869 protein-coding genes, 6 tRNA genes, 2 other RNA genes, 4 pseudogenes and 1 riboswitch (2 of these 882 only partly in view) are annotated in these 912,704 nt (G+C 61.1%); of the genes and pseudogenes, 365 read left to right on the top strand and 516 right to left on the bottom strand.

Annotated features, from left to right (window positions below):
- A protein-coding gene (locus tag RS694_RS13485) for a sodium-dependent bicarbonate transport family permease (protein ID WP_029708654.1) crosses the window boundary here: on the top strand, positions 1-681 show its 3' portion. It extends 336 nt beyond the left edge of the window; only the last 681 of its 1,017 coding nucleotides appear in the window; its start codon lies off the left edge, out of view; its stop codon occupies positions 679-681.
- 42 nt (positions 682-723) lie between these two features.
- On the opposite strand, the gene RS694_RS13490 is transcribed toward RS694_RS13485, so the two are convergent.
- The 4 genes from RS694_RS13490 to RS694_RS13505 all read right to left on the bottom strand — a co-directional run bounded on the left by RS694_RS13490 (position 724) and on the right by RS694_RS13505 (position 6,863).
- Entirely contained in the window at positions 724-1,380 is a 657-nt protein-coding gene (locus RS694_RS13490) for a hypothetical protein (RefSeq protein ID WP_152528857.1), read from the bottom strand.
- A 199-nt stretch (positions 1,381-1,579) separates the two neighbouring features.
- Positions 1,580-3,964: a DNA topoisomerase IV subunit A gene (gene parC / locus RS694_RS13495; protein ID WP_029708652.1), complete on the bottom strand. Its 2,385-nt coding sequence runs from the start codon at positions 3,962-3,964 to the stop codon at positions 1,580-1,582.
- A gap of 41 nt (positions 3,965-4,005) precedes the next feature.
- Entirely contained in the window at positions 4,006-4,809 is an 804-nt protein-coding gene (locus RS694_RS13500; RefSeq protein WP_051391988.1) for a lytic transglycosylase domain-containing protein, read from the bottom strand.
- A gap of 71 nt (positions 4,810-4,880) precedes the next feature.
- Positions 4,881-6,863: a DNA topoisomerase IV subunit B gene (locus RS694_RS13505; protein WP_029708650.1), complete on the bottom strand. Its 1,983-nt coding sequence runs from the start codon at positions 6,861-6,863 to the stop codon at positions 4,881-4,883.
- Between the two features lie 129 nt (positions 6,864-6,992).
- On the opposite strand from RS694_RS13505, the gene RS694_RS13510 reads away from it, so the two are divergent.
- Genes RS694_RS13510 through bamC form a run of 5 tightly spaced genes read left to right on the top strand, consistent with a single transcriptional unit; the run spans position 6,993 to position 10,983 of the window.
- Positions 6,993-8,219, top strand: coding sequence for an MFS transporter (locus RS694_RS13510; protein ID WP_029708649.1), 1,227 nt, complete (start codon positions 6,993-6,995; stop codon positions 8,217-8,219).
- 4 nt (positions 8,220-8,223) lie between these two features.
- The gene (locus RS694_RS20610; RefSeq protein ID WP_169731129.1) at positions 8,224-8,361 is read left to right on the top strand and encodes a hypothetical protein; all 138 of its coding nucleotides are present in this window, start codon (positions 8,224-8,226) and stop codon (positions 8,359-8,361) included.
- On the top strand, positions 8,361-8,930 hold the full coding sequence (locus RS694_RS13515) for a class I SAM-dependent methyltransferase (protein WP_029708648.1): 570 nt from the start codon (positions 8,361-8,363) through the stop codon (positions 8,928-8,930). Before RS694_RS20610 ends, RS694_RS13515 begins: the two co-directional genes overlap by 1 nt.
- Positions 8,931-8,962: 32 nt before the next feature.
- Positions 8,963-9,859 (top strand): 4-hydroxy-tetrahydrodipicolinate synthase, encoded by an 897-nt coding sequence (dapA, locus tag RS694_RS13520; RefSeq protein ID WP_029708647.1) that lies wholly within the window; start codon positions 8,963-8,965, stop codon positions 9,857-9,859.
- 26 nt (positions 9,860-9,885) lie between these two features.
- Positions 9,886-10,983 carry an outer membrane protein assembly factor BamC gene (gene bamC / locus RS694_RS13525; protein WP_029708646.1) on the top strand — a complete coding sequence of 366 codons (1,098 nt, stop codon included), beginning with the start codon at positions 9,886-9,888 and terminating at the stop codon, positions 10,981-10,983.
- Between the two features lie 211 nt (positions 10,984-11,194).
- Here the strand turns inward: bamC and RS694_RS13530 are convergent, their stop codons facing one another.
- The 3 genes from RS694_RS13530 to RS694_RS13540 all read right to left on the bottom strand — a co-directional run bounded on the left by RS694_RS13530 (position 11,195) and on the right by RS694_RS13540 (position 13,180).
- A complete protein-coding gene (locus tag RS694_RS13530; RefSeq protein ID WP_037247758.1) occupies positions 11,195-11,398 on the bottom strand; it encodes a hypothetical protein in 204 nt (67 codons plus the stop codon).
- Positions 11,399-11,556: 158 nt separating this feature from the next.
- A complete protein-coding gene (locus RS694_RS13535) occupies positions 11,557-12,060 on the bottom strand; it encodes a hypothetical protein (protein ID WP_029708645.1) in 504 nt (167 codons plus the stop codon).
- Positions 12,047-13,180 carry a cupin domain-containing protein gene (locus RS694_RS13540; RefSeq protein ID WP_029708644.1) on the bottom strand — a complete coding sequence of 378 codons (1,134 nt, stop codon included), beginning with the start codon at positions 13,178-13,180 and terminating at the stop codon, positions 12,047-12,049. The genes RS694_RS13535 and RS694_RS13540 overlap by 14 nt, the downstream gene beginning before the upstream one ends.
- Before the next feature lie 56 nt (positions 13,181-13,236).
- Here RS694_RS13540 and RS694_RS13545 point away from each other — a divergent pair, with 56 nt between their 5' ends.
- Entirely contained in the window at positions 13,237-13,770 is a 534-nt protein-coding gene (locus tag RS694_RS13545) for an FKBP-type peptidyl-prolyl cis-trans isomerase (RefSeq protein WP_029708643.1), read from the top strand.
- A 73-nt stretch (positions 13,771-13,843) separates the two neighbouring features.
- Here RS694_RS13545 and dut read toward each other — a convergent pair whose 3' ends face one another.
- Both dut and coaBC read right to left on the bottom strand, forming a co-directional pair.
- The gene (dut, locus tag RS694_RS13550; RefSeq protein ID WP_029708642.1) at positions 13,844-14,290 is read right to left on the bottom strand and encodes a dUTP diphosphatase; all 447 of its coding nucleotides are present in this window, start codon (positions 14,288-14,290) and stop codon (positions 13,844-13,846) included.
- A 77-nt stretch (positions 14,291-14,367) separates the two neighbouring features.
- Complete coding sequence (gene coaBC / locus RS694_RS13555; RefSeq protein ID WP_029708641.1) at positions 14,368-15,579, bottom strand: bifunctional phosphopantothenoylcysteine decarboxylase/phosphopantothenate--cysteine ligase CoaBC; 1,212 nt, start codon at positions 15,577-15,579, stop codon at positions 14,368-14,370.
- A gap of 118 nt (positions 15,580-15,697) precedes the next feature.
- Between coaBC and RS694_RS13560 the strand changes: the two genes are divergently transcribed.
- From RS694_RS13560 to RS694_RS13580, 5 genes are all read left to right on the top strand, one after another.
- Entirely contained in the window at positions 15,698-17,365 is a 1,668-nt protein-coding gene (locus RS694_RS13560; RefSeq protein WP_029708640.1) for a CTP synthase, read from the top strand.
- An 85-nt stretch (positions 17,366-17,450) separates the two neighbouring features.
- On the top strand, positions 17,451-18,305 hold the full coding sequence (gene kdsA / locus RS694_RS13565) for a 3-deoxy-8-phosphooctulonate synthase (protein WP_029708638.1): 855 nt from the start codon (positions 17,451-17,453) through the stop codon (positions 18,303-18,305).
- Between the two features lie 52 nt (positions 18,306-18,357).
- Positions 18,358-19,641, top strand: a complete 1,284-nt coding sequence (gene eno / locus RS694_RS13570; RefSeq protein ID WP_029708637.1) for a phosphopyruvate hydratase — start codon at positions 18,358-18,360, stop codon at positions 19,639-19,641.
- 14 nt (positions 19,642-19,655) lie between these two features.
- Positions 19,656-19,931 carry a septum formation initiator family protein gene (locus tag RS694_RS13575; RefSeq protein ID WP_029708636.1) on the top strand — a complete coding sequence of 92 codons (276 nt, stop codon included), beginning with the start codon at positions 19,656-19,658 and terminating at the stop codon, positions 19,929-19,931.
- Positions 19,928-20,590, top strand: coding sequence for an AAA family ATPase (locus RS694_RS13580; RefSeq protein ID WP_241464102.1), 663 nt, complete (start codon positions 19,928-19,930; stop codon positions 20,588-20,590). Before RS694_RS13575 ends, RS694_RS13580 begins: the two co-directional genes overlap by 4 nt.
- Here RS694_RS13580 and hslO read toward each other — a convergent pair.
- The gene (gene hslO, locus RS694_RS13585) at positions 20,576-21,565 is read right to left on the bottom strand and encodes an Hsp33 family molecular chaperone HslO (protein WP_029708634.1); all 990 of its coding nucleotides are present in this window, start codon (positions 21,563-21,565) and stop codon (positions 20,576-20,578) included. The two genes, RS694_RS13580 and hslO, sit on opposite strands and share 15 nt — an antisense overlap.
- A gap of 7 nt (positions 21,566-21,572) precedes the next feature.
- Positions 21,573-22,097, bottom strand: a complete 525-nt coding sequence (locus RS694_RS13590) for a gamma carbonic anhydrase family protein (RefSeq protein WP_029708633.1) — start codon at positions 22,095-22,097, stop codon at positions 21,573-21,575.
- A gap of 38 nt (positions 22,098-22,135) precedes the next feature.
- Between RS694_RS13590 and RS694_RS13595 the strand changes: the two genes are divergently transcribed.
- Positions 22,136-22,930 carry a ferritin-like domain-containing protein gene (locus RS694_RS13595; RefSeq protein ID WP_029708632.1) on the top strand — a complete coding sequence of 265 codons (795 nt, stop codon included), beginning with the start codon at positions 22,136-22,138 and terminating at the stop codon, positions 22,928-22,930.
- A gap of 26 nt (positions 22,931-22,956) precedes the next feature.
- Positions 22,957-24,198, top strand: a complete 1,242-nt coding sequence (locus tag RS694_RS13600; RefSeq protein ID WP_029708631.1) for an EAL and HDOD domain-containing protein — start codon at positions 22,957-22,959, stop codon at positions 24,196-24,198.
- Between the two features lie 89 nt (positions 24,199-24,287).
- Here the strand turns inward: RS694_RS13600 and xerD are convergent, their stop codons facing one another.
- Complete coding sequence (gene xerD / locus RS694_RS13605; RefSeq protein WP_029708630.1) at positions 24,288-25,190, bottom strand: site-specific tyrosine recombinase XerD; 903 nt, start codon at positions 25,188-25,190, stop codon at positions 24,288-24,290.
- Positions 25,187-26,149: a tripartite tricarboxylate transporter substrate binding protein BugE gene (locus tag RS694_RS13610; protein ID WP_029708629.1), complete on the bottom strand. Its 963-nt coding sequence runs from the start codon at positions 26,147-26,149 to the stop codon at positions 25,187-25,189. Before RS694_RS13610 ends, xerD begins: the two co-directional genes overlap by 4 nt.
- Before the next feature lie 112 nt (positions 26,150-26,261).
- Between RS694_RS13610 and RS694_RS13615 the strand changes: the two genes are divergently transcribed.
- Positions 26,262-27,173: an AEC family transporter gene (locus tag RS694_RS13615; RefSeq protein ID WP_029708628.1), complete on the top strand. Its 912-nt coding sequence runs from the start codon at positions 26,262-26,264 to the stop codon at positions 27,171-27,173.
- Here the strand turns inward: RS694_RS13615 and RS694_RS13620 are convergent.
- Together RS694_RS13620 and queG are read right to left on the bottom strand one after the other, a co-directional pair.
- On the bottom strand, positions 27,170-27,976 hold the full coding sequence (locus RS694_RS13620) for a cysteine hydrolase family protein (protein ID WP_051391987.1): 807 nt from the start codon (positions 27,974-27,976) through the stop codon (positions 27,170-27,172). The two genes, RS694_RS13615 and RS694_RS13620, sit on opposite strands and share 4 nt — an antisense overlap.
- Positions 27,977-27,986: 10 nt before the next feature.
- Positions 27,987-29,099, bottom strand: a complete 1,113-nt coding sequence (gene queG, locus RS694_RS13625) for a tRNA epoxyqueuosine(34) reductase QueG (RefSeq protein WP_051391997.1) — start codon at positions 29,097-29,099, stop codon at positions 27,987-27,989.
- A 33-nt stretch (positions 29,100-29,132) separates the two neighbouring features.
- On the opposite strand from queG, the gene tsaE reads away from it, so the two are divergent.
- Entirely contained in the window at positions 29,133-29,621 is a 489-nt protein-coding gene (gene tsaE / locus RS694_RS13630; RefSeq protein ID WP_051391986.1) for a tRNA (adenosine(37)-N6)-threonylcarbamoyltransferase complex ATPase subunit type 1 TsaE, read from the top strand.
- Positions 29,618-30,994: an N-acetylmuramoyl-L-alanine amidase gene (locus RS694_RS13635; RefSeq protein ID WP_029708625.1), complete on the top strand. Its 1,377-nt coding sequence runs from the start codon at positions 29,618-29,620 to the stop codon at positions 30,992-30,994. The genes tsaE and RS694_RS13635 overlap by 4 nt, the downstream gene beginning before the upstream one ends.
- Before the next feature lie 25 nt (positions 30,995-31,019).
- Here the strand turns inward: RS694_RS13635 and RS694_RS13640 are convergent.
- Positions 31,020-32,178, bottom strand: a pseudogene (locus RS694_RS13640) (IS30 family transposase).
- A gap of 201 nt (positions 32,179-32,379) precedes the next feature.
- Between RS694_RS13640 and RS694_RS21095 the strand changes: the two are divergent.
- Both RS694_RS21095 and RS694_RS13650 read left to right on the top strand, forming a co-directional pair.
- Positions 32,380-32,802 (top strand): putative signal transducing protein, encoded by a 423-nt coding sequence (locus RS694_RS21095; RefSeq protein WP_076069703.1) that lies wholly within the window; start codon positions 32,380-32,382, stop codon positions 32,800-32,802.
- A gap of 198 nt (positions 32,803-33,000) precedes the next feature.
- A complete protein-coding gene (locus RS694_RS13650; RefSeq protein ID WP_420805948.1) occupies positions 33,001-33,531 on the top strand; it encodes a GNAT family N-acetyltransferase in 531 nt (176 codons plus the stop codon).
- A gap of 8 nt (positions 33,532-33,539) precedes the next feature.
- Here the strand turns inward: RS694_RS13650 and RS694_RS13655 are convergent, their stop codons facing one another.
- Positions 33,540-34,184 (bottom strand): VTT domain-containing protein, encoded by a 645-nt coding sequence (locus RS694_RS13655; protein ID WP_029708622.1) that lies wholly within the window; start codon positions 34,182-34,184, stop codon positions 33,540-33,542.
- A gap of 57 nt (positions 34,185-34,241) precedes the next feature.
- Complete coding sequence (locus tag RS694_RS13660; RefSeq protein ID WP_029708621.1) at positions 34,242-34,694, bottom strand: hypothetical protein; 453 nt, start codon at positions 34,692-34,694, stop codon at positions 34,242-34,244.
- A gap of 220 nt (positions 34,695-34,914) precedes the next feature.
- Between RS694_RS13660 and RS694_RS13665 the strand changes: the two genes are divergently transcribed.
- From RS694_RS13665 to arcC, 12 genes are all read left to right on the top strand, one after another.
- Positions 34,915-35,382: a TrmO family methyltransferase domain-containing protein gene (locus tag RS694_RS13665; protein WP_029708620.1), complete on the top strand. Its 468-nt coding sequence runs from the start codon at positions 34,915-34,917 to the stop codon at positions 35,380-35,382.
- Positions 35,383-35,426: 44 nt separating this feature from the next.
- Positions 35,427-37,406 (top strand): DNA mismatch repair endonuclease MutL, encoded by a 1,980-nt coding sequence (mutL, locus tag RS694_RS13670; RefSeq protein WP_029708619.1) that lies wholly within the window; start codon positions 35,427-35,429, stop codon positions 37,404-37,406.
- A 141-nt stretch (positions 37,407-37,547) separates the two neighbouring features.
- On the top strand, positions 37,548-38,741 hold the full coding sequence (locus RS694_RS13675; protein WP_029708618.1) for a multidrug effflux MFS transporter: 1,194 nt from the start codon (positions 37,548-37,550) through the stop codon (positions 38,739-38,741).
- Between the two features lie 5 nt (positions 38,742-38,746).
- The gene (locus RS694_RS13680) at positions 38,747-38,971 is read left to right on the top strand and encodes an HNH endonuclease (protein WP_051391985.1); all 225 of its coding nucleotides are present in this window, start codon (positions 38,747-38,749) and stop codon (positions 38,969-38,971) included.
- 693 nt (positions 38,972-39,664) lie between these two features.
- The gene (locus RS694_RS13685; protein WP_029708616.1) at positions 39,665-41,080 is read left to right on the top strand and encodes an MATE family efflux transporter; all 1,416 of its coding nucleotides are present in this window, start codon (positions 39,665-39,667) and stop codon (positions 41,078-41,080) included.
- Between the two features lie 9 nt (positions 41,081-41,089).
- Positions 41,090-42,298: a multidrug effflux MFS transporter gene (locus tag RS694_RS13690; protein WP_029708615.1), complete on the top strand. Its 1,209-nt coding sequence runs from the start codon at positions 41,090-41,092 to the stop codon at positions 42,296-42,298.
- Complete coding sequence (gene miaA / locus RS694_RS13695) at positions 42,285-43,253, top strand: tRNA (adenosine(37)-N6)-dimethylallyltransferase MiaA (RefSeq protein WP_029708614.1); 969 nt, start codon at positions 42,285-42,287, stop codon at positions 43,251-43,253. The genes RS694_RS13690 and miaA overlap by 14 nt, the downstream gene beginning before the upstream one ends.
- Entirely contained in the window at positions 43,250-43,900 is a 651-nt protein-coding gene (locus RS694_RS13700; RefSeq protein ID WP_029708613.1) for an ABC transporter ATP-binding protein, read from the top strand. Before miaA ends, RS694_RS13700 begins: the two co-directional genes overlap by 4 nt.
- Positions 43,901-44,066: 166 nt before the next feature.
- Positions 44,067-45,536, top strand: a complete 1,470-nt coding sequence (arcD, locus tag RS694_RS13705; protein WP_029708612.1) for an arginine-ornithine antiporter — start codon at positions 44,067-44,069, stop codon at positions 45,534-45,536.
- A gap of 20 nt (positions 45,537-45,556) precedes the next feature.
- On the top strand, positions 45,557-46,774 hold the full coding sequence (locus tag RS694_RS13710) for an arginine deiminase (protein ID WP_029708611.1): 1,218 nt from the start codon (positions 45,557-45,559) through the stop codon (positions 46,772-46,774).
- Positions 46,775-46,791: 17 nt separating this feature from the next.
- Positions 46,792-47,790 carry an ornithine carbamoyltransferase gene (argF, locus tag RS694_RS13715; protein ID WP_029708610.1) on the top strand — a complete coding sequence of 333 codons (999 nt, stop codon included), beginning with the start codon at positions 46,792-46,794 and terminating at the stop codon, positions 47,788-47,790.
- Positions 47,787-48,698, top strand: a complete 912-nt coding sequence (gene arcC, locus RS694_RS13720; protein WP_029708609.1) for a carbamate kinase — start codon at positions 47,787-47,789, stop codon at positions 48,696-48,698. The genes argF and arcC overlap by 4 nt, the downstream gene beginning before the upstream one ends.
- 24 nt (positions 48,699-48,722) lie before the next feature.
- Here the strand turns inward: arcC and RS694_RS13725 are convergent, their stop codons facing one another.
- On the bottom strand, positions 48,723-50,102 hold the full coding sequence (locus RS694_RS13725; RefSeq protein WP_037247752.1) for an esterase-like activity of phytase family protein: 1,380 nt from the start codon (positions 50,100-50,102) through the stop codon (positions 48,723-48,725).
- Positions 50,103-50,222: 120 nt separating this feature from the next.
- On the opposite strand from RS694_RS13725, the gene RS694_RS13730 reads away from it, so the two are divergent.
- From RS694_RS13730 to RS694_RS13740, 3 genes are all read left to right on the top strand, one after another.
- Positions 50,223-50,990 (top strand): substrate-binding periplasmic protein, encoded by a 768-nt coding sequence (locus RS694_RS13730; protein ID WP_029708607.1) that lies wholly within the window; start codon positions 50,223-50,225, stop codon positions 50,988-50,990.
- A 109-nt stretch (positions 50,991-51,099) separates the two neighbouring features.
- Positions 51,100-51,990 (top strand): DMT family transporter, encoded by an 891-nt coding sequence (locus tag RS694_RS13735; protein WP_029708606.1) that lies wholly within the window; start codon positions 51,100-51,102, stop codon positions 51,988-51,990.
- A 119-nt stretch (positions 51,991-52,109) separates the two neighbouring features.
- The gene (locus RS694_RS13740; RefSeq protein ID WP_029708605.1) at positions 52,110-52,814 is read left to right on the top strand and encodes a P-loop NTPase family protein; all 705 of its coding nucleotides are present in this window, start codon (positions 52,110-52,112) and stop codon (positions 52,812-52,814) included.
- Between the two features lie 4 nt (positions 52,815-52,818).
- Here RS694_RS13740 and RS694_RS13745 read toward each other — a convergent pair whose 3' ends face one another.
- The 9 genes from RS694_RS13745 to RS694_RS13785 form a co-directional block, all read right to left on the bottom strand.
- A complete protein-coding gene (locus RS694_RS13745; RefSeq protein ID WP_037247750.1) occupies positions 52,819-53,478 on the bottom strand; it encodes an ABC transporter ATP-binding protein in 660 nt (219 codons plus the stop codon).
- On the bottom strand, positions 53,471-55,066 hold the full coding sequence (locus RS694_RS13750) for an ABC transporter permease (protein WP_029708603.1): 1,596 nt from the start codon (positions 55,064-55,066) through the stop codon (positions 53,471-53,473). Before RS694_RS13750 ends, RS694_RS13745 begins: the two co-directional genes overlap by 8 nt.
- Before the next feature lie 158 nt (positions 55,067-55,224).
- Positions 55,225-56,259 (bottom strand): thiamine ABC transporter substrate-binding protein, encoded by a 1,035-nt coding sequence (locus tag RS694_RS13755; RefSeq protein WP_051391983.1) that lies wholly within the window; start codon positions 56,257-56,259, stop codon positions 55,225-55,227.
- Positions 56,260-56,324: 65 nt separating this feature from the next.
- Positions 56,325-56,425: riboswitch (TPP riboswitch) on the bottom strand.
- A 26-nt stretch (positions 56,426-56,451) separates the two neighbouring features.
- Complete coding sequence (locus RS694_RS13760; protein WP_029708601.1) at positions 56,452-56,922, bottom strand: DUF2269 family protein; 471 nt, start codon at positions 56,920-56,922, stop codon at positions 56,452-56,454.
- Complete coding sequence (locus RS694_RS13765; protein ID WP_029708599.1) at positions 56,919-57,284, bottom strand: DoxX-like family protein; 366 nt, start codon at positions 57,282-57,284, stop codon at positions 56,919-56,921. Before RS694_RS13765 ends, RS694_RS13760 begins: the two co-directional genes overlap by 4 nt.
- A complete protein-coding gene (locus tag RS694_RS13770; protein WP_241464098.1) occupies positions 57,271-57,762 on the bottom strand; it encodes an SRPBCC family protein in 492 nt (163 codons plus the stop codon). The genes RS694_RS13765 and RS694_RS13770 overlap by 14 nt, the downstream gene beginning before the upstream one ends.
- 19 nt (positions 57,763-57,781) lie before the next feature.
- On the bottom strand, positions 57,782-58,900 hold the full coding sequence (locus tag RS694_RS13775) for a saccharopine dehydrogenase family protein (protein WP_029708597.1): 1,119 nt from the start codon (positions 58,898-58,900) through the stop codon (positions 57,782-57,784).
- Positions 58,897-60,381, bottom strand: a complete 1,485-nt coding sequence (locus RS694_RS13780; RefSeq protein WP_029708596.1) for a DUF1501 domain-containing protein — start codon at positions 60,379-60,381, stop codon at positions 58,897-58,899. Before RS694_RS13780 ends, RS694_RS13775 begins: the two co-directional genes overlap by 4 nt.
- A 9-nt stretch (positions 60,382-60,390) precedes the next feature.
- Complete coding sequence (locus tag RS694_RS13785; RefSeq protein ID WP_051391982.1) at positions 60,391-62,199, bottom strand: DUF1800 domain-containing protein; 1,809 nt, start codon at positions 62,197-62,199, stop codon at positions 60,391-60,393.
- 120 nt (positions 62,200-62,319) lie between these two features.
- Between RS694_RS13785 and RS694_RS13790 the strand changes: the two genes are divergently transcribed.
- Entirely contained in the window at positions 62,320-64,905 is a 2,586-nt protein-coding gene (locus RS694_RS13790; protein WP_029708594.1) for an FtsX-like permease family protein, read from the top strand.
- Between the two features lie 289 nt (positions 64,906-65,194).
- On the opposite strand, the gene RS694_RS13795 is transcribed toward RS694_RS13790, so the two are convergent.
- The 4 genes from RS694_RS13795 to RS694_RS13810 all read right to left on the bottom strand — a co-directional run bounded on the left by RS694_RS13795 (position 65,195) and on the right by RS694_RS13810 (position 68,618).
- Positions 65,195-66,226, bottom strand: a complete 1,032-nt coding sequence (locus RS694_RS13795) for a TRAP transporter substrate-binding protein (RefSeq protein WP_029708593.1) — start codon at positions 66,224-66,226, stop codon at positions 65,195-65,197.
- Between the two features lie 79 nt (positions 66,227-66,305).
- Positions 66,306-67,598, bottom strand: a complete 1,293-nt coding sequence (locus RS694_RS13800; protein ID WP_029708592.1) for a TRAP transporter large permease — start codon at positions 67,596-67,598, stop codon at positions 66,306-66,308.
- A 4-nt stretch (positions 67,599-67,602) separates the two neighbouring features.
- Positions 67,603-68,118: a TRAP transporter small permease subunit gene (locus tag RS694_RS13805; protein ID WP_029708591.1), complete on the bottom strand. Its 516-nt coding sequence runs from the start codon at positions 68,116-68,118 to the stop codon at positions 67,603-67,605.
- Positions 68,115-68,618, bottom strand: coding sequence for a gluconokinase (locus RS694_RS13810; protein ID WP_029708590.1), 504 nt, complete (start codon positions 68,616-68,618; stop codon positions 68,115-68,117). The genes RS694_RS13805 and RS694_RS13810 overlap by 4 nt, the downstream gene beginning before the upstream one ends.
- A 177-nt stretch (positions 68,619-68,795) precedes the next feature.
- Between RS694_RS13810 and gntR the strand changes: the two genes are divergently transcribed.
- Positions 68,796-69,818, top strand: coding sequence for an HTH-type transcriptional regulator GntR (gene gntR / locus RS694_RS13815; RefSeq protein ID WP_029708589.1), 1,023 nt, complete (start codon positions 68,796-68,798; stop codon positions 69,816-69,818).
- A gap of 122 nt (positions 69,819-69,940) precedes the next feature.
- Here gntR and RS694_RS13820 read toward each other — a convergent pair whose 3' ends face one another.
- Complete coding sequence (locus tag RS694_RS13820) at positions 69,941-70,423, bottom strand: DUF2917 domain-containing protein (RefSeq protein ID WP_051391981.1); 483 nt, start codon at positions 70,421-70,423, stop codon at positions 69,941-69,943.
- A gap of 110 nt (positions 70,424-70,533) precedes the next feature.
- Between RS694_RS13820 and RS694_RS13825 the strand changes: the two genes are divergently transcribed.
- The 4 genes from RS694_RS13825 (at position 70,534) to RS694_RS13840 (ending at position 74,260) form a co-directional block, all read left to right on the top strand.
- Positions 70,534-71,505, top strand: a complete 972-nt coding sequence (locus RS694_RS13825) for a LysR substrate-binding domain-containing protein (RefSeq protein WP_029708587.1) — start codon at positions 70,534-70,536, stop codon at positions 71,503-71,505.
- A gap of 76 nt (positions 71,506-71,581) precedes the next feature.
- A complete protein-coding gene (locus RS694_RS13830; RefSeq protein ID WP_029708586.1) occupies positions 71,582-72,178 on the top strand; it encodes an SH3 domain-containing protein in 597 nt (198 codons plus the stop codon).
- Positions 72,175-73,158, top strand: coding sequence for a M48 family metalloprotease (locus RS694_RS13835; protein ID WP_029708584.1), 984 nt, complete (start codon positions 72,175-72,177; stop codon positions 73,156-73,158). The genes RS694_RS13830 and RS694_RS13835 overlap by 4 nt, the downstream gene beginning before the upstream one ends.
- Before the next feature lie 13 nt (positions 73,159-73,171).
- Complete coding sequence (locus RS694_RS13840; RefSeq protein WP_029708583.1) at positions 73,172-74,260, top strand: lipocalin-like domain-containing protein; 1,089 nt, start codon at positions 73,172-73,174, stop codon at positions 74,258-74,260.
- A gap of 91 nt (positions 74,261-74,351) precedes the next feature.
- Here RS694_RS13840 and RS694_RS13845 read toward each other — a convergent pair whose 3' ends face one another.
- Positions 74,352-74,756 carry a VOC family protein gene (locus RS694_RS13845; protein WP_029708582.1) on the bottom strand — a complete coding sequence of 135 codons (405 nt, stop codon included), beginning with the start codon at positions 74,754-74,756 and terminating at the stop codon, positions 74,352-74,354.
- Between the two features lie 241 nt (positions 74,757-74,997).
- On the opposite strand from RS694_RS13845, the gene RS694_RS13850 reads away from it, so the two are divergent.
- From RS694_RS13850 to RS694_RS13865, 4 genes are all read left to right on the top strand, one after another.
- Entirely contained in the window at positions 74,998-76,776 is a 1,779-nt protein-coding gene (locus RS694_RS13850) for an ABC transporter transmembrane domain-containing protein (RefSeq protein WP_029708581.1), read from the top strand.
- Positions 76,777-76,863: 87 nt separating this feature from the next.
- Complete coding sequence (locus RS694_RS13855) at positions 76,864-77,082, top strand: hypothetical protein (RefSeq protein WP_076069711.1); 219 nt, start codon at positions 76,864-76,866, stop codon at positions 77,080-77,082.
- A gap of 24 nt (positions 77,083-77,106) precedes the next feature.
- On the top strand, positions 77,107-77,532 hold the full coding sequence (locus RS694_RS13860) for a hypothetical protein (protein WP_029708579.1): 426 nt from the start codon (positions 77,107-77,109) through the stop codon (positions 77,530-77,532).
- Positions 77,533-77,677: 145 nt separating this feature from the next.
- Entirely contained in the window at positions 77,678-78,994 is a 1,317-nt protein-coding gene (locus RS694_RS13865; RefSeq protein WP_029708578.1) for a Glu/Leu/Phe/Val family dehydrogenase, read from the top strand.
- A gap of 931 nt (positions 78,995-79,925) precedes the next feature.
- On the opposite strand, the gene RS694_RS13870 is transcribed toward RS694_RS13865, so the two are convergent.
- The 26 genes from RS694_RS13870 to RS694_RS13995 all read right to left on the bottom strand — a co-directional run bounded on the left by RS694_RS13870 (position 79,926) and on the right by RS694_RS13995 (position 104,986).
- Entirely contained in the window at positions 79,926-80,375 is a 450-nt protein-coding gene (locus RS694_RS13870) for a DUF1178 family protein (protein ID WP_029708577.1), read from the bottom strand.
- A 10-nt stretch (positions 80,376-80,385) separates the two neighbouring features.
- A complete protein-coding gene (locus tag RS694_RS13875; RefSeq protein WP_029708576.1) occupies positions 80,386-80,988 on the bottom strand; it encodes an NUDIX domain-containing protein in 603 nt (200 codons plus the stop codon).
- Between the two features lie 15 nt (positions 80,989-81,003).
- On the bottom strand, positions 81,004-81,306 hold the full coding sequence (locus tag RS694_RS13880; protein WP_029708575.1) for a DUF2818 family protein: 303 nt from the start codon (positions 81,304-81,306) through the stop codon (positions 81,004-81,006).
- A gap of 45 nt (positions 81,307-81,351) precedes the next feature.
- Positions 81,352-82,842 (bottom strand): NADH-quinone oxidoreductase subunit NuoN, encoded by a 1,491-nt coding sequence (gene nuoN / locus RS694_RS13885; RefSeq protein WP_029708574.1) that lies wholly within the window; start codon positions 82,840-82,842, stop codon positions 81,352-81,354.
- A gap of 24 nt (positions 82,843-82,866) precedes the next feature.
- A complete protein-coding gene (locus tag RS694_RS13890; RefSeq protein WP_029708573.1) occupies positions 82,867-84,342 on the bottom strand; it encodes an NADH-quinone oxidoreductase subunit M in 1,476 nt (491 codons plus the stop codon).
- Positions 84,343-84,354: 12 nt separating this feature from the next.
- Complete coding sequence (nuoL, locus tag RS694_RS13895) at positions 84,355-86,397, bottom strand: NADH-quinone oxidoreductase subunit L (protein WP_029708572.1); 2,043 nt, start codon at positions 86,395-86,397, stop codon at positions 84,355-84,357.
- Between the two features lie 89 nt (positions 86,398-86,486).
- Positions 86,487-86,795, bottom strand: a complete 309-nt coding sequence (gene nuoK / locus RS694_RS13900; RefSeq protein ID WP_029708571.1) for an NADH-quinone oxidoreductase subunit NuoK — start codon at positions 86,793-86,795, stop codon at positions 86,487-86,489.
- Positions 86,792-87,433: an NADH-quinone oxidoreductase subunit J gene (locus RS694_RS13905; RefSeq protein WP_029708570.1), complete on the bottom strand. Its 642-nt coding sequence runs from the start codon at positions 87,431-87,433 to the stop codon at positions 86,792-86,794. The genes nuoK and RS694_RS13905 overlap by 4 nt, the downstream gene beginning before the upstream one ends.
- Positions 87,434-87,459: 26 nt before the next feature.
- The gene (gene nuoI, locus RS694_RS13910) at positions 87,460-87,984 is read right to left on the bottom strand and encodes an NADH-quinone oxidoreductase subunit NuoI (RefSeq protein ID WP_029708569.1); all 525 of its coding nucleotides are present in this window, start codon (positions 87,982-87,984) and stop codon (positions 87,460-87,462) included.
- An 11-nt stretch (positions 87,985-87,995) separates the two neighbouring features.
- A complete protein-coding gene (nuoH, locus tag RS694_RS13915; RefSeq protein ID WP_029708568.1) occupies positions 87,996-89,072 on the bottom strand; it encodes an NADH-quinone oxidoreductase subunit NuoH in 1,077 nt (358 codons plus the stop codon).
- On the bottom strand, positions 89,069-91,207 hold the full coding sequence (nuoG, locus tag RS694_RS13920) for an NADH-quinone oxidoreductase subunit NuoG (RefSeq protein WP_029708567.1): 2,139 nt from the start codon (positions 91,205-91,207) through the stop codon (positions 89,069-89,071). The genes nuoH and nuoG overlap by 4 nt, the downstream gene beginning before the upstream one ends.
- 2 nt (positions 91,208-91,209) lie before the next feature.
- On the bottom strand, positions 91,210-92,589 hold the full coding sequence (gene nuoF / locus RS694_RS13925) for an NADH-quinone oxidoreductase subunit NuoF (RefSeq protein WP_029708566.1): 1,380 nt from the start codon (positions 92,587-92,589) through the stop codon (positions 91,210-91,212).
- Positions 92,586-93,095 (bottom strand): NADH-quinone oxidoreductase subunit NuoE family protein, encoded by a 510-nt coding sequence (locus RS694_RS13930; RefSeq protein ID WP_029708565.1) that lies wholly within the window; start codon positions 93,093-93,095, stop codon positions 92,586-92,588. Before RS694_RS13930 ends, nuoF begins: the two co-directional genes overlap by 4 nt.
- Positions 93,092-94,345: an NADH-quinone oxidoreductase subunit D gene (locus RS694_RS13935; RefSeq protein WP_029708564.1), complete on the bottom strand. Its 1,254-nt coding sequence runs from the start codon at positions 94,343-94,345 to the stop codon at positions 93,092-93,094. Before RS694_RS13935 ends, RS694_RS13930 begins: the two co-directional genes overlap by 4 nt.
- A 2-nt stretch (positions 94,346-94,347) precedes the next feature.
- Complete coding sequence (locus tag RS694_RS13940; RefSeq protein WP_029708563.1) at positions 94,348-94,956, bottom strand: NADH-quinone oxidoreductase subunit C; 609 nt, start codon at positions 94,954-94,956, stop codon at positions 94,348-94,350.
- Between the two features lie 9 nt (positions 94,957-94,965).
- Entirely contained in the window at positions 94,966-95,445 is a 480-nt protein-coding gene (locus tag RS694_RS13945) for a NuoB/complex I 20 kDa subunit family protein (protein ID WP_029708562.1), read from the bottom strand.
- Between the two features lie 4 nt (positions 95,446-95,449).
- Positions 95,450-95,809, bottom strand: a complete 360-nt coding sequence (locus RS694_RS13950; RefSeq protein ID WP_029708561.1) for an NADH-quinone oxidoreductase subunit A — start codon at positions 95,807-95,809, stop codon at positions 95,450-95,452.
- Positions 95,810-95,870: 61 nt separating this feature from the next.
- Positions 95,871-95,955, bottom strand: a tRNA-Leu gene (locus RS694_RS13955).
- A 118-nt stretch (positions 95,956-96,073) separates the two neighbouring features.
- A complete protein-coding gene (gene secG / locus RS694_RS13960) occupies positions 96,074-96,430 on the bottom strand; it encodes a preprotein translocase subunit SecG (RefSeq protein WP_029708560.1) in 357 nt (118 codons plus the stop codon).
- 37 nt (positions 96,431-96,467) lie between these two features.
- Positions 96,468-97,211: a triose-phosphate isomerase gene (tpiA, locus tag RS694_RS13965; RefSeq protein WP_029708559.1), complete on the bottom strand. Its 744-nt coding sequence runs from the start codon at positions 97,209-97,211 to the stop codon at positions 96,468-96,470.
- Positions 97,208-98,203 (bottom strand): NAD(P)H-quinone oxidoreductase, encoded by a 996-nt coding sequence (locus tag RS694_RS13970; RefSeq protein ID WP_029708558.1) that lies wholly within the window; start codon positions 98,201-98,203, stop codon positions 97,208-97,210. The genes tpiA and RS694_RS13970 overlap by 4 nt, the downstream gene beginning before the upstream one ends.
- Before the next feature lie 75 nt (positions 98,204-98,278).
- Positions 98,279-100,390, bottom strand: coding sequence for a polyribonucleotide nucleotidyltransferase (gene pnp / locus RS694_RS13975; RefSeq protein ID WP_029708557.1), 2,112 nt, complete (start codon positions 100,388-100,390; stop codon positions 98,279-98,281).
- A 209-nt stretch (positions 100,391-100,599) separates the two neighbouring features.
- Positions 100,600-100,866 carry a 30S ribosomal protein S15 gene (gene rpsO, locus RS694_RS13980; protein WP_029708556.1) on the bottom strand — a complete coding sequence of 89 codons (267 nt, stop codon included), beginning with the start codon at positions 100,864-100,866 and terminating at the stop codon, positions 100,600-100,602.
- A gap of 193 nt (positions 100,867-101,059) precedes the next feature.
- Positions 101,060-101,437, bottom strand: coding sequence for an NAD(P)-binding domain-containing protein (locus tag RS694_RS13985; protein WP_029708555.1), 378 nt, complete (start codon positions 101,435-101,437; stop codon positions 101,060-101,062).
- 11 nt (positions 101,438-101,448) lie between these two features.
- Positions 101,449-103,605 carry an acylase gene (locus RS694_RS13990; protein WP_029708554.1) on the bottom strand — a complete coding sequence of 719 codons (2,157 nt, stop codon included), beginning with the start codon at positions 103,603-103,605 and terminating at the stop codon, positions 101,449-101,451.
- 109 nt (positions 103,606-103,714) lie between these two features.
- Positions 103,715-104,986: a branched-chain amino acid ABC transporter substrate-binding protein gene (locus RS694_RS13995; RefSeq protein ID WP_029708553.1), complete on the bottom strand. Its 1,272-nt coding sequence runs from the start codon at positions 104,984-104,986 to the stop codon at positions 103,715-103,717.
- 93 nt (positions 104,987-105,079) lie between these two features.
- Between RS694_RS13995 and RS694_RS14000 the strand changes: the two genes are divergently transcribed.
- A complete protein-coding gene (locus tag RS694_RS14000) occupies positions 105,080-105,460 on the top strand; it encodes an Hsp20/alpha crystallin family protein (RefSeq protein ID WP_029708552.1) in 381 nt (126 codons plus the stop codon).
- A 70-nt stretch (positions 105,461-105,530) separates the two neighbouring features.
- Here the strand turns inward: RS694_RS14000 and tsaD are convergent, their stop codons facing one another.
- Positions 105,531-106,586 (bottom strand): tRNA (adenosine(37)-N6)-threonylcarbamoyltransferase complex transferase subunit TsaD, encoded by a 1,056-nt coding sequence (gene tsaD, locus RS694_RS14005; protein WP_029708551.1) that lies wholly within the window; start codon positions 106,584-106,586, stop codon positions 105,531-105,533.
- Between the two features lie 63 nt (positions 106,587-106,649).
- Between tsaD and RS694_RS14010 the strand changes: the two genes are divergently transcribed.
- Entirely contained in the window at positions 106,650-107,414 is a 765-nt protein-coding gene (locus tag RS694_RS14010) for a GNAT family N-acetyltransferase (RefSeq protein WP_051391993.1), read from the top strand.
- Positions 107,415-107,440: 26 nt separating this feature from the next.
- On the opposite strand, the gene RS694_RS14015 is transcribed toward RS694_RS14010, so the two are convergent.
- The gene (locus RS694_RS14015; protein WP_029708549.1) at positions 107,441-108,064 is read right to left on the bottom strand and encodes a TetR family transcriptional regulator; all 624 of its coding nucleotides are present in this window, start codon (positions 108,062-108,064) and stop codon (positions 107,441-107,443) included.
- Between the two features lie 188 nt (positions 108,065-108,252).
- Between RS694_RS14015 and RS694_RS14020 the strand changes: the two genes are divergently transcribed.
- The 6 genes from RS694_RS14020 to RS694_RS14045 all read left to right on the top strand — a co-directional run bounded on the left by RS694_RS14020 (position 108,253) and on the right by RS694_RS14045 (position 115,886).
- A complete protein-coding gene (locus tag RS694_RS14020; RefSeq protein ID WP_029708548.1) occupies positions 108,253-109,515 on the top strand; it encodes an efflux RND transporter periplasmic adaptor subunit in 1,263 nt (420 codons plus the stop codon).
- A gap of 18 nt (positions 109,516-109,533) precedes the next feature.
- Positions 109,534-112,689: an efflux RND transporter permease subunit gene (locus RS694_RS14025; protein ID WP_029708547.1), complete on the top strand. Its 3,156-nt coding sequence runs from the start codon at positions 109,534-109,536 to the stop codon at positions 112,687-112,689.
- Positions 112,682-114,112, top strand: coding sequence for an efflux transporter outer membrane subunit (locus RS694_RS14030; RefSeq protein ID WP_029708546.1), 1,431 nt, complete (start codon positions 112,682-112,684; stop codon positions 114,110-114,112). The genes RS694_RS14025 and RS694_RS14030 overlap by 8 nt, the downstream gene beginning before the upstream one ends.
- A 93-nt stretch (positions 114,113-114,205) precedes the next feature.
- The gene (locus tag RS694_RS14035; RefSeq protein ID WP_029708545.1) at positions 114,206-114,853 is read left to right on the top strand and encodes an ANTAR domain-containing response regulator; all 648 of its coding nucleotides are present in this window, start codon (positions 114,206-114,208) and stop codon (positions 114,851-114,853) included.
- A 95-nt stretch (positions 114,854-114,948) separates the two neighbouring features.
- On the top strand, positions 114,949-115,389 hold the full coding sequence (locus RS694_RS14040) for a hypothetical protein (RefSeq protein ID WP_029708544.1): 441 nt from the start codon (positions 114,949-114,951) through the stop codon (positions 115,387-115,389).
- Positions 115,386-115,886, top strand: a complete 501-nt coding sequence (locus RS694_RS14045; RefSeq protein ID WP_029708543.1) for a hypothetical protein — start codon at positions 115,386-115,388, stop codon at positions 115,884-115,886. The genes RS694_RS14040 and RS694_RS14045 overlap by 4 nt, the downstream gene beginning before the upstream one ends.
- A gap of 55 nt (positions 115,887-115,941) precedes the next feature.
- Here RS694_RS14045 and RS694_RS14050 read toward each other — a convergent pair whose 3' ends face one another.
- Both RS694_RS14050 and RS694_RS14055 read right to left on the bottom strand, forming a co-directional pair.
- Positions 115,942-116,490: a universal stress protein gene (locus RS694_RS14050; protein ID WP_051391980.1), complete on the bottom strand. Its 549-nt coding sequence runs from the start codon at positions 116,488-116,490 to the stop codon at positions 115,942-115,944.
- A gap of 8 nt (positions 116,491-116,498) precedes the next feature.
- Positions 116,499-117,815, bottom strand: coding sequence for a chloride channel protein (locus RS694_RS14055; RefSeq protein WP_029708541.1), 1,317 nt, complete (start codon positions 117,813-117,815; stop codon positions 116,499-116,501).
- A 116-nt stretch (positions 117,816-117,931) separates the two neighbouring features.
- Here RS694_RS14055 and RS694_RS14060 point away from each other — a divergent pair, with 116 nt between their 5' ends.
- The 11 genes from RS694_RS14060 (at position 117,932) to cobA (ending at position 133,067) form a co-directional block, all read left to right on the top strand.
- Positions 117,932-118,693 carry a 4-hydroxy-tetrahydrodipicolinate reductase gene (locus tag RS694_RS14060; protein WP_037247737.1) on the top strand — a complete coding sequence of 254 codons (762 nt, stop codon included), beginning with the start codon at positions 117,932-117,934 and terminating at the stop codon, positions 118,691-118,693.
- Between the two features lie 50 nt (positions 118,694-118,743).
- Positions 118,744-119,232, top strand: a complete 489-nt coding sequence (locus RS694_RS14065) for a MarR family winged helix-turn-helix transcriptional regulator (RefSeq protein ID WP_029708538.1) — start codon at positions 118,744-118,746, stop codon at positions 119,230-119,232.
- Between the two features lie 316 nt (positions 119,233-119,548).
- Positions 119,549-120,793 carry a CmpA/NrtA family ABC transporter substrate-binding protein gene (locus RS694_RS14070; protein WP_029708537.1) on the top strand — a complete coding sequence of 415 codons (1,245 nt, stop codon included), beginning with the start codon at positions 119,549-119,551 and terminating at the stop codon, positions 120,791-120,793.
- Between the two features lie 24 nt (positions 120,794-120,817).
- Positions 120,818-121,762 (top strand): nitrate ABC transporter permease, encoded by a 945-nt coding sequence (gene ntrB, locus RS694_RS14075; RefSeq protein ID WP_029708536.1) that lies wholly within the window; start codon positions 120,818-120,820, stop codon positions 121,760-121,762.
- On the top strand, positions 121,759-122,604 hold the full coding sequence (locus RS694_RS14080; RefSeq protein ID WP_029708535.1) for an ABC transporter ATP-binding protein: 846 nt from the start codon (positions 121,759-121,761) through the stop codon (positions 122,602-122,604). Before ntrB ends, RS694_RS14080 begins: the two co-directional genes overlap by 4 nt.
- A 10-nt stretch (positions 122,605-122,614) precedes the next feature.
- Complete coding sequence (gene nirB, locus RS694_RS14085) at positions 122,615-125,113, top strand: nitrite reductase large subunit NirB (protein ID WP_051391979.1); 2,499 nt, start codon at positions 122,615-122,617, stop codon at positions 125,111-125,113.
- 99 nt (positions 125,114-125,212) lie between these two features.
- Positions 125,213-125,599, top strand: a complete 387-nt coding sequence (gene nirD / locus RS694_RS14090; protein WP_029708533.1) for a nitrite reductase small subunit NirD — start codon at positions 125,213-125,215, stop codon at positions 125,597-125,599.
- Between the two features lie 110 nt (positions 125,600-125,709).
- Positions 125,710-128,574 (top strand): nitrate reductase, encoded by a 2,865-nt coding sequence (locus RS694_RS14095; RefSeq protein WP_029708531.1) that lies wholly within the window; start codon positions 125,710-125,712, stop codon positions 128,572-128,574.
- A gap of 67 nt (positions 128,575-128,641) precedes the next feature.
- Positions 128,642-131,257 (top strand): chemotaxis protein CheW, encoded by a 2,616-nt coding sequence (locus RS694_RS14100; RefSeq protein WP_051391978.1) that lies wholly within the window; start codon positions 128,642-128,644, stop codon positions 131,255-131,257.
- A 23-nt stretch (positions 131,258-131,280) separates the two neighbouring features.
- Positions 131,281-132,264: a DNA-binding protein YbiB gene (ybiB, locus tag RS694_RS14105; RefSeq protein ID WP_081708665.1), complete on the top strand. Its 984-nt coding sequence runs from the start codon at positions 131,281-131,283 to the stop codon at positions 132,262-132,264.
- Complete coding sequence (gene cobA, locus RS694_RS14110) at positions 132,261-133,067, top strand: uroporphyrinogen-III C-methyltransferase (protein WP_029708528.1); 807 nt, start codon at positions 132,261-132,263, stop codon at positions 133,065-133,067. Before ybiB ends, cobA begins: the two co-directional genes overlap by 4 nt.
- Before the next feature lie 4 nt (positions 133,068-133,071).
- Here the strand turns inward: cobA and RS694_RS14115 are convergent, their stop codons facing one another.
- On the bottom strand, positions 133,072-133,662 hold the full coding sequence (locus RS694_RS14115) for a hypothetical protein (RefSeq protein ID WP_029708527.1): 591 nt from the start codon (positions 133,660-133,662) through the stop codon (positions 133,072-133,074).
- On the bottom strand, positions 133,659-134,888 hold the full coding sequence (locus RS694_RS14120) for a sterol desaturase family protein (protein WP_029708526.1): 1,230 nt from the start codon (positions 134,886-134,888) through the stop codon (positions 133,659-133,661). Before RS694_RS14120 ends, RS694_RS14115 begins: the two co-directional genes overlap by 4 nt.
- A gap of 73 nt (positions 134,889-134,961) precedes the next feature.
- Between RS694_RS14120 and RS694_RS14125 the strand changes: the two genes are divergently transcribed.
- From RS694_RS14125 to RS694_RS14135, 3 genes are all read left to right on the top strand, one after another.
- Positions 134,962-136,206 carry a BaiN/RdsA family NAD(P)/FAD-dependent oxidoreductase gene (locus tag RS694_RS14125; RefSeq protein WP_029708525.1) on the top strand — a complete coding sequence of 415 codons (1,245 nt, stop codon included), beginning with the start codon at positions 134,962-134,964 and terminating at the stop codon, positions 136,204-136,206.
- A gap of 243 nt (positions 136,207-136,449) precedes the next feature.
- Entirely contained in the window at positions 136,450-136,662 is a 213-nt protein-coding gene (gene rpsU / locus RS694_RS14130; RefSeq protein WP_029709788.1) for a 30S ribosomal protein S21, read from the top strand.
- A 102-nt stretch (positions 136,663-136,764) separates the two neighbouring features.
- Positions 136,765-137,211, top strand: a complete 447-nt coding sequence (locus tag RS694_RS14135) for a GatB/YqeY domain-containing protein (protein ID WP_029709787.1) — start codon at positions 136,765-136,767, stop codon at positions 137,209-137,211.
- A gap of 274 nt (positions 137,212-137,485) precedes the next feature.
- Here RS694_RS14135 and pmbA read toward each other — a convergent pair whose 3' ends face one another.
- Positions 137,486-138,886 (bottom strand): metalloprotease PmbA, encoded by a 1,401-nt coding sequence (gene pmbA, locus RS694_RS14140; RefSeq protein WP_029709786.1) that lies wholly within the window; start codon positions 138,884-138,886, stop codon positions 137,486-137,488.
- 23 nt (positions 138,887-138,909) lie between these two features.
- Here pmbA and yjgA point away from each other — a divergent pair, with 23 nt between their 5' ends.
- Together yjgA and mog are read left to right on the top strand one after the other, a co-directional pair.
- Complete coding sequence (gene yjgA, locus RS694_RS14145) at positions 138,910-139,566, top strand: ribosome biogenesis factor YjgA (RefSeq protein ID WP_029709785.1); 657 nt, start codon at positions 138,910-138,912, stop codon at positions 139,564-139,566.
- 80 nt (positions 139,567-139,646) lie between these two features.
- Positions 139,647-140,243 carry a molybdopterin adenylyltransferase gene (gene mog / locus RS694_RS14150; protein WP_029709784.1) on the top strand — a complete coding sequence of 199 codons (597 nt, stop codon included), beginning with the start codon at positions 139,647-139,649 and terminating at the stop codon, positions 140,241-140,243.
- Between the two features lie 163 nt (positions 140,244-140,406).
- On the opposite strand, the gene cysE is transcribed toward mog, so the two are convergent.
- Both cysE and RS694_RS14160 read right to left on the bottom strand, forming a co-directional pair.
- Positions 140,407-141,180, bottom strand: a complete 774-nt coding sequence (gene cysE, locus RS694_RS14155) for a serine O-acetyltransferase (RefSeq protein WP_029709783.1) — start codon at positions 141,178-141,180, stop codon at positions 140,407-140,409.
- Positions 141,181-141,190: 10 nt separating this feature from the next.
- Positions 141,191-142,072 carry an RNA methyltransferase gene (locus RS694_RS14160; RefSeq protein WP_051392200.1) on the bottom strand — a complete coding sequence of 294 codons (882 nt, stop codon included), beginning with the start codon at positions 142,070-142,072 and terminating at the stop codon, positions 141,191-141,193.
- 145 nt (positions 142,073-142,217) lie between these two features.
- On the opposite strand from RS694_RS14160, the gene RS694_RS14165 reads away from it, so the two are divergent.
- Positions 142,218-143,114 (top strand): inositol monophosphatase family protein, encoded by an 897-nt coding sequence (locus tag RS694_RS14165; protein ID WP_029709781.1) that lies wholly within the window; start codon positions 142,218-142,220, stop codon positions 143,112-143,114.
- A gap of 6 nt (positions 143,115-143,120) precedes the next feature.
- Here RS694_RS14165 and RS694_RS14170 read toward each other — a convergent pair whose 3' ends face one another.
- Positions 143,121-146,060, bottom strand: coding sequence for a sensor domain-containing protein (locus RS694_RS14170; protein WP_161631581.1), 2,940 nt, complete (start codon positions 146,058-146,060; stop codon positions 143,121-143,123).
- Between the two features lie 14 nt (positions 146,061-146,074).
- Positions 146,075-149,008: a sensor domain-containing protein gene (locus tag RS694_RS14175; RefSeq protein ID WP_174407705.1), complete on the bottom strand. Its 2,934-nt coding sequence runs from the start codon at positions 149,006-149,008 to the stop codon at positions 146,075-146,077.
- A 164-nt stretch (positions 149,009-149,172) separates the two neighbouring features.
- On the opposite strand from RS694_RS14175, the gene mutS reads away from it, so the two are divergent.
- The 9 genes from mutS to RS694_RS14220 all read left to right on the top strand — a co-directional run bounded on the left by mutS (position 149,173) and on the right by RS694_RS14220 (position 163,802).
- Positions 149,173-151,737, top strand: coding sequence for a DNA mismatch repair protein MutS (gene mutS, locus RS694_RS14180; RefSeq protein ID WP_076070053.1), 2,565 nt, complete (start codon positions 149,173-149,175; stop codon positions 151,735-151,737).
- 60 nt (positions 151,738-151,797) lie between these two features.
- Positions 151,798-153,627 (top strand): AMP-dependent synthetase/ligase, encoded by a 1,830-nt coding sequence (locus RS694_RS14185; protein ID WP_029709777.1) that lies wholly within the window; start codon positions 151,798-151,800, stop codon positions 153,625-153,627.
- Positions 153,628-153,699: 72 nt separating this feature from the next.
- Positions 153,700-154,527: a proteasome-type protease gene (locus RS694_RS14190; protein ID WP_029709776.1), complete on the top strand. Its 828-nt coding sequence runs from the start codon at positions 153,700-153,702 to the stop codon at positions 154,525-154,527.
- A gap of 5 nt (positions 154,528-154,532) precedes the next feature.
- Positions 154,533-155,336 carry an alpha/beta hydrolase gene (locus tag RS694_RS14195; protein WP_029709775.1) on the top strand — a complete coding sequence of 268 codons (804 nt, stop codon included), beginning with the start codon at positions 154,533-154,535 and terminating at the stop codon, positions 155,334-155,336.
- An 8-nt stretch (positions 155,337-155,344) separates the two neighbouring features.
- Positions 155,345-157,144: a sensor histidine kinase gene (locus RS694_RS14200; protein ID WP_051392193.1), complete on the top strand. Its 1,800-nt coding sequence runs from the start codon at positions 155,345-155,347 to the stop codon at positions 157,142-157,144.
- Complete coding sequence (locus tag RS694_RS14205; RefSeq protein ID WP_051392191.1) at positions 157,141-158,946, top strand: sensor histidine kinase; 1,806 nt, start codon at positions 157,141-157,143, stop codon at positions 158,944-158,946. The genes RS694_RS14200 and RS694_RS14205 overlap by 4 nt, the downstream gene beginning before the upstream one ends.
- Positions 158,943-160,664 (top strand): EAL domain-containing response regulator, encoded by a 1,722-nt coding sequence (locus tag RS694_RS14210; RefSeq protein WP_029709772.1) that lies wholly within the window; start codon positions 158,943-158,945, stop codon positions 160,662-160,664. Before RS694_RS14205 ends, RS694_RS14210 begins: the two co-directional genes overlap by 4 nt.
- A 93-nt stretch (positions 160,665-160,757) precedes the next feature.
- A complete protein-coding gene (locus tag RS694_RS14215) occupies positions 160,758-161,636 on the top strand; it encodes a c-type heme family protein (RefSeq protein WP_029709771.1) in 879 nt (292 codons plus the stop codon).
- A gap of 3 nt (positions 161,637-161,639) precedes the next feature.
- The gene (locus RS694_RS14220; RefSeq protein ID WP_051392188.1) at positions 161,640-163,802 is read left to right on the top strand and encodes a protein kinase domain-containing protein; all 2,163 of its coding nucleotides are present in this window, start codon (positions 161,640-161,642) and stop codon (positions 163,800-163,802) included.
- A gap of 136 nt (positions 163,803-163,938) precedes the next feature.
- Here RS694_RS14220 and modC read toward each other — a convergent pair whose 3' ends face one another.
- Genes modC through modA form a run of 3 tightly spaced genes read right to left on the bottom strand, consistent with a single transcriptional unit; the run spans position 163,939 to position 166,466 of the window.
- Positions 163,939-165,015: a molybdenum ABC transporter ATP-binding protein gene (modC, locus tag RS694_RS14225; RefSeq protein ID WP_029709769.1), complete on the bottom strand. Its 1,077-nt coding sequence runs from the start codon at positions 165,013-165,015 to the stop codon at positions 163,939-163,941.
- Positions 165,012-165,698: a molybdate ABC transporter permease subunit gene (gene modB / locus RS694_RS14230; protein WP_029709768.1), complete on the bottom strand. Its 687-nt coding sequence runs from the start codon at positions 165,696-165,698 to the stop codon at positions 165,012-165,014. The genes modC and modB overlap by 4 nt, the downstream gene beginning before the upstream one ends.
- 18 nt (positions 165,699-165,716) lie before the next feature.
- On the bottom strand, positions 165,717-166,466 hold the full coding sequence (gene modA / locus RS694_RS14235; RefSeq protein ID WP_029709767.1) for a molybdate ABC transporter substrate-binding protein: 750 nt from the start codon (positions 166,464-166,466) through the stop codon (positions 165,717-165,719).
- A 730-nt stretch (positions 166,467-167,196) separates the two neighbouring features.
- Here modA and RS694_RS14240 point away from each other — a divergent pair.
- Entirely contained in the window at positions 167,197-167,955 is a 759-nt protein-coding gene (locus RS694_RS14240) for a TOBE domain-containing protein (RefSeq protein WP_029709766.1), read from the top strand.
- A 49-nt stretch (positions 167,956-168,004) separates the two neighbouring features.
- Here RS694_RS14240 and RS694_RS14245 read toward each other — a convergent pair whose 3' ends face one another.
- The 5 genes from RS694_RS14245 to RS694_RS14265 all read right to left on the bottom strand — a co-directional run bounded on the left by RS694_RS14245 (position 168,005) and on the right by RS694_RS14265 (position 174,067).
- Positions 168,005-169,240 (bottom strand): serine hydrolase domain-containing protein, encoded by a 1,236-nt coding sequence (locus tag RS694_RS14245; protein WP_029709765.1) that lies wholly within the window; start codon positions 169,238-169,240, stop codon positions 168,005-168,007.
- Between the two features lie 63 nt (positions 169,241-169,303).
- Positions 169,304-170,137, bottom strand: coding sequence for an undecaprenyl-diphosphate phosphatase (locus tag RS694_RS14250; protein ID WP_029709764.1), 834 nt, complete (start codon positions 170,135-170,137; stop codon positions 169,304-169,306).
- 195 nt (positions 170,138-170,332) lie between these two features.
- Positions 170,333-171,568: an ABC transporter permease gene (locus tag RS694_RS14255; RefSeq protein WP_029709763.1), complete on the bottom strand. Its 1,236-nt coding sequence runs from the start codon at positions 171,566-171,568 to the stop codon at positions 170,333-170,335.
- Positions 171,565-172,473, bottom strand: a complete 909-nt coding sequence (locus RS694_RS14260) for an ABC transporter ATP-binding protein (RefSeq protein WP_076069737.1) — start codon at positions 172,471-172,473, stop codon at positions 171,565-171,567. The genes RS694_RS14255 and RS694_RS14260 overlap by 4 nt, the downstream gene beginning before the upstream one ends.
- Position 172,474: 1 nt before the next feature.
- On the bottom strand, positions 172,475-174,067 hold the full coding sequence (locus RS694_RS14265) for an efflux RND transporter periplasmic adaptor subunit (RefSeq protein WP_076069740.1): 1,593 nt from the start codon (positions 174,065-174,067) through the stop codon (positions 172,475-172,477).
- A gap of 171 nt (positions 174,068-174,238) precedes the next feature.
- Between RS694_RS14265 and RS694_RS14270 the strand changes: the two genes are divergently transcribed.
- From RS694_RS14270 to RS694_RS14305, 8 genes are all read left to right on the top strand, one after another.
- Entirely contained in the window at positions 174,239-174,652 is a 414-nt protein-coding gene (locus tag RS694_RS14270; protein ID WP_029709760.1) for a DUF2306 domain-containing protein, read from the top strand.
- Between the two features lie 39 nt (positions 174,653-174,691).
- Positions 174,692-175,216, top strand: coding sequence for a DUF6622 family protein (locus RS694_RS14275; RefSeq protein ID WP_029709759.1), 525 nt, complete (start codon positions 174,692-174,694; stop codon positions 175,214-175,216).
- A 15-nt stretch (positions 175,217-175,231) separates the two neighbouring features.
- Positions 175,232-175,519: a 2TM domain-containing protein gene (locus RS694_RS14280; RefSeq protein ID WP_029709758.1), complete on the top strand. Its 288-nt coding sequence runs from the start codon at positions 175,232-175,234 to the stop codon at positions 175,517-175,519.
- Between the two features lie 260 nt (positions 175,520-175,779).
- Positions 175,780-176,841 carry an alpha/beta hydrolase family protein gene (locus RS694_RS14285; RefSeq protein ID WP_244898402.1) on the top strand — a complete coding sequence of 354 codons (1,062 nt, stop codon included), beginning with the start codon at positions 175,780-175,782 and terminating at the stop codon, positions 176,839-176,841.
- An 11-nt stretch (positions 176,842-176,852) separates the two neighbouring features.
- A complete protein-coding gene (locus RS694_RS14290; RefSeq protein ID WP_029709756.1) occupies positions 176,853-177,149 on the top strand; it encodes a 2TM domain-containing protein in 297 nt (98 codons plus the stop codon).
- A gap of 19 nt (positions 177,150-177,168) precedes the next feature.
- On the top strand, positions 177,169-178,212 hold the full coding sequence (locus RS694_RS14295) for a sensor histidine kinase (protein ID WP_076069743.1): 1,044 nt from the start codon (positions 177,169-177,171) through the stop codon (positions 178,210-178,212).
- Entirely contained in the window at positions 178,209-179,042 is an 834-nt protein-coding gene (locus RS694_RS14300) for a LytR/AlgR family response regulator transcription factor (RefSeq protein WP_029709754.1), read from the top strand. Before RS694_RS14295 ends, RS694_RS14300 begins: the two co-directional genes overlap by 4 nt.
- 222 nt (positions 179,043-179,264) lie before the next feature.
- Complete coding sequence (locus RS694_RS14305; RefSeq protein ID WP_029709753.1) at positions 179,265-179,855, top strand: hypothetical protein; 591 nt, start codon at positions 179,265-179,267, stop codon at positions 179,853-179,855.
- 176 nt (positions 179,856-180,031) lie between these two features.
- Here RS694_RS14305 and RS694_RS14310 read toward each other — a convergent pair whose 3' ends face one another.
- The gene (locus RS694_RS14310) at positions 180,032-181,150 is read right to left on the bottom strand and encodes a hypothetical protein (RefSeq protein ID WP_051392184.1); all 1,119 of its coding nucleotides are present in this window, start codon (positions 181,148-181,150) and stop codon (positions 180,032-180,034) included.
- A gap of 89 nt (positions 181,151-181,239) precedes the next feature.
- Between RS694_RS14310 and RS694_RS14315 the strand changes: the two genes are divergently transcribed.
- From RS694_RS14315 to RS694_RS14350, 9 genes and pseudogenes are all read left to right on the top strand, one after another.
- A complete protein-coding gene (locus tag RS694_RS14315; RefSeq protein WP_161631580.1) occupies positions 181,240-182,172 on the top strand; it encodes a substrate-binding periplasmic protein in 933 nt (310 codons plus the stop codon).
- Positions 182,173-182,199: 27 nt separating this feature from the next.
- A complete protein-coding gene (locus RS694_RS14320; protein ID WP_076069746.1) occupies positions 182,200-184,011 on the top strand; it encodes a glutamine--tRNA ligase/YqeY domain fusion protein in 1,812 nt (603 codons plus the stop codon).
- A gap of 77 nt (positions 184,012-184,088) precedes the next feature.
- Positions 184,089-186,227, top strand: a complete 2,139-nt coding sequence (locus tag RS694_RS14325; protein WP_076069748.1) for a DNA methyltransferase — start codon at positions 184,089-184,091, stop codon at positions 186,225-186,227.
- 48 nt (positions 186,228-186,275) lie between these two features.
- A complete protein-coding gene (locus tag RS694_RS14330; RefSeq protein ID WP_029709051.1) occupies positions 186,276-186,815 on the top strand; it encodes a DUF924 family protein in 540 nt (179 codons plus the stop codon).
- Between the two features lie 103 nt (positions 186,816-186,918).
- Positions 186,919-187,479, top strand: coding sequence for a hypothetical protein (locus RS694_RS14335; protein ID WP_029709053.1), 561 nt, complete (start codon positions 186,919-186,921; stop codon positions 187,477-187,479).
- Complete coding sequence (locus RS694_RS20525; RefSeq protein WP_152528879.1) at positions 187,445-187,735, top strand: hypothetical protein; 291 nt, start codon at positions 187,445-187,447, stop codon at positions 187,733-187,735. Before RS694_RS14335 ends, RS694_RS20525 begins: the two co-directional genes overlap by 35 nt.
- Before the next feature lie 257 nt (positions 187,736-187,992).
- Positions 187,993-188,484 (top strand): annotated as a pseudogene (locus tag RS694_RS14340) (DUF924 family protein); the annotation flags it as partial.
- A gap of 156 nt (positions 188,485-188,640) precedes the next feature.
- Entirely contained in the window at positions 188,641-189,141 is a 501-nt protein-coding gene (locus RS694_RS14345; protein ID WP_029709055.1) for a helix-turn-helix domain-containing protein, read from the top strand.
- Positions 189,131-189,844: a nucleotidyl transferase AbiEii/AbiGii toxin family protein gene (locus RS694_RS14350; protein WP_029709056.1), complete on the top strand. Its 714-nt coding sequence runs from the start codon at positions 189,131-189,133 to the stop codon at positions 189,842-189,844. Before RS694_RS14345 ends, RS694_RS14350 begins: the two co-directional genes overlap by 11 nt.
- A 67-nt stretch (positions 189,845-189,911) precedes the next feature.
- Here RS694_RS14350 and RS694_RS14355 read toward each other — a convergent pair whose 3' ends face one another.
- On the bottom strand, positions 189,912-190,742 hold the full coding sequence (locus RS694_RS14355) for a carcinine hydrolase/isopenicillin-N N-acyltransferase family protein (RefSeq protein ID WP_029709057.1): 831 nt from the start codon (positions 190,740-190,742) through the stop codon (positions 189,912-189,914).
- A gap of 115 nt (positions 190,743-190,857) precedes the next feature.
- Between RS694_RS14355 and udk the strand changes: the two genes are divergently transcribed.
- The 3 genes from udk (at position 190,858) to msrA (ending at position 193,609) form a co-directional block, all read left to right on the top strand.
- Positions 190,858-191,499 (top strand): uridine kinase, encoded by a 642-nt coding sequence (gene udk, locus RS694_RS14360; RefSeq protein WP_029709058.1) that lies wholly within the window; start codon positions 190,858-190,860, stop codon positions 191,497-191,499.
- Between the two features lie 21 nt (positions 191,500-191,520).
- A complete protein-coding gene (locus RS694_RS14365) occupies positions 191,521-192,636 on the top strand; it encodes a DNA alkylation repair protein (protein WP_029709059.1) in 1,116 nt (371 codons plus the stop codon).
- 226 nt (positions 192,637-192,862) lie between these two features.
- A complete protein-coding gene (gene msrA / locus RS694_RS14370) occupies positions 192,863-193,609 on the top strand; it encodes a peptide-methionine (S)-S-oxide reductase MsrA (protein ID WP_081708696.1) in 747 nt (248 codons plus the stop codon).
- A 65-nt stretch (positions 193,610-193,674) separates the two neighbouring features.
- On the opposite strand, the gene RS694_RS14375 is transcribed toward msrA, so the two are convergent.
- Genes RS694_RS14375 through RS694_RS21035 form a run of 3 tightly spaced genes read right to left on the bottom strand, consistent with a single transcriptional unit; the run spans position 193,675 to position 196,472 of the window.
- Positions 193,675-194,874, bottom strand: a complete 1,200-nt coding sequence (locus tag RS694_RS14375; protein WP_029709061.1) for a toxin-antitoxin system YwqK family antitoxin — start codon at positions 194,872-194,874, stop codon at positions 193,675-193,677.
- Between the two features lies 1 nt (position 194,875).
- Positions 194,876-195,814, bottom strand: coding sequence for a M14 family metallopeptidase (locus RS694_RS14380; RefSeq protein WP_029709062.1), 939 nt, complete (start codon positions 195,812-195,814; stop codon positions 194,876-194,878).
- Positions 195,815-195,863: 49 nt separating this feature from the next.
- Positions 195,864-196,472: a cold shock domain-containing protein gene (locus tag RS694_RS21035; RefSeq protein WP_029709063.1), complete on the bottom strand. Its 609-nt coding sequence runs from the start codon at positions 196,470-196,472 to the stop codon at positions 195,864-195,866.
- Between the two features lie 204 nt (positions 196,473-196,676).
- Here RS694_RS21035 and RS694_RS14390 point away from each other — a divergent pair, with 204 nt between their 5' ends.
- The 4 genes from RS694_RS14390 to RS694_RS14405 all read left to right on the top strand — a co-directional run bounded on the left by RS694_RS14390 (position 196,677) and on the right by RS694_RS14405 (position 199,603).
- Positions 196,677-197,495, top strand: coding sequence for a substrate-binding periplasmic protein (locus tag RS694_RS14390; RefSeq protein ID WP_152528880.1), 819 nt, complete (start codon positions 196,677-196,679; stop codon positions 197,493-197,495).
- A 146-nt stretch (positions 197,496-197,641) separates the two neighbouring features.
- A complete protein-coding gene (gene trxC / locus RS694_RS14395) occupies positions 197,642-198,082 on the top strand; it encodes a thioredoxin TrxC (protein ID WP_029709065.1) in 441 nt (146 codons plus the stop codon).
- A gap of 141 nt (positions 198,083-198,223) precedes the next feature.
- On the top strand, positions 198,224-199,285 hold the full coding sequence (locus RS694_RS14400) for an alkene reductase (RefSeq protein ID WP_029709066.1): 1,062 nt from the start codon (positions 198,224-198,226) through the stop codon (positions 199,283-199,285).
- 102 nt (positions 199,286-199,387) lie between these two features.
- Positions 199,388-199,603 (top strand): hypothetical protein, encoded by a 216-nt coding sequence (locus tag RS694_RS14405; RefSeq protein ID WP_029709067.1) that lies wholly within the window; start codon positions 199,388-199,390, stop codon positions 199,601-199,603.
- Here RS694_RS14405 and RS694_RS14410 read toward each other — a convergent pair whose 3' ends face one another.
- Both RS694_RS14410 and RS694_RS14415 read right to left on the bottom strand, forming a co-directional pair.
- Positions 199,604-200,209: an NAD(P)H-dependent oxidoreductase gene (locus tag RS694_RS14410; protein WP_029709069.1), complete on the bottom strand. Its 606-nt coding sequence runs from the start codon at positions 200,207-200,209 to the stop codon at positions 199,604-199,606.
- A 56-nt stretch (positions 200,210-200,265) separates the two neighbouring features.
- The gene (locus RS694_RS14415; protein WP_029709070.1) at positions 200,266-200,619 is read right to left on the bottom strand and encodes a MerR family transcriptional regulator; all 354 of its coding nucleotides are present in this window, start codon (positions 200,617-200,619) and stop codon (positions 200,266-200,268) included.
- 304 nt (positions 200,620-200,923) lie between these two features.
- Between RS694_RS14415 and RS694_RS14420 the strand changes: the two genes are divergently transcribed.
- Together RS694_RS14420 and RS694_RS14425 are read left to right on the top strand one after the other, a co-directional pair.
- Positions 200,924-201,136, top strand: a complete 213-nt coding sequence (locus RS694_RS14420; protein ID WP_029709071.1) for a hypothetical protein — start codon at positions 200,924-200,926, stop codon at positions 201,134-201,136.
- A gap of 8 nt (positions 201,137-201,144) precedes the next feature.
- The gene (locus RS694_RS14425; protein ID WP_051392050.1) at positions 201,145-202,293 is read left to right on the top strand and encodes a YbdK family carboxylate-amine ligase; all 1,149 of its coding nucleotides are present in this window, start codon (positions 201,145-201,147) and stop codon (positions 202,291-202,293) included.
- Between the two features lie 4 nt (positions 202,294-202,297).
- Here the strand turns inward: RS694_RS14425 and RS694_RS14430 are convergent, their stop codons facing one another.
- Positions 202,298-203,044: an NYN domain-containing protein gene (locus RS694_RS14430; RefSeq protein WP_029709073.1), complete on the bottom strand. Its 747-nt coding sequence runs from the start codon at positions 203,042-203,044 to the stop codon at positions 202,298-202,300.
- A gap of 73 nt (positions 203,045-203,117) precedes the next feature.
- Complete coding sequence (locus RS694_RS14435; RefSeq protein ID WP_029709074.1) at positions 203,118-203,393, bottom strand: hypothetical protein; 276 nt, start codon at positions 203,391-203,393, stop codon at positions 203,118-203,120.
- A gap of 151 nt (positions 203,394-203,544) precedes the next feature.
- Between RS694_RS14435 and RS694_RS14440 the strand changes: the two genes are divergently transcribed.
- On the top strand, positions 203,545-204,651 hold the full coding sequence (locus RS694_RS14440; protein WP_037248057.1) for an MBL fold metallo-hydrolase: 1,107 nt from the start codon (positions 203,545-203,547) through the stop codon (positions 204,649-204,651).
- 12 nt (positions 204,652-204,663) lie between these two features.
- On the opposite strand, the gene RS694_RS14445 is transcribed toward RS694_RS14440, so the two are convergent.
- Together RS694_RS14445 and RS694_RS14450 are read right to left on the bottom strand one after the other, a co-directional pair.
- On the bottom strand, positions 204,664-206,136 hold the full coding sequence (locus RS694_RS14445) for an RNB domain-containing ribonuclease (RefSeq protein WP_029709076.1): 1,473 nt from the start codon (positions 206,134-206,136) through the stop codon (positions 204,664-204,666).
- 59 nt (positions 206,137-206,195) lie between these two features.
- Positions 206,196-207,062, bottom strand: a complete 867-nt coding sequence (locus RS694_RS14450; RefSeq protein WP_029709077.1) for a hypothetical protein — start codon at positions 207,060-207,062, stop codon at positions 206,196-206,198.
- Between the two features lie 272 nt (positions 207,063-207,334).
- On the opposite strand from RS694_RS14450, the gene RS694_RS14455 reads away from it, so the two are divergent.
- From RS694_RS14455 to RS694_RS14465, 3 genes are read left to right on the top strand one after another with little or no spacing between them, the layout of a single operon-like run.
- Positions 207,335-207,940: a DUF938 domain-containing protein gene (locus tag RS694_RS14455; protein ID WP_029709078.1), complete on the top strand. Its 606-nt coding sequence runs from the start codon at positions 207,335-207,337 to the stop codon at positions 207,938-207,940.
- 4 nt (positions 207,941-207,944) lie between these two features.
- Complete coding sequence (locus tag RS694_RS14460) at positions 207,945-208,196, top strand: hypothetical protein (protein ID WP_037248061.1); 252 nt, start codon at positions 207,945-207,947, stop codon at positions 208,194-208,196.
- Between the two features lie 32 nt (positions 208,197-208,228).
- Positions 208,229-208,477: a hypothetical protein gene (locus tag RS694_RS14465; protein ID WP_029709080.1), complete on the top strand. Its 249-nt coding sequence runs from the start codon at positions 208,229-208,231 to the stop codon at positions 208,475-208,477.
- 51 nt (positions 208,478-208,528) lie between these two features.
- On the opposite strand, the gene RS694_RS14470 is transcribed toward RS694_RS14465, so the two are convergent.
- Positions 208,529-210,076 (bottom strand): aminotransferase class V-fold PLP-dependent enzyme, encoded by a 1,548-nt coding sequence (locus RS694_RS14470; RefSeq protein ID WP_029709081.1) that lies wholly within the window; start codon positions 210,074-210,076, stop codon positions 208,529-208,531.
- A gap of 129 nt (positions 210,077-210,205) precedes the next feature.
- On the opposite strand from RS694_RS14470, the gene RS694_RS14475 reads away from it, so the two are divergent.
- Positions 210,206-210,661, top strand: a complete 456-nt coding sequence (locus RS694_RS14475) for an Lrp/AsnC family transcriptional regulator (RefSeq protein WP_029709082.1) — start codon at positions 210,206-210,208, stop codon at positions 210,659-210,661.
- 5 nt (positions 210,662-210,666) lie between these two features.
- Here RS694_RS14475 and RS694_RS14480 read toward each other — a convergent pair whose 3' ends face one another.
- Positions 210,667-211,566 carry a LysR family transcriptional regulator gene (locus RS694_RS14480; RefSeq protein ID WP_029709083.1) on the bottom strand — a complete coding sequence of 300 codons (900 nt, stop codon included), beginning with the start codon at positions 211,564-211,566 and terminating at the stop codon, positions 210,667-210,669.
- A 138-nt stretch (positions 211,567-211,704) separates the two neighbouring features.
- Between RS694_RS14480 and RS694_RS14485 the strand changes: the two genes are divergently transcribed.
- On the top strand, positions 211,705-212,322 hold the full coding sequence (locus tag RS694_RS14485) for a pyridoxamine 5'-phosphate oxidase family protein (protein ID WP_029709084.1): 618 nt from the start codon (positions 211,705-211,707) through the stop codon (positions 212,320-212,322).
- Here RS694_RS14485 and RS694_RS14490 read toward each other — a convergent pair.
- On the bottom strand, positions 212,319-212,933 hold the full coding sequence (locus RS694_RS14490) for a 3'-5' exonuclease (protein WP_029709085.1): 615 nt from the start codon (positions 212,931-212,933) through the stop codon (positions 212,319-212,321). The two genes, RS694_RS14485 and RS694_RS14490, sit on opposite strands and share 4 nt — an antisense overlap.
- An 87-nt stretch (positions 212,934-213,020) precedes the next feature.
- Between RS694_RS14490 and RS694_RS14495 the strand changes: the two genes are divergently transcribed.
- Positions 213,021-213,356, top strand: a complete 336-nt coding sequence (locus RS694_RS14495) for a DUF6172 family protein (protein WP_037248064.1) — start codon at positions 213,021-213,023, stop codon at positions 213,354-213,356.
- 81 nt (positions 213,357-213,437) lie between these two features.
- On the opposite strand, the gene RS694_RS14500 is transcribed toward RS694_RS14495, so the two are convergent.
- Both RS694_RS14500 and RS694_RS14505 read right to left on the bottom strand, forming a co-directional pair.
- Positions 213,438-214,379, bottom strand: a complete 942-nt coding sequence (locus RS694_RS14500; protein ID WP_029709087.1) for a DUF6910 family protein — start codon at positions 214,377-214,379, stop codon at positions 213,438-213,440.
- A gap of 39 nt (positions 214,380-214,418) precedes the next feature.
- On the bottom strand, positions 214,419-215,096 hold the full coding sequence (locus RS694_RS14505; protein ID WP_037248067.1) for a zinc metalloprotease: 678 nt from the start codon (positions 215,094-215,096) through the stop codon (positions 214,419-214,421).
- A 133-nt stretch (positions 215,097-215,229) separates the two neighbouring features.
- Between RS694_RS14505 and RS694_RS14510 the strand changes: the two genes are divergently transcribed.
- On the top strand, positions 215,230-215,748 hold the full coding sequence (locus RS694_RS14510; protein ID WP_051392052.1) for an RcnB family protein: 519 nt from the start codon (positions 215,230-215,232) through the stop codon (positions 215,746-215,748).
- A gap of 16 nt (positions 215,749-215,764) precedes the next feature.
- Here the strand turns inward: RS694_RS14510 and RS694_RS14515 are convergent, their stop codons facing one another.
- The 3 genes from RS694_RS14515 to RS694_RS14525 all read right to left on the bottom strand — a co-directional run bounded on the left by RS694_RS14515 (position 215,765) and on the right by RS694_RS14525 (position 218,840).
- Positions 215,765-216,214: a globin family protein gene (locus RS694_RS14515; RefSeq protein ID WP_051392053.1), complete on the bottom strand. Its 450-nt coding sequence runs from the start codon at positions 216,212-216,214 to the stop codon at positions 215,765-215,767.
- A gap of 241 nt (positions 216,215-216,455) precedes the next feature.
- A complete protein-coding gene (locus RS694_RS14520) occupies positions 216,456-217,805 on the bottom strand; it encodes a sigma 54-interacting transcriptional regulator (RefSeq protein WP_029709091.1) in 1,350 nt (449 codons plus the stop codon).
- Positions 217,806-217,892: 87 nt separating this feature from the next.
- Complete coding sequence (locus RS694_RS14525; RefSeq protein WP_029709092.1) at positions 217,893-218,840, bottom strand: bifunctional helix-turn-helix transcriptional regulator/GNAT family N-acetyltransferase; 948 nt, start codon at positions 218,838-218,840, stop codon at positions 217,893-217,895.
- Positions 218,841-218,953: 113 nt separating this feature from the next.
- On the opposite strand from RS694_RS14525, the gene RS694_RS14530 reads away from it, so the two are divergent.
- Positions 218,954-219,193 (top strand): oxidoreductase-like domain-containing protein, encoded by a 240-nt coding sequence (locus RS694_RS14530; RefSeq protein WP_076069754.1) that lies wholly within the window; start codon positions 218,954-218,956, stop codon positions 219,191-219,193.
- Positions 219,194-219,338: 145 nt separating this feature from the next.
- Here RS694_RS14530 and acpS read toward each other — a convergent pair whose 3' ends face one another.
- The 21 genes from acpS to RS694_RS14635 form a co-directional block, all read right to left on the bottom strand.
- Complete coding sequence (gene acpS / locus RS694_RS14535; RefSeq protein ID WP_029709093.1) at positions 219,339-219,761, bottom strand: holo-ACP synthase; 423 nt, start codon at positions 219,759-219,761, stop codon at positions 219,339-219,341.
- An 85-nt stretch (positions 219,762-219,846) separates the two neighbouring features.
- Positions 219,847-220,593 carry a pyridoxine 5'-phosphate synthase gene (locus RS694_RS14540; protein WP_029709094.1) on the bottom strand — a complete coding sequence of 249 codons (747 nt, stop codon included), beginning with the start codon at positions 220,591-220,593 and terminating at the stop codon, positions 219,847-219,849.
- 85 nt (positions 220,594-220,678) lie between these two features.
- Complete coding sequence (gene recO / locus RS694_RS14545; RefSeq protein WP_029709095.1) at positions 220,679-221,431, bottom strand: DNA repair protein RecO; 753 nt, start codon at positions 221,429-221,431, stop codon at positions 220,679-220,681.
- A complete protein-coding gene (gene era / locus RS694_RS14550; RefSeq protein ID WP_241464151.1) occupies positions 221,418-222,377 on the bottom strand; it encodes a GTPase Era in 960 nt (319 codons plus the stop codon). The genes recO and era overlap by 14 nt, the downstream gene beginning before the upstream one ends.
- 92 nt (positions 222,378-222,469) lie before the next feature.
- Entirely contained in the window at positions 222,470-223,156 is a 687-nt protein-coding gene (gene rnc, locus RS694_RS14555) for a ribonuclease III (protein WP_029709097.1), read from the bottom strand.
- A 1-nt stretch (position 223,157) separates the two neighbouring features.
- A complete protein-coding gene (locus RS694_RS14560; RefSeq protein ID WP_029709098.1) occupies positions 223,158-223,511 on the bottom strand; it encodes a DUF4845 domain-containing protein in 354 nt (117 codons plus the stop codon).
- 40 nt (positions 223,512-223,551) lie between these two features.
- Complete coding sequence (lepB, locus tag RS694_RS14565; RefSeq protein ID WP_029709099.1) at positions 223,552-224,517, bottom strand: signal peptidase I; 966 nt, start codon at positions 224,515-224,517, stop codon at positions 223,552-223,554.
- A gap of 106 nt (positions 224,518-224,623) precedes the next feature.
- On the bottom strand, positions 224,624-226,435 hold the full coding sequence (lepA, locus tag RS694_RS14570) for a translation elongation factor 4 (RefSeq protein WP_029709100.1): 1,812 nt from the start codon (positions 226,433-226,435) through the stop codon (positions 224,624-224,626).
- A gap of 486 nt (positions 226,436-226,921) precedes the next feature.
- Positions 226,922-228,388, bottom strand: a complete 1,467-nt coding sequence (locus RS694_RS14575) for a DegQ family serine endoprotease (protein WP_029709101.1) — start codon at positions 228,386-228,388, stop codon at positions 226,922-226,924.
- Positions 228,389-228,465: 77 nt separating this feature from the next.
- Positions 228,466-229,476, bottom strand: coding sequence for a MucB/RseB C-terminal domain-containing protein (locus RS694_RS14580; protein ID WP_076069756.1), 1,011 nt, complete (start codon positions 229,474-229,476; stop codon positions 228,466-228,468).
- Positions 229,473-230,069 (bottom strand): sigma-E factor negative regulatory protein, encoded by a 597-nt coding sequence (locus RS694_RS14585; protein ID WP_029709103.1) that lies wholly within the window; start codon positions 230,067-230,069, stop codon positions 229,473-229,475. The genes RS694_RS14580 and RS694_RS14585 overlap by 4 nt, the downstream gene beginning before the upstream one ends.
- A gap of 9 nt (positions 230,070-230,078) precedes the next feature.
- Positions 230,079-230,702, bottom strand: a complete 624-nt coding sequence (gene rpoE, locus RS694_RS14590) for an RNA polymerase sigma factor RpoE (RefSeq protein ID WP_029709104.1) — start codon at positions 230,700-230,702, stop codon at positions 230,079-230,081.
- Positions 230,699-231,175, bottom strand: coding sequence for a hypothetical protein (locus RS694_RS14595; RefSeq protein WP_051392054.1), 477 nt, complete (start codon positions 231,173-231,175; stop codon positions 230,699-230,701). The genes rpoE and RS694_RS14595 overlap by 4 nt, the downstream gene beginning before the upstream one ends.
- 24 nt (positions 231,176-231,199) lie before the next feature.
- The gene (gene fabF, locus RS694_RS14600; RefSeq protein WP_029709106.1) at positions 231,200-232,444 is read right to left on the bottom strand and encodes a beta-ketoacyl-ACP synthase II; all 1,245 of its coding nucleotides are present in this window, start codon (positions 232,442-232,444) and stop codon (positions 231,200-231,202) included.
- A gap of 14 nt (positions 232,445-232,458) precedes the next feature.
- Positions 232,459-232,698, bottom strand: coding sequence for an acyl carrier protein (gene acpP, locus RS694_RS14605; RefSeq protein ID WP_029709107.1), 240 nt, complete (start codon positions 232,696-232,698; stop codon positions 232,459-232,461).
- Positions 232,699-232,801: 103 nt separating this feature from the next.
- The gene (gene fabG, locus RS694_RS14610) at positions 232,802-233,548 is read right to left on the bottom strand and encodes a 3-oxoacyl-ACP reductase FabG (RefSeq protein WP_029709108.1); all 747 of its coding nucleotides are present in this window, start codon (positions 233,546-233,548) and stop codon (positions 232,802-232,804) included.
- Positions 233,545-234,495 carry an ACP S-malonyltransferase gene (fabD, locus tag RS694_RS14615; RefSeq protein ID WP_029709109.1) on the bottom strand — a complete coding sequence of 317 codons (951 nt, stop codon included), beginning with the start codon at positions 234,493-234,495 and terminating at the stop codon, positions 233,545-233,547. The genes fabG and fabD overlap by 4 nt, the downstream gene beginning before the upstream one ends.
- Before the next feature lie 54 nt (positions 234,496-234,549).
- Positions 234,550-235,527, bottom strand: coding sequence for a beta-ketoacyl-ACP synthase III (locus tag RS694_RS14620; protein ID WP_029709110.1), 978 nt, complete (start codon positions 235,525-235,527; stop codon positions 234,550-234,552).
- Between the two features lie 26 nt (positions 235,528-235,553).
- On the bottom strand, positions 235,554-236,579 hold the full coding sequence (gene plsX / locus RS694_RS14625) for a phosphate acyltransferase PlsX (protein WP_029709111.1): 1,026 nt from the start codon (positions 236,577-236,579) through the stop codon (positions 235,554-235,556).
- Between the two features lie 109 nt (positions 236,580-236,688).
- Complete coding sequence (gene rpmF / locus RS694_RS14630; protein WP_029709112.1) at positions 236,689-236,871, bottom strand: 50S ribosomal protein L32; 183 nt, start codon at positions 236,869-236,871, stop codon at positions 236,689-236,691.
- A 135-nt stretch (positions 236,872-237,006) separates the two neighbouring features.
- Positions 237,007-237,552, bottom strand: coding sequence for a YceD family protein (locus RS694_RS14635; RefSeq protein ID WP_029709113.1), 546 nt, complete (start codon positions 237,550-237,552; stop codon positions 237,007-237,009).
- Positions 237,553-237,577: 25 nt separating this feature from the next.
- Here RS694_RS14635 and RS694_RS14640 point away from each other — a divergent pair, with 25 nt between their 5' ends.
- Together RS694_RS14640 and RS694_RS14645 are read left to right on the top strand one after the other, a co-directional pair.
- Positions 237,578-238,186 carry a Maf family nucleotide pyrophosphatase gene (locus RS694_RS14640; protein WP_029709114.1) on the top strand — a complete coding sequence of 203 codons (609 nt, stop codon included), beginning with the start codon at positions 237,578-237,580 and terminating at the stop codon, positions 238,184-238,186.
- On the top strand, positions 238,183-238,941 hold the full coding sequence (locus tag RS694_RS14645; protein ID WP_029709115.1) for an SAM-dependent methyltransferase: 759 nt from the start codon (positions 238,183-238,185) through the stop codon (positions 238,939-238,941). Before RS694_RS14640 ends, RS694_RS14645 begins: the two co-directional genes overlap by 4 nt.
- Positions 238,942-238,991: 50 nt before the next feature.
- Here the strand turns inward: RS694_RS14645 and RS694_RS14650 are convergent, their stop codons facing one another.
- Genes RS694_RS14650 through RS694_RS14665 form a run of 4 tightly spaced genes read right to left on the bottom strand, consistent with a single transcriptional unit; the run spans position 238,992 to position 242,184 of the window.
- Positions 238,992-240,002, bottom strand: coding sequence for a S49 family peptidase (locus tag RS694_RS14650; protein WP_029709116.1), 1,011 nt, complete (start codon positions 240,000-240,002; stop codon positions 238,992-238,994).
- A 2-nt stretch (positions 240,003-240,004) separates the two neighbouring features.
- Positions 240,005-240,379, bottom strand: a complete 375-nt coding sequence (locus RS694_RS14655; protein ID WP_029709117.1) for a Rieske (2Fe-2S) protein — start codon at positions 240,377-240,379, stop codon at positions 240,005-240,007.
- A 19-nt stretch (positions 240,380-240,398) separates the two neighbouring features.
- A complete protein-coding gene (locus tag RS694_RS14660) occupies positions 240,399-241,070 on the bottom strand; it encodes an HAD family hydrolase (RefSeq protein ID WP_029709118.1) in 672 nt (223 codons plus the stop codon).
- A gap of 52 nt (positions 241,071-241,122) precedes the next feature.
- Positions 241,123-242,184, bottom strand: a complete 1,062-nt coding sequence (locus RS694_RS14665; RefSeq protein ID WP_051392055.1) for an RluA family pseudouridine synthase — start codon at positions 242,182-242,184, stop codon at positions 241,123-241,125.
- A 497-nt stretch (positions 242,185-242,681) separates the two neighbouring features.
- Between RS694_RS14665 and RS694_RS14670 the strand changes: the two genes are divergently transcribed.
- Complete coding sequence (locus RS694_RS14670; RefSeq protein ID WP_029709120.1) at positions 242,682-245,687, top strand: Rne/Rng family ribonuclease; 3,006 nt, start codon at positions 242,682-242,684, stop codon at positions 245,685-245,687.
- Between the two features lie 82 nt (positions 245,688-245,769).
- Here the strand turns inward: RS694_RS14670 and RS694_RS14675 are convergent, their stop codons facing one another.
- Genes RS694_RS14675 through hemC form a run of 5 tightly spaced genes read right to left on the bottom strand, consistent with a single transcriptional unit; the run spans position 245,770 to position 250,985 of the window.
- Positions 245,770-246,846 (bottom strand): GGDEF domain-containing protein, encoded by a 1,077-nt coding sequence (locus tag RS694_RS14675; protein ID WP_029709121.1) that lies wholly within the window; start codon positions 246,844-246,846, stop codon positions 245,770-245,772.
- Between the two features lie 58 nt (positions 246,847-246,904).
- Positions 246,905-248,194, bottom strand: coding sequence for a heme biosynthesis HemY N-terminal domain-containing protein (locus tag RS694_RS14680; RefSeq protein ID WP_029709122.1), 1,290 nt, complete (start codon positions 248,192-248,194; stop codon positions 246,905-246,907).
- 4 nt (positions 248,195-248,198) lie between these two features.
- Complete coding sequence (locus RS694_RS14685; RefSeq protein WP_029709123.1) at positions 248,199-249,269, bottom strand: uroporphyrinogen-III C-methyltransferase; 1,071 nt, start codon at positions 249,267-249,269, stop codon at positions 248,199-248,201.
- Positions 249,266-250,060 (bottom strand): uroporphyrinogen-III synthase, encoded by a 795-nt coding sequence (locus RS694_RS14690; protein ID WP_029709124.1) that lies wholly within the window; start codon positions 250,058-250,060, stop codon positions 249,266-249,268. The genes RS694_RS14685 and RS694_RS14690 overlap by 4 nt, the downstream gene beginning before the upstream one ends.
- A gap of 4 nt (positions 250,061-250,064) precedes the next feature.
- Positions 250,065-250,985, bottom strand: a complete 921-nt coding sequence (hemC, locus tag RS694_RS14695) for a hydroxymethylbilane synthase (protein ID WP_029709125.1) — start codon at positions 250,983-250,985, stop codon at positions 250,065-250,067.
- Positions 250,986-251,038: 53 nt separating this feature from the next.
- Between hemC and ppc the strand changes: the two genes are divergently transcribed.
- A complete protein-coding gene (gene ppc, locus RS694_RS14700; protein WP_029709126.1) occupies positions 251,039-253,873 on the top strand; it encodes a phosphoenolpyruvate carboxylase in 2,835 nt (944 codons plus the stop codon).
- 4 nt (positions 253,874-253,877) lie between these two features.
- Here ppc and RS694_RS14705 read toward each other — a convergent pair whose 3' ends face one another.
- From RS694_RS14705 to RS694_RS14715, 3 genes are read right to left on the bottom strand one after another with little or no spacing between them, the layout of a single operon-like run.
- Positions 253,878-254,636 (bottom strand): substrate-binding periplasmic protein, encoded by a 759-nt coding sequence (locus tag RS694_RS14705; protein WP_161631575.1) that lies wholly within the window; start codon positions 254,634-254,636, stop codon positions 253,878-253,880.
- Positions 254,637-254,641: 5 nt separating this feature from the next.
- Entirely contained in the window at positions 254,642-255,379 is a 738-nt protein-coding gene (locus tag RS694_RS14710) for a LytR/AlgR family response regulator transcription factor (RefSeq protein ID WP_029709128.1), read from the bottom strand.
- 23 nt (positions 255,380-255,402) lie between these two features.
- Positions 255,403-256,440: a sensor histidine kinase gene (locus RS694_RS14715; RefSeq protein ID WP_029709129.1), complete on the bottom strand. Its 1,038-nt coding sequence runs from the start codon at positions 256,438-256,440 to the stop codon at positions 255,403-255,405.
- A 39-nt stretch (positions 256,441-256,479) separates the two neighbouring features.
- Between RS694_RS14715 and argH the strand changes: the two genes are divergently transcribed.
- Together argH and RS694_RS14725 are read left to right on the top strand one after the other, a co-directional pair.
- On the top strand, positions 256,480-257,913 hold the full coding sequence (argH, locus tag RS694_RS14720) for an argininosuccinate lyase (RefSeq protein ID WP_029709131.1): 1,434 nt from the start codon (positions 256,480-256,482) through the stop codon (positions 257,911-257,913).
- Between the two features lie 88 nt (positions 257,914-258,001).
- On the top strand, positions 258,002-258,520 hold the full coding sequence (locus tag RS694_RS14725; protein ID WP_029709132.1) for a hypothetical protein: 519 nt from the start codon (positions 258,002-258,004) through the stop codon (positions 258,518-258,520).
- 95 nt (positions 258,521-258,615) lie between these two features.
- Here the strand turns inward: RS694_RS14725 and RS694_RS14730 are convergent, their stop codons facing one another.
- Positions 258,616-259,461: a type 2 periplasmic-binding domain-containing protein gene (locus RS694_RS14730; protein WP_083664566.1), complete on the bottom strand. Its 846-nt coding sequence runs from the start codon at positions 259,459-259,461 to the stop codon at positions 258,616-258,618.
- 220 nt (positions 259,462-259,681) lie between these two features.
- On the opposite strand from RS694_RS14730, the gene RS694_RS14735 reads away from it, so the two are divergent.
- Positions 259,682-259,921, top strand: a complete 240-nt coding sequence (locus RS694_RS14735; RefSeq protein ID WP_029709134.1) for an HP1242/YdcH family protein — start codon at positions 259,682-259,684, stop codon at positions 259,919-259,921.
- A gap of 86 nt (positions 259,922-260,007) precedes the next feature.
- Here the strand turns inward: RS694_RS14735 and RS694_RS14740 are convergent, their stop codons facing one another.
- The 3 genes from RS694_RS14740 to RS694_RS14750 are packed head-to-tail and all read right to left on the bottom strand — an operon-like array spanning position 260,008 to position 261,555.
- Positions 260,008-260,550 (bottom strand): DUF3455 domain-containing protein, encoded by a 543-nt coding sequence (locus RS694_RS14740; protein ID WP_029709135.1) that lies wholly within the window; start codon positions 260,548-260,550, stop codon positions 260,008-260,010.
- Between the two features lie 4 nt (positions 260,551-260,554).
- Positions 260,555-260,953 carry a c-type cytochrome gene (locus tag RS694_RS14745; protein ID WP_051392058.1) on the bottom strand — a complete coding sequence of 133 codons (399 nt, stop codon included), beginning with the start codon at positions 260,951-260,953 and terminating at the stop codon, positions 260,555-260,557.
- A gap of 5 nt (positions 260,954-260,958) precedes the next feature.
- Complete coding sequence (locus tag RS694_RS14750; protein WP_029709137.1) at positions 260,959-261,555, bottom strand: ferritin-like domain-containing protein; 597 nt, start codon at positions 261,553-261,555, stop codon at positions 260,959-260,961.
- Between the two features lie 325 nt (positions 261,556-261,880).
- Between RS694_RS14750 and RS694_RS14755 the strand changes: the two genes are divergently transcribed.
- The 3 genes from RS694_RS14755 to RS694_RS14765 all read left to right on the top strand — a co-directional run bounded on the left by RS694_RS14755 (position 261,881) and on the right by RS694_RS14765 (position 263,743).
- On the top strand, positions 261,881-262,456 hold the full coding sequence (locus RS694_RS14755) for a sigma-70 family RNA polymerase sigma factor (protein ID WP_029709138.1): 576 nt from the start codon (positions 261,881-261,883) through the stop codon (positions 262,454-262,456).
- Between the two features lie 10 nt (positions 262,457-262,466).
- A complete protein-coding gene (locus RS694_RS14760) occupies positions 262,467-263,261 on the top strand; it encodes an anti-sigma factor (protein WP_029709139.1) in 795 nt (264 codons plus the stop codon).
- 107 nt (positions 263,262-263,368) lie between these two features.
- The gene (locus tag RS694_RS14765; protein WP_029709140.1) at positions 263,369-263,743 is read left to right on the top strand and encodes a hypothetical protein; all 375 of its coding nucleotides are present in this window, start codon (positions 263,369-263,371) and stop codon (positions 263,741-263,743) included.
- A 43-nt stretch (positions 263,744-263,786) separates the two neighbouring features.
- Here the strand turns inward: RS694_RS14765 and RS694_RS14770 are convergent, their stop codons facing one another.
- From RS694_RS14770 to RS694_RS14790, 5 genes are all read right to left on the bottom strand, one after another.
- The gene (locus RS694_RS14770; protein WP_029709141.1) at positions 263,787-264,380 is read right to left on the bottom strand and encodes a CBS domain-containing protein; all 594 of its coding nucleotides are present in this window, start codon (positions 264,378-264,380) and stop codon (positions 263,787-263,789) included.
- 183 nt (positions 264,381-264,563) lie between these two features.
- Positions 264,564-265,226 carry a cupredoxin domain-containing protein gene (locus RS694_RS14775; protein WP_244898403.1) on the bottom strand — a complete coding sequence of 221 codons (663 nt, stop codon included), beginning with the start codon at positions 265,224-265,226 and terminating at the stop codon, positions 264,564-264,566.
- A 10-nt stretch (positions 265,227-265,236) separates the two neighbouring features.
- A complete protein-coding gene (locus RS694_RS14780) occupies positions 265,237-265,683 on the bottom strand; it encodes a group I truncated hemoglobin (protein WP_076069762.1) in 447 nt (148 codons plus the stop codon).
- 24 nt (positions 265,684-265,707) lie between these two features.
- Entirely contained in the window at positions 265,708-266,637 is a 930-nt protein-coding gene (locus tag RS694_RS14785) for a DUF3034 family protein (protein ID WP_029709144.1), read from the bottom strand.
- Positions 266,638-266,912: 275 nt separating this feature from the next.
- A complete protein-coding gene (locus tag RS694_RS14790; protein WP_029709145.1) occupies positions 266,913-268,457 on the bottom strand; it encodes a methyl-accepting chemotaxis protein in 1,545 nt (514 codons plus the stop codon).
- Positions 268,458-268,595: 138 nt separating this feature from the next.
- On the opposite strand from RS694_RS14790, the gene RS694_RS14795 reads away from it, so the two are divergent.
- Entirely contained in the window at positions 268,596-274,595 is a 6,000-nt protein-coding gene (locus tag RS694_RS14795; protein WP_037248106.1) for an alpha-2-macroglobulin family protein, read from the top strand.
- Positions 274,596-274,674: 79 nt separating this feature from the next.
- Here the strand turns inward: RS694_RS14795 and RS694_RS14800 are convergent, their stop codons facing one another.
- Positions 274,675-275,265, bottom strand: a complete 591-nt coding sequence (locus RS694_RS14800) for a hypothetical protein (RefSeq protein ID WP_152528881.1) — start codon at positions 275,263-275,265, stop codon at positions 274,675-274,677.
- Between the two features lie 21 nt (positions 275,266-275,286).
- A complete protein-coding gene (locus RS694_RS14805) occupies positions 275,287-275,910 on the bottom strand; it encodes a TetR/AcrR family transcriptional regulator (RefSeq protein WP_051392060.1) in 624 nt (207 codons plus the stop codon).
- Between the two features lie 86 nt (positions 275,911-275,996).
- Here RS694_RS14805 and RS694_RS14810 point away from each other — a divergent pair, with 86 nt between their 5' ends.
- Positions 275,997-276,356 carry a DUF1304 domain-containing protein gene (locus tag RS694_RS14810; protein ID WP_029709149.1) on the top strand — a complete coding sequence of 120 codons (360 nt, stop codon included), beginning with the start codon at positions 275,997-275,999 and terminating at the stop codon, positions 276,354-276,356.
- 87 nt (positions 276,357-276,443) lie between these two features.
- On the opposite strand, the gene RS694_RS14815 is transcribed toward RS694_RS14810, so the two are convergent.
- A complete protein-coding gene (locus RS694_RS14815; RefSeq protein WP_029709150.1) occupies positions 276,444-277,544 on the bottom strand; it encodes an NADH:flavin oxidoreductase in 1,101 nt (366 codons plus the stop codon).
- 142 nt (positions 277,545-277,686) lie between these two features.
- On the opposite strand from RS694_RS14815, the gene RS694_RS14820 reads away from it, so the two are divergent.
- The 4 genes from RS694_RS14820 to RS694_RS14825 all read left to right on the top strand — a co-directional run bounded on the left by RS694_RS14820 (position 277,687) and on the right by RS694_RS14825 (position 281,493).
- Entirely contained in the window at positions 277,687-280,032 is a 2,346-nt protein-coding gene (locus RS694_RS14820) for a transglycosylase domain-containing protein (RefSeq protein ID WP_076069766.1), read from the top strand.
- A 175-nt stretch (positions 280,033-280,207) separates the two neighbouring features.
- Entirely contained in the window at positions 280,208-280,702 is a 495-nt protein-coding gene (locus RS694_RS20530) for a hypothetical protein (RefSeq protein ID WP_152528886.1), read from the top strand.
- 13 nt (positions 280,703-280,715) lie between these two features.
- Positions 280,716-281,093, top strand: a complete 378-nt coding sequence (locus tag RS694_RS20535) for a hypothetical protein (RefSeq protein WP_152528885.1) — start codon at positions 280,716-280,718, stop codon at positions 281,091-281,093.
- A gap of 73 nt (positions 281,094-281,166) precedes the next feature.
- Positions 281,167-281,493 (top strand): low molecular weight protein tyrosine phosphatase family protein, encoded by a 327-nt coding sequence (locus RS694_RS14825; protein ID WP_029709236.1) that lies wholly within the window; start codon positions 281,167-281,169, stop codon positions 281,491-281,493.
- Between the two features lie 23 nt (positions 281,494-281,516).
- On the opposite strand, the gene RS694_RS14830 is transcribed toward RS694_RS14825, so the two are convergent.
- On the bottom strand, positions 281,517-281,834 hold the full coding sequence (locus tag RS694_RS14830) for a type II toxin-antitoxin system RelE/ParE family toxin (protein WP_029709235.1): 318 nt from the start codon (positions 281,832-281,834) through the stop codon (positions 281,517-281,519).
- On the bottom strand, positions 281,831-282,112 hold the full coding sequence (locus tag RS694_RS14835; RefSeq protein WP_029709234.1) for a YlcI/YnfO family protein: 282 nt from the start codon (positions 282,110-282,112) through the stop codon (positions 281,831-281,833). The genes RS694_RS14830 and RS694_RS14835 overlap by 4 nt, the downstream gene beginning before the upstream one ends.
- A gap of 79 nt (positions 282,113-282,191) precedes the next feature.
- Between RS694_RS14835 and RS694_RS14840 the strand changes: the two genes are divergently transcribed.
- Positions 282,192-282,965: a hypothetical protein gene (locus RS694_RS14840; RefSeq protein WP_241464169.1), complete on the top strand. Its 774-nt coding sequence runs from the start codon at positions 282,192-282,194 to the stop codon at positions 282,963-282,965.
- A gap of 48 nt (positions 282,966-283,013) precedes the next feature.
- Entirely contained in the window at positions 283,014-283,229 is a 216-nt protein-coding gene (locus RS694_RS14845; RefSeq protein WP_029709232.1) for a hypothetical protein, read from the top strand.
- A gap of 18 nt (positions 283,230-283,247) precedes the next feature.
- Here RS694_RS14845 and RS694_RS14850 read toward each other — a convergent pair whose 3' ends face one another.
- The 3 genes from RS694_RS14850 to RS694_RS14860 are packed head-to-tail and all read right to left on the bottom strand — an operon-like array spanning position 283,248 to position 284,545.
- Positions 283,248-283,742, bottom strand: a complete 495-nt coding sequence (locus tag RS694_RS14850; RefSeq protein WP_029709231.1) for an SRPBCC family protein — start codon at positions 283,740-283,742, stop codon at positions 283,248-283,250.
- Positions 283,739-284,053: an ArsR/SmtB family transcription factor gene (locus RS694_RS14855; RefSeq protein ID WP_476705465.1), complete on the bottom strand. Its 315-nt coding sequence runs from the start codon at positions 284,051-284,053 to the stop codon at positions 283,739-283,741. The genes RS694_RS14850 and RS694_RS14855 overlap by 4 nt, the downstream gene beginning before the upstream one ends.
- A 30-nt stretch (positions 284,054-284,083) precedes the next feature.
- Complete coding sequence (locus tag RS694_RS14860) at positions 284,084-284,545, bottom strand: SRPBCC family protein (RefSeq protein WP_029709228.1); 462 nt, start codon at positions 284,543-284,545, stop codon at positions 284,084-284,086.
- A gap of 119 nt (positions 284,546-284,664) precedes the next feature.
- Here RS694_RS14860 and RS694_RS14865 point away from each other — a divergent pair, with 119 nt between their 5' ends.
- Positions 284,665-285,372 (top strand): VOC family protein, encoded by a 708-nt coding sequence (locus tag RS694_RS14865; RefSeq protein WP_076069769.1) that lies wholly within the window; start codon positions 284,665-284,667, stop codon positions 285,370-285,372.
- A gap of 20 nt (positions 285,373-285,392) precedes the next feature.
- Here the strand turns inward: RS694_RS14865 and RS694_RS14870 are convergent, their stop codons facing one another.
- Positions 285,393-286,463, bottom strand: coding sequence for a CaiB/BaiF CoA transferase family protein (locus RS694_RS14870; RefSeq protein ID WP_029709226.1), 1,071 nt, complete (start codon positions 286,461-286,463; stop codon positions 285,393-285,395).
- A gap of 1 nt (position 286,464) precedes the next feature.
- Entirely contained in the window at positions 286,465-287,475 is a 1,011-nt protein-coding gene (locus tag RS694_RS14875; RefSeq protein WP_029709225.1) for a Bug family tripartite tricarboxylate transporter substrate binding protein, read from the bottom strand.
- Between the two features lie 156 nt (positions 287,476-287,631).
- Here RS694_RS14875 and RS694_RS14880 point away from each other — a divergent pair, with 156 nt between their 5' ends.
- Together RS694_RS14880 and RS694_RS14885 are read left to right on the top strand one after the other, a co-directional pair.
- Complete coding sequence (locus tag RS694_RS14880) at positions 287,632-288,567, top strand: LysR family transcriptional regulator (RefSeq protein WP_051392074.1); 936 nt, start codon at positions 287,632-287,634, stop codon at positions 288,565-288,567.
- Between the two features lie 199 nt (positions 288,568-288,766).
- Positions 288,767-289,042: a TFIIB-type zinc ribbon-containing protein gene (locus RS694_RS14885; RefSeq protein ID WP_029709222.1), complete on the top strand. Its 276-nt coding sequence runs from the start codon at positions 288,767-288,769 to the stop codon at positions 289,040-289,042.
- A 30-nt stretch (positions 289,043-289,072) separates the two neighbouring features.
- Here RS694_RS14885 and RS694_RS14890 read toward each other — a convergent pair whose 3' ends face one another.
- From RS694_RS14890 to RS694_RS14910, 5 genes are all read right to left on the bottom strand, one after another.
- Positions 289,073-289,465 carry a hypothetical protein gene (locus tag RS694_RS14890; RefSeq protein ID WP_029709221.1) on the bottom strand — a complete coding sequence of 131 codons (393 nt, stop codon included), beginning with the start codon at positions 289,463-289,465 and terminating at the stop codon, positions 289,073-289,075.
- Positions 289,462-289,791 (bottom strand): heavy-metal-associated domain-containing protein, encoded by a 330-nt coding sequence (locus RS694_RS14895; RefSeq protein ID WP_029709220.1) that lies wholly within the window; start codon positions 289,789-289,791, stop codon positions 289,462-289,464. The genes RS694_RS14890 and RS694_RS14895 overlap by 4 nt, the downstream gene beginning before the upstream one ends.
- A 12-nt stretch (positions 289,792-289,803) precedes the next feature.
- Complete coding sequence (locus RS694_RS14900; protein ID WP_029709219.1) at positions 289,804-290,454, bottom strand: hypothetical protein; 651 nt, start codon at positions 290,452-290,454, stop codon at positions 289,804-289,806.
- Positions 290,451-290,732, bottom strand: a complete 282-nt coding sequence (locus RS694_RS14905; protein WP_051392073.1) for a copper-binding protein — start codon at positions 290,730-290,732, stop codon at positions 290,451-290,453. Before RS694_RS14905 ends, RS694_RS14900 begins: the two co-directional genes overlap by 4 nt.
- A gap of 73 nt (positions 290,733-290,805) precedes the next feature.
- Positions 290,806-291,168 carry a hypothetical protein gene (locus RS694_RS14910; RefSeq protein WP_156876176.1) on the bottom strand — a complete coding sequence of 121 codons (363 nt, stop codon included), beginning with the start codon at positions 291,166-291,168 and terminating at the stop codon, positions 290,806-290,808.
- Between the two features lie 103 nt (positions 291,169-291,271).
- Between RS694_RS14910 and RS694_RS14915 the strand changes: the two genes are divergently transcribed.
- Positions 291,272-291,820 carry a methylated-DNA--[protein]-cysteine S-methyltransferase gene (locus RS694_RS14915; protein ID WP_029709216.1) on the top strand — a complete coding sequence of 183 codons (549 nt, stop codon included), beginning with the start codon at positions 291,272-291,274 and terminating at the stop codon, positions 291,818-291,820.
- Positions 291,821-291,960: 140 nt separating this feature from the next.
- Here RS694_RS14915 and RS694_RS14920 read toward each other — a convergent pair whose 3' ends face one another.
- From RS694_RS14920 to RS694_RS14930, 3 genes are read right to left on the bottom strand one after another with little or no spacing between them, the layout of a single operon-like run.
- Complete coding sequence (locus RS694_RS14920; protein ID WP_037248178.1) at positions 291,961-292,644, bottom strand: hypothetical protein; 684 nt, start codon at positions 292,642-292,644, stop codon at positions 291,961-291,963.
- A complete protein-coding gene (locus RS694_RS14925; protein WP_029709213.1) occupies positions 292,641-293,588 on the bottom strand; it encodes an MlaD family protein in 948 nt (315 codons plus the stop codon). The genes RS694_RS14920 and RS694_RS14925 overlap by 4 nt, the downstream gene beginning before the upstream one ends.
- A gap of 6 nt (positions 293,589-293,594) precedes the next feature.
- The gene (locus RS694_RS14930) at positions 293,595-294,380 is read right to left on the bottom strand and encodes an MlaE family ABC transporter permease (RefSeq protein WP_029709212.1); all 786 of its coding nucleotides are present in this window, start codon (positions 294,378-294,380) and stop codon (positions 293,595-293,597) included.
- A 103-nt stretch (positions 294,381-294,483) separates the two neighbouring features.
- Here RS694_RS14930 and RS694_RS14935 point away from each other — a divergent pair, with 103 nt between their 5' ends.
- From RS694_RS14935 to RS694_RS14945, 3 genes are all read left to right on the top strand, one after another.
- Positions 294,484-295,629, top strand: coding sequence for an alpha-hydroxy acid oxidase (locus RS694_RS14935; protein ID WP_029709211.1), 1,146 nt, complete (start codon positions 294,484-294,486; stop codon positions 295,627-295,629).
- 539 nt (positions 295,630-296,168) lie between these two features.
- On the top strand, positions 296,169-297,419 hold the full coding sequence (locus RS694_RS14940; RefSeq protein WP_076069771.1) for a DNA polymerase Y family protein: 1,251 nt from the start codon (positions 296,169-296,171) through the stop codon (positions 297,417-297,419).
- A 322-nt stretch (positions 297,420-297,741) separates the two neighbouring features.
- Positions 297,742-298,587 (top strand): enoyl-CoA hydratase-related protein, encoded by an 846-nt coding sequence (locus RS694_RS14945; protein ID WP_029709616.1) that lies wholly within the window; start codon positions 297,742-297,744, stop codon positions 298,585-298,587.
- Positions 298,588-298,639: 52 nt separating this feature from the next.
- Here RS694_RS14945 and RS694_RS14950 read toward each other — a convergent pair whose 3' ends face one another.
- On the bottom strand, positions 298,640-300,574 hold the full coding sequence (locus tag RS694_RS14950) for a bifunctional diguanylate cyclase/phosphodiesterase (protein WP_051392151.1): 1,935 nt from the start codon (positions 300,572-300,574) through the stop codon (positions 298,640-298,642).
- Between the two features lie 202 nt (positions 300,575-300,776).
- Here RS694_RS14950 and RS694_RS14955 point away from each other — a divergent pair, with 202 nt between their 5' ends.
- Complete coding sequence (locus RS694_RS14955) at positions 300,777-302,345, top strand: methyl-accepting chemotaxis protein (RefSeq protein WP_029709618.1); 1,569 nt, start codon at positions 300,777-300,779, stop codon at positions 302,343-302,345.
- Positions 302,346-302,408: 63 nt separating this feature from the next.
- On the opposite strand, the gene queF is transcribed toward RS694_RS14955, so the two are convergent.
- From queF to yaaA, 3 genes are read right to left on the bottom strand one after another with little or no spacing between them, the layout of a single operon-like run.
- Entirely contained in the window at positions 302,409-303,254 is an 846-nt protein-coding gene (gene queF, locus RS694_RS14960; protein WP_029709619.1) for an NADPH-dependent 7-cyano-7-deazaguanine reductase QueF, read from the bottom strand.
- Positions 303,255-303,273: 19 nt separating this feature from the next.
- Positions 303,274-304,179 (bottom strand): alpha/beta fold hydrolase, encoded by a 906-nt coding sequence (locus tag RS694_RS14965; RefSeq protein ID WP_029709620.1) that lies wholly within the window; start codon positions 304,177-304,179, stop codon positions 303,274-303,276.
- A 49-nt stretch (positions 304,180-304,228) separates the two neighbouring features.
- Positions 304,229-305,008 carry a peroxide stress protein YaaA gene (gene yaaA, locus RS694_RS14970; RefSeq protein WP_029709621.1) on the bottom strand — a complete coding sequence of 260 codons (780 nt, stop codon included), beginning with the start codon at positions 305,006-305,008 and terminating at the stop codon, positions 304,229-304,231.
- 46 nt (positions 305,009-305,054) lie between these two features.
- Between yaaA and RS694_RS14975 the strand changes: the two genes are divergently transcribed.
- The 4 genes from RS694_RS14975 (at position 305,055) to RS694_RS14990 (ending at position 307,723) form a co-directional block, all read left to right on the top strand.
- Positions 305,055-305,978, top strand: coding sequence for a MaoC/PaaZ C-terminal domain-containing protein (locus RS694_RS14975; RefSeq protein ID WP_161631578.1), 924 nt, complete (start codon positions 305,055-305,057; stop codon positions 305,976-305,978).
- 22 nt (positions 305,979-306,000) lie between these two features.
- A complete protein-coding gene (moaC, locus tag RS694_RS14980; protein WP_029709623.1) occupies positions 306,001-306,507 on the top strand; it encodes a cyclic pyranopterin monophosphate synthase MoaC in 507 nt (168 codons plus the stop codon).
- A gap of 80 nt (positions 306,508-306,587) precedes the next feature.
- Positions 306,588-307,391, top strand: a complete 804-nt coding sequence (locus RS694_RS14985; RefSeq protein WP_081708729.1) for a substrate-binding periplasmic protein — start codon at positions 306,588-306,590, stop codon at positions 307,389-307,391.
- A gap of 143 nt (positions 307,392-307,534) precedes the next feature.
- Positions 307,535-307,723: a CsbD family protein gene (locus RS694_RS14990; protein ID WP_029709625.1), complete on the top strand. Its 189-nt coding sequence runs from the start codon at positions 307,535-307,537 to the stop codon at positions 307,721-307,723.
- A gap of 25 nt (positions 307,724-307,748) precedes the next feature.
- On the opposite strand, the gene RS694_RS14995 is transcribed toward RS694_RS14990, so the two are convergent.
- Entirely contained in the window at positions 307,749-308,027 is a 279-nt protein-coding gene (locus tag RS694_RS14995; RefSeq protein ID WP_029709626.1) for a DUF2798 domain-containing protein, read from the bottom strand.
- A 74-nt stretch (positions 308,028-308,101) separates the two neighbouring features.
- Between RS694_RS14995 and RS694_RS15000 the strand changes: the two genes are divergently transcribed.
- A complete protein-coding gene (locus RS694_RS15000; RefSeq protein ID WP_076069773.1) occupies positions 308,102-311,017 on the top strand; it encodes a valine--tRNA ligase in 2,916 nt (971 codons plus the stop codon).
- Between the two features lie 551 nt (positions 311,018-311,568).
- On the opposite strand, the gene RS694_RS15005 is transcribed toward RS694_RS15000, so the two are convergent.
- The 3 genes from RS694_RS15005 to cysM form a co-directional block, all read right to left on the bottom strand.
- The gene (locus RS694_RS15005; protein WP_076069776.1) at positions 311,569-311,796 is read right to left on the bottom strand and encodes a sulfurtransferase TusA family protein; all 228 of its coding nucleotides are present in this window, start codon (positions 311,794-311,796) and stop codon (positions 311,569-311,571) included.
- A 43-nt stretch (positions 311,797-311,839) separates the two neighbouring features.
- A complete protein-coding gene (locus tag RS694_RS15010) occupies positions 311,840-312,379 on the bottom strand; it encodes an NUDIX hydrolase (protein WP_029707176.1) in 540 nt (179 codons plus the stop codon).
- 74 nt (positions 312,380-312,453) lie between these two features.
- Entirely contained in the window at positions 312,454-313,356 is a 903-nt protein-coding gene (cysM, locus tag RS694_RS15015) for a cysteine synthase CysM (protein ID WP_029707175.1), read from the bottom strand.
- Positions 313,357-313,396: 40 nt separating this feature from the next.
- Here cysM and RS694_RS15020 point away from each other — a divergent pair.
- The 5 genes from RS694_RS15020 to RS694_RS15040 all read left to right on the top strand — a co-directional run bounded on the left by RS694_RS15020 (position 313,397) and on the right by RS694_RS15040 (position 317,868).
- Positions 313,397-313,481 (top strand) — tRNA-Leu (locus tag RS694_RS15020).
- Between the two features lie 175 nt (positions 313,482-313,656).
- On the top strand, positions 313,657-314,316 hold the full coding sequence (locus RS694_RS15025; RefSeq protein WP_029707174.1) for a DNA-3-methyladenine glycosylase I: 660 nt from the start codon (positions 313,657-313,659) through the stop codon (positions 314,314-314,316).
- 116 nt (positions 314,317-314,432) lie between these two features.
- Positions 314,433-314,897 carry a (2Fe-2S)-binding protein gene (locus RS694_RS15030; RefSeq protein WP_029707173.1) on the top strand — a complete coding sequence of 155 codons (465 nt, stop codon included), beginning with the start codon at positions 314,433-314,435 and terminating at the stop codon, positions 314,895-314,897.
- A complete protein-coding gene (locus RS694_RS15035) occupies positions 314,894-317,161 on the top strand; it encodes a xanthine dehydrogenase family protein molybdopterin-binding subunit (protein ID WP_029707172.1) in 2,268 nt (755 codons plus the stop codon). Before RS694_RS15030 ends, RS694_RS15035 begins: the two co-directional genes overlap by 4 nt.
- Before the next feature lie 2 nt (positions 317,162-317,163).
- Positions 317,164-317,868, top strand: coding sequence for a TetR/AcrR family transcriptional regulator (locus RS694_RS15040; protein ID WP_051391824.1), 705 nt, complete (start codon positions 317,164-317,166; stop codon positions 317,866-317,868).
- Here the strand turns inward: RS694_RS15040 and RS694_RS15045 are convergent.
- The 6 genes from RS694_RS15045 to RS694_RS15070 are packed head-to-tail and all read right to left on the bottom strand — an operon-like array spanning position 317,865 to position 322,915.
- Positions 317,865-318,332, bottom strand: coding sequence for an META domain-containing protein (locus RS694_RS15045; protein WP_051391823.1), 468 nt, complete (start codon positions 318,330-318,332; stop codon positions 317,865-317,867). The two genes, RS694_RS15040 and RS694_RS15045, sit on opposite strands and share 4 nt — an antisense overlap.
- An 11-nt stretch (positions 318,333-318,343) precedes the next feature.
- Positions 318,344-318,892 carry a dTDP-4-dehydrorhamnose 3,5-epimerase gene (gene rfbC, locus RS694_RS15050; protein WP_029707169.1) on the bottom strand — a complete coding sequence of 183 codons (549 nt, stop codon included), beginning with the start codon at positions 318,890-318,892 and terminating at the stop codon, positions 318,344-318,346.
- Entirely contained in the window at positions 318,889-319,800 is a 912-nt protein-coding gene (rfbA, locus tag RS694_RS15055) for a glucose-1-phosphate thymidylyltransferase RfbA (protein ID WP_029707168.1), read from the bottom strand. The genes rfbC and rfbA overlap by 4 nt, the downstream gene beginning before the upstream one ends.
- Positions 319,784-320,716 (bottom strand): dTDP-4-dehydrorhamnose reductase, encoded by a 933-nt coding sequence (gene rfbD, locus RS694_RS15060; protein ID WP_029707167.1) that lies wholly within the window; start codon positions 320,714-320,716, stop codon positions 319,784-319,786. The genes rfbA and rfbD overlap by 17 nt, the downstream gene beginning before the upstream one ends.
- Positions 320,713-321,786 carry a dTDP-glucose 4,6-dehydratase gene (gene rfbB, locus RS694_RS15065; protein WP_029707166.1) on the bottom strand — a complete coding sequence of 358 codons (1,074 nt, stop codon included), beginning with the start codon at positions 321,784-321,786 and terminating at the stop codon, positions 320,713-320,715. Before rfbB ends, rfbD begins: the two co-directional genes overlap by 4 nt.
- A 25-nt stretch (positions 321,787-321,811) precedes the next feature.
- The gene (locus RS694_RS15070) at positions 321,812-322,915 is read right to left on the bottom strand and encodes a nucleotidyltransferase family protein (RefSeq protein WP_029707165.1); all 1,104 of its coding nucleotides are present in this window, start codon (positions 322,913-322,915) and stop codon (positions 321,812-321,814) included.
- Between the two features lie 122 nt (positions 322,916-323,037).
- Between RS694_RS15070 and RS694_RS15075 the strand changes: the two genes are divergently transcribed.
- Entirely contained in the window at positions 323,038-323,745 is a 708-nt protein-coding gene (locus tag RS694_RS15075; protein ID WP_051391822.1) for a phosphatase PAP2 family protein, read from the top strand.
- Between the two features lie 4 nt (positions 323,746-323,749).
- Here RS694_RS15075 and RS694_RS15080 read toward each other — a convergent pair whose 3' ends face one another.
- A complete protein-coding gene (locus tag RS694_RS15080; RefSeq protein ID WP_029707163.1) occupies positions 323,750-324,661 on the bottom strand; it encodes an SDR family oxidoreductase in 912 nt (303 codons plus the stop codon).
- A gap of 40 nt (positions 324,662-324,701) precedes the next feature.
- Here RS694_RS15080 and RS694_RS15085 point away from each other — a divergent pair, with 40 nt between their 5' ends.
- Positions 324,702-325,754: a CDP-6-deoxy-delta-3,4-glucoseen reductase gene (locus RS694_RS15085; RefSeq protein ID WP_029707162.1), complete on the top strand. Its 1,053-nt coding sequence runs from the start codon at positions 324,702-324,704 to the stop codon at positions 325,752-325,754.
- A 121-nt stretch (positions 325,755-325,875) separates the two neighbouring features.
- Here RS694_RS15085 and RS694_RS15090 read toward each other — a convergent pair whose 3' ends face one another.
- From RS694_RS15090 to RS694_RS15135, 10 genes are all read right to left on the bottom strand, one after another.
- Complete coding sequence (locus tag RS694_RS15090; RefSeq protein ID WP_037247080.1) at positions 325,876-326,745, bottom strand: DMT family transporter; 870 nt, start codon at positions 326,743-326,745, stop codon at positions 325,876-325,878.
- Positions 326,746-326,769: 24 nt separating this feature from the next.
- The gene (locus RS694_RS15095) at positions 326,770-327,489 is read right to left on the bottom strand and encodes an ABC transporter ATP-binding protein (protein WP_029707160.1); all 720 of its coding nucleotides are present in this window, start codon (positions 327,487-327,489) and stop codon (positions 326,770-326,772) included.
- A gap of 18 nt (positions 327,490-327,507) precedes the next feature.
- Positions 327,508-328,278, bottom strand: coding sequence for an ABC transporter ATP-binding protein (locus RS694_RS15100; protein ID WP_029707159.1), 771 nt, complete (start codon positions 328,276-328,278; stop codon positions 327,508-327,510).
- A 12-nt stretch (positions 328,279-328,290) separates the two neighbouring features.
- Entirely contained in the window at positions 328,291-329,376 is a 1,086-nt protein-coding gene (locus RS694_RS15105) for a branched-chain amino acid ABC transporter permease (RefSeq protein WP_029707158.1), read from the bottom strand.
- 13 nt (positions 329,377-329,389) lie between these two features.
- Positions 329,390-330,319: a branched-chain amino acid ABC transporter permease gene (locus RS694_RS15110; RefSeq protein ID WP_029707157.1), complete on the bottom strand. Its 930-nt coding sequence runs from the start codon at positions 330,317-330,319 to the stop codon at positions 329,390-329,392.
- 232 nt (positions 330,320-330,551) lie between these two features.
- Positions 330,552-331,847: a replication-associated recombination protein A gene (locus RS694_RS15115; RefSeq protein WP_037247094.1), complete on the bottom strand. Its 1,296-nt coding sequence runs from the start codon at positions 331,845-331,847 to the stop codon at positions 330,552-330,554.
- Positions 331,848-331,855: 8 nt separating this feature from the next.
- Positions 331,856-332,638, bottom strand: coding sequence for a flagellar brake protein (locus tag RS694_RS15120; protein ID WP_051391821.1), 783 nt, complete (start codon positions 332,636-332,638; stop codon positions 331,856-331,858).
- Between the two features lie 16 nt (positions 332,639-332,654).
- Positions 332,655-333,284: an outer membrane lipoprotein periplasmic chaperone LolA gene (gene lolA / locus RS694_RS15125; RefSeq protein ID WP_029707154.1), complete on the bottom strand. Its 630-nt coding sequence runs from the start codon at positions 333,282-333,284 to the stop codon at positions 332,655-332,657.
- A 59-nt stretch (positions 333,285-333,343) separates the two neighbouring features.
- Positions 333,344-335,689 carry a DNA translocase FtsK gene (locus RS694_RS15130; protein ID WP_029707153.1) on the bottom strand — a complete coding sequence of 782 codons (2,346 nt, stop codon included), beginning with the start codon at positions 335,687-335,689 and terminating at the stop codon, positions 333,344-333,346.
- A gap of 8 nt (positions 335,690-335,697) precedes the next feature.
- Positions 335,698-336,372 carry a Crp/Fnr family transcriptional regulator gene (locus RS694_RS15135; protein WP_029707152.1) on the bottom strand — a complete coding sequence of 225 codons (675 nt, stop codon included), beginning with the start codon at positions 336,370-336,372 and terminating at the stop codon, positions 335,698-335,700.
- Positions 336,373-336,496: 124 nt separating this feature from the next.
- On the opposite strand from RS694_RS15135, the gene trxB reads away from it, so the two are divergent.
- The 3 genes from trxB (at position 336,497) to rpmG (ending at position 338,187) form a co-directional block, all read left to right on the top strand.
- A complete protein-coding gene (gene trxB, locus RS694_RS15140) occupies positions 336,497-337,450 on the top strand; it encodes a thioredoxin-disulfide reductase (RefSeq protein WP_029707151.1) in 954 nt (317 codons plus the stop codon).
- Between the two features lie 321 nt (positions 337,451-337,771).
- Positions 337,772-338,005 carry a 50S ribosomal protein L28 gene (gene rpmB / locus RS694_RS15145; RefSeq protein WP_029707150.1) on the top strand — a complete coding sequence of 78 codons (234 nt, stop codon included), beginning with the start codon at positions 337,772-337,774 and terminating at the stop codon, positions 338,003-338,005.
- 11 nt (positions 338,006-338,016) lie between these two features.
- Positions 338,017-338,187 (top strand): 50S ribosomal protein L33, encoded by a 171-nt coding sequence (rpmG, locus tag RS694_RS15150; RefSeq protein WP_029707149.1) that lies wholly within the window; start codon positions 338,017-338,019, stop codon positions 338,185-338,187.
- Positions 338,188-338,519: 332 nt separating this feature from the next.
- Here the strand turns inward: rpmG and RS694_RS15155 are convergent, their stop codons facing one another.
- On the bottom strand, positions 338,520-339,734 hold the full coding sequence (locus tag RS694_RS15155; RefSeq protein WP_029707148.1) for a DesA family fatty acid desaturase: 1,215 nt from the start codon (positions 339,732-339,734) through the stop codon (positions 338,520-338,522).
- A gap of 141 nt (positions 339,735-339,875) precedes the next feature.
- A complete protein-coding gene (locus RS694_RS15160; protein ID WP_029707147.1) occupies positions 339,876-341,147 on the bottom strand; it encodes an RsmB/NOP family class I SAM-dependent RNA methyltransferase in 1,272 nt (423 codons plus the stop codon).
- A gap of 74 nt (positions 341,148-341,221) precedes the next feature.
- Here RS694_RS15160 and RS694_RS15165 point away from each other — a divergent pair, with 74 nt between their 5' ends.
- A complete protein-coding gene (locus RS694_RS15165) occupies positions 341,222-341,455 on the top strand; it encodes a DUF1653 domain-containing protein (RefSeq protein WP_029707146.1) in 234 nt (77 codons plus the stop codon).
- Between the two features lie 61 nt (positions 341,456-341,516).
- Here the strand turns inward: RS694_RS15165 and RS694_RS15170 are convergent, their stop codons facing one another.
- Both RS694_RS15170 and RS694_RS15175 read right to left on the bottom strand, forming a co-directional pair.
- Positions 341,517-342,575, bottom strand: a complete 1,059-nt coding sequence (locus RS694_RS15170) for a HAMP domain-containing histidine kinase (protein ID WP_076069782.1) — start codon at positions 342,573-342,575, stop codon at positions 341,517-341,519.
- Between the two features lie 140 nt (positions 342,576-342,715).
- Complete coding sequence (locus tag RS694_RS15175; protein ID WP_029707144.1) at positions 342,716-343,453, bottom strand: response regulator; 738 nt, start codon at positions 343,451-343,453, stop codon at positions 342,716-342,718.
- A 226-nt stretch (positions 343,454-343,679) separates the two neighbouring features.
- On the opposite strand from RS694_RS15175, the gene xopAW reads away from it, so the two are divergent.
- From xopAW to RS694_RS15200, 5 genes are all read left to right on the top strand, one after another.
- The gene (xopAW, locus tag RS694_RS15180; RefSeq protein ID WP_029707143.1) at positions 343,680-344,501 is read left to right on the top strand and encodes a XopAW family type III secretion system calcium-binding effector; all 822 of its coding nucleotides are present in this window, start codon (positions 343,680-343,682) and stop codon (positions 344,499-344,501) included.
- Positions 344,502-344,659: 158 nt separating this feature from the next.
- Positions 344,660-346,096: an efflux transporter outer membrane subunit gene (locus tag RS694_RS15185; protein ID WP_081708600.1), complete on the top strand. Its 1,437-nt coding sequence runs from the start codon at positions 344,660-344,662 to the stop codon at positions 346,094-346,096.
- Between the two features lie 48 nt (positions 346,097-346,144).
- Entirely contained in the window at positions 346,145-347,491 is a 1,347-nt protein-coding gene (locus RS694_RS15190; protein ID WP_029707141.1) for an efflux RND transporter periplasmic adaptor subunit, read from the top strand.
- Positions 347,488-348,243: an ABC transporter ATP-binding protein gene (locus RS694_RS15195; RefSeq protein ID WP_029707140.1), complete on the top strand. Its 756-nt coding sequence runs from the start codon at positions 347,488-347,490 to the stop codon at positions 348,241-348,243. The genes RS694_RS15190 and RS694_RS15195 overlap by 4 nt, the downstream gene beginning before the upstream one ends.
- The gene (locus RS694_RS15200; protein WP_029707139.1) at positions 348,243-349,445 is read left to right on the top strand and encodes an ABC transporter permease; all 1,203 of its coding nucleotides are present in this window, start codon (positions 348,243-348,245) and stop codon (positions 349,443-349,445) included. The genes RS694_RS15195 and RS694_RS15200 overlap by 1 nt, the downstream gene beginning before the upstream one ends.
- A 48-nt stretch (positions 349,446-349,493) precedes the next feature.
- Here RS694_RS15200 and purN read toward each other — a convergent pair whose 3' ends face one another.
- The gene (gene purN, locus RS694_RS15205; protein ID WP_029707138.1) at positions 349,494-350,087 is read right to left on the bottom strand and encodes a phosphoribosylglycinamide formyltransferase; all 594 of its coding nucleotides are present in this window, start codon (positions 350,085-350,087) and stop codon (positions 349,494-349,496) included.
- A gap of 19 nt (positions 350,088-350,106) precedes the next feature.
- On the opposite strand from purN, the gene RS694_RS15210 reads away from it, so the two are divergent.
- From RS694_RS15210 to RS694_RS15225, 4 genes are all read left to right on the top strand, one after another.
- Positions 350,107-350,808: a YceH family protein gene (locus RS694_RS15210; protein ID WP_051391826.1), complete on the top strand. Its 702-nt coding sequence runs from the start codon at positions 350,107-350,109 to the stop codon at positions 350,806-350,808.
- A gap of 119 nt (positions 350,809-350,927) precedes the next feature.
- A complete protein-coding gene (locus tag RS694_RS15215; RefSeq protein ID WP_029707136.1) occupies positions 350,928-352,109 on the top strand; it encodes an acyl-CoA dehydrogenase family protein in 1,182 nt (393 codons plus the stop codon).
- Between the two features lie 104 nt (positions 352,110-352,213).
- Entirely contained in the window at positions 352,214-353,329 is a 1,116-nt protein-coding gene (locus RS694_RS15220) for an acyl-CoA dehydrogenase family protein (protein ID WP_029707135.1), read from the top strand.
- Entirely contained in the window at positions 353,326-354,159 is an 834-nt protein-coding gene (locus RS694_RS15225) for an SDR family NAD(P)-dependent oxidoreductase (protein WP_029707134.1), read from the top strand. The genes RS694_RS15220 and RS694_RS15225 overlap by 4 nt, the downstream gene beginning before the upstream one ends.
- A 6-nt stretch (positions 354,160-354,165) precedes the next feature.
- On the opposite strand, the gene RS694_RS15230 is transcribed toward RS694_RS15225, so the two are convergent.
- Complete coding sequence (locus RS694_RS15230) at positions 354,166-354,567, bottom strand: methylglyoxal synthase (protein ID WP_029707132.1); 402 nt, start codon at positions 354,565-354,567, stop codon at positions 354,166-354,168.
- Positions 354,568-354,576: 9 nt separating this feature from the next.
- A complete protein-coding gene (locus RS694_RS15235) occupies positions 354,577-355,134 on the bottom strand; it encodes an HNH endonuclease (protein ID WP_029707131.1) in 558 nt (185 codons plus the stop codon).
- A 277-nt stretch (positions 355,135-355,411) separates the two neighbouring features.
- Here RS694_RS15235 and RS694_RS15240 point away from each other — a divergent pair, with 277 nt between their 5' ends.
- The 4 genes from RS694_RS15240 to RS694_RS15255 all read left to right on the top strand — a co-directional run bounded on the left by RS694_RS15240 (position 355,412) and on the right by RS694_RS15255 (position 361,551).
- The gene (locus RS694_RS15240) at positions 355,412-356,398 is read left to right on the top strand and encodes a bifunctional riboflavin kinase/FAD synthetase (protein ID WP_029707130.1); all 987 of its coding nucleotides are present in this window, start codon (positions 355,412-355,414) and stop codon (positions 356,396-356,398) included.
- A gap of 92 nt (positions 356,399-356,490) precedes the next feature.
- Positions 356,491-359,346, top strand: a complete 2,856-nt coding sequence (gene ileS, locus RS694_RS15245; protein WP_029707129.1) for an isoleucine--tRNA ligase — start codon at positions 356,491-356,493, stop codon at positions 359,344-359,346.
- Positions 359,346-359,852, top strand: a complete 507-nt coding sequence (lspA, locus tag RS694_RS15250; protein ID WP_029707128.1) for a signal peptidase II — start codon at positions 359,346-359,348, stop codon at positions 359,850-359,852. The genes ileS and lspA overlap by 1 nt, the downstream gene beginning before the upstream one ends.
- 40 nt (positions 359,853-359,892) lie before the next feature.
- On the top strand, positions 359,893-361,551 hold the full coding sequence (locus RS694_RS15255) for a Na/Pi cotransporter family protein (protein ID WP_029707126.1): 1,659 nt from the start codon (positions 359,893-359,895) through the stop codon (positions 361,549-361,551).
- Between the two features lie 40 nt (positions 361,552-361,591).
- Here RS694_RS15255 and RS694_RS15260 read toward each other — a convergent pair whose 3' ends face one another.
- Positions 361,592-362,485: an outer membrane protein gene (locus tag RS694_RS15260; RefSeq protein ID WP_051391820.1), complete on the bottom strand. Its 894-nt coding sequence runs from the start codon at positions 362,483-362,485 to the stop codon at positions 361,592-361,594.
- 22 nt (positions 362,486-362,507) lie between these two features.
- Positions 362,508-363,503 (bottom strand): quinone oxidoreductase family protein, encoded by a 996-nt coding sequence (locus RS694_RS15265; RefSeq protein ID WP_076069784.1) that lies wholly within the window; start codon positions 363,501-363,503, stop codon positions 362,508-362,510.
- A gap of 99 nt (positions 363,504-363,602) precedes the next feature.
- Between RS694_RS15265 and RS694_RS15270 the strand changes: the two genes are divergently transcribed.
- On the top strand, positions 363,603-364,505 hold the full coding sequence (locus RS694_RS15270; RefSeq protein WP_029707122.1) for a DMT family transporter: 903 nt from the start codon (positions 363,603-363,605) through the stop codon (positions 364,503-364,505).
- Here the strand turns inward: RS694_RS15270 and RS694_RS15275 are convergent.
- The 6 genes from RS694_RS15275 to RS694_RS15300 all read right to left on the bottom strand — a co-directional run bounded on the left by RS694_RS15275 (position 364,502) and on the right by RS694_RS15300 (position 372,556).
- A complete protein-coding gene (locus tag RS694_RS15275) occupies positions 364,502-367,015 on the bottom strand; it encodes a chemotaxis protein CheW (RefSeq protein WP_037247076.1) in 2,514 nt (837 codons plus the stop codon). The genes RS694_RS15270 and RS694_RS15275 overlap by 4 nt on opposite strands.
- Positions 366,987-369,320, bottom strand: coding sequence for a putative bifunctional diguanylate cyclase/phosphodiesterase (locus RS694_RS15280; RefSeq protein WP_241463962.1), 2,334 nt, complete (start codon positions 369,318-369,320; stop codon positions 366,987-366,989). Before RS694_RS15280 ends, RS694_RS15275 begins: the two co-directional genes overlap by 29 nt.
- Before the next feature lie 227 nt (positions 369,321-369,547).
- Positions 369,548-369,811 (bottom strand): hypothetical protein, encoded by a 264-nt coding sequence (locus RS694_RS15285; RefSeq protein ID WP_029707118.1) that lies wholly within the window; start codon positions 369,809-369,811, stop codon positions 369,548-369,550.
- Positions 369,812-369,909: 98 nt separating this feature from the next.
- Positions 369,910-370,704, bottom strand: a complete 795-nt coding sequence (locus RS694_RS15290; protein WP_029707117.1) for an SDR family oxidoreductase — start codon at positions 370,702-370,704, stop codon at positions 369,910-369,912.
- Between the two features lie 13 nt (positions 370,705-370,717).
- A complete protein-coding gene (locus RS694_RS15295) occupies positions 370,718-371,641 on the bottom strand; it encodes a DMT family transporter (RefSeq protein WP_029707116.1) in 924 nt (307 codons plus the stop codon).
- A gap of 18 nt (positions 371,642-371,659) precedes the next feature.
- Entirely contained in the window at positions 371,660-372,556 is an 897-nt protein-coding gene (locus RS694_RS15300; RefSeq protein WP_029707115.1) for a DUF808 domain-containing protein, read from the bottom strand.
- Positions 372,557-372,643: 87 nt separating this feature from the next.
- On the opposite strand from RS694_RS15300, the gene RS694_RS15305 reads away from it, so the two are divergent.
- From RS694_RS15305 to RS694_RS15315, 3 genes are read left to right on the top strand one after another with little or no spacing between them, the layout of a single operon-like run.
- Entirely contained in the window at positions 372,644-374,938 is a 2,295-nt protein-coding gene (locus tag RS694_RS15305) for a putative bifunctional diguanylate cyclase/phosphodiesterase (protein WP_051391818.1), read from the top strand.
- 1 nt (position 374,939) lies between these two features.
- Positions 374,940-375,476: a 3'-5' exonuclease gene (locus tag RS694_RS15310; protein ID WP_029707113.1), complete on the top strand. Its 537-nt coding sequence runs from the start codon at positions 374,940-374,942 to the stop codon at positions 375,474-375,476.
- The gene (locus RS694_RS15315; RefSeq protein ID WP_029707112.1) at positions 375,473-375,943 is read left to right on the top strand and encodes an SRPBCC family protein; all 471 of its coding nucleotides are present in this window, start codon (positions 375,473-375,475) and stop codon (positions 375,941-375,943) included. The genes RS694_RS15310 and RS694_RS15315 overlap by 4 nt, the downstream gene beginning before the upstream one ends.
- 144 nt (positions 375,944-376,087) lie before the next feature.
- Here RS694_RS15315 and RS694_RS15320 read toward each other — a convergent pair whose 3' ends face one another.
- Complete coding sequence (locus RS694_RS15320; protein WP_241463960.1) at positions 376,088-376,429, bottom strand: DUF1330 domain-containing protein; 342 nt, start codon at positions 376,427-376,429, stop codon at positions 376,088-376,090.
- A gap of 99 nt (positions 376,430-376,528) precedes the next feature.
- On the opposite strand from RS694_RS15320, the gene RS694_RS15325 reads away from it, so the two are divergent.
- Positions 376,529-377,431, top strand: coding sequence for a LysR family transcriptional regulator (locus tag RS694_RS15325; protein ID WP_051391817.1), 903 nt, complete (start codon positions 376,529-376,531; stop codon positions 377,429-377,431).
- Between the two features lie 353 nt (positions 377,432-377,784).
- Positions 377,785-378,651, top strand: a complete 867-nt coding sequence (locus RS694_RS20540) for a hypothetical protein (protein WP_152528801.1) — start codon at positions 377,785-377,787, stop codon at positions 378,649-378,651.
- A 177-nt stretch (positions 378,652-378,828) separates the two neighbouring features.
- On the opposite strand, the gene RS694_RS15335 is transcribed toward RS694_RS20540, so the two are convergent.
- The gene (locus RS694_RS15335; protein WP_276324428.1) at positions 378,829-379,806 is read right to left on the bottom strand and encodes a sugar kinase; all 978 of its coding nucleotides are present in this window, start codon (positions 379,804-379,806) and stop codon (positions 378,829-378,831) included.
- The gene (locus tag RS694_RS15340; RefSeq protein WP_029707107.1) at positions 379,782-381,311 is read right to left on the bottom strand and encodes a UxaA family hydrolase; all 1,530 of its coding nucleotides are present in this window, start codon (positions 381,309-381,311) and stop codon (positions 379,782-379,784) included. The genes RS694_RS15335 and RS694_RS15340 overlap by 25 nt, the downstream gene beginning before the upstream one ends.
- A gap of 124 nt (positions 381,312-381,435) precedes the next feature.
- On the opposite strand from RS694_RS15340, the gene RS694_RS15345 reads away from it, so the two are divergent.
- The 8 genes from RS694_RS15345 to RS694_RS15380 all read left to right on the top strand — a co-directional run bounded on the left by RS694_RS15345 (position 381,436) and on the right by RS694_RS15380 (position 390,035).
- Complete coding sequence (locus RS694_RS15345) at positions 381,436-382,146, top strand: FadR/GntR family transcriptional regulator (protein WP_029707106.1); 711 nt, start codon at positions 381,436-381,438, stop codon at positions 382,144-382,146.
- A gap of 242 nt (positions 382,147-382,388) precedes the next feature.
- A complete protein-coding gene (locus RS694_RS15350) occupies positions 382,389-383,939 on the top strand; it encodes a sugar ABC transporter ATP-binding protein (RefSeq protein ID WP_051391825.1) in 1,551 nt (516 codons plus the stop codon).
- A 20-nt stretch (positions 383,940-383,959) separates the two neighbouring features.
- On the top strand, positions 383,960-384,943 hold the full coding sequence (locus RS694_RS15355) for an ABC transporter permease (RefSeq protein ID WP_029707104.1): 984 nt from the start codon (positions 383,960-383,962) through the stop codon (positions 384,941-384,943).
- A 59-nt stretch (positions 384,944-385,002) separates the two neighbouring features.
- Complete coding sequence (locus tag RS694_RS15360) at positions 385,003-385,953, top strand: ABC transporter substrate-binding protein (protein ID WP_076069787.1); 951 nt, start codon at positions 385,003-385,005, stop codon at positions 385,951-385,953.
- A 53-nt stretch (positions 385,954-386,006) separates the two neighbouring features.
- A complete protein-coding gene (locus tag RS694_RS15365) occupies positions 386,007-387,014 on the top strand; it encodes an aldo/keto reductase (RefSeq protein WP_029707101.1) in 1,008 nt (335 codons plus the stop codon).
- A 6-nt stretch (positions 387,015-387,020) separates the two neighbouring features.
- Positions 387,021-387,869 carry an amidohydrolase family protein gene (locus tag RS694_RS15370; RefSeq protein ID WP_029707100.1) on the top strand — a complete coding sequence of 283 codons (849 nt, stop codon included), beginning with the start codon at positions 387,021-387,023 and terminating at the stop codon, positions 387,867-387,869.
- Between the two features lie 23 nt (positions 387,870-387,892).
- Complete coding sequence (locus RS694_RS15375; RefSeq protein WP_029707099.1) at positions 387,893-388,903, top strand: zinc-binding alcohol dehydrogenase family protein; 1,011 nt, start codon at positions 387,893-387,895, stop codon at positions 388,901-388,903.
- A gap of 13 nt (positions 388,904-388,916) precedes the next feature.
- Complete coding sequence (locus tag RS694_RS15380; protein WP_029707098.1) at positions 388,917-390,035, top strand: mannitol dehydrogenase family protein; 1,119 nt, start codon at positions 388,917-388,919, stop codon at positions 390,033-390,035.
- 320 nt (positions 390,036-390,355) lie between these two features.
- On the opposite strand, the gene RS694_RS15385 is transcribed toward RS694_RS15380, so the two are convergent.
- Positions 390,356-391,801, bottom strand: coding sequence for an IS1182 family transposase (locus RS694_RS15385; protein ID WP_076069337.1), 1,446 nt, complete (start codon positions 391,799-391,801; stop codon positions 390,356-390,358).
- Between the two features lie 217 nt (positions 391,802-392,018).
- Positions 392,019-392,960 carry a LysR family transcriptional regulator gene (locus RS694_RS15390; protein WP_029709208.1) on the bottom strand — a complete coding sequence of 314 codons (942 nt, stop codon included), beginning with the start codon at positions 392,958-392,960 and terminating at the stop codon, positions 392,019-392,021.
- Between the two features lie 103 nt (positions 392,961-393,063).
- Here RS694_RS15390 and uraD point away from each other — a divergent pair, with 103 nt between their 5' ends.
- The gene (uraD, locus tag RS694_RS15395; protein WP_076069791.1) at positions 393,064-393,621 is read left to right on the top strand and encodes a 2-oxo-4-hydroxy-4-carboxy-5-ureidoimidazoline decarboxylase; all 558 of its coding nucleotides are present in this window, start codon (positions 393,064-393,066) and stop codon (positions 393,619-393,621) included.
- A gap of 31 nt (positions 393,622-393,652) precedes the next feature.
- Positions 393,653-394,633, top strand: a complete 981-nt coding sequence (locus RS694_RS15400) for a Bug family tripartite tricarboxylate transporter substrate binding protein (protein WP_029709206.1) — start codon at positions 393,653-393,655, stop codon at positions 394,631-394,633.
- Positions 394,634-394,757: 124 nt separating this feature from the next.
- Here RS694_RS15400 and ahr read toward each other — a convergent pair whose 3' ends face one another.
- Entirely contained in the window at positions 394,758-395,774 is a 1,017-nt protein-coding gene (gene ahr / locus RS694_RS15405) for an NADPH-dependent aldehyde reductase Ahr (protein WP_076069803.1), read from the bottom strand.
- Positions 395,775-395,936: 162 nt separating this feature from the next.
- On the opposite strand from ahr, the gene RS694_RS15410 reads away from it, so the two are divergent.
- Genes RS694_RS15410 through RS694_RS15420 form a run of 3 tightly spaced genes read left to right on the top strand, consistent with a single transcriptional unit; the run spans position 395,937 to position 398,912 of the window.
- Complete coding sequence (locus RS694_RS15410) at positions 395,937-397,055, top strand: beta-ketoacyl-ACP synthase III (protein WP_029709204.1); 1,119 nt, start codon at positions 395,937-395,939, stop codon at positions 397,053-397,055.
- Between the two features lies 1 nt (position 397,056).
- Positions 397,057-397,686: a LysE family translocator gene (locus tag RS694_RS15415; protein WP_029709203.1), complete on the top strand. Its 630-nt coding sequence runs from the start codon at positions 397,057-397,059 to the stop codon at positions 397,684-397,686.
- An 11-nt stretch (positions 397,687-397,697) separates the two neighbouring features.
- Positions 397,698-398,912: a serine hydrolase domain-containing protein gene (locus RS694_RS15420; protein WP_029709202.1), complete on the top strand. Its 1,215-nt coding sequence runs from the start codon at positions 397,698-397,700 to the stop codon at positions 398,910-398,912.
- Here RS694_RS15420 and RS694_RS15425 read toward each other — a convergent pair.
- Positions 398,909-399,436 carry a GNAT family N-acetyltransferase gene (locus tag RS694_RS15425; protein WP_029709200.1) on the bottom strand — a complete coding sequence of 176 codons (528 nt, stop codon included), beginning with the start codon at positions 399,434-399,436 and terminating at the stop codon, positions 398,909-398,911. The two genes, RS694_RS15420 and RS694_RS15425, sit on opposite strands and share 4 nt — an antisense overlap.
- 96 nt (positions 399,437-399,532) lie before the next feature.
- Between RS694_RS15425 and RS694_RS15430 the strand changes: the two genes are divergently transcribed.
- The 19 genes from RS694_RS15430 to RS694_RS15520 all read left to right on the top strand — a co-directional run bounded on the left by RS694_RS15430 (position 399,533) and on the right by RS694_RS15520 (position 418,914).
- The gene (locus tag RS694_RS15430; RefSeq protein ID WP_051392068.1) at positions 399,533-399,835 is read left to right on the top strand and encodes a 2Fe-2S iron-sulfur cluster-binding protein; all 303 of its coding nucleotides are present in this window, start codon (positions 399,533-399,535) and stop codon (positions 399,833-399,835) included.
- A gap of 96 nt (positions 399,836-399,931) precedes the next feature.
- Entirely contained in the window at positions 399,932-401,623 is a 1,692-nt protein-coding gene (locus RS694_RS15435) for an AMP-binding protein (RefSeq protein WP_029709198.1), read from the top strand.
- 138 nt (positions 401,624-401,761) lie between these two features.
- Positions 401,762-402,382, top strand: a complete 621-nt coding sequence (locus RS694_RS15440; RefSeq protein WP_241464166.1) for a c-type cytochrome — start codon at positions 401,762-401,764, stop codon at positions 402,380-402,382.
- Between the two features lies 1 nt (position 402,383).
- Positions 402,384-403,688, top strand: a complete 1,305-nt coding sequence (locus RS694_RS15445) for a cytochrome c (RefSeq protein ID WP_037248145.1) — start codon at positions 402,384-402,386, stop codon at positions 403,686-403,688.
- 10 nt (positions 403,689-403,698) lie between these two features.
- Positions 403,699-405,336: a bifunctional UDP-sugar hydrolase/5'-nucleotidase UshA gene (ushA, locus tag RS694_RS15450; RefSeq protein WP_029709194.1), complete on the top strand. Its 1,638-nt coding sequence runs from the start codon at positions 403,699-403,701 to the stop codon at positions 405,334-405,336.
- 100 nt (positions 405,337-405,436) lie between these two features.
- A complete protein-coding gene (locus tag RS694_RS15455) occupies positions 405,437-407,527 on the top strand; it encodes a PAS domain-containing hybrid sensor histidine kinase/response regulator (RefSeq protein WP_051392067.1) in 2,091 nt (696 codons plus the stop codon).
- A complete protein-coding gene (locus tag RS694_RS15460; protein ID WP_076069805.1) occupies positions 407,514-408,179 on the top strand; it encodes an RluA family pseudouridine synthase in 666 nt (221 codons plus the stop codon). The genes RS694_RS15455 and RS694_RS15460 overlap by 14 nt, the downstream gene beginning before the upstream one ends.
- 21 nt (positions 408,180-408,200) lie before the next feature.
- The gene (locus RS694_RS15465; protein WP_029709191.1) at positions 408,201-409,055 is read left to right on the top strand and encodes a 3',5'-nucleoside bisphosphate phosphatase; all 855 of its coding nucleotides are present in this window, start codon (positions 408,201-408,203) and stop codon (positions 409,053-409,055) included.
- A 19-nt stretch (positions 409,056-409,074) separates the two neighbouring features.
- Positions 409,075-409,698, top strand: a complete 624-nt coding sequence (locus RS694_RS15470; protein ID WP_029709190.1) for an L-threonylcarbamoyladenylate synthase — start codon at positions 409,075-409,077, stop codon at positions 409,696-409,698.
- A gap of 33 nt (positions 409,699-409,731) precedes the next feature.
- A complete protein-coding gene (locus tag RS694_RS15475; protein WP_029709189.1) occupies positions 409,732-410,400 on the top strand; it encodes a site-2 protease family protein in 669 nt (222 codons plus the stop codon).
- An 18-nt stretch (positions 410,401-410,418) separates the two neighbouring features.
- Positions 410,419-411,711, top strand: coding sequence for a tryptophan--tRNA ligase (locus RS694_RS15480; protein ID WP_029709188.1), 1,293 nt, complete (start codon positions 410,419-410,421; stop codon positions 411,709-411,711).
- A gap of 104 nt (positions 411,712-411,815) precedes the next feature.
- Entirely contained in the window at positions 411,816-412,286 is a 471-nt protein-coding gene (locus RS694_RS15485; protein ID WP_029709187.1) for a cache domain-containing protein, read from the top strand.
- A gap of 77 nt (positions 412,287-412,363) precedes the next feature.
- On the top strand, positions 412,364-413,920 hold the full coding sequence (locus RS694_RS15490; protein ID WP_081708701.1) for a methyl-accepting chemotaxis protein: 1,557 nt from the start codon (positions 412,364-412,366) through the stop codon (positions 413,918-413,920).
- A complete protein-coding gene (locus RS694_RS15495) occupies positions 413,917-414,570 on the top strand; it encodes an FABP family protein (protein ID WP_029709185.1) in 654 nt (217 codons plus the stop codon). The genes RS694_RS15490 and RS694_RS15495 overlap by 4 nt, the downstream gene beginning before the upstream one ends.
- A complete protein-coding gene (locus tag RS694_RS15500; protein WP_029709184.1) occupies positions 414,567-414,833 on the top strand; it encodes a hypothetical protein in 267 nt (88 codons plus the stop codon). Before RS694_RS15495 ends, RS694_RS15500 begins: the two co-directional genes overlap by 4 nt.
- 148 nt (positions 414,834-414,981) lie before the next feature.
- Positions 414,982-416,049, top strand: a complete 1,068-nt coding sequence (locus tag RS694_RS15505; RefSeq protein ID WP_029709183.1) for an extracellular solute-binding protein — start codon at positions 414,982-414,984, stop codon at positions 416,047-416,049.
- A gap of 9 nt (positions 416,050-416,058) precedes the next feature.
- Positions 416,059-417,183 carry an ABC transporter ATP-binding protein gene (locus tag RS694_RS15510; RefSeq protein WP_029709182.1) on the top strand — a complete coding sequence of 375 codons (1,125 nt, stop codon included), beginning with the start codon at positions 416,059-416,061 and terminating at the stop codon, positions 417,181-417,183.
- Positions 417,173-418,057: an ABC transporter permease gene (locus RS694_RS15515; RefSeq protein ID WP_029709181.1), complete on the top strand. Its 885-nt coding sequence runs from the start codon at positions 417,173-417,175 to the stop codon at positions 418,055-418,057. The genes RS694_RS15510 and RS694_RS15515 overlap by 11 nt, the downstream gene beginning before the upstream one ends.
- Entirely contained in the window at positions 418,054-418,914 is an 861-nt protein-coding gene (locus RS694_RS15520; protein ID WP_029709180.1) for an ABC transporter permease, read from the top strand. Before RS694_RS15515 ends, RS694_RS15520 begins: the two co-directional genes overlap by 4 nt.
- A gap of 37 nt (positions 418,915-418,951) precedes the next feature.
- Here the strand turns inward: RS694_RS15520 and RS694_RS15525 are convergent, their stop codons facing one another.
- The 5 genes from RS694_RS15525 to RS694_RS15545 all read right to left on the bottom strand — a co-directional run bounded on the left by RS694_RS15525 (position 418,952) and on the right by RS694_RS15545 (position 423,018).
- The gene (locus tag RS694_RS15525; protein WP_029709179.1) at positions 418,952-419,947 is read right to left on the bottom strand and encodes a tripartite tricarboxylate transporter substrate binding protein; all 996 of its coding nucleotides are present in this window, start codon (positions 419,945-419,947) and stop codon (positions 418,952-418,954) included.
- A gap of 130 nt (positions 419,948-420,077) precedes the next feature.
- Positions 420,078-420,167, bottom strand: a tRNA-Ser gene (locus RS694_RS15530).
- A 36-nt stretch (positions 420,168-420,203) separates the two neighbouring features.
- A complete protein-coding gene (serS, locus tag RS694_RS15535) occupies positions 420,204-421,520 on the bottom strand; it encodes a serine--tRNA ligase (RefSeq protein ID WP_029709178.1) in 1,317 nt (438 codons plus the stop codon).
- 77 nt (positions 421,521-421,597) lie between these two features.
- The gene (gene ispH, locus RS694_RS15540) at positions 421,598-422,554 is read right to left on the bottom strand and encodes a 4-hydroxy-3-methylbut-2-enyl diphosphate reductase (RefSeq protein ID WP_037248137.1); all 957 of its coding nucleotides are present in this window, start codon (positions 422,552-422,554) and stop codon (positions 421,598-421,600) included.
- Positions 422,551-423,018: an FKBP-type peptidyl-prolyl cis-trans isomerase gene (locus RS694_RS15545; RefSeq protein WP_029709176.1), complete on the bottom strand. Its 468-nt coding sequence runs from the start codon at positions 423,016-423,018 to the stop codon at positions 422,551-422,553. Before RS694_RS15545 ends, ispH begins: the two co-directional genes overlap by 4 nt.
- 65 nt (positions 423,019-423,083) lie before the next feature.
- On the opposite strand from RS694_RS15545, the gene radC reads away from it, so the two are divergent.
- Positions 423,084-423,794: a RadC family protein gene (gene radC / locus RS694_RS15550; protein ID WP_029709175.1), complete on the top strand. Its 711-nt coding sequence runs from the start codon at positions 423,084-423,086 to the stop codon at positions 423,792-423,794.
- Positions 423,791-424,465 (top strand): Smr/MutS family protein, encoded by a 675-nt coding sequence (locus RS694_RS15555; RefSeq protein ID WP_029709173.1) that lies wholly within the window; start codon positions 423,791-423,793, stop codon positions 424,463-424,465. Before radC ends, RS694_RS15555 begins: the two co-directional genes overlap by 4 nt.
- Positions 424,466-424,554: 89 nt before the next feature.
- Here RS694_RS15555 and RS694_RS15560 read toward each other — a convergent pair whose 3' ends face one another.
- From RS694_RS15560 to RS694_RS15580, 5 genes are all read right to left on the bottom strand, one after another.
- Positions 424,555-425,466, bottom strand: a complete 912-nt coding sequence (locus tag RS694_RS15560) for an EamA family transporter (RefSeq protein WP_029709172.1) — start codon at positions 425,464-425,466, stop codon at positions 424,555-424,557.
- A gap of 23 nt (positions 425,467-425,489) precedes the next feature.
- Positions 425,490-426,500 (bottom strand): SDR family oxidoreductase, encoded by a 1,011-nt coding sequence (locus RS694_RS15565; RefSeq protein WP_029709171.1) that lies wholly within the window; start codon positions 426,498-426,500, stop codon positions 425,490-425,492.
- On the bottom strand, positions 426,497-427,411 hold the full coding sequence (locus RS694_RS15570; protein ID WP_029709170.1) for a bile acid:sodium symporter family protein: 915 nt from the start codon (positions 427,409-427,411) through the stop codon (positions 426,497-426,499). Before RS694_RS15570 ends, RS694_RS15565 begins: the two co-directional genes overlap by 4 nt.
- Before the next feature lie 102 nt (positions 427,412-427,513).
- Positions 427,514-428,851 carry a flavin-containing monooxygenase gene (locus RS694_RS15575; RefSeq protein WP_029709168.1) on the bottom strand — a complete coding sequence of 446 codons (1,338 nt, stop codon included), beginning with the start codon at positions 428,849-428,851 and terminating at the stop codon, positions 427,514-427,516.
- Positions 428,852-428,884: 33 nt separating this feature from the next.
- Entirely contained in the window at positions 428,885-429,700 is an 816-nt protein-coding gene (locus tag RS694_RS15580; protein WP_037248134.1) for an SDR family oxidoreductase, read from the bottom strand.
- A 92-nt stretch (positions 429,701-429,792) separates the two neighbouring features.
- On the opposite strand from RS694_RS15580, the gene RS694_RS15585 reads away from it, so the two are divergent.
- The 5 genes from RS694_RS15585 (at position 429,793) to RS694_RS15605 (ending at position 434,013) form a co-directional block, all read left to right on the top strand.
- A complete protein-coding gene (locus RS694_RS15585) occupies positions 429,793-430,545 on the top strand; it encodes an IclR family transcriptional regulator (protein WP_029709166.1) in 753 nt (250 codons plus the stop codon).
- 125 nt (positions 430,546-430,670) lie between these two features.
- The gene (locus RS694_RS15590) at positions 430,671-432,287 is read left to right on the top strand and encodes a sensor histidine kinase (protein WP_081708698.1); all 1,617 of its coding nucleotides are present in this window, start codon (positions 430,671-430,673) and stop codon (positions 432,285-432,287) included.
- 153 nt (positions 432,288-432,440) lie between these two features.
- On the top strand, positions 432,441-432,935 hold the full coding sequence (locus tag RS694_RS15595; protein WP_241464160.1) for a lipocalin family protein: 495 nt from the start codon (positions 432,441-432,443) through the stop codon (positions 432,933-432,935).
- 133 nt (positions 432,936-433,068) lie between these two features.
- Positions 433,069-433,299 (top strand): hypothetical protein, encoded by a 231-nt coding sequence (locus RS694_RS15600; RefSeq protein ID WP_029709163.1) that lies wholly within the window; start codon positions 433,069-433,071, stop codon positions 433,297-433,299.
- Positions 433,300-433,578: 279 nt separating this feature from the next.
- Positions 433,579-434,013: a DoxX family protein gene (locus tag RS694_RS15605; RefSeq protein ID WP_029709162.1), complete on the top strand. Its 435-nt coding sequence runs from the start codon at positions 433,579-433,581 to the stop codon at positions 434,011-434,013.
- A 54-nt stretch (positions 434,014-434,067) separates the two neighbouring features.
- Here the strand turns inward: RS694_RS15605 and RS694_RS15610 are convergent, their stop codons facing one another.
- The 7 genes from RS694_RS15610 to RS694_RS15640 form a co-directional block, all read right to left on the bottom strand.
- Complete coding sequence (locus RS694_RS15610) at positions 434,068-434,469, bottom strand: group II truncated hemoglobin (RefSeq protein ID WP_029709161.1); 402 nt, start codon at positions 434,467-434,469, stop codon at positions 434,068-434,070.
- A gap of 71 nt (positions 434,470-434,540) precedes the next feature.
- Positions 434,541-437,060, bottom strand: a complete 2,520-nt coding sequence (locus RS694_RS15615) for an ABC transporter permease (protein ID WP_029709160.1) — start codon at positions 437,058-437,060, stop codon at positions 434,541-434,543.
- Between the two features lie 69 nt (positions 437,061-437,129).
- Positions 437,130-437,900, bottom strand: coding sequence for a formate dehydrogenase accessory sulfurtransferase FdhD (gene fdhD / locus RS694_RS15620; protein ID WP_081708699.1), 771 nt, complete (start codon positions 437,898-437,900; stop codon positions 437,130-437,132).
- A gap of 49 nt (positions 437,901-437,949) precedes the next feature.
- Positions 437,950-438,207, bottom strand: coding sequence for a hypothetical protein (locus RS694_RS15625; protein ID WP_029709158.1), 258 nt, complete (start codon positions 438,205-438,207; stop codon positions 437,950-437,952).
- The gene (locus tag RS694_RS15630; protein ID WP_037248129.1) at positions 438,204-440,492 is read right to left on the bottom strand and encodes an FdhF/YdeP family oxidoreductase; all 2,289 of its coding nucleotides are present in this window, start codon (positions 440,490-440,492) and stop codon (positions 438,204-438,206) included. Before RS694_RS15630 ends, RS694_RS15625 begins: the two co-directional genes overlap by 4 nt.
- 93 nt (positions 440,493-440,585) lie before the next feature.
- A complete protein-coding gene (locus tag RS694_RS15635) occupies positions 440,586-442,214 on the bottom strand; it encodes an OFA family MFS transporter (protein WP_029709156.1) in 1,629 nt (542 codons plus the stop codon).
- A 167-nt stretch (positions 442,215-442,381) separates the two neighbouring features.
- Positions 442,382-443,329 carry a LysR family transcriptional regulator gene (locus tag RS694_RS15640; protein ID WP_029709155.1) on the bottom strand — a complete coding sequence of 316 codons (948 nt, stop codon included), beginning with the start codon at positions 443,327-443,329 and terminating at the stop codon, positions 442,382-442,384.
- Between the two features lie 68 nt (positions 443,330-443,397).
- Between RS694_RS15640 and RS694_RS15645 the strand changes: the two genes are divergently transcribed.
- On the top strand, positions 443,398-443,961 hold the full coding sequence (locus tag RS694_RS15645) for a nitroreductase family protein (RefSeq protein WP_029709154.1): 564 nt from the start codon (positions 443,398-443,400) through the stop codon (positions 443,959-443,961).
- A gap of 58 nt (positions 443,962-444,019) precedes the next feature.
- Here RS694_RS15645 and apbC read toward each other — a convergent pair whose 3' ends face one another.
- Positions 444,020-445,111, bottom strand: coding sequence for an iron-sulfur cluster carrier protein ApbC (apbC, locus tag RS694_RS15650; protein ID WP_029709153.1), 1,092 nt, complete (start codon positions 445,109-445,111; stop codon positions 444,020-444,022).
- 132 nt (positions 445,112-445,243) lie between these two features.
- Here apbC and RS694_RS15655 point away from each other — a divergent pair, with 132 nt between their 5' ends.
- Complete coding sequence (locus tag RS694_RS15655; protein WP_083664568.1) at positions 445,244-446,539, top strand: patatin-like phospholipase family protein; 1,296 nt, start codon at positions 445,244-445,246, stop codon at positions 446,537-446,539.
- A gap of 7 nt (positions 446,540-446,546) precedes the next feature.
- Here the strand turns inward: RS694_RS15655 and RS694_RS15660 are convergent, their stop codons facing one another.
- Positions 446,547-447,479 carry a LysR family transcriptional regulator gene (locus tag RS694_RS15660; RefSeq protein ID WP_076069808.1) on the bottom strand — a complete coding sequence of 311 codons (933 nt, stop codon included), beginning with the start codon at positions 447,477-447,479 and terminating at the stop codon, positions 446,547-446,549.
- Between the two features lie 135 nt (positions 447,480-447,614).
- Here RS694_RS15660 and RS694_RS15665 point away from each other — a divergent pair, with 135 nt between their 5' ends.
- The 3 genes from RS694_RS15665 (at position 447,615) to nadB (ending at position 452,334) form a co-directional block, all read left to right on the top strand.
- Positions 447,615-448,262, top strand: a complete 648-nt coding sequence (locus tag RS694_RS15665) for an FMN-dependent NADH-azoreductase (RefSeq protein WP_029707741.1) — start codon at positions 447,615-447,617, stop codon at positions 448,260-448,262.
- Between the two features lie 352 nt (positions 448,263-448,614).
- A complete protein-coding gene (metG, locus tag RS694_RS15670; protein ID WP_029707742.1) occupies positions 448,615-450,711 on the top strand; it encodes a methionine--tRNA ligase in 2,097 nt (698 codons plus the stop codon).
- Between the two features lie 24 nt (positions 450,712-450,735).
- On the top strand, positions 450,736-452,334 hold the full coding sequence (gene nadB, locus RS694_RS15675; protein WP_029707744.1) for an L-aspartate oxidase: 1,599 nt from the start codon (positions 450,736-450,738) through the stop codon (positions 452,332-452,334).
- A 285-nt stretch (positions 452,335-452,619) separates the two neighbouring features.
- On the opposite strand, the gene nadA is transcribed toward nadB, so the two are convergent.
- Positions 452,620-453,723 (bottom strand): quinolinate synthase NadA, encoded by a 1,104-nt coding sequence (nadA, locus tag RS694_RS15680; protein WP_029707745.1) that lies wholly within the window; start codon positions 453,721-453,723, stop codon positions 452,620-452,622.
- Positions 453,723-454,592, bottom strand: coding sequence for a carboxylating nicotinate-nucleotide diphosphorylase (gene nadC / locus RS694_RS15685; RefSeq protein WP_029707746.1), 870 nt, complete (start codon positions 454,590-454,592; stop codon positions 453,723-453,725). The genes nadA and nadC overlap by 1 nt, the downstream gene beginning before the upstream one ends.
- A gap of 117 nt (positions 454,593-454,709) precedes the next feature.
- On the opposite strand from nadC, the gene RS694_RS15690 reads away from it, so the two are divergent.
- The 7 genes from RS694_RS15690 to RS694_RS15720 all read left to right on the top strand — a co-directional run bounded on the left by RS694_RS15690 (position 454,710) and on the right by RS694_RS15720 (position 459,763).
- Entirely contained in the window at positions 454,710-455,639 is a 930-nt protein-coding gene (locus RS694_RS15690) for a DUF2167 domain-containing protein (RefSeq protein ID WP_051391880.1), read from the top strand.
- A 35-nt stretch (positions 455,640-455,674) separates the two neighbouring features.
- The gene (locus tag RS694_RS15695) at positions 455,675-456,391 is read left to right on the top strand and encodes a site-2 protease family protein (RefSeq protein WP_029707748.1); all 717 of its coding nucleotides are present in this window, start codon (positions 455,675-455,677) and stop codon (positions 456,389-456,391) included.
- Between the two features lie 52 nt (positions 456,392-456,443).
- Complete coding sequence (locus RS694_RS15700; protein WP_029707749.1) at positions 456,444-456,650, top strand: DUF3460 family protein; 207 nt, start codon at positions 456,444-456,446, stop codon at positions 456,648-456,650.
- 64 nt (positions 456,651-456,714) lie between these two features.
- Positions 456,715-457,563 (top strand): segregation and condensation protein A, encoded by an 849-nt coding sequence (locus RS694_RS15705; protein ID WP_029707750.1) that lies wholly within the window; start codon positions 456,715-456,717, stop codon positions 457,561-457,563.
- A 91-nt stretch (positions 457,564-457,654) separates the two neighbouring features.
- On the top strand, positions 457,655-458,548 hold the full coding sequence (gene panB, locus RS694_RS15710; protein WP_029707752.1) for a 3-methyl-2-oxobutanoate hydroxymethyltransferase: 894 nt from the start codon (positions 457,655-457,657) through the stop codon (positions 458,546-458,548).
- 19 nt (positions 458,549-458,567) lie between these two features.
- The gene (gene panC, locus RS694_RS15715; protein WP_029707753.1) at positions 458,568-459,392 is read left to right on the top strand and encodes a pantoate--beta-alanine ligase; all 825 of its coding nucleotides are present in this window, start codon (positions 458,568-458,570) and stop codon (positions 459,390-459,392) included.
- 5 nt (positions 459,393-459,397) lie between these two features.
- A complete protein-coding gene (locus RS694_RS15720) occupies positions 459,398-459,763 on the top strand; it encodes a hypothetical protein (protein WP_029707754.1) in 366 nt (121 codons plus the stop codon).
- 23 nt (positions 459,764-459,786) lie between these two features.
- On the opposite strand, the gene RS694_RS15725 is transcribed toward RS694_RS15720, so the two are convergent.
- From RS694_RS15725 to RS694_RS15735, 3 genes are all read right to left on the bottom strand, one after another.
- Entirely contained in the window at positions 459,787-462,411 is a 2,625-nt protein-coding gene (locus RS694_RS15725; protein WP_051391881.1) for a PAS domain-containing protein, read from the bottom strand.
- 138 nt (positions 462,412-462,549) lie between these two features.
- The gene (locus RS694_RS15730; protein WP_029707756.1) at positions 462,550-463,041 is read right to left on the bottom strand and encodes a cyanophycin metabolism-associated DUF1854 family protein; all 492 of its coding nucleotides are present in this window, start codon (positions 463,039-463,041) and stop codon (positions 462,550-462,552) included.
- A complete protein-coding gene (locus RS694_RS15735; protein ID WP_081708626.1) occupies positions 463,038-465,296 on the bottom strand; it encodes a cyanophycin metabolism-associated ABC transporter in 2,259 nt (752 codons plus the stop codon). The genes RS694_RS15730 and RS694_RS15735 overlap by 4 nt, the downstream gene beginning before the upstream one ends.
- A 185-nt stretch (positions 465,297-465,481) precedes the next feature.
- Between RS694_RS15735 and RS694_RS15740 the strand changes: the two genes are divergently transcribed.
- Together RS694_RS15740 and cphA are read left to right on the top strand one after the other, a co-directional pair.
- Complete coding sequence (locus tag RS694_RS15740; RefSeq protein WP_029707758.1) at positions 465,482-467,659, top strand: cyanophycin synthetase; 2,178 nt, start codon at positions 465,482-465,484, stop codon at positions 467,657-467,659.
- Between the two features lie 59 nt (positions 467,660-467,718).
- Positions 467,719-470,289, top strand: a complete 2,571-nt coding sequence (gene cphA / locus RS694_RS15745) for a cyanophycin synthetase (RefSeq protein ID WP_029707759.1) — start codon at positions 467,719-467,721, stop codon at positions 470,287-470,289.
- A 626-nt stretch (positions 470,290-470,915) separates the two neighbouring features.
- On the opposite strand, the gene RS694_RS15750 is transcribed toward cphA, so the two are convergent.
- The 4 genes from RS694_RS15750 to RS694_RS15765 form a co-directional block, all read right to left on the bottom strand.
- Positions 470,916-471,932 (bottom strand): NAD(P)H-dependent glycerol-3-phosphate dehydrogenase, encoded by a 1,017-nt coding sequence (locus RS694_RS15750; protein ID WP_029707760.1) that lies wholly within the window; start codon positions 471,930-471,932, stop codon positions 470,916-470,918.
- A 50-nt stretch (positions 471,933-471,982) separates the two neighbouring features.
- The gene (secB, locus tag RS694_RS15755; protein ID WP_029707762.1) at positions 471,983-472,438 is read right to left on the bottom strand and encodes a protein-export chaperone SecB; all 456 of its coding nucleotides are present in this window, start codon (positions 472,436-472,438) and stop codon (positions 471,983-471,985) included.
- Between the two features lie 97 nt (positions 472,439-472,535).
- Positions 472,536-472,796 carry a glutaredoxin 3 gene (gene grxC / locus RS694_RS15760; RefSeq protein WP_029707763.1) on the bottom strand — a complete coding sequence of 87 codons (261 nt, stop codon included), beginning with the start codon at positions 472,794-472,796 and terminating at the stop codon, positions 472,536-472,538.
- A 20-nt stretch (positions 472,797-472,816) separates the two neighbouring features.
- Positions 472,817-473,224, bottom strand: a complete 408-nt coding sequence (locus tag RS694_RS15765; protein ID WP_029707764.1) for a rhodanese-like domain-containing protein — start codon at positions 473,222-473,224, stop codon at positions 472,817-472,819.
- Positions 473,225-473,325: 101 nt separating this feature from the next.
- Between RS694_RS15765 and gpmA the strand changes: the two genes are divergently transcribed.
- From gpmA to RS694_RS15795, 6 genes are all read left to right on the top strand, one after another.
- Positions 473,326-474,069, top strand: a complete 744-nt coding sequence (gpmA, locus tag RS694_RS15770) for a 2,3-diphosphoglycerate-dependent phosphoglycerate mutase (protein WP_029707765.1) — start codon at positions 473,326-473,328, stop codon at positions 474,067-474,069.
- A gap of 107 nt (positions 474,070-474,176) precedes the next feature.
- Complete coding sequence (locus RS694_RS15775) at positions 474,177-475,619, top strand: S41 family peptidase (RefSeq protein WP_029707766.1); 1,443 nt, start codon at positions 474,177-474,179, stop codon at positions 475,617-475,619.
- Positions 475,620-475,622: 3 nt separating this feature from the next.
- Positions 475,623-476,378, top strand: coding sequence for a HesA/MoeB/ThiF family protein (locus tag RS694_RS15780; RefSeq protein WP_029707767.1), 756 nt, complete (start codon positions 475,623-475,625; stop codon positions 476,376-476,378).
- Between the two features lie 55 nt (positions 476,379-476,433).
- On the top strand, positions 476,434-478,092 hold the full coding sequence (locus RS694_RS15785) for a SulP family inorganic anion transporter (protein ID WP_029707768.1): 1,659 nt from the start codon (positions 476,434-476,436) through the stop codon (positions 478,090-478,092).
- Positions 478,093-478,213: 121 nt separating this feature from the next.
- Positions 478,214-479,008, top strand: coding sequence for a GGDEF domain-containing protein (locus tag RS694_RS15790; RefSeq protein ID WP_029707770.1), 795 nt, complete (start codon positions 478,214-478,216; stop codon positions 479,006-479,008).
- Positions 479,008-479,841: a MinD/ParA family protein gene (locus tag RS694_RS15795; protein ID WP_029707771.1), complete on the top strand. Its 834-nt coding sequence runs from the start codon at positions 479,008-479,010 to the stop codon at positions 479,839-479,841. The genes RS694_RS15790 and RS694_RS15795 overlap by 1 nt, the downstream gene beginning before the upstream one ends.
- Positions 479,842-479,929: 88 nt before the next feature.
- Here RS694_RS15795 and RS694_RS15800 read toward each other — a convergent pair whose 3' ends face one another.
- From RS694_RS15800 to RS694_RS15900, 21 genes are all read right to left on the bottom strand, one after another.
- A complete protein-coding gene (locus tag RS694_RS15800; RefSeq protein ID WP_029707772.1) occupies positions 479,930-480,343 on the bottom strand; it encodes a hypothetical protein in 414 nt (137 codons plus the stop codon).
- Positions 480,344-480,461: 118 nt separating this feature from the next.
- Positions 480,462-481,289, bottom strand: coding sequence for a DUF429 domain-containing protein (locus tag RS694_RS15805; RefSeq protein WP_029707773.1), 828 nt, complete (start codon positions 481,287-481,289; stop codon positions 480,462-480,464).
- Between the two features lie 10 nt (positions 481,290-481,299).
- On the bottom strand, positions 481,300-482,181 hold the full coding sequence (locus RS694_RS15810) for an EamA family transporter (protein WP_029707775.1): 882 nt from the start codon (positions 482,179-482,181) through the stop codon (positions 481,300-481,302).
- 127 nt (positions 482,182-482,308) lie between these two features.
- Complete coding sequence (locus tag RS694_RS15815) at positions 482,309-482,731, bottom strand: BLUF domain-containing protein (protein WP_029707776.1); 423 nt, start codon at positions 482,729-482,731, stop codon at positions 482,309-482,311.
- 4 nt (positions 482,732-482,735) lie between these two features.
- The gene (gene folE / locus RS694_RS15820; RefSeq protein WP_029707778.1) at positions 482,736-483,461 is read right to left on the bottom strand and encodes a GTP cyclohydrolase I; all 726 of its coding nucleotides are present in this window, start codon (positions 483,459-483,461) and stop codon (positions 482,736-482,738) included.
- A 78-nt stretch (positions 483,462-483,539) separates the two neighbouring features.
- The gene (clsB, locus tag RS694_RS15825; protein ID WP_029707779.1) at positions 483,540-484,733 is read right to left on the bottom strand and encodes a cardiolipin synthase ClsB; all 1,194 of its coding nucleotides are present in this window, start codon (positions 484,731-484,733) and stop codon (positions 483,540-483,542) included.
- A gap of 8 nt (positions 484,734-484,741) precedes the next feature.
- The gene (locus RS694_RS15830) at positions 484,742-485,488 is read right to left on the bottom strand and encodes an endonuclease/exonuclease/phosphatase family protein (RefSeq protein ID WP_029707781.1); all 747 of its coding nucleotides are present in this window, start codon (positions 485,486-485,488) and stop codon (positions 484,742-484,744) included.
- Positions 485,485-486,009 (bottom strand): dihydroneopterin triphosphate diphosphatase, encoded by a 525-nt coding sequence (gene nudB, locus RS694_RS15835; RefSeq protein ID WP_081708627.1) that lies wholly within the window; start codon positions 486,007-486,009, stop codon positions 485,485-485,487. Before nudB ends, RS694_RS15830 begins: the two co-directional genes overlap by 4 nt.
- A gap of 48 nt (positions 486,010-486,057) precedes the next feature.
- The gene (gene aspS, locus RS694_RS15840) at positions 486,058-487,872 is read right to left on the bottom strand and encodes an aspartate--tRNA ligase (protein WP_029707785.1); all 1,815 of its coding nucleotides are present in this window, start codon (positions 487,870-487,872) and stop codon (positions 486,058-486,060) included.
- Positions 487,873-487,896: 24 nt separating this feature from the next.
- The gene (locus RS694_RS15845) at positions 487,897-488,538 is read right to left on the bottom strand and encodes a DUF502 domain-containing protein (protein WP_029707786.1); all 642 of its coding nucleotides are present in this window, start codon (positions 488,536-488,538) and stop codon (positions 487,897-487,899) included.
- Between the two features lie 36 nt (positions 488,539-488,574).
- A complete protein-coding gene (locus RS694_RS15850) occupies positions 488,575-488,892 on the bottom strand; it encodes an FmdB family zinc ribbon protein (RefSeq protein WP_029707788.1) in 318 nt (105 codons plus the stop codon).
- 51 nt (positions 488,893-488,943) lie between these two features.
- A complete protein-coding gene (ubiB, locus tag RS694_RS15855) occupies positions 488,944-490,509 on the bottom strand; it encodes a ubiquinone biosynthesis regulatory protein kinase UbiB (protein ID WP_029707789.1) in 1,566 nt (521 codons plus the stop codon).
- Positions 490,506-491,057, bottom strand: a complete 552-nt coding sequence (locus RS694_RS15860; protein ID WP_029707790.1) for a ubiquinone biosynthesis accessory factor UbiJ — start codon at positions 491,055-491,057, stop codon at positions 490,506-490,508. Before RS694_RS15860 ends, ubiB begins: the two co-directional genes overlap by 4 nt.
- A 59-nt stretch (positions 491,058-491,116) precedes the next feature.
- On the bottom strand, positions 491,117-492,100 hold the full coding sequence (locus RS694_RS15865) for a Tim44 domain-containing protein (RefSeq protein ID WP_037247329.1): 984 nt from the start codon (positions 492,098-492,100) through the stop codon (positions 491,117-491,119).
- 19 nt (positions 492,101-492,119) lie between these two features.
- Positions 492,120-492,851 (bottom strand): bifunctional demethylmenaquinone methyltransferase/2-methoxy-6-polyprenyl-1,4-benzoquinol methylase UbiE, encoded by a 732-nt coding sequence (gene ubiE / locus RS694_RS15870; RefSeq protein ID WP_029707794.1) that lies wholly within the window; start codon positions 492,849-492,851, stop codon positions 492,120-492,122.
- Between the two features lie 76 nt (positions 492,852-492,927).
- Positions 492,928-493,341 carry a gamma-butyrobetaine hydroxylase family protein gene (locus RS694_RS15875; RefSeq protein WP_029707796.1) on the bottom strand — a complete coding sequence of 138 codons (414 nt, stop codon included), beginning with the start codon at positions 493,339-493,341 and terminating at the stop codon, positions 492,928-492,930.
- 21 nt (positions 493,342-493,362) lie between these two features.
- A complete protein-coding gene (locus RS694_RS15880; RefSeq protein ID WP_161631565.1) occupies positions 493,363-494,961 on the bottom strand; it encodes a ShlB/FhaC/HecB family hemolysin secretion/activation protein in 1,599 nt (532 codons plus the stop codon).
- Positions 494,962-494,980: 19 nt separating this feature from the next.
- The gene (locus RS694_RS15885) at positions 494,981-496,327 is read right to left on the bottom strand and encodes a FecR family protein (protein WP_076069810.1); all 1,347 of its coding nucleotides are present in this window, start codon (positions 496,325-496,327) and stop codon (positions 494,981-494,983) included.
- Entirely contained in the window at positions 496,315-499,335 is a 3,021-nt protein-coding gene (locus RS694_RS15890; RefSeq protein WP_076069812.1) for a two-partner secretion domain-containing protein, read from the bottom strand. Before RS694_RS15890 ends, RS694_RS15885 begins: the two co-directional genes overlap by 13 nt.
- A gap of 64 nt (positions 499,336-499,399) precedes the next feature.
- Entirely contained in the window at positions 499,400-500,587 is a 1,188-nt protein-coding gene (locus tag RS694_RS15895; protein WP_029709813.1) for a glycosyltransferase, read from the bottom strand.
- A gap of 17 nt (positions 500,588-500,604) precedes the next feature.
- Positions 500,605-504,549, bottom strand: coding sequence for a DUF3683 domain-containing protein (locus tag RS694_RS15900; RefSeq protein ID WP_029709815.1), 3,945 nt, complete (start codon positions 504,547-504,549; stop codon positions 500,605-500,607).
- A gap of 190 nt (positions 504,550-504,739) precedes the next feature.
- Between RS694_RS15900 and ugpB the strand changes: the two genes are divergently transcribed.
- From ugpB to ugpQ, 5 genes are all read left to right on the top strand, one after another.
- Positions 504,740-506,032 carry a sn-glycerol-3-phosphate ABC transporter substrate-binding protein UgpB gene (gene ugpB, locus RS694_RS15905; RefSeq protein ID WP_420805964.1) on the top strand — a complete coding sequence of 431 codons (1,293 nt, stop codon included), beginning with the start codon at positions 504,740-504,742 and terminating at the stop codon, positions 506,030-506,032.
- A gap of 95 nt (positions 506,033-506,127) precedes the next feature.
- On the top strand, positions 506,128-507,015 hold the full coding sequence (ugpA, locus tag RS694_RS15910; protein WP_029709817.1) for a sn-glycerol-3-phosphate ABC transporter permease UgpA: 888 nt from the start codon (positions 506,128-506,130) through the stop codon (positions 507,013-507,015).
- Complete coding sequence (ugpE, locus tag RS694_RS15915) at positions 507,015-507,866, top strand: sn-glycerol-3-phosphate ABC transporter permease UgpE (protein ID WP_029709818.1); 852 nt, start codon at positions 507,015-507,017, stop codon at positions 507,864-507,866. The genes ugpA and ugpE overlap by 1 nt, the downstream gene beginning before the upstream one ends.
- A complete protein-coding gene (ugpC, locus tag RS694_RS15920) occupies positions 507,867-508,883 on the top strand; it encodes a sn-glycerol-3-phosphate ABC transporter ATP-binding protein UgpC (RefSeq protein ID WP_029709819.1) in 1,017 nt (338 codons plus the stop codon).
- Between the two features lie 85 nt (positions 508,884-508,968).
- Positions 508,969-509,742 carry a glycerophosphodiester phosphodiesterase gene (ugpQ, locus tag RS694_RS15925; protein ID WP_029709820.1) on the top strand — a complete coding sequence of 258 codons (774 nt, stop codon included), beginning with the start codon at positions 508,969-508,971 and terminating at the stop codon, positions 509,740-509,742.
- 17 nt (positions 509,743-509,759) lie between these two features.
- On the opposite strand, the gene RS694_RS15930 is transcribed toward ugpQ, so the two are convergent.
- Positions 509,760-510,563 carry a substrate-binding periplasmic protein gene (locus RS694_RS15930; protein WP_152528918.1) on the bottom strand — a complete coding sequence of 268 codons (804 nt, stop codon included), beginning with the start codon at positions 510,561-510,563 and terminating at the stop codon, positions 509,760-509,762.
- Positions 510,564-510,674: 111 nt separating this feature from the next.
- A complete protein-coding gene (locus tag RS694_RS15935; RefSeq protein WP_338050587.1) occupies positions 510,675-510,950 on the bottom strand; it encodes a hypothetical protein in 276 nt (91 codons plus the stop codon).
- A 108-nt stretch (positions 510,951-511,058) separates the two neighbouring features.
- Between RS694_RS15935 and hemA the strand changes: the two genes are divergently transcribed.
- The 3 genes from hemA to prmC all read left to right on the top strand — a co-directional run bounded on the left by hemA (position 511,059) and on the right by prmC (position 514,456).
- Positions 511,059-512,318 carry a glutamyl-tRNA reductase gene (gene hemA, locus RS694_RS15940; protein ID WP_029709823.1) on the top strand — a complete coding sequence of 420 codons (1,260 nt, stop codon included), beginning with the start codon at positions 511,059-511,061 and terminating at the stop codon, positions 512,316-512,318.
- Between the two features lie 120 nt (positions 512,319-512,438).
- On the top strand, positions 512,439-513,536 hold the full coding sequence (prfA, locus tag RS694_RS15945; RefSeq protein WP_029709824.1) for a peptide chain release factor 1: 1,098 nt from the start codon (positions 512,439-512,441) through the stop codon (positions 513,534-513,536).
- Between the two features lie 62 nt (positions 513,537-513,598).
- Positions 513,599-514,456, top strand: a complete 858-nt coding sequence (prmC, locus tag RS694_RS15950; protein WP_076069814.1) for a peptide chain release factor N(5)-glutamine methyltransferase — start codon at positions 513,599-513,601, stop codon at positions 514,454-514,456.
- Between the two features lie 174 nt (positions 514,457-514,630).
- On the opposite strand, the gene RS694_RS15955 is transcribed toward prmC, so the two are convergent.
- Positions 514,631-515,776, bottom strand: coding sequence for an IS481 family transposase (locus RS694_RS15955; RefSeq protein WP_076069817.1), 1,146 nt, complete (start codon positions 515,774-515,776; stop codon positions 514,631-514,633).
- Between the two features lie 872 nt (positions 515,777-516,648).
- Here RS694_RS15955 and RS694_RS15960 point away from each other — a divergent pair.
- Entirely contained in the window at positions 516,649-517,443 is a 795-nt protein-coding gene (locus RS694_RS15960) for a substrate-binding periplasmic protein (RefSeq protein WP_029707444.1), read from the top strand.
- 11 nt (positions 517,444-517,454) lie between these two features.
- Here the strand turns inward: RS694_RS15960 and leuA are convergent, their stop codons facing one another.
- Both leuA and RS694_RS15970 read right to left on the bottom strand, forming a co-directional pair.
- Positions 517,455-519,173, bottom strand: coding sequence for a 2-isopropylmalate synthase (gene leuA, locus RS694_RS15965; protein ID WP_076069819.1), 1,719 nt, complete (start codon positions 519,171-519,173; stop codon positions 517,455-517,457).
- 162 nt (positions 519,174-519,335) lie between these two features.
- A complete protein-coding gene (locus RS694_RS15970; RefSeq protein WP_029707442.1) occupies positions 519,336-519,812 on the bottom strand; it encodes an FKBP-type peptidyl-prolyl cis-trans isomerase in 477 nt (158 codons plus the stop codon).
- 112 nt (positions 519,813-519,924) lie between these two features.
- Here RS694_RS15970 and grxD point away from each other — a divergent pair, with 112 nt between their 5' ends.
- Complete coding sequence (grxD, locus tag RS694_RS15975; RefSeq protein ID WP_029707441.1) at positions 519,925-520,251, top strand: Grx4 family monothiol glutaredoxin; 327 nt, start codon at positions 519,925-519,927, stop codon at positions 520,249-520,251.
- 46 nt (positions 520,252-520,297) lie between these two features.
- Here grxD and RS694_RS15980 read toward each other — a convergent pair whose 3' ends face one another.
- A complete protein-coding gene (locus RS694_RS15980) occupies positions 520,298-520,864 on the bottom strand; it encodes a 2OG-Fe(II) oxygenase family protein (protein ID WP_029707440.1) in 567 nt (188 codons plus the stop codon).
- Between the two features lie 130 nt (positions 520,865-520,994).
- Between RS694_RS15980 and RS694_RS15985 the strand changes: the two genes are divergently transcribed.
- Complete coding sequence (locus RS694_RS15985) at positions 520,995-521,990, top strand: AAA family ATPase (protein ID WP_029707439.1); 996 nt, start codon at positions 520,995-520,997, stop codon at positions 521,988-521,990.
- 17 nt (positions 521,991-522,007) lie between these two features.
- On the opposite strand, the gene RS694_RS15990 is transcribed toward RS694_RS15985, so the two are convergent.
- Positions 522,008-522,649 carry a lytic transglycosylase domain-containing protein gene (locus RS694_RS15990; protein ID WP_029707437.1) on the bottom strand — a complete coding sequence of 214 codons (642 nt, stop codon included), beginning with the start codon at positions 522,647-522,649 and terminating at the stop codon, positions 522,008-522,010.
- Complete coding sequence (locus RS694_RS15995) at positions 522,646-524,388, bottom strand: proline--tRNA ligase (protein WP_029707436.1); 1,743 nt, start codon at positions 524,386-524,388, stop codon at positions 522,646-522,648. Before RS694_RS15995 ends, RS694_RS15990 begins: the two co-directional genes overlap by 4 nt.
- A 91-nt stretch (positions 524,389-524,479) precedes the next feature.
- On the opposite strand from RS694_RS15995, the gene RS694_RS16000 reads away from it, so the two are divergent.
- The gene (locus RS694_RS16000) at positions 524,480-525,127 is read left to right on the top strand and encodes an RNA pyrophosphohydrolase (protein ID WP_029707434.1); all 648 of its coding nucleotides are present in this window, start codon (positions 524,480-524,482) and stop codon (positions 525,125-525,127) included.
- Positions 525,117-525,644 (top strand): CNP1-like family protein, encoded by a 528-nt coding sequence (locus tag RS694_RS16005; RefSeq protein ID WP_051391852.1) that lies wholly within the window; start codon positions 525,117-525,119, stop codon positions 525,642-525,644. Before RS694_RS16000 ends, RS694_RS16005 begins: the two co-directional genes overlap by 11 nt.
- A gap of 10 nt (positions 525,645-525,654) precedes the next feature.
- Here the strand turns inward: RS694_RS16005 and proB are convergent, their stop codons facing one another.
- The 4 genes from proB to rplU all read right to left on the bottom strand — a co-directional run bounded on the left by proB (position 525,655) and on the right by rplU (position 528,652).
- Positions 525,655-526,791 carry a glutamate 5-kinase gene (gene proB / locus RS694_RS16010; protein WP_029707432.1) on the bottom strand — a complete coding sequence of 379 codons (1,137 nt, stop codon included), beginning with the start codon at positions 526,789-526,791 and terminating at the stop codon, positions 525,655-525,657.
- Positions 526,792-526,846: 55 nt separating this feature from the next.
- Entirely contained in the window at positions 526,847-527,926 is a 1,080-nt protein-coding gene (gene cgtA, locus RS694_RS16015; protein WP_029707431.1) for an Obg family GTPase CgtA, read from the bottom strand.
- A 138-nt stretch (positions 527,927-528,064) separates the two neighbouring features.
- Positions 528,065-528,325 carry a 50S ribosomal protein L27 gene (gene rpmA / locus RS694_RS16020; RefSeq protein ID WP_029707429.1) on the bottom strand — a complete coding sequence of 87 codons (261 nt, stop codon included), beginning with the start codon at positions 528,323-528,325 and terminating at the stop codon, positions 528,065-528,067.
- Positions 528,326-528,337: 12 nt separating this feature from the next.
- Positions 528,338-528,652, bottom strand: a complete 315-nt coding sequence (gene rplU / locus RS694_RS16025) for a 50S ribosomal protein L21 (protein WP_029707428.1) — start codon at positions 528,650-528,652, stop codon at positions 528,338-528,340.
- Positions 528,653-528,858: 206 nt separating this feature from the next.
- On the opposite strand from rplU, the gene RS694_RS16030 reads away from it, so the two are divergent.
- The 7 genes from RS694_RS16030 (at position 528,859) to RS694_RS16060 (ending at position 535,447) form a co-directional block, all read left to right on the top strand.
- On the top strand, positions 528,859-529,788 hold the full coding sequence (locus RS694_RS16030; RefSeq protein ID WP_081708612.1) for a polyprenyl synthetase family protein: 930 nt from the start codon (positions 528,859-528,861) through the stop codon (positions 529,786-529,788).
- A gap of 228 nt (positions 529,789-530,016) precedes the next feature.
- Entirely contained in the window at positions 530,017-531,750 is a 1,734-nt protein-coding gene (pilB, locus tag RS694_RS16035; RefSeq protein WP_029707425.1) for a type IV-A pilus assembly ATPase PilB, read from the top strand.
- A 19-nt stretch (positions 531,751-531,769) separates the two neighbouring features.
- Positions 531,770-532,987: a type II secretion system F family protein gene (locus RS694_RS16040; protein ID WP_029707424.1), complete on the top strand. Its 1,218-nt coding sequence runs from the start codon at positions 531,770-531,772 to the stop codon at positions 532,985-532,987.
- Positions 532,987-533,835 carry a prepilin peptidase gene (locus tag RS694_RS16045; RefSeq protein WP_029707423.1) on the top strand — a complete coding sequence of 283 codons (849 nt, stop codon included), beginning with the start codon at positions 532,987-532,989 and terminating at the stop codon, positions 533,833-533,835. Before RS694_RS16040 ends, RS694_RS16045 begins: the two co-directional genes overlap by 1 nt.
- 14 nt (positions 533,836-533,849) lie before the next feature.
- On the top strand, positions 533,850-534,449 hold the full coding sequence (gene coaE / locus RS694_RS16050) for a dephospho-CoA kinase (RefSeq protein ID WP_029707422.1): 600 nt from the start codon (positions 533,850-533,852) through the stop codon (positions 534,447-534,449).
- Positions 534,450-534,471: 22 nt separating this feature from the next.
- Complete coding sequence (gene zapD / locus RS694_RS16055) at positions 534,472-535,227, top strand: cell division protein ZapD (RefSeq protein ID WP_029707421.1); 756 nt, start codon at positions 534,472-534,474, stop codon at positions 535,225-535,227.
- A gap of 16 nt (positions 535,228-535,243) precedes the next feature.
- Complete coding sequence (locus RS694_RS16060; RefSeq protein WP_076069821.1) at positions 535,244-535,447, top strand: DNA gyrase inhibitor YacG; 204 nt, start codon at positions 535,244-535,246, stop codon at positions 535,445-535,447.
- Positions 535,448-535,498: 51 nt separating this feature from the next.
- Here the strand turns inward: RS694_RS16060 and RS694_RS16065 are convergent, their stop codons facing one another.
- From RS694_RS16065 to RS694_RS16085, 5 genes are all read right to left on the bottom strand, one after another.
- Positions 535,499-535,987 carry an NUDIX domain-containing protein gene (locus RS694_RS16065; protein ID WP_029707420.1) on the bottom strand — a complete coding sequence of 163 codons (489 nt, stop codon included), beginning with the start codon at positions 535,985-535,987 and terminating at the stop codon, positions 535,499-535,501.
- Entirely contained in the window at positions 535,984-536,811 is an 828-nt protein-coding gene (locus RS694_RS16070) for an ATP-binding protein (protein WP_420805931.1), read from the bottom strand. The genes RS694_RS16065 and RS694_RS16070 overlap by 4 nt, the downstream gene beginning before the upstream one ends.
- 67 nt (positions 536,812-536,878) lie before the next feature.
- On the bottom strand, positions 536,879-538,108 hold the full coding sequence (argJ, locus tag RS694_RS16075; RefSeq protein ID WP_029707417.1) for a bifunctional glutamate N-acetyltransferase/amino-acid acetyltransferase ArgJ: 1,230 nt from the start codon (positions 538,106-538,108) through the stop codon (positions 536,879-536,881).
- Between the two features lie 88 nt (positions 538,109-538,196).
- The gene (gene secA / locus RS694_RS16080; RefSeq protein ID WP_029707416.1) at positions 538,197-540,959 is read right to left on the bottom strand and encodes a preprotein translocase subunit SecA; all 2,763 of its coding nucleotides are present in this window, start codon (positions 540,957-540,959) and stop codon (positions 538,197-538,199) included.
- Positions 540,960-541,101: 142 nt separating this feature from the next.
- Positions 541,102-542,109 carry a M23 family metallopeptidase gene (locus tag RS694_RS16085; protein WP_037247204.1) on the bottom strand — a complete coding sequence of 336 codons (1,008 nt, stop codon included), beginning with the start codon at positions 542,107-542,109 and terminating at the stop codon, positions 541,102-541,104.
- Positions 542,110-542,137: 28 nt separating this feature from the next.
- On the opposite strand from RS694_RS16085, the gene RS694_RS16090 reads away from it, so the two are divergent.
- On the top strand, positions 542,138-542,452 hold the full coding sequence (locus RS694_RS16090) for a hypothetical protein (RefSeq protein ID WP_029707414.1): 315 nt from the start codon (positions 542,138-542,140) through the stop codon (positions 542,450-542,452).
- 22 nt (positions 542,453-542,474) lie between these two features.
- Here RS694_RS16090 and RS694_RS16095 read toward each other — a convergent pair.
- From RS694_RS16095 to petA, 6 genes are all read right to left on the bottom strand, one after another.
- Positions 542,475-542,550 (bottom strand) — tRNA-Thr (locus RS694_RS16095).
- A gap of 28 nt (positions 542,551-542,578) precedes the next feature.
- On the bottom strand, positions 542,579-543,049 hold the full coding sequence (locus tag RS694_RS16100) for a ClpXP protease specificity-enhancing factor (protein WP_029707413.1): 471 nt from the start codon (positions 543,047-543,049) through the stop codon (positions 542,579-542,581).
- A gap of 14 nt (positions 543,050-543,063) precedes the next feature.
- The gene (locus RS694_RS16105) at positions 543,064-543,675 is read right to left on the bottom strand and encodes a glutathione S-transferase N-terminal domain-containing protein (RefSeq protein WP_029707412.1); all 612 of its coding nucleotides are present in this window, start codon (positions 543,673-543,675) and stop codon (positions 543,064-543,066) included.
- A gap of 101 nt (positions 543,676-543,776) precedes the next feature.
- A complete protein-coding gene (locus RS694_RS16110) occupies positions 543,777-544,532 on the bottom strand; it encodes a cytochrome c1 (RefSeq protein ID WP_029707411.1) in 756 nt (251 codons plus the stop codon).
- An 18-nt stretch (positions 544,533-544,550) separates the two neighbouring features.
- Positions 544,551-545,963: a cytochrome b gene (locus RS694_RS16115; RefSeq protein ID WP_029707410.1), complete on the bottom strand. Its 1,413-nt coding sequence runs from the start codon at positions 545,961-545,963 to the stop codon at positions 544,551-544,553.
- An 11-nt stretch (positions 545,964-545,974) separates the two neighbouring features.
- A complete protein-coding gene (petA, locus tag RS694_RS16120) occupies positions 545,975-546,589 on the bottom strand; it encodes a ubiquinol-cytochrome c reductase iron-sulfur subunit (protein ID WP_029707409.1) in 615 nt (204 codons plus the stop codon).
- Between the two features lie 155 nt (positions 546,590-546,744).
- On the opposite strand from petA, the gene mscL reads away from it, so the two are divergent.
- The gene (gene mscL / locus RS694_RS16125) at positions 546,745-547,173 is read left to right on the top strand and encodes a large conductance mechanosensitive channel protein MscL (protein ID WP_029707408.1); all 429 of its coding nucleotides are present in this window, start codon (positions 546,745-546,747) and stop codon (positions 547,171-547,173) included.
- A gap of 244 nt (positions 547,174-547,417) precedes the next feature.
- On the opposite strand, the gene pdxA is transcribed toward mscL, so the two are convergent.
- From pdxA to RS694_RS16140, 3 genes are read right to left on the bottom strand one after another with little or no spacing between them, the layout of a single operon-like run.
- Positions 547,418-548,470 (bottom strand): 4-hydroxythreonine-4-phosphate dehydrogenase PdxA, encoded by a 1,053-nt coding sequence (gene pdxA, locus RS694_RS16130; RefSeq protein WP_029707407.1) that lies wholly within the window; start codon positions 548,468-548,470, stop codon positions 547,418-547,420.
- 1 nt (position 548,471) lies between these two features.
- Positions 548,472-549,227, bottom strand: coding sequence for a Nif3-like dinuclear metal center hexameric protein (locus tag RS694_RS16135; RefSeq protein WP_029707405.1), 756 nt, complete (start codon positions 549,225-549,227; stop codon positions 548,472-548,474).
- Positions 549,224-549,616 carry a hypothetical protein gene (locus RS694_RS16140; protein ID WP_076069824.1) on the bottom strand — a complete coding sequence of 131 codons (393 nt, stop codon included), beginning with the start codon at positions 549,614-549,616 and terminating at the stop codon, positions 549,224-549,226. The genes RS694_RS16135 and RS694_RS16140 overlap by 4 nt, the downstream gene beginning before the upstream one ends.
- Before the next feature lie 64 nt (positions 549,617-549,680).
- On the opposite strand from RS694_RS16140, the gene RS694_RS16145 reads away from it, so the two are divergent.
- Positions 549,681-550,826: a S1C family serine protease gene (locus RS694_RS16145; protein WP_029707402.1), complete on the top strand. Its 1,146-nt coding sequence runs from the start codon at positions 549,681-549,683 to the stop codon at positions 550,824-550,826.
- 109 nt (positions 550,827-550,935) lie between these two features.
- On the opposite strand, the gene tatC is transcribed toward RS694_RS16145, so the two are convergent.
- The 14 genes from tatC to RS694_RS16215 all read right to left on the bottom strand — a co-directional run bounded on the left by tatC (position 550,936) and on the right by RS694_RS16215 (position 559,255).
- Positions 550,936-551,727 (bottom strand): twin-arginine translocase subunit TatC, encoded by a 792-nt coding sequence (gene tatC / locus RS694_RS16150; RefSeq protein WP_029707400.1) that lies wholly within the window; start codon positions 551,725-551,727, stop codon positions 550,936-550,938.
- A gap of 21 nt (positions 551,728-551,748) precedes the next feature.
- Positions 551,749-552,192: a Sec-independent protein translocase protein TatB gene (gene tatB, locus RS694_RS16155; RefSeq protein WP_029707398.1), complete on the bottom strand. Its 444-nt coding sequence runs from the start codon at positions 552,190-552,192 to the stop codon at positions 551,749-551,751.
- An 11-nt stretch (positions 552,193-552,203) separates the two neighbouring features.
- Entirely contained in the window at positions 552,204-552,440 is a 237-nt protein-coding gene (tatA, locus tag RS694_RS16160; RefSeq protein WP_029707397.1) for a Sec-independent protein translocase subunit TatA, read from the bottom strand.
- Between the two features lie 212 nt (positions 552,441-552,652).
- A complete protein-coding gene (locus RS694_RS16165) occupies positions 552,653-553,027 on the bottom strand; it encodes a histidine triad nucleotide-binding protein (RefSeq protein WP_029707395.1) in 375 nt (124 codons plus the stop codon).
- Positions 553,024-553,425 (bottom strand): DUF4870 family protein, encoded by a 402-nt coding sequence (locus RS694_RS16170; RefSeq protein ID WP_076070065.1) that lies wholly within the window; start codon positions 553,423-553,425, stop codon positions 553,024-553,026. The genes RS694_RS16165 and RS694_RS16170 overlap by 4 nt, the downstream gene beginning before the upstream one ends.
- A gap of 22 nt (positions 553,426-553,447) precedes the next feature.
- On the bottom strand, positions 553,448-553,846 hold the full coding sequence (locus tag RS694_RS16175; RefSeq protein ID WP_037247200.1) for a phosphoribosyl-ATP diphosphatase: 399 nt from the start codon (positions 553,844-553,846) through the stop codon (positions 553,448-553,450).
- A gap of 4 nt (positions 553,847-553,850) precedes the next feature.
- Entirely contained in the window at positions 553,851-554,264 is a 414-nt protein-coding gene (hisI, locus tag RS694_RS16180; RefSeq protein WP_174407688.1) for a phosphoribosyl-AMP cyclohydrolase, read from the bottom strand.
- Positions 554,265-554,323: 59 nt separating this feature from the next.
- A complete protein-coding gene (hisF, locus tag RS694_RS16185) occupies positions 554,324-555,103 on the bottom strand; it encodes an imidazole glycerol phosphate synthase subunit HisF (RefSeq protein WP_029707389.1) in 780 nt (259 codons plus the stop codon).
- Between the two features lie 138 nt (positions 555,104-555,241).
- On the bottom strand, positions 555,242-555,982 hold the full coding sequence (gene hisA, locus RS694_RS16190; RefSeq protein WP_029707387.1) for a 1-(5-phosphoribosyl)-5-[(5-phosphoribosylamino)methylideneamino]imidazole-4-carboxamide isomerase: 741 nt from the start codon (positions 555,980-555,982) through the stop codon (positions 555,242-555,244).
- A 65-nt stretch (positions 555,983-556,047) separates the two neighbouring features.
- Positions 556,048-556,707 (bottom strand): imidazole glycerol phosphate synthase subunit HisH, encoded by a 660-nt coding sequence (gene hisH / locus RS694_RS16195; protein ID WP_029707386.1) that lies wholly within the window; start codon positions 556,705-556,707, stop codon positions 556,048-556,050.
- Between the two features lie 64 nt (positions 556,708-556,771).
- Complete coding sequence (hisB, locus tag RS694_RS16200) at positions 556,772-557,404, bottom strand: imidazoleglycerol-phosphate dehydratase HisB (RefSeq protein WP_029707384.1); 633 nt, start codon at positions 557,402-557,404, stop codon at positions 556,772-556,774.
- Positions 557,401-558,555, bottom strand: a complete 1,155-nt coding sequence (gene hisC, locus RS694_RS16205; protein ID WP_029707380.1) for a histidinol-phosphate transaminase — start codon at positions 558,553-558,555, stop codon at positions 557,401-557,403. Before hisC ends, hisB begins: the two co-directional genes overlap by 4 nt.
- Positions 558,556-558,573: 18 nt before the next feature.
- Entirely contained in the window at positions 558,574-559,038 is a 465-nt protein-coding gene (locus RS694_RS16210) for a PIN domain-containing protein (RefSeq protein WP_029707379.1), read from the bottom strand.
- A complete protein-coding gene (locus RS694_RS16215) occupies positions 559,031-559,255 on the bottom strand; it encodes a hypothetical protein (RefSeq protein ID WP_029707378.1) in 225 nt (74 codons plus the stop codon). Before RS694_RS16215 ends, RS694_RS16210 begins: the two co-directional genes overlap by 8 nt.
- An 884-nt stretch (positions 559,256-560,139) precedes the next feature.
- On the opposite strand from RS694_RS16215, the gene RS694_RS16220 reads away from it, so the two are divergent.
- Positions 560,140-560,319: a uracil-DNA glycosylase family protein gene (locus tag RS694_RS16220; RefSeq protein WP_029707377.1), complete on the top strand. Its 180-nt coding sequence runs from the start codon at positions 560,140-560,142 to the stop codon at positions 560,317-560,319.
- On the opposite strand, the gene RS694_RS16225 is transcribed toward RS694_RS16220, so the two are convergent.
- The 27 genes from RS694_RS16225 to RS694_RS16355 all read right to left on the bottom strand — a co-directional run bounded on the left by RS694_RS16225 (position 560,316) and on the right by RS694_RS16355 (position 587,250).
- Complete coding sequence (locus RS694_RS16225; protein ID WP_241463982.1) at positions 560,316-560,690, bottom strand: hypothetical protein; 375 nt, start codon at positions 560,688-560,690, stop codon at positions 560,316-560,318. The genes RS694_RS16220 and RS694_RS16225 overlap by 4 nt on opposite strands.
- Before the next feature lie 48 nt (positions 560,691-560,738).
- Positions 560,739-562,055, bottom strand: coding sequence for a histidinol dehydrogenase (gene hisD / locus RS694_RS16230; protein WP_029707375.1), 1,317 nt, complete (start codon positions 562,053-562,055; stop codon positions 560,739-560,741).
- A gap of 16 nt (positions 562,056-562,071) precedes the next feature.
- Positions 562,072-562,710, bottom strand: a complete 639-nt coding sequence (hisG, locus tag RS694_RS16235; protein WP_029707373.1) for an ATP phosphoribosyltransferase — start codon at positions 562,708-562,710, stop codon at positions 562,072-562,074.
- A gap of 94 nt (positions 562,711-562,804) precedes the next feature.
- On the bottom strand, positions 562,805-564,070 hold the full coding sequence (gene murA / locus RS694_RS16240) for a UDP-N-acetylglucosamine 1-carboxyvinyltransferase (RefSeq protein ID WP_029707372.1): 1,266 nt from the start codon (positions 564,068-564,070) through the stop codon (positions 562,805-562,807).
- Between the two features lie 9 nt (positions 564,071-564,079).
- Complete coding sequence (locus RS694_RS16245) at positions 564,080-564,322, bottom strand: BolA family protein (RefSeq protein ID WP_029707370.1); 243 nt, start codon at positions 564,320-564,322, stop codon at positions 564,080-564,082.
- 6 nt (positions 564,323-564,328) lie between these two features.
- Positions 564,329-565,084, bottom strand: coding sequence for an ABC transporter permease (locus tag RS694_RS16250; protein ID WP_029707369.1), 756 nt, complete (start codon positions 565,082-565,084; stop codon positions 564,329-564,331).
- The gene (locus RS694_RS16255; protein WP_029707367.1) at positions 565,081-566,028 is read right to left on the bottom strand and encodes an ABC transporter ATP-binding protein; all 948 of its coding nucleotides are present in this window, start codon (positions 566,026-566,028) and stop codon (positions 565,081-565,083) included. The genes RS694_RS16250 and RS694_RS16255 overlap by 4 nt, the downstream gene beginning before the upstream one ends.
- Positions 566,029-566,055: 27 nt before the next feature.
- The gene (locus tag RS694_RS16260) at positions 566,056-566,322 is read right to left on the bottom strand and encodes an STAS domain-containing protein (protein ID WP_029707366.1); all 267 of its coding nucleotides are present in this window, start codon (positions 566,320-566,322) and stop codon (positions 566,056-566,058) included.
- 1 nt (position 566,323) lies between these two features.
- Entirely contained in the window at positions 566,324-566,962 is a 639-nt protein-coding gene (locus RS694_RS16265) for an MlaC/ttg2D family ABC transporter substrate-binding protein (RefSeq protein ID WP_029707365.1), read from the bottom strand.
- Between the two features lie 76 nt (positions 566,963-567,038).
- On the bottom strand, positions 567,039-567,761 hold the full coding sequence (locus tag RS694_RS16270; RefSeq protein ID WP_029707364.1) for an MlaA family lipoprotein: 723 nt from the start codon (positions 567,759-567,761) through the stop codon (positions 567,039-567,041).
- The gene (gene mlaD, locus RS694_RS16275) at positions 567,758-568,240 is read right to left on the bottom strand and encodes an outer membrane lipid asymmetry maintenance protein MlaD (protein ID WP_029707363.1); all 483 of its coding nucleotides are present in this window, start codon (positions 568,238-568,240) and stop codon (positions 567,758-567,760) included. Before mlaD ends, RS694_RS16270 begins: the two co-directional genes overlap by 4 nt.
- Before the next feature lie 10 nt (positions 568,241-568,250).
- Complete coding sequence (mlaE, locus tag RS694_RS16280) at positions 568,251-569,033, bottom strand: lipid asymmetry maintenance ABC transporter permease subunit MlaE (RefSeq protein ID WP_029707362.1); 783 nt, start codon at positions 569,031-569,033, stop codon at positions 568,251-568,253.
- Positions 569,030-569,869: an ABC transporter ATP-binding protein gene (locus tag RS694_RS16285; protein WP_029707361.1), complete on the bottom strand. Its 840-nt coding sequence runs from the start codon at positions 569,867-569,869 to the stop codon at positions 569,030-569,032. Before RS694_RS16285 ends, mlaE begins: the two co-directional genes overlap by 4 nt.
- A gap of 56 nt (positions 569,870-569,925) precedes the next feature.
- Positions 569,926-571,401: a glutamate synthase subunit beta gene (locus RS694_RS16290; protein WP_076069826.1), complete on the bottom strand. Its 1,476-nt coding sequence runs from the start codon at positions 571,399-571,401 to the stop codon at positions 569,926-569,928.
- Positions 571,402-571,475: 74 nt separating this feature from the next.
- Positions 571,476-576,227, bottom strand: coding sequence for a glutamate synthase-related protein (locus tag RS694_RS16295; RefSeq protein ID WP_076069828.1), 4,752 nt, complete (start codon positions 576,225-576,227; stop codon positions 571,476-571,478).
- 178 nt (positions 576,228-576,405) lie between these two features.
- On the bottom strand, positions 576,406-577,104 hold the full coding sequence (locus tag RS694_RS16300) for a transposase (RefSeq protein WP_029707358.1): 699 nt from the start codon (positions 577,102-577,104) through the stop codon (positions 576,406-576,408).
- Between the two features lie 50 nt (positions 577,105-577,154).
- Positions 577,155-577,622 (bottom strand): outer membrane lipoprotein, encoded by a 468-nt coding sequence (locus RS694_RS16305; RefSeq protein WP_029707357.1) that lies wholly within the window; start codon positions 577,620-577,622, stop codon positions 577,155-577,157.
- A gap of 61 nt (positions 577,623-577,683) precedes the next feature.
- Positions 577,684-578,601, bottom strand: coding sequence for a class I SAM-dependent methyltransferase (locus RS694_RS16310; protein ID WP_051391849.1), 918 nt, complete (start codon positions 578,599-578,601; stop codon positions 577,684-577,686).
- Positions 578,598-579,203: a DUF1415 domain-containing protein gene (locus tag RS694_RS16315; protein WP_029707354.1), complete on the bottom strand. Its 606-nt coding sequence runs from the start codon at positions 579,201-579,203 to the stop codon at positions 578,598-578,600. The genes RS694_RS16310 and RS694_RS16315 overlap by 4 nt, the downstream gene beginning before the upstream one ends.
- Before the next feature lie 17 nt (positions 579,204-579,220).
- Complete coding sequence (locus RS694_RS16320; protein ID WP_029707353.1) at positions 579,221-580,417, bottom strand: deoxyguanosinetriphosphate triphosphohydrolase; 1,197 nt, start codon at positions 580,415-580,417, stop codon at positions 579,221-579,223.
- 69 nt (positions 580,418-580,486) lie between these two features.
- Positions 580,487-581,602, bottom strand: a complete 1,116-nt coding sequence (aroB, locus tag RS694_RS16325) for a 3-dehydroquinate synthase (RefSeq protein WP_029707352.1) — start codon at positions 581,600-581,602, stop codon at positions 580,487-580,489.
- 42 nt (positions 581,603-581,644) lie between these two features.
- Positions 581,645-582,169 (bottom strand): shikimate kinase, encoded by a 525-nt coding sequence (locus RS694_RS16330; RefSeq protein WP_029707351.1) that lies wholly within the window; start codon positions 582,167-582,169, stop codon positions 581,645-581,647.
- A gap of 39 nt (positions 582,170-582,208) precedes the next feature.
- Complete coding sequence (locus RS694_RS16335; protein ID WP_029707350.1) at positions 582,209-584,311, bottom strand: type IV pilus secretin PilQ; 2,103 nt, start codon at positions 584,309-584,311, stop codon at positions 582,209-582,211.
- On the bottom strand, positions 584,308-584,844 hold the full coding sequence (locus tag RS694_RS16340; RefSeq protein WP_029707349.1) for a pilus assembly protein PilP: 537 nt from the start codon (positions 584,842-584,844) through the stop codon (positions 584,308-584,310). Before RS694_RS16340 ends, RS694_RS16335 begins: the two co-directional genes overlap by 4 nt.
- Positions 584,841-585,515 (bottom strand): type IV pilus inner membrane component PilO, encoded by a 675-nt coding sequence (locus RS694_RS16345; protein WP_029707348.1) that lies wholly within the window; start codon positions 585,513-585,515, stop codon positions 584,841-584,843. Before RS694_RS16345 ends, RS694_RS16340 begins: the two co-directional genes overlap by 4 nt.
- Positions 585,516-585,526: 11 nt before the next feature.
- A complete protein-coding gene (locus RS694_RS16350; protein ID WP_029707347.1) occupies positions 585,527-586,174 on the bottom strand; it encodes a PilN domain-containing protein in 648 nt (215 codons plus the stop codon).
- Positions 586,171-587,250, bottom strand: a complete 1,080-nt coding sequence (locus RS694_RS16355; RefSeq protein ID WP_029707346.1) for a pilus assembly protein PilM — start codon at positions 587,248-587,250, stop codon at positions 586,171-586,173. The genes RS694_RS16350 and RS694_RS16355 overlap by 4 nt, the downstream gene beginning before the upstream one ends.
- Positions 587,251-587,519: 269 nt before the next feature.
- Between RS694_RS16355 and RS694_RS16360 the strand changes: the two genes are divergently transcribed.
- A complete protein-coding gene (locus RS694_RS16360; RefSeq protein WP_051391848.1) occupies positions 587,520-589,889 on the top strand; it encodes a penicillin-binding protein 1A in 2,370 nt (789 codons plus the stop codon).
- A gap of 12 nt (positions 589,890-589,901) precedes the next feature.
- Here the strand turns inward: RS694_RS16360 and cyaY are convergent, their stop codons facing one another.
- Positions 589,902-590,231, bottom strand: a complete 330-nt coding sequence (cyaY, locus tag RS694_RS16365; protein ID WP_029707344.1) for an iron donor protein CyaY — start codon at positions 590,229-590,231, stop codon at positions 589,902-589,904.
- A gap of 12 nt (positions 590,232-590,243) precedes the next feature.
- Between cyaY and lptM the strand changes: the two genes are divergently transcribed.
- Positions 590,244-590,390 (top strand): LPS translocon maturation chaperone LptM, encoded by a 147-nt coding sequence (gene lptM / locus RS694_RS20545; RefSeq protein WP_152528811.1) that lies wholly within the window; start codon positions 590,244-590,246, stop codon positions 590,388-590,390.
- Positions 590,387-591,670: a diaminopimelate decarboxylase gene (lysA, locus tag RS694_RS16375; RefSeq protein WP_029707342.1), complete on the top strand. Its 1,284-nt coding sequence runs from the start codon at positions 590,387-590,389 to the stop codon at positions 591,668-591,670. The genes lptM and lysA overlap by 4 nt, the downstream gene beginning before the upstream one ends.
- A 67-nt stretch (positions 591,671-591,737) precedes the next feature.
- On the opposite strand, the gene RS694_RS16380 is transcribed toward lysA, so the two are convergent.
- The 6 genes from RS694_RS16380 to RS694_RS16405 all read right to left on the bottom strand — a co-directional run bounded on the left by RS694_RS16380 (position 591,738) and on the right by RS694_RS16405 (position 598,767).
- The gene (locus tag RS694_RS16380; RefSeq protein WP_029705989.1) at positions 591,738-592,769 is read right to left on the bottom strand and encodes an IS30 family transposase; all 1,032 of its coding nucleotides are present in this window, start codon (positions 592,767-592,769) and stop codon (positions 591,738-591,740) included.
- Positions 592,770-592,829: 60 nt separating this feature from the next.
- Positions 592,830-593,435: a protein-methionine-sulfoxide reductase heme-binding subunit MsrQ gene (locus RS694_RS16385; RefSeq protein WP_029708399.1), complete on the bottom strand. Its 606-nt coding sequence runs from the start codon at positions 593,433-593,435 to the stop codon at positions 592,830-592,832.
- An 18-nt stretch (positions 593,436-593,453) separates the two neighbouring features.
- A complete protein-coding gene (gene msrP, locus RS694_RS16390; RefSeq protein ID WP_029708400.1) occupies positions 593,454-594,464 on the bottom strand; it encodes a protein-methionine-sulfoxide reductase catalytic subunit MsrP in 1,011 nt (336 codons plus the stop codon).
- A gap of 44 nt (positions 594,465-594,508) precedes the next feature.
- Positions 594,509-595,849 (bottom strand): c-type cytochrome biogenesis protein CcsB, encoded by a 1,341-nt coding sequence (gene ccsB, locus RS694_RS16395; protein ID WP_420805945.1) that lies wholly within the window; start codon positions 595,847-595,849, stop codon positions 594,509-594,511.
- A 4-nt stretch (positions 595,850-595,853) separates the two neighbouring features.
- Positions 595,854-598,001 (bottom strand): cytochrome c biogenesis protein ResB, encoded by a 2,148-nt coding sequence (locus RS694_RS16400; protein ID WP_029708402.1) that lies wholly within the window; start codon positions 597,999-598,001, stop codon positions 595,854-595,856.
- Positions 598,002-598,119: 118 nt separating this feature from the next.
- On the bottom strand, positions 598,120-598,767 hold the full coding sequence (locus tag RS694_RS16405) for a c-type cytochrome (protein ID WP_029708403.1): 648 nt from the start codon (positions 598,765-598,767) through the stop codon (positions 598,120-598,122).
- A 154-nt stretch (positions 598,768-598,921) separates the two neighbouring features.
- Between RS694_RS16405 and yihA the strand changes: the two genes are divergently transcribed.
- A complete protein-coding gene (yihA, locus tag RS694_RS16410; protein ID WP_037247699.1) occupies positions 598,922-599,566 on the top strand; it encodes a ribosome biogenesis GTP-binding protein YihA/YsxC in 645 nt (214 codons plus the stop codon).
- Positions 599,559-600,485: pseudogene (locus tag RS694_RS16415) on the top strand (alpha/beta fold hydrolase). Before yihA ends, RS694_RS16415 begins: the two are co-directional and overlap by 8 nt.
- On the opposite strand, the gene RS694_RS16420 reads toward RS694_RS16415, so the two are convergent.
- Positions 600,479-601,345: an LpxL/LpxP family acyltransferase gene (locus tag RS694_RS16420; RefSeq protein WP_029708405.1), complete on the bottom strand. Its 867-nt coding sequence runs from the start codon at positions 601,343-601,345 to the stop codon at positions 600,479-600,481. The pseudogene RS694_RS16415 and the gene RS694_RS16420 sit on opposite strands and share 7 nt — an antisense overlap.
- Positions 601,345-602,175: a lysophospholipid acyltransferase family protein gene (locus RS694_RS16425; RefSeq protein ID WP_029708406.1), complete on the bottom strand. Its 831-nt coding sequence runs from the start codon at positions 602,173-602,175 to the stop codon at positions 601,345-601,347. Before RS694_RS16425 ends, RS694_RS16420 begins: the two co-directional genes overlap by 1 nt.
- Positions 602,176-602,356: 181 nt before the next feature.
- Between RS694_RS16425 and metK the strand changes: the two genes are divergently transcribed.
- From metK to RS694_RS16445, 4 genes are read left to right on the top strand one after another with little or no spacing between them, the layout of a single operon-like run.
- Positions 602,357-603,541, top strand: coding sequence for a methionine adenosyltransferase (gene metK, locus RS694_RS16430; RefSeq protein WP_029708407.1), 1,185 nt, complete (start codon positions 602,357-602,359; stop codon positions 603,539-603,541).
- A gap of 9 nt (positions 603,542-603,550) precedes the next feature.
- Positions 603,551-604,789, top strand: a complete 1,239-nt coding sequence (locus RS694_RS16435) for a glycosyltransferase family 9 protein (RefSeq protein ID WP_051391964.1) — start codon at positions 603,551-603,553, stop codon at positions 604,787-604,789.
- Positions 604,786-605,268, top strand: coding sequence for a GtrA family protein (locus RS694_RS16440; RefSeq protein ID WP_029708409.1), 483 nt, complete (start codon positions 604,786-604,788; stop codon positions 605,266-605,268). The genes RS694_RS16435 and RS694_RS16440 overlap by 4 nt, the downstream gene beginning before the upstream one ends.
- 21 nt (positions 605,269-605,289) lie before the next feature.
- Positions 605,290-607,053, top strand: a complete 1,764-nt coding sequence (locus RS694_RS16445; protein ID WP_051391965.1) for an ArnT family glycosyltransferase — start codon at positions 605,290-605,292, stop codon at positions 607,051-607,053.
- 95 nt (positions 607,054-607,148) lie between these two features.
- Here the strand turns inward: RS694_RS16445 and RS694_RS16450 are convergent, their stop codons facing one another.
- Entirely contained in the window at positions 607,149-607,430 is a 282-nt protein-coding gene (locus RS694_RS16450) for a DUF4148 domain-containing protein (RefSeq protein ID WP_029708411.1), read from the bottom strand.
- 199 nt (positions 607,431-607,629) lie between these two features.
- On the opposite strand from RS694_RS16450, the gene RS694_RS16455 reads away from it, so the two are divergent.
- Positions 607,630-608,562 (top strand): LysR family transcriptional regulator, encoded by a 933-nt coding sequence (locus tag RS694_RS16455; RefSeq protein ID WP_029708412.1) that lies wholly within the window; start codon positions 607,630-607,632, stop codon positions 608,560-608,562.
- A gap of 42 nt (positions 608,563-608,604) precedes the next feature.
- Here the strand turns inward: RS694_RS16455 and RS694_RS16460 are convergent, their stop codons facing one another.
- Positions 608,605-609,279 carry a hypothetical protein gene (locus RS694_RS16460; RefSeq protein WP_029708413.1) on the bottom strand — a complete coding sequence of 225 codons (675 nt, stop codon included), beginning with the start codon at positions 609,277-609,279 and terminating at the stop codon, positions 608,605-608,607.
- Entirely contained in the window at positions 609,276-610,460 is a 1,185-nt protein-coding gene (locus RS694_RS16465) for an exo-alpha-sialidase (RefSeq protein WP_051391966.1), read from the bottom strand. The genes RS694_RS16460 and RS694_RS16465 overlap by 4 nt, the downstream gene beginning before the upstream one ends.
- Before the next feature lie 78 nt (positions 610,461-610,538).
- Between RS694_RS16465 and RS694_RS16470 the strand changes: the two genes are divergently transcribed.
- Positions 610,539-611,552 (top strand): pirin family protein, encoded by a 1,014-nt coding sequence (locus RS694_RS16470; RefSeq protein WP_206538108.1) that lies wholly within the window; start codon positions 610,539-610,541, stop codon positions 611,550-611,552.
- A gap of 6 nt (positions 611,553-611,558) precedes the next feature.
- Here the strand turns inward: RS694_RS16470 and RS694_RS16475 are convergent, their stop codons facing one another.
- Positions 611,559-612,188: an FMN-binding negative transcriptional regulator gene (locus RS694_RS16475; RefSeq protein WP_029708416.1), complete on the bottom strand. Its 630-nt coding sequence runs from the start codon at positions 612,186-612,188 to the stop codon at positions 611,559-611,561.
- A gap of 147 nt (positions 612,189-612,335) precedes the next feature.
- On the opposite strand from RS694_RS16475, the gene RS694_RS16480 reads away from it, so the two are divergent.
- Both RS694_RS16480 and RS694_RS16485 read left to right on the top strand, forming a co-directional pair.
- Positions 612,336-614,057, top strand: a complete 1,722-nt coding sequence (locus RS694_RS16480) for an N-acyl-D-amino-acid deacylase family protein (protein WP_029708417.1) — start codon at positions 612,336-612,338, stop codon at positions 614,055-614,057.
- A gap of 8 nt (positions 614,058-614,065) precedes the next feature.
- The gene (locus tag RS694_RS16485; protein ID WP_037247669.1) at positions 614,066-614,992 is read left to right on the top strand and encodes an alpha/beta fold hydrolase; all 927 of its coding nucleotides are present in this window, start codon (positions 614,066-614,068) and stop codon (positions 614,990-614,992) included.
- 21 nt (positions 614,993-615,013) lie between these two features.
- Here the strand turns inward: RS694_RS16485 and RS694_RS16490 are convergent, their stop codons facing one another.
- Positions 615,014-618,685: a DUF748 domain-containing protein gene (locus RS694_RS16490; protein WP_241464087.1), complete on the bottom strand. Its 3,672-nt coding sequence runs from the start codon at positions 618,683-618,685 to the stop codon at positions 615,014-615,016.
- A gap of 115 nt (positions 618,686-618,800) precedes the next feature.
- Between RS694_RS16490 and RS694_RS16495 the strand changes: the two genes are divergently transcribed.
- From RS694_RS16495 to RS694_RS16515, 5 genes are all read left to right on the top strand, one after another.
- Positions 618,801-620,438: a glycosyltransferase family 2 protein gene (locus RS694_RS16495; RefSeq protein WP_029708420.1), complete on the top strand. Its 1,638-nt coding sequence runs from the start codon at positions 618,801-618,803 to the stop codon at positions 620,436-620,438.
- Positions 620,439-620,588: 150 nt separating this feature from the next.
- Positions 620,589-621,470 (top strand): DUF4394 domain-containing protein, encoded by an 882-nt coding sequence (locus tag RS694_RS16500; RefSeq protein ID WP_206538109.1) that lies wholly within the window; start codon positions 620,589-620,591, stop codon positions 621,468-621,470.
- On the top strand, positions 621,470-622,081 hold the full coding sequence (locus tag RS694_RS16505) for a methylamine utilization protein (protein WP_037247671.1): 612 nt from the start codon (positions 621,470-621,472) through the stop codon (positions 622,079-622,081). Before RS694_RS16500 ends, RS694_RS16505 begins: the two co-directional genes overlap by 1 nt.
- 20 nt (positions 622,082-622,101) lie before the next feature.
- Positions 622,102-624,438 carry a putative bifunctional diguanylate cyclase/phosphodiesterase gene (locus tag RS694_RS16510; protein ID WP_029708423.1) on the top strand — a complete coding sequence of 779 codons (2,337 nt, stop codon included), beginning with the start codon at positions 622,102-622,104 and terminating at the stop codon, positions 624,436-624,438.
- 159 nt (positions 624,439-624,597) lie between these two features.
- Positions 624,598-625,224 carry a hypothetical protein gene (locus RS694_RS16515; RefSeq protein ID WP_029708424.1) on the top strand — a complete coding sequence of 209 codons (627 nt, stop codon included), beginning with the start codon at positions 624,598-624,600 and terminating at the stop codon, positions 625,222-625,224.
- Between the two features lie 15 nt (positions 625,225-625,239).
- Here RS694_RS16515 and RS694_RS16520 read toward each other — a convergent pair whose 3' ends face one another.
- Positions 625,240-628,410 carry an error-prone DNA polymerase gene (locus RS694_RS16520; protein WP_241464089.1) on the bottom strand — a complete coding sequence of 1,057 codons (3,171 nt, stop codon included), beginning with the start codon at positions 628,408-628,410 and terminating at the stop codon, positions 625,240-625,242.
- 130 nt (positions 628,411-628,540) lie between these two features.
- On the opposite strand from RS694_RS16520, the gene RS694_RS16525 reads away from it, so the two are divergent.
- Positions 628,541-629,539, top strand: a complete 999-nt coding sequence (locus tag RS694_RS16525; RefSeq protein WP_029708426.1) for an aldo/keto reductase — start codon at positions 628,541-628,543, stop codon at positions 629,537-629,539.
- Positions 629,540-629,755: 216 nt separating this feature from the next.
- The gene (locus RS694_RS16530; RefSeq protein ID WP_029708427.1) at positions 629,756-630,349 is read left to right on the top strand and encodes a hypothetical protein; all 594 of its coding nucleotides are present in this window, start codon (positions 629,756-629,758) and stop codon (positions 630,347-630,349) included.
- A gap of 146 nt (positions 630,350-630,495) precedes the next feature.
- Here the strand turns inward: RS694_RS16530 and RS694_RS16535 are convergent, their stop codons facing one another.
- The 9 genes from RS694_RS16535 to imuA all read right to left on the bottom strand — a co-directional run bounded on the left by RS694_RS16535 (position 630,496) and on the right by imuA (position 639,997).
- Positions 630,496-631,629, bottom strand: a complete 1,134-nt coding sequence (locus RS694_RS16535; protein WP_241464091.1) for a GGDEF domain-containing protein — start codon at positions 631,627-631,629, stop codon at positions 630,496-630,498.
- Positions 631,630-631,841: 212 nt separating this feature from the next.
- Entirely contained in the window at positions 631,842-632,579 is a 738-nt protein-coding gene (locus RS694_RS16540) for an aspartate/glutamate racemase family protein (protein WP_029708429.1), read from the bottom strand.
- A 6-nt stretch (positions 632,580-632,585) separates the two neighbouring features.
- Positions 632,586-633,320, bottom strand: coding sequence for a GntR family transcriptional regulator (locus RS694_RS16545; RefSeq protein WP_051391968.1), 735 nt, complete (start codon positions 633,318-633,320; stop codon positions 632,586-632,588).
- The gene (locus RS694_RS16550; RefSeq protein WP_029708431.1) at positions 633,317-634,204 is read right to left on the bottom strand and encodes an ABC transporter permease; all 888 of its coding nucleotides are present in this window, start codon (positions 634,202-634,204) and stop codon (positions 633,317-633,319) included. Before RS694_RS16550 ends, RS694_RS16545 begins: the two co-directional genes overlap by 4 nt.
- A gap of 1 nt (position 634,205) precedes the next feature.
- A complete protein-coding gene (locus RS694_RS16555; RefSeq protein WP_029708432.1) occupies positions 634,206-635,129 on the bottom strand; it encodes an ABC transporter permease in 924 nt (307 codons plus the stop codon).
- 161 nt (positions 635,130-635,290) lie between these two features.
- Positions 635,291-636,571 carry an ABC transporter substrate-binding protein gene (locus tag RS694_RS16560; protein WP_029708433.1) on the bottom strand — a complete coding sequence of 427 codons (1,281 nt, stop codon included), beginning with the start codon at positions 636,569-636,571 and terminating at the stop codon, positions 635,291-635,293.
- Between the two features lie 73 nt (positions 636,572-636,644).
- A complete protein-coding gene (locus RS694_RS16565) occupies positions 636,645-637,685 on the bottom strand; it encodes an ABC transporter ATP-binding protein (RefSeq protein WP_029708434.1) in 1,041 nt (346 codons plus the stop codon).
- Between the two features lie 244 nt (positions 637,686-637,929).
- Complete coding sequence (locus RS694_RS16570) at positions 637,930-639,279, bottom strand: DNA polymerase Y subunit UmuC family protein (protein ID WP_029708435.1); 1,350 nt, start codon at positions 639,277-639,279, stop codon at positions 637,930-637,932.
- The gene (gene imuA / locus RS694_RS16575) at positions 639,248-639,997 is read right to left on the bottom strand and encodes a translesion DNA synthesis-associated protein ImuA (protein ID WP_076069831.1); all 750 of its coding nucleotides are present in this window, start codon (positions 639,995-639,997) and stop codon (positions 639,248-639,250) included. Before imuA ends, RS694_RS16570 begins: the two co-directional genes overlap by 32 nt.
- Before the next feature lie 497 nt (positions 639,998-640,494).
- Between imuA and RS694_RS16580 the strand changes: the two genes are divergently transcribed.
- On the top strand, positions 640,495-641,343 hold the full coding sequence (locus RS694_RS16580; protein WP_029708437.1) for a TIR domain-containing protein: 849 nt from the start codon (positions 640,495-640,497) through the stop codon (positions 641,341-641,343).
- Between the two features lie 173 nt (positions 641,344-641,516).
- On the opposite strand, the gene RS694_RS16585 is transcribed toward RS694_RS16580, so the two are convergent.
- Together RS694_RS16585 and RS694_RS16590 are read right to left on the bottom strand one after the other, a co-directional pair.
- Positions 641,517-641,912: a VOC family protein gene (locus RS694_RS16585; RefSeq protein ID WP_029708438.1), complete on the bottom strand. Its 396-nt coding sequence runs from the start codon at positions 641,910-641,912 to the stop codon at positions 641,517-641,519.
- Between the two features lie 5 nt (positions 641,913-641,917).
- Positions 641,918-643,156, bottom strand: a complete 1,239-nt coding sequence (locus RS694_RS16590) for a multidrug effflux MFS transporter (RefSeq protein WP_029708439.1) — start codon at positions 643,154-643,156, stop codon at positions 641,918-641,920.
- 107 nt (positions 643,157-643,263) lie between these two features.
- Between RS694_RS16590 and RS694_RS16595 the strand changes: the two genes are divergently transcribed.
- The 4 genes from RS694_RS16595 (at position 643,264) to RS694_RS16610 (ending at position 647,446) form a co-directional block, all read left to right on the top strand.
- Positions 643,264-644,160 carry a polysaccharide deacetylase family protein gene (locus RS694_RS16595; protein ID WP_029708440.1) on the top strand — a complete coding sequence of 299 codons (897 nt, stop codon included), beginning with the start codon at positions 643,264-643,266 and terminating at the stop codon, positions 644,158-644,160.
- Complete coding sequence (gene ggt / locus RS694_RS16600; protein ID WP_037247674.1) at positions 644,157-645,758, top strand: gamma-glutamyltransferase; 1,602 nt, start codon at positions 644,157-644,159, stop codon at positions 645,756-645,758. Before RS694_RS16595 ends, ggt begins: the two co-directional genes overlap by 4 nt.
- A gap of 78 nt (positions 645,759-645,836) precedes the next feature.
- Positions 645,837-646,592: a substrate-binding periplasmic protein gene (locus tag RS694_RS16605; RefSeq protein ID WP_076069834.1), complete on the top strand. Its 756-nt coding sequence runs from the start codon at positions 645,837-645,839 to the stop codon at positions 646,590-646,592.
- Positions 646,593-646,690: 98 nt separating this feature from the next.
- Positions 646,691-647,446, top strand: coding sequence for a substrate-binding periplasmic protein (locus tag RS694_RS16610; protein WP_029708443.1), 756 nt, complete (start codon positions 646,691-646,693; stop codon positions 647,444-647,446).
- On the opposite strand, the gene RS694_RS16615 is transcribed toward RS694_RS16610, so the two are convergent.
- From RS694_RS16615 to RS694_RS16635, 5 genes are all read right to left on the bottom strand, one after another.
- Positions 647,421-648,377 (bottom strand): GlxA family transcriptional regulator, encoded by a 957-nt coding sequence (locus RS694_RS16615; RefSeq protein ID WP_029708444.1) that lies wholly within the window; start codon positions 648,375-648,377, stop codon positions 647,421-647,423. The two genes, RS694_RS16610 and RS694_RS16615, sit on opposite strands and share 26 nt — an antisense overlap.
- Entirely contained in the window at positions 648,374-649,264 is an 891-nt protein-coding gene (locus RS694_RS16620) for an EamA family transporter (protein WP_420805947.1), read from the bottom strand. The genes RS694_RS16615 and RS694_RS16620 overlap by 4 nt, the downstream gene beginning before the upstream one ends.
- Positions 649,265-649,278: 14 nt before the next feature.
- Positions 649,279-649,542, bottom strand: coding sequence for a DUF1272 domain-containing protein (locus RS694_RS16625; protein ID WP_029708446.1), 264 nt, complete (start codon positions 649,540-649,542; stop codon positions 649,279-649,281).
- A 10-nt stretch (positions 649,543-649,552) separates the two neighbouring features.
- Positions 649,553-650,110, bottom strand: coding sequence for a cysteine hydrolase family protein (locus RS694_RS16630; RefSeq protein ID WP_029708447.1), 558 nt, complete (start codon positions 650,108-650,110; stop codon positions 649,553-649,555).
- A 108-nt stretch (positions 650,111-650,218) separates the two neighbouring features.
- A complete protein-coding gene (locus RS694_RS16635; protein ID WP_029708448.1) occupies positions 650,219-651,955 on the bottom strand; it encodes an aldehyde dehydrogenase family protein in 1,737 nt (578 codons plus the stop codon).
- 167 nt (positions 651,956-652,122) lie between these two features.
- Between RS694_RS16635 and RS694_RS16640 the strand changes: the two genes are divergently transcribed.
- Complete coding sequence (locus RS694_RS16640; protein WP_029708449.1) at positions 652,123-652,527, top strand: MAPEG family protein; 405 nt, start codon at positions 652,123-652,125, stop codon at positions 652,525-652,527.
- Positions 652,528-652,543: 16 nt separating this feature from the next.
- On the opposite strand, the gene RS694_RS16645 is transcribed toward RS694_RS16640, so the two are convergent.
- Entirely contained in the window at positions 652,544-652,897 is a 354-nt protein-coding gene (locus tag RS694_RS16645) for a DOPA 4,5-dioxygenase family protein (RefSeq protein ID WP_029708450.1), read from the bottom strand.
- Positions 652,898-653,030: 133 nt separating this feature from the next.
- On the opposite strand from RS694_RS16645, the gene rpoH reads away from it, so the two are divergent.
- Both rpoH and RS694_RS16655 read left to right on the top strand, forming a co-directional pair.
- Positions 653,031-653,972, top strand: a complete 942-nt coding sequence (gene rpoH, locus RS694_RS16650; RefSeq protein WP_029708451.1) for an RNA polymerase sigma factor RpoH — start codon at positions 653,031-653,033, stop codon at positions 653,970-653,972.
- Between the two features lie 76 nt (positions 653,973-654,048).
- Entirely contained in the window at positions 654,049-655,041 is a 993-nt protein-coding gene (locus RS694_RS16655; protein WP_029708452.1) for a Bug family tripartite tricarboxylate transporter substrate binding protein, read from the top strand.
- 54 nt (positions 655,042-655,095) lie between these two features.
- On the opposite strand, the gene RS694_RS16660 is transcribed toward RS694_RS16655, so the two are convergent.
- From RS694_RS16660 to RS694_RS16685, 6 genes are read right to left on the bottom strand one after another with little or no spacing between them, the layout of a single operon-like run.
- Positions 655,096-655,641 (bottom strand): cysteine hydrolase family protein, encoded by a 546-nt coding sequence (locus RS694_RS16660; RefSeq protein WP_029708453.1) that lies wholly within the window; start codon positions 655,639-655,641, stop codon positions 655,096-655,098.
- 14 nt (positions 655,642-655,655) lie between these two features.
- Positions 655,656-656,267, bottom strand: coding sequence for an SCO family protein (locus RS694_RS16665; protein WP_029708454.1), 612 nt, complete (start codon positions 656,265-656,267; stop codon positions 655,656-655,658).
- Positions 656,268-656,274: 7 nt separating this feature from the next.
- Positions 656,275-657,180 (bottom strand): heme o synthase, encoded by a 906-nt coding sequence (cyoE, locus tag RS694_RS16670; RefSeq protein WP_029708455.1) that lies wholly within the window; start codon positions 657,178-657,180, stop codon positions 656,275-656,277.
- Entirely contained in the window at positions 657,177-658,364 is a 1,188-nt protein-coding gene (locus RS694_RS16675; protein WP_051391971.1) for a COX15/CtaA family protein, read from the bottom strand. The genes cyoE and RS694_RS16675 overlap by 4 nt, the downstream gene beginning before the upstream one ends.
- 20 nt (positions 658,365-658,384) lie before the next feature.
- Positions 658,385-659,074 carry a thioredoxin domain-containing protein gene (locus RS694_RS16680; RefSeq protein WP_029708457.1) on the bottom strand — a complete coding sequence of 230 codons (690 nt, stop codon included), beginning with the start codon at positions 659,072-659,074 and terminating at the stop codon, positions 658,385-658,387.
- Positions 659,067-659,801, bottom strand: coding sequence for an SURF1 family protein (locus RS694_RS16685; RefSeq protein WP_029708458.1), 735 nt, complete (start codon positions 659,799-659,801; stop codon positions 659,067-659,069). Before RS694_RS16685 ends, RS694_RS16680 begins: the two co-directional genes overlap by 8 nt.
- Before the next feature lie 15 nt (positions 659,802-659,816).
- On the opposite strand from RS694_RS16685, the gene RS694_RS16690 reads away from it, so the two are divergent.
- Positions 659,817-660,047, top strand: coding sequence for a twin transmembrane helix small protein (locus tag RS694_RS16690; protein WP_029708459.1), 231 nt, complete (start codon positions 659,817-659,819; stop codon positions 660,045-660,047).
- Between the two features lie 46 nt (positions 660,048-660,093).
- Here RS694_RS16690 and RS694_RS16695 read toward each other — a convergent pair whose 3' ends face one another.
- From RS694_RS16695 to RS694_RS16720, 7 genes are all read right to left on the bottom strand, one after another.
- Positions 660,094-660,975 carry a cytochrome c oxidase subunit 3 gene (locus tag RS694_RS16695; RefSeq protein ID WP_076069836.1) on the bottom strand — a complete coding sequence of 294 codons (882 nt, stop codon included), beginning with the start codon at positions 660,973-660,975 and terminating at the stop codon, positions 660,094-660,096.
- 75 nt (positions 660,976-661,050) lie between these two features.
- Positions 661,051-661,263, bottom strand: a complete 213-nt coding sequence (locus RS694_RS16700) for a DUF2970 domain-containing protein (protein WP_076069839.1) — start codon at positions 661,261-661,263, stop codon at positions 661,051-661,053.
- A complete protein-coding gene (locus RS694_RS16705) occupies positions 661,260-661,856 on the bottom strand; it encodes a cytochrome c oxidase assembly protein (protein WP_029708462.1) in 597 nt (198 codons plus the stop codon). The genes RS694_RS16700 and RS694_RS16705 overlap by 4 nt, the downstream gene beginning before the upstream one ends.
- 3 nt (positions 661,857-661,859) lie before the next feature.
- The gene (locus tag RS694_RS20660; RefSeq protein WP_211274977.1) at positions 661,860-661,973 is read right to left on the bottom strand and encodes a cytochrome oxidase small assembly protein; all 114 of its coding nucleotides are present in this window, start codon (positions 661,971-661,973) and stop codon (positions 661,860-661,862) included.
- A gap of 3 nt (positions 661,974-661,976) precedes the next feature.
- Positions 661,977-663,593 carry a cytochrome c oxidase subunit I gene (ctaD, locus tag RS694_RS16710; protein WP_029708463.1) on the bottom strand — a complete coding sequence of 539 codons (1,617 nt, stop codon included), beginning with the start codon at positions 663,591-663,593 and terminating at the stop codon, positions 661,977-661,979.
- 105 nt (positions 663,594-663,698) lie between these two features.
- Complete coding sequence (coxB, locus tag RS694_RS16715; protein ID WP_029708464.1) at positions 663,699-664,883, bottom strand: cytochrome c oxidase subunit II; 1,185 nt, start codon at positions 664,881-664,883, stop codon at positions 663,699-663,701.
- A 161-nt stretch (positions 664,884-665,044) separates the two neighbouring features.
- Complete coding sequence (locus RS694_RS16720) at positions 665,045-665,953, bottom strand: methyltransferase domain-containing protein (protein WP_029708465.1); 909 nt, start codon at positions 665,951-665,953, stop codon at positions 665,045-665,047.
- Between the two features lie 101 nt (positions 665,954-666,054).
- Here RS694_RS16720 and RS694_RS16725 point away from each other — a divergent pair, with 101 nt between their 5' ends.
- Both RS694_RS16725 and trmL read left to right on the top strand, forming a co-directional pair.
- Entirely contained in the window at positions 666,055-666,696 is a 642-nt protein-coding gene (locus RS694_RS16725; RefSeq protein ID WP_420805946.1) for a ComF family protein, read from the top strand.
- A gap of 92 nt (positions 666,697-666,788) precedes the next feature.
- On the top strand, positions 666,789-667,250 hold the full coding sequence (gene trmL / locus RS694_RS16730) for a tRNA (uridine(34)/cytosine(34)/5-carboxymethylaminomethyluridine(34)-2'-O)-methyltransferase TrmL (RefSeq protein WP_029708467.1): 462 nt from the start codon (positions 666,789-666,791) through the stop codon (positions 667,248-667,250).
- A gap of 21 nt (positions 667,251-667,271) precedes the next feature.
- On the opposite strand, the gene RS694_RS16735 is transcribed toward trmL, so the two are convergent.
- Together RS694_RS16735 and RS694_RS16740 are read right to left on the bottom strand one after the other, a co-directional pair.
- A complete protein-coding gene (locus tag RS694_RS16735) occupies positions 667,272-667,727 on the bottom strand; it encodes a MaoC family dehydratase (RefSeq protein WP_029708468.1) in 456 nt (151 codons plus the stop codon).
- A gap of 63 nt (positions 667,728-667,790) precedes the next feature.
- Entirely contained in the window at positions 667,791-668,408 is a 618-nt protein-coding gene (locus RS694_RS16740) for a ParA family protein (protein ID WP_029708469.1), read from the bottom strand.
- Positions 668,409-668,448: 40 nt separating this feature from the next.
- On the opposite strand from RS694_RS16740, the gene kefF reads away from it, so the two are divergent.
- Both kefF and kefC read left to right on the top strand, forming a co-directional pair.
- Complete coding sequence (gene kefF, locus RS694_RS16745; protein WP_076069841.1) at positions 668,449-669,111, top strand: glutathione-regulated potassium-efflux system oxidoreductase KefF; 663 nt, start codon at positions 668,449-668,451, stop codon at positions 669,109-669,111.
- On the top strand, positions 669,111-670,937 hold the full coding sequence (kefC, locus tag RS694_RS16750; RefSeq protein ID WP_029708471.1) for a glutathione-regulated potassium-efflux system protein KefC: 1,827 nt from the start codon (positions 669,111-669,113) through the stop codon (positions 670,935-670,937). The genes kefF and kefC overlap by 1 nt, the downstream gene beginning before the upstream one ends.
- A gap of 27 nt (positions 670,938-670,964) precedes the next feature.
- Here kefC and RS694_RS16755 read toward each other — a convergent pair whose 3' ends face one another.
- Complete coding sequence (locus tag RS694_RS16755) at positions 670,965-671,720, bottom strand: sulfite exporter TauE/SafE family protein (RefSeq protein ID WP_029708472.1); 756 nt, start codon at positions 671,718-671,720, stop codon at positions 670,965-670,967.
- Positions 671,721-671,790: 70 nt separating this feature from the next.
- Between RS694_RS16755 and RS694_RS16760 the strand changes: the two genes are divergently transcribed.
- Entirely contained in the window at positions 671,791-672,225 is a 435-nt protein-coding gene (locus RS694_RS16760) for a DUF1841 family protein (protein ID WP_029708473.1), read from the top strand.
- A gap of 66 nt (positions 672,226-672,291) precedes the next feature.
- Here the strand turns inward: RS694_RS16760 and RS694_RS16765 are convergent, their stop codons facing one another.
- Positions 672,292-672,957, bottom strand: a complete 666-nt coding sequence (locus RS694_RS16765) for a c-type cytochrome (RefSeq protein WP_029708474.1) — start codon at positions 672,955-672,957, stop codon at positions 672,292-672,294.
- 87 nt (positions 672,958-673,044) lie between these two features.
- Here RS694_RS16765 and RS694_RS16770 point away from each other — a divergent pair, with 87 nt between their 5' ends.
- From RS694_RS16770 to RS694_RS16795, 6 genes are all read left to right on the top strand, one after another.
- Positions 673,045-673,899 (top strand): AAA family ATPase, encoded by an 855-nt coding sequence (locus tag RS694_RS16770; RefSeq protein WP_029708475.1) that lies wholly within the window; start codon positions 673,045-673,047, stop codon positions 673,897-673,899.
- A 9-nt stretch (positions 673,900-673,908) separates the two neighbouring features.
- Positions 673,909-674,133, top strand: a complete 225-nt coding sequence (locus tag RS694_RS16775; RefSeq protein ID WP_029708476.1) for a hypothetical protein — start codon at positions 673,909-673,911, stop codon at positions 674,131-674,133.
- 2 nt (positions 674,134-674,135) lie between these two features.
- Positions 674,136-674,732, top strand: a complete 597-nt coding sequence (locus RS694_RS16780; protein ID WP_029708477.1) for a GNAT family N-acetyltransferase — start codon at positions 674,136-674,138, stop codon at positions 674,730-674,732.
- 94 nt (positions 674,733-674,826) lie between these two features.
- Complete coding sequence (locus RS694_RS16785) at positions 674,827-676,041, top strand: vWA domain-containing protein (protein ID WP_076069843.1); 1,215 nt, start codon at positions 674,827-674,829, stop codon at positions 676,039-676,041.
- A gap of 33 nt (positions 676,042-676,074) precedes the next feature.
- A tRNA-Arg gene (locus tag RS694_RS16790) sits at positions 676,075-676,149 on the top strand.
- A 140-nt stretch (positions 676,150-676,289) separates the two neighbouring features.
- Positions 676,290-676,448 (top strand): DUF3309 family protein, encoded by a 159-nt coding sequence (locus RS694_RS16795; RefSeq protein ID WP_037247685.1) that lies wholly within the window; start codon positions 676,290-676,292, stop codon positions 676,446-676,448.
- Here the strand turns inward: RS694_RS16795 and RS694_RS16800 are convergent.
- The 6 genes from RS694_RS16800 to RS694_RS16825 all read right to left on the bottom strand — a co-directional run bounded on the left by RS694_RS16800 (position 676,445) and on the right by RS694_RS16825 (position 681,288).
- Entirely contained in the window at positions 676,445-677,185 is a 741-nt protein-coding gene (locus RS694_RS16800; protein ID WP_029708479.1) for a lysophospholipid acyltransferase family protein, read from the bottom strand. The genes RS694_RS16795 and RS694_RS16800 overlap by 4 nt on opposite strands.
- 15 nt (positions 677,186-677,200) lie before the next feature.
- On the bottom strand, positions 677,201-678,481 hold the full coding sequence (locus RS694_RS16805) for a dihydroorotase (protein ID WP_029708480.1): 1,281 nt from the start codon (positions 678,479-678,481) through the stop codon (positions 677,201-677,203).
- A 121-nt stretch (positions 678,482-678,602) separates the two neighbouring features.
- Complete coding sequence (locus tag RS694_RS16810) at positions 678,603-679,565, bottom strand: aspartate carbamoyltransferase catalytic subunit (protein WP_029708481.1); 963 nt, start codon at positions 679,563-679,565, stop codon at positions 678,603-678,605.
- An 85-nt stretch (positions 679,566-679,650) separates the two neighbouring features.
- The gene (pyrR, locus tag RS694_RS16815) at positions 679,651-680,151 is read right to left on the bottom strand and encodes a bifunctional pyr operon transcriptional regulator/uracil phosphoribosyltransferase PyrR (protein WP_029708482.1); all 501 of its coding nucleotides are present in this window, start codon (positions 680,149-680,151) and stop codon (positions 679,651-679,653) included.
- Positions 680,148-680,564, bottom strand: coding sequence for a Holliday junction resolvase RuvX (ruvX, locus tag RS694_RS16820; protein ID WP_029708483.1), 417 nt, complete (start codon positions 680,562-680,564; stop codon positions 680,148-680,150). The genes pyrR and ruvX overlap by 4 nt, the downstream gene beginning before the upstream one ends.
- A 124-nt stretch (positions 680,565-680,688) precedes the next feature.
- A complete protein-coding gene (locus RS694_RS16825) occupies positions 680,689-681,288 on the bottom strand; it encodes a YqgE/AlgH family protein (protein ID WP_029708484.1) in 600 nt (199 codons plus the stop codon).
- Positions 681,289-681,309: 21 nt separating this feature from the next.
- On the opposite strand from RS694_RS16825, the gene RS694_RS16830 reads away from it, so the two are divergent.
- Positions 681,310-682,803 (top strand): cryptochrome/photolyase family protein, encoded by a 1,494-nt coding sequence (locus tag RS694_RS16830; RefSeq protein ID WP_029708485.1) that lies wholly within the window; start codon positions 681,310-681,312, stop codon positions 682,801-682,803.
- On the opposite strand, the gene RS694_RS16835 is transcribed toward RS694_RS16830, so the two are convergent.
- The 6 genes from RS694_RS16835 to RS694_RS16860 all read right to left on the bottom strand — a co-directional run bounded on the left by RS694_RS16835 (position 682,776) and on the right by RS694_RS16860 (position 692,541).
- Positions 682,776-688,670, bottom strand: a complete 5,895-nt coding sequence (locus RS694_RS16835) for a hybrid sensor histidine kinase/response regulator (protein ID WP_076069846.1) — start codon at positions 688,668-688,670, stop codon at positions 682,776-682,778. The genes RS694_RS16830 and RS694_RS16835 overlap by 28 nt on opposite strands.
- Positions 688,671-688,731: 61 nt before the next feature.
- Entirely contained in the window at positions 688,732-690,999 is a 2,268-nt protein-coding gene (locus RS694_RS16840) for a methyl-accepting chemotaxis protein (RefSeq protein WP_029708488.1), read from the bottom strand.
- Between the two features lie 20 nt (positions 691,000-691,019).
- Positions 691,020-691,547, bottom strand: coding sequence for a chemotaxis protein CheW (locus tag RS694_RS16845; protein ID WP_029708489.1), 528 nt, complete (start codon positions 691,545-691,547; stop codon positions 691,020-691,022).
- Positions 691,548-691,559: 12 nt separating this feature from the next.
- The gene (locus RS694_RS16850) at positions 691,560-691,925 is read right to left on the bottom strand and encodes a response regulator (protein WP_029708491.1); all 366 of its coding nucleotides are present in this window, start codon (positions 691,923-691,925) and stop codon (positions 691,560-691,562) included.
- A complete protein-coding gene (locus RS694_RS16855; protein ID WP_029708492.1) occupies positions 691,925-692,323 on the bottom strand; it encodes a response regulator in 399 nt (132 codons plus the stop codon). The genes RS694_RS16850 and RS694_RS16855 overlap by 1 nt, the downstream gene beginning before the upstream one ends.
- A 65-nt stretch (positions 692,324-692,388) precedes the next feature.
- Entirely contained in the window at positions 692,389-692,541 is a 153-nt protein-coding gene (locus tag RS694_RS16860) for a rubredoxin (protein ID WP_370446738.1), read from the bottom strand.
- Positions 692,542-692,682: 141 nt separating this feature from the next.
- On the opposite strand from RS694_RS16860, the gene thiD reads away from it, so the two are divergent.
- Both thiD and hemL read left to right on the top strand, forming a co-directional pair.
- Complete coding sequence (gene thiD / locus RS694_RS16865) at positions 692,683-693,591, top strand: bifunctional hydroxymethylpyrimidine kinase/phosphomethylpyrimidine kinase (RefSeq protein WP_029708493.1); 909 nt, start codon at positions 692,683-692,685, stop codon at positions 693,589-693,591.
- On the top strand, positions 693,575-694,897 hold the full coding sequence (hemL, locus tag RS694_RS16870) for a glutamate-1-semialdehyde 2,1-aminomutase (RefSeq protein WP_029708494.1): 1,323 nt from the start codon (positions 693,575-693,577) through the stop codon (positions 694,895-694,897). The genes thiD and hemL overlap by 17 nt, the downstream gene beginning before the upstream one ends.
- Before the next feature lie 89 nt (positions 694,898-694,986).
- Here the strand turns inward: hemL and RS694_RS16875 are convergent, their stop codons facing one another.
- The 8 genes from RS694_RS16875 to dusB all read right to left on the bottom strand — a co-directional run bounded on the left by RS694_RS16875 (position 694,987) and on the right by dusB (position 702,920).
- Complete coding sequence (locus RS694_RS16875) at positions 694,987-695,580, bottom strand: SIS domain-containing protein (RefSeq protein ID WP_029708495.1); 594 nt, start codon at positions 695,578-695,580, stop codon at positions 694,987-694,989.
- A 51-nt stretch (positions 695,581-695,631) separates the two neighbouring features.
- Positions 695,632-696,027 carry a YccF domain-containing protein gene (locus RS694_RS16880; protein WP_029708496.1) on the bottom strand — a complete coding sequence of 132 codons (396 nt, stop codon included), beginning with the start codon at positions 696,025-696,027 and terminating at the stop codon, positions 695,632-695,634.
- A gap of 121 nt (positions 696,028-696,148) precedes the next feature.
- Positions 696,149-697,060, bottom strand: a complete 912-nt coding sequence (locus RS694_RS16885; protein ID WP_338050589.1) for a transglutaminase-like domain-containing protein — start codon at positions 697,058-697,060, stop codon at positions 696,149-696,151.
- A 567-nt stretch (positions 697,061-697,627) separates the two neighbouring features.
- Positions 697,628-698,341 (bottom strand): substrate-binding periplasmic protein, encoded by a 714-nt coding sequence (locus RS694_RS16890; protein WP_161631572.1) that lies wholly within the window; start codon positions 698,339-698,341, stop codon positions 697,628-697,630.
- 638 nt (positions 698,342-698,979) lie between these two features.
- On the bottom strand, positions 698,980-699,951 hold the full coding sequence (locus RS694_RS16895; protein ID WP_029708499.1) for a Bug family tripartite tricarboxylate transporter substrate binding protein: 972 nt from the start codon (positions 699,949-699,951) through the stop codon (positions 698,980-698,982).
- Positions 699,952-699,964: 13 nt separating this feature from the next.
- Complete coding sequence (purH, locus tag RS694_RS16900) at positions 699,965-701,575, bottom strand: bifunctional phosphoribosylaminoimidazolecarboxamide formyltransferase/IMP cyclohydrolase (protein WP_029708500.1); 1,611 nt, start codon at positions 701,573-701,575, stop codon at positions 699,965-699,967.
- 59 nt (positions 701,576-701,634) lie between these two features.
- Positions 701,635-701,871 carry a helix-turn-helix domain-containing protein gene (locus RS694_RS16905; protein ID WP_029708501.1) on the bottom strand — a complete coding sequence of 79 codons (237 nt, stop codon included), beginning with the start codon at positions 701,869-701,871 and terminating at the stop codon, positions 701,635-701,637.
- Positions 701,868-702,920 (bottom strand): tRNA dihydrouridine synthase DusB, encoded by a 1,053-nt coding sequence (dusB, locus tag RS694_RS16910; protein WP_037247689.1) that lies wholly within the window; start codon positions 702,918-702,920, stop codon positions 701,868-701,870. Before dusB ends, RS694_RS16905 begins: the two co-directional genes overlap by 4 nt.
- A 111-nt stretch (positions 702,921-703,031) precedes the next feature.
- Here dusB and RS694_RS16915 point away from each other — a divergent pair, with 111 nt between their 5' ends.
- The gene (locus tag RS694_RS16915) at positions 703,032-703,505 is read left to right on the top strand and encodes a YqaA family protein (protein WP_029708503.1); all 474 of its coding nucleotides are present in this window, start codon (positions 703,032-703,034) and stop codon (positions 703,503-703,505) included.
- A gap of 320 nt (positions 703,506-703,825) precedes the next feature.
- Here RS694_RS16915 and RS694_RS16920 read toward each other — a convergent pair whose 3' ends face one another.
- On the bottom strand, positions 703,826-704,722 hold the full coding sequence (locus tag RS694_RS16920; protein ID WP_029708504.1) for a DMT family transporter: 897 nt from the start codon (positions 704,720-704,722) through the stop codon (positions 703,826-703,828).
- A gap of 19 nt (positions 704,723-704,741) precedes the next feature.
- Positions 704,742-705,833, bottom strand: coding sequence for a redox-regulated ATPase YchF (gene ychF / locus RS694_RS16925; protein ID WP_029708505.1), 1,092 nt, complete (start codon positions 705,831-705,833; stop codon positions 704,742-704,744).
- A 31-nt stretch (positions 705,834-705,864) separates the two neighbouring features.
- Here ychF and RS694_RS16930 point away from each other — a divergent pair, with 31 nt between their 5' ends.
- Positions 705,865-707,622, top strand: a complete 1,758-nt coding sequence (locus tag RS694_RS16930; protein ID WP_029708506.1) for a sensor domain-containing diguanylate cyclase — start codon at positions 705,865-705,867, stop codon at positions 707,620-707,622.
- Positions 707,619-709,436, top strand: coding sequence for a sensor domain-containing diguanylate cyclase (locus tag RS694_RS16935; RefSeq protein ID WP_081708662.1), 1,818 nt, complete (start codon positions 707,619-707,621; stop codon positions 709,434-709,436). The genes RS694_RS16930 and RS694_RS16935 overlap by 4 nt, the downstream gene beginning before the upstream one ends.
- A gap of 14 nt (positions 709,437-709,450) precedes the next feature.
- Here RS694_RS16935 and RS694_RS16940 read toward each other — a convergent pair whose 3' ends face one another.
- On the bottom strand, positions 709,451-710,347 hold the full coding sequence (locus RS694_RS16940) for an MOSC domain-containing protein (protein WP_029708508.1): 897 nt from the start codon (positions 710,345-710,347) through the stop codon (positions 709,451-709,453).
- A gap of 70 nt (positions 710,348-710,417) precedes the next feature.
- Between RS694_RS16940 and RS694_RS16945 the strand changes: the two genes are divergently transcribed.
- Genes RS694_RS16945 through RS694_RS16955 form a run of 3 tightly spaced genes read left to right on the top strand, consistent with a single transcriptional unit; the run spans position 710,418 to position 714,132 of the window.
- Positions 710,418-711,578, top strand: a complete 1,161-nt coding sequence (locus RS694_RS16945; protein ID WP_051391976.1) for an FAD-dependent monooxygenase — start codon at positions 710,418-710,420, stop codon at positions 711,576-711,578.
- Positions 711,575-712,297: a DsbC family protein gene (locus tag RS694_RS16950; RefSeq protein WP_029708510.1), complete on the top strand. Its 723-nt coding sequence runs from the start codon at positions 711,575-711,577 to the stop codon at positions 712,295-712,297. The genes RS694_RS16945 and RS694_RS16950 overlap by 4 nt, the downstream gene beginning before the upstream one ends.
- Positions 712,294-714,132: a M61 family metallopeptidase gene (locus RS694_RS16955; protein ID WP_029708511.1), complete on the top strand. Its 1,839-nt coding sequence runs from the start codon at positions 712,294-712,296 to the stop codon at positions 714,130-714,132. Before RS694_RS16950 ends, RS694_RS16955 begins: the two co-directional genes overlap by 4 nt.
- Positions 714,133-714,214: 82 nt before the next feature.
- Here the strand turns inward: RS694_RS16955 and RS694_RS16960 are convergent, their stop codons facing one another.
- Positions 714,215-715,030 (bottom strand): enoyl-CoA hydratase-related protein, encoded by an 816-nt coding sequence (locus tag RS694_RS16960; RefSeq protein WP_029708512.1) that lies wholly within the window; start codon positions 715,028-715,030, stop codon positions 714,215-714,217.
- A 55-nt stretch (positions 715,031-715,085) separates the two neighbouring features.
- On the opposite strand from RS694_RS16960, the gene RS694_RS16965 reads away from it, so the two are divergent.
- The 6 genes from RS694_RS16965 to RS694_RS16990 all read left to right on the top strand — a co-directional run bounded on the left by RS694_RS16965 (position 715,086) and on the right by RS694_RS16990 (position 718,764).
- On the top strand, positions 715,086-715,865 hold the full coding sequence (locus RS694_RS16965) for an enoyl-CoA hydratase (RefSeq protein ID WP_029708513.1): 780 nt from the start codon (positions 715,086-715,088) through the stop codon (positions 715,863-715,865).
- A gap of 36 nt (positions 715,866-715,901) precedes the next feature.
- A tRNA-Met gene (locus RS694_RS16970) sits at positions 715,902-715,978 on the top strand.
- A 107-nt stretch (positions 715,979-716,085) separates the two neighbouring features.
- Positions 716,086-716,448 (top strand): hypothetical protein, encoded by a 363-nt coding sequence (locus RS694_RS16975; RefSeq protein ID WP_051391975.1) that lies wholly within the window; start codon positions 716,086-716,088, stop codon positions 716,446-716,448.
- A 123-nt stretch (positions 716,449-716,571) separates the two neighbouring features.
- The gene (miaB, locus tag RS694_RS16980; RefSeq protein WP_029708515.1) at positions 716,572-717,912 is read left to right on the top strand and encodes a tRNA (N6-isopentenyl adenosine(37)-C2)-methylthiotransferase MiaB; all 1,341 of its coding nucleotides are present in this window, start codon (positions 716,572-716,574) and stop codon (positions 717,910-717,912) included.
- Between the two features lie 82 nt (positions 717,913-717,994).
- Positions 717,995-718,270, top strand: a complete 276-nt coding sequence (locus RS694_RS16985; protein WP_029708516.1) for a hypothetical protein — start codon at positions 717,995-717,997, stop codon at positions 718,268-718,270.
- A gap of 80 nt (positions 718,271-718,350) precedes the next feature.
- On the top strand, positions 718,351-718,764 hold the full coding sequence (locus RS694_RS16990) for a hypothetical protein (protein ID WP_029708517.1): 414 nt from the start codon (positions 718,351-718,353) through the stop codon (positions 718,762-718,764).
- Here RS694_RS16990 and RS694_RS16995 read toward each other — a convergent pair.
- Together RS694_RS16995 and ffh are read right to left on the bottom strand one after the other, a co-directional pair.
- Positions 718,727-719,575, bottom strand: coding sequence for a DMT family transporter (locus RS694_RS16995; RefSeq protein ID WP_029708518.1), 849 nt, complete (start codon positions 719,573-719,575; stop codon positions 718,727-718,729). The two genes, RS694_RS16990 and RS694_RS16995, sit on opposite strands and share 38 nt — an antisense overlap.
- 18 nt (positions 719,576-719,593) lie before the next feature.
- Entirely contained in the window at positions 719,594-720,958 is a 1,365-nt protein-coding gene (gene ffh, locus RS694_RS17000) for a signal recognition particle protein (protein ID WP_029708519.1), read from the bottom strand.
- A 1,014-nt stretch (positions 720,959-721,972) separates the two neighbouring features.
- Here ffh and ltrA point away from each other — a divergent pair.
- The 9 genes from ltrA (at position 721,973) to RS694_RS17050 (ending at position 733,942) form a co-directional block, all read left to right on the top strand.
- On the top strand, positions 721,973-723,727 hold the full coding sequence (gene ltrA, locus RS694_RS17005; protein ID WP_029708520.1) for a group II intron reverse transcriptase/maturase: 1,755 nt from the start codon (positions 721,973-721,975) through the stop codon (positions 723,725-723,727).
- Positions 723,728-723,799: 72 nt separating this feature from the next.
- A complete protein-coding gene (locus tag RS694_RS17010; protein WP_029708521.1) occupies positions 723,800-724,618 on the top strand; it encodes a cytochrome C assembly family protein in 819 nt (272 codons plus the stop codon).
- Positions 724,615-724,845 (top strand): PP0621 family protein, encoded by a 231-nt coding sequence (locus RS694_RS17015; protein WP_029708522.1) that lies wholly within the window; start codon positions 724,615-724,617, stop codon positions 724,843-724,845. Before RS694_RS17010 ends, RS694_RS17015 begins: the two co-directional genes overlap by 4 nt.
- Positions 724,846-726,591, top strand: coding sequence for an ATP-binding protein (locus RS694_RS17020; protein WP_029708523.1), 1,746 nt, complete (start codon positions 724,846-724,848; stop codon positions 726,589-726,591).
- On the top strand, positions 726,570-728,042 hold the full coding sequence (locus tag RS694_RS17025; RefSeq protein ID WP_076069853.1) for a sigma-54-dependent transcriptional regulator: 1,473 nt from the start codon (positions 726,570-726,572) through the stop codon (positions 728,040-728,042). The genes RS694_RS17020 and RS694_RS17025 overlap by 22 nt, the downstream gene beginning before the upstream one ends.
- Positions 728,035-728,637 carry a 1,6-anhydro-N-acetylmuramyl-L-alanine amidase AmpD gene (ampD, locus tag RS694_RS17030; protein WP_029709419.1) on the top strand — a complete coding sequence of 201 codons (603 nt, stop codon included), beginning with the start codon at positions 728,035-728,037 and terminating at the stop codon, positions 728,635-728,637. The genes RS694_RS17025 and ampD overlap by 8 nt, the downstream gene beginning before the upstream one ends.
- 404 nt (positions 728,638-729,041) lie before the next feature.
- Positions 729,042-731,966, top strand: a complete 2,925-nt coding sequence (locus RS694_RS17040; RefSeq protein WP_029709421.1) for a ribonucleoside-diphosphate reductase subunit alpha — start codon at positions 729,042-729,044, stop codon at positions 731,964-731,966.
- 120 nt (positions 731,967-732,086) lie between these two features.
- Entirely contained in the window at positions 732,087-733,277 is a 1,191-nt protein-coding gene (locus RS694_RS17045) for a ribonucleotide-diphosphate reductase subunit beta (RefSeq protein ID WP_029709422.1), read from the top strand.
- A 170-nt stretch (positions 733,278-733,447) separates the two neighbouring features.
- Positions 733,448-733,942, top strand: a complete 495-nt coding sequence (locus RS694_RS17050; RefSeq protein ID WP_037248337.1) for a histone H1-like DNA-binding protein — start codon at positions 733,448-733,450, stop codon at positions 733,940-733,942.
- Positions 733,943-733,999: 57 nt separating this feature from the next.
- Here the strand turns inward: RS694_RS17050 and RS694_RS20900 are convergent, their stop codons facing one another.
- From RS694_RS20900 to RS694_RS17085, 6 genes are all read right to left on the bottom strand, one after another.
- On the bottom strand, positions 734,000-735,034 hold the full coding sequence (locus RS694_RS20900) for a zinc-ribbon and DUF3426 domain-containing protein (RefSeq protein ID WP_081708715.1): 1,035 nt from the start codon (positions 735,032-735,034) through the stop codon (positions 734,000-734,002).
- Between the two features lie 32 nt (positions 735,035-735,066).
- The gene (prmA, locus tag RS694_RS17065) at positions 735,067-735,945 is read right to left on the bottom strand and encodes a 50S ribosomal protein L11 methyltransferase (RefSeq protein ID WP_029709425.1); all 879 of its coding nucleotides are present in this window, start codon (positions 735,943-735,945) and stop codon (positions 735,067-735,069) included.
- Positions 735,946-735,953: 8 nt separating this feature from the next.
- Positions 735,954-737,303, bottom strand: a complete 1,350-nt coding sequence (gene accC / locus RS694_RS17070; RefSeq protein WP_029709426.1) for an acetyl-CoA carboxylase biotin carboxylase subunit — start codon at positions 737,301-737,303, stop codon at positions 735,954-735,956.
- Positions 737,304-737,321: 18 nt separating this feature from the next.
- Positions 737,322-737,768, bottom strand: a complete 447-nt coding sequence (gene accB, locus RS694_RS17075; RefSeq protein ID WP_029709427.1) for an acetyl-CoA carboxylase biotin carboxyl carrier protein — start codon at positions 737,766-737,768, stop codon at positions 737,322-737,324.
- 159 nt (positions 737,769-737,927) lie between these two features.
- The gene (locus RS694_RS17080) at positions 737,928-738,443 is read right to left on the bottom strand and encodes a TlpA disulfide reductase family protein (RefSeq protein WP_241464194.1); all 516 of its coding nucleotides are present in this window, start codon (positions 738,441-738,443) and stop codon (positions 737,928-737,930) included.
- Between the two features lie 62 nt (positions 738,444-738,505).
- Complete coding sequence (locus tag RS694_RS17085) at positions 738,506-739,099, bottom strand: hypothetical protein (RefSeq protein WP_029709429.1); 594 nt, start codon at positions 739,097-739,099, stop codon at positions 738,506-738,508.
- A gap of 144 nt (positions 739,100-739,243) precedes the next feature.
- Here RS694_RS17085 and mpl point away from each other — a divergent pair, with 144 nt between their 5' ends.
- Both mpl and RS694_RS17095 read left to right on the top strand, forming a co-directional pair.
- The gene (mpl, locus tag RS694_RS17090) at positions 739,244-740,710 is read left to right on the top strand and encodes a UDP-N-acetylmuramate:L-alanyl-gamma-D-glutamyl-meso-diaminopimelate ligase (RefSeq protein WP_029709430.1); all 1,467 of its coding nucleotides are present in this window, start codon (positions 739,244-739,246) and stop codon (positions 740,708-740,710) included.
- A 90-nt stretch (positions 740,711-740,800) separates the two neighbouring features.
- Positions 740,801-741,271 (top strand): hypothetical protein, encoded by a 471-nt coding sequence (locus tag RS694_RS17095; RefSeq protein ID WP_029709431.1) that lies wholly within the window; start codon positions 740,801-740,803, stop codon positions 741,269-741,271.
- A gap of 26 nt (positions 741,272-741,297) precedes the next feature.
- Here the strand turns inward: RS694_RS17095 and RS694_RS17100 are convergent, their stop codons facing one another.
- From RS694_RS17100 to rodA, 5 genes are all read right to left on the bottom strand, one after another.
- Entirely contained in the window at positions 741,298-742,437 is a 1,140-nt protein-coding gene (locus tag RS694_RS17100) for a 3-deoxy-7-phosphoheptulonate synthase (RefSeq protein ID WP_029709432.1), read from the bottom strand.
- A 185-nt stretch (positions 742,438-742,622) separates the two neighbouring features.
- The gene (locus RS694_RS17105) at positions 742,623-743,198 is read right to left on the bottom strand and encodes a hypothetical protein (protein WP_152528894.1); all 576 of its coding nucleotides are present in this window, start codon (positions 743,196-743,198) and stop codon (positions 742,623-742,625) included.
- A gap of 25 nt (positions 743,199-743,223) precedes the next feature.
- Positions 743,224-744,684: a metalloprotease TldD gene (gene tldD / locus RS694_RS17110; protein WP_029709434.1), complete on the bottom strand. Its 1,461-nt coding sequence runs from the start codon at positions 744,682-744,684 to the stop codon at positions 743,224-743,226.
- Entirely contained in the window at positions 744,681-745,559 is an 879-nt protein-coding gene (locus tag RS694_RS17115) for an NAD(P)-dependent oxidoreductase (RefSeq protein WP_029709435.1), read from the bottom strand. The genes tldD and RS694_RS17115 overlap by 4 nt, the downstream gene beginning before the upstream one ends.
- Positions 745,556-746,710, bottom strand: a complete 1,155-nt coding sequence (gene rodA / locus RS694_RS17120; RefSeq protein WP_029709436.1) for a rod shape-determining protein RodA — start codon at positions 746,708-746,710, stop codon at positions 745,556-745,558. The genes RS694_RS17115 and rodA overlap by 4 nt, the downstream gene beginning before the upstream one ends.
- A 49-nt stretch (positions 746,711-746,759) precedes the next feature.
- Between rodA and RS694_RS17125 the strand changes: the two genes are divergently transcribed.
- The 4 genes from RS694_RS17125 (at position 746,760) to RS694_RS17140 (ending at position 751,386) form a co-directional block, all read left to right on the top strand.
- A complete protein-coding gene (locus RS694_RS17125) occupies positions 746,760-747,350 on the top strand; it encodes a YqiA/YcfP family alpha/beta fold hydrolase (RefSeq protein WP_029709437.1) in 591 nt (196 codons plus the stop codon).
- Positions 747,351-747,398: 48 nt separating this feature from the next.
- Complete coding sequence (locus RS694_RS17130; protein WP_076069856.1) at positions 747,399-749,453, top strand: ribonuclease catalytic domain-containing protein; 2,055 nt, start codon at positions 747,399-747,401, stop codon at positions 749,451-749,453.
- A 276-nt stretch (positions 749,454-749,729) separates the two neighbouring features.
- A complete protein-coding gene (locus RS694_RS17135; RefSeq protein WP_037248341.1) occupies positions 749,730-750,584 on the top strand; it encodes an energy transducer TonB in 855 nt (284 codons plus the stop codon).
- 58 nt (positions 750,585-750,642) lie between these two features.
- Positions 750,643-751,386 (top strand): transglycosylase domain-containing protein, encoded by a 744-nt coding sequence (locus tag RS694_RS17140; RefSeq protein ID WP_029709440.1) that lies wholly within the window; start codon positions 750,643-750,645, stop codon positions 751,384-751,386.
- A gap of 98 nt (positions 751,387-751,484) precedes the next feature.
- Here RS694_RS17140 and RS694_RS17145 read toward each other — a convergent pair whose 3' ends face one another.
- Positions 751,485-752,408, bottom strand: a complete 924-nt coding sequence (locus RS694_RS17145; RefSeq protein WP_029709441.1) for an RES family NAD+ phosphorylase — start codon at positions 752,406-752,408, stop codon at positions 751,485-751,487.
- A 279-nt stretch (positions 752,409-752,687) separates the two neighbouring features.
- Between RS694_RS17145 and RS694_RS17150 the strand changes: the two genes are divergently transcribed.
- Genes RS694_RS17150 through RS694_RS17165 form a run of 4 tightly spaced genes read left to right on the top strand, consistent with a single transcriptional unit; the run spans position 752,688 to position 755,384 of the window.
- Positions 752,688-753,299 carry a lysophospholipid acyltransferase family protein gene (locus RS694_RS17150; RefSeq protein WP_029709442.1) on the top strand — a complete coding sequence of 204 codons (612 nt, stop codon included), beginning with the start codon at positions 752,688-752,690 and terminating at the stop codon, positions 753,297-753,299.
- A gap of 9 nt (positions 753,300-753,308) precedes the next feature.
- Positions 753,309-754,298 (top strand): phosphatidate cytidylyltransferase, encoded by a 990-nt coding sequence (locus RS694_RS17155; protein ID WP_029709443.1) that lies wholly within the window; start codon positions 753,309-753,311, stop codon positions 754,296-754,298.
- 40 nt (positions 754,299-754,338) lie between these two features.
- A complete protein-coding gene (ruvC, locus tag RS694_RS17160) occupies positions 754,339-754,890 on the top strand; it encodes a crossover junction endodeoxyribonuclease RuvC (protein WP_029709444.1) in 552 nt (183 codons plus the stop codon).
- Between the two features lie 50 nt (positions 754,891-754,940).
- The gene (locus RS694_RS17165; RefSeq protein WP_029709445.1) at positions 754,941-755,384 is read left to right on the top strand and encodes a nuclear transport factor 2 family protein; all 444 of its coding nucleotides are present in this window, start codon (positions 754,941-754,943) and stop codon (positions 755,382-755,384) included.
- 13 nt (positions 755,385-755,397) lie between these two features.
- Here RS694_RS17165 and RS694_RS20615 read toward each other — a convergent pair whose 3' ends face one another.
- Both RS694_RS20615 and lpxC read right to left on the bottom strand, forming a co-directional pair.
- Positions 755,398-755,571, bottom strand: coding sequence for a hypothetical protein (locus RS694_RS20615; protein ID WP_169731133.1), 174 nt, complete (start codon positions 755,569-755,571; stop codon positions 755,398-755,400).
- 107 nt (positions 755,572-755,678) lie between these two features.
- Entirely contained in the window at positions 755,679-756,602 is a 924-nt protein-coding gene (gene lpxC / locus RS694_RS17170) for a UDP-3-O-acyl-N-acetylglucosamine deacetylase (protein WP_029709446.1), read from the bottom strand.
- 119 nt (positions 756,603-756,721) lie between these two features.
- Here lpxC and RS694_RS17175 point away from each other — a divergent pair, with 119 nt between their 5' ends.
- Positions 756,722-757,627, top strand: coding sequence for a bile acid:sodium symporter family protein (locus RS694_RS17175; RefSeq protein ID WP_037248343.1), 906 nt, complete (start codon positions 756,722-756,724; stop codon positions 757,625-757,627).
- A gap of 595 nt (positions 757,628-758,222) precedes the next feature.
- On the opposite strand, the gene ftsZ is transcribed toward RS694_RS17175, so the two are convergent.
- The 19 genes from ftsZ to RS694_RS17270 all read right to left on the bottom strand — a co-directional run bounded on the left by ftsZ (position 758,223) and on the right by RS694_RS17270 (position 781,663).
- Positions 758,223-759,455 carry a cell division protein FtsZ gene (gene ftsZ / locus RS694_RS17180; RefSeq protein ID WP_029707800.1) on the bottom strand — a complete coding sequence of 411 codons (1,233 nt, stop codon included), beginning with the start codon at positions 759,453-759,455 and terminating at the stop codon, positions 758,223-758,225.
- Between the two features lie 140 nt (positions 759,456-759,595).
- Complete coding sequence (gene ftsA / locus RS694_RS17185; RefSeq protein ID WP_029707801.1) at positions 759,596-760,825, bottom strand: cell division protein FtsA; 1,230 nt, start codon at positions 760,823-760,825, stop codon at positions 759,596-759,598.
- A gap of 21 nt (positions 760,826-760,846) precedes the next feature.
- Positions 760,847-761,632 (bottom strand): cell division protein FtsQ/DivIB, encoded by a 786-nt coding sequence (locus RS694_RS17190; RefSeq protein ID WP_029707802.1) that lies wholly within the window; start codon positions 761,630-761,632, stop codon positions 760,847-760,849.
- Positions 761,629-762,588 (bottom strand): D-alanine--D-alanine ligase, encoded by a 960-nt coding sequence (locus RS694_RS17195; protein WP_029707803.1) that lies wholly within the window; start codon positions 762,586-762,588, stop codon positions 761,629-761,631. Before RS694_RS17195 ends, RS694_RS17190 begins: the two co-directional genes overlap by 4 nt.
- Positions 762,589-762,593: 5 nt before the next feature.
- The gene (gene murC, locus RS694_RS17200) at positions 762,594-764,021 is read right to left on the bottom strand and encodes a UDP-N-acetylmuramate--L-alanine ligase (protein ID WP_029707804.1); all 1,428 of its coding nucleotides are present in this window, start codon (positions 764,019-764,021) and stop codon (positions 762,594-762,596) included.
- Positions 764,018-765,094 (bottom strand): undecaprenyldiphospho-muramoylpentapeptide beta-N-acetylglucosaminyltransferase, encoded by a 1,077-nt coding sequence (gene murG, locus RS694_RS17205; protein ID WP_029707805.1) that lies wholly within the window; start codon positions 765,092-765,094, stop codon positions 764,018-764,020. The genes murC and murG overlap by 4 nt, the downstream gene beginning before the upstream one ends.
- Entirely contained in the window at positions 765,091-766,347 is a 1,257-nt protein-coding gene (gene ftsW, locus RS694_RS17210) for a putative lipid II flippase FtsW (RefSeq protein ID WP_029707806.1), read from the bottom strand. Before ftsW ends, murG begins: the two co-directional genes overlap by 4 nt.
- Positions 766,344-768,248 carry a UDP-N-acetylmuramoyl-L-alanine--D-glutamate ligase gene (gene murD / locus RS694_RS17215; protein WP_081708630.1) on the bottom strand — a complete coding sequence of 635 codons (1,905 nt, stop codon included), beginning with the start codon at positions 768,246-768,248 and terminating at the stop codon, positions 766,344-766,346. The genes ftsW and murD overlap by 4 nt, the downstream gene beginning before the upstream one ends.
- Entirely contained in the window at positions 768,245-769,423 is a 1,179-nt protein-coding gene (gene mraY / locus RS694_RS17220) for a phospho-N-acetylmuramoyl-pentapeptide-transferase (RefSeq protein ID WP_029707808.1), read from the bottom strand. The genes murD and mraY overlap by 4 nt, the downstream gene beginning before the upstream one ends.
- A complete protein-coding gene (locus tag RS694_RS17225; RefSeq protein WP_029707809.1) occupies positions 769,423-770,838 on the bottom strand; it encodes a UDP-N-acetylmuramoyl-tripeptide--D-alanyl-D-alanine ligase in 1,416 nt (471 codons plus the stop codon). The genes mraY and RS694_RS17225 overlap by 1 nt, the downstream gene beginning before the upstream one ends.
- 5 nt (positions 770,839-770,843) lie before the next feature.
- Positions 770,844-772,373: a UDP-N-acetylmuramoyl-L-alanyl-D-glutamate--2,6-diaminopimelate ligase gene (locus tag RS694_RS17230; protein WP_029707810.1), complete on the bottom strand. Its 1,530-nt coding sequence runs from the start codon at positions 772,371-772,373 to the stop codon at positions 770,844-770,846.
- Positions 772,373-774,115 carry a peptidoglycan D,D-transpeptidase FtsI family protein gene (locus RS694_RS17235; RefSeq protein WP_029707811.1) on the bottom strand — a complete coding sequence of 581 codons (1,743 nt, stop codon included), beginning with the start codon at positions 774,113-774,115 and terminating at the stop codon, positions 772,373-772,375. Before RS694_RS17235 ends, RS694_RS17230 begins: the two co-directional genes overlap by 1 nt.
- Before the next feature lie 58 nt (positions 774,116-774,173).
- Positions 774,174-774,506, bottom strand: coding sequence for a cell division protein FtsL (gene ftsL / locus RS694_RS17240; RefSeq protein WP_029707813.1), 333 nt, complete (start codon positions 774,504-774,506; stop codon positions 774,174-774,176).
- Positions 774,507-774,588: 82 nt separating this feature from the next.
- Positions 774,589-775,524: a 16S rRNA (cytosine(1402)-N(4))-methyltransferase RsmH gene (rsmH, locus tag RS694_RS17245; protein ID WP_029707815.1), complete on the bottom strand. Its 936-nt coding sequence runs from the start codon at positions 775,522-775,524 to the stop codon at positions 774,589-774,591.
- Between the two features lie 9 nt (positions 775,525-775,533).
- The gene (gene mraZ, locus RS694_RS17250; protein WP_029707816.1) at positions 775,534-775,962 is read right to left on the bottom strand and encodes a division/cell wall cluster transcriptional repressor MraZ; all 429 of its coding nucleotides are present in this window, start codon (positions 775,960-775,962) and stop codon (positions 775,534-775,536) included.
- A 292-nt stretch (positions 775,963-776,254) separates the two neighbouring features.
- Complete coding sequence (locus RS694_RS17255) at positions 776,255-778,036, bottom strand: STAS domain-containing protein (protein ID WP_029707818.1); 1,782 nt, start codon at positions 778,034-778,036, stop codon at positions 776,255-776,257.
- 43 nt (positions 778,037-778,079) lie between these two features.
- Positions 778,080-778,865: an RNA polymerase-binding protein DksA gene (dksA, locus tag RS694_RS17260; protein ID WP_076070067.1), complete on the bottom strand. Its 786-nt coding sequence runs from the start codon at positions 778,863-778,865 to the stop codon at positions 778,080-778,082.
- Between the two features lie 445 nt (positions 778,866-779,310).
- Positions 779,311-780,375, bottom strand: a complete 1,065-nt coding sequence (locus tag RS694_RS17265) for a CobW family GTP-binding protein (RefSeq protein WP_029707821.1) — start codon at positions 780,373-780,375, stop codon at positions 779,311-779,313.
- Between the two features lie 106 nt (positions 780,376-780,481).
- Positions 780,482-781,663 (bottom strand): class I SAM-dependent rRNA methyltransferase, encoded by a 1,182-nt coding sequence (locus tag RS694_RS17270; RefSeq protein WP_029707822.1) that lies wholly within the window; start codon positions 781,661-781,663, stop codon positions 780,482-780,484.
- A 140-nt stretch (positions 781,664-781,803) separates the two neighbouring features.
- Between RS694_RS17270 and RS694_RS17275 the strand changes: the two genes are divergently transcribed.
- From RS694_RS17275 to RS694_RS17285, 3 genes are read left to right on the top strand one after another with little or no spacing between them, the layout of a single operon-like run.
- Complete coding sequence (locus RS694_RS17275) at positions 781,804-783,357, top strand: methyl-accepting chemotaxis protein (RefSeq protein WP_037247340.1); 1,554 nt, start codon at positions 781,804-781,806, stop codon at positions 783,355-783,357.
- Between the two features lie 28 nt (positions 783,358-783,385).
- On the top strand, positions 783,386-786,904 hold the full coding sequence (locus RS694_RS17280; protein ID WP_051391883.1) for a response regulator: 3,519 nt from the start codon (positions 783,386-783,388) through the stop codon (positions 786,902-786,904).
- Positions 786,901-787,986: an HD-GYP domain-containing protein gene (locus RS694_RS17285; RefSeq protein WP_051391884.1), complete on the top strand. Its 1,086-nt coding sequence runs from the start codon at positions 786,901-786,903 to the stop codon at positions 787,984-787,986. The genes RS694_RS17280 and RS694_RS17285 overlap by 4 nt, the downstream gene beginning before the upstream one ends.
- A gap of 18 nt (positions 787,987-788,004) precedes the next feature.
- On the opposite strand, the gene RS694_RS17290 is transcribed toward RS694_RS17285, so the two are convergent.
- Genes RS694_RS17290 through dapF form a run of 3 tightly spaced genes read right to left on the bottom strand, consistent with a single transcriptional unit; the run spans position 788,005 to position 790,655 of the window.
- Positions 788,005-789,054, bottom strand: coding sequence for a tyrosine recombinase XerC (locus tag RS694_RS17290; RefSeq protein WP_081708632.1), 1,050 nt, complete (start codon positions 789,052-789,054; stop codon positions 788,005-788,007).
- An 18-nt stretch (positions 789,055-789,072) separates the two neighbouring features.
- On the bottom strand, positions 789,073-789,771 hold the full coding sequence (locus RS694_RS17295) for a DUF484 family protein (protein ID WP_029707827.1): 699 nt from the start codon (positions 789,769-789,771) through the stop codon (positions 789,073-789,075).
- On the bottom strand, positions 789,768-790,655 hold the full coding sequence (dapF, locus tag RS694_RS17300) for a diaminopimelate epimerase (RefSeq protein WP_029707829.1): 888 nt from the start codon (positions 790,653-790,655) through the stop codon (positions 789,768-789,770). The genes RS694_RS17295 and dapF overlap by 4 nt, the downstream gene beginning before the upstream one ends.
- Positions 790,656-790,876: 221 nt before the next feature.
- Between dapF and RS694_RS17305 the strand changes: the two are divergent.
- From RS694_RS17305 to RS694_RS17320, 4 genes and pseudogenes are all read left to right on the top strand, one after another.
- Positions 790,877-791,755: pseudogene (locus RS694_RS17305) on the top strand (MBL fold metallo-hydrolase); the annotation flags it as partial.
- Between the two features lie 59 nt (positions 791,756-791,814).
- The gene (locus RS694_RS17310) at positions 791,815-792,633 is read left to right on the top strand and encodes a M90 family metallopeptidase (RefSeq protein WP_029707833.1); all 819 of its coding nucleotides are present in this window, start codon (positions 791,815-791,817) and stop codon (positions 792,631-792,633) included.
- A gap of 49 nt (positions 792,634-792,682) precedes the next feature.
- Entirely contained in the window at positions 792,683-793,462 is a 780-nt protein-coding gene (locus RS694_RS17315) for an RNA pseudouridine synthase (RefSeq protein WP_081708634.1), read from the top strand.
- A gap of 159 nt (positions 793,463-793,621) precedes the next feature.
- Complete coding sequence (locus RS694_RS17320) at positions 793,622-794,218, top strand: outer membrane beta-barrel protein (RefSeq protein WP_051391885.1); 597 nt, start codon at positions 793,622-793,624, stop codon at positions 794,216-794,218.
- A 75-nt stretch (positions 794,219-794,293) separates the two neighbouring features.
- Here RS694_RS17320 and RS694_RS17325 read toward each other — a convergent pair whose 3' ends face one another.
- Complete coding sequence (locus tag RS694_RS17325) at positions 794,294-794,722, bottom strand: CBS domain-containing protein (RefSeq protein WP_029707836.1); 429 nt, start codon at positions 794,720-794,722, stop codon at positions 794,294-794,296.
- Between the two features lie 48 nt (positions 794,723-794,770).
- Positions 794,771-795,209, bottom strand: an RNA gene (rnpB, locus tag RS694_RS17330) — RNase P RNA component class A.
- Positions 795,210-795,304: 95 nt separating this feature from the next.
- Here rnpB and cysK point away from each other — a divergent pair.
- Together cysK and RS694_RS17340 are read left to right on the top strand one after the other, a co-directional pair.
- Entirely contained in the window at positions 795,305-796,222 is a 918-nt protein-coding gene (gene cysK / locus RS694_RS17335) for a cysteine synthase A (RefSeq protein ID WP_076069859.1), read from the top strand.
- Between the two features lie 168 nt (positions 796,223-796,390).
- Entirely contained in the window at positions 796,391-799,783 is a 3,393-nt protein-coding gene (locus RS694_RS17340; RefSeq protein ID WP_241464027.1) for an EAL domain-containing protein, read from the top strand.
- 239 nt (positions 799,784-800,022) lie between these two features.
- On the opposite strand, the gene eutC is transcribed toward RS694_RS17340, so the two are convergent.
- From eutC to eat, 3 genes are all read right to left on the bottom strand, one after another.
- Positions 800,023-800,862 carry an ethanolamine ammonia-lyase subunit EutC gene (eutC, locus tag RS694_RS17345; RefSeq protein ID WP_029707839.1) on the bottom strand — a complete coding sequence of 280 codons (840 nt, stop codon included), beginning with the start codon at positions 800,860-800,862 and terminating at the stop codon, positions 800,023-800,025.
- 9 nt (positions 800,863-800,871) lie between these two features.
- Positions 800,872-802,203 carry an ethanolamine ammonia-lyase subunit EutB gene (locus RS694_RS17350; RefSeq protein WP_241464031.1) on the bottom strand — a complete coding sequence of 444 codons (1,332 nt, stop codon included), beginning with the start codon at positions 802,201-802,203 and terminating at the stop codon, positions 800,872-800,874.
- A 98-nt stretch (positions 802,204-802,301) separates the two neighbouring features.
- Entirely contained in the window at positions 802,302-803,699 is a 1,398-nt protein-coding gene (gene eat, locus RS694_RS17355; RefSeq protein ID WP_029707841.1) for an ethanolamine permease, read from the bottom strand.
- A gap of 167 nt (positions 803,700-803,866) precedes the next feature.
- Between eat and RS694_RS17360 the strand changes: the two genes are divergently transcribed.
- Together RS694_RS17360 and RS694_RS17365 are read left to right on the top strand one after the other, a co-directional pair.
- Positions 803,867-804,817, top strand: a complete 951-nt coding sequence (locus tag RS694_RS17360) for a helix-turn-helix domain-containing protein (protein ID WP_029707843.1) — start codon at positions 803,867-803,869, stop codon at positions 804,815-804,817.
- A 100-nt stretch (positions 804,818-804,917) separates the two neighbouring features.
- Positions 804,918-806,723, top strand: coding sequence for an NAD(P)/FAD-dependent oxidoreductase (locus RS694_RS17365; RefSeq protein WP_029707844.1), 1,806 nt, complete (start codon positions 804,918-804,920; stop codon positions 806,721-806,723).
- Between the two features lie 94 nt (positions 806,724-806,817).
- Here the strand turns inward: RS694_RS17365 and RS694_RS17370 are convergent, their stop codons facing one another.
- The 7 genes from RS694_RS17370 to RS694_RS17400 all read right to left on the bottom strand — a co-directional run bounded on the left by RS694_RS17370 (position 806,818) and on the right by RS694_RS17400 (position 813,845).
- Complete coding sequence (locus RS694_RS17370; RefSeq protein WP_029707845.1) at positions 806,818-807,918, bottom strand: porin; 1,101 nt, start codon at positions 807,916-807,918, stop codon at positions 806,818-806,820.
- Between the two features lie 350 nt (positions 807,919-808,268).
- Positions 808,269-808,898, bottom strand: coding sequence for a LysE family transporter (locus RS694_RS17375; protein WP_029707846.1), 630 nt, complete (start codon positions 808,896-808,898; stop codon positions 808,269-808,271).
- A 111-nt stretch (positions 808,899-809,009) separates the two neighbouring features.
- On the bottom strand, positions 809,010-809,888 hold the full coding sequence (gene htpX / locus RS694_RS17380; protein ID WP_029707847.1) for a protease HtpX: 879 nt from the start codon (positions 809,886-809,888) through the stop codon (positions 809,010-809,012).
- A 146-nt stretch (positions 809,889-810,034) separates the two neighbouring features.
- On the bottom strand, positions 810,035-810,766 hold the full coding sequence (locus tag RS694_RS17385) for a DUF3025 domain-containing protein (RefSeq protein WP_029707848.1): 732 nt from the start codon (positions 810,764-810,766) through the stop codon (positions 810,035-810,037).
- Between the two features lie 81 nt (positions 810,767-810,847).
- Positions 810,848-811,882, bottom strand: coding sequence for a dihydroorotase (gene pyrC, locus RS694_RS17390; RefSeq protein WP_029707849.1), 1,035 nt, complete (start codon positions 811,880-811,882; stop codon positions 810,848-810,850).
- 41 nt (positions 811,883-811,923) lie between these two features.
- Entirely contained in the window at positions 811,924-812,826 is a 903-nt protein-coding gene (locus RS694_RS17395; RefSeq protein ID WP_051391886.1) for an amino acid ABC transporter substrate-binding protein, read from the bottom strand.
- A 71-nt stretch (positions 812,827-812,897) separates the two neighbouring features.
- The gene (locus RS694_RS17400) at positions 812,898-813,845 is read right to left on the bottom strand and encodes a LysR substrate-binding domain-containing protein (protein WP_029707852.1); all 948 of its coding nucleotides are present in this window, start codon (positions 813,843-813,845) and stop codon (positions 812,898-812,900) included.
- Positions 813,846-813,953: 108 nt separating this feature from the next.
- On the opposite strand from RS694_RS17400, the gene RS694_RS17405 reads away from it, so the two are divergent.
- Positions 813,954-816,062: a putative bifunctional diguanylate cyclase/phosphodiesterase gene (locus RS694_RS17405; protein WP_051391887.1), complete on the top strand. Its 2,109-nt coding sequence runs from the start codon at positions 813,954-813,956 to the stop codon at positions 816,060-816,062.
- Positions 816,063-816,130: 68 nt separating this feature from the next.
- Positions 816,131-816,823 carry a crotonase/enoyl-CoA hydratase family protein gene (locus tag RS694_RS17410; RefSeq protein ID WP_029707856.1) on the top strand — a complete coding sequence of 231 codons (693 nt, stop codon included), beginning with the start codon at positions 816,131-816,133 and terminating at the stop codon, positions 816,821-816,823.
- Here RS694_RS17410 and RS694_RS17415 read toward each other — a convergent pair.
- Positions 816,820-817,425, bottom strand: coding sequence for a hypothetical protein (locus RS694_RS17415; protein WP_029707858.1), 606 nt, complete (start codon positions 817,423-817,425; stop codon positions 816,820-816,822). The genes RS694_RS17410 and RS694_RS17415 overlap by 4 nt on opposite strands.
- An 88-nt stretch (positions 817,426-817,513) precedes the next feature.
- Between RS694_RS17415 and RS694_RS17420 the strand changes: the two genes are divergently transcribed.
- The gene (locus RS694_RS17420) at positions 817,514-817,942 is read left to right on the top strand and encodes an acyl-CoA thioesterase (RefSeq protein WP_029707859.1); all 429 of its coding nucleotides are present in this window, start codon (positions 817,514-817,516) and stop codon (positions 817,940-817,942) included.
- A 107-nt stretch (positions 817,943-818,049) separates the two neighbouring features.
- Here RS694_RS17420 and RS694_RS17425 read toward each other — a convergent pair whose 3' ends face one another.
- Positions 818,050-819,876, bottom strand: a complete 1,827-nt coding sequence (locus RS694_RS17425; RefSeq protein WP_076069861.1) for an ABCB family ABC transporter ATP-binding protein/permease — start codon at positions 819,874-819,876, stop codon at positions 818,050-818,052.
- Positions 819,877-819,917: 41 nt separating this feature from the next.
- On the opposite strand from RS694_RS17425, the gene RS694_RS17430 reads away from it, so the two are divergent.
- The 5 genes from RS694_RS17430 to RS694_RS17450 all read left to right on the top strand — a co-directional run bounded on the left by RS694_RS17430 (position 819,918) and on the right by RS694_RS17450 (position 823,463).
- The gene (locus RS694_RS17430; protein WP_029705417.1) at positions 819,918-820,328 is read left to right on the top strand and encodes an acyl-CoA thioesterase; all 411 of its coding nucleotides are present in this window, start codon (positions 819,918-819,920) and stop codon (positions 820,326-820,328) included.
- A 74-nt stretch (positions 820,329-820,402) separates the two neighbouring features.
- Complete coding sequence (locus RS694_RS17435; RefSeq protein WP_029705416.1) at positions 820,403-821,503, top strand: serine hydrolase domain-containing protein; 1,101 nt, start codon at positions 820,403-820,405, stop codon at positions 821,501-821,503.
- 257 nt (positions 821,504-821,760) lie between these two features.
- Positions 821,761-822,114, top strand: a complete 354-nt coding sequence (locus RS694_RS17440) for a DUF1428 domain-containing protein (RefSeq protein ID WP_029705415.1) — start codon at positions 821,761-821,763, stop codon at positions 822,112-822,114.
- A 25-nt stretch (positions 822,115-822,139) separates the two neighbouring features.
- Entirely contained in the window at positions 822,140-822,616 is a 477-nt protein-coding gene (locus RS694_RS17445; protein WP_029705414.1) for an SRPBCC family protein, read from the top strand.
- 25 nt (positions 822,617-822,641) lie between these two features.
- Positions 822,642-823,463 (top strand): inositol oxygenase family protein, encoded by an 822-nt coding sequence (locus tag RS694_RS17450; RefSeq protein WP_029705412.1) that lies wholly within the window; start codon positions 822,642-822,644, stop codon positions 823,461-823,463.
- 2 nt (positions 823,464-823,465) lie between these two features.
- Here the strand turns inward: RS694_RS17450 and RS694_RS17455 are convergent, their stop codons facing one another.
- Both RS694_RS17455 and RS694_RS17460 read right to left on the bottom strand, forming a co-directional pair.
- Positions 823,466-823,951, bottom strand: a complete 486-nt coding sequence (locus RS694_RS17455) for a RidA family protein (protein WP_029705411.1) — start codon at positions 823,949-823,951, stop codon at positions 823,466-823,468.
- 26 nt (positions 823,952-823,977) lie between these two features.
- Positions 823,978-824,802 (bottom strand): crotonase/enoyl-CoA hydratase family protein, encoded by an 825-nt coding sequence (locus RS694_RS17460; RefSeq protein ID WP_029705410.1) that lies wholly within the window; start codon positions 824,800-824,802, stop codon positions 823,978-823,980.
- A gap of 106 nt (positions 824,803-824,908) precedes the next feature.
- On the opposite strand from RS694_RS17460, the gene RS694_RS17465 reads away from it, so the two are divergent.
- From RS694_RS17465 to RS694_RS17495, 7 genes are all read left to right on the top strand, one after another.
- Entirely contained in the window at positions 824,909-825,805 is an 897-nt protein-coding gene (locus RS694_RS17465) for a branched-chain amino acid ABC transporter permease (RefSeq protein WP_029705408.1), read from the top strand.
- A gap of 89 nt (positions 825,806-825,894) precedes the next feature.
- Positions 825,895-826,971, top strand: a complete 1,077-nt coding sequence (locus RS694_RS17470; protein ID WP_029705407.1) for a branched-chain amino acid ABC transporter permease — start codon at positions 825,895-825,897, stop codon at positions 826,969-826,971.
- 95 nt (positions 826,972-827,066) lie between these two features.
- On the top strand, positions 827,067-827,891 hold the full coding sequence (locus RS694_RS17475) for an ABC transporter ATP-binding protein (protein ID WP_029705406.1): 825 nt from the start codon (positions 827,067-827,069) through the stop codon (positions 827,889-827,891).
- Positions 827,888-828,685, top strand: coding sequence for an ABC transporter ATP-binding protein (locus tag RS694_RS17480; protein ID WP_029705404.1), 798 nt, complete (start codon positions 827,888-827,890; stop codon positions 828,683-828,685). The genes RS694_RS17475 and RS694_RS17480 overlap by 4 nt, the downstream gene beginning before the upstream one ends.
- A 130-nt stretch (positions 828,686-828,815) precedes the next feature.
- Positions 828,816-830,672: an AMP-dependent synthetase/ligase gene (locus tag RS694_RS17485; protein WP_029705402.1), complete on the top strand. Its 1,857-nt coding sequence runs from the start codon at positions 828,816-828,818 to the stop codon at positions 830,670-830,672.
- A 62-nt stretch (positions 830,673-830,734) separates the two neighbouring features.
- Complete coding sequence (locus tag RS694_RS17490; RefSeq protein ID WP_029705401.1) at positions 830,735-831,925, top strand: ABC transporter substrate-binding protein; 1,191 nt, start codon at positions 830,735-830,737, stop codon at positions 831,923-831,925.
- 128 nt (positions 831,926-832,053) lie between these two features.
- A complete protein-coding gene (locus RS694_RS17495) occupies positions 832,054-832,653 on the top strand; it encodes a DUF4337 domain-containing protein (protein WP_029705400.1) in 600 nt (199 codons plus the stop codon).
- Here the strand turns inward: RS694_RS17495 and RS694_RS17500 are convergent.
- The 61 genes from RS694_RS17500 to RS694_RS17800 all read right to left on the bottom strand — a co-directional run bounded on the left by RS694_RS17500 (position 832,650) and on the right by RS694_RS17800 (position 899,188).
- Positions 832,650-833,192 (bottom strand): DUF1566 domain-containing protein, encoded by a 543-nt coding sequence (locus RS694_RS17500; RefSeq protein WP_152528738.1) that lies wholly within the window; start codon positions 833,190-833,192, stop codon positions 832,650-832,652. The two genes, RS694_RS17495 and RS694_RS17500, sit on opposite strands and share 4 nt — an antisense overlap.
- 102 nt (positions 833,193-833,294) lie before the next feature.
- A complete protein-coding gene (locus RS694_RS17505; RefSeq protein WP_029705398.1) occupies positions 833,295-833,792 on the bottom strand; it encodes a thioesterase family protein in 498 nt (165 codons plus the stop codon).
- A 10-nt stretch (positions 833,793-833,802) separates the two neighbouring features.
- On the bottom strand, positions 833,803-834,978 hold the full coding sequence (locus RS694_RS17510; protein WP_029705397.1) for an acyl-CoA dehydrogenase family protein: 1,176 nt from the start codon (positions 834,976-834,978) through the stop codon (positions 833,803-833,805).
- A 100-nt stretch (positions 834,979-835,078) separates the two neighbouring features.
- On the bottom strand, positions 835,079-836,248 hold the full coding sequence (locus RS694_RS17515; RefSeq protein WP_029705395.1) for an acyl-CoA dehydrogenase family protein: 1,170 nt from the start codon (positions 836,246-836,248) through the stop codon (positions 835,079-835,081).
- Between the two features lie 41 nt (positions 836,249-836,289).
- Positions 836,290-837,174, bottom strand: coding sequence for an SDR family oxidoreductase (locus tag RS694_RS17520; protein WP_029705393.1), 885 nt, complete (start codon positions 837,172-837,174; stop codon positions 836,290-836,292).
- A 2-nt stretch (positions 837,175-837,176) separates the two neighbouring features.
- Positions 837,177-837,839, bottom strand: coding sequence for a TetR/AcrR family transcriptional regulator (locus tag RS694_RS17525; RefSeq protein WP_051391625.1), 663 nt, complete (start codon positions 837,837-837,839; stop codon positions 837,177-837,179).
- A gap of 351 nt (positions 837,840-838,190) precedes the next feature.
- Positions 838,191-839,018, bottom strand: coding sequence for an SDR family oxidoreductase (locus RS694_RS17530; RefSeq protein WP_029705391.1), 828 nt, complete (start codon positions 839,016-839,018; stop codon positions 838,191-838,193).
- A gap of 84 nt (positions 839,019-839,102) precedes the next feature.
- Complete coding sequence (locus RS694_RS17535; RefSeq protein WP_029705390.1) at positions 839,103-839,867, bottom strand: enoyl-CoA hydratase; 765 nt, start codon at positions 839,865-839,867, stop codon at positions 839,103-839,105.
- Between the two features lie 74 nt (positions 839,868-839,941).
- Positions 839,942-840,754: an acyl-CoA thioesterase gene (locus RS694_RS17540; RefSeq protein WP_029705389.1), complete on the bottom strand. Its 813-nt coding sequence runs from the start codon at positions 840,752-840,754 to the stop codon at positions 839,942-839,944.
- Positions 840,751-841,632, bottom strand: a complete 882-nt coding sequence (locus tag RS694_RS17545; protein WP_029705388.1) for an alpha/beta hydrolase family protein — start codon at positions 841,630-841,632, stop codon at positions 840,751-840,753. Before RS694_RS17545 ends, RS694_RS17540 begins: the two co-directional genes overlap by 4 nt.
- A 76-nt stretch (positions 841,633-841,708) precedes the next feature.
- On the bottom strand, positions 841,709-842,902 hold the full coding sequence (locus RS694_RS17550; protein ID WP_029705386.1) for an acetyl-CoA C-acyltransferase: 1,194 nt from the start codon (positions 842,900-842,902) through the stop codon (positions 841,709-841,711).
- Positions 842,903-842,943: 41 nt separating this feature from the next.
- Positions 842,944-843,018, bottom strand: a non-coding RNA gene (locus tag RS694_RS17555) — sX9 sRNA.
- A gap of 51 nt (positions 843,019-843,069) precedes the next feature.
- The gene (locus RS694_RS17560; RefSeq protein ID WP_029705384.1) at positions 843,070-845,469 is read right to left on the bottom strand and encodes a 3-hydroxyacyl-CoA dehydrogenase/enoyl-CoA hydratase family protein; all 2,400 of its coding nucleotides are present in this window, start codon (positions 845,467-845,469) and stop codon (positions 843,070-843,072) included.
- 67 nt (positions 845,470-845,536) lie between these two features.
- Positions 845,537-845,971 (bottom strand): DUF2147 domain-containing protein, encoded by a 435-nt coding sequence (locus tag RS694_RS17565; protein WP_029705382.1) that lies wholly within the window; start codon positions 845,969-845,971, stop codon positions 845,537-845,539.
- A 51-nt stretch (positions 845,972-846,022) separates the two neighbouring features.
- Entirely contained in the window at positions 846,023-847,819 is a 1,797-nt protein-coding gene (locus RS694_RS17570; protein WP_029705380.1) for an acyl-CoA dehydrogenase C-terminal domain-containing protein, read from the bottom strand.
- 22 nt (positions 847,820-847,841) lie between these two features.
- Positions 847,842-848,525 (bottom strand): TetR/AcrR family transcriptional regulator, encoded by a 684-nt coding sequence (locus RS694_RS17575; RefSeq protein ID WP_029705378.1) that lies wholly within the window; start codon positions 848,523-848,525, stop codon positions 847,842-847,844.
- Between the two features lie 109 nt (positions 848,526-848,634).
- A complete protein-coding gene (gene slmA / locus RS694_RS17580; RefSeq protein WP_029705377.1) occupies positions 848,635-849,291 on the bottom strand; it encodes a nucleoid occlusion factor SlmA in 657 nt (218 codons plus the stop codon).
- A gap of 78 nt (positions 849,292-849,369) precedes the next feature.
- A complete protein-coding gene (locus RS694_RS17585; protein WP_029705376.1) occupies positions 849,370-850,800 on the bottom strand; it encodes a sensor histidine kinase in 1,431 nt (476 codons plus the stop codon).
- A complete protein-coding gene (locus RS694_RS17590) occupies positions 850,797-851,480 on the bottom strand; it encodes a response regulator (protein ID WP_029705374.1) in 684 nt (227 codons plus the stop codon). Before RS694_RS17590 ends, RS694_RS17585 begins: the two co-directional genes overlap by 4 nt.
- A gap of 61 nt (positions 851,481-851,541) precedes the next feature.
- Positions 851,542-852,444 (bottom strand): acetylglutamate kinase, encoded by a 903-nt coding sequence (gene argB / locus RS694_RS17595; protein WP_029705373.1) that lies wholly within the window; start codon positions 852,442-852,444, stop codon positions 851,542-851,544.
- 2 nt (positions 852,445-852,446) lie between these two features.
- Entirely contained in the window at positions 852,447-852,818 is a 372-nt protein-coding gene (locus RS694_RS17600) for an H-NS histone family protein (RefSeq protein WP_029705372.1), read from the bottom strand.
- Between the two features lie 63 nt (positions 852,819-852,881).
- Positions 852,882-854,819: a polysaccharide biosynthesis protein gene (locus RS694_RS17605; protein WP_206538086.1), complete on the bottom strand. Its 1,938-nt coding sequence runs from the start codon at positions 854,817-854,819 to the stop codon at positions 852,882-852,884.
- Positions 854,820-854,837: 18 nt separating this feature from the next.
- Positions 854,838-855,398: a sugar transferase gene (locus RS694_RS17610; RefSeq protein WP_029705369.1), complete on the bottom strand. Its 561-nt coding sequence runs from the start codon at positions 855,396-855,398 to the stop codon at positions 854,838-854,840.
- Positions 855,399-855,635: 237 nt separating this feature from the next.
- Positions 855,636-858,518 (bottom strand): lipid II flippase MurJ, encoded by a 2,883-nt coding sequence (locus RS694_RS17615; RefSeq protein ID WP_029705367.1) that lies wholly within the window; start codon positions 858,516-858,518, stop codon positions 855,636-855,638.
- Positions 858,515-859,660, bottom strand: coding sequence for a glycosyltransferase family 4 protein (locus RS694_RS17620; protein ID WP_029705366.1), 1,146 nt, complete (start codon positions 859,658-859,660; stop codon positions 858,515-858,517). Before RS694_RS17620 ends, RS694_RS17615 begins: the two co-directional genes overlap by 4 nt.
- 172 nt (positions 859,661-859,832) lie before the next feature.
- Complete coding sequence (locus RS694_RS17625; RefSeq protein ID WP_076069867.1) at positions 859,833-860,651, bottom strand: glycosyltransferase family 2 protein; 819 nt, start codon at positions 860,649-860,651, stop codon at positions 859,833-859,835.
- Between the two features lie 9 nt (positions 860,652-860,660).
- On the bottom strand, positions 860,661-861,431 hold the full coding sequence (locus RS694_RS17630; protein ID WP_161631544.1) for a polysaccharide deacetylase family protein: 771 nt from the start codon (positions 861,429-861,431) through the stop codon (positions 860,661-860,663).
- Complete coding sequence (locus RS694_RS17635; RefSeq protein ID WP_029705363.1) at positions 861,428-862,417, bottom strand: lipid II:glycine glycyltransferase FemX; 990 nt, start codon at positions 862,415-862,417, stop codon at positions 861,428-861,430. Before RS694_RS17635 ends, RS694_RS17630 begins: the two co-directional genes overlap by 4 nt.
- Entirely contained in the window at positions 862,411-863,433 is a 1,023-nt protein-coding gene (locus tag RS694_RS17640) for a DegT/DnrJ/EryC1/StrS family aminotransferase (protein WP_029705361.1), read from the bottom strand. The genes RS694_RS17635 and RS694_RS17640 overlap by 7 nt, the downstream gene beginning before the upstream one ends.
- Positions 863,426-864,400, bottom strand: coding sequence for a class I SAM-dependent methyltransferase (locus RS694_RS17645; protein WP_152528737.1), 975 nt, complete (start codon positions 864,398-864,400; stop codon positions 863,426-863,428). The genes RS694_RS17640 and RS694_RS17645 overlap by 8 nt, the downstream gene beginning before the upstream one ends.
- Positions 864,401-864,408: 8 nt before the next feature.
- Complete coding sequence (locus RS694_RS17650; RefSeq protein ID WP_029705358.1) at positions 864,409-865,248, bottom strand: glycosyltransferase; 840 nt, start codon at positions 865,246-865,248, stop codon at positions 864,409-864,411.
- Positions 865,248-866,483, bottom strand: coding sequence for a glycosyltransferase (locus tag RS694_RS17655; protein WP_029705356.1), 1,236 nt, complete (start codon positions 866,481-866,483; stop codon positions 865,248-865,250). The genes RS694_RS17650 and RS694_RS17655 overlap by 1 nt, the downstream gene beginning before the upstream one ends.
- Positions 866,484-866,485: 2 nt before the next feature.
- The gene (locus RS694_RS17660; RefSeq protein ID WP_161631543.1) at positions 866,486-867,244 is read right to left on the bottom strand and encodes a class I SAM-dependent methyltransferase; all 759 of its coding nucleotides are present in this window, start codon (positions 867,242-867,244) and stop codon (positions 866,486-866,488) included.
- A 35-nt stretch (positions 867,245-867,279) separates the two neighbouring features.
- Complete coding sequence (locus tag RS694_RS17665; protein WP_169850518.1) at positions 867,280-868,497, bottom strand: sulfotransferase; 1,218 nt, start codon at positions 868,495-868,497, stop codon at positions 867,280-867,282.
- A gap of 35 nt (positions 868,498-868,532) precedes the next feature.
- Complete coding sequence (locus tag RS694_RS17670) at positions 868,533-869,183, bottom strand: class I SAM-dependent methyltransferase (protein ID WP_076069871.1); 651 nt, start codon at positions 869,181-869,183, stop codon at positions 868,533-868,535.
- Between the two features lie 75 nt (positions 869,184-869,258).
- Positions 869,259-869,786, bottom strand: a complete 528-nt coding sequence (locus RS694_RS17675; protein ID WP_037246182.1) for an adenylyl-sulfate kinase — start codon at positions 869,784-869,786, stop codon at positions 869,259-869,261.
- Positions 869,787-869,914: 128 nt separating this feature from the next.
- A complete protein-coding gene (locus tag RS694_RS17680) occupies positions 869,915-871,711 on the bottom strand; it encodes an LIC12162 family transferase (RefSeq protein ID WP_161631541.1) in 1,797 nt (598 codons plus the stop codon).
- Positions 871,712-871,736: 25 nt separating this feature from the next.
- Positions 871,737-872,894, bottom strand: coding sequence for a homocitrate synthase/isopropylmalate synthase family protein (locus RS694_RS17685; protein WP_051391622.1), 1,158 nt, complete (start codon positions 872,892-872,894; stop codon positions 871,737-871,739).
- The gene (locus RS694_RS17690; RefSeq protein WP_029705346.1) at positions 872,891-873,946 is read right to left on the bottom strand and encodes an ATP-grasp domain-containing protein; all 1,056 of its coding nucleotides are present in this window, start codon (positions 873,944-873,946) and stop codon (positions 872,891-872,893) included. Before RS694_RS17690 ends, RS694_RS17685 begins: the two co-directional genes overlap by 4 nt.
- Positions 873,943-875,007 carry an N-acetylneuraminate synthase family protein gene (locus RS694_RS17695; protein WP_051391621.1) on the bottom strand — a complete coding sequence of 355 codons (1,065 nt, stop codon included), beginning with the start codon at positions 875,005-875,007 and terminating at the stop codon, positions 873,943-873,945. The genes RS694_RS17690 and RS694_RS17695 overlap by 4 nt, the downstream gene beginning before the upstream one ends.
- 40 nt (positions 875,008-875,047) lie before the next feature.
- On the bottom strand, positions 875,048-875,872 hold the full coding sequence (locus RS694_RS17700) for a PIG-L deacetylase family protein (protein WP_338050593.1): 825 nt from the start codon (positions 875,870-875,872) through the stop codon (positions 875,048-875,050).
- A 301-nt stretch (positions 875,873-876,173) separates the two neighbouring features.
- A complete protein-coding gene (gene pseG, locus RS694_RS17705) occupies positions 876,174-877,688 on the bottom strand; it encodes a UDP-2,4-diacetamido-2,4,6-trideoxy-beta-L-altropyranose hydrolase (RefSeq protein WP_161631540.1) in 1,515 nt (504 codons plus the stop codon).
- A gap of 9 nt (positions 877,689-877,697) precedes the next feature.
- Entirely contained in the window at positions 877,698-879,767 is a 2,070-nt protein-coding gene (locus RS694_RS20910; RefSeq protein WP_076070074.1) for an aminotransferase class III-fold pyridoxal phosphate-dependent enzyme, read from the bottom strand.
- 232 nt (positions 879,768-879,999) lie between these two features.
- Entirely contained in the window at positions 880,000-880,542 is a 543-nt protein-coding gene (locus RS694_RS17715; protein ID WP_037246180.1) for a GNAT family N-acetyltransferase, read from the bottom strand.
- A gap of 134 nt (positions 880,543-880,676) precedes the next feature.
- Complete coding sequence (locus tag RS694_RS17720) at positions 880,677-881,579, bottom strand: aldo/keto reductase (protein WP_037246177.1); 903 nt, start codon at positions 881,577-881,579, stop codon at positions 880,677-880,679.
- The gene (gene pseC, locus RS694_RS17725; RefSeq protein ID WP_029705335.1) at positions 881,576-882,733 is read right to left on the bottom strand and encodes a UDP-4-amino-4,6-dideoxy-N-acetyl-beta-L-altrosamine transaminase; all 1,158 of its coding nucleotides are present in this window, start codon (positions 882,731-882,733) and stop codon (positions 881,576-881,578) included. Before pseC ends, RS694_RS17720 begins: the two co-directional genes overlap by 4 nt.
- Positions 882,730-883,731: a UDP-N-acetylglucosamine 4,6-dehydratase (inverting) gene (gene pseB, locus RS694_RS17730; protein WP_029705333.1), complete on the bottom strand. Its 1,002-nt coding sequence runs from the start codon at positions 883,729-883,731 to the stop codon at positions 882,730-882,732. Before pseB ends, pseC begins: the two co-directional genes overlap by 4 nt.
- A gap of 40 nt (positions 883,732-883,771) precedes the next feature.
- The gene (locus tag RS694_RS17735) at positions 883,772-885,028 is read right to left on the bottom strand and encodes a hypothetical protein (protein ID WP_169850519.1); all 1,257 of its coding nucleotides are present in this window, start codon (positions 885,026-885,028) and stop codon (positions 883,772-883,774) included.
- Entirely contained in the window at positions 884,959-885,831 is an 873-nt protein-coding gene (locus tag RS694_RS17740; protein ID WP_241463799.1) for an SDR family oxidoreductase, read from the bottom strand. The genes RS694_RS17735 and RS694_RS17740 overlap by 70 nt, the downstream gene beginning before the upstream one ends.
- A complete protein-coding gene (locus RS694_RS17745) occupies positions 885,812-886,567 on the bottom strand; it encodes an SDR family NAD(P)-dependent oxidoreductase (RefSeq protein ID WP_029705329.1) in 756 nt (251 codons plus the stop codon). The genes RS694_RS17740 and RS694_RS17745 overlap by 20 nt, the downstream gene beginning before the upstream one ends.
- Entirely contained in the window at positions 886,557-887,396 is an 840-nt protein-coding gene (locus RS694_RS17750; RefSeq protein WP_241463797.1) for a sugar phosphate isomerase/epimerase family protein, read from the bottom strand. Before RS694_RS17750 ends, RS694_RS17745 begins: the two co-directional genes overlap by 11 nt.
- Positions 887,393-888,391: an aminotransferase class IV gene (locus tag RS694_RS17755; protein WP_029705325.1), complete on the bottom strand. Its 999-nt coding sequence runs from the start codon at positions 888,389-888,391 to the stop codon at positions 887,393-887,395. Before RS694_RS17755 ends, RS694_RS17750 begins: the two co-directional genes overlap by 4 nt.
- A 35-nt stretch (positions 888,392-888,426) precedes the next feature.
- Entirely contained in the window at positions 888,427-889,191 is a 765-nt protein-coding gene (locus tag RS694_RS17760; RefSeq protein ID WP_076069877.1) for a cytidylyltransferase domain-containing protein, read from the bottom strand.
- Positions 889,191-889,778 (bottom strand): D-sedoheptulose-7-phosphate isomerase, encoded by a 588-nt coding sequence (locus tag RS694_RS17765; protein WP_029705322.1) that lies wholly within the window; start codon positions 889,776-889,778, stop codon positions 889,191-889,193. The genes RS694_RS17760 and RS694_RS17765 overlap by 1 nt, the downstream gene beginning before the upstream one ends.
- Positions 889,778-891,670 (bottom strand): N-acetylneuraminate synthase family protein, encoded by a 1,893-nt coding sequence (locus RS694_RS17770; protein ID WP_029705320.1) that lies wholly within the window; start codon positions 891,668-891,670, stop codon positions 889,778-889,780. The genes RS694_RS17765 and RS694_RS17770 overlap by 1 nt, the downstream gene beginning before the upstream one ends.
- Positions 891,667-893,055: a GHMP family kinase ATP-binding protein gene (locus tag RS694_RS17775; protein ID WP_051391619.1), complete on the bottom strand. Its 1,389-nt coding sequence runs from the start codon at positions 893,053-893,055 to the stop codon at positions 891,667-891,669. The genes RS694_RS17770 and RS694_RS17775 overlap by 4 nt, the downstream gene beginning before the upstream one ends.
- Positions 893,052-893,762 (bottom strand): sugar phosphate nucleotidyltransferase, encoded by a 711-nt coding sequence (locus RS694_RS17780; RefSeq protein ID WP_029705318.1) that lies wholly within the window; start codon positions 893,760-893,762, stop codon positions 893,052-893,054. The genes RS694_RS17775 and RS694_RS17780 overlap by 4 nt, the downstream gene beginning before the upstream one ends.
- A complete protein-coding gene (locus RS694_RS17785; RefSeq protein WP_076069879.1) occupies positions 893,759-894,616 on the bottom strand; it encodes a class I SAM-dependent methyltransferase in 858 nt (285 codons plus the stop codon). Before RS694_RS17785 ends, RS694_RS17780 begins: the two co-directional genes overlap by 4 nt.
- Positions 894,617-894,627: 11 nt before the next feature.
- Positions 894,628-896,376, bottom strand: a complete 1,749-nt coding sequence (locus tag RS694_RS17790) for an ABC transporter ATP-binding protein (protein WP_029705315.1) — start codon at positions 896,374-896,376, stop codon at positions 894,628-894,630.
- Between the two features lie 56 nt (positions 896,377-896,432).
- Positions 896,433-897,353: an SDR family oxidoreductase gene (locus tag RS694_RS17795; RefSeq protein WP_211274978.1), complete on the bottom strand. Its 921-nt coding sequence runs from the start codon at positions 897,351-897,353 to the stop codon at positions 896,433-896,435.
- Positions 897,354-897,760: 407 nt separating this feature from the next.
- The gene (locus RS694_RS17800) at positions 897,761-899,188 is read right to left on the bottom strand and encodes a mannose-1-phosphate guanylyltransferase/mannose-6-phosphate isomerase (protein WP_029705312.1); all 1,428 of its coding nucleotides are present in this window, start codon (positions 899,186-899,188) and stop codon (positions 897,761-897,763) included.
- Positions 899,189-899,323: 135 nt separating this feature from the next.
- Between RS694_RS17800 and RS694_RS17805 the strand changes: the two genes are divergently transcribed.
- The 4 genes from RS694_RS17805 to RS694_RS17820 all read left to right on the top strand — a co-directional run bounded on the left by RS694_RS17805 (position 899,324) and on the right by RS694_RS17820 (position 902,754).
- Complete coding sequence (locus tag RS694_RS17805) at positions 899,324-899,923, top strand: phasin family protein (RefSeq protein WP_029705310.1); 600 nt, start codon at positions 899,324-899,326, stop codon at positions 899,921-899,923.
- A gap of 130 nt (positions 899,924-900,053) precedes the next feature.
- The gene (locus RS694_RS17810) at positions 900,054-901,301 is read left to right on the top strand and encodes a patatin-like phospholipase family protein (protein WP_029705309.1); all 1,248 of its coding nucleotides are present in this window, start codon (positions 900,054-900,056) and stop codon (positions 901,299-901,301) included.
- Positions 901,302-901,312: 11 nt separating this feature from the next.
- Positions 901,313-901,969 carry a TetR/AcrR family transcriptional regulator gene (locus tag RS694_RS17815; protein ID WP_029705307.1) on the top strand — a complete coding sequence of 219 codons (657 nt, stop codon included), beginning with the start codon at positions 901,313-901,315 and terminating at the stop codon, positions 901,967-901,969.
- A gap of 11 nt (positions 901,970-901,980) precedes the next feature.
- Entirely contained in the window at positions 901,981-902,754 is a 774-nt protein-coding gene (locus RS694_RS17820; protein ID WP_029705306.1) for a hypothetical protein, read from the top strand.
- Positions 902,755-902,958: 204 nt separating this feature from the next.
- Here RS694_RS17820 and RS694_RS17825 read toward each other — a convergent pair whose 3' ends face one another.
- Positions 902,959-904,566, bottom strand: coding sequence for a wax ester/triacylglycerol synthase family O-acyltransferase (locus RS694_RS17825; RefSeq protein ID WP_029705305.1), 1,608 nt, complete (start codon positions 904,564-904,566; stop codon positions 902,959-902,961).
- Positions 904,567-904,685: 119 nt separating this feature from the next.
- On the opposite strand from RS694_RS17825, the gene RS694_RS17830 reads away from it, so the two are divergent.
- Positions 904,686-904,940, top strand: coding sequence for an acyl-CoA-binding protein (locus RS694_RS17830; RefSeq protein ID WP_029705304.1), 255 nt, complete (start codon positions 904,686-904,688; stop codon positions 904,938-904,940).
- An 85-nt stretch (positions 904,941-905,025) separates the two neighbouring features.
- Here RS694_RS17830 and RS694_RS17835 read toward each other — a convergent pair whose 3' ends face one another.
- Positions 905,026-905,349 carry a polyhydroxyalkanoic acid system family protein gene (locus RS694_RS17835; protein WP_029705302.1) on the bottom strand — a complete coding sequence of 108 codons (324 nt, stop codon included), beginning with the start codon at positions 905,347-905,349 and terminating at the stop codon, positions 905,026-905,028.
- Positions 905,350-905,362: 13 nt separating this feature from the next.
- Here RS694_RS17835 and RS694_RS17840 point away from each other — a divergent pair, with 13 nt between their 5' ends.
- Positions 905,363-905,692 carry a DUF1840 domain-containing protein gene (locus RS694_RS17840; protein ID WP_029705300.1) on the top strand — a complete coding sequence of 110 codons (330 nt, stop codon included), beginning with the start codon at positions 905,363-905,365 and terminating at the stop codon, positions 905,690-905,692.
- A 121-nt stretch (positions 905,693-905,813) separates the two neighbouring features.
- On the opposite strand, the gene RS694_RS17845 is transcribed toward RS694_RS17840, so the two are convergent.
- From RS694_RS17845 to RS694_RS17865, 5 genes are all read right to left on the bottom strand, one after another.
- The gene (locus RS694_RS17845; protein WP_029705299.1) at positions 905,814-906,785 is read right to left on the bottom strand and encodes a tripartite tricarboxylate transporter substrate-binding protein; all 972 of its coding nucleotides are present in this window, start codon (positions 906,783-906,785) and stop codon (positions 905,814-905,816) included.
- 118 nt (positions 906,786-906,903) lie between these two features.
- Positions 906,904-909,384: a penicillin acylase family protein gene (locus tag RS694_RS17850; RefSeq protein WP_029705298.1), complete on the bottom strand. Its 2,481-nt coding sequence runs from the start codon at positions 909,382-909,384 to the stop codon at positions 906,904-906,906.
- 33 nt (positions 909,385-909,417) lie between these two features.
- Positions 909,418-910,674: a phenylacetate--CoA ligase family protein gene (locus RS694_RS17855; RefSeq protein WP_029705297.1), complete on the bottom strand. Its 1,257-nt coding sequence runs from the start codon at positions 910,672-910,674 to the stop codon at positions 909,418-909,420.
- Between the two features lie 81 nt (positions 910,675-910,755).
- On the bottom strand, positions 910,756-911,565 hold the full coding sequence (locus tag RS694_RS17860) for an ABC transporter ATP-binding protein (RefSeq protein WP_029705296.1): 810 nt from the start codon (positions 911,563-911,565) through the stop codon (positions 910,756-910,758).
- Positions 911,566-911,713: 148 nt separating this feature from the next.
- Positions 911,714-912,704, bottom strand: partial view of an ABC transporter substrate-binding protein gene (locus tag RS694_RS17865; RefSeq protein ID WP_029705294.1) — the 3' portion only. 338 nt of this gene lie beyond the right edge of the window; only the last 991 of its 1,329 coding nucleotides appear in the window; its start codon lies beyond the right edge, outside the window; its stop codon occupies positions 911,714-911,716.

Below are 912,704 nucleotides of genomic sequence, written 5' to 3' on the forward strand. Positions count from 1 at the left end.
CTTGAAAACCAGGGTATTGCCTTTGGCGGATACATGTCCGCAGCGATGGCCCTGATGGAATCCCCGGCCATCATCCTTGCCGTGTTGCTGGCCAATGTGGTCAGGGCACGTGAAGCGAGTGTTGGGGAGCTGGCGCTTGGTTCAGGTGCGGCCGCCATACAGTCGCCATTTTCCACCTCGCAGCCGCGCGTTGCCCTTGGCAAAGTGCTGCACGAGTCCCTCACCGACGGCGCGCAATTGCTGCTGCTCGGAGCCATGGCCGTGGGGCTTCTGACGGGCGACTCCGGCAAGGCCAGCATGCAACCCTTCTCCGGCGATCTCTTCAAGGGCATGCTGGCCTTCTTCCTGCTGGACATGGGCCTGCTAACCGCACGCAATTTGGCACAAATCAAGGGGCGCTCTCCGCTGCTCATGGCGTATGCCGTTTTGGCCCCCTTGGCCCATGCGGCGCTGGCGCTTCTCTTGGCTTTTTGCTTTGACATTCCAGCGGGTGACGCTGCATTGCTCATGGTGCTGGCAGCCAGTGCGTCTTACATTGCCGTACCTGCCGTGCTGCGTTTCGCCATCCCCGAAGCCAACCCGTCCATCTATCTCGGGCTATCGCTGGGAATTACATTTCCCCTGAACATCCTGCTGGGCATACCGCTGTACACCTATGTTGCGACGCGGGTGCTCGCGTGACGGGTAGCGCGGCCCTAAGGTTGGCCCGGAATTTTCGGGCCCTTAGTCCAGCCGACCGTACTGCGTGCCGCCGATCATGATGCCGCCGTCCAGCGGGGCCAGATCGCTTTGGTATTCCCGGTCGCCCACCGTCAGGGGCGGAGGCGCGTAGCCGTCCTTGAGTGCCTGCATGAAGGCGCGGGTTTCTTCTTCGGAAATCGGTTCGTAGTTGGGGCCGCCGATGGCGGCAATGCGGCTCTGGCCCGCAGGCTGCTCGCCGGAAGCGAGCTTGCGCTGCGCCTCGGCCTCGGCCGTGCTGCGGTCTGTCACCCGTGCGTGGAATTCAAACTGGCTTTCCGTCTCGCTCACACGCCAGTAGGTGCCGTCGATCAACACACCAAACCGTTTGTAGGCGTCCATGCGCAACATGTGTTCGATGGCGGCGAAGCTTTTGGTCTTGTTGGGGCGGCTGGTCACGAAGGACTTGGCCACATCGATCATGGCAATGAAGCGGTGGTGGCGCTCATCCACCGGCATGACCTTGAACTTGTACATGCTGCCAATGACTTCCATACCCAGAAAGGTGTCGCGAATGCTCTGGTACAGCATCTCGCGCCGAAAAGCCTTGCGCTCCTCCAGATTCATGCGCTGGGTATTGGCAGCCGCCGGGTTCGGCTCTGCTGCGGCAGAGGCAGATTTCTTCTTGAAAATGGAAAACATGGTTTTTTGGGTCAACGACGATCGGGCTTTCTCAGGCGTGTTGCCCGGAAGCATTCTTGGAGGTGAGCGTAACGGCATCCCTGGCGGGTGTCAAAAATGCGTTGCGAAATACACAAACACGGAGAAAGTTACAACTAAAAACAGCCTCCAGCCCGCATGGAATATGCGCAAACAGCTACTAATTTAGTAGCTGTTTGACCTACTCCACCCGGCTGATGGACGTCGGTTTGAAGCCCAGATCCGCCGCCTTGCCCTTGCGCCCCCGCGCGGCGCGGGCGTTGTTCAGGCTGCGAATCTCCAGGGTTTCGTCCCGCTCCTTGCCGCCGCGGCCAATACCGTCGATGCGGATGCTGCGGGTATAGGCGGCCGCACCGGCCAGCGTATCCTTGGGCTCCAGGTCGATCAACATCAGGCCGCGACCGCCCTTTTCCATGGTCTTGAGTTCGCTGATCTCGAACGTCAGGATGCGGCCACCGGTCGATGCACACGCCACGTGGGTTGCAGGCGCGACCAGCGGTGCAGGTGTTCCCGCCACCGTGACCTTGCCTTGCGCGCCCGACACCAGCGATGGGGCGCACTGGGTCTCGCCCTCCCCCACACCGACAAACGCCTTGCCGGCTTTCTGCCGCGAAATCATGTTCTCCACCGAGGCCATGAAACCGTAACCACCGGTGCTGGACAAGAGCAGCGTGGCGTTGGAGGGGCCCGCAAAGTAATGCAGCATTTGCGTGCCACTTTCCAGCTCGATCAAGGTCGTCACCGGCTGGCCATCGCCACGGCCGCCAGGCAGTAGCGACACCGCCACCGAATAGATGCGCCCGTTCGAGCCGAACACCAAGAGCGTGTCCACACTGCGGCATTCAAAGGTGCCGTACAGGCCGTCACCGGCCTTGAAGGCAAAGGTGGACGCCTCGTGGCCATGGCCGGTGCGTGCGCGCACCCAGCCTTTTTCACTGATCACTACGGTCACCGGCTCGTCCACCACCTTGACTTCGGCCACGGCCTTTTTCTCGGTTTGGATCAGCGTGCGACGCGCATCGGCAAACACTTTCGCGTCGGCCTCGATCTCCTTGATCATCAGGCGGCGCAGTGCGGCGGGGCTGCCCAGAATTTCTTCGAGCTTGCCCTGCTCGCCTCGCAGCTCGGACAGCTCTTGCTCGATCTTGATACCTTCCAGCCGCGCCAGTTGGCGCAGGCGGATTTCGAGGATGTCTTCGGCCTGGCGGTCGCTGAGTTTGAAACGTTCTATCAGCGCGGCCTTGGGCTCATCCGACTGGCGGATGATGGCAATCACTTCGTCGATGTTCAGCAGAACGGTCTGCCGACCTTCAAGGATGTGGATGCGGTCCAGCACCTTGCCCAGGCGGTGGCGGCTGCGTTTCTCGATCGTCGTCTGGCGGAAGCTGATCCACTCGGTGAGCATCTGGCGCAACGACTTCTGCGTGGGCCGGCCGTCCAACCCCACCATGGTCAGGTTAATGGGCGACGACGTTTCCAGGCTGGTGTGGGCCAAGAGTGCGGTGATCAGCTCCTGCTGCTCGATGCGGCTGGTCTTGGGCTCGAACACCAGACGCACCATCGCGTCCTTGTTCGACTCATCGCGCACCACGTCCAGCACGCTCAGGATGCTGGCTTTCAGTTGTGTCTGCTCTTGCGACAGCGCTTTCTTGCCGGCCTTGACCTTGGGGTTGGTCAGTTCTTCAATTTCTTCCAGCACGCGCTGGCTGCTGACACCCGGCGGCAACTCGGTCACGACCAGTTGCCACTGGCCACGCGCCAGGTCTTCGATCTTCCAGCGCGCACGCACTTTCAGCGAGCCACGCCCTGTGCGATAAGCATCGGCAATGTCCTGGGCCGGGCTGATGATCTGGCCGCCACCGGGGAAGTCGGGGCCGGGCACCAGTGTGTACAGCTCGTTATCCGCCATCGCGGGGGTCTTGATCAGCGCCACACAGGCGTCGGCGATCTCACGCAGGTTATGGCTGGGGATCTCGGTGGCCAAGCCGACCGCAATGCCGCTGGCACCGTTCAATAAACTGAATGGCAGGCGCGCCGGCAATTGGCAAGGCTCTTCGGTCGAGCCATCGTAGTTGGGCTGAAACTCCACCGTACCCTGGTCGATTTCATCGAGCAACAGCGTGGTGATCTTGGCCAGGCGTGCTTCCGTGTAGCGCATCGCGGCAGCACCGTCGCCGTCACGGCTACCGAAGTTGCCCTGGCCATCGACCAACGGGTAGCGTTGCGAGAAGTCTTGCGCCATGCGCACCAGCGCGTCGTAGGCCGACTGGTCACCGTGCGGGTGGAAACGGCCCAGCACATCACCGACCACGCGCGCGCTCTTGACCGGCTTGGCGCCGGTGTTGCCATTGGCGCCACCAAAGCCCAGCCCCATGCGCGACATGGAATACAGAATGCGCCGCTGTACCGGTTTCAAACCATCGCACACATCGGGCAATGCGCGGCCCTTGACCACGCTGAGGGCGTACTCCAGGTAGGCACGCTGTGCGTAAGTGGCCAGGTTGAGCTGGTCATCGCCGTCACCGGCAGATTCAGGAGCGAGGTCGAGGATGGGTTGGTCGGTCATAACAAGAGCAAAAACAGTAAGAGGTCAGCGGTGGTGGATGCCTAACGGGCACCCGTGCCAAGTGGTATCTCGGCAGGTTTGATGGACGTGGACGGAATGGCGGGGCCCAGGTTCAGGCCGTCCAGGGAGCGCACCATATTGCCGCGCCCGTACCCCGGCCCGGGCAGCACGGCGCGTACACGGCCGTTGGCCACCGGAGGTTTGTCACTGGGCGGGCGAAGCGCTTCGTAGAGTTGCAGCACGGTTTTGACGTAGTTCTGCGTTTCGCGAAAGTTGGGAATCTGGTTGCCCGCCTTTTGCACCGCGCCTTCACCAGCGTTGTAGGCGGCCACGGCCAGCTCCAGCCGGTTGGGGAACATCTGGATCAGGTCGCGCAGGTAGCGGGTGCCGGTGTTGATATTAGTGCGAGGGTCGGTCAATTTGCGGGCGATGGGGCCATAACGGTCGTCCACCAGCCCGTAGCGCTCCCCGGTGGCAGGCATGACCTGCATCAGGCCCACGGCGCCTTTGGGCGAGACGGCATCGGTGTCAAAGCCGGATTCGGTAGCGATCACCGCCTTGAGCAAAGCGTAGTCCACGCGGTAGGTGTCCGCCGCCGCCTGCACATGGCGCTGCGCGGATTTGAAGCCGGGCGACGACTCAATGAACGCCAACAAGCGCGGCGTTGCCGACTGCAGGGGTGGCAACTGTGGGTCGTTGGCGGCCGCGTCGGGCAGCGGGTCCAGGTTGGAGCGCCCGCGGAAAAACAGCTCGTAGCGCGCATCCATCTGGCTGGAGGCGAAGTGCGCCACGCCACGCTCGTCCACATAACTCCAGATGTCCGCTTGGGCATCAAAAGAGGCCATAGCCCCAATGGACATTGCGCAAGCAGCTACCATTTTCATAGCAAATAGACGACCCACAGCATGCGCCATGGTCAGACGTCGATCTCCACCGAGTCGCCGTGCAGTTCCATGAGTTCGCGCCGAGCGGCGGCTTCGCCCTTGCCCATGAGTTTGGTGATCAGCGCCTCGGTCGCGCCGAAGTCGATGGCGCCCAGGGTTACGGGCAGCAGGCGGCGGGTGTCCGGGTTCAGCGTGGTGTCCCACAGCTGTTCGGCATTCATCTCGCCCAGGCCTTTGAAGCGGCTGATGCTCCAGGCGCCTTCGCGCACGCCCTCTTTGCGCAGCTTGTCCAGGATGGCGGTGAGTTCGCCTTCGTCCAGCGCATAGGCTTTGGACGCCGGCTTTTTGCCACGCGCAGGCGCATCGACACGGAACAGCGGCGGCCGTGCCACAAACACGTGGCCGGTTTCGATGAGTTTGGGGAAGTGGCGGAAGAACAGCGTGAGCAGCAGCACCTGGATGTGCGAACCGTCCACGTCCGCATCCGACAGGATGCAAACCTTGCCGTAGCGCAGGCCGCTCAGGTCGGGCGTGTCGTTGGGGCCATGCGGGTCCACGCCAATGGCCACCGAGATGTCATGGATTTCGTTGTTGGCAAACAGGCGATCGCGGTCCACTTCCCAGGTGTTGAGCACCTTGCCGCGCAAGGGCAGGATGGCCTGGTTCTCTTTATCGCGGCCCATCTTGGCGCTGCCGCCGGCGGAGTCACCCTCGACCAGAAACACCTCGTTGTAGGCTATGTCTTTGCTTTCGCAATCCGTCAGCTTGCCGGGCAACACGGCCACGCCGCTGCTCTTGCGCTTCTCTACTTTTTGACCCGCCTTCTGGCGGGTCTGCGCGGCCTTGATGGCCAGCTCGGCCAGCTTTTTGCCATAGTCCACATGCTGGTTCAACCACAGCTCCAGCGTGGGGCGCACAAAGCTGGAGACCAGGCGCACAGCATCGCGCGAGTTCAGGCGTTCCTTGATCTGGCCCTGGAACTGCGGGTCCAGCACCTTGGCTGAGAGCACATAACTTGCGCGGGCAAACACGTCTTCGGGCATCAGCTTCACGCCCTTGGGCAACAGCGAATGCAATTCGATAAAGCTTTTGACCGCGGTGAACAGGCCATCGCGCAGGCCGCTTTCGTGCGTGCCACCGGCGCTGGTGGGAATTAAATTGACGTAACTCTCGCGTACCGGGTTACCTTCTTCCGTAAAGGCCACGCACCAGCTGGCGCCCTCGCCTTCGGCGAAGTTGTCGTTCTGGCTGTCGGCAAAACCTTCGCCGTCAAACAGCGGGATCACCGGATCGCCATTCAAGGTCTGCATCAAATAGTCTTTGAGGCCGCCTTTGTAAAGCCAGTTTTGGCTGTCCTTGGTTTTCTCATTCACCAGCGTGACGCTGACGCCAGGCATCAGCACGGCCTTGCTGCGCAGCAGGTGCGTCAGCTCGCCCATAGGCAGCACGGCGGATTCGAAATACTTGGGGTCGGGCCAGACACGTATCGTGCTGCCGCTCTTGCGGTCGCCTTCGCCCGCCTTACGGACTTGGAGGGCCTCCGCAACGTCGCCGCCTTCAAACACGATGCGCGCGACCGAGCCTTCACGGTGGGTGATGGCCTCCAGACGCTTGCCCAAAGCATTTGTGACGGAGACGCCCACGCCGTGCAGGCCGCCCGAGAAGCTGTAGGCGCCGCCCTTGCCCTTGTCGAACTTGCCACCCGCATGCAGGCGGGTGAACACCAGCTCGATCACCGGGGCGTTTTCTTCGGGGTGCATGCCAAACGGGATGCCGCGGCCGTCGTCTTCAATACTGACCGAGCCGTCGGCATGCAGGGTGACCTTGATCTTTTTGCCATGACCGGCCAGCGCTTCGTCGGCGGCGTTGTCCAGCACTTCCTGGATGATGTGCAGGGGATTGTCGGTGCGGGTGTACATGCCCGGACGCTGCTTGACGGGCTCCAGGCCTTTGAGGACCCGGATCGAGCCTTCGCTGTATTCGGGGGTGGTTTTGACGGGGTTGCTTGTTGCCATAGGGCGCGATTGTAGTGTGATTGGCGGCAATTAACTGTATGAATAAACAGCCGCAAACAGCATGGATGCTGTCGTGGTCTGTCCCCCGCTACACCGCGTGGGCCAGGCGGAATGGCTATATTAGGCGCCATGCAAACTTCCCCTCCCCGCCTTAGCCTGACCCAGTTGCTCATTTGCGGCGCTGCCATCGTGACCCTTTCCATGGGCATCCGCCACGGCTTTGGCCTCTGGCTACAGCCCATCACCCAAGCCAAGGACTGGAGCCGCGAGACCTTTGCCTTTGCCATTGCCATCCAGAACCTGTCCTGGGGCGTGGCCGGCATTTTTGCCGGCATGGTGGCCGACCGTTTTGGCGCGTTCAAGGTGATTGTTCTGGGCGCAGCGCTGTACGCGTTGGGTCTGGTCGGTATGGCGCATGCCAACACGCCCTTGCTGTTTACCTTGTCCACTGGCGTCCTGATTGGCGTGGCCCAGGCCGGCACGACCTACGCCGTGGTGTATGGCGTGATCGGGCGCAATGTGTCGGCCGACAAGCGCTCCTGGGCTATGGGCATTACCGCCGCGGCGGGTTCGTTTGGCCAGTTTTTGATGGTGCCGACCGAAGGTTTCCTGATCAGCCACTTTGGATGGCAGGAGGCGCTGAGCCTGCTGGGCTTTGCCGCCCTGCTGATGGCGCCCCTGGCCTGGGGTCTGCGCGAGCCCGGCTTTGCGGGTAGCGCACCACCACCGCGTGAACAAACCATTGTGCAAGCCCTGCGCGAGGCTTTTAAATACCCGAGCTTCCAGTTGTTGATGGCAGGCTATTTCGTCTGCGGATTCCAGGTGGTGTTCATCGGCGTGCACATGCCCAGCTACCTGCGCGACAAGGGCCTGTCGCCCCAGGTGGCCAGCTACGCATTGGCGCTGATCGGGCTGTTCAACGTGTTTGGCACCTACGCGGCCGGCGTGCTGGGCCAGAAGATTCCGAAGAAAAACATCCTCGCCTTCATTTACCTGGCGCGCGCCGTGACCATCAGCGTGTTTTTGATAGCTCCGCTGTCGCCCACCAGCGTCTATGTGTTCTCGTCCGTCATGGGCCTTCTGTGGTTATCCACCATCCCCCCCACCAATGCCACGGTGGCGCAGATCTTTGGCGTGGCGCACCTGTCCATGCTGGGCGGTTTTGTGTTCTTCAGCCACCAGATCGGTTCGTTCCTCGGCGTCTGGCTCGGTGGCTATCTGTATGACAAGACGGGTAGCTACGACATCGTCTGGTACATAGCCATTGCCTTGGGCGTGATGGCCGCGCTGGTGAACCTGCCGGTCAAGGAAGCCGCCATCGCGCGTCCGGCGCGCCCGGCACCTGCGACGGCCTGATGCCATGACAAGCCCGTTGCGACTGTCTTTACGCATAACTGGCGCCAGTGTGGCGTTGGTTGTGCTGTTCGCCGTGTTCATGCTCTACACCCGGCCTGACTTTCTGGTGCAAATGGCGAATCAGATCTGGGCCTGCTTCTGATGCCTTTGCACCCACAGCCTGCCGCGCCTTCTGCGTGGGTGGTGCGCTGGTCACACCTGCTGCATCCCGGAACCACCGTGCTGGACGTTGCCTGTGGGGCAGGTCGTCATTTGCACTGGTTTGCAAAGCAAGGACATGCCGTCACCGGCATTGACCGGGACCTGGAGCCTGCACACCAGGCCAATGCACCTGGCACGTTGTTATGCGCAGATATCGAGAATGGCCCTTGGCCCTTGCAAACCGCAGGGCAGTTCCAGGCCTTTGGCGCCGTGGTCGTGACCAACTACCTGTGGCGCCCGCTGCTGCCCACCCTCGTGCAAAGCCTGGCTCCAGGCGGCGTCCTCATCTATGAAACCTTTGCGGCAGGCCAGGAAACGGTAGGGCGCCCCAGCCGTGCCGATTTTCTGCTGCAGCCGGGTGAACTGCTGGCGATGTGCAAGGGGCTGGAAGTGGTGGCTTATGAGAACGGTTACCTAAATAGCCCTGAGCGTTTCGTGCAGCGAATTGCGGCAATCCGGCCGTCCACGGCGCTGCCGCCAGGGGCTTTACCGGCGCGACATGCACTCTAGTTAAAATGCCCGTTTCCGCACTAATTTCTGACATGAACGCTTCATACAGTCCGATCCGGGGCAGCATCGTCGCCCTCGTTACCCCGATGCTCGACGACGGCTCCGTGGACTACCCCGCACTGCGCAAGCTGATCGACTGGCATATTGCCGAAGGGACGGACTGCATTGGTGTGGTTGGCACCACCGGTGAGTCCCCCACCGTGAGTGTGGAAGAGCACTGCGAAATCATTCGTGTATCGGTCGAACAGGCCGCCAAACGCGTACCCATCATGGCCGGTTGCGGCGCCAACTCCACCCGCGAAGCCATCGAACTGGCCAAATTTGCCAAACAGGTGGGCGCTGACTGCCAGTTGCAGGTGGTCCCCTACTACAACAAGCCTACGCAAGAAGGCCAGTACCAGCATTTCAAGGCCATCGCCGAAGCCACGGGTGACCTGCCCATTGTTTTGTACAACGTACCCGGTCGTTCGGTCGCCGATATGGCGCACGACACCGTGCTGCGTCTGGCCGAAGTGCCCGGCATCGTGGGTATCAAGGAAGCCACTGGCAATATTGAACGTGCCCAGTGGCTGATCAAGGAAGCACCCAAGAGCTTCTCCATCTACTCAGGTGATGATCCCACCGCCGTCGCACTGATGCTGTGCGGAGGCCACGGCAACGTCAGCGTGACCGCCAATGTGGCGCCGCGCCTGATGCATGAATTGTGTGTAGCTGCCATTGCCGGGAACGTGCAAAAGGCTATGGAAATCCAGTTCAAGCTGCTGCCTTTGCACAAGGCACTGTTTGTTGAATCCAACCCCATCCCCGTGAAATGGGCGGTGGCCCGCATGGGTCTGTGCAACACTGCACTGCGCTTGCCCCTGACACCTTTCACGCAGGCCAACCAGCCCGCGCTGGAACGTGTCATGCAAACCGCTGGACTGATTTGAACGCCCATTCATTCTTGAGGAATTCTGTGAATCCCATCTCCAAAGTTACGCTCCTGGGCCTTGCCCTTGCGCTGTCCGCCTGCTCCGTGCTGGAAACCGACAAGGTGGACTACCGCAGTGCCGCCAAGGCGCCCTCACTGACGGTCCCGCCCGATCTCACGCAGTTGTCCAAGGACACACGCTATTCCGTGGTGAACGGTGCTGTTTCTGCCTCGGGTTACCAGGCCGGTCAGGCCGCAACGGGCAAAACGCCCATGGCTGCACTTTCCTTGGGTGATGTCCGCATCGAACGGGTCGGCAACCAGCGTTGGCTGGTGGTCAACCGGCCGCCAGAGAAAATCTGGGATACGGTCAAGGACTTCTGGCAGGAAAACGGATTTTTGCTGGCCATGGACCAGAGCAATCTGGGCATCATGGAAACCGACTGGGCCGAAAACCGCGCCAAGATTCCGATGGACTTCATCCGTGCCTCGCTGGGCAAACTGCTGGATTCGCTGTACTCCACGGCAGAGCGTGACAAGTTCCGCACCCGCCTGGAACGCAATGCCGAAGGCGGCACCGAGATTTTCATCAGCCACCGTGGCGTGATCGAGGTCTACTCCAACACGGGAGCTAGCACCACTGGCGACAAGCAGACCGTGTTTCAACCCCGACCGTCAGACCCCGAACTCGAAGCCGAGTTTCTGCGCCGCCTGATGGTCAAACTGGGTGCCAGCCCCGAACAAGCCCAAACGCTGGTCGCCAACAGTGTGGCCAAGTCCACCAGCAGCGTGTCCAAGGTCGGCGAGCAACCCGTGGTGCTGATCGAAGAAGGTTTTGACCGCGCATGGCGCCGGGTCGGTCTGGCACTGGACCGCACAGGTTTTACGGTGGAGGACCGTGACCGCAAGCAAGGCATCTACTTCGTGCGTTACGTGCCCACGACCGACAACAACACGGAGCCTGGCTTCTTTGGCAAACTGTTTAGCGGGTCTTCCAAAGCCAACACGCCCACCAAGTTCCAGATCGCGGTGCGCAGCCAGGGTGAGCTGACCACGGTGTCGGTGATGGATGTGGATGGCAAGCCCGAGACTTCTGCCAGTGCACAACGTATCGTCAAGGTCATCGCAGACGACATCAAATGATGTGTCCCCCACGCTCCGCCCACGCACGGCATTTGGGCCGTGCCGGGTGTATTGCCACAACGTGAGCGCATCTGCGACCGCAGATGCGTGAGCGGGTCGCAGCCCCCCGAGGGGGCTAATTTCCCTTGGGGCGGCCCGGCGGGAAATTGCCCTTCTCGTTCAGACGAAAAAAAACCACCGTGAGGTGGTTTTTTTTTCGTCTGCAAGCAGATTATTGCTTGGCTGGCTCGGAAGCAGCAGGTGCTGCGGGAGCAGCAGCAGCGGGAGCGGCTGCAGGAGCAGCAGCAGCAGCAGCAGCAGCAGCAGCAGGAGCTTCAGCGGCAGGAGCAGCTGCGGGTGCAGGAGCTTCTTCTTTTTTACCGCAAGCAGCCAGGGCAGCAGCGATGATGGCTGCCAAAACGAGAGACTTGTTCATTTTTAGATACTTTAGTGAGTTAACGAAACAATTTCCGGAAATTGCCTTGGCAGCACGCCACCAAGACTCCAGCAAAAAGCATTCGATCTCTTCTTACCGGAGCCTCAAATTATACAAGAGGCTTACAAACCGCCTCGGGTAAACCCTCTCACTCGTCATCAAAGACCCAGCGTAGACGCAGGAAAACCGGGTGAACTTTGCCTGCGGCACTCATCCAGCTCCTGCTTCTGCAGCACCCGGCGCTGCGCTTCATAACTCGCAACGCCGGTGCTGCGCGCCAAATCCAGCCGCCGTGCATACCAGTGCGGACTCCACAACACACTGGGGAATTCCGTGGGGCTCAACTGCTTGCAGACACGGCATTCAATCAGATGGTCCCAGCGGATGCGCCACTCCACAAAACGGGCCTGGTAGCGCTGCACCGAGTCATAACTGTGGGTCAGCATGGTGAGTCGGCGCCCTCTTTTGGACCATGCATTCAATGACTCGACCACCGCACTCTCGCGCAGCGGCCACTCTTCAAAATTGGCATCGCTCCAGACCATTTCCATCCAGCCTTCACTGGCCGCACACTCCAGCGCATCTCGAATCAATTGCGCGAATTCCGTAGGGCCACTGAATGGCCCGGTATGCAGCACATTCGAGGCATCAGGCGTCGACATACATCCACCCTGCGGCGCACCAGTCAGCCAGCAAGTCCTGTGCATCCGCTCCCAATCGCTTGTACTCTGTCGCCGTGAGTTCGCGCGCATCGGCCAGACGCCGCATCAGCTGTGCATCACGTCCGGAAGCCCGGAAACTTTCACCATTCAGAAAAATGTGGTGCTGGTCGTACAGCATGCGGGTGCGCCGGTCCAGGCGCACATGACCCGGCGCTGCCGCCGCTTCGCCTTCGTCGAACCAGACATTGGCCTTGGGCTCGCTTAAGTATTCGCCCAAAGCGCGGCGCAAGGCCAGCGGATCGCGCAAAGCCTCTTCGAGCGCCTTTTGGGCAAATGCCACCATGGCGTCGGGTATCTCGCCGCTGTGCTCCAGTGCCGTCTGCTGCGGGTCACGGTACAGGGCGCTCCCCACCTCATCCACCGCCTGCTCGGCCATACGTTGCAGCACTTCACGGGCCAGCTCGCCTTTGGCGGGTGCGCGAAAGCCGATGGAATAGGTCATGCATTCGCCCTCGGCCACACCGTCGTGGGCGTAACGCGGGGGCAGGTACAGCATGTCCCCCGGCTCCAAGACAAACTCTTCTTCCGGTTCAAAGTTCGCCAAAATTTTAAGCGGCATATCAGGCTGCAAGCTCAGATCTTTTTGCCGCCCAATGCGCCAGCGCCGCCGCCCGTGGGCCTGCAGCAAAAACACGTCATAACTGTCAAAGTGCGGCCCCACGCCACCGCCGTCGCTGGCGTAGCTGACCATCAGGTCGTCCAGTCGCGCATCGGGCACAAAACGAAACTGATTCATCAGCGCGTGCACACGTTCGTCATGCAAGTCGACACCCTGCACCAGCAACGACCAGCCGGCCTGCTTGAAAGGTGGCAAGGCCTTGCGCGCAAACGGACCCTGCCGAAAACGCCAAGGCTTGTGGGTGCCGGGCTGGGCCTGTACCACGAGGCGCGACTCCACATCGTCCATGGCAGCCAGGTCCAGTAGCTCTTGGCGACCTACCGGGGCCTGGAATTGGGGAATGGCCTGGCGGATGACCAAAGGCTTCTTTTGCCAGTGGCGGCGCATAAAGGTGGCAGGCGTCAGCCCACCCAGGAGTTGCAGGGGTTCATTGACATTCATGGATCCATTTTCGGCGCTTTGGGAGGCAAAAGCCAACAAACTGCGACAATTCCGGCATGGACATTACTGAACAATGCGTGGTCGCCCTGACCTGGACGCTGAAAGACACCTTGGGCGAAGAACTGGACGTGCTGGACGAGCCGGTGGAATTTTTGATCGGCGGCCATGACCTGCTGCCCGCTATCGAAGCCGCCCTTCAAGGCCATGCGGCAGGCGCGAAGATCGAATTGCAGATCGAACCCGAACAGGCTTTTGGCGATTTCAACGACAAGCTGCTGTTTCTGGAGCCGCGCCACCTGTTCCCCCAGGATTTGCAGGAAGGCCTGACCATGGAAGGCCACGCTCTGCCCGAGGGCTGCCATCACGAGGCGCCCAAGGACGCGCTCTACACCATCACCGATATTTACCCCGAACACGTGGTGCTGGACGGCAACCATCCGCTCGCAGGCATAGCCATACGCATCAGCATGAAAGTGGAATCCGTGCGCGAAGCCACCGAAGAAGAAATCGGCCGTGGCTCCGCAGGCACCGGCTTTTTCCGCATCCAGCCCTTCCATTCAGAAGGGCCGGGCAGCGATACCCTGCACTGAGAGTTATGGATAAAAACGGCCGCTAGCCCTCATCTAGATTGCGCAAGCAGCTATCAAAAGCAGAGCAAATGGGCTAGGCTTTACCGGTCGATCCGTAGCCACCTTCACCCCGTTGCGACGCGGGGAACTCCGTCACCACATTGAACTGGGCCTGCACCACCGGCACGATCACCAGTTGCGCAATACGCTCCATAGGCTGAATGGTGAATTCCGTGGTACTGCGGTTCCAGGCGCTGACCATGAGCTGGCCCTGGTAGTCGCTGTCAATCAACCCCACCAGATTGCCCAGCACGATGCCGTGTTTGTGGCCCAGGCCGGAGCGCGGCAGGATCAGCGCTGCATAGGCCGGGTCTTCCAGGTAAATCGCCATGCCGGTGGGTACCAGTTGCCAGGCGTTGGGCGCCAGCGTCAGCGGCGCGTCCAGGCAGGCACGCAAATCCAGCCCAGCACTGCCGGGGGTGGCGTAGGTGGGCAGGTTGTCGACCAGGCGTTGGTCGATGATCTTGACGTCGATTTTCATGGAAATAAGAGTATTCAGAGTTGAAACGGGTCGCGCCGCGGCCCTCCGCTTGCACGAAGGCCAAAGCGGCGCAATGGCTATTTTTTGAGGCGGGCAGCGATCTCGGCGACGAGCAGGCGCGCCAGCGCCAGTTTGCTGTTGCGCGGAATTTCCTTCGCACCTTGGGCGTCAACCAGCAACAGTGCATTGTCATCCTGCCCAAAAGTCGCGGGGCCGATGTTACCCACCAGCAGTGGCACACCCTTGCGCGCACGTTTGGCGGTGGCATGGGCCAGCAGGTCATGGCTCTCGGCGGCAAAGCCCACGCAATACAAGGCGCCGCTTTTTGCGCGCGAAGACTGCGCAATGGTGGCAAGAATATCTGTGTTCTCCACAAAGCCCAGCGTGGGCGGTTGGCCAGAGCCGTCCTTCTTGATCTTCTGGTCTGCGGCTTGCGCCGGACGCCAGTCGGCCACGGCAGCAGTTGCTATAAATATGCTAGCTGCTTGCGCATGGTCCACGCTGGCTACAAGCATATTTTGTGCTGATTTCACATCCACACGGGTGACGCCGCGTGGCGTAGGCAGGCTCACCGGCCCGGCCACCAGCGTGACCTGCGCGCCCGCCTCTTGCGCTGCGCGGGCAATCGCAAAGCCCATCTTGCCGCTGGACAAATTGGTGATGCCACGCACCGGGTCGATGGCTTCAAAGGTAGGCCCCGCAGTGACCAGCACGTGTTGCCCCGCCAACACCTTGGGTTGAAAAAACGCCACCACGTCCTGCAGCAACTCCTGCGGCTCCAGCATGCGGCCATCGCCAGTCTCACCACAGGCCTGAAAGCCCGACCCCACACCCAGCAAATACGCACCGTCGGATTGCAGTTGCGCCAGATTGCGCTGGGTGGCCGGGTGGGCCCACATCTCGCGGTTCATGGCGGGGGCAATCAGCAAAGGCACGGTAGCGATGGGGCGGGCCAGACACATCAGGCTCAGCAAATCGTCCGCACGGCCGTGCAGCAGCTTGGCCATGAAATCCGCGCTGCACGGCGCGATCAGGATGGCGTCCGCTTCGCGGCTCAGGTTGATATGGGCCATGTTGTTTTCTTCGCGCGCGTCCCACTGCGAATCAAACACCGGCCGGTTGGAGAGCGCCTGCATGGTCACGGGCGTGATGAATTGGGCTGCGGCCTCAGTCATTACCACCTGCACCGTCGCGCCCTCCTTGATCAGCGCACGGCACAACTCGGCGGCTTTGTAACAGGCAATGCCGCCGGTGAGCCCTAAAACAATGTGTTTGCCGTTCAAGTCCATGGATTGCCTGTGATTACAAATACACACGCCAAATTGCATGGCGCTGGAAGGCCGCAATGTAGCAGACGCCTATAATCTCGCTTTACCACCTCATCGAACCTCAAGGTTCGCCCCTGACATGACCAAATTTGTCTTCGTCACCGGCGGTGTGGTGTCTTCCCTTGGCAAGGGAATCGCCTCAGCCTCCTTAGCTGCGATTCTGGAATCGCGGGGCCTGACAGTCACTCTCATCAAGCTGGATCCCTACCTCAACGTCGACCCGGGCACGATGTCGCCCCTGCAACACGGCGAGGTGTTTGTCACCGACGACGGCGCAGAAACCGACCTGGACCTGGGCCACTACGAGCGTTTCATTGAAACGCGGATGCGCAAGTCCAACAACTTCACCACCGGCCAAATCTACAAAAGCGTGCTCGACAAAGAGCGCCGCGGTGACTACCTGGGCAAGACCGTGCAGGTCATTCCCCACGTCACCAATGAAATCCAGGAATTCGTCAAACGCGGCGCGCGCTTTGGCGAACCCGACGCGGTAGACGTGGCGATTGTGGAAATCGGTGGCACCGTGGGTGACATCGAGTCCCTGCCCTTCCTCGAAGCTGTGCGCCAGATGAGCCTGAAGCTCGGCCCCAACAACAGCGCCTTTGTGCACCTGAGTTATGTGCCGTGGATCGCCGCTGCCGGCGAACTCAAGACCAAGCCGACCCAGCACACGGCCAAGCAATTGCGTGAAATTGGTATCCAGGCCGACGCATTGCTGTGCCGCGCAGACCGCCCGATTCCCGACGAAGAACGCCAGAAAATCTCGCTGTTCTCCAACGTGCCCGAGTGGGGCGTCATCTCCATGTGGGATGTGGACACCATCTACAAAGTGCCACGCATGCTGCACGAGCAAGGCCTCGATGGCCTGATCTGCGACAAGCTGCGCCTGAACACACCGCCTGCCAACCTCAAACGTTGGGATGACCTGGTGTACGAGACCGAACACCCAAGGCACCAGGTCCACATTGCCATGGTGGGCAAGTACGTTGACCTGTCCGACAGCTACAAGTCGCTCAACGAAGCCCTGCGCCACGCCGGCATGAAGAACCATGCCAAGGTGAAGATTGCTTACATCGACTCGGAAACCATCACCGCAGACAACGTCAATCAGCTCAACAAATACGACGCGGTCCTGGTACCCGGCGGCTTTGGCAAACGCGGCATTGAAGGCAAGATCAACGCCGCGCAATTTGCCCGCGAGAAAAAAGTACCCTACCTGGGCATCTGCCTGGGCATGCAGGTAGCCACCATCGAATTTGCCCGCCACGTGGCCGGCCTCAAGGAAGCCAACAGCACCGAGTTCGAGCCCGACAGCCCGAACCCGGTGATTGCGCTGATCACCGAGTGGAAAGATGCCGACGGCACGATCAAGACACGCGACAAGAACTCCGATCTGGGCGGCACCATGCGCTTGGGCGCACAAAGCTCGGATGTTGCGAAGAACACCTTGGCCCACAAGATCTATGGCGATGTCGTGACCGAACGCCACCGCCACCGTTACGAAGCCAATGTCAACTACCTGGAACGCCTGCGCACTGCAGGTCTGGTGATTTCCGCACTGACACAACGCGAACAATTGACCGAAATGGTCGAATTGCCGACGAGTGTTCATCCCTGGTTTGTGGGCGTGCAGTTCCACCCGGAATTCAAGTCCACTCCCTGGGACGGCCACCCGCTGTTCAACGCATTTATCAAGGCGGCACTGGACCACCAGGCCGAGGGTAAAAGTTTGAAGGTGGCGGCGTGATGGCCGCCGCGCCGGGCCGCCCCAAGCAAGGCTGCGCCCCCTCGGGGGGCAGCGCAGTACACGCAGTGACAAGCGTGGGGGCACTATGAAACTCTGCGGATTTGACGTCGGCCTGGAACATCGCTTCTTCCTGATCGCGGGCACCTGCTCCATCGAAGGTTTGGAGATGTCCATTGACGTAGCAGGCCAGCTCAAGGAAGCCTGCACCGCACTGGGCATCCCCTTGATCTACAAGGGCTCGTTCGACAAGGCCAACCGCTCTTCCGGCACCACCAAACGTGGTGTCGGCATAGAGGCTGGCCTCAAAATCCTCGACGAGGTGCGCCGCCAGCTCCAATTGCCCGTCCTGACCGATGTGCATGATGCATCCCACGTGGCCGAAGTTGCCAGCGTGGTGGATGTATTGCAGACACCTGCCTTCCTGTGCCGCCAGACCGACTTCATCCGCGCCGTGGCCCAAGCCGGCAAGCCTGTGAACATCAAGAAGGGCCAGTTCCTCGCGCCCTGGGACATGAAGAACGTCATCGACAAAGCCCGCGCTGCCGCTGAAGAAGTGGGGCTCTCGCCGGATCGTTTTTTGGCCTGCGAGCGTGGTGTGAGCTTTGGCTACAACAACCTCGTGGCCGATATGACCAGCCTGGCCGAGATGCGCAAGTCCGGTGCCCCCGTCGTGTTCGACGTGACCCATTCGGTACAAAAGCCCGGCGGCCAGGGTGCCACCAGCGGCGGCGCCCGCGAGATGGTTCCCGTGTTGGCCCGCGCTGGTGCGGCCGTAGGTGTGGCAGGCTTCTTCATGGAGACCCACCCCCGCCCCGCCGAAGCCTGGTCCGACGGCCCGAACGCCGTGCCACTGCATAAGATGCGTGCGCTGCTCGAAACCTTGGTGGCGCTGGATTCCGTAACCAAAAAAACCCCGTTCCTGGAAGCCGATTTCAACTGAACGGCCCCATGATGGCGGACACCCTTTTTTTGACTTGAAACGAAAGTAGCTAATGAGTGCAATTGTTGATATCGTCGGCCGCGAAATTCTGGATTCGCGCGGCAACCCCACCGTCGAATGCGACGTCCTGCTGGAGTCCGGCACCATGGGCCGCGCTGCGGTTCCCAGCGGCGCCTCTACCGGCTCCCGCGAAGCCATCGAGCTGCGTGACGGCGACAAGAAGCGTTACCTCGGCAAGGGCGTATTGAAAGCCGTTGAACATATCAACACCGAAATCTCCGAAGCCGTTCTGGGCCTGGATGCTTCCGAGCAAGCCTTCCTAGACAAGACGCTGATCGACCTAGACGGCACCGACAACAAATCCCGTCTGGGCGCCAACGCGATGCTGGCGGTATCGATGGCTGTGGCCCGCGCCGCCGCCGAAGAATCCGGCCTGCCGCTGTACCGCTACTTTGGCGGCATGTCGGCGGTGCAAATGCCCGTGCCCATGATGAACGTCATCAACGGTGGCGAGCACGCCAACAACAACCTCGATCTGCAAGAGCTGATGATCATTCCGGTCGGCGCACCGAGCTTCCGTGAAGCCCTGCGTTGGGGCGCTGAAGTGTTCCACGCGCTGAAAAAAATCCTGCACGACAAGGGCATCAGCACTGCCGTGGGCGACGAGGGCGGCTTTGCCCCCAACGTAGCGAACCACGAAGCTGCCATTCAGATGATTCTGGAAGCCATCGACAAGGCGGGCTATGTGGCCGGTGAGCAGATCGCACTGGGCCTGGACTGCGCCGCTTCCGAGTTCTACAAGGACGGCAAGTACCACCTGGAAGGCGAAGGCCTGACACTGAACGCCCAGGAATGGACTGACATCCTGGCCACCTGGGCCGACAAGTACCCCATCATCAGCATCGAAGACGGCATGGCCGAAGGCGACTGGGATGGCTGGAAGATATTGACCGACCGTCTGGGCAAGAAGGTGCAAATCGTCGGTGACGACCTGTTTGTCACCAACACCAAGATTTTGAAAGAAGGCATCGAGAAGGGCATTGCCAATTCGATTCTGATCAAGATCAACCAGATCGGCACCTTGACCGAAACCTTCGCCGCCATCGAGATGGCCAAGCGCGCGGGCTACACCGCCGTGATCAGCCACCGCTCGGGTGAAACCGAAGACTCCACCATTTCCGATATCGCTGTTGGCACCAACGCGGGCCAGATCAAGACCGGTTCGCTGAGCCGCTCGGACCGCATGGCCAAGTACAACCAGCTGCTGCGCATCGAAGAAGACTTGGGTGATGTGGCCGTGTACCCGGGCCGCGCCGCGTTTTATAACCTCCGCTAAAACAGCTGCCGCCTATGGGCCGTCGCCTCGTTCCTGTCGCCCTGGTTGCCCTGCTGCTGATCCTGCATGGGCAATTGTGGTTCGGGCGGGGCAGCGTGCCCAATGTGTCCAAACTCCAACACCAGTTGGACGAACAAAAGCGCAACAACGCCCAGGCCGCAGTGGCCAACGACCGCCTGGGCGCAGAAATCCATGACCTGCGCGAAGGTCTGGAGATCGTGGAAGAAAAAGCACGGACCGAGCTGGGCATGGTCAAGTCCAACGAAATTTACGTCCAGATCGCCAAGTGAGCACGGGGGATCGCAGGCCGCTGCGCATCGCCATCCTGGGCGCTGAAAGCACCGGCAAAACCCAGTTGGCACAGTCTCTGGTCGCGGCACTCCACAGCCAAGGGCTGGAAGCCACCTGGATTCCCGAAGCGCTGCGTGACTGGTGCGATGCCATGGGCCGCACACCACGCCAGGAAGAGCAACGGGCCATTGCACAAACCCAGGCACAACGCGTGGCCAGCGCCACCACCCCATTGGTCATTGCAGACACTTCACCGCTGATGACTGCCATCTACAGCGACCATCTGTGGGGCGACACATCGCTGTATCCGTACGCACTGGCGGAGCAGCGCGGCTACGGGCTCACCCTGCTGACCGGACTGGACCTGCAATGGGTTCCAGACGGCATTCAACGCGACAGTGCCAGTGCGCGCATGCAAGTGGATGCGCGGCTGCGCGATGTTCTGCAACACAACGCCATTGCCCACACTCTCGTGTATGGCAGCGGCGCAGAGCGTACCCAAAGCGCGCTACAGGCCGTTGAGCATGCACTACGTTTCGCAGGCTCTGCTGCAGTCCCTTCGTCAGGGTGGCACTGGAGTTGCGATACCTGCTCCGATGCCGATTGTGAACACCGCCTGTTTCGCAGGCTGTTGCCGGAGTCTTCAGTGCGGGTCTGAACCGCCGGGCACGATCTGTACCGGCGCCGTGAACAGCTGCGCTGCATCCACCGCATCAAAGCGATATTGCACACCGCAAAATTCGCAGGCCACTTCAATGTCGGCGCGCTCCGTCAAAATACTTTCGGCCTCATCGCGCCCCAGACTCACAATCATGCGCCCCACCCGCTCACGGCTGCAGGAACAGGAAAAGCGCGGCGCAGTAGCCCCCTCCAGCGGCTCAAACCGCGTGATGGGCTCTTCCCAGAACAACCTGCGCAAAATGGTTTCCACATCCAGCGTCAGCAACTCTTCGCGCTTGAGGCTGCTGGCCAGAATGGCGATGCGGTTGTAGTGCTCATTCAACCCAATCTCGTCTTCATTTTCCTTGCTGACCATGCTGCCTGACAAATTGCCGGAGCCCTGCATGGGCAGGCGCTGGATCAGCAGGCCGGCAGCCACTTTGTCATCGGCGGCCAGCACCAGCGTGGTGTCAAGCTGCTCACTCTGCAGCATGTAATGCTCCAGCACCGCGCTCACTTTCTCGATCTTGTGGCGTTTGTCATCAAACAGTGGCACCACGCCTTGGTAGGGTTGCTGCCCCGGGAACTTGGTCGTGGGGTCCAGCGTGATGGCACAACGCCCTTCGTTGCCCACATTGACCATCTGGCTCAACGTGGCCGTGTCGTTGACGTCACCCACAACGGTAGCAGTAGCCCGCAGGGCCAGATCAGACTGCACTTCCACCACGGCCAGTTTGACCGGCCCATCGCCAAAAATTTGCAGCACCAGGGCCCCATCAAACTTGATATTGGCCTGCATCAGTGCGGCCGCTGCGGTCATTTCACCCAACATATCGCGCACGGGGACCGGATAGGCGCCTGTACCGCTGTTGGACGCACGCCGGCGCAAGATTTCGGTCCAGGTGTCGGTGAGCCGCACCACCATGCCGCGCACGGGCAGGCCGTCAAAGAGAAATTTATGGAGTTCAGACATCAGTAACCTATCCCAGCTTCTTCAAGCCATTTTTAAAACGGTGCGCATTTTCTATGTAGTGCAAAGCACTTAACTTGAGCCCAGCCTGTTGCTCAGGCGTCAGCTCGCGCACCGCCTTGGCGGGGCTGCCAATGATCATGGAGCCGTCCGGAAACTCCTTGCCCTCGGTGACCAGCGAGCCGGCGCCGACAATGCAGCCCTTGCCAATCTTCGCCCCGTTGAGCACGATGGCGCCTATACCAATCAGGGAACCGTCCCCGATGGTGCAGCCATGCAGCATGACCTGGTGGCCCACGGTCACGTTCTCGCCGACCGTGAGGGGCTTGCCGATATCGGCGTGCAGCACGCTGGCGTCCTGGATGTTGGAGCCCCGCCCTATGCGGATGGTTTCCGTGTCGCCACGGAGGATGGCGCCAAACCACACACTGCTGTCTTCAGCCAGCTCCACATTGCCCATCACCTGCGCGCTGTCTGCCACCCAGGCAGACGCCGCCACACGGGGCGCGATCTGGTCGAGTTCATAAATTGCCATGTTATTTCCTGAAATTCGCTTTGCCTAGAATTGTAGGGATGGAACTCCGACAGCGCGCACTACAGGCCTTTTGCATGGCCGACCCGGCCGAGAAAGCCCAAGCCACTCAGGCCTTGTGGCAGGCCACCGCCGAAATGCCACTCGATTGCCATGCCGCCTTCCCCTCCTCCACACCGGTGGGCAAACCCGATCGACCGGAACTGGTGCATCCCCAAAATGTGCCCCGGCGCTCCCCCTTCACCGCGGAGGGACATGCCGCCCTGATCCACTCCATCGCCCACATCGAGTTCAACGCCATCAATCTGGCGCTGGATGCGATCTGGCGCTTTGCAGGCATGCCCGAGGCGTACTACCGCGACTGGCTGCAGGTCGCGCAGGAAGAGGCCAAGCACTACATGCTGCTGCAAAGCCACCTGCAAACGCTGGGCTACGACTATGGTGATTTCAGCGCCCACGAAGGGCTGTGGACCGTGAGTGAGAGCACCCGCCATGACGTCGTCGCCCGCATGGCCCTGGTACCACGCACCATGGAGGCCCGCGGACTGGACGCCACACCGCAGGTCCAGACCAAGCTGCGCAAAGTGGGCACACCCCAGGCCCTGGCCGCGGTGGATATCCTGGAAATCATCCTGCAGGAAGAAGTAGGCCATGTCGCCATTGGCAACCACTGGTACCACTGGCTGTGCCAACGCGACGGCCTCGACCCGGCCCATTTCTACGCCCAGGCTGCCGTTCAGCACGGCGCGCCCCGGCTCAAGCCCCCATTCAATATCGCCGCCCGCCGACAGGCAGGCTTCAGCGAAGCAGAAATTCAGTCCTTGCCCCCGGTCTAGAATGGTCTGAATAGCCTGTCTCCACCATGCCCGAAACCTCCTCCGTCAGCCCTCCCCCTGTATCCGGTGCGATAGCACGCCAGGCGATTCTCGACACCAGCGGCGCAGTCGTGGGTTATGAACTGTTTGACCGCTCGGTCCAGTCCAGCGCCCATACCGCGGCCAGTGATGCGCAACTGCTTTTCAATGCGCTCTCGAACGCCGACAACGACGCGCTGATCGCCAAGAAAACCCTGTTCATCAATTGCACCCATGACAGCCTCGCTGGCGGTCATCTGGACTTGGTTGCGCCCGAGCGCCTGGTGCTGGAAATACCTCCGCTGGCGATTGCCCAGGTAGACCAAATCCAGACCCGTTTGCCCAATCTGCAGGAGTTGCAGCAGCGTGGTTTCCGTCTGGCGTTTGACTACTCGGTTCTCACCCAGCCTTACGAAGCCTGGCTGCCACTGGCGTCCTTCATCAAGTTTGACCTGTCGGTCCTCAAGCCCGACACCATCAGCACCTTTGTCAAACTTGCCCAGTCCCAGTCCGCTGCGCAACTGATTGCCGACAAGGTAGAAACCGCAGCCCAATTTACGTTTGTCTCACAGCTGGGTGTGCACCTGTTCCAGGGCTACTGGTTTGCGCGCCCGGTGGTGGTCGAAGGCCAGAGCGTGCGCCCGGCGCAAGCCACCATCCTGCAACTCATCAACATGGTGCGCAAACAGGCCAGCACCAACGAAATTGAGGAAGTCCTCAAACGCGACCCCACCCTGTCGTTCAACCTGTTGCGTTTCATCAATTCGGCAGGCTTTGGCCTGCGCACCGAAGTCACGTCGTTCAAACATGCCGTCATGTTGTTGGGGCTCAAACGGTTGTTCAAGTGGGCTGCCCTGCTGATGACCACCTCGCATGCGGGTGACACGCCGTCGGCTGTAGGCACGACAGCCGTTGTGCGCGGTCGCCTGATGGAACTGCTGGCCAGCGAGGTCCTATCGCCCGAGGAATGCGACAACGCATTTGTGGTGGGCGTTTTTTCACTGCTGGACACCATGCTGGGTATGTCCATGGAGGCCGCATTGGCCACACTGACGCTGCCTGACAGCGTCACCCAGGCACTGCTTCACAACACCGGCCCGTTGGCGCCTTTCCTGGAACTCACCGTGGCCTGTGAGTCCGGTGACGATGCCACCTTTGCCCGCGCCGCCACGATGCTGGGGCTGGACAGCAACCAGATCAACTGGGCGCATCTGCAAGCCCTCACTTGGGCCGAGACACTGGAGGATTAAGCCCCCACGCTCCGCAGCTGCGCGGGTCGCTGCCCAAGGGGGCTAACTCGCCTTGGGGCGGCCAAGCGGCGAGTTGTCACGTTGCACGATTAACCTCTGGGATGGTGCTGCGCGTGCATGGCAGCCAGTCGTTCGCGGGCTACATGCGTGTAGATCGTGGTGGTGGAAATGTCCGCGTGCCCCAGCAACATTTGCACCGCGCGCAGATCGGCACCGTGGTTAAGCAAATGCGTGGCAAACGCATGGCGCAAAGTGTGCGGCGACAGGGGTGCCCGTATGCCAGCCGCCGAGGCGTGTTTCTTGACCACCATCCAGAACATCACACGTGACATGGCCGTGCCGGGGTTGGTCCCGCGCACCGTGACAAACAGGTCGTCGGTTTGTTTGCCCGCCAGCAAGCCTGCTCGTGCTCCACCCAAATACTGGCGCAGCCAGTTGCTGGCAACCTCGCCAAACGGTACCAGGCGCTCCTTGCTGCCTTTGCCCAGCACGCGCAACACGTTTTCGTTCAATCCGACATTGAAGGTCTTCAGGGTCACCAGCTCGCTGACCCGCAGGCCGCTGGCGTACATCAGCTCCAACATGGTCCGGTCGCGCAGCCCCAGGGCGGTAGACGTATCGGGTGCCGCCAGCAGGGCCTCCACCTGCGCTTCGGTCAGGGTCTTGGGCACGCGCAAGGCCTGCTTGGCGGCGTTGAGCTTCAGCGTGGGGTCTTCGGTCACCATGCCTTCGCGCAGTGCCCAACGGAAAAAGCGCCTGAATACCGTCAGGCGCCGGTTGGAGGTTGTGGCCTTGCTTGCGGCGTGCTGGGCCGCGAAATAGGCTTGGATATGGTGCTCCTGCACCGCCAGCAAATCTGTACCCTGCAGCCAGTGGGCCAACAGGGTCAGGTCGCGGCGGTAGGCCTGAAGGGTGTTTTTGGACAACCCTTCTTCCAGCCACAAGGCATCAATAAAGCTGTCGACAGAGGTGATGCTCCCCTCAGACGTCATTCGAGGCGCAAGTTGGCAGACTCCACCACTTTTTTGTACACCTCAAATTCGGCCTTGATCTGGGCCGTGAACTGCTCCGGCGTATTGCCAATCACCAGCGAACCGGTTTCTTCAATGCGCTTGCGCACGGCCGGGTCTTCCAGAACCTTGCGCACCGCAGCGTTCACCTTGTCGACAACTTCCTTGGGCAGGCCCTTGGGGCCATAAATGCCGTAGAAGGCCATGCGATTCACCTGCTCCAGCCCCACTTCCTTGAAGGTGGGCACATTGGGCAACTGCGCCAGACGCTGGGGCGCAGCCACGACGATGGGCACCAAGCGGCCGCCCTGGATGAAAGGCAGCGCTGACGGCAGGTTGTCAAAAATGATCGGAACCTGTCCTGCAACGGTGTCATTCAACGCCGGACCCGCGCCGCGGTAAGGAATATGGGTGATGAAGGTATTGGTCTGGCTCTTGTAGAGCTCGGTCTGCAAGTGACCGATGCCACCGGTGCCTGAGGTCGCGTAAGAGTACTGGCCTGGGGCTTTCTTCAGCTCTGCAATAAACCCTTTGTAATCCTTGGCCGGAAAGCTGGGGTGCACCGCAATCACATTGGGCGTGGCCGCCACATTGATGATGGGTGTGAAATCGGTCAGCGGGTTGTACGGATTCTTGGGATTGATGGCCGGGTTGGCCGCCACGGTGGATACCGTAGCCACACCCAAAGAATAGCCGTCGGGGATTGCTTTGGCGGTCTCGTTCGCACCCACGACGCCACCACCACCGGGCTTGTTCTCCACAATCACACTCTGTCCCAGCACTTTGCCCAGTGGATCTGCAATCACCCGGGCAATGATGTCCGTGGTGCCGCCCGGCGCAAACGGCACCTGCAACTTGATGATCTTGTTCGGATAACCCTGCGCCAAAGCGGCAGAGGATGCAGCAACCAAGCTGAACGCAAGCAAAACACGACGGGACATAGTCATCTCCTAGAGGATTTCGGCAATGGTACTACCGGGCACATTTCCCAGCGCTTACAAAGCCTCCCCGTGAAAACCCGAACACGAAGGCGTGGCTGCTATCCTCGGCCGGGTGAATTACGCCCAACTCCTTTTTCCCGATTTCTCGCTGATTTTGTGTGGCTACCTAGTGTGCCGCTATACCGCACTCAACCGCACGGTGTGGGAGCAGGTGGAGGCGCTGGTGTACTACTTTCTTTTTCCGGTGCTGCTTTTCCAGTCCATCGTCAAAAGCCCGCTGGACCTGCGTGCGGCGTCCAGCCTGATAGGTGCGGGCTGGACCATGGGGTTGGTGGGCATTGCCATGGCCTACTCCCTGGTGCACCTGCCCTGGCTGCGCACCCACATCAACCGCCAGGACCACGCAGCCAGTGCACAGGTCGCGTTCCGCTTCAATTCTTTCATCGGCCTGGCGCTGGCCGAACGGATCGCCGGACCACAAGGCCTGCTGCTGATTGCGGTGTTGATTGGTGTATGCGTGCCACTTTTCAATGTGGCCGCCGTGTGGCCCATGGCGCGCCACGCGCAGCGTGGCTTTGTACGAGAACTGGTGCGCAACCCGCTCATCATTGGCACGGCCGCCGGCCTGACGGCCAATCTGCTGGGGTTTTCGATTCCCGTCTGGCTGGAGCCCACCGTCACCCGTATTGGTGCCGCGTCGTTGGCCCTGGGCCTGATGGCCGCCGGGGCCGGCATGCAGTTTGGGGCCCTGGCACGCGCCAAGACGCTGGCTGTGGCGGTACTGTCCATACGCCACTTCTTTTTGCCTTTGGTGGCACTGGGACTGGCACGCGGCTTTGGGCTGACGGAGGTGCAGACCACCGTGCTGCTGGCCTTCTCGGCCCTGCCCACGGCGTCCAGTTGTTATGTGCTGGCCAACCGCATGGGCTACGACGGTTCGTATGTGGCAGGTCTGGTCACGCTGTCCACGCTGCTGGGCGTGGTCAGCCTGCCATTTGCACTGGGTGTGCTGCGCGCTCTTTAGACCGCTAGCACCGAGGCCAGCGGCATGGTCTTGAGGCCGCGCGTGCGGGCCTGCTCCAGGAACGCTTCTCCAGCCGCTTCAAAACCTGCCACCGGGCTCATGCAGTCCGTCAGCAGCACCGTTTGCCGCAGGCGCTGGGTCGGCATGTAGGCCACCATGTCATGCACGGACTCCGCCACACAATGGCTCAGCGCTTCGCCAGCCACCAGCAGGGTCTCAGCGCCCCCCGTCAGACGGTGCATCAACGACTGGTTCAACGCCGTGCGGGCATCGTCCGGGCGCGGGACCTCTGCACGAAACGCGCTGTACTGTTCAGTCATGGGGTTTAAGCCCTTGAGCACTTTTTCACAGGTGCGCCCTGTCACCAGTTCCCAATGCGCAATGCTCTGCGCCAACCCGGAATGGATGTTGTGGCCCCAGGTCCCCAGCACGCAGTGCACCGGCCAGACCAGCAGTTGGCGATGACCCGTCGCTTCGAGTTTTTGCAGATAGGCCAGGGTCTGCTGCGCGCGTGACGCATCACGGGGCCGGAAGCGACCTGCCTGGACGTCGGCAGCCGAGATGGGCGTAAAAGGCGCAACCGGCGTGCCATCGGCCTGCAGCCAGTACGTCACGCGCTCAATACCCACGCTGGCATGGGAGTCCAGTGTCACGGTCAGTGACTGCACGGCAGCCACGTTCTGGTGCAGCCACTGTGCCAGGCGGTCCATGTCTGCATTGGCACCGGGCACCGGCAGGGCCGCGCCAGCTATGTCCAGAAAATCGTTCTGGGGGTCCACCACCAACAAATCAAAAGTAGTCATGTTCGCCAATTTATTCCAACTCCGGCGCTTGCGCCATGGCCCACTGCACATGTTCGCGCACCACGGCATCCGCATGCTCCAGCCGGGTACCCAATGCCGCCAGCAGGGATTCTCGCCGAAGCGCATCGCCCCCCCCCTGGCGCAGGGCGTTGCCCAGCGCCACTGCCACATTGCGCAGCCAGCGCGCATGGCCGATGCGGCGTATCGGGCTGCCCTCGGTGCGGCGCAAAAACTCTTCTTCGGTCCAACCCAACAGCGCACCCAGTTGCTGCCCACTCAGGCCCTCGCGCGGGTCAAAGTCGGCCAGCGCGCTGCGCTGGGCAAACTTGTTCCAGGGGCAGACCAGTTGGCAGTCGTCGCAGCCATAAATGCGGTTGCCCATCAGCGGGCGCAGTTCCAGCGGAATGGGGCCCGCATGCTCAATCGTCAGGTACGAGATGCAGCGCCGCGCATCCAGGCGCTGTGGTGCAAGAATAGCCTGCGTCGGGCAGATGCTGATACAGGCATTGCAGGTGCCGCAGTGCTCCTGCACCGGGCTGCTTGTTGGCAGTGCGATATCAACATAAATTTCGCCAAGGAAAAACATGGAGCCGGCTTCGCGGTTCAGCAGCAGCGTGTGTTTGCCGCGCCAGCCCTGCCCGCTGCGCGCGGCAAGCTCGGCTTCCAGCACCGGGGCCGAGTCGGTGAACACGCGGTGGCCCAGCGGGCCGATGTGTGCTGCGATACGGTCGGTGAGTTTTTGCAGTCGGCTGCGCAAGACCTTGTGGTAGTCGCGCCCCCGGGCGTAGAGCGACACAATGCCCTCGCCCGGGCGCTCCAGCCGTGCCAGCTCTTCGCCCTGCCAATCCGTGGGCGTGGCTGCAGGCAGGTAGTCCATGCGTGCGGTGATCACGCTCAGCGTGCCGGGCACCAGCTCGGCCGGGCGCGCGCGTTTGAGGCCGTGGTTCGCCATATAGGCCATGTCACCGTGGTAACCACGCGCCAACCAGGCCAACAAACCGGGCTCCGCCGACGATAAATCCACATCGGCCACGCCAATTTGGGAGAATCCCAGTTCCCGGGCCCAGGCCTGTATTTGAGAAACCAGCTGGTTACCGTCGAATTGAGTGCTGTTGATCGTCACCTCCCCATTGTAGAAACCACCGCCCCTGCGGCGGTGCACAGCGCCGTTGGCAGCCAGGAATGGGCCGATGAACTCGCCACCCAGGTGTTTGCCAGCCGCCTCGCGGCACAGCCGGGCGTGGGCCTGGCCTTCATCGCCCTGCATGGCGACCTGGGCGCCGGCAAGACCACGCTGGTGCGCCATCTGCTGCATGCGCTGGGTGTGCAGGGCCGTATCAAAAGCCCCACCTACGCCGTGGTGGAGCCCTATGAGCTGCCCGACCTCAACATCTGGCACTTTGACTTTTACCGCTTCAACGACCCGCGCGAGTGGGAAGACGCGGGCTTTCGCGACATCTTTGCCAGCCCCGGCCTCAAGCTGGCCGAGTGGCCCGAAAAAGCCGCCGCCATGTTGCCCACCGCAGACCTCGACGTGCACATCCAAACCGCCGCCGACGCAACCCGCCTGGTCACGCTCACCGCGCACACCCCGCTGGGCGTGGATCTGCTGCAGGGCATTGCGGCCCATGGAGCCCCGGTTTGAAGCGCCGCGACCTGCTCCAGCAAGGCAGCATCGTGCTGGTATTGGGCCTGCCCGAGCTGGTGCTCTCCGCAGACGGCCCCAACATCGTCACGGTGCGGGTGTGGCCCGCGCCCGAATACTCCCGCGTGACCATCGAGTCCGACGCCGCGCTCAAGACCAAACAAACCTTTGTACCCAGCCCACCCCGGCTGGCGGTGGACATTGAGGGCATCACGCTGAATCCAGCGCTCAAGGAACTGGTCGCCAAGGTCAAGGCCGACGACCCCAACATCGCCGGCATCCGCGTGGGCCAGTTCACCCCCAGCATCGTGCGCCTCGTGGTCGACCTCAAGCAAGCGATACGCCCCCAGGTGTTCTCACTCGCGCCGGTGGCGGCCTACCAACACCGGCTGGTGTTTGACCTGTACCCCGAAAAAGAAGCAGACCCGCTGGAAGCATTGATTGCCGAGCGACTGCAGGACAAGCCATCCGCAACCCCCGCCCCCACTGCAGCGGCGTCCGCCGCGCGGCCTGCGGGTGACCCGCTGGGCGACCTGATTGCCCAGCAGACCCAGAAAACGCCATCGCCCGCCAAGCCCAAGCCCGACCCCAAATCCGCTACGAATTCGATAGCTGGTGGCGCAACATCCACGGGGGCTGAGGCTACAGAACGCTTGATTATTGTGGCGCTGGACCCGGGCCATGGCGGTGAAGACCCGGGTGCTGTAGGCCCCGGCGGCACGCGTGAGAAAGACGTGGTGCTCAAGCTGGCCCACCTGCTACGCGAACGCATCAACAACGCCACCGTCAACGGCAACGCCATGCGTGCCTACCTCACGCGCGATGCCGACTTCTTTGTCCCGCTGGGCACCCGCGTGCAAAAGGCCCGCCGCGTACAGGCCGACCTGTTTGTTAGTCTGCATGCCGACGCTTTTTTTACGCCTGACCCACAGGGCGCCAGCGTGTTTGCGCTGAGCCAAGGCGGCGCATCCAGCAGCGCGGCGCGCTGGATGGCGGCCAAGGAAAACAAGGCGGATTTGATTGGTGGCCTCAACGTCAAGGCCAAGGATGCAACGGTTCAGCGTGCCCTTTTAGACATGAGCACCACGGCCCAGATCAACGACAGCCTCAAGCTCGGCAAAAACCTGCTCGGTGAAATCGGCCGCGTCGGCAAGCTGCACAAGGCCAAGGTCGAGCAAGCCTCGTTTGCGGTGCTCAAGGCCCCCGATATTCCCAGCGTGCTGGTGGAAGCCGCCTTCATCAGCAACCCGTCGGAAGAAGCCAAGCTCAACAGCGACGTTTACCAGAACCAGTTGGCCGATGCGCTGATGCGTGGCATTGAGGCGTATTTTGCGAAAAATCCGCCACTGGCGCGGAATCGGACGACGAGTTAGCGGGTGGCTGCTTTGCGGGGCGGATTCAACCGGTCGATGCAACAAGTTGGCTGAATCGTTCAGCAGGCGTTTCATAGTCTAGTGTCATCCGTGGACGCTCGTTAAGCCTTCTCGCCACCGCATTGAGTTGGGCCTGTGAGTATCCAGATATGTCTACTCCCTTGGGGAAGTACTGTCTCAGCAGACCGTTCGTATTCTCATTGCTCCCACGCTGCCAAGGGCTGCGGGGATCACAGAAGTAAACACTGATGTCTGTGGCCAAGGTGAAGCGCTTGTGGCCTGCCATCTCCTTGCCACGATCCCAGGTCAATGACTTGTACAGCTCATGGGGCAACTTGCGCGCATGCTTGATCAGTGCATTGACGACCGTCTCAGTATCTTTGCTGGCAACCTTCACCAGCATTACGTAGCGGGTCTGCCGCTCAACCAGTGTCGCAATCTGGGTGTTGATACTTCCAAAGAGCAAGTCACCTTCCCAATGGCCTGGCACGGCCCGGTCTTCCACCGAAGCTGGACGCTCGCTGATGGACACCGTGTCTGTGATCTTGCCGTGGTTGTCTGTCTTCTGGGTGTGGTGGCGCGAACGGCGCATGGCCCGGGTGCGTCTCAAATGCTGCAGTAGCTCCTTGTTCAAGGCGCCACGGGCTTGAATAAAGAGGCTGCGGTAGATGGTTTCGTGTGACACGTGGTAGTTCCCGTCGCACGGATAAGTATGCTTCAACCATCCTGCGATCTGCTGCGGTGCCCACTGCCGCTGGAGCTTGCCTGCCACGATGTGGGCCAGGCTTGGGTTCTGAACCAACTTGCAGCGCTTGGGGCGGTGCGCTCTGTCCCAGGCGGCCTGGTCAGCTTGGGTTGCTCGGTAGCCGCTTTGACCGCCGTTGCGCAATATCTCTCTGCTGACGGTTGATGGCGCTCGCCCAAGCCGGGAGGCAATTGAGCGGATCGACTGCCCTGTCACCAGTGCGCGTGATATCTCTTCCCGCTCGGCCAAGCTCAGCACTAGCGCAGAGCGGCTACGCTGTGGTGGGCATATTCCACCAGTCTCAGCGAGGATACGATTGACGGATGAGTGGTTACGGTTAAACAACTGCGCAATCTGCTGCAGATTCACCTTTCTTCCAGCGTTCCCACATCAAAGCCTTCTGGCTTTCCGTGTAGTAAATCCTTGTTCTGTATTTCATTGGCAACACTCCTTCTGCTCACGCAGGTTTTAGTGTGTTGCATCGACCGGTTGAATCCGCCGGCGGAAGCGGACGCTCAAAAAATCACCCGAATGGGGGATGGTCAAGCTGGTTCCGAGGCGTGAGAATCGTGAATTCTGTGGCCCATCCCGTCTAATATGTTCCGAAACCACTCGATACATTATTCGTTAGGGCTCAATCGTGGACCAAGTCATTGCATTCAGCGTAATCGAGACACACACAAGTCCGTGGCATGCGCACATTGGGAGAGCACTGCTTGAGTCCGAAGGCATACCTGCATTTCTGGGCAGTGAGCACATAGTCAGCGCTTGGTGGCCTATGTCTCGTGTTTTTGGTGGAGTGCGTTTGCTTGTTCGTCGTGAGGACGTTGCGCATGCACAAAGCATCCTTGCGCTGCGCGACCAGGGTCACTTGGAGGCTGCGTTAGTCGAAGAATTCCCGCCGGAGTTGCGGCGCTGCGCTTCTTGCGGTTCCGAAGAGTTCTTTGAGCGCCGCAACTGGCCGGCAATTGCTCTTGCATTCGTTCTGCTGCTCGTGTGCAGGGCAATCTTTCCTCCGGCGAAATACATAAAGTGCAAGTTGTGTGGCGAGCGTGGGCAGTGAGATATAACCTATCCGTCAACCCGGACTCCCACGGGCGTCCGCTTCCTCCGGGCGCACCTAGTGGTCGCCGGTTACTTTTACGTTACGACTGCTTCTGAGCGCAACGGATTTCTGCATTCAGTCTGTAGACGCCTCGGCTCTGCGGCGAAACCGGACTTTCCGCTACAAAATTCAGTTTGATACTGGTTTCAATGAACTTTGCGCACATTATTCGTTAGGGGGCCAAGAATTACCAAGCCAATCATTCGACGCTACGAACCGGAAGACTGGTCACGCCTATGGCCTCTTCTCCACTCCACATTCGCGGCTGGTGATACCTATGCATTTGCGCCAGACAGTACAGAGGCCGAGATTAAAAAGGTATGGATTGAAGCGCCGCTCGCCACCTACGTCGTCTTCGCGGACGATGGTTCATTGCTCGGTACCTACAAACTGCAATCGAATCAACCCGGTCTAGGCTCGCATGTCAGCAACTGCGGATACGTCGTCGCAGCCAACGCGCGAGGTCAAGGTATCGCATCAACGATGTGCGAACACTCCCAGGCCGAGGCGATCAGACTTGGATTTAAAGCAATGCAGTTCAACTTGGTTGTTTCAACCAACGAAGTGGCAGTTCGCCTCTGGAAGAAGCATGGCTTTGCCATCGTCGGCACCCTGCCCGGCGCGTTTCAACACAAAGTTAAAGGCTACGTCGATGCCTATGTCATGTTCAAACCGCTGGCCGCATAACACGTCCCTCAAGCAGACGTCTTGAACCGGCTCCCCAGCGCCCCAAACACAATCACCAGCCCCGGAATCAAAATCATCGCCCAGATGATCTTGTCGAGGTTGTGTTTGACCCAGGGGAAGCTGCCGAGGAAGTAACCGGCGGTACAAACGCCGACCACCCACAACACGGCGCCCACGATATTGAACAGCGTGAACCTGGTGCGGCCCATCTCTGCCACGCCACCGACAAACGGCACGAAGGTGCGCAAGAACGGCATGAAGCGGGCGGCAATGATGGTGAAGCCGCCGTAGGTTTCGTAGAAGGCGTGGGCCTTGTCAAACGCCGCCTTGTTGAAGAAGCGGGAATGCTCCCAGCGAAACACCTTGGGGCCAAAGTAGCGGCCTATGGAGTAATTGCACTGGTCGCCCAGAATGGCAGCCACCAGCAGCACAGGCACGGCCATCGAAAAACTCATGAGCCCTGCACCACACATGGTGCCCACCACAAACAGCAGCGAATCCCCGGGCAGGAAAGGCATGACCACCACGCCGGTTTCGACAAAGATGATCAGGAACAGGAGTGCGTAGACCCACCAGCCGTAGTTCTGCACAAACACCTCAAGGTATTTGTCCACATGCAAGATGAAATCGAAGAGCGCCATGATGAGATCCATGGCGCGGATTATCCCTGCCCCCGTGCGTACGGGTGGGATACAAAGCCCCCTATGAGGTTAGGCGAATAGATTGAAGCGCGAAACGGCTTGCTTCAGGCCACCAAACATGCCGGCCTGTGCGGAAGCTTGCCCGGCTGCCGTGCCTTCACCCGATGGAAACGATGCCTTGCCCGACTCGAAGTCACGCAGGGTGTTCACGGCGGAGGCCACAAATTGCTCGGCGGGTGTGGCGTCAGCAGGCAGTTTGGCCTTGCCAGCCAACACACCGTCGCGGCCATAGGTGCCGGCAGCCTGGGCGCGTTGCGAGCTTTCCAGATCGACGGAAACACCAGGTGCGACGGGTTTGGCGTCTACCACCGCAGGCCGGCTGGGCGCAGTGCGTGCGGTTGGGCTGGCGGAGGCAAGCGCAGTCGTGCGGTCTGCCGCGGGTGTGGGCGTATCAGCCTTGCCCGCAGGCACCTGAGGGGTGGCGGGTGGAAAAGTCAGATGGTTCAGACGTTGGATTTGCATGGCGGTCCCCTTGCGCAGTAGTGGGTGCACACAGTGTCGCCAGGGTCGACTTTTGACTAGCGCGGAAATAAAGCCCGAAAAGCAGTGCTTTTGCAGAAAAGCGTAGCTTTCACTAAAAACGCAGTTTTTAGTGAAAACTGCGTTTTTCAGACCCCAAACCCAAAACAGGCGCGCAGGCCACGATTGACGCCACCGCGCCGCTGTGCTTATCCTGCCCTCCATGCCATACACCATAGAACCCATAGGCCAAGTAAGCGCCATCCGCCCCCACGCCGAAGACGACTTCTGGGGTGGCGAAGAAGCTTGCATCACGCTAAACGCGCGCTTTGCGGCGGATGCGCTGCAGGGCATCACCGAGTTTTCCCACGTGGAAGTGCTGTACCTGTTCCACGCTGTGGACGAAGCAAAAATAGTCAGCGGCGCACGCCACCCGCGCAACAACCCCGACTGGCCCGCCGTGGGCATCTTTGCCCAGCGCGGCAAAAACCGCCACAACCGGCTGGGCAGCACCATCTGCCGCGTGCTGCGCTGCGAAGGCACCCAACTCTACGTGGCCGAGCTGGACGCCATCGACGGCACACCGGTCATAGACCTCAAGCCCGTCATGGCTGAATTTTTGCCGCGCACGGAAGTTCAGCAGCCCGCGTGGTCGCACGCACTGATGCGCGAATACTGGCTGCACAAATAGCCTCACAGCCCAAACGCCGACAGGGCCCCGCCTAAAATGCCGGGGTGAACGCGCCTTTGTCCTCCCCTCCCCGCCGCCCCATCCGCGAACTGCCCGACGAACTGATCAGCCAGATTGCCGCTGGCGAGGTGGTGGAACGCCCGGCCAGCGTGGTGCGCGAGCTGGTGGACAACGCGCTGGACGCGGGTGCCACCCAGGTCACGCTGCGGCTGCTGGCTGGCGGCGTGCGCCTGATCAGCGTAGAAGACGACGGCCAGGGCATCCTGCGCGACGAACTACCCATTGCCTTCAAACGCCACGCCACCAGCAAGATCGGCAACCTGCGTGATCTGGAGTCGGTGGCCACCATGGGTTTCCGTGGCGAGGCACTGGCCGCTATTAATTCCATAGCTGATTGCGCAATCCTGTCGCGGGCTAGCGGCATAAACGATGCCTATTTGCTCGATGGCCGCACCGGTGAACTCAAACCCGTGGCGCGCAGCCAGGGCACCACGGTCGAGGTCAAAGAGCTGTTCTTCAGCACCCCGGCACGCCGTAAATTCCTCAAAACCGACGCCACCGAGCTGGCCCACTGCATAGAAGCCGTGCGCCGCCACGCGCTGGCCCGCCCGGACGTGGGTTTTGCCATCTGGCACGAGGGCAAGCTGATTGAGCAATGGCGCCGCTGTGAGCAGACGGACCCACTGGCCGCACTGGACCAGCGCTTGTCAGACGTGCTAGGCCCCGAGTTTCTGGCGCAAAGCATCCGTGTGGACTGGCACAGCCGCCAGACCAGTGAATTCAGCAGCGTGCCCCTGCGCGTCTGGGGCCGCGTGGGTGTGCCCGACGCCGCCCGCTCGCGCGCCGACCAGCAGTTCTGCTACGTCAACGGCCGTTTTGTGCGCGACAAGGTGCTGACCCACGCCGCGCGCAGCGCGTACGAGGACGTGTTGCATGGCCACCGCCAGCCGGTGTATGCGCTGTACCTGAGCATGGACCCGGCGCGTGTGGACGTGAACGTGCACCCCACCAAGATCGAAGTACGCTTTCGCGACAGCCGCGAGGTGCACCAGGCCGTGCGCCACGCCGCAGAAGATGTGCTGGCCGCTCCGCGCGCCGGTACAGCGGCAGGTGCGGCAGACGGGCATGCAGTAGCCCCATCGCTGCTTTCCGCTGGAAATTTTGTGCCAGGACTTGGGGTTTTGCCAAAAGTGCCTGTAGCCCCCATGTACTCTGCGCAACCAGCTATCAAATTTGAAGCAGATGGCGGACTGGTGGGTCACCGAGTCAGCGATGTAGGGGCCCTGTGGCAGCCTTCTTCGGCGCAGGCCGCATCCAACTTCCCCGTTCGGGCTGAGCCTGTCGAAGCATCCACCAGCCCTTCGACAAGCTCAGGGCGAGCGGCATCTGGAACGGATAACACTCCCCTGCCTCAAGGCGACTGGCCCCTGGGCCGCGCCGTCGCGCAACTGCAAGGCATCTACATCCTGGCCGAAAACGCCCAGGGCCTGGTGATTGTGGACATGCACGCCGCCCACGAACGCATCGTCTACGAGCGGCTGAAAAACCAGTTGGCCCTGACGGCGCCCGATGGCACCGTGCACCCGCTGGCCAGCCAGCCACTCTTGATTCCCGCCACCTTTGCCGCCACGCCCGACGAGGTAGCCACGGCCGAGGCGCATGCCGCCACGCTGCACACGCTGGGCCTGGAGATCAGCCCGTTCTCGCCCAAGACGCTGGCCGTGCGCGCCGTACCCACCACGCTGGCGCAGGGCGACGCGGTGGAACTGGCCCGCAGCGTGCTGGCCGAACTGGCCCAGCACGACGCCAGCACCGTGATCCAGCGTGCGCAAAACGAAATCCTCGGCACCATGGCCTGCCACGGCGCGGTACGCGCCAACCGCCGGCTCACGCTTGAAGAAATGAACGCCCTGCTGCGCGACATGGAGGCCACCGAGCGCAGCGACCAATGCAACCACGGCCGCCCCACCTGGCGCCAGCTCACCATCCGCGAACTGGATGGCCTGTTTTTACGCGGACGCTAAGACGTCAATCAACAACCCCTCCCGTTCGGCCTGAGCTTGTCGAAGGCTTGTGGCACTGAGCGCTGCGCTTCGACCCTTCGACAAGCGCAGGACAGGCCAAGCTCAGCGCGAACGGATGATTTCTGAAAAAAAATGAACCCCATGAAAACCAACTTCTTCAAAACCGCCGTCGTCCTCGGCCTGATCTCCGCCATCGGGCCGTTTGCCATTGACATGTACCTGCCCGCCCTTCCCTCCATCGGGCAGACGCTGGGCGCCAGCATGGGTGCGGTGCAGGCCAGCTTGATGGCTTTCTTCATTGCGTTGGGCATTGGCCAAATGGTCTATGGCCCGTTGTCCGACATGTTCGGTCGCAAGCTGCCGCTGTACTCCAGCCTGCTGGTGTTTGGCCTGGGCAGCATCGGCTGCGCACTGGCACCCGACATCCAGACCCTGATCGTCATGCGTTTTATCCAGGGCCTGGGCGCGAGTGCCGGCATGGTCATCCCACGCGCCATCGTGCGCGACCTGCACACCGGCGTGGACGCGGCGCGGCTGATGTCCATGCTGATGCTGGTGTTCAGTGTCTCGCCCATCCTCGCACCGCTGGTCGGCAGTGTGTTGATCGAATGGAACGGCTGGCGTACGGTGTTCTGGGCCGTCACGCTGATTGCGATCTTCAGCACCGTGCTGCTGCGCACCAGCCTGCCCGAGACACGCCCACCCGAACAGCGCCTGGACAGCTCGGTACGCAGTGCGTTTGCCGCCTGGGGCGAATTGCTGCGCGACCGCCATTTCCTCGGCCTGGTGTTCATCGGTGCGTTCGGCATGGGCAGCTTCTTTGCCTACCTAGCCAACTCGCCCTTTGTGATGATTGACCACTACGGCCTGACACCGCGCCAGTACAGCATTGCCTTTGCGGTGAATGCCGCATCGTTCATTGGCGTGTCGCAGTTCACCGGCAAGTTGGCCGCGCGCTTTGGCCTGCGCAAGATGGTCAACGTGGCCGTTACCGGCTACGCGCTGGTCATGCTCTTTTTGCTGTTGCAAAACCTGGCCGGTGTGGACCGTCTGGACGTGCTGATCGTCACCATGCTGATTGGCTTTGGCTTTCTGGGCCTGGTCGTGCCTGCCACTTCGGTCTTGGCGCTGGACAACCATGGCGCCATCGCAGGCAGCGCATCGGCCCTGATGGGCACGCTGCAGTTTCTGACCGGTGCGGTGGTGATGGCCATCACAGGCCAGTTTGTGGACGGCAGCGCCCGCCCCATGGTGGTGGCCCTCACCAGCTGTGCACTGATCGCCTGGACCATCACGCGCCTCACGCTGGGCGGCAAGCAACCCGCAACGGCCTGAGAACCGTGAGCAAGCTGTCTCACACCCGCGACAAGATCTACAAAACCGTGGCACGGCAGATGCACGGCGTGGTGCCTTGCTGGGTCTGTGGTGAACATGTGCCGCCTGAGGCTTCGACGCTGGAGCACATCCAGCCGTTGAGCGAGGGTGGGAATAGCCATCTGGAGAATCTGGCGATCAGCCATGCCACCTGTAACCATCAGCGGCATCAGAAGGCGCGGTCCAGCTAAGGCTGATCTTTTTTGCTTTGATCGGGTAGTTTGTTTTTTTGGCATGTCGGGTTATGCGCCCGACAGCGCACTCACTTTTCTTGCTTCGCCAAGAAAAGTAAGCAAAAGAAGGCGAGCCGGATTCGTCGGCCCTACGCTTCGCTACGGGCACGCTGCGTTGCTCGGTTTGGGCGGGGTCTGGCTCGAACTCGCCCTGCGGGCTCAGACAATCGCCAGCCCTAATCCGCCCAAACCTGCGCTACTCGCCTCCTCATTACGGCGCTACCGCCAATCCAACAGCCAGATACCAAATACCGAACTTCGTCCGCGCTGCGCGCGGACGGGTATTCACCTCGCCGTGCCGAGCGCAGCGATGGCGCGTAGGTCGCCCCACTCCCTTCTGTATGCGCCGAGGAGCACAGGGGGCAGTGGATCAGGGCTGGCGATTGTTTGAGCGTAGCGAGTTCGAGCCAGACCCCACTGAACCCGAGCACCGCAGGTTGCCCCGGCGCAGCCGGGGTCGCAGACAGTAGGGTCGCCTTTCTTTTGGTGACTTTTCTTTGGCGAAGCAAAGAAAAGTTACTGCGCTGTCGGGCGCACATCCCGACACGCCAAACAAACCAACCACCTCACCAGAAAATAAGAAAACCAAGAAATAGGGTTATGCCAACCCCACCGAATGCACCAATTTGGCGCACGTAAAATCCCCCCTCCATGCCCCAAGAAACCACTACACGCACCACCCGCATCCGCACTGAAATTCAAGCCCTCTGGCAACTCGCCTGGCCCATCCTGATCGGGCAACTGGCCAACGTGGGCATGGCCGTGGTCGACGTGGCGATGGCCGGGCATGCGTCGGCACAGGATCTGGCCGGTGTCTCGCTCGGTGTGTCCATCTGGAACATGGTGATCATCACCATCATGGGCGTGATGATGTCCGTCAGCCCGCTGGTGGCCCACCACGTGGGTGCCAAGAAATTCAGCCAAGTGCCACACGTGGTGCGCCAGGGCATGTGGAAGGCGCTGGGCGTGGGCTTGATTGCGTTTGTGCTGGCCAATCTGTCCGTGGTGGTGTTTGACCACCTGGAACTGGAACCCGTGGTGCGCGAGATGGCCAAGAACTTTGTGCACATCACCAGTTTTGCACTGCCCGCCTTTGCTTGCTACCGCGTGCTGTACGGCTACAGCGCCAGCCTGAACCAGACCAAACCGCTGATGGCCACGGCCATTGGGGCACTCTTACTGAACATCTTCATCAACTGGCTGCTGGTGTACGGCAACTGGGGCTTTCCGCGCATGGGGGGTCTGGGCTGCGCCTGGTCCACGTTGCTGTGCGTGTGGTTCAACTTTCTGGGCCTGCTGTGGTGGATGCACCGCGCGCCGGCCTATCGCAGCACCTGGCCCTTTGGTAAGTACGAGGCGCCGCACTGGCCCAAGGTGGGCAGCCTGCTCAAGCTGGGCTTGCCGATTGGTGTGACCTACTTTGCCGAGACCAGTGCCTTCAGCGGTATCTCGCTGCTGATCGCCAAGTTTGGCAGCACCGCTGTCGCCGCGCACCAGATTGCACTGAACTTCACTTCGCTGGTCTTCATGGTGCCGCTGAGCCTGGGCGTGGCCCTGCTCACCCGCGTGGGCCAGTCGCTGGGTGCTGGGGACCCGGTAGCCGCGCGGTTCCGCGCCTGGGTGGGCGTCATCGCCTCGCTGGCATTTGCGGCGGTGTCGGCCTTTGGCATGGCGGTGTTCAACCAGCATATTGCCGGGGCCTACACCAGCGATGCGCACGTTGCTGCACTGGCCGCACAGTTGCTACTGCTGGCGGCCCTGTTCCAGCTGTGTGATTCTTCGCAAGTCGTCTTGAGTTGCGCCATTCGGGGCTACAAGGTCACGCGCAGCCCCATGGTGATTCACCTCACGGCGTTCTGGGTGGTTGCCATTCCGCTGGGCTGTGTGCTGGGCCTGGCGCCTGCGTGGCTGCCCTGGCGCCCCGCCGCGCCGATGGAGGCACAGGGCTTCTGGATTGCATTGGTGGTAGGTCTCACGGTCGCAGCCATCGGGCTTGCGGTGTTGCTGCGCAATGTGGCCAACCGGCATTTGCCCCATGCGGTCGGTACGCCACGCACATCCACATAAACTCCCTGCATGCCACAACGCCAAACTACCAACACCATGCCCTCCGGGCTGATCGTGCTGGTGCTCTCTCTGCTGCTGGGCATCCAGCCCGTCACCACCGATTTGTATTTGCCCGCCCTGCCCGGCCTGACACAGGGCTTTGGCGCCAGCATGGCGCAGGCGCAGCTCACGCTGACCGCGCTGCTGCTGGCCTTTGGCCTGTCGCAGCTGATCTGGGGTCCGTTGTCGGACCGTTTTGGCCGCCGCCCCATTCTGCTGGTGGGCCTGTCTGCCTATGTGCTGGCGGCGGTAGGCAGCGCCTTTGCACCCAGCATGGAGTTGCTGATCGTCTGGCGCGGCGTGCAGGGCGCTGCCATGGGCGCAGCCGTGATGTGCGCACGCGCCATCGTGCGCGACCTGTACCTGCCCGCGCAGGGCGCCAGCGTGATGTCCAAGGGCCTGAGCGGACTGGGCGTGATTGCCTGCCTGTGTGCACCGCTGGGCGGACTGCTCACAGCATTGTGGAGCTGGCACGCGGCCCTGCTGGCGCTGGCCGCATTTGGTGCACTGGCGCTGGCCCTGGTGGCCTGGCGCTTTGAAGAAACCATTCCCCGCAAAAACCCGCTGGCGCTACAGCCAGTTACCCTGGTGCGCACCTGGGCCGACATCCTGCGCAACCCGACGTTTCTGGCGTTCTCGGCGCTGTCCGTCTGTTCGTACGCTGGCCTGTTCACCTTTCTGGCGGCTTCCTCGTTTGTGTTCATCCACCTGCTGGGTTTCAGCCCCACGCAGTTTGGCCTGGTGATGCTGGCCATGTCGGCCACTTACCTCAGCGCCACCTTTTTGTGCCGACGCCTGCTGCTGCGCTTTGGCGTGCGCCGCACAGTGGCCATTGCAGGTGCGCTCTCGGTCAGTGGCGGCACGCTGATGGGGGTGCTGGCGCTAGCGGGCGTGCAATCGGGCTGGGCCATCATCATCCCGCACGGCATCTTCATGCTGGGCCATGGCATCCACCAGCCGTGTGGCCAAAGTGGCGCGGTGGGCCCTTTCCCCCAAGCAGCAGGCGCAGCCTCGGCGCTCAACGGTTTCCTGATGATGGTGGCGGCCTTCTGCGTAGGCCAATGGCTGGGTACGCACATGGACGGCACGGCCCATCCGCTGGTCTACGGCATCTGGTTCTGGAGCGTGCTGATTGCCCTCAGTGCGTGGACGCTGGTGCAGAAATATGGCAAGTCCTGAGCCCCTGCCCTACATCGCACTGGCCGGCCCCACGGCGGCCGGCAAGACCGCGGCCGCGCTGGCCATTGCAGAGGAGCACGCGGTAGAAATCATCAGCGTCGATTCCGCGCTGGTCTACCGCGGCATGGACATCGGCACAGCCAAACCCAGCGCTGCAGAACTCGCCGCCGTACCGCACCACCTGATCAATATCCGCGACCCACTGCACGCCTACAGCGCCGCCGAGTTTGTGCGCGACGCCGAGGCGCTGATGGCCGACATCCGCGCGCGCGGCAAGCTTCCGCTGCTGGTGGGCGGCACCATGCTGTATTTCAAGGCACTGTTTGACGGCATAGACCCCATGCCGTCTGCCAACCCGGAAGTGCGTGCGCAACTGGAGCAGGAGGCGCAGGCCAAAGGCTGGCCCGCCATGCACGCCGAGCTGGCGCTGGTCGACCCCATCACCGCCGCCCGTCTGGCACCCGCTGACAGCCAGCGTATCCAGCGCGCACTGGAGGTGTACCGGGTGTCAGGCCAACCGCTCTCGCACTTTCACGCCACCCAAAACGCTATCAAAACAGAAGCTGCTTGCGCAATCCCCGTGCGGGCTACAGCCCTAATTTCCTTGGAACCCGACGACCGCGCCTGGCTGCACAACCGCATTGCCCAGCGTTTTGACGCGATGCTGGCGCAAGGTTTTCTGGACGAAGTGCAGGCCCTGCGCGCGCGCGGCGACCTGCACCCGGACTTGCCATCGATGCGCTGCGTCGGTTACCGCCAGGCATGGGAAGCGCTGGATGGTTTGTGGCCCATGGCCGAGCTGCGCGACAAGGGCATCTTTGCCACACGCCAACTGGCCAAGCGGCAGATCACCTGGCTGCGCTCCATGCCACAGCGCCAGGTCGTGGCCTGCGACCAACCCGATGCGCTGGACCAGGTGCTGCACAAAGTACGCAAGCTGCTGGAACCGACATGACCCTCCGCGTGCAGGCCTTAAGCAAACACTATGGCGACACACCGGTGTTTGCCAACGTGTCGCTGGACGTGGCACCGGGCGAGTTTGTGGCCATCGTCGGTGAATCAGGCGTGGGCAAGTCCACGCTGCTCAACTGCATGGCCGGGCTGGACCACTGGGACAGCGGCAGCGTGCATTTGGACGGTGCAGACTTGGGCCTACTTACTGACGATGCGCGCGCCCTGCTGCGCCGTGACAAGGTAGGTTTTGTGTTCCAGGCTTTCCACGTGTTGCCGCACCTGGACGTGGCGCAAAACGTGGCCCTGCCGCTGCTGCTGTTGGGCACGCCGGACGATGCGCGTGTGGAAGCCATGCTGGAGTCAGTCGGGCTGGGCGGCCTGGGCAGCCGCCTGCCGCAGCAACTCAGCGGCGGGCAACTGCAGCGCGTGGCGATTGCCCGCGCGCTGGTGCACCGCCCCTCGCTGCTGCTGGCCGACGAGCCCACCGGCAACCTGGACCCGACCACCGCCGCACTGGTGATGCGCGCGCTGGTGGAGCAGACCCGTCTGCATGGCGCGTCGCTGGTGCTGGTGACCCACTCGCATGCCGCCACGCAGCAGGCCGACCGGGTGCTGACGCTGCGCGCAGACGGTATCGCCGCACGCTAGTGCTTGCGTGCGCTAGCGCACAGGCGCACGCCGCCAGATCGCCCAAAGTCCATCTTTAGCGCTACACGCTACCGGTTGAATGCCAAACCGTTGACAGAGATCAATGGATCCGTCCGCTGAAGGCGCACATTAGTTCATGCACTTCAACCATTCAGGAGACAAAGTCATGGCACGTTCCAATCCGGGCACCAGCGCCCCACCCAGAACATCGCCTACCGGCAACCGCGTCCCGGGCCCGCTAGGCCTGGGCCTGCTGGTCGCCCTGGTGGTGGGCTCCATCATTGGCAGCGGCATCTTTGGTCTGCCGCAAAACATGGCGTCCGGCGCAGGTGCTGGCGCCATCCTGATCGGTTGGGCTGTGACCGGCCTGGGCATGTTGATGCTTGCACTCACCTACCAGATGCTCGCGCTACGCAAACCCGCACTGGACAACGGCGTGTACGCTTACGCACGTGCACTCTCCGGTGAATATGTAGGCTTCAATTCGGCCTGGGGCTACTGGGTCAGCGCCTGGATCGGCAACGTGGGTTACCTGGTCGCGGCCTTTGGCGCACTGGGCTACTTTTTCCCGGTGTTTGGGGCGGGCAATACGCCAGCGGCCATCGCCGGTGCATCCGTGGTGCTGTGGCTCATCCATCTGCTGGTGCTGCGCGGTATCCAGGGCGCTACGGTGCTCAATGCGGTGGTCACGCTGGCCAAGGTGCTTCCCCTGTTGCTGTTCATCGGATTTGTGGCTCTGGCATTCCAGGGCGGCACCTTCCACCTGAATTTCTGGGGCGACGCCAAACTGGGCTCGGTACTGGACCAGGTCAAGAGCACTATGCTGGTCACCGTCTGGGTATTCATCGGCATTGAAGGCGCCAGCGTCTACTCTGCACGCGCACGCGAGCGCAAGGATGTGGGGCGCGCCACCGTGCTGGGCTTCCTGATCACCCTGCTGCTGCTGATGGCCGTGTCCCTGCTGTCGCTGGGCATCTTTACCCAACCTGAACTGGCCGCGCTGAAGAACCCGTCCATGGCTGGCGTGCTGGAAAAAGCCGTTGGTACCTGGGGCGCCATCCTGATCTATGTGGGGCTGATCGTGTCGGTGGGTGGTGGTTTTCTGGCCTGGATGCTGCTGGCCGCAGAGTCGCTCTTTACCCCTGCAGGCGGCGGTGAAATGCCCGAGTGGCTGGCGCGCCAAAACGGGAACGGCGTGCCCGCCAACGCGCTCTGGCTGACCAACGGCATGGTGCAAATTTTCCTGCTCGTCACGCTGGTTTCCAATGCCTCGTACCTGGCGCTGATTTCCTTGTCGACGGCCATGATTCTGGTGCCCTACCTGTTCAGCGCCATCTATGGCCTGGCGGTGGCGTGGCGTGGCGAAGGCCCTGGCGAAACGGCGCTGCGCCGTGGCGACATACCGATTGCGGCGCTCGCATCGGTCTATTGCCTCTGGCTGCTGTATGCCGCTGGCCTCAAATATGTGCTGCTCAGTGCCCTGCTCTATGCACCCGGTGCCGCCCTCTACCTATGGGCCAAGAAGCAACGCGGCGAGCGCGCATTCACCCCCGTGGAGTGGGGCATTCTGGCCGTGCTGTTGGTGCTGGCGGGCGTCGCTGCCTACCTGCTGGGCACCGGTGGTTTGACGCTGTAACACACCGCAGGAGCCCAACCATGCCCCAAGGTGTTTTCTCGGAAGTAGGACGGCTGCGCAAGGTCCTGGTCTGCCGGCCTGGACTCGCGCAGAGCCGCCTCACCCCCGCCAACTGCAGGGAACTGCTGTTTGACGATGTGCTGTGGGTGGCGCAGGCGAAGAACGATCACTACGCCTTCACCAGCGCCATGGCCGAGCGCGGCGTGGCCGTGCTGGAGCTGCATGCGCTGCTGGCTACCGTGGTCGCCAATCCCGTCGCCCGCACCTGGCTGCTGGACCGCAAACTGGCACCCGACTTTGTCGACCCCGAGCTGACGGCGCAGTTGCGCCCATGGCTGGAAAGCCTGCCGCCAGAGCGCCTGGCCGAACACCTCATTGGTGGCCTGGCGCGTGCCGAATTGCCGTTCGAACCCGAAGGCCTGATGGCGCGCTGTGCCCAGCCCTCGGACCTGTTGCTGGCGCCCCTGCCCAACACACTGTTTACCCGCGACAGCAGTTGCTGGATTCACGATGGCGTGGTCCTGAGCCCCATGTATTGGTCCGCGCGGCGGCAGGAAACCCTGTTGCTCACCGCGGTCTACCGCTTCCACCCGGAGTTTGCGGGGACCACCACCGAATGGTGGGGCGACCCGGATCAAGACCATGGGCTGGCTTCACTGGAAGGTGGCGATGTTATGCCCCTGGGCAATGGCGTGGTGCTGATCGGCATGGGCGAGCGCACCGCACCGCAGGCCGTCAGTCAACTGGCACGCCAGCTCTTTGCCCGCGGCAGCGCAACCCGGGTGCTGGCAGCACAGATGCCCAAGTCCCGCGGCGCCATGCATCTGGACACGGTGTTCACCTTCTGCGATGTCGATCTGGTCACAATCTTTCCGGACGTGGTGCACGCTATCCAGACCCACAGCCTGCGCCCCGGTGCCACGAAAGGCAGCCTCGATGTGCGCACCGAAACGCACCCGTTTCTGGAGGTCGTGGCCGAGGCCATGGGCCTGCCCAAACTACGCGTGGTCGTGACAGGCGGCGACGCCTACGAAGCCGAGCGCGAACAGTGGGACGACGGCAACAACCTGCTGGCCCTGGCGCCAGGCGTTGTCATGGCCTACAACCGCAATACCTATACCAACACCCTGCTGCGCAAGGCAGGTGTTGAAGTCATCACCATCCCCAGCGGGGAACTCGGGCGCGGCCGGGGTGGCAGCCACTGCATGTCCTGCCCCATCGAACGTGACCCGCTCTGACCCGCACAGGACACCCCATGAGCTTCAATCTCCGCAACCGCAACTTTCTGGACCTCCAGACATTTGCCCCCCGCGACATCCGCTTCCTGCTCGATCTGGCCGCAGAACTCAAGCGCGCCAAATATGCCGGCAACGAGCAGCCGCGGCTCAAGGGCAAGAACATTGCACTGATCTTTGAGAAGGCCTCCACACGCACGCGTTGCGCCTTCGAAGTCGCCATGCACGACCAGGGCGGCCACGTAACCTACATCGATCCGGTGAGCTCCCAGCTGGGGCACAAGGAATCACTGAAAGACACGGCCCGCGTGTTGGGGCGGCTCTACGACGGCATTGAATACCGCGGCTTTCACCAGAGCGCCGTAGAAGACCTGGCGCGCTTTGCCCATGTGCCGGTCTGGAACGGGCTGACGGACGAAGCCCACCCCACGCAGATCCTGGCCGACCTGCTGACCATGGAAGAGTTTGGGGAGAAACCACTGCACGAACTGTCGTTTTGCTACCTGGGCGATGCACGTTTCAATATGGGCTGTTCGCTGCTGATTGGCGGCGTGCAGATGGGCATGGATGTGCGCATTGCAGCCCCCGTCGCACTGCAACCGCCCGCAGAACTGGTGGCCCGGATGCGCGAGCTCGCCCGCACCACCGGCGCCCGCATCACGATCGAGACGGATCCGCTCAAGGCGGTTGCGGGCGCAGACTTTCTTTACACCGACGTCTGGGTGTCCATGGGCGAACCGCAAGAGGTCTGGAAAGACCGCATTGCGCAGCTCCTGCCCTACCAGGTCAACACCGCACTGATGCAAGCCACGGGCAAACCACGCACACGTTTCATGCATTGCCTGCCCGCTTTCCACAACGTGGAGACGGAAGTGGGCCGCCAGATTCAGGCGCGCTACGGCCTCTGCGAACTGGAGGTGACCGACGCGGTCTTTGAATCCGATGCGTCCGTCGTATTCACCCAAGCCGAGAACCGCATGCACACCATCAAGGCAGTGCTGGTGGCCACACTGGCATGAGACTGGTGGTGGCACTGGGCGGCAATGCACTGCTGCGCCGTGGCGAGCCGCTCTCGGCGGCCAATCAGTTGGCCAATATTCGCGTGGCCGCCGCCCAACTGGCACGCGTTGCCAGCCAGCATGCGATGGTGCTGACCCATGGCAATGGGCCGCAGGTGGGGCTCCTAGCCCTGCAAGGCGCGGCCTATACCGCAGTGGCGACCTATCCGCTGGATGTGCTGGGCGCAGAGACAGAGGGCATGATTGGCTATCTGCTGGAGCAGGAGTTGTCCAACCGGCTACCCGCTACGCGACGGGTGGCCACACTGCTCACACGCGTCGAGGTGGATCCGCAGGACCCAGCATTTGCGCACCCGACCAAACCCATTGGTCCGGTTTACACCGCTGAACAGGCCCAGGAACTGGCTGCGAACCGCCACTGGACCATGGCCGCCGATGGTGCAGGCACGCGGCGCGTGGTGGCCTCCCCCCTACCGCTGCGCGTGCTGGGGGTGGACACCATCGAGACGCTGCTGGCCCATGACACACTGGTGATTGCGGCCGGTGGCGGCGGCATACCGGTGGCCCGCCAGGGCGATAACCCGGACCTTCAGGGCGTGGAAGCGGTCATCGACAAGGACCTGTGCAGCAGCCTGCTGGCGCGTGCGCTGCACGCCGACTGCCTGCTGATCGCCACCGATGTGGAAGGCATTTACCTGGACTGGGGCCAACGCACCCAACACCTGCTGCAACACACCACACCGCAAGAATTGGCAACGCTTGCATTCCCCGCCGGATCGATGGGCCCCAAGGTCGCTGCGGCTAGCGCGTTTGTTGCCGCTACGGGCAAGCGCGCCATCATCGGCTCACTGCAACAGATCGAAGCCATGCTGCAAGGCCAGGCCGGCACACAGGTGCGTCCGGACTGACCTTGGATTTCCGCTAACGCTGGGCTAGTTGGCTTTCAGGAAGTCAGCCACTTCCAGCAGGATCAGCTCGTTGTCATCGGCCTTGTTGGGCTCGCGGCTGCTGGAGAACGGCAGGTTGTTGTCGTTGCCCACGATGATGTGCGTCGCGTCCACCACATCCACGTTTTCAATCGTGAAGAAGGGGAAGGTCAACACGCCGTTGTTCAGCGGTTTGCGCGCCAGGTGGTTGGGGTCGGCGATTGCCATCAGGTCGATGTAGCCGATCTTGCGCAACGGGCCACCCACATTGGCTTCATTGAGCTCTACCTTGTAGACGCGCTTGAACTTGGCAATGTCGTGGAAGCAGTCGGTGCGCTTCTGGCCTTCGGGGCAGGCCTTGTCGGCCGTGCCTTCGCCGTTGTCGCGCTCGATGATCAGGCCCGTCGTGCCATCAATCATGTTGAAGTCACCAATGGCGTTGCTGTTGGCTTCCAGCACGTACTTCCAGTGGCGGCCGGTCCAGTTCTGGCTCTTCACGTCAAACTCCAGCACGCGCAGGTATTCCTTGTCGCCCAGCTTTTCGTTGGACTTGGTGGCTGCGTCGTACAGCGAACCTTCCAGCAGTGCATACAGCTTGCTGCCATCGGGTGACGATGCCATACCCTCAAAGCCCTTGGAGCGGCGCACCTGGAAGTCCACCGCGCCACCGGGAACACCCGGCGTGGTGACTGCGGGATGGTCGGGGGAACGCACCACCTTGCCGTCCACCACGGTGTCAAACACGGCCAGCACCTTGCCCTTCATGTCGGCCTTGATCAGGAAGGGGCCAAACTCGTCACCAATCCACAGCGCGCCACCGGCCAACTGGAAGCTTTCGGTGTCAAAGTCGCTGCCCGTCAGGTAGCGCTTTTTCGTGCCTTCATGAACGATGCGAAATGGCACTTTTTTGTCGGGGTCGTGCAGGAAGATGGTTTCCTGGCGCTTCAGGTTACCGGCCTTGAAATCCACGCGGTAGCGGTTGAGGTACAGCATCGCATCGGGCGAATTGGCCTTGGCACCAAAGCCGTTGTCCGTCAGTATCCAGAAGCTGCCATCGGCCATGCGTTTGATGCCGGAGTGGCCTTGCAATGGCTGGCCCTTGAATGGCACGGACACGCCCGTGGGGCGGCCGGCAGAGAGGCCTTCTACCGTGCCCAGCGTGTCCACGCGTTTACCGGTGGTGAACTTCCCGCTGATCTGCAGGTCTTGCGGCGCGTCTTTGGGCGCAGCCAGGAACGACTGGGCTGGCAGCACCGCGTGGCCGGCCAGCGTGGCGGGAAATGCGGTTTGCGCATGCAACGAAGCGGTGGCCAGCGCAGCAATGGCGGCGAGACCGAGCGGCCACAGGCGTGAGGGAGAAACATGGAAGAGGTTGCGCGACAGCATGAATGTCCTTTGAAGTAATGCAAAGCCGCGATACTGCGCACGCCGTATGACATCGCTGTGACATTTACGGCCCGGGCATTTGCGCGGATACTGCGGCTTCGCTCACCGCAAAGCATTTCCATGACGCAACGCCGCACCCTCCTTCAGGCCGGGGCCGCCCTGGCATTGGGCTCCTGCCTGCCTGCACGCGCCGCCGCTCCGTTTCACATGGCGTATTTCGAAACCTACAGCCCCTTAAGTTTTCGCCAGGGCAGCGCGCTGCAAGGCATCTTGCTGGACGTGATCGAAGAGGTGCTGCACAAGCGCATGCGCGTGGCGGTCGACCACAAGGGCTACCCCTGGAACCGCGCCCAGTTGATGGTGCAACACGGCGAGGCCGATGCCATCTGCACCATTGCCACGCCCGAGCGGCTGGAATACGCCGTGGCTGCCGAAGAACCCGTGGTGTCGCCGCGCCGACGCGTCTTTGTGCGCGCCAGCCATCCCATGCTGGCGCAGATACGCCAGGTGAAAGACCTGGACGAACTGCGCCAGCTCAACCTCTCCGTGGTGTCCTACGCCGGCAATGGCTGGGCCAAGACCAACCTCACAGACTTCAAGGTGGAACAGGGCATAGACTTTGAGAGCGCGTTGAAAATGCTGATCGCCAAGCGCGGCGATGTGTTCATCGACAACTCGTTCACCATGCAGTACAGCCTGGCGCGCATGCCCGGCGGCAACGACATCCTCATGATGCCGGCCAACCTGGACCAGTCCCATTTCCAGCTGCTGGTCAGCAAGAAGTCCACGCACCTAGGCTTGCTGCCCGCGTTTGATGCGGCGCTGCGCCAGTTCAAACGCACACCGCAGTACGCACGGATCTACCAACGCTACGGCGTGCAACCGTAGCACCCTTCTCCGGCCGGCGTTGCCGGGTAAAACCACCCTTCCGCTCCCGCTTCACCACAAGCCGCTACAGTCGCGGCTTCGCTTTTATTTCTCGGGTCTGCTTTTCCCTATGTTTCGATTTCTGCAAACCCGCTGGCTGGCGCTGGCGGGCAACTCCCGTGGTGTGCTGCTGGTCATGTCGGCCATGTTCTGCTGGTCGGTGCTGGACGCCTGCAACAAACAACTGATGGAAACCGGCATTCCACCGCAACAAGTGCTGTTTCTGCAGGCCACCGTGGTGCTGCTGATGGTGCTGCCACTGATCGCCTGGACCCGCGGCCGCATCATCGCCACGAAGAACCCGCGCATGCATTTGCTGCGTGCAGGCTTCATCGTCACCTCGGCCTGGTGCGCCGCCTATGCGGTGTCGCACCTGCCGCTGGCCGAGGCCAGCGCCTACCTGATGACCGGTGCCTTGTTCATGCTGCCGCTGGGTGTGTGGCTGCTGGGCGAACAGCCGCACTGGCTGCGCTGGTTGGGCGTAGCCGTGGGTTTTGGGGGTGTGCTGGCCATCCTGCAACCCGGAGCCACGGCCTTTCACAGTGCGTCGCTGGTCGCACTGTTTGGTGCACTCATGGAAGCCATGCTGGGCGTGGTGCTCAAGAAGTATTCAGGCCAGGAACACCCGATTGCCGTGCTGACCTGGAGCCAGGTCGCCTGCTGGATCACCTTTGGCCTGTTCAGTGGCTTTGCACTGCCCACCGTACCCATGGAACTGTGGATTCTTTTGCCGGTGATCGGGCTGTCGGCCTCAGGCATTTACCTTTCGTATTTCTATGCCTACCGTGCGGGCGACGCCTCGGCCGTGGAAGCGGGCAGCTTCACGCTGCTGCTGTTCAGCCCGGCGCTGGGTTACCTGTTCTTTGCGGAAGTGCCGGACGCGGGCTTCTGGATGGGTGCCGGACTGCTGGTCTGTGGCATTGCGCTGGTCATCATCGAGCCCAAAGGCCACGCCCACTAATCTATACCTGCCTTGTACGGCGGGCACAATGGGCCTTGTTTGTACTGCGCGCACGATTCTTGCTGGCTCTGGGGCAGACGCGTTTGGCGCACACCGATCCACCCACCTAAGGACACTTCATGGCTTCACTCAACTTCATTGGCGGCGAAAAAGGCGGCGTGGGCAAGTCTGTCACCGCCCGGGTGCTGGCCCAGTACTTCATCGACAAGGGCCAACCCTTCACCGGTTTTGACACCGACCGCTCGCACAACTCCTTCACCCGCTTTTACGCCGACTACGCTTCCCCGGTGATCGTGGACAGCTACGAGGGCCTGGACATGCTGGTCGGCGCGTTTGAAGACATGGGCGAAGGTGAAGCGCAGCCCAGCGTCATCGTCGACCTGGCCGCACAAACCGCCGCCCCGCTGTCACGCTGGATCAAGGACTCGGATTTGCTGACGCTCTTGGCCAGCATGGGCGTGACCGTCAACTTCTGGCATCTGGTCGACGCCGGCCGCGACTCGGTGGACCTGCTGGACAAACTGGTCACCACCTACGGCGCAGGCCCGAACTACATCGTGGTCAAAAACCAGGGCCGTGGGTCCGACTTTTCATTGTTGGCCGAATCCGCCGCGCTGAAGAATGCCCTGAGCCTGGGCGGCAAACTCATCAGCCTGCCCGCGTTGCACGAAGCCAGCATGGTCAAGATAGACCGCCAGAACATGAGCTTCTGGGCCGCGCTCAACACGCGTGGCGGGCCCGATGCACTGGGCATGCTGGAGCGCCAGCGCGTGAAAACCTGGTTGGCCAATACCTACAGTGTCCTCAACGGACTGGCGCTTTAGCGCCCTACCAAACCACCTGCAACGCGCAATCCGTCAACCGGTACCCGCGCTGCCCCATGGCACGCGCCTCCGTCTCATCGTGCGTCACCAGCACGGTGGCAATGTTGAGGTCGGCAATACGCTGACTGAACTCCTCGCGAAGTTGCAGGCGTAGCGCAGCATCCAGCGCAGAAAAAGGTTCATCGAGCAGCAGCACACGCGGCTGCGTGATGAGGGCACGGGCCAGCGCCACGCGCTGCTGTTCACCCCCCGAGAGTTGCCAGACTTTGGCCTGCGCAAACGCACCCAGGCCAAAACGCTGCAGCATGTCCTGCGCCTGCGTACGCGCTTCACGTTTGCTCTGCCCCTGCTCCACCAGACCAAAAGCCACGTTGTCCTGCACATTCAAATGCGGGAACAGCGCGAAGTCCTGGAACATCAGCGCAAAGTGGCGCCGCTCGGGCGGCAGCGCGGTGATGTCTTCGCCATTGAAACGCACGCAGCCCGCATCCAGCGGCTCCAGCCCGGCCAGCACCTTGAGCAGCGTGCTCTTGCCGCTGCCCGAGGGGCCGAGGATGGCGGCCGTTTCGCCAGGACGCACGGTGAGGTTCAGGTTGTGCAGCAACACGCGTGTATCGCCACGCGTGGGCTGCCAGGTTTTGTGGAGAGATTGCAGTTCAAGCATGGGTTTCTTCCTCAGAGCCCTGCCACTCAATGGCAACAAAGGCCAGCAGCGCGAGCGCCATAAGCACACAGGCCAGTACCAACGCGGCGTCCATATTGGCGGCGCCGGGGCGGCCCAGGTGCTGGTAAATCAGGGTCGTGAGCGTGGCCCATTCGGGGCGCGATAAAAACAGGGTCACGGCAAACTCGCCGACGGCCGTGGCAGCCGCAAATGCCATGCCGCGGCGCAGGGCCGGTGCCAGCAGTGGCAAGGTGACACGCAAAAAGGTGCGGGCGGGTGATGCACCGAGCGAACGCGCCGCGTCGGCATACGACGCCGGCAGACTGTCCAGACGCGACGCGACCGACTTGGCGATGAACGGGTACGCCAGCAGCGCATAGGCCGCCACCAACAAGCCGAAACTGCCGCTCCATTGCGGGTACAGCAGCAACAGGCCAAACGCCACCATCACCGGCGACACCACAAAAGGTAGGAACACCAGGGTGCGCAGTAACACCGAGCGGCGTGCCGCCAGTGCATGCAGCAAGCCCAGCACGGTGGCCAGTGCCAGCGCCAGCGTGGAGAAACGCAAGGTGTTCCACAGTGCTGCCAGCGTGTCGTCCTCCACCAGAACCACCCAGGCAGATGCTCCTGAAATAAGAGCACGCCACGCAATCGCCACAAGGGGCGCAGCACAAAACAATGCTAAAACCAGCAACGCAGCCGCCACCGCACCCCACTGCCCTGTACCCCGCGGCGCACGGCGTGCCAGGTGGTCGGCGCGCGCTGGCGTGGCCAGACGTCGTTCGATCAGCGCATAGGCCAGCGCCACCAGCACGGTCAGTGCCACCATCCAGGTAGCCAGCACCCCAGCCTGCGCCAGCTGCAGCTCGTGCGCCACCAGGGTGTAGATCTCGACCTCCGCCGTGGCGTATTGCTGGCCACCCAGCACCAGCGCCAGACCAAAACCGGCAAAACAGTACAGGAACACTAGGCACATCGCCGACATCAGCCACGGCGCGATGGCAGGCCACTCCACGCGCCAGAACGCACGCCAGGGCGTGGCCCCAAGGCTGCGCGCCGCGGCCACGCGCGCCGCGCTGACCTGGCCCAGCGCATCCGTGGCGGCGCGCACCACCACACACAGGTTGAAAAACAGATTGCCGTAGAGCAGCAGCCAGGGTGTGCCCTGCAAATCCGGTCCACCCAGCCCCACCAACACACCACGCGGGCCCAGCAAGGCCAGCACGCCCAGCGCCGCCACCAGCGTAGGCACAACAAACGGCAGCATCAGTGCATGCAGCACCAGGCTGCGCCCGGGAAATTCAAACCGCGCCAGCACCCAGGCCACCGGCAGACCCAGCAGCAGCGCCGCCACACAGGTGATGGCCGCCTGCAAGAAAGACCACACAATGCGCCAGCGCAAATACGGGTCCAGCCAGGGCGTCCAGAGTGCGGCCAGCCCATGTGCCCCGCCCTCACCGGTGCCCGCAGTCCACCCCTCCGCCAGCAGGCGCAATGCGGGCGCCACCAGCACCACCAGCAAAAAAGCCAGTGGTAGCAGCGCGAGCCAAGCGGGCGCAGTGGTGCGAGGGCGAGAGGGATTCATATGGACTTACGGGCGCGCCAGCACACCCAATCGTTCGGGCTGAGCTTGGCCTGCCCTGAGCCCGTCGAAGGGTCGAAGCCCTTCGACGGGCTCAGGGCGAACGGGGGAAAGGTGCACGGCGGCGAGAGATAGCGGCATGCCATCAAACAATGAGCGTCTTACTTCAACACCACCTTGGTCCAGCGGCTCACCCAAGCCGCACCCTTGGTGGCGATGTCGCGTTCGCCAGGGCTGTGGAACACCGTGGGTTCGGGCGCGAACTTCATCACGTCCACCCGCGCCACACCGGCTTCCACCGGGTACATCCACATCTCGGTCTGCATCTGGGTTTGCACGGCGGCGGAGCGCAGGAACTCTATGAACTTGCCTGCGGCTTCGCGCTCCTTGCCACCCTTGACCAGAGCCACACCTTCAACCTGGCGGAACACGGCGCCGGGGATGGACAGACTGCCTGTGGGTGGCTCTGTAGGTTTGTCCTTGGCGTAGAACAGCTCAGCGGCAGGGCTGGCGGAGTAACTCACCACCAGCGGGTACTTGCCACCGTTGCGGCTGAACTCGGTGTAATAGGCCTCGCTCCAGCCCTTGGCCACCTTCACACCGTTGGTCCGCATGCGGGCCCACCAGTCAAAAGCTTTTTCTTCGCCCAGCGCGCCAATGGTGGCCAGCAGAAATGCATTGCCGGGGCTTGAGGTGGCGGGGTTTTGCACTACCAGCAGCTTGGCGTAGGCTGGCTGTGCCAGTTCGTCCAACGTCTTGGGCAGTGCCAGGCCACTCTTGGCAAACCAGGCTTTGTCAAAGTTCACCGTGACATAACCATAGTCCACCGGCACCAGCCCGGCGGGCAACGGCGCCGACGTTTCGCGGCTGGTGGCAGAGCCTGCATAGGCGTCCAGCACACCCGCGGCCAGGGCCTTGGGTGCCAGCGCGTTGTCGATGCCGTAGACCACGTCGGCAATTGGCTCGGCTTTGGTCAATATAAGTTTGTTGAGCATCTCGCCCGCATCGCCACCTTTGGTGATGCGCAGCGTGATGCCGGTGTTGGTCTCAAACTGCTTGAGCAGCGGCTTGGGCACGGTGAAAGAGCTGTGCGTCAGCACCCGCAGTTCGGCGGCATGCACGGAAGTGCCAAGCCCCACGGTCACCAATGCCACAGCGCAGGTGATGCCCAGAAAAGAAAAAATCCCGCGTTTCATCAAGTACCTACTTTCAATGCGCCAACGCAGGTCGCATCAAAAGCCGACACCCCAGAAAACCACGGGATCAAGGCTCTTCACACTTCCTACGCTGGCATGACCCAGATCAGGTGAGTGGGGTATTTCTCAGTCCGTTCCAAAAGAACAGACACCCCCGGTGAAGCCCGGATTGTAGGTGCAGGTGCGCCTGGCTCAGAAATTGGGCTTGGCCACCATCAGATAAAACACGATGACCATGGCAACAAACGCGGGGTAGCCCAGCATTTCCCATCGACGGGCGTAGCGCCAATAGGCGGGGTCCAACTCGGTCTGGTGCTGGACAGCGTTGTGTGCCATTGCCGCCATGCGGATTTGCAACCAGACCACCGGCAGCCAGCAAGCCCCGGCAAAGAAGTAAAGCAGTACCGAGCTTGCAAGCCAGGGCGTGGATAACGGGAAGCCAGCCCAGTAAGCCATAAGGAAGCCAGTCGCCGGTTGCATGAGTACCGCAGGGGCCGTAAACCACCAGTCTGCCCGCACGACCAAGCGGGCAACCACTGACTGCGCAGCCAGCACATTGCTGCGATTCACAAAAAACATATAGAAGGCGGAACCAAAACCTGTCCCCACCAACACCACGCTGGACAGGATGTGAACCCATTTCACCAACAAATAGGTATTCATGCGGGCCTCCGCATCAAAACCCACAGCACAGCTGCAATAGGTAAATTTTTGGTCAGTGGCCCCAGAGGATGCAGCCACAACGCGGGGACCATGGCGGAAGCCACGACGGTCATGCACAACATGACAAGCAGGGCCAGTCCATACACACGCCGCACCGGCTTGAGAAGCAAAAGCAGCCCGAGTACGACATCCAGCACTGCACCGGCCAGCGTCAGTGTGTTGGCCATACGCACATCCGTCACGCCACCTGCAAGCAATAAGGCGCGGCTCTGGCCATGCAGCTCCCACACGCTGACCACAGCCGTGGCCAGCCACACAAAGACCAGGCTATAACGCAGCCACCTTAGCTCAGAGTGCGTCATGCGCTTTATTTTCCTTTTGCCAATCTGCGATCTCCTGCGAATGCCTTACCAGGAAAGTCTGCAACCGCGCAAAGCGTTTGCGTGTCTGGTGTTCGAAGACTGTATTCACGACAGGGCCGAGAAGCCATGTTGTCCAACGCGGTCCCACTTCGAATGTATAGGTGTAAATCAGTACGGAGTTTCGGGCATCCTGGTCTTTGTGGCGCATAGATGCTGCCCATCGGGAAAAAGGAAACGACGTTCCGACCATCGAGGCGGCAGCCAGATACGGCCGGTCAAAACTCACGAATCGGGTTTGCATGGACAAAGCACGCATCCAGCCTCCGCCTGAGTTCTCGGTTACTGCCCCTACATAGGGACATGGCGCACCACCCAGCACCTGGGTTGCACTCACCAATGAGTCCCACCGATGCCGCCAATGATGAAAGTGAAATGCATCAAACACAATGTCCGCACTGGCTGGCATGGTGAATTCCATTTTGCGATGCACCATTTTCTCAACCCTCTTCCACCATATCCGTCACCATGCCCCACTTGTCAAACTCGGGTGTGAAATCGCGCAGCACATGCAAACCTAGGCAGGGTCGTGCCCCCGGCTGCATGGACTCACCCGCGGCGAGTCGACGAGCCAACAGGATCGCAGCCATACAAGGGATCTCAGGGCCATGGTCGTTATCGGCGGCGATGTGCCAGGCGCGTTTGTCCGGCACGCCAGCGCCATCCAAACCGGCTACGCGCACCACCATGCCCCCCAACTTTGAACCCAGAGGATCAAAAACCTTCGCACCGGCATTGAGTAGTCTCGCGAAGGACGAAGGATTTTTCAGCAGCCCGTGCTGGCGCAGCCAAGCCAGGAATGCAAAGGCGCGTTGTGCCAGCCCTACCTCTACCGCGGCACGGAACACCATGCGGTCTTGCACCCGGTAGTGCGCAGGGAATAGCTCAAGATCGGGGATGTCGCACACGGCGCCCTGCCTGGGCTTCAGTCGTTGAAACTCCACGCGCTGCGGACTGCCCCAGCCAATCTGGGACTGCCATTGGCCACCGTTCCACAATTGAATGGGGGCGCCGCAGTAGCTCAGCACCGCCTCCAGCGTGGCCACACCGCGTGGTGCGGTTTGTGCCGGGGCAATGCAGATATCAATACTGTCGATGCGCTGCCAGCCGCGGCACAAAAAATCCACCACGGCAGACGACAGCGCAGGCACGGTGCTGGCACCGCTGATGGCCACCCGCTTGGCCTCCGCGAACGGAGCCTGCATGGTCTTTGCAAAATCGCACACAAAACGCCGACCGTCAGCCAGATCAATGTAGTGCGCACCGGCCTTGGCACACGCAATAGCCACTGCATAGTCTTGGCCCTGAAACGGGCCAGCGGTGTGGATCAGCAGTTCGACCTGGTGTTCGCGCAGCATCTCCGAAAAATCAGGGCTCTGGCAATCCACCACCGCAGCGCTGGCACCTGTGCCGTGCACATGGTTGAGTTCTGCAGCTAAGGCAGAAGCACGGCTTCCATCACGCCCAGCGACCAACACGGTTATGGAATGATCTGCTGCCAGGGCACGACAGATGCGCGCGCCAAAGTTTCCATACCCTCCCAACACCATCACTCTCATGCAGGCATTCCCATAAATCCCAAATCAATAGGATAGTCTGTCCGACCAGCCCCTGCGCCAAACTGCCGCAGGTTCGGCAGTATGCCGCCCAGCTCCTGCGGCCCCACACCAAACCAGCGCGCCAGCGTGGCAGCGTACTGGTCTACCGAGGTGCTGGGCAGCAGGCGGCCCTGGCCGACGTGCCATTGGTCTTGCGGCGCGGCGGTGTTGCCTATGCTGACGGGCGGCGGTGCACCGTAGAAGGCACGACCCTTGACCGCGCCACCCACGACCAAGTGGTGGCCGCCCCAGCCGTGGTCGGAACCATCGCCGTTGGACGTGAGCGTGCGGCCGAAGTCGGAGGCGGTGAACGCGGTCACGTTCTGCGCCACGCCCAACTCCACGGTGGCGCGGTAAAACGCCGCCATGGCTTCGCTCACGCGGCCCATCAGCACGGGCTGCTGCGCAATCAGGTTGTCGTGCAGGTCAAAGCCGCCCAGCGACACCATGAACACCTGGCGCTTGGCGCCCAACACATCGCGGCCCTGGATCAGGCGCGCCACCATCTTCAACTGATCAGCCAGCGGGTTGCCGGTGGGGAACGCTGTCATCAGCGGCGCAGTACCTCCGCTCTGGCTGCCAGCCAGCGCAGCGGCCACGTGTACCTCGGCCTCGCGCGAGCGCTGCATCACACGCACGTATTCGTTCTCCAGCGGATGCGTGCTGGGCTCGGAGATCATCTCGGAAAGCAGGTTCTTCACGGCCTTGGAGCCGTAGACCGCGTTATCGCTGGCGGCACGCACACGCACCGCACCGCCGGTGCTGACCTGGTACTGCAGCGCCGAGTCGCCCGACAAAAACACCGCATTGCCGGTGACCGACATGCAGGTGAACAAGGACTTGGCATTGCTGCGCAAAGCCAGGTCGCCCAGGTGCCCACCCCAACCCACCGTAGAGCCCTCAGGCGAGGACGATTGCCAGATGGACTGCTGGTCGTTGTGCGAGAACAGCTTGGGCGGCAGCGGGTAGGTCTTACGGTCCGGGCTGTTGAACTGCGTGCGTGTAAGCGGCACCACCAGTGGCCCCACATTGAGTTGCACCGCGGCCTGACCGGCGTTGAACAGATCGGCCAGCCCCGTCATGGCCGGGTGCAGCGCGTACTGGCGCCCGTCTGCTAGCGGCGTGCCGGGCTGTAAGAGCGTGCGCTGCAAGTCGGCGTGCGCCAGGGCGATGCCGCCCCCAGCCTCGCCCGCCCCACCGCGTACGGTGGCGTATTGGGCATAGCTGGCGGGGTCAAACGTGACCACGGTGTTGGCATAGTCGTTGCCGCCGTAGAGGAAGACACAGACCAGGGCTTTGTAATCGGTGGCAGTGGCTGCAGCGGCCTCGCCCAGGGCGGCCAGGTTGAGCGCGGTGGGCAAGGCGGTGCCAGCCAGCGTGAGTTGTCCCGCACGTTGCAGGAAAGCACGGCGGGTGTGGAGATGCGGTTGGAGCAAATGCATGGCGGGCTCCTATTTCTGAACCAGGTACTGGGGTGCGGCCATGGTCAACAGCACGGCGGCGGCCACACGGTCCAGACGTTTGTCGGGTGGGCTCGTGGCATTCAGCGGTGTGGCGTTCAGGGCTGTGACCATGCGGGCCTGCAGGGCCGCTGGCAACTGGCCCGCACACAACAAAAGATTCAACCGTGCCACCAGCGCTTTGGCATCCGGTGCCAGGGCTAGCTCCGTGGAGTAGCTGGCTTTGATGTCAAAGCCACTCTTCTGGCTCTTGGAGTTGCTGACGTTGTTGGGCAGATCAGGGTCATTCACATAAATGCCATTGCGCACCACGCCCTGCAGGTAGTTGATGTACCCCGCCACGCTGCTCTCGGTGACGATCTGGAACTCCGGTGCCGACGCACCGGCAGCGGCCATTTGGGTCGCGGGTGGCACGTAGCCGGGGCGAAAAAAATTGAACACCGAAGGAGAGCGCAGCGGGCTTTGCCCCAGTTGCGTGGCCGGATTGCTGAGGTCCCCCATCTTCCAACTGCCTTGCGCGGACGTGATGCCAAAGGTCCTGCCCCACTGCACCAGGCGCAGCATGGGCTCACGCAAGTGCCCAAAACGCGGATCACGCAGACCCGCCGGGCTGCGCGCCTCATCGTCAAGCAGGATGGCGGCGAACATGGCGCGCAAGTCACCGCGCACACCCGCCCCGTTGTCGGCAAAGACAGCGCTCACACGCGCCACATAGGCCGGGCTGGGGTTGCTGGTGACCAGGCGCTGGATCATCTGCCGCCCGAGGAACGGACCGACGTTGGGGTGGTGGAACAAGGCGTCCAGGGCGATCTTGAGGGCGTCTCCACCCGATGTTTTCGCCGGGATGACGGTGCCCAGAAAGCGCGCCTCCAGCTCAGAATGGCGGTTGGCCGTGAAGGCCATGCGCTGTTTGGCAAAGTTGGTATTGCCCACCTTGCGTTTGCCTTCGGGGTCTATCACCACGGTGACGTTTTGCCGCTGGTCAAAGTCGTAACCCGTGAACACGCGGGCCAGCTGCGTCACATCGCTCTGCGCGTAGGTCTCCAGTCGCTGACCATTCGCACCGGTCTTCTCGCTGCCGTCCGGGTTCAGTTGCACCAGGCCGATGGTGAAGAGCTGCATCACCTCGCGCGCGTAGTTTTCATCGGGCACACGGCCGGTGGCAGCGTTCTCCTTTTGGTTGCCCTTGGTGTTGAGGTAGTGGCCCATGGCCGGGTTCAGCGTCACCTCTTCCAGCAGATCGCGGAAGTTGCCCAGCGCGTGGCGCGCCAGCGTGTCCCAGTAGTGCGCCAGGGCGTGGCTGCGCCAAGCAAAGTCCAGCCCCGTGAGCGACACCACAAAAAACTCGGACAAGGCCAGGGCCAGCCGCTTGCGTACCGCGTCGGGTGCGGTCATAAGCTGGTTCCAAAGCATGTAGTCGCCGGGGTAGAAGTGGTCGAAGTAACGCGTGGTGTTGTCAATAACGCCGTAGCCGCGTTCGTTGAGCCAATCCCAGCCGGTCTGCCCTAGCGGCGCATCAAACTGCTGCGCCAGCCAGTCAGCATAGGTGTGCTGCTGCACGGCAGCGATCTCGGCGTCCGACGCCGAAAACTGGGCCTGCAACAAAAAGCGCGCGGCTTCCTCGGGCGTGTTCGCGCGGCTGTATTGCTGACCCGGACGCTGCAACAGCCGGCCACCCGGTGTGGAACAGGCCGCCAGCAGACCTGCCAGACCCGTTAGCGCGGCACGCTGGACCCAGCGTTCAGTGGCCAGGTCCGCAACGGCTTCGGTGGCAAGGGTGTCGGTTTCTTCGTACGGCATACAAGTCCCGCTGGCAGTCAACGGCTGCCCCTGCGCCCATGGTAACCATCGCTCCAAACGAGCGACGGCATTTACTGCAGCTTTACGCTAGGCTAGGAGCTGTTCACAGGCCCCAAACCCATGTTGCTACCTTTGCTTACGACTTTCTCCTGGCAGGAGCTGCGCCAGCACCCCTGGCGCAACGCAGCGGCCGTGGTGTCGGTGATGCTGGGGGTGGCGCTGGCGTTTGCAGTGCACTTGATCAATGCTTCGGCGCTGGACGAGTTCTCGCAGGCCGTGCGTTCAGTAGGCGGCCAGCCCGACCTGGAACTGCGCACCGCCACGGGCAGCGCCAGCAGTGTGGACGTCGCACTGTGGAGCCGGCTGCTGCACCACCCCGACGTGGCGGTGGCCGCACCGGTGCTGGAGCTCAGCACCTACGCCGTGCGCGCGGGCCAGAAAACCCTGCTGCGCGTGGTGGGCGTGGACGCGCTGCAGGTGGCCGCGGTGGCGCCAGACCTGCTGCCCCTGCCCACTGCCCATGCAGACCGCCTGGCTTTCTTCGCACCCGACGCGGTTTTTCTCAACCCGCTGGCGCGCCAGGCGCTGCCCGGTGCCACGGTGCAGTTGCAGCAGGGCCTGCGACTGCACACCCTGCAGGTCGCTGGCAGCGTGCAGGCCGGTGGTGCGCCGCTGGCGGTGATGGACATTGCCGCCGTGCAAAGCCTGTTTGGCCGCAACGACCTGAGCCGCGTGGATGTCCGGCTGCGCGCGGGTGTGGACCGTGCCCGCTTTGTGCGCGACGTCACGGGCGCCACCGACTGGCCGGCCGGTGCCACGCTGCGCGCGCCCGGCGATGCGGTGGAACGCATCAGCAACCTGTCGCGCGCCTACCGCGTGAACCTGACCGTGCTGGCGCTGGTGGCGCTGTTCACCGGGGGCTTTCTGGTGTTCTCCGTATTGGCGCTGAGCGTGGCGCGGCGCGCGCAGCAGTTTGCGCTCTTGGGTGTGCTGGGCCTGACCGGCCGGCAGCGGCTGCAACTGGTGCTGCTGGAGGCGGGGGCGCTGGGCAGTATTGGCAGCCTGCTGGGCCTGGCGCTAGGCAGTGCGCTGGCCGCACTCGCGTTGCGCCTGTTGGGCGGTGACTTGGGTGGTGGATTCTTTGCGGGCAGCGCACCGGCCTTGCAATGGAGTGGTTTGGCAGCGCTGGTGTTTGGCCTGCTGGGCGTGGCTGCGGCCCTAGTGGGGGCCTGGGCTCCCGCTCGGCTGGCGCAGCAGTTGCCACCGGCGCAAACCCTCAAGGGCCTGGGCACACCAGATGCGAACCACCACCGCGCCTGGCTGGGCGCGGCGCTGCTGGTGGCGGGCGGCCTGCTGGCGCTGCTGCCCCCGGTTTGGGACATCCCGCTGGCGGCGTACCTGAGCGTGGCGTGCCTGTTGCTGGGCGGCATCACCGCATTGCCCGCTGCCGTGGGCTGGGTACTGGACGGCGTGGCACCCTTCGTGGCGCGCCACGCCCTGCCACTTTTAGCGGTGGAGCGCGCGCGCCGCGTGCGCGAAAGTGCCGCGGTGGCGGTGAGCGGCGTGGTGGCGTCGCTCAGCCTGGCGGTGGCACTGACCGTGATGGTGGCGAGCTTCCGCACCTCCGTGACAACCTGGTTGGACGCGGTGCTGCCTGCGGCCCTGTATGTGCGCACCGCCACCAGTGGCAGCGCAGCGGACACGGCCTACTTGGACCCGGCGTTTGTGCAAGGCGCCGCAAAGGTGCCGGACGTGGAGCGCCTGAGCACCCAGCGCACGTTATCGCTCACGCTGGACCCGGCCCAACCGGCCATTGCGCTGCTGGTGCGCCCGCTGCGCGATGCCCAGACGGGCGCACTGAACCTGCCGTTGGTGGGCAACCCAGTGCCGGTGCCCGCAGGGCGTGTAGGCGTGTACGTGAGCGAAGCCATGCTGGACCTCTACGCTGCGCGGGTGGGACACGACCTGCCTGCACTTTCAGCATCTTTTAGGCCTCCAGCTCCCGTGGATATTGCGCAACCAGCTACTTTTTTTGTAGCGGGTGTGTGGCGCGACTATGCCCGCCAGTTTGGCACTGTGGCCATGGATCCGGCCGACTTTGCACGCTACAGCCGCGACACACGGGTCAACGACATCGCCTTTTGGCTGCACCCGCAGGCGGATGTGCCGCAGGTGCAAGAACAGTTGCGCGCGCTGGCCAACCAACTGGCCAACACCCCGGACGGTGCGGCGGGCAACTTGCTGGAGTTTGGTTCGGCGGCCGAGATCCGCGCCACCAGCCTGAAGATTTTTGACCGCAGCTTTGCCGTGACCTACTGGCTGCAGGCGGTGGCGATTGGCATTGGGCTGTTTGGTGTGGCGGCCAGCTTCAGCGCGCAAGTGCTGGCGCGGCGCAAGGAGTTTGGGCTGCTGGTGCACCTGGGGCTCACACGGCGGCAGATTCTGCGCGTGGTGGCTTTGGAGGGCATGGCCTGGACCTCGCTCGGTGCCCTGGCCGGTGTAGCACTTGGCTTGGCGGTGGCCGTGGTGCTGGTGCATGTGGTGAACCCGCAGAGCTTTCACTGGACCATGGAGCTGGCCCTGCCCTGGGGTCGGCTGGCGGCGCTGGCCGCTGCCGTGGTGGTGGCAGGAACAACAACGGCCTGGCTGTCAGGCCAGGCCGCTGCGGGGCGCGATGCGGTGATGGCGGTGAAAGAGGACTGGTGAGAGCCTGTTTACGATCTAGACGGGGTCACGCAAGTACCTTTTCGGGAGGGGCTGCTAGGCGCAAAACGCAGTCGGGCTGGTGCCCGGCAAGGCTTTGCAACACCGCAGACCGCCCGAAAAGACACTTGCCCTGCGGGTTGGGACGAAATCGGGCGATTTGCCCACCAAACCCCTTGCATGGGCATGAGCCCATGCGGCGTGGTCTTGGCAGGCAACTCATCCCGATTGCGTCCCAACGTGACCCCGTATAGATCGTAAACAAGCTCTACGCCCCACCACCCATCTGCACTTACTTCTTGGCGCGGATCTTGGTGAGCTCGCCTTGGGTTTCGTTCCACAGGTCCATACCAATGTCGGCACCAATCTGGGCGTACACGCGGGTCAGCTTGTCACGCATGCGGGCGGACTCGGCAGGCGACAGTTCGTTGACTTGCATGCCTTTGGCCTTCAGGTCGGCCACGGCGCTGGCGGCTTCGGCGCGGGTGTCCTTGCGCTCAAAGTCACGACTCAGTTTGGCGGCGTCGCTGAGGATTTTTTGCTCATCCTTGGACAACTGGTCCCACCACTTCTTGCTGGCCATCACGATCCAGGGGCTGTACACGTGGTTGGTCACCGTCATGTACTTCTGTACTTCGTAGAACTTGCTCGACAGAATCGTGTTGAAGGGGTTTTCCTGGCCATCCACGGTGTTGGTTTCGAGTGCGCTGAACAACTCGGAGAAGGCCATGGGCACGGCGTTGGCACCCAGGGTCTTGAAGCTGTTCAGGAACACGTTGTTCTGCATCACGCGCAGCTTGATACCTTCCAGGTCTTCCACCTTGTTGATAGCGCGTTTGCTGTTGGTCAGGTTGCGGAAACCGTTTTCCCAATAGGCCAGGCCGACCAGTCCCTTGTCCTGCAGCTTGTTGCGGATCTTGTCGCCAATGGGGCCGTCCAGGAGTGCATCCGCTTCCTTGGCATTGCTGATTAAAAAGGGCGTATCCCACAGCGCCATTTCCTTGGTGATACCCACCAGCGTGGCTGTGGAGCCGACCATCATTTCCTGCGCGCCGCCGATCAGCGAGTTCTGCATCTGCACGTCCGGGCCCAGTGCGGAGGCACCAATGGCGCGCACCTTCATCTTGCCGCCGGAGGCTTTTTCAACCGCCTCGGCAAACACCTTGGAGGCGCGGCCCTGGTTGCTTTGTTCGTTGAGTCCGTAGCCAAAGCGGATCAGACGCGGTTTGATGTCTTGCGCCAACGCGGGCAGCGCAGCGCTGAAGACGGCGGCACCGGCCACGGCCAGCACGGCGCGGCGGATCAGGGTGGTGGAAGCTTTCATGGAATGTCTCCTGGGTAGGTGTTGTTGTGAAAGAAAACGGGAACAGAACGAGAAGAGAGCAGGAACAGCGGAACGGAACTCAGCGCATCCACGCCACGGGCGCGATCACGATTTGCGGGAACAGGACGAACAGGAAAAGAATCAGCGTGTAGGTAATGAGAAAGGGGTTCACGCCCTTGATCACCTGGTGCAGCGGCAAACGCCCCACCCCCGCCACCACGTTGAGCACGGTGCCCACGGGCGGCGTGATGAGACCGATGGCGCCGTTGAGCACAAACATCAGGCCGAAATACACCGGGTCGATGCCGGCCTTCACGGCAATGGGCAGCATCACCGGCGCAAAGATCAGAATGGTGGGCGTGAGGTCCAGCGCGGTGCCCACGAGGATCAACACCAGCATCATCACCATCATCAGGAGGCGCGGGCTCTCTACCAGCGGGCCGAGCCAACCGGTCAGCACATTCGGCAAATCGGCCAGCGTGATCATGTAGCTGGCCACTTGCGCACCGGCACACAGGAACATCACGATGGCCGTCGTCTTGGCCGCCCGCACCAGCACGCCGTAGACCGCCGTGATTTTCATCTCACGGTGGATGAACAAGGCCACCACCAGCGCGTAGAACGCGGCCACCACCGCCGCCTCGGTGGGGGTGAAGACACCGCTCTTCATGCCTCCAATGATGATCAGCGGCATCAGCATCGCCCAGAACGCCTTGCGTGTGGCTTGCAGGCGTTCGCGCATGGGCAGCGGCTGGCCTTCGGGCAAATCGATTTTGCGCAGCACCAGTTTCCAGGCCACGATGAGGCCCACACCCATGATGAGTCCCGGCACGATGCCCGAAATAAACAGCGCCGAGATGGAGGTATTGGTGGTCACACCATAGATCACAAACGGCATGCTGGGTGGAATGATGGGCGCGATGATGCCGCCCGAAGCAATCAGCCCCGCCGAGGTGTGCATGGGGTAGCCCTGCTGGCGCATCATGGGCATCAGGATGGTGGCCAGCGCGGCCGTGTCGGCCAAGGCGGAGCCGCTCATGCTGGCCATGAGCACCGCTGCACCAATAGCCACAAAACCCAGGCCACCGCGGATATGCCCGACCCAGGCCTGCGCCATGGCGATGATGCGCCGGCTGATGCCTCCGCTGTTCATCAGCTCACCGGCCAGGATGAAGAAAGGCACCGCCAGCAGCGGAAAACTGTCTACCCCAGCCACCAGGTTCTGGGCCAGCAACTGCGTGTCCCAGAAGTCCAGTACCCAGGCCATGGCAGCGCCCGTCAGTACCAGGGACAGGGCCATGTTCATGCCGATGCCCATGAGCGCCAGCATGCCGACGCAAAACACAATAAAAGCGAGTCCTTCGTTGCTCATCACATCAGTCCATCTCTGCGCCATGACCGAGGTCAAGCGCCGTGCGTTGCACCAGTTCCCACAAGGCCATGACGCCAATCGCCATTGCACACAACAGGGCCGGTAGCGGTAGCAGCAGGCTGGGATAACCCATCACCACCGAGTAGCTGCCCCAGCCCACCACGACCTGCTGCCAGGCGCCCACGCCCAGCAATACACAGGCCAGCAGGACCAGCAGACGGATCACCGCCGTCATCACGGCCAGCGCCAGCGGTCTCTTTTGCAGCATGGCCACCAGGCTGGTGAAGGCCATGTGTTCACCCGCCGGATAGGCCGCCGTGGCGCCAATAAACACCATCCAGACAAAGAGCAAGCGCGACAACTCTTCGCTGGCGGCCACCCCACTGCCAAAGCCGTAACGCAACACCACGTTCACAAACACGGACACGGCCATCACGCCCAGACACAGCGCCAAAAGGGCTTGGGTCACATGGACAAACTTGCTGGGCGCTGCGGCCTCGTCATGGATCGGTTCAGTCATGCAGGCTCCTGTGCAGTGGCCAGCCATTCGGTCACCGCAATCTGTAGTTGGGTCAGGGCAAGGGTGGCATCCAGGCGCAATACGCCAGCCTCGCCCACGGGGGATTCGAGCGTGGCGAACTGGTTGTCCACCAGCTTGGTCGAAAAGAAATGGGCTGCACGCGCACTCACGCGGGCCTGCGCCTCGGCCTGGCCAATGTCCAGAAACACGAAACGCAAACCGGGCGCAGCCTGGCGCAGTCGGTCGCGGTACGCGCGCTTGAGGGCCGAGCAGGTCACCACCACACCGCTGGGTCGGGCCTGCAGTTGCGCCCCTAGCGTGGCCAGCCAGTCGGCGCGGTCGGCGTCGGTCAGTGCAATGCCACGGGCCATCTTGTCGCGATTGGCAGGGCTGTGGTAGTCGTCGCCCTCCACCAGCGGCAGGCCGGTGGCCTGGGCCACGGCCTCACCCAGACTGGACTTGCCGCAACCGGAAACTCCCATGATGACAATGGAATGCATAAATGGCGTGGATTGGATAGCGCTATCCAAAAGTATTCAAAAAAAAGCGATTGACAGGCTTTGGCCCACTTTTCTGAGTGAGAACTGCGCTTAGGGGTTTGTCCGTGGCCTGTCAAAGCGGGATAGCGCTATCCTATGCGAAGATATTTGCATGCCATTCAGTAGTTTCCCTAGGCCATGACCGCTCCCATCCGCCCCCGCGCAACTGGCCGCGTCACGCTCTCGGACGTAGCGCATTTGGCCGGCGTCAGCCCCATCACCGTCTCGCGCGCGCTGCGCGGCGAGCGGGCCGTGGCGGCCGAGCTGGTTGCCAAGGTGCAGGCCGCTGCCGACACTTTGGGCTATATGCCCAACCCGGCGGCACGGGCGCTGGCGTCCGGTCAGAGCAGCCATGTGGCGGTGCTGATCCCCATGCTGTCCAACGCGCTGTTTGTGAACCTGCTGGAGGCCTTGCAGAACACGCTGCGCCAGGCCGGCTACCAGACACTGATAGGCATCACCTACTACGACCCGAGCGAAGAAGAGAGCCTGCTGCGTGAACAGTTGTTGCACCGCCCGGCCGGACTCATCGTCACCGGGCTGGAGCGCAGCGACGCCACACGCAGCCTGATCGCCCAAAGCGGTGTGCCCTGTGTGCACCTGATGACAGCGCAGGCCTCCGAAGGAACCTATTGCGTGGGGTTTTCACAGTTTGATGCGGGCCACGACATGACACGCCATTTGCTGGACAAGGGCTACCGGCGCATTGCCTTTGCCGCGACCCAACTGGACCCGCGTACCCTGCAGCGCCTGGAAGGCTGGCGCCACGCTTTGCAGTCGGCAGGCCGCTACGACGCCACGCTGGAGTGGCTGAACCCGGCGCCCTCTTCCCTGTCGCTGGGCGCGCGCATGTTTGAACAAATCATGGGGCAACAGCCGCCGGTGGACGCCATCTTCTTTTGCAACGATGACCTGGCGCAGGGCGCGCTGCTGGCCGCTTTGCGTATGGGAGTAGCCGTGCCACAGCGGGTCGCGATTGCCGGTTTCAACGACCTCACGGGCAGCGACCAGATGGTGCCGCCACTGACCACCGTGCGTACGCCGCGCGCCGAGATCGGACAGGCCGCCGGGCAAATGCTGGTGGCGCTGATGCAAGGAGAAACGGTGCCCACACCTTGCCTGGACCTGGGTTATGTGCTGCAGGCGCGGGACAGCGCATAAAGCAACACGGAACAAGCACTTCCGTTCGGGCTGAGCCTGTCGAAGCCTTCTACAAGTCGTTAATTTGTAAGGGCTGCGTTTCGACAAGCTCAACGCGAACGGACTTATTCAGCAAAACCGACTCAGGGCGCGTTGGACTCCAGGCACGTCTGCACTTTGCCCCGGCCCGCCACCAGAAACTCGCGGTAGCCCGCCAGCCCCACCAACAGCCGGCCCAGGGCGCGCGCCACCTGTCCCAAGCCCTGCCCCAGATCACGCACCGGGGCCACCACGGCCTGTTGCCAGCGCGCTGCAGCGGCGCTCACGGGCGCGGGTTCCCACACCAGCGTTGTGCTCGCCGCGCCGCCGGAAGGCCAGGACTCGATCACCACGCCCTCACCGGCCAGCATGGACAGATTCATTCCGGGCATGACAAAAAAGTCACCCGCATCATCCGCCGGATTCCAGCGTGCCGCCGGGCTCCAGGGTGAGGGGTTGAAAGTCGCCCAGGCCCGCCCGGCCGTCACGCGCAATACTCCGTTGGACTGGGGGTAAAACGTGACAGCGCAGCCCTTGGCGAGTTGCCAGGGGGCAGAAGATTGGGATGCATGGACGCTGGATGACATGGCGGGCTCCTTTCGTATTCGGTCCATGAATGATCGCGCCCCAGCCCCCCACAGTCCAATGAATTCGGGATATGCTATTCATTCCATTTACGCATGAATAGAAAATTGCCATGGCCACCACCCCAAGCCTTGTTCCTGAAAGCCACATGCGCACCCGCCCGATCGCCGTGGGCCATCTGCGTGCGCTGGAGGCGGTAGCGCGCCACCTGAACTTTCGTGCTGCGGCGGACGAACTGGCACTCACCCAAAGTGCGGTGAGCCGCCAAGTGCAGTCGCTGGAAGAAGAGGTGGGCGTAGCCCTGTTTTTGCGCCACACGCGCGCGGTGGAGCTCACCAGCGCCGGATCACAATTGCTGCGCGCGGTGGTCCCCTCGCTGGAGCGCATTGACAGTGCGGTGCGACTGATACGCCGCACGGCCGGGCGCAAAAGTGTGGCGATTTCGACCTGGGCGTCGTTTGCCTCGATGTGGCTGATTCCGCGCCTGGAGGCGTTTCAGCGCGAATACCCGGACATCGACATCCGCATCGACGCCACCGACATCCCGGTGGACCTGGACACCAGCGACGTCGACCTGGCCCTGCGCTACACGCGCCCCGAAGCCGTGCCCGCAGGCGGCGTGCGCCTGTTTGGTGAACAACTCACGCCAGTGGCCAGCCCCTGGCTGCTCAAGAGCGGCAAGCCCCTGCGCAAAGGCGAAGACCTGGCGCACTTTGCGCTGCTCGAAGCCAGCGACTCCCACCGCACCCACAACCTGGAGTGGCTGAGCTGGCGACGCTGGCTGGACACGCACAAGCTGCGCAAGCTGGAACCCAAACGCTGGATGTATTTCAACTACGCGCACCAGATTGCCCAAGCCGCCCTCACCGGCCAAGGCGTGGCGCTGGCGCGCATGACGCTGGTGGCCGACAGCCTGGCCAGCGGTGACCTGGTGGAAGTGCTGCCCGACCATCGGTTGGACACCCCCCTGGCCTACTTCATGATCGTCGGGCCACGCAGCAGCGGGCGGCCGGAGATTCAGGCGTTTTGCGAATGGTTGCAGGTGCAGGCAGCCATCACACGCAAAGCGATTGGGGAAGCGTAGCAGCGCGTTTCACCAACCATTTCCCCGATTGCCTGACGCCAGAACTTCTCCGACAATGCCGACAAGAGGTACATGCATGAAGCCACTCCACATTCTGGCGCTGTCGATGGCGGTCCTTGCCGCACCGCAGGCCTATGCAGAAAACGACACGCTGCTGATCAAACGCCCCGCCGAGTTGCGCCAGGCACCGGGCGAAAGTTCCCCCAGCCTGCAGGCGCTGCCGGTGCAAACCCCGGTGACCCGCCTGCCCGCACGGCAAGGTGCGTGGATCCAGGTCAAGACCGCCGCAGGCGCCACCGGCTGGGTGCACATGTTTGATGTGGGCACAACCAGCGCCACCACCAGCGCGGGCAACACCGCCTCGGGTGCGCTGCGTGGCCTCACCAACTTTTTCAACCGCGGCAGTGCGCAAAGCAGCGGCACAACTACCACTGCCACCTCTACCGTGGGCATACGCGGTCTGGGCGCCGAAGACATCAACAACGCCCAGCCCAACTTGGCCGCACTGACGCAAGTGGAAGGCATGCGCACCGACGCCACGCAGGCACGCCGTTTTGCCACCGAAGCCCCACTCAAGGCGCAGGTGGTGGAGGCCTTGCCCGCACCCACCCCACCGCCAGCACCTCCTGCGGCAACCAGCGGTGGCTTCAAACGCGGTGGGGACTCACAATGACCACCCACTTCACGCCCCGGCTGTATCGCGGCCTGCAAGCTGTGGCTTTGGCCTGCTTGTTCACCAGCCTGCCCGTACACGCACAAGACGCAGGCAAGGCCCTGGGTGGCCTGTTCAACAACCTGCTCAACCAGGGCAGCCAAGGCAACCAGGCCAAGCCAAGCGGTGGCCTGGGCGGCATGCTCAACATCGGTGGCGGCAACAACGCCACCCAGGGCGTCAACGTGGGCGATCTCGCCAACCTGCTGAACCAGTCCCTGGAAGACATTGACGAGCCCAAGGAAATCGAGATGGGACGCAACCTGGCCTCAGTACTGCTGGGCGCCAAGCCGCTGCACTCCAACATGGCGCTGCAGCGCTATGTGAACCGTCTGGGCCGCTGGATCAGCCTGCAGTCGCCCCGGCCCGATCTGCCCTGGAGTTTTGCGGTGCTGGACGATACCGGCTACAACGCCTTTGCCGCACCAGGCGGCTTTGTGTTTGTCACCAAGGGGCTGATCGACAGCGTGGCTGACGAGGCCGAGCTGGCCGGCATTCTGGCGCACGAAATCACCCACGTGGTGGCCAAACACCACCTCAAGGCGCTGCGCAAGAACGCGCGGGCCGGCCTGGTCTCGCAGGTGCTGGCCTCGCAAATCAACCGCAATGTGCCGGCCGGTCTGTCGTCTGCACTGGTCGGGCTGGGGCGAGACCTCTACGCCAAGGGCCTGGACCAGGAAGACGAGTTGGACGCCGACCGCTCTGGCGTGGCCCTGGCCGCGCGTGCGGGCTTTGACCCCTATGGTCTGGTGGCCGTGCTGCAGCAGTTGCGCACCGCCGCCGCAGACGACCCCATGTTTGCCCTGTCGCTGAGCACCCACCCACCGGCCCAGGTGCGGCTGGACCAGTTGGAGCTGGCCATGGGCCAACGGCTGGACAGCTTCTCGGGCAAGGCCGCCGTCACCGTGAAACAGCGGTTGGCGCGCGCGGGCAACCGCTGAGCGCGCGCACCCTATGCTGAGCCGCCGCGCCCTGCTGGCGGCCCCGGCGCTGGCCTGCGCCTGGCCGGCAGCCTGGGCCTTGCCACCCGCCACGCTGCGCTTCCCGCGCGACGCAGGTAGCCACAACGACTTTGCCACCGAGTGGTGGTACCTCACCGGGTATGCCAACGTCGCAGGTCAACCAGCCGCACTGGGCTATCAGGTGACTTTTTTCCGCCGCCGCGTGGCCGCCACGCAGGACATGCCGTCGCGCCTGGCCGCCAAACAACTGCTGTTTGCCCATGCCGCAGTCACCGACGTGCAGGGCAAGAAACTCTGGCACGACCAGCGCATCGCCCGCTGGTCGGGTGAAACCGCTGGCGGCAACCCCGCAGACACCGCGTCTGCCAGCACACAGGACACCGGTGTGCTGTTGCGCGACTGGTCCTTGCGCCGCAACGGCGCCGACCTGCAGGCGCAGATCCCGGCAGGTGACTTCACGCTGAACCTGCAGTTCAAGGCCAACCAACCCGTGCTGCTGCAGGGGCAAGACGGCTTGTCACGCAAGGGCCCTGAGGAGAAGCAGGCCAGCTACTACTACAGCCTGCCGCAACTGCAGGTCAGCGGCAGCATTGGGCTGAAGGGCAAGACCCACACACTGGAGCCCGGCAGCACGGCCTGGCTGGACCACGAATGGAGCCAGGAGGTGCTGCACCCGCAAGCGGTGGGCTGGGACTGGATCGGCATCAACCTGTTGGACGGCAGCGCGCTCACGGCCTTCCAGTTGCGTGACAAAGAAGGGCGCGCGTTGTGGGACGGTGGCTCGTTTCGCAGCGCATCAGGCACGCGGTATGGGTTCTCGCGTGGCGAGGTGTTGTTCCGGCCCGTGCGCACCTGGCGCAGCGCCTTGAGCAAAGCCGGCTACCCGGTGAAGTGGATCGTGCGCACCCCGGCTGATTTCTACACCGTCAAAGCCGTGGTCGACAACCAGGAGCTCGACAGCCGTGGCTCCACGGGCGCCATCTACTGGGAGGGCCTCTGCGAAGTGTGGGACAGCAATGGCAAGCTGGTCGGGCGTGGGTATCTGGAAATGACGGGGTATGCAGCAACGCTGAAGCTCTGATGCTTGCGTCAATTGCTATTATTTTGCTAGCTGCTTGCGCACATCCCATAAGGGCTACAGGCCTATTTTCTATAAATTCTCCGGTACAGGCTCAGGCTGCGTCTGCTTCCGGGGTATGGCATGCCACGCCAATCTTGTTGCCATCGGGATCGCGGAAATAAGCCCCGTAGTAGTGGGCGTGGTAGTGCGGCCGGGGGCCGGGCTCACCTTCGCTGGAGCCACCCAAGGCAAGCGCCGTCTGGAAGGCGGTGCGAACCATGTCACGATTGGCCGCCAGAAACGCCACCATCTGGCCATTGCCCGGATCGTGCGGCTGCCCGTCATAAGGTTTGCAGATCACAAACAGCGGACGCGTACCACCCGTACTGTGCCAACCGGCCCAGGGCTTGTCGCGCTCGCAGAAGCGCAACTCCAGCCCCAGGCTTTGCATCACCGCGCTGTAGAACTCAAAGGCCCGGTCGAAATCGCTGACACTGACAAAGAGATGTGAAAACACAGGGGTTCCTTCCTGGTACTTGGGGTATCGCCAACGGCATGCCCGCAGCTGCGGCAGGCAGTCCGCATCTGCATGGTTTATAACTGGCTGCATCCGGCTGGCAACAAACTGAAACAAATCGCAAAGCCATTGCTACAAATAGAATAGCTGCTTGCGCAATACTCATGAGGGCTAGCGGCATATTTCACACTATTTCTCCAGCCACCTTGCACCCAGCGCTCTCACCCCCATCTAGGCAGCCATGACTTCTTCCGATCGCCCCAAGGCCACCAATCCCAAATCCCTCTCCGGCCTGCTGCCTTTTCTGGTGCCGTACCGCGGGCGCATAGCGCTGGCGCTGCTCTTCCTGGTGCTGGCGGCAGTCGCCACGCTGGCATTTCCGCTGGCGCTGCGCAGCCTGATTGATGGCGGGCTGGTGCAGAGCGACAAGGGCGCACAGGTGATGGCGCTACGTGAACACTTTGCGGCGCTGTTTGCCGTGGCCGTGGCGCTGGGGCTGTTTTCGGCGTGCCGCTTTTACATGGTGAGCTGGCTGGGCGAGCGTGTCACCGCCGACATGCGCAATGCGGTCTACAGCCATGTGCTCAAACAAAGTCCCGAGTTTTTTGAAACCACGCAAACCGGCGAAGTGCTGTCGCGCCTGTCGGCCGACACGACGCTGGTGCAGACCGTGGTGGGCTCGTCACTCTCCATGGGCCTGCGCAATGCGGTGATGGGCATTGGTGCGCTGGCCGTGCTGGTGTGGACCAACCCGGTGGTGATGTTGCAGGTGCTGGTGGTGCTGGTGTTGATCGTGCTGCCCAGCCTGTGGTTTGGCCGCCGTGTGCGCAAGCTCTCGCGCGCCTCACAAGACCGCGTGGCCGACTCCAGCGCGATTGCCGCCGAAGTGCTCAACGCGATTCCCGTGGTGCAAAGCTACACGGCAGAGGGGCGCGAGACCGCACGCTTTGTCACCTCCACCGACAACGCGTTTGAAACCGCAACCAAACGTAGCCTGATGCGTTCGGTGCTGGTCGCGTTCATCATCATCGCCACCAGTGCTGCATTGCTGTGGGGCCTGTACCAGGGCACACAGGCGGTGGCCGAAGGGCGCATCAGCGCCGGCCATCTGGGCCAGACCGTGGTCTACGTGATCATTCTGGCCAGCGCGTTCGCCGTGCTGGGCGAGGTCTATGGCGACCTGCTGCGCGCGGCAGGTGCCACCGAGAGGTTGATGGAATTGCTGGGCACGCAATCGCCCATCACTTCGCCCTCCAATCCGGATGTAGCCCTTATGCCGACTGCGGGAAGTGCTATCAAATTTGAAGCGATTGACTTCCACTACCCGTCACGCCCGCTGCAACCCGCGCTGCAAAACTTCAGTCTCAACGTGTTGCCCGGCCAGACCGTGGCCATCGTCGGACCCAGTGGCGCGGGCAAGAGCACGGTGTTCCAGTTGCTGCTGCGTTATTACGACCCGCAGAGCGGCAACATCGTGTTGGATGGTGTGGAAACGCGCCAGCAGTCATTGGATGCGCTGCGTCAGCGCGTGGGCATCGTGCCGCAGGACGCGGTGATCTTCTCCAGCAGCGCGCTGGAAAACATCCGCTACGGCAAGCCCGATGCGACGGATGCCGAAGTCAAGGCCGCAGCCCAAGCCGCCTTCGCCCACGAATTCATCCAGGACCTGCCCGAGGGCTACGACACCTTCCTCGGTGAGCGCGGTGTGCGCCTGTCGGGCGGTCAGCGCCAGCGCATCGCCATTGCCCGCGCCATGCTGAAAAACCCACCCCTGCTACTGCTGGACGAAGCCACCAGCGCGCTGGACGCCGAGAGCGAACGCATGGTGCAGGCTGCACTGGAATCGGCCATGCGCGACCGCACCACGCTGGTCATCGCCCACCGCCTGGCCACGGTGCAAAAGGCCGATCGGATCGTGGTGCTGGACCACGGCAAGCTGGTGGAACAGGGCACGCATGCTGAGCTGGTGGCGCGCGGTGGCGTCTACGCCGGACTGGCGGCGCTGCAATTCAACGCCTGAGCCTCTAACGCTGTTCGCATTGAATCTGCAGGGGTGCGCTTGTAGAATGGAAGGGTTCTCAGCCGCACAACCTACCAGGAGTTTCCTATGGCAGACGTAAGCAGCGTAAAACAGCAACCGGTTCAGCCCGCCCAGGCGCCCAAGCGCACCGAGGCCGCACAACGGCCCCAAAACGCCGACACCAAAGAGAAAACGGCGGAGGCCAAGCCCCCGCAAGAAGCCAAACCACCCCAGGAAAGCCAACCCCGCCCCACCATCAATGGGCAGGGCCAGACCATTGGCGGCCGCCTGAGCGTCACGGCCTGATCTCCCTGCTCTGAGGCTACGGCCATGGTTGCGATCACCGCCACCACCAGCGCATCGCCCTCCCTGCAAGCGAGCCTGAGCAAGGTACGCCTGGAGCAGGCGCGCAGAGAAGCCGACCGCGCCGAAGCGGACGCCCAGGACTTGCGTGCCCAGGCGGACGAAGCCGAACGCGAAGCCCGCAACGGCCGTGACAAGGTGCGACAGCTCAGCTCCAGCAACACCGCCACCACCAGCGCCTCCACAGACCGCACCACTTACACGCAGCAATTGCGTGCCGCAGTCGTCTCGGAAACGCCGCCCAAGGTGCAGAACTTCATGGAGCGCATGTACAAGGCCACCAGTGACAAGTTCACTGCCGACGGCAACCCGCTCAAGACCAACGCAGACGAGAACACCGTCGTCAACAGCCAGGGGCAGGCCACAGGCCGCATCCTCAACGTACGGGCCTGAGCCCACGTCAGCCCCACGGAGCCTGGGCCTTGGCTTTTGGCTGGTTATTCATTATTTGCATAGTTCAAGAGATTCTTGGCCTTGGACAGCGATGCGGCCCACTTCTACAGTGCGGACTTCGACACACCTCCCACAAGGAAACTCCATGTCTCAGCCCAACGGCGCCACCCCTTACGCCAACCCCTACAACCATGCCCTGCCCTCCTACCTGCAGGCCGATAACCTCGGCCCCTGGGGCATTTACCTGCAGCAGGTCGATCGCGTCATTCCCTACCTGGGCCACCTGGCCCGCTGGGCAGAAACACTCAAGCGCCCCAAACGCGCGCTGGTGGTGGACGTACCCATCCAGTTGGACAACGGCACCGTGGCCCACTTTGAAGGCTACCGCGTACAGCACAACACCTCGCGCGGCCCCGGCAAAGGAGGCGTGCGTTTCCACCAGGACGTGACCATGTCCGAAGTGATGGCCCTGTCGGCCTGGATGTCCATCAAAAACGCCGCAGTGAATGTGCCCTACGGCGGCGCCAAGGGCGGTATCCGTGTGGACCCCAAGACCCTGTCCATGGGTGAGCTGGAGCGCATGACACGCCGCTACACCAGCGAGATCGGCATCATTATTGGGCCGACCAAGGACATCCCCGCACCGGACGTGAACACCAACGAGCAGATCATGGCCTGGATGATGGACACCTACTCCATGAACGAAGGCGCCACCGCCACTGGCGTGGTCACCGGCAAGCCAGTCGATCTGGGTGGCTCACTGGGCCGCCGCGAGGCCACAGGCCGCGGCGTTTACACGGTAGGTGTAGAAGCGGCGCAGCACATCGGCCTGGACATTGCCACGGCACGCGTGGCCGTACAGGGCTTCGGCAATGTGGGCGGCATCGCTGGCAAGTTGTTTGCCCAAGCCGGTGCCAAGGTGGTGGCAGTGCAGGACCACGGCGGCACGATTTACCGCGAAGCCGGACTCGATGTGCCCAACCTGCTGGCCCACGTGGCAGCGAACGGCACCGTCGCCGGATTTGCCGGCGCCGAGGTCATTGCCAACGACGCTTTCTGGGACGTGGACTGCGACATCCTGATTCCCGCGGCCCTCGAAGGCCAGATCACCGCCGCCAACGCGGGGCGCATCAAAGCCCGCCTGGTCATCGAAGGCGCCAACGGCCCCACCACACCGGCTGCCGATGACATCCTGCAGGAACGCAACATCCTGGTGCTGCCCGACGTGATTGCCAACGCCGGCGGCGTGACGGTGAGCTACTTCGAGTGGGTGCAGGATTTCTCCAGCTTCTTCTGGAGCGAAGACGAAATCAACGCACGCCTGGTACGCATCATGAAAGAAGCCTTTGCAGGCGTCTGGAGTGTGGCGCAGGACAACAAGGTGAGTTTGCGCACGGCGACGTTTATCGTGGCTTGCAAACGCATCCTGCATGCGCGTGAACTTCGCGGTTTGTATCCCTGAAGTTGTGCGTTCGGAAAGCATCCGTTCGCCCTGAGCCTGTCGAAGGGCTGGGGAAACTCCCCTGCTTTGCTTCCGCAGCAGACACGGCGCGAGTGCCTCCGTTCGTGTCCCCCGCCCGAAGGCTTACGCCTTCGGGCTCCTCCTTTACCTCACTGCGACACTCACGCCATGCCTGCTGCTCTGGGTAGGTGACGTCTCAATTTCGCAGATTCACCCGAATGGAGTTGGCAAGATACAGTGACCCAGCACATTTGGCACAGACCTCGTCAGTCAAGTATTTGCGCATGCTTTGCTTGCTACCATTTTTAACGGAGCAAACTATTCAATAGGAACAGTCACAAATGCTTGTTTTCCAGTTGGATCACCAACTTGTTTCACAGCACCTTATGGTGTACGTTAGTTAGGCCGTTTGGTATGTGAAACTCTTCCTTCGCACTTTCGCTGACTGTGAAAGCCAAAATACTGCACAGGCCATATCAGCACGGCTTCTCTTAGCTTTGTCAAGATTCTCCCCTGAACCAGCAAACTTCCCCGCGCCATACTGGAAACTGCCTGAGCAATTCGAGTTCACATTTGTGCTGTCCCCTGCAAACAAATCTTCATTTCAAGCCATTGTCTCGGCATCTTCCGGCGGCTGGTATCACGATGAAGGTGGCCATGAGCTCTCCTCCATATGGATTCGAAAGAACGATCATTCTTTTCTAGTCCCAGAGGTAAGCTGGGCCCACATTGAACTTCATGAAACAGCGATCTAACAACGCGTGGCATGGAGTTTCGCTAGCTATTGCTCATCAGCCCGAAGCAGAGGCATGGGGTAGGCATTTTGCGTAGGTAAAGGAGGAGCCCGCGTAGCGGGCGGGGGACACGGAGCAAAATGTCTGCCCCATGCCTGATGCGGGTCGAAGAAGAAACGTAGCCGCGAAAGGAAGCCCTACTGCAGCGTTTCCTTGAGTGCCTCAGGCAACACAAAGGGCAACACCGCAATGCCCTCTTCCACCAACTCACGCGCTTGTTCAGGCGTAGTCTTGCCGCGTATGCCACGCTCTTCGGTTTCGCCGTAGTGCATCTTGCGGGCCTCTTCGGCAAAGGCGTTACCGACATCCGTAGTGTTGGCCACCACCTGACGGGCCATGGCCATCCACGCGGCGGTCAGGGCCTGGTCGTCTTTGGTGGGAGCGACTACCTCTTGTGTGGATTGCGGCTCTTCACGACGACCAGACAGGTTCAGGCGCGGTGCGCTGAGTTTTTTGACGATGGAGGGATCGCCACACACGGGGCATTGGACCTGTGACTGGGCGCATTGCGCGACGAAATCGTCTTCAGACCCAAACCAGCCTTCAAATCCGTGGCCGTGGCTGCATTGCAAATCCAGTACTTTCATGGCGCAATTGTCAGGGCTTTGGCGAAGTGGTGCTGCGCTGCCATTCCAGAGACCATGCGCCAGACAGCACATTCTGCAGCCACAAGGCGCCCGTCAGGGTCTTGGCATCGGTCACCTTGCCCTGACGGCACCAACCCAGCAGTTCGGCGGGTGTGGCGGTGAATACGTCCAGGAACTCACCGGCATCCAGGTCGCGTTCGCCCAAACTGAGTCCACGCGCAAACCAGATGTCGATGAACTCCGTGGAGTAGGCAATCACCGGGTGCAACACACCGGCGCGGGCCCACTCCTGTGCGGTGTAGCCGGTTTCTTCGCGCAGTTCGCGCTGGGCACAGGCCAGTACGTCTTCGTTGGAGTCCAGCTTGCCAGCGGGAAACTCCACCATGACCTGCCCCACGGGGTAGCGGAACTGCCGCTCCAGCACCACACGCAGGCTGCCGTCCTCGGCTTCGATCAGGGGGATGACCATCACCGCGCCAGGGTGCACCACGTATTCACGCACGGCACTCTTGCCATCGGGCAGTGCCACGGTATCGCGGAAGGCGTGGAGAAAATGGCCCTTGAGGATTTCCTGGCTGGACTGCCGTACCTCGACCAGATGGCTATCGTTCATGGGAGGTCGCCGGTATCAGTCGTGGCGCTTGAGCAGGTAGCGGTAGACAAAACCCGGGAAAGCCAGCGTCAGGAACATAAATACCGTGATGGCGTAAAACTCCCAGGTCTGCGGTGCAATCTGCCCCGCACGTTGCTCCAGCAACAAACCCACGGCCCCGGTCACAAAGTAGAACACCAGCAGCTCGCCCAACCGCATGCCGAGTGTCTTTGGCTTGGCCAGTGCTATTACGCCCAGCGCGCGGGCCGTCAAAAAAGGGAAATTGGCGGCGGCCAGAGCTAGCGCCAACACCAACCAGGCGGATACGGAAGTTGTCACAGTCAACAGGAATTCAAAAACGAGCGCAGAAGCCGGAGGACCCGATCAGGTCCCCAGCATCTGTTGAATGGCCTTGCCGCACAGAGCCATCAGACCGCTAGGGAACAAGCCCAGGGCGACCACCAGACCGGCGTTGAGGCACAGAACGATGCGCACATCGGCGGGAGCCACCACGGTGCTGGCGGTGATGGGTTCGTCAAAGTACATGACCTTGACCAGGCGCAGGTAATAGAAAGCGCCGACCAGCGACATCAACACGGCAAAGACCGTCAGGCCCAAATACACCGGTTCACCCGAGGCCACCAGCGCTTGCAAGACGGACAGTTTGGCGTAGAAGCCCACCAGCGGCGGAATGCCGGCCAGCGAGAACATACACACGGCCATGACGCCGGCATACAACGGGCTGCGCTGGTTCAGGCCGGCGAAATCGGTAAGCTCTTCGCTCTCGAATCCTTCACGCGACAACAGCAGGATGACGCCGAAAGTGGCCAGCGTGGTCAACACATAGGTGATGACATAAAACATGGACGCGCTGTAGGCGTTGGCAGAAAACGGCAGCGAATTGCCGTGCACCACGCCGGAGATCAGACCCAACAGCACGAAGCCCATTTGAGAGATCGTGGAGAAGGCCAGCATGCGCTTGACATTGGTCTGCGCGATGGCAGCCAGATTACCGATGAAGAGCGAACCCACAGCCAGCACCATGAGCATCTGCTGCCAGTCAATGGCCAGTGGCAACAATCCCTCCACCAGCAAACGGATGGTGATCGCAAAAGCTGCGAGCTTGGGGGCGCCGCCGATCATCAGCGTGATGGCAGTTGGCGCGCCCTGGTAGACATCGGGAATCCACATGTGGAAAGGAACGACACCCAGCTTGAACGCTAGACCCGCCACAATGAAGACCAAGCCAAACACCAGCACCTGGTGGCGAATCTGCCCCGAGGCAATGGCCTTGAAGATTTCGTTCACGTCCAGCGAGCCGGTCGCGCCGTAGAGCATGGACATGCCGTACAGCAGAAAGCCGGACGCCATGGCGCCGAGCACAAAGTACTTCATGGCCGCCTCAGTCGCGGTCGCGTTGTCACGGCGCAGGGCTACGAGCGCGTAGCTGGACAGGGTAAGCAACTCCAGGCCCATGTAAATCACCAGGAGGTTGTTCCCGGAAATCATCACAAACATACCCAGTAGCGCAAACAGACTCAGTGTGAACAGTTCACCGCCGCGCAACATGTCGCGCTGGGCGGAATAGGGACGTGCATAAACCAACGTCACCATGGTGGCCAAGGTTGCAAAACACTTGAGCCAGTTGCCCATGGAGTCACTGACCACCATGTTGCCAAAGCCGTAATTCGTGGCGCCACTGAGCGCATAGTTGGCTTCCAGCACGGCAACCACGGCCAAGGTCAGCAGCGTTACTCCGTAGGTCAGGCTGCGTTGGGGTGTCTTGACACCCAGGTCCATGAGGGCGATCACACACGCCATCACCATCAAAATGATTTCGGGGTAAACCGTGATCCAACTGATTTTGTCAATCATCTTTCGTCTCTCAATTCAGTTTGATCAGTGCAACTTGGAAATGGCAACATGCTTGAGCAGTTGGGCCACGGAAGCATCCATGACATCGGTGAATGGCTTGGGATGGATACCCATGTACAGCACCGCAATGGCCAGCAGCGCCAGCATGAGGAACTCGCGGGCGTTAATGTCGATCAGTGCCTTGACATCGTCATTGGCCACCGGGCCAAGGTAGACCCGCTTGAACATCCACAGGGTGTAGGCGGCGCCAAAGATCAGTGCACTGGCTGCTGCAAAGCCAATCCAGAAGTTGAACTTGATCGCACCCAGAATCACCATCCACTCACCGACAAAACCGGCGGTACCTGGCAGGCCGCAATTGGCCATGGCAAAGAACAGTGCAAACGCAGCGAACTTGGGCATGGTGTTGACAACGCCGCCGTAGCTGGCGATTTCACGTGAGTGCACGCGGTCATACAACACGCCGATGGACAGGAACATGGCACCCGACACAAAACCGTGGGCAATCATCTGCACCAGACCACCGGACACGCCCAGGTCGTTGAAGATGAAGAAACCCAGTGTGACGAAGCCCATGTGGGCCACCGACGAATAGGCCACCAGTTTTTTCATGTCCTGCTGAACCATGGCCACCAGACCCACATACACCACGGCTACCAGCGACAACGCAATCATCAGCCAGGCCCATTCGTGGGCGGCGTCCGGGGCGATGGGCATGGAGAAACGCAGGAAACCATAGGCACCGAGCTTCAGCATGATCGCGGCCAGCACGGCAGAGCCACCGGTAGGCGCTTCCACGTGCACGTCGGGCAACCAGGTGTGGACCGGCCACATCGGCACCTTGACGGCAAAAGCTGCAAAGAAGGCAAAGAACAGCAGCGTTTGCGCCGTGCCATCCAATGGTAGGGCATGCCACACCGACAGGTCAAAACTGCCACCCGATTTGGAGTACAGGTAAATCAGCGCCACCAGCATCAGCAGGGAGCCGAGCAAGGTGTAGAGGAAGAATTTGAACGCCGCGTAAATCTTGTTCGGCCCACCCCAGATACCAATGATCAGGTACATGGGAATCAGCGTGGCTTCAAAGAACACGTAGAACAGCAGACCGTCCAACGCAGAAAACACGCCAATCATCAGACCGCTCAGAATGAGGAAGGCCCCCATGTACTGGTTGACACGGGTGGTGATGGACTCCCAGCTGGCGATCACCACCACAACGGTGATGAAAGCCGTGAGCAGCACGAACCAGAAGGAAATGCCGTCCAGCCCCAGGTGGTAGTTCACATTGAAGCGTTCAATCCACGGTGCCTTTTCGACAAACTGCATTGCGGCAGAGGCCGTATCAAACTGGCCATACAAAGGCAAGGTCACCAGGAAACTGACCAAGGCGCCCACCAGGGCAATCCAGCGCACGGCCTTGGCCTGCTCATCACGCCCCAAGGCCAACAGTACCAAACCGAACGCAATAGGCGTCCAGATCGCAAGGCTCAACAATCCCATATTCTTTTTCTCCTACTTGAGCCAGACAAAGTACGTCATGAGCACAAAAATGCCCAGAATCATGGCCAGCGCATAGTGGTAGAGGTAACCCGTCTGCAACTTGCGCGCGCCACTGGAAATCCAGCCCACCAGCTTCCAGGATCCATTCACCAGCGTGCCGTCAATCAGGGCCTGATCCCCGCCCTTCCACAAACCCGTGCCCAGTGCACGCGCACCACGGGCCAAGATGTTTTCATTGATCCAGTCCAGGTAGTACTTGTTCTCCAGCAAGGTGAAGATGGGCATGAAGGTGCGTTTGATCGCAGCTGGTACGGCCGGGTTAACCATGTACATGTAGTAGGAGGTCGCCACACCCGCAATGGCCAGCCACAGCGGCAAGGTGGTCAGCGAATGCAGGGCCATTTGCAGCGGACCGTGGAAAGCCTGTTTGAGCTCTTCCATAGCAGCATGTTTTTCAAGGTTAATAAAAATCGCGTCCTTGAAGAAATCACCGTAGAGCATGGCATCAATCGTCAGGTAACCAATCACCACCGAAGGAATCGCCAGCAGTACGAGCGGCACAGTCACGACCCACGGAGATTCGTGCGGTACGTGGTGGTCATCATGGTGATGGTGCGGATCGGGCTCTTCCGATTCGTCATGGTGCGCGCCATGGTGGGCATCGGGATTCTGGTCAAACCGCTCTTTTCCATGGAACACCAGGAAGTACATGCGGAAGGAATAGAAGGCCGTGACAAACACGCCAGCCAGCACTGCGAAGTTGGCGAAGCCGGCACCCCACAGGTGGGACTCGTGCACCGCTTCGATGATGCTGTCCTTGGAGTAGAAGCCTGCGAACAATGGTGTACCAATCAGCGCGAGTGAACCCAGCAAGGAGGTGATCCAGGTGATGGGCATGTACTTGCGCAGGCCACCCATCCAGCGGATGTCCTGATTGTGGTGCACACCCATGATGACCGAACCCGCAGCCAGGAACAGCAAGGCCTTGAAGAAGGCATGGGTCATCAGGTGGAACACAGCGACTGAGTAGGCCGAAGCACCCAACGCCACCGTCATGTAACCTAACTGCGATAACGTGGAGTACGCCACCACACGTTTGATGTCGTTCTGGATGATGCCCAGGAAACCCATGAACAAAGCCGTGATGGAACCGATCACCATGATGAAGCTCAAGGCCGTATCGCTCAGTTCAAAGAGCGGCGACATACGTGCCACCATGAAAATACCGGCCGTCACCATGGTCGCTGCGTGGATCAACGCAGAGATGGGTGTCGGGCCTTCCATGGAGTCTGGCAGCCAGACATGCAATGGGAACTGGGCCGACTTGCCCATGGCACCAATAAACAGGCAGATGCAGATCACGGTGACCAGCATCCAGTCAGTTCCCGGGAAGCTGAGCTTTGCCAATTCGTCCGCCTTGGCAAAGGCTTCGGTGTAGTTCAGCGTACCAGCGAAGGCGACGATCAGGCCAATGCCCAGGATGAAGCCGAAGTCACCCACGCGGTTGACCAGAAAAGCCTTCATGTTGGCAAAGATGGCCGTCGGTTTGTTGTACCAGAAGCCGATCAGCAGGTAGGACACCAGCCCCACTGCTTCCCAACCGAAAAACAGCTGCAGCATGTTGTTGCTCATGACCAGCATCAACATGGAGAAGGTGAACAGGGAGATATAGGCGAAGAAGCGGTTGTAGCCCTCGTCTTCTTCCATGTAGCCAATGGTGTACAGGTGCACCATGAGCGATACAAAGGTCACCACACACATCATCATGGCGGTGAGCCCATCGACCAGGAAGCCGACTTCCATCTTGAGTCCACCCACCACCATCCAGGTGTAGATCGTCTCGTTGAAACGTGCGCCGTCCATAGCCACGGACTTGAGTGTCATGGCCGAAATAATGAACGCCACCAGCACGCCAAGAATAGTGACCGAATGGGAGAGGCGGCGGCCGATGACATTGCCACCGAATTTCGTGCCCAGCACACCCGCCAGCACGGCGCCCACCAAGGGCGCCAACGGAACGGCCAGCAGCGTAGAAGCGGAAAGGGTTGAAGACATCTTAGACCGTCCGTAGGGCCGCCCCAAGGGCGGGATGCGCCCCCTCGGGGGGCAGCGAATACACAAAGTGATGAGCGTGGGGGTTCATATCAACCCTTGAGCGTGTTGAGTTCGTCCACGCTGATGCTGGACTTGTTGCGGAACAGCAGCACCAGGATGGCAAGGCCAATGGCCGACTCGGCAGCCGCAACGGTCAGGATGAAGAACACAAAAATCTGTCCCTGCATGTCATGCAGGAAATAGGAGAAAGCCACGAAGTTGGTGTTTACCGCCAACAGCATGAGCTCAATCGCCATCAGCAGAACGATCAGGTTACGGCGGTTCAAAAAGATACCCACCACGGAGAGCGCAAACAGCATGGCGCCGAGCGAAAGAAAATGTCCAAGGGTCAAGGTCATGCTTTGGTCTCCGCCTGTGGGGCTGCAGGCTCAGCGGCCGTCTGGGTGGCTGCCATCTTGACGACGGTCATGCGGTCACGGGATTTCACCCGCACCTGGTCGCCAGGGCTCACGTATTTGCTGTCTTTGCGGGCGCGCAGGGTCAGTGCGATGGCCGCAATCATGGCGACCAGCAGAATGGCAGCGGCCACTTCCAGCGGGTACAAATATTGGGTGAACAACAAGGTGCCCAGTTCTTTGGTGTTGGAAACCTGGGCGGCGCCGGCTACAACTGCAGCAGGCTCATCCACCACACGGAATCCACCCATCAGCACGGCGGCCATTTCCAGCGCAATCACAACACCCACAAGGGCCGCAAAAGGAAAGTGCTTCCAGAAACCAATACGCAGGTTTTCGACATTGATGTCCATCATCATCACGACGAACAGGAACAACACCATCACCGCCCCCACGTACACCAGCACCAGGGTGATGGACAGGAATTCGGCTTTCAGCAACATCCAGATCATGGCGGCCTGAAAAAAGGTCAACACCAGAAACAAGGCCGCATGCACAGGGTTGCGCGCCGTGATGACGCGAAACGCGGCGATCAGCAGCACCGCCGAAAACACATAAAACAGACCGGTCGTGACACTCATGATTCGATTTCTTTCTGGCGGGCCGATCAGCGGTACTTGGCGTCAGCCTGTTTGGCTGTCGCAATCTCGCCTTCGTAGCGATCACCAACTGCCAACAACATCTCTTTGGTGAAGTACAGGTCACCACGCTTTTCACCGTGGTATTCAAGGATGTGGGTTTCCACAATCGAATCCACGGGGCAGCTCTCTTCACAGAAGCCGCAGAAAATGCACTTGGTCAGATCAATGTCATACCGCGTGGTACGGCGCGAGCCATCGGCACGCACATCGGACTCGATGGTGATGGCCATGGCTGGACACACCGCTTCACACAGCTTGCAGGCAATGCAGCGCTCTTCGCCATTTTCATAACGGCGCAAGGCATGCAGACCGCGGAAACGCGGGCTCAGGGGTGTCTTCTCTTCAGGAAACTGGACAGTCACCTTGCGGCGAAACAGATAACGCCCTGTCAGTGCCATCCCTTTGAACAACTCGATCAGCAGGAAACTGGACAGGAAGTCCCACAGCGAAAAAGCGGGAGAAGGCGCACGGGTGTAGGTAGACGAAGTCATAAGAGATTCCTTCACAGCCAGATGTTGAAGGACGTTTGCATCCAGGCGCCCACCACCAACAGCCACACCAAGGTGACGGGGATGAACACTTTCCAGCCCAGACGCATGATTTGGTCATAACGGAAGCGGGGGAAGGTGGCGCGAACCCAGATAAACAGGCTGACCACGGCACAGGTCTTGATACCGAGCCAGATCCAGCCAGGGATGAAGTCCAGCGCAGCGACCGGCGACAACCAGCCGCCCAGGAACATGATGGATGCGAGGATGGAGATCAGCCACATGTTGGCGTATTCGGCCAGATAGAACATCGCATAGGACATGCCGGAGTACTCGACCATGTGACCCGCCACGATTTCAGCCTCCCCTTCAACCACGTCAAAAGGATGGCGGTTGGTTTCTGCCAGACCGGAAATCACGTACACCACAAAAATGGGCAGCAATGGCAACCAGTTCCAGGAGAGGAAAGCCAGCCCCATGGCGGCCATCTCCCCCTTGCTCTGGCCCACCACGATGTCCGTCATGTTCATGCTGCCCGTGACCATCAGCACGATGACCAGGCAAAAGCCCATGGAAATTTCGTAGCTCACCATTTGCGCAGAGGCGCGCAACGCGCCCAGGAAAGCGTATTTGGAGTTGGACGCCCAGCCCGCGATCACCACGCCATAAACTTCCATGGAGGTGATGGCCATGATGAACAACAAGCCCGCATTCACATTGGCCAGCGCCACGTCGGGACCAAACGGCACTACAGCCCAAGCAGCCAGGGCGGGCATGATGGTCAGAATAGGACCAATGAAGAACAAACCCTTGTTGGCCTGTGCCGGCACCAGGATTTCCTTGGTCAGCAGTTTCAGTGCATCGGCAATCGGTTGCAAAAGCCCCAAAGGCCCCACGCGGTTGGGACCTACCCGCACCTGCATCCAACCCAGGAACTTGCGCTCCCACAAAGTCAGGTAAGCCACCGCGCCCATGAGCGGGAGAAGCACCACCACAATCTTGATCAAAGTCCAGATGATGGGCCACAGCAGACCTGCCCACCAAGGTGCAGCCAGCAAACCCAGGCCAGCGTTGTAGATCGTGTCAATCATGCCAGTGCCTCCTGGGCAACAGGTGCTGCGGCAGTAGCGCGCGCATCCGCCGTCAGTTGCAGCGATGTGGCGCGGCGCACCAGACCATCGAGCTGGTAAATGCTAGCCACCACAGGCTCTGTCGCGCCACCCGTCAACACCGGCACAGCGTGGCTGGTATTGCCCAGGCGGTCGGCTCGTACGTGTGTGGGAGTCGCATCGTCACCGATGTGCAAATCAGCCAACACCTCTTGCGAGGACTCAAAAGCAAAACCGGGCAGGTTCAGCATATTGGCCAGCACACGCAGAACTTTCCAGGCCGGACGGGTTTCGCCCAATGGCTTGACCACGGCGTGGAAGCTTTGCACACGCCCTTCGGCGTTGACAAAGGTGCCAGACGTTTCGGTGAATGGTGCAATAGGCAGCAGCACATCGCTGAATTCCATGTTGGCCTTGAAGGGACTCAAGGAGACAACCATCTCGGACTTCACCAATTGGTGGGCCGCGCCTGCAGCAGAGTCGAATACCGGTTCGGTATTGAGCAGGAAAACCGCTTTGAGGCCACCGGCCAGCATCTGGGCGGCGTTCAGGCCGCCCGCGCCCGGTACAGCACCAGCTACCTGAGCGCCAACGGTATTGGCCGCTTCGGTGAGGTAACCCACGCTGGCGCCGGTCTGCTCCGCAATCCAGTTGGCCAGCGACAGCAGACTGGTAGCTTGCGCATGGTGCGCAGCGCCATTGCCCAGCAAAACCGCTTTGCGTTCGCCGCCCAATAAGCTCTTGGCAATGGCCTGGGCCGACACCGTGGCGCTGCCAGCAGCAGGTGCAGAAACACCGGTCTCTGCCGCAATGGCGGTTGCGATGTCAGCCAGCGCCTGCACCCATTGGCCCGCGGGAACGTGCACCGCATTGGCAACGGGAATGGCCCAGTCAGTTGCTACTGTATTAATAGCGCTTACCGCACATCCCATGCGGGCCGCCTGCCGAATTCGTTGTGCAAACAGGGGGTGATCCTTGCGCAGGTTGGAGCCTACGACCAGCACGCGCTGCAGTTGCGACAGGGAAGCAATCGAGGTGCCGAGCCAGCGCACGCTACTGGAACTTTCAAACTCGGCATTGCGCAGACGGTAGTCGATATTCTCGCTGCCCAGGCCGCGCACCAGTGCGCCTGCCAGATGCAGCTCTTCGAGCGTGCTGTGCGGGCTCACCAGGGTACCGATGGAGTTCGCGCCGTGGTTGGCCTTGATCTGCTTGAGACCGTTGGCCACGTATTCCAGGGCCGTTTGCCAGTCCACGCTGGCCCACTTGCCACCCTGCTTGATCATGGGCGTGGTCAGGCGTTCGTCGCTGTTCAGCGCTTCGTAGGAGAAACGGTCGCGGTCGGCAATCCAGCATTCGTTGACCGCTTCGTTTTCGAGCGGCACCACACGCATGACCTGGTTGTTCTTGACCTGCACCACCAGGTTGGCACCGGTAGAGTCGTGCGGGCTGACCGACTTGCGGCGCGACAGTTCCCAAGTACGGGCGCTGTAGCGGAAAGGCTTGCTGGTCAGCGCGCCCACGGGGCAGATGTCGATCATGTTGCCCGACAGCTCGGAATCCACCGACTCTCCAATAAAGGTTTCGATCTCGGCATGTTCACCGCGGTGCGACATGCCCAGCTCCATCACGCCGGCCACTTCCTGGCCAAAACGCACACAGCGGGTGCAGTGGATGCAGCGGCTCATTTCCTGCATGGAAATCAGCGGACCGACGTCCTTGACAGGTACCACGCGTTTTTCTTCTTCGTAACGCGACGACGAACCACCGTAGCCGACCGCCAAATCCTGCAACTGACACTCACCGCCCTGGTCGCAGATCGGGCAATCCAGCGGGTGGTTGATCAGCAAAAACTCCATGACGGATTTCTGCGCCTTGATCGCCTTGTCGCTCTTGGTGCGCACGATCATGCCCTGCGTCACCGGCGTAGCGCAGGCGGGCATGGGCTTGGGCATCTTCTCCACGTCGACCAGACACATGCGGCAATTGGCCGCAATGCTGAGCTTCTTGTGATAGCAGAAATGCGGGATGTAGGTACCGGCCTTGTCGGCGGCATGCATGATCATGCTGCCTTCAACAATGTCTACCTTCTTGCCGTCGAGTTCGATTTCAATCATTGTTAGCTTTCCACCGCCGCATGGACCATGCTGGACTTGTGCTCGATCAGGTGCGCAAACTCATGCCGATAGTGTTTGATCATGGCGCGCACGGGCATGGCTGCCGCGTCGCCCAGCGCGCAAATGGTGCGGCCCATGATGTTCTCGGACACGTTGTCCAGCAGATCCAGATCAGTGGGGCGTCCCTTGCCATCCACGATGCGATCCACCATCCGCGACAACCAACCCGTGCCTTCACGGCAAGGTGTGCACTGGCCGCAGGATTCGTGCATGTAGAAGTAGGACAGACGCTGCAGCGCCTTGACCATGCAACGCGTTTCGTCCATGACGATCACGGCGCCGGAACCCAGCATGGAACCCGCCTTGGCGATGGAGTCGTAGTCCATCGTGCATTCCATCATGATGGAAGCAGGCAACACAGGCGAAGACGAACCGCCGGGAATCACAGCCTTCAGGGCTTTGCCGCCCTTGACGCCACCGGCCAGCTCCAACAGCTTGGCGAATGGGGTGCCCATGGGGATTTCGTAATTACCGGGCCGCTCGACGTCACCGCTGACCGAATAGATCTTGGTGCCGCCGTTGTTGGGCTTGCCGCATTCCAGATACGCCTGGCCGCCATTGCGAATGATCCAGGGGACCGCCGCAAAGGTTTCGGTGTTATTGATCGTGGTGGGCTTGCCGTACAGACCAAAGCTGGCCGGGAACGGTGGCTTGAAACGGGGTTGGCCCTTCTTGCCTTCCAGCGATTCCAGCAGAGCGGTTTCTTCACCGCAGATGTAAGCACCAAAGCCGTGGGCCGCGTGCAACTGGAAGCTGAAGTTGCTGCCCATGATGTTATTGCCCAAAAGGCCTGCAGCACGCGCTTCTTCCAATGCCGCTTCGAAGCGGTCATAAGCGGAAAAGATTTCGCCGTGGATGTAGTTGTAACCCACGCTGATACCCATCGCATACGCGGCGATGGCCATGCCTTCGATCACGATATGCGGGTTGAACTCCAGAATGTCACGGTCCTTGCAGGTACCGGGTTCGCCTTCGTCGGAGTTGCAGACCAGGTATTTTTGTCCCGGGAACTGGCGGGGCATGAAGCTCCACTTCAGGCCGGTGGGGAAGCCCGCACCGCCGCGGCCGCGCAGTGCGGATTCTTTGACAGTAGCAATGACCTGGTCTTGCGTCATGCCCACGACGCCTGCTTCGTTCGGTGCCGCGCCATCCTTGCCCAGAATCTTGCGCAGCGCTTGGTAACCACCGCGCGCTTCGTAGTCTTTCAGGCTCCAGTTGGAACCGTTCAGGCCCGCATAAATCTGAGGATTGATGTGGCGGTCATGGAAACAGGTTTGAACGCCTGTGGCTTTGAACTGATCAAGGATCTTGTCGACGCTCATGCCTTGGCTCCCTCACGACTGGACTCTTCGCGCAGGCTGTCAACCAGTTGGTCCAGCTTGTCGTCGCTCATGAAACTGCACATATGGCGGTCATTCACCAGCATGACAGGCGAATCAGCGCAGGCACCGAGGCATTCGCTTTGCTGCAGCGTAAACAGGCCGTCAGCCGTCGTCTCACCCATATGGATGCCCAACTTGTGCTCCAGATGGTGCAAGGCTTTCTGGCCATCACGCAACTGGCATGGCAGATTGGTGCAGACGTTCAGCTTGTACTTGCCAACGGGACGCTGGTTGTACATGTTATAGAACGTGGTGACTTCGTGCACGGCAATAGGCGCCATGCCCAAATATTCAGCAACGACTTTTTCACTGTCAGTACTGACGAAGCCCAACTCCTGCTGCACGATAGCCAGGCAGGCCATGACGGCAGACTGGCGGCCCGCGTCGTTGTCAGGGTACTTGGCGACTTCCTTGGCGAAGCGCGCTTTGGTGGCGTCAGAGATCATCGGTCAATCTCTCCAAAAACAATATCCATGGTGCCAATGATCGAGACTGCATCGGCAATCATGTGACCGGTGGCCATTTCATTCAAACCGGCCAGATGGGCAAAGCCCGGTGGACGGATTTTCAGACGATAAGGCTTGTTGGCACCATCGCTCAAGATGTAGATACCAAACTCGCCCTTGGGATGCTCGACGGCTGCGTAGGCTTCGCCTTCGGGCACATGAAAACCTTCGGTGAAGAGCTTGAAGTGGTGAATCAACTCTTCCATGTTGGTCTTCATGGATTCGCGCGACGGTGCTGCGACCTTGTGGTTGTCGGTGATCACCGGACCGGGGTTGGCCTTGAGCCAGTCAACGCACTGCTTGATGATGCGGTTGGACTGCTTCATCTCCTCCATGCGCACCAGGTAACGGTCGTACACATCGCCGGTCTTGCCCACGGGAATATCAAAGTCCAGTTGGTCGTAGACGTCGTAGGGCTGCTTCTTGCGCAGGTCCCAGGCAATGCCGGAGCCACGCAACATGGGGCCGGTAAAGCCCAGATTGAGCGCACGCTCAGGCGTCACGATGCCGATGTTGACGGTACGCTGCTTCCAGATGCGGTTCTCGGTGAGAAGCGTGTGGTACTCATCCAGACAGGCCGGGAAGCGCTGCGTGAAGTCTTCAATGAAGTCCAGCAACGAACCCTGGCGGTTCTTGTTGAGCTCTGCCACACCCTTGGCATTGCGCACCTTGCTGGCCTTGAACTGGGGCATGGTGTCGGGCAGGTCGCGGTACACGCCACCGGGACGGAAATACGCTGCATGCATGCGCGCGCCGCTGGCGGCTTCGTACATGTCAAACAGGTCTTCACGTTCGCGGAAGGTGTAGATCAGGATGGTGGAGCTGCCGCAATCATTGCCGTGTGAGCCCAGCCACATCAGGTGGTTCAGCAGACGGGTGATTTCGGAGAACATCACGCGGATGTACTGCGCACGGACCGGCACGTCGATACCCAGCAGCTTTTCAATCGCCAGGCAGTAAGCGTGCTCGTTGCACATCATGGACACGTAGTCCAGACGGTCCATGTACGGCAAGGCCTGCATATAGGTCTTGCTCTCGGCCAGCTTCTCGGTGGCGCGGTGCAGCAATCCAATGTGCGGATCGGCACGCTGGATGACTTCACCGTCCAGCTCCAGCACCAAGCGCAATACGCCGTGGGCTGCCGGGTGCTGAGGACCGAAGTTGAGGGTGTAGTTTTTGATTTCGGCCATGATTACTGCAGCCCGCCGTAGTTGTCTTCACGGATGATGCGCGGCGTGATTTCGCGCGTCTCGATCGTGACGGGCTGGTACACCACCCGTTTTTGCTCGGCGTCGTAGCGCATTTCCACATGGCCCGTGGTGGGAAAGTCCTTGCGGAAAGGGTGACCAATGAAGCCGTAGTCGGTAAGAATGCGGCGCAAGTCGGTGTGGCCATCAAACACAATGCCAAACAGATCGAAGGCCTCGCGCTCAAACCAGTTGGCGGAATTCCAGATATCGTTCACGGACGCCACCATAGGCATGCCGTCATCGGGCGCGAACACCTTGAGGCGCACGCGCTGATTCAGACTCACCGACAGCAACTGACTCACCACGCAGTAGCGCGGGCCTTCGTAAGCACCCGCCTTGTAGTCGGAGTAATCCACGCCACACAGGTCGATGAGTTGCTCGAACTGGCAACCCGGCGCATCACGCAGCGCCAGCGCGGCAGCATGGTAATCCTGCGTGGACACCAGCACCTTAAGTTCACCGAGATCGATGGAAATGCGCTTGATCTTGTCACCCAGCGCCGCCTCGACAGCCGCCTGGGTGGTTTCGGGACGCACGGAAAATTCGGTCATGGTGTCCCTTCAGGCGCGTGCGATGGTTTCAGTGCGGCGGATCTTTTGCTGCAATTGCAAAATGCCGTACAACAGCGCTTCTGCGGTGGGCGGACAGCCCGGCACATAGACATCCACCGGGACAATGCGATCACAGCCACGCACCACCGAATAGCTGTAGTGGTAATAACCACCACCATTGGCACACGAACCCATGCTGATCACCCAGCGCGGCTCGGACATCTGGTCATACACCTTGCGCAGTGCGGGTGCCATCTTGTTGCACAGCGTACCTGCCACAATCATCAGATCGGATTGGCGCGGGCTGGCACGGAACACTTCGGAGCCGAAGCGGCTGATGTCATAACGCGCAGCCGCCGCATGCATCATTTCCACAGCACAACAGGCCAGACCAAACGTCATGGGCCAAATGGACCCCGTCTTGGCCCAGTTCATCACCGAGTCATAACTCGTAGTGACGAAGCCTTCTTTGAGTACACCTTCAATCATTGCATTACTCCCAGTCCAGAGCGCCTTTTTTCCACATGTACACAAAGCCGATCGTCAGCACGATCACGAACTCTGCACCCACCAGAAAACCAAGGAAACCGATTTCCTTGAGCGACACCGCCCAGGGAAACAAAAAGGCTGTTTCCAGATCAAACAGAATAAACAGGATGGCGACCAGGTAATACCGGACGTCAAACTTCATGCGGGCGTCTTCAAACGCTTCGAAGCCGCATTCATAAGGGGAGTTTTTTGCCGCGTCAGGCCGGTTGGGCCCGAGGATGTAGCCCAGCACTTGCGGCACTACGCCGACGCCAATGCCGACCAAGATGAACAAGAGGACGGGAAGGTATTGATCAAGGTTCATCTTGGGATTCTGATCAGCGTTATGTGTTTCCCGAGTATGCACCCGGGGAAACTGTTTTGTCTGGTGCCTTCGGCGAGACTCGAACTCGCACAGCTTTCGCCACTACCACCTCAAGATAGCGTGTCTACCAATTTCACCACGAAGGCGGCTCTCAGTTGTCTGAATGGCGTGAGGTGCCTTGCGGCTTTTTGCTCTTCAGACAAGCTTAGAGTTTACCCTGAATTTACCTCGTCACCCGAAGGGACAAGGCAATTGCAGAGGCAATTATTTCGAGGGAATCTGCGCAGCACCCGATGCGGGCACCACAGGTGCAGGCGCTGCATCGGCAGCCACAGGCGCCACGACTGCAGCACCTTCCAGAACGCTACCGGTACTGGCAGGACGCAGGTTGCCGAAATAGGCCAGCGCCAGGGTGCACACAAAGAAGATGGTTGCCAGGATGGCGGTTGTGCGCGACAGGAAGTTGGCACTGCCGCTGGCGCCAAACAGGCTGCCCGAACCACCACTGCCAAATGCAGCGCCCATGTCAGCGCCTTTACCGTGTTGCACCAGGATCAGGCCAATCATGGCCAGGGCGGACAGCATTTGCACCGTCAGAATAACCGTTACCAAAACATTCATGCTTTACTCCTAAATTGATAGCTACTTGCGCAGTCCCTTAGCGGGCTGCAGCAATAATTGATAAAAAATCCGGGGCCTTGAGGGCTGCACCGCCCACCAAGCCACCGTCAATGTCCGCCTGTGCCAGCAAAGTGGCCGCATTGGCTGCATTCATGCTGCCGCCATACAAAATTTGCACCCGGTCTGCCTGTGCACTTGCGGCACGCAATTGCGCCCGCAACACGGCATGCACCTGCTGCGCCTGCTCTGGCGTTGCGGTCTTGCCAGTGCCAATCGCCCACACCGGCTCGTAGGCCACCACAATCTCGCTGATGCAATGGCCATTGGTATGGATAACTGCAGCCAGTTGGCGTTTGACCACTTCTTCGGTCTGCCCGGCTTCGCGTTCTGCGAGCGTTTCACCAACACAGACGATAGGCGTAATGCCATGCGCCAGCGCCGCTTTGGCTTTGTCGGCCACCAGCGCATCGCTTTCAACATGGTATTGGCGGCGCTCCGAATGACCGACGATGGCGTAACGCACCGCGAAGTCTTTCAGCATGGTCGCCGACATTTCACCGGTATAGGCGCCTGCTTCGTGGGCCGACACATCTTGCGTACCCAGGTCCAGTTGGCTTCCCGCCACCAGCGCTTGCACCTGCGCCAGATACGGCGCGGGCACACACACGGCGACCTGGCAAGCCCATTCGGCAGATGCTGCCAACAACGCCTTGACCAAGGCCTCGTTGGAGGCGGCATTGCCATTCATCTTCCAGTTGCCTGCAATCAGTTTTCGCTTCATGCATCACCCCATGTCAAAACAATCTTGCCCACATGCTGGCTGGACTCCATCAGCGCATGCGCCTTGGCAGCCTCAGCCGCAGGCAAGACGCTGTGCAGCACCGGCTGGATGCGCCCTGCCGCCAGCAACGGCCATACCGTTTTCTGCAAGGCCTGCGCAATCGCACCCTTGAAAGCCACCGGACGTGCACGCAGCGTGGAGCCGGTGACCGTGAGGCGGCGACGCAGCACCAGTCCCGCATTGATCTCGCTCTTCACACCGCCCTGCACTGCAATGATGACCAAGCGGCCATCTTCTGCCAGGCATTCCACTTCCTTGGCCACGTAGGCACCAGCCACCATGTCCAGAATCACATCCACACCGCGGTCTGCGGTCAGGCGCATTACTTCCGCCTGGAAATCCTGCGTCTTGTAGTTGATCGCGTGGTCTGCACCCAGGGCCAGGCAGGCTGCGCATTTTTCATCGCTGCCCGCGGTTACCAGAACCGTCGCGCCCAGGGCCTTGGTCATCTGAATGGCCGTGACGCCAATGCCGCTGGAGCCCCCCTGGATCAACAGGGTTTCACTGCTTTGCAACCGCGCGCGGTCAAACACATTGCTCCACACCGTGAAGAAGGTTTCCGGCAGCGAGGCTGCCTGCACATCAGTGAGACCTGCTGGCACCGGCAGACACTGCGCCACGGGCGCAACACAGTACTCGGCATAACCACCACCCGCCACCAGCGCACACACCCGGTCACCCGGTTGGAGCCCAGCGGCCTGCATGGCAGCAGCATCGCCTTCAACAACAACGCCCGCCACTTCCAGACCCGGAATATCCGAGGCACCGGGAGGTGCGGGGTAGAAACCTGCGCGCTGCAATACGTCAGGGCGATTGATCCCGCTGGCGCTCACGCGAATGAGCAACTCCCCTGGGCCCGGTACAGGCACGGGGCGCTCTCCCAGACGCAGAACGTCAGGGCCACCAAAGGATGCAATCTCGATAACTTTCATGGCTTTTAGACCGATAGCCCCCGCGCATATTGCGCGAGCAGCTATCGATTTGCTAGCAATTGCAGTGCGTCAGGCTTACTCGTTGGACTGTGCGGGACGGTCCAGCAAAGCCTTCATGGACAACTTGATGCGGCCCTTTTCGTCGGTTTCCATGACCTTGACCTTGACGATCTGGCCTTCGGACAGGTAGTCGGATACCTTCTCGACGCGCTCGTGGGCGATCTGGCTGATGTGCAGCAGACCGTCCTTGCCAGGCAGCAGGTTAACCAGAGCACCGAAGTCAAGAATCTTGGTGATCGGGCCTTCGTAAACCTTGCCAATTTCGACTTCCGCGGTGATCTGCTCGATGCGGCGCTTGGCTTCTTCAGCCTTGGCTGGATCAGCGGATGCGATGGTGATGGTGCCGTCTTCTTCGATGTTGATCTGGGTACCAGTTTCTTCGGTCAGCGCGCGGATGACAGCGCCGCCCTTGCCGATCACGTCACGGATCTTCTCGGGGTTGATCTTCATCGTGAACAGGCGCGGTGCGAAGTTGGACACTTCGGTCTTGGCTTCGGCCATCGCTTCTTGCATCTTGCCCAGAATGTGCATGCGTGCTTCCTTGGCCTGGGCCAAAGCGACTTGCATGATTTCCTTGGTAATGCCCTGGATCTTGATGTCCATCTGCAGCGCGGTAATACCGTTGGTGGTGCCGGCAACCTTGAAGTCCATATCGCCCAGGTGATCTTCGTCACCCAGAATGTCGGTCAACACGGCGAAGCGGTTGTCTTCCTTGATCAGACCCATGGCGATACCCGCCACATGGGCTTTCATAGGCACGCCAGCGTCCATCAGCGACAGGCAGCCGCCGCAAACGGAGGCCATCGACGAGGAGCCGTTGGATTCGGTGATTTCGGACACGACACGCATGGTGTACGGGAAGTCCTCCTTGGAAGGCAACACCGCGACCAGAGCGCGCTTGGCCAGACGGCCGTGGCCGATTTCGCGGCGCTTGGGCGTGCCCACGCGACCGGTTTCGCCAGTGGCAAACGGAGGCATGTTGTAGTGCAGCATGAAGCGGTCTTCGTATTCACCGGAGAGTGCGTCGATGCGTTGTGCGTCACGCTCAGTGCCCAGCGTGGTCACCACCAGCGCTTGCGTTTCACCACGGGTGAACAGTGCGGAACCGTGGGTACGGGGCAACACGCCGTTGCGGATTTCGATGGCGCGCACAGTGCGTGTATCGCGGCCGTCGATGCGGGGCTCGCCTGCCAGAATTTGGCCGCGAACGATCTTGGCTTCGATGTCAAACAGCATGCCGTCCACAGCCACGCTGTCGAACTCGACACCCTCAGCCTTCAGACCCATCTTGGTCCAGGTCGTCACTTCGCGCGTGGCCTTGGTACGCGCTTGCTTGTTGCGAATCTGGTAAGCCGCAGCGAGCTTTTCCTGGGCCAGGGCAACCACCTTGGCGATCAGGACTTCGTCCTTGGCAGGGGCTTTCCAGTCCCAGACCGGTTTGCCCGCGTCACGCACCAGTTCGTGGATCGCGTTGATAGCGATTGCACTTTGTTCGTGGCCATAAACCACGCCACCGAGCATGATTTCTTCGGACAGTTGTTGTGCTTCGGACTCGACCATCAGCACAGCGGCTTCAGTACCAGCAACGACCAGATCCATGATGGAGTCTTTGCGCTGGGTCTGGCCAGGATTCAGAACGTATTCGCCGTTGACGTAACCGACGCGGGCTGCGCCGATGGGGCCGTTGAATGGTACGCCAGAGATGGACAGAGCGGCGCTCACTGCGATCATCGCAGCGATGTCAGCGTCGACTTCGGGGTTCAACGACACGGTGTGGATCACCACGTGCACTTCGTTGAAGAAGCCTTCTGGGAACAGAGGGCGGATTGGGCGGTCGATCAGGCGGGACGTCAGCGTTTCAAATTCGCTGGGGCGGCCTTCGCGCTTGAAGAAGCTGCCGGGGATCTTGCCTGCAGCGTAGGTCTTTTCGAGGTAGTCAACGGTCAGGGGGAAGAAGTCCTGGCCGGGCTTGCCTTCGGTCTTGGCAACCACAGTGGCCAGCACAACGGTGCCGTCCATGTCCAGCAGCACAGCGCCGGTGGACTGGCGTGCGATTTCGCCGGTTTCCATGGTGACCGTGTGTTGGCCCCATTGGAAAGTCTTGGTAACTTTGTTGAACATTGTCATTTTCTTTTCTCCAGTTATTGTGGGAAGTGCAGGCCACCTCACCCAAGCCCGGAGCCAACATCACAGTCCACGATGCCATTCCAGAAAAACTCGGAAAAATCCCCGAATCGCTTTGGAATGACACAGCTTCGTACTGTTTTTGCCGTCTCCGAAGTAAAAAACGCCTGAGCTAGTGACCTAACTCAGGCGTTCATCATTCGATCAGTCGCTTACTTGCGCAGACCCAGCTTCGCGATCAGGGCCACATAACGGTCGTGGTCCTTGGAATTCAGGTAGTCCAGCAGCTTGCGGCGACGGCTCACCATGCGCAGCAGACCGCGGCGACCGTGGTGGTCCTTGGCGTGGGTCTTGAAGTGGGGGGTCAGCTCGTTGATACGGGCTGTCAGCAGAGCCACTTGGACTTCTGGGCTACCGGTATCGCCGGCTTGGCGGGCGTTGTCTTTGACAACTGCAGCTTTGATGCTGGATGCGATCATTTTTTCATTTCCTGTAGATGGGCTCGCACAGCGTCAATACGGTGTGTTTGCCCCAGTTTTCAAACTTGCGCCAGCGGCTGGAACTGCTACTGGCGTGCGCCTTGCCGAATGCAAAGCCTGTCAATTATATACCGATGCGGGTCAGACCACTCGCGCAGTGATGTGCTCTGACCCCAACTGGCTAGAACTCTGTTTAGTAACCGGTCGCCCGCCCGGCGATCACAGGCAAGGCCTCGTCGCTGATCAGGGCCCAGATGACCCGGACAATGGACTCGGAGGCGATCACGGTCTGCTTGTTTTGGCTGTTGACCAGCTTTTCACGCAGTTCGCGCCGTACCTCGGGCAAGCCGGTCAGCTCAAAAATCACATGTATGCCGTCGCCCAGGGCCACCACATCGTCCAATGTGCAGACTTTGATACCTGTCTGCTGGGCCAGTTGGCGCCCCGGGGTGTCCATCGCCTCGGCCACACATACCAGGTCCAGGCCGTGGCTGCGCTTGGCGAGCATCTGGCGCAGAAAGGCCGATCCGATGCGTCCCAAGCCAATGATGGCGATGCGTTGCTTGTCCATGGCGTGTTTCCTCAGGGGATAAGTGAATGGGTTGACCCGGCCAATGTTCGCTGGCCCGGCACGTAGTCTTCCCGCATCTTGCCACGGCGCTGGGCCTCGGTAAAAAGCACCGGTTTGGTTTGCATGGCAACAAACAGGGGTGTCTGGTCCGCAAAGTGCGGGGATTGGGCGTCCAGCGTGGCTGAACCGAACTGGTGCACGCTCTCGGAACTGAGTTGGCCTTGTTTGTCCCAGGTCACAAACATGATGAAGGTGTCCCCGGCCACGGCATTCAGGCGCCCGTCTGTGCCCAAATTACCCCAGACCGAGCGGTAGGTGTCGCGCCCGCCATCAATCCCCAGGTCCACCGCGCCCCGGCGTATGCGGTTGACCTCGCCCCAGGTGGGGTCCAGCCGGCCAAAGTGGGTTTGCAGTGTGTCCATGGCTTTGCGCAGACCCGCCAGCGGCGCCACCACCGCTTCACCGTTCAGCGAAATCACGTTCTGCGCCGTCAGCAGCACCAGCGCCGCGCTGCGGTTGGCCTGGTCGGCACGCTGGTTCCAGCCTTTGAGCAGCACTTGCGCCTGTTGCAAGGCGCTGTCGCCCTGCGGATCCAGCGCCACCAGCTTGCGCACCAGCGCCACTGTTTCCGACCGGTCGCTGTACTGGACGTCGTATTTGTAGCGCCGAAAGGCCTCGGCCGTGATGGCGCGGTCGGCACCAAAGGTCTCTTCCACGCGATAGGCGCGGTTGTTCATGCGCGTCTCTATGCCCATGGTGGGCGAAAAATTGGCGGGTTGGAGCGCGTCCTCCGCTCCGGTGGCGTGGAATGGCGTGTTGTTGGAGTTGAAGACGAAGCCCGACTTGGGATCCCAGATTTGCGGTGTTTTGGCAAACGGCAGGTAGTCTTTCCAGATCAGGTCGGAACGGTCCCCGGGCAGGTCGGCTTTCCAGTCGACGCCTTCCTTGCGGTTCGGGTAACGGCCGTTGTAGATGTAGCCAATGTGGCCCTTCGCGTCCGCATACACGTAGTTGATGCTGGGCAGCGTGTGCAGGGCCAGTGCAGCGCGCCACTCGTCAAAGTTGCGCGCCTTGTTTTGCCGGAAATACTGCAAAGGCTGTGCAATCTCCCCCATGCCGGCAAAGCGGATGGCGAACACGCCGTTGTCGGTGCGCAGCACCGGGCCATGGGCCGAGCGCAGCAAGGGCCGGTGAAAGGTCCAGGCCAGCGGGCCCAGCAGCTTGACACGCAGGGCAGCATCGCTGATCTCGAAGTCCTTCCACACGCCATCCAGTTGGTACTGGTTGTCATTGGCTGGATTGATGGTGAGCTTGTAGATATCAATCAGATCGGGCTGGTTGACCGTAGCAGCCCAGCCCAGATGCTCGTTGTGCCCGTGCAGCAGGAACGGGGCGCCGGGAAAAAACCCACCCGCCACGTGCCAGCCTTCGCCACTGTCCAAGACCGCCTCGTACCAGGCGACCGGCCCGGTGTAGGGCTGGTGCGAGTTGACCAGCAGGCGCGTGGCGCCGTCGGCGGAGCGGCTGGGCGCGACCGCAATGGCGTTAGAACCTATGGGGGGTTTCTCGTCGTCGGCTGCGGCCGTCTTGGCAGGCGCCGTAGGCGCGGTCAGGCGTTTGAGTTCCTTGTCCAGCCCGTAGAAAAACGGCGCCTTGAACGCAAAGCCCGCCGCAATGTCCCGCCCGGTGATGGGCAACGCGCCACGCACCGGCGCATAGGGGTGGATTGCCGCGTAGTAGTTGAGGCCGTCGGCATAGGCCTGCAGCACGTCGCGCACGTCCTGCGGCAAATCGCGCTCGTAGCCCGCGGCGATGGCGGGCCAGATGCCCATCAGGCGCACCAGGTAGTCGGTCGTGGCCGCAGCAGGCCCTTTACTCGCAGCCAACGTGCCGCGGGTGGCCAGCAGCACTTCCTGGATGGTGGCGAAATCGTCTTCGGCGTGCGCATAAGCCAAGCCAAATGCCACGTCCACATCCTTGGGGCCGGTGATGTGGGGCACGCCCAACGCGCTGCGCTGGATGCGGGCGTGGTACTGGGCAGCCTTGTCGACAAAGACCTTGGGATCTGGTTGCGCGGGCTGGTCCCAGCGGTCTGCCACCACCACACCCGTGGCGGCCAGCAGCAAAATCAGTACGCCATATCCCAACCACCGTCCGACTCGCCGCATCGCGCTACCTTTTGAAGTCCGGCACATGCCGTGCGCGCATTCTGCAGGCTAAGGCGCACAGGCAGCCCCGGGGGAATCCCTTCCCCGCAGTCGCGCAGGTGTCTCAGATTCAGGGACGCTGCATCTTGCAGGTCGTGGGTAGTTCGGCCGCAGCCGCAGCGATGGTCTTGACCACTTTGAAGCCATAGCCCGATCCCTCCACGTCAAACTTCACGCCGGGGCTGCCCTGGCGCTCCATCACACCCACCACCAGCGTTTGCTGGAACTGGTGGTCACTGGTACGCATGCTGCCGGTTTGACCGCCTAAAGTGACCTTGGCCCTCTCCAGCTGTGCGCCAACAGCTACCAAATCGATAGCATTTTCGTTGCCCGATTGCTTCACGGTGGCGTCAATTGCCTGCGCCAGGGCTTCCACCATCAAATGCATACGCATGTGCACATAGTCGTCCGCCGGTTGCGGGTACCGTGCACGGAACGCTTTGTAAAAAGCCTCGCTGCCTGCGGTGGGTACGTTTGGCAACCAGTCGGCAACGGCCACCACCTTGCCCAGTCCCGAATCACCGATGGCGGCCGGTGCGCCCAGCGCATTGCCATAGAAGGTGTAGAACTTGCCCTCGAAGCCGACATCCTTGGCCGCCTTGATCAGCAGGCTCAGATCCGTCGTGAAGTTGCCGGTAATCACCGCCTGCGCACCGCTAGCCTTGATCTTGGTGGCGTAGGGAATGAAGTCCTTGACCTTGCCCAAAGGGTGCAGTTCGTCACCCACAATTTGCACATCTGGGCGCACCAGATTCAGCTGCCGCCGGGCTTCACGTGCCACGGCCTGACCGAAGCTGTAGTCCTGCCCAATGATGTAGACGCTCTTGAGCGCCCGGTCTTCCTTGATACTCTCCATGAGTGCCGCCATGCGCATGTCGGCATGGGCATCAAAACGAAAATGCCAGAAACTGCATTTTTCATTGGTGAGCTCTGGCAACACCGCCGAATAGTTGAGGAAAAGCACCCTGCGCGTGGGCTCTCTCTCATTGTGTTTGTTGATGGCATCGATGAGCGATGCGGCCACGCCGGAGGAGTTGCCCTGCAGGATCACGCGCGCGCCGCCGTCAATGGCGGAGCGCAATGCCGAGAGTGCCTCTTCCGTCTGCCCTTTGCTGTCATACCGTTCCAGGGCCAGCTTCACACCGTCACGCGCATTGACCCGCTCCACGGCCCACACCAGGTTGCGAAAAACCGCCTCGCCGCCGGCCGCATTGGCGCCACTGAAACCTTCAATCACCGCCAGCTTGAACGGGGCCGCGGCATAGGCCATGTGACTGAAAAAAGCGATAGCAGATAGCGCCCCAACCAGCGATTTCAAGACCGGTGCCAAAAATTTAAACATGGGAAATTTCTCTTGAATTTGGGAGGAAGGAGCGCACTTCAGAAACATGCGGCGCTCACGGTGAGAGCCGCGCAGTGTACTAGGAGTACCACCATGTTTTTCGCTACCTCTCCCGTTGCTTATTCTTCCGCCCTGCGCCGCCCCGCATACGCCCATGCCGGGCGCACCGTAGAGCGTTTTCTGGACGATGTACTGACCGGTTCCCGCCCCCAGTACGCACAGGACGACACCACGTTCACGCTGACACTGGACGTGCCGGGCATCGCCAAAGACCAGCTCAGCATTGCCATTGAAGATGCAGTGGTGCGCATCAGCAGCAAGGAAGGCGCACCCCGCCGTTACCGCGCCGCTTACGAACTGCCACAGGACATCGACGCAGCCCAATCCGAAGCCAAACTGGAAAACGGCGTGCTGACGCTCAAGCTGACCAAGAAAGTGCCGGTGAACAACGCCAGCGAACTGACCATCCAGTAACCCGAAACGCGCAAGTAGCTATCAATTCAATAGCTGCTTGCGCATATCCCCAAAGGGCTACAGGCTCTTTTTATAGTGAATGCAGGGGCCAGCGCGGTTTGACGTCAAAGGCGTAGGACTGCGTTGCCTGCTGCAGTCCGCTTTGCAGTCGCATGGCAGCGGCCATGGCAATCATGGCGCCGTTGTCGGTGCACAAATGCATTTCCGGGTAGTGCACCCGCACCTTGCGCTTGGCGCATTCGGCATTGAGTTGCGCGCGCAGTTCGCGGTTGGCGCCCACACCACCGGCCACCACCAAACGTGACAGGCCACTGTTCTTCAGCGCGGTCAAAGACTTCTTTACCAGCACATCCACAATCGCCGCCTGCGTGGACGCGGCCAGGTCCCAGCGTGCCTGTTCGGGCAACGCTTCAAACGTGGGCACACCGGCTGCGGCCACCATTTTTTGCGACTGCACCAGCACCGCCGTTTTCAGCCCGGCAAACGAGAAATCCAGATTGCCACTGTGCAGCAGCGGGCGCGGCAAGGCGTAGGCCTTGGGGTTGCCCTTTTCCGCCATGCGCGCCAAGAGCGGGCCACCGGGATACGCCAGCCCCATGAGCTTGGCCGACTTGTCGAAGGCTTCGCCTGCAGCGTCATCAATCGTCTCGCCCAGTAGTTCGTAACGCCCCACGCCGTCCACACGCATCAACTGCGTGTGTCCGCCCGATACCAGCAGCGCCACAAAAGGAAACTCGGGCGGATCCGCGCTCAAAAATGGCGAGAGCAAATGCCCTTCCAAATGGTGCACGCCCAGCACCGGCTTGCCCAGCGCCGCTGCCATGGCGCAAGCCACACCGGCACCGACCAGCAAGGCGCCGGCCAGACCAGGGCCGCGCGTGAACGCCACCACATCCACCTCTTGCAAGGACTTGCCGGCACCGGCCAGCACTTCCTGCGTCAGCGGCAACACACGGCGAATATGGTCGCGGCTGGCGAGTTCAGGCACCACGCCACCAAAAGCCTGGTGCATTTCAATCTGGCTGTACAGGGCGTGCGACAACAACACCGGCACACCCGTGCCTTGTGTTTCCACCATCGCAACCCCTGTTTCGTCACACGACGACTCGAACCCCAAAACCAGCATTGTTTCTCCCAGTAAGGACCGAGTTTAGGGGATGCCTTGAAACGGCTTGGCACAATGCTCACCATGCCCTTACACCTGTCCCCTGCCCTGTCAGACGCCGATGTCGAAAGCCTGGAGCGCGCCACGCTGGATGCCGTAGCCCCACCCGTGGTGGAAGCGGTAGACGGATGGCTGATTCCGATCGAGCAATCCACCGTGGGCCGCGCCAAAAGCGCCGTGCCGCTGCGCCACCATGGTCTGGACACCACGTTGTTAAAAGAGATTGAAGCGCGTTACACCGCCCACGGTCTGCCCGCCGCATTTCGCGTGGCCGATCTGGCGGGACTAGCGCCGGTGCACCAGGCCTTGTTTGCGATGGGTTATGAGGCACGCCAACCCACGCTAGTGCAAACCGGCTCAGTCCACCGCCTGCGCGAAGTGTTTGCCGACTTGCCCACTGAGGTAGACACGCAGCCCAGCGCCGCCTGGGCAGCCGCTTGTATCGCCCCTGGGTTCGATCCGGTCGACGCCGCACACCGCGTGCAGGCGCTGCGCCGCAGCCGCGATGCGGCCTACGCCTGGGTCGAGGAAGACGGCCAGCCCCTTGCCGCGGGCACGGCCGCGTTCAGCCAGGGCTGGGCGAGCCTGCATGGCATACGCACCGCGCAGCAGGCGCGTGGGCGCGGACTGGCGGGCCGCATCCTGGCTGGCCTAGCACAGGCCGCGCTGGACCGCGGGTTGGAACGTGTGTTTTTGCAGGTGGAGGAAGGCAACACCAAGGCCCTGGCCTTGTACCAGCGCTGCGGCTTCACCACGGCCTGGCGCTACCACTACTGGCGCAAGCCCTGAAGAACTGCTCAGGCCGGTGTGACCGGCTACGGCTGAAGCACTCCCAATCCGGCCAGGTAGGCATCCAGCGTGGCCATACCCACCTGCTCCAGATCGAAGGCCTGGGGGTCCAACAGCCAGTTGAATTTGAGCCCGCCAATCAGGGCAAACAGGCCCAGCGTCGCGTGGCGAATGTCCATCTCGCGGCGCAGCTGCCCCTTGTCGCGTGCCAACTGCATCAGGCGGTGCATGTCGTCAATACACTCGTTGCGCCCGGCAATGTGGCGCTCTCGCATGCTTTGCAGCTCGTCCACGTACTCCACCTTCTGGGTGGCGATCTCAAACACGCGACGCACTTGATCGTCGTGCGCAATCTGGTGCAAGGCCGAGGCCGTGTTGCGCCGAATCTTGTCCAGGGGCTGCTCTTCATCGGCTGGCCCCATTTCGGTCATGCGCGCCATCATGGGCAGGGTGACGCGCTCCATCATGGCGTGGAACAACTCGCCCTTGTTTTCAAAGTGCCAGTAGATCGCGCCGCGCGTCAGGCCGGCAGCCTTGGCAATCTCCTGAAGCGACGTGCGCGACACCCCGCGCTGGTGAAACACACGTTCAGCAGCGTCCAGTATCAATTCGCGGGTGGCTAAGGCGTCTTCTTTGGTTTTACGGGCCATGGTTTGACCTCATGGAAATGTGTGGGAATTGTATTTTTTTTCATACATACATTCGTGCATGTATGTATACTAAACCCCATTGCTGCGGTATGGTTATGTTTTTATCGAGGGTTTGCCCTAGATCAAACCGCTGGCAAGCCCCTCCCCCGATTGCCTCCCCAACCACCTTTGTTACAAGGGAAATCTGTATGTCGCTGTTCCGTCAGACCCAGGGCCGTTCGCCCTCTACCTCTACCGGCCGCGTGGCCCTGCTGGCCATTCCGTTGGCCGTTGTCCTGGTCGCTTGCGGTGCCAAAGACGGCGCCCCCGGTGCCGGCGGTGCGGGTGGCGGCATGCCCCCTGCCGAGGTCGGTGTGGTCACCGTGGCCTCGCAGTCCGTCGCTCTGCAGTCTGAGCTGCCCGGCCGCGTCAGCGCCCTGCGCGTGGCCCAGGTGCGCGCCCGTGTCAGCGGTGTGGTGCTGCAACGCGCCTTCCGTGAAGGCAGCGAAGTCAAAGCCGGCCAGGTGCTGTACCAACTGGACTCTGCCCCCTACCGCGCCGCGTTTGAAAGCGCCCAGGCCACCGTGGTGAAAGCCCAGGCGACCCTGGCGCAAGCCACTGCACAAGTGGAACGCAACAAGGCTTTGGTGGAAGCCAACGCCATCAGCAAGCAGGAATTCACCACCCTGCAAACCACCCAGCGCCAGGCGGAAGCCGATCTGGGCGTGGCCAAGGCTGCCGTCGAAACCGCGCGCATCAACCTGGCCTACGCCACCGTCACCGCGCCGATTTCCGGCCGCATCGGCCAGTCCTCGGTGACCGAAGGTGCCCTGGTGGGTGCTGCTGACGCGACTGCGCTGGCCACCATCCAACAAACCGGCTCGGTGTATGTGAACTTCACCCAGTCCAGCACCGAAGTGCTGCGCCTGCGCAAAGCGATTGCCTCCAAGCAATTGCGCGCTTCGGGCGATGGCTCGGTTCCCGTGCGCATCGTGCTGGAAGACGGCAGCGAGCTGGCCAAGCCCGGCAAGCTGCTGTTCAGTGACCTGACGGTGGACGCCACCAGTGGCCAGATCACCCTGCGCGCCGAAGTGCCCAACGCCGACGGCCTGCTGTTGCCCGGCCAGTACGTGCGCGTGCGCTTGTCGCAAGCGGAATTGCCTTCCGGCATCATGATTCCCCAGCAAGCGGTCACCCGCACCAACCAGGGCGACTCCGTGCTGGTGGTAGGCGAAGGCGGCAAGCCCGGCCCGCGCCCTGTGAAGCTGGGTGGCAGCGCCATCAACAACCAGTGGGTGATCCTGGACGGCCTGAAAGAAGGCGACCAAGTCATTGTGGATGGCTTCCAGAAAATGATGGTGCCCGGCGCCCCCGTGAAAGCGGTGCCATGGAGCCCCAACGCAGCGCCCGCCGGTGCCGCACCGGCAGCAGCTTCCGCCCCCGCCGCCGCAGCGTCTGCGGCCGCCAAGTAATCGCTAGAGGCATTTCCCATGGCCCAGTTTTTTATTGACCGCCCCATTTTTGCGTGGGTGATATCGCTGTTCATCCTGGTGATGGGCGGCGTTGCTATCACGCAGCTCCCTATTTCGCAGTACCCGCCGGTGGCACCTCCGTCCATCGTGGTAAACACCGCGTACCCCGGTGCTTCCGCACAGACGCTGGAGGACAGCGTGCTGTCCGTCATCGAACGCGAGATGAACGGCTCCCCCGGCCTCATCTATATGGAATCCGTGGCGCAAGCCGACGGTTCCGGCAGTATCACGCTGACTTTCGAGACTGGCACCAATGCCGACCTCGCCCAGGTGGATGTGCAAAACCGCCTCTCGCGCGCCACCCCGCGCCTGCCTGCTGCGGTAACGCAGCAAGGCGTGCGCGTGGACAAATCGCGCTCCAACTTCTTGATGTTCACCATGCTGTCCTCCGACAACCCGGAGACCAGCACGATTGAACTCGGGGACTACGCCTCGCGCAACATCGTGCCCGAACTGCAACGCCTGCCCGGTATCGGTCAGGCCCAGTTGTTCGGCACTGAACGTGCCATGCGCATCTGGCTGGACCCCGCCAAACTGGCGTCGTTCAACCTGTCCACGGCAGAGGTGAACAGTGCCATCAGCGCCCAAAACGCGCAGGTGTCTGCTGGCGCCATTGGCGACCTGCCCAACATCACCGGCCAAAGCATTGCGGCGACCGTGGTGGTCAAAGGCCAACTCGCCAACGTGGCGCAGTTCGGCAATATCGCACTGCGCAGCAACGCCGATGGATCGGCAGTGCGCTTGAAAGACGTGGCCCGCATTGAACTCGGTGCCCAAGCCTATGCAACGTCCGCCCGCCTGAACGGCAAGCCCGCCATCGGCGTCGGCATTCAGCTGGCTCCCAGCGGCAATGCCATGGCAGCGGCCAAAGCCGTGCGCGCCCGCATGACAGAGCTCCAAGGCTACTTTCCCAAGGGCATGACCTGGAGCATTCCGTACGACAGCTCACGCTTTGTGGACATCTCGATCAAGCAAGTGGCCGAAACCCTGGTGGAAGCTGTGGTGCTGGTGTTCCTGGTGATGTTCCTGTTCCTGCAAAACTGGCGCTACACCATCATCCCGACCATCGTGGTGCCGGTGGCGCTGCTGGGCACCTTTGCCACGCTGCTGGCGCTGGGCATGTCCATCAACGTACTGACCATGTTCGGCATGGTGCTGGTGATCGGTATCGTGGTGGATGACGCTATCGTGGTGGTGGAAAACGTCGAACGTATCATGAGCGAGGAAGGTCTGCCGCCGCTGCAGGCCACCAAGAAAGCCATGGGCCAGATCTCGGGCGCCATCGTTGGTGTAACCGTGGTGCTGATTGCGGTGTTCGTACCGTTGGCCTTCTTTGCCGGTTCGGTGGGCAATATTTACCGCCAGTTCTCGGCGGTGATGGTCAGCTCGATTGCGTTCTCCGCCTTCCTGGCGCTGTCGCTCACCCCTGCGCTGTGCGCCACGCTGCTCAAGCCCGTGGAGGTCGGCCATGCGCATGCCAAGACCGGTTTCTTCGGCTGGTTCAACCGCCGCTTCGACTCCACCGCCAAGGGCTATGAAAGCGTGGTGGCACGCCTGCTCAAAAAGGCAGGGCGCTACCTGATCATTTACGCCGCCATCATTGGTGCAGTGGCCGTGGTGTACCTGCGGCTGCCGACCTCGTTCTTGCCGGGTGAAGACCAGGGCAACATCATCGTGAACGTGCAACTGCCCCCCGGAGCAACCCAGCAGCGCACTTTGGCGGTGATGGAGCAAGTCGAAGGCTTCATCCTCAAACAGCCTGAAGTAGAGGGCATGGTCGCTGTGTTGGGCTTCAGCTTCTCGGGCCAAGGCCAAAACGCGGCACTCGCCTTTGTGACATTGAAGGACTGGTCTGAGCGCCATGGCGCCGAACACTCGGCTCAAGCACTCGCGGGCCGCGCCTTCGGTGCATTGATGGGAATCCGTGACGCGTTCATCTTCCCGCTGGCACCACCTCCCATTCCTGAGTTGGGTAATGCCACAGGCTTTACCTTCCGCCTGCAAGACCGTGGAGGCAAGGGCCATACCGCCCTGATCGCTGCGCGCAACCAATTGCTGGGCATGGCATCTCAAAGCAAGGTGATTACGCAAGTACGCCCTGACGGCCTGGAAGATGCGCCGCAGCTGCAAATCGACATTGACCGCGACAAAGCCAGCGCCTTGGGCGTGAGCTTTAGTGCGATCAACAGCACGATTTCGACCGCGCTGGGCTCGAGCTATATCAATGACTTCCCCAACCAAGGCCGCCTGCAACGGGTCGTGGTGCAAGCGGAGGGCACCGCCCGTATGCAACCGGACGACATCCTGAAGTTCAACGCCATCAACACCAGCGGCAAGGCAGTTCCCTTGTCGGCCTTTGCAACCACGCAATGGGTGACCGGCGCCATGCAAACCGTGCGCTACAACGGCTACTCTGCCGTGCGTATCAGCGGTGCAGCGGCACCAGGCTTCAGCACCGGCGAGGCCATGGCCGAGATGGAACAACTGGCCGCCAAGCTGCCTGAAGGTTTTGGCTTTGAATGGACCGGCCAATCCCGCGAGGAAAAGAAAGCAGGCTCACAAGCCACCGTGCTCTACGCCTTTGCCATCCTGGCCGTGTTCTTGTGCCTGGCCGCGTTGTACGAGAGCTGGTCCATCCCGCTGTCCGTGATTCTGGTGGTGCCGCTGGGTGTGTTCGGCGTGGTGCTGGCCACCTTGTTCCGCGGCTATGCCAACGACGTGTACTTCCAGGTCGGTCTGATCACCATCATCGGCTTGTCTGCCAAAAACGCGATTCTGATCATCGAGTTTGCCAAGGACCTGCAGGCCCAGGGCAAGAGCGTGATCGAGTCGGCCCTGGCAGCCGCCCACTTGCGCTTCCGCCCCATCGTGATGACCTCCATGGCCTTCATGCTGGGCGTGCTGCCCCTGGCCATTGCCAGCGGTGCAGGCTCGGCCAGCCAGCGCGCCATCGGCACCGGCGTGATCGGTGGCATGGTGGCGGGCACCTTCCTCGCGGTGTTCTTCGTGCCCATCTTCTTTGTGGTGGTGCGCAGCATCTTCAAGGGCAGCGAACGCCAGCGCCAATTTGACGCACAACACGGACACCAGATCGGAGCCGAAACCCATGAGTAAGCATTTCTCCCCCAGCCGCCCGGTGGCACGCCTGGCCACCCTGTCCGCTGCCTTGTGGCTAGCCGGTTGCAGCTTCATCCCCACCTTCAGCCGCCCTGCGGCGCCGGTGGCGGAGAGCTTCCCCACGGTATCTGCCGAGGCCACAGGCAACGCGACCCGCAGTGCCGCTGACATTGAATGGCAGACCTTTTTTCAAGATGCGCGCCTCAAGCGCTTGATTGAACTGGCCCTGCAAAACAACCGCGACATGCGCGTGGCAGTTCTCAACATTGAGAAAAACCGTGCCAGCCTGCAAGTGGCACGCGCTGACCAGTTGCCTACCTTGAACGCCGGCTTCAACGGCAGCCGCGGCCCGGCTGCCAGCGGTGCGATCACCAGCAGCTACAGCGCAGGCTTCAGCGTCACCGCCTACGAGCTGGACTTCTTTGGCCGCGTGCGCGCCCTGAGCCAGGCGGCCCAGGCCCAGCTGCTGGCGACTGAAGAAGCCCGCAAGACGGTGCAGATCAGCCTGGTGGCCTCGGTGGCCAACACCTACCTCACGTTGCTGGCGGATGACGAGCTGCTGCGGGTGACCCGCGAAACGCTGAAGACACGCCAGGACTCCATGCGCCTGATGCAGCTGAAGTACGACAACGAAGCCGCCTCCAAGCTGGACCTGAGCACCGCCCAGTCGCTGCTGGAAGCCGCCAAAGTGTCGCTGGCCCAGCAAACCCGACAGCGTGCCCAGGACGAAAGCTCTCTGGTCCTGCTATTGGGCCAGCCCATGCCGGCGGACCTGCCAGCCGGACTGAGCCTGTCGGAACAAGGCTTCCTGAGCGACCTGCCCGCTGGTGTGCCCTCAGAGCTGCTGGTGCGCCGCCCCGATGTGCGCCAGGCAGAGCAAAACCTGTTGGCGCTCAATGCCAACATTGGTGCGGCGCGAGCGGCCTTCTTCCCACGCATTACGCTCACCGCCAGTGCCGGCGTAGCCAGCAGTGATTTGGACACCTTGTTCAACGCCGGTACGCCGACTGCTTGGACCTTTGTACCCCAGATCCTGATGCCCATCTTTGATGCAGGCCGCAACAAAGCAAATCTGGAAACAGCCAAGGTCAATAAAGAGATTGCCATCGCCCAATACGAAAAAGCCATTCAAACCGGCTTCAAGGAAGTGGCCGATGCCTTGGCCGGACGCGCTACCCTGACCGATCAGTTGCAGGCCCAGGCCGCCCAACTGGCAGCCACCCAGACCACCATGCAATTGACCGACCTGCGCTTCAAAGCCGGTGCCGCCAGTTCGTTTGATGTGCTGGAGGCCCAGCGCTCCCTGTTCACTGCCCAACAGGCGGTGGTGCAAGTGCAGGCGCTGCAACTGCAAAACCTGGTCACCCTGTACAAGGTGATGGGCGGCGGCTGGACAGAGGCACGCACTGCGGAGAAATAGCCGGCGAGCGGGCAAACGCCCGCTCGCACCGCGCTGCAGGCCCTAAACTCTGTGGTTTCAGCTGATTGGCGCGCTTCTTGCGCCAGTGCTTCCATGTCTGACGCCCTGCGCATTGTTGTCATTACTGCCGACCTGGATGTTGCCGACCCGGCCGACAGCCATGCGCTGGAGCAGGCCGAGCGCTCGCGCAGCCTGCGCATTGGCCTGCTGGAAAGCGGCTTCAACCTGGTGGCCTCGCTGCCGGCCGACGTGTTTCTGACCGAACGGCTGGCCCAGTTGCAGCCCGACCTGATCATTGTGGACGCCGAAAGCGACGCCCGTGACGCGCTGGAACACGTGGTCATGGCCACGCGAGACGCGCGCCGCCCCATTGTCATGTTCACCAACGACAACGACACCGCCAACGCGCGTGCCGCTGTAGCAGCGGGTGTGTCGGCCTATATCGTGGCCGGACTGCAGTCAGAACGTATCCGCCCCATCCTGGACGTGGCGCTGGCCCGCTTCCAGCACGAACAGGCCCTGCGCCAGGAGCTGGCCGCCACCCGCAGCGAGCTGCAAGAACTCAGCACCGAACTCAAGGACCGCAAGGTCATCGACCGCGCCAAAACCCTGCTCATGGAGCGCCAGAATCTCAGTGAAGAAGCGGCCTACGCCAAGCTGCGCAAGACCGCGATGGACAAGAACCTCAAAATCGTGGACGTGGCCCAGCGCATGCTGGATGTGGCTGACCTACTGAGCTAGGCGCCGGCTCACGGTCTCCAGAGCCCTGGACATAAAAAGACATCTGTTTACACCTGCTTCACACAGACGCAACAGGCCCGCACTACGCTCAACCCATGCAAACCGCTCCCATACCCATCGAACAACTGGCGGCCGAGGTATACGACTCTGCACCGCCCCCGGTCCAGGACCGCATGGTGTCGCTGTTGGTAGGCAAGATCTACGAGAGTGCGCCCGTGGCCGAGCGCAGCAACTTGGTCACGTCCCTGATGAAGCCGCTGGGCGTGCTGTCGCTGGTGGCGGTGGCCAACGGCATCTTTGCGAATATCCGCTTTCGCAACGACTGGCCTGACGTGCAGGTTCGCCCCGACGATGTGCAGAACATCCGGGCCCAGGATGTGGTCGACCTTGCGAACTACGCCCAGCAGGTCAGCACGCAGGTGCTTGACGGGCTGGCCCGCATCGTGACCGGCTCGCCGGTACTGGCCACCTCGGCCGCCGCAGCCCTGCTCATTCACATGCTGGTACAACGCCAACAGACCCGCCGCAGCACATGATGCGTGGGGTGCTACTGGCGGCACTGCTCGCCGCGTCCGGGGCCAGCATGGCCCAATCGGCCGTGGGCGGGTATTTGTTGGGCCTCACCGATACCGAGTTGCAAGCCGCAGTGCCAGACGTGCAACGCCTGCGCAAGACCCTGCCGGGCCCACGCGGCCTGCGCGGAAACTGGGAGGCCAGCACCACCCGGCTGCACGGCCTGCCTTTTCCCACCACCTTTTATGTCCGCGACCAGCGCGTGCAGCGTATTGAACAGCTGTGGCGCTCCAACACCGGGTTGTGCACCGGCGAACCGGTTTTTGCCGCCATCTCCACCGATATGGACACCCTCTACGGTGCAGGCATGACCTCTGGCGAAGTTGATGATGTGCAGCAATCCAGCGTGTGGCAGGCGGGCGCGTTTGATGTGATTGGGTATTTCACCCGCAGCCCGGGGCCGTGCACCATCCGGCTGGTTTACCAGTGGCATGTAGTCAAGGATGCGTCTGCGCTGTAAGTGCCTGTTATTGTTTGGACGGGTTGATAGGCGCTACTATTTCTCAAACGTCGACTCAGTCATTGGGCTCATGCTTCTTGCGGGCACCCATTTCCCGTGAAACGACCGGACTACTGGTAAACGGACTGCGCAGGTGGCTGTTGCGCTTGGGACGTATGGGACGTTCCCTGCAGACCAGGACTGGCACCGTCGCCGCTGAAATCAAGCCGGGAACAATGCTTCCACTCAATAGACGGACCACCGCATTCTGCTCTTCGGTGCCGACAACGATCAGGTCGCAGTGCCGTTTGACTGCAGCCTCTGCCACGCAGTGGGCGCCGTCTGCGCCGGCCCCCATGGCTCTGTGGTTGTGCACTCCGCAACGCTCCGCCCAGGCACTGGCGGCAGACAACATCCGGGACGCCTCTTCACTCGCTTGCGCCCTGAAATCATCCGCAGACATATCCGCCACCGGCAGCATGTCCACGGCGGGATACACGTAGTTGGGCAACACACTGAAGAAGAAAATATCTGCGCGGTGGACCTGCGCCAGACCGATGGCTTGGTCAATGGCGGATTGGGTTACTTGTCGGTTGTCCACGAGGACCAGAATCTTGCGGTACATGGGATACCTCAGGCTTTGGGCAGGCGAGTGAGTTGCAGCTCCGCAAGGGATGCATAGAGGGGCGTGCTGATCAGCCGGGACAAGGCACTGGCAAACAGGGCACTGGCCATCAGGCTGAGCACCAGGCCATGACCGTCCACCATTTCCATCACGATGATGAATGCGGTGAGAGGGGCCTGTGTCACCGCCGCCAAAAAAGCTGCCATGCCCAAGGCGATCAACGTGGGTGGATTCGCATACGACGTCCATTGGGCAACATCCCCTCCCACAGCACCGCCAATGGCAAGCGATGGGGCGAAAATCCCCCCCGGCACGCCAGACCACGCAGTGAGCCAGGTGGTCACAAATTTGAGCAGCACATAGACAGAACTCGTATCGTCAGTGTTTGCCAGAGAGGCTTTGGTATGGGCATAACCGCTGCCAAAGGTGTCACCAGCACTGACGACGCCAATGATGGCAATGGCGAGGCCGCAGCCTGCCGCAAATGCCACAGGTCGGATTTTTCTTTGTGCACTGAACCAGTCCAGCGAATTGCCCGCCAGGGAAACGGCCAGCAGGCGGGAAAACAATCCGCCGAGCAATCCACAGGCCAGTGACACCAGAAGGCCGGGCAGCAACGCATTCCAGCCAAAGCCCTCCACCCGGATCACACCAAAGTAGCTCCCGTTGCCATACGCCGAGACGCCTATCAAACCGGCAAGGACGATGGCGGCGATGGTCAGCCCATGGTTGCGATGCTCGGGCTTGCGGGTCAGCTCCTCAATCGCAAACATGACACCACCCAGTGGCGTATTGAATGCAGCAGCGATGCCCGCTGCACCACCAGCAACCAGCAGGCTGTGCTCGCTGATCTGGGAGCGCTTGGGCAACCATTTGCGCGCGCTGTGCATCACGCCCGCCGCTATCTGAACGGAAGGCCCCTCCCGCCCCAGAGACAACCCACCCAACAAGCCCCAGGCGGTGAGCGCCATTTTGGCCAGGGTCAGACGCATTGACACAAAAAGGCCGCGCGTTGATTCCGTAACAGCGGCGTCTTGCGCGGCCATGACCTGCGGGATGCCGGACCCAGCAGCACCGGGGAAGTAACGTCGCGTGACCCACACAATGGCCGCCGCTGTCAGCGGGGTCCAGAGCAGCGGCATCCACCAGTGGCCGGCCTGGACGCGGAAGAACAGGGCCAGAGCGTGTTCGGTCAACCAGGTGAAAGCAACAACCGTCAGGCCCGCCAGTGCGGCAAAGGCAATGAACAGGGCACGCCCCCGCCAGAGGTGTGCGTCATACAACTCATTTTTAAAGGCCGAGTAAATGTGGGGGTGCTGTCGCATGGTGTTGCAGCCAAAAGAATCGCTTGCCCAAATCATACATTGGTACAAATGTACTTTGTTATATTCGCACAAATGTATTTGCGCATGCGCGCGGTACGCGTAACCAGGAGGCAAGCATGAAAATAGGACTGATCGGGTATGGCAAGGCAGGCACAGCAGTAGCCCATGTTCTCAATGAAGACCCCAGGTACACGCTGCAGTGGATCGCGACCCGTACCGGCGCGCCCGGGCCCGTGGCTGTGGGGGACACCGCCATCCCTGTGGTGGCACTGTCTGAAGCCACTTTGGGGCCGTGGCTAGACCAGCACCCGGTGGACGCACTGGTGGATTTTTCGGGCGCGGAATCCGTGCAGGTCTATGGTGAGGAGGTCAGACGGCGGGCCCTGACCCTGGTCACGGCCATTTCTGCGTACGACGATGCCCAGTTGGCCTACGTGCGCACGCTGGGCGATGCGGCCAAGGTGCTGTGCTCGCCCAACATGACCGTTGGCATCAATTTCCTGATCATGGCAGCCCGACTGCTCCGGGAGATTGCACCCTTTGCCGACGTCGAAATTCTGGAACAGCACTTTCGGGACAAACCCGAGGTGTCCGGCACCGCCAAGAAAATCGCCGAAAGCCTGGACATCAGCGGTGACAAGATCACCTCGATGCGTTTGGGCGGTATCGTTGGCCACCACGAGGTGATCTTCGGGTTTCCGTACCAGACCGTGCGCCTCATCCACAACTCCATCAAACGGGAGGCGTTTGGCACAGGCGCTGCCTTTGCACTGAATGAGCTGCAAAACTGCCCCCACGGGTTCTACACCTTCGATGATCTTCTGATGCAGAGACTGCGCAAGCAGATCCTGGCGGGGAGCGGGGAATCACTCCACTGAAGAAGCCGGTCGCCGTATGATCCGTACCCACCGACCTACCCCGTTCGCCCATGAAAACCGCCAAGCCCTCTGCGAGCCAAACCGACAATGCAGCGCTGGCCCTCAGGCGATTCCGGGTCGTGTTCAATGCGGTGCGCACCCACTTTCGACACGTCGAAAAAGAAACCGGTTTGGGTGGCGCGCAGGTATGGGCGCTGAGCCTGATTCAGCAGAACCCGGGCATGGGTGTTGGTGAAGTCTCCGCCAAAATGGACATCCACCAGTCGACGGCCAGCAACCTGATCAAGATACTCGTCAAAAAGGACCTGCTCACCCTGTCCAAGTCGGATGGAGACAAACGCGCCGTTGAGCTGCGTGTGACAGCAGAGGGAAAGAAGGCGATCAAGAAGATACCGGGGCCGTTTGAAGGCGTACTGCCTGAGGCGCTCAGGCAACTGGACGATGCAACCCTCGCCAGCCTGAACCGCGATCTGGAAAAGCTGATGCATGTGTTGGAAGCGGACGAGGACGCCGGGAGCATCCCTTTGGCCCATCTATAGCGCCGCATTGGTGCACCGCACAACGCCGGTGCTCGCTCTAGTTTTTGCATCAAATAGGCCTCTAGCCCTTGCACAGATTGCGCAAGCAGCTACTTTTTTCATAGCAAAAATACGCCGGAATCATCTGGCACAAACATTGCATAAGTCCTGCTGAGACCCAGTAGGGTCGTACGTAAAGAGGGTCCAACGGCGGGCTCTCACCGCGTACACAGGACAAAGGCGTCCCCACAGGTTCATCGCGCACAGCGCTGTGAACCTTGTGTGGACGCCTTTTTTGTTTTTGTTTTTACCTTTCGCAACTTCTGGAGCGTGTGCCATGACTGATCTTCTGAAAGCCAAACTCAGCCGCCGTGCGGTTTTGCAGACCGCCGCCGTGGGTGCCATCGGCATCGACCCCGCGCTGCGCGCTGCGGTGTATGCCGCCGGCTCCGACGCGCCGGAAAAGACCGAGGTCAAGATCGGCTTCATCCCGCTGACCGACTGCGCCAGCGTGGTCATGGCCTCGGTACTGGGCATCGACAAGAAATACGGCGTCACCATCATCCCGTCCAAAGAAGCCAGTTGGGCCGGTGTGCGCGACAAGCTGGTCAATGGCGAGCTGGACTTTGCCCACGTGTTGTACGGCCTGGTCTACGGCGTGCACTTAGGCATTGGTGGCCCCAAGAAAGACATGGCGGTACTGGCCACCCTCAACAACAACGGCCAAGCCATCACGTTGTCCAAAAAGCTGGCGGACAAAGGCGCTGTAGACGGCGCGGGCCTGGCCAAACTGATGGCCAGCGAGAAACGCGAATACACCTTTGCACAGACCTTCCCCACCGGCACCCACGCCATGTGGCTGTACTACTGGCTGGCGGCCAACGGCATCAACCCGATGAAGGACTCCAAGGTCATCACCGTACCGCCGCCCCAGATGGTGGCCAACATGCGCGTCGGCAATATGGACGGCTTCTGCGTGGGCGAGCCCTGGAACCACCGCGCCATCATTGACGGCATTGGCGTGACGGCAACCACCACCCAGGACATCTGGAAAGACCACCCCGAAAAAGTGCTGGGCACCACGGGCGACTTCGTCAAGAAATACCCCAACACCGCACGCGCTGTGACGGCCGCGATTCTGGAAGCCGGCCGCTGGATTGACGCCAGCCTGTCCAACAAAAACAAGATGGCCGAAACCATCGCCGACAAGAGCTACGTGAACACCAGCGTGGACGCCATCAACCAGCGCATTCTGGGCCGTTACCAAAACGGCATGGGCAAGACCTGGGACGACCCGAACTACATGAAGTTCTACAACGACGGAGCGGTGAACTTCCCCTACCTGTCGGACGGCATGTGGTTCCTGACCCAACACAAACGCTGGGGCTTGCTCAAAGACCACCCCGACTACCTGGCCGTGGCCAAACAGATCAACCAGATCGACATCTACAAACAGGCCGCTACCGCCAGCAAAACACCGGTGCCCAAGAGCGATATGCGCAGCAGCAAGCTCATGGACGGTGTGGTCTGGGACGGCAAAGATCCCAAGAAGTACGCCGACAGTTTCAAGGTCAAGGCTTAAGCCACTTCCAACCGGGAGATCACCATGGTCAGCGCTGTTTTCCACTCCCCCTGGGCCCCGGTGGCCGAGGGAAACGCTATCAAAAAAGAAGCTGCTCACGCAGATTCCACAAGGGCTACAGCCCTAAAAGGCACTGAAATGCAAGCAACGACAGCAACCCCTGCCCCCGCAACCAAGCCCGGTTACGACTGGCGCGGCCTGTTCCTGGTGGTGGTGCCGCCGCTGCTGGGCCTGGCCCTGCTGGTGGGCATCTGGGCGCTGGTGAGTGTCGGTACGGCTGCCAGCATCCCTGGCCCGCTGGAGACCTGGAAACAAGCCGTCGTGTTGTTCAGCGATCCGTTCTACCGCAAGGGTCCCAATGACCAAGGCGTGGGCTGGAACGTGTTGTTCTCGCTGGAGCGTGTGGCGCTGGGCTTTGGCCTGGCCGCCGCGGTGGGCATCCCTGCGGGTTTCATGATCGGCCGCTTTGAGTTTTTGAGCCGCATGTTCAACCCGCTTATCAGTCTGCTGCGCCCCGTCTCTCCCTTGGCTTGGCTGCCGATTGGTTTGCTGGTGTTCAAGGGTGCCAACCCGGCCGCCATCTGGACCATCTTCATCTGCTCCATCTGGCCCATGATCATCAACACCGCCGTCGGTGTGCAGCGCGTGCCGCAGGATTACATGAACGTCGCGCGTGTGCTGAACCTCTCCGAGTGGAAGATCGTCACCAAGATCCTCTTCCCCTCGGTGCTGCCCTACATGCTGACTGGCGTGCGCCTGGCAGTCGGTACGGCCTGGCTCGTGATCGTGGCGGCAGAGATGCTGACCGGTGGCGTGGGCATTGGCTTCTGGGTGTGGGACGAGTGGAACAACCTGAACGTCAAGAACATCATCATCGCCATCTTCGTGATCGGCATCGTCGGACTGGTTCTGGAATACGCGCTAATCAAGATCGCCAGCGCATTCACATTTGAAGAGGTGAAGTCATGAGCATCCCTGCCACCACCGTCAGCTCCAACCCCAAGTACATCGAGATCCAGGGCGTTGAGCAAACCTTCAAGACCAAGAAGGGCCTGTTCCCCGCGCTGCGCGACATCAACCTCACGGTTGCCAAGGGCGAGTTCGTCGCACTGATCGGCCACTCAGGTTGCGGCAAGTCCACCTTGCTGAACCTGATAGCCGGGCTGACCACGCCCACCGCAGGTTCGCTGATCTGCGCCAACCGCGAGATCGCTGGCCCCGGCCCCGAGCGCGCGGTGGTGTTCCAGAACCATTCGCTCTTGCCTTGGCTCACCTGTTTTGAAAACGTCTACCTCGGCGTGGAGCGTGTTTTTGGTGCGCGCAACCCTGGTGCCGCTGCAGAAAACAAAGCCCAGCTCAAGGACCGCACCGATGCCGCGCTGGCGCTAGTGGGCCTGACCGCTGCCACACAAAAACGCCCTGGCGAAATCAGCGGTGGCATGAAACAACGCGTCGGCATTGCCCGCGCGCTGGCCATGGAACCCAAAGTGCTGCTGATGGACGAACCCTTTGGTGCACTGGACGCGCTGACCCGCGCCAAGCTGCAGGACGAGCTGCTGGAGATCGTGGCCCGCACCCACAGCACCGTGGTGATGGTGACGCACGATGTGGACGAAGCCGTGCTGCTGTCCGACAAGATCGTGATGATGACCAACGGCCCGGCCGCCACGATTGGCGAAGTGCTCAGCGTGGACCTGCCCCGCCCACGCAACCGCGTGGCACTGGCCGACAGCCCCGAGTACCTGCACTACCGCAAGGCCGTGATTGATTTCCTCTACACGCGCCAGGCGCATGTAGAAAAAGCCGCCTAAGGAGCACGACATGGACATGCGCCCTCCCCCAAAACTCAAACTGGTCATGGTCGGCAACGGCATGGCCGGTGTACGCACCATTGAAGAGCTGCTCAAGGTCGCTCCCGACCTGTACGACATCACCGTCTTTGGTGCTGAGCCGCACCCCAACTACAACCGCATCCTGTTGTCGCCCGTGCTCGCCGGTGAGCAGACACTGGACGAGATCGTGTTGAACTCCTGGGACTGGTACAAGGACAACAACATCACGCTGCACGCGGGCAAGAAAGTCACCGAAGTCGACCGCGTCAAACGCATCGTGCGTGCCGAAGACGGCACCGAAGCCGAATACGACCGCCTGCTGCTGTGCACCGGCTCCAACCCCTTCATCCTGCCCCTGCCCGGCAAGGACCTGGAAGGCGTGATCGCCTACCGCGACATTGCCGACACCAACGCGATGATCGACGCTGCGGTCAAGTACAAACACGCGGTCGTCATCGGCGGTGGCCTGCTGGGCCTGGAAGCCGCCAACGGCCTGATGCTGCGCGGCATGACGGTCAGCGTGGTGCACGTGATGCCCACGCTGATGGAGCGCCAGCTCGACAGCGTGGCCGGCAAGCTGCTGCAGAAGTCGCTGGAAGACCGCGGCCTGCAGTTCCTCATGGGTGCGCAGACGCAGGAGCTACTCCCTGCCGTTCGCCCTGAGCCTGTCGAAGGGCCTGCGGGGCTTCGACAAGCTCAGCCCGAACGGGTTGGTTCGGTCAAGTTCAAGGACGGCACCGAAGTCGCCGCCGACCTGGTTGTGATGGCCGTGGGCATTCGCCCCAACACTCAGCTTGCCGAAAGCATGCGCCTGCATTGCAGCAAGGGCATTGTGGTCAACGACACCATGCAGACCGTGACCGACGCGCGCATCTACAGCGTGGGTGAATGCGCGGCGCACCGTGGCATTGCCTATGGCCTGGTGGCACCTTTGTTTGAGCAGGCCAAAGTGGCAGCGAACCATCTGGCACAGATGGGCATTGGTCGCTACCAGGGCTCGCTCACCTCCACCAAGCTCAAAGTCACCGGTATCGACCTGTTCAGCGCCGGTGAATTCATGGGCGGAGAAGGCACCGAAGAAATCGTGATGAGCGACCCGTTTGGCGGCGTCTATAAAAAGCTGGTGCTCAAGGACGACAAGCTGGTCGGTGCCTGCCTGTATGGCGACACGGTGGACGGCAGTTGGTACTTCAAGCTCTTGCGCGACGGCCGCAGCATTGCCGACATCCGCGACAAGCTGATGTTCGGCGAAAGCAATATCGGTGACGTGGGCCACGCCGGCCACAACAAGGCCGCGAGCATGGCCGACAGCGACGAGGTCTGCGGCTGCAATGGCGTCAACAAAGGCACCATCTGCAAAGCCATCAAGGAAAAGGGCCTGTTCACGCTGGACGAGGTCAAGAAACACACCAAGGCCAGCGCGTCGTGCGGTTCATGCACCGGTTTGGTCGAACAAATTTTGATGTTCACCGCCGGTGGCGACTACTCCGCCACGCCCAAGAAGAAGGCCATGTGCAGTTGCACCGAGCACAGCCACCAGGAAGTGCGCGATGCCATCTTCAAGGAAAAATTCCTCACCATCGCCCAAGTGCAACAGGGCATGGACTGGAAAACGCCCAACGGCTGCTCCAGCTGCCGCCCTGCATTGAACTATTACCTGATCTCCAGCTGGCCCAAAGAAGCCAAGGACGATCCGCAAAGCCGCTTCATCAACGAACGCAGCCACGCCAACATCCAGAAGGACGGCACCTACTCGGTCATCCCGCGCATGTGGGGCGGCGAGACCACGGCCAACGAGCTGCGCAAGATTGCCGACGCAGTGGACAAGTACAAGATCCCTACCGTCAAGGTGACCGGCGGCCAGCGTATCGACCTGCTGGGCGTGAAGAAAGAAGACCTCCAAGCCGTGTGGAAGGACATCGGCATGCCCAGCGGCCACGCCTACGCCAAGGCCCTGCGCACGGTGAAGACCTGCGTGGGCTCCGAGTGGTGCCGCATGGGCACCCAGGACAGCACCCAGATGGGCAAGGACCTGGAACGCGCCCACTGGCGCATGTATGCACCACACAAGGTCAAGTACGCCGTCTCCGGCTGCCCGCGCAATTGCGCCGAGGCTGGCATCAAGGACGTGGGCATCATCGGCGTGGACAGCGGCTGGGAGATGTACATCGCCGGCAACGGCGGCATCAAGACCGAGGTGGCGCATTTCTTCGTCAAGCTCAAAACGACTGAAGAAGTGCTGGAGTACACCGGTGCCTTCATGCAGCTCTACCGCAAGGAAGGCTGGTACCTGGAACGCACCGTGCACTTTGTGAGCCGCGTGGGTCTGGACTATGTGAAGAAGCGCATTCTGGAAGACGCCGAAGGCCGCAAAGCCCTGAACGAGGAACTGCTGTTCGCACTGGACGGTGAGCCCGATCCCTGGTTTGACTTCCAGGACGCGCAGGTCGACACCCGCCAGTTCGACAAGCTGAGCGTCCCCGCCTAACCCGCATTTTTATATCAAATAGGCCTGTAGCCCTTATGGAATGTGCGCAAGCAGCTATTAAAACAATAGCTATTTGCGCAGTCAGTGGAAGGAATTGATATGAGCGACTGGAAGAAAATTTGCCTGGTGACCGACATCCCGGTGCTCGGCTCGCGCTGCGTGGCGCGCCCGCAAGGCATGGACGTGGCCGTGTTTCGCAACGCGCAGGACGAGGTGTTTGCGCTCCTGGACCGCTGCCCGCACAAGGGCGGCCCCTTGAGCCAGGGCATCGTGTTTGGCACCAGCGTGGCCTGCCCGCTGCACAACTGGACCATTGGCATGGCCGACGGCTGCGCCCAGGCGCCCGATGAAGGCTGCACGCCCAAATTCGCGGTGAAGGTGGAAGGCGGCGCCGTGCACCTGGACGCCACCGAACTGGCCACCCATGCGCTGGACCTGGCGGCGCCCGTGGCCGGACCACAGCAGAAAGAAACCGCAGCGGTATGAAAGTAATACCCGTTCGGGCTGAGCTGAATTCTTCCGTTCGGGCTGAGCCTGTCGAAGCCCTTCGACAAGCTCAGGGCGAACGGGTGGGATTGGATCAGAGCGAGCGGGACCTGGTACGTGAAACACGTTCCACTTGCCCGTACTGTGGGGTGGGTTGCGGCGTCATCATTGAATCGAGAGATAACCAGATCACCGGTGTGCGCGGTGATCCGCACCACCCAGCCAACTTCGGGCGCCTGTGCACCAAGGGCTCGACGCTGCACCTGACGGCCAGCGCGGAGGTGACGCTGCAAACCCGGCTGTTGCGCCCCCTGCAGCGGCTGCAACGCGGTGGCGTGTTGTACCCCGTGGGCTGGGACGATGCGCTGGACAACGCCGCCCAACGCTTTGCCGGCATCGTGCAGAGCGATGGCCCCGACGCGGTGGGCTTTTATGTCAGCGGCCAGTTGCTCACCGAAGACTATTACGTCTTCAACAAGCTGGCCAAGGGGCTGATAGGCACCAACAACATCGACACCAACTCGCGCCTGTGCATGAGCAGTGCCGTGGCGGGTTACAAAAAGACGCTGGGCGCCGACGCGCCACCGGCCTGTTACGACGATGTGCGCCATGCAGCGTGCATCTTCATCGTCGGCTCCAACACGGCCTACGCGCACCCCATCTTGTTTCGCCGTATTGAAGACGCCAAACGCGCCAACCCGGCCCTCAAGATCATCTTCTGCGACCCGCGCAAGACCGACACCGCCGAGATTGCCGACCTGTTCCTACCCATCCAGCCCGGCACCGATGTGATGCTGTTCAACGGCATGTTGCACATCATGCTGTGGGAGGGCTGGACGGACGCGGCCTACGTCGCCGCACACACCACCGGTTTTGAAGAGCTGAAAGCGCTGGTGCGTGACTGCACGCCCGATGTGGTGGCGCAAACCTGCGGCATCTCCAAAGCCGACCTGCTGGAAGCCGCGCGCCTGTTCGCAACCTCGCCCGCCACGCTGAGCCTGTACTGCCAGGGCCTGAACCAGTCCAGCAGTGGCACGGCCAAAAACACCGCCCTGATCAACCTGCACCTGGCCACCGCCCAGATCGGCAAGCCCGGCGCCGGCCCGTTCTCATTGACCGGCCAGCCCAATGCGATGGGTGGGCGTGAAGTGGGCGGCCTGGCGAATCTGATGTCCGCGCACCGCGACATGGCCAACCCGGAGCACCGCGCCGAAGTCGCCGCGCTGTGGGGCGTTCCCACGGTGCCCGACAAGCCCGGCAAGACCGCCGTGGAGATGTTCCAGGCCGCGGCTGACGGCGAGATCAAGGCGCTGTGGATTGCCTGCACCAACCCCGCGCAAAGCATGCCCGACCAGGCCACGGTGCGCCGCGCGCTGGAGCGCGCCGAGTTTGTGGTGGTGCAAGAGGCTTTCTCCACCACCGCCACTTGCCGCTTTGCCGACCTGCTGCTGCCCGCCACCACCTGGGGTGAAAAAGAAGGCACCGTCACCAACAGCGAACGCCGCATTTCCCGCGTGCGCGCCGCCGTGCCCGCACCCGGAGAAACCCGCCATGACTGGAAAATTGCGGTGGACTTTGCGCAGCGGCTAGAGAGGCTCATTTCCGTTCGCCCTGAGCCCGTCGAAGGGCATGATGCCAGCACATTCTCTGAGCTTCGACAAGCTCAGCCCGAACGGAAGGGTGGTTTATTCCCCTACCCCACCCCCGAATCGGTCTGGAACGAACACCGCGAATCCACGCGCGGGCGCGACCTCGACATCACTGGCATGGACTACGCCATGCTTGAAGCCGCGCCCCAACAGTGGCCCTTGCGTGAAGGTGAAACCCAAGGCGTGGCGCGCCTGTACACCGACGGTGTGTTTCCCACCGCAGACGGCAAAGCGCGCTTTGTGGCGAGCGCGTACAAAGAAGTCGCCGAACCACGCGAATCGCGTTACCCGTTCTCCCTGACCACCGGGCGCCTGCGCGACCAGTGGCACGGCATGAGCCGCACCGGCACGCTCGGCCGCCTGTTTGGCCATGTGCGCGAACCGTCCCTGCTCATGCACCCGCAAGACATGGACCGGCGTATCTTGAAAGAAGGCGATCTGGTGCACGTCACCAGCAAACGCGGCTCCATCCTGGTGCCGGTGCAGGCCAGTAGCGAGCTGGGCCTGTCGCAGGTCTTCATGGCCATGCACTGGGGCGAAGAATTTTTAAGCGGCATGGGCAGCACCGGCCAACGCCTGGCGGGTGTCAACGCACTCACCACCTCGGCCTACTGCCCCGACTCCAAACAACCCGAGTTCAAACACGCTGCCGTCAAAGTGCTCAAGGCCGATCTGCCGTGGTCGCTGTTGGCCATGGCTTGGCTGCCAGACGACCAGGTGCTGGACGCACGCACCTGGCTGCAGTCGCTGATGGGGCGTTTCCCCTATGCCAGTTGCACCCCGTTTGCCAACCAGACAGCGCTGGGCGCTACAGGCGGGCAGCGCCAGGGCGTGTTGTTCCGCGCGGCTGCCCACGAAGCGCCCGATCCTGCGCTGATCGCCCAGATCGAATCCATCCTGCAACTCGATGGTGCCGAGGTGGTGCGGTATGCCGACCCCAAACGGGGCCAGCGCCGCGCGGCGCGTCTGGTCCGGCGCACGCTGGATGCCAATGCCACGCTGGAAGGTGTTTTGCTGGCGGGCGACACCAGCGCGCAAGGCTGGATCAGCGCCCTGCTGCAGGACGAGCAGCCCGCACAGGCCTACGCCCGCGCCCTGATGGCGCCCGGTGCACAGCCCCCCACCACCGTGGCGTCACGCGGCAAAACCGTGTGCACCTGCTTCAACGTCACCGATATGGCCATCGACAGCTACCTGGCCGACTGCCCGGGTGATGCCAAACAACGCCTGGAATCACTGCAATCCACCCTGAAATGCGGCACCAATTGCGGCTCGTGTGTGCCGCAACTGCAACGCATGGTCCGAGTGTCATCAATACCGGCATAGGATTTGCAATACTCTAGGGGTTTTTACCTATTCGACAAGCCCGCACCGGGGCTTCCAGAGACCTTTTATGCCACGCCACGCCCTAGGTTCACGCAACCCTTTGCACCCCGACCAACTGCAGCGCTACATGCCCCAGGTGCAGCAGCAACGCCAGGAACTGCGCCTGGTGGAGGCTGCGTGGGACAACCTGGCGTTGTTGTCTTCGCTGTCGAGTTTGTCGTCCAAAGCTTCTGCCAACAACGACCTGGCACGCGCCCGGCATGACTTTGCGGCCCTGTCCGCCGAAATGATGCAGGGCCTGGCCAGCGAGGCCCTGAAGAATGTGCAGGAAGACTTGGGCAGCAAGGCCCAGATGTGTATCGACATCGTGGTGCGCAACCTGTTTGAGCGCAGCGCCGACATCGGTTTTTTTGCCACCGACGCCGTGCTGTCGCAGTACCTGGGCCAGCCCGAGGATGCTGACCGCACCGCCATGGAGCAGCACCTGCAGGCGTACGCCAGCAAATACACGGTGTACCGCAACATCGTGCTGTTTGACACCCAGGCGCAATGCCAGGCACGCCTGCGCTACGGTGACCCCACCCCGGACCAGGCCAGCACCGCAGACCTGGCCTTTCTCAACCGCGTTGTCACCAACGCGGGCACCTATGTGCAGGATTACGCGGTGCATGGTTTCTGCGACCCTGCGCAGCCCACGCTGGTGTACGCGCAAAGCGTTTCTGCGCCCCAGGGCGCCTGCGGTGTGCTGTGCCTGGAATTTGATTTGCACGACGAAGCGCAGTCTTTGTTCACCTCCATCCTGGACGACGGGCAGCACGGCGACAGTGCCCAGGCACTGCTGGCGTTGGTGGACCCCGACGGCCGGGTGATCGCCTCCAGCGACGCACTGCAGTTGCCCATGGGCTGGCACCTGCCCGGTGCCAGTGCGGCGGGCAGCTTTGGCTTGCAGCACATGGGGCGGCGGTACATGGCCGTGGCCTGCGACACCACCGGTTTTCAGGGCTACACCGGCCTGGGCTGGCGTGGCCTGGCGCTGATGCCGCTGGACCTGGCCTTTGATGACGAAGTGCAAGAGGAAGCGTCCGCACTGATGCAGGAAGCCGCAGGCAATGCTGATTTGCTGCCCGCCGCGCTGCGCCAGATTCCCCTGCGCTCGGCCGCCATCCAGTCGGCGCTGGAGCGCTCGGTCTGGAACGGCCTGCTGGAGCTGAACCACGTGCCATCGGATGGTTCGGGCGCGCAAGTCCGCGATGTGATGTTTGCCAAAACCCTGCTCTCGGAGATTGGCGTCACGGCGCAAAAGACCGCCCAGGCCTTTTCCATGGCGCTGCACGATTTGCACCGCGTGGTGATGGCCTCCACCCTGCGCGATACCCAAAGCCGCACAGCATTGGCCATGCAGATTCTGGACCGCAACCTGTACGAACGCGCCAACGACTGCCGCTGGTGGGCGCTGACCGCGCAGTTTGCCGAGACGCTGCAGGCCGGTACGCCAAACTGCGCGCTGTCCACCCAAACGCTCAAGACCATCAATGCGCTGTACACGGTGTACAGCTGCCTGGTGCTGTTTGACCGCCAGGGCCGCGTGGTCGCTGTGTCCAATGACGAATACGCCGATCAGGTGGGCCAGGTACTGGACGAAGCCTGGGTTGGCGCCACGCTGCGCCTGGGCAGCAGCCAGGACTATGCGGTCAGCGCCCTGGAACCCAGCCGCTTCTACCCCGACGCGCCCACCTACATCTACAGCGCAGCGGTGCGCGCGTCGGCGTCTGACGCGGCGCCGGTGCTGGGCGGCATTGCCATCGTGTGGGATGCCACGGCGCAAATGCAGTCCATCCTGGCGGACTGCGCCACAAGTCTGGGCCCAGAGGACACCCTGCTGTTTGTCGACGCCCAGGGCGCCGTGGTGCACAGCCACGGTCCGCGCCCGGCAGATCTGACTGTGCTGCGCACAGCGCAAGAAACCGCCGAACCGATCGTCGACCTGCAGGGTGATCTGTATGGGTTTGGCGATGCCAATGGCCCGGGTTACCGCGAATTTGGTGGCCAGAACAGCTACCAGCATGACCTGCAATGCTTGGCACTGCGCCGCCTGTGCGAGCGCCAAGCCAAAGTGCCCGAAGTGGGCAGTGTGCAAACCACACACCACGGCACGGGCAACACGGCCACACCCTCGCTGCAGTTGGCGACGTTCAGCCAAGGCAGCTACTGGCTGGGCCTGGACGCCACACTGATCCACATGGCCGCCCCCGATGGCAAGGTGCTGGCCGCTTCCAGCGTGCAGGCGCCATTCAGCGGCATGGTCCAGGTGCAGAACAAGGTTTACCCCGTGCTGGATTTGCGCAATGTGGTGAATGACCAGTCCGCCATGTCGCCCGCGGCCGATGCCGCGCGCCAGCTCATCGTGGTGCAGGTACCGCTGGAAAATGGCTCGCGGGTCGAGTTTGCGTTGCGGGTGGACCGGCTGGGTGCCATGCTGGATCTGGACCGCCGACAATTGCAGGCCATCAACATGCCGCACAATGCAGCTCCCTCCATGGTGGACGCGGTGGTGCGCTTTGATGCCGCTGCCGGAGAAACACCGGGCGTGTTGTGCCAGCTCTCCAAGACCTGGCTGCAGTACTGCGTTGGCACGCTGCGAGGGGATTATTCCGCCCAGGACCTGGCGCAGTTTCAGGCCTGACCCAGAACAGAGACAAGCCCCCTATGGCCATTGGCAAGTACATCAAGGAAATCGGACGCGGCAAGGACGGTGCCCGCGCGCTGAACCGCGAGCAGGCGACGGACCTGTTCGGTCAGGTGCTGGACGGCACAGTGACCGATCTGGAGATTGGCGCCTTTTGCCTGGCCATGCGCATCAAGGGCGAAACCGCTGAAGAAATGGCCGGTTTTCTGGACGCCACGGCTGCGCGCCTGCAGCACCTGCCCGCCAGCGACCGGCCCACGGTGGTCATCCCCAGCTACAACGGCGCGCGCAAGCTGCCGCTGCTGACACCGCTGCTGGCGTTGCTGCTGGCCCGTGAGGGCTTGCCGGTGCTGATCCACGGCACGGCCACCGAGTCCACCCGGGTTTTTACGTCAGAAGTGCTCGCAGCCCTTGGTATACCTGCGCAAGCAGCTATTCAAAAGATAGCAAATGGTGAGGTGGCGTTTGCCCCCACCGCCCTGCTGTGCCCCGGGCTGCAGCGCCTGCTGGAGGTACGCCGCGTGGTGAACCTGCGCAACCCGGCGCACAGCCTGGTCAAGCTCATGAACCCGTGCGTGGGCAAAAGCCTGATCGTCAGCAGCTACACCCACCCCGAATACGCGATCTCCATGGCCGCCACCTTTGCACTCACCCAGGCCAACGCCCTGCTGCTGCGCGGCACCGAGGGCGAGGCCGTGGCCGACCCGCGCCGCACGCCCACGATGCAGGCCTTTGTGAACGGCCAGACCTTTACCTTGCAGGAGCACCAGGCCGGCCCACTGACCAGCCTGCCCAACCTGCCCACGCAACTGGACGCAGCCACCACGGCCGCCTATATTCAAAGCGTGATGTCCGGCGCGCAACCCGTGCCTGCCCCCATCGCGCAACAGGTGGCCCACATCTTGCAATTGGTCAAAACACTTGAGCCCCCAAGCTCACATTCGTTCGCGGCTCCCCAAGGGGGCGCTGCCTCCCTTGAGGCGGCTCGGCAGGAGGCACTATGAAACACGATCTCTCCGGCAGCAACGCCACAGGCCAGGTCACCCTGGTCGGCGCCGGCCCGGGCGACCCGGAACTGCTGACCCTCAAAGCCTTGAAGGCGATCCAATCCGCGACCGTGCTGCTGGTAGACGATCTGGTCAACGAAGCCATCGTGGCCTACGCCTCTGCCGATGCGCGCATCGTGCACGTCGGCAAACGCGGTGGCTGCAAGTCCACACCGCAATCGTTCATCGAAAAACTCATGGTGACCGCCGCACTCGAAGGCGAAAACGTGGTGCGCCTCAAGGGCGGCGACCCCTTCATCTTTGGCCGTGGTGGTGAAGAGGTAGAAAGCCTGCAAGCCGCAGGCATCCGCGTCAGCGTGATCAACGGCATCACCTCCGGCCTGGCCGCAGTCACCTCACTGAATGTGCCACTGACCCACCGCGAACACGCGCACGGCGTGGTGTTTGTGACCGGCCACGCCAAACCTGGCGATGCAGGAACCGACTGGCGCGCACTGGCCCACACGGCCTACCAGGCCAAGCTGACTTTGGTGATTTACATGGGGGTGAGCGGTGTCGCCCACATCCAGGACGAGCTGCTGTACGGCCTGCCCGACAGCACGCCCGTGGCCGTGGTGCACAACGCCAGTCTGCCCACGCAGCGCCATGCGGTGTGCACACTGGGTGAGCTGCAAACCACCATCGCCCGCGAAGGGCTGGCCAGCCCCAGCGTCATCGTTGTGGGTGATGTGATGCAAGGCCTGCTGGCCGCAGCCCAAGTCCCCGAACGGGAGTCACTGGGTCAGACGCGCACCGCCTGAGCGTTCAGGCGGCGGCGAGTTGCTGCGGTTGCTGCGCGCGCGTGGCACCCACCGCCAGCAGCGCCAAAGCCAACGCCAGGGTGTAGTGCATCAACTGCACGGTGTTGAACAAGCCCAGGTAGTTGCTGTCGGCCTTGCCCGTAGCGGCCACCACAAAACTGCCCAGCAGGGCCAGCGTACCGGCCAGTCCCCAGGCATTGCGCTGCTGCACCATGGTCCAGGCAATCACCAGCGCAGACACCGCTGGCACCACATCCCGCCACGGCGCCACGCCGGCCAGCGTGAGCGCAATGCCCACCCCACCGACCACCAGAATGAAACGCCCCACCGCCGTACCACGTGTGGCCAGCGGCGCATCGGGCCAGCGCAGGCCGGATGCGAGCAACGGAAACGCCGCACAGGCGGCCAGCAGACTGGTAAAGCGGTGCGGGCCCAGCATCTCGGTCCAGCCCGAGTAACGAAACACGCCCAGGCAGGCGGCCAGGCCAATCAGCCCCGCCGCGACAGCCAGCGCGGGCCGCTGTCGCAGGTGAAACCACAGCACGGCCGCGCACACCAGCAACAACACCAGATCCGACAACGCATCCAGATTCATGCTGCCACTCCCACCGTATTGGCCGGTGCCACGGCCTGGCGGTTCAACCAGACCACACTGCCCACACACAACACCAGCAACGCGCCCTTGAGCAGCAGCGGCGCCTCAAATCCAAACCACTGCGGCACGGCAGCGAACGACAGGCCCAGCACCAGCAGGCGCGCCTGTTCCAGCCACTTGCCCCAGACCAAACGCTCCAGCAACGCACCCAGCGCCACCGCCGTTACCAAAATGCCAAGCGCATAGACCGCGGCTGTGCCTCTGTCCAAACCTTTGGCCACACCGATGAAATGCGAAACAAACGGCACCAGCACCGCGTACTGCAGCGCCACGTACCAGCGCAGCGGCACAGGGGTCTGCACATCAAAACGCGTGAAGGTGCGAGGCTCGAAATGCTCGATGGGCTCGTCGGTCCAGCCGCCGGGTGGCGCCACCCAGACGCCCAGCTTGGCGCGCCAGCCCTGCGCCGCGCGGGACATTTCCCACAGGTCGGCGTAGTAGTGCAGGTTGCCCTTGATCGGGCTGAAGCTGTGCAGCGGGTTGCGGATGCCGTAACAAATCTTCTCGCCATCGCGCTCTTCGGCAAAGGTGCCGAACAGGCGGTCCCACAGGACCAGGATACCGCCGTAGTTCTTGTCGATGCAGTAGTCGTTCTGACCGTGGTGCACACGGTGGTTGCTCGGCGTCACGAGGATGCGGTCCAGCACGCCCATGCGACCGATCAGCTCGGTGTGCACCCAGTACTGGTACAGCAGGTCAATGAGACCCACGATGACCAGCATTTGCCAAGGGATGCCCAGAACCGCCAGAGGCAGGTAAAACACCCAGCCGAACAGCGCACCGGTGGAGGTCTGCCGCAGTGCGGTGGACAGGTTGTAGTACTCCGACGAGTGGTGCACCACGTGCGAGGCCCACATCACATTGACCTCATGGCCCATGCGGTGCGCCCAGTAGTAACACAGGTCGTACAGCACCAGCGCCAGAATCCAAAGCGGAATGCTGCTCATGGACCATTCAGTAAAGCGGTAGGCCTCGTACACCGCGATGTAGATGCCCAGCGTGGCGATCTTGGTGAAGGCGTTGGTCACCTGGCTCAGCACGCCGTGGTGCAGGCTGGTGATGGCGTCGGGAATGTCGTAAACCGCCACACCGCGCCGCCGGGCCACCCAGGCCTCCAACAGAATGGTGAGCATGAACACGGGGATGGCATACACAATGGGATTCATGGCTTGTCTCGCTCTTGTTATGCGGTGCCTCTGTATCGGGCACCGTCATCCTTGAAAGTCTACACTGCAGCCCATGCAAAGTTTTGATGTTGTGATCGTGGGCGCCGGTGCAGCCGGCCTGTTTTGTGCCGGGGTCGCCGGACAGTTGGGGCTCAAGGTGCTGGTGCTGGACCACAGCGAAAAAGTGGCCGAAAAAATCCGCATTTCGGGCGGTGGACGCGCCAACTTCACCAACATGGACGTCACGGCGGCCAACTTCCTGAGCGAGAACCCGCGTTTTGCCAAGTCCGCCCTGTCGCGCTTCACCCCGGCCGATTTCGTGTCACTGGTCAAGAAACACGGCATCGCCTTCCACGAAAAACACAAAGGCCAGCTGTTTTGCGACCGCTCGGCCGAAGACCTGATCGCAATGCTGCTGGCCGAGTGCGCGGCCGGTGGCGTGGAGCGCTGGCAGCCCTGCGGCGTCAAAAACCTAAGGTTTTTGGCCTCCAGCCCTTATGGATCAAGCGCAAGCAGCTATGAAATTGATAGTGATCGCGGCACCATCCACTGCGGCGCCGTGGTCATCGCCAGCGGCGGCCTGTCCATCCCCAAGATCGGCGCGACCGATTTTGGCTACCGCGTGGCCAAACAGTTCGACCTGCCCCTGGTCACGCCGCGTCCGGCACTGGTGCCGCTGACCTTTGACGAAGCCGCCTGGGCGCCGTTTGCCCAGCTCTCGGGCCTGTCGCTGCCCGTCAGCATCGAAACAGGTGGCAAGAAGGACAAAACCGCTTTCCTCGAAGACCTGTTGTTCACCCACCGCGGCCTGTCTGGCCCGGGCGTGCTGCAAATATCGAGCTACTGGCAGGAAGGCACGCCCATCCGTCTGAACCTGGCGCCCGGCACGGATATCACCGCCCACCTGAACCAGGCCAAAGCCACCTCCCGCAAGCTGATCGCCAACGAGCTGGCCGCCCTGGTGCCCTCCCGCCTGGCCGACACCTGGGTCGCCCAGGGCACGGCACTGGGCCACAACTGGCAGCGCCCGGTCAACGAAGCCTCCGACAAGGCACTCACGGCACTGGCCGAGCGCCTGGCACGCTGGGAACTCACCCCCACCGGTACCGAGGGCTACCGCAAGGCCGAAGTCACCGCCGGTGGCGTGGACACCAAGGCCTTGTCCAGCCAGACCCTGGAATCCCGCCAGCCGGGCCTGTATTTCATTGGCGAGGTGGTCGATGTGACCGGCTGGCTGGGCGGCTACAACTTCCAGTGGGCCTGGGCCAGCGCCTTTGCCTGCGCAAAGGCGCTGGCCCAAGCCCTGCGGGCGGCATAGGGTTCCGCCCCCGACGCCCTCACTGCCCTATTGATGTGTATGGGCGTCTGCCCCCCCCCCCCCGGGGGCTGGCTCGCCTTGGGGCGAGTTGCCGTCCGCAGAGTTCGGGATATAATCCAAGGCTATTCTGGCAGTCCCCCGTCGGCCAATACTAGTTAAGACGGGGAATACCGCTGAACGTGGCATGTGGGGCTCGATCTCCCCACATGACTGGCGACAGCACATTTTGGACAACATTACGTAATGACAACCATCCGTGTAAAAGAAAACGAGCCGTTTGACGTCGCTCTGCGTCGCTTCAAGCGCACTATCGAAAAACTGGGTTTGCTGACCGACTTGCGCGCACGCGAGTTCTATGAAAAGCCCACTGCAGAGCGCAAGCGCAAGAAGGCAGCCGCCGTCAAGCGCAACTACAAGCGCATCCGCAGCATGCAATTGCCCAAGAAGATGTTCTAAAGAACAGCCTTCCAAGGCCCAAAAAAGCTCGCTTGGGGACGCTCCAGCGGGCTTTTTTTATGTCACCGCATCCCTTTTCGCTCCCCTTTCAGGAATACCGCTATGTCACTCAAAGACCAGATCACCGAAGACATGAAGACCGCCATGCGCGCCAAGGACAGCGAGCGCCTGGGCACTATCCGCCTGCTGCTGGCGGCCCTCAAGCAAAAGGAAGTGGACGAGCGTGTGGTGCTGGACGACGCCATGGTCGTGGCCATCGTGGACAAGCTGATCAAGCAGCGCAAGGACTCCATCGAAGCCTTCGTCAAGGCCGAACGCCAGGAACTGGCCGACAAGGAAGCGTCCGAAATGAAAGTGCTGCAGGCCTACCTGCCACAACGCATGTCTGCCGATGAAGTGCTCGTGGAAGTGAAAGCCATCGTCGCAGAACTGGGCGCGTCGGGCCCCGGCGATATGGGCAAGGTCATGGGCGTGGTGAAAACGCGTCTGGCCGGCAAGGCAGAGATGTCGGCCGTTTCTGCTGCGGTCAAGACTGCACTTTCTTCCTGATTTTTTCTCGCCCCGCTGCCGACAGAGGGCATACCTTTTGCTCCGTGTCCCCCGGGGCCTGAGGCCCCTCCTCCTTTACCTGCGCAAAACGCATGCCCCCTACCGGCAACTGGAGGGGTAGGCGCGGCAGCGGAATTCGAACGGCAGCGCCCCGACACGCACAGGAGCAGTCTGGTTATGCGTTTTGCGCAGGTCAAGGAGGAGCGCCCAAAGGGCGCGGGGGACGCGTAGCCCGGCTGCTCCGGACCAAGCGCAAACCCACATCGGAAAAAAGTTAGGAGCCGGCGACCTTCATCCGGTTCACCAGAATAGAACCCACGGTTTTTGCACCGTAGTTGTAGGTATCCGCACCCACGGCCTCAATGCCTTTGAGCATGGCCTTCATGTTGCCCGCGATGGTGATCTCGTGCACCGGGTAGGCAATGCGCCCCTTCTCCACCCAGAAACCACTGGCGCCGCGCGAATAGTCGCCGGTCACGTAGTTCACGCCCTGCCCCATCAGTTCAGTCACCAGCAGGCCGGTGCCGAGTTTTTGCAGCATGGCATCCAGATCGTCGCCCGCCTTGGTCAGGCGTGAGGTGAAAGTCAAGTTGTGCGAACCACCCGAATTGCCGGTGGTCTGCATACCCAGCTTGCGGGCCGAATAGCTGCTCAAAAAATAACCCTGCACACGCCCGGCATCCACCACCTGGCGGGCCTGCACGCGCACGCCTTCGTCGTCAAAGGGAGAGCTGCCCTTGCCGCGCAGCACAAACGGGTCTTCTTGGATGTCGATATGTCTGGGCAGCACCTGCTTGCCCAACGAGTCCAGCAAAAAGCTGCTCTTGCGGTACAAGGCACCGCCGCTCACGGCCTGCACAAAGGCGCCCAGCAGGCCTGCAGCCAAAGGCGACTCAAACAGCACGGGGCACTCCACTGTCTTGATCTTGCGTGCCTTCAGGCGGCTCAGGGCGCGCTCTGCGGCGTAGCGGCCAATGGCCTGGGGTGAGGCCAACTCGTCCGAAGAGCGCATGGAGCTGTACCAGGCGTCGCGCTGCATGTCGTCACCCTTGCCGGCAATCGGCGAGACCGACATGGAGTGGCGCGACGAGGCATAACCGCCGCGAAACCCATTGGTGTGGGCGCTGAAAAAGTGCGACTGTTGGGCCGACACGGCGGCGCCTTCGCTGTTGGTGATGCGCTTGTCCACCGAGAGGGCCGCGGCCTCGCATTCGAGCGCCAGGCGGGCAGCCTCTTCGCTGTTGATGGCCCAGGGGTGGAACAGGTCCAGGTTGCGGCTGCGTTGTTCTGGCGGCGCGATGTCTTTCGCATCGGGCAAACCGGCAAAGGTGTCTTCCGCGGTGAAGCGGGCAATGTCGAAGGCGGCGCGCACGGTCTGCGCAATCGCCGCCTGCGAGAAATCGGAAGTGCTGGCATTGCCACGGCGGTGGCCCACATACACCGTCACGCCCAGTGACTTGTCGCGGTTTCGCTCCACGTTTTCCAGCTCGCCATTGCGCACCGAAACGCTCAGTCCGCAGCCCTCGGACACCTCGGCACCGGCGTCGGTGGCACCCAGCTTTTTGGCCTCGGCCAGCGCCGTATCGGTCAGGGATTCAAAAAATGCGGGGCTGAAAGCAAAGCCGCTGTCGGCAGGTTTATTGGGGCGGGACTGGGGGGGAAAGGGTTTCTTCATGGCGACGGCTATGATACTTGGCTATGTCACGCAAACTAAAAAAAGGCTATTTCGTCAAGGGCCAGTTCGTCGCCGAGGGCAGCGCGCTGGACCTCGAGTACAAGCGCGAACTCAAAGGTACCGACGAGCCCACCCGCACCGACCTCAAGCGTGAAAGCACCGAACAGCAAAAACTCGGCGAAGACCTGCTCACCCTGCGCACTGAACTGTTGATCAAGCTGGATCTGCCCACCCGATTGGTCGAAGGTGTGGCCGAGGCCAAACGCATCACCAATTTCGAAGGCAAACGCCGCCAGATGCAGTTCATCGGCAAACAAATGCGTTTGCTGACGCCCGAGAAACACGAAGAAATCCGTGCCGCGCTGGCCGAACAGCACATGCCGTCTGCCAAAGAGACTTTGGTGCTGCATCAGGCCGAACAATGGCGCGACCGCCTGGTTGCCGAGGACGATGCGGTAGGCCAGTGGCTCACGCTGAGCCCCGGCACCGACAGCCAGCAACTGCGCTCGCTGGTGCGCCAGGCCCGCAAGGACGCCAAGCCCGAAAAACCCGGCGAGGCCCTGCGCCATGGCCGCGCGTACCGCGATATTTTTCAGTTGGTGCGTGAAGCCCTGCTGGCGAACCAGGAAGCCGCGCACGCCGAGCCCGATGACGAGGAAGACGAGGGAGCGGAAGATTGAACACGGCTTTGAACACCGCCGCCCCCCCCCAAGGCGTGAAGGCCCCCTCGGCGGGCAGCGCAGTACACGCAGTGACAAGCGTGGGGGCCACACCCGATGCGGTGAAGATCGGCATCGTTTCCATCAGCGACCGCGCCTCCAGCGGCGTGTATGAAGACAAGGGCTTGCCCGCGCTGCAAGCGTGGCTCGGCAAAGCCCTGCACAACCCCATCACGTTTGACGCGCGCCTGATCCCTGACGAGCAGGCCACCATCAGCGCCACCCTGATTGCGCTGGTGGATGCCGGCTGCGCATTGGTGCTGACCACCGGCGGCACCGGCCCCGCCATCCGCGATGTGACACCTGAGGCCACACTGGCCGTGGCACACAAGGAAATGCCGGGTTTTGGTGAGCAGATGCGCGCCATCAGCCTGCACTTTGTGCCCACCGCGATCCTCTCGCGCCAAGTAGCGGTGATTCGCGACCAGTCGTTGATCATCAACCTGCCGGGTCAGCCCAAGGCGATTGCCGAAACGCTGGAAGGGCTGAAGGATGCCGACGGCAAACAACTGGTCAACGGCATCTTTGCCGCCGTGCCCTATTGCATTGATTTGATTGGCGGGCCGTATCTGGAAACGGTAGACGCCGTGTGCAAGGCCTTCCGGCCAAAAAGCGCCGTACGCCCGAGTCGCGCCTAGAAAAATATGTCAAATCGGGCTCTAGCCCGCATTTGGATTGCGCAAGCAGCTATCATAGTGATAGCAATCCGAGCAACAAAACCAATTTTCCGCCGGGCCGCCCCAAGGAAAATTAGCCCCCTTTGGGGGGCAGCGACCCGCGCAGCGGCGGAGCGTGGGGGCGCTATTTCCCTACCAACTCGTTGAGCTTGGCGGCTTCGAAACACTCCTTGCGCGCCGCGTCCTGCGGCACACAGTCGTCCTGGGCACGGCTGGCGGACAAGGATTCAATCGCCTTCCACAGCAGCGCAATCTGGTGGTCCTGGCCCGAAGCTGAATCGATCAGCCCGCGCAGGGCCTGGCTGACAGGGTCGTCTTCCTGGGTAATGCCATAAGCGCTGAATTTGGGGGCCTGGCTGGTGACGTCCGCGCTCTCGCCCGCCTTGCTGGGAATGATGCGCGCGGGGATGCCCACCGCCGTGGCACCTGCGGGCACGGGCTTGATGACCACGGCGTTGCTGCCGATCTTGGCGCCGTCACCCACCTCAAAACCACCCAGAATTTTGGCCCCGGCGCTGACCACCACATCGCGGCCCAGCGTGGGGTGGCGTTTGGCGCCTTTGTACAGGCTGGTACCGCCCAGCGTGACACCCTGGTAGATCGTGCAACCGTCGCCAATTTCCGCCGTCTCGCCCACCACCACGCCCATGGCGTGGTCAAAAAAGACGCGCTGGCCGATCTTGGCGCCGGGGTGGATTTCAATGCCGGTGAAAAAGCGCGACACATGCGAGATAAAGCGCCCCAGCCACTTGAAACCATGTTCCCAGCACCAGTGCGCGCGCCGGTGCAGCCACAGAGCGTGCAGACCCGGGTAGCAGGTCAACACCTCCCAGGTGGTTCGCGCCGCAGGATCGCGGTCGAGAATGCATTGGATGTCGGAGCGCAGGCGTGAAAACATGGTTCGCAGTCTAGCCGGTCAAACCGGGTTTGCCGTCTATAGCCACCAATCCCACACCCGCAGTCGGTGCTTGGCCACGGCGCTGCAGGATGGCTTTGGCAATGCCGCGCAGGATGTGGATTTCTTCCTGCGTGACTTGGGCGCGATTGAACAAGGCGTTCAGGCGTGGCATCAGCTTCTTGGGTGCGGCCGGGTCCAGAAACTCCAGCGCGACGAGTGACTGCTCCAGGTGGGCCAGCATGCCGGCCACCTGGGCCGCGTCAGCAAGACCCGCCCCCGTTCGGGTTGGGCCCGTCGAAGCCTGCAACCCTTCGACAGGCTCAGGGAGAACGGAATCGGAAAAACCACCCAGCGCCAGCCGCCATTCATACGCAATCACCTGCAGCGCCGCACCGATATTGAGCGAACCAAACTGCGGGTTGCTGGGAATGCTCAGGGCCACATGGCAGCGGTACACATCTTCGTTGCGCATGCCGAAACGCTCGGAACCAAACAGAAACGCAATGCCGGTTTGTTCCAACACACCGGAATTCGGTGCCAAATCGCCCTCCAGCCCCGATGGAACCTGCGCAAGCAGCTCCCCTTTTGATAGCAATTCGAAGTGTTCCCGCGGCGTGCGGGTGGGCGGGCCAAAGTCACGCGGCGTCATGGCGGTGGCGCACAGGTGGCTCATGCCGTCCAGTGCCTCGTCCAGCGTTTCCACAATGCGGCATTTGTCCAGCACATCCAGCGCCCCGCTGGCGCGCTGGATGGTTTCTTCGCGGCGCAGCACATTGGCCCAGCGCGGGGCGACCAGCACCAGATCGTCAAAACCCATGGTTTTCATGGCGCGCGCGGCAGCGCCCACATTGCCGGCATGGCTGGTATTGATCAGGATAAATCGGGTCTGCATGGGTAAAAACGGTCTAAAAAGCAGTCTGTGGCGCCTGGGCAAACCCGGATAGGGTGCGCTCTCAAGGCGGGGCGGCTAAAATCTGGCCCTATTGTCGCCGCCTGCATCGCCAGCCGGTCTTCCCCAGTTCTTCCCCCAACAATCTATGTCGCCCAATCTGCACCCCATGATCAACGTGGCCGTCAAGGCCGCCCGCGCCGCTGGCAACATCATCAACCGCGCCGCGCTGGACATTGAATCGGTCCGCGTCTCGCAAAAGAAGGCCAACGACTTTGTCACCGAGGTGGACCAGGCTGCAGAAGCCGCGATCATAGAAACCCTGCTCACCGCCTACCCCGGCCACGGCATCTGGGCCGAAGAGTCAGGCCGCGAACACGGCGCCCAGGATTCCGAATACGTCTGGATCATCGATCCGCTGGACGGCACCACCAATTTCATCCACGGCCTGCCCGTGTACTGCGTCAGCATCGCCTTGGCCGTGAAGGGCAAGATTGAGCAAGCGGTGGTGTACGACCCCACCCGCAACGACCTGTTCACTGCCACCAAAGGCCGCGGCGCCTACCTGAACGACCGCCGTCTGCGCGTCTCCAAACGCACGCGCCTCCAGGAGTCGTTGATCTCCACCGGTTTCCCCTTCCGTCCGGGCGACAACTTCAACCAGTACCTGAGCATGATGGGCGACGTGATGCAGCGCACTGCGGGCCTGCGCCGCCCCGGTGCCGCCGCGCTGGACCTGGCCTATGTGGCCGCAGGTTACACCGAAGGCTTTTTCGAACTGGGCCTGCAGCCCTGGGACGTGGCCGCAGGTTCGCTCCTGGTCACCGAAGCCGGTGGTCTGGTCGGCAACTTCACCGGTGAAGCCGACTTTCTGGAACAGGAAGAATGCCTGGCCGGCAGCCCCAAGATCTATGGCCAGATGGTCAGCATCCTGGGCAAGTACAGCAAGTTTGCCGGCGCCGGCGAAAAAGCCGCTTTGCGCCAAGCCTACCCGGTGGCCAGCTTGGGCACCCTGTCTGCCGATGCGCAAGGCGCCGCCGAGTAATCCGTTTTAGATATGGGCAGCCGGGTCGTCGAGCAGCAATTGCTCCACGGGCACCGGTTTGCTGAACAAATACCCCTGAAACAGGGTGCAGCCGCATTGCAGTAAAAAGTCGCGCTGCCCCGCTGTTTCCACCCCTTCCGCCACCACACTCAGGCCCAGGCTCTGGCCCAGCGCCAGGATGGTGCGGGCAATGGCCGCATCGTTGGGGTCGGTCAGCACATCGCGCACAAACGACTGGTCGATCTTGAGCTGCTCCAGCGGCAACAGCTTCAGGTACGACAGCGACGAATACCCGGTGCCAAAGTCGTCCAGCGAAAACTGCACGCCGTGCTCGCGCAGTTCGCCCATCTTGCGCACCGTGTCCTGGGTGTCGCCCAGCAACAGGCTTTCGGTCAGCTCCAGCCGCAGCAGTTGCGGGCTGGCCTGTGTGCGGCGCACGGTGTCCATCACCTGTTCCACAAACTCGGGATGGCGGAACTGGCGTGCACTCACATTCACGGCCACAGTCAGTGCCGCGGTGGCGCTCCGGTGTGACCAGAAGGCCAACTGCCTGCAGGCGGCGTCCAGTACCCAACCACCCAGTGCCAGAATCAGCCCGGTCTGCTCGGCAATCGAAATGAACGCATTGGGCGGCACCAGCCCGCGCTGCGGATGTTGCCAGCGCACGAGTGCCTCCACGCCCACCACGCGGCTATGGGCGTCCACCACGGGCTGGTAGTGCAGTAGCAGCTCGCCCCGCTGCAGGCCCAGGCGCAGATCGGACTCCAGCGCGGTGCGCTGCGCCACCAGGGCCTGCATGGTGGGGTCGAAAAAGCGCATGGTGTTGCGCCCTGCCGATTTGGATTCGTACATGGCCAGATCAGCCTGCTTGAGCAAATCATCCACGGACTGGTGCTGATCCTCGAAGAGCGCAACACCGATGCTGGGCGTACTGTGGTGCTCCAGTGCACCCAAGCGGTAGGTCTGGTTCAAGGCGGCCAGGATTTTTTTGCCGACCAGTTCCACCTGGGCCGTGGCCTGGTCCAACGCGGTGTCCAGGTTTTGCAGCATCACCACAAATTCGTCACCCCCGAGCCGGGCCACGGTGTCGGTTTCGCGCACACAGGTCACCAGGCGCTGCGCCACCTGCAACAGCAGCATGTCGCCCACATCGTGGCCCTGGGTGTCGTTGAGGTCCTTGAAGTTGTCCAGGTCAATGAACAGCAGGGCGCCGGGCGTCTTGTCCCGACCACTGGTGGCCAAGGCGTAGTGCAGCCGGTCCATCAGCAGGCGGCGGTTGGGCAGCCCGGTCAGCACGTCGTAATAGGCCAGCTTTTCAATCTTTTCCTCGGCACGCTTGCGCCCGGTGATATTGCGCCCGACACCGCGGTAGCCGGCAAAACGCCCATCGGCATCAAAGAAAGGTGCACCGCTGAGTGACATCCAGTAAGGGCGCCCCTTGTAGTCCAGCTCCTGCAACTCCAGATCGTGAAACACCGCGTGTGACTTCAGGATCGCGCGGTGGGCGTCCCAATCCGCAGGGCCCATGTTGAGCGCACCGATATCCCAGCGGGTTTTGCCCAGGCCGGCCAGGGCCTGTCCACCGCCCTTGTGCACCATGGCCCCATCCAGCCGGGATAGGCGAAACTGGGCATCCTGCTCCCAATACCAGTCGGACGACAGCTCGGTCAATGCACGAAAGCGCTCTTCACTCTCGCGCAGCGACGCCTGAGAGGCCTTGTGGTCGGTCACGTCGGTGATGGAACCGTAGGCCATGGCCTGCCCATTGGCTTCCACAAAGGTAATGGCCTTGCCAAACAGCACCCGCGTCGTGCCATCGTCAAACCGCACCCTGAACTCGTAGGCCCAGGTCTGCCCGTGTCCAGCACCTTCCTGCATGGACCGCACCATGCCTGGCATGTCGTCCGGGTGGATATGGCGAAAAATCCGGGTTGAGTCCGCATAGGCCTGCTCGGGGCTCACACGAAAAACGTCCTGCACCGCATCACTGACAAACACAAACGCACCGCTTTGTTTGCCATGGCGCGCAAACTGGAACACCATCTCGGGCAGGCGGCTGGTCAGGCGCTGCACCAGCCCCAAGCGGTCCTGCAGCGCCTGCTTGGCCTCCTGCTCCTCGGTAAAGTCCTGTACCACCCCATAGTCCAGATAGCTGCCGTCGCGCCCCTGGTGGCGGCGCATGCGGCTGCGCATCCAGTGCACCTTGCCATCCGGGTGCATCCACCGATATTCCAGCGTACTGCCATCCAGTTGCGTGCGGGCTTGAATGAAAGCCGCGCGGTCTTCCGGGTGGATACGCCCGCGTGCCACGCCCGTACTCAGATCGGTGTCGGTTGGGATGCCCCCCAGCGCGTACAACCCGGCAGACCATTGCTGCTGCTTCGCATTGAAGTCGGCCATGGTCCAGTGGCCCACACGGGCCAGGTTTTCGGTGAGCTCGAAAATCTCCACCTTGGCCGTCAATTCATCGTTGAGCTTTTGCAGGGCGCGTTCGCTTTCCTCGATGACCGCCTGCGCCTTGCGCTGCTGGGTGACATCGGTCAGTTGCGAGACATAGTGCGGCTCTCCATCGATGTCGATAAAGGCGGCATCCAGCTGCAGCAACAGCGACCGGCCGTCACGCGTGACAAAAGGCAGATCCACGGTGCGCGCGCCCGCGCTGCGCAACCGCGCGAGCGTGGCTTCGCGGACTTGCGCATCGGGCCACACGCCCATTTCCAGCGTGGTCTTGCCCAGAGTTTCCTCGCGCGAGTAGCCGCTTATGACACACCACTTGTGGTTGACTTCCACAAAACGCCCATCGCTGCGCCGGCTGATAAGAATGGCAGCGGGACTGTCCCAGAAGCTTCCCTGCAACAAGCTGTGGGCACGCGCGGCGTCAGCCTGTGCAGCTTGCAGGGCGTGCTGCAGCGCCTCCACTTGCGCCGCCAGGTCGTTAGATGCCATGGCGCCTTCTTTTTTCATCTCACCCGCAAATCCAATTGCACCACAGGTACCGGACGGCCGAACAAATACCCCTGGAAGGCCTTGCAACCCGCACGCAACAGAAACTCGTGCTGGCCCTTGGTCTCCACCCCTTCCGCCACCACGCCCAAGTCCAGGCTTTGCGCCAGATTCAGGATGGTGCGGGCAATGGCGGCATCGTTGGGGTCATTGAGCACATCGCGCACAAACGATTGGTCGATCTTGAGTTGGTCCAGCGGCAGACGCTTGAGGTACGACAGGGAGGAATAACCGGTGCCAAAGTCGTCCAGCGAAAAGTTCACGCCGATGGAGCGCAACTCCCCCATCTTGACGATGGCGTCTTCGATGTCGCTGAGCAGCAGGCTTTCGGTCAGCTCCAGCTTCAGGCGGTAGGGGTTGGCACCACTCACGCGCAGCAGGCTCAACAACTGGTTGGAAAACTCGGGATGGCGGAACTGGCGCGCGCTCACATTCACCGCCATGGTGAGGCGCTGGGTGGATGCCTGCGCACTCCATTCCACCAACTGGGCGCACGCCGTCTCCAGCACCCACTGCCCCAGCGGCAAGATGAGCCCGGTTTGCTCCGCCACCGGGATGAACTCCGCGGGCGACACCAGCCCCCGCTCAGGGTGTTGCCAGCGCACCAGCGCTTCTACCCCGGTGATGCGGGCTTGCGCGTCCACCACGGGTTGGTAATACAGCAGAAACTCGTTGCGCTCCAGCCCCAGCCGCATATCGGCCTCCAGCGTGGCCCGTGCACTGGCGGCCGCCTGCATTTGTGGGTCGAAGAAGCGCAGTGTGTTGCGCCCGGCGGCCTTGGCCTGGTACATCGCCAGGTCCGCCCGCTTGAGCAGTTCGTCCAAGCTGTGCGCATGCTGGAAAAACAGCGTTACGCCGATGCTGGGTGAACTGTGGTGGCGCTGGCCTTCCAGGTCGTACTCCTGGTTCAGCGCAAGCAGGATTTTCTTGCCCACGGTTTCGGCCAGTGCGGCAGCGTCGGCAGGCATCTCGCCAATCTCTTCGAGCATCACCACAAATTCATCCCCACCGAGCCGCGCCACGGTATCGGCACTGCGCACACATTTGGACAGTCGATCGGCCACCTGTTTGAGCAGTTCGTCACCGGTATGGTGACCCATGGTGTCGTTGAGTATCTTGAAGTTGTCCAGATCAATGAACAACAACGCGCCGTGGGAGGTGTGGCGTGCGCTGGCCTCCAGCGCATGGTTCAGCCGGTCGATCAGCAAGCGCCGGTTCGGCAGGCCGGTCAGGGCATCGAAAAAGGCCAGGCGCTCGATGTCCGCCTCGGCCTGCTTGCGCGCCGTGATATCGCGCCCAGTGCCACGGTAGCCCCGAAATTCCCCGCGCGGACCAAGGATCGGGGCCCCGCTGATAGACACCCAGGACATGCTGCCATCCTCACGCAGGCGCTGCATCTCGAAGTCGCGGAAGGGCTCATGCCGTTCCAGTTGTGCCTTATGGGCCGCCCATTGCGCGTCTGTAACACCCAGTACCCCCGAGTCCCACCGGGTCCTGCCCACATACACCTTCGTGGGCACGCCGTTGGTGGACTCCGTACTGCCATCCACATGCACAAAGCGGAAATCCGCGTCCTGCTCCCAGTACCAGTCAGAGGACAGTTCGGTGAGACTGCGGAACCGCATCTCGCTTTGTTGCAACTGCTCCAGCATGCTCTTGCGCGCCGTGATATCCAGGAACGATCCGCACCACAGCACCGCGCCATCGGGCCGGACCTCGGGCACGGCGCTCCCCAAAAGCCAGCGCTGCGGGCCACTGCGGGGCCAGGTGCGCACCTCACACTCCCACGGCGTCAGGGTACGTGTCGCCTCCTGCGAAACCTCCAGCAGGTGGGGCAGGTCGTCGCGATGGATGTGGTTGAAGAACTGGTGGGCATCCTCACACACCTCCCGCTCGGTCACACCAATGAATTGCTCAATGCCCGCGCTGATAAACGGAAAATTCATGCGGCCATCCGGCCAGGCCTGGAACTCGAAAAGCACGCCCGGCGCGCGGCTGGTGATCTTCTGGATGAAAGCGAGCTGCGCTTGCAGCGCCTCCATGGCCTGACGCTCTGCCGTGATTTCCTGCACGATGCCGAAGTCTGCCTTCACCACCCCATGTTCGATCTGCCGGTGCATGCGCGAGCGAATCCAGCGCGTAGAACCATCGGCGTGGATGTAGCGGTACTCCACGGTTTCGCCATTCATCTGGCGCAGGGCGTTCTTGAATATGTTCAGGTCTTGCGCGACAACCTGCTGCTTGTAGATCCCTTGCGGGGCGCTCATTTTCTGAGGCGCCCCCGTCATTTCCGCATACCCATGCGAGAAGTGCACCATCGGGTCGTCCGGGTAGGTAACCCAGTGGCCCACCTTGGCGACCTTCTCGGTTATTTCATAAAGCTTGACCTGGCGATTGAGTGTTTCATACGCCCGCTCCAGGGCTTTTTCACTCGCCAACATGGCCTCCTGGGCCAGCCGGTCGGCGGTGACGTCACGCAGAAAGATCAGGATGTAGGCCTCCCCTTCGGCCTCGACCAGATTGGCGTTCATGCGGATCATGCGCGGCATGCCATCTTTCATGATCAGGGTGACATCGGCATCGGTGATGCGTCCGTTCATCTTGAGCGGGGTCAGCGCCGCTTCGCGCGCCTGCTCATTCGGCCAGTGCCCTATCTCTACCGCGGTGCGCCCGAGTACCTCCTCGCGGGAAAAGCCGGTCAGGCGCAGCCATTCCGCGTTGACTTCGGCAATCGTGCCGTCCTGGGCCCGGGTCAGGGCAATGGCTTCCGGGCCCTGGCTGAAAGCCGCCCTGAACACGGCATCGGAGACGGCAGGAGACTCTCCATGGCGTGTCGTCCCATCCGCATGCGCGGCGGAAGGACGTGGCGCGTTTTGGGAAAGTGTCTCCACAGGCATCTGCAGCTCACGCTGGGGGTTGTATTGCTCCGTATGATAGGGCCTATCCCAAGGCGCACCAACCGCGGACAAACCCCCTCGCCCCCTCTTCTTTTTCCCTGAGCACCGTGACCCCACCTGACAAACTGCCCGCCGCACCCCTGGAGCAGCACACCCCCATGATGCAGCAGTACCTGGGCCTCAAAGCAGCCTATCCCGGCACCCTGCTTTTCTACCGCATGGGGGACTTTTACGAGATGTTCTACGGTGACGCCGAGAAAGCGGCTGCCCTGCTGGACATCACCCTGACCCAACGGGGCCAGTCAGCCGGCCAGCCAGTCGTCATGGCCGGTGTGCCGTTTCACGCCATGGAAGGTTACCTGGCCAAGCTGATCCGCCATGGCGAATCGGTGGCCATCTGCGAGCAAACCGGGGAAGTCGGCGCCGCCAAAGGCCCGGTGGAACGCAAGGTGGTGCGCGTGGTCACCCCCGGCACGCTGACCGATACCGAACTGCTCAGCGAAAAAACCGAATCCATGTTGATGGCCGTGCACCAGGGCCCACGCAACCGCTGCGGCCTGGCCTGGCTGTCCGTGACCCAAGGTCTGGTGCACCTGGCCGAATGCGCCCCCGATGAGGTGCCGGACTGGATTTCCCGCGTGGCACCGAGCGAGCTGGCCTACAGCGCCGGTGTCACCACCACCTTTGAAGACCGCCTCAAACGCTTGCGCAACGGCACAGCCACCTACCTCACGGCGCGCCCCGAGTGGCAATTCGACAGCGCCCTTGGCCAGCGCAAGCTGCTGGACGCGCTGCAAGCCGCCAGCCTCAGCAGCTGGAACGCCCAGGACCTGCCGCTGGCCCATGCCGCTGCTGCCGCGCTGCTGGGTTACGCCGAACATACCCAGGGCCGTGCGCTGACCCACATCAGCAACGTGCAGGTGCAGCGCGACGACGAACTCATCGACCTGCCCACCACCACACGCCGCAACCTGGAACTCGTGCAGACCCTGCGCGGCGAAGAAGCGCCCACGCTGTTTTCGCTCTTGGATACCTGCATGACCGGCATGGGCAGCCGCCAGCTCAAAAGCTGGCTACTGACCCCGCGGCGCGACCGCGCGCAGGCGCAGCAGCGGCTGGATGCCATTGCAACACTGCGCAGTGGTTTGTGGCAAACGCTGCGCGGCCAGCTCAAAGGCAGTGCCGACGTGGAGCGCATCACCGCCCGCGTGGCGCTGCGCCAGGTGCGTCCGCGCGAACTCGTGGGTCTGGCCCAGACGCTACAAAAAACGGAGCTGCTTGCGCAATCCCTGCAAGGGCTGGAGGCCTATTTGGCACATATTTCAGAGGATCTGCACCCGCCCCTGGAATGCGCCGCGCTGCTGCAGCAGTCCATAGATGCCGAGCCCGCCGCGCTGGTGCGCGACGGCGGTGTCATCGCCACCGGTTTTGACGCCGAGCTCGACGAGCTGCGCGCCATCCAGACCAATTGCGATGCTTTCCTGATCGACCTGGAAACCCGTGAAAAAGCGCGCACCGGCATCGCCAACCTGCGCGTGCAGTTCAACCGCGTGCATGGCTTCTACATTGAGGTCACCCAGGGCCAGGCCGACAAGGTGCCCGACGACTACCGTCGCCGCCAGACCCTCAAGAACGCCGAGCGCTTCATCACGCCCGAGCTGAAAGCCTTTGAAGACAAGGCGCTCAGCGCCCAGGAGCGCGCGCTGGCACGTGAAAAATACCTGTACGAGCAAATCCTCGACCGCCTGCAGCCCTTTGTGCCCGCCCTCACCCGCGTGGCCCGCGCGCTGGCCGCACTCGATGCGCTGTGCGCGCTGACCGAGCGCGCCCTCACGCTGGACTGGTGCGCGCCGCAGTTTGTGGTGGAGCCCTGCATTGACATTACGCAGGGCCGCCACCCGGTGGTGCAGGCGCGGCTGGCTGAACTCTCCAGCGGTAACTTCATCGCCAACGACACGCGCATGGGTGCCAAGGCCCGCATGCAGGTCATCACCGGCCCCAACATGGGCGGTAAATCGACCTATATGCGCCAGGTGGCGCTCATCGTGTTGCTGGCCAGCATCGGCAGCTACGTGCCTGCCGCCGCCTGCCGACTGGGGCCTATCGATGCCATACACACCCGCATTGGCGCTTCGGATGATCTGTCCAACGCCCAGTCCACCTTCATGCTGGAGATGACCGAGGCCGCGCAAATCCTGCATAGCGCCACGCCGCACAGCCTGGTGCTCATGGACGAGATCGGCCGGGGTACATCGACCTTCGACGGCCTCGCACTGGCCAGCGCGATTGCCACCCAATTGCACGACAAGACCCAGGCCTTCACGCTGTTCGCCACCCACTACTTTGAGCTCACCGAGTTCCCGGCCACGCACCATGGCGCGCTGAACGTGCACGTAAGCGCCGCCGAAGCCGGCCGCGACATCGTCTTCCTGCACGCGATTGAACCCGGCCCAGCCAGCAAGAGCTACGGTGTGCAGGTGGCGCGCCTGGCCGGCATGCCCGCGGCCGTGCTCAACCAGGCCCGCCATGTGCTGGAGGCACTGGAGAGCCAGGCCAGCGAATCGCAAGCGCAGGTCGACCTGTTTGCCGCACCACCCGCTACAGAAACCATAGCTGCTTCCGCAATGGATTCGGCGGTTGCGGCCCTGAATCCCGATGCCATGAGCCCGCGGGACGCGCTGGAAGCGATTTACCAGCTCAAAGGACTGTTAGCCCGAAGCTGATTTTTACCGTGGTGCCGAAACCCCATCCGGCACCCCAACTGCCCCTTCTCAGGTAACCCTATGATTTCGCGCACCCCAAGCCCCCTTGCCCCCACGCTGGATGGCGTTTTCACCCTGTCCGAACTCTTTGCCTGGCGCGTCGCACAGACACCGCAGGCCGCGGCCTACCTGCAATACGACGAACCCGCCCAACGCTGGGCACCTGTCAGTTGGCAGGCCATAGGCGCACAGGTACACAACGTGACCGATGCGCTGGGCAACCTGCAACTGCCCAGAGGCTCACGCATCGCCATCCTGTTGCCCAACGGCTTGCCCGCCGTCTGCATTGACCAGGCCAGCCTCGCGCAAGCCTGTGTGCCCGTGCCTCTGCACGCACTGGACAACCCCGCCAGCATCGCCTACATCCTGGCCGACAGCGACACCGTGCTGCTGATCGCACAGTCCCTCGCGCAGTGGGAGGCCATTGCGTCTGCGGGCGTGGAGTTTCCCGCGCTACGCCAGGTAGTGGTCCTCGAAGCCACGCCAGAACCCCTGCCCTCCACACCACAGTTGCCCGTCGTCTTCTGGAGCGACTGGCTGGCGCAGCCCCGTCATGCCCCAGCCCCCAGCGAACCACCGCGCGCAGACGAACTGGCAACGCTGGTGTACACCTCCGGCACCACCGGCAAACCCAAGGGCGTGATGCTCACGCACGAGAACGTGCTGGAGAACGTCAAAGCCGTGCTGCAGCGCGTGGTACCCGGGCCGCAGGATGTGTTTCTGTCTTTCCTGCCGCTGTCGCACACCTTTGAGCGTACGGCCGGGTACTACCTGCCCATCGCAGCTGGCAGTTGTGTGGCCCATGCGCGCTCGGTCGCGCTGCTGTCGGAAGACATGAAAACGGTGCGCCCCACGGTCCTGATTTCGGTACCCCGGATTTATGAGCGGGTGTATGGGGTTCTCAAAGGCATGCTGGTGGCTTCACGGCTCAAGTCCACGCTGTTCCAGTGGGCGCAAACCGTGGGCTGGCGGCGTTTTTGCCGCACCCAAGGCCTGCCGGTGCCAGGGCGTATGCCTGCCGCACTGGATGCGCTCGTATGGCCCGCTCTGAACCGGCTGGTAGCCCGCCCGTTGCTGGCCCAGTTTGGGGGGCGGCTGCGCGTCGCGGTCAGCGGCGGCGCGGCGCTGTCGCAGCCCATTGCGCACTGCTTTCTGGGTCTGGGCCTGCCCATCCTGCAGGGCTACGGCATGACAGAAACTTCCCCGGTGGTGGCCGTCAATGGCTTGGATGACAACGACCCGGCCACCATTGGCCGAGCATTGCCCGGCGTGGAGGTGCGCATTGGAGAACTACAGGAGCTGCAAGTACGCAGCCGCAGCGTGATGCGCGGCTACTGGAAACGCGAGGCAGACACCGCCGCCACCTTTGTGGACGGCTGGCTGCGCACCGGTGACCAGGCTGCCATTGAGGGTGGACGCATTCGCATCCTGGGCCGCATCAAGGAAATCATTGTCACGTCCACCGGAGAAAAGATTGCCCCGGGCGATCTGGAGCTGGCCATCACCAGCGACCCTTTGTTCGAGCAGGCCTACACCTTTGGCGACAACAAACCCTTTATCGCCTGCATTGTGGTGCTGAGCCAGGCCGGTTGGCGGCAACTGGCGGCCAGTCTGCAGCTCCCCGCAGATGCGCCACAGAGCCTGGATGCGCCCGCAGCAAGGCAAGCCGCGCTGACACGCATACAGGCGCTTACCCGAGGCTTCCCGTACTACGCCCAGCCCCGCGCCGTGGCGCTGACCCAGGAACCCTGGACCAGTGAGAACACCCTGCTCACCCCCACGCTGAAGCTCAAACGCAAGAACCTGACAGCCCGTTTTGCCGCCGAAATGGACCAGTTGTACCGGCGTTAAGTCCGCCCTGCGCAAGGCCACCCCTTTACACTCTAGGTTTAGAACCCGCACCGCCCTCCCGGCACCCCAGAAATGACCTACTGCGTCGCTATCAAACTCAACGCCGGACTGGTGTTCCTCTCCGACTCCCGCACCAACGCCGGGCTGGACCAGATCAGCACCTTCCGCAAGATGATCGTCTACGAGAAGCCCAATGACCGCTTCATGGTGCTGCTGTCGGCCGGCAACCTGAGCATCTCGCAGTCCGTGCGCGAGATTCTGCAGGTCGAGCGGCTCAAGGACCACGAAGCCGACGAAGGCACCACGATCTGGAACGCCCGCAGCATGTTTGACGCGGCGCGCGTGCTGGGGTCGGCCATACGCCGGGTGCAGGAGCGTGATGGCGCGGCACTCAAAGCCTCCGGTGTGGACTTCAATGTGTCGCTGATCTTTGGTGGACAAATCCAGGGCGAAGGCATGCGCCTGTTCCAAGTCTACTCAGCAGGCAACTTCATCGAAGCCACACCCGAAACACCCTATTTCCAGGTGGGCGAATCCAAATACGGAAAACCCGTGCTTGACCGCGTCATCACCCCCACGACCCCGCTGGACGAAGCCGCCAAGTGCGCGCTGGTGTCTATGGATTCCACGCTCAAATCCAACCTATCGGTGGGCCTGCCCATGGACCTAGTGGTCTACGAGGCCAATAGCTTCCAGACCGACAAGGTGGTCTGCATTGACGAAAACAACCCCTACTTCAAGATGCTGCACGGCAGTTGGGGCCAGAAGCTGCGCGAGGTGTTTGACAGCATCGAAGACCCGATGTGGCACGGCGAGTCCACCAACGTGCCGCTGATGCAGCAGTCCACCCGCAGCCTGCCCCTGAAAAAAATCACAACGCCTGAAGAGAAGTTGATATAGCCGGTATGTCCACCATCGTTTTCTCCCACGCCAACAGCTTCCCCGCCAGCACCTACAAGGTGCTTTTCAAGAGCCTGCGTTCCCGGGGCTTTGCGGTCAAGGCGCTGGACAAATTTGGCCACGATGCACGGTACCCGGTCACCAACAACTGGCCCCAGGTGGTGCAGCAACTGCTGGACTTTGTACAGCCTGTGGTCGAGAAGGTCGGCGAGCCGGTCTGGCTGGTGGGCCACTCGCTGGGCGGCTTCCTCAGTGTGATGGCAGCGGCACGCCGGCCTGATCTGGCGCGTGGCGTGGTGCTGGTCGACTCACCCTTGGTCGGGGGCTGGCGCTCCTCGGCGCTGGGCGTCATGAAATCCACACAGCTTTTTGGTTCACTTTCGCCCGGCGCGGTGAGCAAACAGCGGCGCAACACCTGGCCCTCGGTCGAGGCGGCCTATGAACACTTTCGCCACAAGAAAGCGTTTGCCCAATGGGACGACCAGGTACTGCTGGACTATGTGACCTACGGCACCTGCGAAGAGGATGGCAAACGCGTGCTGAATTTTGACCGCCAGATCGAGACCCAGTTCTACAACACCGTACCCGACAACCTGGAGCGCCTGCTGGCGCGCCACCCCCTCAAATGCCCGGTGAGTTTTATCGGCGGGCGCGACTCCATGGAGATGAAGCAGGTCGGCATGACCTTGACTGAAAAAATCACCAAGGGCCGCACCATGATGCTGGATGGCAGCCACCTTTTCCCCATGGAAAAACCGCTGGCCACCGCTGCCGCCATCGAAGCCGCCCTGCGCAACATGGGGCACTGAAGCGCAACATGTCTAACACGTTGCAAGCCCAGGTGGATGCGCTGAAAGCGCAGCACCTGCACTTGCAGGTCCAGTACCAGGCATTGGAGCGGTCGCTGGAACAGCAGTCTGCGTCTGCACAACGCTGGCAGGCCCAGCGCAACCTGGATATGGAAGCGCAAGCCCAGGAGCACCGCAAGGCCGCAGCGCTGCAGCGTACGTTCTACCGCATCGCCGAACGCGCCACGGCCGACCTCTCGCTCTACGAATTCCTGCAGTCCGTGCACGCCCTGCTGGGCGAGCTGTTGTACGCCAAAAACTGTTACGTGTGCCTGTACAACCCGAAAAAACACACGCTGGATTTTCCGTACTACGTGGACGAACGGGACGGTGACACCATGCAGTGCAATGACGTGCCCTACCGCCATGGACTCACAGAGTTTGTTCTGCGCACGGCCCAACCACAGTTGATCGATGCAACGCGTTTTCAAGCGCTGCAGGACGCCGGCGAAATCACCGATGCGTCGGGCGACCTGAGTTTTTCGGCCTGGTTGGGTGTGCCCATGCAGATACAAGGCGCGTTGCGCGGTGTGCTGGTGGTGCAGAGCTACGAAAGCTCCATTCCGTACACCGAGGCCGACGCCAAGATTCTCAGTTTTGTAGCCAACCACTTCAGCACCGCGCTGGAGCGCTACCAGGCCATTGACGAAATGCGCAAGTCCGAAGAGCGCTACCGGCTGGTCATTGAAAGCGTCGGCGTTGGCGTGGTGGTGGTGCAGGACGGTCGCATGGTGTTTGCCAACCCGGCCCTCATACGCATCGTGGGCCATCCGCTGGACTACCTGCTGACACAGTCCTTCACCGCCACCATCCATCCGGAGGACGTGGCCGCTGTGGTCGAACGCCACCAGCGCCGCCTGCGCGGCGAGCCCGTCGAAACCACCTACGGTTTTCGCATCCTCACGGGCCAGGGAGACGTGCGTACGCTAGAACTGTCCGCTGTCAAGATCGAGTGGGACAAGCGCGACGCCACGCTGATGTTTGTGGTGGACGCTACCGCACGCATTCAAGCAGAGGAGACCCAGCGCATCGCCCTGCAGAAGCAGAGCGAGCTCAACGACATGAAGTCGCGCTTCATCACCATGGCCTCCCACGAGTTCCGCACCCCGCTGGCCACCATCCACGGCTCGGTGGAGCTGTTGCTGCACTACGAAGACCGCATGCAGGCCGCGCAAAAGCGTGCCACGCTGCAGCGGGTTGACGACGCGGTCGAACGCATGACCCATATGCTGGAAAACGTGCTGGCCATTGGCCGCGCCGACGCGGGCCAGGTGCAGTTCAAACCGCAGCCGCTGGCCCTGCAAGCCTTTTGCATGAACCTGCTGGACGAGCTGCGCAGCGCCATGGAACGCCAGTACCAGAAGGTCTGCCTGGTCGTGGACCTGCCTGATCCAGATGCCCTGTTTCTGCTGGACGACACACTGCTGCGCAACATCGTGGGCAACCTGCTCTCCAACGCCCTCAAATACTCGCCCGAAGGCGGCGAAGTGCGGTTCAGCGTGCAGGAGCAGGGCGTCGCTCTGGTGTTCACAGTGGCAGACCAAGGCATCGGCATCCCCGAGACCGACCAGCCCCGCCTGTTTGAGACTTTCCACCGGGCCAGCAACGTGGGGCCCATTGCGGGCACCGGACTCGGCCTGTCCATTGTCAAAGAAGCGGTTTTATGTCACAAAGGTCGCATCGAAGTGCATAGCCAGGTGGGCAAGGGAAGCCGGTTTACCGTTACCCTGCCTGTTTCACCGATCCCCCACCCTGTCCCAACGCCATGATCTCCGACGCGGAACTGCAGACCCAACTGGAACAATTGCAAGCACAACATGCGGCTTTGCAAGCCCAGTACCAGGCGCTGCAGATTCGCCAGCAGGAACATGAGATTTCGGCCAACCAGTGGCTGAACCAGCGCACCGAAGAACTCAAGGCCGAAGCCCGGGAGCAACGCAAGGCCGAAACCCTGCAACGCGTTTTCTACCGCATTGCCGAGCGCGCCGCGGCCGATCTGTCCTTCTACGATTTCCTGCAGGCTGTGCATGGCCTGCTGGGTGAACTGCTGTACGCCAAGAACTGTTACGTCTGCCTGTACGACGAAAAGAAGCAGATCAAGGACTTCCCCTATTACGTGGACGAGCGTGATGGCGATGCCCTGCAGCTCAGCGCCGTGCCCTTGCGCCGCGGCCTGACCGAGTTTGTGCTGCGCACCGCGCAGCCGCAGATCATTGACGCAGAGCGCCTCAAGCGGCTGGAGGCCAGCGGTGACGTCACCGAAGGCAGTGGCGACATGAGCTTCTCCAGCTGGCTGGGCGTGCCCATGCAGATCCGCGGGCAGATCGGCGGCATTCTGGCGGTGCAGGGCTACGAGCCCGGCATCGCCTACAGCCCGGCAGACGCCGACATCCTGTCATTTGTAGCCAACCACGTCAGCAGCGCCATTGAGCGCTACCAGGCACTCGACGCCCTGCGCAACTCCGAGGCCCGTTACCGCACCGTGATCGAAAACGTGGGGGTGGGCGTGGTGGTGGTGCAGGATGGCCGACTGGTGTTTGCCAACGCCAGCGTGGAAGGCGTGGTGGATCACCCGCTGGACTACCTGCTCTCGCAGCCCTTTACCGCAGTGATCCATCCCGATGATCTGGCCATGGTGGTCGAGCGCCACGGCATGCGCCTGCGCGGCGAGCCGGTGGACTCCACCTATGACTTTCGTGTCATCACCCAAACCGGTGAAGTACGCATCATCGAGCTGTCCGCCGTGCGCATTGAGTGGGCCAAGCAGGATGCGGTGCTGCTGTTCCTGGTGGACACGACCGCGCGGCGCGAAGCCGAGCAGACCAAACGCATCTCGCTGCAAAAACAGATCGAACTCAACGATATGAAGACCCGCTTCATCTCGATGGCCTCGCACGAATTCCGCACCCCGCTGGCCACCATCCACGGCTCGGTGGAGCTGCTGCTGCACTACGAAGACCGCATGCCAGCCGACAAGAAACGCCAGACGCTACAGAAGATCGACGATGCGGTGGAACGCATGACCCACATGCTGGAGAACGTGCTGGTCATTGGCCGCACGGGTGCAGGCCAGTTGGAGTTCAAACCCCGACCCATGGCCATCACGCCGTTTTGCATGGGCCTGCTGGACGAACTGCGCAGCGCCATGACGCGCCAGTACGAACGTGTGAGCGTGGTGATTGACCTGCCACCCCACGAACAACAGTTTTTGCTCGACGAAACCCTGATCCGCAATATCGCGGGCAACCTGCTCTCCAATGCCATCAAATACTCCCCCGACGGCGGCGAAGTGACCCTGCGCGTGCAGGTACTGGCTGACCAACTGGTGATGACGGTGCGCGACCAGGGCATTGGCATCCCCGAGGCTGACCAAGCCCACCTGTTTGAGAGTTTCCACCGCGCCAGCAATGTGGGGCCCATCGCCGGTACCGGCCTGGGTCTGTCTATCGTCAAGGACGCCGTCACCTGCCATCTGGGCACCATCAGCGTGCAAAGCCAGGTGGGCCAGGGAAGCTGTTTTACCGTGACCCTGCCCAATCCACCCATGTCTGCTGCGCACGCCACACCATGAAAATCCTGATTGCCGAAGACGAGCCTTCGCTGCGCGAAAACCTGCAGTGGATGCTGGAGCTGGAAGGCTACGAGGTCATGACCGCCAAGGACGGGCGCGACGCCTATGTGCAGGCCTGTCGCACCCGCCCCGACCTGGTGCTGACCGACGTCATGATGCCGGTGCTGGACGGCTACGGCCTGCTGAAGGCACTGCGCGAAGACTCCACCACCGCCACCGTACCCATCATCATGCTCACCGCCAAGGCCGACCGCAGCGATGTGCGCATGGGCATGAACCTGGGCGCCGACGACTACCTGACCAAACCCTACAAACGCGACGAACTGCTCGAAGCCGTGCAGGCCCGCCTGGCACGCAGCTCCAGCCAGGAGCAAGCGGCCAAGACCCTGCAACATCAGATGCAGCAGGCCCAGCAGTTCGACCCCCTCACCTCGCTGCCCAACCGCGAACTGTTCGACCAGCAACTGGCCGCCGCGCTGGAGCATGCGGGCCGCACCCACGGTGGTGTGCTGGTGGTCTGCGTGGGCCTGGACGGTTTTGCCAAGGTCAATGAATCGCTGGGCCCGGCCACCGGTGACCTGGTGCTGCAGGAAGTGGCCAACCGCCTGCTCGACCGCATGGGCGCCAGCACCCAGACCGGCGCACACGACAGCCTGGCCCGTCTGGGCGGCGACCAGTTCGCCCTCTGCCTCAGCGGTGTGCTGGACACCGCCCTGCTGGAGCGCACCTGCAGCGACATCCTGGAGCTGCTGGCCCGCCCCTATCTGATCGACGACCGCTCGCTGTTTCTCACCGCCTGCGCCGGGGCCAGCCAATACCCGTCCCAGGCGAATACAGCGCAAGCCCTGCTGCTCAACGCCGAATCTGCGCTGCACCACGCCAAGACGGGCGGCCCCGGATCGTTTCGCCTCTTTGACCCGGCCATGAACCAGCAGGTGGTGCGCCGCCTGCAAATCCACAACGCGCTGCACCAGGCCTTGGAACAAGGCGAACTGCAGGTCTTCTACCAGCCGCAGGTGTCCATCGCCAGCGGGGCCGTGGTCGGTTTTGAGGCGCTGCTGCGCTGGAACCACCCCACGCTGGGCTGGATTTCACCGGCCGAGTTCATCCCCATTGCCGAAGACAGCGGCTTTATCGTCAAGCTCGGTGAATGGGTCATGCGTACCGCCGCGCGCCAGGCCGCCGACTGGCATGCCCTGGGCCACAACAGCTTTCGTATGGCAGTGAACCTGTCGGTGCGCCAGTTTGCCGACCCGCGCCTGCCTTCGCTGGTGCAACAGGTGCTCACCGACACCGGCCTGCCCGCCCACATGCTGGAGCTGGAAGTCACCGAAAGCCTGGCCCTGCAAAGCGTCACCACCACCATTGGCACCCTCAACGCCTGCAAGGCGCTGGGCGTGAAGCTGGCCATGGACGACTTTGGCACCGGCTACTCCAGCCTGGCCTACCTCAAGCGTTACCCGCTGGACTCGCTCAAGATCGACCAAGCCTTTGTGCGCAACCTGACCCAGGACGCAGGCGACGCCGCCATCACCCGCGCCATCGTGGCCATGGCGCACAGCTTTGGCATGAGCGTGATCGCCGAAGGGGTGGAGACCACGGGCCAACTCGATTTTTTGCGTACCCTGGGCTGCGAAGACTTCCAGGGCTACCTGTTCAGCCGCCCGGTGCCACCCGACGAAGCCGTGTTGTGCTTCCCCGGTTACCACCCAGGCTAGTTTCTGTTTCGTTAAAAAGCATGCGCCCGGACGCACGGCGTCAGGGCACAATATTGTGTACGGGGCACCTTTGCCCATGATTCGGGGGGATGTATGGGATTGCGACTCAAGTTCAATTTGGTATTGATCATGGTGTTTCTGGTGGGCTTTGCAGCCGCCGGCTTCATTTCACGTGAACTGCTGCAGGCCAATGCCCGCGAAGAAGTGGTGCGCAATGCCCGCTTGCTGATGGACACGGCGCTGGCGGTGCGCTCCTACACGGTGGAGCAGATCAAACCCCACCTCGACCCGCAACTCAACGAGGTTTTCCTGCCGCAGACGGTGCCCGCCTACGCCGCCACCGAAACCCTGGCCCACGTACAAAAGAAGTACCCGGACTACGGCTACAAAGAGGCCACCCTCAACCCCACCAACCCGCGTGACCGGGCCACCGACTGGGAGTCTGACCTGGTCCAGCAGTTCCGCCAGAACGGCGAATACAAGGAGTTGATCTCCGAACGCAGCGGCGCCACCGGGCGCCAGCTCTACATCGCCAAACCCATCCAGATTTCCAATCCGGCCTGCCTGGCCTGCCACAGCGTGCCGGCCAATGCCCCGGCCAGCATGATCAAGATCTATGGTGAAGCCAACGGTTTTGGCTGGAAACACAACGAAATCATTGGCGCACAGGTCGTGACCGTGCCCATGGATATCCCGATTCGTAATGCCGACCGCGCGCTCAAGACTTTCATGGCATCGCTGGCAGGCGTGTTTTTCGTGGTTTTCATCGTCCTCAATCTGATGTTGAGCTGGTTGATCGTGCGCCCCATCCGTCGCATGTCCCAGTCCGCTGACAAGATCAGCACCGGCGACTTTGATGTGCCGGAGTTTGCCGACGGTGGCAAGGACGAAGTGGCCGTGTTGGGCAGCGCCTTCAACCGCATGCGCCGTAGCCTGGACAAGGCCATGCAGATGATCGAGCGGGGCGACTAAGCTTTGGAACCGAGCGACAGCAAACCCGCACCCCTGGCCATGAAGGCTGCCGACAAGGCGGCGCTGGAGCCGGGGCAGACGGTTTTTGAATACCGCATCGACAAGGTGCTGGGCGGTGGCGGCTTCGGCATCACCTACCTGGCGCAGGACGTCAATCTGCAGTTGCCGGTCGCCATCAAGGAGTACTTCCCCTCCAGCCTGGCCGTGCGCTCGGTGGACAACGCGGTGCATGTGCGCTCTGAAGAAGGCGCCGCGCAGTTCCAGTGGGGCCTGGAGCGTTTTGTGGACGAGGCCCGCGCGCTGGCATCCTTCCGGCACCCCAACATCGTGCGGGTGCTGCGCTACTTCAAGGAAAACGGCACCGCCTACATCGTCATGGAGTACGAGTCGGGCGACCCGCTCAAACACTGGCTGAGCAAACAGGGCGCACTGGACCAGCGCAGCCTGCTGCAGATCGTTTACCCGCTGCTCGATGGCCTGGAGTCCGTGCACAAGCTCAACTTCCTGCACCGCGACATCAAGCCCGACAACATCTACATCCGCGCCGATGGCACACCGGTACTGCTGGACTTTGGCGCCGCACGCCGCCTCACCAGCAACCACGACATGACCAACATCGTCAGTCCTGGTTTTGCCCCGTTTGAGCAGTACCACACCAAGGGCAACCAGGGCCCCTGGACCGATCTGTATTCGCTGGGCGCCGTCATGTACTGGATGACCACAGGCAGCAAACCCATGGAGTCCGCCTCACGCGTGCGCGACGACGCCATGCCCAAAGCGGCCAACCTGGCCAGCCGCGCTGCCTTTGGTGAACAACTGCTGCAAGCCATCGACTGGGCCATGAGCCCCAACGAAACCCAGCGTCCACAAACCGTGGACGCGCTGCGCCGCGCCTTCCAGAATTCCGAGCACCTCAAGACCCAGGTGTTGCAGGCATCGCAGCGCGTGGACCCCACCGCCGTACTGACGGCCAATACGCTTTCGGTACCCATCAACACCGAAGAAGCGCTGCGTAAAAATGTGATGGGCACCATCATGTTTCTGGATCTGGTCGCCTACTCCACGCACTCGGTGGACCAGCAGGTCGTCATCAAGACGCTGTTCAATGAAATGATCACCAAGGCCATTGGTGGGGTCAACGAATCGTCGCGCATCATGCTGGACACGGGTGACGGTGCCGCCATCTGCTTCCTGGGCGACCCCGAAGAAGCCTTGCAGTCCGCCCTGCTGCTGCGTGACCTGCTGCTGCAGAAATACGGCCAGAAACTCTCCATGCGGGTGGGCCTGCACATGGGCCCGGTGCGCATGCTGATGGACATCAACAATCGGGTCAACGTGGTGGGCGATGGCATCAACGTCGCGCAGCGCATCATGGATTTTTCCTCGGCCAACCAGATCACGGTGTCACGCGCTTACTACGACGTGATCTCCCGCATCAGCGACGGCGCCGAAGCCATGTTCGAGTACCTGGGCCCGCGTCTGGACAAACACAAACGCTCGCACGAGGTGTACTCCCTGGTGGACCCGAATGCCGTGCGCGCGGCACCGCCCACGCCCGATGCCGTATTTGCACACACCACCCTGATCGGCGACATCGAAGAAGTCTTGCCCCACGAGGCCCAGGCCATCGAAACCGAATTGACCAAGGCCATTGGCCCGCTGGCCCATGTGCTGGTCAAAAAAGCCAAGGCCCGCGCCACCAGCGCGCAGAACCTGCGCGAACTGGTGTCCATCTCGATCCAGGACGCGGCGGTGCGCGACGCCTTTCTCTCCGGCAAAAACAGCAGCCGACTGACCGGCCCCGGCACCGTGCCACTCTCCAGCAGCTCGCGGTCTACCGGCAGCGGCTCATTGAGCCGTCCCCTGTCCGTGCCGATGCCCACCACGGTGCCGCCCGATGCCAGCAGGCTGTCCGCCTCCACATCCAGCGCGTCGGTGTCGTCCGCTTCGCTCAAGGTGCACACCTTCAGCGCCGAACAACAAGCCCAGTTGGAGCGCGCGCTGAGCCAGTACATCGGCCCGCTGTCCAAAACACTGGTGCGCAAAGAAGCCAACCGCCAGCCCACGTTTACCGACCTGCTGCAGGCGCTGGCCCTGCACATCGACAAGGCCGAAGACCGCGCGCGTTTTGTCAGCGCCGCCAGCAAACTCCAGTCCAAGCCCTGACCCGTTTGCCCGCCCACGGCCTTGATCGGCAAAATCGGATGGTTGTCAGGCTGAGCGGGGAAATTTATATGAAATTGGCCTGTAGCCCGCGCGGAGTTTGCGCAAGCAGCTTCTCTTTTGATAGCAAATCTGGCGCCTAGACCAGCGCCGCAGACTTCACTTGCGCCCAGACGGTCTGGCCTGTTGCCAGCCCCAGCGCATCGGCAGCACGCGCCGTAATCCGCGCGAGCAACACAGAGCCACCGCAGTCCAGTTGCACCAGCACCTGAGACGGATGGGTGTCGGGCACCACCGCACGCACCGTGCAGGACAAAAGGTTCTGGATGCTGGTGTGCTCGGGCTTTTGCACGGCAATACTCACATCGCGGGCCAACACACGCATACGCACGGCCTGACCGATCTCAGCACCGCCGTCCCGCAGCCACAAGGCGCCGCCTGCAAAACCCACTTGCATCAAATGCCACTGTGCATCCCGCTGCAGCACACTGCCCTGCAGCAGCACACCCACATCTTCACCCAGCACCACCGGGCGGTGCAGGTCCGACAGCACCTGCGCCACCGGCCCCATCGCTTTGACGCCGCCCTCCTCCAGCACCACCAGCGTGTCGGCCAGGCGCGCAGCCTCATCGGCGGCATGGGTCACGTAGAGCATGGGAATCTTCACCTCGTCGCGCAGACGCTCCAGCCACGGCAGCAGCTCCTGGCGGCGCGCGGGGTCCAGGCCTGAGCAGGGCTCGTCCAGCAGCAGCAGGCGCGGCTGCAGGGCCAGTGCACGGGCGATGGCCACGCGCTGGCGCTCACCGCCCGAAAGCTGCACCGGATCGCGCTGCAGCAGCGGGACCAGGCCCAGCAACGCAATGGCATGCTCCAGCGCTTCGCGCGCACCCGGTCCGGCGCGGCGCATGCCGTACTCCAGATTACCGCGCACGCTCCGATGCGCAAACAGGCTGGCTTCCTGAAACACATAGCCCAGCGGACGCTGCCAGGTGGGCACAAATACGCCGTGGTTGCTGTCCTGCCAGATGGCACCCTCCACACGCACCAACGCATTGGCAGAGCGCTCCAGCCCTGCCACACAGCGCAGCAAGCTGGTCTTGCCGGAGCCAGACGCCCCCATCACCACGGTGATGCCGCGTGCGGGCAACTCCAGGTCTACCTGCAGCGCAAACGCCGCGCGTGGCAACTCCAGCCGGATACGCAGCGGCGTGCTCATGGCATCACCCCCACGTTGCGCCGGTTCAGCAGACCCAGCCCCAGCAGCACCACAAACGCAAACAGCACCATGCCACCGGCCAGCCAGTGCGCCTGCGCATATTCCATCGCCTCCACATGGCCGTAGATCTGCGTGGACACCACACTGGTCTTGCCCGGAATATTGCCACCCAGCATCAACACCACACCAAACTCACCTACGGTGTGTGCAAACGTCAGGATGGCCGCGGTCAAAAAGCCGGGACGGGCCAGCGGCAGCGCCACGCTCACAAATGCATCGAACGGGCGCGCCCGCAAGGTGGCAGCCACTTCCATGGGCCGTGTGCCCATGGCGGCAAAAGCGTTTTGCAGTGGCTGCACGGCAAACGGCAGCGAATAAATCACCGAGCCCAGCAACAGCCCGCCAAAGGTGAACGGCAGCGGGCCCAGCCCCAGCCACTGCGTGAACTGCCCGCCCGGCCCCAGCGGCCCCAGCGTGATCAGCAGGTAAAAGCCCAGCACCGTGGGCGGCAGCACCAGCGGCAGCGCCACCACAGCGCCCACCGGCGCACGCCAGCGCGAAGTCGTGCGTGCCAGCCACCAGGCCAACGGCGTGGCCAGCAGCAACAGCAACAACGTGGTCAGGCTGGCCAGCTCCAGCGTGAGGCGAATTGCGCCCCAGTCGGATGCGCTCAGGCCCAGCATCGGCGCTCGGGTTGAAATTCAGAATTCATAACCATAGGAACGAATGATGGCACGCGCCTTGTCGCCCTTCAAATACGCCGTCAACGCGGTGGCTGCCGGGTTGTCCTTGCCTGTGGCCAGCACTACGGAATCCTGCTTGATCGTGCTGTGCAAGTTGGCAGGCACCACCCAGGCCGAGCCTTCGGCAATGCGCCCATCCACCATCACCTGCGACAACGCCACAAAGCCCAGTGCCGCGTTGCCCGTGGCAACAAACTGGTAGGCCTGCCCAATGCTCTCGCCCTGCACCATGCGGGGCTTGAGCGTCTGCGTCAGCCCCAGCTTGTCCAGCGTCTCCACCGCTGCCGCACCGTACGGCGCGAGTTTGGGGTCTGCCAGCGCGATATGCGTAAAACTACCAGTGCGCAGTACATCACCCTTGTCATCCACCAGGCCCGCCTGTTTGCTCCACAGCACCAAGCGACCGGTGGCATAGGTGAAGCGGGTGTTGGCAACGGTGAGCCCTTCCTTCTCCAGCTTGGCAGGCGTTTCGTCGTCGGCGGCCAACAGCATCTGGAACGGTGCGCCGCTCTTGATCTGGGCGTAGAACTTGCCGGTGGAACCAAAGGCCAGTGTGGCGGTGTGGCCTGTGTCCTGGGTGAAGGCGGCGGCGATCTTCTGCATCGGGGCGGTGAAGTTGGCGGCGACTGCCACTGTGACTTCGGCGGCGTGGCTGGCGCTGGTGGCCAGGAGAAACAGGGCGGCTGCGGTGCGCAATAACTTCTTCATGGGGGCTACTCCATCGCTATTCGTTTTTAGAATAGCGAGTATAGCTATGTCAGTTTTCTTTCGAGGAGATGGTTTGATGTTTTGGCATGTCGGGATGTGCGCCCGACAGCGCACTCACTTTTATAGAAACCCGCAAAGCGGGTTTTCTTGCTTCGCCAAGGCGTGCTTTGCACGCGGAGTTTGCTCACTTCGCGTAGCGAAGTTACGCAAACACCAAAAGTAAGCAAAAGAAGGCGAGCCGGATTCGTCGGCCCTGCGGGCACGCTGCGTTGCTCGGTTCGGACGGGGTCTGGCTCGAACTCGCCTTCGGCTCAAACAATCGCCAGCCCTCATCCGCCCAAACCTGCGCTACTCGCCTCCTCATTACGGCACCAGCCAAGTAACCGAAGACCAAATACCGAACTTCGTCCGCGCTACGCGCGGACGTGGGGGCCGAGCGCAGCGACGGCCTGAATTCCCCCAATCCCTTCTGTATGCGCCGAGGAGCGCAGGGTTCAGTGGATGAGGGCTGGCGATTGTTTGAGCCCGCAGGGCGAGTTCGAGCCAGACCCCACTGAACCCGAGCACCGCAGGTTGCCCCGGCAAAGCCGGGGTCGCAGACAGCAGGGTCGCCTTCTTTTGCTTACTTTTCTTGGCGAAGCAAGAAAAGTGAGTCGGCCGCCGGGCCGAAACCCGGCTAGCCAAGCAAGAAGCAACACCCCAAAAAAAGAGCACAAGCCACAATAGCAATATGGCAAAGAAACCATCCCTCCAATTGGCCGAAGCCCTAGGCCACGAAATAGCCGACAAACGCCTAGACATCCTGCGCCGCATCGGCGAAGTAGGCTCCATCTCCGAAGCCGCACGCGGCGCTGGCGTGAGCTACAAGGCGGCGTGGCAAGCCATCGACACGTTGGGCAACCTCGCAGGCACCGCATTGCTGGAACGCATGGTCGGCGGCTCCGGCGGCGGCGGCGCACAACTCACCCCCGCAGGCCAGCAACTCCTGCAGGCCGCAGAACTGCTAAACCAAGCCCGGCAACAAGTACTAAAACAAATCACCCAAGGCCAAAGCACGCCCGGTCTGGCCGCCCTGAGCCTGCGTACCAGCATGCGCAACCAGTTGCCCTGCACGGTCAAAGCGCTGCGCACACAGGGCCAGGCGATTCAGGTGGAGATGCGCCTGTGCGACGGCACACCGCTGTTCTCCCGCATCACCCGCGAAAGCGCAGAGCTGTTGTCACTGCACGCAGGCCAAACCGTGCTTGCCCTGTGCAAAGCCACGGCGGTGGAGATTTTTCCGGCAGGCCAGACAGCCACCGGGCGTAACCTGCTGCTCGGGCGGGTGACCCGTGCCTCCCGCGCACGCGCCGGGGGAGAGGTCGCGCTTGCGCTGGATTGCGGCCTGCAGATGGTGGGCTTCTCGGGCCCCGACAGTGGACTCCAACTCAATCACGCCGCGCAGGCCAGTGTGGATGCGTCGGCGGTGGTGATTGCGCTCGCTGGCTAAACGTTGCAATCCTCACCATGCCCCGCAAAGAACCGGGGGACAACAGGCCTCAACCCATCGCCACAACAGCCTGAAAGAGCGCGCTCAACTCACGTGGCCAGTCACCGCTGCTGTCTACGCCGGTCTGCACCAGCACCGTCTGTGTCGGCAGATCAACAAAGACGCGCTGCCCATCGGCACCGTTGAAGTAAGGCTGAGAGCCATCGGCTTTGGCATGCCACATGAAGTTTTTGTACCCAACACTCTTGCGTCCCGCCATCGCGTCAAAGCGTACTTGCGCATCGACAGCATCCCAACGGCTGTAACTGTCCATCCAGGCGCGGCTGACAATCTGTTTGCCATTCATCTCGCCGCGCTGCGCCACCAGTTGGCCCAGACGTGCCCAGTCACGCAGGCGCGCGGCAAAACCGATGCAGTTGAATTCCTGCCCGGTCGAGTCAGTCAGCCACGTGGCATTCGCCTCGGCGCCCATCGGTATCCACAACTGCTCCTGCGCAAAGGCCGCCAAGCTCTTGCCCGTGACCGCTCGCAACACCAGGCCCACCGTCAGCGGGCACAACTCGTTGTAGTTAAAACGCGCGCCCGCTGGTTCCAGCCGTTCGTTCCAGCCACGCACCACATTGGCAATGCTGGAGTTTCCGTTGGTCAGCGCGTTCGGATATATCTGCTGGTTGCTCACCTCGTGCACCACGGCCGCACCGCTCGACATATTCATCAGGTTGCGCAGCGTGGTCTCGCCATGCAGCGTGCCGGCCAGTGCGGGTACGTATTTGGCGGGGGCATCGTCGAGCGAGGCAATCAGGCCTTTGTCGAGCGCAATGCCTACCAGCAAAGATGTCACGCTTTTCGACATCGACCAACCCGTCATCCGCATCTCGGCGTTGCGGTCAAAGCGGTATTTCTCGGCCCACACCTCACCGCGTCGCGCGATCAGCAGGCCGGTGACCGGCCAGGCATTGAGGTAGTCGTCCACCGTGCGCGACGCAAATCCCCAACGGTAGCGGATGTCGTCACGGTTGCGCTGCACCAGCGGTAGCTCGGCGCCACACTGCACGGTGTGGTTGGGCAACATGCCCTCAAACCCTCCCGAGTAGTTGCCCACCCGCAGCGCCGGGTAAAACGAAAACCGCCGCGGACTGCCCCAGCCGGTTGGGTAGCCCGCAGAAGCGCCCCACTTGTCAGCCTGGGCAAAGGCCTGCGGCACACCCAGCAACGCTGGCGCAGCCAGAGCAGCCACCACAAAGCCGCGGCGATTCACCGGCTCGGCGTATGCAGTGGAATCCATGGGTGAAATTTCAGCGAGGGGCACGCCGCCATTCTAGGCAGGTGCCCGGTTGGGTACGTCTACTCAGGCCGCCCAGTGCACCACGCCACTCCAGGCCGTGGCCAGCACCACGATGCCGAAGGCGATGCGGTAGTACGCGAAGCTGTTGAAGCTGTGGGTGGAGATGAACTTGAGCAGCCAGCGCACACACAGCCAGGCGCTGATGAACGAGAACACCAGCCCCACGCCAAACAGTGGCACGTCGGCCATGCTGAGCAGCGCGCGTTCCTTGTAGAGACTGTAGACCCCCGCACCAATCAGCGTGGGGATGGCCAGAAAGAAAGAGAAGTCGGTGGCCGCCTTGCGCGAGAGGCCCAGCAACATGCCGCCAATGATGGTGGCGCCGCTGCGGCTGGTGCCGGGCACCATGGCCAGACACTGCACCAGGCCCACCTTCAGCGCGTCAAGCGCCGTCATGTCGTCCACACTGTGGATGCGCACCGCGGTGCCACCCGCCGCCTGGCGCTTTTCGGCCCACAGGATGATGAAACCGCCGACGATGAAGGTGGTGGCCACCACGACCGGGGTAAACAAATGTTCCTTGATGACTTTTCCGAACAACAGTCCCAGCACCACTGCCGGCACAAAAGCGATCAGTACGTTCAAGGAGAACTGTTGTGCTTTTTTCTCGGTGGGCAGGGCCACCAGCGTATCGCGGATCTTTTGCCAATACACCAGGATCACGGCAAAGATGGCGCCGGTCTGAATCGCGATGTCAAACACCTTGGCCTTCTCGTCGTCAAAGCCCAGCAGCGCACCCGCCAGGATCAGGTGGCCGGTGCTGGAGATCGGCAAAAACTCGGTCAGCCCTTCCACCACACCCATGATGGCGGCCTTGGTCAACAACACAATATCCAAAATACTCTCCTCAAAATCTCAATAACAAACACCGTTCGGACCGAAGATACCGTTCGGGCTGAGCCTGTCGAAGCCCTGGGAGCCCTTCGACAAGCTCAGGGCCAACGGGTTTAACCCAAATTCACAACGAAACAGGGCTCTAGCCCTTATACAGATTGCGCAAGCAGCTCACTTATTTATAGCGTTTGACACGCCTCACTCGTACCGCAGCGCCTGTATCGGCAGCAGCTTCGACGCCCGGCGTGCCGGGTAGTAGCCAAAGAAGATGCCCACAAACCCCGAGAAGCCCACGGCCAACAGTATCGCGCCCGCGCTGGTGGACACCTGCCACCCCGCAAACCGCCCCACGCCCCAGGTGGCGCCCAGGCCCAGCGCAATGCCCACGGCGCCGCCAATCAGGCTCAGCGTCACCGCCTCAATCAAAAACTGCGAGAGGATATCGCGCCCGCGCGCGCCCACCGCCATGCGCAGGCCGATCTCACGCGTGCGCTCGGTCACGCTGACCAGCATGATGTTCATGATGCCAATGCCACCAATGATCAGGCTGATACCCGCCACAGCGGCCAGCAGCAGCGTCATCACGCGGCTGGACTCTTCCTGTGCCTGCAAAATTTCTGTCAGGTTGCGCACCTGAAAAGGATCATCGCCCCCCGGCGGCACCTTGAAACGCTGGCGCAACAAGTCCTTGATGCTTTCTTCCACGGCCTTCATGTCCTGGCCCTCACGCACCTTGACCGAGATGGCGCCCACACGTTTGAGCTTGCTGCTGGCGTCACCGCCCCACACGCGGTTGCGCAGCGTGGACAGCGGGATCATGATGGTGTCGTCCTGGTCCTGGCCCATGGAGTTCTGCCCCTTGGGCGCCAGCACGCCAATCACCGTCATCGGAATGTTGCGCACGCGGATGATCTGGTCCACCGGGTCCTGCTCGCCAAACAGCTCGCGCGCCACCGTGGCACCAATCCATGCCACCTTGGCCGAGCCGGCCAGTTCAGACGTATCAAACAGGCGGCCGCTGGCCAGCGGCCAGTCGCGCGCTTCCAGGTAGTCGTTGCTCACACCAATGATGCTGGTGCCCCAGTTGGCATTGCCAAACACCAGCTGCCCGCTGGTGCGCGAGGTAGGCGCCGCCACCTGCACTTCAGGAATCTCGAACGCGATGGCCTGCCCGTCTTCTTCGGTCAGGCGCTGGCGCGTTTGCGCGCCCAGGCGCACGCCGGCCTGCGACACTCCCCCCGGGATCACCAGCATGATGTTGGAGCCCAAGCCCTTCATCTGGTCCTGCACCCGCGCCGTGGCGCCCTGCCCCACCGCAATCATGGTGATCACCGCACCCACGCCAATGATGATGCCCAGCATGGTCAGCACACTGCGCAGCGCATTGGCGGCCAGCGCGCGCAGGGCACTTCTAAAAGCGGCCCAAAGGTTCATGCGCCTACCTCTCTCCGTGCGCCCTGAACGCCATCCCGGTCGGGCTGAGCTTGATTACCCCGTTCGGACTGAGCCTGTCGAAGCCCTTCGACAAGCTCAGGGCGAACGGAGTTTGCATCAGGGCTTGCATCAGCCTGAACGGTAGAAGGTTCAACGCGAACGGAGTGGGAGTCCACATGCACGGGCTGCAACACGTCTTCCACAATGTGCCCATCCTTGAACACGAGACGGCGCCGCGCCCAGGCCGCAATGTCGGCTTCGTGGGTCACCAGCACCACGGTCATGCCCTGCTGGTTCAGTTCGGTCAGCAGCCGCATGATGTCTTCACTGGTCTGCGAATCCAGCGCACCCGTGGGTTCGTCGGCCAGTATCAGTTGCGGGCTGTTCACCAACGCGCGCGCAATCGCCACGCGCTGTTGTTGCCCGCCCGAGAGTTCGGCCGGTGTGTGGTCCAGGCGCTCGCCCAGGCCCACGCGCTGCAGCGCGGCACGCGCGCGGGTCTTGCGCGTGGGGCCATCCACATTGCCGTAGACCATGGGCAGTTCCACGTTTTCCAGCGCGCTGGTGCGTGGCAGCAGGTTGAACTGCTGAAACACAAACCCAATGCGCCGGTTGCGGATGGACGCCAACTGGTCCGCCCCCATGCCCTGCACCGCTTCACCGGCCAGGTGGTAGCTGCCCTCGGTGGGCAAATCCAGACAACCCAGAATGTTCATCAGCGTGGATTTGCCCGAGCCCGACGCACCCATGATGGCGACAAACTCACCCTCGGTGATCTGCAGCGACACATCACGCAGCGCGTGCACCGTCTGGCCATCGCCCGCGCGCAGTTGCGCAGGTGTGCCCATGCGGTAAGTCTTGCGCAGGTTACGCGCGTCAATCAACACGCTGCCAGAGGTTTGCATATCAGAACGGTGGCCGTGGCGCGGCCTTGACCGGCGCACCGGCGGTCTTGGTGCCAACGATCAACTCCGTGCCTTCCTTCAGCTCGCTGTTGGCCGCATTGGGCCCCAGCAGCAGTTCGGTCGTGCTGCCGTCGCTCACACCCAGACGCACATTGAGCGCTTTGGGTTTGCCGCTCGTGTCCAGCACATAGACGCGCCCACGCGTCACGGTGCGGCCAGCCGACTCGGCGGCCATAGCGGCGTAACGCGTCTTTTGCTCAGGCGTCAGCACATCGGCAATACGCAAGCGGATATCGGCCATGAGTTTGTCGCGCGCCTTGGGGCGCTCCTCGGCGCTCAGGTCGCGCAGTTGGCCAAACTTGGGCCGTGTCTCGACAAAGATAGCGTCCACACGCGCGGCCTGCTCGGTGTTGAGCTGCAGGTCGGCCACCAGGCGGTTGCGCATCTCATTGCCACCACCGGATTGCGCAGTGGCAACGGGCGCACTGGCGGCCACCGCAGGGGCAGAGGCCGCTGCAGCCGGTCCCACTGCAGGTGCCTCAGGCGGCTCCACGCCAGCAATCCGCATGCGCAGCGCCGCGTTGGGCACCTTGAGCACGCTTTCGCGCTGGTCGGTCACCACACGCACATTGGCCGTCATGCCGGGCAGCAGGCGCCCGCCCACGTTGGAGAAACCGATGATGGCCACATAGGTCACCACGTTGGCCACATTGGTCGCGGCCTTGCGCACCTGGCGAATCTCGCCCTCAAAAGTCTGACCCGGGAAAGCGTCCACCGTGAAACTGGCCTTCTGCCCATTGCGCAGGCGGCCCACGTCACTCTCGTCGATGCTGGCCTCCACCTGCATGTCCGACAGGTTTTGCGCAATCACAAACAGCTCCGGCGCCTGCAGGCTGCTAGCCACGGTCTGGCCGCGCTCGATGGCGCGTTTGATGACGATGCCGTTCACCGGCGAGGTGATGCGTGTGCGCGCCAGGTCAATGCGCGCCTGCGCCAGCGTGGACTGGCGCTGCGCCACATTGGCCTGGGCCGACTTCACCTGCGCCTGCGCCACACCCACCTGGGCTTCCACCGCCTTCAGCGCCTCGTTGCTGGTGTTGACCAGCGCCCGGGATTTGTCGGCCTCGCTCTGGGCGATGAACCCCTTGCCCACCAACATCAGGTTGCGTTCATGCGTGCGGCGGGCTTCGTCCAGGTCCACCTGGGCGCGCGACACCTGGGCCCCGCTGGCGACCAGATTGGCCTGGGCCGTCAGCACGGCGGCGCTGGCAGCGTCCACATCGGCCTGGGCCGAGCGCACGCGGTATTCAAACGTGTCGGGGTCAATCTGCGCCAGCAACTGACCGGCCTTGACCTCGGTGTTGAAGTCGACAAACAGATCACGGATCTGGCCGCTGACCTGCGTGCCCACCGACACCTGCGACACCGGGCTCACATTGCCGCTGGCCGCCACGCTGGCCTGCAGGCTGCCGCGTGCCAGCGGTGCGGTGCGGTACTGCACGGCATCGGCCGCATCGCGCTGGCTCCACCACCAGGCCCCGAGCGCCGCCACCACCAAAGCCACACCGGCGGCCATCACGTAATTTCTTTTCATGCCCCGATTCTAGAAACCCCGCATGACCCTCCTGTTTCACCGGTGTAAAGCGCCACCGTTCACGCCACCTGGCTGCATTTCGCACCGCGCCTCCTGCATTTGGTCGCAAAGTGCTGTCGCCGCCACCGCCCCACGGGCACAGTCCGCCTATCGCCGCACCGGAGCCACCCCATGCAACTCACACCCGTCATCGCCATCCACATGACCGCCGCCCTGGGCGCGCTCGTCGTCGGCCCAATCGCCCTGTGGGCGCGCAAGGGCAACACCCAGCGCCCCAAGCTGCACCGCGCGTTTGGTTACGCCTGGGTCACGCTGATGCTGATCACCGCCGTTTCAGCGCTGTTTATCCGTGACTTTGAAATGGTGAATATCGCCGGTTATTCCCCCATCCACCTGTTCATCCCCGTCGTGCTGTTCGGCCTGTTTGGTGCGTTCTGGTTCCTCGCCCGCAGCAACATCGCCGGCCACCGCAAGACCATGCGGGGCCTGTACTTCGGTGCCTGCATAGGGGCCGGTGCCTTCACGCTGCTGCCCGACCGCGCCCTGGGCCAACTGGTCTGGCACGACTGGCTGGCGCTGGTCTGATTGCTTCACCACCCGTCTTTCTCTTTCCAAGGAAAAAACATGATCACGCAAATCCTTCTTCACACCCCCGCCTGGGTATGGGGCCTGCTGGCCGTCCTGCTGGCACTGGGCTTCACGCAAACCCGCTCGGGCCTGGTGGGCCTGCCGCGCATCACCTTCATGCCGCTCGCGATGGTGGCGCTGTCCGCGTATGGCACGGTGTCGGCGTTTGGCGCCACGCCCGGCGTGCTGCTGGCCTGGCTGGTGGGTGCCGCCCTGCTGGCCACCTTCATCACACTGCGCCCACTGCCCGCGGGTACGCGTTTTGACACCGCCACGCAAAACCTCTTTGTGCCCGGCAGCTGGACCCCCATGGCGCTGATCCTGGGCATCTTTTGCACCAAGTACTTTGTGGGTGTGGACACCGCCCTGCACCCCGCGCTGCCGCATGACAGTGCCTTCACGCTGGGCTTTGCCGCGCTGTACGGCGCCTTCAGCGGCACCTTTGCCGCACGGGCCGCCCGCCTGCTGCGCCTGGCGCTGCTGGAACGCAACAACCTTTCCGCCACTCCTTTGACCGCCTAACCCCAGGAGCCCACCATGCACACCACCCTCAATGTCGACGAAGCCGAACAACTGGCCCGCAAACGCGCGGGCGCCAAACTGGGCTGGATCACCCACGCCACGGTCTACCTGCTGGTCAACGCCCTGGTGCTGCTGACGGGCTGGAGCGGCCACCACGGACACGGCTTTCCCATCCTGGGCTGGGGCCTGGCGCTGCTAATCCACGGCGCGGTGGTCTTCCTGGCCGCACCGGGCGACGCACTGCATGACCGCCTGCTGCAACGCGAGCGTGCCCGCCTGCAGGGCCGTCTGGACCCCTGGTAAGGGCTAGGGCCTGTTCACACCAATTTCCCGAGATGCGTTGCGGATCAAAAATGTCATGCGCAAGGCGCGAAACGCAGCCGGGGTATCCCCCCGGCAAGGCTTCGCAACGCCGCGCATGGCCTTTTTGGCCGCAACCCGTAGGGAACGGGGTGCAAACAGCGCCACTCGTTGTTGCACTCCTAGCCAAGACGGCCAGTCTTGGCGTCGTCCTGCGCCTAGATTGGCGCTGTTTTAACCACGTTCGCACTCGGGAAATTAGTATGAACAGGCCCTACCCCATGCGCCGTTTGCAACTCCCTGCCATCGCAACGCTGTGCCTGTGGGCCTGCCAAAGCTGGGCCGGCATGGGCCTGACGGAACTGCCCGCCATGGATACCGAAGGCCCCGTCACCTTGATGTACCCCAGCGCCGCCGCCCACCAGACCGTACAGCGCGGCCCCTACACCCTGCAGGCCGCGCCAGACGCTGCGCCCCAACGTGGCAATGGCCGCCTGATCGTGTTGTCGCACGGCTCCGGTGGTGCGCCCTGGGTGCATACCGCCCTGGCCCGGCACCTGGTGGAAGCGGGCTACACCGTGGCCTTTCCCGAGCATGTGGGCGACAACTGGCACGACACCCGCAACGTCGGCCCCGTGAGCTGGCAGCGCCGCCCGCTGGAGGTCTCCCATGCCATCGACGCCGTGGCGCAGGACCCGCGCTTTGCACCACTGCTGGATTTCACCCAGGTGGGCATGTGGGGCATGTCGGCCGGTGGCCACACCGCCCTCACGCTGGCAGGCGGCCGCTGGTCCAGCGCCCAGCTCCTGGCCCATTGCGAAACCCATCTGGCCGATGACTTTGCCACCTGTACCGGCGGCATCACGCGGCTGGACGGTGGACTGCTGGACGGCCTGAAAAAAGCCATTGCCCGGGTACTGATCCGCTGGCATCTGCGCGACACCCAGTGGCACCAGCACACCGACCCACGCATTCGCGCCGTGGTCGCCGGTGTGCCCTTTGCGGTGGACTTTGATCTCGCCAGCTTGACCCAACCGGTTGTGCCTCTGGGCCTGATACAAGCGCAGAGTGACGCTTGGCTGCTGCCCACTTTCCACAGTGGCCCGGTGATCGCGGCCTGCCGCAGTTGCGAAACCCTGGCTGACCTGCCACGGGCAGGCCACGGCGCGCTGCTGGAGCCGCTGCCGGTGAACCCACCCGGCTGGCTGGTGCCCCTGCTGGCCGATGCACCCGATTTCGACCGTGCCACGACCCTGGCCGATCTGTACCCGCGCGTCAGCGCGTTCTTCGATCGCCACCTACTTGCCACAGCGGCCAAGCCCTAGAATAAAACCACATGCACACCCCTCTGCCCCCCGAAGAAATCGAACGCCTCGCGCGCAAGCGTGCCGGTGCCAAACTGGGCTGGTACATCCACGCCACGGTGTATGTGCTGGTCAACCTGCTGATCTTCTCGATGTCGCACTACGCTTTTGGCACACGGCCCTGGTCGCTGGGTCCGCTGCTGGGCTGGGGCATGGGTCTGGTGCTGCACGGCGTGTCGGTCTTTGTGCTGGGCACCGGCAGCGGCATACGTGAACGCATGGTGCAGCGCGAACGCGAGCGCCTGGAGCGTGCGCAGCGCGGGCCCTGAGCAGCGCGGACCATAAGCCATGCGCATTGACTGGATCTCCAAGCTGCAGCACCTGCTGCAGGTGCTGGGCTTTTGCCTGGCGATAGCGGCCATCCAGGTGGCTTTTCTGCCGGACCGGCCCTATGGCCCACCTGCCACGTATTCCCTGTTCATCGGCCTGTTCACCTGGGCCATCATTGACTTGGGCCGCCACCTGTTTCCATCGGCACAAGAGACCGGCTGGCCCAACGGCCTCACCGGACTGGCATTGGTACTGGGCGGCATTGTGGTCGGGTACATGCTGGGCAATCTGGTAGCCGACTTGCTGTGCCGCACGTTTGACCTGTACCACGGCACGCCCAAGATGGACCGCGCCACCGAGCTGCGCAACAGCGTGCTAATCACCGGCATGGCCGGTGTGGTGGGCAGCTACTACTTCTACGCCCTCAACAAAAGCGCCTACCTGGAACGCAAGATGGCGGAAGCACGCCACCAGGCCTCGGAGTCGCGCCTCAAGCTGCTGGAAACGCAGCTCGAACCCCACATGCTGTTCAACACCCTGGCCAACCTGCGCGCGCTGATCGCCGTGGACCCGGCCCGTGCGCAGACCATGCTGGACCACATGATTGCTTACCTGCGCGCCACGCTCAGCGCCTCACGCACCGGCACCCACACGCTGGAGCAGGAGTTCGCCCGCCTGGCCGACTACCTGGCGCTCATGGCCATACGCATGGGTCCGCGCTTGCAGTACACGCTGGAGCTACCCGACACCCTGCAGGCCCTGCCCGTGCCGCCGCTGCTGCTGCAGCCGCTGGTGGAAAACAGCATCCGCCACGGGCTGGAGCCCAAGGTCGAGGGCGGCCGCATCACCGTGCGCGCCCAGAGCGACGGCACCACCGTCACGCTGGAGGTCGAAGACACCGGCCTGGGCCTGGGCGCCCCCGATCCCGATGGCAGCCGCTTTGGCCTGGCCCAGGTGCGCGAACGCCTGGCCACCGTCTACGGTGCGGCGGGTACTATCAATTTGGTAGCTGGTCACGCAGGCGGGGTGAGGGCTAGCATCACTTTTCCCTTGAAAACATGAGTGCACAAGCCCCCAGCGCCCTGATTGCCGAAGACGAGCCGCTGCTGGCCGCCGCGCTGCAGGCCGAGCTGGCGCGCGCCTGGCCCGAGCTGCGGATTGCCGCCACCGTGGGCGACGGCGCCTCTGCCGTACAGCAGGCGCTGGCGCTGCAGCCCGAGGTGCTGTTTTTTGACATTCGTATGCCCGGCATGACCGGCCTGGAAGCCGCCGCCGCGCTGGCCGACCAATGGCCCACCGAGGAGCGGCCCTTCCCCGCACTGGTGTTTGTCACCGCCTACGACCAGTACGCCGTGCAGGCGTTTGAGGCCCAGGCCATGGACTACCTGCTCAAGCCCGTGCAGCCCGCGCGCCTGGCAAAAACCGTGGCAAAACTGCAGCTAGCCCTTGCGCAGCCTGCGCAAGCAGCTATCAATTTAGAAGCAAATTTCGAGGCCACTCTCGGCCAACTGCGCGGCCTGCTGGCGCGCGGGCTGGATGGCGGCGCGCTTGCCGGGCCAGCCGCCGCACCGCTACAACACATCCAGGCCAACGTGGGCACCAGCATCCGTATGGTGCCGCTGGCCGAGGTGGTGTACCTGGAGGCGGCCGACAAATACGTGCGTGTGCTGACGGCGGCGCATGAGTACCTGATCCGCACCCCGCTCAAGGAATTACTACCCCAGCTCGACGCCCAGACCTTCTGGCAAATCCACCGCGGCACCGTCGTGCACAGCGCCTGCATCCACAGCGTGGAGCGCGACGAGGCCGGCAAGCTGAGCCTGAAGTTGCGCGGCCGACCGGAGACATTGCCCGTGAGCCGGCTTTACGCGCACCGCTTCAAGGCGATGTAGTTTCATCCGTTCGCCCTGAGCCTGTCGAAGGGCTTCGACAAGCTCAGCCCGAACGGAGATATTGGCTCAGGGCGAGCGGTGCCAGGCGCTCAGCCCGAGCGGTATGAGCGCACCCAGAATGGCGTTGGGAGTTCAGCCAGAACGGCGTTATTGGCCCGGTGTTGCCTTGGAACGGTGCGCGCACTACGATAGGGCACATCAGAACAACAGGAAGATCCCCCTATGACGATGCGTTACACGTCCGTTGCCAATGTGCTGCCCGAAAGCAAGATGCGCCTTTATCCCACCAAGGTGATCAACATCATTGGCGGGCCGGGTTGCGACAAGTCGTTGTTTTCGTCGGCCATCATCCTGTACCTCAACCTGCGCGGCAAAACCGTGGAGACCATCCCCGACTTCGCCAAGTCCCTGGTCTGGCAGCAGAACTTCCAGGTGCTCAAAAACCAGTATTTCATCGCCCAACAGCAGTACGAAATGCTCAACCTGCTGGACGGCCAGGTGCAGTTCCTCATCACCGAATGTTCGCTGCCCCAGGTGCTGTACTACAACGAAAACTACGAAGAGAACATCTGCGACGTGGCCAAGACCCGCACCCAGATCCTCGAGTGGTACAAGCAGCACAACAACATCAACATCATGGTCCAGCGCGGCGAGAAAAAGTACGTGCACACCGGCCGTTTCCAGAGCGAAGAACAGGCCAAAGAGATAGACCACGGCCTGCGTGCCATGCTGATCCACGAAGGCCTGCCCTTCACCAGCCTGGCCCCCACCATGGACGCCATCAACGAGTTTGCCGCTACGCTGATCGAATAGGCACCCTCCCGTTCCCGTTCCCGTTCCCGTTCCCGTTCCCGTTCGGGCTGAGCCTGTCGAAGCCCTGCGCCGCTTAGGACCCTTCGACAAGCTCAGGGCGAACGGGATTTTCAAACTAAGGGCGAACGGTCCGGTTTCTTTTCAAAAAAACAGTTTCTTTTCGAAACGGTTTTATTTCAAACGCGCGGCCGCAGCCCCTCAGGCACAAAGCGGGCCAGGCGCGCGTTGATGGCCGGCTCATGGCGCTGCCACCACACCCCCAGCGCCACCACGGCCAGACCCAATAGCGTGAGCGCAAATGGGAACAACAGGCTGTCTTCGAATACACGGTGTGACAGGTACCCCAGATAACCCGCCACGCCCAGCGCGCCAAAGATGGTGAACACACGCCGCCCGATGGCTGCGCCAAATAGCACCATCACGATGTTGATCAGCGCGTAGACAAACTTGCCAATCTCGCTACCCGAGTCGCGCCAGGAGAGTCCGCCCCAAAACATGATGGCGCCCAACACATAAAGCCAAAACGCAAAGTCCTGCCGCCATTCAGCCTCTTGCGCCCTGCGGCTGCGCATGTCCACCCACATGGCGATGCAACAGGTGGCAATGCCAAACACCAGCGACACGTCGCGGCTGAACTCCCAGTCAAAACCTTCCTGCTGCATCAGCCCGTTGGCCACGTCCATGCTCATGTACCAGATCGTCATGGCAATCGGCATCACCATGAATGGCAGGCGGTAGCGCCACAACATCACCACACCCGTGGCCAGCGTGGCGAACTCCAGCGTCATCCAGCGCCAGCTGATGATGGTGTGGTACGCGCGGTAGCTGTCACTGCCACCCGGTGGCCACAGGCCCAGCAGGTGCTGCACGCACCACACCGCCAGCGGCGACAAGATAACGGCCAGCGTGGCCAAAATGCCGGCCGGCACCAGCAGCCCGCGCGCTTTGAAATGGTCCGCCACCTTCAGGCACGCCACCAGATAGGCCAGCCCAATCAGCAGCAGCCCGGTGGGCCCCATGGCCTGGAAGCCCAGCGTCATGAACAGCGTCATCGCGCCTATGGCCACCAGCCCGCCAAAGTAATACAGCACGTTGACAAAGCCAAACTTCGGGCCGCTGGCCAGCGCGCCGGGCTGCGTGGGCACCGTGGCCTGGTGGTCCAGCACCACCCAGCGCTGCCACAGGCTCTGCGCCTGGGCGGGGGTGATCACGCCGTCGTGGGCGGCGTCCTGCAGGTCTTGCTGCCGCAGGGAAACAACCTGGGGCGCCGTGGGGGTGGGTAGTGGATTAGGCATTTACGTCTTTGCAGTCCTTTGCTCGCATATGTACCATAGCCAATACAAAAAGTGCATCCCCCATGGGAGCGTTGCCCGGGTTTTTCCAAATGACAGGTCGTTGGCAGGTTTTCATGTATTGCTGTGTTCCCAAGCCTCCCTGGTTCACCCATGCGGTGCGCTTTGTGTTGACTGCGGGCCTGTGCGCCCTGGCCCTGACGCCCGCCCCCGCCCGGGCCGAAAAATTCAACCTGGTCTATGCGCGCCAATACGCCGAGACCGACAGCCGGCTGGACTACCCCGTACGCCTGCTGGAGCTGGCCCTGAAAAAAGCCGGGGCGGACTACAACATCCAATCCGACGCACGCTCCATGTCGCAAGACGCATCGCTCAAACGCCTGGCCGAGGGCGGCAGCGTCAACGTGGTGTGGACCATGACCAGCAAGCAGCGCGAGCAAGAGCTGCTGCCCATCCGCATTCCGCTGGACAAGGGCCTGTTTGGCTACCGCATCGCCTTTGTGCGCCAGCAGGACCGCAACGCCCTGGCCAAGGTCAAGACACTGGCCGACATGCGCCGCTTTGCGGCTGGCCAGGGCCACGACTGGCCCGACACCCAGATCCTGCAGGGCAACGGCCTCAACGTCGTCACCGCCCCGGCCTTTGACGGCTTGTTCAACATGCTGCGCGCCGGGCGCTTTGACTATTTCCCCCGCTCCGTCCTGGAAATCTGGGACGAAGAAGAACAGGCCGGTGCCCAGCAACTGGTGGTGGACGACAAGATCGTGCTGCACTACCCCGCCGCCATCTACTACTTTGTGAACAAAAAAGACCGTGCACTGGCCAGCGCCCTGGAGCGCGGCCTGAACAAGGCCATTGCCGACGGCAGCTTTGACACCCTGTTTTACGAACGGTATGGCGAACCCATCAAGCGCGCCAACCTGCGCCAGCGCAGCGCCATCGCCCTGAAAAACCCGCTTTTGCCGCCCGAAACCCCGCTTTCGCGCAAAGCACTGTGGCTGGATATAAACGCCCTGCCTAAATAAACGCTGGTGGCGGCCTAAAATCATTGGATGAGCGCCAATACCCCAGCATCCCCCGCCAACGCCCCCGAAACACCCAAGATCAGCAACTTCCTGCGCCAGATCATCGAGTCCGATCTGGAAAAAGGCACCTACGCCCAGCGCAAATGGGCCGGCAGCCCCGGCGACGCCGCCCACCACGCGGCGGGCCAGCCAGACCCCGCCAAGATCCGCACCCGCTTTCCGCCCGAGCCCAATGGCTACCTGCACGTAGGCCACGCCAAGAGCATCTGCATCAACTTTGGCCTGGCGCGTGATTACGGCGGCGTCTGCCACCTGCGCTTTGACGACACCAACCCCGAGAAGGAAGACACGGAGTACGTCAACTCCATCATCGACGCGGTGAAGTGGCTGGGCTTTGACTGGAATGGTGCGCCCGATGCGGCCGCCTACCAGGCCAGCGACTACTTTGACTTCATGTACCGCGCGGCGGAATACTTGATCGAAGCCGGCTACGCCTATGTGGACGAACAAACCGTAGAGCAAATGCGCGTGAACCGTGGCGACTTTGGCAAGCCCGGTGTGGACAGCCCCTTCCGCAGCCGCACGCCCGCCGAAAACCTGGCGCGTTTTCGCGAGATGCGCGACGGCAAACACGAAGACGGATCGATGGTGCTGCGCGCCAAGATCGACATGGCCAGCCCCAACATCAACATGCGCGACCCGGCCATCTACCGCATCCGCCGCGCCACCCACCACAACACGGGCGACACCTGGTGCATCTACCCGATGTACACCTACGCCCACCCCATTGAAGACGCGCTGGAGCAGATCACCCACAGCCTGTGCACGCTGGAGTTTGAAGACCAGCGCCCGTTTTACGACTGGCTGCTGGAGCGATTGGCTGAAGGCGACCTGCTGGCTGCGCCCGCGCCGCGCCAGTATGAGTTTGCCCGCCTGAACCTCACCTATGTGATCACCAGCAAACGCAAGCTGGCGCAACTGGTGTACGACCACAAGGTGCAAGGCTGGGACGACCCGCGCATGCCCACCATCGTGGGCCTGCGCCGCCGTGGCTACACCCCCGCAGCGATCCAAATGTTTGCCGAGCGCATTGGCGTGACCAAGAGCGATAGCTGGATTGACTACTCCACGCTGGAAGGCTGCCTGCGCGAAGACCTGGAAGCCAAGGCCCACCGCGGCATGGCGGTCATCAACCCCGTCAAGCTGGTGCTGACCAACTGGGATGAGGTCATGGGCGCTGGCCACCTGGAGCCCTGCACCCAGCCCGCCCTGCCCCACCCGCCCGAAGGCGTTGAATCGCCAACCCGTCACTTCACTATCGGCAAAGAAGTGTGGATCGAACGCGAAGACTTTGAAGAAGTGCAACCGAAGGGCTACAAGCGTTTGTTCCCCGGCAATAAAGTGCGCCTGAAAGGCGGCTACGTGATCGAATGCACCGGCTGCACTAAGGATGCCAACGGCACCATCACCGAAGTGCTGGCCACCGTGGTGCCCGACACCAAGAGCGGCACACCGGGCAGCGACTTGGTGAAGGTGAAAGCCGCGATCACCTGGGTCGGCGTGGCCAACGGCGTCAACGCGGAAGTGCGCATGTACGACCGCCTGTTTTTGGACGCGCAGCCCGATGCGGGTGGCAAAGACTTTATCGAGAGCCTGAACCCCAACAGCCTGAAAGTCGTCACCGCGATTGTTGAGCCGTCATTAGCCAATGCGTTGCCGGACCAGAAGTTCCAGTTTGAACGGCATGGGTACTTTGTGGCGGATCGCGTGGATCACGTGCAAGGCAGCAAGCCGGTGTTTAACTTGGCGGTGGGGTTGAAGGATAGTTGGGGGAAGTAATCAAATAGCAGTCGCATATTTATGAACACACCCCAAGCCCATCCAACTATTCAACGTCTTTGCAAAGTAACTGCGGGATGAAAAGTACGATCACTCGCAGGAGCTCCCTCAAGGAGCCACTAGGCGATGCGCCGTTTCTCGGAGCTTCAATTGAGACCAATGAAGTAGTCCTGAACGGCGATGCGTTCGATCTTTTGCACGAACTCCAGCCAGCATCAGTCGACTTGATCATTACTAGCCCGCCATACTGGGGGCATCGCGAATATGGCATGAGCCACAACTGGGACTTTTTCAATGACATTGCAACTGTTCGGGAAATAGGGGCAGCAACTCCCGGTTATGAGTGGTACAGAGAAAAGGGGGGACTTCTAGGACTCGAACCGTACCCGGAATGGTATGTCGCTCATCTAGCCAGCATTTTCTCCCGTGCAAACAGATGCCTGAAGGCTGACGGCAATCTGTGGATCAATATTGGCGATACATATTTCGCACGCTGGAGCAGCATCCGCGATGGTGGACGACAAGGATTGGGCGACGATGATCGGAACCGCCGAAAGACGCCAATGGGAGGGGTTCGACAAGAAAAGCAGTTGCTACTAATTCCATCTCGTTTTGCTATCGCAATGCAGGAGCATGGGTGGATTCTGCGCAATGATGTGATATGGCATAAGCCTAACGCGACTCCCAGACCTGAAGGAGATCGTCTCAAGCTCGCACATGAGCATTTTTTCCATTTTGTGAAGAAACCAAAGGAAGGGCGGGCTACGTATTACTACAAGCCCGAATATGCGGAGCCGCGAAGCAATGACGTGGTGACTGTCAATGTCGCGCCAGGAGAAGATGGACATACAGCCACGTTTCCTCATGCACTCATTGAACCTCGCATCCTCACCTCATCACCGCCCGATGGTGTAGTACTGGATCCATTTTGCGGAACAGGCCGATCTCTTGAAGTCGCTAAACGTTTGGGACGAAAAGTGATTGGATTTGATGCGCAAATCAAATACGCAGACCTAACTCGAAACAAACTAGGAAGCCCAATGAACAAAAAACAAAAAGAAACTAAAGGCGACGTTAAAGGAAATTTCGTTAGCGAGTGGTTTGGCCAACGAATCTATCCACTGGTTCGCCTAGATATGGCTGCAGTTTCCGGAAAACGCGCGGGCACTTGCCAGTTCCTCACAAATATTCTAAAGACGAGTACTGATTGCGTAAAGAATGAGAACTCACAAGGAGTTTGCTCCATAAGTGCAACTAGCAACGGTCCTCGACAAGATTGGCTCGTATGCCCATATCGAGTCATCGATTCAGAAATTGTCAAACGCGGCTGCACGATGATTTTTGGGCTCAGTACAGACGTAAAACCAATCCCAGTTTCGCTGCTAAAACATGAAGGCGAGTTAGACAAATTTAAAAAATCCGTTGAATCCTCAGGTAGCGGATATCTTTTCTTTCAAGATAAGCTAGGCGGAGAAATTTCCATACTCTCCACTGAAAAATCACCTGAAATGGCTTTTGATGTCACGCTCGTCGAAATCAAATGCGTTGCAGGTGTGTTCCAAGTAGCTCGATATGGCATCTTGGAAATTCAAACAATGGACTTTCACGGCTCATACAAACACGCCGTAACAAACTTGCGTGATGCCTTACGTTTGCACGGGAAAGAATTTCCAGAGGCACTACAAGCAAAGCCAGAATGGGCAGGCAAACAAGTTGAGGGGCCAAACATTGCCAACGTGTTTAAGCGGACCTTCTACCAGATCATGCTCAAGTTCAAATTATCTGGTCGTGGTTCTGCAGCAGGAACTGTGCTCGCGCTACCTCGATCCGTTTGGGATAGTTGGCAGCCATTTTTAGGGGCCCCAACACTAGAGGATGAAAGCCCGGGAATCAAACGCTTCAAAATTCACGACAAAGACGCGAAACAGGAAATTCTGAATTCATTTATCTGCGTTTTTGATGTTGATGCGGCACAAAACAGTTCCAGCTCACCGATCAAAATTGATCACTTCATCAGAGTTTCGCCTGAGCAGCTCGCACACCATGCTTTTACTGAAGTTCCGAACCACATGTTGAATACGATTCAAAACAGCGATGCCGTGCTTTCAAGGATCAAGTCGAGACTGTTGGACTGGTGGCCCGATTTACCTAGTGATGACAGAAACAACAAAGTTGCTCGCAAAAGAATCGTCAAGTCGAAAAGTCAGCCAACTTAATTTATCGGATTGAGTGAACACCGCACGTCTTACACGGTCCGACGCAACTTGCAACCCCAACCCATCCTCCACTTCTGGTTCGAAGAGCTAACCGCCAAGCAGCACTTCGTCAAAGACGCCGCACTGGACGAAACCATTCGCGCGCGGTTTGGCGACACGCTGGAAGCGGCGGCGCGATGTGAACTGTTTGCGTGGCGCACAACGGCCGAAGGGCGGCTGGCGGAGATCATTGTGTTGGACCAGTTCTCGCGCAACGTGTACCGCGACACACCGCGCGCCTTTGCGCAGGACGCGCTGGCGCTGGTGTTGGCGCAGGAGCTGGTGGCAAGTACGCAGGACCGCAGCCTGCCTGAAGCGCAACGCGTGTTCGCCTACATGCCCTACATGCACAGCGAGTCCGCGCTGGTGCATACGCAGGCGGTGGCGCTGTTTACGCAGCTGGGCATACAAGACAACCTGAACTTCGAGCTGCTCCACAAAGCCATCGTCGACCGCTTCGGTCGTTACCCCCACCGCAACACCATCCTGGGCCGCACCTCCACCGCCGAAGAGCTGGCCTTCCTGAGCGAACCGGGGTCTTCGTTCTAGGTTTTGGCTTGTAGTTGCGACGCTTTTGTAGCGTCCCAGGTTCCATTTACCTGGGCCTCAGGCCTATTCTTCATACAAAGCCCTGTGGCAATCAACTGAAAATATGCCTGCACTTCAGCACTTTGCAATCCGCAGCCTTTTCCTCGTCGCGTGCGTGATCCTGGCCTCCTGCCAAAAGGCGGAGCTCCGGTACTCTGCCAGTCTGGATCGCGCCGCGTTGATGCTCTTAGCTTTTCCTACGTGGCAGGCAAATGGCCCTGGCTTGGTTCAGCAAGTTGACCTGTCTGCAACGGCCAATGACAAACACAACACGCAACCGCCTGCAACGCGTGCAGAGATCACGCCCATCTATGTGGTGCGGTTGGACGAAACGCACGCGGCTCTGCTGACCAACACCCGAGCCATTGCCGAAGACAACCAGCGCCCCTACACCTGCCACATGTGCCCTGGATTCGTGGGAGCCTATTTCTTTGAGCACGATGCCAATGGCTGGCGAATGACGGCCAGACAGGATGCGGCAACACAAAGCGGTGTGGAAGGCGACATCGGCACGACCAGCATCGCGAAGCTATCCGACGGCCACTACGCCTTGGCGTCCGAGTGGGGAAGCTGCTGGCAAGGCTACCCTCTTGTCGCGTGGCATTCCTCTGTCGGCCAACAATGATGGAGCCTATGGCGCCTGCAGCGCGCTAGATTCGCCGCCGACAGAGCCCGAAGACAAGCACGAATGCTTCGATGTCCGCGGCAAGTGGAAATTTCTGCAAGGTCGTTTGCTAGTCAACTTTGATGGACGCCTGAGCTTGATGAACGGAGCCAACGAACTGTTGCCAACAGAACAGGTTCACGAACAAGCCGTCTACGAGGTAGTTAAGGAATCGCTTGAGCTTGTAAAGGGCAAGAACCCAGTGCCAAATTTTTGAGGCTCCAGCGCAGGTACGACTTGATTTCGCTGGCGAATTGCGATCGGCCCTCCAGATTCAGACCTGTATCTGCTACGGATTTGGTAGCTTCTTGTGCATATTCCACGGGGGCTAGAGGCCAATTTGACACACAAACAGCCTACTCCGGCAAACTCGTAGCCATGCGCCCCTTCCAGACTGCATTGCCTATTCTGAAAATTCAGGTGGAGGCCTTGCCATTTGCGTGACGGAACCCATAAGACGGCACAAACTAAGCCAAGCAGCACTTCGTCAAAGGCGCCGCGCTGGACGAAACCATTCGCGCTCGGTTTGGCGACACGCTGGAAGCTGCGGCGCGGTGTGAGTTATTTGCGTGGCGCGCAACGGCCCAGGGGCGGCTGGTGGAGATCATCGTGTTGGACCAGTTCTCGCGCAACGTCTACCGCGACACGCCGCGCGCCTTTGCGCAGGACGCGCTGGCGCTGGTGTTGGCGCAAGAGCTGGTGGCCAGCGGGCAAGACCGCAGCCTGCCCAAAGCGCAGCGCGTGTTTGCCTACATGCCCTACATGCACAGCGAGTCCGCGCTGGTGCATACGCAGGCGGTGGCGTTGTTTACGCAATTGGGCATACAAGACAACCTGAACTTCGAGCTGCGCCACAAAGCCATCATCGACCGCTTCGGCCGTTACCCCCACCGCAACACCATCCTGGGCCGCACCTCCACCGCCGAAGAGCTGGCCTTCCTGAGCGAACCGGGGTCTTCGTTCTAGGTTTGCCCCTGCAGTTGCTACGCTTTTAGTAGCTGCTTGCGCACACCCTGATTGGGCTAGATGCCGATTTCATACCTAAATTGCCCTTTACGCCGATATTATTTAATTGTTTCTCAAAATTGACAAAATTGGCAATTTGCTCATAATGAGAAACAAATGTCTTCCAATTCACCCGCCATCAATGAAACCGGTACTGCCCAGCTGCAGGCCCTGGGTGCGCAGATACGCAGCCAGCGCAAGGCTTTACGCCTGAGTGCGACGGTAACGGCCGAGGCGGCGGGCCTGTCTCGGGTGACGCTACACCGCATCGAAAAGGGCGAACCGTCCGTCACCATGGGAGCATGGTGCGGTGTGATGGCAGCACTGGGTATGGCGCTGCAGGCACACAGCGGGGCGCAGGCCAATACGGCCGGACAAGCACCTGACCGCGCTGGCTGGATACCGGCGCGCGTGGCGCTGGCCGACTACCCGCAACTCCGCGCGCTGGCCTGGCAGGTGCACGGCACCGACACGCTCACCCCTATAGAGGCGTTGGACATATACGAACGCAATGCGCGCCACCTGGACTTGCAGGCCATGTCGGTCGATGAGCAGGCGCTGCTGCAGGCATTGCGTTTGGCCTTGTCGCGCAACCCAGGGAGCAGCGATGCAGTTTGAGCGCCCGCACCACCAGCGCATTGCCCATGTACTCGGCGCGCTGGATGCAGCCGTGCTGCGTGAGTATGGTTGTCTCTTTGGCGGTGGCACCTGCATTGCGCTGCGCTATGGCGAATACCGGGAGTCGGTGGACATTGACTTTCTGGTCTCTGACGCGGCAGGTTACCGGGAGCTACGGCAGTTGCTCACCGGCCCCGAGGGCTTGAAGGCCATCAGCCACGCGCACGCCGTGCCGCTGGTGGTGCTGCGGGAAATACGCGCAGATCAATACGGCATACGCACCCAGGTGCAGATGGATGGCCAGGCCATCAAGCTGGAGATCGTGCGCGAGGCGCGCATCACCCTGGAACCCCCACTAGACGACGATACGGTGTGTGGCGTGAGCACGTTGACACGACTGGACTTGGCCACCTCCAAGCTGCTGGCCAACTCGGACCGCCAGGCGGATGACGGCGTTTTCAGCCGCGATGCGATCGACCTGGCCATGATGCGCCTGCCCCTGCCCGCTTTGCGCGCTGCGCTCGCCAAAGCGGCAGAGGCCTATGGCCCGTCTGTAGCGCGCGATCTGGGCAAAGCCATTGACCGGCTGCAAAATCGCGCAGGTTGGCTGGAGCGCTGCATGCAAGCCATGGCCATGCAAATGCCCAAGGCGGTGCTATGGAAAAACGTACGGGCTCTGCGGCGTATCGCGTCTGCCCCCTGAACAAAGGCGTGCTGCTGGAGCCGCGCGTTCGCAAGAGCAATCCGGGCTAGGTGAGGGATAAGCCTGACTATTTCCAGAACTGCGCGTCCAGCACCAGGTCTTGCGTCACTTCCCGCTCGCCGGGGTTTGCTATGACCACGTGCAAGCGCGGCGCACCCTGGGCGGGGGTGGCCACTATCCACGAGGCCAAGGTGTATTCCTTGCCGCTGCGCCAGAGGCTGTTGTCGGGGCCATCGTGGTGGTCACGGGACAGGCTGCTGAATTGTTCTAGCGTGTAGGGCGCGGTGGACTGGCCCAGCAGGCTGTTGATGCGCTGGTAGCGCGTGCGGCTGCTGGCGCTTGTCTTTTGCGGGTAGGCCTTGGTCAGCTCCGGGTCCAGGTAGTGGTTGGTGTGGGTTGCGGTGCCGCTGTCGTTCACGCTGAGCGCGTATTTACCGTGCAGGCCCACCTCTACCGTCAGCACCTTGTTGCGGTCAGAGATCAGAAAGAAGTTGGCACGCGACTTGGAAAACACCTTGTCCGCATTGGCAATCAGCGCGTCCACGCTGTCGTAATCGGTCAGGATCTTGACCATCACGCCGTGCATGTCGGGCTGGTCTTCACGCACACTGCGCGGCAAGTTGCTGGACGCCGACACGATGGTCAGGCCTTTTTCATTGACACCGGCTTTGAGGCCCGGATCGCCATTGCCCTCGGCATACAGGCCGAAGTAGGCCCAGCCTTTTTTGGGACGCACTTTCCTCAACACCTGATGGTGGTCGGGCGCCCAATCGCGGTTCTTGGAGATCAGCGTGCCGCCGTCCGCAGCAGTACCCGCCGCACCCCACAGCGTGCATGCCAGCGCGGGCAAAGGGCTCAATGCGCAGATGAGTGCAGCGATCAGAGGTCTGGTGAACATGGAGGCTTGTCTTTTTGGGGCGCGCAGAGGGTGTCATGTGATTCTGCTCCGAATTCACCACGGTGTTGGTGGCTTGTAAAATTGCGCCCTTCGCCAGCCCCGACACAAGAACCCCATGCCCAAAACAAACCACAAACCCTTCGTGATCGGTGTCGCAGGGGGCAGTGGCAGTGGCAAATCGACGGTGACACGTGAGGTGCTGGCGTCCATCGGGTCGGAGATGGCGGCGGTGGTGTTTCAGGACGATTACTACCTGGACCAGTCCCACATGACGCCCGAGGACCGGCGCAAGACCAATTACGACCACCCGGATGCGTTTGACTGGCCACTGATGGCGCAGCATGTGCGGGCGCTGCGCAACGGCGAGGCGATTGAGATGCCCGTGTATGACTTTGCGGCGGACAACCGCTCCAGCAAGACCATCACCGTGAACCCCGCACCGGTGATCGTGGTGGAAGGCCTGTTTGCGCTGTACGACGCCAAGTTGCGCAGCATGATGTCGCTAAAGATCTATGTGGACACAGCATCCGACGTGCGCTTTATCCGCCGCCTGCAGCGCGACATGGCCGAGCGCGGGCGCAGTGCCGAGAGCGTGATCAACCAGTACCTGGAGACGGTGCGCCCCATGCACAAGCAGTTCATCGAACCGACCAAACGCAACGCCGATGTGATCTTGCCGCACGGCGCCAACGGGCCGGCGGTGGACATCATCACCACCAAGGTGCAAACCCTGGTGCGCGATTTGAACCGCAGCTAAAACACCGACAAGGCACGCCCCATGGCCGAACCCCTGGTTACGCAATACGGCCCCGATGTGCCCAAAGCGATTGCCCGCATGGTGGCGGCGGTGCACAAGCGTTTTCCGGTGGATGCGTTTCTGCACGACGCGCTGACCGGCTACGACGCGCTGGCGCTGATGCCGCGTGGCAAACACATTGCACGGGCCCTGCAGCGGCATTTGCCGCAGGACTATGCGCAGGCGCTGCCTATCTTGCTGGCATCGGCCGAACGCCCGCACGGGCGTGACCCGGGTTTGTCGCTGGGGTCATTTTTGTACCTGCCGCACACGGCGTTTGTGGCGGAGTTTGGGCTGGGGCATTTTGAGTTGTCCATGCAGGCACAGCACGCGCTCACGCAGCGCTTTACCGCCGAATTCAGCATCCGCCCGTTTCTGCAGAAACACCCCGAGGCCACGCTGGCGCAGCTGATGGAATGGACACGTGACCCGAGCGAACATGTGCGCCGCCTGGTGTCCGAGGGCACGCGGCCGCGGCTGCCCTGGGCGTCACGCCTGCCCGCCTTCCAGCGCGACCCGACGCCAGTGTTGGCCTTGCTGGAGCGCTTGAAGGACGACCCGGAACTGTATGTGCGCCGATCGGTGGCCAACAACCTCAACGACATTGGCAAGGACCACCCTGCCCTGCTGGCCAACACAGCCAAGGCCTGGCTGCGCAAAGCCACGCCCGAGCGCCGCTGGATCGTGCAGCACGCGCTGCGCTCCGCGGTGAAGCGCGGCGAGGCCGGTGCGCTGGCGGCGCTGGGCTTTGGTGGGGCTGCCGACGTGGCGATATGCCAGCACAGCATCACGCCCCAGCGCGCGGTGATCGGCGGCACGCTGGCGGTAGCCTTTGATGTGACCAACAGCACGGCCCAACCCCAGCGCGTGCTGGTGGACTTTGCGGTGCACTACGTCAAGGCCAATGGCCAGGCGCGGGCCAAGGTATTCAAGCTCAAGACGCTGGACCTGGCCGCGCACGAAACCCAACGCGTGGGCAAGCAGATATCGCTGGCCGAGATGACCACGCGCAAACACTACCCCGGCGTACACCAGGTAGAAGCCATCCTCAACGGCCGCGCGCAGCCGCTGGGAAGTTTTAAGTTGGCGGCACGCTGACGCCACGCGCCGCACTGGCGCAATGAATTTGCTATTTTTTTAATAGCTTGTCGCGCAATATCCGCGGGGGCTAGAGGCCAATTTCACTCGTAATGGGCGCGCTACCCGCGCTAGGCCGACGCGGCCTGCAAAAACATCCTGGCGCAGCAGGTTTAATGCGGGCGGTGTAAGGTCCAGCCTGGTTGGGCGACCAATGGGCACGCCACCGCAACCCAAGGAGCACATGATGAAAACCCCACCTGCGTCCAACAAGCGCTCTTCACTTTCTTCTTCGCTAGGCAAGACCGTCTTTTTGCTGGTCGGCGTTGTGCTGGTGCTGGGACTGATCAACATCAGCTCCCCCGCCAAAGCGGAAAAAGCCGTGTTGCTGCCCGCGCCATCGGCCGAGGTACTGGCCGCCGTCACGCCTGCTGCACAGACCAGCGAAACAGCGGTGTTTGCAGGCGGCTGCTTTTGGGGCGTGCAGGCGGTGTTTCAGCACACGCAGGGCGTGCTCAGCGCTGTGTCAGGCTATGCGGGTGGCAGTGCGGGGGACGCGGACTACAACAGGGTGAGTGGCGGCGGCACCGGGCATGCCGAGGCGGTGCAAGTGCGCTTTGACCCCAAGCAGATCAGCTACGCGCAGCTGCTGCAGATCTTCTTTTCTGTGGCGCACGACCCCACGCAACTCAACCGCCAGTATCCCGACGTGGGGCCACAGTACCGGTCGGCTATTTTTTACACCACGCCCGCCCACAAACTGGCGGCCGAGCGCTACATGGCGCAGTTGGGCAGTGCCAAAACATTTCCTTCGCCCATCGTGACGCAGTTGGCACCGCTGCAGGGCTTTTATGCTGCGGAGGCGTACCACCAGAACTACGCCACGCTACACCCCGAGTCGGGCTACATCGCACAGTTCGACCGGCCCAAGATTGCCAACCTGCAGGCATTGCTGCCTGCGGTGTACCGTGCGCAACCGGTGCTGGTTCCGTAAACTCGGCTTGCTATCAAGTTAGTAGCGTCCTGCGATGACTCTACGGGGGCTAGAGGCCGATTTGGCTACTTTTTATAGGCCTTGCGCGAACCGTCTTCAAACAGCTCGTCGTCGCTGACCAGGTTGCCCGCTTCGTCCCACACCTTCTGGCGGGCGACATTGCCTTTGCTGTCATAGGTGTCTTCCTCCTCCAGCTTGCCGTTGGCAAACCAGAACTGGTGCACACCCACGGGGCGATCGCCATAGCGGCCGTCCAGTGCGTAGCGGCCCTGCTGGCGCAGCTTGCCCTGGTCGTTGAAGCTCTGGCTGTCGCGCAGCTCGGTGGTGCCGTCCAGCGTGTAGACGTCTTTGCTCTGCGGCTGACCGTTCAGGTAAAAGCGTGACTCGTTGGCTAGGCGGCTGCGTTTGCGGCCATTGGCCTCGGTGACCGTGAAGTTGCGCTCGCGTACCAGGGTGCCACTGGCGTGGAACTCGGCCTCGCGCAGCAGCAGCGCGGGGCGGGTGGAGACGTCCCAGCGCTTTTCGCGGCGCTTGCCACCGTCTTCTGCGTAAAAGGTTTCGCGCCTTTGGGTGCCTTGCAGTTCTTCTTCCAGCTCAGGCTTGCCGCTGCTGTAGAAGCGCGTGGATTTTTGCTCCACACCAGCCAGCAGCACGCTGGTCTCGCGCAACTCGCCTTTGGATGAGTACAGGTTGATGGTGGATGCTGCGCCAAAGCCGCACAGCTTGCCGTCGTCCACATGGGGGAGTAGCAGCGGCTTGGGGCCGCAGCGCAGGCTGGCGAGCTGGCCACTGGCGTGGTATTCCACAGCGGCACCTTCGCGTTCGTTGTCCGCAATCCACTCCACCTTGCGCGGCTTGCCATCGTCAAACCACTGGCGGCGCAGGCCGCGGGCGTTGCCGTTCACGTTGGTGAATTCATGCACCAGTTGCCCGTTGGCGGCCCATTCGCGCTCCAGGCCCACGTGCGGGCCGTTGGAGGTGACGGTGAATTCCTTGTAGAGCTTGCCGTCGCGGAAATAGCGACTCAGGCCCACGCTGTCGCCGTTGCGCAGCTCGTACTCGCGCTCGGTCTTGCCGCTGTCGCGGTCTTTGCAGCGCACCATGCCGGTCTTGCCCGCGGTCTCGGACCCGTTGTTGGTGTTGATGCTCTGGCCATTGAATTCGCAGTCCTGCACGGCATAGGCAGCCTGGCAGGTCCAGAGCGACAGTGCAGCAAGGCTGGCCCAGGCGGCACGACGGGGAAAAGTGTTTTTGGTGAATGGCATGTCAAAGGCTTTCATGGCAAACAAAGTCCAGCGTGGCGCACACCGCTGCCACCTGGGCAGCGATGCATTGCTCGGGCGTGGCGCGGGGGCTGTCGGGGTAGACCTCGGTGGTGCTGGTGTAACGCGCATCGGTGATGCCAGCGCACAGGCCCAGTTCTTTCATGGCGTAGTGGATGACGCCGTGCGCCACCAGAGGTGAGCCGATGATGCCGCCCTTTGCATCGGCCGGGGCAATATGCGTCACGCGCTCCACGGCCTCAATGATGGCTTGCTGAAACGCAGGCTGCGGATTGGCCGTGTCGTCGACCAGGTAGAAGCCGTCGGGAATGCCATGGGCTTCGAATGCCTTGCCGTCGCGCGCGGCGCGTGCGGGGCCGAATTCGGATTCGTCGGTGTCGGTGGTTTCGTGCAGGTCGATATGGGCGGCAAACTGGCCGTGCAGAGGAGCGATGAGGCGCATGAGTGCGGCGGACTCTTGCGCGGGACTGTCCGCGCGGAAGTTGCGGTTCGGGTCCAGCGCGTCAAAGTTCCAGCGCTGGATGCGCTCATAGGCCCAGGGGCTCACACAGGGCGCGACCAGCAGGTTCACACGGCCCGCGTACGCCGCGGCCTGTGTCTCGGCAAAGCGCAAGGCGCCATGCACACCGCTGGTCTCATACCCATGCACACCGCCGGTGACCAGCACGGTGGGCAAACTGTTCTTCCATCCACGGCTGCGCAGGGCCATGAGTGGAAACTTCTCGACCGGGTGCTGCGCATCCGCGTAGCTCACCTTGCCATAACTTTCCACGTCAAAGCGGTCCCGCAAGCGCTCCACCGCCGTCAACACATCGTCTGCATAACTGCGTTGGCGCACCTGGCGCGCGCGCCACAGCGTGCGCTCTGTGTCGCCCCAAGGCTGGCCGGGGGCACCGATGGAATAGAAGTGGGGAGTGCTCATGGGTGGCGGGTTAGTGTGGTGAGAAAAACCAAGAGTTTATGGTGAGGAGCTAGCCGCCAGTACACAACTGCTGCTCGCAAGGGATGCCGTCGTTGTCTCCATCCATCTCCATACCGGGGCAGTTCTTGAGGAAGCGCTTTGCTTCCTCGCACGACGTCATCTGAGAACAGTACTTGCGCCCATCGCAGGTGAAGCTGGCGGGTGCCGGTTGTGGAGATTCAAACAGCGAAACAGGCGCAGGAGCAGATGTGGGGGGCTTCACTGCTTGCGCCGCAGCCTCCGTCTGCACCACCCGATTGGCGTATCGGCTGTAGGCAAACCATCCCACAGCCACGATCAGCGCAAGACTGATGAGGGTGCTGGCAAAGCTTGATTTATCGCTAGTGCGGGCAGAGCGTCCGGTGGCGAGTTTGGGCCTGTGCGCCGGTTCGTGCGGAGAGCTGCCAGGCCTGTGCACACGCACCGCACTTCTCTTGCCGCTGCGGTCGGGCTCCACCTCAAAGCTCAGCGACTCACCCTCGGCGGGTTGCAACCCATCGCGGGGGAACGCTGTGATGTGGACGAAGATGTCTTGCCCGCCATCATCGGCAACGACGAAGCCAAAGCCTCGTTCGGGATTCCACTTCTTTAGTTTGCCCGTATAGCGTGCTTGGCTCATGTATCCGCTCCCTTGGCACGGGCGTCAGGCGCCGTGTTGTGTATTTGTTCATTGCATTCTAGGAGGTCATTGGGGCGGCTCCGATGCAACCCAAAGCATCTCAATGCGGTGCGTCGGCATAAGGGAATTCCCGCCCCTGTGAAACAAAGCGGCGGGCAGTTATGTCCCCATAATGCTTAAGAACTAAAGCGGCAAAAACCCTTGATGCATTTCCCCCGAAACGTGTGGACCCGGTGGCTAGCGACTGTGTTGTTGGGCTCCACCAGTGTGGCCTGGGCTGCGCCTGTGTGCCCGGCCAGGCCGATCACGTTTGCGTTCTTCGAGAGCGGGCTGATGTACAGCGAGAAAACCAATGACGGCATCGACAAGGCGGTCATGGAGGAACTGGCGCGGCGCAGCAAGTGTGTCTTTGAGTTTTCGGTGCGTCCACGCGCGCGCATCTGGCTGGAACTGGAGCGTGGCGATCTGATGATGACGGGCAGCGCCATACGCACCGACGAGCGCGACGTCTATGCCTGGGCTGTGAACTACTTCGGTCTGAAAGCCGAGGTGATGGTGCGCAGCGTGAACGGGCGTTTCCCCAAAACGAAAGAAGAGTTCCTGAAGGACGAGTCGCTGAAGTTTGCCGCGGCCCGCACCTTTGCGCACGGCGATGCGATGGACGCTTTCCTGGACGAGTTGCGCCAGCGCAACCGCGTGGTGGAGGTGCCCATAACCTCGATGTACGAGATGCTGCAGATCAACCGCTTTGCCGCCATGCCGGTCTATCCGCTGGATGGTGTGTACCGGGCCAAACACGATGTCTCGCAGTACAGCATTGCCAGCGACTGGTTCCCCACCGACAAAAGCGTGCCGCGGGCGATGCTGTTCGCCAAGAAACACTTCACCCGCCCCCAGGTGCAGGAATGGCGCACGCTGCTACAGCAAATGCGAGACGACGGCACGCTGCGCAAGATCTACACCCAGTACGCGGGTAAGGACACAGCGGACAAGCTGATGCAGTTTGCGCCAGACGTGCTCTGAAGCGACAGGCCCGCTGCCGCACGGCACATCATTTACTATAGATTTAATAGCTGCTTGCGCATATTCCACGCGGGTTGCAGGTAATTTGCGCTTGAAATAGAGGCTGCACACTTGCAAACCGCCCCGCCCGCCACCATCTGGATCGGATGAGCGAAGCCCTGCACATCGTCTGCCCCCATTGCCACACCACCAACCGCGTGCGCGCCGACCAGCTCGGCAGTGCGCCCGATTGCGGAAGCTGCAAGCAGCCGCTGTTCACCGGCAAGCCGGTGGACCTGGACGTGGCGGCGTTTGACAAACACCTGCAACGCAACCATATACCGCTGCTGGTGGACTTCTGGGCGCCGTGGTGCGGGCCGTGCCGCCAGATGGCGCCGCATTATGTGCAGGCCACGGGCCAACTGGAGCCGCGCGTGCGCGTGGCCAAAGTGGACACCGAGGCGCAGCAGGCGCTGGGCACGCGCTACCAGATACGCAGCATTCCCACGCTGGCCCTGTTTGTGGGTGGCCGCGAGGTCGCCCGCCAGGCGGGTGCCATGGGTGCCAGCGACATCGTGCGCTGGGTGCAGCAACACACACCGCGCTGAAACGTTTAATGCAGGCCCTTGTCATTAGGCTATACCGTACTTTGCAGTAACCCTGCCGGGGACCATGTATTCACCGGCTGCTACCTTCACCCCCATTCCCCTCCCCTCTCCTTCTTTTAACCAACCTGAGCTTTCAACACCATGTTATTCACACCCATCCAAGCCGGCGCCGTCAACCTGCCCAACCGCATCCTGCTGGCGCCGCTCACGCGTGCACGTGCAGACGCGGGCCATCTGCCCAATGACCTGATGGCCGAGTACTACAGCCAGCGCGCCACCGGCGGCCTGCTGATTACCGAGTGCACCATGGTGGCGCCCGGTACGTCGGCCTTCATCAACGAACCCGGCATCTACAACGAAGCGCAGATCAGCGCCTGGAAGAAGGTGACCGACGCCGTGCACGCCAAGGGCGGACGCATCTTCATGCAGATCTGGCACGCCGGCCGCGCCGCACACCCCGATATGAACGAAGGTGTGGAGACCGTCTCCAGCTCCGCCACCGCCATTGAAGGCGAAACCCATACGCCCAAGGGCAAGGTTGCCCAGGCCGTGCCACGTGCGCTGACCACCGACGAAATCACCGCCGTCGTGGCGGCCTACGCGCAGGGCGCGAAGAACGCGATTGCTGCCGGTTTTGACGGCGTGGAAGTGCACGGCGCCAATGGTTACCTGATCGACCAGTTCCTGCGTGACACCCCCAACCAGCGTACCGACGGCTACGGCGGATCGCTGGAGAACCGCGCACGTTTCCTGTTTGAAGTGCTGACCGCCGTGACCGCCGCCATTGGTGCGGACAAGGTGGGCCTGCGCCTGTCGCCACTGAACAGCTACAACAGCATGAAGGACAGCGACCCACTGGCGCTGATCACCTTCCTGGCCGACAAGCTCAATGCATTCAAGCTGGCCTACCTGCACGTGATGCGCGCTGACTTCTTTGGCGTGCAAAAGGGCGACGTGCTGGCGATTGCCCGCGAGAAATACAAGGGCGTGCTGGTCGGCAACATGGGCTACAGCGCCGACGAAGCCGAAGCGGCAATCGCTGCAGGCAAGCTGGACGCTGTGGCCTTTGGCACTGCCTTCCTGGCCAACCCGGACCTGCCTGCACGTATCAAGACCAAAGCCGCGCTGAACAAGCCGGATGCGGAAACCTTCTACACACCGGGCGCCAAGGGTTACACCGACTACCCCGCACTGGCTGCGTAAGCCTGGGCACGGGCGCCTTTGTCAGACAGGCACACGGGTGCTTGTCTGACAGACGGCGGCGCCTGTTGGGCATGTAATGGACTTCAACCTCAGGAGCCCACCATGACCCAACATGCCACCGTGACTGCCCGCGTAACCTACCGCCCCGGAGACGGCGCGCCGCTGGTCATCCCCAAAGGCCCGGTCGAAGTCGACCTCGCACCCGACAGCGCCACGCTGAGCTGGACCGCCGACAACGGCGCCGCCGGCCTCACGGCCATCCCGCTCACGCAGTTCAAGAAATACGTGCAGGACAAGAAGATCCGGCTGGACAGCTAACTAGCCCGCGTGCGGCAGTGACGCCGCCAGCGTACGCGCCTTGTGCAACCACTTCTCGCGCTGTTCAGGCGTGGAGTGAATGACTGGCCCCAGCATCAAGGTCTTGACCGGTCGAATGCCGCAAAACGCCAGCGTGGCCTTGTTCATCTGGTGAATAGCTGGCATGCGGTAGACCCAGCGGAAATACCAGGGCGGCGTGTCCATGGGCACCAGCAGGTGCGCAGTGCGCCCTTTGAGCAAGGGCACCGGGAACGCAGATCCCTTGTTGAATTGGTAGGCCCAGCCCGAGACAAAGGCGCGGTCCAGAAAACCCTTGAGCAACGCAGGCACACTGCCCCACCACACCGGAAACACCCAGGCAATGTGCTGCGCCCATGCGATGCTGTCTTGCGCAGCGCGCAGGTCGGGCTCCAGCGCCTGGTGGTGCGGGTTGCTGCCGTGCAGGGTGGCATCGAACTGCAGATCGGCCAGGCGCAACACGCGAACGTGGTGGCCAGCGGCCTCTGCCGCCTCTGCATAGGTGTCGGCCAATGCCGCGCTGAAGCTGGTGTTGGACGGATGGCCCAGAATGACGAGTATGTTTTGCGGCGCAGTGCGAGAAGGCATGAAGAGGCTTGTTGGGTTGAGAAGCCCTCACCTTAAGTCTGCCCCCAAGGGCAGAGTCAAGCCACTTCTGCGCAGGCGCGTATCTCGATGTTGATTTCCTGCAACTGCACATCAAGCTGCTGCAGCCGCACGATCTCTTCTGCAATATGGACGCGGCGCTGTTCCACCTGGTCGGCCAGCGTGGCCCAGTGGGGCTCCATCCGGTTGCCCTGCATGGACGGCACCACATCAGCCAATTTGAAGCCCATGGCCTGCGCCTGTTTGATGAGTCGTACCTGCGTGACGTGCTGTTCGGTGTAGATGCGGTAGGCCCCCATGCGGGTCACGCGGCCCAGCAGGCCCATGGCTTCGTAGAGGCGAATGGCTTTGGGCGTCGCGCCCGCGCGTTTGGCTAACTCACCGATATACACACGTGTTCCTTTGGGCCATGAATGTGAGCCCTTGCTGCGACTTTAGCGGGTTCTACACGCTACTTATCCAACAAGGAATTGCTACTCTTTTGATAGCTGCTTACGCATATTCCATAAGGGCTGCAGGCCTATTTTTATGCAAATAACCGTATCAAGCCGAGGGATAAGAACGGTTGACTGGTGCACTCGAAAATTTTGTAAACGGGAAGTTGTCTGACAGACAGCCGTGCGCAACGCGGGTGAAATGGAACTCCGTAGCGCCACAGCGCCCCCTTGAACCTTTATCACTTTTGAGGAGCACGCCATGTCACAACAAGCAACCGTTACCGACCACGTGACCTACCGCCCCGGAGAGGGCGCCCTGCAGGAAATACCGCCCGGCCCGGTGGAGGTGGATATCGCACCCGACAGTGCCACGCTGAGCTGGAAAGAAGACAACGGCGCAGCCGGTCTGACGGCCATACCGATCACGGAGTTCATCGACTACGTGCACGACCACAAGATTGAACTGGAGTAACAGCGCCCATGCAGTTCGCACAATCCGACGCCCTGACCATGGGCATGGAGCTGGAGTTTCAGATCATCGATACCCAGACCGGGCTGCTGTCGCCGTCCAGTCTGGCGTTTCGCAACGTGCTGGAGTGCAGGGACAACGCCGAGCGTTTTGCGCTGGAGGCGACGCTGTCCACCATTGAGTTGAATTCGTCCGTGCACAGCAGCATAGACGCCATGGAAGACGAGATCGTGGCGTTGACCCAGTCGCTGCGCGACATTGCGCAGCCCATGGGGCTGGACATCCGCGGTGGCGGCACGCAGCTCACGCAGTTCTGGAACGAACACACCATGGCACCCACGCCGCGCGCGTCGGAGTTGGAGAGCAAGTTCGGCTTTTTGCCCAAACGTTTTTCCACCTACGGCATGCATGTACACATTGGTGTGCCCAGTGCCGACGAGGCCATCGTGCTGGGCAATGCGCTGCAAGCGACGGTGCCGTTGTTTATTGCGCTCTCTGCCGCGTCACCCTTCCTGCAACTGGCGGACACGGGCTTTTGTGCCTCGCGCCCGCTGGAGTCGCTGCTGTACCCGCACGGTGGCAGCATGCCGCGCATGAAAAACTGGCTGGAGTTTGAGCTGGCCACCGCCGAGATTTTCTCCACCCGGCTGGCCTCCTCGCTCAAGGACGTGTACTGGGATGTGCGGCCCAAGCCCGAGTTCGGCACCGTGGAAGTGCGCGTGTTTGACACCCCGCTGTCCGTGCACAAGGCCGTGGCGCTGGCCGCGTTCACCCGTGGCTGCGCTGATCTCGTGCTGCGTGGAGAACTAAAGCTGCCACCCGACGCGACGCCGCCCACCGCAGAACGGGTGAGCCGCTTTCTGGCCTGCCGCGATGGCATGGACGCCACGCTCTACAACCCGTTCAGCATGACATGGATGCCGGTGCGGCAATGGCTCGGTGAGCTGGTGGACAGGATCGCGCATACGCCCGTGTCCGAATCCGACCTGCAACACATCCACGCCCTGCAAGCGCACTGCGATACCGTACAGGACTGCGCAGTGATGCGCCAGGTGCGTGCAGACACCGTGGCCAACGACAACCCCAACGGCGATGTGATGCACGGTCTGGCAGAAAACTCGCGCGTGCTCAGCGAGCGGCTTTTCACGCCGCTGCATTAATGCGTTAGCTCTTGGAGGTGGCGGCCTTGCGGCGTACGTGCAGGTGCGTCTGCATCGCATCGCCCTCGCCCGATTTCACTTCCTTGACTTCCAGGTACGCGGCCTGCTGGCGGATCAGTTCGCCAAGCTTGGAGACACCGTAGTTGCGCGGGTCAAAAGCGGGATTGCTGCGGGTAATCTGGCTACCCAGCGCTGAGAGTGTGGTCCAGCCATCCTCACGCGCGATGGCGTTCAGCGCGTTGAGCAGCATGGGCTTGAGCTTGGGCAGCTCGGCCACGGGCTCGTGGCCGAGCTTGGCTTCTTCAGGCTCGTTGCGCAAAATTTCGGTGTAGATGAACTTGTCACATGCGGCCACAAAGGGCTCAGGTGTTTTGCGTTCGCCAAAACCGTAGACCACCAACCCCGCCTCGCGGATGCGGGTGGCCAGGCGGGTGAAATCGCTGTCACTGCTAACGAGACAAAAGCCATCCACGCTGCCGGTGTGCAGCACGTCCATGGCGTCGATGATGAGGGCGGAGTCGGTGGCGTTTTTGCCACTGGTGTAGCTGAACTGCTGTATGGGCTGGATAGCCATGGTGTGCAGCACCTCTTTCCAACCCTTGAGGTTGGTCGTGGTCCAGTCGCCATAGGCGCGCTTGATGGTGGCGGTGCCATAACGCGACACCTCGGCCAGCAGTTCTTGAATGACAGAAGCCTGTGCGTTGTCTGCGTCGATGAGGACAGCGAGCTTCTGGTTGGTATTGGTAGCCATGGCAACCTCCCCTGTAGTTGCACCATCGTACAGGGGCGGCAGCCGGCCCGGCTACCGGGGCTTCGGGACGGGTTTAGACCGCGCCGGATTCGTGGCGGTCAGCCGCGGCGAACAGGTCGCTGGCAAAGCCAGGGTCAGTGCGTTGGAAGGTGGACGCAAAGGCGCGCAGTTCTTCGGCTTCCTGAAATACGGTTTTGGCTTCCGCAGAGACGGCTGCTGGGGCGAAAGCGGTGAACCAGATGGCAGAAACCAGATCCCGACCCGCCACCAACAAGGCGTGCACCGAGGCGCCCACGGTGGGTTGCTGTTTTTGGGGAAGGGAAAGTGCGTTCAAAGTGGTGCTGCTCATAGGGGACTCCTGTAAAACTCGGTCATGTTGCAGTGCAGTATAGGGTAAACCCTAGATTCATTCAAGGGTTTACCCTAATAACCACAGTCCATGTCTGCCATCAGCCTCAGACTTCTTCTGGACACAGAACTATTGCAAGAGAAAAACACCCATGAAACGCTGGAAAACGCTAGCCAAAGCGCTGCTGGTATTGGCCCTGGTACTAGGCCTGCTCACCTGGCTGGTCTTTCGCCTGCCCGGCTTTGGCGGCGTCGCTGAGGGCGCGCGACTGGCACGCATGCAGGCTTCGCCCCAGTTCCATAACGGCCGTTTTGAAAACACCCCACCTTACGTGAGTGATATGTCCTTGCGGCGCGAGCTGCACGACTACCTGGGCGAACAGGTGCGCGAACCCGGCTTTCCCGTACCGGTAGTCCCCATGACGGCAGCGCAACTGACCACACCCGCGGCACCGGGCCTGCGCGCCTGGTGGCTGGGGCATGCCAGTGCGCTGGTTGAGATAGACGGTGTGCGCATCCTGACCGACCCGGTGTTTTCACAACGCACATCGCCGGTCCAGTTCGTCGGCCCCAAGCGGATGCACCCGGTGCCGCTGCCATTGGCGCAATGGAAGAACATTGACGCAGTGGTCATTTCACACGACCACTTTGACCATCTGGACATGGACACCGTGAAGCAACTCGCACAGGGTGGCACGCATTTCTTTGTCGGCCTGGGCATTGGTGCGCATCTGGAGCGCTGGAACGTGCCTGCGGCCCAGATCCATGAGATGGATTGGTGGGAACAAGCCAGCTTCAAGGGCGTGACCATTCACTGCACGCCAGCGCGCCATTACTCGGGCCGTACCAGTATGAACAATTCCACGCTGTGGGCATCCTGGATGGTGAAGGGCCCCACCCATTCGATGTACTACAGCGGCGACACCGGCTACGCGGGCCACTTCAAGGCCATTCGCGAGAAGCTGGGCGCGCCGGAGCTGGCACTGGTCAAGGTAGGTGCGTATGGCGACACGTGGATGGACATCCACATGAACCCCGAGTCCGCCATTACCGCAGTGCAAGACCTGGGCGCCACCACGCTGCTGCCGGTGCACTGGGCCACGTTCAACCTGGCGTACCACGCATGGGCCGAGCCCGTGGTGCGCACATTGGCAGCAGCCAAGGCCCAGGGCGTGCAGGTGGTAACGCCGCGTGCAGGCGAGAAGTTTGAGTTTGGCCAGCCATTCCAAAACCTGCCCTGGTATCTGCCTGCGAAATGACGGGCACGCCGCTTAGGCGCTGGTCACAAAGTCGATAAAACCACGCTCCACATTGGCCGACACCAATTGCACCCGCAGCTTGTTGCCCACCTGGAGCGATGTCGCACCGCCCACCACCTTGCCTTCGGCGGGCGGGTTGAACAGGCGCACCCAGACGCCGTCTGCGGCCACACCCGTGACGATGGCGTCGAAGTGCTGGCCAATGCGCGACTCCAGCAGCAGCGCCGCTTCTGACTTGCGCATCTGGCGCTCCACCTTTTGCGCCGCGTCTTCCTGGCGTGTGCAGTACTCGGCCAATGCACCCAGCTCGGCATGGGAATACGGCGATGGCTGGTCGACCAGCGCGGCCTTGACCAGGCGCTGCGTGATGAGGTCCGGGAAACGGCGGTTGGGCGCGGTGGAGTGCGTGTAATCGCTGACCGCCAGTCCGAAGTGGCCGATGGGCGGGCCACCGGGCGACTCCAGCACATACTCACCGCGGCCCATGAGCTTGACGATGACCAGCGACAGATCGGGAAAACGCAGCGGGTCGATCCGGTGGCGTTTGGCCAGGAAGTCTTCCAGCGCCTTGGAGTCGGGCTCCAGTGGCAAGACATCGCCATACTCCTTGGCCACCGCCACAATCCGCAACCAGCGGTCGGGCGAGCGCACCACGCGGCGCAGTGATGCAACCCCTTGGGAGGCCAGGTAGCGCGCGGTACAGGTGTTGGTCGCAATCATCACCTCTTCAATCAACTGGCGCGCGCGGTTGTGCGCTTGCAGTTGGATGTCGGCCACACGTTCACCCTCAAACACCACACGCGGCTGGAAGGTCTCAAACTCCAGCGCGCCATCGGAGTGGCGGCGCACGCGCAGTTGCTGGGCCACGGCGTCTTGCGTGCGCAGTTGCGTATCCATGCCAGGTATGGCTGCCGCTACGGCAGGTAGTGCACCTGTACCAAGCAGCCATGCGCTCACGGCGTCGTACGCCAGCTTGACCTGGTTACGCACTTTGGCGCGGTAGATGGTAAAGCCCGCCAGTGTGGCGTCTGCGTTGAACACCATTTCAGTCACCACGGCCAGACGGTCCTCATGCGGATTCAGTGACGTCAGGTCGGTGGACAGGCGCTCAGGCAGCATGGGGAAGATGCGCGCCGACGTGTAGACCGAGGTGGTGTTGGTGCGGGCGTGTTCGTCAATCGGCGTGCCCGGCTTGACCAGCGCATCCACATCGGCAATGGCCACGTACAGGCGCACGGCCCCTGCGGGCAGCACTTCACAGACGGTGAGTTGGTCCAGATCACGCGAGTCGTCGTTGTCGATGGAGCACCACAACAAGGCGGTCAGGTCGCGGATGCTGGCCCCCTGCTCCTGACCGGGGCCGGTGATGCCTGACAACTGGCGCTCTATCGCGGGCAGAAACTCGGGCCGCAGCCCGCGCTCCGCCATGGCATGGGTGGCAATGCGAACCAGGTCGCTACGTTGGTGGGGGTGATGGGAGGGCATGGGGCAATATATACCTGAGCCCTCAACCGGCGCAGACGTCGGGTGCGCCGGTCACTGCGTCAATAGTGGATGCCGTTCCTCTGCACAAACAGTTCGTATTCTGCGTAGTTGTCTTCGGCGAGCTTCTTCATCTCGGAAATTTTCTTGAGCCGTTCACGGTAATAGGTGGTGCCGGTCCATTGGAGCAGCGGATCTGTGGTGTTCCAGCGGGTGGAAGAACCCAGCTTGGTGTAGGTGGCGACATTGATGATCTGCGCGCACTGGAAATAATTACCCACATGGGACAGGCGGCGCATGAACTCAAATATCGGGTTGCCTTGTTTACACGCCTCGGCCCACATTTTTTCCGAATTGATCTTGGCCTGGTTGAATGACTCCAGCGCTTCCAGGACATGGTGGTCATAAAAACCCTGCTGAGCGGGAGGTGCCTTCTTGCGCTCGGCAGTCCATCCTTCCATCTTCACCGCTCCGATCCATTTGTTCTTGCCCGGATCGTTACGTATCAGCAGATCGATGGCAACGCCATAACTGTCCATGAACTTCTCAAACTTTCCCTCCGCCAGACTGAGCTTGCGACCCATGCCTTCAAACTGGGCGTCGGCCTCTTTCATGAGGTAAATCGCGTGGTTCGCAGCCATGTCCAGATGTCCCGACTGACCGGACGCATGGATATTGATCTTGGGCGGCTCGTCATCGATCAGGCTCCACACATAGGGGATCAGCTTTTCGTGCTGCTTCTCGCGGTTCGAGTAGGCCTCTCGCAGCATCAGCGCCAAGCCCAGAACACCGGCAGTCACCGCCACCTGTGGCCCGCCCACGGCCATGACAAAGGCTGTGCCCGCCGCTGCAGAGGAAGCGATGGCCGCAATACCCGCCCCCATGCCCAACAAGCCACCCGCCTGGCCGATGTTGTTCAATGCGGCCACGGCTGTTTCCTGCCTCAATCCGGGGCTATAGGTTTTGACCCGATCACGCGCCGAATGGGCAATGCGCCTGAAAGGCGATGTAAATCCTTTCAGCTTGACGCCGCCGGGCTCCCGAAAGTCGCTAAAACAGTTCTTAGTCACACGATTTCCTTTGAAAATGAGTACCCGGCTATTGCGCCCAAGGCCCCGAACGATATAACACCCAGTGCCTATTGCAAACCCATTTGGAAATATATAAATAACGATGGCACGTCACCCACTCAACCCACCCCATGGCCCAACCCGACCATAGCCCCTCTGCCGAGCGCAACAAGCAACCCATTCTGGAAGTGCTGCAGACCTTTTTGCCTGCCCAAGGCACAGCGCTGGAGATTGCCTCAGGCACCGGTCAGCATGTGGTCTGGTTTGCGCAAAACATGCCGCTGTGGACCTGGCAGCCCACCGAGGTGCACAGCGGTGCGCTCTACAACATCGAGGTGCGCGCCACAGAGGCGGACCTGGCCAATGTGAACGTGGCCCTGCCACTGGACGTGTGCAAGACGCCCTGGCAACTGGAGGACACCCCGTTTGATTTGATCCTGTGCCTCAACATGCTGCATATCGCGCCATGGGATGCGTGCGGCGCACTGATGCAAGGCGCGGCGACACACCTGACACCGAGCGGCAAGCTGGTTACCTACGGCCCCTACTTTGAAGCCGATGTGACACCTACGCCAAGCAATCTGGACTTCGACCAGAGCCTGCGCGCGCACGACCCGCGCTGGGGCATACGACAGTTGGGTGATGTGGCGCAACAAGCGGCGGCAGCGGGTCTGAGGCTCAGCGCACGCCATGCCATGCCCGCCAACAACCTGCTGTTGGTCTGGGAAAGGGGTTGATGCAATGCATGCACCGCTAAACCTTCGCCCGGTAAATGCCAACGTGGTGGGCGTGCACCTGGCAGACGGTGCCCATGTGGGCAACCTCAAACGCATTGGCGATGTATGGAAGTTCAAGGCCGTGGGCTACGACGCCAACGGCGCACTAGAGCCCGGCGGTGGACCGCTCACCGACCAGCACAACGCCGAGTTCACCGCGCCCGATGCAGAAACCGTCAATGCCCGGCTGGGGCCCGCATTGCCCGGCATCGGTTAAGCTCGCCGCCCCGCCTACCCAAGGAAACCAGAATGAAAAAACTCAACGTCACCATCCAGCTCGAAATGTCCGTTCCCGATGACTGGGAGATTGCGCAGACCTCTGAAGGCACCCCCGTGCTGAAGCTGCCCAACGGCCAGTTCATGGACGTAGCCATCGAGCCCCTGTTCACCGCAGACCCCGAAGACACCTGGAGCAGTACAGAAGACGAAGACGTGCTCAACGACATCCTCGACATGGTGGAAAGCGAAGCCGTGGCGTACGAGTTCGTGACCCACTAAACACCAGGCATCCGGCTAGGGGCAACCCGCGCCAGCGGCGGAGCGCGGGGGCTAGGGGCGCAGCGCTAGCCCCCCGTGCACATGCCGCACGTGCACATAGCCCTGGCTGCGCAGCCACTGCGCGGCCTTCAGGCTGCGGTTGCCGCTGCGGCACACCAGCACCACGGGGGCTGCACCCGATGCCATCCACTGCGGTGCCAGTGCCCCCAAGGCACTGAGCGGTGCGCTTTCGGCAGACCAGTTGCCATGCTGCACACCCTGGCTCACTTGGTGCTCTGTACTCTCACGCACATCGAGCAGACGCGCACCGGGGTGGGCCGAAAGATAAGCGTCCAGTTCCGTCCACTGCAAAGTCATCTCGGCCACATCGTGGGCACTGCAGGGTGCCGCCGCGGGAATGCCTGTGCCCTCCTCGGACTGCATGGCTCGCAACGCTGCGCCGCACTGGGCGATTGCCTCACAAGCCGCGTCTACCAATGCGCTGTTGACCAGTGGCCCAATCGACAGACGCACCGCTGAGGTGGTGCGCCATGCGGGCAAGCCCATCGCCTCCAGTACATAGCTGGGCGCAGATTGGGCCGCGCTGCAGGCGCTGCCTGCACTCACACGCAGACCTGCGGCATCCAACACATCGAGCATGGTTTTGCTGGCCAAGCCAGGTACCGAGAAATTCAGCGTGGTGGGCAGGCTGCGCGGCAGCGGCGCGTTGAATTCAATGGCAGGAAAGGCATTGCGCAGGCTGCGCTCCAGTTGGTCCCGATAGCCGCGCAGCGTGTCGTGCGAGGCAAACGTATCGCCCTGCTGCAATGCCTGCAGCACTGCGCCCAGCGCGGCAATGCCGGGCATGTTTTCCGTGCCGGCACGCAGACCGCCCTCTTGCCCGCCGCCCGCCATCAGCGGTGTGAATGGTGCGCCGCGGCGCACGTAGAGCATGCCAATGCCTTTGGGCGCGTAGAGCTTGTGGCCGGAGAACGGCGCATAGTCGATGCGCTTGCTTTGCAGGTCCAGCCCCAGCTTGCCCAGCGCCTGCACACAGTCGACCAGCCAGAAGGTTTCGCTGTGGATGCCGTTCAAGAGCTGTTCGATAGCGGTGAGGTCAGTCACCACGCCGGTTTCGTTGTTCGCCGCCATGGTGCACAACAGTGCGGTGTCCGGCAGCCAAGCGGCCAGCGTATGGAGATCGTGTTGGCCCTGTGCGTTGACGGGTAACGCGCGCAACTCCAGCCCCAGGCCCAGCACCTCGTTCCAATGTGCCAGTGCCTGCGGCACGGCTTTGTGTTCGGTGGCGCCATAGACCAGCAAGTGGCCCACGTTTTGACCTTGTGTGCGGCGTTGACCAATGGCGCGCAACGCGGACAGCACCGCAGTCTGTATGCCTTCGGTCGCGCCGCTGGTGAACACCACATGGCCTTCGCCCGCACCAATCACTTGCGCGGCGGTGGCGCGGGTCTGGTCCAGCAGGGCCTTGGCCACAATGCCAGTGGAGTGGCTGCTACTGGGGTTGCCAAACTGCTCGGCCATCGCACGCGTGGCGGCAGCAATAGCGGCGGGCAACACATGGGTGGTGGCGTTGGAGTCGAGATAAATGGCTTGGGACATGGCGTGGGCTTGGATGGCGGGGTTGCCAACAAGTGTAGAAAGCGCGCTGTGCAAACGCATTCCAAATTTCATCCAATTCGCAGACAATAGAGCATGAAATTTCTATTTTTATACATTCAATAGAACAAAATGCTTGATCGTCTGGATTTGCAAATACTCGATGCCCTGCAACGTGACGCCACACTGTCCATGGCGGAGCTGGGCGCGCAGGTGGGCTTGTCCAGCACGCCGTGCTGGAAACGCGTGAAGCGGCTGGAGGACGAAGGCGTGATCGAGCGGCGCGTGGCCATCGTCAACCGCTACAAGGTGGACTTGCCGGTCACCGTATTTGTGAGCATCCGCGCCGGGCAGCACGACGAGAAATGGCTGGCCCGTTTTGCCGCGGTGGTGAGCGCCCTGCCCGAGGTGCAGGAGTTCCACCGCATGAGCGGCGATATCGACTACCTGCTCAAGGTGGTGGCGTCCAGCATTGACGGCTACGACCGCTTCTACAAAAAGCTCATCAGCCTGGCCGAGATGGCGGGTGTGTCGTCCGCATTTTCAATGGAACAAATCAAAAGCACCACGGCGCTGCCGCTGGTCTGAAGCCCTCAGCGCAGGCCGCTATCGGCGCGCAACTGCGCAATAGCCAAGTCCAGAAACGCACGTACGCGCTGTGGCGCATGCCGACCCTCGCGGTGCAAGACGTGGATGGGCAAGGCCTCGGGCTCAAACGCGGTCAGCACCGTGCGCAGCCGCCCGGCGCGCAGGTGCTCCGCCACCTGGTACGACATGAGCTGGGCCACGCCAAAGCCGTGCACGGCAGCGGCAATGGCGGAATCGTTGGTCGTGGTGGTCATGCGCGCCTGCAGACGCACGCTGTGCGGCACACCGTCTTTGCGCAGCCGCCATTCAGGGTGGGGCGTGATGTCGTTGGCAGAAATAATGGTGTGGCGGTGCAGATCATCCGGGCTTGCCGGACTGCCGTGCTCGGCCAGATAACCGGGCGCGGCACAGATGACACGGCGCACTTGCCCCACCTGGATGGCCTGCAGGGTGGAGTCTGGCAAGGCGCCGATGCGCACGGCCACATCCACGCCTTCGTCCACCAAATTCACCACCCGGTCTAGAAACAGGCACGTAGCCGTGACCTGTGGATAGCGCGTGAGGTACTCCGTCACCACCGGCGTGACATACATGCCGCCAAACAGAACCGGGGCGGTGATGGTGAGGCGCCCGCGCGGTGCGGCGTGCAGGCCACTGACCGATTCGTCCGCCTCACGCAGTTCCGCCAGGATGCGGCGGCAGTCCTGCGCATAACGCGCACCCGCATCGGTGACGCGCACTGTGCGCGTGGTACGTGTGAGCAGATGCAGGCCGAGGTGCCTTTCCAGCGCATTGATGGCCCGCGTGACAGCCGGTGGCGACATGCCCAGCTTGCGGGCCGCACCCGCAAAGCCCTGGGCATCCACCACCGCCACAAACACCGAGACAAGGTGGAAATGGTCCATATTCTTCCAATAAATGGAATAGTTAATTTGAATTTTTGATGATTCTATTATTTCAACGAATTAAATATAGTCCGTCCGTGGGTCGATGCGCTGCAAATCATGACGGCCAACTGATCGACCTCTTCCAAGGAAATCACCATGAACGCAGTACACAGGTTTTCCAGCGACGTGGCCTTCACCGACACGGTGAAGGCCATCCAGACGCGCAAGGGTTCGCGCCACGGTTATGCACGCATGGAGCAGAGCGGTGCGTGGGAGAGTCGCATCACGCCGGAGTTGGCCGATTTTCTGGCGACGCAAACCAGCATCTACATGGCGACCGCCAATGCAGAAGGCCAACCCTACATCCAGCACCGCGGCGGGCCGGCCGGTTTTCTACGTGTGCTGGACGAGCACACCATTGGTTTTGTGGACTACGCTGGCAACAAGCAATACATCAGCGCGGGCAACTTGGCGGAGAACGCCAAGGCGCACCTTTTCCTGATGGACTACGCGCACCGCCAGCGCATCAAGATATGGGGCGAGGCACGCGTGGTGGAAGGTGACGCGGCTTTGGTGGAGCGGCTCATGCCCGAGGGCTACAAGGCACGCGCCGAACAGGTGATTCTGTTCACCGTCAGTGCCTGGGACACCAACTGCCCCCAGCACATTCCGGTGCGCTTTGAGGCGGCGGATGTACAGGCGGCACTGGACGTGCGCGACGCGCGCATCCGCGAACTGGAAACTGCGTTGCAGCAGCTACGCGGTACGACCTAGCTGCCCGCTAGGCCCAGCGCGTTGTAGACACGAATCGCCGCATACGCATCGTTCGCGGCGTAGACCAGTTGCGCCTCGGTCAGCCGCGCATTGGCCCAGTTGCTGGTGGCGGCCTTCTTGGATTTGATAAAGCGCTGGTTGAACAGCACCGCCACCGCGCCCTTCACGCCCATGTCCTTGCGGTAGCCGCGCTCACGGAAGATGGTGTTGAGCTCCAGAATGCCCTGCGGCTCGATGCCCAGCTTGTGGATGATGCGTTTCTTGTCATCGCCCAGGCCAAAGCCGGCCTTGGCAATACCGCCCAGTGCCAGCAGCTCGGCCGCCACAGCGCGGCATTCAGGCTGGTGCAACTGGAACACCCAGGCCCGCTCGGGCGTGGACAGCTGCAGAATGTGCGGCCCGTCGGACACTTCGCCCACTTTGAAGGTGGGTTTGGACTCGGTATCAAAGCCCCAGGCCTTGGCCTGCGTGAGCGCGGAAAAGGCCACACGGGCGTCTGTGCCGGTGGTCACCAGGGTGATGCGGTCCAGCCCCAGCCGCTCAAAAGCAGGCAGCAGGGCAATGGCGTCTTTGTCGGGCGTGGGGTGGTGCTGAATGGGGTGGGCTTGCATGGGGCGTATCATCGCCCACCTGCCAAACATTGGCTTTTTAGCGCGCCCACAGCACCCCAGGTGCTGCTGTGCCCAAGGATTTCTGACATGAAAAAAACCTTTCCCCTCGCCGTAGAAGGCAAAAACACCGACCGCTTGCTGGATGCCACCAAGCACGAAATTCGCAAATACCTCAAGCGTGAACGCAGCCGCGCCCTACCCGAAGGTGTGGATTTTTGGGACTTTGACTGCCGCTTTGGCACCACGGCAGACAACGCGGTGGTGGCACATGTAGCCGAGCTCATTGGCCTGATTGATGGTGCCGCCAAAGACGGCAGCCCGCAGTTCTACATTGAAATTCTGGCCAAACACGGCATACGCAAGCCGCGCGATCCGGCCGACAAACCCACGCTGAAGAACTTCCTGGACGAAGACGAAGAATAGGTGGGCGGCGTCATATGGCAGGCTGAATTGCTATATTTTCAATAGCTGCTTGCGCATATATCCAAAGGGCTAGAGGCCTTTTTAGCTCTGAATTCCAGGTACACGCAGTTGCAAAAGCGCTGACGGCACTTTGGGATCATCCGGGTCGGTCGCCAGCGTGACCTGCCAGCCTGCTCCATCCGCTTGCACAGCAATACCTTCCACCTTGGGGGCGCCTTGCAGTGGGTACAGCTGGCTGACCTGGCCGTCAGGCGCCACGATGCCGATGACCGAACCCACGCAAGCGCCGTCCTGCACGCTGTTGTCGGTGTCTTCGGCCACAGCACTGAATATCCATGCGCCGCCGTGCAACGCGGCACCATCGGTAAAACCCAGCGGCACGCCATCCACTTCGCCCAGCGGGATGACCTGGATGCTTTTGGCTGCAGGCGGCTGGGCCTTCTGGCCTGCCAACCAGGGAGCCACCAAATTCCAGTCGAAGCGAATGCAGGCACTGCGGCCATCGCCCTTGTTGCCCCGCTGCAGTAACAGCAACTCGCCGCTGACGATCAGCGCGCCTTCAATGTTGACATCTGCAAACCGTTTGTGCAGCGGCGCATAGAGTGGGGCAAGGTCCACCAGACCCATGCGCCCATTCGGCATGCCCTGCACGTCCAGCGCCACCAGCACACCGGTTTCGCGGTTGGGCCGCGAGCCCGAGCCCAGTGCCAGTAGCGCGCCTGCAGGGCAACCCGGCAGGGGTGGCAGCAGGACCAGACTTTCAAAATCAGGTTTGGCTTTTTTGCGTTTGCTTTTGTCTTGTGGCAAATCGCCGTCCAGCAAACGCAGCAGCGTGCCCGGCGTGGGCACCATGCCCACGGCCGTGCAGTCGTCAAAGATGCCCAGGTGCAGCTCGTCGTCCGCCACCACATACAAACGCTGGCGCACGCGCACCAAGCCACTGGCAGCACTCAGGTGGGCCTGACCACGCGGGTGCTGCGTAACGTCCACCAACAAGGTCTGGACCAGGGAGGGGGTCAGCATGGGAAGGGACTGGATCATGTGTGCTGCATTTTGGGTGGCTCAGGGGCGCCCGGTAGTCCCGTTGGCGGCACGGCAGCGTTGCAGGTCACAAGCCGTGGGCAGCACGGATCGGTACTCCACCCCGCGCACCATCGCACCACCACCGCGGATGCTGCACAGCTCGCCTTTGCCATTGTTGTAATAGGACGTGACGTCCACACAGCGGCGTGAATGGGCCACCACGCCATACATGTGGCCGACTTCGTGCGAGATCACCATCTGCAGGGTTTCACGTGCGTCGTAGGCGGGGTTGCGGGTCTGCAGCAACTGAAAGGCGGCAGGCCCCAGAGACAGGGTTTTTCGCCCCAGATCGGCCAAACCAAAATTGCCTACGCTGCCCGCTTCACTCCAGACCACCGACACGGCGCCTGGAGTGCTTCCACCGGGCGCAGCACTGACCACCGTGCCAGTCACGCCGCACTCCGACCAGGCACTGACGGCGCGGCGCACGGCACCCAGCACCGTGGCTTGGTCAAACCAGGCTGGAGCGCCCGTGTGGTCGTAGACAAACACCATCTGCGGGGACAACGCCGGCCGATCCCGACCATCGCCCCAGGTTTGCACCTCACCGGGCAGGCACTGCGCGATCTCCTGACTGCGCAAGGCGTCCAACGCGTGCGCAGGCCCCCACGCAAACCACAAGAGCAGTGTCGGCAGCAGGTACAGGAATGTGCGCATGGAGGGCATGGAAGAGAGATGCAGCCATCTTAGAGCCTGCGCTACCTTTGCTTGCACAAATGCCCCGCGCGTTTACATGGCGGATACAGCGGCACCCCACTATCAAGGCTTGTTCAACCACTGGAGTCTCTCCATGAAATCCTCCGCCATCGTGTGTGCCATTGCTGCGGCAAGCATGGGGTTCAGCACCCTTTCACTTGCCAAAGACGATGACCGGCGCGGCCCGGGCAACGCACCTCCGTGGGTGCAGCAACAGGGCAACGGCCACGGTGACAAAGACCGCGGTGGGCGCAACGACCAACAAGGACGCAATGACGACCGCCGAGACGGCCGTGGCGATGACCGCCATGATGGCCGCCCCGATGGACGCGGTGATGACAGGCATGACCCACGCTATGCACAGCCCCGCTTTGACCAGCGCTACGAGCGCTCCAATGACCGGCGCGATTACTACAACGCGCGCGGCCCGGCGTTCTACCGTGGTGGCTATATCCCGCGCGAATACCGCCGCCATGAATACGTGGTGGTGGACTACCGGGTACACCACCTGGCCCCACCACCGCCACGCCACGAATGGGTGCAAGTGGGAGCCGACTATGTGCTGATTGCCATCGCCACCGGACTGATTGCACACATCGTGCTCAGCCACTAACCAGCAACGAAGCGGCTCAGGCAGAAGCCGCTTCGCTCTCGTGGCGCTTGATACGCTGGACTTCCAGGGCGCCAAACTGCATCACGTCCGCCAGCAGGCCGTAAGCTGCCGTCCAGGCCTCGCGCACCTCGGGGGTGAACTTCGGGCCCAGACCTTGGTCCAGCGTCCACAGCAGTGCAGTGCCCACAGTGACGTAATGTTCGTCCTTCACGCCGTAATCGACATGGCGGGCGCCCAGGTTGCGCAACACGGGGGCCAGCGCGTCCAGGTCGCTCAGGCCCTTGACGGCCGAACCCAACATGGACATCAGCATGGTGCCTTGTTTGGACATATCACTCTTGAACAGTGGTTTGAGCGAAGGGTCCAGGGCGAAAAGACGGGCATAAAACAACTCGGCGGCCACGGGCGCAATCGGGCGCACATCTTCGAAGGTGGACTGGACGAGGTTGATTTGGTCGGAGTTCATGGTGTTTCCTGAAGGGGTAAAGGGTTGATAAGACTCTTTCCTATTCCCAAGAAGCATGCCAAGTAATTTCCTCAATAAAATCAATGACTTAGAAAAAAACCGCAAGCCGCCTTTGTCGGGATAAACCGACACACCCGACAGCGGGCTGGAAAATATTCAATGAAATCAAAGACTTGCAGTGTCGGCCGTCACCGACACTTTTGTCGGCATTTTTAGCGCCGCTTTAAAGGTGCTGGGCACCTCAGCCCTTGAACTGCGCAGGCTCCAATTGGTGGCGGCCCATCAGCGCATAAAAGTCGGTGCGGTTGCGCTGCGCCAGCTTGGCGGCCTGGGCCACATTGCCGTTGGTGATCTTGAGCAGGCTGGTGAGGTAGTCGCGCTCAAATTCGCGGCGTGCCTCGTCCAGCGGCAGCAATTCGGCCCCTCCAGCGGTGCTTAAAGCACCCTGCACCAGCGTGACCGGGATCAGCGGCCCGGCGCTCATGACCACACACTTCTCCACCACGTTTTGCAACTGCCGCACATTGCCTGGCCAGGGTGCGGCACTGAGCAGCTCCAGCCCGCCGGGCCCGAAAGTGCTCACCGGTTTGGCATAACGCAGCGCCAGGCTTTGCATGAAGTAGTTGGCCAGCATCGGAATGTCTTCGCGCCGCTCGGCCAGCGGCGGCAGCGTGAGGCTCACCACGTTGAGCCGGTAAAACAGGTCTTCGCGAAAGCGGCCTGCGGCCACCTCGTCTTCGAGCTTGCGGTTGCAGGCCGAAATCACACGCACGTCTATCTTGTGCGACTTGCTCGCGCCCACCGGGCGCACCTCGCGCTCCTGCAGCACGCGCAGCAGCTTGACCTGCATGGCCAGCGGCAGGTCGGCAATCTCGTCCAGAAAAATCGTGCCCTGGTGCGCCGTGGTGAACATGCCCGCGCTATCGCGCACGGCACCGGTGAACGCGCCTTTGACGTGGCCAAACAGCTCGGACTCCACCAGGTTCTCGGGAATGGCGCCGCAATTCACGGCGACAAAACTCTCTTCGCTGCGGTTGCTCGATGCGTGCACCGCGCGCGCCAGCAACTCCTTGCCGGTGCCACTTTCGCCATAGATCAACAGCGAGGCATCGCTCTGCGCCATGCGGCGCGCTTCAGCCAGCAGTTTTTCCATGCGCGGGCTGCGCGTGATGATGGCTTCGCGCCAGCTCTCACCCGGTGACTCGCCTGGCATGTCGGCACCCAGCGCATTGGAGATCGCCAGTGCGCGGTCCACCTCGCGCATCAGTGCCACGCCTTCAAACGGTTTGGTGATGTAGCCGAACACACCCTTTTGCAGGGCCTGCACAGCGTCGGGAATGGTGCCGTTGGCGGTGAGGATGACCACCGGCATCAGCGGGTAACGGCGGTGGATGGCCTCGAACAGTTGCAGCCCGTCCATGCCGGGCATGCGCAGGTCGGTGATGACCATGTGCGGGACTTCCAGGTCCAGCCGGGACAGGGCCACGGCACCACTCTCAGCGGCGGTGACGATGTGGCCCTCATAGCGCAGGCGCATGGAGAGGGACTTCAGCAAGTCCTCATCGTCATCTACCACCAGAATCCGCGCCATAGCTCTCCCCAGGGTTGCCACACCCAATGGGCGTGTAGCGCGAATTGTGGCATGCGGCAAAACGGCGCAGCTACCGCCGCGCAAACCTCAGAGTCGCAGCTCCCAGGTCTCGCCCACCTGGGTCTGTCCGAAGCTGTGGTGCACCTCACTGCGGGCCAGCACAAAGCCGCGTTTGGCGTAAATGGCGCGTGCAGCGTCCAGACACTGGTTGGTCCACAGCACCATCTTGCGGTAACCCTTGTCGCGCGCAAAGGCAATACAAACGTCCGTCAGTTGTCCACCCAGGCCCAGCCCGCGTGCCTGCGGGGTGAGGATCAGCATGCGCAGTTGCGCTACCTGTTTGGACTTGCGCACCACAAACACGGCGCCCACACGCTGGCCACCCCGCTCGGCAATCCAGCAGCGCTCCCACTCGGGCTGGTAGTTGCGAATGTAGCGGGCCACCAGCTCGGCCACCAGCGCTTCAAACTCCGCGGTAAAGCCGTATTCGCGGGCGTAGATTTCACCGTGCTGCTGCACCACCCAGCCCATGTCGCCAGAGCGCGGGTCGCGCAGCACCACGCCGGGCTGTGCTGCGGCAACAGGTGCCAGCAGTTGCTCAATGGTGCGCATGGCCTCTACCACCATGCCCTGCTGCGCGGGTGGCACCGTGCCCAGCAGTGCAGCCGCTTCGTCGCGCGACTGTTGCTGCAGCGGTGCAAAGGCCTTGTGCCCCGCCTGGGTCAGTGTCAGCAGACTGTGCCGCGCATCCTTGGGCGACGGTTTGCGCTTGAGCCAGACCCTCGCCTCAAAGCGACGCAGGATGCGACTCAGGTAGCCCATGTCCAATCCCAGGCGTTGCGCGAGTGCGGACGCCGTCAGCGCAGGCTCGGCCGCTGGATGGTGGGCCAGCTCGTACAACACGCGCACCTCGGTGAGCGACAGCGCACCACCCAGATAGGGCGACAACACGCCGATGCGCTGGGTGTAAAAGCGGTTGAAGCCGCGCAATGCCTTGACATGTTCGGTCGCGGCGGCGTGTGTTGGGGTGTTCATGTTCTGGATTTTATGCAATTACTTGACTTGGTCAAGTAATTATCAGGAAGCAAAATGTTCTGTCCTGCGGATAAACTGCGGCGGCGCGGCGTAGCCCACACCGCGGCTTGCCCATGTCAACCCAGACCACACCTTTCCTCCAGCCAACAACAGACCGCGCGTCCGCCCAAGCCCGGTGCAGCGCCTTGTGCGCGCAGGCAGCACAATACGGACTGGCATTGCGCGCACCACCACTCGAACCCACCACCTGCTGCGGGCGGGGCTGTAATGGCTGTGTGTGGGAGAGCTACTACGATGCGTTGGTCTATTGGCGCGAAGACGCACTGGCGGCACTGGCTTCTGTCAACACCTAGATTGCTACATTTTTAATAGCTGCTCACGCAAACTGCAATGTGCGCACAGCGTAGTTAAACCTCAGGATTCGGGCGTAGACAACGTTGACGATGGTTTCGTGTGAGAAACGTCGGACTGCTTCCTGCGGATGCAGTGCAGGCCAGATTAGAGACCACTTTTACCTGCAAATGCAGCGTCTGCCGTCTCCACCACGCAAAAACTCGCGGCGTAGTCGGTCTCGTCAGTCACGCTAATATGGGCGCTCAAACTGCGCGCCTCAAACCATTCTTTCAGGCCACCGTGCAGGACCACAAAGGGCGCGCCACTGGGCAGCTTGTCGATCTCGCACAGGCGCCAGGTCATGGGCATACGCATGCCCAGGCCAATGGCCTTGCTGAACGCTTCTTTTGCACTGAATCGGGTGGCCAGATAACGCACACCACGTTCTGGCCAGCGGGCACTGCGGGCCTTCCAGGTTTTGAATTCACCCTCGCTCAACACCTTGGCGGCAAAACGGTCGCCGTGTTTCTCCAGACTGGCGCGGATACGGCGCACGTCGCAGATGTCGGTGCCGATGCCGTAAATCATTGGAATGTCGCCCTCACGCTCCGCCGCTTACGCGGGTCGCTGCCCCCCGAGGGGGCCTTCGCGCCTTGGGACGGCCCGGCGGCGCTCATTTCAAACAGTCCAAATACGCCTTGACGGTGGCGTCGTAACCCAATTCCAGCGCATCGGCAATCAGCGCGTGGCCGATGGACACCTCCTGCAGCCCCGGCAAAGCGCGTGCGAAAGCAGCCAGGTTGTCGCGGTTAAGGTCGTGGCCGGCATTCACACCCAGCCCCACTTTCAGCGCGGCACGCGCGGCGGCGGCAAAGCGTTCCAGTTGGGCGCCCTGCTCCGGCGTGCCCCAGGCAGCGGCATAAGGCTCGGTGTAAAGCTCAACACGATCGGCACCGACCTCCTTGGCGGCCAACATCGCGGCAGGATCCGCGTCCATGAACAGGCTCACACGCAGTCCCCAGGCTTTCGCATGTTGAATCAGCGGGCGCAGGCGGTTTGCGTCTTGGGGGAAGTTCCAACCGTGGTCGCTGGTGAACTGGCCCTCAGAGTCGGGCACAAAAGTGACTTGGTGTACCGGCAGCTTGCGGTCCAGCAGATCACGCACCGTGTCCATCAGGTTGTGGAAGGGGTTGCCTTCGATGTTGTATTCACGGTCCGGCCAGGCCTTGAGCAATTCCCCCAGCTCGCGCACATCATCGGCGCGGATGTGGCGTGCGTCAGGGCGCGGGTGCACGGTGATGCCCGCCGCACCGGCCTGCAGGCACAGCGTGGCTGCGCGCGTGACGCTGGGGATGCCCAGGTGCCGCGTATTGCGCACCAGGGCGACTTTGTTGAGGTTGACGGAGAGATGGGTTGTCATGTTTTGCCGCCCGGCCGCCCGAAGGCGAAATGCGCCCCCTTGGGGGGCAGCGAATTACACAAAGTGAAGAGCGTGGGGGTCATATCTATAACGCCTGAATATCAATCATCATCTGCCGCGTGCGCAGGGTTTTGACACCGCAATGGTAGTGCAGCAAGTGGCGCAGTTGGGGTTTGAGCTCGGCCATCATGTCAGCACAGGCGCGCAGCGTGGTGGTGAACGGCGCGCCGTCCTGCACGGCAGCGTGCAACTGCAGCCACTGCGCGCCGGTCAGTGCCGCTCGGTCTTCGCTGCCTGCCTGGCGCAGGCCGCCCTCGGGCACCAGTAGGTAACGCGCGTCGGGCTGCAGCGGTGCCAGTGTCATGGTCTGGCGATCCAAGGCCGGCAACAGACCAATCTCACGCAGCAGCAGCAGCTCCCAGGTGCGCAGCGCAGCCTGCAGCACCTCACCATGTTCGCTGGCAATCACTTTGACCACATGGTCGTAAATGTCAAACAACGCGGCATGCGTGTCATCGCGTGCCAGCAGCGTGAGCAGCAGTTCGTTGAGGTAGTAGCCCGATAGCAGCGCGTCGCCCGTAGGCATGACGTGGCCACCCTGCCATTCGGCGCTCTTCAGGGTGCGAATCTCGGCGTCACCGCCATAGGCGACATGCAGGGGCTGCAGCGGCAGCAGGATGGGACGGAAGCTGGAGGTAGGCCGCTTGGCGCCTTTGGCCACCAGCGCGATGCGGCCGTAGTGGCGGGTAAAAACTTCCAGAATCAGGCTGGACTCGCTCCAGTCGTAGCGGTGCAGCACATACGCGGGCTCGTCGGAGATTCGCTTATTCGTAGCCAAAGCTGCGCACCCGCGCTTCGTCGTCGGCCCAGCCAGAGCGCACTTTCACCCACATCTCCAGGAAAACTTTGGCGTCGGCCAGCTTTTCCAGTTCCACGCGGGTTTCCATGCCGATGCGCTTGATGCGCTCGCCCTTGTCACCGATCACCATGGCCTTGTGCGTGTCGCGCTCCACCACAATGGTCGCGGCAATGCGCAGCAGGCGCTTCTGGCCCTTCTTCTGCGGCGGCTCTTCTTCAAACTTGTCAATGATGACGGTGGACGTGTAAGGGAGTTCATCCCCAGTGAGGCGAAACAGCTTTTCGCGCACCAGCTCGCTGGCCAGGAATTTCTCGCTGCGGTCAGTCAGCTCGTCCTCGGCGTACCACCAAGCCTGCTCGGGCAGGTACTTTTCACATATCGCGAGCAAGCGGGGAATGTCTTTGGCGTTCTTCGCCGACATGGGCACAAACTCGGCAAACTTGTGTTTGTCCGTCATGGTTTGCAGCCAGGGCGCAATATCACCACGACGGTGGACATTGTCGAGCTTGTTGGCGATCAACAGGGTGGGGATGTCTTTGCCCAACAGCGCCAATACGCGCGCGTCAGCGGGCGTAAAGCTGCCAGCTTCCACCACAAACAAAATCAAATCCACATCCGCCACCGCGCCTTGCACGGTTTTGTTCAACGACTTATTCAATGCGTTGGCATGCAGGGTCTGGAAACCCGGTGTGTCCACAAACACAAACTGGGTGTTGCCCAAGGTGTGCATGCCGGTAATACGGTGGCGCGTCGTCTGCGCCTTGCGCGACGTGATGCTGATCTTCTGGCCCACCAAGGCGTTGAGCAGTGTGGACTTGCCCACATTGGGCTTGCCCACAATCGCCACCAATCCGCAGCGCTGGTCCTCAGCCTTCGTGCCCGGCTGCGCCAGCTTCGGTGTGCTTTTGAGCAGGCCTTCCAGCATGGCGTCGAGGTTTTCCTGCACTTCGGGTTGCGTGTCTTTTTGACCCTTAGCCCCCGTGAAATCTGCGTGAGCAGCTACTTTTTTAGGAGCGGTCATGGTTTAACTTTCTGTTTGAGGGTTTGCAGCATCGCACCGGCAGCGGCCTGTTCGCCCGCACGCCGGGAGCCGCCGATGCCGCGTTCGGCCAAGCCCAGCTCCGGGATCTCGCACTCCACGTCAAAGCTTTGCTTGTGCGCCGCGCCAATCGTGCCGACCACCGTATAAACAGGTAGCTTCATTTTGCGACCCTGCAGCCACTCCTGCAACTCGGTCTTGGGATCTTTGCCAATGGCGTCCATCTGCGGGTTGATTTCGACCGCCTTGAAGAGCCGGTGCACCAAATCCTGTGCTTTGGCAAAGCCCGCGTCCAGGTAGACCGCACCAATGATGGCTTCGAGCGTATCGGCCAGAATGGAGGGGCGCTTCTGCCCGCCGGAGCGGACTTCGCCCTCCCCCAGTTTCAGTACATCGGGCAGGCCCAGATCGACCGCCAGTTGATGCAACGTGTCTTGCTTGACCAGATTGGCGCGTACGCGGGACAAATCGCCTTCTGGCAGGTTGCCCAAACGCGCATAGAGCAAATCAGAAACAGCGAGATTGAGGACCGAGTCGCCGAGAAATTCCAGACGCTCGTAATGGTCGCTTGAAAAGCTGCGGTGGGTCAGCGCCCTGGACAGCAGGGACGCATTGGAGAATTCATGTTGCAGTCGGCGCTGCAACTCCACCAAACCATCTGCCACCTTATTTGGAACGGCCAGCGTATTTGAGGGTCAGAAAGGCCGGGCCAAAGAGATGGATCTCGCGCTGGTACTCGAAGCTCACGACGACCTTGTCACCTTCCTTGGTCACGGCAACATCCTTGCCGCTGATGGACTTGATGTCGTCAATGGACGCCTGCTTGTCAAAGATCATGCGGGCTTCGGCAACCGTGGCGCCTTCGGTCGCTTTTTGCACGCCCTTTTGCACGGCCTGAAGTTCGATCACCGTAGGAATCACTTGCGCGATTACCACGCCACCCATGGCCAGCACGGCGGCCACAAAGATCAAACCAAAAAAGGTAATACCTTTTTGACGGGACTTGAGCTGAACAGTCATTGTTTTTCCCCTGCCTTGCAGTCATCAACCACGAAAGAAATCAATTAAATGCCCCAATACGCTTGAGGCTGCCAAAATTCATCCAGACAAAGAAGGCTTTGCCGACGATATTTTTCTCCGGCACAAAGCCCCAGTAACGGGAATCCAGCGAATTATCGCGATTGTCACCCATCATGAAGTAGTGGCCTTCCGGTACTTTGCAGGTCACACCTTCCACGGTATAGCTGCAAGCCTCGAAACCTTCAAATTTATCGGCGCCGGGCACAAAGGCGGGGCGGCTGTCGTCATTGAGCACGCGGTGCTTCTTGTCACCCAGCGTTTCTTCGAACTGCTTGAAGTAACGCATCACGTCTTCGTCAAAGAACTCAGGCAAAGCCGTGGTTTCCAGAGGTTTGCCGTTGATGGTCAGGCGCTTGTTCAGATACGCCACCGTATCACCGGGCACGCCAACTACACGTTTGATGTAGTCCAGGCTGGGCTGGGGCGGATAACGAAATACCATCACATCACCGCGCTGGGGTTTGTTGCCCTCGGTGATTTTGGTGTTGAGCACCGGCAGGCGCAGGCCGTAGGTGAACTTGTTGACCAGGATCAAATCGCCAACCAGCAGCGTGGGAATCATGGAACCCGAGGGAATCTTGAAGGGCTCAAACAAAAATGAACGCAACAAGAATACGGTAATGATCACCGGAAACAAGCCAGCGGTCCAGTCCAGCCACCAGGGTTGCATGAGCAGGCGGACTTTGGCGGGTGCAATATCACCATCAACCTTGGTGATGCCCTGCTTTGCAAGCTCTGCACGGCGCACTATGTCATTGGCTTCCAGCGCGGCGGCAGCTTGTTGGCGCTGTGGCAGAAAGTAAAAACGTTCTGCCAGCCAGTAGGCACCTGTCACTATAGAAGCCATGAACAACAACAAGGCAAAGTTGCCTTCCACCCATCCAAAATACCAGGACGCGGCATACATCACAAAAGCGGCGAGCACCGCAGAGGTAAAGGCTTGCATCAGATATTTACCCCCACGCTTGTGACTTCGTCGCTCTTCGAGAACGCTAAACGTACTGCGCTGCCCCCCATGGGGGCCTTCGCGCCTTGGGACGGCCCGGCGGCGCTCAATCTTCCACCTGCAAAATAGCCAGAAATGCCTCTTGCGGCACTTCCACAGAACCAATTTGTTTCATGCGTTTCTTGCCTGCTTTTTGTTTTTCGAGGAGTTTGCGTTTACGTGAAATATCGCCGCCATAACACTTGGCCAGCACGTTCTTGCGCAGCGCTTTGATTGTCTCACGCGCAATGATGTTGGCGCCGATAGCGGCCTGGATCGCCACGTCGTACATCTGACGGGAAATGATCTCGCGCATCTTGGCCACCACTGCCCGGCCCCGGTACTGGCTTTGGGCGCGGTGCAGCATGATGGACAACGCGTCGACCTTCTCCGCGTTCAACAAAATGTCGACCTTGACCACGTCGGCCGCGCGGTACTCCTTGAACTCATAGTCCATGGAGGCATAGCCCCGACTCACACTCTTGAGCTTGTCAAAGAAGTCCAGCACAATTTCGGCCAGCGGCATTTCATAGGTCAGCACCACCTGGCGGCCCTTGTAGGCCATGTTCATCTGCACGCCGCGCTTCTGGTTGGCCAGCGTCATCACGACGCCCACGTATTCCTGCGGCATATAAAGGTGCATCGTGACGATGGGTTCGCGGATCTCGGCGGTCTTGCCGATCTCGGGCATCTTGGACGGGTTTTCCACCATCACCACTTCGCCATCGTTCTTCACCACCTGGTAGACCACGCTCGGCGCAGTCGTGATCAGGTCCTGGTCGAACTCACGCTCTAGGCGCTCTTGGACGATCTCCATATGCAACAAGCCCAGGAAGCCGCAACGGAAACCAAAGCCCAGCGCCTGCGACACTTCCGGTTCGTAATGTAGGGAGGCATCGTTGAGTTTGAGCTTTTCCAGCGCATCGCGCAGCGAGTCGTACTCGCTGGCTTCGGTGGGATACAGGCCCGCAAAAACCTGGGGCTGGATTTCCTTGAAGCCGGGCAGCGCCTCCGTCGCAGTGGCCGCAGCCCCACCGGTGCCGGGCTTGATCAGCGTCACGGTGTCGCCCACCTTGGCGGCCTGCAATTCCTTGATACCGGCAATGATGTAACCCACCTCGCCCGCTTCCAACGATTGGCGCGGCTGGTTGGCGGGGGTGAACACCCCCACGTTGTCGGCGTTGTACATCGCACCAGATGCCATCATCTTGATGCGCTCGCCCTTGCCCAGACGGCCGTCGACCACGCGCACCAGCATCACCACGCCGACGTAGGGATCGAACCAGCTATCAATAATCATCGCGCGCAGCGGCGCGTCGGGATTGCCCTTCGGTGAAGGCACCTTGGCCACAATCATTTCCAGGATCTCGTCGATGCCCAGGCCAGTTTTTGCGGAGCAAACAAGAGCGTCAGTCGCGTCGATGCCGATAACGTCTTCAATTTCACTGCGCGCGTTGTCAGGGTCCGCGTTGGGCAGGTCAATCTTGTTGAGTACCGGCAGCACTTCCACGCCCAGGTCCAACGCGGTATAGCAATTCGCCACGGTCTGTGCTTCAACACCTTGCGATGCATCCACCACCAGCAACGCGCCTTCGCATGCGGAAAGCGAGCGACTCACTTCATACGAGAAGTCCACATGCCCTGGTGTGTCGATCAAATTGAGGTTGTAGACCTGTCCGTCTTTGGCCTTGTATTGGAGCGCAGCGGTCTGTGCCTTGATGGTTATCCCACGCTCTTTCTCGATGTCCATCGAGTCCAGCACTTGCGCTTCCATATCGCGTGCTTCGAGTCCGCCACAACGCTGAATCAAACGGTCTGCCAGCGTGGACTTGCCATGGTCAATGTGGGCAATGATGGAAAAATTTCTGATGTGATTCATCAACGAAGAGCTTCAAGTGATTGAATTAAAACGAACGGGCAAGAAAAAAGGGCGCGTCTGGTTATGACGCGCCCTGAACCAACAATCATTTGGCAACTGCGAAGGTTGGAACTTCATTGTAGGCAAAAAGTCTTGGGAGCACAGCCGAAAAACAAGCTTCACAAGGAAGTTGCAACCCAGCAACAACCAACTTATCAACAACTTATGCACAAAACACTTGGATAAGCTTCTGGACAAGGTGTGGGTGATCTGTGGATCGACTGTGGGGGAGCTACTCCCATCCCATATCATGGACTTTGCACCGACCCTTATATCCATAATGGCCGCGTCAAGCCCCGTATTCTACCTAAAACTGAATACCCAACCTAGAAGTTAGCGTCTGCACACATAAGTGTGGGTATTCGAAAAAAATAAATTCCAGCCGCTCAAACCCCAACAACCCCTCACCCTAGTGAGGTTTAGGGGTTTGGGCTCCGTGGCTTTCGCTTAACGCGCTACCCGGATGACCGCGTATTGGGTCCACTCTCCCCGGCGAAACAAAACATTCAGGGGTTTGTTTTTGTCAAGCTTGGCTATCGCAGCGTCAAACTCTTTCACGGAAGCCACCTCGGTATTGGCCAGCGCCAGAATGATGTCACCCTCCCGAAGTCCCGCCCGCGCTGCAGCCTCCACAGCGGCCTCCACTTTCACGCCGCCTTTGAGGCTGGCTTCTTTGCGCTGCGCCTCGGTCAGCTCGCTCACGGCCAAACCAAACGCCTGGCCCGCTGCCGATCCCTTGGGCTTGTCTTCTCGCCCCTGCGTCTTGACGAGTGGTTTGTCGGCCTCAATTTCGGCAATCACAACACTCAGGTCCTTGCTGGCGCCACGGCGAAACACCGTCACCGTGCTGCGGGTTCCAGGCTTGGTACTGCCCACCATGCGCGGCAGGTCGCTGGACTTGTCGATGGTTTTTCCATCGAACTTGGTGATGATGTCTCCGGCCTCCACGCCAGCCTTCTCGGCTGGCGAGCCAGCTTCCACGCCACGCACCAGCGCACCGATGGGTTTGCCTAAACCAATGGATTCCGCCACATCCTTGCTGACTTGGTCGATCTGCACGCCGATACGGCCGCGCGAAACACGCCCGGAACTGCGCAATTGATCGCTCACGCGTACTGCTTCATCCATGGGGATCGAGAAAGAAATGCCCATGAAACCACCAGAGCGCGAATAGATCTGGCTGTTGATTCCAACCACCTCACCGCGCATATTGATCAGCGGCCCCCCTGAATTACCGGGGTTGATGGCCACGTCGGTCTGGATAAAGGGCAGGTAGTCACCCGTATCGCGCTGTTTCGCACTCACGATGCCCGCAGTCACGGTGTTCTCCAGGCCAAAAGGCGAACCAATGGCCATCACCCATTCGCCCACTTTGAGGCGATTAACGTCGCCCACCTTCACGGCTGGCAGGCCTGTGGCCTCAATCTTGACCACGGCCACATCGGTGCGCTTGTCGGCACCAATGATCTTGGCCTTGAACTCGCGCTTGTCTGTCAGCGTTACCAGCACTTCATCAGCACCATCGACCACGTGGGCGTTGGTCATGATCAGGCCGTCGGAGGACAGAATGAAGCCGGACCCCACCCCACGCGGTTGCTCTTCTTCCTGCTGTTGGGGGCGGTTCTGGCGCGGGGCCTGCTTGGGAATATTGGGAATGGGCAAGCCAAAGCGCCGGAAGAACTCCAGCATCTCTTCCTCATTGGGGCTGCCCTGCTGCGAACGCGCAGCGACTTTTTCCATGGTCCGGATATTGACCACAGAGGGCCCCACCTGCTCCACGAGATCCGTAAAGTCTGGCAGGGTTCGCACTTGGGCGACAGCGGACTGCACCGGCAAGAAAGTGGCAATGCCAGTTGCGCCCAGCGTTGCCGCCAAACACAAGGTCCGCAAGGATTTCATTTTCAGGTACTTCATTGTTGTCTTCCGATCAAAGTAAATTCGCCGCGAAGTCCATGCAAGGACATTCGTGCATCCACTCAGGAAATAGCGACTCATTTCTTGCGCTCAAGCCCGCGCGCAAAAATACTTAACGTGGCAGGCGGCACTTCGCCGACCGCTGTAATCCACCACGCATTGAAACGGCGCGTCAACGTATGCGTGGCGCCACCCATGTCGGTCGCACCTTCACGCACATGGCGCTGGCTGTCATAGGCTTCCACAAACAGCGAAACGGTGGCGAGTCCATCGGAGAACATCCATTGCATCGCGTTGCCTGCAGCATGCCCGGACGCTCCAGCCAAAGCTGCCACCGGCCGCTTGTAACATCCCATCGGCTTGAATCCCGCAACCAACGTACGCATGACCCAGCCTTGGGCATCTGCCGTTGTTTTTTGCAGGTCAGAGTGCTCCACCCGGTAGCCGTCGGTGTTGGCCATCATTTGCGAGAGCTTGCCCATGCTGACCGGTGCGTCCAGTTGGAGTTCCGAAAAAGCGGCCTGCTCCAGCACCTTGCCATCCAGGTCGAGTGTCTGCAACTGCATGACCAGTCCTGATTTTTTCTCGCTCCATACGCGGTAGCCAAAGCGCACATTGTCTTTGGGCACCAGTTGCACCACATCGGCATCGAAGCCGGCGATGCGCTCCTGTGGCAGCACTTTGAGTTTGTAAAACTCGGCAATGGTCGAGTCGCTGGACTTCAGCAGGTTGGGAAAGAGCCCCAGAGAATCGCGACTCTCGGCCACCGCGATGCGGTTCTGCGGGTAAAACGTAACGACCTGGTCATTGCGACGGAACGTGGACCGGGGTGGGCCACTCAATGACTCCACACGCTCCATCTGCTGCGTGCCGTCGCAGACATGCCAAATTTTGGCGCTGGCCATATTGCCGCCCGCAGAAACCACAAACGTGCCGGTATAGGCCCGCTTGCGTGACGCTTCATGCAACCGCATCAACCAGGCATTGATGGAAGCATCCGGCGACACCGCTTCTGCCTGCGCCTGCAGCGCTCCAGACAGCAGCAGTACAGCCATCGCCAGCCCAGCCCAACGGGTCAGTCGTTTCACTGCGCAGGCCTCTCAAAGGTTGCGTTGCGCAAAAACCCCGATGGCATCTGCAAGGCCGAATGACCACCCAACTGGTGGTGGGCGGCCATCAGCGCATCCAGTTGCGGGTCGCGCAGCATGACGGGCGCCTGCGGCACCAATGCAAGCTGGGATGATGACTCTGTCGTAGCTGGCACGCTGGTGGCCATTTGAGCGTCCGCATTGCCTGTGAATTGGTTCCAGGCCCCCGAACCCACAACACTGACCAGAACAGCACACGCCACACCCGCCAGCCACTTCCAGCGCAGCACCGAGGCATTGGCAGCCGATGCACTGCGCACGGGCACATCCATAGGCATGACCAGCGGCACGCTGGGCCGTGCGGGCTCATCGGCCAGTTTGCGCTCCAGCCGGTCCCAAAAAGCAAGGTCACGCGCCGATGGGGCTAGCTCTTCACTGCGCAGCACATCACCAATCACATGGTGTAGATGCCAAGCTTGTACTGCCTGTGGATCCGACAGCAAGGCATCCAGCACACTGCCATCCTCACCCCGCAGGCGACCATCCATTGCGTCCGAGAGTTGTTCACCAGATAGCGGTTTCAGGTTACTCATGGCGTGTCCTCACCAGCGCTTGCCGGTCTGCTTTTCCAGCAAGGGCTTGACCTTGCTGGAAATGGATTCGCGCGCACGAAAGATCCGGGAACGCACGGTTCCAATCGGGCAGTCCATGGCAGCAGCAATTTCTTCATAACTCAAACCTTCAATCTCCCGCAAGGTGACGGCCTGCTTCAGGTCATCGGGCAAATCATCCATGGCCGCATTGACCACCGCGGCAATTTCTTTGGCAGCCAAAACCGACTCCGGTGTTTCGTCACTGATTGGTTCATTTTTTCGCCAGGAAGTTTCATCCTCGTCGTCACGGGCCAGGAAACTCTCCGAAACAGTGGGGTCCCGTTTAAGCTCCATTAGCGACTTTTTGGCTGTATTTACCGCAATGCGATAAAGCCAGGTGTAAAACTGGGCGTCTCCGCGAAACTGGTGCAAGGCGCGGTAGGCGCGGATAAAGGTCTCCTGGGCAATGTCTTCCACCAGATCCACATCGCGCACCATCCGGCCAATCAGGCGCTGGATGCGCCTCTGGTATTTAAGCACCAGCAGGCCATACGCACGCTGGTCTCCGCCCACGGTGCGCTGGACCAGTAAAAGATCGGAATCCTGCGGTGATGCGGTGGGCAACTCGCTCATGCAAAATCTCCGTCCTGCAGAGAATCCTCGGCGGTTGGCTTGTGTTTTGCGTTTTGCGCGCGCTGGCTGCCAAACACGGCACGGCGCAATGCCGCCCAGTTGCCCCCACCGGAACTGGCTTCCAGCCAGACCCACGCCTTTCGGCCGGCGGCGCTGTGAATAGACACCAGCATCACGCTTTGCAAGTCAAAGACAGGCGTGAGCTGACAGGCTTGTTCTGTATCCAATGCGGTCCAGTGCCAATGCTGCCCATCCCATCGCAGCAAGCCCACCGGCGCGTTGCGCCATGCCTGTAAAGCACAGGCGGCGCTTGCCACGAGAATCGCGATCAGGGAAAAAAATGCAGCAGACAACGGCTGGGTCATTGCAAAACCCAGGCAGGTCAGGCCTCCCAGCCCTGCTATCCACAGCAAGACCCTCAAATGCCAGCGTGACCGCACAACACGGTGGCTGGCGGCAGGTGGCAGGTGCATACACGGGTGACCAGGGGTTTCCTGTCAGACCCGTTTGAAAACCAGAGTGCCGTTGGTTCCGCCGAAGCCAAAGTTGTTCTTCACCGCCACGTCAATGCGCATGTCGCGCGCGGTGTTGGCGCAGTAATCCAGATCGCACTCCGGATCCTGGTTGAAGATATTGATGGTGGGCGGGCTCTTCTGGTGGTGGATGGCCAACACCGTAAAAACCGACTCCAACCCACCTGCACCGCCCAGCAAATGACCGGTCATGGATTTGGTGGAATTGACCACGACCTTGCTGGCGTGGCTACCCAATGCCGCCTTGATGGCATTGGATTCGTTGATATCGCCCAGCGGTGTTGAGGTGCCGTGTGCATTCAAGTATTGCACCTGGTCCGCATTCACACCGGCATTGCGCATGGCATTCAGCATGGCGCGGCGTGGGCCGTCCATATTGGGGGCCGTCATGTGACCCGCATCGGCACTCATGCCAAAGCCAGCCAATTCGGCGTAAATCTTGGCGCCGCGGGCTTTGGCGTGTTCGTACTCTTCGAGCACCATCACACCACCACCCTCGCCCAACACAAAACCATCACGGTCTTTGTCCCAGGGACGTGAGGCCGTAGCAGGATCGTCATTGCGGGTAGACAGTGCACGCATGGCAGCAAAACCGCCAATGCCCAACGGCGACACAGTCGCTTCGGAGCCACCGGCCACCATCACATCGGCATCACCGTACTCGATCATGCGGCCAGCTTCACCAATGCAGTGCAGGCCGGTGGTGCAGGCGGTCACGATGGCGATGTTGGGGCCCTTGAAGCCACACTTGATCGACACATGGCCGGCAGTCATGTTGATGATCGATGCCGGCACAAAAAACGGCGAAATACGCCGCGGACCGCGGTTGGTCAGCTCTGTGTGGGTTTCTTCGATCATCGGCAAACCGCCGATGCCCGAACCAATCACACAGCCAATACGGGTTGCCTCTTCTTCACCCAAGGCGTCGCCAGTCGGTAGACCAGCGTCAGCCACTGCCTGCATGGCAGCGGCAATGCCGTAATGGATGAAGGTGTCCATCGTGCGGGCTTCTTTGGAAGTCATGTACGACTCCACATTGAAACCGCGCACCTCGCCCGCAATCTTGCAGGCAAAGGCCGACGCATCAAACTTGCTAATGAGATCAATGCCGGATTTCCCGGCAATCACATTGGCCCAAGCCTCAGTGACTGTATTGCCAACAGGGCTGACACAACCCAAACCAGTAACAACGACGCGGCGACGGGACATAGGCAATCGGACCCTTAGGCCTTTTTGTGGGTGTTGGCGTAATCGATCGCAGCTTGCACTGTGGTGATTTTTTCGGCGTCTTCGTCAGGAATTTCAATTCCGAACTCGTCTTCCAATGCCATCACCAGCTCCACTGTGTCCAGAGAGTCAGCACCCAGATCAGCCACAAAGGCTTTTTCGTTGGTGACTTGAGACTCTTCAACACCGAGTTGCTCGGCAATGATTTTTTTGACGCGTACTTCAATATCGCTCATGGGTTCCCTCTAAGGGTTGTAAATGAATCCGAGATTTTACCCGCGCTAGAGGCATGCCCCTAACCGGATCACCGAACGGACCAATCGGCTGATTTTTAAAGGCTTACATGTACATGCCGCCGTTGACGTGCAGCTCCTGCCCCGTCACGTAACTTGCCTGCGGTGACGCCAGGTACGCGACCGCATGCGCAATGTCGGCCGGCTTGCCCAGATGCCCCAGCGGGATCTGGCCCAACAGCGCCTTTTGCTGGTCTTCGCCCAGCGCCGCAGTCATGTCGGTTTCGATAAATCCGGGTGCAACGCAGTTGACCGTGATATTGCGCGAGCCCAGCTCACGCGCCAGCGCGCGGGTCATACCGGCCACACCGGCCTTGGCCGCTGCGTAGTTGGCTTGGCCCGGGTTGCCAGAGGCGCCCACCACCGAGGTGATGCTGATGATGCGCCCGTAACGCTGCTTCATCATGGCGCGCATCACGGCGCGGCTCATGCGAAACACGCCCTTGAGGTTGGTGTCCAGCACCGCATCCCAGTCTTCGTCTTTCATACGCATGGCCAGGGTGTCGCGGGTAATGCCGGCGTTGTTCACCAGCACCTGCAATCCACCGTGTTCCTTGACGATGCTGTCCACCAATGCTTCGCCGGCGGCGCCATCGGTCACGTCCAGCGTGCGCCCAGCGCATCCCGCAAACGCCGACAGAGCCTCCTGGATCTTGGTCGCACCAGCATCCGTGGTGGCGGTACCAATCACTTTGAGCCCTTTGCGGGCCAGCTCCAGTGCAATCGCCGCACCAATGCCACGCGACGCACCGGTCACCAAGGCAATCTGGCCTTCAAATTTCACTTCGTTCATGCCAAGGCTCCTTGCACTTCTTTCAAGCTGGCCGGATCAAAAAGCGGCAAACCATTCATTTCTGCGTCAATACGTTTGGCCATACCGGCCAATACCTTGCCAGGACCACATTCCACCAGGGTGGTCAGGCCGCGCGCCTTGAGGGCTTGCACACACTCGACCCAGCGCACCGGGCCAAAAGCCTGGCGGTACAGCGCGTCACGGATGCGGTCTGCGTCCACTTCAACGGCCACATCAATATTGTTGATCAACGTAATCTGCGGCGTAGCAATCTCAATGTCCTCCAGGCGCGCCTTGAGCTTTTCGGCGGCTGGCTTCATCAAGCTGGAGTGGAACGGCGCAGACACGGGCAGAAGCAAGGCGCGTTTGGCGCCATTGGCCTTGAGCAGCTCACAGGCCTTGTCCACCGCCGCCTTGCTGCCGGCGATCACGGTTTGGGCCGGATCGTTGAAGTTCACGGCCTCCACAATTTCAGTGCTACTTGGGCCGAAAGCCTCCGTCACCTCTGCGCAACCAGCTATTACTTTTGTAGCATCCATACCCAGAATGGCGGCCATGGCACCCACGCCAACCGGCACGGCCTCCTGCATGGCCTGCGCGCGCAAGCGCACCAGCGGCGCCGCTTGCGCCAGCGTCAGAGCGCCAGCCGCCACCAGCGCGGTGTATTCGCCCAGCGAGTGTCCGGCTACGGCATTGGGGGCCACGCCCACTTCAGACATCCAGACGCGGTAAGCCGCCACACCAGCGACCAGCATGACCGGCTGGGTATTGGTAGTGAGCGCCAACGCTTCCTTGGGACCTTCGTGGATCAATTGGCCCACGTTCTCGCCCAACGCGTCAGAGGCTTCCAGCAAAGTCTGTGCGACCACGGGATGGTCACTCCACGCGTCCAGCATGCCCACCGACTGGGAGCCTTGTCCGGGAAATACAAATGCAAACTGCTTCATAGGGAAATTTCTATCAAAAAGTGCCTCTAGCCCTTACGGTTATTGCGCAAGCAGCTATAGATTCAGGAGCACCGCACCCCAGGTGAAACCACCACCCACGCCTTCCAGCATGAGTGTCTCCCCGGGTTTGACCTTGCCACTGCGCACCGCCCAGTCCAGCGCCAGCGGAATGGACGCGGCCGAGGTATTGCCATGCTGGTCCACGGTGACCACCACCTTGTCCATGGACATCTTCAGGCGTTTGGCCGTGCTTTGCATGATGCGGATATTGGCCTGGTGCGGAATCAGCCAGTCGATATCGGCCTCGGTCTTGCCGGCCTTGGCCAGGGTCGCGCGTGCAGCGTCTTCCAACACACCCACGGCCAGCTTGAAGACGGCTTGCCCATCCATTTTGAGGAAAGGATCGCCCAGAATCGCACCCGCCGCCACATGGCCGGGCACACACAGGATGCCCACGTGTTTGCCATCAGCGTGCAGATCGCTGGCCAGAATGCCTGGCGTATCTGACGCTTCCAGCACCACGGCACCGGCACCATCACCAAACAACACACAGGTGGTGCGGTCAGAGAAATCGAGGATGCGGGAAAAAATCTCGGTGCCAATGACCAGCGCACACTTGGCCGCACCGGTCTGGATCATGGCGTCGGCCACGGTCAGGGCATACACAAAGCCGCTGCACACAGCCTGCACGTCAAACGCCGCACAGCCATTGGCGCCCAGCTTGTTTTGCAGGATACAGGCGGTAGAAGGGAACACCATGTCCGGCGTGGACGTGGCCACAATGATCAAATCCACGTCCTGTGGAATGCGGCCAGCGGCCTGCAGGGCATTTTTGGCGGCTTCCAGTCCCAGGTCGCTGCTGTAAACACCGTCCGCTGCAAAGTGACGGGCGCGGATACCGGTACGTTCCACGATCCACTCATCGGATGTCTCAACACCCTTGCCCGCCAATTCAGCGACCAAATCGGCATTGCTCAGCCTGCGTGGGGGCACATAACTGCCCGTGCCGGTAATTCGCGAAAAACGTCTCATGGATGGGTGGATGACACCCGCACAGATTACTGCACCACTTCCGCAGGCACCAAAAGAGGCGCTGCGTGGGCAATGCGAACCTGAACGCGGTCAAGCAAGTTGTTTCGGGCTGCATCATACGCCCGGTTCAAGGCGTTCCCGAAGGCCAGCACATCGGCCGAGCCGTGGCTTTTGAACACCAACCCGCGCAGACCCAACAGAGCTGCACCGTTGTAACGCCGGTGGTCAACGCGATTTTTAAGCGCTGTTAGAACCGAATAGGCGCCAATTGCCGCCATTTTGGTGAAAATATTTTTGGAAAACTCAGCTTTCAGGAAACCACCAATCATGCCCGCCAGACCTTCACTGGTCTTCAGGGCCACATTGCCAACAAATCCATCGCAAACAACGATATCGACATGGCCCTTGAAAATATCGTTGCCTTCGACATTGCCATAGAAGTTCAAATCGCCGGACTTGGCAGCAGAACGCAGCAATTCACCGGCTTTTTTGATAACTTCGTTGCCTTTAATAACTTCTTCGCCAATGTTAAGCAGCCCAACAGAAGGCGACTCCTTATTGTTAAGGACCGACACCAGCGCCGAACCCATCACCGCAAACTGCAGCAGGTGTTCGGCTGTGCAATCCACATTGGCACCCAGATCCAACACCGTGGTGGCGCCGCCGGAGGCATTGGGGATTTGGCCCGCAATGGCCGGGCGCTCAATACCATCCAGGGTTTTGAGGATGTAACGCGAAATCGCCATCAGTGCGCCGGTGTTACCAGCCGACACGGCCGCCTGGGCCTGACCATCCTTGACCTGCTGGATGGCGACCCGCATGGACGAGTCCTTCTTCTTGCGCAGCGCAATTTCCAGAGGATCGTCCATGGTCACCACTTCGCTGGCGGTCACGATGCGCGCGCGCGGGTGTTCAAAACCGGCAAAAACTTCGGGCAAGCCCACCAGGATCAGGGCGGCATCGGCGTGGCGCTCCAAAAATTCCCGGCAAGCCGGCAAAGTAACCTTGGGGCCGTGATCGCCCCCCATGCAGTCCACAGCAACGGTGATCATGAAAAAGACACCAGACAGTAAGCAGATTGAAACAAAAGCGGCACCCAGAAATGAGAAAAGCCCGTCGCCACAGAGTCTGCAGCTTCGGGCTTCGCGTGAACTCTTAAGTTCAGGCTTCGGATTTGGTCTTCAACACCTTGCGGCCACGGTAGAAACCGGTGGGGCTGATGTGGTGACGCAGGTGGATTTCGCCGGTGGTAGGTTCCACAGCGATTCCGGGCACGTCCAGCGCATTGTGCGAACGGTGCATACCGCGCTTGGAAGGAGATTTTTTGTTTTGTTGAACGGCCATGATCGGCTCCTGAGCAAGGGTGCTGCACAGGTTGCAACACTTGAAGGGTTGGTAAAAACGCTGCGCCTATCCGGACAGACTGCACGCGCGAAGCCTCAGATTATAGCCCAAATCGGGCAACTCAGCCACTCCGCGCTACTTAGGCGCCTTCTTGAGTTGCTCCAGAACCGCAAATGGGTTGGGTTTTTCCTCAGGCGCATCCTCAAAACCCGGGTCAGCCACCTGCAGCTTCACAGCCTGGGGACAGGTGTCGTGCTTGGGCGCAGCAGGCAATGTCATCAGTAGCTCGTCCTCAATCAGCTCCAGCAGGTTGAAGCTTTTGCTCAGTACCAGCACGTCTTCCTCGGATTCCTCGTCTTCCACTTCGGCCAGTGCTTCGGTCGCCACAAAGCGGAAGTCCCGCTCAAAAGACACCGGCACATCTACCGGCCCCAGGCAACGCTGGCAAGTCAAAGGCAACACGGCCTCTGCTTTCAGGTGCATCCAGGGTTCGTCCACACCTGCGGCATCGGTCTGCATGGCGCCTTGGGCGGCGTAACTCACCAGGGTTTCGGCGCCCAGACCATGGGTTTCTTCAAGCAAACGCTCAAAACGGGCCAGGCGCTCATCCCCCACCAGATCCGCCTCTGCACTGGCAAAAGCTGCGATAGGCAGGTGCCGCGCCACAAATTCATGTTTCATGCGCGCAGTGTAAGAGAATCAAGCCATGCCAGACATCACCCCCCGAAAACTCATACTCGGCTCCACATCGGCCTACCGGCGCGAACTGCTGGAGCGCTTGCGCGTCCCCTTCACCATCGAATCACCGCATGTGGACGAAACGCCCCACCCCGGTGAACGCCCTGCCGATTTGGCAGTCCGGCTCGCATTGGCCAAAGCCCAGGCGGTTGCCGCCCGGTTTCCCGATCAGGTTGTGATCGGTTCGGACCAGGTCGCCGATCTGGATGGCCAGCCTTTGGGCAAACCCGGCACCCACGAACGCGCGGTCGCCCAGTTGCGGCAAATGCGCGGCAAGACCGTAATTTTTCAAACTGCAGTGGCCGTGGTCTGCCAACAAAGTGGTTTTTGCCAGCAGTCGCTGGTGCCCGTGAAAGTGGTCTTCCGAGACCTCACGGATCAGGAGATTGAAAACTACCTGCAAGCCGAGCAGCCCTATGACTGCGCCGGCAGTGCCAAGAGCGAAGGCCTGGGAATTGCCCTGCTGGAACGCATTGACAACGACGACCCAACCGCCCTGGTGGGCTTGCCGCTGATTCGCACCAGCAGCATGTTGCGTGCGGCGGGTGTCGCACTTCTGGGCGCCAGAACACTATGAGCCTGGGCACGCTTTATCTGGTGCCTGCACCGTTGGACTTTGGCTGTGACAGCCAGACAGCACTGGACCAGTCCATGCCCGCAGGCACGCTGCAAACAGCGGCGCGCCTGCAGCACTGGGTTTGCGAAAACGCAAAATCCACCCGCGCTTACCTCAAGCGTGTGGGCGAGGTCTACCCGCTAGTCACCCCCATCCAGTCCATGCAACTGCAGGAACTCCCGCGCGAAGTGCACAAAAAGGGCGACCACCAGGGCGGCTTTGATGCCCGCCCCCTGTTGCAACCTGCACTGGATGGCATGGATATGGGCTTGGTCAGTGAAGCCGGCATGCCTGCCATTGCCGACCCGGGCTCCTCCGTCGTGCGTGCCGCGCATGAACTGGGAATTCGCGTAGTGCCTCTGGTTGGGCCGGTGTCCTTGTTATTGGCTTTGGCGGCCAGCGGCCTGAACGGCCAGAACTTCGCGTTCGTCGGTTACATCCCTGCCACACCCACCGAACGTGCGCAGCGCATTCGGGAACTGGAGTCTTTGGCCTTGAAAACCGGGCAAACCCAGCTCTTTATAGAAACGCCCTACCGCAACACAGCCCTGTTGCAGACGCTGGTGCAGACGCTACAACACAACACCCGCCTGGCAACGGCCAGTGGCCTGACGCTGGCCAACGCCACCTGCCACAGCGAACTTGCCAAGCAATGGAAACACCATGCCTGGACGCTGGACAACGCCATACCCACGGTGTTCGCCATCGGGCGCTAGACAGACTGAGTGCCGCCTAACCACCCCATGGCAGAACGTGGGGTATCGGGCTAACGCAGTGTGGGCAGGCTCTTGAGCGTGTGGACCGCCGCTTCGCCGATGGACGCACCAAACCGCTTGGCCAGGCGCTCGGCCACGTTGTCGCGGCGTGTGTAGTCCACCAGATCTTCCGCCTTGACCACTTCACGGGCGACATAGTCCAGGTTGCCGAGTTGGTCTGCCAGCCCCAATTCAATGGCTTGTTGACCGGTCCAGAACAGGCCGCTGAAGGTCTCTGGGGTTTCTTTCAGACGCGCACCGCGCCCAGCTTTCACCACCGCGATGAACTGCTGGTGAATCTGGTCCAGCATGGCCTGGGCAAACACGCGCTGCTTTTCGGTTTGCGGGCTGAACGGGTCCATGAACCCCTTGTTCTCGCCCGCCGTCATCAGGCGGCGCTCCACGCCTAACTTGTCCATGAGGCCGGTGAAGCCGAAACCATCCATCAACACACCGATGCTGCCCACAATGCTGGCCTTGTCGACAAAAATCTTGTCCGCACCCACAGCGATGTAATACGCGGCCGACGCGCAGGTTTCCTCCACCACGGCGTAGACCGGTTTTTTGTACTGCGCCTTCAACCGCCGGATTTCATCATTGATGATGCCGGCCTGCACCGGGCTGCCACCGGGCGAATTGATCAACAGCACGACCGCCTGAGAACCCTGGTCTTCAAACGCCGCCCGCATGGCAGCCACCACGGTTTCAGCGCTGGCGTCCGAACCCGACGCAATTTCACCCTTGATTTCCACCACAGCCGTGTGGGGTTTGGAGACGTTGGTTGTCGACGTGCTGCGGTCCATGCCCAGCCACACCAGGGCCACCAGAAACAGCAACCAGCCCAGGCGAATGCCATTGCGCCAGCGCCGTGCCGTGCGCTGCTCCACCAGAGCCGCCATGGCCAGCTTCTCCAGCGTGGCACGCTCCCAGCCTGGAGTCTCCGTGCCCTTAACATTTGCTCCGTTTTTAATAGCATCTTGCGCACTATCGGCGAGAGCTTGCGTGGTATTTGGTTCAGTCATTGTTAAAACTCGACAGGTTTCAGGTGAAGGCCAGTATGCCAGTGGACGACGCCGTCGTTCTCGGTCAGGGCAATCTGCACCAGACCACCGCGGCAAGGGCCACCCCGGCATTGGCCGGTTTGTGGGCTGTACATGGCGCCATGGGTGGCACAAATCAACCAGTGGCCGGTCAAATCGAAAAACCGGTTGGGCTGGTAGTCCATTTCCATGGGCACATGGGTACAGCGGTTGAGGTAGGCGTAGGCCACATCTTGGTAACGGATGGCAAACGCCATGCAGGTCTGGCCGCAATAGACCACGTCAAAAGGCACAGCATCGCCGCTGTTCACCAGATCCTGCGAATTGCACAGCGCAAAAGCCTGAGAAGGCCCTTGCATGGCAACCACCCTGCGCTCGTCAGGCATGGTCCAGCATCCAGGCATGCAGCTCGGCCACCGAGTGCGCCACAAAACGCGGCTGCAGAACGTCAAACGCGGCGGGTTCATGGGCGCCGTAGCTCACCCCCACGCTGGCGCAGCCGGCGTTGAGCGCCATCTGCAGGTCGTGGGTGGTGTCACCGATCATCAGCACACGCTCCGGCGCCACGCCCAGTTCGGCCATCAGCTCGTGCAACATCAGCGGATGGGGCTTACCCGCCGTTTCGTCTGCGGTACGGGAAGCATGGAACAGGTCTCGGAGCTCCACCGCCTGCAACGCTTCGTCCAAACCCTTACGGCTTTTCCCAGTGGCCACGGCCAGCAAATGCTGACGCGCCTTGAGGTCGGCCAGCAGGGGCAACACACCGTCAAACAGGCTGATGTCATGGATGTGCTGGCCGTAGTGGTGCTTGTAACGTGCACCCAGCAAGGCGTACTTCTCTTGCGGCACATCGGGCGCGGCACGGGCCAGCGCTTCCATCAGGCCCAGACCGATCACATACGAAGCATCCTGGTCACTGGGCACCGTGCCACCCACATCGCCCACTGCCAACTGGATGCAGCGCGTGATGATGGCAGTAGAGTCAAACAGGGTGCCGTCCCAATCAAAAGCGATCAGGTCAAACTGGCGTGGGCGGGTGGTACGGGACATGGAACAGGATTTTCAGGGGTTATACGAATCGGAGGGTACGAAGGGGCAAAGACTAGGGCGCCAGTTCGGTGGCTGCCGCCATGGCGCCGGGCAGCACCTGCCCCGCAAACTGCGCCAGCTCATCCGGCAAGTCGGCCTGCAAACGCAGCCGTTTTCCGGTGAACGGATGGGTGCAGTGCAGGCGCCAGGCATGTAAAAACATGCGCTTAAGCACCGGGCCGGTGGTGGTGCGTGCCAGCGCCTTGTTCAGCTCAAAGTCGCCATATTTGTCGTCACCCACGATGGGCATACCCTCGGACGCCAGGTGCACACGAATCTGGTGCGTGCGCCCGGTCTTGATGGTGACTTCCAGCAGCGAATACGGCTGCGGACCTCCCGCGGAACCCAAAACCTTGACCAGGGTCAGCGACGGCATGGCGTCCGGGTCGTCTTTGGCCACCACTTTCACGCGACGCTCACCGTCGGGCAACAGGTATTTGTGCAAGGACTTGTCCAGCACCTTCTTATTAGTGGGCCACTGCCCCAGCACCATGGCCAGGTAGGTCTTGCCGGTTTCGCGCTCGCGGAACTGGTCCTGCAGGTTTTTCAGCGCGCTGCGCTTCTTGGCCACCAGCAAAATGCCACTGGTTTCACGATCCAGCCGGTGCACCAATTCCAGAAAGGGGGCTGCCGGCCTGGCCATGCGCAATTGCTCAATAACCCCAAAACTCACGCCCGAGCCGCCATGCACCGCCACGCCGGCGGGTTTCAGGATGGCCAAAACATGGTCATCCTCAAACAAAATGGGGAAATCCTTGGCCGGCGCATTACTGGCGACGTGCATGGCCACTTGTTCGGCCATGGCCTGGGTTTTCTGCTCAGCCCGCTCGGACACGCGTACCGGCGGTATGCGAATAACGTCACCGGCCTCGACGCGGCTGTCGGCACCGGCCCGGCCCTTGTTGATGCGGACTTCGCCACTGCGGATGATGCGGTAGACGTGGGTCTTGGGCACGCCCTTGAGGTGGCGCATCAGGAAGTTGTCCAGCCGCTGGCCGCCGCTGTCTTCGTCCACCGTGACCAATTTCACCGCCGGTTGGGGAAGGGACGCATTGGCCCCTATAATGTGTTTCACTAGCGTTGTGCCGTAAGTGGTTGATTTGTCTGGAGTTTAGTCCACACCCCGCCCAAAGCCACGCTGGAAGGTCGATGCCGCCGTCTTGCATTGCTCGCAAATCACACGCCAACCGCCTGTGATGGCCTGCAAACAAGGCGGTCAAGACTACGAATTGAACCACTGATACGGAATACCCAAAGCCCGCAGACTCCTCGTCTGGGGGCGGAATGAAACGAGATGTTTGTGTTGCTAAGCCTGATGATCCTGTGCCTGCGGAGCGTTTTCGCCCCGTTTTTCGGCACAAATCGGCCTGCAGCCCCGGTAAACACTGCGCAAGCAGCTATCAAATTGATAGCCGGTACACAGACGCACTCCCTCGTCCCCATCCACGCGCCTACGCTTCGACACCTCGTGTGACGTCGAAGTTCTCCGGCAATTCCTCCTCAGTTCAGCTCGTCGTTCCAGGTATCCAACGCCCCTTGAGGGCATGTGTTAACTGATGAAGGATGCAATCCATGAAACGGATGCTGATCAACGCCACGCAGGCTGAAGAACGCCGCCTGGCCATTGTCGACGGACAAAAACTCCTCGACTACGAAATCGAAATTGAAGGGCGCGAACAGCGCAAGGGCAACATCTACAAGGCCGTCGTCACGCGCGTCGAGCCGTCGCTGGAAGCCTGCTTTGTCGACTACGGCGAAGACCGCCACGGCTTCCTGCCGTTCAAAGAAATCTCCAAGATGTACTTCCGCGAAGGCGTGTCTGCCAGCCAGGCGCGCATTCAGGACGCCATCCGCGAAGGCCAGGAACTGCTGGTCCAGGTCGAAAAAGAAGAACGTGGCAACAAGGGCGCAGCCCTGACCACCTTCGTCTCGCTGGCCGGCCGCTACGTGGTCCTGATGCCCAACAACCCCCGCGGTGGTGGCGTATCGCGCCGTATCGAAGGTGAAGACCGTGCCGAGCTCAAAGAAGCGCTCGACCAGCTCGAATACCCCAACGGCATGTCCATCATTGCGCGCACCGCCGGCATCGGCCGCAGCGCACCGGAACTGCAATGGGACTTGAACTACCTGCTCAAGCTGTGGACCGCGATTGACGGCGCCGCCAAGGGTGGCAAGGGCGCGTTCCTGATTTATCAGGAATCGTCTTTGGTCATTCGCGCGATCCGCGACTACTTCAACCACGACATCGGCGACATCCTGATAGACACCGACGACGTGTACGAACAGGCCCAGCAGTTCATGGCCCACGTGATGCCAGAACACGCTGCCCGCGTGAAGCGCTACCGTGACGACGCCCCGCTGTTCAGCCGCTTCCAGATCGAACACCAGATCGAATCGGCCTACGCCCGCACGGTGCAACTGCCCTCCGGCGGCGCCATCGTGATCGACCACACCGAAGCCCTGGTTTCGGTGGACGTCAACTCGGCCCGCGCCATCAAGGGCGGCGACATCGAAGAAACCGCAACCCGCACCAACCTAGAAGCCGCCGACGAAGTGGCACGCCAGATGCGTCTGCGCGACTTGGGTGGCCTGATCGTCATCGACTTTATCGACATGGAAGAGTCCCGCAACCGCCGCGAAGTGGAAAACCGCTTGCGCGACGCGCTGCGCCAGGACCGTGCCCGTGTGCAGTTCGGCACCATCTCCAAGTTTGGCCTGATGGAAATGAGCCGCCAGCGCCTGCGCCCGGCCCTTTCCGAAGGTGCATCCATTCCTTGCCCGCGTTGCGGCGGCTCCGGCCACATCCGCGACACAGAATCCAGCGCTTTGCAGATTCTGCGGATCATCCAGGAAGAGTCCCTCAAGGACAACACGGCCTCCGTGCTGTGCCAGGTGCCCGTCGATGTGGCGTCGTTCCTGCTGAACGAAAAGCGCACCGAAATCGCCAAGATCGAACTCAAGCAGCGCATCAATGTGCTGATGGTGCCCAACAAGACGCTGGAAACACCCAACTACAAGCTCGAACGCCTGAAGCACGACGACCCGCGCCTGGATGGCATGGAAGTCAGCTACAAGATGGCCGACGAAGTGGAAGACCCCACATCCGTCACACGCCGATCGCAAGAGCCCACCAACAAACAAACGCCCATCATCAAGGGTGTGTTGCCTGACGCGCCCGCGCCGATTGCACCGCCCAAGCCCGAAGTACCCAAGCACAGCAAGCCTGCAGCACCCGCAGCACGCCCCGCTGCCGCCGCGCCCGTACCGGCCAGCAAAGGCTTCTTCGGCTGGATCAAGGACCTGTTTGGCGCCGAAGCGCCCGCGGCAAAACCCGTGGCACCGGCACCTGCTGCCAAGACCGACGACAAGCGCGACGGTCGCGGAGGCCGTGACGGCAACCGCAATGGCGGACGTGGCGAAGGCCAGCGCGACGGACGTGGTCCACGCGGTGAAGGTCGCAATGAGCAACGCCCCGAAGGACGCGGCGATCGCAACGAGCGTGGTGGACGCGGCGGACGTGGTGGCCGTGGCGAACGCCAGGGCGGCGCCCAGCGCGAACGTTTTGACGCAGAAGGCAAGGCCATTGGCGCAGAAGCCAACGGCGTAACCGTGGATGCCACCCAAGGCAACGTGGATGGCGCACGCAACGAGCAACGCCCAGAACGTGCACCCCGCAACGACCGTGGTGGTGAGCGCGGCGAACGCGGTAACCGCCAAGGCCAAGGTCGCGGCGACCGTCCTGAAGGTACAGAACGCAGCCCACGCAATGAAGAGCGCGGCGATGTGCGCAGCGAAGCACGCCCTGAAACACGTCCTGAAGGCAACACCGAAGCCGGCACAGAACCCCGTGGTGAAGGCCGTGGCCGCAGCCGCGGTGGACGTGGTCGTAACCGTGATGACCGCGGCCCACGCCAGGACGACGGCAGCCAGAACCCGACCGCTGAAGGCCAGCAGCAAACCCAACTCGGCTTTGCCGAAGGTGAACAAGCGGCCCCAACCCAAGGTGCTGATGGCCAGCAGGCTCCCGCAGAACGCACCGAGAACGGCGAAGCCCGTGAAAAACGCTCCCGTGACCGTTATGGGCGCGAACGCGGCCCCCGTGGTGAACGTGGCGATCGCCCAGAACGCAGCGAGCGTAATGAGCACACCGATGCGCCCGTAGCGGCAGACGCTGCAGAGCAAGCTGCACCAGTGGCGCAAGCCGCTGAGGCACCGGCTCCTGTCGTAGCTGCAGCCCCTGTGTACGCCCCGGCGCCAGCACCCGTTGCTCCCGCGCCTGTGGCTTCGGCACCTGTTGCGCCCAAGGCAGACGCTGGCATGCCCAAAGTGGCCTCCTACGCCCTGCCGCTGGACAACCTGCAGCAAGTCGCCGAAGGTTCTGGCCTGCAGTGGGTCAACTCTGACCCCAGCCGCATCAGCGCTGTGCAAGCCGCCATTGCCGCAGAACCCAAGCCGGTCCATGTGCCGCGCGAACGTCCTGCGCCTGTAGTGGTGACCGAAGGCCCACTGGTTCTGGTGGAAACCAAGCGTGACCTGCGCAATATGGTGCTGCCGTTTGAAGAAACGCCATCGGCGTAATGCACGGGCAGCCTCTCAACGGGGCTGTCAATCCAATAAAAAGGGGCACTTCGGTGCCCCTTTTTTATTGGTGCCGTATGCCTTAAAAGATATCGACAGCGCCTATTTTTGGTGCGTCGCCAAACAGACCCTTGCGCACCAGATCGCCGTGGCTGAACACCTTGTTGTAACCATTGTGCTGGGCATAGTCCACGGCGCGTTCCGTGCGTTCCAGCGCCGTGCTGGGTGAATCATCTGCGGTAATGCGGGTAAATCCTGCACTGGCGGTGACACGTCCGACCTGGGGAAAGTTGAACTTCTCCATATTGGCGCGGAAACGCTCAAACGCCGCCAACACCAGGGCTTCGTCCGGGCAGTGCATCAACACCGCGAACTGCTCGCCGCCAAAGCGGTAAATGCGGTCATAGGTGCGGAAGGTGTTGTTCATGATGCGCGCCACCAGCAGCAGCACCTCTTCTGCAATCAGGTGCCCGCCTTTGTCACTGAGGATGCCAAAGTTGTCCACGTTGACGGTACCCAGCCAGTAGTTGGGTGGCACACGGTGACGCCGTTCCTGCCCCGGCGCGACCGTGGCATCCTGCGCCCTGGACTGGGCTTGTGCCCCTTCGTCGAGTTCTTCCAGTACAGCGCTGTAAAACGTGTCGTCCAGCGACTTGCGGTTGAGCAAGCCGGTCAATGCATCGCGGTCGCTGTAGGCCAGCAGGTTGTACATATTGCGGAACACATGCAATACGTCGGCAATCGCACCCATCTGGGCATCACCCAGTGCAAATGCGGAATGGATTTCGATGACTCCTTCTTCCTCCATGCGGGAATCCGCAAACAAGGGTAGGTAGTTGATACGTGGGCCGTCTTCGCCGGCCCAGGCAAAGTCCACACGGTCGCGGCTCATCAGGCAATTGAAACGCTCGCGGTTGTCATCGATCAGGGGCAGCCCATGGAAATCCACCCGCAGCGGGTCCACCACCTTGCCGCCGCCTTTGTGGTCCAGCGTGGCAATCTCCAGCCAGCGCTTGACGCCCTCTTCACTCACCACCCGCGCTATGACCACGCGCTGGATGGGCAGCAGATCGATCAGCGCCTTGGACAAGGTCAACTCCAGCAGGTCTCTGTCCCTGTGGTCAGTCAGCCGGATGATGTGTTCGGTGATGGTGGGCATGGCCGGATAATAGTCCCGAAACCCGCGTTCGTCACCCCGGGGTCAAGGCCCCAAAACCCTATGTTTTTCCGGCTTCCCGGAGGGCTTCGCGGTAGGCCTCGGTAGCCGCTTGTGTGTCTTGCCGCTGCTCGGCCAGCTCGGCCAAAGCACGCCAGGCATCACGCTTGAGCTCGGCATCCTGCAGCAAGGTCAACGACTGCTTGAGCAACTGTTGCGCCTTGCCCCACAGGCTCAGGCGCATACACACCACCCCGGCCAGGTACTGCAAGACCGCATCGCGCGGATTGCCCATCTGGGCCGATTCAATGCGGGTGAGCCAGGCTGCGTCCGCGGCACCGCCAGGCTGACCAAAGCCGCGCTCCAGCACCCGCACCAGACGCACGCGCTGGGCCAATGCCAGGGCGTCCGGGACCTGCACCATGCGCTCCCAGACCGGCAACAACCAGAGCCGCGACAGCACCACATCGCCGCCCTGTGCCAGCAGGCGCTCTGCGGCTTCCATGGCCACTTCAGGCATCTGCTGCTCAGCCACTTCCAATGCCTCCCACGCCCGCGTTATCTGCACCGGGTCGTGCGCCGCACGCAGCAGCTCAATGGCCAGGCCACGCGCGATACTTTTCCCTGCCACTTCGGAGAAAGCGCGGTGTTTGGTCAGCAGGCGCGCGGTCTCCAGCGCCACCAGTGACCGGCGGCCCAGGCGCGCAACCTTGAAACGCAGGCGCAGGGCCAGGGTGCGCCGCGCAGCGCCTTGGGGCAACTGGTCCAGCCACTCCATGGCGGCGCCGGCATCGCGGTCGTCAAAGGCCCAGCGCGCTGCGCGCAACTGCACGCCATCGCGGATGTCCTGCGCGTTGCGGCTGGTGGTCTGTTCCAGCGCCTGTTGGAAATGGGCGTCGCGTACCGTGCGGTCCTGCAAGGCATGGGCACTCTCGGCCGCCAGCAGGTGCGACAAAACACGCAGGCGCCCGGCGTACGCGAGTTGTTCACCACTGCCCTGCACCGACTCTTCGAGGGACACCACCAATTCGGCCGACTTGCGGGCCCGCACAAAACGGCCCGACACCAGGTGCGACAGCGACTCCAGCAAAGCCGACTGGATGGCGCGCTCCTTTTGCAGCAAACGCCAGCTGCGCGCCTGCTGCGGAATCCGCAAGAGCGCCGACAGCGCACGCAACGCAAAGTGCAGCGTGACAAAAATCGCACCCAACGCCAGCAGGAAAAGATTCAGCGACAGGTCCACCCGGTACGGCGCCCAGTACAGGGTGATGGTGCCCGGGTTATTGCCGGCAAACAGGGCGCTGGCCACGGCAATGCCGAACAGCGCCATGAACCACAGTGCAGCGCGCATCGTATTAACGTCCTGCAGCGGCCGTGGACAAGGCCGCCAGGGTTTCGTCCACACGCGGCAGCTCCAGCGACTTCATCTGGGTCTGTATCTGCTGCAGCAGCGTGATCGCCGTTTGGGTCTTGCGCGAAGACGTATCAAAGTAACGCCCCAGCGAAACCGACGCCGTGGCGAGGTCAGAGCGGGCCGAATTGATCTGCCGGGACAACAGCCCCAGGCGCGCATTGAGCAGCTTGAGCTTGAGGTTCTCGCGCAGGAAGAAGGACTGCTCGGGCGACAGCAGAGCCGCGTCCGGGTCTTCGATACGGCTGATGCGCACCAGACTGCGCACTTCGTCACGCACCACCAGGCCCACGCGCACCCACCAGTTGGTCACGCTTTCCTCAGGTTTGCGCTTCAGGGGTTCATTGGCACGCGCCGGCGCCACGGCATTGGCCATTTGTAGATCGTCGGTGAGCTGGATCAGTTCGTCCAGCTTGACCAATAGCGCTGGCGTGTCGGCCAGTGCTGTGGCCTTGATGCGTGACACATCGCGGGCAATGGCGCGCTGCAGCGGCGTCATGCGTGGCTGGGCGGCGCGGGTGATGCGCAGCTCAGCGGTTTTGAGTGCGGCCAGCAGCGGCTCGGCGCTGCCGGTCAGTTGCGCCTGCTGCTGGGCCAGCCGGACGGCGGATTCAATGTCCACCACCAGGTTTTCATCGCGCGAACGCGACAGGCTCTGCATCAGCTCTTCGAGCTGGGTGCGCTGCAGCGAGACTTCGCTCAAGCGCGCCTCGGTCACGGCCAGTTTGGCGGCGGTTTCCAGCGCCACTTCCTGCGCCTGTTTGGCGAAGGCACGCGCTTCGACCACCTGGGCGGTGGCGTCGGCGCTCTGGCGCGCCAGGTGTTCCTGGATGGACGACAGCTTTTGCCACAACAGGCCGCTGCTTACCAGTGCGACCAACGCGAGTACCGACACGCCTTGCAGCAAGCGCTGCGGGCGAGGCGCCGGTTCGGCCGACGGTGGTGGCTCGGTGGGCACGTTGTCTTGCGGCACTGGCTCTGGCAGTGGCGCGGCAGCGTTGGGCTCGGTGTTCATTGCAGGGATTCTATAGACGCCATCAGAGCGGCAAGTGTCGGACGTGACTCACAAACAACAGCAAAACCGGCGTCGCGGGCCGCCTGCGCAATCCGCGCATGGGTCACCACGGCCCGCGCCTGGCCCCAGGACTGGTCCGGGCACAGCGCCTGCAGATTGGTTATGGCCTCCGAACTGCTGAACAACCAGACCGATCCGTCCTGCGCGGCCTGTGCCGTCAGCGCAAGATCCGCCGCCGACAGACTGGGCCGATGCCGCTGGTAGGCCACCACAAAATCCACAGTGCCGCCCGCGGCCAGCACCTGGCCGGCAAACCAGTCCCGCCCCACACCCTCGTCACTGGGCCCGGCCACACTACCGGTGCCACGCACGATCAGCACGCGGTAGCCCGGCTGCACTTGCGCCCGCACCACGGCCCACAGGGCTTCGGAGTCAAACTGCCCGGCTTCGCGGTCGGGCGCATCGATACACGCGGCCTCTACTCCCGCACGCAACAGCGCCGAATAACTCCCGGGGCCAGGCACAAATGCTCTTGTTTTGATAGCTTCTTGCGCACTGAATACGTGGGCTACAGCCCCTTTTAATGCAAAAAAGTGGTCTACGGCATTGCCACTGACAAACATCACGGCGTCGTAGCGGGGCAGCCGCTCCCAGGCGGCCCGCACGGCCTGCAAATCGGGCGCTGCGGACACGGCGATCAACGGCAGGGGCAGCGCGTCATATCCCGCCTGGCTCAGCGCATCCACCCATTTACGCGCTTCGCTCAGGGGTCTGGTGACGATGACCCGCATGGGATCAATCCGCTCTGGGCGCTTGCGCAGGCACCCGGGCCTGCAACTGGCGCGCCACTTTTTCCCCCAGCGCCACGGCCTGGGCTATTTCCTGCACCGGGCCTTGTGCCTGCGCCTGCACCAGGGGCAACACCCCGTCCGGGTCACCCCAGGTGGCCTGGATGTGCAAGATGCCGTTGGTCACCGTGGCATAGGCCGCCAGCGGCATGGAGCAGCTTCCGCCCATCACGCGGCTCACCGCGCGTTCGGCGGAGACCACCAGCCAGCTCTGCCGATGCGCCAGCGGTGCTAGGGCCTGCACCACATCGGGCCGGTCCGAGCGCACTTCAATGCCCAGCGCGCCCTGCCCTGCGGCGGGCAACATCTGGGCCGTGTCAAACGCGGTGCGGATGCGGCTTTCCAGCCCCAGGCGCTTGAGCCCGGCCGCGGCCAGCACGATGCCGTCGTACTGGCCATCGTCGAGTTTTTTCAGGCGGGTGTCGAGGTTGCCACGGAGAGGTTCAATCTTCAAATCAGGGCGCAACGCGCGCAACAGCGCCACGCGGCGCAGGCTGGAGGTACCCACCACCCCGCCCTGCGGCAATTCGGCCAAGCTGGCGTAGCGGTTGGAGACCCAGGCGTCGCGCGGGTCTTCGCGCTCCATGACACAGGCCAGGGCGAAGCCCGGGGGCAGCTCCATGGGCACGTCCTTGAGCGAATGGACCGCCAGATCGGCCCGGCCTTCTTCCAGCGCCAGCTCCAGCTCCTTGACGAACAGGCCCTTGCCGCCCACCTTGCTGAGGGATCGGTCCAGGATCTGGTCGCCTTTGGTGGTCATGCCCAGCAGGGTCACGCTGTGGCCCTGCTGTTCCAGCAAAGCCTTGACGTGTTCGGCCTGCCAGAGAGCCAGTCGGCTCTCCCGTGTTGCGATGGTTAAATGGGCCAAAATCGTAACCTGTTGGTAATCGGTGAAGAGCCTTCAATGCTAGCATGGGGACCATGAAAAATGCCCCCCTGTCCACCCCCGCATCCACCCCTGCCAAACGCAGCAAAGACAAGGAACGCCCGCTGGTGGAAGACATCCGCTTTCTGGGCCGGATTCTGGGAGATGTGATCCGGGAACAGGAGGGGGTGGAAGCCTTCGAGCTGATCGAACAGATCCGCACCCTCTCCGTGGCGTTTCGCCGCGACGCCGACCAGGAGGCCGACAAGGCCCTCAAAAAGCTGCTCAAGGGCCTCTCCGGCGACCAGACAGTCAGCGTGATCCGCGCCTTCACCTATTTTTCGCACCTGGCCAACCTGGCCGAAGACCGCCACCACATCCGCCGCCGCGCAGTCCACGAGCGTGAGGGCGACACCCAGGAAGGCAGCGTCGAGGTGGCCATGGCGCGCCTGCGCTGGGCCGGTATTTCCACCAAAACCATCTCCAACACCCTCGCCAAGAGTTATGTGTCGCCCGTGCTCACGGCCCACCCGACCGAGGTGCAACGCAAGAGCATTCTGGATGCCGAACGCGACATCGCCCAACTGCTCACCGCGCGCGACGAGATCAAACAACTCGCCGCTGCCTTTGACAGCAAGAAAGACGCACTGAGCCCGCGCGAGCTGGCCGCCAACGAAGCACAGATGCGCGCCCGTGTGATGCAGCTCTGGCAAACCCGGCTGCTGCGCTTCTCCAAACTCACCGTGGCCGACGAGATCGAAAACGCGCTGAGTTATTACGAGTCCACCTTCCTGCGGGAAATCCCCAAGCTCTACGCCGAACTCGAAGGCCTGCTGGGCAACCAGCCCGTGCACAGCTTTTTGCGCATGGGCCAGTGGATCGGTGGTGACCGCGATGGCAACCCCAACGTCAGCGCCCAGACGCTGGAATACGCGCTGCGCCGCCAAGCGGAAGTGGCCTTGCGCCACTACCTGACCGAGGTGCACTTGCTCGGTGGTGAACTCTCCATCTCGGCCATGCTGGCCGAATGCAGCCCCGAGATGCAGGCGCTGGCCGAGCGTTCGCCCGACCAGAACGAACACCGCAAGGACGAACCCTACCGCCGCGCCTTGACCGGTGTGTACGCACGGCTGGCCGCCACCCTCAAGGACCTGACCGGTACCGAGGCCGCACGCCACGCCGTAGCGCCGCAAAACGCCTACCTGCTGGCAGAAGACTTTGTGGCCGACCTGCGTATCCTGGAATCTTCGCTGAGCGCCCACCACGGGGCTGCCCTGGTGGCGCAGCGCCTGCACCCGCTGATCCGCGCAGTGGAGGTGTTCGGCTTTCACCTGGCCACGGTCGATTTGCGCCAGAGCTCGGACAAACACGAAGAGGTGGTGGCCGAGCTGCTGGCCACCGCGCGCATCGAAGCCAACTACAGCGCCCTCGACGAACAGGCCAAACGCGTCTTGCTGCTGGGCCTGCTGCAGGACGCACGCTCGCTGCGCGTGCAGGGCGTGGAGTATTCGGCCCATGCCGTGGGTGAGCTGGCCATTTTTGAGATGGCCAAACGCATGCGCAAAAACTTTGGCGTGCAGGCCATCCGCCACTACATCATCAGCCACACCGAAACCGTCAGCGACTTGCTGGAAGTGCTGCTGTTGCAACGGGAAGTGGGACTCCTGCGCGGCACGCTGGACACCCAGGCGGTGGCCGACCTGATCGTGGTGCCGCTGTTCGAAACCATTGAAGACCTGCGCAATGCCGCGCCCATCATGCGGGAGTTCTACGCACTGCCTGGCGTGGCCGATCTGGTCAAACGCAGTGGCTGCGAGCAGGACATCATGCTGGGCTACTCCGACTCCAACAAGGACGGCGGCATCTTCACCAGCAACTGGGAGCTCTACCGCGCCGAAATTGCATTGGTGGAATTGTTTGACGTGCTGGCGGCCGAACACAATATCCAGCTGCGCATGTTCCATGGCCGCGGCGGCACCGTAGGCCGTGGTGGCGGCCCCAGCTACCAGGCCATCCTGGCCCAGCCCCCCGGCACCGTACGCGGCCAGATTCGCCTGACCGAACAAGGCGAGGTGATCGGCTCCAAATACGCCAACCCCGAAATCGGCCGGCGCAACCTGGAGACCCTGGTGGCCGCCACGCTGGAAGCCACGCTCTTGCAACCGACCAAATCGGCCACCAAGGCCTTCCTCGAAGCGGCAGCCGAGTTGTCGCAGGCCAGCATGGCGGCCTACCGCGCACTGGTCTACGAGACCCCGGGCTTCACCGAATATTTCTTCAGCTCTACACCGATCCGTGAGATTGCCGAACTCAACATCGGCTCACGCCCCGCATCGCGCAAGGCCTCGCAGCGTATTGAAGATTTGCGCGCGATTCCCTGGGGCTTTAGCTGGGGCCAATGCCGCCTGACCCTGCCGGGCTGGTTTGGCTTTGGCTCGGCAGTGCAGAAGTTCATCCAACAGGGCACGGCTGCGCAGCAGAAAGAGCGCCTGGCCTTGCTGCAGAAGATGTACAAGCAGTGGCCGTTCTTCCGCACCCTGCTGTCCAACATGGACATGGTGATGGCGAAGAGCGATCTGGCGCTGGCTTCGCGTTACTCCGAACTGGTGGCCGATGCGCGCCTGCGCAAGAAGATTTTCACGGCCATAGAAGCCGAGTGGCAGGCCACCGCCCAGGCGCTGGGCAGCATCACCGGCGAGAAACAACGCCTGGCCAACAACGCAGCCCTGCAACGCTCCATCCGCCACCGCTTTCCGTACATCGACCCTCTGCACCATTTGCAGGTGGAACTGGTACGCCGCTACCGCGAAGGCAAGGCCGACGAACGCGTGCAGCGCGGGATTCACATCTCGATCAACGGCATCGCCGCTGGGCTGCGGAATACCGGTTAAGACACTACTTCCAGCGTGCCTCGATACGTGCGTACTCTCCTGTGCGGCGCACCTTCTCCAGCCCGGCATCAAAACGCGCGATCAGCGTATCGATGCCCGGCTTGCTGGGCGCAAACGAGATATAGAGATTTGGCTCGACCAGCACGCCGCGCTGCTTGAAGCCCGGGGCCAGCTCGGGGTGGTTTCTGGCAATCTGCTGGGCCACCCGGTCAAACACCAGCACGTAGTCCACACGGCCCGCCACCAGCTTGCGCACGGAATACAGGTCAGAGGGCGCCACATCCCGCAGCATGCGGGTGTCGTTGTCAAAGGCTTCGCCGTAGTCATACCCGTTGGTCACGCCAATGCGCGACCCTACGAGGTCCGCAAGTTCCACCCGAGTCTCTGGCTGCGACGCGCGCCCGTAAATGGCAATCCGCGCCTTAAACAGCGGCTTCTTGTGCCAACGGTAGCGGTCTTCGGTACGGGCGTCCCGCAAGGTATTGAAACAACCCGCCAGCACGCCGTTGTCCACCAGCTTCATGCAGCGCGCATATGGCAGTGGCACCAACTCCACGTCCACCCCCGCGGCCTTCCAGGCCGCACGGGCCAAGTCCACCGCAAAACCTGCGGGCTTGCCGTCTTCCACATAGGAGTAGGGGCGCCAGTCATCTTCCGCCCCAATGCGAATGGGCTCTGCCGCTAATGCCTGGGAAACGACCAGACAAAGCAGGACAGCGCAGGCGACCTGCACTCCACCCCGCAACCACCGCAGACCTGCCATGCCCATCAACGCGCCACCAATTCCCGCACGGCGGCCAGTTGGCGGCGTGACACGGCCAGCACCTCGGTCACGCCATCCAGCCGAACCGCCCAGCCCTCGCCCTCTTCGGCATCAAAGTGTTTCTCCAACGCCCGCACCGCGTGGCGTGCGATCAGCGCATTGCGGTGCACACGAAAAAACTGCTCGCCGTATTTGGCTTCGAGTTCGTTGAGTGAGCCATCGAGGATGTAGCTGCGCGTGGCGGTACGCACCGTGATGTATTTGAGCTCGGCCTTGAAGTACAGCACCAGATGCAGTGGCACCCGCTCGGTGCGGTTGCGCTCCTGAATCACCAACACCTCTTGTGTATCGTTTTGGGCCGCCAGCCCTTCCTGGCTGTGCACAAAGCGCTCTACTTTTTGTAGTGCGGCTTGCAACCGCTCCAGCCGCACCGGCTTGGTCAGGTAGTCCACCGCTTCCAGCTCAAACGCCTGCACCGCGTGTTCGGCATGCGCGGTGACAAACACCAGCGCAGGCGGGTGCGGCATGTCGCGCAGCGATTGGGCCAGCGCTAGGCCGTCGGCGCCAGGCATGTGGATATCGAGCAGCACCACATCAAAATGTTGCCCTTGCAGCTGTTGCATGGCCTGCACCGCGTTGCCGGCTTCGGCCTGCACCACGGCCTTGGGCGCGCTGCAATCGCCAAGGAGTGTGCGCATGCGCGAACGCGCCAGCGCCTCGTCGTCCACCACCAGGACACGCAACAGGTTGCCCGACGCTGCGCCGCTCACAGTGGCACCTCCATGCGCACCTGGTAGACCCCGTTCTTGAGCGCGCTGCGGAACTGGCCTTGCACGTCATGCAGCAAGTTCAGGCGTTCGCGCACATTGCGCAGTGCCACGCCGTGGCCTTGCGCACCCTGCCCGGCTGGCACCGTATTGGTCACCTTGATGACCACGACCGAACCGCGGCGTTCGCTGGAAATTTTGATGTCGGCACCCGCAGCACACGGCTCCACGCCATGCAGTACGGCGTTTTCCACCAGCGGCTGCAGCAACAGGGGCGGCAGGCGGGCCTTGTCGGCCGCCGGGTCCAGCGCCCACTGCACACGGAGGCGCTCGCCAAAACGCACTTGCTCAATGGCCAGGTAACGCCGCGCCAGCGCAATTTCGTCGGCCAGCGTGACGGATTCGCCGTGGTCTATCAGCGCGTGGCGAAACAGGTCGCTCAGGTCCTCCAGCAGCGCCTCCGCCTTGGCCGGCTCGGCGCGCACCAGCGCAATCGCGCTATTGAGGGTGTTGAACAAAAAATGCGGGCGTATGCGCGACTGCAGCTCCGCCAGCCGCGCCGTGGTGTCTGCCGGCGTGCGGCCCTTGGCCCGCATCACCAGGCCCGCCACCAGCACGGCCGAGATCAAGACACCACTGAAGGCGCTGGCCACCCAGGGGCCGGGCTCCAGCAGCCCAGCAATATGCAGCACACCACAACCGTACAGACCGGCCACCGCGCCCAGAGCCACGGCCACGGTGTACTGCACCAGCGGCTGCACACGCGCCAGCGGGCGCTTGGCAATGCAGGTGGTCAACAACCAGGCCAGCGTGGCCGGCAAGGCACCACCGGTAATCAGCGCCACACGCGTTACCCAGTCCAGAAAGTTGCCCGTGGCAAACATGCTGACCGCCGCCACACACACCTCGACAAACAGCACCGCGCGCAACACCACACCCATCTGGCAGGCATCAAATACCAGCGCAGGCCGCTGCGTCGGCGGCTCGGTGGCCGGGCCCAGATCCTGGAACGCCGATAATATTTGGGTGTCTTTCATGTTTGACAGATTTTGACTCTATTCCAGGCAACGCCTCCCATGTCCCAAAACCAATTCGATAAAAAGTCCGAAGCGTGGTCCGCGCTGTTCTCCGAGCCCATGAGCGACCTGGTCAAGCGCTACACCTCCAGCGTGTTCTTTGACAAACGCATGTGGCAAGCCGACATCACCGGCAGCCTGGCCCACGCCGAGATGCTGGCCGCGCAAAAGATCATCGCCGCGGATGACCTGGCCTCCATCCAGAAGGGCATGGCCCAGATCTGGGGCGAGATCGAATCTGGCGCGTTTGAGTGGAAGCTGGATCTGGAAGACGTGCACCTGAACATCGAAGCGCGCCTGACCCAACTGGTGGGCGACGCCGGCAAACGCCTGCACACCGGCCGCAGCCGCAACGACCAGGTCGCCACCGACGTGCGCCTGTGGTTGCGCAGCGAGATTGATCTGATTTCCGGCCTGCTGATCGACCTGCAAAAGTCGCTGGTCGAAGTAGCCGAGAAAAATGTGGAAGTCATCCTGCCCGGCTTCACACACCTGCAGGTGGCCCAGCCCGTGAGTTTTGCACACCACCTGCTGGCCTATGTGGAAATGTTTGCGCGTGATGCCGAACGCATGGCCGACGTGCGCCGCCGCGTGAACCAGTTGCCGCTGGGCGCCGCCGCACTGGCGGGCACCACCTACCCGCTGGACCGCGAACGTGTCGCCAAGACACTGGGTATGGATGGGGTTTGCCAAAACAGCCTGGACGCCGTGAGTGACCGGGACTTTGCGATCGAGTTCACTGCCGCTGCGTCCTTGTGCATGGTGCACATCAGCCGCATGAGCGAAGAGCTGATTTTGTGGATGAGCCAGAACTTCAGCTTCATCAAGATCGCCGACCGCTTCACCACCGGCAGCTCCATCATGCCGCAGAAGAAAAACCCCGACGTACCCGAACTCGCGCGCGGAAAGACCGGCCGCGTGGTCGGCCACCTGATGGGCCTGATCACCCTGATGAAGGGCCAGCCCCTGGCCTACAACAAGGACAACCAGGAAGACAAGGAACCGCTGTTCGACACTGTCGATACGCTCAAGGACACGCTGCGTATCTTCAGTGAAATGGTAGGCGGTCAACTGAACCCCGCCACGGGTCAAAAGGAAGGCGGCATCACCGTCAACGCCCCAGCCATGGAAGCCGCCGCACTGAAGGGTTACGCCACCGCGACGGACCTGGCCGACTACCTCGTGAAAAAGGGCCTGCCCTTCCGCGACGCCCACGAAACCGTGGCCCACGCTGTCAAGGCCGCCATCTCGCACCAGGTCGATTTGTCCGAGCTGCCCCTCCAGGTGCTGCAAGAGTTCAACCCCAGCATCGAGAAAGACGTCTATGAGTGTTTGAGCCTGCGCGGTTCGCTTAACGCACGCAACACGCTGGGCGGCACCGCACCGGCACAGGTGCGGGCGCAGATAACACGGCACCAGGCGCGTCTGGGCTAGTTTTCAAGCCAAACAGGCCTGTAGCCCTTATGGAACATGCGCAAGCAGCTATGGTTTTCATAGTAATTTGAGCCACGCACTTGCCACCATGTCCGCGATAACACGCTGCGAACTGCCCCAGGAAGCCCTGCTGCGCCGTTACCAGCGCGAGGGGGCTTATGCGGATTGTTATGCGACGGACGTGACCGGGCAGGTTTCACACGCGGCGTTTGTCGAGGCCTTCTACACCACCTGGCTGTTCAAGGTAGAGGCGCAATTGCTCGCGTGGCTGGTGGCAAAACCTTCGACCAATGCCCAGGCCCGGCAACTTGCCACCGGGGCCACCGACGCCTTTGCGGCGTGGACCGTGGAGGCACGTGCAGTGGACCAATTGCTCCTGTGCGACTTTCAGGGGCGCACACGGTCGTGGTTGATGGTGGCTGCCCATCCGGACGCTGCAACCGCGGGGACACGTTTGTACTTTGGCTCGGCAGTCGTTCCATCACAAAGGGCTGGCGACTCCAAACCGCGGTTGGGCCCCGTGTTTGGCCTGCTGCTGGGTTTTCACAAGCTGTATTCCCGCGCACTGCTGTCGGCCGCGAAGCGTCGTTTGGCACGCCTGGGCTAGTTTTACAAGCCAAAAAGGCCTGCAGCCCTCATGGAATGTGCGCAAGCAGCTACTCTTTTGATAGTGAAAATGCTGCCCTGACGGATGCAGGCGACTTACTTACGCCCCAATTCCGCAGGGTTGAGCCAGAAGGCCGGGTTGTCCAGCGGCTCGTCCGGGCCGAGTTGGGAGTTGTCGATTTTCAGCAAGCGTCGGCGTGACAGGTCCAACTGCTTGAGCACCAGGCCGTACTCCTGCAAAAACAGGCGCTTGAGCGTTCCATCGGCCACCATCGCGGTGAGCCCCGCTTCGACCCGCCGGGCCCGCAGCTTGCCGTCCGGGGTGTTGGGAAACCAGTAATAGCCCGGCATCGGGTAGTACAGCAACAGCCCTTTTTCAATCGCCAGATCGACCAGGCTGGCCTGCCGCGCCTCCAGCTCGCGGCCCGCCTCGTACACCCCGCGGCTGAACGCGTCAAAGCGCTTCTCCTGCAGCATCTGGAACAGGCCCTCGAAATCACTGCCGCGCACCACCTGCAGACCGGCGTCTTCCAGTATCTTGCCGTCGACCCAGGTGGTGCCCTGGCCGATACGGATGGCCTGCAGGTCGGCCACCGTGCGGATGGCATCAAAACGCGGCTGGTCTTCCGCCCGTATCAGGAAAACGCGAAAACCCAGGACGCCAAAGTCCTTGGGGATGCGCACGGCCACCAGGCGTTTGTCCAGGTCCTTGCGTGCGGGCAAAGACACGGTGTTGACCAGGCCGCCGCCCTTCTCCATTTCCACCACCTGGCGCGTTTCGTTCATCTCGTTGATGGCCATGTGCAGCTCAAACGGGCCAAACTCCCGCGTGGTGCGTTCCAGCGCCATTCTCAAGACCGTGCGGGTGTACTGTTTGGCCACCGTGCTCTTCATCTCGGACGGTGGCAATTTGTAAATAAAAACCATGGGCGCTGCAGCCATGGCGCAGCCCGTTGCCCACAACAACAGGAGCAACAAACCTACACAGCAACAACGACGCAGCGGCATATCCGCATGCTACGGTCTATACCGCATGGCGCCTATGAGGTGGAACACCAATACACAAGGCCCCACGGATCACGCGGTGGCCCTTGATGCAATGGCGGGCTTGGTCCATACTGGGTCGCACACCCCTCCCGCAATCCCCGTTTCCAAGGACGCTATGGACCTGCTTAAACACGACATCCTTCACGAATTCCCCCAACTCAAAGACAAGATCCAAGCGCTGCGGTCCGGCAACGCGCATTTCTCCAAGTTGTTTGACCAGTACGACGCACTGAACCGCAACATCGCCAAGTTTGAAGGCGGTGTAGGCGCCATCAGTGACGAGGCGATGGAAATCGAGAAGAAGAAACGGTTGAAGCTGAAAGACGAAATTACCCAGATGCTGAGCCAGCCCTGAAGGGGCCTCTCACTCTTGCAGGCAAGAAAAACGGGGGCCAGGCCCCCGTGGATTGAACACTTGTAACGGTCTTACTGCGCGTTTGGCTACATCGCCTTCCAGAAGATGTAGTCGGCTTGGTACTGCACGATCTGCTTGGCACCGTCATTGCCCTGTGCGCACATGGCTTTGGGGGCCGTGCCACCCATGGTGGCCACGCGCTGGATGTACGTCACGCCCTGCATGGCGCCCATGCCCATGGCGGGGTTGGCTTTCACCAGTTGTAGCGGAATGTTGGCATCGCCATTGGGGGCCACGGCCACTTGGGTCGCAGTAACCTTGGAACCATCGGTGCTCTCCCAGGTGGCGGGCGGGCCATAGTAACGACCCACGACCTTGCCGCTGCGGTCCTTCAGGCCTGCGTCAGGCCCCACAAACACCCATTCAAACTGTCCGGCCATGTCTTTCTTGGCACGGCACTGGTAGGTGATGTCGCCTGCGGCGGCAGTCTCCATCGCCACGGTGTGGCCTGCGGGCACCTTCACGGTGGTGGGCAGCATGTCCTGGCTGAAGGGTGCACGCATGGGCTGGTTGGCACAAGCGGCCAGACCGGCAACCAGCAACAGAGACAAAGCGGTACGAGTTTTCATGGTTTTACTTTCGAGGAAGTGGAAGAAATGGGGGAGCAGGATTTGCAGTCGACACAGAGGCCAGGTAGGCCACCACGTCGTCACGGTCTTGGGCGATGTCCAGGCGGTAGTTCATGTCTTGCCCGGGCACCACGGTTTCAGGGTTGGTGAGCCAGGCCTTGAGCTGGGGCACATCCCACACATGGGTAGCCGCGGCCATGGCCTCGGAATAGAAATAGTCTTTGGCTTTGCCGGCCGTGCGGCCCACCACGCCGCGCAGGGCGGGCCCCACGCGGTTGGCGTCCAGGCTGTGGCAGGCCACGCAGCGGCTCTCGAACAGCGCCTGCCCGCGCGCCACCGACTGGGCCTGGGCACCCGCAGAGAGGCCCAGCACACCCAAGAGCAACACGCAGAACAAACGCATACCGATCACGCGCCGAAGGACAAGGCGCCAGCGGGCAGCGGACGGCCCAGCGCGTTTTGCAGCAGCGTGTAGTGCATGGTCTCGTCCGCAGCCAAGCGGCCGGCCACCTTGGCCAGGTCCTTGTTGCCAAACGCGGGGATCACCCCCAGGTAGGCGTTGATGGCGCCCAGCTCCAGGCGCGCGGCCAGGTCCAGCACATCGCCCTGATTGCGCAGGGTGTCGGCCTTCAGCGCCTTGGCATAGTCGTCCAGCTTCTTTTCCATCACCGGTGTGCCGCCCAGCTTCTGGATGGTGGCGATCAGCGCGTCGCGGTGGGCCTTGTGGTCGGCTTGAAAACGCACGGCCACATCCAGCACCGGCTTTTGCAACAGACCGCTGCCAGCGCCCAGTTGGTAGGCATTGATGGCTTCGTGCTCCAGGCCCAGCGCCACGTTGAGGATGCCCACGTCCTTGGACGTGTCACCGCCCATGCCTTGCGCCATGGCATCCTGGCCCGCCAGCAGGGCGACCGCCACGGCAGACAATGTGCCGGTGCGGCCCATGAAGGCGCGGCGCGAAGGTGCGGCAGCACCGGAAGTGAGGGTGTGAATCAGAGAGGTCATGGTCAGGTCCTTTGAAAAGGTAAGAGACGAAACAGGCGGAACGAAAAATGCCGTCCCACGCTGCCAATACGCGGCCCACCCCCACACTGGATTCAGATTGCCCCCGCACAACGCTCGGGCATTGCGTGGGTGAATCCAATGCCCCCTGCGCTGCGTACCCCCTACAAGCCCGATTGGCTTGCAAACCCGGTGATTCAGCATGTTTTTACCCTCCAGCCCTCATACCACCAGCGCAAGCAGCTCCTCTTTTCATAGCAAGATACGCAGCTTCGTACGCAAGCCACAGCGCGCAGTGGAGCTGCCGCGCTTCACTGACAATGGGGGCATGACGCCTGACAACCACGACGCCCTGCTCATCGTCCTGCTGGACCGCATTGCCCACCAGGACGAGGCCGCCCTCAAAGCCCTGTACGACCAGTGCGCCAGCAAACTCTATGGCCTGGCCCTGCGCGTCGTGCCCCAGCGCGAGCTGGCCGAAGACGTGTTGCAAGAAGCCTTCTTGACCGTGTGGCGCTCTGCCGCCGACTACCGCGCATCGCTCAGCCCCCCCATGGCCTGGCTGGGCCTGATCGTGCGCAGCCGCGGCCTGGACATGCTGCGCCGCCGCGCCGCTGAACGCAGCCACCTGACCGACGAGCTGGACGAAACCCTGGCAGACACCCTGCCCGGCGACAGCCCCACCCCCATGGACACCGCGCAGGCCAGCGAACAGGCCTGGGCCCTGCACCAGTGCCTGGGCCGGTTGGAGAACAAACAACGCGAGGTGGTGAGCCTGGCCTATGTGCGCGACCTGAGCCACAGCGAGCTCGCCCAACAACTGAGCCTGCCACTGGGCACCGTGAAAACCTGGATCCGCCGTGGGCTGGACCAGCTGCGCCTGTGCATGGCGCGTTTTGCGTAAGAGCCCCACCATGAACCTCATCCAACACCCCGAACTGCTGGACCGCCTGGCCAGCAGCTACGCCTTGGGCACCCTGCGCGGTGGCGCCCGTCGCCGCTTTGAAGCCCTGGCCCGCGAACAAGCCCCCGTGCGCGCCGCCGCTCTCATCTGGCAAAGCCGCCTGTCCAGCCTGAACGAACTGCAACCCCAGGCCCAGCCCAGCAGCGCCGTGTGGACGCGCATCGACAACCTGGTGCAAGGCGAGAAGCAAAGCGCAGCGCAGCAAGCCGTGCGCGCACAAACCGCCTTGGCTGCTGCAGAGCCTGCAGGCCTGGGTGGCTGGCTTCGCAGCCTGACCGTGTGGCGCACCGCCACCGCAGCCGGCGCCTTTGCCACCATCGCCGCCGTGTCGGTCGGCATTGGTATGCGCCAGGAGCTGGGCACCGAGATCGCCCGCCTGCAGACCCAACTGCAAAGTGCGCCGCAAATTGAATACGTGGCCGTGCTGGCCGACGACAAAGCCGCCGCATCCATGCTGGTCACCTTCGACCCCAAGGCCAAAAAGCTCACCCTGCAACGTGTGGGCGCCTACCAGGAGGCCGGCGACCGGTCCCTGCAACTCTGGGCCCTGCCGCCCGGCGGCGGCCCCAAGTCACTGGGTGTGTTGGGCAGCGACAAGCTGTTGCGCCTGACTGCGGGTGAAAGTGATGTACGCGAAGTGCCCACCCTCGCCATCAGCCTGGAACCCAAGGGCGGCGTGCCCAGCGAGACGGGGCCTACGGGGCCGGTGCTGTTCAAGGGGGCGTTGATCCAGAAGATGTTGTGAGGGGATGGCCAGGGGCCATACCCCATTGAATTTATAAGAATTAGGGCTGTAGCCCTCGTGGATATTGCGCAAGCAGCTACTGAATTAATAGCAAATTACCAAACAGTATGAAACGCCTACTCTGGATGGACTGCATCGCCGGCGCCCTTGCCGGTGTTGCCATGCTTTTGCTGGTTGACTGGCTGGCAGCGCTGTACGGTATGCCCAAAGACCTTTTGGTATTCATCGGGATGGCCAACGTGCTCTACGCGACCTACTCGTTTTCACTCGCCATCCGCCGCTCGCGCACCCTACTCCTGCTCAATGCATTGATCGTCGCCAACAGTCTTTGGGCGCTAGTGTGCGTGGGGCTTGCAGTGCGCTGGGCAGGCACGGCGAGCCTCTTTGGCATGGCGCATCTGATAGCCGAGGCGCTGTTCGTGGGCGCTCTGGCACGCCTGGAGTGGAAGTGGCGCCAGATCCTATTGGCGCCAAGCCGATAAACGCCACGCAAGATCAGCAGCTGCAGTAGCAGCCTGCCCAGCCTCAGTGGCTGGCCAGTACCTGCTCCAGTTGGGCAAATGTCTGTGCCCTGTCGATCCGCGGCAAGGCTTGGCCGAGTTGGCGTTCCACCTGCGCCTGTGACACCAGGCCCCGAATGCAGGGGCTGCCGTCTTCGGGCGATGTATCTACCACCAGCAAGTGCGGCTGCGCATGTTGCACCAGTGTCTCCACCACCTGCGCAACCGTCGCACGGCGCAGGGCCGCAAAGGGCACCGTGTCAATCTCGGTCAACGGGGTCATCACATCCCCTGCGGTCAGTTCATGGTGTTTGATTTTTCGCTGCTGCACCACGCGTGTGGGGCGCTCACCCGAGATGTCCGCAAAAGTCAAAATGCCATCCACCGAGGGCATATCCGACACGACGAAGAGCAGGCGCACGCCCAGGTAAATCATCTTTAACTCCGCCTGGTCCAGCGTGGTGTGCGCCTGCACCGTGGCGGCCCGCACTTGGGACAAATCGGTAAACACGGAGAGTGCGGGCGAGGCCAAGGTCACCGGGCCATGCTGGTTCAATTGCAGTTGAACAATGGGGGTTGCCTTGTGGAGGCGGGAGGTGGAGAGCGATGCAGAGGACATGAGCGTCTTTCGTAAATTCACCCTGAGCGTCCGGGGAGCGCGGGGCCCGGCGGGTGCTAGTCGCCAGTGGGCATGCGGAGGCGACTGGTTCTTTTATACGCCTGCACAGCCACTTGATCCAGCCCATTTACGCAGGTTTGCGCATGATTTACCGCACATTTGCAAACCCGTACTGCCAGCCCATCAACTGCGCCGCCGCGGCGCCACGTCCAGCTGAAACGTCACCTTCCCCGGTGTCGCGAGCACATTCACCGGCAGCGGCGCCTTTTCCACCAACTGCGCCGCGTGCCAGACCTTGATGCTGGCGCTGCCTTCGGGCACGTCGTCCAGTACAGCGATGCCCTCGCTGTTGGTTTTCACCGTCCAGGGCGAATCCGCCACATAGACGGTGCCACCCATGCGGCTGTGGATGTAGCAACCCAGCAGGGCTGCGCCCACGGCGCCGGGTTTGTCCATGCTGAAGACTGCGGCGCTGGCGGGCTTGCCTTCTGCCTTGCCCTCCAGCAGGGCGGACTGCCCATCCGCATTGCCCACCGCGGCCCCCACATGGCCTAAACGCACATGGTGGTTCCAGGGGTCGCTGTTGACAAAGCGCACGCGGGCGCCCACGGCCACCACGGTGACAGCGGGCACAAATTGCTGCTTCTCCTGGTTCACCACGGCACTGTTGGGCAAGGGTGTTCTGGGTTGGCCCTTGCCGCTGGGGGTGACGATCACCACCGCATCGGGCGTGGGCTTGCCATCGCGGTCCAGCACCAGCACTTCCAGCGTGCCGGCTGCGGCGGCCCCGCTGGCGGCCAGGGCCCAAGCCGCGCAGGCGGCGGTCATGCAAAAAGTCAAACGCATGGTGCCGGGCTCAATGGGCGGTGATGACATCACGGTGCATGGGCGCCAGGCGCGCCAGCAGCTGGTTTTGCGTGGCAAACGGAATGTTGCGCGCATCCATGGCCACCTGCAGCACTTCCACCAGCGCGTTGAACTGCGCCTTGTTGATGTCCATGCCCTTGTGGGCGGCCTTCATGTCAGCGCCCTCGTATTTACAGGGGCCGCCGCTCACCACGCAAAACTGGTCCACCAGTTGCTCTTGCAGGTACGACGATTTGGTGTCCTTGAACTGCACACCAATACGCGGGTCGGCTTTCAGGCCGGCCACAAACACTTCCATCAATGCCTGCAGGCCGGGCTTGGCGCCCAGGGCTTGGTAGAGCGCGTCGTTGGGCATGGGCGCGGTGCTTTGCGCCATGGCGGGTGCGGTGGTCAGGCCCAGGGTGGCCAGGGCGAGTGCGATGAGGAGGTGTTTCATGTCAGTTCCTTGCTGTGCTTCAAATCAAAACGCCACTTGGGCCGAGAGGTAGTAGCCGGACTGGCTGCGGTTGGCTGTCACGCCGGGCAACACGCGGCCCAGGTCCAGATAAGCCAGGGTGATGGAGCCATGTTTGTTGGGCGCCCAAGCCACAAAGAGGTCTTTCCAGGCGTCTTCCTGCAGCCCTTCGCCCAGGCCAGCGGACTGGCCCAGCGCGCGCAGGTTGTTGGGCTTGGCCCGGTACTCGGCGCCAATGGCCAGGTTTTTGTTCAGTAGATAAGCCACCGACACTTCGGGCACCCAACTGCCCTCGTTGGTGCCCGGTGCCTTGCTGCCAAAGCCGACCAGGCCGTTCTGGTTGGCATTGGTGTAGCGCAGCGTGCCGTTGAGCAGCAGGCTTTGGCCCAAAAACAGCTTGGTGGCGCTCACATACAAGTCGGTACCACTGGTCTTGGCACCCAAAAAGTCCAGCACTGGCTTGATGGAGCCCGCGTCCACCGACTTTTGCTCCACGCCCACGGCGATCTGGGGCATCCAGTTGTCGCTGTCCAGCACGGCGTCGCCAGCCACTTTCACTTTCACGCCCAACACGTCCATCGTCACGCGTTGGCCGTTTTGCACCGCAAAGCCCAGTCCGTTGAGAGCGGTGACGGGCGAGGCGTCAAAGTCTTGCCGCGCCAGCGAGATTTCCAGCCGGTCATTGAAGGCAAAGGCCACGCCCAGGGTATTGAGGCTGTAGTCCTGCGTACTGGCGCGGCTTACGTGGGCAGACACGCCCATTTCACCCTCGGTGGCGTTGGTGCCAATCACGGCCCAGGGCGTCAGCCCCCCGCCGGCGGCACCGTCAATGGAGCTGACGCCCCCGGTGAGAAGGAGTTTGCCGGTGTCGGCATGCACAAAGCCGGTGCACAGGCCGGCAGCACTGACGAGCAGCGCGGTGCGAAGGTGGTTCATGGGGCGTCCAATCGATCAGGGTTTGAAAGTGGGCACGCAAACAAGTCCGTTGCGGCTTGTTACTGGTACGCAGCCCAAGACCGATTGGATTCAACGGGTTTCAATTTATTTTGGCGACGCTCCGTGCGGCTGGCCGGAAGCCCCCACGGAATGCCAAAAATCGCCCCCACCGGCAGCTTGGCCGTTTTTGGAGGGCTGCCATGGCCCCTCCAATCCGTTCGTCCTGAGCCTGTCGAAGGACGCAGCCCGAACGGAGGTACTGGGTCAGCGTTGGGCTAGCCGTTGAGTTTGAAGACAGCCACGGCCTGCACCAGTTGCTCGGCCTGCATCTTCAGGCTGTCGGCAGCGGCGGCAGACTCTTCCACCAGTGCGGCGTTTTGCTGGGTGGCCTGGTCCATCTGGGTGATGGCTTCGCCGACCTGTTCCACACCGGTGCTTTGTTCGTTGCTGGCCGCGCTGATCTCACCCATGATGTCGGTCACGCGTTTGATCGAGGCCACCACTTCCTGCATGGTGGTGCCGGCCTGGTCGACCAGCGCCGTGCCCTGGCCCACGCGCTCCACACTGTCGTTGATCAGGGATTTGATTTCCTTGGCGGCTTCCGCCGAGCGGCCCGCCAGTGAACGCACCTCGCTGGCCACCACGGCAAAACCACGGCCCTGCTCGCCCGCGCGGGCGGCTTCCACCGCCGCATTCAGCGCCAGGATATTGGTCTGGAACGCAATGCCGTCGATCACGCTGATGATGTCGGCAATCTTGCGCGAGCTGTCGTTGATGCCCTTCATGGTTTCCACCACACGGCCCACCACTTCACCGCCCTGAATCGCCACGGTGGATGCCCCCATGGCCAACTGGTTGGCCTCACGTGCGTTGTCGGCGTTTTGTTTGACGGTGGAACTCAGCTCTTCCATGGAAGCCGCTGTTTCTTCGAGTGCGCTGGCCTGTTGTTCGGTACGCGCGGACAGGTCGTTGTTGCCATGCGCGATTTCGGCACTCGCCGTGGCCACGCTTTCGGAGCCCTGGCGCACGGTGGACACCACACCCGACAGGCTACCCTGCATTTCCTTGAGGGCGCCCAACAGGTCGGCCGCTTCGTCGCTACCCTCGGTGCTGAAGGACTCCGTCAGATCACCCTGCGCAATCAGGCGCGCACTGTTGGCCGCCTGCTGGATCGGCAGCACGATGGAGCGCGACAACACCACGGCAAAAATGACGCCCAAAATCAGCGCCGCAATGCCGCCAAAGATCAGGATCGTCTGGCCCTGCTTGGCGTTTTGCTCCGCCTTCTGCAAGGTCGCATCCACGGCGGCCTGCTGCCATTGCTCCAACTTGGAAATCGTATCGCTGTAGGTGATGGCCAGAGGCTTCAGGTCCTTGTCCAACGCGGCGGCCATATCTTCACCCGCCAACCTGCGCTTCAGTACCGCAGCACGTGGCGTGCGGTAGGCCTCACGCGCCGCGTCGATGGCGGCGATATGCGCCTTGCCTTCGTCCGACTGCAGCAATTCGATCAGGCGTTTGCGCGATGCGGTGGAGATTTCCGAGGTCTTGTCCATGTCGGCCTGCCAGGCCGGTATGCGGCTGACATCCGAGTCCAGAATCGCGGCACGGGTACGCACCCAGTTCAGGTCAATGGTCTGGCGCCAGCGCACGGCCAAGGTCAGTTTTTCACTCTCCACCGTGCCCAATGCATCTGTGGCCGCAGCCAGACTCTGCAAGCGCCACACACCTACTGCGGCACACGTGGCCAACACCAACAAAATCACCCCAAATGCCAGCGCCAGGCGTTTTCCAATGCGCAAATTGCGAACTCCGGACATGTATGTCTCCTCTTTCTAATAGTTGCACACATTCTGTCATCAAAATATGGCAAAGACCACGCACTCCGTTGGCGGCAAACCATCAAATGCCATCAATTTCCGCTACGCTGTGCAGTCCTCAGGAGGCCCCGCGTGAACATACCCAAAACAATCGCCGCAACTGCCCTGGCACTGGCCGGTTTATCCGCCCATGCCCTGCAGATCAGCAGTCTGTCACCCCAAGGCGAAGTGGCGCGTGTGCGCCAGGTGCTGGCCAAGTTTGATGACAGCGCCATCAACTTTGGTGATCCCAAAGCGGAGGCTCCGCTGTCATTGAGTTGCAGCGACGCACAAGTCACCAAGGGCACAGGCCGCTGGGTCAATGACCGGGCCTGGGCCTTTGATTTCGACAACGACCTACCTCCCGGAATCAGCTGCACCCTGCAGGTCAAACCCGGATACAAATCACCCAAAGGTGCAGAGCTGACGGGCGTGACCAGCTACAAATTCAATAGCAGTGGGCCGTTTGTGCAAAACGTCCAGCCTTCCCAGGGCCAGCGCATTGACGAAGAACAGTTCTTCACGCTGCGCCTCAACGGCCCGGCCACCTTGGCCAGCGTGCAGGCCAATGTCTGGTGCGCGGTAGAGGGCCTGGGCGAACGCGTGGCGGTGCGCATGATTGATGGCGCCAACCGGGCTGCCCTGCTCAAATCGCAGGGCCTGGAACAACAAGCCGCCAAAGAACCCCTGAGCGTGGTCACGCTGGCCTGCAACCGGCGCCTCACACCGTCGGCCAAAGTACAACTGGTCTACGGCAAAGGCGTCGCCACGCCTGCCACCGGCGGTGGCAGCGGTGTGGCGAATTCGGTAGAGCGGCGCTTTTCCTTCCAGGTGCGCGAACCGTTTGAAGCCAGCTTCAGCTGCGAGCGTGAAAATGCACAAAGCGCCTGCCTGCCGATACGCCCCATGCAACTGTCGTTCAACGCGCCGGTGTCGGTGAAGCTGCTATCCGCCATCCGCCTCAAGGCCGGGCGTGAGATTTTCAAACCCAGCTTCAATGAGGGCGGCAGTGAGGGCGACGAAGACAACGTGGTCAACAGCGTGACCTTCGCCCCGCTGTTCCCCGAGCAAGCCCACTTTGTGCTGGAGCTGCCCAAAGACTTCAAGGACGCCTCCGGCCGCACGCTGCGCAATGCCGACAGCTTTCCGCTGAAAGTCGCTACCGGCCTCATGCCACCGCTGGCCAAGTTTGCAGCAGCGCCGTTTGGCATCGTCGAACGTTTTGCCGAACCCAATGGTGTGGCACTGCTGCCCGTCACGCTGCGCAATGTGGAGGCATCGCTGGCCATCCGCGGGCTCAATGCCGAGCAGGCGCGTGCGAACGCGAAGCCCGTGGCCGGCAAGGTCAGCACCCTCAAGCCCACCACCGATGCCGACATCATTGCCTGGTTCCAGAAGGTGCAGCGTTACGACAACTTCACCGTGTCCCGCAAGCTGGCCGCAGCGGATGTGAAAGGCCCGCTGCCCAAATCGGTAGACACCTACGACCGCACCGAAGTGCAGTCGCGCATGCTCTCGCTCCTGCAGGGCCAGGCCAACGTCAAGGTGCTGGACCTGCCCACCCCGGTGGACGGTGACCCGCGCCCGTTTGAGGTGGTGGGCATCCCCCTCTCGCCCGGCTTCCATGTGGTGGAGATTTCCTCGCAAAAACTCGGTGCCAGCCTGCTGGACGAACGCCACGGCGCAGGCCGCACCATGGTGGTCCGCACATCGGCGCTGGTGACCAACCTGGGCGTGCATTTCAAGCTGGGGCGTGAAAACGCCGTGGCCTGGGTCACCACGCTGGACAAGGGCGCGCCCGTGGCAGGCGCCGTAGTGCGTGTGTCGGACTGCCGGGGCCATGAAGTGGCCACCGCCGCTACCAACGCGCAAGGTATTGCCAACTTGACAGGCATCTCGCCCCAGGCGCCCACCTGCAACAGCCAGGACAACTACAGCCAGGCCTACTTTGTGAGCGCCCGCGCCCAGCAGCCCGCTGGTGACGGCAAGGGCACGGTGGACGACATGGCCTTCACCTGGAGCGACTGGAACCGCGGCATCGAGCCCTGGCGCTTCAACGTGCCCACCAGCCAGAGCCCGCAACCGGACAGCGTGGCCCACACCATCTTTGACCGCACGCTGTTGCGCGCTGGCGAAACGGTGTCCATGAAACACATTCTGCGCACCGAGACCTCCACCGGTTTTGGCCTCACCGCGCAGCAGCCCGGCCAACTGGTACTCACCCACATCGGCAGCGGCCAGCAATACACCCAACCGCTGGTCTGGCGCAAAACCGCCACCGGTGGCCAGAGTGCCGAGAGCACATTTGCCATCCCGCCTGCGGCCAAACTGGGCGCCTACAGCGTGGAGCTGCGCGGCCAGGGCAATGTGCGTAGTTACAGCACCGGAGAGTTCCGTGTGGAAGAGTTCCGCCTGCCGGTACTCGAAGGCCGTGTCACGCCTGCCGAAAAGAAAGCATTGGTGAATGTAAAAACCGTACCGGTGGACGTGCAGATCAACTACGTGTCGGGCGGCGGTGCGACCAACCTGCCGGTGCGGGTGTCCGCGCTGGTGCGCGGCAAATCGCTCAACTACGCAGACTTCAGCGAGTTCAGCTTCTCGCCACCGCGTGGCAAACGCGACACCAGCTCCGAAGGCGAAGAGGAAGACAGCTCGGTGCAGGACGCTCGCGTGATCGCCGACAAACTGGCCCTCACGCTGGACAAAAACGGCGCTGGCAAGACCACCATTGCCGAAGTGCCCACCAGCCGCCAGCCCCAGGAGCTGCTGCTGGAAGCTACCTACTCTGACCCCAATGGCGAAGTGCAAACCATACGCAGCACCAACACGCTGTGGCCCGCCAATGTGGTCGCCGGTATCAAGACTGAGGGTTGGGTATCGAGCAGCCAGAAGATCAAGTTCCAGGCACTGGCGCTGAGTCTGGCCGGCAAGCCGCAAGAAGGCGTGGCACTGGAAGTGAAAGCGACCGCGCGCATCGTCACCACCACGCGCAAACGCATGGTCGGCGGCTTCTACGCCTACGACAACAAGACCAGCATCAAGGAGCTGGGCACCGTGTGCGACGGCAAGAGCGATTCGCGTGGCTTGTTGTTGTGCGAAACCTCGCTGGGCGAGCCTGGTGAAGTGGAGCTGGTCGTCACCGCCAAAGACGCATCGGGCAACAGCATCCAGGCCGCCAGCAGCGTCTACGTGACCAAACAGGGCGAGCTGTGGTTTGGCGGCGAGAACCATGACCGCATGGACCTGCTGCCCGAGAAGAAGAGTTACCAGCCCGGTGAGACCGCCAAGTTCCAAGTGCGCATGCCGTTCCGTTTTGCTACGGCCCTGTTGGCTGTGGAACGCGAAGGCATTGTGGAAACCCAAGTGGTGCAACTCAATGGCCAAGACCCGACCATCCACCTGAAGATCAAGGAAGGCTGGGGGCCGAATGTGTACGTGAGCGTGCTGGCCCTGCGCGGCCGCCTGCGCGAGGTGCCGTGGTACAGCTTCTTCACCTGGGGCTACAAGGCGCCACGCGAGTGGTGGACCAGCTTCTGGTACGAAGGCAAGGAATACGTAGCACCGACTGCACTGGTCGACCTGAGCAAGCCCGCATTCCGTCTGGGCGTCGCCGAAATCCGCGTGGGCACCAAAGCGCACCAGCTCGATGTGAGCGTCAAAGCCGACAAGGAAAGTTACGCGGTGCGCAGCAAGGCGCAGATCACGATTAGCGTGAAACTGCCCAACGGCCAGCCCGCCGCCAATGCTGAAGTGGCACTGGCCGCTGTGGACCAGGCGCTGCTGGAGCTGATGCCCAACAACAGTTGGGACTTGCTGGGCGCCATGCTGCAGCGCCGATCCTGGGGCGTGGAAACGTCTACCGCGCAAATGGAAATCATTGGCCGCAGGCACTATGGTCGCAAGGCCGTGGCAGCTGGCGGTGGTGGTGGACACAGCGGTGCGCGTGAGCTGCTGGAGACACTGCTGCTGTGGAACCCGAGTGTGAAGCTGGACGCCAACGGCCAAGCCCAGGTGACGGTGCCGCTGAACGATGCATTGACCACCTTCAAGATCGTGGCCGTGGCTGACGCATCGACCGGCCTGTTTGGCACGGGCAGCACCAGCATCCGTGCCACGCAGGATTTGCAAATCATCAGCGGCCTGCCGCCCCTGGTGCGCGAAGACGACCAGTACCGCGCGCAGATCACGCTGCGCAACACCACCAAACAGCCCATGAAGGTGCTGGTGACCCCGCGCGCCACGCTGCTGACGCTGGAGCCACAAACCGTGGACATCCCGCCCGGCGATGCCCGCGAAGTGGCGTGGATGGTGACCGCCCCTGCGCAACTCGCGCAAAGCCGGTTTGAGTCCATCCTGTGGGAGATTGAGGCCAAAGACACGGTGACCGGCGCACGCGATGCGCTCAAGGCCAGCCAACGCATCATCCCGGCTGTGCCGCTCACCGTACAGCAGGCCACGCTGGTGCAGATCGATGGGCCGTTCACGTTGGATGTGAACGCACCGGCCGACGCCATCCCCGGACGTGGCGGACTCAAGATGTCGCTGCAGCCCAAACTGGCCGAAGGCCTGCCGGGTGTCAAGGACTGGTTTGCCAACTACCCGTTTGCCTGTCTGGAGCAAAAGACCAGCAAGTCCGTGGGACTGCGTGACGGCAAGATGTGGCAGACCGTGGCGTCGCAAATCCCGAGTTATCTGGACAGCGACGGCCTGGCCAGCTATTTCCCGCCGCGCGATGGCGAAGCCGACCATGGCAGTGACACGCTCACCGCCTACCTGCTGGCCGCGACGCACGAAGCCGCCAGCATCAACCCGGCGTTTGCGCTGAGCGACGACGTGCGCGCGCCGATGGAGCGCGGGCTGATTGCCTTTGTGGAAGGCCGTATCCAGCGCAAGTTCTGGAGCCCACGCAACGATCTGGACGTGCGCAAGTTGGCCGCACTCGAAGCCCTGTCGCGCTACGGCAAGGCACAGGGCCGCATGCTGGGCAGCATCACCATTGCACCCAACCAGTGGCCTACGCACGCGGTGATTGACTGGCTCAACATCCTCAAACGCGTGGCCGATGTGCCTGAACGTGACAAACGCATTGCCGAGGCAACGCAGGTTCTGCGCAGCCGCATCAGCTACCAGGGCACGAAGATGGTCTTCAGCACCGAGAAGGACGACTACTGGTGGTGGCTGATGCAAAACGGCGATGTGAACACCGCGCGCCTGATGCTGGCCGTGATGGACGACCCGGCCTGGAAAGACGACATGGGCCGCCTGGCCAATGGCTTCATCGGTCGCCAGCAGCGCGGCGCGTGGCACACCACCACGGCCAACTTGTGGGGCGGGCTGGCGCTGGAGAAGTTCTCCGCCAAGTTTGAAGCAGTCACCGTTGCCGGTTCCACCAAAGCGTCCATGAGCACGGGCGCAGCGAGTGTGGAATGGAGCAAGGTCGAGCGCATCAAGACCACGGATGCTTCCGGCGCTGCGCACCAGTCCACCTGGTTTGGCGCACCCGCTGCTCCCGGCAACCTGCGCAACAACAGCATGTTCCTGCCCTGGAGCAAGACCGCGGCCAAAGACACGCTGAACGTCACTCACCAAGGCCCCGGCAAGCCCTGGCTCACGCTGCAATCGGTCGCCGCCGTGCAACTGAAAGAACCCTTCTTTGCTGGCTACCAGATCAAGAAGACCATCACGCCGGTAGAACAGGCCAACAAGAGCCTGCCCGCAGGCAGCTATACGCGCGGCGACGTGCTGCGTATCACGCTGGAGGTGAACGCCAGCGCCGACATGAGCTGGGCCGTGATCACTGACCCGGTGCCCGGCGGTGCGACGATTCTGGGTAGCGGCCTGGGCCGCGACTCCGAGATCGCCACACAGGGCGAAAAATCGGGAGGCACCGGTTGGGCCGCATTTGAAGAGCGCAGCTTCGAGTCCTTCCGCAGCTACTACCAGTACCTGCCCAAGGGCGTGGTGAAGATGGAATACACCATTCGCCTGAACAACGTCGGTGAATTCTCATTGCCACCGAGCCGTGTGGAAGCGATGTATGCGCCCGAGATGTTTGGCGAGGCGCCGAATGCACGGGTGAAGGTGGTCGCGGCCAAGTGATAGTGGACCTAGGCTGCACTGGCGCGGCGGGCTGCTGAAGTGCGGGCCCGGCATCCAAGGATGCTGGGCGCAGCGCGCTCTAAAACGGTTTGATGAATTCCGTGAACATGGTGTCCAGGCAACGTCCGCTGGCGCGATTGCCTTCGTATTCGTTCCAGCGGTAGGCCATTTCCGTGTTGTCCCGGCAGGCCACGCCTTCGTAGAGCTTGCCGTAGGTGGCCCTGGCACCCGAGGACGATCGATAGCTGTCCTCCACCTCCACCGCCAACACGCCGTCTTTGGGGAAGACCTTCAACAAACCATAAGACGCATTGCTCGGTATGTCGTACTCCACGTACAGCGCATTGCGCTCAGGATCGGGGTAGGCATTGGGTATCAAGATAAAAACCGCCTGTTGTTCGGTAACCAGCTCTTGCTGGGTCAGGTGGGTAAATGACTGGGATTGAACTTTTTTTCCGAATTTCAGCGCCGGACCGAATACCAGCAAAGGTTTCCGCGCGTCCGTCGTGGCCGTGTTGAACCGGTACTGCAGTGTTTTTTGAAACTTGCCGACCACCGCCGAGAAGATTTGATCGTCACTGAATTTTTGCTGCTGAAGCTCCAAAGCCCATACAGGGCTTGTTGCCCATAACAGCAGGGCAAACATCCATTTATGTGTTTTCAAATACATCTTCACCACGCCTATAAAAAACTACCCACGCCGCAAACCTTCCAGCATCGCCACCAGACATTGCCGCGTATCTGCCAGCGCGTCCTGAACGCCCGCTTCATCCTCAGGCAATGAGTCCATACCGCCATACAGCGCGCCCAACACAATCCGCGCCAAACGCTCCGCATCGTGCCCCTGAAAAATGCCGTGTGCCTGGATGGCGGCGATGCTGCCGCGCATGGCGCCCAGACCCTGCCGTTGCCGTATCTCGCCCCACACCTGCGCGCCCAGCACCGCAGGCGCGTCCACCAACATGAGGCGGCGCAGCGGTGCGTTGGTGCCCGCCTGCAGCACGGTGTCGATAGAGGCCAAAAAGGCATCCCAGGCGCTGCCACCGTTGTCGATGACGGCCTGGCGCGCAGCCAGGGCCTGTTGCACCAGTTGCGCATCGACCTGCTCCACCACTGCTGCAAACAGGCCTTTCTTGTCGCCGTAGTGGTGGTACAGCGCGCCCACGGTCACCCCGGCATCGCCGCAGATGCTGCCGACCGGCGCTTTCTCAAAGCCCTGCGCACTGAACCAGCGCAGCGCCGCCAATTGCAGCGCGGCCTGCGTGGCGCTGGCGTTCTCTTTGCGTCCGTCGCGCTTGGTGGGTATTTCAGTCATGGGTAACACTGGAGACAACAGGCTTCTTTACAAACATAACGTGATTATGTATTCTCCATCCCATTGCATCAAACCGAGACTTTCCCATGCACATTGCCGCCCAAATCCTCATCGCACTGGTCTGCCTGATCCATGTGTACATCTTCCTGCTGGAGACCGTGCTGTTTGAGTCGCGGGGCGTCAAGGTGTTTGGCATTCCCAAGGCCGAAGTGGCCATGCGCAAGCCTGCCATGTCCAACCAGGGTTGCTACAACGGCTTTCTGGCCGCTGCGCTGCTGCTGGGCCTGGTCTACCCCGACCCAGCCATTGCCAAAGCCTTTGCCACCTACGGCCTGGCATGCGTGGCCGTGGCGGGTATCTGGGGTGCGGTGACGGTGATGGTGCGCATCCTGTACATCCAGACCGTGCCCGCCGTGTTGGGCTTGGCTGCGCTGTACCTGCTGTAAGGCTTTGCAGATGAAGTCCGTTCGGGCTGTGCTTGTTGAAGGCTTCGACAGGCTCAGCCCGAACGGAGGGACTAGGTCAGCGTTGCCTTAAACCAATTCCGCCAAAGCCGCCGGCGAGAAGTTGGACAGCTCGTCCATGCGGCCATCGCGCACCTTCAGCGCCCAATCCGGGTCGCTGATCAGCGCACGGCCTACGGCCACCAGGTCGAAGTCACCGCGGTCAAAGCGGCGCAGCAGTTCGTCCAGCGACGCGGGCTTGGAGCTTTCGCCCCCAAACGCGGCGATGAACTCACCGCTCAGCCCCACAGAACCGACGGTGATGGTGGGTCGGCCGGTGAGCTTCTTGGCCCAGCCGGCAAAGTTCAGATCCGAACCATCAAACTCCGGCTCCCAGAAGCGGCGTTGCGAGCAATGGAAGATGTCGGCGCCCGCATCGGCCAGCGGCTGCAGCCAGGCGGCCATCTCGTCGGGCGACTGCGCAATGCGGGCGGCGTAGTCCTGCTGCTTCCATTGCGACAGGCGGATGATGACCGGGTAGTCGGGCCCCACTTCGGCGCGCACGGCTTTCAAAATTTCTCCCGCAAATTTTCCGCGCGCCACCAGGTCTCCACCGAATTTGTCGGTGCGCGTATTGGTTCCGTCCCAAAAGAACTGGTCGATCAAATAACCGTGGGCGCCATGCAGCTCAATGCAGTCAAAGCCCAGACGCTTGGCCGCACCGGCGGCTTTGGCAAAGGCGGCGATGGTGTCGGCAATGGCCGCGTCGGTCATGGGCTCGCCAAACTGTTTGCCGGGGCGCGACAGGCCAGAGGGGGAATCCACCGGCGGTGGCGCGGTCCAGGTGGTGCGCGGGTTGCGCGCGGCGCCCACGTGCCAGAGCTGGGGCGCCATCACACCACCGGCCTGGTGCACGGTGTTGATGACATCCTGCCAACCGGCCAACGCGGCATCGCCCCAGAAATGGGGCACATCGGGGTCATTACCAGCAGACGGGCGCTGCACCACAGTGCCCTCCGACACGATCAGGCCCACGGCCGAGGCGGCACGCTTGCGGTAATACTCACTCACTTGCTTGGTAGGCACGCCGCCGGGCGAAAACGACCGTGTCATGGGCGCCATGACAATGCGGTTGGCAAGCTTGAGGCCCTTGAAGGTAAAGGGCTGGAACAACGGAGCAGCGTGGGACATACGGATGGAGAGAGTTAAGTTGCAAGAGAAACCAGTTTACGGTGCTCCGGCCACCCAAGGGAGCCGTAGGGTCACCCAGGCTACAGCTCCCATGGGGTGGGGTAGCCGCGGCTTGCTGCCAGCGTTAGCCCGGTCAATCGCTATGGTTTTAATAGCTGCTTGCGCACATTCCACCTGGGCTGCAGCCACTTTTTCCTCTGTAAAAGCCGAGTACCAGTCGTCTGACACGCTGATCCTGGACCGCAACGGAGAGCTGCTGCACCGCCTGCGCACCGATGCCACGGTGCGCCGCGGCCAATGGGTAGCGCTGGCCGACATCTCCCCTGCCCTGCGCACGGCGCTGGTGTTGAGTGAAGACAAACGCTTTTACGAACACAGCGGTGTGGACTGGCGCGCCGTCTCCAGCGCCGCCTGGGCCAACCTGTGGAACAGCAAAACGCGCGGCGCGTCCACCATCACCATGCAACTCGCAGGTTTGTTGGACGAAGATTTGAAGCGCGGCTCCAACGGGCGCAGCGTGGTGCAAAAGCTGGGGCAAACCGTGTCGGCCCAGATGCTGGAGAGCCGTTGGCGCAAGGACCAGATTCTGGAGGCCTACCTGAACCTGGTGCCGTTTCGGGGCGAACTGGTCGGCATTGACGCCATGAGCCAGACCCTGTTTGGCAAGGCCGCCCACGGGCTGGACCACCGCGAGGCCGCCATAGCCGCCGCCCTGGTGCGCGCACCCAACGCCAAACCCGCACAGGTAGCGCAGCGCGCCTGTGCCGTACTGCAAAGCCTGCAGGCCCCAGCGCGCGCCGACTGCGAGGCGCTGGACCTGTTCACCACCGCCGCCCTGCAACGGCGCGACTACGCCGCCAGCGTGGGCATTGCGCCGCATGTGGCGCGACAACTCACCACCGTTCGGGCCGATGCCAACAACTCCGTTCTCGCAGATGCCAAAAATCCCGTTCGCCCTGAGCCTGTCGAAGGGCCCGCCAAGGCTTCGACAAGCTCAGTGCGAACGGAGAAAACCCGAACGGGTGTGGTTCGCACCACGCTGCGCGCGCCACTCCAACGCTTCGCCGTGCAAACCCTGCAGCAACACCTGCGCGAGCTGCAAGGCCGCCATGTGGAAGACGGCGCGCTGGTGGTGCTGGACAACAGCACCGGCGAAGTGCTGGCATGGGTGGGCTCCAGCGGGGCGCTCAGTAATGCGGCCGATGTGGACGGCGTGACCGCCCTGCGCCAGCCCGGCTCCACACTCAAACCGTTTTTGTATGGGCAGGCCATGGCCGAGCGGCGCATCACCGCCGCGTCTTTACTGGACGACTCGGGCACCCAGATCCAGACCAGCGGCGGCCTCTACATCCCGCAGAACTACGACCGCCATTTCAAGGGCTGGGTATCGACCCGCACCGCACTGGCCGCGTCGCTCAACGTGCCCGCTGTGCGCACGCTGGTGATGGTGTCGCCCGACGCGTTCCACAAACAACTGGTGCGCCTGGGCCTGCCGCTGCGTGAGAGCGGCGACTACTACGGCTACAGCCTGGCACTGGGCAGCGCCGAGGTCTCGCTGCTGAACCTCACCAACGCCTACCGCGCACTGGCCAACGGCGGGCGCGCCAGCCCCACGACGACCCTTCTTACCCTTCGCCCCCAATCACCTTCCGTGCGAGATGGCTCTTCTCCCGTTCGGGCTGAGCCTGTCGAAGCCCCGAGGCGAACGTCCGTGCAGGCCCTCGACCCCCGCGCTGCCTTCATCGTCGGCGCCATCCTGAGCGACCCGCTGGCGCGCGCCCGCACCTTCGGCACCGACAGCGTGCTGGCCACACGTTTCTGGAGCGCGGTGAAAACCGGCACCAGCAAAGACATGCGCGACAACTGGGCCGTAGGCTGGTCGCAGCGTTACACCGTGGGCGTGTGGGTCGGCAACGCCAGCGGCGCGCCCATGTGGGACGTGAGCGGCACCACCGGCGCAGCCCCCATCTGGGCCGCGGTGATGAACCACCTGCACGCCCAGCAACCCAGCCGCGCACCCAAGGCGCCGGCAGGCGTGGTGCAGGCAACCGTGCGCTTCGCCAACGCAGGCGGCGTGACCGAAGCGGCGCGCAGCGAGTGGTTTATCAGCGGCACGCAGCAGGCCGTATTCGCTATCGATTCAGGAGCTGGTCGCGCACAATCCACGGGGGCTAGAGGCCCAAAAGGCACTCAATCCAACCCCGGCAACGCCCGCATCACCGCCCCCACCAGCGGCACCATCATCGCGCTGGACCCCGACATCCCCCCCAACCGCCAACGCGTGTTGTTCGAAGCCACAGGCGACAAACTCGTCTGGCAAATGGACGGCAAGACTTTTGCGAAAGGCCCCACTGCGCAATGGCTGCCCTGGCCCGGTCGGCACGTGGTGCGCATCACCAATGTGCGCGGAGATGTGCTGGATGAGATTCGGCTGGAAGTGCGGGGGGCGGGGGTGAAGGGTTCGGAACGGGCGAGTTCCAAGAATTGACGGCGAACCCCAACACCTGAGTGGTGAACGCTGTCATTGCGATGGAGCAATTTTCAAAATTTCACCCGTTTGGGGGATGGGCAAGCTCGCTAGTGACCGTCAGAATTGCGGCGGAAGCGGGCTCACGTTTTTTGAAATGACAGCCACCCAGGCCGCTTAGTTTTTATCTGGAAATATGGAAGTTTCAAAAGATCATTGGCGCCACGGCGGAGCAGCATTGCTATTCGGCGTCTCATCACTCATTTTTGCAGGTCCAGTATTTACAGGCGGAGTGATGAGTGTCTGGGTGCCAATGCCGATCCATCTGGTAGTTCTCGCGTGGACGACTTTGGTACTTTTCGTTTTCTTAACCCCGGGTCTATATTTATTGACCTTGAAGTTCGCTGCGAATTCCAGACATTTCCCCATAGTCGTTTTAGGGCTGATTACGGCGGTAGCAACTCTTAATTCTTTGTATTTCTATGGCTCCTGGGAATATGGAACAAGGTACCAAGGAATTTTTCATACACAGGTGGTCGCCTCTGAAAACACAATTGGATTCGCTGTGGCTTTGTTAATCTCAGTTTGGGGCGTAGTGAGAAAGTCACCATTCGCTACTTACTTGGCAAATCTTCTGCTGTTTGTTCTGTTGTCTTGGTGCGCATTTCCATACTTGGGCGAATTCCCATGACCACTCCGCAGCGATGGCAGACGACTCCAATGAACTCCAATTCGCCACTATGAAGACCTTACATCGCACGTTGTTTGTTGCTCTGGCGTTGCCCTTCGTTGCAGCAGGTCTTGTCGCTGCGTGCTGGGCGCGGAGTGTTTATCAAGAGAATGCTTTTTATGCCATTCCCGAGAGAGCATCGCGTGCGTCTGTTGTAACCACACTCGGAACTCCCGATGTGGTCCGCAAATGCGGAGAGAATTTGTGGTGGGGCGATGACACTAAATATCGCGGACCTAATGATGGGCGCTGCGTCACTGAAGAGCGGTACGAGAATATTTTGACCGCGTATGGTGTTGGATATTCAGCAGATGGACACGTAGTATCAAAGTACCGATACGTCTCGGAATGAGCAGAGTCTGCTTACGGGCAATCGATAACTCTGTTAACAGTCTGAAGCTGCCCTTGACACAAATCACCCAGCAATGAATCTCCTCTTCATCTGCAGCAAAAACCAATGGCGCAGCCCCACCGCCGAACAGGTCTGGCGCAAACATCCGGGCGTCTATGCGCGCTCCGCAGGCACCAGTCCTAAAGCCAGGCACCCGGTGTCTGAAGCGGACCTGGCCTGGGCCGATGTGGTTTTTGCGATGGAAGAAAAACACAAATCCCGCCTGCTGGCCGAGCACCGCGCGGTGATTGGCAGCAAACCCATCCATGTGCTCGACATACCCGACGAGTACAAGTACATGGACCCCGAGCTGGTGGAGCAGTTGCGCACCTCGGTGGGTGGCATTCTTGGCGTGGTTTAGCGATTTAGCCCGCGCAGTCGCGCTCAGTGGTAATCGTCTTCCAGTTGGTGCCGCACTGCGGCAACCACCACATTCTCGCTATCTACGATTTCAAACAATGCAACGTAGCCGGTTCGTCCGAAGGAGATAACCAGCTCGCGCAAAAACGGGCTTTGGCCCGACTTGCGGCAGGTGAAGGGCGACGTGCGCAGCGTGACCATGCCCTGCTGGATGGCTTGCAAGGCTTTGTCGGCCAGGTCCAGATCACCTGTACTGCGCTGAAGTTCGCGCTCCAGCACAAAGTCAAACAGGCGCTCCAAATCCTCAGCGGCTTCCCGCGTCAGCCGTACGCGGTAGCTCACCGTTTGCCTGCTGCGCGTTTCAGCTTGGCGACATTGAGCTTGCGGACCAGCGTGTCGAGCACGGCATCGGCTTCCACATAGCTGTCCGTGCGTTTGGCACTCTCCAGCGATGCGATGCCGCGCGCGGCAAATTCCAGTTGGTTGCGGCGGCGTTGCACGTTCTCACGCACAGCGGTTTCAACAAACTCGGAGAGGGTTTCATGCTCACCGAGCAGCGCTTGCACTTCTTCACGAAGCGCAGGCTGGACGCGGACGGAAGGTAAGGTTGCAGTTTTCATGCGCAAAGTGTATTGCATTTGCAATGCATCGACAAATCGACCATCACGGCACCCGCCATGGATTCAGTAGCATTGCGCCATGACCCGCAACATCCGCCTGACCCGATCCCTTGCCATCGTCCGCATCAAGCGGGAGCTGGAGCGCGATTCGTTTCCGCGTCTGCAGATGGGACTGATCGTGGCACTCACCGGTGCTGCGGGGTGGCTCTGTTCCTTCTTGTTGTTGCACGCGGGTTTTGGCAGCATGGTGGTGCGTTACCCACTGGCGCTGTGTGGGGCCTACGTCTTCTTTCTGTTCCTGCTGTGGCTGTGGTTGCGCACACGGGCAGAGGACTATGTGGATTTGCCCGATCCTGTGCAAGGCGTGGACCTCTTCTCGGGCAGCCCCGGCGCCCCGGCGCCGTCCATCAGCAGCGGTGGCGGCGGCGACTTTGCGGGTGGAGGTGCCAGTGGTTCATTCGATGATGTAGGCGTGGGCCCAATCTCGGAGCCCGGTGTGCTCTCGTCGATTGGCGACGCGGCGGGTTCCGGCCTGGACGCCGACGAACTGGCCATTCCCATCATTGCCGTGGTGCTGGCCATCGGGCTCGCGCTGGCGTCGCTGTATGTGGTGTACCTGGCACCCGCGCTGTTTGCCGAACTGTTGTTCGACGGTGTGCTGTCGTACACGCTGTACCGGCGCCTGCGCCATGCGGATAGCGACCACTGGCTGGGCACGGCGTTTCGCCGCACGGTGGTGCCGTTTGCACTGACCGCCGTGTTCCTGATGGCGGTGGGTGCGGCCATGTCCGTCTATGCGCCAGGTGCCCACTCCATGGGTGAGGCACTGCACCAGAACAGCGCTGCCCGGTAAGGGCGAACTGGCTCTATCCTCACACCACACCACCGACTTCAAACAACCATGCGCACCATCACTTCACTCGCCATCACCCTCTGCCTGGCCGCGACCCTGCTGGCCGGTTGCTCCACCCAAGCCTGGTACGAAGGCATGCGGCGCGGGGCAGAGAACGAATGTAACCGGCAGGCGCCTGGCGCCGCAGAGCAATGCCGGGATCGCATCAACAAGGAAAAGTACGACGCGTACGAGAAAGAACGCGCCGCCGCGCAAAAGCCTTAGCCCGGTGCAGTGGCGTGGTCAGGCGGCGCCCGGCATCCGGGGAAGTGCGTGGCCGGTTTCCAGCAGCGTTTTGAGGTTGGACAGAATCGCTGGCCAACCGCCCGAGATGCCTTCGAGCATTTTGGGATCGCGCTCCAGGTCGCAGTGGCTCACGGTCAGGCGGACCAGCCCGTCGATGCGTTGCTCGATATCGATCTCCACGCGGGAGTGTTTGGATGTGTCGGCGGCCTCACTGGGCCGCGCCCAGCTCATGACCAGACGCTTGGGCGGATCACACTCCACAACCTTGCCGCAGATGTCGACGGTGCGCGCGCCGTCCAGGCGCTGGTGCTCCCAGGTGGAGCCGACCTTCCAGTCCGACACGTTGACACGCACGCAATCGGATGTGGGGCCAAACCAGTATTGCGCCATGACGTCGGTGTCCACAAAGGCCTGCCATACCTTCTCGGGCGTGGTCTGGATGTAGGTCACGTACACAAAGCTGGGTTTTGTGGGGCTTGTCGTTGTGGTCATTTTTCTTTACCTTCCAGTTTCTGCTTCAGGTTGTGCAATGCGTCGAGACGGTTGTGCTCGAACTTGGCGATCCACCGCGCGTGAATCTCGTGCAGCGGCACGGGGTTGATGTAGTGGAGCTTTTCGCGCCCCTGCCAGACCACGGCAACCAGGTTGGCGTCTTCCAACTGCTGCAAATGCTGTGTCACGGCCTGGCGCGTCATGTCCATGTGGGTGCACAGGGCCGACAGGGTCTGGCCGTTCTCGCTGTGGAGCTGGTCGAGCAGACGCCTGCGGGTCGGGTCGGCCAGGGCCTTGAAAACTTTGTCGATATCCAAAATTCGCTCTCATAGATGGCGCCTTCAGTCTGCGCCGTCGCCGCTGACGTGGGGGTCGTTCGGGTTGGGCGTGCCCATGCCGGTTTCGACCAGCGACTTTAAGCTCATCAGATAGACCGCCCACTTGGTGCTGCAATGGTGCATGAATTCCATCGGCTCTTTCCAGCCCAGGTGCTTGAACATCACGATGGCATGTTCGCCGGACTGCTTCAGGTCAAAACTGATCTGGGTGCCCACCCACTCCTCAGGCCCACCGCTCACCTGCCAGAGCACGCGCCGCGCAGGCTCCAACTCCAGCACCTGCATGTCAAAACCACCAATCTCCGCACCGTTGGCGCTGAAGGTGAAAGTGAGCAAGCCACCTGTTTTACTCTCCCCGCGCGTGTTGCCAGTCCACCAGGCTGCCAGGCCTTCTCGCGTGGCAAGTGCCTGGTAAACCTGGTCTACCGACGCCTTGATTCCGACTCTGTGCAGGATATCCACCATGACTTTTCTCCTTGGGGGTTGATGCGCACGATTGCGCTTGATCTGCGTTGGAGGAATTATATGCAAGTAAATACTTGCATGTCAAATGCCTGGGTTTTGCCGGGTGGTATGGTCAGCGCATGAAAACCCAAATCGATCATCTGGTTGTCGTTGCCAACACGCTGGAGCAAGGCGTGCAATGGTGCGAAGCCACGCTGGGCATCACGCCCGGTCCCGGCGGCGAACATGCGCAGTACGGCACGCACAACCGCCTGTTCAAAATCGCCACGCCGGCCCACCCGCTGGCCTACTTTGAAATCATCGCCATCGACCCTGGCCGCATACGGCCCGCTGCGGCAGAGAGCAAACGCTGGTTTGACATGGACGACGCCGCGCTGCAAGCGGCTGTGGCCACCGAGCCGCGCCTGGTGCACTTTGTGGCAAACACCGACGACATCCAGGCCGCACGCAACGCGCTCAAAGCACAGGGCGTGGACCGTGGCCCCGCAGTGCAAGCCAGCCGGCACTCACGCCGCGGTCTGCTGCAGTGGCAAATCACCGTGCGCGAAGACGGCCAGCGCCTGTTCAACGGCGCGCTGCCCAGCCTGATCCAGTGGGGCAAGGCCAACGATGCAGAGCCCCTGCGCCTGCACCCCCGCAACAGCCTGCCGCGCTCGGGCGTGACGTTGCAGAGCATTGCCATCAGCTACCCCACCGGCGAAAAACTACAGGCGGCGCTGGACGCCATCCAGCTCGGTGGCATCACCGTGGCCACCGGCCCGGCCAATCTCACCGCCACACTGCAAACGCCCAAGGGCCTGGTCACACTGCAAAGCCAGGGCATTTAGCAAGCCGCGCACACCCTGGCTCAATCTGCCTCGGTGGTAGTCCAGCCCAGTCCGGGGGTGGCCACCGCACTGCCCGCCATCTGCAGGATGGAAGGCAGCAGTGCACCCGCAGCCTTGGCGTCGGTGGTGAACTCGGACAGTGTGCGTACCTTCGCGGCGGGAACGCCTGCCGCGTGCAACAACTCCTCCCATTCGCTGGCGTGTCGCGTTTTGAGCGTGCCTGCCAGTTTGTCGCGAAAGGCCGCCGGGTCGCGCGCCCGTGCAAAACCCGGGCCTTGCTCCAGCTCCGTGCGGGCCTGTTCAGGCGCCCAGCCCAGCACGCCATAGAGCTTGCCGATTTGCGCCACCGTATTCGCACCGATGGCGATGAAGCTCCCGGCAGCCGCCTCAAAATATTCGGCGGCAGGACTGCCCGAATACCCCTTGTTGCCCACTCTGGGGGGAGATTCACCACTGGCCAAAGCATCCACGGTGAAGGGGTACATCAATTGCAAGGCAGCGCCCCACATCGATACATCAATATGGCGGCCATTGCCCGTGCGCTGCCGCTCCTGCACAGCAGCCGTGATGGCAAAGGCAGCCAGCACACCGGTCATCACGTCCACGACGGGGAAACCTGTCTTGACCGGTGGCCCCCCGGGGTCACCTGCCAACATCGCCATACCCGTAGCGGCCTGGATCACATGGTCGTAGGCCCCGCGTGTTTTCCAGGGCGCATGCAAAGTGCCGTAACCAGATACAGAGCAATAAATGATGCGTGGATTGATGGCCCGCACTGCGGCGTAGCCCAGGCCATGGCGCTCCAGCACACCCGGGCGAAAGTTGTCGAGCAACACGTCGCTCGTGCGGGCCAGCTCCAGTGCACTGGCGCGGCCCGCTTCGCTGCCCAGGTCTATCTCCATGCACCGCTTGCCGGCATTGAAGGCTGCGAACTGTGCGGCGCCACGCGCCGCGCCGCGCATCACATCGCCACCACCTGGCTTTTCTATTTTGGTGACTTCAGCGCCGAGTTGCGCCAGATAAAAGGTGGCAAACGGCCCCGCAATGACATGGCTGAAATCGAGAACCTTGAGATCAACAAGAGGCGTCATCTCAATTGCCGTTCAGGCCTATGGCCTTGACGATGCGTTCGTACTTGGTGGTTTCGGCTTCCAGGAATCTGCCAAATTCTGCGGGCGACGTGTTCAGGCTCACCGGCGCGCCAGCCGCCTCGTGGTCAGCGCGGATGGATGGATCGCTGTAGAGCTTGGTGAAGGCCTTGAACAGCACATCCAGCACGGCCGCAGGCGTGCCTGCAGGTGCCCAGAAGCAGCCCCAGGACTCCAGCACCAGTTCGTCCTTGCCAAACACTTCTTTCAAGGTCGGCACATGGGGTAATTGCGGCATGCGTACAGCGCCCGTGGTGGCCAGTGCGCGCACCTGCCCCTGAAGAACCGGGCCCACGGCGGTGGAGGCGATAGGGCAGCCAAACTGCGTAGAGCCAGACAACAGGCTCGGAATGATTTCAACCGACCCCCTGTAGGGCACGTGCACGGCATTGGCATCCGTGGCCAACAACAGCGCCGCACTGGACAGGTGCGCCGCACTGCCAATGCCACCCGAGGCGTAGTTGAGCTTGCCGGGTTCTTTTTTGACGGCCGCAATCAACTCCTGCACGGTCTTCCATGGCGCATTGGCTGCCACCACCAACAAGGCCGGGCTGACGGTGCTGCGGGTGATAGGGGCGAAATCCTTGATCGGGTCAAACTTGACGGACGGCTGCATCGCCTTCTGGACGACATGGGTGGACGCACCGGCCAATACCGTATAACCATCCGGCGCAGCGCGCGCCACCGACTGCGCAGCCAGAATCCCACCCGCGCCCACGATGTTTTCCACCACGATGGGCTGGCCCAGGATCTCACCCAGTTTGGGAGCGACCTTGCGCGTCAACACATCAGGCCCACCACCGGCTGCATAGGGCACGATGATGCGCACCGGCTTGTTCGGAAACCCCGTCTGGGCCCACAGCGACGTCACGCCCAGTGGGCCGGCAAGGCCGCAGGTGGCTGCAGTGATGAATGCGCGGCGTTGAAGCCGACCTTGTTGAGGCCGTTGTTGCATGGTGTGTCTCCTTCGTTTTTATGGATGCGCCCCATGGGAAATTTATTCCACCATTCGCTGCACCATCAAGCGGGTGGCACAGCAGGGCCCCACCAGTCTAGGAGGGCACCTCAATAAGACAAAATCATTTCTTCTTTAAAAGCAATAATAAAAACCATGAAATCTCAAACTGCACGCATTGAACAGTTGCGCTTGCGTGATCTGCTGCTGCTCGACCACCTGGACCAGACCGGCTCGTTGCGCGTGACGGCAGAGCGCCTCAATGTGACGCAGCCCGCCGTGACCCAGGCCTTGCAAGTTCTGGAGAATGCCTTTGGCGTAACCCTGGTCCAGCGCGGGCGGCGTGGGCAACGCGGCGTGAGTCTGACGCCCGCGGGGCAAGCCGCGCTGGTGCGCCTGCGTATTGCACGTCAGGAACTGATGGCCGCACACGCAGCGGCGCTGACACCTCACATCACAACCCTGCGTGTGGGGGCGTTGCCTCTGGCCATGTTTCATGTGTTGCCACAGGCGCTGGCGCGCTTGCGCGTGGCGATGCCGAACATCCATATTGAACTGAACGAGTCCACCGTATCGGGCTTATGGCGCGCATTGGCCGATGGTCAGGTGGACGCCATCGTGTGCCGGCTTCCATCACCCAATGAGCAGTTGCCACTTTCGGCCGGCATTGTGTATCACACGGTGTCCGCAGGAACGGAGCGACTGGTGCTGGTAGCGGGGCGTGCGCATCCGCTGGCAAGCAAACGCAATCCGTCACTGGAGTCTATGACACGGCAGGCTTGGGTGCTCCCTCCCACAGGGGCCTTTACCCGGATGGTTTTTGACCAGGTTTTTATACGTGCAGGCTTGAAGCCCCCTGTGGCCTCCATCACTTCACTTTCGTTTCACAGCAATTTGCAGTTGGCCGCCGCCAGTGACTTGATGACCGTGGCGCCCGAGTCTGCCGTGCGTACCTATGAGCGCGCCTTGAAACTCAAGATCATTCCCGCCGAGTGGGGAGAGCAGAGCAGTGGCGTGGTTCTGGCGTTTCGCGAATCAAGCTTGAACAACCCGGCAGTTGTGGCTTTGCAAGACTGCTTTCAATACCTCTGAAAAGACCTCCCCGTTTGAACCGATGTCCGATGCTTGGCGTCACCACGCCGCGCAGCAAGGCATCGAATGGCCCCAGGCTTCAGGGTGGCATTGCACAGGGTGGTTTGGCCCTCACTTTGGCAAGCTCTTGTGCGCGGCAGTTCTGCGCGTATCAGGTCGAAATCCTAGAATTTTTTGATTTGACACACAGGAGCCCCGAATGAAATGCCCCACTTGTCCCGACGCGACTTTGGTCATGACAGATCGCCAAGGCATAGAGATTGACTACTGCCCGCAGTGCCGCGGTGTGTGGCTGGACCGGGGCGAGCTGGACAAGCTGATAGAGCGCAGCGCAAGTACTGCACAGAGCACGCGCCCCGTGCAGCCCGCACCGCAATATGCGCAGCCAGTGCGTCGGCCCGACTTTGAAGACTCCGACTACAAGCGCCATGGCTACCGCAAACAAAAATCCTGGCTCAGCGAGATTTTTGACTAACGAACCCGCACGATCTTCGGCGGGCAAGTTTCATGGCAGTAGCGGCTGCACAAACGCAAACCAACCGCCTACCAGCAGCAGCAGCACGCTGAGTCCGTAGAGGCGCAAGGACGTCTTGCGGGTGCGCAGGCAGGCGTCACGCAGGGCGGGGTCGGTGGGGCATGGCGCAGTGCGGTTGCGCCACTGCAGGGCGCCGCTGATGAGCATCATGGCGCTGGCCAGCACAAACAGCACCTCCTTGTTTTCACTGAGCCACACGATCTGCGGGAACACCGACACCAGCGACGACAGCGCCGCCCCGGCGCCCAGCGTGACCAGCAGCGCCGGAATGGCGCAACACACCAGCGTGCTAGAGCTGGCAAACAGGCTGGCCATGGAGGCCCAGAAGCCGCTACGTGCTTCGGTCACACCATCGGTGCTCATTTGCGCGCCTTCAGTTCGGCCTTGATTTCTTCCACCGATTTTTGCACCTGCTCCAGCTTCACCACGTCGTAGCCCGCGTCGGTGATCTCGGCGGCAATGGCTTTTTCATCCAGCGTCTTGCCCTCTTTGGCTTCCACAGCCACCGTCTTTTTCTTGAGGTCCACAAAGACGGCTTTGGTGGCGTCCATTTTGGAAATGCGCTTCTCGATGCCCTGCGCGCAAAAGGCGCAGACCATGCCGTTGACCGTGGCCTTGACGCTGGTGGCGGCGAAGGAAGGAAGTGCTGCAACAGCGAATGCCAGCATGGTGATGGTTTTCTTGATCATGGTGTGGTCCGTTCAAAAGATGTACATAAAGTTGGCACGCGCTTGCTGCGCGTTGTTAACGCCTAGCTCCACGAAGTAGCGGTTGTGGATGAGGCGCAGCATGGGCGTGACCTCGGTCTTGTCAGACAGGCCCTTCATGCGCCGCACCTCCACAATGAACCAGGGCTGCGTCTCGTCGTAGTCCACCTCGTAGAAGGAGAAGCCCAGCCGCGCGGCGGCAAAGTCGTGGTTCAGGCCCTCGGCCCGGTACAAGCGCCCATACAGCGAGGCGTAGACGCGGGTAGTCTCGTAGTCCACCTGGATGCCCGGTGCGGCCAGTGTCTTGGCACCCGCAAAGTCATTACCCGTGACGCTGCCCACACCGCCTATGAACCAGATGTTGGCCTGGGCCTCGGGCAGGTTCCAGCGCTTCACCAGGTGGGTGTAGGTGACTTCTGCCACATCGCGGGTCAGGGTCTCGTCGTCTGAGCGCATCTTCAGCGCCGATGCACCAATAGCATCGCGCGGCGTCAGCGCGTAGTTGACCAGCACCTCCTGCCAGTTGGGGCTGAGGTCGCCCATGGTCATCCAGCTGTCCTTGAAACCCATGGGCGCGGCCTGCGCCGTGCCGGCCAAGCCCGCCAGCAGCAGCGCCAGCCCAACCGCCAGAGCGGTGCGCTTCATTGCACAGGCTCCAGCGCATCAACCATCAGGTGGTCGTCCTGCATGGCCACGGTAAAGCGCACCTTTTGGCCCACTTTCAGCCCCTGCAGGCGCTCGGGCTGTATGACCTTGAAGGGCATGGTCATGGCTTCCATGCGGATGCTTTTGATGCGTGCATGCTGCAGCGTGATGCGCGCTTTGTCAGGTTCCACTTTGACGACGCGGCCACGCACCCATTCGACATCGGCCCAGGCCGTACCGGCGCAGACCAGCGCCGTTGCAAATATCCAGTGTTTCACTGTTCTCTCCATCTTCGTGCCGCAAGGGCACTGATACACAGCGCCTGCTAATGGCAGACGCACTGAGGCTGTGTCAGATGAAGAATTGGGGAGGTTTGGTGTCGCGCGGCAGATCAGCGCTGGCCAAGGGCTGGACGCGGTAGACCGGCGGGGCCATTGGCGTAGCTACCGGGGGGATGGGCACAGGCACCGCGTGTGCGGTCAACCCCATGCAGAGCTGGCAGGATTTGCAGACCTTGGTGTTTTGCGCCGGGTCTTGCCCAGTGCTGGCCTTGCCCTGCGCGAGCATGGGGCAGTCGGCAGGCATGGCCGCCATGCCATCACCGGCCACCGCCTGCGACACGTTCCCGGCACCCATGGCCGAAGACATCTGCTCCACCGCCCAGCCACGGGCGGGCAGGATCAGGATGATGAGGATCAGAAGAAGGCGTTTCACGGCAGGAATGGTAACGGTGCGGCGCATAACTTGCCGGATAGAGGCCATTCCCGGCCCATTGGTTCCCCATTTTTCTGAAAAATGGCATTATGGGAAGTCAGCCATGCCCACACTCGCCTACGCCCTCTTCCCCACGCCGCTTGGCTACTGCGGCATTGCCTGGGGTGCGCAGGGGCTGACCGGCGTGCAACTGCCGGAAGCCAACGAAGCCGCGACCCGCGCACGCATGGCCAAACGTTTCCCGCAATGCGGTGAGGGCGAACCACCGCCCGATGTACGTGTGGCAATCACCGCCATCACCGCGCTGCTGGACGGCAAACCCACCGAACCGACCGACCTCAGTGACCTGGTGCTGGACATGGACGGCGTGCCGCCCTTTCACCAGCGCGTGTACACATTGGCGCGTGGCATACCACCGGGCGAGACGTTGACCTATGGCGAAATGGCGCGCCTGCTGGGCGAACCTGGTGCGGCGCGCGCCGTGGGCCAGGCGCTGGGTGCCAACCCGTTTGCGCCCGTGGTGCCCTGCCACCGCATACTGGCCGCGAATGGCCGCTCGGGCGGTTTCTCGGCACCCGGCGGTGTGGACACCAAACTGCGCATGCTACTGACCGAGCGTGCGCGCTTCAACGGGCCGGGTTTGTTCGACTAACGCTTGATCGACTCAATCCGTTCGCGTTGAGCTTGGCCTGTCTGAGCTTGACGAAGGGCGAAACGCTGCCCTGAAAAATCAAGGACTTGCTGAAGGCTTCGACAGGCTCAGCCCGAACGGGGTTACTTATTCAGCGTGCTCTAAGGGGATGGAGTTTTGGGCGCGGTCTGCAGCACCAGATCTATCCGGCGCTGCAAACGTGCAGCACCTTCTTTATCACCCGCCGTCTGCGCCGCCTGCAGTTGTACACCCAGCCAGGCCAGCAAGGGGCGGCGCCAGCCCTGGTTGGATGCTGTGTCTGTTGCCACCACCACATCCTGCGGCGCCAGGCGCCGGGCCTGCAGCAGCGCACCGGCAGCCACCAGACGCGACAACGGGTCTTCGATGGCGGACAACACGCTGGTAGCGCCCTGCCCTGTGGTTTGCACCACGGCACGGTGTTGTGGGGGCAGCAGTGCGGCGTCGATACCCGTCCAGCGGCCATTCAGGAAAGTGGCGTAGGCCTTTTCACTGGCCGCTGCATCCTGTGCCAGCGGCTGGTAGCCCGCGCAGTTGTCAAACTCCAGGCTCGCCACGCGGGTGGCGCAGCGTGTGAGTTCAGCCCGTGCGGCCAGGTCGGTGCGGCCGGTACTGGCGATCTCGGCTTTGGCGCGGTTGAATTCAAAATCTGCCAGGCGCGTATTGCCGCTCAGATAGGCAGCTGTGTAACCCTTGAGCGCGGCAAAGGCATTGGCCTGCCAGTCGGGTGCGGGGGGTGGGCCACCGGCGCAGGCGGTCAACAAAGCCACACTGGCGCAAAGCGAAACAAGTGGCAGGTTTCTCATGGCAGCTTGATCTCGGTGTCGCGGGCAAACGGCCATTTGCGGTTGACCTCGTCCACCAACTGGTTGACCTTGCGCAGGCTCACTTCCACCTCGGCACGCAAGGCGCCCAGGTCGGCGCTGGCCATACGGGCATTGGCGCCCACGGCCTGGGCCTCCACCAGCACGGCGTCCACCTTTTGCAGACTGGCACGCGCATCGGTCAGCACCAGCGTGAGCTGGTTGACGGCGGCCTGGGTGCCGTCGAACACACCGCCCTGGCCATTGAGGCGTTGGTCCGTGCGGGCCAAGAGCGCGTTCGTGCGGTCCAGCGTGGCGATGATCTTTTTGGCGTTGTCTTCACTGCCCAGCAGACCGGTGAGCATGCCGTAACGGCCACTTAGGCGTTCGGTCACGGTACTCAGGTGGGCCAGTGTGGTGTTGATGCTGGATTCGGCGCCAGTCATGGCCTCCAGGTTTTCCAGCACGGCACGGGTGGATGCCACCAGACGCGGGATTTCGGCGCTGGTATCACCCTCCAGCACCACGCGTTCAGAGTCGGGTGGCAGCGGCGGGTCGGTCAGAATGCCGGAGAAGGCGCGGATGCGCGTGTCACCCACCACGCCGCGCTCCATGGTGAAGATGCTGGAGGTGCGCAGCCAGCGCGCGTCTTTGCGCGGCACATCAATCACGATGCGGACCTTGCCGTCTTCCGCCAGCTCGATACGCTGCACACGGCCAATCGGGAAGCCCGAGAAGGTGAGGTCCATGCCGACGATCACGCCTTCGGAATCATTGGCCACCAGCACCAGACGCTGCGTGCTCTCAAACACACCGCGCGCATACATCACATAGGCCAGAAAGCCGCACACCAGCAGACCGATGAGCACCAGCAGCAGCAAGGCGCGGCGCTCCACCCGGGCGATGGGCTCGGGAGTGGGTGGTGGTGTTTGGGGTGTAGCTTGCATGCGGTTCTAAATGTATCGGACGGTCAGGAAAGCGGCTTCGATCAGCAACAGTACCAAAAACAGGCGCACTGCGCCGGGTTGCACCGTGCTGTCCCGCACGGGCACACGACGGGCCTCCACACTGGCTGCCAAGGGCACCAGGGCCACGGCCAGGCTGAAACCCACGGCCTTGAGCACAAACGTCAACGTGGTGAACAGGTCAAACACTTGCCCCACAGTGCGGGTATAGCCCTGCAGTCCCCACAGCGTGAAACCATGCACACTCAAATACGCCAGCACCAGCGCAATCGCACTGCTGACCATGGCCAGCGCCAGCACCGAAAACGCGTCGGCCAGCGCACGTGGCATCAGCGCGGTGCGCAGCTCGTGCAGACCCAGCCGCTCTGCGTTACCCACCTGGGGTGCCGCACCGGCGTTGAAGGCCAGCCCCGCGCGCAGCGCGACATACAGGGCAGCGGCGAGCGGAATCAGCTCCAGCACCAGCACACGCACCACCATCTGCAGCGCGTAGTGCGAGAGCCCGTAGCTCAGCGCCGTGACCAACACGATGCGAATCAGCACCAGGCTCAACAGGGCCGACAGCACGGTGAACCAAGGCAGCACCTGCCAGGTGCTGGTGTACATATGCCGCGACAGCGTGACGCGGCTGGTGCGGTCGTAGCTGGAAGGTGACAGAGCCAGCACCATCACCATGGCCGAAAAATGCAACAGGTGCCACCAGCTCAGCGCGCCCCGCAGCACGGCCCGGCCCCAGGCGTGGGGCGCAAGGTGCAGCGGCGAGTTGGGCGTCATGGGCCCATGATAGTGCGCAATTTATTTCACACCGATTCAGGTAGATTTCACACACTAGGCCATGGACAACCCCTACCATGGCCCGCATTCTCTGGAGATTTGCATGCCCGTCATTACCAATATCGAAGACCTTCGCGTTCTGGCCAAAAAGCGGGTGCCCCGCATGTTCTACGACTACGCCGATTCCGGCTCGTGGACCGAGGGCACCTACCGCGCCAATTCCGAAGACTTCCAGAAGATCAAGCTGCGCCAGCGCGTGGCCGTGAACATGGAAAACCGCAGCACCGCCACCCAGATGGTGGGCGTGGACGCGAAGATGCCCGTGAGCATTGCCCCCGTGGGCCTGACCGGCATGCAGCATGCCGATGGCGAAATCCACGCGGCGCGTGCGGCGGAGAAGTTTGGCATTCCGTTCACGTTGTCCACCATGAGCATCTGCTCCATGGAAGACGTGGCGCGCAATACCCAGGCGCCGTTCTGGTTTCAGTTGTACATGATGCGCGACCGTGCCGCCATGGTGAAGATGATGGAGCGCGCCCGCGCCGTGCGCTGCAGTGCGCTGGTGCTCACGCTGGACTTGCAGGTGATTGGCCAGCGCCACAAGGACCTGAAAAACGGCCTGACCGCCCCGCCCCGCCCGACGATTGCCAACATCATCAATCTGGCCACCAAGCCACGCTGGTGCCTGGGGATGCTGGGCACGCGCCGGCATACGTTTGGCAATCTGGTCGGCCATGTGGAGGCGGTGAGCGACATGTCGTCATTGGCGGCGTGGACCAATGAACAGTTTGACCCGCGCCTGTCCTGGCCCGATGTGGAATGGGTCAAGCAGCAATGGGGCGGCAAGCTGATCCTCAAAGGCATTCAGGATGTGGAAGACGCCATCCTGGCCGTGAAGAGCGGTGCCGATGCGATTGTGGTGAGCAACCACGGTGGGCGCCAACTCGATGGCGCACCCAGCAGTATCTCGGCCCTCCCCGCCATCGTCGCCGCAGTCGGTGACAAGGTGGAAGTGTGGATGGACGGTGGCATCCGCAGCGGGCAGGATGTGCTCAAGGCCTGGGCGCTGGGCGCACGCGGCACCATGATTGGCCGTGCCATGGTCTATGGCCTGGGTGCGATGGGCGAAGCGGGTGTGACCAAAGCGCTGCAGGTCATCCACAAGGAACTGGACGTGACCATGGCCTTTTGCGGCCACACCAATATTCAGAATGTGGATACGGGGATTTTGTTGGCTGGGACTTATTGAGTTTTTTTGGGTTTTCCCTGCGGGGCACCTCGCTTTCCCCCAGCCCCCTCGCCCCGCCGGGCGAGGGGGAGCTTTAACAGCCGATTTGTGGGTTTGTCGCCAGATGCGGAATTACGGGGATGGGTTGCCACCGCTACTTCTCTCCACGGCCAAAGCACGCGGTCGTAGTTGCATCCACCATGCAGACTCGGAACGGCTGGCGGCTGCGCCTGCCAGGATCGAGACATGGGCAAGGCTTCGACTGGCTCAGCCCGAACGGAATATGTAAGGTAGCCGGCCTCTGACTCGCCCCTGGCAGGCGCAGCCGCCAGCGGTGCCGCACAGATTTCTCAGAGGCCGCCCCAACAGCCTCCACTGGCCGTGGAGAGAAGTAGCGGTGGCAACCTATGCAGGTAGCCCCTGTCCGAAGCGCAGAAGCCAAATCGGCTGTTAAGGCGCCCTTTCACCCCGGCGGGGGTGAAAGGGCGGGGGGATAGGGGGGGGGAAGCGAGGTGCTCCGCAGAAAATAACACCAAAAAAGAACAAGCTATCCTCCCCCCATGCCCTCCCCCATCCGCCGCATCGCCCACCTGGACATGGACGCTTTTTACGCGTCGGTGGAGCTGCTGCGTTACCCACAGCTCAAGGGGCTGCCGGTGGTGATTGGCGGGGGACGCCGTGCGCTGGACGATGCGCTGCGCGACGAGTACGCGGAACTGCCGCTGCACGAGATTCCGGTGTCGGCGTTCCCGCTGCTGAAAGACTACACCGGGCGTGGCGTGATCACCACCGCGACCTATGCTGCGCGGCAGTTTGGCGTGGGCTCGGCCATGGGCATGATGAAGGCGGCCAAGCTGTGCCCGCAGGCGATATTGCTGCCGGTGGACTTTGCGCAGTACCGCCACTACTCGCAGCGCTTCAAAACCATCATCACCGAGATTGCGCCGCTGATGGAGAACCGCGGTGTGGACGAGGTCTACATCGACTTCACCGATGTGCCCGGCGGCCAGCGCGAGGGCGGCCGCGTATTGGCGCGGCTAATACAGAAAGCGATTTTTGACGACACGGGCCTGACCTGTTCGGTGGGCGTGGCGCCCAACAAACTGCTGGCCAAGATGGCCAGCGAGTTCAACAAGCCCAACGGCATCGCCATCGTTTACGAGAGCGATCTGGAGACCATGATCTGGCCCCTGGCCTGCCGCAAAATCAACGGCATAGGCCCCAAGGCCGACGCCAAGCTCAAAGGCCACGGTATAGAAACCATTGGCCAGCTGGCGGCCAAAGAGCTGCAATGGTTGATGGACACCTTTGGTCCACGCACCGGTGCCTGGATGTTTGATGTGTCCCACGGCCGCGACGACCGGCCCATCGTGCTGGAGAGTGAGCCGGTTTCCATCAGCCGCGAAACCTCGTTCGAGCGCGACCTGCATGCCGTGCGCGACAAGGCCGAGCTGGGCGCCATCTTCACGCGTCTGTGCGAACAACTGGCCGACGACCTGCAGCGCAAGGGGTATGTGGGAAAGACCATTGGCATCAAGATCAAGTACGAGGACTTCACCGCGGTCACGCGTGACATCACGATAGAGCGCCACATAGACGACGCCAAAGAACTACGGCGTGTGGCGGGCCTGTGCCTGAAACGCGCACCGCTGCAGAAGAAGCTGCGCCTGCTGGGGGTGCGTATGGGGGCGCTGCTGAGTGCTGAAGAGGCTCTGAATTACAAGCAGAATAGGCCTCCAGCCCCCATGAATAGTGCGCAAGCAGCTATCGAATTGGAAGCATCTGGAGAGCGGACGGGCTGGCTTTTTTGAGGCCTTTCGTTCGTCTGTTTGTCTGAGCCCGCAGAAGGAAGGGGCAGACGCTCCGCTACGTGTCCCCCGGCCTTCGGCCTCCTCCTTTACCTCCGCGGAACGCCCGCCCCGCCCTTCTGCTGCGAATGACTTGGTTTGCACTCGGCCTTTCAAACCACGCCACTTGAGGAGCGGGGTGGCTGGGTGTTTTGCGCAGGTAAAGGAGGAGCCCGCATCGCGGGCGGGGGACACGGAGCAAAACGGCCAGCCACCCTGATCCGACGCGACAGCCCGCCATACGAACATGCACTAAAGTAGCCGCAAATTTCAAAACGGAGACGACATGACCGCCCTCACCTGCTTTTCCCTGAGCACCGACAACCACATCGCCCACCTGGTACTGAACCAGCCCGAGGCCATGAACACCATGCACCCGACCTTCTGGCGCGAGCTGGATGCGGTGCTCACGCAAATCCACAAGGAAGGCACCGCGCGCGCGCTGGTCATCAGCAGCACCGGCAAACACTTCAGCGCCGGCATGGCGCTGGAAACCTTTGCCGGCGCCATCACCATGGACGACCAGAGCCCCGAAGGCCGTGCGGCAATTTTTGATCTGCTGACCGACATGCAAGGCACCTTCACCAAACTGGAGACCCTGCGCATTCCGGTGATCGCGGCCATCCAGGGCGGTTGTATTGGGGGTGCTGTGGATATGGTCACCGCGTGCTGCATCCGTTACGCCACGGCCAACGCGTTTTTCTGCATTCAGGAAATCAACATCGGCATGGTGGCCGACGTGGGCACGCTGCAGCGCCTGCCCAAGCTGATTCCGCTGGCCGTGGTCAAGGAGATGGCCTACACCGGACGCCGCCTGCCAGCCGACAAGGCACTGCAATACGGTCTGGTCAACGCCGTGTACGACACGCCCGAAGCCACGCTGGAAGCCGCTATGGCCTGCGCTGCCGAGATTGCCAGCAAACCACCCGTCGCCATCTGGGGCACCAAACAGGCCGTGCACTACGCACGCGACCACTCGGTGGAAGACTCGCTCAAACAAATGGGCTGGCTGCAGGGTGCGATCTGGAGCAACCGCCACGTAATGGCGTCGGTCATGGCCATGAAGGCCAAGAAGCCGGGCGACTTTCCGGCACTGCCTGCTCTCACCAATTTCAAGGAAATCGGGGCCTAGCCCTTATGGATAGTGCGCAAGCAGCTATTGATTCAATAGCGTTTGCGCTGACTCAGGCCGCCTTCTCCTGCACCGCGCCGAGGTAGATGCGGGCGCTGTTGCGCCCGTCCGCCTTGGCCTGGTACATGGCCTGGTCAGCCCGCTTGAGCAGCTCTGAGGCTGCCACATCTTCCCCGCAGAACAGCGTGATGCCAATGCTGGTGGTCAGTGTGTATTGCACGGTGCCCAGATCCAGCGGCTCACGCAGGGAGGCCAGCACCTTGTCAGCCAGGGCGCGCACCAGAACGGTGGCGTCCTCCATGTTTTCGCCCAGCTTGTGGACCACCAGCACAAACTCGTCACCGCCCAGCCGGGCCACCGTGTCGCTCTGGCGCACACACAGTTGCAATCGCTCCGCCACCTGCTGGAGGAGCTGGTCGCCCTGGTCATGGCCCAGGGTGTCGTTGACCCATTTGAAACGGTCCAGATCCAGAAACATCAGCGCAGCAGGCTGACGGCTGCGCGCGCTGGCGTGTTGGGCCTGGGCCAGGCGGTCCATCAGCAAGCGCCGGTTGGGCAAGTGGGTCAGCGGGTCATGGAAGGCGTACTCGGCGATCTGCGCCTCCGCGGCCTTGCGCTCGGTGATGTCCAGATACGTGCCCATGAGCCGCTGGGGCCGGCCATCGGCATCGCGGTGGGTGACCTTGCCACGGCTGTGAATCCAGACCCAGTGCCCATCCCTGTGCTGCATGCGGTATTCCAGCACCAGGGAAAAAGACCGCCCTTCTTCATGGGCCTGTCGCAAGGCTTCGACTTGCTGCAAATCGTCCGGGTGCATATTGCCGGTCCACACCGACAAGGCGTCTACCGGGTCATCCGGGCTGCGGCCCAGCATTTCCTGGGCCCGCGCGTTGACATTGCGCACGCCGGTGGACAGGTCCACGTCCCACAGGCCCAGATCGGCGCCATTCAAGGCAAGGTCCAGGCGCTGCGCCTGCTCCTGGGTTTCCTGCGCACGCGCTTGGGTCAAGGCCAGCAACGCTTGCTGTTTGCGTTGCAGCGCCCACGCACTGAGCAGCGCCAGGGCGCACAACAGGCCGTATGCAACGACAAATACCTGGGCCAGTTGCCACCAGGGCGCCAGCACGGCCGTGAGCTCCCGGCTGACCGCCAGCACCATGGGCTGGTCCATCTGCAGGGCAGCAGGCTGCACCGTGCGGTAGGCCACCAGCCGCTCATCACTGGTCGTCGTGAATACGCCCTGGATCAGGCTTTCTGTCTTGCCAGACGCCATGTGCCGACCAAACACCGTGCCCGGTGTAGCCAGGTTGACACCTTCAATGTTGGGGTTGCCGGGCAGCGTCATGAAGGCCTTGCCCTTGCCATGGACCAGGGTGGCGCGCATGTCGCTGGCGTACAGGACGGAACGCAGCAGCACGTCGAAATAGGTCGGGTCCAGCGTGGCGGTGACCACACCGGCAAACTGGCCCTTGCTGTCGAGCCAGATGCGGACCACGTTGAGGGAATACACGCCCAACGGCGTCTTGAAGGGCTCAGACACATAGAGCGTGTCTGCTTGGCTGCTGGCCTTGGTTACCTGGAAATACGGGCGTTCGCTGACGTTGAGGCCCAGTGCTTCACGCCGGTTAGAGGCCAGGATGGTGCCCTCGGCATCGGTCAGCAGCATGGTGCGTACACCGGGCATGGCGTCCGTGAGGGCGCGCAGGCGCTCGGAGCCCTGCTGCGTGAGTTGCGCGGGGCTGCGTGCAGCCAGGCCCTCCTGGCGCATGCTGAGCAGTGCGGCATTCACACCCGCCAGTTGCTGGGTCAGATTGGCGTCAATCACGCGCACCTGGTGCAGCAGGCGGTCGCCTTCGCGCGCCAGTGTGCGTGTACGTTCCTGAAAAAGCAGATAGCCCATCACGACGCCCAGCATCACCAGGGCGGCCGCTACGAGAAGCCAGAAGTTGCGTTGCAGGGCGGCGAGCGTTGAAGTCTGTTGCGGCATGGCAAAAACGTAAAGGTGAAAACGGGCGCAACGTCCTTGCGGGCCCATCTTCTGTGGGTGAACTCGCCTGCACTTTAACGGATGTTGATCCATATCAAACTGCCGTTGATGCATGCGGCGGAAAATTGGGCGCGTCGGCAATTGCAAATTGCCGACGGCACACCGCTTGGGTAACGCCAGTCCAGACACAAGGAAGACCCACATGCGCACCAATTTGCCTGTTACACAGAACGAACACGACTACCCGGCTGACCAGATGCTGGTGTCCACCACCGACACCAAAGGCGTCATCACCCACTGCAACCGCGCCTTTGTTCAGGTCAGCGGATTCACCTACGAAGAGCTGGTCGGCCAGCCCCACAACCTGATCCGCCATCCGGACATGCCGCCCGCCGCCTACAAAGACATGTGGTCCACCATTGGCCGTGGCCATCCCTGGAGCGGCATTGTGAAAAACCGCAGCAAGAGCGGAGACCACTACTGGGTGCAGGCCAATGTCACGCCCATCCTGCAAAACGGCAAACCGCGCGGCTACATGTCGGTGCGCACCAAGCCAACCCGCCAGCAGATCGAAGCGGCAGAAGCGCTGTATGCGCGCATGAATGCCGTCAAATACCCGCAGACCCTGCCCTTCTATCTGCAGGGCGGCGAAGTGCGCTACCGGGGCCTGCGCGGGCTGCCCGGCGCGCTGGACCGCATGCCCTTGACGCGCCGCCTGGGCCTGGCCCTGGTGTTGCTTGCCGTAGGCACCATGCTGCCGCAGTGGCTGCCGCTGGACAGTACAGCCCGCCTGGCGCTGCAAGCCGCAGTGCTTGTGGTGGGCGTGGTCGGCATCACGGCATGGTTCGACAAGCGTTTTTCCGCCGCCATCGAAGTAGCAGAGCGTTTTGCAGACGACCTGGCGGGCTGTAACCTGACCACACCGGTGAAAGGCCATTTTCCGCCGCCCATGGGCGTGCTGATGCGCAGCCTGCAACAGATCCAGGTCAATCTGCAGGCCGTAGTGGGTGATGTGCGGCTGGAGATTGACGGGTTCACCCAGTCGGCCGCGGAAATTGCCGCGGGCGGCATCGACCTGTCGGCCCGCACCGAATCGCAGGCCAGCAGCCTGGAAGAAACCGCCGCCTCCATGGAACAGCTTTCGGGTACGGTCAAACACACGGCCGACACGGCGGTGCAGGTCTCGGCGCAAAGCGCGCAGTGCACCACCATCGCCACACAGGGCGGCGCCGCCGTGCACAAGGTGGGCGAGGCCATGCAGGCCATCGACGCCTCGTCCAGCAAGGTGCGCGAGATCATTGGGGTGATTGAAGGCATTGCTTTCCAGACCAACATCCTGGCGCTCAATGCGGCCGTGGAAGCGGCGCGTGCAGGTGAACAAGGCCGTGGTTTTGCCGTGGTGGCCAGCGAGGTGCGCTCATTGGCCCAGCGCAGCGCTGTGGCGGCCAAGGAAATCCGTGAGTTGATTGCGCGCTCTGTGGAGCAGATTCAGGAAGGCACCGCGCAGATGAGCCACGCGGGCCAGACCATTGATGCCGTGGTGGCTTCCGTCAAGGAAGTGGGCGCCCTGATCCAGGCCATCAGCAACGCCACCAAGGAGCAGGCCACCGGCATTGCGCAGGTGAACGAAGCCGTGAACCAGTTGGACACCGTGACCCAGCAGAACGCCGCGCTGGTGGAGGAGTCCGCCGCCTCGGCCGAGGGGCTCAACACCAGTGCCGTGATGCTGGGCCGGGCCGCCCAGGTTTTCCACCTGCCAGGAAGGAAATAGGCCTCCAGCCCCCATGCAGTCTGCGCAAGCAGCTCTGCTTTTAATAGCAGATGAAATGGCAGCTTATTGGCGCGCAGTACGCGTATTGCCTGGCAGCGCCTGCGGGTGGCTGGTGCGAAACGGGTTGATGTCCAGCCCGCCACGGCGCGTGTAACGTGCGTAAACGGTGAGCTTGGTGGGTTTGCAGCGTGTCCAGATATCCATGAAGATGCGCTCCACGCATTGCTCATGGAACTCGTTGTGGTTACGGAAACTCACCAGGTACTGCAACAGCCCTTCCTGGTGGATCGGCGCACCGGTGTAACTGATCTGCACGCTACCCCAGTCGGGCTGGCCGGTCACCAGGCAGTTGCTCTTGAGCAGGTTGCTGACCAGCACTTCGCTCACCGGTGCGTCGGCTTGCCCCACGGTCAGCAACTCGGGCGCGGGCTGGTACTGCGTGCATTCCACATCCAGCCGGTCGAGGTTCATGCCATCGAGCTCAAACACCGGTTCACGGTCAAAAAGCTCGGGGGCAATCAGCGTCACACCGACGGATGACTGCATGGGACCACCGTGCCACACGGCTTCGGAAATGTCCGCGCGCAGGCGCGCCTGCACCTCGGCGAAGTCGGCGAAACGCGTGTTGTTGAAGCTGTTGAGGTACAGCTTGAACGACTTGCTCTCCACGATGTGGGTCGTCTCACACGGCACGGTGAAATGCGCCAGCGCCACCTGCGGCTTGCCACGGGTGTTGAGCCAGCTCAGTTCAAACGCGGTCCACATGTCGGCACCAAAAAACGGCGCCGCACCGGTGACACCGATCTCGGCGCGTTTGCCCGCGCGCGGGATGGGAAACAGCAGCGATGCGTCGTACTGGTCGATGTAGGCGGAGGCTTTGCCGAGCTGGGATTGTTCGGGGGTGTTCATGGTGTCACTCGCAAGAAATTTAACGGCTGGCAGCCGCCTGGAAATGCGGCAGCAGGGCCTGGAGGATCTGGCGCACCGGCTCAGGCGGCAGGTCGTGACCCATGCCGTCAATGCCAATGAGTTTGGCGCCGGGGATACGTTTGGCCGTGTCTTCGCCACAGGGGTAGGGCACCAGCGGGTCGGCCTTGCCGTGTATCACCAGCGTGGGGCTGGTGATGCGCGCAAGCTGCGCCGCGCGCGTGATGTCGGCCACGATGGCCAGCATCTGGCGCAGCGTGCCCACGGGGTGGAAGCTGCGCTCCAATGAAGCGGCCACCCGGGTGCGCATCTCGGCCTCGGGCGTGGGATAGGCCGAGCTGCCAATCGCCTTGAACAGGCCCACGCTGTGCTTGAGCACCGCCTCGCGGCTGCTGTCGCTGGGGCGGCTCAGCAATGCGCGCATGATTTCGGGTTTGGCCTGCGGCAGGCCGCGCGCACCGCTGGTGCTCATGATGCTGGTGAGGCTCAGCGTGCGCGAAGGCGCGGCAATCGCCACGCGCTGGGCGATCATGCCGCCCATGCTGACACCCACCACGTGTGCCTTGGCTATCTTCAGCGCATCCAGCACGCCCAGCGTGTCGGCGCACATGTCGCTCAGCGTGTAAGGCGCTTGCGGCACCAGACCCAAGCGGAACTTGATCATGGACCACAACATCTTGGGTCGGCCCAGAAAGTCGAAGTGGGTGGAGAGGCCCACATCGCGGTTGTCAAAACGCACCACACGGTAGCCCGCGTCTTCCAGCGCCTTGACCATCTGCGGCGGCCAGGCCACGAGTTGCATGCCCAGGCCCATGATGAGCAGCACCACGGGTTTGCTGGCGAAAGACGCGTCGGTCTGGGCGCTGTCTTCGACTTCGATCTCTATGCCATTTGCTCTGATTTTCATAGCTTGTTACGCAGTGTGGGTAAGGGCCAGAGGCCTATTTTTCTTAAAATTACGCCGCAGCCAACTTGCGGCGAAACACCAGACGCTCGGGCGTCGACTCTGCGGCATTCCAGGCGTAGCCGTCCACATCGAACGCGCGCAGTTGCTCGGGGCTCACCAGGCGGTGGGTCACGGCGTAACGTGCCATCAGCCCGCGCGCACGCTTGGCCATGAAGCTGATGATTTTGTACTGGCCATTTTTGTATTCCTGGAACACACATTCCACCACGCGCGCCTTGAGTGCCTTGGTGTTCACGGCCTTGAAATACTCCTGCGAGGCACAGTTCACCAGCACCGGGCTGATGTCAGCCTTCAGGCGCTGGTTCAGGTAGTCGGTTATCTGCGTGCCCCAGTACTGGTACAAATCCTTGCCTTTGTCAGTGGCCAGGCGTGTGCCCATCTCCAGCCGGTAGGGCTGCATCAGGTCCAGCGGGCGCAACACGCCGTACAGGCCGCTCAGGATGCACACATGGTCTTGCGCCCAGGCCAGGTCGCCGGCACCGAGCTTGCGTGCGTCCAGCCCGCCATACACGTCGCCATCAAAAGCCAGCACGGCCTGGCGTGCGTTCTTGACCGTGGCGCGGCTGGACCAGGCCTGGTACCGCGCCACATTGAGGGCAGACAGGTTGTCGCTGAGCGACATCAACTCCGCAATGTCTTGCGGCGAGTGGGTGCGCAGCACGTCGATCAATGCCTTGGATTGCTTGACGAACAGCGGCGCGGTGTGGGCCTGGTTGTCCAGCGGGGTGTCGTAGTCGAGGGATTTGGCAGGAGACAGAACAAAAAGCATGGTGCATTATCTGGGAAGCGACTCTCACCCTTTCCCAGCCACGACCATGTCCCCACAGCCCGACCCCAGTCCTTCCGCCACCCCCGGTACCGTACACCTGCGCTTTACCCAAACCCCATCCAACGCGCGGGCCATGTTGGCCTCGCTGTTCGCCGGGCGGCCCACCCAGGCCCCCGCCGAGGCGCTGGACATCAAGTTCCACGCCATCTGGAAAGGTGCACAGGCGCAAGCCTCGGCGCTGGCCCGCTACCAGCAGGTGTGCGAGCTGCCTGCCAACGGCACCCTGCCCTTGCTGTACGTGCACGCCATGGCCATGCCGCTGCACATGGCCATCCTCTCGCACGTGCGTTTTCCGGTGCGCCTGCTGGGCCTGGTGCACTGGTCCAACAGCATTGAGTCGCTGCGCCCCATTGCTGCAGGTGAACTGCTGGAGATGGAATGCAGCCTGGACGACATCACCGCCACCGACCGCGGCCAGTCCTTTGCGCTGCACACCACGGTGCGTGCCGACGGTGAAGTCGTTTGGCGCGAAGTGAGCACCTTCCTGTCTCCCCTGGCACGGAGCAAAACCGGCAAGAAACCCGCCTCTGCCGAAAACGCCGAACCGGCCTGGGGCGAGCCCATCGCCCAATGGGCCGTGGCCGCCAACGCAGGGCGGCGTTTTGCCGGCCCCTCGGGGGACTGGAACCCCATCCACGTGAGCGCTTTCACGGCGCGCCTGTTCGGTTACCCGCGCGCCATCGCACACGGCATGTTCAGCGCCGCCCGCTGCCTGGCCCTCTTGCAACAGGGGCAAGACCCGCATACCCCGGTGAAACTGGATCTGCGCTTCAAACGCCCGCTGCTGCTGCCCGGCCAGGTGGCGCTGCTGACCGCCCCCGAAGGCAATGGCACGCGTTTTGTGCTGCGTGTGTTGCCCAGCGGAGAGCCGCATATCGAAGGCACGCTAAGTCCATTGAGCCCGCTGTGACCTCTTACCGACACAATCAGCCATGACCGATACCAACCCATCCTCCCTCACCCACTTTGATCCCAAGGGCGACGCCCATATGGTGGACATCGGCGGCAAGCCCCAAACCCACCGCAAGGCGATAGCGGGCGGCCGCATCCAGATGAAGCAAAGCACGCTGGACCTGATCCAGAACGCCCAGGCCGCCAAGGGCGATGTGCTCGGTGTGGCGCGCGTGGCCGGCATCATGGCCGCCAAGCGCACCAGCGACCTGATCCCGCTGTGCCACCCCATCATGCTGTCGCGCGTGGCCGTCGAGTTTGAAATCGTCACCGCCACCGCCACCAGTGGCCCCGCTGTGCAGTGCCTGGCCATTGCCGAAACCACGGGCGGCACCGGCGTGGAAATGGAAGCCCTGACCGCCGTACAGATCACCCTGCTGACCATCTACGACATGTGCAAGGCCGTGGACAAAGGCATGGTGATGACCGATGTGAAGCTGCTAGAGAAACACGGCGGCAAGTCCGGCACGTACCTGGCGGCCCCATGAGCCACGGAGGGGCAGCGTTGCGTTCTGCCCCCTAATTTCACCCAAATGGGGGATGGTCAGACGGCAACCCCAATGGAATAATGGATTGGCCATCCAGAGGCATACCCACCCGTATTCAAGGAATTCCAGACCCCATGAGAGCGACCAACCGACGGGAATTCCTCATTGCCTCCCTGGCAACCGCTACGCTCTCCCCGTCTCTGGCAGCCCCGCCGATCCGCATGGGATATGCAGACATGGTCTGGGCATTCAGCCGGCGCAACCCGGATGGAACCGCCAGCGGACTCTTGGTTGACTCCATCAATGTGCTGGGTGAAAAGTGTGGCTTGGACTTTACGCACTTTGCCTACCCATGGGCACGAACGCAGGAAATGGTGAAGGTGGGCCTGCTCGACGGCTTCTGTACCAGCCGTGTCAAAGAGCGACTGGAGTACGCGGACTTTTGCAGCACACCACTTTCGCAGACAACCTTCGGGGCTTTCCATCGCAAGGAAGACACACGCATCCCTGACATTACGTCGGTCAAAGACATGCGCGCCTTGCGCCAGGGGACCTACCACGCGAACGGATACGCCTTGCAATTTCTGGAAATGGGCCAGATGCACATGGAGAGCAACACCGCTTCGCTACTGCGGTTGATCGCCCTGAACGCGCTGGATATCTTTGTTGCTGCGGAATCGGACGGGACGCGATTGATCGCCGAATTGGGTTTGCAGGACAAAATTGACTTTACGCCTCTGTCTTTCCTCCCCAAGGGCGAATTCTGCTTTGGTCTGCGAAAGACTTTTCCGGACGCCCAAGCCGTTCTGGCGAAGATGGAAGCGGTCACCAGGGTCGCCGTCAAGTCCAGAGAACTTCCATTGCTGCAGTACTCCGCACGCTGACACTTACCTGGCGGCACCCTGCGCTTGAGCGCTGTTTGGCGTTGACCGGTGTCTGCTCTGTGGGCCACCGAACGGACGCCAGACGCGTATCTGCCTAGCATTGGTTTTTCGGGGGACATCCTGAAAGTTCAACTGGAGCAGCTATGCACGAAAGCCACTACGCCATGACCACCCAAAAATGGGGCGGTGCACTCCGGGAAATGACCGGTCGCCTGCAGGAAACCACAGGCCGCTGGGTCGGCAGCAAAGAGCAGCAGATCCGTGGTCTGCAGCGCCAGGTGCTGGGCCGCGCGGACCAGCGCAACGGCGACGCCCGCCTACCGCGGCGCTAGGCCTACCCCACACCACCTCGCCCGTCTAGGGAGCGGGCAGGTCCACCACGGCCGCGGTCGCTTTGCGCACCAACGGCAAGACCAGCAACAAGGTCGGAAAAGCCACCAGCCACGACAGCCCCCAGGAGCCCAGCCACAGCGAGCCGAAACCGGCCACCGGGCCGACACTGCGCAGGGTGCTGACCAGCGAAACAATGCAGGTCATGAAGATGGACAGGAAAAACGGCATGACCACGCCCGCATATTTGGCGGGCAGTTTGGGCAGGCCAAAGACGCTGCGCGGAGGCTGAGGGCTGGGTTTCATATGGGCTTGAGCGTAGCATTTTCAGCACCGGTGCGGTGCCCGGTAAAATTGCCGGTTGCTCTCTAAAGTACCCCATGTCTGATACCGCATCTACCCCTCCTGTCCAGCCCGGCCTGCAATCCCTGTCCAAGTCGTTTGAGCCCGCCGCGCTCGAAGCCCACTGGGGCCCGGAGTGGGAAAAACGCGGTTACGGCATCGCCGGCTACCGCGGCACACAGGCGCCAGAGGCCAATGCACCCGCCTTTGCCATCCAGTTGCCACCACCCAACGTGACCGGCACGCTGCACATGGGCCATGCGTTCAACCAGACCATCATGGACAGCCTGACACGCTACCACCGCATGGCCGGTTTCAACACCGCCTGGGTACCAGGTACCGACCACGCAGGCATTGCCACGCAGATCGTCGTGGAACGCCAGTTGCAGGACCAGAAGGTCAGCCGCCACGACCTGGGCCGCCCCGAGTTCCTGAAGAAGGTCTGGGAGTGGAAAGAGAAATCCGGCAACACCATCACCACACAAATGCGCCGCATGGGCGATAGCGTGGACTGGAGCCGCGAGTACTTCACCATGGACCCCAAACTGTCCAAGACGGTAACCGAGACCTTTGTGCAGCTCTATGAACAGGGCCTGATCTACCGCGGCAAGCGCCTGGTCAACTGGGATCCGGTGCTGATGAGCGCGGTGAGCGACCTGGAAGTGGAAAGCACCGAAGCCGAAGGCAAGATGCACTACATCCTGTACCCGTTCGCCGACGGCCCGCAGCTGATCGACGGTGTGCTGCAAAAGGGCATGACCATTGCCACCACCCGCCCTGAGACCATGATGGCCGACGGCGCGCTGGCCGTGCACCCGGAAGACGAGCGTTACCAGCACCTGGTCGGCAAGATGGTCGACCTGCCCTTGTGCGACCGCCAGATTCCCATCATTGCCGATGACTTTGTGGACCGCGCGTTTGGCTCGGGCTGCGTCAAGATCACCGGCGCACACGATTTCAACGACTACGCCTGTGCGCAACGCCACAGCCTGCCGCTGATCACCATCTTCACGCTGGACGCCAAGGTCAACGAAAACGGCCCCAAACCCTACCAAGGCCTGGACCGTTTTGACGCCCGCAAGGCCGTCATCCGTGACCTGGAGGCGCTGGGCCTGATGCTGGAAATCAAACCGCACAAGCTGATGCTGCCCATCTGCGCACGCACCGGCCAGGTGGTGGAGCCCATGTTGACCGACCAGTGGTTTGTGGCGGTGAACAAGGTGGGTGCAGGCGACGCCACCGGCAAATCGATCGCGCAAAAAGCCATCGACGCCGTGCACTCGGGTGACGTGAAGTTTGTCCCCGAAAACTGGATCAACACCTACAACCAGTGGATGAACAACATCCAGGACTGGTGTATCAGCCGCCAACTCTGGTGGGGCCACCAGATTCCGGCCTGGTACGACGAAGACGGCAACGTGGTTGTGGCCCGCGACGAAGCAGAAGCACAAGCCAAGGCCCCCGGTAAAAAACTGCGCCGCGACGAAGACGTGCTCGACACCTGGTACTCCTCCGCCCTCGTACCTTTCAGCACCATGGGCTGGCCCGAAAAAACGGAGGATTACGACCTGTACCTGCCCAGCAGCGTGCTGGTCACGGGCTACGACATCATCTTCTTCTGGGTCGCCCGCATGATCATGATGACCACGCATTTCACGGGGCGTGTGCCATTCAAGCATGTGTACATCCACGGCCTGGTGAAAGACGCGCAGGGCAAGAAGATGAGCAAGTCCGAGGGCAATGTGCTGGACCCGGTCGATTTGATCGACGGAATCTCACTGGCGCCCCTGCTGGACAAACGCACCACCGGTCTGCGCAAGCCCGAGACCGCACCGCAGGTGCGCAAGAACACCGAGAAGGAATTCCCCGAAGGCATTCCCGCCTACGGTGCGGACGCACTGCGCTTCACTTTCGCCGCACTCGCGTCATTGGGTCGTTCCATCAACTTCGACAGCAAACGCTGCGAGGGTTACCGCAACTTCTGCAACAAACTGTGGAATGCCACCCGTTTTGTGCTGATGAACTGCGAAGGCAATGACTGCGGTTTGCTGGAACACACCAAGGAACAATGCGCGCCTGGCGGCTCTGCCCATGGCTACCTGGAGTTCAGCCAGGCCGACCGCTGGATCGTCTCGCTGCTGCAAAAGACCGAAGCCGAAGTGGCCAAGGGTTTTGGCGAATACCGCTTGGACAACGTGGCCAACACGATTTACGACTTTGTCTGGAACGAGTTCTGCGACTGGTACCTGGAAATTGCCAAGGTGCAGATCCAGACCGGCAACGACGCCCAAAAACGCGCCACACGCCGCACGCTGATTCGTGTGCTGGAAACCATTCTGCGTCTGCTGCACCCCATTGCACCCTTCATCACCGAAGAGCTGTGGCAAAAAGTGGCGCCCGTTGCCGGGCATGCAGGCCCCTCCGTGAGCATTGCACCCTACCCCGTCAGCAAGCCCGAACGCATTGACGAAGCCGCGATTGCGCATGTCGTCAAGCTCAAGGCTTTGGTGGACGCCTGCCGCAACCTGCGTGGCGAGATGAGCGTTTCACCGGCCACACGCTTGCCACTGTTTGTGGTGGCACAAAGCGCGGCCGAAGGTGCATTCCTGCAATCCTCCGCAGCTGTTCTGCAGTCACTGGCCAAGCTCAGCGAAGTGAAAATCTTTGCCGATGAAGCCACCTGGCAAACCGCCGCACAAGCCGCACCCGTGGCCGTGGTGGGCGAGGCCCGCATCTGCCTGCACATGGAAGTGGACGTGGCCGCCGAGAAGCTGCGTCTGGGCAAAGAGGTGGCGCGTCTGGAAGAACAAATCGCCAAGGCGCAGGTCAAACTGTCAAACGAAGCGTTTGTGGCGAAGGCACCGGCTGCGGTGCTGGAGCAGGAACGTAAGCGGGTTGCCGACTTTGCGGATACCTTGGTGAAGGTCAAGGATCAGTTGGCGCGATTGGGCTGATTTCTTCTTTGTTTTAGTTTTTCTCCCTGCGGGGCACCTCGCCTTCCCCCCTATCCCCCCGCCCTTTCACCCCCGCCGGGGTGAAAGGGAGCCTTAACAGCCGATCTGGTTACTTCGCGCCGGACAGGGGCTACTGGGATAGGTTGCAACCGTTTCTTTGCGCCACGGCCAGTGGAGGCTGTTGGAGTGGTCGGGGAGAAGGTAGTGCGGCACCGCTCGCGGCTGCGCCTGCCAGGGGCGAGTCAGAGCTTGGTTGCTTCACTACATACCTCCCCCCCCGTTCAGGCTGAGCTTGTCGAAGCCCTGCCCCATGCCTCGTCACTGGCAGGCGCAGCCGCCAGCCGTTCCGAGCCCAACCGGTGGATGTAACTACGACCGCGTGCTTTGGCCGTGGAGAGAAATAGCGGAGGCAACCTATCCCCGTAATTCCGCATCCGGCGACAAACCAACAAATCGGCTGTTAAAGCTCCCCCTCGCCCGGCGGGGCGAGGGGGCTGGGGGGAGGGGGAAAGCGAGGTGCCCCGCAGGGAAAAACCTCAAACCCAAAAAGATCAGCGGCGCCGCATCACGTGGATGTATTCCTCACCCACATTGGACTGCTCAAGCAGCTCATTGCCAGTCTGCTTGGCAAAGGCCTGGAAATCGCGCATGGAGCCCGCATCCGTCGCCACCACCTTGAGCGTCTGACCGCTGAGCATGTCGGACAGTGCCTTCTTGGCCTTGAGGATGGGCAAGGGGCAATTCAGTCCGCGGGTGTCAATTTCTTTGTCGATCTGCATCTCACATCCTTTTGGGGCGCTTCGATTGTAGGGCGCCGTGTCTTTATTGCGTGGTTTCGCGCTTGGGAAACTCGACAAACGAAGGTGTGTACCCGCGCGAGGTGAGCCAATCGGCCAGCGCATAACCGGTACCGGCGGGCCAGCACTTCACAGCGTCGGGCGCGTAGAGCTTGTAGTCCACCAGTTCAGGCGAGAGTTTCACCTCGCCATGGCAGACCGCGTGGTAGGCAATGATGATCTGGTTCATGCGCTGAAAGTCGTAGACGCCAATCAGGTCCAGCGAGTCCGTGGTGAGCGACGTCTCTTCGGCAATCTCGCGTGTTATGCCCTCTTGCGGCGTCTCCCCCGCTTCCATGAAACCGGTAATCAGCGCATACATCTTGCCAGGCCAGGCCGCGTTGCGCGCCAGCAGAATCTGGCCGTCGTATTCGATGACCGCTGCCAGCACCGGCGTGGGATTGTTCCAGTGCGTGTAGTCACAGGCCGGGCAACGCAGGCGCTCTTTATCGCCACCATCTTCGACTTGGGTGATCAATGCCAGTGGCGTGGCGCACTGGGGGCAGAACTTGAAAACTCCGGACATAGGCACCTTTATGCTATGAATTCAGTAGCTGCTTGCGCAACATCCACGAGGGCTAGAGCCCTATTTTTCATAAATTAAGCAGGAAACACACCGGTCGACAGATAGCGGTCTCCGCGGTCACACACCACAAACACAATGGTGGCATCGTGCTCGCGTTTGGCAATTTCCTGCGCCACCCAGCAAGCCCCTGCTGCCGAGATGCCCGCAAAAATACCCTCTTCGCGCGCCATGCGGCGGCACATGTCTTCGGCGTCTGACTGGCTCACATAGGCCAGCTCATCCACATTCGCGGGGTCGTAAATCTTGGGCAGGTACTCCTGAGGCCATTTGCGAATGCCCGGAATACGTGAGCCCTCGGAAGGCTGCGCACCAATGATGCGGATGGCCGAGTTCTTTTCTTTGAGGAAACGCGACACGCCGGTGATGGTGCCGGTGGTGCCCATGGCGGACACGAAATGGGTGATCTTGCCGCCGGTCTGCTCCCAGATTTCCGGGCCGGTTGTCTCGTAGTGGATGCGCGGGTTGTCGGCATTGGCAAACTGGTCCAGCACACGGCCCTTGCCTTCGCGCTGCATCTGGTCGGCCAGGTCACGCGCGTATTCCATGCCGCCGCTCTTGGGCGTCAGGATCAGCTCGGCGCCAAAGGCCTTCATGGTCTGGGCGCGCTCGATGGACAGGTCCTCCGGCATGATCAGCACCATGCGGTAACCCTTGACCGCCGCCGCCATGGCCAGCGCAATGCCGGTGTTGCCAGAAGTCGCTTCGATCAGCGTATCGCCCGGCTTGATGTCGCCACGCTCCTGCGCGCGACGGATCATGGACAGCGCGGGCCGGTCTTTCACCGAACCAGCGGGGTTGTTGCCTTCGAGCTTGCCCAGCACCACGTTGTTGTGTGCGCTGTTGTGCTGTGTGCCTATGCGCTGCAGGGCCACCAGGGGCGTTTTTCCAATAGCGTCTTCGATGGTGGGGTAGTTCATGCCCTTAAATGTGCCATAATTTCGGTCTTTCCTCATTCCCGCCCGGGTGGTGAAATTGGTAGACGCAGGGGACTCAAAATCCCCCGCCGCAAGGCGTGCCGGTTCGATTCCGGCCCCGGGCACCAGAACTTAGGCCGGACTGTTCACAAGACGTCCGGCCTTTTCTTTGGTCTCTTCTTTTGTTGCACCGGATCAGGCAGCGCGGACACCGTGTTGCCATGGCAGAGTTCAAATATACTGTGATTAACAACAGTAATCTTTTGCCTGCCTCTGCTGGTACTTCTTTTCTTAAACTGCTCCATGCTCGACGACACCACTGCACCCACCGGACTTTTCACCGATGACCAACACACCGCGCGCTGTGTGTGGTGCCGTGCCACGCCGTTGTACCAGCAGTACCACGACCAGGAATGGGGTTACCCGGTCCATGAGGACCGGCGCCTGTTCGAGAAGATTTGCCTGGAGGGGTTTCAGGCCGGCCTGAGCTGGCTGACCATCCTCAACAAACGCGAATCCTTTCGCAAGGCCTTTGCGAATTTCGATATGGACCAGGTCGCCCTTTTTGAAGAAGCGGACATCAAGCGCCTGCTGCTGGATGCCGGCATTGTTCGCCACCGCGGCAAGATTGCATCCACCATCAACAATGCGCAGAAGGCGCAGGCGCTGCGCGCGGAGTTCGGTTCCCTGGCGGCCTACTTCTGGCAGTTCGAGCCCAAGGCGGCAACCCGCCCCAGCCAGATCACGCACCAGACGCTCAGCGGCATGACCACCTCACCCGAGTCGATTGCCCTGTCCAAGGATTTGCGCAAACGCGGCTGGAGCTTTGTCGGCCCCACCACCATGTACGCCTTCATGCAAGCCATGGGGCTGGTCAATGACCACCTGGAAGGCTGCAGTGCGCGCCAAAGGGCGCTGGATGCGCGAGCCACGTTCAAGCCCGCCACAGCAGCCGGGAACTGAGCCCGGGTCCTGGCACAGGGCTATGGAAAACCCGCATAGGAACAAGTAAATACATTTAATTGACCCATGTTCATTTAACATGCGGAGCATCCCCACACAGCCAAAGAGGAGTGCCCATGGAACTGAACATCAACGGCAAAGCGGTACAGACCGACGCCGACCCCAGCATGCCCCTGCTCTGGGTGCTGCGCGACACCCTCAACATGACGGGCACCAAATTTGGCTGCGGCGTGGCAGCCTGTGGCTCCTGCACAGTGCGTATCGATGGTGAAGCCGTGCGCTCCTGCGTAATGCCTGTGGCGGCGCTCGCAGGCAAGAAAATCCAGACCATTGAGGCTCTGGGCACCCCCGACAAACCCCACGCCCTGCAAGCCGCGTGGATTGCCGAACAGGTGCCGCAATGCGGCTACTGCCAAAGCGGCATGCTGATGGCTGCCGCCGCCCTGCTGGAACGCAAACTCAAGCCCACCGATGCCGACATCGACGAGGCCATGACGAACATCTGCCGCTGCGGTACCTACCAGCGCGTCCGCGCGGCCATTCACCGCGCTGCAGGCAACACCCAAGGAGCACAAGCATGAAGCGCCGCACCTGGATACTGAGCGCCCTGGGTGCCACTGGTGCGCTGGTGGTGGGCTGGAGCGTGCTGCCCGCACGCTCGCGCCTGGGTTCCCCCGCGCTGATGCTGCCCACCGAAGGCGATGTGGCGCTCAACGGCTGGGTCAAGATTGCGGGTGACGGCAGCGTCATCCTGGCCATGCCGCGCAGCGAAATGGGCCAGGGCGTACACACCGGCCTGGCCATGCTGGTGGCCGAAGAACTCGACGTACCGCTCAAGAAGGTACGGCTGGAGCAAGCAGGTTCGGACAGCATCTACGGCAACGTGTCGATGCTGGTGGCCAGCCTGCCCTTTCACCCGCTGGACTCCGAAGGACAGGAGAAGCCTGCCAAGATCAAGATCGGTGAATGGATGGTCGGCAAGATTGCCCGCGAACTGGGTATCAACGCCACCGGCGGCTCCTCCAGCATCGCCGATGCCTGGGAGCCTTTGCGCACCGCCGCGGCCACCGCACGGGCCAGCCTGCTGGGTGCGGCTGCGGCACAGTGGAGCGTACCGGTAACCGAACTGAATGTGAAAGACGGCGTGGTCAGCCACGCCTCTGGCAAGTCAGCCCACTACGGTGAACTGGCCAAGGCTGCCGCTGGCACAGCGCCCGCCAATGTGCGCCTCAAGGAACGCAAGGACTGGACGCTGATTGGCAAACCCTCGCCGCGCAGTGACATCCCGCCCAAGACCAATGGCGGTGCGGTGTTTGGCCTGGATGTACGCCTGCCCGGCATGCTCTACGCGTCGGTGCGCCAGTGCCCCATGCTGGGCGGAACCGTGGGTAGCCTGGATGCCAAGGCCGCACTGGCCATGCCCGGTGTGGAGAAGCTGGTGGCACTGGACGCCATGGCAGGGTCCACCGCCGGTTTTGCCGTGGTGGGCAAAACCACCTGGCATACCCGCCAGGCAGTGCAGGCCGTGGAAGTGCAGTGGCAACAACGTGCCGCGGGCGCGCTGGATACCCAACGCATCGAAGAAGCCATGCTGGGCAAGCTCGCTACCGAAGAGGGCTTTGCCTTCTATGAAAAGGGCGATGCGGTGAAGGCCGAAGCCTCTGCCGCGCGCGTGGTGGAAGCCACCTACAAGGCACCTTATCTGGCCCACGCCACGATGGAGCCTATGAACTGCACCGCCCAGGTCAAGGACGGCAAAGTGGAAGTCTGGGCGCCGACCCAGGTGCCCGGGTTTGCCCAGGCCGTGGCCGCCAAAGTGGCTGGGGTGGACGTGGACAAAGTCACGCTGCATGTGACGCTGCTGGGCGGTGGTTTTGGCCGCCGGCTGGAAGTGGACTCGGTGGCCCAGGCCGTGCGCGTGGCCATGGAATGTGGTGGCCGCCCGGTGCAACTGGCCTGGTCGCGCGAAGAAGACACCACCCACGACTTCTACCGCCCCATGAATGTGGCGCAACTGCACGCGGCGGTGGATGCCCAGGGTCAGGTCAACAGCCTGCGTATCAAGTCCGCAGGCGACGCCATCACGCCACGCTGGATGGCGCGTGGACTGCCCGCGCTCTCCGGCCCCATCGATACGCCCGACAAGACCGCAGCCGAAGGTCTGTTTGACCTGCCCTATGGTTTTGCCCACCAGCACATGGCGCATGTGGCCACGCGCATGGACGTACCCATCGGCTTCTGGCGCTCGGTCGGCCACTCACACAACGCGTTTTTCTCCGAAAGTTTTGTCGATGAACTGGCAGCCGAGACCAAGCAGGACCCGCTGGAATTCCGCCGCGCCTTGCTGAAAGATGCGCCGCGTTACCTCGCCGTGCTGAACCTGGCCGCAGAAAAGGCGCAGTGGAGCAGCAAACTGCCCGCCGGCCGGGCGCGTGGCATTGCGCTGCACGAATCCTTTGGCACCATCGTGGCCGAGGTGGCCGAGGTGTCGATGAAAGACGGCAAGCCGCGCGTGCACCGCGTGGTCTGCGCGGTGGACTGCGGCACCGTGGTCAACCCGGCCACCGTGGCGCAGCAGATGGAAAGCGCCGTGATTTTCGGCCTGACGGCTGCGCTGTACGGCAAGATCGATATCAAGGATGGAGCCGTGCAGCAAACCAGTTTCCCCAGCTACCCCATGGTGCACCTGGCCGAGGCGCCGGTGGTGGAAACCTGGCTGGTGCCCAGCACACGTGCACCTGGCGGTGCGGGCGAGCCGGGTGTTCCACCCATCGCGCCCGCCGTGGCGAACGCGTTGTTTGCACTGACTGGCAAACGCCAGCGCGCCCTGCCGCTGGCCGCATAACTTTGACCAAGCCCCGCACGCCTGCCAATCCCATGGAGCGCAAACGCGCCCGCAGCCAGGAGGACAAGGACCAGCGCCGCGCCCACCTGGTGGCGGCCGCTGCGGAGTTGTTCGCCCAGGGGCACTACGACACAGTCACCATCGCGCGCGTGGCAGATAGGGCGGGTGTGGCCAAAGGCACGGCGTACCTGTACTTCGCTAGCAAAGAGACCCTGTTTCTGGAGCTGGTACGGGCCGAGCTAACGCAATGGCTTGCCGCGCTGACCGCAAGCTTAGGCCGCGTGCGGTCAGCACAAGCAGCCGATGCGGTGGCCAAGGCCATTGCGCACAGCCTGGATGAGCGAGCCACGCTGCGCCGGCTGCTGGTGCTGCTGCATTCGGTGCTGGAGTTGAATATTGCGGAAGACACGGCACGCAGTTTCAAACACTTCATGCGCGATCTGCTGCACGAGGTCAGCACCACCATTGCCCAGGCCATCCCCGGTCTGCGCCTCGAAGATGCCCAGACCCTGGTGCTGCAGACCCATGCACTGGTGATCAGTGTGACGCAGTTGTCCGAACCACCGGCCGTTGTGGCGCGTGTGATGGAGGCAGACCCCAGTCTGCACAGCATGCGGATTGCGTTTGAGCCCTTTGTGGCGCACACCTTGACCACCCTGCTGCGAGGCATGTTGCACCCGCGACCGGTGTCACCCAGAAAAGCTTAGTTAAGCCGCTCCAGCTTGACCAGTGGTTTGCCGGATGCATCCAGCAGCCACAGCTGGGTGCCCTCCAGACGTGCCTTGCGGGTCAACTCCAGGGCCATAAAGAACTTGTCTTCCTGACCACCCGGCTCCGTCATGCACAACTTGCCGGTGGCAGCCAAACTGCCAAAACGCAGACTGTCCTGCTCCAGCACCGCACTACCGACAAAGTTATTGCACCCGCCGGAGCCCGCCACACGGTCAGTGCCCACCCAGCGCAGTTGTGGCCAGTTGCCGCGTGCGGCGCCCACACCGTCAATGAACCCTGCGCTCCAAACGCTGCCCGCCAAGACCTGCGCAGTGAGCACGGGCGCGGCAGAAGCTTTGGGTGTCGATGCGGTGGACTCGGGCTGGGGAGCGGGAACGGCACACGCTGCCAGCACCATGGCCAGAGCAAGCGGCATGGCTATTTTCAAAAAGTGTTTCATTGCGAGATCCTTCAAGCGTACACAGCCGCGTCAACAAACCGCTTGCCGAGCTGGTCTTTGGCGGAGAGTTGGGGGCCACCGGGAATCTCGGGCCAGGCAATGCCAATGTCCGGATCGTTCCAGGCAATGCACTGTTCATGCTCCGGGGCGTAGTAATCGGTGGTCTTGTAGAGAAATTCAGCCGACTCTGACAACACCACGAAACCGTGGCCAAAACCTGCGGGGACCCACAGCTGCTTTTTATTCTCTTCAGACAATACACAACCAAACCATTTGCCAAAGTTGGGCGAAGACTTGCGCAGGTCCACCGCCACGTCAAACACTTCGCCTGCCACCGCCCGCACCAGCTTGCCCTGCGACTGCTGGATCTGGTAATGCAAGCCGCGCAGTACGCCACGCGCTGACTTGGAATGGTTGTCCTGCACAAACTGCACGTCCAGTCCGGTTGCCTGTGCAAAGACGCGCTGGTTGAAACTTTCGAAGAAAAACCCGCGGGTATCACCAAACACGCGCGGTTCAATCAGCAGAACCTCAGGCAAGGAAGTGGCGGTGACTTTCACAGCGCTTTTCCCTCATTCAGCAGACCGAGCAGGTACTGCCCATAGCCGTTCTTGGCCAGCGGCTGCGCGAGGCGCTGCAACTGGGCGCTGTCAATAAAACCATTGCGCCAGACGATTTCTTCCAGGCAGGCAATCTTCAGGCCCTGGCGCCGCTCCAGCGTGGCGATGAACTGCCCGGCTTCGAGCAGGCTGTCGTGCGTGCCAGTGTCCAGCCAGGCATACCCACGCTGCATGATCTGCACGCTCAAACTGCCTTGCTCCAAGTAAGCCTGGTTCACGGCGGTGATTTCCAGTTCGCCGCGCGCACTGGGTTTGACCGCCTTCGCAATGTCGACCACCTGGTTGTCGTAGAAATACAGGCCGGTCACCGCGTAGTTGCTTTGTGGCTTGGCGGGCTTTTCCTCGATGCTGCGGGCACGGCCATTCGCGTCAAACGCAACCACGCCATACCGTTCCGGGTCTTGCACATGGTAAGCAAACACGGTGGCGCCCTTCTCCTGCTGGTGCGCGTTGGCCAGCAGGGTGTGCAGGTCGTGGCCGTAGAAAATGTTGTCGCCCAGCACCAGCGCACTGTCGCTGTTGCCAATGAATTGCTCGCCAATGATGAAAGCCTGGGCCAGACCATCAGGGCTGGGTTGCACGGCGTATTCCAGATTGATGCCCCACTGGCTGCCGTCACCCAACAACTGCACGAAACGCGGCGTGTCTTGCGGCGTGCTGATGATGAGAATGTCGCGAATGCCTGCCAGCAACAGGGTGCTGAGCGGGTAATAAATCATGGGTTTGTCGTAAATGGGCAGCAGCTGCTTGCTGATGGCCAGTGTGGCCGGGTGCAGGCGGGTGCCGGAGCCACCGGCCAGGATGATGCCTTTGCGGGGGCGGGCTGCGGGTTTAGAGCTTGGGGCCATGGTCTATCTCGTTCAACATGCGTGTCACACCGACCTGCCAGGACGGCAACTGCAAGCCAAACACGGTCTGCAGTCTGGTGGTGTTCAAACGCGAATTATGCGGACGCCGGGCGGCCGTGGGGAAAGCAGAGCTGGCCACCGGGTTGACTGTTTTCGCTACTATTTTTATAGCTGGTTGCGCAATCACTGCCTGGGCTAACACGTAATTTGCATAAGAAAACCAACTGGTGGTGCCGGAAGCCGCCAGGTGGTAGATACCGGCCAGGCGCAGCGCCGCATCTGCGCCGGCCCCACGGACCTGGCCCAAGGCCTGCGCAGTTACATCGGCAATCAGGTCGGCACCGGTAGGCGACCCGATCTGGTCGTCGATCACATTCAGCGTGTCGCGGGTCTGCGCCAGGCGCAACATGGTCTTGGCAAAGTTGTTGCCGCGCGCGGCGTACACCCAGCAGGTGCGAAAAATCAGATGCCGCGGACAAGCTGCGGCAATGGCTTGCTCGCCTTCGAGCTTGGTGCGGCCATACACACTCAAGGGGCCGGTGGCATCGCTCTCTTGCCACGGAGTTTCTCCGTTGCCATCAAACACATAGTCGGTGCTGTAGTGGACCAGCCAGGCACCGAGTGCTTCTGCCTCTTGTGCCAGCACGCCAGGGGCCTGGGCATTGAGCAGGTGTGCCAACTCCAGCTCGCTCTCGGCTTTGTCCACTGCCGTATGGGCAGCGGCATTCACAATCACGTTGGGACGCAGTTGGCGCACTGTGGCACGCAGGCCGTCCAGATTGGTCAAGTCACCGCACAAACCATCCGGGTTCTGCAAGGCGTTTCGCCCCAGGGCGACGACTTCACCCAGCGGCGCCAGGCTGCGCTGCAGCTCCCAACCGACCTGGCCGTCGCGGCCGAGCAAGAGGATTTTCATGCGCGGCCGTATTGCGTTTGCAACCAGTCGCGGTAACCACCGCTTTGCACGTTGGCCACCCAATCCTGGTTGGACAGATACCACTGCACGGTCTTGGCGATGCCCGACGCAAAGGTTTCAGCGGGCTTCCAGCCCAGCTCTTTCTCGATCTTGCTCGCGTCAATGGCGTAACGCCGATCGTGGCCCGGGCGGTCGGCCACAAAGGCCATTTGCTCCACATACGGCTTGCCGTCTGCACGTGGACGCTGGGCATCGAGCAAACCACAGATGGTGCGCACGATGTCGATATTGGCCTGTTCGTTCCAGCCGCCAATGTTGTAGGTCTCTCCCACACGGCCCGCTTCCAGCACGCGGCGGATGGCGCTGCAGTGGTCCTTGACGTAGAGCCAGTCGCGGATCTGCTGGCCGTCGCCGTACACCGGCAGCGATTTACCGGCCAGCGCGTTGACGATCATCAACGGGATCAGTTTTTCAGGAAAGTGGTAGGGGCCGTAGTTGTTGGAGCAATTGGTGGTCAGCACCGGCAGGCCATAGGTGTGGTGCCAGGCGCGCACCAGGTGGTCGCTGGCGGCCTTGCTGGCGCTGTAGGGGCTGTTGGGTTCATGCGGATTGCGCTCGGTGAAGGCCGGGTCGTCCTTGGCCAACGATCCGTAGATCTCGTCAGTGGAGACATGCAAGAAGCGGAACTGCGCCTTGGGTGCTTCGGGCAAGGCACTCCACCAGGTACGCACCGACTCCAGCAACTGGAACGTGCCCACGATATTGTTCTGCACAAACGCTTCCGGGCCGTGGATGCTGCGGTCCACATGTGACTCGGCGGCAAAGTTCAGGATGGCGCGTGGCTGGTGGGTGCTGAGCAGTTGACCCAACAAAACCGTATCGGCAATGTCACCCTTCACAAACACATGGCGCGCGTCGCCCTGCAGACTGGCCAGGTTCTGCAGATTGCCTGCATAGCTGAGTTTGTCCAGGTTGACCACTGTCTCATCCCCGTACTCGGAACTGGCCAGCCAGTCCAGCACAAAGTTGGAGCCTATAAACCCGGCGCCACCGGTCACAAGAATTGTCATGCGTTCACCCGCTTCATTTTTTGGTTCAAGCCCTTGCGTCACTCCAGCGCAAGGCGCTGTTGTCGTCACCCCGGTAAATGGTTGTACCGGAACTGTCCACACAGTAATGCGGAGAAATAACCATGTTTTCAAAGTGCATGCCCGCACCGATCCGCGTGTACTCAAACAACACGCTGCGGGTGACCGAGGCACCCGCACGGACATGGCTGCCATGGCCTATCCAGGCCGGCCCGGTGATGGTGGCGCCAGGCTCCAGGCACACGCTGGAGCCGATATACACCGGCCCCTGAATAGTGACGGTGTTCCAGTCTATCGGCGTGTTCAGGCCCACCCATACGCCAGGACGCACTTCGTGGCCCGGCATGGTCATGTGCGCCACCTCGCCCTGCATCACGCGCTGCAGAACCGACCAGTAATCACTGACCCGGCCAATATCAATCCAGTTGAACGCCTGGTTCTGCACGTAAAAAGGAAGTCCTTTTTCGACCAGTAGCGGAAAGAGCTGGGAGCCAATATCAAAGGTCTGCGCCGGTGGCACCAGGGACAACACTTCCGGCTCAAAAATGTAGATCCCGGTGCTGGCGAGGGTGGATTTGGCTTGTGCAGGCGTGGGTTTTTCCTGAAAGGACTGCACCCGTCCGGCGGCGTCGGCCACGACCACGCCATAGTTTGCCACCTGCTCACGCGGCACATCCAGCGCAATCACACTGGCCACGGCGCCCTGCTGGCGGTGCTGTGCCAAGGCAGCACCAATATCCAGATCCACCAGCGCGTCACCACACAGTACCAGTGTGGTTTCGTCAAAAAAACCGGAAAAGTCCTGGATGCGGCGCATGCCGCCCGCAGAGCCCATAGGATGGGGCGTGATCTCTCCGTGGTCCAGCATCCCTTCGTAGGAATAGCCCAGCTCGACGCCCCAACGGCGGCCATCACCAAAGTACTCTTCAATCTTGCGGTGGTGGTAGGCCACGTTGACCATGATCTGGCGCACGCCGTGGCGTGCCATATGTTCGATCAGGTACTCCATGACGGGCTTACCGAGGATGGGCACCATGGGTTTGGGCAAATCCCGGGTCAGGGGACGCACCCGTGTGCCCTGACCAGCAGCCAGAATCATTCCCTTGGTCATTCGTGCGTGTTCCTGTGGTGTGATGGCCTGCGCAAATGCAGGCCCTTGCGACGAGTTTAAAGCAAGCCCCGCATGCAAATCACCGACAATGGCAGCCCGTACCAACCCACCCCAGCCAGCCTATGCGCGCTCCGGACTCCAGCCCCACCACGCCCCGCACACCCCCGCTTTTCTGGTGGGTGTTGGGGCTGCTGATTCTGCTGGCGTTGGTCCCTACCCTCTGGACCACTTGGGACCTGCGTGCCGCGGCCCTGTTTGCCGGGCCCGAGGCGCGTTTCACCTCCGTGCAGTGGTGGTGGGTGGAATGGATCAACTTCTATGTGCCCGCGGCCTTTCGTGTGCTGCTGCTGCTTGCATTTGGGGGCTGGATTTGGGCGTCGCTCAAACCTGCCCTGAAGGCCTGGCGCCTGCCTCTGGCCTTTGTGGTGTTGTCAGGCATTTTGGGACCGGGCTTGCTGGTGAATAGCGGCTTCAAGGACAACTGGCAGCGCGCCCGCCCCTACCAGGTGCAGGAATTTGGCGGCACCCAAGCATTCACCCGGGCCGCCGTGATCACAGACCAGTGCGATAACAACTGCTCTTTTGTCAGCGGCCATGTGGCCTGCGGTTTCTTCTGGGTAAGCCTGATGCTGGTGCAGCGCCGCCGACAAATCGGGTGGGCAGCAGGCGGTCTGCTCGCAGGAGGTGCCATCGGCTTCGCCCGCATGTCCGACATGGCCCACTGGTTGAGTGATGTGTTGTGGGCGGGGCCCATCACCTTGCTGTGCAGTTGGCTGGTCTGGAAGGTTTTGCAGCGCCTCTACGCTGAGAGCACACCCGTTACACAGTAGCGGGTTACAACAAACCGCTGTGTACCGTGGGGTAGCGCAACCGCAAGCCCAGTTCACGCTTCAAACGGGTGTTTACAAGGCGCCTGGACTCCCCCATGAAACTCAGCAACTGCAATGACAGTTGTTGCCCCGCACCGGCACGTGCCACGCGGGGTGGGCGCGGCAGCCCGTAGAGGTCTGCTGCCAAGTCAAAGTAGTCACCCATCTTCAGCACCGTATCGTCATTGACGTTGTAGACCCTTTGCGCTCCCCCACGCCAGAGCGCCAGCACGCAGGCACGCGCCAAGTCATCTGCATGGATATGGTTGGTGTACACGTCGTCCGCCGCCTGGAGTACGGGTGTGCCCTTGAGCAGACGCGTGCGCGGCGTACCGCCCTCACGGTCTGGCGCGTAAATGCCGGGAATACGCAGGATGCTGCTGCGCACCCCCGTGGCACGTCCAAAAAAGCGCAGATTTTGCTCAGCATCGACACGACGCATCGCCCGGGGCGTATCGGCATTCACGGCGCGTGACTCCGCCACCCAAGCCCCATCACAATTCCCGTACACCCCGCTGGTGGAGCCATACACCACGCTGCGGGGCAGACCACGCCTGCGCAGCGTTTGCAACAAACTACGGGTGCGCGGATCCGTCCAGCCCTCACCCGGCGGCGGGGCCAGATGCACGACCCGCGTCGCCAGACCCGCAAGACGCCGGACTGTGGCGGCTTGGTCCAGATTGCCCAGCAAAGGCGTCACGCCCTGCGCGCGCAAAGCGGCGACCCGGGTGACATTGGAGGTGAGCGCCAGCAGACGCACACGGGGCTGCAGGTTGCGGGCAACGCGCTGGCCGACATCACCACACCCAACCACCAGCACACGCTCGCGCCGAAATCGCGCAGGCAGCGCGCCGAGTGGGCTTTGGTTTGAAGGCAAAATCGCAGGCTGTCCAGAAAATCCCAAGGATACCCAAAAGATGAGCGCACCCGCGGCAGGCTCTGCCCCCTATTCCGTCACCGTACAGCCCAGCGGCCGCGTTTTCAGCGTGGATGCCGGGGAATCGGTGCTGGCAGCCGGCATTCGCTCAGGCGTGGGTTTGCCCTATGGCTGCAAGGACGGCGCCTGCGGCTCCTGCAAATGCAAGAAGCTTTCGGGTACGGTCATACACACCAACCACCAGACCAAGGCGCTGAGCCCTCAGGAAGAGGCCGATGGTTATGTGCTGACCTGCTGCGCCCAGCCGCAAACGGACGTGGTGCTGGAATCCCGCCAGGTGACCGAACTGGGTGCGCTGCCCATCAAACGCATGCCCACCCGGGTCACCACACTGCAACGCCTGTCCGATGACGTCATGGTGCTGCAACTGCAACTGCCCGCCAACGACACCTTTGCCTACCGGGCCGGGCAGTACATCGAATTTATCCTGCGCGATGGTGCGCGGCGCAGCTACTCCATGGCCAATGCACCGCACAACGGCCCCGGTGTGGAACTGCACATCCGCCATATGCCCGGCGGCAAGTTCACCGACCATGTGTTTGGCGCCATGAAGGAAAAGGAAATCCTGCGGGTCGAAGGGCCGTATGGTTCCTTCTTTTTACGTGAGGATTCCGACAAGCCCATCATCCTGCTCGCCTCGGGCACCGGTTTTGCGCCGGTCAAAGCCCTGCTCGAACAACTGCAGCACCTGAACTCCACCCGCCCTGTCACGCTGTACTGGGGTGGACGGCGTCCTGCTGATCTGTACATGGACGCCTGGCTGCGCGCGCAGTTGCCCGCCATGCCGCATCTGCGTTATGTGCCTGTGGTTTCCAATGCGCTGCCCGACGACCAATGGACCGGGCGCACCGGTTTTGTACACCGCGCCGTATTGCAGGACTTTGCCGACCTCTCGGGACATCAGGTGTACGCCTGTGGTGCGCCGATCGTGGTGGAGTCCGCCAAGGCCGATTTCTGCGCCACGGGTGGACTGCCCGAAGAAGAGTTTTTTGCTGACGCGTTCACCTCGGAAGCGGACAAACATGGCGCGTAGCGCCGGGACTCAGCCACAAACACGCGGACTGAACGCTGCGATTTGCTACTGAATTCATAGCTGCTTACGCAATCCCCATGAGGGATACAGCCCGATTTGGCTTGTATTTTGTGTGCAGCTATTAGCTCTGCACCGCGACTTCGGCGGGTGCTGGGCGCCACTCGCTAAGCACCACGGCACACACCACCATGGCGCCGCCCAGAGCCGCGCGCAGGGTCAAGGCCTCTGCCAGCCACATCCACGCAAACAATGCCGCAAACACCGGCTCCATGGCGTAAATCAGCGCGGCCTTGTCGGCCGCAACTGCGCGTTGTGCCCAGGCCTGCAAAAACAGCATGCCGGCCGTCGCCACCACACCCAGATAGGCCAGACCCCAGAGAATCTCGGCGTTCAGGCGGGATGGCAGGGTTTGCAGTTTGTCCGTGCCCCACGCATCCAGCAGCATCCAGACACAGGCCAGACCCGCCATCCAGACAATTTGCGCAGCCGCAAGCTGGCGCGGCTGGTGGCGTGCAGCCCTTTGGGACAACACAATCACATACAGCGCGTAGGCCAGCGCACCGAACACCGTGGCCGCATCGGCCAGCAGGTTCGCACCACCGTCCCACGACATCAAACCAATACCGGCACAGGCCAAAGCGGCGGCCAGCAACATCACCAGCGTTGGGCGGGCGCCAAAGGCCATCCCCAGCAGCGGCACCATCAACACGTTGAGGCTGGTCAGAAAGGCGCTGCGGTTGGAGGAGATGTACTCAAGACCGAATGCCTGCGCCACATACGACACCAGCACCAGCGCACCCAGCAGGCCGCCGTCCCGCCAGGTGTGGCGTGGCAGCCGCAGGGCAAAAGGCGCCATGCATACGGCAGCCAGCATGAAGCGCAGGGCCGAGACCTCCACCCCGCTTAGCTGCGCGGTAGCGATCTTCAGGACCGGAAAGGTGGCACCCCAGACCAGGGTGACCAGCAACAACGCCAGGACGTGGATATTCACCCGAGCCCAAACCACCGCAGCGTTTTATTCGCCCAGGTAGGCGGCACGCACCTTGGGGTCGTTGAGCATCTGCTTGGCATCACCACTCATGGTGACGATACCAGACTCCATCACATAACCACGGTTGGCAATCGACAACGCGCGGCTGGCGTTTTGCTCCACCAGCAGCACGGTCACGCCTTGGGCGTAGACGTCTTTCACCACCTCAAAGATCTTGTCGACCATGATGGGCGACAGACCCATGGAAGGCTCGTCCAGCAGCAGCACCTTGGGACGGCTCATGAGCGCACGGCCCATGGCCAGCATCTGCTGCTCACCGCCCGACATGGTGCCGGCCAGTTGGTCCTTGCGTTCACGCAGGCGCGGGAAGATGGTGAACATCTTTTCGATATCCTGCGCAATGCCGTCCTTGTCGTCACGGATGTAGGCACCCATCTGCAGGTTTTCGGTGATGGTCATGCGGGTGAACACACCACGGCCTTCCGGCACCATGGCCAGGCCCTGCTTGACCAGATCCCAGGGGCCCTGGCCCTTGATGCTCTTGCCCATGTATTCAATATCACCACCGGCGATTCCCAGCGTACCGGTGATGGCCTTCATGGTGGTGGTCTTGCCGGCGCCGTTGGAACCGATCAGGGAGACCAGTTCGCCTTCGTGCACTTCGAAATCCACACCCTTCACGGCCTGGATGCCACCGTAGGACACCTTGAGGCCCGTCACTTTGAGCAAAGTTTTGCTTGTCATTCTTGTTCCTTCGGGGGCTTAGTGCCCGCTCGTGCCCAGGTAGGCCTCAATCACTTTTTCGTTCTTCTGCACATCGGCAGGCGTGCCTTCGGCAATCTGCTTGCCGTAGTCCAGCACGGTCACGCGGTCACACAGGCCCATGACCAGTTTGACGTCGTGCTCGATCAGCAGAATGGTGCGGTTGTCGTTGCGAATGCGGTCAATCAGCTCGCGCAACATGACCTTTTCGGTGGCGTTCATGCCAGCGGCGGGTTCGTCCAGCGCAATCAGTTGCGGGTCGGTCGCCAGGGCACGTGCAATTTCCAGACGGCGCTGATCACCATAGCTCAGCGTGCGGGCCTTGTAGTCGGCAAACTTGCCGATGCCCACATAGTCCAGCAGTTCCCGTGCGCGCTTGGCAATCGCTGCCTCTTCAGACTTGAACCCAGGGGTGCGGAAAATCGCGCCCAGCAGGCCGGAGTGGGTGCGGATGTGGCGGCCCACCATCACGTTTTCCAGTGCCGTCATTTCGGCAAACAGGCGGATGTTCTGAAAAGTGCGCGCAATGCCAGCCTTCGCCACAGCGTGCACAGCCGTGGGTTGGTAGGTCTTGCCAGCCAGTTCGAACGTGCCACTGTCGGGTGTGTACAGGCCGGTGAGCACGTTGAAGAATGTGGTCTTGCCCGCGCCATTGGGGCCGATCAGGCCATACACCTGACCGCGTTTGATGTTGATACCCACATCGCTCAGGGCCTGCAGGCCGCCGAAGCGCTTGGATACACCGGAAACATTGAGTACGGTATCTGTCATTTGTTGTTCTCCTCAGGCCTTGGCGTTCTGCAAGGACTTGCCGTGCTCGGGTGAAGGCCAGAGGCCACGGGGGCGCGACAGCATGATGATGATCATGGCCAGGGCGATCAGCAGTTGGCGAAGAATCGAAGCGTCCAGTCGGCCGCCAGTCATGGCCTGCAACGGGGTTGCCACGTAACGCAGCACTTCGGGCAGGGCCGACAGTAAGACAGCACCCAGAATCACACCAGGCAAATGCCCCACGCCACCCAGTACCACCATGGCCACGATCATCACCGACTCCATCAGACTGAAGGACTCGGGCGAGATGAAGCCCTGGAAGGAGGCAAACATCACTCCGGACACACCGCCAAACGTGGCGCCCATGCCGAAGGCCAGCAGTTTCATGTTGCGGGTGTTGATGCCCATGGCCTTGGCGGCAATTTCGTCTTCACGAATGGCCATCCAGGCGCGGCCCACGCGGGACAGCTCCAGGCGGTGGCTGATCACCACGCTGATGACAACCAGCGCCAGGAAGAGGTAGTAATACAGCGACACCGAGGCAAACTCGAAACCAAAGAAGCTGTGCTTCTTGCCCAGGTCGAAGCCGAAGAAATGCAAGGAATCGATGCCAAGGAGACCCTTGGGACCATTGGTGATGTTGACCGGGTGATCCAGGTTGTTCAGGAACACGCGGATGATTTCGCCAAAGCCCAGAGTCACGATGGCGAGGTAGTCACCGCGCAGACGCAAGGTCGGTGCGCCCAGCAGGATGCCGAACAGGCCGGCAATACCGGCCCCCAGCGGAACCACGACCCACAGCGGTGTATGCAGGCCATTGGGGAACATGCCGGCCAGAAGGGGGAAGGTTTCCGTCAAATGCGGCGATGCCATCAGCCCGTACATGTAAGCACCAATGGCAAAGAAAGCCACGTAGCCCAGATCCAGCAGGCCAGCATAGCCCACCACGATGTTCAGGCCCAGGGCCAGCAGGATGTACAGCAGAGCCATGTCGGCAATGCGCACCCAGGCGTTGCCAAAACCCTGCAACAGCATGGGCAGCACGATCAGGCCGACCGCGGCAATCAGGAACAGAATAATTTTTTGCGTTTGTTTCATGCTTGCAAATTCCTCAGGCACGGTCCGCCACACGCTCACCCAGCAAGCCGGAAGGACGCAGGGTCAAGACGATGATCAGCACGATGAAGGCGAAGATGTCGGAGTAATGGCTGCCCAGCACACCGCCGGTCAACTGCCCGATATAACCCGCACCAATGGATTCGATCAGGCCCAACAGAATGGCCCCGACCACCGCACCGGCCAGGTTGCCAATGCCGCCGAACACCGCAGCCGTAAAGGCTTTCAGGCCGGGCAGGAAGCCCATGGCATGTTGCGCGGTACCGTAATTGGAGGCGTACATCACGCCGGCAATGGCGGCCAGCACGGCGCCAATGATGAAGGTAGCGGAAATCACCACATCAGGTTTCACGCCCATGAGGCCCGCCACACGCGGGTTCTCGGCGGTGGCACGCATGGCGCGCCCCAGCTTGGTGTAATTGACCAGCCACATCAGTATCGCCAAGGAGATGGCAGTGACACACAAGATCATCACCTGGGTCGGTGTGATCACTGCACCGGCAACATCAATCGGCGTGTTGGGTAAGAGCGTGGGGTAGGACTTGTAGTTGGGCTTCCAGATGATCATGGCCAGCGTCTGCAAGAGGATGGACATGCCGATGGCAGTGATCAGCGGGGCCAGTTTGGGGCTGTTGCGCAGGGGCCGGTAAGCCACCTTTTCGATCACGAAGTTCAGCGAAGCGGCAACCACGCAGGCAATGATGAGAGCGATAAAGAGAATCACGAAGCCGGGGGTGCCGGGCATGGACTCCTGCATCAGTCCGATGATGGTCCAACTGGTCAGGGCCCCGACCATCATGACTTCGCCGTGGGCGAAATTGATCAGGTTAATGATGCCGTACACCATGGTATAGCCCAAAGCAATGAGCGCATACATGCTGCCTAACACCAGACCATTGATGATCTGCTGTATCAAGATATCCATAAAACTTCTCCGATTTTTGGCCGGCGCATGGGTCAGCAGTTTGTTTCAGCAAATTGTTGACAAGCGGTCCGGCCTTGTGGGCTGTACCTGTTCTTAAGCAAGAAACCCGCCACGATGGATGTGTGGCGGTTGAGTGGGGGGGATTGTAGCGAACGGCAACCGCTGTTACGGCCCACGCCTGCGGGGGTTTACCCTCTTGTGCTTCCGCCGGGCGCAAGAAGCGCGTGGGTCGTTATTTCTTCTGGTTCAGTGCCTGCAAGGTGCGCATTTTTTCCGCAATGCGGATTTCCAGCCCGCGTTCCACCGGGCGATAAAACGCGGTATCGGGCATGCCATCAGGCAGATAACGCTCACCGGCGGCAAAACCGCCCTCCTCGTCGTGTGCGTAACGGTAGTTCTTGCCGTAGTCCAGCTCCTTCATGAGCTTGGTTGGCGCATTGCGCAGGTGCATAGGCACCGGACGGGTGCCGTCTTTCTTCACAAAGGCCCGGGCCTCGTTGTAGGCCTTGTAGACCGCGTTGGATTTGGGCGCTACGGCCAGATAGACCACACACTCGGCCAGCGCCAGCTCGCCTTCGGGCGTGCCCAGGCGCTCGTACACCTCGGCCGCGTCCAGCGCCAGGCGCAATGCCCGCGGATCGGCCAAGCCGATATCCTCGCTGGCCATACGCACCAGACGGCGCGCCATGTAACGCGGGTCTGCACCGCCATCGAGCATGCGCACCAGCCAGTAGAGCGCAGCGTCCGGGTCGCTGCCGCGCACACTTTTATGCAACGCGGAAATCGTGTCGTAAAACTGCTCACCGCCTTTGTCATAACGGCGCATGCGCTCGCCCAGGACCTTGAGCAGCCAGACATCGGTGATTTCCTCCACCTTCTCCTGCACGGCGGCGACGGCCAGCGTTTCCAGTGTGTTGAGCAGGCGCCGGGCGTCGCCATCGGCATAGGCAATGAGGCGATCAATTGCTATGTTTTCGATAGCTGGTAGCGCACCATCTGCGCGGGCTCTGGCTACGATTTGCTTTAAATCCTCCTCACCGAGCGGCTGCAGCACGTAGACCGCGGCCCGCGACAGCAAGGCCGAGTTGACCTCGAAAGACGGGTTCTCGGTGGTCGCGCCGATGAAGGTGAACAGGCCGCTTTCCACGTGCGGCAAAAAGGCGTCCTGCTGGCTCTTGTTGAAGCGGTGCACCTCGTCCACAAACACGATGGTGTGGCGCTGCTCCAGGCCATCGCGTGCGATTTGCGCCTGCTCCACCGCTTCGCGGATGTCCTTCACACCGCCCAGCACCGCGCTGATGGTGATGAACTGCGCGTCGAAGGCGTCGGCCATGAGCCGTGCAATCGTCGTCTTGCCGGTGCCCGGCGGCCCCCAGAGGATGCAGCTGTGCGGCTGGCCCGACTCAAACGCCAGGCGCAAAGCCATACCCTCGCCCAGCAGATGCTGCTGGCCAATCACCTCACCCAGCGTCTTGGGGCGCAGGCGCTCGGCCAGGGGTTGGTGGTTGCGGGCGGCTGTGCTCGTCATGGAAGCCATCAAACCAGGGATTGCGGCTGCTCGATCATCTTTTGGTAGACCATGCTTTGCAACAGCATCTGGTCATTCGGCTGCATGTCGACAAACTCCAGACCGAAGTGCGCCAGCGTGGTGCCGCTCTGCTTGAGCGCCTCGTCTTCAATGACCGCGCGTACTGCGGCCCGCAGTGTCAACGTCGTCTCGATGTTGTGCAGTTTCAGCCGAAAATTCAAACGCATCACGTCGCCCACCTCAGCGGTATTGCGCCGGGCATCCAGCAACGCACCGTTGGCACTGAGGTTCGAGATGATGCCCGCCAGTTCGGTGTCCGCTGCACGCTCCAAAAAGACTTTGGCGATGATCTTGGCGCGCACACGGGCGGACTTGCGTATCACGGTACCCTGCACTTCCTTGGGGAAAGAAAGATGCAGGTAGTTATAGGGTAGCTTGCAAACCCGCTGAATATCGCATGCGAAACCAAAGGCGTTCTGGCTGGAAAAAACCCGCATGATCAGCACGTCTTTTTCCATCAGCTGCAGACGTGTACCGTCGGCAGCCACTGGCGCGGTGACCAGGATGCTGAGCCCCGGCATAAACCCGATCAGGCGCACGGAGCAGCGTTCCGTGGACACGTTGGCGGGCACCTGTGCCTGCAAGCGGTCCCCCACCTTGAGGTTCATCGCGTCAAAAGGAAACGTGTCCTGCGACGCGCCTGACGACTCCGGCTTGGTGGTGTTTCCGTTCAGGCTGTCATTGCTTGCATCTGAATCCTGGTCGTCGCGCGTCGCCACCTGGCTATTCATGGTGTGTGCACTTTCATCATTGCCGGATCACATCTGCACCCGCGGGCGGTTTGAACTGGAAAATGCTGGCGTCCAGCGCCGCATTCGCCTGAAAGCCGGTAAACGTCATAACCGACCGCTGGCCAAAGCTGTCCAGTATTTCCAGCACGGCAAATTCGCCGGCCTTGAAGCCAACGCGCACGTTTTGCAGCGAACTCTCTTTCGCTTTCGGCGTGGCCTGCACCCACTCCAGACCGTCCTTGTCGGGCGCAGCAGCCAAAGCAAAGTCAGCCTGCAGGGCTTTCAGATCGGGGGCCGATGCAATCAGTGCGGCGGGGGTGGAGCCCAACACGGCAGCCTGTTTGCGCGCGGTGACCTGGTTCAGGTCCACGTCGTACAACCACAGGGTCTGGCCATCGGCCACCATGGTTTGTTCGAACGGCTTTTTGTAGACGAAGCGGAAACGGTTGGGGCGGGTGAACTCGAACGTTCCGCTGGAGGTTTTGGCACGTGCGGCCTGACCGTCCTTGGCAGGCGCGGTCACCACCTGGCTGAATTCAGCCCGGCCCGTCTTCACCGTTTTGGCGAAGTTTTCAAGGCTTTCCAGGCCTCCAGCCCTCGCGGATATTGCGCAAGCAGCTATCAAAATAAGAGCAATTTGCTTCATAAATCTGTAGGGTTGGGGTCAGAGCACATTTGCTGCGCAAAGTGGTCTGACCCACAAGGTTACTCCGAACGCGCAGGCACCAGGATTTCGCGCTGGCCACTGCCGCTCATGCTGCTGACCAGCCCGGCTTTTTCCATGTCTTCCACCAAACGCGCGGCCCGGTTGTAGCCAATCTTGAGGTGGCGCTGCACCAGCGAGATACTGGCCTTGCGGTTTTTGAGCACCACTTCCACGGCCTGGTCGTACATCGGATCTTTCTCGCCACCACCGCCCGCTTCACCGGGCAGGCCGTCTTCGCCATCGACCGTGCCGCCTTCGAGCACGCCTTCGATGTAGTTGGGCTCGCCCTGGCTCTTGAGGTAACTCACCACGCGGTGCACTTCTTCATCACTGACAAAGGCGCCGTGCACGCGGATCGGCTGGCCGCTGCCACTGGCCATATAGAGCATGTCGCCCATGCCCAGCAAGGCTTCTGCGCCCATCTGGTCCAGGATGGTGCGGCTGTCAATCTTGGAGCCCACCGAGAAGGCAATACGCGTGGGAATATTGGCCTTGATCAGGCCGGTGATCACGTCCACGCTGGGGCGTTGCGTGGCCAGAATCAGGTGGATACCGGCAGCCCGCGCCTTTTGCGCCAGACGGGCAATCAGCTCTTCAATCTTTTTGCCCACCACCATCATCAAATCCGCCAGTTCGTCGATCACCACCACGATGTGCGGCAGGCGCTCCAGCGGCTCGGGGGATTCGGGCGTCAGGCTGAACGGGTTGTAGATGAACTCACCGCGCGCCTTGGCATCGTCCATCTTGACGTTGTAACCCGCCAGATTGCGCACACCCATCTTGCTCATGAGCTTGTAGCGGCGCTCCATCTCGGCCACGCACCAGTTCAGGCCGTGCGCGGCCTGGCGCATATCGGTCACCACAGGGGCCAGCAGGTGCGGAATACCCTCGTACACCGACATTTCCAGCATCTTGGGGTCGATCATCAGCAGGCGTACATCGCGCGCTTCGGCCTTGTACAGCAGCGAAAGAATCATCGCGTTGATACCCACGGATTTGCCGGAGCCAGTGGTACCGGCCACCAGCACGTGGGGCATCTTGGCCAGATCGGCGACGATGGGGTTGCCGACGATGTCCTTGCCAAGGCCCATGGTCAGCAGGGACTTGCTGTCGTTGTAGACCTGTGAACCCAGAATTTCGGACAGCTTGATGGATTGGCGTTTGGCATTGGGCAACTCCAGCGCCATGTAGTTTTTGCCGGGGATGGTTTCCACCACGCGAATGGAAACAAGGCTCAACGAACGCGCCAAATCCTTGGCCAAGCCCACAATCTGTGAACCCTTCACACCCGTGGCGGGCTCGATCTCGTAGCGGGTAATCACCGGGCCGGGCTGGGCCAGCACCACGCGCACTTCAACGCCAAAATCCTTGAGGCGCTTCTCGATCATGCGGCTGGTCATCTCCAGCGTCTCGGGGGCCACGGTTTCCTGGCGCAACTGGGCGCCGTCCAGCAGCGCCACCTGCGGCAGCTTGCTGTCCGGCATTTCGGAGAACAGGGGCTTTTGCCGTTCCTTGGCCACGCGCGTGCTGGGGGGCAGATCAACGATGACGGGCTCAATTACCACCGGCAACGGGTGATGCACTTCAATCTCTTCGCGCTCTTCCATTACCACTTCTTCGCGCTCGCGCATGGCTTGCTGGCCCAGCTCCATGTCCTGCGCCAGTTCACGCTTCTCGCGCTGTGTCTCCACCAGCGTATACACCCACGCCCCAATACGCTCGGCCACATGCATCCAGGAAAAACCGAACACCATGGAAGCGCCCAATACGCCCAAGGCAATGGAGACCAGACCGGAACCTGCGAAACCCAACCATTGCACGCTCCAAGGCCCGACCAGGTAACCCAGCGCCCCGCCGCTGTAACCCGGCAAACGCGACTCCAGGCTGTAGAGGCGCGCCCACTCCAGAGAGGTGCTGCCATAGATCAGCATGGCCAGACCCAACCAGAATCCCAAGCGCCGGGCCCACTGGGTCCAGGCGCCGGCGGCCGCCACATCAGAGGGCACACCCGGCCAATCTTCACCGCGCAAGCGGTTTGCCAGCACCGACAACCACAGGCGCACACACACCGCCACACACCACCAGACCGAGAAGCCCAACAGGAAATAACTGAGATCGGCCACCCAGGCCCCCAGGCGCCCGATCCGGTTGACCACGGCCGTGCCGGCACCGGAAGTGGACCAGGCCGCATCCAGCGGCGAATAACTCAGCAGGGCAATCAACCACAACAACAAGGCCACAAAGCCCACGCTCAGGGCAATTTCATTGGCAAACCGGCCGACGCCGGACGGCCCTGCAGACGCGGGCGTGGAGCTGGAATTCAGGGTATTGAGCGAATATGTCATGTCACCAATCAACGAGGGATGGCGCGGCGTTCAATCACGCGCACCGCACCGCCTGGCAGGGTTTCGATAAAACCCTGCTCTTCAAAATCTTTCATCACCCGGCTGACCATCTCGCGCGACGCACCCACCATCTTGGCAATGTCTTGGCGGGACACTTTTTCCCGTATCACCATCTGTCCGTCGTCACCAGAAACGGCCGACTCCAGCAGCACCGTGGCCACCCGGCCGTAAACACCCATCAGGGCCATGGAACCAATTTTCTGGTCGGCACTGCGCAAACGCTGCACCAGCCCCCGCATGACGGTGTAAGCCATGGAGGTGTTTTCACTGACGCAACGCGAAAAGTCGTCCCGCCCCAGTACCAGCGCATCGGTCTGCACCTCAGCCAGCACGGTGGCGGAATGGGCGTCGTTGTCGATCAGGCTCATCTCTCCAATATAGTCACCGGCCCGCAGGGTGGCCAGAATGACCTCGCGGCCTTTGCGGTCGGTCATCAGCACTCGGGCCCGACCGGCCAGGATGATGTACAGCGCGTGGGAGGTTTTCCCTTGCTCCACCATGGCTTCGCCACGCTTGAATCGCCGTTTGCCGACCACATCTACCAAGGATTCGGTCTGCTGGGGCGTGAGCATCGCAAACAGGGGGACCCTGCGGATCAAATCCAGGTTGCTCAGCATTGACATTGAATCGTTCCCTGAAAAACAGAATAGGGTTTCTTACAATCAGGCCCACAAGTCTGCAGGCCCCTCACTCTTGATCGCCAACTGTACACGGCCTTGCTTTCGTTTCACACACCATAGGTAGCCCATGCCCTCCTCCAAACACGCCAAAGTGCTCATTCTGGGCTCTGGCCCCGCCGGCTATACCGCAGCCGTCTATGCCGCCCGCGCCAACCTGAATCCGGTACTGGTCACCGGCATGGCCCAGGGTGGTCAATTGATGACCACGACCGAGGTCGACAACTGGCCTGCCGACGTGCAGGGCGTGCAGGGCCCGGAACTGATGCAGCGCTTTCTGGAGCACGCCGAACGCTTCAAAACCGAGGTGCTGTTTGACCACATCAACACGGTGGATCTGAGCAAGCGTCCTTTCACTTTGAAGGGCGATACCGACGAATACACCTGCGATTCGCTCATTATCGCCACCGGCGCCTCTGCCAAATACTTGGGATTGCCCTCAGAAACGGCCTTCATGGGCCGCGGCGTCTCCGGTTGCGCCACCTGCGACGGCTTCTTCTACCGCGAACAGGTCTGCTGCGTGGTCGGTGGCGGCAACACCGCCGTGGAAGAGGCGCTGTACCTCTCCAATATCGCCAGCAAGGTGTATCTCGTGCACCGCCGTGACAAGTTCAAGGCCGAGCCCATCCTGGTGGACAAGCTGATGGACAAGGTAGCCGCGGGCAAGATCGTGCTAAAAACCTTCAACACCCTGGAAGAAGTACTGGGCGACGCCTCCGGCGTGACCGGTATCCGCATCAAGAGCACCAAAGACGGCTCGACCGAAGATTTGGTGCTCAAGGGTTGCTTTATTGCTATTGGCCATGCGCCCAATACCGAAATTTTCCAGGGCCAACTGGAAATGGCGGGCGGCTACCTGACCACCCAGGGTGGCCTCAAGGGTTTTGCCACCCAAACCAGTATCCCCGGCGTATTTGCCGCGGGCGACGTGGCTGACCACGTCTACCGTCAGGCCATCACCAGCGCCGGCACAGGCTGCATGGCAGCCCTGGATGCCCAGCGCTTTCTGGAACAGCAGGAATAAAGGCTCAAGGCTCCGGCGCTGCCGGAGTCGCTCCCCCTCCCAAGCACTAATTTGCCTTGGACAGGCTCGGCGGCACATTGATCCAGACCGGATATTTGCCGTTAGGCTATAATCCGAGGCTTTGCTGAATTCTCCCCGTGAGGGGATTTCCCGTCATTCGGGGTTTGGCAGTTCCGCCCAGGCACAGATAGTGGTGAATGGGCGGGGGGTTACCGCCACCCTTTTTCTTGGCGAGGTGAGGTTGGAGCGAGATCGAAGCGGTTTGTTTTTCAAGCCATTTTGATCCTCCGTGAAAACCGTTTATATCGGAGTAGTGTCCACATGGCACGCGTATGTGAAGTAACGGGCAAAGGCCCCATGGTCGGAAACAATGTTTCCCACGCCAACAACAAAACAAAGCGCCGGTTCCTGCCGAACCTGCAATACCGCCGTTTCTGGGTCGAGACCGAAAACCGCTGGATCCGTTTGCGTATTTCAAACGCAGGTCTGCGTTTGATCGACAAAAAGGGTATTGATGTTGTGCTCGCAGATCTGCGCGCACGTGGCCAGGCATAAGGAGAAAAACCATGGCAACCAAAGGCGGACGCGAAAAAATCAAGCTGGAATCTACAGCTGGCACCGGTCACTTCTACACGACCGACAAGAACAAGAAAACCATGCCCGAGAAGATGCTGATCAAGAAATTTGATCCCGTCGCTCGCAAGCATGTGGACTACAAGGAAATGAAGCTGAAGTAATTCAGGTTCTTCCAGTCCCAGGAAAGCCCGCCCTGTGCGGGCTTTTTTACGTCCGCACTTTTTGGGTGATTGAGCGGAGGCATTTCTTTTGCCCGCAGCAGATGGGGCTTGGCCGCGCGAAGTGAATCCAATGCCTTTGGTACACCAGCACTTCGCAAGAGTAGTCGGGGTGTGCGTTTTGCGTAGGTAAATGAGGAGGCCGAAGGCCGGGGGACACGCAGCAAAACGTACACCCAGACTGCTCTGGAGCGCGCACAAGACCTCAACCCACAAACCACGCGCGCACAAAAAAGCCCGCACAAGGCGGGCTTTTGGGAGAAGCGAGGGACGTCTTAAACGCGGGCTGCGCGCAGCTTCAGGGAGAACTCACGCAGAGCGGCAATGCCGCTCTCTTCCGCACGGTGACACCAGGCTTGCAGGTCCTTGGCCAACTGCTCGCGCGACACATGGGTGTTGAGCCACATCTGACGCAGCTCTTCGCGCATGGTCACCATCTTGTCCAGTACGGGAGACACTGCACGGGCTTGGGCCAGTTGGGGAGCCGCAGCAGCAGGCACTTTTTCCTCGTCGCGGTGCATCCAGCGTTTGGCAGCCTTCACAACAGCAGCGTCAGCGCTACGGGCTTTGACCGATTCGAACTCATCACGGGCTGCCTGGCGCACACCCTTGGCGTAAGCGGCCATGATTTCGTAGCGGTTGGCGATCAGAGCTTCCAGTGTCTTTTCATCGGCCACTGGGCGAATATCACCATAGGCGGCCTTGGGTGGTGTTTTCTTGACTTTGGCCAGACCGACCGCTTGCATCATGGTGATGTACATCCAGCCAATGTCAAACTCGTAGGGCTTGACCGACAGCTTGGCCGACGTGGGGTAAGTGTGGTGGTTGTTGTGCAACTCTTCACCGGCAATGATGATGCCCCAAGGGGAAATATTGCGGCTTTGGTCCGCAGCTTCAAAATTGCGATAACCCCAATAGTGGGCAGCGCCATTGATGATGCCGGCGGCGGTAATCGGGGTCCATGCCATTTGCAAGGCCCAAACGGCCAGACCGGCAGCGCCGAACAGGGCCAAGTCAATGATCATCATCAAGCCCACGCCCTGCCAAGAGTAGCGGGTGTACAGATTGCGTTCGATCCAGTCGTCCGGTGTGCCGTGGCCAAAACGGGCCATGGTTTCCTTGTTCTTGGACTCGGCGCGGTACAGCTCAGCACCTTCGAACAGCACCTTTTTGATGCCATACACGTGCGGGCTATGTGGATCGTCCGCCTGCTCGCATTTGGCGTGGTGCTTGCGGTGAATGGAAGCCCACTCCTTGGTCACCTGGCCGGTCGTCAGCCACAGCCACAGACGGAAGAAATGGGAAGCAATGGGGTGCAGGTCCAGCGCGCGGTGGGCCTGGTGGCGGTGCAAGAACACGGTCACGCTGATCATGGTGACGTGTGTCATGGCCAAGGTGAACAGAACGATCTGCCACCAAGCGATGTCCCACATGCCGTGGGCAAGCCATTCAATCGCCGCGTTCAGCACAGCCCAGTCGGGTAACAACATAGTTCAACCACTCTCACAACGAGGATTAGTAATAGTTACTAGAGACGGTGCCCTAGTCAGTCCCTGATTTTAATGGACCCCGGGTGTTTTGACCAGTCAAATAACCCTGAACTTAAAAAGCTTTAACTTTCGTCAAAGTATTTACTTCTTTTCCCAAATTGCAGCAAAAAATCCATCCGTCTGATGTTTGTGGGGCCATAAACGCAGAAATTGCCCGCCATTTTCACCGCCGCTGCACAAGGATTGGGCGTTTTCCACCTTGAGCCCCGTCAGGATTTCAGCCGCCGGCAAAGGCGTCCAATCCGGATTCGCAGCGCTGAAGGCTTCGGCGATGGCCTCATTTTCCTGCGGCAGGACGCTGCAGGTGGCGTAAACCAAACGCCCACCCGATTTCACCATGCGGGAGGCGCTTTGCAGAATGGACGCCTGTATGACGGCCATCTCTTCCACAGCCTTCATGTCCTGGCGCCATTTGAGATCAGGATTGCGGCGCAAGGTTCCCATACCGGTGCAAGGCGCATCGACCAGCACACGGTCAATTTTGCCCGAAAGACGCTTGACCCGGTCATCGCGCTCGTGGGCAATGGCCGCCGGGTGCACATTGGAGAGGCCACTGCGCGCCATGCGCGGTTTGAAGGAGTCCAGCCGCCCGGCGGAGGTGTCAAAGGCATACAAGCGGCCCGTGCTGCGCATGGCAGCGCCTATGGCCAGCGTCTTACCGCCCGCACCTGCACAAAAATCGACGACCATCTCGCCGCGCTTGGCGTCCAGCAACATGGCCAGCAACTGCGAACCTTCGTCCTGCACCTCGAAATCACCACGCACAAAGGCTTCATGTTTGTTGAGCGCAGGTTTGCCCGCAATGCGCAGGCCCCAGGGGGAGTACGGCGTGGGCACAGCCTTGATGCCGGATTTGGCCAGGTCTTTTTGCACATCTGCGCGCTTGGCCTTGAAGGTGTTGACCCGCAAATCCAGCCCAGCGCCCAAGTTCATGCTTTGAGCCAGCGCCCAGAATTCGTCACCCAACTGGTCCTTGAGCGGCTGTACCAACCACTCAGGCAAGTTGTGGCGGTGGCGTTCCATCAGATCTTCTGGCTTGACCTTTTCGCACTGGTCCAGCCAGTTGATCTCCTGCTCGGTCAGCGCGCTGCGCAGGAAATCACCGGGGCCGTAAAAGCCCAGAATCGCCAGACGCCGTTCTTTGGGGCCGCTGCCCGAAGGGGCCAGATGGTCAAACAGCAGCTTTTTACGCAGCACGGTGTAGACCGTTTCGGCCAGCGTGGCGCGTTCGCGCGGCCCCAGGCCCCGGTTTTCGCGGAAAAAACGGGAGACGATGGCGTCCGCCGGGTGGTCAAATTTGAGGGTCAGACGCACCAGTTCGGAACAGGCGTCAAGCAGGGCTTTTGGATGCATAGGCTAGGATTGTCCCACGCGCGGCCGAACAGCCCCCAGGCACACACCGCAGCACGCCACCTAAAGGCTTACGAATGAGCGAAGAAAAACTCCCCCCTCTGATCACCACTCCACCCGGCCGTTACCGCCATTACAAGGGCATGGAATACGACGTACTGGACACCGTACGCCACAGCGAGACGCTGGAACCCATGACCCTGTACCGCGCGCTGTACGGCGAACATGGCCTGTGGGTACGCCCGGCGGCGATGTTTTTGGAGACCGTGGTCATCAACGGCATCGCCCAACCCCGTTTCACCAAAATTTAACGCTAAAAGTGGCGCTAGCCCCTATGGGTATTGCGCAAGCCGCTACTGATTAAATAGCAATTCACGCCCCTGCTGGCGATTCGGTCGCATTGCAGGGCAGCATGAGCGTGACCGCCAGCCCGCCCGTGGGAGCGTTGGTCAGATGCAGGCTACCGCCGTGCCGCTGGGCGATGTCGCTGGCCGTAGCCAGCCCGAGACCAACGCCGCCGCTGTTGCGGTTGCGGGAGCTTTCCAACCGGTAAAACGGGGCCAACACCTTGTCCAGTTCGTCCGTCGGAATGCCAGGGCCGTCGTCGTGCACCGTGATACGCACCCCTTGCGCCGTGTCCGCCACACGAATGCGTGCGCGCACCCCGTAGCGCACCGCGTTCTCCACCAGATTCGCAAGACAGCGGCGCAAGGCCGACACCTGGGCGCGCACCGGCCGGACGGTGATGGCGCCCGTGACCTGGACATCCTGACCACAATCCTGGCAGTCGTGGGCCATGCTCATTACGAGTGCCCCCACATCCAGCAGCACCAGAGGTTCGGGGTCGGCCGCACCGCGCAGGTAGTCCAGCGTGGCGCGGATCATGGCGTCCATCTCCAGAATGTCGCGGCCAAACCGCTGGCGCTCCTGTGCATCCTGCAGGCCTTCGGCACGCAGGGCCAGGCGCGTCAGCGGGGTGCGCAGGTCGTGTGATACAGCGGCCACAAACTGATCACGCTGTTCCAGTTGCTGTCGGATGCGGCTTTGCATCTGGTTAAAGACACGCGTAGCTTCACGGCACTCGGTGGTGCCCTCCTCGCGCAGCGGGGCACGGTGGATATCGCGGCCCAGCTCGCGCGCTGCACCCGCCAGGCGGCGTATGGGTTCGGACAACCATTTGGCCCCCACCCAGGCAGCCAGCAGCAATGCCCCCAGACGCACCGCAATATCGAGCAGCAAACCCATGTGGAACATCGGTGGTGGGGCCGGCGGCGCACTGCGCGGAAATTCCGTATGCGGAGGACGCGGCATGATCTCGAACATCAGCGTCAACGCCAGCACATGGCTACTCACTGCAACAACGATCAACAACAGCGCCAGACGCCCAAACAGGGTGCTGGGCAAAAGCCGCGCGAAGGGAATTTTCCCCACGGGCCGTCCCCAAGGGGACGTGCGCCCCTTTCGGAGGGCGGCGATACGCTCTCGCCTCTGCAGCCGCAGATGCGAGGGCGTTGCGGCAATACGCCATGCACGGTTCCTGGGCCGCGCGTCGGCGGAGTGTGGGGGCGATATCAGGCCCGCCACGCCATACGCCCCTGCACCGACTGCACGTTGAACATATAGCCGGCGCCCCGCACCGTCTTGATCATCGAAGGTTCGTCCGGATCATCGGCCAGCTTTTGCCGCAGGCGCGAAACCAGCAAATCAATGCTGCGTTCAAACGCATCCATGGCGCGGCCCCGTGCCTGCTCCATCAACTGGTCGCGGCTGAACAGGCGGCGCGGCGTTTGCAAAAAGGTGGTCAGCAGGCGGAACTCTGCGTTGGACAACGCCACCACCAGCCCGGTGGGCGAGGTCAGGCAACGGTCTTCACGGTGCAGCTCCCAGCCGTCAAAACACACCACGTCACTGCGCGCCGGGTTGGATGCAGCATCGCTTTGCGCTGCGCGGCGCAACACCGTTTGGATGCGTGCCACCAGCTCGCGCGGCTCAAAGGGTTTGCTGACATAGTCATCGGCACCATTTTCCAGCCCAACCACTCGGTCAAAGGTATTGGAGCGGGCCGTGAGCATGATGACCGGCAGGCGCGAGTGCTGGCGGATTTCACGCGACAGCACCAGGCCGTCGGTTCCGGGCAGCATCACGTCCAGCACGACCAGATCGATCGGATGGCTGTCCAGTTGGGTACGCATGCTGTCACCGTCGCAGGCCACGTGGGCGACGAAGTTGAAACGTGTCAGGTATTCCCCCAGCAGACTGGTGATCTCGGTGTCGTCATCCACGATCAGGATATGGGCGGCGGATTGCATCGGTGAAACGTCCTTGGAAGCAAATCAGTGTAGGGAAAACCTGTCTTTTTGAGGTTTAGAAAAGACCGGGAATGCCGTGCCTGTTAGCGCTTACCCACCGGCTTTTGTACCAAGGCCGGTACAAAGCGGACAAAACAGCGTTACGCACGTGTCCAAGAATGGACCTGTCGCCTCACGCCTGCTTTGGGCTGGGTGACATCGCACTCCAACCCAGAAAGGATTCACCATGAGCTCCATCAATGGTGTCAGTGGCTCAAGCAATGCTTGGGCCGCACTGAACACCCAAAGACAGGCCAAGATGTTCGCCAAAGTTGACACCGACAGCAGTGGCGGCGTTGACAAGGCAGAACTGCAAACCATGCTGAGTGACATCAGCAAGAAAACCGGTGTCAGCATCAGCGGCAGCGCTGACGAGACATTCAGCACTATGGACAGCAATGGCGATGGCCAGCTCAACAGCGACGAGCTGTCCAAGGGCATGCAAAGCCTGATGCCAGCACCATCGTCCACCGTGGACTTCGCCCAGGCACGCGCCGGCGCGCAAGGTGAGCCGTCCGACGATCTGTTTGCCAAGCTCGACACCAACGGCGATGGCAGCGTCGACAAGGGCGAGCTCACCGTCCTGACCGACAAGATCAAGTCCGACACGGGTAAAGACGCTACAGAAGCCTTCAGCAAGCTGGACTCCGATGGCGACGGCAAACTCACCCAGTCGGAGTTTGCGGCTGGCCGTCCTGACAAAGCGGCCCAAGGCGGTGGCACCCCACCCGCGGGCGGGCCGGGTGGACCCGGCGGCGCGGGGGGCAGCAAGTCGGCCTCTGCGGATAACACCACCACTTACGACACGCTGGATACCAACCAGGACGGTACGGTGTCTGAACTGGAACGCCTGGTCGGCGAGATCCAGAACGCGTCGACCGCTGCATCGGGTGACGCTGCCGACAACAGCGCCAGCCTGGACATCGCCAAACTGGCCAAGCAGTTGTATGCACAGCTCTCCAACGGCTGGACGCAACAAAACCAGAGCACGCTCAGTGCCATGGCCTGACGTTGCCTAGTGCATCCCACCGTGGCGGCACTGCACCACGGTGGGACCTTCACGAATCTTTACGCTGAAGACATGGCAGCCACATTCGCATCGGGACAATGGGCAGTGTGCTTCACCGAACAGTCCAAAGCGGTGTGGTGCCGTACATTGAACGTTCCATGCCCACGCCAAAACCACACTACACGCCCTTTGCCCACCCCACGCCGCTACGTCTGCATGCGCTGGCCTGGACCCTGACACTTCCGCTGGTCCTGTCCGGCTGTGCCTCCTGGCTGCCCCAGCGTGCGCTGGGCCCTGACACAACGCCTGTGCCAACCAGTTGGTCCACGGCGGCATCCAACGCAGGCACGACCAGCCCGACTGCGCTGGCCCAGTGGTGGCAGGGCTTTAACGATCCTTTGCTGACCACACTGGTCACCCAGGCGCTGCAAGCGAATACCAGTGTGCGCACCGCACAAGCGGCGTTGCAGCAGTCGCGTGCGCTGCGCGATGTCAAAGACGCCAACATGCTGCCCGGCGCCAACGGCTCCGCGTCTGCACAACGCAGCCAGACCGACAGCAACGCCGCCACCAACAGCTTCCGTGCCGGGCTGGACGCCAGTTGGGAGCCCGACATCTTTGGCGGCAAACGCAACAGCCTGAATGCCACCGAGGCCGACGCATTGGCCTCTGAGGCTTCGCTGGGCGACGTGCAGGTGTCCGTGGCTGCCGAGGTGGCGTTGAACTACATCCAGTTGCGCGGCCAGCAGGCCCAATTAGCCATTGCCATCAGCAACCTGGCCAGCCAGCAGGAGACTCTGCAACTCACCGACTGGCGCGCGCAGGCCGGGTTGATCACGTCATTGGAAGTCGAACAGGCCCGCACGTCCACCGAGCAGACCAGTGCACAAATCCCCTCACTGGAATCCAGCATTGCGCAGACACGGCACGCACTCGCGCTGTTGACGGGTCAGGCGCCCGACGCACTGCAGGCGCAACTGGAAGCGACCCAGCCCATCCCATTGGCGCCCGACAACCTGGCGCTGTCGATACCCGCCCAAACGCTGCGCCAGCGGCCCGATGTCCGCGCGGCCGAGCACCGCATCACCGGCGCGCTGGCCCGTGTGTCGGCGGCCGACGCAGCGCGTTACCCCAGCTTTTCCATCGGTGGCTCCGTCGGGCTCAATGCGCTGACGCTGGCTGGGTTGAGCAGCGGCGCGACCGTCGTCAGTTCACTGCTCGCCAGTGTGTCGGTTCCGCTGTTTGACGGCGGCGCCGCCAAAGCCCAGGTGCGCGCGCAGGAGGCTGCGCTGGAACAGGCCCGCGTGGCCTACCAGACCGTGGTGCTGACCGCGCTGAAGGATGTGGAAGACGCGCTGGTGGCCCTGCGCGGCGACCGGGCGCGCCTGGTGCGGCTAGAGGCCGCCGCCGAGGCGTCTGCCAACGCCGCCCTGATGGCCCAGCAACGGTATGCCAGCGGGCTGATTGACTTCCAGGTGGTGCTGCAAACCCAGCGCACCGTGATGAGCGCACAAGACGCTGTGGCCAGCGCACGCGCCAGCATCAGCTCCGACCATGTGCGCCTGTACAAGGCACTGGGCGGGGGCTGGGTCTGATCCCCGCACACGCCCCTTATTAACTATTTTTGCAAGCTCTTCGCCACCATGAACAACCCACCCGATTCCACCTCCGGCAACGGCGCCAACCGCGCCCTGCCCTCCACCGCTGCCGTACAGGCTCTGCTGGACGAAGCGCCCGCCCAGGTCTGGTGGCGCCGCACTACGGTGTGGGCCACCGTAATCGCCGTCTTGCTGGCTGTGGGCGTGTTCTTTTTCTGGCAAGCGCGCAGCAAAGCCAATGCCGCGCCGGTGTACGTCACAGAAGCCGTAGGCCAGGGCAACCTGACACTCACGGTGGCAGCCAACGGCACATTGCAACCTACTCGCTTGGTGAGTATCGGCAGTGAGTTATCGGGCACGGTGCTGCGTGTGTTGGTGGACGTGAATGACAAGGTCAAAAAAGGCCAGGTACTGGTGGAGCTGGACACCGCCAAACTCAACGACCAGGTGACCCGTTCGCGCGCCGCATTGGGCGCTGCCAACTCGGCGGTGGCGCAATCCGCCGCTACGGTGAAAGAAGCACGTAGCAACTTTGCGCGGCTGGAAGAAGTAGCCCGCCTGTCGGGCGGCAAGGTGCCCTCCAAGGCCGAGCTGGACACTGGCCGCGCCACGCTGGACCGCGCACTGGCCGACGAAGCCAGCGCCCGCGCCAATGTCACGCAAGCCCAAGCCACCGCCGCTACCGATGAAACCAACCTCTCCAAAGCTTCGATCCGCTCCCCCATCGACGGCATGGTGCTCAGCCGCACGGTGGACCCCGGCAATGCCGTGGCCGCATCGCTGCAAGCCGTCACCCTGTTCACGATTGCAGAGGACCTGAGCAAGCTGCGCCTGCAGGTGAATATCGACGAGGCCGATGTGGGCTCGGTGCAGGTGGGGCAAAAGGCGACATTCACCGTCAGCGCTTATCCATCGCGCAAATTCCCCGCAACCACCACCCGCGTGGCCTATGGCTCCACCACCACCGACAACGTGGTCACTTATCTCACCCAACTCGAAGTCAACAACAGCGACCTGACGCTGCGCCCAGGCATGACAGCATCGAGCACCATCACCTCGACCGAACGAACCAACGTGCTGCTGGTGCCCAACACCGCATTGCGCTTCAGCCCTGCCGCAGCCGATGGCGCCAGCAGCGCGGCCGGTGCGGCATCCAGCGGCGGCGGCATTGTTGGCAGCCTGATGCCACGTATGCCGCGCAACGGACAGCGCGCCAAATCGGCCGGGGGCAGCAGCCCAAGCAAACAGGTGTGGGTGTTGCGTGAAGGCATCCCTGTGGCGGTGGCCATCACCACCGGTATCACCGACGGGCGCATGACCGAAATCACCGGCGGTGATTTGCAGGCGGGCGTGCAGGTGATCACTGACCAACGCAGTGGCAAAGCACCATGACTGCGCTTCCACTGATTTCCCTGCGCGGCGTCACCAAAACCTACGGCGAAGGCGCCACCGCATTGCAAGCACTCAAAGGGGTAGATCTGGACATTGCGGCGGGTGACTTTGTGGCCATCATGGGCCCCAGCGGTTCGGGCAAATCCACCGCGATGAACACGCTGGGCTGCCTGGACAGCCCCACCACCGGCGAATACCTGTTCAACGGCGTGCATGTGGAGAGCCTGTCGCGTGACCAGCGCGCGCGTTTGCGCAGGCGTTTTCTGGGTTTTGTGTTCCAGGGCTTCAACCTGCTGGCACGCACCTCGGCGCAGGAGAACGTGGAACTGCCGTTGCTGTACCGCGGTGAATCCGCCAGCGCGCGCCGTGCGGCAGCGAGCAAGGCCTTGGCATCCGTCGGACTGGCGGGTTGGGAACACCATACGCCCGCAGAGTTGTCCGGCGGGCAACAGCAGCGCGTAGCGATTGCCCGCGCCATCGTCACCGAGCCCGCCGTGCTGCTGGCCGATGAACCCACCGGCAATCTGGACACCAAACGCAGCGGCGAGATCATGGACTTGCTGTGGGGCCTGAACGTGAACTTGGGCATTACCGTGCTGATGGTCACCCACGAGGCCGACATGGCCGCCTATGCCAAGCGCATCGTGCGTTTTGTGGACGGCGTGGTGGAGAGTGACATCCCCAACGAACACCCCACGGCGCTTGGCCACACCACCATGCCGCAGACCACCGCTTTGGCAGAGGCTCCCTGATGCTGCTCAACACCCTTTGGCTCGCATTGCGCTCCATCCGGCGCAACCTGTTGCGCTCTTTCCTGACCATTCTGGGCATCGTGATTGGCGTGAGTGCCGTGATCACGATGGTGACGTTGGGCAACGGCGCCACGCTGGCCGTGCAAAACCAGATTGCCGGCCTGGGCACCAACCTGCTGCAGATCCGCCCCGGCCAGCGCATGGGTCCAGGTGTGGGTGGTGCCCCAGCTTTCAAAGACACCGATGCGGATGCCATCGCCGGGCAGATCGGTGGCATTGCCGCCGTGGCACCCGAGGCACGCAGCTCTGCCACGCTGGTGGCCAATGGCCGCAACTGGAGCAGCAATGTGGTGGGGAGCACCAACGCCTGGCTGACCACCGGCAACTGGACGCTAGCCAGTGGACGCGAGTTCAGTGACGCCGAGCTGCAAGCCGGTGCCGCGGTGTGCATGATTGGCGAGACGGTGCGGCGCGAGCTCTATGGTTCACGCTCCGCTTTGGGCGAACAGCTGCGCGTCAAACAAATCTCCTGCGAAATCGTCGCCGTGCTGGCGTCCAAAGGTCAGGGCAGCTTCGGCAACGACCAGGACGATGTAGTGCTGGTGCCGATGAAAACGCTGCAACGCCGCATCACCGGCAACAACCGTGTCAACACGCTGCTGGTCTCCATGGCCGACGAGAGCGATTCCACGCGCCTGAAAGCGAGCCTCACGCAACTGCTGCGCGAGCGGCGCAAGCTGGCCGATGGTGACGAAGACAACTTCAATGTGCTGGACACCAAACAACTGGCCGACACGCTGTCGGGCACGACCAAGGTGCTGACCACGCTCTTGGGCGCGGTGGCCGCGGTGAGTTTGCTGGTGGGTGGCATTGGCATCATGAACATCATGCTGGTCAGCGTGACCGAACGCACCCGCGAAATCGGCCTGCGTCTGGCCATTGGCGCACTGGAGCGCGAGGTGCTGCTGCAATTCCTGATCGAAGCCGTGGTGCTGTCGTCGCTGGGCGGGCTGGTGGGCATTGTGCTGGCCACCGTGGCGTCCATCCTGCTGTCCAGCGTGATGCAGGTGCCGTATGTGTTCAACCTGAGCGTGAACGTTTTATCGTTTGTGTTCTCGGCCGGTATTGGGGTGTTGTTTGGCTATTTTCCAGCACGGCGCGCGGCACGCATGGACCCGATCGAAGCCCTGCGCCACGAGTGATTTATAGGTAAAAATGGGCTGTAGCCCCCGCTGCAATTGCGCAAGCAGCTACTTTTTTGATAGCAATTCGGCAATCGCACGCGGGTACAGCAGATGCTCCTGGCTCAGTACCCGGGCCGCCAGCGTGGCTGCCGTGTCACCCGGCAACACCGGCACCACGGCCTGCGCCAGCGTCGCGCCATGGTCCAGCTCGGCGGTGACCTGGTGCACCGTGGCACCGGCCACCTGGCAGCCAGCGTCCAGCGCGCGCTGGTGCGTGTTCAGCCCGGGGAATGCGGGTAAGAGCGAGGGGTGGATATTCACCAGCCGCCCGGCGTAATGCGCCACAAAACCCGGCGTGAGAATGCGCATGAAACCGGCCAGCACCACCAGCACAGGCGCATCGGGCGCGTCAAAACGGTCTATCACTTCCATCAAGGCCGCGTCAAATGCATCCCGTGAGGCAAAGGCTTTGTGGTCCAGCGTCTCTGTCGCAATGCCCTGCGCCTGGGCAAACTGCAGGCCCTGCGCATCAGCGCGGTTGCTGATGACTGCGGCCACACGGGCGCCGTAAAGGTCTTGCCAGTTGTCGCGCCGGGCCGCATCCACGATGGCCGCCATGTTGGAGCCGCCGCCTGAGATCAAAATGACGATGTTTTTCATACCGGCCCGAATTATGACAATGCCCTCTGCCAACGACTCTCCTTCCACCTCCAACGACGCGCCCGCACCCCTGCAACTGGATGCCATAGAAGCCCGCGTACTGGGCACACTGATGGAAAAAGCCCGTACCGTGCCCGACAGCTACCCGCTGTCGCTCAACGCGCTGCTACTGGGCTGCAACCAGAAAACCAGCCGCGAGCCGTTCATGGAGTTGGTCGAAGCCGACGTGGTCAGCGCACTGGAAAAACTCAAGGAAGCCGGCCTGGTGCACGAAACCAGTGGCGGGCGCACGGTCCGCTTTACGCACAACTTCCAGCGCGGCGTGGGTGTGCCCGAGCAATCCGCTGTGCTGCTGGGCCTACTGATGCTGCGCGGGCCGCAAACGGCCGCAGAGCTGCGCCTGAACAGCGAGCGCTGGTACAAGTTTGCCGACGTCTCGTCGGTCGAAGGATTTCTGGAAGAGCTACAGGAGCGCGCGCAGGCCAAAGGTGGGCCGCTGGCAGTGAAACTACCCAAAGCACCGGGAGCCCGGGAGCAGCGCTGGGCGCATTTGTTGTGCGGCCCGGTGGAGGCCGGCGCGGCGACCCCAGGCGCCGCGAGTGCCAGCAACGCCACCGCACTGGAACGCATTGCGCGGCTGGAGGAGGAAGTGCTCCAATTGCGCGAAGCCATGCAAAAACTGTGCACCGAGCTCGGCTTGTCGCCGTTTGGACAGGCATAAACGAACGCCCGTGCTAAAACCGGGGAATGCGCACAGCGCTCCCGGTTTCAGCGCAAGCTGACAAGTGCCCGCAGGGCTTGTCATGCTGGAGCTAAAAAAGACTTTTATCGGAGACCCCCATGGATTTGGCATTTACCCCCGAAGAACAAAAATTCCGCGAAGAAATTCGCGCCTGGGTGGCAGAGAACCTGCCCAAAGACATTTCCCACAAGGTGCACAACGCCCTGCACCTGACCCGTGACGACCTGCAGCGCTGGGCCAAGATCCTGGGTAAAAAGGGATGGCTGGGACACGCCTGGCCCAAGGAATTTGGCGGCCCGGGCTGGAACTCCATCCAGAAACACCTGTTTGAAGAAGAATGTGCGCTGGCCGGTGCGCCACGCGTGATTCCTTTCGGCCCGGTGATGGTGGCCCCGGTCATCATAGCGTTTGGCAATGCCGAGCAGCAAAAGCGCTTTTTGCCAGGCATCGCGAGTGGCGAAGTCTGGTGGAGCCAGGGTTACAGCGAGCCAGGCTCCGGCTCCGATCTGGCCTCGGTCAAAACCCGCGCCGAACGCCAGGGCGACAAGTACATCGTCAACGGCCAAAAGACCTGGACTACGCTGGGCCAGTACGGCGAATGGATTTTCTGCCTGGTCCGCACCAGCACCGAAGGCAAGCCACAAACCGGCATCTCCTTCCTGCTGATCGACATGAAATCGCCTGGCGTCACCGTGCGCCCCATCATCATGCTGGACGGTGGCCACGAAGTGAACGAAGTGTTCTTCGACAACGTCGAAGTACCGGCGGAGAACCTGATTGGTGAAGAGAACAAGGGCTGGACCTATGCCAAACATCTGCTCTCGCACGAGCGCACCAACATTGCCGATGTGAACCGCACCAAGCGCGAACTCGAGCGCCTCAAACGCATCGCCAAGGCCGAAGGCCTCTGGGACGACACACGCTTCCGTGACGAAGTGGCCAAGCTCGAAGTGGACGTGATCGCCCTCGAAATGATGGTCATGCGCGTGCTGGCCGCAGAGACATCGGGCAAACAATCGCTGGACGTGGCAGGCTTGCTGAAGATCCGCGGCAGCGAAATCCAGCAGCGCTACAGCGAACTGATGATGCTGGCCGCCGGCCCCTACGCGATCCCGTTGATCCGCGAGGCGATGGAAGCCGGCTGGCAAGGCGACTTCCCAGGCGGAGCATTGGGCAACGCACCACTGGCATCGACCTACTTCAATCTGCGCAAGACCACCATCTACGGCGGCTCCAACGAAGTGCAACGCGGCATTGTTTCGCAAGTTGTTCTTGGCTGAACCGAGCAAGCAACTCCCGTTCGGGCTGAGCTTGTCGAAGCCCTGTAACAAACATCACCAATGCCCTTCGACAAGCTCAGGGCGAACGGTAAAAGGAAGACAAAATGGATTTCGATTTTTCTGACGACCAGGTTCAACTCGGCGACGCCGTGCGCAAATGGGTGGACAAGGGTTACACCTTCGAGCGCCGCCGCGCGATTGAAAAGGCAGGCGGCTTTGACCGCGCTGCCTTCACCGAGATTGCCGAACTCGGCCTGACTGGCTTGTACGTGCCCGAAGACGATGGTGGTCTGGGTATGGGCCCTGTCGAAGGCATGGTGGTGATGGAGGAGCTGGGGCGCGGCATCGTGATGGAGCCGCTGGCCCAGTCGCTGATTTCCGGTGCCGTGATCGCCGGTTACGCCGATGCCGCCACCAAGGCCGCCTGGTTGCCCAAAATTGCCGGCGGCGAAGCGCTGGTAGTGTTGGCGTACCAGGAGCGCGCAGCCCGCTACAAGCTTGACGTCTGTGAAGCAAAAGCCACGCAAGCCCCCGGTGGTTATGTGGTGAACGCTACGAAAAGCATAGTACCCGTGGGTGACCAGGCCGATGCGTTTCTGGTTCCCGCCAAGATCAACAGCCAGATCGCGCTGTTCCTCGTAGAGCGCAAATCCAGCGGTGTCACCACCCGCGGCTACGGCACGCAAGACGGTGGCCGCGCCGCAGAAGTCACGCTGAAAAACGCGCCCGCCACACTGGTCACAACCGATGGCCTGACCGCACTGGAACACGCCGTGGACATCGGCATTGCCGCGCTGTGCGCTGAAGCCGTGGGTGTGATGGACAAGACCATGGCCATCACCGCCGAATACCTGAACACGCGCAAGCAGTTTGGCGTGTTCATCAGCAGCTTCCAGGCCCTGCGCCACCGCGCCGCCGACATGAAGATGCAACTGGAACTGGCCCGCTCGATGAGCTACTACGCCAGCCTGAAGCTCAACGCCCCTGCCCCCGAACGCCGCGCCGCGATGGCCCGCGCCAAGTACCAGCTGGGCCAAAGCATGCGGTTTGTCAGCCAGCAGGCTGTGCAGTTGCACGGTGGCATTGGCGTGACGGACGAATACATCGTGAGCCACTACTTCAAGCGCCTGACGCAAATGGAAATGACCTTTGGTGACAGCCTGCACCACCTCGGTGAAGTGTCTGCCCGCATGCAGGACACCGCTGGAGCGTTCGCATGACTTCCGCCGCGCGCACGGTACTGATTACCGGCTGTTCCAGCGGCATCGGTGCCGCACTGGCGCAGGAGTTCCATGCGCGTGGCCACAAGGTCATTGCGACCGCGCGCAAGCTCGACAGCATCGCGGCCCATGCAGCCGCTGGCATGACCACGCTGGCACTGGACGTGAATAACCCCGCCTCCATCGCCCAGGCAGTGGCCAGCGTGCAGGCCAGCCATGGCCATATCGACCTGCTGATCAACAACGCAGGCTACGGCCAGTTTGGCGCGATGACAGACCTGAGTGCCGCCGACCTGCGTGCGCAGTTTGAGACCAATGTGGTGGCGCCCGTCATGGTGACCCAGGCCTTTGTGCCCCTGCTGCGCAAAAGCGCGCTGGCCTGCGTGGCCCACGTGAGCAGCATCTCCGGCATCGTCACCACGCCATTCGCCGGTGCCTACTGCGCCAGCAAGGCCGCGCTCAACTCCATTGGTGACGCCATGCGTATGGAACTGGGCCCGCTGGGTATCCAGGTGGTCACCATCCAGCCCGGTGGCATCGCTTCCAACTTCGGCAATGCAGGGCAGGAAAAGGTGGTGTTACCCGCCCAGTCGCTGTACCAGCCGATTGCCAAGTTCATCGAAAAACGCGCCCAACTCTCACAAAGCGGCGCTACACCGGCCAAGCAGTTTGCCGCTCAGGTGGTGGACGACCTGCTGGCGAGCCCGCCACCGGCCATCAGCCGGCACGGTGCGCAAAGCACCCGCTTGCCCTTGCTCAAACGCCTGCTGCCCACCCGCATGCTCGACGACAAGATGCGCGGACTGTTCGGGCTGGACCGGATGAAATAGGTCTGTTCACACCCGCGCTGCCAGTTGCTTGAGCAGCAGGCGTGCGGAAGACAGGTTGGTGGCGCAGGGCACGTCGTGCACATCGCAGGCGCGCACCAGGGCGTTGATGTCGGGTTCGTGGGGCTGCGGTGTCATCGGGTCGCGCAGGAAGATCACCACATCCACCTCACCCTGCGACAGGCGTGAGCCGATTTGCAGGTCACCGCCCCAGGGGCCACTGAGCATGCACTCAACTGTCAGGCCCACTTCGGCAATCAAACGCCGGCCCGTGGTACCGGTGGCGCTTAACGTGCATTGCGTGAGGAACGGGGCGAACTCGCGGGCGAGTTCCACCATGGTGTCTTTTTTGTGGTCGTGCGCGATGAGCGCTATGCGGGGTGGGCGATGTTGGGCAGGGGCTTGGGTCATGCCCACATGCTAAATCAACAAACGGCTGGAGCTCGGCACATGCGACATCAAAAACTCCATCTGGTCCGCCAGGATGCGGCGGTTGCGCAGGATGAAGTCTTCCCAGAGGCTGGGCACATACGGCGTGTACAGCAGCGGCATGTTGGCTTGCTCAGGTGTGCGATGGCTCTTACGGTGGTTGCACGGGCGGCAGGCCGTGACCACGTTCATCCAGGTGTCGATGCCCTGCTGGGCAAAAGGAATGATGTGCTCGCGGGTCAGGTCGCTCTCGTGGAAGCGGCTACCGCAGTAGGCGCACACATTGCGGTCGCGGATGAAAAGCTTGCTGTTGGTCAGGCCCGGACGCAGGTTGAAGGGGTTGATATTGGGTACGCCGCGCGTGCCAATGATGCTGTTGACCTTGATGATGGACTGCAGCCCAGTGACCGCATTGTGGCCACCGTGGAACACCGCGACCTCGCCGCCAGACTCCCAGCGCACTTCGTTTGACGCGTAGTGCACCACCGCCTGTTCCAGCGAAATCCACGATTGGGGCAGCCCTTGGGCCGACAACTTCAAGACTTTCACGCAACGCCTCCATCAACGGTTCAAAACCACCAACACAGTCTGCAAAATGTCTCTCCGCCCCCACGCTCCACCGCTACGCGGGTCGCTGCCCCCCGAGGGGGCTAATTTGGCTCCGCCACACTTCGTGAACCCTTGGGGCGGCCCGGCGGGAAATTCGCAAGGGCCCTTGGCACACACCACTGCCCCGCTGAGTCACAATATACCCTGTTTCTGTGACAAATGGGCTACAGGCCCATATTCCCTGTGCGCAGCCTGCTATCAAAAAGATAACAAATCCATGAAGGTTTTTCGCGGTTTCAAGCACCCTGGCCTTGCCAGCGCGAGTGCGGTCACGATTGGCAACTTTGACGGCGTCCACCGGGGCCACCAGGCCATGCTGGCCCTGCTCAAGGGCGAAGCCCAGCAGCGCGGTGTGGCCAGCGTGGTGCTGACCTTTGAGCCCCATCCACGCGACTATTTCGCCGAGCTGCACCAAAAGCCCGATCTGGCGCCAGCCCGCGTAGGCACGCTGCGCGACAAACTGGAAGACCTGGCCAAGGCCGGCGTAGACCAGACCGTGGTGCTGCCGTTTGACGCCCGGCTGGCCAACCAAAGCCCCCAGCAATTCATCGACCAGGTGCTGCTGCAGGGCTTGGGCGCACGTTACGTGCTGGTCGGTGATGACTTTCGCTTTGGCAAGGCCCGTGCGGGCGACTACGCGCTGCTGGACGCCGCAGGCGACGCCCAAGGCTTCGATGTCGCGCGCATGAACAGTTACGAGGTCCACGGCCTGCGCGTCTCCAGTTCGGCCGTGCGCGAGGCGCTGGGCCAGGGCCGCATGCAGGACGCAGCCCGCCTATTGGGCCGACCGTATTGCATTTCGGGCCACGTGGTCCATGGCCGCAAACTGGGCCGCACGCTGGGCTTCAAAACGCTGAATTTGCGCTTTGCACACTGGAAACCCGCCGCCAGCGGCATCTTTGTGGTGCTGGTGCATGGCCTGGCCCCCAAGCCCCTGCGCGGCGTGGCGAATCTGGGTGTGCGCCCCTCGCTGGACCCTACGGATGTGAACGGCGGACGCGTGCTGCTGGAAACCCATTGTCTGGATTGGCCTGCCGAACTGGGCGCCGAGGGGGCCTACGGTAAAATCATCCGTGTGGAACTGCTACACAAACTGCACGACGAACTGAAATACGACGGTCTGGAATCCCTCACTAAGGGCATTCACCAGGACTGTGACGATGCACGCGCCTGGCTGCAGTCCAACGTCAGCACCCGAATTTGACGGGGCTCCCCGACGCACTTTGCCCCGCGTCTTGCCCCCACCGCCTGCCGTAACAACCACCGCAGGCTGCCCCACTCCCATTGAGATTTGCCATGACTGACAAAGTTGATTACCGCAGTACCCTGAACCTGCCCGACAGCCCCTTCCCCATGCGCGGCGACCTGCCCAAGCGCGAACCGGCGTGGGTGCAGGAATGGAACGAACAAGGCCTGTACAAGAAACTGCGCGATGCGCGTCACGGCGCGCCACTGTTCGTGCTGCACGACGGCCCGCCCTACGCCAACGGCCAAATCCACATGGGCCACGCCGTCAACAAGGTCCTGAAGGACATGATCGTCAAGAGCAAGCAGCTCGCCGACTTTGACGCACAGTACATCCCCGGCTGGGATTGCCACGGCCTGCCGATCGAAAACGCCATCGAAAAATTGTATGGCCGCAACCTGAGCCGCGACGACATGCAGGCCAAGAGCCGCGCCTTTGCCACGGAGCAGATCGGCCAGCAGCGCGAAGACTTCAAACGCCTGGGTGTGCTGGGCGATTGGGAGCGCCCCTACAAAACCATGGACCCAGCTAACGAGGCGGGCGAAATCCGCGCATTCAAACGTGTGATCGAGCGGGGCTTTGTGTACCGTGGCCTCAAGCCCGTGTACTGGTGCTTCGACTGCGGCTCGTCCTTGGCCGAGTTCGAAATCGAATACGCCGACAAGAAAAGCGACACGCTGGACGTGGCGTTTGAAACCGACGACGCGGGCAAGCTGGCCGCTGCGTTTGGCCTAGCAGCTTTGCCTGCAGGTCAAAGCGCCTTCGCGGTGATCTGGACGACCACTGCATGGACCATCCCCGCCAATCAGGCGTTGAACGCACACCCCGAGCTCAGCTATGCGCTGGTGCAAACCGAAAAGGGTTGCCTGGTGTTAGCCGAAACGCTGGTCGACAAGTGCCTGGAACGCTTTGGCCTGACCGGCACCGTGCTGGCCACAGCCAAGGGCGAGAAGCTGGGTGGCCTGAACTTCCGCCATCCGCTGTACGACGTGGATGCAGGCTACCGCCGCCTGTCGCCCGTCTACCTGGCCGATTACGTCAGCGATGGCGACGGCACCGGCCTCGTGCACTCGGCGCCTGCCTATGGCGTGGATGACTTCAACTCCTGCGTGGCCAATGGCCTGAAGTACGACGACATCCTCAACCCCGTGCAAGGCAACGGCACGTATGCCGCCGACTTCCCGCTGTTTGGCGGCCTGCACATCTGGAAGGCTGTGCCGGTGATCCTGGATGCGCTCAAGGTCGCGGGCCGCCTGATGGCGACCGTGGGAATCCAGCACAGCTATCCGCACTGCTGGCGCCACAAGACGCCCGTGATCTACCGCGCTGCCGCCCAGTGGTTCATCCGCATGGACGAAGGCCCGGGCGTGTTCACCCAAGACAAGGCCCCCAAGACCCTGCGCCAACTCGCGCTGGACGCGATTGAGCACACCAGCTTCTACCCCGAAAACGGTCGTGCGCGTTTGCGCGACATGATTGCCAACCGGCCCGACTGGTGCATCTCGCGCCAGCGCAGCTGGGGCGTGCCGATTCCCTTCTTCCTGCACAAGGACAGCGGCGAACTGCACCCGCGCACCATGGAGATCCTGGACCAGGCGGCTGACATCGTTGAGAAGGGCGGTATCGAAGCCTGGAGCCGCGTAACCACCGAAGAAATTCTCGGCGCAGCCGATGCGCCCAGCTACACCAAGAGCACCGACATTCTGGAAGTGTGGTTTGACTCGGGCTCCAGCTTCCAGCACGTACTGCGCGGCAGCCACAAAGATGCCTATGGCCGCCCACCCTTCCACACCGAAGGCCCCGAGGCCGATCTGTACCTGGAAGGCCACGACCAGCACCGCGGCTGGTTCCACAGCTCGTTGCTCTTGGGCTGCGCGCTGTACGACCGCGCACCGTACAAAGGCCTGTTGACCCACGGATTCACGGTGGACAGCAAGGGCATCAAGATGAGCAAGAGCCTGAAAAATGGCATTGAGCCACAGGCGGTTAGCAACAAACTGGGAGCCGAAATCATTCGCCTGTGGGTTGCCGCGAGCGACTACTCCGGCGATATTGCCGGCGACGACAAGATCCTGGCCCGCGTGGTGGACACCTACCGCCGTGTGCGCAATACGCTGAAGTTCTTGCTGGCCAACGTCAGCGACTTTGACCCGGCGAAGGACACGGTCGCGTACGAAGACCTATTGGAAATAGACAAGTACGCGCTTTCCTATGCGGCAAGACTACAAACTGAAATTCGCGCACACTTTGATGTGTATGAGTTTCATCCGGTGGTCTCCAAGTTGCAGTTGTACTGCTCAGAACACTTGGGTGCTTTCTACCTGGACGTACTGAAAGATCGTCTTTACACCACGGCGCCAAAATCTCTTGCACGCCGCAGTGCACAAACGGTATTGCACCAAATTACCCACGCTCTGCTGCGGTGGATGGCACCTTTCTTGAGTTTCACTGCAGAAGAAGCATGGGGAGGTTTTGGAACCTCAGAATCCATTTTCTTAGAGACTTTTACAGACCTTGGGCATCCTGATCGCAAACTACTGGATAAATGGAAAAGCATTCAAGACGTTCGAGACCTAGCGAACAAGCTGATTGAAACCAAGCGCACTGAAGGTGCCTTGGGCGCGTCACTTCAAGCTGAAGTAACGATCCAATGCGACGGCGTTTTGTTCGAAGCGCTGAACTCTCTTGGAGAAGATCTGAAGTTTGTATTTATCACTTCAAGTGCAACTTTGATTCAAACAGCAGGGGTTGGTATAACGATCACCGTAAAGACCAGCGACGGCACGAAATGCGAGCGCTGCTGGCACTACCGCAGCGACATTGGCATGGATACTGCGCACCCCACCCTGTGCGGCCGCTGCACCAGCAACCTGTACGGTGCCGGCGAAACCCGGACGTTTGCTTAATGGCCCGCGGCTTCAAACCCACGGGTGGTGCAAGCAACGTTCTGTGGCAATGGCTGGGCCTGGCCTTCATCTTGCTATTGGTAGACCAGTTCACCAAAATCCTGGTCCTGGGCTACTACCACCTGGGCGACAGCACCTACGTGACCAGCTTCTTCAACGTGGTGCGGGTGCACAACACAGGCGCGGCGTTTTCGTTTTTGGCGGGAGCGTCGGGCTGGCAACGCTGGTTCTTCACCGCGCTGGGCGTGGTGGCGGCCGCGGTGATCATCTGGATGCTCAAATCCCACCCGGGGCAAAAGCTGTTCAGCTTTGCCATGGCCTGCATTCTGGGCGGCGCCATTGGTAACGTGATTGACCGCCTGGCCTATGGCTACGTGGTGGACTTTCTGGACTTCCACTGGCGGGGCATGCATTTCCCCGCCTTCAATGTGGCGGACAGTGCGATTTCGATAGGCGCTGTTTGCCTGATACTGGACGAACTGCTGCGCGTGCGCAAAACCCGCTGACACAGGGACAGCCCACAGCGCAGCAGATGAAGGATTGTTTGTGACGCATTTGCTGAATCTGTTTGCCGCGATTGCCCTGCTGGTGTGGGGCACGCACTTGGTCCGTACCGGCATCCTGCGCGTGTTTGGCGCCAACCTGCGCAGCATCCTCGCGCACAGCACGGGCAACCGCTTTGCGGCCGTGGTGTCGGGCATCGGGGTCACCGCCGTGGTGCAGTCCAGTACCGCCACCGCACTCATCGTCTCGGCGTTTGTCGGCCAGGGACTCATGAGCCTGCCCTCCGCGCTTGCCGTGATGCTGGGCGCTGACATTGGCACCAGCCTGATGGCCGTGGTGTTCTCGCGCGACCTGTCCTGGCTCTCGCCGCTGTTCATCTTTATTGGTGTGGTGCTGTTCATTGCACGCCCCTCCACCACCGTGGGGCGCGTGGGACGTGTGCTGATCGGTCTGGGGCTGATGCTGCTGGCATTGCGCTTGGTCACGCAATCGGCCACCGTACTCACCCAGTCCGCAGCAGTCAAAGCATTGCTGGGCACGCTGACCAGTGACATGCTGCTCGAAATTCTGGTGGGCGCCACACTCGCCCTGGTGTCCTACTCCAGCCTGGCCATCGTGCTGCTCACGGCCACGCTGGCCACCTCGGGTGTGATTCCCGTGGACGTGGCGCTGGGCCTGGTGCTGGGGGCCAACCTGGGCAGCGGTGCGCTGGCCGTGTTGACCACCATGAATGCCAATGTAGAAACACGCCAGGTGCCGCTGGGCAACCTGGTGTTCAAGGTGCTGGGCGTGCTGGCCGTGCTGCCTTTTTCGGGTGTCTGGATGCGTTATGCCGGCCCCTACCTGGCCGACGAAGCCACGCTGGTAGTGGGCTTCCACCTGGCCTTCAACCTCGGCGTGGGCGTGGCCCTGATCGGCTTCACCCACGTGGTGGCACGCTGGGTGGAACACTGGCTACCCAAACCGCAAAAGACCACCGTGGCGGGCCGCCAGCGCCACCTGGACCCATCTGCGCTGGCGACACCGTCGTTGGCCATTTCGTGCGCGGTACGCGAGGCCATGCACCAGGCCGATGTGGTCGAGTCCATGCTGCTGGGCACACTGACCGTCATACGCGACAACGATGTCACGCTGGCCAAACAACTGCGCACCATGGACGACACGGTGGACGAGCTTTACAGCGACATCAAGTACTACCTGACGAAAATTTCACGCGAAGCGCTGGGTGAGAACGAGGCCAAACGCTGGACCGACATCATCAGCTTCACCATCAACATGGAGCAAATCGGCGACATTATTGAACGCGTGATCCAGGACGTGGAAGACAAGAAAATCCACAAAGGGCGCGAATTTTCGGACGCTGGAATGGCCGAAATCTGCGAACTGCATGCCCGCCTGGTGGACAACCTGCGCCTGGGGATGAGCGTGTTCTTAAACGGCAATGTGCGCGATGCACGGCGCCTGCTCGAAGAGAAAACCCGCTTCCGTGATCTGGAGCGCGAATACGCCGCCACCCACATTGAACGCCTCAGCGACAACACCCTGTCCAGCATTGAGACCAGCTCCCTGCACCTGGACCTGATCAGCGACCTGAAACGCATCAACTCGCACATCTGCTCGATCGCCTACCCAATTCTGGATTCGGCCGGCGAGCTGGCGCCCAACCGGCTGCGCATGTCGACAGAGACCAGCGGCAAATAAAAAAGCCGGTGCATGCACCGGCTTTTTTACCACTGAGCGCTTAGAAGCGGTAGCCCACCGCAATCAGCAATTCGTTGTACGTGAAGTGGTGCGAAGCCTTGTCACCACGCGCGCTGGTCAGCACATCGGGCAGGTCCACATACCCCATCTTGTAGGCCGAACGCAGGAACACCGATTTGGTCATGTCCACTTCCAGCCCCGCACCGACGCCCGCGCTCCAGCCCGCCAGATGGAACTCATCGTTGCGGCTCTGGCCAATCATGTGCATCGTGGCGTTGGTCTTGGGAATCACGACGCCCACGCCCACCAGCGCAAATACCCGCGCGCGGTCGTCTCCGAACCAGTCCACCTTCTTTTGTTTCTCCAATTCGATACTGACGATGTTCAAGCCATCGGTGTGCTCGAAGTTGAGCCAGTTGTCGGCAATGACTTGCTGGCCGCTCTGCGCCACACCCTGGATCTGTCCGTCAATCGCCACCGACTGGTCCTGCGTCACCACGTACTTCATGTGGTCCAGGTTCAGCGCAATGGCGGTGTCGTCATTGAGCTGGTAGGCCACCCGCAGGTTGGTTTGCGGGATGGTCATCTCGGCCGGGTTCAGGTAGTACTTGAAGATGTCGGCCAAACCCGTATTGGTCTGCAGGTCGGTGGCCTTCACATCGTGCAGCGTGAAGTCGTGGTCCTGACCCTTGAAGTGGATCGTGCTGTTGGAGTAGTTGGAGCGGTTCCATCCCCAGTACACCGACCACTTTTTACTGTTCTCGGCGTCGATCTGTGCAGCCGTCTTGCTGGGTGCAGCAGGTAGCGAGGTTGCTACAGGTTGGGCCTGCGCGAGTACCACCGAAGAGGTTTGGGCATGGGTGGCCGCAGCGACCACCAGGCCCGCTGCGCAAAAGAGGGATTTGCGCAGGAGCGCGGGGGGCGTGAAAATCATGCCCGCATTTTATCCCCTCCCTCTAAAGCGTGAGGATCGTGCAGCCGGTTGTTTGACGTGCCTCAAGGTCTTTGTGGGCCTGTTGCACATCTTCCAGCCGGTAACGCTGGTCAATGCGGATCTTGACCTTGCCGCTACCGACCACCTCAAACAGCTCGTCGGCCATGGCCTGGGTGCTTTCGCGCGTGGCAATGTGGGTGAAAAGGGTCTGGCGGGTTACATAAATCGACCCCTTGGCGCCCAGGATGCCGGGCGCAAACGGTGCGACCGGGCCGGACGCATTGCCAAAACTGGCCATCAGGCCAAAGGGCGCCAGGCAATCCAAGGATTTGTCCCAGGTGTCCTTGCCTACCGAGTCGTAAACCACCTTCACACCCTTGCCATCGGTGATCTCTTTGACCCGTGCGGCGAAGTCTTCTGCTCTGTAATTGATAGCATGCTGCGCACCATGGGCAAGGGCCAGAGCACATTTCTCTTCTGATCCCGCGGTAGCGATCAAGTGCAGGCCCAGGGCCTTGGCCCACTGGCAGGCAATCAGGCCTACGCCGCCCGCCGCCGCATGGAACAGCACAAAGTCACCGGACTGCAGCCCGCCCTGGGGCAGGGTTTTCTTGAGCAGGTACTGGGCCGTCAGCCCCTTGAGCATCATGGCAGCGCCCGTTTCAAAGCTGATGGCGTCAGGCAGTTTGCAGACACACTTGGCCGGCATCACACGCACATTGCAGTAGGCTCCGGGCGGATTGCTCGCGTAGGCGGCGCGGTCGCCTGCCTGGAGGTGTGTGACGCCCGCGCCTACGGCCTCCACCACCCCGGCGGCTTCCATGCCCAATTGCAAAGGCATGGCAAAGGGGTACAGACCGCTGCGCTGGTACACATCGATAAAGTTCAGCCCCACCGCGTGGTGGCGGATACGGATCTCACCCGGGCCCGGGTCTCCCACCGCCACTTGCACCAACTTGAGTTCCTCGGAGCCGCCATGCTGGTCAATGCGGATGGCACGGGAGAGTGGGTTCGACATGGCAACAGGTCCTTGCAGCGGAATGATGGGGTCGCCATGGTGCCATGAAATCGGCCAGTGTGCGTGCAGGTCTGTGCATGCCTAGTACCATCGCTCCCCATGAACCCTGGCCTTACCCCTACTGCGGCACTGCTGCTGGTCATCCCTCCGCTCATGTGGGCCGGCAATGCCGTGGTGGGCCGCATGGTGAGCCCACTGGTCTCGCCCATGACGCTCAACCTGCTGCGTTGGGCCATTGCCTTCCTGCTATTGCTGCCCATCGCCAGTCGGGTGCTCAAGCCCGGCAGCCCGCTGTGGGGCCAATGGCGCCGCTTTGCCTGGCTGAGTCTGTTCAGCATTGGTGGCTACAACGCCCTGCTTTACCTGGCCCTCAACAGCTCCACCGCCATCAATGTCACGCTGGTGGGTGCCAGTACGCCGGTATGGATGCTGCTGATCGGCTGGCTGGGGTTTCGCACGCCAGTCTCACTACGCCAGTGGCTGGGGGCGGTGCTGTCCATTGCCGGCGTGTTGCTGGTGCTGTGCCGCGGCAACTGGGACACACTGCGCCACTTGCACTTGGTGGCAGGCGACGTGTACGTGCTGCTGGCGTCGATCGGCTGGGCCTATTACAGCTGGCTGCTGGCCCACCCCACGCCGGAGTCTGCGTCCCTGCGCACTGACTGGACCGGTTTTCTCATGGCGCAAATCATTTTTGGTCTGGCCTGGTCCGGCGTTTTCACCGGTGCCGAATGGGCACTCACCCCGGCCCACATCGACTGGGGCTGGCCGTTGGCGGCGGCCTTGCTGTACATCGCCATTGGCCCGGCCATCATTGCCTATGGCGCCTGGGGTGCCGGTGTGGCACGCGCGGGCCCGGCGGCAGCGGGCTTTTTTACCAACCTTACACCGCTGTTTACCGCGCTGCTGTCCACTCTGGTTCTGGGTGAAACACCGCAGGCATTCCACGGGATGGCCTTTGTACTGATTGTCTCGGGCATCGTGCTCTCATCACGCCGTTAGACCTGCTGGAAGCAGGCCGGCACATCGATTACCTGAATCAGCAGGTCACCGCCGTTGGCCTTGATGAAGCGTTTGACCAGGGCCGCACTGCCCTCCACGCCAAACGGGGTGTGCATGATGTGGGAATCCCGGAACTCGGGCACGCCATGGAGCCCATCCACCAGCAAGCCCATGGTCTGCTGGCCATGGCGCAGGATGACGACCTGGCTGCTCTTGTCGATGCGTGTGGGCTGGCCGCGCACCAGGTACCCCAGGTCAAAAACCCACACGGCAGCCGGGTTGCCCCGCGCGGGCTGCAACGCCAACATGCCGATACATGCCCGCCGGTTGCCCACCGGCACAGAGGTCATGGCAGCGGCGGATACCGCCTCCTGCACGTGCTCCGCCGGCAGCGCAAACAGCGTGCCGTCAATGAAGAAAGTGGCAAACTCCACGCCACCGGCACCCACCGCTTCCGCCTGAAGAACCATCTCACCCCGGCTTGACGCCCCCGAGCGCTCGCGAACCTCGCCGAGTGGCTCAAACACGAATGCCAGCACGTCGTCCTGGTACCCATCGGAGACCTTGAATTCCCGGTACCCGGTGGATGCCGTGCACCCCATGATGGCGTACTCACCATCGTGGTGGACGATGCACGATGCGCTTTGCCCATTGGGCAAGGCCAGTATGTCCTGGGCTACCTCCAGCAGTGTGCCGACGGGTCGCTTGGGGTCCGTGCTGGCGATCACGTGGCCCTGCCGGTCGACAAACAAGGCCTGCAAGCCCGGCTGGTTTCCCAGCCCGCCCTGCAGCATGGCCGCGAATTCGGGCCCCGAATTGAACACGATGCCGATGCCACCGACCACGCTGGAATCATTCTGCGGATCGCGGATGGCCGCGTGGTACACATAGGTGGGCGCACCGCCATACAGCGGCGTCGCAGCAAACGGGGTCACGCAATAGTCCTGCTCGGTCTGCAGGGCTAACACGTTCGCCAGCGTTTGGGCATCCACGCGGCTGCCTACGGCACTGGCGTCGGCCGGATTCAGCGCGGCATCGGCCACGATGCGCCCCGCCGTGTCGTACACAAACAAACGGGTGTAGACCGTGTAGAGCGAATTGATGTAGCGAAGAATGCCGCCGATCTTCTGGGCCTTCGCGTCGTCCCAGGCCCCTTCGGCAAAGGCGGTGCGCAACTCCGGCGTCAACGCCCACCAGCGGCAGTCGTCCGAGCGTTCGTAGAGATTGCGATCGAGCAAATCCACCAACAGGTGCGACACAAACTCCGAGTTGTGCAGGCTGGTGGTCAGCACGGTCTCATACAGATCCCCAATCGACCGGGCAAACAGCGCATTGCTGCGGGCCCCGGTTTCGCTGATCTGGGCCAGTACGGATTTCAGCTTGGTCAGATCGCCCTGCTGCCCGGCCGACATCACCTGCCCGTTCCACACGACACAACGGATGGTTTCTGCCGCAGTCATGATCTCGTACAGCGGGGCCGAGAAGGACTGGGCATGCGACAGCAGCCCGTCCTTGGTGTTGGCGTCCAGCGTGGCCAGCGTGTTGCTGTTGCGTCCGGTGAAGGCCACATCCACCGGAATCATCACCTGGCCCTGCCATCCGGGCGGCCCCATATAGCCCTGGTAGCCTTCCGCGCGGTAGGTGCACACCAGATACTCCCGGCCCGAAAACATCATCAACTGGGACGAGCGCGCGCGGTTCACCGGCACCACCGCCCCCAGCGGAATCCACAACGGGTCCGCACTCTCGATGACGCGGTTCTCAGCGTCGAGCAGCAGCATGTTGGACCGCGCTGCCGGATCGCGGTGCGAGTGGAAGATGCCCGCCATCTCCTGCTCGAAGTTGAAACACAGGCACAGGATGCCCACCACGTTACCGGTCTGCGGATGCAGCATGCGGCGCGAATAAATCAGGGCCTGGCGCTTGGACGGACGCAGGTCGCTGGCGCGAAAGGTTTCGACAAATGTGTCGCTGGCCAGCGTCTCTGCAATCAGCGGGTCGGTGCTGCCTTCCAGCGGCGTACTCTCGTCAATCTGCACCAGCACATTGCCCGCCGCATCGAGCAGCAGGATTTCGTCATACACCGTGTATTTGTTGCGGTAGGCACGCAGGCGCAAACGCGCTGCCGCCTGGTCCGCATTGAGGCCGGCAACAAAAGCACACAGCTCGTTGTCGGTGGCCAGAAACCCCACATCCGCCGTGCGTTCGTACAAATTACGCACCACGATGTCGATCACATACTGCGCCTTGGTACCGATCTCGCCCAGCACCGTGGCCACTTTTTCGCTCACCAAGCTGGTCACCAGTTCCTGCTCCAGCCGGTTGAACCCCTGGCGAGTCGCGGCCATGGTCGGCAGGATGGCCTGTGCTTCCTCGGGACAATTCATCTTGGCCGAGGATTCGATCATCCGCCACATCAGGTTGAGCTCGTGCAACGCCTGCTCGCAACGGATCACGTCGCGCATGTAGGGCAGGAAGGTGTCAATCTGAAGCGGTGGCTTCTGGGGCATAGGGCAGACTCCGATGGGGATAAACCAGTGTGAGCAATGCCGCCAGGGGAATGGGGCGACTCAGCGCGAACCCCTGGATGTAACGACAACCAAACTGCCGCAGATACAGCAGCTGTGCGTCGGACTCCACACCCTCCGCAATCACGCGCAGTTGCATGTGGTGACCCAGCGCCAGGATGGCGCGCACGATGGCACCATCGTCTCTGTCGTGGGGCAGCCCACTGACAAACGAACGGTCAATCTTCAGAGACGACACCGGCAGATTTTTCATGCGCGAGAGCGAGGAGTGCCCGGTGCCGAAGTCATCCATGCTGATCTTGAAGCCCAGTTGCCGCAGGGCGCCCATCACCGGAATCACCTTGTCGGGCTGCTTCATCACCATGCTCTCGGTGAGCTCCAGGCAGATGTGGCGCGGCTCCACACCACTGCCGTGAATGACCGCCAGCAGTTCACTGGGCAAATTGGCGTTGACAAACTCCAGCGCCGCCATATTCACATTGACCACCAGATTGGGAAACCCGGAACGGTGCAGCACGGCCAGGTCACCACAGGCCTGCTTCACCACCCAGCGGCCAATCTGCACGATCAGGCGGCTTTGCTCGGCCACCGGTATGAATACATCAGGCCGCACCAGCACACCATCGGGCCTGCGCCAACGCAGCAAGGCCTCTACGGCCACCAGCGTCTCGCTCTCCACATCAAAGATGGGCTGGTACTCCAGAAAGAATTCATTGCCAAGCAGAGCGCGGTGCAGGCCGGCTTCCATGCTGAGCTGCTCCGCCAGCGCGGTCTGCTGGCTGACCAGCGTCTCGCCGGGTGCAGCCAGAAAGAAACTCAGGGCATTGCGCCCGCCCTGCTTGCTGCGGTACATGGCGGAATCTGCCGAACGCATGAGTTCCGAGCCCGTGCGCCCGCTGTCGGGGAACACACTGATGCCCACGCTGGCCGACAGCGTGAGCTCTTGCCCGGCGTACAAAAAGGGCGTGCGGGCCGCCAGCAGAATGCGCTCTCCCAGCGCCTGCAGATCCGGCCAATGCTCCCGCTGCGTGAGCAGAATGGCGAACTCGTCGCCCCCCAGGCGTCCCACGTGAAAATGGTCTTCACCGAGATCCATCAGGCGCTGCGAAAACTCGCGCAGCACCAGGTTGCCGGCCTCATGGCCAAACGCGTCGTTGATCGGTTTGAAGCGGTCCAGATCGATGTACAACACCGCGAATTTCTGGCCAAACGCCCCCGCCTCCATACAAGCCGAGTCCAGCAACTGCTGGAAATGTTTGCGGTTGATCAAGCCGGTCAGGTCATCGATCTGCGCCAGGCGACGAATCAGGTTTTGTTGCTCCAGACGCTCCACCGTCTGCGATATCAGCGAACCAATGGTGAAGGAGAGCTCGGGCAACTGGGCCTCGCGCTGGCGCGCCTGGCGGCTGTAAAACTCCAGCACACCATGGCTTTTGCGCCGGCCATCCACCGTCACATACGACACCGGGAACGCATAACCCGACTTCAGGCCACATTGGTGCGCGACCAGCCCGCCCAGAAACACGGCGTCGTGCAAGACGTCTTCCACCCACTCGGCCTGCATACTGCTCCAGACGCAGCCAATCAGGCCTTCACCGGGGGCCAGGGACATGTCCTGCCCGTCTGCAATAAAGGCTTCCACGCCGGAGCCCGGCTTGTACCAGTAGTGTTTGCTGCTCAGGCGTTGCTGGCCCATCTGCCCCCGCTCGGGTGACCAATAGGCGCCGCACTCCCAACCCAGGTTTTCACACACCAACTGGATCACGCGTGTGATCGCTTCGTCCAGGGTGTGGGTGCCTATGAGCAACTGGGTGGACTCAAAACAGAAGCGCTCGCGCATCTCGGCCACGCGAGACGCCGTCATGTCCACCAGCATGCCGGTCATCGGTGCCGCCTCCGCGCCGGTATTGGCACCGGTGACGGGCAACACCACCAGACGAATCCAACGCAAACCAACCAGCGCATCAATGGTGCGGAACTCGTATTCAACAGGGAGCGTATCGGCAGTGGCCATCGCGGCGCGGGCCAGCGTGGCATGGAAGGCAGGCAGGTCATCGGCGACGATCGCGCCAAAACAGGTCTGCAAGTCGTTATGCAAGCCTGCGGGTACATCCAGCAGGCGCGCTACCCCCTGGCTCAGGACCCAGTGGCCCGACTGCGGCACGTACCACCAACGCCCGAATGCCGCGGCGTCTTCCACCGGATCAGACAGCAACGCCCGCTCGGCGATGTCACCCAGCAGGAACGGCGTATCCAGTCCAACGGCAGTCTTTCGACCGCGGCTCAACAACGAAGGTTTCCCCATACAGCCCAACGACTCACTTGATAGTGTTTATGGGGACTACACCGCAATTTTGGTGCCAGTACATCCGGGCGCAGACCGACACCTGGGGCTCCGTGTGCACCACAACGGGGCACTCGCCCATGGGCGCGTTCGATTGCGCTTCGCCCATAAAAAAAGCCTGCACATGCAGGCTTTTTTTCGACAGTCCACCGAGGGGTGGACGGTGCCCTTCAGGGCTTCTTGGGGGCTTCCGCTTTTTCCTTGGCTTTGGCCATGGTCTGTTTGTCTTTTTCAGCGGTCTTGTTGCCCTTGGTCTTAGCCATGATCTCAGCCGCTTTGGCCTCTTTTCTGCGGTCTTCCGCGGTGATCGGTTTACAGGCAGGGGGAGCGCACGGCGTAGCGCCTCCGGAGGGCGCCGGTGGCGCCGCAGGGGGAGCCGCCATGGCGCCAGCAGCAATCACGCTGCCGATCAATGTGAGCACAGTATTTTTCATTTCCGCACACTCCTGAATTTGGATCGCACACCTTCACATTGAAGGCGCACTGTTATAGCGCTGTACCCCTCCAGACGCAAGCGGCGGCATTCTGTGCGCTAAAACGTCCCCGTGAACGCCCCGCCGTCCAGCAGGATGTTTTGCCCTGTCATGTAAGCCGCCTGCTGGCTGCACAGGAAGGCACAAACCTGGCCAAACTCTTCGAGCGTGCCGTAGCGGCCCATGGGAATTTGCGCCTGCTGCGACGCGCGAATTTCGTCGACCGACTTGCCGGTCTTGGCTGCGGTGGCCTTCACCGTGGTGGCAATGCGGTCGGTGTCGAACTTGCCGGGTAGCAGGTTGTTGATGGTCACGCCCTTGGCCGCCAGACTGCTGCGCGCCACACCGGCCACAAAACCGGTGAGGCCACTGCGTGCGCCGTTGGACAGGCCCAGAATGTCGATGGGGGACTTCACCGAGCTGGACGTGATGTTGACGATGCGCCCAAAACCGCGCGCCGCCATGCCATCCACGGTGGCCTTGATAAGTTCAATGGGCGTGAGCATGTTGGCATCCACCGCCTTGATCCAGGCCTCGCGGTCCCAGTCGCGGAAGTCGCCGGGCGGCGGGCCACCGGCGTTGGTGACCACGATGTCGAAGTCTTTGCGGATGGCGAAGACCGCGGCGCGGCCCGCCTCGGTCGTGATGTCTTGGGCACAAAACAGCACCTCAGCCCCCGTGGATACTGCGTAAGCAGCTTCCAAATTCATAGCAGATTGCTGCAGTGCTTCGGCGCCACGCGCCACGATCAGCACGTTCACACCTTCGGCCACCAGCGCCTGCGCGCAGCCCAGGCCCAGCCCCTTGCTCGCGCCACACACCAGCGCCCATTTACCCTTCAGTCCCAAGTCCATTGTTATCTCCTGTTCAACGCCTACGGCTCACCACATACACACCCACCAGCACCAGCACGGTACCGGCCACCACCCATAAATTCATCGGCTCATCCAACAGCAGCACCCCCATGGTGATGGTGGACATCGGGCCCACCATGCCCACCTGCGCAGCCAGACCCGCGCCAATGCGCTCTATCGCCATCATCACCATCAGCACCGGCACCACGGTACACAGCGTGGCGTTGAGCACCGACAACCAGAGCACCTGCGGCGCCACGGCAAACGCCGTGTCCAGCGGGCGCAGCATCACAAACTGCGCAATGCACAACACACAGGCCACGCTGGTGGCCAGCCCCACCAGCCGCATGGAGCCCAGGCGCTGCACCAGCTCACCGCTGTACGACAGGTAAATGGCGTAGCTCACCGCGCTGCCAAACACCAGCAAGGCGCCCAGCGCCACGTCGCCCCCGGCCAGGTTCACCTCGTGGCCAAACACCAGCAGCACACCGGCGTAACTGATGGCCATGCCCAGCGCCTGCGGGCCGCTGATGCGTTTGCCATAGAGAAACAGCCCCAGCAGCAACACCAGCGTGGGGTTGAGGTAAAGAATGAGCCGCTCCAGCGACGCCGAGATATAGGCCAACCCCGCAAAGTCCAGAAAGCTGGCGAGGTAATAACCCGTGAGCCCCAGGCCGAAGATGCCCCACTTGTCCCGCGCGGTCAGCGACGGCAGGCTCACACCCGCCAGGCGCGCCTTGCGTCCGGTCCACCAGACGATGGCCAGAAAGAACGGCAGCGCAAACAACATGCGCAGCATGATCAGCGTGACCGCATCCACCCCGTAGCGGTAGGCCAGCTTGACGATGATGGCCTTGCCGCTGAAGGCTATCGCCCCGGCGATCGCCAGGAACAATCCAGTCGCTATGGATTTAGGAGCTGCTTGCGCACTGTTCATGGGGGCTAAAGGCCTATTTCATTTAAAAATCTTGAGGACACGTTTCACACCGATCACGCCCAGCAGTACCAGCGCACCAGACACCACACCCACCAGGCCGTCCCAGACAAAGCCAAAAGGCAGCTTCTCCAGCAGGTGGTGCAAGAACGGCAGGCCATGCACCAGAATGCCGCCGCCCACCAGGAACATAGCGGCGGTGCCCGCCACCGACAACACCTTCATCAGGATGGGCGCCGCGCGCAACAGGCCACGGCCCAGCGCCTGTTTGCCAAGTGCCAGCGTGCTGACGCCGGATTGTCGGCTCAGATACAAACCCGCGTCGTCGATTTTCACGATGCCCGCCACCACGCCATACACGCCCACCGTCATCAGCACGGCCACACCGGCCAGCACCGTGAGCTGGGTGGTCCACACGCTGTTTTGCACCGTGCCTAGCGTGATGGCAATGATCTCCGCCGAGAGGATGAAGTCAGTGCGGATGGCGCCCTTGATCTTGTCTTTCTCCAGCGCCACCAGGTCCACGCTGGGGTCGGCCAGCGCCTGCAACAGTGCGTCTTCGTGGGCCTGGTCGTCTTCAGCGCGGTGCAGGAATTTGTGCGCCAGTTTTTCGAAGCCTTCAAAACACAGAAAAGCACCGCCCACCATCAGCAGCGGCGTGATGGCCCAGGGCAACACGATGCTGATGACCAGCGCCGTGGGCACCAGGATCAGCTTGTTGACCAGCGAGCCCTTGCACACCGCCCACACCACGGGCAGCTCGCGGTCAGCGCTCACGCCGCTCACCTGCTGGGCGTTGAGGGCCAGGTCATCGCCCAGCACACCAGCGGTCTTTTTGGCGGCCACTTTGGTGAGTACGGCCACGTCGTCCAGCACGGTGGCAATGTCGTCAAGAAGGGCGAGCAAACTGGTGGCCATAGGGTATTTCCGGGTGAAGACGGGGTGTGTTGGAGCGCCCATTGTCGCCGCCATCCGTCACAATCAAAGACGGATTCCATCACCACCATGAACTACCCTCTGCTCCTCAATGCCCTTATCAGCCTGATCGTCGGGGTGGCATTGGTTCTGGTGTGGCGGCGCAATCCGCAGCAGACTTTCACGCGGTATCTGGGCTGGTCCAATCTGGTTCAGTTGCTGATCCCGGCCAGCTACTGGCTCACGCTGCATGGCAATCCCACACTGCGCCTGGTGGGCATGGTGGCCCTGCCGGTGGTGTCCGCGGCCTACTCTTCACTGATGGTGCTGGGTGCCAGCCAGCTGGCAGACCGCCCGGTACGCCCCCCCACCATGGCCGTATTTGCGGCCGTGATTTTGGCTATCAATGTGGGCTCCCTGTTGCAGGGCGACCTGCGCATCGCGCAGACCCTGTCAGCCACCGTGGGCACGGCCATCGGTCTGCTGTGCTGCTACTGGCTCTGGTTCGCAGGCAATCGCAACTTTGGCCCTTCGCGCATGACCGGCATTCTGATCACCGCCCTCGGGTTGAACCAGTTCACCTTTGCACTGCTGGGCGCCGATGGCGTGGCCCTGCAGGCCAGCACGGCCACCCTGATCCGCGTGGCCTTGGGCCTGGTCCTGATTTACGCCGCCCTGCAACGCAGCGCCCAAGAGACCGTGCGCTTGCGCGAACGGTTCGAGCGCCTCACCGACCGCTCCCACCAGGGCATCATCATCCGCCAGAAGGAACGCATCGCCTACGCCAACCCGGCGGCATTGGCCATCTACGGTGCCAGCGGCAAGGACGATCTCAGTGTGGTCATGGTGGCGCGCTCCATCCCCAGACCCGAGCGCGAGTCCATCGGCAAACTGCTGCAGGAGATTGAAAGCGGCCAACGCGACGACGCCAGCTACGACGCGCTGCGCTACCGCAAGGATGGCACCCCCATGTGGCTGCGCTTCCATTGTTTTGGCACCGAGTGGGACGGCGCACCGGCCATGCAGGTGCTGATCGCCGACGACACCGAGCGGCACCAGGCCACCCAGGCCCTGTTGCACCAGGCCCTGCACGACGAGTTGACCGGCCTGCCCAACCGCAACGCCCTGATCCAGCAACTGCGCGAACGCTGCAAGGCCCCGGCTGACAACCCCGCGCCTTTTGTCCTGATGCTGCTGGACATCGACCGCTTCAAGCTGTTCAACGAAGCGCATGGCCATTCGGTCGGTGACAAGGTCCTGAAAGCCTTTGGTCACGCCCTGCGCACCAGTGTGGATGCACGCCACGCCGTCATGCGCCTGGGGGAGGACGAATACGCCATCCTCTCGGCCGATGGCAACAACAGTGCCATGGCGGTGGAGCTGGCCACCACGGTGCGCGGCCTGCTGGGCAAGCCCCTGCCCGTGGCCGATGAAGTGTTTTTTCTCGACGCCTCCATGGGCATCGCTCTGTATCCGCACAGCGGCCAAGACGCCGAATCCCTGCTGCGCGCGGCCAATGCCGCCATGCATGTGGCCAAACGTACACCGGGCACGTCGTACACGCTGGCAGAAAAAGAGTTTGAACGGGGCTCCAGCAATATGCTGGAGCAGGAGCAGGCCTTGCGCGCCGGCATAGAGCGCGGGGAATTTCACCTGGCCTACCAGCCCAAGGTGGACGCCCACACCGGTGCACTCACCAGCTTTGAGGCGCTGGCGCGCTGGAACCGCCCCGGTTTTGGTGCCGTCAGCCCGCTGGAATTTATTGCGGCGGCAGAACGCACCGGCCTGATCGCGGCGCTGGGCAGCACCCTGCTGTGGCAGGCCTGCGCACAGATCGCCCAGTGGCACGCTACCTACGGCAGCTGTGTGCCGGTGGCAGTGAACGTGTCCCCCCTGCAATTGCTGGACCCACGTTTCCCGCAACTGGTGGAGCAGGCGCTGGAAGACCACGGCGTAGCCCCCCAATGGCTCACGCTGGAAATCACCGAAAGCTCCGCCGTGCAAAACCTGGACCAGACCGTGGCCCAGGTAGCGCAGTTGCGCGCCCTGGGGGTGCATGTGGCGATGGACGACTTTGGCACAGGCTTCTCTTCGCTCAACATGCTGCGCACCCTGCGCCTGCACACCATCAAGATCGACCGCGGCCTGATCGACCCGCTGCCGGCGCCCGAATCCATCGCCGTGGTGCGCGCGATCTGCCAGTTGGCCCAGGCCTTGCATCTGCATGTCGTGGCCGAAGGTGTGGAAACCACCGCGCAGGCAGAAGCCGCCCGCGACGCGGGCTGCGGCGAACTGCAAGGCTACCTGTACGCCAAGCCGCTGAGTCCGCACGATGCTGGCCAGTGGCTGGCACAACACACCGAACACCACACTGTAATTACCTGACATGGCCGCCATCTCCCGCTTCGCCGACAACCCCACCGTGCTGGATGTGGAGGCGTCGGGCTTTGGCCGCAACAGTTACCCCATAGAAATCGGGTTTGTGCTGCCCGACGGCCGCACCTACTGCACCCTGGTGCGCCCCGAACCGCACTGGACCCACTGGGACACCCAGGCCCAGGCGCTGCACCACATCCCGCGCGCTATCGTCGAAGAGCGTGGCCTGCCGGTCGTCACCGTGGCGCGCAAACTCAATAGTGACCTGCGCGGGCAAACCGTCTACTCCGACGGCTGGGCCAATGACTACACCTGGCTCAACGCGCTGTTCGATGCGGCCGACATGACACCCAGCTTCAAGCTGGAAAACCTACGCGCCCTGCTCAACGAACAAGAGGCCGAACAATGGCACCTGGTCAAGGCGCAGATCAGCAGCGAACGCGGCGCCCAGCGCCACCGTGCCAGCGCCGACGCACGGCTGCTGCAGCTCACCCTGCAGCGCCTGCGCAGCACCACCCCACACCGCCAGCACAAGGAACTCCCGTGACCATCACCGTCTCTGTCAGCCTGGGTTATGAATTTGACGTGAAGGCATCCGCCAAAGAAGTCTTTGCGCTGCTGTCGGACATCCCCACGTCAGCCAGCCACTACCCCGGCGTCGCCCAACTAACAGACCTGGGTGCCAACAGCTACCGCTGGGAGATGGACAAACTGAGCATTGCCGCGGTCCAGTTGCAAACCGTGTATGCCTCCAAGTACCGCAGCAACAAGACCAAAGGCAGCGTGAGCTGGACACCCGTCACCGACGAAGGCAATGCCCAGGTATCCGGCAGTTGGCAGATCACCGACCACAAAAAGTCCACCCACCTTGTGCTTAACGTAGAGGCCGAAGTCACCCTGCCCCTGCCGGCGCTCATGGAGCTGGTCGCCACACCCATGGTGGAAGCCGAGCTGGAGCGGCTCACCGAGCAGTACATTGCCAACCTGTGTGAAGCACTGGGCGGCGAGGTCTGATATTTGCTATTAAAAAAGTAGCTGGTTGCGCATATTCCATGCGGCCAGAGTGCCTTTTTGCCAGTCATTCAGGCGGCGGCTGGCTCAGCCGATGTTTGCCCGTCTACGTTGCACCCTCTCTCGGCTTGTGGACACTTAGCTCGCCTATGCAGGCTGAGGGCCGTCGTATCCCTCAATCACAACAAGGTCGATCGTGCAAACCTCCTTGCGCAAGGTAATTGCGTGTTGATAGCCAGGGGAGTTCCAGCAATCCAGCGCTGCCTGGTAGCTTGGAAACTCGATCACAGCGTTGCGCAACCGGCTCTCCCCCTCCAAAGCTTCAAACGTGCCGCCGCGTACGAGAAACCTTCCGCCGTAATGCGCCAGCGGTTCTGCATTGGCGGCAATGTACTGCTGGTACTGTGTCGCGTTGCTGATATCGACGCGAACAATCCAATAACCTTTTGGCATAACAAATCCTGTTGTACTAACGTGAATAAAAGTCATCAGCAGTGATCCATCTGTCTGATGCGGTTCACAGTGTAGGCACGCCATACGTTTTCATAAAGTGAATTATTATGAACTTTTTATTCTTTAAACGAGATCATGGATTTTGTTGATTTACGCTGTTTTCAGGCAGTCGTGCAGTACGGCGGCATCACACGCGCGGCTGAAGCGCTGCACCGGGTTCCTTCCAATGTTTCTACGCGCATACGCATGCTGGAGGAGAACCTGCAGGCCAAGCTGTTCGTGCGTGAGGGCAAGCGAATGCAACTCTCCCCTCAAGGGAAGGTATTACTGGACTACGCCAACCGTCTGCTGCAATTAGCCCAGGAGGCCCGTGGCGCTTTGCATGACGGCGCACCACGCGGCATCTTGCGTCTGGGAGCCATGGAAAGCACTGCAGCCATTCGCTTGCCAACTCTGCTGGCTCAGATGCACCAGCAGTTCCCGGCCCTTGCTGTCGAGCTCAGCACGGGTGCCCCGCGGCCATTGACGGCACGCGTGATCGCTGGCGAGTTGGACGCAGCGCTGGTGTCGGAGCCTGTCTCCGACCCACGCCTGTCCAGTCAACTGGCCTATGTGGAGAGTCTGGTGATGATCACGCCTGCCGGCCATCCTGCGGTTCGCAGCGCCCGCGACCTGCAATTGGACACTCTGCTGGTTTTCGATCCAGACTGCCCCCACCGGCAACGCTTGGAGGCTTGGTGTGCCAAAGGAAAAGTTGCACCAGGCAAGGTGATCGAGCTGGGCTCCTACCACGCGATCTTGGGCTGTTGCGTTGCAGGCATGGGCGTTGCGCTCATTCCTGCAGCGGTGTTGGAGACCTACACCGAGCGAAAGCACCTCTCGGTGTACCCACTCACAGGTGACGCTCGCACCATGAAGATCAAGCTCATCTGGCGCAAAGACGCACCCCAGCCAAAGATCCATGCGCTGGCCCAACTGCTCGCAGGAAAAACCGACCGGATCACCCGATCCCAAACCGGAGGAGTGCAGACCCATTAGGGTGAGGACGCTGTGGTCGTTGTGGATCTGGTGGGCGCGGATTGCAGGTGAAGCAGGCGCATGCCATGCACTATCGCACCCGACAGACTGGCTTAAGCACAGTGCGTTCCTGCCTTTACAGCCTTTAGGCCAACGCGCGCCCTAAAGCACCATTCGCGCCCTGGCATTGCCCAATAGTCGCAGTCGACCCAAAGCGGTCTTCCATACAGCCACACTCATTGCCGCATAGCAGACATTCAGGACTGGCCCGTCGGGCAGGTATTGGTGGCTTCAGTGGATGTGCAAAAGTCTGGAATTTGAAACTTTTTTCATCTAATCCTCTAGACTGGCGTAACGCCAAGAAGACTTTTGCAATGACATTCTTTAAACCTGGTACACCCGAATTCACTCAACGACAACGAGAAAACTGGCAGTATGAATTGAGCAGGATTCCGGACCTAGTCGACTACCTCCGCTATCAACGCAGTGGAGGAGCAACGAGGCACACACATTTTGGAAGTTTCGCCGCGACGCATCGAAGCATTGCAGGCTACGAATATTGCTTGGAGCATCACTTGGATGCTTTCAAGCAGCACATGCACGTTTGTGCATTGAGTAGTTTGCGAAAATGGGCTGAGCCGACTCATGAATATCTCTCAATTTGGGAAGCAATTCTTGATGCACTGGTTTCTGACAATTCGACTCTCATTCGAGAGATATCCAGCTTTGAGCACCCAGATTTGCAAGCAACCCGCGCCAGTTCACCGCAGATGGAAACATTGTTACTGCAGTCGGCCATACTGGGGCGCGATGACGTGATCGCCCAAGCGCTGGAGCGCATCGCGGCCAAAGGCAATAACGCAGATCGGAAAGAGCTTGAAAACGGCCACAACTTCTTTGATTGCCTGCTCAAAAATGACGCCCAGGCGTTGACGGAACGCATTCTCCGAACCACACGCACGCCATTCGCCAAGAACGACCCTTACTTCGGTCACTTCATGCATAGGATGGCAACCTCCCAAGCCAAGCTGTGTCACTTGCGTGGTATTCCCGTTGATATCGACCACTCGCTGGTGCCCATGGATATCGTGCGGGTTGCACCACTTACGCACTACGACAACGTGTACGACTTCTTGGAACCGGGCTTTGTGCCACTCGAGCCCACCCTGAAAGATCGCTGGCGCTTCTATATGAGGCGGCGTGCTCGGGAAAAGGCATATAAGTGGGATGTCGTACGCTAGTGTCAATGTGACAGCGCACCTCACACTTCCATATCGCAGTCATTGATCAAAGGCCGCTTCTGGCCCCAAGTTGAGATATTTGAAGCAGTCAGTGTTGAACTCCGCTGAAGCTCCACCGAACTTCTCCCGCTTCGATTAATCCAGCAGATCACATTCCTTGACTATAGGTTTGCCCAGCTACTTGCAACTCCGAACTTGCAAGGCCATCGCGAGTTGCTCGGGATCGGGCAACCCTTCGCTATCCCCCACATACTGCACCACGCGCGCACCAATGGCGTTGCCGCGCAGTGCCGCGTCCGCCAGGCTTTGGCCATCCAGCAACGCACTGAGCACGCCCACGGCAAAGCCGTCTCCGGCACCCACTGTGTCCACCACGCGCTGCACCTGAAAGCCCGGCACCGTGGCGCGTCCCTGGGCGTCAGCCACATAGGCGCCCTGCGGCCCCAACTTGATGACCACCTGCGGGACGCCCCGGTCCAGGTACCAGCTGGCAATGTCCTGCGGCGTGGTCTGCCCGGTCAGCAGCTGGCCTTCGGACAGGCCGGGCATGACTAGGTCGGCTTGTGCCGCCCAGGCATTGAGCCCGGACACCATGGCGGTTTGTGAGGGCCACAGGCGGGCCCGCAGATTGGGGTCAAAGGACACCGCCGCACCCGCGGCCCGCGCCTGCTGTACCAGGGTCTGCGCCAGCGCACGCGCACTGTCGGACAGCGCCACGCTGATGCCCGTGAGGTGCAGCCAGCGCACGCCCTGCAGCCCTTGGACGGGTACGTCGTCCGGCCCCAGGTGGCTGGCGGCCGAGCCCTTGCGGAAGTAGGCAATCTGCGGGTCCTGCCCCTCGGGCTCGCGCGACTTGAGCATGAAACCCGTGGGGTGCTGCGTGTCCACCTGCACATGGCTGCGATCTATACCTTCACGGTCCAGCGTGGCCAGAAGGTAGTCGCCAAACGGGTCTTGCCCCACGCGGCTGATGTAGCCCACGCGCCAGCCCAGGCGCGCCAGGCCGGTGGCCACATTGAGCTCGGCCCCGGCGCTGCTGCGGCTGAAATGTTCCACCGCCGCTAGCGGCCCCGGCGTTTGCGCCACCAGTAAGGCCATGGCCTCGCCCACTGTCACAACATGCGGCGCGTTCACATCACGGCCCCAAGCTGCCAAGGCACAAACTCGTTGTCGCCCAGGCCATTGTTTTCGCTGCAGGTGGGCTGGCCAGACGCCGTGGCCAGCATGAGTTCAAACAGCTGTTGTCCAGCCTGCGCAATGGTCTGCGTGCCTTCGACTACGGTGCCGGCGTCAAAGTCCATGTCCAGCCGCATGCGTTCGAACAGCGCGGTGTGCGTGGCCAGCTTGAGCGAGGGCGTGGGCTTGCAACCGTAGGTGGAGCCGCGCCCGGTGGTGAAGCAGATCAGGGTGGCACCGCCAGCCACCTGGCCGGTGGCTGAGACCGGGTCGTAACCCGGCGTGTCCATGAACACCAGGCCCTGGGCGCGCACGGGCTGCGCGTATTCGTAGACGGCCATGAGCCCGGTGCTGCCAGCCTTGGCCACGGCGCCTAGGGACTTTTCCAGGATGGTCGTGATGCCGCCAGCCTTGTTGCCAGGCGAGGGGTTGTTGTTCATGTCCGCACCATGGGTTTGGGTGTAGTGCTCCCACCATTGCAGCCGCGCCATGAGCTGGTCGGCCACGGCCTGTGATGCAGCACGCGCCGTCAGCAGGTGCTCAGCGCCATAGATCTCCGGCGTTTCAGACAAGATGGCCGTGCCGCCCGCGCGCACCAGCAAATCCACGGCCGCGCCCAGCACGGGGTTGGCGCTGATGCCAGAGTAGCCATCCGAGCCACCGCACTGCAGACCCACGGTGAGGTGCCGGGCGCTGACCGGCTCGCGCGTGGCACGGTTGGCGATCGGCAGCATCTGCTCCAGTGCAGCAATGCCGGCCGCGATGGCCTCGCGCGTGCCACCGGCTTCCTGAATCTTCAGCGTAGCAAACAGGCCTGGCGCGCGCTCGGGCAGGCCCTGCACCAAGCCAGCCACCTGGTTCACCTCGCAGCCCAGACCCATGACCAGCACGCCGGCAAAGTTGGGCTGGTCTGCATAGCCGCGCAGCGTGCGGCGCAGCACGTCCATGCTCTCACCAGTGCCGGCCATGCCGCAGCCCTGGCCGTGGGTGATGGCGACCACTCCGTCCACATTCGGAAATACGCGCAACGCCTCGGGCGTGAAATGCTGGGCGATGCGCTGGCACACGGTGGCCGAGCAGTTCACGCTGGAAACTACGCCCAGGTAGTTGCGTGTGGCCACGCGCCCATCGGCACGAACAATGCCCTGAAAGGTGATCGGCTCACTGCCGGGCACCAGCGGCACATAGGCGCCGCCCGCGCCATGTTCGGCCTGCGAAGCCACCATGGCCACGTTGTGCACATGCACATGCTCGCCCACCGCGATGTCGCGCGTGGCCAGGCCAATGGTCTGGCCATACTTCAGAACCCGGGCGCCCTTGGCAATGGGTTGCAGCGCCAGCTTGTGCCCGGCGGCAATGGCATCAGCCGCCACGACCACGCCACCCCCTGTCTCCACGCGCTGGCCGGCCGCCAGCGGGCTGCGGGCCACGCCCACGTTGTCGAGGTCGCTAAGCTGGATCAGCAATGGAATTGAAGGGGGCATAGGAAGCCTCAGAGGACAAAATTGGTAAGGCCAGTGTAGCAAAAGCCAAATTGGCCTGACCTTCTGGGCCGCTTGCCCCATGTTTTGCCGCCCTGTCGCGTAAACTGCAGCACGCGGAGGACTCATGCTAGACCAACTCAAACAGGTCGACAACCGTCGGCTGTACCAACAAATTGCCGACCAGATACGCACCTTCATTGACAAGGGCAACTACACCGCCGGCGCGCGCCTGCCACCCGAACGGGACCTAGCCCAGCAGTTGGGCGTGTCGCGTCCCTCGGTGCGCGAAGCGCTGATTGCGCTGGAGATTGAGGGCAGCGTGGAAGTGCGCATGGGCGCGGGCGTCTACGTCTGCAACGCGGCCCAACGCAAGCCCCAGGCCTTGGCCACCATGGGCGAAAGCCCCATCGAACTCATGCAGGCGCGCGCTGCCATCGAAGGCACCGTGGTCATGCTGGCCTGCGCCAAGGCCACGCCCAAGGCGCTGCAGGGACTGCGCCAGATCCTGGATAACATGCTGGCCGCCATGGCACAAAACCGCTCGCCCCTGGTGTTTGACCGCCAGTTCCACCAGGCCATGGCCGCCATGACTGGCAACTCAGTGCTCGAACGCCTGGTGGGCGAGCTGTTCGACGAACGCCACAGCCCCATCGCCACGCGGCTCAGCGCCCATTCCGAATCCAGCCAGACCTGGGCAACCGCGCTGCAGGAGCACGAAGCCATCCTGCGTGCGCTGGAAAACCGCGATGTGCTGGCCGCGCAGACCGCGCTGCGCATGCATTTGCAGGCCTCGGAGCAGCGCTGGGTGGAAAACAACCGGCGCGAATGGTCCTGAGCTGAGCCGCACCCCACGCGCCCCGGCGAAGTGGTCAGGCCCGTGTCCTTGCACAGGCCTTTTTTACGCCCATTTACCCCCTGTTTCGCCCAAAACCACGGGTAAATACCAGTACGCACGCGCATTTCGGTAAGGCCAAATACGCTCCATAGCGTCAGGTGGCCTTACCAAGTTGCGGTTACGCAAAAGCCGCCTGACTCGCTGTTACAGACCGCACCCAGGAGTTTGCATTGCTGCCATCCGTGTCCGATTTCGTCCATTCCGAGGCGCCCCGCCCTGCGGCAGATACCGCCGTGCTGCTGCGGCTGGAAGGCATTACCAAACGCTTTCCCGGGGTGCTGGCATTGGACGGCGTGCGCCTGGAGGTGCGGCGCGGCGAAGTGCATGCGGTCTGCGGTGAAAACGGCGCCGGCAAGTCGACGCTGATGAAAGTCATCAGCGGGCAGTACCAGCCCGACGCGGGCGCCCTGCATTACCAGGGCGCGGTCTGCCAGTTCCGCTCTACAGCCGAGTCCGAGGCCGTGGGCATTGCCATCATCCACCAGGAGCTGAACCTGGTGCCGCACCTGACGGTGGCCGAAAACATCTTCCTGGCTCGCGAGCCGCGAAAAGGCTGGCTCATCGACCGCGCCGCGCTGCGCCGCAACGCCCAGCAGTGCCTGGACCGGCTGGGCCTGGACATTGCGCCCGATGTGCTGGTCAAGACGCTCTCGGTCGCGCAGCAGCAGATGGTGGAGATTGCCAAGGCGCTGTCGCTCAATGCGCAGGTGCTGATCATGGACGAGCCCACCTCGTCGCTGACCGAGTCGGAAACCGGGAAGCTGTTTGCCATCATCCACGAGCTCAAGCGCGCGGGCGTTGGCATTGTCTACATCTCGCACCGGCTGGACGAGCTAGCACAGATTGTGGACCGCGTGACAGTGCTGCGCGACGGCCGCTATGTGAGCACCGACCACTTTGCCGACACCAGCGTGGAGCAAATCGTGGCCAAGATGGTGGGCCGCTCGCTGGACGACGTGTTTCCCAAGCGCACCTCGGTGCCAACCACGGACGTGCTGCTGCGCGTGCAGGGGCTGACACGGCAGGGCGTGTTCCACGACGTGAGCTTTGAACTGCGGCGTGGCGAGATTTTGGGTTTTGCCGGCCTCATGGGAGCGGGCCGCACCGAGGTGGCGCGCGCCATCTTCGGGGCCGACCCGCTGGATGCGGGCGAGGTACTGCTGGGCGACCAGCAGCTGCGTATCCGCTCCCCGCGCGATGCAGTGCGCCACGGCCTGGCCTACCTGTCGGAAGACCGCAAGCACGACGGCCTGGCGCTGAAGATGAATGTGGCGCAAAACATCACGCTGGCCAATATGGAGGCCGTCTCCAACCGCGCCGGCCTGATCCGCTTTGACGAGGAGCAGGCCGCCGCCACCCGCTACATCGAGGCCCTGGGCATACGCACCCCCAGCAGCCGCCAGACCGTGCGCCTGCTTTCAGGCGGCAACCAGCAGAAGTTGGTCATCAGCAAATGGCTGTTTCGCGAATCGCGCATTCTGTTCTTTGACGAACCCACGCGCGGCATTGACGTGGGCGCCAAGTACGCCATCTACCAGTTGCTGGACCAACTGGCCGGCCAGGGCATTGGCGTCGTGATGATCAGCTCCGAACTCCCAGAAATCATGGGCATGACCGACCGCGTGGCGGTGTTCCATGAAGGGCGCCTAGTCACTGTGCTGAACACGCGCCAGACCAGCCAGGAGGAAGTCATGCACTACGCCTCGGGCCGCAGCATCCCCTCGCCCACCTGAAGTTTTCCCCGGACCGACCTATGACTGAACAACAAAAAGACCTGCTCCAGAAATTTGCCGCACTGGCCAGCCTGCTGGGCCTCATTGCCATCTTCTCGGTCACCAGCAATGCTTTCTTCTCGGTGGGCAATGGCATGACCGTAGCCCTGCAGGTCACCTCCATCGCCTACCTGGGCATTGCCGCCACCTGCGTGATCATCACCGGCGGCATCGACCTTTCGGTGGGAGCCATCCTGGCGCTGGCAGGGGTGGTGGCAGCCATGGCTACCAAGGCCGGCGCACCGGTGCCGCTGGCCATGCTGGCCGGCCTGCTGGTGGGCGCTTTTTGCGGCCTGATCAACGGCCTGTGCGTGACGGTGCTCAAGCTGCCGCCCTTCATCGCGACACTGGGGATGATGCTGGTTGCGCGCGGCGTGGCGCTGCAGATCACCGATGCCAAGGCCATTGGCGGCCTGGGTGACAGCTTTGCCGAACTGGGCAACGGCTCGCTGTGGCGCGTGGTGAACATGGGCGAGGACGGTTTCCCGGACGTGGTGTTCGTCGGCATTCCCTACCCGGTGCTGCTGATGGTGGTGCTGGCGGTGGCGGTGTCCATCCTGCTCAACCGCGCCACGCTGGGTCGCCACCTGTATGCCGTGGGCTCCAACCTGGAGGCGGCACGCCTCTCAGGTGTGAACGTGCAGCGCGTGACACTGTTTGCGTACGTGTTCTCGGGACTGCTGGCCGGCCTGACGGGCTGCGTGCTCATGTCGCGCCTAGTCACCGCCCAGCCCAGCGAAGGGCTGATGTACGAACTGGACGCGATTGCCGCCTCGGTGATTGGCGGCACCTCGCTCACTGGAGGTGTGGGCACGATCTCGGGCACTGTGATCGGCGCCTTCGTGATCGGCATCCTGCGCAACGGCTTGAACATGGCCGGCGTCTCTGCCTTCACCCAACAGATTCTGATTGGCCTAGTCATCCTGCTCGCCGTGTGGATAGACCAGATGCGCCACCGCAAATGATCCCTACCGGCAGGGCTTACCGGGACATCGACAACAACCCATTGATAAAGAGGAATGACATGAACAAACGCACCTTGCTGAGCACCCTGATCGCGTCCACGCTGCTGGCCGCATCGTCCCTGGCCATGGCGGCCGATAAAGAGATCGCCGTGATCGTGAAAACGACCAACTCCGACTTCTGGCAAAACGTGAAGAAGGGCTCCAACGACGCCGCGGGCAAATCCAAAGGCTTTACCGCCACCTTCCAGGGTGCCGCCTCCGACACCGACCTGGCCGGCCAGGTGGCCCTGGTGGAAAACGCCGTGAATCGCAAGGTGGCCGGCATTGTGCTGGCCCCGTCTGACCCCGACGCGCTGATCCCCGCCATGAAGAAAGCCTGGGAAGCCAAGATTCCCGTGGTGCTGATCGACTCGGCCGCCTCCGATGCCGGCAAGGCCTACTACCAGTCCTTCCTGGCCACCGACAACAAGGTCGCGGGCGAGATGTCGGCCAAGACACTGATCGACAAGATTGGCACCACCGGCAAGATTGCCATCATGTCCTACACCGCCGGCTCGGGCTCCGAGATCGGGCGCGTGGGTGGCTTCACCGACTACATCAAGAAGCACTCCAAGCTGCAGATCGTCGGCCCCTTCTATTCCAACTCGCAAATGGGTACGGCCCTGAACCAGACCACCGACGTGCTGGCCGCCAACCCCGACCTCAAAGGCATCTTCGGCGCCAATGAGCCCACCGCCATCGGCATGGGCCGCGCGCTGGCACAGGCGGGCAAAGCCGGCAAGGTGGTGGCCATCGGTTTTGACGGCAACTCCGACCTGCAAGGCTTTGTGAAGGACGGCACGATCGAGGCGATTGCCGTGCAAAGCGCCTACGAGATGGGCAACCTGGGCGTGAAGACCGTGGTGGAACTGGTGCAGGGCAAGAAGGTCCCGGCCTTCCGCGACACCGGCGTGTTGATGGTGAACAAGAAAAACATCGACACCCCCGCCGCCAAAAACGTCCTGTACTGACCCCCTGTCTCCTGAAGCAAACCTCCGGCGCCGCACGCCGGGGGCACGGACTTATGCACACCACGGATCTCAAAAAACTCCCGCGCGTTGACCTGCAACTCACGGCGCTGGGCCTGGGCTGCTCGCAAATGGGGGGCCTGTACCACGCCGCCAGCGCGCGCGACGTGGAAGATGTATTCGCCAGCGCCTGGGCCGCTGGCGTGCGCTACTTCGACACCGCGCCCTACTACGGCTACACGCGCTCGGAGCACCGCCTGGGCACCCAGATGGCCGAGTGCGCGCGCCATGAGTACGTGGTGAGCACCAAGGTGGGCCGGCTGCTGCGCCCCGATGCCAGCGTGGCACCGGGGGACGGCGGCTGGGTCAATCCCTACCCGTTTCGCCCGGTGTACGACTACAGCTACAGCGGCGTCATGCGTTCGTTTGAAGACAGCCAGCAGCGCCTGGGGCTCGCACACATCGACATCCTCTATGTGCACGACATTGGCCGCGACACGCATGGCGAACAGCATGCGCACTACTGGCAGCAACTGACCACAGGGGGCGGCTTTCGCGCGCTGGACGAACTGCGCCGCAGCGGCGCCACCCGCGCCATAGGCCTGGGCGTGAACGAGTGGGAGGTGGTGCAGGACAGCATGCGCGAGTTCGACCTGGACTGCACCCTGCTGGCCGGGCGCTACACGCTGCTGGAGCAGGACAGCCTGACCCCGTTTCTGGACGAATGCCTGCGCCGCGGCAATGCCATCGTGGCCGCGGGCGTCTTCAACTCCGGCGTCCTGGCCGGCAACACCAAATTCAACTATGCCCAAGCGTCCGCCGAAGTGCTGACCCGCGTGCAGGCGCTGAGCGCCGTGTGTGCCGAATTCAAGGTGCCCCTGCAGGCTGCGGCGCTGCAGTTTCCGCTGGCGCATCCGGCCGTGGTGTCCTGCCTCACCGGTGTGCATACGGCAGCGCAGCTGCAGCAAAACGTGGCCTGGCTGGAACAATCCTTGCCCGCCGCGCTGTGGCAGACGCTGCGCGCACGCGGCCTGCTGCACCCAGAAGCCCCCGTCCCGGCCTGAGTCCCCATGCTGATCGACGCCCACCAACATTTCTGGCGCCTGGCGGACCGCGCGGGCCACTGGCCGCCGCCCGCGCTGGCGCCCATCCACCGCGACTTTCTACCGGTCGACCTGGCACCGCTGTTGGCGCAGACCGGCGTCGCCGGCACGGTGCTGGTGCAGTCCCTGCCGACCATGGCGGACACGCGGCAACTGCTGCAGCTGGCCGCACAACACTCCGTGGTGAAGGGTGTTGTGGGTTGGGTGGACCTGCTGGCGCCTGATGCGCCTTCCCAGATCACCGAACTGGCCCGGCACCGCCAACTCAAGGGGCTGCGCCCGATGTTGCAGGATCTGCCGGACACGCGCTGGATCGCCCAAGCTGCGCTAGCGCCCGCCATCCATGCCATGCAGGCCCACGGGCTGGTGTTGGACGCACTCGTGTTGCCCCAACACCTGGGCGCGCTGCTGGAGTTTGCACAGCGCTTTGCGGACCTACCCATTGTCATCGACCATGCGGCCAAGCCCGAGATTGCACGGGGTCTGCTGGACCCCTGGCGCCAGGACATGGCGGCACTGGCCGCGCTGCCACACGTGCACTGCAAGCTCTCGGGCCTGCTGACCGAGGCGGGTGTGCACACCCACCCCCCGGCACTCAAACCCTATGTCGACCACCTGTTTGCCACCTTCGGCCCCGAGCGCCTGATCTGGGGCAGCGACTGGCCCGTGCTGAACCTGGCCACGCAATACCCCGACTGGCTGGCCATGGCGCAGACGCTGTGCCAGGCGCAGCCCGGCATGGACGAGACCCACATGGCTTCCATTTTTGGTGGCAACGCCAGGCGCTTTTACCGCCTGGATGACACCCCACATTGACTGATTGAACCCAAAGGACGTGTATGTTGACAGTGATTTGCGAAACCCCCGGCGTGCTCAAGGCCCAGGAGAACCCACGCCCTACACGCCAGCCCAGCGAGGTGCTGCTACGCGTGCGGCGCGTGGGCGTGTGCGGCACGGACCTGCACATCTTCACCGGCAACCAGCCCTACCTGGTCTATCCGCGCGTCATGGGCCATGAGATCTCGGGCACCGTGGAAGAGGCCCCCGAGGGCAGCGGACTGGCCACGGGCGACCCGGTGTTTGTGATGCCCTATCTGTCCTGCGGCGAATGCATTGCCTGCCGCCAGGGCAAGACCAATTGCTGCGTCAACATCCAGGTGCTGGGGGTGCACCGCGACGGGGCCTTCACCGAGTACCTGTGTGTGCCCGCCGCCTTTGTGCACAAGGCCGAGGGCGTGAGCCTGGACCAGGCCGCCATGGTCGAATTTCTCTCCATCGGTGCGCACGCGGTGCGCCGCGCCGAAGTCAAACCTGGCCAGCGCGTGCTGGTGGTGGGCACCGGGCCCATCGGCATGGCGGCCCTGCTGTTTGCCGGCCTGCGCGGCGCACAGGTCACGGCGCTGGACACACGGGCCGAACGCGTGGACTTTTGCAAGCAGCACCTGGGTGCGCATGCGGGCGTACTGATTGGCCCCGACGACCTGCAAGCGCTGAGCGCGCTGACACAGGGCGAGTTCTATGACGTGGTGTTTGACGCCACCGGCAACGCACGCGCCATGGAGCGCGGCTTCCAGTTCATTGCACACGGTGGCCGCTACGTCATGGTGTCGGTGGTGCGGGACAACATCACCTTCTCGGACCCCGAGTTCCACAAACGCGAGGCCACGCTGCTGGGCAGCCGCAATGCCACGGTGGAAGACTTTGAGACCGTGCTGAGCGCCATGCGCGCGGGCCAGATTCCCACCGACGAGCTCAACACCCACCGCATGCCGCTGGCACGGGTCCCTGCCGACTTCGAAACCCTGCTGGACCCCAAGCAGGGTGTGGTCAAGGCGCTCATTGAGTGCTGAGCTAGGACCCGCCGTGAACCATCCGATTCTGCAGTTCGGAACGGGCCGGTTTTTGCAGGCCCATGTGGACCTGTTTGTGGCCGAGGCCCTGCGCCAGGGCCGGGCGCTGGGCCGCATTACCGTGGTGCAGAGCACCGGCAGCGCGCAGAGCAGCGCGCGTGCCGCAGTGCTGGCCCAGGGCTACCGGGTAGAGGTGCGCGGCATGCAGCAAGGTCAGCCGCTGGAGGCCTCGGTGTCGGTCGATTCCATCCAGGCGGTCTGGCATGCCGACCGCGACTGGGCACTGCTGCGCGAGGCCGTGGCACACAGCGTGCAGGTCATCGTCTCCAACACGGCCGACGCTGGCTATGTGCTGGACGCCAGTGACCAGGCCACCCTGCTGCGCCAGCCCGCACAGACGCCACGCAGCTACCCCGCCAAGCTGCTGGTGCTGTTGCACCAGCGCTGGCAACAGCGGCCCCAGGCGCCTCTCACGCTCTACCCCTGCGAACTAGTTAGCCGCAACGGCGACACCCTTCGCGCCATCGTGAGCACGCTGGCGCTGGAGTGGGACGCGGCGCCAGCCTTCCTCCACTACCTGCAGTCGCACTGCGTCTGGGTCAATTCGCTGGTGGACCGCATCGTGTCATCGCCACTGGAACCGGCCGGCGCTGTGGCCGAGCCCTACGCGCTGTGGGCGCTGGAACGCCAGCCCCGCATGGTGCTGCCCTGCACACATCCGGCCATCGTGGTCACCGACCAGCTGGCCGACTATGAGCAGCGCAAACTCTGGCTGCTGAACCTGGGCCACACCGTGCTGGCCGAGCACTGGCAGTACCTGGGCAGCCCGGCCGACATGACCGTGGTGCAGGCCATGCAGACGCCGGTACTGCGTACACCGCTGGAGGCCGTGTGGGCCGACGAGGTGCTGCCAGTGTTTGACGCGGAGGGCACGGGCGACGCAGCGCGACATTACCTGGACGAACTGCGCGACCGCCTGCTCAACCCGTTTCTGGAGCACCGCCTGGCCGACATTGCCAAGAACCATGGCGAGAAGAAACAACGACGACTAGCTCCCGTGGTGCAACGCGCTGAAGCACTACAGTTGTCCATTGCCCAGGCTCAGCTGCGCAATGCCTTATCCAAGCGTTAAACACCCCAGCCGTCATCTGACAGGCGAACACTTGCGCATCAAATTAGCACAAGTGTCCCAGCTACAAAATAGTGCCAAACCACCATCGCACAAGCGGCAAACTCCCGGCTAACTGAACACATTCCGTGCCGCCTGAAAGCGGACTTACGCTAATGCCCGCAACTGGCCGAGGCTGTGTGGAAACGCGCGGTGACACTGTCCGCACATTGCATCACCGACTGGGAAGCGGAATTTCTGGTGATTGCATCAGCTGATGCCGTCCAAGAGGTCCTATGCAGTTGCATTGCCCCTTTGCAAGGCGTCAATTGAAGGCAAAGGGCTCATGCCCTTGCCAGTCTCATCGCCTTCATCATTCCCTCGAACCCCAAGATCTGCAGGACTCTCTTGAAGTTGTAGGCCAACACATTGAAGCTCATCTCAGCACCTACGTGCCGCAACTGACGCGTCAGGAAGTGCGTGTAACCCATCCAGCTCTTGAGCGTTCCGAATACGTGCTCAACAGTTCGTCTCCTGATCATCATGGATTCGGGTGATTGATCGAGGCGGCGTTGTACAGCCTCTAGTACCTCTTCGTGTTCCCAACGCGTTATACGTCTGTATCCGCTTGGCGTGCACTGCGCTTTCAACGGGCACTTAGGACAGGCGCTGCTCCAGTAGCGGCGCAGCATCATCCCTCTCTCTTCTGTGACCATACGGAAGGTCGCCCTCTGTCCGGCTGGGCATTCGTATTCGTCGTCCTTCTTGATGTATGTGAAGTCAGCTTTATCGAACCGTCCGTCTGCCTTTGCATTGGATGTCGTTGGCTTGGGCAGCACAACCGCAATGCCGACATCCGCACATGCTTTGATTTGATTTCCACTAAAGTACCCCCGGTCTGCGAGGGCGCGTAGTCTCTTCTTGCCCATGGCTTCACGCGCGGCTTGTGCCATGGGGCTGAGTTGCGTTCGGTCGCTACCGGCATTGGTTACCTCATGCGCAACGATCAAGTGGTGTTTGGCATCCACGGCCACCTGCACGTTGTAAGCCACCATGCCTGAACCTCTGGCGCTGGTTGCCATGGACCGTGCATCGGGATCGGTCCTGGATATTTGACCGTCTGGCTGTGTCTTGAGCTGTTCTTTGATTGCGTCGAGCTCACGCATTTGTTGGCGCAACCGTGCAATCTTGTCTGTCAGACGCGCTGTCTTGGCCTCAAGCTCAACAGGCTGCGTGCGATCCGCGGTCTCCAGTGCACTCAGATAGCGTTGGATGCTCTCTTCAATCTGCTCCTGACGTTTGTCGATCTTTCCATTCGTGAAGTTGCAATCACGCGAGTTAACCGCCTTGAATTTGCTGCCGTCGATTGCCACCACTGCCTGGCTAAAGAGTTTGAGATCGCGGCACAGCATGACGAAGCGGCGGCATACGTTGCGAATGCCCGCACTGTTGTCACGGCGGAAGTCTGCAATGGTTTTGAAGTCTGGAGACAGCCTGCCCGTCAGCCACATGAGTTCAACATTACGCTGGCATTCACGCTCCAGACGGCGGCTGGACTGAATGCGATTGAGGTACCCATAGAGGTATACCTTCAACATGACAGCGGGGTGATACGCCGGGCGGCCTGTTGTCGCTGGAGTAGCTCCCTCGAACCCTAGTGCCACCATGTCCAGTTCGCCTATGAAGGCGTCCACTACCCGGACTGGGTTGTCATCGGCTATGAAGTCCTCCAGGCATTCCGGCAGCAAAGTGACCTGGCTTCTGTCTTGACCCTCTATGAATCTGGACATATCCAACCTTCCACGCAGTTCGATAAGTCATAGCAAATATGCGGCAGGATTCAAGGAGTTTCCACACAGCCTCGGCCCTTAGCCGCCGTCGACCAAAAGCGAAATTCGATAGAACCAGTCTCAAAGTCGGAAAGCGGACATTCAGAGCTGGTCTAGATAGCGCAGCCCAAGTTACACCGAATCTTTGTTTGATTCCATACCCCGCACAGCATTGTTATCAGACCGTACGTACACCTTGTCCACGTGCCGCAGCAAGGCAGTCCTGCAGCGCGGCGATGAGCCGCTCGGACACCAGCTTTACGATCGGTCCGGGCGGCTTGGTGGCATCCACGGCCACGCTGATCTCCTGGGGTTCGGCGCCCCGATCCCGGATGGGGATGAAGACCAGCTGTCCGGTGGTCAGCTCCGCTGCCACGTCCAGCTCAGACGTGAACACCACATGGGTGCCGCCCAACGCAAGCTGCTTGGCCAATTGCAGTGAGTTGGTCTCGGTATAACGACGCGGTTCCTTGAATAGCCAGCTGTATTGCGCCTCGAGATAGCGCCGGATCGTCAGCGCCTTGCTCTGCAGCGCGAGTGGGTAGGCCATGGCCTCCTGGAAACTCACTGTCTCGCGCTGCGCCAGCGGGTGCGCGGGCGCCACCACACAACCCAGCGGCAGCGCGCTTTTCCAGAGTACCAGCAGTTCCCGACGTGGTTTCAGATTGAAGATGGCAGCCAGGTCGGCCTGGCCGGTCATCAGTGCCGCCTCGGCATCGTCCGGGGTGGCCAGCGCGATAGACAGGCTGACCAGCGGATGCTGCGCACCCAGATCCCGCACCAGGGCGGGCATGACGCTGGTGGCATGGCTATCCATAGCCACCAGCGACACATGCCCTTGGTGGACGCCCTGCAGGCGCCGGATCTCGGCGACCACCCCGCGTTCATCCTGCAGCCAGTGGCGCGCCAGTGTGATGAGTGCATCACCCGAAGGCGTCAGCCGCATGCCGCGCGGTAACCGCTCAAACAGGGGCACACCGAGTTCTTCCTCCAACTGCAAGATCTGCCGGTTGATGGCGGAAGCGGCGACGTGCAGCTCGCGCGCAGCCTTCTGGATGGAGCCCGAACGCGCAACCTGATCGGCGTAACGCAGTGCAGCGGGAACAAGCGAATGGCGCATGGAGGGGCGGGTAGAGGTACAGACGGAGTGTACTGATTTTGCGTATGCATCCCTGCATAAATGGTGATGGACGGCAATGATTTACATCCCTACGATCCGTTCCATGACAACACGATCCAGCCTGGAAAACCTCAACACCTGCACACCCGCGGTCTTTTGCGCCACCCTGGCCGACATCTGGGAACATGCGCCCTGGGTCGCACACGGCGTCGTCGGCCAGCGCCCTTTCGCGACCGTCGAAGCCTTGCACACGGCAATGGTGGGGGTGGTGGCCGGACTGGACGAACCCGCACGCGTCGCCTTCTATGCCGGACACCCGGAGCTGGCCGGTGAAGATGCCCGCCGGGGCACGATGACCGATGCGTCTGTTGCAGAGCAGGGCACGCTTTCGCTAGCGCGGCTGGATGCCAACGAGGCAGAACACTGGAGTGCGCTCAACCGGGCCTACCGTACGCGCTTCGGCTTCCCGTTCATCCTCTGCATCCGCCGCCATACGCGGGAGTCGGCCTTGCACGCATTCGAGCAGCGCCTGGCGCATGACCGCGCCACCGAGCTGGCGATCACGCTGGCCGAAATTTCCGCCATCACCCGCCTGCGCCTGGACCGTCTGGTGTCCGATGCTTCTTCCACGGCCAGCCACGGCGAATCCATTCCTTCCTGATCCTCTTCCTGACTTACTACCGGAGTTACCTATGAACACTCGACGCAAACTTTCCCTCCTGGCGTGCACGCTGGGCCTGCTGGCCGCAGCATTGCCCGCCAGCGCCCAGGGCACCTATCCCGACCATCCGGTGAAACTGCTGGTGGCCTTGCCTGCGGGCGGTGGGGTGGACATCATCGCGCGCCTGGTCGGCCAGAAGCTGGCGGCCGCAACCGGTCAGCCTTTTGTGGTGGACAACCGCGCCGGCGCTTCGGGCCGCATCGGCCTGCCTGTGGTCGCCAAAGCCGCACCCGATGGCTACACACTCATGGCGTCACCCGCTTCTTTCCTGACCACCAACAAGAGCATCTTCAAAGAGCTGCCCTACGACCCGCAAGCCGACTTTGCACCCATCACCAAACTGGCCAACCAGTCCATGGTGCTGGTCGTCAAGGACAAACAAAAGTTCGCCAGCGCTGCCGCCTTGCTCGCCGCAGCAAAGGCCAACCCAAGTGCCCTGAACTACGCCAGCTCGGGCGATGGAAGCCCGCAGCATCTGGCTGCGCTGGTTTTCGAGACACGGGCGCAAGTGAAGATGACCCATGTGCCCTACAAGGGCGGTGCACTGGCCATCACCGACCTGATGGCTGGCAGCGTGGACCTGCTGTTCGCGCCCTTGCCTGAAGCCCTGCCCTACCTGAAGTCCGGCAAACTGACCGCACTGGCACTGATGAGCGACAAGCGCTCGGCACTGATCGCCGACGTCCCCACCATGCGCGAAGCAGGCATCCCGAACATGGTCATGCAAACCTGGATCGGCCTGTTAGCGCCAGCGGGCACGCCACGCCCCCTCGTGGACCAGCTCAATCGCCAGGTGCGTGCGATCCTGCAAAGCGAAGAAGTGAGCAAACATCTGTACGAGATCGGTATGGAAGCGGCCCCTACCACCCCCGAACAATTTCAACAAGTCATTGCACAAGAGATTACGCTGCATGCCGAACTCGTGAAGGCTTCGGGACTTAAGCCGGAATAGAGATTTGCAAAGAACTCGGTTCTTCAGCCCCCCGAACTGGTCACCCAGTTCAGGGGAATTGCTACTAAATCAATAGCTGCTTGCGCAATATCCATAAGGTCTAGAAGACCATTTTATTTAAATTTCAAGCAAAGTCCGCGTCCAGCACCACGCGGTAACGCGCCTTGCCGCTGCGCAGGTGGTCCAGCGCTTCGTTGACCCGGGACATGGGAAAGTTCTCCACCTGCGGCGCAATGCCGTGGCGGGCGGAGAACTCCAGCATCTGCGCCAGGATGGCCGGTGAAGGCGTGGGAGACGCCGAGATGCTGCGCTGCCATGAAAGCAGCCCACTGGTACGCACCTTCATGGCCTCGGTCACCACACCCACCATGTGCAAACGGCCCTTGGGTGCCAGCGTGTTCAGCAGCGCATCCCACTCCAGACTCGCGCCCACGGTGACCAGCAAAAAGTCCAACTTGCCGGCAAAGGCCTTGAGTTCTTTCACGTCCACGCTGGACACCGTGCGGTGTGCGCCGAGCAGCAAAGCCTCTTCGCGTTTGGATGGGCTGGAGGTGAATGCTGTCACGTCACACCCCCAGGCCTTGGCAAATTTGACGGCCAGATGGCCGAGCCCGCCGATGCCCACTACGCCCACGCGGTCGGTCGGTTTGATGTTGTGGATCACAAACGGCAGGTAAGCCGTGCCGCCACCGCACATCAGCGGTCCGGCCGCCGCCGGGTCCAGCGTCGCCGGCAGGGGCAAAGCCCAACTCCAGTGGGCACGCACCCGGTCGGCGAAACCGCCGTGGCGCCCGATGATGGTGGGCTGGCGTGTGCCGCACAGATTGTGTTCACCGCCCATGCAGTGGTGGCAATGCAGACAGCTCTTGCTGTGCCAGCCCAGTCCCACGCGCTGGCCCACGGTACGTCCCTTGGCCTGCGGCCCTACGGCCACGATGGTGCCCACCACTTCATGGCCCGGCACCAGCGGGTAGGTGGCAGGAAACCACTCGCTGTCGACCATGGCCAGGTCGGAGTGGCACACGCCGCAATGCTCGACCACGATCTCCACGTCTTCTGCGTCCATGGCACCGGGATCAAAGTCCAGGCGTTGCAGGGGTCCGCCGCTTTGGTGGGCCGCCCAGGCGCGAAATGGGGTCATGGAAGTCTCCTTTAGAAATATTTTGCCGAAAGCGCAGATTACCGCGTTTGGGCCTTTCACAGCAGCCCGGGTGTCAAGCTGGCGACCTGGAAGAGTCGACGGATAATCTGCGCAGGCATGGGCAGCCCGCCCCTGCGTTCTTCCCCGTACCAGAATTCCACCATGCATCGTGTCGCCATCAGCAGTACCGGCCTGTTCACACCACCCGAGGTCATTACCAACCAGGAGTTGGTGGAAGCCTTCAACCAGTACGCCGCGCTGGAAAACGCCAAATACGCGGCCGAGATTGCAGCCGGTACACGCGTGGCGCTGACCGACTCCAACGTGGAGTTCATCGAAAAAGCCTCCGGCATCCAGCGCCGTTATGTGATGGAGAAAAAGGGCGTGCTGGACCCGCGCCGCATGCGCCCCCTGTTCACGCCCCGCCCCGACACCGAGATTTCCATGATGGCTGAGATCGGCGTCAAGGCGGCCCAGGCCGCGCTCGACGCAGCGGGCAAGACCGCCGCCGATGTGGATGGTGTGATCTGCGCCGCCGCCAACATGCAGCGCCCCTACCCCGCCATGGGCGTGGAAATCCAGACCGCGTTGGGCGTGCAGGGCTATGGCTTTGACATGAACGTGGCCTGTTCCTCTGCCACCTTTGCGCTGGAGCTGGCCGTCAACGCGGTGCGCACAGGCACAGCGCGCGCCGTGCTGGTGGTGAATCCCGAAATCACGTCTGCCCACCTGGCCTGGAAAGACCGCGACTGCCATTTCATCTTTGGCGATGTGTGCACCGCCATCCTGGTGGAACGGCTGGACCTGGCGCCTGCAGGCGCATTCGAGGTGCTGGGCACCAAGCTCTTGAGCAGCTTTTCCAACAACATCCGCAACAACAACGGCTTCATGTCACGCGCCGAAGACCGGGACCCAGACGACCGTGACCAGCTCTTCCGCCAGGAAGGCCGCAAGGTGTTCAAGGAAGTCTGCCCCATGGCCGCCGAACACATGGAAACCCACCTGGCATCGCTGGACCTGGCACCCAAAGACGTGCGCCGTTTCTGGCTGCACCAGGCGAACCTGGCCATGAACCAGTTCATCACGCGCAAGCTATTGGGACGCGAAGCCACAACCGACGATGCGCCGGTGATCCTGGACGAGTTTGCCAACACCGCATCGGCCGGCTCCATCATTGCGTTCCACCGCCATAACGCCGATATCCAGACCGGCGAAGTGGGTGTGATCTGTTCTTTTGGTGCCGGTTATTCCATCGGCAGCGTAATTGTGAGGAAGCTTTGATATGACCCTGAGTACCTGGTGGCTGTTTGTGCTGATGACCTTTGTGGTCTCGGCAACCCCTGGACCCAACATGCTGCTGGTGATGAGCAGCAGCGCCCGTTTCGGACTGCGCCCTGCGGTGATCACCATGGGTGGCTGCATGACCGCACTGATGGCCATGATGGGTATTTCGGCTGCTGGCCTGGGCGCACTGCTGCACACCTTCCCCATGGTGTTTGATGCATTGCGTCTGGCCGGTGCCGCCTACCTGGCCTACCTGGGCGTCAAAAGCTGGCGTGCGCCGGTGCAGGACATGACCGAAGAGTCCGCCGTGCTGGCCGCAGCCGAGGCGCAACCGGCGGTGCTGTTCCGCCAGGGCTTTCTGGTGGCTGCGAGCAACCCCAAAGCCATCCTGTTTGCAGCGGCTTTCTTTCCGCAGTTCATCAACCCGCAGCAGGCCCAATTGCCGCAGTTCGGCATTCTGCTGGCCACGTTTGCGGTGATTGAGATCAGCTGGTACTTTGTCTATGCCATCAGTGGCAAGCAGTTGTCCACCTACCTGCGCCGCGCCAGCGTGATGCGTGTTTTCAACCGCCTGACCGGCGGCGTGTTCGTCGGCTTCGCCGCCATCATGGCCACCGTACGCGAATAAGGACCTCACCCATGCCCGTTGCCACAGGCCCCATAGCCGGACAGTACGCCGAAGGCTTTGCGCCCCTGGCCGCTCAATTTGCGGCGCACTTCAGGGCAAAGCAGGAAATTGGCGCCAGCCTGTGCGTCTACCACCGCGGTGAAATGGTGGTGGACCTGTGGGGCGGCCTGGCCGACCGCGAGACGCAAGCGCCGTGGACAGCCGACTCGCTGGTCGTAGTGTTCTCCGCTACCAAAGGCCTGGCGGCCATGGCACTGAACATGGCCGCAGAACGTGGCAAGTTCGAATGGGATGCGCCGGTAGCGCAGTACTGGCCCGCGTTCGCACAGAACGGCAAGGCAGACATCACAGTGCGCCAGCTCTTCAACCACCGTGCCGGGCTGGCCGCCATCGATGTGTCACTGGTGCTGGCCGACTTCTACGACCCGAGCCAAACCGAACGCCTGAACGCCATCCTGGCGGCGCAGGCGCCTGCATGGACGGCGGATGCCGATCAGGGCTACCACACCATGAGTTTTGGCATGTATGCCGAAGCGTTTTTCCAAAAGGTCTGCGGTGAACCGCTGGCCACCTTCCTGCACCGGGAACTGCTGGACCCGCTGGGTGCGGATGTATTCATGGGCACACCCGCATCCCAAGACGAACGCGTTGCCACGCTGTACCCGGTGTCCACGCCCACGCGTCTGGTCCACATGCTGTGGGCCGCAGCACGCGGTGGCAGCACTGAGTCCAACGTAGCCCGTGCAGTGCTCTCGGGCGGACTGGCCAAATCCTCGCTCATGAATCCACCCACACCCGGTGGCCTGGGCGCCTACAACCTGCCCCCCGTGCGGCGCCACTGCCTGGCCTGGGCGTCAGCCACAGCCAGCGCACGCGGACTGGCACGCGCCTATGCGCCCTGGTCCATGCAAGGCACATGGCAGGGCCGCCAGTATGTGCAGCCGGAAACGATTGCCCCCATCCTGCAACGGCAAGGCTGGAGCGAACAGGACCAGGTACTGGGCAAACCCATGGGCTGGGCCCAGGGGTTTCTCAAGGAAGATGATGGGGTGTTTTCGCCCAGCCGCGCGTCCTTTGGACATCCGGGCATGGGCGGGGCTTTGGGCTGGTGCGACCCAGAGGCCCAACTGAGCTGGGCCTACACCATGAACCACATGGACTGGCGGGTGCGTTCGCCGCGGGCCCTGGCGTTGTGCCAGGCCCTGTACCGCTGCAAACTGGATTAGTTCAGCGCGCGTTTGAGGCGAATTTCCTCGATCTTTGCGGCACCAATCGGCACGGTCTTGGCGGTGGACATTTCACGCTTGAAACCTGCCAGTTCGTGGAAACGCATGGCGCGTTCATTGGCAATCGGTACCCACACACTCACGTGAGTGCAGCCTTCGTCCTGCAGACCTTCACGTGCGGCATCCCACAAGGCCAGGCCCACGCCCTTGGCCCAGTAATCGGGCGTCACGTAAATGGCCCAAATTTCGCCCATGGTGGGGGGAGTGCCCTTGTCACGTGAGCGGTCAAAGCCCACAAAGCCCACAATCTTGTCGTCGTCCAGCGCTACCTGTACCTGAGGCTCGCTGTATTCGATGGCTTCGCGCCAGTAGGCTTGGCGCTTGTCCAGCGGCATGGTGGGAATGGGGGTGTCGCCCAACAAGGCCTTGTAGGCCTCACGTACGGTCATGTTGTGGAGTTCGGCAATGGTCTTGGCATCGCGCAAGGTCGCGGGGCGCACCTTGAAAGTAGTCGTACTGGACATGTCTAAACGGTAACCTGAAGCAAAATGAAAAAGAGTGCGATTGTCGCCGCAAACGCGAAATGCCTCTTTTTTTGACCTGTAAACCCCTCTCACGGCATGTCTGAAGCCCCTCCTCCCAATGCACCGCCCGATTGGCGCGTCACACTGCAGCCCGATGCATCGTCGTTTGCAGCACCCGCGTCGGTGACTGTGCTGCAGGCCGCCCTGGCCGCCGGAATAGACTGGCCCAGCTCCTGTCGCAATGGCACATGCCGCACCTGCATGGGGCACATCCTGCAAGGCCAGGTCCAGTACCAGATTGAATGGCCGGGCCTGAGCGCGGAAGAAAAGGCGGAGGGCTATTTTTTGCCCTGCGTAGCCTGTGCCACATCGGATCTGGAGGTCATGTTGCCCTGGTGAACCGGGAGTTCAAACTCTACGTCACCTAGGGTCAACACCATTGTTACACCCGGGTTGTGCAGAAAGAATGGTCGCCTCTTCAGACAGGAAAGCTCCATGACCGCTCCCATCTCCGTGTCCCAGGGTGATCTGCCATTGCAGTCTCTCTTCCGCTGGGAAAAAGAACGCAGCCAACAGGTTTACCTCACCCAGCCCACCGGCAATGGTGTGGTGCGCGACATCACGTGGGGCGATGCGGCCAGCCAGGTGCGTCGTATGGCGGCCTGGCTACAGGCCCAGAACTGGCCCGCCGGCAGCCGGGTGGCGATCGTTGGCAAGAACAGTGCGCACTGGATCCTGGCGGACCTAGCCATCCTGATGGCCGGGCATGTTTCGGTACCGATTTACCCCACGTTCAACGCGGAGGCCCTGTCTTACATTCTGGAGCACAGCGAGGCACGCGCCTGTTTTGTCGGCAAGATGGACGACATCGCAAATGTGCAAAACGGCATACCAGAAGGTATCCCCCTGATCGCCTTGCCCCTGGCCCCCCGCATGCCCATTCTGCAGTGGGACGACCTGATTGCCAAGACCGCGCCGTTGCAAGGCACACCGGTGACCGATCCCCAATCGATCTGCACCATCATCTACACCTCCGGAACGACCGGAAAGCCCAAGGGTGTGGTGCACACCTTCCATGCCATGGCCTGGGGCCTCACCAGTGCCACACAGCGGGTCACCATGAACCCCAGCGACCGCTATATCTCCTACCTGCCGCTGGCCCACGTGGCAGAGCGCATGCTGGTGGAACAGGCCTCTTTGCGTTACGGTGGTCGCATCTTCTTTGCCGAATCGCTGGACACCTTCTTGCAGGACCTGCAACGTGCCCGGCCCACGATCTTTTTCTCGGTGCCGCGCCTCTGGGTCAAGTTCCAGCAAGGCGTGCACTCCAAGATGCCGGCCGCCAAACTCAAGCGCCTGTTGGCCATTCCACTGCTGGGCCATGTGGTGCGCCGCAAGATCCTCAAGGGCCTCGGTCTGGACCAGTGCCGACTGGCCGCCGGTGGTGCCGCTCCCATGCCCGCCGACGTGTTGCAGTGGTACCGCAATCTGGGACTGAATCTGGTCGAGGTCTATGGCATGACGGAGAACTGCGGTGTCTCGCACTCCACCCTGCCCGGCTCACGCCAGACCGGGTCTGTCGGTCTGCCCTACAACGAAGTCGAAAGCCGGGTGGACCCGGAAACCGGTGAGGTACAGATGCGTTGCCAGGCACTTATGCAAGGCTACTACCGCGAACCCGAACAAACGGCGGCAGCGATGACCGCCGACGGCTGGCTGCGCACCGGTGACAAGGGCCGGATAGACAACGCCGGTTTCCTCAGCATCACCGGACGGGTCAAGGACATTTTCAAAACCACCAAAGGCAAATATGTGGCGCCCGCGCCGATTGAGGACCTTCTGGTGCTGCACTCCGATATCGAAGCCTGTGCCGTGACGGGCGCCAACTGCCCACAACCGTTGGCCCTGGTCATGCTGTCACAAGATGCCGTGAACCGCTGCCAGTCTCCGCAAAACCGCCAGGAGTTGAACAACTCCCTGCACGCCCACCTGCAGACGGTCAACGCCAAACTCGAACCCCACGAAAAACTGGGCTGTCTGGTCGTGATCACTACCGCATGGACACCCGAAAACGGATTTGTCACACCCACGCTCAAAGTCAAACGTGCGCGCATCGAAGAGACCTACGCGGCCCGCTTTGACGACTGGTTTGCCCAAGGCTCCTCGGTAGTGTGGGCCGCGAACTAAGCCCGTAACACACAGGGGAGAAGGCCCGTGCGGTAAGCTCGGGCCATGCATCTGCTGCGCCTTCATTTACTTCGGTTCATCACAGGATTTACGCTGCTGTGGCAAGTCAGCGCCGGAGCAGCAGATTTTAAGGACAGCATGGCGCAGCGCACCCTCGCGTGCACCGCTTGCCACGGCGCTCAGGGCAAGGCTGGTCCAGACGGCTACTACCCACGACTCGCCGGAAAACCCGCAGGCTATCTCTACAACCAGTTGGTGAATTTCCGTGAGGGAAGGCGCCATTACACGTTGATGGAAGACCTGGTCAATCTCTTGAGCGATGCCTATCTGCGGGAAATCGCCGAATATTTTTCCGCGCTCGACATCCCCTATCCGTTACCCACAAAAAACCCCGCTACAGAAGCCACTCTGGTGCGCGGAAAAACATTGGCACAGCAGGGAAACCTGGCGCGTGGACTGCCATCGTGCACCCAGTGCCATGGCGCAGCGCTGACCGGTGTAGCCCCCAATGTGCCAGGCCTGCTGGGCCTGCCGCGTGATTACCTGAATGCCCAGTTGGGCGGCTGGCAAACCGGCCAGCGCCGCGCCGCCGGACCCGATTGCATGGCCCAGGTGGCCCGCAAGCTGGATGCCACCGAGGTGAATGCCGTGTCCTTGTGGCTGTCACTGCAAACCGTACCCAGTCCGGCCAAAGCCGTGACACAAAGCCCCGCTTGGCCCGCCCATACGCCGCGCATGGACTGCGGTAGTACACCCTGATATGAACAAGCGCAAACACTTATTCTGGCGCGTGGTCCTGTTCGCAGCCTTGCTGGCGCTGGCCGCATGGATCCTGTTGCCAGGACACACACCTGCACCCGCCCTGCAACCAGACACACGCACAGCAGAAATACCCGCTGACAACTCGCGCATTGCGCGCGGCGCCTACCTCGCCCGCATGGGCAATTGCGCGCTGTGCCATACGGCCCGTGGAGGAGAGAGTTATGCCGGTGGCCGTAACTTCGATACCCCGTTTGGGACCATCTTCAGCAGCAACATCACGCCCGACCGGGCACACGGCATAGGCAGTTGGACCGCAGAGGATTTCTGGCGCGCACTGCACTTGGGGGAATCCAGAGAGGGGCGCTGGCTCACACCGGCATTTCCGTATACCAACTTCACGCACATCACGCGCAGCGACTCCGATGACCTCTACGCCTACTTGAGGTCCATCCCTTCCTCACTCAACCCCAACACTGCCCACACACTGCGCTGGCCCTACAACACCCAATTCGCGCTGGGCGTATGGCGCACCCTGTTTTTCACACCGGGCAAGGAACAGCGTGTCGCCAGTACACCATCACCCGCGACCCCGTTGCAGCGCGGGGCGTATCTGGTGGAAGGACTGGGCCATTGCAGCGCATGCCACACCGAACGCAACGTTCTGGGGGCCATTGACTCCGGCAACACCTTGTCCGGTGGCATGTTGCCGTCGCAAGACTGGTATGCCCCGTCATTGCGAAATGCCAAAGAGACATCACTGCACAGCTGGAGCGAAGCGGAACTCCGCGCGTTGCTGCAAACGGGCACCTCTGCACGCGGCAACGCCATGGGCCCCATGGCCGAAGTGGTGCTGCACAGCACGCAGTACCTGACCGATGCAGATGCGCAAGCCATGGGCACCTACCTGAAGTCATTGCCCGCCGTCTCCGCTGCAGCACCCGCGGAGCAAAAACGCTCCGCGCCCGACACGCTGGGAATGGGCGCACGACTCTATGACAAACACTGTGCAGAGTGCCACGGCGCACAGGGCGAAGGTCGCGCCGGCGTCTACCCTGCGCTGGCCCAAAATCCCACAGTGAATGCAGCAGATCTGAACAATTTGGTGCGTATCGTCTGGCAGGGTGGTTTTGCGCCAGCCACCACGGCCAACCCGCGCCCCTATGGCATGCCGCCCTTTTTGCTGCAGTTCAATGACCAGGAGCTTGCGGCGCTGCTGTCCTATGTGCGCAGTGCCTGGGGCAACGGTGCGGGCCCCGTCAGTGAGTTTGATATAAACAAACTCCGCACGCGCCCTGCCCCCTGAGTTCCGCCCCATGCAGCTTCATATTTCCGCGCTGAGTGCCCTGGTACTTTTGAGCCTGGGGGCGTGCGGCAGCATGGTGCCCACAGAAGTGGTGAAGGACCGCAGTTACGCCATCACCATCCTGCACACCAATGACCACCATGGCCGCTTCTGGAAAAACCGGGACGGGGAATACGGCATGGCGGCGCGCAAAACCGTGATCGATGCCATCCGCAGCGAAGTCGCCCAGGCCGGCGGCTACAGCCTGTTGCTGGATGGTGGTGATGTGAACACCGGCGTACCCGAATCGGATCTGCAAAACGCGGTACCCGACTTCAAAGGCATGAACCTGCTGGGCTACGACGCCATGGCGGTCGGCAACCACGAGTTCGACAAACCGCTGAGCGCACTGCAGATGCAGCGGGATCTGGCCCGGTTCCCCATGTTGTCGGCCAACATCTACCGCCAGGGCGCGCGTATGTTCGAGCCCTATCGCATCTTCAACCTGGGGGGCGTCAAGATAGCGGTCATGGGTTTAACCACCGAAGACACCGCCAGGCTCGTCAACCCGGACAACATCAAGGGCATCGAATTCCGCAGTCCCATCCCGGAGGCAGCGCAGCTTGTCCCCGCGTTGCGCGGCAAGGCAGATGTCGTCATCGCCGCCACCCACATGGGGCACTATGAGAACGGGAACCACGGCACCCAGGCTGCGGGCGATGTGGAGATGGCCCGCGCGGTCAAAGGTTTGGACCTGATTGTCGGTGGCCACACCCAGAACCCGGCCTGTATGCGCGCAGAAAACGTGGTGGACAAAGCCTATGTGCCAGGCACCGAATGCCAGCCGGATCGCCAGAACGGCACCTGGATTGTGCAGGCCCATGAGTGGGGCAAATACGTGGGCCGCGCAGATTTTGAGTACCGCAACGGTGCGTTCAAACTGCTGAAGTACACGCTGGTGCCTGTCAATCTGAAAAAGCCCGTCAAGGCAGCCGATGGCAAAACCAGCATGGTCACTTACACCCCTGAAATTGCCGAGAACAAAGACATGCTGGCACTGCTGCAGCCCTACCAGGCGTTTGGCCAGCAAAAATTGATGGTGGAATTGGGCCGCAGCGACGCCCGACTGGAAGGCGACCGCACGCTGGTGCGCAAACAGCCCACCAACCTGGGGGTGATGATTGCCCAGGCCATGATGGAAAAAACACGTGCCGACTTTGCGCTGATGAATGCCGGTGGCGTGCGCGACTCCTTGCCCGCAGGCAGCATCACTTACAAGGATGTACTGACCGTCCACCCCTTCGGCAACACGATTGCCACCGTCGACCTCACGGGCGCAGAAGTGCTGGCCTACCTGGGGACGGCAGCAAAGATGAGTCCGGGGTCCGGAGCGTTCCCGCAATTCGCCGGCATCCGTCTGGCCATCGTGGGGGGCGCTATCCAGCAGGCCAGCATCCGCGACGCGGCTATCGATCCGATCAAAACCTACCGCATGGCCATCAACAATTTTGTGGCAGCGGGAGGCGATGGTTACCCCCGCCTCAGCGATCACCCTTCGTTTGTAGATACCGGCTTTGTGGATGCCGATGTGCTGCAAACGTTTATTGCCGCCCACAGCCCGATTCAGGCTATTCGCTTTGAGCCGGGTGACAGCATCACCCGCAACTAACACGCTCGCAATGCGCATTACCCCCGACCGAAGAAGCAGTCTGCCCCGCCGTCAAACACTGCGGCTGGTACAGCGCCCCGCCACATCGACGGGGACCTCGATGCGGCTGGAACAGGACCTGATTCTGGACGGCTACGCGCCGACCCAGATGATCGAGGATTTGCGCAAATACCAGTCCGAACTGGAAGTGCAGAACAAGGCTTTACGCTACAGCCAGCAGGAGGCCGAAGGTGCTTCAGAGCGCTTCGCCACCCTGTTTTCCAACGTGCCACTGGCGTTGATGGTGGTGGACGAAGAAGGGCTGGTGATGGCCAGCAACGCCATGGCCCTGCGCCTGTTTCAACCCCTGGAAAGTGACCCTCCGCTGCATTTCCTGCTGCCCTTTGTCGGCGCAGCACACGCAGATGAGGTCGCGGTCGGTTTTCTGAGCGCCAAGTCTGCGGGCACCAGCGAGGTCAGTGAAGTGGTGTTCATGGCCGGCGCACAAGGCACCTTTACCGGTGACCTGCACATTGCCCGCATCGAAAACCCGCAGGACGAACTGGCCCACTTTATCTGCGCCATCATCGACCAGGGGCCACTGCTGGCACAACGACAGGCCCTGCAGGAAAGTGCTACGGTGCTGCGCCAGCGCAATGAAGACTTGCTGCTCAGCGAGAACCGCATGGCCGCGATCATCAACTCCTCACTCGATGCCATTTTGTGTGTCGATGAAAACCAGTGCATCACCGTTTTCAATCCCGCGGCGACCACCCTGTTCCAGTGCCCGGCAGCACAGGCCTACGGCAGCAAGCTGGGGCTTTTCTTGCCTGCAGTGGAGAAAGCACTGGTGGAAGGTGCCGTGCCAGTGCAGGCGACTTTGGGCGAGTTTCAGGCCAGCACACTGCAGGGTGGAACCCTGTTTGTGGAGATCAGCGTTTCCATTGAACGGCGCAATACCGCCCATGGCGCCATCACCACCATTTTCGCGCGCGACCTGACCGCACGCAAACGGGCGGAAGCCCAGCGCGCAGCGCTGGAAACACAGCTGCGGGAATCGCAAAAAATGCAGGCCATGGGCACCATGGCCGGAGGCATCGCACACGACTTCAACAACATTCTGAGCGCCATCCTGGGCAACGTCGATCTGGCCAAACAAGACACCGCGCCCCACGCACCCGCACTGACCAGCCTGAAGGAAATCGACAAGGCGGGACGCCGTGCACGCGATCTGGTACGCCAGATTCTGACCTTCAGCCGCAACGAAGCACCCAAACGCGTATCCCTGCAATTGGCTGAGGTGGTGCATGAAACGGTACGCCTGATCAAGGTCACCCTGCCGCCGGGTGTGGACCTGCAGGTCACCGTGGAAGAGGATAACCCCACCGTGCTGGCCGATGCCACCCAGGTGGAACAGGCCCTGTTAAACCTATGTACCAACGCCGTCCTGGCAGTAGGTGCAAGCAAAGGGGTTGTGCAAGTCAGGCTGTCCAGTACCGTCCTGGAACACCCCTTGGCAGGCCGTATAGGATTGCCGCCGTCCAGCTACGTAACACTGCAGGTCAGCGACACCGGCAACGGGATGGCGCAAGAGACGCTGGAGCGCATTTTCGAGCCATTTTTCACCACCCGCCAGGTCGGCCAGGGCACGGGGCTGGGCCTGTCGGTTGTACACGGCATCATGCAAACGCACCAGGGCGCGGTAGACGTACAAAGCCACCTGGGCCACGGCAGCCAGTTCACGCTTTACTTTCCCATCACGCAGGAAGCGGCAGCCGCCATCGCGCCCGAACCGGAACCCGCTGCCCCCATTCATGGCCGCGGACGCCATGTGATGTATGTGGACGACGACCAGGCCCTGGTGTTCCTGGTCGCCCGTGTGCTGACGCGCAAAGGTTTTACCGTCACCACATTCACCGATCCGCACCAGGCAGAGCAGGCGCTGCGCAGTAACCCGCAGGCTTTTGACCTGCTGGTAACCGACTACAACATGCCGGGCTACAGCGGGGTGGACCTGCTGCGCGCCGCCAAAGCCCTGCGCCCGGACTTGCCTGTGGCGCTGGCATCCGGTTATGTGACCCCAGAGATTGAATCCAGTGCCATGGAGGCCGGGGCCAGCGCATTGATCTACAAGCCCAACGACGTCAACGAATTGTGCGAAACCGTGCAGCGGCTCATTGCCCATAGTGACACCGGCAGTGACACCACCTGAACCTCTGGCGCCGGTGCCGGGCTTGCAGATCGTGTATCTGGACGATGCCGTCATCGTCCTCGACAAACCCTCCGGCTTGCTCTCGGTTCCCGGGCGGGGGGCTGACAAGCAGGACTGCCTGAGCGCCCGCGTCCAGGCGGTCTATCCGGACGCCCTAGTCGTACACCGGCTCGACATGGCAACCTCCGGCCTGATCGTGATGGCACGTGGCCCGGCGGCCCAGCGCAGTCTTAACCGCGCTTTTGCCGAACGGGAAGTCCACAAGCGCTACGAGGCGGTGGTCCATGCACAGCTCACCACACCGCTGGATACCTGGCAGGTGATTGACCTGCCGATCCGCGTGGATTGGCCCAACCGCCCGCTGCGCATCATTGACGCACTGGGGCAGGCCAGCGTGACCCGCCTGCGCACCTTATCCGTGGATACCCACAACAACACGAGTCGCGTGGAACTGGAGCCTGTGACAGGGCGTTCGCACCAGTTGCGTGTGCACCTGCAAGCCATCAGCCATCCGATTCTGGGCGACGCACTGTATGCCCCTGCCGAAGTGGTGGCCAAGGCCCCGCGGTTGTTGCTGCACGCCTGCACCCTGGCATTGACCCATCCGGAGAGTGGCCAATGGATGGAATGGACATCGGCCGCCGGGTTTTGAAAGCACGCCTAAAATGGCCCGGTGACTACCATTCGCAATGCCGACCTCCACTGCCACTCCGTCGTTTCCGATGGCACGCTGACACCCGAAGCCTTGGCGGCACGGGCCAGTGGCAACGGTGTCGAGTTGTGGGCCCTGACCGACCACGATGAGGTTGGTGGCCAGCAGCGTGCCCTGGCGGCTGCCAAAGACAACGGTATGCGTTACCTCACCGGTACCGAAATCTCCATTACCTTTATCGGACAGACCGTACACGTCGTGGGCCTGGGCTTTGATGCCGACAATGAAGACCTGCGGGAAGGACTGCGCCAGACGCGCGGCGGACGCCGCGAACGCGCCATGGAAATGTCCGATGGTCTGGCCAAGGTTGGCATCAAGGACGCCTTTGAGGGCGCACTCAAGTTTGTCGGCAACCCTGAGCTGATTTCACGCACCCACTTTGCCCGCTTTCTGGTGGAAAGCGGTGTCTGCAAGGAAACCAGTGAGGTGTTTCGCAAGTACCTGACCGAAGGCAAGCCCGGCTTTGTGCCGCACCGCTGGGCCTCGCTCAAAGACGCAGTGACCTGGATCACCCAGGCCGGCGGCATGGCCGTCATTGCCCACCCGGCGCGTTACAAGTTCACCCCCAACGAAGAGTTCGCGCTGTTCACCGAGTTCAAGAACCACGGTGGCCAGGGCGTCGAAGTCGTCACTGGCAGCCATACCGCCGCCGAGTACCTGGTCTACGCGGCCATGGCCAAGGAGTTTGGTCTGGCGGCATCGCGCGGCAGTGACTTCCACAGTCCGGACGACAGCCACACCGAGCTGGGCACCCTGCCCCTGCTTCCGGAAGATCTGACGCCGGTCTGGGAGTTGCTGGCCCCGCGCATCCAGTAGGTCGCAGAGACGCTCCCGCATGGCGCAATACTTCGAAGTTCACCCCGACAATCCCCAGCCCCGCCTGCTCAAGCAGGCGGTGGCCTTGCTGGAAAAAGGCGGCGTACTGGCCGTCCCCACCGACTCCAGCTACGCGCTGGTCTGCCATCTGGACGACAAGGCGGCGGCCGATCTGCTGCGCCGCATCCGCGGTGTGGACGACAAACACCACCTGACCCTGCTGTGCCGCGACCTCAGCGAGCTGGCCAGTTATGCACGCGTGGACAACCGCCAGTACCGCCTGCTCAAATCCGCCACACCTGGCCCCTACACCTTCATTCTGGAAGCCAGCAAGGAAGTGCCGCGCCGCGTGAGCCACCCCTCACGCAAGACCATCGGCCTGCGGGTCCCCGAACATCAAGTGCTCCAGGAGCTTCTGGCCCTTCATGGGTCTGCGCTGCTAGCTACTACTTTGATAGCGGATGGTGAGACCGACCCGCTCAACGACGCACAGGACATCCGGGACCGGTATGAACGCCTGATAGCCGCGGTCATCGATGCCGGCGCCTGCGCCCAGGAACCGACCACCGTGGTGGACCTGACGGGCGAAACACCCGCGCTGATTCGCCAGGGCCGTGGTGATCTGGCCCGGCTGGGCATGTAGGTTTTCAACCATTTCACTCTGAGACAATTCCCCGTGGACTTTGCACACCTTATCCAGACCGTCGCCCTCTACGCCTTGCCGGTCATTTTTGCCATCACGGTGCATGAGGCCGCCCACGGGTACGCAGCGCGGTATTTTGGCGACAACACCGCCTGGATGATGGGCCGTGTGACCCTGAACCCGACACGCCATATCGACCCCATAGGCACCATCCTGATGCCACTGCTGCTGTACTTCGCTACCTCCGGGGCTTTCCTGTTTGGTTATGCCAAGCCCGTGCCGGTGCGTTTTGACAAGCTGCGCAACCCCAAACGCGACATGATCTGGGTGGCGCTGGCCGGACCGGGTGCCAATTTCGTACAGGCGTTTTTGTGGGGGGCCCTGCTCTACCTACTGCAGGGCGTGGGCGTTACCGAGACCTTCTTTCTGAAGATGTGCCAGGGTGGCGTACTGGTCAATGTCGTGATGTTTGCGTTCAACCTGTTTCCGCTGCCACCGCTGGACGGAGGGCGCATTCTGGTGGGGCTGCTGCCCTACCGCCAGGCCGAACTGGTGTCCCGCATTGAACCCTGGGGCTTTTTCATTGTCATGGGGCTGGTTATTGCCGGGGTCGTCAGCGCGCTCTGGATGCAGCCCGTCATGGCGCTCACTTTTGGCCTGCTCGATCTCCTGCTCACGCCACTGTCCCTGCTGTCCCGCTAACTTCGTATTCACTGCACCATGGCTACTGTCCGTTTCCTCACCGGTATCACCACCACCGGCACACCCCATCTGGGCAATTACGTCGGCTCCATTCGCCCTTCCGTGCGCGCCAGCCAGACCCCGGGCGTGGAGAGTTTTTACTTTCTGGCCGACTACCACGCGCTGATCAAGATCGATGATCCGGCCCGCATCCAGCGCTCCACGCTGGAAATCGCCGCGAGCTGGCTGGCAGCGGGGCTCAACCCGGAGCAGGTCACCTTCTACCGCCAGTCCGACATACCCGAGATTCCCGAACTCACCTGGTTTCTGACCTGTGTGACCGGCAAAGGCGTGCTCAACCGCGCCCATGCCTACAAGGCCTCGGTGGACAAAAACACCGCCGCCGGTGTGGATCCCGATGCCGATGTGACGGCAGGCCTGTTCATGTACCCGGTGCTCATGGGCGCAGACATCCTGCTGTTCAACGCACACAAAGTACCGGTAGGACGCGACCAGATCCAGCACATTGAAATGGCACGCGATATGGCGGCCAGCTTCAACCACCGTTATGGCGAACACTTTGTGCCGCCACAGGCCGAGATTGAGGAAGCAGTCGCCACCTTGCCCGGCCTGGACGGCCGCAAGATGAGCAAGAGTTATGACAACACCATTCCCCTATTCGCATCGCGCGAGCAGCTCAAGAAGCTGATCTCCGGCATCGTCACCGACTCGCGCGCACCTGGCGAACCCAAGGACACCGAAGGCTCTGCCCTGTTCCAGATCTACCAGGCCTTTGCCACACCCGAAGAAACCGCCGCACTGCGCCAGTCCTTTGCCGATGGCATCGCATGGGGCGAGGCCAAAAACGTGCTGTTTGAACGCATTGACCGCGAGATTGCGCCCATGCGCGAGACCTACGAAGCGCTGATCAACAACCCGGCCCGCATCGAAGCCATCTTGCTGGCCGGACGCGACAAGGCACGCCAGATCGCCACACCGTTTATGGGCCGCGTGCGCCAGGCCGTAGGCTTGCGCAATCTGCAAGGGGCCGCAACCGCCTCTGCGGGCAAAGCCGCCAAGACCGCTGTGGCCGCCTTCAAGCAGTACCGCGAGAAAGATGGCCAGTTCTACTTCAAGCTGGTCGACGCCAAGGGCGGCGTGCTGCTGCAAAGCTTGGGCTTTTCATCGCCCAAAGCCGCAGGCCAATGCATTGCCCAATTGGTTCAGGATGGAGCCACTGCACTCGTTGCTCTGGCCCATCAACTGGAGCCAGCCTCTGACTTACAAGAAGCCACAGGCGCACTAATGGAAATACAGCGCTCAAAAGCGTAACTTCTGCAAACTGTCGGTAGGTATACGGGCAATTGCCCCGTTGCTTGTGTTTACCCCCTGGGGTATAAGTTCAGATGGAAGATCACAACAACGAAGGAGCAACCATGAAACATTCCTCAATCACCGCTTCCTTGGTATTTGCATTGGCGGCTAGCTGTTTGCCCATAGCTGCAATGGCACAAGCCAAAGCTACTGCGGCTGAAGCGACTGCCATGGTCAAAAAGGGGGTCGCCGCTATGAAAGCGGCGGGTAAAGACAAGGACAAGCTCTATACCGAAGTCACCGCCAAAGATGCCAAATGGGCAGACAGGGACCTCTACTTGGTGATCTACGGCATGGACGGCGTCGTGCGTGCCCACGGAGCCAACGCCAAGCTCGTTGGCGCAGCCATGATGGACATGCTGGACATCGATGGCAAACCTTATATCAAAGAGCGCATTGAACTGGCCAAGACAAAAGGCACTTTCTGGCAGGACTATAAGTTCACCAACCCTACCTCCAAGAAGATCGAACCCAAGAGCATGTACTGCGAAAAGCTGGACGACGCTGTACTTTGTGCCGGTATCTACAAGTAATTTTCCACGCCTTGCATTGATTTCCCTCCCGCCCAATGGGCGGCGGGGCTCTGGCCCCCAATGGCCAAGGAGATACCATGAAGCTTGGAATGAAGTTGCTTGCGGCTCCGTTGCTGACGGCCGTGGTGGTCGTGGCTTCCAGCCAGATCAATACGTATTTTTTGGGTATCCAGTCTGACGCCAGTCTGGGTTCTTCGCGCAGCAGCCTCGAAGACTTCAAGACCCTGGCCAGCGCCCACCAGCAAATCTCGGAAGTACACGCGGGTGTGTACCGTACCGTGGCGCTGATTGACTCATTGGATGAGCCAAGAGTCAAAAATATGCGGGCTGACTTTCTCAAGCAGCTTGAAGGCGTAAAACGGGTAGTGGAAACCGTGGCAGGGGACGGCAACGTCGACCCGGAATTGCAAACCCACGTAAAGGCGGTGTTGGCATTTATAGATAACTATGCCAAGCAGGCCGACGCGGCTATCAATTTTGCATCCATAGATGCCAATACCGGGGTTGCTGCCATGCAACGTGCGGAGGTGACTTTCAAAGAACTGATCAAGGCATCAGCAGTGGTCACCAACTACATCGAGGCACGCTCCGAGACCACCATTGCAGATGCGCGCCACACGGGCCGCAACATCAGCCTTTTACTCACCGCCTTGTCCCTTCTGGCTGGCACGGCCGCAGTATTGCTCTCGTGGCTGCTACAGAAAAAGATCGTGTCCGAGTTGGCCCGGGCAGCCGAATTGGCACATGAGGTTGCTCAGGGCAATCTCACCCAGGATGCAAGCACCAGTCGTACAGACGAGGTTGGTGACCTCATGCGCGCTCTTGGCGCCATGACCCGACAGCTTGGGCTGTCCATTACTACCGTACTCGAATCCTCAGAATCAATTCGCCTGGCTAGTACGGAAATTGCCACGGGCAACCAAGACCTCAGCGTGCGCACCGAGCAAACTGCCAACAACCTGCAGCGCGCCTCCACTTCAACGGCACAACTCACGGGCACGGTCCACCAGTCGGCCGAGTCGGCACAGCAAGCCAAACGATTGGCATCCAGCGCAGCCGAAGTCGCAGTGCGTGGTGGCGTAGTAGTGTCCCAGGTGGTTGAGACCATGGAAGAAATCAACACCAGTGCACGCAGAATTTCCGACATCATTGGCGTGATAGATGGCATTGCGTTTCAAACCAATATCCTGGCACTCAATGCGGCCGTGGAAGCGGCACGTGCCGGGGAGCAGGGGCGCGGTTTCGCAGTGGTAGCCAGCGAGGTGCGCAGTCTGGCCGGACGTTCCGCAGAGGCCGCCAAGGAAATAAAAATGCTGATTGGCGTATCTGTGGAGAAGGTGGATTCGGGCTCCAGGCTGGTGGCCAATGCCGGAGAGACAATGACCGAAATCGTGGGATCCGTGCAACGCGTGTCAGACATCATCAGCGAAATCTCTGCCGCTTCAAGCGAACAAAGCCGCGACATTGGTGAGGTCAACACAGCCGTTGGCGAACTGGACCAGATGACACAGCAAAATGCGGCCTTGGTCGAGCAATCTGCTGCAGCGGCCGAAAGTTTGAGAGAACAAGCCCAGCGCCTGGCGCAGGTAGTATCTAATTTCAAACTGGCGTCCACTCCACTACTAGGTACATGAGCACTTATTCCAGCGATATATACACGGAGCCGTTCCCTCAAGATATCCACACACTCAACAACCTCGGCCCCTTGCGCGGCATGGCGGGTGTTTGGGAGGGATTGCGCGGGCTTGATGTGAAACCCAAGGCCGAAGGCCCCAAGCGGCAGGCGTTTTACGAGCGCATGGAGCTGCAACCCATCGACCCACAGACCAATGGCCCGCAACTGCTCTATGGCCTGCGGTACCACACCCATGTGACCAAGCCCGACCAGGTCAAGACCTACCATGACCAGGTAGGCTACTGGCTGTGGGAGCCTGCCACCGGCACCATCATCCAGACACTGGCCATCCCGCGCGGCCAGATTGCCATGGCGGTGGGCCATGCCGCGCCCGATGCCACCCAGTTCGAACTGGTGGCAGTTCGCGACACCACCACGTACGGCATCTGCTCCAACCCGTTTCTGGAGCATGCCTTCAGGACCGTGGAATACCGTATCCAGGTCACCATCAACGCAGACGGCACCTGGTCCTACGACGAAGACACCGTGCTCATGATCCGCGGCCAAACCGAACCGTTCCACCACACGGACCGCAACACGCTCACCAAGCTCGCGGAGCCCACCCCCAACCCGCTGGCCCGTGGCCAGTCAACCGGCCAGCCGTTATGAACATCGAACAAATCCGGATCTGCATTCAGGTGCTGGACCATTTGGCCGCAGGTTTTGCGACCATGCACGATAACCACAATGCGGCGCAAGCCGGCCTGTCCTGTGTGGTGGCCCAAAGCCTGGTTGTGGAATATGCCGCCCACCGCACCGATGGCATGGAGCATGAACAGGCCATGGAAGCCACTGCGGGCGGGCAATTGAACTTGAACGAGGCGTCCGCCAGTTTGTACGCCATGTTGACGGCCAAACCGGAAGACCAGTAGGTCCGGCGCCTGCCGGCTCGGATATTTGCCCAGCCCCAATAGACAGGGGCCGAAGATGGACATATAAATGTCATCTTCACGTCATATCCTTGGAAACGAGCACTCTTCTTGCTTGCAACCTCAACGTCCACCTCAACAAGGAATTCTTATGAAATTCAAACGTGCCATTACCGCCGCTGCCGTCGCCACTTTGGGACTTTCCGGAGCCGCTTTTGCCCAGGAAAAAGTCCTGCGTCTGCTGACCTGGGCCGACTACGCGCCCGCTGCCGTGGTGGAGCAGTTTGAAAAAGAGAGTGGCTACAAGGTCGAGCTGACTTTGTCCAACAACGAAGAGATGATTTCCAAGCTGCGCGCCACCGGTGGCGCGGGCTTTGACCTGGCCCAGCCTTCGCAAGACCGCATTGCGGGCCCGCAAAAAGAATTCGGCATCTACAAGCCGCTGGACCTGAGCAAGCTCAAGAGCGAGCTGTTCATCCCCTCCATGCTGGACGCCACCAAGGGCAACACCACGGTGGACGGCAAGATCTACGGCCTGCCCCACATCTGGGGCACTGACGGCCTGGTGGTGAACACCAAGCTGGCCCAGATGGCCGACTACACCGACCTGTGCAAGGCCGACTACAAGGGCAAGGTGGCCTACCGCCTGAAGCGCCCCACCTTGCTGGCATTTGCCTTTGCCTCCGGCAAGAACCCCTTCGCCCTGTACAACGATCCCAAGGCCTACGGCGCGCTGATGGACGAAGTCGGCAAGACCCTGACCGCCTGCAAGCCCAACGTGAAGTTCTACTGGGACAACAAGGACCAGTTGCTCAATGGCATGCGCACCGGTGAAATCGTCGGCGCCATGATGTGGGACACGGGCGGCTGGAAGCTGAACAACGAAAAGACAGAGATTCAGTTTGTCGCTCCCAAGGCTGGCGCGATGGGCTGGATTGACACCTTCGCCATTCCTGCCAAGGGCAAGAACGACGCGGCCGCCTACGCCTGGATCAACTTCAACATGCGCCCTGAGATTGCCGCCAAGGTGGCCGGCTCTGCCGGTAACTTCACGGCCTCCAAGGGTGCTGACCAGTTGATGGAAGCCAAGCTCAAGGCCCAGTTTGCCGCCAGTTTCCCTGAAGCCGCGCTGAAGAACATCAAGTGGTACCCCGCTGTGCCCGCTGGCATTGAAGAGATCGAAGGTCGCGTGCTCGACCGCATCAAGGCTGCCAACTAAGCGGTTGCGTTGAGCACCGCACTGCCTGACCTCGAAGCCGTAGGCGTAGCCAAACGCTACGGCACGTTTGCCGCGGTGGACGACCTGTCGTTCACCGTGCAACGCGGGTCGTTCTTCTCCATCCTCGGCCCCTCCGGTTGCGGCAAGACCACACTCTTGCGCATGATTGCGGGCTTTATCCAGCCCGACGCGGGCGAAATCCGTATTGGCGGCAAAGCCATGAACGGCGTGCCGCCCAACCAGCGGCCGGTGAACATGGTGTTCCAGCATCTGGCGCTGTTCCCCATGATGACGGTGGGCGAGAACGTCGGCTACGGCCTGGCGCGCCGCGGTGTGGCGGCTGATGAGATCAAGCGCCGTGTGGGTGAAATGCTGGAGCGCGTGAGCCTGCCGGGTGCACAGGCCAAGCGCGTGGACCAGCTCTCGGGCGGCCAGAAGCAGCGCGTAGCCATTGCCCGCAGCCTGGTGCTGGAGCCCACGCTCTTGCTGCTGGACGAACCGCTGGGTGCGCTAGACCTGAAGCTGCGCGAGCACATGAAGATCGAGCTCAAGCAGCTGCAGGCCGCGTTTGGCACCACCTTTGTTTACATCACGCACGACCAGTCTGAAGCGCTGGTGCTGTCCGACCATGTGGCGGTGATGAACCACGGCCGCTTTGAGCAGTTGGGCACACCGCAGTCGCTGTACTACGAGCCGCAAACGCCGTTTGTCGCGGGCTTTGTGGGCGCCAACAACCGCCTGATTGGCAAGGCCGTGGGCGTGCAGGGCGACATGGTTCAACTGGTCAGCAACAGCGGACTGTCCCTGCATGCACGCTGTACACAAGGCAACATCAAGACCGGCGATGCCGTAGAAGCATTTGTGCGCCCAGAGGTCGCCCGGCTTGCGCGAACAGCTACTGAATTTGTAGCAACCGGCATGCCGTACTTCACGGGCACGGTCGAAAGCCTGTTGTTTGACGGTGCCAACTCCGCCGTACTGCTGCGCGAAAAGGCCAGCAACGAAGAGTTCCGCATCGCCCTCCCACAGACCGGGCAGTTTGCCGACCTGCGGACCGGAGAAGACGTGGTGTTTGGTTTCGACCCGCAACGCGCCGTGTGTTTTGCCGCACCCGCCCAACACCATGCTGACTGAACCCTCTCAACGCAGCAGCATGGCCAAACTGCTGGGCATGTTGCTGTTGGCGCCGGCACTGCTGTGGCTACTGGGCCTCATCGTGTTGCCACACGCCGAGCTGGCGATTTTGTCGCTGCGCGCGCGCGTGGCGCCCCGGGTCTACGAACCCAGCCTGGCGCAGTACCTGACCTTCATTGACGAGCCGCTGTACTGGCGCACCTTTGTGCGCACTGCGGTCATGTCGCTGATCGCCACCGCCATCACGCTGCTCATGGCCTTTCCGATTGCCTGGACGATTGCCAAGATTGCGCGCGGCCGCTCCAAGGCGCTGCTGTTTGTGCTGTGCCTCATCCCGTTCTGGGTGAGCGAGACCGTGCGGACCCTGGGCTGGATGATCCTGCTGCGCGAATCGGGCGTGTTGCCTGGCATTCTGGTGTGGCTGGGCATTACGCCCGCGCCGGTGGAGCTGCTGTACCACGACGCCACGATTCTGGTCGGCCTGGTCTACACCAGCATGCTGTTCATGGTCATCCCGCTGATCGGCGCGCTGGAGAGCCTGGACGATTCGCTGATCGAAGCCGCCTACGATCTGGGCGGCAACGGCTGGTCCATCCTGCGGCAGATCATCATTCCGCACGCCGCACCCGGCATGGTGGCGGGCTGCATCGTGGTGTTCATGCTCACACTGGGCAATTACCTCACGCCCACGCTGCTGGGGGGCAAAAACTCGCTGTGGTTCACCGAGCAGATTTACACCCAGTTCATCACCCGCTTCAACTGGGAGCAGGGGGCGGCCTTTGGCTTTTTGCTGCTGGCGCTGAGCACGGCGCTGGTGTGGCTGGGGCTCAAACTATCCGGCCAAAAGTTTGGTGAAGTGATGCAACGCTCATGATCCCCTCCCTCCCCCGCCCCGTTTGGCTGCGCGCCAGCACCGTGGTCTACGGTATGCTGTTCTTCGCCTTCCTGTTTCTGCCCCTGGCCGTGGTGGCAGTATTTGCGTTCAACAACGCGCCCTACCCCGCACCGCCGTGGAATGGTTTTACGCTGGACTGGTTTCTGGGCGGGGCTGATGGCCCACGCCGTGGCCTGTTTGCCGACAAGGCCCTGCTGGGCAGCCTGTGGACCAGTGTGGTGGTGGCCTGCTGGGTCACGCTGCTGTCGGTGGCGGTGGGTACGGCCAATGCGTTCCTCATCGAGCGCACGCAGTTCCGCGGCAAGCAGGCGCTGAGCATGCTGATGCTGGCACCACTGGTGATTCCGGGGGTCATTTTGGGCATCTCCATCCTGGCACTGGCCAGCCGCGTGGCCAACCTGGCCGACGACCTGTGGGGCCTGGAGCTGGAGTTTTTGCGACCTGGCCTGCCGCTGGTGGTGCTGGGACAGTTTGCCTACATCGCGTCCATTGCCACACTGACCATCTCCGCACGGCTCAAGCGTTTTGACATTACGCTCGAAGAAGCGGCCTACAACCTCGGCGCCTCGCGCTTTGCGGTGCTTGCCACCATCACACTGCCCTATCTGAAGCCCGCACTGATCGGTGCCGCCGCCATTTCGTTTTTGATGTCGTTTGAGAACTTCAACACCACGCTGATGCTGGTGGGGTCGGACGCACCACTCACGGTGATGATGTACGGCCGCATGCGCGAAGGCGCCACGCCGGTGCTCAATGCGGTGAGCCTGTTTCTGATGCTGGCTTCGGCGGTGATTGCCTTGTCGCTTCTGAAAAGCCCAAAGCGCTCCGACACCTGAACGGGCCAGTAAGACCTGGCCGGGGGACGCCTTGCGTTTAATCGATCTTGAGGTTTTGTGATTGCACCACCTCGCGCCAGGCGCGGTAGTCAGCCTCGATGAATCGGGCCTGTGCGGCTGGCGTGCCCGGTGTGGCGTCCACTGCATCGAGCTTGAACTTGGCCACCACCTCGGGCAGCGCCACCACCTTGTTGAGGGCCGCATTGAGCTTGTCGATCACCGCGGAAGGCGTGCCTGCGGGGGCCGCCAGGGCAAAGTAATTCAACACGTCAAACCCCTTGAAACCCGCCTCGGTCATGCTGGGCACGTCGGGCATGGCGCTGGAGCGCCTGGCACTGGTGACCGCCAGCGGCTTGATACGGCCGTCCTTGACCAGCGGCAGCAAGGCCGGGATGGTGCCTGTAACCAGTTGCACCTGGCCGGACACCATGTCCATGGTCGCCGGGGCCACACCGCGGTAGGGAATATGGGTGATAAAGATGTGGGTCTTGGCCTTGAGCAACTCCAGCACCAGATGGTTCACGCCGCCAGCACCGGCAGAGCCATAGTTCAGCACACCGGGGTTTTGTTTGGCATAGGCCACCAGTTCCTGCATGGTGTGGATGCCAGTCTGGTAGTTGGTCGCCCAGACCAGCGGCCCGCTGGCGATCATGCCCACGGACGTGAAACTCTTGAGCGGGTCGTAACCGGCATTCGGCAAAGAGGCCGCCACCGTCGTGAACGGCGAGGCCACCAGCAGCAAGGTGTAGCCGTCCGCTGGCTGTTGCGCCACGTACTGCGTGCCAATCGCGCCAGAGGCGCCTGTGCGGTTGTCCACCACAAAGCTGACGCCCATCACCTCACCGAGCTTTTGGGCGATCAGGCGGCCCATGGCATCGGTACCCGCTCCGGGGGCAAATGGCACCACGATCTTGATCGGTCTGTCCGGATAACCCGCCACGCCCCCTTGGGCCCAGGCCACCGAGCCCAGAAAAGCCGTTGCCAGCACGCAGCCAGCCATACAACGCCGAGAAATTTTGCGCGCAATCACCATCAAAAGAATCTCCAGGACACCAGACAACCCACCACTATGCGACAAGCCCATTGCAGCACCGTGACACAAGGTGTGCACCGCACACCCAAGAAAAAAGCCTGCATCTTTGTGGGATGCAGGCTTGATTGTTTGGCGGAGAAGGTGGGATTCGAACCCACGGTAGGGTCGCCCCTACGCTTGATTTCGAGTCAAGTACATTCGACCACTCTGCCACTTCTCCTGAATTCGCGTCGGTCGAAACGAAGCAGCGATTCTATCAGGCCTTCAGGACAGCCAATCCGCCCATGTACGGGCGCAGCACTTCGGGCACGGTAATCGAGCCGTCGGCGTTCTGGCAGTTCTCTAGCACCGCCACCAATGCGCGGCCCACGGCCAGGCCGGAGCCATTGAGCGTGTGCACCAGTTCGTTCTTGCCCTGGGCGTTCTTGAAACGGGCCTGCAGGCGGCGCGCCTGGAAGGCTTCGCAGTTGGAGACCGAGCTGATCTCGCGGAAAGTGTTCTGCGCGGGCAGCCACACTTCCAGGTCATAGGTCTTGCTGGCGCCAAAACCCATGTCGCCGGTGCACAGGCTCATCACGCGGTACGGCAAGCCGAGCTTTTGCAGGATCGCCTCGGCATGGGTGACCATGGACTCCAGCGCCTCGTAGCTCTTCTCGGGGTGCACGATCTGCACCATTTCCACCTTGTCGAACTGGTGCTGGCGGATCAGGCCACGCGTATCGCGCCCGGCGCTGCCGGCTTCCGAGCGGAAGCACGGGGTGTGGGCGGTGAGCTTGATCGGCAAATCGGTCTCGGCAGAGACCACATCACGCACAAAGTTGGTCAGCGAGACCTCGCTGGTCGGGATCAGGTACAGCGCGGTGTGGTCCGGCTGCGCCTCGCCCTCTTGCCCGCCCTTCTTGGCGGCAAACAGGTCTTCTTCAAACTTGGGCAACTGGCCGGTACCGCGCAGGGTGTCTCCATTAACGATATACGGCGTGTAGCACTCGGTGTAGCCGTGCTCGGTGGTTTGCACGTCCAGCATGAACTGGGCGAGTGCACGGTGCAGACGGGCGATCTGGCCCTTCATCACCGTGAAACGTGCGCCGGTGAGCTTGACGCCCATTTCGAAATCCAGCCCCAGCGGGTTGCCCAGATCGACGTGGTCTTTGACTTCAAAGTCATAGGTCTTGGGCGTACCCCAGGTGCGCACCACGACGTTGCCGTGCTCGTCGGCTCCTACGGGCACGCTTTCATGCGGCAGGTTGGGCACGGCCAGCAGCAGATTCTGCATTTCGGCCTGGATCACATCCAGACGTGCCGCAGAAGCTTCCAGCTCGGCCTTCAGGCTGCCCACTTCGGCCATGGCGGCGTCGGCTTCGGCATGTTGGCCTTTGCCCTTGAGCATGCCAATTTGTTTGCTGATGGTGTTGCGCTTGCTCTGCAGCTCTTCGGTGCGCATCTGGATGGTCTTGCGCTCGGCTTCCAACGCTGTGAAGGCGTCCACGTTCAGGAAGGCTTGCGGGTTCTTGCGGGTTTGCAAACGGGCAACGACCGAATCCAGGTCTTTGCGCAGCAGGGTGATGTCTAACATGGTATTTCGTATTTTTAAGCAAAAATGGGCTCTGGCCCTCTATTCTATTGCGCAAGCAGCTATCAATTAAGTAGCAATTACACATCCATCCGCAAGCCCTTGGGCAAGGGAAACTTCACCGTTTCCTCGATCCCGTCCATCTTGCGCACCGACACAGCGCCCAGCGCCTTGATGCGGTCAATCACGGCTTTCACCAGAATCTCGGGGGCGCTGGCACCTGCGGTCAACCCCACGCGCTGGCGGCCTTCAAACCATTCGGCCTGCAGTTCCTCCGCGCTGTCGACCATGTAACTCTCGGTGCCCAACTTCTTCGCCACTTCACGCAGGCGGTTGCTGTTGGAGCTGGTCGGGCTGCCCACCACGATCACGATGTCCACCTGCCCGCTCATCACCTTCACCGCGTCCTGCCGGTTCTGCGTGGCGTAACAAATGTCCTGTTGTTTGGGTTCGCGCACATTCGGAAACCGCGCCTTCACTGCCGCCGCGATTTCTGCCGCGTCATCCACGCTCAGCGTGGTCTGGGTGACAACGGCCAAAAGTTCGGTCTGGCTGGGCTGCACACGCGCCACATCTTCCACGCCCTCCACCAGATGGATGCCGCTGTCGAGCTGGCCCATGGTGCCTTCCACTTCGGGGTGCCCCTTGTGGCCAATCATGATGAATTCGTAACCCTCTTTGTGCAGCTTGGCCACTTCCACATGCACCTTTGTCACCAAAGGACAGGTGGCGTCAAAGATGCGAAAACCGCGGCGCTCCGCCTCTTTCTGGATCGCCTGGCTCACGCCGTGGGCCGAGAACACCAGCGTAGCGCCCGGCGGCACGTCGTCCAGTTCCTCAATGAAGATGGCGCCGCGTTCTTTGAGGTCGTTCACCACATAGGTGTTGTGCACGATCTCGTGGCGCACATAGATGGGCCGGCCAAACTTCTGCAGCGCGCGGTCCACGATTTCAATGGCGCGGTCCACCCCGGCGCAAAAGCCACGTGGCTCGGCCAGGATGATTTCTTGTGGAAGCACGGGAGTCACAGCACTCATAACACCCCGATCAAATGCACTTCAAACGTCACCGGCTGGCCTGCCAGCGGGTGGTTGAAGTCAAACAGCACCGCCCCATCCTTGTCGTTTTCGTCGCGCAGTTGCAGCACCACGCCGGCAAACTGACCCTGACCGTCCGGCGTGGGGAACTGCACCACGTCGCCCACGTGGTAGGTCTCGTTGGGGTCACCCATTTGGGTGAGCACCTTGCGCGCCAGCCATTGCTGCATGTCCGGGCTGCGTTCGCCAAAGGCCGCACCGGCGGGCAACTCGAACGTGCTGCGCGTGCCCTCTTCCAGGCCCAGCAGGCATTGCTCCACGGCAGGGGAGAGTTCACCCGTACCCAGGCTCAGCGTGGCAGGCTTGCCGTCAAAGGTATTGATGATGTCACCCGCGGGCCCACCCAGGCGGTAATGCAGGGTGAGGAAGGAGCCCGGCTGAACGCGGGGAAGCACAGAAGTCATAAAAGTCCCGATAAACTGGCCTCTATTGTAGAAAGTCGGGCCCTCGGCCTGCTGACACCCCCACCATGCCCCTCAAAGACCTGCCCGCCGACGCCCGCCCCCGCGAAAAGCTGCTGGCGCGGGGCGCACAGGCCCTGAGCGATGCCGAACTGCTGGCACTGCTGCTGCGCACCGGCATCCAGGGCAAGGGCGTGCTGCAAATGGCCGAAGAATTGCTGCAGCTCCAGGGCCATAAGGTCGCCGAAGGCGGCAACGCAGGGTTTGGCGGCATTGCCGGCCTGCTCAACGCCACGGCAGACGACCTCAAACGCGTGAAGGGCCTGGGACCGGCCAAACGCGCCGAAATTGTGGCGGTGCTGGAACTGGCCCGCCGCGCGCTAGCCCAACAACTGCAGGAACGCACAGTGTTTGCCGATCCACAGGCGGTGAAACACTACCTGCAACTGCACCTGGCGGCCAAGGGCCATGAGGTCTTTGCTCTGCTGTTTCTGGACAGCCAAAACCGCTTGCTGGCCATGGAAGAGCTGTTTCGCGGCACGTTGTCACAGACTTCGGTCTATCCCCGCGAGGTGGTCATCCGCGCCCTGCACCACCAGGCCGCCGCCGTGGTGCTGGCGCACAACCACCCCAGCGGCACGGTGCAACCCTCACGGGCCGATGAAGCACTCACCCAAACCCTCAAGGCCGCACTGGCGCTGGTCGATGTGCGGGTGCTGGACCACATCATCGTCGGCCCCGGACAGGCGCTGTCGATGGCCGAGAAAGGCTTGCTGTGAGCACCGCACCGGGCAAAAGCAAGCCGCAAAAAATCACCTCTCTGGCTGACCTCAAACGTGTCAAAGCTGACATCGAGGCGCAGGCCCAACGCGCAGCCGCCCTGGCCGCACAGCAGGCAGTAGAAGCCAAACTGCGCATGGCCCAGAGCAACCTGTTTCAAGCGGCGGTCGGGGCAGTCAAGCCGCTGCCGGAAAAACGCCGCGCCCAACTGGCCCCCGCACCACCGCTGCCCATCCCCAAGCAACAACAACGCGACGAAGCCGCCGCCCTGGTCGAGTCACTCAGCGATGAAGTGGACGTGAGCAGCCTACTCGACACCGATGACCACCTGAGTTTTCGCCGCCCCGGCGTGGGGCCCGACGTGGCGCAAAAACTGCGCAAGGGCAAATGGAGCATCCAGAAACAGATCGACCTGCACGGCCTGCGCAGTGACGAAGCGCGTGAGGTGTTGGGCCAATTCATCCGCGACGCCCACAAACAGGGCATGCGCTGCGTTCGCGTGGTGCACGGCAAGGGCCTGGGCTCACCGGGCAAGACGCCGGTGCTCAAGGAAAAAGTGCACCGCTGGCTGGTGCAAAAGTCGGAAGTGGTGGCCTTTGTGCAAGCCCCTCCCGCACAAGGTGGCGCCGGGGCGTTGGTGGTGTTATTGCAACCTTTGCGCTTAGGCTAGGGCGCAACTTGCCTCTGCAATACAAAATCCGTTCGCCCTGAGCCTGTCGAAGGGGTGCAAGGCTTCGACAAGCTCAGCCCGAACGGTTTTTACGCCTTGACGACAGGCTGCCGCGCCCACCGCGCAGCCACCCAGCTCCCGGTCTGGTTGATCACCAGGCCCAGCAACACGGCACCGGTGCCAGCCCATTGCAGCGGCAAGGGTACTTCCCCAAAAACTACTCCCGCTGCCGCCAGCCCGACCACGGGCACCAAGAGCGAAAACGGTGTCACCCTGCCGGCCGGATGGCGCTGCAGCAAACGCGTCCACATTGTGTAGGCCAACAACGTGGCCAGCAGAGCCAGATAGAGCACGGACAAGACAGCGCCCACATCCAGGCCCTGCACTTCATGAACAATCTGTGTCCAGCCTTCTGACCACAGGGCCAGACCTAAGAAAGGCAGGATGGGGAACACACTGCTCCAGACGATGAAATTGAACGGTTCGTAGGACCCATGGCGGGTGGCAAAACGCACCACCACGTTGGATACCGCCCACATGAACGCGGCAGATGCCGTGAGCACAAAACCGATCAAGGTCATTTGGCCCGGCCCTTCACCATGGGCCATGCCAATCATGGCCAAACCGCCCAGCGCCACCACCAGCCCCAGCCACTGCCAACCGCGGGCGCGTTCACCCAGCAGGGGCGCCGCCAGCAAGAGCGTAAAGAATGCCTGCATCTGCATCACCACCGAGGCCATGCCGGCCGTCATGCCCAGCTGCAAACCCCAGAACAAGAAGCCAAACTGGCCCAAGCCCTGGGCCAGCCCGTAGCCCGCCACATAGCGCCAAGGCAGTGTGGGCATGCGCACAAACAGCAGGAACGGCAAAGAGGCCGCCGCAAAACGCAGCGCGCCCAGCAGCATGGGACTCAGGCCCTTGAGGCCCACTTTCATGACCACAAAATTCAAACCCCAGATCACCACCACCGCCAACGCGCGCAGCCAATCGCCACGGCTCAAGACCTGGCCTTGTCCCACAGTGCTCACGCGGTCTCCTTGGTGCGTACCAACGCGCGGCCCTGCGCGGCTCTGGCAGCGACAAAGGCATCAAACGCCTGGCTGCTGGTTTTACCCGGCACATAGCCAAAGTCGGCCTTCAGCGCCGTGTTCAGCAATACCGGGCGGTAACGCAAGAAATCCAGTTGCTCCGGCCCGTAGCGGCTCACACCCAAGGCCTTACCCACGGTCAACGCCGCAGTCAGCAACCATGCAGGTAATTGCCGCAAAGGTTTGCCCAGGCGTTGGGCGATCTCATACAGCGGCAGGGCACCGTCACCGGCCAGGTTGAAACAACCCGCATGGCGCGTACGCAGGGTATGCAGGATGGCACCGGTCACGTCTTCATCCCAGATGAAAACAAAGGGGCTCTCGCTGCCCTTGATCCCCAGCAGGGCCGGTTTTTCAAACAGCGCCGTGATCTGGTTGTCCACGCGCTCGCCCAAAATGGTGCCTATGCGCAACACGGTCTGTGCCAGTGCCGGGTGTTTCTGGCGGTACGCCAGCAGCATCTCTTCGACCAGCCGTTTGTGGTCGGAATAGGCAAAGGTGGTGTTGCCCCGCAGCGTATCGGTCTCGCGCAGCCAGGCCGGGTTGTCAGCGTAGTAGCCATAGGCGGCACCACTGGAGCTCACCACAATCTGCTGCACGCCCTGGGCCACGCAGGCCTCCAGCACGTTGCGGCTGCCCAGCACGTCGACCGAGTATTCAAATTCGCGGTTCGAGTTTTTGCCGGGTGTCACGATGGACGCCAGGTGCACCACCGTGTCGATAGCATGGGCGGCCAGCGTCTCACCCAGATGGGGATCGCGCACGTCCTGCACCACGTAAACCACATTGGCCAAGCGCTGCTCCTGCGGCACTTCACGCACATCGGCGGCCACAATGGTTTGCACGCCCGGCTCACGCGCCAGCGCGGCCACCAGACCACGGCCCAGAAAACCATCGGCCCCTGTCACAAAAATGCGTTGGGCCGCGCCCGTAATCGCCACGCTCATGCCACTTCTCCCTGTGCCGGAGGGCGCCGGCCCCACCAGCCCGCCAAGGCCATGCCAGCAATGATGTCCCAGAAACCCCAGACACCGGCGACCACAGCCATGCCACCCAGGCCATCAAAGAAACTGAAGATCAGCACCAGGCCCAGGCCCGCATTGCGAATGCCCACTTCGATAGACACCGCGCGGCGGTCATAGTCAGAAAGACGGCAGGCGCGGGCACACAGGTAGCCGGTCAAAAATGCCAGCGCGTCATGCAGTGCTACTGCCAGCAGCACCAGTCCCACATAGTCCAGGAAATAGCGCCAGTTGCCTGCCACAGCGCCCAGAATGAAAGCGACCAGGCAGAGGAAGCTCAGAATGCGCGCCGGTTTGCGAATTTTCTCCGCCAGTTTGGGCAGGCGTTCGGCACAGGCCACTCCCATCACAAACGGCAGTCCGATGATGATGACGATGTGGCCTGCCATCTCGGTCGGGTTCAGTGCAATGGTTTTGAACAGCGCCGAAGCGGTGGGATGCATGCCAGCCCAGAACGCGAAGTTCAGGGGCATCAGCACAATGGACAGCGCGTTGGACAGCGCCGTCATGGACACCGACAGCGCCACATTGCCCTTGGCGCGGTGCGTCAGGATGTTGCTGATATTGCCGGGCGGGCAGCAAGCCACCAGGATCATGCCCAGTGCAATGCTGGGTGCGGGCTGCAGCAAAAGGGTCAGGCAGTAGGTAACGGCGGGCAGCATGATGAACTGCGCGGCCACCCCGACCCCCATAGCCACTGGCATGCGCAACACGCGTTTGAAATCGGCTACCCGTGTGTCCAGCGCAATGCCGAACATCAGGAAGCCCAGCACGGCGTTCAGCACCATCAGCGAGGCAGGATTGAAATGCAGGCGAACTTCGTCAACAGGCATCATGGCTAGGCTTTCCAAGGAGGTAAATCTCTGTTTAAGAACCGTTCATCCTGCGCTTGTCGAAGGGTAAGGCTTCGACAAGCGCAGGATGAACGGCGGTTTTCTTCAGACCAAGGCCGCAGCCGCAGCGCGCACCGCTTTGCGGTACGTGTCTTTGTGCACGTAGTAGGCCATACGTTCGAGCTTCAGGTAGCTGTAGCCGCCCGACAAATCGGGCGTGGGGCCGGCCTTGGTGCGACGCATCGCGTCGGCCTTGGATGAACCACTGGCCTGTGCCGCAAAGAAGCGTGCCACCAGCTCGGCCTGCTCGTAACGCCCCTGCCAGCCGATGCCGCTGGCCTCGATCATGCCCAACACGGCCAGGTTGTCGAAACGCTGCGACAGGATGTTCAGGTACAACTGCGGCGCCATGCCCTGCCAGTTGAGCAGCGCCTTGTCGATGAACGGGTAGTGCAGGCGATAGCCGGTGGCGCACAGCACCAGGTCGTAGTTCTTGGCGGTGCCATCCTTGAAGTGCACGGTCTTGCCGTCGAAGCGCGCAATGTCGGCCTTCACATGGATATCGCCATGCCCCAGGTGGTGCAGGATCAAGGAGTTCACCACCGGGTGCGACTCGTACATCTTGTAGTCGGGCTTGGGAAATCCAAAACGCACCGGGTCGCCGGTGAACCACTGCAACACGGTGCTGTCGACTTTTTGCTTGAGCCAGGCAGGCAGATTGATCTTGCCGCCAACCGTGTCGGCGGGTTTGCCAAACACGTACTTGGGGACGAAGTAATAACCGCGGCGCACCGAAATATCCACGCTATCCGCCGCGTGCACCGCGTCCACGGCAATGTCGCAGCCCGAGTTGCCGGCACCCACCACCAGCACGCGTTTACCGCGGAACTGCTCGGCGCTCTTGTAGGCTGCGGTGTGGAGCAGTTCACCGTCGAAGTGGCCTTCGAACTTCGGCATATTGGGCTCGGACAAGGTGCCGTTGGCAATCACCACGCCTTTGAACTCAGCGCTATGGGTCTGGCCATCCGCGCTGGTCCATTCCACGCGCCACAGGGGAGACGCGCCCTCGCCCACTGGCACCGTCTTTTGCACGCGCGCGCCAAAGTGGTAGTGCGCGCGCAGGCCAAAGTGCTCGGCAAAGTCAAAGAAATACTGGCGCATCTCCTTGTGGCTGGGGTAGTCCGCCACGTCGGCGCGCATGGGGAACTCGGCAAACTCGGTGGTGCTTTTGCTGGAGATCAGGTGGGCCGACTCGTAGACCGTGCTGCGCGGGTTGTCCACATTCCATAGGCCACCGACATCGGTGTGGGTCTCAAACCCCTGGAACGGGAGCCCCAGCTTTTGCAGGCTGCGCGCAGCGGCCAGGCCGCTGGGGCCTGCGCCGATCACGGCGATCTGCGTTCGGGTATCGATGGGGGCGCCATTGGAAAGGGGGTCGGTCATCACTGTCTCCGTTATGTTTATCAATACAAAAAATCAGACACCCGGGTCGCGCAGTGGCAGGCCCGGAATGGCGGTGGCACCGGCCTCACCGACACGCGGCTTGCGCGGCTGGCCCAGCAAAATGCGATCGTGTAATGCGGCAGGCAGGCAGCCCAGCAAACGCGCCAGCCAACCCATACGGCGTGGCAGAACAATGTGTTCGCGCCCACGCGCCACGCCCTGCAACAAAGCAACGGCAGCCGCGTCGGGCTCCATCAGGCCCGGCATGACAAAGCGGTTACCCGCGGTCAATGCGGTACGCAGGTAACCAGGACTCACGGTGTGTACCCGCACGCCACTGCCGCGTAACTCGGCGCGCAGGCTTTCCAGGTAACGCATGAGCCCGCCTTTGCTGGCGCAGTAGGCGCCATTGCCCGGCATGCCCCGCCAACCGGCCAGGCTGCCCACGCCCACCAGCGCACCCAAGCCCTGCGCCCGCATACCCGCCACAAAAGGCTGGAAGCTGGTCGCCACACCCACAATATTGATCTCCAGCATGCGGCGCAGCACGGCCAGGTCATCGGCCTGCGCTGTGTCGAAACCACCGGCCACGCCGGCGTTGGCAATCACCAGGTCCGGCATGCCAAAACGCCCCACCCAGTCCGCCGCACAGGCCTGCATGGCCGTGGTGTCGGACACATCAGGCGTGTACACGGCGCAGCGGTACGGTGCCAGGGCGGCCAGCTCTTCCAGCACGGGGCGCTGCAGCCCCACCAGCGCCACGCAGGCGCCCTGGCCCAACAGCACCCGCACCAACGCCTGGCCAAAACCACCACACGCACCGGTCACCACCACGTTTTTGAACTGCACGCTCTTGTCTCCACTTATTTGTCTGGGAGGATAATCAGGAATCAAATTTATCTCGAAATATTATTTAATTAAGTCTCGAATTACGGAACTTTATGGAAAAACAAGCACCCAGCCTGCGTCTTTTAGAACTGCTGGAAATCCTCTGCGCCCAGGGCCAGCCCATGGGCCTGGCGGATGCCGTGCGTGCCAGCGGCTGGCCCAAGCCCAGTGTGCACCGCATGCTGAGCCAGTTGGAAGCAGGAGGCTTTATCACGCGCGGACTGGGCGGGCGCCTGTATGCGCCCACACAGCGGTTGGCACAACTGGCAGAAAACGTGCTGGGCACCGACACCCACCGCGCGGTGCGCCACGCGGTGCTGGGCCAGCTCGTGGCCGAGCTGGGTGAAAGTGTCAACCTGACGGCCCTCAGTGGTGCAGATGTGATTTATCTGGACCGGGTGGAGTCGGCCTTCCCACTGCGCATGGAACTCAAGCCCGGTACACGTGTGCCCATCCACTGCTCCGCCAGCGGCAAGCTGTTTCTCGCGCATCTGCCGCCGGCCCGTTGCGCCGCCCTGATCGGTGCACTGCCCCTGGTACGCCATACCGCCACCACGCTGACCACACGCGCCGCACTGGAAGACGAGTTGGCACAGATCAAACGCCAGGGCTATGCCGTGGACGCCGAAGAGTTTGTCGACGGACTGGTCTGCGTGGCCGTGCCGGTGACCTTGCCCGGCAGCCGGGCCGTGCGCTGCGCCGTGGCTCTGCAGGCGCCATCCGTACGCACACCGCTGCAACAGCTTCTGCTGCAAGTACCCCGCTTGAAAGACGCGGCCGTGGCCTTGGGACGTACCCTGGGCTGAACAGACGACTAGTGCAAACCCTTTGAAAACTGTGAGAAGCGCAATTTGTTTGCGCGTTTGAATAGCAAGCGCTCTTTCACCTAGGGTTTTGTTGTTAAGCTGCCCCCAAAAATCGTCGTTGAACCATGCGCAGTTTTTCGCCCCGAAATCTATCGCTTCGGTATGTGTTGCTACTGGCCGTGTTGCTGGGCCTGCTCATTCCGTCGTGGATTGCGTTCGCCTTTGAGAAGGCCGAGGTTCAGGCGCGCCTGTCCCGGGAACTCACCTCCGACCGTGACCGGTATGCCGACCTGCTAGCCGTGTCTCTGCGCGAACCGCTGTGGCAACTGCCCCCCCTGTTTGCCGAACCCCTGATCGACAAGATCATGGAAGACCCCAAGGTCACCCGCATCGTGGTCAAACGCATGCCCGAGGGCCAGGTCTTTCTGGAGCGCGGGGCCATCAAGCCCACGTCTGTGGAACCCGCGGCGCGCGACATCCAGATGCAGGGCAACACCCTGGGCACGGTGTCGGTACAAGTCAACGAAGACGGCGTGACCGACGCCACCGCAGCCGCCCAACAACGCTTCCTGTGGCGCACCGCCTATATTGGTGCGGCGGCCATTGCGCTGATCTTCATCACCCTGCACCTTCGCCTGACACGCCCGGTGGACAAGCTGGTCATGCAATCCGAAGCGCTGGCTGACGGCAGGCTCCATGAAACCATGGAGTGGCATCGCAATGACGAACTGGGTCGCGTGGGCCATAGTCTGGAAAACACGCGGCGCGCGCTGGCCAAGCTGGTGGGCGAGCTGCAAACCGTCAACGTAGATTTGCGTTCCGAGAACGAACAACGCAAGAAGGCAGAGACCGAAATCGCGCGCCACGCCGAGGTGCTGGAGTCACGCGTGGCCGAGCGCACCCAGGAGCTGTCGGCGACCAACGCCACCCTCTCCGTCACGCTGAGCAATTTGCGCCAGACACAACACGACCTGGTGGAAAGCAAAAAACTGGCCTCGCTCGGCCGCATGGTGGCCGGTGTTGCGCATGAACTCAACACCCCGATTGGCAACGCCCTCACCATTGGCTCGACCATCGGCGAACGGGTGCGCGAGTTGCAAGCGCAGGCAGATGCCGGACAACTCAAAAAGTCCACCCTTACCGACTTTCTGACAAGCACCGTCGAAGCCGGTGTGGTCCTCGAACGTTCACTGGCGCGGGCTGCCGAATTGGTGACGTCCTTCAAACAGGTAGCCGAAAGCAACAGCAAGGAAGAACTCAGCACCTTCGAACTGGTCCATCTCACGGCCGGCATGGCATCGCGTTTCACCACCACCAGCGAAGACATCGCCATTGATTTTCAGAACCGCGTGCCCCCCGGCATTTTCATCACTGGCTACCCGGAGCTGCTGCGCCAGGTGCTGGGCCATCTGCTGAACAACACACGGGTGCATGCCTTTGACAACCGCACCGAAGGTCAAGTCATCGTGCAGGCCTACATCGCGGGTAATCACGTGGAAATCACCGTGAGCGACAACGGCACCGGCATTGCGGAAGATATACAGAGCCGCATTTTCGACCCCATGTTCACCACCCGCATGGGGCGCGGCGGCGTGGGACTGGGCCTGAGCGTGGTGCACAACATCGTCACACGCAATATGGGCGGCAAGGTCCATGTGCGCAATGCACGCCCGCGCGGTGCCTGTTTTGTGCTGACCCTGCCCCTGGTTGCGCCACTGATTCCCGCAGACTCGGACAGTTGACGCCGTGGCGAATGCACCGGTCTGTGGTTTGGCAGACAGACAAGCTGCGCGGCTCCGTTTAACGTCCGCAAACGAATCGCTTTGAGAAAACCCCCTATGCACACCAACGCCATGCGCCTTGCCCGCTTTTTTTGCACTTGTATCTTGTTCGGCATGCCCTTGGCATCTGTGGCGCAAGCCCCGGTGCACAGCGTGCCGTCCGTCGATCTGGCGCGTTACAGCGGCAAGTGGTTTGAGATCGCCAGCTATCCGATGTTCTTTCAGCGCAACTGCATCGCCGACACCACCGCGGAATACACCAGCACCTCTGACGGCACGATCCGTGTGGACAACCGGTGCCGCACCGATAGCGGGTTTGACGAGGCCACTGGCACCGCCAGCGTGGTGCCGGGGTTTGGCAACAGCCGCCTCAAAGTGTGGTTCTTCTGGCCATTCAAGGCGGACTACTGGGTCATCGGCCTCGACCCGGAGTACCGCTGGGCCCTGGTGGGCAACCCGAACCGCAAATACCTGTGGCTGCTGTCGCGCACACCCCAGTTATCCCCCGAACTGCTGAAAGCGGCCCTTGCGTCGGCCAGCGCACAAGGGTTTGACCTGGCGCAACTGCGCTATACCGTGCAATCCACGGCAACACCAACCCAACCCTGAACACACGGGGACGGCAAGCACACTTCTGCGCACGCATCGCGGACTATGTTTGGCAACGAACAGAGGCATGGAGATGTGAGGTTTAGGCTGAGCTTTCCCATTCACGCCATTCCGCACATTAACGAAAGTTCCCATGAAACGCACCTCCCTTGCCCTGTTTGCCGCGCTCACCCTGGCCGGCCTCGCCGCTTGCGACCGGACGCCCGCCGTTGTCGCGGCACCTGCCAATCCCGTCATCGTGCAAAGCCCTGTCCCGGGCCCTGCGGGCGCCCAAGGTGAGACCGGAAAAACCGGTGCCACAGGAACCCCCGGCGAAAACGCGGCCGTGATCATCATGGCGCCAGCGTCCGCACCCGCCAATTGATGGCAGGAAGCGTGCACTGACCACACCAGTGCACGGCCCACGCAGGCCGCGCGGTGCCTCAGACGTGTTGGTTGCGCATCCAATCCGTCTGGAAAAACGAGGGGTGCAGGCGCGCGCGCCCTCCAGACTGTTGATGGGGTTTCTGCACAGCGCGGCGTAGCCGGGCAGTTCTGTAACCGCGTAGAAACTGATTTACATCAATCAACCGTGCGCTCGCCCATGCACAAAGGGTTCGGCCAACCTTACGATGAAGCTTCACTCATTAATAAGGAAAACAACATGTTTGGCATTCGCAAAAACGACTTCACCATCGAGGCCGCTAGCTTCAATCTCAGCAACCCTTGGAACATCCTGCGCATCATCTGCGGAGCATTCATGTTTCCCCATGCAGCCAGCAAGTTTGTCAACGGCGCGCTCAGTGTTGGCACCGTGGGCTTCTTTGCCAAAGCGGGCTTTGCGCCACCAGAATTTTGGGTCGTGCTCGCAGCCCTGGTGGAAGTGGGAACCGGCATTGCACTGGTGCTGGGCATTTGCACCCGCTTCGCCGCTCTGGGCGCTGCGGGTGCCTTGTTGATCGCGGTGTATGCACTGCAAGTGGTCAAAGGCTTTGGCTGGACCTGGAACACCGGTGGCTATGAATACCCCGTGTTCTGGGGCATCGTGTGCATCACTGTCGCCATGAACGAATTCAAGCGCGTCAACGGCAGCAAATAAACCGCCGTCACTCAACTCCAAGCCAGGCACCTGCCTGGCTTTTTTATGGGCGGCCTAAGCGCCTACGTTGCGCATCCAGTCCGCAGTTTGAAAGAACGATGTCTTGAGCCGCTCGCGCAGTACGGGGTCTATGCCGGCCTCAATCATGGACTGGTCCATGCAAGCCAGCCACTGGTCGCGCTCCAGAATGCCGATCTTGAACGGCATGTGCCGCGCGCGCAGCATCGGGTGGCCAAAGCGCTCCACAAAATAATCGGGCCCGCCCATCCAGCCGCACAGAAACCAGAACAAGTGGTCCCGCGCCTTGTCCAGCGAGCTGCCGTGCGCTGCGCGCAGTGCGGCGTAGCCCGGCTCCAGGTCCATCAGGTCATAAAAGCGGTCCACCATCTGGCGGATGACGGGCTCGCCGCCTATCCATTCAAAGGGGGTTTTTGCGTTGGGTTCCTGGATTTGCATGGGTTTTATGAATGAAATGGGCCTCTATCCCCCGCGGAATGTGCGCGAGCAGCTATCAAAAGCATAGTAAATCAGGTCGTCGCGCGGCGCAGGGTCTCCACCACCGGGCGGCGCAAAACGTCGCGCAGGCCCCACCAGCCCGCTGCCAGCGCCAGCACCGCGCCGGCCAGCGCGCCAACCAGCGGCACCCACAGCGAGACGGTCCACTCGAACTCGAACACATAACGCGCCAGCGCCCAGCCCACGATCGCCGCAACGATGGATGCCAAAAAGCCCGCCAGCAGGCCCACGCCTGCCAGTTCGGTGCGCTGCACCTGGCGCAACAGGCTGCCCTGCGCGCCCACTGCACGCATGATGGCGAACTCCTTCGCGCGCTCCTCGCGTGTGGCTGTCACGGCCGCAAACAGCACCACCAGACCCGCCGCCAGCGTGAAGCCAAACAGGAACTCCACCGCACGGATCACCTGGTCCAGCACGCGCTGCACCTGGGCAATGGTGGTCGTCATGTCCACATTCGTCACATTGGGGAACTGGTGCACGAGCGCGTTGTCAAAGCCCTTGGTTTCCGGCGCCTTGAAAGCCCCCATGTAAGTGGACGGTACATCCTTGAGCACGGCCACCGGGAACATCACAAAGAAGTTGGCGCGCATGGAGCCCCAATCCACCTTGCGCAGCGAGGTGATTTTGGAATCAGTCTGCATGCCGCCGATGTCAAAACGCAGCGTGTCGCCGAGCTTGAGATTCAGCGTCTTGGCAAGGCCCTCTTCCACACTGGCTGCGCCCTGCTCTTCTTCCGTCCACTGCCCGGCCACGATGGCATTGTTGGACGGCCGCGTGGCGCTATGGGACAAGTTGAACTCGCGGTCCACCAGGCGCTTGGCGCGGTCTTCCTCGTAGTCGTCGGGCGACACAGCTTTGCCGTTCACCGCCACCAGGCGGCCGCGGATCATGGGGTACCAGTCCAGCTTGGCCACACCGGCGTCCGTCAGCGCCTTGCGGAACGCGTCGGACTGCTCGGGCATGACGTTGATGACAAAACGGTTGGGCGCATCGGGTGGCGTGGCCTTGCGCCAACTGCCAATCAGGTCGGTGCGCAGCAACACCAGCAGCACCAGCGCCAGCAGGCCCACGGCCAGCGCGCTGACCTGCACCACGGTGTAGGCCGGGCGCGCCGACACCTGGCGCGTGGCCAGCACCAGCCAGCGCGGCGCAGTGCTTTCATTCACGCTCCTGCGCAGCAGCTTCACCGCCACCCAGCTCAGGGCCGCAAACACCAGCACGGCCCCGGCAAATCCACCAACAGCAATCAGGCCCAGCAACAAGTCACTGCTGGCCGCCATCAGCAACGCGGCAAAACCTGCCACGCCCACACCCAGCACTCCAATCGAAGCCGGGCGCAGGTTACCCACGTCGCGGCGGATCACGCGCAGCGGCGGCACCTGGGCCAGTTGCAGCACCGGTGGCAGGCCAAAGGCCAGCAGCAGCGTGAGCCCCATGCCCATGCCCAGCAACACGGGCCAGATCGTGGCCGCTGGCAAAGCCGAGTCCACCAGACCGGCCAGTAGCAGCACAAACAGGTAGTGCACGCCATACCCCAGTAGCACACCCATGCCACTGGCAAACAGGCCCACAAGTGCAAATTCAAAGGTGTAGCTGGCAGCAATGGTGCGCTGCGACAAGCCCAGCACGCGCAGCATCGCGCAGTCATCCAGATGGCTGGCCGCAAACGCGCGCGCCGCCAGCGCCACCGCCACGGCACTCAGCAGCGCGGCCAGCAGCGCCACCAGGCTCAGGAATTTTTCGGCCCGGTCCAGCGTCTGGCTCATCTCGGGGCGGCCACTTTGCAATGACTCCACGCGCACGCCGCGCACACCGCCGGTTTTCACCTGCGCATCGGCCCAGTCGACAAAGGCCTTGATGGGTGCGTCTTCACCGGCCACGGCCAGCCGATAGTTCAGACGGCTGGCGGGTTGCACCAGCCCCGTGGCATCCACATCCGCCTGGTGGATCATCACGCGCGGTGAAAAACTCATGAAGCCACCGCCCCGGTCGGGTTCGATCACGATGATGCGGTCAATCGTGAGGCTGCTGTTGCCCAGCAGCAGCGCGTCGCCCATCTTCAGGCCCAGCGATTCCAACAGCGTTGCGTCTATCCAGGCTTTGCCGGGCGCGGGTACGTCGCGCGTGGCAGCGTCCGGTGCATCGGGTGCGGTAGCCACACGCAGCGCGCCGCGCAGTGGGTAACCCGGCTCCACCACCTTCAGCGCCACCAGTTTGGCCGCACCACCCTGCGCATCACTGGCACGCGCCATGGTCGGAAACCCCGTGGTGCTGGCCACCGACAGGCCCAGCGCACGCGCCTTGGCCACAAAGGCCTCGGGCGTCGGGTTGTCGCTGGACACGACTGCGTCACCGCCGAGCAACTGGCGCGCATCGCGCTGCAGCCCGCCCTTGAGCCGGTCGGCAAAGAAGCCCACGGCCGTGAGCGCTGCCACCGCCAGCATGACGGCGACGATGACCAGGCGCAGGTCACCCGAACGCAGGTCACGCCACAGCGTGCGCCAGCCCAAAGCATAAAAAGACAGTTTCACGGGGAAGCCCTCACCGGTGCGCAAAAGCCGATTATTCACGCACCGCGGTTTCCCCCGCAGTTCTAGGGGCTAGCTGGTACTCAGCGATGTGTAAAGCACCGCCCGCGGGTCGCGGCACAGGCCCCACAGTTGCAGGCCCGCGCCGCGGGCGATGGAGATGGCCAGATCGGTGGGCGCAGAGATGGTGGCCAGCGCCCGCACCTGCAGGCGCGCGCACTTGCGTACCAGTTCGTAACTGGCGCGGCTGGACATCACAATGAAACCCGCCTCGCCCAGAAGCCCCGCCTGTGCCCGCGCACCCAGCAGCTTGTCCAGCGCGTTGTGCCGGCCCACGTCTTCCATGACCTGCAGCAACTCACCCTCAGGGCTGGCCCAGCCAGCCGCGTGCAGCGAGCCGCAGCGCGCATTGAGCACCTGCAGCGCGGGCATGGCTTGCAAGGCCCGCAACACGGTCGCGGCTTGTAATTGCGTCACCCAGGCGTGTTGCGGCATGGGTGGCACGGCCAGGTCCAGCGCCTGCAGGCTGTCCACGCCGCACAGGCCACACCCTGTGGCCCCCGCCAGACTGCGGCGGCGTTCTTTGAGCCGCGCAAAGCAGCGTGCGGCGATATCCAGATGCACTTCCACGCTCTGCACTGCAGCCACAGTGGTCGTATGCACCTCGATACCAAAACAGTCTTGCGGTGTATCCAGAATGCCTTCGCTGAGCGCAAAGCCCAGCGCAAACGCCTCCAGGTCCTGCGGCGTAGCCATCATCACGGCGTGCGAGATGCCGTTGAACACCAGCGCCACCGGCACCTCGGCCGCCACGGTATCGGTCAACACACCGTCAAACGGCATGCGCTGCACCGCGCGGTCCGCCAATGGCGAGGGCAGGTGGTCTTCGAACTCAGGCATGCAGATGCTGGGCGACATGGCGACGCCCCTCCTCGGTGAGTGCCGCCATCCAGCGCTCGTCCACCAGCTCCACCTGTACCCAGCCCGGGCCCGCCTGCCCGCCGAGCGCGGAGCTGCCCATCAGCGTCAGCGCGCGCATCACCACGCTGGCGCCCTGGCCCAGGCGCTTGCCCAGACGCGGTACTGATTGGGGCGTGGTCTCTTCCGCCAGCGCTGCCAGCAAGGCGCGTTGCAGGGCGTCTGGGTTCATGCGCGCTGGTGCGCCGTCAGCAGCACCGGTATGCATTTGGAGGTCGGCGTACCTGCGTTGGCCGCCACCGACGACAGCGGCACCAGCGGGTTGGTTTCGGGATAGTAGGCGGCCAAACAGCCGCGCGGGATGTTGTAGGTCACCAGCTTGAAGCCGTCGGCGCGGCGCTCCTCACCGTCGTCCCAAACGGTGTGAAAGTCGATCCAGTCGCCGTCCTTCATGCCCAGATCGCGAATGTCATCGGCATGTGCAAACACCACACGGCGCTGGCCGTAGACGCCACGGTAGCGATCGTCGGCGCCATAGATGGTGGTGTTGTACTGGTCGTGGGAACGCGTAGTCATCAGCGCAAACACAATCGCATCGCCCTTGCGTTCGCGGGCCCGCTGCAGCGGGGTGCCGGTGGGAACCTGGTGGGTCTTGAACACGGCCTTCTTGCTCTCGGTGTTCCAGACGCGTTCGCTGGCGGTGTTGCGCAGGCGAAAGCCACCGGGCACTTTGACGCGTGCATTGAAGTCCTTGAAGTCCGGGAACACGGCTTCGATCTTGTCGCGGATGCGGCTGTAGTCTTCCAGCAGCCAGAGCCAAGGGGTCTGGCTGCGGCCAGCGAGCGTGGCAGCGGCCAAGCGGGCCACGATGGCCGGCTCGGACAACAACTGCGCAGACGCCGGCGGGTTGATGCCCACCGAAATGTGGACCATGCTCATCGAGTCTTCCACCGTCACACCCTGCGCGCCGCTGGCCTGCATGTCGATCTCGGTGCGTCCCAGGCAGGGCAGGATCAGCGCGGCCTTGCCGTGCACGATGTGGCTGCGGTTGAGCTTGGTGGTGACGTGCACGGTCAGGTCACAGTTGCGCAGCGCCTTCCAGGTCAACACGGTGTCGGGCGTGGCGGCCGCAAAGTTGCCGCCCAGTGCAAAAAACACCTTGCCACGCCCATCGAGCATGGCCTGGATAGATTCAACAGTATCAAAGCCGTGGGCCTGCGGCGGCGTGAAGCCGAAGACCTTTTGCAGGTTGTCCAGCAGCGCCACGGGCGGCTTTTCCCAGATGCCCATGGTGCGGTCGCCCTGCACATTGCTGTGGCCGCGCACCGGGCACGGGCCAGCGCCGGGGCGGCCGATGTTGCCGCGCATCAGCAGCAGGTTGGTGATCATCTGGATGGTTGCCACCGAATTCTGGTGCTGGGTGATGCCCATGCCCCAGCAGGCAATCACGCTCTTGGCCTGGCGGTACACCTCAGCGGCCGCACGAATGTGCTCGGCGCCCAGGCCGCATTCGGACTCTAGCAAGGCCCAGGACTCGGCACGCAGATCCGCCAACATGGCCTCAACGCCAATGGTGTGCTCGGCGATGAAGGCGTGGTCCAACACGTCTTCACCGGCGTCCTGCAACTCGACCAAGTGCTTCATCATGCCTTTGACAAACGCAAAGTCACCGCCGATGCGCAGCTGGAAATAGTGGGTGCTGATGGGCGAGTCGCCCATCGTGGCCATCTGCAGCTTGTCCTGCGGGTCGGCAAAACGCTCCAGGCCGCGCTCGCGCAGCGGGTTGATGCTGACAATGCGCGCGCCGCGCTTTGCCGCTTGGCGCAGTTCGCCCAGCATGCGCGGGTGGTTGGTGCCGGGGTTCTGGCCGAAGATGAAGATGGCCTCGGCCAGCTCAAAATCATCCAGCGTGACCGTGCCCTTGCCCACGCCCACGCTCTCGCGCATGCCGCTGCCGCTGGGCTCGTGGCACATGTTCGAGCAGTCGGGGAAGTTGTTCGTGCCGTACTCGCGCACAAACAGCTGGTACAAAAACGCGGCCTCGTTGCTGGCGCGGCCCGAGGTGTAGAAGATGGCCTGGTTCGGGTCGGGCAGTGCGTTCAGGTGCTTGGCGATCAGCGCAAATGCGTCGTCCCAGGCAATGGGCAGGTACTTGTCACTGGCCGCGTCATAGACCATGGGTTCGGTCAGGCGGCCCTGGTCTTCCAGGTAGAAGTCGCTTTGCGTGGCCAACTCGGTCACGGTGTGCTGTGCAAAGAATTCCGCGGTGGTGCGGCGCGCGGTGGCTTCGGCAGCCACGGCTTTGGCGCCGTTTTCGCAGAACTCGAAGGTGGACGCGTGGTTGCGGTCGGGCCAGGCACAGCCCGGGCAGTCAAACCCGTCGGGCTGGTTGGCCGACAGCAGCGTCTTGGCCCCCTTCAGGGGAATGTCCTGTTTGAGCAAGGCATTGCCCACGCTGCGCAAGGCACCCCAGCCACCGGCGGGTCCGTCGTACAACACCACTTTCTGCTCACTCATAACAACCTCAATCCTTACTACTCCACAAGGGAGGACAGGCGCGGAAGAAATCTCCGCGCCTGTCGCACTTCATGCCTGCAAATTCGCTATCGTTCAGGCGAAAAACTTGGCCACGCTTTGCAAGGTGCGGTACACGCCCCAGGCCAGCGGCAGACCCACGGCCAGCCAGGCAAACACCACCACAGCGGTAGGAATGCTGTCGGCGCCGCCCGAGCTGGTGCCGACTTCGGACGCTGCGGCGCGTTCGTGCGCCAGTTTTTTCTCTTCTGCCAGTTCGCTGTCGGTCATGAACCACTTGTTGTCCAGCGGACGCACCAGCAGGTTGCAGATCAGGCCCACCACCAGCATGCCCACCAGGATGTACATGGTCTGGTTATAGACCTGTTCACGCGGAATTCCCAGGCCCAATTGGTATTCCCGCATGTAGTTCACCACCACCGGGCCCAACACGCCGGCGGTCGCCCACGCGGTCAGCAGACGGCCGTGGATTGCGCCCACCATCTGCGTGCCGAAGATGTCGGCCAGATACGCCGGCACCGTGGCAAAGCCACCGCCGTACATGCTCAGGATCACGCAGAAGGCGCCCACAAACAGCACGATGCTGCCAGCTGCCGCGCTACCGGGCACGCTGAAGTACATCAGGCCACCGAGCACAAAGAAGACGATGTAGGTGATCTTGCGACCCATCTTGTCCGACAGGCTGGCCCAGAAGAAACGCCCGCCGATATTGAACAGCGAGAGCAGCGCGGTGAAGCCGGCGGCCACCGTGGCAATCGCGGCCAACTGGGTTTTGTCCAATTCACCGAATTTGGCCGGGATACCGATCAAGGAACCACCGAACACCTCTTGCAGCATGGGCGAGGCCATGCCGATCACGCCGATGCCGGCGCTCACGTTCATGCACAGCACCATCCAGATCAACCAGAACTGGGGGATGCCCCAGACCTTTTTCACGTGCACATGTTTTTGCGTGATCATGGCGTTGTTGACCTGCGCGGGCGGTGGTGTCCAGCCTGCGGGCTTCCAGCCAGTTTCGGGAACGCGGTAGCCAAAGGCACCGGCCATCATGAACACAAAGTAGAGCAGCGCCATCACCACAAAGGTCTGCATCACGCCCACATCGGTGGGGGTGGCAAAGGACTTCATCAGGTCAGCGGCCAGGGGTGAACCGATCATGGCGCCGCCGCCAAAGCCCATGATGGCCATGCCGGTGGCCATGCCACGGCGGTCCGGGAACCACTTGATCAGCGTGGACACGGGCGAGATATAGCCCAGGCCCAGGCCGATGCCGCCAATCACGCCGGAGCCCAGCAGCATCAGCCAGAACTGGTGGGTCTTGATGCCGATCGCAGAGATCAGCATGCCACCGCACCAGCACACTGCCGCCACCACGCCCGCCTTGCGCGGACCAGCGCGTTCCAGCCAACCGCCCCAGATGGCGGCGCTGGAACCCAGCAGCACAAAGAACAGGGTGTACATCCAGCCCAGCGTGGAGATTTGCCAGTCACAGGTGGTGGTAAACAGCTGTGCCCAGAAGCCGACTTCAGGACCGCATTTGATGGCGTCCTTGATGCCCAACGCCTTGGACAAGGGCAACCAGAACACCGAGAAACCGTAGGCCATGCCGATGCACAGGTGAATCGCCAGTGCGGCCGGGGGCACCAACCACCGGTTGAAACCAGGCCCGGCAATGATCCGTTCCTTGTCGAGTAATCCAGACATTGAGTCTCCTTTGGAATTTTTTGATGAAAACACGGGCCCACGGCTGTCCAACGTGGCGGGCGCGAGTTTCACAGGTCAAGCCTGATCAATCCAATTGATTCCCAACATGCCTTGATTCAAAAACTAAATGCTGCAGCGCGACATTCAAAAATGAAGGCTGCGTCCCGTCAGGGCGCGATCAGCAAGCCGCTGTGTGTGGCCACATGGCGCAGCCACACGCTGTCTTCGGCCATCGCCTGGGCCGCTGCCATGGCCCTGGAGGGGCGCACCTGCGCATGCGTCATGAAGCCGATGGGCGTACGCACCTGCGGGCTGTCCAGCGGCAGGGCTTCGAGCTCGCGGTAGCCACGCACGGCGGCCACCAGCGCCCCCGGCATCACGCTGCACACCTGCCCCTCCACCACACTCAGCGCCATGGTGAGGATGGAGTTAGTTTCAATGTGGGCCTGCACCTGGCAGCCCACACTGGCAAAGGCCGCGTTGACGATGGTGCGGTTGTGCATGTCGGGCGTGAGCAGGCACAGCGGATGTTGGGATGCCGCCTGCCAACTCACGGACTCGCCCACCTGCAGCTCCACGGCATGCGGCACCGCCGCGCGGCGCAGCAGAAAGTAGTGCTCCACATACTGCGGCATGGCCTTGAGCTTGCCCACACACATGTCCATGCGTTCGGTGTAGCCCAGGCCCAGATCGACCGACAGATTGCCCAGCCGAGTCTCCAGCTCCGAAGAGCTCAGGGACAGCACCACGGGCAGGATGCCCGGGTGCCGCGCCTGCAGCATGGCGGCAAAACGCGCCGCAATCGGCATGGCCGTGGGCACCGCGCCTATGGTCAGGCCACCGGCCGGCCGTTCCTCGGTGCTCTTGAGGGTCTGTTGCAGCACCATGTGTTCGTGCAGCATGCGCTGCGCAGCCGACAGCACCTCCTCACCTTCCTGTGTGAGGCCGGCAAAGGTGCGCCCGCGGTGCACGATGACCACGCCAAATTCTTCCTCCAGCGCGCGCAAGGCATTGGACAGCGCGGGCTGCGTGATGTGACAGGCCTCGGCCGCGCGTGCGAAGTGGCGATGCTCGTTCAGCGCCACCAGGTATTTCATGGAAGCCAATAGGTTCATGTCGCAAATTCCGGCTGGGTAGAGGTCCGTCCGATTATGCGGGGCTGCCTGCTATTCTTGCCCTCGCCATGAACACCTCTGCCGCACTCGACACCCTGCTCAGCCGCTATTCGCTGGGCGTGAAACACCTGACCGAACCCGGCCCCGATGCCGCCCAACTGCAGCAGATGGTGGCTACCGCCCTGCGCGCGCCCGACCATGCCGAGCTGGTGCCGTTTCGCTTCGTGGTGGTGCAGGGCGAAGCACGCACACGCCTGGCAGATTTGTTTGCAGAGCATGCCCAGCACAAGGGCAAGGGCGCCGAGGGTGTGGCCATCGAACGCGAACGCGCGCTGCGTGCGCCGCTCACCGTGGCGGTGCTGGCCCGCATTGACCTGGGCCACCCGCTGGTGCCCGCGCACGAGCAGTGGATGTGTGTGGGCGGTGCAGTCACCAACTTTTTGAATGCCGCCCATGCAATGGGTTTTGCCGGCAAGATGCTCAGCGGCGACAAGGCGCGTGCGCCGCACATCGCCCAGGCGTTTGCCGAGCCCGGCGAAACCCTGGTGGGCTGGGTCGCGCTGGGTACGCCCACCCGCACCCCACACGGTGAGGTTCGCAAGGACGCGGCGCAAGCGCTACGCTTTTGGTAGCTACTTGCGCAATATCCACGGGGGCTAGAGCCCTGTTTTCCCTAAATTTCGCGCGAAATCAGGTGTTCTTGCTGATCGTGATCGTCGGGAACTTGCTGGAAAAATCTTTGTTGCGTGCCGCAATGCTCACCGCCACTTTGCGCGCGACGGCTTTGTACAGGCCTGCCACTTCGCTGTCGGGCTCGGCCACCACCGTGGGTTTGCCACTGTCGGCCTGTTCACGGATGCTGAGAGCCAAAGGCAGCGCACCCAGGTAGTCCATGCCGTAGTCAGTGGCCATCTTCTTGCCACCGTCAGCGCCAAAGATGTGCTCCACGTGTCCGCAGTTGCTGCAGACATGCACCGCCATGTTTTCCACGATACCGAGGATGGGCACACCCACCTTCTCGAACATCTTGATGCCCTTCTTGGCGTCCAAGAGTGCAATGTCTTGCGGCGTGGTGACGATCACCGCACCGGTGAGCGGCACGCGCTGGGCCAGCGTGAGCTGGATATCGCCGGTGCCCGGGGGCATGTCGACGATTAGGTAATCCAGGTCTTTCCAGTTGGTCTGGCGCAGCAGTTGCTCCAGCGCCTGTGTGGCCATGGGGCCGCGCCAGATCATGGCCTGGTCACCGTCCACCAAAAAACCAATGGACATGACCTGCACGCCGTGGTTCTCCATCGGTTCCATGGTCTTGCCGTCGGAGGTTTCGGGTTTGCCGCTGATGCCCATCATCATGGGCTGGCTGGGGCCATAAATATCGGCATCGAGCAAGCCCACGCGCGCACCTTCGGCGGCCAGGGCGAGGGCCAGGTTGGCCGCTGTGGTGCTCTTGCCGACACCGCCCTTGCCGGAGGCCACGGCCACAATGTTTTTTACACCGGGCAGCAGTTGCACACCGCGTTGCACCGCATGGGCCGCAACGGCCAGCTTGGGATTTACCTGCACAGCGCCCACGCCGGGCAAGGCCTGCGCTGCTGCCACCAGCGCGGCCACAAAGCTCGGCATCTGGCTGTTGGCGGGGTATCCCATCTCCAGATCAAAACGAACGTCGGCGCCCTGCACTTGCAGGTTCTTGATGCACTTGCCGCTGACAAAATCTTTGCCGGTATTGGGGTCGATGACGCTTTGCAAAGCGCCCATGATGGACTGTTCTGTCACTGCCATTGAGGTCTCCTGTAACCCCAAGTCTAGCGAAGGGCCAGCAACCCCTGCGCTTGTATGCCTGCTCACATGCGCAACTCAATACGGGTTAACCCCGTTTGATTCTGCGTTTACACAGCAAAGCGCCCACCCATAATGGCTGCCATGTCCAGTGAACCCAGCGCCAAACCTGTTAACGGACTTCTATTGACCGGCGGCGGCGCACGCGCGGCCTACCAAGTGGGTGTGCTGGAGGCGATTGCCGACATCCGCGTGGCCTGCGGCGAGTCGGGTTCGGGCAACCCCTTTCCCATCATCACAGGCACCTCCGCCGGTGCCATCAATGCCGCAGCCATAGCCTGTGGCGCAGACAATTTTGATGGCACGGTGCGCCTGATCGCCGATACCTGGAAAAACTTCCACGCACACGATGTGTACCGAGCCGATTCGCTGAGCATGCTGCGCTCGGGCGCCAGCTGGATGACGCTGCTGTCCGTGGGCTGGCTGATCGCCAAGTGGCGGCGCCTCAAGCCCCGTTCGTTGCTGGACAACAGCCCCTTGGGGGAACTGCTGAACCGCCTGGTGCCGCTGGAACGCCTGCCCCTGTTGATACGCAAGGGTGACGTACAGGCGCTGGCCGTCACCGCGTCCAGCTACAGCTCGGGTGACCACGTCACCTTCTTTGAAGGCGACAAACGCATCATGCCCTGGGTGCGCACGCAGCGACTGGCCGTGCGCGACAAGATCACCCACGCGCATTTGCTGGCGTCCTCGGCTATTCCTTTTGTGTTCCCCGCTACCGAGTTGCATATCCATGGACGCGCCGAATATTTTGGCGACGGCTCCATGCGCCAAAGCGCACCCGTGGCAGCCGCCATCCATTTGGGGGCCGAAAAAATTCTGGTGATTGGTGCCGGCCGCATGCACGAACCCAAGAGCGAAGCGCACCTGCACACCACCAGCACCTACCCGTCGATCGCACAGATCGCGGGCCACGCGTTGTCCAACATCTTTCTGGATGCGCTGGCGGTGGACATTGAACGTGTGCGCCGCATCAACCAGACCATCAACCTGGTGCCCGCCGAAGCACGCAATGCCAGCGCCCTGCGCCCGGTGGAGCTGCTGGTGATTGCGCCCAGCCAGCGCCTGGATGCCGTGGCCTCGCGCCATGTGAAGGAACTGCCCCACGCGGTGCGCACCATGCTGGGCGGCGTGGGCGTGTCGTCCCAAAAGGCCGACGTAAAAGGCGCTGCGCTGGCCAGCTACCTGCTGTTTGAATCAAGCTACACCAGCGAGCTGATGGCCCTGGGGTATGCCGATGCACAGAAGCAGCGCGCGGAAATCTGCAGCTTCTTTGGCTGGACCGACCCCGACGCCCCCCCACCCGAAGCAGCGGCACCCAGCGCCAAGCCCGGGAGTGAGCGCCGCAGGGACCCACTGCGCCTGCGCTAGCCGGCCTCTAAATGCAGGCGGCGGGGTCCACCCCGTTGGGAAATCCCTCGCCATTGGTGTATTCACCCAGAAAATCCAGAAACCGCCGCACCGCGGGCACCATGCCGCGGCGTGATGGATACACCGCATGGAAGATGCCGTGCGGCGGCGCCCAGCCCGGCAGCACTTGCACCAAGCGCCCGTCCTGCAGCTCGTCGCGGCACATGTAGTCCGGCAGGAACGACATGCCTGTGCCGCACAACATGGCAAATTTCAAGGTCAGCAAGTCATCGGCCACATAACGCGGCTGATGCACCAGCGTATGGCTGGCGCCACCCGGCCCCAGCAGGTGCCAACTGGCTTTGCCATCCACCGCCGACATGGCCACGCTGTCCAGGCGCGCCACGTCGTTGATCGACTGCGGCGCCCCCTGACGCTCCAGTAGCGCGGGGCTGCAGACCAGAAAAGTCTGCGTACGCCCCAGGTTCTTGACCACCAGGCTGCCGCTGTCGTCCAGTGTTTGGCGCACACGCAGCGCCACATCCACGCCCTCTTCCACCAGATCGACCACACGGTTGCTCACGCGCATGTCCACCTTGACCTGTGGGTAACGCACCAGAAAGGGCGCCAAGACCGGCCCCACCGTGGTCTGCGCCAACGTGACCGGACAGGCTACACGGATGGTGCCGCGCGGCTCGGTCTGGGCCTGTTCCACCGCTTCGGCCGCCGCCTCCGCCGCATCACGCATGGCCGTGCAGTGGCGCAGGTAGACCTCACCCACTTCAGTCAATGACAGCTTGCGCGTGGTGCGCTGCAGCAAACGCACGCCCAGTCGGGCTTCCAGCTCCGCCACCCGGCGTGAGAGTTTGGATTTGGGAATACCCAGATGGCGCCCAGCGGCGGCAAAACCGCCCCGTTCCACCACCTCGGCGAAGTACAGCATGTCGTTCATATCCTGCATACAAACCCCTTTATCGTTCTATCAGCAGGACAATCTAACGCAATTTAGCTGACTTATCAAACATTCGCTTCATCCGCACAATTCATCCATCGCCTGAACATATTTCTTGTTCTCAACTTTGGAAAGAAGGACCTCATGAAACTCTTGCACATCGACTCCAGCATCCTGGCCGCCAACTCGGTTTCCCGCCAACTGACCCGGGACATCGTGAACCAATGGACCGCCAGCCATCCCGGCACCACCGTGGACTATCTGGATCTGGCCGTGAATACGCCCAGCCATTTGTCCGCCGAATCCCTAGGCTTCCGCCTTCCTGCCGGCTCTGACCTGAGCGACGTCCAAAAGCGTGAAAACGCCGTGTCCGAAGCGCTGGTAAGCCAGTTCCTGGCCGCTGACGTGATCGTGGTGGGTGCCCCGTTGTACAACTTCACCATCCCCAGCCAGCTCAAGGCCTGGATTGACCGCGTGGCCCAAGTCGGCCGCACCTTCGCCTATACCGAAAAAGGCCCACAAGGCTTGGCCGGTGGCAAGACAGTGATCGTCGCCTCCACCCGCGGCGGCGTGTACTCCACCAGCGAAGGTGGCCGTGCGATGGAACACCAGGAAAGCTACCTGCAGACCGTGTTCGGCTTCTTCGGCATTACCGACGTGCGTTTTGTACGCGCTGAAGGTATCGCCATGGGCGACGCCAAGAAGGCTGAAGCTCTGGCTTCTGCTGCTGTGGAGGCTCTGGCAGCCACCCGCGAAGCTGCTAACCAGTCGAAGGCTGCTCTGGCAGCGTAATAGCAACTTCCTTCGCGGGACGGCATCACTGCTGAGCCCGCGAAAGGATTGGGGTGAGCACCGCCGTTCGTGTCCTCCGGCCTTCGGCCTCCCCCTTTACCTCACTTTGGTGCCCACCCCAACCCTTCCGCTACGGAGGGGTTTTCTTTTTGTAAGCTGGCAAACCCAACACGCGAGGATCAGGTGGGGTGGGTGTTTTGCGCAGGTAAAGGAGGAGCCCGCAACGCGGGCGGGGGACACGGAGCAAAACAGCCAACCCGCCTGAGCCCCGAAACAACAGAGGCGAACGGCCAGACGCCACAAGGCAGGCCCCGACTAAAATCACCGGTTCCTCTGTGAAAGTCGATTCCCCATGTCCCGCCAACTCTTCGTCACCACCGCCCTCCCCTACGCCAACGGTAACTTCCACATCGGCCACATCATGGAATACATCCAGGCCGATATCTGGGTGCGGTTTCAGCGCATGCAGGGCAACGCGGTGAACTTTGTCGGTGCGGACGATACCCACGGCGCGCCCATCATGATTGCGGCCGAAAAGGCCGGCAAAACGCCGCAGCAGTTCGTGGCCGACATTGCCGTCGGGCGCAAGCAATACCTCGACGGTTTCCACATCAGCTTTGACAACTGGCACAGCACCGACTCGCCCGAGAACACCGAGCTGGCCCGCCAGATCTACCGCGACCTGCGCGACCGTGCCGATGGCAGTCTGATTGAAGTGCGCACCATCGAACAGTTCTTCGACCCCGAGAAGAACATGTTTCTGCCCGACCGCTACATCAAAGGCGAATGCCCCAAGTGCCACGCCAAGGACCAGTACGGCGACAACTGCGAAGTCTGCGGCTCGGTGTATGCGCCCACCGACCTGATCAACCCGTTCTCGGTGTTGTCCGGTGCCCGACCCGAACTGAAAAACTCCGAGCACTTCTTCTTCAAACTGTCCGACCCACGCTGCGTGGAGTTCCTCGAAAACTGGACGCAGGACGGCAAGCTGCAACCCGAGGTGGCGAACAAGATCAAGGAATGGTTCAGCGTGCGAACCAACCCGGACGGCACGACCAGCGAAGGCCTGGGCGACTGGGACATTTCGCGTGACGCGCCCTACTTCGGCATCGAGATTCCCGATGCGCCGGGCAAGTATTTCTATGTGTGGCTGGACGCACCGGTGGGCTACCTGGCCTCGCTGAAAAACTGGTTCGACAAGGGCGGCCCCAAGGCCAAGCACGGCGACACACGCAGCTTCGACGAATACATGGCAGCAAGCGATACCGAGCAGTACCACTTCATCGGCAAGGACATCGTCACCTTCCACACCCTGTTCTGGCCCGCCATGCTGAAGTTCAGCGGTCGCAAGACGCCCGACAACGTGTTTGTGCACGGCTTCCTGACCGTGAACAACGGCGAGAAGATGAGCAAGAGCCGCGGCACCGGCCTGGACCCGCTCAAGTACCTGAGCCTGGGCATGAATGCCGAGTGGCTGCGCTACTACCTGGCCGCCAAGCTATCGGCGCGCAATGAAGACATTGACTTCAATGCGGATGACTTCATGGCGCGGGTGAACTCGGATTTGATTGGCAAGTACGTGAATATTGCTTCACGTGCGGCTAAGTTCTTGCCTGATAACAAATTGGTTCCATCTGGTGAGCCTTCTCACATGAAGGCTGACAATCTTTTGAAACTGGTCAGTGAATATTACGAGCAGCGGGAATACGGCAAAGCCTTGCGTGAAATCATGGCCTTTGCCGACAACGTCAACTCCCGCTTTGATGCAGCTGCCCCATGGAAGCTCGTCAAGGAAGGTAAAGCGGACTTGGCGGCCGAGAAAAGCTCGGAAGCTATCCAGATGTTCCGCGTTATGACGGCGTGTCTGAAACCTGTCATGCCTGGCGTAGCGGCAGCCGTAGAAACATTCCTGCAATGTGATCCATTGGACTTTGAAATCGCAGCAATACCGCTGCCTGCAAGTCACCAAGTCGGCACTTACCAGCACCTGATGCAACGCGTCACCCCCGAGCAATTGGATGCATTGTTTGAGCCTCCAGCCCCCGTGGAATCTGCGCAAGCAGCTCCTGAAACTGTAGCAACCGTGCCTGGCGGCGAAGAGATCGCTCCGCTGATCACCATCGACGACTTCGCCAAAATCGACCTGCGCATCGCCAAGATCGTGAACTGCGAAGCCGTGGAAGGCTCGACCAAACTGCTGCGCCTGACGCTGGACGCCGGCGAAGGCCGCCACCGCAATGTGTTCTCCGGCATCGCCAGCATGTACAAGCCCGAAGAGCTGGTGGGCCAACTCACCGTGCTGGTGGCCAACCTGGCACCGCGCAAGATGAAATTTGGCGTGTCCGAGGGTATGGTCATGGCGGCGAGCCATGGCGACGAGAAGGCCAACCCCGGCATCTACATCCTGAACCCTTGGCCCGGTGCACAGCCTGGCATGCGCATCCACTAAAGACGCGCAGCCACGCCCGCACCTATGCCCACACCTATCCCAACGCCTCTGCAGTTTGATGTACTGATCGTCGGCAGCGGTCTGGCCGGCCTCTCCGCCGCGCTCTTACTGCCCGCCACCACCCGCGTGGCCATATTGACCAAACGCGCGGTGCGCGAAGGCTCCAGCGGCTGGGCCCAGGGTGGCATCGCCGCCGTGTGGGACAAAGACGACAGCTTTGCCGCCCACGTGGATGACACGCTGGTGGCTGGCGCCGGCCTGTGCGACCTGGCCGCCACGCAGTTCGTCGTGGAACAAGCGCCGCAGGCCATTGCCTGGCTGCAAAAACTGGGCGTGCCGTTTTCCAAAGAAGACGGCCACTTGCACCTGACGCGCGAAGGCGGCCACAGCGCGCGGCGCATCGTGCACGTGACCGACGCGACCGGTGCCGCTGTGCAACAAACCCTGATCGAAAAGGTCAAGGCCAGCCCCAACGTCACGCTGTTTGAGCACCACACGTTGGTCGACCTGATCACCACCGCCAAGCTGGGCCAACCCGGTCCCAACCGGAGCGTGGGCCTGTACGCGCTAGACGACGACACCGACGAAGTACTGACCTTCCAGGCCCCGCACACCATTCTGGCCACCGGCGGCGCGGGCAAGGTTTATCTCTACACCACCAACCCCGACACGGCCACGGGTGACGGCATTGCCGCCGCCTGGCGCGCGGGCTGCAGCGTGCAGAACATGGAGTTCATCCAGTTCCACCCCACCTGTCTGTACCACCCGCATGCCAAGTCCTTCCTGATCAGCGAAGCCGTGCGCGGCGAAGGCGGGCGATTGTTGCTGCCGGACGGCACACGCTTCATGCCCGCCCACGACGACCGCGCCGAACTCGCGCCGCGCGACGTGGTGGCGCGCGCGATTGACTTCGAGATGAAGAAAGGCGGCTTTGACTGCGTCTACCTCGACATCTCGCACCAGCCGTTGGCGTTTATCCAGGAGCACTTTCCCAACATCTATGCACGCTGCCTGGAGCTGGGCATCGACATGGCCAAGCAGCCGATCCCCGTGGTGCCCGCAGCGCACTACACCTGCGGTGGCGTGCGCACGGATCTGTCTGCACGCACCGATGTGGAAGGCCTGTTTGCCGTAGGCGAAACCGCCTGCACCGGCCTGCACGGCGCCAATCGTTTGGCATCCAATTCGCTGGTGGAGTGCATGGTGTTTGCGCGGGCAGCTACGGGTTTGATAGCAAACTCGATTGCCGCACAGTTGGGTAAAACGCCCCCCGCCCCTCCCGCATGGGACGACAGCCGCGTGACCGACGCCGACGAATCCGTCGTGATCTCGCACAACTGGGACGAGCTGCGCCGCTTCATGTGGGATTACGTGGGCATCGTCCGCACCAACAAACGCCTGGAGCGCGCGTCGCACCGCATTGCGTTGTTGCAGGGCGAGATTCAGGAGTTCTACGCACACTTCCATGTGACGCGGGACTTGCTGGAGCTGCGCAATTTGGTGCAGGTGGCAGAGCTGATCGTGAAGAGTGCGCAAGCCCGCCACGAGAGTCGGGGATTGCATTTCAGCCGGGACTATCCGGAAATGCTGGATGTTGCAGTTCCGACTACTTTGACGCCTTAGAGGTCATGCGCTTTTTCTGAGCCCGCACCCGGGCAGGGGTACGCATCTCCGCGAATGTCCCCCGGGCCGTGAGGGCCCTCCTCCTTTATTTCGCTGCGATACGCACCCCTACTCTCCCGCTACGACGGATGCTCTGTCACTCATAGACTCACAAACCACGCCTCGCCAGATCGGACGGGCTAGGTGTTTTGCGCAGGTAAAGGAGGAGCCCGCGTAGCGGGCGGGGGACACGGAGCAAAACGTCTAGCCCGTCCGATCCCCCACAAATAGCGACAACAAAGGAACTCAGGCCGCCCCAATATTCGGAATCAACCCACCCACCGGCTGCCCATTCTTCAAAGCCGCAGTAAACGCCAACATCCGGTCAATCGGCAATCGCGCGCGCAAACCAAGCGTCGGATCCACCTGAATCTCGTTGATGCCGTGTTCCAGCACCATGGCCACACCGGCCAGGCCATTCATCGCCATCCAGGGACAGTGCGCACAGCTTTTACAGGTGGCGCTGTTGCCCGCAGTGGGTGCTTCGATAAACGTCTTGCCGGGGTTCAGCGTACGCAGCTTGTGCAGCATGCCGTTGTCTGTGGCGACGATAAACTCGGTCGCGTCAAAAGTTTGCGCGGCTTTGAGGATGGCGCTGGTGGAGCCGACTGCATCCGCCAACGAAATCACGTCCTGTGGCGATTCTGGATGCACCAAAACCTTGGCCTTGGGGTGCTCCTTGATCAGGGCTTCCAACTCAAACGCCTTGAACTCGTCATGCACGATACAGGCGCCTTCCCAGAACACCATGTCGGCGCCCGTCTCGCGCTGGATGTAGCCACCCAGATGTTTGTCGGGCGCCCAAAGAATTTTCTGGCCCTTGTCCTTCAGCGCGCGAACAATGTCCAACGCGCAACTGCTGGTCACCAGCCAGTCGGCCCGGGCTTTGACTTCGGCGCTGGTGTTGGCATAGACAACGACCGTGCGATCCGGATGCGCATCGCAAAACGCGTTGAACTCCTTGATCGGGCAACCCAGGTCGAGCGAACAGGTCGCGTCGAGATCGGGCATCAGCACGGTCTTGTGCGGTGACAAAATCTTGCTGGTCTCGCCCATGAATTTCACGCCCGACACCACCAGCGTCTGTGCCGGATGGTCGCGACCAAAGCGGGCCATCTCCAGTGAATCGCTGACCAGTCCACCGGTTTCTTCGGCCAGATCCTGCAAGTCCGGGTGCACATAATAGTGCGACACCATGACCGCGTTCTTTTCCTTCAGCAGCCGCTTGATCTTCTCTTTGAGCGCCGTGCGCTCCGAAGGTGTGGGCTCCACCGGCACACGCGCCCACGCATGTTGGGTGCTGCAGGCAGGCTGTTCGTATTCAACGTCGATCACATCCGTTGCTGACATCACAGATCCTCAAAACGCATGGAAAAATCGGTCGCCTTGACGTCTTTGGTCAATGCGCCAATCGAGATGCGGTCCACACCGGTCGCGGCGATGTCGCGCACCGTGTCCAGATTCACGCCACCCGACACTTCCAGAATCGCACGGCCTGCGTTGATAGCGACGGCTTCGCGCAATTGCACCAGCGTCATGTTGTCCAGCAGCACCATCTTCGCGCCCGCGTCCAGCGCTTCGCGCAACTGGGCCAGCGTCTCCACTTCGATTTCGATGAAGGTCGCGGACTGTGCCGCCTGCGTCGCACGGGTCAGTGCAGCGGTCACGCCACCTGCGGCTGCAATGTGGTTTTCCTTGATCAGCACGGCATCATGCAGGCCGATGCGGTGGTTGGTTCCGCCACCGGTGCGCACCGCGTACTTCTGCGCCAGGCGCAAACCGGGCAGCGTCTTGCGCGTGTCCACAATCGCCGCGCGGTTGCCGGGTACGCTGGCAACCGCGTCCACAAACACAGCTGTTTTGCTGGCCACGGCGCTGAGCAGTTGCAAAAAGTTCAGCGCCGTGCGCTCGGCCGTCAGCAAGGCCTGGGCGTTGCCTTCGATCTCCACCACCACCTGATCGGCAACACAGCGCTGGCCTTCGCGTACATGCCAGACGATGGCGGCACTCGGGTCCAGCGCGCGCACTGCGGCCGTGGCCCAGGGTTCGCCACAGATGACAGCGGCTTCGCGTGCCAGCACGCGCGCACGTGCGCGGCGGGTGGGGTCGACCAAAGCGGCGGTCAGGTCACCGGCCCCCACGTCTTCAGTCAGGGCACGAGCCACATCAGTCTGGGCCAGGGTGGCGATGGCAGAAGGGGAAAAGTCAAAATTAGGCATAGGAGCCCAAGGATAACGGCATTGCCCACAAGACACAGAGAGACTGCATCTCACCCGTCGACCCCAATGGCTGTGTCAGAATCTTTTCCGGCTTTTATAAAAAACAGGGAGTTTGATATGCATACATGGATCGCACGCGCGATGCTGGCACTCGCGTGCCTGGTTACCTCTGCCGCCTGGGCGCAAGCGCTGAGCAAAGAGGAAAGCGACAAAATATGGGCAGATGCAACGGCAGCCTCCACCACAGGCCCCGCAAGCATCACCCTTTCCAACCAGGCGAAACTGGCACTCGACAAAGGTCAAACATTTGTGCCACAGCCGCAAGCCGGCAAGGTACTGAATGCCATGGGCAATCCCGGTCAAGACCCTGCACTGCAGGGTTTGGTTTTCCCCACCGACAACGCGCCGTGGTTCATGACGATCCGTTACCAGGACTCTGGCTACGTGAAAGACGACGATGCGAAAGAGTGGAACGCCGACGATTTGCTCAAGAGCTACCGTGAAGGAACGGAAGCCTCCAACGAAGAGCGCAAAAAAATGGGCGTTGCCGGGATCGAAATTTTGGGTTGGGCCCAAAAGCCCACGTATGACAGCAACACACACCGCCTGGCCTGGGCCATGTCCTCTCGCGATATCGGTGCGCCCGACAATGCACCGCAAGGCGTGAACTACAACACCTATGCGCTGGGCCGCGAGGGTTACTTCAGCATGAACCTGGTCACGGGTCTGGCCGAACTACCCACCTACAAACCGCAGGCCCACATCCTGCTGGATGCGTTGCAATTCAACGACGGGAAACGTTACGCTGATTTCAACTCCAGCACCGACAAAGTTGCGGAATATGGACTGGCCGCGCTGGTTGTTGGCGTAGCCGCCAAGAAGCTGGGATTCTTCGCAATGATTGCGCTATTTTTGGCCAAATTTGCGAAGGTCATTGCATTGGCAGTCGTCGCTTTTGGTAGCGTTGCACTCAAGTTTTTCAAGAAAAAACCCGCAGCGACGGCGCCTGTGGCGAACAACGAATCCTTGCCCCCTCCTGCTACCTGAGATCTGGGCCTCACACACCTCGGTGAGAGAGTGCTATGAAGCTGCTTTTACTGCTGCTGTCCGGTGTCAAACTGGGCAAGCTATTGACGACTGGCGGCACGATGTTGCTGTCGGTGTTGGTGTACGCCTGGATTTACGGCTGGCGCTATGCGGTGGGCTTTGTCCTGCTGCTGTTTGTGCATGAAATGGGGCACTACCTTGCCGCACGACAACGTGGGCTGAACGTGGGCGCGCCCACGTTCATTCCTTTCGTCGGTGCCTGGATTGAACTCAAGGACATTCCGCACGACGCGGAGACGGAAGCCTGGGTCGGTCTGGGCGGCCCACTGTTAGGCAGCATAGGCGCCTTGGTCTGCTACTTCGCTGCGCGCGAAACCGACAGCAAGCTGCTGCTGGCCATTGCCTATTCGGGCTTCTTCTTGAATCTTTTCAACCTGATTCCACTATCGCCGTTGGACGGCGGGCGCATTACTGCAGTATTGTCTCCACGCATCTGGCTACTCGGCGTACCGGTCCTAATAGGAGTTTTCCTGTGGCGCCCCAGTCCTATGCTGGTGCTGATCGCATTTCTTGCAGCACCGCAGGTCTGGAAAGCCATCCAATACCGCTCCGACAGCCTGGAAGCCCAGACCTATTACGCAGTGAGCCCGGCTGTACGGCTGGAATACGCCAGCTATTACATGGGACTCACATTATTTCTGGCGGTCATGACCCATGATGTGCACGAAATGTTGGGGCCGGCGATCAAGTAGCAGGCGGGCCCCGGAGCCGGGCCGGTAAAATGAACCCAACGAGGTAAATCCCATGAATATCTTCCGCCGCGCGGACTACAAATCCGAAGTAACCCAGTTCATTGACACGCTCAAGGTGGCCAAACCGACGCTGGAAGCCGAGCAGCGCCAGGGACGCGAGCTGCTGTGGGACAAAAAGATCGACCGCACTGCAGTGAAAGCCTATGGCGAAGCCCGCGTGGCGCAAAAACCCTACGTCTACCAGACTAGCGAAAAATAAGAGCTAAATTAGCCTCTAGCCCGCATGGGTATTGCGCAAGAAGCTCTTAATTCAATAGCAAATCATGACTTCCCCTTCTGCGGATAGCAGCGCGGACGCGGCCGACATCGCCGCCATGCCCACCGTGGTGGACAGGGTGGCACTGGCCCGCCTGTACGGCGAGCCGCTGTTTGCCATGCCGCAGGACCTGTACATCCCGCCGGACGCGCTGGAGGTGTTTCTGGAGGCCTTTGAGGGCCCGCTGGACTTGCTGCTGTACCTGATCCGCAAGCAGAATTTCAATATTCTGGACATTCCCATGCTCAGCGTGACCAAGCAGTACTTGGTCTACGTGGACGAGATCCGCAAGCACAACCTGGAGCTGGCGGCCGAATACCTGCTGATGGCGGCCATGCTGATCGAGATCAAATCGCGCATGCTGCTGCCGCCCAAGAAGGTGGCCGAAGGCGAAGAAGCCGAAGATCCACGCGCCGAGCTGGTGCGCCGCCTGCTGGAATACGAACAAATGAAGCTGGCCGCGGCCCGCCTCAACACCATCCCGCAGTACGGCCGCGACTTTCTGAAAGCCAGCGTCTATATCGAACAAAGCCTGCAGCCGCGTTTTCCAGATGTGCACCTGGTCGATCTGCAGGAAGCTTGGCGCGACATCCTCAAACGCGCCAAACTGATCCAGCACCACAAGATCAGCCGCGAAGAGCTTTCCGTGCGTGAACACATGAGCATCGTGCTCAAAAAGCTGCAAGGGCGGCGTTTTGTCGGGTTTGAAGACCTGTTTGATCCGTCCAATGGCACTCCGGTACTGGTGGTGACCTTTATCGCCCTGCTGGAGTTGGCCAAGGAAACCCTGATCGAAATCACCCAGGCCGAAGCCTTCGCACCCATCTACGTGCGCTTGGCCTATTCCCCCACCTGATCACGGGTTCGTCGCGCAGCGACACTTTTGTTTTAGCGGTTAGTATTCGGGCCGCAAGCACCCCCCAACCCTGTTGATGGAGTTCCCTTCCATGGCCCAAGAATCTGCTGGCAACGCTTCTGCTGCTGCCTCGCCTTACGGCACCCTGCCCCCGGCTTCACCGCTGGCCACCCGCAAGCCCATCAGCCTGCCGCGCATCCAGGAAATGCACACGCGCGGCGAGAAGATCACCATGCTCACGGCCTACGACGCAACCTTTGCCGCCGTGGCCGACGCCGCGGGTGTGGAATGCATCCTGGTCGGCGACTCGCTCGGCATGGTCTGCCAGGGCCTGCACAGCACCGTGGGCGTGACACTGGAAGACATGGCGTACCACACCGAAAGTGTGGCCCGTGGCCTGCGCCGTTCGCAAGGCACAGCCTGGCTCATCGGTGACCTGCCGTTTGGCAGCTACCAGGAGTCCAAAGAACAAGCCGTGCGCAGCGCCTCCGTGCTAATGCAGGCCGGTGCCCACATGGTCAAGCTGGAAGGCGGCGGCTGGACCACCGAGGTGGTGCACTTTCTGGTGGAGCGCGGTATCCCCGTCTGCGCCCACTTGGGTCTGACACCGCAAACCGTGCACGCGCTGGGCGGTTACCGCGTGCAGGGCCGTGGCGATGTGGCCTCGGATCTGATGAAGAAACAAGCCCTGGCATTGCAGGACGCGGGCGCGTCCATGGTGGTACTGGAAATGGTGCCCGCACCGCTGTCGGCCGAACTGACCCAAGAACTCCCCCACTGCGCAACCATCGGTATTGGTGCGGGTAAAGGCACGGCCGGCCAGGTGCTGGTGCTGCACGACATGCTGGGCGTGAACCTAGGCAAGAACCCCAAGTTCGTGCGCAACTTCATGCAGGAATCCACCAGCATCCGCGGTGCGATGGAGGCCTATGTAGCAGCCGTGAAAAACGGCAGCTTCCCGGACGATGCCATCCACGCCTGGTGATTTTCACGACCTCTAAGCTATGCAAATCATCCACACCATCGCCGAGCTGCGCACGGCACTGAACGCCTACCGCCACCCCGCCGTGGTGCCCACCATGGGCAACCTGCACGCAGGCCACTTGGCCCTGGTGCGCCAGGCCAAGCCGCTAGGCGATGTGACCGTCTCCACCATCTTTGTGAACCGGCTGCAGTTCGCACCGCACGAAGACTTCGACACCTACCCGCGCACGCTGGAAGCCGACTGCGCCCAGCTCGAAGCGGCCGGCTGCGACATCGTGTTTGCGCCGAAAGAGGCAGAGCTGTACCCCCAGCCACAAACCTTCAAGATGCACCCGCCCACCGAGCTGGCCGACATTCTGGAAGGCCACTTCCGCCCCGGCTTTTTCATTGGCGTGTGTACCGTAGTGATGAAGCTGCTGGCCTGCACCCAGGCTCGCACTGCGCTGTTTGGCAAAAAGGATTACCAGCAGCTCATGGTCATCCGCAACATGGTCAAGCAGTTTGCCTTGCCCGTGGACGTGATTGGCGGCGAGACCCAACGCAACGAAGCCGGCTTGGCCCTGTCCAGCCGCAACGGTTACCTGAGCCCGACGCAGCGTGAAGAGGCTTTGCTGCTGTCGGCCACGCTCAAGAAAATCGTGGCCGCCTTGCGCGCGGGCGGTGCAGACATCAACGCCCTCGAAACCGAGGCCATGCTGACCCTGCGCAGCGCGGGCTGGATGCCCGACTACGTCGCAGTGCGCCGCCAGGCCGACCTGCAGGCGCCGCAGCCCGGCGACCCCATGGTGGTATTGGCCGCAGCCCGACTGGGCTCCACGCGGCTGATCGACAACATGGAGGTGTGAGCCCCATGCGCCCGCACGCCGTGGCATGGGCACTTCTGGGGATGGCGGCAGCCAGCGTGCAGGCCGATACGCTGACCACGCCGTCGTTTGAAATCCGCATCACCGTGCAGTGCCCGGAAGGCAACATCAGCTGTGACGATGTGGTGTACGTCGGGAAAAACCGCAAGACCGGTCAAAGCATCACGCTCAAAGGCAGCACCTGGCACACCCGTTGCGCCGATGGCGTCACGCCCTGCCGGTTTATGGGTTACCAGTTCCGCAACGGCAAAGTAATCTATTCCGTGCTGGAAGAAGGCTACCTGCGCGTGACCCAGGGCAAGAAGCTGTTGCTGGAAGAACAAGGCGAATGGGATTACGGCAACACGCCGTAAAACCGCCCTGACGGGCAAAGGTGTTATGCCGTTGTCTCAGCACGCGGCGGCAGGGACCTGGGAAGCCGAACCCTAAACACCGTCCCTTCACCCCATTTGGACTGGACGGTGACACTGCCGCCCAAAGTCTTGGTAGCCAAGTTTTGCACGATGGCCATGCCCAGGCCAGTGCCGCCCTTGCCGATTTTGGTACTGAAGAACGGTTCGAACAGTTTTTCGAGATTCTCGGGCGGGATACCGACACCGTTGTCACGCACCTCCAGCGTCACCCACTCTCCGTCAGCATGCGCGCTCAGCGTCAACACGCCCGCGGTCATGCCCTCAAATGCATGCAGGTAGGCGTTGTTAACCAGGTTGATCACAATCTGCCCCAGCGGGCCAGGCTGGCTGTCCATCGCAATACCGGCTGGAATGTCCAGCGCGATGTGGTGGGCATGTTGCTTGAGGCTGGGGCTCAGGGTTTGCACAATCTCTGTGACCACCTGGGCCAGATCAAATCGGCGGCGTTGCTCACTGGCCTGGTCGGCCGCCACTTGCCGAAAGTTTTTCAGCAACTCATTCGCACGATTGAGGTTGCCCTCAATGAGTTCTGCCCCCTGATCCACCAGGTCCATGAAGTGGTTCATGTCAGAGCGTTTCAGCGCACCGTCCGACAGGCGCCTGCGAAAGTCCCGCGTGCCCGCCGCCACTGTGCTGGCCGCAATGAGGCTGTTGCCCAGCGGCGTGCCCAGCTCATGCGACAGCCCGGCCATCAGGGTGCTCATGGTGGCGCGTGCTTCACTGCTGGCCAGGCTTTGGCGTGAGTCGCGCAACTGCTGCAAGGTGGCTTCCAGCTCGGCAGTGCGCTCTGCCACACGGTCTTCCAGTTGTTCGTTGAGTGCCATCAGGTCGGCCTCGGCCTTTTTGATGGCAGACACATCGAGGTGGATTCCCGAGATACTCAATGCCTTGCCATCGGCATCCCGTATCCAGGCTTTGCCGTGGGAAAGCACCCAGACCCAGTGCCCTTGCTTGTGCTGCACACGAAACTCGGCTTCGTACACAGGCGTTTCACCCACCCAGTGCGCATCCCACAAACTGGACACATGCGCCAGATCCTCCGGGTGCACGACGTTGCGGAAGTCGCCGGCAATCTGCGCCTCCATCTCTGTGACGCTGTAACCGAGCATCTGTGCGTACTTGTCATTGATGCGATCTTCGCCAGTGACAAAGTCATGCTCCCAGGTGCCCGCATCGGTCCCGTCCACGATATTTGACAGGCGTTGGCGCTCATGGCGCAGTGCATTCTCGGCATTGATCCGCTCGGTGATATCCAGGTAGGTTCCAACAAAACGCAAGGGGGCACCCGTCGCATCGCGCTGCGTAATCCGGCTGCGGCTGTGCACCCAGACCCAGTGTCCCAGTTTGTGTTTCACGCGGTAGTCCGCATTCAGGGCATCTGACTGGCCCTGCTCATGCGCCTCGCGCAGGGCACGCGCCTGCGCCTGGTCATCCGGGTGTATGCGGTCTGACCAGGTGGCAAAGGTATCCGGCGGGTCATCGAGGCTGTCACCGACGATTTCCTTCGCCCGGGCGTTCACCCGCCGCACGCCTGTCACCATGTCCAGGTCAAACAGACCCAGATTGCCCCCCGCCAGCGCCAGATCCAGACGCTCTGCCTGTTCCTGCACTTGCCGGGCGTGCGCGCTGGCCAGCTTCGCCAAGGCATTCTGTTTGCGTCGCACCAGATACACACCACCCAGGACCAGTGCACACACCAGGGTGTAAGCCGCGCCCAGCGCGAGGGACAGCTGCCGCCACGGTGCCAACACCGAATCGGCCTCGCGGCTCACCGCCAGCATGAGCGGCTTGTCCATCTTCAACCCGGCAGGCCATACCGTGCGATAAGCCACCATGCGCAAATCTCCGGTGGTTGTCACATGGACCATGTGGAAGCTTTCAACCTGCCCCGTCTCCAGGTGCTGGGTGAATACCGTGCCCGGTTTGTTCAGATTGCTGCCCTGGATATTGATGTTGTCGGGCAGGGTCAGAAATGCCAGGCCATCACCGTGGATCAGGGTAGCGCGCATATCGTCGGCGTAGAGCACTGAGCGCATCAGCACCTTGAAATAGTCGGGATCCAGCGTGGCCGTGGTCGCACCCACGAATTGCTTTTTATCATCGGTCCACGCCCTGACCAACTGCAGCGCATACACATTCAGCGCGGTGGTGAACGGAGCAGAAACACTCAGGATGCCAGCGTCCGGATGGTTCTTGACGGTCAAGAAATAAGGGCGCTGGCTGGCATCGAAACCAATCGCTTTCGGACGACTTGCAGAAATGGTTTTACCGGATGCATCCAGTATCTGCATGGTGCGCACCGCGGGCATGGCCTCCGTCAATACGCGCAATGTGGCGGAGCGGTCCTGGTCGCGAACAGGGTTGGCAGTAGCCGTTTGAGGACCCATGCTGAGCATGGCGGCATTGACCCCAACCAACTGCTGGATCAGGTTGGCATCAATGACACGGATTTGCGTCAGCAGCCGCTCTTGCTCACGCTCCAGGGTGCGGGAATGCTCGTTCCAGATGAAATAGACAAGGAACAGTCCGATGGCCGCCAACACGAGCCCGGCCGCATACCACTGGAAGCGGACACCCGGTTCTGTCAATTTTGAAGTGTTCAGCGGCACTGCGCAGACCCGTTCATGTACTGCCGGCTCCCCGATTTTTTGCACAGTGTACTGCGCACTCCATCAGAAATTGCCATGCAATTGGGGAGGAAAACCCGGGCCTGTGCCCAGCCCCATTCACAAGAAACGGTCCAGTATCCGCTTGCTGTTGGCGTTCAATGCAAACTGGTCACGCACCAGGTACTGGATGCCATGCACATCGGCAATCAGCAGGCAGCCTTCGGTGCCAATGCGGCGGATGTCTTCGTCCCCACGCAACACAAACTCGGTGTTGCCCCGGTCGGTCTCCACCGCCCAGGTACAGGGCGTGGAGAAACTCGTGACGGAGACGATGGACTCGATCACCGGCATGAACTCGCGCATGGCCAACGCGTCGCGTATCAGCGCTTGCGTGGGCTGCGCTACGTCCGCCAGCAGGTCGATCCAGGCCACTTCCTGTCCATCCAGATTCACCAGCGAGATGCCGTCCTCGGGGGACTGGATGGGAAAGGCGCGCACCGGCACCACACCCTCGTGCACTTCCCCTTGCGCATTAGTAAACACCAGCTTGCCAAAGGCGTTGCGGATCAGGTTCAGCGCTGCGGCGTTTGTCGTAGCAAGGGCATTCATCGCGCGTCATCCATGTCAATGTCCATATTGCGCGCCTGCGCCTGGTACAGGTTGAAGTAAGCACCTTCTTTGGCCATCAGCACATCGTGCGAGCCTTCTTCCACCACACGACCGCGGTCCAGCACCACCAGGCGGTCGGCCCGGTGCAATGTGGACAGGCGGTGCGCAATGGCAATGGTGGTGCGGCCTTTGACCAGGTTTTCCAGCGCGCGCTGGATTTCTTTCTCGGTCTCGGAGTCGACCGACGAAGTGGCTTCGTCCAGAATCAAAATGCGTGGGTCGATCAACAACGCGCGTGCAATGGAAATGCGCTGGCGCTCGCCACCCGACAGGCCTTGACCGCGCTCCCCCACCATGGAGTCATACCCCTGCGGCAGGCGCAGGATGAATTCATGTGCGTGCGCAGCACGGGCCGCCGCAATGATCTCGGCACGGGTCGCATGGGGTTTGCCATAGGCAATGTTGTCGGCAATGGTGCCGAAGAACAGAAACGGCTCCTGCAGCACCAGGCCAATGTTCTGGCGGTAGTCGGCAATGGCATACGAGCGGATATCCACACCGTCCACCAGAATCGCGCCTTCGGACACATCGTAGAAACGACAAATCAGATTCACCAGCGTGCTCTTGCCCGATCCACTGTGGCCGACCAGACCAATCATCTCGCCGGGTGCGATGGAGAGGCTGATGCCGCGGTTGACCTCGCGGTTGCCATAACGGAAGCCCACATCACGCACTTCAATGCGACCCTGTACCTTGTTCATGGGCACCGGGTTTACCGGCTCGGGAACGCTGGACACATGGTCCAGGATGTCGAAGATGCGCTTGGCGGCCGAGGCCGACTTTTGCGTGACCGACACGATGCGGCTCATCGAATCCAGCCGCCCGTAGAAGCGGCCAATATACGCAATGGCGGCCAGCAACATACCCACGGTGATCTCACCTTTGGACACCTGCCAAATACCGAAACCCCACACCACCAGCAAACCGATTTCAGTCAGCAGCGACACGCTGGGGGAAAACAGTGACCAGATCCTGTTGATGCGGTCGTTGACCAGCAGATTGTGTTTGTTGGCGTCACGAAAGCGGCGGGCTTCGCGCTGCTCTTGCGCAAAGGCCTTGACCACGCGGATGCCGGGAATGGTGTCGGCCAGCACATTGGTCACCTCACCCCAGACGCGGTCGATCTTCTCAAAACCGGTGCGCAGGCGGTAACGCACAAAGTGGATCATCCAGCCAATGAACGGCAGTGGCACCAGCGTGATCAGCGCCAGGTACGGGTTCATGGAGAACAGGATGACAGCGGTCATCACAATCATCACCACGTCGCTGGCAAAGTCCGTCAGGTGCAGTGACAAATACACCGCAATACGGTCACTCTCGCTACCCACGCGGGACAACAAATCGCCCGTGCGCTTGCCGCCGAAGTACTCCAGCGACAAACGCAGCAAGTGTTCGTACGTGGTGGTGCGCAGATCGGCTGCAATGCGCTCGGAGGCCAGCGCCAGGATGTAGGTCTTGGCCCAGCTCAGCACCCAGGCCAGCAGCCCCGCCCCAAGCAAGCCCGAGAGGTACCAGGCGATGGTGACCGGCTCGATGTGCTGCCCGTTCTGGAACGGAATCAACACCTTGTCGACCAGCGGGATGGTCAGATAGGGCGGCACCTGGCTGGCCGCTGTGCCCAGCAACATCAACACAAAACCCAGCAGCAATTGACCGCGATAGGGTTTGGCAAAGCGCCACAGCCGAAACAGCGTCCAGGTGGAAGGCGGTGTGTGGACCACCTTGGTACAGATGGGGCACTGTTCCTGGTCCGGCTCCAGCGGGGCTTTGCAGCTGGGGCAGACGTTTTTGAGCGCCTGCACCAGGGGGCGGCCGCTGACAGCGCTTTCCAGATGGGCGCCAAACTGGTCCACCAACCGAATAGCGTGCAGATTCTGGCCCAGCGTGAAGCGCCAGGTGGCCAGCAGGCCCTGGCCATCGAGCAAATCGAGGTGCCCCACTCCGGCGTGGTCATGGTGCTGCAGCACCAAGCCGGGCCGGTAGGCCCATTCTTTCCAGGCAGTATTACCCGCGGCGCGGTACAGCAGGCGCTCATTGGTCGCCACCAGCAGGCTTTTCATGAAACGTAACTGGGGATCCAGGTCAACCTCCAGGGCGGCCCGGACGTTCTCTGCGGAGTGGAGCTGCGATTGCACCTCTTCTCGCCAATGCGGCGCAATGTCGCTGGGCAGGGGGAGGACGGCTTCAATAGTCATTTAGAACGGCGGATTTTCTTGTTACTTTGGCGAATTCGACAGAGGCAGCGGCGGTTGCGGCGCACAGCAGACTTAACGATACTACGCTCGAATCCCCCATGCCCGGCCCCACCTGTGTGCGACTGAGCGAGAATACACAACGCACAAGACACCAGGTCGGTGGACTGCCCCATTTTCAACGCGCCATGACGGACAAGAAAAATATTGAAATCCTGCGGGTTACCCATTTGCGGGGCCCCAATATCTGGACCTACCGACCCGTGATCGAGGCCTGGGTCGATATCGGTGAGCTGGAAGACTACCCCTCCAACACCCTGCCCGGCTTCTATGACCGGCTGACCGCTTATTTGCCGGGTCTCATCGAGCACAAATGCAGCCCCGGCGTGCGCGGTGGTTTTCTGTCGCGTCTGCTGGAAGGCACCTGGGCCGCCCACATTCTCGAGCACGTCACGCTGGAACTGCAAAACTTGGCCGGCATGCGCACCGCCTTTGGCAAGGCCCGCTCCACCTCCCAGCGCGGCGTTTACAAGATCGCCTTTCGCACGCGCCAGGAACAGGTAGGGCGTGAAGCCCTGGTCATAGCGCGCGACCTGGTCATGGCGGCCATCAACAACACCCCGTTTGACCTGGACACCCGCGTCACCCATTTGCGCGATCAGGTGGATGCCCTGTGCCTCGGACCCAGCACCTCACACATCGTGGATGCCGCCACCGACCGTAGCATCCCTTCCATCCGCCTGACCGAAGGCAATCTGGTGCAATTGGGCTACGGCGTGCAGCAGCGCCGCATCTGGACAGCCGAGACCGACCAGACCAGCGCGATTGCCGAAGAAATTGCCAGCGACAAGGACCTCACCAAGTCCCTGCTGGACTCCTGTGGTGTACCTGTGCCCGAAGGCGCACTGGTGCGCAGCGCCGAAGCCGCCTGGGAAGCTGCACAGGACATTGGTGTCCCGGTGGCCGTGAAACCCTATGACGGCAACCACGGCCGCGGCGTCTCGCTGGACCTGCACACCCAGAAGGACGTGGAAGCCGCCTACCACCTGGCCTACCGCAAGGGTGACGGCAGCGCAGTCATTGTGGAGCAGTACATCCCTGGCAACGAACACCGCCTGTTGGTGGTGGGCCGGCACATGGTCGCCGCAGCCGCGGGCGATGCCCTGTGGGTAGTGGGTGATGGTGTCTCCAGTGTGGACCAGTTGGCCGCCATGCAGGTGAACACCGACCCGCGCCGTGGCACCACCGAGGAAGCGCCTCTCAACGTCATCATCCCCAGCGAAGAAGCCGAAGTGGTGCTGGAGCTGGAACGTGTGGGATTGACACCCCAGTCCGTGCCCGCCAAAGACCAGAAAGTGCTGATACAGCGCAACGGCAATGTGGCCCACGACGTAACGGACCTTGTACACCCCAGCATTGCCGCCGCCGCGGCGCTGGCGGCGCGCGTGGTGGGCTTGGACATCGCGGGCGTGGACATGGTGCTGGAAGACATCACCAAACCCCTGAGCCAGCAGCGTGGCGCGGTGATCGAGGTCAACGCCAGCCCCGGCCTGCTGGCCCACATCAAGCCGGCGCAGGGCGAGGGCCGCCCGGTGGGCAAGGCCATCATTGACCACCTGTTCCAGACCGGCAACGACGGACGTATTCCCATCGTCGGCATCACCGGGACACGTAACACCGGGCGCATTGCGCGCCTGATTTCCTGGCTGGTGCACATCAGCGGCAAACATGTGGGATTGGCCTGCAGCGAAGGCCTGTACTTGGACGGCCGCCAGGTCGTGGCCACCGACTGCGCCAACTGGGAAGCCGGGCAGCGCCTGCTAATCAACCGCTCCGTCCAGGCCGCCGTGTTCGAGAACAGCAGCCAGATGATCTTGGGCGAGGGCCTGGCCTACGACAAATGCGCCGTGGGCGTGGTCACGGATGCCCAGTGGTTGCCCGCACTGAAAGACTTTGACATCCTTGATGCCGAGCAAACCTTCAAGGTGGCGCGCACGCAGGTCGATGTGATTCTGCCCAGTGGCACCGCCGTGCTCAACGCGGCCGATGCACAAGCGGTGGAACTGGCCGAGCTGTGTGATGGCAAGGTGATTTTTTACGGGCTCGACCCGCAGCAAGCTGTCATTGCCGGTCACCGCAGCAAGGGGGAACGCGTGGTCTTCGTACACGATGGCCATATCGTGCTGGCGCAAGGTGCCGAAGAAATGGCCCTGCTGCCGCTGGCCAGCCTCAAGCCCACCAAGGCCGCCCAGCCCGAGCTGGTGATGGCCGCCGTGGCCGCCGCCTGGGCCCTGAACATTTCCCCGGAACTGATTGGCGCAGGCTTGCGCACGTTTGAATCGAACCCGAAGAAAACCCCTTATTAACAACTTGCGGGTCAGACCACTCGCGCAGCGATGTGCTCTGACCCCAACAGATTAAAACCATGGACGTTTCTCGCATTCGGGCCCTGCGCGGGCCCAACCTCTGGAGTCACCACACCGCCATCCAATCCGTGGTGTCGTGTACTGCAGCAGAAAGCAATATCGGCCAGTTGGCGGGTTTTGAGACCCGGCTGCGCGCACGTTTCCCCGAAATCAGCCTGCTCCAGCCCACTGGCCACGATGACTCCGTGTCCATGGCCCGCGTACTGGAGCTGGCTGCGTTGGGGCTACAGGCCCAGGCAGGCTGCCCTGTGACCTTCAGTTGCACCACACCCACGGTGGATGCCCATGTCTACCAGGTCGTTGTAGAGTACAGCGAAGAAGAGGTGGGGCGCCTGGCCATGGAGCTGGCACAGGCCCTGTGCCAGGCTGCGCTCGACGACACCCCGTTTGACCTGACGGATGCGCTGACACAGTTGCGCGGTCTGGACGAAGACGTGCGCCTGGGGCCCAGCACCGGTTGCATTGTGGATGCAGCGGTCGTGCGCGGCATTCCCTACAGCCGGATGACCGAAGGCAGCATGGTGCGCTTCGGCTGGGGCAGCAAGCAGCGCCGCATCCAGGCCGCCGAGATTGACGCCACCAGCGCGATTGCCGAGGCCATCGCGCAGGACAAGGAACTCACCAAAAAGTTGCTGGCCGCTGCGGGCGTTCCGGTGCCCATGGGTCGCTCCGTGGCAGACGCCGAAGACGCCTGGAAGGCCGCCTGCGAAGTGGGCCTGCCGGTAGTGGTCAAACCACTGGACGGCAACCAGGGCAAGGGCATCACGGTCAACATCAACACCCGCGAACAGGTGTTTGCAGCGTATGCCGTCGCCACCCAATTCCGCGACACCATTCTGGTGGAGCGTTACGTGCCTGGCAATGATTTCCGCCTGCTGGTGGTGGGTGACAAACTGGTGGCAGCCGCACGCCGCGATCCCCCCAAAGTGGTGGGCGATGGCGTCCATACCGTCACACAGTTGATGGAGCAGGTCAATCTGGACCCGCGCCGCGGCTCTGGCCACTCGACCTCACTGACCAAGATGCGCATCGACGATATCGCGCGCGCCTGCCTCAAGGACCAGGGCTTCAGCCCCGACTCCATCCCCGAGAAAGGCCAGCGCGTCAACCTGCGCAACAACGCCAACCTGTCCACCGGAGGCTCTGCCACCGATGTGACCGACGATGTGCATCCGGATGTCGCGGCCCGTGCCGTGGCAGCGGCCCACATGGTGGGCCTGGATATTTGTGGTGTCGATCTGGTGTGTGACAGCATCCTGCGCCCCATTGAAGAACAAGGCGGCGGGATTGTGGAAGTCAACGCCGCACCGGGCCTGCGCATGCACCTCACACCCTCGTTTGGCAAGGGCCGCGCGGTGGGCGAGGCCATCGTCTCTACGCTGTTCAAAGAAGGCCAGAACGGCCGCATTCCCGTGGTGGCCGTCACCGGCACCAATGGCAAGACCACCACCGTGCGCCTGATCTCGCACCTGCTGGCCACCAACAACATATGTGTGGGCATGACCAACACCGACGGCGTGTATGTGGGCGGCAACGTCATCGATACCGGAGACTGCAGCGGCCCCAAGAGCGCGCGCAGCGTGCTGCTGCACCCCGACGTGGACGCAGCCGTACTGGAGACCGCGCGTGGCGGCGTGCTGCGCGAAGGCCTGGCCTTTGACCGCTGCGATGTGGCCGTCGTCACCAACGTGGGCAGCGGCGACCACCTGGGGCTGAACTACATCACCACGGTCAACGAGCTGGCCGTGCTCAAGCGCGTGATCGTGCAAAACGTGGCGCCCACCGGCACCGCCGTGCTCAACGCGGTGGACCCCAACGTGGCCATCATGGCCAGCAAATGCAAAGGTGCGGTCACCTTCTTCGCGCTCGACAAATTCCACCCCGTGATGGCCACGCACCGTGCCCAAGGCAACGCCGTGGTTTATGTGGAAGACGGCAACCTGGTCGCAGCCCGCGGAGAGTTGACGCACCGCATTGCACTGGCAGACATTCCCATCACAATGGGGGGCGCCATCGGCTTCCAGGTCGAAAACGTCATGGCCTCCGTGGCGGCTGTCTGGGCGCTGGGTGTGGACTGGACCACGGTGCGCCGCGGCCTGGCCACGTTCTCCAACGACAACGACAACGCCGCCGGCCGCTTCAACCTGTTCAAGTACCGCGGCGCCACCATCATTGCCGACTACGGTCACAACCCGGACGCCATGCTGGCCCTGGTCCAGGCTGTGGAGGCCATGCCTGCCACACGCCGCTCGGTGGTCATCAGCGGCGCCGGTGACCGGCGCGATCAGGACATCCGCCAGCAGACGGAGATCTTGGGTGATGCGTTTGACGAAGTGGTTCTGTTTGAAGACCAGTGCCAGCGGGGGCGCAAGGATGGTGAAGTGATTGCGCTGTTGCGCGAGGGACTGGCCAAGGCGCAGCGAACCAAGCAGACGGCGGAAATCTATGGCGAGTTTTTGGCCATTGATACGGCTATGGACAAGTTGCAGGAAGGTGAGTTGTGTCTCATTCTGGTGGACCAGGTGGCTGAGGCGTTGGCGCATATTGCTGCCAAGGTGGCTAAGGGCTGAAGCGGTTTTCCGCATCTTGCTTCGGCTGGATGATTTGCATTTTTAGCAAGCCGGGTTTCGGCCCGGCGGCCGCCTCACTTTTCTTGCTTCGCCAAGAAAAGTAAGCAAAAGAAGGCGAGCCGGATTCGTCGGCCCTTCGCTTCGCTACGGGCACGCTGCGTTGCTCGGTTTGGGCGGGGTCTGGCTCGAACTCGCCTGCGGCTCAAACAATCGCCAGCCCTGATCCGCCCAAACCTGCGCTACTCGCCTCCTCATTACGGCGCTACCGCCAATCCAACAGCCGGATAGCAAATACCGAACTTCGTCCGCGCTGCGCGCGGACGGGTATTCATCTCGCTGGGCCGAGCGTAGCGATGGCCCGTAAGTCGCCCTAATCCCTTCTGGCTGCGCCGAGGAGCGCAGAAGGCGGTGGATCAAGGGGCGTGCATGTTTGAGCGAAGCGAGTTTGCACGCACTCCACCGGCTTCGAGCACCACAGGTTGCCCGCAGCGCAGCGGAGGGTCGCAGACAGTAGGGTCGCCTTTCTTTTGGTGACTTTTCTTTGGCGAAGCAAAGAAAAGTTACTGCGCTGTCGGGCGCATGTCCCGACCTGCAAAGCAAGAAACGATATTCGAAAAACGAAAGGCTTAAGCGCCTTCGCTCGCAGGGCCACGCCCCATCAACGCAGCCACCGCCTGCCCAGGCGCAATCCGCCCATCCAGCAGATCCACCACGCTCTGCGCAATCGGCATGTCCACACCCAAACTCAGAGCACGCTGCACGACCGTACGCGCACAGTAAACGCCCTCAGCAACATGCCCCAGCTCATCCACAGCCTGCTGCAAAGTCTTGCCCTGCGCCAGCGCCAGACCCACCTTGCGATTACGCGAAAGATCACCGGTAGCCGTAAGCACCAGATCACCCAGACCCGAGAGCCCCATAAAAGTCTCGGCGCGAGCGCCGAGCACCAAACCAAGACGCGTCATCTCCGCCAAACCACGGGTAATCAAGGCAGCACGGGCGTTGAGGCCCAAATGCAAGCCATCACACAAACCCGTAGCAATGGCCAGCACGTTTTTGACGGCACCGCCCACTTCCACGCCCACCACATCTTCATTGGCGTAAACACGCAGACTGGCGCTGTGAAAAGCATGGACCAAAGCGTCGCGCACCGATGCGTGGGCGCTGGCCGCCACAAGGGCTGTGGGCTGGCCCTGGGCGACTTCCTGGGCAAAGCTGGGACCGCTGAGCACACCGGCCAGCAGACCGGGTGCCACCTGGGCCTGCACCTCGTGGCCCATCAGACCGGGCAGGCTGCCCTGGCTGGCCTCAAAACCCTTGCACAACCAGGCCACAGGCACGCTGCTGCCCTGCAACCGGGCCAGCAGGCCGCGCAAACCGGCCATGGGCGAAGCCACGATGACGAGGTCGTGTTGCGCAACCAGCGCGGGCAACCCCTTCAGCGGGCTGTCATTCAATTGAAGCTTGGACGGCAACGCCACGCCGGGCAGGTAGCGCTTGTTCTCGCGCTGCTGCGCCATGGCCTGCAGTTGCTGCGCATCACGCGCCCACAGGGTCACGGCATGCTGCGCCCTGGGGTTGCTGCTGGCACTGACGGCCAGCGCAGAGCCCCAGGCTCCGGCTCCAAGCACTATGATTTTCATAGCTGCTTGCGCATGGTGTATGCGGGCTAGAGGCCTAAAAGGCTTGAAATTTACTGGGGCAGGCTACCGGCGGGTGCGCCAGCCGCATCCGCCTGCTGCTGCTCGTACATGGCCTGGAAGTTGATTTCCGACAGGTGCACGGGCGGGAAGCCGCCGCGCTGGATCAGGTCGGCCACATTGCCGCGCAGGTAGGGGTAGACGATCTGCGGGCAGGCAATACCCATGATCTGGCTGAGTTGCTCTTCTGGGAGGTTGCGGATTTCGAAAATGCCGGCCTGTTTGGCTTCCACCAAAAACACGGTCTTGTCGCCAATCTTGGTCTGCACTGTGGCGGTCACGCTGACTTCAAAAATACCTTCGGCCACAGGAGTGGCTTCCACACCCAACTGGATGTCTACCGCGGGCTGTTCCTGCTCCAGCAGGATGGCGGGGGAATTGGGCTGCTCCAGCGAAGCCTCTTTCAGGTACACGCGCTGAATCTGGAATACGGGCTCTTGGTCTGCCATGGGAAAGTCTTTCAAAAGAATGAGAAAGCCCGCCGAAACTCGGTCTGGCGGGCTGAAAACGGATAAGCGTCTGGGTGAATTATCTCAGGCCGCCAGCTCAGGCAGCATTCAGCAACGGCAGCAAGCCGCCCTGCCCGTCCAGCGCCATCAGGTCGTCACAGCCGCCCACGTGGGTGCTGCCAATGAAAATCTGTGGCACGGTGCGCCGGCCGGTGATTTCCATCATCTTCATGCGCTCATCGGGGTTGGCATCGACACGAATTTCTTCGATCTGCTCCACCCCTTTGGATTGGAGAACACGCTTGGCCTGCACGCAGTAAGGGCAGACGGCGGTGGTATACATCTTGACGGCTTGCATAGGACTCACTTGGGGGAATATCAGGCTTTTTCAACCGGCAGGTTGGCGCTCTTCCAGGCGTTCAGGCCACCGGCCAGCGATTGGGCTTGCTCATAACCGAGTTTTTTGGCGGCGAGCACGGCGCGCGCCGAGCGGGCGCCCGTGGCGCACACCAGAATCAGCGGCAGGGCCTTGTTTTTGGCCACACCAGCCAACTTGGCTTCCAGCTCGGCCAGCGGCACGTTTTTGGCGCCGCCCACATGGCCAGCGGCAAATTCAGCGGCATCACTCACATCGACCACCACGGCTTTTTCGCGGTTGATCAGCTGCACGGCAGCCGCCGGGCTCAGGCCGGTGCTGGTGGCACCACGCAACACGGGCCACAGCAGCATGCCGCCGGACGCCAGGGCAATAGAGAACAACTGCCAGTTATCGAGAATAAATTTCACTTTTTTCCTTGTTGGGTAAAGAGGCGCAACCCGGCATTTTAGAATGATGCCCTGTTGCCCACCCCGGACCCGGGCGCTATTCCCGCATAAAACCACCCGCCATGTACAAACTTGTTCTCGTTCGCCACGGCGAATCCACCTGGAATCTCGAAAACCGCTTCACCGGCTGGACCGACGTGGACCTGACGCCCACCGGCGTGGAACAGGCCAAAAACGCCGGCAGGCTGCTCAAGGCCGAAGGCTACGAGTTCGACGTGGCCTACACCAGCGTACTCAAGCGTGCCACCCGTACCCTGTGGCACTGCCTGGACGAAATGGACCGCACCTGGCTGCCCGTGGTGCACAGCTGGCGCCTGAACGAGCGCCACTACGGCGCCCTGCAGGGCCTGAACAAAGCAGACATGGCCAAACAGTACGGCGACGCCCAGGTGCTGGTGTGGCGCCGCAGCTACGACACGCCGCCACCCGCGCTGGAAGCCACCGACGTGCGCAGCGAACGCGCGGACATCCGCTACGCCAAGCTCCAGCCGGACCAGATCCCGCTGACCGAGTGCCTCAAAGACACTGTGGCCCGCGTCATGCCGTTCTGGAACGAGGCCATGGCGCCCGCCATCCAGGCCGGCAAACGGATCGTCGTGGCCGCCCACGGCAATTCGATCCGCGCGCTGATCAAGTACCTGGACAACATCTCCGACGACGACATCGTGGGGGTGAACATCCCCAACGGCATCCCGCTGGTCTATGAGCTGGACGCCGACCTCAAGCCGATCCGCCACTACTACCTGGGCGACGCCGAAGCCGCAGCCAAGGCCGCAGCCGCTGTGGCCTCCCAAGGCAAAGCTTGAGTAAAGACCGCTACTAACGGCGGAACAGACCCCAATATTCCCGAAGATGGGAACTGGATGCCAGGGGCTGCGTCCAAGGTGTATATTGAAGCGAGACAGGAATATTTATGGGTCACAAATTGAAAATTACCGGCTGGATCGCTCTGGGTGTCGTCGCCGGTGCACTGACCACCGTCTCCTTGCAGACCGTGGCACGCAACACACTGGCCCCGCTGCCGCTGGAGGAGCTGCAGCAGCTCGCCGCCGTCTTCGGCATGGTCAAGAGCGACTACGTGGAGCCGGTGGACGAGAAAAAACTCATCACCGATGCCATCTCGGGCATGGTCTCCAGCCTGGACCCCCACTCGCAGTACTTTGACAAGAAGTCCTTCAAGGAATTCAAGGAAGGCACCTCGGGCCGCTTTGTCGGCGTGGGCATTGAAATCACCCAGGAAGACGGACTGGTCAAGGTCGTCACGCCCATCGAAGGTTCCCCCGCCTTCCGTGCCGGACTCAAGACCAATGACCTGATCACCAAGATCGACGACACCGCCGTCAAGGGGCTGTCCCTCAATGACGCGGTCAAACGCATGCGCGGCGAGCCCAACACCAAGGTATTGCTCACCATCTTTCGCAAGGATGAAAACCGCTCCTTCCCCGTGACCATCACGCGCGAAGAAATCAAACAGCAATCGGTGCGCGGCAAGATCGTGGAGCCCGGCTACGCCTGGATTCGCGTCAGCCAGTTCCAGGAACGCACGGTCGACGACTTCGCCAAGAAGGTCGACGAGATGTACAAGCAGGAGCCGCGCCTCAAGGGCCTGGTGCTGGACTTGCGCAATGACCCGGGTGGCCTGCTCAACGCGGCGGTTGCCATCTCTGCCACCTTCCTGCCCGAGAACGTGACCGTGGTCTCCACCAACGGCCAGACGCCCGAGAGCAAACAGGTGCTCAAGGCCACCCCCAGCGACTACATGGGCCGCGTTGGCTCCGATCCGCTCAAGACCATGCCTGCCGCCCTCAAGAAAATCCCGCTGATCGTGCTGGTCAACGAAGGGTCTGCCTCGGCCAGCGAAATCGTGGCCGGTGCCCTGCAGGACCACAAACGCGCCACCATCATGGGCAGCCAGACCTTTGGCAAGGGCTCGGTGCAGACCTTCCGCCCTCTGGGACCGGATACCGGCCTGAAGATCACCACCTCGCGTTATTACACGCCCAGCGGCAAATCGATTCAGGCCAAGGGCATCGTGCCTGACGTGTGGGTAGACGAGACCGTCGAAGGCAGCCCGTTTGCCGCACTGCGCACCCGCGAAGCCGATCTGGAAAAACATCTGACCAGTGGCCAGGGCGAAGAGAAGAAAGACGCCGCCCGTGAAAAGGCCCGCGAGGAAGCCATGAAGCGCCTTGAGGAAGAATCCCGCAAGCCCGTGGCCGAGCGCAAGCCGCCCGAGTTTGGATCGGACAAGGACTTCCAGTTGGCCCAGGCCATCAACCAGCTCAAGGGCAAACCCGTGCTGGTGAGCAAGACCCTGGTGGAGCGCAAGGAAGAGAAGAAAGACAGCGACGACTAGCCTATGCAGGACGCTGAGCTGCTGCGTTACTCGCGGCACATTCTGCTCGACGACATCGGCATCGAAGGGCAGACGCGCATCCTGCAGGGCCACGCGCTGGTCATAGGTGCCGGTGGACTGGGCTCTCCGGCCGCCATGTACCTAGCCAGTTCGGGCATAGGCCATATCACGCTGGTCGACCACGACACGGTGGACCTGACCAACCTGCAACGGCAAATCCTGCACCGCACCGACAGTGTGGGTGCGCCCAAGGTGGCATCTGCCGCGCGCACCCTGCACGACCTCAATCCCCACACCCAGGTCACCACCGTGGCCCAACGGGCCGACGCAGCGCTGCTGGAGCAACTGGTTCCGCAGGCCGATGTGGTGCTGGACTGCTGCGACAACTTCCAGACCCGCCACGCCGTGAATGCGGCCTGTGTGCGCCACGGCAAACCGCTGGTCTGGGCCGCGGCCATCCGGTTTGACGGGCAGATCAGCGTGGTCGATCCGCGCGACGCCACCGCGCCCTGCTACGCCTGTGTATTTCCGCACAACGAAACCTTTGAAGAGACCCAGTGCTCCACGCTGGGCGTGTTTGCGCCGCTGGTGGGCGTGATGGGCAGCCTGCAGGCAGCCGAGGCGCTCAAACTGCTGGTGGGCGTGCCCCCCTCACTGGCGGGGCGCCTGCTGCTACTGGACGGGCGCCATATGGAATGGTCCGAGATGCGTGCACCACGCCTGCCGGATTGCCTGGTGTGCGCAGGTATTGGGCATTGAATGTGCCTCCAGCCCGCATAGAATATGCGTAAACAGCTATCAATATAAGAGCAATATGAAGCCTGTTACCTGGTCCCGCTGGTTCCCCTTCCTGCAATGGCAGCGCCCTGACGCCGCCTTGCTGCGCAACGAAACCGTCTCCGCCTTCACCGTCGCCATCGTGCTGATTCCGCAGGCCGTGGCCTATGCCGCGCTGGCTGGCATGCCGCTGGTCACCGGCCTGTATGCCTCCCTGCTGCCCGCACTGATTTCCACGCTGTGGGGCGGTACAGCCCGTCTGTCGGTCGGCCCCACCGCGCTGAGCTGCCTGCTGATTGCCGCGTCGCTGCAGGGCCTGGCCCAGCCATCCACGGCCGAGTGGGTGGTACTGGCGGTCTGGCTGGCCCTGCTCTCGGGCCTGATCCAACTGGTACTGGGCGCGCTGAAGGCTGGCTGGCTGGTCAATCTGATCAGCGCACCGGTCATGGCCGGTTTTACCCAGGCTGCGGGCTTTCTGATCATGGCGTCGCAACTGCCGCCCATGCTGGGCTTGCAGGGGCCGCTGTCTGGCCTGCTCGACCATCCCCGCTTTAACCTGCATGAGATGACCTTTGGTCTCGGCAGCCTGGCCGTGCTGTGGCTGGCCAAACAATATCTGCCACGCTGGCCCATGGTGCTGATCGTGGTGGTGTCCAGCGCATTGCTGAGCTACTTCATGGGTTTTGAGGCCTCCGGCGGTGGCGTGGTCGGCGCGCTTCCCGCAGGCCTGCCATCGCTGTACTGGCCCGCACTCCTGCCCTGGCCCGTGCTGAGCACGCTGCTACTGCCCGCCATCATCATCGCGCTGGTGAGTTTTCTGGAAGCAGCCTCCAGCGCCAAGCTGCAGAGCCGGCAGGACGGCAGCCTGTGGAACGACAACCAGGACCTGATCGGCCAGGGCCTGGCCAAAATCGTCTCGGCCTTCAGCGGCAGTTTTCCTACCAGCACCTCGTTTTCGCGCTCGGCCGTCAACATTTACGCGGGTGCCAAGACCGGCTGGTCGGCGCTGATCTCCACCTTCTTTGTGCTGCTGGCGCTGCTGTTCCTCATGCCCGCGCTGCACTATGTGCCGCTGGCGGTGCTGGCGGCCGTGGTGATCGTGGCGGTATCGGGGCTGATACAGCCCGCGCAGTTTCTCAAGTTCTGGAAAATCTCGCGTGCCGAGTCGCTGACCAGTCTGGCCACGTTTGTACTGACACTGGCCACCGCACCGCGCATTTACTGGGGCGTACTGGCCGGCATGGTGCTGGGACTGATCGACTTCCTGTACCAGCGCCTGCACCCGCGCATCATCGAAGTGGGCCTGCACCCCGACGGCAGCCTGCGCGATCGCCACCTGTGGAAACTGGCACCGCTGGCCCCCCACATGTACGCGCTGCGCATGGACGGTGGACTGGACTTTGCCTCGGCCAGCAGCTTCGAACGCAATATTGCCGAGCACCTGTCGGCCCATCCGGAAACCCGGCATGTGTGCCTGTTTGCACAGCCCATCAACCGCATGGATGCCACCGGAGCGGAGGTGTTTGCATCGCTGATCACCCTGCTGCAGGCGCGCGACATCATGCTGCACATCAGCGGCATCAAGCTGCCCGTGGAAACCGTGTTGCGCCACGCCGGCCTGTTGCAGGAACACCCGTTGCTGGCGCTTTACCGCACCGATGGGGATGCCCTGGCGCACATCGCCCGTTTGAACTGAAAACCGGTGTCCGTAAATGCCTTGTAAAAGACCTCCTTTTGTATCCCCCGTGCCTGTGTTTCATGCCACCCCCGCCCGGCTTCCTGTTAGACTTTGTGCGCATTGATCGGTAACTAATACAGTGGCAGCCCCAACCCCCAGCAACCTCGTCGACTTGCAGCAACTGCAGTTGGACGACGCACGTGCATTGCTGGGCCGTGAACTCACCCTGACGCTGCCGCCCCCCGAAGAATCGTCCACCGCCTACCTGCAAAGCGTGATCGACGGCCTGTGCGAGCTGTCCCTCAAGGACCCACTCACCGGCCTTTCCAACCGCCGCCATTTCCGCTCGGTGCTGGACCGCAGCATTGACGTGGTGGCCCGCTCCGGCGAACCCGCGCTGCTGCTGATGCTGGACATCGACCACTTCAAAAAAGTCAACGACACCTACGGCCACCAGGCCGGTGACCAGGTGCTGCAAGCCGTGGCCCAGTGCCTGGCCAAATGTGTGCGCCCGGTGGACACCGTGGCCCGTTACGGTGGCGAAGAGTTTGCCGTGATCCTGCCCAACTGCCTCACGGCTTTTGGGGAAACCGTGGCCGAGCGCATCCGCCAGACCATCCAGGACATGCCCATCCAGATTTCCCCCGGTGTCAGCATCCACGTCACGGTGAGCGTGGGCGGTGCCTACGCGCCCGAGTGGGTGCGCTCTACCGCGGCCCTGTGGACCGAGCGCGCCGACGTGCAGCTCTACCGCGCCAAGTCCGAAGGCCGCAACCGCGTCTTCCTGGACCAGCAACAGGAAATTTATGTCAGCGCCGAAGAAAAGAATTTGCTCTTCGGCCATCTTGCGCTGGGAGATCCTGCCTGGATCGAAAGTGTTTCCGGCGAGGTGCCAAGTGCACCCGCCCACGGCTCCATGCATAGGGTGAATTGATGACTGATGTGTTGAATCCCCCTGGCTCTGCCGACGCAAAAACGTCCGTGCCGCTCAAGCCCCTGGGCAAGGTGTTGGCCGTGACCAGCGGCAAGGGCGGTGTGGGCAAGACCTTTGTGTCAGCCAATCTGGCCGCCGCACTGGCCAAGCGCGGCCTGCGCGTGCTGGTGCTCGACGCCGACCTGGGCCTGGCCAATCTGGATGTGGTGCTCAACCTGTACCCCAAGACCACGCTGCACGACGTATTCACCGGCAAGGCCAAACTTGAAGACGCCATCATCCGCGCACCAGGCGGTTTCTCGGTGTTGCTGGCCGGTTCCGGCATGGTCGAATACTCGCGCCTGACGCCCGAGGTGCGCGACGACTTCCTGCGCATCATGAACGGGCTGGTACCGCATTACGACATCGTGATCCTGGACACCGGCGCCGGTATTTCCGACGTCGTGCTGTTTGCCGTTTCGCTGGCCTCCGAGGTCATCGTGGTAGCCACACCCGAACCCACCTCGCTGACCGACGCCTACGCCACCATCAAAGTGCTGGTCGGCCAGCAAAAGCGCCAGACCATTCGTATGGTGATCAACCAAACCGCGCGCCAGGGCGATGGCCGTGCCATCACCGTACAACTGCAGCAGGTGCTGGACCGCTTTGTCACCACCGACCCGGCCCGCCCGGTGAAACTGGTGCACATGATCGATATTCCAGCCGACCCGGCCGTGCGCCAGGCCATCATGCGCCGCCAATTGCTGATGGTGGCCACACCCGGTTGCCCGGCTGCCATGGCGGTATCGCAGTTGGCCGCCAAGATCGAAGACACGGTCATCCCACGACGCTAGACAGCGCGGCTCCGCCGTTGTGCGGGTCTACGCACGACGGCGATACGGTCGCGGCAAAAAATATGTGAAAAAGTAGGCGCGGGCCGCCTCAAAAACGGCTGCTGACGACGAAGTTCACTGTGCCGGACTCACCCACATAGGCCTGGTAGTTGAACTTTTGCCCCATGGCTTGCGACTGTGCAAATTTCCACTGCGCCATGACGTTTTTGCCACCGAGGTCATAGGCAATTTGCACGGTGTCATCGGCGAATGAGGCCAGAGGCAGGCCTACCTTCAGGCGGCGGCTTTCAGCGCGGGAGTCAAAGGCCACCAGATAACCCTTGAGGGACGATTCCACTTTGCCGCGCGTGTTGCCTGCATCCAACACCAACGCCTTGTCGACCGGTGCCATCGTGGTCTGTTTCGCGGCATAACCTGCAGGCAAGGCCCCCGATTCCTGCGCCCACACGCCCTGCACAGCCACGGTGGCCAACAGGGCAATGAATAGGGTGCGTAGTTTCAAGCGGGCTCCTCGGAACGAGAAACTACTATTCCACAAAAGTTTCCGCAGGGAAAGATGGCAAAACCCCGAAAAGGGCAAACAAACCACAGGTTTTGTGTCTGCCGGCTACAGGCCTGACTCAAGCCCCCACAATCCAGCCCTCCAGCGGGTCCAGGTCCTCCGGCAGGCCGTACAGCGGTGCGCCCTGCTGATGCTGCTGCCAGGCCCAGGCGGCTTGCACGAGGCACAGCACCGCGTCCAGCGCATCCCCCGAAGCATCACCCACTAGGGCATCGCGCTGTGCATGGCTGAGCTTGAGGCGCAGGCCCCAGCGGGTCTGGCCCATCTCCAGCGCATGCACCAAATCCTTGCGGGCGATCAGACGCTCAGGGGTCTGTTTGGCCTTGTCGTCACTCTTGTAGCTGCGTGCGCCCAACACCTCACGCGCCAGCAGACCCGGATAGGCCTCCAGCGCCACGCGGCTCGAATCCTGGGGTGGCGGCTGCAACCCCGGCAGGTAGACACCGGCATCGAGCAGGCGCGGTACGCCCGCGTGCAGCATGTAGGCCACGGGCGGATTCACCCATTTCATCGATGGGCTGGAACCCGCCGGGCCATCGGTCTTGCGGTGGGCAAACTTGCCGCCGACAGGGCGGGCATCACAAAAAGCCGCAAACTGCGCGCGAATCTCTGCCCGGCTCATTTGCGCGTAGTGGCGCATACACGCCTCCCACTGCAGCGGCCAGCCCAGGGTTTCGACAAGCTCACGGGGCAGGCCAAACGGCAAATCAAACCCACCGACCCAACCTTGGGGTTGCTGCAGCCAAGCAGAGAAAGCATCCAGCGAAGCAAGTCGCTCCAGTTTTGATAGCTGGATACGCCCACCCTGTATGGCCCCCAGGGCTAAAACGATCTGTTTTCGGGAGGTGGGGCTGCTGGAAAAATCACAGCCTACAAGCAGCGTCATGGCCCCCCCCTCAGCCGTGAGCCAGGGCCATGACACCCAAGCCGATGCAGGCGGCGCCCAGGAGCCGGGCCATACGGTCACCCTCTCCGAGCAAATGGCCGCCCAGCAAGGCGGCGAACAACATGGAAACTTCACGTGCGGGTGCCACATGGGAGAGTGGCGCAACCTGCAGCGCGTAAAGCACCAACACGTACGAGACGGGGCTCACAATGCCCACCACCATGGCGTACTTCCATTGTTGCTTCCATAGCGTGCGTGCCGTCGCAGTGTCACGCAGCACCACGGGTAGCAGGAAAACCAGACGCACAAAATTACCAAAGTAGTCGAGCAGAATGGGCGAGAGCAATAAAACCTTCACCGCATAACCGTCCACCACGGTGTAGCTGGCAATGAAAACGCCGGTCAACAGGCCATAAAGCATGCCTTTGTGGATGCGCTGACGCTGCGCGGGGTCATGTGCCTTGCGCCACAGGCCTGGTCCGCCCGCCACCAGAAATACGCCCAGCACCACACCCATGATGCCCACGGTACCCAGGGCAGAAATCTGCTCGCCCAGCAGCACAATCGCCACCAGGGACGACAGCAACGGGCCGGAACCCCGTGCCAGCGGGTAAACCACAGTGAGGTCTGCCTTGCGATAGCCGCGCAGCAAAACAACGTAATACACCACATGCAGCACGCCGCTGACGGCCACCAAAGCCCACTCCGTCAGCCCCCACCCCGGGAGCTGCTGCCAGCCCAGGCACAGGCCTATCGGGGCCCAGAACACCATCATTACCAGCGCGGTAAAACAGGCGAAACGTGCGTCACCCCCAGCCTTCTTGGCAGCGATGTTCCAGCAGGCGTGGATCAATCCGGCCAGTATGACCAAGGCCAGGGCCGATACGGGCATCAGTAGACGGAGGAAGGAAAGGCAATTTCCCGCCGGGCCGCCCCAAGGGCTCGCGAAGCGCGGCGAAGCCAAATTAGCCCCCCCGGGGGGCAGCGACCCGCGCAGCGGCGGAGCGTGGGGGCCACGTTCAAGCGCGGCCGATGATGGACGCGGTGGCCATCAGTTCTTCCAGCAGCGCCAGAGAAACTTTACCGGAGACCGAATACGGGTCCAGCTCCGGTTTCTCGGCGTACTTGAGCAGAATGTTGGTGTTGATCTTGGACATGTTGACCTGGCCCATGGTCCAGCCGCCAAAACGGCGTTCCGAGATTTCTTCGTAGTGCAGCAGCACCACGTCCTTGTGGCGCGCATCTTTCTGGATATGGCCATAGAGCTCGCTCACGGCCATGCGTCCACCTTCGATGGCCTGCAGGAAAATGCCGCCACCGTAACAAAGGATGCCGGTAATGCCGCAGGAGGGGTTGTAGTTGCGCGACTGCGTCAGGATGGCCTCAATGGCATCGGGACGCGAATCAATGGCGCGACTGGCATAAAGCAAACGGACCAACATGGCATCAACCTTTCCGGGGGATGAGGGAGAGAAACTCGCGGCGCAGATTGGGGTCTTTGAGGAACACGCCGCGCATGACCGAATTGATCATCTTGCTGTCCATGTCCTTCACGCCACGCCAGGCCATGCAGTAGTGGCTGGCCTCCATCACGATGGCCAGGCCATCGGGTTGGGTTTTTTCCTGGATCAGGTCGGCCAGTTGCACCACGGCCTCTTCTTGAATTTGCGGGCGGCCCATGATCCATTCGGCCAGGCGTGCGTATTTGGACAGGCCAATCACATTCGTGTGTTCGTTGGGCATGACGCCAATCCAGATCTTGCCGATCACCGGGCAGAAGTGGTGGCTGCAGGCGCTGCGCACGATGATGGGGCCGACGATCATCAACTCGTTGAGGTGGCCCACATTGGGAAACTCGGTGATGGTCGGGCCTTCGACATAACGGCCGCGGAACACCTCGTTGACGTACATCTTGGCCACGCGGCGGGCGGTGTTGTCGGTGTTGTGGTCGTGCTCGATGTCAATGACCAGGCTGTCGAGCACGCCGCGCATCTTGTCTTCGACTTCGTCCAGCAGCAAGCCCAGCTCGCCCGGCTCGATGAACTCGGCAATGTTGTCGTTGGCGTGGAACCGCTTGCGCGCGGCCTTCAGGCGTTCGCGGATCTTGACGGAAACCGGGGTTCCCTCATCGGCGTCGGATGGGTTCATGGTGGTCTGTGTTTTCACTAACATCGAAGAATGGTACCAGTCTTTGAATAGTAGGGTTTTTGGCATCCAGCCCGCACAGGGTGGGCGCAAGCAGCTATCAAACTAATAGCGCCGACCAGTCAGGAACAGCAATGCACGCATGATGCCGAAAGCCAGACGGTCGAGAAAGCGCTGTCGTAGGGGCCGCGCCGCATAACTGGCGGCATCCAGCGCAACCCCATGGTCGGCAATGGCGGCGTTCAGGCGCGTGCGCAGCAGGTCCGCGAATACCCGGTCTTCCAGCACCACATTGGCTTCCCGCGCCAGCAGCAGGCTCAAGGGGTCGAGGTTCGAAGAACCCACAGTGGCCCAGTGCCCGTCCACCACCGCCACCTTGGCGTGCAGGGCCCGGTCGCGGTACTCGTGGATTTCCACCCCGGCGGCCAGCAACGCACCCAACACCGGCCGCGCCGCATGGAACTGCATGAAAGACTCGTACTGGCCCTGCAGCAGCAGACGCACACGCACACCCCGGCGCGCCGCATGGACCAGCGCGCGGCGCAGCTTGCCGCCGGGTATGCAGTAGGCGTTGGCAATCAGCACCTCCTCACGCGCACCGGCAATCGCACGGCGGTAGGCACGCTCTATGGTGTTGCGGTTGCGCACGTTGTCGCGCAGCAGCAGGCTCGCATGGATACCCAGCGTAGCGGCAACCGCATCCGCCACCACGGAGGGCGGAGCATCGTGGGACGCGCGCAGGGTCTGCTGCGCACCGCGCCACTGCATGCGTTCGAACTGCCGGGTAGCCTGCAAGCGTGTCCAGAATTGCACCATGGTGGCCCGCACGTCGGCCACCAGCGGGCCTTGCACCTGCACCGCAAAGTCGAAACGGGGCCAAGTCTGTCGACCCAAAACGTGGTCCTGCAGGTCGTCCAGGATATTGATACCGCCGCAAAAGGCGATGCGGGCATCCACCACACACAGCTTGCGGTGCAGGCGGCGCCACGTGCCGGGCGCCAGCAAACCCAGTGCACCCAGCGGAGAAAAGCGGTGCCACATCACACCCGCCTCCGTCAGGCGTTGCGCCCACGGTGCTGGCAGCGTGGGGGTGCCGATGCCATCCATCATCAGGTAGACCCGCACACCGCGCTGCGCTGCACGCTCCAGCGCCATCGCCACGCGCTCGCCCGCTTCATGGAACTGGAAGATATAGGTTTCCAGACGCACTTCCGACATGCTGGCATCGATGGCCGCTATCAGGGCCGGGAAAAATGCCTGCCCGCCTTCCAGCAGCATCACGCTGTGACCGTGGCGCATGGGCTGCACTATTCGACAGGCTCCACCGACCAGTCAAATTCTGCGATCAGCGGCAGGTGGTCCGACATGCGTGCCCAAATACCACCACGCGGCACGTGCAGCCCCACGGGCGCCAGCCCGCGTGCAAACACATGGTCCAGTTGCGCCATTGGCATGCGCGAAGGAAAGGTCTGCGCACCCGGCATTTCACACGCTTGCAGGCCCACGTGGCCCAGTGTCTGGTGTACCAGACGGCCCCAGTCATTGAAATCACCCGCCACCACCAGCGCAGCGTCGTCGGGCACATGGCGGGCAATGTAGCGCCGCAGCTGCGCCAGCTGGCGCACCCGGCTGGCGCGAATCAAGCCGAGGTGGACCACGATCACGTGCAGGGCCTGGCCATGCACCAGCACCTCGGAATGCAACAAGCCGCGCTGCTCGAAACGGTGGTCCGACATGTCTTCGTGCTGGTGGTCCAGCACCGGCCAGCGTGACAGCATGGCGTTGCCATGTTCTCCATGGCGGGTAATGGCGTTGGTGCGGTACACCGCCTCGTAACCTTCGGGTGCCAGAAAGTCCGCCTGCGGCATCTCGGGCCAGCGGGTGAAGAATTCAGCGCCGCGCCTGTGCACCTGACGCACTTCCTGCAGGCAGACGATGTCCGCATCGAACTGCTCCACCGCATGGCCCAGGTTGTGGATTTCCAGGCGCTTGGCAAAAATCAGCCCCTGCACACCCTTATGGATGTTGTACGTGGCAATGCGCAGTCGAATCATGTTCCACCTCTTGCTATCAAAACAGAAGCGCCTTGCGCAGATTCCGCGAGGGCCGCAGCATCAAAATGCTCCAAACGTGCAATGGCTTGTGCGTTGGAGCCGGAAAAGCAGAGTCCCGCTGCCCGTTCCCATGGCAGCCACTGGTACGCCGTGTGCTCACGCGGACTCAAGTGCACCGGAGTGGGAACCGGAACCTGCAGGCCAAACACACGCTCGGTGTTGTGCGTCACACCCGGTGCATAGCGATGGGCCCAACGTGGGTAGATGGCATAGACATTTTCCAGATGCCAGTCCTGCAGCTGACTTGCCAGTGCAGTGCCAGCGCGGCAATCGATGCCCGTCTCTTCCCACACCTCGCGTGCGGCGGTGACGGCCCAGGGCTCGTCCGGTAAATCCTTGCTGCCGGTCACCGACTGCCAGAAGTCTTCCTGCGTGTCCGCTCGCCGCAGCAACAGCACCTCCAGCGCCGGGGTGTGGATCACCACCAGCACGGATTGGGGAATTTTGTAGGGCGCAGACATAAAAAAGGGCGCTGCAATAGCGCCCTTTCATTGTGCACCAGTGTGCTGTCAGGCGGCCTTGACCAAATCGGCGTTGCGCAGCTTGATGTGCAGTTCGCGCAGTTGCTTCTCGTCGACCATGCTCGGCGCTTGTGTCAGCAGACACTGGGCGCGCTGGGTCTTGGGGAAGGCGATCACGTCACGGATAGATTCGGCGCCCGTCATCAGCGTGACGATGCGGTCCAGACCAAAGGCCAGACCACCATGCGGGGGCGCGCCGTATTGCAGCGCGTCCAGCAGGAAGCCAAACTTGAGCTGGGCTTCTTCGGGCGTGATCTTGAGTGCATCGAACACTTTTTGTTGCACGTCCGCGCGGTGGATACGGACGGAACCGCCGCCCATTTCCCAACCGTTCAGGACCATGTCGTAACCCTTGGAGATGCACTTCTCGGGCGCGCTGACCATCCAGTCTTCGTGGCCGTCTTTGGGTGCCGTGAAGGGGTGGTGCGTGGCGGTATAGCGCTGGGCTTCTTCGTCGAACTCGAACATCGGGAAGTCGACCACCCACATCGGGCGCCAGCCGGCAGTAAACAGACCGTTCTTCTTGCCGAACTCGCTCAGACCCACCTTGAGACGCAGCGCGCCGATGGCGTCGTTGACGATCTTGGCCTTGTCGGCACCGAAGAAGATCAGGTCGCCGTTTTGCGCGCCGGTACGTTCCAGCACCGCGTTCAATGCCGTGTCGTGGATGTTCTTGACGATGGGGCTTTGCAAACCGTCACGGCCCTTGGACAGGTCGTTCACACGGATATAGGCCAGGCCCTTGGCACCGTAGATCTTGACGAACTCGGTGTAGGCGTCGATCTCGCCACGGCTGATGCCACCGCCTTCGACCGAACCGCCGGGTACGCGCAACGCGACCACGCGGCCATTCTTCATGGTGGCAGCACCCGAGAAGACCTTGAAGTCCACATCGGCCATCACGTCGGTGACTTCGGTGAACTGCAGGTTCACGCGCAGGTCGGGCTTGTCGGAACCGTACAGGTGCATGGCATCCTGGTAGGTCATCACCGGGAATTCGCCCAGGTCCACACCGATGGTGTTCTTGAACACCGTGGTGATCATGCCCTGGAACATGTCACGGATTTCTTCTTCGCCGAGGAAGGATGTCTCGATATCGATCTGGGTGAATTCGGGCTGGCGATCGGCGCGCAGATCTTCGTCACGGAAACACTTGGTGATCTGGTAGTAACGATCGAAGCCGGCCACCATCAGCAGCTGCTTGAACAGCTGGGGCGACTGGGGCAACGCGAAGAAATGGCCATCGTGCACACGGCTGGGCACCAGGTAGTCGCGCGCGCCTTCGGGCGTGCTCTTGGTGAGCATGGGCGTTTCAATGTCCACAAAGCCGTTGGCGTCGAGGAACTTACGCACTTCCATGGACACGCGGTAACGCAGCATCAGGTTGTTCTGCATGTACGGGCGGCGCAGGTCCAGCACGCGGTGTGTCAGGCGGGTAGTCTCGGACAGGTTCTCGTCATCGATCTGGAATGGAGGCGTTACCGAGGCGTTGAGCACGATCAGTTCGTGGCACAACACTTCAATCTTGCCGCTCTTGAGGTTGTCATTGACGGTGCCCGCGGGACGCGCACGCACCAAGCCCTTGACCTGCACGCAGTATTCATTGCGCACACCTTCGGCCACGGCAAACATGTCGGCCCGGTCCGGGTCACACACCACCTGGACATAACCTTCACGGTCGCGCAGGTCGATGAAGATCACGCCACCGTGGTCGCGGCGGCGGTTGACCCAGCCGCACAGGGAAACGGTTTCGCCCAATTGGGCATCGGTCACCAGACCGCAATAGTGGGAGCGCATGGCCATATCTGTCTTCTTCGCAGGTAAAAATTATTGGGGAACTGCCGGCTTGGGCAGGTTCGCGTGGGGGACAACCGAGCCCATGGAGATCACGTAGGTCAAGGCCTGGTCCACGCTCATGTCCAGTTCAATGACATCGGCGCGGGGCAGCATGAGGAAAAACCCGCTGGTTGGATTGGGCGTCGTGGGCACGTACACACTGATCATGTCCGCGCCCAGATGGCCCGCCACCTCGCCGCTGGGAACACCGGTCTGGAACGCAATGGTCCAGCTGCCCGCCCGCGGATACTGGATCAGCAAGGCGGTGCGAAAGGCGTTGCCGTTGCTGGAAAACAGCGTGTCGGATACTTTCTTGACGCTGTTGTAGATGGACTTGACGATGGGAATATTCGTGAACAGGGTGTCCCATTGGCGCACAAACCAGCGGCCCGCGACATTCGACACCAGGGCACCGGTCACCAGCAGCACGGTGGCCACCAGCAAGACACCCAGACCCGGAATGGTGCGCAAGCGCTGCAAAGCTTCGTCCATGCTCTGAGGTGTCACGGCGGACAGCATGGACAGGAAGCCGCCAAACACGGCGTCAAGCATGCCGACGAGCCACAGCAATACCCAGATGGTGATGGCCAGCGGCAACCAGACAATCAAGCCGGTCAGCAGGTACTTACGAATGGGCACAGTGAATCCAGTCTTGGTAGAAAAAAGCCGTTAGCTGGCCGAAGGTGTCGCAGGGGCAGCCGGGGCGGGCGCAGAGACCGACTCGGTCTTGGCCGCCGCAGCAGGCTCCGCCGACGGGGCCGAGGCCTCACCGGTAGCGGGCGCAACAGCGGTAGTCGGTGCAGCGCCACCCTTGAAATCGGTGGCGTACCAGCCCGAGCCCTTCAGCTGGAAACCGGCTGCAGTGAGCTGTTTTTTGAAGCTGGATTGGCCACAGCTGGGGCAATCTGCCAGGGGTGCATCGGACATTTTCTGCAATACGTCCTTCGCAAACCCGCAGGACTCGCATTTGTAGGCGTAAATTGGCATGGGGGATAGGCTCTGACTTCAGGTTGCAAAGCCTTCAATTATAAGTGGCGGCTAAAAAAGCCCTACGCGCACCACAATCTGCATCACCACCATGCCCAGTGCAAAACCGATCACGGCAGACACCAGGCTTTGCAAAAGCCGGTTGGTGCGCTTTTGCTCCGCCAGCAGTTCCTGCACCTGCAGCGTGGTATCGGCACCCGCGCGCTGCAAATAGGTGTGCAGCAAAGCCGGCAGCTCGGGCAGCAATTTGGCGTACCGCGGCATCTGGCGCTGGAACTCCCGCATCAACTTCTGCGGCCCCAACTGGTTCACCATCCACTGTTCCAAAAATGGCTTGGCCGTGGCCCACAAGTCAAGGTTCGGGTCCAGTTCGCGACCCAGGCCTTCGATATTGAGCAGCGTTTTTTGCAGCAGCACGAGCTGCGGCTGGATTTCAACCTGAAACCGCCGTGAGGTCTGGAACAGGCGCATCAGCACCAGCCCCAATGAAATTTCCTTCAGTGGCCGGTCAAAGTAAGGCTCACACACGGCGCGCACTGCGGCTTCGAGCTCATCCACCCGGGTGGCTGCGGGCACCCAGCCGGATTCGACGTGCAGTTCGGCAATCCGTTTGTAATCGCGCCGGAAAAACGCCACGAAGTTTTGCGCCAGGTATTCCTTGTCGACTTCGGTGAGCGTGCCCACGATGCCGAAATCCAGCGAGATGTAGCGGCCAAAGGTTTCCGGTGCCAGACTGACCTGGATATTGCCCGGGTGCATGTCAGCGTGGAAAAATCCGTCGCGAAACACCTGGGTAAAGAAAATCGTCACACCATCCCGCGCCAGTTTGGGAAAGTCCACCCCGGCCGCGCGCAGGCGCTCGGTCTGGCTGATGGGCACGCCGTGCATACGCTCCATCACCAGCACATCGGTGGTGCAGTAGTCCCACAGCATTTCGGGGATCAGCACCAGTTGCAGGCCTTCCATGTTGCGCCGCAACTGGGCAGCACTGGAGGCTTCCCGCACCAGGTCCAACTCGTCATGCAGGTACTTGTCAAACTCGGCCACCACTTCACGCGGCTTGAGGCGCTTGCCGTCTGCGGACAGGCCTTCCACCCAGCCGGCCATCATGCGCATCAGGCTCAGGTCCTTGTCGATGGCGGACAACATGCCGGGGCGCAGCACCTTGACCGCGACCTCGCGTTCTTTGCCATTGCGATCCTTCAGTACCGCGAAATGCACCTGGGCAATGGAGGCGCTCGCCACCGGTTCACGTTCAAAGGACACAAAGATGTCGCTCAACGGCTTGCCCAAAGCGCGCTCCACCATGCCAATGGCCACGGCGGAATCAAATGGTGGCACCCGGTCCTGCAGCCTGGCCAATTCATCGGAAATGTCCGGCGGCAGCAGATCACGCCGCGTCGACAGTACCTGGCCGAATTTCACGAAGATGGGTCCCAGCCGCTCCAAGGCTTCGCGCAGACGCTGCCCGCGTGGCGCATCCAGGTTGCGGCCCAAAGACACCATGCGCGCCAGCAAGCGCAACCACGGCTTCTGAAAACTCGTCAGTACCAGCTCATCCAGCCCATAGCGCAGGACAACCCAGACGATGTAGACGCCCCGTGCAAGACGTGTCATGCGGCGGGCCCGCTGCGATCAGGCGTCGGCGCGGCTTTCCCTACAAACTGTTGCAGGGCCTGCGCAAAGCTGCGCCCCGCCTGCACCATTGTGTGCGCCGGTGCATCGCCCACGATGCGCGACAGGTCCTCTTCAATATCCCAGCGCACGTGGTCTACCAGCCAGTTCACTTCGGCGGCCAGTTGCACATCGCCCTCGATACGTACGGCAGGCTTGCCGCCTTCCATGAGCGTCTGGGCGATGGTGAAAGGGGACTCTTCGGTCAGCACCAGCGTCAGGTCTGCGGGCGTGTCAGCGGTTGCCAGATCCAGCAGGCCTGCGGGTGTCACCTGCACCTTGAACACAAATGTGCGCCACTGCACCAGCACCACGCGGCCCTTTTGGCGCACCAGCCGCTCCATGGCTTGCGGTTCCTGCTGCAGCACATGGTTGAGCAACAGCACAACACGGCGGTGGGTTTCGTCCACGGCCCACGCGGGCGGTGCAAACGGAAGATTGAAGTTCTGGAAAAGGCCTTCCAGCATAGAAAAAGGGGACTGTGTTGCCATAGTCCCCCATTATTCCCCAGAAGATGCGGCGCGCATGCCGCATTGCTGCTCTTGGATAGTTACTGCAGCGCCTGCACGCCCGCGACCAGCCAGCCATTGCCGCCGCTCTTGGGCTTGGTCATGTTCCAGACTTCGCGGAACGGGCTGGGGCCTGCTGATGGCTCTTCGCGGATCATGCCGGAGAACTCCACGCTGCTCATGTATTCGCCAGCCAGTTCTTCGATACCGAGCAGACGGGCTTCAATCATCACCACATCGGTGTGGTTGGGGCTACTGCCGGTATGGGTTTCACGCTCCGCCAGTTGGGTCTGGATTTCTTTGAGCATGTCGTCCGTCATCATGGCGCGCAAGGCCGGAATGTCCGAGCGGTCCCACGCGGCTTGCAGGGTCACGAAGTTGGCCTTGGCCGCCTTGAGGAAACCTTCGCTGTCAAAACCTGCGGGGACGCCCCAGGTTTGCGAGCCCATGAGCGCAGACCCGATCATCGAGCCCGACTGTCCGGCAGACGCGCCAGGCGCTTCAAACGCCATGCTGTTGCGCTCCCAAGGGCGTGCGGACGCATCGTTGCCTACATTCTCGGCGCGGTAGGGTTTGGCGTCGGCCATAGGCAAGTTGCCAGCCCCCTGAAATGCAAAAGGCGATGCAGGGCTTGCCGCAGGCTTGCGATTGCGCAGGAACCATCCCACGGCTGCCATGACCACCATGGCCAGCAAAGCGAACATGATGATTTGGCCAAACGCCTCACCCATACCCAAAGAATTGGCCAGCCACGCCAGGCCCAGGCCCGCAGCCAGGCCACCCAGCATGGCACCCCAAGGGCGCTTGGGCGCCGCAGGAGCTGCTGCGGGAGCAGGCTTGGGAGCCGCGTTAGCCATGCCCTGCTGCGCAGGGGCCGCCGGTGCGGGAGGTGTGGCGTTACGCTGGGTCACGTTGCTGGACTGCTTGCCGAAAGACATGCCGCCGCCCATGCGTTTTGCGGCCTCCGCATTCAAGCCGAAAAGCGTCAGCGCCACCGCAAAAACCAGGGTCCACAATTTCATGATCACTCCAAAAAGCCGTTACTCAACACTTGATTCCAACATGCAATGCCGCAATACCGCCAGTCAAGTTGTGATAGTCCACATGTCCGAATCCACCTTTGTGCATCAGGGCCTTTAACTCTTCCTGCCCCGGATGCATGCGAATGGACTCTGCCAGGTAGCGGTAACTCGCATCGTCACCGGCAATCAACTTGCCCAGTTTAGGAAGTACCTTGAACGAATACCAGTCGTACGCTTTCTCCAGCGGTGCCGCCACCTTGGAAAACTCCAACACCAACAACTTGCCACCAGGCTTCAGTACGCGTTGCATTTCTGCCAATGCCACATCCTTGTGGGTCATGTTGCGCAGGCCAAATGCCACGCTAACCACGTTGAAATAGTTGTCCGGGAACGGCAGCTTTTCTGCGTCACACACCAGGGTGGGCAAGACCACGCCCGCATCCAGCAGGCGGTTACGCCCGGTGGACAGCATGGCTTCGTTGATATCGGTGTGCACCACCTGCCCGCTCTTGCCGACCTTCTTGGAAAACGCCAGCGCCAGATCACCGGTGCCGCCCGCAATGTCCAATGCACGCTGGCCTTCCTGCAGGTTGGCCACCATCACGGTGTAGGCCTTCCAGGCACGGTGCAGACCGGCAGACATCAGGTCGTTCATCAAGTCATATTTGGGCGCGACCGAGTCAAACACGCTGCGCACATGGCGGGCCTTTTCGGCTTCGTCCACCGACCGGAATCCAAAATGGGTTGTAGTCATGTCGTAATTTTAGGTGAAATGGGCTCCTAGCCCTTATGGAATGTGCGCAAACAGCTATTAAATATGTAGCACTTCATCAGTGGCTGGCACAGTTGTGGCCACCCTTCGCAGGCATGGCGGCATCACGATCCAGCTGCGCAGCCTGTAACCGCTGCGCATATTCCTGCCAGAGGCGCTCCTGTTCGGAACCCAGAAAGTACAGGTAGTCCCAGGAAAAGATGCCGGTGTCATGCCCGTCTGAAAAGACCGGCTGCACCGCGTAGTTGCCCACGGGCTCCAGACCATTGAGGTCTACCAGGCGTTTGCCGGTCTGCAGGGTTTCCTGACCCGGGCCATGGCCCTGCACTTCCGCAGACGGCGAATACACACGCATCAACTCAAAGGGAATGCGAAACTGCGCGCCATCGGAGAAACTGATTTCCAGTACCCGCGATTGGTGATGCACTGTCAACGCCTGTGGAGTAGGCGACCCTGCTTGTAAACCTGCCATGGGCAGATTGTAGGGAATGGCCTAGAACCGTGCCGTCACGCTGACATGCAGCTTCTCGTCACCCGCTTTGGGCAGGGCTGGGTTGCCTCCCACGGGTTGGGTTGCGCCACTGGTGATATGCCCCCATTCGGCCGAGAGGTTGAAAGAAGGGCTGTTGAAACGCAGGCCCAGGCCCGCACTGGCCAATTGGTCCATTGCGAGCTTGCCAGCCGTGCCGGCTGCCGTGTTGTTGCTGTTGAGCCAGCCGGCATCCACGAAACCCACCAAGCGCAAACCGGGCCTGAACTCGAAGGTGCTGACTTCCAGATTAACGATACCGCCGTTGTCCCCGGAGATCATGCGCTCCCCAGTGCCGCGCACGGAAGTCGCGCCCCCAAGCCCGAATTGCTCGCCCGCAATCAGCGCATCACCTGAGTACTGCACCTGCGCCCGGGCACTCCACAACCAGCCGCCAGGCAGGGGCGCGAGGTAGCTGACACCAGCATGCAGCACGCTCCAGTTCACCGTGCCAATACGCGCATCTTCGGTCTTGTAGGCGCTCAGGTTATTGCCACTGCTGCCCGGCAAGTTGAAGGCCACATCGGCGTTGTAACTCCAGATGGAGGTGTCTGACTCCATGCGCGAGGTGTATCCCAGCGTGACTGGGCGGCTCCCCCGATCGGACTGGCCGGGAATGACCACGCCGTTGATCTTGCTGGCATCGAATTGTTTTTCATCCAGCGACACGGTCCAATACCGGCGGTTGCCACCCTCGGGAGGCATATAGAGGCTGTAATTTACGCCATAAGTCTGCCCGGCACCCGAACTTGTGAAACTGCCGAAATTACCGATCACATCCGAATTGGTATAGCTCACACCGACAACGCCGCCCTGTTGGTACAGCGGTATACGGTAGTTCAAACCGAGTTGTTTCACGGTCTCGGAGCGCTCCAGCGAGGTCGTGTAGGCCACTGAGAGCTGGTGGTCCCGGTCTAACAGATTGACATGGCCCAGTGCTACCGTCAGGCGGTCGTTGCCAGTCGAGTTGGAGCCGGTGTTGGCCCAATTGACGGAGGCATTCCAGGGTCTGACATCTTTGATTGAAATCTTGGCATCAATCTTGTCAGCCTCGTCCGACTCTTTCACGGTGACCTGCACCTGCTTGGACGGGTTCTCGTTGGCAATGGCTGTTTGCACCGCGAGGATCTTGAAGTTGGGCGTTTCTCCTTCACGCAATTCCGGCACGCTGGCCCGCACATTGGTGTCAGAAAAATTCGCATTGCCTTCCAGCGTGATCTTGCCAATCACAAATTTGACAATGGCCAAGGTCACCTTGCCGCCCAGTTCCTGGGCGGGCAGGGACACACGGTGCAGTGCATAACCCTTGGCCTTGAGTGCGGCCTCCAGGGCGGCCGATGCTTTTTGCAGAGTGTCCAAGCTCGCCTGGGGCACGATGAACGGCGCCAATATCCGCGTCGTCTCATCCTGGCTCAACGGGATATCGCCTGTCAGCTCGAAACCGCTGATGCGGAACTGGGTGCTGGCACCGGTAGCGGCCGGCACTCCTTGCTGTTGTGCCATTGCCTGGAGCGCTGCAGCCGCCATCCATGCGGCCACGGTTCGTTGAAGGGGGCGTTTCATCAAGCTCTGCATGCTGTTCCTAACGGCACATCTTGCCAGCACCCACACCCATATCGTTGAGCAGATTCATCAAGAGCGGATTGCTGGAGTTGGGCATGGGAACGGTATCAAATTGAATGAACAGAGGCATGGTCTCGGGCCGACCGGTACGCCCGTCGTTACCGGCATACCCGGTTTCACCACGCCCCAGTTGCAGCGTTTCACTGGACGAGGTCACTTCGATGTGGCCGTCGCGCACATAGACAAACAAGCCCTCTTCATCGGGCGACACGCCGCCGCCCGAAAACAACTGGTTCAGGTTGACGGGAACTGAATCGGGTCTGGGGAGATTTTCCAGAGTGGACGACGTAATTGGGCGAATGCCACCAGGCCCCACAAACAGACCCTGCCCCGCCTGCAAGACCTGCAACGCCGATTGGCCCTGCGGGGTGACCTCGATCGTGCCCAACCAAGTGAAAAAACTGCAGGCGGCCGAGCTACCGCAATCCAGGTCCAGTCCCGTACCGCGAATACCAACCGTCGCCGTGGGCGTTGCAAAACTCACATTGCGATTGTTGGCCTTGCCAATCAAGCCTGTAAGCGCGCGCATGGAGCCGCGCAGAAGCGATACCAAAAACTTTCCGTCGGCAGGGTTCTTTTCGTCAAAAAGAAAAGAGTCGACACGAAACTGCGAGTTGGCGCCCAAGGTCAGGCGGCTGTCATCGCGAAAAACCAATACGCCGCGCGCACCGGAACCTGTTTCCACCACATCCCCCGGGTACACGCTGCCACCATCCACGACGCGCCGGCGCGTTCCCTGGGTATCCGTGGCATAGGTTTCACCTTGCGAGGCAGCCAACTTGGCGCTCGCCAAAACGGCATTCACGCGGGGCTTTTCCGTCACGCGGGCGGCTTCGGCCTTGCACTCCGGTCCGCACAGGCGGGCATCAAAATCGGTGCCACGTATGCCTATGGTGGCAGTCGCGGTTTGCACCTTGGCCGCATTGGGCGAACCTTTGGAAATCAGGCCAGTCACCGCGCGAAAACCGCCGCGCAGCAGTTGCATCACCATGTTATTGCTCTCGGGCGTACTTTCCTTGAACTGGTAAGTCTGGACAATCAGTTCAGAATTGGGCCGCAAGGTCATGCGGGTACCGTCCTGCAATTTCAAAATGGCCGTCGAGCCTTCCGCCGTGGTCAAACGGTCGCCCTCTTTCAGAGAGAGGCCCTTGCCAAGGGCGCGGGGTGCCTGGCCCTGGCTTTGTGCAAACCCGGCGCCGCGCGCAAACTCCACCTCCCCAGCCGCCTGGGCCCAAGCACTTTGCCAAACGCACAAGACAAGCAAAGCGCCCGTGGCAGCCAGAAGGCGCAAACTTACGGCGTGCATATCTGTCCTTCTACGACCAGTGCGTCCTGGCTGCGATTGCGCGGGTCAAACGGGTCATCACTGAAAGTCTGCTGTTGGTCTACGGCCGCCAAGAACTGATCCAGAAAATCGGACACCGCGCCACCAGGACTCACGACCGCACTGAGTGGAACAGCAGGCGCGGTAACGGCCCCGTTCACATCTGTATAGCTCACAGGATTGCCCGAGCTGAACGCGTTGAAGCCAAAGGTGATTGAGCCCCCCGCCGTGGCGCTCACGCCTGCAGCGGCAATCACACCGCTGTTTTGCACCAGGTTACCGCCAGCATTGAAAGAAATGCCGGCGCCTGTGGACTGGATGACACCGTTTAACGTCAAGTCGGTGGATGCCCCAAGCGTGATACCGCCGCCCGCGGTGATGCCACCCGCACCAATCGTGAGGGGGCTGTGTGCCGCAATACTCACGGCTCCACTCGCAGACACTTTTCCGGTAGTTGTGACTCCACCATAGTTATCCAGCAACACATCGCCATTGGCAACACTCACGCCCAAAACAGTCAAGGCAGCGGGGCTTTCAGAATCATTGTTGTAAAACGTGAGATTGCCACTACCGGTCACGGTGCCCGAAAAGGCGCTGACCGAGTTGCCACTGAGGTTAGTGCCTGTTTTGGATAACGTACTCAGGCTAGCAGCAGTAATGCCATTTCCGCTAATGGCCCCATTAAGCGCAGCCAATGCAATGGAGTTGGCGCCATTAATGGTCACATTGGAACCGTACACGATGTTCCCGGAACTCAAGGTGACGGATGCGCTACCACCACTGCCGGTAGCCCCACCATAGCCACCATAGCCACCACCGACATTGAGGGTACCCACGTTGGTGCCGTAACCTCCGCTCACCGTCACGGCTCCGCCCTTGCCACCACTGGTTGGGGAATAACCATTGTCATAGCCGACACCACCCGTCACATCTATGCCGCCAACACTGACCGCACCGCTCGCGGTAATGGTTACGCTGCCTCCGTTGTAACCGTTGGCCTGGGCCCCATAACTATCACCGTCCACACCTTTAGCAGATATTGCTCCGGTACTCACTTGCGTACCAGAAATACTCACAACGCCTCCACCGTAGCCATTCGCGGAGAGAGTGTCAGTGAATACCACACCACCTGAGGTAATGCTTATATTTCCAGCCGAGCCATCGTTTCGGCCCGAATCCAAAACCATTTGCGACATCGCACCGGAACCAACACCACCCGAACCGGCAGTCAGACTGATATTTCCACCCCTGCTATAAATGGATGCACCGTATCCACCCGTTGCGATGGCATTACCAGCGTTCAATGACACATTCAAAGCGTTTGAATACGACTCTATGGTTCGATGCGAGCCGCCAAAAACGATGTTGTGACCAGCATTCAGCGTCAGCGTCGTGGCAGCGTTGCTGGCACCATAAGTCGAGATATTGCTATTGAGCGTAATGTCGTTGGTGGCGGCCAAAGTGACGTCCGCGTATTCCAACAAATAGCCCACTTGGTTCGCGGTGATATAACTGTTCGTGACAGACGAATAGTCGCTCCAATTGGTACTGTCGCTGATATCCGAGCCACCATAGCCGCAAGCTACGGAGTTATCGATGTCTGCGCAGCCTCCGATAATGATGTTGGTTGGATCCAGCAGCAAACTGCCCTTTTTTCCATGGGCGGCCGTCAAATCCACTGTTCCCCGAAAGTCCAGATACTGCTTGCCGGACACTTCGGCCACGCCGCCATTGCCTCCCAACGCGCCGCCACGTGCGCTCAGAGATCCGAGGTACCGTGTCGCGCCATCCGCCCAAACGACCACTGTGCCACCATCACCGTTCACCAGCGCATCCGCCTTCAGTTGCACTCCCGCAGCAATATCCGTGGTCTGCGCATTGTCCAGCCGGGCGTCCTTGCCCTGGTACCCGCCGCCTACCAAGACCTCGCCACCGCCGAGCGCGCCACTGGCGTCCAGCAAGGCCGTGCTATCCAGCTTGACATGTTTGGCACTGGCAAGGATGCTGCCGCCTTTTTGTCCTAATGCGGCCACTTGTACGGATCCGTCAATGGAAAGTTTGTCAATGGCCTTGAGTACGACCTTGCCGCCCTCGGTGCTGACCGCATTGGCCTGAATCACACCGCTGTGTTTGAGCGTGCCGGCAAAAATACCCACAGCATCGCCGTTCAGTTTCCCCAAATTAATGACCGAATTCTCGGGTGCCTGCAACTGCAACGAGATGCCCTCCAGGCCGCGCGCAGTAATTTCGATCTGCTGACCCGCCGCCAGGATAGTGCTTCCATTGGGCGCTTGAATCAGGGCATTCTTGCCCACTTCCACTGTGCCGCCCAACAACACCACATCGCCGCTACGCGCCAGCACATTTCCATCCACCGACAACTTGCCCGCCGATGAAATGGCATCACCAAACCGCATGCGACCAGCCATCGCGTCGGCATCGGTCATACGCATGGTAGAAGCCGTGAAGCCGGCAGTGTCCACTATCGCGCCAGCACCGACCGTGATCCCGGATTGATTCACCAGAACCAAATTGCCGTTGCTGCTCAATGTGCCAAAGATCAACGATGGCGTGTTTGTAACGACACGGTTGATGGAAGTGCTGGTTGCATTCGGCTGCAGGAAGTGCGTTGTACTCCCCGCAGGAATTGAAAAACTTTGCCAGTTGATGGAAGAATAGTTGCCGCCTGCGCCGTTTTGCGTGGTGACGGTCAGCTTGTTTCCATCCGTGGTCATGGTCGCCTGACCTACAACGGCGACGCCACCAGTCGGATTCGCCCATGCGGTTCTCGCCCCTGCGCCCCAAGCAAGCGCTACCGCCAATGCCAAGGCCAGTGGTGTCGCGACTCCGTAGCTGCCTCCCGCACTGACTAGTGAAACACTGCCGCCCCCACCGTGGCTACTGGTATTCTCCGCAACGGCAACCATGGCGCCCAGGGCGCGGTTCCATACAGTGCGGTAAACGTGATTGAGTGAGGCTTTTGAACCCATGGCGCTACTCCTGTGCAGCGGGGCCAGATGTAACCAAATGCTGCAAAGCAGAATTTAATCATAGTTAGCCCAAAATTCCACGGAAATACTCCACGGATCGGCCGCTTTCCTGCAATTTGCAGGCCTCTTGGACAGATTTGGCTGCTGCACGCAAATCAGTGCGCTGGCACATGGCCGCCACTGCCTCCCCATAATTCGCCTGGTCCTGGTACGCCAGCAGGGCGCAGGACTGCCCAACCAGGCGCAAGGCATTGAAAAGTTGCTCTTGGTGCAGCGGTATCGCCAACTGAGGCAAGCCGGCCAGCAAAAAAGTGGCGCTGGTGCCGTGGTTGGCATGGTGCACAACCCAGTCCGCTTCCGCCGTCACCTGGGCGAGATCGACCAGGTGACTGGTGAACGCCAGACCGGCCCCCGTGTACCGGCTGCGCAGCTCCTCTGAAATGTCGCGCACAAACAACAACACACAAACCTGGGCGGCTTGCAGTGCCTGCAGCAAGAACTCCAAACCTGTGAAATTGCTCAGGTAGCCAAAAACCTTTGGCCCTGTTCCGGCAGGCCATTCGGGGGCGGGTTGCTTCTGCAGGCCCTCTCGGCCCAAGTAGTGAATGCCTGGGCGCGGGCCAAAACAGTCCATCTCAGGCCAGGTCATGAGGCACTGGGCCTCGGCCTGGGCATACAAGGCCCCCAGCCTGGGCATGGCTTGCCCCCCCTGAACAGCATGGACCTGGTTGATCAGCTCCAGCACCTGCTGATCTACGGTACGCAGTTGCTCCATCGCTTCCGCTGTGCGCGGGGCGGTGGGGAAGGCTTGTAATGGCGCCTCCAGCACATCCGTGCGGGGAATGTCGAAACCTGAGCCGACCAGAACCTTGCGGAATCCATAGGTCCAGGCAGCCACCAGCGCCGTAGGACTGTGCTCAAAGAAAACAATGTCCGGGCGCAGCAAATCAAAAATCGCCCGCCAGGCACGCACATAGAGCAACAACTCCTGGGGCGAGGAAAAACACTGAATGGCGAGCAACTGCGCGTAACACTGGATGGCCGTGGCGTCGACCTTGGGCACAAATTGCTTGAAAGGCGCCTGCATCAGGCCAAAGCGCAAACCCGACATGACTTCGGGAATGCGGTGCAGCTCGCGCGCTACGAGCGTGATTTCATGGCCCAGATCCTGCGCCGCCTGGATGGGCGCGCGCAGGTTGCTGAGATGCCCCAGATTCGATCCCTGCTCCCAGACGCACAGGACGCGGGCCATGCCTTGTTACAGCCTGTTCACACCAGGACGCGCTCAATGCCACCGGCATTCGCGGTCTGCACGTATTCGGGCAGCCACTCCTTGCCCAGAATCTGGTTGGCCATCTCCACCACGATGTAGTCCGCCTCCAGCAAACCGTTGCTGAGATCATTGCCGTAGCGGCTCAAACCCTGCAGGCAGCTTGGGCAGCTGGTCAGAATCTTGATGTTGCCTTTTGCGGGCCCTTCGCTACCGGCAGGCGCCGTCAGTGCACGCAAAGCCGTTTCATCCTTGCGCAACTCTTCTTCCTTGCGGAAACGGATTTGCGTGGAAATATCAGGCCTGGTCACGCCCAGCGTGCCGCTTTCGCCGCAGCAGCGCTCGCTCTTGAGCACCGCATCGCCCACCAAGGCCTTGACCGTCTTCATCGGGTCCTGCAGCTTCATCGGCGTGTGGCAAGGGTCGTGGTACAGGTAGCCTGTGCCTGCGCCGCCGTCCGGCACCAGCGTGATGCCCTTTTCCAGCAGGTATTCGTGGATGTCGATGATGCGGCTACCCGGGAATATCTTGTCGAACTCGTAGCCCTGCAACTGGTCGTAACACGTGCCGCAACTGACCACCACCGTTTTGATGTCTAGGTAGTTCAGCGTGTTGGCCACGCGGTGGAACAGCACACGGTTGTCGGTGATGATCTTCTCGGCCTTGTCGGCCTGACCGGACCCGCGTTGCGGGTAGCCGCAGCACAGGTAGCCCGGCGGCAACACGGTTTGCACACCGGCATGCCACAGCATGGCTTGCGTCGCCAAGCCGACCTGGCTGAACAGCCGCTCAGAGCCACAACCGGGGAAATAGAACACGGCCTCGGTTTCGGCTGTGGTCGTTTTCGGGTTGCGGATGATGGGCACGTAATCCGCATCTTCAATGTCCAGGAGCGCACGGGCCGTCTTCTTGGGCAGACCGCCGGGCATCTTCTTGTTGATGAAGTGGATCACCTGCTCTTTGATCGGGGCCGTACCCACCGTTGACGGAGGCTTGTTCGTCTGTTTGCGCGCAGCCAGGCGCAATACCTGGTTGGCCAGACGTTGTGCCTTGAAGCCTATGCCAACCATGCCGGCACGCATCAGCTTGATGGTCTCCGGATTCGTCGCGTTCAGGAAGAACATCGCCGCAGCATTGCCGGGGCGGAACGACTTCTTGCCCATCTTGCGCAACAGGTTGCGCATGTTCATCGTCACGTCACCAAAGTCAATCTTCACCGGGCACGGCGATTCACACTTGTGGCAAACCGTGCAGTGGTCGGCCACGTCTTCAAACTCTTCCCAGTGGCGGATCGAGATACCACGGCGCGTCTGCTCCTCGTAGAGGAAGGCCTCCACCAGCAGGGAGGTAGCGAGGATCTTGTTGCGCGGGCTGTACAGCAGGTTGGCGCGTGGCACGTGCGTCGCGCACACCGGCTTGCACTTGCCGCAGCGCAGGCAGTCTTTGATCGAATCGGCAATATCGCCAATATCGCTCTGCTGCATGATCAGCGACTCATGCCCCATCAGGCCGAACGACGGTGTGTAGGCGTTGGTCAGATCGGCATAGATTTGCACGGGATTATGAGCCGAATTGGCCTCTAGCCCTCGTCCTGCTTGCGCAGGCAGCTCCTGATTTCGTAGCAATTTTCCTTTGTTGAAGCGCCCTTCCGGGTCCACCCGGGCCTTGTAGTCGATGAACGGCTGCAACTCGGCGTCGCTCAAGAACTCCAGTTTGGTGATGCCAATGCCGTGTTCGCCCGAGATCACGCCATCCAGCGAACGCGCCAGCGCCATGATGCGCTTGACCGCTCCGTGGGCGGCTTGCAGCATGTCGTAGTCGTCGCTATTGACCGGGATGTTGGTATGCACATTGCCGTCACCGGCGTGCATGTGCAAGGCCACCCAAACGCGGCCTTTGAGCACGCGCTGGTGAATGCTGCTGCACTCTTTGAGGATGGCTTCGAACGCACCACCCGTAAAGATGTCCTGTAGCGGCGCACGTAGTTGTGTCTTCCAGCTGGCACGCAGCGAATGCTCCTGCAACTGCGGGAACAGCGGGTCCACCTGGTCCAGCCAGCCTTGCCACTGCCCGCGCACCTGCTGGACCAATGCCAGCGCCTGCGACACACGGTCTTCCAGCAGCTCGGCTGCGGGAACTGCATCGTCCACCTTGCCCAACGGCAGATTGCCTTGGGCCAAAAACTCGGTCAGTGCATCGCACAGCGCCAGCTTGTTGCGCAGGCTCAGCTCGATATTGATGCGCTCAATACCATCCGTGTACTCGGCCATGCGCGGCAGCGGGATCACCACGTCTTCATTGATCTTGAACGCGTTGGTGTGTTTGCTGATAGCCGCAGTTTTCTTGCGGTCCAGCCAGAATTTCTTGCGCGCCTCGGGGCTGATAGCGATAAAACCTTCGCCACTGCGCGAGTTGGCAATGCGCACCACTTCGGACGTGGCACGGGCCACGGCATCGGCATCGTCACCGGCGATGTCACCGACCAGCACCATCTTGGGCAGACCGCCACGCTTGCTCTTGGTCGCGTAGCCCACCGCCTTCAGGTAACGGTCATCCAAATGTTCCAGCCCGGCCAGCAGCACGCCAGAGCGCTTCTGCTCGGCAAACATGAAATCCTTGATCTCGACGATGCTGGGCACGGCGTTGCGGGCATGGCCAAAGAACTCCAGGCACACGGTGCGCGTGTGCGACGGCATACGGTGCACCACCCAGCGCGCACTGGTGATAAGACCGTCTGTGCCCTCTTTCTGGATGCCCGGCAAGCCGCTCAAGAATTTGTCGGTGACGTCTTTGCCCAAACCCTCTTTACGGAAGGTGGAGCCAGGAATGTCCAGCCGCTCAGTGCGGATCGGCGTCTTGCCGTCCGCCTTGAAATACTGCAGCTCGAAGCTGGCAACGTCCACGTCATGGATCTTGCCCATGTTGTGGTTGATACGTGTCACTTCCAGCCATTCAGCCTGCGGCGTCACCATGCGCCACGAGGCCAGGTTGTCCAGCGCCGTGCCCCACAGCACGGCTTTTTTGCCGCCCGCGTTCATGGCGATATTGCCGCCGATACACGAAGCCTCGGCCGATGTCGGATCAACGGCAAACACAAACCCGCCGCGCTCGGCCGCATCGGCCACGCGCTGCGTTACCACGCCCGCCTCGGACCAGACGGTTGCCACTTCGCGGTCCATACCGGGCAGCGTTTTCATCTCCACCTCGGTCATGGCTTCGAGCTTTTCGGTGTTGATCACCGCGCTTTTCCAGGTCAGCGGAATCGCACCGCCGGTATAACCCGTACCGCCGCCACGCGGAATGATGGTCAGGCCCAGGTCAATACAACCCTTGACCAGACCGGCCATTTCTTCTTCCGAATCGGGCGTCAGCACCACAAACGGGTACTCCACGCGCCAATCGGTTGCATCGGTCACGTGGGACACGCGGCTCAGGCCGTCAAACTTGATGTTGTCCTTGGCGGTGAGGCGGTTCAGCAGTTTTTGCGTCTTCTTGCGCAGCGCGGCCACTTCGACAAAAGCCGCGTCAAAAGCCTTCACGGCAGCGCGTGCGGCCACCAGAAGCGTGCCTACCATGGCGTCGCGCTCAGGATCAGCCTCCGGGGTACGGCGCTTCTCCACCTCGGTCAGGCGGTGCTGCAGCGCATCGACCAGCAAACGGCGGCGCTTGGGGTTGTCCAGCAGGTCATCCTGCAAATAGGGGTTGCGTTGTACCACCCAGACATCACCCAGCACTTCATACAGCATGCGTGCCGAGCGACCGGTCCGACGCTCACCACGCAGTTGGTTCAGCAGCTCCCAGGCAGACGCACCCAACAGGCGAATGACGATCTCGCGGTCGGAAAAGGAGGTGTAGTTGTAGGGGATTTCGCGAATGCGTTCGTGCACATGCGGCGCAGCGCCAGCAGCCGACAGGAGGTGATTGAGCGAGGTGGGGGCGTTCATCGGGTGTACTTTGGCAGGAGAACGATGTTACCGCAGCGCAACAAAGCATTACTTTTGACTAGTGGAAACCCCTGACCGCCGATGCCGGAGCGCTGGGCTTTAATCAGATTGCAACAAATTTGACATGTTTGCCGCTTAGCATCCATGCGTCTTATAACCAGGAGAATCCATGAACTTCCAGCGCAGAGCTATGGCCATTGCCGCCATCACCGCAGCCGCTTTTTCCGTCCCCGCCCAGGCCCAGACCGAAATCCAGTGGTGGCACTCCATGACCGCCGTGAATGGCGAATGGGTCAACGACCTGGCCAAGGAATTCAACGCCAGCCAAAAAGACTACAAGATCATGCCCACGTTCAAGGGCACCTATGACGAGTCCATGACCGCTGCCGTGGCCGCCTTCCGCGCCGGTAACGCACCGCACATCCTGCAGGTGTTTGAAGTGGGCACGGCCACCATGATGGCCAGCAAGGGCGCTGTGGTCCCGGTGGGCAAGGTCATGACCGACGCCGGTTACAAGTTCGACCCCAAGGTCTACATCCCCGCTGTGGCCGGCTACTACACCTCGCCCGCCGGCCAGATGCTGAGCTTCCCGTTCAACAGCTCCACCACCGTGTTCTATTACAACAAGGACGCTTTCAAAGCAGCCGGACTGGACACCGAAAAAGCCCCAGCCACCTGGGCTGAAGTCGCGCTGGCTGCGGCAAAACTCAAGGCCAGCGGCCACAAGTGCCCGATTTCCCTGTCCTGGCAAGGTTGGACCCAACTGGAGAGTTTCTCCGCATGGCACAACGTGGAATTTGCCAGCAAGCAAAACGGCTTGGCCGGGCTGGACGCCCGCATGAAGGTCAACACCCCCCTGCACATCCGCCACATCGAAAACTTGGCCAATATGGCCAAACAAGGCCTGTTTGTCTACAAGGGCCGTGGCAACGTACCTGAAGCCAGCTTTGTCTCGGGCGAGTGCGCCATGATGACCACGTCGAGCGGCTTCTACGGCAACGTCAAGAAGAACGCCAAGTTCGCCTTTGGCCTGGCTCCTCTGCCCTACTACCAGGACGTCCCCGGTGCACCACAAAACACGGTGATTGGTGGCGCCAGCCTGTGGGTCATGGCCGGCAAGAAGGCCGAGGAGTACAAAGGTATTGCCAAGTTCTTTGACTTCCTGTCCAAACCCGAAGTGCAGTCCGCCAGCCACAAGCGCACCGGCTACCTGCCCATCACCACTGCGGCTTACCAACTGACCGAGAAGTCTGGTTTCTACAAGGAAAACCCCGGCACCGACGTAGCCGTGACGCAGATGGTTCGCAAGGTGACCGACAAATCGCGCGGTATTCGCCTGGGCAACTATGTGCAGATTCGCGCCATCGAGGACGAAGAGCTGGAACAAGTCTGGGCTGGCAAAAAGACCGCCAAAGAAGCACTCGATGCCATCGTGAAACGCGGCAACGAGCAGTTGGAGCGGTTCGAAAAAGCCAACAAGTAAGCGAGTGGCTTAACATCTGGAAGTGGCGGCGCGTGCCGCCACTTTTGTTTCCCCCTATTGCATGTTTGTGATGTCTGATTACCTGAATCCTGTGTATGGCCACTGAAAAAAGAGTCGTTTTCAAGTCCGCATGGCTGCCGTGGGTGCTGCTGGCCCCCCAGGTCGCTGTCATCGCCATTTTCTTTTTCTGGCCTGCGGCACAGGCGCTGCTGCAATCGGTGCAGCAAAGCGATGCCTTTGGCACCTCGGTGCAGTTTGTCGGGCTGGAAAACTTCCGCAACCTCTGGAATGACGAGTCGTACCTGGAGTCCTTCAAGACAACCGCCGTGTTCTCGTCGCTGGTCGCGGTACTGGGTTTGTCCCTCTCACTGACTCTGGCCATTTTTGCCGACCGGGTGGTGCGCGGCTCCGGCCTGTACCGTACTTTTTTGATCTGGCCTTACGCGGTGGCGCCTGCGGTGGCGGGTGTGTTGTGGCTGTTCATGTTTGCCCCCAGCATTGGCATCGTGTCGTATGGCATTCGCCAGCTTGGCATGGCCTGGGACCCTTTGCTCAACAGCAACCACGCCATGGCACTGATTGTCATGGCCGCCGTGTGGAAGCAGATTTCCTACAACTTCCTGTTCTTTCTGGCGGGTTTGCAGTCGATCCCCAAATCGCTCATCGAAGCTGCCGCCATGGACGGTGCGCGCCCCTGGCGCCGGTTCTGGACTATCCAGTTCCCGCTGTTGTCGCCCACCACGTTCTTTCTGCTGGTGATCAACATCGTCTACGCGTTTTTTGACACCTTCGCCATCGTGGACGCTGCCACCAAAGGCGGGCCCGGCAAAGACACTGCCATTCTGGTCTACAAGGTCTACTTCGACGGTTTCAAGGCCATGGACCTGGGCGGATCGGCTGCGCAGTCGGTGGTGCTCATGGTCATCGTGGTCGCGTTGACCGTGGTGCAGTTCCGGTTCGTTGAGAAAAAGGTGAACTACTGATGGTTGAAAGACGCCCCTGGCTGGACTTTTTGTCACACGCCATTCTGATCATCGGTGTGCTGGTCATTGCCTTTCCGGTCTACATCACCTTTGTGGCCTCCACGCACACCACACAAGAGGTGGTGCAGTCGCCCATGCCACTGTTCCCCGGCACGCACCTGATAGACAACTACGCCACCGCCCTGTCGGGTGAGCGCACCGGCACCGGGTCACACGCCTCCGTGGGCCGCATGATGGTGGTGAGTCTGGTGACTGCGCTGGTCATCTCGCTGGGCAAGATCGCTATCTCGCTGTTGTCGGCCTTTGCCATCGTCTACTTCCGCTTCCCGTTTCGCATGGCGTTTTTCTGGGCCATCTTTGTCACGCTGATGCTGCCGGTGGAGGTGCGCATTGGCCCCACCTACCAGGTAGTGGCCGATCTGGGCATGCTCAACAGCTACGCCGGTCTGACCATCCCCCTGATCGCCTCTGCCACGGCCACCTTCCTGTTCCGCCAGTTTTTTCTGACGGTGCCCGACGAACTGGTCGAGGCCGCGCGGGTCGATGGGGCCGGGCCGTTGCGATTCTTCAAGGACATTCTGGTACCGCTCTCCAGCACCAGCATTGCGGCACTGTTTGTGATCCAGTTCATCTACGGCTGGAACCAGTACCTGTGGCCGCTGCTGGTCACGACCCAAGAAAACATGTACCCGGTGGTGGTGGGCATCAAGCAGATGATCTCTGGCGGCGATGCGCAAACCGAGTGGAACATCGTCATGGCCACCGCCATGATGGCCATGTTGCCCCCCGCACTGGTCGTCATGCTCATGCAGAAGTGGTTTGTCAAAGGCTTAGTGGATACGGAAAAATAAATGGCTTCCATCGAACTCAACAACATCATCAAGCGCTACGGCAGTGGCAAGACGGCCAACCAGGTCATCCACGGCGTCAGCGCGCAGATCCATGACGGCGAATTTGTCGTCATCGTCGGGCCCAGCGGCTGCGGCAAGTCCACGCTCCTACGCATGGTGGCCGGCCTGGAAGAAGTGAGCGAAGGCCAGATCTCCATCGGTGGCAAGGTCGTCAACGACCTGGAGCCGTCCGACCGCGACATCGCCATGGTGTTCCAGAACTACGCGCTGTACCCGCACATGAGCGTGTTCGACAACATGGCCTATGGTCTGAAGATCGCCAAAGTGCCGGTGGATGAAATCCGCGCCCGCGTGGACAAGGCCGCCAAGATTCTGGAGCTCGCGCCCTACCTGGAGCGCAAGCCACGCGCCCTCTCGGGCGGCCAGCGCCAGCGTGTCGCCATGGGCCGTGCCATCGTGCGCCAGCCCCAGGTGTTTTTGTTTGACGAGCCGCTCTCCAACCTGGATGCCAAATTGCGCGCCCAGACCCGGCTGGAAATTCAGAAGCTGCACCGTGAGCTGGGCATCACCAGCCTGTTTGTCACGCACGACCAGGTCGAAGCCATGACGCTGGCGCAGCGCATGATCGTCATGAACGGCGGTGTGATGGAGCAGTTCGGCACGCCCGAAGAGGTCTACACCCGCCCGGCCAGCACCTTTGTGGCCAGCTTCATTGGCTCGCCGCCCATGAACCTGCTCAAAAATGCCCCGGACGCCAAACCCGGCACCATCACCGGCATCCGCCCCGAGCACCTGGACATCACGCCTACCGGTTGGGCGCTGCAGGTGGAGGCCGTGGAAATGCTGGGTGCCGAGCGCCTGATTTACGGCAAGTGGGCACACAGTGCCACCGACGAGCTGCTGATCATCCGCACCGAAGAATCACACGCTGTACCCGCGCTGGGCGCCACGCTGCACGTAACACCGCGTGTGGACCGCCTGCACCATTTCGACGCAGCCACCGGTAAATGTCTGTAAATATGGCCCCCACGCTTGTCACTGCGTGTACTACGCTGCCCCCCGAGGGGGCTCTCACGCCTTGGGGCGGCCCGGCGGCGTTCGCATGAGTTTTTCCTCCCTCCCCGTCTGGCCTTACCCACGCTGGGTCGCCCACCGCGGTGCCGGCAAGCTGGCGCCAGAGAACACGCTGGCCGCCTTCCGCCTGGGCGCAAGCCACGGCTACCGCATGTTCGAATGTGATGTGAAGCTCAGCGCCGACGGTGTACCGTTCCTGATGCACGACGCCACGCTGCAGCGCACCACCAATGCCCGCGCAAAAATAGGCCAAGGCCAGAGTGCCGTAGGCGGTGACCATCCCTGGAGCGCGCTGTCGCAACTGGACGCAGGCAGTTGGCACAGCCGCAGCTACGCAGGTGAGCCCCTGCCCACGCTGGACGCCATTGCGGCCTACTGCCTGGGCAACGGTTATTTCCTGAACATCGAGATCAAACCCACACCCGGCACCGAACGCCACACCGGCGAGGTGGTGGCCCAGCACGCAGCGCGCCTGTGGCAAGGCCAGGCCGTGCCGCCGCTGCTGACATCCTTCAACCCTGAGGCCCTCGAAGGGGCGCAAGCCACCGCCCCCGCGCTACCGCGTGGCCTGCTGCTGGACAGCTTGTGGACCGGCTGGCTGGAAACTGCTTTGAAAATAGGCTGCCAGGCCATCGTCTGCAACCATGCGTTGTGGGATACCAGCAGCGTGACGCAGGCCCAGAGTGCGGGCTTCAGAACGCTGAGTTACACCGTGAATGACGAATGGGCCGCGCAACGCCTCATCGATCTGGGCACCGACGGCATCATCACCGACCGCGTGGATCTGTTCAGCCCGGCATAACGGCGCGGGCCTTGCAGTTACTTCGGTGCCACACAGGCGGGCACCTCAAACCCGGACACACGGGCCTCCCGTCGCCATTCCACGTCGCACGGCAGCACTGCCAGCGCTTGGTCTATCTGGGCAGCCAGCCCGGGGTTGTTCAGGCCAACAAAAATATGGCGTTGGAACGACGCCGCTTCCAGCCTGGGAATAGCCACCAGTTCGGCGCTCAGCCCCGATTTGGCGGCCAATGACAGGTACAACAAGCGAGCCATCTGCGTGAAGTCGGCACGGCCCAGGGAGACCTTGCGCAGGTTGTCCAACTCGCTGCTGCCAAGGTCCAGCTTGAGCTCACCCTTCGCCACCATCTCGTCCAGCCCGCTGTACTGGTTACCCCGGATGGCGCCCATGGTCATGCCCTGGAGTTCCTTGAGCTTGGTGTAACGGGGCTTTTGCGGCCCCCGAAAGACCAGCACGTTGTGGTCTTCGAACAAGGGGCGCGACCAGAGGTAACGCGTCTTGTCCGGGTCACTCACAAACGGGGGCGCGAGCAAAAGGGCCACACCGTCAAACTTGCCTTCCACCGCCAGGGGCCCGGCCAGCAGCCGCGCACGCGGAATGTTCTCCAGCTTGAAGGTGTGCTGGCCCTTGAAATGCCGGTTGAGGAAGGCCACCAGGGTAGGCGCCACGCCCGAGCCGTCTTCGTTGGCAAACGGAGGGAATAAATAGGTGTTGTAGGCCACCAGCTCGGCAGCCGGCGCAGCGGGCGGCGTTACCAAAACCACCGCGCAACCCAGCCAAGCCGCCATTCGCCTTCGCAAACCGTGCAACGCAGTGTGCATAAGCCCTCCCCTGTCGGTTAGCCCCCGCGGGCCACGCCCCAATTGACGATACGCACCAGTATCGACGCAATACCAGCCGCGGGATCCTAGCCCCGCCTGCCCATGTAAAGCTCAGCGGCGCATCGCCCACCACTGGCTGGTGGCGGCTACAAACACCAATGCGGTGTAGCTGGCCATCTTGCCGTCGCGCCCAAAAAACCACAGGCCAATCAGCAGCGCCAGCGTACCCGCTATGGTATTGATAGCTGCTTGCGCAAGCAGCGTGTTGGCTACGGGCTTTTTTCGCATAAAAACCGGCCCCAGAGCGGCCAGCACCAGCCCCACGGCCAGTGCGGGGGCCATGAAATTGAGCAGGTGATTGAGCAGGTCTAGCGGTCCCATGGACATGGGCGCAAAGGCCCCAAATTGGTGAAAGTGGCGTAGATTTTATAATCGGGGACGAATCCCCTCAGAGCAGCACCGCGCAAGCGGCGTTTTGCCCGCAACCCAACACCCATGGCCGTCTGGACTTTAGGCATTAACCACACCACCGCACCGCTGGATATGCGGGGCCGGTTTGCGTTTGCCATGGACCAGATCGAGCCGCATTTGCGCGGCCTGCGCCAGTCGATGGCGCGTGCACCCGAGGCGGCCATCGTCTCCACCTGCAACCGCACCGAGATCTACTGCGCCGGTGACGCGTCCGAGCTGGAGCAGACGCTGGACTGGCTGGCCAAGTCCGGCGGCGTCTCCCCCAACGAGCTGCGCGCCCACTCCTATTCGCTGCAGGACGGCCAGGCGGCACGCCACGCCTTCCGCGTCGCCAGCGGGCTGGATTCCATGGTGCTGGGCGAGCCGCAGATCCTCGGCCAGCTGAAAGACGCCGTGCGCGCCGCCGATGCCGCTGGTGCTTTGGGCACCACGCTGTCGCAGTTATTCCAGCGCTCCTTTGCCGTGGCCAAGGAAGTGCGCACTTCCACCGAAATCGGCGCCCACAGCATCAGCATGGCCGCCGCCGCAGTACGCCTGGCCGGCAACCTGTTTGAAGACCTGGGCAAAGTGCGCGTGTTGTTTGTCGGCGCCGGCGAAATGATCGAGCTGTGCGCCACCCACTTCGCCGCCAAGAACCCCAAGAGCATCGCCATCGCCAACCGCACGCTGGAACGCGGCGAAAAACTCGCCAGCCGTTTTGGCGGCGAGGTCATGCGCCTGGCAGACCTGCCAGACCGCCTGCACGAATTCGACGCAGTCATCAGTTGTACCGCCAGCACCCTGCCCATCATCGGTCTGGGTGCCGTGGAGCGCGCGCTGAAGAAACGCAAACACCGCCCGATGTTCATGGTCGACCTGGCCGTGCCGCGCGACATTGAGCCCGAAGTCAAGAAGCTGGGCGACGTCTACCTCTACACCGTGGATGACTTAGCCAATGTGGTGCAAACCGCCCAGGCAAGCCGCCAGGCCGCCGTGGCACAGGCCGAGGCCATCGTGGACGCCGGTGTGCAAAGCTTCATGCACTGGGTGGACCAGCGCAGCGCCGTACCGCTGATCCAGCAGCTCAACGCCCAGGCCGACGAATGGCGTGCCATCGAACTGGCCCGCGCGCGCAAGCTGCTGGCCAAGGGCGAAGACGTGGACGCCGTGCTCGAAGCCCTGTCCAAGGGCCTCACCCAAAAAATGCTGCACGGCGCAATGGCCGAGCTGCATGCCGGCGATGCTGCCGCACGCGAGCGCGCCAGCAGCGCCATCTCGCACTTCTTCCTGCGCAACAGCCGTTAGCGACGCTGCCCTGTGCAGCGCTGCCCCTTCGACATGCTCGGGGCAAACGGCTCTTACGCCGCCCTCCTGCTTTCCCCGTTCGGACTGAGCCTGTCGAAGTCCTCACCAAATAACTCGACCATGAAACCCTTTCTCCGCCAACAACTCGCCCGTTACACCGACCGCCAGGGTGAACTCGAATTCCTGCTGTCCCGCGAAGACATCATGAAAGACATGGAGCAGTTCCTCAAACTCTCCCGCGAGCACACCGATGTGTCTGCCGTCGCATCGCGCTGGGCGCGCTACCAGCAGCGCGAGGCTGATCTGGCCAGCGCAGAGGAGATGAAGAGCGACCCCGATATGGCGGAAATGGCCGAGGAAGAAATCACCAGCGCCACCGCGGAGCTTGCGCAACTGGAAGCCGAGTTGCAGCGTATGCTGCTGCCCAAAGACCCGGACGATGCGCGCCCGGCGTTTGTGGAAATCCGCGCCGGCACGGGCGGCGACGAGTCGGCGCTGTTTGCGGGTGACTTGCTGCGCATGTACACCCGCTATGCCGACCGCTGCGGCTGGAAGACCGAGATCGTCAGCGAATCGCAAAGCGAGCTGGGCGGCTACAAGGAAGTCGTGGTTCGCATGGAAGGCCACCACAACGGCACCGGCGCTTACGGCGCGCTGAAGTTTGAATCCGGTGGCCACCGCGTGCAGCGCGTGCCCGCGACCGAAACGCAAGGCCGCATCCACACCAGTGCCTGCACCATCGCCGTGCTGGCCGAGCAGGACGAAGCTGAGGCGATCAAGATCAACCCATCCGATCTGCGCATCGACACCTACCGCGCCAGCGGCGCTGGCGGCCAGCACATCAACAAGACCGACTCGGCGGTGCGCATCACGCACATCCCGACCGGCATCGTGGCTGAATGCCAGGACGGCCGCAGCCAGCACAGCAACAAGGCGCAAGCGCTGAAGGTGTTGACCGCCCGCATCCACGAAAAAGACCGCAGCGAGCGCGCTGCCAAAGACGCCGCCGAGCGCAAGAGCCTGGTCGGTAGCGGGGACCGCAGCGACCGCATCCGCACCTACAACTTCCCGCAAGGCCGACTGACCGACCATCGCATCAACCTGACGCTGTACAAGCTGCTGCAGATCATGGAAGGCGACCTGCAGGACGTGGTGGACGCGCTGCAAGCCTATGAGGCGGCAGAGCAACTGGCGGCGCTGGAACTCAGCAACGTTTAAGTGCCTTTTTGGCCTCCAGCCCTTACAGCAATTGCGCAAGCAGCTATACATTCAATAGCAAAATGGACATCACCCAGATGTTGCACCACCTCCAGTCCCTGGGTCTGGAGCGCCTGGACGCGCAACTGCTGACCCTGCACGCCCTGGGCCGCGCTGAACACGACCGCGCCTGGCTGCTCGCGCACGACACCGATGTGTTGCCCGAAGCTGTGATGAAAGCCTTGGAGGCCCTGGCCTTACGCCGCCTGCGTGGTGAGCCTGTGGCCTACCTCACCGGCCACAAGGAGTTCTACGGCCTGAACCTTGCCGTGGATGCGCGTGTGCTGGTGCCAAGGCCTGATACCGAAACGCTGGTGGAGTGGGCGCTGGAGGCATTGGCTCCATCGACCGCGATCTCCGTTCGGGCTGAGCCTGTCGAAGCCCAGCCCCTGTCGGTGATAGATCTCGGCACCGGCAGCGGCGCCATCGCACTGGCGCTCAAACACACACGACCTGCATTGCGGGTCCACGCGGTCGACTACAGCACCGACGCACTCGCGGTGGCGCAAGCCAATGCGCAACGTCTACAGTTGGACGTGCAGTTCAGCCAGGGCTCTTGGCTAACCGGCGTTGGGGGGTGCTTCCACGCCATCGTCTCCAACCCGCCCTATATCGCGGCGCAAGACCCGCATCTGGAGGCACTGATCCACGAGCCAGCCCAGGCGCTGGCCAGCGGGAGCGATGGGCTGGACGACATCCGAACCATCATTGCGCAGGCGCCTGCGCATCTCTTGCCTGGTGGCTGGCTGTTGCTGGAGCATGGGTATGACCAAGCGGAGGCTGTGCGTTCACTGCTGGCGGCAGCGGGGTTTGCGGATGTGCAGTCGCGGCGGGATTTGGCGGGGATTGAAAGGTGTAGTGGGGGGCGATTGGTCACTTAGGTTTTACGTCCTGCGGTTTTGCGAAACGCAAGCGTCAATCGGTTGCGTTTTGGTTGGATTTTTTCTTCTGTGACAAGCCGGGTTTCGGCCCGGCGGCCGCCTCACTTTTCTTGCTTCGCTGTATGGACCGGAGACATAGGTAACAGGTGTGCCAGGACATGGGTAACACCTTGCTCAACCACCTGCGCGCAGGGCATGCAGGTCAATTTGCATGAAAAGCTGATGACAGAAGTACACATCATGCACCCCATCTCGCCCCAGATGGGGGCGAATACCGATAGGCAGCCGATGCAGTGCTGTTGAGGTTCTCAGCGTGTGGCCTCGGAAGCGAATGAAACCATTCCAGCCCACCGTCACCACGATATCGGTGCTCGGATATTCAATCTCCTTGAGGTGCTCTGGATAGCCCAAGATGCTGGCCCGGTAATGTTGGGCAGGCACTGTCATCTGCAACGCCTCGTGCGGGCGCTCGCAGTTGTAGGTCTGGCGCCAAGCGTCGAACGCGCACTGCACTGACGCGTGATCCCTGAAGTGCTGTCCCGCGATCACTTCCACGCCCAAGGAGCGATGGAATCGCTCCAGCTTCCCATTGGTCTGTGGATGATACGGCGCGCTGAAGCTCACGCGCACGCCCAGCCGGATCAACCAGATCGCCAGCTCACTCAGGCTACGCCCGCCCGCGCTGGGGCTACCCCAGGGCGCACCGTTGTCGGCATTGATGCGTAGCGGCAGCCCATAGAGACGAAACACCTCAATGAGCCTGGCCTGTACGCTGGCGGCGTCGGTGCGCGATAGTGCGCCGAGCAGCAAATTGAAGCGTGAGTGATCGTCCAACAGCGTGAGCCCATGGCAGCGCCCGGCTATGGTGGCGAAGTGACCCTTGAAGTCGATTTGCCACAGACTGTTAGGTGCATCGTGCTCGAAGCGTTGCCAAGGCTGTGCAGCACGGCTGGCTTGGGGCGTGATGAGACCGTGGCGATGCAGGATATGAGTGACCGTGCTGGGCGCGAGTTGGGCTTGACCAAGGTCGGCCAGGCGCCGGGCAATCTTGCGCCCGCCCCAGGCCGGGTGCTCGCCACGCAGGGCCAGCACAGCTTGTTCGGTGGTTTCGGGGCTGCGTGCGGGTGAGGTATGCGGACGCCGGCTACGGTCAGTCAGCACCGCCTGCAATCCATCGCTTGCTCGGGCCAGCCACTTGTAGCCCGTCTTGGGGCTGATGCCGAAGCGCCGGCACAGCTCTCGCTTGTTTGCGCCCTCCTGGCTGGCCAGGAGGACAAATTCTTGACGCAGGGACACGGTGCTCTTCTCCATCCAAACCATGGGACTCCTCCAAGGGTTTACAACCCTCGCAAGCGTTACCCATGTCCTGGCACACCTGTTACCTATGTCTCCGGTCCATACACTTCGCCAAGAAAAGTAAGCAAAAGAAGGCGAGCCGGATGCGTCGGCCCTGCGGGCACGCTGCGTTGCTCGGTTTGGGCGGGGTGCGCGCAAACTCGCTACGCTCAAACATGCACGCCCCTGATCCGCCCAAACCTGCGCTACTCGCCTCCTCATTACGGCGCTAACGCCAATCCAACAGCCGGATAGCAAATACCGAACTTCGTCCGCGCCTAGCGCGGACGGGTATTCATCTCACTAGGCCGAGCGTAGCGACGGCCCGTAAGTCGCCCTCATCCCTTCTGGCTGCGCCGAGGAGCGCAGCAGGCGGTGGATCAAGGGGCGTGCATGTTTGAGCGCAGCGAGTTTGCGCGCACCCCACCGCATTCGAGCACCACAGGTTGCCCCGGAGCGCAGCGTAGGGGTCGCAGACAGCAGTGTCGCCTTTTCTTTGCTTACTTTCTTTTGGCGAAGCAAAAGAAAGTGAGTGCGCTGTCGGGCGCACAACCCGACACGCTAAAACCACCAGAAACCTCACCAAACATCAAAGACATTCAGGCCCATAACCCGCATAGCAACTGCGCAAACAGCTATCAATACCATAGCGGATCTGCCACTCTTGAAGTACACACAATCAACAGATACACCACCTCACCACATTGGTGCACCAGCGCCAACGAGGTGCAGAACAACGCTCCGGGCAATTCGTTGTTTACAGTGACCACCAGTTGTCGCTAGACTGCAGCGACCATCCGCCCCTTACATTGCGATAGGTCATGCGAATAAAAAAATCCGTTGGACGTGCCTTGCACATGGGCACCACTTGCTTGTGGGCATCCGCATGGCTCTTCGCCCTGGTCGGTCAGGCTGCGGCACAAGCCCCCGTATGCAAATCCCTGGTGGCCACAGGCAACCCCGAGTATTCGCCCTACCTGTGGCGTGATCCCGTGGACGAGACCCGGCTCATCGGTGCCAACGCGGACCTGATGCAATTGCTCTCGCGGGAAATCGGTATCCCCATCGAGGTGAAGTACCTGGGCTCCTGGGCTCGCGTGCAGGAGCAGGCCAAAAGTGGCAAGGTGGATCTGATTGCCGGTGCATTCTTCACGCTGCCGCGGTTGGAATACATGGACTACTTTTACCCCGCCTTTCGGGCCACACGCACGGTGATCTGGACGTTGGACAAGAACACTTTCGCCTACCGGACCTGGGCGGATCTCAAGGGCCGCAAGGGGCTAACGGTGATCAACAACAGCTTTGGTGAAGCGTTTGACCGCTACGCCAAAGCGTCCCTGCAGATTGACGAAGTGCCCCAGCTGGAGCAGGCCTTTCGCATGTTGTCGGTGGGTCGCGCGCAGTACATCGTCTACGAAGAAGACCCTGGACTGGCCCTGGCCGCGAAGCTCAACTACGCCGGCATGCAGACTTCTACAGTAGCCGTCAGCAACGAGGGGCTGCACCTCACGCTCGCCCACCAGTCACCCTGCAATACCGGTGAGATGCGCGGGCGCATTGCCAAGGCTCTACACAAGCTCACCCGCGACAACGTGATGAAGAAGCTGGTGGAAGCCAACATCCAGATCTGGCGCAAACAGGCGGGGCAATAGCCGCTGGCCGCTCAGGCAGCCACTTCTTCGCGTTCCTGTTGGGGCACCAGCCCCAGGCGGTTCACGCCGCTGATCAATGCCTTGACCGACGCCGTGACGATGTTGGTGTCCATGCCCACGCCAAAACGCTCCGCGCCGCCTTGCGCAGATACCAGTTCCATAAATGCACAGGCCTGGGCTTCACCGCCTTCGGTGCTGGCCTTGGTGGAGCGTTCCTCATAGCTGCGCACCTGCACCTTGATGCCGATGGTCTGCAAAGCATGCACGGTCGCGTCGATGGGCCCGTTGCCTTCGCCACTCAGCAGCATGGGCTGGCCATTCACCTTCACACCAATGCGGATGCCCTGCACATGCTGTTTGCCTTGCACGCCCGCGTGGTCGAACAGGTGGTGCTCCACATAACGCACGTTGGCGGCCGGTGCGCTGAGGTAGGTGGTGTCAAACAGATCCCAGATGTTCTGCGCTGTCATCTCGCCACCATGGGTGTCGGTGTGGGCCTGCACTTCACCCGAAAACTCGACCTGCAAGCGCCGCGGCATGACCACACCAAACTCGGCTTCCATCAGGTAGGCCACGCCGCCCTTGCCGCTCTGGCTGTTGACGCGGATCACCGAGTCGTAGCTGCGACCCACGTCAGCGGGATCGATGGGCATGTAGGGCACGTTCCACAAACCATCGGGCTTCTGCGCTGCAAAGCCTTTTTTGATGGCGTCCTGGTGCGAGCCGCTGAAGGCGGTGAACACGAGGTCGCCCACATAGGGGTGGCGCGGGTGGATAGGCAACTGGTTGCAGTGTTCCACGGTGCGGGCCACAGCGTTGATGTCAGAAAAATCCAGCCCCGGGGACACACCTTGGGTGTACAGGTTGAGCGCCAAGGTAACGATGTCCACATTGCCAGTGCGCTCACCATTGCCAAACAGGCAGCCTTCCACACGGTCAGCGCCAGCCATCAGGGCCAGTTCGGCAGCAGCCACGCCAGTGCCACGGTCGTTGTGCGGGTGCAAGCTCAGCACGACGCTGTCGCGGCGCGCCAGGTGGGTGTGCATCCACTCGATCTGGTCGGCATAGATATTGGGCGTCGACACTTCCACCGTGGCAGGCAGGTTGAGGATGACCTTGTTGTCGGGTGTGGCGCCCCACTCGGCAGTGACTGCATCGCACACCTCACGGGCAAATTCCAGCTCGGTGCTGGTGAACACTTCGGGGCTGTACTGCAGCACCCATTCGGTCTCGGGCTGCTGGGCGGTAAGCCGCTTGATGGTGCGCACGGCGGACACTGCGAGTTCTTTCACCTCGTCCTTGTTCATACCAAACACCACTTCGCGGAACACCGGTGCGGTGGCGTTGTAGACATGGACAATGGCACGGCGCGCACCCTTCAACGATTCAATCGTGCGCTCAATCAACGGATCGCGTGATTGCGTGAGCACTTCGATGGTCACATCGTCGGGCACATGGCCGCCTTCGATCAGGGTGCGGACAAAGTCAAAGTCAGTCTGCGAGGCGCTAGGGAAGCCGACCTCAATCTCCTTGAAACCGATCTGGCACAGCGTGCGGAACATGCGCATCTTGCGCTCGCCGTTCATGGGCTCGAACAAAGACTGGTTGCCGTCGCGCAGGTCCGTGCTCATCCAGATGGGCGGCGCAGTGATGGTGCGCGTGGGCCACTGGCGATTCGGCAAGTCAATGGCGGGGAAAGCGCGGTATTTGGTGGCGGGGTTGGACAACATGGCAGGCTCCGGGGAAAAATACATTTCTAAGCCTGTAATCCTAGGCCCGATACCGTAGCAGCCGATTGCGAAGTTGCGCCTTAATTCGTTTTACGAAAAATAAAATGGCTGAAATTTCACAATTTCAGCCATTTTTAACCTATCAATTGGAAATCAAGGCAATCAATGGTGATGCCCATGCGCTCCATGCACATGGCCGTGGGCCACTTCTTCGTCACTCGCAGCACGCACTTCCAGCACCTTGACCGCAAAGCGCAGGGTCTTGCCTGCGTGGGGGTGGTTGCCGTCCAGATGCACTATAGGACCCTTAATCTTGGTCACGGTGAACACATGCATGCTGCCGTCTTCGCCACGGCCTTCCAGTTGGCCGCCGACCTTCACGCCGGGCGGGAACTGGGTTTTGGGGATGGTTTGCAGCAACGCCTCGTTGTATTCGCCAAAGGCGTCGGCGGGGGCCAGCTCCACCGTGGTGGCAAAGCCCACGGCCTGGCCTTCCAGCGCTTCCTCGATCTTGGGGAAGGTGTTGCCGTAACCGCCGTGCAGGTAGGAAATGGGCTCTTCGCTCTGGTCCAGCAGCTTGCCGGAGGTGTCGGAGACCTTGAATTGCAGGGTGACTGCGGAGTTTTTGGTGATGTTCATGGCCTCCATTATCCAAAAAAGCCCTCCCCGCCGCGCGCCTAGTGTGGGCGCCCCAGCAGAGCACACGGGGAAGGTGAAATAATCGGGGCATCTATTCTCAGGAAACTCCACCATGAGCGACGCACAGCAACGCATTGACGAACTCGTCAAATCCAACGAAATCCTGCTCTTCATGAAGGGCACGGCCAGCTTTCCCCAGTGTGGTTTCTCCGGCCGCGCCATCCAGATCCTCAAGGCCTGCGGTGTGGACACCAAGACGGTGAAAACCGTGAACGTGCTGGAAGACGACGGCATCCGCCAGGGCATCAAGGAATACAGCAGCTGGCCCACCATCCCCCAGCTCTACGTGAAGGGCGAGTTTGTGGGTGGCTCGGACATCATGATGGAGATGTACGAAAACGGTGAGCTGCAACAGGTCATCGGCGGCTCCGCCGCCTGATTTCCCTGTACTGCCTTCCAGAAAAGCCACCTGCGGGTGGCTTTTTTCATGCGGGAAACATGGCTTTCTTGTGCAGGTTCATCGCCACCACGACACGCCGCCCCGCAGTGGGCGGCACTTCGTGCGTGAGGATGCCGGGAAACAGCACCAGCGTGCCGGGCACGGGCTGTACCGGCACCCTGCCGCCAAACACAATCGGCGCACAGCCCGGCTCCGCTTCCAGGTACACCACCGCGCCGAAGTCCGCGGGAAAGTGGTTGTGGGGCTTCGCTAAATCGCCGGGGCCGTACAGCGCCCCCCAGCAGTCGCTGACCACCATATCCATGTTGAGGTCCGCCAGGCGTGCGCCGCCAATCTGGCGCGCACAGTTTTGTGCAATCAAGACCACGCTGTGGCACAGCGGCCCGAATCGGGGATTCAGGGCATGGCTTTGCCAAGGACTCATGTAAGTCGCCTGCACGTTGGAGGGCGTGGAATCGGGGTGGGTGGCACGCACCTCGTCAATGGCCTGCCGGGCCAACTGCAGCGGAACGGTAAAGCTGCTCAGATCGCAGACAAACACCGGAAGCTGGGTGTCCACCGGCATCGTCTTCACGGTAATGGGTTCGGTCATGCAACATTGTAAAAATGCCACATGCTGCAAACCAAGCAGTAGCTTTACGAATGTTGCCTTTCTTTGCGCTTAACAGCGGCCGCCCCGCATGCTCTAATGAAAACGTATCCGGTTCGACAAGGAGTGCTTCATGAGTTCCCGCAGTCTCGTTCCCCATACACCCGGCTTTCGTCTGCCCATCGCCCAGATGCGCAACGTCTTCGCGCCTGACGACGTGGAGCGCAAGCTGGCCAAACTCCCTGACCGCGACCACGAGAGCCTGCGCAGCACCTACCAGCGCATGCTGGAGCGCGGGCCCGAGCGCTTCCATGTCAAACCCTCGGGCGTACCCGACATGGGCGACCTATACGCCCAGTTGCCCAATTTCACCGAGGTGCTGGACGATGTCAAACGCCATGTGGCCCTGAGCCACGACTGCCGCGACGGCCTGGAGGTCACCCCCATCCTGCTGCTGGGTGACCCCGGCATTGGCAAGACCCATTTCGCCAAAAAACTGGCCGAGTTGCTGGGCACCGGTATGAACCTGGTCCCCATGAGTTCCATGACCGCGGGCTGGCTGCTCTCGGGCTCGTCGTCCCAATGGAAAGGCGCCAAACCGGGCAAGGTGTTTGAAGCGCTGGTGGACGGCCAGTACGCCAACCCGGTGATCGTGGTGGACGAAATCGACAAGGCCGCCTGCGATGCACAGTACGATCCGCTGGGTGCGCTCTACAGCTTGCTGGAACACGACACAGCGGGCAGTTTTACCGATGAGTTTGCGGAAGTGCCGATTGATGCGAGCCAGGTGATCTGGATCACCACGGCCAACGATGCACGGGGCATCCCTGACCCGATTCTGAACCGCATGAATGTATTCGAGATCAACCCGCCCACCCCGGAACAAGCCCGTGCGATTGCACGCAACCTGTACCAGGGCATTCGCCGCGAACATGACTGGGGCCGCCACTTTGGCGCCGAGCCACACAGCGATGTGCTGGATATGCTGGCAGAACTGGCGCCCCGGGAAATGCGCCGGGCGCTGATGACCGGTTTTGGCAATGCCCGTCTGGCCGGGCGTGGAGAGATCAGTAACGATGATGTGCCCAAATCGGCACTGGGCAAAAGCAAGATTGGTTTTCTGCAGTAACTCGTAGCCGTTCACTTTTAGCCCGCGAAATCCCACGCGCGCTTGGCACCAAACACGGCATTGGGATAAGGCGCCTTGCCGCGTGAACCGTTGTAGCGACCCAGGGCCAGAAACAAATCACCGCGCTCGCGCTCCAGGTAGTGGCGCAGGATCACGCAGCCAAAGCGCAAATTGGTCTGCATGTGAAACAGCTTGCCGGGGTCACCATCACCCAGCACACGGGTCCAGAACGGCATAACCTGCATATAACCACGCGCACCCACGCTGCTCACCGCAAACTTGCGAAACGCACTCTCCACCTGGATCAGGCCCAACACCAACGCGGTGTCCAGCCCAGCACGTTTGCTCTCGTACCAGACGGTTTGCAAAAATTCCTTGCGGGTTTCCCAGTCGGGTTTGCGCTTCTTGAGCCGTTCGCTCATGGCGCCCAGCCAGCGCAGGTACTTCAGACGTGCTTCGGTATCGGCAAACTCAGGAATCGGTGGTGCGGAGTTGTGAATGGCCGAGCTCAGTGCGGTACGCACCGCGTCGACCAGAGGCTCTTCAATTTGTGCACCGGCATTGGCTTGCTCCTGAAACAGGAGCAGACTGCACCCACCCAGCAAGGACACAAGGCCTTTTCGCCTTGAAATATCCCTACAACCGTCCGGCAAGTTCATGCTTGGAGCTTGGAGCGGATCAGGCTGGCAATCTCGGCCACGGGTACCTTGGTCGCCTCGGCATCACGGCGGTGCTGGTACTCCACCACGCCTTCTTTCAGCGCACGGTCACCAATGGTCACGCGGTGCGGCACGCCAATCAGTTCCCAGTCTGCAAACATGGCGCCGGGGCGCTCGTTGCGGTCATCCAGAATCACGTCCACGCCGGCGGCCAATAGCTCGGCGTACAGCGTGTCGGCCGCGGCCTTCACGTCGGCAAAACGGTCCGGGCTGATGGGGCACAACACCACCGTGAAAGGCGCCAACGCGTCGGGCCAGATGATGCCCTTGTCGTCGTGGTTTTGCTCAATGGCTGCCGCTGGCAGGCGTGTGATGCCAATGCCGTAACAACCCATCTCCATGAATTGGGGTTTGCCGTTCACGTCTAGGAACGTGGCGTTCATGGCCTTGCTGTACTTCGTACCCAGGTAGAACACGTGGCCCACTTCAATACCGCGTTCAATGGCCAACACGCCTTTTCCATCGGGCGAGGCGTCGCCTGCCACTACATTGCGCAGGGCGGCCACGAAGTCGGGCTCGGGCAGGTCACGGCCCCAGTTGACGCCGCGGATGTGGAAGTCTTCTTCGTTGGCACCGCAAATCCAGTCGGCCATCACGGCCACATCGCGGTCGGCCACGATCTTGAGCGGCTGCTTCAAACCAATCGGCCCCAGGTACCCAGGCTTGCAGCCAAAGTGCGCTTCGATCTCGGGCACGGTCGCAAAACGAAAATCCGCCAGCCCGGGCAGCTTGCCCACCTTGACTTCGTTCATGTCATGGTCGCCGCGCAGCAGCAGCAGCCAGACCTGGGTCTTGGTCACATTGCCTTTTTCATCCAGCACGTCGGTGGACAACACCAGCGACTTGACGGTAGTAGACAACGGAACATTCAGCAGCGCGGCGACATCTTCGCAGGTGCTCTTGCCCGGTGTTGCTACTTTTTCCATAGCAGCTTGCGCAACAGCTCTGGGGGCTGCAGGCGCTAGAGCCTCTGCTTTTTCCATATTGGCCGCGTATTCGCTGCCAGGGCAGTAAACGATGGCATCTTCACCCGTAGCGGCAATCACCTGGAACTCTTCGGACAGGTCGCCACCAATAGCACCACTGTCGGCAGCCACGGCGCGGTAGCGCAGGCCAAAGCGGTCAAAAATCTTGCGGTAGGCGCCCGCCATCACCTGGTAACTGGCCTTGGCCGCATCCTGGTCGCGGTCAAAGCTGTAGGCGTCCTTCATGATGAACTCGCGCCCGCGCATCAGTCCAAAACGGGGGCGGCGTTCGTCGCGGAACTTGGTCTGGATCTGGTACAGATTCTTGGGCAGCTGTTTGTAGCTCTTGATTTCCTGGCGCGCAATGTCGGTTACCACCTCTTCGCTGGTGGGTTGCACCACATAGTCGCGGTCATGGCGGTCCTTGATGCGCAAAAGTTCAGGACCCATCTTGTCGAAACGGCCGGTTTCCTGCCACAGCTCGGCGGGCTGCACGACGGGCATGGTCAGTTCCACAGCGCCGGCACGGTTCATTTCCTCGCGCACGATGGCTTCGACTTTGCGGATCACACGCAGGCCCATGGGCATGTAGTTGTAAATGCCGGCACCCAGCTTCTTGATCATCCCGGCCCGCATCATGAGCTTGTGGCTGACGACTTCGGCGTCGGCAGGCGCTTCCTTGAGGGTGGAAATGAGAAATTGGGAGGCTTTCATGGACTGACTCTCTGACTGGAGAAGGCATCGCCCCTTGATACACCGCGCGTGCTGTGCATAATGAACGAAGTTTAAAAATTGGGGTTTGATTATGCTTGACCGGGACGGCTTTCGGCCCAACGTCGGCATCATCCTGCTCAACCAGAGAAATCAGGTATTTTGGGGCAAGCGCATACGAACCCACTCGTGGCAATTTCCGCAGGGTGGCATTGACCGGGGGGAGACTCCCGAGCAGGCCATGTTCCGTGAACTGCACGAAGAAGTGGGGCTCCAGCCGGAGCATGTTGCCGTTGTTGCCCGTACCCGAGACTGGTTGCGCTACGAGGTGCCAGACAGGTACATACGCCGCGACGCACGCGGCCACTATAAAGGTCAAAAACAGATCTGGTTCCTGCTCCAGTTGGTGGGGCACGACTGGGATCTGAACCTGCGTGCCACCGACCATCCAGAGTTCGACGCCTGGCGCTGGAACGATTATTGGGTACCGCTGGACGCCGTCGTGGAATTCAAGCGCGGTGTCTACGAAATGGCGCTGACCGAACTGGCGCGTTATCTGCCGCGGCAAGAGCCACGCAACCGCTACCTGCGCCATGGAAATGGCCCACGTCCACGCGACCAAGGTGCACTTGCCCAAGACACGGCACCGGGTTCCTTGATGGAATTACCACCCGGTGCCACTTTTGAACCGGATCCGGGGACCAATACCCCGGCCCATGAGAACCACAAACATGCGTTGTAAACAATGGTGGGCCACAGGGGCCCTGGTACTCGCAGCGGCGGGTTGTTTTGCGCAACCGCAGCGTCGCCCACCGGAGCCTGCCGAATGGGTGGAGGAAAGCGCGCCTGCCGCTCCTGTGTTCTCCAAAGAACAGTTGATCCCCATTGATATGCCACACCATGTCAGTGTCAAAGTGGGGATAGACCCCAACACCTTGGCTGTGGGTGGGGACGGTGTGGTGCGCTACGTCGTGGTAATGACCAACGCCACAGGAACCGTGAATGCAGCCTATGAAGGCATTCGGTGCGCCACCGACGAAGTGAAAACCTATGCGCGTTACAGCGCATCAGGCGAATGGAAGCCCGTTGCTGAGCCCAAATGGCAAAGCATCACGGACAACCTTCCTTCAAAACATGCGTTCACCCTTGCTCGGCAAGGAGCATGCGAAAACCGCTTGTCCAGCAGTAAAGATGAAGTAATCCGCGCGTTGAAGCAAAAAAGCAAGCCCGCACCCGGCCTGACGCACCCGACGATGTGAACGCGACGGCCTAACGCGTCAGTACCAGATTGTCCCGGTGCAGCATCTCGGGCTCTGCGGCATAACCCAGCAATTTTTCGAACTCGCTGGACGCTTTGCGGCATAACAAACGTGCTTCCGCGCTGGAGTAATTGGCCAGCCCCCGCGCAAATTCCACGCCGCTGTCATCACGCACAGCAATCACATCCCCACGCGAAAAATCCCCCTCGACCTGCAACATGCCGATGGGCAACAGGCTTTTGCCTTCTTCACGCAATTTGGCGGCTGCCCCGGCATCCACAGTGACCGCACCACGCAACTGCAGGTGATCGGCCATCCACTGCTTGCGGGCCTGGGTTTTCTGGGTTTGCGCCACCAGCAAAGTGCCAATGGCTTCGCCTTGCGTCAACCGGATCAGGGCATCTGGCTCCCTGCCCCAGGCAATCACTGTAGAAGCACCCGACCCCGCCGCCCGCTTGGCGGCCAGTATTTTGGTAATCATGCCGCCACGGCCAATGCTGGAACCGGCGCCACCAGCCATCACTTCCAATGCGGGATCACCCGCAGGCGCTTCGTCCACAAATTGGGCACCTGGGTCTTTGCGTGGGTCGGCCGTGAACAGCCCTTTCTGGTCCGTGAGGATGACCAACGCGTCGGCTTCCACCAGATTGGCCACCAGCGCACCCAGGGTGTCGTTGTCGCCAAATTTGATTTCATCGTTAACCACCGTGTCGTTCTCGTTGATCACGGGGACCACACCGAGCTTGAGCAGGGTCAGCAAGGTAGAGCGGGCGTTGAGGTAACGCTCGCGATCGGCCAGATCCGCGTGGGTCAACAGCACCTGGGCACTGCCCAGGCCGTTGAGGCGCAGCTTGGTCTCGTACATCTGGGCCAGGCCCATCTGACCAACCGCGGCGGCCGCTTGCAATTCCTGAATCGCATGGGGACGCGTCGTCCAGCCGAGGCGCTTCATGCCCTCCGCAATGGCACCGCTGGATACCATGATGACTTCGCGTCCATCACGGATGAGGTGTGCCAACTGGCGACTCCATTCGCCAATCGCCTGCTCATCCAGCCCACGGCCCTCATTGGTAACCAAGCTGGAGCCCACCTTGATCACAATGCGTTTGGCATCGCGCAATATAGGGGAACTGGATTTTTTAATCATTTTGGCCTGTAGCCCTTAAGCAGACTGCGCAAGCAGCTACTATTTTTATAGCGTTTTAACCTGGGGTGTCGGTAGGCTGATCCATAAAGCGGGGGTCAACCTCCACGTGAGGTTGCTCCGCCACCTGTTGGGCCTTGACGTGTTTGTAGATGGCCTTGATCAGAGGCTCGCAACCCTCGCGGGTCAAAGCCGAGATTTCAAACACAGGGCCTTTGAACTTGAAGCGTTTTACAAAGTCCTTGATCAACTCTGCGCGCGCATCGTTGTCCACCATGTCCAACTTGTTCAACACCAACCAGCGTGGTTTTTTGTGCAGGTTTTCGTCGTACTTTTTCAATTCGTTGACGATCGCCTTAGCCTGCGCCACGGTGTCCACACCGTCGTCAAACGGCGCCATGTCCACCACGTGCAGCAATAGGCGGGTACGTTGCAGATGACGCAGGAACAGATGTCCGAGGCCAGCCCCTTCCGAGGCACCTTCAATCAGGCCCGGCAGATCGGCGACGACAAAGCTTTGTTCGGGGCCAACGCGCACCACACCCAGATTGGGGTGCAATGTGGTGAAGGGATAGTCTGCAATCCGGGGGCGCGCGTTGGAAATGGCGGTAATCAGCGTAGATTTACCAGCATTGGGCATGCCCAGCAGTCCCACATCCGCCAGAACCTTCAGTTCCAGCTTCAGGTTTTTCTTTTCGCCGGGCCAGCCCGGTGTTTTTTGGCGCGGTGCGCGGTTGATGGCACTCTTGAAGCGAAGATTACCGAAACCGCCGTCGCCACCCTTGGCGATGGTGATGACCTCACCGGGAACCAGCAGTTCGTACAACACTTCACCGGTCTCAGCATCGGTAATGATGGTGCCCACAGGCATCTTCAACGTGATGTCATCGCCCGCGGCCCCGAACATGTCGGAGCCCATGCCGTGCTCGCCGCGCTTGGCATCATGGCGACGGGAAAACCGAAAATCCACCAAGGTATTGAGATTGGGATCTGCAACCGCAAAAACGTGACCGCCACGGCCGCCGTCCCCTCCATTGGGACCGCCAAATTCCTTGTATTTCTCATGGCGGAACGAGACACAGCCCGCCCCGCCGTCTCCGGCGGAGATATCGATATAGGCTTCGTCAACGAACTTCATGGTGCTACTTTACTAGATGACAAGCTGCTTGCAGCTTGCGTTGTAGGCTCACTTCGCAAAGCGAAGTTAAACGCAGTGGGCCGGAAACAAAAAACCCCGCGCTGAGGGCGCAGGGTTTCTCGGGGAGCACGGTGCAGATTACGCTGCAGCCGTCACGCTCACGGTGTGCTTGTTCAGCGCGCCTTTGACGGCGAACGACACGTGGCCGTCTACCAGTGCAAACAGGGTGTGATCCACGCCAATACCGACATTGTTGCCGGGATGGAACTTGGTACCGCGCTGGCGCACGATGATGGAACCGGCGCTGATCAACTCACCGCCGAAAGCCTTCACACCGAGCATCTTGGGCTTGGAATCGCGCCCGTTTCGCGTAGAGCCGCCGCCTTTTTTCTGTGCCATGACCTGGTGTCCTTAAGCAGTAGTAATAGCGCCGATTTGCAGTTCAGTGAACTGCTGACGGTGACCTTGACGTTTCTGATAGTGCTTGCGACGACGCATTTTGAAAATGCGCACTTTGTCGTGCTTGCCGTGAGAAATTACTGTGACCGTAACGGTCGCGCCGGACACCAGGGGTGTGCCAACCTTCAATTCAGCGCCGTTACCGACCGCCAGAACTTCGTTGAACACAATTTCCTGGCCTACGTCCGCAGCAATCTGTTCTACTTTAATTTTTTCGCCGGCAGCAACGCGATATTGCTTACCGCCGGTTTTTATGACCGCGTACATGTTGACCTCTTCAATTTAGCTCGTGCGAACGAATTTTCGCAGAGCCCATGAGTATATCACCTTCTGCCGAAATGTCCAAACCCACCTATCGACCGCAGTAACTACCTGCCGTAGCTTCCTATAATTGCGCCATAACAAACCGGTTTACTGCCTTGCAAGTCACTTCACCAAGCTCCTCGACAGGGCTTTCCATCGTCGAAGCGGATATGCGCCAGGTCGACCAGGTCATCACCCAGAGGTTGGACTCTGGTGTCCCCTTGGTCGGCAGTGTGTCCCAATACATCATCGCCGCGGGGGGGAAGCGCCTGCGTCCCGCCTTGCTACTGTTATGTTGTGGCGCTTTGGGATACCAGGGTACACAGCGCTTCAACATGGCAGCCGTTGTAGAGTTCATCCACACAGCCACACTGTTACACGACGATGTGGTCGATGATTCCGAACTACGACGCGGTCGTGCCACCGCCAACGCGAAGTTTGGCAACCCTGCCAGCGTATTGGTAGGTGACTTTCTATACTCCCGGGCCTTTCAGATGATGGTGGACGCCCAAAGCATGCGCATCATGCAAGTGCTAGCCGATGCCACCAATGTAATCGCCGAGGGAGAGGTGATGCAATTGATGAATATGCACAATGCAGCGCTGGATGAAGCTGGCTATCTGCAGGTCATTCGTTCCAAAACAGCCAAACTTTTCGAAGCCAGCGCGCGCGTAGGCGCCATTCTTGCGGGAGCATCGCCTGGTCTGGAAACGGCGTGTGCCGACTACGGACAGGCACTGGGCACGGCATTTCAGGTGATTGACGACGTACTGGACTACACCGGTGACGCCCAGGTGATGGGGAAAAACCTGGGCGATGATCTGCGTGAAGGCAAAACAACATTACCACTGATTGCAGCCATGCAACGGGGCACGCCACAGGAGCGTGCTGACATACAGAAAGCCATTGAGACCGGCGATGTCTCCATGCTGGAAAGCGTCATCACCATTGTCAAAAAGACCGGTGCGCTGGAAGTTGCTCGCTCGGCCGCCTTGCAGGAAGCGCAACGTGCAATCGCCGCCGCCAAGCTTCTCCCCGAAGGCCCACACACGGATTGTTTGATCACACTAGGCTCTCAGTTACTCGAGAGAAACAATTGATTGAATTCGCCTCAAAGCGATTGAAGTGACCAACGTAGCGTAACCTGCGCCCGGCGAAACGCGGAGTGTGGACGCCAAGGCATGGAGCACAGCACCTCTCGCTCCCCGGCCTCTCTTGAGGGTGTTGTCATTCAGCTTCTACCAAGTGCAACAAGCTGTCCTTTCGATTTACATTGGCTTGTCAATCGGCGATGATGTGCCGATTGCATCGTATAAGCTTATTGGGCCATGGTAGCTGTAGACACTCTTTTGCGTGATTCCAATCCTATTGCTCTACCCGGGTTAGGGCGCGCCTTGGTTGCAGCAGGGAAGTTGGGACAAAAGTCAGCAGAAGAGATATACCGCAAGGCTCTGTCCAGCAAAAACAGCTTCATTGCAGAACTCGTCGGCTCGGGCGCAGTATCTGCCTCTGACTTAGCCCACACCTTGTCCACTGCATTTGCGGCCCCGTTGGTAGATCTTGATGCAATTGACTCCCAGCGACTCCCCAAGGGCTTACTGGACGGGAAAATATGCCATGACTACCGGGTCGTGGTACTGAGCAAACGCAATAACCGGCTGATAGTCGCTACAGCGGATCCATCAGATCAAGCTGCAGCGGAAAAGATCAAATTCTCGACGCAAATGGGCGTTGACTGGGTCATTGCCGAATACGACAAATTATCCAAACTGGCGGAAGCCAGCGCGGTGACCGCCACCGAAGCGATGGAAGACATCATCGGTGGAGACTTTGAGTTTGATGAAAATGCCGCAGAGGCAGTTACTGAGAACGCCCAGACCAATGTCGCCGAGGTAGAGGACGCACCGGTCGTGCGCTTCCTCCACAAAATGTTGATGGATGCCTTCAGCATGCGGGCCTCAGATCTTCATTTCGAACCCTATGAGCACACCTATCGGGTGCGTTTTCGCATTGATGGTGAGCTGCGTGAAATAGCGAGCCCGCCCATTGCCATCAAGGACAAGCTGGCCTCCCGGATCAAAGTCATCTCCCGCATGGACATTTCGGAGAAGCGTGTTCCCCAGGACGGCCGGATGAAACTCAAGGTCGGACCAGACCGCGTCATCGATTTTCGTGTCAGTACCCTGCCGACCCTCTTCGGCGAGAAAATCGTCATCCGGATTCTGGATCCCAGCAGCGCAAAACTCGGCATTGATGCCCTAGGTTATGAACCGGAAGAGAAAGAGCGCCTACTCAAGGCCGTCGGACGCCCTTACGGAATGATCTTGGTAACCGGTCCCACGGGCTCCGGCAAAACGGTATCGCTTTACACCTGTCTAAATTTGCTAAACCAGCCGGGCGTGAACATTGCCACGGCGGAAGACCCCTCGGAAATCAACTTACCGGGCGTAAACCAGGTCAATGTCAACGAAAAAGCGGGCCTGACTTTTGCTGCTGCTTTGAAGTCATTTCTGCGCCAGGATCCGGACATCATCATGGTCGGCGAAATTCGGGATCTGGAAACGGCGGATATTTCCATCAAGGCTGCGCAAACCGGGCATCTGGTGCTGTCCACCCTGCACACCAACGATGCCCCTACCACCTTGACACGCATGCGCAATATGGGCATTGCGCCGTTCAATATTGCGTCCAGCGTTATTCTGATTACTGCACAACGCCTTGCACGTCGACTTTGCCCCAACTGTAAGGCACCGGTCGAAATACCTCGTAATGCTCTGCTGGATGCGGGCTTTGAAGAAAAGGAGCTCGACGGAACCTGGAAGACTTACCATCCGGTCGGATGCTCCATGTGCAACAACGGCTACAAGGGGCGCGTTGGCATTTACCAAGTAATGCCCATCAGCGATGAGATCCAGCGCATCATTTTGCGAGACGGTAGCGCGATGGACATTGCTGCACAAGCCAAAGCAGAAGGCGTTCGCTCTTTGCGACAATCCGGACTGCACAAAGTAAAACAAGGCCTGACTTCATTGGAAGAAGTCCTGGCAGTGACCAACGAATAGCGACAATCCAGGGAAATTTATGGCAACGGCAAAACCTGCGGACAACAAAGACGTTGTATTTGAATGGGAAGGCAAGGATCGCAACGGAAAACAGGTGCGTGGCGAAATACGTGCAGCTGGCGAGAACCAGGTCAAGGCATCCTTGCGTCGTCAAGGCGTCACCCCAACCAAAATCAAAAAGCGCCGCATGCGCTCTGGCAAATCGATCAAGCCCAAGGATTTGGCGATCTTCACGCGTCAGCTCGCGACCATGATGAAAGCTGGCGTGCCTCTGCTTCAGGCTTTTGATATTGTGGGCCGTGGCAACCCCAATCCCAGCGTAACCAAGTTGCTCAACGATATCCGTACCGATGTAGAGACTGGTACATCTCTGAGTACAGCGTTTCGCAAGTACCCCATTTATTTCGACAACCTTTACTGCAATCTGGTCGAGGCAGGGGAATCTGCGGGTATCTTGGACGCCTTATTGGACCGGCTTGCGGTCTACATGGAAAAGACAGAGGCCATCAAGTCCAAAATCAAATCAGCGCTGATGTACCCCATCACGGTACTGATCGTGGCTTTTGTAGTGGTCGCGGTGATCATGATTTTTGTAATTCCCTCCTTCAAGCAGGTGTTCACGTCTTTTGGCGGAGAACTCCCTGCCCCAACGTTAATGGTAATGGCTATGAGCGAGTTCTTTATCAGCTATTGGTACCTGATTTTTGGCGGCTTAGGCGGGGGCGTGTACTTCTTTTTGCAAGCTTGGAAACGCGACGAAAGAGTGCAAGCTGTTATGGACCGCATCATGCGCAAGTTGCCCATTTTTGGGGTTCTCGTAGAGAAGTCGTGCATTGCACGCTGGACCCGGACACTCTCCACCATGTTTGCGGCTGGCGTGCCTCTTGTAGAGGCCCTTGACTCGGTAGGAGGGGCCGCTGGCAATATTGTGTACCAGGAAGCCACCCTCAAAATACAGCAGGAGGTATCCACCGGGACCGCACTCACCGCCGCAATGACAAATGCCAACCTATTCCCCTCCATGGTTTTGCAGATGTGCGCTATTGGAGAAGAGTCCGGCTCCATAGACCACATGTTAGGCAAGGCTGCAGACTTTTACGAGGCTGAAGTCGATGACATGGTGGCAGGTATATCTAGCTTGATGGAGCCCATCATTATTGTGGTCTTGGGCACAGTCATTGGCGGCATCGTGGTCGCCATGTACCTGCCTATTTTCAAGTTGGGGCAAGTCGTTTAATGTCCGTGGAATTGCAATGGCTCGCCGCATCATTGGCGGGCATTTTGGGACTATTGATCGGTAGCTTCCTCAATGTCGTGATTTATCGGCTGCCCAAGATGATGGAAAGGCAATGGGCTGCAGAATGCGCCGAGCTGTCCGGAAAAGCTCAAGAACCGGAAGAGGCATCTTTCAATTTGATGCTGCCCCGCTCGCGCTGTCCGCATTGCTCACGCCAGATTCGCTGGTTTGAAAATATTCCCGTTATTAGTTATCTGGCTCTCCGCGGAAAATGCGCGTCCTGCAAGGCACCTATCAGCCCGCGCTACCCCCTCGTCGAAATAGCCACAGGAGCCCTATTCTTCTTCTGCGTATGGCAATGGGGCGCCACCATGACCGGTGTGGCGTGGTGTGTGTTTGCGGCAGCACTCTTGGCATTGGCCTTGATTGATTGGGACACCACGCTCCTACCCGACGACATCACGCTTCCTTTGCTTTGGCTTGGCCTGGTGGCTGCCAGCTTGCGCTGGATTCCCGTCGATCTAAATTCGGCCTTGTGGGGCGCCATTGCGGGTTATCTGTCGTTGTGGTCGGTGTATTGGGCGTTCAAGCTGGTCACCGGCAAGGAAGGCATGGGCTACGGGGACTTCAAGTTGTTTGCGGCCCTGGGCGTCTGGTTTGGTTGGCAAACGCTGATCCCCATGATATTGCTGGCATCCGTCATCGGTGCTGTGGTGGGCATCGCCATGAAGTTTGCCAGCCAACTGCGCGAAGGAGGTTATGTGCCGTTTGGGCCTTTCCTGGCCGGTGCGGGACTGACGGCTTTGATAGGGGGGCCAGCCCCACTGCGGCACTTCGTCGGTCTTTGATCGGGGCATAAAACGTGGTTCTACTGGGTTTGACCGGTGGCATTGGAAGCGGGAAAAGCACGGTGACCACGCTGATGGCCAAACACGGCGCTTCCGTGATTGATGCAGATGCCATCTCACGCGCCACGACGGTACCCAACGGGGCAGCCATTGCGGCCATCTCGCAAACCTTCGGCGCAGACTTTATTACTGTACAAGGCTCGCTTGATCGGGACCGCATGCGCGACTTGGTGTTTTCCGATCCGCAAGCCAAAGCACGGCTGGAAAGCATCGTGCACCCGCTGGTGGGAGTGGAAATCGCCCGCCAGACACAAGCGGCCGAGGAGGCAGGTAGCCTTTGCACCGTGTTTGATATCCCATTGCTGGTGGAATCCAAGCACTGGCGTAAAAGCCTGGACTGCATTCTGGTTGTGGACTGCACCCGCGAAACACAGATCGCACGGGTCGCCTCGCGCAACGGACTGGATGCAGAAGAGATAGAGAAAATCCTGCGCGGCCAAAGCCCACGTACTCAACGCCTGCAAGCCGCCGACATGGTCCTGTTCAACGATGGCATTGACATGGCGCAATTGGGCTTGCTGGTAGGGCAAATTGCGCGCCAGTTCGGGCTATGATGCGCGCACCGGAAAAATCAGCGTGATCCTTTACGAATACCCCTTCAACGAGCGCATTCGCACCTATTTGCGGTTGGAGCACCTGTTCCTTCGGCTGGCTGAGTTGATGTCGCGCTCCGATCCGCTGGACCACCATTTCGCGCTCGCTACCATTTTTGAAGTGATGGACGTTGGCGCCCGTGCCGACCTCAAGTCGGATGTACTTCGGGATCTGGACAAACAAAAACAGATCCTCAACAGCTACCGCGGCAACCCGGCCATTGCCGAGAGCGTGCTGGACAAGGTGATTGCGCAGCTCGAAAGCAACTTCAGCGCGCTCAATGGCCTGGCCGGCAAAGCGGGGCAATCCCTCACCGAAAACGACTGGCTCATGAGCATCCGCAGCCGTGTCGGGATTCCGGGAGGAACCTGCGAGTTTGACCTGCCGGCCTATTTCGCCTGGCAACACCGTAGCCCTGACGTACGCCAGCTTGATTTACAACGCTGGGCATCCACGCTGGCACCACTGGCCGAATCGATCCATCTTCTGTTGAAAATGCTGCGTGACTCGGGTTCTCCCCAAAAAGTCATTGCGGTGGGTGGTCAGTTCCAGCAAAACCTGCCACAAGGTCGTACCTTCCAGCTGCTGCGCCTGGCACTTGACCCTACGCTCGAAGTAATTCCCGAAATCAGCGGCAATCGCCTGATGGTGTCCATCCGCCTGATGCGCCACGAAGCGGATGACCGTCTGCATGCCAGCAATGAAGACGGCGCTTTCGAGCTGACACTCTGTTCCTGAATCCGGGACTGCAGCCATGGATTCACAGACACGTCCGAAGATCGTCCGCTGCCCCCAATGTGGCGGGGACAGTGTTTACGCCACCAGTAATCTCTACCGCCCCTTCTGCAGCGAGCGTTGCAAGAACGTGGATTTTGGTGCGTGGGCTAGCGAGACGTTCAGGGTCCCGACCGAGGCCCCACCCGAATCAGAGTTGTTTGGCGACCCTAAACTGCAGTAGTGCCCAGCACTTTTTCAGCCTCATTTTTGAATGAAATAGGGCTCTAGCCCTTTATGAGCCTGCGTAAGCAGCTACAAAATGTGTAGCGCCTGAGTGCTTGCGCTCCTGCGCAAACCAGTCCAGCACGGGCACCGTTCCTGGCAAAACAGGCTGCACCGCAACCGGTAACTGCTCCCAGGCACAGGATTGCGCCTCACGCATCTGCAACTCTCCCGACCATTCAAACACTTTGCAGAAGTGCAGACGCACCAGTGCGTGGGGGTAGTCCACCAGCTCCACTTTCCACGGCGTTACCGCGCCGATGGTGATGCCGATTTCTTCCTGCAATTCACGGCGCAAGGCCTGCTCCACGGTTTCACCCGCCTCCAGCTTACCGCCCGGAAATTCCCAATAGCCTGCATACGCCTTGCCCTCGGGCCGGGAGGTCAGCAAGAAAGCGCCATCATCACGCACCAAGACACCCACAGCGACTTCCACGGCCTTGCGGTCCGGGCCACCATCACGTGCAGCGCCGGGGTCGGCCACCAAGGGTTCACTCATACCGGATCACGTCCCACAAAGTCTTTGGCAAATTGATAGGCCACGCGACCGCTGCGCGAACCACGCTCCAGTGCCCACAACAAGGCATCAGCGCGGGCTGCTGCAATGCGCTCCTGGGCAATGCCCAGAGCGCCCAACCACTGGGCCACGATGGTCAAGTATTCGTCCTGGCTGAACGGGTAAAAGCTCACCCACAGGCCAAAACGCTCGGACAGTGAAATCTTTTCTTCCACGCCCTCACCCGGATGCACCTCACCGTCTTCGGTGTGCTTGTAGGTCAGGTTCTCGGACATGTACTCGGGAAGCAAGTGGCGGCGGTTGCTGGTCGCGTAGATCAGCACATTGGGTGTGGCGGCCGCCACGGAGCCGTCGAGCACCGACTTGAGTGCCTTGTAACCCGCTTCACCTTCGTCAAAGCTCAGGTCATCGCAGAACACAATGAACTTCTCGGGCCGCTGGGCGACGAGCTCCACAATTTCGGTCAGGTCGATCAGATCGGCCTTGTCCACCTCGATCAAACGCAATCCTTGGGCCGCATAGGTGTGCAGGCAGGCACGGATCAGCGACGACTTGCCGGTACCCCGTGCGCCGGTCAGCAGCACATTGTTGGCCGTGGCGCCACGCACAAACTGAGCAGTATTGCGCTGGATCTTTTCTTTCTGATCGTCAATCTCTTTCAGATCGTCCAGCGACATGGCGCCCACATGCTGCACCGGCGTGATCACGCCCTGGCCGGAGCGGCGACGGCGGTAACGAAAGGCGATGGAGGCGTTCCAGTCCGGCTGCTCCACGCCGTGGGGCAAAGAGGCCTCCACCCGGGCCATGAACAGTTCTGCGCGTGCCAGAAAGCTGGCCAACTCTTTGGTCAGGGTATCGGTCATGGGGCGTCGCTCAGGAGCGGTAGTCGGCGTTGATGGTGACGTATTCGTGGCTGAAATCACAGGTCCACACGGTCTCGGTGGCAGTTCCGCGGCCCAAGCCTACACGCACGGTGATTTCGCTTTGCTTCATCACGCGCTGGCCATCTTCTTCGCGGTAAGTCGGATTGCGCCCACCACGCGTGGCCACGTGTACGTCGTCCAAATACAGCTCAATGCCCGTCTGATCCAGATCGTCAATACCGGCATAACCCACGGCCGCCAGAATGCGACCCAGGTTGGGGTCGCTGGCATAGAACGCGGTTTTGACCAAGGGCGAGTGCGCAATTGCATAGGCCACTTTGCGGCACTCTTCAGCCGTGCGACCACCGTCCACCTGCACGGTGATGAACTTGGTGGCACCTTCGCCATCGCGCACGATGGCTTGTGCAAGATTGCGCGCCACTTCCAGCATTGCGGTCTTCAGGGCGCGGCCGTCGGGGCCGTCCAGGGATTCCACAGGCGTGTGCCCCGCCCGATTGGTAGCAATCACCACCAGGGAGTCGTTGGTAGAGGTATCGCCGTCCACGGTCACGCGGTTGAACGAGCCTTCGGCGAGTTCCAGCGACAACTGTTTCATGAGGTTTTGGTTGACGCATGCATCGGTGGCGATGAAGCCCAACATGGTGGCCATGTTCGGACGAATCATGCCCGCACCCTTGCTGATACCTGTAATGCTGACCGTCTTGCCGCCCAATACGACCTGCGCACCAAAAGCCTTGGGCGCGGTGTCGGTGGTCATGATGCCTTCCGCTGCCCGCAGCCAGTTGCCTGGCTTGGCATCGGCCAGCGCGGCATCCAGACCCGCAATGATGCGGTCATCCGGCAGCGGCTCCATGATCACGCCCGTAGAAAACGGCAGGATCTGTTCCACGTTGATACTGAGCTTCTGGGCCAAAGCCACACAGGTCTTGCGCGCACGCGCCAGGCCATCGGCACCGGTACCGGCATTGGCATTCCCGGTATTGATCAGCAGGGCACGCATAGCCTGGCCCGTCGCCAGGTGATCCCGGCACATCTGCACAGGGGCCGCGCAAAAACGGTTGGAAGTGAAAACGCCGGAAACACTGGCGCCTTCCTCCAACAAAACCACGGTCAGGTCTTTGCGCCCTACCTTGCGCACGCCAGCTTCTGCCACACCGATACGCATACCGGCAATGGGAAATAGCTTTTCCAGATCAGGAGGAGGAAGATTGACGGGCATGGTTATGCCTCCCGACGAGCCGCCTCTAGGGAGGCATGCGCCCCCTTGGGGGGCAGCGAAAAAATGTGAGCTTGGGGGTACATGGATTTCAGGCCAACTTGCCGTGGCAGTGTTTGTACTTCTTGCCGCTGCCACAAGGACAGGCATCGTTGCGCCCCACACGGGCCAGTTGCGACGCGGGTGCAGATGCGCCGCGCACTGTACCTTCGTCGAGCGTGGTTTCCACTTCGCCAGTCTCGGTCGGCGCGCTGTAGGTCACATTGGCAATACTCTCGCCACGGCTTTCCATGGCTTCGGCAGCCTCTTCCAACTGCGCACTGGACTGGATCTTCACCGTCATCAGCACCTTGGTAACGTCGTTCTTTACCGAGTCGAGCAATTGCCCAAACAGCTCGAAAGCCTCGCGTTTGTACTCTTGTTTAGGCTGCTTTTGTGCGTAGCCCCGCAGGTGAATACCCTGGCGCAAGTAGTCCAGCGCGCTCAGGTGATCGCGCCAATGGCTGTCAATGCTTTGCAGCAGCACCATGCGTTCAAACTGCGTAAAGTTCGCCTCACCGACCTGCTCCACCTTGTTTTTGAACAGCGTGTCAGCTGCCGCAGTCACCGTGGTCAATAGATCGTCGTCAGTAATGGCGCTGGCTTCACTCACCTGCTTTTGCAGGTCGAGTTCCATTTGCCAGTCATCTGCCAAGGCCTTTTGCAAGGTCGGCACATCCCACTGCTCTTCTACCGATTCGGCGGGAATGTATTGGCGCACCAAATCATGAAAGCAGCCTTCGCGCAAGGATGCAATCTGTGCGCTCAGGTCCTGCGCATCCAGAATGGCATTGCGCTGCTGGTAAATCACCTTGCGCTGGTCGTTGGACACATCGTCGTACTCCAGCAACTGCTTGCGCATGTCGAAATTGCGCGCTTCCACTTTGCGCTGTGCGCTCTCAATGCTGCGGGTCACAATGCCAGCTTCAATGGCTTCACCATCCGGCATCTTGAGGCGATCCATGATGGCCTTGACGCGGTCACCCGCGAAGATGCGCATCAAGGCATCGTCCAGGCTCAGGTAGAAGCGTGACGAGCCAGGGTCACCCTGACGGCCAGAACGGCCGCGCAACTGGTTGTCGATACGGCGGGATTCATGGCGCTCGGTGGCGATGATGCGCAGGCCGCCCAACGCCTTGATTTGCTCATGGTCTTGGGTCCACTGCGTGCGCGCTTCGGCAATCTTGACTTGCTTGGCAGCTGCATCCAGGGATTCATCGGCTTCTATCGCCTCGATAATTTTTTCGACATTACCACCCAGCACGATATCGGTTCCCCGACCGGCCATATTCGTGGCAATGGTGATCATCTTGGCGCGACCCGCTTGCGCGACGATGTCGGCTTCGCGCGCATGCTGCTTGGCGTTGAGCACCTGGTGCGGCAGTTTTTCCTTGTCGAGCAACTGCGCAATGATTTCCGAATTCTCAATCGACGTGGTGCCCACCAACACGGGCTGACCGCGCTCGTAACATTCACGAATGTCCTTGATGGCGGCTTCGTACTTCTCACGTGTGGTCTTGTAGACGCGATCCAATTGGTCTTCGCGCAGGCTCTTGCGGTTTGGCGGAATGACCACGGTTTCCAGGCCATAAATTTCCTGGAACTCATAGGCCTCGGTATCGGCCGTACCGGTCATGCCACCCAGCTTGCCGTACAGGCGGAAGTAGTTCTGGAAGGTGATGGAGGCCAGTGTCTGGTTCTCGGCCTGGATCTGCACGCCTTCCTTGGCTTCCACCGCCTGGTGCAGACCATCGCTCCAACGACGACCTGTCATCAGGCGTCCCGTGAATTCATCCACGATCACGATCTCACCCTGCTGCACCACATAGTGTTGGTCACGGTGGTACAGGTGGTTGGCACGCAGCGCTGCGTACAGATGGTGCATAAGCGTGATATTGGCTGGGTCGTACAAGGACGAGCCGGCAGGAATCAGGCCCAGTTCAGCGAAGATCTGCTCAGCGCTTTCATGCCCTTGCTCGGTCAGAAAGACCTGGTGGCTTTTTTCGTCCAGCGTGAAGTCACCGGGCTTGGTCACGCCCTCACCCGTGCGGGGGTCGGCTTCACCTTCTTGCTTCACCAGCTTGGGAATGGCCTTATTGATGGCGATGTACAAGTCGGTGTGGTCTTCGGCCTGACCGCTGATGATCAGGGGCGTGCGCGCCTCGTCGATCAGGATCGAGTCAACCTCATCGACGATCGCGAAGTTCAGTCCGCGTTGCACACGGTCTGCCACCTCGTACACCATGTTGTCGCGCAGATAGTCAAAACCGTATTCATTATTGGTGCCATAGGTGATGTCGGCGTTGTAGGCAGCTTGCTTGTCTTCTCGCGGTGCTTGTGGCAAATTGATACCCACGGTCAAACCGAGGAAGTTGTACAAACGCCCCATCCACTGCGCATCGCGGCTGGCCAGGTAATCATTGACGGTAACAACGTGCACACCCTTTCCGGTCAGGGCATTCAGGTACACGGGCAATGTCGCGGTCAGGGTCTTGCCCTCTCCGGTACGCATCTCGGAAATCTTGCCGTTGTGCAAGGATATGCCACCCAACAACTGCACATCAAAGTGGCGCATCTTCATGACACGCTTGGAGCCCTCGCGCACCACCGCAAACGCTTCGGGCAAGATTGCATCCAGCGTTTCACCCTTGGCAACACGCTCCTTGAACTCCTGCGTCTTGGCGCGCAAACCGTCATCGGTCAACTGCTCAAACTGGGGTTCCAGGGCGTTGATGCGCGCAACGGCTGTACGGTACTGTTTCAGCAGGCGGTCATTGCGACTGCCAAAGATTTTGGTAAGGATATTGATGGCCATGCAAGCAAGACTGGCCTGGCCCCCACTATCGGGGAACAGAACAGCGCAGTCCTTTTTCTAATCAGGGTGAAATGGGGCCGCTTCAGGGAAACACAAGCCGTGAAGCCCATGTGTCCATGCTGAACCAACCAAACCACTGATTTTAGCGTTGCGCGGCGGGCTGTCCGGCCGATGCGGCCATTTGGGGAACGGGCGCCGAAGTTACAGCAGGGGTGACCTTTGCGACCTGAGGTGCGGATGGGAGGTTGCGCCCCGCGTTGAGGAACTTCTGGGGATCCTGAGGCACCCCTTGCACCAGAACCTCGAAATGCAAATGCGGGCCAGTGGAACGCCCGGTGGTACCCACTTCCGCAATCTTCTGGCCCCGCTTGATCAGATCGCCCTTTTTGACAAACACCCGCGAGGTGTGGGCGTAACGGGAAATCAGGTCATTGCCATGGTCGATTTCAATCATATTGCCGTATTGGGGGTGGAACTCCTGGGTCACCACCACACCGCCAGCTGCAGAAAAAATCGCGGTACCCGTATCTGCCGGAAAATCCAGCCCGGTATGCAAAGCAGACTTTCCGGTAATCGGATCAATGCGCCAGCCAAAGACAGACCCCAGATTGCCGCCTTGCACCGGCAATTGGGTGGGCACCATCATTTTCTTGATTTTCTGCTCGAAGAGGCGCGACTCCATAACCGTCATCAGATCGGCCCGTTGTCCGGCCAGTTCATCGAGGTCGTTCAGCGTGGCTTGCAGCTCTTCCATGCTCAGGTCACGTCCCGACACCAAGGCACCGCCTTGTCCTGGTTTGATCTTGATATCTGCGGGGTTGATGCCGGCCAAACCGGAAACCCGTTCGCCCAAAGACTCCAGTTGCAGCATCTTGGCCTGCATCTCGCCAAGCTTCTTGGCCATGACTTCGATGTTTTCGCGCATGAAGCGGTCACGCTGGGCAAACTCATCCTTGACCACCAGCTTGACCAGAGAACCAATGATGGGCCAGCCTTCGCGTGCGCCTTTGAGGAAAACCCAGTGGTACATGCCCAGCGACACCAGCATCAGTACCAAAGACAAGCCCAACAGGGCCGCAACCAGTTTGGTGCCACTTAAGTGGAAGGCCCTGCTCTTCGCGAGCCAGGCATCCGTGATAATCAACTGCATCGCATTCACCTTTCACGTCTCTTGGGCCATGAACCGCCGCAACCACGCCATCACGCTGTTACAGGCCACACAAGAATCGCCTACGTTGGCGCGCTTGGCTGAGCTTGCCACAGACTCTTCGGCGCGCCTCAAAGCAGTGGAGACCCTTATCCCCAGCAGCCTGCGCAAGGCCGTCAAGGCCGGTCCTATCGAGGGTGGCGTCTGGTGCCTGATTCTGGACAACAACGCCGTTGCAGCCAAAATCCGCCAACTCCTGCCCTCCATGGAATCGCATCTACGCTCCAAGGGATGGGAGGTTAGCGCAATTCGGCTTAAGGTTCAAATGTCGCACAGCGCCGGTTAAGAAGACGCTGGGGACGGAAAAATGGTGCCGCTTGTCGGATTCGAACTGACGACCTACCGCTTACAAGGCGGTTGCTCTACCAACTGAGCTAAAGCGGCACGGGCTGGATTCTACCTCAGCAAAAGCTCACTTTATGCGAGTGAGCGAAGGTCGTGCTCCGCTGGGAGGGCGTGGTGTGTCTGGCCCATTGTCTTCAGCGGGCGTTTCCACACTGGTCAACACCGTCACCTTGGCTTCACTGGCCGGTGTTTCTTCAGGTGCGTCGCCCGATGTCGCCAGCATGGGAAAGGCCATTCCCTGGCCGTTCTCACGCGCATAGATAGCCAGCACCCGGTCCACGGGCACCAGAATATCCCGCGCCACGCCACCGAAGCGCCCTTTGAACTCGATGAAATCATTGCCCAGTTGCAATGCGCTGGTCGCATCGAAACTGATGTTGAGCACGATTTCACCGTCCTTCACATACTCATTGGGCACACGCACCCGCTCATCCACCAGAACGGCGATGAACGGCGTGAACCCGTTGTCGGTGCACCATTCGTACAACGCACGAATGAGATAGGGGCGCGTAGAGCTGGAATCTTTGGCGTCAATCATGGCAACAACAGGGCTTACTTGCGCATGACCTTTTCGGAAGGCGTCAGCGCTTCAATGTAGGCAGGGCGCGAGAAGATGCGTTCTGCATATTTGAGCAGCGGAGCAGCGTTCTTGCTCAGATCGATGCCGTAGTAGTCCAGGCGCCACAGCAGAGGGGCAATCGCCACATCCAGCATGGAGAAGTTGTCGCCCAGCATGTACTTGTTCTTGAGGAACACAGGGGCCAATTGTGTCAAACGATCACGGATGTGTGAACGGGCTTTTTCCAGCGCCTTCTCGTTGCCCTTGGAAGCACGGGCTTCGAGCGTGGATACGTGGACAAACAGCTCCTTCTCGAAATTCAGCAGGAACAGGCGTACACGGGCGCGGTCGACCGGGTCACCGGGCATCAATTGGGGATGCGGGAAACGCTCGTCGATGTACTCGTTGATGATGTTGGATTCGTACAGAATCAAGTCGCGCTCGACCAGAATCGGCACTTGCCCGTAAGGGTTCATCACGCTGATGTCTTCGGGCTTGTTGTACAGGTCCACATCACGGATTTCGAAGTCCATGCCCTTTTCAAAGAGCACAAAGCGGCAGCGGTGGGAAAAAGGGCAGGTTGTTCCTGAATACAGCACCATCATGGCGGGAGACTCCTAAAAAATGAAAAAGAGTGGGTCGCCTTGGCAAACCCACTCTGACACCATCACGCAAGGCCTTTACGACCCGTGCGACAGCACGCGACTTACTTGACGTCTTTCCAGAACGCCGCATTCAGGCGCCACGCAAACAGCGTCAGCACCGAGAGGAACAACAACACCCACACACCCACGCGAACACGGGTGTTCTGTGCGGGCTCACCCATCCACTGCAAGTAATTCACCAGATCACCCACAGCCTGGTCGTATTGGGTGGGTGTCATCGTGCCGGGTGTCACTTGTTGCCAGCCCTTGAAGACATGCACTTCGTGGCCATGCTCTTCGACCGTGTCGTACACCGGCACGCGCTTGCCTTGCAATTCCCACAAAGCGTGGGGCATGCCTACGCTGGGGAACACCAGGTTGTTCCAACCCGTGGCCTTGGTTTCGTCAGGGTAGTAGGTACGCAAGTAGGTGTACAGGTAGTCGGCACCCGAACCACCGGCTCCTGCACGCGAGCGGGCAATCACGGTCAGATCAGGAGGATTGGCACCGAACCATTCTTTGGCCTGCTTGGGATCAATCGCCGCCTTCATGGTTTCACCCACTTTTTCGGTGGTGAACAGCAGGTTGTCCTTGATCTGTTGGTCGGTCAGACCAATGTCTTTCAGGCGGTTGAAGCGCATGAACGCCGCAGAGTGGCAGTTCAGGCAGTAGTTTACAAACAGCTTGGCACCGTTTTGCAGGGATGCCAAATCGTTGGTCTTGGAAGGCGCCTTGTCCAGGGGGTGGCCGCCGCCCGAAGCATGGGCACCGGCTACGAAGCCCAGAGCCGCCACGAGAGTAATGATGATTTTTTTCATGTCAGTCGTCTCCTGCGCTCAGTGGGCCGCAAAGTTCACACGCGCGGGAACTGGTTTGGACGCACCCAACGCACTCCACCAAGGCATCAATAGGAAGAAACCGAAGTAGAACAAGGTTCCAACTTGCGAGACACGCTCTCCCAGAGCGGATGGTGCCTGTACGCCCAGGTAGGCCAGGACCACAAAGTTGATGACAAAAATGCCATACAGGTATTTGTGCCAGTCAGGGCGATAACGGATGGACTTGACCGGGCTGTAGTCCAGCCAAGGCAGGAAGAACAGGATGATCACAGCGCCGCCCATCACCACCACGCCCCAGAATTTGGCATCGATATTGAGCATCAGCACAGTGGCCACCACGGCGGCACCAGCGATCACCGCCTTGAAAAGGGTCGGCATCTTGAACTTGTAGATGCTGAATGCAGCAGCGCCGAGTACACAGGCAATCAACGCATACATCATCTCGCTGGTGATGGCACGCAGCATCGAGTAGTACGGCGTGAAATACCAGACCGGCGCGATGTGCGCAGGCGTCTTCAGCGGATCAGCCGGGATGAAGTTGTTGTACTCCAGGAAGTAACCACCCATCTCAGGCGCAAAGAAGATGATGGCGGTAAAGACCATCAGGAACATGCTCACGGCGAAGATGTCATGCACCGTGTAGTAGGGGTGGAAAGGCACGCCGTCCAGCGGATGGCCTGCTGCATCGCGGGGGGCGTTGGGACCCTTGATTTCGATACCGTCGGGGTTGTTGGAACCCACGTCGTGCAGCGCCAGCAAGTGCGCCACCACCAAGCCCAACAGGACCAGCGGTACGGCAATCACGTGGAAGCTGAAGAAGCGGTTCAACGTGGCGTCACCCACCACGTAGTCGCCACGGATCAGCAAAGCCAGATCAGGACCAACGAAAGGAATCGCGGCAAACAGGTTCACGATCACTTGGGCGCCCCAGTAGGACATCTGGCCCCAAGGCAACAGGTAACCCATGAAGGCTTCAGCCATCAGGCACAGGAAGATCGCGCAGCCAAAGATCCAGACCAGTTCGCGTGGTTTGCGGTAGCTGCCGTAAATGAGGCCGCGGAACATGTGCAGGTAAACCACCACAAAAAACGCGGAAGCACCCGTGGAGTGCATGTAGCGAATCAGCCAACCCCATGGCACATCACGCATGATGTATTCCACCGAACCGAATGCCAAGGCGGCATCGGGCTTGTAGTGCATGACCAGGAAAATGCCGGTCACGATCTGGATCACCAGCACCAGCAGGGCCAGCGAACCGAAGATGTACCAGAAGTTGAAGTTCTTCGGAGCGTAGTACTCCGACATATGGACCTTGTACGCATCGAAGGCGGTGGGGAACCGGTTTTCAAACCAGTTCGTCACCTTTTCGCTAGCCGAGGCGTTGGGAGAGATTTCCTTGAATTCAGCCATATTGTTCTTCCTCAGGCTTTCTTGTCTTCGCCGATCAGCAGCTTGCTGTCAGACAGGTACATGTGCGGTGGCACTTCCAGATTGTCCGGAGCGGGCTTGTTCTTGAAGACGCGGCCAGCCATATCAAAGGTGGAGCCGTGGCACGGGCACAGGAAGCCGCCCTTCCAGTCGTCCGGCAGGGACGGCTGGGCGCCAAGCTGGAATTTGTCGGAAGGCGAGCAACCCAGGTGCGAGCAGATACCCACAGCCACAAAAAATTCGGGCTTGATGGAACGTCCCTCATTGCGGGCGTACTCGGGGGTCAGTTCACTGGGTTTGCGCTCAGACTTGGGGTCTGCGAGTTGACCATCCAGGTTCGGCAGTGCTGCGACCTGCTCAGGCGTACGCCGCACGATCCAGACCGGCTTGCCGCGCCATTCAACCGTGATTTTTTCACCGGGCTTGATCTCCCCGATATCTACTTCCACGGCAGCACCGGCGGCCTTGGCGCGCTCGGAAGGCTGGAAAGTGCTCACAAAGGGGATGGCGGTTGCGACACCGCCCACTGCACCAGCGCAGCCGGAAGCAATCAACCAAGTCCGTTTGCTGGCGTCGATCTTTTTGGTGTCGACAGGGGTTTCACTCATGAGAATCCTCAATGAACATCGCTAGGAGGGGTAAGCGAAGGATTGTAGCTGACGCCCACACCCGAATTCAACGCTCCCGGGCCCTGGTGTCTGCTCGACCAGGCCGGATTTGTGGACAATGGGGGCCATTTTTCAACCAAGCAAGGCAGGTCACGATGGGAATGTTGCAAGAATTCAAGGATTTCGCGGTCAAGGGCAATGTGATCGATCTGGCCGTCGGTGTCATTATTGGCGGCGCGTTTGGCAAGATCGTCGACTCGGTCGTGGCCGACCTGATCATGCCGCTGGTGGGCGCCGTGATCGGAAAGCTGGACTTTTCCAACCTTTACGTGGTGCTTGGCAACGTCCCACCCGGCACAGAGGCCACGCTGGCCGCCCTCAAGAAGGCGGGCGTGCCCGTGTTTGCCTATGGCAACTTCATCACCGTGGGCGTGAACTTTGCGATTCTGGCTTTCATCATCTTCCTGATGGTCAAGCAGATCAACAAGCTGAAGAAAGAGGCTCCGGCCCCCGAAGCGCCACCCGTTGTCACGCCCGAAGACGTGCTACTGCTGCGCGAAATTCGCGACAGTCTGAAGAAGTAACCCCCACGCTCCGCCCACGCACGGCTTAAGGCCGTGCATGGCCTATTGCCACAACGTGAGCGCATCTGCGGCCACAGATGCGTGAGCGGGTCGCTGCCCCCCCCATGGGGGCTAATTTGGCTTCGCCGCTCTTCGAGAACCCTTGGGGCGGCCCGGCGGGAAATTGCCAGCGGCTGGGGCGCGCCAGTTGCTATTGATTTAGTAGCTGCTTGCGCACTACCTACGCGGGCTACAGCCCCTTTTTTCATATATTTTCGATGCCACAGAGCTGGCGTGCCATGCGAATGGCCGCCAACAGGCTGGACGCGTCGGCGCGGCCAGTACCGGCAATGTCAAACGCGGTGCCGTGGTCCGGGCTGGTGCGCACCAGCGGCAGGCCCAGCGTCACATTGACACCCTGCTCCACCCCCAGGTACTTCACTGGGATCAGCCCCTGGTCGTGGTACATCGCCACCACCACGTCAAATTCACCGGGCTTGGCAGGCGTGTTGCGCGCGCGCATGAACACCGTGTCGGGTGCATAGGGGCCAAACACCTGACTGCCCTGTGCGCGGGCGGCATCCATCGCCGGAACGATGGTGTCCAGCTCCTCGCGGCCAAACAGGCCGCCCTCCCCCGCATGGGGGTTGAGCCCCGCCACCGCGATACGCGGTGCACGGCCCAGCACTGCGGCCAAAGCCGTGTGGGTGATCAACAGGGTTTGCAAGACGTTGTCCAACGTCACCGCAGCCAGCGCATCGCGCAACGACATATGGATGCTCACCAGTACGGTACGTAGCTCGTCATTGGCCAGCATCATGCGCACCGGCACATCCGCCACCGCCTTGCCCAGATGCCGCGCCGCCGCGTCCTGCAGCATTTCGGTGTGGCCCGGAAAACGGTCGTAGGGTGCGCCTGCCGCCGACAACGCCTCCTTGTGCAACGGCGCGGTGACCAGAGCCGCCACCTCGCCGCGCAGGGCCGCGTCGGCCGCCCACAGCACGCAACGCCCGGCAAACTCGCCCGCCTCTTTGCTGACCTGGCCCATGGCCACGGGCGCCAAGGCGGCGCCGACCTGGAGCACCGGGATGCAACGGGGCGGAACGTCAAGCGCTTCGTCGGGTGATGCTATCTGCGCTACCGGCAACGGCGGATGCCCGGCACTGGCCAGCAAAGCCGCTGCACGCCGCATGGCCTGCACGTCACCGGCCACAAAACAACCGCGCACGTCTTCCGGTTGCGCCGCAAAACACTTGGCAATGATTTCCGGGCCTATGCCAGCGGCATCCCCCAAAGTAATGGCAATGGGACGCAGCATGTCAGGCGGGGTTATCAATGTCAATGAACTGGTGCTCCAGCCCCAACTGCACAGCGGCATGCGCGGCAACGGCCTGCGCGCCATACCGCTCAGTAGCATGGTGACCGCAGGCCAGGTACGCCACGCCGCATTCGCGGGCGTAGTGGGCTTGTGGCTCCGAAATTTCACCGGTGATGAAGGCATCCACACCGGCGGCAATCGCGTCTTCAAAATACCCCTGTGCGCCGCCCGTGCACCAGCCCACGCGGCGTACCGGGCCGGGTTTGCCGGGCACCAGCACCACGGCGTGGCCCAGTGTGGTCTCCGCGTGACGGGCCAAAGCCTGCGCATCGGCAAACGGTCCGTTCAGTGGCGCGCCGGTCCAGCCCAGTTGCTGCTCTCCAAAACGACCATCGGCCTGCAGACCGAGCTGCACACCGAGTTGCGCGTTGTTACCCAGTTCGGCGTGCGCGTCCAGCGGCAGGTGGTACGCAAACAGATTGATGTTGTGCGCCAGCAGGGGCGCGAGGCGCTGGCGCATCCAGCCAGTGACCCGGCCGTCGTGGCCGCGCCAGAACAGGCCGTGGTGTACGAGGATGGCGTCCGCGTTCGCGGCGATGGCGGCTTCAATCAGCGCCAGGCTGGCGGTGACGCCGGAGACGATTTTGCGCACCTGCGCCCGCCCTTCGACCTGCAGGCCGTTGGGGCAGTAGTCCTTGAAACGCTCGGGCTGCAGCAGCGTATCCAGCAGGGTGTGAAGGTCTTGGCGGTCGGTCATGGAACGGTAGGTTCAGAGGGTGCCCGCATTGTCGTTGAAGCCACAGGCTCAGGCACGATGCTGCAGTCACAACCTGTGCCCGCCGCAATCCAGCGGCGCGCGAGTTTTGCCAGGCCCCAAGCCAGAGGTTGCGCCAACCAGCGCAGGAGCGCAGGCAATGCTGCGCGCAATACGGCGGCAGGCTCTGCTAAGGCCCCGCAGCGGTAGATGCTCTCTGTCTCGCTCCAGCGCAAGGCATCACAGGCCCCACTGCGCCGCCCGGACAACACCACGCCCAACGGGCAGGGCTCTGCCAGGCAACACACACCGCAGCCGTTGCATGGCGCAGCCACGGGCGGCTTGGGTGGCGCCAGTGGCTGGATATGGATGATTTGGGACGTTGAGGCCATGCAGCCCCCAATGTACTGCGCCGCCCCAGCGCCTCGATCGACCGCAGCCCTACAATTTGCACCTATGAAACGTCTCTGGCTGCTTTTTTCCCAAACCGCTACTGTATTGCTGGCGGCTTATTTTGTGGTTGCCACGCTCAAGCCCCAGTGGCTGGGCCACGGCCCTTCCATGGAGGGGGCCATCGCGCTGTTTGAGGCCCCGGCCGGCAAGCCCGGTGAAGTACCGCCCGGCAGTTTCCGCCAGGCCGCACAAAAGGCCTCGGCCGCCGTGGTCAGCATCAACACCAGCAAGGCCGCGCGCAAAAACCCCAATGCCAACGACCCCTGGTTCAAGTTTTTCTACGGTGACCAGGGCAACGAAGCCCAGGGCGGCCTGGGCAGTGGCGTGATCGTGAGCCCCAGCGGTTACATCCTGACCAACAACCACGTGATTGAAGGCGCCGACGAAATCGAAGTCGTCCTCAACGACGGCCGCCACGCGCCCGCCAAGGTGATTGGCACCGACCCCGACAGCGACCTCGCCGTGCTCAAGATCGACCTGGACAAGCTGCCCATCATGGTGCTGGGCAACTCCGACAACCTGGAAGTGGGCGACCAGGTGCTGGCCATCGGCAACCCGTTTGGCGTGGGCCAGACGGTTACCAGCGGCATCGTCAGCGCCATGGGGCGCAACCAACTGGGCATCAACACCTTTGAGAACTTCATCCAGACCGACGCGGCCATCAACCCCGGCAACTCGGGCGGCGCGCTGGTAGACATCAACGGCAACCTGCTGGGCATCAACACCGCGATCTATTCCCGCTCAGGTGGCAGCATGGGCATTGGTTTTGCGATTCCCGTGGCCACGGCCAAGATGGTGCTGGACGGCATTGTGAAAGACGGTCAGGTCACGCGCGGCTGGATTGGCGTGGAGCCCAACGACCTGTCGCCCGAACTGGCCGAGACCTTTGACGTGAAAGCCAAAGAAGGCGTGATCATCACCGGCGTGCTGCAAAACGGCCCGGCGGCCAAGGCAGGCATCCGCCCTGGCGACGTGATTGTGGGCATCGCCGATCAGCCCGTCACCGATGTCACACAACTGCTGTCCCGCGTGGCAGCGCTCAAGCCGGGAACGGCCTCGCGCTTCACGCTGGAACGCAAAAACCAGAAGCTGGAACTGGACGTGACCCCCGGCGTGCGCCCCAAACCACGGCCCATGCTGCAGCAATAACTGCTACCGCAGTTGCTATTGTTTCAGGAGCTGCCTGTGCACATGGCGTGCGGGCTGCAGGCACTTTTCATCACCATTTGAAACACCACTCCGGCTAGGCCGTGGTATCTCAGGCCTGGCTGGAATCGGCCTCTTCGGGCGGGGCCTGGGTGTGTTTGATGAACAACTGGGCGGCCCAGATCCCGATTTCGTACAAGATGCACATCGGTATCGCCAGCGCCAATTGGGACACCACATCGGGCGGTGTTACGACAGCGGCCACCACAAAGGCCACCACGATGAAATAGCTGCGGAAACCTTTGAGTTTTTCAATGCTCACCAGCCCCATGCGTGCCAGCACGATCACGACGATGGGAACTTCAAAGGCCAGACCAAAGGCCAGGAACATGGAAAGCACAAAGTCCAGGTAAGCCTCGATATCCGGCGTGGCGGAAATGCTCTTGGGCGCAAACCCCTGGATGAACTTGAACACCTGGCCGAACACGAAGAAATAACAAAACGCCACGCCAATAAAAAACAGCAGCGTACTGGACACCACCAGGGGCATCACCAGCTTCTTTTCGTGGTTATACAAACCTGGAGCGACAAAAGCCCATACCTGGTACAGCACCACCGGCAAAGCCAACAAGAATGCGGCCATCAGCATGATCTTGAGCGGCACCAGAAACGGTGAAATCACCGACGTGGCAATCAGCTTCCCGCCTGCGGGCAAGGTGGAGACCAGAGGCGCTGCCAGCAGGTCGTACAGCGCAGCCGGCCCCGGGAACAGGGCCAGCACCGCGAGCGCCACGCCCACGGCGATGGCCGCCTTGATTAGCCGGTCACGCAACTCCACCAGATGCTGAACAAAAGGCTGTTCCGTACCGGCGAGCTCATCCTGCTTGTTGTCGTCTGATGCCATGGGAGTGAAAAAAGATGCCGTTCAGCGCATGCGCTGCGGCCTGAACCGCGCGACACGGGCCGCCCCGGACTGCGCCTTGGTACGCACCCCGTTGCGGGACTTGTACCAATGCGGCACGGCGCCCTGCTTGAGGCGCCAGTTTTTGCCGGGGTGTTTGTATTCTGGAAATTCGGGGGGCATCGCCGCATCGGTGGCGTCGGTCCAGGATTTCTCGAAATCACTGGCTTGCGTCTGGATGCTGTTCTCCACATCACGCGCCGCGCCTTCGACGGTTTCGCGCATCTTCTTGAGCTCGTCGAGCTCCATGGAGCGGCTCACCTCGGCCTTGACGTCGGCGACATAACGCTGCGCCTTGCCCAGCAAGGTGCCTACAGTACGCGCCACGCGCGGCAGCTTCTCCGGCCCGATGACGATCAACGCCACCGCGCCGATCAGCGCCATCTTCGATATGCCGAGGTCAATCACGCAGGGCTAGCTCAGGACTTTTGCTTGGCTTCCACGTCGATCGTGGTTTTTTCAGCAGCAGCATTCGCTACTTGCTGGGGAGCAGCAGGCTTGTCGTCCGCTGCAGCAGATCCGTCCTTCATGCCGTCCTTGAAACCCTTCACAGCGCCACCCAGGTCAGAACCCATGTTCTTGAGCTTCTTGGTGCCAAACACCATAACCACGATCAGCAGCACGATCAGCCAGTGCCAGATAGAAAATGAACCCATGATTTACTCCTAACGATTAAGTGAATTCTAGTCGGCCTATGTAACTGCCGAGCGTGGGGGCACAACTCGCCGCCGGGCCGCCCCAAGGCGAGTTAACCCCCTTGGGGGGCAGCGACCCGCTCTCGTATCTGCGGAAGCAGATGCGTTCGCGTTGCGGCAACGGGCCGTGCACGACCTGTAGGTCGTGCAAAGGTGGAGCGTGGGGGCCATATTTAGCCGCGCAACCAAGGCCGTGGACCGCCCATGACGTGGAAATGCAAATGGTGCACTTCCTGCCCGCCCTCTGCCCCGGTGTTGGTCACCAGTCGGTAACCGCCATCCGGGTACGGATTGCAGCCTTCCTGCAAGGCCAGTTGGGGCACCAGTGCCATCATGTGACCCATCAGCGCCGCATGCTCGCCCCCCACCTGTGCCAGGCTGGGGATATGTACCTTGGGAATCAGCAAGAAATGCACCGGCGCCCAAGGGTTGATGTCGTGAAAGGCGTAAACCTGCTCGTCTTCGTAGACCACTTTGGACGGAATCTGCTTGGCGATGATCTTGCAAAAAATGCAGTTGGCGTCGTGGCCGGGAACATGTTCGCTCATGCACCAATCTCCTGACCCTTGTTCATGGCCATAAAGCCCATGACGATGCGGTAAAGGAACCAGATGGAAATCGCGGTCCAGGCAATCCAGCCGGGGATTAAAAACAGCAGCCACAGCGGTGAAGTCACCAGGTACAGCAGCCCGGCAATCAGCACGGTGCGGATGCGCCAGCGAAAGTGCGACGCATGCCAGGTGCCTTCAGCGTCATCACGCTTAACCAGATCCAGAATCAACGCGGCGATCAGCAGCACCGGGCCAAACTGCCCACCCGGAATGACCGCGCCCACGGCGACGATCAGGTGCAGCACGTAGCTGATGGTGCCGATGGTGTTGAGCGACTGCAGCCGCTCCAGGTCGGCAGGCGGCGGTGCGGCGGGGGTGGTGAAGTTGGGGTCCATGGACATTCCTTGGCAACAATCTTTACTTGGGCTCGGCCTCACGCGAGGCCTGTGCAGCTTGCGCCTCACGCGCCAGCACTTTGCGCAGGGCTTTTTCTTCAATGCCGCTGGTACCGGCGCGACGCTCCAGCTCGGCAATCACGTCGGCAGGCGCCAGGCCGTAATGGGCCAGCGCGATCATGCTGTGAAACCACAAATCTGCCACTTCACCGACCAATTTGGCCTTATCTCCGCCATGGTCGGCGTCTTTGGCGGCCATCACCACTTCGGTGGCCTCTTCGCCGATCTTTTTGAGAAAAGCGTCGGGACCCTTGTGCAGCAGGCGTGCCACATAGCTGCCCTCGGGGTCACCCCCGTTGGCGGCCTTGCGGCTTTCGATCACGGCGGCCAGTGCAGCCAGGGAATCTTGGGATGTCGTCATGGTGTTATTTGTAGATGGACTCAGGGTCTTTCAAGACCGGGTCGACAGATTTCCACTCGCCATTCTCCAGCACGCTGAAAAAGCAACTGTGGCGGCCGGTGTGGCAGGCGATGCCGGGCTCGTGGCCGAGCTGCGTCACCTTGAGCAAAATCACATCGCTGTCGCAGTCCATACGGATCTCGTGCACGGTTTGCACGTGGCCCGACTCTTCCCCCTTGTACCAAAGCTTGTCGCGCGAGCGGCTGAAATACACGGCCCGCCCCAGCTCCACGGTCTTTTGCAGGGCTTCGCGGTTCATCCAGGCGAACATCAGCACATCGTTGGTGCCCTGCTCCTGCGCGATGACCGGCACCAGCCCCTTGGAATCCCAACGGATGTGTTTGAGCCAGCTCACGGGCGGTGTCGGTGTGGTTTGCATTTGCTATTCAATTTATAGCTGCTTGCGCAGTATCTACCTGGGCTACAGCCTAAAAAGGCTTAAATTCTGACGGGAATACCGCGCTCGGCCATACGCGCCTTGGCCTGGCCCACGGTGTATTCACCGTAGTGGAAGATGCTGGCGGCCAGCACCGCGTCCGCGCCGCCCTGCTGCACGCCGTCGGCCAGGTGGTCCAGATTGCCCACACCACCGGACGCGATGACCGGCACGCTGATCGCGTCGGCCACGGCGCGGGTCAGCGCCAAGTCGAAGCCGCTCTTGGTGCCGTCCCGGTCCATGCTGGTCAGCAGGATTTCACCCGCACCGCGGCGGGCCATTTCGGTGGCCCAGGCCACGGCATCCAGGCCGGTGTTTTTGCGGCCACCGTGGCTGTACACGTCCCAGCCAGCGCCACGGGTGGCGGCGTCTTCTTCGGAGCGGCGCTTGGCGTCGATGGCCACCACGATGCACTGCGCACCGTATTTGAGCGACGCATCTTCAATCACCTGGGGGTTGGCAATGGCAGCCGAGTTGAAACTCACCTTGTCGGCCCCCGCGTTGAGCAGGCGGCGCACGTCTTCCACCACACGCACACCACCACCCACGGTCAACGGGATGAAGACCTGGCTGGCCACGGCTTCAATAATGTGCAGGATGAGGTCGCGCCCGTCGCTGGTGGCGGTGATATCGAGAAACGTGAGTTCGTCGGCACCCTGGTCGTTATAACGGGCCGCGATTTCCACCGGGTCACCGGCGTCGCGCAGCTCTACAAAGTTCACGCCTTTGACAACGCGACCGCCGGTCACGTCCAGGCAGGGGATGATGCGTTTGGCTAGCATGAGCAACTACCAACACTGCAGGATGCGGCGGGTTGGGTGTTCTGCGCAGCGAAATAAAGGAGGAGACCGCAGGTCGGGGGACATTCGCGTAGCGGAATACCCAGGCCGTCGAATCTCGCAGAAGCCTCGCCCTGCTGATTACCCATTGAGCTCATCAGCGCGCTCCTGCGCCTTTGCAAAGTCCAGATCACCGCTGTAAATGGCGCGTCCGCAGATCACACCTTCCACGCCTTCGCTCTCCACCTCGCACAGCGCTTCAATGTCGGCCATGTTGGACAGGCCGCCGGAGGCGATGACGGGAATGGTCAGGGCCTGGGCCAGCTTGACGGTGGCGTCGATGTTGATGCCGGACAGCATGCCGTCGCGGCCGATATCGGTGTAGATGATGCCTTCGACGCCGTAGTCTTCGAACTTCTTGCCCAGGTCGATCACGTCGTGGCGCGTGAGCTTGCTCCAGCCGTCAGTGGCAACCTTGCCGTCGCGCGCATCGAGGCCGACGATGATGTGGCCGCCAAACGCAGTACAGGCGTCCTGCAGAAAGCCGGGGTTCTTCACCGCAGCGGTACCGATGATGACGTAGCGCAGGCCGGCGTCCAGGTAGCGCTCAATCGTGTCTAGGTCGCGGATGCCGCCGCCCAGTTGCACGTCGATCTCGTTGCCCACTTCCTTCAATATCTTGCGAATGGCCATCTCGTTCTTGGGATGACCGGCGAAGGCGCCGTTCAGATCGACCAGGTGCAGGCGCCGGGCGCCCTTGTCCACCCAGCTGCGGGCCATGACCGCGGGGTCTTCGCCGAACGTGGTGGATTGGTCCATGTCGCCTTGTTTGAGGCGAACACAGTGGCCGTCTTTGAGATCAATCGCAGGAATTAAAAGCATGATGCTTCAGGTTGGGGGAGGAAAGAAAAGCGAAAAGCGGGGAAGCTCAGTGGGCGTGGATCGCCTCAAGGGTTCCAGTGGAGGAAGTTGCGGTACAGGGACAGACCGTGGTCGGCACTTTTTTCGGGGTGAAATTGGGTTGCGAAAATATTATCGCGTGCAATCGCCGCTGAGAAGCGCTGGCCGTAGTCGGTCTCGCCCACGCTGTGGCGCGCATCAGACGGTTTGGCGAAGTAACTGTGTACAAAGTAGAAGTAGCTGCCGTCCGGCACATCGCCCCAGACCGGGTGGCGCTTTTCGCCGCCGTGGGTGGTTTGCCAGACCTGGTTCCAGCCCATTTGCGGCACTTTGTAGCGGCTGCCGTCGGGCTGGGTCTGGCCCGCCAGGTCGAACTTGACCACCTCGCCAGGAATCAGGCCCAGGCTGGGGGTGTTGAGTTCTGCGCTGTGGTCCAGCAGCATTTGCATGCCGACACACACACCCATGAGCGGCTTGTTGGCGGCGGCGTGCATCACGGCGTCGAACATACCGGAGTCGTGCAGCTCGCGCATACAGTCGCGCATGGCGCCCTGGCCCGGCAGCACCACGCGTTCGGCATCCATCACCTCTTGCGGCGTACGGGCCCAGACCACGTCTACACCCGCGCTGGAGGCCACATGCATGACCGCCTGCGTGACGGAGCGCAGGTTGCCCATGCCGTAGTCGACCACGGCGACTTTCTTCATGCTAGCAATTCCATAGCTTCTTGCGCATATTCCATAAGGGCTAGAGGCCTATTTTGCATGAAATTCAGAGCGAGCCCTTGGTCGAAGGAATGGTGCCCAGCGCGCGCGGGTCCAGTTCCAGCGCAGCGCGCAGTGCACGCGCGAAGGCCTTGAACACGGTCTCGGCCTGGTGGTGGGCGTTTTCGCCCTTGAGGTTGTCGATGTGCAGCGTGACAAACGCGTGGTTCACAAAGCCCTGGAAGAACTCGTGGGTCAACTGCGTGTCAAACGCGCCGATCATGCCGCTCTTGAAGGGCACGTTCAGCTCCAGTCCGGGGCGGCCCGAGAAGTCGATCACCACGCGGGAGAGCGCTTCGTCCAGCGGTACATAGGCGTGGCCGTAACGGCGGATGCCCTTCTTGTCACCCACGGCCTGATGGAAAGCCTGGCCCAGCGTGATGCCCACGTCTTCCACCGTGTGGTGGCCGTCGATGTGCAGGTCGCCATCGGCCTCAATGTCCAGATCGATCATGCCGTGGCGGGCGATCTGGTCCAGCATGTGGTCGAAGAAACCAATGCCGGTGGACAGGCGGCTGATGCCCGTGCCGTCCAAGTTGACGCGAACCTTGATCTTGGTCTCGGCGGTGTTGCGCGACACCTCGGCGATACGGGGCGTGTGCGCTTGGGGGACTTCGGTCAAAGGGTAGTTGGTGGTCATAAGGATTCCTGCAGGGCTTTCAACATCCGGGTGTTTTCGTCAGCGGTGCCGACGGTGAGGCGCAGACATTGGGCCAGCAATGGGTGCATTTTAGAAACGTTCTTGACCAAAACACCGCGCGCCTTCATGCCGTCGAAGACTTTTTGTGCGGGCTCTCCGGCACCTTCCAGGCGGATCAACACCATATTCGCGTCACTGTCCCAGGCTTTCACGCCGGGCAGCGCGCGCAAGGCGGCGAGCAAACGGCTGCGCTGCGCGCGCAAATCGGCGGCCTGCGCGGCAAAAACGTCGGCGTGCTCCAGCGCAAACAGCGCGCACTCGTAGTTGAGCACGCTGATGTTGTACGGCGGGCGCACCTTGTCCACCTGGGCCACCAGCGCGGTCGGGCCCATCATGTAACCCAGACGCACGCCAGCCAGGCCGAACTTGCTGAGTGTGCGCATCAGCAGCACGTGGCTGTTGTCCGCCGGGTTGGCGCGGATCACATCCAGATAGGTGCGGCTGGAGAACGGCTGGTAGGCCTCGTCAATCGCCACGATGCTGCCCGCGGCTTTGGCGGCGGCCACCACACGCACCATGTCGGCCTCGTCCCACAGATTCGCCGTGGGGTTGTTCGGGTAGGCTAGGTAGACGATGGCGGGTTGTTGCTCGGTGATGGCCTGCACCATGGCGGGCACATCGAGTTCAAAGTCAGCCGTGAGCGGTACACCGATGAAGTCCAGCCCCTGCAGCTGCGCACTCATGGCGTACATCACAAACCCGGGCAGCGGCGCGAGGATGGCAGGCTTGGCTTGGCCCGGCTGCACCGGCACATCACAGGCCATGGCCAGGAGGGAAATCAATTCGTCCGAGCCATTGCCCAGCATGAGGTCAAAACCTTGCGGCATGCCCGCGTAGGTGGCCAGCGCCTGGCGCAAGTCATTCACGCGGCCGTCGGGGTAACGGTTGAAGGCCAGCGCGCCCAAGCGTTTGCCCAGTGCTTCCTGCAAGTCCGCAGGCAGGCGGTGCGGGTTCTCCATGGCGTCGAGCTTGACCATGCCTTTGGAATCCTGGATCGCATAGGCGTGCATGGACTGCACGTCCTGGCGGATGCGGCGCCCTATGAGCGCATTCACGGCGCTTGCCGTATCAGTGGGGGTGTCTTGGGTCATGCGGAGTCTTTCAAAAAACTAGTCGGCCAGCGCCAGATCGGCGGGCGTGGCCTGCAAGGGGTTGAGGATGGTCACGCCATCGATCTGCTGGCCATGTTGCAGGTCCAGCGACAGCACATGGCTGGCGCCGCTTTGCGCAGCCGCGGCCACGATCAGCGCGTCCCAGTACGGCAGGCCAAAACGGGCCTCCACGCCCCAGGCGGTTTCCACGGTCTGGTGGTCAATCTGCCAAGGCTGCCAGAGCTGGTAGCGGCGCAGCTTGGCGCGCGCGTCACCCTGCGGCATGGCGAAATGCTGCGTGGTGCTCACGTAATAGGCGTTGAGCACCTGCGTGCTGACGCGCCCGGCACGGCGCTGCCACAGCGCCTGCAGCCAGTCGCGGACGCGGGCTTGCTGAGATGGGTTGTGCGCGTCGTCCGCCGCCAGCAGCACGTTGGTGTCCACAAAGACGATGGCGCCGGAAGTGTCCAAAGCGCTAGCCATTCAGGACCTCCCGCAGCGGGTACGCCTTGCCAGCCGAACTGAACGACGAGGTATCCGCCACCCAGTCCCGCTGCGCGCGGGCGTAGGCGTCGTCGTGCTGCATCTTGTCGGTGAGCATCTCGCCCACCAGGCGCGACACGCTGGTATTGCGCTTGGCCGCCTCAATACGCACCCACTCCAGGGTGGCATCTTCAACCGTGATGGTGACGTTCTTCATGGCTTCAATATTACACGAAATTCGTGTTACACGAAAATAGTGTTACTATGCCCATAGTCTTTGCGGCTCTCCACATTACGTTTCGCTCATGCACATAAAATTTATAGCCACATTCGTCACAGTGCTTACTTTTGGCGTGTCTGGATGCGCATCGGACCGAGACTGGGATTGGAAGCCAGAAAGTGCAATGATGCCGCTCACCGATGTAATGCTGCCCACCGGTGAAGCTGCAATCCGGCTCAACAAATGCTACCGAACGCCCATCTTTAAGGATCTCCACTGTCAATCGGCAGTCGGTATGCCACGTGGACCGATCGTCGAATTCCAACGCATACGAGACTTGACCGATTCATTCCTCTTGAGCTTGCCGGAAAGTACAAATTGGCGCGTACGGATGACGAATTGGGGTCGTGCCTCTATTGGTCCAGTTCCACGGGCCCCGTATCGCCTTTTCCTGATGTCGGTCGAACCAATGGTCGTTGTCATCCTTCCTCAGGACCTATCGGATAAGGACTCATCAATGCCACCTAACGCCGCCGGTGAAATAATTTGTAGCGGGTCAGTCGCATGCCTTGGCTCAGCCGGTCGAGTTTGGGTGAATATAGATTTGACAGGCCCCGTAGCTGCGTTGAAAGGCGCAAGTTGGTTCTCTCCCGAATACCCGGGGAAAGGTTTAACTCCTCTTCCGCTAGATCATCCGGCGGAGATAGTGCTACCTGGGTTGCGTGCATCAATTGTGAATAACAATGGGGTATTCGTTTTCAAACGTTTGAGCGGCAAATAAGCCAGGTATATTTATCTCAACGCCCGCACTAACAAGCCCGATGACGCTTTGCGGTGCTGGCGTGTACGCCCAGGCCTGACATCTGCCTGGCTACGCCTCCGTGACCGATGCCGTACGCGCCTGGCGCAGTACCTGGCCGCATACCCTGGTCCTTCCCCACCCCAGCCCGCGCAACAACCTGTGGCTCAAGCGCAATCCGTGGTTTGAGGAAGCGCTGCTGCCGGAGCTGCGCCTACGCGTGCAGCAGGTGCTGCGGCAAAGCCCCTCTAGCAAAAGCTAGCAGGGATACACCGTGGACAGCGCGTTGGTCAGCACCAGCGACACCGGCATGTCCGCCTCGTACACACCTTCGTTGCGCTGCAACTCCGTGTCGTACAACGACTGGGCCATGCGCGGCTCCAGACGGCGGCCATTGAGACAGATGGCGGGTTTGGCGCCATTGCGCACGCCGTGGGCGTGGGCCTCCAACGCACCTTCCATGGCGCCCACCAGGTAGTAGCGCACGTAGTTCTCGCCCTGCTTTTTGTCCGATTTTTCCAGTGCCCGCAATTCACGGATGCTCATGGCAGAAGCGGCTTGGGCCACACAAATCAAGGCTAGCAGCAGCCCCATGTTGCGGAACAGGCGAATAGAGAGATAGATGGGGCGCATAGGGGTTGGTCGCTCAGACGCTGCCGCTCTTACAAAAAACGTTGTGACTTACTTCAGCCGCATCTCGGCAGCACGGGCATGGGCCTGCAGACCTTCGCCATAGGCCAGCGTCGCGGCAATCGGCCCAAGCACCTGGGCACCGGCTTCGCTGACCTCGATCAGGCTACTGCGCTTCTGGAAGTCATACACACCCAGCGGACTGGAGAAACGCGCCGTGCCGCTGGTGGGCAGCACATGGTTGGGGCCAGCGCAGTAATCGCCCAGGCTCTCGGACGTGTAGGCCCCCAGAAAGATGGCGCCGGCGTGTTTGAGCAGCGGCTCCCAGCGGTGCGGGTCGCTGCTGGACACTTCCAGATGCTCGGGCGCAATGCGGTTGCTTATTTCGCAGGCCTCTTCCATGCTGCGCGTGTGGATCAAAGCGCCGCGACCGGTGAGGCTTTTGGCAATGATCTCGGCGCGCGGCATGGTGGGCAACAAGCGGTTGATACTCTCTTGAACTTTTGCGATGTAGGCCGCGTCGGGGCACAGCAAAATGCTTTGCGCCAGTTCGTCATGCTCGGCCTGGCTGAACAGGTCCATGGCCACCCAGTCGGGCGGCGTTGTGCCATCGGCCAGCACCAGAATTTCGCTGGGGCCGGCAATCATGTCGATGCCCACGGTACCAAACACGCGGCGCTTGGCGGCAGCCACATAGGCGTTGCCGGGGCCGGTGATCTTGTGGACTGCGGGAATGCTTTGCGTGCCGTAGGCCAGCGCAGCCACGGCCTGCGCGCCACCGATGGTGAAGGCACGCGTGACACCGGCCACATAGGCTGCGGCCAGCACCAGCGCATTTTTTTCACCCCTAGGGGTGGGCACGACCATGATGATTTCACCGACACCAGCCACGTGGGCAGGAATCGCGTTCATCAGCACGGACGAGGGATACGCCGCCTTGCCGCCGGGCACGTAAATGCCCACACGGTCCAACGGTGTGACTTTTTGGCCCAGCAAGGTGCCGTCTTCGTCGCGGTAGCTCCAGCTTTCGCCGGATGCCTTTTTCTGCGCTTCGTGGTAGCTGCGCACGCGTTTGGCGGCAGCTTCCAGGGCGGTACGTTGCGCAGCGGGAATGCTGTCGAACGCAGCCTTGAGTTCGGCCTGCGTGAGTTCGAGTGCCTTCATGTCGGGCACGGTCAGTCCGTCAAAACGTGCGGTGTACTCCAGTACAGCCGCATCGCCACGTTGTTGCACGTCGGCCAGGATGTCGGCCACGCGCTGCTCAATGGCTGCATCGGTATCTGCCGACCAGTGCAGGCGGGCCTTGAATTGGGCCTCAAATTGGCCGTCGGCCGTTGACAGATGTGCGGGAGCAGCTATAAAAGTCATAGCAATGAGAGAGGGCTTATTTGCCAATCGCGCCAGCAAAGGCGTCGATGATCTTGCGGATGGGTGCCTGCTTGAGCTTGAGCGCGGCCTGGTTCACCACGAGGCGGGAACTGATGTCCATGATCTGCTCCACCTCGATCAGTTGGTTGGCCTTGAGCGTGTTGCCGGTGGAGACCAGATCCACAATCGCGTCGGCCATGCCAACCAGTGGCGCCAGCTCCATGCTGCCGTAAAGCTTGATCAGGTCCACGTGCACGCCTTTGGTGGCGAAGAATTCGCGTGCAATGGCCACGTATTTGGTGGCGACTTTCAGGCGCGAGCCCTGCTTGACGGCAGACGCGTAGTCAAAGTCGGCGCGCACCGCCACGCTGATGCGGCATTTGGCAATCTGCAGGTCCAGCGGCTGGTACAGGCCCTCGCTGCCGTGCTCCAGCAGCGTGTCCTTGCCGGTAATGCCCAGATCGGCACCGCCGTACTGCACATAGGTAGGCACGTCCGTGGCGCGCACCACCAGCACACGCACGTTGGGCTGGTTGGTGTCCAGAATCAGCTTGCGCGATTTTTCAGGATCGTCCAGCACCTCAATACCCGCTGCGCGCAAGAGCGGCAGGGTTTCCTCAAAAATACGGCCCTTGGAGAGCGCCAGCGTGATCATCTCTGTAGTCATGATCCGAGCACCGCAGGGCCGCCCCAAGGCGCGAGAGCCCCCTCGGGGGGCAGCGAAGTACACACAGTGACGAGCGTGGGGGTCATTTAACTCTTTCGATGTCGGCGCCAATGCCGCGCAGTTTGGTTTCCATCTGGTCATAACCACGGTCCAGATGGTAGATGCGGTCGACCACGGTTTCACCGTCGGCCACCAGACCGGCAATCACCAGGCTGGCCGAGGCGCGCAGGTCGGTGGCCATCACGGTGGCGCCCGACAGCTTGGCCACACCTTCGATCACCGACACCTTGCCGTCGATCTGGATATGCGCGCCCAGGCGCACCAGTTCGTTGACGTGCATGAAACGGTTTTCAAAAATGGTCTCCGTCACCTTGGAGGGCCCAAGCGAAATGGCGTTGAGCGCCATGAACTGCGCCTGCATGTCGGTCGGGAAGCCGGGGTATTCGGTGGTGCGGAAGCTCTGCGCCTTCAGGCGACCTTGCGACTTCACACGGATGCCACCCTCGATAGCTTCCACCGAAGCACCGGCTTCGCGCAGCTTGTCAATCACAGCATCCAGATGGTCGGTGCGGCCATGTTTGAGCACTACGTCACCGCCGGTGGCCGCCACGGCGCACAAGAAAGTGCCCGTCTCAATACGGTCGGCCACCACTTGGTGTGTGCAGCCATGCAGCCGCTCCACGCCCTGAATGCGGATACGGCTGCTGCCGTGGCCTTCAATCTTCGCGCCCATCTTGATGAGCATCTCGGCCAGGTCCGGAATCTCGGGCTCCTGCGCCGCGTTTTCCAGAATCGTTTCGCCCTCGGCCAGCGCGGCAGCCATCAGGAAATTCTCGGTACCGGTCACCGTCACCATGTCGGTGGCGATACGCGCGCCCTTCAGGCGCGTGCGGCCCTTGGGCAGCTTGGCGATCATGTAGCCGTGCTCGACCAGAATCTCTGCGCCCATGGCCTGCAGGCCCTTGATGTGCTGGTCCACGGGGCGCGAGCCGATGGCACAGCCACCGGGCAGCGACACCGTGGCTTCACCAAAGCGCGCCAGCAGCGGGCCCAGCGCGAGCACCGAAGCACGCATGGTCTTGACCAGTTCGTAGGGCGCCTCGGGTGAACTCAGCGTACCGGCATTCACCTGCACCGAGCCGTCAGCGCCCTGCTCCACCTGCACACCCATGTTGCGGATGAGCGTGAGCATGGTGGAGACGTCCTGCAGGCGCGGCACATTGCGCAGCGTGACTGGTTCGGCCGTGAGCAGCGTGGCGCACAGCTCGGGCAGGGCAGCATTTTTGGCGCCGGAAATCAGCACCTCGCCCAGGAGTTGGCGGCCACCGCGGATCAGGAGTTTGTCCATACGAATTCTTTACGCGGACTGCGCGGCCCATTCGGCAGGCGTGTAGGTCTTCATCGACAGGGCGTGCACCTCATCCGTCTGCATACGGCTGCCCAGCGTGGCGTAGACCTGCTGGTGGCGCTGGATCAGGCGCTTGCCCTCGAAGGCGCTGGAGACGATGGTGGCGTACCAGTGGCGGCCGTCGCCCTCAAGCTGGCACAGTTCGCAGGTCAGGCCCGCGGTGATGAGGGATTGGAGTTGGTCAGCGGTCATGGAAAATCAGGAACGGATCTTGTAGCCAGTGCGCAGCAACTGGATGGCGATGCCACTCACCAGCAACAGCGAACCGCCAACGACCCAGAAACTCAGCCAGGGTGAAACATCGCTCACGCCGAAGAAGCCGTAGCGGAAACCATCGATCATGTAGAAGAACGGGTTGAAGTGGCTCACGCCCTGCCAGAAGGCCGGCAGTGAATGGATGGAATAAAACACGCCGCTCAGGAACGTCATGGGCATCACGACAAAGTTCTGGAACGCAGCGAGCTGGTCAAACTTCTCAGCCCACAGGCCGGCAATCAGCCCCAGCGTCCCCATGAGAGCAGCCCCCATGACAGCGAAAACCACGATCCACACGGGCGCCACAAAGCTGATGTCCGTGAAGAAGGCCGACACCGCAAAAACGCCCAGTCCGACGATCAGGCCACGCACCACGGACGCACCCACGTAGGCGACGAACCAGTGCATATACGACAGCGGGGTGAGCAGCAGAAACACCAGATTGCCCATGACCTTGCTCATGATCAGCGAAGAGGAACTGTTGGCAAACGCGTTTTGCAACAGGCTCATCATGGCCAGTCCCGGCACCAGAAAGGCGGTGTAACTGATCTGGTCGTACACCTTGACGTGCGACTCCAGCGCGTGGCCGAAGATCAGCAGGTAGAGCATGGCGGTCAGCACCGGGCCCGCAATGGTCTGGAAAGCGACTTTCCAGAAACGCAGGGTTTCCTTGTACAGGAGGGTTTGCCAGCCGTTCATGCTGTAGCTCCCACGCTGTGCACAGAATCCTTGTTCTGCGTCATCACGTCCAGAAACACGTCTTCCAGATCAGCCTTGCGAATTTCCACGTCCTGTGCCACCAGCCCGGCTTCGCGCACAGCGGTCAAGTACTGTTCAATCTCCAACGCATCATGGGCCGGCAACTGCACGACGCGCCCCGTCACACGGGCCTTGCCCAGCAGGTGGGCAGGCAGTTCGCTGTCAATCTTGAAGCGCAGCACATTGCTGGAAGCGTTTTTGAGCAGGTCACTGGTTTTGTCCAGCGCCACAATACGGCCGGTTTTAAGCATGGCAATGCGGCCGCACAGGGCCTCGGCCTCTTCGAGGTAATGGGTAGTGAGCAGCACCGTACTGCCCTGCTTGTTGAGTTTGGCGACAAAGTGCCACAGCGTCTGGCGCAGCTCCACGTCCACACCGGCGGTGGGTTCGTCGAGCACGATGACAGGAGGTTTGTGCACCAATGCCTGCGCGACCAGCACACGGCGCTTCATGCCACCGGAGAGTGCGCGCATATTGGCATTGGCTTTGTCGGTCAGGCCCAGGCTTTCCAGCAACTCATCGATCCAGGCGTCGTTGTTCTTGATGCCGAAGTAGCCGGACTGGATGCGCAGCGCTTCGCGCACATTGAAGAAGGGATCAAACACCAGTTCCTGCGGCACCACACCCAGCTTGCGGCGGGCCTGGGCAAAGTCCTTTTGCACATCACTGCCCAGCACCGAGACGGAACCACCGGTGGCCCGCGTGAGGCCGGCCAGAATGCTGATCATGGTGGTTTTGCCGGCCCCGTTGGGGCCCAGAAGGCCGAAGAACTCGCCCTCTTCAATGTTCAGGCTGACCTGGTCCAGCGCCAGAAAGGTGGAACCTTGGGGCCCGCGGGGGGATGGATAGGCTTTGGAAACCGATTGGAAGGAGATAGCGGGCATAGAGTCCGCTATTTTAAGCGGCGGGCCTCAAGCCGCGGGCAGCAGACCTTCAATCCCGTACAAAGTGGCCAGGTCGCGCAGGCGCTGTGGCAAACCCTGCACCGCAAAATGCTTGCCGGCACGTGCACACTCGCGGCGCAAGGCCAGCAGAACCGCCAGTGCTGAAGAGTCAAACTGGCGCAGCTCGGCAGCGTCTACCACCACCTGGGCTGCTTCGGCCTGCAGTCCGTCCGTGAGTTGCTCCAGGCACTCACGTGCGTGGTCCTGGGTCAGGGTGGCAGGCAGGCTCAACATATCAGCCCTTCTTGGCGTTTGCCTTGTTGCGTTCGGCCAGGGAGGCAATCAAACCGTCCAGGCCTTTGGCGTTGATTTCCTGGGCAAACTGGCTCTTGTAGGTTTCCACCAGCCAGACACCCAGCACATTCAGGTTGTAGATTTTCCAGCCAGCGCCCACACCCGGGGTCTTTTCCAACCGGTAATCGAGCTGGATCGGGTCACCGCTACCGCGCACTTCGGAGCGCACGATGACTTCCTTGTCTTCGGGCGCGGCACGCAGCGGTTTCATGGCAATGGTCTGGTCACTGACCTGGGCCAGTGCACCGGCGTAGGTGCGTACCAGCAAAATCTTGAACTCGTCCTGCAGACGCTTTTGCTGCTCGGGCGTGGCCTGGCGCCAGGCCGGGCCCACGGCAGAGGCCGTCATGCGCTGGAAGTTGACATTGGGCATGATGCGGCTGTCCACCAGTGCCACCACACGTGCGCTGTCACCAGCGCGTATGGCCTTATCACCCTTGATGGTGTCGAGTACGTCAACGGACAGGCGCTTGATCAGTGCATCAGGTGCCTCGTCTTCCGCATGGGAAGCCAAGGGCAGGCCCAAACCGGCAACCAGTGCCATAGCCCAAGCAGATCGAACCAGGAATTCACGTTTCATACACATCTCTCCGACACGACGATGTATCCATTATCTATCCGCACCCCGTTTCATGCATTTCGCGCAGGTAAAGCCATCAAGGCTCAGGGGCCGTATCTTCTTCCGGGGGGTTGCCGTCGTAGTCTCGGTTGCGCTGGCGCTGCAGGTAGGCGTCTCGCGTAAACGAATATTTGTCCAGCGCGGCGCCCTCTACCACCTCGCCCGCCCGCAGGTAGGTGGCACGGGTATTCACTGCATTCAGCAGGGTCAACCCGGTACGTGTCGCCTCGTCATCCACATGGGTGATCAAATTGCCTTGGGAATCGACCGGAAAGGCGGCGACTTCACGCAGGGTGAAGGGCCCCAGCAAAGGAATGACCACATAAGGACCAGGGCGCACGCCCCAACGCCCCAGCGTGGCGCCAAAGTCTGCGGGGTGTTTTTCAATATTCAGGTCGCTGGCCACGTCCATCAGCCCCAGAATGCCGATGGTCGAGTTGACCATCACCCGGCCAATACTGTCACTGGTTTCTTGGCCGCGCGCCTGCAGCGCATTGTTGACCGCAGACCAGACGTCACTCAGATTGCCAAAGAAGTTGCTCACTCCCTTGCGCATCCAGGATGGTGTGATGGCCACGTAACCTTGCGCCACGGGTTTGGCAATGTTCCGGTCCACGGCGTCATTGAACCCAAAAACGCCACGGTTGAACGATTCGATCGGATCGCGCGGATCCGGATTTTTGACCGTGGCACAGGCTTGCAAGCCGAGCAACACGACCAGCAACATCCATCGGGATGCAACGCGCAACAACGTACTCATTTAGCGTCCTTGCCCTCGGTGGGACCGTCCGCCGCCTTGCTGTAGAGGAACTGGCTGATCAGGTTTTCCAGCACCACAGCCGACTGGGTGGTGCTGATGGTGTCACCGGCAGCCAGATTGGCGCTATCAGCACCGGCCTCGATGCCGATGTACTGCTCGCCCAGCAATCCACTGGTCAGAATCTTCAAGGAGCTGTCTTTGGGAAACGCGTAACGTTTGTCCATGGAAAGGCTCACGCGGGCCTGGTAGGTCTTGTCATCAAAGGTGATGGCATCCACACGCCCGACCACCACACCACTGCTCTTGACGGATGCCTTGGGTTTGAGGCCACCGATATTGTCGAACTTGGCCGTGACTGGGTAGCCACGCTCGAAATTGAGGGTCAGCAAGTTGGCCGACTGCAGGGCCAAAAACAGCAGCGCAAGCGCACCCGCCAGCACAAACAGACCTACCCAAACATCTTTGTTGGAGCGTTGCATTTTCTTTCCCCTAAATACTGAACATCATTGCGGTGAGGACAAAGTCCAGCGCCAGCACGGTGAGCGACGCCACCACTACGGTACGTGTTGTGGCATGGGCCACACCTTCAGGTGTGGCCTGGGCTTCATAACCCTGCAGCAATGCAATAAAGCTCACTGCGAAGCCGAACACCACGCTTTTGAGCACGCCATTGCCGACATCGGCCCAGACGTCCACGTTGCTTTGCATCTGGCCCCAGTAGGCACCCGAATCAATACCTATCATCACCACGCTGACCACCCAGCCACCCAGTACGCCGACCGCGCTGAAGACTGCGGCCAACAAGGGCATGGCGATGACCGCGCCCCAAAAACGGGGAGCCAGAATGCGCGATACCGGGTCCACCGCCATCATTTCCATGGCGCTCAACTGTTCACCAGCCTTCATCAATCCAATTTCAGCGGTCAGCGACGTACCGGCACGTCCGGCAAACAACAACGCCGTGAGCACCGGGCCGAACTCGCGCACCAGGCTCAAACTGATCAGCATGCCCACCGAATCCGCCGCGCCAAAACGCTGCAGCCCGTAGTAATACTGCAGTCCCATCACAAACCCGACGAACACGCCAGACACGGCGATGATGGCCAGCGAATAGTTGCCCATGAAGTGCACCTGGTCGCGCACCAGCCCCGGGCGGCGCGCCACGGTCCCCACGGACGCCAGCAAACGGCCGAACAGGCGGGCGCCATAGCCCAGATCGGCGAGTTTGGTGCGCACAGCCAGACCAATGTCCGCAGGGTGGTACCAGCTCATCGCCCTGCTCCCGCAGAAAAATCGGCATCCACACTGGACGCCGGGTAATGGAACCGCACCGGCCCTTCGGGCAGTGCATTGACAAACTGGTGCACCAGCGGGTCGATGCTCTCGCGCACCTCTTGCGGGGTGCCCTGGGCGGCAATCTTGCCGTTGGCCAGGATGATGACCTTGTCGGCAATGTGGAAGGTTTCTTCCAGATCGTGCGAGACCACCACACTGGTCAAACCCATGGTGTCATTGAGCTGGCGAATCAGGCGGGCTGCGGTCCCCAGTGAAATCGGGTCCAGCCCGGCAAACGGTTCGTCGTACATCACCAGCTCGGGGTCCAGCGCAATGGCGCGCGCCAAGGCCACACGGCGGGCCATGCCGCCAGAAATTTCGGATGGCATCAGGTCGCGTGCACCACGCAGGCCCACTGCATTGAGTTTCATCAGCACGATGTCGCGCACCAGCGCGGCAGGCAAGTCTGTGTGTTCGCGCAGCGGGAAGGCCACGTTGTCGAACACGCTCAGGTCCGTGAACAGGGCGCCAAACTGGAACAACATGCCCATGCGCCTGCGTGCGGCATACAGGGCGCTGGCATCTGCCTTGCCCATATCCTGCACGTCCTGCCCATGCTCTGCGCCGTGCAGCAGCAACTGGCCTTTTTGCGCACGGTATTGACCGCCAATCAGGCGCAACACCGTGGTTTTGCCACCGCCCGACGCCCCCATGAGTGCCGTGACCCTGCCCCGTGGAATGGACAGGGTGACGCCGTCCAGGATCAGGCGTTCGCCGTAGCCAAAGGACAGGTCTTGAAGTTCAACGAGTGGATTAGTGGATAAGTCGGGCATACAAGCAACAAGGCCGGGATACACCCGGCCTTGGAATGATAAGGGGAAACCCCAGATCAGCGTGGCAGGTCGCTAAAGCCCATCAAAAACTCGTCGACAGAACGCGCTGCTTGACGACCTTCACGAATTGCCCACACAACAAGACTCTGACCACGGCGGATATCACCGGCTGCAAACACCTTGGGCACATTGGTGGCATAACCGCCAATGAACTCGGTGCTGGCCTTGGCGTTGCCACGTGCGTCCTTGTCCACGCCGAAGCCTTCCAGGATGGTCGCGACCGGGTTAGTAAAGCCCATGGCCAGCAAAACCAGATCGGCCTTGAGCACCTTTTCAGAGCCCGCGACTTCGATCATCTTGCCGTCTTTCCACTCGACCTGCACGGTCTTGAGACCCGTGACTTTGCCCTTTTCACCGATGAATTCCTTGGTGGAAATGGCAAACACGCGCTCGCAACCTTCTTCGTGGCTGGAGCTGGTGCGCAGCTTCAGCGGCCAGTAGGGCCAGGTCATGGGACGGTTTTCTTCTTCGGGCGGCTGGGGCATCACCTCGAACTGGGTCACGCTGACCGCGCCGTGGCGGTTGCTGGTGCCCACGCAATCGGAGCCGGTGTCACCACCGCCGATGACGATGACGTGTTTGCCATCGGCACGCAGTTGACCCTTGAGCTTATCGCCGGCATTGACCTTGTTTTGCTGGGGCAGGAATTCCATTGCGAAGTGGATACCGTCCAGGTCGCGGCCCGGAACGGGCAGATCGCGCGACTGCTCGGAACCACCGGTCAACAACACGGCGTCAAAGTCTTTCTGCAATTGGGCAGCAGAGATGCTTTCCTTGGCCCAGTTGGTAACCTTGGAAGCAGCACCCGTCTTGGGCATTTCGCCAATCAGCACACCGGTACGGATCGTCACCCCCTCTTTGACCATCTGTTCGGCACGGCGGTCAATGTGGGACTTTTCCATTTTGAAATCAGGAATGCCGTAGCGCAGCAGGCCGCCAATGCGGTCGTTCTTTTCGAACAAAGTCACGTCATGGCCCACGCGCGCCAGCTGCTGGGCAGCGGCCATACCGGCCGGGCCGGAGCCCACCACCGCAACCTTCTTACCGGTCTTGTGTTTGGCAGGCTTGGCCACGACCCAGCCTTCGTGCCAGGCGCGATCGATGATGGCATGTTCGATGGACTTGATGCCCACCGCATCGTCATTCACGTTCAGCGTGCAGGCAGCCTCGCAAGGTGCGGGGCAGATGCGGCCCGTGAACTCCGGGAAGTTGTTGGTGCTGTGCAGCGTGTCAATCGCGGCCTTCCAGTTACCGGTGTAAACCAGATCGTTGAAGTCCGGAATGATGTTGTTGACCGGGCAGCCGTTGTTGCAAAACGGTGTGCCGCAATCCATGCAACGTGCGGCCTGTTTGTTGGCCTGTGCATCGTCCAGCCCGACCACAAATTCCTTGTAGTGTTTGACGCGCTCTGGAACGGGCTTGTAGCCCTCTTCGATACGCTCGAACTCCATGAAGCCAGTGACTTTTCCCATGATTTGTCCTAGTCAGTTGGGGACAGAGCAGATTTGCATTGCAAATCCTGGTCTGTCCCGCAAGGTTGTTTCATTTACTTAGCAGGAACTGCTTCTTTTTTGATAGCTGCTTGCGCAGATTTGGCGGGGGCTTTGGCCACTTTTGGCAAAACCCCAAGTCTGCGTGCATGAATCTCACCCAGAGCACGTTTGTACTCATTGGGAAAAACCTTGACGAACTTGGCGCGCGAGGTGTCCCAGTTGTCCAGCAACTCGCGGGCACGCTTGCTGCCAGTCCAGCGGTTGTGGTCTTCCAGCAGCTTCTTGAGCTGGGCTTCGTCGCTCTCGCCACGGTGCCAGACCGCCTTATCGACGCTGGTTTCCTGTTCCTTGGCCGTCAGCACTCTTTCCAGGCTGACCATGGCGGTGTTGCAGCGTTTGGCAAACTGGCCGTCTTCGTCAAAGACATAGGCGATACCACCGCTCATGCCGGCTGCAAAGTTGCGGCCGGTCTTGCCCAGTACCGCTACCGTACCGCCGGTCATGTACTCGCAACCGTGGTCGCCAGTACCCTCGACCACTGCAGTGGCGCCGGACAGACGTACGGCAAAACGCTCGCCGCCCACGCCGCTGAAGAAGGCTTCACCGGTGGTGGCGCCGTACATCACGGTGTTACCCACGATGGTGTTGCGGATGGCTTCGCCACGGAAGTCGATGCTGGGGCGCACCACAATGCGGCCGCCCGACAGGCCCTTGCCGGTGTAGTCGTTGGCGTCACCGATCAGGTACATGGTGATGCCCTTGGCCAGGAAGGCGCCAAAAGACTGACCGCCCGTGCCTTCGAGCTGGATGCGGATGGTGTCATCCGGCAAACCTTCGGGATGCACCTTGGTCACGGCGCCGGAGAGCATGGCGCCCACGGAGCGGTTCACGTTGCGGGCCACTTCCATGAATTGCACGCGTTCGCCCTTGTCGATGGCGGCGCGGCTCTTGGCGATCAGCACGTTGTCCAGGGCTTTTTCCAGGCCGTGGTCTTGGGTCAGCGTCTGGAAGCGGGGCACATCGGCCGGCACTTGGGGCTGCGCAAACAGGCGGGCGAAGTCCAGGCCCTGGGCCTTCCAGTGTTCGATGCCCTTGCGGGTGTCGAGCAGGTCGGAGCGGCCAATCAGGTCGTCGAACTTGCGGATGCCCAACTGGGCCATGATCTGGCGCACTTCTTCGGCGATGAAGAAGAAATAGTTGACCACGTGCTCGGGCTTGCCGGAGAACTTGGCACGCAACACGGGGTCTTGTGTGGCCACGCCCACGGGGCAGGTGTTCAGGTGGCACTTGCGCATCATGATGCAGCCTTCCACCACCAGCGGTGCGGTGGCGAAGCCGAATTCATCGGCGCCGAGCAGCGCGCCAATGGCGACGTCGCGGCCGGTCTTCATCTGGCCGTCGGCCTGCACACGAATACGGCTGCGCAAGCGGTTCAGCACCAGAGTCTGCTGGGTTTCGGCCAGGCCGATTTCCCAAGGGCTGCCGCAATGCTTGATGGACGACCAGGGCGACGCACCGGTGCCACCGTCGTGGCCGGCAATCACCACGTGGTCGGCCTTGCACTTGGCAACGCCCGCAGCAATGGTGCCCACGCCGATTTCAGACACCAGCTTCACGCTGATACCAGAGTGCGGTGCCACGTTCTTCAGATCGTGGATCAGCTGGGCCAAATCTTCGATCGAATAGATGTCGTGGTGCGGTGGGGGCGAAATCAGGCCCACACCGGGCACGGAGTGGCGCAGCTTGCCGATGTAGTCCGACACCTTGCCGCCAGGCAACTGGCCGCCTTCACCAGGCTTGGCGCCCTGGGCCATCTTGATCTGGATCTGGTCGGCACTGTTCAGGTACTCGGCCGTCACACCGAAACGACCGGACGCGACCTGCTTGATGCGTGAGCGCAAGCTGTCACCGGCGTTCATGGGGATATCGACTTCCACCACGTCTTTGCCGATGATGTCGGCCATGGTCTGGCCCTGCTTGATCGGGATGCCCTTGAGTTCCTGGCGGTAACGCGCGGGGTCTTCACCACCCTCACCGGTATTGCTCTTGCCGCCGATGCGGTTCATGGCAATGGCCAGCGTGGCGTGGGCTTCGGTAGAAATCGAGCCCAGCGACATGGCGCCAGTGGCAAAGCGCTTGACTATTTCCTTGGCGCTTTCCACTTCGTCCACGGGGATGGCCTTGGCAGGATCGATCTTGAACTCGAACAGGCCGCGCAGCGTCAGGTGGCGCTTGCTCTGGTCGTTGATGATCTGCGCGTATTCCTTGTACGTGTTCCAGTTGTTGGCGCGCGTGGAGTGCTGCAGCTTGGCAATCGCGTCGGGCGTCCACATGTGCTCTTCACCGCGCACGCGCCACGCGTATTCGCCACCTGCGTCCAGCGCGTTGGCCAACACCGGGTCATCACTGAACGCCGCCTTGTGCATACGAATGGCTTCTTCAGCAATCTCGAAGACGCCGATGCCTTCCACACGGCTGGGCGTGCGGGTGAAGTATTTGTCGATGGTTTCGCTGTTCAGGCCAATGGCTTCAAACAACTGCGCACCGCAGTAGCTCATGTAGGTGGACACGCCCATCTTGGACATGATCTTGGACAGGCCCTTGCCAATCGCCTTGACGTAGTTGTAGATGGCCTTGTCAGCGCTCAGGTCGCCCGGCAGATCCTTGTGGATTTGGCCCAGGGTTTCCATCGCCAGGTAGGGGTGCACGGCTTCCGCGCCATAACCTGCCAGCACGGCGAAGTGGTGAACTTCGCGTGCCGTACCGGTTTCAACCACCAAGCCTGCGCTGGTGCGCAGACCTTCACGCACCAGGTGCTGGTGGATGGCGGACAGCGCCAGCAGCGCGGGAATCGCCACCTGGCTGGCGCTGACGCCACGGTCGCTGATGACAAGAATGTTCTTGCCACCCTTGATCGCGTCCACGGCTTCGGCGCACAAGGACGCCAGCTTGGCTTCCACACCTTCGTGGCCCCAGACCAGCGGGTAGGTAATGTCCAGCGTGTGGCTGCGGAACTTGCCCTGGGTGTGCTTTTCGATGTCGCGCACCTTGGCCATATCGGCAAAGTCCAGAATCGGCTGCGCCACTTCCAGACGCATGGGCGGGTTGACCTGGTTGATGTCCAGCAGGTTGGGCTTGGGGCCGATAAAGGACACCAGCGACATCACGATGGCTTCGCGGATCGGGTCGATCGGCGGGTTGGTCACCTGCGCAAACAACTGCTTGAAGTAGCTGTACAGCGGTTTGTTCTTGTCGCTCAAGACGGCCAGCGGGCTGTCGTTGCCCATGGAGCCAATGGCTTCTTCGCCAGCGCTGGCCATGGGGGCGATCAGGAACTTCAGGTCTTCCTGCGTGAAGCCAAAGGCTTGCTGGCGGTCCAGCAGGGACACTTCGCTCTCGGATGCAGAAGCAGGCTCACCGCCGCCTTGCACATCGTCCAGTTTGATGCGCAGGTTTTCGATCCACTGCTTGTAGGGCTTGCTGTTGGCGAGATTGGCCTTGAGCTCTTCGTCGTCAATCATGCGGCCCTGTTCCAGATCGATCAGGAACATCTTGCCGGGCTGCAGGCGCCACTTGCGCACGATCTTGTTCTCGGGAACGGGCAACACGCCGGACTCGGAGCCCATGATGACCAGGTCGTCATCGGTGATGCAGTAGCGCGAAGGACGCAGGCCGTTGCGGTCCAGCGTGGCGCCGATCTGGCGGCCGTCGGTGAACACGATGGAGGCCGGACCGTCCCAGGGCTCCATCATCGCGGCGTGGTATTCGTAGAAGGCCTTGCGGCGATCGTCCATGGTGGTGTGTTGCTCCCACGGCTCGGGGATCATCATCATCACGGCCTGGCTGATGGGGTAGCCGGACATGGTCAGCAGTTCGAGGCAGTTGTCGAACGTAGCCGTGTCGGACTGGTCGGCGAAGCTGATGGGGTAGAGCTTTTGCAGGTCGGCACCGAGCACAGGGGACGACATCACGCCTTCGCGCGCCTTCATCCAGTTGTAGTTGCCCTTGACAGTGTTGATTTCACCGTTGTGCGCCACGTAGCGGTACGGGTGGGCCAGTGGCCACTCGGGGAAGGTGTTGGTGGAGAAACGCTGGTGCACCAGGCCCAAAGCGGACACACAGCGTGCATCAGCCAGATCAAGGAAGTAAACACCAACTTGATCAGCGAGCAGCAGTCCCTTGTACACCACGGTACGGCTGGACATGCTGGGCACGTAATATTCTTTGCTGTGCTTGAGCTGCAGATTCTGAATGGCCGCGCTGGCGGTCTTGCGGATCACATACAGCTTGCGCTCCAGCGCGTCCTGCACGATCACGTCGTTGCCGCGGCCGATAAAGACCTGGCGCAGGATGGGCTCTTTTTCGCGCACGGTGGGCGACATGGGCATGTCGCGGTTGACCGGCACATCGCGCCATCCCAGCAGTACCTGGCCTTCGGCCTTGATGGCGCGTTCCATTTCCTGTTCACAGGCCAGACGCGACGCATGTTCCTTGGGCAGGAAGATCATGCCCACGCCATATTCGCCTTGCGGCGGCAAAGTCACGCCCTGCTGTGCCATCTCTTCGCGGTACAACGCATCAGGCAACTGGATCAGGATACCGGCGCCGTCGCCCATGAGTTTGTCGGCACCGACCGCACCCCGGTGGTCCAGGTTTTCCAGGATCTTCAGCGCGTTTTTGACGATGGAATGGCTCTTCTCACCGCGGATATGCGCCACGAAGCCGACGCCACAGGCATCGTGCTCGTTTTCGGTGGAATACAGACCGTGGTCTTTGAGATGTTGGATTTCGGCAGCCGTGGTCATGGCGCTCTCCTGAAAATTACAGTGGAAAGTGAGAATACTGCAATGCAACAAAAGTGCCAAGAAGAATAATAGGGGTCGGATTCCAATTATATGTTGATTATTTTAATCAACAAATAATAAGGGACATATCAAAAAAGATAGCGACTAACGCAATATCGATAAGGGCTAGCGCCCACTTTTATTCACCAACAAGCGTACTGGAGGGGCGCCCGGCAGTGCTTTTGCTCACCCGCCGCAGAGTTTGCTTTTGCAGTTGCGCCACAAAGTCAGCCTCCCCCAAGGCCCAGCCACGCAAGGCCGAGTCAGTCAGTGCGGCCTGCTGCACCGGACTGATGCCGGATTGCACCAATTCCGCGTAGGCAGCTTCGCGGGCAAACGGGGTGTTCCCCAAGGCCCAGACCAGCGGATGGGGGGTCACAAGGCGGTCACTGCGCAAGCCGGCGTAGTGGCCGTAGCTGGACCAGGCATAGTCACGCGCCTGAACCACCAACCCTGCGCGTACCGGGTTCAAGTCCATATAGGCCATGCAGGCCAGCAAATACCGATCCGTCTGAAGCAGAGTCGACCGATAGCGTCCTTCCCACAACGTGCCGGTACGCAGATGGATGTCATTGAAATAACGCACATAACGCCGCCCCACAGCCTGCATCATCTGTGGCAGGCCGGTGTCGGTTTGGGGGGTGAGCAGCAAGTGAAAATGGTTGTCCATCAGCACATAGGCATGGATGGCCACATTGAATTTCCTGCTGTTTTCCTCCATCAGACCCAGCAGCATCTCGCGGTCTGCTGCCGAGGTCACGATGGGCTGCCGGTTGTTGCCGCGCTGGATAACGTGGTGGGGGTAACCGGGCAGGGTAAGACGGGGGAGTCGGGCCATGGCAGAAGGGGGCTGAAGCCCCCGATGCGAATCTGACCCCGATTATCTGTCTACTTGGGCGCGCGGGTCACGCGGACTTTGCTGCCGGTGGTGACGATGATGACCGGATCACCCGCCAGCAGAACTTCAGAGCCCTTGGCCTGGACAATGGCGCGGCGTTCACCGCCTTTGAGTTGAACCAGAATTTCAAACGCGTCTTCTTTGGTGGAAAACCGCTCGATCGCGTTACCTGCAGCGGCACCGGCCACACCGGCCAGCACGCCTAACACTTGGGCCTCGCGCCCCACACTGCTGCCGCTGTAACCGCCAATCGCGCCCACGACACCGCCCACGGCGGCGCCAGCGCCAGTCTGGCTACCGTCTACGGTCACCGTACGGATAGACAGCACCACGCCATCTTCGACTTTGGCCATGCGCTGGGCATCGCCGCGCTGGACGACGTCGGGGCTGCTGGTGGCGCAGGCACCGAGAACGGCGGTCATCGCCAGTGCCAAACTCAAATTAAGAAATTTTTTCATTGCGAACTCCACAAGGCGAAATCTGAAAATACCAACGCGAAACATCAATCGCTTTAACGTTTCAGGCCGGTATTGCGTTGTCCACGCCATTGTCCTCGGGCAATGTAAACCGCGTGTCAAGTAGTGTAAGGAGGCCAAATTCCTGCAGGATGGCTCGCAGGCGCTCCGCAGAACCCCGTTTGCGCTGGCCGGTGTAGCGGGCCAGGATCAGCTCGTTTTTCATGCTGTGCTCCCAACCCACAAGCTCGGTCACCGTCACCTGGTAGCCACGTGCCTCCAGGTACAGACAACGCAGCACATTGGTGATCTGGCTACCCATTTCGCGCGTATGTAAAGGGTGACGCCATAGCTCGGCCAGCGGCGTGCGCGCCAGTGACAGTGCCTTGCCTTGACTCAGGTGGCGTGCCACCTCCGCCTGGCAACAGGGCACCAGCACAAAGGCTTGCGCGTTCTTTTGCAACCCGAAGGCAATGGCATCGTCGGTGGCCGTGTCGCAGGCATGCAAGGCCGTGACCACATCAATGCGCCCCGGCAATTCTTTCGACTGCGCGGATTCGGCCACTGTGAGATTCAGAAAAGACATGCGGTCAAAGTCCAGACGCGCAGCCAACTCACGGGACTTGTCGACCAACTCAGCACGGGTCTCGATGCCATAGATATGGCTTCCCGCCAGATTCTTGAAGAACAGGTCATAAAGAATGAAGCCCAGATAGGACTTGCCAGCGCCATGGTCTGCCAGTGTCAAGCCGGTGCTCTTGGGCGCAGGCAACTCCTGCAACAATTTCTCGATAAATTGGTACAGGTGGTAGACCTGTTTGAGCTTGCGCCTGGAATCCTGATTCAGTTTGCCGTCACGCGTGAGGATGTGCAGCTCTTTGAGCAGCTCCACGGACTGACCGGGACGCACTTCTGCGGCCAGTGCATGGGGGGCGGGAGTTGTGGTCGTGCCCGCTTGGGCCCCTGTTTTACGTTGCTTCATGGGACTATCTTGCCATGCAAGCCGCTGGCGGGTGACTGCAAGCCAAGCGCATCCCACCCCGCATGCCCCAGCGCCTCCAGCGTCTGCATGTTTTTCTCGAAAATCTGTTCGGCGTGGGGAAATGCCTCTACCGCACGGTCAATGCTGTCTTCGCGCAGCAAATGCAGGGTGGGATACGGCGCGCGGTTGGTGTAGTTGGTGATGTCGTCCTCGGCCGTGCCGCCGAACTGGAACTGGGGATGGAAGCTGGCTATCTGCAGTACTCCTTCCAGCCCCTGTGATAGCAAAACACGATCTGCATCATGCAGAAAGTCATTGAAATCGAGAAAATCCTGCAGCATGTCAGGCGCTATCAAAAGCGTAGTATCCCGCGCTGACGCGTCAAGGGCTTGCAGGCTATTGAGCTCATATTCCAGGTCTTGCAACAGCGCCTGCGAATCGCGTGCGGCACTGACCCGGTAGTGGATCTGGCCTTTGACATGCACGCTTTTAGCGAAGGGGCACAGGTTCAATCCGATCACGGCACGCTCCAGCCAGCGCTGCGTCCATGCGATCACCTCGGCGGATGATGCGGGTTCGTTGGTTGTGCTTGGCAATAGCATAAAGGGATCACAGGAGTTCAAACGAGCAGACGGCGACCGGTCAGGCGCTCGTGCTCGCGGGCTGCAAAACGGTCGGTCATGCCGGCAATATAGTCCGCAACCGTACGCATGCCAAAGTGGGCATGCGCACCCTCCAGGCCCTGCCCTGTAACCGTACGGGCGGCAAAACCTGCCTGCATCTCCTGCGGTGCCTGGGAATAGGCGTCAAACAGTTCACGCACGATCTGGCGCGCCAGATCCATGGTCTCTTCCACCTGGGAGTGACGGTATAACTTGCGAAGCAAAAAGCTCTTGAGCACCTGCGTGCCCTCGCGCATCTCGCTCCCAAACGCGACCAGAGGCCCTAACCCGCGCACTGCATCCACGCTATCGGGCCGCGCTTCATCGAGCGCCTGCTGGGTGCAGGCAATGACGTCATAGACTTGGTTGCTGAGCATCAGGCGTATGGTTTCGTACAACAGGCGCCGGGCAGATGCGGGGTCCTCCAGCCGGGCATGTGCGGCCAGCGCTTGCTGGCGAAAGCGCTCAAACAAAGGCACTTCCTGCAACTGCTCCAGTGTGATCAGCCCGGAACGCACACCATCGTCAATGTCATGGGCGTTGTAGGCAATCTCGTCGGCCAGATTGCAGAGCTGCGCCTCCAGACTCGGTTGGGTACGCTCCAGAAAGCGCCGCCCTACTCCGCCCCGGCCATCGGCATACAGCGGCTCATCCGCCTCCAACAACTCCGCATTGGCACGCGAGCAGTGCTTGAGGATGCCCTCGCGGGCCTCAAAACCCAGGTTCAGGCCATCAAATTGCGGATAACGCTCTTCCAGATGGTCCACCACACGCAGACTCTGCAGGTTGTGCTCGAAGCCTCCGAACGGCGCCATACACGCGTTGAGCGCATCCTGCCCGGCATGGCCAAACGGGGTGTGTCCGAGATCGTGCGCCAAGGCAATGGTTTCCACCAAATCTTCGTTCAAACGCAGGGCACGTGCGATGGAGCGGCCCAATTGCGCCACCTCCAACGAATGCGTCAACCGCGTGCGGAATAGATCGCCTTCGTGGTTGAGGAACACCTGGGTCTTGTAGACCAGTCGCCGAAACGCCGTGGAATGCACGATGCGGTCACGGTCGCGCTGGAAATCCGTTCGCGTAGGCGCTGGAGCCTCAGCATAACGGCGGCCGCGCGATAGTGCCGGATCACAGGCGTAGGGAGCCAAGGCCATATTCAAGGAAAAGTGGGCTTTAGCCCTTATGGATACTGCGCAAGCAGCTTCCAAATTGATAGCAATTTCTCATTGCACAGGAATGCAGCAAGCGTCGATGACCTCACGCACCAGCGCATCGGGGGCCGTGCGCACGGCCGCCCGTGCGGGGCCGTCGATCACGACAAAGCGGATCTCGCCGCCTTCGGCTTTTTTGTCCACGCGCATCAGCGCCAGATACCGTCCGGCATTGTCCTGGTTGTCGAGTACCGGGCCCACGGTGGGTAAACCTGCTTTGCGGATCAAGTTTTTGAGTCTTTGCACAAAAGACTGGTCCACCAATCCCAGCCTGTACGACAACTCTGCAGCCATCACCATGCCGCATCCCACAGCCTCGCCATGCAACCATTCGCCATAGCCCAAGCCAGCTTCCATCGCGTGGCCAAAGGTATGCCCAAAATTGAGGATGGCGCGCAAACCGGATTCGCGCTCATCCTGCCCTACCACCCAGGCCTTGATCTCGCAACTGCGCTGCACCGCATGGGCCAGAGCCTGCACATCACGCGCCAGAAGCTGGTCCAAGTTCGCCTCAATCCAGTCCAGAAATTCCAAATCGGCAATGGGTCCGTACTTGATCACCTCGGCAAGGCCGGCACTGAGCTCCCGCGGTGGCAACGTCTTCAGCGTATCCAGATCACACACCACCAGCAGCGGCTGGTAGAAAGCGCCCACCATGTTCTTGCCCAGCGGATGGTTGATGCCGGTCTTCCCGCCGACCGATGAATCCACCTGGGCCAACAAGGTAGTAGGCACCTGCACAAACGGAACGCCCCGCATGTAGCTGGCTGCGGCAAAGCCAGTCATATCGCCAACGACACCACCGCCCAGGGCAAACAATATCGTCTTGCGATCACAGCCTTGCTCCAGCAAGACATCAAAGATCTGGTTCAGCGTTTGCCAGGTTTTGAACCCTTCGCCATCCGGCAGTGTCACGAGATGGACCCGCTCGTACTTCTGCGCAAGAACATCGTGCAGTCGCTGTGCGTAAAGAGACGCAACCGTCGTATTGCTCACAATCAGGGCAGAAGAACCCTTGGGCAATGAGGCGAAAGTATCCGTCTGGTCCAACAGATGCGTACCAATGGCGATGGAGTAACTGCGGTCACCCAGCGCGATAGGGACGGCGTGCAGAAGCGTGGAAGTCATAGCCCCCTAGTTTAGAGGCTCTTGCGAAACCGGTCTGGCCGCTCAGTGCCTCGGCACCACGCCAGCAAGCTCCAACTGCATCACGATCATGTTGACTAACGTGGCCACCGACGGACGCCCTGTCTCCAGAACGAAATGCGCCGCCTCCCGGTACAACGGGTCCCGCTCGGCAAACAGGTCACGCATGCGGGTCAGCGGATCCGCCACTTGCAACAAGGGGCGGTGCACGTCATGCCGCAAGCGCCGATAGAGCTCTTCAGGTGTGGATTTGAGATAGATGACACGCCCCCTGGAGCGCAGATGCTGTCGATTCGCCGACCGCAAGACCGCCCCGCCACCGGTCGACAGAACGCGAGGCGTCTCCTGCGTCAAAGCGTCAATGACTTCCTGCTCAATGTCGCGAAACCGCGCTTCGCCTTCACGCTCAAAAAACTCACGGATAGAGCACCCCAGACGGGCCTCTATCGCGTGATCCGAGTCAACAAAGGGAAGTTGCAGCCGCCGCGCGAGCTGCCGTCCAACCGTGGTTTTTCCTGAGCCGGGTAGGCCGACAAGACTGAATATCAATTTAAAACAATACCCGGAACCGGTAACCTGTCCCGTGGTTTAACGCCCCAAGGCTTTGTCTGCCAGCATCTTGGGCGTGATGAACACCAGCATTTCACGCTTGTTGGTGGTTTTTGACTTTGACCTGAACAAAACCCCAATACCCGGCAGATCTCCAAAGAATGGGACTTTGGCCTCATTCTCTGTCAGGTCTTCCGTAAAAATGCCGCCGATTACAACGGTTCCACCATTTTCAACCAACACTTGTGTTTGAATATGTTTGGTATCTATCGCGAAGCCGGCAGGCGTAGACTGACCCACCGTATCCTTGGTCACATCCAACGCAAGAATAATATTCCCTTCGGGTGTGATTTGTGGTGTCACTTCCAATTTCAAGTTGGCCTTACGGAAAGCAATGGACGTTGCACCACTCGACGATGCAACTTGGTAAGGCAGTTCCGTACCCTGCTCAATTAAGGCCTTGATCTGGTCCGCAGTAACCACTCTGGGGCTCGATACGACTTTGCCTTTGCCATCCGCTTCCAAAGCAGAAATTTCAAGATTCAGGAAGGGATCGGCCGCAGCTCCAAATATGGACAAAGCAAACGTGCCGGGGTTAGAGAAACCCAGAGCCCCCGTAGAAGGCAGATTTACAAAATTGCCCGAAGTCGTGCCAGATGATCCGGCTGCATAACTAGAACCGATGGAGGCGTTGACAGAATTGCCACCACTCGACGTCCCAATTTCACCAGTACGCCCACCGCCACCCAATTTAACGCCGAGCGATTTACCAAAACTGTCAGAGGCCTCGACAATGCGCGCCTCAATCAAAACCTGCCGTACGGCAATGTCCAGCTTGGCCAACAACTGCTGAACCTGTTCCAACTTGCTGGGAATATCCGTCACAAACAATTGGTTCGTTCGAGGCTCCGCAATGACGCTACCACGCGCACTCAAAATACGCGCACTGGCAGCTGCACCGCTCCCACCCGCGTTCAGTTGAGCCGCAATTTCAGCCGCCTTGGCGTAATTGATCTGGAAAGACTGAGTGCGCAAAGGTTCTAGACTCTGAACCGCCGCTACAGACTCGAGATCCAGTTTTTCTTTCGCCGCAATTTCATCTTTGGGCGCAACCCACAAGACATTGCCACTCTTGCGCATTCCTAATCCCTTGGCTTGCAAAATAATATCCAAGGCTTGGTCCCATGGCACATCCTGCAAACGCAAAGTGACAGAACCCGATACAGAATCAGAAGTCACAATATTGAAGTTGGTGAAGTCGGCGATGACCTGGAGCAACGAGCGAACTTCAATATTCTGGAAATTCAAGGACAGTTTTTGTCCGTTGTAGCCCACCCCTTGAGTCAACTTCTTGGGGTCCGTCTTGACCTCCTTAACCTCAACTACAAACTGCTCATCACTTTGGTAGGCCGAATGCTCCCAAAGTCCCTTGGGTTCAATGACCATACGGACCCTATCACCCGTCTGAAAAGTAGTCACAGATTTCACTGGGGTGCCAAAATCCCCCACATCCAGTCGCCTACGCAAACCTTCCGGCAAAGAAGATTTCATGAACTCGACCACCAGCGTCTGCCCTTGCTGGCGAATATCGACGCCGACTTGGTTATTGGGCAAAGTCACGACAATCCGCCCCGCTCCATCCACTGTCCTACGGAAGTCCAAGTCCTTTAGCGGCATCGCGTCACGGCTACGATTTTCTGCAAAAGTGACTGCAGTCGGTGCGGGTGTAGAGCTAGGTGTTGTGGACTCAAGAGAGACCAACAATGACTTACCTTGAATTTCAGCTTTGTAGGCAGCGGGCTGTTTTAAATTCAGGACCACCCGGGTTCTCTCGCCCGCCTGCACCACGCTTACGGACTTCAGATTTCCCTGATTGATCTCTACCGTAGACCTTCCCATGGCATTTGCAACCCCAGGGAAATCAAGCGCAATACGCGCAGGAGCCTGAATGACAAATCCAGTTGGGAGAGCAGTCAATTGTTGTGAGAGGTCAATACGAATAACTTCGCTCCCCCCTTGCAATGACCCCGTAACAGCTTCAATCGAAGTCTGTGCCTGAACCGCCCCTCCCAGCAGAACGGCTCCCAAAATTATCACTTGTTGCCACATGCGTAGTCCCGCCCAATGGTTCTGCTTATTCATTTCGACTTCTCCTGCAACTGCAGCGTTGCAATGCGCTCAATCCATTCACCAACTGCATCCTGAACAATTTCACGCAGTGTCACTTCGGCTTCATTAATCTTGGTGACTTTGCCGTAATTCGGTCCCAAATAGTTGCCAAGCTTGACCTGATACAACAAGCCATCCACTCTTACCAAAGCAACTGGTTGTCCGGCCTTAATAATGCTGCCCACCAAACTCATGGTATCCAGTGGGAATGCCTCTAAAGGCTCTTTGCGACGCGCCAATTCAGGAGCAACCAAGGCGCCGTTGGAGGCGACCTGCGCGGAATCACGCTTCAAGGCTTGTGTCAGTTTCTGATTGCTAAATGGTTCTAACGTCGAAGCATTGGCATATGCCTCAGGTTTGAACTGTTTAGGCGCAGGTATAGGTGCCACTTTCGGTTTGGTTTGATTTCGCTCCTCGGCCATCCACTGTCGAATTTCATCTTCACTGGATGACCCGCACCCGGATAAAAATGCCGACAGCAGCAGAAGCAAATAGAGCGCCCTCATTTCTTGGCTCCCTTTGCGCCAGAAGCCTTGCGCTGCGCCGCGACTTCGTCTGAATCAAGATATCGAAAAGTCTTGGCAGTAGCATCGAGCGCCAGAGCGCCATCTGCTTTAGGCGTGATGGAAAGATTGTTCAGAGTCACGATGCGAGAAAGATTAGCGACATCCGAGGCGAAAGCTCCAATATCGTGGTACCGCCCGCTCACCTTCAAAGAAATGGGAAGCTCAGCGTAATACTCTTTTACTGCGATCTGACCAGGACGAAACAGATCAAATAGCAGGCTACGGCCCAGCCCTGCCTGATTAATGTCGGACAACAACGCGTCCATTTCCGCCTTACTGGGCAGTTGCTTTTCCAGTTGCGTCACGTATTGCTGCACTTGTTCCCGCTGTTTCTTCAGCACATCCAGATTGACCGCTTTGGTCAATTTAACTTTGTAATCATCTCGCAGCGTCAATTCCTTTGCCTGCTCCGTTTGCAGCACTTCTTGCGAACCACTGAGCCAAGCAAACCAGAGTGCAACCACTACGACCACGGAAGTCGCGAAGAACAAGGCGTATCTCGGCAATCCAGGCCAAGCAGAGGGATCCTTCGGGTCCAAATCTCTAAATTGGCTTACTAATCGCTCTTGGAGCGCGACAAAATCAATAGAGCTCGTTTTTGAGGTGGCCATACGTACTCTTGCTATTTCTTCCCATCGGCAGGGGCACTTGCTTTTAACGAAGGCACCGAAACCACTGCGGCGGAGGCCGCCGCGACCGCTTTCTCTGCTTCGCTGGATCTCACCAAACGAACGCGAATGTTGAAATTGGACGTACGCTTTTGCTCTTTCCCAATAGAAACCGTACCCGAAACAATTTCCACCAGCTCTGGCTTACTAAACCAAGGCGTGTTGTTCGCCAGATTGCGCAATAGTTCTGAGACCCGCTCATTGGACTGTGCAACGCCGCTGATGGTGACCAATTGATCCTGCTGTGCCATCTTGGAAATATAGACACCATCTGGCAATTGATTCACCAACTCTGTGAGCAAATGAACCGGCAGATTGCGGTCTGATTGCAAGTCTTCCACAGCCTGCTGCCTTGCGCGCAAAGCCGCAATCTCCGCTTCCAATCCGGCGATATCCTTGATCTGGCCTTCCAGCTTCTTGATCTCCGTCTCCAGAACTACATTTGTCCCCTGCTGTACAGAAATAGCCGCCTGGTACCACAAGAACACAGCACCCGCGATCAGTCCACCCAGCAGCGCGGAGGCACCCAACGAAACATTGAATACATCACGACGGCGTTTGCGCGCGGCTTCACGGTGCGGAAGTAGATTGATCAAGATCATTGAACAAACCTCCGCAGGGCCAAGCCACATGACGTCAAATAAGAAGGTGCTTCACGCGTCATTCTCTTGAGCCTTACACCATCCCCGATTTCCATCCCGTCAAATGGGTTGAGCAGGCTACAAGGGAACGTCGTGTGCTGGGTCACCGCGGCCGTGAGCCCAGGCAGAGCTGCCGATCCGCCCGCCAACATGATGTAGTCCACCTTGTTATGTGGGGTACTGGTGAAGAAAAACTGGAGCGCACGCCCAAGTTCCTGAACCATGGTTTCGATAAACGGCCGCAAAACTGCAGACTCGTAGTCTTCCGGCAGTTCGCCGCTGCGCTTTTTGCTCTCCGCTTCTTCTTGCGAAAAACCATACTGGCGCACGATCAGTTGCGTCAGTTGAGCGCCGCCGAAGGCTTGGTCGCGGTCATAAAGTACTTCATCGTCACGCAACACCTGCATGCTGGTGGTCAGCGCTCCGACTTCAAACAATGCCACGATGGCTCCAGAGCCCTTGTTCGGCAGATTCTCTATGAGCCGTCCCGCGGCCAGCCGGGATGCATAGGACTCCACATCCACGACCACAGGCGTCAACCCGGCAGCCTCTGCCAGCCCTTGAATATCTTGAACCTTTTCACGACGGGAGGCGGCAATCAGAACTTCTACATCACCCGCAGAGGTGGCACTGGGTCCAATGACACAAAAGTCGAGGCTCACCTCATCCAGAGGAAAGGGAATGTATTGATTGGCTTCCGTCTCAACCTGAACTTCAAGTTCTTGGTCAGACATACCACCAGGCAAAATGATTTTTTTGGTAATGACGGCCGAAGGCGGCAGGGCCATGGCCACATTTTTGGTTTTGGTGCCGCTCTTCTTGACAAGCCTGCGCAGCGCGTCAGCGACTTCGTCAAATTTCTCAATATTGCCGTCGGTGATCCACCCTCGCTCCAGCGGCTCAATTGCACAGCGTTCGAGCACCAGATTACCGGCCTTGTCATGGCCCAACTCCACCAGCTTGACGCTGGAGGAACTGATATCCAGTCCTAACATAGGTGCAGGCTGGCGACTAAAAAGCGACCCCAATGAGATCAAAACTATCCCCTCAAACAGACCGATCAAGCGCCGGTCAGACTTAAGAAATCACTTCAATGCTATCAGTAAGCTCCTTGTCCCGCAAAGGTTTTTCCTGTTTTAGTCTATCTCGAACGTTGCCAAAAGCAGACGGTTTTTGGGCGATATGTAAAACACCGCCATGGATTTGAATGGACGAATCATGAACCAGCAACAATGCAGGCGACACCATGGCGCCGCCCGCTTTCGGGTCATTTTTATAATGCCCGGGCGATCACTACCCAATTTCTATGCCCTCCAATACCGAAAAATCTGACTCCAAGGCGGGAGGCGCGCAGACGCCCATGCATTGGCTACTACGACTAGCGCTCTGGGCCGTCGGGCTGGCCGTCGCTGGGGCACTGTCTTTGGCCATGGCGATCGCACTGGCGTTGGCCGTGGCGTTTCCCAACTTGCCGGATATCTCCGATCTCTCGGATTACCGCCCCAAGCTGCCTTTGCGCGTGTTTTCTGCGGAAGGCGACCTACTGGGTGAGTTTGGTGAAGAACGGCGCAACCTGACGCCCATCAAGGAAATCCCCAAGGTCATGTCCAACGCCGTGCTGGCCATTGAAGACGCCCGCTTCTACCAGCACGGTGGAGTGGACTATGTAGGTGTTGTGCGCGCGGGCCTGGCCAACGTGGGCCGGGTCAAAAGCCAGGGCGCCTCCACCATCACCATGCAGGTGGCGCGCAACGTCTACCTGACTTCCGAGAAAACCTTTACCCGCAAGATTTACGAAATCCTGCTGACATTCAAGCTGGAACACATGTTGACCAAGGACCAGATCCTTGAGATCTACATGAACCAGATCTTTCTGGGCAACCGGGCCTATGGTTTTGCCGCCGCCTCGGAAGCGTATTTCGGCAAACCCCTGAAAGACGTCACTATCGCGGAAGCGGCCATGCTGGCCGGCCTGCCCAAAGCGCCATCTGCCTACAACCCGATCAGCAACCCCAAACGCGCCCGGTCGCGCCAGTTGTACATCATCGACCGCATGCGGGAAAACGGATTTATCACTGACGAGGAAGCGGAAGCGGCGAAGAAGGAAGAGCTCAAGGTCAAAAACGGTACCCACACAACCCAAGTGCATGCCGAGTACGCGACCGAAATGGTGCGCCAGCTCATGTACGCGCAGTACGGGGACGAAACCTACACCCGCGGACTGGACGTGCGAACCACCATCCGCAGTGCAGACCAGGACGCCGCTTACAAGGCCTTGCGCCGCGGCATCATGGACTTTGAGCGTCGCCAGATTTACCGGGGTCCCGAGAAATTCATCACGCTGCCCACCAATGCCCAAGAGGCGGAAGACGCGATTGACGAAGCATTGGACGAGCGCCCCGACAACGGCGACGTGATGTCCGCCGTGGTTCTGGAAGCCGACGCCAAGAAGATCAAGGCTGTACGGCAAAACGGCGAAACCGTTGAAATCACTGGCGATGGCCTCAAACCAGCGCAGTCTGGCTTGTCTGACAAAGCCCCTCCCAACATCAAGATCCGACGTGGCGCCGTGATCCGGGTTTCCAAAACCACCAAAGGAACCTGGGAAATCACCCAATTGCCTGAAGTGGAAGGTGCGTTTGTAGCGATCGACCCACGCGATGGTTCCATCAAGGCACTGGTGGGTGGTTTTGACTTTGCCAAAAACAAGTTCAACCACGTGACACAAGCCTGGCGCCAGCCGGGTTCCAGCTTCAAGCCTTTCATTTATTCTGCGGCGCTGGAAAAAGGCTTCACTCCCTCCACTGTGGTGAATGATGCCCCGCTGTTCTTTGATGCCGGCGTGACGGGCGGACAGCCGTGGGAACCGAAAAACTACGACGGTACCTTCGAAGGCCCAATGACCTTGCGCCGCGGCCTGGCCAAGTCCAAGAACATGATCTCCATCCAGATCCTGCAATCGATTGGCCCCCAATACGCACAAGACTGGATCACGCGGTTTGGTTTTGACGCCGACAAACACCCGCCCTACCTCACCATGGCGCTGGGCGCTGGCTCCGTAACTCCGATGCAGATGGCCACCGCGTATTCCGTGTTTGCCAACGGCGGTTACCGCGTCAACCCCTGGCTGGTGACCAAGGTGAGCGAGCAGCGCGGCAAGGTGTTGGTCGAAACAAAGGCTCCGGTACTGACGGACTCCGAGCCCGCCATTGACGCCCGCAATGCCTTCATGATGTCCAGCCTGCTGCAAGAGGTTACCCGTTCAGGTACGGCTGCGCGAGCGCAAGCCATCCTGAAGCGGCCGGACATTTATGGCAAGACCGGTACAACCAACGACTCCATGGACGCCTGGTTTGCCGGTTATCAGCAGACATTGACTGCGGTGACCTGGATTGGCTACGACACGCCGCACAAACTCGGCGACCGTGAAACCGGTGGCGGCTTGAGCTTGCCCGTGTGGATCAGCTTCATGGAAAGCGCACTCAAAAACGTACCTGTCTCTGAACCGTCCGCCCCCGAAGGGGTGGTGCGCGTGGGCGGTGAGTGGTATTACGACGAATTCGCCAAAGGTGGCGGAGTGACAGGCTTGGGACTGGATGAGCAACCGGAGGCGGCGACGTTGCCGCTACCACCAGCCGATGAAAAGAAAAAAATCCTGGATCTGTTCAAGAACTGATCCGGCTGCGCTTCAAGCCTGAAAGATCAACGCCATGCCCGCCTGGGTACTGGCGTTGCGTGTCAGCCCTTCAAAAAATTCGCCCTGGCCCTTGGTGTCCATCCATTGGTCCTGCACCCAGTGAAAGTGGTAACCGCCTGACTTGGCGGCCATCCACACTTCATGCAGCGGCTTTTGCAGGTTAATGATGATCTGCGTCTTGTTGGCGAAGGTCAGTGTCACCATACCGCCCATGCGCTGGTTGTCCACATCAGCGTCACTTTCGTCGTTGATATGGTCACAACAAGTTTCCACCGCTTTGAGCAAAGCCTCGGCGCGGTCCATGAATTCGGTATCGGTCATTACAATTTCACCATGTTGATTTCTAAGCAAATTCTAGTCAGGGCCTTTGTCCTTGCCATCTGTGTGCTGAATCTGGCCGCCTGTGGCCAGACCGGTGCACTCTACCTGCCTGCGAAAACCTCGCCCCAGTCCTCCTCTTCGGCGCCCACCACACCATGACTCTCCCCAGCCTGCCGGGCCATCCCCATATCCACTACCAGAACGGTCTGCTCCAAGTGGAAGACCAGAACCTGGATGCTTTGGCAACCGAATACGGCACACCGCTGTTCGTTTACTCCAAAGCCTCCATGCTGGCGGCCCTGGCGGCCTACCAGCGTGGCTTTGCCGGGCGCAACGCGCAGATTTGTTACGCCATGAAGGCCAACTCGTCCCTGGCCGTGCTGCAGGTCTTTGCCCGCGCAGGTTGTGGCTTTGACATCGTGTCCGGCGGAGAGCTGGAGCGGGTGTTGGCTGCAGGCGCGGATGTTTCCAAAGTCATTTTTTCCGGCGTGGGCAAGACCCGTACCGAGATGCAGCGCGCCCTCGAAGCTGGCATTGGCTGCTTCAACGTGGAGAGCGAAGCAGAAATTGAGGTGCTGAACACCGTGGCTGTGGCGCTGAACCTGCGCGCGCCCATCAGCATCCGCGTCAATCCCAATGTGGACCCCAAGACCCACCCCTACATCTCCACCGGGCTGAAGGGCAACAAGTTCGGCATCGCCCACGAACGCACGCTGGCCACCTACCAGCGCGCTGCCGCCCTGCCGGGCCTGCATGTAGTCGGTATTGACTGCCATATCGGCTCACAAATCACGCTGGAAGCGCCCTACCTGGATGCCATGGACCGCATGCTGGACCTGGTCGAATCCATCGAGGCTGCAGGCATCCCGATTGAGCACATCGATTTTGGTGGCGGCCTGGGCATCAACTATGCCGGTGACACCCCGCCCGCCGCGGATGCCCTGTGGGCCAAGCTGCTGGCCAAGCTGGACGCGCGCGGCTTTGGCCAACGCAAGCTGATGATCGAGCCCGGCCGCTCTCTGGTCGGCAATGCCGGCGTCTGTGTGACCGAGGTGCTCTACATGAAGCCCGGCGAACAGAAAAACTTCTGCATCGTGGACGCGGCCATGAACGATCTGCCCCGCCCGGCCATGTACCAGGCCTTCCACAACATTGTTCCGCTGAACGAAAGCCAGCAGGCCGGTAGCAGTGCAGACGTCTTTGACGTGGTGGGCCCGGTCTGTGAAAGCGGCGACTGGATCGGCCACGACCGTGCGCTGGCCGTGCAGGCGGGCGACCGCCTGGCGGTGCTGTCTGCGGGCGCCTATTGCATGAGCATGTCCAGCAACTACAACTCGCGCCCGCGTGCGGCCGAAGTACTGGTCGATGGCCCCCAGGCCCACCTGATCCGCGCCCGGGACACATTGGCAGACCAGCTGCGTGGCGAGAAATTGCTATAAATTAGATAGCTGCTTGCGCACTATCCACGGGGGGCGGAGTCAAATCCAAGTGCAACACAAGCTGAGTTTATTGGATGGAGTCAGGAGAGTGCTCAAGCTTGGCCAGCCACTGGCCGTACACCTCCAGCGGAGTCAACCAGCCCAGCGTCTTGCGAGGCCGTCCATTCATCAAGTCAGCAATCCCGTCGAGTTGCTCCTGGCTGTAACCCGACAGGTCTGTCCCCTTTGGCAGGAACTGTCGTACCAAACCGTTGGTGTTCTCATTGGTGCCACGCTGCCAAGGACTGTGCGGATCACAGAAATACACGGCAACCCCGGTGTTGGCTGTCAATTGCGCATGGTGAGCCATCTCACGCCCCCGGTCATAAGTCAGTGTTTGGCGCATAGGCTTGGCAATACCGTTGAGCTTGTCCGTAAACGCTTGCAGCACGTGGGCTGCAGTGGCTGGGTTGGGATGCGGCAGCTTTACCAACATCAGGAGCCGGGTGCTGCGCTCTACCAGGGTGCCCACAGCACTGAGGTTGCCTGCTCCTTTGATCAAGTCACCTTCCCAGTGACCAGGGAACAGTCGATCCTCAACCTGCGGGGGACGTACATGGATGCTCAAGAGATCAGCGATCTGACCGCGGCGGTCTTCGCCACGTGAACGGGGCCAGCGCTTGGTGCGGGCCAGACGCAAACAGGCAATGAGCTCGCGGCGCAGCTCACCCCGGGGTTGGGCGTAGATGACGTTGTAGATGGTTTCGTGAGAGACGCGTTGGTGCGCCTCATGCGGATGCAGTGTAGCTAGGCGAGAGGCAATTTGCTGGGGTGACCAACGCAGTTGCAATAAGGCGTGCACAGAGGCGAAGAGGGCATTGCCCGCCACCAGCTTCGGGGGCGGTCTGCTGTGGCGACGCCTGCGCACAAAGCGCTGTTGTGCGAATCGGCAACTATAGGCACCAGCACCGCTGTTTCGGTTGATCTCACGACTCACCGTGGAGGGGGCACGACCCAGTACTCGGGCTACCGCCCGGATACTCAATCCGAGCTCAAGGCATACAGCAATGGTCTGGCGCTCTTTGTAATCGAGCTGTTTGTACTCTTGGTTCAGTTTCATGGACACACCTTATTGAAGTTTCAATCGGTGTGTTGCACTTCACTTTTGAGCGAGCCGGGGCTAAAGCCTCTTTTTGCTTGAATATTTCCAGATACGCCAGCCCAGCAGCGTGCCGATGATGGCGGCATAGACCGCCACTTCAGCAAAGTTGCGCTTGCCCGCACGCATCCAGAAGAAGTGCAGCAAAGCCAGCCCCGCCACCGCGTACACCAGCCGGTGCAAGGCCTGCCAGCGCCTCGCACCCAGTGCGCGTATCGCCCGGTTGAACGACGTGGCAGCCAGCGGCGTCAACAGCACAAAAGCCAGAAAACCCACCAGGATGAACGGGCGTTTGGCGATGTCGTTGGCAATGTCCTCCACCACCAGCCCCATGTCGAACCAGCTGTAGGCCAGCAGGTGCAGGCACACATAGAAATAAACGAAGAGCCCCACCATGCGGCGCAGGCGCGCCAGCGCTGTAAGCCCTGACATCACCCGCAAGGGCGTGACCGCCAGCACCAGGCACAACATCCGCAGCGTCCAGTCGCCGGTGGCGCGCACCAGAGCTTCCTGCGGGTTGGCGCCGAGCTGGTCTGCGAATGCGGCATAGACCAGCCAGACAAAAGGCAACAGCCCGAGCGTCAAAGTGACCGGCTTGGCCCAGGCGGTACTCAGACCGCGGTTGATTTCCTGGCGCACAGCGGATCAGTAGAACTTCTTCAGGTCCATGCCCGCGTACAACTGGCCGACCTGCGCCTCGTACCCGTTGAACATCAGCGTCTTGCGTTTCTTGGCAAACAGGCCGTCTTCACCAATGCGCCGCTCAGTGGCCTGGCTCCAGCGCGGGTGGTCCACATTCGGATTCACATTGGAATAAAACCCGTATTCATTGGCGGCCGCCTTGTTCCAGGCGGTGGCGGGTGCCTTGTCGGTAAAACGAATCTTGACAATGCTCTTGCCACTCTTGAAGCCGTACTTCCATGGCACCACCAGCCGCACCGGCGCGCCATTCTGTTTGGGCAAAACCTCGCCATACATGCCAAAACTCAGCAGGGTCAGCGGGTGCATGGCCTCGTCCAGCCGCAGGCCCTCTACATAGGGCCAGTCCAGAATACGTGAGCCGACAAAAGGCATGGTCTTCGGGTCTGCCAGGGTCACAAACTCCACAAACTTGGCACTGCCCAAGGGTTCGACTTTTTTGATTAGTTCGCCCAGTGAATACCCTACCCATGGAATCACCATGGACCAACCCTCCACACAACGCAGGCGGTAAATGCGCTCTTCCATGGGGCTGAGCTTGAGCAGGTCTTCCAGTGCCCACTTACCGGGCTTTTTGACCATGCCCTCAATCTCCACGGTCCACGGGCTGGTCTTGAGGGTGTGGGCGTTGACTGCCGGGTCGGCTTTGTCGGTGCCGAACTCGTAGTAATTGTTATAGGTGCTGGCGTCTTTGTAGGCGGTGGGTTTTTCCATGGTGTTGGCACCATCCACCGTGCTGGCCTTTGTATTCAGAACAGGCAATTTGCCGGGCCGCGCGACCGCAGCACCCGGCGCTTGCGCCATGGCCTGGCGCCCGGCCCAAGACGCCATGGCAGCCCCGGCCGCACCGGTGGCCATGACTTTGAGCAGATCGCGGCGCCCTTCATAGGTCTGACGCGCAGTGATGTCACTGGCCAGGGGGTGATTGAAGCCGTCGCGCTGGGTTTTGATCAACATGGGTACATCCTCTTTCGTTGTTGGTCGTTGGAGGACGACCGTTCTTACAAGGTTCCGTAACTATGCAGTCCGCTCAGGAACATATTGACACCAATAAAGGCAAAAGTGGTGACCGCCAGCCCCACCAGGGCCCACCAAGCCGCCACGGTCCCGCGCAAACCCTTCATCAGGCGCATATGCAGCCAAGCCGCGTAGTTGAGCCAGACGATCAACGCCCAGGTTTCCTTGGGGTCCCAGCTCCAGTAGCCGCCCCAGGCTTCGGCGGCCCACAGGGCCCCCAGCACAGTGGCAATGGTGAAGAAGGCAAAGCCCACGGCGATGGACTTGTACATCACATCGTCCAGCACCTCAAAGCTGGGCAGACGCGCAGCCAGGCGCTTGCGGCCAAACACAATGCTGGCCACGATCAGCGCCGAAATGCCAAAGTACACCGCCCAGTAGTTGCTCATGCCCAACACGGCTGATTGGCGGAACACCACCGGCTCAAAACACAGCACCACGCCCAGCAGCCACAGCGGCGCCAGTTTGTACCAGCGCGTCTCGCCGGCCTGCTGTTTGATCAGGTAAGCAAACGCCACCATGGCCGACAGTGCAAACGTGCCGTACCCAATAAAGTTGGCGGGCACATGCAGCTTCATCCACCAGCTCTTGAGAGCAGGAACCAGCGGCTGGATTTCATGCGCCTGGCGCACCAGCGTGTACCAGAGCAAAAAGCCCACGGCCGCGCTCACCACCAGCATGACGAAGGCACCCAGCGTGCGTGTCTGGTACTGGGCTTCAAAGTACAGATAAAAGGCGGCAGTCATCCAGCAAAACAGCACGAACACTTCGTACAAATTGCTCACAGGGATATGGCCGATGTCTGCCCCCAGCAAATAACTTTCGTACCAGCGCACCATGGTGCCGGTCAGGGCCAGTGTCACCGCCACCCACAACAGGCGCGAGGCGATCAGCTCCATGCCATCAGCGCGGCCCTTGGCAAACATGCCTATCCAGTAGAACGCCGTACTCATGAAAAACAGCATGCTCATCCACAGGATGGCCGACTGGCTGGAAATGAAATACTTGAGCCAAAACACCGTCTCGGCCCGAGCCAAATCACCTTGGTACAAGGCAATGCCGGACAGAGAAAGGCCGGCCACCGCCAGCATGAGCACCCGCAATGGGCGCCAGAACCAGCCAAGTGCAATAGCGCTGGGAATGGAGCCCAGCAAGATGCCCTTTTCGTACCCGTCCATGGCGCCGTGGTAGAGCGAGAAAGCGGTGATCCCGCCGGCCACCACGATGACTGCGAACAACCAGTCCAACCAGTCGCGTTTGGCAAAGTAGCCTTCGTTGAGGGTCAGGCTCTGGGTCACGGCGGGTTTCATCGATACGGTTGTCATGGGTTTACTCCTTCAGTCCGAGCAAGCGGGACTTCAGCTGTTCAAATTCGCGGTCACCATCCATGGTTTTCCGGTTGGTCGACAAGGCCATCGTAGCCTCGCAGGTGCTGTCTGGGCCCGCACCTGCGGATGTATTGGGCGTGAACCATATCCACAAACGTCTCTCACGGATATAAAGCATGGCAAATACCCCCAGAATCAGCAGGGCACATCCCAGATAGACCACGTTTTTGCCCGGCGCGCGCGCCACTTGGAACACACTGGCCTGCACATGGGTGAAGTTGGTCAACTGCAAGGCCACCGGGGCAGGATACAGCGGCGCATCACTGAGCGCCAGCACCGCCTGGGTCATGAAGGCCTGGCTCTTGTCATCCGCTTCCATGGGTTTCAGGCCCACCTGCTCGCGCGCCACCTGGGCCAGCTCAAACAAGACGCCGTTGAGTATGCGCACCAGTACTTCACCCGCCTTGTTGCGCTCAGCTTCCGGCACATTGGCTTCAATAAAATCTGCGACAGACTGCAGACCAGCCATGGGTTTGCCATCTGGCCCTGTACCCGCGCCTGCAAACAAGGCCAGCGCACGCGCCGCAGAGGCGGCCAGTTGCTGGGCTAGCTCAGGACGCTGGGAATCCACCGCCTTGCCCGCGTAACGTGCAATGGCACGCTCACGCATGCGCGGGTCTGCCAGCGCAGCGCGCAAACGCAAAAATTCATCCATGGAACTTTGGGCATCTGCGGGAATGCGCAGGTAACGGAAAGGTTCTGCAGGCGACTCGCGCATGCCCAGCAAGAACACCGGGACACCCTCGCCCATGTCCACCGGCAGCATGTAGTTGTTGAACTCCTTGGCTTGCCCTGCGGCATCGCGCAGTTTGTAGCCCACGCTGGGGCCTACATTGCGCAGGTCTTTATGGGTCGTTGTTTTGTTCGCCGCCCCGAGACTGGCATCGACGGCAGCGCGCAGATCAACTTTGCGGACGTCCGTACCCGAGGCCGCTTCACCGGCAAAATTCTCCACATTGATGACCCGCAGGCTGGTGTACTCCACCGTGAGCGGGGCCGCATCCTGGCTCTTGCTGCGCACCAGGGTGGACGACCCGCCCACCACACCCTCCAGATCAAACGGCTTGGCCACACCGTCCATGGGAACGGCACGCAGGCTGACGCTGGAGCCTCCATCGTCAAAACTCGACTGGTAGATCTCGATGCCGCGGTGGTTGGCAGGGTGATTGACCTCCACGCGGGCAGGAATCTTCTCGCCCGTCTCCTTGTCGTGGATCACGATGTCACTCGCAAACAGCTTGGGCATGCCGGTAGAGTAGTACTCCACCACAAACTTCTTGAGCTCCACCGCAAAGGGCAAGTCCTGCAACAGGATGCCATCGGACTGATTCAGGATGGCCGTGCTGGACTGCGTGCCTTCGGCCACCATCAGGTTGCCACGGAACGTCGGATTGCGTTCACTCAGACGGTGCTGGGGCGCAACATCGGCAATCATGCCGCCACCGTTATAGGTTGTCTTGCCGTTGAACAGCATCTGCGCCCGCACAATCAGGTCCCCATCGAGCAATCCGCCCAGGCACACCAGCACAATGGCACTGTGTGCGGCGATGTAGCCAATCTTGTTGGCGGCGCCCGCTTTGGCGGCCAGCATCCAACCCGTTCCGGCAGCGGTTTCGCGTTGCTGCAGCTTGACCTTCCAGCCTCCGGTGGCCAGCAATTGCCCAAGGCGTTGCGCCGCACTCTCGGCAGAGCCATCCACCACGGCCTGTGCGCGGTGTCCAAATGCTTTCAGGCTTTGCTCGCGGATATTTTCTTTGTACGACCGCAGATCGGCAAAAATCTTGGGTGTATTGCGCGCAACACACAGGGATGTGCTGATCACCAGAAATCCCAGGATCGCCAGAAACCACCATGCGCTGTACACGTTGTACAGGCTAGCCGCTGCAAAAACGTCGGTCCAGAAAGGGCCAAACTGGTTCACATAGTTGTTCAGCGGCTCATGCTGCTTGAGCACCGTGCCGATCACCGATGCGATGCAGATCACTGTCAACAGCGAAATGGAAAAGCGCATGGAGGACAGCAATTCCACGGCCGCTCGCGCAGCACGCGAGCCGGACTTCAATTCAAGGCCTTGGGTGGAAACGGTCATGGGCAGATGCAGCAGAACTCAAAAGAAAAAAGGGCAGGTCCTCGGTTGATGGACCCGCCCGGTTAGGCTTGGTAAGCGCCATTTGGTTCCCTGCGGAACCCCATGGAATGCAGCAGGCTTAGCGCAAACCTGCGATGTAATCTGCCACCGCCTTGATTTCACGGTCATTCATCTTGGCAGCCACCTGCGTCATCTGCAGGCTGTTCTTGCGAATGCCGTCGCGGAATGCGACCAGCTGTGCAACGCCATATTCAGCATGCTGGCCACTCAGACGGGGGTATTGCGAAGGAAGGCCAGCACCGTTGGGGCTATGGCAACCAGCACAGGCGGGCACCTGGCGGTCCGAAATACCGCCGCGGTAAATGCGCTCACCCAACGTCACGAGTTCTTTATCTTTAGCGAATCCAGGCTTGGCTTTCTTGGAAGTCACCCAGAAAGCAATATTCTTCATGTCTTCGTCAGACAGTGCGGAGGCAAAGCCCTTCATGACAGCGTTGCTGCGTTTGCCGGATTTGAATTCCTGCAGTTGCTTGACCAGGTACTCCGGGTGTTGTTGCGCCAGCTTGGGGTAAGCCGGGGTTCCGGAGTTGCCGTCCGCGCCGTGGCAAGCCGCACACACAGCGCCATAACTGGCTTCGCCCTTGACCAGATCCGGCTTGGCAACCTTGGCAGGCGCAGCAGCTTCTGGTTTGGCGTCTGACGCCACGGCGGAAAACGATGACACTGCAATGAGAGCAGCGGCGAGCAAGGGGGCGATCAACTTCATAGGAGTCTTGTGTCTGGTGAGCAAAACAGCTCCATTCTACAATGGAGCTCCGGGTTTACCTTCCAAATTAATGACTACCAATACAAACCCAAGCGCTGAATCCTCCAAGGGGACGGCACCGGCAGCCGGTGAAAAGTCCGCCGCCACCATCGCTATGGGCTGGTTGCACACCGCAAAATTCCTGACAACGGCACCACAGTTGCATTTTTTGCCTGCGCTGGATGTGCCTGAAATTGCCTTTGTCGGCCGCTCCAACGCTGGCAAGTCCACCTGCATCAATACGCTGACGCAACAAAAGCAGTTGGCGTTTGCCTCCAAAAAGCCCGGACGCACCCAGCACATCAACCTGTTTTCCCTCGGCAAACAAGGCGTGATGGACGCGGTGCTGACCGACTTGCCGGGTTATGGCTACGCCGCCGTGCCCAAACAAGACAAGATCCGCTGGCAACAGGTCATGGCCAACTACCTGGTAACGCGCAAGAACCTGATGGGCATTGTGCTGATGTGCGATCCCCGCCATGGCATGACCGAACTCGATGAAATCCTGCTGGATGTGATTCGTCCGCGTGTGCAGGAAGGCCTGAAATTCCTGATCGTGCTGACCAAATCCGACAAACTCACGCGCAGCGAAGCGACCAAGGTGTTATCCATCACGAAGCTACAAGCCGGTGGTGGTGAGGTGATGCTGTTCTCTGCACCCAAGAAAAAAGGCGTGGAAGAAGTCGCCCAGTTGCTCTGGAAATGGGCCCATCCACAGGCCCCTGCTGGCGCCGAACCGCCAGCCACGGTGGATGCCTGACACTTACCTGCAGCCGCTACCCCACGGCATCACCCTGAGTTGCAGGGCCACTGGCGAACGGGGCAGACCCGTATTGGTCTTTCTGCACGGTTTTCCCGAAGGCGCATTTGTGTGGGATGGCCTGCTGGAGCACTTTGCTGCACCGGAGAATGGGGGCTACCGCTGTATTGCCCCGAATCTGCGTGGTTTTGAACAATCCACAGCCCCCACCGAAGTAGCCGCCTACCGTCCCAAACACCTGGTGCAGGACATTGCCGCACTGGTTGCGATGGAAACCGAAGGGAAACAAGCGCTGGAATGCCTGATTGCCCACGACTGGGGCGGTGCGGTAGCCTGGAATTTTGCCAACCAGTTGCCACATCTGACCCGCAAGCTGGCCATCCTGAATTCACCCCACCCTGGCACCTTTCTGCGCGAACTGAAGCACAGTGCAGCGCAACAAGCTTCCAGTGCGTATATGAATTTCCTGATCCGGCCTGACGCACCCCAGTTGCTGGCAGAAATCGACTAGGCAAGGCTCTGGCCGTTTTTCACCGACATCACGGCCCAAGGCCAGACCGCAGCCTGGCTCACGGAAACGGTCAAGAACCAGTACAGCGCCGTATGGGGTCATGGATTACACGGCGGATGTAATTACTACCGGGCTTCACCCCTGCGACCACCCCGCCCTGAAGACCCCGCCGCGGCGGCCGTGGATTTGCCAGATAGCATGCTCACGGTGAACATCCCAACTCTCGTGGTCTGGGGCATGGATGACACGGCATTGCCACCGGCTTTGTTGGATGGACTGGATGGCTACATCAGCGACCTGACCGTGCATCGGGTTCCTGGAGCCAGCCACTGGATTGTTCATGAACAGCCCGCTCTGGTCGCGCACTACCTCCACGCTTTTTTACAGCCTAAAGCTGCGGTTCAGTAAGGCGGCGCTTCCCCGTTGGGGCGGTCTTTGAAACGTTTGTGCACCCAGTAGTACTGGGCAGGCATGGCATCGATATACCCCTGCAATTCAAGGTTCATGCGTACCGTGTCGACTTCCAGATCGCCAGTCGGAAAGTCACCCCAAGCCGCCATCACCTGCACTTCGTAGCCCTGCGCAGTCATACGCGTCACGATCGGTACAACCTTGGCGCGCCCCAGTTTGGCAAAGCGTGAGAGCGAAGGCACCGTGCACGCCGACACCCCATAAAACGGCACAAACAAAGACTCGGACGGGTCGTAATTCATGTCGGGCAGCAAATACAGGGGTTCTCCCTGCCGCACCGCAGCAACGATGGGCTTGATACCCTCCAGCCGGGCCACCAGCTCCGGCGCTCCAAAACGTTGCCGACCTGCCAGTATCCAGGCGTCGGCCTCCGGGTTGACCTGTGCGGCGTAGATCGTGGCAAAGCGCCGGGGCACTTGGGCGGTCAGCGCAGTCCATGCAGCGTCCAGCCCCACAAAATGGGGGGCAAACAAAACGGTGGGGGCTTCGCCCTCCAGTTCATGCACAGCCCCTGTCAGATGCAGCCGTGCTCGCACCGTTTCTTCCGAGCCATGCCATAACCAGCCGCGATCCAGCCAGCTTTGCGCAAAGTACACAAAAACCTGGCGCGTACAGCGACGGCGCTGAGCAGGCGTCCAACCCGGAAAACACAGTTGCAAATTAATACCGACCACCTTGCGTCGACCAGCGACCAGAAGATACAAGGCCCAACCCATCAGCGCCCCCAGAGCGCGCAAAACAGGCAATGGCAGCCGTGCCAAAAGACCTATCAAGACCAGCGACGCGCGGGTGAACATCAGCTTTCCAATCGCGGCGTTTTGTAGCGCGCATAGCCCCACAAATACTGCCCGGGAGACTGCCGCACCAGCGCTTCCATAGCCTGGTTGATCTGCACAGTGGCCTGTGGCAGATCGGTCGACAGCGTTTGCGCCAGCGGACACACGTGCACGACATAACCACGCCCCCAGGAAAGCCGCTCACCCCAGGCCAACAACACCGTCGTATTGGGCTGCAAGGCCAGGCGCGCCGACAAGGTCATGGTGTACGCATCTCTGCCAAAGAAGGGCACCCAGAGGCCTTGCCCCATTGGTGGCACTTGATCCGGGAGCAGCCCCACACATTGCCCCCTTTTGAGGGCAGTAATCAGTTGTTTGACACCGGAGAGCGTGGTGGGTGCGGTCATCAGACCGGGCCGGGCCCTTGAGGCAGTGACCACTTCGCGCAACCAGCGCTGGCGCGGCGGACGGAACAGCACTGTCATGGGGGCATCTGTGTGTCCATAACGCGCCGCATAGGCTTGGGCAGTCACTTCGAAGCACCCCATATGGGGCGTAAGAAATACGATGCCTTGCTGCGCAGCCCGTGCTGCCTCGATGTGCTCTGCTCCGTCCCACTGCACAGTCACTGGATTGCCCAGCCACAGGCGTGGCAACTCGGCAATCAGTTGCCCCGATGCACCCACAGCAGCACTCCAGTCTTGCCAACCAAGACCCGCCTGGCGTGCGTGGGCGATAAAACGTTGTCGATACGTGGCAGAACCCATGAAAGCCAGCCACCCCATGCACCAGCCCAGGCCGTGCAGCAGCCACAACGGCAGAAGGGACAGCAATTTGAAAACGGGGCGCATGTCTGGGCTAAAATCGGCGCTGTCGCTGAGTTATAGAACTACTTGCAGGGCGGCACCCACAAGGGCATTTCTGAAAAGGAACGCCATTGTGCCTTGTCAATTCTGACGAATCTGCTAAAGCGTTCGCTGTAAGCTCCAAAGCCCAAGCAACGCGACTTGATGTTTTTTTGGAGACCTAGCTATGGCGAACGATTTTCTCTTTACCTCCGAGTCTGTTTCTGAAGGCCACCCCGACAAAGTCGCCGATCAGATTTCCGATGCAATCCTGGACGCGATCTTCAAGCAGGACCCACGCTCCCGCGTCGCGGCCGAAACCCTGACCAACACCGGCCTGGTCGTGCTGGCTGGTGAGATCACCACCAACGCCCACGTGGATTACATCCAGGTAGCGCGCGACACCATCAAGCGCATCGGCTACGACAACACCGAATACGGCATCGACTACAAGGGCTGCGCCGTACTGGTGGCCTACGACAAACAATCCAACGACATCGCCCAGGGCGTGGACCATGCATCGGACGACCACCTGAACATCGGTGCGGGCGACCAGGGCCTGATGTTCGGCTACGCCTGCAATGAGACGCCCGAGCTGATGCCCGCGCCCATCTATTACGCACACCGTCTGGTCGAACGCCAGGCCCAGTTGCGCAAGGATGGCCGCCTGCCTTTCCTGCGCCCGGATGCCAAGAGCCAGGTAACCATGCGTTATGTGGATGGCAAGCCCCACAGCATTGACACCGTGGTGTTGTCCACCCAGCACAGCCCGGACCAGTCCGAAAGCCAGCACAAGATGAAGGCCAGCTTCACCGAAGCCATCATCGAAGAGATCATCAAGCCCGTGTTGCCCAAGGAATGGTTGCAAAACACGCGCTACCTGATCAACCCCACAGGCCGTTTTGTCATCGGCGGCCCACAAGGCGATTGCGGCCTGACCGGTCGCAAGATCATTGTGGACACCTACGGCGGTGCTTGCCCCCACGGCGGCGGCGCATTCTCCGGCAAGGACCCCTCCAAGGTGGACCGCTCTGCCGCTTATGCCGCACGTTACGTAGCCAAGAACATCGTGGCAGCCGGTCTGGCACGTCAATGCCAGATCCAGGTGGCCTACGCGATTGGTGTGGCCAAACCCATGAACGTGACCGTGTACACCGAAGGCACAGGCGTGATTTCCGACGAGGCGATTGCCGCACTGGTGAACGAACACTTTGACCTGCGCCCCAAGGGCATCATCCAGATGCTGGACCTGCTGCGTCCTATCTACGAAAAAACCGCCGCCTACGGCCACTTTGGCCGCGAAGAACCCGAGTTCACCTGGGAACGCACCGACAAGGCCGCTACGCTGCGTGCCGCTGCTGGCCTGAAATAAGCATCGACAGTGAACCTCCAGACACAACGCTTCATTGACCGCTGGGCAGGCCAGCTGCTGTGCGGCGCGGTGTCTGGCTGGGTGAAATTCACCGGGCTGTTCACAGCCCCCCCGCGCATGCAGGCGGAGCCCAAAAACATCCTGGTGATCCTGCTCTCCGAGATGGGCAGCATCGTTCTGGCGGGCCCCATGTTTGCGGCCTTGCGCCGGCAGTACCCAGGTGCAGCCATCCACATCCTGCAACTCAAAAAGAACCAGGAGGTTTCCAGGTTGCTGTCACTGACCGAGCCTGAGCACATGCACACGCTGGATGACAGCTCTGGGGGCTCACTGATCCGCGACATCCTCAAAATCAGCCTGCAAATGCGCCGCCTGGGCCTGGACGCGGTGATCGATTGCGAGCTCTTCTCGCGCGTGAGTGCCCTGCTCTCGTTCAGCACCGGCGCTCCCGTGCGTGTGGGCTTCACGCCGCACACGCAAGAGGGGCTGTACCGCGGCAGCTTCATCAACCACAGCATTCCCTACAACCCCTATCAGCACATCAGCAAGCAGTTTTTGTCGCTGGTGGATGCGCTGCAGTCACCCGAAGGCATGCCACGCAACCGCGCGGGCCCTATCCGCGATATTCCAGCGGAGCCCGAACTGTCCGTGCCCTTCACGGCCGAAGAATTGGCCGCTTACCGCAGCAAAGTGGAAGCCGACCACCCGGTGACGAAATCGCGTGCGTTGGTACTGGTCTATGCCGGCGGCGGCATCCTGCCCGAACGTGCCTGGCCCGCCAGCCACTATGCCCGCGTGGTGCAAGGCCTTTGCGCTGAAGGTTATGCCGTGGGGTTGATCGGCCTCAAGGACGACGCCGTGCTGGCCCGCGACCTGCAAACCCAGGTGGCCCATGAGGCCTGCCTCAATCTCACGGGCTACACCAAAAGCATCCGCGAACTGCTCATGCTCATGCATGCGAGCAGCCTGCTCATTACCAATGACGGTGGCCCCAGCCATTTCGCCACCGTCACACCGATCCAGACCATGGTGTTCTTCGGGCCCGAAACCGGCAAGTTGTACGGCCCGCTGGGCAAACGCACCATCATTCTCGAATCCGGCATTGCCTGTTCGCCCTGCCTGACTGCCTACAACCACCGTCTGACCTTTTGCGATGGCGACAACCAGTGCCTCAAACGCATTGCGCCCGACCCGGTGCTGGACCAGGCGCTGCGCTTCATGCGATCCAACGTGGTGCCTGTGCCATGAACCCCATGCAACGCCTGGTGCTCTGGGCACTGGGTCTGCTGGAGCGTTACCGCTATATCAAATTCGGCATCGTCGGCGCCAGCGGCACGGTCGTGAACCTGGCGGTGTTGCACCTGGGGCACGAGTACATCTTCAACCATCTGGAAGAGGCCTACAACAAGCCCTATTTCTCGCTGGCATTGGCCATTGCGCTGGCCACCCTGAATAACTTCACCTGGAACCGGCTGTGGACCTGGTCGGACCGGGTCAAGACGCTGGAGGCTGAAGAAGCCCAGCCTGTGAGCCTGCGCCTGCTGGGAGTGGAATTTGGCCAGTACGTCACGGCATCGGCCTTTGGCAGCGGCTTGCAGTATGTGTTGACCCTGCTGCTGTCGGGCAGCATGGATTACCGCCTGGCCAACGTGATCGCCATCCTTGCTGCCAGCGTCAGCAACTTTCTGGCCAACGACCGCTGGACGTTCAAGCGCCATAAGGACTGAGGGGCTCTGCCCCCACCGGCCATGTCTGCTGCTCCGCACTACCGCACGCCCCCCACCTGGCCCTGGCTGCTTCTGGTGTTCTGTGCCGCTGCGCTGTACCTGCTGGGCCTGGGCAGCTTTTACGCACCGACCAATGGCGATGAGATGGTCTACATCCACATCGCCCGCATGACCGCCGAGAGTGGCCAGTGGCTGCCGCTGCAGTCCGAACTGGTCGGTACACGCAACACCAAGCCACCGCTGCTGATCTGGCAGGCCATCGTTGCCAGCGGATGGGGGCAGCACTGGAGTCTGTTCGCCTTGCGCCTGCCAAGCATCGCCTACACCTTTGCTACCACCGCGCTGCTGGCTTTCTTCGCCTACCGCATGGCCCATGCTACGCAACGCATGCGTACAGCCTGTATTGCGGCGGCCCTGTACCTGTTGTTTTTTTCCACATTCCGTTACGGTCGCGTCTACCTGACGTCTGCACCCGAAACCTTCTGGCTGGCACTGCCCATGTGGTGGGTACTCTGGTTTCGTGTGCGCGATGGGGCCAACACAACGGCCCGACTGGGTTGGCTGGCCTACACCCTCATGGGTATGGCCATGGGGCTGGGCGCTGCCTACAAATCGTTTGCCCTGGTAGCCCCCGCAGCAGCGGCAGTGTGGTGTGCAGTGTTGCTCAGCGAACCCTTTCACTGGCGCACAACGATCCGCACCACGGTGGGTATTACCTGGAGCACGCTGTTGGGCGTGGGTATTTTTGCGCTGTGGTTTGTGTTGGACCCGGACCCGGCTTCCGTGTGGCAGGAATTTGTCGTGGCCGAGAACGCCGGCAAGATGTCCAACACCATGGGCTACTGGCAGGCTGCGCTGTACGGCGCTTACCCGATGTGGACGCAACTACTTGCCTACCCCGAAAACGCCGGCTTGCTGGCCTTCATGGCGCTGGGCTTTTGTGGCCTGGTCCTTTGGCGCGGCGTAAACCGTCAGACCTACGCCCGACTCTCGCCCGCGCTGTGGGTGCTTTTGGCCTGGCTGCTGATCTGGCTGATCGTGTTCACCATCCCCAGCCAACGCTCCGCACGATATGTGATTCCCGCCATGCCGGCACTGGCCATTGCCATGGCCCTGGTGTGGGACCGGCTGCCACGCCTGTGGTTCTGGATCACGCTGCTGGTTACTGCACCTGCGCTGGTCATGCTGGCCCGCATCGGGTGGGTCATGGGCGGCATGGAAATGGCCAGCAACGCCGAAGTTGCTATGACTTTAATAGCTGCTTGCGCAGGACTGATGGGCGTAGTGGCCGGTTTTTCGCGTAAAAACTGGACCCGGAATGCAACACTGGTGGCCTGTCTGGCCGTGTACGCCTGTTTCGGGCTGATGGTGGCACCGATTTCCGGGCCCGAAGCGGGTTACACCGCCGCGGTGCAGGCCCAGATGCGCGGCCAGCGCGTGGCCGTGCCCAACGGATTCACGGGCCAGTACGAGCGCTTTCACTTTATCCTGCCCGGTGCGCGCATCACCCCCTATGACGCCGAAGGCCGCAACACCGGTGCGCTGTACCCGGACATGCCCCCGGCACAACGGCTGGACAAGTTGCTGACCGAGTTTGATGCCGTGGTCTGGTTACAAGAGGATTTGAACGAACAGCCGAGTTGCCTGCCCCGTTGCACGCTGCTAGCGCAACGCTGGCATGTAAAGAGCCGCCACAAGAGTGGTGAAGTGACGCTGGACAATGTCTGGCGCCCGCAGGAATGGCTGTTTCGGCGAGAGTGGCTGATCGTGAAAGTTGCGCCCTAGTCTGCGGCCAAATAACAAAGGGGCCCTATGTAAAAACATAGGGCCCCTTATTCGTCACTCACCGTGCGATGGCAATGCCACCGGACCGGCGCTGATTATTCTGTAAAGCTGACTTTGGCCGCGCTGTCAGAAGTCTTTTGAGCGGCGGTCACTTGCGTGCTCTTCACCACGGGCTTCATGGCTTCAGCCAATTCACGGTAAGTCAGTCCGGAGTACGACTCTTTTTGGTCCAACGAAGTGCGGTTGCGTTGGGCTTCGAGCAGCTCGGCACGCACTTCTTCACGTGTTTTGGGGGCTGCGTTGTCAGCGGCCATGGCTTGGCCGGCGGCCAGGGTTGCGATGGCGAGAGCGATGGTGGCTACGGTTGTGTTTTTCATGATTAGAGTCCTATTCAGTTAAAGATCCCGCTCTGGCAGTTATCAGCTACTGGAGCGACATCGAAGCGGCGTTTAAAGGTTCGTCTCATCGATGGGTGAACTTTAAAATTTCTGAATCAATAGAAAAATAGCCTTCTCGTCACCGATACATTGCCAAATACGAAATAATCGAGGCCTTGAATTCCAAACCGGAGGCTTTATGGACCGACTTATGTCCATGCGTGTGTTCCAAAGGGTGATTGACGAGGGCAGTTTTGCCGGCGCCGCACGGGCACTGGACATGTCCCCCGCCGTGGTGACCCGCCTGGTGGCGGATCTGGAAGACCATCTGGGCACCCGACTCCTGCACCGCAGTACACGCCGGCTGTCTCTCAGCGACGCCGGAGAGACTTACCTGAGCCGTGTGCGCGCCATCCTGCAGGACATCGACGAAGCCCACCTCCTGGCCAGCTCCCAAACCCATGAACATGCAGGTGTCCTGCACATTCTGGCAACGCCTCTGCTAGCCACCCATATATTGGCGCCCTTGCTGGTGGGCTTTCGGGAGCGGTACCCCAAGATCCTGCTCGATGTCGCCGTGGAGGACTACAAGGAGCCCCCCGTTGAAGACTACGACATCACCCTGATGGGGGAAGACACCAACTATGACGGCGACGTGATTGCCCGCAAAATTGTGTCCACGGAAGCCGTTCTGCTCGCATCGCCGGACTATCTAAAGCGCCGGGGCACACCACAAACTCCGGAAGACCTCGCGCAACACGACTGCCTGCACCACAAGGTCCTTGGCGTTCGCCCGCGCGCCTGGTGCCTGTTTCAGGCGGACCATCCCAATGAATACCGCGATGTGGCCGTGGACTCCGTGGTGTGGTCCAACCATGGCGACACACTTTTGCGCGCCACACTCGACGGCGGTGGCATCGCGGCCATGTCGGTCGATCTGACCGCCGCGTACCTGTCCAGCGGTGCGCTGGTGCGGGTACTGCGGCCCTGGATCACCGGACAGTACGCTCTGTATGCGGCGCTACCCAGCCGCAAATTCATGCCCCAGCGCACCCGGGTTTTCCTCGAATATCTGACAGAAAGAACCCGCGCCAAGATATCCACAGCGCTCGGCGTATGTGGAGACTGCTAGAAGCCTCTAGCCCTTATGGAATATGCGTAGGCAGCTATCTTTTCAATAGCGTTTCAATGCCTTGCGCAACACCATTCCCTGCAGTACCAGCCAGAGCCAAGGGTCCAGCACCGCATCCCAGACATTGCCGCTGGGCAGGCGGGCCAGCGCAAACAACAGCACCGCGGCCAGCGGCGTCCATTCCACCCCTTGCACACGCCGTATCGGGGATGACGCCAGCCAGGGCAACAACCCCAGCACCGCCAACCCGACCACCGCCAGAGGGCTTGTACCCCATGCATAGAGCTGCACCGGCAACAGCGCAAAGGTGTCCAGCAATAACGCCCAGCCCAGCACGACCCCAATCCAGGCCATCGCATAACTGCGCGCCGGCCGGGAAAATGTCTGTTGGTGTAATCCTGGGACTGCGCGCCAAGCCCGCACCAGCATCAGCCCGCACAGCAGCGCCGTGAGCACGCTAGGTGCCTGGAAAGCCAAAGCCAGCCAGTAGTCCGGCGACCAGGGGCCGGGCAGCCAAGTCCAGGCCGCAAGCACCAGTGTTGTGCCAGCATGCAATGCGCGGTTCTGTGACAGGCGTCGCACCAGCGTGATCCCGAGCCATGCCAGCACGACACTCCAGCCCAAGGTTTGCCAGCACTGTGTCAGCCACAGCGCGGGCTGCACAGGAACATTCGTGCCCATCGTGTGCAACAGCCCGTCCATGAAAGAGGCATTCATGGCTTGCCCTCCACGGGCATGGAACCAGGCGCAAAACGCTGCCAGGCGAGACGCTGGCGGTCCACCGTGTAACTCACCCACAGTTGCCCGTCCGCCCAAGCCAGAGCCGGGTAAGAGAACTCCGCTTCCGGGCCGCCCTGTTCCAACGTTTTCAACAGTGTCCAGTCACGCCCATTGGCGCTGTAGCTCAGATCCAGCTTGGCACGCGAACCCAGTGAAGAGTTGTGCACCAGCAGCAAGTCGTCCGCACCGAGCGCCATACCCCCGACCGAGGCGTCCGGGTTGTCCAGCGCCAGGTCGGGCAAGTCGCTCCAGTGCGCGCCGCCATCGGTGCTGAGGGCCGCGCCCACCTTGCCTTGCGGGCGCCCGTCGCGCATCAGGGCCAACCACTGCGAAGCCGTTTGTGCCAGCAGGGTCGGTTGCAGCATGTAAGGGCGTGCAGAGATGCGCTCCATGCCTTTGAAGTTGCCTTGGGCATCAAAACGCAGCGCCACTGGATATTTCCATCCCAACTCAAAATGCACCGGCAACACCATGCCACCGTCCGCCAGCGGCAACGGCGCATTGCGCGCCAGATAACTGATATTCCATAACCACGACAGCGGCAGCACATCCACGGGCTCAAATGCCAATTCCTGCAGCCCCTGGCCCACACTGCTTTGCCGCAAATGCAGAACACGGCTGGCCGCCCAACCGCCCCAACCCGTGGCCACCACAAACAAATGCATACGGCCACTGCCATCCATCCAGGCCACGGGATTGCCCAGACGGCGCAAACCATGGCCCAGTTGGGCGCCCATGGTGTGGCGGTTCACCACAAAACGCGCAGGCAGCCAGGCCTGACTGGCACGGTCCCACTGGGACGCCGCAATCTGCACCTGCGGGCCGCTCTCACGCTCACCCGAAAACCAGAACAAGGTCAGTGCCGCAGCATGGCCCGCCGGCATGGCCAGCAAGCTGCTGGCGTGCGCCGCAGCCGTGCCTTCGGGCATGGGGACGTCCCCTTGCGCGACACGCCGCAATGCGGCAGCATGCACAGGCTTGCCCTGCACGGAAAAAGAAGGCACCACGGCCTGAGCCGGGACGACGGATACCGGACGCTGGGCCAGCTCCGATGCCAGCACCAACGCTGCGACCGCCAACACCAACAACGGCCGCACAAAACGTGAACGAAACAACATCCGCTGATCTTAGTGGTTAGCGTGAGGACAAAAGACCCACGCCTGCAAAAACCTCCAGACGCAGGGACAATGTCTGCCATGAGCACCATCCTTTCCGTCGCCCCCCTGAGCTTCCCTTGGCAGACCATCGATCCGTTCCTGTTCTGCGTACACCACAACGACGCCTACCCCGCGGGCGATGCCAAGATGGCACCCCAGGCCTCGCTGGCTGGCCGCAATATCGGCCAGGACTTCGCGGGCAAAGATGGCTGGAGCATGTACCACGGTGACACCGTGCCGGGCTTCCCTTCGCACCCGCACCGCGGTTTTGAAACCGTGACCATCGTGCGCCGCGGGCTCATCGACCACTCCGACTCATTAGGCGCCACTGCGCGCTTTGGCGGCGGCGATGTGCAATGGCTCACCGCGGGCAAGGGCATCGTCCACTGCGAGATGTTTCCGCTGGTGCACGCCGACCAGCCCAACCCTACCGAGCTGTTCCAGATCTGGCTGAACCTGCCGGCCAAAAGCAAGATGGTGGAGCCGCACTTCACCATGTTCTGGCACGAAAGCATTCCGCGCACCACGGCCACCGACGCCAATGGCCGCACCACCGAGGTGGTGTGCATTGCCGGCACGCTGGGCGACCAGAAAGGCCTGCCACCGCCCCCCGACTCCTGGGCCAGCGAGGCCGATAGCGACCTGGCCATCTACACCATCAAGCTGAGCCCCGGCGCCAGCTGGACCCTGCCCGGCGCGCGCAACCCGGCTACGCGGCGCCAACTGTATTTCTTCGAAGGCGGCAAGCTCACCGTCGCGGGCCAGTCAGTGCCAGTGAAATCCGTGATGGAGGCGCGCGCCACCGACGACTGCACTTTTGTGAACGGCGATGTGGAGAGCGAACTACTGGTGTTACAGGGTCGCCCGATTGGCGAGCCCGTGGCGCAATACGGCCCGTTTGTGATGAACACCCAGCAAGAGATTCACCAGGCCTTTGCCGACTACCGCCGCACCGAGTTTGGCGGCTGGCCCTGGGGTGCTGGCGACCCCGTGCATCCGCGCGACAAAGGCCGTTTTGCCAAGCACGCCGACGGCAAGGTCGAGGAGCGCTGATACCGATCAGCCTGGCGCGTAAGCCTTGACCAGATCGGTCATCGCGCCATCCCCAATACCTTCTAGCCCCTGCACCACGCTGGCCCGGTTGATGGCCGGCTGGTTCTGACTCACCTTCCACTTGCCACTCAGGCTGGCAATCGGAATCTCAATGCCGACCAGCGCCGAGATCATCTTGTCGGTGTAGTCGCGCGGTGCATCGTCCACGGCCCAGGGCTCGGGGGACGCGGCCTCTTGTTGACCGGTCAGGTCATTCAACTGCGCGCTTATCCACACCGGGTCATCGTGAACCGTCAGGCTGCCCTTGGCATGCACCACGGCGTAGTTCCAGGTTGGGACCACCTTGCCATGCTCCTGCTTGGTGGCATACCAGTTGGGGCTGATGTAGGCCTGTGGCCCCTGAAAAATCACCAGCACCTGCACCCCCAGATCCGTCTCGCGCCACAGCGGGTTGCTGCGCGCCACATGGCCCGCCAGGGTGCCAAACGGTGAGCCATCCACCCGCAGGTACAAAGGGATATGGTTGGCCACCAGTCCGTCCGGCGACAGGGTGACCAGCGTGGACAAAGGCTGCGTACGCACCAGTCCATGTAATACATCGATGCGCTTTTCTTCAAAGTGACTGGGGTTGTACATGGCGGTCCAGAGTCGTGTTCCAAGGGCTTGACGCAATCATAGCCACGCGTAAGTCCGCTTCCCCAAGCAATCTGATCGGATAAACCACGAGGCACCTGCGGTGGATACAGTCGGGGTCGGCTCCCCCAACCCTCGAGGTAAAAATCCATGGCTCCTGACCTGCTGGTCCGCAACGGTTTGCTGTTTGACGGTAGCGGCAGCGCACCACGCCAAACCGATGTCCTGGTGCGAAACGGCAAGGTCGAGCGCATCGCGCCCGCACTGCCCACACCGCCCGGTGTACGGGAGATAAACGCCCAGGGCCACTGGGTCATGCCGGGTGCCATCGACATCCACACCCACTATGACGTGGAAGTAGAGGCCGCCCCCGGGTTGAAGGAATCGCTGCAACATGGTGTGACCAGCGTGATCTTTGGCAACTGCTCGTTGTCCATGGCGTTGGGCAGTGCCGAGGACGCGGTGGACCTGTTTGCCCGCGTGGAAAACCTGCCACGCGATGTGCTGATGCGCTGGCTGGACGGCAAGGTGAACTGGACCAGCCCCGGCGCCTATTACGACCATCTGGAGCAACTCGCGCTCGGCCCCAACGTGGCCAGCTTCCTGGGCCACTCCAACCTGCGCATGGCGGTGCTGGGCAAAGAACGCTGCATGCAGCCCACGCAGTTGAACTGGGGCGAAGAAAACGCCTTGCGCAGCGTGTTGCACGCCGCCATGGACGCCGGTTTTCTGGGCCTGAGCGTGGACATGCTGCAGTGGCACCGCTGGAAAGGCTTCAAGTACAACGGCGCTTCGGCCCCGTCGCATTACGCCAGCATGGCGGAGTTCCGCATGCTGGCCGGCGTGCTGCGCCAGCGCGGCCGCACCATGCAGGCTACGCCTGACGCGGGACGGCGCCATCTGGTGCCGCTCTTGGCCATGATGAGCCACGGCCTGGGCCGCAAACCCATGAAGCTGAGCATGCTCACCAGCCTGGACTTCACGTCCAACCGCCAGTTGGGGCCGCTCACGCGTGCACTGGCCAGCGTCATCAACAAGGGGCTGCAGGGCGACATGCGTTTTCAGTCGTTGGCCGTGCCGTTTGAGTTGTGGAGTGATGGCTGCAACACGCCGGTGTTTGAAGAGATGCAGGCCAGTGCCTGTCTGATGAACGCCGACTCTGCGGCCCAACGCCAGCAGCTCTACCGCGACAGCGACTGGCGCGCCCAGATGCGCCGCGAATGGCTGAGCCGCTTCAACGCCAACTTTCACAAAGACCTGGCGCAGATGCACATCGTGGCCTGCCCCGATGCGTCCTTGGTGGGCCAGAGCTTTGCTGCAGTCGCAGCCACGCGCGGTCAGGCTGCGGTGGACACCTTCATTGAACTGATCTGCGAGTTTGACGAAAGCATCCGCTGGCACTCGGTGATTGCCAACGACCGGCCCGCCGAGTTGCGTCGCTTTTTGCAGCACCCGTATATCCAGTTGGGCTTCTCCGACGCTGGTGCGCACAACCGCAATCTGGCCTTCCAGAACTCGCACCTGTGGCTGCTGCGCGATGCGCTCTTACACAGCGATGCGATGCCTGTCGAGAAAGCCGTGTGGCGCATCACCGGGGAACTGGCTGACTGGTTTGGCCTGGACGCTGGCCATATCGCCGAAGGCCGCGTAGCCGACCTGCTGGTGCTGGACCCCGAGGCCCTGAAGACCGACCTGACCGGCCCGGTAGAAACCGAAGATGCGCGCATGGGCGGCATGCGCATGGTCACCGGTTCGGGCCGCACCGTGCGCCAGGTCATTGTTGGCGGCCATGTCGTCATGGACCAAGGCACGCCCCACGCCGCGTTCGAACAGCAGCGCTTTGGGCGCCTGTTGCGTTGCCAACTTCCTTGAACTGCTCCATGTCGAAAAACACCATTCACGCTCCACTCACCTTGTCGGATTGGCGCGCCATCGGCCGTCAGAAGTCGTGGGGCGCACACAGCATCTTCGTGGTCGACAGCGCACTGCATGACGCCAATGCAGCCGGCAAGCCCGTGCTGTTGCTGGTCCACGGTTATCCCACATCCACCTGGGACTTCAGCCCGTTGTGGGACGTACTGACCGCCCACTTCCGTGTGCTGGCGCCCGACCTGCTGGGCCTGGGCTTTAGTGCCAAGCCCCGGCCCCACCGTTACCGCATGGCCGAGCAGGCCGATCTGGTGGAATGGACCCTCGCGCAAACCGGTGTGTCGCAATGCCATGTGCTGGCACACGACTATGGCGATACCGTGGTGCAGGAAATGCTGGCGCGTGATCTGGCGCAAGCACAGAGCCGTTACCTCAGTGTGGCTTTGCTCAATGGCGGCCTGTTTCCCGAAACCCACCGTGCCCGCACGCTGCAAAAACTGATGGCCGGTCCACTAGGGCCGCTGCTGGCCCTGCTGACCACACGCACCAAATTGCTGGCCACGTTCAGCTCGGTGTTTGGCCACGCCACCCAGCCCGACGCCACCACGCTGGAAGCGGTGTGGCAACTGGTCAATGAGAACCATGGATTGCGCGTACTGCCGCCCCTGCTGGGCTACATTGCCGAACGGCGCGAACACCGCACGCGCTGGGTTGATGCGCTGCAGCGCGCACGCATGCCGCTGGCCGTGATCAATGGCAGTGCCGACCCGGTGTCGGGCGCGCACATGGTGCAGCGCTTTCGCGAAGTGGTCGGTGGCTCACACTTTATTGCGGAGCTGCCCGGCATAGGCCACTACCCGCACCTGGAAGACCCGGCGGCCACGCTGGCTGCTTACCAGGCCTTCACCACTCCGCTGGGCATTGCCTGGGCCACCTGAAGCGGCTCAGGCTCGCGGTCTTCAACGGTTGGTCAACTGAAGTTCGGCGCGTGGCTTCCAGTCGGCGGCAGGCGCCACGGTTTTGGCTGCACCCAGAAATAGCCGCTCGGCCGGCAACTCGCGTGACGCCAGATAGTCTTTGACGGCCACGCCGCGCTGCAGGGCCAGTTCACGCATGGCGTCTTCATTGACGGAAATGCTGGCCAGCAACAGCGCTTCCATCTCGGGCGCAGGCAGGTCCTTGGTCAGGCCCACCAGATTGCGCGGCTTGGTGATGTCGGCACGGCGGTACACCTCTTTGAGCAGCACCGGGTACTCCGCATCACTGACGGTCTTGACGGCGGACGCGTCCTGCCCGGTCACCACAGCACGGCGGCGCTTCTCGGCCAGCACCAGAGTCTTGAGGCGTTCGCGCTTGAGGGCATCACGTTCTGCCTCCAGGCTCGCCGTGCCCTGCACCGTCATCTGCAGCGTTGGCCGGTCCAGCAACGCCTGCACCACCTTGTCCAACCCCTGCTGTGCCGCCGGTGTAAGCACACTGCTGCCGGCTGCGAACTCCACCGAGCTCAAAGACTCGCCACCACCACCGCCCAACGCATTGGCCAGCAGGCTGAAGGGTGAGGTGATGGCCTTGACGACCAGGTTGGTGATGACTTTCCAGATGACCGGGCCGATGCTGAACTGCGGATCGTTGAGCGAACCGCTGATCGGTAGGTTCAGGTCAATCACGCCATTGCGGTCCGCCAGCAGGGCTACCGCCAGCTTGACTGGCAGGCTGTTGGGCGCGCCCTCCACCTTGTCGCCGAAACTCAGCTGGTTGAGCACAATCTGGTTGCTGGCCGTGAGTTGGCCGTTGGGCAGGACGGTGTACTGCACATCCACGCTGAGCTTGCCACGCGTAATGCCGTAGCCCGCGTACTTGATGGCGTAGGGCGAGAGCGGCGGCAACTCCAGGTCACGTACGCGGCCCTTGATGTCCAGCGCCAACGGCTTGGCCAGTGGGTTGACTTTGCCGGTGATCTCCAGCGCCGCTGTGCCCTCGGCGCGCCCGCGGATGTCCAGGTCGGCCAGTTGCACCGCGCCATCGGTGGTTTGTGAGGAAAACTGGCTCAGGCGTCCGGTCAACTCGCTCAGGTCGGCCGAGTAGTTGGGCTGGATAAAGCGGTCCGAGAAATACACCTTGCCGTTGACCAGGCTGATCGGCCCCATCTTGACGATAGGTGCGGGACCACTGGCCGACGCAGCAGATACAGCGGGTACGGGCGCCGAGGCCGCACTGGCCACCGCCAGATTGGTCGGTGCTGCGGGTTCGGTTTTGACCAGGTCTTGCAGATTCAGCCGCCCCTGCGGGTTGACCAGCAGGCGTGCATAAAAGTCGGTCAGCGCCGCTTCGCGCACCTGCACACGGGTCGCGGCACCCGGGGTGATCGCCAGATCAATGCCGGGCACGTTGAGCGACTTCCAGCTCAGCAGTTCCTCAGCCACCGACAACTCGCTGCTGCCGCTTTGCGCTGCCGCTACGCTGTTGGCGCGGAAGTCTTCCAGCGTGGCGTCACCGCGCACCAGCACCTCGGGGCCCGCAGGGCGGGCAGCGTACTGGATTTGTCCGCGGAAACTGGTATCGGCGCGCAGCACCTCGATGTTCAGGCGGTCGGCCAGGTAGGGCATCACCGCGTGCGCTGGTAGGTCGCGCACATCCAGTGTGCCCTGCGCGGCCACCGGGTCCCACATGACGGTGCCCTTGTAGCGCAGGCTGCCGGGCTCGGTGCGGCCGGCCTTGATGCGTGCCGACACCGTGAGTGGCGCAGGTTTCTTGCCGTCCAGCGTGATGCTTTTCATCTGCACATGCAGTTTGGAAACTTCCAGCCGCACGGGGCGGCCCACGCTGCGGTCGTCCAGCGCCAGCGTGCCGTCATCCAGCGTCAGCTCGCCCAGTGCCAATTTCCAGGGTATTGCAGCCTTGGGTTTCGACGGCTCGCTGGCAGGTGCTGTGGAGGGCTTCAGCCAGTCTTCCACCATCCAGCGGCCTTGCGCATCGCGGTGCAGCATGGCGCTGGGGTTGTGCAGCGCGACCTTGCCCACCGTCACCGTCTTGCCCTGCAGGTCGGCCTGCGCCTGGGTGATTTCCAGCAGCTTGAAACGCGGCAGCTCGCTGGCCGCGCGTTGGGCGCGGGTGCCGGGCGCCGCTTGCTCTTTTCCTTGCTCTTTGTTCGTCTTGCCGCCCTGCAACGCAAAGTCGCGCACCGTCAGTTTGGGAACGGCGAGCAACACCTTGCCGTCCTGCCAGGTGGCATCGAGCTCGGTATCGGCCACGCCTTGCAGGCCCACGTTGAGCCACTGCGCGGCGTAGGGTGCCGCCATGGCCAGCGCCAGGTCATTGAGCGTGGCGTGGGCTTTACCCTGCTGGTCGGTGCCCTCACCCTGCAAGGCCAGGCGCGCGGTCTTGCCGCCCGTCACGGCCAATACCGAGGCGTCAAAGCGGGTGGCGTCCTTCATGGGCCACTGCACGCCCTGGGCCTGCAGCTCTAGGTCATTCAAGGCCATCTGCGCCTGCGGTCGGGTGCTGTCATCACGCCAGCGCACGCTGCCCTGGCGCAGGGCGAATTTGTCTAGAGAAAATGCAATGGATTGGGCTGTAGCCCTTTCTGGTTGTGCGCTACCAGCTATATTTTTAGGAGCATTTTCGGACTTCTTCGAAGTCCCGGCATCCAGGTTCAGGCGCCCAGCGCGGTTGCGTGCCAGCTGCAACTGGGGTTGGGTGATCTCCAGCGACGCGAGTTTGACCACGCCTTCCAGCGGCCGCACATCGGCCAGCTCGGTCTGTATTGCGGCCACCGACAGCAGCTCGCCCCCCGCAGCATCGGCCAGCTTCAGGCCAGACACCTTGATCGCACCCGACAGGCGCAACTGCGCCTGCTCGGCCTGCTCAAACCCGAGTTGCAACTTGGCATCGATCACAGCACCGCGCACCTGCACCGGCAAGCCCGCTGGCAGATACGGCAGGTAAGGTGCGAGGTCCAGTTGGGTCACCTGCAGCGTGGCCTCGCCCTTGCGCGTGGCGGTGAACACCGTGCCGGCTGCCGCCGAGTCAAACGCGCTGCCATTGAGTTCAAAGGCCAGGCGCGGCGCCACCACGATGTCGCGCTTGGACGGCAGGTTGCTCAGAAACGGCAGCGCCAGGTTCAGGCTGCGCAGCGTGTGTTTGCGCTGTGTGGTGCCCACCTGGTCGGTGAAATCCACGCTACCGTCCTTAAGCTCCAGGTTGTAGAGCGCAAACTTCACAGGGTCGGAGGGTGACGCGTCGTTGGGCGTGCGCAGACGGGCGAGTACATCGTCAATGTCATAGTGCCCGCCGCCCAGGTGGGTCAGCTGCAGGCGCGGTGCCTCCACATGGATGGCATCCAGCACCGGGGCCAGGCGCAGCAGCGACTGCATCTCCGCATCTATATAGATACGGCCAATGCCCAGTTGGGTACCTGCCCCATCGGCCGTGGCAATCGCCAGGTCGGTCACGGTAAGTTCCAGCGACCAGGGGCGAAACGCGATGGCGCCCACCGTCAGCTTGCGGCCTAGCGCGGCACTGCCCTTTTCCTCGATCTGGCTTTTCACCAGTGGCGGCACGGCCAGCCAGGTAATCACCCACAGCAGTACCAGGGCACCCAGCGCCCAAAGCAACCGACGTCGCCAAATCACAAGGGAAGCAGGAGAAAAACGCATGGGCAGTACGGGTCCGTCGAAGGAAATGGGAGAGAGAGAAGCGGCCTCTATGGTACCGGTTACGCCAAGCGTCTGGCTATGATCCGCAACCATGGGCCAGGCTCCGCGTTTCTCCATCCTCATCTGCAATTTCAACTACGGTGACTTCGTGGGCCAGGCCCTGCGCAGCGCGCTGGACCAGGACTATTCCGGCCCGTTTGAAGTGGTCGTGGTGGACGATGGCTCCACCGACCACTCACGCGCGGTCATCGAGGGTTTTCTGTCCGATACACGGGTACGCGCGGTGTTTCAGGAGAACCAGGGGCAATCCGGGGCGTTCTGGACCGGGGCACGTGTCGCCACCGGTGACTATGTCTGCCTGCTGGACTCCGACGACTTGTTTCTGCCCGACAAACTGACCCGTGTTGCGCAAAAGATTGCGGAATTGGCCTTGCCAACTGACCAGGTCTTCCTGAGCCACGATCTGCGGGTGCAGGACATGGTCGAAGGCGTGCCTATCGAACAGACCTGGTTCGATGTGATCTCCATTGCCCGCACGACAGCCCGCCACACGCTGAGCAGCCCGGCGCACAGCTTCCCGTTTTCCGTACCGGTGGGCCTGGTGCTCTCACGCAGCTTGCTCGAGGGTGTATTGGAGGCCTTGCCCTGCTGGTCTTTTCCGTACGGCACGGATGCGGTACTGTGCATGGCAGCCTTGCTGCAGACCGGCCAGGTGCACTACCTGCACGAAGCGCTGGGCATCTACCGCATCCATGGCAACAACGAGTTCGGCAGCGTGGTGGATGGCCGCTACCTGCCCAAGTTCAACCCCGCACCACGCGCGCCCAAGACCCTGCGTTTTCTCAGTGAGTGGCTGGACCTGCTGGACCAGCCGCCGCCCCAGCGAGCCCTCGGTCTGGGCTATCTGCAACGCATGGAGCACTATGTGCGCCGCCTGTCCGCCACACACAACCTGCAGGAGCCCGCGGTCAGCGTGGGGCTGCTGGGCGACTGGCGTGGACTGTCGGCAGACCAGGGCCCCAGCGCCAGCCTGCAATCCCATGGCAGCGTGCATGTTGTGGAAGCGGACGCACCCGACCTGCCAGAACTGGAACAAATGGCCCGTGCCTACGAGGCCAGCACTGGGGAGTACTTTGTCTACCTGCGCGCGGGCGACCGTCTGGACCGTGAATTCGCAGAGCGCCATCTGGCCAATCGCCAGCGTGGCGCCTTGGTGGGGGTGAGTTGCAACGACGTGCGCCTGGCCAGTGCCCAGGGCAGCCTGGTGCATGCCGACCTGTTTCGCCGAAGCGGCGCGTGGAAAGAACCGCTGCAGTACATCGCGCCCTTCAGCACGTCGCTGGGCGAATGGCCGGCACCGCCCCTATCGGCCTGTTTGTTCCGGCGCAACGCCATCCTGGACCGCCTGTTTGCCAACCGCACTGCCATGCCTACTGCGCTGCAGCACGCTGGTTTCTGGCTGGTCTTTCAGTTGCAACTGCACACGGCGGGTGCGCTGCGGATTCAGGAAACCCTGAGCACCTGTCGTCTGGCCGATGGCGCCGCAGCCCACTACGACTATTTGTCTGGCCCCACGGACCTGCACGGGAAAGTGCTGCAACCGCCGGTAGCCGACGCGGTGGCCTGGCTGGGCGACTTCTATCGCCAGGAACAGGCCGTTTTTCAGGACTGGCTGTCGCCCACCTGGCACCAGCGTTTTGCGCACTGGCTAGCGGCGCAAGGGGCATAAAAAAAAGAAGGTGCAGCCACGTCCCACGTGCGCACAAAACCCGTTTTCCTTCACCAGGGTTTTGTGCTGTGGGCATGCATGAAAAAGGGGCCGCGCGGTATAGTGGGCGGGTCGTGTCCTTTTGGCATAAAACCGAACTTGGGGGTTGTTATGGTTGCATTGAATCGCCGTACCTGGGGGCAAAAAATGGGGAGCAGTGTGGTCGTTCTGGGCCTGATCGGCCTGCTGGGCGCCTGCAGCACGCTGGAGCCCCAAGGCCCGCCGCGCAAGGAATCCCTGCATGTGCTCACACAAGACCTGCAACTACTGACCGTCAACGCCGGGCAACCCGCACGCGTGTTGCAGCGCGTCGCGCTCACCGGCCTGCCCGCAGGCGAACGCCTGATCGGCCTGGACTACCGCATCAGCAAGGGCGTGCTCTTCACCCTGTCGCGCAGCGGCCGTGTCTACACCATCAACGCCGACAGCGGTGCCGTCACCCCCGTCGGCACTGCGCCGATTGCCACACCACTGGAAGGCACGGTTTTTGGCGTGGACTTCAACCCTGCGGCGGACCGCATTCGTGTGGTCAGCAACACCGGACAAAACCTGCGCCTGCACCCCGATACCGGCGCCATTGCCGCTGTGGACCCTGCCGTGGCCTACGAACCCGGCGATGCGCAGGCCGGACAAAAACCCGCCCTGATGGCCGCGGCCTACACCTACAACAAGAAAGACGACAAGCTCACCACCAACTACGCCATCGATGGCCGCAGCGGCACGCTGGTGCGCCAGGGCTCGGTGGAGGGTGTGCAACCCGTGGTGTCTCCCAACACCGGGCGTCTCTTCACGGTCGGTGCACTCGGAACGGGTGCTTTGCAGGATGCTGCGTTTGACATTGCCGATGTCACCGGCGCTGCTTTTGCCGCATTGCAAACCGCACCACAAGGTCCCTACCGCCTGTACCTGGTCAACCTGGATTCCGGCAAGGCCGAAGCGCTGGGAACGGTCGCCGGCGGTACTGCGCTGGTAGGCATTGCGATCATTCCCTGATGTACGTCGCTCCATTGCCACGGCTGCTGGCGTTCGCGCTGCTCTGTGCAGCCTGCAGTGCAGGTGCGGGCACGCTGCAGGTGCTGGTGCAGGACAGCAACGGACGCCCCCTGCCCGATGCTGTGGTGTTTCTGGAGTCACCCGCAGCCAAGGCACTGGCCAAGCCGGTCGCAGGCACCGATATTGCGCAAAGCGGCAAGCAGTTCGTCCCCCTCATCAGCGTGGTTCCGGTGGGCTCGCTGGTGCAGTTTCCCAACCGGGATACCGTGCGCCACCATGTCTACTCCTTCTCGCCCGCCAAGACGTTTGAACTCAAGCTCTACACCGGTACCCCTGCCAACCCGGTGCTTTTTGACCGCCCGGGCGTGGTGGTGCTGGGCTGCAATATCCACGACTTCATGACAGCCTGGATTCTGGTGGTGGAAACCCCCTTTTACGGCAAGACCAATGACACAGGTAGCGTGACCCTGGCAGCCGTAGCACCCGGTAATTACAAGCTGCGCAGCTGGCACTCCACCCTGCCACCGGGTGCCAGCCTGCCAGAACAAAACCTGACCGTGGGCGTGGCAGACGCCACGCTGACCGTCAACCTCAAAGGCGCCACGCGGTGACACCCTGGCCAGGCCTGCGCATGCGGTTGCGCAACCGCAGTCTGGTCACACGCATCGTGCTGTTGTCAGTCGGCCTGCTGCTGCTGATCCAACTGGCGGTGCAGTTGGTGGTGCGCAGCAGCATTGAAAACAGCGTGCGGCAAAACCTGCAACGCGAACTCAGCGCTGACGAAAAAGTCTGGGCCCGGCTGGTGGAGCAAAACGCGCAGCGCCTGTCATTGGGCGCCTCTGTCCTGGCATCGGACTTCGGTTTCCGGGCTGCCGTCACTTCAGAGGACGAGGAGACGATTGAATCCGCGCTGGAGAACCAGGGCGCACGCATTGGCGCCACCATCGCCGCTTTTCTGGACACCAGCTTCCAGCTCAAGGCCATCGCCAATGCGCAGGACGCCGCGTTGTCGTCTCAGTCCCTGACCGCATTGGGCCAGGCCATGGCACGTGATGGCCAGCAGGGCCGCATGGCGCTGGAGCGCGGGCGGGTGCACCAGTTCGTGCTGGTGCCGGTGCGCGCACCGCTGGTGGTGGGCTGGGTGCTGATGGGATTTGCCGTAGACGAGGCCCTCTCCACCGACATGCTCGCCGTCTCGGGGGCACACGTGGTGATCGTCAACCAAAGCAGTGGCCAACCCGTGCAACTGCTCCACACCACGCTGAACAACCCGCCGCTGCAGGCGCTGGCCGAGGGTGCACGCGCCCGTGGACTGGTTACGGTTGCAGAAGACCAATATGCTGTACGCAGCGTGGCCCTGGACGCTGCATCGCCGAGCCTGCAGACGTATCTGTTGCGCTCATCCACCGAGGCCCGTGCCGCATTCGAGCGCATGAAAACCGTGCTGCTGCTGATTGCGGCGCTGGGCCTGCTGCTGTTTGCCGTGGGCAGCAGCATGCTGGCACGCCGTGTGGCGCGCCCGCTGGACCTGCTGGTGGCCGACACCGAACGCCTGGGGCGCGGTGACTACGGCCAGGCCGTCAACGACTTCGGCCGCCAGGACGAAGTAGGCAACCTGGCCCGCTCGTTCGACCGCATGCGCCTGAACATCCAGGCCAGCCAGGCCGAGATCCGCCAGTTGGCCTACTGGGACCGGCTCACCGGCCTGCCCAACCGCGCCCAGTTCCGCGAGGCCCTGCAAACCGCTGCGGACGAGGCCCCGACACTGGCGGTCATCATTCTGGATCTGGACCGCTTCAAACACATCAACGACGTGCTGGGCTACGCTTTTGGTGACCGCGTGCTGCAAACCGTGGCGCGCCGCCTGCACCACTTGGCAGAGGCCGAGCAGGCGCTGGCCGCCCGCCTGGCCGGTGGTGAATTTGCACTGCTGCTGGCCGGTGCACAAGCGCCCGAGGCGCTGGCCCTGGCCGCCAAGATCAACCAGGCTTTCGTCGAACCCGTATCCCTAGACGGTCAGACCGTGGACCTGAGTGCGGCCATCGGCATCGCCTGCTGGCCCATGCACGCGCAGGAACCCGATGTCCTGCTGGGCCGCGCCGAGGTGGCCATGTATGTGGCCAAACGCAAGAGCCTGGACATGCAGGTTTACGACGCGTCGCTGGACTCCACCAGCGCGCAAAACCTGTCGCTGCTGTCAGAGTTGCGCCAGGCCATCGATGGCAACGAGTTGCGCCTGTTCCTGCAACCCAAGATCGGGCTGCGCGATGACAGTGTGGTGGCGGCCGAAGCGCTGGTGCGCTGGGCCCATCCGGTGCGCGGCATGGTGCAACCCATGCAGTTCATCCCGTTTGCCGAACAGACCGGTTTTGTGCGTTATCTCACCTTGTGGATGCTGGAAGAGGCGGCGCGCCAATGGAAAAGCCTGCAACCTGAAAATGGCACGCTGCGCATCGCCATCAACCTGTCCACACGCGACCTGATGGACCTGGACTTCCCGCAGAAGATCGACGAGATGCTGGATCGCTACGGCGTGCCCCGCGAAGGCTTTTGTCTGGAGATCACCGAGAGCGCCATCATGGACGACCCGCAGCGCGCCGAGACCACGCTCAACCAGCTGGCGGCCAGCGGCTACAAACTCTCCATCGACGACTTCGGTACCGGCTACTCATCACTGGCCTACCTCAAGCGCCTGCCGGTGAGTGAACTGAAGATCGACAAGTCTTTTGTGATGGGCATGGAGCAGGACGAGAGCGACGCCAAGATCGTGCGCTCCACCATCGAACTGGCGCACAACCTGGGCCTCACCGTGGTCGCCGAAGGGGTGGAGAACGCACGCATCTACGCGCTGCTGGCCGCACTGCAATGTGATGAGGCACAGGGCTACTACATGGGCAAACCCATGATTTCCACCGACTTCGTGCAGTGGAGCCGCGACTGGGCAGCACGGCCGCGCGCTGCGGCGTGACACGAAATTTATGCATCAAACAGGGCTCCAGCCCTTACTCACTGTGCGCAAGCAGCTACTAAATCAATAGCATTTACAGGACTTCCGATCACCCTGAAAACACCTGCCATCGGCAGGGTTGATTGCGCATTGGGAGGGGTATGGTTAGATTTCATCACCATGCATGCATCCCCTGGCAACCTGTTCACCCGGCTTAACGCGCGCCCACTGCGGGTCTGGGCGTGCTTGCTGGTGGCGTTCACCGTGGTGCCGCTGTCTGCACTGGCGAATGAGCCGGACTGGAGCATCGGCGTCTACACCGGCCGCTACCACGATGCCGAACCCGCCGGTGCCATCGTGGGCCGCGCCAATTACCTCGACCAGTACATCCTGGCGTTGACGGCCAGCAAAACCGTCTGGCGCTCCGATCGCTGGCCCGTGTCGCTGGAGATCGACGGCATGCTTGGCCAGCAGTGGGGCCTGGCCACGCTGGGCGAAGTGGCCGTCGCACCCGCAGTGCGCTTCAGCGGCTTTCCCTGGCGCGACACCCTGCGCACCGACCTGCGGCTGGCACCGCTGGGTATTTCGTACACCACCTCCGTCAGTCCGCTGGAATTGGGAGCAGACGGGCAAGGCAGCCGCACGCTGAACTACCTGTTTGTTGAACTGGCGGTCTCGCGCCCCCAGGCCCCTGCCGATGAATTTTTTGTGCGCCTGCACCACCGCTGCGCGATTTACGATCTGCTCAACAGCTTTGGCGCCAACGGCGAAGACTTTTTGACCGTGGGCTACCGCGTACGTTTCTGAGAGCCTGTTGACGGCTCAGTGAAAGTCCCGGCTGGTGGTCGTCAAGCCACCCAGCAGGTGCGTCAGGTCCACCAGCCGTTTGGCCAGCACATGGCGAACTTCGCCGCCACTTTCATCATCACGCTGCCACACGCCGTACACCGCCAGCAGGCGCGACTGGTAGACCTGCTGGCGAAAACGCTCTTTCACATCCTTCCACACAATCACGTTGACGCTGCCGGTCTCATCCTCCAGCGTGATGAAAACCACACCGTTGGCGGTCTGCGGGCGTTGCCGGGCCGTGATGATGCCGCAGGCCCGCACCAACCGGCCACTGGGGTAGTCGCGCATCTGTGCTGCCGTCAACAGCTTCATGGGCGACAGCACCCCGCGGAGCAACTGCACCGGGTGGGAGCGCAAGGTCAGGCCCAGGGCGGCGTAGTCAAACACCACCTCTTCGCCCTCGCTTGCAGCGGGCAATTGCAGCGAGGGTTCGTCCACCGGTACCCCCTGCAGTAATGCGGGCGCAGGCTGCAGCGCAGAGGCATCCCAGACCTGCTGGCGCCGGTGACCCGAGAGGGACTGCAGTGCATCGGCACTGGCCAGGGCCTTGAGGTCAGCCGTGTCGAGCTGGCAGCGCAGTGCGAGGTCTTCGGTGCTCTGGAATCGGGCTTGTGCACGTGTGGCGCTGATGCGTTGGGCCACGTCCTTGTGCAGGCCACTGACGAGGCGCAGGCCCAGGCGGACGGCCACTTGGCCTTCTCCCATGGCCTCCAGCGTGCAGTCCCAATCGCTGTGCGCCACATCGGCGGCGCGCACGTCCACGCCGTGGCGCTGCGCGTCCTGCACCAGTTGGGCGGGGCCGTAAAAGCCCAGCGGCTGGCTGTTAAGCAGCGCAGCCAGAAAACAGGCCGGTTCATGCCATTTGAGGTAGCTGCTGATGTAGACCAGAAGCGCAAAGCTGGCCGCGTGGCTCTCGGGAAAACCGTATTCACCAAACCCTTCCATCTGCTTGAAGATGGCCTCGGCAAAGTCCAGCGGGTAACCGCGCTCCACCATGCCGCCCACCAGCCGGTCGTGGTACTGGCTCACATTGCCATGGCGCTTCCACGCGGCCATGGAACGGCGCAGGGCATCGGCTTCGCCGGGCGTGAACCCTGCGGCCAATACCGCGATTTGCATCACCTGCTCCTGGAAGATAGGCACACCGTTGGTACGGCCCAGCGCCTCGCGCAGTGCCGGGTAAGGCGACTGCGCGAGCTCCGGATTTTTGCGCGCCTTCAGGTACGGATGCACCATGCCGCCCTGGATCGGGCCCGGTCGCACGATGGCCACCTCCACCACCAGGTCATAGTAGTTGCGCGGCCGCAAACGCGGCAGCATGCTCATCTGCGCACGGCTCTCGATCTGGAACACACCCACGGTGTCGGCCTTGCAGATCATGTCGTAGGTGGCCACGTCGTCACGCGGAATGTCCTGCAAGCGCAGGGGCTGTGACAGGCCACGCTTTTGCGTCACCAATTCCAGACAACGGCGGATGGCGCTGAGCATGCCCAGGGCCAGCACATCCACCTTCATCAGACCCACGGCCGAAAGGTCGTCCTTATCCCACTGGATGATGGAACGGTCTGGCATGGCCGCGTTTTCCACCGGCACCAGGCGCGTGAGGGGCCCCTGCGTGAGCACAAAACCGCCCACATGCTGGCTCAGGTGGCGTGGGAATTTTTGCAACTGGGTGCTCAGGTCCAGCCATTGCTGCACACGCGCAGGTGGCGGTACCACACAGTCCGGCCCCAGCTTCTGGGCCGCTGCCTGCAAGCGCTCCACCAGCACCTCGCGGTCGTACATGCCCGGGTGCTCTTTGGCCATGGCGGTGATCAGGTCTTCGGGGATCTCCAGCGCGCGCCCCACGTCACGCAGTGCGCTGCGCGGGCGGTAGCTGATCACCGTGGCGGCAATGGCGGCTCTGCTGCGGCCATACTTTTGGTAGATGTACTGGATGACTTCTTCACGCCGCTGGTGCTCAAAGTCCACATCAATGTCAGGCGGCTCATTGCGTTCGCGGCTGATGAAACGCTCGAACAAGAGCGAGGTTTCTTCCGGGTTGGCCTCGGTCACGTGCAGGCAGTAACACACCACCGAGTTGGCCGCTGAGCCGCGGCCCTGGCAAAGGATGTGTTTGCTGCGGGCGAACTTCACGATATCGTGCACGGTGAGGAAATACATCTCGAAGTGCAACTCCTCAATCAACGCCAGCTCTTTTTCAATTCGGACGCGTATGCCGTCCGGTACGCCTGCGGGGTAACGCTCCCGCGCGCCCTGCTCGGTGTACTGGCGCAGGGTTTGCGCGGGTGTGGTGCCGGGCAGCACCGCCTCCAGCGGGTAGTGGTAACGCAACTCCTTCAGGTCAAACCTGCATTTGTTCGCTATCACCTGCGTGTTGGCCAGCAGCGGTGGCGGGTACAGCGCCGCCAACCGCGCGCGGCTGCGCAAGTGCGATTCAGCATTGGCCTGCAGCGCAAAGCCACATTGCGCCACCGGTGTGCCCAGACGCACAGCGGTCAACACATCGTGCAGCGGCTTGCGCGAGCGCACATGCATACGCACACCACCCGCAGCCACCAGCGGTACGCCGGTGATCTGGCTGATCTGCTGCAGGCGGTGCAACTGCAGCCCATCGTCTGCGCCCAGTGGCAGCTCGGCCGCCAGCCACACATTGATGCCAAACAGGCCTCTGGCCCTTATGGATATTGCGCAAGCAGCTTCCATATTGATAGCATCCGGCAGTACCAGCAAGACCTCACAGTGCTGTAGCAGAGCCCACTGTGCCTCCTGCCACACCACGCGGTACTGCCCCTTGGGTGCGGCACGGCGCGCCAGGGTGATGAATTCACACAGGTTGCCCCAGCCCTCCAGGTTGTGCGCCAGCGCCACAGCCGCGAAGCCCGCGCCCACACCGCTCACCTGGAACTCGGCACCCAGCAAGAGCTTCAGGCCCAGCGCCTTGGCCTTCACATGCGCACGCACCACTCCGGCCACCGAACACTCGTCGGTGAGGGCCAGCGCGCTGTAACCCAGTGCATGCGCGCGCTGCACCAGTTCTTCGGGCTGCGAGGCGCCGCGCTGAAAACTGAAGTTGCTTAAGCAATGCAGCTCCGCATAGGCCGGCAGAGGCATCGCAGGAGGGAATGGACGAGTAGCTTCCATATCCTGTAAATACTGATTATTTATACAGTATATCGACTTGCCGTATTCAAACATGCAGCGGTAAGAACGCGTGGATCACTGCGGCCGAGTGCTTAAATAGGTCCACCCCACAGACTCACTTGGAACCACCATGAAAAACCGCACGCTGGGCCAAGCCCACACACCCGCTTCGTCCCTGGGGCTGGGCTGCATGGGCATGAGCGAGTTTTATGGTGCCAGCGACGACATCCAGTCCCACAAGACACTGCAGCGTGCGATGGAGCTGGGCATCAACTTCTGGGACACCGCCGACACCTATGGTTTTGGCCACAATGAAAGTCTGATCGGCCACTTCATCGCCCAGGGCGGTCCTGCGGTGCGCAAGCAACTGGTCATTGCCACCAAATTTGGCATCGTGCGCGAACCGGGCAAGTACGAGCGCCGCATCGACAACAGCCCGACCTATATCCGCAGCGCCTGCGAAGCATCCTTGCGGCGCCTGCAGGTGGACACCATCGACCTGTACTACTGCCACCGGCGCAACCCGGAGGTTCCCATCGAAGACATGGTGGGCGCCATGGCCGACCTGGTGCACGCGGGCAAGGTGCGTCAGATCGGACTGTCCGAAGTCTCGCCCAGCACATTGCGCAAGGCCCACGCGGTGTACCCCATCGCCGCCCTCCAGAGCGAATACTCGTTATGGGCACGCGAGCCCGAGTACGAAATGCTGCAGGTCTGTGCCGAGCTGGCCACCAGCTTTGTCGCCTACAGCCCGCTGGGCCGCGCCTTTTTGACCGGCACGTTCAACACCACATCGCTGGCCGGCAATGACTTCCGCAAGATACTCCCACGCATGCGCGGCGATGCAGAAGCCACCAACCGCCTGCTGGTGGAGGCGCTGGGGCGTTTTGCTGCCGCACGCGGTGCGACGAATGCGCAAATCGCGCTGGCCTGGTTGCTCCACAAACACCCGCATGTGCTGCCCATTCCCGGCACCCGTCGCATCACGTATCTGGAGCAGAACGCCGCAGCCACAGACATCGTGCTCAGCGCAGACGACCTGGCCCGCCTGGACCAGATGTTTGCACCCGACAAGGTGGCCGGTGCGCGCTATCCGGATGCGGGCATGGTCGGCATTGAGCCCCTGTGACTGCGGCCCTGCCATGCATTCGCTCTGTAGTCTTTGAAAGAAATAGGCCTTCAGCCCTTATGCAGTATGCGCAAGCAGCTACTATTTCAATAGCAAATATCGTCCGCTGTTACACCCTGTGACACGGAATTACCGTGGCTATGTATGCCCCTGCGGGGCGGCTCCGTTAGAGCTAGTAGGCCGCCTTGGCTTGCTTGAACCTCCAAAGGAAACCCTATGAAACCCCGCATTCTTGTGACCTCCCTGTTGCTGGCGCTGGGCACTGCCAGCGTATTTGCGCAAACCACAGCCGCCAGCACGGTGCAGCGCGATGTCAACCAGCAGACCCGTATCGAACAGGGCCTGCAAAGCGGCAGCCTCAACACCCGGGAAGCCGGGCGATTGGAAAAGGAAGAAAGCCGCATTGACCAGTTGCAAGCCAAAGACCTCAAGGACGGCAAGCTCACGCTGCGCGAACGCACCCAGTTGCGCCGCGCCCAGGACCATGCCAGCCAGGACATCCACGCCGCCAAGGCCAACGACATCCGCGGCAACCCGCAATCGGCCTCATCGCAGCGCATGCAGGCCGATGTGCGGCGCGATATCAACCAGGAAAAACGCATCGAACAAGGCGTCCAATCGGGCGCCCTGACCCACCGCGAAGCCGGACGGCTGGAGCATGGCCAGGCCCGTGTAGACCGCCGCGAAGCCAACGCAGCCCGCGATGGCCATGTGGGCCGATACGAACAAGCGGCAGTGCGGCGCGGTGAACAGCACCAAAGCCGCGAAATCTTCCAGCAGAAGCACGACGCCCAACACCACCGCGGCTAACCCTCCGGACCTTGCGCCCTCTGGCTGACCATGCAGCCGTGCAAGGCCAGGGCGGCGAGTTGGATCATACGCAGGCACTTTATGTATAAAAAGTGCCTGCAGCCCTTATAGATCGTGCGTAAGCAGCTACTGATTCAATAGCAATCTCAACCGCTGTGCACCCGGTTGCGCCCTGCCCGCTTGGCTTCGTACATCGCGGCATCGGCGGCGGAGATCAGTTGCATCAGGTTGTAGCCATGGATGCCGGAACTGGTCACCCCCATGCTGACGGTGTAGCGCACCGACTGGCCCTCGGCCGTGACCGTGGCCTGCTCCACCAGTTGGCGCAGGCGCTCGGCCACATTCACCGCACTGGTGCTGTTGAGCCCGTCCAGCACCAGCACAAACTCCTCGCCGCCATAGCGCGCCAACAGGTCGTTCGGGCGCAGTTGCCCCATCAGCAATACCGACAGATGGCGCAGCACTTCGTCACCCACCGGGTGGCCAAAGCTGTCGTTGATCTGCTTGAAGTGGTCGGCATCAATCATCACCACGGCCACACTGCGCAACCCCTGGCGGGCGCGCTGCATGATGCGCTGTCCCTGCAACTCCAGCGCGGCGCGGTTGAGTGCACCCGTCAGCGCGTCGATGGTCGAGAGCATGCGCAGCCGCTCGGCATACCGGCGCACCACCATGAGAATCAGGCCAAACATCACACACACCTGCCCCAGCGGAATCACGAACAGGGTGAAGTTCATGATCTCCATGGCCGCCTGGTCGCTGGCCTGCGGGTTGACCAGCAAATACCCACCGCGCACAAACAGGGACACGCCCAGCGCAACAAACCCGACCACGGTGACCGACACCCCATGCCCATTGCCATGGCGCAGCAGCGTGGCGGCGCACACCCAGTTCAACACGCCAAAATACATGCCTGTCAGCGCCAGCCGGGCCGGCAGACTGGGCTGGACCAGCGTGAAGTAAGCCGTCACCGCCAGCGGCACCAACACGATGCCGACCATCCAACCGATCCCCAGCTCCTGGCGCCCGAATATGCGCAGGCCGCGCAGGATCAGCGCCAGGCCCAGTCCCATCACACCGTAACTCAGGCAGGCGTGCACCAGGTCCGGCAACCCGGTGGCCGCCCCCAGAGCCAGCCCCAGGCAGGAGGCGATATTGCCCATGGCCCACAGGCGTTGTTCTTTCAGGGAATCGGTGTACAGGGCCGCAGAGATCAGCAGCCCGGTGGTCAGCAGCGTGAAGGCAATCTGGACCAGCAGCAGGGTATCTTGGTGAAACATAAGGCTTGATGTTACAAGCTGTTACACGGGTCGGCCGGGGTCGCGTCGGGCATATTCACGCCCCCAGGCAAATGGCCCGCTGTGACATCCGCCTTCTGGTGTGCGTTGGCCGAAGCCCGCAACGGATTCTGGATGTGCTTGGGCTGAACTTCGCCCTTCGACCAACGCAGGACTGACCGCGCGCGACACGCACGGCCTGGGTCCGTCAAGCCCTAGGGCAGGCCCATGGCGGTCATCTCGGGCGAGAGGTTGCGCCAGCTCGCGTCAAACCGGCCGGTAGCGTGGGGTACGACCTGCCCCATGGCACGCACGGCCTGGCGCACCCCGGCGCCCACGCTGTCAATCAGCGGCAAGGGCATGGCCGCTTGTATGGCTGCCGCCATGCCAGCCAGGCCGGCACCGCCCAAAATGATGGCTTGCACATCGAAGGCCTGTGCAGCCTGCTGGCAGGCCCGCGCCAGCAGCGCCTGCGCAGCCACCGGGTCTTGCGCGAGCTGCGCGCCGGTAGGCACCACGGTGTGGATGCCGGCCAGCGCAGCGCCAAAGCCCAGCGTCTGCGCGAGCCGGGTGAGCATGGGTTTCCAGCGTTCACCGCCGGTCACGATGGCAAAGCGGCCGTGTTGTGCGGCTTCAATGAATGCCGCCTCAGCCAGACCCGTCACGGGCGCCAAGCTGGTCTCACGCAGGGCCAGCAAACCGGGGTCACCAAAACAACCCACCAGCACCGCATCGGGCGGTGACTTGCGATCCACCATGGCCGCGGCCCAGATGTCCAGCGCGGCGTGGGCGGCTACCGCGTAACTGGCTTCACAGGCAATGTAGGGGGCGCCAAAACGCGCGGTGACAGTGCGCACATGGACCTCAGGGCCAACGATGGCCTGGGCATGGGTTTGCAACAAATCGCTGACGCTGTGCGAAGTGTTGGGATTGAGTATCAACAGCTCGCGCATGGCGAATTACTTGGCCAGCAGGGGCTCTGCAACGGCGGCATCTGTAGCGCCAAACAGGGAAATCAGGTCGGGCGTGTCCGCCGCTGGCGGCGTGAACTGCAACTGCTGTTCGAGTTGCTCCAGGTGTTCACGCATCAGGCGCGCGGCCTCGCGCGTATCGCGCAGGCGGATCGCGTCGAGCAGCGCGCGGTGTTCCTTGCAACCGCAGGAGGTGGCTTCCACGCGCGACTGCGTGTGGTTGTTGCTGTAGGTCATGAGGATCAGCGAGGTGCGTGACACCAGCTCACGCAACACACGCCCCAGCGTCTGGTGGTCCGACGCGTTGGCAATGTGCAGATGAAAATCCCCCGAGAGGCGGATGGCACGGCGCATGTCGCCGCTGGCGCGGGCCGCTTCTTCCTCGTTGATGCACTGCGTGAGCGTGGCAATGTCCGCAGGCCCGGCGCTGGCGATGAAACATTCGATCAGTGTGGGCTCGATCATGCGGCGCACCTCAAACACCTCGCGCGCCTCTTTCTCGGTGGGCTGGGCCACGGTGGCGCCGCGGTTGGGCGTGAGCGTGACGATCTGCTCGTTGGCCAGGCGCACCAGCACCGGACGGATGCGCGTGCGCGACACGCCAAAGGCCGTGGCCAGGCGGTCTTCGATCAATTTGGTCCCGGGCGGCAGGCGGTGGTCCAGGATGGTGGCCACCATGCGCTCGTAGATTTCATTCTCGGTCAGTGCAACAAATTCGGTCATGTATCTCGCTTGGCCTGCTGTCGTGCAGCCAACAGTTTGGACAGCCCCACGGCCAGTCCCATCACGAGAAACGATACCACCATGGTGACCGTGCCCAGCGCGTAGATCGATGGCGTGGTGACGGTGGTGGTCAGGCCTTGCAGTTCGAGTGGCAGCGTATTCACATCACCAATGGCCTGTGAGGTACGCGCAATTTCGTCCCAGCTCAGCGTGAAGCCGAACATGCCGATACCGACCACCGAAGGTGCAATCAACGGCAGCACCACATGGCGGAAACCTTGCCACGGCGTGGCACCCAGATCACGCGCTGCTTCTTCGTAGGCCGGGTTGAAGCGGTTGAAGATGGCAAACATGATCAGCAGGCCAAACGGCAGCGTCCAGGTCAGGTGGGCGCCCAGGGCGGAGGTGTAAATACCCAGCGCGGTGCCGTAGTTCTCCAGCACGCCGTCCATGCCAAACGCCTCCAGCATTTTCTTGATGGCGCCATCGAGCAGGCGAAACTCCAGCCCAATGCCCAGCGAGACGATGATGGACGGCATGATCAGGCTGGCAACTACCGTGAAGAACAGAATGTGGCCGCCACGCAGCTTCTTGCGAAAGGCCAGACCGGCCAACACCGAGAACACGATGGTGAAGGCCATGACCGTGAGGCCCAGGCCCAGCGAACGGTAGAGCGCCGCGCCAATGTCCACCACGCCCAGTCCCTCCGCCAACTTGTGGAACCAGTGCAGCGACAGGCCGCGCATCGGAAACGTCAAGCCGCCCTCAGGGCCCTGAAAACTCAGCACCACAATAACCAGCATGGGCCCGTAGAGGAACAGCACATAGGCCGCAAAGAACAGGGCCAAGGCCCAGAAGGCGGCGGAGCGGTCTTTGGTTTGCATCTCAGAGCTCCTTGCGAATGTCGACCATGCGGGTCAGCGCCCAGATGATCATGAGCACCAAGCTCAGCAGCACCACCGCGTTGGCCGCAGCCAGCGGGAACTGCAGGTACGAGGTCTGCACCTGGATGATCTTGCCGACCGAGGCGATCTGCTGCCCGCCCATGACGCCGATGGTGACGAAGTCGCCCATGACGATGGTGATGACGAAGATAGAGCCGATGATGATGCCGGTGCGGCACAGCGGAATGATCACATTCCACAGCGTTTGCCAGGCCGTGGCACCGCTGTCGCTGGCGGCCTCGATCAGGCTGCGGTCGATGCGCATCATGCTGTTGAAGATGGGCACGATCATGAAGGTGGTGAACAGGTGCACAAAGGCCAGCACCACCGAGAAATCAGAAAACAGCAGCCACTCAATCGGCTTGTCGACGAGGCCCATGGTGGCAAGCGCGTCGTTGACCAAACCATTGCGGCCCAAGAGCGGCACCCAGGCAATCATGCGGATCACGTTGGACGTCCAGAACGGGATGGTGCACAACACAAACAGCACCACCTGCACGCCGCTGGAGCGCACATGGAAGGCCAGGAAATACGACACCGTGAACCCGATGACCAACGTGAGCAGCCACACCAGCACACTGAACTTGAAGGTGGACAGGTAGGTCTTGACGGTGACGCACATGTCACCCGCCTCGTTGCGGGACAGACAGCCGTCGAAGATGGCCACGTAGTTCTTCAACGTGAAGCCGGGCAGCATCTCGTACTGGTTGTAGTCCCAGAAACTCACCATCAGCACCAGGGCCAATGGAATCAGGAAAAACACGGCAAACACCGCAGTCAGCGGCAGGGCCTGCCACCAAGCTGCAATGCTACGGCCCGGTGCCGATGCCGCCGGGAGCGAGGATGCTGCTGAAGGTGCGCTCATAAATGCCTATTCACTAAAGTAGTCCAGGCCCGCCCAGGGCGCGCGTAGCGCCGCCTGTTCCAGCAAACACCGCGGGACTGGCTTTGCCAGACCGCTGGTGTTGCCCCCTTGAGGGTGGGAACGGGCGACACGCAGTGCGCCCGGACGGGGGTGTGCCACAGTTAAGCAGCCACAAACTCGTTCCACTTCTGGACCATGTAGGCGTTTTCGTCCATCACGGCGTTCCAGCAGGCAATGCCACCCATGCGCTGTTCGTAGCTGCCGCCATCGCGGCTTTCGCCCTTCTTGGCCAACACATCGCCGTTGGGGCTCTTGATGTCTTGCGTGGCGGGCTTGCCTTCCATCCAGTAGGCCCACTCGTAGGCTTCCATCTTGGCTTTGGCGGTGTCCAGCACAGCGCTGTAGTAGCCCTGGCGGTTCAGGTAGGCACCGGCCCAGCCGTCGAGGAACCAGTTGATGAACTCGTAGGCACCGTCCAGCTTCTTGCCAGACAGGGTGGCGGGCAGGCCGAAGCCGGACGCCCAGGCGCGATAGCCCTCTTTCAGTGGCTGGAAGTTGCAGGCAATGCCCTTGGTGCGCACGGCAGTCACCGCGGGCGACCACATCGACTGGATCACCACTTCGCCGGAAGCCATCAGGTTGACGGACTCGTTGAAGTCTTTCCACAGGCTGCGGAACTGGCCTTGCTTCTTGGCTTCAATCAGGGTCTTGATCGTCAGATCAATTTCCTTCTTGGTCATGTTGCCCTTGTCGGGGTACTTGTAGATGCCCATGGCTTCCACGACCATCGCCGCATCCATGATGCCGATGGAAGGAATGTTCAGGATCGCGGCCTTGCCCTTGAATTCGGGGTTCAGCAGCTCGGCCCAGGAAGAGATGGGGCGCTTGATCAGGTCGGGGCGGATGCCCAGCGTGTCGGCGTTGTACACGGTGGGGATGAGCGACATGAATTGGGTGGGCGTGGCGGAGAATTTCTTGCTCTTTTCGCCTTCCAGGTAGATCACCTTCTTGGGTGCGGTGCCTTGGTCGCCGACCTTTTTGCCACCCACTTCACCCTTGGTGAACAGGGTGGTGATCTTGTCCGCATTCTTGATGCGCTTGACGTCAATGCCCTTCAGGTTGCCGGTGGGCACGATGTTCTTGAGCGAGAAGTACTCGGAGTCAATCAGGTCGAAGCTGTTGGGCGCAGTCACGGCGCGTTTGGTCACGTCATCGGTGGTGACGGCCACGTACTGGATCTTGATGCCGGTGTCTTTTTCAAACTTTTCCGCAATTGCCTTGTCCTGGTTCACCGCAGTGCCCAGGTAGCGCAGCACGATGGGGTCGGCAGCATGCACCGCGGGGAAGATGCCAGTAGCCAAGATACCAGCAGTGCCTTTGAGCAGACTACGGCGCTGCATGGTCGCGGCGGTGGAGAGGGTGTCTTTCAGATCGTCAGCCATGGGAAAACTCCTTGAGGAAGGTCGGGAGGGGGTTAAAAACTTCTTGCGAAGACAGGGGAAACGGGAGGGAAAATCAGGCCGGCAGCGGGTGTGCCGCCGTGGGCGCCCAGCGCAGTTGCACGGTCTCGCCCACGGCATAGGGCCGCTGGGCAAAGGTGGCTTCGGACACCATCACCGATATCTCGGCAGTGGTGTGGGCGGTGTAAGTGGCGCCGGCTTTTTGCAGACCCAGCAGCACATAGGTGCCCTGGTATTCCACATCGGTGATCACCGCACGTTTGGTATGGGGCGCGTCGGTCGTGTCGTCGCTGGCGGGGGCCACCTGCATGTGGTCGGTGCGCACACCGATCTTGCCGTCCGGCGTCTCCAGCACGTTGTGGCCACCCATGAAGCGCGCGACAAACTCGCTGCTCGGGTGGTTGTAGACCTCGTGCGGGCTGCCCACCTGTTCGATCACGCCGTGGTTCATCACCACCATGGTGTCAGCCAGGGCCATGGCCTCTTCCTGCGAGTGGGTCACGTGGATGAAGGTCAGTCCCAGTTCTTTTTGCCAGCGGCGCAGCTCGGCACGCATCTGGATACGCAAAAACGGGTCGAGCGCAGAGAGGGGTTCGTCCAGCAGCAACACACGCGGCTGGGTAATCAGGGCACGCGCCAGCGCCACGCGCTGTTGCTGGCCACCGGACAACTCGGCCGGTTTGCGGTCGGCCAGATGGCCCATGGCCACGCGCTGCAGCAGGTCCTGCGCCTTGGCGTGGCGCTCGGCCTTGTCCACGCCTTTCATCTTGAGGCTGAAGGCCACGTTGTCCAGCGCGCTCAAGTGCGGGAACAGTGCAAAACTCTGGAACATCATGGCCGTGCCGCGCTCGGCGGCGGGCAGGTCGGTGATGTTGCGGTTCTCCAGCAGGATGTCACCGCTGCTGACCGATTCGTGCCCGGCAATCATGCGCAGCGTGGTGCTCTTGCCGCAGCCGGAGGGTCCCAGCAAACAGCAGTAACTACCGCTGGCGATGCGCAGGTTGATGTTGTCTACGGCCGGCTTACCTTGTGCGTACTGTTTGGTCAGCGCGACAATTTCAATAGCGGCAGGTTGGAGGCTGGCGGTAGCGTTCATGCCAAGCTCTTACGCAAAGCCTGTGCCAGGTTTTGTACGCAATTTTTAAAGACACTGTATGCAAAATGCACTTTGCTTGTGCATGGCGTGCTGCGTCGCAGCAATCCGGTGCGCCGGAAAGCGCGTGGAAATGGTGCAGCGCCTTGGTTCTGTGCGTTGGGTGGCTTGCTGAAGGCTTCGACAAGGCCTGTCCTGAGCCTGTCGAAGGGCTCAGCCCGAACGGAAGTACCGTTTCAGCATGCCCTTAAGCAAACAGGCCGTGCAAGTACCAGGCGCCGTCTTCCGCCCGGCCCTGCAGACCCAGGCGCTCCTGGTAGATCCACACCAAACCGGCCTGCGCGCTGCGCGCCACAAAGTAGTCACGCAATGCGGGCGCGCCTTCCAGCCAGCCGGCCTCCAGCCGCTGCGGCCCGGCCAGCAGCGTCAGTGGCCCCTGGTACTGCGGGCACTGCTGCTGCACCGCCAGCTTGAGCGGCGCGGCCAGCAGCCAGGTGGGGTAAAGGCTGGCCTGCGCTGGAAATTCAGCATCATTGAGGCCTGTAGCCCTTATGGAATGTGCGCGAGCAGCTCCTGTTTTCATAGCGCTTTCATTACCCTGCGCCGCCCAGGGCTGCCAGTGCTGCATGCATTCGGGCCGGTGATCCGCCGCCTGCTGCGCGCACAAGACCTGACTGGGCCCTAACCGGGCGCCCAGGCGCTCCAGCATCTGGTGCAGGCTGTCGCCGCTGCGCGCCTCGTCGGGCAGCAGGCTCCACGACTCGCCTGCCAGCGCCTGGGTCTGCAGCGTGCGCAGCCGCAGGTAGAGCACCGGCGCGGGCAGGGTCACGCGCGCGAGTTGCTCACCCATCAGGCGCTGCAAGTGCTGCATATCTTGTGTGGCCTGCGCGGTGCGCAGCAACAGGCGGCCCTGCCCTTCGCCGTTGTGGTGCTTATCTATATGTGCTGCATTGCTTCGCCGCGCGTCCAACTCCCACAACAGCTCCAGCTCCAGCACGCCCCTGCTTCGCGCCTGCAGCCACAGCCGCAACTGGGCCAGCAAGCGGCGCGCGCCAAACAGCAGGGCCGGTGCAGCGTCCACTGCGGCGGACAGCTCCAGCGGCATGTCAAACACCTCGGGCAGCGTGAGCCAGGGGTAAACCTCGGGCTGCTGGCCATAGGCGCGGTCCAGCGCATCCACCAAGCCCGCGCCAAAGCGGCGCACCAGCCCGCCGCGCGGGAGCGCGCGCAGTTGGCCCCAGGTGCGGCAGCCCAACCGCGTGAGCAATGGCAGGTGCGGGCGGGCGGCAGCCAGTGCGTGCAGCGGCAGGCGGTCGGCAGGCGCATCTACCGCGCCGCCCCACAGGCGCCCAAGCGCTATCAAAGAAGTAGCACCTTGCGCACATTCCACGGGGGCCAGAGCCTGATTTGGCTTGAATATCTGCCCCACCAGCGCGGCCCGGCCACCAAACAGGCGTTCGCTGCCCGACACCTCCAGCACCAACGCGTCGTCCACGCGCGCCACCATCGGCGTGAACTGCAGCGCCCACCAGGCCCAGGCGCTGTGCGGGTCTGCCAGCGCGGCATCAGGCGCGGGCTGCAGTGCGATCCAGTGCATGGCCGGGCCTCCACGCTTGGGCCGCCAGCAGCATGGACAGCCGCGCCGGCCGCGCTGCCAGATGCAGCGGCTGTGCCAGCGGCGGGCCACGGCGTTTGTGCACCTGCACTTCCAGTGCGTCCTCTGCGCCCGGTGCGCCGGGCGTGCCGTCCTGTGGAACGCGCGGGCCCATATGCAGGCGCAGCGCCGCAGGAGACGGCGCGTTCTGCGTGGTGGCGGGGCGCATCACAAACAAGAGCTTGTGGTGTTCGGCCGCCGCAATCTGCAGGCGGCGCAACTGGTCCGAACGCACGGCTTCCTTGCGCCCCTCGGGCAGCCAGACCAGCACCGCGTCCACCGGCGCGCAACGCAAGGCCTGCTCGGCAGCCCACAGGCGCGCAGACAGCGCCTGCGCCGTCACCCACAGCAGCCGCGCGGTACGCAGTCCTTGGGCCGCCAGGGCCGGGGCAAATGGCGGATGCGGCGCACCCACCAGCACCACCGGACCGCTGCCACAGCGTGCCAGCGCGGGCAACAACAGCCGCCATTCGCTGTGCACACCCTGTGGCTGCAGCAGCTCAACCAGCGCGCCAATGGGCCAGCCACCACCGGGCAATTGCGCGTCCAGCAGCCGGTCGCCCGTGGCCAGCACCTGCGCAGGTGCCCCCGCCAGCGCGTCCGCGTGCCAGACGTCGGACGGCAATGACTGCAAAGAGAGGGAAACGGGAGAGCGAGACACGGCAAGGCTTTGGAATAAATACTGTATTTATTCACAGTATAATTCCGACCTTCCAAACTGCAAGTGGCAGAGGCTATTGCGGGTGGCGTGTGTAGGGGCGATGGTCTGTTGGTGGGGCTGTGGCTTTTCGTTCGTTGCCGACGTGGCATCTGACCTTACCGGTCGATTCGCCGCCAGAAATGGACCTTCAACATTCCTACTAAAAACGGCTATGGAATCCCCCGCATGGGGGATAGACCAAAACACATGGGGTCGGCAAAATGCCGCGGCCAGCTTGCTCTATTTCGCAGAACTTTTATAACTGTACGAATCAGCCGTGCATTGCTTGCAAAGCCAGACTGCAAGCGGACTTCATAGGGATTTCATGGCCAAAATATCGAGCACACGCCAGTTTATCGAGCAGGTTTTTCTTTATACATTGCGTTAGGCACCGACGAATCTACCTCGCACCTTCTTTCACAGCTAGCATTAATCGATATATATCTAGAGGGAACCTCATGTACTTTCAAGTCGTCATCGAGACAAACGAAAAGATCGGCAAACAAAGCAAGAACAAGCAGTACTTCGAGCTAGACAAGACTGACCTTTCAGACATTGAGACACGAGTCCTAATGCCGTTCTTTCGAGGTGAAGACTTTCAGTTCGATGGCTACTTCCTCAGCAAAGCAGAGGTCAAGCGAATTGCCATTAAGCAGACCGAGAAGACAGTAGCTGAGCTTTCGAAATACGAGAACGATCACATGCCATCCAACGTGATCATGTTCGTTTCTCCGAGAGACATTGTTGGGTACGACAGGCACACCAAGGACATTACCAACGAGGTGTTCGACCGCGTTAAGGCCAATCTATCAAAGGCGACTCCAGCCATGCTTTCAGAGGTCAAAGCCAAGAAGGTTGAAATCCTCGATCAATCAAAGGTTTTCATAGTTCACGGACGAGACGATCTGGCCAAGATCTCGGCGGCAAGATTCGTCGAACAGCTCGGGCTAAAGGCGGTAATCCTTCACGAGCAGGTGAGTGGTGGCAAGACCATCATCGAGAAAATTGAGGAGCACACCAACGTCGGCTTTGCATTGGTTCTGTATACGCCTTGTGACTCAGGTAGCTTGGTGGGTGATACGCCAAAGCCTCGCGCTCGGCAGAACGTCGTCTTTGAACACGGGTATCTAATTTCAAAGCTAGGTCGGCGTAACGTTTGCGCGCTCGTGAAGGCAGGCACAGAAATCCCAAACGACATTAATGGCGTGGTCTATGTGCCTCTAGATGATCATGGCGCTTGGCACATTGCTGTCGCAAAAGAGCTGAGAAATGCTGGTTACAGCGTCGATATGAACAAGGTTATCTAGCAGGCCACACATCGAGAGGACTCTTTGCGGCCTACGGCCTCCAAGCGCCCCTCACGTCAAACGTTGGATGCCCGCTTCCACCGTTAGTGGGGACTGCATTGGTTCGAGAGCAGTCTGCAGGCCGACCAACATTCCCCAGCCCCCATGCCTACGTCCCGCATGGCCCAACTCACCTACTTCGGCTGCAGCAAATCCCACTGGTTGCCAAAGCGGTCGCGAAACACCGCCACGGTGGCGTAGCTTTCCTCGCGCGGCGTTTCCAGGAACTCCACACCGCGGGACTGGTAGGCGCGGTAGTCGCGCCAGAAGTCGTCGGTGTTCAGAAAGAGGAACACGCGCCCACCGGTCTGGTCACCGATGCGCTGCGTTTGCGCCTCGCCTTTGGCGCGGGCCAGCAGCAGGCGTGTGCCTGTGGAGCCCGGTGGTCCCGGCGGTGCGACCAGCACCCAGCGCTGGCCGTTGGGCATGGCAATGTCTTCCACCAGCTCAAATCCCAGCACATCGCAGTAGTAGGCAATGGCTTCGTCGTAATCGGGCACCAGCAGGGCCACGTTGGCAATCGACTGCATATGCCTTACTCCGCAGCGTGCACCACGTGCTGCCCGATCTCGGGCCAGCGGCGGCGCATGTAAAACCAGGAACACAGGCCCACGCTCATCATCAGGAGCGAGGCCGTGGCCAGCCCCACGGTGGAGTGCATCACCAGCGGTGAAATCACGCCCGCCACGATGCCATTGGCCGTGGAGCCCACAAACATCTGCAGGCTGGAGGCCATGCCACGGCGATCCGGGTGCAGGTCCAGCACCAGGAGTGTCACCACCGGCACCATCATCGCCCAGCCAAAGGCAAAGATGCCCAGCGGCAGCAGTGCCCACGACACATGGGCCTTGAACAGCAGATTGGCCACCAGGTTGACCACGCCAATCACCAGCATGATGGCAAAGCCGTTGCGGATCTGCCGTTTGGGCGTGAGCTTGCCCGCCGTGCGGCCACTCACATACGCCCCGGCCATGATGCCGCCAATGGTGATCATGAAACACCAGAAGAACTGCTGCGGCTGCAGTTCCAGCAGCTCCCCCAGAAACACCGGCGCACTGAGCACATACAGAAACATGCCGTTGAACGGAATGCCGCTGGCCAATGCCAGCAGCACAAAACGCGGATCCGAGCCCAGTTGCCAGTAACCGGCCATCAGGTTCCGCACCTGGAACGGCTGACGCTGGTCCCGGTGCAGCGTTTCGGGCAGCAGCTTATAGTTGGCAATCCACAGCAGCACACCCACGCCGCTGAGGAACCAGAAGATCGCGTGCCAGCTCGCATGGATCAGCAGCCAGCCGCCCACCATGGGCGCAATGGCGGGGGCCACGCCAAAAAAGATGGTCACCTGACTCATCACCTTCTGCGCCTGCGAGGGCGGAAACATGTCACGTATCACCGCACGCGACACCACAATCCCTGCACCGGTAGACAGCCCCTGCACGGCGCGAAAGAAGATCAGTTGCCCAATGTTTTGCGACAACGCGCAGCCCACCGAAGCGATGGTGAACACCGCCACCCCCCACAGCACCACGGGCCGGCGGCCAAAGCTGTCCGAGAAAGCGCCATGGAACAAGGCCATGAAGGCAAAACCAAACAGGTAGGCCGACAAGGTCTGCTGCATCTGCACCGGCGAGGCACCCAGTGACTGGGCGATGCCCGCAAACGCAGGAATGTAGGTGTCGATGGAAAACGGCCCCAACATGCCCAAAAGGGCCAGCAAAATGGAAAACGCCCACTGCGGGGAGCGCCAGAGTTTTTGGGCATCTGGATTCATGAACAACGGTCTTTCAGATAGATCGCATCATTGGAACACGGCCACCGAAGACCTGCAAAATGCACAGCCATGCCAGAGATGGCACAACTCCTGCTCACCATTTCCACATGAACCCAGTCCCACGCATTCCCGACAGCGGGCGCTTTGCCTACAGCCCCATCATCAACCGGCCCGACTACGTTTGGCCCAACGGCGCGCGGTTGGCGGTGTACATCGGCTTCAACCTAGAACACTTTGCCTTTGGCGAGGGCCTGGGTGCCTGCATCGGCCCGCCGTCTGCGCAGCCCGACGTGCTCAACTACAGCTGGCGCGAGTACGGCAACCGCGTGGGCGCGTGGCGCTGCCTGGAACTGTTTGACCAGTTGGGCCTGCCCACCGGCGCGCTGATCAATACCGCGCTGTACGACCACTGCCCCGAGCTGGTCCAGGCCTGTGTGCAACGTGGTGACGAGCTGATAGGCCACGGCCACACCAATGCGGCGCGCCAGTCGGACCTGGACGAAGCCGGTGAACGGGCACTCCTGGCCCATTGCCGCGAACGCATGGCGCACGAGAGCGGCGCGGCACCCACCGGCTGGTTGTCGCCGTGGATTTCCGAAACCCGCGTCACGCCCGATCTGCTGACAGAGACCGGCTACCAGTACACGCTGAACTGGTGCCATGACGACCAGCCCACGCGCATGCAGACGCGCTCGGGCCAGTCGCTGTGGTCCATCCCCTACCCGCAGGAGGTCAACGACATCCCCATGGTGATGGGCCGGCAGATGGACGGCTGCGCCTTTGCCGACCTGATCGTGGACAACTTTGACGAGATGCTGCTGCAGTCCGCACGGCAGCCGCTGGTAATGGGCATCGCGCTGCACCCCTACATCGTGGGCCAACCCTACCGGCTGCGGCATCTGCGCCGTGCACTGGAACACATTGCCCGGGCACGCGACAGCGGCAAGCTGTGGATCACCACACCCGGCGCCATCTGCCAGCACATGCAACACCTGACGCCATGAAACAAGATACCTGTGCGACCTCGACGCGCGGCATGGTAACGAGCCCGCACGCACTGGCCAGCCAGGCCGGCCTGGATGTGTTGGCCCGCGGTGGCAACGCCATTGAAGCCGCCATTGCCGTCACCGCCGCCCTGTGTGTGACCTATCCGCACTTCTGCGGCTTCGGCGGTGATGCGTTCATGCTGATCGCCGACGCATCGGGCCACGTGCAAACCATCTCCGGCATCGGCCAGGCGGCGCAAAACACCGCCGGGTACACCCAGGCCATTCCCACACGCGGCCCACGCTCCATGCTGACCAGCGCCGGCACGGTGGACACCCTGGGCCAGGCGTTTGACATCAGCCGCAGCGCGCTGGCCGGCACCCAGAATTGGGAAACACTGCTGTCGCCCGCGCTGCAACTGGCGCGCGATGGTTTTGCCATGACCGAGTCCGAGCGCTTCTGGCTCGACTTCCGCCAGTCCGATGCGGCCGCCATGCCGGGCGTCTACCCCGCCTTTCTGAACCAGGGCCAGGTGCCCGCTAACGGCTATGTGCGCCGCCAGCCCGCGCTGGCCGCCACGATAGAAACGCTGGCACAACGCGGCCCGCGCGACTTTTACGAAGGCCAGTTGGCCGCACGCATTGCACAAGGTCTGGCCGATGCGGGCTCACCCCTCACCGCCGCCGACCTGGCCCGCACCCGTGCGCGCATCGAAGCGCCGCTGCGCGTGGCCTACCGCGGTGGCACGCTGCTGGCGCACCGCCCGCCCACACAGGGCATCACCACGCTGGAGATCATGGGCATTCTGGAACGCTTTGATATGCGCAGCATCGCAGAGGGCAGCGCCGACTATTACCACCTGCTGGCAGAAGCGGTGAAGCAGGCCTTCATCGACCGTAACCGCCATGTCGCCGACCCCGACCACGTGGACGTCCCCATCGAGCGACTGCTGTCTACCGCGCACCTGGACCAACGCGCCAGCGCCATTCGCATGGACCGCGCCCTGCCCTGGCCGCATGTGTTTCAGCAAGGGGACACGGTGTACATCGGCGCCACCGACCAGGCCGGCAACGCCGTGTCCATGCTGGCCACGATTTACTTTGACTGGGGCAGCGGCGTAATGGTCGGCGACACCGGCCTGCTGTGGCACAACCGCGGCGCATCGTTCTCACTCGATGCCCAACACCCCAACTGCCTGGCCCCCGGCAAGCGACCGTTTCACACGCTCAACCCGGGCATCTACCTCAAGGAGGGTAAGCCGCACATTCTGTACGGCACGCAGGGTGCCGACGGCCAGCCACAGACCTTGTCCGCCATCCTGACGCGCATGATTGATTACGGCATGGACCCACTCACCGCCCTGTCACGTCCCCGCTTTCTGCTGGGCAAGACTTTCTCGGATGCGCGGGATACGCTCAAGCTGGAAGACGATGTACCGGATGCGGTCTTTGCGGAGCTGGCCGCACGCGGCCATGAACTGAGCAGGCTGCCTGCGCAAAGCCCGCTGATGGGACACCCGGGGGCTATCGTGATTGATCCGCTGACGGGGGCCATGCGGGGTGCACATGATCCGCGAAGTGATGGGCGGGCGTTGGGCTTGCTGATAACAAGCTAACGTACATCAACGATGGCACGGCACCTATGACAAATTTGCAGGTTATGCTTTGTTCGCCTGTCAAACAAAAGGATTCCGGTGAAGCCACTGATTGCTTGCGTGTTGGGATTGCTATTGGGCTCCACTGCAGGGGCCACCGATATTGCCATTTTCAGCGGCGATGGCTCACCCCCCAAGATGTATGTGCAGGAAGGCAAAAACCGCGGCATCCTGATCGACATCCTCCAATACGCTGACCGGCACCTGCAAAACGACACGCTGCAATTGGCGCTCTACCCTTGGGCCCGCGCCTACCTGCAGGCCGCGTCGGGAGAGGGCGGCATTGTGGGCCTGTCCTGGACACAGCGCAGGGACGAGCTGTTCGATTATTCGGACCCTTTGTTTTTTGACGAGGTCGTGGTGGTGGTGCGCAAGGGGAGCGAGTTTCCGTTCAAGGTCCTGAGCGATCTGCACGGCAGGCGTGTGGGCATTGTTCGGGGTGCCAGTTATGGCGAGGCCTTTGAGAGGGCCCGCGATGCGGGCGTGATTGCGGTGGACGAAGACAACGGGGCCAGCAACCGGTTGAACAAGCTGGTGGCCGGGCGCATCGACTGCGCGCTGTTCAATGTCGGCAAGGCGGGCTTTGAAGAAACCCTGCGCATCCACAAGGAATTTTTGCCATTCAAAGACTCCCTGGTGGTACTGTCCGTGCCGCTGCGCAGCGACCCGAACTTTCTGGCCTTTCCCAAGAGCATGCAGATGCGGTCCTGGTTGGTCGAGTTCAACCAGATCATCAAAAAAGGCTACGCGCGCGGCGACATTGCGAAAATCATCGCGCAGAACCTCGGCTCTTAGCCGGCACGGGATAACCCGCAACGCGGAGACCCCAGGAAAGGCGGCATACTGCGCAGAGAAAATTTCTGCTGCGTTGGAATGCACAAGAAGGAGACACAATGAAAAAAATCCTCAGTGCCCTGTTGGGGCTGTCGCTCGCAAGCGCGGCCTGGAGCGTGGACCTCACCATCTTCGGTGGTGACAGCTCGCACCCCAAGATGTACCTGCAAGACGGCAAAAACCGCGGCATCCTGGTCGACATCCTGCAATACGCCGACCAGGAGCTGCGCGAAGACACACTGCGCATTGAACTCTTCCCCTGGGCCCGTGCCTACCGTTATGCCAGCAGTGGTACCGGGGGCATCGTGGGCCTGTCGTGGACACAGGAGCGCTCTGCGCTCTTTGATTACTCCGACCCGGTGTACGTGGACGATGTGGTGATCGTGGTGCGCAAGGACAAACAATTCAATTTCAAGGACCTGTCCGATCTGCAAAGCAAACGCGTCGGTCTGGGACGCGGCGGCAGCTACGGCGAGGCCTTTGAAAAAGCACGCGAAGCCGGCTTGTTTGTGGTGGATGGCGATGGAGGGGCCATCGAACGCGTCAACAAACTGGTGCTGGGCCGCCTGGACTGTGCGCTGTTTAACGCGGGCAAAGCCGGGTTTGAAGAACTTCTGCGCAGCAACAAGGCGCTGGAGAAGCTGCGCGACACGCTGGTAGTGCTGCCCGTACCGCTGCGCAGTGATCCGAACTTTCTGGCGTTTCCCAAGAGCATGCAGATGAAGCCCTGGTTGGCCGAGTTCAACCAGATCATCAAACGCGGCTACGCGCGCGGTGACATTCCCAAAATCATTGCGCAGAACCTCGGCTCTTAGCCGGCACCACACCCCCACAGCGCTGCCACACGCGCCTGAAGTCACGCGCTGAGGCAAAACCACAGGCCTGTGCCAGGCGCTCTTGCGAGAGCGTGGCGTCCTGTGCCAGCAACTCCTGCGCACGCGCGATGCGCAACTGTTGCTGGTAGGCCACCACGCTGATGCCGGTGTGCAATGCAAACAAGCGGCTCAGGTGGCGCGGGCTCACACAGGCCTCTTGCGCCAGCGCCTCCAGCGACCACATACGTGCCGGGTCACGCGCCACGGCATCCTGCGCGCGGTGCACCGCCGGGTGCATGTGGTTGCGGTGTGCCAGCCAGGGCGACATTTGCTGGTCGTGTGCGCCGCGGCGCTGGTACATCACCAGGCGGCGCGCCACGCGGGCGGCCAGCTCGGGGCCGGCGTGTTGCTCCACGATGTACAGCGCCAGGTCAATGCCGGTGGTGATGCCGGCGCTGGTGAGCACCTTGCCGTCATCGACAAAAATGCGGTCTTCTTCCACCGTGGCCGTGGGCTCCGCTTGGCGCAGATCGGCCAGCAAGCTGTGGTGCGTCGTGCAGTGCCGCCCTGCCAGACAACCGGCCTGTGCCAGCAACAGCGCGCCGGAGCAGATGCTGGCCAAGCGTGTGTCGGCCTGCGGCGCACGCTGTAGCCAGCGCACCACTTGGTGGGCGGCCTCCGTGGCGTAGTCTTCCACCTCATTGCTGTTGCCGACCACCAGCACCAGGCTGTTGGGGGGCAGTTGCTTGGGCAGCGGCTCCAGCCCGGTCAGGCCGGTTCCCAGCGATGTCGTGATCGCAGACTGGGGCGCGCAGGTGTGCAACACCAGGCCCGCGCCCATGTCGCTGGCCATGCGCAGCGCTTCTGCCGGGCCCGCATAGTCCAGCATCAGCACATTGGGCGTGAGCACCATCCAGACCGAGAGCGTCATGTCTTCCTTGCGAACCGGGCAAACAAAGGTGCACCAAACAGATTGACCAGCAAGCCCGCCATCAGCAGCGCACCACCGGCGTAGTGGATGGCGGTGAGCGCTTCACCAAACACCAGCCAGCCAGTGGTCAGACCCACCACAGGCACCAGCAGCGTAAAAGGTGCGACGCGATTGGCTGGGTAACGGCCCAGCAACTGGGTCCACACACCGTAGCCAAACAGCGTGGCTGCCCAGGCCAGGTAGGCAATGGCGGCAAGTGCCGTCCCGTTGATGTGCTGCACTGCTTGCGCCATGGCCGCAGGCCCTTCGAGCCAGTACGACAGCGCCAGAAACGGCAGCGGTGGCACCAGGCTGGCCCAGACCACAAAGGCCAACTGGTTCATGGGCGCGTAGCGCCCCACAGCACGCGTGACGATATTGCCGCAGGCCCACATGACGGCGGCAGCCACCGTGAGCAGAAAACCCGCCAACGGCATGGACAGCCCATGCGCGCTGCCAATGAGTACCAGCCCCACGGCGGCCAGCAGCAGGCCCGCCATCTGGTTGGCTTTCCAGTGTTCCTTGAGCCACCAGGCCGCCAGCAGCATGGTGAAAAACGACTGCGACTGCAGCACCAAAGACGCCAGCCCGGTGGGCATGCCCACATAAATGGCCGAGAACAGAAACGCAAACTGCCCGACCGAAATTGTCATGCCGTAGATGAGGTACAGGCGCAGCGGCACCTTGGGCGGGCGCAGGAAGAGCAGCGCCGGAAACGCCGCCAGCATGAAACGCAGCGCGCCCAGCAACAGCGGCGGGATACCCGCCACACCCACTTTGATGACGGCAAAGTTGACGCCCCACACCACGATGACCACCAGCGCCAGCGCCAGGTCGCGCGGGCGCAGTGCGGGCACAGCCGTCATGCAGCGCTGCCCGCAACCTTGGCGGCGCAACCCTGGGGTTTGTAAACACGCTCGGTACTGGCCGGGTTGTTCAGCAGCTTGGCTGCGGGCCGGATGGGGCGGCGCACCAGTTCACCCCCACAGTTGGGGCAGATGCCCTGCAAATGGTCACGCGCGCAATCCGCGCAAAAGGTGCACTCGAAGGTGCAGATCACGGCCTGGGTGGACGCGGGCGGCAGGTCCACATTGCAGCATTCACAGTTGGGGCGCAGTTGCAGCATGGTGACTCCTTCAGGCGGCCAAACCGGCCAGGCAGGTGTCTACATCCACCAGGCGGGCAAAGCGGTCTTGCAGCACCAGCTCGGTGTGGGCCTTGATCTCTTGGGTGGAATAGGTGCGGCCACTGCCTGCGTGGGTCATGGGGAAGGTGAGCGTGGCTTCGGTCACAAAATCGACCGCGTAGCCCAGGTCCGAGCCCACGCGTGTCGTGGTTTCGCAGCACTGCTCGGTGCGTATACCGGTGATCAGCAGTTTGTTGACGCCCTTGCGGCGCAGCCACAGGTCAAGACCGGTATCGGTGAAGGCGTTGTGGGTGTGTTTGTCAAAGCGCACGTCGGGCGCGCCAGTGAGCCACGGCAACGGCTTGACGAAGCCCGACTCCTGGCGGAATGCGCCGGCCTGGCCTACGTGAAAGATGTGCACGACCGGCACGCCTTGGGCGCGGCAACCGGCCTCCAGGCGCAACAAGGCGTCCTGGAAGGCTGGCACATCGGTCTCGGACCAGAAAGGCATCTGGCGAAACGATTCCTGTACATCGATGATGACCAGGGCAGTGGTGGAAGCGGACATTTTTGGATTTCCTTAAGAAGCAGATGCTGCATCTTAAAGGCCAAAATACCTCTGCACCAGCGTCTATCCAGACAACATGCGGACAAAAACCGCCAACAATGCAGCCGACTATCCCAGCAATGCGTTGAGGAAGATGCGCGGCATCTTGAGCAGGCTGGGCCGGTACTGGAATGCCACCAGCAGGCGCCCCAGAATGGCGCCCTTGCGGTTGGTGATGAACCATGGCGGGCGCGGCAACATCGTGAACGAGAAGCTCAACAGGTTGCGCGGGAAGGGGCGGAAGGGAGCCTCCACCACGGTGCGCTGGGGCTTGTCAAAGAGCATGGTGTTGTGCACCACCCCAATGCCGCTTTGCACATCGTCCAGCGTGTGGCCGGGAAACGCGCCCCAGGTGGCTTGTGGTGTGAGAAAACCCAAGCCAGTCCAAGCATTGATCGCAATGGTGCCGTAGCGCAGCTCGATCAGCAGCTCTTCAAACCGTGCACGACCGATCTGCGCAATGGTGGCCGGGTGGATCACGATGTTGGCACCCAGCGTGCCGTACAACTCAGTGTTGGCGTATTCAATGGCTGCTTTCAGGTAGGCCACAGCGTCGGTGCCGGGCAGCTCTTTCACGCTCAGGGCCGGGGCGAACACTTCGGTGTTGCGTGCATAGGCGTTGTTGTCGTCCAGCGGCGCCACCAGCACCGGGGCCGCACCGGCGCGCGGCACCGATTTGGTACTGGGGCTGTGGGACTGGAAGCCTTCCAGGCGGCTTTCGGCGCCGGGGTAGTACAGCGTGCGGGCGTTGGAGCTGGCCATCACACCTTCCAGCGCCTGCACAAACGCGGTCTTCTGGGCCCAGTCTTGCGGTACCACCAGAATCTGGCAGGCCACGCAGTTGAAGCCGCTGTTGTGCAGCTTTTGCGTGGCGACCTGCTCGGCCTGGAAACGGATGTCCGCCGCGCTCCACGGGCCGGGCACGACGATGGTGGGGCACACGGCGCCGAGTTCCGAGCCAATGGTGCGGTTGTTCTTGGGCGTGCCTGCGGCCTTGTTGGCACGGCCCTCTTCGCCTACGCCCCAGACGATGGCGTCGTGGGAGGCGCCCGAACCGGTGATGTGGATTTCGTCCACCAGCGCATGGTTGCACAGGTACTGGCCCACGTCGGCACCACCGCGCACGATGCGCACCATGCCGCGGTCGATCAGCGGCTTGAAGGCAGGCTCCAGAAATTCGATCAGGTAGTCGTTGACCGGGTTCATCTTGAGGATGACGACCTGGTTTTCATTGAAGAGCTTGTAGAACACGTCCAGTGGCGCAATGGCGGCAACGTTGCCAGCGCCCAGCACCAGCGCCACCTTGCCTTGCTTGTGGGTAGGGTTGGCGGCATCGTAGGTGGCGGCCGTGTTGGCGCGCAAGGTCTGCGGCGTGACCCCGGGTTCCATCCAGACGTCAACCTTTACACCGCTCAAGAGCAGATGGTCCCAGAGGGAATGGGGCAACACACGGGCCACCGTCTGCCCATTGGAGAGCTGGCGCACCGGCAGGCCGTCCAGGTGCTTTTTGCCATCGACCTGGGACAGGGTGAGCATCATCTGGTTGCAATAGCCCAGCACGGTGTAGGGACCAGAGAGCCACTCTTCGCCCACCAGCGGGGAGCCTTCGGGAATGCCCTTTTTGCGGCCCGCGGTTTCGGCCCAGGCCTGCGCAACCGGCATCAGGCGTTCCTTGATCTCGGCCAGGATGGCGATGCGCTCGGCCACTGGGGTCTTGACCCAGGCGTCCTTGTTGGCAGCCAGTGTGGCGAGGGCCTGGTCCAGGTCGGCAAAAGGAATGGTGCTGTTGGGATCGGTGTGTTTCATGGCGGGGGCTTTCTGGCAGCGAGCGCTGCGGCTGGAGGGGTCGAAACACAGCATAGCGCCTTCACCGGGACATAAAGACCGCCACTAGGGTAAGTCCTGAGTCCAGCCCCACGGGATGCGGCGGTCGGGCCATCACAATGGCCGCACACCCCTCAAGAGGAGACCGCATGACCGCTATCCAAGCCCTGCTGGGTTTTGCCGCCTGGACGTTGGCACTTGTCATCACCGTTTTTTTGTACCGAGGGCTGCGCTTTCTGGGCGGAACCCCGATCAACCACTGGCCGCGCAAGGCCAAGCCAACGGACGACGCGCCCTTCATCGGGCGCCTGGAAGATGCCCACGCGAACTGCCTGGAAAACCTGCCGGTGTTCGCCGTCATCGTGCTGGTGGCGGCCGCTACCGGTCGGCTGGACACTATCAACGCGCTGGCCCCGTGGGTTCTGTACGCGCGCATCGGCCAGAGCGCTGTGCACCTGAGCGGCGTGGGCGCCATCCAGGTGCTGGTGCGCGCCACTTTCTGGGCTGCGCAGTTGGTACTGATGGTGTGGATGCTGGTCAAGCTGCTGGGCTGACACCGCCTCTCAACCTTCAAGCGCTGAAGACGGCCAGGTTCAGCGTGTGGGAATGGCCCAACCACAGCGCGCAATCGCGGTGGTCACGCAACGCATCGCCGGTATTCGGATGTACGAAGACATCCAGCGCGCCATGGTTGAGCGCGAGCCAGCCCATTACGTGAGAGAAGTGGGCTGAAGGGAGCGCCAACTGGTAGCTCCACATCGGGTGTGGACCTATGGGTTTCTCGTGAAAGCGCCCCATCTCCATGAAACCGGCCAACTCCACCTGGATGCGTTCGCGCAGCGTCCAGGCCATCTCTCGGCTATCGGCGGCGAAATACACATGGGCATGCCAACTGGTGATGGAGGAGGGTTGCAGGGAATTCATCTTGCCAAGCATAAGTGGCCCGACAACAGCTACGGCCCTTTCGCCTATCGCTATCAAGGTCATTGAACTTCTTGTTTAGCACTCAATCCCATAGAGTGCTAATATTTAGATTCTGAACACAAGGAGTTCTTGTATGTCCGCTTTGATCGCTACCCCCAATACCGCTATGGCCGTGGCCAACCCGTGGTCGCTGGTGCCGCCATTGGGGAATCTGGACGCCTATATTTCGGCTGCCAACCGCCTGCCCATGCTCACGCTGGAAGAAGAGCAGGAGTTCGCCCGCAAGTTCAAGAATGACAATGACCTTGAAGCTGCCGGTAAGTTAGTGCTCTCTCACTTGCGTCTGGTGGTGTCCGTATCCCGCCAATACCTGGGTTATGGCCTGCCCCACGGCGACCTGATCCAGGAAGGCAATGTGGGCCTGATGAAGGCCGTCAAGCGCTTTGACCCCGACCAAGGCGTGCGCCTGGTGAGCTACGCGCTGCACTGGATCAAGGCCGAAATCCACGAATACATCCTGAAGAACTGGCGCATGGTCAAGGTGGCCACCACCAAGGCACAGCGCAAGCTGTTCTTCAACCTGCGCTCCATGAAGCAACGCTTCAAGAGCGACGATGCCGCTGCCGACCTGGGCACGCACCGCGAAACGCTGAACCCCGAGCAGATCGACGCCATGGCGCGTGAGCTCAAGGTCAAGCCCGAAGAAGTCATCGAGATGGAAACCCGGTTGTCGGGCGGCGATGTGCTGCTGGACCCGTCCCCATCCGACGACGGCGAGGACGCGTTTGGCCCCATCGCCTACCTGACCGACACCAACCACGAACCCGTGGCCATGATCGAAGCGCGCCAGCGCGACGTGTTGGCCACCGACGGCATTGCCACCGCGCTGAACAGCCTGGACGCCCGCAGCCGCCGCATCGTGGAAGAGCGCTGGCTCAAGGTCAACGACGACAACTCGGGCGGCATGACGCTGCACGACCTGGCCGCCGAATACGGCGTGAGCGCCGAGCGCATCCGCCAGATCGAAGTGGCGGCCATGAAGAAAATGAAGACGGCGCTGGCGGCTTACGCCTAAAGACGGGCACGGACTGCGCCACAATGCCCCTGTTGGCCCCGGCCTGCAGGGGCATTTTCATGACGGAGACATAACCATGCGACAAAATTTCATCAAAATTGCTACGCTTTTTATAGCTGCTTGCACAATATCCACGGGGGCCATAGCCCAAAAATACCCAAAATCTGACGCATCCTGGCCCACCCGGCCGCTACGCATCATTGTTGGCTTCCCAGGCGGCTCATCGCCCGACCTGACCGCCCGTGCACTGGCAGAACCGCTGTCCAAGGCGCTGGGTCAGCCGGTGATTGTGGAAAACAGGGTAGGCGCGGCCGGCAACATTGCCGCCGACTACATCTCCAAAGCCACAGACGACCACACGATTGGTTTGATGATCAACGGCAACATGACCATTGCCAAACTGCTCAACCCCAAGCTGCCTTACGACCCGCTCAAGGACCTGACACCGGTGAGCCTGATCGGCTTTTCGCCGCTGGTGCTGACCGCCCCGGCCAACGCGCCCGGCGCCACGGCCCAGGAATTCATGGCCGCAGCCCGCAGTGGCGGTGACAAATGGAACTACGGCACGCCTGGTGTAGGCACCGTGGGCCACCTGGGCATGGAGTTGCTCAAGGCCCGCGCAGGCCTGGGCGCCGTGCATGTGCCCTACGCTGGCTATCCGCAGGTGGCCACCGCCATGATCGCAGGCGATCTACAGTTCTCATTGCTGCCACCCGCCTTGGCATCCGTGCAGATTCGCGCCGGAAAATTGCGCGCCATTGGCACCACCAGCAGCGTGCGCAGCCCGCTGGTACCGGAGATTCCCAGTCTGTCAGAAGCGGGAGTGAAAGACTTCAACCTGGAAATCTGGAACGCCGTGGCCGCACCGAACAGCCTGCCCAAGCCCATCGTGGCTCGGTTGTCCGCGCTCATCAGCGAGATTGTGCGCACGCCCGAGATGCGGCAAAAGCTGTTTCAGCAGGGCTGGACGGTGGCTGGTACATCCGCTGCCGGCTTGGCCAATCGGGTGAAATCCGATACCGCGTTGCTGGGCGGCATCATCGCCAAACAGGGCATCAAAGCCGAATAAGCCACACAATGCGGATCCAACAAACCGGCTTCGGCCGGTTTGTTTTTTGCGGTCTCAGGCGCCAAAGTCCACGTCAGCCGCGGCCACCAGTTGCGCACGCGGGCCAAAGCTGGAGATCGATGCGAGTGTCACGTTGTGGTGCGCAATGATCTGGGCGGCCGGCAGATGGGCCTTGTCATTGGTCGAGTGCCCGTCGGATACCAGTACCACGGGCAGGCCCAGCGCCAGTGCACGCCGGGTCGTGGTGTCCACACAGTATTCGGTCTGCAGGCCACAGATCACCAGCGCGTCCACGTCGTGTGTCTTGAGCAGCCGCTCCAAACCGGTCCGCAAAAAGGAATCGGGCGTGGTCTTGCGCACCAGGATGTCACGGGGCCCCGCCTCCAGCCCCTGCGCGAGTTGCCAGCCGGCGGAACCGTGCTGCAACGCGCCTTCAGCCTCTTCGTGATGCACCCACAGGACCGGCGCCTTGACGTCACGGGCCTTTTTGGCCAGTTGGTTAATGCGTTGGGTCAGGGGTTTGATGTCGAACGCGGCGCCTGGGCCTTCGCACAGGCCGCGTTGCATGTCGATCACCAGCAGGGCAAAGTTATGGGGCATGGTGGGCTGCGCGCTCAAGATGCTTGCTTGAGCAACTGCTGGATGTCCGAGGTCAGCGCGGCTGCGCCGCTGCCGTAACGCGTGAACAGACGCAACTGACCTTTGGTGTCGTAGATGTAGCTACCCGCGGAGTGGTCCATGGTGTAGCTGGTGGGGGTTTTGCCATCCACCTTTTTGAAATACACCTTGTAGTCTTTGGCCAGTTCCACCAGCTTGTCGGGCGTGGTGCGCAATGCAAGGAAGGTGGGGTCAAAGTTGGCCATGTAGGCCTTGAGCACTTCAGGCGTGTCGCGCTCGGGGTCCACGGTGACAAACAGGCCCTGCAGGCGTTCGCCGTCTTTGCCCAACGCCTTTTTCACTTCGGCCAGCTCCGCCATCGAGGTGGGGCAGACGTCAGGGCACTGGGTGTAGCCAAAAAACATGACGACCACCTTGCCCGAGAAGTCGGTCAGGTGGCGCACCTGGCCGTTGTGGTCGGTCAGCTCGAAGTTCTTGGCGTAGTCAGCGCCCGTCACGTCGACGGACTTGAACGCCACCGTTTGCTCGGAACAGGCACTAAAAAGGCCTGCAGCCCCCGCCGAGATTGCGCAAGCAGCTATGAATTTAAGAGCGGTTCGTGTGTGCATGAGAAGCCTAAAGAAGGTAATGGTCCAGCAGCAGTGCGGCAAACAGCACGCTGAGGTGGATCAGGGAAAAACGAAAGGTCGCGCGGGACAGGTCGTCCGAGTAATTGCGCAGCAGGCGCCAGCCATAGGCACAAAAGCCCAGGCTCAAGCCCACCGCCACCACCAGGTACAGCCAGGAACTCATGCCGTAGACAAAAGGCAGCAGGCAGGCGGCAAACAGCACCAGCGTGTATAAAAAGATTTGCAAGCGTGTGAACTCGCTACCGTGGGTGACCGGCAGCATGGGCAGACCGGACTTGCGGTAGTCCTCCACACGGTACAGCGCCAGCGCCCAGAAGTGCGGCGGTGTCCACAGGAAGATGATGAGGAACAAAATGAGCGCCTCAGGACCCACGTCACCCGTCATCGCGGACCAACCCAGCACCGGCGGCATGGCACCCGATGCGCCGCCGATCACGATGTTCTGCGGCGTGAGTGGCTTGAGGATCACGGTGTAGACCACCGCGTAACCGACAAAGGTGGCAAAGGTCAGCCACATGGTCAGCGGGTTGACCCACAGGTACAGGATGACCGAGCCCGCGATGCCTAACAGGGCCGAGAAGATCAGGGTTTGCGTGTCGCTGAGCTCACCGCGCGCCGTGGGGCGCCAGGCGGTGCGTTTCATCTTGGCGTCAATGCCTTTTTCCACAATGCAGTTGAAGGCCGCCGCCGCACCGGCCACTAGGTAGATGCCCACACAGGCAATGGCCGCCAGGGCCACTTGCGCCCAGGTCGGCGCACCGGGCACGGCCAGCACCATGCCGATCAGGGCACAAAACACGATGAGCTGGATCACACGCGGCTTGGTCAGCGCGTGAAACTGTCGCAGCACCGACAGGGCCGCGGGTGCGGCAGAAGAGGCGTTCGCAGTCATTCAGAAAATCCCGGTTGCAGGGCGGCGGCCGCAGCGGGCACGCCTGCCAAAGAAGAGGTCGTTGGAGTGGTTCGCGAAGCTGCCAACAGCCAGACCAGCACCGCCACCAGCGCACCTGCGCCACCGGTGTGCAGCACGGCGGCAAACAGCGGCCAGTCCAGCACCACATTGCTCAGGCCCGTGACCAGTTGCAGCACCAGCAGGCCCGCCAGCCAGCGTGTGGGCTGGCGCAAGGCCACGGCACCGCGCAGGCGCCACGCCAGACCGACCAGCACCAGCACGGTCAACCCCGCCAGGATGCGGTGGACCATGTGGATGGCAGTGAGCGCCTGAAAGCTGATGGGCGCGCCGTCCTGGCCCAGGCCCAGCGGCCGCCAGATCTCGAACCCCTGCGCAAAGTCCATCGCGGGCCACCAGCCACCCTGGCACTGGGGAAAGGTGGAACAGGCCAGCACCGCATAGTTGGTACTGACCCAGGCACCCGATGCCGCCTGCAAGGTCAACATGGCCAATGCCGCCAACATCCAGAGGCGCAAAGGTGCAGCCACTGGCACCGGCGCGCTGTTGCCCTGTTGCTGGCCCAGCCGCACGGCTTGCGCCACCAACAGCGCCAGCAGCACATAGCCGCCCAGCAGGTGCAACGTGACGATGGCGGGGAACAGCTTCATGGTGACCGTGAGTGCGCCAAACGCGCCCTGGATACACACCCACACCAGCGTCACCACAGGCCAGACCACGCTGACCCGTTGATCGGCCGCACGCGCCTTGCGGCCCAGCCAAGCGGCCACCGCTAGCGCCAGAATCAAACCGCCCACGCCGGTGGCCAGATAACGGTGCACCATTTCTACCCAGGCCTTGCCGTGGGTCACGGGGCCGGTCGGCATGGCGCTTTGCGCTGCCGCGATGGATGCGCTGGCGCCTAGGGGTGACGCATGGCCGTAACAACCGGGCCAGTCGGGGCAGCCCAGGCCGCTGTCGGTCAGGCGGGTGAAAGCGCCAAACAGCACCAGGTCAAAGGTCAGAAACAGCGTGAGCAAAGTCAGCGCTTGTACGCGTCCCAGCGGCGTGGCTCGGCGGTGGCGCAAAAACACCCACAACAGCGGGCCCGCAGCCAACAGCAAACCCACCAGCAGCATGCGCAGCAAGGGGGATAGGTCGTAGAGGGAGGTGGCCATGGAATCCATCTTTGCGCGAACGTGCCGGCCTAGCGGCCTTCCTTGTCCCAGGATGCCGAGGCGCGCATCAGGTTGCCCAGATCACGCTTGGCGCTATAAGCACCCTTCTCATCCAGTTGGGGCGGAAAACGCATCATCCAGTTGCCAAGCGGATCCACCACGTAGAGATGTTCGGCCAGTGCATGCCCTTGCTGCGGCTGCAGCCATTGCGCCAGTGCGGCTGCAGGCACGCGCAACACGGTGGCAGACTTGAGCGCGGGTAGCAGCGTGTCAGCCACGGGGGCGTCATCGCTGACCAGCCAGACCCAGTCCAGGCGGTCCTTGTCCTTGCCCAGACCTTCGCGCAACTGGCGTTGCAGATACAGGTGGCGGGCGCACAAGTCATCACAGGCGGCACCGGCCACACTGACCAGCAGCCACTGGTTCTTAAGGGACTGCAGGTTCACAGGCTGGCCGTCCAGCGCAGTGCCGACTACGTCGGGCAGGGGACGCTGGGGCTCAATGAGTTCACCAAAATTGCGGCGGCCTTCGGGGCGCACCACGTAGTAGGTGAAGTACGAGGCAATCACGGGTGCCGCGCAGATGAGCAAGACGGCCAACATCTTCCAGCGCCCCATACTGGTACGCTGCCCCTCTACGGCCGCGATTTGGGCCGGCACCGGCATGGAATGCACCGTCAGCCCCAGGGGCCGGTCGTTGTCGGAAGAAGCACTAGACATGGGAAGCGGTGTCCTTGGGGCGGTGAAAAAAACGTCGAACAATTCCGTACCAGAGGTACAGGCAGGCAACCAGGGCGGACAGGCCAAACCACTGCCAGGCGTAGCCGTAGTGTTTGTCCACCCCGAGGTTGACGGCGGGCCACTCGCGCAGCAAACCTTCGCTGGCGGCGCCGGTCTGCTGCAGGGTAACGGCCATCAGCGGTAGCCCGGTTTGCGCCTGGAATTGCGCCAAGTCGAGATTTTGCCGGATTGCGCCGGTACCGGGCGTGCCGGGCTCGTAAAGCTTGCTCGGCGGCGGGGCAATACGCCCTTCCACCACCACCAGCCCTCCGGGGGTATCCACTGCAGGCAGGCTGGCGCGGTCCACAAAGTTGCGCGGCACCCAGCCGCGCTGCACCACCACGGCAGTGCCTCCGTCCAGCCGCAGCGGTGTCATGACAAAAAAGCCCACATGGGCGCCCATTTGCCGGTTGTCCAGAAACACCGTGGCCTCCCGTACCCAGCGCCCCGTGAGCCGTGCGGGCTGGTGCACCAACGCCGAGGGGTCAGCCGCCGCCTGCAGCGCTGCACCGTCCAGCACGGCCTTGCCACGCTGGCTGTCCATGGACGCCTGCAGCGCCTCTTTCTGGGCAGCACGCGCCAGTTGCCAGCGCCCCAACGCCAGCGTGACGGCAATGGCCAACAAGGCGGCCAGGGTAACCAGCGCGAAACGCAGACGGGCATTCACCGGATAATCTCCCGCATGTCATATCTTGTTGTTTTTGCCTTTGTGGCCATCATTGGCAGCTTGGCCGCTGCGTTGTTTTTCATGCTGCGGGGCGGGCAATCGTCTGACGCGACACCAGACAAATCCAAACGCATGGTGCGGGCGCTGGCCATGCGGGTGGGACTGTCCATCGTGTTGTTCGTGTGCATTCTCATTGCCTGGAAATTCGGACTGATCCAGCCCACAGGTATCCCGCCAGGACGTTAAACAAAAAAGCACCGCAAGCGGTGCTTTTTCACTTTGTGGCGGGTAATCAGAACCAGTACACCAGGATATACAGGCCCAGCCACACCACGTCGACGAAGTGCCAGTACCAGGCTGCGCCTTCGAATCCGAAGTGGCGCTCAGCGGTGAAGTGGCCCTTTTGCAAACGCAGGGTGATGAACAGCAGCATCAGCATGCCGACAAACACGTGCATACCGTGAAAGCCCGTCAGCATGAAGAAGGTGGAGCCAAACACGCCGGAGCTGAGCTTGAGGTTCAGCTCGTTGTAGGCATGGTAGTACTCATAACCCTGGACAAACAGGAAGGTCAGGCCCAGCAGCACGGTGGCCCACATGAAAGCAATGGTCTTGGCGCGGTTGCCAACGATCAGCGCATGGTGCGCGATGGTCAGTGTCACACCGGAAGTCAACAACAGGGCCGTATTGATGGTGGGCAGGGGCCAGGGACCCATGGTCTGGAACGGTTCCACAATGCCGGCAGGCGAAGCGGTGGCGCCGGCAGCCAGACTAGGCCAGATGGCTTTGAAATCAGGCCAGAGCAGCGCATTGTCCAGGCTGCCCAGGGCAGGCACAGAGTGGGAGCGGGCCCACCACAGGGCAGTGAAGAACGCGCCGAAAAACATGACTTCGGAGAAGATGAACCAGCTCATGCTCCAGCGGAAAGACAGGTCGATCTTGTGCCCATACTGGCCACTTTCGCTTTCACCCACGGCATCGCTGAACCACTGGAACAACACCACAGCCCACCACAACAGGCCAAACAGCAGGGAATACATGCCCCATTGCGCACCGTTGATCCACTGGCCTGCGCCCAGGATCACGAAGAACAGCCCAATCGCCGCCATCACGGGATGACGTGAAGGGCCAGGCACGAAGTAGTACGGCGTAGTTCCGTGTGTTGTCGAACTCATTTTCTTTCTCCTGCTAATCAGTTGGGGACAGGGTTTGCCGTTGTGCGGCTGCGGTCTGTCCCGCAAGGTTTTCCATTATTTCGCAACGACCCAGTTCACCAGGCCGATCAATCCAACAACAATCACCAGTACAGCGACCACTGCAACCGCCATCACATGCAAGGGGCTGACCTTGGCAAGATCATCCTGATAACCGCTGCGGCTGCGTATGCCCATGAAGGACCAAGCCACCACCTTGATGCTGCGCCATACCGATGGACGTGGTGCCGCTGTGTCTGGGACGCTCACGATCCGGCTCCCGTCGCGGGCACCTGCAGGCTGGCCACGGGTGCGGGAGGCGTCTTGCCACCCACTTCAAAAAAGGTGTACGACAGGGTGATCGTGGTCACGTCTTTGGACAACTTGGAGTCGATCACAAAGGCCACGGGCCAGCTCTTTTTCTCGCCCGGCTCCAGCGTGTACTGGGTAAAACAGAAACATTCCAGCTTGTTGAAATGCGCCATGGCCTGTTGCGGTGCATAGCTGGCAATCGCCTGGGCAGCCATGCGCCGGTTTTGCACGTTCTGGAACTCGTACATCACCGTGGTCAGCTCGCCGGGGTGCACCTGCACCGAGCGTTGTGCGGGCTTGAACTCCCAGGGACCACGCGAGTTGGCATCAAACTCCACCGTGATGGTACGGCTGGTGTCGACCTGGGTATTTTTGGGCATCTGGCCTTTGTTGCCCACAATCACCTGCTCACCCAGCGCCAGGATGTTGATGCCCGTGGCTTCGCAAATGGCTTTGTACAGCGGGACCAAGCCGTAGCCAAAGCCGAACATCACGACCGTGACCACGGCCAGCTTGCGCAGCATCCGGAAATTTTCCCGCGAGATGTTCATGGACTATCGGCTCAACAAAACCATCTTGACCATGAAACCAATAAAGAAAACCGCCGCCACCGACGCCAGGATCAGGCCGGTGCGCAGGTTGGCTTTCTTTTGTTCGGGCGTTGCCATGGCTTAACCAATCACCTTGGTCGCAGTAGCGTCCAACTTGGGTGGGTTTTCAAACGTGTGGAACGGCGCAGGAGATGGAACTTCCCACTCCAGACCTTCGGCAGCTTCCCAGGGCTTCTGGGGTGCTTTTTCGCCCTTGCCCATCATGGTGGGCAACACCACGAACAGGAAGAAGTAAACCTGTGCCAGACCGAAGGCAAATGCGCCCACCGAGGCCACCGCGTTGAAGTCAGCGAACTGCATCGGGTAGTCGGCGTAGCGACGCGGCATACCAGCCAGACCCAGGAAGTGCATCGGGAAGAAAGTCACGTTGAACGCGATCAGCGACCACCAGAAGTGGATCTTGCCGCGGGTCTCGTTGTACATCACACCAGTCCACTTGGGCGACCAGTAGTAGTAGCCAGCGAACATGGCGTACAGGGAACCCGCCACCAGCACGTAGTGGAAGTGGGCCACCACGTAGTAGGTGTCCTGCAACTGGATGTCGATCGGCGCCATGGCCAGAATCAGGCCGGTGAAACCACCCATGGTGAACACGAAGATGAAGCCCACGGCAAACAGCATGGGGGTTTCAAACGTCATGGAACCTTGCCACATGGTGGCGATCCAGTTGAAGATCTTCACGGCGGTCGGCACAGCAATCAGCATGGTCGCGTACATGAAGAACAGTTGACCAGTCACCGGCATGCCGGTGGTGAACATGTGGTGCGCCCACACGATGAAGGACAGGATGGCAATCGACGATGTGGCGTACACCATGGAGGCGTAGCCAAACAGCTTCTTGCGGGCAAAGGCGGGAACGATCTGGCTCACGATCCCGAAGGCCGGCAAGATCATGATGTACACCTCGGGGTGGCCAAAGAACCAGAAGATGTGCTGGTACATCACCGGGTCGCCGCCACCAGCGGGGTTGAAGAAGCTGGTGCCAAAGTGGCGGTCAGTCAGCGTCATGGTGATCGCGCCAGCCAGCACGGGCATCACGGCGATCAGCAGGTAAGCGGTAATGAGCCAGGTCCAGGCGAACATCGGCATCTTCATCAGCGTCATGCCGGGGGCGCGCATGTTCAGGATGGTCACGATGATATTGATCGAGCCCATGATGGAAGAGGCACCCAGGATGTGCATGGCAAAAATGCCGGCATCCATGGAGGGGCCCATTTGCAGGGTCAGCGGTGCGTACAGCGTCCAGCCAGCAGCGGGTGCACCGCCAGGCATGAAGAACGAGCCCACCAGCATGAGCGCAGCGGGAATCATCAGCCAGAAGCTGAAGTTATTCATGCGGGCGAAAGCCATGTCGGACGCGCCGATTTGCAGCGGGATCATCCAGTTCGCAAAACCGACGAAGCCCGGCATGATGGCGCCGAACACCATGATCAGGCCGTGCATGGTGGTCAGCGAGTTGAACAACTCGGGATTCACCAGTTGCAGACCGGGCTGGAACAACTCGGCGCGGATCAACAGGGCCAAAATGCCGCCAATGATCAGCATCGTGAAGCTGAACAGCAGATACAGCGTGCCAATGTCTTTATGGTTGGTAGCAAACACCCAGCGCTGCCAGCCCGTGGGGGCGTGGTGGTGGTCGTCATGGGCGTGGTCGTGGTGATCTAGTACGGCGCTCATTCTGGTGTCCTTATAGTTACGACGTAACTTGCGTGCAAGTTAGTCTGCACTGAAACTTCGTTTTCAATTCTGTTCATTTTGGCGGCTGGCGGTATCCGGCTCACATTACTTGCGCAGGGCAAGCACTTCGGCGGGTTGTACCAGCTGGCCGGTCTTGTTGGACCAGTTGTTCTTGGTGTAGCTGATCACAGCGGCAATGTCGGTATCGCTCAACTGCTTCCAGGAAGGCATGGTGTTGTTGTTCTGACCATTGAGCAGCACCAGAATCTGCCTCTTGTGGTCAGCATCCAGCACGACAGCTGAGCCGTCCAGTGGCTTGATCGGGCCTGCGCCCTTGCCGTTGGCCTGGTGGCAGGCTGCGCAGTTGGCGGCATACACTTTTTCGCCGCGCTTGGTGATGTCGTCCAGCGTCCAGACCTTGGTGGGGTCATCCTGCTTGGCGGCCATCTTCTTCTGTTCAGCAGCTACCCATTTGGAATAGTCTTCAGCGGACAGCACCTTCACGTGGATGGGCATGTAGGCGTGTTCCTTGCCGCACAACTCGGCGCACTGACCGTAGAAGTCGCCGGTCTTTTCTGCACGGAACCAAGTGTCACGCACGAAGCCGGGAATAGCATCCTGCTTGATACCGAAGGCCGGCACCATGAAGGCGTGGATCACGTCGTTGGCAGTGGTGATGATGCGGACCTTCTTGTCCACGGGCACGACCAAGGGGTTGTCCACCTTGAGCAGGTAGTCATCAACGATTTCGCCCTTCTTGGGGCCGCCGGCATCGGACATGGCGCGCTGGCTGCTGTCCAGGGTGGACACGAAGCCAATGCCTTCGCCTTCACCGCGCAGGTAGTCATAGCCCCACTTCCACTGCATGCCGGTGGCCTTGATGGTCAGGTCGGCATTGGTGGTGTCTTTCATGGCCACCACGGTCTTAGTGGCCATCAGGCCCATGATCACAACGATGACAAAGGGCACGATGGTCCAGGCAATTTCGACAGCCACGCTTTCATGGAAATTGGCAGCCTTGTGGCCCACTGACTTGCGGTGCTTCCAGATGGAATAGAACATGACCGCAAACACGGCAACAAATACCACGGTGCAGACGATCAGCATGAACCAATGCAGCCAGGCTTGATCCGCAGCGATACGGGTCACCGCCGGAGGCAGATTCAGCTGATTCACGGCGGGACCGCCGGGCAGGTCGTTCACCGCATGTGCCAACGAGAACACAGCGGTGCCCGCCCATGCAGCGGCGGACAGCGCCAATGAAGCCAGCTTGTTGAAAATGCTCTTCATCGCTACTTACCTCTTCTTTGCTTCGATTTATGACTACCTGACTATGCAGAATCTTGGTATTGCGTCGCAATCGAACCAAGTCGGCCAGATGTAATTTGGGTGCGATTGTAGCCGACCATCCCCTGCGAACCCGCTTCCCTGCCCTCTGTGGCGCCCGAAAATCAGGGCTGCGGCAGATTTTTGCGGCCCTGTTGCAAGGTCGCCCGCATCTCGTCCAGCGACAAGGTGGTTTCCGGACGCACATTCAGGCGGGGCGCGGGCTTGAACGCATGGCCGTAAATGATCTCAAAAGTCAGCTTCAGCCGCCCATCTGCACTGGATGCGGCCTGTGACTGCGCGATGGCCGTGTGCAGCTGGTCGCGCCACCCCCTGCCACGCAGACCGGCGAAACGCGCCGCATGCAGGTTGCGCCCCAGCCCCCGCAGCTCGGCCAACAGGTTTTGCGGTGAGGAATAACTCAACGTGATGTGCTCCATGTCCATCACCGGCTCGGCAAAACCAGCGTGCACCAGCATGTCGCCCCAGTCGTGCATGTCGGTGAATTCATGGGACGGCGCGGGCCAGCCTTGCGCGGCATAGACGGCGCGTATTTCACGCAGCGTATCCGGCCCCAGGCAGGAAAACATCAGAAAACCCTCCACGCCGATCAGGCTGTGCCACTGGGCAATCAGCGCTTGTGGGTCGCTCGCCATATGCAGTGCCATGTTGGCCCACAACATGTCCACGGGCTGGGCTGGGCGCTCAAAGTGCAGTGGCGCAGCACGCCAATGGGCCGGATTCCACCACGGATTTGCTATCAATTTAAGAGCTGCTTGCGCATTATCCACGCCGGCTTCGAGCACAAAACACTCGGATTTTGGGTAACGCTTGGCAATCAGCGCCTGCGCCTGCACGCCACCACGCAGCGGCTGCCAATGCGCCCAGCGGGCCGGTGGCTTGGCAATCCACTGCAGGCGCTCCTCCATGCGGCGAGCGACTTCTTCGTGCAGCCAGGGCGAAGGGGACTGCGGCATGGCAGCCCAGCGCTGCGCGGCCATGGGGTCAAGGGAAGGGGGGCGCTGGTTACTCATGGCTTGGAATGGGGCGTGGCGAGTATATTGGTTCGATGTTTCGCCGCTTGCTCCAAGGGGTATCCCGGACAACCACATGGCGCCTGCCCAGCCAGTGCGCCGTGTGCCACGCCTGGCCTGCGCAGCCGGTCTGCGAGGCCTGCGTGGGCCTGTTTGGCCAACCCGTTCCGCGCTGCACCACCTGCGCCCGGCCGGTACTGGCGAGCATGCGGCAATGTGGCGCCTGCATCACCAAGCCTCCTCAGCTGGACCGCTGCCTGGCCGCCGTCCCGTACGCCTACCCCTGGTCAACGCTGGTGGTGGACTTCAAATTTCAGGAACATCCCGCCTGGGCCCCGCGATTTGCCACCCTGATGCGCAGCGCACCCTGGGTGGAGCCCGCACTGGAAGCCGCCGATCTGGTCATTCCCATGCCGCTGTCGCGCGAACGGTTGCGCACACGCGGATTCAACCAGGCTTTGCTGCTGGCCCGGGCGCTTGAGCCAGCCAAACTGATGGCCAGTGTCCTGCTACGCATCGTGGACACACCGCCGCAAAGCTCCCTGCCCCGCAAGCAACGACTGACCAGCGTGCAGAACGCCTTTGCGGTGGAGCCGCTGCAGGCGCACCGTCTTCAGGGGACAAGCGTGGTACTGGTGGATGACGTGATGACCAGCGGCGCCTCCCTGCACGCCGCGGCCAAGGTTTTGCGGCAAGCCGGCGTCACACACATCACCGCGCTGGTCTTTGCCCGTACGGAATGACATAGCCCCCACGCTCCACCGCTACGCGGGTCGCTGCCCCCCAAGGGGGCTGTGCTTGCTTGGGGCGGCCCGGCGCAGCGCACAATCTAGCGATGTTTAATATTGTTCTGGTCGAACCCGAAATCCCTCCCAACACGGGCAACGTGATCCGCCTGGCGGCCAACACGGGTTGCACGTTGCACCTGGTGGAGCCGCTGGGTTTCTCCATGGACGACAAACACATGCGCAGGGCCGGGCTGGACTACCACGAGTACGCCATGCTGCGCCGCCATGCCAGTTGGCAGGCATTTCTGGAAACCGAACGCCCAGCCCCCGAGCGCCTGTTCACCCTGACCACCCGCGGCACGCGCAGTCCCTACGAGGTGGCCTTTCAGGCTGGTGACTGGCTGGTGTTTGGCTCGGAGACCAAAGGCATTTCAGACACGGTACGTGCCTCGTTTGGACCTGGCCAAAGTCTCAAGCTGCCGATGCGCGAAGGACAGCGCAGCCTGAATCTGTCGAACGCCGTGGCGGTGACCGTGTTTGAGGCTTGGCGGCAGAACGCATTCCGCTGAACCAGCCCCTTCCCCGCTTGTCTAGGGGTACATGCGCGAAATCGACTCCGCCACACATACCGGCTTGGCAGCGCCTTCGCGCTCGATGGTGACTTCCCACAGCGACTGCTTGCCGTTGTTGTCAATGGCGTCGCAGGACACCAGCTTCAAACGCGCGCGCAGGCGGCTGTCCACGGGCACGGGCGCAACAAAGCGCACCTTGTTGAGTCCGTAGTTCACGCCCATGCGCACCTTCTTCACGGTAAGTGCGTTGTCAAAGAATTGGGGGATCATCGAGAGCGTCAGAAACCCATGGGCAATGGGCGCGCCGAACGGGCCTTGCTTGGCTTTTTCCACATCCACATGGATCCACTGGTGGTCGCCCGTGGCTTCAGCAAACAGATTGATGTGTTGCTGCGTGACAGCAATCCAGTCGCTGACTGCGACCTCCTGGCCGACCTGGGTGGCCAATTCGTCAAGGGTTTCGAAGGTTTTCATGGCACGACTGTAGTCAAGCCACCGGCCCGACACTGTCTATCACGGGACATCCCCGGGTTTTCTCTAGGAATCCAGCCACTGGCAGATCGGCTGCCACTGCGCCAGATCGCGCTCCACCCGGCTGGGCGCCACGTCAAACACCGACAGGCCGCGCGCAGCGAGATGGATGTAGTTTTGCGTGTCGCGCAGATACCCAAGCACCGGCAAACCCAGGGAATCGACAAACTCGTGCAGTTTGTCAGCGGCAATCGTGCGCGCGTCCACCCGCATGCCGACGATACCGATCTTTGCTTTCAGGGCGTGCTGGTTGGTGGCCAGTTCGTCCAGAAAGGCACGCGTGGCGAAGATGTCGAAAATGCTGGGCTGCAGCGGCACGATGATTTTGTCCGCCAGCTTGAGTACGTCCTTGAGGCGCTTGCCATGCAGGCCTGCCGGGGTGTCGAGCACCACATGGGTCGTGCCCTTGGGCGGCTTGGCGATCTGGTCGTCCCCCACATCCCAGGTGGAAATCGGCCGGGCTGCGGGCGGGCGCAGGCTGAGCCACAGGCGGGACGACTGCTGGCGATCCGCATCGCCGACCATCACCGCATGTCCTTTGGACGCGAAATAGCCCGCGATGTTGGTCGACAAAGTGGACTTTCCCACCCCGCCTTTGGGATTGGCAACTACAACCACAGGCATAAAGACTCCCTAAGAGTGAACTTTGCGCTATGTTATCGGCATGCCTCCAGAAAACCAACCTTTAACAGCGCAAGGCGCACCCAAACCCATCTATCTGGTTGCCGCGCACCCGAATTGGCGTGAATCCCGCGTCAACCGGCGTTTGCTCCAGGCTGCCCGCCAGGCGGGGCCGGTCGAGGTATGTGACCTCTTTGCCACCTATCCGGACTACCACGTGGACATTCCCGCCGAACAGGCGCGCCTGAGCACCGCCCAACTGGTGGTACTGCTGCACCCGATTCAGTGGTATTCCATGCCCGCCCTGCTCAAGCTGTGGCTGGACGAGGTATTTGCCTTTGGCTGGGCCTATGGCGGCGGCAACGCCCTGCAGGGCAAGGACCTGTGGCTGGTGGCCACTACCGGCGGGCCCGAGGCGGCCTACCACCCGCAGGGATACAACCGCTATTTCTTCGACGCCTTTATGCCGCCCTATGAGCAGACCGCCAATCTGTGCGGCATGCGTTTTTTGCCGCCACTGGTGCTGCACGGCGCACACCGTGTACCCGAGGCCGATGTGCAGGCCCACATCGACGTATTTGCCGACCGCCTGCAAACCTACCCAGTCTGGCCAGAGCTGGAAGACCTGGAGCAATGTGTGGCCTGTGAGGTACCCACAACGGACCGCCCCACGCCACCCGCCACCCTGCACATGGAACCCACCTGATGGAACATACCCCGACCTGGCTGGTCAACAGCTTTATCTATCTGAGCGCCGCAGTAATTGCCGTGCCATTGAGCCAAGCGCTGGGCCTGGGCTCCATCATTGGTTATCTGGCCGCGGGCATTGCCATTGGCCCGTGGGGACTGGGGCTGGTGACCAACGTGGAAGACATCCTGCACTTTGCCGAATTTGGCGTAGTGCTGATGCTGTTTCTGATCGGCCTGGAACTGGAGCCCAAGCGCCTGTGGAACATGCGCCGCCCTATCTTTGGCACCGGTAGCGCCCAGGTGCTGGGCTGCGCCGTGCTACTCACCGCGGTGGCCATGGCCTTTGGCGTGGGCTGGCGCGTGGCGGTCGTGGCGGGGCTGGGCCTGGCCCTGTCCAGCACCGCCATTGCGCTGCAGGTCATGGGCGAGCGCAACCTGTTGCCCACCACCAGCGGGCAATCGGCGTTTTCCATCCTGCTGTTCCAGGACGTGGCGGCCATCCCCATCCTCGCCCTGCTCCCCTTGTTGGGCGTGGCCTCTATGGAAAATAGCGCTGTAGCCAGCACCAGTCCTGCGCTGGAAGCTCTCAAAATCATAGCGGTTATTGTTGGCATTGTGCTCGGCGGCCGGTTGCTACTGCGCCCGCTGTTCCGCTGGATTGCACGCTCCAATACGCCCGAAATCTTCACTGCGGCCGCGCTGTTACTGGTGGTGGGCATTGCCGGGCTGATGCAGTTCGTGGGCCTGTCTATGGCGCTGGGCGCTTTTTTGGCCGGCGTGCTGCTGGCCGAGAGTGAATACCGGCGTGAGCTGGAAACAGATATCGAGCCTTTTAAGGGGCTGCTGCTGGGCCTGTTCTTCATCGCCGTGGGCATGAGCATCGACTTCGGTGTGCTGATGGCCTCGCCGGGCCTGATGGCGGCCGTGGTGGTGGGCTTTCTGGCGATCAAGGGAGCACTGATCTACGCACTGGCCCGCCAAATCGGGTTGCCGTTTCAAGAGCGCCCCGTGTTTGCGCTGCTGCTGGCACAAGGTGGTGAATTTGCATTTGTGGTGTTTCAGGCCGCTGCTGGCGCCCACGTGTTCCCGGCAGAAACCGCGTCCCTGCTGATCGGAGCAGTAGCAGTGTCTATGCTGGTCAGTCCGCTGATTCTGGTGGCCATCGACCGATTGCTTCTGCCGCGTTATGCCAATTGCAATGCCACGCAACTCGAAGAAATATCGGAGCAGCAGGAAGCGCCCATCATCATTGCGGGTTTTGGCCGCTACGGGCAGATCGTTGGGCGCCTGCTGCTGGCGCAGGGCTTTAGCGCGACCGTGCTGGACCATGACGCCGACATGATCGAGGCAGTGCGCAGTTTTGGCTATCGCGTGTTTTATGGCGATGCCACGCGCCTGGACCTGCTGCGCACGGCCGGTGCCGAGAAAGCCAAAATCATTGTGGTCGCCGTGGACGATGTGGAGCAGTCCCTGGAAATTGTGGATCTGGTCCAGGCGCATTTCCCGCATTTGGAGATCGTGGCCCGTGCCAAAGATGTAACGCACTGGAACAAGCTGCGCGACCGCGGTGTGATGCGGGTGGAGCGCGAGCTGTTCGAGTCCAGCCTGCGCAGCGCGCGCAGCGTGCTGGAGCTGCTGGGCCACGACCCCCACACAGCACGCCAGCAGGCCATGCGTTTTCGCCAGCACAACCTGGAACTCTTTGAAAAACTGCACCCGCACTACAAAGACCGCTCCAAGCTGATCGCCGTGATCAAGCAAGGTCGCCAGCAACTGGAAGAACAGATGGCACAGGAACGCGCGCAGCAGCAAAAGCGGCAGCCACACGAGTGGGACCACTGACGCTGCACACTGCGCCAATTCACGGGACTAATGCAGACCATCCCACAGCAGCTTCACCCCGGTCAAAAGCATCCCCGCATACAGAAAGCGGTAGAACAACACCTGGCTGATGCGCCGCGCCAGGCGCACGCCTATCCACACGCCGATGGGCGCAATCGGCAGCAGTACTAGGCTGGTGGCCATATTGCGCATGTCCAGCAGGCCCAACATGCCGTAGGGAATCCATTTGCTGAGGTTCACCACAAAGAAGAAGAACGCCATGGTGGCGGTGAACTTCACTGGAGATAGCTTGAGTGGAATCACATAGGCGTTGATGGGCGGTCCGCCCGCATGCGCGATGAAGCTGGTAAAACCCGATGTGGTGGTGAGCAGCGCCCCCAGCCACCGCGGTGGTGGTGCACTGTCTGCCTTGGGCGGGAACAGCAGGCGCTGCGCGAGGAACAGCAGCGTGAAGCCGCCCACCATGGCAGCCACCGTATGGGCATTGAGTATTTTGAACAGCAGCGCACCGATAACAATGCCCAACATGCCAAACGGCAACAAAAACTTCAGCAACTGCATGTCAAAGTCCTTGCGGAACGCCGCCATGCCCAGCACGTCCATCACAAACAGTACCGGCATCAAAATCGCAGCCGCCTCGGGCACCGTGACAGCCAGTGCCATCATGGGCACGGCCAGCGAACCAAACCCGGCACCAAAACCACTTTTGCTGATGCCCAGCAGCAGCACGGCTGGAATGGTGACGGCGTAGAAATAAGGATCGGTGATAAGCGGAAACGTCATGCCAAGGACTGTACCGAAGAATCCAAAGTGCCCATGAGCGGCACAGCGATACCCGTGCTAACCTCGCACCATGTTCAGCCCTTCCCAAGAAGACGTACGTCGATTTTTTTGCTCCACTTATGCCAAAGCCCGCACGGGTGTTGCACTGGAAGCTATTGAAACCATAGCAGCGCAATGGATGGACGAGCACCCCGAGTACCACGCCGACTTTGCCGATGTGGATCTTGCACTGGCCACGATGTACGAAGCAACCGAAGGGCGCACCAATCCGTTTCTGCACCTCTCCATGCACCTGTCCATCAGCGAGCAGTGCAGCATTGACCAGCCGCGCGGCATCCGCCAGGCGGTGGAGCTTCTCACCCACAAGCGCAACTCGCTGCACCAAGCGCACCACGAGGCCATGGAGTGCTTGGGGCAAATGCTGTGGGAAAGCCAACGCGCAGGTCGCCCGCCGGACGGCGACGCCTACATCGCCTGCGTGCAGCGGCACGCGACCAAGGACTAAACCCCAGCGACCCAGAAAATAAAAAAAGCCGCTTGTCAGCGGCTTTTTTTATTGTCTGGGGAGCGCTCAGCGGAAGCGGCTTTCTGGCACCGTCTTGAGTTCTGTCGGCAAACGGCCCAGGTAGTTGGCCATTTCCTTGAGTTCTGCATTGGAGAACTGTTTGGCGACCCCACCCATCACGCCGTTGCTGCGGCCGATTTGTGCGTTGCCTTCTGTCTTGTAGGCCTTGAGTGCCACAAACAGATAGTCGCTGTGCTGGCCAGCGATCTTGGGGTAAGAAGGGTCAATCGGTTTGCTGAAACTATCACCGTGGCAGGAAGCACAGTTGCCCTTGGCGATCAGTTCTGCCGCCTTGCCTGTGGCAGCGAGGGCTGCGCCCAGAGGGGCCGCGCCTTCCACGGAACCGCTGGCGGCGTAGAAGGCCGACAAGTCTGCGATGTCCTGGTCACTCAGCGAGTCCGCAATGCCGCGCATGGACGGATGTTTGCGTTCACCTTTTTTGTAGGCATTCAACGCGGCAGTGATGTAGCCCGCGCCCTGCCCCGAAATTTTGGGGACCTTGTGGATCTCGGGGAAACTGGCCTGGTAACCCACGATGCCGTGGCAGCCAATACACATGGCCACTTTCTTCTCGCCAGCCTTGGCATCACCCTTGACCTCCTGCGCGTGGGCCGAAAAAGCGGTCACAGAAGCGACAAGCACAGCGGATAGGGACAACAGCAATTTGTTCATTTTGCGAGGACAATCAGACGGTGATTGGTATAAAGCGACCGGGTCATTATATCGGCTACCTCCAACCTGCTAAGTCAATACTGCACCATGAAATTCCACGGAACCAAGAACTACGTCGCTACCCAGGACCTGATGCTGTCCGTCAATGCGGCCATTACGCTGCAGCGGCCCCTGCTGGTCAAGGGCGAACCCGGCACCGGAAAAACCATGCTGGCCGAGGAAGTGGCCCAGGCGCTGGACATGCCGCTGCTGCAGTGGCATATCAAATCCACGACCAAGGCGCAGCAGGGCCTGTACGAGTACGACGCGGTCAGCCGCCTGCGCGATTCGCAGCTCTCGGACATTGACGGCGGTGAGCGCGTCAAGGACATCCACAACTACATCGTCAAGGGCGTGTTGTGGCAAGCCTTCACGGCCGACAAGCCGGTGGCACTGCTGATTGACGAGATCGACAAGGCCGACATCGAGTTTCCCAACGACTTGTTGCGCGAAATCGACCGTATGGAGTTTTACTGCTACGAGACCCGCGAGCTGATCAAGGCCAAACACCGGCCGCTGGTCTTCATCACCTCCAACAACGAAAAGGAGCTGCCCGACGCATTTTTGCGCCGCTGCTTCTTCCACTACATCAAGTTCCCCGATGCCGACACCATGAAAAGCATCGTGGAGGTGCATTTCCCCGGCCTCAAAAAAGAACTGCTCACCGCGGCCATGAAGACGTTTTATGACGTGCGCAACCTGCCTGGCCTGAAGAAGAAGCCCTCCACCAGCGAACTGCTGGACTGGCTCAAACTGTTGCTGGCCGAAGACATTCCGCTCGAGGCCCTGCAAAGCAAGGACGACAAAATGGCCGTGCCGCCACTCGTGGGTGCGCTGCTGAAGAACGAACAGGACTCGACCCTGTTCGAGAAGCTGATGTTCATGCAACGCCACAACCGCTAAGGACGGGCCATGAACAAACTTTTCATTGAAGGTCTTGCCGATGCCATCGGTTTTGTGGGTGGCGCGCTGCTGGGTTTCTGGATTGGGCAAATGCTGGGCTGGGACATCTTTGCCCCGGGATACAGCAACGCCAGCATGGGCGGCATCCTGCTGGCCGGCTTGGGTGGTGGCGGTGGCTTGCACCTGGCCCGCCGCTGGCAGGCCGCACGCAACGCAGGCAAAAACGAGGAATAAACATGGCTTTTGTAGAGCCCGTCAAACTGTCCGCACGCGGCGTGGACCTGGTGCCGCTGACCCTGGACCACGAGGCCGGCCTGCGCGCAGCCGCCGCCGATGGCGAGTTGTGGAAGCTGCGCATCACCTCGGTGCCTGAGCCCGAACACACCCGCAAATACATCGAAGACGCGCTGGCCATGCGTGAAGCTGGCAATCGCTTTGCGTTTGCCGTGCTGGAGTCGGCCACCGGCAAGCTGCTGGGCTGCTCCAGTTACCACGACATCGTGCCCGCGGTGAAACGCGTAGAGATCGGCTGGACCTGGTACGGCCAAAGCAGCCAGCGCAGCCACGTCAACACCACGGCCAAGCTGCTGCTTCTGACACATGCGTTTGAAACCTTGGGCTGCCATGTGGTCGGCTGGCGCACGGACAACTTCAACTTCAAATCCCAGGCAGCCATTGAACGCCTGGGCGCCAGAAAAGACGGCGTGATCCGTGGCCACGCGCTGCGCCGCGACGGCACCATCCGCGACACCGTGATGTACAGCATGCGCAGCGGCGAATGGCCTGAGGCCAAGGCACAGTTGCTGTACCTGCTGGACAAGCCACGCGCCTGAGGAGGCAGAGCTATGAGCCCCCAAACTCACTTGCGTTCGTGGCCCCCCGAGGGGGCGCATGCCACCCTAGAGGCGGCTCGTCGGGAGGCATGACATGCTGCTGGATTTCTTCTACACCCTGCGCTCCGCCAAGCTGCCGGTCTCGGTCAAGGAATACCTGACCCTGCTCGAAGCACTGCAAAAAGGTGTGGTTGGCCCCAACGCGCCAGACCCCGAAGACGATGCAGAGCCCAGCGGCTACAAGATTGACGACTTCTACTACCTGAGCCGCACGTCGCTGGTGAAGGACGAGAAACACTACGACAAGTTCGACCGCGCCTTTGCCGCCTACTTCAAGGGCGTGGAGATGATTGCCGACTTCACCAAGGACATTCCACTGGAGTGGCTGCGCAAGAATTTGGAGCTGAACCTCAGCCCCGAAGAACTCGCCAAGATCCAAAAGATGGGCTGGGACGAATTGATGGAAACCATCAAGAAGCGCCTGGAAGAGCAGAAGGAACGCCACGAAGGCGGCAGCAAGTGGATTGGCACAGGCGGGACCTCGCCGTTCGGCGCCAATGGGCAGAACCCGCAAGGTATCCGCATCGGGCAGGACAAGGGGCGCAACAAGAGCGCGGTCAAGGTCTGGGACCAGCGCGCCTACAAGGATTACGACGACACCCAGGAGCTCGGCACGCGCAACATCAAGGTCGCGCTGCGCCGCCTGCGTAAGTTCGCGCGCGAGGGCCATGAAGACGAGCTGGATCTGGACGAAACCATCAGCCGCACAGCGGCCAACGCCGGCTACCTGGACATAAAGATGCGCCCCGAGCGGCACAACAACGTCAAAGTATTGCTGCTGATGGACGTGGGAGGCACGATGGACGAACACATCGCGCGTGTGGAAGAGTTGTTCAGCGCCACCAAGACCGAGTTCAAACACCTGGAGTTTTATTACTTCCACAACTGCGTCTACGACTTCATGTGGAAGAACAACCGACGCCGCTTTGCCGAAAAGTTCGAGACCTGGGACATCATCCGCAAGTACAACAAAGACTACAAGCTGATCTTCGTGGGCGACGCCACCATGAGCCCTTACGAAATTTTGCAGCCCGGTGGCAGCGTGGAATACAACAACGAAGAAGCGGGCGCTGAATGGCTGCAGCGCCTGATCCACGCCTTCCCCAAATTCGCCTGGATCAACCCCGAGCCCCAAGGCGTCTGGCAATACCGCCAGAGCATCAGCGTCGTACAACAAATCATGCACAACCGCATGTATCCGCTGACCCTCAAGGGCCTCGAAGAGGCCATGCGGCATCTCACCAAATAGCGCCAGAGTCGGCCCTTACAATTCCGGGGCTCTGTCTCCGTAGTTCAATGGATAGAACGGCCCCCTCCTAAGGGGCAGATACAGGTTCGATTCCTGTCGGGGGCACCATTCCATCCATCCGAACGTGCGCCAACGCACCGACCGGCCCCCTTGATTGCCCGAAGCTTGGGCCACACGACGCAACACGTCGCCGTGATTAGCGTGATCTCCAACGACACGCCAAGCCTATTCACTTCAAGGAGCGCTCCATGAGTCTCGGAACCATACTGCTGATTATTCTTATCCTGTTCTTGGTGGGCGCACTACCCACCTGGCCGCACAGCCGAAGCTGGGGGTACGGGCCTACTGGCGGACTCGGGCTGGTTGTCCTCATCCTGGTCATTCTTTTGGTGATGGGGCGGATTTAGGCCTGCGCGCGCATCTGCGTAATGGTCTCGTGCAAATCGGCGGCCCAGGCGCGGCGGTCGCGACCTTCTGCCGATTGCGGATCGCCAAAGCGCACGACGGCAACCAGATCCTGTGTGCACAACGTGCGCCACAAGGAGCCAAGCAGGGTGTCGGCTCCAACATAACAGGGCGCAAAACTCTGTGCGCCCGTCACGCCATCCATGAAATGCAGCGCGACCGGATGGATGGGCGCGTGGGCCGAGATGGCGGCTTGCAGCAGGTTGGCGTGAAAAGGCAGCAACGCAACACCGTCACCGGTGGTGCCTTCTGGAAAAACCGCAAGAATATCGCCCGCCTGCAGGCGCTCGGCCATGTGGTGGACCACGCGCATGGCATCGCGGCGCGACTCACGTTCGATGTAGAGCGTGCCCGCGCCGGTGGCCAGTATTCCGACGATAGGCCAGTGCTGTACGTCAGCCTTGGAGATAAAGCGGCAGTGGCGTGCTGCGTGCATCACCACAATATCCAGCCAGGAGATATGGTTGGCGGCCAGCAGCACCGGACCGGTTTCAGGGGGCTGCCCCTCCACTACCAATTTGATAGCTAACCGCGCAAGCATGGCGCGGGCCCAGACCTGAACAGCCGCATTTTTTTCGGCCTGCGAGAGGTGTGAGAAGTTGAAGCGGATGGTCCACGCCCCCACCAACACGTGTACGGTCACGCGACACAGTCGCCAACAAGCGCGTAACTGCTTCATGCCCACGCTTGCCCGTCAAGCCTGGTAGGCAAGGTGCCCGCCGACCAGCGTGGCACGGACGCGCCCGGGCAGCTCCAGCCCGCCAAAGGGGGTGTGGCGCCCCTGGCTGCGCAGTGCAGCGGGCTCTACCGTCCAGGTGGCCTGCGGGTCGAACACACAGATGTCCGCCTCGCCACCCACGACCAATTGCCCGGCGGTGCCCAGCGCGGCACCCAGCACACCGGCAGGTGCACTGGTCACGGCGGCCAACGCGCGCGGCAACGGTACATTCGCGTCCTGCGCCCACTTGAGGGTCAGGCTCAGCAGCAACTCCAGCCCAGTCGCACCCGGCTCGGCTTCGGCGAAAGGCAATGCCTTTTCGTCTTCGCTCACAGGCGTGTGGTCCGACACCAGCGCATCAATCGTTCCGTCGGCCAGACCGGCACGCAATGCATCGCGGTCGCGCTGCTGGCGCAGTGGTGGCGTCAGGCGCATGCGGCTGTCAAAGTAGCCCATGTCCATGTCGGTCAGGTGCAGGGAATTGATGCTGACGTCGCAGCTGATGGGCAGACCGTCGGCCTTGGCCTGGCGCACCAGGGCCACACCGGCCGCGCTGCTCAGGCGGCACAGGTGCACACGCGCACCGGTGGCACGCACCAGCTCAAAGATGGTGTGCAGCGCAATGGTTTCTGCCGCCACGGGAATGCCCGACAGGCCCATGCGCGTGGCCAGCGGACCGCTGGCCGCCACGCCTTTGCCCAGGTGCAGCTCCTGCGGACGCAGCCACACGGCATAACCAAAGGTGCTGGCGTACTGCAGCGCGCGCTGCAGTACCTGGGTGTTGGCCAGCGGCACTTCGGCCTGGCTGAAAGCCACACAACCCGCCTGAGTGAGTTGCAGCATTTCGGTCAGCACTTCGCCCTGCAAACCACGGGTGAGTGCACCCAGGGGGTACACACGCGACTGGTTCAGTGTCTTGGCACGGTAACGCAGCATTTCCACCAGCCCGGCTTCATCGAGCACCGGGTCGGTGTCGGGCGGGCAGACCACGCTGGTCACACCGCCGGCCACCGCAGCGGCCAGTTCGGACGCCAACATGCCTTCGTGCTCATGGCCGGGCTCGCGCAGGCGCACCGACAAATCCACCAGACCGGGCAAAACGATGCAGCCCGTAGCGTCAATCACGGTATCCGGCTGGAAGTCAGACGCTATATTTTTAATAGCTGCTACCGCACTCCCCACAAGGGCTACGTCGGATTTTTCATCCAAACCACTGGCAGGATTGATCACCCGGCCACCTTTGATCAAAGTTCTCATAATTTGCTTTCCACCAATTCAGTCGCCTGCGAAATGACAATTCCGCGCCGGGCCGCCCCAAGCGGAATTAGCCCCCTCGGGGGGCAGCGACCCGCGTGGCGGCGGAGCGTGGGGGCCACATTCATGCTTCATTCCCCGCCACGATGCTCATCACCGCCATGCGTACTGCGATGCCGAAAGTGACTTGCGGCAGCACCACGCTTTGCTTGCCATCGACCACTGCCGAATCAATCTCGACCCCGCGGTTGATGGGGCCAGGGTGCATCACGATGGCGTCGCTCTTGGCCAGTTGCAGCTTCTCGGGCGTCAGGCCATAACTCTTGAAGAACTCGTGGCTGGAGGGCAGCAGTGCGCCGCTCATACGTTCGTTCTGCAGGCGCAACATGATGATGACGTCGGCATCCTTGATGCCCTCTTCCAGCGTGTGGCACACGCGCACGCCCATTTGCGCCATATCCGAAGGCACCAGGGTCTTGGGGCCGACAACGCGCACTTCGGCACAGCCCAGTGTGGTGAGCGCATGGATGTCGGAACGTGCCACACGCGAGTGCAACACGTCGCCCACGATGGCCACCGTGAGGTTGCTGAAGTCTTTCTTGAAATGCCGGATGGTGAACATGTCCAGCAGCCCCTGCGTGGGGTGGGCGTGGCGCCCGTCACCAGCGTTGATCACATGCACATGCGGTGCCACGTGCTGGGCAATCAGGTAGGGTGCACCCGACTCGCTGTGGCGCACGACGAACATGTCTGCCGCCATCGCGCTCAGGTTGGCGATGGTGTCCAGCAGCGACTCGCCTTTGGAGGCGCTGGAGCGCGCGATGTCCAGATTGATCACGTCCGCTGACAGGCGCGTGGCAGCGATCTCGAAGGTGGTGCGGGTGCGCGTGCTGTTCTCAAAGAACAGGTTGAAAACGCTCTTGCCGCGCAACAGCGGCACCTTCTTCACCTCACGGTCATTGACCGAGACGAAGTTGGTAGCAGTGTCCAGGATGTGGGTGAGGATGCTTTTGGGCAGGCCTTCCACCGATAACAGATGGATCAGCTCGCCGTTTTTGTTGAGTTGGGGATTGCGTTTGTAGAACATGCTTAGGCCTTCCGCCGGGCCGTCCCAAGGGAGGCCTGCGCCCCTTTGGGGGGCAGTGAATACACGAAGTGGTGAACGTGGGGGCTCATTCCATTTCCTTCACGTCGAAGCTGAATACACCCGTATCGCTACGCGCCAGCGCCAGTGACTGCTTGGCTCCCAGCGTGACACGCGCCGCCGCAAAGTCGGCCTGCACCGGAAGCTCACGTCCACCACGGTCTACCAGCACAGCAAGACGCACATTGCCAGGGCGGCCGTAATCAAAAAGTTCGTTCAGTACCGCGCGGATGGTGCGTCCGGTGTAAAGCACGTCATCCAGCACCAGGATGTCGGCGCCGTTCACATCGAACGGGATATGGGTTTGCCCGCCATTGGACAGGCCGCGTTGTGCAAAGTCATCACGGTGCATGGCCGAAGAAATGCTGCCGGCCTTGCCGGGCAGTTGCAGGTCCGCCTGCAGCCGTTCGGCCAACCAGGCACCGCCTGAGGTGATGCCGACCAATTTGGTATCCGCATGGCATAACTGTCGCACACCGCGCAGCAGTTCGCGGTACAACGCCTCTGCATCCAAAGTTAACGTACTCACGCCAAACTCCTTAAAAACTGTTCCAGAATAATGCAGGCCGATGCTGCGTCGGCATCCTTGGCCCCGGAGGCAATCGCCTCTGTGGTGCTGTAACGCTCATCCACCTCAAACACCTGCAGGCCGAAGCGGCCATGCAACTGGCGGCCGAATTTTTTGGCGCGTGCGGTGTTTTCATGCGGTGCGCCGTCCGGGTGGTAAGGCACGCCGATCACGATGGCGTCGGGTTGCCATTCCTTGATGCGCTGCGCAATCTGCACAAAACGCGCGTCGCCTTCGGCATGGATCGAGCCCTGCGGCTGGGCGGTGCCCAGAATGCGGTTGCCCACCGCGACACCGGTGCGTTTCAGGCCGAAGTCGAATGCAATAAAACTGGTCCATGTCGCGGGCACTGCCACCAACGACTGCTGGTTCACAGGAACACCTTCACCCTGCGGGCTACGGTGCGCGCTTGTTGGGGGCGGCGCGGCGCTGCGTACAGAAAAACCTTCGCCCTGCAGGCTGCGGTGCGAACTTGCTTGGGGCGGCCCGGCGCTGCGTTCATGCGTGCCCCGCCTGCGTGGAGATCATCCAGGCCTGCAGCCCCAGCAATGCCAGCGCCTTGTCGTAGCGTTGCTCGACTGGCGTGTCAAAAATGACGGCCTGGTCGGCATCCACCGTCAACCAGCTGTTTTCGCCCAGCTCGGTCTCCAGTTGCCCTTCGCCCCAGGCCGAGTAGCCCAGCGACACCAGTACCTTGCGCGGGCCGGCCCCGGTGGACAGGGCTTCGAGCACATCTTTGGACGTGGTCATCTCCAACCCGCCGGGAATGGTCATGGTGGAGGCGTAAAGGGATTCTTCGGGCTTATCCTGGGCGGCAAAGATCGGCTCGTGCAGCACAAAACCGCGCTCGGTCTGTACCGGACCACCCTGAAACACCGGACTGTCGCTGAGGTCGGCGCGTTTCAGCGGCAGATCGACCTTGTCAAACAGCGCCGCCATTTTGATGTCGGCCGGTTTGTTGATCACCAGCCCCAAAGCCCCGCGGGAACTGTGCTCGCACACATAGACCACACTTTTGGAAAAAATCGCATCTTCCAGTCCGGGCATTGCGATCAGAAAGTGATTCGTGAGGTTGATGGGTGCAGAATCGCCGGACATTTACCGATTTTAGCGGCTGCCATGCAACAACAATTTCAGACCGGGCTGGTGTGGTTCCGGCGCGACCTGCGTACACACGACAACGCCGCCCTGAACACCGCCCTGCAGCAATGCAACCAGGTGCATTGTGTTTTCATTTTTGACCGTGCCATTCTGGACAGCTTGCCACGCGCAGACCGCCGGGTGGCCTTTATCCACGCATCCCTGCAGGAGCTGGACGCCAGCCTGCGCCAACTGTCCGGCAAACCAGACGGTGGCCTGATCGTGCGCTACGGTTTTGCGACAGAAGAGATTCCCGCTCTGGCGGCGCAACTGGGCGCACAGGCGGTCTATGCGGCGCGGGACTATGAGCCGCAAGCCCGGGCGCGTGATTTCCAAGTGCAAACGGCTCTGCTTGCGCAGCAGGCCCGGTTGATCACCCTCAAAGACCACGTGATTTTTGAAGAGCGCGAGGTGCTCACACAAACCGGCAAGCCTTATGGCGTTTTTACTCCTTACATGCGGGCTTGGCTGGCCAAACTAGGGGATGTCCCCCCCAGGGCTTTTGATGAAGTCACGCCACATGCACCGCGCCTCGCGGAGCGCCCCCCGGCCCTGTCCACACCCTTGCCTTCTCTAGGGGACATGGGTTTCGAGCCCGGTAACCTGCCTGATCTGCGCATTCCCACGGGAATGTCGGGGGCAAAAAAACTGCTGGAGGATTTCTGGGAGCGCATGGACCAGTACGAAGAGACGCGCAACTTTCCTTCCGTCAAAGGTCCCAGCTACCTGAGCGTGCATTTGCGCTTTGGCACCGTATCCATCCGACAGTTGGTCGGCTTGGCATTGCAACGACGACTGCAGGGCAGCGAGGGCGCTTCCGTTTGGCTCAGCGAGCTGGTGTGGCGCGATTTCTACTTCCAGGTACTCGCAAATTTTCCGCACGTGGCCGAACACGCGTTCAAGCCCGAATACGACCAGATTGCATGGGAATCAGGCGAGCACGCACAGCAGCTTTTTCAGGCCTGGTGTGGAGGCCGCACCGGCTACCCGCTGGTGGACGCCGCCATGGCCCAGCTCAACCAGACCGGCTACATGCACAACCGCCTGCGCATGGTGGCGGGCAGTTTTCTGGTGAAACACCTGGGGCTGGACTGGCGCTGGGGCGAGCGTTATTTTGCAGAGCAACTCAACGACTTTGACCTGTCTGCCAACAACGGCGGGTGGCAATGGGTCAGCTCCAGCGGCTGTGATGCACAGCCCTACTTCCGCATCTTCAACCCCATTAACCAGAGTGAGAAGTTTGATGCACAAGGCAAGTTCATCAAACGTTACCTGCCGCAACTGGGCGCACTGGATGCCAAATCCATCCACGCGCCCTGGCTCGCAAAGCCACTGGTTTTGGCGGCGGCAGGCGTTACCTTAGGAACGAACTACCCCCACCCCATCGTGGACCATGCCGAGGCGCGGGCACGCACCCTGCAGCGTTATGGGGTGGTCCGCAAAACTCAAGATTCGACCGGTGTAGAGCAGTAACTGCGCACCAGGCCCAGCAGTTCGTCTTCGGAGTAAGGCTTGCCCAGGTAATGGTCTACGCCCAGTTCGCGCGCGTGTTCACGGTGCTTCTCGGCAATGCGCGAGGTGATCATGATGATCGGCAGATCGCGCAGCTTTTCGTCGCCACGGATATTGCGCGCCAGATCAAAACCATCCATACGTGGCATTTCAATGTCGGACAACACCACAGCCGGTTTTTCTTCCTGCAATTTCTCCAGCGCCTGCAAACCATCGGCCGCCAGGGCGACACGGTAGCCTTCGCGCTTGAGCAAGCGCTGGGTCACGCGGCGCACGGTGATGGAGTCATCCACCACCAACACCAGCGGCAACAGGTCCATACCCCCCATCAATGCCGGGTTCTGGCTATCGGCCAAGGCCAAGGTGGCTTCGGTCTGGTTGCCTGAAGACAAACGCAATTGGCGCGCCTGATCGCCATACACCGAGGCCAAAGCCACCGGGTTGTAAATCAGCACCACAGCACCGGACGCGAGCACCGACATACCGGCCAAACCGGGCAGTCGGGCCAATTGTGGGCCGAGGTTTTTGACCACCACTTCGCGGTTGCCCAATACTTCATCCACATGCATGGCCAGACGCTGGCCCGCACTGCGGAATACCGCTACTGGCAAGGTCTTGGTCGGCGCTTCGTGGCTGCGCGAAGACACCTGCAGTAAGGCGCCCGCCCAGAAGAAGGGGATGCGTTCCGCCCCCATGTCAAAACCGTCCGGCTGGTAGGCCTGCTCCAGCGTACTGGCGGGAACGCGCAACACGGTTTCCATCAGATTGGAGGGCACGCCAATGGTGAACTCACCCATACGCAGCATCACCACCTGGGTGACCGCAGTGGTCAGTGGCAAGACCAGCTTGAAGGTACTGCCCTGGCCGGGTTTGGTGGTGGTTTCAATACGCCCGCCCAAGGCGTTGACCTCAGAGCGCACCACATCCATACCGATACCCCGACCGGACAACTCGGTCACCTGCTCTGCTGTCGAAAAACCGGGCATGAAAATCAGATTCGCCGCTTCGTCATCGGACAAAACGTCTCCTGCCTGGATAACACCATTGGCCAGCGCCTTCTCACGGATCTTGTCCAGATGCAAGCCGCCACCGTCATCGCTGAAGGCGACGGACACGTCGTTGCTTTCCTGGTTCACGTGGATGGTGATGGTGCCGGCCGTCGGCTTTTCGGCTTTTCCGCGCACTGCCGCACTCTCAATGCCATGGGCTACCGCGTTGCGCAGCATGTGCTCAAACGCCGGTGTCATGCGGTCCAACACACCGCGGTCCATATCGATGGAACCGCCCACAATGTCCAGCTTGACTTGTTTGCCCGCATCTTTGGCGGCCTGGCGCACTACGCCATACAGGCGATCAGAAATACCTTCAAACTCCACCATACGGGTACGCAGCAAATCGCGTTGCAACTCGCGCGCCTGGCGCCCTTGCGCAATCAGATCGTCTTCGGCGCCTTCGACCGAGCGCTGCAGGTTGCGCTGCACCGTGGCCACGTCATTCACCGACTCGGCCATCATGCGGGTCAACTCCTGCACCCGGGTAAAGCGGTCAAACTCCAGCGGATCAAACGCCTGTGCCGAATCCTTGGTCTGCGCCAGACGCGACTGCATCTGCGACTCCGCCTGCAACTCCACATCGCGCAGTTGCTGGCGCAAACGGTCCAGGTTGCCACCCAACTCGTCCAGCGAAGAACGCAGTTGGCTCAGGCGCGCGTCCATGCGTGAGCGCGTAATCATGACTTCGCCAGCCTGATTGACCAGACGGTCCAGCAACTGGGAACGCACACGTATCGACTGGTTAGCGGTCTGGCGCACGGGCGCATGGGTCATGACCGGCGCAGGCAATTTGATCGCAGTGGTGGTCGCAGCAGATGGGGCACTGCCGCTGGCAGGTGCGGACGCAGAGGTCGGGGCGACTACCTGTGCTGCAGCATCCTCTTCCGCAGGTGCTGCACCCAGGGCCGCAAACGCAGCCTGCAACGTGTCAAAACCTGCCAACAAAGGCTCAAGCTGTACCGACTGCAAAGACTCGGTACCCACTTGCTCAATACTGGACTCCATGCGGTGGGACATTTCCCCCAGGCGCATGGCACCGGCAAGACGCGCACTGCCTTTGAGCGTGTGCAACACACGCAGAATTTCGCTGCGGGCACCCATGTTGTCGGGGTGCGCCACCCATTGGCGCAAGGCGGTGCCCAGTTGGGGCAACAGCTCGGCCGCCTCTTCCTCAAATATGGGGAACAGGTCTTCATCCAGATTGTCCTGGGCATCAATGTCTTCGTCCAGGCCCTGCGCGATATGCAAGGGGGCAGCAGTTGCAACCGGCGCCATAACAGGTATGGCAACAGGTATTTCTTCCACCGCTTCGACTTGCACGGGTACTTCCGTGTCCAAGGCTTCTGTCACTGGGGCTTCCGTATCCTGCGCTTCCAGCTCGATCACGGAAGACACATCTTCTTCCTGGGGCGCAGTTTCCAGTGAGGGAGCAGGGAACTCCGTTTCGGTGATGGCCTGCAAGGCCGCCATAATCGATTCGTCCGACTCCTTGAGGAAGCCAGCTGCAAATTGGTGCAACAGACGACGGATATCTTCGGCTGCGTTGTTGAACACCTGGGCCACTTCGGGCGATCCCTGCTGGTGCAACTGCACATGCTGCAAGGCCTGCTCCAGCGAACGCGCCATTTCCGAAAGGGCCGTAAAACCCACGGTGGCAGAGCTACCGAGCAGCGAGTGGGCCAGGGCTACCGCTGTATCCGGCAGAGTGCGGTGCAACTCCATGCCCCATTCGCTCAACTCGGTCTGCAAACGGCGCGACCATTCATCTGCTTCGTTGAGGTAGACGTTGTAGAGCGGAATGCTCAGGCGCAGCGATCCAATAACTTTGACCTGCTCTTCAGCTGCACCTTGCGCATCGGCCGCTGGTTCGCTGCTGGCATCTGCCACGGGAGGTACTTCCAGATGGTCCAGCGAGGCCTGCGGGGCTGCGTCAGCAGCCGGGAAATCCAAATCTCCAAAATCAAAATCTTCGAGCGCAACATCCTGAACCTCAACACCTGTGCGGAGATCTTCGGCAGAGTGGTCGGCGGCCTGTGTCTGGATGGCCTGGGTGCGTTCAAAACTGGCCGTCCGGGTCATTTCGAAATCCGGCAGTTTTTCGTCCAGGGACGGCAGCAAACCGTCGATCAACTGGGTAGACGCGAATTCGGTTCTCGGTGCAGCGCTGCCAAAGTCCAGACTGTCCACCAACTGCGTCGATGCGAAATCCGGTTTCGGCGGCTCGACACCAAAGTCCAGGCTGTTGACCAGTTGGGTAGACGCGAACTCCACCGGCGCAGGCGCAGCAGGCTCCTCTTCGTCAAACATCTCTGTAGACACGAAGTCAGGCTGAAGCTCCTCGTCAACCACATCCGCAGCCAGCGCCACTTCGGGAAATGACTCGACTTCGTCGGGTACGGCGTCGCTCGCAGGAGGCAACTCCACCACCTCTGGTTCACCCGGTGTGTGCAGCAAGACCAATTCGCCATTCAGACGCAAGCCATCCGAGGAATTACGGAAGTTCTGCGCATCCCATTCCACGCCGGTGTCCGCTGCTATATCTTCAACCCAGCGCCCAAAGGCGAGCATCGCACTGGTGGACAAGGTAATCAGTTCATCACTGGCAGGGCGTTGCTCTGCCAGCCATGTGTTGAGCAATTGCTCAAATGACCACGCGGCTTCGCCAAACTCGTTAAGCCCCACCATGCGCGAACTGCCCTTGAGCGTGTGAAAGGCACGCCGCAAAGTCGTCTGCTCTGCCAGGTTGGACGGATCTACGGCCAGCGCCTTGACAGCGGCCAACCCGTTGTGAACGACTTCACGGGCCTCTTCCAGGAAGATGTCCCGCAATTCGCTGCCATCATCGTCTTCCGTGGCCTGGGTTACAGGCCCGGGGTCCGCAACGGCTACAGGCACAGCGATCTCTGGGGCGACCACCGCGGCCGGAGCCACTTCAGGCACTGGCGCTGGTCGGGGTGTCAGCAGAACCGTGGTGTCCGCCGTAAAGTCAATCGCCACGGGCTCTGGAGCGGCTACCCGTTCACGTCCCATCAAGGGTTTGAATTCACCCAGCTCCTCATCGTAGATAAACAGCTTCTTCGCCAAAGTCCGCTGATAACTCAGCATGTCAATCAGGAAACCCATCGCTCCCAGACTGCTGCCCAATTTCTCGAAAATACCGGTGCGGGCGGTGGCTTCGTCCACGTCGTCCACCAAGAACTGCTCCACGCTGGCGCGCATGCGCAGCGCGGCCAGCGACGGCTGGTCCAGACCCAGCACCGAGAACACGCCCCGCATTTGTGCCAACTGGCTTGGCACTTCACGTAAAGGGGTCTTGTCCTGCGGACTGCGGAAAAACTGGTCCAGAGACTTTTCTACCTCGCCCAGCGTGGTCCGCAACTCGTCCACCACACTGCCCATGGTCTGACGGTCGCTGACCCGGCGGTACAACTCCTCCATCCAGGCTTCCATGGGCTCTGATTCCGCACCCGCGATGACATGCTGCAAGCGCAACGCCAGGCGCCCGCTGCGATCCGCCATGTGACTGTCTGTCGGGTCCATGTCCTCGTAGGCGGCTTCCAGGTACAGCACCGCTGTAGCCACCTCCATCGCAACGGCAGGTGCCGGTGCCGCGCCGGAGCGCAATGTCGCATCGATCGCCTGGTTGAGGGCCAGGGCCAGTGCACTGCTCTCGGGGTGCAACTTGACCACCGAGTCTGCGACCGACGCAAACTGCTCCGCAGCTACCTTGAGCCGATTGGTATCACCACCCGCCAGAGCCGACCAGGTTTCTGCTGCAGATGCAATTCGCTTGCGCGCCAATACCAGCAATGCCGGGTCAAAGCGCCCGAACTGCTCGGTTTCATAGTCCACCACCTTTGGCGCATTCAGTCCATACGCTGCCCTGACTGCACGCAGTGCAGGAACACTCTGATCTTCTGCTGGAGCAGACAGAGAGCAAAAGAACAACAGGTCCTGCGCCAGACGCTCGGAAATATCCGGCTCTCCGCGTGCCAATGTGGCGTACTGCTGCAGCACACGCGAGGCCGCACGTTTGGTGTAGACGTCTGCCGGGCTGAGTCCCTTGGACGCCGCTTCAAAGAAGGCCTCTGCAATGGTCCAGAAGCTGCGTGATTCCAATGCTTTCTGGTCCTGGGCCAGCCCGGAGCACAGGCTCGCCATGCGTTTGGCCGCAGCAGCATCACCTGTCTTTACCCATTTGAGGACCAGACGGTCCATTTGGCTGCGCAATTCCGGCGCATAGGCCAGGGGCTCCACTTGCTGCAAAGGCAGTGGTACCCAGCGCCATTCCACGGGCCACAGGTCTGCGGGGTGGATACGATCGGCTCCGGCCAACTCCTGCACCGCACGGTACTGGGGAAACAGGGCCACAGAAGAAGCGCTCTTGCCCTTGAGCACGCCTTCAAGGTATTCGGTTAACGCAAAGCTGGCGCGCTCGATCTTGGCGGCAGCATCGTCGCTGCACAACTCGGGGCGTTGCACATACTTTTGCGCCACGGCCTCCATGGCAAGCAACACCTTGGCGGGCGCGCCCAGGCCCACCATTTCCAGCGCCCCCACCGCCTGGTGCAACTGCTGACGCGCAATACGCAAGTGGCTGGCATCCAGTTCGGTCAAGTCGGAGCCACGTGCCAGTTCTGCGTCACGCACAAACCGGCGCATGGCCTTGGTCGCGCCCTCCAGGGACTTTCGCAGCTCATCCAGCACCCACGCCAAAGGCCCCAGGTCATTGACCGCTAATTCATTGTCTGCAGACGCGGCAGGATTCGATGACATGGGTTCAAGCTCTCCTGGATTTCACGGTGGCGGGCAGTGGCGGACTTGGCGCGCGCAAAGCTCAGGCAATTTTGAAACGGGATACCGACTGCCGCAATTCTTCCGCCATGCGTGACAACTCACGCACCTGGTTGGCAGTGACACGCGTACCTTCACCGGTTTGCTCCGTCACCGCAAAAATGTGCTGGATGTTGTCGGCCACTTCATTGGCCAAACCGGCTTCGCGCGATGCGGAGCTGGAAATCTGCTCAATCAGATCGGCCACCCGGCGTGACACACGGTCAATTTCCGACAGGGCGGTACCTGCGTTATCGGACAGCTTGGCTCCTTCCACCACACCCTGGGTGGAACGTTCCATAGCGCCGATGGCATCCTGCGTATCCGTTTGAATGGCCTTCACCAGCGCCGAAATCTGGCGCGTCGCATCGGCAGAACGCTCCGCCAGACGCTGCACTTCTTCCGCCACCACCGAGAAGCCGCGACCGGCTTCTCCGGCAGACGCCGCCTGAATGGCTGCATTCAAGGCCAGCACGTTGGTCTGCTCGGTAATATCAGAAATCAGTTCGGTAATTTCACCAATCTCCTGCGAAGACTCGCCAAGCCGCTTGATGCGCTTGGAGGTTTCCTGGATCTGGTCACGGATGGAGTTCATACCGCCGATGGCGTTTTGCACCGCCTTGAGACCGGTTTCCGCAGCCTGCAAGGACTGGCGCGCCACACGGGCCGATTCCTGGGCCTGGGCGGACACGTCATTAATACGTCCGGCCATGTCCACAACCGACTTGCCGGTCTCGCGAATCTCGTGCAGTTGCTCATTGGAGGCAGCCAGCAATTCAGTCGATGTGGCGTCCACGTCGGCCGTGGTCTGCGCCACGCGGGACGCTGTGTTCTGTACGTTGGCCACCAGCGAGCGCAACTCTTCCACCGTGTAGTTCACCGAGTCGGCGATAGCGCCGGTAATGTCTTCGGTCACCGTGGCTTCCTGGGTCAAATCACCCTCCGCAACCGTTTGCAATTCGTTCATCAACCGCAAAATGGCGGCCTGGTTGGCATCATTCACACGTTTGGCTTCCTGCTCCTGGCGCTCGGCTTCCAGACGCTGGTCTTCCGCGTTCACCTGGCGCTTGCGGCTGTCTTGCAGCTGCACGTAGGACAAACCACCCGCGCAAGCCAATGCCAGCAACGCAGCGGCCACCAATACGGCCAAGGAACCGCCACCGATACCGGTTTGGCTGGACAGCTTGCCCTGCAGCTCTTCCAGATTGCGGCGCAGCGGCTCGCTGTCGGCAATGATGGCGCCCTGCGCTTCACGCGCAGACACCAAGCCCTGCAAGTTGCTCAAAATCGCGCCCGCCTGTACACGGGTCTCCTCATACATCTGGATCAGGGCTTCGAGTTGCTCACGGGTAGCGGCGTCTTTGACGGGGCTCAGGCGCAACTCGGGGCTGCCATTCAGCAACCCTTGGGAAATTTCCTTGAAGGTATTCAAATCCTTACCCAACAGGAACACGGCTTCGGGGCTAACGCCATCTGCCGTCAAAAACTCATTGGACGATTTGCCAATACGCTGGGTCAACATCACCAGTTGGCCCACTGCAGAAATTTCCACGGCTGGCGCGTTCTGCTGCAGCTTCAGCGAGGAAATGGTTTCGGCGATTTCCAGCAAATCCGAAGACTGGCGGTTAATCAGGCGCAGGGCCGAACTGATCTGGGTGAGAATTTTTTCCTGCCCCATCACCACCTTGGCACTTTTTTCGGCACGGTCCACCAAAGGCATGACCTTGTCGAGTTCCGGCCGGTAGCTGTCATCGAGCGCGCTCAAGCGCAGCTCGTCGTTGCCCGACATCAGACCACGCGTGGTTTTGGCCAAAACGCTGGTACTTTCCGACACGTCGGGGAAGGCCTGCGCACTCCCCACCAAAGCTTGCGAAACCGACTTGGCCAAACGTTGCGACTGCATCAGGGACTGGCCCAACGCGCCAAGCTGCTGTGCCACTTTATCCGACTGACCCAGCGTATAAAACGTCACACCAGCCAACAGAAGCAGGGATGCACCGAGCAACACAGACAACGTACGCTGGTGCTCCACCACCGTGCGGGTACCCAGGCCCGGGATTGCGATCTGCTCACCGCGCTCTGCGGGCACATCCGCCAAAGCGTCTTTCGCATCTCCACTGCGCTCCGCCGCTGGCATCTGCGCGACTTGCACCGTTTCAACCTCGGCCATGTCACTGGAACCATCGGGCATGGCCAGGCTCAGGCGTGAATCCAGCTCGGATTCAGACGGCTTTTTGGAGAACAGGTTTTTCAGTTGATCAACGACGGACATGGTGCGGCCTTAACAGTGAACTAAGCGCTAATGCTCAAAAATTGGGAGGTTTGGGACAGGGTACGCAGATTGACTTCTTGCCAATGCTCCCCCGCAGCATCAACAAATCGGTTGCCAAAATAAGCGGGGGCAGAGGCCTCAGCCGCGGAGGATGAACTGAAGGCATCTGCGCCGCGCAGGCCCAGCAGGCCATCGACCTGCAGAGCGCAGTTCACGTCCAGTGCCGCGTTCAGCGTCACCACGCTGGGCTCTGTGGAGGCCGGTTCGTTGCGGGCAATGCCGTCTTCAGCCACATAGGCCGCCAGATCCACCACCCCAAACAAACCGCCCCGGATATTCAATACACCGCGAAACCACGCCCGCGCATACGGCACGGACTGCAGGTTGGCCAGCGGGAAAATTTCACCGGACTGGCCCAGCGGAAAAAGATAGTTGCGCCCGCCGGCACGCACGGCAAGCCATGCAACGGACATACCCTCGGTGCGGGCCGCCTGCAAGCGGCTGGCCAGTCGAGCCTGGAGTTCTCTGAGTGCTTCTCGGTTGGCCATGGATTCAGCGAATCAACCCAGCGCCTTGATCTTGGCAAACAGCTCGGCAGCGTCCACCGGCTTGGTGATGTAGTCGCGTGCACCCTGGCGCATGCCCCACACCCGGTCGGTCTCCAAACTCTTGCTGGTGCAGATGATGATGGGAATGTCGGTGTACTCGGGCGTACGGTTGATGGAACGGGTCAACTGGAACCCGTTCTGGCCTGGCATGACCACGTCCATCAGGATCAGGTCGGGCTTGTCTTCGCCCAGGCGCTTGAAAGCGTCGTCTGCATTTTCAGCGGTGCGCACGCTGTAGCCGTTTTTCTGGAGCAAATCCGTCAGAAACATCAACTCGGTCTTCGAGTCATCAACGATCAATACTTTGGTTATGGACATCAGGTAGCTCCTTGCAAAACAGCGCCGAACTGCTGCACTGCCTGCAACAACTGGTCTTTGGTAAAAGGTTTGGTCAAATAGTCCTGCGCGCCCACCATGCGGCCGCGGGCCTTGTCAAAAACGCCGTCCTTGCTGGACAGCATGATCACCGGCACGGCGGAAAACTTGGCATTGCGTTTGATGATGGCGCAAGTCTGGTAGCCATCCAGACGGGGCATCAGGATGTCACAGAAAATCAGGTGCGGCTGGTAGTCATTGACCTTGGCCAGCGCATCGAAGCCGTCTTCGGCCAGCATCACCTCGTGACCTCCCTGCTTGAGGAAGATTTCGGCGCTGCGCCGAATGGTGTTGCTGTCGTCGATAACCAGGACTTTGAAAGTTGATCCGGGGGTACTCACAAGGCCTTGCTCCTGAAGTGGCGTTTGCTTAGACAGACAGTCTGCACTGTCTTATCGCAGCACTCTCAAATTTGAACCATTTCAAAATCTTCCTTGCGCGCGCCGCATTCGGGGCACGTCCAGTTCATGGGCACATCGGCCCACAAGGTACCGGGAGCGATTCCATGATCGGGGGCACCAGTGGCCTCGTCATAGATCCAACCGCAAATCAGACACATCCAAGTCTTAGTATCAGTCACAGCTTATAGGGCCTTCGAATAGAATGCAACGATTGTATAGAGGCAGTCCCGGCAAAACGCCCGGCGCCCCAACGAAAGACGCCATTCTGCCTGAGGACAAACCCGAAGACAGACCCACCCATGCAGGCATCCAACACCCCCACCCCAGAAACCGAAGAAGACGCCGATGACACCGTCTCCGCATGTGTCATGGTGTTCAACGCCAACGACCCCAGCGGTGCAGGCGGAATCACTGCAGACCTGACGGCCATCGCGTCGGTCGGCGCCCATGCACTGCCGGTGGTTACCGGCGCGTATGCCCGCGACACCACCGAGGTGGTGGACCATTTCGCCTTTGACGATGAGGCTGTGACCGAGCAGGCACGCACCATTCTGGAAGACGTGCCGGCCCAGGTTTTCAAGGTCGGGTTTGTCGGCACCCCGGAGAATCTGAGCGCCATCGCCGAGCTGGCTTCGGACTACGCCGATGTGCCGCTGGTGGCCTACATGCCCGATCTCTCGTGGTGGGAAGAAGACCAGATCGACCTGTACCTGGACGCCTGCAACGAGCTACTTTTGCCCCAGACAACGGTGTTGGTTGGAAACCACAGCACACTCTCTCGCTGGCTCCTGCCGGACTGGACTTCCGAGCGCAGCCCCACGGCACGCGACATCGCCAAGGCCGCCCACGAGTTTGGCGTGCCCTACACCCTGGTCACCGGCATCCCCCTGCCCGATCAATTCATCGACAACGTGTTGTGCTCCCCCACCGCGGTGTTGTGCAGCAACAAATTCGAACGCTTCGAAGCCGTGTTTGCCGGCGCAGGCGACACGCTGAGTGCGGCACTGGCCGCGCTGATTGCCACCGGCAGCGAGCTGTCCGAAGCCGCCACCGAAGCCCTGGGCTACCTGGACCGTTGCCTGGAAAGCGGTTTCCGCCCTGGCATGGGCCAGGTCATCCCTGACCGCCTGTTCTGGGCGCACGATGACGACGACGAAGAGCCTCCCGAATCCGCATTTGAAATCTCGCCCAATGACACTCGCCACTGATTCCACTATCGACCGCAACCAGCAACTCTTTGATCGCGCCCGCCAGGTCATTCCCGGCGGCGTCAACTCGCCGGTGCGCGCCTTCAAGGCCGTCGGAGGAACGCCCCGTTTTATCCAGCGGGCCCAGGGCGCCTACTTCTGGGACGCCAACGGCAAACGCTACATCGACTACATCGGCTCCTGGGGCCCCATGATCCTGGGCCATGGCCATCCGGCGGTGGTGGAAGCCGTGCAAAAGGCCGTGCTCGAAGGCTTCTCTTTCGGCGCCCCCACCGAACGCGAAGTGGAACTGGCCGAAGCGATTCTGGAGCGCGTGCCCAGCATGGACATGGTGCGCCTGGTCAGCAGCGGCACCGAAGCCGGCATGAGCGCCATCCGCCTGGCGCGCGGCGCCACGGGCCGCAGCAAGATTTTGAAATTTGAAGGCTGTTACCACGGCCATGCAGACGCGCTGCTGGTTAAAGCTGGCTCGGGTCTGGCCACCTTTGGCAACCCCACCAGCGCCGGCGTGCCGCCCGAGGTCGTGCAGCACACGCTGGTACTCGAATACAACAACATCCAGCAACTGGAAGAAGCTTTCGCGCTGCACGGCAAGGAACTGGCCTGCCTGATGATCGAGCCGATTGCCGGCAACATGAACTTCGTGCGCGCCAGCGTGCCCTTCATGCGGCGCTGCCGCGAGCTGTGCACGCAGTACGGCGCGTTGTTTGTGTTTGACGAGGTGATGACCGGCCTGCGCGTGGCGCTGGGCAGCGCACAGAGCGTCTACGCCCGCAGCATCCCCGGTTTTGAGCCCGACATGACGGTGCTGGGCAAAGTCATTGGCGGTGGCATGCCGCTGGCGGCTTTTGGCGGCAAGCGCGCCGTGATGGAGCAGCTCGCGCCACTGGGCCCGGTGTACCAGGCCGGCACCCTGTCAGGCAACCCGGTGGCCACCGCTTGCGGGCTGGCCACGCTGAAGGAAATTGGCAAACCCGGCTTCTACGAAGAGCTGGGCCGCAAGGCCCAGTTGCTGATCAGCGGCCTGCAAGGCGCGGCTGATAAAGCGGGTGTGGATTTCTGTGGGGACAGCGAAGGCGGCATGTTCGGCTTCTTCCTGTTCAAGGAATTGCCGCAAAACTACGCCAAGGTGATGACCACCGACAACGCCCGTTTCAACACCCTGTTCCACGGCCTGCTGGACCGCGGCGTCTACATCGCCCCGGCGCTGTACGAAGCCGGCTTCATGAGCGCAGCGCACACCGATGCGGACATTGCAGAGACCGCGGCGGCGGCGGCGGACGTGTTCAAATTGCTATCAAAATAGAAGCTGGCTGCGCATAATCCACGGGGGCTAGAGGCCAATTTGGCATCTAGCCTTTGTTTTTTGGCACGCGCTGGATTTGCCCGCAAGCGTCACTCGCCCACGTAGTTCTCGGGAAAAAAGTGACGTTCGATCAGCTCGATCAGGATGTGCAGCACCTTGATGTGCAGCTCCTGCACACGGTCTGCGTATTTGCCGCCGGGCGTGCACACATAAACGTCGCTGAGCGGCTCCAGTTTTTCGCTGCGTTTGCCGCTGAGGATGATGACTTTCATGCCCAGCGCCTTGGCGGCCTCGGCGGCCTTGATCACGTTTTTGCTGGTGCCGCTGGTGCTCAGGGCCACCAGGCAATCGCCGGGGCGGCCATGGCCTTCGATGTAGCGGGCAAACACGTTGTCATACCCGTGGTCGTTGCCGACACAGGTCAGGTGTCCGGCGTCGCTGATGGCGGTAGCCCCCAGCGCCTTGCGGTCCTTGCGGTAGCGGCCGGTCAACTCTTCGGCAAAGTGCATCGCATCACACATGGAGCCACCGTTACCGCAGGAGTACACGCGCCCCTGCTTTTCAAACGTGGCAATCAGCAACTGCGCTGCTTGCTCCACGGTGGCCAGTGCGGCCGGGTTGGCCAGCAAGGCGGCCAGTGCGGAGGACGCCTCTTGCAGGCTCGATTCGATATGGTGTTTCATGGAGTGATTGTCCCCAATTACGTCGAAGCAGCGCGGTAACGACCGGAACGACTATTTGGAAACTATGGTCTTGCCGATCGGGGCCAGTGCAATCAGCGCCAGTTTGACGTGCTGAATACCAAACGGGATGCCAATGATGGTGACAAAACAGGCCAGCGCCGACACCAAATGCCCGATGGCCAGCCACCAACCTGCCAACACAAACCAGATCACATTGCCCACCAGCCCCAAAGCGCCCGTGCCAATGTCATCTTGTTGCGTCAGGTCCTTGCGGCTCACAGCCTCTTTGCCGAACGGCAGAAACGCAAACTGCCCAATCACAAAACACGCCTTGGCCCACGGCAAGCCCACGATGGTGATGGCGGCGATTGCACCGGCCAGCCACCAACCGGCGCCCATCAGGAAGCCGCCAAAGATAAACCAGAAAATATTGCCGATGGTGCGCATGGTGTGAAAGCAGGTAGTGATTCGGTACAGCGCATCGTACCCGTTGGCCAACACGTGCCAGGTACCAAGCACATTGCATGCTTGGGGCAGGTTGCCTTCATCAAGGCGTCAAATGCAGCCATCAGAGGGCGTTCACTTCATCTGCCCACACTTCAAACCGCTTCAAGGTGTTGGGCCCAAACGTGCTGATCAGTGCCACATCGCAGGCATCGCGGCCCCTGGCCATGAGTACACGGCCAATGCGGGGCGTGTTGTTACGCGCATCAAAGGTGTACCAACGGTCCCCCAGGTAGGCCTCGAACCAGCCAGCAAAGTCCATGGGTGCGGGCACCTGCGGGATGCGGATATCACCCAGGTAACCGGTGCAATAGCGCGCCGGTATGTTCATGCAGCGGCAAAAAGCAATCGCCAGGTGGGCGTAGTCGCGGCACACGCCCTGGCCTTCGCGGTAGGCCTCCCATGCGGTGCGTGTGCGTCGGGCGTGCTGGTAGCCAAACGTGATGTGTTGGTGCACAAAGTCGCAAATCGCCTGCACCCTCGCCCAGCCGGTGGGGCCGCCGCCAAAGTGCGACCAGGCAATATCCGCCAGCTGATCGGTCTCCACATACCGGCTGCCCAGCAGGTAGACCAGCGTGGACTCCGGCAGGTACTCCACCGGCACCTGCATGGCGTCATAGGCCACCACATCGGGCAAACCACTGTCGTAGACCCGCGTATCAGCGCGCATCACGAACTTGCCCTGGGGTGCAACGAGGCGGCTACACCAGTTGCCAAACAAGTCACGGTAGACCGTCACCGGCACCGAGGGATACGTCATCAGATGGTCCGGATAGACCAGGTCGCCCGAGCGCGAGTAATGGATGTTCAACGCCAGAATCATCGGCGTCGGAGCGGGGCATTCGTACTCCATCTCAAACCCCACCCGGATCTGCAGGCCTGTGAGCGGCCGCGGAAAAGGGGGCTGCGGGTGTTCGCCCGACGGGTGTTGCGCCTGAAAGTACATGGTGCAGGTGGAGGCAACCTGCGCCGGCAAGGGGTCTGGCCAGCCACCAGGACAAGCCCCAGGGTTAACCCCAGTGTAGGCCGCAATGTGCAACCCGGGTTGTCTGTTTCACAAACACCCCGATACGCGGCGCACCGGTCTTGCCATGCTGCAGGCTAGAAAACTTGAGAGTTTGAAGAAGCGACCGGTATGCTCAAGTTGCTATCGAAGTAGTAGCTGATTGCGCAGTTTCCATGCGGGCTAGAGGCCTATTTTGTACTTAACTTCCGGCTTGCTGGCGTAGACCTCGCATAGGGAGGGCGGCGCATTTTGTGCTATCCGGCTCACGCGCGCTGGCTGGCTTTTGGGGCTTGCTGGCGTTGCGGCCTTAACACCGTGGCTGGCTAGCCTGCTCTGTGGCAACCGCGAATAGAGCCTGCGTTTGCAAGCCACACCACCCGCCTTCAGAAACGTATTGGAGCGGGATTTGAAACTTCCGATTCAGAATGGCAGCGGGCCTAGACATTGTTGTTCAACCCGCGCCAGAGCGGACTTTGGCAACCAGTTGGTTAAAGCGTATGCCCGTTATGGGCGGTGATGGGAAATCCAAGTCACCTGCTATTTATCGGAAATATCTCTGATCATGGCCTTATAGGCGTCAGAAACTTTAATTTTGTCTAGTGCCTTCTGCCAACGCGTGATTTCCGCATCAGGAATGTCTTTGCTGCAAGCAATATAGGCCGGTAATTCGACAAACTTAACTGGAGTTCGAACCACGGCTTCAAGCGAGTAATTCATTTGCTTCAGTACATGTATCACACCCAAAGGTGAATCGCTAATAGCCAAGTCGCACCGGCCGTTTATCAACATTTTGTAGATAGACGAACCTTTGGCTGCAGATGGGTTGAGGTTGGAAAACCCGGCCGCCACGAGACGGTCAAATACCAATCCAGCTTGTCGAGTGCAAATTGAGTGGACTTTCTTCGCATCCTCGAGCGTCGAAATTACCAGAGGATCGCCTTTCTTTTTATAGAAATATATCGAGCTATCAACCAGCGGGCCAACCCATTTGTACTTTTCCTCACGTTCAGCGGTTCTCAGCATCGTGATCATCATGGTTCTTGGGTTGCCTTCCAGCATTAACTTCGCGCGCATGCTCGGAAAAATTTGAATTTCGATGTCGGCCTTTAGATCTTTGGCGATCGCCCTGGCAATGTCTACCGAAAATCCCTTCAGAGAACCATTTTCACTATAGTTATACGGAGCCCACTCCTCCGTGACGATGTTCAACTTCTCATCATCCGCCCAAGAGGATTCAACCAAGACGGACAAGAAGACGAATGCGATTACGCACCAAATCCGTCTTACTCTCCAATGAAAATTCACCGCCATAGTCGACCGCCCTTCTGCATACCCAAATCCATTTAGGCCAAGCGCCAATCAGTAATCCAACCAAGTTGGTATTGGACTGTACTCCTGCAAACGCGGATGTATAGAGTCGACAGTGAATGGTGAGTTGTCGCAACTTATGGCTGTTGCCGCCACAAAGTGAACGTATGCGGAGAGTAGATCATCCCGCCACAACGCTGACGAAATTTATCGACTGCAAACGCGGCCAACTTGACGTCTACGAATGCCCGTTGACTGGCACAAAGACTGACCTCCCGTAAACCGACGTTGACGTACGACTGCTTCCGCCGCAATTCTGACGGTCATCACTTGGCCTGCATATCCCCCATACGGGTGATTCTTAAAGCATCTTCTTACACAGCAAGATCGTCGATGGGTTGGCGGTGGATCGGGTGTCGCTTCGTCGGCACCGCCCACCCGCCGGCACGCAACACACTGCAAGCCGATCAACCCACTATCAAAATAATAGCTGCTCGCGCATATTCCAAAAGGGCTACAGGCCGATTTGACATAAAAAAGCCACCCGAAGGTGGCTCTTGCATTCCGGTACCAACCGCCGACTAATCCACGCGCGCGCCCGTGGCTTTCACCACAACTTCGTACTTGGCGCGCTCTGCCTTCATCAGGGCGTCAAACGCAGCCGGTGTGGTCGGTGTGGGCTCTGCCAGCAGATTGGCGAAGCGGGTTTTGGTTTCGGGTGACTGCAGCGCGGCCACAAAGGCGTGGTTCAACTCGGCAATACGCTCTTTGGGCGTACCGGCAGGTGCCACCAGTCCCCACCAGGTGTCGATAGAAAAGCCTTTGAGCGTTTCCGAGATGGCGGGGATGTCGGGCAACGCACTGCTGCGTTGTGCGGAGGTGACCGCTAGGGCCTTGAGTTTGCCGGAGCGGATGTTGGGCGCGGCCGTGGCCAGGTTGTCCAGGTTGTAGTCCACCTGCCCACTCAGCAAGGCCAGTTGCGCCGGGTTGCCACCGTTGTACGGGATGTGCAGCGCAAAGATGCCGGCTTCCTTCTTGAACATTTCGCCGGCCAGATGGCCTGCGCTGCCATTGCCGCCACTGCCGTAGTTGAGCTTGCTCGGGTTCGCCTTGGCGTACGCAATCAGATCGGCCAGCGTCTGGATATGCAGACGCTGCGCGGTCTCTGCATTCATGACCAGCACATTAGGCACACGCACCATTTGGGTAATGCCCGCAAAGTCGGTGGCGGCGTTGTAGGGCATCTTGGCAAACAGCCACGGATTCACCGCATGGGTCGCGGTGGCGGCAATGCCAATGGTGTAGCCATCGGGTGCGGCTTTGGCAACCGCATCGGCACCGATATTGCCGCCCGCACCGGCGCGGTTGTCCACCACCACCGTGCCCAGGCTGTCTTTGACCATCTCCGCCAAAACGCGCGCGGTGATATCCAGCGGGCCACCGGCCGGATAAGGAACGATCAGGCGAATCGGTTTGTTGGACGATTGCGCCCAGACACCCGACGCCGCCAACAACAGCGCAACGCCTGCGGAAAGAATTTTGGAAGCCAACATGGTTCTGCTCCTCTTAGTGGCGGAAGTGGCGCACGCCGCTGAACACCATGGACACGCCGTGCTCGTTCGCCGCGTCAATAACTTCCTGGTCGCGCATGGAGCCGCCGGGCTGGATGACACAGGTGGCGCCCTGGTCGACCACCACGTCCAGGCCGTCGCGGAAGGGAAAGAAGGCGTCGCTGGCGACCACGGTGCCTGCCAGCGACAAATTCGCGTGACCGGCCTTGATGGATGCAATACGGGCCGAGTCCAGGCGGCTCATCTGGCCAGCGCCCACGCCCATAGTCATGCCGCCCTTGCAGAAAACGATGGCGTTGGACTTGACATACTTGGCGACCGTCCAGGCAAACAGCAGGTCATTCAGCTCTTCGGCCGTGGGTTGCTTGGTAGTCACCACTTTCAAATCGGACAGAGCCAGTTCGTGGTTGTCGGCCGTTTGCAGCAGGATGCCGGAGCCGATGCGTTTCATGTCCATCGCATTGCGGCCGTTGTCCCATGCGGTGCTACCGCCCTTTGGCAGGTCGATCTGCAAGATGCGCACATTGACCTTGGTCTTGAAGACTTCCAGCGCGGCAGGTGTGAAGCTGGGGGCCATCAGCACTTCAACGAACTGCTTGGACATTTGTTGGGCTGCCGCTTCGTCCAGCTCGGTGTTCAGCGCGATGATGCCGCCGAACGCGGATGTAGGGTCGGTCTGGAAGGCCTTGCTGTAGGCCTCCAGCGCGTTGGCACCAATCGCCACGCCGCAGGGGTTGGCATGTTTGACGATCACACAAGCCGGTGTGTCAAAGCTCTTCACACATTCCCAGGCCGCATCGGCGTCGGCAATGTTGTTGTAGCTGAGTTCCTTGCCTTGCAATTGTTTGGCGGTGACCAGCGAGCCCGGTGCGGGATACAGGTCGCGGTACAGCGCGGCCTGCTGGTGGCTGTTTTCGCCGTAACGCAGGTCTTGCACCTTGACGAAGCGGCCGTTGCTCTGGCCGGGGAACAGGTCCAGTGTGGGTGCAGCGTCGCCTGCGGGAACGGTCTCGCCAATTTGAATCGCAGACAAATAGTCGCTGATGGCGCCGTCGTACTGGCTGATGCGGTTGAACGCGGCAATCGACAGACCCAGCTTGGTCTTGTCGCTCACCTTGCCGGATTCCTTGAGTTCGGCAATCACCGTGGCGTACTGCGACGCATCGGTCAGCACGGCCACGTCTTTCCAGTTCTTGGCCGCGCTGCGCACCATGGCGGGGCCGCCGATGTCGATGTTTTCGATCGCGTCTTCGAGCGTGCAGCCAGCCTTGGCGACGGTCGCTTCAAACGGATACAGGTTCACCACCAAAAAATCAATGGTGTTGATGGCGTGTTCTTTCAGTGCCGCCATGTGTGCAGGAACGTCGCGGCGCGCCAACAGGCCGCCGTGCACGCGCGGGTGCAGCGTCTTGACGCGGCCGTCCAGCATTTCGGGGAAGCCGGTCATCTCAGCCACTTCGGTCACGGGCAGGCCCTTCTCGGCCAGCAGCTTGGCCGTGCCGCCGGTGGAGAGCAGCTTGATGCCCTGCGCGTGCAGTGCCTGGGCGAGTTCAAAGATGCCAGTTTTGTCAGAGACTGACAAAAGTGCTGTTTGGGGTGCGTTCATGAAAGTTCAGTCCAATGTAAAAAACGGGGGCACCAACAGGGCGCCGTGTGCGTGTCGGCTCAGCTGATCAGCTTGTGTTCGAGCAGCTTCTTGCGCAGGGTGTTGCGGTTCAGGCCCAGCCACTGGGCGGCTTTGGACTGGTTGTTTTCGGCGTGTTCCATCACCACTTCGAGCAGCGGTTTTTCAACGGCCCGCACAAACATCTCATGCATGCCGTCGGGCTCGGTACCGCGCAGGTCCTTGAAGTAGCCCTCCAGGCTGGTGCGCACACATTCCTCGATGTGCTTCTTGCTCATGTTGTCAGTTCCATCATGTCCTGTCCCCTTGTATCGAACTCAGCAGGCCCAGCAGCGGGAATGCGGTCCATTTTTTCGTTCAAACCATCCATAAAACGTTCCACCGCAGCCACCTGGGCCACACTGTCTTCCAGCAAGTTCATCTGCAGGCGGAAGTCTTCCCCGCCGGGCAATTCACGTACATACCAGCCAATGTGTTTGCGTGCCGAACGCACCCCAATGAACTCGTCGTACAGGCTGTAGTGGTCGTACAGATGCTCCACCAGCAGGCGTTTGACATCGCTCACCAGCGGTGGTGCAAGGTGCGTGCCAGTGGCCAGGAAGTGGGCGATCTCGCGGAAGATCCACGGCCTGCCCTGCGCCGCGCGGCCAATCATCACGGCATCGGCGCCGGTGGCGGCCAGCACATCACGCGCCTTTTCGGGCGTGGTGATGTCGCCATTGGCCACCACGGGCACACGCACGGCGGCTTTCACGGCGGCAATGGTGTCGTACTCGGCCTGGCCCTTGTAGCCCTGCTCGCGCGTGCGGCCGTGCACCGCAAACATCTGCACACCGGCATTCTCGAAAGCGCGTGCCAGCGTGACGGCATTCTTATGGGTCTGGCACCAGCCGGTGCGCATCTTGAGCGTGACCGGCACATGGCGCGGCGCGCAGGCCTGCACCACCGCCTCGACGATGGACAGCGCCAGCGCCTCGTCCTGCATCAGCGCAGAGCCAGCCCATTTGTTGCAGACCTTCTTGGCCGGGCAGCCCATGTTGATGTCGATGATCTGTGCACCGCGGTCGATGTTGTAGAGCGCGGCCTCGGCCATCATGGCCGCCTCGGTGCCGGCAATCTGCACCGCAATGGGCCCGGGTTCACCGTCGTGGTTGGCGCGGCGCGAAGTCTTGAGCGTGTTCCACAAATCCTTGCGCGAGGTCACCATTTCGCTGACCGCATAGCCCGCACCCAGCTTTTTACAGAGCTGGCGAAACGGCCGGTCCGTCACCCCCGCCATGGGGGCGACCAGCAGTGAATTCGCCAAAGCGAAATGACCGATGTGCATGGAATTGCCGTAGAGCCAAGGGTGTGGAAAAAGGGGCGGGGTGCGCGCGAGGGGACCCATTCTAACTGCCCAAAATTTCAGCAATTGAAATGCCGCGCCTACACTCGCCCCATGCCTGCCTGGATGGACACCCTGCTCAATCTGCTCGCCCTGCCCCAATACAGCCTGGGCACGGTGTTTGTGGTGTCGTTCATTTCGGCCACGCTGCTGCCGCTGGGCTCGGAGCCTGTGGTGTTCGGGCTGGTGGAACTCAACCCCGAACTGTTCTGGCCCGTGGTGCTGGTCGCCACTGCGGGCAACACGCTGGGGGGCGCGGTGAGCTGGTGGATGGGCCTGGGCGCCCACCGGGCTGCGGACCATTACCGCCATTCCGCCACCCACAACCGGGCACTGGAGTGGTTACAGCGCCTGGGGCCCAAGGCCTGTTTATTGGCTTGGCTGCCGCTGGTGGGCGATCCATTGTGTGCAGTGGCCGGCTGGCTGCGCCTGCCCTTCTGGCCGTGTCTGGCCTACATGGCGATCGGAAAATTTGCGCGCTACGTGCTCATGACGGCAGCGTTGACGGGACTGCTGCGACTCTGGTGAGGCGCTTCATTTGCTATTGATTCAATAGCTGCTCACGCAATCTGGATGCGGGCCAGGTCCTATTCACACCAATTTCCCGAGTGCGAACGGGGTTAAAACAGCGCCAATCTAGGCGTGCGACGACGCCCAGACCGGGTGTCTGGGCTAGGAGTGCAACAACGGGTGGCGCTGTTTCAACCACGTTCCCTTCGGGTTGCGGCCAAAAAGGCCATGCGCGGCGTTGCGAAGCCTTGCCGGGGGCCAACCCCGGCTGCGTTTCGCGCCTTGCGCATGGCCTTTTTGATCCGCAACGCATCTCGGGAAATTGGTGTGAATAGGCCCTAACGCACTAAAACAAGCACAGTTCCGAATACGGTCAAGCCCGCACCCAGCCAGGCACCTTGTGCCGGCGCGCGGCCCAGACGCCACCACAACAGCGGCAACACCAGCACCGGTGAGACGGAAGACAGGATGCCCACCATGCCCACATCCCCGTGCTGCAAGGCTAGCAAGATCAGGCTCATGCCCAGCCCCATGCCGATAAACCCACTCAGGGCCACCAGCGACAACACGCGGTGTGTCGGCGCCTGTTGCGCACGGGCCGGCGCAAAGCCCACCCACAGCAATACGAAGTGGGCCACGCTGGTCGCCGCCACGCGCAGCACGGTCGCGGCTACCGGGTCGACCCCTGTGACCATGACGGGCTTGGCAATCAGCGAACCCAGCGCCTGACACAAAGCCGCCAGCAGGCCCAAAGCGACACCCAGCAGCCACGGGCCGCGCACAGTCTCCCAGGCGTGGGATTCATCCTTGTGGCTGCCCCAGGCCACTGCGGTCATCACACCACCGACCACCAACGCACCGCCCAGCATGGCTTGCGCGCCCATGCGTTCGTCGAGCAGTGCAAACCCCATGAGTGCACTGAACAGCGCATGGGTGGCGAACAACACGCCGGTGCGCCGTGGCCCCAGGCGATTCATGGCGGCAAACAGCGCCGTATCGCCTACAAAGATGCCGATCAGACCGCTGAATGCCAGCACCGCCGCCTGGGCCAGCGTCATGCTGTGCCAGCTGCCCGTGAACAGCACCACCGGCAGCAACATGCAAAACACCAGCAGCATGCGCCAGCGCGTGAACGCAATCGCGCCCAGATGGCGCGCCTGTGGCGCCGACAGCACGCTGGTCAGGGCCCAGCAGCTTGCGGCCCCCAGGGCCAGCCAGTCGTAGGACCAGGACACAGATCGGAGGGATGGCGTTTTAAGAGCTGAACAGGAAGTTCATCACGTCGCCATCCTTGACGACGTATTCCTTGCCTTCGGCGCGCATCTTGCCCGCGTCCTTGGCACCCTGCTCGCCCTTGAAGGCGATGAAGTCTTCAAACGCGATGGTCTGGGCGCGGATGTAGCCCTTCTCGAAGTCGGTGTGGATCACGCCCGCGGCCTGCGGCCCGGTGTCGCCCACGTGGATGGTCCAGGCGCGCACTTCCTTCACACCGGCGGTGAAGTAGGTCTGCAGGCCCAAGAGCTTGAAGGCGGCGCGGATCAGGCGGTTCAGCCCGGGTTCGGTCTGGCCCAGTTCTTCCAGGAACATCTGGCGGTCTTCATCGCTCATCTCCGACATCTCGGCTTCCATCTTGGCGCAGATCGCCACGACAGGTGCCTTTTGCGCGTCGGCAAAGGCTGTCAGGCGGTCCAGCAGCGGATTGTTCTCAAAGCCGTCTTCGGATACGTTGGCCACAAACATGGCGGGCTTGGCCGTGATCAGGAAAAACTGCTTCAAAAGCGGCAACTCTTCCTTGGTGAAGTCCAGCGTGCGCACGGGTTTGGCTTCGTTGAGTGCGGCCTGGCACTTCTCCAGAATCGCCACCAGCTTGGCGGATTCCTTGTCGCCCGAGCGGGCCAGCTTGGTCACGCGGTGCAGGGCTTTCTCCACCGCGGCCAGGTCGGCCAGGCACAGCTCGGTCTGGATCACTTCGATGTCAGCAATCGGGTCGACCTTGCCGGCCACGTGGATCACGTTGTCATCTTCAAAGCAGCGCACCACATTGATGGTGGCGTCGGTCTCGCGGATGTGCGAGAGGAACTTGTTGCCCAGACCTTCCCCCGTGCTGGCACCCGCCACCAGACCGGCGATGTCGACAAACTCGACGATGGCCGGCACGATGCGTTCGGGCGAGATGATCGCGGCAAGTTGCTGCAGCCGCGGATCGGGCAATTCCACGATGCCCACATTGGGCTCGATGGTGCAAAACGGGTAGTTCTCGGCGGCGATGCCGGCCTTGGTCAAGGCATTGAACAGGGTGGATTTCCCCACGTTGGGCAAGCCTACAATGCCACACTTCAAACTCATAAAAAACCTCTGAAAACGGGGAGACAAGTGTATGCCATACCTGTTGGTGCGCGTGCTGCTGGCCCTTTTGTGCCTGGGATCGTCCCCGGTCTGGGCATGGGCACCGGTGCCTGCAGACACCATCGTGCTCGGTGATGGCAACACCTCGTTCGAGGTCACCTCCGACCTGGCGACCTGGCTGGACGGCGGTTCCAACACCAGCATCGCCACCGCTTCGAGCATGCCCCAGAAGTTTGAATCCGGCCCCGCCCTGAAGCGCCACCGCCTTGGCAACAACGTCACCCTGTGGGTACGCCTGCGTCTGGCACGGGCCTCCGGCGACAACGCCGCCTGGACACTGAATATCCCGCAACCCTTTATCGACGCGGTCACGCTGTACCAGCCCGATGGTAAGGGTGGCTGGACCGAACAATCGGCGGGCGACACCCTGGCGCAAACTGCCTGGAACAGGCGGGGTCTGTACCCGGACTTCGATCTGCACCTTCCCGCCGGACCGCCCCAGGAGGTGTACCTCAAGGTGCGCAACTTCAAACACCTGAGCATGCCCATCCGGCTGGCCACGCTGGCGGAGCGCCAAACCGAACGGCTGACGGAGTGGCTGGCACTGGGCCTGATGCTGGGGGCCTTGCTGACGCTGTCGGTGTTGTCGCTGATTCGCCTGATCGAACACCGCAATCTGTCCGACGGATGGGCCGCGCTGTATGGCCTGCTGGTCATGGCCACGGTCGCCCAGGTCAATGGGGTGCTCAACGCCGTCGTCTGGGTGCATCTGCCGGAATGGGCCGACTACGCCAACAGCGTGATGCCGGTGGTGGCCGTGGGATGCAGCTTGCTGCTCATGCGCAACCTCTATACCCTGTCCACCCACTACCACCGCTACGACCGGTTCCTGGACAGCACGGCTTGGGCGGCGATTGCCTCGGTGCTGAGTTATGCCGTGCTGGACCGCGTGACCGCCGACTGGGTGGGCGCCATCGTGCTGCTGTTTGTGACCACCGTGGGGCTGGTCGTCACGCTGCTGAGCTGGCGCGGTGGCTCCAGCATCTGGCGCTGGCTGATGCTGGCCTATCTGCCCCAGTTCCTGGGTCTGCTGCGGCTGGTGGCCGAGGCCGCCGGTCTGGTGCCCACGCTGTGGGAAATGCGCTACCTGACCTCACTGGGTGTGGCTCTGTCGGTGCCGTCCATGGTCTATGCCCTGAGCCTGATCACCCATGACCGCAAGGAGCTGGTGGTGCGCGCCAAACACCTGCCCACCCAGGATGCGCTGACGGGCCTGCTGACCACCGAAGCGTTCCAGAAACAACTGGACGACGCCTACGAACGGGTGCTGGACAGCCACGAGCCCGTGGCCCTGGTGCGGGTGCATATCGTCAACCACGACCACATCCGCGCCACGTATGGCGGCACCACGGCCGAACACTGCCTGCTGCGCGCGGTGGTCAAGCTGCAGCGCATCCTGCGCGATGTCGACCCGGCCGGGCGCGTGGGGGCCAACAGTTTTGCCATCCTCATGGAAGGCGTCACCACACGCGAGGCCGTGACCGAACGCATCGTCAAGCTGATTGCCTCGGGGCTGATCCCGCTGCCCGGGCTGGAGCCCGAGGTGACCCTGCAGTTCCAGGCCGCCTGTGTGCTGCTACAGACCAACCCTGTGCCGCCCGAGAGCGCACTGGCCGAACTCGAAGCGGTGCTGTTGGGCATGTCACCACGCACGCGGCGCCCTATCCGCTTCCTGGAGCCCGTCCCCACCCTTGCTGCTGCGCTGGACACAGCCTCCGTGCCGGCATGAGCGCCGCCCGCTTCTGCGCCCACATGTGGCGATGTATCGGGCTGGCCGTGCTTTGGGGCATGTCGGTGTGCGCCACCGCGGGGACACCTGCGGCGCAAGGCGACCTACAGGTCTTGCAGGCCGGACAACCTGCATTTGAAATCCAGAGCGACATTCCCACCCTGCTGGAGATCGGGGCCAGCGCAGGCATCGATGCCATTGCCGGTGGCGCGCGGGGTGCCTTTGTGCCCCACCCCGCCAGCACCATCCAGCCCCTGGACGACCACAGCACCCTGTGGATGCAACTGCGCCTGCACCGCAACGCCGACGCCCCCTCCCCGTGGACCCTGCACATTCCCCTGCCCCACCTGGACCAGGCGGTGCTGTACCAGCCGGATGGCAAGGGGGGGTGGCGGCGCCAGGAGGCCGGGGACACCGTGGCCGTCAACGACTGGGCACATCCCGGGCTGTACCCCGACTTTGAACTGCAATTGCCTGCTGGGACAACGCAAACCGTTTACCTGCAGATCCGCAATTACAAACACAGCGGCATCCCGCTGCGCCTGGCCAGTGCCGAGGCCCGGCAGGCACAACGCAGCGTCGAATACGTGGCCATTGGCGCGATGGTCGGCACGCTGCTGATGCTGTTGGGCTCCTGCCTCATCCATTACGCCGTGACAGGGGACAAGGCGCATGGCTGGTACGCCGCCTACACCGCCCTGATCGTGGTGGTGATTACCAGCGCTGCAGGGCTGTCAGGCCAGTGGCTGTGGCCCGACTCGCCGATCTGGTCCAACTACTCGTACATGGTGCTGCCGGTGCTGGGCGTGGGCGTGACAGTGCTGTTCGTACGCCATGTCTGCGGCTTGCGAAACCGCTTCCCGATTCTCGAACGTTGCCTGGCCTGGTTTGGTTGGGCCTGCCTTCCGCTGGCGTGTCTGAGCTTCCTACCCGAACGGACCATGGCCGCCGACCTCCACGGCGCCTACCTTGCAATCGGTCCCCTGCTGGCGCTGGGCGCAGCCATTGCGACCTGGCGCCGCGGCAACACGATCGGGAAATGGCTGTTCCTGGCCTACCTGCCGCAAAGCCTGGCCGTGCTGTATCTGGCAGCACAGATGTACAGCCTTGTGCCCACGCTGTGGGAGGCGCGCTACGCCATGCTGGCCGGTGTGGCGTTCTCGGTGCCGCTGCTGCTGCAGGCCCTGAACATGCGCACGCGCGAGCGCCGTGAAGTGGAAGACCGCGCCAACGCGCTGCCCACCCAGGATGCCCTGACCGGCCTGCTCAACAAGGAACAGTTCATGGTGCAGGTAGAGGCCGCCCTGACCCGCGCAGTGGAAGACAAGGAGCCCGCCGCGATCGTGCTGGTCGAAGTGACCAACCACGAGAACTTGCGCAAGGCCTTTGGCGATGCGCTGGCCGAGCAGTGCCTGCTGCGCGCGGTGGTCAAGCTGCACCGCGTGCTGCGCGATGTGGACCCGGCGGGCCGCGTGGATACGGCACGCTTTGGCCTGGTGCTGGAGGGCCTCTCCAGTCGCAACACCATCAACGAGCGCATGGTGCGCCTGATCGCTTCGGGCCTGATCCCGCTACCCGGCCTGCAGCCCGAAGTCACGCTGCATTTCCACGTAACCTGCGTGCTGCTCAACGAGATGATTCCCGACCCACGCACCATCCTCGACCAGTTGGGCGCGTTGATGAGCGAAATGTCACCACGCACACGCCGCCCTATCCGCTTCCTGGAACCCGAAATGACCGTGCCTGCGGCGTTGCAGGCGGCTTCGGAATTTGGCCCCAACGACACGCAGAGCCTTGGCCTGCTGGGGCCCTGAGGCAGCGTTCAGCCTCAGTCCGCAAACGCGTAGCTGCCACCCACGGCCTGGCCGACACGCAGCACGGCACCGCTGCCCTGTACCACCATGGCATTCATGCCAAAGGTGATGGCACCGTTCAGACGCGCATCGCTGCGGTAGGTTTGCAGGGCATCACTGACCGCCGGGCTACTCTCGGCGGTGTGGGGGTCAATGTTCGGAATGGGGCAACGTGCGCAGGGTTTGACCAGACGCATTTCGGCCCCTAGCCCTTGCCCTGATTGCGCAGGCAGCTCCTGAAATGAGAGCAAATCGAGATGGTCTTCGTCATGCGCATCGAGCCCCGACAGCACCACATTCGGGCGAAAACGCTCCACCCCCACCGGGCCCTGGTCCGCGTGCTGCAGGCGTGTGTTGAGTTCCTCCACGGCGGTTTCAGTGGTGACCAGCACGGCAAAGCCGTCGCTGAACTGGTTGGGCGCGTCCACCCCTTGTGTCCATTTGGGGCTGGAGAGGCGGCGCACGGCCGGATCAAACCGCACCAGGCGCAAACCGGAGTACCGCAAAAAGTCGCTGAACCACAAGGCCGCGGCGTCGCCCATGTCCAGCGCCTGCACCGTGTCATCCCACACCTGAACGCTGCGCGGGTCGCCCTGCGCCTGCAAACCCACGCCCAACTCCTGCATGCCGGGCGCACGCAGCACCAGTGCATCGGCCGTGATTTCGGGCTGCACCAGCACCATGCGGGCACATTCACGCTGTGACAGAAACATCCCATCGGCGTCCACCACCATCCAGGCGCGGTCCCACTCCAGCCCGGTGCCCTGCAACACCGCCTGCTGCACCTGGATACCGGCGCAGGACTTCACCGGGTAAATAAACAGCCGCGACACCGTGGCCTGTACATCCATTGCCTCTACGTCTTGCGGCATCGTTCTATCCTTGTTACGGGGGCGGGATTGGCCCCACGCAGGATTGTGCCCCGCCTTCTACAATGGCCGCATGGCAAGACCCTATGACATCTGTATCCGCGGCGCCGGCATTGTGGGCCGCACGCTGGCGCTGCATCTGGCGTCCAAACGTTTGCGCGTGGCACTGGTGAGCGCACCCGGTAATCCCGCCGGCCACTCCGATGTGCGGGCCTATGCGCTGAACCAGTCCTCCAAAACCTTGCTTGAAGCGGTGCGCTGCTGGCCCGACGCGCCGCACGCCACCGCCGTGGTGTCCATGCAGGTGCATGGTGACGAGGGCGGCGAGGTGGCGTTCTCCGCCACAGAGCAAGGTGTCGACGCGCTGAACTGGATCGTCGATGTGCCGGTGCTGGAGAAGCTGCTGACAGAGGCTGTGCGTTTCCAGCCGCTGATCGAGGTGGTGGAAACACCGCAGACCGCGGCGCTGACGGTGGTCTGCGAAGGCCGGGCCAGCCGCACGCGTGAAGAATTTGGCGTGGACTTTGATGTCACGCCCTACGACCAGTGGGCTGTGGCGGCCCGTGTGCAGTGCGAACAACCACACGACCAGGTGGCACGCCAGTGGTTTTCGCAGGGCGAAGTGCTGGCTTTTTTGCCTTTGGACGGCGCTGCGGGGAACTTGTGCGCGCTGGTGTGGTCTGTCTCTGCAGAACGCGCACCCTTATTACAAGCCATGTCCCCCGATACTTTCTGCGAAACCCTGCAAACCGCCAGCCATGGCGCGCTGGGTGCGCTCACGCTCGCCAGCGAACGCCACACCTGGCCGCTGCAGCAGGCCCAAGCCCGGCGCTGGAGCGGCACGTCCGCCCAGGGCGCTTGGGTATTGGCGGGTGACGCCGCCCACACCGTGCATCCGCTGGCCGGCCAGGGCCTGAACCTGGGCCTGGCCGACGTGGCCGAGCTGGTGCGCCTGCTGGACGGCCGTGCCTATTGGCGCAGCGTGGGAGATACCCGCCTGCTGCGCCAGTACGAACGTGCCCGCAAGGCCGACTTGGCACTGGTGGGCAACACCGGCGACGCGCTGCAACAGCTCTTCGCCCATGCCCACCCCAGCCTGCAAACCCTGCGCAACTGGGGCATGAACCAGTTTGAACGCAGCGGGCTCATCAAACACTGGGTGGCGCGCCGTGCCATGGGCACCACCGCCAATCCGCCCCCCTCACCGAACCGCGAAGAAAGCACCGCTCCATGAAATCAATAGTCCGTACCCTGTTGGCCGCGACCCTGATGGCCACTTGCCTGGGCGCTTTTGCCCAGGAAGCCGTCATCCGCAAGAACATCGCCGAACGGCTGCCCCAGCTCAAGGCCATCGACCAGATCAGCAAGACCCCCATCGCCGGCATCTATGAGTTGCGCGTCAATGGCACCGAGATTTACTACACCGATGCGCAAGGCAACTACCTGTTCCAGGGCAACCTGATCGACATCAAGCAGCGCCGCAACCTGACCGAAGAACGGGTGGACAAACTCACCGCCATCAAGTTCGATTCCCTGCCATTCAAGGACGCCTTCACCATCGTGCGCGGAAACGGCTCACGCAAGATCGCTGTGTTTGAAGACCCCAACTGCGGCTACTGCAAACGTTTTGAGCGCGACCTGCAAAAGGTCGACAACGTGACCATCTACATGTTCCTCTACCCCATTCTGGGGGCCGACTCGACCGAAAAATCCAAGGCCATCTGGTGCACCAAGGACAAGGGCCAGGCGTGGCAAGACTGGATGCTGCGCGACCAGGCCGCCCCGGCCGCTGCCGCCACCTGTGACACCGCAGCCCTCGCCCGCAATGTAGAGCTGGGCCGCACCTACAAGATCACGGGCACCCCCACCCTGCTGTTCGTCAACGGCAACCGTGTGCCCGGCGCGATTGACAGCACGCAGGTAGAGAAACACCTGGCCGACGCCAAGTCATGAGTCGGGCCCCCGCAGCTTCAGCCGCGGTCCACTACCGGGTTGAAGTCGCCGACCTCCACGCCCACCTGTTCCGCATCACGCTGACACTGGCCAGCCCGGCGGCACAGCAGGAGCTGCGCCTGCCGGTGTGGATTCCGGGCAGCTACCTGGTGCGCGAGTTTTCCAAGAATCTGCAGAAACTGCAGTGCCACCAGGGCAAACGGTCGCTGGCTGCCCAGCAAACTGACAAGGCCACCTGGATGGTCGACTGCCAACCTGGGCAGGCGCTGCAAGTGCAGTACGAGGTCTACGCGTTTGACAACTCGGTGCGCACCGCTTGGCTGGATGCCACGCGCGGTTTTTTCAACGGCACCAGTCTGTTCCTTCGCGCCATCGGTTGTGAGGCGCTGCCGCACCAGATGGAACTGCTGCCCGTGCTCAGTGCCAGCGACTGGAGCGTGGCCACGGGCCTGACGCCACTGCGAACCAATAGCAAAGGCTTTGGCAGCTACAGCGCCGACGACTACGACACGCTGGTGGACTGCCCGGTGGAAATGGGGCCGTTCTGGAGCGGCAGTTTTGAGGCCTATGGCATACCGCACCGCTTTGTCGTGGCGGGCGCGCCGCCCAGCTTCGACGGCGCACAACTGCTGGCCGACACCCAGGCCATCTGTGAAGCGGAAATCCGCTTCTGGCACGGCGACAGCATCAAAAATGATAGCGGATTGCGCAAGCGGGACAAGGGCCAGAGCCCGATTCCATTCAAAAATTACGTCTTCATGCTCAACGCGGTGCACGACGGCTACGGCGGCCTGGAGCACCGCAACTCCACCGCGCTGATCTGTACGCGCAAGGACTTGCCGCGCCTTCCGCGCACCACGCTGGCCCCCACCGCGCACAAACAGCCCGAGGGCTACACCACGCTCCTGGGGCTGATCAGCCACGAATACTTCCACACCTGGAACGTCAAACGCCTGCGCCCAGCCGAGTTCGCGCGCTACGACTACACCCAGGAGAACTACACCCAACTGTTGTGGTTCTTCGAGGGCTTTACCAGCTACTACGATGACCTGCTGTTGCGCCGCGCCAAACGCATAGACCACGCGACCTACCTCAAGCTCATCACCAAGACAATCAACCAGGTGCAACAGACACCGGGGCGGCTGGTGCAGACGGTCGCGCAGGCCAGTTTTGACGCCTGGGTCAAGTACTACCGCCAGGACGAAAACACCGCCAACGCAACGGTCAGCTACTACACCAAGGGTTCGCTGGTGGCCATGTGCCTGGACCTCACGCTGCGCGCGGAAGGCAAAACCACGCTGGATGATGTAATGCGCGCGCTGTGGCAGCGCTGCGCAGGCGGCCCCATGGCCGAGGCCGACCTGCTGGCCGTGCTGCAGACCTTGGCCGGGCGCTCCTACGCCAAAGAACTGGCACGCTGGGTACACAGCACCGCCGAGCTGCCGCTGGCCGAACTGCTGGAGCAACACGGCCTGCAGGTGCACCGCGAGCCGGACCAGGTGGCGCAGCAATTGGGCCTGCGGGTCAAGGAAAGCGGCGGTGTCTTTGTTCAGCAGGTGCTGCGCGGTGGTGTGGCCGAGAAGGCCGGTTTTGCCAGCGGTGACGAGTGGATTGCGGTGGAGATGCCCAGTGGCACTGCCCGTGGCCCCTGGCGTCTGCAAACCCTGGACGAGCTCACGCTGTACAGCGGCAAGGCCAAGACGGTCAAAGCCATCGTGGTGCGGGACAAGCGGCTGCTCACGCTGAACCTTGCCATGCCCAAACCCTCCACTGCCGTGCGGTTGTCGGTGCGTGACGGTGTCGCGGCAGGCAAGTGGTTGGACGGTACCAACTAAGGCTTTACGGCTTCAGGCCGTTCGCGTTGGGCTTGGCCTGTCCTGAGCTTGTCGATGGGCGAAACGCAGCCCTACCCATCCGTCAAGAGCCGGTGAACTTGGCGGGGCGTTTCTCGCGAAACGCCTGCACGCCTTCCACGTAGTCGTGCGTGCGGCCCATGGCCGACTGGGCATCGCGCTCGGCATCGAGTTGCTGGTTCAGTGGGCGGCTGGTCGCGTCGCGCAACAGATGGCGTGTAGCCACCAGGGCCTGCGTGGGCATGTCGGCCAGCCGGGTGGCCAGGGCCATCGCGGCGGCCACGCAGTCGTCGGCCACGTCCCAGATCATTCCCCACTCCTTGGCCTGCGGCGCCATCAGTTTGTCACCGGTCATGGCCAGCGCCAGCGCGCGCGGCATGCCCAGACGCTGCGGCAAAAACCAGGTGCTGCCCGCATCGGGCACCAGGCCAATCTTGCTGAAGGCCTGGATAAAGCTGGCGCCCGGCGCTGCAATCGCAATGTCACAGGCCAGCACGAACGACATACCCGCCCCAGCAGCCACGCCGTTGACCGCAGCCACCGTGGGCATGCGCAGGTTTTGCAGGCGCCGCGTCGTGGGGTTGAAAGCCTGTTCGATGCTCACTTCGGGGTCGGGTCGGGCAGCCGGGTTGTCCTGCGGGCCAAGCTCGCCGGTGTTGAGGTCGGCACCCGCGCAAAAACCGCGCCCGGCGCCGGTGAGCACCACAGCGCGAATCGTGGCGTTGGCCTCGGCCCGATCCAGTGCAGCCCACAAGGCGTGGTGCATTTCACGGGTGAAGGCATTGAGCGCGGCCGGGCGGTTCAGCGTGAGCAGGGCCACGTTGCCGTGCTCCGCGTACAGGACCAAGGACTCGCCGCAGGATGGGGTGGGGTCAGCCATATGCAATGCCTCTTCGCTATAGTGGGGTTTCCAAATTCAACGCCTCAAACGCATCATGACTTACGAATGCATCACCACCCGTACCGAAGGCGACAAGGTCGCCATCATCACGCTCAACCGCCCCAAGGCGCTCAACGCGCTGAACGACCAGCTCATGGACGAGCTGGGCGCCGCGCTCAAGGGCTTTGACGCCGACCCTGCGATTGGCTGCATCGTGCTGACCGGCAGCGAAAAGGCGTTTGCCGCAGGTGCCGACATCACGGCCATGGCCAAGTTCACCTTTGCCGACGCCTACAAAGGCGACTTCATCACCCGTAACTGGGAAACCATTCGTAACATCCGCAAGCCAGTGATCGCCGCGGTCAGCGGTTTTGCCCTGGGCGGCGGCTGCGAGCTGGCGATGATGTGTGACTTCATCATCGCCGCCGACAACGCCAAATTCGGCCAGCCCGAGATCAAGCTGGGCATCATTCCCGGCGCAGGCGGCACACAGCGCCTGCCGCGTGCCGTGGGCAAGTCCAAAGCCATGGACATGGCCCTGACCGGCCGCATGATGGACGCCACCGAGGCCGAACGCGCCGGGCTCGTGAGCCGTGTCGTGCCGCTGGACAAGCTGCAGGAAGAAACACTGGGCGCCGCGCTGCAAATCTGCGCGTTCTCCCAGGTCGCCGTGATGGCAGCCAAGGAATCGGTCAACCGCGCCTTTGAAGGCACGCTGGCCGACGGCATCGTTTTCGAACGCCGCCTGTTCCACGCCTTGTTTGCCACGGCCGACCAGAAAGAGGGCATGGACGCCTTCGTCAACAAGCGCCCGGCTGAATTCCAGCACCGTTGAAGACCACCTCCAAAATGGCTATAATCTTGGTCTTTCGGTCGTATAGCTCAGTTGGTTAGAGCGCAGCATTCATAATGCTGATGTCGGTGGTTCAAATCCACCTACGACCACCAAAACCCGTCAAAACCCGCACCAGCTCTCGCTGTTGCGGGTTTTGCATTTAGGTGGCCCGGTGCTAGCATGGGCCACCCCACCACCGTCAAGCCTCTGGATACACACCATGAACCGCTTTACTTTTGACTCCCGCCAACTGGCCCTGGCCGCGGCCGTTTTGGGCCTGGCGCTACCGGCCTTTGCACAGGACGCCCCTGTGCGCCCCTTCCCGCCCAAGGCCGAGCGCGGTGCCATGGTCATCACCAACCCGCCCGATCTGGTCCTGAATGGGAAAACTGCGCGCCTGTCGCCCGGCGCGCGCATTCGCGGCGCCAACAACATGCTGGTCATGTCGGGCGCCCTGGTGGGGCAAAACCTGCTGGTGAACTACGTGCTGGAACCCAACGGCCTGGTGCATGAGGTCTGGATACTGACCGAGGCGGAAGCCAAACTCGTGCGGCCCACTGGCGGCATCACCCTGGTCAAGTAAGACCGGCGCCGCCGTCCACGTACGGGCATCCGGCCGCAGCACAGAATACAAGCCAAATAGGCCTCCAGCACTTGCCAAATAAGCGCAAGCAGCTACCAAAACAATAGCATTTTCGAGAACGCCATGAGCAAAAAAGTCTTTATCAAAACCTTCGGCTGCCAGATGAACGAGTACGACTCGGACAAGATGGTCGATGTGCTGGGCGCAGCCCAAGGCTATGAGCCCACACAAAACGTGGAAGAAGCCGACCTGATCCTCTTCAACACCTGCTCGGTGCGTGAAAAGGCACAGGAAAAAGTGTTTTCCGATCTGGGCCGCATCAAACACCTGAAGAAAAAAGGCGTGCAGATTGGCGTGGGCGGCTGCGTGGCCAGCCAGGAAGGCGCAGAGATCATCAAGCGCGCACCCTATGTGGACGTGGTGTTCGGACCGCAAACCCTGCACCGCCTGCCCGAGATGCTGAACCAGCGCGCACTCCAAAACAAGCCGCAGGTGGACATCAGCTTCCCCGAGATCGAAAAATTCGACCACCTGCCGCCTGCCAAGGTGGAAGGTGCCTCGGCGTTCGTGAGCATCATGGAAGGCTGCAACAAGTACTGCAGCTACTGCGTTGTGCCCTACACACGCGGCACCGAGATCAACCGCCCGTTTGAAGACGTGCTGGTCGAAGTGGCCGGTCTGGCCGACCAGGGCGTGAAAGAGATCACGCTGCTGGGCCAGAACGTGAATGCCTGGCGCCACACGATGGGCGACACGACCGAGATGGCCGACTTTGCGACGCTGCTGGAATACGTGTCCGACATTCCCGGCATCGAACGCATCCGTTACACCACTAGCCATCCCAACGAGTTCACGCCCAGCCTGATTGCCGCCTACGACAAGCTGCCCAAACTCGTGAGCCACCTGCACCTGCCCGTGCAGCACGGTAGCGACAAAATTCTGATGGCGATGAAGCGCGGCTACACCGCCATGGAATACAAAAGCACCGTGCGCAAGCTGCGCGCCATCCGCCCGGACATGGCGATGAGTTCGGACTTCATCGTCGGCTTCCCCGGCGAGACCGAGGAAGACTTTGGCAAAATGATGAAGCTGATCGATGACGTAGGCTTTGACAACAGTTTCAGCTTCATCTTCAGCCCCCGCCCCGGTACGCCTGCAGCCAATCTGCATGACGACACGCCACACGACGTGAAGCTGGCGCGCCTGCAGCACCTGCAAGCCGCGATCAACACCAACATTGCCCGCATCAGCGACAGCCGCGTGGGCACGGTACAGCGCATTCTGGTGGAAGGGATGTCCAAGCGCGATGGCGGCGAACTGATGGGCCGCACCGAGTGCAACCGCGTGGTCAACTTTGCCGGCCAGCAGCGCCTGGTGGGCCAACTGGTGGACGTTCGGATCACCGAGACGCGCACCTACACCCTGCGCGGCGAGGTGCTCACTAACGAACTGGTAACAGCCTGAGTAGACGCGCAGACACTATGAAATTCATAGCTGCTTGCGCACTATCTATAAAGGCTAGAGGCCTTTTTTATTCAAATTTCGAATGAAGCGCATCCGTAGCTCCGTGCGCCAGATCGTGATCAGCCTGCTGCTGGTGTACCTGAGCGCACTGATGCTGGCCACCGACGGCTGCACCCGCACCGCACGTGCTGCGTGGCCATCCACCTACGGAGCCGTCGCGTTGAATTGGGCTACTGCGCCCTGGCTGGCAGCCGAGGACAGCGCGCAGTTGCGGCACTGGCAGGCCGTAGGTGACGGTGAATTCCATGGGTTGCTGCGCGATCCGCGGTGGGGCGAGGTATTCCGATGCGCGCGATGATGCGAAAAATGGGACAGAACAAGCTGAGCCAGGCAACGCGTCCCGCCCTTAGACAAGTGGTCCTCCCCTTCTTTCGCGCTGTGTACCGCAGCCTCATTCGCCCGGTCTGGCGTTTTATCTACTGGTGCGTTGCGAAGTTTTTCGCCGAGTTATCGTTCCTGGCCCGCGTGGTGGCGGTGCTGGCGCCGGATTTTTTTCTGCTCTACCAGGGCGACGTTCTGGCGCCGACCTCGGTGTCGCCGGAGTTTCAGGCGCTGCGGGTGCTGATGGCCATCACGATGTCATTTTTCTTCGCCATCTACTTCTTCTGGGATGCGGTGGTGGTCGCAGGCCATATCCCCAAAAAATATGCCCACCTGTCGGGTGACGAATGGGACCGCGCCAAGGCCGCCATGGACGATGCCGACCCCAGCATGATGGGCACGACCGCCTGGATGAAAGAGCGGGCCCGCAAGATCAAGGCTGGCGAGCTGCCCGGGGCCGGACCACGTTAACCAGGTTGCCGATCAGCATGAGCGAGGCCCCCAGCACCAGCATGGGGTTGAACGCCTCACCGTAGAGCACGACCCCCACAGCCGCAATCAGCGGCAGGCGCAGGAAGTCCAGCGTGACCACCACGCTGACTTCGCTGCTTCGCATGGCGTGGGTGATGCAGAAATGCGCACTCAACGCCGTCAGGCCAATCAGCGTCAGCCAGACCCATTGCAGGGGACCGGGCCACACAAAACTGCCAGCGCCCATCAACAAGCCGATGGGCAACTGGATGGCACACATGTAAAACAGCACCGTGAGCGGATCATCGGTCGCCGACAGTGCCTTGGTGGCCACGTGCGACAAGGAATAAAAAACGGCCGCTGCGATGACATACAACGCCGCCGGGCTCACGATCTCCCCGCCCGGGTTCAGTATCAGGTAGACGCCCACAAACCCCAACACAAGTGCGACCACTTTTTTGAGCGTCAACGCCTCTTTGAGGAACAGGCAGGCAATGATCAACGTCCACAGCGGTGTGGTGAACTCCAGCGCAAAGACCTGTGCCAGCGGCAGCAGGCCAATGCCGACAAACCAGCCGTACTGGCCGCAAAAGTGGAAGAGATTCCGCCCCAGGTGCAGGGAAAACCGCTGGGTCTTGAAAAGTGCGGTGCGGCGGGTTTGCAGGATGACCAGCGTGACCACCACCAGGCCAATCACGCTGCGGGAAAACAGGATCTGAAACGTGCTGATGGCGCCCGCCAGTTCACGTGCCCCCACCGCCATCAGGCAAAACGACAGCAAGGCACCCGACATCCACAGAAAAGCCCGCATGCGATGGTTGCCGCAGGTTTAGAACGGCATCTTGGGCATGCCCTTCATGCCTCCCATGCGTTTCATCATCTTCATCATGCCGCCGCCACTCATCTTCTTCATCATGGTCTGCATCTGCTCGAATTCCTTGAGCATGCGGTTGACGTCCTGCACCTGCACGCCGGCACCGGCGGCGATGCGGCGCTTGCGGGTCGCCTTGATCAAATCTGGCTTGCGTCGCTCCAGCGGCGTCATGCTGTGGATGATGCCTTCCTTGCGTTTGATGTCTTTCTCGGCCTTATCCATATCGACCTGACCAGCCTTGGCCGCCATCTCGGCAGGCAGCTTGTCCATGAGGCTGGAGAGGCCCCCCATTTGTTTCATCTGCTGAATCTGGGCCAGGAAGTCGTTGAGGTCAAACCCTGCACCGCTCTTGACCTTGGCCGCGAGTTTTTGCGCCGCTTCTATATTGACGCCGGCCGTGACCTGCTCCACCAGCGCCAGAATGTCGCCCATGCCCAGAATGCGCCCGGCGTGGCGTTCGGCGTCGAACACCTCCAGGCCGTCGAGCTTTTCGCTGGTACCGGCAAACTTGATCGGCGCGCCAGTCACCTGGCGCACGGACAGGGCCGCGCCACCGCGCGAGTCGCCATCGGTCTTGGTCAGGATGATGCCGGTCAGTGGCAGCGCTTCCTTGAAGGCTTTGGCCGTGTTCACCGCATCCTGGCCCTGCATGGCATCGACCACAAACAGGGTCTCCACAGGATTCAGCGCGGCGTGCAGTTGCTTGATTTCCAGCATCAGCGCCTCGTCAATCGCCAGACGGCCTGCGGTATCGACCAGCAACACGTCAAAGAAATGTTTCTTGGCGTAATCCAGCGCGGCGCGACCAATGTCGACCGGTTTTTGGTCGGGCGTGGACGGGAACCACTCGGCACCGGCCTGGGCCGTCACCGTCTTGAGCTGCTCGATGGCCGCGGGGCGGTACACGTCACCCGACACGGTAAGCACTTTTTTCTTGCGCTTCTCAATCAGGTGTTTGGCCAGTTTGCCGGTGGTCGTGGTTTTACCCGCGCCTTGCAAACCCGCCATCAGGATGACGGCCGGGGGTTGTGCCGCGAGGTTGATGTCGCTCACCCCCTCGCCCATGGTGGCAGCAAGTTCCTTGTTGACGATGCTCACCAGCACCTGCCCCGGCTGCAGCGAACCCAGCACTTCCTGGCCCAGCGCTTTTTCTTTCACGCGGGCAATGAAGTCACGCACCACGGGCAGCGCCACGTCGGCTTCCAGTAGGGCCATGCGCACTTCGCGCAGCATATCGGCCACGTTGGTTTCGGTGATGCGGGACTGTCCCCGCAAATCCTTGACGAGGCGTGAGAGTTTGTCGGAAAGAGCGGAGGCCATAGAAAGTATTCCGTGCAACGGAACCTGTAGTGGAGCCAGCAAGAGGCTGGCAGGGAGCAAAACGCTAAACTGTACCCATGGTGCGACTCGATGTCGCTTCTGTAGCTGAACTAATCAGCCTTTCAAAGCGCAGTCTCCCTCTGGGAAACTGTAGTTTACTCCCTCGGGAGTAATCATCAGAAGATCGCTATTTGCCTGCAAATAGTGATCGTGGATTTGCCCGGGAGGGCGAATCCTCAACGCGGAAACCATCCTTGGATGGGGTTTTCGTTGTCAATATGCCACATTGAAACGTAAAAGTTTGTAAATGTGGGGCCGCTACTTTGGCGGCAAAACAGAGCGTTACCGCTCTCTGTGTCTTGTTTCCTAAGAAACCACGTCTGGAACGGCGTGACCTCGACTGCACGTGCATCTGGAGTAATTCGGGTGTGCGGAGCTACGGATAAACGAACTGTGCGCAAGCACATAAGGCTGACGCGAGTCAGTCCCAATCCCACGAGCAAGAAGTGGGTAGGTCGCCGAGGTATAGGGTATGGGAAATGTAATGTGAACTCTCGTCTGAACCGTCGTTAACAGTAAATAGCTAACGCTTGTTTCCCTCGCATGGGGGGAGCTATGGCCAAAAGGCACGAAGTCTGGATGCTCCTGTCATTGGCTGAGCATCGTTCCCTATACGACTTCCGGCGGATAGAGAGTCCCTAACCCCATCTTCTGGCTTGCCAGCCAGATGGGCACAGAGGGAAACGAGGTAAGCCCCACTCACCGCCAGCCCGCAAGGGTTGGCAACCTGCGAGTAATCAAAGGCCATGGTGGCGGGGGTAGAGGATTGAGCAAAAAACGAATGGCCGTCTGTAATGGACGGTATAGGGGCTCTGCCCCGCAGTGAAAGCTGGCTGACTTGCTCAGGGTGCGACAGCGTAAAGCCGTTGCGACTTTTAACTATGACCCAGAGGGTATCTGACCCTCTGGGTCAGTGCCTTCTTCAAATGGGTTGTTACCTAACTGGAGAATGGTATGGAACACATCGGCAACGATGCTGCGTCTCCGGACGAATCAAGTGAATGGCACTCCATCGATTGGAAGGCCGTCATGCAGTTCGTAGGAAAGGCGCAGATGCGCATTGCGCAGGCAGAAACGGAGAAGGATTTCCGACGGGTCGCAAGACTCACACGGAGCCTGATCCGATCCTGGCAAGCAAGGGCACTTGCTGTCAGGAAAGTAACGGAAAACCAAGGGAAGCGAACGAGTGGCATCGATTGCGTCCTATTGGATACGCCAACGAAGAAATGGAATGCGATAAGTTGTCTTGTCAGTAGAGGATACCGAGCGAAACCCTTGCGGCGAGTTTGGATTCCGAAACCAAATGGAAAGGAAAGGCCATTGGGCATACCGACCATGAAGGACCGCGCGATGCAAGCGCTTTTTCTGCTTGCACTGGAACCTGCTGTGGAATGTGCGTCCGACCCGAATAGCTACGGCTTTAGGAAGGGGCGATCAACACATGACGCACGGAGCCAGTTGTTCGTATCTCTATCCCAGAAGGCCTCGGCCTCTTGGGTGCTGGATGCGGATATCTCTGGGTTCTTTGACAACATCAACCATGACTGGCTGCTGAACCACGTCCACATGGACAAGGTGACGTTGCGAAAGTGGCTGAAATCTGGAGTGATTGACGCGGGTCAACTCCAGCGCACGGATGAAGGCACGCCGCAGGGCGGCATCATCTCGCCGACGTTAGCGAACATCACGCTCAACGGTCTCGAAACTGGTTTGATGCGATTCCTCCGGGGAAAGTTGAAAGCCAAAGGGGTCGCAGCGGGTAAGGTGAACTTGGTCAGGTATGCAGATGACTTCGTGGTGACGGGCAGCTCGAAAGAGTTGCTTGAAACTGTGGTTCGACCTTGGATTGTGGAATTCCTGCGCGAGCGGGGACTGACGCTGTCCGAGGAAAAGACGCGCATCGTGCATATCGATCAGGGATTTGATTTTCTAGGGTGGAACTTCCGTAAATACGGGGGCAAGCTGCTCATCAAGCCGAACCAGAAAAACGTGAAAGCGTTCTACGGCAAGGTGAAGGAAATCATCGCCACTTCGGTGTCGGTTCCAACAGAAACGCTGATAAAGCGCCTGAGCCCAATCTTCAAAGGTTGGGCTCAGTACCACAGGGGAACGGTTGCAAAGCAAACCTTCAACAAAATTGATTCTCTGATTTATTGGAGGTTGATGCGTTGGGGTCTGCGAAGGCACCCCCGCAAGACTTCGGGCTGGGTGTACGAGCACTACTGGAAACAGTGTGGTTCACGCAAACAGTTCGCAGGATTGCAAGATGACCCGTTCGGGGGTGTGGAGAGGATACCGCTACCGCTGTATCGCCTCTCGGATATGAAAATTGTCCGACACACCAAGGTCAAGGGGGATTACAACCCCTTTCACCCGGATTGGGTTGCCTATGGCGAGAAACTGCGTGTGCAACGGATGGGTGAAACCATCTGGAGCGCGCAAAGGGCCTCGCTGTGGTTCGACCAAGGTGGTAAGTGCGCTCTCTGTGAGCAAAACATAGACATGGCTGATGAAAACATGGACGACCACCATATCGTCTATCGGCAGCTAGGCGGGAGTGATGCTCTCTCCAATCGGGTGCTGTTACATCCGATCTGTCACAGGCGTGTCCACGCCCTAGGTTTGAAGGTTATCAAGCCGGTCCCCAGTACGGGGGACTTTAATCTGGCGAAGCAGTCGAAGGTTGTGCAACCTGATGACGCTGTGTAGCCAGTGGTCGTGCGTGAGCCGTGTGCGGTGAAAGTCGCAAGCACGGTTCTTAGGGGGGGATATCATCGAAAGATGGAATCCCTACCCTCCATTTTAGCCAGTGCGCCCCCTGTTCAGCTGATCCTGTCGGTTTTGGCCGCCATTGCCTATGCCTGGCCGGCGCTACGGGCCCAGCACTTGAGCATGCGCACCGCCAAGGCCTGGGTGGGCGTAGCGTGGCTGTTACACGGAACGGTGCTGGTCTGGAGCCTGTGGGGCGCGTCAGCCCGTTTTGGTTTTGCGCCCGCCCTGTCCATGACCACTTGGCTGGTAGCGGCGGTGTACGGGGTGGAGAGCCAGTTCTTCCCGCAACTGCCCACCCGCTGGGCGCTGAGCGCCATTGGCGCGGCCGCGGTGATGCTGGCTTTCATATTCCCGGGCAATGCCATGCCCAACACCGCCTCCGTCTGGTTGCCGATGCATCTGGCTTTTGGCGTAGCCTGTTACGGCCTGTTTGGTACGGCAGTGGTGCACGCCTGGTTCATGACCCGGGCCGAAAAACACATTCGCCACGCCGAAGACCCGCACAGTGGCCTTCCCTTGCTGACATTGGAGCGCCTGACTTACCGATTCGTAGCGGGCGGTTTCGTCTTGCTAAGCCTGACGCTGGCGCTCGGCTTTGGTTATGGCGATGTGTTGTACGGCCTTGACCACGCATGGCACTGGGACCACAAGACCGTCTTCTCGGTGCTGGCCTGGCTGACCTTCGCCACGCTACTGGTAGGTCGCGCGGGCTTTGGCTGGCGCGGCAAGCGGGCTGTGGGTGTCCTCTATACCGGATCGGCCTTCCTGCTGCTGGCCTATGTAGGCTCGCGCTTTGTGATGGAGATTGTCTTGGGGCGCACGTTGTGAAATACCTGTTGGTTTTTGCGGTGGTCTTTCTGGTCGCCTGGCGCTGGCGCAGCGCGCGCACGGGGCAACAGTTGAAAAAGGCGCAAAAGAAAGCCGCCGCCCAAACCGCTCCCATGGATATGCTGGCTTGCGGCCAATGCGGATTGCATATCCCCGCCCAGGATGCTTTTGCCGGCACGCGTGGTAGCTACTGCAGCGCGGCCCATCTGAAAATAGCGGAGCACTGAATGCGGGAGGACGCGCCCGCGCACTCCTGGTTTGGCCCCACCCTGCTGGACACCTCACCAGACCCAACCGAAGACCCCCGCGAATTAACACGCCTGTGGCGCGGCTTCATGACGGCCCGCCTCACGCTGGGCCTGGTCTTGGTGATGCTGCAGCTGGCGCTCTACATCACGGGGACGGCCCACAACCAATGGCTGATCGCTGTCAGTGCGGCTTATTTTGCCGGCACGGTAGCCACCCGCTTACTGACCAGTCCCAAGCCGCTGGGCAGTGCATTCAACCGCAACTGGCTGATGCTGGTAGGGCTGGACGTTTTGACCTTTGCTTCACTGCAGTGGATGCAGGGCAGTAACCTCAATTACACGCCGCTGTTTGCCTTGCCCATTTTGCTGGCGGCCGTGCTGGGTTCGCTGCGCATGGCACTGGGCACCGCCGCCAGCGTCACGATGCTGCTGCTGGGCGGCACTTTGTGGACGTATCTGGGCAGCCCGATGGACGCCACACCGTATTTTGTTCAGGCAGCGCTCAGCGGCGTAGGTTACTTTGCCATCGCCCTGCTGGCCAACCAGTTGTCTGCCCGATTGGCCGATGAGGGACAGCGCGCGCGACGCAGCCAGGTGGCGGCACGCATCCAGCGACAGGTCAATGAGTTGGTGATTGAGTCCCTGCCCGATGGCGTGCTGATTGTGGACACCGCCGGGAGCGTGCGGGCGGCCAACCCGGCGGCCCGCCAGTTACTGGGATCACGGCGGGCCCAGCAGTCGACGGGATTTGGCCTGCGTGATGAGCCGGGATGGAGGCCTTTGCTGGACCTCACCCGCATGAGCGTGGGCACCGGGCACAACCAGGAAGCCGATGTATCCATACGGCACGAAGGCCATGGCCCGCGCCGGCTGCGTGCACGCACCCGTCTCGCCGCCCCCCAAGGCACGGATGGCGAAAGTCTGTGCGTGCTTTTTCTGCAGGACCTGCGCGAGCTGGAAGCGCGCATGCGCACCGAAAAACTGGCCAGCATGGGCCGCATGTCTACCGCCGTCGCCCATGAGATTCGCAATCCCTTGGCCGCGATTGCACAAGCCAATGCGCTTCTGGACGAAGACCTCAGTGACCCTCGGCTCAAAAGGCTCACCGGCATGGTCAGCCAGAATGCCAAACGGTTGGAGAAAATTGTCGAGGACATCCTCAATGTGTCACGCGTACAGCCGCTGGAAGACATACACGCGGCGCCCTTGGTGCATATCAATGAATCGGTGCACCGCATCTGCCACGACTGGGCAATGCAAAACAATGCCCAACAGCAACTGGCCACCCAGTTGCCTGACACAGAGTCAGCCGTGCCGTTCGACGCTGACCATTTGCGCCGGGTACTGATCAACCTGCTGGACAACGCGCGGCGCTATGCGAGTTCCCAGCCGGACGCGATACAAGTTGGCGTCCGCACCACGGAGTCGCAGCAGGCCCGCCTGACGATCTGGAGCGACGGCGCCCCGATGGACCGCTCCGTGGAGCGCCACTTGTTTGAGCCCTTCTTCTCGTCCGAGAGCCGCTCCAGTGGACTGGGCCTGTATATTTGCAGGGAATTGTGTGAAAGCCATGGCGCCACCATCCTCTACCAGCGCAATGTCCGCCCGACCCGCGGACAGGTCGTGGAGGGCAATGAATTTGTCATAGGCTTTGCGAACACACCATCCAACGACACCCAGCCAGCCAACCTCAACACCACCCCATGGCAAACCACGCTGTACTGAGCAACGCCCAGGTCCTGGTCATCGACGATGAGCCGGATCTGCGCACGCTTTATGAGCTCACCCTGCTGCGGGAAGGCTACCGTGTGGAAACAGCTGGCTGCGTACAGGAGGCCCGGCAACTGCTGGCCTCCCATAGTTTTGACGTGGTGATCACCGACATGCGCCTGCCCGACGGTATGGGCACCGACATCCTGCAGGATCTGAAGACCCAGCAGCGCACTGAGCGCTGTATCGTGATCACGGCCTACGGTTCGGCCGAGAACGCGGTGGAATCCCTCAAGGCGGGCGCTTTTGACTACCAGACCAAACCGGTGGATTTGAAACAATTTCGCACTGTGGTGGCATCCGCGGTACAGGATGTCTCACCGCGCCATGCCCCCCAAAAGACTGCGGCCGGCTCACGTCCGCCCGAAACGGCAACACGCTCACTCAGCGGAGCCGCAGCGCTGGCACGTCTGGCCGGTGATTCCGCCAGCATGCGCAACGTCAAGGAACGCATCGCCAAAGTAGCGCGCAGCATGGCCCCGGTCATGATCCGCGGTGAATCCGGCACCGGCAAGGAGCTGGTCGCCGGCGCTCTGCATGCCAACAGCCACCGCGCCAGCGGCCCTTGGGTGGCCGTGAATTGCAGCGCCATCCCGGAAAACCTGCTGGAAGCCGAGTTTTTTGGCTCCAAAAAAGGCGCCTACACCGGATCTACCCAGGACCGGCCAGGGTTCTTTCAGAGCGCCAGCGGTGGCACGCTGTTTCTCGACGAAATCGGCGATCTGCCACTGGCCATGCAATCCAAGCTTTTGCGCGCCATCCAGGAGCGCTGTGTGCGCGCGATTGGCGCCGCCCAGGAAGAGCAGGTGGATGTGCGCATCATCAGCGCCACCCACAAAGACCTGCCTGCCGAAGTCAGCACCGGGAAATTCCGCCAGGACCTGTATTACAGGCTCAATGTGATCGATATTTTCGTGCCGCCCTTGCGGGAGCGCCGCGAAGACCTGCCCGTACTCTGCGAAGCCCTGTTGGCCCGGATTGCAGAGGAATCCGGCATGCCCGTACCCGACCTGTCCGAACAAGCACTGCAGCAACTGTCTACGCAACTCTTGCCCGGCAATGTGCGGGAGTTGGAGAACCTGCTGCACCGTGCCGTGGCCCTATCTGACGGTGAGGTACTGCAGTTCGACGACTTGCAGCCTTCCAATACCAGTCCCGCCCCTCTCGAATACACGCCCCCCCCCACAGTCCGCCCCTTCTCTACGGAAATTTCACTGCCAACCGATTTGCAAAGCCATCTGGACCAGCAGGAGCGCGACATTCTGGTTCAAACGCTCAAGGAAACCGGATTCAACCGGACAGTGGCGGCCCAGCGTCTGGGCCTAAGCCTGCGCCAGATCCGCTACCGCATTGCGCGGTTGAAGATAGATGCCCCCCTTTCCCCTGGCGAAAGCCCCGATGCCTGAACTGCGTGAAACCAACGCCACCAGTTGGCAAAAGGGCTGGTACCGTTTTGCACGCCACCTGCCCTCCCCCAACTTCGGCGCACGTCCGGCAGACGCGCAGATCGACCTGGTCGTGCTGCATTCCATCAGCTTGCCTCCTGGTGTGTATGGAGGAACGCAAGTACAAGAGCTGTTTACCAACCAGCTCGATTGGTCACAGCACCCCTACTTCAAAAGCATCGAGGGTTTGCAGGTGTCTGCGCATTTCTATATCCAGCGCGGTGGTGAAATCTGGCAATTTGTCAGTTGTGATGACCGCGCCTGGCATGCAGGCACCTCCCACTACCGGGGCAGAGATAACTGCAATGACGACTCCATCGGCATAGAGCTGGAGGGCTTGGAGGGCGACACGTTTACCCCTGCACAGTACGAGGCGCTGCAGGCCCTGTGCCCAGCGCTGGTGCAGCACTACCCCATCGCCCACCTGGCGGGCCACGAGCACATCGCGCCCGGACGCAAGGCGGACCCCGGACCAGGGCTGGATTGGGCACTTTTGCAACACACCCTGGGGCTTGCCCCTCAGTGTTTCCCCGATAGCGTAAAAAAAATCTGCTGAATTGATTTGCGCTTTTTCGCATCACCCTCGGCCTGCCAGTCGGCGGTCCTTCCGATCTGATTTCCGCTAAACCCTGATGGCATGCGGCCATGCTGGGCAAATGGGCTGGAATGCAGCGCCAGTACTGCGCCAGCCCGTTGGAATGCGCAAACCACAAGGCTTGCGCGACAACGGAAGCCGTCGTCGCAGGCATCGGCAAAACAGTCTCGCCTATGCAAATTCAGGGGGCGAATTCATTCCAGGGTCATTTTCAGCAGATACACTACCTGTAGTGGCTTGTAAGCTATCCAGACCCCAGATATAGTGTGTGCTGCCCATAACGAAAGAAGCCCAAGAAATGCTCTTTCTGATCACGCACCAGTTCTGCCCAAGCCATAAAAAATACTGATTTAGACGAGGAAATCATGCAATCTGTTTCAAACGTATCCAGCCCCGTCGCCACGGGAGTCCTGACGGCCCATAGCGTCCCAGACGTGGACCACAGCGCAACCAGCGCGTTGGCCCACTACCAGATCATTCGCCGCAACGGCGCAGTGGTCCCGTTCGAGCCCAACAAGATCGCCGTGGCCTTGATGAAGGCCTTTCTGGCGGTGCACGGCACCCAGGGCGCAGCGTCCGCCAGCGTGCGCGAAACCGTAGATGGCCTGACGCAACAGGTCATCCGTGCTCTCATGCGCTCACGCCCCGGTGGCGGCACCTTCCATATAGAAGACGTGCAGGATCACGTAGAACTGGGTCTGATGCGTGGCGGCCACCATGAGATCGCCCGTGCTTATGTGCTGTACCGCGAACGCCGTACGCAAGAGCGCGCCAAACAGGTTGCACAGGAAGCGCCTCCCACGCCCGCACTGCACGTACTGGAAGGTGGCCAACGCGTAGCCCTGGACCTGAACCAGTTGCGTCTGAAAATCGAAACCGCCTGCGCTGGACTCGGCGCTGACGTCAAGGCCGAGCCCATTTTGGCCGAAACCATGCGCAATTTGTATGACGGCGTCCCGATGGACGAAGTCTACAAAGCGTCCATCCTGGCCGCACGTACCCTGATTGAAAAGGACCCGGACTACACGTACGCCACCGCGCGTCTGCTGTTCCATACCATCTCGCGCGAAGTGCTGGGCCGCGACGTGGCACAAGCCGACATGCAGGAAGCCTATGTGGACTACTTCCCCGGCTTTATCAAGCGCGGCGTGGACGCAGAATTGCTGGATGAAAAACTGCAACAGTTTGACCTGAAACGTCTGGGCGCTGCACTCAAGGCCGACCGCGACCTGAAGTTTGATTATCTGGGTCTGCAAACGCTGTATGACCGCTACTTCTTGCACGAAGGCAAAACCCGCATCGAATTGCCCCAGGCGTTCTTCATGCGTGTGGCCATGGGCTTGTCGCTGAATGAAATTGACCGCGAAGCGCGTGCCATCGAGTTCTACGAGGTGTTGTCCTCGTTTGACTTCATGTCCAGCACACCCACACTGTTCAACAGCGGCACGCTGCGTTCACAGCTGTCGAGCTGCTACCTGACCACGGTCCCTGACGACCTGGATGGCATTTACGAATCCATCAAGGAAAACGCATTGCTGTCCAAGTTCGCCGGCGGTCTGGGCAACGACTGGACACGCGTGCGCGCCCTGGGCTCCCATATCAAGGGAACCAACGGCGAATCGCAAGGGGTGGTGCCCTTCCTGAAGGTAGTCAATGACACGGCAGTAGCCGTGAACCAGGGCGGCAAGCGCAAAGGTGCAGTCTGCACCTACCTGGAATCTTGGCACCTGGATATCGAAGAGTTCCTGGAGTTGCGCAAGAACACCGGCGATGACCGCCGCCGCACCCATGACATGAACACCGCCAACTGGATTCCTGATCTGTTCATGCGCCGCGTGATGGAAAAAGGGACCTGGACCCTGTTCTCGCCTTCCAACGTGCCCGATTTGCACGACCTGTTCGGCGCTGACTTCGAAAAGGCCTATGTCGCCTACGAAGCGAAAGCCGCACGCGGCGAGATCAAGCCTGCACGCACGCTGCAAGCTGCAGACCTGTGGCGCAAGATGCTGACCATGCTGTTTGAAACCGGTCACCCCTGGATCACGTTCAAGGATGCCTGCAATGTGCGCTCGCCTCAGCAGCACGCTGGCGTGGTGCATTCCAGCAACCTGTGCACCGAAATCACACTCAACACGTCAGACACCGAAACCGCGGTGTGCAACCTGGGTTCGGTCAACCTGCTGCAGCATCTGAAAGACGGTGCCGTCGACCACGACAAGCTCAAGCGCACCATCACCACGGCCATGCGCATGCTGGACAACGTGATTGACATCAACTACTACGCCGTCAAGAAGGCACGCGACTCCAATCTGCGCCACCGTCCGGTTGGCCTGGGTGTCATGGCCTTCCAGGACAGCCTGTACGAATTGCGCATCCCCTACGCCTCCAATGCGGCTGTGCAGTTTGCCGACGAGTCCATGGAAGCCATCAGCTACTACGCTTACTGGGCATCCACCGAATTGGCCCGTGAGCGTGGCAAGTATTCCTCGTTCCGTGGCTCGCTGTGGGACAAGGGTGTCCTGCCTCTGGACACCTTGGACATGCTCGCCAGCGCACGCGGTGGTTATGTGGAAGTGGATCGCTCCTCCACCCTGGATTGGGATGCGCTGCGCAAGAAGATTGCCACGGACGGCATGCGCAATTCCAACTGTGTCGCGATTGCACCCACCGCCACCATCTCCAACATCATTGGCGTGGACGCCTCCATTGAGCCTTGCTTTGGCAATCTGTCGGTCAAGTCCAACCTGTCGGGTGAGTTCACCGTCATCAACAGCTACCTGGTGCGTGATCTGAAACGCCTGGGTCTGTGGGACGACGTCATGGTCATGGACCTGAAGCACTTCGACGGATCGCTGAGCCCGATCGACCGCGTGCCGCAAGAGATCAAGCAACTCTACGCCACGGCATTTGAAGTGGAAACCCAGTGGCTGGTGGAAGCTGCCGCCCGTCGCCAGAAGTGGATTGACCAGGCCCAGTCCCTGAACATCTACATGGCAGGCGCCTCCGGCAAGAAGCTTGATGAGACTTACAAGCTCGCGTGGTTGCGTGGCCTCAAAACCACCTACTACCTGCGCACCATGTCTGCCACCCACGCAGAGAAGTCCACGGTGATGGCCGGTCGCATGAATGCAGTGTCGTCAGGCAATGACGCCCAAGGCTCCACACGCACATCGAGCGCACTGGAAGCGGCTGCCGCAGCGGCACAAGCACAGATGGAATTGGCCACCAACGCTGCAACAGACATCAAGTTCTGCGGTGTGGATGACCCCACGTGCGAGTCCTGTCAGTAAATGCAGCGCCGTGATGCCAACGCATTGCGATGCAATTGAACAACACAAATTAGCGGCGAAATGCATGATTACTTTTCATTTCATTTCGCTGCTCTCATAATCCGCTGATTGGAACCATCTATGTTGACCTGGGACGAAGAAGTCAAGCCCTCATCGCCGTCTAATTTTTTGCGCAAACCGTCCGACGAACTTTCGGTTGCGCAGGTGCCAATGACTCCCGGTTTAAGCACACTCCCTGCAGCGGATGCCCCGACGGCCAGTGCACACGCTGCACCTTCAGCGTCCGGCGCACCCCGCCGCGTACGTGCCGATGACAAGCGCATCATCAACGGCCAAACCGATGTGAACCAGCTGGTTCCCTTCAAATACAAATGGGCGTGGGAAAAGTACCTGGCCACCTGCGCCAACCACTGGATGCCGCAAGAGGTCAATATGTCCCGGGACATCGCCTTGTGGAAAGACCCCAATGGCCTGACTGAAGATGAGCGCCGTATCGTCAAGCGCAATCTGGGTTTCTTTGTGACCGCAGATTCACTGGCAGCCAACAACATTGTGCTGGGCACCTATCGCCACATCACGGCGCCCGAATGCCGCCAGTTTTTACTGCGCCAGGCTTTTGAAGAAGCCATTCACACGCACGCGTACCAGTACATCGTGGAGTCGCTGGGACTGGACGAGAGCGAAATTTTCAACGCCTACAACGAAGTGGCATCGATCCGCGAGAAGGACCAGTTCCTGATTCCGTTCATCGACGCCATCAGCGACCCCAACTTCAAGACTGGCACGCACGAGACCGACCAGACACTTTTGAAGTCACTGATCGTTTTTGCCTGCCTGATGGAAGGCCTGTTCTTCTACGTCGGCTTCACGCAAATTCTGGCACTCGGTCGCCAGAACAAGATGACGGGTGCTGCCGAGCAATACCAGTACATCCTGCGCGATGAGTCCATGCACTGCAATTTCGGCATCGACCTGATCAACCAGCTCAAGCTCGAAAACCCCAACCTGTGGACACCTGAGTTCAAGGCGGAAATCAAGGGTCTGTTCGAGAAAGCAGTGGAGCTCGAATACAAATATGCCGAAGACACCATGCCACGTGGCGTGCTCGGTATGAACGCATCAATGTTCAAAGGCTACTTGCGCTACATCGCCAACCGCCGCGCCCAACAGATCGGCCTGGAAGCTCTTTTCCCCAATGAGGAAAACCCCTTCCCCTGGATGAGCGAAATGATTGACCTGAAGAAAGAGCGCAACTTCTTCGAAACCCGGGTGATTGAATACCAATCGGGTGGCGCTCTTTCCTGGGACTGAAACATCACAATGTATTCTGAAATTTCACGCACTCACACACGCCCCGCAGAGGGTGGTATGGATGCGTGTCACCAAGTTCATGCTGCTGGGATACTGCCCAACACCATGAATCGCTTCTTGCACTCCAACTCGCAAGAAGTGCTCTTTGTAAATTGATCAAGGAGAAAATTATGGCAACTGCAAAAAAACCGGCCGCAAAAAAGGCCGCTCCCGCTAAGAAAGCTGCTCCCGCTAAGAAGCCAGCAGCGAAAAAAGTAGCAGCTAAGAAAGCTGCGCCGGCCAAGAAGGCGGCACCTGCTAAGAAACCAGCAGCGAAAAAAGTAGCGGCCAAAAAGCCGGCTGCGAAAAAAGTAGCTGCTAAGAAACCAGCAGCGAAAAAAGTAGCGGCCAAAAAGCCGGCTGCGAAAAAAGTAGCAGCGAAGAAACCAGCGGCCAAGAAAGCTCCAGCTAAAAAAGCTGCAGCCAAAAAGGCTCCTGCCAAGAAAGCTGCTGCGGCCAAGAAGCCCGCCGCCAAGAAGCCCGCAGCTAAAAAGGCAGCCAAAAAGCCGGCTGCGAAGAAAGCCGCGAAAGCACCCGCTGCCAAAGCAGCCCCTGCTGCCCCTGCTGCTCAGACCACTCTGAACCCGCAGGCAGCCTGGCCGTTTCCTACGTCCAGCAAGCCTTAATCAGTTCACTGATGGGCCTCAAAGCCCGGCACCACTTGTGGTGCCGGGCTTTTTTATTCAGGGGTAAAAAGCCAGGAGCCGGTATCCGGCAATCCGTTCACTGCCCGTGGGAAGCTTCACACTCACCGGCAAGGCAACCGGCAACTCCGTGCCCGCTGCCATAGCACCTTGTTGCGACCCGAAATCACTGGATGGAAACACCCGCCTGACAACCGCTTGGTCCTGCGCATCCGTCAGGGTCAACTCCACTGCAGGTGTGGCGACGCCGATTGGTGCAGCGTTTTTCAACGTAAAACTCAAACGGTATACATCCGTCCGCACTTTGGTGAAAGCAGAACTGTCGATGACCACAGACTCAATCTGGCGCAAAGGTTCCAGCTTGCAATGCAGTGCCGCACACAGTGAAGCAAGTGCAGGTGCGAGCCCTGGTTCTGAGGCTGCGAGACGATCACGCTCCTGCATCACCACCTGTAATGCCAGCCCCCCCGTCAGTACAAGGCAAAACAGCACCATGGCACTTCGTACCCATGGACTGCTGCGGCTGGATGTCTTTTTGTGGGTATGCAAAAAAGAGAGCTTTGCATCCCCTTCCAGGGCTTGGACTGAAACCGTTGATTGTTGATAGCGGGGTTGCGAGGCAACATGTGACGCGGCAGCCAATTCAGCGTCGAAGTGCGAAGGCGCGATGGCCTCAGAATCTTGCGCGACCGGAGCTCCATGGAACTGTGAAAGCTCCTGCGGACTTTTCTCCAAAAATGGATCCGCAAAAGCTGCCTCTTCTTGAGAAGGCCAATCCGCCGGGATCTTGAAGGACTCATCCGGCAGAGGCTCATCGTCGGGCAACTGCAGGTCATAGGTTTGTGCAGACAGCGCTTCTGGTGCCGCCAGGGGCTCACTCGGTGCAACAACGTCACTTGCAGCAATCGCTGGGGGCTCGATAACAGACGGAGGCTGGCCTGACTGCAGCTGGGCATTGGCGTCGAACACCTCATCACATTGACCACAACGCACCCAGCCATCCGAAATACGGAGCTGGTCCGGCACGACCTTGAACATCGTGGTACAGGCAGGGCATCGGGTGATCAGGCTCATCGCGTCACATTGTAGGGCCCGTACCCGTAGACTCAGAGGGCAGCTGTCATCAGAATCCAGCCGTCTTCGCGGTCTGCAACAGACAGCTTGCAGTACGGCGCATAAGCAGCCTTCAACTCATCTTCCTGGCGCTCCAGAATACCGGCAAGCACCAGCTTTCCGCCGGGCTGAACATGGGCGCACAGCAACGGTGCCAATACCTTCAAGGGCGTTGCCAGGATATTGGCCAGCACCAGGTCGTGCGCTCCCACCGCCATTTCAGGCAAACCCGCCTGCAGATGCACGCCATTCGCCTCGGCATTCAGGCGTGTGGACTGCACGGCCGCATCGTCAATATCGACGGCGACAACGTCCTTGGCACCAAACTTGGCAGCGCCAATGGCCAAAATACCGGACCCACAACCGTAGTCCAGCACACGTGTCTGGGCGGGATGGTGCGCGATCCAGCGCAGGCACATGCGGGTCGTGGGATGGGTTCCCGTGCCAAAGGCCAGCCCGGGGTCCAAACGGATCACCTGCTTGGCCTGCTCGGGCGGCTCATGCCAGGTGGGAACAATCCAGAACTCGGGCGTGATCTCGACGGGCGCAAACTGGGACTGCGTCAAACGCACCCAGTCCTGGTCTGCCACCGCGGCGATGCCCAATACCTGGCAACCGTCAAAGAAATCTTGCGCCTGCAGCAGTTGCGCGGCTTCGGTCGCCAGCGTTTCATCAGCAAACAGGGCAATAACCCGGGAGCGCTGCCAGCCTTCCTTGGGAGGCGGCATGCCGGGCTCGCCAAACAGGGCCTGCTCGGCATCGGTCTGGGCGTCGGCGTCTTCCACACTGACGCTCAACGCGTCCAGTGCATCCAGTGCATCGCTGAGGCTTTCGACCCGGTCCTCGGGACACATCAAACGCAATTCAAACATGCCAAGCCCTAGCGTTTGTGCTGTTCCAGCCAGTGCTCGAGGTAGTGGATATTCGTCCCACCATCCATGAACTTGGCGTCCACCATCAACTCGCGGTGCAGCGGGATGTTGGTACTGATTCCCTCCACCACGGTCTCGGCCAACGCGGTACGCATGCGCGCCATGGCCTGCTCACGGGTGTCGCCATGCACAATGATTTTGCCGACCATGGAGTCGTAGTTCGGCGGCACAAAGTAGTTGGTGTACACATGCGAATCCACACGCACGCCCGGCCCGCCCGGGGCATGCCACATGGTCACGCGGCCAGGGGATGGGGTGAATTTATACGGGTCTTCGGCATTCACACGGCACTCGATGGCATGGCCACGGATCTCAATCTGGCGCTGCGTGAAAGGCAATTTCTCACCCGCAGCCACCATGATCTGGGTTTTGACAATGTCAATGCCCGTCACCATCTCGGTCACTGGGTGCTCCACCTGCACACGGGTGTTCATTTCAATGAAATAAAACTCCCCATCTTCATAGAGGAATTCGAAAGTGCCCGCACCGCGGTAACCAATCTTCTTGCAGGCAGCCACACAGCGCTCACCGATGCGTTCGATCAACTTGCGATTGATGCCGGGTGCTGGCGACTCTTCCAACACCTTTTGGTGGCGGCGCTGCATGGAGCAGTCCCGCTCGCCCAGATAAACGGCATTCTTGTGCTTGTCCGCCAGGATCTGAATCTCGATATGGCGTGGGTTCTGGAGAAACTTCTCCATATACACCGCAGGGTTGCCAAATGCCGCACCGGCTTCGGCCTTGGTCATGGCCACCGCATTCACCAGCGCTGCTTCGGTGTGCACCACACGCATGCCCCGACCACCGCCACCGCCCGCCGCCTTGATAATGACGGGGTACCCAATGGACTTGGCAATGCGGCGAATCTGCACCGGGTCGTCAGGCAACTCACCCTCTGAGCCCGGAACACAGGGCACACCAGCCTTGATCATGGATTGCTTGGCCGACACCTTGTCACCCATGATGCGGATGGACTCGGGTGTTGGCCCAATGAACTGGAAGCCACTTTTCTCAACCCGTTCGGCAAAGTCGGCGTTTTCACTCAGGAATCCGTAGCCCGGGTGAATGGCCTCAGCGTCCGTCACTTCAGCCGCCGAGATGATGGCCGGCATGTTCAGGTAACTCTGTGCCGACGGGGCGGGCCCAATACAAACCGCTTCCTCGGCCAGCTTGACATACTTGGCCTCACGGTCGGCCTCGGAATAGACCATCACCGCTTTGATGCCCATTTCACGGCAAGCCCGCTGGATGCGCAGGGCGATCTCGCCGCGGTTGGCAATCAGGATTTTCTTGAACATGGATGTGCGTGCGACTGCTTATTCGATGATGAAAAGAGGTTGACCGTATTCGACCGCCTGCCCGTTATCGCTCAGGATCTTGGTGACGGTTCCGGACTTGTCAGCTTCAATTTCGTTGAGGATTTTCATGGCCTCGATAATGCAGATCGTCTCTCCGGCCTTGATGCTGTCGCCGATCTCCACAAATGGCTTTGCACCAGGAGAGGAGGAACGGTAGAAAGTGCCAACCATGGGTGATTTGACTGCATGACCTGCAGCAGCCTCTTCAACCACTGGCGCGGCGGCGGCGGGTGCCTGAGCAGGAGCCGCTACTGGCTGGGCCACTGGGGCAGGCGCATAGGTTTGAATAACTGCGGTGCCACCCTTCACGATGCGGACTTTGCCTTCCGCTTCGGTGATTTCCAGTTCCGAGACGTTGGAATCGGACACCAGATCGATCAGTGTCTTGAGTTTGCGTAAATCCATGAATACTCCAATATCCGTCTTTGAATAAAACGGCGAATTTACCGCAAAAATCAATAACGTCTTTTAATTTTATTTATTTATCGACAATTTTCAATAAATTGCCAGACCAAACCTTGTTGGACTTCCTCTTCAACAAGAGGAGTCAACCGAGGCAGGCGCTCATTTTACCTGAGCCCAACTATCCAGGTCCGTTTGCAGCAAGCGCCCTATCTTGCGTTGCGCCACAACTCCATCACTGCCAAGGAAAATCGAAAAAGGCAAGCCGCCGCCCAGATTTCCCAGATTACGCGCCAACTCACTCCCCGCCAAAGCGGCAATTCCGATAGGGAAATCCAGCGGCATTCTTTGCAGGAAGGACTGCACCGACGCAGGCTTGTCCACGGCCAATGCAAGAACTTGCATGCCGTTGCGATGATTTTGCCGGTAGAAGGCGTTGATCATCGGCAGCTCATCCACACAAGGAGGGCACCAGGTCGCCCAAAAGTTCAGCAGCAGTGGTTTGCCATGAAATTTCCGCATTTTGACCAAACCGCCTTGTGGCGAGTCCCACTGCAAAGACCAGAAACCGTCCACTGGCTCTGCAACGGATGGAGAAATCGCCGCCGGGTCTTGCGCATGCCACCAGGCCAAGCCCGCCCCGGAAACGGCCGCCAGACTTGCTGCGGCGACCAACAAACCGCGCCGGGAATGGGCAGGGGCAACATCCTGGGCTGCAGAAGGAGTGGGGTCAATTGCTGTCATGGCTGCGCATCATGCAACAAACGGCGCAAGGCTGCCGTATCACCCCGCGGTTTCCGCCCACGGGCGTCCGGTTTAAGGGCACCCCGCAAATCGTCCAGGTCATAAATGAGCAGGTGAAGCCCAATGTGCTCGCCCAATTCCCGACACAGAACATGAACACTCAAGGCATCTACCGGCTCGCCCTGGAAGCCGGTGACCGAACGCGGCTCAAAGCGGACACCCAGATCAATCAGGCCAATTTCCGCGGATTTGGGGTCTTCACAAAACAATTGCAGGTAAATATCGGACTTGCGCGTGGCCGTTCCATGCCAGACCGATCCGCCCACATGGGGTCGAAAACGCTCCAGGCGCTCCATCCAGGACAGCGCCAAGGCCCGCAAGGCACGCAACTCCACAGGCTGGGTATCCGCGCAAAAAATGGCGATGTACTCCTCCACGGCCAGCTCCAGGGTGCTGTTGTCAGGCAGATCCCCGCGCCCGGACAGCCCCATCTGCTTGACCGCACGGCGCTTGGCAGCGCCGTATTCCAGCCCCTCTTCCACCACCATGCGCGCGGCGGTCGCGGCGATTTCTTCTTTCAAGTCGTCCATGGCGCCATTGTGCCGCGCGCCCTGTAACCCTGATAAAGCACCGTGATTGCTGCACTTTTGATAGCTGCTTGCGCATATTGCATGGGGGCTAGAGGCATAAAAGGCTTCAAAAATTGCTTCACCACTGGCACGTAAAATAAGCCCATGCATATTCATATCCTTGGTATTTGTGGCACTTTCATGGGCGGCCTAGCCGCCCTGGCCCGTGAGGCCGGCCACCGCGTCACCGGTTGCGACGCTGGCGTCTACCCCCCCATGAGCGACCAGTTACGCGCCCTTGGTATTGAACTGATCGAAGGCTTTGGTGCCGACCAGATGGCCTTGAAGCCCGATATGTTTGTTATCGGCAATGTCGTGAGCCGTGTGCACCTGGCCGACGGCACGCCCAAGTTTCCGCTGATGGAAGCGATTCTGGATGCCGGCGCGCCCTACACCAGCGGCCCGCAGTGGCTGGCAGAACACGTGCTGCAAGGCCGCCACGTGTTGGCCGTGGCTGGCACCCACGGAAAAACCACCACCACCGCCATGCTGAGCTGGATTCTGGAAAGCGCGGGGCTGCAGCCCGGCTTCCTGGTCGGCGGCGTGCCGATGAACTTTGGTGTCTCGGCGCGACTTGGAACCCCCAGGCTCCCCACTGCGCGTGGTTCGCTGCCCCCCGAGGGGGCTGTTCCGCCTTGGGGCGGCCCGGCGACGGAACGGGCTGGCGTCTTTGTGATTGAAGCCGACGAGTACGACACAGCCTTCTTCGACAAACGCAGCAAGTTTGTGCACTACCGCCCGCGCACGGCCGTGCTGAACAACCTGGAGTTCGACCACGCAGACATCTTTGACGACCTGGCTGCCATCGAGCGCCAGTTCCACCACCTGGTGCGCACGGTGCCCAGTACTGGGCGCGTGGTGGTCAACGGCGTGGAAGAAAGCCTGACGCGTGTGTTGCACCAGGGCTGCTGGAGCGAAGTGCGAAGCTTTGGCGCCACGGTGAGTGACTTCACGGTTGTGGGTGAACCGCATGACTTTGCGGTGCACTACCAGGGTAAACCGGTGGCCCACGTGCAGTGGAGCTTGGGCGGCGTGCACAACCAGCTCAACGCACTGGCCGCCATTGCAGCCGCCGAACACGTGGGCGTGAGCCCCGCAGTGGCTGCACAAGCGCTGGGCACTTTCGAGAACGTGAAACGCCGCATGGAAGTGCGGGGTCAGGTCACCCTGCGCAGTGGCGGCGCACCCGTCACCGTGTACGACGACTTTGCCCACCACCCCACGGCCATCCACACCACCGTCAACGGCCTGCGCCGCAAGGTGGGTACGGCACGCATCCTTGCGGTGTTTGAGCCCCGCTCCAACACCATGAAGCTGGGCGCCATGAAAGCCCAATTGCCCTGGAGCCTGGAAGAAACCGACCTGGCGTTTTGCCACAGCGGTGGCCTCGGCTGGGACGCGGTGGAAGCTTTGGCGCCCATGGGAAACAAGGCGGTAGTGGCAGACTCCATCGCAGCTTTGGTTGACCAGGTGATCGCGCAGGTACAGCCTGGGGACCATCTTTTGTGCATGAGCAACGGCGGCTTCGGCGGTATCCACGCACAACTCCTGCAGCGCCTGCAAGGTCTTTGATTCGCACTGGGCTGCTGCGTCGCAACAAAAAGGCGGCCAGCAGCCCGCTAAGATGCGCCGAGAAGACCTCCGCTTTTTCTGCACGCACCCATGCCCCACAACACGCCACCCAAGAGCAGTACGACCAAGGTCAAAACCTCTCAGTTCACTCCACATGGCGTGGTGGACCTCTGGATGGAAGGCCGCCTGATGCACTACCAGGCCACGGGGCCGTTCAATACGGAACTGGTGGATTGCTTGGCCATTGCCCAGCGTGACTACCTGCTCGCCACCCAGCCTACAGGCGCCTGGGCCAGCGTATGTACCGTGATTGGCAACGCCATGAGCAGCCCGGAAGGCATAGCCCGCTACGCAGAAATCATGTCCGCGCCCAAACCTGCGAACATGATTCCGGTAGCGACGGCATTTGTGATTGCCCCTGGCGTGGAAGGCGGGCGCATCATGGCGCCGCTGTTTACCAAAGTCTTCGCGGACATTGGCCGCCCGTTCAAGATTTTCGAAACCATGGCCGATGCCCAGCGCTGGGCACAGACCATGCTCGACGAGGCCGGCGCGAAGTAATTCACGCAGCCCCGTACCCAGCGCCCCTACTTGCGGGCGCGGCGCGCCAGGACGGCCGCCGACAGCACATCCAGTGACTCCAGAGAATCGTCCCAGCCCAAGCAGGCGTCCGTGATGCTCTTGCCATATTCCAGGCCCGCCGCATCGTCTTTGCCGGGCGTGAACTTCTGTGCTCCGGCCTGCAAGTGGCTTTCCACCATCACGCCAAACACGCTGCGTGAGCCACCGCTGATCTGTGCCGCGATATCGCGCGCCACGTCCAACTGCTTTTCATGCTGCTTGCTGCTGTTGGCGTGGCTGCAATCCACCATCAGGGTCTGCGGCAACTTGGCCTTGGCCAGATCAGCGCAGGCGGCAGCCACATTGGCAGCGTCGTAGTTTGGCGTCTTGCCGCCACGCAAGATCACGTGGCAGTCCGGGTTGCCATTGGTTTGCACAATCGCCACCTGGCCATTCTTGTGCACTGACAGAAAGTGGTGCCCACCGGCCGCCGCCTGGATCGCATCGGTGGCGATCTTGATATTGCCATCGGTGCCGTTCTTGAAACCAATCGGTGCGGAAAGGCCCGAAGCCAACTCGCGGTGCACCTGGCTCTCTGTCGTACGCGCACCAATGGCGCCCCAGGCGATCAGGTCGCCCAGGTACTGCGGCGAAATGACGTCCAGGAATTCGCTGCCCGCGGGCAGACCCAGGCGGTTGATTTCGATCAGCAACTGGCGCGCAATGCGCAGGCCTTCGTCGATGCGAAAGCTCTCGTCCAGGTAGGGGTCGTTGATCAGCCCCTTCCAGCCCACGGTGGTGCGGGGTTTCTCGAAATACACACGCATCACGATTTCCAGCGTGTCCTTGTACTTCTCGCGCTGGGCTTTCAGGCGGCGCGCGTAGTCCAGCGCGGCAGCGGGATCGTGGATGGAACAGGGGCCAATGATGACCAGCAGGCGGTCGTCCTTGCCGGCCATGATGTTGTGGATGCGGTGGCGGGTATCAGTGATCAGCGCTTCCACGCTGGTGCCCAGGATCGGGAAAAAGCGGATCAGATGTTCTGGAGGAGGCAGCACAGTGATGTCCTTGATGCGTTCGTCGTCGGTCTTGCCGGTACGGTCGGCGCTCGGGTGGGCGTGTTGTCCGTACCAGGATTCGGCGGACGCTGCAGTTTTCGCTGTCATGTGTTGGCTCCTAGGTCAAAAATCTGCCGGAAATTCCGGTGAAAGGTTCAAAAGGCAAAAAAAAACCGCCGGGGGCGCCGGCGGTTTGGGGAGGATTCAGGACGTTTGTGTCAGGTACGTTCAGAACTCTCTACCGCCGAAGGCGCAGGAGAACCAAAAATAGCTAAAGTAAAAACGGCCGAAATTCATGGGCCCCAATGTAGCACAGTCAAAAAACGACGCCACGCCCGGCGCAGGCGCCACACAAACGGCGACCTGCTCGCCGCCGCATCCTGCGCACGTTGGGCCGACTGTTCGTACACATCCAGCAGCAAGGCGCCGGCACCCAAGACACGCCAGGCCGCCAGCTCAAACTCGCTCAGTACAGGTAAACGCTGGTGGGACTCGGCAGCCTCGCGTGCCCACAGGGCCACCCGCGTGCGGAAATGGGCCAGCGTTTTGGCATGGGCGTTGAATTCGTAGAAACGGTGCCAATCGCCGCCCAGCGCCTGCACAAGGGCACCGTGCTGGCGCGCGACTTCCATCAAACCCAGCAAATGCTGTGCAACGGCGTTAGCGTCGGGATCGGGCTGGCGCAGCAAGCCCACCAGTGTCTCGATGGGAGCGGCCATGCCTTGCAGGCTTTCGCCGAGTTGCAGCGACTCTTCGTCGGCCACTGCAGCACGCAAGAACTGGCTGTACTGGTCAAACGTCTGCAATGCGCGCGAAGACGTGGCTGTAGACCCCGGGAGGTGTGAAGCTTCAGCAGGGTCCGTTGCCATGACCACCGCTCCGGGTGTCTGTGCTCTAGGCTGTGCCGCCTACGGTCAGGCCATCAATGCGCAGGGTGGGTTGGCCCACGCCCACAGGCACGCTCTGGCCTTCCTTGCCGCAGGTGCCTACGCCGCTGTCGAGCTTCATGTCGTTGCCGATCATGGAAACGCGCTTCAGGCATTCCGGGCCACTCCCCACAATGGTGGCGCCTTTGACGGGGTACAAAATCTTGCCGTTTTCCACCCAGTAGGCTTCAGAGGCCGAGAAGACGAACTTGCCGCTGGTGATGTCAACCTGGCCACCACCAAAGTTGGTCGCGTACAGCCCCTTCTTGATGCTCTTGACGATTTCTTCGGGTTCTTTGTCGCCACCCAGCATGTAGGTGTTGGTCATGCGCGGCATGGGCACGTGGGCGTAACTTTCGCGACGGCCATTACCAGTGGGCGCCACGCCCATCAGGCGTGCGTTCATGCTGTCCTGGATGTAGCCCTTGAGGATGCCGTCTTCGATCAGCACATTGCGCTGGCTGGCGTTGCCTTCGTCGTCCACATTGAGCGAACCGCGGCGGTCGGCAATCGTGCCGTCGTCCAGCACGGTGACGCCCTTGGCGGCCACGCGTTGGCCAATGCGGCCGCTAAAAGCGCTGCTGCCCTTGCGGTTGAAGTCACCTTCCAGCCCGTGGCCAATAGCTTCGTGCAGCAGGATGCCAGGCCAGCCCGAACCCAGCACCACAGTCATCTCGCCAGCCGGTGCAGGGCGTGCGTCCAGGTTGGTGAGTGCCGCATGCACGGCTTCGTTCACATACTTTTCAATCTGCGCGTCGTCAAAGTAGGCCAGGCCAAAACGCCCACCGCCGCCCGCGGAACCCACCTCGCGGCGGCCCTTTTGTTCGGCAATCACGGTCACGCTCAGGCGCACCAGCGGGCGCACATCGGCGGCCAAGGTGCCATCGGCACGCGCCACCATCACCACGTCGTATTCACTGGCCAGGCCAGCCATCACCTGGATGACGCGCGGGTCCTTGGCACGCGCCAGTTTTTCCACCTTGCCCAGCAGCGCCACCTTGGTGGTGCTATCGAGTGTGGAGATCGGGTCCACACCGGGGTAGAGCTTGCGGCTGTTGGCAATCTTGGTGCTCGGGGTCTTGGTCCGTTTGGACTGGGCCGCGCTGGAGATGGTGCGCACGGTGCGTGCCGCGTCCAGCAAAGAGGCTTCGGAAATGTCGTCGGAGTAGGCAAAGGCGGTTTTCTCGCCGCTGACCGCACGCACACCCACGCCTTGGTCGATGCTGAAGGAACCGGTTTTCACTATGCCCTCTTCCAGGCTCCAACCCTCGGAACGGGTGTACTGGAAGTAGAGGTCCGCGTCGTCCACCTGGTGTGCCTTGATTTCGTTCAGCGCCTTGATGAGATGGCTCTCATCCAGCCCAAACGGGGTCAGCAGCAGGGACTTGGCGGTGGCCAAGCGTTCGATGGTGGGTTCGCGGGTGATCATTCGGCCATTTTAGGCCGCTGCAAGAACTCCAGCAGGGCGCCGTCATCCAGCCCTTCCAGCCCTGCGGCTACTGCCGCGGCAAACACCGCACTGGCTGGGGCGCCCAAGGGGCCAGTGAAGCCCGCATGCGCTGCGGCCTCTTGCGCCAGCCGTGTGTCCTTGGCCAGCAACGTCATGTGGGCGCGCGGCGCCAGATCGCCCGCAATGGCGCGGCGCATGCGGTCGCTGCCAATCCAGCTCTGGCCGCTGGACTGCTCCACCACGTCCAGCGTACGGTTCAAATCCAGCCCCATGCGACTGTCCAACGCCATGACCTCGGCCGCGCCCACGAGGTTGATGCCGGCCAGCAGGTTGTTGACCAGCTTGGTGCGCGCGCCGTCGCCCACGCGCTGGCTAATGCGAAACACCTTGTCAGAGAGCGCATCGAGCAGCGGCTGCACGCGCGCCACGGCGGCGTCCTCGCCCGCCACCATGAGGCTCATGCTGCCGTCCCGCGCGCGCGCCGGGCCGCCGGACATGGGCGCATCGATGGTGTGGATGCCGCGCTCGGCCAACTGGGCGGCAATAGATTCGACGTCTTGCGGGGCGATAGTGGGGCACAGCAGCACCACATGGCCAGCGGGCAGGTGCGGCGCCAAGCCATGGGGGCCGAACAGCACATCACGGGTCTGCGCAGCGTCCACCACACAGACGATGATTGCTATGGATTCAGTAGCTGCCTGCGCAATATCGACGGGGGCTAGAGCACCAAAAGGCACTAAATTGCGCACCTTGACAGTATCCACATCGTGCACCCACGGTGCCCAGCCCAGGCTGCACAGACGCTGCGCCATGGCCCCGCCCATATTGCCAACGCCAACTATTCCAACTTTCACGACTGAACCAGGCGTTTGGAGTTCGAGATCGACATCAGAATGCCTAAAGCGAGCCCCAGCGTCACCATGGCGGTGCCGCCGTAGCTGATAAACGGCAACGGCACACCCACCACGGGCAGGATGCCGCTGACCATGCCCATGTTCACAAAGGCGTAGGTGAAGAAGATCATGGTCACGGCCCCGGCCAGCAGGCGTGAGAACAGCGTGGGGGCCTCCAGGGCAATGGTCAGCCCGCGCAAGACCAGGAAGATAAAGGCGCCAATCAGGAACAGGTTGCCCAGCAGGCCAAACTCTTCGGAATAGGCGGCAAAGATAAAGTCGGTGGTGCGCTCGGGGATGAACTCCAGATGCGTTTGTGTGCCCTGCATGAAACCCATGCCAAACACGCCGCCCGAACCGATGGCGATCATGCCCTGGATGATGTGAAACCCCTTGCCCAACGGGTCACGCGACGGGTCCAGCAGGGTGCAGATGCGCTGCTGCTGGTAATCATGCAGCACGACCCAGCGCATGCCGTCGGCACACAGCTTGGGCTCCAGCACCACCAGCAGAGCGACGCCCACCAGCCCGATGACCACGGGCGGAATCACCAGTTTCCAACTCATGCCCGCAAAGAAAATGACCGCGATCCCCGCGGCCAGCACCAGCAAAGAGGTGCCCAGATCGGGCTGTTTCATGATCAGCCCCACGGGTACGGCCAGCAGCACCCCGGCCACCACAAAGTCCAGCGGGCGCAACTGCCCTTCCCGCTTCTGGAACCACCAGGCCAGCATCAGCGGCATGGCGATTTTGAGAATTTCGCTGGGTTGCAGGGTGATGCCAATGTTGATCCAGCGCTGGGCGCCTTTTTTGGTGATGCCAAACAAGGCAACGGCAATCAACAGGGTCACACCGACCACATACAGCGGCACGGCCAGTGCCATCAGCCGCTGCGGCGGCACCTGGGCCACCACAAACATGATGGTGGCGGCAATCAGCATGTTGCGGCCATGGTCCTCAAAGCGGGTGCCGTGGTCATAACCCGAGGAATACATGGTGAGCAGCCCGGCGCAGGCCAGCATGAAGACCGCAAACGCCAGCGGACCGTCAAAACCCGCAAACCAGGGCGCGACCCGGTTGCGCAGCGAAACTTTTCCAAATTGAGATGCCATGGAGGGGGATTATCCTGCCAACTATCATGCGGCCATGACTGCCAGCCCCATGAAAACGCCGATTACCCACCTGCTTTACCTGCACGGCTTTCGCTCCTCGCCCCAATCGGCCAAGGCGCGCCAGATGGCGGCCCATATGGCCACCCACCACCCCGACGTGCAATGGTGGTGCCCGCAGTTGCCGCCCTCGCCACGCGCCGCCATGGACTTGCTGTTGCAAGGCATCGCCGGTTGGCCCCAGGCCAGCATGGCCGTGGTGGGCTCGTCGCTGGGCGGCTTTTATGCCACCCATGTGGCCGAGCGCACCGCTTGCCGTGCCGTACTGATCAACCCGGCCGTAGACCCGGCGCGGGACCTGGCCAAGTACATCGGGGAACAAACCAGTTGGCATGACCCGGCAGAGCGCTTCTACTTTCTGCCGGAGTACGTGGGTGAATTGCACACACTGGCGTGCGGCACCCTGACCCAGCCCGCGCGTTATCTGCCCATCATCGCCAAGGGGGACGAGGTGCTGGACTGGCGCGAAATGCACGCCCGTTATGCGGCATCCCAGCCCCTGCTGCTCGAAGGCGGGGACCACGCGCTGAGCGACTTTGAGGTGCACTTGCCGCGCATTCTGGCCTTTCTGGGTCTGGTCTGAACCCGATCCGGCAGACAGTGCCCCATTTGCAGGGACAATCGACCCCCTATGTTTGTACTGTTTGAAGAAGCCGGAAAGTTCATGGCCGGTCGTGTGCTGTCGGAGGCGGAAGCCTCTGCACAGGTGGAGCTGGATTCCGGCAAGCGCGTCAAGGTCAAGAGCGCCAATATCCTCATCAAATTCGAGAAGCCCGCCCCGGCGGAGCTGATCGCGGCCGCCCAGGCCCAGGCCCAGGCCATTGAGCTGGAGATGGCCTATGAGTTTTCGCCGGACGAAGAATTTGGTTTTGCCGACCTGGCCCGCGACTATTTTTCGGCCCAAGCCACGCTGACCGAGCAGGCCGGCATGTTGTTCAAGCTGTTCGACACGCCGCACTACTTCCGCCGCGCGGGCAAGGGCCGTTTCAAAAAGGCCCCCGCCGACATCATTGCGCAGGCGTTGGCCGCGATTGAGAAGAAACGCGTGATTGCCGAGCAGATCACCCAGTGGGCGGCCGAACTGGGCGCAGGCACCTGCCCAGACGCCATCAAGGAACAGCTCTACAAGATACTGTTCAAGCCCGACAAAAACGCGCCCGAATACAAGGCCGTGGTCGAGGCCAGCCGCGCCACCCACACCGCACCGCTGGAACTGCTGCAAAAGGCCGGCGCCATTGCCTCGCCCTACCTGTTCCACTGGAAGCGCTTTTTGCTGGAGAACTTCCCCAAAGGCACAGGCTTCCCCGCCATCACCGCGCCGGCCATTGCGGACGAGTTGCCACTGGCACCGGTGCAGGCCTATTCGATTGACGATTCACAGACCACCGAGATTGACGACGCGCTGAGCCTGCAGGGCCTGGGCAGCGGCACGGTCACCATCGGTATCCACATTGCGGCACCCGGCCTGGCCGTCCAGCCCGGCAGCCCCATCGACGTGCTGGGCCGCGCGCGCCTGTCCACGGTCTACATGCCGGGCTACAAGGTGACCATGCTGCCCGACGACGTGGTGCAAACCTACACGCTGCAGGAAGGACGTGACTGCCCGGCCCTGTCGCTGTACGTGACGCTGGACGAAGCGACGCTGGAGATCAAGGGCAGCGAGACCAAGCTGGAGCGCGTGCCGATTGCGCACAACCTGCGCCACGACCAGTTGGACGCCGTGGTCACCGAGCCCTGGCTGCTGGACCCCGCGTTTGAGCATCAAATGACGCCTCAGCCCTTACCTACATTGCGTGAGCAGCTATCATTTTTATACCGCCTGGCGCGTGACCTGAAAGCCAAACGCGAGGTCGTGCGCGGCAAACCCGAGACCTTTAACCGGCCGGACTACAACTTCCGCCTGGTGCGTGAGGCCGGTGCACAAGGCACCGAACCGCAAGGCCATGAAGAAGTGCAGATCAGCATCCGCCAACGCGGCGCGCCGCTGGACCTGATCGTGGCCGAGGCCATGATCCTGGCCAACAGCACCTGGGGCAATCTGATGGCCGAGATGGGCGTACCCGCCATCTACCGCAGTCAGGCCAGCCTGGCACCCGGCGTCAAGGTGCGCATGGGCACCAAGGCGCTGCCGCACGCGGGCATTGGCGTTAAAAGCTACGCTTGGGCGACTTCGCCGCTGCGCCGCTACACCGACCTGGTGAACCAGTGGCAAATCATGGCCTGCGCCCGCCACGGCAAGACCGCCGCACTGGTGGCACCGTTCAAGCCCAAGGATGCCGAACTGTTCGCCATCATCTCGGCCTTTGACACGGCCTACAGCGCCTACAACGGCTACCAGGGTGCGATGGAGCGCTTCTGGACCATGCGTTACGTGCAGCAACACGGCATCACCGAGCTGGTGGCCACGGTGTTCAAGGAGAACATGGTGCGTGCCGACGATATTCCGCTGGTGCTGCCCGTCATGGGCGCGCAAGGCCTGCCACGCAACGCCAAGGTGCGTATCAAGCTGGGCGAGATGGACCTGATCACGCTGGACGTGAATGGTACGGTGATCGAGCGTCTGGACGCACCGGCCCAGACCGAAGCAGCGACGGAAGAAGAGGCGGACGATGAAGACGATGTGGCCGGCCCGATTGCGATTGCCGTGGATGTGAGCGAAAGCCCCGAAGCGACCAGCGATAATTAGGGCCTGCTCACACTATTTTTACAAGATGCGTTGCGGATCAAAAAGGCCATGCGCAAGGCGCGAAACGCAGTCGGGGTATACCCCCGGCAAGGCTTCGCAACGCCGCGCATGGCTTTTTAGGCCGCAACCCGAAGGGAACGGGGTGAAAACGGCGCCACTCGTTGTTGCACTCCTAGCCCAGACGGCCAGTCTGGGCGTCGTCGCGCGCCTAGATTGGCGCCGTTTTCACCTCGTTCGCACTTGTAAAAATAGTGTGAACAGGCCCTTCCTGTGAACCTGCGGTCCTTCAGCACTCTCCAGTTGGCCCTTGGTGCATCCATTGCGGTGCACGCGGTGCTGATCACCGTGCGTTTTGTCGACCCGGAGTCGTTCAACCGCGTGTTTGAGGACACGCCACTCGAAGTGATCTTGGTCAACGCCAAGAGCAACGAAAAACCCGAGAAGGCCAAGGCCATCGCCCAGGCCTCGCTGGCTGGTGGTGGTGACGCCGAAAAGGGCCGTGCCACCAGCCCGCTGCCCCCCTCCCTATTGACTGAAACCGGCGACACGCAGGAGCAGGAAACCGCCCGCAAACTGCAAAACCTGCAGGAGCAGCAAAACCTGCTGCTGGCCCAGGTGAAAAACCAGTTGGCCGCCCTGCCCCCACCCGACCCGAGCAAAAACGCCAACAAGGTCGAACAGTCCGAGCAGGAAGAAAAGCGCCGCCAGTTGGTCAAGGTCTTGGCCGAGATTGAGCGGCGCATCAACATGGAAAACGCGCGGCCCAAGAAACGCTACATCAGCCCCGCTGCGCGTGAAGAGGTGTACGCCGTTTATTACGACGCGCTGCGCCAGGCCATTGAAGACCGCGGCACGGAAAACTTCCCCACGTCGAGCGGCAAGAAACTGTATGGCGAGCTGACGATGATCGTCACCGTGAACCACGACGGCCGCGTGCTGGAAACCGAGGTGGTGGAAAGCTCTGGCAACCCCACGCTGGACCGCCGGGCCGCCGCCATTGCCCGCACAGCAGGCCCCTTTGGCAAATTCAACAAAGCCATGCGCCGCCAGGCGGACCAGATTCTGGTCGTCTCGCGTTTCAAGTTCACCCGGGATGAAACCCTGGAAGCCAAGGTGTCCAGCGGACCATGAGCGTCGCACGGCCGCCCGAAGACGCTAGCGCCGCAGCCGATAGGGCGGAGGCTTTTCTGTGAAGTCTTTTGCGCGTTGGTTGGGCTTGTGTGTGCTGGCCTTCTTGGCACTGCAACTGTTTTTTGTCGGCCGCATCGCCAGCATGGCGGTGCTGGCGCCCCAATCCACCGCGTTCCAGCGGGCCGAGGCCTGGCGCATCGTCAACGAAAAAGGGCGCCTGCCCTGGAGCCAGGAGTGGGTGAACTACAGCCAGATATCGGACCATCTCAAACGCGCCGTGATTGCTTCGGAAGACGACGGTTTTTCCAACCACGATGGCGTGGACTGGGACGCGCTGGAAAAAGCCTGGGCCAAAAACGCCAAGGCCGAGGAACGCGCCGAGAAACGCAAGCCCCCCGCCAACGCACCTGCTGCAGCCACCGTGCGCCCACCCAAAGTGGTGGGCGGCTCCACCATCACCCAGCAACTGGCCAAGAACCTGTTCCTCTCTGGTGAGCGCACACTCCTGCGCAAAGGCCAAGAATTTGTGCTGACGCTCTTGCTGGAAACTTTTCTGAACAAGCAACGCATCCTGGAGATTTACCTCAATAGCGTGGAATGGGGTGACGGTGTGTTTGGCGCCGAGGCCGCAGCACAGCACTATTTCCGCAAACCCGCCAGCAAGCTCAGCGCCTACGAGGCAGCCCGGCTGGCCGTGATGTTGCCGCGGCCCAAGTTCTTTGAAAAGGTGCCGAACTCGGCCTATCTGTCGGGGCGTTCCGGAGTGATTGTGGGACGCATGCCAGACGCACAGTTGCCTTGAATCAATAACGTCGCGAATAACGCGCGGGGTTTAGTGGGAAACAGGCGGCAGCTGCAGACTGAGAGCGGTCTTTTACTGCGCTCCAAAGCAGTCGTCGATCAAAGATACGATGCCACTACTTTGAGGTTCTCATCAAAGACGCCATTGCCGTGTAATCCTCTTGAGGTTCGATCTAGCATCACTTCATACGAGTGCGCCCAAGCTAACGCACCATCCGCTTCGACCGTCGCCGTGTTATGTGATGTCAAGCGCAGCAAGTTTGCCTTTGTGTCAAAAGTCATCGAGTACAGCTCAACTGCTGAAATCTCGAAACACTCATCGAATGTGTTGGGGTGCATCGCTACGTTATAGGTCGCAACGTTGGTGTACAACGGAGCCTTGACGCTCGGATACGTAATAGCTAACCGTTGATGGCCAACATACGGAACTAGCCCCTGCTCCCCTTTAATCACCAGTTCTTTGGTGAAGAGGTGCCGACCAATGGCAATGGTCCCCGAGTATCCATGTTCTGACCCTGGGCGACTTAGCTCATCCATGAGGAATTGGTTGACCATCCTGTGGTGCGGCGATTGCTTCTCCAAGGGAATTTCCTGCTGCAAGTCATCATTGTTGGCGTGCCGAAACCTAATAATTTGGGGAACCGGAGCGCCAACTTTCTGCTGGACTACTGCAATTGCATAGATCAGCTCTAGCTTCGGATCAAGCTCTACCAGTGTGCCCAGCTCCGTGTTCGAGCAATAGAAGATACTTTCACCAACTTCATTGAACCGCCCCCGACTTCGTACCCTTTCCGCTGGTGCGTATTTCAGCTGATTGACATGATCGAAGAGGGCGCCCTTTTCATGGATGCGGCAGCGATAAAGCTGAACTCCCGTCCCCAAAGTCATCGCTACTTTCGGTACGCCGTGCAGGATCTGACCGAAAAGATCGTAAATCACGGTAGTCGGGCTACCTTTCTTGACGTGCTCCTGAAACTTCTTGATTGCGGCGCGGACGGTCAAGTACTTGGAAATTGCACTCATGACGTGATACGGTGTTTGCCTTCAACAGACGACGAGCATAAATTTATACAGAGAATTTTCCGTAATGCCTAAAAGGCGCGAAATGGAATCCCGACACACCCCGCTGGTATTGAGAAGTGGAACGAGTCTAAGGTCGCAAGATTTTCGCTTCAGGTACGCGCTTTGGATATCCCCCAAACGGATGATTCTTTGAATATCGGCTTCGCCCGGTATTTACCCCTACGCACACTGGGCTGGCGAATCGCTGAAACGTCATCCCCCGTCTGTATCATCCCCGCCATGCTAGCCAAGTTGATGAGTTTCTTTTTGCTCGGTCTGATCCGGGTGCTGACCGGTGCACAAGCGCGCTGGCACGGCTGCCCGCCGAAGGCGGAGCAGCGCATTTATTTTGCCAACCACCAGAGCCACGCCGACCTCGTGATGATCTGGGCCGCGCTGCCCAAGGAGTTGCGCAGCGTGACCCGTGCCATTGCTGCCAAGGACTACTGGACCAAAAGCCCCTTCAAGCAGTGGTTGACCTCCAAGGTGTTCAACGTGATCTACGTCTCACGCGACCGCACGTCTGACGAAGACCCGCTGGAGCCGCTGCTGGACGCGCTGGAGAATGGTGATTCCATTATTCTGTTTCCAGAGGGCACACGCGGCCACTTTGAAGAGCCCCAGGCCTTCAAGGCCGGGCTGTACAACCTGGCACTGAAGTGCCCCAAGGCGGTGCTGGTGCCCGCCTGGATCAACAACGTGCAACACGTGTTGCCCAAAGGCGAGGTCGTGCCAGTACCGGTGCTGTGCTCCGTGACATTCGGTGCCCCGATCCAGGTGCAGGACGGCGAGGAGTGCAAGCCGTTTCTGGCACGCGCGCGCAGCGCTGTCATGGCATTGCGCGAAGTCTGAGGGCGTAGCATGTACCACTACCTCAAGAACCTGACTCCCACGCAGCAGATCGGTGCGCTGTTCATCATTGTTTTCGGCCTGTTGCTGCTGGCCAGCGTGATCGCCTTTGTACTGTCCATCCGCGACCATGGTGATGACGAGCGTGCCGAACAGTGGCGCACCGAACTCAAAAGTGTGGACGGCATCATCCGCACCAGTTGGCTGATGGTGTTTGTCTTCTGGATCGGCTGGGTCACTGGCGACTGGGTTTCGCTGACCCTGTTTGGGCTGGTCTCTTTCTTTGCACTGCGCGAGTTCCTGACCCTGTCACCCACACGCCGGGGTGACCACCGCAGCCTGGTGCTGGCCTTCTTTGTGGTGCTGCCGCTGCAGTACTGGCTGGTGGGCAGCGAACATTTCGACATGTTTGCGGTGTTCATTCCGGTCTATGTGTTTTTGGCCCTGCCATTGACCAGTGCGCTGTCCAACGACCCGGTGCGTTTTCTGGAACGCAACGCCAAGCTGCAGTGGGGCATCATGGTGTGCATCTACGGCATGAGCCATGTGCCTGCGCTCTTGATGCTGGACTTCCCCGGCTACGACAATAAAAACGCCTTTCTCGTGTTCTTTCTGGTGATGGTGGTGCAGGTCTGTACGGTGGTGCAACACCTGGCCTCGCGCAAATGGCAACACGCGCCCGTGGCGCCCGCCATCAGCCAGAGTTTCAACTGGCGCAGTTGGTGGACCGGCATCCTGACGGCCAGCGTGTTTGGTGCGCTGCTGGCTGGTATCACGCCATGGGTACCGGGCACCGCGTTCGCGTTTTCGTTCATCGCCTGTCTGGCCGGCTCCATGGGGCACTTTGTCATGAAGGCCTTGAAACGCGACCGCGGCATTCCCAGCTGGGGCACCCAGGGTCGCTCGGTCACTGGCGCGGGGGGCCTGCTGGACCGGGTGGATGCGCTGTGTTTTGCGGCACCGGTGTTCTTCCACTCCGCCAAGTGGTATTTCGGCATCTAGCCCGCATCTCCATTGCGCGAGCAGCTCCTGAAACCATAGCATGCGAATACTGGGTATTGATCCTGGCCTGCGCACCACCGGCTTTGGTGTGGTGGATGTGCAGGGCGCCGCACTGGCCTATGTGGCCAGCGGCACCATCAGCACGCAGCACCTTGATACCCGCGCCTTGCCGGAGCGACTCAAGGTCTTGTTCGATGGCATTGGCGAGGTCGTCCAACGCTACCAGCCCACTTGCGCGTCGATTGAAATCGTTTTCGTGAACGTCAACCCGCAGTCCACGCTGCTACTGGGCCAGGCACGTGGCGCACTCATCACCGCACTCGTTACCGCCAACCTACCGGTGGCCGAATACACCGCGCTGCAAATGAAGCAGGCCGTGGCCGGCCACGGCCGCGCGCAGAAAGAACAGATCCAGGAAATGGTGAAACGCCTGCTGACCTTGCCCGGCTTGCCAGGGCCGGATGCCGCTGACGCACTGGGCCTGGCCATCACCCACGCACACGCCGGCAAGGCCATGGCACGCCTGGCTGCAGCCGAGAGCCTGGGTGGCACAACCACCACCGCGTCTTACCGCGCAGGGCGCAGCCGCTGACCTCAAACGCCGAATAGATTACGCCCCTTCCTACCCCACGGAGTATTGCCATGTCTCTGGAGAAAACCTTGAACCCCGCTGTTGCCGCCACATTGGCGCAGTGGCACACCATGATTGCCCAGAAGGATTTGCGAGGACTGCCCGCCCTGCTGCACCCGGACGCGGTCTTTCGTTCGCCCATGGCCCATTCGCCGTATGCCAGCGCCCAAGCCGTGGCGCTGATCCTCAACACGGTCATCCAAGTGTTCAATGACTTCACCTACCACCGCCAGCTGGCCAGCGACGACGGCCTGAGTGTGGTGCTGGAATTCAGCGCAACCGTCAGCGGCAAAGCCCTCAAGGGCATTGACCTGATCCAGTTCAATGCAGAAGGACAGATCGTTGATTTTGAGGTGATGGTGCGCCCCATGAGTGGCCTGCAGGCGCTGGGCGCTGAGATGGGTGCGCGGCTGCAAGCGCTGTTGCCTGCATTCAAAGCGCCTAGCGCTGGCTAGTGCTTTTTCAGCGCTAGATCCGCTCGAGGATCAGCACCGTGAAGAAACAGAAGGCGGCCAGCAGCGTCCACTTCAATATCTTCCAGCCCCAGTTCTTGAAACGCGGCTGGCCTGTGCCCACGTAAAACGCAAACGACGCGGCCGCACCCAGCAAGCAAAGCAGAATCAGGAAGCGAAAGACCAGCATGGGTTCAGGCGGTGAAAACCGGAACAACTCGCCGCCGGGCCGCCCCAAGGCGAGTTAGCCCCCTTGGGGGGCAGCGACCCGTGCAACGGCGGAGCGTGGGGGCCATATCACCAGGCCCGCGCGGGTTGTGCGAAGCCTGCGGGCGCCTGTTTGGCGTCTTCAAAGCTGACCAGTTCCCACGCGTCTTTTTGCACCAGCAACTCACGCAACAGTTTGTTGTTGAGCGCATGGCCGGAGCGGCGCGCGCTGTAGGCGGCCAGCAGGGGCTTGCCCACGATGTAGAGGTCACCCATCGCGTCGAGTATCTTGTGTTTGACGAACTCATCGTCGTAGCGCAGCCCATCGGCATTGAGCACCTTGTAGTCGTCCATCACGATGGCGTTGTCCAGACCACCGCCCAGTGCCAAACCATTGGCGCGCATCATTTCCACATCCTTGGTGAAACCAAAGGTGCGCGCACGCGCAATGTCACGCGAGTAGGAGCCGGTGCTCAGGTCGAACTCCACGCGCTGGCCCGTGGAGTCCACGGCGGGGTGGTTGAAATCGATCTCGAAGCTGAGCTTGAAACCGTGGTACGGGTCCAGGCGTGCCCATTTCTCGTTGGCGCCTGAGCCTTCGCGCACTTCCACGGGTTTGAGCAGGCGGATAAATCGGCGCGGTGCGTTCTGCATCTCGATGCCCGCGCTTTGCAGCAGAAACACGAAAGAAGCGGCCGAGCCGTCCAGAATCGGTATCTCTTCGGCGGTGATGTCCACGTACAGGTTGTCCACCCCAAGACCGGCGCAGGCCGACATCAGGTGTTCCACGGTGTGCACTTTGGCATTGCCGCTGGACAGCGTGGAGGCCAGACGCGTATCGGTCACGGCGGTGGCCGACACCGGAATGTCGATGGCCTGCGGCAGGTCCACGCGGCGAAACACGATGCCGGTGTCGGGCGCTGCGGGGCGCAGGGTGATTTCCACCCGCTGCCCGCTGTGCAGGCCCACGCCCACGGCGCGGGTCAGGGATTTCAGGGTTCTTTGTTTGAGCACAACCCTATTTTACTTTCTCGGACCGCACGGCGCTGAGGGGTGCGCCTACTGATAAACCCCCTATGGAATCCGGCCCAACGGCGGCACACTGCAAGTACTTCCTTCACTACAAAACCACCATGCAAGGCGACATACTTTCCACCATCGTGCTCCCTCTGGGGTTGGCGTTCATCATGTTCACGCTGGGCGCGGGCCTCACGCTCACGGACTTCAAACGCGTCTTCCTGCACCCCAAGGCCTTTGCCGTGGGTGTGTTGTGCCATTTCATCCTGTTGCCGCTGGTGGCCTATGCCATCGTGCAGGCCTTCGGCGTCACCGGCGCCATGGCCGTGGGCTTCATGATCATTGCGGCCTGCCCCACGGGCACCACCTCGAATCTGCTGACCTACCATGCCCGTGCGGACGTGGCACTGGCACTGTCCTTCACCGCCGTGGCCGGTGTGGTGGCGGTCTTCACCATCCCGATGATCCTGGACTGGTCCATCAACCACTTCATGGGTGCGCAGCAGAAAATCAACTTCCCCTATGGCTTGGTCATGGGCCAGATTGCCCTGCTGCTGGGCGTGCCCGTGGCCCTGGGCATGGCGCTGCGCAAATTTGCGCCGGAGTTCACACGCCGCTTTCACGGCACCATGGGGCTAATCGCCACCGTTCTGTTCGTGCTGATCGTGCTCGGCGCAATTGCCAAGAACTGGGGCTTGCTGAAGGAACATGCACCCTCGCTCGCCCCTATGGTGCTGGCCATCAACGTGGTGATGCTGCTGCTGGGTCTGGGCCTGTCCCTGCTGACCCGCGTGCCCATGCGTCAGGCCGTCACCGTGGCCATCGAATCCTCCGTGCAAAACAGCACGCTGGCCATCGTGATTTCCTCCACCATCCTGATGAACGACACCATGATGCTTCCTGCGGCGGTGTACGGCATCCTGATGTATTTCACGGGCATCCTCTTCGTGTTCGTGGCGCGCCGTTTTTTGCCTCCCTTGACGACGGAAGAACAGGTGGCGGCTGCGGCGGCCATGCATTGAATTCGTTGTTTTAGGTTTTCGCTTCGCGGCTGACCGCCAAGCGGTTCAGACCTCTGCGAGGCACCTCACTTTCCCCCCTATCCCCCCGCCCTTTCCACCCCGCCGGGCGGAAAGGGGGCCTTAACAGCCGATTTGTTGTTGGGTCGCCGGATATGGAATTACGGGGATAGGTTGCCACCGGTATTTCTCGCCACGGCCAGTGCATCCGGTCGTAGTTACATCTGATGGGTGGGCGCGGAGCGGCTGGCGGCTGCGCCTGCCAGTGACGAGGCATGAAAGACAGGGCTTCGACAAGCTCAGCCTGAACGGGATAGGGTATGTAATGCCGCAGCCAACCTCTGACTCGCCCCTGGCAGGCGCAGCCGCCAGCGGTGCCGCACAGATTACTTAGAGGCAACTACAACCGCATGCACTGGCAGTGGCGCACCGTAACGGTCGCAACCTTCGCACGTAGCCCCTTATCTGGCGCGAGGTAAGCAAATCGGCTGTTAGGCTCCCCCTCGCCCGGCGGGGCGAGGGGGTTGGGGGGAGGGGGAAAGCGAGGTGCTACGCAGGGAAGAACTCAACTACCCCGCAAACACCTGAACCGAGAAGCTTAGTCCGCCTGCTTGCGCAAGAAAGCAGGAATCTCGTAGTCGTCCATCCCACCCGAAGACAACGCATCCACCCGGGCTGCGGCTTGCGTACGGTTGGTACGCCATACGCTAGGAGTCGCCATGCTGCCGTAGTCGGGCTGTGCCATGGTGCCACCCAGGCTGGCCGCTGCACCGGCAGGTGCGGCGATGGTGTTGAGCGTAGGCACCTGGAACGGCACGTTGTCGGTACCGGTGCGCAGCACCTGCAGCGGAGGGGCCGTACGGCGCATACCCTGGCGAGAGAGGCCGGTGGCTACCACGGTCACGCGGATTTCGTCGAGCAGGCTGTCGTCGTAGGCCGTGCCATAGATCACATGCGCATCGGGCGATGCGTAGGCACGGATGGTGTTCATCGCCAGCTTGGACTCGGACAGCTTCAGGCTGCCCTTGGCCGCGGTGATCAGCACCAGCACACCCTTGGCGCCGGACAGGTCGATGCCTTCGAGCAGCGGGCAGGCCACAGCCTGCTCGGCCGCGATGCGTGCGCGGTCCGGGCCGCTGGCCAGGGCGGTACCCATCATGGCCTTGCCGGGTTCACCCATCACGGTGCGCACGTCTTCAAAGTCGACGTTCACATGGCCGGGCACGTTGATGATTTCGGCAATGCCACCCACGGCGTTTTTCAGCACGTCGTTGGCGTGGGCAAATGCCTGGTCCTGGCTCACGTCGTCGCCCAGCACTTCCAGCAGCTTCTCGTTGAGCACCACGATCAGCGAGTCCACATTGGCTTCGAGTTCGGTCAGGCCCGCATCGGCATTGCTCATGCGGCGGCCACCTTCAAAGTCAAACGGCTTGGTCACCACGCCCACGGTCAGGATGCCCATGTCCTTGGCGATGCGCGCAATCACGGGAGCAGCACCGGTACCGGTACCGCCGCCCATACCCGCGGTGATGAACAACATGTGTGCGCCTTCGATGGCCGCACGGATGTCGTCTTCTGCACCGGCGGCGGCTTCGCGGCCCTTGTCGGGCTTGCTGCCGGCACCCAGACCGCTGGCACCCAACTGGATGGTCTTGTGTGCGGCGCTGCGGCTCAGGGCCTGGGCGTCGGTGTTGGCGCAGATGAATTCCACGCCGCCCACTGCGGTCTGGATCATGTGTTCGACCGCGTTGCCGCCGCCGCCGCCCACGCCGATCACCTTGATCTGCGTGCCCTGGTTGAACATCTCTTCTTCAATCATTTCGATGGCCATTTTTAACTCCTGATTTTCATTAATACGTGTTGGTTTTTAAATTCGCAGTTGCCTGAGGGGTGGGCTCTATGAGGGTGGCCCTATCCCCCGCCATCGCCAATGTGGACTTCCCCGTGCCAGCCAGAGTTGGATGTACATGGTCAAAAGTTCCCGACAAACCAGTCTTTGATGCCGCCCAAAGCCGTCTTCACCGAGCCGGCCTTTTGCGCCACCTTGTAACCGCGCATGCGCGCCAGGCGGGCTTCTTCGAGCAGGCCCATGACGGTGGCGGCACGCGGCTGCGCCACCATGTCGGACAGCGCGCTGGAATATTTGGGAATACCACGGCGCACGGGCTTGAGGAAGATGTCTTCGCCCAGCTCCACCATGCCGGGCATGATGCAACTGCCGCCCGTCAGCACAATGCCGCTGGACAACACTTCTTCGTAACCCGATTCGCGCATCACCTGGTTCACCAGGCTGAAAATTTCTTCAATGCGTGGCTCGATCACGCCGGCCAGCGCCTGGCGGCTCAGCATGCGTGGACCCCGGTCACCCAAGCCTGGCACTTCCACCTGCGTCTCGGGATCCACCAGCAGTTGCTTGGCGTGGCCGCTTTCGACCTTGATGTCTTCCGCGTCCTTGGTGGGGGTGCGCAGCGCCATGGCGATGTCGCTGGTGATCAGGTCGCCAGCAATCGGGATCACAGCTGTGTGGCGGATCGCCCCATTGGTGAAGATCGCCACGTCGGTGGTGCCCGCGCCAATGTCCACCAGGCAGACGCCCAGTTCGCGCTCATCGGCGGTCAGCACGGACAGGCTGCTGGCCAGCGGGTTGAGCATGAGCTGCTCCACTTCCAGACCGCAACGGCGCACACACTTGATGATGTTCTCAGCCGCACTTTGCGCGCCCGTGACGATGTGCACCTTGGCTTCCAGGCGGATGCCGCTCATACCGATGGGCTCGCGCACGTCCTGGCCATCGATGATGAATTCCTGCGGCTCCACCAGCAGCAGGCGCTGGTCGGTCGAGATGTTGATGGCCTTGGCCGTTTCCACCACACGTGCCACGTCAGCCTGGGTGACCTCGCGGTCTTTCACCGCCACCATGCCACTGGAGTTGAGTCCGCGGATGTGGCTGCCGGTGATGCCGGTGTAGACCCGCGTGATCTTGCAGTCGGCCATCAGCTCGGCCTCTTTCAAGGCCTGCTGGATGCTCTGCACCGTGGCATCGATGTTGACCACGACGCCGCGCTTCAGGCCATTGCTCGGCGCAATGCCCAGACCGGCCAGCTTGAGCTCGCCGTTGGGCATGATCTCGGCCACCACCGCCATCACCTTGGCGGTGCCGATGTCCAGTCCTACGACCAGGTCTTTGTACTCTTTTGCCATATGGGTCCTGCTACTGATTCACTATCGCTTGGGGCTCTCCGGCACCAGCGTGCTCACGCCGCGCAGCCGAATTGCATATCCGTTGTCATGCCGCAAGTCCGCGGACTCGATGGCACTGGCGTGCCGACCGTAGCGCGAGGTCACCTGCGTGAGGGTCTTCAAAAATCGCTGCAAACGGGGCACCACGTCATCCACGCTGCCACGCCCCAGTTCAATCACGGCGCCCGAGTCCAGCCGCACACGCCAGCCGCCACGGCCGGACAGCTCCAACTGCTCCACCGGCAGCTCCATGCCAGTGAACAGCGGCGCTACGGCGCGGTACATGGCCAGCACCTCTGCACCCTGGTCCTCGGGTCCGTTGAGGCGCGGCAGGGTGTCCTGGTCGACCTCGTCCACATTGGCTTCAAACACCTCGCCAAAACTGTTGATCAGGCGCAACTCACCCTCTGCACCCCAGTACGCCACGGCCTGGTGCTCCTGCAGCGTGACACGCAGGCGGTTCGGAAAATCGCGGTGCACCACCGCGTGGCGCACCCAGGGCACGGCCTCGAAGGCGGCGCGCACCCGGGCCAGGTCCACCGTGAAAAACGTACCTGCCATGCGCGGCGCCACATTGGCGCGCAAGGTGAGTGTGTTGTTGTGGTTGACGTCACCCGTCACCGCAATGCCCTGGATGGCAAACACCGGCAGGCGTGACAACCAGCGTGCCGCAGCCAGCCCGCCCAGGACGACAAACACCACGAACAGGACGGTAGCCGCCATGTTCATGAGCTTGACGTCCAGCGGATTAGCCACGGCAGGTGTCATGCTGTTATCGCCCCCGCATCCAGTGCCGTGTTTTGCAACAGGCGCACACACAGGTCTTCGTAGCTGATGCCTGCCGCTTTGGCAGACATGGGCACCAGCGAGTGGCCGGTCATACCGGGTGAGGTGTTGATCTCCAGCAAGTAGGGCGTGCGCGTTTTCGCGTCGATCATCACGTCGGCGCGCGCCCAGCCGCGGCAGCCCAGCACCTGGTAGGCCCGGCTGACCAGGGCGCGAATGGCTTCCTCTTCACCCGTGGGTAAACCGGCGGGCACGATGTACTGCGTCACGTCGGTGAAGTACTTGTTCTGGTAGTCGTAGTTGCCCTCGGGCGCCACGATGCGGATCACCGGGAAGGCTTCGGGCTGGTCGTTCGGGCCCAGCACCGGGCAGGTGACCTCGTCGCCCGCGATGAACTGTTCACACAACACCATGGCGTCGTGCTGCGAGGCCAGCGCGTAGGCCGCGTCGCACTGATCCACCGACATCACCTTGGTGAAGCCAATGCTGGAGCCTTCGCGCGCGGGTTTGACGATCATGGGCGCACCCAGCGTGGCAAATGCCGCACGGGTCTGTTCCGCGCTGAAGACCTGGCTCCACGCCGGGGTGGACAGGCCCTCAAAACGCCAGATGCGCTTGGTCATGACCTTGTCCATGGAGATGGCAGACGCCATGACGCCGGAGCCGGTGTAGGGAATGCCCAGCAGTTCCAGCGCGCCCTGCACCGTGCCGTCTTCACCAAAACGGCCGTGCAGCGCGATAAAGCAGCGGTCAAACCCTTCGCGCTTCAAATCGTCCAGCGGACGCTCTGACGGATCAAACGCATGAGCGTTAACGCCCTTGGACAGCAAAGCCTTGAGCACGCCGCTGCCGGACATCAGCGAGACCTCGCGCTCGGCCGAGGCGCCGCCCATCAGCACGGCGACCTTTCCTAGAGTTTTAGTATCAAATTGGCCCATAACCCTTATCCATGCTGCGCAAGCAGCTCCTGTTTTTGTAGCATTTCAGCAATCTTCCCGGGCACCGCACCGATGGACCCGGCACCCATGCACATCAGCACATCGCCGTCGCGCGCGTTGTCGATGGCGATCTGCGGCATGTCGACGATGTCGTCCACAAACAGCGGCTCCACCTTGGCCGCAACACGCAGCGCGCGCGCCAGGCTGCGGCCATCGGCCGCCACGATGGGCGCCTCGCCCGCGGCATAGACCTCGGCCAGCAGCACTGCGTCGGCGCCCGCACCAATGACCTTCACAAAATCTTCAAAACAGTCGCGTGTGCGTGTGTAGCGGTGCGGCTGGAACGCCAGCACCAGACGCCGCCCCGGGAAGGCACCGCGCGCAGCAGCCAGCGTGGCCGCCATTTCGACCGGGTGGTGGCCGTAGTCGTCAATCACCGTGACCGTGCCGCCCTGGGGCAAGAGCAGATCGCCATAGCGCTGGAAGCGCCGGCCCACACCCTTGAACTCGGCCAACGCTTTTTGCACCGCCGCATCGGCCACGTTGAGCTCCACCGCCACGGCAATCGCCGACAGTGCATTGAGCACGTTGTGCAGACCGGGCAGGTTCAGCACCACGTCCATGTCGGGCAGCACCACACCGTTGCGGCGCTGCACCGTGAAATGCATCTGCCCACCCACAGCGCGCACGTTGACGGCACGCACTTGGGCGTCTTCGTTGAAGCCGTAGCTGGTCACGGGACAGGTCACCTGCTCCACGATTTCACGCACGGCGGCATCGTCGGTGCACAGGATCGCTGTGCCGTAGAAAGGCATGCGGTGCAGAAAATCGACAAAGGCCTTCTTCAGGCGGCCAAAGTCGTGGCCGTAGGTTTCCATGTGGTCGGCGTCGATATTCGTCACCACCGCCATCACGGGTAACAGGTTCAAAAAGGACGCATCAGACTCGTCCGCCTCGACCACGATGTAGTCACCACTGCCCAGACGTGCATTGGCGCCTGCGCTGTTGAGGCGCCCGCCAATCACAAAGGTCGGGTCCAGCCCGGCCTCGGCCAGCACGCTGGCCACCAGGCTGGTGGTGGTGGTCTTGCCGTGCGTCCCCGCAATCGCAATGCCTTGCTTGAGGCGCATGAGTTCAGCCAGCATCAGCGCGCGCGGCACGATGGGGATCTTCATCTCCCGTGCCTTGATGACTTCGGGGTTGTCCGACTGCACGGCGGTGGACGTGACCACGGCATCGGCGCCCGTCACATGGTCGGGCGCGTGGCCCACGTGCGTCTGGATGCCCAGCGAAGCCAGACGCCTGAGCGTGGCACTGTCCGACAGGTCCGAACCCGAAATGCGGTAGCCCAGGTTGTTGAGCACTTCGGCGATACCGGACATGCCGGAGCCGCCCACGCCCACAAAGTGAATATGTTTGATGGCGTGTTTCATGCGACAAGCTCCTCGCAGGCGGCGACCACGGCATCGGTGGCGCTCAGTTGCTGCATCTTTTTGGCCTCCAGCCCCCGTTGGATGAGCGCAGGCCGCTCTGTTTTTTGTAGCAAATCAGCCAACTTTTGGGGCGTCATCTGGTCCTGCGGCAGCAACCAGCCGCCGCCCTGGTCGACCAGGAAACGGGCGTTGTGGGTCTGGTGGTCATCCACCGCAGCCGGGAACGGCACAAACAGCGCAGCCGCCCCCACAGCGGCAATCTCGGTCACCGTGCTGGCACCGGCGCGGCAGATCACCAAGTCGGCATCCGCAAAGGCCTGGGCCGTGTTGTCGATAAACGGTGTGAGCGTGGCCTGCACCTGGGCTGCGGCATAGTTGGCGCGCAGCTCATCGATCTGTTTCTCACCGGCTTGGTGTGTCACCACCGGGCGCTGGGCTTCGGGAATCAGGGCCAGCGCCTGCGGCACCACGGTGTTGAGCGCACGCGCGCCCAGACTACCGCCCACCACCAACACTTTGAGCGGACCGCTGCGTCCGGCAAAGCGGACTTCGGGCGCAGACTGGTTCAGGAATTCGGTACGCAGCGGATTGCCCACCCACTGTCCTTTGGCAAACACCTTGGGGAACGCCGTGAACACACGGTCGGCCACACCGGCCAGCACCTTGTTGGCCATGCCGGCCACCGAGTTCTGCTCGTGCAACACCAACGGCTTGCCCAGCAGCACACCCATCATGCCGCCCGGGAAGGTGATGTAGCCGCCCAGGCCCAGCACCACATCGGGTTGGACGCGGCGCACCACCTGAATGCTTTGCCAGAAGGCGCGCAGCAACTTGAACGGCAGCAGCACCAGCGTCTTGAGGCCCTTGCCGCGTACGCCGGAAAAATCCACCAGCTCCAGCGGAATACCGCGGGCGGGCACCAGGCGGCTTTCCATGCTGTCGGGCGCGCCCAACCAGTGCACACGCCAGCCTTTGTCACGCAGTGCCTGCGCCACGGCGAGGCCGGGGAAGATATGGCCACCGGTACCACCGGCCATGATCAGGGCACAAGGTTGCGAGTTAACTTGGGTCATACCCGCCCTCCCTGCATGAGTTGTCTGTTCTCGAAGTCGATGCGCAGCACCACGGCAATCGCCACCAAATTCATGAGAATGGCCGAACCGCCGTAACTCATGAGCGGCAGGGTCAGGCCCTTGGTGGGCAAGGCGCCCAGGTTCACGCCCACGTTGATGAAGGACTGAAAGCCCATCCAGATGCCCACGCCCTGCGCTACCAGCCCGGCAAATACGCGGTCCAGCGCGATGGCCTGGCGGCCGATGTGCATGATGCGGCGGGTCAGCCAGAGAAACAGGCCAATCAGGATGAGTACGCCGACCAGGCCAAACTCCTCCCCAATCACGGCGAGCAAAAAGTCGGTGTGTGCCTCGGGCAGCCAGTGCAGCTTCTCTACACTGCCGCCCAGCCCCACGCCGAAAATTTCGCCGCGCCCAATGGCAATCAGCGAATGGGTGAGCTGGTAGGCCTTGCCCAGGGCATGCTCTTCGCTCCAGGGGTTCAGGTAGGCAAAAATGCGCTCACGGCGGAATTCGCTGAAGGCAATCATCAGCGAGAAGGCCACCACGAGCGTCGCTGCAATCAGGAAGAACATGCGGGCATTGACACCGCCCAGAAACAGGATGCCCATGGCAATCACGGCGATCACCATGAAGGCGCCCATGTCCGGTTCGGCCAGCAGCAGCAGCCCCACCACCCCCACCGCCACCGCCATGGGCATGACGGCACGGAAGAAGTTCTCCTTGACCTCCATCTTGCGCACCATGTAGTCGGCGGCATACAGCAACACCGCAAACTTGGCCAGCTCGGAGGGCTGGAAGTTGGTGATGCCCAGTGGAATCCAGCGACGCGCACCGTTCACACCCTTGCCGATGAAAGGCACCAGCACGGCCATCAACAGCACCAGTGACAGCACAAACAGCCACGGCGCCGCCTTCTCCCAGACATTCACCGGCACCTGGAATGCAATCAGCGCCGCCACAAATGCAATGCCGAGGGACACCACGTGGCGGATCAGGAAATGCGTATGGGCGTAGTTGGCAAAGCGCGGGTTGTCTGGCATCGCAATCGACGCGGAGTACACCATCACCAAGCCCCATAGCAACAGCACCACCACAACCCAGGTCAGGGACTGGTCAAAGCCGCGCACCTGTGCGGGTGCCGTGGTGGCGGCAAACGAGCCGCGCCCGCTCAGGCGCACGGGCAGCGCGGCCGCCGCAGGCGCCACCTTGGAGGAAAACCAGCCGGACAGGGTCTGGCCCAAAGCGTTCATGCCAGGTTCTCCAGTTCCACGCCCTGCGACAACGCCAACTCTTTCACCGCGGCGCAGAACACTTGGGCCCGGTGTTCGTAGTTGTCAAACATGTCAAAACTCGCGCAAGCGGGCGACATCAGCACCGCATCCCCCGCGTGGGCCAGGCGGTTGGCATGTGCCACGGCCGCTTCCATGGACTCGGCATCAACCAGCGACACATCGGAGCCTTCCAGTGCGGCACGGATCAACGCCGCGTCGCGCCCTATCAGCACCACGGCACGTGCGTAGCGGGCCACGGGGATAGCCAGCGGCGCGAAGTCCTGCCCCTTGCCTTCACCGCCCAGAATCAACACCACCTTGCGGTCTGCACCCAGGCCCTGCAACGCGGCCACGGTGGCGCCGACATTGGTGCCCTTGCTGTCGTCAAAGAATTCCACTTCGTTGAGGATGCCGATCGGCTCCACGCGGTGCGGCTCGCCACGGTATTCGCGCAGGCCAAAAAGGATGGGGGCCAGCGCACAACCGGCGGCAGCACTGAGTGCCAGCGCAGCGAGTGCATTGGACGCGTTGTGGCGTCCGCGGATACGCAGCGCATCGGCCGGCATCAGACGCTGGATGTGCAGCTCTTCCGCATCCTCCTTGCGCTTGCGGCGGGTTTCATCGGCTTCCAGCGCACGCACCAACCAGACCATGCCGTTGACATCTTCCAGGCCAAAGTCCCCGGGGCGCTGCGGCATGTCCACGCCAAACGTGGTGTAGGTGCGCCATAGCGGTTTTTGCAGCTTGACGCGCACCGGCTCGGGCAGCATGGCCATCACGGCCGCGTCGTCGCGGTTGAGCAACATCAGACCCCGCTGGCCAAAGATCCGCGCCTTGGCCGCGGCATAGGCCTCCATGCTGCCGTGCCAGTCCAGGTGGTCCTGCGTGACGTTGAGCACCACGGCCGCCGTGGGTTCAAAACCCTCGATGCCGTCGAGCTGGAAGCTGGACAACTCCAACACCCAGACATCCGGCAGTGTGCCGGCGTCAATATGCCCAGCCAATGTGTCGAGCAGCGTGGGGCCGATATTGCCCGCCACCGCCACCGACTTGCCCGACTGGGGCACCAGTTGGCCGGTCAGCGAAGTGACCGTGGTCTTGCCATTGGTGCCGGTAATGGCCAACACCGCAGGGGCGTAGCCGTGCGCCACACGCAAAGCCGCCAGCGCCTCGGAATACAAGCTTAACTCGCCTCCAACGCTTACTCCGCTTGCGTGAGCAGCTACCAAAACAGGAGCAATCACGTCAGGACTCAGGCCTGGTGAGCGGTACACCGCATGTAATTCTTGCCCTTCCACCAGCGTCGCGGCAAAGGCGCCCGGCACAAACCGCACCTGGGGCAGCTCTTGTTGCAGCAGTGCCAGTTGTGGGGGGGCCTCACGCGTATCCGCCACGGTAATACTGGCAGCGCCCTGGCGCACGCACCAGCGGGCCATGGCCAGGCCGGAGGCACCCAGGCCCAGGATCAGAATGTTGCGGCCCTGCAGGGATTGCTGCGCGACAGGCGACTGCGCATCGGCCACGGTGTCGGTTTGCACCTCGTCTGGCGCGGCCTCCACCTCGTCGGTCAGGGCTGCTGGGACGGACTCCACGGCATCGTCGGCAAATATCTGCGCCACAAAGGCAGCCGCATCCGCAGCCGCTGTGAGCGTTGTGGGCAGTGCGCGAACCGCCGGGGTGGCCTTCGCTGCAGGCACCGCATGGGCCGGATCTGGTGCCGGCACTGCGGCCTCCGAGGGTTCTACCGGTTCCACAGCTTCAACAGTCTCTGCCGTTTCGACAGGCACGACGTCCTGCACCGGTGCCTCAGGCATCGGTGCTTCCTGCGCCACCTCGGGAGGCAGCGTGGGTTCGTCGTCGTGCAGGTCGTTCGGGTTCATCGCAGTTTCAGGGTGGACAGGCCGACCAGGCACAGCAGCATGGTGATGATCCAGAAGCGCACAACCACCTGCGTTTCTTTCCAGCCTTGTTTCTCGAAGTGGTGGTGCAGCGGCGCCATCTTGAACAGGCGGCGGCCTTCGCCAAATTTTTTCTTGGTGTATTTGAAGTAAGTGACCTGCAGCATCACCGACAGGGCCTCGACGACAAAGATGCCGCCCATGATGGCCAGCACAATTTCCTGGCGCACGATCACGGCGATGGTGCCCAGCGCAGCGCCCAGCGCCAGCGCACCCACATCACCCATGAAGACCTGGGCCGGGTGCGTGTTGAACCACAGAAACGCCAACCCCGCCCCCGCCATGGCGGAGCAGAAAATCAGCAACTCGCCCGACCCGGGGATGTGCGGGAAGAACAGGTATTTGGAATACACGGCACTGCCGGTGACATAGGCAAACACGCCCAGGGCCGAGCCCACCATCACCACCGGCATGATGGCCAGACCGTCCAGGCCGTCGGTCAGGTTCACCGCATTGCTGGCGCCTACGATCACCAGGTAGGTCAGGATCACAAAGCCCAACACCCCCAGTGGGTAGCTGACTTCCTTGATGAAGGGCAGCAGCAGGCCCGCCTTGGGCGGCAGGTTCACATCAAAGCCCGAAGCCACCCAGTTGTAGAACAGCTCCATGACCTTGAAGTTGGAGCTTTCAGAAATGCTGAACACCAGGTACAGCGCGGCCAGCAGACCAATCACCGACTGCCAGAAATATTTCTCACGCGAGCGCATGCCTTCGGGGTCCTTGTGCACCACCTTGCGCCAGTCATCGACCCAGCCAATAGCGCCAAAGCCCAGCGTCACCAACAGCACAATCCAGACAAAACGGTTGGACAGGTCAAACCACAGCAACGTGGAAACCGCGATCGACAACAGGATCAGTACGCCCCCCATGGTTGGCGTGCCGCTCTTGCTCAGGTGCGTCTCCATGCCATAACCACGGATGGGCTGGCCAATCTTGAGTTCGCGCAGGCGGCGAATCACATACGGGCCCGCAGCCAGGCCGATCAACAGCGCGGTCAGCGCCGCCATCACGGCGCGGAACGTCAGGTACTGGAACACCCGGAAAAATCCCATGTCGGGGGACAGGGTTTGCAGCCACTGGGCCAGACTTAACAACATCAATGTTCTCCCTTGGGAATTTCGGTGGAGCTGGCGCTGGATGCCAACACGGCCTCCACCACGCGCTCCATGCGCATGAAGCGCGAGCCCTTGACCAACACGCTGCCGACTTGCGGCAACAAAGCCAGCACGGCAGCATTCAAGTCTTCGATAGCCGTGAAGTGGCGTGCACCCGCGCTGTGCTCCACCACGTGAAGGGTCTGCTCGCCCAGTGCCAGCACATGTTCAATGCCAAGACTGTGGGCATGGCGGCCGGCTTCGGCATGAAACGCCGGGCCCTGCTGCCCGACTTCGCCCATATCGCCCAGCACAAGTAAACGTGGCCCCGGCAAGTCCGCCAGCACATCGATGGCGGCGCGTACCGAGTCGGGGTTGGCGTTGTAGGTATCGTCTACCAGCGTACCGGTGCGCCCCTGCACCGCAAAGGTCAGCGCGCGCGAACGGCCTTTGACCGGCACAAAAGCCGCAAGGCCCCGCACCACCGCATCGGCGGGTACACCGGCTGACAGCGCACAGGCGGCCGCGGCCAGCGAATTTTTGACGTTATGGCGTCCCGCAATGTGCAGCGCATAGCGCAGCTCCACGCCCATGCCTTGCGCATGCACCTGCCAGGCACCGTCTGCCCACTGGGCATCCACACAACCCAGATCCTGGGCCTGTGCAGGTTTGCCCACCGCAAAGCGGGCGGCAATTCTGGGCGCCGCCAGGCCTTCCCAGACTGCGGTGTAGGCATCATCGGCCGGGAACACGGCTACGCCCTGTGCACCCAATGCACTGATCACGTTGCCGTTTTCCTGCGCCACCGCTTCCACCGTGTGCATGAATTCCAGATGCTCGCGCTGCGCGTTGTTGACCAGCGCTACCGTGGGTTTTGCCATGGCGGCCAAGGTGGCAATTTCGCCGGGGTGGTTCATGCCCAGCTCCACCACGGCAATGCGGTGGCTGGCGCGCAAGCGCAAGAGTGTGAGCGGCACACCAATGTCGTTGTTGAAGTTGCCGCGTGTTGCCAGTGCAGCGCCACCGGGCTGGAAGGACTCCAGAATGGCGGCGATCATCTGCGTGACCGTGGTCTTGCCGTTGCTGCCAGTCACGGCAATCAAGGGCAACTGGAACTGCGCGCGCCAAGCCGTGGCCAGTTCGGCCAGGGCCAGCTTGGTATCGGGTACCTCGATGCACGGCAATACCAGCCCACCCTTGAGGCCCGCACCCGGATGACAAAGGGCTGCTGCAGCGCCTTTGTCCTTGGCTTCCTGGAGGAAGTCATTGGCGTCAAAACGTTCACCTCTGAGCGCCACAAACAGGTCGCCCGGTTCAATGGTGCGTGTATCGGTATGCACGCGCAACACGGCCGTGTTGCCCTCGCCCACGAGCTTCGCACCGCTGAGCCACGGCAGCATCTGTTGCAGATTCAACATGGCGCTCATGGTGTAGCCCCTTCGCTGGCACGGCCACGCAAGTGCAAAGCAGCCGCCGCATGCGCACGGTCCGAAAACACATGTTTGACACCGGCGATGTCCTGGGTTTCCTCGTGGCCTTTACCGGCCAGCAGAATCACGTCCTGGGCCTGGGCCTGGGCAATGGTTTCGGCAATGGCCAGTGCACGGTCGGCCTGCACATCCACACTGTTGCGATCAGGCAAACCCAGCAAAATTTGCGCAATGATGGTCTCGGGTTTTTCACTGCGCGGGTTGTCGCTGGTCACCACTACCTGGTCGGCCAGCTTCGCGGCAATGGCGCCCATCAACGGGCGCTTGGAGGCATCACGGTCACCACCGCAACCAAACACACACACCAAACGACCCTTGCGCTGTGCAGCCAGCGGACGCAGCGCTTCAAGCGCCTGCCCCAATGCATCCGGCGTGTGGGCGTAGTCCACAGCCACCAACGGCTGGCCTGCGTCACCCAGACATTCCATGCGACCAGGCACCGGATGCAGCGCAGTGCAGGCCTGCACCGCATCCATCAGCGGCACACCCAAAGCGCGCATGGCGGCCAGCACGCCCAGCAGGTTGGCCACGTTGTAGTCGCCAATCGTGCGGCTGCGCAAGGTATGGCTGGTTTCGCCCTCCTGCACCTCAAAATCCAATCCCTCGGCGCTGTAACGGATGTTGCGCGCCTGCAGGCGCGCCGGGCCTTTGCACGACACCGTCCAGACATCCAGCGCACCGGAAGCCAAGGCGTCTGCCAGCTCGATACCTTTGACGTCGTCCACATTGATGACGGCGCTACGCAAACCCGACCACGCGAACAACAGGCGCTTGGCAGCCCAATAGGCTTCCATGCTGCCGTGGTAGTCCAGGTGGTCCTGGGTGAAGTTGGTGAACACGGCCACACGAATCTGTGTGCCGTCCAGGCGACGTTCTTCAATGCCAATGGAAGAAGCCTCGATGGCGCAGGCTTGCAAACCCTGTTGCACAAACTGGCGCAAGGTGTGTTGCAGCAACACCGGGTCTGGGGTCGTCAAGCCGGTAGAGACCACTGCACGGCCTGCATCTGCTGTGGCAGTGCCAGCCGCTGGGGGTTGCCCCACCCCCAGAGTGCCAATCACACCGCAGGGCATGGCTTGCGGCAGTGCCGACAGGGCCTGGGCGAGCCACCAGGCTGTGGAGGTTTTACCGTTGGTGCCGGTCACGGCCACCACCGCCAATTGCTGCGAGGGATGGCCGAAAAACTCTGCGGCAATGGGGCCTGTGTCGGACTTCAGCCCGGCATAGCTGGCCACCGCATCGCCCTGCAGCGCAAAGGCCTCGGCGCCCTCCTGCTCAACCAGGCACGCCTTGGCACCCTGTTGCAGAGAACCCATGACAAACTTGCGCGCATCCACAGCCGCACCGGGCCAGGCGATAAAGCCATCGCCAGCCGCCAACGCGCGGCTGTCTGCGCGCAGCGTGCCGGTGACGCGCTGCTGCAGCCATTGGGCGGCCTGGATCGGTGTGTGGAGCTGCTGCATCAGAAGCTTTCCTCCGTCGCATTCGCCACGATCTGCGGCTGTACCGCCATGTCGGGTTGAACCCCAAGCATGCGCAGGGTTTGCTGCACGGTTTCGCTGAACACGGGCGCCGCCACGTCGCCGCCAAAGTATTTTCCTGCGCTGGGCTCATCCAGCATCACCGCCACAATGACGCGCGGACTGTCGATGGGCGCCATGCCAACGAACCAGCTACGGTACTTGCGATTGCCATCCGTACCGTAACCCTTGCCGATCTGTTTGTAAGCGGTGCCGGACTTGCCGCCCACCGAATAACCCAGGGTTTGCGCCTTCTGGGCGGTGCCGCCCGGACCTGCTGCCATTTGCAACATCTTGCGCACACTCGCAGCAGTCCCTGCAGAAAACACGTTCACACCCAAGGCGGGTTCGCTGCTTTTGAGCAAGGTGGCCGGGATGATCTGGCCATCGTGAGAAAACACGGTGTATGAGCGCGCCATCTGGAACAAGGACGCGGACATGCCGTAGCCGTAGGAAATGGTCGCCTGCTCAATCGGGCGCCAGCTCTTGTAGGGACGCAGACGCCCCGACACGGCCCCCGGAAACTGGATCTGCGGCTTCTGCCCAAAACCAGCCTGCGAGAAAGTCGCCCACATATCGCTTGCCGGCATTTGCATGGCGATTTTGGTGGTGCCCACGTTGCTCGACACCTGAATCACCTGCTCTACCGTCAACGCGCCATGCGGATGGGAATCGCGGATCGTGGCGCCGGTGATGGTGATCGACCCTGGCGCCGTATCGATCACGGTCTGGGGTTTGACCCGCCCGGTCTCCAGCGCCAAGCCCACCGTGAAGGGCTTCATGACCGACCCTGGTTCAAAGGTGTCGGTCAGGGCCCGGTTACGCAACTGCGCACCGGTCAGGTTCTGGCGTTTTTCCGGGTTGTAGCTGGGGTAGTTGGCCAGCGCCAGCACTTCACCGGTAATGGCGTCCAGCACCACCACGCTGCCCGCCAGTGCACGGTTGGCGATCACGGAGTCACGCAGCTTCTGGTAGGCAAAAAACTGCACCTTGCTGTCGATGCTGAGCTGCAAATCGCGCCCGGCCACCGGAGGCACCATCTCACCCACCTCTTCCACGGCGCGGCCCAGGCGGTCCTTGATCACGCGGCGCAAACCAGGGCGGCCCAAGAGGTCCTTGTTGAACAACAGTTCGACACCTTCCTGCCCGTTGTCCTCCACATTGGTAAAACCGACCACATGCGCAGCCGACTCTCCCTCGGGGTACTGGCGCTTGTACTCCTTGGTTTGGTAGATGCCCTTGATATTGAGCGCGGTTACCTGCTTGGCAATATCCGCGTCGACCTGGCGCTTGACCCAGACAAAAGACTTGTCTTCATCCTGCAGCTTCTTCGACAGCTCTGCCGTCGTCATGTCCAGCAGTTTGGCGAGTTTTTGCAGTTGCGCCTTGTCAACTTCCACATCCTCTGGAATGGCCCAGATGCTGGGCGCGGGCACGCTGGACGCCAGGATCAATCCATTGCGGTCCAGAATACGGCCGCGCGTCGCCGGCAGGTCCAGCGTACGGGCAAAACGGACTTCCCCCTGGCGCTGGAAGAAATCGTTGGCAAACACCTGGATGTAGGCCGCGCGCGCACCCAGGCCGCAGAAAGCCAGCGCAATGGCGCCGACCACAAACTTGCTGCGCCACACCGGTGTGCGGCTGGCCAGCAGAGGACTGGAGGTGTACTGAACGCTGCGGCTCATGCAAGTGCCTCCGCCTTGCAGGCTGCGGCATTATTCGCCTCGGGAACGGCCCAGCGGCTCATGGCATTCCCTCCTGACTCGCGGCCGCGGCAGGAAATGCGGCCTGGGGAGCCGTCGTGGCGGCAGGTCCGGAATACGTCACGTAGGTGGTGATGGCCGGCGTGGCCTGGCGCATCTGCAGCTTTTCACGCGCCAGCTTTTCCACACGGGCGGGCGTGGCCTGGGCCCGCTTCTCCACCTGCAGTCGCTGAAACTCTGTCTCAAGGCGACGGGCCTCGGCACGCGATTTGTCGAGCTCCGTAAACAGGCGGCGCGAATCGTATTGCACGCCGACCAAATACACGGCGCTGGCCAAGACAGCCAGAAGCAGGACAAGGTTGATCCTGATCATGACATGGCCCCCACGCTTGTCACCGCGTGTACTGCGCTGCCCCCCGAGGGGGCCATCGCGCCTTGGAGCGGTCCGGCGGCGCTCACGCGTCCGTCCTCTGCGCCACACGCATGATGGCGCTGCGTGCGCGGGGATTGCCAGTGACTTCGGCCGCGCTGGGCTTGATACGGTCCAACGCCTTGAGCTTCATGACCTTGGGTGCAGCAAATGGAGCACGGCGGTCGTACTCATCGCGCGAATGCTTCGCGATGAATTGTTTGACGATGCGGTCTTCCAGCGAATGGAAGCTGATCACCGCCAGACGACCTCCTGCTTGCAACACGTCCAGGCTCCCCTCTAACGCTTGTTGCAGCTCTTCAAGCTCGGCGTTGATGAAAATCCGAAAAGCCTGAAATGTGCGCGTTGCAGGGTCCTTGCCCGGCTCGCGGGTTTTGACCGTGTCAGCCACGAGTTGGGCCAACTCGGTGGTGGTTGAAATTGGGCCCCGTTCCTGTCGGCGAGCAACAATCGCCTTTGCAATTGCCCCAGCAAACCGTTCTTCACCATATTCACGTATCACCTCCGCGATTTGATTGAGTTCGGCTGTCTCCAGCCACTGGGCCACACTCTCGCCACGCGTCGTGTCCATGCGCATGTCCAACGGACCTTCGAAACGAAAACTGAAACCGCGCGCCGGGTTGTCGATCTGCGGCGAACTCACGCCCAGATCCATCAACAAACCGGCCACACTGGCCCGCGGCAATTCGCCCAGATGCGAAAAGCCTTCTTGGCGGATGGAAAATCGCGGGTCCTGGATGGCTCCGGACTGGGCCACGGCATCCGGGTCGCGGTCGAAAGCGATCAGGCGCCCCTGGGGCGACAAACGGGAGAGGATGAGACGGGAATGTCCTCCGCGTCCAAATGTGGCATCCACGTACGTCCCGTCGGCCAGGGCTTCGGGCGTACCGGCGTCGCTGTTGAACAAGGCATCGACCGCTTCGTTCAACAGGACGGTGGAGTGAGTCCATGCAGCGTCCACCGTCACACCTTAGAAGGAAAAGTCCTTGAAGACATCGGGCATCTCGCCCTGCATGGCCTTCGCTTCCTGCGCGTCATAGGTGCTCTTGTCCCACAACTCGAAGTGGTTGCCCATGCCCAGCAGCACGGTGTCCTTGGCGATGCCCGCAGCTTCGCGCAGTTCTGGCGACACCAGCACGCGTCCGGTGGCATCCATTTCCACGTCCATGGCGTTGCCCAGAAAAATACGCTTCCACCACTGGGCCGACATGGGCAAGGCGGCAATGCGTTCCCGGAATTTCTCCCACTCCGGGCGGGGAAAGACCATGAGACACCCGTGCGGGTGTTTGGTGATGGTGATTTGACCGGCAGCCGTCGCACTCAGGACGTCACGGTGCCGGGTCGGCACAGAAAGCCGACCCTTTGCATCCAGACTGAGAGACGAAGCCCCTTGAAACACGACAGAACACCTCTTTTGGCGAAAACACAGACGCAAGGCAATTCGGAGGCACTTTTCACCACTTAATTGCACTTTTTTGCACTGTATCAGCAAAAGACGCGCTTGCAATAGGGCAATTGCGAATTTTTTCCAATGAAATCAACGACTTAGAAGCGATTTTGGAGGTCGACTTGCTGCAAAAATCGTTCTAAATTAAGCACTTAGCGCGCTATGTGAAAGTGATGCTTGAAGCGCAGCCACTTTATCTGTTACACAATACCGCTCCAGCAAGCAGCACCGCAGATTTGTAACGCTACAGCGAGCGCGGCACCACGCGTGCGTGTTCGCTGATGCCAATCACGCTGAAAAATGCCGCGACCATGCGGTTGACGTCGCGGAACTGAACCTGGCAGCCTTCTGACTGACGCACCGCCACCCAATTGAGGATGCTGCCCGCGGCCGAGAAATCCACGCGCACCAGCGCACTGCACGACACCACAATCGCATCGCCACTGCGGTGTGTGCCGTCCAGCCCGGCCAGTGCCTGGGTAGCGTCACCCAATACCTCGCCGCGCAACTCCAGTTTGGTTGCCGGGCCACCATCCAGCCCCATAGGCGCCGTCGCTGCGTTCGCACCTCCAGAAGCCCACCCGGCATCTTGTGTAACCGCGGTGTCTGCGGGCACACTTTCGCACTGGCAGCGGGCCTCTACCCAAGCAGGCGGCGCCACTTCGTACGTCACGCAATAGTCCAGTGCGGCCAATTCAAATTCGTCCTGCAACTGCAGAGTGCGCAAAGCATTCAGCCGCACATCCCACCACACCGCATCCACGCCCCGGTCACCCGAAGGTGTCATGGCACGCAGAAGCTGCACCAGGTTGTTCGCGCCACTGAAACGCAGGCTCACGGGCTCATTACACAGGCTGCTGAAAAGCCCTGCCAGCAAAGGCATTGCGTCGGCCGATATCTGCTCGAGCGACGACCACCCCAGATGCCAGGGCATGGGGCGCGAAGACATGGCCTCGCGCAATGCCTCCATGGCGGCCACATTCAAATCGGCTGGGCATTCCCAGATCACGCTACTGCGGGCAGAGGCTGCAAGCGGCGCGTTTCCAGTGGCGTGTTGCGAAGCCTGAGCAGGAACGCCATCTGCCAGAGACGACCACACCGGGGTGGTCTTTTCAAAACGGGCGCCGAATTCTGCCAGCGCATGGTCAAACTGGGCACGTTTGTTTGTCGCGCGGTACAAATCCAGCAGAGCCGCAGACCAGGACAGTGCGACATCGGGCAACAGAGCATCCCCACGTAACGCATCCAGCAGACCGCCTTCTGCACCGGCATCGTCCCCATTGGCAAAACGGATGGCGGCCTCTTCCAGCTCTGGGTCGGTGGCCATGTCATCGACTTCAATGGCAAACAGTTTGGACGTGGAGAAGCCGACTTCGGAGCCGTCATAGCCCTGCGCCATGGCCCCCATGGCCACCCGTGCCGGAATGGAGCGATCTGCCGAAGACGGAGAGAGGGACATGGGCGCCATGCCGGAGCCCATTTCGGTAGGCGCAAATTCGGTGGCCCCGGAAGGAGGGCGAGATGACATGATTTCCGACGCTTCCGTGCGCTCAAAATGCACAGAAGGCACCGAGGGCGCCAGCGTGGAATGGGCCGTTGAGCCAGCGGGTGCGCCTTCCACAGGATTGGCAACCGGGAATCCGGGACCCTGGGGGCCACCTGCGGAATCCTGCTTGCCCTTCCACCACTGCTTGGACATCTGGGCCTCGATCTCATCGATTTTTTTCAGGGTCACCGCACGCCCATCCGGATCGGTGGAGATGCTGGTCTGAAAAAACGAGGCGCGTGCCATGCCTGCCATGGCAGCGGGATCGCGGTTGCGCAACTTGCGCAGTTGGTCAAACTCACGCTTGCGGACAAAGTCGTTTTGCCGCTTGCGCTCGATCATGGCCTTGAGGGCCTGCTTGTCATAACCGCTTTCCTGCTCCTGCTCCGGGTTGTCCAGCTCCGACCAGTCCTTGGTCGGATTGCGGACAAACATGGCCACCTTGGAAAGCAAACCGGGACGATCGTCTTTGGTGGCCATAGAAGCGGGTTAGGAGGCTCGGCGTGTGATGGCGTTGGCGTGGTCAGTCGCCAAACATCTTCTGCTTGAGTTCGCGGCGCTGCTGTGCTTCAAGCGACAGGGTGGCCGTAGGGCGTGCCAGCAAGCGGCCCACACCGATGGGCTCGCCCGTCTCATCGCAATAACCATAGTCGCCAGCATCAATGCGGGAAATGGATTGCTCGATCTTCTTGAGCAGCTTGCGTTCGCGGTCGCGTGTGCGCAGCTCCAGCGCATGTTCTTCTTCGATGGTGGCGCGGTCGGCCGGGTCAGGCACCACGGAGGTGTCTTCGCGCAGGTGCTCGGTGGTTTCACCGGCGCTGTTGAGGATGTCGCGCTTGAGAACTGACAGCTTCAGGCGAAAGGCCGCCATCTGCACTTCGTTCATGTACTCCGAATCGGGCATGGCCATCAAATCCGCATCTGTCAGCTCAGCCACGGGTTTGGTTTTCCAGTTGTTGGCCAGCTTGGGGTCCTTCTTGATGGAGGAAGGCAGAGCCGGAACGATCACATGGGTAGGTGCCGATTGGGTGTAGCTGGCCTTGGCAGCGGTGGATGCCACCGATTGCGCCATGGAGGGCACGGTCAGGGATGCCAGACGCGACGAAGGGCGTCCCGCCTTGGCAGGAACGGCGGCAGGCACGGGAACAGGGGAAACGGGGGCAGCTTTGACTGCAGTAGGAGCGACGGACAACGGAGTTTTTTCCTTGATTTTGACGGGAGCAGGTACCGGTTTGGCCGGTACTTTGGCAACGGGTTTTGCGACCGGTTTGGCAACAGCCTTGGGTGTTGGTTTGGCCACGGGCTTCACCAGCTTGCCAACACTTTTGGCCACTGGCTTGGCCGGGGCTTTGGCGGCTGGTTTGGCTGGCTTTGCAACAGGCTTTGCCGGGGCTTTCTTGGCCACAGGTTTTGCCACGGGTTTCGCCTTGGCAGCAGGTTTGGCGACGGCTTTGACAGGGGCCTTGGCTACGGGTTTTGCCACAGGCTTGACCGGTTTCGCAACAGGCTTCGCCGGGGCTTTTGGGGCCACTGGCTTGGCAACGGGTTTCGCCTTGCCCTTGGGGGCAATCGCTTTGGTATTTTTCCCGGATTTGGCTTTCACTTCTTGTCTCCTGGCAGAGCTGGCCTGCGCGTGCTCGGTGGGGGTTTCTCCGGCGCGCGAGTGTACAGGTTTCGTCTTCGTAAAACCCATCAGTTGCAAAATCGAGACAATCATTGCACTCCCTGCGAGAAATTAAAGTTTTTCATACGAACTACACCAGCGATTGCTCCAGCCCCTGCAACAGGATGTCCTTGGGCAGATCAATACCGATAAAGACCATTTTGCTGCATTTGGTCTCGCCTTCCGACCAGGCCGGGCCCAAATCACTGCCCATGAGCTGGTGCACGCCCTGGAAGATCACTTTGCGCTCGGTGCCCTTCATATAGAGCACACCCTTGTAACGCAGCATGCGTGGACCGTAGATGTTGACGATGGCCCCCAGGAAGTCTTCCAGTTTGGCAGCGTCAAAGGGGCGCTCGGACTTGAAGACAAAACTTTTGACATCGTCGTCATGGTGATGGTGGTGGCCATGCCCATGGTCGTCGTGGCTGTGCGACGGGTGGTCGCAATGTTCACCGTGCTCATGGTCGTGGTGGTCATGCCCATGGTCGTGGCTGTCATCCTTGAGGAAGTCGGGATCGATGTCCAGCTTGGCGTTCAGGTTGAAGCCGCGCAGGTCAAACACCTCTGACAGGGCCACGTCACCAAAGTGCACCGCCCGTTGGGGTGCACGCGGGTTCATGTGTTTGATGCGGTGCATCAGCGCGTCGAGGTCGTCCTTGGACACCAAGTCAGCCTTGCTGATGAAAATCTGGTCGGCAAAACCGATCTGGCGGCGCGCTTCCTGGCGGTCGTTGAGCTGCTGCACGGCGTGTTTGGCGTCGACCAGCGTCAGGATGGAGTCCAGCAGGTAGCTCTCGGCGATCTCGTCGTCCATGAAAAAGGTTTGTGCCACGGGGCCGGGATCGGCCACGCCCGTGGTCTCGATCACCACGCGCTCAAAGTCCAGCTCGCCCTTGCGTTTCTTCTCAGCCAGGTCTTTCAGGGTGGTGCGCAGATCTTCGCGGATGGTGCAGCAGACGCAGCCGTTGCTCATCTGGATGATCTGCTCATTGGTGTCGCTCACCAGAATGTCGCTGTCGATGTTTTCCTCACCGAACTCGTTTTCAATAACGGCGATTTTCTGGCCATGGGCCTCGGCGAGCACGCGTTTGAGGAGCGTGGTTTTACCGGAGCCGAGAAAACCCGTAAGGATGGTGGCAGGAATCAAGCTCATCGTGGAATCCAAAATTCAGCAGGTGGGGAGTGTAGCGGTCTATTCAAGCCCCCCGCTCTGGGGGGCTCTTCACCGCCGGACCGTCCCAAGGTGAAGGGAGCCACATTCATTTGCGCATCACCACCAGCCCCTTCAAATACTCCCCTTCGGGAAAGGCAATGGTCATCGGGTGGTCAGGCGCGCCGCCCATGCGCTCGGTGATGAAGCCGTCCACCCCCGCGTCCGAGCCCGCAGAGGCCACAATCTTGTGGAACAGGTCCGCGCTGATGCCGCCCGAGCAGGAGTAAGTGAACAACACGCCACCTGGCTCCAGCAGCTTGAACGCCAGGCGGTTGATGTCCTTGTAGGCCCGTGCGGCGCGCTCGGCGTGCGCCACCGTGGGTGCGAACTTGGGCGGATCAAGCACGATGGCATCAAAAGTACGGCCCTCGGTGGCGAACTGGCGCAGAGATGCGTTCACGTCGGCGTCCATGAACGTGGCGCGCTCAGGGGCAAAGCCGTTGAGCGCCACGTTGGCCTGCGCCTTCTCGATGGCCGGTCCGCTAGAGTCAATCGAGGTCACGTGCGCCGCGCCGCCCGACAACGCCGCCACGGTGAAACCGCCCGTGTAGCAATAACAGTTCAACACGCGCTGGAACTGCAGGCGCTGCGCCGCATCGGCAAAGCGTTTGCGGCTGTCGCGCTGGTCCAGGTAGAAACCCGTCTTGTGGCCCTCAGCCACGCTCAGGGCCAGCTTCCAGTTGTGCTCTTGCAGGATCAGGTTGGTCTCGCCGCTGCCACGCAACCAGCCTTTGACCTCGGGCAGCCCCTCCAGCCCACGGCTGCTGGCGTCGGAGCGCTCGTACAAACGCGTGAGCCCCGTCTCGGCCAGGAGCGCGTCGGCCAGCACATCCTTCCAGCGTTCGGCGCCCGCAGACGTGAACTGCGCCACCAAGGTGTCGCCATACCGGTCCACGATCAACCCGGGCAGGCCGTCGGATTCGCCGTGGACTAGCCGCACGCCGTCACTTTTTATGTCAAATCGCCCTCTAGCCCTTATGGATTGTGCGCAAGCAGCTATTAAAAACGGAGCATCTATGCGCTGCTGCTCGTCAAAACTCCAGATCCGCGCGCGGATTTTTGACGCGGGGCTGAATGCGGCCCAGGCCAGGAACTGACCCTCGGACGACTCCACGCGCACGGTTTCACCAGGATCACCACCGCCGCGCTGAATCGCCGATTCAAAAATCCAGGGATGGTGACGTAATAGGGAGCGCTCTTTCCCGGCGCGCAGTCTTAGGGTTTTCATAGGGCGATTGTGCGCCACGAGCGGCTGTGGCAGTCGTACAGTCAGCCGGGTGCGGACTCGCATAGGCAGCACAAATTTCTGCTGCAGGCACAACGGCGGTGCTATTCTTTTCGGACCGATAAAAAAGGTTGGATGTCACTATGAACTTCAATGACATGAAACTATCCACCCGTCTTGCCATGGGCTTCTCGGTGCTGGTGGCCATCGTCGCCTTCATGGCGGGCTTCGGAATCTACGAAGTCAAAATCACGAACGCGTCCATAGGGACCATCTACAACGACCGGGTGGTCCCCCTCAAACAGCTCAAGATCGTGTCGGACATGTACGCTGTCAACATCGTGGACAGCGCCAACAAGGTCGGCGCCGGCATCCTGGACCCCAAGGCGGCCCTGGCCCTGGTCAGCGCGAGTACCGGCACCATCAAGGAGCAGTGGAGCGCCTACATCGCCACCGAGCTCACCGCCGAGGAAAAAACCGGCGTTGACAAAGTGACGGCCATGATGGCCAAGGCAGACCCCGTGGTGGCCAGCCTGCGCGCCGCGCTGGAAGCGGGCGACAAGGACAAGGTGGTCAGCCTGATCAAGCCGATTTATGAGGCCATCGACCCGCTGACCAATGAAGTCGGCGATCTGGTCGATATCCAGTTGACTGAAGCCAAATCCGCCTATGACCGATCCAGCATCCAGTACAGCAACACGCTGACACTGTTCACCGTCCTGGTGGTACTGGCCATCGCCCTTGGCATCGCGATTGGTTGGATGCTGGTCCGGGCGATCACCGTCCCCCTGAACCAGGTCGTGAACATCGCCAGCAGCGTAGCTGCCGGCGACCTGACCATGGACATCGACAACTCCGGACGTAGCGAAACCGGCCTGGTGCTGGCCGCCCTCAGCGACATGCAAGGCAGCCTGGTGAATGTGGTGTCCACAGTGCGCGCCGGCTCGGAAGGTGTGGCCGCGGCCAGCTCCGAAATCGCCCTGGGCAACCACGACCTCTCTGCCCGCACAGAACAACAGGCCAGCGCGCTTGAAGAAACCGCCGCGAGCATGGAAGAGCTCAGCGCCACGGTCAAACAAAACGCCGACTCGGCCAGCCAGGCCAACCAATTGGCCAGGAGCGCCTCCACCGTCGCCATCAAGGGCGGCACCGTCGTCGGCCAGGTGGTCGAGACGATGAAGGGCATCAACGAATCCAGCCGCAAAATCAGCGACATCATCAGCGTGATCGACGGCATCGCCTTCCAGACCAACATCCTGGCGCTGAATGCTGCCGTCGAAGCGGCCCGCGCCGGTGAGCAAGGCCGCGGATTTGCGGTGGTGGCCAGTGAAGTCCGCTCCCTGGCCGGTCGCTCTGCCGAAGCCGCCAAGGAGATCAAGAACCTGATCAACACCAGCGTGGACCGTGTGGAACAAGGCTCCACCCTGGTGGACCAGGCCGGCGTCACCATGACCGAGGTGGTCAGCAGCATCCAACGTGTGACCGACATCATGGGTGAGATCACTGCCGCCAGCAACGAACAGGCCATGGGCGTGCAGCAAGTGGGCGAAGCGGTGATGCAGATGGACCAGGCCACGCAGCAGAACGCGGCGTTGGTGGAAGAGATGGCGGCAGCCGCTTCCAGCCTGAAAAACCTGGCCGCCGAGCAGGTGGCCGCAGTCGCCGTATTCAAGCTGCCAGGCGGTCGCCGGTCTTGATCCCCCTTCTGCAGAGGCGCCGTGCCCAGTGACCACTGACTTGTTACGCCGATTCAAGGTAGGCCACCGCCTGCGCCTGCTCATCATCATCTTCTCCCTGGGGCTGCTGGCCTACGGCTTCTGGTCTTTCCGCACGCTCAACCAACTCAAGGTGGGTGGCCCCATCTTCCAGCGCATTGAGAGCAGCCAGATCCTGGTCTCCGATGTGCTGCCGCCCCCGGCCTACATCATCGAGTCCTACCTGGTGTGCCTGCAGCTCACCACCGCAGTGGACGGCATGAAACAGGGCGTGCTGATAGACCGCCTGAAAAAACTGGAACAGGACTACCAGCAACGCCACGAATTCTGGCTTAAGGCCAACCTGGAGGATGCGCTGGCGGATGCTCTGCTCAAACAGGCCTACGCACCGGCCCTGGCTTTCTACGGTTTGGCCTCCAAGGAGTTTTTGCCAGCCTTGTACCTGAATGACCGACCGCGCATGGAGCGGGCGCTGGCCCAGATGACCCGGCACTATGAGAACCACCGCGCAGCCATCGACAAGGTGGTGGTCATGGCCAAGGAGCGCGCGGCGCTGGACGAGGAAAAGGCACGCGCACAGATTGACCACGCAACCAAACTGCAACTGGCCATCCTGTTCGGCACACTGGCGGCCGCCATCGCCGTATCGGCGCTGATCCGGCGCAGCATCCTGTCCCCGCTGCGCCAGGCGGTCCATATCGCACGCAGCGTGGCCGCAGGCGACTTCCAGATCCAGGACACCGAGCCCTATGCCGACGAGGCGGGGCAACTGCTGGCAGCCCTGCGGGAGATGAGCGACGGCCTGCACACCTCGATGGTGGCGCTGGAATGTGAGGAAATCAACTCACGCCAGGCCAAGGAGATGCTGGAGCGCCTGATCGACACCGCCAGCGTCATGGTGGTGGGGGTGGACTCGCATGGTTGCGTGAGCATCTTCAACACGGCGGCAGAAGAAGGAACCGGCTACCAGCGCAGCGAGGTGATGGGCAAGAAGTGGGCACAACTGCCGCTGCTGCCCGTGCCCGCAGTCTGGCAAATGCGCACCTTCAGTGACATCGCCGCCGACGTGCCGCAATCGCAGACGCAGGACATCCTGACCAAAGCCGGCGAGCGGCGCATGATCGCCTGGCGCAACAGCGTGCAGTCGGCCACCCAGGACTCCCGCGTGGCGCTGATCTCTTTCGGGCTGGACGCCACCGAACGCATCCGCGCCGAAGAAGCCATGCTGGAAGCCAAGCGCCTGGCCGAGGCCGCCAACCAGAGCAAGAGCGATTTCCTGGCCAACATGAGCCACGAAATCCGCACCCCCATGAATGCCGTGCTCGGCATGACGGGCCTCGCCCTGCGCACCGAGTTGACGCCCAAACAACGCAACTACCTGGAGAAAGCCAACACCGCCGCCCAGGGCTTGCTGGGCATCATCAACGACGTACTCGACTTCTCCAAGATCGAGGCCGGAAAACTCCACTTTGAGCAGCGTAATTTCTCGCTCGAACATGCGCTGGAGCATCTGGCAGCTGTCTCGGTACTCAAAGCCCAGGACAAGGGACTGGAGCTGCTGTTCGACGTGGCGCCCGAAGTGCCCACTGAACTGGTGGGTGACGAACTGCGCCTGGGCCAGGTGCTGCTCAATTTGATGAACAACGCGATCAAGTTCACGCACCAGGGCGAAATCCGCCTGCGTGTGAAGTGTCTGGAAAAAAGCGCGCAAAGCGCCATGCTGCGCTTTGAGGTGCAGGACACCGGTATCGGCATTTCACCCGAACAAATTGCCAAGCTGTTCACGGCCTTTGTACAGGCAGACTCCTCCACCACACGGCAGTACGGCGGGACCGGCCTGGGCCTGACCATCACCCGCCGGCTGGTGGAGATGATGGAAGGCAAGGTCTGGGTCGAGAGTGAAGTGGGCGTGGGTAGCCGTTTCTTCTTTACCGCGCGCCTGGGACTGCAGGCCCAACAAAAAGACAACACCCCCGCCGAAAATCCGGCCCTGCGCAAACTGCGGGTGCTGGTGGTGGACGACAACGGCAGCGCGCGCGAGATTTTGTCCGGCATCATTGATTCGTTGCACCTGCAGGTGCACTCGGTCGCCGATGGTGCCAGCGCCATCGCCGAGCTGCAATCCGCACAACAACTCGGCCACCCCTACCACCTGGTGCTGATGGATTGGCAGATGCCCGGCATGGACGGCGTGGAAACCATTCGCCGTATCCGCAGCAACGAAGGCATTTCCGAAACCCTGGCCACCGTGATGGTCACCGCCTACAGCCGCGACGATTTGATCGAAAAGGCCAGCGACGTCCGTATTGACGGCATTCTGGAAAAACCGGTCAACCCCTCGGCCGTGCTCAACACGATTTCCCTGGCACTGGGCCACACCCGCCAGATCGCCAGCCCCCCCCTGCGCCGGGCCACCTACGAGGCCATGGCCGCCCAGTTGCGGGGCGCCCATGTGCTGCTGGTGGAAGACAACGAAGTCAACCAGGAGCTGGCCACCGAAATCCTGACCGAGGCGGGCTTGACGGTGGACCTGGCCAGCGATGGCGCCCAGGCCGTCGATAAGGTCGCAAAAAACGCCTACGACGCTGTATTGATGGACTGGCAAATGCCGGTGATGGACGGCTTTGAGGCCACCCGGCGCATCCGTTCCGACCCGCGGTTTGCCGACCTGCCCATCCTGGCCATGACGGCCAACGCCATGGCCGGTGACCGCGAGAAATGCTTGGCCGTGGGCATGAACGACCACATCTCCAAACCCATCGTGGTGGAGCTGTTGCTGGAAACCCTGCTGCGCTGGATGCGCCCCGGGCGCGTCAACGCGACACAGACAACACCTTCGGTAGCCGCCGCACCAACCGCCGCCAACGCGCAGCCCCTGCCCGACTTGCCGGGGGTGGATGTGCGTGGCGCCCTGCAGCGCCTGCGCGGCAACCAGGCGCAGTACCGCCGCCTGCTGGACCGCTTCACCCAGGGCCACGCCCACACCGTGCAGGACATCCGCAGCGCCATGAACCGCGATGACTTTGACAGCGCCCACCGCCTGGCCCACACGCTCAAAGGCCTGGCCGCCAACATCGGCGCCGATTCTCTGGTGCAGGCAGCGCAGGCCCTGGAAAACGCCCTGAAACAAGGCGCCTCCAGCAACGCCTACGCACTGGTGGGGTCGCTGGTGCAACCCCTGGAGTTGCTGCACCGCGCGATTGCGGCCCTGCCATCCATGGAGACGCCACCACCCCATGGCACAGACCTTGCACAGCCTTTGACAGCGCAAGACCGCGCCGCCTTGCAGGCGCAGTTGCGCACCATGGCGGAGTTGCTGGGCCAAGATGACAGCGCGGCAGCCAAGCTGGTAGCGCCCCTGACCGCACTGCTGCAAGGTCGCGTGACTGCGTCGGCACTCAACCGATGGGCTGATCTGGTGCGACAGTATGAGTTTGAAGGTGCGCTGGAAGCGCTCCAGGTTCTGGAAGGGGAGTTGGACAAGCACGATGGGGATACCCCACTTGAGAAAGGCCCCGCTGCGCCATGACAGCCCATCAGTCTCCCCACACCTTGTTGGTGGTCGATGACGCGCCGGAAAACATAGACCTGCTGTGTGCCATTCTGGAACCCCACTACAACCTCAAGATCGCCACCCATGGCGAGAAGGCGCTCAAGATCGTCCTGTCGGACACACCGCCTGACCTGATCCTGCTGGACATCGTGATGCCTGGCATGGACGGCTACGAGGTCTGCAAACGCATCAAGGCGCACCCGGAGCGCCACCACATTCCCATCATGTTTGTCACGGCCAAGGAGCAGCAGGAAGACGAAGAGCTGGGGCTGACCCTGGGTGCAGAGGACTACATCACCAAACCCTTCAGCGCGCCCATCGTGCTGGCCCGTGTTCGCACCCATCTGGCCCTGTACGACCAAACACGTGAACTGGAACGCCGCGTCAACGAACGCACCCGTGAACTGCAGGACTCGCGCCTGGAGATTCTCAGGCGCCTGGGGCGTGCCGCCGAATTCCGCGACAACGAAACCGGACACCATGTACTGCGCATGTCGCACTACTCACGTTTGATAGCGCTGGCCGCGGGCCTGGGTGAAGCCTTTGCAGAGCAGCTTTTCCGGGCTGCCCCGATGCATGACATCGGCAAGATTGGTACGCCCGATTACGTCCTGCTCAAGCCTGGCAAACTCGACGCCGACGAGTGGGAGATCATGAAGCTGCATGTCAATATGGGCGCGGAAATCCTGGGGGACCATCCGGACGAGTTGCTGTCCATGGCACGCACCGTAGCCCTGTCCCACCATGAAAAGTGGGATGGGTCTGGCTACCCACTGGGCCTCCAAGGCAAGGAGATCCCCGTAGTGGGGCAAATCGTTGCCATGGCCGACGTGTTTGACGCGCTGAGTTCAGAACGCCCTTACAAAAAGGCCTGGCCTATTGCCGAGGCGGTCAAGGCCATTGAAGACAGCGCGGGGAGCCATTTCGACCCTGCGCTGATTCCCGCCTTTCGCACGGCCCTGCCCGAGATGCTGAAGATACGGGAACAGTACACCGAGTCGCCTGTCGCACTGGCCTATCACCCGGCCCGTATGCACAAGCCCGGACAAACGCATTGAGGCCCCAGCGCCCCAGGCTCAGGGCGCGTCTTCCCGGTTTTTTTTGCGGCCCAACTTTGCACGCGGATGCGCTGCGTCATAGGCCTTGGCAAGGTGCTGAAAATCCAGCCGCGTATAGACCTGGGTGGTCGTGATGTTGGCATGGCCCAGCAGTTCCTGCACGGCCCGCAAATCCCCACTGCTTTGCAGCATATGACTGGCAAACGAATGGCGCAGCATGTGCGGGTGCACCGGTGTGGCCATGCCTGCCATCAGGCTGCGCCGCTTGAGCCGTTGCCAGACCGACTGGGCGGTCAGCCGGGTTCCATTGCGACCGGTAAACAGGGCGCTGGCCGCATCGGCCTGCGTGGCGGCTACGGGTGCCGCCGTTTGTGTGCCGCTGGGGCCGCGCAGCTGAAGCCAGCGCTCCAGCGCCTGCAACGCCACCTTGCCTACGGGAGCAGTGCGGCGTTTGGAACCCTTGCCCAGTACATGCGCCTCGGCGGCCTGCATGTCGACCCAGCCGCGTGCCGTGGTGCTGGCCACCACGTCCAGCCCCACCAGCTCGCCCACACGCAGGCCACTGCCGTACAGCAGCTCGACCATGGCCGCATCACGGGCTTCCAGCCAGGCGTCGTCGTCACTCTGGAAATCGGCAAACTGCACCGCGTCGTCCACGGCCAGTGCCTTGGGCAGGGGTTTGGGGGCTTTGGGGGAGCGCACATCCTGCACCGGGTTGCTGGCCACCAGCCCCTGGCGCCCCAGCCAGGTGTAAAAGCCACGCCAGCCCGACAGAATCAGCGCAATACCGCGTCCGCTGCGCCCACCACTGTGCATCTGTGCAACCCAGCGGCGGATATGGTTGTTTTTGACGTCCGGCAGCGCAACCGGGACCTTGGCGGCAAAGCTGCTGAGTTTTTGCAGATCCAGCGCATAGAGCTCTACCGTGCGCGCGGCCAGCCGTTTCTCGACGCGCACATATTCGAGGTATTTCTCGATCAGGTCTGTCGCCCCCACGCTTGCCACTGCGTGTGCTGCGCTGCCCCCCGAGGGGGCCTTCGCAACTTGGGGCGGCCCGGCGTTGCTCATGCAGCATCACCCACGTTATTACCTCAAGCGAGACAGCGCCGCACCGGCCAGTTCACCAATGCGGGCCAGGAACTCGGTGCCCATGCCGCTGTTGAAACGGTAGGCATCGCTGGAGGCCAGCACCAGCATGCCAAAGGCGGGTTCTGCGCTGCCAGCCGGGCCATTGCGCAGGGGGATCAGCGCCAGGGACGCGACCGCCTTGGGGTCTTCCACCCAGTTCACGGCTTCAAAGCCGGTGTTGAGGCCGCAGAACGGCTCCGTCAGGGACGAGGCAAACACCTTGGCATCGTCGCTCACGCCCTGGGCAATGCCGAGGCCAGCATGTTCGGGCGCCACATCCCAGAGGCGCAGGCCCACCTGGGGCACGGCGAAGTGCACGGTGAGTTCCAGCACGATTTGCTCGGGCAGCGACAACGCGTCGTTGGACAGCAACAGCGTACGGGCCCAGCGCAAAATCTTGTCCGACAGCAGCACGTTTTCATTGCCGTTGCGGATCATCTCCATCATGCGCTGCTCCAGCAGCTTGATCTTCTCGCGCAGCATCTCGGCCTGGCGCTCCTGCAGGCTCACCGCGCGGTGGCTGTGCGGGCTGGTGAACTGCACCGCGGCCAACAACTCGGCGTGGCGCTGGAAGAAGTCCGGCGTATTGGCCAGGTAGTGGGCAATGTCGTCTTCGGTGATGGGGTTGTTCAAGGCGGAATTCTCTGGAGTGGTCATGGGTTGTCTGTCAAGTTGTCAGGTAGTTCAATTTCACCCTGGAACACGGTGGTGGCCGGCCCCGTCATGAAGACCGGTGCATCCGCACCAGCCCAGTTAATGGTCAGCACACCGCCGTGGGTTTGCACGTCCACCGTGGCATCCAGCAGCCCCAGGCGAATACCGGCCACCACGGCCGCGCAGGCACCCGTGCCGCAGGCCAGCGTTTCACCCACGCCGCGCTCAAACACCCGCAGGCGGATGTGGCTGCGGTTCACCACCTGCATGAAGCCCACGTTCACGCCTTCGGGAAACCGCGGGCTGGCCTGCACCTGCGGGCCCTGTGCAACTACAGGCGCCGTGTCCACGTTGTCCACCAGGGTCACCGCATGCGGGTTACCCATGGACACAGTTGCTATCAAAAGCGGAGCTACTTGCGCACTATCCACAAGGACTAGAGGCCAATTTCCCCATGAACCCATAGGTTGCCAGGCCAAACCGGCGCCATCAAACGGAATGTCTTCCAGCACAAAACGCGGCGGCCCCATGTCGACCGTCACGCGGCCATCGGCCGTGAGGCGGGGCGCAATCACGCCCTTCATGGTCTGCACGCGGATGGTGTCTTTGGTGGTCAGGCCGCGGTCGTGCACAAAACGGGCAAAGCAGCGCGCGCCATTGCCACACTGCTCCACCTCGTTGCCATCGGCGTTGTGGATCACGTATTCAAAGTCCACATCGGCGGACGGTGCGGGCCGCACGGTCAGTATCTGGTCCGCGCCCACCCCAAAGTGGCGGTCGCCCAGAAAGCGGTAGTGCGCAGCGCCCAGGCCCAGGCGGCCTTGGGTTTCGTCCAGCACAACAAAGTCGTTGCCGGCCCCCTGCATTTTGGTGAATGGAATGCGCATGCGGCAATTATCGCCCTCCCAGACCACTCCACGCAGCGAAGAGCTGACGGTCTGTGCGTTTTGCGTAGGTAAAGGGGGAGCCCGCAAAGCGGGCGGAGGACACGGAGCAAAACGTACAGGCCGTCAGCCCCCACACACGCCGCCGCAGCGTGTTTGGCGTCACAATGCCCCGCATGACCCGTCCCCACCAACTTCTTGCCAGCGGCGTCCCCACCACAGGCGATTGGCAAACCGACGCGCCGGTGCCGCTCTTGCGCAACGTGCTGCGCCTGACCGCACCCAACCCCGGCGTGATGACCGGCCCCGGCACCAACAGCTACCTGGTAGGCGACGCACACACCGGCTTCACCGCCATCGACCCCGGCCCGGCCGACGCCGACCACATCGCCCGCCTGTGGCGCGCCGCGGTACACCCGGACGGCAGCGGCGGCAACCTGCTGCGCATCGTCTGCACCCACTCGCACCCCGACCATTCGCCCGGCGCTGCACCGCTGCAGGCGCTGTGCGCGCACCAACCGCCCATCCTGGGCCTGCCATCGGCCCCCACAGCGCGTGCGGCGAGCGCCTTCACACCCGACAGATCGCTATCAAATCAGGAGCTTCTTGCGCATACCCCACGCGGGCCAGAGGCCAATTTGGCACTGAATTCACACACCTTGCAGGTGATCCACACCCCGGGCCACGCGGCCAACCACCTGTGTTTGCTGCTGCAGGAAGACGGCCTGCTGTTCACTGGTGACCATGTGCTCAACGGCAGCACCACGGTGGTAGACCCGCCCGACGGCAACATGGCGGACTACATCAACTCGCTGGACACACTGAGCGCGGCCTGTGCGGAGCACCACGTGCGCTTCATCCTGCCCGCGCACGGCCATGTGATCGACGGCGCGCTGGGGGCGATTGCCCAGCTCAAGGCCCACCGCCTCAAACGCGAGGCCAAGATTGCCGCCGTGATGCAGGCCAATCCGCAGGGCACGCTGGACGACTGGCTGCCGCTGGCCTACGACGATGTGCCCTCGCGCATCTGGCCCGTGGCCAAGCGCTCGCTGCTGGCGCACGTGGAACGTATCCAGTCGCTGCAGGGGCGCCCAGCCCCTTGAAAAGCGGACCTGCCATGCCCAGATGCAGGCTTGCTCCACTTCGCGTTTAGGCGCACGCCATGCCTCTTCTGGTCCTCACGCTCCTGGCGGCGCTGTTTGCCGTCTGGCTGCTTGGCCAGCCCTACTGGCTGGCGCGCAAACGCGCGGCCATTGCCGCCCAGCCGTTTCCCGATGCCTGGCGCGACATATTGCGCCGACGCGTGCCGTATGTGCGCGCCATGCCGGCCGATCTGCAGTTGCAGCTCAAAAAACACATCCAGGTCTTTATTGCCGAAAAGGCCTTTCTTGGCTGTGCGGGCCAGGTCATCACCGACGAGGTGCGCGTCACGATTGCGGCCCAGGCCTGCCTGTTGCTGCTGAACCGCCCGGCGCACTACTACCCCGGGCTGCGCCAGATCCTGGTCTACCCCGGGAGTTTTGTGGTGCCGCGTGCCCACACCGATAGCGCGGGTGTGGCCCACAGTGGCCGCGATGTGCTGGCCGGTGAGTCCTGGGCGCACGGGCAGGTGGTGCTGTCCTGGCAGGACGCGCTGGAGGGCGCAGCCACCGTGGACGACGGACGCAACGTGGTGATCCACGAATTCGCCCACCAACTGGACCAGGAAACCGGCAGCGCCAACGGCGCCCCTGTGCTCTCGCGCACAGAACACTATGCGCGCTGGGCAGCCGTGCTGCAGGCCGAGTTCGAAGCCCTGCAGCACAGCACCGAGCAACACGAGGAAACGTTGTTCGACGCGTATGGCGCCACCGAGCCGGCCGAGTTCTTCGCGGTGGTGTCCGAGGTGTTTTTTGAACAACCTCAGCGTATGGCCACGGAGCACCCGGCGCTGTACCAAGAGCTGGCGCAGTTTTATCGGCTTGACCCGCAAAGCTGGTAAACGCCCACGCGGCATGTCACAAGGGTGGCGATGGCTTTACCATCGCAGCATGACAGTCCCACGTAAATTCTCCCGCGCCACACCGGCCAAGCCCACCGCAGCGCCAGCGGCCACGGGCGAACGCCTGTCCAAACAGGTGATGCAGCTCAAAGCCTGCTCGCGCAGCGAGGCCGAGCAGTACATCGCGGGCGGCTGGGTGCAGGTGGACGGCGTGGTGGTGGAAGAGCCGGCGTTCCGCGTGCTGCGGCAACGCGTTGTCGTAGACCCCAGCGCCAGCCTGTTGAACCTCACGCCCATCACGCTGGTGCTGCACAAACCCGCAGGGCTGACCCAGGAGAAGGCGACCGCCCTGCTGGGCCTGGCCACGCTGTGGGCGCAGGACGCATCGGGCACACGCCCCCTCAAACGCCATTTCAGCAACCTGGAATCTGCCGTGCCGCTGGAAAACGGCGCCAGCGGGCTGCTGGTGTTCACGCAGGACTGGCGCACCACGCGCAAGCTCACCGAAGACATGGACGCCATGGAGCACGAACTGATTGCCGAGGTGCGTGGCGAAGTCGGCCCGGAGGCCCTGCAGAAATTGGACCGCGCCCTGAACAACGAGCGCGACCCGCTGCCCCACGCCAAATGCAGCATCGGCAGCAGCAACCCCGAGAGCAGCAAGCTGCGCTTCGCCATCAAGGGCGCCCACCCAGGCTTGGTGGCCTACCTGTGTGAGAAAACCCAGTTGGAGTTGCTGGGCCTGCGCCGCATCCGCCTGGGCCGTGTGGCGCTGCGTGATTTACCGGTGGGCCAATGGCGTTACCTGACGGGACATGAGCGCTTTTGACGCTATTCGCATAACGCGCCGAACTGGACAAATACCCCCGATTTACCCCCCAGCCCACGCCCTTGCCCAGCGCTTCTGCGCCTATGATGTGAGGATGTGTTATCTCGTCTTGCTGCCACAGTCCTGGGCGGCGTTGTCTATCCAAAGAGGAAGTGAACCATGCGAACCCTGATCACCCGCACCGCCATCGCCCTGGCTGCCACCGCCTGCCTCTCCAGCACTGCCTGGGCCGGCGACAAATACATCGTGGTGAGCGCTGGTGCCACCACCTACAGCGGCACGGCACAAGCGGACAACGATGCCGCACTGGTACGCGCCGGCGCATCCAATGTGCAATCCAACATGGGCAGCAATGGCAGCGGTTACAAGTTTCTGCTGGGCTACCAGTTCACGCCCAACTTTGCCGTCGAAGGCGGTTATCTGGACCTGGGTTCCATGAGCTACAGCGCAACCCACGCGACCGGCACGCTGAACACAGACATCAAGACCATCGGTTACACCGTGGCGGCCGTGGGCATTGCACCTGTGAACAACGACCTGTCCTTCTTCGGCAAGGCCGGCCTGACGATGGCCAATGTCAAAGGTACAGGTTCCGGTGGCGGCATCACGGTCAGCACCAACGAAGACAAGAGCAGCCTGAGCTACGGTGTGGGCTTGACTTACCAATTCAATGACAAGTTGGGCCTGCGCACCGAACTGGAACGTGTCGCAACCGACATCAACCTGTTCAGCCTGGGCCTGCAGATCAAGTACTGAAGCGCGCTTGGCGCGGTCTGGGTCACGCACCCATGTAAAAAAGCCCGGCACGCCGGGCTTTTTTTGTGAGCACCCTCAGGACGCGATGTAATTCTGCAACTGGGTGATGGTCTGCTCGCGGTCCTGGATGATGTCGTCCATCAGGTCGCGGATCGAAATCATGCCCAGCACCTTGTCACCCTCCACCACCGGCAAGTGGCGGATCTTCTTCTGGCTCATCAGTGCCATGCAGTCATCGGTAGAGGTTTTGGGGGTCACGGTGAGAACCCGGGCCGTCATGATTTCCGCCACGCGGGTATCACGCGAGGCCTTGCCCGCCAGTGCGATTTTGCGGGTGTAGTCACGCTCGGAGAACACGCCCACCAGGCGCCCCTCCTCCATCACCATCAGCGCGCCCACGTCCTTGTCGGACAGGGATTTCAGCGCGTCATATACGGTTTCCTGAGGATGCAGGCTCCATATCGTACCGCCGTGTTTTTTCAACAATTCTGCAATCGGTCGCATGGTGTCCCCCTCAAAGAACAATGGAAGGTTAACCATACAACAAAATAAGTGTGAAGCCCACCGATAAGCCGGATTCTGTGCATGCGGGTTTCCCCGCATGTGACCACCATTAATCTGGGCCGCTGGTCACCCAGCGGCTCGGTGCTACCTACCCGCACACTCCGGGGGCCCCGTCAACGTGTGCCTACTTGGTATTGCTGCGCGTAGAGATTGCCCGTTTCACCCAATGCGGGCCTTGCCCGCATTGGGTGGCTACGCGTTCCCGGTTGCCCGGGGCACGGCTTGCGCCGCGCTGTACGCGTAGAACACCCGACGGGATGCCTACATTGACTCGTCTCTGTTGCTCTAATCCTCACCTTAGGGCCCACCACTTGCGTGGAAAGCTTGTCAGTGGACAGTCGTTAACTGCTACGCTGCCCTGTGCAGTCCGGACGTTCCTCCAGTGCCTGGTTTCCCAGATTGCACCAGCGGTGGTCTGGCGGGCTTCACCCCCCGATTATCGGGGACGCGGATATGCATATACCGGTTCTGATTGAAGATTTGGCACAGAATGGGGTTGTTGTCACTCTTTCGGAGCCTTCCATGCCATTCGAAAACATCCTGCAAACCATCGGCAATACCCCGCATGTGCGCATCAACCGCCTGTTTGGCAGCACGCACAAGGTATTTGTGAAATCAGAACGCAGCAACCCCGGCGGCTCCATCAAGGACCGCATCGCGCTGGCCATGGTGGAAGACGCCGAGAAAAGCGGCGCCCTGAAACCCGGCGCCACCATCATCGAACCCACCTCGGGCAACACCGGTGTCGGTCTGGCGCTGGTAGCCGCAGTCAAGGGTTACAAACTCATTCTTGTCATGCCCGACAGCATGTCCATTGAGCGCCGCCGCCTGATGCTGGCCTACGGCGCCACCTTCGACCTGACACCGCGTGAAAAGGGCATGAAAGGCGCTATCGCCCGCGCGCAGGAACTGGCGGAGCAAACGCCCGGTGCGTGGATTCCGCAACAGTTTGAAAACCCCGCCAACATCGAAGTACACGAACGCACCACAGCCCAGGAAATCCTGGCGGATTTCCCCCATGGGATCGACGTCATCATCACCGGCGTAGGCACCGGCGGCCACATCAGTGGTGTGGCCAAAGTGCTCAAGGCAAAGTGGCCGCAGCTCAAGGTCTACGCGGTGGAGCCCACCGCTTCCCCGGTGATATCGGGCGGTGCACCGTCCCCCCACCCCATCCAGGGCATTGGTGCGGGCTTCATCCCGAAGAATCTGAAGACGGAATTGCTGGACGGCGTGATCCAGGTCGACGCCGAGCCGGCCCGCGAATACGCACGTCGCAGCGCACGTGAAGAGGGCGTCCTGGTGGGCATCTCCAGCGGTGCCACGCTGGCCGCCATCGCGCAGAAGCTACCCGAGATTCCCGCAGGCAGCACGGTGCTGGGGTTCAACTACGACACCGGTGAGCGTTATTTGTCCGTCGAAGGTTTCTTGCCGGCCTGAGCCACCGCCGTTATCCGGCACCAAGGACCCAGCCCTGCTACGCAGGGCTTTTTTTGTGCATGTGCGCATGCGCGCCTGACCCAAACACAAGGGTTTTACCGGGCATGGCTATTCCAGGCCCCGAGGCGCACAATGGCTTTGCAGTCAGGAGTTCAAGGGAGCAAAAAAATGAAACCCTCCATGACACATTTCGCCAGCTTCGAAGTCAAGGTACTGGTGGCATTTGGCGCAGCCATGCTGGTGGTGACAAGCCTTGCCACCACCACTTGGCGGATGTCCAAGGATGAAGAAGAGGCTTCGCGCCTCGTTGCGCATACCCATGCAGTGCTTGACGGCCTGGCACGTACACGCGTAGCAACCTTGCAGATTGAATACGCCACACAGAGCTACCGCATTTCCGGTGACCCTGCCCGCATTGCCGAGCGGAATACAGCCATCGCCGAACGGGAAGTGTTGTTGGGCAAGCTCAAAGCGTTGACATCCAACAACCCCAACCAAGAGGCGCGCTGGGACCAACTGCGCGGAGTTCTCAACCAACGACTTGCCCTTTCCCGAAAAATCGAGGAACTTCGCAAGACTGAGGGTTCTGCCGCAGCGAACGCCTTTGTGGCGACAGCCCCATTGCAGCAGACACGGGAGGCTGTCTACCAGATTCTCGATGCCATGGACGAGGAAGAACATCGCTTGCTGCAACAACGGACTGCCGGACAGTTGCAAGCGCGCAAAACTCTGGTGGTAGCGGGGGCTGTGGTGTCGGGTTTATTGCTCTTGCTTCTCACTGGCACGTATGCAGTCATCCGGCGACAGGTACGCGCAACGGCGGCCAGCCAGCGCGCACTGGCCGAAAGCGAAGAAAACCTGTCCATCACCCTGTATTCCATTGGTGACGCCGTCATGGCGACAGACGCCCATGCGCGCATCACGCGCATGAATCCGGTGGCGGAAACCCTGACAGGCTGGGCCATGGCTGACGCACTGGGCCACAGTGTGGATGAGGTGTTCAACATCATCAACGAATTCACGCGTCGGCCCGCTGTAGTGCCCGTAGCCCAGGCGCTGGAAACCGGTGAAACGCAGGAGTTGGAGCAGCATACAGTGCTCATTGCACGCGATGGCAGCGAGCGCCCCATATCCGACAGTGCAGCCCCGATTCGCAACGCCACTGGAACGGTGACGGGCGTAGTTCTGGTTTTTCGTGATGTGACGGCCGCCCGCCAGGCAGAACACACCATCCGCCAGCAAAACGAGTTGCTGGAACAGCGCGTAGCGCAGCGCACGGAGCAGTTGCGTGACAGCGAGGACCATTTGCGCAGCGTCATCAACAACCTGCCGGCCCTGATTGCCTATGTGGATGCGGACCAACGTTATGTCTACGCCAACGCCCAGTACCACGGCCGTTTTGCACCAGAGCGTGCAGAAATCACAGGTTGCACAGTACGTGAGATTCTTGGCGACGCTCTCTACACGACGGTTGCCCCCATGATTGCCGATGTCCTGCAAGGTAATCCGCGGAGCTACGACTGGCAGCCGTTCCCGGACGCCTGGCAGCTTGTCAGTTATGTACCGAAACGCACCGCACAAAACCAGGTCCTGGGTTACTACGTACTCATATCGGATATCACCGAGCGTAAGCACGCCGAAGAAAAAATCCAGACACTCAACACCGAGCTGGAACACCATATCCACACACTGGAGCGCACGGGCCGTGCACTAAAGACCCTTAGCGCAGGCAATCGGTCCATGCTGCGCGCCGCGGATGAACAGGATTTGCTTGACAGCATGTGCCGGGCCATTGTGGATGCGGGCAGCTACCCGGCGGTAGCGGTCTGGTACAAAAATAATGACGCGTCCCAATCGCTGACACCTATGGCTGGCGAAGGTTATCCAGCGGGCCTGTCAGCACTGAACCAGTTGAAAGTCACCTGGGCGGACAACGAAAAAGGACAGGGCGCCGTTGCCAAGGCCATCCGTACCGGCCAAACGCAGGCTGTCACCAATATGCTCGCTGATGCGAGTTATCACCAATGGCGCGATAGCCTGCACGGCATAGCCTGCGTGGTCGCATGCCCGGTGCAGGTGGGCGGAGAAGTCATCGGCACACTGGCCATCTATGGCGCAGAACCGGATGCCATCAGCCTGGACGAGCAAGCACTGTTAACCGAACTGGCCGATGACCTTGCATTCGGCATTTCCACGCTGCGCACCCGTCAGGCGCAGCGGGAAACCCAGGAGGCCATGCACCGACTGACGCGTTACGACAAACTTACCAGCCTGCCCAATGAGACCCAGTTTTCGGATTTTTTGACGGCAGCCATTGAAAGCGGCAGGCAGTTCAATCAAGCCTTCGCCTTGCTGCAGGTCAACATTGACCGCCTGAATGAGATCAACGATGCGCTGGGTTTCAGTCACGGCGATCAGTTGTTGAGGGCATTCAGCGCACGGCTAGTCGCAACCGTGCCAGATACGGCTTTGGTAGCACGTCTGCGCGGTGACGAATTTGCCATCCTGCTGCCTGATAGCCATGCTGAAGCCGCTTTGGCAATCGTGCAACAGGTCGGCGCAGTGCTGGCACAACCCTTTCCTATTGCGGACATTCCACTGGATGTCTCTGCCCGCATTGGGGTGGCATTTTTCCCGGAGCATGGGGCCACGCCCCATGACTTGTACCGCCACGTCGACAGCGCAGTGAACCAAGCCAAACGCCAGGGCATCAGCCACGTCATTTTTGATCCTGCGCAGAGCCAGGAGCAGTCACGCCGCCTGAGCGTCGCCAGTGAGCTGCGGCGTGCCATCGAAAACGGTGACTTGCTGCTGTACCTGCAACCCAAAGTTGAAGTGGCCAGCGGCAAAGTCTGTGGCGCCGAAGGACTGGTGCGCTGGAAGCATGCCGAACGTGGCCTGATTCCCCCCAGTGAATTCATCAGTCTGGCGGAGCACACCGGCCTGATCAAACCCCTCACGGAATGGGTTATAGAGACTGGACTGCGCCTGAACCATGCATGGCAACGCCAGGGCTGCGCGTTGCCCATTGCGCTGAACCTGTCGGCACGTAATCTGCGCGATGAAAACCTGCTGGAAAAGATTCGCCAGCTCCGCGCCACCTGGAGTGCCGGTGCAGGTCTATTGGAACTGGAGATCACCGAGAGCTCCGTCATGGACGACCCGGAATTTGCACTCCAGGTGCTGCACAGTTTGCGCAACGAAGGCATTCCGCTCTACGTCGATGACTTCGGTACCGGCTACTCCTCCCTGGCCTACCTGCAGAAAATGCCGGTGGACTACATCAAGATCGACCAGTCGTTTGTTCGAAGCATGTCGACCAGCAAAGACTCCGCGCTCATCGTGAGATCGACCATTGACCTAGTGCACGACCTGGGCCGCAAGGCAGTTGCAGAAGGCGTGGAAACCCAGGGCGACTGGGACCAGTTGGCGGCCTTGGGGTGCGACTTCATACAGGGCTATTTCATCGCCAAACCCATGCCCTCCCAGGACCTGCCCGCCTGGATCGCGCAGTATCAGCCGCCCATCACTGGATTGCCACAGTCCCCCATTCGCGTGTAGCGCGCGTGTCCAACGGGCGTACACCCCTTATCACTGCGGTCAGCTTGATAACCACAAGCCCACATGATCCGCATTACCGAACCCAAACTCCCGCTCGCCGCCCTGCCGGTAGAGGCTGTGGGAAATTCCTGCGGGTGCCACGGTGCTGGGCTTCAACTACGACACGGGTGAGCGCGACCTCCCGGCTGAGGGTTTCTTGCCCCCCCCAAAGCGCCTGGCCTCGCCATACATGGCGTGGCTCACGCAAGCAAGAAGTTACTGTGCGCCACCGCCAACGTGTTCGGCGCCGTGGCCGTTTCGTCTTTCAAATCAACCCCGGAGAGCTTGCGTTGACGCGCCTGCGTCAGCAGGTAATGCAGCTTGAAGGCGGCGGCGTCATACGAAAGACCCGCCGGGCGCACATTCGAAATACAGTTGCGGCTGGCATCCGTCAGCCCCACACGGGGCATCCAGGTCAGATATAAGCCCATGCTGTCGGGTGAACTCAGGCCCGGGCGCTCGCCAATCAGCACCACCACCGCCTTGGCGCCCAGCACCTGGCCGATCTCATCACCCACGGCCACCCGGGCCTCGCGCACCAAACACAGGGGCGCTACGCGCCAGCCGTCATCGGCCATGCGCGCGCGCAGTGCCGCCAAAAATGGCGCTGCGTTTTGTGCAATGGCCAAGGCCGATAGCCCATCGGCAACGACCAACGCCAGGTCAAACGTGCGCGTTTCGATGTCGGCAGCGTCTGACGGTGCAGGGCAGGCCTTTTCCAGACGCTCGCGTGAGGCGACATCCAGGCGGCGCCCCAGATCGGGCCGCTGCAGGTACTGGTTGCGGTCCGTTACCGCACTGTGCAATGACAAGGGGGCAGCGCCCGCATCGGGCCAAGCCGCTTGGAGCGGCCCCGCCAGCGCGTCAACATCCAAAGGACGATGCACAGCATCCCGCGCTTGGGCATGGGCTAGCTGAAACTCCAGATGGGCCGCAGTGGGCAAACTGGTGCCGGCCCGCCCCAAGGCGATCCGGGCGTCGGTGAACTGGCGCAAGGCCGCCCACGGGTTGGCAGTGACAGGAGAAACCGAATCGCGCATGCGTAATTTTCAGCCGATCTGTTGCAGTGCTTTTTCAAAAGCAGAAGGCAGGCCGGGGTGCAGCGTCAATGCGTCGCCTTCGCCTTGAAAGATCTGCATGCGCTGTAACCAAACTTCGAACTCTGGCGCCGGGCGCAAACCCAGCACCTTGCGCACATACAGCGCATCGTGGAAAGACGTGGTCTGGTAGTTGAGCATGATGTCGTCAGACCCAGGAATGCCCATCACAAAATTGCAGCCGGCAGCCCCCAGCAGGGTCAGCAACACATCCATATCGTTTTGATCGGCTTCCGCATGGTTGGTGTAACAAACGTCACACCCCATCGGCAGACCCAGCAGCTTGGCGCAGAAGTGGTCTTCCAATCCCGCGCGGATGATTTGTTTGCCATCAAACAGGTATTCAGGGCCGATGAAGCCGACCACCGTATTGACCAACAAGGGCTTGAACTGCCGCGCCACGGCGTAGGCCCGAGCCTCGCAGGTTTGCTGGTCCATGCCATGGTGGGCATTGGCCGACAAAGCGCTGCCCTGCCCGGTCTCGAAATACATGACGTTGTCGCCCACCGTGCCACGCCGCAATGAGAGGGCTGCACTGCGCGCCTCGGCCAGCAAGGCCAGATTCAAGCCGAAGCTGCTGTTGGTGGCCTCTGTGCCGCCGATGGACTGGAACACCAGGTCCACAGGAGCTCCGCGCTCAATCGCCTGAATGGTGTTGGTAACGTGGGTCAACACACACGACTGGGTAGGTATCTCGTAGTGCGCAATGATGTCGGCCATCATGTGCACCAGCTTCATCACCTGCGCCACGTTGTCGGTCGCAGGGTTGATGCCAATGACGGCATCTCCACTGCCGTACAACAGCCCGTCGAGCAGGCTTGCAGCGATGCCCGTGGCATCGTCGGTGGGATGGTTGGGCTGCAAGCGCGTGGACATGCGGCCCTGCAGGCCTACCGTATTGCGAAAGGCAGTGACAACCCGGCATTTCTTGGCAACCAAAATCAAGTCCTGGTTGCGCATGAGCTTGCTGACTCCGGCCGCCATTTCCGGCGTGATGCCCGGCGCCAGCGCCTGCAGCGCTGCCGTGTTCGCCGCATCGCTCAAGAGCCAGTTGCGGAAATCGCCCACGGTCAGGTGGGCGACGGGTGCAAATGCCTGGGCGTCATGCGAATCAAGAATCAGCCGGGTGACTTCATCGGATTCATAGGGCACCAGTGCTTCATTCAAAAAAGTACGCAACGGGATCGCCGCCAACGCCATTTGCGCGGCCGCACGCTCCTGGGCACTGTGTGCGGCCACGCCCGCCAGCACATCTCCGGACCGCAAAGGTGTGGCCTTGGCCATCAGGTCTTTGAGGTCATGAAACCCGTAGGTCTGACGGCCTACGGTGTGGCGATAGGAGTGTGTTGGCAAGGCAAATGGGGGGACTTGGCCCCGTTTATTTACTTGGCAATGGGCGCTGCCATGTCAATTGGCAAGGCCGCAGCGCGTTGTTGTCCTGTCATCTTAAAGTAGCCGTAGCCCAGCACCAGGAAGCCCACAAACAAACCGAAGATCAGCGGGTTGTAGTAAATCATGGTGGCCATGCACACCAATGCACCAAACAGGGCAAACGCCGGGAAATAGGGGTACAGAGGCGCACGGAAAGGGCGCACCATGTCAGGCTCTGAACGGCGCAATTTGAACAAGCTCAGCATGCTCAAGATGTACATCAGGATGGCGCCGAATACCGACATGGTGACGATATTCGCCGTCAGGGACTGGCCGCCAATGGTGATCAACTCGTCACTGTAGATGGCCGCAATACCAATGACGCCGCCGGCCAAAATGGCGCGGTGTGGCGTCTTGAAGCGGGGGTGCACCTTGGCGAAGTACGCGGGCAAATAGGCCTCGCGAGACAGTGCATAGATCTGGCGGGAGTAGCCCAAAATGATGCCGTGGAACGAGGCCACCAAACCAAACAGGCCCAACCACACCAGCATGTGCAACCAGCCGCTGTTTTCACCCACGATCAACTTCATGGCTTGGGGCAAGGGGTCATTGATATTGGCGAGCTTGGTCCAGTCGCCGGCACCACCGGCAAACACCATCACGCCCACGGCCAAAAATACCAGCGTCAAAATGCCCGCGATGTAAGCGATCGGGATAGAGCGCTTGGGGTCTTTGGCCTCTTCAGCGGCCATGGCCACGCCTTCAATCGCCAGGAAAAACCAGATGGCAAACGGAATCGCGGCAAACATGCCGGGAATGGCTGCGAGGCTGAAGCTGTCCTGACCGGACCAGCCGCCTTTGGTGAAATTGGCCATGGAGAAACCGGGAGACACCACACCCATGAACACCAGCAACTCGAAGATGGCCAAGATGGTCACACACAGCTCAAAAGTCGCCGCAATTTGCACGCCAACAATATTGAGCGTCATGAACACCAGATAGGCGCCCAAAGCGGCCAACTTGGGGTCTAGTCCGGGGAACTGCACATTGAGGTAAGCACCAATCGCCAAGGAGATGGCAGGCGGGGCAAACACAAACTCCACCAAGGTTGCCGCGCCAGCCAGGTACCCGCCCGTGGGCCCAAATGCACGCTTGCTATAGGCAAAAGGACCGCCGGCGTGCGGAATGGACGTCGTCAGCTCGGTGAAGCTGAAAATGAACGTGGCGTACATGGCGGCAATGAACAAAGCCGTGACGGTAAAGCCCAGGGTGCCGGCAGACGCCCACCCGAAACTCCAGCCGAAATACTCGCCCGAGATCACCAGGCCGACCGCGATCCCCCAGAGTTGCAGGGTGCTGAGCACCGGTTTGAGCACATGGGTGCCCGAAGATGAATTGCCAGCTTGCATGAAATTCCTCCGACATGGATAGAAAAAGAGAGCCCCCTAAATCGGCACGGGCTTTGCATGCGACGAATGTAGGCAGTCCTGTCCCGGCGCGGTATCGAAATTCGGCAAAGTTGCATCCCGCACTTTGACGGTGCGCTGGTGCATGGACTGGGCGACCGGAACACACCATGACCATCCACTACCCGCTGCCACTGCAGACCCGCATCGTTGAAGCCACCGATGCGGATGAGCACGCCAACAACCTGACCAACTGGGAGCAGCGTTATGACCAGATGACAGCGGGCGTTTTCCATGGCTTGCTGGAAGAACTGCAGTTGCCCCACATGCAGGTTTTTCGGGAGAGCACGAGCCAGGGCATGCACCAGTCCTGTTGCGTCTGGCCAGATGCCGTTTGGTTTGGCCTGCCCTACTCGGCCCAGGCCACGCGCATCAATGGCCGCGTGGCAGAGAAAGACGCCATCATGGTGCGCCCGGGTGCCTGCGAGTTTGAGTTGATGACACCGGCCGATTACACGATCTATGGCGTGGTGGTCCGTCTGGACGCCCTGCAGAATGCGGCGGACCGCGGGGGCTACGCACTGGATTGGAACCAGTTGGGTCGCACGGAACGTGTGCATGCCCACCCAGGCCTCCGTCGCACATGCGTGCATGCCCTGGCAGAGCTACTGCAGCCCATGGCGCCCCACAACGAGGCAAACACCGCACAGCAATGCGTATTTGACGCACTGCTGCCCTTGCTCGACACGCGTGCGCCCGATGCGGCCATGCCCACCAGCTTTGCCCGGCGCCAGCGCATTGTCGCGAAGGCACAGGACTACGTGCGGGAGCACCACGACCAGGCCCTGACCGTACCCGCGCTGTGCGACAAGCTGTTTGTAAGCCGCCGCACGCTGCAATACTGCTTTGAGGACGTGCTGGGCATCAACCCTATGCAGTACCTGCGCATCGTGCGACTCAATGGTGCACGCAGGCATTTGCGCGACGCTGCAGCCGCGTCGAAAACGGTGCGCGATGTGGCGGCGGACTGGGGCTTCTGGCATTTCAGCCAGTTCTCCAACGACTACAAAAAACTGTTTGGCCACAGCCCCTCTGAGATGCTGCGCCAGCGCCGCCACTGAATCTTTGCATAAGCCGCAATGTGCGGTGCGGGGTTCGACAGACAGAACCGGCACCGCAAGAAACTAAAATTGGGGTTCTGCTTGATAACTACGAGCCCCCATGATCCGCATTACCGAACTCAAACTCCCGCTATCCGCCCTGCCCGTAGAGGCCCGCCGCGCCGCCGATGCGCCCACGGAAACCGAAGCCGACCGTGCACCGGTCGCCCACCCCATCCCTGCGCTGAAGCAAATGTGCGCGAGTGCGCTGGGCGTGGATGCCGCAGACATCGCCGACCTGCAGGTGTTCAAACGCAGCTTTGACGCACGCAAGGCGGAGCTGCTGGCGGTCTATATCGCCGATATCACGCTAGCGCAACCTGCGCAGGAAACCGCCTTGCTGGCCCGTTTTCCCGGGCACCCCCATATCGGGCCCACGCCCGACATGGCGTACCGCCCGGTCGCCCAGGCCCCAGCAGATTTGCAGGAGCGCCCCGTGGTCGTGGGCTTTGGCCCCTGCGGCATGTTTGCGGCGCTGGTGCTGGCACAAATGGGCTTCAGGCCCATCGTGTTGGAACGCGGCAAGACCGTGCGTGAACGCACCAAGGACACCTGGGGCCTGTGGCGCAAGAAGACGCTGAACCCCGAAAGCAATGTGCAGTTTGGCGAAGGCGGTGCCGGTACCTTTTCGGACGGCAAGCTTTACAGCCAGATCAAGGACCCGCGTTTTCTGGGCCGCAAGGTGATGCACGAGTTTGTGGAACACGGCGCGCCCGCCGAAATCCTGTACGAAGCACACCCGCACATCGGTACCTTCAAGCTGGTGAAGGTGGTGGAGGGCATCCGCGCGCAGATCATTGCGCTGGGCGGTGAGATCCGGTTTGAGCAGCGCGTCGTTGATGTGCTATTAAAAAATGAGCTGGGTACGCAATCCCTGTGCGGGCTAGAGGTCGAAAATCTTCAGAATGGCAGCATCACCACGCTGCCCGCCCGCCACGTGGTCATGGCCCTGGGCCACAGCGCCCGCGACACCTTTGCCATGCTCTACGAGCGCGGCGTGGCCATGCACGCCAAACCCTTCTCGGTGGGCTTTCGCATTGAACATCCGCAAGGCGTGATCGACCGCGCACGCTGGGGCCGCCACGCCGGCCACCCGCTCTTGGGCGCGGCCGACTACAAGCTGGTGCACCACGCGGCCAACGGGCGCTCGGTCTACAGCTTCTGCATGTGCCCCGGCGGCACCGTGGTGGCCGCCACCAGCGAACCCGGGCGCGTGGTCACCAACGGCATGAGCCAGTACTCGCGTAATGAACGCAATGCCAATGCAGGCATCGTGGTGGGCATTGACCCGCCCGACTACCCCGATGACGAAGCCGCCATGGTGCACGCCTTTGGCGAAGAAAAGGGCCGGCGTTATGCGCAGGAAGCCGCCACGCTGAAGGCGGGCGACGCGAAAGCGGCCCATCCCATGTCGGGCATCGCGCTGCAGCGCCAGCTCGAATCCAGCGCCTACATGTTGGGCGGCGCCACCTACGAAGCGCCGGGGCAACTGGTGGGCGACTTCATAACCGCCAAGCCATCCAGCGCCTTTGGCAGCGTGCAGCCCTCCTACAAACCGGGCGTGAAACTGGGCGACCTGGCACCGAGCCTGCCCGGCTACGCCATTGAAGCGATCCGCGAAGCCCTGCCCGCCTTTGGCAAGAAGATCAAAGGCTTTGACATGGCCGACGCCGTACTCACCGGCGTGGAAACCCGCACCTCCAGCCCCATCAAAATCCCGCGCGGCGAAGACCTGCAATGCAGCAACGTACGCGGCCTCTACCCGGCAGGTGAAGGCGCTTCTTATGCGGGCGGCATTCTGTCAGCCGGGGTCGACGGCATCCGGGTGGCGGAAGCGCTGGCACTTTCGCTGTTGGAACAGGCATAAAAAAGCCGCCGACCACCCTCGTGAGAGGATGGGTCGGCGGTTTAACCTTGGTATCTGTCTACTGGGCTGTCGTGATGACAGCCGTGCGGGCTACTTAAAAGTTGTAGCGAATGCCTACGCCCAGAACGCGGGGATCGTCCCCACCCACGGGCGAGTACTTGTTCTCACCGGCTTCAAAACGGGCCTTGCCGTTGCTGTTGTTGACGATCTGGGTCCAGTAGCCGTACAGCGTGACCGTCTTGTCCAGAGCGTAGTCCACGCCGAGAGCCACCATGGTGTAGTCGTCCGCCGCACCACTCTGGGTTTCGGTCGAAGCACCGTAGGTCCCCTTGTAGGTGAGATCGCCGACCTTGTACGTAGTGGCCACAACCCAGTTGTTGTTCAGGCGCCCAACGGTACCGTTCAGACCGTTGTCAATGGTGCTGAGCGCCAGGCCCGCCGTGAAATCACCCCACTTGCCCCCCACTGTCAGTTTGCGGGCAGAGAGGTTGCCAAAAGGTGCGGTGCCAGCGGTCACCGGGTTGGTTGCGTTTTCCTTGTTCTCAAACGCCAAGCCAGCATTCCATGTGCCGTCATCGTATTCAACCGAAGTGCCCCACACAGGCGCGCGGGTGGTGACGGCGGCAGCAGGTTCATCCAGTCCGTAAGCAGCCTTGACCACCACGTTCGAGAACTTGGGGCTCGTGTAGTGCACCACATTGGTCTGGCGGGTGTGAATATTGGCGAACTGCGAAGCAGTGGCGACGCTGTTCTTGGTGCCCTTGCCGTTCACCACCACTTCGAGCGCGTCTGCGCTGCCGTACATGGGGCCTGCGGTCCCCTGCAAGTCTTTCAGCGGCATGTCGTAGGTACCCATCAGAAAACGCCCCCAGGAGTCTGCCTTCAGGCCCACAAAACTGTTGCGGCTGGCAAAGGCCTTGCTGTTGGCGGTATCGTCCGCGGCGATGGAAGTTTCCACCTGGAAAATGCCGGTCAGATCACCCTTGAGGCGCTTCTCGCCCTTGATGCCCAGACGGGAACCATAGCTCTGCGAAAGATTGCGAACCAGTTTGCCGTCATCGTTGTTTTCAACGCCCATATCGATGCGTCCGTACCAGGTGAATTCGGGCGCCGCTTGGGCCATGGCATGGCCGCTGGCCATGACGATACCGAGACAAGCCAAGCGTGAAACGAGCTTGCTTTTCTTGAATTGCATATTGATTCCTAATTGCCTGTTGTAGAGAATTTCGCACCACATGTTGCGAAGACCCGAAGCGTAGAAACCATGCGTGACACTTTGATTGCGCACACCGAAGCCCTTGCGATGTGCGGGGCTGCACCACCCCGTCATAGGCAGGTCATGGAACGCCGTTATTCGTGGGCGCGTGCGCTACATCAGAGCGGTTATGTCAAAGAGTTTCTGGATGCCGACATACCGCTTCCGAGCCCGGCCAAGACACCGTGCTACGGTGTCTGCTCAACAAAACGCTGGACGTATTTCCCCACGCCGACGTGGCAAAAAAAGAGCGCCCTGCAGACGCTCTTGAACCGCTACCGCCAAGACCTTCAGGCTGCGCGTTTGAAGAACGCCAGCAAGGTGCCTGCTGCGACGAAGAGGCCGCCAAACACGCGGTTCATGGCGCGCAGGTGTGACTCGGACTTGAGCGCGCGCAGCACACGCGCCGCCAGTGCGGTGTAGCCACCCATCACGACCAGATCGGTAAAGCCCAGCGTGGCACCGATAACGAGATACTGCGGTGCCAGCGGTGCGGATAGGTCCAGGAATTGCGGCACCACGGCCAACAGAAACACCGTGCCCTTGGGATTAACCGCGTTGATCATCCAGGCACGCAGGACCATGGTGCGCACGCTGACCTGGCTGCCCTCTTCGGTCTGCGCCGCCATGGGCACGGCGGGCGCGCGCCACTGTGCAATACCCAGCCAGACCAGGTAAGCCACGCCTAACCACTTGATCACCAAAAACGCCGTGCCGGAGGCCGCGACCACCGCACCCAGCCCCACTCCCACCACGAGAATCTGCGTCCAGATGCCCAGCACCAGCCCGATGGTGGTGATGTAGCCGCGCTTGAAGCCGTGGTTCAAGCCCGCACTCATGGCTGCAACCGCACCAGCGCCGGGTGAAATGCTGATAGCCCAGGAAGCAGCAAAGAAGGCGAGCCAGGTAGAGAGTTCCATGAAAGTGTGCGCGTAGTGGATAGATAGTGGGGCCAAGCGTGCCCCAAAAACAAAACCCCTTTGCGCCAATGACACAAAGGGGTTGAAGGCGCAGCCGCGAGGCCGCGCCGGTCAGGTATTGGATGCCGTCTGCAGCGCAGCAATACGCTCTTCGATCGGCGGGTGGGTCGAGAACAACTGGCCGATGCCACCGGCAATACCCATGGCCGCCACGCTCTTGGGCAACTCACCGGGCGTCATGCCACCCAGACGCGCCAGCGCGTTGATCATGGGTTGTTTGCGGCCCATCAGTTGGGCGGCGCCTGCGTCGGCACGGAACTCGCGCTGGCGCGAGAACCAGGCCACCACGATGGCGGCAGCAAAACCGAGCACGATGTCCAGTACGATGGTGCTGATGTAATAGCCGATACCGGGGCCGGAGCTGCGGTCATCACCCTTACGCAGGAAGCTGTCCACCGCGTAGCCGATCACACGGCTCAGGAACACCACAAAGGTGTTCATCACGCCCTGGATCAACGTCATGGTGACCATGTCGCCATTCGCCACGTGGGCGATTTCGTGGCCGATCACGGCCTCGATTTCTTCGCGGGTCATGCCTTGCAACAGGCCTGTGGACACCGCCACCAAAGCGGAGTTCTTGAACGCACCCGTAGCAAAGGCGTTAGGTGCGCCGTCAAAAATGCCGACTTCGGGCATGCCGATGCCGGCCTTGTCAGCGAACTTGCGCACGGTTTCCACAATCCAGGCTTCGTCCACGTTTTGTGGTTGCTCGATCACGCGCACACCCGAGGTCCACTTGGCCATGGGCTTGCTGATCAGCAGGGAGATGATGGCGCCACCAAACCCCATGACCAGGGCGAAGCCCAGCAGGGAGACCAGGTTCAGGCCATTGGAGGTGAGAAAACGGTTGACCCCGAGCAGGCTGGCCACAATGCCCAGCACGGCTACGACCATTACGTTGGTCAGGACAAACAGAAGAATGCGTTTCATGGTTTCTTTCAAAAACGACGGGTAACAAAAGTCGTTGCCGGGAATGGTAAGGGCGCTTTCACGGATTTCAAGGTTTTCGGGGCAAATTGGCCCCGGATTTTCAAGGCATTTAGGGCCTGGTCTGTCACCCGCATGTGGCGCAGGGCTCAGATGCGCGGCGGGCGAAACACACTGGTATCGGCATAAAAATCCGGCGCGGCATTGGCGACCCACCAGCCAGGAACGCCCAGCACCGGCAAATGTACAAACGGCTTGCCTGCCAGCTTCTCGGCACTGATGTCCTGCGCCATCCAGTCATCCAGATTTGCTACTGAATTGATAGCTTCTTGCGCACGGTAGACGTGGGCTGTGATCGCTTTTCGTGGAGAAACCAGCTTCTCCAAAAGCGCGTGGCCAAAGAGCACCAGGTGCGCCTCGTCCCACAACGGGCGCAGATTGCCAAACACTGCGCCCCAGTCTTTGGCCGCCAGCGCGTCCCACAACGCGTCGGGTGCCTGCAAAAAGGCTGCATTCTCGTCAAACACCGTCAGCGCATCCCGTGCAGGCCCGCGCACGGGCTGTATGCCGGTCTGCGCAATCTGCGCGGCCTGCAGTTGGTTGAGTTTTGTCTTGGTGGCCGGGAAGTGCAGCCAACACAGACCGTTGAAAAAATCATGCAGGCCGTCACGTGTGGGCACCTGCTGCGTATCGAAGATGAACTGTTCGTAGGCCACGCCTGTGGGCAAGGCGGATTGCGGCACAAAGCGCACGGGGCTTACACCCGTGTTGAGTGCTTCAGCACAACTCTGCCCTGCATCTACATGACTGGCCAACTGGGCCCCTTGCGCCCTGTAGGGCGCCAGCCAGGGCGCAGACCAGTCAATGGCCTTTATGTCCATTGCTAAATACCGTTCGCCCTGAGCTTGTCGAAGCCCTTCGACAAGCTCAGGGCGAACGGGAGTGCCATGCGCTAAAACGCATCAACCCACCAAACGCCACTGCAAGGGTTCACCACCGGCCAGGGGTTTGAGGTTGGCTTCGCCAAAGGCGTAGCTCTCGGGCGGCGTCCAGGCTTCGCGTTTGAGTGTGATGCTGCCAGCGTTGCGCGGCAGGCCGTAGAAATCGGCACCATGAAAGCTGGCAAAACCTTCCAGCTTGTCGAGTGCACCCGCGGTGTCAAAGGCCTGCGCATACAGCTCCATCGCCGCGTGTGCGGTGTAACAACCGGCGCAGCCGCTGGCGTGTTCTTTCAGGTGTGCAGCGTGTGGTGCGCTGTCGGTGCCCAGGAAAAATTTGGGCGACCCGCTGGTTGCCGCTTGCACCAGCGCCTGGCGGTGTGTCTCGCGTTTCAACACGGGCAGGCAATAGTAGTGCGGGCGGATGCCGCCGGTGAAGATGGCGTTGCGGTTGTAGAGCAGGTGGTGGGCGGTGATGGTCGCACCCGTGAACCGGTCCGACGCCGCCACGTACTGCGCAGCCTCTTTCGTCGTGATGTGCTCGAAGACGATCTTCAGTTCCGGGAAGTCCTTGCGCAGCGGAATGATCTGGGTATCGATGAACACGGCTTCGCGGTCGAACAGGTCAATGTCGCTGCTGGTCACTTCGCCGTGCACCAGCAGCAGCAGGCCGGCCTTTTGCATGGCTTCCAGCGTCTTGTAGGTCTTGCGCAAGTCGGTCACACCTGCGTCGCTATTGGTCGTGGCGCCAGCGGGGTAGAGTTTGGCGGCCACCACACCAGCGTCTTTGGCGCGTGCGACCTCGTCAGCGGGCAAGTTGTCGGTGAGGTACAGCGTCATCAACGGCTCAAAGGCCACACCGGCAGGCACGGCCGCCTGGATGCGGGCCTTGTAGGCCAGTGCCTGCGCCGCAGTGGTCACCGGCGGCTTCAGGTTGGGCATGATGATGGCGCGGCCAAACTGGGCGGCGGTGTGGGGCACTACGGTGTGCAGGGCGTCGCCGTCGCGCACATGCAGGTGCCAGTCGTCAGGGCGGGTCAGGGTGATGGAAGAGGTCATACCCGCTATTGTCCCAAATCACGGCCCCGCCTCAGGCCAGCTTAAAACGGCACAAAGTCCGACGGGTATTTCCAGAAGTCCTTGAGCAGGTAACTCACGGGCATGTTCAGCGATGTGCCCTTGGGCGGAATCGGTTGCAGGAACCATTTTTCATAAATCGGATTGATGTCGCGGCTCAGGATCAGCCGGCGCATCTCTTCGTCCACGACCTTCTTGAACTCAGGATCATCCTTGGGCAGCATGATGGCCAGGGGCTCGGTGGTCAAAAACTTGCCCACCACCTTGAGGGCGGCCGGGTTCTTGCGGCTCGCTGCCAGGCCGTAGAGCAACACGTCGTCCATGATGAAGGCGTCGGCCTCACCGCTCTCCACCATGTCCACGCCCTTGGCGTGGTCTGCAGACTGCAGGATGGTGACGTTCAGCAGCCGTTCCCGGTTGGCCTGCTCGGCAGCCTTGAGGGGCGTGGTGTCTTTGGTAGACACCAGTTTTTTGTTGCTCAGGTCTTCAATCCGTACGACGGGGCTTTCTGCGCGCACCAGCAGGCGTGCGCCGGTGATGAAATGCGGAATGGTGAAGGCCACTTTGGCGCGGCGTTCCTGGTTGTTGGTGGTGGAGCCACACTCCAGATCGGCCTTGCCCTGTTCAATGGTGGCGATGCGGTTGGCCGAGGTGACCATCAGGAACTCCACCGCCATGTTCTTGGCACCGGTTTTCTTGCGCACCGCGTCAGCAATCTTCAGGCACAGGTCGATGGCGTAACCCACCGGCTGTTTGTTGCCGTCTAGGTAGGAGAACGGAATGGACGACTCGCGGTGCGCGATGACCAGCTTGCCACCGCTGGCAATCCGCTCCAGGATGGGGGTTGCGCCGGCTGCGGTCGACACTCCCGCTACAGCGACCAGACAGACCAGCGCGGCCTGTGAAATTTTCTTTGAAATATGCATGTTTAAAGACCCAACGAACTTTCGATTCTCACATTTACGCAAAACCCGTGCCTTGAGCGCCTGCTGACGATCTATGCGGTCTTGCTTTGTGTCTGCAGATACGCCCACAGCGCCTGCGCGGCACTTTTGGGCGCTTTGCCACTGTAGGCTTCCTTGCCCAGCGGCTTTTCGCGGTAGGCCCGCATGTCCATGGTGATTTGCATGCCCGACATACCCGCCGGGGCAGCGCTCACCAGCTTTTTGGCACGCAACTCCTTGCGGATGGCGCTTTGCGGCAAAAAGGCAATGCCGTGCCCTTCCATCGCCATGGCCTTCAGACCTTCGGCCATATCGGTCTCATACACCCGGTCCAGGTGCATGGCCACACCCGATTGCTTCAAGATCAATTCAGCCACCTGACCCAGGTAAGCGCCCGGCGCATAACCCAGGTACGGCAGAGGCTGCTCCAGGCGCCCCGGCAGACGAAACAGCGGTTCGCCATTGGCATCGGCGCGTGCATACGGCGCAATCACCTCTTCACCCAGACTCACCATCTCGTAACGGTCCGCGTCCAGCTGGAACGGCTGGGCGCTGTGGTGGTAAGCGATCAGCAAGTCACAACTGCCCTCCACCAGGCGCATCACGGCGTCATGCACGTTGAGCGCAATCAGGCGGCTCTTGATGGGGCCAAAGTTCTCGCGCAGGCTGCTGACCCAGGCCGGAAAGAAGGTGAAGGCCAGCGTATGCGGCACCGCGAATTCAATGAAATCCTGCCCCGCCGCGGTGTGGCCGCGCAGCATGGCGCGTGTGCTTTGCAGCGACTGCAGCATCTCCAGCGACTGGCCGTACAGGGTCTCGCCCGCAGGTGTCAGACGCGTGGGGTAGGAGCTGCGGTCCACCAGATCGGTACCAGCCCACGCCTCCAGCGACTGGATACGCCGCGAGAAGGCAGGTTGCGTGACATGGCGCAGTTGCGCGGAGCGGCTGAAACTGCGGGTTTCCGCCAGACTGACGAAGTCTTCAAGCCATTTGGTTTCCATACCCGGATTATCCGCGCAGGCTTGGGACTCGACGCCGGGCACAGGTTGGGCGTAAACTGGTCGCCACCCCCGCCCCTGTACCTTGCTGAAAGAAGACCAACTGTTGCCGTGGCTACTTTCAAGACCTTCCGCCTGACACGCTATTTTTCGGTGCTGTCTATGGCACTGATTCTGGTCGCCGGTGGGGTGCTGGGTCTGTCGGCACGCCACCAGGCCACGCAGCAAGTCAACAAGATGGCCGAGGGGCACAACGAGGCCATGGGGCAGGTTTTCATCAACCAGCTGTGGCCCGAGTTTTCTGTGCTGCTGGCCGATTCCACCGGGCGCTCCGGCGACGCACTGCGCGCCGACGCGCGCATGGCCGACCTGCAGGAACGCACCGCCACACTGATGGCGCGCTCCCACATCATCAAGGTCAAGGTCTATAACCGCGACGGGCTGACGGTGTTCTCTTCCGACCCACGCCAGATCGGTGAAGACAAGCGCGGCAACGCCGGTTTTCAGGCCGCGCTGGCCGGCCGCAGCGCCAGCGAGCTGACACACCGCAACCAATTCGACAGCTTCGAGGGCACGCTATCCGACATTGAGGTGGTCTCCAGCTACCTGCCCTTGCCCGCCCCGGACCGTGTGACGGGTGTGCTGGAGGTCTACCAGGATGTGACACCCGCCATGCACAACCTGGGCCGGGTGCTGCTGGAGGTGGTGGTGTCCGGCTCGCTGGTGATGGTGGTGCTGTACCTGGTGCAGCTACTGGTGGTGCGCTACGCCCAGGAGGTGCTGCGCAACCAGGAAGAACGCCTGGTGGAGTCCAACCGCGAACTGGACGCACGTGTGGCCGAGCGCACCGCAGAGCTGGGCACCATCAACGACAAACTGCAGGAAGAGGTAGCCGAGCGCAAGCGTGCCGAAACGCGGCTGGAGCACCTGGCCCACCACGATCCGCTGACCGGCCTGCCCAACCGCCTGCTGTTCACCGAGCAGTTGCCGCGCAGCGTGGGCAATGCGCAGCGGCACAAACACCAGGTCGGGGTGTTGTTCATTGACCTGGACCGTTTCAAGGAAGTCAACGACACCATGGGCCACAGCGCGGGCGATGAGTTGCTGCGCGAAGTGTCTACCCGCCTGAGCCAACATTTGCGCAGCGGTGATCTGCTGGCCCGCCTGGGCGGTGACGAGTTTGTCTGTGTGCTGGAAAACCTGCAGGCTCCGTTTGAGGCCAGCCAGGTCGCCGAGAAACTGATTGCCTGTGTGGCCAGCCCGATGACCCTGCGTGGCCATGAGGTGCGCATTTCTGCCAGCATCGGCATCAGCCTGTACCCGGCCGACGGCACCACGCCCGATGACCTGTTGCGCGCGGCCGATACGGCCATGTACCAGGCCAAAAAACACGGCCGCAATACCTACCACTTCTACACGCCAGAGATGACCCAGTCGGCGCGCGAACGCGCCCAACTGGACCGGCTGCTGCGCCACGCCATCACGAACAACGAGCTCGATGTGCACTACCAGATCAAGATGGCGCTGGGCAGCCAGGCCACGCCCAGCGGGGCAGAGGCCCTGGTGCGCTGGACCAACCCCGAGCTGGGTGCCGTGCCACCGGCGCGTTTTATCCCAATTGCGGAAGAGTCGGGTTATATCGTCGAGCTGGGTGAATGGGTGCTGCGCCAGGCCTGCAGCCAACTGGCGCTTTGGCGCGCGCAAGGCGTAGACATTCCGCAAATCTCGGTCAACCTGTCGGTGCGGCAACTGGAGCGCGCCGACATCCTGGAAACCGTGCGCAGCGCCTTGCAAGAAAACGGCCTGGCACCCGAGATGCTGGAGCTGGAGATCACCGAGTCCGTCATCATGGACGCGGACGATGCCATCAGCGTGATGAAACAACTCTCGGAACTGGGCGTGCGGCTCGCGGTGGACGACTTTGGGACGGGTTATTCCTCGCTGTCGTACCTGAAGCTGTTGCCGATCCAGACGCTGAAGATAGACCGGTCGTTTGTCGTGGGTATCGGTGACAACGGCGGCGACGAATCCATCATCCGCGCCGTGATCGGCATGGCGCAGAGCCTGGGCCTGTCCACCGTGGCCGAGGGGGTGGAGACACTGGCCCAACTGGCATTTCTGCAACAGGCGGGGTGCGAACAGATCCAGGGCTACCTGTTTGGCAAGCCGCAACCGGCTGACGTTTTCCTGGAAGGCTGGAACGCCCGGCCCCTCACATAGGACAGAGGAAGCAGACGCCATAAAACCGCAGTGACAATCAGCGGAGAAATCACCCGAGGAAAAACACCATGACCGAACTTGTTTCTTACCAACTGGACGATGGCATTGCCACGCTAACGCTGGCCAACGGCAAAGCCAACGCCATCTCGCCCGACGTCATCACCGCACTGAATGCCGCGTTGGACCGCGCCACAGAGGACAAGGCCATCGTCATCCTGACCGGCCAGCCCGGCATGTTGTCGGCCGGTTACGACCTCAAGGTGATGACGGCATCACCGCAAGACGCAATCACACTGGTCACTGCGGGCAGCACGCTTGCGCGGCGCATGCTGGCCCACCCTACCCCCATCATCGTGGCCTGCTCCGGCCACGCGGTGGCCAAGGGCGCGTTTCTGCTGCTCAGCGCGGACTACCGCGTGGGCGTAGAAGGGGCGTTCACCATCGGGCTGAACGAAGTGCAGATCGGCATCACCATGCACCACGTGGGCATCGCGTTGGCGCGCGACCGGCTGCGCAAGACAGCCTTCCAGCGCGCCGTCATCAACGCCGAAATGTTCAATCCGCAGTCCGCCATGGGCGCGGGCTTTCTGGACGCGGTGGTGGCCCCCGAAGAACTGATGCCCGCCGCGTTGGCCATGGCCCGGCACTTCAAGAAAATCAACCTCAAGTCACACGCGGCCACCAAACTCAAGGTGCGCAAGACGCTGCTGGACACGCTGGACGCGGCCATCGCGCAGGACCAGATCAGCGGGCTGACTTAGCCAGCCAGCACCGCGTTGTAGGACTTGCGCGTCTGCGGTGACACCGCCTCCAGCACCTGCGCATACGCTGTCTGGTGGCGCAACAGCAGGCGGGCCGAGGCCACGCCCTTGGAGCGGCAGAACCAGTGGCAGGTGTGCTGCATCAACATCAGCTCGGCCAAGAGCGTGAAGGCCCGACCCCTGGGGTTTTGCTGCAGGCTGTTGTTGGCGGCCTGGGTCAAGCCGGTGGCGTGCACACGCAGCGCGGCACGCACATCGAAGGTAGCGCCCGGCGCCCACTGCGTGGCGTAGGGCACGGCAATGGGCAGCGTACTCACACGCGCCTGCGCGGCATCCACTTGGGCAAAGCCATCGGCAAACCGCTGAAACTGGCCACTCAGGCGCGCCTCAGCGCTGGCCTGCAGCTCCCATATCTGCGTCTGGCGCGCGGCATCGACCTCGCCCAGCGCGCGCTGGTACGCCGCAGTCAGCGTCTCCATCAGGCTCTCGATCTCATAGGCACCCAGATGGCTGCCCAGCAGGGCAATGCGGCGGCGCTGCTCGCGCAATTTCAGAAAGTGCGCGGCAAGGGCCAGAAGCGACAGGGCAAGCAGGAAATCCATGGGGAAGATCGGTCCATTGAAAAGAGCAGGGAGTGTAGCGGGGCCGCCATCTGGCGGTAGGATGGTGCCAGTACACACCGCGCTCACCATGCCACGCATCCAACTCACTCCCGCCAATACATACCCGTTTGCCACCGACATCCAGATCTACATCAGCCACGTCAACCAGGGCGGGCACTTGGACAACGCGCAACTGCTCACACTGGTGTCGGAGGCGCGGGTGCGCTTTTTCAAGGCGCTGGGCTACTTTGAATCGGGTGTGGAAGGTGCGCTGATCGTGGTGGGTGACATCGTGGCGCAGTACAAGTCCGAAGGCTTCCACGGCGAGACCATGCAGGTGGAGATGGGGCCGACCGATTTCAACAAATACGGCTTTGACCTGCAGTTTCGTATGCGCGAGAAAGAAACCCACCGCGACGTGGCGTTGGGCAAGATCGGCATCGTCTTCATCACCGCGCACGACCGCAAGGTGATGCCGGTACCGCCTGCGTTTCTGCAGCGCTTGGGCACGCTTTAGTCCTCTCGGCGCTGTTGCGCCTTCGTGCAAGCCGCCCCAAATCGCTATTATTTGTATAGCTGCTTGCGAACAATCCATGAGGCCTAGAGGCCTAAAAAACTTAAAACTTACTCCGTACTCTGCTGCATTGCCCACATGGCCGCATAACGGCCATTGGTCGCCATCAGCTGGGCGTGGTTGCCACGTTCGATGATGCGGCCGGCGTCCATGACCAAGATTTCGTGCGCGTCCACCACGGTGGAGAGGCGGTGTGCGATGACCAGAGTGGTTTTGTTGTGGGCCACGTTTTGCAGCTCGGCCTGGATGGCGCGTTCGTTGGCGCTGTCCAGCGCGCTGGTGGCTTCGTCGAAGATCATGATGGGCGGGTTCTTCAGCAGCGTGCGGGCAATCGCCACGCGCTGCTTCTCGCCACCGGACAACTTCAGCCCGCGCTCGCCGACCATGGTGTCGTAGCCCTTGGGCGCGGCGGAGATGAAGCCGTGGATGTGCGCAGCCCGTGCCGCCGCCTCCACCTCGGCACGACCGGCGCCGGGGCGACCGTAGGCGATGTTGTATTCCACCGTGTCGTTGAACAACACGGTGTCTTGCGGCACGATGCCCAGAGCCTGGCGCACGCTGCTTTGGGTGACCTGCTTGATGTCCTGCCCACCAATCACGATGCGACCGTGCTGCACGTCATAGAAGCGAAACAACAGCCGTGCCAGCGTGGACTTGCCCGAGCCGCTGGGCCCGACCACGGCGACGGTCTTGCCGGCAGGAATCTCGAAGCTGATGTGGTGCAAGATGGTTCTGGCGGGGTCGTAGCCGAAGGTAACGTCCTCAAACTGCACGCTGGCGTCCTTCGCGCCGTGGGGCAACGACAGCGCCTGTGCACCGGGCACGTCGGCAATCTCGCGCTCTCGCTCCATCAGCGTGAACATCTTTTCCAGGTCGGTCAGGCTCTGCTTGATCTCGCGGTAGATCACGCCCAAAAAGTTCAGCGGGATGTAGAGCTGGATCATGAAGGCGTTGACCATCACCAGGTCGCCCAGCGTCATGCGCCCTTCCACCACACCCTGGGTGGCGCGCCACAGCATGGTGACCAGGGCCACGGCGATGATGAGTTGCTGGCCGGTGTTGAGCAATGAGAGCGTGGTCTGGCTCTTGACCGCAGCACGGCGGTAACGCTCCAGGTTTTCGTCGTAACGGGCAGCTTCGAACTCTTCGTTGTTGAAGTACTTGACGGTCTCGTAGTTCAGCAACGAGTCGATGGCACGGCTGTGGGCCGTGGAATCCATATCATTCATCTTCTTGCGGAACTGTGTGCGCCACTCGGTCACGCTGATGGTGAAGGCGATGTAGACCACCAGCGCCACGATGGTGATGCCGGCAAACCAGACGTCAAACTTGACCGCCAGGAGCGTGAGCACCAGTGTCACTTCGATCAGCGTAGGGATGATGCTGTAGAGCGAATAACTGATGAGTTGGTGCACACCGCGCGTGCCGCGTTCGATGTCGCGTGTCATGCCGCCGGTCTGGCGTTCCAAATGGAAGCGCAGGCTCAGGGCGTGCAGGTGGCGAAACACTTCTAGGCTGATGCTGCGCGACGCGCCTTCCGTAGCTTTCGCAAACACCAGCTCACGCAGCTCGGCAAACAGCGAAGTGGACAGGCGCAGCGCGCCATACCCCAGCAGCAATGCCACCGGCACCACCAGCAGGGCTGTGGCATCACCGGGTTTGAGCGTCATTGCGTCCACCAGGGTCTTGAGCAGCAGCGGCACCCCCACGTTGGCCAGCTTGGCACCAATCATGAAGGCCAGCGCCGCTATCACGCGCCATTTGTAAACCCACAGATAAGGGAACAGGCGGCGCAATGTGGCCCAGTCGGATTTGGGGGGGGCAGAGGCAGCGGGGGGCGCGGCGAGGGGCAAGGCAGAAGGGGCAGAGGCGCGCATGGGAAAATTCGTTATTTCGTGTTCAGAATAGGATTGTGACCATGTCCAGCCCCAACAGCCCCCTCCCCGTTTCATTACCCACTGACGCCGAGTTGGTGCTCAAAGTGATTCCCATGCCCGCCGACACCAATGGCAATGGCGATATCTTTGGCGGTTGGGTCATGGCCCAGGTGGACTTGGCCGGATCGGTACTGCCCGCCCGCATCGCCGACGGGCGCCTGGCCACGGTGGCGGTGAACGAGTTCATCTTCAAACAACCGGTGCGCGTGGGCGACATTCTCTCGCTCTACGCCCGCGTCACACGGGTGGGCCGTACCTCCATCACGGTCAAGGTCGAGGCCTATACCGAGCGCTTCCGCACACAGGGGCAGTACATCAAGGTGACCGAGGCATCGCTGACCTACGTGGCAATTGACGACAACGGGCAACCCCGGGAAATACCCAAGCGCTGAATCGGCTTTTTCCCCTATATTGGCCGCAGGCCCGCGCCCGCGGGGTCAGGCGAATATGGGGGAGAACCGGATCCATGCGACACACCTACCTGACTTGGGCTCTGCTGACTGTGGCCTGCGGCACTGCCCAGGCCCAGGCGTGGTACCAGATGGACAGCCCCGAGAGAATCCAGTCCGGCCTGGTCACCCACGCCTCACGCCTGCATGTATTCAAGCCCGCCGCCTCTCTGCGCGTGCTCCCGCCCGCGCCCGCTACCGAGAACACGCAACGGCTTGCCCGCGAAGGCAAATCCTTCGCCAGCAGCGCCTATTCCGCCCTGCTCATTGAGAACGGGAACCTGGTTTTCGAGGAGTACGCGCAGGGAGCCTCGGCGCAAACACCGCTGAACGCCTATTCGATGACCAAAAGCTGGCCCGCGCTGGCGGTGGGCGAGGCGCTGTGTGCAGGAAAGATCAAGAGCCTGGATGACCCGGCCCAGCTCTATGCGCCGCAGCTCAAAGGGACCGCTTACGGCGAGGCCAGTGTGCGCAATCTGCTGCGCTACACCAGCGGTGCTGAAGACCCGGGTGGCAACGGCTATGTCGGCATTCACAGCCTGCCAGCTTTCAAAAGCATGACCGAACACAAGATGTCGCTGGTGGAGCTTCTCAAAAAGTACGGCGGCAGCGGTCGCTTCAAGGCGGGCGAGAAGTTTGTCTACAACGGCCTGGATTCGGAAGCACTCAGCATCGTGGTGCGCGAGGCCACAGGCATGGCATTACCCGCCTGGTTCGAAGCCACGGTCTGGCAGCAGGCGGGGGGCGAATCTCCGGCTGCCTGGTACCTGGACAGTGAGGGCAATGGCATCGCGGAAGTTTTGCTCTTTGCCACCACCCGGGACTTTGCCCGCATAGGGCTGTATGTACTGGAGCGCCTGACCGACAAAGCGGGTAGCCCTTGCATGCAGGAATTTGTGAAGGAAGCCGCCAAACCACTGGTCGCCAAAGGCTACTGGGACGCCGCACCGCAATGGGGGCTCGGACTGCACACGGGTGCTGACGGCAACACCTGGATGTTTGGACACGCGGGCCAACGCGTCGGCATCAACGTCAAGAACGGTCGCGTTTTTGCAACCAACTCCATGCGGGACACCACCATGACCGACTCCAGCGCACGCAGCTTGCTGGCCCGCTGAGACGTTTTGGCGGGTACTGGGCGCGTCACGGCAGTTGCCGCATGGCCGAACGATACGGCTGCAAGTGTTCAAAGAAAATAGGGGCGGCAGCTCCGACGGTCAGGCTTGTATTTGCTCCTGATTTCGTAGCTGCTTGCGCAATGCCCACGGGGGCTAGAGGCTAATTTCTTGTGTATTTCTCAGGGAAGCACCCGGCTTGACGCAACGCTACGGTGCGGCTCCAATGCAGTTCCAACGGTCCTCAAGGAGCTAGCAGCATGACCTATGTTGACGGATTTGTAGCCGCCGTGCCCACGGAAAAACGCGCGGAATACCTGGCCTATGCGACCCAGTTCGCTGCGTTGTTCAAGAAGCATGGCGCGCTCAAGATTGTGGAGAACTGGGGCGACGACGTGCCCGAAGGCAAGCAGACCTCCTTCCCTTTGGCCGTGCAACGCGAACCGCATGAGAGTGTGGTGTTTTCCTGGGTCGTTTGGCCCTCGCGCGAAGCACGCGACACTGCCTGGAAAACACTGATGGAAGAACCCGCCATGCAGCCCGGCGCCAGCCCCATGCCGTTTGACGGCAAACGCATGATTTACGGTGGCTTCCAGACCATCCTCGAAACCTGAAACCCTTCAACCGAAGAGCCAAGCCATGTCCACTCCCACTTCTTCTGCCGATCCCCGCGAGCTGGTGCTCACGCGTCTGATTGCGGTACCGCGCGAGAAACTCTTTCGCTGCTGGACCGAGCCTGCCCTCATCGTGCAGTGGTTCACCCCGCCGCCCTGGAAAACCATCCGCGCCGAGATGGATTTGCGCGCCGGTGGCGCCAGCAACATCGTGATGCAAGGCCCCGACGGCACCGAAATGCAAAACCCCGGCATCTACCTGGAGGTGGTGAAAAACGAACGCCTGGTGTTCACCGACGCCTACACCGGTGCCTGGGTGCCGTCCGCCAAACCCTTCTTCACCGGCGTATTGACCTTTGAAGATGAGGGCGGCAAGACGCGTTACACCGCGCGGGCGCGGCACTGGACGGCAGAAGATGCCAAGGCCCACGAAGACATGGGTTTCCATGTCGGCTGGGGCATCGCGACCGACCAGCTCGCCGCACTGGCAGCAACGCTGTAGCGCCCCTTTTGAGGAGACCTCCACCATGAACACAGCAACCGCCACAGAGCCCAACCAGTGGCTGGCCGAAGAGGACGAACGCACGGCGTTTCGGGACTACAGCACCCCGGAAATCGAACGCGTGCGGCAGTTCTACCGGACCAACCATATCCACCAGACCTACGACTTCGTGCTGCAGAAGAAAAAGCAGTGGCTGGCGTTCAACCAGCGCACGATGACGCCCTGGGCAGCGCTGGACTACCTCAATACGCTGGTCGACGAGTCCGACCCCGATATCAACCTGCCGCAAATCAGCCACCTGCTGCAAACGGCAGAAGCCATCCGCGCAGACGGACACCCGGACTGGTTTGTACTCACCGGGTTTATCCATGACCTGGGCAAAGTGTTGTGCCTGTTTGGCGAACCGCAATGGTCGGTGGTGGGCGACACCTTTCCGGTGGGATGCAGGCACTCCGACAAGATTGTGTTTCCCGAATTTTTCGCGCTAAACCCCGACCACAGCAATCCGCAATACGACACGCCCTGCGGCGTGTACACGGCTGGCTGTGGTCTGGGCAACATCCATATGTCCTGGGGGCACGACGAGTACCTCTACCACCTGCTCAAGGACTGTCTGCCGGAGCCTGCGCTGTACATGATCCGTTACCACTCGTTCTACGCGTGGCACCGCGAAGGCCAGTACACGCAACTGACCGATGCCACGGACCGGGCCAACCTGCACTGGGTGCAGAAGTTCAACCCCTACGACCTGTACTCCAAGAACCCGAATCCGCCGGTGCTCTCCGAACTCAAGCCGTATTACGAAGACCTGATGGCGAAGTACCTGCCAGCCGAACTGCAGCTCTGACGCTAGCTGCGAATCTCGACTTCGCCCTCAATCTCCACCGGAATATCAAACGGCAGCTCGGCCATACCCACCGCGCTGCGCGAATGCGCGCCAGCTTCTGAGCCCCAGAGTTCAAGGATGAGGTCAGAGAAGCCGTTGATCACACTGGGCTGCTGGTTAAAGCCCGGGCCGGAATTCACCATGCCGAACACACGCACCCAGTTGGTGATGCGATCCAGGTCGCCCAGAGTGCGCTGCAAACTGCCCAGAATGGACAGCGCGGTCAGCCGTGCAGCGGTGTAGCCCTGCGCCACAGTGAGATCACGCCCGAGCTTGCCCAGCGGCGCGGCGATGGATCCGTCGGTGTTTTGCGGGCTGTGGCCCGAGATGTAAGCGCGCGAGCCGATGACGCGCACAACCCGGAAAGGCAGCACGACGCCCGGCGGCGGTTTGATCGGTGCGGGCAGTACCAGCCCCAAGGCTGCGAGTCGTTCTTCAATTTTGGACATGGATTTTTCGGGTGTCGTCAGAAAGCTCAAAACTTACCATGCCGCCCCGCACCTGCTGCAAAGCGCCCCGCCCCTTGCAGCCCTTCGGCAATACATGCCTTTCCGCGTTGCCACTCCTGGTGCAGTGCCTGTGGCAGCGGCAGGTCCCACTGCGCGTAGGCGCTGGCACGGTCAGCCAGCATGGTTTTTTGCGGGAAGGCGGCGATCTGCTCGGCAAGTTGCACCGCAGCCCGCAGGGCCTGACCCGTGGGCACCACACGGCTGCACAGGCCCATCTGCAAGGCCTCGGCCGCTTCCACTTTGCGCCCGGTGAGGATCAGGTCCATCGCGTGGCCCATGCCAATGAGGCGCGGCAGACGCACCGTGCCGCCATCGATCAACGGCACACCAAAGCGGCGGCAATACACACCGAAGTAGGCGTCTTCTTCCATTACGCGCATGTCGCACCACAACGCCAACTCCATGCCGCCCGCCACTGCGGCGCCACTGATGGCGGCGATGACCGGTTTGGTGAGCACCAGCCGCGAAGGGCCCATCGGTCCCGCAGGTCCGCTCGGCGTAGCAGGTGCACCGTAGTCATTGGCGGAAAAATCCAATGTGGCAAATGGATCAACGTCTGCCTGCATCTGCTGCGCCATGCGCGCACCAGCCTGCAAATCCCAGCCCGCACAAAAGTGTCCGTGTGCGCCGTGGAACACCGCCACGCGCGCCGAGGCATCGGCCTCGAATGCGGAAAATGCGGCATACAACTGCTGCGCAGTGTCGGCGTCCACAGCGTTGCGCACGTCGGGGCGCTGCAATGTCACGATGGTGACTGGGCCTTGCACTAGGGTTTCTACGGCTTTGTTCATGCGGCCGATTAAATAGACCCCAAACAGCCGCGGAAATCAGTGACAACCCTATCAGCGCTTTGTGGGCCTCCCGCTATAACCGAACGAAAGAACAAGAGGAGACAGCGTGCAATTTCTTCAATTGGTGATCAGCGGGGTCGCACAGGGGTGCATCTACGGCCTGATTGCGCTGGGCTTTGTGCTCATCTACAAGGCAACAGAAACCGTGAGTTTCGCGCAGGGCGAGCTGATGATGCTGGGCGCCTTTGGCGGCCTGGTGGCTATGACCATGCTGGGCTTTCCCTACTGGCTGGCAGTCATCGCGGTGCTCTTGGCCATGGTGGCTTTCGGCGTGCTGCTGGAGCGCCTTGTGATTCGCCCCATCCTTGGGCAACCTGCGTTCTCCATCGTGATGCTGACCATCGGCATTGGTTATGTGGCACGTGGCCTGATCACCATGATTCCCGGCATCGGCACCGACACCAACGCCCTGCCCGTTCCCTACAAAGATGAAATCCTGAAATTCGGCGGCAACGAAATGGGCATAGGTGCACTCGTGCTCAATGTCGAACATCTGGTGATCATCGGCGCCACCGGCATTCTGTGCGCGCTGCTGTTTGCACTGTTCCGTTACAGCAAGCTGGGCATTGCGATGCAGGCCGCGTCGCAAAACCAGTTGGCCGCGTATTACATGGGCATCCCCGTGCAACGCCTCAATGGCATTGCCTGGGGCCTGGCCGCTGCAGTCGCTGCGATTGCCGGCCTGCTGCTGGCGCCCATCACCTTTGTACACGCCAACATGGGTTTCATCGGCCTCAAAGCTTTCCCGGCTGCTGTGGTGGGCGGTTTTGGCAGCCTGCCGGGCGCGATTGTCGGCGGGTTGGTGATTGGCATGGTGGAGTCACTCGCGGGCTTCTACCTGCCGGACGGCTTCAAGGACACCGCAGCCTACGTGGTGGTGCTGATCATGTTGATGGTCAAGCCCAATGGCCTGTTTGGCGAAAAACTCCGGAAAAAAGTCTAAAAATATGACCCCCACGTTCGTCACTTCGTGTACTTCACTGCCCCCCGAGGGGGCCATTTCCCCTTGGGGCGGCCCGGCGGGAAAATAACATGCGTTTCATCTTCAAAACCGATTACGCGCAGGACATCAACCTCGCCAAACATGGCGGGCATGTCTTCTGGTACAGCGTGCTGATGGTGTTTCTGCTGGCCGCCCCCTGGCTGCTGACGGAGTACAGCCTGGCGCAGCTCAACCTGGTGCTGATCTATGCCATCGCCGGTCTGGGGCTGATGCTGCTGGCGGGCTTTACCGGGCAGTTCTCCCTGGGACATGCAGCCTTCCTCGGCGTGGGTGCCTATACACAGGCCTACCTGACCGGGGTAGGCCTGCCCTTTTTGCTGTCGCTGGGCATCTCGGGTTTTCTCTCCGCGCTGATCGGCATCGTGGTGGGATTGCCCGCCCTGCGGCTCAAGGGCATTTACCTGGGCATGGCCACGCTGTCATTCGGCTTCATCATTGAAGAGGTGTTTGCACGCTGGGAGTCGGTCACCGGTGGCAACGCGGGCAAGTCGGTCGCAGCGATCAAGATGTTCGGCCACGACATTGGTGGCGGCGAAGGTTTTTACTTCGTCTGTCTGGTCATCACCGTGGCCTGCACGCTGGGCATTCTGAATCTGCTGCGCAGCCCCACCGGGCGGGCGTTTGTAGCGATCCGCGATTCGGAAATTTCCGCGCAGAGCATGGGCATTCACCTGGCGTATTACAAGACGCTGTCGTTCTCTATCTCTGCCGCGCTGGCCGGGTTTGCCGGCGCGCTGTATGCCCACAACCTGCGCTTTATTTCGCCGGACCAGTTCAATCTGTTGCAGTCAATTGACCTGCTGCTGATGATTGTGATCGGCGGCCTGGGCTCGGTGCACGGTGTGTTTCTGGGCGCCATTTTCCTGATCATCCTGCCGCAGGGCATCTCGGCCATGAAGGAATTTTTACCCGAATTTATCGGCCAGGCCCCAGGCCTGAAAAACGTGATTTACGGCACCGTACTGATTGCCTTTGTGCTGTTTGAACCCTTGGGCTTGTACGGCCGCTGGCTCAAGGTGCGCACCTATTTGCAGATGTTCCCGTTCTACCGCAAGGGCATGTTCAAGCGGCAGAAATCCTTCCAAAAATCGGACCGGCTGAAATGAGTACCCATACACCCGTTCGGGCTGAGCCTGTCGAAGCCCCCTACGCAAGCCCTTCGCCCATTCGACAAGCTCAGGACAGGCCAAGCTCAGGACGAATGGACTCTACGCTGCTCTCGGCCAAAAACCTCAGCGTGCGCTTTGGCGGCGTGCTGGCGGTCAATAACGTGAGTTTTGACGTCAAGCAGGGCGAAGTGTTCACGCTGATCGGCCCCAATGGCGCGGGCAAGACCACGGTGTTCAACCTGATCAGCCGCATCTACACGCCCACCAGTGGCGAGATTGCTTACCTGGGCCCCCAGGGCATGCTCAAGCTGACCGATCAGCCACCGCAAAACGTGGCCTCGCTGGGCATTGCCCGCACCTTCCAGAACATCGAGCTGTTTGAACATGCCAGCGTGCTGCACAACCTGCTGATTGGCCGCCACACCCACCGCCAGACCGGGCTGTGGCAGGACATCTTCTTCACCGGCAAGACCCGCGAGGCCGAGATACTGGCGCGCGAGAAGGCCGAAGAAGTGATCGACTTCCTGGGCCTGCAACACTACCGCGATGCGTTTGTTGCCGGCCTGCCCTACGGCGTGCGCAAGGTGGTGGAAATGGCCCGCGCGCTGTGCACCGAACCCAAGCTGCTGCTGCTGGACGAACCGTCCAGCGGCCTGAACGTGGAAGAAACCGATGACATGGCGTTCTGGATCCAGGACATCAAGAACGAGCTGGGCATCACCGTGCTCATGGTGGAGCACGACATGAGCCTGGTCTCCAAGGTCTCGGACCGTGTGCTGGCCATGAACCAGGGCGAAGTGCTGGCCATGGGCACACCACGTGAAGTGCAGGCCGACCCCGGTGTGATCGAGGCCTACCTGGGCTCCATCGACGATGTGTCATCCCTGCGCCGCCAGGCCACCCAGGAGGCCGCATGAGCACCTTGCCGCCGCCCATCAGCGACCAGCCGGTGCTGAAACTCCTGAATGTAGAGAGTGCCTACGGCCCCATCAAGGCCATCCGTGGTGTGAGTCTGCAGGTGCGCCGCAGCGAGATTGCCACGGTGCTGGGCTCCAACGGCGCGGGCAAGACCACCATTCTCAAAACCATTTCGGGCATCATCGATCCGCGCAAGGGCTCCATCGAGTTCAAGGGTGAAAACATCACTGCGATGGACCCAGCCCACATCGTGCAGCAGGGCCTGAGCCACGTGCCCGAGGGGCGCGAGGTGTTCCCGCTACTGAGCGTGCGCGACAACCTGCTGATGGGTGCCTACACGCGGTCTGACCGCGATGGTGTGGCCCGGGACATGGAGGCGGTGTACAACTACTTCCCCATCCTGCGCGAGCGGGCTGCGCAGGACGCGGGCCTGCTCTCGGGCGGGCAGCAGCAGATGCTGGCGATCAGCCGCGCGCTGATGGCCAGCCCCGACCTGATGCTGCTCGACGAGCCCAGCCTGGGCCTCTCCCCCAAGCTCACCAAGGAAATCTTCGAGATCGTGGTGCGCATCAACCGCGAACGCGGCACCACCATCCTGCTGGTGGAACAAAACGCCAACATGGCACTCAACGCATCGGACTACGGCTATGTGCTGGAGAACGGCCGCATCGTGATGGAAGACACCTGCGCCCACCTGCGCGAAAAAGATGACATCAAGGAGTTCTACCTGGGGCTCAAGGATGACGGCGTGCGCGGCGAGCGGCGCTGGAAGAAGAAAAAGACATGGAGGTGAATATGACCCCCACGCTCCACCGCTCTGCGGGTCGCTGCCCCCCAAGGGGGCTAATTTTCCTTGGGGCCGCCCTGCGGAAAATTGCCCTTCCCATCGAATTACTTCGCTACAGAATTTTGAGGGCAGCAGCATGAGTGGACTTTGGGATACCTCAAGCATTCAACCCCGCAATGACGTCGTCATGGCAGGCGAAACCATTCCTGCCATCTTCTGGAACGCGGTGGAAAAACGCGGCCCGAATATCTGGATGCGGCAGAAACACCTGGGCCTGTGGCGCAGTTGGACCTGGAACCAGACCGCAGACGCCGTGCGCGAGATTGCCGGTGGTCTGATGAGCCTGGGCTTTGAGAAAGGCGAAACCGCCTCCATCCTCGGTAACACCGTGGTCGAATGGGTCTGGGCCGATCTGGGCGTGTTGTCGTGTGGCGGTGTCTCCAACGGCATCTACCCCACCGACGCGGCCTCACAGGTCCACTACCTCTGTGAAGACTCGCGCACCACCATATTGTTTGTGGAAGACGACGAGCAGCTCGACAAGGCACTCGAAGTACGCGCCCAACTGCCAGGCCTGCGCAAGGTCGTGGTGTTTGACATGGAAGGCCTGCGCGACCTGCAGGACCCCGACGTCATCAGCCTGGACGCGCTGCGCGCCCTGGGCCGCGCCTACCTCACACAACACCCCGATGCGGTGCAACAACGCGTGGCCGCCTGCCAACCCGAAGACCTGGCCATTCTGGTCTACACCTCGGGCACCACGGGCAAGCCCAAGGGCGGCATGCACCTGCACCAGGGTCTGGTCTATACCGTGCGCGGCTACAACACACTGGTGGCGCAGGACGAGCGCGACGAGCGCATGTGTTTCCTGCCGCTGTGCCACATTGCAGAGCGCATGGGTGGCGAGTACTTTGCGCTGTACACCGGTGCCAAGCTCAACTTTGTGGAAAACCCAGAAACCATTCCCGAGAACGTGCGCGAAATCGCACCCACGGTGTTCACCGCCGTGCCCCGGGTCTGGGAGAAGTTTTACTCGGGTGTGATGATTTCGCTCAAGGAAGCCGGTGCCATCCAGCAAGCGGCCTACGGCTGGGGCATTGGTGTGGGCACGGCCATTGCCGACAAGGTACTGGCCGGTCAACCGGTCAACGGCTGGCTCAAGTTCCAGTTCCAGATCGCGCAGTGGCTGGCACTCAACAACGTGCGCAAGCTCATTGGCATTCACCGTGCGCGGTTTCTGGTGACGGGCGCTGCGCCCATCTCACCCGACCTCGTCAAGTGGTACCTGGCCTTGGGCGTGCCCATGCTGGAGGTGTGGGGCATGACGGAAACCTGCGGTGCGTCTACGGGCGTGCCTGCCAACCAGATCAAACCCGGCTCGATTGGCCCAGCGGCAGCCTACAACGAGATGAAGCTGAACCCGGCCACCGGTGAAATCCTGGTGCGCGGCAAAAACGTATTTGCAGGCTACCTGAACCTGCCCGAGAAAACCGCCGAAGCCATCGACAAGGATGGCTGGCTGCACACCGGCGACGTGGGGGTGGTGGATGCCGATGGTTTCTACCGCATCACCGACCGCATGAAGGACATCATCATCACCGCGGGCGGCAAGAACATCACGCCCAGCGAGCTGGAGAACGACCTGAAGTTTTCGCCCTACATCACCGACGCGGTGGTCATCGGCGACAAGCTGCCCTACCTCACGGTGATCATCATGATCGACCAGGAAAACGTGGAGAAGTTTGCCCAGGACGCCGATGTGCCGTTCAGCAACTACGCGTCCCTGACCCGCTCGCCCGAAGTGCAGGCCCTGATCCAGGCCGAGCTGGAGCGGGTCAACAAGAAGTTTGCGCGTGTCGAACAGATCAAGAAATTCTTCCTGCTGGAGACCCAGCTCACCGCCGAGGATGAAGAACTCACCCCCACGATGAAGCTCAAACGCAAGCTGGTGGAGAAGAAATATGCACCCCAGATTGAGGCGATGTACCGCTGAGTTTTACCGTTGATTTTTTCGTTGATTTCAGTGTGTTGATCATTATTCCAAGGAGACAAACCATGAAACTGTTAACTGCCATTTCCCTCACCACGCTGGCCCTCTCGGCCACCGTGGCCCAAGCCCAACAGGGTGTCAGCAAGGACGAGATCCTGCTCGGCTCTATCCAGGATTTGTCGGGGCCGATTGCCGGCTTCGGCAAACAGGCGCGCTTAGGGATGATGCTGGCCGTCGATGAAGTCAACGAACAAGGCGGCGTCAACGGTCGCAAGCTCAAGCTCATCGTGGAAGACTCGGCCTATGACCCCAAGAAGGCCGTGCTGGCCGCGCAGAAGCTGGTCAATCAGGACAAGATTTTCATGATGGTGGGCCACATCGGCACCGCACAGAACATGGCCGCTATGCCGGTGCAGTTTGAGAAGAACGTGATCAACTTCTTCCCGATCACCGCTGCGCGCGAAATGTACGAGCCCTTCCACAAGCTCAAATACTCCTACGCCGCCACCTACTACGACCAGATGCGCAACGCGGTGCCCAAACTGGTGAAGGAGAAGAACGCCAAGAAGGCCTGCGTGATGTACCAGGACGATGATTTCGGCCTCGAAGTGCTCAAGGGCGGTGAAGACGGCCTGAAGTCCATTGGCATGGAGTTTGCCGAGAAGACCTCGTACAAACGCGGCGCCACCGACTTCTCGTCGCAAGTGGCCAAGATGCAGTCCTCCGGTTGCGAACTGATCGTGCTGGGCACCATCATCCGCGAAACCATTGGCGCTATCGGCACCGCGCGCAAGCTGGGCTACAACCCCACCTTCATCGGCTCCAGCGCAGCCTACACCGACCTGATCCACAAACTCGGTGGCCCGGCCATGAATGGCCTGTACGCCACCATGACGGTGCAGAACCCCTACCTGGACGAAGCCTCGCAGCCGATCCGTTTCTGGGCCGCCAAGTACAAAACCAAGTTCAATGAAGATCCCACCGTCTTCTCGGTCTACGGCTACAGCATCATCACCAGCTTTGCCGTGGCCGCCAACAAGGCCGGCAAGAACCTGAGCACCGACAGTTTCATCAAGGTGATGGACAGCCTGACCATCGAACCCGACTTCTTCGGCGGCGCGGTGCAGACCTTCACCGCCACCAAACGCCTGGGCAGTGATGCCTCGCGCCTGTCGCAAATCCAGGACGGCAAGTGGAAGACCGTGTCCGACTACTTTGGCAGCACGGCAGCGGCCAAGGCGCCCGCCAAGAAGTAAGCGCCAGATACTCAAAACCAGGCCACCTTCGGGTGGCCTTTTTATTGCGCCGAATGGTCAATGCTCCGGTTCACACAGATAGCGCACAATCCCGGCCACACCCACCTCCCAACCCATGAAGGAACCCCGTGGACATTGACCCTCTGGAAGTGATAGAAGCCGCCAAACCGGAAGCCCCGACGAAACACCGCTGGCTCAACCCGGCCGTGGCTATCACGGTGGCGCTCCTGGCCACGTTTATGGGTATTTGCAAGGTCAAGGACGACAACATCGTGCAGGCCATGCAACAGGCCCAGGCCGACAAGCTGGACCACTGGCAGTTTTACCAGGCACGCAATATCCGCGAGGAGGTTGCCAAGGCCGCACTGGTGCAGATGCGCATTCAGGCGATTGGAGCCAGCGGCAAACAGCTCACTGCCGTGACCGAGCAGATCAAGGTGTACGAGACACTGGCAGCAGAGCAGAACCAGAAAAAGAACGAACTGAAGGCGCAGGCGGAACAAGACCAGGCCAACTACGACGCGCTGAACTTCCGCGACGACCAGTTTGACCTGTCCGACGCGGCCATTGCGATTGCAATCTCGATGCTGGCGGTGGCGTCACTGACGGGCCTGCCTTGGCTGTATCTGCTGGCACTGGTGCCATCCGGCTACGGCTTTCTGATGGGTACCGCAGGCTTGGCCGGGTGGGGCATCCATCCGGATGCGTTGATCAAGCTGTTGAGCTAAGGCGTGCACACCAGTTGCACCGGCAAGCGGGTGCGCTTGGTGACGTCCTTGCGCGCATCACCGGTGGTCACATCCACGGCCCAGCCATGCAGCACGTCCACACGCACGGCGTTGTCGTTGTTGCGGCCCGCCATGACGTTGCCATAGTTGTACTGGTTGACCGTTGCGGTGTTCACGATGCGGGTGCCCGACCAGCGCCACACTGCAGCATCCGCAGGAAACAACTCTGTTTTTTTGCCTTTGGAGGCAGCGCTGGCCGCACTGACAACGGCCATTGCCTGAAGCTCCGGCACGCTGGGCAGACGGCACCCCTTGCCTCCGCTGGTGTTGCGTTCACCCGCCAGTGCCATGCCTTCTGCGTGGCTGAGCAGGACTACCGCACCTTCACAGGTCTGGCCATTCCAGCGCTGCCCGTGGACACAGCGGTCCCAGACCAGTTTGCGCAGCGGGTCCACCACACTGGCGCCATCCGAGGTGGGCTGCCAGGCCGGCTCCGGCGCCGTGCCCCAAGCCGCACTGGCGAGTACGGCCCATGCCAAGGGCAATACCCGCCGCGCCACCCGACCGGGGCGGAATTTATGGTTAATTTTGCCTGTAGCCCTCATGGAGTATGCGCAAACAGCTATGAATTCAATAGCAAATCAGGAGACGATGTAAGCACCTGCCCCGGTGGACAGCAGCTTGCCGTCGGCCCCCAGGAACTCCATGCGCGTAGACGCCACGCGCGAGCCCAGGCGCATGACTTCGGCGCGCAGCTCGAAACTCTCGCCAATGCCGGGGCGCAGGTAGTCGATGCGCAAGTCGATGGTGCCCAGCTTGCTGAAACGGTGCAGCCGCTGCAGTGGCGCCTCGTCCATGTGGCGCGCACCAATGGCCGCCATCACCGCCAGACCGCCCATCGCGTCCAGCCCCGCGCTGATGACGCCGCCGTGGATGCGGTTGAAGCTGTAGTGCCCCACCAGCTCGGGCTTCATCGCAATATGCGCCACCGCACGCTCGGGGGTGATGCTGGCGATCTTCAGACCCAGCACCTTGTTAAAAACAATGGACTCTTCGAAGATCCTTTTCAGGCCCTCCAAAAACTCGGATTCGAAGACGATGGGCGCTGCAGTGGTGGGTTCGGCGGGTGCTTTGGGCATAGCCGGATTGTCATATACCGAGCTGACGGCTGGCCAACTCTTTCATGATCTCTTCGGTGCCACCGCCAATCGTCATCACCTTGACCTCGCGGTAGATGCGTTCGCTGGCCGTGCCGCGCATAAAGCCCATACCACCCAGAATCTGCACGCCCTGGTCGGCACAGAACTGCATGGTTTGCGTGGCGTGGTTCTTGAGCAGGCAGACCTGCGCCACCCACTCCGCGCCCTTGGCGGACTTGTCGCCGCGGTCACCGGCATCGGCGCGTGCCGACACGGCGTTGAGCCACGCGCGTGTGGATTCGATGCGCATCTTCATATCCATCAGCTTGTGGCGGATCACCTGGTGGTCCACCAGCGCCGTGCCAAAGGTCTTGCGTTGCTGCGCCCACGACAGTGCTTCGTCATAACAGCACTCCGAGAAACCCAGCGCCATGGCGGCCATCGACAAGCGCTCGCCGTTGAAGTTAGTCAGGATCATCTTGAAGCCTGCGCCCTCTTCGCCCACCAGGTAGCGCGTCGGCACCCGGACATTGTCAAAGTGGATCTGCGCGGTGTCTGAACAGTGCCAGCCCATCTTCTTCAAAGCAGTGCGCGTGATGCCTGGCGCATCGCCCGGCACCATCACCATCGAGATGCCCATCGGGCCTTTGTTCTTCAGGTCGGTGCGCACCGCCACCGTCAGCCAGTCGGCCCGCGTGCCCGACGTGATGAAGACTTTTTCACCATTGATGACGTAGTCATCGCCGTCGCGTTGCGCGGTGGTTTTCAGCGCCGATACGTCGGTGCCACCACCGGGTTCGGTGATGCACAGCGAAGAGATTTTCTTGCCCGCCAGCACATCGGGAATGACTTCCTGCTGTAGCGCGGGCGAGCCATGGCGCAACACCGGCGGCAGGCCAATGTTGTGGCTGAACAAGCTGGCCATCAGGCCGCCGCTGCCGCCATAGCGGGCCAAGGCAATCGCCTGCGTCAGGCGCACACTCCAGGGCACCAGCGTGCCACCGAACTCTTCCGGGTAGCCCATGCCCAGCCAGCCCAGTTCGGCCGCACGGCCATACAGCGCGCGCGGAAATTCGCCTGCTTCTTCCCAGTCATTCAAATATGGCGCCACTTCGGTTTCGATAAAACGACGCGATGCGTCTTCGATTTGTTGCAGGTCTTCCTGGCTAAAAATATCGGATGTCATGGATTCTTCCTAATGCAATGGATGAGCGCCACCGGGCCGCCCCAAGGCGCGAAGACCCCCTCGGGGGGCGGCAAACCGTGTAGCGGTGAAGCGTGGGGGGTTATGTTCGGCGCTTGGCCACGCCCATGGTTTTGGCGATGATGCCCATCATCACTTCGTCAGCACCGCCGCCAATCGAGCCCAGGCGGCTGTCGCGGAACATGCGTGATACCTTGTTTTCCCACGTGTAGCCCATGCCACCCCAGAACTGCAAGCAACCATCGGGCACCAGACGGCCCAGGCGCCCGGCCTTCAGCTTGGCCATCGATGCCAGCTCCAGCACATCCTTGCCGCTCACGTACAACTCGCAAGCGCGATAGGTCAGCGCGCGCAGGCTTTCCACTTCGGTTTTCATTTCAGCCAGGCGGAACTGCACCCACTGCTGATCGGCCAGCGTGGCGCCAAACATCTTGCGCTCCTGCGCCCATTCCACAGTCCATTCAATGCAGTTGTTCAGTGCCTGCAGAGCACTGGCCGCGCACCACAGGCGCTCTTCCTGGAACTGCTGCATCTGGTACACAAAGCCCGCACCCTCCTGGCCGATCAGATTGCGCTGTGGCACGCGCACTTCGTCAAAGTACAGCAGGCCGGTGTCGCTGCTGTGCATGCCGATCTTCTTGATCTTGCGCGCGACCTCGATGCCTTTGCGCAGCTTGCCGTTCTCACGCAGCGGCACCATCACCAGGCTCTTGTTCTTGTGCGCGGGGCCGTCGCCGGTATTGACCAGCATGCACATCCAGTCGGCTTGCAAGCTGTTGGTGATCCACATTTTCTGGCCAGTGATCACATAGTCGTCGCCATCCTTGCGCGCGACGGACTTGATCGCCGACACATCGCTGCCCGCGCCGGGTTCGCTCACGCCGATGCAGCCCACGGTGTCACCTGCAATCGCTGCCGTCAAAAATTCTTTCTTCAACTCCTCACTGCCAAAACGTGCCAGCGCAGGCGTACACATATCGGTCTGCACACCAATCGCCATCGGCACACCGCCGCAGTCGATATGGCCCAACGATTCGGCCATCGCCATGCCATAGGAATAGTCCAGCCCGCTACCGCCATAGGCTTCGGGTTTGGTCAGGCCCAGCAGGCCCAGGTTGCCCATCTTCTTGAAGATCTCATGGGCCGGGAACATTTCGGCCTCTTCCCAGGCCTCCACGTGCGGATTGATCTCGGCGTCGATGAAACGCTTGAGCGTCTTCTGGATTTCCTGGTGTTCGTGGGTGAACTGCATGCTCTTGTCTCCTGACTCTGATGGTCAATATTTATGCGTGCTTACTTGGCAAACACTTTGGGCGTCACAGCCCGATGGAAGCCGTTGAACGGCTTGATCGCATCCCGCGCCTGGGACTTCTCGTCCGCCACGCGCATCGGCCAGCCCATGCGCACTTGGGGACGTGCACCGTCGATGCGCAGTGTGGTGCCGCTGATAAACGCGGCGGCGGGACTCAGCAGAAACACAATGCCTGCCGCGGTCTCTGCCTCGGTGCCAAAGCGACCCAGCGGCACCGTCTTGGCCATCTCGCGCAGCATGGGGCCGGCTTCTTCGGGGTAGTGGTCCATACCGCTGGACGCGATGTAGCCCGGCGCCACGGCGTTCACACGCACGCCACGGTTGGCCCATTCAATCGCCGCCGTCTCGGTAAAACTCACCATGCCTGCGCGCGCCGCACCGCTGTGCCCCATACCCGGCATGGAGCCCCACATGTCGGCCACGATGTTGACGATGGCGCCGCCGGTCTTGTTCATGCCCTGTGTGTAAACCTCACGCGCCATCAGGAAGCCACCGGTCAGGTTGGTGTTGATCACCGCTTCCCAGCCCTTGGCGCTGATGGCTTCCAGCGGCGTCATGTACTGGCCACCTGCGTTGTTCACCAGGCCGTCGATGCGGCCACGTTCGGCAAAGATCGCTGCGACCACGGTCTTGACGGATTCTTCCTGACGGATGTCACAGACCTGGAAACTCGCCGCACCGCCGTCCTCGACGATCTCGTCCACCACCTTTTGCAACTTCTCGGCCTTGCGCCCGATCAGTACCGCATGGGCACCCAACGCCGCAAGTTCGTGCGCCACACAGCGCCCGATGCCAGAGCCACCGCCCGTAATCACTACCACTTTGCCCGCGAACAGATGGGGGGCAAATACAGAACCGTAAGACATCTTCACTCCTTGAGAAACAAAGCCACAGCAGCGTCGGCCAGCCCATCCAGCGACGCACCCTTTTTGGGGTCAAACCATTGCACCGACCAGCTCAGCGCGCCCAGGATCAACAGGCGCGCGAGCTTGACTGGCGCGCGCAGATGCCCGCTGGCATGCAACGCTTCCAGCACCGGATTCCAGGCCGACTCGTACTGCACCTGCAACTTCGCCAACACGGTGCGCTGACGCGCCAGCAGCGAGCGGTGCTCGTACAACATGACTGGGATGAAATCACTTCCGGGGCCATGCAGCACCTCAAAGTGCGCGCGCACCAAGCCACGCAGTTGTTCTACAGGCGTCGGGTTCTTGAGCGCCATCAACGTCTGCTGCTGGCGCGCAATAGCGGTCTGCATGCCCTCTTCCATCACGGCGAAGAGCAGCACGTCCTTGCTTTTGAAATGGTAGAAAGGCGAGCCGCTTTGCATACCCGCCGCCGCCGCAATGTCACGCGTGGTGGTGGCCGCAAAGCCTTTGCGGCGGAACAATTTGGCCGCAGCGCGCAACAGCTCATGGCGACGATTGCCATCGTCGCGCTCGTCCACGGTCTTGCGCGGACGACCACGCGGGCGCTTGGGCGCGGTATCAGGGGTTGCGGGTATGGCGGTAACGGTCTCGGGTGCCTTCATGCCCTGACCATACCAAATTCACTTATTTTTAGCAAGCGTTTGCTTGGTGAAAATAGTTGGCATTGAGATACGTGTTTCTATTGCCCCGCAAAAGGACTGGGGTGAGCGCCTCCGCTCGTGTCCCCCGCAGCGGGCTACGCCCTTTGCTCCTCCTTTACCTCGCTGCGGTGCTCACCCCAACCCTCTCACTGGAAAACAGATTTGCGCATTGAAACGCAAACCAAGTCGGCGCAAGGTGGCTGGGCGTTTTGCGCAGGTAAAGGAGGAGCCCGCAAAGCGGGCGGGGGACACGGAGCAAAACGTCCAGCCGCCTTGCGCCAGCGCCCACGATGCCCCGCCGTCAGTCAACACTCAATCCACGAAGAAATCGGGAACGAAGTTCTTGGTCCCCGGCGTCACCGAGTACTGGTCCAGATCCGTCACGCCATGCTCGATCAGCAGACTGTCGTCGATAAAGAAGTTGCCAGTCACCGTACTGGGGCCCGTGAGGATCAGGTAGGCCGCGTCGGACAGGATTTCGGGCTTGCGGCACAACGCCAGGTCCACGCCCGGGATCATCTGCATGGCAGCGGTGGCGATTGCCGTGCGTGGCCACAGGCTGTTGACACCGATGCCGAATTTCTTGAATTCACCCGCGTGACCCAGTGTGCACATGCTCATACCGTACTTGGCCATGCTGTACGCGGTGTGGGCAGCGAACCAATGCGTTTTCATGCTCAACGGCGGCGACATGGTCAGAACATGCGGGTTGCGCCCGGCAGCGGCGGATTTCTTCAACTCTGGCAGGCAGGTCGATGTGCACAGATAGGTGCCGCGCGCGTTGATGCCATTCATCAAGTCGAAGCGCTTCATCGGCGTGGCTTCGGTGTTGGTGAGGCTGATCGCGCTGGCGTTGTTCACCAAAATGTCGATGCCGCCAAACGCTTCAACTGCCTTGGCGACCGCAGCGACGACGGCGTCATCGTCACGGATGTCCACCGCCAACGGCAACGCGTTGCCACCCGCCGCTTCGACTTCCTTGGCCGCGCTGTAGATGGTGCCGGGCAGCTTGGGGTTCGGGTCGGACGTCTTGGCGATGATGACGATGTTGGCGCCATCTTGCGCAGCGCGCTTGGCGATGGCCAGGCCAATGCCGCGCGAGGCGCCGGTGATGAAAAGGGTTTTACCTTTGAGTGTCATGTCTGTCTCCTGTTGTAATTGCTCTACTTTTAATAGCTGCCTGCGCAACATCTATGCGGGCTACAGGCACTTTTTATATAAAAATTAGACCTTGCTGAAATCCGGCTTGCGTTTCTCCATGAACGCCGTGAACGCTTCCTTGGCAGCCGGCTCGCCCAGCATGCGACCAAAGCTCACCGCTTCTTCGTCGATGCGCTCCAGCACCTGCGCCATCTGGCCCTTCTTGAGCAGGCGTTTGGTCTCGACCAGCGAGGCCAGGGGTTTGGCGGCCAGCTTGCGTGCCTGGGCCTGGGCGATGTTGTTGGCTTCTGTAGGGGGCACAACGCGGTTGACCAGCCCCACTTCAAGCGCGGCTTCAGCCATGAAGGGTTCACCCATCAACAGCGTTTCTGCTGCGCGGTGGTAACCCATCATCTGGGGCACCAGCAGGCTTGACGACGCCTCGGGGCACAGACCCAGGTTGACGAAGGGCATGGAGAAGGCTGCGTTGTCACCGGCGTAAACCAGATCGCAATGGAACAGCATGGTGGTACCGATGCCAACTGCCGGGCCACAGACGGCGGCGAGGATGGGCTTGGGGAACGAAGCCAGGCCACGCAGGAAGCGGAACACGGGTGCGTCCTGGGCCTTGGGCGGATTGCTCAGGAAGTCACCAATATCGTTGCCCGCGCTAAAGATGGCGACGTCGCCCTGAAACACGACGACGCGCACAGCGGCATCGTCTTTGGCAGCCTCCAGCGCATCGGCACAGGCGGCGTACATGGCCTGGGTGAAAGAGTTCTTTTTGTCCACGCGGTTTAGCGTGAGGGTGGTGACGCCGTCGGCGGTGTGGATGAGGATGTCAGACATGGGAGGTTGCTTTCAGTTTCTGGTTGGTTCGGGACTGCACATGTGCTGCACGCCGCAGTCCGTAGCGCAAATTATCACGACTTGTAATAAACGATCTGGTGGGTGGTGACCAAGAGTTCACCGGCCTCGTTCCAGAGCTGGGCGGTCTGGTCAAAGAATCCGTTGTGAAACGCCTGGCCGCGTGCCTGGCCCAGCAGATACCCGGTGCCGGTGCGCGCCAACGCGGCGCTGTCGGCGTGGAAGTAGATGGTCATACTCACCGTGCCCACGGGCGTGGGACTGGCGCGGCGCACGATGATGCGCGGAAAAAAAATGTCGGACATGGACGCCAGCGAGGCGAAGTCCAGCGGGCGCGGCGGGTTGTCGCGCAGCCAGAGCTGGGTCAGGCTAGTGCCGCTGTCGCCACCATTCCATTCCGTGGGAAAACCGCCGCCCACCACACGCAGTTCGTAGCGCTGCACAAAGGCCATGGGCGCCGTGTGTTGCTCTGGCAAGGGCGTGTCTTGCGGTGGCTTGGCGGCGGGCATGGTCAGCTCGTCGGTGCTCCATGTCTCGCGACGCACTGCGGTGAGTGCCGTGGCCGTCATGACGACCAAGTCGTCCTGCAGCAGCTCGATGGTCCAGTGCTGGGTGGATCGATTGGTGCGCGCAGGGCGGGCCTGCAGCGTGAAAGCACCGTCAGCCACCGCAGCGCAGAAATTCACGGTAAGCGAGACCGGGTCGCCCAGACGCTCCGGGTGTTGCAGCACGGCCTGCAACATCTGCGCCGCCGTGGTGCCGCCAAACGGCCCGACCATATTGGCATACCCCGCATGGGTCTGGCCTGTAAAGCTGCCATCGTCCTGCGCCTGCAGCGCGATGGCTTCGTCAAATACATGCATGTTCATGCTGTTGCGGTTCTCGCGGAAAGGCCGCCCAGCCACTGATTCAGGCGCGGCCAGAGTTGTGAAGCCTGCTCGGGGCGGAAGGGGCCGAAGTGGCCCAGGCGGCGTGCGGCCACATCGGCGGGCGCAATGCTAAGCACTTCGCGCGGCGCGTTGGCGTACAGGTTGACCAGACTGTGCGTGCCACGCAGGGTCATGAGTTCGTCATCGGTGATGGACAGGGCCAGCACCGGGAACTGCACATTTGCATAACTTTGCCGCGCGGACTCGCCCTCCACACCCACGCTGTAGCGCGGGTTCAGGCACCAGCGGCGCCATTGCAGGATGACGCCTTTCGGCAAGTCGCCTACTTTCTTCAGGCGACGGCCCGGGAAGTAACCACACAGCTTGGTGGCCAGTGGCACCAGCAAGAACCAGAAGTACGGCACGATGCGCTTGAGCTGTGGCGCGTTCTCGCGCCAGTAGCCACTGCCCGCGGCCACGCTGAGCAGGCCACTTATCTTGCTGGTGTCGCGCATCAGGCCTGGCAGTTGCGCCCCCAGGCTGTGGCCCATCAGGTACAGCGGCGCCTGAGGCAAGGCCGCATGGGCCTGGTGGACTACGGTTTCGTAGTCACGTGTCCAGTCGTACAGGTCGGCCTTGAAGCCACGCAAGCCGCCGTGTGCGGTATTGGGTAACGAGTCACCCGAGCCGCGGTAATCAAACGTGGTGACGCGCCAGCCCTGGGCGGCCAGCCACTGCGCGAAGGCCGCGTAGTAGTCCTGACGCACGCCCATCGCACCGCCGATGACCAAGCTGCTTTGCGCGGGCTTGGCGGAGTCTTCATAAACACGCACGGCCAACTGCGCGCCGTCTGCGGTGGTGATGCTGGTGACTTGCATTTCAAAACCCCCTGAGGAATGTGCAAAGCAAAAGGGTAAAAAAAGGGCCACGCTAAGGTGGCCCGTTTGCGTGTGCTTAGACGCGTTCGAAGATACCGGCAGCGCCTTGTCCCGTGCCCACGCACATCGTGACCATGCCGTACTTCAGGTTGTTGCGGCGCAGCGCGTGGATGACGGTGGCGGCGCGGATGGCACCGGTAGCGCCCAGCGGGTGGCCCAGCGCAATGGCGCCGCCCATGGGGTTGACCTTGGAGGCGTCCAGGCCCAGCGTGTTGATGACGGCGAGTGACTGGGCGGCGAAAGCTTCGTTCAGCTCGAACCAGTCGATATCGCTGTGTTGCAGACCTGCATAACGCAGGGCTGCAGGAATCGCTTCGATCGGGCCGATGCCCATGATCTCGGGCGGCACACCGCGCGCGGCGAACGACACAAAGCGCGCCAGCGGTGTCAGGCCAAACTGCTTGACTGCCTTCTCACTGGCCAGAATCAGCGCACCTGCGCCGTCACTGGTTTGCGAGCTGTTGCCAGCGGTAACGCTGCCACGGGCAGCGAACACGGGCTTGAGCTTGGCCAGGCCTTCGAGCGAGGTGTCAGGGCGTGGGCCTTCATCCAGGCTCACGGTACGGGTCTTGGTGGTGACTTCGCCAGTGGCAAGGTTCGGCGTGCGCTCGATCACGTCGATGGGCGTGATTTCGCTGCTGAACTCACCAGCCTGCTGGGCCTTGATGGCACGCAGGTGCGATTCCAACGCAAAGGCATCCTGCATTTCACGAGAGACTTTCCACTGCTGCGCCACCTTCTCAGCGGTCAAGCCCATGCCGTAGGCGATGCCGATGTTTTCGTCGCGCTCGAAGATTGCAGGATTGAACGAAGGCTTGTTGCCGCCCATGGGCACCATGCTCATCGACTCGGCGCCGCCAGCGATCAGCACATCGGCTTCGCCCACACGGATGCGGTCGGCAGCCATCTGGATGGCGGAGATGCCGGATGCGCAGAAGCGGTTGACGGTGATGCCGCCGACGGGATGGTCAAACGCCAGACCGACCGCGATACGGGCCATGTTCATGCCCTGCTCGCCTTCGGGGAAGGAGCAGCCAATGATCGCATCTTCGATGGCCTTGGGGTCCAGCGTGGGCACTTGCAGCATCGCGCTCTTCAGCGCGGCAACCAGCAGCTCGTCGGGACGGGTGTTGCGGAAATAACCGCGACCGGAACGCCCGATGGGCGTGCGTGTCGCCGCAACGATATAGGCTTCTTGAACTTGTTTCATGTTGACCTTTCAAAGATCACGTTAAATAGTACGGGGGGCGTGGCTGAGAAAGCGTAGCGAGCGCCTGTCAGGCTAGGCGGACGGAGCACAGGAACCGGAACGTACTTCCTGTACGTGAGGATTCCGAGCACCGCCCAACGACGCATGGCAGGCGCACAGTAGCTTTATCAGTTACGAACCGGCTTGCCGGTGGACATCATGCCCATGATGCGCTCTTGCGTCTTGGGGTGGGTCAGCAGCGAGGTGAACGCCTTGCGTTCCATCGCCATCAGGTATTCCTCGGTCACCAACGTGCCCGCATCGACCTGACCGCCACACACCACTTCAGCGATCATGAGGCCGATATGAAAGTCGTGCGCGCTGATGAAACCGCCGTCACGCATGTTGACCAGTTGGGCGCGGATCGTGGCGATGCCACTGCGGCCTGCGACCGGGAAGCTGCGCTTGTGCGGCGCACGGTAGCCGCCGGTGTACATGGCCTTGGCCTCGTTGATGGCGACGAACAGCAGCTCGTCCTTGTGGGCCACAACGATATCGCTGTCCAACAGGTAACCCAACTTGCGGGATTCCAGCGCGCTGGTGCCGACCTTGGCCATCGCCGCGGCGGTGAAGCCTTCAGTCAGGAAAGGCAACACGTCCTTGGACGTGGACAGCGCCATGTTTTCGGCAGCACGGCGTGCGATATAGGTCAGGCCGCCAGCGCCGGGCACCAAGCCCACGCCCACTTCCACCAGACCGATGTAGCTTTCCATCGCGACGACGCGCTTGCTGGAGTAAACCGCCAGCTCGCAGCCACCGCCCAGCGCCAGACCACGCACTGCAGAGATCACGGGCACGTTGGAATAGCGCAGCTTGAGCATCGCGTTTTGCAGCTCGGCTTCTGCGCCTTCAATCGCTTTCGCGCCACCCATGATGAACGCGGGCATCATGCCTTGCAGATCGGCACCGGCGGAGAACATCTCATCCGGCGACCAGATCACCAGGCCCTTGTAATCTTTCTCGGCCAGCTCTTGCGCTTGCAGCAGGCCTTCGATCACGCCGCCACCGATGGCGTGCATCTTGGTCTTGATGCTGGCAATCAGAACTTCGCCGTCCAGCGTCCACAGGCGGATGGATTCGTCTTCGGAGATCGTCTTGCCTGCGGTTTCAGCGGCAGGTGCGTTGGAACCCAGCACGCTCTCGGGGAAATGCTGGCGCTCGTAGACGGGGAGCTTGCGCACAGGCGCAAAGGTACCCGTCGTCGGGTTCCACGAACCGGCAGGCGTGTGCACACCACCGGCGTCGGCCACGGGGCCCTTGAACACCCAATCGGGCAGCGGTGCCTTGCACAGCGCTTTACCGGCATCGATATCTTCCTTGACCATGTTGGCCACTTCCAGCCAACCGGCTTCTTGCCACAGCTCGAACGGGCCTTGCTTCATGCCAAAGCCCCAGCGCATGCAGAAGTCCACATCGCGGGCGTTGTCGGCAATCGACGCCAGATGCACAGCCGCGTAATGGAAGCTGTTACGCAAGATGGCCCAGAGGAATTGGCCTTCTTTGCCTTCAGCGTTGCGCAGCAGTTTCAGGCGCTCGGCGGCAGGCTTCTTGAGCATGCGGCCATAAACCTCGTCAGCCTTCTGGCCAGCGGCCACGTAGTCCTTGGACTTCAAATCAAAACGCAGCACATCACGGCCGACCTTCTTGAAGAAACCGGCCTTGGTCTTCTGACCCAAGTTGCCCATCTCCAGCAAAGTCTTCAGTACTTCAGGCGTCGCAAAACTTTCGTAGAACGGATCGGTCTCGATCGACAGCGTATCTTGCAATGTCTTGATCACGTGGGCCATGGTGTCCAGACCCACCACGTCTGCTGTGCGGAAGGTGCCGGAGGATGCACGGCCCAGCTTCTTGCCGGTCAGGTCATCGACCACGTCAAAGGTCAGGCCGAAGTTCTGCACCTCTTTCATCGTGGTCAACATGCCGGCGATACCGACGCGGTTGGCAATGAAGTTCGGAGAGTCTTTGGCGCGGACCACGCCCTTGCCCAGATTGCTGGTCACAAAGGCTTCCAGCGCGTCCAGGTGTTCGGGCGCAGTGGTAGGGGTGTTGATCAACTCCACCAGTGCCATGTAGCGGGGTGGGTTGAAGAAATGAATACCACAAAAGCGTGGTTTGATCTCTTCGGGCAACGCCTCGGAGAGTTTGGTGATTGACAGGCCGGAGGTGTTGGACGCGACGATGGCATGTGGTGCCACAAACGGAGCGATCTTCTTGTAGAGATCGAGCTTCCAGTCCATGCGTTCGGCAATCGCCTCGATGATGAGGTCACAGTCGCGCAGTTGCTCCAGATGCTCTTCGTAATTGGCCTGGCCAATCAGCGCAGCATCATCGGCCACACCCAGCGGGGCGGGCTTGAGTTTCTTGAGCCCGTCAATCGCGCGGATCACGATGCCGTTCTTGGGGCCTTCCTTGGCAGGCAGGTCGAACAGGACCACCGGCACCTTGACATTGACCAGATGGGCAGCGATTTGCGCACCCATCACGCCGGCGCCCAGCACCGCGACTTTTTTGACTACAAAACGGGACATAAAAATTCCTGAAACGGATACGGTGCAGACAGGCAAACGCCTTGCCCGCTGCGCCGTTCATTGAAAATTACTGGACGCGAATCCAGGTTTGGGTTCGGTAGAAGAAGCCGATGTAGCCACGCATCTCGATCTTTTTGCCACCTTCGATGGGGGTCATGGTCATCTTGTAGACCTTGCCGGTACTGGGCTCGACGATCGTTCCGCCCTCCCAGATGTCTTTGCCTTCGGTCTTCTTCAGGCCGCGGATGAGTTCCAGACCCAGTGTGGGCTGGCCCTTGCGGTCATCCTTGCACTCGTCGCACTTTTCATCGGGTTTGGCCTTGGGATCGAGAATTTTCTCGATCTTGCCGGACACCACACCACCGTTATCGACGATGCGGATTTCCGACTTGGGCGAACCGTCCTTGTCGTCAATGGTTCTCCACAGGCCCACGGGCGTCATCTGCGCCATGGCGGCGACAGAAGAAAAACCCAGGGCAATTGCAATGGCTGTACGGAACATAGGAACTCCTCGTTATTAGTTATCAGACAAGTTTGAATCGCCCAAGGACTCTCAGGCGAATACCGCGTCGGTATCCATCAGCACTTTGCTGCCGGCACGTGCGGTACGCATCAATGTAGCCGTTTCCGGGAACAACTTGGCAAAGTAAAAACGCGCGGTCTGCAGCTTGGCCAGATAGAACGGGTCCGCATTACCAGAGGCGATTTCGCGCAGTGCGACTTGCGCCATGCGGGCAAAGAAATAACCGAATACCAGGTGGCCCGCCACGCGCAGGTAGTCCACCGCAGCAGCGCCCACTTCGTCGGGGTTCTGGAAGCCCTTGAAACCGATCTCGGTCGTGAACTTGGTCATCTGTTCACCCAGCACCGCGATGGGCGTAATGAACTCGGACATTTTTTCGTTGGTACCTTCTTCTTCCACCAGCTTGCCAATCAGCTTGCCAAATTTCTTCAGTGTGGCGCCGTTATTGCCCAGGATCTTGCGGCCCAGCAGGTCCAGCGACTGGATGGTGTTGGTGCCTTCGTAGATCAGGTTGATGCGGTTGTCGCGCACAAACTGCTCCATGCCCCATTCCTTGATGAAACCGTGGCCGCCGAACACTTGCATGCAGGCGTTGGTGGCAACGTGGCCGTTGTCGGTCAGGAAGGCCTTCGCGATAGGCGTCAGCATGGCGACCAACTCGCCGGAATCCTTGCGCACCTTTTCGTCGGGGTGGCCGTGTTCTTTTTCCAGCAGCATCGCGCAGAAAGCCTGCAGCATGCGGCCGCCTTCGGCGTAGGCCTTGGCAGTCAGAAGCATCTTGCGCACATCGGGGTGCACGATGATCGGATCGGCCGGCTTGTCCTTGGCCTTGGGGCCGGTCAGCGAGCGCATCTGGATACGGTCTTTGGCATAGGCCAACGCGTTCTGGAACGCCACTTCGGTCAGGCCCAGCGACTGGTTACCCACACCCAATCGGGCGGAGTTCATCATCACGAACATGCCCTGCATACCCTTGTTGGGTTGGCCGACCATGGTGCCAATGGCGTCTTCCATGACGATCTGGGCAGTGGCATTGGACTTGATGCCCATCTTGTGCTCCAGGCCGCCGCAGTAGATGCCATTGCGCGAACCCAGGCTACCGTCCTTGTTCACGTTGAACTTGGGCACGATGAACAGGCTCACACCCTTGATGCCGGGAGGCGCATCGGGCAAGCGGGCCAATACCAGGTGGATGATGTTATCGGCCATATCGTGTTCGCCGGCGCTGATGAAGATCTTGTTGCCTGTGATCTTGTAGGTGCCGTCGGCCTGCGGTTCGGCCTTGGTGCGCATCAGGCCCAGGTCGGTACCGCAATGGGGTTCGGTCAGGCACATGGTGCCGGTCCATTCGCCACTGGTCATCTTGTGCAGATAGGTCTGTTGTTGCTCGGGCGTGCCGTGCGTATGCAGTGCGTGGTAGGCGCCGTGCGTCAGGCCGGGGTACATGGTCCAGGCCTGGTTGGCACTGTTCAGCATTTCGTAGAACATGCCGTTGACCACCAGAGGCAGGCCCTGGCCGCCGAACTCGGGGTCGCAACCCAGAGCCGCCCAACCGCCCTCGACATAGGTCTTGTAGGCTTCCTTGAAACCCTTGGGCGTGGTCACCGCGTGGGTTTTGGGGTCCAGCGTGCAGCCTTCAGCGTCGCCCGAAATATTCAGCGGGAAAATGACTTCCGAGGCGAACTTGCCGCCTTCTTCCAGCACCGCGTTGATGGTGTCGGCATCAATTTCCGCATGCTTGGGGATCTGCTTGAGTTCATCAACAACTTTGAGCACTTCGTGCATCACAAACTGCATGTCACGCAGTGGGGGGGTGTAAGTGGGCATGGGAATACTCCTTGGTAAAAATCTAGAGGGCGCCGAAACGCGCAAGAACATTGTCAAAACCGCGGTTGGCACGTTCAATCGAGCCGGGGTTTTTCAAAAAACGGGCTTCGTAGTGCAGGCCCAGAATCAGCGCGTGGATTTCAAAGGCAATCTGGTTCTCGTCGGCGTCTGTCTGCAAATGGCCGCATTGTTTGGCCAGCACCACTGCGCGGTTCATGGCAGCCAGCCAGGTTTGTACCGACATGGCCAGCGCATCACGCACCGGGCCGGGGCGGTCATCAAACTCGATGGCACCACTGATATAGATGCAGCCCGAATCAATTTCGGTGGACGTACGTGTCATCCAGTTGGCAAACAGCGCACGCAGGCGCGGCAGGCCGCGTGGCTCGCGCAGGGCGGGGTAGAACACGTCCTGCTCGAAACGTTCGTGGTACTCACGGATGACGGAAATTTGCAGTTCTTCGCGGGAGCCAAAGTGGGCAAACACACCCGACTTGCTCATGCTCATGACTTCGGCCAGGGCGCCGATGCTCAGGCCTTCCACACCAATCTGGGTGGCCAAGCCCAAAGCAGCGTCAATGATGGCCTGTTTGGTTTGCTGCCCCTTTTGCAGGGCGCGTCCCGACGGTTTGCGCACAGGCGCCCGGGTGCCAGCCGTTGTGGCGGCGGGGCGAACACGCTTTGCAGAATAGGGGGCCAGGGCCATGGAATAAAACTGTCACAAAATAGAACGATCGTGCTATTTTGCAACATTTCCAAACCCCCACCCTGAAAGCAGGGTTTTCTAGAGGGGGATTCCTAGGCGAGGCTAGGGTTTACCCGAGAAGCAAATGCAAGCTGGACTCCAGGTGCTCCGACGGCAAACGCTTGAAACCGGAGCGCACAAAGCGCTGCAAACGCCCCACCGCAAAAGCCGACAACACAGCGGCACGCACCTGGGCATCCGCAGTGGGCGTAGCCCCAGCGACCGCGCCATCACGCAGGCACTGCTTGAGGGTGGCCTCCAGCTTGTCAAAAAACTGGTTCATGCGCTGTTGCAGGCGCTCGTTCTCGAACACCAGCGCGTCGCCCACCATGACACGTGCCATGCCGGGATTTTTTTCGGCGAACTGCACCAGCATGCCAATGACCTTGGCTGCCTGTCGTGTCCCTACATCGGTTGCGCCAGCGCCGGCAACCTGCTCACGCTCAACAATCTGGTTGACCAGCGAGAACACGGTTTGTTCGATGAAATCGATCAGACCCTCGAACATCTGGGCCTTGCTGGCAAAGTGCCGGTACAACGCGGCCTCACTCACGTCCAGGCGGGCGGCCAGCGCCGCCGTGGTGATACGGTCCCCGCCAGGTTGTTCCAGCATGCTGGCCAGGGTTTGCAAGATCTGCACCCTGCGCTCACCCGGTTTGGGACGTTTGCGGATGGGCGCCTCAACAGCGTCGGGATCAGAGGATGGGGTTGGCAAGGCGTCTGGCATGGTCCGCGATGAGTGGTGTGGAATCATTCTCGCACAGCGGTCTGCAGGGTTTTTCCTAGGCAAGACCCCTTAGCGGCGCTAGGCAGGTAACCACAAAGATACACGCAGGCCGCGCCCGCCCGTGCCCTCCTCCACCTGCAAGCGGCTTTGGTGCACGCGTGCTATTTCTTCCGCAATCGCCAGACCCAGGCCATTGCCCTCGCCCACCGTACCGGGCACGCGGTAGAAGCGCTCCAGCATGCGCGCCCACTCCCCTGGGGGCACGCCTGGCCCGTCGTCTTCCACTTCCAGAAAGGCCTGCAGCGGCCCTTGGCCCTGCATGTGTTTGCGGCCACAACGCAAGGTGACGTGACCGCCAGGCGGGGTGTACTGGATGGCGTTGTCAACCAGGTTGCCCAGCAGCTCTCGCAGCAGCCATTCATGCCCGGCAACATGCACCGAGGCCGCGTCCAGCCCCAAGTCCAGACCTTTGTTGCTGGCCTGGTCCAAATGGCTCTCGAGCATGACTTCGCAAAGTTGCTTCAGGTCCACCCGCTGCATGGCCTGGGTGTGGGCACTGCGCGCGTCAGCGCGGGACAGGGCCAGCAGCTGGTTGGCCAACTGGGACGTACGGCGTACGGCCTGGCGCAGCTTGAGGATCTGATCCGCTCCTAAAGTGATAGCTGCTGGCGCAACCTGTGTGCCGACCAGAGCACTATTTTGTTTATTTTTTTCGACCTCGGCCGCCTGCGCCCAGGCCTCGATTTGGGACTGCAGGCCCGCCAGCGGTGTCCGCAACTGGTGGGCTGCATCGGCCACAAAACGCCGCTGACTCTCCGCCTGGGCATCGACGAGGCTGAACAGGCGGTTGAGCGAGAGCACCAGGGGCCGCACCTCATCGGGCGAAGCGCTGGGGTCGAGTGCGGAGAGGTCGCGTGGCGAGCGGCGCTCCACATCATTCTTGAGCTCCAGCAAAGGTCGCAACGCCCGGTAGACGGCCCAGTTGACAGCAAAGACAGCGGCAATCACCAGCACCACATTGGGCAACAGGGCCTTGAACCACAACATGCGCAGCCACTGCTGGCGCGGATCGGAACCATCGGCCAGGCGCATCACCATCTCACCAGCCACGGTTTTGACGCGCTGGCTGATGATGCGGTAGGTGACACCGTCAAACTCTTCGCTGGCGAACTCTGGCTCGTACGTGGTAGGAGGCAGGCCGGTGAGCCAAGCGTTCCCCACCATGACGCGGCCCTGTATATCCACCACCGCAAACGCAGACATACCGGGGCGTTCGTGCAGAAAATCTTCTACCGGTGGCGCGATCAGGAGTACGGGCGGACTGCCCGCCTGGACTCCGCGCCCCACGACAGAGTCCGCCAGAAGCGGGACCAGTTGCAGTAGTTGGCGATCTTGCTGAAATGCGGCACTGTCGGCCGAGCGGAAATCAAACCAGGTATTGAGGGCCGACAGCAGAAACAGCGGCACCAACAGCAGCAACAGCAGGCGTTGCCGCAGGCCGGAGATCATGCGAGCATTTCCAGCCGATAACCAAAACCGCGGATGGCACGCAGGGCGATGCCATGGGGCTCCAATTTGCCGCGCAGGCGGGAGATGTAGACCTCGACCGCATTGGGGGTGATTTCCTTGTCCCAGCCCGTCAGGGCCTGCAGCAGCTTGTCCTTGTTGGCAGGTTTGGGCGCCTGGAGCAGCAAATACTCCATGACCGTCCATTCACGCGGACCCAAGTCGATGGGCAGGGCCACGCCGCCCACCGTGCGGATGCTGGCCTGACGCTGTGCCGTATCCAGCTCCAGCGGGCCAAAGCTCAGAATGGCCGATGTCGCGGCCTGCGAACGGCGCAGCAAGGCACGCAGGCGCGCCAGCAGCTCGGGCAACTCAAACGGTTTGATCATGTAGTCGTCCGCGCCCATGTCCAGCCCCTGGACACGGTCCTGCAAGGCGTCACGTGCGGTGAGGATCAACACGGGCATCGCATGCCCCTCCTTGCGCAGCCGTTGGGTCAGCGCCAGGCCATCCATGGCGGGCAGGCCAATATCGATCACCGCGATGTCAAAAGCCTCCGCTTGGGTGACCTCCAGCGCACGCTCGGCACTGCCCACCCAATCCACCGCATAACCGGCGTCGGACAGGCCCAGCTTGATACCACTGGCCACCATCACGTCATCCTCTACCAGCAGCAATCTCATGACGTTTCAGGCCTCCAGCCCTTATGGAATTTGCGCAAGCAGCTATTAATTCAATAGCAAATCAGTGCGAACGGATCATGGTGCCAAAAGCCTGATCGGTCAGAATTTCGAGCAGCAGCACATGCGGCACGCGGCCGTCGATGATGTGCACCGAGTTGACGCCTCTCTTGGCCGCATCCAGCGCACCCGCGATCTTGGGCAACATGCCGCCACTGATGGTGCCATCGGCAAACAACTCGTCAATGCGTTTGGCGGTGAGATCCGTCAACAACTGGCCTGCCTTGTCGAGCACACCGCTGATGTTGGTGAGCATCATGAGTTTTTCGGCCTGCAGCACGGTAGCCAGCTTGGCCGCCACCACATCGGCGTTGATGTTGTAACTCTCGTTGTGTTCGCCAAACCCGATGGGGCTGATGACGGGGATAAAGGCGTCGTCCTGCAGCGCCTTGACCACACTGGGGTCCACGCTGACGATGTCACCCACCTGGCCAATGTCGTGCTCAATGCTGGGATCCGTGTTGTCCAGCATCTTGAGCTTTTGCGCCCGGATCATGCCGCCGTCGCGCCCCGTCAGGCCCACAGCCTTGCCACCGGCCTGGTTGATCAGGCCCACGATGTCCTGCTGCACCTCGCCACCCAACACCCACTCCACGACTTCCATGGTGGGCGCATCGGTCACACGCATGCCCTGGATGAACTGCCCCTGCATGCCCAGGCGCTTGAGCGCACTCTCGATCTGCGGACCACCACCGTGCACTACCACCGGGTTGATGCCCACCAGCTTCAAGAGCACCACGTCTTCGGCAAACGCTTTTTGCAGCGCCGGGTCCGTCATGGCGTTGCCGCCGTACTTGATGACCATGGTCTTGCCATGGAACTTGCGGATATAGGGCAAAGCCTGGGCCAGGATGGTGGCCTGGTCACCGGCGGCGATGGTGCTGCCTGGGTTGGTGGTGTCTGGCATGGTCATGCGATCAGGAAGGCGTCCTTGCTCTGGCCTTGGGCCACTAGGGCTGCGAGCCACTTGGGTGTCAGCCCCCGACCGGACCAGGTTTCACCGTTAGGGCCGCGGTATTTGGCGGCCACGGGCTGCGCCGACTTTTTGGGGCCCTTGGCAGATTTCACTGCTTTGGCGGCCTTACCTGCCGCAAACTTGCCGCGCCCACCATTGCCTCCTCTGGCTGGTTTGGCAGACTGTAAATCCTTGACCGTGATACCAAAGGCTTGCATTTTGGCAAGAATATCCTGCACCGTATTGGCAAACTCTTTAGCTTTTATTTCGTTAGCCTGTTTCTGCAGTTTTTCGATTTGGAACTGCAGATCAATCAAATTGGACATAAAAACTCCCAAAAAGGGTTGGAATAAAGTAACCTGAAATCTACAAAACAAATAATAACTGAATTAATGTGCGACTTGGAGTGCCAGCGCCTCGGCCTCCTGCGCCATATATATCCAGTCCACAATTTCACCGGCTGGTATATAACCCGTCACCAGACTTTGCATCATTTGGCGCACTACGCCGACATCATTGATCTGGAGCGCCGCTTCCAGTGAATGAATATGGGGCTCCAATATCTCCCAAGAAATATATTCTTCGCTGGCCTTCATAATGCCGGGGTGATTGGTCGGCATGGGGTTATCCCCAATCAGTAATTCCTCGTACAGTTTCTCGCCCGGCCGCAGGCCCGTGGTATCAATGGCGATATCTCCATCGGGATATTCGGATGTTTTCAGGCTCAGGCCCGATAACTCAATCATGCGCAACGCCAAATCCATGATGCGAACTGGCTCCCCCATATCCAGCACAAATACATCGCCCCCCTTGGCCATGGCCCCGGCCTGCAATACCAGCTGGGCGGCTTCGGGAATCGTCATGAAATAACGGGTAATGTCCGGGTGGGTCAGCGTGATGGGGCCGCCATCGCGGATTTGCTGGCGAAACCTCGGCACCACCGAGCCGGAAGAACCCAGAACATTGCCAAAGCGCACCATGGCAAATCGGGTCCCTGACGGCGCAGCTGCCAGAGCCTGCAACACCATTTCCGCCAGCCGCTTGCTGGCGCCCATGATGTTGGTTGGCCGCACCGCTTTGTCGGTGCTCACCAGTACAAAGTCGGTCACGCCGTTGTTCTGCGCCGCCTGGGCCGCCCGTAGCGTGCCCAGCACGTTGTTTTTAATGCCCTCGGCAGGGTTATGTTCCACCAAAGGCACGTGCTTGTAGGCCGCCGCGTGGTAGACCGTGTCGGGCTTCCAGGTGGCCATGATCTCGTGCAGGCGATCACTGTCTTGGACAGACGCCAGCAAGGGGACCAGGCGAATGGCACGGCCCGCCAGTTTTTCTTCCAGCTCCTGGTGGATCGCGTACAGCGCAAACTCACTCTGCTCAATCAACAACAGCGCCTGGGGCCCTACCGCAAGGATCTGGCGACACAGTTCACTGCCAATGGAGCCGCCGGCGCCAGTGACCAGCACAACCTTCTCCGCAATATTGCGGGACAACAGGATGTGGTTGGGCGACACCGGCTCGCGCCCCAGCAGGTCATCGATGTCCAACTCGCGCACATCTGACACATTGACCTTGCCCTGGGCTAGATCGGTCACACTGGGCAGGGTGCGCACCGACACGCGCGCACGGCGCATTAGGGCCAGTACCTCGTTGCGGCGTTTACGCCCCATGCCAGGCATGGCTAGCAACACCGTACTAATGCCAAGAGTGGAGACCCAGTGTGCCAGATCACTGGGGTTGTAGATGGGCTGCCCGTTAAGCACATGGCCATGCAGCCGGTCGTCGTCATCCAGAAAGCCCGCAACCTGCATCTCCGGGCTGTTGGCCATGGCAGCGGCCAGTTGTCGCCCCGTCTTGCCCGCGCCATAAATCAACACCTTGGGGCGGCCGGCCTGCTTGAGGATGTTCTGGTATTGATCCCCCAGCCAGACACGGGCTAGGGCGCGTGAGGCACCCACGAACAGCAGGAGCAGTATGGGTTGAATGATGCCAAGGGTGCGGGGTACGCCGGGCACACCAACTGCCGTGAACACGGCGGCATAGATCACCGCATAGACTCCCACTGCCTTGGTGACCGTCATGAGAGCCGGCCAGCCGGAAAATCGGAAAATGGCTCGGTAAAGGCCCGCCCCAATGAAAATAGGCAGGGCAAGTGCAATCGATGCGCCAGCAGCCCCACGCGCGGGGCCCTCCAGGGGCAACCATTCGCCCAGCCGCAGGTAGTAGGCCAGCCACACTGTCAACACACACAGGCTCGTGTCCAGTGCCAAGACCACTCCCCGCTTTGCAAAACGCGGCAAGCCGAGCATGGGCAGCGCAAAACGGCGCAACATCATTCTTTTATATCCCCACTAATGCGCAACGCCGTCGCGGCGCAGCACTTTCAAAAAAGTGAGCCACAGTATCCACACATCAAAACGCAGCGATTGCTTTTGCTGGTATTCGGCATCCAGCTTCACTTTGACGGGAATATCGAGCTCATCCCGGCCATTGACCTGCGCCCATCCGGTGAGCCCCGGCAGCAAGGCATGCACACCCACTGACGTGCGCAATGCGATGAGGTCGTCCTGGTTATACAGTGCTGGGCGCGGGCCCACAAAACTCATGTCACCCTGCAAAATGCTCCAGAGCTGGGGCAGCTCATCCAGACTGGACTTGCGCAAGAAACTTCCAATAGGGGTCAGGTAGGCCGCGGGATTGCTCAACAAGTGGGTGGCCACTGCCGGGGTGTCTACACGCATGCTGCGAAATTTGGGCATTTTGAAGATGCGGTTATTGCGCCCCACCCGGTCAGACCAGTACAGCGCCGGGCCAGCGGACGTGCAGCGCACTGCCAAGGCGGTAAGCGCCAGCGGAACCAGCAGAAACGTGCCAGCACAGAGCGCAAGAGTGATGTCAAAAAGGCGTTTCAATTTGGCTTCGTTCTGACAGTTTTTCAATCCAAGGCTTTCAGGGCCTTGATAAGGTCGTTGGCGGCGCGGCAGTGGCAGTGCGTGAAGACATGCCCAGGTAGATTTGCAGTGGTGTTTTCGCATCCAGTTCCCGCAGGGTGCCTGTCAAACCTTCTGCATACAGCTTGGCAGACTCGCCCGGCAAAACCGGGGCACTAGCCAATAACCCCGAAATGGATTTCGGCGCGTTCATACAGGTCAAACGAATTCTGGCGTGACTTTTGCACTTTGCAACACTCCCCATTGCCATCTGGCCACTACGCACAGTGTAATAAGTGCACAAACAAGGGCAGCCACGCTGGTAGAAACAAGCGCAACACATATTGCAACCCATGCCAGCCAGCCAGCGGCTGCAATCATCATTTCTCGAGGAGACAAGCCAATTTGACGGTACGTACCCGCCAGAACGGCGGCGACAGAAAGAATTGCGCCAACCAGAGCACCGACTGCGACGCCCATTACACCCAACGTCGGCACCAACATCAAGTTCGCCAATATATTGCCTGTAAAACCCAGCATTGCAGAATACAGAACGCGCGAGGTACGTCCTGCCGCGATTGCGAGTTTATTGGCCAGCGCACCAACAATAACTACGGGTATCTGCATCAGACCAATCTTTACGATATCTGCCAGAACAGTAATTTGGGATACGGATAACTGTTTCCCGAGCAGGGCAGCAACGAGTGGCTCCGCAAAAAAAACACCTCCAAGCATCAATACCCCGCCGCACCATATTCCAGCCGCTATGAGACGGTTCGCGTCTTGACGCTGCTGCTTATCTCCCGCACGGAGTATGAATGCTTTAGCCATTTGGGGCAGCACTACCGCCGTAGCCCCAACGCTGGACAAACCTGAGAACAGCACGACTATTTTTGAGGCAAATGCCCAGGCAGCAACCGTTCCCGCCCCCACCGACGAGGCGAATGCGTAATTCATCGGAATCAACGCCGCAGGCAATACAGCCGCTGCAACCAGTGGCCAATACACAGCCCTCACCTCTGCAGTCGCTGCGAAGGGTGCAATTGCAGGCAACAACACCAACCCATGGATACGCAAATGCAAGGACACAATCGCTGCGTTGACTAACGTGCCTAGCAACATGCCACCAATACCCGCCGCCAAAATCAGTTCGCGGGGGGCCATGACCAGCGCAAGCAAAGTCACCACTGGCACTGCGAGTTGCGCCTTTGCAGAGACACGCGGCTTGCCAAGCGAGTTCAGTGCGGCGTTGCCAACTACCGTCCAAGCAGACAGGGCGATGATTGGCGCAAACCATCGCAACAGGCTAACGGCCTTGACTTGGCCTTCCGCAGTGGCAGTGCGCAGTACCCACGTGACAAGCCAGGGGGCGCTGACCCACACAAAACACGTCGCGCCGACCAACAACCATAGTGCAAGCCCGAGTGTTCCCCGCAACAGACGGGCACGCTCAACGGCAGCATGATGTTGAGCCGCAACAAACGGCAATACCATCGCATCCCCCAGAGGTATCGCCAGACAACTGACAAAGAACATTGGAATCATCGCCGCTGCGAAAAAGGCATCCAAGTCTGCCCCCAAGCCCACCTGGCCCGTTAACAACAAATCGCGCGCAAAGAACCCAAGGTAGCAAGTCAGCGTGATCAGCATCACTACCGCCCCCGAACCTGCAAAGCGATCTGCCGGCAGAGCGGCCGGAAACCTCTGCTCAGACAATACCGGGGTATTTGTGGAGGTGGGACGCGATAACACACCGCCCGTCAAATGGCCACTCAAAAGGCTAACCCAGCCCATGAAGCCTATAAGCATAAAAAAGTGCCACAAACCAAAACGTTGCCGGTATAACGTGCCAACGTTCGGGTGGATATAAGCCAAGATAGTAATTAGCACTGCGCAAAAAACTGCTCCCGCAAGCAACTTGCGACTCCTGTGGCGAACGACGGTGACAGCCGCGCCAAGACAGACCAAATACCAAAAGGCAGTTTCCATGGCGCCAATCAGGCGCGGCAAAGTTACACGTTCGCCCCAGGTATTGGGGAATGGGGCAAACAGGCCAACTACCAAGGCCCGTGGGAGGTAGGCGATGGCTGCCCACGCCGTGTCCGGCAGTCTGTCACCATCCACTTCACTGCCTGCCCCCACAAATCGTCCATGCTGCACAAAATGCCAACGGAGTTCGGAGCCTCGATGCAGGCTTTTGTCCAAAATAGCAGGAATCTGCTCGCTTGGCGTCCATAGAAACTTTTCAGTGCTGTATGCGCCTACATTCAATGCACCTTGGTCACTGCCCAAGCTTTCACCGTACACACCAACTGCCGTACCCTGGCGCATAAAAACTGCCGCGACGATCACCAAAAGCGCAATGAACACGAATCGGACTGCAATCACGCTCAGCTTGCTGCGCACGATCGATGCCAAGACAAAAGATGCTGAAAAACCAAGCACCATGACCAATACATAATACGGTCGCACTAAGCCCAGCAATGCAGCCCCCAAAAGGGCAGCCATCAAAATACCAAGTACGTTTCTGAATCGTATTCGAAACTGTTCATCGTGCATTGCTAACCATGCATCCAGCACCAATAACAAGCCCACAATCGCAAATGCGTCTTTGTGGTTTTGCCCATACCACTGCAAGGCAGAAGGAAAAACCAGAAAGCAGATAGCGGCCAGCAGACCGCCGAGCTTACCTATATCACCTTCCACGAGGCGTGCGCCGATGCGGTAAATCAGCAAGGCCCCCGTGGCATGTGCTGCGGCATTGAATGGAATAAACCACGCCGGATCCGGGCCAAGCAAGGCATAAAGTGCAGAAAGCAAGCCCACGTTGGCGGATGCGCCCTGCGGGTAAATCCGCCATTCAGACCAGCCAACGGTATGAATCCGTTGCGCGATATCCACCGCCATGTTGTGAAACACGATGGCATCATTCATGAGCAAGCCGTGCCCGGCATGCATTTCGGGAAACAACGGTAGCACTGCCTTTTGCAGAAGCAATGCCATAAACGACGCGTAGGTAAAACTGAGCGCCCAAAACACGCGCCAAGATGGAAACGTTAAACCATCGATTATTTGGATTCCTGCTGCATACGACTTATTCATACCGCAGCCTTGAATAGTGCCGCGTAAAAATCCAACCATGCAGCGCTCACAGCAGAACTTGAAAACTCGCGCACTGCACGGGTTCGCGCCGCTTCGCCCAACGCAGTTCGCGCGTTATTGTCAGATCCCAGCCATATCATCGCGTCTGCAAGATCGCGAACATTTCCCTTTTCCACAAATACTCCCGTTTTTCGATCAACGATTGCGTCAATGACACCGTCGATCTGATACGCAATGCTGGGAATGCCGCAGGCTGCTGCCTCAATGACCACAGACCCAAAACCTTCTCGGTAACTTGGTAACACGAACACATCCGCCGCAGCCATATAGCGTTCGGGGGTCGTTGTTGAACCGAACCAACGAATACGCGCACCCAATTGATTGCCACGTTCTTGGAGAGCCGCTTGAATGCCGTCTTCATCAGGACCGATCATCCAAAGTGCCCACTGTTGATTTTTTGCGTTAACCGCGGCAAACGCCTCCACCAGATCAAACACGCCCTTATCGCGAACCAGACGGCCAACGAAAACGAACACTGGCACATCGTCGGGAAGATTCAATTCAGCGCGCAACATGGCGCGCACGACAGTGTCTGAATGAAACTGAGTCAAATCGACCCCGGCAATCGACCCGTTGCCGAGAACAATGACGCCTCCGCGTTGCACTACGTGCTCATTCTCTAAAAATCTACATTGCGAGGCACTATCCGCAAAGACTCGGCTGGATAGTGCTGCGATCAGTCGATCGATTGCCTTTAGCAAACGGCGCGCACCACCCGTGCTGTTCGCCCAAACCTGCCCAGTGAAGGTATGGAAGCGCCATGGGACGCCAGCGAGCCTAGCGGCCAGCATGCCGAGCAGCCCCCCCTTTGGCGTCATGCTATGGACAACTGACGGACGTATTTCCCTGAAGCAACGCAATAACTGAAATAGCGCACGCAAATCCTGCCAAGGCCTAATCTTCCGGGCGATATCAACATGGCGCACCCTCACTACATGCGTAATCTCTTCAACCAACGGATAAGCTGTGGTGTTGACACACAGCGTGACATCGTAAGTCCGCGCCAAAGCAAGCAAATGGGTGCGCAAAAATGCGTTGACCGCAAAAGGGGTGGTCGCAACGAAAATCAGGGAGTGTTTCATATCCGATTTGGAGCTTTTAGGCCATTTTTCGCACCAAATACCAACTTGCTACCTTATATAAACCTCAGTAGAAAAATGAAAAAGCAGAGAAATGCGCCCCGTCAGCCATGCCCTATTTATCAGGGTGGCTATACCCAATGTCCTGCAGCGCTGAACAATGTAAAGCGCCCATTTACATCAACTTACGCAATGCGTGAACCAGCAGCCGCTTGGCAAACTTCGCAAGCGACAACGCGACCAATAAGAACCACAGGAGCAGTCCAATTTTCTCATTCTGGTAATGAATTCGAAAGTTGCTCAACTCGGCGCACTCCATTGCCCACAGTTGGGCGCTCAAACCTCCATCACCATAGGGAGCCTTGTGGAGACGAGCCATAGAAATCTCCAGCCGAACGATTTCCACCCCCGCTAAGGCTAGCTGCTGCCATAACAAGGCGTCCTCTGAATGCCGTTGAGACTCTCTAAAACGGATAGGCAGATCAGACTTCAACATAACCGAGGGGGTCGGAAAATAACTTTTTAGCAGGAGTGTCATAGCTGAAATGGGGGAGGCTTTGAATACCCCCACCTTCGCATTCCAACCATCATCGTCATTACTCCAACCATACCGGTGCCCCGATAAGCCGACGCTGGGATGTGATTGCATGTAACCGAATTGAATGTTAATTTTCTCAGGGCACCAACTGTCATCGGAATCCAAGAAGGCGATATAGGGCTGGGATGCCCGGGCCCAACCCGCATTCCTGGCCGAAGCAGCGCCTTGATTTTTGTCGAGCTGGAATATTTTGATCCAGCGCGGATATTGCATGGCCAATTCTTGCAGTATCTCCCACGTACTGTCCTTGCTGGCGTCATCAATCAATATCAACTCCTGGGGCAATAATGTTTGTGCAAGCACAGAATCTATAGCCCGCCGGATCGTGCCGGAACACTGGTAGCATGGAACGACGACGCTTATTGGCGCAAAATTTATGTGCGGGAGGGATATCACAGCAATTGCTCAACGCAGGCGCAAAGGGTCCGTCATCCGGAAGCGATACCAATCCCAGTCACCCTTGATTTTCTGCTCCAGAACACGCGCCGAATCACCATTGAGCACGACAGAGCGGTTCAACATTAGTGCGTCACGCCCTACACGGTTGATATCAAAGTAACTGCTGGCTGCAAGCTCATAGCCACATTCGTTTGCCGCATCCCTCACCCGAAGATTGGCAGCCCCGTAGGGATAGGCCATGGTAGTGATCGACATGCCAAGAACATCCGCGAGGTATGCCTGGCTGGTCTTGAGTTCTGCACGTAAATTGGCTTCGTCGCAACGTGTCAAATCGCAGTGCGTGTCCCCGTGTGCACCGATGCAAACACCAGGCATAGAAGCCAGTTCCCGTAATTCAGACTCAGACAGGAAGCCTTTTTCTTTGTCGCGCACAAAACGTCCAGTGACAAATACCGTAAACGGGATGTTCCGCTCTACCAGGAGTGGTGCAACCACATGCAGGTTGTCTGCATATCCATCATCAAACGTTATTGCCACTTCAGTGGTGTCTGCGGATATTTCCGCATCAGCCCTGGCGAGCCGGTACTTCACCAAAACGTCCAAGTGCTCCTTGAATCGCCCCAGCGCTATCGTATTAAGGTTCAGATGGTCCCCATAGGCACGCTGACCAACAGTGTGGTATGTCAATATGCGCAACCCTTTCTTCGGAGATTGCAATACACGGCAACAAGATACCGCCAGCGATACGGCCTTGAGGGCTGCGCCTTGCCACCTCATGCACGCCCCCTCCGTCCGATGAGGTAACTCACCGGTTTCCGCAAAAAAAAGGGGGAGGCAAAATCCCATTCACCCACCTGCGTGAAATCTGTGGCGCCGGAGCCTTTTTTGAAGTCATACACACCTCGATTATTGACGGGGTCCGCCCCACTCATGTCGTACCACTGCACGCCCATGATTGCGCACTGATTCATTAAGAACCAAAATGCAGAATGTGATGCATAGACCTTTCGTCCTGCCGGATTGGCAACTGCAAACATATCCCACGCCTTGCCACCCATGGCCAACGCACCCCGAAGTGCCAGCAAATTGCCCTGTTCATCATCGCAACGCACGATCACACAGTGTTTACCAAACGCCGAAAGCAATGACTCGATCTCATCCTTGCTGGTTTGGGCTGCAAGACCTTTCAGCTCCTGCATAGATTCATATGCCCGCATCATTTCCACAGGGTCTGGATTCGCCCAGACAGAGGTTGATAACCCACGCTTGAAGGATCGCCGCAAATTGTGACGCCAGTTACCGCTGCACATCTGCAGCCGTTCCTCCTCAGGCAGGGAAGGGCGGTACTCCAAACTCATGCCACTCGACAAAGGCTGAGAGCTTCGCGCCCATCCGTTGGAATCCAGCATCTCGTCAACCCCGTTCGCACGCACGCCCAGCGCATTGAATCTGCAATACAAAAATTTGAGCCCCGACAGCTTGCGAATAGCTTGTCTGAAATCCTTGTTCCAGGACTGGATATCACCCAAAGGCCCCCCTGGAATCCAGACAACGCCGACACCCAAAGGATAACGACGCACTAATATCTGGGCAGCTGCAACCACTTGACTGTTCCGACGAGCCACCATCCGCACTGGCAGCCACCCAAATCGCGCTCGATGTTCGCCCCACGCGTGACTCTGGTATACCGTGAAGTCTTCCAGTCGAAGAATCAAGGCATCCCACTCAATGGCGTTTCCGGTCCAGCGCTGCCAAGTTAGCATAGGAAATTTATCATCCAGAGAGACTGGTAGTGTGCTGGGGCAGTCGGAGCAACTGCCTTTGGCAAATCAGGCCAACGCACACAATCCAGCCCGGAAGAACGCGCTACTTTGACGACAAAAGCAGCGTCGGCATCCGATGCATAGAAGGGAAAACCATAGGGCACGGTATTTTCTGGGAGGCTTGGGAACACAGTTTGAATAGGGTAGTTCGCCAGTTGGAGTTGAAACTTTTGGTACAAATTTTTGCGCCGCTCTGTCTCGGCCGCTGCATCAATACTCGCTAGAGCCTTCATCACATAGGGGTGTGGCCTAGGGTCTTTCGGCAACACAAATTCATTCTCTTCTGCAAGCGGGGTAATAGCATGCCCAGTCCGCCAATATCGAATCAAGCGCACAAGACTTTGCATCCATGCCAAGACTGGGACTCTCAAATACCGCTGAATTCTAGACAAGAGACGCTTCAGATTAAAAGATACTGGTAAAGCTTGATCGGAAAAAGGCAGCTGATCGGGCAGCTTTTCTACCATTGATGCACGGTTCACCAGCAGTGCTGCGCCATTGGGGAGGAAAAAGGTCTTTCGCATACTAAGTAGTCCAAGGTCGCCTCGCGAGCCCAATAGCGCGCCAGACGTGTCAGCACTTAGAAACCCATGGGCATTATCTTCGATCAAAATTGCCCTGGTGCGCTTGCAGTAGGCGCGGAACGGTTCCAAGTTCTGAGGGAATCCGAAGTAATTCACCGCTAAAACTGCTGCGCAGGTAGGCCATAACGCTGAGGAAGCACTAGGCTCCAGGCGTTCATCGACTTCCAAAAAGACGGGCACGGCACCAACCGCGTGTATGGCGGCCAACAGATCCCTGCATATAAATGCAGGAACAAGAATGTATGCTCCTGGGGCCAAGCTGAGCGCACGCAAGCCCTCGGCGAGTGCAAATCGCCCCAAGCTAAAAAAGCGGACTGCACTGACATCGGAAAACCCAGGCAGATTCAGTGCAGCATTTCCCTTGTCAATCATTCAACTCCAGTATCGCGATGAGGTCATTGCCCATGCCGGAATGGTCAAATTGATGCAAAGCGGCCTGGAAGGCCTTTGCAGATCGTAGACTTGTTGCCTTACCAAAGGCCTCTGGCAGCAAACCCACTTTGGCTGCAGCTATAAACATATGCGGATAGGAGAACGTCTGCATACTCACTAGGCGCAATCCGAATCGCTTCGCATAGTTCTCAATATCAACCGGCCTGAAGTGGTACAGATGGATTGGTACTTCAATGCAATCAGGCGCTACTTTATAAATTAGCCCACCATAGTTTGGAACTGCGACCATTACCCTCCCCCTTGGAAGAAGACGATCTTTCACAAATGCGAAATAGGCTGCTGGCGAATGGACATGCTCAAGCGACCAATTCATTCGGATCATGCCAAATCGTCTCTCTTCAGGCACAGAGGAGAGATCAGGCCAAACTTCGATACCGGCTTTCATCAAGCTAGTTCGCGCTTGCTCTGCTACTTCGACTCCCGCCACGGGGATAAAACGCCGACATGTCCGGAGACTGCTTTGCCCCCCCCAGAAATGGGCACTGATACCAGCACCGCATCCAATGTCTAAAAATGCTCCCTGCCCCCCTGAAGCATAGTAGTCACGCACCGGGTCAGCTATTTCGGGTTTGACATATGGCGCCAGCCGATTCCCAACAGCAGGCACCAGATCGGCAAGCATTCCCAAAGAACTGTTTGCAAAGATTGTGGCTAATCGGGCCGCCCACCGACGCAAAGGGGATGCTACTTCGTGAAAGGAATAGGTATTTGCATAGTATCTTCCAATTTCCGCACTTGTTGGACGCGGGTTGGTAGAGTGCAACCCGCACTTCAAGCACTCCACCACGTTGAATATCTGATTAGTAGTGGCATGCAGTTTGTCAGTCTGCTGTGTAACCAATCTAGATTCGACCGAGCCGCAGAAATCACAAGATACAGTTTCCAAAAAAGCTCCTATTTGACTCGACCTAAAAGTCGATCACGCAACTGCCCAGCATAAGACCTGGCGAGAGCTTTAATAATCAACGCCTTCGTCCACCATCCAACTGCCTCCGACCAAAAGAACTGCAGATAAACCCCTCTTACCTGCTGTCGGATTTTTGGTGCTGTAGCAGTGGCTTGACTCGAATGCACCCGCCAAGCGGCAAGAATTTCCCTTGCATAGGCAAAGTCAACAATCATACCGACTCGAATAAAGTATTCAAAGTCACATGCATAACTGAGTTTTTCGTCCAGTAATCCAACTTTTTCAAACACATCTCTGCGCATGAACCATGCTTCGGAATCTACGTAACAACCAACTTGCAACAGCAAATTCCCTGCCACAACCTTGGGGATGAACGCATCTGGCAACGAGAACTTGGAGAAATGGTGCCCTAATATATTCCCGTGTTCATCAATGAAATGCGTGTCACAGAATATAAGTCCAGCCGTCGGATACTCTTTAGAGACTTCAAGTTGCCGCGCTATGCGATTTGGATAACATAAGTCATCTTGATCAATAATGGCCAGCCAATCGCCTTGCGATTTTTGAAATGCAAAGTTTCTGGCATTGGGCAAACCACCATTTTTCTTGAAATAGGGCTTTATTTTTTTATGTCGATTGGCATATTCGTTGATGACATCTGCAGTTCCATCCTTTGAACCATCGTCAACAATAATGACTTCTATATTTGGATAGGTTTGCGCCAAAACACTATCCAAGGTCTGGCGCAGAAACCTTTCACCGTTGTAAGTACATATAACAATTGATACCAATGGGCTATTGTTTATCACAGCACGATCCTCTTCCATCAGGCAAGACACTCTAGAAAGAGTTGCCGATACTCATTCGCCATATCTTGCTTTAAATTGAGCAGTTGATCCCGCGCAAGTGATGCCCGGTGCTGCCACTCCTCTGGGACTGTCACGAGGCTTGTGAATGCATAAGACAACTCCGCCGGGCTTCCAGGTGAAACCAGTACGCCGAGCTCTGGCGTGACGAACTCAGGAATGGCACCCACATCTGTTGCCAAGACAGGCACACCGACCCCCATTGCCTCAATCAAGGTCAAACCAAAACCTTCAAAACTTCTTGTCGCTACTACCAGCAAGTCCAATTGTGCAATCAGGGATACCGGGTCGCCCTTCACGTAACCAAAAAAGTGGATTCTGTCACCCACCCCTAGTCTGCCCGCAATACGCGTCAGCCGCTCCAGTTCATCTGCAGGATCTCCTGATCCAATGACAATCACGCGTAACAGCTCGCGCACAGTCGGCGCAACTCGGGCCAATGCGAACACCAAGTCTTCGTGCCCCTTATAGGGGGATACACGACCGACAATACCTATCAACTTTTCTCTCTTGGTCGCACCAATGGACTCACGGATATCTACTGCAGCATCCTCTTGCTGTCGCAGATCGCTGCGGATACCGTTATGGATCACGCGTATGCGCAGCGAGGCCGCGTCAATCCACCTACGCGACAACAGCGCATGTCTGGTCGCCCGCGATACACACACGAAAGCTGAAGCCAATCTGTTCATTCTGCGGTCTACATACTGCTCAAACCATGCCATAAATGGGGCAGCTGCCACAGCAGCATGATGCACCAGCATCACACGAGCACCGATTCCTGCGCGAGCGCCGGCCTCCAGCGCGCAAATTGCTCCCCATGCTGCCGGATACCCTCCGTTATCCGCCAACAGCAAGTCAAAATTACCTTCACGCGAGAACTGCCGTTGCAACCGCCTGACCGACAGCCAATAGGTCAATGGCTGCAGAAAATGCAGTAGCTTTGAGACATGGCGCAGCAGCCGCGACTCCCGGCAACGGCGATTCAATTCATTGTGGGAATAGGAAACCGCTTCGACGCTGCGAACGTAAGGAAGTTTTGCAAAATTTTCCCGCAGGCGTGCAAATCCGCGGTTACCCTTGTTCACCATCAGCACGATTTCGTCATCAGGCACCGGCCAGGTGGACAGCAGTTCCAGCAGGTGGGTGTCGACGCCGCCCCACGACTCCTGTTCCCAGTAAATCAGTATGCGCACGCTTACACCACTATGCCTTCAGCCAGCGCGTGGTGCTCAAAAAGAAGGGTGCGAATCACCCCCCCATACTCGGGCACCTCACAGAGCTGTCTAATCTTGTAGCCTGTCACATTGAAAGGCGGCGCAGTGAGCACCACGCCGGAATTGAACAGCAGGCGAATGCCGCAACCCGCCGTGATATCTGCATTGGGCTGGAACCCCGGGGTATCTGGAAGGTGCTCAGTAATGACCCAGCGCTGGTATTTTCGGCACTTCTCCAGCACTTGCTGAATGTGTGCATTGGACAGATGCTGAAAGACCTGCCGGACAAAGATGACGTCGCCATCGGGCAGAGCATCGTTCACAGCATTCAAACATAGAAACTCAACATTTGGAAAGTCAAAGTTCTTTCGGTTGTGTTCCTGCAGTTCCGCAACGATATCGCACGCATAGTAGTGCTGCGCAAACTCGACAAACTGCCGACCAACATTGAAGTCCCCGGAACCCAAATCGACCAAAACAAGCTTGTCTGGAAAAGAGGCCAGAAAAGCCTGAACTGCCTGTACGTAGGGCGTGACGATGACAGGATCGTGGGAGCCCGTCCCTGAATAGTAGCTGCCCTCGTCGCTGCCCCACTCCCTGTTCTGATAAATCTCGGAAAAGACTCGCTCGACAGGCAAATTACTGTATCTGCCGTGTTGGCGGGCTTCAGCTGCACGCGCACGCATTTCCAGCAGTTTATTTGGCAGGATACGCCGCACCATAGAACGCAGCAAAGCCACAGCCTTGCTCCGTTTGAAATTCTGTGCAGGCTTTCTCATGGGTGTTCGGCCCGACCGGTCACCTGGACCCAGTTGCCGTTAAATTTGACACCGCGCAGCGTGCGCATGTAGTGGCGATAACAGAGTTGCACGCGCCGAGCATAAAAAACAGGGGTCAATAACAACTGCAACCGCATCTGATTGGTTCCCGTACGCAATATTGACCAGATATGGCTCGGGGACAGGAAGCGAAGTTCGCACCTGAGAGGAAGAAGAATGGCCATGGCGACCAGCACGGTATCGACAGGCCCTACAGGCCGTACCGGATAGCGATACCAGCGCAGGCGGTCATTCATGATGTAGTTAAGCACGTACTTGTCGATGCGCCCCAGGCGCTGCTGCCAGCCGTTTTCAGTACGCGTTGCGGACCAACCAGTGGCCGCAAAGGTCTTGTTTGAAATCCGATCACCATGCCAATCCAGTCCGGCCCAAGTGCTCCTGAGCATGGACTCCTGGAAGTCCACCCCCAACCAGTCAGCAAACGCCCTCAGTACGTCCTCTCTGGGAATATCCTCAAGGCGTGTTGCGATGTAATCAAGACCCAGTTCCTCGGCGAGCGCCGAATCTTCAAGCGCCATCTTCAGACAGTTGTAGACATGCTGCTGGTTGTCGTGGCTACGGTAATAGCGCCGAAAATGCTCAACATGCGAGCAGAAATTCGCCCTTGGGTCCCGGGAACTGAAGACCACACGGGCTCTGGGAAAATCCTTGAGAAAGAGGCGGAACTCATAGTCCAGATGCGGGTGGTGAAAAATGACTTTCGCATCCGCGATCTGCTGGCCGAGACACAACTTATAAGCACCGTAAACCGCTAGCAGGAAGTCCCGGCTGGTGACCGGATGTTCACCCATGAGTCCGACTAAATGGGCTTTGAATTCAGCAGTGTCCAAGGTGAACGACTCGTCGGAGTGCTCACCGAGCCGGTCTTTGGCTTCTTGTATATCGTAACGGGACACCAGCTTGTAAAGGTATTGCCCAATAAACTCGTCGGCGGCATCTGCCGCCCGTACACCCGCCACATTGAAGGTGAGCGCTCGGGCGAAGAATTCCGAATAAACGGCGAAGTGACCGTTGAAGGTGGCAATCTGAGTATGAGAATCAAGCAGACTTTGAAGAAAATCAGAGCCTGTGCGTCCGGTCGTGACCAGCGCCACCATGGGCAGCGACTGCATATGAGCCATCCAGCGCTGATAGTCCTGCGCCGATGCAGCCACGCGGCTCGTGTTTCCCACTACCATCTATCCACCTGTCACGCAGGGTGGGACTGAATTACAGCGCGCATTACTACCGGATCCTGATCGCCGAAGGGCGCAAAACCCGGCGCCACCTCAAAATAGCGTACCGCGAAGCGTGATGCAACATCGGCAAGAAACGGCTCGGGATCAATGAAGCGCCGGTAATGATCGGTCTTGAATTCGTGCAAGCCGACCTTGCTGCCAACACCGTAGAGCGTGTCGAATATCGTGCGCGCCTCCAGCATCAGAACCCAAGGCGCAGAAGTGATCCTGCCAATATTAGCCAGCAATCTGTCGGCTTCTTGATAACTGATGGAATGCAGCGAAAAGCGGCTGTAAATAACCAGCCGCTTGGCACCCTCGCCGAACGCATTGAAGTCGAGGTCAGTGAAATCGGCTTGCTGCACGGCCATCCTGCTCGAAATGGCAGGAGGAAGATCATTGGCAACCTTCTGGAAGTTCCCGACGGCTACCGCGCAGGCGTCGAGGCCGGTGTAATGCGAAACAGTTTGCCCAAGAGCTAGGCCATCACGACCGTTGCCGCAACCGAGCTCAACCACCGTATCACTGGCTCGCAGTTGGCGCTCAAGGCAGTAACGCCCAAATCCCGATGGCTCCTGAAGGGAAAAGGCCTGGTAATGACTATTCCAGAATGAGTCTTGCATTGTTTTCTCTTGCGTTATTGTTATTCTTCCCGCCAAGGCTTAGGGGCGGGCAAAAATGTAGGTGATAGAGAGAGTCTAGCTGACGGCCGGATAGAGCTTGTCAAACGCATCCATCAGCCGTTCTAGCTCGGCATCTGGCTCCAGCCCCGGCATGTATTCGATGACGAGATCTGGACGCAACGGCTCGTCAACCGGCACATCGAGTCCCGCGACATTGTGCAATTCGCCAGCATCGAAGCGGCGATAAATGCCTTTGGGGTCGCGGCGACGCAATTCATCGATAGCAACCTTGAGGTAGACCTCGAAATAACCCGGTTGGTTCTCGCGATTCCATTGGTGGATTTCCTTGATCAGGGCAACGGTGCTGACCACAACGGTGACTCCCTGCGAAGCGATCAAGCGGGCCAACCGTGCATATTTGAACGCCAACTGAACCCGGGCATCGCTGCTATGGTCGGTGGTGGAGGCCAGGGCCTCACGCAGCTCATCGCCATCGAGCATCACCACGGGACGACCCAAGTCGCGAAGACGCTGAGCCACCAATCGAGCCAGCGTGGTCTTTCCAGCGGCAGACAGGCCTGTAATCCAAAAAACATTCGACATAAAGTGGCAATGATCAAGCTACTGGAAGTGAGTTTTTAGCCGGCGGCCTGACAGGAAGAAACCGGCTGCAGCCACTTAGATGGCGTGCTTCGCCCCTCTAATTTTAGGGAGAAGGCACTTTAATTATCTCATTTCCCGGCAGCTAATCGGCTCTCGAATGTCAAGGCCGCCAATAACTCCCGCTCAGGATCTGCAACGCTTCGCGCATATTGCGCGCAGAACGCTTGGACCGCGTGCTGGATCTGAGGCTGCAACCACCAGCTCACCACGTCATGCCAAACCGCATTGACATGCCGTGCCGCAGCCACCGGGTCTTCGAAAAATATACCCGCGTCGGCCAGTACCTTAAACAACGGCCGCGCTTCGGCACGCAACTCCCATTGGCCGGGGTTCCAGAACATCACTGTGGGGATGTTTCTGGCTAGGGTCTCAAGAAATCCGGTTGAATTGTAGGTATAGACGAACAGCCTGCTGCTCTGCAGCCTTTGCTCGATGGGCGTCACGCTGGGGTCGACCTCTACTTTGGGAAAAGTCGCTCGCCATTGCGGCACATATGCACTGCGCAGCTTTTCATCAGTACGCTGATGGATACGCAACACGAGTTGCTTTCGGGCGGGCGCATCCAGAGCCTCGGCAAAAGCCAGTTGATCGGATAGGAATGCCTGGGACTGATTGGCGGCCACCGGCCAACTACTGTTCTTGAAACTCACCATGCGAATGGGCACAGTGACAAGCAACAGATCCCCATCGGGCTTGCCTACGCCTTGTTTGCGGTCCAAATTGGTCAGCGCGAACAGCGGATAAATGCTGGGCCGTGCGTCCCGCCAACCCCAGGTGAGAAAGCGGTCCGAAATTTCCACCTGATGGTCCTCCCCCGCAACTACTTCACCGACCCCATAAAAGCCACCATGCTGGCCAATCACCAGCGGAACGCCTTCTTGGGTACGCGCTGCGGCCCAGGCCTGGAACACCTCGTCGAACTGGAAAGAGTTGGACGTGAAGATGACCCTGGGCCGCTTTGGCCACGGCAGGCAGCGCAGCACCTCCATCAAGGCTGGGTAGCCTTCCAGGTAAACCGTCGGTATCTGAAGCGGGATCATCTTCCTCAGGAAAACGCGGAACGGATCATCCGTCACATTCTCAGCCGGCAGCTCGAAAACGCCTCGAAGGGCCATGTCGGGAGCGACCTGGGGCGGCGGGGGCGAGCGCCAGAACTTGGGGATCTGCCCGAGCTTCAACTGGAGCCGCGCCGAAAAGGACCTTGGCAGGCCCGTATTCAGGAAAAACGCTTCCCCGGGAAGCACCAGCCTGTCAAGAAAGGCCCTGATCGCCTTGCGCAGTGTTTCCCCCGCGCCGACCGGTGCGTCCGCCGTGGCGCTGGTCTGCATCAGTCCGCGGCTTTCACCGGCCACCTCCTCCCACGTCAGGCACCCCTGCTCACGGATCGCACAGGCATAGAGAAAATGGTTCCAACCCAAATCGTCCGGGCTCATACCCCGCAGGTCACGGGGAATCAATTCATCTCCCGGGTCGTTGATAAGGAGTGTCGAATCCACATCGTCGCGCTCCGCAGCTTTCGCAACCATGGTCCAGCGATCAAAAAGTACGTGGGTAAACAGGTATAGCCAAGGGCCCAACAAGATGCGCCAGTACCTCAGACCGTGCTGCGTTCCATGGTGCGCATTGAGCGCCGTCGCAAGGTTGGCCAAAGCCGCTTCATAGCAGGCCTGCAGGTAAGCATAGTCTGCGCGAAACTTGTCGCGATCGTCCCAGTGGTAGGGAATCACCTCTGCGTCCAGCCCTTCCCAGCGTTCACGCTCGTCGGGCAAGCGGCACCAGTTGCCGATGAAAAGGAGGGGCTGATCACGGCGCCAGGAGCGCTGGTCCGATGTCGTCACCAGCAATCGGCGCTTCGTCGCGGCCATAGGCCGGCTCTCGTTACCCTCCATGTCAGCTGCGTGCCGCAAGCTGAGCGACCATGGCCCTGAGCTCTTCGTCGCCAAGGATGGCTGAATCGGTCAGGCGGCCCTTGATCTGCGCAAAAAGCTGGTCCAATTTCCGCTCCTCCAAGGACATGCCCAGCGCAGCGATGCGCGCCGCCACCCCCTTGCGGCCGGAATGCCGCGTGATCGGCAACTGCCGCGCAGGAGCGCCAACCCGTTCGGGCTGGATGATTTCGTAGGTACTGGCCGCCTTGAGTATCCCGTCCTGATGCAGGCCGGCCCCGTGGGCAAACGCATTGCCGCCGACGATGGCCTTGTTCGGCGCGATCGAGAACCCCGTCGCTTCTGCGACCAGCCGGCTGGCCGGCCAGAGTCGCGTCGTATCGACGCGGTTGGAAAACGGGTAGCGGTCCGGCCGCACGGCCATGGCCATGACAATTTCTTCCAGGGCAGCGTTGCCCGCCCGCTCTCCCAGGCCGTTGATGGTGCAATGCGCCTGCCGCGCCCCCGCCTCAAGGCCGGTCAGCGTGTTGATGGTCGCGAGGCCCAAGTCGTCGTGACAATGGATGCCAAGCAAGATACCGCCCAGCTCGGGCACTTCACTCTGCAGCGTTTCAAGGTAGTGGCGAATGTCCGGTGGTGTGGAGTAGCCCACTGTGTCGGCCACCGTCAGCACGCTCGCTCCACTCTGAACCACTGTCCTGGCCACTTTGCACAAAAAATCAAGGTCCGCCCGCGATGCATCTTCGGCAATGACTTCAACCTCTGCGCAAACATGGCGCGCCGCATTAATGCATTCCACCAGCATCTCAAGCGCGGCCCCCGCCTCCATGCCCAGCTTGCACCGGATGTGCAGATCGCTAACCGGCATGACCAGAGCGATCCGTGGGTGTGCCGCCCAGCGCAAAGACTCACCGGCCACGGCGATGTCATCGAGCTTGGTTCGCGCGAATGCGGCGATCCTGACTTCGCGGCATTGGCGCGCAATATCGGCCAGCGCACGTGCGTCTTCCGGCGATGCCGCCGGAAATCCGGCCTCTATGGTGTCTACGCCGAGACGCTGCAAGGCCTCGGCAATAGCCAGCTTCTGCGCGGGCAGCATGGCAGCCCCGGGCGCCTGCTCGCCGTCCCTTAGTGTGGTGTCGTAGATCTGTACCGGGATCATGAAAGGTCGGCGGCTTTCACCATCAGAATGGCCCTGGGCGCCATGCCCACATCGATGTCCCGTACAGGTGCCTTTAGCGGGTAAGGCGTGCCCAGCGTTTCCGCGATGGCCGAGGCCATGATCGGAAACCCGGCCATATGGGCGGCCACAACGCTACCGCTGGGCCTCGGGTTGACCTCAAGCAAGCACGGTCTGCCCTGATCATCCGTCATCAAATCAATATCGTGGAGCGCATCAAGGCCCAGTGCCTCGGCGATTTCGAGGCAATACTTCATGATTACCGGATCGGAGACGATCCGATTGCCAGTAAACGGAATTCCTGCAGGGTTGAAGCGGCGGCGAACCAGCGCCGCCTGCGCCTTACCGCGGATCGCAAACACATCCACGTCATGAACCGGGGCGTGGAGCAGAGGCATTACCATCAGGGCTCCATCTTCAAACCACTTACTCATTTCTTCCGGCGTAGCATGGTTTGCCTCGCGCTTTTCGCGTGCGCCGCCACCAATCCAGGCCGCAGGCGCTTCGTCGGAACCGACCAAAACGCGCATGCCGCGCCCGCCCCGGCCCGCCACCGGTTTGACAATCACGCTGCGGCGCGGATAACCGAAACCGGAGATGGCAGAGCGCAGATCGTCCACGCTGGCCACACAGACATGCTCGGGCACCCGCAGCCCGGCAACCTGCAGCGCACGATATGTGGCCTGCTTGTCGCGAATCAAATCAAGTACCGCGACCGGACTCGCCAACACCACCGCGCCCGCTGCTGCAATCTTTTCACGACCGGCAGCCAAGCTGAAGGCCTCGGGGTCGGAGCCCGGCAGTACCAGATTCACCTTTTCGGCCGCAACGATGCGTGCCACCTCATCAACGTAAGTGGCATCCTCACCCCAGGGCACCTGGTAGAAAGCATCCACATAAGCCCGCCCTGCCGCGTTGGGGGAGGCGTCCACCCCCACCAGATACGGTTTGAGTACCGGGTCACCACGCAAATGCGTCAACAAGTCCGGCGACATCGTTCCGCCCACGCAGGTCAGGAGGACGCGGGCCGTCATGCCAGGTTCACCACGTCGCCGGCGCTAATCGGCTGGTCAAGCGCGATGGCAACCCGGGCGGTTTTTCCGAGTACCGATTCGTAACTCGACGGCGGCAGGCCGGCTGCCCCAGGCAGTGGCCGCTTCAGCCCCACATTGGCTGCGGAGAACACATCTCCGGCGGCAATCGGCTCGCGAGCGATGAGGCAGCGGTGACGTTGTGCGCGGACCGCCTCCTCGGCCGGCGCCGGCACGATCCGGCCGTCCCCGAGCATCACGGAAAGCCGGCGAATCCCGGCGACCATCTGGCTGAACCCGCCCGGCTCCATGGAAATAAAGTGATCGGCCCCGGCAAGGTGCTTGTCGAGCGTGAAGTGCTTTTCGATCACGGTAGCGCCAAGTGCGACCGCAGACAGACAGGCCAGGTCATCGAGCGTGTGGTCTGAGTAGCCGACGGGTATGCCAAACCGCTGCGCCATCGCCTGCATGCCATTGAGGTTGATGGTCTCGTCAGGCGCCGGGTAAAGCGCCGTGCATTTGAGAACCGCAACGCCAGGCGAACCATGCTGCTGGGCGGTCGTGATCGCAAGCGCGATTTCCTCTTCATAGGCCAACCCGGTCGAAATAATCATGGGCAGGCCGCGGCGCGCTGCCTCGGCAATCAGCGGCTGGTTGGTCATGAGGCCGGACGAAACCTTGACGGCCGGCATGCCAAGACGGCACATCCGGTCCAGGCTGGCAAAGTCACCGGGCGTTGAAAACAGGATGATTCCAAGCCGGTCTGCCAGGGCCATCATCTGCTGCATTGCCGCATCGTCGAGCGACTTGTCGCGAAACTCGGCATGCGAAACAGTGCCAGCAACATAACTCTCTTCTGCATCGACGGTCTGCAATTTGACGGCATCCGCACCCGACGCGGCTGCCGCCTCGATCATGCGTGCACAGAGTGCTACATCACCATGGTGGTTGACCCCCACCTCGGCAATGACAAAGACGGGCTGCCCGGGTCCGATGAGGCGATTGCCAATAGCGAAAGAGGTCGCTGCCCCTGCCGTTTGGCCACGGGTCGATGTTGATTTCATATTGCTGGTTTCCGAAGTAGACTGGATCCGGGATCCAGCCCTAGATTATTGCCCGGCCGAGCTCGAACGCCTCGGCAGCAGCCACGCCAACCGAGGCGCCGCGCCAGCCCGCCAGATGCGTCACGGCCTCGGCGGAGCGAGGGTGGGGAAAGGCGCGCATCTCGCCGCCGTAGGCTCCAAGAGCGGCCAGCTTCTGCGGCAGGTAGTCGGAGACATCCACGAACCAGTCCGGCGCAAACGGGGGAAACGACGCGGCAGGCCGCCACTCCGTGCTGGAAGGCGTTTCAAAAAACAGCAGTTGCCGCACACAAAAGTCCGGCAGGGGCCGGCAGGCTGCCACGACGGCGTCATGGACGCGGCGATGGTCAATATTGACGTCGCCGGCATGGTGCGTGTACACGATGTCGGGCTGGCATGTGCGAATGATTTTCTCGATGTCCTGCACGATATCGAGCAAGGCGACCTGGTCCATGCGGTTGTCGGGATAAGCCAACAAGCTCAGGTCGGTCACGCCGAGTTCGCCGCACGCGTGGCGCGCAGCCGCCTGGCGGGCGGCAAGCTCTCGGGCGCGGTCAACGGGGTCGCGGGCTCCGACGCCGTCGGCCAGCAGCAACACGGTCACACGCGCCCCCTCGGCACGGTGGCGGGCCATGGTGGCCCCACAGCCTAGCACCTCATCGTCTGGGTGAGCCGCTACCACCAACACACTATTAACAACCATCGAATAACCTTTTGAAGTGAAGCACCCGCCCTTGCACGGTGGCGGCCGGTCGTCGGCCATCTCCGCAGGGACGCCGTGCTCTCGCAATCTTACCGCCGGTGTCAGCCTAGGCACGATAACTCGGCCTCGTGAGTCCAGGGCCATCCAGACGGACCGCGGGACTGTTTACAGTTGAACGTGCAACGCGCCCCTGAGGGCGCAGTGGCCGCTACTCGCTATTCACTTGATAGCAGCTGACGCTCGCTGATATTGGACGGATAGCCTATTTGATACACAAGATGAGGGAGAAACCAGTCACTTCCTGCTTGCTCCCGCCCGTATCACATCGCGGGACCAATTCCCGCAGCGCCAAGCAGCTAAAAATTTCATAGCATTTTGAACCGGAAGCACCCTGTTGCGCTTGGCCAAGCTGGTTTCGGCTGAAATAGGCTTGCTGGTAGCAAGCTCATACGGTTTGCCGGTAACAGGCAACCCCGTCACTCACGTCTGGGGACTCCGAAGCCTGGAAGCCTAGCGATTCAAACACTTTTCTTGACGGAACGTTGTCGACTTTGACCTGTCCGAATACCGATGCGCCCGGCGCATCGGCACGCAAGCGCATAAGGGCTGTGTTGAGCAGCCGACGGCCCAAGCCATATCCCCTGAATTCAGGAGCGATGCTGTAGTCTATTTCCCATCCTATGTCTCCACACTCGAAACGAACCTGCCCGAGTGCCACGCCGTCCGCAGTCTCGACGATGTAAAGCCTGACGCTCGCCAGGTCCCCAAGTTTCTGCCGGAGCCAGCGCGCGTGGCCATCCGCCGGGATGGGTGCAGAAGAAAAGGCATTGCTGCGCGTCGTGGGGTCATTGGCCCATTCAAGCAAGAGCTTTTCGTCTTCCAAAGTGGCGAGGCGCGCTTGCATCACAGTTTCCGGCATCAGGGTGAGAGCTGTTACAACTCGGCTCACGCCGCGACCGTCCACCAGGGCCATGCAGCGCAGCGACCATTCCTGCGGAAGTCCCTGCCGGATCAAGCGGTCCAGCGCCCCGGTGATCATCGACTGATCGACTTCGTCATGATGGCCGAGCAGCTGGATGAGCCCAAGACGATGCAGTTCTTCGCTGATGGGGCGCTGGTTGTCGGCGAGCGTCACGACCAGACAAGGCAGGCCCAGGCACAATCGCTCCCAATGGGTGGAACCGCCGGCGCCGATCGCGAGGTCAGCCCGGGACATCAACGTGGCCAGGCTAGGCAGGCCCGCATGCACACGGATGTGGGCGTGTGCTTCGGCCTTCTGCCGAACGGCATCGCCATGCCGGCTGCTCGCTCCAATCACGATGTCCACTTCGATATCCGGTCGCCCCAGGGCAAGAAAGGCGTCCAGCGCCCGCTCCGTGAGGTTGGCGCTGTCGGCGCCGCCGAAAAAAACCAGGGTGCGGCGAACGGCACCCCGGCGTGGCGCCACATGCGCATGCAGCCTGGCGTAATCGGGGTGCAGCAGGGCGTAGGTCGGACCGATCAACTGGCGGCAGGATGCGGGCAGCTTGTCCGCGTAGCGCTCGTGCATGTCTGCCACCAGGTTCTGGTCAAGCAACAAATCGCAGTCGTGGGGCCGGTTGCACAGGTCATCGATCACCATCAGGCGATCGGCTGAAGCACGGAGTTCGCCTTCCCATCGCCGGTCCAGAAGGTAGTGATCGACAATCAGCCAGTTTGCTTTCCGGCCCAAGCCAACCTCAAGGGCAGCGCGCGTCTCTCTGGCATCGTCGACCCAGTTGCCAGTTGCAAGACCGGGAACGGGGGCGAGCAACTGGACCGCAAAGCCACGCTCAGTGATCAGATAGCCAAGATGGCCAGGTTGCTCACGGCAAATAAAAAGTACGTCAGCACCCCGCGCCTTCAAGGATTGCGCCAGCGTAAGGCAACGCATGACGTGGCCCGAACCGACCTGCGATCCGCCATCGGTACGAAAGACCACCCACACCGCTCAGCGTACCTTGAACAGCGGCGCGAGCGGCTCGCACTCCAGCAGGGTCCGCAGCGTGCCCTCGGAAACCGCGCGTGCAATCATGCCAAAGACTTCGCGGTAACAGGCCAGCAACTGGTCGATGTCGGCATCGCTGTGCGCGTAGCTGAGGTTGTGTGTGCCGAGTGTGTAAACGCCGCGCTTGAATACTTCCTGGATGAACAGCGTCTTGATTTCCACCGCGGAGACTCCTGCGGCAGCCTTGAAGGCCAGAAAACTCCACGAAGGGTGGCCGCTGATGCCGATAACATGCGCCATATCCAGGTCCGCAATCAGCTGGTTGACCCCGTCGATGACTTTCTGTCCGCGCAGCTTCAGGGTTTCCAGAACCGGTTCACGCTTGAGTTTGTGAAGAACGGCCTTGGCGGCCGCGAGCGACAAAGTCTCGCCGCCGAATGTGCCGGAAAAGAAAATGTCTTCCACGACCGTCATGTACTCGGCCTGGCCGACCAGGGCCGACAGCGGATAGCCGTTGGCAATGCCTTTGCCGAAGGTGGCCAGATCGGGTGTGACCCCGAACTCCTGTTGCGCTCCGCCTATCGTGTAGCGAAAACCTGTGATGGTTTCGTCAAAAACCAGCAAGGCCCCGTGCTGGTGTGCGGCAGTCTGCACCTTCTCAAGAAACCCATCCTTGGGCCAGGTCGAATTCATCGGCTCAAGGATAACGGCGGCAAACTCGTCTGGATGCGCATCGAGGAGGCGCTGCAATGATGCAATGTCGTTATAGGCAAAGGTCTGGGTCAGCTCCTTGACGGCCAGCGGCACCCCAAGGTCCCGCGCCGTACTGCCGATGTACCAGTCCTGCCAGCCATGGTAGCCACAGACGGCCACGCGGTTGCGGCCCGTATAAGCCCGCGCCACACGAATGGCACCTGAGGTGGCGTCGGTGCCATTCTTTGCGAAGCGGACCTGCTCGGCGCAGGGGATCAACTCCACCAGCAACTCCGCGACTTCTGCCTCGAGCCGATGTGGCAAGGAAAACGTCACACCGCTGTCCATCTGCTGGCGCACGGCTACGTCCACATCGGGGTCGCAATAGCCGAGCGTCACACAGCAAAGTGCACTGACGAAGTCAACGTACTCATTGCCGTCGATGTCCCACATGCGGCTGCCTTTGGCGCGATCAACAAAATACGGCGACACCCCGAAAGGCAAGGCTGTTTTGCTTTTACTGAATGTTTGCGAACCCAGCGGAATGACCTTCAAGGCACGGTCTAGGAAAGCTTCGGAGTTTTTGTAGCGTTCAGTCATTGGGTATTTTTCTAGAAACTGTTTGTCTGCGGCCAGGGATTTTTTGCTTCCCTCATTGCGCTCGAACCGCGTATTGATCTGCATCAGCGCCGGCTCCGCAGCCAGCAGCGCCAACACGTCGCGGGTGGAGAAAGCAGGATTTCTCGGGTACAGCCGCTCATAAACCTGCTTCACAAACTCGAAATCTTCGGGCTCATCGACCGTCCAGCGCATGCCGGAACGGTCTGTTTCACCGGACACATGGTTGCCGACCCGAAAGCGATCGGACTGCCTCCGGATGAACGGGGTCACATGCTCGCGATGCGACGGCAGCACCGCCTCGCGCCACGATGCTTCAAGTGCTGCAAAACGGGCCACCTCCACGTCCAGTCCATCGGGGTAGCTCGCCGGCTCGCAATTGGACAGGTAATCCAGGTCACTCGCGACAAAACGCGTGACGATTTCATCGATCAACGCCCAATCGGCAAGCGGGCAATCCCCCGTCAAGCGCACGACGATATCAGGGGCATATGGTCGTGCGGCGCAGACGAAGCGGTCAAGGACATCGGTAAGGCTTCCGCGGAAACAGTCCACGCCCTCACGCGCGCACAGCTCGGCAAGGGCGTCGTCGGAAGGGTCGGTGCTGGTCGCTACCACCATGGCACTGAAGGTCGTGCAACGCTTCAGGCGCTCGAGCTGCAATGCCAGCATAGGCCTGCCGATTATCGGCATCAATACCTTGTTGGGCAGGCGCGTAGACGAGGTACGCGCCTGAAGGATAGCCAGGATCCGCTGCGCCATCATTACTCCGGCGAGGCGGCTTTGTCAGCCTGGCCACTTCGCTTCATGTTGGCTGTAAAAGAGCGCTTCCGATCGGCAGACTGAGCAGCAGAAGATGTTAGTGAGCAACAGTTAAATTTCATTAACACATTAGATCCTGAACATCGATGACTGCAACAGTGAAATTGGGGCGGTGCGTTCTTCGCCAATCAAGGCGAGACGAGGAATAAATCCAAAAACATGACGCAAAAATTTAAGAACTCAAATTGATGTCGTAGCCCATAATCAAATTCGAGTCAGATTTATTTATGTATTGGCTATCGATGGGTTTAAAACCAGCTTTTTCATAACTCCGAATCGCAGAAATATTCGTTTTATCGACACCCAGCTCAAATCTGGTGATGCTTTTATTTTCGTACAACCAGTGTGCCGATGCTTCGAAAACTTCCGAAAAAACACCTCGTCCGCGCCATTGTGCATCACCGATCAAAACGCCCATTACTGCGTATTTTTTTTCAACCTGAACAGGTTCATATTTTATATTTCCAATATGCCTGCTGGTTGTCTTATCGAAAATCCCCAAAAAACATACGTCCGGTCTACCAATACGCATTCGAACATAGCTTTTTAATTGAGCAAGGCTTTCTGTATTTTTAGACGCTGAAATATATATTTTTGTAGTTGGCTCAGTTAGCCAACCAAGATACTCAAGTGTGACGTCATCTTCAGTTAGCGGGCGAAGAAAAAATCTTTTGGATTCAATCTTCTCTTTTGAAAAATCGAGATTTTTAATCATTTTTTTGTCGATGACTCTTTGCCTTGGCCATCGATTCCTGTATTGACATCATGAGTAACTCAGCGGTCTTAGCAACACTGGAAATTTGCAATTGATGTAGCTTACACAATCAATTGGATGTATCGTTTTCCACACTACTTCCAACGCGATGGGTTAATGACTGCTTCGTCGTGAATGGCAAATCGGCCCAGGCTGCGCAGGCTCTCCGGCGAGACGGTTGCTTGCGCCGCCTCAAGTATGCCTTCCCATTGCTCCGGCTGTTCACACCCGACGATCACCTTGTCGATGTCCGGACACGCGAGGCAGAACCCCAGAGCCGCCTGCAAGGGCGACAGGCCCGACGCTTCATGTTGAGCCCAGAGCGCGGCATGGTGCTCCCGCACCCCTGCAAAGTGCGGAGGAAGGCGGGCCGGTTCGCTGAGCAGTATGCCCTGGAGAAAGGCGCTACGCACATGCACCTCGACGCCGCTGCTCCTGGTGCGAGCGGCCATCCCGCTGGTGACGTAACGCTGGTCGTAAATATTGTAGGGAAGCTGCACCAGTTCCAGCGCATACCGCTGCTCGAGCAGGAAAAACTGCTGCGGGTCGTACAGGGAACAACCTATTTTTTCCACCAGCCCTTGCGACCTGAGCTTTTGCATCAGAACCCACAAGGCATCGCCCGAGGGTCCGAGAAGATCGTCGGCATGGTGCACCAGCAAACCGTAGGCGGCCCAACCCCGGAGCCTGGCGAGGGAATCGTGGAATGCCTCCTCCACCAGCTTCGCGGACTCGGCAGGCGACAGGTCCAGCCCTTTCAAAGGGCGGGTCTTGGTGACAATGGAAAAACCGTTGGCAAGCGCGCCCTGCTCACCGAGAACGCGCTCAGCATCGCCGTAGGTCCAAGCGGTGTCCAGCAGGCCCACGCCGGTCTGCCGGGCACGCGCCAGCAGCTTGACGACGGTTTCCGGCGTCGCCATTCCGCTGCGGTTGGTGATGCCATAGGGCATGCCCCACTGGACGGTTCCCAGCCCCAGCCGCTGCGCCCCCCCGGTCATGTGAGCGCTCGTACCAGGGCTGACACCACCTGATCCTGCCCTTCCTCCGTCAATTGCGGATAGAGGGGCAAGGTGATGGCCTCCGACGCATAACTTTCCGCAATAGGAAAAGCGCCGTCGGCAAATCCGAGCAGCCGGTAATAGGGCTGCAGGTGCACAGGCATGTAATGGACATTTACGCCAATGCCACCCTGCCGCAGTTCAGAAAAAACCTGCTCCCGCGTGCGGCCACGCGGATTGCTTTTCACACGCACGACGTACAGATGGAACGCAGAACGATTGCTCGCCAGTACGACAGGCAGCTGCAGCGGCAGCCCCCTTAGCAATTCGTCATATCGCCGAGCCAGCAGATTGCGGCGCTCGACATAGCCATCCAGACGCGCCAACTGGCTCACGCCCAAGGCTGCCTGGATATCGGTCATGCGGTAGTTGAATCCGAGCGCCTGCTGCTCGTAATGCCACGGGCCAAATGCTGCCTGCGTGAACTTCTCCGCGTCACGCGTGATGCCGTGGCTGCGCAGCATTTCCATGCGGCCGGCCAACTCGGTGTCATTGGTCAGCGCCATGCCGCCCTCACCTGTAGTGACGATCTTCACCGGATGAAAGCTGAACACCGTGATATCCGACCATTTGCAGTTCCCGGCCCGTTCGCCTTGACGTGAGGCGCCTATAGCGTGGGAGGCATCTTCGATCACCTTGAAGCCGAACTCCTGCGCCAGTTCCCATATGGCTTCTTGGTCTGGGGGTTGGCCGCCGAAATGGACGGGAACCAGCACTTTGGGCAACAGGCCGTCCTGGCGCGCCTGAAGCAACCTGGCCTTCAAGGCTGTCACACTGAGGTTCCAGCTGTCGGGGTCAATGTCTACGAAGTCCACTTCCGCACCGCAATAGAGGCCGCAATTGGCTGACGCGACAAAGGTATTGGGAACGGTCCACAACCGGTCGCCCGGGCCCAGCCCAAGGGCCAGACAAGCAATGTGAAGCGCCGAAGTCGCGCTATTGACTGCCACTGAATACGTAGCGCCCGAATAGGTGGCAACCGCCCGTTCAAATGCGGGTACCACCGGGCCTTGTGTCAAAAAGTCAGAGCGCAGAACCTGCACAACGGCTTCAATATCCGCCTCGGTGATGTCTTGGCGCCCGTAGGGAATCATTCCACACCCGCCAACTGATTCATTTTTCGAATCCCCTCAACTGACAAAAATTCCGGGTTCTTTCCAGAGCTGTATTCAAACCCCTGTTCGACTACAGTGCCCTTTTCACCCAGCTTATTGATAGCAAAGTCCACCACGCCTGAGAACTGTATGGTCGGCTTGATCACAAAGTGATCCGAGAACTCCAGTGTCAAATGCGAGTCATCTGCCGGGCACATGGTCTCATGCAATTTCTCGCCGGGGCGTATTCCAATAATCTCATGCTCTAACGCCGGAGCCATCGCGCGCGCCAAGTCCACCACGTTGACGGAAGGGATCTTGGGGACAAATATTTCTCCCCCTTGCATGCGCTCGAAATTCTTCAGCACAAAATCCACCCCTTGTTGCAAAGTGATCCAGAAGCGGGTCATCCTCACGTCCGTAATGGGAAGACTCTTGCAACCTGTAGCAATGCGTTTTTTGAAAAATGGAATCACTGATCCGCGTGACCCCACCACGTTGCCATAACGCACTACCGAAAAGCGCGTGGAGTGTCCGCCGGCCATATTATTGGCAGCAACAAACAACTTATCTGACGCCAGTTTGGTAGCCCCATACAAATTGATGGGGTTGGCTGCTTTGTCCGTAGAAAGTGCAATTACCTTTTTGACGTTATTGGCAAGGGCCGCTTGAATGACATTCTCGGCGCCATGGATATTTGTTTTAATGCACTCCATGGGGTTGTACTCGGCAGCTGGCACTTGCTTTAGCGCGGCAGCATGAATGACATAGTCCACACCATTCATGGCCTGAATCAAACGATCACGATCCCGCACATCGCCAATGAAGTAACGCATGCATGGGGCGTTGTACTCCTGCTCCATCTCGTACTGCTTCAGCTCATCGCGCGAAAACACGATGATCTTTCGTGGCTTATAGCGCTCCAGCAGGGTCTTGACGTACTGCTTTCCGAACGAACCCGTGCCACCGGTAATCATCAAACTTGCATTGTTAAACATGGGTTCACTCTCTTATTTTTGCATCAAACAATTTCGTACATTAGCCTGCCACTGCGGCTGCAATGATTTTTTCCAACTGGACGTAAGTTGGGGCCGCATCGTCGTTATTCATGACATAGGCCGACATTTTCGCTGACTGCGCCAAGTAGTCCTGCTCAGACATAGCAAGCAGGTGAGAGACCCGGTCGGAAAACTCTTCGTAGCTGTCTTTTGTGAGGCTCCACACCCCATCCACACAAAAGTTCCACCGCGGGTCTTTGGAAAAATTACAGAACAACACCTTGCAGCCCCTGTTGGCAGCTTCCCGCAATGCGGTGGACATCAGCGCCAGCGACAGCCTGCTTTTGGAGATGAGCCCATAGGTGGTGAATTGATCGCGCACGCGAGGGGTGATGGGCGTCTCGGTGCCAATATATCTTTGATACCACGCAAGCTCCACATCGCGCTGGTGAATACTTGCGCGTTCCTGGCCTGGGGACACATCGCGCTTGCCCGCAATCACAATGCGCAGGCCGTGCTCCTTGGCATAGCGCACCGCGTAGGAAGCCACCCTGCCAATGGCGTCCTCGGAGCCGGGGTACAACTTATTCCACCCCGGAGACGCTTCTGCAACCACGCACAAATCGTATTCATAGGAATGCGCCGGGGCAGTGGCATGCGCATCCTTCCAGAAGCGCCGAAAGTAGGACTCACGCAACGACCCAATGGGATAGAAAGCGCCCACCTGCGCGCCCTTGGATGTATAAAGATCTTTCTCATACTCACCAAAGCACGCAAACTCCGGCAGAAAAATGTGCTGAGCCTTTTCCGGAAGAAGTTCCACCACATCGTACCGAGCCGCATTTTGAATTGCCAGAAAGCGCATGCGTGTGTGGTTGATTCTGGCAACCCGGTAGAACAGATCAGAGTTGTCAATGAATGTAATGACAATGGCAGGACGCAAGCGCCTGAGTAGCACAGCAAAATAAGACTCCTGAACTCCGCGCCCTCGTAACACCAGCCAAGCCACCCCCCCAATCAGCATCCAACTCAAATACAGAGTTTTTGCGGGTATACCAATGACAATACTCTTTGCTCCAGCGCATAGCGGCGTCAAATAGTCAGCATTGGTGGCCTCAAAAATGGCCACCTTAACGGGCTGGGGATGACCCCATTGGACCTTGACTCCCCTAAGCCAAAGGCCAAGGCGACGCAAACGCCCCGCAAGCCTTTGCCTGAACCCGGCCATCACCACGTGGACCGCCCGCCATCCATTACGATATTTTGTCCATTGAGGTAACTGGATGCGTCCGAGCACAGGAACTGCACTGCTGAACGGTATTCATCGACCTGCGCCATGCGCCCAAGCGGAATGAGCGCAGAGAGGCGCTTCACAAACTCATCGCCCTGCCCATTGAACACACCACCAGGAGACAAAGCGTTGGTCCGCACGCCCCGGTCCGCCCAATAGGTGGAGAGGTATTTGGTCAGCCCCACCAAGCCGGCCTTGATAACGGAGTAAGTCACGGGCTTCACAGGCTGCTGGTCTTCTGTCACGCCCGCTTTCCGATAGATCCGCTGATCAGGAGAAAAAACGGACAGGTCGGAAGCAATATTCAGAATAACGCCACCGCCACTTTGTGCCATGGCCGTACCAAACACCTGGCTGCACAGGAAGGCCCCCGTAAGCCCCACAGAAATCTGCAGATTCCACTGGTCCAGCGCAAAGTTCTCCAACCTGGATGATTCCTGTATGCCCAAACCACCGACCACTTTGGGGTCGATAGCGGCGTTATTAACAAGGATGCGGATATGGCGACCTTCACTCACCATTTGCTCCGCAACTGCGTTCACCGAAGCGGGTTGGGATACATCCATCACCCGAGTCACAATCCGATCAAGCGGAGCAAGTACTGACAGAAGCGATTTGGCAGTATTAAGTGAAACTTCACTAACGTCGGTTAATACAACGGTGGCACCGACTTCCAGCAAGGCAGCGGCATGCTCACGCCCCAACAGCCCCGCCGCACCGGTGATCAAAGCGGTTTGCCCTGTCAGATCAAATTTATTCAATACAGTTTGCAATTTCGAACTTTCGCTTTTAATCGTGGGTTTGCCCACCGTCTAGCTTCCAAACGCCACCAGTTGCAAATGCAGCACGCGAGGACGCCAAAAATGCGACCAAGTCTGCCACTTCCTCCGAAGTTCCCAAGCGCCGCAACGGAACGTCGCGCGCCAGCATGGTCTGCACAGCTTGCGGATCGTCAGCCAGGCGCCGCGCCCAGACCGAGCTATCGAACAGGATATTTCCCGGTGCCACGGCGTTGATTCGTACCCCCTCCGAGCCCAAGGGCCGGGCCATCCCGCGTACATAGGCATGCAGTGCCGCCTTGGCAGCGGAATAGGTGACGGGTGCGCCAGGCACGACTTCCAGCCCACAGATAGAGGATATGCAAACCACCACGCCCTTGGACTGTGCCAGCGCGTGCCGCGCTGCCTCTACAGAATTGGTGGCGCTCCACAGGTTGACTGCGAACACACGGATCCACTCATCAAAAGACTCCATGCCTGGTGCAACCGATCGACCGCTGCCCACATTGCACACCAGAACATCCAGCCGCCCCAAGGTGGCCAAGGCATCGTTCACCACCTTCTTTGCCTGTGCTGGATCACTCACGTCGCCCGCCACCGCAATAGCCCCTGGCAGGGCAACTACCGCCGCATTCAGGCGATCCACATTACGCCCATTCAATGCCACCCGGCAACCCTGCGCACTCAATGTTTGGGCAATGGCCAGCCCGATCCCCTGGGATGCGCCAGTAACCAGCGCCGTCTTGCCTGCGAATTCAGGCGCCATACCGATCAATCCAGTTTTGGGTCATGTCGCGATACTTGCAAAGCACTTCGGCATGATTGCCCTCTGCGGCGCGTGCGGTTTGCAGGATGTACGCTCCCGCATAGCCCACCTTAGCCAGTTCAGAAAATACGGTGTCGAACTGCGCGTTGCCTGTACCCAATGGGACCGTAGTCCCCCCAAGCTGGCGATCCTTGACGTGCACATTCACAATACGATGACCGTATGCGGGAATCTCTTCAGTTGGCCGAAAACCCAAGCTTGCACTATTGCCGACGTCATAGTTCACACCAAACCATTGCGGATCCAGCCGGCCAATGAAACGTGCCAGCTCAAGGGGCGAAAAATCAGATTCGAACACGACCTTTACATTCAGCTCGGCAAGCAATGGCATCTCACGCTCCAGCGCTGCGACGAGGAAATTTTCCTGCGCAACATTTTCGATACGCCCATTGTCCACAAGGGGCACTACCATCATTTGGATGCCTACCGCACTGCAAGCTCGCGCCACGGCGCGGAAGTCTTGCAGCAATGATTCAACCTCGGTGCCGCTAGCTTTCCAGAAGGGGCTTTGCATGAAGCAGTCCCCCGTGAGGGACAGCACGGAGAAATCAAACTGGGTGCACATTTGCCGGATTTCATGCTGACCTTGAGCTATGAGCAAGGGGTTGGAATACAGCGCATCCTGATCCAGTGTCCACTCCATCATTGAAAATCCGTTGCGATGGCCACACTCAAACTCTGCCTGCCAGCAGTCCGCCGGAAAAGCCTGTATCTTCCCGTTGACCTGGGGCGACAAACGCCCCTGCATGAATCCGATACGGCTTTTCACTTGCTTTTGAATCTGTATGGTGTGGGAGCGCTGGCACCAGCCACGTCACCACGCTCAGCATCCCAGCGCTGGATCTGGCCTTTGACATCCACTCCGGTGTTGGCGCTCCACTGGTTCAGAATACGCGTGAATACCTCTCCCACTTTGCCGGAACCAATTGGGTTGCCGTTGAGCGCGGTCACAGGCAGCATACAGAACGGAGTGCCAGTCATAAAAGCCTCATCTGCGGTGTATACATCGTAGGGTTCAATGTTTTTCTCCACCACAGGAATGCCAAGTTGTGGACACAACTCATGCAAGACGTAATCACGAGAAATACCACGCAAGATGTTGCGGCCTTCAGGGGTAATGACCACACCATTCTTGATGATGAAGAAGTTATCGCCCGTGCCTTCTGCAATGAAGCCATCAGGATCCAGCAGTAAGGCCCAGTTATTGTCACCCTCCACCTGCGATGCTTCAATATTGGCCATCAAGTAGAAAATTCGACTGCGGTTCTTGATCTTGGGGTCTAGTAAATTGGCGGGAATGGCTCGTTGTGAAGTAATGACTGCGTTAATGCCAGTGTCAAACAACTGCCCCATGGTTGCCACTGTCCAGCGCAAAGGGAAATCAGCAATGATGACATTGGGGCCCTTGTGCAAACCTTCAATACCTTGATAGATTCCCAGTAAGCCGCGCGACACATCAATCATCAAACGATGCTCATCATCCGCTGTGAACAAATGGTCATTGACTTCCATCGTTTCGTAGCATGCACGCTCCATTTCCTCGGGAGTCATTTGCAATGGGATGCGCAAAATTTTTAACCCAACATACAACCGGTCAATATGCTCACGCAGTTTGAATTGCTTTTTCCCAAAAGACCGCGTCATCTCAAATACCATGTCCCCAAACATGAGTGCAGAGTCGTAAATGGAGACTTTGGCATCGGCCTCGGGTACCATTTTCCCGTTGAAGTAGACCAAGCGACCTTGTGATTTTGGAGTTGTCATTGTGTTTCCTGTAGCAATACTTGTGTGAATAACTCTCAACGCGCCGGTTTCATGCTAGGCACATAGATCTCGTCATACCAACGAATAATGTCGGTGATATGGAATGCGGGATTACGCGGGTACAGGTATTCGTACAGCTCGCGCATGAACTCATATTGCTCTTTGGTATTAACATCCAACACCAGATCAGGCCGCCGAAAACCGGGGGGGCAAGCAATGGTGCTGATGGGACACCACACGGCATTCACCGGAGTCTGTGTGGTGTAGTCAAAGAAATTGAGATGCACGTGTTCGCGTTGCCGCACATCGACATTTCGTTCACGCGCATCCGCCAATAATGAAAAATCAAACATTTCGGCCCCAATGCCATCCGGATACCCCGAATCATTGATCACCGACAAATTGGAAGAAAACCCCGGACGATTAAAGCGCAAGTGGTGGTCCACAATGCGGTCAATTTCTGAGGGCTCTGGCGTTGCATTGTCTGCAGGGAGTCTACCCACAATGTCTGCCTTGCTGGCAACAGCAGCCTGAAAATAACGTTCGACCAAGTCTCCTTCAGATCCTTCGTACACAGACACGCCATACGAGCGCCCCAACTCGGCAAGCACCTTGTTTTCGGGTGTGTCCCCAGTTGCCAAAACAATTTCGTCGAGCTGCTGACAGCGCTTAACACGCTCCAGTATGCGGCCCACCAGGGGGGCTCCGGCCAGATCCATCATGGATTTTCCAGGCAGGCGCTGCGAGCCCATGCGGGCCTGAATAATCAAGACCACTCGCTTTTTGTCTGCGCCGCTCATCATTTCACCTGTTTTGAAAAAAACTGCTCTTCTACCAAGCCACACAAAATGTGGCCCAGCAAAATATGGCACTCTTGGATGCGTGCGGTTTCGGCAGAAGGCACACACACGCACTCACACAGGCCTTTGAGTTTGCCTCCCGTCTGTCCAGTGAGAACAATGGTCTTAACTCCTACTTGCAAAGCCTGCTCCACTGCAACAATCACATTGACACTGTTACCACTCGTGGATATGGCAATGAAAACATCTTCTGGCTTCGCCACCGCCAGCAATTCACGCGCAAACACCTGCTCGTACCCATAATCATTGCCAATGGCACTGATGGCCGAATTATTGGTCCCCAATGCGATGGAGGCCAAGGGAGCGCGGTCAAACGCAAAACGCGAGGTGAACTCCGCAGACAAATGCTGGGCGTCGGCAAAGCTGCCTCCATTGCCCGCAAAAATGATTTTGCCCCCACGGCGTAACGATGCAAGGCACGCCATAACGAGCGACTCTACTTGCTGCAAGAGTGCATCGTCCTCCAGCAGTCTTTGTTTGACTGCCATGGACTCTTCAATCTGCGATCGAACCTGGGCTTGCAGCATCACAGTACTCCTTCTAGTCGCTCCAAGGCCACCCAGAAGCCCTCGCCTCCATTTTTGTGGCCCTGCCATATTTCTGGGATGAAGGACGCTTGCGGGCATCCTTTGCGCAGGATTTCACCCAAGCGAATGAAATCTATATCTCCAGCACCTACCTGCAATCCCTCTCCATTCAGGCCCTGCGCATCCCCCAAGTGGAGATGGGCAGAAATAGGGGCAATGCGTTCGGCGAAGTCGTAAAAGTCAATGCCAAGATGATTGCAAGTCAGGCGCGTGTGCGAAATGTCAAAGCACATCCGAAGATTCAACTTGTGGCACCATTCCACGATCTCGTCAATCTTGACGAAAATATTTTGATAGCGCTGCCCGCCAAAATGCCAAGGGAAGGGCGCCATGGTCTGGGGTATCAACTCCACACCATCCAGATCCAATTCGCCTAAGCTTTGAGCAAACCGTTGGTAGTACTCAGGGATCACCTCCGCAGGCAACGGATCATCCATGGTGAAGCCCCCAATATTGGCAACGATGGCAGGCCGTGGAGTGTTGGGAAAGAAACGCTTCAAATCGCGCGTGATATTGATCACACGCTGCGTTTCAAGAATGGATTGGGTGCGATATGCCTCATCAGGAGAAGCCAAGTCCATCAGACGACTGTTTGCAAAAAGCTCTGGCGCGTGCACCACAAACCCGCAGACATAGGTACCCTGCAGGTAATCATCCAAACGCAGCTCCATGTCGGAATACGACAAATGGAACTCAAACAAGTCAGGTTTGATGCGCTGGTGGTATTCAGCGAAATCATGGTAGCGCACGGGCACGCCCCACGGCCGGGAGAACTTGTAGAGCCGGGGCTCAATGCGCTCATCCTTTAGATCAGATGGGAAGAAAAAATCTTCTGCATTGAGTGACCGCTTTAGTGTGCGCCCTAACAATTTCTCGTAAAACTGTGGCGACAAACCTTGGCCCGGACTTCGCACTTGTACGTGCTCTGGCCCTATGACGGTACCTGTCTCCAAGGCCCGAGACGAGACCAGGCTTTTGCCCAGATTTTCCCTGTTAATCATCTCGCCTTGCGAGATGGTGCGGTCACTGCCATCTCCTAACGCTTGCTCAATTTCTCGCACACCATCCACCAAGCGCTTGAACTCTGCAGGCTCGAGACTGGCCGCATGGTCAGGCCCCTCCATGCCACGACTTAAGGTGAAGTGCCGCTCGACCACACACGCACCCAAACCCACCGCGGCCAAGGTCACTGCCGTGCCACGCTCGTGTCCGGAATAGCCCACCAGCGGGTGAATGCCAAGCAATTTATCCATCCAGCGCAAATTGATGTCGTGCAACGGCGCTGGGTAAGTGCTGTTGCAATGCAGCAGCACAAAAGGAGCGTGTCGTGCGTTCAAAAAATCGACCGTAATCTGCACTTCTTCACGAGTACTCATGCCCGTCGACAAAATCAGCGGTTTTTTGGTGGCGATCAATCGATCCAACAAAGGCAAGTTGGTTAGATCCGCAGAGGCCACTTTGTACGCAGGCACACCGATAGATTCAAGCACATCCACACTGCGTGCATCCCACGGAGTGCACAGATACAGGATGCCCTTTTTGGCGCAATACTGCGCCAGTTGACGGTGCTGGTCTACCGTCAATTCAAAACGCCGCAGCAGGTCCAGGACATATTCAGTGCCCAGGTCTTCACCATCTTTCCTCAAGGTGCGCTGCCGGTATACCTCATCCAACTGGCGCATCTGGAATTTGGCGCAATCTGCACCGACCTCCACGGCCAAGTCAATCAACTGAATGGCACGGTCGAAATCTCCGTTGTGGTTATTGCCGATCTCAGCAATAACAAAGGCTCGACCTGTACCAATCTCGAAATTGGCAACGTTGATCTTCATAAATTATCCGATTCAATATGGTTTTTGCGTTCACGCGCTGACCAAGCCCTCAAGCCCTCTTGTTCAAATCTGAATGGTCGAACCTTGAGTCCTGCGGACTCCAAATTGGCAATGAGCTCGTGCTTACGGAAGGGAGTTACATAGAAGAGGAAAAATCCACCGCCTCCAGCACCCAGCAACTTGCCGCCCAATGCACCATGAGCCAGCGCATCACTATAGATAGTGTCCAAACGGCTATTGGAAATTTTGCTGCTGAACTGGCGTTTGAGTTCCCACGCCTCATGCAGGGCCTGCCCGAACTGCAGTAGCCTTCCCCGCAGTAGATGATTACGCATGCGATAGGTAAGGTCTACATTGGACTGCACTTTTTGCCGGACGGCCTCTTGCCGCATCTGGGTACGCTGGTCCTGATGGATGTCGCCCGAGTCATGCGGCGTGGATGTATCAACCAGCACCAGACTCTCCTCCAGTTCCAGAAGCACATCAGATGGAATCCGTAGGGGATGCACAATGTTTTGCTCCATCCGGAATTCCATGAAATTGAAGCCACCGAACACGGTGGCATATTGGTCTTGCCATCCGCCCGCAATGCCCAAATACAGGCGCTCCGCCTGAAACGCCAGCTCGGCGAGTTCATGCGAGTCCCACCGGTCCTGGCGAAACTGATTAAAGCAGCCCAGAACGACCGCAGATACCACCGCGGACCCTCCCAAGCCTGAGTTCATTGGGAAGTCCGAATGCAAGTAAAGCTCAAACCCAAAGTCCGGGTGAATCGCCTTGAGAATCGCTTGTATCAATCCAAAGGGACCTTTTTGTACCAACGCATGCGTCAAATCTGACGCATTCAAGGTGGCATCAAGATCGCGCGAATGGATAACAATTTTTTCGTCATCGCGCTTGCGCAAAGTTGCGTGACTGTAGAGCGAGATGGTGGTGTTGATGACGGCACCACCATCACCTTCGAAGAAATGGGTAAGATCTGAGCCGCCCCCGCCAAAGCTTATTCGCACTGGTGAGCGTGCACGGGCATACACAGGCTCTTCGGTCTGACGCGGAAGATAGTCCCGACTGACAATCCCTGTAAGTCGCCGACTTTCATCCAGCAGGGGGATGATATGGATGCGATTGTCTAATTGCTTGAGCAGCAATTCACGTGGACTGGCCGCATCTGCCCAAACAAAGTTGGGGTTGGCACAAGACGCAATGGCGGCTGTCAATTGCGCGCCATCCAGCAAGGTACGGCGCACATCGCCGTCAGTGGCCAGACCGGTGACACGCCCGGTCAGATCCGTAGTAAGCACAATGCCATGCTGATTGGCTTCGATCTGCTGTAAAGCATCGCGCAGAGATGCGCCCTCAGAAATTAAAAACAAATCAAGCTTCACAGGATACTTGCTCGCTGAGATTCCATCCAACGACAAAAACGAAAGTAATCGTCGGGTATGCCTATATCAATAAAATCAGTCTCGATGGGCTCAGCCTTCAAAATGCCATTGGCTCCCCAAGCAAAAAGGCTCTTTGTCTCCAGCGAGAATGGCTCTTGGTTCCAAGCCCTAAACAAAGTTACGTCCAAATGGTACAGACCCGCATTGATCCATCCAGGTTGTGCAAGGCCGCTTTTTTCCACAAACCGGCTGACTACGTGTCCGCTATCAAACAGCACCCCACCATAACGACGCACATCTTCTACTCCGACCACAGCCATGGCGGGTGATTCGGCTTGGGCCAGTGCCTGAATGCCGGTCCCTAGCCACGTGTCGGCATTAGTTACCATAAAGTTGCCAGAAATATTCATTACCGACACCGCATTGGCAATCGCCCCCCCGGTGCCCATGGGACTGGACTCAACAATCCAATTCACTTCGCAATTTCTAAATAGGTCTTGCTTTTCACTTTTGAGAAAATCAATGACCAATTGCGCCTGATGGTGCAAGAGAAATACGAAAGAGGTCAATCCTTGGTTGACCCAATTCTCAATTTGAAACCGGAGAAAAGGCACGCCGTTCACGGGGGCAAGTGCTTTAGGTACATCCGACACCACAGATCTCAATCGGGTTCCGAAACCGCCAGCCAACACCAACAGTTTAATCACGAAACTTGCTCCAAATGAGCAATCAGCGTGTCACATTTTCCAATGGCGGCCAACGTGTTAGCGTAAGCTTGATTCAACTCTACATTGTCCAAAAAGTTCCATTTTTGATGTCCCCCTGGTTTACCCTGACTTAACCAATGCAGGTGATTGGACAATGGATATCGTTGGTATTGCTGCACAGAGATTACGCGCAAACCGGCACGCTCGGCCAAGTCTTGCAAAGTTTGTGCATTGAACAAAAATAAATGTTGACTCCAATAAGTAAACCGCTGAAAAGCTGACGACGAATACAAAGTGAGAAGCGCATCTTCAGAACTTGGTACTTCAACAACCATCCGACCATTTTTGGAGAGTTTCCCCGCCAATGCCTGAAGCATTGCAACAGGGTCTGCAAGATGTTCGATCACGTGGAAGGCGGTAATCAGATCGAAGCCTCCCCCTGCATCGTCCAAATCAGAGTGAATGCAAATTTTGCCTGCCCAAAACTCACGCACGCGACGTTCGAGCTCTATCCCCACCATGGAGTTTGACAAAAACTGCGCTTTACTCAAAAACCCACCTGCTCCGCAACCAAAATCTAGTACATTTTTATTGGCGAGCATAGGCTTGAGCATATCGACACGGCGCTGGTCATCCCAGTCGGTATCTCTCAACCATACTTCCATGGGAACCACGTTGGACCCATGCATATTAGATTCCTCATAGAACCCTGCTTGTATATGGCTCAGCGAACTCAATGTAACCAAGCCACAATGCGCGCATTGGAGTATTTTCAGAGCAGGTGCATCACGCACCTGTCCATCGCGCTCAGTGAACTCCGTATGTCCGCATAGGTAACACTTCCAATCATTCATAGCTTTTCTTTCTAAGCGGCAGCACCTACGATATCTCTGTAGGCCCCTATCTTTGCGATTTTTCCACTCTTCAATTCCACGATCTGCGTACAGTTTTTGAGAGTGGGAACACGGTGCGCAACGATGAGGATGGTGAGCTTCCCACTGAGACTGTCGATCGCCTCCATCACCGCTTGCTCGGTATCTCCATCCAAAGCACTGGTAGCCTCATCCAGCACTAGCACTGACGGGCTGTGATAGAGCGCGCGGGCAATGCCAATTCTCTGCCGCTGGCCACCTGACAGCCGGATACCACGCTCCCCAACCATTGTGTCCAAGCCCTGCGACAACTCATCCACAAACTCGTCTAGTTGCGCTGACTGAATGGCCTGCAACACAGCTTTCTCATCAATTTGCTCATTCGGCAATCCAAACGCAATGTTTCGACGCAGCGTGTCATCCGTCAGATATATCGTTTGCGGCACATATCCAATCTGGTTTTGCCAGCCCCGCAAGTCCTGCTGAATGTCTACACCATCCACGCGCACCGTGCCATGGTCAGGTGTCAACAAACCCAGCAGAACATCGATCAGCGTACTTTTGCCTGCGCCACTTCCGCCAATAAAACCCACCGATGCTCCGCAAGGAATTGACAATGCGTTGAGGTGCAACGACTCGCACTCTGCCGTTGGGTAGCGGAAACGAATATCCTCTAAACGCAACTCCTTTTTCAGCGGCAATACCTTTCCAGTTGCCGTTGCGGGTGGTGTGTCCACTAGTTTCATTTCACTGAATACAGTGTCAATTACAGGATGCGAGAAACGTACACTCTGTACAGCAGCCATCACCCGATTGATGGAAGGCATGAGCCGGAAAGCTGCTGCAGCAAATAAACCCAACGTCGGCAACAACGCGTCCACCTGCTTACCTTGGCTCAACATGATGATGACCAATGCAGCCAATCCAGTGACCGCCAGCAACTCCAGGAACAAACGCGGAAAAGCCTGCAAAGTGGATCTGTGCTCAGCCACACGCGTACTGCTGCGATTGTGGACCTTGAACTGCTCAAGGAAATCGTGCTCGCGCCCCAGTAACTTGACATCTTTGGCGCCGCCAAGACCTTGTTGTAAATGCTGAATTCTCAGACCTTCATGCAGTTGGCTTGCCTTACCCCAACGCTCAATATGCTTTCGCGTGAACCTATGAAATGCCCAAGCGGAGGCGCCCAGCGCCACCACCACCACCAGAGCCCCCCCAGGCTCCACCCACAATAGAAGCGCGGAAAAGCCGACAAGCACCAATGCCTCGGATATCAAAATCAAACCTTGCTGCACCACATTGGTAATCCCGTTGACTGAACTGATAATGTTTCTGATCAACTGTGCTGAGTTTCGCTGCAAGTGAAAACTATACGGCTGGCGAAGGTATCCAGCGAACAGTCGAAAAGCCAAACTGGCTTGCAAGTCGTGTGCAAAGCGTGACTGACGCCACGCCAAAAAACCAAGGAACAATGCCTTGACAGCATAAATTCCGACCAACACCAGCAGCCCACTCACCAGAAGCTGCTCTTGTGTAGGGTTGCCGAAGGTCCGCAACATCGGAGCGACAAAGGGATACTTGGCAGCCAGATCGCTCTGGGTCATCATGGCCATGGCCGGAATAATGAGCCCAACGCTCAAGGTCTCCAGTACCATTCCCACCAGCATGAAACCCAACAATACCCCGGCAGAGCGCCTTTGCTGCGCCGACAAGAGTTGCCAAAGCTTTTTCGAGGTGGTCATGCGGTTCCAATGAGCGCCCAATAAGCCTCAAGGCTCATTAGTCAAATGCGAGGAGACTACTTGCGCAGCAAGTCGGCCTTGAAAACCTCAGCGTATTCTTGCAAACACACTTTCCAATCGCGCATCAGATTGAGACCGCGTTGATTGAGTTTTAAGTTGACCAATTTTTCGCTTGCAGGGCGCGGCGCAAAGTACTGGCTCTTAAAGTAGTCCGAGGGAACGACCTTCACTTTGATGGTATCTGCCAACCCCAGGAGCCGAACAAATTCTTGAGCTACTTCAAAGCGACTCGCCGCACCGCCACACACCTGGTTGTACAGGCCATATTGGTCACTTTCCACAATGCCACACAGTCCATTTGCAAAGTCTACGGTGTACGTAGGCGTTCCCAGTTTGTCATCCACAACGCACAGCTCCGTCGCACCAGCCTGAATTTGCTTGTAAATCTTGTTGATGAATTTCTTATCTTTTGCCGGGCCACCGCCCATCATCCACCCCGCACGCAACACAAAATGCTTCTTTATCGAAGTGCGCACATATTGCTCACCGTAGTATTTTGACTGTGCGTACACCGACAATGGGTTGGGCGCATGAAAGTCGTGGTAAAGATCCCGCTCACCGCCAAAAATACCAGCGGTAGAAATGTACACATAGGGCACGTCCAGCTGCGCTGCAATAAGGCCAAGGTTCTCTGCACCGAATGCATTAGTAAGCCAAGAGTTTTCCTGCTCCTGTTCGCAATATTCCAAATCGGTAAGCGCAGCCAAGTTGATGATCAATTGCGGCTCGAAATCCAGAATGTGTTTGCGGATGGCGTTGAAATCTCGCACGTCGGCATATTCGAGCCAATCTTCGATGCAATTGACGTCACTGGCTTTGACTACCGCTCCAACTTTTTGGAGGCGCTGATACATGGCATCCCCCAGCATGCCGCCGCATCCTGCCACGTATACGCGTGTTCCACTTTCGATTTTCAAACTATTCACCCTGTTCCATCAAAGCAACGCTAGATTAGAAATAAACGTATCCGGAAGCTCCGCCCTCCGCCAAACGGAGCGAGACGTGCCTGGAAATCCCTCAATCCACTAAAGGGTTGATTCTATCGAAGAGAAAACTCTCCGTAGGCCCTTTGTAAACCGGTTGGGAGGGGATATTTACCTTCCATCCCAAGCCACCCGCTGTCAATCCACTTGCGAGACGTACCATCGGGGTTGGCAGAGTCAAAGACGATCTTGCCCGGTTACGCCGGTGATAAGCGCTTTTTTGGAAGTGGACGAAGGAGAGCGGGGGCTGGACATGGGGAGGAGACAGTTGAGTCAATGCAAAGAGGGTAGATTATCGCGGACGCGCGGGAAGCGCAGGACGAGCGAAACTTGCAGGGCGATTACCGCCTGCCATAGGTGTCTTCCAATCGGACAATATCGTCTTCCCCCAGATACCCCCCGCTCTGCACCTCAATGATCTCCAGCGGAATCTTGCCCGGGTTGGCCAGGCGGTGCGTCTGACCTAGCGGGATGTAGGTACTCTGGTTTTCGCTGAGGGTGAACACCTGGTCTCCATTAGTGACTTCTGCGGTGCCGCGCACCACGATCCAGTGCTCGGCGCGGTGGCGGTGCAACTGCAGCGATAGGGAGGCGCCAGGGTGCACGCCAATACGCTTGACCAGGTGCCGATCGCCCACGTCAATGCTGTCGTACCAGCCCCAGGGACGGGCCACACGCCTGTGCTGCACAGCCTGCGATGCATCCAAAGATTCCAAGACTGCCACAACCTCCTTCACCGCCTCCGCATGGGCAACATCCGCCACCAGCAGCGCGTCTGGTGTGTCAATGATCAGCAAATTATTCGTGCCCAAGGCCACCACCGGTCTGGCGCCAGCAGCATGGATATAAGTGTTGCAGGCCTTCAGGTGGTGCGCATTGAAAGCCTGACCCGCAGCGCGATTGCCTTGGGCATCGGGCGTTACCAGGTCGGCCACAGCATTCCAACTTCCCACGTCACTCCAGATGCCATTGAATGGCAACACGGCCACGTTGGCATGGTGTTCCATGACGGCGTAGTCAATGCTCTGGGAACGGCAAGCCAAAAACAGATCTTTGCCTGGGCGCACAAAGGTCTGTGCATTCACCTGGTCTGTGGTGGATGCGGCCATAGCGTCGCGGCAGCTCTGCAAGATATCGGCGGCGTGTGCCACCATCGCGGCAAGCAGGGTTGAGGCAGAGCACAAAAAGATGCCGGCATTCCACAGCACATCACCCTGCAACAACAGGGCTTGCGCTTGGGCTGCTGCGGGTTTTTCGATAAACCGCCGCACGTCACGTGCGCCATCTGCGCGTTGTGCGCCCTGGGCGATGTAGCCATAGGCCGTACTGGGAAAACTGGGCGCGACGCCAAAGGTGACGATGGCTCCGCCCTCGGCCGCAGAGCGGCCACTTTCCACCATCGCCGTGAATGCAAGGGCATCGGGAATGTGGTGGTCCGCCGGACAAAAAAGTAACAGGCTCTCAGAATCAACCTGCAAAGCGGCCAGCGTCATGGCTGCCGCGGTGTTACGGGCAGCGGGCTCCAGCACCGTGTGGGCCTTCATGCTCGCCGCCCCCAATGCCTCAGCCACCAGAAAACGGTGCTCTTCGGCCGCCACACACACCACTTGGTTGCTGATATGCGCCACTCGCTCCAACGTGAGCTGCAGCAAACTCTTGCCATCAATCAGCGGCACAAACTGCTTGGGGAAACTCTTGCGGCTCAAAGGCCACAAACGGGTTCCAGAGCCGCCACACAAGATGACAGGGGTAATGGGTGTTTTGCGCATTGACTCAAAATATGAAAAAAGGAGCGATGCTCCCACTTGGATTATGAGGCCCAGTTAGAAAGCCCACCCTACACGCAGCGCGTGCCAGCGCGTAGAGTGCGTTCCATTACAACCCGCTCTTTCAGGAATACGACCATGGTTACCAAGCTGCACAAAAAATCTGCCAAAACAGTCTCCGGCCTGCCACTGCCCGGCGCAGTGAAAGATTCCGCCCAACAAATCTGGCAAGCCGGCCTCGGCGCGTTCACCCGCGCACAAGCCGAAGGTACCAAGGCTTTTGAAGCCCTGGTCAAGGAAGGCGTGAGTATCCAGCGCAAGACCCAAGCCGCTGCGGAGGAGAAAATCACTGAAGCCACCACAAAAATGTCCACCATGGCCAATGGCATTTCCTCCAAGGCCAACGGCCAGTGGGACAAACTGGAAAGCATTTTTGAAGACCGCGTCGCCAAGGCCCTGAACAAGCTGGGCGTGCCCTCCGCCAAAGATGTGAACGCGCTGATCGCCCGCATCGACGACCTGAACAAGGCCGTACAAAAGCTATCCACCAAGGCCCCTGCTGCCAAGCCAGTGGCCAAGGCGGCAGCACCCAAGCCCGTCGCTGCCAAGAAGAAAGCCCCCGTCAAAGCGGCTGCCCCAAAGGCAAAAGCAAAGGCCACGCCCAAAGCCGCTACCAAGCGCACCGCCCCCACTGCCCAGGCCCAGGAAGCCGCAGTGACGGCGCCTGCCCAAGCTTGATAGTCCGGCCCGCGTGCCAACTCTGCAAAAAGGGCGCACAAGCGCCCTTTTTGCATTCCACCTTTCTCCCACACATTGACTCTGCTGCATCGCAACAAAAAAGCGCTGCACGGCCATCTACACTTTGCCCATGAACGCTAAAACAAAACGCGCTCCCAAAATTGCCCTGGCACTGGCCGGAGGCGGCCCTCTCGGGGCGATTTACGAGATCGGCGCGATGTGTGCGCTGGAGGAGTCGCTGGAAGGTTTGGACTTCACCCAACTAGACCACTACGTCGGCGTATCTGCCGGCGGCTTCATCGTGGCGGCCCTGGCCAACGGCATGACACCGCGCGAACTCTGCGCCTCGTTCATCGAAAACGACAGCACCCCTTCCGAAACCTTTGACCCGTCCTGGCTGATGCAGCCCGCCTATGGCGAGTTTGCGCGCCGCGGCATCATGCTGCCCGGTCTGGTGTTGTCGGCAATTTGGGAACTGGCCGTGGGCCGCAAGTCTCTCTTGGGTGCGCTGGAGCGCCTGGGCCCCAGCCTGCCCACAGGCGCTTTTTCCAACCGCCAGGTCGACACCCAATTGGCACGCCTGTTTAGCCGCGACGGACGCACCAACGACTTTCGCAAGCTCAAAACCAAACTCACCCTGGTCGCCACGAATCTGGACAGTGCAGAAGCCGCTCCGTTTGGTCGCCCCGGCTGGGACCATGTGCCGATCTCCCAGGCTGTGCAGGCCAGCTCGGCACTGCCTGGGCTGTTCCCGCCCGTGGAAATTGACGACCAGTATTACGTGGACGGTGCACTCAAGAAAACCATGCATGCCTCGGTCGCACTGGACGACGGCGTGGATCTGCTGATTTGCCTGAATCCGCTGGTGCCCTTCGATGCCACAGCCCCCCAGGTCGCCAAGGTCATGCAGCGTGACCTGCCCTCCGAAAAACGCAAGATCCCGCGCATCGTGGACGGTGGCCTGCCCGCAGTGCTCAGTCAAACCTTCCGCTCCATGATTCATTCCCGCATGGAGCTGGGCATGAAGCACTACGAGCACTCTTACCCCGACACCGACATCGTGCTGATAGAGCCCGACCACCGCGACCCTGAGCTGTACCTGGCCAATACCTTCAGCTACGCACAGCGCCGCCAACTGGCGGAACACGCTTACCAGCAGACCCGGCAACTGCTGCGCTCGCGCAAGACCGGCCTGTCGGCCAAACTGGCACGCCACGGCATTTCTCTCAAACACGACGTGCTCGATGACCCCAAGCGCCACCTGTCCGCCCCCGCCAAGGCGCCTACCCGCATTGGCCGCGCCATCGCCACCCTGCAAGAAGTCATGGACGACCTGGGCGACGTGGTGGCGACCTCCCAGCAACGGCTGGCCCGCTGAGCGCTGCAGCCATGGTAAAAAAAGCCCCCCGTCGCACTGCCGAGCGCATTCTGGAAGTCACGTTGGAGCTGTTCAACCGGTTTGGTGAACCCAATGTTTCCACCACGCTGATCTCGGCCGAGATGGGCATCAGCCCGGGCAATCTGTACTACCACTACCCGGCCAAGGACGAGTTGATCAACTCGTTGTTTGACCGGTATGAAAAGTCGCTCAACGAACTGCTCAACGCCAGCGACAACGTGCGCGATGTGGAAGACGCCTGGTTCTTCATGCATACCCTGTTCGAGCTGATCTGGCAGTACCGTTTTTTGTACCGCGACCTCAACGACCTACTGAGCAAAAACCGCCGCCTGGAAACCCATTTCCAGTTTGTGCTGAAAAACAAGACCCGCTCCGTCAAGGCCCTGCTCGACAGCCTGAGCCGCTCGGGCGCACTCAAGATCGACTCGCGCGAGGTGGAACCCACCGCCACCAGCATGGTGGTGGTGCTGACCTACTGGCTCAGTTTTGAATACGTACGCGACCCGCGCAATGCGCTGGAGCCCACCAGCGCACAGGCGGCATTGCTCCGTGGCGCCCACCATGTACTGAACCTGCTGGTGCCCTACCTGGAGGTCGGGCAGCGCAACCACTTGCTGAGCCTGGTCGGCGCCTACCAGACGCCCTGAGGAACACACGCATGGCCACCTGGACCTCATTCCCCCACACCCGTGACTATGCGTTTGATGCCACCAGCGTGCGCAAACACTGGGCGCGGCTGCATGCGGGTGACCGGGAGCCTTTGCCCACCAATGCCAAGGTCCTGGCGGCCTGGGCCCTGTTGCACCAAGGTGAATTCCGCAAGGCCTTTGACGCGGGCATGCAACTGGGTCCAGAGGGCACAACCGTCGCCAACAAGGCCGCCTGCATGTATGCCAACTATCTGGAGCCGCGGGAAAAAAACAAACACGAACTGTTCCTGCAGGCCGCCGAACGCGCCGCAGCACAGGCCGCCGCCGAACCCGACAATGCCAACGCGCATTTCCTGCACGCCTACGCCCTGGGTCGCTACAGCCAGGGCATCAGCGTGGCCAAGGCGCTGACGCAGGGTGTGGGCGGCAAGATCAAATCCTCGCTGGAAAACGCCATCCACCTGGAGCCGGGCCACGCTGATGCCTACATCACCCTGGGCACTTTCCATGCCGAAGTGATCGACAAGGTCGGCGCGCTGATTGGCAACATGACCTATGGCGCACGCAAGGACATTGCGCTCAAGCTGTTTGAGCAGGGCCTCGCCCTTATTCCCAAGTCGCCGATTGCGCTGATCGAATATGCCAATGGCCTGGTCATCCTTGAGGGCGACACACGCATGGACGAAGCCACCGCGCTGTACGAACGCGCCGCCAAAACCAAACCGCTGGATGCGGTGGAGCGGCTGGACGTAGAAATCGCCCAAGCCGAGCTGGCAGAGTAGATAACCCCCACGCTCCGCAGAAGGAGCTCAAGCTGCGCGGAACAAGGAGCTCCGTCCGGAGCTGAGCCAGCCGAGGCCTTCTGCAAGCCCTTGATTTGTAAGGGCTGCGTTTCGACAAGCTCAACGCGAACGGACTTGTTCAGCATTGCCCTCATTGCCTAGAGTCACTGGCCGCCGCGCCGCAGTGAATGCTGCAGGGCGTACTCACTCCCCCCAAGGCAACATCAGCGTCACCATGGCAAGCTTTGCAAACTCCGGCTCGAACTGGTCGATGATGGCTTGTGGATCGGGGCACAGGGTGGCGTCCGAGACCACGCCGAACTGCACACCTCCACCGTAACTCAGGATGGACACACCCAGCCCCACGGTACCGCTCTGGGGCACCCAGAAGAGGGTCTCTTCGATGGTCGAGCCGCAAATCTTGAGCTTGGTGGCCGGCCCCGGCACATTGGTCATGACCGCGGTGGTCTTCTTGGAAAACAGGTTCAACAAAGCGTCCTGCGCCGGCCTGACCAGCAGGCCGGCCACCGCCAGCATGCCAAAAGCCAGCAAGGGCTGCATGCTGCCCTTGAGGCCGTGCATACGGGTGCGCACCTCGTAAATGCGCTCGATCGGGTTCTCCATACCGATCGGCAAGACCAGCGGGGCCAGGCCGAACTGGTTGCCCAGCTTGTAGGCCTTGTCCATGGGGCGCAGGTTCACCGGCACCATCGCGCGGATCTCAACGCCCTTGACGGAGTCTCCGTGGTCCTTCAGGTACTCCCCGATGGCACCGGCCACACAGCTCAACAACACGTCGTTGACCGAGCAGTTCAGCGCCTTGCCGACGGCCTTGACCTCGGCCAGCGGTATCGGCGCGCACCAGGCCACGCGTTTGGTATTCCCAGGAATCCCTTTGAGGCGTGTGGGCGAGTCGTCCGGCATCAGGGCCAGGGCTGTAAGATCACTGACCGCCTGGTAGGCCAGCTTGGCCATGTCCAGAGATCCCTCCAGGCCCTTTTCCATACCGGCCTGCGGGTTCAGCATCATGTCCATGGAACGCAGGGCGCTGCCACTGGCCAGCTCCATGGCCTTCACGCTGGCACGTGTCATGGGTTTGTAGAGCGCCGAATACAGCCAGTCCTCAGCCCCTTCCCACCCCTCGCGGCGCGCGGGCCGCGGCGCACGCTCGGGCGGCGGCGCGCCACCGTCCACCAGCGACTGGGTCACCGAGATCAAGGCGATCCCGTCGGCAATGCAGTGGTGGATGCGCACCATCATCGCGCTGCCGCCCTTGTAGTTCTGCACCAGATGGATTTGCCACAGCGGGCGGTTCGGGTCCAGCGGCTCCATACACAGCGCGGCCAGGCGGTCCTGCAAGGCCTCCTGCTCATGCCCGGCAGGCTTTTTGGGCAGGGTTTCGGTGACGAGGTGGTGGCCCATGTCGAAGTTCGGGTCATTGACCCAGGTGGCTCCTGCGGCGTCTTCCACCGCACACTGCACAAAACGCGGGTACTTGAGCAGGCGCTCCTCCAGGCGCTGGGCCAGGTCTTCGTAACGGATGCCGGGCTGGATCACCCACACGCCCACGATCATCATCAGGTTGCTGGCGGAATCCATGCGCAGCCAGGCCGTGTCGACCTTACTCATGCGTTCACCATGCAGGCCCAGCGTCCCCACCACGGCATCGGTCACGTTTTTCTGCACCACCTTGGCGGCCTTGCGTGCAGTTCGGGTGGCGGTGCGGGCTGCAGGAGCGACGGGGGCCACGGTGGCGGCGACACGCTGCCTGGCTTTTTGGACTGCTTTTTTGGCTATGACTCGGGTCACCATGGGAACTCCAGGAGCGGGAAAGGGGGAAGCACGGGGGCAGGGTTGACGCGCTATTCTGCAAGCAAAACGCACCGTAAGATAGGGGGCAAAACCCACCTTCAACCTGAAAGGAAAAGCCCATGGCCAAACTGACCAAACAATTCGAAGCCGCTGTTGCCAACTCCAAGTCGCTGAGCGAACGCCCGGACAACGGCACTCTGCTGAAGATCTACGCGTTGTACAAACAGGCCACCGCAGGTGACAACGAAGAGAAGAAGCCCGGCTTTACGGATATGGTCGGTCGCGCCAAGTGGGACGCCTGGAACGGCTTCAAGGGCACCAGCAGCGACGACGCGATGCAACAATACATCGACCTCATCGAATCATTGAGTTGATTTTCAATCAAATTGGCCTGTAGCCCTCATGGGTAGTGCGCAAGAAGCTATGAAAAACATAGCACCCAGTACATAACTGGCAGCACTACTTCTTGGGGGCTTTCTTTTTGGCCGCGGCCTTGGGTGCCAGCAATGCATCCAGATTTTTGACGATCTCGGCCTCGATACGGCCCTTGAAGGCGCCCAGCAAAAAGCCTAGCTTGGCCTCCAGCTCAAACAGTTCCTTGGTCACGGTGAGGGTGCCACTGACACCGGAGCGCGCGAAGTTCACCACGTCGCTGGTGGTACCCTCCTCGTAGGTGCAGTCCATGTCAAAGTCTTCCTCGACCTGCTCCGCCCAGCGATACGCAATTTTGCGGGCCGCGGCCAGTCCCAGGGCATGGTCACGCCGGATATGAAGATTGGCCACTCACACACTCCTTATGTACAAATTCAAATCACGCGCCGCATCGGATCTGATCATGCTCGAACCCAACGGGCGCCAGATCCTGAAGATTATCGGCAAGGACGATGCCGCATCTGTCGACAAAGGCATTTTGTTGCCTGCGCAGATGCCGCAGGCCATTCTGGCGCTGGAAGCGGCTGTTGTGCAAGAAGAAAAAATGCGCGAACAAGCGGCGGAAGAAGCCCGCGCACGGGGCGAAACCCCGGCGCGCATCGAAGGCATTTCCCTGCGCCAGCGCGCTGTGCCTTTCATCGAAATGCTCAGGCGCTCCCACAAGGCAGACAAGGAAATTGTCTGGGGCGTTTGATATGGCTACGCTGAAAAAGTGCCCCCGCCCGGTCTGAGCCTGTCGAAGAACTCCGCAAGTCGTTCATTTGCAAGGCTGCGTTTCGACAAGCTCAACGCGAACGGGCTCATTCAACAAAGCCTTAATCAGCGTAAGTGCCGGCAGCCTTGATCACGGGGCCCCACTTGGCAATTTCGGCGGCGACAAATTTCTTGTGCTCGGCCGACTCCATGCGTTTGTCGGTCACGATCACCGCGCCCAGGGCTTCCTCTTTCTTGATGAACTCAGGGTCCTTCAGGGCGGCTTTCAAAGCAGTGTTGAGTTTGGCCACCACATCGGCCGGGGTGCCCTTGGGCGCGTACAGGCCGTGCCAGATCGTGACTTCAAACCCCTTGAGGCCCGAAGCCTGCAGTGTGGGCAGATCTTTCAGGGAGGGCGTGGTCAGCGCGTGGGATGTGGTCACCGCGTAAGCAATCACCTTCTTGCCCTCAATCTGCTGGGTGGTGTTGGTGGTCTGGTCACACATCAGGTCGATCTGGCCGCCCATCAGGTCGGTCATCGCGGGGGCCGTGCCACCGTAGGGTACCGTCGTCATATCGATCTGCATCGCGCTCTGGAACATCAGACCACACAGATGCGAGGCAGCGCCCAGGCCGGCATTGCCCAGGTTGATCTTGCCCTTGTTCTGGGTGAGCCAGGTGGTCAGTTCCTTGAAGTTCTTGGCCGGCAAGGTGGGGCGACCGATCAGGGTCATGGGCACCTCGTTGATCAGTCCCACATATTCAAAGTCCGTCTCCACCTTGAATGGCAGGTTGCGGTACAGCGCCGGCATGGTGGACATGGCGATGTGGTTGAGCAACAGTGTGTAGCCATCCGGGGCGGCACGCGCCACTTTGGTCGATCCGATGGAGCTGCCGGCACCCGCCACATTGCTCACGATGATGCTCACGCCACCCAGCGGCTTGCGCAGGGCTTCGGCCAGATCACGTGCGACGCGGTCGGTGGGGCCACCGGCGGCGAACGGTACAACGATGGTGATGGGGTTGGCCGGAAAGGTTTGCGCTTGCGCGAACAGGGAAGTAACGGCAGCAGCAACAACGAGCAACTTTTTCATGGGGAATGTCTCCTGATTATTGGAGTTCAGAGTCTAGCCAACTACCCCCTATTTGCCACCCGGTAAGACCCTAAGCCCCAGACCTGCCAAGGCTTTAGAAGAGCCCCAAAGTGGTGCTTCAGGGCTTGAGCGTGAGGCTGTGGGTGTAGGCCGCCGGGCGCATCTGCAGCGGCCGGTACTGCACCTGGGCCCACTGGTCGCGCATGTCGCGGTAGCGGGTCGAAAACACCAGCCCGCTCTGGCCCGTCTGGTAGATGAACTGCGAGTTTTCCAGGTCCGCCAGGTCAAACACCGTGCGCATGCTGGCCGCGTGGCGGTTGGCAAACGGCGTCTTCGCATCGTTGAGCCAGTACTGCCCCACATTCACGGTAAAGCCGTCGCCCCCGGTGGGGGTGGTCACGTCAAAGTACGGTGCCAGTGCACCGACGTTGTGGAACGGGTTGTGGCTGCTCAGCGCCTGGTGCGCCTGGCCCCATTGCCACGCCGCCACGTTGCTGCCGTACTGCGCTTGCAGCCGGTCCAGCGCACGGCCCAGGGCCGCGGCAGACTGGTCCTGGCAGCTCAGGGGCGCACACCACCACGCGTCGTTGCGCTCCAGAATGCCTTCCACCGCGGTGCGGAAGTGGCGCTTGCCATACAGCGCTTTCATGCGCGCCGCGCCCAGCTTGGGTGTCAGCAGGCCTTGCGTCAGTTCATCGGCCCAGGCCGCAAAAATCAGCGGGGCGGCTTTGTCCGCCGACATGGCGCCGTCGAACCCGGCCAGCTCCTTCAAAGCGGCAGGCGCCAGCGCGTGTGTGCTCTGCACCTTTTGCACAAAAGGCAGCAGGCGTTGTGCGGCCACGGAGGTGATGTCGCTGTGGATCTTCTGCATGCTGGCTAGGTCGTGTTTGGGCGTCTGCGCCAGCAACTTTTCAATACGGTCAAAGCGGTAGGACACGCCCCAGTCCTGGCCCATGAAGTACTTGTAGCCCGGCGGCGTGATGCGCTGGTTGGCGGTGGAGACCCAGCCCTTGGCGCCATCGTCCTGCGGCGTGCGCGCGAAGTCGATCCAACCGTCCCAGTCGTACCGCGCGTCCCAGCCGGGCGCAGGCGCCAGACCCATGATGTCGTTGCCCGGCTTGCGCAGCGGCACCTTGCCCGCGGCCTTGTAGGCGATCTTGCCGTCCACATCGGCCATCACCACGTTTTGCATGGGCGAGTGCCAGTTGGCAAAGGCCTTGTTCAGGTCGCCCACCGACTGGGCCGCCATGGTGTCCAGGCCGGCCTGGATGGTGTGGTTGTCGGCGTCCAGCGCGCTCCAGCGCAGGGACAGCACAAATTTCTTCAGGTCCAGCACTTCGCCGTGCGACTTCTGCGCATCACTGAGTACCGGGCCGTGGCGGGTTTCACGCACCACGATGTTCACGTCGGGCTTGCCCTTGACCTGGATCACCTCGGGGCGCGTCTTGAAGCTGACCCAGGCGCGTTTGCCGTTGATGTCGGGCACGCGGTAGAGCGTCGGGTCTTCGGGGTGGATCTGCTCCAGGTACAGGTCCTGCACGTCGGGGCCGGTGTTGGTTACGCCCCAGGCCACCTTGGACGTGCGCCCCAGCACCACAAAGGGCAGGCCGGGAAAGGTCGCGCCAATCGTATCCAGGCCCGGCGCCTGCAAGTGGGCGAAGTACCAGATGGCCGGTGCGCCCAGGCCCAGGTGCGGGTCGTTGGCCAGCAGGGGTTTGCCGCTGGCGGTGTGGGAGCCCGCCACCACCCAGTTGTTGCTGCCCTTGCCTTCCACATTGCCGGTGTTGCGCGCGAATTCGTTGGACCAAAGCGCCATCTGGCTCCGATTTTCAGCATCATTTTGGCCTGTAACCCCCGTGGATTGTGCGCGACCAGCTACTTTTTTAGTAGCAACCGGAGCCTCTTCACGGTACACGCCCCATTGTTCATACAGCGTGGCCAGGTCGGCGCGGGCGGCCGGCTTCTCGCCGGGGTAGGGCAACAGCAGTTGCCAGAGTTGTTCGGTGGTGAGGGTTTGCGCAGCCGACAGGCGGGCGAACTCGGTGCCCCAGTTGCCCCCTAGGTCCAGCGCCATCATCAGCGCCCAGCCCACGCTGTCCTGCGGGGTCCAGGTGCCGGGTTGGATACGCAAGATCTGGAACTCGGGGGACAGCGCCTGGCCCGACTGCGCGTGGAAGGCGTTGATGCCATCGCTGTAGGCCTGCAGCGCGGCCTTGGCTTCGTTGGAGAGGCCGTCGAGCTGGCGCTCTGCTGCCGGCAGGATGCCCAGCGTGCGGATCAGTTTGTCGGTTTCCAGTGTGGCTTCGCCAAACACGGCAGACAGCTCGCCATGCATCACGCGGCGGTTGAACTCCAGTTGCCAGCCGCGCTCCTGGGCGTGGGTGTAGCCCAGCGCAAACAGCGCGTCGTGCGAGGACTCGGCCTTGATATGGGTCACGTCGGCTGCATCACGCTGCACCTGCACCGGGGCCAACAGGCCAGGTGTGTGCAACACGCCATCCAGCGTGGGAAAGCTGCGCATCACGTAGAGGCACAGCACGATCACCACCACCAGCACCAGACCCGCAAAACCCAATGCGCTTCGCTTCAACCAGACCATGTTTGTCCCCAGGGTTACGGCGACAGCTGTGTTCTATTTGTAGCTGCGCGCGTCTTCAATCACCTTGCCATCGTTAGGCAAGGAACCTGGCAACATGATAGTGACTTCGCCGCGCAGTTTGGTGACGTCGCGGATCGCTTCGGCAATCTTTGCAGCCAGCGCGTCGGGGCCACTGCAGGCGGTTTCCACCTGCAGCGTCATCTGGTCGTTGGCCATCTCGCCGCCCACCACCAGCCGCGCCTTGACGACTTCGGGGAAGCGTTTGACGATGGCATCCACCTGTTTGGGGTGGACAAACATGCCGCGGATCTTGGTGGTCTGGTCGGCGCGGCCCATCCAGCCCTTGATACGCGTGTTCGTGCGGCCCGTGGGGCATGGTCCAGGCAGGATGGCCGAGAGGTCACCCGTGCCAAAACGGATCAGCGGGTAAGCCGGGTTCAGGCTGGTGACCACCAGCTCGCCCACTTCGCCCTCGGCCACCGGGTCGCCGGTACCGGGGCGCACGATTTCGACAATCACACCTTCGTCCAGCACCAAGCCTTCGCGCGCTTCGGTCTCGTAGGCAATCAGGCCCAGGTCGGCCGTGGCGTAACACTGGTAGCCGGTGATGCCGTGCTCTGCAAACCAGTCGCGCAAGCTGGGCGGAAACGCCTCGCCGCCAAACATGGCTTTCTTCACGCTGGGAAGGGTCACGCCCATCTCGGCGGCTTTTTCCACAATGATCTTCAGGAAACTCGGCGTGCCGATGTAGCCCGCCGGTTGCAGCTCGCGCATGGCTTGCACCTGCTGTTCGGTCTGGCCGGTACCGCCAGGGAACACAGTGCAGCCCAGCGCATGCGCCCCAGTTTCCATCATCGAACCCGCCGGCACAAAGTGGTAACTGAACGCGTTGTGAATCAGCTCACCGGGGCGAAAGCCCGCGGCGAAGATGGCGCGCGCCATGCGCCAGTAATCCTTGGCTGTGCCTTCGGGCTCATAAATCGGGCCCGGGCTGGCAAACACGCGCGGCATGGTGGCACCGTACCGGATGGCACTGAAGCCGCCAAACACATCCCCCCCCGCTTCACGTGCGGCCTGCTGGCGCTCCTGCAGTTCGGACTTGCGGATCACCGGCAATTGGGCCAGCGCGGCGCGGCTGGTCACTGCCGCCGGGTTCACGTCTTTCAGCAACTCGGCAAACGCGGCCGATGCAGCCTTGGCGTGCACCACCTGCGCCGGCAGTGCAGCCAAGAGCGCCGCTTCGCGCTCTGCGGGACTGCGGGTTTCCAGTGCGTCGTAAAAATGGGCCATGCTGCGTCTCGGGTGAATTTATGGTGTTTTAGGGCTCTAGCCCTCGTGGAATATGCGCAAGCAGCTACTAATTCAATAGCATTACGCCAGCCAGCGCTTGCGCCGCTTGTAACTCTTCACGTCCTTGAAGCTCTTGCGCTCTCCGCCACCAACGCCCAGGTAGAACTCTTTCACGTCTTCGTTGCTGCGCAGGTCGGCCGCCGCACCGTCCATCACCACGCGCCCGCTTTCCATGATGTAGCCGTAGTCCGCGTACTTCAGCGCCATGTTGGTGTTCTGCTCGGCCAGCAAAAAGGTCACCTTCTCTTTGGTGTTGAGGTCCTTCACGATCTCGAACACCTCTTCCACGATTTGCGGCGCCAGCCCCATGGATGGCTCATCGAGCAACACCATGCTGGGGTTTGCCATCAGCGCGCGGCCGATCGCGCACATTTGCTGTTCGCCGCCTGAGGTATAGGCCGCTTGGCTGGAGGCCCGGGTTTTCAGGCGCGGGAAATAGGTGTAGACCTTCTCCAGGTTCGCCGCGACTTCGGCCTTGTTCTTGCGCGTGTAGCCGCCGGTCAGCAGGTTTTCTTCAATCGTCAGGTGGGCAAAGCAGTGCCGCCCCTCCATCACCTGCACCACGCCGCGCTGCACCAGGTCGGCCGGGCTCAGGTTTTCAATGCGTTCGCCGCGCAGCTCGATGCTGCCCTTGGTCACCGCACCGCGTTCACCCGCCAGCAGGTTGCTGACGGCGCGCAGGGTCGTCGTCTTGCCCGCGCCATTGCCGCCCAGGATCGCGACGATGCCGCCCTCGGGCACCTGCAGCGACACGCCCTTGAGCACCAGGATCACGTGGTTGTAAATGACCTCGATGCCATTCACGTTGAGAACAATGTTTTTAGTGTCCATAGAGGTTTGCCTTTACCAATCGACAGCCCTGGTTTCACAAGGCTGTCGGTTGGTGACTCCTGAGGGGGAGTCACCGCCCCTCCTCGAGGAGGGGTTGGGGAGGGGAACGTCAATACATGGCGATTGCCACCCTGATTCGCAAAGCGAATCAGGATTGGCAGTCGGCGCCCGTACGGCGCGTCATCTTCTTGTCGGCCAGGTACTTGTCGGCACCCGCCTTGATCATGGGCTTGAGAATTTGCTCATCGGCGGCGATGAAGTCAGACACGAAGCTCCACTTGCTGCCATCCCAGGTCTGCACGCGGGCAGAGGTGGAGCCCATGTGGTCCGCGCACGATGTGGACAGGGGTTGCATCACGCCGGTGAAGCCCAGGGCTTCGAGGCGCTTGGCGTCCAGCGCCAGGTTTTCCAGACCCCAGCGCACTTGTTCACCGGTCATGACCTTGCCTTTGCCGAAACGCTCTTGCGCACGGCGCACGGCCTCCACGCCCAGCATCTGGATGATCACGCCGCGGGTGTACAGCACCTGGCCAACTTCGTCTTTGGGCCCGGTACCCTGCCCCTTGGCGTGCACGTATTTCAGGATGTCCTGAATCACCTTGGGCTGCTGGCCCGACGTGTTCAAAGCCAATGCGTTGTAGCCCTTGGCGCCTTCGCCTACGTCCTTCACATCCGGCTCGGCACCGGCCCACCACACGCCATACATCTTGTCGCGGGGGTAGCCGGTGGCTTGGGCTTCTTTCAGCGCGGTGGAGTTCATCACACCCCAGCCCCACAGCAACACAAAGTCAGGGCGGCTCTGGCGCACTTGCAACCAGGCCGACTTCTGCTCCACGCCCGGCGCAGTCACCGGAATCAGTTGCAGATCAAAGCCATGCATCTTGGCGCGCTCTTGCAGCAGGGGGATAGGTTCCTTGCCAAACGGGCTGTCGTGGTAGACCAAGGCAATCTTCTTGCCTTTGAGTTTGTCCAGCCCGCCCTCTTTCTTGCCCAGGTACTGGATCAGGATGTCGGCACCGGTCCAGTAACTGCCCATCAGCGGGAAGTTCCACTTGAAGGCCTGACCGTCCTGCGCAATGGAGAGGCCATAACCCAGTGTGATCAGTGGCACCTTGTCCGTCGGCACTTTCTCGGTCAGC

This window comes from Rhodoferax saidenbachensis, from assembly GCF_001955715.1.
Taxonomy (GTDB): domain Bacteria; phylum Pseudomonadota; class Gammaproteobacteria; order Burkholderiales; family Burkholderiaceae_C; genus Allorhodoferax; species Allorhodoferax saidenbachensis.

Bases quoted from the DNA above. Each gene is read 5' to 3' on its own strand.
- RS694_RS17315 (WP_081708634.1), top strand. From the start codon at position 792,683: ATGACAGTCCCACGTAAATTCTCCCGCGCCACACCGGCCAAGCCCACC.
- pdxA (WP_029707407.1), bottom strand. From the start codon at position 548,470: ATGCTGCGTCCCATTGCCATTACTTTGGGGGATGCCGCTGGCATAGGC.
- RS694_RS17520 (WP_029705393.1), bottom strand. From the start codon at position 837,174: ATGTCTTACGGTTCTGTATTTGCCCCCCATCTGTTCGCGGGCAAAGTG.
- RS694_RS17125 (WP_029709437.1), top strand. From the start codon at position 746,760: ATGAAAACGCCGATTACCCACCTGCTTTACCTGCACGGCTTTCGCTCC.
- RS694_RS17470 (WP_029705407.1), top strand. From the start codon at position 825,895: ATGCGTTTCATCTTCAAAACCGATTACGCGCAGGACATCAACCTCGCC.
- RS694_RS15890 (WP_076069812.1), bottom strand. From the start codon at position 499,335: ATGGGTTCAAAAGCCTCACTCAATCACGTTTACCGCACTGTATGGAAC.
- RS694_RS15260 (WP_051391820.1), bottom strand. From the start codon at position 362,485: ATGATTTTCACGCCCCCCGCGCTCCTGCGCAAATCCCTCTTTTGCGCA.
- RS694_RS16295 (WP_076069828.1), bottom strand. From the start codon at position 576,227: ATGACCACGGCTGCCGAAATCCAACATCTCAAAGACCACGGTCTGTAT.
- RS694_RS16105 (WP_029707412.1), bottom strand. From the start codon at position 543,675: ATGATGGTGCTGTATTCAGGAACAACCTGCCCTTTTTCCCACCGCTGC.
- RS694_RS13800 (WP_029708592.1), bottom strand. From the start codon at position 67,598: ATGAGCAACGAAGGACTCGCTTTTATTGTGTTTTGCGTCGGCATGCTG.
- ychF (WP_029708505.1), bottom strand. From the start codon at position 705,833: ATGAGTTTGAAGTGTGGCATTGTAGGCTTGCCCAACGTGGGGAAATCC.
- fabF (WP_029709106.1), bottom strand. From the start codon at position 232,444: ATGTCCCGTCGCCGCGTCGTTGTTACTGGTTTGGGTTGTGTCAGCCCT.
- RS694_RS14920 (WP_037248178.1), bottom strand. From the start codon at position 292,644: ATGAGAAACCTGCCACTTGTTTCGCTTTGCGCCAGTGTGGCTTTGTTG.
- RS694_RS16090 (WP_029707414.1), top strand. From the start codon at position 542,138: ATGAACCGCCGCAACCACGCCATCACGCTGTTACAGGCCACACAAGAA.
- RS694_RS13780 (WP_029708596.1), bottom strand. From the start codon at position 60,381: ATGCATTTGCTCCAACCGCATCTCCACACCCGCCGTGCTTTCCTGCAA.
- RS694_RS17745 (WP_029705329.1), bottom strand. From the start codon at position 886,567: ATGGCGCCTGAATTCGCAGGCAAGACGGCGCTGGTTACTGGCGCATCC.
- RS694_RS16315 (WP_029707354.1), bottom strand. From the start codon at position 579,203: ATGCTATTGCCAAGCACAACCAACGAACCCGCATCATCCGCCGAGGTG.
- RS694_RS21035 (WP_029709063.1), bottom strand. From the start codon at position 196,472: ATGAGCCAAGCACGCTATACGGGCAAACTAAAGAAGTGGAATCCCGAA.
- RS694_RS13775 (WP_029708597.1), bottom strand. From the start codon at position 58,900: ATGAGAGTGATGGTGTTGGGAGGGTATGGAAACTTTGGCGCGCGCATC.
- RS694_RS14875 (WP_029709225.1), bottom strand. From the start codon at position 287,475: ATGCAACAACGGCCTCAACAAGGTCGGCTTCAACGCCGCGCATTCATC.
- prmC (WP_076069814.1), top strand. From the start codon at position 513,599: ATGGACATCACCCAGATGTTGCACCACCTCCAGTCCCTGGGTCTGGAG.
- RS694_RS16405 (WP_029708403.1), bottom strand. From the start codon at position 598,767: ATGAAGTTGATCGCCCCCTTGCTCGCCGCTGCTCTCATTGCAGTGTCA.
- RS694_RS16265 (WP_029707365.1), bottom strand. From the start codon at position 566,962: ATGAAACGTGAATTCCTGGTTCGATCTGCTTGGGCTATGGCACTGGTT.
- RS694_RS14135 (WP_029709787.1), top strand. From the start codon at position 136,765: ATGTCACTCAAAGACCAGATCACCGAAGACATGAAGACCGCCATGCGC.
- RS694_RS14315 (WP_161631580.1), top strand. From the start codon at position 181,240: ATGACAGGTCGTTGGCAGGTTTTCATGTATTGCTGTGTTCCCAAGCCT.
- RS694_RS14705 (WP_161631575.1), bottom strand. From the start codon at position 254,636: ATGGCAGGTCTGCGGTGGTTGCGGGGTGGAGTGCAGGTCGCCTGCGCT.
- RS694_RS17225 (WP_029707809.1), bottom strand. From the start codon at position 770,838: ATGTTGAATCTGCAACAGATGCTGCCGTGGCTCAGCGGTGCGAAGCTC.
- RS694_RS14715 (WP_029709129.1), bottom strand. From the start codon at position 256,440: ATGAAAGACACCCAAATATTATCGGCGTTCCAGGATCTGGGCCCGGCC.
- RS694_RS16915 (WP_029708503.1), top strand. From the start codon at position 703,032: ATGCCTGCCTGGATGGACACCCTGCTCAATCTGCTCGCCCTGCCCCAA.
- RS694_RS15885 (WP_076069810.1), bottom strand. From the start codon at position 496,327: ATGCACGCCGTAAGTTTGCGCCTTCTGGCTGCCACGGGCGCTTTGCTT.
- RS694_RS15105 (WP_029707158.1), bottom strand. From the start codon at position 329,376: ATGAAACAAACGCAAAAAATTATTCTGTTCCTGATTGCCGCGGTCGGC.
- RS694_RS15570 (WP_029709170.1), bottom strand. From the start codon at position 427,411: ATGATGCCTGTTGACGAAGTTCGCCTGCATTTCAATCCTGCCTCGCTG.
- RS694_RS15805 (WP_029707773.1), bottom strand. From the start codon at position 481,289: ATGACGCTGCTTGTAGGCTGTGATTTTTCCAGCAGCCCCACCTCCCGA.
- RS694_RS14115 (WP_029708527.1), bottom strand. From the start codon at position 133,662: ATGAATCTGGATGCGTTGTCGGATCTGGTGTTGTTGCTGGTGTGCGCG.
- RS694_RS15085 (WP_029707162.1), top strand. From the start codon at position 324,702: ATGAGCGCACCCGCGGCAGGCTCTGCCCCCTATTCCGTCACCGTACAG.
- RS694_RS16780 (WP_029708477.1), top strand. From the start codon at position 674,136: ATGGCTTTTGTAGAGCCCGTCAAACTGTCCGCACGCGGCGTGGACCTG.
- RS694_RS15000 (WP_076069773.1), top strand. From the start codon at position 308,102: ATGTCTGATACCGCATCTACCCCTCCTGTCCAGCCCGGCCTGCAATCC.
- RS694_RS14880 (WP_051392074.1), top strand. From the start codon at position 287,632: ATGAAATCTCAAACTGCACGCATTGAACAGTTGCGCTTGCGTGATCTG.
- RS694_RS15455 (WP_051392067.1), top strand. From the start codon at position 405,437: ATGCGGCTGGAACAGGACCTGATTCTGGACGGCTACGCGCCGACCCAG.
- moaC (WP_029709623.1), top strand. From the start codon at position 306,001: ATGACCGATACCAACCCATCCTCCCTCACCCACTTTGATCCCAAGGGC.
- msrA (WP_081708696.1), top strand. From the start codon at position 192,863: ATGAAAACCCCACCTGCGTCCAACAAGCGCTCTTCACTTTCTTCTTCG.
- RS694_RS16400 (WP_029708402.1), bottom strand. From the start codon at position 598,001: ATGACCGTTTCCACCCAAGGCCTTGAATTGAAGTCCGGCTCGCGTGCT.
- RS694_RS15095 (WP_029707160.1), bottom strand. From the start codon at position 327,489: ATGACAAGCAAAACTTTGCTCAAAGTGACGGGCCTCAAGGTGTCCTAC.
- RS694_RS14480 (WP_029709083.1), bottom strand. From the start codon at position 211,566: ATGGACCATTTCCACCTTGTCTCGGTGTTTGTGGCGGTGGTGGATGCC.
- uraD (WP_076069791.1), top strand. From the start codon at position 393,064: ATGACAACACGATCCAGCCTGGAAAACCTCAACACCTGCACACCCGCG.
- RS694_RS15575 (WP_029709168.1), bottom strand. From the start codon at position 428,851: ATGACCGACCCCCTTTCCAATGGCGCCCCCATCGATACCCGAACGCAG.
- RS694_RS13540 (WP_029708644.1), bottom strand. From the start codon at position 13,180: ATGAATGTCAATGAACCCCTGCAACTCCTGGGTGGGCTGACGCCTGCC.
- RS694_RS15025 (WP_029707174.1), top strand. From the start codon at position 313,657: ATGCTCGACGACACCACTGCACCCACCGGACTTTTCACCGATGACCAA.
- RS694_RS13510 (WP_029708649.1), top strand. From the start codon at position 6,993: ATGCAAACTTCCCCTCCCCGCCTTAGCCTGACCCAGTTGCTCATTTGC.
- RS694_RS16895 (WP_029708499.1), bottom strand. From the start codon at position 699,951: ATGTTGGCTTCCAAAATTCTTTCCGCAGGCGTTGCGCTGTTGTTGGCG.
- RS694_RS15480 (WP_029709188.1), top strand. From the start codon at position 410,419: ATGGCTACTGTCCGTTTCCTCACCGGTATCACCACCACCGGCACACCC.
- RS694_RS14685 (WP_029709123.1), bottom strand. From the start codon at position 249,269: ATGAACACCGAGCCCAACGCTGCCGCGCCACTGCCAGAGCCAGTGCCG.
- RS694_RS13675 (WP_029708618.1), top strand. From the start codon at position 37,548: ATGAAAACCAACTTCTTCAAAACCGCCGTCGTCCTCGGCCTGATCTCC.
- RS694_RS14660 (WP_029709118.1), bottom strand. From the start codon at position 241,070: ATGTCCCGTACCACCCGCCCACGCCAGTTTGACCTGATCGCTTTTGAT.
- RS694_RS13725 (WP_037247752.1), bottom strand. From the start codon at position 50,102: ATGCTGTCGCGCAACCTCTTCCATGTTTCTCCCTCACGCCTGTGGCCG.
- RS694_RS17650 (WP_029705358.1), bottom strand. From the start codon at position 865,248: ATGGAAGAGGATCGTGCTGTGATAAACAATAGCCCATTGGTATCAATT.
- RS694_RS14325 (WP_076069748.1), top strand. From the start codon at position 184,089: ATGAAAAGTACGATCACTCGCAGGAGCTCCCTCAAGGAGCCACTAGGC.
- RS694_RS16245 (WP_029707370.1), bottom strand. From the start codon at position 564,322: ATGACCGCTGACCAACTCCAATCCCTCATCACCGCGGGCCTGACCTGC.
- RS694_RS15875 (WP_029707796.1), bottom strand. From the start codon at position 493,341: ATGGCAGGTTTACAAGCAGGGTCGCCTACTCCACAGGCGTTGACAGTG.
- RS694_RS17255 (WP_029707818.1), bottom strand. From the start codon at position 778,036: ATGGCCACCAAAGACGATCGTCCCGGTTTGCTTTCCAAGGTGGCCATG.
- RS694_RS13660 (WP_029708621.1), bottom strand. From the start codon at position 34,694: ATGCAAATCCAACGTCTGAACCATCTGACTTTTCCACCCGCCACCCCT.
- RS694_RS15160 (WP_029707147.1), bottom strand. From the start codon at position 341,147: ATGCATCCAAAAGCCCTGCTTGACGCCTGTTCCGAACTGGTGCGTCTG.
- RS694_RS14790 (WP_029709145.1), bottom strand. From the start codon at position 268,457: ATGTCCGGAGTTCGCAATTTGCGCATTGGAAAACGCCTGGCGCTGGCA.
- hisG (WP_029707373.1), bottom strand. From the start codon at position 562,710: ATGATCACGCTGGCGCTCTCCAAGGGCCGTATTTTTGAGGAAACCCTG.
- ushA (WP_029709194.1), top strand. From the start codon at position 403,699: ATGCAGCTTCATATTTCCGCGCTGAGTGCCCTGGTACTTTTGAGCCTG.
- RS694_RS15220 (WP_029707135.1), top strand. From the start codon at position 352,214: ATGGATTTCGATTTTTCTGACGACCAGGTTCAACTCGGCGACGCCGTG.
- RS694_RS17630 (WP_161631544.1), bottom strand. From the start codon at position 861,431: ATGAGGTGGCAAGGCGCAGCCCTCAAGGCCGTATCGCTGGCGGTATCT.
- RS694_RS14770 (WP_029709141.1), bottom strand. From the start codon at position 264,380: ATGTCCTCTGCATCGCTCTCCACCTCCCGCCTCCACAAGGCAACCCCC.
- RS694_RS17410 (WP_029707856.1), top strand. From the start codon at position 816,131: ATGACCGAACTTGTTTCTTACCAACTGGACGATGGCATTGCCACGCTA.
- RS694_RS16805 (WP_029708480.1), bottom strand. From the start codon at position 678,481: ATGAGAACTTTGATCAAAGGTGGCCGGGTGATCAATCCTGCCAGTGGT.
- RS694_RS15035 (WP_029707172.1), top strand. From the start codon at position 314,894: ATGAAGCGCCGCACCTGGATACTGAGCGCCCTGGGTGCCACTGGTGCG.
- RS694_RS14865 (WP_076069769.1), top strand. From the start codon at position 284,665: ATGAAAACCCAAATCGATCATCTGGTTGTCGTTGCCAACACGCTGGAG.
- RS694_RS17815 (WP_029705307.1), top strand. From the start codon at position 901,313: ATGGTAAAAAAAGCCCCCCGTCGCACTGCCGAGCGCATTCTGGAAGTC.
- RS694_RS13870 (WP_029708577.1), bottom strand. From the start codon at position 80,375: ATGAAAGTACTGGATTTGCAATGCAGCCACGGCCACGGATTTGAAGGC.
- nuoN (WP_029708574.1), bottom strand. From the start codon at position 82,842: ATGATTGACAAAATCAGTTGGATCACGGTTTACCCCGAAATCATTTTG.
- RS694_RS13855 (WP_076069711.1), top strand. From the start codon at position 76,864: ATGGCAGACGTAAGCAGCGTAAAACAGCAACCGGTTCAGCCCGCCCAG.
- RS694_RS16930 (WP_029708506.1), top strand. From the start codon at position 705,865: ATGCCATACCTGTTGGTGCGCGTGCTGCTGGCCCTTTTGTGCCTGGGA.
- cgtA (WP_029707431.1), bottom strand. From the start codon at position 527,926: ATGAAGTTCGTTGACGAAGCCTATATCGATATCTCCGCCGGAGACGGC.
- pseB (WP_029705333.1), bottom strand. From the start codon at position 883,731: ATGTTTAACAATGCAAGTTTGATGATTACCGGTGGCACGGGTTCGTTC.
- RS694_RS17420 (WP_029707859.1), top strand. From the start codon at position 817,514: ATGCCACGCATCCAACTCACTCCCGCCAATACATACCCGTTTGCCACC.
- RS694_RS15075 (WP_051391822.1), top strand. From the start codon at position 323,038: ATGCGCGCTCCGGACTCCAGCCCCACCACGCCCCGCACACCCCCGCTT.
- RS694_RS15490 (WP_081708701.1), top strand. From the start codon at position 412,364: ATGAAGCTTGGAATGAAGTTGCTTGCGGCTCCGTTGCTGACGGCCGTG.
- mpl (WP_029709430.1), top strand. From the start codon at position 739,244: ATGCATATTCATATCCTTGGTATTTGTGGCACTTTCATGGGCGGCCTA.
- RS694_RS14215 (WP_029709771.1), top strand. From the start codon at position 160,758: ATGGGATTGCGACTCAAGTTCAATTTGGTATTGATCATGGTGTTTCTG.
- RS694_RS16065 (WP_029707420.1), bottom strand. From the start codon at position 535,987: ATGAGTGAACCCTTGGTGGCCGACCCCGGCGCTGCACGTGATGGTGGC.
- RS694_RS16705 (WP_029708462.1), bottom strand. From the start codon at position 661,856: ATGAACATCTCGCGGGAAAATTTCCGGATGCTGCGCAAGCTGGCCGTG.
- RS694_RS14595 (WP_051392054.1), bottom strand. From the start codon at position 231,175: ATGCACCTGCCACCTGCCGCCAGCCACCGTGTTGTGCGGTCACGCTGG.
- RS694_RS16630 (WP_029708447.1), bottom strand. From the start codon at position 650,110: ATGTCCGCTTCCACCACTGCCCTGGTCATCATCGATGTACAGGAATCG.
- coaBC (WP_029708641.1), bottom strand. From the start codon at position 15,579: ATGGACTTGAACGGCAAACACATTGTTTTAGGGCTCACCGGCGGCATT.
- RS694_RS15470 (WP_029709190.1), top strand. From the start codon at position 409,075: ATGGCGCAATACTTCGAAGTTCACCCCGACAATCCCCAGCCCCGCCTG.
- RS694_RS16770 (WP_029708475.1), top strand. From the start codon at position 673,045: ATGAAATTCCACGGAACCAAGAACTACGTCGCTACCCAGGACCTGATG.
- RS694_RS14190 (WP_029709776.1), top strand. From the start codon at position 153,700: ATGACCTACTGCGTCGCTATCAAACTCAACGCCGGACTGGTGTTCCTC.
- grxC (WP_029707763.1), bottom strand. From the start codon at position 472,796: ATGCAAGCCGTCAAGATGTATACCACCGCCGTCTGCCCTTACTGCGTG.
- RS694_RS15595 (WP_241464160.1), top strand. From the start codon at position 432,441: ATGCCCTTGGCATCTGTGGCGCAAGCCCCGGTGCACAGCGTGCCGTCC.
- RS694_RS16175 (WP_037247200.1), bottom strand. From the start codon at position 553,846: ATGACGACATCCCAAGATTCCCTGGCTGCACTGGCCGCCGTGATCGAA.
- RS694_RS13765 (WP_029708599.1), bottom strand. From the start codon at position 57,284: ATGACGCACTCTGAGCTAAGGTGGCTGCGTTATAGCCTGGTCTTTGTG.
- RS694_RS13655 (WP_029708622.1), bottom strand. From the start codon at position 34,184: ATGGATCTCATCATGGCGCTCTTCGATTTCATCTTGCATGTGGACAAA.
- ispH (WP_037248137.1), bottom strand. From the start codon at position 422,554: ATGAGTGCTGTGACTCCCGTGCTTCCACAAGAAATCATCCTGGCCGAG.
- xerD (WP_029708630.1), bottom strand. From the start codon at position 25,190: ATGACGTCTGAGGGGAGCATCACCTCTGTCGACAGCTTTATTGATGCC.
- RS694_RS16285 (WP_029707361.1), bottom strand. From the start codon at position 569,869: ATGCCCGACTTATCCACTAATCCACTCGTTGAACTTCAAGACCTGTCC.
- RS694_RS16030 (WP_081708612.1), top strand. From the start codon at position 528,859: ATGCGCCAGGTCGACCAGGTCATCACCCAGAGGTTGGACTCTGGTGTC.
- RS694_RS14955 (WP_029709618.1), top strand. From the start codon at position 300,777: ATGCGCACCAATTTGCCTGTTACACAGAACGAACACGACTACCCGGCT.
- RS694_RS16625 (WP_029708446.1), bottom strand. From the start codon at position 649,542: ATGCTGCAACTGCGCCCCAACTGTGAATGCTGCAATGTGGACCTGCCG.
- RS694_RS13745 (WP_037247750.1), bottom strand. From the start codon at position 53,478: ATGCTTGAACTGCAATCTCTCCACAAAACCTGGCAGCCCACGCGTGGC.
- RS694_RS16555 (WP_029708432.1), bottom strand. From the start codon at position 635,129: ATGAGCGCACCTTCAGCAGCATCCTCGCTCCCGGCGGCATCGGCACCG.
- RS694_RS14835 (WP_029709234.1), bottom strand. From the start codon at position 282,112: ATGAAAACTGCAACCTTACCTTCCGTCCGCGTCCAGCCTGCGCTTCGT.
- RS694_RS14525 (WP_029709092.1), bottom strand. From the start codon at position 218,840: ATGAACACCCCAACACACGCCGCCGCGACCGAACATGTCAAGGCATTG.
- cysK (WP_076069859.1), top strand. From the start codon at position 795,305: ATGCCATTCGAAAACATCCTGCAAACCATCGGCAATACCCCGCATGTG.
- RS694_RS14500 (WP_029709087.1), bottom strand. From the start codon at position 214,379: ATGCTGACCCCCTCCCTGGTCCAGACCTTGTTGGTGGACGTTACGCAG.
- RS694_RS16580 (WP_029708437.1), top strand. From the start codon at position 640,495: ATGTACTTTCAAGTCGTCATCGAGACAAACGAAAAGATCGGCAAACAA.
- RS694_RS16005 (WP_051391852.1), top strand. From the start codon at position 525,117: ATGCGTTGTAAACAATGGTGGGCCACAGGGGCCCTGGTACTCGCAGCG.
- RS694_RS16440 (WP_029708409.1), top strand. From the start codon at position 604,786: ATGAACCCCATGCAACGCCTGGTGCTCTGGGCACTGGGTCTGCTGGAG.
- RS694_RS13860 (WP_029708579.1), top strand. From the start codon at position 77,107: ATGGTTGCGATCACCGCCACCACCAGCGCATCGCCCTCCCTGCAAGCG.
- RS694_RS16975 (WP_051391975.1), top strand. From the start codon at position 716,086: ATGAACCGCTTTACTTTTGACTCCCGCCAACTGGCCCTGGCCGCGGCC.
- mlaE (WP_029707362.1), bottom strand. From the start codon at position 569,033: ATGAGCTGGTACCACCCTGCGGACATTGGTCTGGCTGTGCGCACCAAA.
- RS694_RS15175 (WP_029707144.1), bottom strand. From the start codon at position 343,453: ATGCAATCCGCCGCCCATATCCTGATCGTGGATGACGACACCGAGATC.
- RS694_RS14165 (WP_029709781.1), top strand. From the start codon at position 142,218: ATGTCGCCCAATCTGCACCCCATGATCAACGTGGCCGTCAAGGCCGCC.
- RS694_RS15505 (WP_029709183.1), top strand. From the start codon at position 414,982: ATGAAATTCAAACGTGCCATTACCGCCGCTGCCGTCGCCACTTTGGGA.
- RS694_RS14585 (WP_029709103.1), bottom strand. From the start codon at position 230,069: ATGAGTAACCTGAAACCGCTATCTGGTGAACAACTCTCGGACGCAATG.
- RS694_RS17230 (WP_029707810.1), bottom strand. From the start codon at position 772,373: ATGCAGCAGCTCCACACACCGATCCAGGCCGCCCAATGGCTGCAGCAG.
- RS694_RS15775 (WP_029707766.1), top strand. From the start codon at position 474,177: ATGGGTCACAAATTGAAAATTACCGGCTGGATCGCTCTGGGTGTCGTC.
- RS694_RS16755 (WP_029708472.1), bottom strand. From the start codon at position 671,720: ATGACGTTTCCGCTTATCACCGATCCTTATTTCTACGCCGTCACCATT.
- RS694_RS17095 (WP_029709431.1), top strand. From the start codon at position 740,801: ATGCCCCACAACACGCCACCCAAGAGCAGTACGACCAAGGTCAAAACC.
- RS694_RS17130 (WP_076069856.1), top strand. From the start codon at position 747,399: ATGTTTGTACTGTTTGAAGAAGCCGGAAAGTTCATGGCCGGTCGTGTG.
- RS694_RS17375 (WP_029707846.1), bottom strand. From the start codon at position 808,898: ATGGAACTCTCTACCTGGCTCGCCTTCTTTGCTGCTTCCTGGGCTATC.
- RS694_RS13810 (WP_029708590.1), bottom strand. From the start codon at position 68,618: ATGCATTCCATTGTCATCATGGGAGTTTCCGGTTGCGGCAAGTCCAGT.
- RS694_RS14065 (WP_029708538.1), top strand. From the start codon at position 118,744: ATGAAAACCGCCAAGCCCTCTGCGAGCCAAACCGACAATGCAGCGCTG.
- RS694_RS15240 (WP_029707130.1), top strand. From the start codon at position 355,412: ATGAAGGTTTTTCGCGGTTTCAAGCACCCTGGCCTTGCCAGCGCGAGT.
- RS694_RS16520 (WP_241464089.1), bottom strand. From the start codon at position 628,410: ATGGAAGCTACTCGTCCATTCCCTCCTGCGATGCCTCTGCCGGCCTAT.
- RS694_RS13590 (WP_029708633.1), bottom strand. From the start codon at position 22,097: ATGGCAATTTATGAACTCGACCAGATCGCGCCCCGTGTGGCGGCGTCT.
- RS694_RS15990 (WP_029707437.1), bottom strand. From the start codon at position 522,649: ATGAACTTGCCGGACGGTTGTAGGGATATTTCAAGGCGAAAAGGCCTT.
- RS694_RS14870 (WP_029709226.1), bottom strand. From the start codon at position 286,463: ATGACGCCTCTTGTTGATCTCAAGGTTCTCGATTTCAGCCATGTCATT.
- RS694_RS14185 (WP_029709777.1), top strand. From the start codon at position 151,798: ATGATTTCGCGCACCCCAAGCCCCCTTGCCCCCACGCTGGATGGCGTT.
- RS694_RS16045 (WP_029707423.1), top strand. From the start codon at position 532,987: ATGTCCGTGGAATTGCAATGGCTCGCCGCATCATTGGCGGGCATTTTG.
- RS694_RS16165 (WP_029707395.1), bottom strand. From the start codon at position 553,027: ATGAGCGAACATGTTCCCGGCCACGACGCCAACTGCATTTTTTGCAAG.
- purN (WP_029707138.1), bottom strand. From the start codon at position 350,087: ATGAAAAACATCGTCATTTTGATCTCAGGCGGCGGCTCCAACATGGCG.
- RS694_RS16565 (WP_029708434.1), bottom strand. From the start codon at position 637,685: ATGAACGCTACCGCCAGCCTCCAACCTGCCGCTATTGAAATTGTCGCG.
- RS694_RS17440 (WP_029705415.1), top strand. From the start codon at position 821,761: ATGACCTATGTTGACGGATTTGTAGCCGCCGTGCCCACGGAAAAACGC.
- rpsO (WP_029708556.1), bottom strand. From the start codon at position 100,866: ATGATCGCATCCAGCATCAAAGCTGCAGTTGTCAAAGACAACGCCCGC.
- argF (WP_029708610.1), top strand. From the start codon at position 46,792: ATGAGCTTCAATCTCCGCAACCGCAACTTTCTGGACCTCCAGACATTT.
- RS694_RS15590 (WP_081708698.1), top strand. From the start codon at position 430,671: ATGCGCAGTTTTTCGCCCCGAAATCTATCGCTTCGGTATGTGTTGCTA.
- hisH (WP_029707386.1), bottom strand. From the start codon at position 556,707: ATGAAGAAAGTCGCCGTGGTCGACTACGGCATGGGCAACCTGCGCTCC.
- fabD (WP_029709109.1), bottom strand. From the start codon at position 234,495: ATGAAGCAGTTTGCATTTGTATTTCCCGGACAAGGCTCCCAGTCGGTG.
- RS694_RS13935 (WP_029708564.1), bottom strand. From the start codon at position 94,345: ATGGCCGAAATCAAAAACTACACCCTCAACTTCGGTCCTCAGCACCCG.
- RS694_RS14200 (WP_051392193.1), top strand. From the start codon at position 155,345: ATGTCTAACACGTTGCAAGCCCAGGTGGATGCGCTGAAAGCGCAGCAC.
- RS694_RS16535 (WP_241464091.1), bottom strand. From the start codon at position 631,629: ATGTTTCACCAAGATACCCTGCTGCTGGTCCAGATTGCCTTCACGCTG.
- RS694_RS14300 (WP_029709754.1), top strand. From the start codon at position 178,209: ATGAGTGCACAAGCCCCCAGCGCCCTGATTGCCGAAGACGAGCCGCTG.
- RS694_RS14100 (WP_051391978.1), top strand. From the start codon at position 128,642: ATGCCACGCCACGCCCTAGGTTCACGCAACCCTTTGCACCCCGACCAA.
- RS694_RS17685 (WP_051391622.1), bottom strand. From the start codon at position 872,894: ATGATCCCGGTACAGATCTACGACACCACACTAAGGGACGGCGAGCAG.
- RS694_RS15265 (WP_076069784.1), bottom strand. From the start codon at position 363,503: ATGTCGAACCCACTCTCCCGTGCCATCCGCATTGACCAGCATGGCGGC.
- RS694_RS16740 (WP_029708469.1), bottom strand. From the start codon at position 668,408: ATGCCTGTGGTTGTAGTTGCCAATCCCAAAGGCGGGGTGGGAAAGTCC.
- RS694_RS15850 (WP_029707788.1), bottom strand. From the start codon at position 488,892: ATGCCAATTTACGCCTACAAATGCGAGTCCTGCGGGTTTGCGAAGGAC.
- RS694_RS17545 (WP_029705388.1), bottom strand. From the start codon at position 841,632: ATGCAAGTCACCAGCATCACCACCGCAGACGGCGCGCAGTTGGCCGTG.
- RS694_RS14655 (WP_029709117.1), bottom strand. From the start codon at position 240,379: ATGCAAGGGCCTTCTCAGGCTTTTGCGCTGTGCAATTCGCAGGATCTG.
- RS694_RS15045 (WP_051391823.1), bottom strand. From the start codon at position 318,332: ATGAAACACTTTTTGAAAATAGCCATGCCGCTTGCTCTGGCCATGGTG.
- RS694_RS15345 (WP_029707106.1), top strand. From the start codon at position 381,436: ATGCTAGACCAACTCAAACAGGTCGACAACCGTCGGCTGTACCAACAA.
- RS694_RS17490 (WP_029705401.1), top strand. From the start codon at position 830,735: ATGAAACTGTTAACTGCCATTTCCCTCACCACGCTGGCCCTCTCGGCC.
- argJ (WP_029707417.1), bottom strand. From the start codon at position 538,108: ATGCCCGTCAATCTTCCTCCTCCTGATCTGGAAAAGCTATTTCCCATT.
- RS694_RS17145 (WP_029709441.1), bottom strand. From the start codon at position 752,408: ATGAGTGCAATTTCCAAGTACTTGACCGTCCGCGCCGCAATCAAGAAG.
- RS694_RS15110 (WP_029707157.1), bottom strand. From the start codon at position 330,319: ATGGATATCTTGATACAGCAGATCATCAATGGTCTGGTGTTAGGCAGC.
- RS694_RS17150 (WP_029709442.1), top strand. From the start codon at position 752,688: ATGCTAGCCAAGTTGATGAGTTTCTTTTTGCTCGGTCTGATCCGGGTG.
- RS694_RS13690 (WP_029708615.1), top strand. From the start codon at position 41,090: ATGCCACAACGCCAAACTACCAACACCATGCCCTCCGGGCTGATCGTG.
- RS694_RS16785 (WP_076069843.1), top strand. From the start codon at position 674,827: ATGCTGCTGGATTTCTTCTACACCCTGCGCTCCGCCAAGCTGCCGGTC.
- fabG (WP_029709108.1), bottom strand. From the start codon at position 233,548: ATGAACGAAGTGAAATTTGAAGGCCAGATTGCCTTGGTGACCGGTGCG.
- RS694_RS14820 (WP_076069766.1), top strand. From the start codon at position 277,687: ATGGTTTTAATAGCTGCTTGCGCACATTCCACCTGGGCTGCAGCCACT.
- RS694_RS15815 (WP_029707776.1), bottom strand. From the start codon at position 482,731: ATGTTGGTCCGTTTGCTTTATGCCAGTCGCGCCATTGATTCGCGTCCC.
- RS694_RS14810 (WP_029709149.1), top strand. From the start codon at position 275,997: ATGCACATTGCCGCCCAAATCCTCATCGCACTGGTCTGCCTGATCCAT.
- RS694_RS16985 (WP_029708516.1), top strand. From the start codon at position 717,995: ATGAAGCGCATCCGTAGCTCCGTGCGCCAGATCGTGATCAGCCTGCTG.
- RS694_RS15955 (WP_076069817.1), bottom strand. From the start codon at position 515,776: ATGGTTTGGATGGAGAAGAGCACCGTGTCCCTGCGTCAAGAATTTGTC.
- RS694_RS15705 (WP_029707750.1), top strand. From the start codon at position 456,715: ATGACTTCCCCTTCTGCGGATAGCAGCGCGGACGCGGCCGACATCGCC.
- RS694_RS17785 (WP_076069879.1), bottom strand. From the start codon at position 894,616: ATGAATGATTGGAAGTGTTACCTATGCGGACATACGGAGTTCACTGAG.
- RS694_RS14740 (WP_029709135.1), bottom strand. From the start codon at position 260,550: ATGAAAACTCGTACCGCTTTGTCTCTGTTGCTGGTTGCCGGTCTGGCC.
- RS694_RS15545 (WP_029709176.1), bottom strand. From the start codon at position 423,018: ATGACTTCTGTGCTTCCCCGCGTTCAGCCGGGCTCCTTCCTCACCCTG.
- cobA (WP_029708528.1), top strand. From the start codon at position 132,261: ATGAAACACGATCTCTCCGGCAGCAACGCCACAGGCCAGGTCACCCTG.
- RS694_RS13825 (WP_029708587.1), top strand. From the start codon at position 70,534: ATGGCCACCACCCCAAGCCTTGTTCCTGAAAGCCACATGCGCACCCGC.
- RS694_RS15565 (WP_029709171.1), bottom strand. From the start codon at position 426,500: ATGAGCGTGGCGATTACGGGCGCGGCCCAACGCATTTTTGTGACAGGG.
- RS694_RS15300 (WP_029707115.1), bottom strand. From the start codon at position 372,556: ATGGCCACCAGTTTGCTCGCCCTTCTTGACGACATTGCCACCGTGCTG.
- RS694_RS17175 (WP_037248343.1), top strand. From the start codon at position 756,722: ATGCAAGGCGACATACTTTCCACCATCGTGCTCCCTCTGGGGTTGGCG.
- RS694_RS16635 (WP_029708448.1), bottom strand. From the start codon at position 651,955: ATGAAACACACCGATCCCAACAGCACCATTCCTTTTGCCGACCTGGAC.
- RS694_RS17320 (WP_051391885.1), top strand. From the start codon at position 793,622: ATGCGAACCCTGATCACCCGCACCGCCATCGCCCTGGCTGCCACCGCC.
- RS694_RS16560 (WP_029708433.1), bottom strand. From the start codon at position 636,571: ATGGCTGACGATCTGAAAGACACCCTCTCCACCGCCGCGACCATGCAG.
- RS694_RS16040 (WP_029707424.1), top strand. From the start codon at position 531,770: ATGGCAACGGCAAAACCTGCGGACAACAAAGACGTTGTATTTGAATGG.
- RS694_RS15900 (WP_029709815.1), bottom strand. From the start codon at position 504,549: ATGAACGCCCCCACCTCGCTCAATCACCTCCTGTCGGCTGCTGGCGCT.
- RS694_RS16590 (WP_029708439.1), bottom strand. From the start codon at position 643,156: ATGAATCCAGATGCCCAAAAACTCTGGCGCTCCCCGCAGTGGGCGTTT.
- RS694_RS17765 (WP_029705322.1), bottom strand. From the start codon at position 889,778: ATGCTGCAAGCCCAGGTTCGATCGCAGATTGAAGAGTCCATGGCAGTC.
- RS694_RS16680 (WP_029708457.1), bottom strand. From the start codon at position 659,074: ATGTCTAGTGCTTCTTCCGACAACGACCGGCCCCTGGGGCTGACGGTG.
- RS694_RS14255 (WP_029709763.1), bottom strand. From the start codon at position 171,568: ATGAACCTTTGGGCCGCTTTTAGAAGTGCCCTGCGCGCGCTGGCCGCC.
- RS694_RS14825 (WP_029709236.1), top strand. From the start codon at position 281,167: ATGAATCTCCTCTTCATCTGCAGCAAAAACCAATGGCGCAGCCCCACC.
- RS694_RS17445 (WP_029705414.1), top strand. From the start codon at position 822,140: ATGTCCACTCCCACTTCTTCTGCCGATCCCCGCGAGCTGGTGCTCACG.
- RS694_RS15165 (WP_029707146.1), top strand. From the start codon at position 341,222: ATGAGCGAAGAAAAACTCCCCCCTCTGATCACCACTCCACCCGGCCGT.
- RS694_RS15100 (WP_029707159.1), bottom strand. From the start codon at position 328,278: ATGACAGATACCGTACTCAATGTTTCCGGTGTATCCAAGCGCTTCGGC.
- ampD (WP_029709419.1), top strand. From the start codon at position 728,035: ATGCCTGAACTGCGTGAAACCAACGCCACCAGTTGGCAAAAGGGCTGG.
- RS694_RS13890 (WP_029708573.1), bottom strand. From the start codon at position 84,342: ATGGGATTGTTGAGCCTTGCGATCTGGACGCCTATTGCGTTCGGTTTG.
- RS694_RS15515 (WP_029709181.1), top strand. From the start codon at position 417,173: ATGCTGACTGAACCCTCTCAACGCAGCAGCATGGCCAAACTGCTGGGC.
- hisA (WP_029707387.1), bottom strand. From the start codon at position 555,982: ATGCTTTTAATTCCTGCGATTGATCTCAAAGACGGCCACTGTGTTCGC.
- RS694_RS14930 (WP_029709212.1), bottom strand. From the start codon at position 294,380: ATGACGCCCAACTCGCCGCTGCACCTTGCGCCCCACGCCTGGGGCCGG.
- RS694_RS16960 (WP_029708512.1), bottom strand. From the start codon at position 715,030: ATGGCTGACCCCACCCCATCCTGCGGCGAGTCCTTGGTCCTGTACGCG.
- ugpQ (WP_029709820.1), top strand. From the start codon at position 508,969: ATGAGTTTTTCCTCCCTCCCCGTCTGGCCTTACCCACGCTGGGTCGCC.
- RS694_RS17350 (WP_241464031.1), bottom strand. From the start codon at position 802,203: ATGGCCAAGGCCACACCTTTGCGGTCCGGAGATGTGCTGGCGGGCGTG.
- ubiE (WP_029707794.1), bottom strand. From the start codon at position 492,851: ATGACTACAACCCATTTTGGATTCCGGTCGGTGGACGAAGCCGAAAAG.
- RS694_RS15635 (WP_029709156.1), bottom strand. From the start codon at position 442,214: ATGTCTGGATTACTCGACAAGGAACGGATCATTGCCGGGCCTGGTTTC.
- RS694_RS14935 (WP_029709211.1), top strand. From the start codon at position 294,484: ATGCCCGTCATTACCAATATCGAAGACCTTCGCGTTCTGGCCAAAAAG.
- RS694_RS13940 (WP_029708563.1), bottom strand. From the start codon at position 94,956: ATGACCGAATTTTCCGTGCGTCCCGAAACCACCCAGGCGGCTGTCGAG.
- RS694_RS17085 (WP_029709429.1), bottom strand. From the start codon at position 739,099: ATGGACGACTTGAAAGAAGAAATCGCCGCGACCGCCGCGCGCATGGTG.
- trxC (WP_029709065.1), top strand. From the start codon at position 197,642: ATGAGCGAAGCCCTGCACATCGTCTGCCCCCATTGCCACACCACCAAC.
- RS694_RS16100 (WP_029707413.1), bottom strand. From the start codon at position 543,049: ATGATTGACGCCAAAGATTCCAGCTCTACGCGCCCCTATCTCATTCGT.
- RS694_RS15895 (WP_029709813.1), bottom strand. From the start codon at position 500,587: ATGGCCCGCGTCCTGTGCGTCTGGGAGCAGGGATCGAATCTGGGGCAT.
- RS694_RS17585 (WP_029705376.1), bottom strand. From the start codon at position 850,800: ATGATCTCCGGCCTGCGGCAACGCCTGCTGTTGCTGCTGTTGGTGCCG.
- RS694_RS16850 (WP_029708491.1), bottom strand. From the start codon at position 691,925: ATGTCCATAACCAAAGTATTGATCGTTGATGACTCGAAGACCGAGTTG.
- RS694_RS16140 (WP_076069824.1), bottom strand. From the start codon at position 549,616: ATGGCCTCAACGTCCCAAATCATCCATATCCAGCCACTGGCGCCACCC.
- rplU (WP_029707428.1), bottom strand. From the start codon at position 528,652: ATGTACGCGGTCATAAAAACCGGCGGTAAGCAATATCGCGTTGCTGCC.
- RS694_RS14620 (WP_029709110.1), bottom strand. From the start codon at position 235,527: ATGAGACGTTTTTCGCGAATTACCGGCACGGGCAGTTATGTGCCCCCA.
- petA (WP_029707409.1), bottom strand. From the start codon at position 546,589: ATGAGTGAAACCCCTGTCGACACCAAAAAGATCGACGCCAGCAAACGG.
- RS694_RS17600 (WP_029705372.1), bottom strand. From the start codon at position 852,818: ATGTCCAATTTGATTGATCTGCAGTTCCAAATCGAAAAACTGCAGAAA.
- RS694_RS15750 (WP_029707760.1), bottom strand. From the start codon at position 471,932: ATGAAAATCATAGTGCTTGGAGCCGGAGCCTGGGGCTCTGCGCTGGCC.
- RS694_RS16495 (WP_029708420.1), top strand. From the start codon at position 618,801: ATGGGCCAGGCTCCGCGTTTCTCCATCCTCATCTGCAATTTCAACTAC.
- RS694_RS15340 (WP_029707107.1), bottom strand. From the start codon at position 381,311: ATGCCCCCTTCAATTCCATTGCTGATCCAGCTTAGCGACCTCGACAAC.
- ggt (WP_037247674.1), top strand. From the start codon at position 644,157: ATGAAACAAGATACCTGTGCGACCTCGACGCGCGGCATGGTAACGAGC.
- RS694_RS16795 (WP_037247685.1), top strand. From the start codon at position 676,290: ATGAGTCTCGGAACCATACTGCTGATTATTCTTATCCTGTTCTTGGTG.
- RS694_RS17635 (WP_029705363.1), bottom strand. From the start codon at position 862,417: ATGCTAACTTGGCAGCGCTGGACCGGAAACGCCATTGAGTGGGATGCC.
- RS694_RS16290 (WP_076069826.1), bottom strand. From the start codon at position 571,401: ATGGGAAAAGTCACTGGCTTCATGGAGTTCGAGCGTATCGAAGAGGGC.
- purH (WP_029708500.1), bottom strand. From the start codon at position 701,575: ATGAACGCACCCCAAACAGCACTTTTGTCAGTCTCTGACAAAACTGGC.
- RS694_RS17435 (WP_029705416.1), top strand. From the start codon at position 820,403: ATGCGACACACCTACCTGACTTGGGCTCTGCTGACTGTGGCCTGCGGC.
- RS694_RS13985 (WP_029708555.1), bottom strand. From the start codon at position 101,437: ATGGACAAGCAACGCATCGCCATCATTGGCTTGGGACGCATCGGATCG.
- gntR (WP_029708589.1), top strand. From the start codon at position 68,796: ATGACCGCTCCCATCCGCCCCCGCGCAACTGGCCGCGTCACGCTCTCG.
- RS694_RS16085 (WP_037247204.1), bottom strand. From the start codon at position 542,109: ATGCAGTTGATTATCACGGATGCCTGGCTCGCGAAGAGCAGGGCCTTC.
- RS694_RS17195 (WP_029707803.1), bottom strand. From the start codon at position 762,588: ATGGGCCAATTTGATACTAAAACTCTAGGAAAGGTCGCCGTGCTGATG.
- RS694_RS14680 (WP_029709122.1), bottom strand. From the start codon at position 248,194: ATGCGCGCTGCACTGTGGTTCATGGCGCTGTTCGGCATTGCCGTGGCC.
- ugpE (WP_029709818.1), top strand. From the start codon at position 507,015: ATGGTTGAAAGACGCCCCTGGCTGGACTTTTTGTCACACGCCATTCTG.
- RS694_RS17515 (WP_029705395.1), bottom strand. From the start codon at position 836,248: ATGCAGTTCACCCACGAACACCAGGAAATCCAGAAGACGCTCAAGCGT.
- kefC (WP_029708471.1), top strand. From the start codon at position 669,111: ATGGAACATACCCCGACCTGGCTGGTCAACAGCTTTATCTATCTGAGC.
- RS694_RS15645 (WP_029709154.1), top strand. From the start codon at position 443,398: ATGAACACCTCTGCCGCACTCGACACCCTGCTCAGCCGCTATTCGCTG.
- RS694_RS15385 (WP_076069337.1), bottom strand. From the start codon at position 391,801: ATGTCCAGATTCATAGAGGGTCAAGACAGAAGCCAGGTCACTTTGCTG.
- ugpA (WP_029709817.1), top strand. From the start codon at position 506,128: ATGGCCACTGAAAAAAGAGTCGTTTTCAAGTCCGCATGGCTGCCGTGG.
- tatC (WP_029707400.1), bottom strand. From the start codon at position 551,727: ATGGCATCAGACGACAACAAGCAGGATGAGCTCGCCGGTACGGAACAG.
- RS694_RS14040 (WP_029708544.1), top strand. From the start codon at position 114,949: ATGCAAACCGCTCCCATACCCATCGAACAACTGGCGGCCGAGGTATAC.
- RS694_RS16765 (WP_029708474.1), bottom strand. From the start codon at position 672,957: ATGAACAAATTGCTGTTGTCCCTATCCGCTGTGCTTGTCGCTTCTGTG.
- RS694_RS17720 (WP_037246177.1), bottom strand. From the start codon at position 881,579: ATGACCGGGGGGGCGCAGCGGCTGGGGCTGGGAACCGTCCAGTGGGGC.
- RS694_RS14380 (WP_029709062.1), bottom strand. From the start codon at position 195,814: ATGAGCACTCCCCACTTCTATTCCATCGGTGCCCCCGGCCAGCCTTGG.
- RS694_RS14460 (WP_037248061.1), top strand. From the start codon at position 207,945: ATGCATGCACCGCTAAACCTTCGCCCGGTAAATGCCAACGTGGTGGGC.
- RS694_RS14280 (WP_029709758.1), top strand. From the start codon at position 175,232: ATGCACACCACCCTCAATGTCGACGAAGCCGAACAACTGGCCCGCAAA.
- RS694_RS16270 (WP_029707364.1), bottom strand. From the start codon at position 567,761: ATGAGTACGTTGTTGCGCGTTGCATCCCGATGGATGTTGCTGGTCGTG.
- RS694_RS14355 (WP_029709057.1), bottom strand. From the start codon at position 190,742: ATGTTCACCAGACCTCTGATCGCTGCACTCATCTGCGCATTGAGCCCT.
- RS694_RS14345 (WP_029709055.1), top strand. From the start codon at position 188,641: ATGTCTTCCAATTCACCCGCCATCAATGAAACCGGTACTGCCCAGCTG.
- RS694_RS14290 (WP_029709756.1), top strand. From the start codon at position 176,853: ATGCACACCCCTCTGCCCCCCGAAGAAATCGAACGCCTCGCGCGCAAG.
- ruvC (WP_029709444.1), top strand. From the start codon at position 754,339: ATGCGAATACTGGGTATTGATCCTGGCCTGCGCACCACCGGCTTTGGT.
- RS694_RS16300 (WP_029707358.1), bottom strand. From the start codon at position 577,104: ATGGCCCGACTCCCCCGTCTTACCCTGCCCGGTTACCCCCACCACGTT.
- RS694_RS15435 (WP_029709198.1), top strand. From the start codon at position 399,932: ATGACCGCTCCCATCTCCGTGTCCCAGGGTGATCTGCCATTGCAGTCT.
- RS694_RS16060 (WP_076069821.1), top strand. From the start codon at position 535,244: ATGGATTCACAGACACGTCCGAAGATCGTCCGCTGCCCCCAATGTGGC.
- RS694_RS14675 (WP_029709121.1), bottom strand. From the start codon at position 246,846: ATGCCCACCATCACCGAACACATCATCCGGCTGACTGACCACAGGGAC.
- RS694_RS17590 (WP_029705374.1), bottom strand. From the start codon at position 851,480: ATGAGATTGCTGCTGGTAGAGGATGACGTGATGGTGGCCAGTGGTATC.
- RS694_RS15880 (WP_161631565.1), bottom strand. From the start codon at position 494,961: ATGAAACGCCCCCTTCAACGAACCGTGGCCGCATGGATGGCGGCTGCA.
- RS694_RS14170 (WP_161631581.1), bottom strand. From the start codon at position 146,060: ATGGCATCTAACGACCTGGCGGCGCAAGTGGAGGCGCTGCAGCACGCC.
- RS694_RS13735 (WP_029708606.1), top strand. From the start codon at position 51,100: ATGTTTCGATTTCTGCAAACCCGCTGGCTGGCGCTGGCGGGCAACTCC.
- RS694_RS14560 (WP_029709098.1), bottom strand. From the start codon at position 223,511: ATGACTGTTCAGCTCAAGTCCCGTCAAAAAGGTATTACCTTTTTTGGT.
- RS694_RS15700 (WP_029707749.1), top strand. From the start codon at position 456,444: ATGAATATCTTCCGCCGCGCGGACTACAAATCCGAAGTAACCCAGTTC.
- yaaA (WP_029709621.1), bottom strand. From the start codon at position 305,008: ATGCTTTTTGTTCTGTCTCCTGCCAAATCCCTCGACTACGACACCCCG.
- RS694_RS14285 (WP_244898402.1), top strand. From the start codon at position 175,780: ATGAACAGGCCCTACCCCATGCGCCGTTTGCAACTCCCTGCCATCGCA.
- RS694_RS16445 (WP_051391965.1), top strand. From the start codon at position 605,290: ATGTCTGCTGCTCCGCACTACCGCACGCCCCCCACCTGGCCCTGGCTG.
- RS694_RS16830 (WP_029708485.1), top strand. From the start codon at position 681,310: ATGCAACAACAATTTCAGACCGGGCTGGTGTGGTTCCGGCGCGACCTG.
- RS694_RS16350 (WP_029707347.1), bottom strand. From the start codon at position 586,174: ATGATCTTGATCAATCTACTTCCGCACCGTGAAGCCGCGCGCAAACGC.
- RS694_RS16955 (WP_029708511.1), top strand. From the start codon at position 712,294: ATGAGTCGGGCCCCCGCAGCTTCAGCCGCGGTCCACTACCGGGTTGAA.
- RS694_RS14390 (WP_152528880.1), top strand. From the start codon at position 196,677: ATGCATTTCCCCCGAAACGTGTGGACCCGGTGGCTAGCGACTGTGTTG.
- aspS (WP_029707785.1), bottom strand. From the start codon at position 487,872: ATGGCCATGCGCTCCCACTATTGCGGTCTGGTGACCGATGCCCAATTG.
- RS694_RS13560 (WP_029708640.1), top strand. From the start codon at position 15,698: ATGACCAAATTTGTCTTCGTCACCGGCGGTGTGGTGTCTTCCCTTGGC.
- RS694_RS14430 (WP_029709073.1), bottom strand. From the start codon at position 203,044: ATGGCTACCAATACCAACCAGAAGCTCGCTGTCCTCATCGACGCAGAC.
- RS694_RS17825 (WP_029705305.1), bottom strand. From the start codon at position 904,566: ATGGTGACCCGAGTCATAGCCAAAAAAGCAGTCCAAAAAGCCAGGCAG.
- RS694_RS13805 (WP_029708591.1), bottom strand. From the start codon at position 68,118: ATGACTGAACCGATCCATGACGAGGCCGCAGCGCCCAGCAAGTTTGTC.
- RS694_RS17850 (WP_029705298.1), bottom strand. From the start codon at position 909,384: ATGGTCTGGTTGAAGCGAAGCGCATTGGGTTTTGCGGGTCTGGTGCTG.
- ffh (WP_029708519.1), bottom strand. From the start codon at position 720,958: ATGGCCTCCGCTCTTTCCGACAAACTCTCACGCCTCGTCAAGGATTTG.
- RS694_RS14965 (WP_029709620.1), bottom strand. From the start codon at position 304,179: ATGAAAATCAGAGCAAATGGCATAGAGATCGAAGTCGAAGACAGCGCC.
- secB (WP_029707762.1), bottom strand. From the start codon at position 472,438: ATGGCAGACCAAGAGCCCGTATTCCAGATTCAGCGCGTGTACCTGAAA.
- RS694_RS14515 (WP_051392053.1), bottom strand. From the start codon at position 216,214: ATGAACTCCGACCAAATCAACCTCGTCCAGTCCACCTTCGAAGATGTG.
- RS694_RS15610 (WP_029709161.1), bottom strand. From the start codon at position 434,469: ATGCAAATCCAGGAACCCAACGCAAAAACCCCCTTTGAATGGATAGGC.
- RS694_RS14650 (WP_029709116.1), bottom strand. From the start codon at position 240,002: ATGACTGAACCAAATACCACGCAAGCTCTCGCCGATAGTGCGCAAGAT.
- rodA (WP_029709436.1), bottom strand. From the start codon at position 746,710: ATGGCATCTCAATTTGGAAAAGTTTCGCTGCGCAACCGGGTCGCGCCC.
- murD (WP_081708630.1), bottom strand. From the start codon at position 768,248: ATGAACCCGAACGACCTGCACGACGACGAACCCACGCTGCCTCCCGAG.
- nadB (WP_029707744.1), top strand. From the start codon at position 450,736: ATGCCCACACCTATCCCAACGCCTCTGCAGTTTGATGTACTGATCGTC.
- RS694_RS14445 (WP_029709076.1), bottom strand. From the start codon at position 206,136: ATGCCCTCCCATCACCCCCACCAACGTAGCGACCTGGTTCGCATTGCC.
- ileS (WP_029707129.1), top strand. From the start codon at position 356,491: ATGACTGACAAAGTTGATTACCGCAGTACCCTGAACCTGCCCGACAGC.
- RS694_RS17020 (WP_029708523.1), top strand. From the start codon at position 724,846: ATGCGGGAGGACGCGCCCGCGCACTCCTGGTTTGGCCCCACCCTGCTG.
- htpX (WP_029707847.1), bottom strand. From the start codon at position 809,888: ATGAAACGCATTCTTCTGTTTGTCCTGACCAACGTAATGGTCGTAGCC.
- RS694_RS14080 (WP_029708535.1), top strand. From the start codon at position 121,759: ATGAGCATCCCTGCCACCACCGTCAGCTCCAACCCCAAGTACATCGAG.
- RS694_RS15410 (WP_029709204.1), top strand. From the start codon at position 395,937: ATGCATCGTGTCGCCATCAGCAGTACCGGCCTGTTCACACCACCCGAG.
- RS694_RS16945 (WP_051391976.1), top strand. From the start codon at position 710,418: ATGGCAAGACCCTATGACATCTGTATCCGCGGCGCCGGCATTGTGGGC.
- nirD (WP_029708533.1), top strand. From the start codon at position 125,213: ATGAGCGACTGGAAGAAAATTTGCCTGGTGACCGACATCCCGGTGCTC.
- RS694_RS15400 (WP_029709206.1), top strand. From the start codon at position 393,653: ATGAACACTCGACGCAAACTTTCCCTCCTGGCGTGCACGCTGGGCCTG.
- RS694_RS16485 (WP_037247669.1), top strand. From the start codon at position 614,066: ATGTCGAAAAACACCATTCACGCTCCACTCACCTTGTCGGATTGGCGC.
- serS (WP_029709178.1), bottom strand. From the start codon at position 421,520: ATGTTAGACATCACCCTGCTGCGCAAAGACCTGGATTCGGTCGTTGCC.
- rfbD (WP_029707167.1), bottom strand. From the start codon at position 320,716: ATGAAAATCCTCTTGCTCGGCCGCGACGGCCAGGTCGGTTGGGAGCTG.
- RS694_RS17165 (WP_029709445.1), top strand. From the start codon at position 754,941: ATGTCTCTGGAGAAAACCTTGAACCCCGCTGTTGCCGCCACATTGGCG.
- RS694_RS15655 (WP_083664568.1), top strand. From the start codon at position 445,244: ATGGCTGCCATGTCCAGTGAACCCAGCGCCAAACCTGTTAACGGACTT.
- RS694_RS17100 (WP_029709432.1), bottom strand. From the start codon at position 742,437: ATGACAGCGAAAACTGCAGCGTCCGCCGAATCCTGGTACGGACAACAC.
- RS694_RS13620 (WP_051391987.1), bottom strand. From the start codon at position 27,976: ATGACTACTTTTGATTTGTTGGTGGTGGACCCCCAGAACGATTTTCTG.
- ugpC (WP_029709819.1), top strand. From the start codon at position 507,867: ATGGCTTCCATCGAACTCAACAACATCATCAAGCGCTACGGCAGTGGC.
- RS694_RS14730 (WP_083664566.1), bottom strand. From the start codon at position 259,461: ATGGCTGCAGCGCCCATGGTTTTTATTTACAAATTGCCACCGTCCGAG.
- RS694_RS16665 (WP_029708454.1), bottom strand. From the start codon at position 656,267: ATGCACACACGAACCGCTCTTAAATTCATAGCTGCTTGCGCAATCTCG.
- cysE (WP_029709783.1), bottom strand. From the start codon at position 141,180: ATGTTTTCACGCCTGCGCTCCGACATCCAATGCATTCTCGACCGCGAT.
- lepB (WP_029709099.1), bottom strand. From the start codon at position 224,517: ATGCAAGCCTTTACCTCTGCGGTGCTCGCCGCTTTTGTGATGTATGCC.
- fdhD (WP_081708699.1), bottom strand. From the start codon at position 437,900: ATGCCGTTTGACGGTGTGTTGACCGATACCGTGGCGGCCGAGGTGCCG.
- RS694_RS16210 (WP_029707379.1), bottom strand. From the start codon at position 559,038: ATGGCTAGCGCTTTGGACACTTCCGGCGCCATCGTCTTTGTGGACACC.
- tpiA (WP_029708559.1), bottom strand. From the start codon at position 97,211: ATGAAGCGAAAACTGATTGCAGGCAACTGGAAGATGAATGGCAATGCC.
- RS694_RS14940 (WP_076069771.1), top strand. From the start codon at position 296,169: ATGCCCTCCCCCATCCGCCGCATCGCCCACCTGGACATGGACGCTTTT.
- RS694_RS16875 (WP_029708495.1), bottom strand. From the start codon at position 695,580: ATGAAACACCATATCGAATCGAGCCTGCAAGAGGCGTCCTCCGCACTG.
- RS694_RS14120 (WP_029708526.1), bottom strand. From the start codon at position 134,888: ATGAATCCCATTGTGTATGCCATCCCCGTGTTCATGCTCACCATTCTG.
- grxD (WP_029707441.1), top strand. From the start codon at position 519,925: ATGAGCGACGCACAGCAACGCATTGACGAACTCGTCAAATCCAACGAA.
- RS694_RS13905 (WP_029708570.1), bottom strand. From the start codon at position 87,433: ATGAGTGTCACGACCGGTCTGTTTTATGTGTTTTCGGCGGTGCTGCTG.
- RS694_RS14860 (WP_029709228.1), bottom strand. From the start codon at position 284,545: ATGGTGGATATCCTGCACAGAGTCGGAATCAAGGCGTCGGTAGACCAG.
- RS694_RS13575 (WP_029708636.1), top strand. From the start codon at position 19,656: ATGGGCCGTCGCCTCGTTCCTGTCGCCCTGGTTGCCCTGCTGCTGATC.
- RS694_RS14530 (WP_076069754.1), top strand. From the start codon at position 218,954: ATGTCAACCCAGACCACACCTTTCCTCCAGCCAACAACAGACCGCGCG.
- RS694_RS16845 (WP_029708489.1), bottom strand. From the start codon at position 691,547: ATGGCCAACCGAGAAGCACTCAGAGAACTCCAGGCTCGACTGGCCAGC.
- RS694_RS17010 (WP_029708521.1), top strand. From the start codon at position 723,800: ATGGAATCCCTACCCTCCATTTTAGCCAGTGCGCCCCCTGTTCAGCTG.
- RS694_RS15860 (WP_029707790.1), bottom strand. From the start codon at position 491,057: ATGGCAACACAGTCCCCTTTTTCTATGCTGGAAGGCCTTTTCCAGAAC.
- RS694_RS14030 (WP_029708546.1), top strand. From the start codon at position 112,682: ATGAGTAAGCATTTCTCCCCCAGCCGCCCGGTGGCACGCCTGGCCACC.
- RS694_RS15735 (WP_081708626.1), bottom strand. From the start codon at position 465,296: ATGACTATTGAAGCCGTCCTCCCCCTGCCCAGCGACATTGCGCCGCAT.
- gpmA (WP_029707765.1), top strand. From the start codon at position 473,326: ATGTACAAACTTGTTCTCGTTCGCCACGGCGAATCCACCTGGAATCTC.
- RS694_RS15780 (WP_029707767.1), top strand. From the start codon at position 475,623: ATGCAGGACGCTGAGCTGCTGCGTTACTCGCGGCACATTCTGCTCGAC.
- RS694_RS15190 (WP_029707141.1), top strand. From the start codon at position 346,145: ATGAACAACCCACCCGATTCCACCTCCGGCAACGGCGCCAACCGCGCC.
- RS694_RS15005 (WP_076069776.1), bottom strand. From the start codon at position 311,796: ATGCAGATCGACAAAGAAATTGACACCCGCGGACTGAATTGCCCCTTG.
- RS694_RS14125 (WP_029708525.1), top strand. From the start codon at position 134,962: ATGCAAAGTTTTGATGTTGTGATCGTGGGCGCCGGTGCAGCCGGCCTG.
- RS694_RS20615 (WP_169731133.1), bottom strand. From the start codon at position 755,571: ATGCTGGTCTTTCGCTTCCTGATTCTGCTTTGCTTGCTGGGTGCGGCC.
- lptM (WP_152528811.1), top strand. From the start codon at position 590,244: ATGTTGATTTCTAAGCAAATTCTAGTCAGGGCCTTTGTCCTTGCCATC.
- RS694_RS13515 (WP_029708648.1), top strand. From the start codon at position 8,361: ATGCCTTTGCACCCACAGCCTGCCGCGCCTTCTGCGTGGGTGGTGCGC.
- RS694_RS17670 (WP_076069871.1), bottom strand. From the start codon at position 869,183: ATGCAAGACTCATTCTGGAATAGTCATTACCAGGCCTTTTCCCTTCAG.
- thiD (WP_029708493.1), top strand. From the start codon at position 692,683: ATGCAGGCATCCAACACCCCCACCCCAGAAACCGAAGAAGACGCCGAT.
- RS694_RS15010 (WP_029707176.1), bottom strand. From the start codon at position 312,379: ATGTCCGGAGTTTTCAAGTTCTGCCCCCAGTGCGCCACGCCACTGGCA.
- RS694_RS16540 (WP_029708429.1), bottom strand. From the start codon at position 632,579: ATGCGCGAGCTGTTGATACTCAATCCCAACACTTCGCACAGCGTCAGC.
- RS694_RS16470 (WP_206538108.1), top strand. From the start codon at position 610,539: ATGAGCACCATCCTTTCCGTCGCCCCCCTGAGCTTCCCTTGGCAGACC.
- miaA (WP_029708614.1), top strand. From the start codon at position 42,285: ATGGCAAGTCCTGAGCCCCTGCCCTACATCGCACTGGCCGGCCCCACG.
- RS694_RS13535 (WP_029708645.1), bottom strand. From the start codon at position 12,060: ATGTCGACGCCTGATGCCTCGAATGTGCTGCATACCGGGCCATTCAGT.
- RS694_RS14310 (WP_051392184.1), bottom strand. From the start codon at position 181,150: ATGCCTAATCCACTACCCACCCCCACGGCGCCCCAGGTTGTTTCCCTG.
- RS694_RS14335 (WP_029709053.1), top strand. From the start codon at position 186,919: ATGCCTGCACTTCAGCACTTTGCAATCCGCAGCCTTTTCCTCGTCGCG.
- tatA (WP_029707397.1), bottom strand. From the start codon at position 552,440: ATGGGTTCATTTTCTATCTGGCACTGGCTGATCGTGCTGCTGATCGTG.
- RS694_RS14845 (WP_029709232.1), top strand. From the start codon at position 283,014: ATGCGCACCATCACTTCACTCGCCATCACCCTCTGCCTGGCCGCGACC.
- hisI (WP_174407688.1), bottom strand. From the start codon at position 554,264: ATGCAAACCACACCGACACCGCCCGTGAGCTGGCTCAAACACATCCGT.
- RS694_RS15995 (WP_029707436.1), bottom strand. From the start codon at position 524,388: ATGAAAGCCTCCCAATTTCTCATTTCCACCCTCAAGGAAGCGCCTGCC.
- eno (WP_029708637.1), top strand. From the start codon at position 18,358: ATGAGTGCAATTGTTGATATCGTCGGCCGCGAAATTCTGGATTCGCGC.
- RS694_RS13865 (WP_029708578.1), top strand. From the start codon at position 77,678: ATGTCTCAGCCCAACGGCGCCACCCCTTACGCCAACCCCTACAACCAT.
- RS694_RS16995 (WP_029708518.1), bottom strand. From the start codon at position 719,575: ATGCGGGCTTTTCTGTGGATGTCGGGTGCCTTGCTGTCGTTTTGCCTG.
- RS694_RS16690 (WP_029708459.1), top strand. From the start codon at position 659,817: ATGTCATATCTTGTTGTTTTTGCCTTTGTGGCCATCATTGGCAGCTTG.
- RS694_RS14520 (WP_029709091.1), bottom strand. From the start codon at position 217,805: ATGGCGCGGATTCTGGTGGTAGATGACGATGAGGACTTGCTGAAGTCC.
- nudB (WP_081708627.1), bottom strand. From the start codon at position 486,009: ATGTCTGCGCCCTACAAAATTCCCCAATCCGTGCTGGTGGTGATCCAC.
- RS694_RS15225 (WP_029707134.1), top strand. From the start codon at position 353,326: ATGACTTCCGCCGCGCGCACGGTACTGATTACCGGCTGTTCCAGCGGC.
- RS694_RS17460 (WP_029705410.1), bottom strand. From the start codon at position 824,802: ATGAACAAAGCCGTAGAAACCCTAGTGCAAGGCCCAGTCACCATCGTG.
- arcD (WP_029708612.1), top strand. From the start codon at position 44,067: ATGGCACGTTCCAATCCGGGCACCAGCGCCCCACCCAGAACATCGCCT.
- RS694_RS17690 (WP_029705346.1), bottom strand. From the start codon at position 873,946: ATGACGGCCCGCGTCCTCCTGACCTGCGTGGGCGGAACGATGTCGCCG.
- eat (WP_029707841.1), bottom strand. From the start codon at position 803,699: ATGCAAGCTGGCAATTCATCTTCGGGCACCCATGTGCTCAAACCGGTG.
- RS694_RS13840 (WP_029708583.1), top strand. From the start codon at position 73,172: ATGCTGAGCCGCCGCGCCCTGCTGGCGGCCCCGGCGCTGGCCTGCGCC.
- RS694_RS14945 (WP_029709616.1), top strand. From the start codon at position 297,742: ATGACCGCCCTCACCTGCTTTTCCCTGAGCACCGACAACCACATCGCC.
- nuoK (WP_029708571.1), bottom strand. From the start codon at position 86,795: ATGACCTTGACCCTTGGACATTTTCTTTCGCTCGGCGCCATGCTGTTT.
- RS694_RS16880 (WP_029708496.1), bottom strand. From the start codon at position 696,027: ATGCGCACCATCGGCAATATTTTCTGGTTTATCTTTGGCGGCTTCCTG.
- RS694_RS16645 (WP_029708450.1), bottom strand. From the start codon at position 652,897: ATGAATTCCCTGCAACCCTCCTCCATCACCAGTTGGCATGCCCATGTG.
- RS694_RS14015 (WP_029708549.1), bottom strand. From the start codon at position 108,064: ATGGCCCGTAAAACCAAAGAAGACGCCTTAGCCACCCGCGAATTGATA.
- RS694_RS17675 (WP_037246182.1), bottom strand. From the start codon at position 869,786: ATGTCGAATGTTTTTTGGATTACAGGCCTGTCTGCCGCTGGAAAGACC.
- RS694_RS13945 (WP_029708562.1), bottom strand. From the start codon at position 95,445: ATGATTGAAGGTGTACTCAAAGAAGGCTTCGTCACTACGAGTTATGAC.
- nuoH (WP_029708568.1), bottom strand. From the start codon at position 89,072: ATGATTGACACGATCTACAACGCTGGCCTGGGTTTGCTGGCTGCACCT.
- RS694_RS16380 (WP_029705989.1), bottom strand. From the start codon at position 592,769: ATGAAACTGAACCAAGAGTACAAACAGCTCGATTACAAAGAGCGCCAG.
- RS694_RS16640 (WP_029708449.1), top strand. From the start codon at position 652,123: ATGACCGCTATCCAAGCCCTGCTGGGTTTTGCCGCCTGGACGTTGGCA.
- hisB (WP_029707384.1), bottom strand. From the start codon at position 557,404: ATGACCACCAACTACCCTTTGACCGAAGTCCCCCAAGCGCACACGCCC.
- RS694_RS16225 (WP_241463982.1), bottom strand. From the start codon at position 560,690: ATGCGCCCCATCTATCTCTCTATTCGCCTGTTCCGCAACATGGGGCTG.
- RS694_RS15605 (WP_029709162.1), top strand. From the start codon at position 433,579: ATGTTTGGCATTCGCAAAAACGACTTCACCATCGAGGCCGCTAGCTTC.
- ltrA (WP_029708520.1), top strand. From the start codon at position 721,973: ATGGAACACATCGGCAACGATGCTGCGTCTCCGGACGAATCAAGTGAA.
- nadA (WP_029707745.1), bottom strand. From the start codon at position 453,723: ATGTCAGCAACGGATGTGATCGACGTTGAATACGAACAGCCTGCCTGC.
- RS694_RS17275 (WP_037247340.1), top strand. From the start codon at position 781,804: ATGAACTTCAATGACATGAAACTATCCACCCGTCTTGCCATGGGCTTC.
- xopAW (WP_029707143.1), top strand. From the start codon at position 343,680: ATGAGCTCCATCAATGGTGTCAGTGGCTCAAGCAATGCTTGGGCCGCA.
- RS694_RS16170 (WP_076070065.1), bottom strand. From the start codon at position 553,425: ATGGACCCCAACTTCACCACCCCCGCCGCACCGCCGCCTGCCGACCTG.
- RS694_RS17615 (WP_029705367.1), bottom strand. From the start codon at position 858,518: ATGAATAAGTCGTATGCAGCAGGAATCCAAATAATCGATGGTTTAACG.
- RS694_RS14400 (WP_029709066.1), top strand. From the start codon at position 198,224: ATGTTATTCACACCCATCCAAGCCGGCGCCGTCAACCTGCCCAACCGC.
- RS694_RS14305 (WP_029709753.1), top strand. From the start codon at position 179,265: ATGACGATGCGTTACACGTCCGTTGCCAATGTGCTGCCCGAAAGCAAG.
- eutC (WP_029707839.1), bottom strand. From the start codon at position 800,862: ATGCGCGATTCGGTTTCTCCTGTCACTGCCAACCCGTGGGCGGCCTTG.
- RS694_RS15370 (WP_029707100.1), top strand. From the start codon at position 387,021: ATGCTGATCGACGCCCACCAACATTTCTGGCGCCTGGCGGACCGCGCG.
- tsaD (WP_029708551.1), bottom strand. From the start codon at position 106,586: ATGCTGGTTTTGGGGTTCGAGTCGTCGTGTGACGAAACAGGGGTTGCG.
- RS694_RS13665 (WP_029708620.1), top strand. From the start codon at position 34,915: ATGCCATACACCATAGAACCCATAGGCCAAGTAAGCGCCATCCGCCCC.
- RS694_RS17550 (WP_029705386.1), bottom strand. From the start codon at position 842,902: ATGAAACAAGTTCAAGAAGCCTATATCGTTGCGGCGACACGCACGCCC.
- RS694_RS16505 (WP_037247671.1), top strand. From the start codon at position 621,470: ATGTACGTCGCTCCATTGCCACGGCTGCTGGCGTTCGCGCTGCTCTGT.
- RS694_RS13820 (WP_051391981.1), bottom strand. From the start codon at position 70,423: ATGTCATCCAGCGTCCATGCATCCCAATCTTCTGCCCCCTGGCAACTC.
- pnp (WP_029708557.1), bottom strand. From the start codon at position 100,390: ATGACAATGTTCAACAAAGTTACCAAGACTTTCCAATGGGGCCAACAC.
- yihA (WP_037247699.1), top strand. From the start codon at position 598,922: ATGGGCTGGTTGCACACCGCAAAATTCCTGACAACGGCACCACAGTTG.
- RS694_RS14050 (WP_051391980.1), bottom strand. From the start codon at position 116,490: ATGTACCGCAAGATTCTGGTCCTCGTGGACAACCGACAAGTAACCCAA.
- RS694_RS15720 (WP_029707754.1), top strand. From the start codon at position 459,398: ATGCGCCCGCACGCCGTGGCATGGGCACTTCTGGGGATGGCGGCAGCC.
- aroB (WP_029707352.1), bottom strand. From the start codon at position 581,602: ATGACTTCCACGCTTCTGCACGCCGTCCCTATCGCGCTGGGTGACCGC.
- RS694_RS15440 (WP_241464166.1), top strand. From the start codon at position 401,762: ATGGCGCAGCGCACCCTCGCGTGCACCGCTTGCCACGGCGCTCAGGGC.
- yjgA (WP_029709785.1), top strand. From the start codon at position 138,910: ATGTCACGCAAACTAAAAAAAGGCTATTTCGTCAAGGGCCAGTTCGTC.
- RS694_RS17820 (WP_029705306.1), top strand. From the start codon at position 901,981: ATGGCCACCTGGACCTCATTCCCCCACACCCGTGACTATGCGTTTGAT.
- RS694_RS15365 (WP_029707101.1), top strand. From the start codon at position 386,007: ATGCACACCACGGATCTCAAAAAACTCCCGCGCGTTGACCTGCAACTC.
- RS694_RS16145 (WP_029707402.1), top strand. From the start codon at position 549,681: ATGAAACGTCTCTGGCTGCTTTTTTCCCAAACCGCTACTGTATTGCTG.
- RS694_RS16775 (WP_029708476.1), top strand. From the start codon at position 673,909: ATGAACAAACTTTTCATTGAAGGTCTTGCCGATGCCATCGGTTTTGTG.
- RS694_RS17695 (WP_051391621.1), bottom strand. From the start codon at position 875,007: ATGAAATCAACATCGACCCGTGGCCAAACGGCAGGGGCAGCGACCTCT.
- RS694_RS16655 (WP_029708452.1), top strand. From the start codon at position 654,049: ATGCGACAAAATTTCATCAAAATTGCTACGCTTTTTATAGCTGCTTGC.
- RS694_RS15360 (WP_076069787.1), top strand. From the start codon at position 385,003: ATGAACAAACGCACCTTGCTGAGCACCCTGATCGCGTCCACGCTGCTG.
- RS694_RS17540 (WP_029705389.1), bottom strand. From the start codon at position 840,754: ATGAACATGCATGTATTTGACGAAGCCATCGCGCTGCAGGCGCAGGAC.
- RS694_RS16595 (WP_029708440.1), top strand. From the start codon at position 643,264: ATGAACCCAGTCCCACGCATTCCCGACAGCGGGCGCTTTGCCTACAGC.
- RS694_RS17700 (WP_338050593.1), bottom strand. From the start codon at position 875,872: ATGGCCCTGGACTCACGAGGCCGAGTTATCGTGCCTAGGCTGACACCG.
- miaB (WP_029708515.1), top strand. From the start codon at position 716,572: ATGAGCAAAAAAGTCTTTATCAAAACCTTCGGCTGCCAGATGAACGAG.
- RS694_RS17560 (WP_029705384.1), bottom strand. From the start codon at position 845,469: ATGTCCCGTTTTGTAGTCAAAAAAGTCGCGGTGCTGGGCGCCGGCGTG.
- rfbA (WP_029707168.1), bottom strand. From the start codon at position 319,800: ATGGCCCCAAGCTCTAAACCCGCAGCCCGCCCCCGCAAAGGCATCATC.
- RS694_RS14490 (WP_029709085.1), bottom strand. From the start codon at position 212,933: ATGCAAGCCCACCCCATTCAGCACCACCCCACGCCCGACAAAGACGCC.
- metK (WP_029708407.1), top strand. From the start codon at position 602,357: ATGGCGAACGATTTTCTCTTTACCTCCGAGTCTGTTTCTGAAGGCCAC.
- rpoE (WP_029709104.1), bottom strand. From the start codon at position 230,702: ATGAGCGAGTTGCCCACCGCATCACCGCAGGATTCCGATCTTTTACTG.
- RS694_RS14350 (WP_029709056.1), top strand. From the start codon at position 189,131: ATGCAGTTTGAGCGCCCGCACCACCAGCGCATTGCCCATGTACTCGGC.
- rpoH (WP_029708451.1), top strand. From the start codon at position 653,031: ATGTCCGCTTTGATCGCTACCCCCAATACCGCTATGGCCGTGGCCAAC.
- kefF (WP_076069841.1), top strand. From the start codon at position 668,449: ATGCCTCCAGAAAACCAACCTTTAACAGCGCAAGGCGCACCCAAACCC.
- RS694_RS15660 (WP_076069808.1), bottom strand. From the start codon at position 447,479: ATGCAGGATATGAACGACATGCTGTACTTCGCCGAGGTGGTGGAACGG.
- RS694_RS13685 (WP_029708616.1), top strand. From the start codon at position 39,665: ATGCCCCAAGAAACCACTACACGCACCACCCGCATCCGCACTGAAATT.
- RS694_RS14275 (WP_029709759.1), top strand. From the start codon at position 174,692: ATGATCACGCAAATCCTTCTTCACACCCCCGCCTGGGTATGGGGCCTG.
- RS694_RS20910 (WP_076070074.1), bottom strand. From the start codon at position 879,767: ATGGCGCAGCGGATCCTGGCTATCCTTCAGGCGCGTACCTCGTCTACG.
- RS694_RS15980 (WP_029707440.1), bottom strand. From the start codon at position 520,864: ATGACCGAACCCATTACCGTGAAGACGATGCCGGTGGACACCCAGCTT.
- RS694_RS15290 (WP_029707117.1), bottom strand. From the start codon at position 370,704: ATGGACTTGGGACTGAAGGGTAAATGGGCGCTGGTGTGTGGCGCGAGC.
- RS694_RS15795 (WP_029707771.1), top strand. From the start codon at position 479,008: ATGACTGATGTGTTGAATCCCCCTGGCTCTGCCGACGCAAAAACGTCC.
- argB (WP_029705373.1), bottom strand. From the start codon at position 852,444: ATGCCAGACACCACCAACCCAGGCAGCACCATCGCCGCCGGTGACCAG.
- RS694_RS16570 (WP_029708435.1), bottom strand. From the start codon at position 639,279: ATGCACTGGATCGCACTGCAGCCCGCGCCTGATGCCGCGCTGGCAGAC.
- RS694_RS15195 (WP_029707140.1), top strand. From the start codon at position 347,488: ATGACTGCGCTTCCACTGATTTCCCTGCGCGGCGTCACCAAAACCTAC.
- RS694_RS14950 (WP_051392151.1), bottom strand. From the start codon at position 300,574: ATGCCGCAACAGACTTCAACGCTCGCCGCCCTGCAACGCAACTTCTGG.
- dusB (WP_037247689.1), bottom strand. From the start codon at position 702,920: ATGCACATCGGTCATTTCGCTTTGGCGAATTCACTGCTGGTCGCCCCC.
- RS694_RS13755 (WP_051391983.1), bottom strand. From the start codon at position 56,259: ATGAAACGCGGGATTTTTTCTTTTCTGGGCATCACCTGCGCTGTGGCA.
- RS694_RS17370 (WP_029707845.1), bottom strand. From the start codon at position 807,918: ATGCAATTCAAGAAAAGCAAGCTCGTTTCACGCTTGGCTTGTCTCGGT.
- ybiB (WP_081708665.1), top strand. From the start codon at position 131,281: ATGGCCATTGGCAAGTACATCAAGGAAATCGGACGCGGCAAGGACGGT.
- RS694_RS16260 (WP_029707366.1), bottom strand. From the start codon at position 566,322: ATGTTGAGCCTGCCTGCCACCCTGACCCAGGACCACGCACGTGAGTGC.
- RS694_RS15985 (WP_029707439.1), top strand. From the start codon at position 520,995: ATGAGTTCCCGCAGTCTCGTTCCCCATACACCCGGCTTTCGTCTGCCC.
- RS694_RS15810 (WP_029707775.1), bottom strand. From the start codon at position 482,181: ATGCCCGTATCGGCCCTGGCCTTGGTCATACTGGCCGGATTGATCCAC.
- RS694_RS13610 (WP_029708629.1), bottom strand. From the start codon at position 26,149: ATGTCCCGTCGTGTTTTGCTTGCGTTCAGCTTGGTTGCTGCATCCTCT.
- RS694_RS14995 (WP_029709626.1), bottom strand. From the start codon at position 308,027: ATGAAACCCAGCCCTCAGCCTCCGCGCAGCGTCTTTGGCCTGCCCAAA.
- RS694_RS13740 (WP_029708605.1), top strand. From the start codon at position 52,110: ATGGCTTCACTCAACTTCATTGGCGGCGAAAAAGGCGGCGTGGGCAAG.
- RS694_RS16615 (WP_029708444.1), bottom strand. From the start codon at position 648,377: ATGACGCTCTCGGTCTGGATGGTGCTCACGCCCAATGTGCTGATGCTG.
- RS694_RS16935 (WP_081708662.1), top strand. From the start codon at position 707,619: ATGAGCGCCGCCCGCTTCTGCGCCCACATGTGGCGATGTATCGGGCTG.
- RS694_RS13710 (WP_029708611.1), top strand. From the start codon at position 45,557: ATGCCCCAAGGTGTTTTCTCGGAAGTAGGACGGCTGCGCAAGGTCCTG.
- RS694_RS15210 (WP_051391826.1), top strand. From the start codon at position 350,107: ATGCCCTCTGCCAACGACTCTCCTTCCACCTCCAACGACGCGCCCGCA.
- mraY (WP_029707808.1), bottom strand. From the start codon at position 769,423: ATGTTGTTAAGTCTGGCCCAGTGGCTGCAAACCCTGTCCCCCGACATG.
- RS694_RS16950 (WP_029708510.1), top strand. From the start codon at position 711,575: ATGAAATCAATAGTCCGTACCCTGTTGGCCGCGACCCTGATGGCCACT.
- RS694_RS14205 (WP_051392191.1), top strand. From the start codon at position 157,141: ATGATCTCCGACGCGGAACTGCAGACCCAACTGGAACAATTGCAAGCA.
- RS694_RS16360 (WP_051391848.1), top strand. From the start codon at position 587,520: ATGCCCTCCAATACCGAAAAATCTGACTCCAAGGCGGGAGGCGCGCAG.
- RS694_RS15640 (WP_029709155.1), bottom strand. From the start codon at position 443,329: ATGAACCTATTGGCTTCCATGAAATACCTGGTGGCGCTGAACGAGCAT.
- RS694_RS17525 (WP_051391625.1), bottom strand. From the start codon at position 837,839: ATGAAGGCACCCGAGACCGTTACCGCCATACCCGCAACCCCTGATACC.
- RS694_RS13930 (WP_029708565.1), bottom strand. From the start codon at position 93,095: ATGATCTCTGACGCCACCAAAGCGCGCTTCGCCAAGGAAGTCGCCAAG.
- RS694_RS14475 (WP_029709082.1), top strand. From the start codon at position 210,206: ATGCTTGATCGTCTGGATTTGCAAATACTCGATGCCCTGCAACGTGAC.
- trxB (WP_029707151.1), top strand. From the start codon at position 336,497: ATGCCCTCCTCCAAACACGCCAAAGTGCTCATTCTGGGCTCTGGCCCC.
- RS694_RS14915 (WP_029709216.1), top strand. From the start codon at position 291,272: ATGCCCACACTCGCCTACGCCCTCTTCCCCACGCCGCTTGGCTACTGC.
- RS694_RS14900 (WP_029709219.1), bottom strand. From the start codon at position 290,454: ATGAAGCGCACCGCTCTGGCGGTTGGGCTGGCGCTGCTGCTGGCGGGC.
- RS694_RS16525 (WP_029708426.1), top strand. From the start codon at position 628,541: ATGAAAAACCGCACGCTGGGCCAAGCCCACACACCCGCTTCGTCCCTG.
- RS694_RS14755 (WP_029709138.1), top strand. From the start codon at position 261,881: ATGACGCCTGACAACCACGACGCCCTGCTCATCGTCCTGCTGGACCGC.
- RS694_RS15155 (WP_029707148.1), bottom strand. From the start codon at position 339,734: ATGTTGTTACCCGACTGGGCTGTGCTGAACGCGGCGATTGAATGGCTT.
- RS694_RS15495 (WP_029709185.1), top strand. From the start codon at position 413,917: ATGAGCACTTATTCCAGCGATATATACACGGAGCCGTTCCCTCAAGAT.
- RS694_RS14375 (WP_029709061.1), bottom strand. From the start codon at position 194,874: ATGCCATTCACCAAAAACACTTTTCCCCGTCGTGCCGCCTGGGCCAGC.
- parC (WP_029708652.1), bottom strand. From the start codon at position 3,964: ATGACCGACCAACCCATCCTCGACCTCGCTCCTGAATCTGCCGGTGAC.
- RS694_RS14575 (WP_029709101.1), bottom strand. From the start codon at position 228,388: ATGAAGTACCTGAAAATGAAATCCTTGCGGACCTTGTGTTTGGCGGCA.
- RS694_RS16660 (WP_029708453.1), bottom strand. From the start codon at position 655,641: ATGCCCCATAACTTTGCCCTGCTGGTGATCGACATGCAACGCGGCCTG.
- ahr (WP_076069803.1), bottom strand. From the start codon at position 395,774: ATGACCCCATTTCGCGCCTGGGCGGCCCACCAAAGCGGCGGACCCCTG.
- RS694_RS17620 (WP_029705366.1), bottom strand. From the start codon at position 859,660: ATGAAACACTCCCTGATTTTCGTTGCGACCACCCCTTTTGCGGTCAAC.
- RS694_RS15935 (WP_338050587.1), bottom strand. From the start codon at position 510,950: ATGTCCATGGGACCGCTAGACCTGCTCAATCACCTGCTCAATTTCATG.
- RS694_RS15525 (WP_029709179.1), bottom strand. From the start codon at position 419,947: ATGGTGATTGCGCGCAAAATTTCTCGGCGTTGTATGGCTGGCTGCGTG.
- RS694_RS17575 (WP_029705378.1), bottom strand. From the start codon at position 848,525: ATGGCCCTGGCCCCCTATTCTGCAAAGCGTGTTCGCCCCGCCGCCACA.
- ntrB (WP_029708536.1), top strand. From the start codon at position 120,818: ATGGTCAGCGCTGTTTTCCACTCCCCCTGGGCCCCGGTGGCCGAGGGA.
- lspA (WP_029707128.1), top strand. From the start codon at position 359,346: ATGGCCCGCGGCTTCAAACCCACGGGTGGTGCAAGCAACGTTCTGTGG.
- RS694_RS14890 (WP_029709221.1), bottom strand. From the start codon at position 289,465: ATGAGCACCGATGGTGTGACCGAAGCACGTAGCGGCTTCTGGGCCTCC.
- RS694_RS14640 (WP_029709114.1), top strand. From the start codon at position 237,578: ATGCCAGACATCACCCCCCGAAAACTCATACTCGGCTCCACATCGGCC.
- lepA (WP_029709100.1), bottom strand. From the start codon at position 226,435: ATGAATCACATCAGAAATTTTTCCATCATTGCCCACATTGACCATGGC.
- RS694_RS13795 (WP_029708593.1), bottom strand. From the start codon at position 66,226: ATGAAAGCTTCCACCACCCTGATCCGCCGCGCCGTGCTGGCCGTGGCC.
- RS694_RS15520 (WP_029709180.1), top strand. From the start codon at position 418,054: ATGATCCCCTCCCTCCCCCGCCCCGTTTGGCTGCGCGCCAGCACCGTG.
- udk (WP_029709058.1), top strand. From the start codon at position 190,858: ATGCCCAAAACAAACCACAAACCCTTCGTGATCGGTGTCGCAGGGGGC.
- RS694_RS17800 (WP_029705312.1), bottom strand. From the start codon at position 899,188: ATGCGCAAAACACCCATTACCCCTGTCATCTTGTGTGGCGGCTCTGGA.
- pyrC (WP_029707849.1), bottom strand. From the start codon at position 811,882: ATGACCTCTTCCATCACCCTGACCCGCCCTGACGACTGGCACCTGCAT.
- RS694_RS14850 (WP_029709231.1), bottom strand. From the start codon at position 283,742: ATGACCACAACGACAAGCCCCACAAAACCCAGCTTTGTGTACGTGACC.
- RS694_RS13770 (WP_241464098.1), bottom strand. From the start codon at position 57,762: ATGGAATTCACCATGCCAGCCAGTGCGGACATTGTGTTTGATGCATTT.
- RS694_RS14885 (WP_029709222.1), top strand. From the start codon at position 288,767: ATGAAATGCCCCACTTGTCCCGACGCGACTTTGGTCATGACAGATCGC.
- RS694_RS15320 (WP_241463960.1), bottom strand. From the start codon at position 376,429: ATGACTTTTATTCACGTTAGTACAACAGGATTTGTTATGCCAAAAGGT.
- RS694_RS13785 (WP_051391982.1), bottom strand. From the start codon at position 62,199: ATGCCGTACGAAGAAACCGACACCCTTGCCACCGAAGCCGTTGCGGAC.
- RS694_RS13760 (WP_029708601.1), bottom strand. From the start codon at position 56,922: ATGAATACCTATTTGTTGGTGAAATGGGTTCACATCCTGTCCAGCGTG.
- ccsB (WP_420805945.1), bottom strand. From the start codon at position 595,849: ATGACAACCGTATCGATGAAACCCGCCGTGACCCAGAGCCTGACCCTC.
- RS694_RS16335 (WP_029707350.1), bottom strand. From the start codon at position 584,311: ATGAATAAGCAGAACCATTGGGCGGGACTACGCATGTGGCAACAAGTG.
- queF (WP_029709619.1), bottom strand. From the start codon at position 303,254: ATGAACACCCCCGAACAATCCCAGCTCGGCAAAGCCTCCGCCTACATC.
- lolA (WP_029707154.1), bottom strand. From the start codon at position 333,284: ATGAAGCAAATTGCTCTTATTTTGATAGCTGCTTGCGCAATATCCGCG.
- RS694_RS17415 (WP_029707858.1), bottom strand. From the start codon at position 817,425: ATGGATTTCCTGCTTGCCCTGTCGCTTCTGGCCCTTGCCGCGCACTTT.
- RS694_RS15625 (WP_029709158.1), bottom strand. From the start codon at position 438,207: ATGAACCCAGACGCCCTGCAACGCGCCTTGCTGGCAGCGCTGGCGGAA.
- RS694_RS14485 (WP_029709084.1), top strand. From the start codon at position 211,705: ATGAACGCAGTACACAGGTTTTCCAGCGACGTGGCCTTCACCGACACG.
- RS694_RS15485 (WP_029709187.1), top strand. From the start codon at position 411,816: ATGAAACATTCCTCAATCACCGCTTCCTTGGTATTTGCATTGGCGGCT.
- proB (WP_029707432.1), bottom strand. From the start codon at position 526,791: ATGATTAAAAAATCCAGTTCCCCTATATTGCGCGATGCCAAACGCATT.
- cphA (WP_029707759.1), top strand. From the start codon at position 467,719: ATGGACGTTTCTCGCATTCGGGCCCTGCGCGGGCCCAACCTCTGGAGT.
- lysA (WP_029707342.1), top strand. From the start codon at position 590,387: ATGACTCTCCCCAGCCTGCCGGGCCATCCCCATATCCACTACCAGAAC.
- RS694_RS16675 (WP_051391971.1), bottom strand. From the start codon at position 658,364: ATGGATTCCATGGCCACCTCCCTCTACGACCTATCCCCCTTGCTGCGC.
- RS694_RS15830 (WP_029707781.1), bottom strand. From the start codon at position 485,488: ATGATTCGACTGCGCATTGCCACGTACAACATCCATAAGGGTGTGCAG.
- ftsZ (WP_029707800.1), bottom strand. From the start codon at position 759,455: ATGGCCATCGAAATGATTGAAGAAGAGATGTTCAACCAGGGCACGCAG.
- dapA (WP_029708647.1), top strand. From the start codon at position 8,963: ATGAACGCTTCATACAGTCCGATCCGGGGCAGCATCGTCGCCCTCGTT.
- RS694_RS20540 (WP_152528801.1), top strand. From the start codon at position 377,785: ATGACATTCTTTAAACCTGGTACACCCGAATTCACTCAACGACAACGA.
- panC (WP_029707753.1), top strand. From the start codon at position 458,568: ATGCAAATCATCCACACCATCGCCGAGCTGCGCACGGCACTGAACGCC.
- RS694_RS17830 (WP_029705304.1), top strand. From the start codon at position 904,686: ATGGCCAAACTGACCAAACAATTCGAAGCCGCTGTTGCCAACTCCAAG.
- RS694_RS17425 (WP_076069861.1), bottom strand. From the start codon at position 819,876: ATGCGCGCCTCTGCCCCTTCTGCCTTGCCCCTCGCCGCGCCCCCCGCT.
- RS694_RS15230 (WP_029707132.1), bottom strand. From the start codon at position 354,567: ATGACCCAAGCCCCTGCCCAACATCGCCCACCCCGCATAGCGCTCATC.
- RS694_RS14505 (WP_037248067.1), bottom strand. From the start codon at position 215,096: ATGCGCACATTCCTGTACCTGCTGCCGACACTGCTCTTGTGGTTTGCG.
- RS694_RS17790 (WP_029705315.1), bottom strand. From the start codon at position 896,376: ATGACCACCTCGAAAAAGCTTTGGCAACTCTTGTCGGCGCAGCAAAGG.
- RS694_RS13850 (WP_029708581.1), top strand. From the start codon at position 74,998: ATGACTTCTTCCGATCGCCCCAAGGCCACCAATCCCAAATCCCTCTCC.
- RS694_RS17340 (WP_241464027.1), top strand. From the start codon at position 796,391: ATGAAACCCTCCATGACACATTTCGCCAGCTTCGAAGTCAAGGTACTG.
- RS694_RS14160 (WP_051392200.1), bottom strand. From the start codon at position 142,072: ATGCAGACCCGATTTATCCTGATCAATACCAGCCATGCCGGCAATGTG.
- ftsA (WP_029707801.1), bottom strand. From the start codon at position 760,825: ATGGCAAAAGAGTACAAAGACCTGGTCGTAGGACTGGACATCGGCACC.
- RS694_RS14000 (WP_029708552.1), top strand. From the start codon at position 105,080: ATGTTTTTCGCTACCTCTCCCGTTGCTTATTCTTCCGCCCTGCGCCGC.
- RS694_RS17395 (WP_051391886.1), bottom strand. From the start codon at position 812,826: ATGCATATTTCAAAGAAAATTTCACAGGCCGCGCTGGTCTGTCTGGTC.
- RS694_RS14425 (WP_051392050.1), top strand. From the start codon at position 201,145: ATGCAGTTCGCACAATCCGACGCCCTGACCATGGGCATGGAGCTGGAG.
- murA (WP_029707372.1), bottom strand. From the start codon at position 564,070: ATGGACAAACTCCTGATCCGCGGTGGCCGCCAACTCCTGGGCGAGGTG.
- RS694_RS15690 (WP_051391880.1), top strand. From the start codon at position 454,710: ATGCATACATGGATCGCACGCGCGATGCTGGCACTCGCGTGCCTGGTT.
- RS694_RS17840 (WP_029705300.1), top strand. From the start codon at position 905,363: ATGTACAAATTCAAATCACGCGCCGCATCGGATCTGATCATGCTCGAA.
- RS694_RS14800 (WP_152528881.1), bottom strand. From the start codon at position 275,265: ATGTATTTGAAAACACATAAATGGATGTTTGCCCTGCTGTTATGGGCA.
- RS694_RS14775 (WP_244898403.1), bottom strand. From the start codon at position 265,226: ATGCGTTTGACTTTTTGCATGACCGCCGCCTGCGCGGCTTGGGCCCTG.
- RS694_RS20660 (WP_211274977.1), bottom strand. From the start codon at position 661,973: ATGGCAACGCCCGAACAAAAGAAAGCCAACCTGCGCACCGGCCTGATC.
- RS694_RS13595 (WP_029708632.1), top strand. From the start codon at position 22,136: ATGGAACTCCGACAGCGCGCACTACAGGCCTTTTGCATGGCCGACCCG.
- RS694_RS15295 (WP_029707116.1), bottom strand. From the start codon at position 371,641: ATGAACAGTGCGCAAGCAGCTCCTAAATCCATAGCGACTGGATTGTTC.
- RS694_RS15285 (WP_029707118.1), bottom strand. From the start codon at position 369,811: ATGAAAAATACTGTGCTCACATTGATCGGCAGCGTGATTGCTGCTGGC.
- RS694_RS17450 (WP_029705412.1), top strand. From the start codon at position 822,642: ATGAACACAGCAACCGCCACAGAGCCCAACCAGTGGCTGGCCGAAGAG.
- argH (WP_029709131.1), top strand. From the start codon at position 256,480: ATGTCCCAAAACCAATTCGATAAAAAGTCCGAAGCGTGGTCCGCGCTG.
- RS694_RS15215 (WP_029707136.1), top strand. From the start codon at position 350,928: ATGGATTTGGCATTTACCCCCGAAGAACAAAAATTCCGCGAAGAAATT.
- acpS (WP_029709093.1), bottom strand. From the start codon at position 219,761: ATGATTTACGGCATCGGCACCGACATCTGCGACGTGCGCCGTATCCGC.
- RS694_RS15070 (WP_029707165.1), bottom strand. From the start codon at position 322,915: ATGACCAAGGGAATGATTCTGGCTGCTGGTCAGGGCACACGGGTGCGT.
- RS694_RS14815 (WP_029709150.1), bottom strand. From the start codon at position 277,544: ATGTCCCACGCTGCTCCGTTGTTCCAGCCCTTTACCTTCAAGGGCCTC.
- tldD (WP_029709434.1), bottom strand. From the start codon at position 744,684: ATGATCACCCGCGAACCCACCATCGAACGCTTGGCCACCGCCAAGTCC.
- RS694_RS14070 (WP_029708537.1), top strand. From the start codon at position 119,549: ATGACTGATCTTCTGAAAGCCAAACTCAGCCGCCGTGCGGTTTTGCAG.
- hslO (WP_029708634.1), bottom strand. From the start codon at position 21,565: ATGTCTGAACTCCATAAATTTCTCTTTGACGGCCTGCCCGTGCGCGGC.
- RS694_RS14510 (WP_051392052.1), top strand. From the start codon at position 215,230: ATGAAATCCTCCGCCATCGTGTGTGCCATTGCTGCGGCAAGCATGGGG.
- RS694_RS14245 (WP_029709765.1), bottom strand. From the start codon at position 169,240: ATGGATTCCACTGCATACGCCGAGCCGGTGAATCGCCGCGGCTTTGTG.
- RS694_RS17310 (WP_029707833.1), top strand. From the start codon at position 791,815: ATGCCTCTTCTGGTCCTCACGCTCCTGGCGGCGCTGTTTGCCGTCTGG.
- RS694_RS15120 (WP_051391821.1), bottom strand. From the start codon at position 332,638: ATGAATAGCCAGGTGGCGACGCGCGACGACCAGGATTCAGATGCAAGC.
- hemL (WP_029708494.1), top strand. From the start codon at position 693,575: ATGACACTCGCCACTGATTCCACTATCGACCGCAACCAGCAACTCTTT.
- RS694_RS14635 (WP_029709113.1), bottom strand. From the start codon at position 237,552: ATGAAACATGAATTTGTGGCGCGGCACCTGCCTATCGCAGCTTTTGCC.
- RS694_RS14435 (WP_029709074.1), bottom strand. From the start codon at position 203,393: ATGAGCAGCACCACTTTGAACGCACTTTCCCTTCCCCAAAAACAGCAA.
- RS694_RS15200 (WP_029707139.1), top strand. From the start codon at position 348,243: ATGCTGCTCAACACCCTTTGGCTCGCATTGCGCTCCATCCGGCGCAAC.
- RS694_RS14925 (WP_029709213.1), bottom strand. From the start codon at position 293,588: ATGCAAGCTACACCCCAAACACCACCACCCACTCCCGAGCCCATCGCC.
- RS694_RS13830 (WP_029708586.1), top strand. From the start codon at position 71,582: ATGAAGCCACTCCACATTCTGGCGCTGTCGATGGCGGTCCTTGCCGCA.
- RS694_RS15305 (WP_051391818.1), top strand. From the start codon at position 372,644: ATGAACTACCCTCTGCTCCTCAATGCCCTTATCAGCCTGATCGTCGGG.
- RS694_RS17760 (WP_076069877.1), bottom strand. From the start codon at position 889,191: ATGAGCGGCGCAGACAAAAAGCGAGTGGTCTTGATTATTCAGGCCCGC.
- RS694_RS14990 (WP_029709625.1), top strand. From the start codon at position 307,535: ATGCACGAAAGCCACTACGCCATGACCACCCAAAAATGGGGCGGTGCA.
- RS694_RS16255 (WP_029707367.1), bottom strand. From the start codon at position 566,028: ATGCCCGCTATCTCCTTCCAATCGGTTTCCAAAGCCTATCCATCCCCC.
- RS694_RS17680 (WP_161631541.1), bottom strand. From the start codon at position 871,711: ATGGCCGCGACGAAGCGCCGATTGCTGGTGACGACATCGGACCAGCGC.
- RS694_RS14785 (WP_029709144.1), bottom strand. From the start codon at position 266,637: ATGAACCACCTTCGCACCGCGCTGCTCGTCAGTGCTGCCGGCCTGTGC.
- mscL (WP_029707408.1), top strand. From the start codon at position 546,745: ATGGGAATGTTGCAAGAATTCAAGGATTTCGCGGTCAAGGGCAATGTG.
- acpP (WP_029709107.1), bottom strand. From the start codon at position 232,698: ATGAGCGATATTGAAGTACGCGTCAAAAAAATCATTGCCGAGCAACTC.
- RS694_RS16310 (WP_051391849.1), bottom strand. From the start codon at position 578,601: ATGAAGCAACGTAAAACAGGGGCCCAAGCGGGCACGACCACAACTCCC.
- RS694_RS16965 (WP_029708513.1), top strand. From the start codon at position 715,086: ATGACTTACGAATGCATCACCACCCGTACCGAAGGCGACAAGGTCGCC.
- RS694_RS15600 (WP_029709163.1), top strand. From the start codon at position 433,069: ATGAAACGCACCTCCCTTGCCCTGTTTGCCGCGCTCACCCTGGCCGGC.
- RS694_RS14735 (WP_029709134.1), top strand. From the start codon at position 259,682: ATGGACCTGCTTAAACACGACATCCTTCACGAATTCCCCCAACTCAAA.
- RS694_RS17290 (WP_081708632.1), bottom strand. From the start codon at position 789,054: ATGAGCAACGCCGGGCCGCCCCAAGTTGCGAAGGCCCCCTCGGGGGGC.
- RS694_RS17485 (WP_029705402.1), top strand. From the start codon at position 828,816: ATGAGTGGACTTTGGGATACCTCAAGCATTCAACCCCGCAATGACGTC.
- RS694_RS17770 (WP_029705320.1), bottom strand. From the start codon at position 891,670: ATGAAGATCAACGTTGCCAATTTCGAGATTGGTACAGGTCGAGCCTTT.
- RS694_RS13995 (WP_029708553.1), bottom strand. From the start codon at position 104,986: ATGTTTAAATTTTTGGCACCGGTCTTGAAATCGCTGGTTGGGGCGCTA.
- RS694_RS17325 (WP_029707836.1), bottom strand. From the start codon at position 794,722: ATGCGACCGATTGCAGAATTGTTGAAAAAACACGGCGGTACGATATGG.
- RS694_RS17565 (WP_029705382.1), bottom strand. From the start codon at position 845,971: ATGTTCCGTACAGCCATTGCAATTGCCCTGGGTTTTTCTTCTGTCGCC.
- panB (WP_029707752.1), top strand. From the start codon at position 457,655: ATGGCCCAAGAATCTGCTGGCAACGCTTCTGCTGCTGCCTCGCCTTAC.
- RS694_RS15970 (WP_029707442.1), bottom strand. From the start codon at position 519,812: ATGAACATCACCAAAAACTCCGCAGTCACCCTGCAATTCAAGGTCTCC.
- nuoI (WP_029708569.1), bottom strand. From the start codon at position 87,984: ATGACTTCGTCTACCTACACCCGTGCGCCTTCTCCCGCTTTTTCGCTG.
- RS694_RS14060 (WP_037247737.1), top strand. From the start codon at position 117,932: ATGAAAATAGGACTGATCGGGTATGGCAAGGCAGGCACAGCAGTAGCC.
- hisC (WP_029707380.1), bottom strand. From the start codon at position 558,555: ATGACCCAAGACACCCCCACTGATACGGCAAGCGCCGTGAATGCGCTC.
- RS694_RS17190 (WP_029707802.1), bottom strand. From the start codon at position 761,632: ATGACACCTGCCGTGGCTAATCCGCTGGACGTCAAGCTCATGAACATG.
- RS694_RS16480 (WP_029708417.1), top strand. From the start codon at position 612,336: ATGGCTCCTGACCTGCTGGTCCGCAACGGTTTGCTGTTTGACGGTAGC.
- RS694_RS14540 (WP_029709094.1), bottom strand. From the start codon at position 220,593: ATGACAACCCATCTCTCCGTCAACCTCAACAAAGTCGCCCTGGTGCGC.
- rpmG (WP_029707149.1), top strand. From the start codon at position 338,017: ATGGCAACCAAAGGCGGACGCGAAAAAATCAAGCTGGAATCTACAGCT.
- nadC (WP_029707746.1), bottom strand. From the start codon at position 454,592: ATGCCTAATTTTGACTTTTCCCCTTCTGCCATCGCCACCCTGGCCCAG.
- RS694_RS16475 (WP_029708416.1), bottom strand. From the start codon at position 612,188: ATGTACAACCCCAGTCACTTTGAAGAAAAGCGCATCGATGTATTACAT.
- RS694_RS16585 (WP_029708438.1), bottom strand. From the start codon at position 641,912: ATGCAGTCGATTGCCAACGTGGCCCTGCTGGTGCCCGATTACGACGAA.
- RS694_RS14195 (WP_029709775.1), top strand. From the start codon at position 154,533: ATGTCCACCATCGTTTTCTCCCACGCCAACAGCTTCCCCGCCAGCACC.
- cysM (WP_029707175.1), bottom strand. From the start codon at position 313,356: ATGAACTACCCCACCATCGAAGACGCTATTGGAAAAACGCCCCTGGTG.
- RS694_RS17860 (WP_029705296.1), bottom strand. From the start codon at position 911,565: ATGGACACTAAAAACATTGTTCTCAACGTGAATGGCATCGAGGTCATT.
- ppc (WP_029709126.1), top strand. From the start codon at position 251,039: ATGAAAAATGCCCCCCTGTCCACCCCCGCATCCACCCCTGCCAAACGC.
- plsX (WP_029709111.1), bottom strand. From the start codon at position 236,579: ATGATCACCGTTGCTGTGGACTGCATGGGGGGCGATCACGGCCCCAAG.
- RS694_RS16735 (WP_029708468.1), bottom strand. From the start codon at position 667,727: ATGAAAACCTTCGAAACCCTTGACGAATTGGCCACCCAGGTCGGCCAG.
- RS694_RS17285 (WP_051391884.1), top strand. From the start codon at position 786,901: ATGACAGCCCATCAGTCTCCCCACACCTTGTTGGTGGTCGATGACGCG.
- RS694_RS14645 (WP_029709115.1), top strand. From the start codon at position 238,183: ATGAGCCTGGGCACGCTTTATCTGGTGCCTGCACCGTTGGACTTTGGC.
- accC (WP_029709426.1), bottom strand. From the start codon at position 737,303: ATGTTCAAGAAAATCCTGATTGCCAACCGCGGCGAGATCGCCCTGCGC.
- RS694_RS16460 (WP_029708413.1), bottom strand. From the start codon at position 609,279: ATGAATGCCTCTTTCATGGACGGGCTGTTGCACACGATGGGCACGAAT.
- RS694_RS15420 (WP_029709202.1), top strand. From the start codon at position 397,698: ATGCCCGTTGCCACAGGCCCCATAGCCGGACAGTACGCCGAAGGCTTT.
- RS694_RS17510 (WP_029705397.1), bottom strand. From the start codon at position 834,978: ATGACATCCGATATTTTTAGCCAGGAAGACCTGCAACAAATCGAAGAC.
- RS694_RS17295 (WP_029707827.1), bottom strand. From the start codon at position 789,771: ATGACCACTCCAGAGAATTCCGCCTTGAACAACCCCATCACCGAAGAC.
- RS694_RS14670 (WP_029709120.1), top strand. From the start codon at position 242,682: ATGAAACGGATGCTGATCAACGCCACGCAGGCTGAAGAACGCCGCCTG.
- coxB (WP_029708464.1), bottom strand. From the start codon at position 664,883: ATGAAGAGCATTTTCAACAAGCTGGCTTCATTGGCGCTGTCCGCCGCT.
- RS694_RS14045 (WP_029708543.1), top strand. From the start codon at position 115,386: ATGATGCGTGGGGTGCTACTGGCGGCACTGCTCGCCGCGTCCGGGGCC.
- RS694_RS17025 (WP_076069853.1), top strand. From the start codon at position 726,570: ATGGCAAACCACGCTGTACTGAGCAACGCCCAGGTCCTGGTCATCGAC.
- metG (WP_029707742.1), top strand. From the start codon at position 448,615: ATGTCCCGCCAACTCTTCGTCACCACCGCCCTCCCCTACGCCAACGGT.
- accB (WP_029709427.1), bottom strand. From the start codon at position 737,768: ATGGATTTACGCAAACTCAAGACACTGATCGATCTGGTGTCCGATTCC.
- RS694_RS16115 (WP_029707410.1), bottom strand. From the start codon at position 545,963: ATGGCTGAATTCAAGGAAATCTCTCCCAACGCCTCGGCTAGCGAAAAG.
- RS694_RS13545 (WP_029708643.1), top strand. From the start codon at position 13,237: ATGGACATTACTGAACAATGCGTGGTCGCCCTGACCTGGACGCTGAAA.
- modA (WP_029709767.1), bottom strand. From the start codon at position 166,466: ATGAAGAAGTTATTGCGCACCGCAGCCGCCCTGTTTCTCCTGGCCACC.
- RS694_RS13950 (WP_029708561.1), bottom strand. From the start codon at position 95,809: ATGAACCTTGATCAATACCTTCCCGTCCTCTTGTTCATCTTGGTCGGC.
- RS694_RS20530 (WP_152528886.1), top strand. From the start codon at position 280,208: ATGGAAGTTTCAAAAGATCATTGGCGCCACGGCGGAGCAGCATTGCTA.
- dapF (WP_029707829.1), bottom strand. From the start codon at position 790,655: ATGCGCATTCCATTCACCAAAATGCAGGGGGCCGGCAACGACTTTGTT.
- trmL (WP_029708467.1), top strand. From the start codon at position 666,789: ATGTTTAATATTGTTCTGGTCGAACCCGAAATCCCTCCCAACACGGGC.
- RS694_RS17845 (WP_029705299.1), bottom strand. From the start codon at position 906,785: ATGAAAAAGTTGCTCGTTGTTGCTGCTGCCGTTACTTCCCTGTTCGCG.
- RS694_RS15500 (WP_029709184.1), top strand. From the start codon at position 414,567: ATGAACATCGAACAAATCCGGATCTGCATTCAGGTGCTGGACCATTTG.
- apbC (WP_029709153.1), bottom strand. From the start codon at position 445,111: ATGGCAGTGACAGAACAGTCCATCATGGGCGCTTTGCAAAGCGTCATC.
- RS694_RS14240 (WP_029709766.1), top strand. From the start codon at position 167,197: ATGGCAAAGAAACCATCCCTCCAATTGGCCGAAGCCCTAGGCCACGAA.
- RS694_RS17235 (WP_029707811.1), bottom strand. From the start codon at position 774,115: ATGAGCCGCAGCGTTCAGTACACCTCCAGTCCTCTGCTGGCCAGCCGC.
- rpmF (WP_029709112.1), bottom strand. From the start codon at position 236,871: ATGGCCGTTCAACAAAACAAAAAATCTCCTTCCAAGCGCGGTATGCAC.
- RS694_RS13600 (WP_029708631.1), top strand. From the start codon at position 22,957: ATGCCCGAAACCTCCTCCGTCAGCCCTCCCCCTGTATCCGGTGCGATA.
- RS694_RS16545 (WP_051391968.1), bottom strand. From the start codon at position 633,320: ATGACCGAATTTGTTGCACTGACCGAGAATGAAATCTACGAGCGCATG.
- RS694_RS16835 (WP_076069846.1), bottom strand. From the start codon at position 688,670: ATGTCATCGAATCCTGCCGCGTCTGCAGACAATGAATTAGCGGTCAAT.
- arcC (WP_029708609.1), top strand. From the start codon at position 47,787: ATGAGACTGGTGGTGGCACTGGGCGGCAATGCACTGCTGCGCCGTGGC.
- RS694_RS14260 (WP_076069737.1), bottom strand. From the start codon at position 172,473: ATGCAAACCTCTGGCAGCGTGTTGATTGACGCGCGTAACCTGCGCAAG.
- ctaD (WP_029708463.1), bottom strand. From the start codon at position 663,593: ATGAGCGCCGTACTAGATCACCACGACCACGCCCATGACGACCACCAC.
- RS694_RS14405 (WP_029709067.1), top strand. From the start codon at position 199,388: ATGACCCAACATGCCACCGTGACTGCCCGCGTAACCTACCGCCCCGGA.
- hisF (WP_029707389.1), bottom strand. From the start codon at position 555,103: ATGCTAGCCAAACGCATCATCCCCTGCCTGGACGTGACCGGCGGTCGC.
- RS694_RS15740 (WP_029707758.1), top strand. From the start codon at position 465,482: ATGACGGACAAGAAAAATATTGAAATCCTGCGGGTTACCCATTTGCGG.
- RS694_RS14265 (WP_076069740.1), bottom strand. From the start codon at position 174,067: ATGAAAAGAAATTACGTGATGGCCGCCGGTGTGGCTTTGGTGGTGGCG.
- pilB (WP_029707425.1), top strand. From the start codon at position 530,017: ATGGTAGCTGTAGACACTCTTTTGCGTGATTCCAATCCTATTGCTCTA.
- RS694_RS13750 (WP_029708603.1), bottom strand. From the start codon at position 55,066: ATGAATCCCTCTCGCCCTCGCACCACTGCGCCCGCTTGGCTCGCGCTG.
- RS694_RS14895 (WP_029709220.1), bottom strand. From the start codon at position 289,791: ATGATCAAGAAAACCATCACCATGCTGGCATTCGCTGTTGCAGCACTT.
- RS694_RS16940 (WP_029708508.1), bottom strand. From the start codon at position 710,347: ATGCCGCAAGACGTAGAGGCAATGGATGTACAGGCCACGGTGTCGCGG.
- RS694_RS13835 (WP_029708584.1), top strand. From the start codon at position 72,175: ATGACCACCCACTTCACGCCCCGGCTGTATCGCGGCCTGCAAGCTGTG.
- RS694_RS16760 (WP_029708473.1), top strand. From the start codon at position 671,791: ATGTTCAGCCCTTCCCAAGAAGACGTACGTCGATTTTTTTGCTCCACT.
- RS694_RS14805 (WP_051392060.1), bottom strand. From the start codon at position 275,910: ATGACTGAAATACCCACCAAGCGCGACGGACGCAAAGAGAACGCCAGC.
- rpsU (WP_029709788.1), top strand. From the start codon at position 136,450: ATGACAACCATCCGTGTAAAAGAAAACGAGCCGTTTGACGTCGCTCTG.
- RS694_RS15275 (WP_037247076.1), bottom strand. From the start codon at position 367,015: ATGCCCCAGAAGCCACCGCTTCAGATTGACACCTTCCTGCCCTACATG.
- prmA (WP_029709425.1), bottom strand. From the start codon at position 735,945: ATGTTTGAATTGCGTTTGATGTGTCCCGAGGACCGGGTCGAAAGCCTC.
- cyaY (WP_029707344.1), bottom strand. From the start codon at position 590,231: ATGACCGATACCGAATTCATGGACCGCGCCGAGGCTTTGCTCAAAGCG.
- rpmA (WP_029707429.1), bottom strand. From the start codon at position 528,325: ATGGCACAGAAAAAAGGCGGCGGCTCTACGCGAAACGGGCGCGATTCC.
- RS694_RS14455 (WP_029709078.1), top strand. From the start codon at position 207,335: ATGGCCCAACCCGACCATAGCCCCTCTGCCGAGCGCAACAAGCAACCC.
- RS694_RS17715 (WP_037246180.1), bottom strand. From the start codon at position 880,542: ATGATTAAAAATCTCGATTTTTCAAAAGAGAAGATTGAATCCAAAAGA.
- RS694_RS14750 (WP_029709137.1), bottom strand. From the start codon at position 261,555: ATGACCTCTCTGATTCACACCCTCACTTCCGGTGCTGCCGCACCTTCG.
- RS694_RS13790 (WP_029708594.1), top strand. From the start codon at position 62,320: ATGTTGCTACCTTTGCTTACGACTTTCTCCTGGCAGGAGCTGCGCCAG.
- RS694_RS14295 (WP_076069743.1), top strand. From the start codon at position 177,169: ATGCGCATTGACTGGATCTCCAAGCTGCAGCACCTGCTGCAGGTGCTG.
- RS694_RS17400 (WP_029707852.1), bottom strand. From the start codon at position 813,845: ATGGAAACCAAATGGCTTGAAGACTTCGTCAGTCTGGCGGAAACCCGC.
- RS694_RS15270 (WP_029707122.1), top strand. From the start codon at position 363,603: ATGAACCCTGGCCTTACCCCTACTGCGGCACTGCTGCTGGTCATCCCT.
- RS694_RS17050 (WP_037248337.1), top strand. From the start codon at position 733,448: ATGGCAACTGCAAAAAAACCGGCCGCAAAAAAGGCCGCTCCCGCTAAG.
- RS694_RS15585 (WP_029709166.1), top strand. From the start codon at position 429,793: ATGGAAAAACAAGCACCCAGCCTGCGTCTTTTAGAACTGCTGGAAATC.
- RS694_RS13490 (WP_152528857.1), bottom strand. From the start codon at position 1,380: ATGTTTTCCATTTTCAAGAAGAAATCTGCCTCTGCCGCAGCAGAGCCG.
- RS694_RS15185 (WP_081708600.1), top strand. From the start codon at position 344,660: ATGCCCACGCCAAAACCACACTACACGCCCTTTGCCCACCCCACGCCG.
- RS694_RS16695 (WP_076069836.1), bottom strand. From the start codon at position 660,975: ATGAGTTCGACAACACACGGAACTACGCCGTACTACTTCGTGCCTGGC.
- RS694_RS14840 (WP_241464169.1), top strand. From the start codon at position 282,192: ATGACCCGCAACATCCGCCTGACCCGATCCCTTGCCATCGTCCGCATC.
- RS694_RS15445 (WP_037248145.1), top strand. From the start codon at position 402,384: ATGAACAAGCGCAAACACTTATTCTGGCGCGTGGTCCTGTTCGCAGCC.
- RS694_RS14210 (WP_029709772.1), top strand. From the start codon at position 158,943: ATGAAAATCCTGATTGCCGAAGACGAGCCTTCGCTGCGCGAAAACCTG.
- RS694_RS16455 (WP_029708412.1), top strand. From the start codon at position 607,630: ATGGACCGACTTATGTCCATGCGTGTGTTCCAAAGGGTGATTGACGAG.
- nuoG (WP_029708567.1), bottom strand. From the start codon at position 91,207: ATGATTGAAATCGAACTCGACGGCAAGAAGGTAGACATTGTTGAAGGC.
- RS694_RS14420 (WP_029709071.1), top strand. From the start codon at position 200,924: ATGTCACAACAAGCAACCGTTACCGACCACGTGACCTACCGCCCCGGA.
- nirB (WP_051391979.1), top strand. From the start codon at position 122,615: ATGGACATGCGCCCTCCCCCAAAACTCAAACTGGTCATGGTCGGCAAC.
- RS694_RS17810 (WP_029705309.1), top strand. From the start codon at position 900,054: ATGAACGCTAAAACAAAACGCGCTCCCAAAATTGCCCTGGCACTGGCC.
- RS694_RS20610 (WP_169731129.1), top strand. From the start codon at position 8,224: ATGACAAGCCCGTTGCGACTGTCTTTACGCATAACTGGCGCCAGTGTG.
- rfbB (WP_029707166.1), bottom strand. From the start codon at position 321,786: ATGACAATTCTTGTGACCGGTGGCGCCGGGTTTATAGGCTCCAACTTT.
- RS694_RS17105 (WP_152528894.1), bottom strand. From the start codon at position 743,198: ATGGCAACGGACCCTGCTGAAGCTTCACACCTCCCGGGGTCTACAGCC.
- secA (WP_029707416.1), bottom strand. From the start codon at position 540,959: ATGGCCATCAATATCCTTACCAAAATCTTTGGCAGTCGCAATGACCGC.
- RS694_RS16800 (WP_029708479.1), bottom strand. From the start codon at position 677,185: ATGAAGCAGTTACGCGCTTGTTGGCGACTGTGTCGCGTGACCGTACAC.
- RS694_RS17365 (WP_029707844.1), top strand. From the start codon at position 804,918: ATGATCCGCATTACCGAACTCAAACTCCCGCTATCCGCCCTGCCCGTA.
- mutS (WP_076070053.1), top strand. From the start codon at position 149,173: ATGATGCAGCAGTACCTGGGCCTCAAAGCAGCCTATCCCGGCACCCTG.
- RS694_RS15960 (WP_029707444.1), top strand. From the start codon at position 516,649: ATGGGCACCACTTGCTTGTGGGCATCCGCATGGCTCTTCGCCCTGGTC.
- RS694_RS17045 (WP_029709422.1), top strand. From the start codon at position 732,087: ATGTTGACCTGGGACGAAGAAGTCAAGCCCTCATCGCCGTCTAATTTT.
- mlaD (WP_029707363.1), bottom strand. From the start codon at position 568,240: ATGCAACGCTCCAACAAAGATGTTTGGGTAGGTCTGTTTGTGCTGGCG.
- RS694_RS14745 (WP_051392058.1), bottom strand. From the start codon at position 260,953: ATGCGTTTGTTCTGCGTGTTGCTCTTGGGTGTGCTGGGCCTCTCTGCG.
- leuA (WP_076069819.1), bottom strand. From the start codon at position 519,173: ATGTTGTCCAACCCCGCCACCAAATACCGCGCTTTCCCCGCCATTGAC.
- pseC (WP_029705335.1), bottom strand. From the start codon at position 882,733: ATGATTCCCTACGGGCGCCAAGACATCACCGAGGCGGATATTGAAGCC.
- RS694_RS16500 (WP_206538109.1), top strand. From the start codon at position 620,589: ATGGTTGCATTGAATCGCCGTACCTGGGGGCAAAAAATGGGGAGCAGT.
- RS694_RS16110 (WP_029707411.1), bottom strand. From the start codon at position 544,532: ATGAAAAAAATCATCATTACTCTCGTGGCGGCTCTGGGCTTCGTAGCC.
- RS694_RS15390 (WP_029709208.1), bottom strand. From the start codon at position 392,960: ATGCGCCATTCGCTTGTTCCCGCTGCACTGCGTTACGCCGATCAGGTT.
- RS694_RS17605 (WP_206538086.1), bottom strand. From the start codon at position 854,819: ATGTTGCGCCGTTTTGCGCTGCCCATGCTCGGCTTGCCGCGTTTTGCA.
- RS694_RS14010 (WP_051391993.1), top strand. From the start codon at position 106,650: ATGCCCTTACACCTGTCCCCTGCCCTGTCAGACGCCGATGTCGAAAGC.
- RS694_RS16840 (WP_029708488.1), bottom strand. From the start codon at position 690,999: ATGTCCGTCGTTGATCAACTGAAAAACCTGTTCTCCAAAAAGCCGTCT.
- RS694_RS13990 (WP_029708554.1), bottom strand. From the start codon at position 103,605: ATGCGGCGAGTCGGACGGTGGTTGGGATATGGCGTACTGATTTTGCTG.
- clsB (WP_029707779.1), bottom strand. From the start codon at position 484,733: ATGCGCCACGGTCACAGCGTGATGCTGCTGGAAGGCGGGCAGGCATTT.
- RS694_RS14975 (WP_161631578.1), top strand. From the start codon at position 305,055: ATGTCCCCACAGCCCGACCCCAGTCCTTCCGCCACCCCCGGTACCGTA.
- RS694_RS17855 (WP_029705297.1), bottom strand. From the start codon at position 910,674: ATGGCCCATTTTTACGACGCACTGGAAACCCGCAGTCCCGCAGAGCGC.
- RS694_RS15665 (WP_029707741.1), top strand. From the start codon at position 447,615: ATGAAACTCTTGCACATCGACTCCAGCATCCTGGCCGCCAACTCGGTT.
- RS694_RS13875 (WP_029708576.1), bottom strand. From the start codon at position 80,988: ATGAACGATAGCCATCTGGTCGAGGTACGGCAGTCCAGCCAGGAAATC.
- RS694_RS14470 (WP_029709081.1), bottom strand. From the start codon at position 210,076: ATGTCCCAAGCCATTTATCTCGACTCCAACGCCACCACCCATGTGTTG.
- RS694_RS13500 (WP_051391988.1), bottom strand. From the start codon at position 4,809: ATGGCCTCTTTTGATGCCCAAGCGGACATCTGGAGTTATGTGGACGAG.
- slmA (WP_029705377.1), bottom strand. From the start codon at position 849,291: ATGCCAGACGCCTTGCCAACCCCATCCTCTGATCCCGACGCTGTTGAG.
- RS694_RS13970 (WP_029708558.1), bottom strand. From the start codon at position 98,203: ATGAAAGTTATCGAGATTGCATCCTTTGGTGGCCCTGACGTTCTGCGT.
- RS694_RS16515 (WP_029708424.1), top strand. From the start codon at position 624,598: ATGCATGCATCCCCTGGCAACCTGTTCACCCGGCTTAACGCGCGCCCA.
- RS694_RS13730 (WP_029708607.1), top strand. From the start codon at position 50,223: ATGACGCAACGCCGCACCCTCCTTCAGGCCGGGGCCGCCCTGGCATTG.
- RS694_RS14985 (WP_081708729.1), top strand. From the start codon at position 306,588: ATGGATTGGCCATCCAGAGGCATACCCACCCGTATTCAAGGAATTCCA.
- RS694_RS14765 (WP_029709140.1), top strand. From the start codon at position 263,369: ATGAAACGCCTACTCTGGATGGACTGCATCGCCGGCGCCCTTGCCGGT.
- RS694_RS16250 (WP_029707369.1), bottom strand. From the start codon at position 565,084: ATGAACGGCTGGCAAACCCTCCTGTACAAGGAAACCCTGCGTTTCTGG.
- msrP (WP_029708400.1), bottom strand. From the start codon at position 594,464: ATGTTGATCAAAACCCAGCGCGACGGCTTCAATCACCCCCTGGCCAGT.
- RS694_RS15930 (WP_152528918.1), bottom strand. From the start codon at position 510,563: ATGCACACTGCGTTGCACGGTTTGCGAAGGCGAATGGCGGCTTGGCTG.
- RS694_RS16425 (WP_029708406.1), bottom strand. From the start codon at position 602,175: ATGCGCCCCGTTTTCAAATTGCTGTCCCTTCTGCCGTTGTGGCTGCTG.
- RS694_RS14055 (WP_029708541.1), bottom strand. From the start codon at position 117,815: ATGCGACAGCACCCCCACATTTACTCGGCCTTTAAAAATGAGTTGTAT.
- RS694_RS14035 (WP_029708545.1), top strand. From the start codon at position 114,206: ATGTCTGACGCCCTGCGCATTGTTGTCATTACTGCCGACCTGGATGTT.
- murG (WP_029707805.1), bottom strand. From the start codon at position 765,094: ATGACCCAAGTTAACTCGCAACCTTGTGCCCTGATCATGGCCGGTGGT.
- RS694_RS15375 (WP_029707099.1), top strand. From the start codon at position 387,893: ATGTTGACAGTGATTTGCGAAACCCCCGGCGTGCTCAAGGCCCAGGAG.
- modB (WP_029709768.1), bottom strand. From the start codon at position 165,698: ATGCTGGGCCTGAGCGCATCCGACTGGGGCGCAATTCGCCTCACGCTG.
- RS694_RS15430 (WP_051392068.1), top strand. From the start codon at position 399,533: ATGTCTGAAGCCCCTCCTCCCAATGCACCGCCCGATTGGCGCGTCACA.
- era (WP_241464151.1), bottom strand. From the start codon at position 222,377: ATGCTGGAAGGCCTGCTCAAAAGCACACCGAAGCTGGCGCAGCCGGGC.
- RS694_RS16510 (WP_029708423.1), top strand. From the start codon at position 622,102: ATGCGGTTGCGCAACCGCAGTCTGGTCACACGCATCGTGCTGTTGTCA.
- RS694_RS14780 (WP_076069762.1), bottom strand. From the start codon at position 265,683: ATGAAACACCTCCTCATCGCACTCGCCCTGGCCACCCTGGGCCTGACC.
- RS694_RS15630 (WP_037248129.1), bottom strand. From the start codon at position 440,492: ATGAGTGAGCAGAAAGTGGTGTTGTACGACGGACCCGCCGGTGGCTGG.
- ftsL (WP_029707813.1), bottom strand. From the start codon at position 774,506: ATGATCAGGATCAACCTTGTCCTGCTTCTGGCTGTCTTGGCCAGCGCC.
- pmbA (WP_029709786.1), bottom strand. From the start codon at position 138,886: ATGAAGAAACCCTTTCCCCCCCAGTCCCGCCCCAATAAACCTGCCGAC.
- dut (WP_029708642.1), bottom strand. From the start codon at position 14,290: ATGAAAATCGACGTCAAGATCATCGACCAACGCCTGGTCGACAACCTG.
- RS694_RS17570 (WP_029705380.1), bottom strand. From the start codon at position 847,819: ATGCCCACTTACACCCCCCCACTGCGTGACATGCAGTTTGTGATGCAC.
- RS694_RS14320 (WP_076069746.1), top strand. From the start codon at position 182,200: ATGAGCGCCAATACCCCAGCATCCCCCGCCAACGCCCCCGAAACACCC.
- RS694_RS15115 (WP_037247094.1), bottom strand. From the start codon at position 331,847: ATGACGAGCACAGCCGCCCGCAACCACCAACCCCTGGCCGAGCGCCTG.
- RS694_RS16825 (WP_029708484.1), bottom strand. From the start codon at position 681,288: ATGTCCGGCGATTCTGCACCCATCAACCTCACGAATCACTTTCTGATC.
- RS694_RS16000 (WP_029707434.1), top strand. From the start codon at position 524,480: ATGCTTGACCGGGACGGCTTTCGGCCCAACGTCGGCATCATCCTGCTC.
- RS694_RS15130 (WP_029707153.1), bottom strand. From the start codon at position 335,689: ATGACATATTCGCTCAATACCCTGAATTCCAGCTCCACGCCCGCGTCT.
- RS694_RS14020 (WP_029708548.1), top strand. From the start codon at position 108,253: ATGTCGCTGTTCCGTCAGACCCAGGGCCGTTCGCCCTCTACCTCTACC.
- RS694_RS14440 (WP_037248057.1), top strand. From the start codon at position 203,545: ATGAAACGCTGGAAAACGCTAGCCAAAGCGCTGCTGGTATTGGCCCTG.
- folE (WP_029707778.1), bottom strand. From the start codon at position 483,461: ATGTTAGTGAAAACACAGACCACCATGAACCCATCCGACGCCGATGAG.
- nuoL (WP_029708572.1), bottom strand. From the start codon at position 86,397: ATGTCTTCAACCCTTTCCGCTTCTACGCTGCTGGCCGTTCCGTTGGCG.
- RS694_RS15310 (WP_029707113.1), top strand. From the start codon at position 374,940: ATGGCCGCCATCTCCCGCTTCGCCGACAACCCCACCGTGCTGGATGTG.
- RS694_RS17455 (WP_029705411.1), bottom strand. From the start codon at position 823,951: ATGTCCAAAATTGAAGAACGACTCGCAGCCTTGGGGCTGGTACTGCCC.
- RS694_RS16215 (WP_029707378.1), bottom strand. From the start codon at position 559,255: ATGAAGAACGTCACCATCACGGTTGAAGATGCCACCCTGGAGTGGGTG.
- RS694_RS15030 (WP_029707173.1), top strand. From the start codon at position 314,433: ATGGAACTGAACATCAACGGCAAAGCGGTACAGACCGACGCCGACCCC.
- RS694_RS15730 (WP_029707756.1), bottom strand. From the start codon at position 463,041: ATGAATGCCCTTGCTACGACAAACGCCGCAGCGCTGAACCTGATCCGC.
- ftsW (WP_029707806.1), bottom strand. From the start codon at position 766,347: ATGAACGCTTTGGGCCAGACCCTGTCCGGCTGGTTTTCCTCCAAGGTG.
- RS694_RS14465 (WP_029709080.1), top strand. From the start codon at position 208,229: ATGAAAAAACTCAACGTCACCATCCAGCTCGAAATGTCCGTTCCCGAT.
- RS694_RS17535 (WP_029705390.1), bottom strand. From the start codon at position 839,867: ATGTCTGACATCCTCATCCACACCGCCGACGGCGTCACCACCCTCACG.
- RS694_RS16135 (WP_029707405.1), bottom strand. From the start codon at position 549,227: ATGACCGACCGCCAAGACCTTCACACCCTGCTGGATACGCTGCTGCAG.
- RS694_RS15325 (WP_051391817.1), top strand. From the start codon at position 376,529: ATGGATTTTGTTGATTTACGCTGTTTTCAGGCAGTCGTGCAGTACGGC.
- RS694_RS14690 (WP_029709124.1), bottom strand. From the start codon at position 250,060: ATGCGGGTCATCGTCACCAGACCCCTGAGCGAAGCGCGTAAATGGGTG.
- RS694_RS16070 (WP_420805931.1), bottom strand. From the start codon at position 536,811: ATGGCCCGGGTGGAGGCCTCTTTGCCCCACGGCGTGGAGCAGCCGGAC.
- RS694_RS14270 (WP_029709760.1), top strand. From the start codon at position 174,239: ATGCAACTCACACCCGTCATCGCCATCCACATGACCGCCGCCCTGGGC.
- RS694_RS15695 (WP_029707748.1), top strand. From the start codon at position 455,675: ATGAAGCTGCTTTTACTGCTGCTGTCCGGTGTCAAACTGGGCAAGCTA.
- RS694_RS15415 (WP_029709203.1), top strand. From the start codon at position 397,057: ATGACCCTGAGTACCTGGTGGCTGTTTGTGCTGATGACCTTTGTGGTC.
- RS694_RS17475 (WP_029705406.1), top strand. From the start codon at position 827,067: ATGGACTCTACGCTGCTCTCGGCCAAAAACCTCAGCGTGCGCTTTGGC.
- RS694_RS13530 (WP_037247758.1), bottom strand. From the start codon at position 11,398: ATGAACAAGTCTCTCGTTTTGGCAGCCATCATCGCTGCTGCCCTGGCT.
- RS694_RS16860 (WP_370446738.1), bottom strand. From the start codon at position 692,541: ATGTGTCTGATTTGCGGTTGGATCTATGACGAGGCCACTGGTGCCCCC.
- ugpB (WP_420805964.1), top strand. From the start codon at position 504,740: ATGGCCATTGCCGCCATCACCGCAGCCGCTTTTTCCGTCCCCGCCCAG.
- RS694_RS14365 (WP_029709059.1), top strand. From the start codon at position 191,521: ATGGCCGAACCCCTGGTTACGCAATACGGCCCCGATGTGCCCAAAGCG.
- RS694_RS17270 (WP_029707822.1), bottom strand. From the start codon at position 781,663: ATGAAAACCCTAAGACTGCGCGCCGGGAAAGAGCGCTCCCTATTACGT.
- RS694_RS16530 (WP_029708427.1), top strand. From the start codon at position 629,756: ATGAAACCCCGCATTCTTGTGACCTCCCTGTTGCTGGCGCTGGGCACT.
- RS694_RS17385 (WP_029707848.1), bottom strand. From the start codon at position 810,766: ATGGACATAAAGGCCATTGACTGGTCTGCGCCCTGGCTGGCGCCCTAC.
- cyoE (WP_029708455.1), bottom strand. From the start codon at position 657,180: ATGACTGCGAACGCCTCTTCTGCCGCACCCGCGGCCCTGTCGGTGCTG.
- RS694_RS15785 (WP_029707768.1), top strand. From the start codon at position 476,434: ATGAAGCCTGTTACCTGGTCCCGCTGGTTCCCCTTCCTGCAATGGCAG.
- RS694_RS20535 (WP_152528885.1), top strand. From the start codon at position 280,716: ATGGCAGACGACTCCAATGAACTCCAATTCGCCACTATGAAGACCTTA.
- hisD (WP_029707375.1), bottom strand. From the start codon at position 562,055: ATGACTTTTATAGCTGCTCCCGCACATCTGTCAACGGCCGACGGCCAA.
- RS694_RS16305 (WP_029707357.1), bottom strand. From the start codon at position 577,622: ATGAAAAAATTTCTTAATTTGAGTTTGGCACTGGCGATGACCGCCGTT.
- RS694_RS16340 (WP_029707349.1), bottom strand. From the start codon at position 584,844: ATGAGGGCGCTCTATTTGCTTCTGCTGCTGTCGGCATTTTTATCCGGG.
- RS694_RS17265 (WP_029707821.1), bottom strand. From the start codon at position 780,375: ATGAGCTTGATTCCTGCCACCATCCTTACGGGTTTTCTCGGCTCCGGT.
- RS694_RS17530 (WP_029705391.1), bottom strand. From the start codon at position 839,018: ATGACACTCAAAGGTAAAACCCTTTTCATCACCGGCGCCTCGCGCGGC.
- RS694_RS16420 (WP_029708405.1), bottom strand. From the start codon at position 601,345: ATGTTCACCCGCGCGTCGCTGGTCTTGATAGGTCTTTTGGCACGGCTG.
- RS694_RS16345 (WP_029707348.1), bottom strand. From the start codon at position 585,515: ATGGCCACCTCAAAAACGAGCTCTATTGATTTTGTCGCGCTCCAAGAG.
- RS694_RS15135 (WP_029707152.1), bottom strand. From the start codon at position 336,372: ATGTCAATGCTGAGCAACCTGGATTTGATCCGCAGGGTCCCCCTGTTT.
- RS694_RS17155 (WP_029709443.1), top strand. From the start codon at position 753,309: ATGTACCACTACCTCAAGAACCTGACTCCCACGCAGCAGATCGGTGCG.
- ubiB (WP_029707789.1), bottom strand. From the start codon at position 490,509: ATGACACGTCTTGCACGGGGCGTCTACATCGTCTGGGTTGTCCTGCGC.
- nuoF (WP_029708566.1), bottom strand. From the start codon at position 92,589: ATGAGCGTCGACAAGATCCTTGATCAGTTCAAAGCCACAGGCGTTCAA.
- RS694_RS17640 (WP_029705361.1), bottom strand. From the start codon at position 863,433: ATGATTGACAAGGGAAATGCTGCACTGAATCTGCCTGGGTTTTCCGAT.
- RS694_RS17805 (WP_029705310.1), top strand. From the start codon at position 899,324: ATGGTTACCAAGCTGCACAAAAAATCTGCCAAAACAGTCTCCGGCCTG.
- modC (WP_029709769.1), bottom strand. From the start codon at position 165,015: ATGAGCACGCCGCTGCGTATCCGGCTGGAGTTGCCACGCGCGGCGTTT.
- RS694_RS16550 (WP_029708431.1), bottom strand. From the start codon at position 634,204: ATGCAAACCAAAGACCGCTCCGCCGCCTTCTGGGCCTTGGCCCTGTTC.
- RS694_RS15425 (WP_029709200.1), bottom strand. From the start codon at position 399,436: ATGTCCAGTACGACTACTTTCAAGGTGCGCCCCGCGACCTTGCGCGAT.
- RS694_RS16905 (WP_029708501.1), bottom strand. From the start codon at position 701,871: ATGAGCAAGAAGCACATCGAGGAATGTGTGCGCACCAGCCTGGAGGGC.
- RS694_RS17360 (WP_029707843.1), top strand. From the start codon at position 803,867: ATGACCATCCACTACCCGCTGCCACTGCAGACCCGCATCGTTGAAGCC.
- hemA (WP_029709823.1), top strand. From the start codon at position 511,059: ATGGCCGTCTGGACTTTAGGCATTAACCACACCACCGCACCGCTGGAT.
- RS694_RS16465 (WP_051391966.1), bottom strand. From the start codon at position 610,460: ATGTTGTTTCGTTCACGTTTTGTGCGGCCGTTGTTGGTGTTGGCGGTC.
- RS694_RS17480 (WP_029705404.1), top strand. From the start codon at position 827,888: ATGAGCACCTTGCCGCCGCCCATCAGCGACCAGCCGGTGCTGAAACTC.
- RS694_RS20900 (WP_081708715.1), bottom strand. From the start codon at position 735,034: ATGAGCCTGATCACCCGATGCCCTGCCTGTACCACGATGTTCAAGGTC.
- RS694_RS17755 (WP_029705325.1), bottom strand. From the start codon at position 888,391: ATGACAACTCCAAAATCACAAGGTCGCTTGGTCTACTTCAACGGGAAA.
- prfA (WP_029709824.1), top strand. From the start codon at position 512,439: ATGAAACCCTTTCTCCGCCAACAACTCGCCCGTTACACCGACCGCCAG.
- RS694_RS14495 (WP_037248064.1), top strand. From the start codon at position 213,021: ATGAAAAAAACCTTTCCCCTCGCCGTAGAAGGCAAAAACACCGACCGC.
- RS694_RS14760 (WP_029709139.1), top strand. From the start codon at position 262,467: ATGAACCTCATCCAACACCCCGAACTGCTGGACCGCCTGGCCAGCAGC.
- RS694_RS14410 (WP_029709069.1), bottom strand. From the start codon at position 200,209: ATGCCTTCTCGCACTGCGCCGCAAAACATACTCGTCATTCTGGGCCAT.
- RS694_RS16610 (WP_029708443.1), top strand. From the start codon at position 646,691: ATGAAAAAAATCCTCAGTGCCCTGTTGGGGCTGTCGCTCGCAAGCGCG.
- secG (WP_029708560.1), bottom strand. From the start codon at position 96,430: ATGAATGTTTTGGTAACGGTTATTCTGACGGTGCAAATGCTGTCCGCC.
- RS694_RS14025 (WP_029708547.1), top strand. From the start codon at position 109,534: ATGGCCCAGTTTTTTATTGACCGCCCCATTTTTGCGTGGGTGATATCG.
- RS694_RS17505 (WP_029705398.1), bottom strand. From the start codon at position 833,792: ATGCCCAAAGCACCCGCCGAACCCACCACTGCAGCGCCCATCGTCTTC.
- murC (WP_029707804.1), bottom strand. From the start codon at position 764,021: ATGAAACACGCCATCAAACATATTCACTTTGTGGGCGTGGGCGGCTCC.
- kdsA (WP_029708638.1), top strand. From the start codon at position 17,451: ATGAAACTCTGCGGATTTGACGTCGGCCTGGAACATCGCTTCTTCCTG.
- RS694_RS13505 (WP_029708650.1), bottom strand. From the start codon at position 6,863: ATGGCAACAAGCAACCCCGTCAAAACCACCCCCGAATACAGCGAAGGC.
- radC (WP_029709175.1), top strand. From the start codon at position 423,084: ATGCCCCTCAAAGACCTGCCCGCCGACGCCCGCCCCCGCGAAAAGCTG.
- RS694_RS17040 (WP_029709421.1), top strand. From the start codon at position 729,042: ATGCAATCTGTTTCAAACGTATCCAGCCCCGTCGCCACGGGAGTCCTG.
- RS694_RS16810 (WP_029708481.1), bottom strand. From the start codon at position 679,565: ATGTTCTACAAACGCAATCCCCAACTCAACAAAAACGGCGAGCTGATC.
- rpmB (WP_029707150.1), top strand. From the start codon at position 337,772: ATGGCACGCGTATGTGAAGTAACGGGCAAAGGCCCCATGGTCGGAAAC.
- RS694_RS13700 (WP_029708613.1), top strand. From the start codon at position 43,250: ATGACCCTCCGCGTGCAGGCCTTAAGCAAACACTATGGCGACACACCG.
- RS694_RS16720 (WP_029708465.1), bottom strand. From the start codon at position 665,953: ATGAGTAACCAGCGCCCCCCTTCCCTTGACCCCATGGCCGCGCAGCGC.
- RS694_RS15355 (WP_029707104.1), top strand. From the start codon at position 383,960: ATGACTGAACAACAAAAAGACCTGCTCCAGAAATTTGCCGCACTGGCC.
- RS694_RS16450 (WP_029708411.1), bottom strand. From the start codon at position 607,430: ATGAAAAACACAACCGTAGCCACCATCGCTCTCGCCATCGCAACCCTG.
- RS694_RS14725 (WP_029709132.1), top strand. From the start codon at position 258,002: ATGTCCGCGATAACACGCTGCGAACTGCCCCAGGAAGCCCTGCTGCGC.
- RS694_RS16320 (WP_029707353.1), bottom strand. From the start codon at position 580,417: ATGGCCTTGGCTCCCTACGCCTGTGATCCGGCACTATCGCGCGGCCGC.
- RS694_RS17430 (WP_029705417.1), top strand. From the start codon at position 819,918: ATGTCCAGCCCCAACAGCCCCCTCCCCGTTTCATTACCCACTGACGCC.